The organism is Pseudomonas sp. DC3200b2 (assembly GCF_049895785.1).
GTDB lineage: Bacteria > Pseudomonadota > Gammaproteobacteria > Pseudomonadales > Pseudomonadaceae > Aquipseudomonas > Aquipseudomonas massiliensis.
The window spans coordinates 279,506-1,187,235 of the sequence record NZ_JAFCTA010000001.1 but is presented as its reverse complement, the minus strand read 5'-3'; the positions used below and the strand labels follow the sequence as shown (position 1 = coordinate 1,187,235).

Below are 907,730 nucleotides of genomic sequence, written 5' to 3'. Positions count from 1 at the left end.
CGCGGACCGGGGAGGCTTACCTCTGGGCGATAAGCTACCAATTCACCTCGCGCCAGGCTGCGCGCCACAAGCACATTACTGGCCAGGACTACACCCTGCCCCGCAATGGCGGCACTGAGCGCGTAATGCTCGTCGTCGAACTCCCGCATGCGCGCCGTCTGCAGCCAATCGGCATGGCCCGCCGCGGCGCACCAGCTTTCCCAGCTCACGGGATACACACCCGGTATCTGAAGGGTCAGATCAATGAGCTCGATGCGAGAAGTCTTTGATAATCCAATCAGACCCGGCGCCACGTACGCACCGAATCGCTCGACCATCAGCTCTTCGCGATACAGATTCGGGTCGTCGCGGCTGACGGTGCGAATTGCCAGATCGATACTTGAGTCCCTCAGCAAATCCACCAGTTCGTTGCGGGTATCGACGCGCACGTTGAATTGCGGAAACGCCTGATAGAAACCACCCAGCCGTGGAATCAACCACGACGCCGCGAGGCCAGGCGTGGTGGAAAGCGTGAGTGTTTGCAACTCCCTCTGCGGGCGAAACCGCTCCAGTGCGCTACTAATGTCCAGCAATGCACGATGGATGTGGCGATTTAACTGCTCACCCTCTTCGGTCAGTTTGACGCCCTGTCCGGAGCGCTCGAACAGCATCGAGCCGAGGCAAGCTTCGAGGGTCTTCACTTGATGGGAAATCGCTGCCGGGGTAACCGAAAGCTCCTCGGCCGCCGCCTTGAAACTACCACGCCGTGCCGCCGCTTCAAAAGTGCGTAAGGCATTGAGCGGAATATTGGAAAACACAGGCAGCTCCCAGCATGAGTTGAATTCAGGCGGGGTTAATTTATCTCATTTTCCTCGGTGGATACGTCTGTGTAGCGTAACCGGTATCCCTTACGAAACCTGGAGATACCTATGCAAGGCCCCGTACGCAAGCTGTTTCAAGCACTGCTCTATGAAGCGATTGCGGTCGTGGTGCTGTCTCCTGTGATCGCGGCTATCTACGATAACGGCTTCGCACATGCCGGAGCGCTGTCTCTGATGCTTTCGGCCAGCGCTCTGTTGTGGAGCCTTATCTACAACCATGCCTTTGAACACTGGGAGGCGAAACAGGCGCAACGTACGCGTACCTTCAGGCGCAGATTGCTGCATTCGCTGGGCTTCGAGGGCGGTCTGGTATTGCTTTTGGTGCCGCTGGTAGCGTGGTGGCTAGACATTTCCTGGTGGGCGGCCCTGGTTACGGATCTAGGTCTGTTCGTGTTTTTCTGGCTCTATGCCTTCGTGTTTCAGTGGGCGTTCGACTGGGTCTTCGGTGTGCCGGCATCAGCACGGTCGGGCCAGCGCTGACGAGGGTTGACGCAGTCGACAGTGACATTTGGGCTTTCGGTAGGTTAGTCGCTGTCAAATAGGGCTTAGGAACAGAAGCCGGTGACGGAACCAGCGCCGGCAGGCAGATCGACTAACCTGTCAGCGGACCGATACGGCTTCCGGTACGAAATACGCGGCTGTTATCCATAGCCTCCGCCCCACCCCACATCCAAGGACAGATCATGGCTACGACCAGCGATAAGATAGCGACCATCCATACCGTCAGAACCAGCCCAGGCAGTATCTCCGTGGATATCACTGGCGACAGCGATTCGGCCCAGGCCGTGACCGTACTGGCCGATGGCAAGCTCTTGGTCGGCGGCTTCAGCTTCTACCCCATTGCGGGCTATTCGGGCTCTCCCGGGGATGAAAGCTGGGCCGTCCGCGCCGATTACTCATTGGTCAGGCTCAATGCCGACGGCAGTCTCGACACGACCTTCAGGCAAGAAGGCGCAGACCTGGTTCCCGCCCGCATCGACCTGGAAGACGACGGGGGCCTGGTGATGGCGGTCCAGGCTGATGGCAAGGTCGTGTCGGCGCAGTCGGGGCGCGGTGGCCTGGTGGTGCAGCGTTTCAACACCGACGGCAGCCTGGACACCAGCTTCGGTGAGGCCGGTGCCGTCACGCTTGAAACGCCGGATTACTATGAAGACGGTGTTTCTCTTTCCATCGATGCGGACGGCAACTTTTTCATTGGCTTGCGCAGTGAAACCGGGACCACGCTTACCAAGCTCGACGGTAACGGTGAGCCGGTCGCAAGCTTCGGTGAAAACGGTCAGCTGTCCCTGAACCCCACAGGCGATTACTACAATGGCAGCATCAGCACCGGCCTGCAGCCGGATGGTAGCGTGCTGCTGGGAAGTTGGCTCTATGTCGGCGGCTACGACATACCGGGGGGCGGCCATGTGACGGGCGACCCGGTATATGCCGTCCAGCGCCTGACAGCGGATGGCAGCCTGGACACCCGCTTCGGGGACAACGGCGTGGTGTATTTCGATGAGGCGCTGATCCCAGACTATCATTCCGAACTTACCGTCCAGCCTGACGGCAAGTTTCTGCTGGTAGGGTCGAGCGGTTCCATCATTCGCTTGAATGCCGATGGCAGCTTCGATACCAGCTTCGGTATCGATGGCGTCGTTGACTTCGACGTGCAATCCGGGGAGTTCGAAAGACCTACTTCGCTGGTCGTTCAGGCCGATGGCAAGATCGTGGTCGTGGGTGCCAGCTCTTCCATTGGCAGCCTGTCGGACTTCGCCATGGTGCGCCTGAATGCCGATGGCAGCCTGGATACCACTTTCGGCAGCCCGGACGGCAAGCTGCACGTGGACGGTTCCGCCGCCCAGGACACGCTGCTGGGCATAGACGCCGCGGAAATCATCCAAGGCTTGGCGGGCGATGATCTGCTGCAAGGCAATGGTGGCCGTGACCTGCTGGTCGGTGGCGCGGGCGCGGATATCTTCCGCTTCACGGACATCAGCGACAGCTACCGCACCTCCACCCAGGCGCAAAGCGATCGCATCCTGGACTTCAACGCCGCCGAAGACCGTATCGACCTGCTCGCACTTGGCTTCAGCGGCATCGGTGATGGCCATGATGGAACCCTGGCGATACAGGCAAACGCAGAGGGCACACGAACCTATCTTAAAAGCTTCGAGGCGGACGCTTCAGGGCAGCGGTTCGAACTTGTGCTGGAGGGCAACCTGGTGGGGCAGCTGAACGACACCAACCTGGTGTTCACCCCGCCTACGGTGGAAGGCACGCCCGGAAGAGACCTGATCACCGGGAGCGCCTTGCCTGAAATCATCCTGGGCGGCGCGGGCAATGATCGCATCAATGGGGGCACGGGCGCGGACATCATCATTGGCGGCGAAGGCGCCGATCAGCTCAATGGCGGGGATGCCGTAGACGACAACGATTACGACCCTCGTATGCGGAACGAGGATACCTTCGTCTATACCTCGCTCGATGACAGCTACCGTACCGCTAGCCAGAGTTTCAGCGACCTTATCGTCAACTTTGCCGACCGCAGCGACAAGATCGACGTTTCGGCGCTGGGTTACACCGGCTTTGGGGACGGCACCGGCTCGACGCTCAAACTGGTCTACAGCCGGGAAACGGACCGTACCTACCTCAAGGACCTGGAAGCCGATGCCCAGGGTCACCGCTTCGAGATCGCCTTGACCGGCTATTGGCTGGACGACCTGAGTGACAGCGACATGGTATTCGCGCCCGAGGCCGAAGTGGTTCTGCTGGGGGTAGCGGAGGGAACGCAGGAGCATATTGCAGTCTGAGTCTTCTACCCCTTCATGCAACTAGAGCACCGGGTAGCGGAGCCACCCGGTCATCGTCCTTGTCGCTTCGGCACTATCAGTGGCTGATCATCCAGGGCCTTGCGCCTGGCTTGCCCTTGATCGCCCCCCGCGCAGTCCCTGCGGGGGGTTTGGCCGGGGAACAGCAGCCGCAACCATTGCCATGCTGGCGGCTCTCCTTGGGCGCGTGTCGGCTGCGCTCGTTGATCTCCATCGCCTTGCGTCTATCGCTGGCCACCAGCGCCAGGCGCGGTGCGCTGAGCATTACCCGCGGGCTGGATTCCGTACAACGTGGGCAGGGACAGGGGGCCGCGCTGCTGGCCATGGCGCCTAGCTCCGTGAAAGGCCCGCAGGCGGGGCACTGGTAGTCATAGATAGGCATTAGCCGACTCCCTACTGGTCAGGGGCGATGGGCAGGTCGATACTGCCGTCCAGATGCCTGGTGGGGCCGCTGGCGCTGGGGTTGATGTCGAATTCAAAGATATCGGTCGGCAGCCATAGGGTCGCACAGGCGTTAGGGATATCCACGATGCCGCTGATATGGCCCTGCACAGGCGCCGAACCCAACAGGGCATAACCCTGGGCACGGCTGTAGCCGAACTTGGTCAGGTATTCGATGGCGTTGAGGCAGGCCTGGCGATAGGCGACATTCACATCCAGGTAGTGCTGCTGGCCTTGTTCATCGACCGAGATGCCTTCGAATATCAGGAAATTATTGTAGTTGGGCACGATGGGGCTGGGCTTGAACACGGGGTTCCTGATGCCGTACTTGGCCATGCCGCCCTTTATCAATTGCACCCGCATGTGCACCCAGCCGGCCATCTCGATCGCGCCGCAGAAGGTGATCTCCCCGTCGCCCTGGCTGAAGTGCAGATCACCCACGGACAACCCGGCGCCGTCTACGTAGACGGGGAAGTAGATCTTCGATCCGCGCGAGAGGTCCTTGATGTCGCAATTGCCGCCATGCTCGCGCGGCGGCACGGTACGCGCGCCCGCGGCGGCGGCACGGTCGCGCGCCTCGCCCTTGAGCTTGCCCATGTGAGCGGTGGCGGCGAAGGGAGGATTGGCCAGCGGTGGCACTCTACCCGGGTCGGTATCGATCAGCGCTTGTTCACGGCGGTTCCAGTCTTCCAGCAGCTTGTGGTCCGGCAGGCAGCCAATGAGCCCAGGATGGATCAGCCCGGCGAATTCGACTCCGGGGATGTGCCGCGAGCGCGTATAGAGGCCGTTGAAATCCCAGATGGCTTTCTGTGCAGAGGGAAAATGGTCGGTCAGGAAGCCGCCGCCGTTGGTCTTGGAGAAGAAGCCATTGAACCCCCACAGCGAATCGGCGCGGGCCCCGATATCCAGGAGGTCGACCACCAGCAGGTCACCCGGCTCGGCGCCCTGTACCCCTACTGGCCCCGAAAGATAGTGCACGGTTGAGAGGTCGACATCTCGCACATCGCTGGCGTCGTCGTCATTCTTGATCGCCCCGGCGGTCCAGTCGTAGGTTTCCAGGATGAAGTCTTCACCTGGCTTGACCCAGCAGGCCATGGGAATGTCCGGGTGCCAGCGATTGTGAACCTGCTCGTTTTCGGTGGCAGGCTGGTTCAGGTCAACTTTGATCAGGGTGTCGGTCATTACAGGCTCCTTGGGTTAAACGGACAAATAGCGGGCGATGCTGGCTTCGTCGACGCTGACGCGGGACTCTTCGACGACGAAGCGCCCTTTCTCTATCACCAGGAATCGATCAGCGATTTCCAGGGTGAAGCTCAGCACCTGCTCGCTCACCACGATGGTCAGGTCACGCAAGTGGCGGATGTCTTTGAGGGTGCGGGCGATGTCCTTGATGATGGAGGGCTGGATACCCTCGGTAGGCTCGTCGAGCAGCAGCACCTTGGGCTCGGTGGCCAGCGCCCGGGCGATGGCCAGCTGTTGCTGCTGGCCGCCGGAAAGGTTGCCGCCCTTGCGCCCGCGCATGTCATGGAGCACGGGAAACAGCGCATACAGGTCCTCGGGCACTTGTCCGCCGGCGCTTGCCGGAAGCCCGGTCTGGATGTTCTCCAGTACTGTCATGTGAGAGAAAATCATGCGGCCCTGGGGTACATAGGCCAGCCCCCCCATCACTCGCCGATGGGTCGGCAAGCCAGACAGGTCGACACCGTCGACGCTGAGCTGGCCGCGCCATTGCGGCAGGATGCCCATGAGGCTCTTGAACAGGGTGGTCTTGCCCATGCCGTTGCGGCCCATCACCGCGACTATCTCGCGCTGGGCGACATTCAAGTCGAGGTCATGCAGGATCTGGCTCTGGCCGTAGCCAGACGCCCATTGGTCAACGCTGAACATGGCAGCTTCCTTCAGTGGCCCAGATACACTTCGATGACTTTCGGGTTGCTCTGCACGGCGTCCATGCTGCCTTCGGCCAGCACCCTGCCCTGATGCAGCACGGTGACCTTGTGGGCGATACTCTTCACGAAGTCCATGTCGTGCTCGATCACCAGTACCGAACGGTTGCGGCTGATGCGCTTGAGCAGCTCGGCGGTCTGCCCGCGCTCACTGACGCTCATGCCCGCCACCGGCTCGTCGAGCATCAGCAGCTCAGGGTCTTGCATGAGCAACATGCCGATTTCCAGCCACTGCTTCTGGCCATGGGAAAGCAGCCCGGCCTCGCTGTGCAGGCGCTCGGCGAGGAAGATCTCAGCCGCCACCTGCTCGACCCGGGCAATGACCTCGGCGCTGCGCTTGAACAGCAACGCGCCCAGCACCTTGCGCCCGGCGGGGTAGCTCATCTCCAGGTTTTCGAATACCGTCAGCGCTTCATAGATGGACGGGGTCTGGAACTTGCGCCCTACCCCAGCGCGCACGATCTGGTATTCGGCCTTGCGCGTCAGCTCCTGTCCTTTGAAGCGGATGCTGCCGGCGGTGGCCCGGGTCTTGCCGCAGATGAGGTCCAGCAAGGTGGTCTTTCCCGCGCCGTTGGGCCCGATCACCACTCGCACCTCGTTGCGGTCCAGATAGAGGTTCAGGTCATCGACCGCCTTGAAGCCGTCGAATGACACCGTCAGCCCCTCGACCGCCAACACCGGCTTGTTCATTTCGAAACCGACTGCCTTCGCGCTCATGGCTGACCCTCCAGCGCAACGTCTTTCACAGGGGTGGCGGCGCGCCGGGCGAGCAGGCGCCGGCGGGAGGTGGCCCAGAGCCCGGCCAGGCCGTTTGGCAGGTACATCACCACGACGATGAACAGGCCGCCCATCAGGTACAGCCACAGCTCCGGGTAGCTTTCGGAGAAATAGGTCTTGCCGAAGTTGACCAGCAGCGCGCCATAAACCGCGCCGAGCAGCGACAGCCGACCGCCAACAGCGGCGAAGATGACCATTTCGATGGAGGGAACGATGCCCACGAACGAGGGCGACATGAACCCCACCTGCAAGGTGAACATGGCCCCGCCGATGGCGGAGAAGGCAGCGGCCATGCAGAACACGAATATCTTGAAGCTCGATACGTCGTAGCCACTGAAACGCACCCGCTCCTCCTTGTCGCGCATTGCCATCAACAAGCGGCCCAGCTTGGAAGCCAGCACCAGCTTGGCCAGCACCACGCACCCCAGAAGCAGGCCCGCGTTCACGAAATACAGCACCGACTTGGCGGTATCGGTGCGGATGTCCCAGCCCAGCAGGGTCTTGAGGTCGGTGATGCCGTTGACGCCCCCGGTCAAGCCCTGCTGGCCCACGATCAACACGGTCAGGATGAGCGCGATGGCCTGGGTCACGATGGAGAAATACACATCCCCTACCCTGCGCTTGAACAGCGCCAGGCCGATGACCAGGGCCAGCAGCACCGGGACGACCACCACCGCCAGCAGGGTGAAACCGAAGCTGTGGAACGGCTGCCACATGGCCGGCAGCTCGGTCAGCTGGTTCCAGTCCATGAAATCAGGAATGCCCGGTGTGGTCTGGATCTTGGTGGCGATGGGGTCGGAGGCTTCCAGCTTCAGGAACATGGCCATGCAGTAGCCGCCCAGGCCGAAAAACACTCCCTGGCCCAGGCTGAGGATGCCGCCGTACCCCCAGCACAGCACCAGGCCTACCGCGACGAAGGCGTAGGTCAGGTACTTGCCCACCATGTTCAGGCGAAAGCCATCCAAGGCCAGCGGGAACACCACCAGGATCAGCAGGGCCAGCACCAGCAGGCCCAGCGTTCCTTGGCGGCCACCGAGAAATTTGTCCAGGGTTTTCATCAGGAGAGCCTCACTTGCGCACTTTGCTGGCGAACAACCCTTGCGGGCGCAGCATCAGGATGAAAATCACCGCTGACAGGGTCAGTACCTTGGCCATCGAGCCACTCATGAAGAATTCCGAGATCGACTGGGTCTGGGCTATGGCAAAGGCCGAGGCGATGGTGCCGAGCAGGCTGGCCGCGCCGCCGAACACTACGGTGAGGAAGGTATCGACGATGTACAGCGAGCCCGCGGTAGGCCCGGTGGAACCTATGGTGGTGAAGACTGCCCCCGCGACCCCGGCCACGCCGCAGCCCAGGGCGAAGGTCATGCGGTCCACGCGCTTGGTATCGATGCCCACCGCCCGGCTCATCACCCGGTTCTGCACGGTAGCGCGCATCTGCAAGCCCCAGCGCGAGCGGTACAGCATCAGGAACAGGCCGGCGGTCAGCAGCAGCGTGAGCGCAACGGTGAACAGGCCGTTGCGCGGAATATCCAGCGCATCACCGAGACTGACCGAGCCCATCAACCATTCGGGGAGTTCGGCGCTCACTTCACGCGCGCCAAAGATCGAGCGCAGCGCCTGCTGCATCATCAATGACAGCCCCCAGGTGGCCAGGAGGGTATCGAGTGGGCGGTGGTAGAGGCGGCTGATCATCGCCCACTCCACCAGCCAGCCGATGGCCCCGGCCACACAGAAGGCGACGATGATCGCGAGGAAAAAATAGTACGGCTGCAGCGCCGGGGCGTAGTGCAGGGTCAAGCCTGAGAGTACATAGGTGGTATAGGCACCTACGGTGAGAAATTCGCCATGGGCCATGTTGATCACACCCATCTGGCCAAAGATGATCGCAAGGCCCAGGGCCATGAGCAGCAGCACGCAGAACACGGACAAACCGTTGAACGCCTGCATGGCCGCGATAGCGCCGAACTCCGATAGCCATTCCATAAGGGGCCTCCCGTGGGTCCAGGAAAGGGGCCGGTGAAGGCCCCGCCAGGGTGATTACTGGTAGCCTTTGGGGAAGGGATTGGGCTCGATCAGCTCACTTTCCTCGATCACCTTGAACTGGCCATCGGCCTGCGCTTCGCCAATGCGTGTCCTGCTCCACAGGTGGTGGTTTTCATGCACTTTCACGTAGCCTTCGGGCGCGGTCTTGAGTTCGATGCCGGGCGAGGCCGCGACTACCTTGTCCACATCGAAGCTACCGGCTTTCTCTACCGCGGCCTTCCACAACCAGGGGCCGAGGTAGGCTGCCTGGGTGACGTCACCGATCACTGCGTTGGCGCCATATCGGGCCTTGAAGGCTTCGACGAAAGCCTTGTTGTTGGGGTTGTCCAGGCTCTGGAAGTACTTCATGGAAGCAAAGAAGCCGGCCATGTTTTCACCGCCAATGCCCAGCAGCTCGTCCTCGGTGACGGAAATGGTCAGCAGGTTCTGCTTGGCGGCGGTCACCCCCGCGGCCTTGAGCTGTTTGTAGAACGCTACGTTCGAGCCCCCGACCACGGCAGCGAACACGGCATCGGGTTTCTTCAGCTTGACCTTGTTGATCAGGGAGCCGAACTGGGTATTGCCCAGTGGGTAGTAGTCTTCGCCCACCACTTCGCCGTGCAGCACGTTCTCGATATGCTTGCGCGCGATCTTCATGGCCGTGCGTGGCCAGATGTAATCCGAGCCGATCAGGTAGAAGCTCTTGGCGCCCTTGGTCTTGGCGATCCAGTCCAGGCTGGCGAGGATCTGCTGGGTGGCTTCCTGGCCGGTGTAGATGACGTTCTTGGACTGTTCGAGGCCTTCGTAGAAGGTGGGGTAGTAGAGCAATCCGTTCTGCTGTTCGAACACTGGCAAGACCGCCTTGCGCGAAGCGCTGGTCCAACAGCCGAACACTGTGGCCACCTTGTCATTGACCAACAGCTTGCGGGCTTTCTCGGCGAAGGTGGGCCAGTCCGAAGCGCCGTCTTCCTGGATGATCTTGATCTGCCGGCCGAGCACCCCGCCCTGCGCGTTGATCTGCTCGATGGCCAGACGCTCGGCCTGGATCGAGCCGGTTTCGGAAATGGCCATGGTACCGGTGGCCGAGTGCAGCTGCCCGACCGTCACTTCGCTGGGCGTGATCGCCAGTCCGGTCGTGTTGGCATCGTCCGCCCATACCCGCGGCGAACCTATGCCCATGGCCAGCATCGACATCACCGCTGCCGCCAGCACGAAGCGACCTGTGCTCCCCCTGTTAATCGAATGCATGTTCCCCGCTCCTGTGCCCTGAGTGCGCCGCGACCCACTTCGCGGCATCTGCGGCACAGGATGGCCGCAGCCCGGCCTGGGGGGTTATAAGGCGCATGACGTAGGCGGTACGTCATTTGACTGACTGGCCGGGTACGTCAAATGACGTACCCGCCGAACCGTTACAGGTCGACAGAATCGGTACGAAGGGCATGCAAATTGCTCGCTCCGGGGAAACTACAGGAGCGTCGCCGTGGCCAAGCTGGGCACCCAACGCATCGTAAAGATCCGCCGTGACTACAATCGCTGGGTGGCCGACGACGCCATGGAGGACTACGCACTGAGGTTCACGCCCATCAGCGCGCGCAAATGGTCCGAGTTCCGGATCGCCAATACGGCGCTGTCCGCCGTCTCTTTCCTGGCGCTGGAAGCGGTGGGCGGTACGCTGGTGATGAGCTACGGCTTCACCAACACGCTCTGGGCCGTGGCAACGGTAGCGCTGTTGATATTCCTGACCGGGTTGCCGATCAGCTATTACTCGGCACGCTACGGTGTCGACATGGACCTGCTCACCCGAGGCGCGGGCTTCGGCTATATCGGCTCTACCATCACTTCGCTGATCTATGCGTCCTTCACCTTCCTGTTCTTCGCCCTCGAAGCGGCGATCATGGCGCTGGCGCTGGAAATGTACCTGCCCATTCCGCTGGGGCTGGCCTATGTGCTGTGCTCGGTGCTGGTCATACCCCTGGTGGCCTACGGCATTGGGCTGATCAACCGCCTGCAGATATGGACACAGCCGCTGTGGCTCGGCTTGCTGGTGGTGCCCTACGTGTTCGTGCTTGCCAAGCAACCCGACGCGCTCGGGCAGTGGATGACCTTCAATGGCCGGCTGGGGGACAGCGGCGAGTTCAACCTGCTCTACTTTGGCGCCGCCGCCAGCGTGGTGCTCTCGCTTGTGACCCAAATCGGGGAGCAAGTGGACTACCTGCGTTTTCTGCCCGAGAAGACCCAGGCCAACCGCAAGCGCTGGTGGGCCGCCGTGGTGCTCGCCGGGCCGGGCTGGATCATTCCAGGCGCCCTCAAGATCCTGGGCGGCGCCTTCCTGGCGTTCCTGGCGCTGCAACACGAGGTGCCGCTGGAACGTACCAGCGAACCGACCCAGATGTACCTGGTCGCGTTTGGCCATGTGACCGCTTCGCCGCAATGGGCGCTGGCCCTGATGGTGCTGTTCGTCATCGTCTCGCAGGTCAAGATCAATGTCACCAACGCCTATGCCGGCTCCCTCGCCTGGTCGAACTTCTTCGCCAGGGTTACCCACAGTCACCCGGGGCGGGTGGTATGGCTGGTATTCAACGTAGTGATCGCGCTGACCCTGATGGAGCTCGGGGTGCTGCAAGCCATCGAGCGGGTACTGGGGCTCTATGCCAACGTCGCGATTGCCTGGATTGGCGCCCTGGTCGCGGACCTGGTGGTCAACAAGCCCCTGGGCTGGTCGCCCCGGCATATCGAATTCAAGCGCGCCCATTTATATGACATCAACCCGGTAGGGGTAGGCGCGATGCTGATCGCCTCCGTGCTGTCGCTCCTGGCATGGTTTGGCGTGCTGGGGCCGTTCGCCCAGGCAGCGCCGCCGCTCGTGGCATTCAGCGCGGCGGTGCTGCTGGCCCCCTTGATCGCCTGGTTGAGCAAAGGGCGCTACTACATGGCCCGGGCCAACGACGAGGCCTTGATCTACTCCTCGGGAACCGTGCCGCCCCCCCGGTTGTGCGGCCTTTGCAACAACACTTTCGAGCTGCCAGACATGGCCAGCTGTCCCGCCTATGGCTGCGCCATCTGCTCCCTGTGCTGCTCGCTGGAAGCGCGCTGCCTGGACCAATGCAAGCCTCGCGCACGGCTATCGGAACAGTTCGAGGCATTGCTGCTCAGGGTGATGCCAGGGCTGCGCCAGGCCTATCTGCATACGCGGCTGGCCCATTACCTGGCATTGCTGGGGGTGCTCATGCTAATGCTCAGTGGTGCCCTGGCCCTGGTCTATACCCAGGTGGCGCCTGGGCTGGCCAGCCAACCGCAAGCACAAGAGGCCTTGCAGCTGGCGCTCGTCAAAGCCTTCCTGACCTTGACGTTATTTGCCGGGGTGCTTGCCTGGTGGGTGGTGCTCACCCGGGAAAGCCGCCAGGTGGCACAGGAAGAGTCCAACCGCCAGACCGCCTTGCTGATCCAGGAAATCGATGCTCACCACAAGACTGACCAGGCCCTGCAGGCGGCCAAGGAGGCGGCCGAGGCAGCCAATGCGGCCAAGAGCCGCTACGTCACGGGCCTTTCCCATGAATTGCGTACCCCCCTGAACAGCATCATGGGCTTTACCCAGGTGCTGCAACGCGACATCGACCTGCGCGCGCAGCATCAGGAGGCGCTGGCCATCATCAACCGCAGCAGCTCCCACCTGCTGTCACTGATCGAGGGCCTGTTGGATGTTGCCCGTATCGAGGCCGGCAAGCTGAGGCTTGAGCCTTCAGAGGTGCTGTTCCCTCAATTCGTTGCGGACGTCGGGAAGATGGTCGCGCCCCTGGCGCGAGCCAAGGGCCTGGAGTTCGTGCTGCAATGCCAGGCGCGCCTGCCCGCGGTGGTACGCGCGGACGAGAAGCGGGTGCGACAAATCCTGATCAACCTGCTCGGCAATGCCGTGAATTTCACCGACGTGGGCCAGGTACGCTTGCATGTAAGCTACCTGCGAGAGACCGCCACCTTTGAAATCATCGACACCGGCATCGGTATCGCCCCTGCGCAGCTGAACGCGATCTTCCAGCCCTTCGAGCGGGCGGCGCCATCGCGCAGGGACGACGGCGTCGGGCTGGGCCTTACCATCACCCGCCTGCTCACTTCGCTGATGGGCGGGGAACTGACAGTGCACAGTGAACCGGGTGTAGGTACCCGTTTCCAACTGCGGCTGTTCCTGTCACAGGTGCGGGTACCCCAGGCAGTCATCCATCGTGATCACGACGTCATCGGATACCACGGGCGCCCTCGCCATATCCTGGTGGTCGATGACAACCCGGCCCACCGCATGGTGATCCAGCAGATGCTGATGCCTTTGGGTTTCCTGATGCATGAAGCCGCCAATGGGCAGGATGCCATCCGCCAGGTGGCCCTGGGCGCGCCCGACCTGGTGCTGCTGGACCTGGCCATGCCAGGCATGGGCGGCCTGGAATGCGCCCGGCTGATCCGTCGCAATACCGGTTTTACGGCGCCTATCATCGTGCTGTCGGCCAACGTCACCCCGCTGGCCGACGATATCAGCGAACACGGCAGCCCATTGTGCAACGAGCACCTGGCCAAGCCCTTCGACCTGCCCGTATTGCTCGGTGCGCTCCAACGCCACCTGGACATTGAGTGGCGCCGGCAACCGAGCCTGCCGCCCGCCATCACCCAACCCGCCGCCCGGGAACCGTTGATGACCGAGGAACTGGCTCCGATCATCGAGCTGTGCGCCCAGGGCTACGTTCGTGGCATCGAGCGCGCGCTCGAACACCTTCGCAACCGCCATCCGGCCAGTGCCGAACTGATCGCGCAATGGCGCGACCTGGCCCGTGGCTTCGAGCTCGACCAACTGGCGCAAGCCCTTAGCGAGGCACTGAATGAACACCACGGCTGATACGCAGGATATCGGAACGGTATTGATCGTCGACGATGAACCGCAGAACCTGGCCCTGCTGCACGGCGCGCTCGACGATGCAGGCTACCGGGTGCTGGTGGCGATGGATGGCGCTGGCGCCCTGCAACGCCTGGAAAAGCGCCACCCTGACCTTATTCTGCTCGACGCGCTGATGCCCGGCCTCGATGGCTTCCAGACCTGCCGGGCCATCAAGGCCGACGATGCCTTCGCCGACATTCCCGTGCTGTTCATGACCGCGCTTACCGAAAGCAATCATGTGATCGAAGGCTTTTCCGCCGGGGCAGTGGATTATGTGACCAAACCGATCGACTGCCAGGAGCTTCTGGCGCGCGTCGCGGCGCATCTACGCACCGCTCGCAGACTCCGGGCCGCTCATTCGATACCCAGGTCGACTGCCCCTAACTTGCAGAGCCTGGAAGGCAAGCATCACTTGGCAAAGCGTTTTTCGCTCACCGAGCGCGAGCTGGAAGTGCTGCACTGGGTGACCTGTGGCAAGACAAACAAGGACATCGCCGACATTCTTGGTCTCAGCGCCAGGACCGTGAACAAACACTTGGAGCATATCTTCGTGAAACTGGGCGTGGAAACCCGCACGGCCGCCACTTCCGTAGCGCTTCTGCAAGCGTCGTAGCGGCTTGAGGTCAGGGCCGGGGCGACGCGGTCAGATCACCCTCTGGGCGCCAGGACCTTTCACACGGGTCATCGCATCCTTCCAATTGATTCATCAGCATAAGATCAGCCCAGCATCAATCTCAATGTATTGCAAGATGTAACATCGTCGCAGACATCTGCTACCATTCGTCAAACAGCGTAGCTTCCTATCGATTTCGATACTGCCCTTCCTGGGTACTCTTTATAAAAGCAAAAACAATCTCCCTCGCTGATTTCTCGCTTGCAGTAACCACCGTGATCCACCCCCCGAGGGAGATGCCTTGATGGCGACCAATGATAAACCTGGCCACTCAGACGCCAGGCGAGACTTTCTGCGCAAATCCTTGACCCTGATTCCCGTCGTGTCGCTGGCGGGCAGCGGTGTCGGCAGCCAGGTGCTGGCCGCCACGCCTGCCCCCGTTCCCGCCCCGCCGAAAGAATCCGGCGAGGTCGTGGATTATCACCCTACCTTTTTCACTCAGGAGGAGTGGGCTTTCCTGCAGGCAGCGGTCGCCCACTTGATACCCAGCGACGAGCGCGGCCCGGGCGCTGTGGAAGCCGGGGTGCCCGAGTTCATCGATCGCCAGATGAACACTACCTACGGCAGCGGTGGCCTGTGGTACATGCAAGGCCCCTTCCATCCCGACGCGCCCGCCGAACTGGGCTATCAGCTCAAGCTGTCCCCTCAGGAAATCTACCGGCTGGGTATCCTGGAAACCGATGCCTACTGCCGCAAGACCTACGGCAAGCCCTTCGTTGCGCTGAGCAACGATCAGCAGGAGCAGGTGCTGCACGCCCTGGACGACAACAAGGCAAGCTTCGACGCGCTGCCGGCCGGGACCTTCTTCAGCATGCTCTGGAGCAATACCAAAGAGGGCTTTTTCTGCGACCCGATCCATGGCGGCAATAAGCACCTGGTGGGCTGGAAGCTGATCAATTTCCCTGGCGCCCGCGCCGACTTCATGGACTGGGTGGAGCGTGACGAGCGCTATGCCTTCCCGCCTGTTTCCATCAACGGCGCGCGGAGCTGAGCATGGCCAAGGTACTGGACAAGAAAACCGTAGTGATCGTGGGCTTCGGCTGGACAGGCGCGATCATGGCCAAGGAGCTCACCGAGGCCGGCCTGGACGTGGTCGCCCTCGAGCGCGGCCCGATGCGCGACACCTATCCGGACGGCGTCTACCCGCAGACCATGGACGAGCTGACGTTCAACTCGCGCAAAAAGCTGTTCATGGACATTTCCAAGGAAACCGTCACCCTGCGCCATAGCGTGAATGATGTAGCGGTGCCGTACCGCCAGTTCGGCGCCTTTCTGCCAGGCACTGGCGTAGGCGGCGCTGGGCTGCATTGGTCCGGGGTGCACTTTCGGGTAGACCCGATGGAGCTGCGCATGCGCAGCCATTACGAAGAACGCTATGGCAAGAAGTTCATCCCCGAAGGCATGACCATCCAGGACTTCGGCGTGAGCTACGAGGAACTGGAACCCTTCTTCGATTTCGCCGAGAAGGTGTTCGGCACCTCGGGCACAGCCTGGTCGGTAAAGGGAGAGATTGTCGGCCAGGGCAAGGGCGGCAACTACTTCGCGCCCGATCGCTCCAATCCCTTCCCGCTGCCCGCCCAGAAAAATACGGTGTCTGCCCAGGTGTTCGGGCAGGCAGCCGCCTCGCTGGGCTATCACCCCTACAACCTGCCCTCGGCGAATACCTCTGGCCCCTACACCAATCCCTATGGCGCGCAGATGGGCCCCTGCAATTTCTGTGGCTATTGCAGTGGCTACGCCTGCTACATGTATTCCAAGGCATCGCCCAACGTGAACATCCTTCCGGCGCTGCGCCAGGAGCCGCTGTTCGAGCTGCGTACCGGCGCCCATGTGCTGCGGGTGAACCTCACCCCGGACAAGAAACTGGCCACGGGCGTAACCTATGTGGATGCCCAGGGCCGGGAGTTCGAGCAGCCTGCGGACATCGTGATCATCGGCGCCTTCCAGTTCAACAACGTGCGCCTGATGCTGCTGTCGGGAATCGGCAAGCCTTACGACCCCAAGACCGGCGAAGGGGTGGTGGGACGTAACTTCGCCTACCAGAACGAAGCCGGCGTCAAGGCGTTCTTCGACAAGGACCAGCACCACACCAACCCCTTCATCGGGGCGGGCGGCAATGGCGTCGCCATCGACGACTTCAACGCCGACAACTTCGACCACGGCCCTCATGGCTTCGTGGGCGGCTCGCCCTTCTGGTGCAACCAGGCCGGTACCAAGCCCATCGCCGGGGTGACCACCCCTCCGGGTACGCCCAAATGGGGCAGCAAATGGAAGGCCGCCACGGCGGACTACTACACCCACCACATGTCGATGAATTCCCATGGGGCGCATCAGTCCTACCGCGACAACTACCTGGACCTGGACCCGGTGTACACCGATGCCTATGGCCAGCCATTGCTGCGCATGACCTTCGACTGGAAAGAGAACGACATCAAGATGACCCGATTCATGGTCGACAAGCTGGCAGAGATCGCCAAGGCCATGAACCCCAAGGCCATCTTTGCCCACAAGCGCGAGTTCAACAGCCACTTCGACGCTACCACCTACCAGACGACGCACCTCAATGGCGGGGCCATCATGGGGACCGATCCCAGGACCAGTGCCCTGAACCGCTACCTGCAAAGTTGGGACGTGCATAACGTGTTCGTGCCGGGGGCATCGGCTTTCCCGCAGGGCCTTGGCTACAACCCCACCGGGCTGGTCGCCGCGCTCACCTATTGGTCAGCGCGGGCCATCCGCGAGCAATACCTCAAGAACCCCGGCCCGCTGGTGCAGGCATAAGGAGCGATGACCATGAAAACAGTGTTCATCGCCGCCCTGGCCTTGGCCAGCCTGCCTTCATGGGCCGCGGAAAACAGCCCCGATGCCCTGGTGAAAAAGGGGGAATACCTGGCGCGCGCCGGTGACTGCGTCGCCTGCCATACTGCCAAGGGCGGCAAGCCCTTCGCCGGCGGGCTGCCCATGGAAACCCCCATCGGCACCATCTATTCCACCAATATCACCCCGGACAGCAGCGGCATCGGCGGTTATTCGTTCGAAGACTTCGACCAGGCCGTACGGCACGGCATCGGCAAGAGCGGCAGCACGCTCTACCCCGCCATGCCCTACCCCTCCTACGCCCGGGTCAGCGACGAGGACATGCAGGCGCTGTACGCCTACTTCATGCACGGTGTGCAGCCCGTGGCGCAGGAAAACAAGCCCGTGGACATTCCCTGGCCACTGAGCATGCGCTGGCCGCTGTCCATCTGGCGCGCCATGTTCGCTCCCAAAGTAGAGCCGTTCCAGGCCACTGGCGCGGATGAGGTGATCGACCGCGGCGCCTACCTGGTCGAGGGCCTGGGCCACTGTGGCGCCTGCCATACGCCGCGGGCCATCACTCTGCAGGAAAAGGCCCTGAGCCCCTCCGAGGGCAGCGACTTCCTGGCGGGTTCTGCACCCTTGGAGGGCTGGATCGCCAAGAGCCTGCGCGGCGATCATCGAGACGGCCTGGGCGGTTGGAGCGAAGCTGACCTGGTGGCGTTCCTCAAGACCGGGCGCAGCGACCGCGCGGCCGTGTTCGGCGGCATGAGCGACGTGGTCGAGCACAGCATGCAGTACATGAGCGACGCGGACCTCACCGCCATCGCCCGCTACCTCAAAACCCTACCGCCGGTGAACCCGAACGACAGCCCCCACCTGTATGACCGCGCGGTGGGCGATGCCTTGTGGAAGGGCGACGACAGCAAGGCGGGAGCCTCGGTGTACGTGGACAACTGCGCCGCCTGCCACCGCACCGACGGCAAGGGCTATACCCGTGTATTCCCGGCCCTGGCCGGCAACCCGGTGGTCCAGACCGCCGATGCCACCTCGTTGGTACAGATGGTGCTGCGCGGCGGCACCCTGATCCCGACCCATACCGCGCCATCCAGCTTCACCATGCCCGGCTACGCCTGGCGCCTGTCGGACCAGCAAGTGGCCGATGTGGTGAACTTCATTCGCACCAGCTGGGGCAACCAGGGCTCGGCCGTCACGCCTGCCCAGGTCAAAGACCTGCGCGAAAGCGATATGAAGGGCACCTCCGACGACGACCTGGGCCAGGTTTCTTCGAAGTGAGATGACGGGCCCGCAACCCCATGCAGGAGGTAGCGAAGCTACCGAATACCAAGCTCCCCCGGCGCCCATTCCCCAGCTGGCGCTGGGTCCCACAGCTGTAACTGCAGCATAGCCCCTGGCGATGATCGCCAGGGTGTCTTAAGGTACCAACCGACAATCATGGGTACTGAAACCTCTCACGCCTGACCACTGCCACCGGAGCGAAGCATGCGTACCATTGGCCTTATCGGCGGTATGAGCTGGGAGTCGACCGCGGAATATTATCGGCTGATCAATCGACAGGTTCGCGACCAACTGGGGCCACTACGCTCAGCGCAAATGCTGCTGTACAGCGTGGATTTCGGGCCCATCGAACGCGCTCAGCACGCCGAGCGTTGGGACGATGCCGCGGCAATACTCGCCGATGCCGCGCGCCGGCTTGAGGCGGGCGGCGCCGAATGCATCCTGCTGTGTACCAACACTATGCACAAGGTTGCTCCGGCGATCGAGGCGGCGGTGGGCATTCCATTTGTACACATCGCCGACCCGACCGGCCAGGCCGCCCTGGAGAGTGGAACGCTGAAGGTAGGCTTGCTGGGCACTGCGTTCACCATGGAACAGGCTTTCCTGAAAGACCGTCTCACGGCCATGGGCCTGACCGTACTGTTGCCAGACGCACAGGAACGCCGAGAGGTGCATCGGATTATCTTCGAAGAGCTCTGCGTCGGGGTGATAAGCGATGAGTCGCGCAGAGTGTATCAGCACGTAATAGCCTCCCTAGCTGCTCGGGGCGCACAGTCCATCATCCTCGGGTGCACGGAGATAGGCCTGCTGATCAAGCCTGAGCACAGCGCCCTTCCCTTGCTCGACACCACGCTGCTCCATGCACAGGCGGCGGTGGCATTCGCGTTGGGGGATTGATCCAAGCGATTCGGCAGTACCGGAAGGGTTTCGGCTGGTCTGATGAAGGCCATCATCAATAGGTCATTGATGGGTGACACATCCGCGCTCCGCTCCCGCCTGGCAGGTAGGTAGGTAGGTAGGTGAGAAACGGCCGGAGCGCCCGCCAGGCGGCGCGCCAGCCAAAAGGAATCCATAGCCTATTCTCTGGTCGATCCAAGCGCTGTGCACCGATCTTCCAAAGACCAAGGAACGACCCGATGGCGAACACTTTCAATGTCAAAGACTACGGCGCGGTGGGCGATGGCCGCACCGACGATACCCAGGCGCTGCAGGCGGCGATCGATGCGGCCGCGGCAGCCGGTGGCGGCACGGTGTACATACCCGATGGCGAATACATCGTCAGCACCCAGTCCCCAGGTACGGTGCTGGTCCTCAAGGACAACGTGAAGCTCGAAGGGCTAGGCGAGTTTGCGCCCGACCTCCAGCTAAGCAGCGAGAACCCCGCCGGGGACATCGACGGCATCATCCACATCAGCGGCAACAACACGGGCGCCAGCAACCTGAACGTAGGGGCCTTTACGCCTTTCGACGGCCAGGTCAGCGGCTGGTCCATCGGCGATGGGGTGCAGGTGACGCTGGACAACATAAGCGCCTACAGCGTTTCAGGATATGGCATCGATCTGCGGGGGGAAGGCAGCCGCGTTGAATTGACCAACGCCCGTGTCGGTTTCAACGATGGAGGCGGCATCATCGCTGCCGGATTGGTAGACAGCGTTCTCAGCGATATCGTGACTAGCGACAACGGCGGCACCGGGCTGGACGTGACGGGCCCCTTGACCGTGCTGGACGTGCACAGCTTTTACAATACTGGCAGTGGCATCATCGTGCGCGGCGACGACCAGGGCCAGGCCGCGACACTGCTCTCAGGCAACTCCAATAACAACACCGGCAGCGGGGTGTTGATCGATAACGCCAAAGGGGCGGTTATCGACGACATGTGGATGTCCGAGAATGAAGGCTCGGGGGTGATCGTCAGAAACTCCCAGGACACCCGGATCGTTGCCAGCGAGATCGCCAGCAATGTCCAGTACGGCACAAGGCCGGAAATCCTGCTGCAGGACAGCACCGGCACCCTGATAAAGGGCAACACCATTGGCGACCAGCTCTCTACCGAAGCTGGCAACCCGACTTACGGGGTCGAGGAGCGCGGGCAGACCGACAGGAGCCAGATTCTTGATAACTTCATTGCCGGCAATTCCGAAGGCGAGGTCAAGGTCGTCGGCACTACCAGCACGGTGGCCAATACCGCCGTTGTGAAGACGACCTTCGGCACCGCGGGGAACGACACCATTTCCCACTACCAGGCCGCTTACGATGCCCTGGCATATGGTGGCGCTGGGCGGGATACGCTGATCGGTGGCGCTGGGGACGACACCCTGATAGGCGGCGCGGGGGCGGACCTGATGTCGGGCTACCAGGGCAATGACAGCTTCCGCTTCACCCGACTCAGCGACAGCTACAGCACAGGAGGTGTCAGTTTTGCCGACACCATCACCGGGTTCGATGCCAGCCGCGACACCATCGACGTGGCCAGTCTTGGCTTCAAGGGCTTGGGCGACGGCCATAATGGCACCCTGGCCCTTAGCTATAGCACCGAGGACAACCTGACCTATCTGAAAAGTCTCGACCCCAACGCCCGCGGGCAGACCTTCGAGCTGATTCTGGACGGAGATTATCGCAACAGCCTGACCAGTGAGAACTTCCTGTCGCTGGTAAAGGGGAGCCGGGGCAACGACACCCTATATGGCACCACCCATGGACGCGATACTCTGGTCGGCGGCGCTGGTGATGACTCGCTTAGTGGTCGCGGCAGCACTGACCGGCTGGTCGGCGGCGCGGGTTCGGATCGTCTCGATGGCGGTGCCGGCGCCGATACCTTTGCTTACACCCGCGTCACCGACAGCCAGGTGGATGCCGCGGGTAAAAGCCAGGGCCGGGACCTGATCCTGGATTTCAACGGCGCCGAGCATGACCGGATCGACCTGACCGCGCTGGGCTTCACCGGCCTGGGCGATGGCCAGGGCACCACGCTCAAGCTCTCCTACGATGCCCAGGCTGACATCACTCGGCTCAGCTCACTGGAACTGGACGAGGCCGGCAATCGGTTCCAGATCGCCTTTGCCGGCAACCACCTGAAGGACCTGGGCTCCAATACCATTCAGTTCGCGGTGGTCGACCAGCCCGAGGTGGTGTCCTCGTTTGGCAATGACTATGTAGACATCAACGGAACCACCGCCAGCGACACGCTTATGGGGTCAGCGGCGGAGGAACGCCTCTATGGCATGGCCGGCAACGACGTACTGAATGGCGGCGCCGGCTCCGACCAACTGTTCGGCGGCAAGGGCATGGACCGCATGACCGGCGGTAGTGGCAGCGATTACTTCGTGTTCGACAGCGCGGAAGACAGCTACCGCACCGCGGATCGAAGCTACAGCGATGTGATCACCGATTTCGGCCAGGGTGCTGATGGTCTGGATGTGCGGGCCCTGGGTTTCACAGCCGAAGGTGACGGGCTCAATGGCACCTTGAAGATCGACTACAACGAAGCCCTGGGCCGCACCTACGTCCGTAGCCTGGAGGATGATGGCCAAGGACGTTTCTTCCAGGTCACCCTGGAAGGCGACCAAAGCGACCTGACGATCTTCTTCGCTCAGCCAAGTACGGCCGCGGCCTCGGTCGCCGTGGAGATGCTCGGTGTCACCAACACCCATACCGACCAGGCGATAGGCTGACCCGCTTGCCCTACCCTGACGTGCCGGACCGCCTGGCACGTCAGGGCTGGCGCAAGGGCCGGGGCATGGCAATCAGGCCGTCAGCGGATGCTCGCTCACCGGCGCAACGCCAACCAGCGCTACCTCCACCGCCTCCACACCAGCCTCGCCCATGTGGCTGGCGGCCATTGCCTGGGGTGTACCGCTGGCGAACACGAAGTTACGGTGAGCCAGCCCGGTGAAGTCGCCTTCCAGCGCCACCTCGAACCTGTGCCCTTCCCCATCGACTTCCAGGCTTCGCACGTAGGTACGGTCCAGGTTCTCGTTGTAGATCACCTTCAGCGTGCCATCGGTGCCATCGCCCAAGCTGGTGTAGCCGAGGGCGGCAACATCGAGCTTGTCCTTGCTCAGCTCGAAGTCTCTGATAAGGTCAGCCCGCCCGCGGTAGCTGTCGCTGGCGGTTTCAAAGCGGAAGCTGTCCTTGGCGCTGCTGCCAATCAGCGCATCCGCACCACCACCTCCCACAAAAATGGTGTTTTCGCCCGGGTTGTAGAGCACGTCATAAGCCTGGCTGCCGGTCAGTGTGTTATAGGCCGTGCCGGTACCCGGCCCCTGGGCGAAGATGAACTGGTCCGCGTCGCTGCCGCTACCTGCTTTCAACGCGCGGGCGTAGTCCAGCTCGAGCATGAAGCGATCACCGTAAAGGCCGCCGTCGAAGGACTGCACCAACACATGACCCGTGCTGGCGTCGTAGCCATAATGCAGCGTGTTGTGGTAGCCATCCCCAAGCCCGGTGAAGCCCAACGCCGAAACATCGATCAAGTCACCCTGGCCGTAGGCGAAGTGAGTGATCAGGTCAACGGCGCTAACGTTGTCCCGGGCATTGACGAAACTGTCGCGCACGCTGTTGTAGAGGTAGGTATCCGCGCCGCTGATCCCATGCAGCTGGTCCGCGCCGAGGCCACCGATGAATACGTTGCCAGCCGCCTGGCTGCCGTGGAGCTGGTCATTCCCGTAGCCACCATCGAGTACGTACTGGGCCTCGGAGGTTCGCTGGTCGACGGTATCTTCCAGCGAGGTACCCTTCTGCATCAGCACGAAATTGCGCGTGCCAAGGCTGTCTCTTACATCTCCCTGGATGCGCACCTCGAAGTAATAGCTGGAGGGGTAGTTATCCAGCGAGCGCACGTAAGTCAGGTTCTCGCCTGCGTCGTAGCTCACCGCGACATCACCGTTGTAGCCGTCGCCGACCCTTTGCAAGCCCAAGGCTGTGAGGTCCAGGCGCGAGGCGGCGTTCCAGTCTGTGATCAGGTCGGAATGGGAGATACCGTCCAGGCCATAACTGTCGTACAAGGACTTGAATACATAGGTGTCGCCCGAGGTGCCGCCACCGGTCAAGGCGTCGACGCCGGTACCGCCTTCGAGCACGTCCCGGCCTGTACCCCCACTCAGCACATCGTTGCCGGCATCGCCGTAGAGGTAGTTCGAAGCCTGGCTGGCGGCCGTGATGACGTTGGCGGCGGCGGTGCCTTCCCAATACGCTTGCCCGCGAGGCCCAGCCTGGGCACTGATCGGTGGATTGGCCGCCGCGGTAATCAGGTTGGCGTCGCTCAGGCTGGTCGCCAGGTTCCCCTGGAGCGCCAGCTCGAAACGGCTGCCGTCGCGTTGCAATTCGTCATTGCGCAATAGCGTCTGGCCCTGCGCTGGATCATAGATCAGCTTGAGCGTGCCGTTGCTGCCGCTCCCCAGGCCTGTGAAGCCGGCGGCGGATACATCCAGCTTGTCCTGGCTGACGTCGAAACCGAAGATTGTGTCTTCTTCAGCGGAGATTCTCTCCAACTGATCGGAAGACACAGGCTCTCCCTGAATGCTGTCGTGACGGCTCAGGTAAACGAATGTGTCGGCGCCGGCGCCGGCAATGAGGTTATCGCCACCGTCGTTGCCGGTCAGAATGGCCCCTTCGCGGTTGGCTTGGAGTTCTTCGCCGGCAGTGTCTGAGCCCGTGACCGTGTTGTACTCATCAGCGGTAGAGGTATTGCCTGCGAAATAGAACAGGCCCTTGTCGACTTCCGTATCCGGCACACCGTCTCGGAACCAGTCGTCAAGGTGAAAATTCAGCACGAAGCGATTGCCCCAGGCATCGGTTTCCAGGGACTGCGCCACATAGTAGTCATGCACCCGGTCATAGCTGAACTTGAGGGTGCCGTTGTAACCATCGCCCAGGGCGGTAAAGCCTAGGGCCGAGACGTCGATCACGTCCCGCCCGCTGAGCACGGACCAGATCTGATCCACCGCGGCCGCTCCGGTCTTGTCATTGACGAAACTGTCCGATATCGCGGTGTAGAGGAAGGTGTTCTGGGCTCCGTCGTCCCAGCGCGCGACGGTGAGGATAGTGTCGCCGCCGGCGCCGCCATGGAAGGTGCTGGTGCTGTCCTGGCCTACCCCGTCGGTTAGCCTGTCGTTACCCGCTCCGCCATTGATGACGACAGAACGCTCTTCAGGACGCAACTCGAGACGATCATCGCCCGCGGTCCCATCCACACGGAGTACGAAATTGTCCTTGGTCAGGGGCTGGGCTAGCTTGCCCTGCAGCCGGACCTCGAAGTAATTCCCGGCGCTGTTGGCCTCTGCGGCTCGCACGAAGGTGAGATCGCGCGCTGCATCATAGCTGACAGCCAGGTCAGCGAAGTCCAGCCCAAGTCCGGTGAGGTCAAGGCGGTCAGTGGCGCTCCAATCGGTGATCAGATCCGAATGGGAGCCCTGGACGTTGCCATAGCTGTCGCTGAGCCTGCTGAAGACGAAACTGTCCCTGCCAGCGCCGCCGCTCAGTTTGTCTACCCCGGCACCGCCTATCAGCACATCGTAATTGCTGCTCGCCACCAGGGTGTCCGCCCCGGCGCCTCCCTGGAGGTACAAGGCGGCGGTGCCGCCGATGGCCAGGTTGTCGCCGGCGCTGGTGCCTTCATAGGCTGTATAGAAACCACGACTTTTTACAACGATGTCGTTCGGCAAGGCGGTTACAGCATCCTTGTTGACGCTCATGGGCGGTCCTCGTCTGGGCTGGGGGCAGGCACCGACGACGGACTGGGCCTATGGATTCAGCGGATCAGACCATGCTCGGTCCGCCCCGTTCGCACCCCTGTCAAGGCAAGTTGAGGCAACCGGCACGAGCTCGCGCAGGTCAGGACGTCAGGGAAAAGCCGAAGAGCTGGTTTGCGAAGCCTGGGGCTCTTGACCACGCGAGGTACTGATATGGACTATCTGATCAGTGTGCGACCAGAGAATCAGGATACGGCACTACGTCCGCGGTGACGGCGACCTGTGGGTCACGGGCGTGTACGGCCATGGTCAGTTTGGTACCACTGTGCTGCACCGGTTGCCAGATGCGCCAGGCCTGGCCTGCCTCGAGGTCAGGAACCTGCACCGTCTCTCGAGCGACGACTTCGCCTTTGCGGGTCACTTCAAAGTTCAGGTAGCCCCCCTGAACCAGATGATCCGAAGTATTGGCGACGGTGCCGACGATGCTGGTGATGTGGCCCGCATCCACAAGCTGGACGTTACGCAGTTTGAGGTCGTCAGCCGAGGCAAACGAATGGGTCAACATGCCGAAGACCAGCCCTGCGATGGCTTTCCTTTTCACAATTCCCTCCATGGGACTGACAAGATGGCGCGATGATAGCAGCGACCGAAGCGTCAAGAAAAGGGCTTAATCTATGCCTTACTGAAAAGTTCATTTTTATTGCCAAGAATTTGACAAGCGCTATTCAAGGGGAATCTAAGCTTCGAAACGCGTCGATCATGACGAATCGGTCGTCAGTCAGGTCGGCTTTCCTCGCTTCTGGAGTTGGCAAGCCATGGAGAAGGAACATTCCGAAGGGCCTATCCCAGCTGGCGCTGGGTGCTACCAAGGTCCATCAGATGGGCGCGATCCGCCTGAGCAAAGGCAATGAGGCAAGCGCCGCGCCGGCACGTTGCCACACGGCTGCGAGGCCAGGCGCTGCTGACTGCTCAGGAATGCAGTATCAGGATGGAGGCGAAAAATAGGCCAGCCGCTGGGTAGCGGTAAAGGGCCAGCCATTTTTCCTGGGATCCGGCGGCCAACTCAGTGCAGTTGGGCCAGCGCGCGGTTGTACATGCGTGTGCGCCTATGCTTGGCGTCGTACCCGCCAGCGGCGGCCACGGTGCCGGACTGGACATGATCCAGATATTTGAACAGGCGCCCTGGCGATACCAAGGAGATGTCGTAGCCCAGTTCCACCATGCGGTCTTGCAGGGTGTAACCCGGCACGCGGTCATCCATGCAGAAATGCAGGCCGTGCTGCTTCATGGCCTTGGCGTTCCATAGGGTGCAGAAGCTTTTCAGATGTTGTTCTTTCCACGGCTTCGGCGGGCGTCCCGGTAGGCCCAGCGCGCGTAGGCCACGACGGAAGTAATGCTTGCAGTAGCGCGAGCTGTACCGCCAAACCGTGCGCAGCATGCCTCGGTTCAACTGCTCCAGGCACCCTGCCGCGGCGACCTTTGGATGAGCCGTGCAACGTTCGAGCAGAAGTTGAAATACTCGCGGATCGTAGATGAAAGTATCGGTATGCAACAACAGCACGAACTCGGTATCGATACGTTTCAGGATCATATCCAGGGCTTTGCCATGGGCAATGTGCCCCTGCTCGCGACCTGGCGAGGCGCGTTCGATGAGATTGATCCAGTCCAGGCTACGCAAGTATTCGGTGCTTTCATCAGCCGAATCGTTATCCACTACCCATACGGGAATCCCTTGGGCGCTGGCGGTTTCACGCAGCAATTCCAGGCAGTTCCTGGTCAGGTCGTGGGTTTTGAAGTTAACGAGGGCGATGCTGAATCTGGATGGGCCGGTCGCAATTTTTGTCATCTGACGCTCGACTTCCAATGGCTGAGCCAATATTGGCTAGCGTTAATGTTTCAGCGGCGACACACGCAAGACACTATGCATCCAGACTGAGCAACTGCACCAACCCGCTGATAAAAACTTTGATCTGGAGGTTATTAAAGCTGATGTGAAAATTTTGTTGTTGCCTCGTTGGCAAACTATTCCTCCGATCCGACAGCATGTAACTGGATGTTGCAACCAGGCCGTGATTCCTAACGGGAACTGTTATGTCCCTAACTGTTGGCCTCGCCTCACCGATGTTTGTGAGAAAAGTAGAAGCGCTGATAAGCGCATCGGTCAGGTCCTGCCGTCGTCATTTTGCAATACATCATTCATGAAGCTGTGACCTGTTACTGCCAATGTCCCGGCAATCAATGCAGGCGCGCGGCAAGCCCCAGGGACCGGTGAATGAACGTGACGGTATTCAGAACAAGTTACGTAGGCCTTATACCGCTTCACCTGGACGGCGCCCATCGGGTAGCCGGCGCCACCCTTTCCTCCCCTTGAGTCGCACCCTGGAGACCACGCCATGATCACTCAGCCCCTGACGCAGGAGCACCTGCGTTCCCGTCCACGACAGGGGTGGCGGCTGCGCGTTCGCCTGCGCAACCTCGGCCAACTGGCGCTGCTCGCTCTGGTTGCCGGGCTCTGTGTGCAAGCCTATCGCCTGTGCCTGATCGACCAACTGCAGGCCCATTGGCAGAACTATCGGACAGGCGACACCGCGCCGGGCCGCAATGTCTGGCTCCCTGGCTACCGGGTGACCATCGACGCCAAGCCCATAGCGCCGGGCCTGCGCAACCTGTCGGGCATTACCTATGACTACGACCACGATCGGCTGCTGGCCATCACCAATATGCCCATGGAGCTGCTAGTGATGAATAAGGAGGGGGATTTGGAGGCTCGCTACCCTCTGGTGGGTTTCGAAGATACGGAAGGCCTCACCTACCTGGGCGGCAATCGGGTGGCCATCGTCGACGAAGACCAGCAGCGGCTGGACGTGATCACCTTGCCGCCGCGAGAGCAGGCCATTCTGGCGAGCAGCGCCCAGTCGATAACCCTCGCCTTGGGCCTGAGCTACAACAACAAAGGCTTCGAGGGCGTGACCTACGACCCAGGCAATGACCGCCTGTTCGCCATCAAGGAACGGGACCCTCAACAACTCTATTCGGTATCCGGCATGCTGCGCTCGATCCAAGGCCCCCTGAACCTCACCGTGACCGACCTTACCGCCTGGGTGGAACGCGGACGCTACGGGCGCGACCTCTCGGACGGCTATTACGACCCGCGCACCGGCCACCTGCTGCTGCTCAGCGACCAGTCGATGAACATAACCGAACTCGACGAACAAGGACGTTTCGTCAGTATCCGCTCGCTGCGATCCAACCTGGGCGGCCTGCAGCAGGACGCCCCCCAGGCTGAAGGCTTGACCATGGACAGAGACGGCAACCTCTACGTGGTCAGCGAACCCAACCTCTTCTACCAGTTTCAGAAACGCTGATCCGCCCTCGCTGCACTGGCCCCCGCTCGCTCCGTGCGGGGGCTCCCTCCTGTAGCGCTTCCTGCGCCCTGCAGCCTGAGCAAGTCTTCATATGAAACCCTTCTGCGCGAAAGCGGCTTGAAAGCTCCGTGAAAGCCTCGCAGGTCTACCGTAGTCCGCTTGCAACAATTTGTTGCGCCGGTATTCACACCAATAACAAAGGAGTACCCCGTGGACCTGACCCCAGTGACCTGGCTGGCCCATGACACCCGCCTGCTGACCTGTTGTGCACTGGCCATCGCCAGCATCGTCGTGTTGATCAGCGGGTTGCGCCTGCCGCCTTTCCTGTCCATCCTGGTGGGCACCTTCATCGCCGGCATCGGCGCCGGCCTGGCCCCGGAAGAAGTCGCCAAGGCCTTCAGCAAGGGCGCCGGGGGGCTGCTCGGCGAAGCGGGCATCATCATCGCCCTGGGCGCCATGCTGGGCGCGCTCATGGCCGAATCCGGCGCGGCGGACCGAATCGCCAGCACCTTGCTGGGGCTGGGCAGGGGGCGCAGCCTGCCGTGGGTCATGGCGCTGGTAGCGATGATCATCGGCCTTCCCTTGTTCTTCGAGGTTGGCCTGGTGATGATGGTCCCGATCATCTTCGTGATGGCGCGCCAATCCGGCCAACCGTTGCTGAAAATCGCAATTCCCGCCCTGGCCGGCATGACCACCCTGCACGCGTTGATGCCCCCGCATCCGGGGCCGCTCATTGCGGTAGGCGCCCTTCACGCTGATCTGGGCCTGACCATGCTGCTGGGGCTGACCCTGGCCGTGCCGGCCGTTATCCTGGCCGGGCCTTTGTACGGGCGATGGCTGTCACGGCGCCTCGACGTGGCCATTCCCGCCGAGCTGGGCGAGCTGTTCAGCGCCCGCCCTGAGGCCCAGCGGCGGCCCAGCTTCCTCGCTTCCCTGACGATCATTCTCCTGCCTGTGGCGCTGATGCTCGGCAGCACCCTGGCCAAGGTCGGCCTGCCTGTGGACAACACCCTGGGCGTGGTACTCAAGTTTCTTGGCGAGCCCCTGGTCGCGTTGGGCCTGGCCGTACTGGCCGCGGTCGCCCTGCTCGGCTGGGCCAACGGCATGGCCCGCGAGCGGGTGGGGCAGACGCTGCGCAAAAGCCTGGCCCCCATCGCGGCGTTGTTGTTGACCATCGGCGCTGGCGGCGGGCTGAAGCAGACCTTGCTCGAAGCCGGGGTCAGCCAGACCATCAGCAAGGCGGCCGAAAGCGCCCACCTGCCCTACCTGCTGCTAGCCTGGCTGATTGCCGTGGCCCTGCGCCAGGCCACCGGCTCGGCAACCGTAGCCACCACCACTACGGCGGGCATCCTGGCGCCCATGATGGCCGGCCTGGCGGCTACTCAAAGCTCGCTGGTGGCGTTGGCCATAGGCGCGGGTTCAGTGTTCTTCTGCCATGTGAACGATGCCGGCTTCTGGATGGTCCGCGAGTACTTCGGCCTGCAACTCAAGCAAACCCTCTGGGTATGGTCCGTGTTGCAGACCATCGTTTCGGTGATGGGGCTGGTCGGCACGTCGTTGCTTTGGTGGTATCTGGGCTAGCGTGCCCGCCGGTCAATGCGGCTTGCCCAGCCAGCGCCGCATGATGCCGTCATAGGTGCCGTTGCTCTTGATGGTCTGCAAGCCACGCCGGAACCGCTCCAACAGCTCCGGCGAGGTGCCTCGGCTGAAGGCCATGCTCAGGCCGTCAGGGCTGCTCAGCTCCGGCAAGGGCAAGGACTTTACCAGCACCTTGGCCGGGTCCTCACCGTTGCGCCGGGTCAGATAGATGGCGTTGAGCTCGTTGGAAATCCACAACTCCACATGCTCGACCTTGAGCATATGGAAATTGTTTTCATAGCGGTTGGTCGACTGCAGCTCCGAGTTCATCTTGAAGCCCTTGCCAAGCAGATACTGCTGGCCCACATCCATGTTGACCGTGGCGATCTGCCGCCCCCGGGCGTCATCCAGACTGTTGAGCTTCACCGGCCGTTCGGAGAGGCTGTACAGGTACCAGTCGGTCGGCCCGATGGGCCCGATCCACTGGAACAAGGGCTCGCGCTCGGGGGTACGGGCGATGGAGTAGATCAACACGTTGGGCACCGACAAGGCACGGTCATAGGCCCGGGCCCAGGGCATCACCTGGATGGGCGCCTCGACGCCAGTTTCCTTCATCACCGCCTGGACGATCTCGGTACTGAAGCCGCTGATCTTGCCGCCCACCGTCATGTTGTACGGCGGCAATTCTTCAGTGACCACCTCGATCTCACCGGCAGCCCAGGCCAACCCTGCCGGCATCGGGCCGGCGAGGACAAACAGTAGCAAGGCACGCAGCATGGTTCTTGTCATTGGGAAACCTGCAGGGATTCACACGCTGGACTATAGCTGGATTGAGGCACATCCTGCTCGTTCCCCGCCACGCTCGTAAGTCGTTCCTGATGTTGTTCATGCAGGAGCGAGACCAGCGCCTGGGGGGTCATCGGCCGTCCCAGCAGATAGCCTTGTGCCTGATCGCACCCCAACGCCGCCAAGGCTTCCAACTGCTCGGCCGTTTCCACGCCTTCGGCCGTCACCGCCATGCCCAGGCTCTTGCCCATGGCGATGACCGCGCTGACGATGGCTTCATTGTTGGCCTTGGGGTCGGTCAGGTTCATCACGAAACTGCGGTCGATCTTGATGCCATCGAAGGGGTAGCAACTGAGGTAACCCAGGGATGAATAGCCGGTTCCGAAGTCATCCATGGACAGCTTTACACCCAGCGTCTTCAACTGTGTCATCAGGGCCAGGGCACCTTCGGCGTTGTCGATCATCACGCTCTCGGTAACCTCGATTTCCAGTTGCCAGGGCGGCAGGCCCGAAGCCGCCAGGGCCTGTTCGACCCGGCTGACCAGGTCGGCGCGCATGAACTCTATGCACGAGAGGTTCACCGATACGAAGATCGGCTCCGGCATGTTGGCCACCAGCTCACAGGCGCGGCGCAGCACGATGTCGCTCAGCCCGACGATCAACCCGGTTTCTTCGGCCAGGGGAATGAACACGCCTGGGCTGAGCAGGCCCTTCTCCGGGTGCTGCCAGCGCACCAGCGCTTCGGCCCCCAGGATGCGCCGGCCGTCGATCCCGAAGCGGGGCTGGAACACCACAATGAATTCATCCTGCTGCACGGCACGCTTGAGATCCTGCTCCAGGCTACGGCGCTCCAGGATCCGGGTTTTCATCTCGGCGTTGTAAAGCTGCCAGCAATGCTGGCCGTGGGCCTTGGCTTCATAAAGAGCGATGTCCGCCAGGCGCAACAGCTCCTCGCCATCGGTGCTGTCCATGGGCGCCTGGGCGATACCGATGCACAGGCCGAGGCGCAGCTCGTGTTCAGCGGTGACCAGGGGCGGATCGAAGTTCCGCAGCAGCGATTGACACAGGACTTTCAAATGCTCCGCGCAGACTTGCGGCGTGATGACCAGGAACTCGTCCCCACCGAGGCGCGCCAGGAAATCCCCGTGGCCAAGGGCGCCTTGCAGTCGACGAGCCACGTTGGTCAGCACCTGGTCCCCGGCGATGTGGCCAAGGCAGTCGTTGATCTGCTTGAAGCCGCTGAGGTCGATGTACAGCACCGCGAAGGCACCGCCCTGGGCGGCCCCCGCCAGGCGCTCCTGCAATACCTGGTAGGCATGGCTGCGGTTGGGCAAGCCGGTGAGCGAGTCATGGCGCGACAGATAGGCCACGTGAGCCTGGGCAGCGCAGCCATGGTCCACCTGCTCGGCGGCCCGGATGGACCGGCGCAGCAACAGCCAGGCGCCGATGCCGAACAGCAGCGTGGCCATTACCAGCAATGGCAGCATCATCGTCAGGAAGGTGGCCCCAGGGCGAGCCACGTCCCAGGTCAGGTAAAGCGGAGGCTGTTCGGATAAAGCCAGGCCGACCGTCGCCTTTGCTGGCGCCTGGCGCAGGCCGGGCAAGCCGAACAGCTCGCCCATGCGCGTCAGGCTGCCGGGGCCGATGATGTCTACGAATACCAGACAGGCCAGTTCCGAGACCGGGGCCTTGGAATGGTACGACAGCGGCCTGATAGCCGCCGCGGCCACCAGGGCCGGGCGCCCTTCTACGGTAAAGTACCTTTTGACGGCAATTCGCTCACCGGCATAGTTCCTCGCCTCCGCAAGCAGCCCTGCGAGGTCGCCGTCGATCCACTCAGTGGCGTGACGGGTATTGAATTGCCCCTTGGCGAAGGCGTAGCGGGTTTCATTTTGAGCGTCCAGGATGAACACGCCGTTCAGGCCGTATTGGGCCAGGAGTGACCGTCCCATGCCCACCTGCTGAGCCGCCCAGGCTTCGTCGACGTTCCCGAGAGTGTGCTCGTAGGCCTCGTCCCAGTTGGCGAAATCCAGCAAGGGGTAGGTAATGCCGTTGAGCCAGGCCTCACTGGCTCTGCTGGCCAACGCCTGGCTGCGCAGGTTTTCCTCTTCATTGAGCTTGGAGGCGACCTGGCTCAGTACCCCACTGGCCCCGACAAACAGGCCCAACAGGATCGTGGCTACCAGCCAGGCGGCACGCCGGGCAACCCGAGCATGGCTGCCGCTGCCAGGCAACGTGGGAGGTGAAGGCGCATGTGACAACGGCATGCTGGATTCCGGGGAAGATGGCACGGTAATAGTTTTCTTATCGGCCAGGGCCTGAGGGCGCTTCAGCGATGCACGCTGCTCTTCGACGGACGGCAAGCCACGCGCTATGCTCACCCGGCTTGCCTGGAAGGGACCGCTTATGAAAACCCAAGCCTTTGCGCTGCTCCTGGTTCTGCTGCTCCCCTGTGTCGGCCAGGCCGACCAGACCTTTCGCTGCGATAGCGCCTTGGTTTCGGTGAAGGACAGCACCGCGACGGTACTGCGCAAATGCGGCGAACCGGCCAGCCGCGCCGCGGCGGGTTACGTTCGAGTGATCGATGCGGCTGGCCGTATGGCTAGCCTCCCGGTGGAGCAATGGACCTACGGGCCTCGCGGCGGCATGTACCATTATTTGCGTTTCGAAGGTGATCGGCTGGTCGACGTCAGCGGCGAGCGTGGATGAGACGCGTGCCTGAGCAAGCGCCGTGGCCAATGCCTCAAACGCCGCATCGAGGGTGACGTGCACCTTGCAGGCCTTTAGGCTTAACCGAGGCCATGCCACTGGGCGGAAAGGCGGAATCGGGTGGCGTTCGTCCGGGTCTACCGCTCGCTGCCCCGTTCCGATTTCATCCGAGGAGATGGCAATGGCCACCACTTTCAAGAAAGGCGACAACGTTGCCTGGAATTCCCAGGCAGGCGAGACACACGGCAAGGTGGTGAAGGTGCATACCAGCGACCTGAACTTCATGGGCAAGCACCGCACGGCGTCCAAGGACGAGCCCCAGTACGAGGTGGAAAGCGCGAAGTCCGGCCACCGGGCGCTGCATCATGGGGATGCGCTGAAGAAAGCCTGAGCGTGCGAAAGCAGTCCAAAGGTATCGATGGAGGGCGCGCCATTGGTCCTCGCTGCCTAGCCTTCAGGCCAGCCCTTTTGCTACCAGCTTCATGGGCGGCTCCTTGGGCCAGTCCCTATCGGAAAGCATCGTCGCTATCCACTTCCAGCCGCCCGCCTCCCTACTGGTCGCCGTGACTGAACCGGACAAAGGGCTGACCGGTCCGCGCTATACCACTGTCATCATTTCCCAGTGAGACCGCCCATGACTGACCAGCTCTCCCAACTCAACCGCCGAACGCTCTGCAAGCTGGTCGGCGCCTGCGCCACGGCCGTCGTGGTCGCGCCGCGGGCCATGGCCGAGCGATTCACCGCGCCCACCCCCGTAGACACTGGCCAGGTCGAAGCAGGCGCAGTGAAATTCCCGGCCTGGCGTGGCCCGCAGGATACCCCTTCAGCACCGCCGCCCAAGCCGCTGCCCCCGGAGCAGCGGGTCGGCTTCGCCATCGTTGGCCTGGGCCGCCTGGCCCTGGAAGAAATCCTGCCGGCCTTCGGCGAATCACTGAAAGCCCGGCCCGTGGCGCTGGTGTCCGGCAGCCCGGACAAGCTCAAGACCGTGGCCAGCCAATACGGCATCCCACCCGGGGCCTGCTACAGCTATGAAAACTTCGACCAGATCCGCGACAACCCGCAGGTGAAGGTCGTCTATATCGTGCTTCCGAACGCCATGCACCGCGAATATTGCGAGCGGGCAGCCGCCGCTGGCAAGCATGTGCTCACTGAAAAACCGATGTCGGTATCCAGCGAAGACGCCCAGGCCATGGTGCAAGCCTGCCACCAGGCAAAGGTGAAGCTGATGGTTGCCTACCGCATTCAATACGAGCCCTATAACCGCCGCGCCCGTGCGCTGGTACGGGACAAGGGGCTGGGCCGCCTGGTGGCCTACCATGGCGTCAACACCCAGACAGTAGCCGAGGATGGCGCGCGGCAATGGCGCCACAAACAGGCCATGGCCGGTGGCGGCTCGCTGGTGGACATTGGCCTGTACTGCCTCAATACGGCCCGTTTCGTCACTGGCGAGGAGCCGGTGGAGGTCTATGCCACCACCTACTCGCCCCCGGGTGACCCTCGCTTCGCCGATGTAGAGGAAACCGTACAGTTCACGCTGCGCTTCCCCTCCAACACCCTTGCCAGTTGCCTGAGCAGCTACGGCGCCCGGGATGACAAGTACCAGCGGTTGAACCTCGAGCGGGCCAGCCTGGACATGCCCAACGCCTTCCTGTACCAGGGCCAGCGTTTGTCCGTTATCGACCGCGACGGTGACGCCACGCGCAATGCCGAGCTCACTTTGCAGCCGAAGAACCAGTTTGCCCAGGAGCTGGACCATATGGCCGAGTGTGTGCTCAGTGACCGTACCCCCTTCACGCCTGGAGAAGAAGGGGTACAGGACCATCGATTGATGGAAGCCATCTACGAGAGCGCGCGCACTGGCCAGCCGGTGCGCCTGAAGCCGGTAGAGGGGCTGGACAGCTTCCGTGGCCCGCCCCTCGAGCCTGCCTGATGAGCGCGGGCCGCTTACGCCCCGGTCACGCGTGCTGTCGGAACACCAGCGCCAGCCCAAGCAGGATCAGCCCCATGCCCAGCAGCCCCAACCGGCTCAGTACGTTGCCCAGCACCAGGTAGTCCAGCAACACGGTGACCAGGGGTACCAGGTAGAACAGGCTGGTGACCTTGACCAAGTTGCCGGTCTGGATAAGCCGATAGAGCAGTAACTGAGCCACGACCGAAACCACCAGGCCAAGCCAGAGAACGGGCACCAGCAGTCCGACCTCCCACCGGGCCGTTACCGGCTGGAAGGATGCCAGGGCCAGGCACAGCAGCAGGCTCACTACATATTGCAGCGGCAGCACCTGAGCGGGGTGTTGGTTTACCTGCCGCTGCAGCAAGGCCCCGAAGGTCATGAAAGCCAGGGCCAGCAAGGCGAAGACGCAACCCGGCCCGGACACCCGGGCCGCCACCAGGCTTTGGTAGACCACGAGCACCAATCCGCCCAAGGCCAACAGCAAGCCGGCCAGGCGGACCGGCGACGCCCGGCGCTCCAGTATCAACAACGTCAGGATGGGCTGCACCCCCAGCAAGGTTGCAATCAGCCCCGGCGTCATCCCATGGGCCATGGCCTGGAAGTAACACACCGAATAACCGCCGATCAGCAAGAAGCCGGTGGCGGCGACGCGTTTGCCGGTACCTGGGTCGGGAAGCCAGCGCCGCCGCCATCCGCCAATAAGCGCCAGGGCCAACAGTGCCAGGCCGAACCGCAGAATCAGAAGCGCGATGGGTGAACCGTGGTCCAGCCCCCACCGAGTGAAGATGGCGGCGCTGCCCCACAGCAGCACGAACAACGCCATGGCAGCGGTCGCTGCCCAGGAAGATCGGGAAATACCCATGCAAGCATTACCTGTCGAAGAGGAAACAGGCTCCAGTGCGCCAGCGCCTAGAGGCAAGAAAGACTGGAGCGAGAAGGCGACCGTTCAGGCCAGCGCCACCACGGCGGGCGGCGCGACCGCTACAGCCACGGCAGCCACCATCACTGCAACGACAGGAGGAGATACCGGCAGGGCACACCGCCGCGGGCCTGGGGCAGGCTGCGCGGTTGAAGCGATGTGCAGAAATACCGGCATGGGATGTGTCCGAATGTGAACAGAGTTGAACATAGCAAAGGCGTCGCCATCCTGCAAAGCCCCGTGGTTTGTCGCTTCATTGGGCCCAGGCGCTGTAGGTCACGTCCTTGCCCACGTAGATGCGCATCAGATCAGCCCCTACTACCACTTTGCCCTGGGGCCAGGCCTGCTGGGCGCGCTGCAACAGCATGGCGTCGGTGTTGGTCTCGTCCTGGGGGCCAGGTCGGGAGATATGAGAGAACACCGCCAGCCTGGGCTGCGCCTGGGCGAACACCCTGCCCGCCTCTTCCGGTGAAGTATGGTGTTCGCGGATGGGCTTGGCCCAGGCCTCATCCTGATGATGACTGGAGATCACATTCACTTCGTGCACTAGCACATCGGCCCCCTTTGCGTTTTCGATGACCCGGGGGTCGTAACGGGTATCGCCCGACAGCGTCACCGTATGGCCCTTGTACTGAACCTTGTAGCCATAGCTGGGCTTGATGGCCGCGCCATGATTGACCGGGAAGGCAGTGACCTTCACCCCCTTTTCATCGAATACCACGCCTGGCCGGTGGAAGGTATGCACCTCGATGCGCTGCGCCTCGGCAGTGGACTCGTTGTCATTCTGGCGGATGATCAAGTCCGCCGTCATGGTCATGCGCAAGCCTTCGGCCACGATCTGGGTGCCCTGGGGCCCATAGAGCTGGAACGCGCTGGTCCTGCGGTTCTGCGGGCTGGGCAAGTAACTGGTGGCCCAGAGGTCGGCCAGGCCATTGATGTGGTCCGAATGGAAATGCGTGAGGAAGGTCGCGTTCACCGCGCCCAGGGGTACGCCGAGCTGGGCCAGGCGAATGGTACTGCCACGCCCGGCGTCGAACATCAGGTTCAGGCCATTGGCCTGCACCAGCGTGGAGGGTCCGAAGCGTTCAGGGCTCAGGCTTGGAGAGCCGGTGCCGAGCAGGGTCACCACCATGTCGGCGTGTTCGGCCTGCGCGGCCGAAGCTACAGAAGGCACGGCAGCCTGGGCGGCCCCCCAGACCATGACGCAAGCGAACGAGGCGAACAAGGCAACGGCTTTCATGGGCGTCCTTTCGAGGAAGATGGCGGTCGAGCTGCCTAAGCTATCCCTTTCCTGGCGCTTTGACTGCATGGTTTTTCTTCAGCCGCTTCGCTTTTTGCTACCGCTTCGCCAGGGCCCTATATGCCGCCGAGGCGGGATGACCGAAGCCTTCCAGCAAGTGCTCCCCGGGACATCAGGCGACGGTCACCCGGAATCGCTTGCTGGCTCGCGCCAATCGGCTGGTCGCCTGATTCAAGTGCTCCGACTCGCCTTCGAGCACACCGGCCTGGATCGCATTGTCCTGAGCCACACCTTGCAACGCGCCAAGGTCGTCCTTTACCTGCGTGCTCGCCGCCGACTGCGACTGAGTGCTGGCGGCGATCTGAAGGCTCATGGCACTGATCGAGTCAATGTCACTGGCTACCGTGCCCAGCAAGGCCGCGGCCTGGTCGGCACCCTGGACGCAACGCTTGGCCCCTTCCCGGCTCTCATCCATGGCCTGGGTCGCCTGGAGGGTGCTTTGCTGGAGCCGCTGGATCAGCGTCCTGACTTCCACCGTGGAACTGGCCGTACGCTGGGCCAGGTTGCGAACCTCATCGGCCACCACCGCGAACCCCCTGCCCTGCTCCCCGGCCCGGGCCGCTTCGATGGCAGCATTGAGCGCCAAGAGGTTGGTCTGGTCGGCAATGCCACGGATGACGTCCAGCACCGCCCCGATTTCCTCGGAAGCCTCGGCCAGCGCAAGCACGTCCCGCCCCGTGGTTTCGATATTACCCGCCAGGGCCTGAATCTCTTTGCGTATGTGTTCGACCGCGGCAGTGCTCTGGCGAGAATGTCCATTGATGGCCACCGCGACGCTCGATGCCTGGCCAGCGCAGGCGGCCACTTCCTCGATCGAGCCCGCCAAGGCACGAAGCGCCGCGTCCATCCGGTCGGCCGCGTCTTGCTGCTGATCGACGCCACCGCGAATGCCGGTAGTGGCGCCGCTCAGTTTCTGCGCCGTGGCGCCGAGACGATCCGCCTCGTCGATCACCTCGCCCACCATACGTTGCAGCTGGTCGAGGAACTGGTGGAAACGCATCACTACGGGGCTGTGCACATCGCTGCGATAGCCCAGGTCCACTTGGGTATCGTCGGCGCCGAGACGATTGGCGATATCCAGCAGGGCTTGCCCTTCCACGGCCTCGGCCTGGCTGCGCTTGGCCATGTACACCAGGATGACGCTTTCGACGACGACGTAGAGCGCGTGCAGCAGCACGACCCAGATGTTGTGCTCCTGCACCACATGCACGGCGCTGGAGTGCTCCTGGATGAAAAAGAACGCCAGGTGATGGACCGCGATGACACCGGCGGCAACGACTATGGGTAGCCAGTCGCGGTAGTACACCAGGCAGGCCAGCAGCACAAAGATACCGAAGTGCAGTTCGGTAAAGCCGCGCCCCAGGTTGATATGGAGCGCGGCCATCACCATCAGGCCGGTGCCCATGGCGCAACGAAGCAGCCGGGAGCCTGGGGCGATTCGCTGCAAGAGGGTAAGAACGATGGCGCAGCCCCCGCCGACCAGACCGGCCTGGGCCCAGGTATCCGACCACGCGGCAATCCCCAGGGCGGCCAGGAACATGAACCAGACTATGCCCAGCATGACGCGGTCGGCTCTCAGGTAATGCTCTTTGAGTTGATCATGTGAAGGACGCATGGTGAAACTGCCTGTGAATAATCGAGTGAATGACAATCGTACGTGGCTTGACCCGGTTATCGGCCGCTCAGGACACAACCTGAAGTGCCTGCCTGTGGAACATTTGCTACGCCGACTACAAGGATCCGGAATCGAGGCTAACCCTCAGGTCGGGTAACCGCTCGTCCGCTTTCCTTTATGCGGTGGATTGGCCGTTGCGCAAGTCACTGGTGAAGAAGGTCATTGGCTTATGCTTGGCTTGTTGGAACATGCGATTGGCCCATTCCCGCACAGGAGTCAATGTTAGTGACCGATTCGCTTGCCACGACTGAATTCGCTCGTCATCGCAGGGCGAGCGTGCTGATGGCTGCCGTGACGGCGACCCTGGTGATGTCGATCTGCGCGGCCATCGGCCCTATCACACTGTTCTGGACAAATGAAACCCGAATCGAACGCAATCAGGTGGAACAACACCTGGACCTCGTTCGCAGTACGCAAAGCCTGCTGGTAGACGCTGAAACCGGTCAGAGGGGGTATGTGCTAACGGGCAAGGAGGTGTTTCTACAGCCTTATTACATCGCCTCATCGATGATGCACCCTGCGCTTGCGCGCCTCCGCCAGGCCTACTCCAGCGACAGCCAGGAAGACATTGCCAGGGTCGAAGACCTTATCGAACATGCCGAGATGAAAATGGCACACCTGGAGATGGTGATCAGGCTCAGGAACGATTCGGGCTTTGAAGCGAGCGAGGCCGAGATTGCCTCAGGCCGCGGGAAGCGACTTATGGATTACGTCCGGAATCTCGGCGCTGAACTCATAGCCGCTGAAAACCAGCGTGTAGTGGTGCTCGAGGCCAAGTTGCAACGCAATCTCCGCTGGGCAGTGGTGCTCTCGGCCCTTACCTTTCTGATCACTCTGGGGCTGGGGCGCTTCATGTACCTGTCCATGCGCAGGACCATGCGGCGCCAGGCCGAGCTGGCTCAACAGCAGAACGACTCGGCCGCGGCCGCGGTTGCGGCCACGACCCAGCTCAGCCAGAGTCTCGCGGACCTGGAGCAGCGTAACGAGGAAATCGGCTTGCTCGCCGAGCTGGCTCAGCTGCTACAAACGGAGCTGAGCCAAGAGGAGGCTTTGCAGCTCGCCAGCACCTATTGCAAGCGCTTGCTGCGCAACAGCAGTGGCACCATCTATCTGTATCGAAACTCCGCCGATGCGTTGCAGCCAGCGGCCTTCTGGGGGCATACCCAGGTTCTGCAGGAGCCGGATCCTGCTCTTCTGAGCCCTCAGGATTGTTGGGGAATCCGTCGTGGTCGCCGTCATGTGGTCAAAGATGGCCACGACATCGCTTGTCGTCACTATTTTTCCGAGTTCGAGAAGGATGCCACCGTCCGCTGGTGCCTGCCCTTGATCGCTTACGGTGAGGTCCTTGGGCTGTTGTACATTCGCTTCGCTAGCCTTGAGCGGGTGCCCGAGGCAAGCTTGCAATGCGCCGAAGCCATCGCCGAGCAAACCGCCCTGGCATTGGCCAATGGCAGGATGCGTCAAGTGCTGCAAAGCCAATCCATCAAGGATCCGCTCACCGGCCTGTACAACCGCAGGTTCATGGAGGAAACCCTAGAACGCGAACTGGCCCGGGCCAAGCGGAGCGATTCGCCGCTTAGCGTCGTGATGCTGGACCTGGACAACTTCAAGGCCTTGAACGATCACCACGGCCATCCCGCCGGAGACGCCGTACTGCAAACCTGCTCGGCGCTCCTGCAGCGCTCGCTGAGGGCTTCGGACATCGCCTGCCGATTCGGCGGCGAAGAGCTGATGGTGATCCTCCCGGACTGCACCACGGAAGATGCGGTCATCAAGGCGGACACCATCCGGGCCTCCTTCGAAGCCATGACGTACGCGGAAATCGACGGGTCGCTGCGTGTGACCGCTTCGTTTGGAGTCGCCTGCACCGCGCAGTGCGGCTTCGACAAGAGCGTGCTGCTCAAATCCGCGGATGCCGCCCTGTACAGCGCCAAGCGCAGTGGCAAGAACCGGGTGGAACGCTGGCTGCCGCCCAGCGCCGAATAGCGCTCGGCCTAGGCTTTGCAGGAAGGATCGATACTCGCTGAGGCCGCTTCGAGTCCCGGCGGCGGCTAGGTTTTTCCGAAGTGCAGCCACAAGGAGAAGGCCCCCAGCACCACCCAGAACCCGGTGAAGATCCAGGGAGTACGCATGGAAAACAGCAATGACTGGCGAAACCCCTTCTCCTGGGCTTCATACTTGCTGAACAGCGGCGAGTCGTCATAGGCCGCGCCCATGGTCGGCTCGGCGCGTAGCAATTGGTACTGCTTGAAATGCCAATGGTCGATGATCTCGTAAGCCGCGCGTATGCCCGGCCAGGCATGCAAGGAACTGACGATTCCCAGCAGGGCGAGGATGGGTGGCACCACCAGGGTGAAGAGCTTGCCCCAGTCCGGGTTCAGGTTGGCCATGGAGGAGGCGAAGGCGATGACCAGGAACGATTGCGCGGAAAGGTAGGCATTGGTGCGGTTGGACAGCAGCGAGGTTTCGTACTGGATTTCGTTGCGGTAGAAGTCCAGCCGCGCCTTGGGCGTGCCGAACATGGCATTGTCGCTGGTCTCCTGGGCCTTGCTGGCCATGTCCTGCGGTTCAGTGATGATCTTGCTCATGGGCCTCCGGTTGAGCGAGACCGGCCCCGAGGCGGGCCGGCATTCGCGCGTTTCACTTTTTCATGTTCAGTTTCTTGCGCATGGTCGCGGTGATGGTCTGGCGCACCTTGGCGTAGCCTTCCCAAGGGTCATTGCCTTCCATCTCTGCGAGCCGCTCGTGAATGTTATGGATGTTCCACTGGTTGCCGCCCTTGAGCCCGGCCACTTCTTCGCGTGACACCGGTACCGATACCGGCAGGCCTTCGCGGGTACGGGCCGCGAAGGCGCAAATGGTGGTAGCCCCTTGTGAGTTGCGCAGGTAATCCACGAAGATCTTGCCCACTCGGTTCTTGGGCCCAGCCACCTCGGAAAAGCGATCCGGCAATAGCCTGGCCAGGTGGCTGACGATGGCATGGGAAAACGCCTTGACGCTTTCCCAGTCGTCCTTGGGCTTGAGCGGCACCACGATATGCATCCCTTTGCCGCCGCTGGTCTTGAGAAATGACTTGAGCCCCAGCTCATCGAGCACCGTGAGGGTCAGTTGGGTAGCTTCCACCATGGCCTTCCAGGGCAAGGCCGGGTCCGGGTCAAGGTCCAGCACGAAACGATCAGGATGCTGGCCGTCCTTGCTGGTGGCGTTCCAGGTATGGAACTCCACAGTGCTCATCTGTACCGCCCCCAGCAATGCCTGGGGGTTGTCCACCACCATCACCGGCTGGCCGGAAAATTCCGACCCCAAGGTCGAGATGCCGGGGATCTTCAACCGTTCGGCATGTTTCTGGAAGAACAACTCGCCGGCTACCCCTTCCGGCGCACGTACCAGCGCCACCGGACGCCGCTCGAGGTGGGGCAGTATCCAGGCCGCCACCTGGGCGTAGTACTGAGCCAGCTGTAGCTTGGTGGTGCCGCTGGTGGCATCGATCACACGGTCGGGATGGGTGATGCGGATCTCCCCGGCGAGAGCTTCCTGTTTGCCAACCCGGGTGGCCTTGAGCGGTGCCGGCTTGGCTTCGTCGGCGCCAGCGCTCGCGCCCCTGGCCGCCGTTCTGGCTGACGCAGCCTTGGCAGGTGCTTTGGTCGAGGCCTTCTCGGCCTTGAGCTTGGCCGTATCCATGGGCGTCTCCTGGGTAATTTCAGTGGCGGGCTTGTCCTGGCGCAAGCCGTGGAACACAGCGTGGCGCACCGAACCCTCACGGGTCATTTCGGCATAGGCCACCTCGGCCAGTTGCGTCGGCTCCAGCCAGTGGACGCCACGTGCCTCGGCGCCCTTGGGTGGGTTGGCCAAGGCGGGCTTCTTCACTTCCAGGGGCTGTAGTCGCGCATGGATAGTCTTCAAGGTGTGTTCGTTGAAACCCGTGCCCACCTTGCCGGCGTAACGCAGCTCCCCGCTGTCCGCGTCGTGCAGCCCCAGCAGAAGCGCGCCGAAAGCGCTACGGCTGCCACGGGGTTCGGTATAGCCCACCACCACGAACTCCTGGCGATGCTTGCACTTGAGCTTGATCCAGTCATTGCTGCGACGGCTGACATAGGGGCTGCCCAGGCGCTTGCCGATCAGCCCTTCCATCTTCAGGGAGCAGGCACTGTCGAGCAGTGACGTGGCCGCTTCGTCGAAGCTGGCGGAAAACCGCAGACCGTCATCCTGGTTGGCCTGCAGCAGTTTGTCCAAGGCCGCGCGTCGTTGCTCCAGAGGCACCTGGGACAGGTCCATGCCATTGAGGTAAACCAGGTCGAACAGGTAATAGACGATAGCCTGGGCCTGATCGCTTTCGAAGGCATTTTGCAGGGACTGGAAATCAGGTACGCCTTCATCATTGTTGACAATCACTTCGCCATCCAGCCAGGCGGATTCCAGCCCCAGAGCCTTCAGTGCCTGGGCCTGGCGCGGTAGCCGAGCGGTCCAGTCATGACCGTTGCGGGTAAACAGGCGAACCTCGCCCTGGTCGATCCGGGCGAGGATGCGATACCCGTCGAACTTGATTTCGTAGGTCCATTCTCCGGCCGGCGCGGACTCGACCAGGGTCGCCAGCTCGGGAGTGAGCGTCTCTGGCAGCGGTGCCGCCACCGCGCCTTCCAGCGCGCCGCGCTTCTTGCTTGAGGCGGACGGGCTCGCGGCGGGGGTAGCGGGCTTGGTGTCAGCCGAGCGGGACCTGGACGGCGTTTTCGCTGGTATCCTGGTCGAGGCCGCCTTGCCCCTCGCCCGCGGCACCAGGGTACGATCACTGATCACGCTGTCCGGGGCCGCTTCGAGCACGTCGTACTGATCATGGTCCCGGGCCGCCTCGTCATGAGACTTGATCAGAAACCATTGCTGCTTGCTTCCACTCATGCCGGTGCGAACCAGGTTCCAGACACCGCTGAGCTTTTCCCCTTGCAGGCGGAACTTCAGCCTGCCTTTTTCGAAGGCCTTGCGCGGCTCTTCCTCCGGCTGCCAGACACCCCGATCCCAGACGATCACATCGCCGGCGCCATAATGGCCCTCGGGGATATGGCCCTCGAAGCTGGCGTAGTCGATGGGATGGTCCTCCACCTGAATGGCCAGGCGGCGATCCCGGGGGTCCAGCGAGGGCCCCTTGGGCACGGCCCAGCTTTTCAGCGTGCCGTCCAGCTCCAGGCGAAAATCGTAGTGCAGATGGCTGGCATCGTGCTTCTGGATGCAGAACTGCAGCGCGTGCTCGGCGTCTTGGCCCTTGCCCGGGCGGGCCTGGCCGGAGGGCTCCGGCGTGGCTTCGAAATCACGCTTGCGGTTGTACTCCTGCAGGGCGTCGCTCATGGCGCTGGGCCTCCTGTGCTCGCGGATGCTCGCCCGCCGGGTTCAACACCCTGGCGGGCCGACGTTTCATGAAGCGCTTGAACGTCCGAAGCGATACGGGGGCAAGAGTTCCGCTGGTCGGCCGAGCGGTGGGCGGCCGGACCTCAGGCGAAATGCAGCTCCACGCCCAGCCCACGTAGCGCATCCCAGTAGGCCGGGTAGGTCTTGGCCACGCAGGCTGGGTCCTGGATACGGATGCCGCTGACCTGGAGCCCGGCCAGGGCGAAGCACATGGCCATGCGATGATCGGAATGGGTATCGATGATTGCCTCGCTGTGACTGCCAGACAGCGCGGGATCGGCCGCTACCAGCAGGTCGTCCCCTTCCACGGTCGCCAGGCCGGGCCGGATGGCGTTCAGGCCATCGTACAAAGCCTGTACCCGGTCGCACTCCTTGACGCGCAGGTTAGCCAGCTGGGTGAAGCGCACCGGGGTGCGGTTGAACGCGGCCAGCACCGCCAGGGTCGGGATGGCGTCCTGCATCTGGGAGCCGTCGATTACCGGCGCCATGTCCGGAAAGCGAGCGATATGGGCCTGGGCCTGGGCGTCGGGCTGCGTGAAGGCATCGCTGGCCACGCCCAGGTCGATGGCGCCGCCAGTCAAGGCTTCGGCGGCCCAAAGGTAGGTAGCGGCGGAGGCGTCCGGCTCGATCAGGTAGTCATGGGCCTGGTAGCCACCAGGAGCGACACGCCAAGTGGCGTCGTCGAGCATGTCCACCTGGGCGCCGAAGGCGCGCATGCAGGCCAGGGTCAGGTCCACATAACCACGGGCGCCGATGTCCTTGCCGGTGAGCGCCACCTCGATGGGCGCTTCGCCCAGGGCCGCCAGCATCAGCAGCGCGGAAACGTACTGGCTGGACAGGCCGCCGTCGATCTCGAGCCGGCTGGCCTTGAGCGCGCCGCCGCGAACCGTGACCGGTGGGCAGCCCGTGGGGCTCTGGGCATCGATACCCGCTGCCCGCAGTGCCTCCAGCAGCGGGCCGATGGGGCGTTTTTGCATATAGGCGTCGCCGTCGAGCACCACGGTGCCAGGCACGGTCGCCACCGCCGCCGTGAGGAAGCGCACCGCGGTGCCGGCGTTGCCCAGGAACAGCGGCCCCGCCGGAACGCGCAGGCCCCCGTTGCCGGTGACGATGAAGGTGGTGGCGTCCGGCTCTTCGATGGCGACGCCCATCTGCCGCAGGGCTTCGGACATGTGGCGGGTGTCATCGCTCTTGAGCGCGCCGCTCAGGCGGCTGGTGCCCGTGGCCAGTGCCGCCAGCAGCAGGGCACGGTTGGTGATGGACTTGGACCCTGGCGGCGCCACCCGCCCCTGCAAGGGTTTGCCGGGGGGAACGACGGTGACGGTGGGCAGGCTCATGGGCTTCTCCAGGGCGAACAGGGAAAAGCGCCGATGATGCCATAAAAGCCAAGGTCCGGCAGGCCTGCGCCCTCAGCGGCTGGGGGTAGCCTGCCCGGCAGCACGCCCGCTGAACAGGCGCGGCCCGAACACGTTGATCAGCAGGCCCACCATCACCAGCGCGCCACCGGCCCATTGCAGCGGGCCCAGGCGTTCACCCAGCAGCCAGGCCGAAGAACTGAGCCCCACCACCGGCACCAGCAGCGAAAAGGGTGCCACCTTGCCCGCCGGGTAACGGGACAACAGCGTGCTCCACAGGCCATAACCGAGCATGGTCGCGATGAAGGCCAGGTACGCCAGGCTCAGCAGCGAGCTCAGGTGAATGTTGAGCAAGGAATCGACGATACGCGCCTGCCCTTCAAGCCACCAGGACAACGCCAGAAACGGCAAAGGCGGCACCAGCGCCCCCCAGACGACCAGGGCGACCAGGTCCACGTTGCCGAAGCGCCGGGTGATGATGTTGCCCATGGCCCACATGGCGCCGGCGCACAGGGTCAGCAGCAGGGCCAGCATGGGCGTAACGTGATCTCCTTCCAGACCGATCATTGCCAGGCCACCAGCGGCCACCAGCAGCCCGAGCACGCTGGACGGGCGCAGTCGCTCACGCAGGAAGAGCGCGGCGAAGAACAGGGTGAAGAACGCCTGGCTCTGCAGCACCAGAGAAGCCAGCCCCGGCGGCATCCCGTGGGCCATGGCCTCGAACAGGAAGGCGAACTGCCCCAGGGAAATGGTGGCGCCATAGGCCAGCAGCCAGCGCCATGGCAGCTTCGGTCGCTTGATGAAGAGCGCCGCGGGGAAGGCGACAAGGGCGAAGCGCAACGCCCCCAGCAGCATGGGCGGCAAACCGTCCAGGCCGACCTTGATCACGACGAAGTTCAAGCCCCAGGCGACGATCACGACCAGCGCCAGTAACAAATCCTTTGGTGACATGCTTACTCCTGAGTGCCGCGGGCGACATTGGTCGGTGGGAAGAAACCTTTGCAGCCCTGGCCGAGTCGACTAGTGAAGCGGGACGGCGCCCATCGCGCCCCGGATGCGGGGCTTGCCTTGTGAGGCGCCTCATGGCCGAAGGGATGCGCTGGCATCTTAATGCCAAGCCTGGCGCCCCGCTACCAACTGCCTGGTTTTATGTTTCGGGAGCTCTCGAATGACCACCACACCCTCCTCCCCTCCTGGCCATGTCGCCAGCGGCCCCGCCTCTGCGGGCCTGCATGTGATCACTCTGGTCCATGGGCGCAGCGGCCATTTGCACAATCTTCTCAAGGGGCTGGAGCATTCCACCGTTCTGCCCCTGGGGCTGTGGGTGGTGCATATGAACGAGCCAGCCGCCGCGTTGCACAGCGATCGCTTTCCCGTGCATGAACAGGTACTCGAAGGCGTGGACGGCCTGCCCCTGGCCCGGGCGCGCAATGCAATACTCGGCCTGCCGGTGGAGGGCCCCTGGATCTTCCTCGACGTGGACTGCATCCCCTCCGAGACCTTGGTGGAGCATTACCTGGCCGCCCTGCGCGCCTATCCCCATGACCTGCACCTGGGCGCGGTGCGCTACCTTCCCGAAGGCGCCAACGCACCGGGCTGGAACGAAGCCAGCCTGCGCGCCCAGAGCGTGGCTCACCCCTTGAGCGTCTACCGCGGCGAGCCGGGAGATGAACTGGAACACGCGCTGTTCTGGTCGCTGAACTTCGCCTGTACCCGCCCGGTGTTCGAACGCATCGGCGGCTTCGACGAGGGCTATACCGGCTATGGCGCCGAAGACACTGACTTCGCCTTCCGTGCACAGGCGCGCCAAGTGCCGCTGCGAGTAGCCGAAGCCCTGGCCTACCATCAGTACCACCCGACCTATAGCCCGCCGTTGAATCACTTCCAGGACATCATCACCAACGCCCTGCGCTTTCATCAGCGCTGGAAGGTCTGGCCCATGGAAGGCTGGCTGCGCAGTTTCGCCGAGCGTGGCCTGGTGCATTGGGAGGGCGACACCCTGCAGGTGCTGCGCACGCCTGACGCCACCGAGGTGGAAAGCTGCTTCAATACCGCTCGCCAAGGCTTTTGAAGACTGCCTCGGCCTGCTCCTGGATAATGGCCGCCGCCCGAGCGCTGGCGGCGATGTCCGCCCAGCGGCGCCAGCGCCGGCCATCGAGGGCACCGGCTTTTTCCAGTACCGAGGGCCATTGGACCGGGGCGGGCCAGGCCTCCAAGCCTAGGGCAAGGCCCGCCGCCTCCAGGCGTCGCGCCTGATACAACTGCTCATCGAATGGACGTGCCTCGGCCACTGCCACGAAGCGGCAGCCCAGGGACGCCGCTTCGGACACCAGGCTATCGCTGGCGCTGCCCAGGACAACCCATGCCCGGCGCATTTCCTCCAGTGGATCGGCCAGGTGCCCCAACGGAACCAGGTTCGCCGGGGCCTTGCTGAAGGCATCGTCCGGCAGCCCGGCCACGCGTAGCTCAATGCCTGGGCAGGCCGCGGCCGCCGCTTCCAGCAAGGGGGCGCTCAGCCCGCTGCCGCCCCGCCCACAGATCACCAGGACTCGTCCCGGCTCAGGTTCGGCCGCCGGTTGCTCGGCAAAGCGGGACAACCAGCCACTGTAGGCCGTCTTGGCGCGCCAACGCTCCGGCAGCGCTGGATCTTCCAGCTCCTGGGGATAGGGCGCGAGCAAGGCGCTGGCCGCTTCGTAGGCCAACTGGTGAGGCAGGTCGTCCCGCTGACCATGCTGGCGCATATAGATTACCGGAACGGAACACAGCCGCGCGAAGAGCGCCACTTCTACCGAAACGTCTACCACCAGCAGGCAAGGCCAATGGCTTTCGAACCACTGGGCCAGGCGCGCCATGCGCGAGCGCAGCCCCGGCACACCCAGCGGCGCGTAATGCAGCCCGGTCAGCGCTGGCTCCTCCACTCCTTCGGCGGTGTCCGGCGGCAACTCCAGGCGTTGGATATGCGAGGCCAGTGGTCCCTGCGGCAGCGCGCTGCCGATCAAGGTCACCGGATGCCCCAGTTGCTCGGCAATCGTCAGGGCCCGCACGCCGTGTCCAGCCCCGTGATGGTGAACGTAATAACCGATGTTGAATTCATGCATGGCCAGCAGCGACCTCGGCCAGCAGTCGTTCGTATCGGCTTAGCATCAGGTCGAAACCCCAGTTCTGCTCGGCCAGGGCACGGCAGGCCTGGCGGGACTTGCCTGCCGCGATCGGCATGGCTGCCGCCAGGGCCTCGACATCATTGGCCGGGACCACCACGCCGGTGTCCTCGGTCACCAGGTCGGCGATGGCGCCCCGGTCGAAGCCAGCGACCGGCGTACCGCAGGCCATGGCCTCGGCCACTACCAGGCCGAAGGGCTCGTCCCAGCAGGGGGTGACCAAAGCGACCTTGGCTTGGGCGAGTGCCTTGACCAACTGTTCCCGGGAGAGATGCCCCAGGTGGTGTACCCGTGGCCCCAGCAGGGGCTCGATGTACTGACGGAAATAGTCATCATCGGCCATGTTCCCGGCCAGGTGGATTTCCATGCCCGCCTTGCGCGCCGCTTCGATGGCCAGGTGCGCGCCTTTTTCGGGGACAAGGCGCCCAAACCACAGGGCATGGTCGCCCGGTGGCGTGGCCGAAGGCATCCAGGCCTGAAGGTCGATACCGTTGGGAATGACCTCGCACTCGGGCAACAGGTGCCGCCAACTACGGGCATTGGCGGCCGAGACCGTGCAGAACCTGCCAGCGGCGCGGCCGTCGCCGTAGGCGTTGATCAATTCGAAGAAGGGCGGCGTATGCAGCACCGTCAGCATTGGCGTGCGCAGCAGGCTGGCCATGGTCGCCGGCACATAGTGCAAGGCGTTATTGAAGATCACATCCAGGCCCAGGCTGTCGATGCGCTGCATCAGACCCAGGTAGGCATGGTGCTCGGCCATATAGCCTTCGCTCAGGCTGATCGGCAGGCAACGATGCTCGATGATGGGGTCGACCCGCAGCGCTTCAGCGCTCCCGTCCCGGGCGAACAGGGTCACCTCATGACCACGGGCGCGCAGGCCCAGCACAATGTCGTGGGTAAAGGCCTCCAGCCCGCCCGCGAAGGGTTGCCGGATGGGAAACTGGATATGCGCGATGACCCCGATACGCAATGGCCGGGACGGGGCCCGGAACTTCTGGGCGGCGGGGCTGTGGGAGGTGGTGGGCATCGGGTCTTCCAATGACAAAGGCCACCCGAGGCACTCGCGGCTCCGGGCCATGGGTCCCGGACCAGAGCGCTCGAGCGGCCGGGGGGGGGGGGTCAGGCGGCCTTGCGAGTCAGCTCTTTCTTCAACTGCTGCTTGAGCTGTTCCATCTGGGCGCCGATTTCGTCCAGCTTGTCGCCCAGCAATTCCTGGGCCTTGGGGAACATTTCCTCTTCCTCTTCTTCGATGTGATGCTCGAGCATTTCCTTGCACACCTTGGCCCGACCGGCGAAGGCCGGGGTGGCCGGATCGGTGGCCTTCAGGTCAGGCAGCACCAAGGCTTCCACCGCACGGTGCTCTTCCTTGGCCTCGTAGTACATCACGTCCTCTTCCTTGCTTCCGGCTTCCTTGAAAGCCGGGTACAGGATGTCTTCCTCGATATGAGTGTGCAGGGTGAGTTCAAGCTCGATCTTGCCCAGCAGCTCGGCCCGCTTCTTGACGCCGCGCTCGGTGGTCTTGGTCAGCTCTTCGAACAGCCCCTTGAGACGTTCGTGGTCCTGCTTCAGCAATTCGATGGCATTCATGGTGTGGTCCTCAGGCTAGGCTCGACGGTCATTTTTCTGGCCCAGCATGCCGTCGGTTCGTGCTGGCCCTGTTTGGCACTTCGAGTGAGTGGTCTCCCTTATGCTGAGCGAGACGGCGGGCCATTGGTTCCATCGGCTCAAGCGAAGGCGGATAAGCGGAAGGCGAGCCGGTTCAGGCAGAGCCTTGCAAGCGCAGCCGGCAAGCGCAGCCGCTTCGAACGAACGCGCCTGCTGGGCATCGAAAGCGATGTATCCCCGGCTGACGAACCTGACCGAGCCGGGCCGTCGAAAGCGTTTTGGAGGCTTGAATGAACAACGAAGAAAACCGCCGGCAGCCCAATGCCCCAGTGACCGACAGCGAAGGCAAGCCCGTGGATGTGGTGGAACGCGACATCGAACAGCCTGATCCGGATACCGACGATGTGGACAAGGTGATTACGCCCACCTCCATCAAGCGCAAGGAGCAGGACGTCGAGACCCTCGAACGCGCCAATCGCGAGGTGGAGCGGCGGCTTTGACCCCCATGATTCGATAACCTGGGACTGCCCCGGGCGCATTCGCCAGCTTCGCTGGCTCCAACAAGGTGATTGCCAGCTATGCTGGGTCGAGCGTCGCACTCGCGCGGCGCCCAGACACCCGATGGAGCGAGTGACCTGTGATCACCCCGACCCCGCCCTACAGCACCCGGCCCGGCGCCGTGCTCTGGCTGACCGGCCTTTCCGGCGCTGGCAAGACAACCCTGGCCCAGGGGCTGGCGGCGCGCTTGCAGCCGTTGGGCTACCCCTGCTTCGTGCTCGACGGGGACCAGCTGCGAACAGGGCTGAACCAGGACCTGGGCTTCAGCCCCGCCGATCGTGCCGAAAACGTCAGGCGCACTGCCCAGGTCGCGGCGCTCTTTGCCGAAGCAGGCCTCTTGTGCATCGTTTCCCTGATCTCCCCCTACCGTGCCGACCGCGAGCGGGCCAGGGAAATCATTCCGGCGTTCCATGAAATTCACGTGGCGGCTGACCTGGCCACCTGTGAAGCGCGAGACACCAAGGGTCTGTACCGCCAGGCCCGCGCCGGGCAGTTGCCGGGCTTCACTGGAGTAGACGCGCCCTACGAATCTCCGCTCGCGCCCCAGCTACGCCTGGATACCCACCGGCAGAGCCTGGCGCAAAGCCTGGAAGCCCTTGCCCGCTACGTTCAGCAGGCGCTGCCCTGGCAAGCGGCCCAGACCGCGCCCCTCGAAGTTCGTCACCAGCAGGCGTTGCACCTGTACCGCAATGGTGAAGTAAAGGAAGCCCTGCAAGCCATGGCCCGGCTGGTCGAAGAGGCACCCAACGCTCCGCTGCTGCATAGCAACCTGGCTGAGATGCTTCGCCAGCAAGGGCAGGCGCGTTCCGCGGTAGCTCATGGCGAACGCGCGGTCGCGCTGGCGCCAGCCGCCGCCTCGGCCCATAGCAACCTTGGCCTGGCCTGGTTCGACCTGGGCGAACTGGAGCGCGCCGAGACCTGCCATCGCCAGGCGCTTCAACTGCAGCCTGGCATGGTGCCATCTTTGAACAACCTGGCGAGCATTGCCCACGCCCGCGACGATCTCGAAGGCGCCATCGCCGGTTATCGTCAGGCCCTGGTGGCCCGGCCAGACTACCCTGAAGCGCTTTCCAACCTGGGTGCCGTGCTCATGGAAGCCGAGCGCCTGCACGAGGCCACCGAGGCGCTGGAGCAGGCGGTCGAGCTGGCACCCGACTCACCGGATGCGCTGTGTAACCTGGGCCTGGTGCGGTTGCGCCAGGCGCGCCCCCGGGAAGCCCAGCATCTGTTGGCCCAGGCGCTGCAACATCGCCCGAGTCATATCAAGGCCTGCATCGGCATGGCGCGCTGCCTGGCCGAGCTGGACCAGCGCGATCAGGGAGTGCAACTGCTCCAAGCCGCGGTGGCGCGCAGCCCGGAGCATGCCGATGCCTGGTGCCAGCTGGGTACAATGCACGCCGAAGAAGGTGACAGCGCCCTGGCCGCAGAAGCCCTGCAACGCGCCCTGGCCTTGCGTCCCGACTTCGCCGACGCGTCGGTGGGCCTGGCCAGCCTGGCCTTGGAGCGAGGTCGTCAGGCCGAAGCGGTGACCTTGCTCGAACAGACCCTGGCCGCGCATCCCGACCATCATGGGGCCCGCTATCACTTGGCCCAGGCACGCAAGGCGCGCCCGGGCGAACCTAACCTGGCGCGCATGGAGCAAATGCTGGCCGCCAGCAGCCAGGCCAGCCCGGGCCGACGCATCGCGCTGCATTACGCCCTGGGCAAGGGCCATGACGAGCTGGGCCAGTACGAAGAAGCCTTCAGTCATTTCTCCCAGGGCGCGCGACTCAAGCGCGCTACCCTGGACTACAGCAGCGAAGCGGACGAAGCGCGCCTGCGGGCGATCATCGCCGAATTCGACGGGCCCCGGCTGCGCAGCCTGGAGGGCCAAGGCGACCCCAGCGAGCTGCCTGTCTTCGTGATAGGCATGCCACGCTCCGGCACTACGCTCACTGAGCAAATACTGGCCAGCCATCCGAGCGTGGCAGCCGCCGGAGAACTTCACGAACTGCTGCGCCTGTTGCAGTTGCCGCTACCTGGCCATGGGTCGGCGCCCTACCCCGCGAACCTTCGCCAGGCCGATGCCGGGCACCTGAGCGCCCTGGGCCAGGAATATGTCCGACGGCTGCGCCGACATGGCCCCGACGCCTTGCGCATCACCGACAAGCTACCCGCGAACTACATGGCGGCCGGGCTTATCCCGGCCATGCTGCCCAATGCCCGGATCATCCATGTCAGCCGCGACCCGGTGGATACCTGCCTGTCCTGCTACACCCGCCTGTTCAGCGAGCATCAGGAAGCCACCTACGACCTGGCCGAACTGGGCGCTCACTATCGTCACTACGCGCGGCTGATGGCCCATTGGCGCCAGGTGCTGCCGACCGGGCGCCTGCTGGAAGTCCGCTACGAAGACCTGGTGGCAGACCTGCCCGGCCAGGCGGCGCGCCTGTTGGAGTTCTGTGGCCTGCCCTGGAACGATGCCTGCCTGGCTTTCCACCGCACCGAACGCAGTATCCGCACTGCCAGCCTGACCCAGGTGCGAGAGCCCTTGTACAGCAGTTCGGTGCAGCGCTGGCGCAATTACGAGGCATACCTTGGTCCCTTGCTCGAAGCGCTGGGGTCGTGCCGATGAGGTGCTTTGCCCTGGTAGGGTGGGAAGTTGCCTGAGTTCCCTCGCCCGCCTTCCCTGGCGGGCGCCCGGCTTCGCCATGCCTCCACTCGGTCGAGCCAGGCGCATTTCGCGTCGTCTGTGCCATCCGCACAAGCTTCGCCAGCTGGCACTGGCTCCAACCAGGTGTGCGCCGATCCGAAAGGCCTGAAAGCACAATCACCGCCAATCATCACAGATCCATACCTGGGGCTGGTCGTAGCCTCCACTGCCCCGATGCATGGTCACACCAAGGATCTGAATGGCGAAACCCGCGTTCAGCAGATACTGGTAGGCGCTACGGCGCCCGGTATTCACCCCCAGCATGAGTCGGGTCTGACCGTGAGCGAGGGCAAGGTCGTTGCAGGCGGTCAACAACCGTTCCATCCGCGCGCTGGCCTCGTCCCCACCGCGAACCATGGCGAACTTGACGTAGCACACACCCTCGCCGGCTTCGCTGCGGGGGCCGAAGTGGCAGGCGGCGAAGGCTTCGAGTTCGCCATTGGCCCCATGCAAGAGCAGGTTCGCGCCCAGCCCGAGGCGTTCCACGGCGTCGAGCTCGCCGGTAGGGTCGAGTCCGGCCGCCGCTTCATTGGCCAAGGCCGCGCAGGCCTGGCGCTGGGCCTGGCTCAGGGCCGCGCATACAGGGGCCGGGCCGCTGGCCTGACCTTCGACGGCCCGAGCCATGACCGCGGTCAAGGCTTGGGGCCAGAAACCGAAACCTTGATAGAGCCCCAGGTGCCGCGGGCTGTCAGGAAAGGTGAACAACCCCGCGTGATGAATCCCCCAGGCATCGAGCTGGCCGCTGACCGCCGCCATCAGCGCCTTGGCCAACTTGCGCTCCCAATAGGCCGGGCGCACCGCTACCGGCCCTACGACCGCATGGCTACCCCAGCGCGCGACACCCGCGACCCCGGCCAGCCGTCCGTTGATGTCTACCTTGAACCAGGCCGTATGCTCGGCACGCCAGCGACCCTCTACATAATCGCGATCGTTCCAGAACTCCCCCGGCGCGGCTGCGCCCATGAAGGTCGCAAAGGCTTCACGTACCACCTCGCGGGCTTCGCTCAGGTCGCTCTCGCGCAAAGGTTGAATCACAAAGTCGTCCATTCCGGCTCCCTGGCTGTGAGCACTTGAGACCCTGGCGTCTGTGCGTGGTTTCTTCATCACTCTCGCGACCACCTGCGCCACAACCACGGCGGCACTTTCCAACATGCGGGCCAACATGCGGGCCAACACGCACGCCAACACGCGGCTTGAAAAAAGCCGACCACCGGCCAGAACCTTTTCAGCGCCCACGTCTCTACTTTAATCATGACAGGGAGGTGGCATATGGCCGCAATCCAATCCAGCTTCGCCCGGCTTGACCTTGCAATGGATGCGATCACCGCATGGGAAACCCATTGGTCCCTGCGCGGCGATCGCTTGACCTGCAGGCATTGCGGGTCAAGCCAGGGCCGCTGGCAGAGCCGGCAGCCCTTCCAGCACAGGCGTAGCTGTGAAGTCGCCGTCTTCGCCGACCCCATGCCATGGGTCGCGGTGCCCGGCTGGCAAGGCTGAGCACTCATGCGGATACAGCCCTGGCTTCGCGGGACAATGCCAGAAGGTTCGGGCATTCCGGGAGGGATTCCGTACCCCGACGCCCCGTATCAGCCGCCTTGGTCCAGATCTCCGGCCAGCCTTGCATAGCCATCGTGGCCGCCGTGGGGAACAGCCGTTCCCATCTCCCTGCGCACTGCGTGATACCCTGGCCAGCCCTACTGTCACGATCTGTGAGCGTCCATGCTGGCACCCGAGCTCAAGGCTTTCTACACGGTGGCTCGCCTTGGCAGCATCACCCAGGCGGCGAAAAAACTCGGCCTGAGCCAGCCCACGGTCACTACCCAGATTCGCGCGCTGGAGGCGCGCTACGGCATAGAGCTGTTCTACCGAGGCGGGCGCCGCCTGGTGGTCAGCGAGGAAGGGGCAAACCTGTTGCCATTGGTGCAAACCTGGCTACGCCAGGAGGCGGACATCGAGTTTCACCTGCGCAACGCGAGCCAGATGCAAGGGAGCTTGCGCCTGGGCGCTACCGCCCCCTACTACGTGCTGGACTTGGTCAAGCGGCTACGTGCTCGCTTCCCCCAGGTCCAGGTAAGCCTGGAGATCGGCAACTCGCAGCAGGTGATCGAAGCCCTGGAAGAACACCGGGTGGACCTGGCGGCGTCCTCCCAGCTGGAGGACGACAGTCGATTCGTGCGTCTGGTGCTCGGCCAGGACCCGCTGGTGCTGGCGGTACACGGTAGCCACCCTCTCGCCGCCCATGCCTGCCTGCCGCCCCAGGCCTTGACCGGTCAGTGCCTGTTGATGCGAGAGGCAGGTTCTACCACCCGGCTGCTGACCGAGCAGATGCTCCAGGCCGCGGGTGTGATCCCGGGGGCACTGCTGGAAATCGGCAGCCGCGAATCCATTCGCGAAGCAGTGTTGCGCAACCTGGGCGTGAGCGTGATCGCTCGCCATGAAGTGCCGCATGACCCGGCGCTGCGGGTGATCGCCCTGGAGGGTGCGCCCCTGATCGCCGAATACCTCTATTGCCTGAAGGACCGCCGCCAGGCAAGGCTACCGGCAGCATTGCTGGCGCTGGCCCGCGAAGCGCAATGAGCGCATGACAAAAAAACCGATAGCAGTATCACTGCTTTTCGATCCGGTGCCATCAAGCGTTAGCAGGCCAAGCGCAGCATAAGCCTCGTTCCCCCCAACGAGGTACGAGCATGGGCGCGGTCGGTCTGCATATCAATGGTTTGCACAAAGCCTTCGGCGGCTTCAAGGCCCTGGATGGGGTCAGCCTGACCGTCAACCCAGGCGAGCTGGTGTGCCTGCTCGGCCCTTCCGGCTGCGGCAAGACCACCCTGCTACGCTGCCTTGCCGGCCTGGAACGCCAAGACCAGGGGCAAATCCATTTCGGCGAGCGCGACGTCTCGACCCTGCCACCCCAGGCGCGTGACTATGGCATCGTCTTCCAGTCCTACGCGCTTTTTCCCAACCTCAGCGTGGCGGCCAATGTGGCCTACGGGCTGGCCGGGCAAGGACGCAAGGCGACACGTGAACGGGTAGCGCACATGCTGGAGCTGGTGGGCCTGGCCGGAAGTGAAGCCAAGTATCCCGGCCAGCTTTCCGGCGGCCAGCAGCAACGCGTGGCCCTGGCCCGCGCGCTGGCGCCCAACCCTACAGTCCTGCTCCTGGACGAGCCCATGTCAGCTCTGGATGCTCAGGTACGTGAGCGCTTGTGCGGCGAGCTACGGCAGCTGCAGCGTCAGTTGGGCATTACCACCTTGATGGTCACTCACCATCAGGACGAAGCCATGCTCATGGCCGACCGCATCGCGGTCATCCATCAGGGCCGGGTGGAACAATACGGTGCCGCCGAACAGCTGTACCGCCAGCCCGCCAGCGCCTTCGTGGCCGGCTTCTTCGGCCAGGGCAACTGGCTGCCGTTCGAACGCGACGGCACACAGGCTCGGGTAGGAGGGCTGAGCCTGACCCTGGCCGCCCCCCCGGCCCATGCCCGGGGGCAGCTGTTCTGTCGCCCAGAAACGGTTGCGGTCAACCCGCCGGTACACGAAGCCAACCTGTGCAGCGCCAGGCCCAAGGGCCTGACTTTCCTGGGCAACCGCTGCCGGCTGGCGTTCGAGCTGGACAACGTTCCCGGGCATACCTTGCATGCCGAGCTATCCGCCGAAGCGACCCGTCGACTGGGCGAAGGGCCGCTGTGGGTCGCCCTGCCACCGCACCACTTGCAGGTATTCGCCTGATGAGCCGGGTCATGGCGTTGCGTGCAGCCTCGAGCACGACTTCTTCGCGGCCCGCTGACCTGGCCGATCGGCTACTGGTCAGCGGCGGGCTCACTGTGCTCCTGGCATGGCTATCGCTCGCCCTGCTCTGCCCCCTGCTGGCCATGCTCTGGCGAGGCCTGAGCGATGCCCCGGGGCAAGGCGGAGGCCTGACGGCGGCCGCGGCCCTGTTCGGCAGCGCGCATTTTCGCTGGTTGCTGGGTAACAGCCTGGCCACCGCGGCCACGGTGGTCGGCATTGTGGTGCCATTGGCCTACGGCCTGGCCTATGGGCTGCAGCGCAGCTGTATGCCGTTCAAAGGGCTGTGGCGGGGCCTGTCGCTGCTTCCGCTACTGGCACCCTCGATGTTGCCTGGGATCGCGCTCATCTACTTGTTCGGCAACCAGGGACTCTTGCGGCCCTGGCTGGACGGTAATCTCTACGGCTTCTGGGGAATCGTCCTGGGGCAGGCGATCTACTGCTTCCCGCACGCCCTGATGGTGTGCCTGTCCACCCTGGCCATGGCGGACAGCCGCCTGTTCGATGCCGCCGCCAGCCTCGGTGCCTCCCCATGGCGGGCCTTTCGCACCATTACCTGGCCGGCCAGCCGCCGCGGCCTGTTTGCCGCAACCTGCCTGGTATTCACCCTGTGCGTTACGGATTTCGGTGTGCCAGTGGTGGTCGGCGGGGATTATCAGACTCTGGCCCTGGAAGCCTACAAGGCGGTGGTCGGCCAGCAGCAGTTCGGCCGCGGTGCGCTCATCGGCCTGGTACTGCTAGGGCCTGCGCTGCTCAGCTTTGCGGTGGACCGCTGGCTCGGCCGGCACCAGCGCGACACCCTGGGTGGGCGCGCCCAGCCGCTGCGACCACAGCCAAGCCCAGGCCGCGACCGCGCCTACCTGGCCTTGGCGACCCTGATCGGCTTGCTGTTACTCAGTGTTTTCGCAATGGCTGTTTTCGCTTCCCTGGCGCGTTTCTGGCCGTACAACCTTACCCCCTCCCTGGAACACTACGCCTTTTCGGATCTGCCCGGCGGCTGGCAGGTGTACCGCAACAGTCTGGCCATGGCCCTGGGTACCGCTGCTGGCGGGGTGGTACTGGTATTCCTGGCGGCCTGCCTGGTGGAAAAGACCCGCCCCAGCGCACTGACCCGGACCATCGCGTTCTTGAGTTTCATCCCCATGGCGGTGCCCGGACTGGTATTAGGGCTGGGCTACGTCTTTTTCTTCAACCTGCCCGGCAACCCATTGCATGGCCTCTATGGGAGCCTTGGCTTGCTCAGCCTGTGCACCCTCGCCCATTTCCTTACTACCGCTCAGCTCACTGCCAACGAGGCCGTGCGCCGGCTCGATGGTGAGTTCGAAGCGGTGGCGCTGTCGCTGAAAGTGCCCCTGGCTTGTCATTTCCGCCGCGTCACGCTGACGCTGGCGCTGCCTGCCATGCTCGACGTGTTCCGTTACCTGTTCGTCTCGGCCATGACGACGGTGTCGGCGGTGATCTTCCTCTACAGCCCGGATAGCCTGCTGGCCGCCATCGCCGTGCTGAACATGGACGATGCCGGAAACGTCGGCGGCGCGGCGGCCATGGGGTCGCTGATCATGTTCACCAGCGCGGCGGCCTCCGTGGCCCTGGCGCTGCTGTCCCGCGCAGCGCTGCGCCGAGCCCAGGCCTGGCGCGGCCAGGCCAACTGATTTTCATACTGTCGCCCACCCGGAGCATTCCATGACCTACCAACACCCCACTCATTTGCAGGCCGCCATTCTCGACTGGGCAGGCACCGTGGTGGATTTCGGCTCCTTCGCCCCCACCCATATCTTCGTGCAAGCCTTCGCCAGCTTCGACCTGGCCCTGAGCCTGGAAGAAGCCCGCGGCCCCATGGGCATGGGCAAGTGGGACCACATCCGCGCGCTCTGCGATCAGCCCGCGGTGGCCGAACGCTTTGCGCGCCGCTTCGGCCACGCACCCACGGACGCGGATGTGACGGCCCTGTACGAGCGCTTCATGCCCCTGCAGATCGAAAAGGTCGCTGAACATTCAACGCTGATACCCGGCGCCCTGGAGGCTGTTGCCGCGTTGCGTGAGCGGGGGCTGAAGATCGGCAGTTGCTCCGGGTACCCCCGGGCGGTGATGAGCAAGGTCCAGGCGCTTGCAGCCGCGGCGGGCTACCGCCCCGACCATGTGGTGGCCAGTGACGAAGTACCCTGCGGGCGCCCGTACCCAGCCCAGGCCCTGGCCAATGTCATCGCCCTGGGGCTGGAGGATGTCGCCGCCTGTGTGAAAGTCGACGATACCACGCCGGGGCTGCTGGAGGGGCGGCGCGCCGGGATGTGGACCGTCGCGTTGCGCTTCTCCGGGAACTGCCTCGGGCTCAGCCTGGAGCAGTTCCAGGCGCTCTCCGGCCAGGAGCGGGCTGCCCATCGCCATCGCATCGATGCCGAACTGGCATCCTGCCGGCCGCATTACCTGATCGATACCCTGGCCGACCTGCCGCCAATCGTCGATGCCATCAATGCACGCCTGGCCCGCGGTGAACATCCGAGTTCGGACTGAGCCATCCCGAACTGTCCAGACAAAACCGTCCGCCTCATTCCCACCGGAGCCTTCTTATGTTCAAGCCCGCCGCGCTGGCCGTTTCCCTGTGCCTGGCCCTGGCCTCACACGCCCAGGCCGACACCGAACTCACCGTTTATACCGCCCTGGAGGTGGAACAACTCAAGCCTTACCAGGCCGCCTTCGAGCAGCAGCATCCGGATATCAGGATCAAGTGGGTACGCGACTCCACGGGCATCGTCACCGCCAAGCTGCTGGCCGAAAAGGACCGTCCCCAGGCGGACGTTGTCTGGGGCCTGGCGGGCTCGAGCCTGGCCATCCTCGACCACCAGGGCCTGCTGCTGCCGTACGCGCCGACCAACCTGGCGCAGATCGGCCCGCGTTATCGAGACCCGGCCAATCCGCCCGCCTGGGTAGGCATGGACGGCTGGGCCGCCACGCTCTGCTTCAACACCGTGGAGGCGCAGAAGCAGGGCCTGCCCAGGCCCGCCAGTTGGGCCGACCTGACCAAGCCGATATACCGGGGCAAGATCGTGATGCCCAACCCAGCCTCCTCCGGCACCGGCTACCTGGATGTAAGCGCGTGGTTGCAGACCTTCGGTGAAGCCCAGGGCTGGGCCTACATGGACCAGCTTCACCAGAACATCGGCCAGTACACCCATTCCGGCTCCAAGCCGTGCAAGCAGGCCGCCGCCGGTGAATTTCCCATCGGCATCTCCTTCGAATACCCGGCCGTGCAACTCAAGCGCAAAGGCGCGCCCTTGGACATCATCCTGCCAAGCGAAGGCCTGGGCTGGGAGATCGAGGCTAGCGCCATCATCAAGGGCACCGCCAAGCTGGACGCGGCACGCAAGCTGGCGGACTTCGCCTCCAGCCCAACGGCCATGGCCTTGTACCGGAACAACTTCGCAGTGCTGGCACAGCCGGGCCTGGCAGCCCGTTTCGAAGACTTGCCGGCCGACTATGAGCAGCGCCTGGTCAATAACGATTTCGCCTGGGCCTCGCAAAACCGTGACCGCATCCTGGCCGAATGGCGCAAGCGCTACGACGGCAAATCCGAACCCGTAGCCCGATGAGTCGGCAGGAGCCCATCATGACTGAAAAAACCACAGACCTGATCGTAGTCGGTGCCGGCATCCTGGGCCTTGCCCATGCCTGGGCTGCCGCGCGTCGCGGATTGAACGTGCGGGTGTTCGAACGTAGTCATACCCCCCTGGGCGCCTCGGTGCGCAACTTCGGCCAGGCCCTGGTCAGCGGCCAGGCCCCTGGCCCGATGCTGGACCTTGCCCGCAAGGCACGCGGCCTGTGGGCCGAACTGGCCGGACAGGCGGGGCTGCATCTGCGCCAGCAAGGCTCTTTGCTGTTCGCCCGCAGCGAAGCCGAGGAAGCCCTGCTCGAAGCCTTCCAAGCCGGCCGCGGCAAGGCCCTGGGCTATCGCAGCGAGCTACTGCGAGGCCCGGCCCTGGCGCAGCTGTACCAAGGGCGCTTCGCTCACCACCGGGCCGCGCTCCATGGCCTGGATGACCAGCAGCTGTACTCCCGGCAGGCACTGCCCCAGATCATTGCCTACCTGGCCAAGGAACTGGGTGTGCGTTTTCATTTTTCGGCCCTGGTCCGCGACCTGGCGCCGGGCAGCGTGGTCACCACCGAGGGCGTGTTCCGTGCACCCCGGGTGGTCGTATGCTCAGGTCACGACTACCAGACGCTGTTGGCCGAGCAGATGGCCGCGCTCAAGCCTCAGGTGTGTGCCTTGCAGATGCTCCGCGCTCGCCCCAGGCGCCCTCTCGACCTGCGCCATGCCCTTCTGACCGGCCTGAGCTGTGTGCACTACGGAGCCTACGCGGACCTGCCCGAAGCCGAGGCGATCCGCCAGGCCATACGCCGTGACCAGCCCGCGCTCGAAGCCCATGGCATCCACCTGCTGATCAGCCCTACGCCCCACGGCGACCTGATCATTGGTGATTCCCATGCCTACGGCAGCGATGCTTCGCCCTTCAACGCCGAAGCGGTGGACCGGCTGTTGCTGGAGCTGGCCGAACATACTCTCGGTGGCGAGCTGGAGATCGTGGAACGCTGGCAAGGCGTGTATGGCTGCCGCGGGCCCGGCCCGTTCAGCGTTACCCACGTGGGCGACGGCATCAGCGCAGTGCTGATGCATACCGGGCTGGGAATGAGCGTGGGGCTGGCATTGGGGGAACAGGTGATCGGGGACCTGTATGGTCCCAAGGGCGACTAGACCTTGTCCGGAGGAGACGGGCGAAGCCGCAGGCGGAGCTCGCGAAGGCCGTTACCCCATTCGAGAGGTTCGCGCCGCTCCGATGTGGGCTAGCCTGTAGACCTTTCAGATAGGATTTCAAGGTGATCGCGCTGTAGGCTCATTCAGTAATGAAATCGGCACGCGATCACAGTCAAGGTGCCGGCGCCGTAGTGATACACAAACCGGTGCTCTTTCGTTATGCGCCGGGACCAGTAGCCCGATAAATCGCCTTTGAGCGGTTCGGGCTTGCCCACCCCCTCGAAGGGCGTACGCATGCATTCGCCGACCAACCGGCAGACGCCCGCGTGGATCTTCGCGTCATGAGCGCGCCAGTACTCAAAGTCTTCCCAGCCTATGGCAGTGAAGGATACCTGGACACTTTCGGTGGCTGCCTTTTTATTCTGCTGCTTTTTCTTCTGGGACATCGATCGGAATATCCTTCGTGAACGCTGTCCCGGCCTTGTGTTGGGCAATGGATTCCCGAAGTCTCGAGGCATTCGACGCCGTACCGAGGAGGTACATCGTTTCGTTCATCGAGTTGAAATCTTCCAGCGATAGCAGCACAACGTGATCGCCGCGTTGGCGAGTGATGACCGTGGGCTCATGGTCCCGGCATACGTCATCCATGACTCGCTTCAAGCCTGCTCTGGCTTCGCTGAATGTAAGTACCTGCATGTCTCGTTCCTTCCTCTGACGCCAGAGGATGGCTGCAACCCTTGGGGGGAGGAGCCTGCTGATGTGTTGGCCTTGAAAAACAGTCAGCTTTCAAAGCATCCGGACAGAGTTGCTCCAATCATCGGGACGACGCCTGCCAGCGGCATCATGGTACAACACCTTGTACGAAACTCAATGCATGCTGAGTCCATTGACCGTAGGTTGGCATACCGACCGTCTATGCCAACGGCAGCTCTTGCAACCAGACCCGATTCTTGCCGCTGTGCTTGGCCTGGTACAGCGCCTGGTCGGCCGCATGCAGCCAGTCGCGCTCGCTGGCGTAACGGCGCGAATAGGGCACCAGGCCGATGCTCAGGCTGGCCTGGGCGGGTGAAACGCCGTCGGTCCATTCGGCGAAGCGCTTGCGGATATCGTTGAGCTGCTCGCAGGCCTGGCTGACGGGGACCCCGAGCAGGATCACGCAGAATTCGTCTCCTCCATAGCGCCCTGGCACGGCCTGGGGGCCAAGCCCGGCGCGCAGCAGATTCGCCAGGCGGCCGATCATGGCGTCGCCCACCAGATGGCCATGACTGTCGTTCACCGACTTGAAATCGTCGATATCCAGCAGGGCCAGTATGGCCCCCTGCTCACCCGCGCGGCACTGCTCGAAGGTTTCGCCCAGTCTGGTCATCCAGGCCGCCTGATGCGGCAGGTGGGTCATGCCATCGAGCGTGCTGATGAGCTTGAACGCCCTCTTGTGCTCGGCCAGTTGTACGGCCAGGCGGTAGCTGGCGCTAGCCACGGTCACTGGATAGACCACCAGCATGGGCAAGCAGCTGATCATCTGCAGTTGAGTGGTTTCCGGGGCTATGCGCAGCCCCGCCCCGGCCAGACCCAGCAACACCCCCACTGCTTGCAGCCCAAGGGTGGCGCGCAACATGGACGCGCCCCCGGCAGCCACTCCGTTCATGGCGACCATGGCCAGGAGCAACGCGGAGGGCAGGAGGTTCAGCGCCATCTGCCCCACCCAGAACCCGGCGAACAGGCCATCGAGCAGCAGATTGCGTTTCTCGGCGGCGTAGGGGTCCGCGCTGGCTCGGCCAAGGCGGTAGGCCAGGGTCGGCCAGCAGAAGGCATTGAGGGCCATCAGCGCCCAGACCCAGACTGGCGTATCCCCGCCCTGATAGGCCACGGTGCCGATGAATAGCGCGCTGAGCGCACAGCCCAGCGCGCGTGGGCCATAGATGCGGCGGGTAAAATCCCGGCCCAGTTCGCGACGGCTGCGTGGCATTGCTCGATCTTTCCTCAATGATCAGAGAAGCTGGCCATGGCGTCGATGGCTCTGCAATGGCCATGGCAGCCGAGCATAGATGCTCGGCGGTCGGATCATGTCACTTTGACATGGAGTGGACAATGGGCCGGCTCGCGCATTCGTCGGCCAGCACTTCGAAGCCGGGCGCTGTCCAAGCTCTGACAGCATCGCGCGGTCCGCACCCTAGCACCCTCTGCCGAAGGCCAACCTTTATCCGTGCCGCCCGGCGGCGAATCTCTTACACTTGCGCGCCGCAACAAGTCGCGGGGAGCCACGAAGTACCATGGGCAGCTGTATGAAGAGCGAAAGCGACACCCCTTCCACGCCAAGCTTTCTTTTTGGCGGGGGCCAGATGGGCGAACGTATCCGGGCCTTTGCCTGGACGCAGACGCCGCTTGGCGCGCCGGACACTTGGCCACAGTCGCTGCAATCGGCCCTGAGCATCTGCCTCAACTCCAGCTTTCCCACGGCCATCTACTGGGGCGAAGACCTACGCCTGCTTTACAACGATGCCTGGGCGCACGTTCCGGCCGAGCGTCATCCCCAGGCCCTGGCCCAGCCGGCCGCCCAGTTATGGCATGACATCTGGTCGGTGATCGGTCCGCAGATGCGCCAGGTGCTCGACGCGGGTGAAGGCGTGACCGTGTTCGACCAGATGCTGCCCATGCTGCGTGACGGCGTGGTCACTGAAACCTACTGGAACTACAGCCTGACGCCCATACGCGGCGAAGCAGGCGAGGTAGTGGGCATTTTCAATCAGGGCCACGAAACCACCGACCGGGTGCTTCATGACCGCACGCGCGAAGCACACACGGCCCGTCAGCGCCGAATGTTCGAACAGGCTCCCGGGTTCATTACCATTCTTCACGGTCCCGAGCATGTGTTCGAGTTCGTCAACAGTGCCTACCTGCGTCTGTTCGGCCATCGGGATTTCATCGGCAAACCCATCCGCGAAGTGTTTCCCGAACTGGCCGGCCAGGGGTTCTACGAATGGCTTGACCAGGTGTACAGCACTGGCGAGCGTTTCGTGGCGCGGCGCACCCCGATTCAGCTTGCCTTCGAAGGCGCTCCTTCCGAGCAGCGCTACCTGGATTTCATCTATGAACCGCTGACCGATGAAGCTGATCGTGTCATTGGTATCTTCTGCGAAGGCTTCGATGTCACCGAGGCACATGTGGCCGAAGCAGCCCTGGCTGCGAGCGAGGAGCGCTTCCGTTCGGCCCTGGAAATCGACACTGTCGGTGCTGTGTTCAGCGATGACCAGGGCGTGGTCATCGATACCAATGAGGCGTTCCTGCGCATGAGCGGCTACCACCGCGACGACGTGCGCGCTGGTCGCCTGACCTGGCAAAGCCTGACCCCGGAGCCCGGGTGGGACGAAGTACGCCACGCCTTCCTCGAACTCAAGGCTACCGGGGCCAGTACCCCCTACGAGCGCGAATACCTGCGCGAGGACGGCAGTCGCTGGTGGGGTCTGGTCGCGGCCAAGCGCCTGCCGGATGGCACCTGTTTCGAACTGGTCGTCGACATCAGCGACCGGGTACGCGCCGAGACGGCCCTGCGCGAGCAAACCCGCACCATGGAAACCCTGGACCGGATCAACAAGCTGCTGGCCGGCGACCTGGATCTTGAGCGGGTAGTGCAAACCGTCACCGATGCCGGAGTGGCGCTGACGGGCGCGAAGTTCGGTGCATTCTTTCACAACGTGCCGGATGAGAGCGGCGAACGCCTGGCCCTGTTTACCCTTTCCGGGGCGGACCGGGAGCAGTTCAAGCCTTTCGGCGGTCCCCGCGCGACGGCCGTGTTCGGGCCGACTTTCCGTGACGAGGGAGTGGTACGCTCCGACGATATCCTGGCTGACCCACGCTATGGCCGTAACGCCCCGCATCACGGCATGCCCAGGGGTCACCTGCCGGTGCGCAGCTACCTGGCCGTGTCGGTGGTATCGCGCCAGGGCGGTGTGCTGGGCGGGCTGTTCTTCGGCCACCCGGAGCGGGGACGCTTCAGCGAACGGCATGAGCAGGTGATGGTTGCCCTGGCGGCCCAGGCCGCGATCGCCATCGATAACGCCCGTCTGTTCCAACAGGTGCAAACCGCCAACGAAACGCTCGAACAGCGGGTCGCCCAACGGACCGAAGAACTGACCCAGGCCCATGAGGCCTTGCGGCAGGCCCAGAAAATGGAAGCCGTCGGCCAGCTGACGGGAGGTATCGCCCACGACTTCAACAATTTGCTGGCTGGCATCATCGGCAGCCTGGAAATTGTCGAGCAGCGCCTCAAGAGCGGCCGCCTGGACAAACTGGAGCGCTTCTTCCAGGGAGCCCAGACGTCAGCGCAGCGGGCAGCCGCGTTGACCCAGCGTCTGCTGGCCTTCTCCCGACGACAGACCCTGGCACCCCGGCCGACGGACGTGAACCGCTTGATGAGCGGCATGGAGGAGTTGATCCGGCGGACCGTGGGCCCCGCTATCACTGTGGTGGTACGGGATACGCCTGACTTATGGTCAGCGCGGATCGATGCCGTGCAGTTGGAAAGCACGCTGCTGAACCTGGCGATCAATGCGCGAGACGCAATGCCTCAGGGGGGGATGCTCCGCCTGGGGGCCGACAATCTATGGCTCGGTGGCGATGACGCGACGGCACTGGACCTGGCCCCTGGGGAATACCTGGCTATCGAAGTGGCGGATACAGGTACCGGTATCCCTGCCAATATCGTCGAGCGTATATTCGATCCCTTCTTCACCACCAAGCCCATCGGCCAGGGCACAGGGCTGGGGTTGTCCATGGTCCACGGTTTCGTCCGTCAATCCGGCGGCCAGGTGCGAGTCACCTCGAGCGTAGGCCAGGGCACCACCTTCATGCTCTACCTGCCACGCTACACCGGGGAAGTGGTACTGGATACCACGGCCCAACCGGCCCGGCCGATCGAAGCCGGCAGCGGCGGTACTGTCCTGGTGATCGACGACGAGGCCACTGTTCGCATGCTCATGGCCCAGGCGCTGGAGGATGCCGGCTACCGCACCCTGCAAGCCGACAATGGCCCTGCCGGGCTGGAGTTGCTGCAAGGGGGCGGGCGCATCGATCTGCTACTGACCGACGTCGGCCTGCCAGGCGGCATGAACGGCCGCCAGGTGGCCGATGCGGCCAGGGTGGTACGGCCCGGGCTCAAGGTGCTGTTCGTGACTGGCTTCGCAGAGCACGCGGTACTGGGAAACAACGACCTTGAACCCGGCATGGCGGTACTGACCAAGCCGTTCCCCATGGCCAGCCTGGCGGCGAAGGTGAGCGCCCTGCTTGGAGATTGAGACCGGGCGCGCCGCGCGTCGGCCAAGCGCCCGCTACGCTTTAGTTTGACCGGGGATCGCCGATGCTTAGAACCACCGGCGGGCCTGGCCCGCACGTAACTTCGACGGCTACGGAAAGGGCTCGATCACTATGGGTTTCATCAATAACGCCAAGCTTGCCACCAAGCTGCTCAGCGCCTTCGTGCTGTGCGCGCTGCTTACCTTGCTGGTAGGTATCATCGGCGGTCGTGGCATCAATCAGGTTGGCGACAGCCTCGATAGCGTGTTCTCCAACAACGTGGTATCCATCCTCAACGTCAACAAGGTTCGCTCGGCGGTCATCGCTCAAAACCGCGATCTCTATCGCTACCTGTCGCTGGTGGCGGCCAAGGCGCCCGAGGCCGCGCGGGCCGAGTTGCTTGGCGTCATGAACGCCAACCGCGACGAGGCCTGGAAAGACTTTACGGTTTATCGCGCAACCCCACTGGCCGACGACGAGCGCGCCGCTGGCGATGCCCTGGAGCGCGCTGACTGGAAAGCCCTGCAGGATGCCATCGATCAGGCCGTGACTGTCATCAACCAGGGCAATATCGAAGCAGCCCGGCAGGCCCTCAACGGCGCCGTGCTGGAAAGCTACAAACGCGTGCTCGACGATATTACCCTGATCCGGGATTCCAATACCCGGCAGATCGAAGAGGCTGCCGTTCAAGCCGATGCCACGGCGCAGCATGCCACCTACTGGCTGGTGGGCGTGATCGTTCTCGCCTTTGTGCTCGCCATCTTGCTGGGGTTGATCATCACCCGCGCCATCGCCCGCCCCATTGCCCTGGCGGTGGAATCAGCCCGGCGCGTAGCCGCGGGCGACCTGACGGTTTCCATTCAGGCCGACCGTACCGATGAGACCGGTCAGTTGCTGACGGCCCTGGGCGGCATGCAGAGCAACCTGAAGACTACCATCGAGGAGATTGCCAAGGCGTCCGAGCAACTGGCGTCGGCAGCCGAAGAACTGAGCGCGGTGACCGAGGAAAGCACCCGTGGGCTGACCCGTCAGAATGACGAAATCCAGCAGGCGGCGACGGCGGTGACCGAGATGACCAGCGCCGTGGAGGAAGTGGCCCGCAACGCGGTTTCCACCTCTGAAGCCTCGCGCAGCACGAGCCAGGAAGCCGAAACCGGACGTACCCAGGTACAGCAGGCGGTGGACGCGATCAACGGCATGGCCCGCGAGCTCAATGGCTCAACCGAAACCGTGCACACCCTGGCGGACCAGGTACGTAACATCGGCAACGTGGTGGATGTGATCCGTGGCATTGCCGAGCAGACCAACCTGCTGGCCCTCAATGCCGCCATCGAAGCGGCCCGGGCGGGCGAGCAAGGCCGCGGCTTCGCCGTGGTGGCCGACGAGGTGCGTGCCCTGGCGGCGCGGACCCAGACCTCCACTGGCGAGATCGAGACCATGATCGCCACCGTGCAGGCCACCGCCGATCAGGCTGTACGTGCCATGGGCAACAGCCAGTCTCTGGCCCAGAACACCCAGCATCTGGCTGTCGCCGCCGACCAGGCCCTTGAACGTATCACCCATGCTGTCGCCGGTATCAACGAACGCAACCTAGTGATCGCCAGCGCCGCCGAGGAGCAGGCTCAGGTGGCCCGCGAAGTCGACCGCAACCTGGTCAACATCCAGGACCTGTCGAGCCAGACCGCCGCTGGCGCCAACCAGACCAACGCCTCCAGCCAGGACCTTTCCCGCCTGGCTACCGCCTTCAACCGCATGGTGGCTCGGTTCAAGCTGTAAGCGCGGCGATTGCCCAGGCGGTCGAGGCCGCGGTCAGAAGTCCAGGCTCAGCGCCAGGTTCACCCCTTGCTGGGTGCTCTGACCGCTTCCTCGCCAGTGGTAGGCCGCATTCAGCGCCAGGCCGGGGCTCAGTTGGTGGCGCAAGCCCAGGCTGGCCCGGTCATGGTTGCGCGCCGGGCTATAACCCTGAAGCTTGAAACCATTGGCCGGCAGGCTGCGCAGAGAGAGGTCCAGGTACTGGGCGTCGTCGTTCAACTCGCGCTCATGCGCCAGCTCACCAAATACCAGAGTGGCGGGCGTCAATTGGCGGCTGAGGTGCAAGCCAAGGCCAAGTCGCCTGGAATCCTGGCGTTGATCATCCACGTTCAGGGCCGTGGCCTGGGCGCTCTTTTCCGAATACCCATCCACCTTGACGCTGGCGTAGTCGGCGCTGATGAAGGGCGATACTTGCCAGGGGCCGGCTGGTGCCATCAGGTTGTAGCCCAGGCGCCCGCTCAGTGCCCACAGCTCACCCTGGCTGTCGCCTTTTTCCGAGCGTTCGCCCAGGCCCAGATCGAAAGTACGCTTGAGCTGGTCATAGTCCAGCTTGCCCGCGGTCGCGGCCAGGTCGGCCCAGACCCGGCCCTGCCGGTATTGCGCGAAGGCCGTGCCGAGGTAGCTGTTCAGGCTATAGTCGGAATCCGCCGCGCCGGCTTCCACTCGCTGGCGGTAGTACCCGCCCGCCAATCCCAGCCGCCACGCCGTGTCCAGTCGGTAACTGCCGCCTACCATCAGGTTCAGGCCGTGGCCGTCGGCCTTGGCGCCGCCGCGGTGGCCATCCATGTCCAGGGATTGCCCACCGGTGTCGAGCATGGCCTGCCACTGCCCTACCGCTTGCCAGGGCTGGTTCCATTGCGCTCGCAGGCTGTCCTGATGGCTACGCAGGCTGCCGTGGGCCAGCTCCGGCAGCAATGTCAGCTCCCAGGGCGCCGATAGCAATGAGTAGGCGTAGTCGGCGATCAGCTTCTGCCCAGCACTGGTGGGATGCACGCTGTCGTTGAACAACAGCTTGCTCGGGTCGGCGTTGCCGCTGTTCAGGCCATAGGCCGCATTCTCGGTGCAGCCATTGCCGCTGAAACAGGTGCCCAGCAGATTCTGGTCCGTAGCCAGGCCATAACGACCGGGCTCGGCCACCACTTCCGAGAGCAGCAGGGGCACGTTGAGCGGGATGATCTCGGCATCGATCTGTGCCAGTTGAGACACCAGCGTCTGGTTGAATACCGCGCTGAGCGCCGATGTCCCGGCCTGGTTGGCGGTACCGTAGAGGTAGGGCGTAAGCCCCAGGTCAGGCAGCAGCCATACCATGATGTAGCGCGCGCCGGCCTGCTGCAGCGCGGACACGCTACTGGCCAGGCGGCCAGCGGCGGCGCTTGCCGTGGCGGCCGAGGTCACCTGCCCCTGGATGAAATCATTGCCGCCTCCGCTCAGGTAGTAGAGCGCGTTGGGGTCGGCCCGGTTGCCGTTGGCCAGGTAGCCAGGTCGGCTGCGCAGGAGCCGGCCACCTATTTCCACCCGGGACTCACCGGTGATGGAGTCGTAGATCTGGTCGGTTCGGTAGCCACCCGTGGCCCAGTTGTTTCCATCCGGTAGTCCCACGGCCTGGTTTATGGCCGAGGTAGAAGCGCCCAGTGCCAGGGCGTCGACCCCCAATCGCGTACCCAGTTGAGTGGAAGACACGGCGCCATAGATTTCTCCGCTGCCATCCTTGTAGCTTGGGCCGGTGCGGTTGGTGAACCGAGTACTGGCGCCCAATGGGCCGGCCAGGTCTGGAAACTGCCCGGCATCGCTGAGGCTGTCGCCGAACACGATCATGGTGGAGTATGGCGAAGGGTTGGCCGAGGCAGGCGTGACACCCAAAGCAAGGCCAAGCGCAACGGCTGTAGCAAGCGCGGTTTTTTTCATCATGCTGGTATCGTCCTTGTATTTTTATTGTTACAGGATCGGACGATAGTACTAATGGAACGGCATGAATACCGAGTTAAGTGACTTTTCCCTCTTTCCTACACGGAATTCGGTAGCTCCCTACAAGGCAAGGCGCTCAAGTCAGCAACCAGTGTCGGAGCGGCGAGTATTGCCCTTTATGCGATTCGAACAGCGTGAACTGGCTGGCGCTCAACCATAGTTCCGGCGGCATCACAGCTTCAGGGGCCTGACCTTGAAAGTCTCGGGCAAGGGTCAGGTGAGGCCGGTAATCACGACTTTCCTTGAGCAGGCCAAGCGGCAGCAGGGCCTGCTGCAGGTCATACGCCAGGCGGAGCAAGGCCTTAGGGGGTGACTGCGGCGCCAGCACCAGTACACCGGAGCGATGCCAGGCCTCGAGACGGTCCAGCGGCACCCGCAGAGCGCCACCGGGGGAGCGCACGGAATCAGCGGCCGCGAGTACCGAGGGCAGGCGCTCGAGACTGACTTCGCCAAGAAACAGCAGGGTCAGGTGAAAGTGTTCCGAGGGCACCTTACGGCCCTGCCCCAGGGGCAGCGTCTTGCGCCAGCGCGCGATGACCTGGCGCTGCTCGGCAGTGCAATCCAGCGCGAAGAACAAGCGTTTGAAGGGCTCGCCGGTAGCCCGTGGCTGAGGAATCATTGGCTCGGCTCCTGTAGCAAGAAACGGCCATGCGGGCCGCTGCACAATAGAGACACGGGCGGCGGGTTCGTTCAGCCGGAGCCAGCCAGTAGCAGCTACCGAAGCCTAGGTTCATTGCCGCGGGGCAGACAAGCGATGGCAAGAAACCCGTGTGAATACCGGCGCTATCGACTGAATGCTTTACAAGTCAAACCGCGGGTTCGTGGCTGGATTTGGCAACGGTCCCTAGCCGCTCTCTGAGGTGAACCTCTGAGAGCGGTTCGCTGAATAGATAACCCTGCGCCATGGGGCAACCTGCTTCACCTAGCCACTGCGCTTGCCCACGGGTTTCCACCCCTTCGGCCAGCGCGGGCAAGCCTAGGCCTTCGCTCAGGTGAATGACTGCTCGAACGATACGGGCGTTCTTTTCGCTCTGAAGCACCGTATCGATGAATGTTCGATCTATCTTCAGCTTGTCGAAGTTGAAATGGCTCAACTGTGCCAAGCTTGAGTAGCCCGTTCCGAAATCGTCCATGGCGACGCGTATACCCATCCTTTGCAAGGCGTGTATTTGCTTGCTGGCCATGGCTACGTCGTTCACCACCGCGGTTTCGGTTACCTCAAGCTCCAGACGGTTCGCTGGAAAGCCGCTTCGCTGCAGTGCGGTTTGTACCCGTTCGACGAGGCCTTCATCCCGAAGGTCCAGGGCGCTAAGGTTGAATGCCAGCCAAAGGTGGTCGGGCCAGCTCACAGCTTCCCGACAAGCCCGCTCCAGTAGCAGTGTGGTCAAATCCCGCATCAGCCCGGACCGTTCCGCGGCCCGGATGAAAGACGTGGGCGGAATCTGTCCATGCACGGGATGGTCCAACCGAGCCAAGGCCTCAAAACCGATAATCTGCTCTCCCTGCAAGGAAACGATTGGCTGATAGGCCAGGCTCAGGTAGCCATTATCGAGCGCCTCGCGCAGCAGCTGCGCCACCTGCGACTGCTGCTCAAGGTGCGAGTCGCGCAGGGGATCGAAAAAGCGAATCGTATTCTTGCCGTCGTGCTTGCCTTGATACAGCGCCAGGTCGGCGCGGCGAAGCAGGCTGCTGAGGTCTGCCCCATCCCTGGGATATTGAGCAACACCATAGGTGCCCGCCGCGCTCAGGCGCACAGAGCCAAATACCGCGGGGCTGGAAATCAGCGAAGCCAGTTGATCGAGCAAAAGGCGAGCAGCGTCGGCGGTTTTGGCGGAGCGGATGATCAGCGCGAATTCATCCCCACCCAAACGGCATGCAAAATCACCTTGCGGCAAGGATTTGCGTAGACGCTCCGCCAGTTCCTTGAGCAGCCGGTCACCGAAGGCATGACCATAAACATCATTGACGGATTTGAAGCCATCCAGGTCGAAGACCACTAGGAAGAATGGATCATCAGGGCGTAGCCTGCGGGAATGGAACTCCAACTCCAGGCCTCGCCGGTTGGACAACCGAGTCAAACTGTCATGGAGAGCCATGTCGATTGCGGCTCTTTCAGCGAGTTGGCGGCTGTGGACTTCTTTTTGAAGTTCGTAAACCCGACGAATGCCGAAGGCGAAGCCACACCAGCCCATGACCACAAAGCCAAGGAACAGCTCATCTGCTTGCCAACTCTCGTGCTGGGCACTGAATTGGGTGAGTTCTTCGAAAAGATCCAAATGAATGCCGAGCCAAAGCACTGACAAGCCCAAGCAAGCGATCACGATAGAATCCCACCAGGCCTGATGGAGGCGAAAGGATAGGCGCGATATGCGGTTTGCCATAGGGAAGTCATCGGTGGGATCTTGATCTTCAACTATCGACCCGCATGGAACATCCTTGAACCCATCGGTCAGTTCCTTGCCCTGTACCACGGGGCACGGGCTGGTCATGTTCGCGGTGGAGCACACCGGCGGATGAGTGGGTGTCCTGTTGGGGTTTGAATGATTTCGCTTTGAGGAGATTTTCTCGCGTGACAACACGAACCAAAACCAGTGCCTGGATACCTGGCCTATGCCTTGCCTTGGCTGTGGTGAACGCGGCCCAGGCGGATGACGCCCCGGCCTTGGTGAGCGCGCTTAACGAATACCGCGGCCAGCCCCAACGCTGCGGCGATCTGGCATCGCTGCCGCTGCCGCCCCTGACGCCGGACACGCGGCTGGCGGCGGCCGCCGAGGATTCGGGGGATTTGACCCAAGCGCTGGCTCGGGCGAACTACCGGATGGTCAACGCCCGGGCCATCAGCCTGTCCGGCCCCAGGGACGCTGCCGCGGCCATGGCTGCCATGGCCGTGCCCTATTGCCAGGTCATCCTGGACCCTCAGTTCGTGGATGTGGCCGTGACCCAGCAAGGACGCGACTGGCGCATCCTGTTGGCGCGCCCGTTGCTGACCGCCAGGCTGGGTACGGCCCAGGCCGAAGGCAAGAGCCTGCTCGAAGCGGTCAATCGGGCCCGCGCCCAGGCTCGCCAATGCGGCGGCCAAGCCTTCACCGCCAGCCCTCCCCTGGCCTGGGACGACACCTTGGGCAGCGTCGCCGAAGCCCATAGCCGGGACATGGCCAACCACAACTATTTCGACCATCTGGATCGAGATGGAAAACTGCCTGGTGATCGGGCCGAGCTGGCCGGCTACAGCGGTGCCCAGGTAACCGAAACCATCGCGGCGGGCCGGGACAGCAGCGCCAAGGTAGTGGAGGGGTGGCTGGCCAGCCCTGGTCACTGCGCGGCCCTGATGAGCCCGAGCCTGCAAGCCATGGGCGCCGCCTATGCCACCGACCCTAGGAGCGACGCCGGCATCTATTGGACAGCAATGTTCGGCGCGCCCTGACTACGATAGTCAGGCCCCCATGGCAAAGGTTTCCGGGTCCGGCCCCAGGCGTTGCTGTCGATCCAGTGCCTGGATCGACTGCCTATCCTCGTCAGTGAGGCTGAAGTCGAACACTTCGAAGTTGCTGCGGATGCGTTCAGGCGTTACGGACTTGGGAATCACGATGGTGCCGTTGTCCAGATGCCAGCGCAGGGCGACTTGGGCCGGACTCTTCCCATACTTGGCGGCGATGGCCTGCAACTGCGGGTCTTCGGCGACCTTGCCTTGGGCCAGAGGGCTCCAGGCTTCGGTATGGATCCCATGCTCTTGGTGGAAGGCACGCAGGTCGGCTCGCTGGAAATACGGGTGGGCTTCGATCTGGTTGACCGTTGGAGCGACTCCGGTTTCGTCGATCAGACGCTGCAGGTGGCTGGGGTTGAAATTGGATACGCCGATGGACAGCGCGCGGCCTTCGTCACGCAATGCGATCAGGGCTTTCCAGGTGTCCAGATAGCGGTCGGCCATGGGCAGTGGCCAATGGATCAGCAACAGGTCCACATAATCCAGGCCCAGGCGTTCAAGACTGCGCAGGGCCGCCTCCCGTGCCTGGTCAAAGCCCTGGTCGGCATTCCACACCTTGGTGGTCACGAAGTACGACTCCCGGGGCAGGCCGGCATCCTGCAGGCCCAGGCCCACTCCGCCCTCATTCTCATAGACGGACGCGGTATCGATGGAGCGATAGCCCACTTCGAAGGCCTCGCGCACCGCCTGGCGGGCTTGGTCTTCACTGGCTTTCCAGACCCCAAGGCCTAGCTGCGGCATCATCTTGTCGTCGTTAAGCGTGACGTAGGGAACCGATTTGCTCATGGAGCCTCCTCTCGAAAATGAATGACGCCTGGTTTACCGACACCGTCGTCCTCCGTGGGTTCGCAGGCTTGATGGGAACCGCCGACGCGGTTGCGCTCGGCCGGCTTTGAAACCAGAATGAAAGCACCCTTTGTCCTTCGGCGGCCTCTGAATGACCGAGCACCAGTTCGACGAAAGCCTGATGAAAATCCGTAAGCTGTTCCCTACTCCCTTGGTGAGTTGCCAGCTGCCGGAGCATGCGCGCCTCAATGAGCAGCTGAGCGCCGCCATTTTCGCGGAGGAAGCCCGGTCTCGGGGTGTACAGCACAGCAACCAGGGTGGCTGGCAGTCGGAGGCGGACTTCGCCAATTGGTCGGGCGAGGCCGGTGCCACCCTGCTCCAGTTCGCCCAGGACATGGCGCGCAGCCTTACGGCGGTGCACACCGCGGACAACGGCCTGGTTCACGCTACCTTCCAATGGCATTACAACGCCTGGGCCAACATCAACCGTGCTGGTGACAGCAACGGCGTGCATGGCCATGCCGGGGCCTTCTGGTCGGCGGTCTACTGGGTGGACGACGGCGGTCGCGCCCAGGACCCGAGCATTGGCGGCGACCTGGAATTCCTCGACCCCCGTGGCCTGGTGGCCTCGGCCTACCGCCCGGAGCTACGCATGCGTATCGAGGAGTGCGTCAGCGCCGGCTGCGCCACCACCGAAGCCGCCCGCAGCGGAACTTTGATGATGTTTCCCTCCTGGTTGCTACACAGCGTCCGGCCGTTCAAGGGCAGCCGTCCACGCATCTCCATCGCGTTCAATTTCGGCCTGTAACCGAGCCCGCACTGGCAGGCGTTCCGAAGTCACGGCTGCTGAAGTTCTCTGGCATTCTGGCATTCTGGCCTTCTGACCCGCCCGGCCCGCCAAATCCCCTGGGCAGGCCAAGCCTGGCCAAGTGATCAGGCCGCCTGACGCAGCGGGATATAGGTCAGGTTGTGCTGCTCCAGTGCAGCCGCGATCAGGGCCCCGGTCTCTTCCAGACGCGCGATCAGGTCTTCGCTCGGAGCAAGCAATGACCAGGCCTGCTCATGGGCGAAGCGGGCCAATCGCAACGCCTCTACCCGCTCCGCCGCCTGGCGCAAGTGCGTCATATCCGGCATGAAGGCGGCGAACCCCTCCCCTTTCAAGGCCATGCTCCGGATACCCAGCAAATGGCAAATGGCAGCCTTGGCGGCGATGTCGTCACGGTCGGCCTGACGAGAGCGCTCGATCAACTGTCGCAGGTCGGCGTCTACGGCTTGGCCCCCGTGAATCAGCCGGGGCCCCTGTTCCCACGCTTGGGGCGGGCAATCCTTGTTCTCGGCGCGCAGCGGAATGTGCGGGTTGATCTCCATGGGATAGATGCGGCACACCAGCGGGCGGCGCTCGTAGATGCGGCACATCTTGTTTTCATCGAGGTTGCGGCAGGCTCCCTGGTTGAAAGCGGCGAAGGTAATGGCCACATAGGCATGCACGCTTCCACTGGGCACCCGCAGCGAGCGGCGACGGGCATGCTGCAAGGCGGGGTCCAGGTCCAGCCGGGCGTCTTCCAGAAAGCCTTCGGTGAGCACGATCAATTGCCCGCCATCGTCGGCCCACTGCACCGCCTCGGCCAGGGTCAGGGGAACGTGATGATCGTTACAGCACTTGCCACAACCCACACAGGAAAACCGCATGCCCATACCTCAGTCGATGGACCCGGCGCCGAAAAACAGGCGCCGAGAGAAGGAGTACGGGGTATGTAGCAGAGTGCATGCCAATTGATACAAAGGTGAATGAGAGCGTCGGCTCAAGAACGATACCGGCTTATGACTCCAGGATTTCCCAGATAGCTGTCATCCGAGTCATAGGAGATGTCCGAATCAGGACTGGGTGGGCGGGGCGCCTCAGGCTGTCGCGTCGGGCTCGACCGTCGCGGAACGCCTCGTACCCTGGGCGCCTCGTGCAGATTCAACAGAGGCAACGCTGGTTCGATTCTTCCATTCGTCGCGCGATAGCCCGAGCTCAGGACGCGGCTGGGAGCCGAAGCGGGAGCAATCTCTACGCCGGTAGCGCTTATTACCGGTTGCGGTGCCGACCGTCCCAGGGGATGTGTGCGGGTAAAGGCCCCGGATTCGCGTCCTGTGTTGGCAGGGATTGCGCGAACGCCTCGCACTCGAGCAACCGAGGCCATTGGCCGACCCACGCCTGTGATTGGTCCGGAAGGTAAGATGATCGGGCGAGGACGCACCAACTGCTGAATCTCGGCTTGTTGCACCACCCACTTCCACCATACCGGTGCGCGACCATCCGGATCATGCTTGTTGATCGGATCGCTATTGCAATAGGCATACCCGTTGATGCCCCCGGGGCCAAAGGGGCTCAGGCTATCGTACCTTCCAAAGCGATGCAGCAATGGGAGATAGGGTCGGTAGCCATTTCCAAAGGCAATGAAGTCGTCAGGTTCGAGAAGCAAGCCGTTATAGCCGCTACGCTGTCGGTGCGGCGAGCTCCTACCGAATGGCGTATAGGCAAGGCTCCGTTCTTTTCCTGCCAGTAGCACGGAGCGAGTACTATCCGTGGCGAGCACAAGGGAAGTGATCATACGGCTATTCCTGTCTACTCAGTTTCCAGACATTTCACAGCATCTGGAAAAAAATGGCAGCTAGTCATCCTGCCAGCCAAGAGCGAGTGCGCCGCTGAACCGTTGTCGGATAGTGAGGATGGTTGCGACAAGCTAGGCGCTGAACCACCCTGCGTATCCCTCAGTCGAGTCCTCCTTTAGACAGCCTACAGCCGAAACGGCGGGTGATAGGGCAGCGTCCGGAACCTGTTCAATACCCCGCCTCAGGATCCGCCTCATTGAGCAAAGGCTGGCCAGCCTGCAACCGTCGCACATTCTCGACCACCTGCCGAGCGATGCTGCCCGGTGAGGCCGAGGACGCCATGTGCGGCGTAATCACCACGCCGGGGGTTTGCCATAAGGGGTCATCCGCAGGCAAAGGCTCTTGCTCGAACACGTCGAGCACCGCGCCGCGCAGAAGGCCGCTGTCCAGCGCGGCCAGCAGGTCCGGGACGACCAGATGCTCACCCCGGCCGCAATTGACCAGTACCGCGCCCGGCGCCAGGCGAGCAAAAACCCGAGCATCGAGCAGGCCACGGGTCTGCTCGGTCAAGGGCAGCAGACAGATGAGCATATCCAGCCCGTCGAGAAAAGGCTCCAGTTCCGCGGCCCCCGCGTAGCTGCGAACGCCCGGCAAGGCCTTGACCGAGCGGGCCCAGCCGCGCACCGAGAAGCCCAGGCTGGCCAGCGCGCTGGCGGCATGAGCGCCCAGCGCGCCCAGCCCCAGCACCCCTACCTGACACAACGCCGCGGAGCGTTGGCCCGGTTCGACCCAACGCGCTTCGGCCTGGTTGGCCAGAACCTGGTCCATACGGCGATGGTGATGCAGCACAGCCCATAGCACGTATTCGGTCATCCCCTGGCGGTGATCGGCATCGACGATCCGGCACACCGGGACGCCGGGCGGACGGCTGCCATCGCGCAACACGTGATCGATGCCGGCGGCAATGGATTGCACCAGGCGCAACCGGGGATACGCGCCCAGACTGCCCGGTGCCGGACACCAACAGGCCGCTACCTGCGCCTGCTCCGCCGCCGGCTCGCCGTGAAGATAGACCGGCAGCTCCGGTGCCAGCGCCTGGATCGCCAGGCGCAAGGTGCTCAGGTCATCGCTCGCGCTGATCAATACCACGCCGGTCATGAGCAGTAATCCTCTCGCTGGTCGGCGATGAGCTTGAGGGCTGCCTCCCAGGCCAATTGCATCAACGCCAGTCCTTCATCGTCATCGGTGAACTGGCTGGCGGTCAGCCGGCATACCGATTCGGAAGGGTAGATCAGTTCACTACCGCCGGCCAGGGCCTGGACCTGCGCCTGGCAGGCCCGCTCCAGGAAATGGATTTCATGGAAAGCCTCGGCTACCGTGCGCCCTCCGGCGAGCAGACCATGGTTACGCAGGATCATGGCGCGGTGCGAGCCGAGGTCGCGTACCAGCCGCTCGCGTTCCTCCAGGTGCAGGGCAACCCCTTCGTAGGTGTGGTAAGCCAGCTTGCCGTAGAACTTCAGCGCATGCTGGGTAATCGGCAACAAACCATGGGCCTGGGCCGACACCGCCATGCCCGCGGCCGTGTGGGTGTGGATCACGCAGTTCATGTCTTCACGGGCCAGGTGGATGGCCGAATGAATCACAAAGCCGGCTTCATTGACGTTGTGAGCCTCATAGGCGGGATCTACCCGCCGACCGTCCTTATCGATGAGCACCAGATCGCTGGCGCGCATGTGATCGAACAGCACGCCATAGCGGTTGATCAGGAAGTGATGTTCCGGTCCCGGTACTCGTAGGCTGATATGGGTGTCGATCAGGTCGGTCATGCGAAAATGCGCCACCAGCCGATAGAGCGCGGCCAGTTCGCAACGTAGCTGCCATTCGGTGGGGGAACAGTGAGGGGTAACGCTCATCGGGGGCTCCGGCTAGTCAGGCATTGCCGCTACCCTGCAAGGCCTGCGCCAGCCCATACAGCTCGAATCGAGCATGCGCCGGACCTGCGCTGCGCGAACATGGTGCCGGTGCAGGCAACTGTGCCTCATGACTGATCGCGAAAGCGTAGGCCGTACCCAAAAAACAGAGGCAAAAAAAACGACCCCTAAGGATCGTTTTTTGGCTCATGGATGTTCAGTTGGCCCATGAGCGAAGATGGCGCAGCGGACGGGACTCGAACCCGCGACCCCCGGCGTGACAGGCCGGTATTCTAACCGACTGAACTACCGCTGCGCGATACACAGAGCGAGTGGTGGGTGATGACGGGATCGAACCGCCGACCCTCTGCTTGTAAGGCAGATGCTCTCCCGGCTGAGCTAATCACCCTTTGTCTCTCGGTGTGGCGCGCATTCTACGGAGGGCGTTTCCTGCTGGCAAGCACTTTTTCAAAAAATTTTTCGAGCCCTTCCAAAGACTTAGCCCAGGGTTGGCCTTGGCTCGAACAGAGAGAATAATGCCCGGCTTCTGTACTTAACGAGACACCCGCCAATGTGGTTCAAAAACCTGCTTGTCTATCGCCTCACCCAGGAAGTGCCGTTCGAACCCGAGGCCCTCGAAGCCGCGCTCGCCAGCAAGCCGGCCCGCCCCTGCGCCAGCCAGGAATTGGCGACCTATGGTTTCGTCGCGCCCTTCGGCAAGGGCGAAGACGCTCCGCTGCTGCACCTGAGCCAGGACTTCCTGCTCATCGCCGCGCGCAAGGAAGAGCGCATCCTCCCAAGCAGCGTCGTGCGTGACGCGGTACAGGAAAAGATCGAAGAGATCGAAACCGAGCAGATGCGCAAGGTCTACAAGAAGGAGCGCGAGCAGATCAAGGACGAGATCATCCAGGCCTTCCTGCCCCGCGCGTTTATCCGTCGTTCCAGCACCTTCGCCGCCATTGCGCCCAAGCAGGGTCTGATCCTGGTGAACTCGGCCAGCGCCAAGCGCGCTGAAGACCTGCTCTCCACCTTGCGCGAGGTCATGGGCTCCCTGCCAGTGCGCCCGCTGAGCGTGAAAATCGCCCCTACCGCCACCATGACCGACTGGGTGAAAACCCAGCAGCCAGCCGCGGATTTCTACGTACTGGACGAATGCGAACTGCGCGACACCGGCGAAGACGGCGGCATCGTGCGCTGCAAGCGCCAAGACCTGGCCAGCGAGGAAATCCAGCTGCACCTGAACACCGGCAAGCAGGTTACCCAGCTCGCGCTCGCCTGGCAGGACAAGCTTTCCTTCCTGCTGGACGACAAGATGGTCATCAAGCGGTTGAAGTTCGAAGAGCTGCTCCAGGATCAGGCCGAGGAAGACGGTGGCGAGGAAGCCCTCAGTCAGCTGGACGCCAGTTTCACCCTGATGATGCTGACCTTCGCCGACTTCCTGCCGGCCCTGTTCGAAGCCCTGGGCGGCGAAGACATGCCGCAAGGCATCTGACCAACCACGCATAACAATAAAGGAAGAGCATATGCGCGCCCTGGCCGCTTTCAGCCGTTTCGTGGGCAATACCTTCGCCATCTGGGTGCTGGTGTTTGCCGTTCTGGCGTTCCTGCAACCGGCCTGGTTCATCGGGCTAAAGGGGTACATCGTTCCCTTGCTTGGGCTGGTGATGTTCGGCATGGGGCTGACCCTGAAGCTGGACGATTTCGCCGAGGTGCTGCGCCACCCCTGGCGGGTGGGCCTGGGCGTGGTCGCCCACTTCGTGATCATGCCCGGCGTGGCCTGGGTGCTCTGCCAGGCGTTTCACCTGCCCCCGGAAATCGCCGTGGGGGTCATTCTCGTCGGCTGCTGCCCCAGCGGCACGTCCTCGAATGTCATGACCTGGCTGGCCAAGGGCGACCTGGCGCTTTCGGTGGCCATCGCCGCGGTCACCACCCTGCTCGCGCCCCTGCTGACCCCCGCGCTCATTTGGCTGCTGGCCTCGGCCTGGATGCCGGTGTCCTTCTGGGACATGTTCTGGTCGATCCTGCAGTTCGTGATGCTACCCATCGTGCTGGGCGTGATTGCCCAGCGCCTGCTCGGCAGGGCGGTGGCCGTTGCGGTAGAGGTGCTGCCACTGGTTTCAGTGGTGAGCATCGTGATGATCGTCTGCGCCGTGGTGGCGGCCAGCCAGGCCAGGATCGCCGAGTCCGGCCTGCTGATCATGGCGGTGGTGATGCTGCATAACGGCTTCGGCTATCTGCTGGGGTATTTCACCGGCCGCTTGTGCGGACTGCCCCTGGCCCAGCGCAAGTCGCTGGCGCTGGAGGTGGGCATGCAGAACTCAGGCCTTGGCGCCGCCCTGGCCGCGGCGCACATTTCCCCGATCGCCGCGGTGCCGAGCGCGCTGTTCAGCGTGTGGCACAACATCTCCGGCGCCCTTCTTTCTACCTTCTTCCGGCGGATGAAGGGAACGGAATAAGGCGCGCAGGTTCGTTCGCCAGCTGTTGCTGGCTCCCACCGGAGGGAGCACCTCGGTGTGAGCTAGCGGCAGCTAGCGAACGAACCCGAAACCTGCCCCTCAGCGCCAATCCCCCCGCAGGGCCTGCACCTTCTCCCGCAATACCGCCGGAGCCTGCTCGCCCGACCCTATCGGTGGCCCGGCGGCGACCTCTACCCTGGACCAGAACCGCTTGAACAGCCCCTTGTGTGGCGCGCGGCTGAAGAAGCTTCCCCACAACCCGCGCAGGGCCATGGGAATCACCGGCACCGAGGTTTGCTGGAGGATGGTGGCAGTACCGCTCTTGAAAGCGTCGATCTCGCCATCCCGGGTGAGCTTGCCTTCCGGGAACACGCACACCAGCTCGCCCGCGGCCAGGTAACCGGCGATATCACGGAACGCCCGTTCGTAGATCAGCAGGTCCTCGCTACGCCCGGCGATCGGGATGGCGCCAACGGTGCGGAAAAAGAAGTTGAGCACCGGCAGTTTGTAGATCCGGTAGTACATGACGAAGCGCACCGGTCGGCGAATGGCGCCTGCCAAGATGAGCGCGTCCACGAAGGAGACGTGGTTGCACACCAGCAGCGCGGGCCCTTCCTCCGGGATATGCTCCAGCCCGCGGTGGCGAACCCGGTACATCGAGTGGCTGAGCAGCCACACCAGGAAGCGAACGCTGAACTCCGGCACGATCTTGAAGATATAGGCGTTCACCGCCACGTTCATCAGGGAAACCACCAGGAACAGCTGAGGAATGCTTAGCCCCGCCCCGCTGAGCAGGCCCACCGCCACCACCGCCGAGATGACCATGAAGAGCGCATTGAGGATATTGTTGGCGGCGATTACCTGGGCCCGTTCATGGGCAGGTATGCGAGCCTGAATGAGCGCATACAGGGGCACGATGTAGAAGCCTCCGAAAATGCCCAGGCCAAGAATATCCACCAGCACCGGCCATACGCCGGGCTGGCCCAGCAATTCCAGCCAGCCATGACCCGCCCCCGCCGCCATCGGCACCCGGCCCGAATGCCACCACCAGAGCAGCCCGAACAGGGTCAGGCCAAAGGAACCGAAGGGTACCAGGCCAATTTCCACCTGCCGGCCCGACAACCGCTCGCAGAGTACGGAACCCAGCGCTATGCCGACGGAAAAGGTGGTGAGCACCAGGGTGACCGCGGTTTCGTCACCGTGCAGCCAGGTCTTGGCATAGCTAGGGATCTGGGTAAGGTAGATGGCGCCGACGAACCAGAACCAGGAATTGCCCAGCAACGAGCGGGACACCGCCTTTGGCTGGCCCAGGCCCAGACGCAGGGTATGCAGCGTCTGCGCGGGAATGTTCCAGCGGATCCTTGTGTGAGGCGCCGCGGCCGGGGCCGGCGGAATGAAGCGGCTGGCCAGGTAGCCGAGCACCGCCACTGTCACCATGGCCACTGCCACCGAAGGCGCATACACGGTTTCGGCCATCAGCATGCCCGCGCCTATGGTACCGCCAAGAATCGCCAGGAAGGTGCCCATTTCCACCAAGCCATTACCCCCGAGAAGCTCCTGGCGCTGCAGGGCCTGAGGCAGGATGGAGTACTTGACTGGCCCGAACACGGCCGAATGGGTACCCATGGCGAACAAGGCGATCAGCAGTATAGGCAGATGGCCGGTAAGAAAGCCCGCCGCGGCAACCCCCATGATCAGAATCTCGGCCAGCTTAACCGCGCGGATCAGTCGGTGCTTGTCGAACCGCTCCCCTAGTTGCCCGGCCAAGGCCGAGAACAGAAAGAAAGGCAGGATGAACAGCAGCGCGCAGAGGTTGATCCAGAAGGCGCGATCCCCTTCGATGCTCAACTTGTAGAGTATGGCCAGGATCAGCGACTGCTTGAAGACATTGTCGTTGAACGCCCCAAGCGCCTGGGTGATGAAGAACGGCAGAAAGCGGCGGGTGCGCAATAGCTTGAACTGGGAACTCATCGTCCTGGAACTCCTGATCCATCGACCTGATTGACATGGGACGCACGCGGCGGCAATAAGCCACACCCCAGGGTAGACATTGGTCGCGACTGACGCCGTCTGGCCAGCATGCGACACTGGCAATGCCCCAGGATTGCAAGCCTTTTCACCTGGCCGCCATCGCTTGCGATCAGCCAAGGCCAATACGTTCAGAAGGAAATTCCAATGTCGCTTTCCAGCGGACTGATCGCCGCGGTAGCCCTGGCCTACATGACCGTGATGTTCGCCATTGCCTATTGGGGTGACCGTCGCCGCACGTCCCTGCCCCCGCGTTTGCGGGCCTGGGTGTACAGCCTGTCCCTGGCGGTGTATTGCACCAGCTGGACTTTCTTCGGCGCCGTCGGCCAGGCGGCTGAACAGCTCTGGGCCTTCCTGCCCATCTACCTGGGCCCCGCCCTGCTGCTGCTATTGGCGCCCCAGGTGCTGCAGAAGATGGTGCTGATCAGCAAGCAGGAAAACATCACTTCGATCGCGGATTTCATCGCCGCCCGGTACGGTAAGTCTCAGCCCCTGGCGATCGTGGTGGCGCTGATCTGCCTGATCGGCATGCTTCCCTACATTGCCTTGCAGCTCAAGGGCATCGTGCTTGGGGTAAACCTGCTGATTGGCGCCAGCGCCGACGCCACCGGCCCCCGGGTACAGGACACCGCCATGGTGGTGTCGCTGGTGCTGGCGCTGTTCACGATCGTGTTCGGTACCCGTAGCCTGGATGTCACCGAGCACCATCGCGGCATGGTCCTGGCCATTGCCTTCGAGGCGCTGGTGAAACTGTTCGCCTTCCTGGCCGTGGGGGCCTTCATCACCTATGGCCTGTTCAACGGCTTCGGCGATCTGCTGGGGCAGGCGCGGCAGGCTCCAGCCCTGGGCGCCTACTGGAAAGAGACCATCAACTGGCCGTCGATGATGGTACAGACAGGGGTAGCCATGATGGCGATGATCTGCCTGCCGAGGCAGTTCCAGGTCACGGTGGTAGAAAACCTCGAACCGCGGGACCTGCGGCTGGCGCGCTGGGTGTTCCCCGGCTACCTGTTGCTGGCGGCCCTGTTCGTGGTGCCCATCGCCCTGGCCGGTCAGATGCTGCTGCCGGGTGCGGTGGTGCGGGATTCCTTCGTGATCAGCCTGCCCCTGGCCGAAGCCCACCCTGCTTTGGCGTTGCTCGCCTTCCTGGGCGGGGCCTCGGCTGCCACCGGCATGGTGATCGTCGAAAGTGTGGCCCTGTCCACCATGGTCTCCAATGACATCCTGCTGCCCTGGCTGCTACGCCGCCAGCGTGCCGAGCGGCCGTTCGAAGCCTTCCGCCACTGGATGCTCTCGGCCCGACGGGTGAGCATCCTGGTGATCCTGCTGTTGGCCTACGTGAGTTATCGCTTGCTAGGGTCCACCGCCAGCCTGGCCACCATTGGCCAGATCGCCTTCGCCGCCGTCGCCCAACTCACCCCTGCCATGGTCGGCGCGCTCTACTGGAAGCAGGCCAATCGCCGGGGCGTGTTCGCAGGGCTGGCGGCAGGCAGCTTCCTGTGGTTCTACGCCCTGGTATTGCCCATCGCCGCCCATAGCCTGGGTTGGCCCATCGATGCCTTCCCTGCCCTTAGCTGGCTGCATGGCAATCCGCTGCACTTGCCGATCTCAGCCCTGACCCAGGGCGTAGTGCTGTCCCTGGCAGGCAATTTCATCCTGTTCGTGTGGGTGTCGGTGCTGTCACGCACCCGCGTGTCCGAACACTGGCAAGCCGGGCGCTTCGTTGGCCACCACTACAGCCTTCGGCCCAATGCCAAGGGCTTGCTGGCGGTGCAGCTCGACGACCTGCTCAAGCTCGCCAGCCGATTCGTGGGCGAAGAGCGCGCCCGGGAAAGTTTCAGCCGCTTCGCCTATCGCCAGGGCAAGGGCTTCAACCCCAGCCAGACCGCGGACAGCGAATGGATCGCCCATACCGAGCGACTGCTGGCCGGCACCCTTGGCAGTTCGTCGACCCGGGCAGTGGTCAAGGCGGCCATCGAAGGCCGCGACATGCAGCTTGAAGACGTGGTGCGTATCGCTGACGAAGCCTCGGAGGTCTTACAGTTCAACCGTGCCTTGCTTCAGGGCGCCATCGAGAACATTACCCAGGGTATCAGCGTGGTGGACCAGCATCTGCGCCTGGTGGCCTGGAACCGCCGCTACCTGGAGCTGTTCAACTACCCGGAAGGCCTTATCGCGGTCGGCAGGCCCATTGCGGACCTCATCCGCTTCAATGCCGAGCGAGGCTTCTGTGGCCCCGGCGAGGCCCATGTGCACGTGGCGCGGCGGCTCGATTACATGCGTCAAGGGCGGGCGCATACCTCCGAACGGGTATTTCCCAATGGGCAGGTGATCGAACTGATCGGGAACCCCATGCCAGGCGGTGGTTTCGTCATGAGCTTCACGGACATCACGGCCTATCGCGAAGCCGAGCGGGCGCTCAAGGACGCCAACGAAAGCCTGGAGCGGCGGGTCGCCGAGCGTACCGCCGAGCTTTCGGCGCTCAACCAGGCGCTTTCCGCCGCCAAGGCGCACGCTGATACCGCCAACCGCTCCAAGAGCCGTTTCCTGGCAGCCGTGGGCCATGACCTGATGCAGCCCATGAACGCCGCGCGTCTGTTCTGCGCGGCGCTCGGGCACCAGGAAAAGGAGCTGCCCACCGATGCTCGCCCATTGGTCGCGCACATGGACAGCGCCCTGCGCTCGGCCGAAGACCTGATCAGCGACCTGTTGGATATCTCACGCCTGGAGAACGGTCGCGTCACACCGAACCGAGCAGCCTTCGCCCTGGACGAGCTCTACAGTGCCCTGGGCACTGAATTCTCGGCGCTTGCCCAGGAGCAAGGGCTTAGCCTGAGAGTGCGTGGCAGCGCCCAGCGCATCGACAGCGACATCCGCCTGTTACGCCGCATCCTGCAGAACTTTCTTACCAATGCCTTCCGTTATGGCAGCGGCCCGGTACTGCTGGGGGTACGTCGTACGCCCGGGCATCTGCGCCTGGAAGTGTGGGACCGTGGCCCGGGCATTCCGGCAGACAAGCTGGAGGTGATCTTCGAAGAATTCCAGCGCCTGGACAGTCACCAGACCCGTGCGGAAAAGGGGCTTGGCCTGGGCCTGGCCATTGCTGACGGCCTTTGCCGACTCCTCGGCCACCGCATCGAGGTGCGCTCATGGCCGGGGCGTGGCAGTGTCTTCAGCGTACAGGTGCCGTTGGCCGCGGCGGCTCCCACGGTAGTGCCGGCGTCGGCGCCCGCCGCGCTGCCCATGGGCGGTTTGAAGGTACTGTGCGTGGACAACGAAACCAGCATCCTCACTGGCATGGCCAGTCTGCTGACACGCTGGGGCTGCACCGTATGGACAGCCACTGGTCGCGATCGATGCGCCGAGCTCCTGGCCGAGGGCGCGCAGCCTCAGTTGCTGCTGGTGGATTTCCACCTTGACCAGGGTGACACCGGCCCGGCGCTGGTTGCCTGGCTGCGCACCCGCCTGGGCGCGCCTGTTCCGGGCGTGGTGATCAGCGCCGATGGTCGCGCCGAAACCATCGCCCAGGTCCATGCCGCCGGGCTGGACTACCTGCCCAAGCCACTCAAGCCGGCGGCCCTGCGTGCCTTATTGAACCGGCACCTCGCCCGGCGCGAGCTGACGCAGGCTTGAGTCCGTGTCCATTGGCCCAAAGAGATCATCCCCGCCGGCCACGGCGGCCTTGTCCAGCAACTCCGGGGGCAGGCGCTTGCTGGCCCGGGCGCCCAGCAACTTGAGCTGCTCGCTGCGGCTGACCAGATTCCCGCGCCCTTCGGTGAGTTTGTTCCGAGCGCTGGCGTAGGCCTTGTCCAACTGCTGCAGCCGGGTGCCTACCTCGTCCAGGTCCTGGATGAAAAGTACGAACTTGTCGTAGAGCCAGCCCGCGCGCTCCGCGATCTCCCGCGCGTTCTGGCTTTGCCGTTCCTGCTTCCAGAGGCTGTCCACCACCTTGAGGGTCGCCAGCAGGGTGGTAGGGCTGACCACGACGATCTGCTTGTCGAAAGCTTCCTGGAACAACCCCGGCTCATATTGCAGCGCGGCGGAGAAGGCTGCTTCAATGGGCACGAACAACAGTACGAAGTCCAGGCTGTGCAGGCCCTCCAGGCGACTGTAGTCCTTTCCGGCCAAACCTTTGATATGCGCTCTCAAGCTGTTGACGTGTTGCTTGAGCGCGCCCTGGGCCACGTCGGCTTCCGAAGCGCCCACGTATTGCTGCCAGGCGACCAGGCTGACCTTGGCATCGACCACCACTTGCTTCTCACCGGGCAGCGTGACCAGTACATCGGGTTGAAAGCGCTCACCGTCCGCGCTCTTGAGGCTGACCTGGGTCTGGTATTCCCGCCCTTTCTGTAGCCCGGCGTGCTCCAGCACCCGTTCAAGCACCAGCTCGCCCCAATTGCCCTGGGTCTTCTGGCCTTTCAGCGCCTGGGTAAGATTGGTGGCTTCGTCGCTCAGGCGCAGGTTCAATTGCTGCAGCCGCTCAAGCTCCTTGGCAAGGGAAAATCGCTCGCGCGCTTCCTGGGCGTAACTGTCTTCCACGCGCTTTTCGAAGGCCTGGATTCGCTCACGCAGCGGATCAAGCAACTGACCCAGGCGCTGTTGGCTGTTTTCCGAAAAGCGTTGTTCGCGCTCTTCGAAGATCTTTCCCGCCAACTCGGCGAACTGAGCCCTGAGTTCGTCCCTAGCGCCCTGAACATCGGCCAGACGTTGCGCGTGGCCTTCCTGCTGCTCTCTAAGCTCCGCGGTCAAGGCAGCGCAGCGCGCCTCCAATTGACGCAGCTCCCCTTCACGCTGTCGACGCTCGTGATCCCAGGCGTGAGCGGCATCGCGGCCGTTGTCCACCTCCAGCCGCAACAACTCCAGCTCACGGCCAGCGGCGGCCAGTTCCGCTTGAGCCGAGGCATGGCTGCGGCCCAGGTCAGCCAGTTCACGAGCACGCGTGACCGCTTCCTGGCGAGCAGCTTCTTCACTGGCCTGCGCCAGCCGCAGCCGCTCCTGCAGCAAGGGAATGTCCGTGCGGGCCGCTGTCGCGACGCGGTAGAAATACCAGGCCAGGGCAATGCAAGGCAGCGCACCGAGCAGGGCGCTGAAGACTAAACGAAGGACATCATCGGGCATGGGCGTACCGGTGGAAGTGCTGAATGGGCAAAGCGAGCCGGAAAGTCAGTCTACCTGCTACCCCGGTTATACCGAAAAATTACATGCTTCAACTTGACAGCGCAGCGGCTATGGACATCGATAATAGCGGCTCTGAAGCGCAATGGCCGTCGTAGAGCAATCAACGGTCACAATCCACAGAACCTGTGGATAACACAGTGGACAACACCCCTCCACCCTCCGCAAACCCCGATGGGACGGGGCCTCCAGACAAACTGTCCATTTTTTCACCAGCTAAAAAAAGTGTTTTTTTTCATTGACTTGAAAAACAGGAGCATGCTGCTCGAGAGCCGCATCACCGCTGCGCTGGAATATGACAGTTTCGCACACTGATGTGCACAACCTCTGGGTTATGCAAGTCCGTAAACGAAGGGCGCGGTGAAGAACAGCGCAAAAGGCGCAGCTCGGGGTAGGAACGGGCATTCCTCCAACACTTGGAAAGCCGGTTTCCAGTGGTCAGGCCTCGCTACCGTTTATCGCTTCCCTCACTGGGGTCTTGCCTTGACTGCCTTTTATCTATACGGTTATCCGCAGTTCGTACATAAGCTGAAAGCACATTTCGGCCGCTCAAGTCCCTCCAGCAACACCGTCGATGCCTAGCATCGAGTCTCGCTGTTCAATCGGACCCTCTCGGCCTTCAGGCCAGCGCCAAGCGTCTCTACCATTACGCCCCGCTGTCTCGCTTCCCAGGCTTGCCTCCCGCTGTCATGACCTCAGCCGGGCTGCCCCTCGTCTTGCGTACCGACCGCCGCCTGCATCACGTTCATCTATACGTCACAGGCGAGCTGTACTGTTCTGGCAGGTCTGCGCTATCTATCAAGCGCGCCGGAACAAATTCAATGCCGCACGGCTCTGATCCGTGTCAATCGCAGGAACACCCACAATGACCTTCAATACTCAAACCCAGGTTGCCATCCATACCCTGTCCCAAGCCTTCGCTCCGCTGCGTTGCGTAATCCTCGCGGCACGTAACGATAGCTTCAGTTTCTCCGTGGTCAACGAGCATGGCGTAGCGCGTCATACCGAACGCCTCTACCCGGAGCAATATGCTGCTCCAGCTCCGCTGCAGGCAGTCATCGAGCGCGCTCGCCAGTCGCTGGTTGCCTGATATGTGCCTTCGACACCTTGTCAGCAAGGTCGAATAGCTCCGACGAACGTACACTTGCGTCCCGAAGTTAAAGCTATGCTTTAACTTGAGCGATACGCGAGCGGCGTGTCGCTCCAGGCGAGCCCCGTTCGATCAATCGCTGCCACGCGTGGGGCTCGCCTTCTTACCCATTCCTGTTACAAAAAAGTGCCTAGCCATCGAGGCCCCAGGCGCGAGGTCTGCTTCCGCTCGCCTCCCTATCAGGTGACAAGTTCCTGGCCTTCAGCCGAGCTTCGTCAAAATGCCATCGCTTGGTTATAGCGCCCAGGCCAGAAGGGTTAGCTGTTCCCTGTAGCGAAACGCATTAGGGTTACCGTCAAGTATATGACGTCGAAAACAGAAGGCACGACTCGATTCTGTTGCGCGCGACGGCTCTTTTAGTTGGATTGTCCGACAAAAGTGCTCTAGCTTAGGTGATACAGAGGTGTAGCGCAGTTGCAGGTTTATTGGTACTTTGCCTCGGAGATCACCCTCGGAGTAACAACAACAATGAAAAAAGTCATGATCAGATCGAGCCTCGGCCTCGCAGTCACGCTTGCCTCCACTCAACTCTTCGCCAGCGGCTTCGCCATCAACGAGCAAAGCATCAGCGGCATGGGCGTGGGCTTCGCGGGTCGGTCATCATCGGCGGAAGACGCCAGCACCGTGGCAGGGAACCCGGCGGGCATGGCGCGTCTCAAGCAGGAACAATTCACCGTCGGCGCTGCTGGCATCTATGCCAACTCGGACATCGACCATTCCCGCTCGACCCTGGGTGGCAGCAGCGAAGGCGACATGGTGCCCCTGGTCGGCGTGCCCATGGGCTATTACGTCAAGCCGCTGGATGACCAGTGGGCCGTGGGCTTCGGGGTCTACGTGCCCTTCGGCCTGGCTACCGACTACGAAAGCGGCTATGCCGGCCGCTACTGGGCGGACAAGAGCGTGGTCAAGGTGATCACCTTCCAGCCGACCGTCAGCTACGCCTTCAACGACAAGGTGTCCATCGGCTTCGGCCCGACCATCAACCGCATCGAGGGTGAGCTGACCTCCCGCACCATCAACGCCGCCAACCCTATCTCCGGCGGCGACGGCCAGGTGAAGATCAAGGGCGACGACACCGCCCTGGGCTTCAACGTCGGTATCCTGGTCCAGGCCACCGACAAGACCCGCCTTGGCCTGACCTACCATTCCAAGGTGGACTACAAGCTGGACGGTGACACCAAGGTGCGAAACCTGCGCGCAAGGGCTGCCCTGCCAGCGTTCAACTTCAAGTCCGATGCTTCCCTTGACCTGACCACCCCGGAATCGGTGGACTTTTCCTTCACCCATGAGCTGGATGATCGTTGGACCATCTATGGCGGCAGTACCTGGACCCGCTGGAGCCGCCTGAAAGACATCACCGTGGAAAACTCCGGCAGCGCTACCGCAACCGCGCTTGGCCTGGGAACCATTACCGAAGAGCAAAACTGGCACGACACCTGGGCCCACGCCATCGGCGCCTCCTACAAGCTGAACAAGCAATGGACGCTGCGCACGGGGTTCAGCGTGGACCAGTCGCCCACCAACAACCACGACCGTTCGCCGCGCATTCCCTCGGGTGACCGTCGGATCTTCAGCGTCGGCGCCGGCTACAGCCCAACCGACAACATCACCTTGGACTTCGCCTACTCCTACCTCAAGGAAGAAAGCGTGGACGTGAACCTGGTCAGCGCCACCAAGGGTGCCTACAGCGCGACTTACCACAACAGTGCCCACGGCTTCGGCAGCTCGCTGACCTACAAGTTCTAAGCCAGTCGACGCTCAACGAACCCCCGCCCTGCGGGGGTTCTTCATTTCAGGGCGAATCCCGGATGAGTTGGCCTACCCCAGCGCCAGGCTCACCAGCATCACGACCTCCAGGCACTCCAGCAGCGCGCCGGCGGTATCCCCAGTGGTACCGCCCAGGCGGCGCAGCATCAGGCGTCGCAGGAACCAGAATGCCAGGACGCCGGCTAGCGCAGCCGCGGGAGCTACGCACAGGGCCAACGCCATACAGAGAGCCAGTATCCAGATAGCCGTCGACCGGGGCAGGTGCTCTGCCAGTGCTTTTCCAAGCCCCCCAGGCCGTACATAGGGCGTACTCAGGAACAAGCCCAACAGTGCCGCGCGGCCGAACACCGGCACCAGCCACCAGTATGTCGACGCGCCCCCTTCGACCAAGGCCAGCATGGCCGCGAACTTGATCAACAGCAGTAGCACGAGAGTGACCACAGCCATGGGCCCGCTGCGCGGATCTTTCATGATCGCCAAGGTACGCGCCCGGTCGCCATAGCCGCCCACCCAGGCGTCGGCGGTATCGGCGAGGCCATCCAGGTGAAGCCCGCCGGTCAACGTTACCCAGGCCAGCAACAACAAGGCCGCGTGCAATAGCTTCGGGCTGTCGGCCAGAAGCCAGTCCAGGGCCCAGAGCAGCATGCCGAAGAGCAGGCCGACCATTGGATAGTACAGCAGGGAACGGCCGTTCTGCGCCGGGCTCGGCATACGGGCAAGGCGCACCGGCAGACAACTGAGAAACTGCAGGGCTATCCACCAGGCCATCATGTCAGTTCCCGCCATTGTCCTGGGCCATCGAGGATCAGGCAGTGCAAGGCCCCATGGGCGACTTCTATCTCCAACAACCCCACGGCAGGCCGCCCCCGGGCGCGGGCGAGCAGCAAGCGGATCACGCCGGCATGGCCTAGCAGCAGCAACCGTTGGCCTGGATGGCTGGTCCGTAGCTCTTCCACGGCTGCCTCGACCCGATGGATAAAGTCCCCCAGAGGCTCGCCGCCAGGCGGCGGATAGGTGAACGGATCCTGCCAGAAGCGACCTAGGGCCTGCGCCTGGTCTTCCATCAGTTGCGCGGCGGTCTTGCCCTCCCATTCGCCGAAGTGCAGCTCCTTCAAGCCTGGCATGATCGACAAAGGCACCCCAAGGGCGGCCGAGAGGTGTTCGGCGAATGCGGCGCAGCGGCGAAGGGGTGAGCTGACGATGACATCCCAGGGCCCTTGCCCACCGACCGCCGCCTCGAGGGTCGCCCAGCCCTTGGACGTCAGGTTGTCGTCCAGACTGCCGCGAAAGCCACCGCCCCGGTCGGTTTCACCATGCCGCAGCAGGTCCAGGCGCAGGCTCACGCCGGACGATCGGCGACCGCCGCCTCGGCGAAGGTCGCCATGTTGCCGTGCAATTCACAGGCCAGCCGCATCAGCGGCACCGCCAGGGCCGCCCCGCTACCCTCCCCCAGGCGCAAGCCCAAGGCCAGCAGCGGCTGGGCCTGCAACGCCTGGAGCACTGCCCGATGCCCAGGCTCGGCGCCCTGATGGGCAAAGAATAGCCAGGCCGCGCAATCCGGGTTCAGGCGCACCGCGATGAGCGCGGCTACGGTGCAGATGAAGCCATCCACCAGCGCCGCCACGCCGGCCTGGGCGGCGCCCAGGTAGCTGCCAACCAGGGCGGCGATCTCGAAGCCACCGAAGCAGGCCAGGGCCTCAAGAGGGCCTGTACAGGACGGGCCGTGGACGCGCAATGCCGCCTCTATTACCTGGGCCTTGTGATTGACACCGGCGGTATCCAGGCCTGTCCCGGGGCCTACCAGATCCGCCGCCGGGCAATCCAGCAGCCAGGCCGCCAAGGCGCTGGCCGACGTGGTGTTGCCAATCCCCATCTCACCACCGATGAACAGCTCAGCGCCTTGGTCGGCGGCGAGCTGGGCGGTTTCTCGGCCCACCTGCAGCGCGTCGGCGCATTGCTCGGGCGTCATGGCCGCCGCCTGGGCGAAGTTACGGGTGCCGGCGCCCAGCCTCGCCTGACGTACGCCTGGCAAGTCCAGGGGCGTCACCGTGCCCAGGTCCACTACCGTCATCTGTGCCCCGAGATTGCGCGCCAGGACGCTGATGGCGGCGCCACCGTTGATGAAGTTGCGCAGCATCTGGCCAGTGACCGCCTGAGGATAGGGCGATACCCCTTCGGCGACCACGCCGTGATCAGCGGCGAACAGCCCGATATGTACATTGGCCAGGCGCGGTCGCGGGCTGCCTTGAAGCGCCGCCAGACGCACCGCGATGGTTTCCAGCTGGCCCAGCGATCCCGCCGGCTTGGTCAGTTGGCGCTGGCGCTCCTGGGCGATATCCAGGAAGGCGCCATCGACGGGCGCGCAGGGTTGGCACCACCAGGCTAGGGTCATGGTGTGGGTCCTTTGAGGGTAAGAGGTAGGCCGGCGACCGTGAGCACGACTTGCTGACAGCATTCGGCAATTGACTGATGCAGGCTGCCGGCTTCGTCCACATAACGGCGAGTCAGCTCACCCAAGGGAACGATGCCCAGCCCGGTCTCGTTGCTGACCAGAATGATCTCCCCCGGCAGATTCGGCAGCGTGTCAAGAAGGGTCTCCCGCTCCGCCGACAGTCGCGCCGCGTCTTCCAGCATCAACAGGTTGGTCAGCCAGAGCGTGAGGCAGTCCACAAGCAGGCAGCGGCCTGGCGCCGCATGGGTTTGCAATGCCTGCGCCAGGGCCAGGGGTTCCTCTACCAATCCCCACTGCGGCGGGCGCCGCGCCTGGTGCAGCTTGACCCGGGCGTCGAGCTCGGCATCCCTGGGCTCACTGGTTGCGATATAGGTCACCGGCAGCGTGCTGGCCTCGGCCAGCCGTTCGGCCAGGCGGCTCTTGCCGGAGCGAGCGCCGCCAAGGATCAGTCTGAGCATGTCAACGGTCTCCCGTGCACAAGGCGCGCAGCCGGGCGGTGTCCAGATGCGCTTCGACCAGGTCGGCCAGGCGATCGATATCGCGCTCGCGCAGCCCTTCATAGTCGTGCCCGGCAGCTTGTTCCAGACCCGCCCAGCGCAGCAAGGCGGCACAGGCGGCCGGCTGCTCGAACAGCCCATGAACGTAGGTGCCCATCACCTGGCCATCGTCGCTGATGGCCCCGTCGGGGCGCTGGTCGTCGAGCCAGAGCGCAGGCCGCGCCAAGGCTGTGCCGGTACTGACGCCAGCGTGGATTTCATAGCCGCGGACAAAGGCGCCGGCATCGGCCAGCTGGCCGCTGACATTGCGCAACTGCTTGTGGGCCGCCAGGGTGGTTTCCAGCTCCAGCCAGCCAAGGCCCTGGCAATCACCCGCCGGCCCTTCCAGGCCAAGAGGGTCGTGAATACGCTTGCCGAGCATCTGTAGCCCGCCACAGATGCCCAGCAGCTTGCCGCCATAGCGCAAGTGTCGGCGTATCGCTCCCTCCCAACCCGCGTCCCGCAGCCGCTCAAGGTCGGCGCGCACGCTCTTGGAGCCTGGCAGGATGATCAGGTCAGCCGGTGGCAGGCTATCACCAGGCCTCACGAAGCTGAGCGATACCTGCGGGTGCAACCGCAGCGGGTCGAAGTCGGTGTGGTTGCTTAGCCTGGGAAGCACTGGTACCACCACACGAAGCAGCGTGCCCGTCTTGCTGGGCTGGCGGCTGTCGAGGGCATCCTCGGCCTCCAGGTGGAAATCGGTCAAGTAAGGCAATACGCCAAGCACGGGCTTGCCGGTGTGGGCCTCCAGCCAATCCAGCCCGGGCTGGAGGAGCTTGAGGTCGCCCCGAAAGCGATTGATCACGAAGCCTTGTATCCGGGCCTGTTCGTTTTCGGAAAGCAAGGCCAGGGTGCCGACCAGGTGGGCGAAGACGCCGCCCCGGTTGATGTCGGCGACCAGGATGACCGGGCAATCCACCGCTTCGGCGAAGCCCATGTTGGCGATGTCGCCCTCGCGCAGGTTGATCTCCGCGGGCGAGCCCGCGCCCTCTACCACTACCACCTGATGGGCAGCCTCCAGGCGCTGATGGGAGGCAAGCACCGCGCGCATGGCGGTAGCCTTGTAGCCGTGATAGCGCATGGCATTCATATTGCCCACCGCCTGGCCGTGAATGATGACCTGGGCCCCCGTATCGCTGTTGGGCTTGAGCAGTACCGGGTTCATGTCGGTATGTGGCGCCAAGCCGCAGGCTTGCGCCTGTACCGCCTGGGCACGACCGATCTCGCCACCGTCGGCCGTCACCGCGCTGTTGAGCGCCATGTTCTGCGGCTTGAACGGCGCTACGCTGAGGCCTTCTCGACGCAGCCAGCGACAGAGCGCGGTCACCAGCGTGCTTTTACCCGCATCGGATGTGGTGCCCTGCACCATGAGCGTGGCCATCAATTGTTCCCAGCGATAGCGGCCAATGCCCGGGCCAGCCGTTGAAAGTGCGCCTCTTCGGCCGGCAAGCCGAAGCGCAGGCTTTGAGTATGGCCGAACAGGCGCACCAGGATGCCCCGCTCGGCCAGCGCCAGGTACCAGGTTTCGGCTTCGGCCTGGCGTACCCATTGGAACAGCCCGCAACCTCCGCTCGGGGCCAAGCCATATTCAGCGAGCAGGGCCGCCAGGCGCTGGCTGGCCGACTGACAGCGCTCTATCTGCCGGCGATGACCAGCCCGATCGCGCAAGCATTCCGCGCCCAGGACCCGGGTCGGGCCGCTGACCGCCCAAGGCCCCAATTGCTCGTCCAGCGCGGCCAGCAGTCTGGGCGCGGCCAAGACAAAGCCCAGGCGAACGCCGGCCAGGCCAAAGAACTTGCCGAACGAGCGCAATACAATCAGCCCGGGCCTGCCAGCCTCCGCCGCCAGGCTGTGGCAAGGAGTCAGGTCCATGAACGCCTCGTCCACTACCAGCCATCCTCCGCGCGCCACCAGACGAGCCTCCCAGGTCAATAGGCGGTCACGATCGATCAGTTGCCCGGTGGGGTTGTTCGGGTTGACCACCACCAGCACGTCGAGCCCGTCGAGATAGTGGTCGACCTCGCCTTCGGCCAGCTCCCGCACCACGTGGCCGCCACGGCGCCAGGCCTCGGCATGCTCGGCGTAGGTGGGCCCGAGCACACCCACCTTGCCGCCGCGCCTGAGCCTGGGAAGCATCTGGATCGCGGCCTGGGAGCCGGCCACGGGCAAGGCCTGTCCCGCGCCATAGTACTGGCAGGCGGCCACTTCGAGGCCATCGTCCGCCTCAGGCAAGCGGGCCCAGGCCTGGGCCGGGATCAAGGGCACTGCCCAGGGCCAGGGAGCGATCCCCGTGGACAGGTCCAGCCAGGCCCCTTCCTCGATACCGAAAGTCTTGGCGGCAGCGCGCAGCCGCCCTCCGTGTTCAAGCATACAGACTCGCCCCTGCGCAGATCAGCAACAACCATAGCCAAACGCCTCGCTGAACCAAAGCCCAGGCGCGCTCGATGCTTTCAGCGGTGGGCTGCGGCCCCTCGCCCAGGCGCGGCCGCTCATGCAACTCGCCGTGATAGGTGGCCGGGCCGCCCAGTTCCACGCCCAGGGCGCCCGCGCCGGCGGCCATCACAGGGCCAGCGTTGGGGCTGTCCCAGGCACCGGCCTGGCGCCGCCAGCAGCGCAGCGCGCCAGCAGTACGCCCCAGCAGGGCGTAGGTCAGGGCACACAACCGCGCCGGAATCAGGTTGAGCAGGTCGTCGATCCGCGCCGCCGCCCAACCGAAGCGCTCGAAACGTTCATTGCGATAGCCCCACATGGCGTCGAGGGTGTTAGCGAGGCGATAGAGGACCACACCCGGGACACCGGCGACCATGAACCAGAACAGCGCGGCGAACACCGCGTCGCTGCCGTTCTCCAAGGCCGACTCGGTAGCCGCCTTGGCTACGTCAGTGGCGTCCAAGGCGTCGGTTTGCCGGCTGACCAGGCGCCCGACGCAGTGCCGCGCGCGCTCCAGATCACCGCCACGCAGCGCCTGGGCCACAGGCTGCAAGTGCTCTCCCAGACTGCGCAACCCCAGGGCCCAGTACAGTGCCAGCACTTCCACCAGCCCGCCAATGATCGGCAGCCAGGACAGGAACGTCAGGACCAGCACCGGCGGCAGCACCGCCAGCAGCCAGGCAGTGACCCCATGGCTGCGCCAGCCGTGGCCGGCAAAATTGAAGCGTTGCTCCAGACGCTGGGCAAGCCGGCCGAAGCCCACCAGCGGGTGCCAGCGCCGCGGCTCGCCGAGCAGCGCATCCAATGCCACGCCCAGCACACAGGCCAGGGCCAGACTCATGGCGTGCCTCCCCAGCGGTCTTCGAATACCAGCTCTTCCAAGGGCCGCGCCTTGGCCCAGCCCTCCAAGGAGAGCATCGGCTCGCTGTAGAAATCGGTCACCGGCCCCAGGCACAGCACGGCCACGGGCCGGGCGCCGGGGGGAACCGCGAGCAATTGCCCGAGGCGATCGGGGTCGAACAGCGAAACCCAGCCCATGCCAAGGCCTTCGCCACGAGCCGCCAGCCAGAGGTTCTGCACCGCGCAGGCCAGGGAGGCAAGGTCCATCTCCGGAAGGGTGCGCCGGCCGAAGACATGGGCTTCACGACCCTCCATCAGCGAGACCACCAGCAGTTCGGCGCATTCCAGCACGCCCTCGACCTTGAGCTTCATGAACGTATCGGAGCGTTCGCCCAGGGCCTGCGCGGTACGCACGCGCTCTTCCTCGACCAGACGATGAATGTCCTGGCGCAGCGCCGGGGAGCGCACCCGGATAAAGCGCCACGGCTGCATCAGGCCGACGCTTGGCGCCTGGTGCGCCGCGGCCAGCAGCCGTTGCAAGGTGTGCGGATCGACTTCTCCACCGCTGAAATGACGCATGTCGCGGCGTTCGGCGATGGCGCGGTAGATGGCGGCTCGCTCGGCCTCGGCATAAGCGTGTTCGGTGACCACTAAGTACCCTCGGGCTTGAACAGAGCCGCGGTGGCGGCCAGGTTGGACGGGAAGTAGAAATGCACATAGGAGGCGGTGAGCCGACCGCTCTGGTAGACCGCTTCGGCACCCCGGCCGCCATTGGGGCTATGGCCACGGGCCACCGGCACCCATGGTGTATCGGTGAGTGAATGGTGATAGGTGTGGCCGCGCAAGCAGCCATGGCCCAGGTCCACCTCCTGCAACGCCAGGGCCGCCAGCCTTTTTTGCAAGCGGGCCTCGCCAGGCATCAACCCTAGCAGCGGGGCGCGTTCCCCGGCCACGTCAGTGAGGCCGTCGAGCAGATACAGCATGCCCCCGCATTCGGCCAATAGTGGCTTGCCTGCCTGGTGGTGAGCGCGGATGGCCGCCAGCATCGGCTGGTTCGCCGCAAGCTGGCGATGGTGAAGCTCGGGGTAGCCTCCGGGTAGGTAGAGACTGTCGCAGGCGGGCAGCGCGGCGTCAGCCAGCGGGGAGAAGAAGTGAAGCTCGGCGCCCATGGCCCGCATGGCATCCAGATTGCCGTTATAAAGGAAGGCGAAGGCCTCGTCCCGGGCCACCGCGATACGCACCCCGGCCAGGATGGGCTCGCTCAGGCTCGGCTGCGGCGCCTCGAAGCTGACAGGAAGCGGTAGCGCCTCGGCCTCTGCGCCCAGCACGCCAGCCAGTGCCTCGGCTGCCGCGTCCAGGCGTCGATCCAGGTCGTCCAGTTCACTGGCCTGGACCAGGCCAAGATGCCGACTGGGTAGGTTGATGGCCTGTTCGCGCGGCAAGCCGCCGAACCAGCGCAATCCTTCGGTCAGGCTGTCGCGCAGCAGTTGACCATGCCGTGGGCTGCCCACGCGGTTGGCGATCACACCGGCAAAGGGCAGTTCCGGGCGGTAACGCGCCAGGCCAAGGGCCAGGGCGCCAAACGTCTGCGCCATGGCGGTACCGTCGATCACCGCCAGCACCGGCACACCCAGGGCAATGGCCAGGTCAGCGCTGGACGGGGTGCCGTCGAACAACCCCATCACCCCTTCCACCAGGATCAGGTCCGCGCTTTCGGCGGCCTCCCACAGCAACCGCCGGCTCTCATGGGCGCCGACCATCCACAGGTCCAGCTGGTAGACAGGGGCGCCGCTGGCCCGCTCCAGGATCATCGGGTCGAGAAAGTCCGGCCCGCACTTGAACACCCGCACGCGGCGACCAAGATTGCGGTGCAAACGCGCCATGGCCGCGGTGACGGTAGTCTTGCCTTGACCGGAAGCGGGGGCGGCAATCAGTACCGCAGGGCATCGCCGTGCCTGGCTCACCATTCGATCCCTTTCTGCGCCTTGATGCCCGCCTGGAAAGCATGCTTGACCAAGCCCAGCTCGCTTACCGTATCGGCTATTTCCAACAGCTCCGGCCGCGCGGCGCGGCCCGTCACTATCACATGCTGCAGAGAGGGTCGGCCGCTCAGGTCGGCCAGTACCATGGGCAGGTCAAGGTAACCGTGCTTGAGGGCGATGTTGAGTTCGTCCAGCAGCACGAAATCCAGAGCCGGGTCCCGCAGCATGGTTCGCGCCACGTCCCAGGCCGCGGCCGCGGCGGCGATGTCACGCTGGCGATCCTGGGTTTCCCAGGTGAAGCCCTCGCCCATCACATGAAAGCTGACCTCTTCGGGGAAGCGGCGGAAAAACAGTTCTTCCCCGGTGGCCTGGCGACCCTTGATGAACTGCACCACGCCGCAACGCATGCCATGACCCAGCGCGCGGGCCAGCATGCCGAAGCCGGAACTGCTCTTGCCCTTGCCATTGCCAGTAAGCACCAGCAGCACGCCTCGCTCGTCCGGCGAGGCGGCGATACGGGCATCGATCACGGCTTTCTTGCGCACCATGCGCGCCTGGTGGCGCTCGTCGCGCCCGGTGGTATCGTTCATCGCTGCTCTCCGCTCGCTCGCGGGGGCGCACCAACGCCGCGCCTGCGCCGGGATCGGCGGGCACGCGAACGTCGATGCCGCTCTCACCCGCGCGGCGATCTCGTATGACAGGCGCAGGTCACGCCCATGGGTTTCAGGCCGGTCTCCGGGCTTATGAGTGGGCGCTGCCCAGCTTCAGCGCCTTCCCGGTTCCCCAGTGGCTTGTGCTCAAGCGTGACTCATCTACCGTTGCGGGGGCAGCGCCGGGTTCGCACCGGCTTCCCTGTTTCACCCGAGCGCCTGCGGCACGTCGGACACCTGAAACGATCGGCGAAGGGTAAGGGGTTGGCCCCACAGCGTCAATGCGGCATGTTGAACCTCCGCCGGCTCGCTGCCTCTACGGTACATACCGCTCGCCAGGAAGCTGATGCCATGCCCAAGTCCAGTCTCGCCCTTATCGCTCTGTTGGCCACCAGCATGGCCGCCTGCGGGGAAAGCGCCAAGCTGCAAGTATCCGACGGCACCGGTCCCTCGCCGAAACTGCCCGCGCCCAACAAGACCCTCGTGCCTACCGTCAACATCGCGCCCGCCGTGGGCTGGCCCGTCGGTGTCACTCCCAAGGCGGCGCCGGGCACCCAGGTGAAAGCGTTCGCCGAAGGCCTGGAGCATCCTCGCTGGCTTTATGTACTGCCCAACGGCGATGTACTGGTGGCGGAAACCAACTCCCCCGCCAAGCCGGACGACAGCAAGGGCATACGCGGCTGGGTGGCGGAAAAGGTCATGAGCCGGGCAGGCGCCGGCGTGCAGAGCCCCAATCGCATCACCCTGCTACGCGACCAGGACGGCGACGGGGTAGCGGAAACCCGGGAGACCTTCCTCAAGAACCTGAACTCACCCTTCGGCATGACGCTGGTAGGCCAGGATTTCTACGTGGCCGATACTGACAAGCTCCTGCGCTTCAAGTACCAGCCGGGCGCCACCCACCTCAGCGGCGACGGCGAAACGGTCACCGACCTCCCCGCCGGCAGCCTGAACCACCACTGGACCAAGAATGTAATCGCCAGCCCCGACGGCAGGAAGCTATACGTTACCGTGGGCTCCAACAGCAACGTGGGCGAGAACGGCATGGCCGCCGAAGAGGGCCGCGCCGCGATCTGGGAAGTGGATGCCGCCAGCGGCCAGAAGCGCCTGTTCGCCACCGGTCTGCGCAACCCCAATGGCCTGGCCTGGGAGCCGAAAACCGGCAAGCTGTGGACGGCGGTCAACGAGCGGGACGAGATCGGCAGTGACCTGGTGCCCGATTACATCACCTCGGTGAAGGATGGCGGCTTCTATGGCTGGCCCTACAGCTACTATGGCCAGCACGTGGACGTTCGGGTCGAGCCCGGCAATCCTGAGCTGGTACAGAAGGCCATCACCCCGGATTACGCGGTCGGGCCACACACCGCCTCCCTGGGCCTGGCCTTCGCCCAACCCAAGCAACTGCCCGCCCCCTTCGACCAAGGGGTGTTCATCGGCCAGCACGGCTCCTGGAACCGCGAGCCCCATAGCGGCTACAAGGTGATCTTCGTTCCCTTCGAGAATGGGATGCCCAAGGGGCAACCGCTGGACCTGCTGTCCGGCTTCCTCAATGACAAGGGCGAAGCCATGGGGCGCCCGGTCGGCGTGGTGGGCGATGACAAGGGCGGGGTGCTGGTGGCCGATGATGTAGGCAACAAAATCTGGCGGGTGACTCGCCAGTAGTGAACCGTGGCCCGGCGCGTGCCTCAAGCGCGCCGGCAGTTGTTCCCACCCGCTGGATTCAAGGCGCCGTTTGCGCCAGCCGTTCTGGCTGGATGACGCGCTTGGCGTCCAGATAGGCCTTTTGCCAATAAGGTTTGTCCAGGTAGTCCAGGCGCACCGTACCTCCGGTAGAAGGTGCGTGCACGAAGCGCCCTTCTCCCACGTAGATTCCGGCGTGACTCACCTGCCCGCCACCCTGGGTAGAAAAGAACACCAGGTCGCCGGAGCGAAGCGCGGCGCGGTCCACGCTGGGGGCATGCATGGCGATCAACTCCGCGGTGGTACGCGGCAAGGCTATCCCCGCCGCGTCTCGGTATACGAAGCCAATCAAGCCACTGCAGTCGAAGCCTGCCGCGGGGGTGTTGCCGCCCCAACGGTAGGGCGTGCCCACCAGGCCGATGGCCCGGAACAGCACGTCATCGGCCTTGATCGAAGAATAATCGCTCGGGTCGACCATCAGCGGACGGGGGGCCGCAGCCACAGGAACAGGCGCGGGCGGCGGCGGGGTTACGCAACCGGCAAGCACCACCAGCGGCAGCGCTGCCAGCACACGAAGGAAGAAGAAGGCCATGGACAGGGGTTCCGAGTTCGACTGCCGATGAAGATTAGCGTTTAACCCGCTGTTTTCCATAAAAAAGGGCAGCGAAAGCGTGACCGCTCGTCGCTACCCTTGTCAGGCGTTGCGCTGGTTTACTTGCGAGCCATCTCGCTGACAGGCGCCATGGCCAGCATGCGCTTGGCTTCGATATAGGTTTTGCTCCAGTAGCGGTCGCCCAGACTGTCGACCCGTACACCACCGCTGCGGCGGCTGCTGGAGTGAATGAACTGATCGCCGCCCAGGTAGATACCGGCGTGGCTGACCCGGCCCTTGCGCCCCGAGGTGCCGAAGAACAGCACATCGCCCGGCTTGAGGTTGCTACGGGCAACCAGCGGCGCCTTGACATTGATCATTTCGCGGCTGGAGCGCGGCAGGGTCATGCCCGCCTCCTCGCGGAACAGGAAGTTGATGAAGCCTGTGCAATCGAAGCCACTTTCAGTGGTGCCGCCGAACTGGTAGCGGGTACCGATCAAGGATTTGCCGCGTTCAAGGATACTATCGGCCAGCAAAGGCAGCCGATACGGCGCCTTGCTGGAAAACGTGGCCAGGTCATCCTTGTCGTCGGCTTCGTCAGCCTCATCGAACACGGAAGCCTGGGCAATGGATGGGTGGCGAAGCTGGGTTGGCGCCTGAGGGGCGCGTTCGGCGGTAACGAGGGCGGACACCTGCTGTTGCGAGACCGGTGACTGGGCTGCGCAGCCGACCAGCAGGGTAACGAGTGCAAGGGGCACGAGGGGTGCGAAGCGCTTGAGCATGGGCACGACCGTGTCGGTTGGTTGAAGAAGAGTGGAATATGCCTTCTATCGGCCTCATTTGCAAATTTTATAGAACATTATGTGACTCCCGTTGTTCAGGCTGACATCTAACGCGCAAATTGCCGGTCTAGAGCGCTTGAACCTGAAGAGCCCCGATTCCAAGCCCATGATCTTGTTGAGTTATCCGCGATGCCCAGGTAACGAACCATTTCATGGAAAAAAGTCTCGGTAGATCCGCTTCGCTTAGCCGGAGATAAGCGATATAAGAAAGCTATCAGTAGCGAAACCACTACTGCGCCGGTCAAGTGGCGGCCGAATTGAGAAAGCAAGGGTCATGCCAGGCGAGCCCAGCTCATTCGCCAGCCGTGCTGCCGTACAGGCATGATGGCGCTATCACCAGCCCAGGGTTTCCTTGAGGAAAGGGATAGTGAGCTTGCGCTGAGCTTGAAGGGAAGCCTGGTCAAGGCGTTCGAGCAGGTCGAACAGCGAGCTCATGCTGCGACTTCCGCGGGTAAGGATGAAATGCCCCACCTCGTCGGTCAGGTGCAGGCCCCGGCGCGAGGCTCTCAGCTGGAGCGCTCGCAGTTTGTCTTCGTCGGAAAGTGGCCGCATCTGAAAAACCAGGGCCAAGGTAAGGCGGGACTTGAGGTCCGCCAGCTTCACGGGCAATTCCCGTGGGGAATGTGACGCGGCGATCAGCAGGCGACGCCCACTGTCACGCAGGCGATTGAACAAGTGGAACAAGGCTTCTTCCCAATCCGCCTTGCCGGCGATGACCTGGAGATCGTCCAGGCATACGAGCTCATACTGGGCCAAGTAATCCAGAATGCCAACACCCCGCTCCAGCAGCTGGGCCAGAGGCAGGTACACCGCTGGCTGCCCCTGCTGCTCCATGCGCAAGCATGCCGCCTGCATCAGATGAGTGCGCCCCACCCCCGGCTTGCCCCAGAGGTAGATCAGGCTCTCCGTCCAGCCGGCATCCGCATCGCACAACCGCTCGACGTAGCCAAGCGCCGCGGCGTTGGCTCCGGGATAGTAGTTGACGAAGGTGGCGTCATCACGCAGGCGCACACCCAGCGGGAGTTGGATCGGCTCTTTCATGCGACCTGGGGTTACGCCTCAACTCAAAAGGTGCCCGATTCTAGCGGCTTGGCTGGAAGCTGCAAGCTTGACGCGCGCCAGGCCCGCCGGCAAGGGCCGATCGCGCCCCGCCGACCGGCCAGGGGTATCTACAACTGCGGATCCTCACCACCCCCGTAGAGGTCCGATTGCTTGTAGAGCACGTGCATATGGCGCACCAGCACCATGATGACGGCGGCGACCGGCAGGGCCAGCAGTACCCCGGTGAAGCCGAACAGCTCACCACCCGCCAGGATGGCGAAGATCACCGCCACCGGATGCAGGCCGATGCGATCGCCCACCAATAACGGGGTCAGCACCATGCCTTCGAGCATCTGGCCGATGGCGAATACCGCGCCGATGGCCACCAGATGCCATGGGTCCAGGCCGAACTGGAACAACCCCGCCGCGAGCGCTGCGCTGATACCGGTGATAAAGCCCATGTAGGGCACTATCGAGGCCAACCCGGCCAGTACCCCGACCAGCAGACCCAACTCCAGGCCGGTGAGCATCAGGCCCACCGAATAGATGCCGCCCAGGGCGAGCATGACCATTAGCTGGCCGCGCACGAAAGCGCCCAGCACCTCATGGCATTCACGAGCCAGCGCAACGATTTGCCCTTCCCGATGCCGAGGCAGCAGGCCACGGATCTTGGCCATCATCAGATCCCAGTCTCGCAGCAGGTAGAAACCCACTACGGGAATCAGCACCAGGTTGGCCAGCCAGCCGATCAGAGCCAGGCCCGAGGCGGTTGCCCTGGCCAGCACCAGGCCAACGATATCGGTGGTCTGCCCCATGTGGGCGGAAATGGCCTCCTTGATCTTGTCGAACTTCCAGAAGCCCTCTGCCAGCCCCAGCCGCGACTGAACCCACGGCAGCGCCACCTGCTGCAGCCAATCCAGAAACTGTGGGGTCAGTTCGTACAGCCGTACCACCTGCTTGGCCAGCATGGGGATTACCACCACCAGCGCCAGGAGCACGATCAGGGTGAAGAGCGCGAACACCACGACCACGGCCAGGGTGCGGGACAAGCGCAGACGCTCGAGCCGGTCTACCAGCGGGTCGCCCAGGTACGCGATCAGCATGCCGACCAGGAACGGCGAGAGGATAGGGTGCAATTCGAAGACCAGGGCGACGGCGACCAACGCCGCGCCCAGCCAGAACCAACGCTTCTTGTCTGTCATGACCACCCCTTACCAGTGGAACCGCAGAGGTTCGGGCGCGAGCGCGGGCGCCGCGCCCGGCGTGGCGGGGATCGACGCATCGGCGGGCGTCGCCGGCATCTCCTGCAAACGAGCCAGGCTCAGTTGCGCTCGCAACTGGTCGGCGCTGGCGGTCACCTGATAGAGAACGCGATCGCCCTGCACGCTTAGCAGGCGGCCGCCCAGGGTATCGAGTACGCGCCCCAGTTCAGCGTAATGGTCCAGGGTCATGCCCTGCACCTCCACCGTCAGGTCGCCACTGGCGCCCGGCTTGACCGTATAGCGGGGCGCAAGCCGTTGCGCCACGGCCAGCATCACCGCATCGGCCAGGCCTGCCTGATCGGCCGCCTCCACGCTGCCCTGTTCTTTTTGCCCGCCCAGCCAGAGCCGCCATTTCGCCTGCCAGCGCTCCCCGCTGGGAACCGCATGCACGGCCAGCAACGCGTCGGCGCCATAGCGTTGGGATACGCCTTGCAAAGGCGCCGGGTCGGCGGTTTCCAGGTTCTTGGCCGTGGCCGCCAGTTGTTCCGGCAGGTCGGCCATGGGCAGCTTGAGTGGCAGGCCACGGTGCCTGGCGGCCTGGCGCAGCGGGGCGGCGCTGGGCTGGGCATCGCCGGCCAGGATGGCGCCGGCGGGACTGTCGTTCAGCCACCAGGCAAGGATGGAAGGGCGATTGGCGCCCCAGGTCGCCAGCCCGGCCTGACGCAGGGCCTTGTCTGTACTGACCGGGTCGAAATCCACCTGCAGGACCTGGGGCGGCCCGGCCTGGTAGCCGTATTGGCTGATGATCTGCTGCGGGTTCTTGCGAACGCTCGCCAGGGCGCCGCCGCCATAGGCCCTGGCATCACCGGTCAGGCGCAGCACCAGGGTTTCCAGGGCGCGCTGGGTCGCTTGGTCCCGTTCTTCCGGTGCCTGGCTGGCGACCGGCTCGCTGACCTCGTACAGGTTGGCGACGGTTTCGCCCCAGGCCGCCAGATGAACTAGACCGAACAATGAAGCGAGCAGAACGGGGCGCAGGCGCATGGGCTGTTTTCCAAAAGACCGTGTACTAAGAGAAGTGGGACCCACTTTCCCTGAAAACATTCGCTCTGCCAACCACGGCGCGCATTCGAGGGCTCGCCGGCCCGGCCGCGTTCTGGCCTGAACAGGCCAACCCTGATAAAATCGCGCGCCTTCGCAGACCCCCGTGGTCGTTTCCTGTATCGCCCCTCTTCAAAGGCCTGGATCATGAGCAAGCAACCCTCCCTGAGCTACAAGGACGCCGGTGTGGACATCGACGCCGGTGAAGCGCTGGTCGAACGCATCAAGGGCGTGGCCAAGCGTACCGCGCGGCCTGAAGTGATGGGCGGCCTGGGAGGCTTCGGCGCGCTGTGCGAGATCCCGGCCGGCTACAGGCAGCCCGTGCTGGTCTCCGGTACCGATGGCGTGGGCACCAAGCTGCGCCTGGCCTTGAACCTGAACAAGCACGACAGCATCGGCATCGACCTGGTGGCCATGTGCGTCAACGATCTGGTGGTCTGCGGCGCCGAGCCGCTGTTCTTCCTTGACTACTACGCCACCGGCAAGCTGAACGTCGACGTGGCGGCCACCGTGGTCACCGGTATCGGCGAAGGGTGCGAACAGGCCGGTTGCTCTCTGGTGGGCGGCGAAACCGCCGAGATGCCAGGCATGTACGAAGGCGAGGACTACGACCTGGCCGGCTTCTGCGTGGGTGTCGTCGAGAAGTCGGACATCATCGACGGCTCCCGGGTGGCTACCGGTGACGCCCTCATAGCCCTGCCCTCCTCGGGCCCGCACTCCAACGGCTACTCCCTGATCCGCAAGATCATCGAGGTTTCCGGCGCGGACCTCGCCACCGAGCAGCTCGACGGCAAGCCCTTGGCGGACCTGCTCATGGCGCCGACCCGCATTTACGTCAAGCCCCTGCTCAAGCTGATTGCCGAAACCGGTGCCGTGAAAGCCATGGCCCACATCACCGGCGGCGGCCTGCTCGACAACATCCCGCGCGTGCTGCCGGCTGGCGCTCAGGCCGTGGTCGATGTAGCCAGCTGGCAGCGCCCGGCCGTGTTCGACTGGCTGCAGCAGCAAGGCAATGTAGACGAGACCGAGATGCATCGCGTACTGAACTGCGGCGTGGGGATGGTGATCTGCGTGGCTCAGGCTGACGTCGCCCGCGCGCTCGAGGTGCTGCGTGCCGAAGGCGAACAGCCTTGGGTGATCGGGGAAATCGCCACCGCGGCCGAAGGCGCCGCCCAGGTCGAGCTGAAAAACCTCAAGGCCCATTGATGCCCGCGCCTTGCAACCTGGTGGTCTTGCTGTCGGGCACCGGCAGCAACCTTCAGGCAATGATCGACCAGTTCCGCCACGCTGACAGCCTCGTGCGCATTCGCGCGGTCATTTCCAACCGCGCCGATGCCCCGGGCCTGGTTCGCGCCGAGAACGCCGGCATCGAAACCCGCGTGCTGGAGCATGCCGGTTACCAGGGCCGTGAAGCCTTCGACGAGGCCCTGATGGCCCTGATCGACAGCTTCGAGCCCAGCCTGGTGGCCTTGGCGGGCTTCATGCGCATCCTCAGCCCGGGCTTCGTCCGTCACTACCATGGCCGCCTGCTGAACATCCACCCTTCGCTGCTGCCCCGGTACAAAGGGCTGCATACCCATCGCCGCGCGTTGGAAGCCGGGGACGCGGAGCATGGCTGCAGCGTACACTTCGTCACGGAGGAACTCGACGGGGGCCCCTTGGTCGTACAGGCTGCCGTCGCGATAGCAGCCGAAGACACACCGGACACCCTCGCCCAGCGGGTTCACGCCCAGGAACACCGGATCTACCCCCTGGCCATCGACTGGTTTGCCCAAGGCAGGCTTGGCCTGACGCCCACCGGCGTTGTGCTCGATGGCCACCTGCTGCCAGCCAGTGGCCATTTGATTCGCCCATAGGAGACCATATGCGTCGTGCCCTGTTATTCGCGCTCGCCCTGTTCGCCCTACCCAGCGCACAGGCCGCAGACCTGAAACCCTTCTCGGCCAGCTACACGGCCGACTGGAAACAACTGCCCATGAGCGGTACCGCCGAACGCAGCCTCAGCAAAGGCGCCGATGGCGACTGGACGCTCAACTTCAAGGCATCGATGGTGATCGCCAGCCTGACCGAAAGCAGCACGCTGCGCATGGACAAGGACACTTTGCTTCCGCAGAAATACCACTTCGAGCGTGGCGGCCTGGGCAAGGCCAAGACGGTGGACCTGGACTTCGACTGGACCGCCAAGAAAGTCACCGGTACCGATCGCGGAGACGCCATCACCCTGCCCCTCAACCGAGGCGTACTGGACAAGTCCAGCTACCAGCTGGCGCTTCAGCATGACGTGGCGGCCGGCAAGAAGAGCATGAGTTACCAGGTGGTGGACGGCGACGAAATCGACACCTACGACTTCCGCGTTCTGGGTGAAGAGAAAGTGCAAACCAAGGCCGGCAGCATCGACGCCATCAAGGTCGAGCGCGTCCGCGACCCTACCCAGAGCAAGCGGGTGACCGTACTCTGGTTCGCCAAGAGCTGGGACTACCTGCTGGTCCAGCTTCAGCAGATTGAAACCGATGGCAAGGAATACACCATCATGCTGCAGGACGGCACGGTGGATGGCCGAAAAGTCCAGGGCAGCTAATCGCCTTCTAGCGTGACCGAGGTCCCTCGGTCACGTTTTTCCCTCCTTAAAACATTCTTCACTCGCCTTCATCTAGTGCGACACTTTGCCGCAGGCCACGCCACGCCTGGGCTGCAGCTTTTTTTATGGAAAACGCAACAGTTCGTTGCGCTGGCGATGCGTTCCCATATTCCCGCCAGACTCCTATAACGGAAGCACGTCCCTTGCGACGACTACCCAGAGGAGTATCAACATGACTGTGAAAGTAAGCGAACGTGACGATGCCCACATGTCCCATGAAGGCCTGGCGGCCGGGGTGCGTATCTGGGATGTATACCAACAGGACCTTCTGGTAGGCATGTTTCACAACGAACACGATGCGCTGGCCTACCAGCATGAGCTGGAGGCACAGGAGGCCGTTAGGGCTGAGAAGATTGAGGTCCATCAGGACACGCTGAACTGAAACCCATTTATCAGACAGCGAGGTAATCGCGGTGGGAGCTAGCGCCAGCTAGCGAAAAAGCTGTGAGCTGCACCCTAAAGGTTGGATGGGTGTCCAAGATTTAGGGTGCAGCTCAAGCACGATTCGTCAGCTCCGCTGACTCCCACCGGCAATGCGTAACGGGCGCAGTTCCCTAGTGCAAGGCGTCACCACATCAGATCATCGGGAATCTTGTAGGCGGCGTACGGATCATCGCCGTCAGGCTCTTCCGTGGGGGTGTTGAGCAGCACGATGCGGCGTGGCTCCCGCTCCTGTACCTTCAAGGCCGCTTCGCGGGGAATGACCTCGTAACCGCCTCCGTGGTGAACGATGGCCAGGCTGCCGTTCGACAGCTTGCTACGCATCAGGCTGTTCACGGACAAGCGCTTGACCTTCTTGTCATCCACGAAGTTGTAATAGTCTTCGGTGGTCAGCTTGGGCAGGCGAGTCGCTTCGATCAGTTGCTTGACCTGAGCCGTCCTGGCCTTGGCCTCGGCCTTGGCTTGCTGCTGGCGGTTGAGCTCTTGGTCCTTGCGCAGTTTTTCGGCGGCGGCCTCCTGGGCCAGGCGCTTCTGGGTGTCGTCCGCCTCGGCCTGGCCCTTTTGCACCAGCCGCTTGTGCTTCTGCTGCTCCTTGCTCACCTGCTTGACTTGTTTCTGGTTGACCAACCCTGCCTTGAGCAGTTGGTCACGAAGGGAAAGGCTCATGGTGCTCACTCGCTCTTGCTCAGCCGCAGCTGAGCGTTTTCTGTTCCTGACGTTTCGCTTCACCCCAAAGGGCATCGAGCGCCTCGAGGTCGCAATCTTCGATGACTTGGCCCCGCTCGCGCAACACCTGTTCGAGGTAGCGGAATCGACGCTCGAACCTGCCGTTGGCACCGCGCAACGCCTGCTCCGGGTCCACCTTCAGCTTGCGGGCCAGGTTGGCCACGGTGAAGAGCAGGTCGCCGAGTTCGTGCTCCACTGCCGACGCGTCGTTGCCCGCCATGGCTTCGAGCAGCTCGTCCAGTTCCTCCCGTACCTTGTCCACCACCGGCAGCGCCGCCGGCCAGTCGAAGCCCACCGAGGCGGCGCGCTTTTGCAGCTTCACCGCCCTGGGCAGGCCCGGCAGGGTCACCGGCACGTCGTCCAGCAATGAAAGCTGTTCGGGCGCGTCGCTACGCTCGGCGCGCTCCTCGGCCTTGATCGCCTCCCAGCGGTTCTTTACCTGGGCTTCGTCCAGGCGTGGGCTGTCCAAGGGTGCATAGAGATCGCCGGTGGCGAACACATGGGGATGCCGCCGCACCAGCTTGCGGGTGATTCCGTCCACCACCTGGGCAAAGTCGAAGCGGCCCTCCTCCTGGCCCAACCGGGCGTAATACACCACCTGGAACAGCAGGTCCCCCAACTCCCCAGGCAGATGGGCGAAGTCCTGACGTTCGATGGCGTCGGCGACTTCGTAGGCCTCCTCCAGGGTATAGGGCACGATGCTGGCGTAGGTCTGCTTCTGGTCCCAGGGGCAGCCGTTTTGCGGGTCCCGCAGGCGTGCCATCAGGTAGAGCAGGTCTTCCAGTGTGTAGGCTTTCTCGGGCTGGCTCATGGGGTACGGTTACGCCGTGCTTCGATGATGTTGGGCAGCTGGGAGATGCGCCCCAGCAACCGCCCGAGCGCGTCCAGCCCTGGAATCTCGATGGTCAGAGACATCTGCGCGGTGTTGTCTTCCTTGTTGGAGCGGGTGTTGACCGCCAACACGTTGATCCGCTCGTTGAGCAACACCTGGGAGACGTCGCGAAGCAGGCCGGAACGGTCATAGGCGCGGATCAGGATGTCCACCGGGTAGGTGAGCACCGGCACCGGCCCCCAGCTGACCTGGATGATGCGCTCGGGCTCCTTGGCGCTGAGCTGCAGCACCGAGGCGCAATCCTGGCGGTGGATGCTCACGCCACGGCCCTGGGTGATGTAGCCGACGATGGCATCGCCCGGCAGCGGCTGACAGCAGCCCGCCATCTGGGTAAGCAGGTTGCCCACCCCCTGGATCTGGATATCCCCGCGCTTGCCCGGCTTGTAGCCGCTGGAGGACTTGCGCGGGATCAGGTCGAGGGTATCGAGATGCCCACGGTCCGGCTCGGCCAGTTGCTGCGCGGCGTTCACCAAGGGGGCCAGGCGCAGGTCACCGGCGCCCAGCGCGGCGAACAGGTCTTCGGCGGTCTTGACGTTGGCTTTTTCCGCCAGGCGCTCGAAGTCTACCTGGGGCAGGCCCAGGCGGCTGAGTTCGCGCTCCAGCAGGCTGCGCCCGGCGGCCACGTTCTGGTCACGGGCCTGGAGCTTGAACCAGTGGACGATCTTGGCCCGTGCCCGAGAGGTAGTGACGTAGCCCAGGTTGGAGTTCAGCCAGTCCCGGCTCGGGCTGCCGTGCTTGCTGGTGATGATCTCTACCTGCTCACCGGTCTGCAGGCTGTAGTTCAACGGCACGATGCGGCCGTTGATCTTCGCCCCCCGGCAATTGTGGCCGATCTCGGTATGCACCCGGTAGGCGAAGTCCAGGGGCGTCGCCCCCTTGGGCAGGTCGATGGCGTGGCCGTCGGGGGTGAATACGTAGACCCGGTCCGGCTCGATGTCGACCCGCAACTGCTCGGCCAGCCCACCGATGTCCCCCAACTCTTCGTGCCATTCCAGGACCTGCCGTAGCCAGGAAATCTTCTCTTCGTAATGGTTGGAGCTGGGCTTGACGTCGGTGCCCTTGTAACGCCAGTGCGCGCAGACGCCGAGCTCGGCTTCCTCATGCATGGCATGGGTACGGATCTGCACTTCCAGCACCTTGCCTTCCGGGCCTATCACCGCGGTGTGCAAGGAGCGATAGCCATTCTCCTTGGGGTTGGCGATGTAGTCGTCGAATTCCTTGGGGATATGCCGCCACAGGGTGTGCACGATGCCCAGCGCGGTATAGCAGTCGCGCACTTCCGGCACCAGCACGCGCACCGCCCGAACGTCGTAGATCTGGCTGAACTGCAGGCCCTTGCGCTGCATCTTGCGCCAGATGGAATAGATATGTTTCGCCCGCCCGCTGATATCGGGCTTCACGCCGGTTTCGGTGAGTTCACGCTCGAGCTGGTGCATCACGTCGGCAATGAAGCGCTCGCGGTCCAGGCGCCGCTCGTGCAGCAGCTTGGCGATCTGCTTGTATTGCTCAGGTTCCAGGTAGCGGAAGGAGATGTCTTCCAGCTCCCACTTGATATGGCCGATACCGAGGCGATGGGCCAGGGGCGCATAGATATCGAAGACTTCCCGGGCCACCCGCTGGCGTTTTTCCTCAGGCGCGTTCTTCACCGCGCGAATGGCGCAGGTGCGCTCAGCCAGCTTGATCAGCGCCACCCGTACATCGTCGACCATGGCGACCAGCATCTTGCGCAGGTTGTCCACCTGCACCTGGGTGCCGAGCACCAGCGACTGTCGGGGGCTGAGGCTGGCGCTGATGGCCGCCATGCGCAGCACACCATCGATCAGCTTGGCGACCACCGGGCCGAAGCGCTCGCCCACCTCGGCCAGCCCGACCTTGCCCTCGCGCACCGAGCGGTAGATCACCGCGGCCACGAGTGAATCCTGATCGAGCTTGAGGTCGGCCAGTATCTCGGCGATTTCCAGGCCAGCCTGGTAGCTGGACGTACCATCGGCCCAGGAATCCTTGGCGTTGACGTTAGCCACGTCAAGCGCCAGGGCGAACTCGCACGCCTGCTTCAACGCTTCCCGGTCGAGCGCCAGGTCCACGCTGACGATATGATCGAGCCACGCATCGAGGTTGATGCTGCCGTCCGTATTGACCGGCTGCTGTGCTCTCACCTGTACCATCTTTACCTTCCCTATGACGCACTACGGGTGCGCCAACATTCGCTGGCTCAGGCTCCCACCCGGCGCATCCGCGCCTCGGGCTGATCTCTGGAGCCGGGACCGCCGCCACTAGCGGGGTCGCCAGTCACATTGCCTGGTCGTCCTGACCTTTTTCAAATAACGCCATCGCCTCGACATGGGAGGTTTGCGGGAACATGTCGAGAACGCCGGCACGTTTCAAACGGTAACCCTGTTGCTGCAACGCCACTGTGTCACGGGCCAGGGTCGCGGGATTGCACGATACATACACAATGCGGCGCGGCCCCAGCGAGGATATATGGCGAACTGTTTCAAATGCCCCGTCACGAGGCGGATCCAATAGTACCGCAGAAAAGCCTTTCTTCGCCCATGGCGCGCCTTGCAGGGGTTGTGACAGATCGGCTTGGTAAAAGGTCGCGTTGGCCAGACCGTTATCGATCGCGTTGGTCGCCGCGCGGTCGACCATGCCTTGCACCCCTTCCACGCCGACCACTTCCCCGGCCAGGCGCGCCAGGGGCAAGGCGAAGTTGCCCAGGCCGCAGAACAGGTCCAGTACCCGATCTTCGGCGCCGGGCGCCAGCCAGGCCAGGGCCTGCTCGATCATGGCCCGATTCACGGCCTCGTTGACCTGCACGAAATCCCCGGGCCGATAGCCGAGCCGCAGGCCCCAGGGCGCCAGGGCGTATGCCAGGCGATCGGCGGAATCGTCAGGATGCGGCTCGCCTGTGCCCTGCCACCAGAGCTGAGCGCCCTGCCCCGCGCAAAATTCGCGCAGGCGCGCCTGGTCCGCGTCCTCAAGGGGCGCGGTATGGCGCACGAGCACGGCCGACTGGGTGCCATGGAACAACTCGACATGGCCGATGGCGCGGGGACGGTTCAACTGACGCAGGACTCCAGGTAGTGCCTGGAAAATCGACTGCAAGGGTTGTACCAGCACCGGGCACTGATCGATGTTCACGATGTGCTGGCTGGCCGCCGCGCGAAAACCCACTTCCAGGCGCTGCTGGGCCTGATCCCAGCGCACGGCGACACGGGCTCTGCGCCGATAACCGAATTCCGGGCTCACCAGGGGCGGCGCCCAGGCATCCGGGGCCGTGCCACCTACCTTGGCCAACTGCTCGGCCAGTTGCCGCTGCTTGAGGGCCAGCTGGTCTTCATGGCCGATGTGCTGCACGCTGCAACCGCCACAGCGGTCCACATAGGGGCATGGCGCGGGCCGTCGCATGCTTGAGGCTTCGATCACCCGTTCGGCCCGCGCCTGTACTATCTTGCCTTGCGCGCCAAGGACACGAGCATCCACCGTCTCGCCAGCCAGGGCGCCGCTGACGAACCAGGTGCGCCCATCCTCGAAGCCGATGCCGCGCCCGTCGGCGGCCAAGCGCTCGATGCGCAGGCGCTGCTTCTTGCCCGCTGGCACCACCGCAGCCCGCTGACCGCCGCTGGGCTGGAAGCGCAGCCCGCCATTCTTGCGTGCCATCAGTTGGGCGCGTCGAACAGGCCGCTGGACAGATAGCGGTCGCCGCGGTCGCAGATGATCGCCACCAGTACCGCATGCTCCACTTCCTGGCTGATCCGCAACATGCCGGCCACCGCGCCACCGGAAGATACGCCGCAGAAAATGCCTTCCTCCCGCGCCAGGCGGCGAGTGACGCTCTCGGCCTCGGCCTGGGCCATGTCGACGATGCGGTCGACCCGTTCGGCCTGGTAGATCTTCGGCAGGTAGGCCTCGGGCCAGCGACGGATGCCCGGGATCGCCGCCCCCTCCATCGGCTGCAAACCCACGATCTGGACCGCCGGGTTCTGTTCCTTCAAGTAACGGGAGGTGCCCATGATGGTACCGGTGGTACCCATGGAGCTGATGAAGTGGGTAATGCTGCCGCCGGTCTGCTGCCAGATTTCCGGGCCCGTGGTTTGATAATGCGCCTCGGGGTTGTCGCCGTTGGCGAACTGGTCCAGCACCTTGCCCTGCCCTTTTGCCTGCATGCGCTGGGCCAGGTCGCGCGCGCCTTCCATGCCTTCTTCGCGGCTGACCAGGATCAGCTCGGCGCCGTAGGCGGTCATGGCCGCCTTGCGCTCGGCGGTGGAGTTGTCGGGCATGATCAGGATCATCCGGTAGCCCTTGATGGCCGCGGCCATGGCCAAAGCGATGCCGGTATTGCCAGAGGTGGCCTCGATCAGGGTGTCGCCAGGCTGGATCTGCCCGCGCAGCTCGGCCCGGCTGATCATCGACAGCGCCGGCCGGTCTTTCACTGAACCGGCCGGGTTGTTGCCTTCCAGCTTGAGCAGCAGGGTATTGCTGGTGGCGCCGCCCAGGCGCTGCAGGCGAACCAGTGGGGTATTGCCGACGCAGTCGGCGATGGTGGGGTAATGCACGGTCATGGGCTTTTCGTAATCTGAACGGCGGGGGGCGCTATGATACGCGCATTCGCCGCTGCCCCATATCACGCAAAAGTTGATCGTTATTCAAACGAGTTATAACTGCGATCGGCAGGCAGGGATCTCCCCGGGCGCCATGACTGCTCCATGACCACCGCATCCTCCTGGGAAAGATTCACAAGGCTTCACAACGGTGCCGCGGAATCATCCCACTAGAGCCCGCCAGGCCTCTAGATGCGCATCTCGGGCGGCTTCGGCCATGACCGGCCGGAGCCGCAACTGCTGCCCGGGCATGGCCTGCGCCAGCCGGGCCATCGACAAGGGCGTGAGCGCGCCGAGCCGGGGATAACCTCCGATGGTCTGGCGATCATTGCCCAACACAATGGGCTGGCCGTCGGGGGGTACCTGAACGGCGCCCAGCGTGATGCCCTCCGATACCAGCCCAGGGCCTTGATGCGCCAGCACCGGACCGAGCAGGCGCATGCCCATGCGGTCGGCGCGGGTATCCAGGGTCCAGGGCTGATTGAACGCCTCGAACAGGCTCTGCCCGGAAAACTGCCCCACCTGGGCGCCCAGCACCAATTCCAGCGGCCGTGCCAGGCTCAAGTCCGGTGGGCGCGCCGTGGCCGTTTCGCGCCCGAGCCCTGGCGCCCCGAGAAAGCCCAGGCGGTCGCCTATCGCCAAGGGCCGGCCGTCACCGTGCAAGCCACCCAGGCTATCCCGCGCCACCGTGGCCAGGCTGCCCAAGGCGGCAGGCGCGCTGAACCCACCCGGCGCGGCCAGGTAGGCGCGCAACCCCTCACGAGGGCTGCCGAACACCAAACGCTGGCCACGGCGCAGGTTGAAGCTGCGCCAAGGCAATAGCGCCGCGCCGTCCACGGTCGCCTGCAGGTCGGCGCCGGCCAGCGCCAGCAGGCAATCCGCTTGCGCCAGGAGGGCAAAGCCGCCCAGCGGGATCTCCAGCACGCCGGCCGAGGGCGCGTTGCCCAACAGCAGGTTGGCATGGCTCATGGACAGCCAATCCGCCGCGCCGCCTTGGGTGATGCCCAGGTGGCGCACGCCGAAGCGGCCGGCATCCTGCAGCTGGCACAGCGGGTGGGTTTTTTCGATCAACAGGCTCACGGCTGGTTGCCCTCCAGTGGCATCGGGTCCCCACCCAATTCGAGGAAGCGCTCACGGCTGATCGCCTCGAAGCGTACGCTGTCGCCTGGGCTGAACAGGCTCTGGCCCGCGACGTACAGTTGCGCTGGCGTGCGCCCCAGCAGGTTCCAGCCGCCTGGCGAGTCGCTGGGGTAGATGGCGGTCTGGCGTTCGCCGATGCCGACGCTGCCGGCCGCGATACGCTGACGTGGCGTGGTGAGCCGCGGCGCCGCCAGCGCCGGTTCCACCAGCCCCATGAAGGCGAAGCCCGGGGTGAAGCCAAGGGCGAACACGCGGTAAGCCTTGGCGCAGTGTCGGCGCACCACCTCATCGACCGTCAGGCCACTGAGTTCAGCCAGGCGGGCGAGGTCTGGCCCCACCGTGGGGTGGTACCACACCGGCACCCGGTGCTCGCGGCCCTGGGCGCTTGCCGCCGGGGCCAGGCCCTGAGCCGCCTGGCGCACCCGCGCCCGGGCCTGGTCCATGTCCAGTGCGAGCACATCGTAATGCACCAGCACGGTGGTATAGGACGGCACCAGGTCGACCAGGTGATCGCCGAAGGTACCGCGCAGGCGCTCGACCAGGGCCAGCAACCAGCCGACGTTGGCTTCGTCGATGGTGTCGAACAGGCGGATCATCAAGGCGTCCAGCCCTACGGTTTCCATGGTCCCGATTCGGTCATTCCCGAAACTGAAGCGGTGCCCGCTCATGACCGTGCCGACTCGAGTGCCTGCCGTATGCGGCGCACCGCAGCCACCGAAGCGGCGTTGTCTCCATGCACGCACAGGGTATCGCTGTGCAGCTGCAAGGGGCTGCCATCCCGGGCCACCAAGGCTTGGCCCTTGGCAAGGGCCAGTGCCTGAGCCACCACGGCATCGGTCCTTTCATGCACGGCCCCGGGCAAACGCCGGGATACCAGCTGGCCATCGGCCTCGTATGCCCGGTCGGCGAAGCTTTCGAACCACAGGCTCACCCCGAACTCAGCCGCCAGGGCGCGCTGGGCGCTGTTGTCACGCATGGCCAACAGCACCAGGGGCACCTTGTGGGCCGCCACGGCACGCATCACCGAAGCCAGTAGCGCCGGCTGGGTCATCATGTCGTTGTACAGTGCGCCGTGGGGCTTGACGTACTCTACCTGGGTCCCTTCCAGGGCGCAGAACGCCTGCAGGGCGCCTATCTGGTAATGCAGCAGGCTTTCCACCTCCTCCCCCGAGCAGGCCATGGAGCGGCGACCGAAGCCGACCAGGTCCGGATAGGCCGGATGCGCGCCGATGCGCACCCCGTGACGCGCCGCCAGGGCCACGGTGCGGCGCATGGTCAGCGGGTCACCGGCATGGTAGCCACAAGCGATGTTGGCGCAGTCGATCAAGGGCATGACCTCGGCGTCCAGGCCCATGGTCCAGGCACCGTAGCTTTCGCCGATGTCGCAGTTGAGAAGAATCATGGGCCGCTCCAGCCGACAGGACACCTGGCCAAGGTAGAAGCCTGCGTGGCGGCCGGTCAACTCAGAAAAAGCCGCTGGGGGCGATAAGAAAAGCTTAAGCGCCCTCTTCGGCGATCAGCGCCTGGGCCATGCTTGCCACCTGCTCTGACAACGCCATGCCCGGCCCCGCCCGCCAGGCGGCGATGATGTCCATCGGTGGCGGCGTGCGGATGCCCTCGATCAGGCGCAGGCTGCCATCGCCCAGTTGAGCGGTAACCAGGGGTAGCGGCAGGGAGCCGATGCCGAAGCCGTTCTGCACCAGCCGAATGATGGCCGATGCCGAGTTCACGCAGTTCACCCTGGCGTTGGGGAGTTCAGCGTCGTGCAGCAGGTTGAGCAGGTCCTGATGCGGGCGGGAATTGCGGGAAAAGGTGACGATCCGCTCGCTGGCCAGGGCGGCCAGGTCTGGGTAGTGGCGGTCCTGCGGCGATCCCGTGGCGACGACCCAGGTCATGGGATAGCGCTGCAACAGAGTGTTGCGTACCGTATCGAGGCGCACCATATCGGTCTGCAGGATGATGTCCTGGTAGCCTTTTTCCAGTTGCTCGCACAGGTTGCGGGCGGTATCGGCGGTGATCTCCACCTCGACGCCGGGCCAGGCGGCGTCGATGCGGGCGATGAGCGCGCTGAACCAGGTCTGGATGACCGTGTCCATGGCGCCGATGCGCAAACGTCCGCGGGCCAGCGCCGGGTCTTTCAAGGCCCCCTTGAGGGCGTGCAGGGTATCGACCATCTGCTCGGCGTAGTCCAATACCCGCTGCCCTTCCGGCGTCAAGGTGACGCCGCGCGGGTCGCGCACGAACAGGCGGCAGTCCAGCTCGTCCTCCAGCGCGGCGATTCGGCTGGAGATGGATGCCTGGGTGGTGAACAGCTTTTCGGCGGTCAGGCGAAAGCTTTTGAGCCGGGCAACCCAGACGAAAGTTTCCAGGAATCGAATGTTCATCAGGGGCGCCCTCCTTTGCGTGGCAGTATTTCAAGGCATGGGCGACCAGGCGATCAAGAAAAAGCTATCGCCGGACACCGGATTTTCTCACTGGACGCGGCCGCCGGCAGCTTCCAACAATCGGGCCATAACAGTTCGAGGCGCCAGGCGCCGCCACAATAAGAAGACTTCGCTGCTGCCGAACGCGGCATAGCCGCCTTTCCAGGGCAATAATCATGAACGAATCGCTCAACCTCTGGCCCCTTCTGGGCGTCGCGGTCATCGTCCTCGGCTTCATCCTGCGCTTCAACCCCATGCTGGTCGTGGCCGCCGCGGCGGTCGTCACCGGGCTGGCGGCACAGCTGCCGCTGGAATCACTGCTGGCCAGCATCGGCACCGGCTTCATCAAGACCCGGACCCTCCCCCTGATCATCCTCCTGCCCCTGGCGGTGATAGGCCTGCTGGAGCGCCACGGGCTACGTCGGCATGCCCAAGCGTGGATTGGGCGCTTCCGCCAGGCCACGGCCGGGCGCCTGCTCATGGGCTACCTGTTCATGCGGGAAGTCACCGCCGCCCTTGGCCTGACCAGCCTGGGGGGCCACCCGCAGATGGTCCGCCCTTTGCTGGCACCGATGACCGAGGGCGCGGCCGTAAGCCGCCATGGCCCGCTTTCGCCTGGCCTAAGGCAACGTTTGCTGGCCTTTTGCGCGGCGACGGACAACATCGGCCTGTTCTTCGGCGAGGACATCTTCGTGGCGTTCGGTGCCATTGCCTTGATGCACACCTTCCTGCTGGGCGCGGGCATAGAGGTGGACCCGCTGCATATTGCGGTCTGGGGCATTCCCACAGCGCTGAGCGCCCTGATCATCCACGGCCTGAGACTGTATCGGCTGGACCACTACCTGGCCCGTCACGGCGCGGTTGAGGGCGCGTCCGAAGGAGCGAAGGCATGATTCTTTCCATCCAATACCTTTACTGGCTGGCGGGCGTGGTGCTGGCGATCACTTGTGGCCTTATCCTGGCCGATCGTGCTCACCCACGGCGCTGGCGCAGCGGGCTGTTCTGGGGCCTGTTCGCCATCGCTTTCCTGGTGGGCGAACGCCTGCCGCCGGTCCTGGTCGGTGCTGGCGTGTTGGTCATGGCGGTGCTGGCCGGCTGCGGCGGTGTCGCCACTGGCAGCTATCGGCCCTTGGCCGAGCGGGCGCAGGCAGCGGTGGCGGCGCGCCTGGGCAATCGCCTGTTCATTCCCGCCCTGGCGGTCCCGTTGCTGACGGTAGCGCTGGCCCTGGGGCTGAAAAACCTTAAGCTGGGCGAGCGCTTCCTGCTCGATCCGGCCAATTCCACCTTCGTTGCCCTTGGCCTGGCCAGCGTCTTGGCCCTGGGCCTGGCCTGCTGGCTGACCCGGGATACCCCAGCCCAGGCCATGCGTGAATCGCGTCGCCTTACCGAGGCGCTGGGCTGGGCCCTGGTGCTGCCGCAGATGCTGGCCATGCTGGGCCTGATGTTCACCGAAGCCGGGGTAGGCAAGGCCGTGGCCTTCCTGGCCAACAGCTACATCAACATGGACTATCGCTTTATAGCGGTGATGGTCTATGTCGTGGGCATGGCGCTGTTCACCATGGTCATGGGCAACGGTTTCGCGGCCTTTCCGGTGATGACCGGCGGGGTGGGCGTTCCCATCCTGATCGGGGTGTACCATGGCAACCCCGCCGTCGTGGCCGCCATCGGCATGTTCTCCGGCTACTGCGGCACCCTGATGACACCCATGGCGGCCAACTACAACCTGGTCCCGGCCGCGCTGCTGGAGCTGCCCGACCGCTACGCGGTGATCAAGGCCCAGGTGCCCACCGCCCTGGCCATGCTGGTGGTCAACACGCTGCTGCTGTACGCATTGATGTAGCGGCGCAAGCGAGGGATGCACAGGTTCCGTCGGCAAGGTATGGTGCGCCACATCATACTGACGGGCCTAGGGCATTCGAGGGGCGGGCGTGTTGAGGAAACTGGGAATCAAGGGGCGGGTGATTCTGCTGACCATGCTGCCGGCCAGCTTGCTGGCGCTGCTGTTGGGCGGCTATTTCACCTGGGTGCAGCAGAACGAACTGCGTGGCCAGTTGCTCGACCGCGGGGAAATGCTGGCAGGCCAGCTGGCCCTGCTGGTGGCGCCGGCCCTGGCCGAGCGTGACACCGAGCGGCTGGAGCGGGCCGCGGCCCAAGCCCTGGAACAGCCGGACGTGCGCAGCGTGAGCCTGCTCGACGCCGAGCGTGGACTGCTGGCCCATGCCGGCCCCAGCATGCTCAACCCGGTACCCAGCGCCAAGGCCGACGAACTGGCCCAGCGCAGCGGCAGCGATGCCACCCGTTACCTGCAGCCGGTCTTCGATCGCGACCGCGATCTGGTGGGCCAGCAGACGCCGGCCGGGGCCGATCGCCTGCTGGGCTGGGTGGAAATCGAGCTGTCCCACGCCAATACCTTGCTGCGTGGCTACCGCATGCTGTTCGCCAGCCTGGTGCTTATCGCCGCGGGCCTGGTGGTTACGCTCTTCCTGGCCTTGCAGCTGGGCCGCGGCATCAGCGCGCCCTTGGCGCATATCAAGCTCGCCGTGGCACGGATCAAGGAAGGCCGCCTGGATTACCGCCTGCCCACCCTGGGCAACCACGAACTGGACGAGCTGGCGGCCGGGATCAACCGCATGGCCCAATCCCTGGAAGAAGCGCACGAGGAGCTCCAGCACAGCATCGACCAGGCCACGGAGGACGTTCGGCAAAACCTGGAGACCATCGAGATCCAGAACATCGAGCTGGACCTGGCGCGCAAGGAGGCCCTGGAAGCCAGCCGGATCAAGTCCGAGTTCCTGGCCAACATGAGCCATGAGATCCGCACCCCGCTCAATGGCATCCTGGGCTTCACTCACCTTTTGCAGAAAAGCGAGCTCACGCCGCGACAGCTCGATTACCTGGGCACCATCGAAAAGTCGGCGGACAACCTGCTGGCGATCATCAACGAGATCCTGGATTTCTCCAAGATCGAAGCAGGCAAGCTGGTGCTCGACAGCATTCCCTTCAACCTGCGCGACCTGCTGCAGGACACTCTCACCATCCTCGCCCCCGCGGCCCACGCCAAGGACCTGGAGCTGGTCAGCCTGGTTTATCGGGACACACCGGTGGCCCTGGTGGGCGACCCTCTTCGGCTCAAGCAGATCCTCACCAACCTGGTGAGCAATGCGATCAAGTTCACCCGGGACGGCACCATAGTCGCGCGGGCCATGTTGGAGGACGACGACGAAGACGAAGAGAAGGCGCAGCTACGGATCAGCGTGCAGGACACGGGGATCGGCCTGTCAAACGAAGACGTGCGCGCGCTGTTCCAGGCGTTCAGCCAGGCGGATAACTCCCTGTCCCGGCAACCTGGCGGTACCGGCCTGGGGCTGGTGATTTCCAAGCGCCTGGTGGAGCAGATGGGCGGAGAAATCGGCGTGGACAGCACACCGGGCGAAGGCAGCACCTTCTGGATCAGCCTTACCCTGCCCCGCGCCCGCGATGACATCGAGGATCATCCCGCGCCGCTCCTGCTGGGGCGGCCCGTGGCCCTGCTGGAGCAGCACGAGCTGGCCCGGCAGGCCCTGGATCATCAACTGCAGGATCTGGGCCTCAGGGTACTGCCCTTCGCCTCGCTTGAACGCCTCACCGAAGCGGTGACGGCCTCTCGCCTCGCCGGCCAGCCCATCGAGCTGGCGGTACTGGGCCTGACGCTGCAACAGATTACTCCGGAAAGGCTTGGCCCGCGCTTGCGCGAGCTGCAGCAACAGGGTTGTCATCCGGTGGTGCTGTGCCCTACCACCGAGCAGGCGGCTTATCACGACGTGGTGCCGAACCCGCACAACCAGCTCCAGGCCAAGCCGGCCTGCAACCGCACCCTGCGCAGGGTGCTGAGCGAACTGATCAGCCCCCAGCGTGGGCTGCCCGCGCCCGATGAAGCGCCCTCGGTGCGCTCGCCGCGCATCCTCTGCGTGGATGACAACCCAGCCAACCTCTTGCTCGTGCAGACCCTGCTCGAGGACATGGGCGCCACGGTGGCAGCCGTGGACAGTGGCGAGGCGGCCCTGCAGGCGGTACGCGAGCAAGCGCTGGACCTGGTGCTGATGGACGTGCAGATGCCGGGCATGGATGGCCGCGAAACCACCGAGCGCCTGCGTGCTTGGGAGGCCGGGCGCCCCGGGGCGCCCTTGCCGGTGGTGGCCCTCACTGCCCACGCCATGGCCAACGAAAAGCGCGCCCTGCTTCACAGTGGCATGGACGATTACTTGACCAAGCCAATCAGCGAACGCCAATTGGCCCAGGTAGTGCTCAAGTGGACGGGGCTGACCCTCGGTGCCCCCCCGGCTGAGCGCGCCAGCGAATGGGTGAGCGGCGACAGCGTTGAGCAGGTGCTGGACCTTGAAGAAGGCCTGCGCCTGGCCGCCGGCAAGCAGGATCTGGCCACCGACATGCTCGCCATGCTCCTGGCTGGCCTGGATGAAGACCGTCAGGCTATCCAGACGGCCCGCGAGAGCGAGGATAGCGAGGCCTTGATAGAGCGCATTCACCGGCTGCATGGGGCGACCCGATACTGCGGCGTACCCCAGTTGCGCACAGCCTGCCAGCGCAGCGAAACCCTGCTCAAGCAGGGCGATCCGGCAAGCCAGGCCGCCCTGGACGAGTTGGACCAGGCTATCGTTCGCTTGGCCGAGCAGGCGCGACTCAGCGCCTAGGCAGGCGATTGACGGCGCCGCCGGGCAAGCCCGCGGGCGTGCTATCATGCGCGCCCTTTTTCGGAGGCCCTATGGTCGAACACGATTTCCGCTACAGCCTGCTCACGCCCCAGCACACCCTGATCGAATGCCGGGCCCTTTCGCCCGGGCGCTATCAAGTGACGGGCAATGGCGGCGCCATCCGCGCTGACGACGTGCTGCTGGTGACCCTCAAGGGCAGTCAGACCCTGAGCATGCGCCTGACCGTGGAAAAGGTTCGTCACCTGATCAACCCCATCGGCCAATGGACCGCCGTGGCGCGTGGCCCGGTGTTCAAGGAACTGGCCATCCATCGTTGGGACGTCACCTGCGACCAGTGCGGCAAGGCCATGAACTTCGAGTTCGCAGTGGACGCCAGCCTGGGCGAAGCCGCCCTGCAACCAGCCGCCTCGGCGCGTATCGCCGAACTGGGCTGGGGCGCCGAGGGTGACGGGCATCGCTGCCCGGCGTGCGTGGCGTAACCGGCGGAGGTACGCAGCTGCAGGTTTACTTCGAGCCCTTTCCCCAGCTGGCGCTGGGTCCCACGATGGGAGGCAGCGCAGCTGCCGAATCGGCAGATCTACCTGAAGCGCCTTCCCCAGCTGGCGCTGGGTCCAGGGTGGAGGTAGCTCTACAGCGCACCCAACCCCTGGAGACGCTCCCTGAGGCTGGCCGCGGTCTGCTCACCGAGCAGGGTCGCCTTCACCTCGTGCCTGGGGTCAAGGATGAAGGTGACCGGCAAGCCTTCCGCCGAAGGCAAGCCCAGGGTTTCGGCCGGGTCCTGGTCCAGCACGCGGTAGCTGATGCCCATGCTGTCTACCGCTTGTACCAGCTCAGCCCCATGGAGCTGGTCGAAGTTGACTCCGAGCACCTGCACGCCCTGGCTGGCCATGTCCCGGGCCAAGCCATTGAGTTCCGGGATTTCGCGGCGGCAAGGGCCGCACCAAGTCGCCCAGTAGTTGAGCACCAGCCACTGCCCGTCCAGCGCCTTGGCCGTAACCGGCTGGCCCCGGTGGTCCACGCCCAGGTCTTGGCCACAGCCACCGAGGGCCAAGGCCAACAGGCCAGCCCAGAGTGCTCTCTTGCCGTATCGAAGCATTGCCGTCCTCGTCATCCGCGGTGAGGCAGGTAGAATAGCCGCCACTCGATAGCACAGGCGACCCCCATGAGCGACCTTATCCTGTACCACAACCCGCGCTGCTCCAAATCCCGTAGCGCCCTCGAATGGCTGCAGGGCCAGGGGCTGGAGCCTACCGTGGTGCGCTACCTGGACACGCCCCTGGACAAGGCAGCCCTGAGCGACCTCCTGCGCCGACTGGGCCTGGGCGCCCGCGAGCTGTTGCGTACCGGCGAAGAAGCCTATAAAGCGCTGAAGCTGGCGGATCCAAGCCTTAGTGAAGAGGCGCTTATCGATGCCATGGTCCGCGAGCCGCGCCTGATCGAACGGCCGATTCTGGTGCGTGGTGAACGAGCAGCGATCGGCCGTCCCCTGGAAAACCTCAAGGAGCTGCTGTCATGAGCCAAGCCTACGTGCTGGTCCTGTATTACAGCCGCCATGGCGCCACCCGCCAGATGGCCATGCAGGTGGCCCGCGGCGTGGAACGCGCCGGGCTTGAAGCGCGGATCCGCACCGTGCCAGCGGTATCGACCGAATGCGAGGCAGTGGCGCCTTCGGTGCCCGAGGAAGGCGCGGTGTACGCTACCACTGAGGAACTGGCCGGCTGCGCCGGACTCGCGCTAGGTAGCCCTACCCGCTTCGGCAATATGGCCGCGCCGCTGAAATACTTCCTCGACGGCACCAGCAGCCTGTGGCTGAGTGGAGCGCTGGCGGGCAAGCCGGCGGCGGTCTTCACCTCCACCGCCAGCCTCCACGGCGGTCAGGAAACCACACTGCTTTCAATGATGCTGCCGCTGCTGCACCACGGCATGCTGATCAGCGGCCTGCCCTACAGCGAATCCGCCCTGCTGGAAACCCGTGGTGGCGGCACGCCCTACGGCGCCAGTCACCACGCCGGCGGTGATGGCAAGCGCCCGCTGGACGAACACGAAACCGCCCTGTGCCGAGCCCTTGGCCTGCGCCTGGCCCAGGCGGCGCAACAGCTGGCCCGCCCCCTGGAGGGCACGGCCTGAATGCGTGATTACCAATGGCTGCATGAGCATTGCCTGAACCGCTTCGGCTCGGCTGCCGCCCTCGAGGCGCGTTTGCCACAACCGCGCACGGCTGAAGCGCTCAAGGCCCTCACCGACGACCGCTACCTCTCGCTGCTGGCCCTGCGCATTTTCCGCGCCGGGCTCAAGCACAGCCTGGTAGACGCCAAGTGGCCCGCGTTCGAAGCGGTGTTCTTCGGGTTCGCTCCAGAAAAGGTGGTGCTGATGGGCGGCGAGCATCTGGAACGCCTGATGCAGGACGCCCGCATCATTCGCCACTTGGGTAAGCTGAGAAGCGTACCCATCAATGCCCAGATGTTCCTTGACGTCGCTCAGGAACATGGCAGCTTCGGCGCATTCATTGCGGACTGGCCGGAAGACAACATCACCGGTCTGTGGCGCTACCTCACCCGCCACGGTAACCAGCTTGGCGGGCTTTCGGCGCCACGCTTTCTGCGAATGGTGGGCAAGGACACCTTCATCCCCACTCAGGACGTGGTAGCCGCGCTCAACGCGCAGAAGATCGTGGACCGCGTGCCCACCAGCCAACGAGACCTGGCGGCGGTACAGGAAGCGTTCAACACCTGGCGCGCCCAGAGCGGGCGGCCACTGTGTCAGCTTTCGGTGATGCTGGCGCATACGGCGAATCACTGAACCCGTCGGTGATCCACGCCGTGAGGTGATCAGGGATACCCCAGCACTGCCTTGAGCCGCGGGAGATTGCGTTCGACCCAGCCGCGGTCGATCGCGCCCCAATCTCGAATCCGGTAGCAGCCGATATGGTTACGCTCGCCCTCGGCCTGTTCGAACTCGCACAGGATATCCAGCTCCGCCAGGGCGGAAACCGTGTCTTGGGCAGTACGCCTGGGCATGCCGGTCAGCTCGGTCAGGGCCGGAATGCTGCCGGCCAAGCCGCTGTCGATCAGGTAGGCCACGTATAGGCGCCGGTAGAAACTGCTGCGGGTTTTGCTGACATCCATGGATGATTTCCGGTCAGGCGGCGAGGTCACGCCAGGTGAGGTAGAGCCGCAGGTCGAATTCCAGCTGGTGGTAGCCGGGCTGCATATGCTCGCAGAGCTTGTAGAACGCCTTGTTGTGGTCGGATTCCCTCAAGTGCGCCAGCTCATGCACCACGATCATCTTGAGAAACTGCGGCGCGGCCTCCTTGAACAGGGACGCGATGCGAATCTCCTTCTTGGCCTTGAGTTTGCCGCCCTGGACGCGAGAGATCGCCGTGTTCAGCCCCAGCGCGCGATGGGTGAGGTCGAGCCGGTTGTCGAACAGCACCTTGTCGGGGCTGGGCGCGCTGCGCAGATATTCCTGCTTGATGTCCAGCACATAGCCATACAGCGCCTTGTCACTTTGCACCGCGTGCCGCTCCGGGTAGCGCTGTTGCAGATAGTCGCCCAGGCGCTGCTGCTCGATCATCTGACGCACCCGGGCTTGCAGGTCGGCGGGATAGGCTTGCAGGTATTTGAGTGGGGGCATGGCGACAGGTGTTCGAGGAGGCAGCCACGAGTGTATCCCATGTGCCCGGGCAGCCCCAGTCCAGCGCAGACCTGATGGACGCCATCATGACGCGGCGGCAAGGGTTGTGGGCCTATCCAGCAAGGGCTGTCGGCCGGGCGACCTAAGCATTCAGTTTTAAAGCTTGGCATTTTAGGCCTGCCTGTCCCGACGGGTACTGGGCTTTAATTTGCGGCTGCCTGTAGTCCAGCAAGGCAAGCGTTAGCTCAGCGGTTCTCCGAGTTGCGTCGAAACACTAAGCGACATCGGCATCGGCATCCAGGCACATCTTTTATCCAATCACGGCGAACATAGCTGACTCTAATTGCTCAACAGCATCAACTTTCGCCCGATATTGTACCAAGTTACGTCGGGTATTTACATTGAAATTTTACCCAGTATCATGTTCACCGTTGGCTTAATCAGCAGGCAATTCCAGGATTGCCAGGACGACATTCTATATTTGAAGGATCACTGAAGGAGCTATGTACATGAGCAATACTGAAAACATGCATTTAGCAGCTCATTCATTGAGCAAGAAATGGCAAGAGCGCTTCGCCTTTTTCGATCAACATGGTGGGCCGCAGGCACCAGGGCACAAGGATGCATTGAAAGCACTCCCCTTTCGCAAAGGGCTAATGATCGGAATGAACTTCATCGCCTGGTTCTTCGGCCCGATCTATCTGTTCGTACTGGGAATGTGGCGCAAGAATCTAACCTTGATCGCTATCATATGTGGAATCATGCTTATCAGCGCCCTTATGGAGATCGTGCTCGATATCACCTTGCCGCGTGCGTTGAATATGGGCATCAATGTCGGGTTCTCGATGATGTATGCGAAGATTACCAATTATGGGTATTACCTTACTCGAGTTAAGGGTTCGAAAAGCTGGAATCCGTTCGAAGGCATGCGTTGGGCCTGAGGCATGGTGTAGCAGCGGTCGTGCTGGCTGTGTGATGGAGGTAGTGCAGCCCCGACTCCTGATCGAAGTACTGGTCCTGGAAGCGCAGGCTCTGCTCGACCTCGCTGACTCCAGTGAGTCCAGCCCGCCAGGCCTTGAAGCTGGCTTGCCAGACGGTTCTGCCCTCGACGTCGCTCATTCCAGCGGGGTGCCGATGGGGTCGGTGTGGTAGTAGTAGGTCGTTTGCTCCTCGCCTTCCAGGTTGTCGATCCGGGCCAAGGGGGCGTAGCTGTCGGGTTTGTGGAAGCAAAAATGCTAGCCTTCGGGGGCTGTTCCAAGCTGTCGTCCGTCCGCCAGCGTCAGAGTAGTCAGTTGTTTAGCGGGTCGCTGTTAACCGGCGAGCAAAATCGGTGCAAAAGGCCTATCTATTGACTATCAAGATATATTTCGCATCGTTGAAATATAAAGCTCGCGCAACTATATCGACAGCCTCCTTTCCCAATCGGTGCGTTCCATCGAGACCATCACCCTGGAACTTGCATGCCCTGATGGGGCAGGATGCTCCCAGCTTCAATAGTCTGGAAGACGTTCTGGTCCGGGCCGGTCAATTGGTCAAGCGATTGCTCAAGGATCGCGGCATCGAACTGCCGGCTACCGTCATGGCCGAAGCCTGCGCTGATACCACTACGTGGTGGAAGGCATCAAGGATGTACTGGGCACCAAGAAGGCTTGATACCCGCCGGGTAACAGGCTTATGCGGCCGTTGTCTGAAAGACCGACCGCCGCCAGCAGGCCGCCCGCTTAGAGGTTCATCAGGTCCACGAACCGAGGCGCTGCGCTCTCGTCGATGCGCAGATCGGTGAAATTGAACAGGTCGCGGTCGGCCAACTGGGACGGCACCACATTCTGCAAGCCACGGAAAATATTCTCGGTGCGGCCCGGGTGCTTGCGCTCCCACTCCACAAGCATGTCCTTGACGACCTGCCGTTGGAGATTTTCCTGGGAACCGCAGAGGTTGCACGGGATAATCGGGAACTGCTTCATGTCCGAGTAGGCCTGGATGTCCTTCTCGGCGCAGTACGCCAGAGGGCGAATCACCACGTTACGGCCGTCATCGGCCAGCAGCTTCGGCGGCATGGCCTTGAGCGAGCCGTTGAAGAACATGTTCAGGAAGAAGGTTTCGACGATGTCGTCGCGATGGTGCCCGAGGGCCATCTTGGTGGCACCGATTTCGTCGGCGAAGGTATAGAGAGTGCCGCGACGCAAGCGCGAGCATAGCGAGCAGGTGGTCTTGCCTTCCGGGATCAGCGCCTTGACCACCGAATAGGTGTCTTTCTCAAGGATGTGGTACTCCACACCCAGTTCCTTCAGGTAGGCCGGCAGCACGTGCTCGGGGAAGCCGGGCTGCTTCTGGTCCATGTTCACCGCCACCAGCTCGAAGCGGATCGGCGCAACCTTCTGAAGGTGCAGGAGCACGTCCAGCATGGTGTAGCTGTCTTTGCCGCCTGACAGGCACACCATCACCTTGTCGCCGTCCTCGATCATGTTGAAGTCGGCCACGGCCTCCCCCGCCAGGCGGCGAAGACGTTTCTGCAGTTTGTTCTGGTTGACCGAAAGGGTGCCCATGATGGAGAAATCCTGATACGTGCCGACAGCGGAATGCGAAGGCGCGCATTCTACCTCCAATTGGCCGCCAGGCGTAGGCCATTGCCCGCGGCGGGGGCCAGGCCAGGCGACCGATGGCCAACCCACCGGCTCGGCAAGCGTCAGCCTGACCGGGCATAATCGGCCCCTTCGGAGCCGAGCCTATGCCAGACCAGCTGTTATCCCGCGTGGAAGCCTGTTACACCCAGGCCGAAGCCTTCTTCAAACGCCCCTTCAAGCGCCCTGTCGTGAGCCTCAAGTTGCGAGGCCAGAAAGCGGGCGTGGCGCACCTGCACGAGAACAAGCTGCGCTTCAACGAAGCCCTGTACCGTGAAAACACCGAGGACTTCCTTCGCCAGACCGTTGCCCACGAGGTGGCGCACCTGGTAGCGCACCAGCTGTTCGGGGACCGCATACAGCCCCATGGGGAAGAGTGGCAACTGATCATGCGTGGCGTGTACGAACTACCGCCGTTGCGCTGCCATAACTACGAAGTGAAGCGGCGCCAGGTGAAGCGGTACATCTACCGCTGCCCCTGCGCCGACGGAGTGTTTCCCTTCACTGCACAGCGCCATGGCCTGGTGCGCCAGGGTCGGCGCTACCTGTGCCGGCGATGCCACCAGGCATTGGTGTTCAGTGGGGAAACCCGGCTGGAGTGAGGGATATCGCCGGTTGGCGGCGAACACAGGAGGCCCGACACCAGGGGGGCAGTTCACCCTGTGGGAGCCAGCGCCGGCTGGCGAATCTTCGCTAGCTCCCACAGTGAGTTTCATTTACAGGCGCGAGCCTTCGGCAACCTTCAGGTCGTCTTCAGGCCGGGTCAGTTCCAGGGGGGCGCCACCGGAAGCGAGTTCGCTTTGCAGGGTTTTCTCATCCAGCTGGCCTACCCACTTGGCCACCACGACCGTGGCCACGGCGTTGCCGACCAGGTTGGTCAGGGCACGGGCTTCGGACATGAAGCGGTCGATGCCCAGGATCAAGGCCAGGCCTGCCACCGGCAGGTGACCCACCGCGGAGAGGGTGGCTGCCAGCACGATGAAGCCGCTGCCGGTGACACCCGCGGCGCCCTTGGAGGACAGCAGCAAGACTGCCAGCAGGGTCAACTGGTGGAACAGGTCCATGTGGGTGTCGGTGGCTTGGGCAATGAACACCGCCGCCATGGTGAGGTAGATGGAGGTGCCGTCCAGGTTGAAGGAATAACCGGTCGGGATGACCAGGCCGACCACGGATTTCTGCGCGCCCAGGCGTTCCATCTTGGCCAGCATGCGGGGCAAGGCCGATTCGGAGGAGGACGTGCCCAGTACGATCAGCAGCTCTTCACGGATGTAACGCACCAGCTTCAGCACGCTGAAGCCGTGGGCCCGGGCGATGGCGCCCAGCACCAGCACTACGAACAGCACGCAGGTGATGTAGAAGCACAGCATCAGCTGGCCCAGTTGCACCAGCGAGCCCACCCCATAGTTGCCGATGGTGAACGCCATGGCACCCAGCGCGCCCAGGGGAGCCAGCTTCATGATCATGTTGATGACGTTGAACATGGCGTGTGCGAAGCGATCGATCAGCTCCAGCAGTGGGCGACCGTAGCTGCCCAGGCGATGTAGGGCAAAGCCGAAGATCACCGAGAACATCAGCACCTGGAGAATGTCGCCAGTGGCGAACGCCCCAACGATGGTGCTGGGAATCACGTTGAGCAGGAAGCCCACCACGCTCTGGCCTTCGCCCTGGGTAACGTAGGTGGCGATCTTGGAAGCATCCAGGGTGGCCGGATCGATGTGCATGCCTGCGCCAGGCTGGACGATGTTGACCACGACCAGGCCGATGATCAGGGAGATGGTGGAAACGATCTCGAAATAGAGCAAGGCATAGCCGCCGGTCTTGCCCACCGCTTTCATGTTTTGCATGCCAGCGATGCCACTGACCACGGTGCAGAAGATGATGGGCGCGATGACCATCTTGATCAGCTTGATGAAGCCATCACCGAGGGGCTTGAGCATCTGCCCGGTCTGCGGATAGTAGTGGCCTAGCAATACGCCGATGATGATCGCGACGATCACTTGGAAATACAGGGATTTGTAAATGGGCTGACGAGTCGTCATGGCAGTTTCCTCAAGCGTGCCCGCAGCGCCTTCCACGGACAACGACACATGAAGCGGTAACCCTCCTGACCCGGAGGGATTTGTTCTGGGCCTCGCTGCGCCAGGCCTTGCCGTCTACAAGGCAAGCCCCGTGCCAGCTTGCTTGAAAAGCCGAAACGGCCATGATCCAACGGCGCAAGCAAAGTATAGGCAGCGCCCTGTTACGTCCGCGTGGCGGATTTTCGCCAAGCTGCGGGAGCCACCATCGCTCCATGGCGGATATCCGCCATCAGTGGCGTGGAAAGCTGATCCGGAACCGCGCCCCGCCCAGGGGAGAGTCTTCGATAGCCAGGGTGCCGTGGTAGCCGCGGATGATGTCATGGGCAACAGCCAGGCCGATCCCCTGCCCAGGGTGCTGGCGATCGAGTCGCTCGCCCCGTTCGAGGATGCGGCTGCGCTGGGCGACAGGGATGCCCGGGCCATCGTCCTCCAGGAGCAATTCCAGACGCTGGCCGATCACGCTCAGGCTCACGCTGACGTCGCCCAGGCAAAGCCGCCAGGCGTTCTCCAGCAGGTTACCCAGCAGTTCGAGCAGCGCGCCTTCCTCCAAGGGCAACAAGCCAGGGTCCGCCAACGCGATGTGCAGCTGCACCGGCTTGTCGGGATAGACCTTGCGCAGGCTGCTGGCCAGGTTATCCAGCACCGGTCGTACAGCCACCTGCCGACGAACCAGGCCACTGTTGCGCACATTGGCTCGCTGCAACTGGTAGTCGATCTGCTGGCTCATGCGGGCCACCTGGGTGCGCAGCACCGCGCCTTGCTGCCCGGCCTCACTGGCAGGGTTACCGCTGGCCAGACCCTCGCCGATACCCTGGAGCACACTCAGCGGGGTTTTCAGGCTATGGGCCAGGTCGCCGAGGGAGTCCCGGTAGCGTTGCCGTTGCTCGCCTTCGCTGGCCAACAGGCGGTTCAGGGAGCGGGTCAGGCGCAACAGCTCGCTGGGGTGACGCTCGCTCAACCCCTGGCGCTGACCCGCTTCGATCTCGTCAAGCTCAACGCTGAGCCGGCGCAAGGAGCGCAGGCTCCAGGTCATGCCTGCCCAGAAAAGCAACAGCAGCGCCACCAGCGCCGCGCCGAACCCCAGGTAAAGGCGCTCGCGCAAGGCATCGAGGGTGCGCTGGTAAGGGGCGACCGATTGCATGGCCACAAAGCTGAAGGCCGCGCTTTCGCCGCCCAGCAGGCGCACCTCCACATCGTAGGCCCAGTATTCCTGCCCGTCGGGGGCGGCGAAGCGGGAAAATCGGCTGCCCTGGCCATCGTAGCGCGGGCCATAGCTGGGCGCCGGCGCTCCTTGGCTGCTCCAGGCCAGCCGGCCGCGCTGGTCGAAGATATAGCCCAGCAAACGTTCGTCGGGTACGTCGAGGCGCTCGTCCCGCATTGGTATCGGCTCAGGCATGCGTAGCTGCCCGGCTTCCAGGCGCGCGGCCGAGATCAGCCGGGTCACTTCCGTGGCCAGCCGTTCCTCCACCGAATCGCGCAAGGAAAGGCTGAAGGCGCCCTGCAATGCCGGCAGTAAGCCAAGCATGAACAATACGGCCAGCAGCACGCCCGCCAGCATCAGGCGAAAGCGCAGGGAGCGGATCACCGGCAGCGCTCGGTGAACAGGTAGCCCAGCCCGCGCACGGTCTCGATGGGGCGGAAGCCATCGGCCGCCTCGAGCTTGCGCCGGATGCGGCCTACCAGCACTTCGATGACGTTCGGGTCATGCTCGCCTTCGTCCGGATACAGCTGGGCCATCAATTGCTGCTTGGCCACTACCTGCTGGTGATGTCGTACCAGGTACTCCAGGATGCGGTACTCGAACGCCGTAAGGCCCAGCGGCTCGCCCTGCAGGGAGGCCTGCTTGCGGTTGAGGTCCAGGCTCAGGGGGCCGGCGACTATGGTGGGCTGGATGAAGCCACTGGCGCGACGCAGCAGGGCGCCCAGGCGAGCCTCGACCTCTTCGAACTGAAAAGGCTTGACCATGTAGTCGTCCGCCCCGGCCGCCAGGCCTTCGACCTTGTCTTGCCAGCTTCCCCGGGCCGTCAGGATCAGGATGGGCATGGCCAGGCCTCGGCCACGCCATTGGCGGATCAGCTCCAACCCGGACAGCCCCGGCAGGCCCAGGTCCACAATGGCCAGGTCGAAGGCCGTTTCGGCGGCTTCCGCCAAGGCGGCGCGGGCATCGGCCACGGCGGCCACCACGTGCCCGCTCTCGCCAAGGCGGGTCTGCAAGTGATGGCGCAAGAGCGCTTCGTCTTCAACCAGCAATAACTTCATTGCACGCCACCACACCCTGGCCAATGGAATCGGCGGCAAGGTTAACCCGCCAAGCCCGCCCCTCGCTATCGGCCACCTTGCGCTTCAGCCGGCGGCCGAGGCTTGACCCAGGCGCCGCAAGCCTTCATCGATGTGGTCCAGTCCTGGCCGGGTCCGCCTGTTCGTCGTCGAAGGCGTACCAGGGCACGACCCTCGCTTTGACAATTACGCGGCCTTGGCGATACTGGGCGCTGTCATACGACAACAGATAACGACAATAACGGAGGCTTCATGACCGCATCGAGCACCGCCGCCCCTTCGTCCCGGCGGCTTCTTCTTACCGGCGCCGCCGGGGGGTTGGGAAAAGTTCTGCGACAAACCCTCAAACCTCACGCTTCGCTGCTGCGCCTGTCGGATATCGTGGAACCGCAAGCGCCAGAGGAGCACGAGGAAGTGGTGGTCTGTGACCTGGCCGACAAAGCGGCCGTGGACCAGCTGGTCAAGGGCGTGGACGCCATCCTGCACTTCGGTGGCGTATCGGTGGAACGGCCGTTCGAAGAGATTCTCGGCCCGAACATCTGTGGCACCTATCATATCTACGAGGCTGCCCGCCGCCATGGCGTGAAGAAAGTCATCTTCGCCAGCAGCAACCATGTGGTCGGCTTCTACAAGCAGAGCGAAACCATCGACGCCCTGGCGCCACGTCGGCCGGATGGTTACTACGGGCTGTCGAAGTCCTACGGTGAAGACCTGGCGACCTTCTACTTCGACCGCTACGGCATCGAAACCCTGAGCATTCGTATCGGCTCTTCGTTCCCCGAGCCACAGAACCGCCGCATGCTCTGCACCTGGCTCAGCTATGACGACCTCACCCAATTGATCGTCAAGGGCTTGGAGACGCCCAACCTTGGGCACACCATCGTGTTCGGCATGTCGGATAACCCAACCGTATGGTGGGACAACCGCCTGGCCGCGCATCTGGGGTATGAACCGAAGGACGGTTCGGCCCGCTTCGTCGACAAGGTGGAAGCCCAGCCGCCGGTGGCCGCCGACGATCCGGCAGCGCTCTACCATGGCGGCGCTTTCACGGCACAGGGGCCATTCGAAGAGGCCTGAGCGCTCCACCAGCTCGGCCCAGCTGGCGAAGCGGTCATGGATGACCATCCGCCAGCCAGCGCAGCTGCAACCTGTCCAGTGGGACCCCAGCGCCAGCTGGGGAATTAGCCGGCAGCGATGTTGGGGCCACCGGCAGAAGCGTTCAAGCGGGCTTGAACACTGCCCGCAGGCATTGATCGCCCTTCTCCTTGAACAACCGGTACCCCTCTGCGCCGTCTTCCAGGTCCATGGGGTGTGTGAGCAGCCAGGAGGGGTCCAGTTCACCGGCCTGGATGTGCTCGAACAATCGCGTGGCGTAGCGCTGCCCCGGTTGTTGCCCGGCGCGTAGGGTCAAGCCCTTGTTCACCACCGCGCCCATGGGGAACTTGTCCAGCAGCCCGCCATACACGCCCACCACCGAGACCGTGCCGCCCTTGCGACAGGCACGGATGGCCTGGCGCAGCACAGTGCCACGCTCGGTATGCAGGCGCAGGAGCTGCTTGGCCTTGTCATAGACGAAATCGACCTCGGTGCCATGGGCCTCCATGCCCACGCAGTCGATGCAGCGGTCCGGCCCGCGGCCACCGGTGAGCTCGAGCAATGCCTGGTGGATATTGGTGGTCTGGTAGTCCAGGGGAATGGCGCCGAGCTTGTTCTCGGCCAGGGTCAGGCGGTTGCTCAGGCGGTCAATGGCGATTACCCGTTCGGCGCCGAGCAGGTAGGCGCTGGCGATCGCCATCAGGCCCACCGCGCCGCAGCCCCATACGGCCACGGTGTCACCTGGCTGAATGCCGGCGTTATCGGCGGCGAAGTAACCCGTGGGCGCGGCATCGGAAACGAACACTGCCTGCTCGTCAGTGACGCCGTCAGGTACCTTGAACAGGTTCACGTCGGCGTAGGGCACGCGGATGTAGGTGGCGTGGCTGCCGGCATAGCCACCGAAGGCATGGCTGTAGCCAATGATACCGCTGCAGGGTTGCCCGTAGGCCATCTCGGTGACGCAGGGATTGGGGTTGGAGTTGTCGCAGCAGGAGAAATCCTGCCGCCGGCAGTGCTCGCATTCGCCACAACCAATGATGGACACGGTGATCACCCGGTCGCCTTTGCGTACCGATTTCACCCGCGCACCGACCTCCACCACCTCGCCGAGGAATTCATGGCCCAGGATATCTCCGGCGTGCATGGTCGGCACGTAGCCGCCGAGCAGGTGCAGGTCCGAGCCGCAGACCGAGGAGAGGGTGACCTTGATGATCGCGTCCTGGGGGTTGATCAGCTTGGGATCGGCAACGGTTTCCACTTGCAGGCGGTTAGGGCCTTGCCAGGTCAGCGCGCGCATCAGTGTATCCCTCCTTCCAGGGTCTCGCCGGCCACTGGCGATTCAGCTTGCCCACGATGATCGGGGTGAATGAACAGGAAATCGCGTTCACCATTGCGCCCTCGGCTGGTGGCGATCTCGCCGGTTTCCATCTGCTGCTTCAGGGCGCGCAGTAGATACAGCAGGGCTTTATGGGTGAAGCGACTGATCAGCGACGCCAGGGCGTATCCCGGCGCGCCCTTGGGCGGCTCGGTGGCCAGGACCAGGCGGATCTCCGTGCCCTGTCCCTGGGGCGCTGGGCTGAAGCGTGCATCGGCCTCATGCTGCCAGACCCCTTCGCCCGGCGTGTTCCAGCGCAGCGCGCGCCCCGCCTCCGGCTCGCTCTGGACCAGCGTCCAGCCAAAGGTCCGCTCGCCCGGCCCACGCACACTCCAGCGGTAGGTATCGGGCCCGGTCTGTTCGATGCTATCGACCCAGGGAATCAGCGGACCGATATTGGCCGGGTCCCGACACCAGGCAATGACCTCTTCCACTGGCTTGTTCACGGTAATGCTGCGGCTGACCACCTTACTGCTGGCCCAGCCGGTTTCAGCTTCCCACTCTTGTTCCATGGGGGTATGAGCCACCGCCGCCTTGAGCTCGCAACGGCCCTTGTAGCCGCGCCAAAGGGTCCAGCCGCCCAATACCAACTGCAGGCCGCCCTTGAGGCCGCCAGCGCGCAAGCCGTTCAGCAGCAGCGCGCCGCCTCCGGCCATGGAGAGCATCCGTTCGGGCTGGCTAAGGTTCGGGCCGCGCTGGTCGGCCTTGCTGGAGGCCAGGGTAGGTCGAGTCGCCATGGGCATTTCCTTCTTCGCTGGGCTTTTTCGAGAGATCGACGCCAGAGCCCGGCGTTCAATCAGGCTTCGGCATTCCGGACGAAGCGATGCGCTGGAGGCTACGACAGTCTCACGTATACGATTCAGCGATGAAGGAAACAGCCAGCCCGCCGCTGCGGTCCTATTGAAGGCAGCCGTGCAAGAACGGCGTCTGAGGAGGCCAGTATCGTGAAAATCGTGTGTCTTGGATGGGGCTCTCTGATCTGGAAGCCCGGAGATTTGCCAGTGGCAGGCCAGTGGCACCACGATGGGCCCGAGTTGCCAGTTGAGTTTTCCCGAGTGGGGGACAGCCAGGAACTGGCTACCGCCCTCTGCGCCGATGCCCGCTCCATTCCGGTGTTGTGGGCGTGGCTGGCTTGCGACGACCTGGCCCAGGCCTGCACGGCGCTGAAGGCTCGGGAAGGCATCCCGCCCGACCGTCACGATGGCGTGGGCAGCCTGGTCGTTGCCCCGTCCGGGGGGCCTCTACGCGCCTGGGCAGCGGAGCGCGAAATCGATGCTTTGATCTGGACGGCGCTTCCGCCCCGCGTCCATGGCATCGAGGGCCGCCTGTTGTCGATCGAAGACGCCCTCGCCTACCTGGGTAGCCTGCGCGGGGAAGCGCAGGAGCACGCGCGCGACTACCTTGCTCGCGTGCCCCGGCAAATCGATACGCCGATTCGCCGCGCGGTGCGAGAACAGCTAGGCTGGGGCGAAATCTGAATACCTGGAGGAATTCGCATGAAAGCCGTCATCGTCAGTGGCCCCGGTGGGTTCGACCAGCTCAAGCAGGTTGACCTCCCCGACCCTGGCCAGCCGGGCCCCGGTGAAATTCGGGTCGCGGTGCGGGCCACCTCGCTCAATTACCACGACCTGCTGGTCGCCAACGGCAGCATTCCCACGCCGGGGGATCGCATTCCCATGGCCGACGGCGCCGGCACTGTCGAAGCCGTGGGCCCAGGGGTGACCGAGTTCAAGGTTGGCGATGCCGTGGTATCGACCTTCTTCCCCCAATGGCCGGCCGGCCCTGCCTTCGCAGAGGTCGGCAACTTCGCGCTTACGCCCGGGGACGGCGTGCAAGGCTTCGCTTGTGAATACGTGGTACGGTCAGCCAGGGCCTTCACCCTGGCGCCTCGAGGCTGGTCCCATGCCGAGGCGGCCACCATCACCACCGCGGGGCTGACGGCCTGGCGCGCGCTGGTGGGCGATGGCCAGCTCAAGGCCGGGGATAGCCTGTTGACGCTGGGCACCGGCGGAGTGTCGATCCTTGGCCTGCAACTGGCCAAGGCCATGGGCGCGCGGGTGATCGTCACCTCCTCCTCCGATGAGAAGCTCGAACGCGCCCTGGCTCTGGGTGCGGACGAAGGCATCAACTACCGCCGGCAGGCGGAATGGGGCAAGGCCGTCCTCGAACTGACAGGGGGCCGCGGAGTGGACCATGTGCTCGAGCTGGGTGGCCCCGGCACACTGGCGCAGTCCATCACGGCGGTGCGCGTGGGGGGGCATATTTCACTGATCGGGGTGCTGACCGGGCGCCAAGGCGATGTACCCACCAGTCTACTCATGGCCAAGCAGGCACGCCTGCAAGGGTTGATCGTGGGCAGCCGTCGCCAGCAGCAAGAGTATGTCGCCGCTCTCGAACAGACCGGCATCAGGCCAGTGATCGACCGCAGCTTTGCCCTTGGCGAACTGGCCGACGCCTTCCGCTATCAAGAGGCGGGCAGCCACTTCGGGAAGGTGGTGGCGCAGTGGTGACGGAAGATCGCGCCTGGGCATAAGCTCAGGCGCTTTGGTGCTTTCGAGTGCTCCATGGGTTGGTTATAGTCGCGGTGCCCGAATCCCTATAGCTCCTAAGGACAGCCTCATGCGTAAACTGCTTGCAGCCTCGCTCTTCTGTGCGGGGGCGCTGCTGGCCAGCGCCGCCAGCGCGGCCCCTACCTTGCTGAATGTTTCCTACGACGTGATGCGCGACTTCTACAAGGACTATAACGCCGCGTTCCAGAAGCATTGGCAGGCCGAGCACAACGAGGCCGTTGCGGTGCAAATGTCATTCGGCGGTTCGAGCAAACAGGCGCGGGCGGTGATCGACGGCCTGCCGGCCGATGTGATCACCATGAACATGGCCACCGACATCAATGCCCTGGCGGACAACGGCAAGCTGGTGCCTGACAATTGGGTAACCCTGCTGCCGAACAACAGCGCGCCCTTCACCTCGGCCACGGTATTCATCGTGCGCAAGGGCAACCCCAAGCAGTTGAAGGACTGGCCGGACCTGCTCAAGGACGGCGTTCAGGTGGTGGTGCCCAATCCCAAGACCTCCGGCAACGGCCGCTACACCTACCTTTCCGCCTGGGCCTACGTACTCAAGAACGGCGGCGACGACACCAAGGCCAAAGCCTTCGTTGGCAAGCTGTTCAAGCAGGCGCCTGTGCTGGACACCGGCGGCCGGGCCGCGACCACCACGTTCATGACCAATCAGATCGGCGACGTGCTGGTGACCTTCGAGAACGAAGCGGAGATGATCGCCCGGGAGTTCGGTCGCGACCAGTTCGAGGTGGTGTACCCCAGCGTGTCGGCTGAAGCCGAGCCACCGGTAGCGGTGGTGCGGACGGTGGTCGAAAAGAAAGGCACCGGCGCCCTGGCCACGGATTACCTGAAATACCTGTGGTCCAGCGAAGGGCAGACCATCGCCGCCAACAATTACCTGCGTCCACGTGACCCGGCCATCCTGGCCCAGTATGCCGACCGTTTCCCCAAGGTGGATTTTCTCTCCGTGGAGAAAACCTTTGGCGGCTGGCGCAGCGTGCAGAAAACCCACTTCGCCGACGGCGGCGTGTTCGATCAGATCTATCAGCAGTAACCGCGCGGCCCGCTTGAATTCCCGCTCCGCGCCCATTAAGTTGTAAATCATCCCTTGCGCGTCGTTGCCCAAGGCCTCTTGCCGAGGCCTTGCGGTAGCGCGCGCGCCTTGCCGACCCTTTTCGGGGCCTCCCTATGACACTCGCTCACTCACCCGCTGTGCCTTACCGGCCAGAGGTCGATGGCCTACGCGCCCTCGCCGTCCTTCCGGTCATTCTCTATCACGCTGGCGTCCCCCTCCTGAGCGGCGGCTTCGTTGGCGTGGATGTTTTCTTCGTCATCTCGGGCTATCTCATCACCGGCATCCTGCTGGCGGAATTGAGCCGCGGGGAATTCTCCCTGCTGCGCTTCTATGAGCGTCGTGCCAGGCGCATCCTGCCAGCACTGAGCGTCATGATGCTGGCTTGCCTGCCCATGGCCTGGCTCTGGCTGGACCCGCTGGACATGAAGGGCTTCGCCAAAAGCCTGGTAGCGGTACCACTGTTTTCCTCGAACCTGCTGTTCTGGCTGGAAAGCGGTTACTTCGATGGGGAAGCGGACCTCAAGCCCCTTATCCATACCTGGACCTTGGGCGTGGAGGAACAGTACTACCTGCTGATTCCGCTATGGCTGTTGCTGACCTGGCGCCTCGGTACCGGCATGCGCTGGCTGAGCCTGGCCGCGATAGCTTTGCTTAGCCTGGCCTGGGCTGAGCTCGGGGCCCGGGAGGCCAGCAGCGCGGCCTTTTTCCTGCTGCCTGGGCGAGCCTGGGAGCTGCTGCTGGGTTCGCTGCTGGCCCTGTATGCCCGCGGCCGGCCTGGTCATGCCCAAGGCACTGGGGTTCGGCAGCAAGCCCTGGCCGCGCTGGGCTTGGGATTGCTCATGGCAGCGATTTTCACCTTTGACCGAAGCACGCCCTTTCCCGGCCTGCATGCGGCGGTACCTGCCCTGGGCGCTGCCTTGCTGATCCTGTTCGCCGGGCCAGGGACCCTGGTCGGCAGGCTGCTCGCCACTCGGCCATTGGTGGGCATCGGCCTGATCAGCTACAGCGCCTATCTCTGGCATCAGCCTTTGCTGGCCTTCGCTCGTCATCGCAGCCTGCTGCCCCCCTCGCTCGAACAGATGCTGGCGGTAGCCGCGCTTTCACTGGTGGTGGCCTGGGCCAGTTGGCGCTTTGTGGAGCGCCCCTTTCGGCAACCCGGCCGCTTCGCCCAGCGCCAGGTATTCACCGGCGCGGCCCTGGCTTCAGCGCTGTTCATGGCGCTGGGCCTCAGCGGCTTTCTCACTCAGGGGTTCGCCCGCCCAGGCGAGGACGCCGAACTGCTTCATGCCTTCGAAGACCCTACCGTGCGAGCCGCCTGTGACCGGGACTATCGTGGCGACGGCTGGGGGATCGGACCCTGCCACTTCGGCGCGCCTGCCCTAGCCGGACACACGGACGTGGCGGTGTTCGGCGATAGCCATTCCGAGGCCATGCTACCGGCCTTTGATGAAGCCGGCAGGCGCGCGGGGCTGAGCATCGCCCACCTGGGCGTGGGCGGCTGCCCTCCCCTGCTGGGCGTGGACGTAGCCGTGGGAAACTACGGGCCCGGGGCATGTGCCGCCTTGGCCGAGCGGCAGCTGGCGTATGTACGGGAGCATGGGGTCAGGCACGTTGTCCTGATCGCCCGCTGGTCGCTTTATACCAGCGGCGGCTACGGCCAGGATCGCATGACTCGATATTTCCTGGTCACTGCGCAACAGCCAGGCCACAGCCAGGTCCTGTCCCGCCAATCCTTCAGCGCGGCTCTGTCTCGCACCCTGGCCGCATACCAAGAACTGGGTGTCAGGGTGGATGTCGTGGCACAGGCGCCGCAACAACTGGCCAACCCCAAGTACCTGTATTACCGGCTCGCTCATGAAGCACAGGCCAGCGCCGAAGCCAAACGACAAGCCATACGCGCCCTATCCATCCCGCTGGCCGAACACGAACGGTTGCAAGGGTTCACGCGTAGCCTGTTCCAACAGCAACAGGCCCAAGGAAACCTGCGACTGCTCAGCCTGGATGGTCGCCTCTGCGACCGGCAGGCGTGCCTGATCGGTGACGACCAGTCCTATTACAAAGACGTCGACCACCTTAATGGCCACGGTGTCGCGCTTTTTACCGAGGACGTGCTCGGCTGGTTGTCTGGCGGATCCTAGGGGCAGGCTCCAACTCTATGTGCCTGCCCGCGGGCAATTCGGACCCGCCTACGGATGCCGCCGCCCCAATCCGGGCGGCACGCCGCTGCTATCGGTGGCTTCCCACGGGCCGGCGGGGCTGGTGGCCCAGCTCCAGCCATTGTTCCAGCGGTAGTAGGTACGCTGCCGGTAATACACACCAGGCTGGTCATCCAACACATAGACACCCAGGCCTTGATCCCAATGGCTGGGCCCGCTCGGTGGCGGGGCGAAGCTGGCGGATGTGCGGGGCGCCGGGCGTTGGGCTGGCGCCGGTGGCGTCGGCTTGCTGGCCGGTGGTTTGCTGGCCGGTGCCGTCTGGATAGGCGGCAAGGGCTCCGGCACAGGTTCACTGACGGGCCGCTGGACCGTACAGGCGCCCAGGCCCAATGCCATGGTCAGCAGCATCAGGCGGGAAGTGACGGTCAGGGAGTGGGGCATGCTCAAGGTTCCGCGGTATCGATGGTCAAGGTATAGGCGTCCGGCGCGCCAGGCACGGGCGCGCCAATGCCGGACCATTCGCCTTGGGTAGGCTGGCCGGAACGACTGACGCGTGCCATCACTTGGACATCCCTGAAACCGGATAGTTTCAACCCAGGCTGCATGGCGTCCGCGTCACTGAGGGCAAGGCGCGCGGGCAAGTCCGCCACGCGAAGGCGCCTGACCGCCAAGGGCATCGGTGGGCCGGAGGCGGCCCGGGCGAATACGAACACCGTGTCAGTGGGCGCTACCCGGGCCGCGACCGCCGGGGCCAGGGCGACTTGAACATGCAGCCCTGAAGCCGACGCCTCCTTGCCACCGGCGGTGAGTAACTCCGCCCGGGCCCGGTCAATGCCCGTCTGTAGCGCGGCGCGGGCCGGATCCGCAGGCGCCAGGGAGGCCTGGAGGCGTTGCCAGTAGCCGATGGCCGCCGCCCAATGTTTGCCTTCGAACGCGGCGATGCCCAACAGGCCGAGGCTGGTACCTTCGGCGGGGTTGCGCTGCAGTGCTTGATCCACCAGAGCCTGGATCTGGCCGGACCACTGGCGCCCGGCGGCGAAATACATCGCCTGTGCCCACTGCCCGAGCAACTCTGGCGGTCGCCCGGCCAACTCGGCCGCCCGGGCGAACAAGGGCACGGCCTCAGCGGCTCGGTTCTGACTCATGTAGGTCCGGGCCAAGAGGTACAGGCCATCCGGCGCATCGGGCTGGGCCTGCACGACGCGCTCCAGGCGCGTCAGTTGCTCGGCCGGCGAAGCCGCGGGGGTGGCGAGCTCACGGCTGAGGCTGAGCCGCTCCAGGGCGCCGAAGTGCAGATATAACCCGAAAGCCACCAGCGGCACCGCCAGGGCAACACCCCAGACCGTCCACCGCCCCGTTCTGACGCCCGGCTGCTGTGGGCCTGGCTCGTTAGGGGCCTCGGCCAGCAGAGCCCTGGCCATCTCTGCCTGGGCCGACTCCCAATCGGCCTGGCTCAGGCGCCCCGCCTCGCGCTCGGCGTCCAACAGGGCCAGGCGCTCGTGGTAGAGGCTCACGTTGACCCGAGCGCGGGTATCACCGTGCTGCCCCGGCGGCCGCCGCAGAGGCAGCAGCAGGAAGGCTGCGGCGATCGAAGCCAAGACCAGGGCGCTGACCCAAAAATCAAGCATCCTCATCACCCTTGAGCAATTGGTTCAGCCGCGCTTTCTCATCCTCGCTGAGCGCGACTGGTACCTGGCTGGGGGAGCGCTGGCGCAGGAGCGCCCAGGCCAGCCCTCCCGCGCCAAGCAAGAAGCCCACCGGCCCTAGCCATAACAGCCAGGTGCGCGCCTCGAACTGCGGCTTGTAGCGCACGTATTCCCCATAGCGCGCTACCAGGTAGTCGACGATCTGGGCGTCCGACTGGCCTTGCAGGAGGAGCCGGTGGATTTCCCGACGCAGGTCCGCGGCAATGGGCGCATTGGAATCGGCGAGGTCCTGGTTCTGGCATTTGGGGCAGCGCAATTCCTGGGTCAGGACGCTAAAGCGCGCCCTCTGCGCTTCGTCGGCGAAGCCATAGGTGTCGATGGCCGCCTCGGCCAGGCCAGGGCTCAGCAGAGCGGCCCACAGTGCCCAGACGCCTGGTCTCATGGTTGCTCTCCCGTCAACAGCGCCTGGTAGCGCGGCGCCAGCTCATTGCGCCACACCTGCTCGTCGAGAATCCCCACATGCTTATAGCGGATCACACCCTGGGCATCGATCAGAAAGGTTTCCGGCGCGCCATACACACCAAGGTCCAGGCCGAGGGAGCCCTGGGGGTCACTGATATTCGTCTGGTAAGGGTCGCCCAGGCTGCGCAGCCAAGCCTTGGCCGCCGCGCCATCGTCCTTGTAGTCGATACCATGAATGACCACGCCAGCGGCCGCCAGCCGGATCAGGGTGGGGTGTTCCTCCCGGCAGGCCACGCACCAGGTACCCCAGACATTGACCAGGGCCGGCCTACCGAGCAAGGCATCGCGGCGCAGGGGGCGGCCGTCCTCCACGCTGCTCAGCTGGAAGGCCGGGAAGGGCTGGCCGATCAGCGCCGACGGCAAGGTGGCCGGGTCCAGGTAGAGGCCGCGATAGAGGACCATGCCCAGGCCTAGGAACAACAATAGCGGGACAGCGAGCCAGAGGCGTTTCATGAAGCCTCCCGCGCGGGCTTGCCGACCGTTGACCCGCTACGCTCGCGCGCGCGGCTACGGTAGCGCCTATCGCTGGCGGCCAGAAGCCCGCCCAGCGCCGTAAGCAGCCCGCCAAGCCAGATCCAGCGAACGAAGGGCTTGACCTGCAAGCGCACGGCCCAGGCGCCGTCGGGAAGGGGTTCCCCCAGGGCCACATAGAGGTCGGCGAAGAAGCCAGGGTCGATGGCCGCTTCGGTCATCACCGAGCCCTGGGCGCTGTACAGGCGCTTTTCCGGGTGCAATACGCTTTCGGTATGCCCGTTGCGGCTCACCTCTACGATGGCACGGTCGCCCTTGTAGTTGGGCCCGCGCATGGTCTGGGTACCACGGAAGATAAAGGTGTAGCCTCCCACCTCGGCGCTATCGTTGGGCGCCATGCGCAGATCCCGGGCGGCGTTGAGCTGGGTGGCGAACACCACCCCCACCGCCGCCACCGCCAGGCCCAGATGGGCCAGTTGCATGCCCCAGTAACTTCGACGCAACCGCCATAGCCCTGACACACCCTGGTGACGTAGCTTGTCGGCCAGGTCCCGCAAACCGGTGAATACAACCCAGAGGGCCAGCCCGGTAACCGTTGCCAGGGGCCAGCCCTGATACCCGCCAAAGATGGCGAAGAGCAGGCACAGCACCACACTGGCGAGGACCACAGGGGCGAGCATGCGCAGCAGCCAGGCGCCGGGCGTCGCTTTCCAGCGCATAAGCACGCCGGCGCCCAGGGTCAGCAGCAGCAGCCCCATGAGCGGCACGAACAGCATGTTGAAATAGGGCGGCCCCACAGACAGACGCGCTCCGGTCAATGCGTCCAGTAGCAAGGGGTACAGAGTGCCCAGCAGGATGGTAGCGGCCGCGGTGACCAGAAGAAGGTTATTGGCCAGCAGCAGTGCTTCCCGGGATGCCCAGGACCAGCCGACCTGGCTGCGTACCACAGGAGCGCGCAAGGCGAACAGCGTCAGCGAACCACCTATGACCAGCAGCAGGAACGCCAGGATGAATACCCCACGCGTCGGGTCGGAGGCAAATGCATGGACTGACGTCAGTACGCCGGAGCGAACCAGGAAGGTGCCCAGCAGGCTCAGGGAAAACGCTGCGATGGCCAGCAGTACCGTCCAGCTCTTGAACACGCCTCGCTGCTCGGTCACCGACAGCGAATGCAACAGCGCTGTGCCGACCAGCCAGGGCATGAAGGAGGCGTTTTCGACCGGGTCCCAGAACCACCAGCCGCCCCAGCCCAGCTCATAGTAGGCCCACCAGGAGCCCAGGCTGATGCCGACGCCAAGGAAGCTCCAGGCCACCAGGGTCCAGGGCCGCGACCAACGCGCCCAGGCGGCATCCAGGCGGCCGCCCAGCAAGGCGGCGATGGCGAAGGCAAAGGCCACGCAGAAGCCAACGTACCCCATGTAGAGCATGGGCGGATGGACAATCAGGCCAAAGTCCTGGAGCAAGGGATTGAGGTCGCGCCCTTCCAAGGGCACTTGCGGCAGAATGCGGGCGAAGGGATTCGAGGTCGCCAGCAGGAACAACAGAAAGCCGCTGCTGATCAGCCCCATCACGCCCAATACCCGGGCCAGCACGTCGGCCGGCAGTTGCCGCGAACACACCGATACCGCGAAGGTCCAGCCCGCCAGTATCAGTGCCCAGAGCAGCAGCGAGCCCTCATGGGCGCCCCAGACCGCACTGAACTTGTAGTACCAGGGCAAAGCGGTATTGGAATTCTGGGCCACGTAGGCCACGGAAAAATCATTATGCACAAACGCCTGGGCCAGGCAGGCGAAGGCGAACGACAGGAAGGCGAACTGCCCCCAGGCCGCTGGCCGCGCCAGGGCCATCCAGGCGGGCACCGCTCGCCAGGCCCCGAGCAGAGGCAGGGTGCCCTGCACCAGCGCCAGGCAGAAGGCCAGCGCCAAGGCCAGCTGGCCCAATTCGGGCGTCATGGGTTGGCTCCCAGGCGACCGCTCGCTTTCAAGGCTTTGTTCACTTCTGGTGGCATATAGGTTTCATCGTGCTTGGCCAGGACCTCATCAGCCCGGACCACTCCCTGGGCGTCGAGCACGCCCAGGGCGACTATGCCCTGTCCTTCCCTAAACAGGTCTGGCAAGATGCCATGATACTGGATAGTCACCGAGCGATTGAAGTCGGTAACCACGAAACTGACCTCCAGGCTGTCCTGGCTACGACGCAGCGAGCCGCGCTCCACCATGCCACCGGCCCGGATGCGCGCACCCTGAGGCGCCTCGCCGCTGGCGATCTGAGTGGGTGTGTAGAACAGGTTGATATTCTGCCGCAGCGCGCTCAGTGCCAAGGCGGCGGCGAGGCCCAGGCCGGCCAGCAATGCCAGCATCAGCAGCAGGCGTTTTTTGCGCACCTTATTCATGCCAGCTCCCGGCGTGCCCGACGAGCGGCTTCGAGGAGCAGGCGACGGCGTGCCCGCCAGGGCGCGACCAGGTTCCACGCCAACACGCCGAGGCCCACGCCATAGGCCGACCACACATAGGCGCCGTGACGCCCCATGGCGAGAAAATCGCCCAGACTGCTGAAACTCACCGCGCGTCCTCCCTGGCCAAGGCCGTTTGCAACGCGGCCCGGGCCCACTGACTGCGTCCTTCGCGAGCCAGCAGTTCGTGGCGCATCCGCAGCAGCAACACGAAACCGAAGAAGCAATAGAAGCCTGGCACCGTCAGTGCCAGCGGCGCCCACATTTCAGCCGGCATGGCCGGACGCGCGCCTAGGGTAAAGGTCGCGCCCTGGTGAAGGGTGCTCCACCAGACCACGGAATACTTGATGATCGGCAGGTTTACCACACCGACCACCGCCAGCACTGCACAGGCCTTGGCGGCGCTTTCCCGGTTATTGAGGGCCTGCCCCAAGGCGATGACGCCTGCGTAGAGAAACAGGAGGATCAGCATGGAAGTCAGGCGCGCATCCCAGACCCACCAGGTCCCCCAGGTAGGCTTGCCCCAGATGGAACCGGTAATCAGGGCCAGGGCTGTCATCGAGGCGCCGATGGGCGCAGCGCAATGCAGGGCCAGGTCCGCCAGCTTGAGCTTCCAGACCAGCGAGACGACCCCAGCCACGGCCAGCAGCAGGTAGCAGGACTGCGCCAGCATGGCCGCGGGCACATGGATGTACAGAATCCGAACGCTATCGCCTTGCTGATAGTCCGGCGGGGCGAAGGCCAGGCCCCAGACAATGCCAACCAGCAGCAACAGCGCCGCCAGGCCGCCCAGCCAGGGCAGGCAACGACCCGCCAGGGCATAGAAGCGTGGCGGTGATGCCAGCCGATGAAACCAGGCCCAGCTCATACGCGATTCACTCTCATGCTTGATCATTCGTTCAGGCTGATACGCAGCCCAGCCACTACGGCCAAGGGCCCCAGGCTGAGGGTCGCCGCCGCCAGGCTGCCCAGCCACAGCAGGAACCCGGCCACCGGCAACCCTTCCAGAGCAGCGCGCAAGGCGCCGCTGCCCAGGATGAGCACCGGAATATATAAAGGCAGTACCAGCAAGGCCAGCAGCAGGCCACCACGGCGCAGGCTGACCGTCAGGGCCGCGCCGATCGCGCCGAGCAGGGTAAGCACGGGCGTACCGAGCAGCAGGCTGGCCACCAGGGTAGGCAGGCTGTGGGACGGTAGCCCAAGCATCAGGCCCAGCAGCGGCGCGAGCACGACCAGGGCCAGCCCGGACAATGCCCAGTGGGCGAAGAGCTTGGCCAGCACCGCGGGAAGCATGCCGTGGCGGCTCAGGGACCACTGTTCCAGGGAGCCGTCTTCGAAATCCTCGCGAAAAACACCCTCGAGGGACAACAGCACTGCCAGTACCGCCGCTACCCATACCAGCCCAGGTGCCATCTGCCGCAGCAGGGCCGGGTCCGCGCCCAGCGCCAATGGAAAGAGCGTGGCGACCACGGCGAAGAACACTAGAGGATGCGCCAGCGCCGACGGGCGTCTGGCCAGCAGTTGCCCTTCCCTGCGCAAGAGACGGGCGAAGACCACCAGGCCGATAGCCTTCATCAGCGAGATTGCATCCAGCAGGGGCAGCGGCGGCCTGGAGCCAGGCCTGTCGATCGGAGCGTCACGAGGCACCTTCGAAACGGCGGCCGGCGATTATACACGGCGACGGCCCAGCGATTCATGAAGCCGACGTCTCAACGCCCAGGCGCAGCTCACGATAACGGGCCGGCATACGGCTCAACTCGTGGTGAGAGGTCAGCACCACCGCCCCTCCCCCTTCGCAATGGCCCTGCAGGTGTGCCTCAAGGGCAGCCACCGAGGCGGCGTCCAGCGCGGTAAAAGGCTCGTCCAGCAGCCACAGTGGCGCTGGCGCCAGATATAGCCGGGCCAACGCCACGCGCCGACGCTGGCCGGCTGATAGCCGCTGGCAGGGCTGATCTTCATAACCGGCCAAGCCTACGGTGGCAAGGGCGGCGTTGATGGCAATCCGGTCCGCCGGCATGCCCAGGGCGCATAGCCAACTCAGATTCTCCGACGGTGTGAGGCTCAGCTTCAACGCCGGCGCGTGCCCCAGCCACAGCAGATGGCCAGCCAGGTCCGGTAGCGCTCGCGGCAAGGGCTGACCATTGAAGCGTACCTGGCCGGCAGTGGGCGTCATCAGGCCGGCCAGCACTCGCAGCAACGACGTTTTACCCGCGCCGTTGGCTCCCGTGACCTTGAGCATTTCACCACTGCTGACACTCAGCTCCAGGCCGTCGAAGAGCATTCGCTCATCACGCTCGCACACCAGGGCGTGGCCTTGCAGATGTACCGACACCTTGTGTTCTCCATGGGCTGGCCGCTCGGTTCAAGTCTCCCCTGCCAAGGCCGATAGCGATAGCAATCACGACCTCGCCACCGCTGCCTGGGTGGCCGGGAATTATACACAGGGAGGCCCGGTAAGGACCGTGCCGCCTTTGGCACCTTGAGCGCGAGTCTAATGACCAACGAAATCAGCGCCGTGGCCGCGGCCGCCAATCTGGCTGCCGCCACCCGCTCCGCCGCGGCCAGCGCCGAACTGCTCAAACTGTTGCAGTCGGTGGATGGCTTGCTCGAACCGGGGCAAAGCGCCAAGGCCGAAGTACTGTCCATCAAACAGCTGCCGGGCCAGTTCCAGATGCTGCTGCAGGTCACCCTGGACAGCGGGCGCCAGGCGACAGTGCAAGTGGGCGGCACGCAGCCGCTGGCCATCGGCACCCCTTTGCTGGTCACCCGAATGCTTTCCGAGCAACTGGCTGTGAGCCTGGCCGGAGCACCACGCACGGGCCTGACCACGCTGGACACCCAGCAACTGCCCGTAGGTACCCTGGTGCAAGGCAAGGTCGTCACCTCCGTGCCGTTAAGCAGCGACAACGGGGGTGGCTACCGCGCCATGGTTACCTTGCTCAATACCGCCCTGGCTGGGCAGACGCTGACCATCGACAGCCCGCAGCCTCTGCGCCTGGGCAGCCTGCTCAGCGCTCAGGTGCAGGGTAGCCAGGCCCTGGGGCTGGTGCAATTGGGCGGCCAGCTGGACCAACTGGCCGTCGCGCAACAGATCACCACCCAGGCGAGCCGCCAGGCATCGCTGCAGAGCCTGTTGAGCCTGATCCAGACCAACCAAGGCGCCACCAGCCTGCCACCGACCGTGCGAGAGGCCGCCTCGGCGTTGCTTGCCCTGGCGCCTGGCATCACCGAGCTGGACAGCCCCGAGGCCGTGGCCCGGGTGCTTAACCATAGCGGCATATTCCTGGAATCCGGGCTGCTGACTGGTAGCCTGGAAACGCCCGAGCTGGACCTCAAGGGTTCGCTGCTGCGCCTGGTGGCGACCATCTTGCCGAACCTGCCCAGCCAGGGGGCGGCGGGAAGCGCGCCAAACCCGGCGACCCTGGCCACCATGCTGGCCACGGCGCCCGGTTTCGTTCGCAATGCCCTAGGCGTACTAGGCCAGATAGGGCCACGTTCCCAGGAAGCGCCCGGTTTTCCCCTGAGCGAGCGCGCCCTGACCAAGGGCGCTCATGAGGGTGAACTGCAATCGCTGCTGCGCCTGGCCTCGGCCGCGCTGTCGCGGGTGCAGACCCATCAGCTCGCAGCCCTCGAGCAGAATCCGGGGCATGCTCAGGGCACCCCGGTTCATAACTGGCAAATGGAAATTCCGCTGCGGGTGCTCAATGATATCGTTCCAATGCAAGTGCGCATGCAGGCTCAGGACGGGCCCGAAGAGCGTGACGCTGAGGTGGAGCGGGACGCCGACGGCAACCGCCTGCCGCCGCGCAAGCTGTGGCGCCTGGACCTGGCTTTCGACCTTCCGCGCCTGGGCCCATTGCATGTGCAGGCGCAGCTGTTCAACAGCAACCTGTCCAGCCAGGTCTGGGCGGAACAGCCCGCGACCGTGGCCGTGGTCCGCCAGGAGCTACCCTGGTTTCGCGAACGGCTCCAGGCGGCAGGGCTGAATGTCGGCGAACTGGACTGCCACAGCGGCCGCCCTCCCCAGGGCAATCGCACTCGTCTCCAACAACGCTGGGTGGATGAAACCGCATGAGTCAACGCTACCCCCGCCAGGCCATCGCCCTGAGCTACGATGGCATCCAGGCCCCTACCCTTTCCGGCAAGGGCGACGACGAACTGGCCGACGCCATCATCGCCATCGCCAAGGCCCATGAAGTACCTATCTATGAAAACGCCGAGCTTGTGAAGATGCTTGGCCAACTGGAATTGGGTGACAGCATTCCCCGGGAACTGTACCTGACGATTGCAGAGATCATTGCGTTTGCCTGGTACTTGCAAGGGAAGATTCCGGTGGGAGTGGATATCAATCCGCCGGGTGAGCGGGACGTTACGCCCATATAAACGAGATATTGAAGCTCTGGGCTAGTGGTGACTCTCACTCTGACATGAGCAACTCCGGGTCACTATACGCTCCATCGCACGGATATGGATAATTCAGCGCGTTCTCAACCTCACTGAATGTCAGCTTTTAAAGCAATAGAAAGGAGGGCATAAAGGTGTATATAGTTTGGAGGACCACAGCGCATGAATGACAGTCTACTTTCCAGTTCCGCGTTTGGCTTGATAGGAGCGGACGCGACAAACTCGCCTTATCTCGTGCTGGCTGCAGCTACCGCCAAGCGCATCAACTACACACCGTTTGGACGCTCTTCAGCTCAGCGAGTTGGATATAACGGCCAAATGAAGGAAGCGATTACCAACGGCTATTTCCTAGGTAACGGGCACCGCCATTACTCGCCTACGCTGTATCGCTTCATAGCTTGGGACAGCCTAAGCCCTTTCGTTGCAGGGGGTATCAATGGTTATGCTTACACCGGCGGCGAACCGGTGAACAGGATCGATCCCAGCGGTCGTTCTTGGCTTAACCGAGCGCTATCCAGGATACGTGAATGGACGATGCCGGCACGTAGGCAACCTAGACACCCGGCTGTCGTCCTTCAACGCGTTAGACATCACATGGACCTTACCCCTGTCAGCGAGGTGAGAGCTGCCGTCCTAGAAAAGACCCCGGCCTGGACAACGCGAGACTTGATCATCGTACCGCCGGATGCATACAGCTCTTCCCGAATCCCTCCCCTGAGCCGCTCCGAATCGCTACGGAGCGGAAGATCAAGCGCATCCTCGGTAGAACGGCTTCCCGTTACTCGCCCTACACGACGTGGTGCTCTCGATGCCAATGACCTAGAAGAGCTGAGGCAATTCCGATTGGGACGAGGGATCAACGATGATATGTCCAATGCCCGCAGATTCAGCACTTCCAGCATTCGCTCGACAGGTTCAATCGATAGCCTGGTTGCTCGGAGCATGGATCCACCTCCCCCCTACCCCCTGCCCCCGAGCTATGAAGAGGCCGTTGAATCAGCAGCGCGCCGATAGCCTGGATCGTGTCCCAGGAAATGGCGTAACTAAACCAACCGAAGGCGCCCCGTGGGCGAAAGAGGATGGCCATCGTGGTTCTCAGGGCGCGGCCACCGCGCGGCACGTCAATCGCTTCGCCCACGCATGCGCAGCGGCGGAGCGACCGACCCTTTCGACATTGCGGTCCACTGGAAGCGGGGCGATCACTGAAAAACCTATCAGTCTGTCAGCTTAAGCCAGCACTGCGAATGGCGTTAAATGATCCCGTGAAACATTCAGATGGGGTAGCCACATATTGAGCGACATAAGGCTTGAGAGGCCTAGGCCATTACACCGCTCTGTCGGAACTCGACTCCTGGCCACCGACCTCGCCGGCTCCGCCCTGGCGACTAAAGCCTCAGGGCCTCGCTATTTCATCCATTACACCCCTTTCGGCTATCGCGCTTCAGGCCAGCAGGCGATGGGTTTTTGCGGAGCCTTCCAAGAGCACTCCGGCCTGTACCAATCTGGGCATGGCTACCGCGTGTATGCACCATTGCTCATGCGCTTCAACCGGCCGGACGTATTAAGCCCTTATGGCGAGGGTGGTTTGAACCCATATATCTATTGCGGCGCCGACCCGGTAAATAGGACGGACCCCTCCGGATTATTTTTCCAGCATGTATTAGCTAGGCTCAGGGGATTCAAGCGAACCCTTCAGTCGTTCGCGCGGCCGCGCGCAGAGGTGCTTTTCTTTGATGACGTATCAACCGTCGGTTTGTCAAAGACGACTTTTTTCGTCGACGCGCATGGCGACATCGGAAAAACCACCTTCAACAATATGGAGCTAACCCCAGAGCGGCTGGCGAACACCATTATGGAAAACCCTCAGGCCAGGAAAATGCTTGAACGTTCAAATAAGGTAGAGCTGATCAGTTGTTTCGGCGCCGACGCTGCGGAAAATACTCCAGCAGTCGCACAACAGCTCGCGACGCATTTCAGGAGGCCGGTGGTGGCCTATTCTGGCGAGACCACGGGCTGGTCTGGACTCAGCTATTATAAGCATGCCCATCACAAAGCCAGGCACTTCGATTATTCCAGGCCTGCGCCGACATCGGCTGGCCTAAGAAAGCCCCAAGTGCTTGGCACTGATAACAAATGGCCCTTTTACCGACGGCACGTATTCCAGCCTCGAACCTGAGGTTGAACGGCTATGGCCATGAATATTGCCAATCAAATTCGAAGCTACCAGTCACCGCCCATCAAGCCGGACTCTATAGACCCCTAGCCCTTCATTAGCCGTTTTCACCCTCCATGCAACTTGCTCATCAACTCCGCCTCGGCCTGTGTCAATCCGCAGGCCTGAGTGAGTTCGTCGATGCTGGCGCCCATGTGCACCAACTTGGCGGCCTGGGCGAAAGAAAGCGTCTCCGGGTCTCGCTGTTCGAGCTGGAGCAGCTTGTCCGGCAGAGGCGCGACCACCGCGCGCAGTTCGTGGATGGCCTCGCCCATGCGCACGGTGCCGTTCTGGTAGTCGTCGAGGCGCTTGGCCAGCTCGCGGATGCGCTGGTCGCGCACCGCGTCGCCAGCGGCCTGTTCGGCGGCGATACGTTGCTGGTTGCGGGTATAGGAAATGAACAGCGCCACCGACCCGGCCCACAGGATGGCCAGGACGATGACGGCGGCTTCGAGGATCAACTCAGATATTCTCCAGCTCAGACCACTCTTCTTCGGACATCATCTTGTCCAATTCGACCAGAATGAGCAACTCGCCGTTCTTGTTGCACACGCCCTGGATGAACTTGGCCGATTCCTCATTCCCCACGTTGGGCGCGGTTTCCACTTCGGATTGGCGCAGGTAGACCACCTCGGCCACGCTGTCCACCAGAATACCGACCACCTGCTTGTCGGCCTCGATGATCACGATACGGGTATTGTCGGTGACATCGCTGGACGCCAGGCCGAAGCGCTGGCGAGTGTCGATCACCGTCACCACATTGCCGCGCAGGTTGATGATCCCTAGCACGTAGGCCGGCGCACCGGGCACCGGGGCGATTTCCGTGTAGCGCAGCACTTCCTGAACCTGCATCACATTGATGCCGTAGGTTTCGTTATCCAGGCGGAAGGTGACCCATTGCAGGATCGGATCCTCGGAACCCTGACCGGACGTTTTCTTCATACCTTCACCCCTCGCTCCCGCCGCTGCGGTCTATTGTACCTACCCTGAGCCGTTGCCCCGGGACCTATCGTTTATGTCCAGGCCTGTTCTTGGTCCTGGCTTGGGATTGCGCCTTCGCTTCGGCCGCGGCTTTGGCCCGAGCCTCGGCTTCCTGTCGTTTGACCGCGCCGCTGGCAATCATTTCAGCCAACTGCGCCACATCCAGCAGCGCGCACATGTGCTCGATCACCGTGCCCGCCAGCCACGGGCGCTGACCCCGCTGCAGCCGCCATTTGATTTCGCCCGGTTCAAGGCGCAGAGAACGGCTCACCGAGTGCACGGCCAGCCCCCACTCATAGCCTTGCACCGAGATAACGTATTGCAGCCCTTGCTGGAAATCGTCCCGATAGCGATCGGGCATGACCCAACGGGCGGTATCCAGGACCTTGAGGTTGCCACTGTGGCTGGGCAGCAGCCCGAGAAACCACTCGGGCTGGCCGAACAAGGGTGTCAGTTCCTGTCCCGCCAAGGGGTAGATCGACCCCAGGCACACCAGAGGTACCGCCAGGGTCAGGCCGGCCACATCGAACAGCAGGCATTCGAAAGGCTCGTCGGCCCAGGCAGGTCGGCCCTGCTCTACTGGCGTGCCGGTGCCTCCGGCCATGCTTGCGCCTTGGCCGCGGGGCGCTTGAACAGGCTCCGCGGGAGCAGCCTTGGGCGACGCCGCCTCGGCCCGGGGCTGTTCCGGCAGTTCCAGGGGCGCCGGTGGCACAGGCTCCGTTGGCACGGCTACCGGTACGGGCGCCAGCGCCTCGGCCAGAACGGCGGCCGAGACCTGCGGCAAAAGCGAGGGGCCAGCCCAGCGACTGGGCTCATCGAACCGAGGCAGAGTCTCCACCTCGGCCACGGGCCGCGTGGCACGGCGAGGCTCCATGGCCGCCGCGTTCGCTGGCGAGGGCGTGGGCCGCCGGGCGTCACGAATCTGCTCCTCGAGCACTGCGGCCTGGAACTCATCCAGCACTGGCGATTCGGGCAAGGGCTGCGGCGCCTCCGACGCAAGCACGGGCGCCGACGGAAGGCTCATGTCCGGCTCAGCGACCACAGCTTCCTCGGTGGCCTCTTGCAACAGCCCGTCCAGGTAGGACTGCAGGGCCTGTCGCGGGCGCCGGGGAATATCCACGGGACGGCTCATGTCAGGCCACCTGGGTGAGAAGTTGTTGCCCAAGCAAATGCTTGAGCAAGGCACGGTAGGCGATCACCCCTCGGCTCTTGGAATCGAAGCGCGAGGGCGTCAGCCCAGCCCGGCTGGCATCGCGCAGACGGGTATCGACCGGGATGTAGCCTTCCCACACGCTGGTCTGCCAGCGGTCGCGAAGCACCTTGAGGGTCCCCAACGATGCCTGGGTCCGACGGTCGAACAGGGTCGGCACGATGCTGTAGGGCAAGGGTTGCTTGCGCGAGCGGTTGATCATGGTCAGGGTATTGACCATGCGTTCCAGGCCATTGACCGCCAAGTGTTCGGTTTGCACAGGCACTACCAACTGCTGGCTTGCTGCCAGGGCATTGACCATGAGCACGCCTAGCAGCGGTGGGCTGTCGATAAGCGCGTAGTCGAAATCCTGCCAGAGTTGCGCCAGCGCTTTGGCCACGACCAAGCCAAGGCCGCTCTGGCCAGGCGATTGGCGCTCCAGGGTCGCCAGCGCCGTGCTGGATGGCAATAAGGAGATTCGCTCTTCGTTGGTCGGTAGCAGCAATTGGCCAGGCAGCCCTTCAGGCACGTGGCCTTTATGCAGGAACAGGTCGAAACAGCTGTGTTCCTGGCCGTCGGGGTCGTTGCCGAAATAGCTGGTCAAAGAGCCATGCGGGTCCAGGTCCACCACTACCACTCGCTTGCCCGCATCAGCCAAGAGGCCGGCAAGTGCGACTGTGGTGGTGGTTTTTCCGACACCACCTTTTTGGTTGGCGATTGCCCAGACTCTCATGCGTGGGGTTTCCGATAACTGAATTACAAGGCCGGCGACGGGCTTTTGACTCCGGAGCCCGCGCCTGACGATACTGCCCCGGATGGTGCACTTTGTGTGCCAGCCCGCTTGAGCGCCGCATCGGGCGTGGCGTTGGCCGTACCCGACCCGGTCAGGCTGCGACGCACCTCCAGATTTCGCGAAATCACCAGCACCACCCGCCTGTTGCGCGCGCGACCGTCAGCGCTGTCATTGCTCGCCACCGGTTGGTATTCACCATAGCCTACCGCTGCCATGCGTCCGGGATCGATACCATCCATGGCCAGCATCCGCACGATGCTGGAGGCTCGCGCCGAAGACAATTCCCAGTTGGTCGGGTACTGGGCGGTGCGAATCGGCTGGTTGTCAGTGAAGCCTTCCACATGAACCGGATTGGCGAAGGGCTGCAAGATACCAGCGACTTTTTCGATGATGGCAAAGGCGCGGTCACTGGGAATAGCGTCGCCGCTTCCGAAGAGCAGCCCGGATTTCAATTCGATCTCGATCCATAGCTCATTGCCACGGACCGTCAATTGATCGGCGGCGATCAGGTCGCCGAAGGCATTGCGCACGTCATCAGCGATGGTTTGCAAGGCCTGCGCCTGGCCGACGGCGGCTTCGGGTTCTTCGTTCTCGGTATTCAACGGCGTGGCCGGCTGCGTGGTACGTGGCCGCTCGTCGCCGATCGGAATGGGCTTGAGGCTGCGCTGCTGTTCATTGAAGACGCCCACCAAGGCATCGGACAGCACTTTGTACTTGCCTTCGTTGATCGATGAGATGGAGTACATCACGACGAAAAAGGCGAACAGCAAGGTGATGAAATCCGCGTAGGACACCAGCCACCGCTCATGATTCTCATGTTCTTCAACCACCCGCCGACGACGCATCTGTCACTCCATGAAGCCCTGAAGCTTCAGTTCGATGGACCGGGGGTTTTCGCCTTCCGCGATAGAGAGCAGCCCTTCCAGGAGCATTTCCCGATAGCGAGACTGACGCTGCGCCAAGGCCTTGAGCTTGTTGGCCACCGGCAGCAGCACCAGGTTGGCTGACGCCACACCGTAGATGGTGGCGACGAAAGCAACAGCTATGCCACTTCCCAACTGGGAAGGGTCGGCAAGGTTGCCCATCACGTGGATAAGCCCCATCACCGCGCCGATGATACCGATGGTAGGCGCATAGCCGCCCATGCATTCATAGAGTTTGGAAGCCTGGATATCGCGGCTTTCCTGAGTGAAGAAGTCCAGCTCCAGGACGCTGCGCACCGCTTCCGGCTCGGCGCCGTCTACCAGCAACTGCAGGCCTTTGCGGGCATAATTGTCCGGCTCGCTGTCAGCCACGCTTTCCAGGCCGAGCAGGCCCTCCTTGCGCGCCACCAGGCTCCAGCCCACCACCTTGTCCACGCCGCCGGCCATGTCCACCCGGGGCGGGAATACAATCCACGGAAGGATCTGCAAGGCACGCTTGAAGGCGCTCATGGGCGTCTGCAGCAAGGCCGCTGCCAGGGTTCCGCCCAGTACTATCAGGGCGGCAGGCCCGTTGACCAGGGACGGCAGATGACCGCCCTCGAGAAAATTGCCGCCGACAATGGCGACGAAGGCCAGAATGATGCCAATCAGGCTCAGTACATCCATTACTGGCAGCCCTCCGCCAGGTAACGCCCGATGTCGTCCAGGCTGTAGACGGCATCGGCCAGGCCAGCCTTGGCCACAGCCATGGGCATGCCATAGATCACACAGCTGGCTTCATCCTGGGCCCAGACCTGGCTACCCACCTGCTTGAGCAAGCGCGCGCCTTCCCGGCCATCGGCGCCCATGCCGGTGAGCACTACCGCCAGCACCTTGTCTGCGTAGGCCTTGGCCGCCGAGCCAAAGGTGATGTCCACGCAGGGTTTGTAGTTCAGGCGCTCATCGCCGGGAAGGATCTTCACCGTGCCGCGCGCGTCCACCATCATCTGCTTGCCGCCTGGCGCCAGCAGGGCAAGGCCCGGGCGCAACTGATCGCCATCCTCGGCCTCTTTCACGCTGATCTTGCACAGCTTGTCGAGACGCTCGGCGAAAGCACGGGTGAACGCCGCCGGCATATGCTGGATCAGCACCAGGGGCGACGGAAAGTTGGCGGGTAACTGGGTCAGTACTCGCTGCAAGGCTACCGGCCCGCCCGTGGAGGTGCCGATGGCTACCAACTTGTAGGCCTTGCGCTTGGGCGGCGGGCTGTTGCCGGTAGCGGCAGGCGCGGGGGTACCGGCCCGTCCGAGGGGCGCAGTCGAAGCCGTACCCAGCGGGCGCGCGGGCGCGCGGCTGCCCAGGGGTTCCCGAGGCGCCGGTGTAGCGACGGCAGCGCTGGTCGAGCCATGGCCTGGCGTGGGGGAAGAGAAGCGACGATTGCTACGGGCAATGGAGTTGACCTTCTCGCACAGCAATTGCCGCACCTTGTCGGGGTTGCGCGAGATGTCCTCGAAATTCTTCGGTAGGTAATCCACCGCTCCAGCATCCAGGGCATCCAGGGTGACCCGGGCGCCCTCATGGGTAAGCGAGGAAAACATCAACACGGGCGTGGGGCACCGCTGCATGATGTGACGGACCGCGGTAATGCCATCCATCATCGGCATTTCGTAGTCCATGGTGATGACGTCAGGCTTTAGGCTCAGCGCCTGGTCGATGGCTTCGCGGCCATTGCTGGCGGTGCCGACGACCTTTATGTTGCTGTCTTGCGAAAGGATTTCCGTGAGACGGCGGCGGAAAAACCCCGAATCGTCCACCACCAGCACTGTGAGTGACATAGTTACTCCGTTACGGGCCGCCGACCCCGGAAAGCCGGCGGCCGCGGTATCAGATACGCCGGGCGGCGTAGCGCTTGAGCATGCTCGGCACATCGAGGATCAAGGCGATGCGACCATCACCGGTGATGGTGGCCCCGGACATCCCGGGCGTGCCCTGGAGCATCTTGCCCAACGGCTTGATGACCACCTCTTCCTGGCCCACCAGCTGGTCAACGACGAAGCCGATACGCTGGGTGCCCACCGAGAGAATGACCACGTGGCCCTCGCGCTGCTCGCTGTCCTGGGCGCCAGGCACCAGCCAGCGCTTGAGGTAGAACAGGGGCAATGCCTTGTCCCGGACCACCACCACCTCCTGACCGTCGACCACGTTGGTGCGGGACAGGTCCAGATGGAAGATTTCGTTCACGCTCACCAGGGGGAAAGCAAAGGCCTGGTTGCCCAGCATGACCATCAGGGTAGGCATGATCGCCAGGGTGAGCGGCACCTTGATGACAATCTTCGAGCCCTGCCCCTTGGCGGAGTAGATATTGATCGAGCCGTTGAGCTGGGAAATCTTGGTCTTCACCACGTCCATGCCCACACCACGGCCAGACACGTCGGAGATTTCGGTCTTGGTGGAGAAGCCGGGGGCGAAAATCAGGTTGTAGCAATCGGACTCGGACAGCCGGTCCGCGGCGTCCTTGTCCATCAGGCCCTTTTCCACGGCCTTGGCGCGCAGTACCGCGGGGTCCATGCCCTTGCCGTCGTCGGAAATGGACAAGAGAATGTGATCACCTTCCTGCTCCGCCGACAGCACGACCTTGCCGGAACGCGGCTTGCCCGCGGCCTCGCGCTCTTCCGGCATCTCCACGCCATGATCCACGGCATTGCGCACCAAGTGCACCAGCGGGTCGGCCAGGGCTTCTACCAGGTTCTTGTCCAGGTCGGTTTCTTCACCCACCAGCTCCAGGTTGATTTCCTTCTTGAGCTGGCGCGCCAGGTCGCGAACCAGGCGCGGGAAGCGGCCGAACACCTTCTTGATGGGCTGCATGCGGGTCTTCATGACCGACGTTTGCAAGTCCGCCGTGACCACATCGAGGTTGGAGACAGCTTTGGACATGGCCTCGTCGCCGCTGTTGAGGCCCAGCCGCACGAGGCGGTTACGCACCAGCACCAACTCGCCCACCATGTTCATGATTTCGTCCAGTCGCGCGGTATCGACCCGCACGGTGGTTTCCGCCTCGCTGGCAACGGGCTTTTCACCGCCGGCCGCCGGGCGTGCTGCCGCTGGGGCCGCCGCTGGCGCCGGCGTGGCCGGGCGAACGGGCTCGGCCTTGGGTACGGGAGCGGGGGCCGGAGCTGCCGCGGCGGGCTTGCTCAGGGGAGCGGCGGGCGCTTCGACCACCGCGGCTTCGGCGTTGAACTTGCCTTTGCCATGAAGCTGGTCGAGCAGCGCTTCGAATTCATGATCGGTAATCAGTTCACCGCCGGCTACTGGCGCGGCGGGAGCCGCCGGTGCGGCCGGCGCCGCTTCCGGAAGGTTGTCGGCCGCGAAGCTGCCTTTGCCATGCAACTGATCGAGCAGCGCTTCGAATTCCGCATCGGTGATTTCATCGCTGGCAGAGGCAGCCGCCGCCGGCTCCGCGACAGGCGCCAAGGCTTCAGGAGCGAACTGCCCCTTGCCATGCAACTGGTCCAGCAGCGACTCGAACTCCGCGTCGCTGATCTCGTCATCGCCCACGGGGGCCTCGACGACCGGGCTGGGTGCCGGCGCGACGGCAGGCGCGGCCATCACTGGCGCCGGTGCCGGGGCTGGAGTCTCCATAGCCGCCGGCGCTGCACCGGCCGGCTCGGCCAGGCGAGAGAGCGCCGCGAGCAGCTCGGGGGTAGCGGGCGTCAATGGCGAACGTTCGCGTACCTGACCGAACATGCTGTTGACGGTATCAAGTGCTTCAAGCACCACGTCCATGAGCTCGGAATCCACGCGGCGTTCGCCCTTGCGCAGAATGTCGAACACGTTTTCGGCAATGTGGCAGCACTCCACCAGCTCGTTGAGCTGGAGGAAGCCGGCGCCACCTTTAACAGTGTGGAAACCACGAAAAATCGCATTGAGCAGATCCGCATCGTCGGGCCGGCTTTCCAGCTCCACCAACTGTTCGGACAACTGCTCGAGGATCTCGCCGGCCTCTACCAGGAAGTCCTGGAGGATTTCTTCATCGGCGCCGAAGCTCATTTGGGTGCTCCCTGGAAATCGGTAATTGGCATCCGGCTCGGATAGCGCCCTTGGGCGCCTGTACGATGAGCCCACCCTTCAGGGGTTAGAACCCTAGGCTGGAAAGCAGGTCATCCACATCGTCCTGGCCGGATACGACGTCTTCACGCTTATCGGCATGAATCTGCGGACCTTCACCCCGGGAAGCGTCTTTTTGTGGATTTTTTTCGCTCTGCAGGCTCTGCGGGTCATGCTGGATACCGGCGAAACGGTCCACCTGGCTGGCCATCAGCACCAGCTTGAGCAGGTTCGATTCCACATCCGTCACCAAGGCGGTGACGCGCTTGATCACCTGGCCGGTAAGGTCCTGATAATCCTGGGCCAGGAGAATGTCATTCAGGCTTGAGGATAGCCGCCCGGCATCGCTCTCACTGCGTGCCAGGAAAGCATCGACGCGCTTGACCAGGTCACGGAAGGTATCGGCATCCACCTCCCGACGCATGAAGCGCTGCCAGTCTACCCGCAATGCACGGGCTTCCTCGCCCAGGTCATGGACCAGGGGCGTGGCCTGCTCCACCAGGTCCATGGTGCGGTTGGCGGCGTTTTCCGTCAGGCGCACCACATAGTCAAGGCGCTCGGTGGCATCCGTGATCTGTGATACCTCCTCGGCCTGCGGCGAGCGAGGGTCGATCTGGAAATTGACGATGGCGCTGTGCAGCTCGCGTGTCAGCTTGCCCACTTCCTGGTACAGGCCACGATCGCGCGTCTGGTTCAGCTGATGAATCAGCTGCACCGCGTCGCCGAACTGACCCTTCTCCAGGCTTTCGACCAACTGGCGGGCATGGGTTTTCAGGGTCGACTCAAAGTCACCCAACGGCAGATTACTGGACTCCATGGCGCCCCCTATGCGGCCTCAGCTGTTGACACGCTCGAAGATCTTCTCGATCTTTTCTTTCAGCACCTGGGCCGTGAAAGGCTTGACCACATAGCCGTTGACGCCGGCCTGGGCCGCCTCGATGATCTGCTCGCGCTTGGCCTCGGCGGTCACCATCAGCACCGGCAGATGCTTGAGACGCTCGTCGGCGCGCACCTGGCGCAACAACTCGATACCGGTCATGCCCGGCATGTTCCAGTCCGTGACCAGGAAATCGAAACCGCCGCTCTGGAGCATTGGCAAGGCCGTATTCCCGTCGTCAGCCTCTGAGGTATTGGTGAAACCCAGGTCGCGCAACAGGTTCTTGATGATCCGCCTCATTGTCGAAAAATCGTCGACGATAAGGATTTTCATGTTCTTGTCCAAGTAAACCTCCAAGCAGTCTCAAACACGCCCGCTCCGGGACGTGCAGTCAATCGAATCCGGTTTTGCACACTTACACGACTGCCTGAGCAGGCGTGGCGGGCGGTGATATCACACAGCCGGCACACCGTTCCAGCATTCTCTTTCATTTTTGCCGCCAAGCGCCCTTTCGCGCACCGACGGCACCCCAAATCCTGTTGCGCCGCCGCGCCTCAGCGCGCGCTGCGCCACTCACCCAGGCGGCTGCGCAAGCGCGCCGCGCACTGGCTGTGCAGCTGGCTGACACGAGATTCGCTCACGCCCAGGACTTCGCCGATTTCCTTGAGGTTGAGCTCCTCGTCGTAGTACAGCGACAGCACCAGGCGCTCGCGCTCCGGAAGGTTGGCGATCGCATCGGCCAGGGCCCGCTGGAAGCGCTCGTCCTCCAGCCCCCTGGCCGGCTCGCCGCTACCACTGGCGCCGTCCTCGTGCAGCCCTTCGTGCTCGCCGTCCTGCAATAGGTCGTCGAAACTGAACAAGCGACTGCCCAGGGTATCGTTGAGGATGGCGTAGTATTCCTCCAGCTTCATGTTGAGTTCGGCAGCTACCTCGTGATCTTTAGCGTCACGGCCAGTTCGAGCTTCGATCCGGCGGATGGCTTCGCTCACGGTGCGGGTGTTGCGATGCACCGAGCGTGGCGCCCAGTCACCCTTGCGCACCTCGTCGAGCATGGCGCCGCGAATGCGGATACCGGCGTAGGTCTCGAAGCTCGCGCCCTTGGTGGAGTCGTACTTGTTCGCCACCTCGAGCAGGCCGATCATGCCTGCCTGGATCAGGTCCTCGACCTGTACGCTGGCGGGCAGTCTCGCCAGCAGATGGTAGGCAATGCGCTTGACCAAGGGGGCATAGCGCTCAATCAGCTCGTGCTGCTGTGACTGACGAGAGGCATTGTTGTACATCCGGTATCCACTGGCGCTCATGAGACAGGCCCCGCACTGGTTTGCTGTACCAAACGTTCGACGAAGAATTCGAGATGCCCCCGCGGGTTGGCCGGCAGCGGCCAGGTATCCACTTTCTGCGCGATGGCCTTGAAGGCCAGGGCGCACTTGGACCGCGGGAAGGCTTCGTAGACGGCGCGCTGCTTCTGCACAGCCTTGCGCACGGTCTCGTCATAGGGCACCGCGCCCACGTACTGGAGCGCAACGTCCAGGAAGCGGTCGGTCACCTTGGTGAGCTTGGCGAACAGGTTGCGCCCTTCCTGCGGGCTCTGGGCCATGTTCGCCAGTACTCGGAAGCGGTTCATGCCGTAGTCGCGGTTGAGCAGCTTGATCAGGGCGTAGGCGTCGGTGATCGAGGTGGGCTCATCGCACACTACCAGCAATACTTCCTGGGCGGCGCGCACGAAACTGACAACCGAGTCACCGATGCCCGCGGCGGTGTCGATCACAAGCACGTCGAGGTTGTCGCCGATCTCGCTGAACGCCTGGATCAGCCCGGCGTGCTGTGCCGGACTGAGATGGACCATGGTCTGGGTGCCCGAGGCGGCCGGCACGATGCGGATCCCGCCCGGTCCCTGCAAGAGCACGTCGCGCAGGTCGCAACGCCCCTCGATGACGTCGGCCAGGGTGCGCTTGGGAGTCAGCCCCAGCAAGACGTCGACATTGGCCAGGCCCAGGTCAGCGTCCAGCAACATCACCCGCCGGCCGAGTTCGGCCAGTGCCAGCGATAGGTTCACTGACACGTTTGTCTTGCCGACGCCGCCCTTGCCGCCGGTCACCGCGATCACCTGTACGGGATGCATGCTGCCCATTCGTTCTTTACCCTGTCACTAAGCCGCTGGCTACACCACGGCCCGCTCGCCCCTGGGGCGAACCGGCACTGCGCGCGGTGCAGGTAGGTTCCAAGCCAAGCAGCACGCCCTTGGGCGTACTGTCGCGCAACCACTTGCGCATGCATTTCATCTTCATCACCTCAACCCGCGCGCTTGCTCGGGCTGTGGTAGAGGTCCGCGAACATGTCGGCCATGGCCTCTTCGCTGGGCTCCTCTTGCATCTGCACGCTTACCGCCCGGCTCACCAGCTGGTGCTTGCGCGGCAGATGCAGGTCGTCCGGAATACGCGGGCCATCGGTCAGGTAGGCCACCGGCAGATCATGACTGATCGCCAGGCTGAGCACCTCGCCAAGGCTCGCCGTTTCGTCGAGCTTGGTGAGGATACAGCCTGCGAGGCCACAACGCTTGTAACTATGGTAAGCAGCCGTCAACACTTGCTTCTGGCTGGTCGTGGCCAGCACCAGGTAATTGCGCGAGCGAATGCCGCGTCCCGCCAGGCTTTCGAGCTGCAGTTTGAGGGCCGGGTCACTGGCTTGCAGGCCCGCGGTATCGATCAGCACCACGCGCTTGCGTAGCAGTGGTTCCAGCGCCTGGGCCAGGGATTGGCCAGGATCGACGTGGGTCACCGGCACATTGAGGATGCGACCGAGGGTCTTGAGTTGTTCCTGGGCGCCGATACGGAAACTGTCCATGCTCACCAGGGCAATATTCTGCGCGCCGTATTTGAGTACATATCGCGCCGCCAGCTTGGCCAGGGTGGTGGTCTTGCCCATGCCGGCCGGGCCGACCATGGCAATGACCCCGCCCTCTTCCAAAGGCTCGGTCTGGGGCGTGGCGATCATCCGGGCCAAGTGGGCCAGCAACATGCGCCAGGCCTGACGCGGCTCGGCGATGCCTTCCACCTGAGCCAGCAGGTCACGCGCCAGAGGCCCTGACAGGCCGATGCGCTGCAACTTGCGCCAGAGGGTCGCCTGCTCCGGGCGGCTGCCTTGCAGCTGGGTCCAGGCCAGAGAGCCAAGCTGGACTTCCAGCAGCTCGCGCAGGCCGGACAGTTCGGAGCGCATGGAGTCGAACAGGCGCTGGTCCACCGCCGCCGGAGCAGGCGTGGCCGGGGCCGCCGGACGGGGCGCTTCGTTGAGGGTAGGCTCGATCAGCGGCTCGGGCGCGGTCAGGGGCAAGCCGGCGAACAATTGACGGTTGGTCACGCCGTCGCTGGCGCTGCGGGTATCCAATTCCGCCTGGGCCGACACGATGCGCGACTGCGTCTTGCGCAACTCGTCCTCGAGTTCCATGTTCGGTACGCGCGGCGCCAGGGCCGACAGCTTGTAATCCAGCGCGGCGGTAAGCTCGACGCCACCGGCGATCCGGCGGTTACCGATGATCGCGGCGTCAGCGCCCAGCTCGTCACGCACCAGTTTCATGGCTTGACGCATATCCGCGGCGAAAAAACGCTTCACTTGCATATCCCGCTACCTCAGCCGTTGGGCCCTACTGTCGCAACGATCGTCACTTGTTTGTTATCCGGTATTTCCTGGTAGGCCAACACATGCAGGTTCGGAACCGCCAATCGCCCGAACCTCGACAACATCGTGCGGATCGGCCCGGCCACCAGCAGTATCGCCGGCTGCCCTTGCATTTCCTGACGCTGGGCCGCTTCGATCAAGGACCGTTGCAACCGCTCCGCCATGCTCGGCTCCAGCAAAACGCCTTCTTCCTGACCCTGACCAGCCTTGTGAATACTATTGAGCAATATCTGTTCCAACTTCGGCTCCAGGGTAATGACCGGGAGCTGAGACTCAGTGCCTACAATGCTTTGCACGATGGCACGAGACAAACCGGCTCGAACCGCAGCCACAAGCGCGGCGGTATCTTGACTCCGGATGCCGCTGTTGGCGATGGCTTCGGCGATGCTGCGGATGTCCCTCACCGGCACTTGCTCGGCCAGCAAGGCCTGCAGCACCTTCAGTAAAGCAGACAGGCTGATGACACCGGGCACCAATTCTTCGGCCAGTTTCGGTGACCCCTTGGCCAACACCTGAAGCAATTGCTGTACTTCCTCATGTCCGATCAGCTCGTGGGCGTGCTTTTGCAGGATCTGGTTCAGGTGAGTGGCAACCACCGTGCTGGCATCCACCACGGTGTAGCCCAGGGATTGAGCCTGGCTGCGGGCACTGACTTCGATCCATACCGCTTCCAGGCCGAAGGCCGGGTCGCGCGCCTGAATACCATTGAGCGAGCCGAAGACCTGGCCGGGGTTGATGGCCAGTTCGCGGTCGGGGTAGATCTCGGCTTCCGCCAGGATGACCCCCATGAGCGTCAATCGGTAGGCACTGGGCGCCAGGTCCAGGTTATCGCGGATATGCACCGTGGGCATAAGGAACCCCAAGTCCTGGGAAAGCTTCTTGCGCACGCCCTTGATCCGTGCCAGCAATTGCCCACCCTGGTTGCGGTCAACCAGCGGAATCAGGCGATAGCCCACTTCCAGGCCGATCATGTCGATGGGGGTGACATCATCCCAACCCAGTTCCTTGGTTTCCTGGGACCGTTGCGGCGAAGGCAGCAGTTCTTGCTGGCGCTGGATTTCCGCGGCCGCTTCGAGTTTGACCTGGTTCTTTTTCTTCCAGAGCAGATAGGCGCCGCCACCCGCAACGGCGGCCAGGGACAGGAATGCCAGGTGAGGCATGCCCGGCACCAGCCCCATGACGGCCATCAGGCCGGCCGACACGGCCAGGGCCTTGGGCGAGTCGAACATTTGACGGCTGATCTGCTTGCCCATCTCTTCCGAACCCGAGGCGCGGGTCACCATGATGGCCGCGGCACAGGACAGCAGCAGCGAAGGCAACTGGGCCACCAGGCCGTCACCGATGGTCAACAGGGCATAGGTGGTACCAGCATCGGCGAAGGTCAGGCCATGCTGGAGAATACCGATGGCCATGCCACCGATCAGGTTGATGAAAAGAATGAGCAGGCCTGCGATGGCGTCGCCGCGAACGAACTTGCTGGCACCATCCATGGAGCCATAGAACTCGGCCTCCTGGGCGACCTCGGCGCGGCGCGCCTTGGCCGCGGCCTGATCGATGAGCCCGGCGTTGAGGTCGGCGTCAATGGCCATCTGCTTACCCGGCATGGCATCGAGAGTGAAACGCGCGCTCACTTCCGAAATCCGTCCCGCGCCCTTGGTCACTACCACGAAGTTGATGATCATGAGGATGGCGAAGACCACGCCACCGACCACGTAGTTACCGCCGATCACGACCTCGCCGAACGCCTGGATCACCTTGCCCGCCGCTTGATGTCCTTCATGGCCATGAAGCATCACCACCCGCGTGGAGGCCACGTTCAGGGCCAGACGCAACAGCGTGGCCACCAGCAAAATCGTGGGAAATACCGCGAAGTCCAGCGGACGCATGGCATAGACGCACACCAGCAACACCACGATGGACAAGGCGATATTGAAAGTGAAGAACACGTCCAGCAAGAACGGAGGTATCGGCAATGTCATCATTGCCAACAGAATCAGCAGCAACAAGGGCACCCCAAGATTGCCCTGGCTCAGGCTCCGCGCGCTGCTCAGTAATTGTGTGCGATCAACCGCCATCTCTTGTTCCCCACAAACTTTTGACGCGTATGCGTTCTGACGGGGGGTAGTGCAAGAAGCTCTCCAGTTTTGGCACTTGCTGCCGAGGAGCGTTCAATGCTGGGGGTGACGGTTCGTCGGTGACCTTGAAATATGCGCGGCCGGCAGGAGCTGGCGACTGCTGGTGTTGGACACGGCTGACCACCGAAATGTCCAACAAATAGGGTTCGGTTCACCAGTGGGAGTCAGCGCAGCTGACGAATTGGGCTCGGTCAGAAAGCTTTTTCGCTAGCTGGCGCTAGCTCCTACCGTGATTGCCTCGCTGTCCAATGAATGGGTTTGAGTTCAGGGGTATTCATGGCGGATCAGGCCCTAGCCGGCGCTTCCGGGCGAGGGTTTGGGCGCTTCACCACTTTCGTCGCGCTGGAGGTCCGCCGGAATCGGCATATCCTTGGGTGGCTCGGGGCGGCGGCCGGTGCCGGGGCGGTATTGGCGGATCTGGTACACATACGCCAGCACCTGGGCCACCGCCAGGTAGAGCCCAGCGGGAATCTGCTGGTCCAGTTCCGTGGAGTAATAGATCGAGCGAGCCAGGGCCGGCGATTCGAGGACCTGCACCTCGTGGGCCACGCCTATCTCGCGGATCTTCAGCGCGACCATGTCCACCCCCTTGGCCAGCAGCATGGGCGCCCCGCCACTGTCGGCGTCGTACTTGAGCGCGACCGCGAAGTGCGTGGGGTTGGTAATGATCACGTCAGCCCGGGGAATGTTGGCCATCATCCGCCGCTGGGACATTTCCCGCTGCATCTGGCGAATGCGGCCTTTCACTTCAGGCCGTCCTTCGGCGTCCTTGTGCTCGTCCTTGACCTCCTGCTTGGTCATCTTCAGCTTTTCCTTGCCCTGGTACAGTTGCAAGGGCACGTCGATAGCGGCAATGATCAACAGACCAAGGGCCATGTACAGCGAGCTCCAGCCCACTACGTGGATGGCGTGGGCCATGGCCTGCTCCAAGGGCTCATGGGCCAGCGCCAACAATTCAGGCTGATCGCGCTTGAGCACCCATACGGCCACCGCCATGGTCACGCCGAACTTGCCCAAGGCCTTGAGCAACTCGGTGACCGCATGCTTGGAAAACATGCGCTTGAGCCCGCTGGCTGGGTTCATCCGACTGAACTTGGGCGCCAGTGAACCCGCGGCGAACAGCCAGCCGCCCAGGCAGATCGGGCCGACGATCGCCGCCAGCAGCAAAATGATCAGAATCGGCTGCGTACCAGCCAAAGCCATGCGACCGGAGTTGAACAGGAAGAAGGCCATCTGGTTGGTGTCCATCAACACGTCACGGCGCAGGCTGAAGTTGTACTTCATGATGCCCATCAAGGTCTCGGCCAAGGCGCCACCGAAGGCCAGCAGCGCGCACACGCCCGCCAGCATGACCACGAAGGTATTGAGCTCCTTGGAGCGGGTTATCTCACCCTTCTCCCGAGAGTCTTTCTTGCGTTTCTCCGTGGGGTCTTCTGTTTTGTCCGCGCCGCTCTCGCTCTCGGCCATGGCCTCACCTCGCTTGGGTCAGTTCACGCAGCCAGCGCAAGGCCTCGGTTGCCAAGGGCTGATACTGACTGAGAATGTCGGCCATGTTGATCCACAGGATCACCATGCCCAGCACCAGTGTCATGGGCATGCCCACCGAGAAGATATTGAGTTGGGGGGCCGCTCGGGTCATTACGCCCAGGGCGATGTTCACCACCAGCAGCGCGGTGATCGCGGGCAGCACCAGCAGGATCGAAGCTCCCAGCACCCAGCCAATGCGGGTAACCAGGTCCCAATACTGCGCGGTGAACAGGGCATTGCCCACCGGCAACGTACGGAAACTGTCGGTGAGCACCTCGAATACCACCAAGTGCCCATTCATGCTCAAGAACAGCAGGGTCACCAGCATGTTGAAGAACTGACTCACCACTGCCACGTTTACCCCGTTGGTCGGGTCGATCATCGAGGCGAACGCCATGCCCATCTGGATAGCGACAATCTGGCCCGCGATGACGAAAGCCTGGAACAACAGATGAATCGACAGGCCCATGAGCGCGCCCACGATGATCTGCTCCGCCACCAACAGCAGGCCGCTGAGGTCCAGGGCCTGGACCTGCGGCATGGGCGGCAGGCCGGGGACGATCACCAGGGTAATGGCCACGGCCAGATATAGCCGGATCCGCGTCGACACCATGTTGCCGCCAAACAACGGCATGGTCATCAGCAGGCCGGCGACCCGAAACAGCGGCAGAATGAAGCTTGCCACCCAGGTGCCGATCTGAACGTCAGTCAGCTGTAGCATGGTCAGCCGATCAGGCCCGGAATGCTGCTGTACAGGCCTGTCATGTAGTCCATGAACTCTCGCACAATCCACGGCCCAAGCACGATCAGCGTTATCAGCATCACCACCATGCGGGGAAGGAAGCTCAGGGTCTGTTCGTTGATCTGGGTCGCCGCCTGGAACATGGCCACCACCAGGCCCACCAGCAACCCAGGCAGCACCAGGATGGCGACCATCAGTGTGGTAAGCCAGAGCGCCTCACGAAATATATCTGTCGCGACTTCCGGGGTCATGGCCGCCTCCTTGGATCAAACACCGCCGAAACTGCCGGCCAGGGTACCGATGATCAACGCCCAGCCGTCCACCAGCACGAACAGCATGATCTTGAAAGGCAGGGAAATGATCAGCGGTGAAAGCATCATCATCCCCATGGCCATCAGCACACTGGCCACCACCAGGTCGATGATCAGGAACGGAATGAAGATCATGAAACCAATCTGGAAAGCCGTCTTGAGTTCCGACGTGACGAAGGCCGGTACCAGAATGCTGAGCGGCGCCTGGTCGGGACTGGCGATGTCCGTCCGGCGCGACAGGCGCATGAACAGATCCAGGTCGCTCTGGCGGGTTTGCGCCAGCATGAAGTCCTTGACTGGCACCTCGGCCCGGGCCAAGGCGTCCTGGGCGCTCATGCGTTCAGCCAGGTACGGTTGCAAGGCGTCGTTGTTCACCCGGTCGAACACCGGCGCCATGATGAACATGGTCAGGAACAGCGCCATGCCCGTCAGCAGCTGGTTGGACGGCGTCTGCTGCAGGCCCAGCGCCTGGCGCAAAATGGAAAACACGATGATGATCCGGGTGAAGCTGGTCATCAGCATGACGAACGCCGGGATGAAACTCAGCGCGGTCATGATGGCCAGGATCTGCAGGCTTACCGAGTATTCCTGCTGCCCGTTGGCTCCGGTGGTCATGGTGATCGCTGGCAAGGACAGCGGATCGGCGGCCAGCACGGAGGGCGCGATCAGCGCCCCGCAAAGGGGAATCAGCCAGCGCAAGGTGCGCATCACTTCCTATCCTTATGATCCTTGCCAAGCAGTTCCATGAGCCGCTGGGCGAATTCTGGCGCCACGGGTTCACCGGGCGTGGTTGTCTCAACAGGGTGCTGCAGCACGTGCAAGGGGGTGATGCGGCCTGGCGAAAGGCCCAGCAGGATCTGCTCCCGGCCCACCTGGACCAGCACCAGCCGGTCCCGCGGGCCGAGGGAGCGCGCGCCCAGCAATTCGATCACCTGCCCGCCACGAGGGCTGACCTGCTGCATCCGCCGCAATAGCCAGGCCAGGCCCAGGATGACCGCGACCACGGCCAGCAGCCCCAGGGCCGTCTGCCCCAACTGCGCCGCCATGCCACTGCCCAGCCCCGTCGCCGGAGCGGTCGCGCCTGCCACGGCGGCGGGCGCGGATTCGGCTGCGGCCAGACCCAGCGAGACGGTGCTCAGGCCCCACGCCAACAGAGCCCTCATCAACGCAGCTTCTTGATACGTTCGGCCGGGCTGATCACATCGGTCAGGCGGATGCCGAACTTCTCGTTGACCACCACCACCTCGCCATGGGCGACCAGCGTACCGTTGACCAGCACGTCCAGCGGCTCGCCCGCCAGCCGGTCCAGCTCGATCACCGAGCCCTGGTTCAACTGCAGCAGGTTACGAATGTTGATTTCGGTGCTGCCCACTTCCATGGAGATGGTCACCGGAATGTCCAGGATCACATCCAGGTTGGGACCTTCCATGCCGTGGGTATCGGAAGGTTTGGGGGAAGAGCCGAACTCTTCCATGGGCAGGCGGGTGCCGGCCGGCCGCGCCGCGGCATCGGCCTGCAACAGGGCGTCGATATCGTTCTGGCCTGCCTCGCCGGACTCGCTCAAGGCTGCGGCCCACTCATCGGCCAGTGCCTGATCGTCGGCGGAGGTGTCTTTATCGTCAGCCATCGTTATCCCTCAATGTGCATGAATGTCGACGCGCCGACTCAACGGCGCTCGATAGGTGTGGTGATCTGGAGCGCCAGATTGCCCTTGTGCGAGCCCAGCCGCGCCCGGAACGAAGGTACGCCATTGGCGCGCATGACCAGTTCCTCGGGCAATTCCACCGGGATCACATCACCGGGCTGCATGTGCAGGATGTCCCTGAGCTTAAGTTGTCGACGGGCCACGGTGGCGCTCAACGGCACCGACACATCCAGCACGTCTTCGCGCAGAGCCTTGATCCAGCGCTCGTCCTGGTCGTCCAGGTCGGACTGGAATCCGGCATCGAGCATTTCGCGGATAGGCTCGACCATGGAGTACGGCATGGCCACATGCAGGTCGCCACCGCCTCCATCCATCTCCACATGGAAGGTCGATACCACCACGGCCTCGCTGGGGCCGACGATGTTGGCCATGGCGGGATTCACTTCGGAGTTGATGAATTCGAAATTCACCTCCAGCACCGCTTGCCAGGCTTCCTTCAGGTCAATGAAGGCCTGGTCCAGCACCATGCGCACCACGCGCAATTCGGTCGGCGTGAATTCACGCCCCTCGATCTTGGCATGACGTCCGTCGCCTCCGAAGAAATTGTCCACCAGCTTGAACACCAGCCGGGCGTCCAGAATGAACAAGGCCGTGCCGCGCAGCGGCTTGACCTTTACCAGGTTCAGGCTGGTCGGAACGTAAAGCGAATGGATGTATTCGCCGAACTTCATCACCTGTACGCCACCGACCGCCACGTCCGCCGAGCGCCGCAGCAGGTTGAACATGCTTACCCGGGTGTAGCGCGCGAAACGCTCGTTGATCATTTCCAGGGTCGGCATGCGTCCGCGAACGATGCGGTCCTGGCTGGTCAGGTCATAGGTTTTGACGCTGCCCGGCTCGACCGGAGATTCGGTCTGTACCAGGCCATCGTCTACGCCGTGCAGCAGCGCGTCGATCTCGTCCTGTGATAACAGATCCTGCATGGCCATAGGTCTTCCTATTGCAATACGAAATTGGTGAACAGCACTTGGTCCACGCCCAGCTTGCCAACCTCTTTCTGTGCCACGTCCTGAACGCTGGCGGTCACCTTCTGCCGCAACATCTCGATGCCCACCGGGCTGGCCAGGGTAGAGAAGTCCTGACCTGACAGGACCATCACCAGATTGTTACGAATCACCGGCAGATGAACTTTAAGCGCGTCAAGCGCGGCCTGGTCATGGGTCATCAAGGTCATGCTCACTTGCAGGTAACGCTGCTTGCCATTCTGCGTCAGGTTCACCACAAAGGCCGGGTCCAGGGCCATGTAGATCGCCGGAGCCTTTACAGGCGCCGCGGCGGCGTCAGGCGCTTTCTCTTCCTTTTGTTGGGACTTGTTCATGAAGTACCAGGTTCCGCCCACGGACGCGCCGACCGCAAGCAACAACCCAATGACGATGATCAGGATGAACTTGAGCTTGCCTTTTTTCTGGGGAGCGGCGCCTGCGTCTTCTTCTTTCTTAGCCATGCCAATAATCCGTCGCGATAAGGGGTACTCGAACACCTGCAGGCTAGCGAGCAAGTGTTATGCCAGATCGTCCTGCACGGGCCAGCGCTGCGTTATGCACTACCGGACCAACCTGGCGTCGCGGCAGGCTCCGCCTTTTCGACGAGGATGCGGTGATGGTACAGGATGCGCGCACTCATCAATGGGCCCAGTTACTGCAGGTCAGCCAGCGCTGGTTCGACGACTACCCTGATCTGACCAGAGCGGCCAGGAACGAAGGCCGGTACCTGCTGGATCTGTTTGGCTTATCCAACCTGGACCCGGACGAGATCCACTGGCATCGCTTCACCGAGGCAGTGTCCAGCCCCAGGGCCTACAGCGGCTGGGCGCATGAGGGTCCACCCGTGCAAAGCTGCAGCTTTACCGAGCTGATCATCCAGCGCTTTCCAGCGGCCGATCAGGACAGCCTTGACGTACTCGATCAACTGAGCGGTTTTTATACCGTCGCGCGATCGCCCCGGTTCGATGAACACTGCGAAGTCAGGCTGCTTCCCAGTCAACTGAGCGCCGTGTTCTGGAAGCGCGACTTCGCTACTCGATACCGCACCCGCTTGGCAGATTTCTGGCGCGTACGTACGGATGACTACATCACGCTGAATCGAGCCATGGCTCTGGCGCGTCTTGGTCATGCCCGCGCGCAGGGCGATCTCGATGCCAATGGCCTACGGCAACTGCGCGGCGCGCTGGCGCCAAGAACGGGCCAGGTGTTCGGCCCCACTACCCTGGCCCGCCGCCAAATGCCTGACAACGGGCTGCGGATTTCGATGCTTACCATCGACAAGGCCGTGAGCCGGAACGTGCTCTGCATCGAGACACCCTCGGCTGGGCTCTTCCTGTACAACCTCAGCCACTCCCCCGTGGTACGGCACTTTACGAGCCATGCCGCGCTACACCTCTGGCTGATGGAGCAAGGGCGCCGCGGCAGCGCCATGATGAAACCGGAGGAATACTTCAATTTCGATGATGGTCCCACGCCCCGCGCGCTTACCCGCCTTGCTCAAGGTCAGCTAGGCCCGGCATCGGTTTCCGGTGTGCCCCTGCCTCCAGGTCTTGACCCCTTCGAGTGGCTGGCCGAACGCGCCCACGCTGAAATGCAGCGCAACGCCGACCATGCCTTGACCAGCGACAGCAGGTTGCGCAAGGCGCAGGCCGTTGCCTTTCTTTCCACCCTTTCGCGGCTGACCGCTGATTTTGCTCCCATTGGCTGGCCCATGGCGCTGGCCAGCGTCGCCGCCGCCATGACCAGCATGGGCCTGTACATCGATCAGGCGGTAGAGGCACGCTCCAGCTCAGAACGCAACCAAGCCATCCTGGGGGCCGTAGGCCAAGGGCTACTGGCGCTGTTCACTCTCCCCTTCCTGGCGACGGGCGAGCCGGCGGACTGGCCGTGGGAAACCGATGAAGACACGTCGCCTCCACCCACACCGGCCCTTCCCCGATCACCCGTTTCCAGAGAGCCACTGAATGCTCGCGGCATGATCGAGCGCACCGACCTGGACATGCTTTTCGCCGTTCAGGAGGCTGGCCGAGCGCAACCGGTCACGACCCTTCTGGAAAACGGGTTGCCGCCGACTGGAGAGTTCGCTCGATTGCCCCCCATGCTTGATGGGGCGGCCTTGCGAACCTTCGGCAGCGCCGAAGGTGCCCTGGCATTCGCCAAGGCTAACTTCGACGGCCCCTTCCATCTTTTCCGCATCCAGGCCCGGGGGTTGAGGGTGGTCTCGCTACGCCTGAACCTTCGCCTTAATCGGGCCAATACCCTTGCGCTTTTGGGTCAGCAGGATAGAGCCCTGACCCCGCCGGAACTGGAGACCCTGGCCGACGGCGCCTGGCTGGACAACGAATGCCACCTGGCTCATGCGCAAATGAGCCCGGCTCGGCTGCGGCTGCTTTCCCCGGTCGAGCCCAGGCCCTGGTACCTGACCGGTGCTCGGGTGCTGCGGGGCGTGCGACGCCAGCCGCTGAGCAGCGTGCTCGCGCCGAGCTACCTGATCGAAGTCGAAGACAGTCTACGGCTCGTACGTTTCGATCCCTTCAGCGAAAGCTGGCGAACCGTCCTCGGGTCGGCCTTTCGCTACAACGATCGCATAGGTCGGTTCGAACCCTTTGATATCTCCCGCGCGGCCTCTCCCGGAAGTACCGAAATCGAGGCGGCCACGGCTGAGCTGGGCATTCCCGCACACTACCCCTGGATCATCCCGGAAACGGCCGAGGCCGAGCGGCTCCCCATCCCAAGGGAGATCCACAGCGTCTGGCTAGGCCGGCGCATGCCGCGCCAGCTGGCGGATAACGTGCTGCGCAATGCCCGAGAGGCCGGCAAGGGCAAGCGACCCTTTACCTACCATTTATACCTGGACGTGCCTGATCCGCTGGACCGAAGCCTGATGCTAGCCGATCTGGCCGAAGCGCCGGACAACCTGCGTATTCACGAGCTGCGCCAGACACCGTTCTTCGATGATTTCATCCATACGCCCTATCACGCTCAATTCAGGGCAGCCACACAGGCAACCGGAATCAATTACGCGAGCGCGGTCGATGTGCTGCGCTATCGCCTGCTGCAGTTCCATGGAGGGGTCTATATGGACGTGGATGACTACATCTATGGCAGCACCCTTGAAAACGAAGGCTTCAGCAGTTACGACTGGACAGTGTCGCCAGGGCGTCTGCTGCTGAACAATCTGGTCAGCGAGCCGCGGCTTGGCTTGCATTGCGGCTTCAATACCAGCAATTTCGCGACCTTGGCGGACAACCCACTGCTGGAAAACGTATCACGGGAAAGCTACAACCGCTTTCTATCCAACCGCGACCTGTACTATCAGCGCCCCTATGAGGGCGTTGACGACGCCGAGAGCGTGACCACCTACGCCAGGCGGATCAGCCAGGTCACCGGCCCCGGTGTCTTCAATGATGTGTTGTTGGATAGATTGCCGGACGTTCGCCAGTTCCGCGCCCTCTGCCGCATCGCCAACGAGCTTTATGTGCCGGCCAGGGAAGCTGGCGCCTTGTATCGGGAGATACGCCGGCATACCCACCGCTATTGCCCGCTGGGATGGAGGATCCGTATCGGTGCCACCTCCAGCTGGCTGCACACGCGTTGATACCCTCCGCTACCTCGGAGCCGCTCGCGCGGCCCGGGTCTGGAATCCAGCGCCTGCAGTCGACAGCGCCGCCGAGCGTCGTAGCGAGCCACGAACGTGAAGGCAAGGCAAGGCCCGCACGCCCGCTTCGCTGGCAACGCCCAGTGGCTCAGGCGTAGTAATCCACCAGGCTGCTACCGACCACCGACTGGGTCGCGGCGGCTTGGGCTACAGCCGAAACCTCAGCATCCTCGCCATCGCTACCGGTGATATCGCCGCTACGACCACCGCCCTGGGCTGCCTGGGCGTGAGCCTGCTGCTGTTGCTGCTGTTGGGACTGCCGCGACTGGTCAGACACGCTCACGTCCACCTGGCTCAAACCCTGCTGCGCCAGCATGTCACGCAAGCGGCCTTGCTGGCTTTCCAGGGCATCCCTTACACCCAGGTGCGCGCTGTGGAAACTGATCTGGGTCTGCTGGTCAGCGGTAACGTCAACGCGGATGTCCAGGCGTCCCAGCTCCAGTGGGTTCAACTGGATATCCGCTGACTTCAGGTTCTGGCTCGACAGGTACATGACCCGGTTGACCAGGCCTTCGCTCCAGCCGTTCTGCTGCATGTTCAAGGGTTGCGCCAAGGGCGTGGCCGCGGCCGCGCCCTTGCTACCCACCGCCTGGCTCAGTTGGCTCAGCGAGCCGCCCAGGTCACTGACCCGGTTGCCGCTACCTTCGCCCAGGCCGCTCTTGAGCTCGCTTATCGCCCCGATGCCGCCTTCCTCGGTGGCATCGCTAGCGCCATCGGTGAGCTTTTGCTGCTCGCCAACGAGCCCCAGGCTCTCGGCGAACGTAGACGTACTGGCCGGATCGCTCGCCGCTTGGGTTTGAGCATCCTGGGCCTGGGCCTGAGCATGAACCGAAGTCGTCCCCTGGGCCTTGGCGCTTTGCTCCAAGGCCATGCGCACCATGGGAAGGTCTGCCAGAGGATCGGCGGCCGGATCGAAATCCTCGGCGGCGTCGGTGGCCCCAGGAGTAACCACGGCCTGTAGCTGTGCCGGATCAAGCACCCCCTGCGGCTGCTGGCCCGGGTCAAGGGGCGCGTCGGTGGAAGCAGTGGGCACCTGGGGCTCGGCCACACCCGGAGCGGCCAAGGCCGGTTCGGGCATGGCCGCGGTAGCCGCTTCATCGGCGGGGTCGGCATCCTTGACGTTCGCTTCATCGTTTGCGGCAACTTCGTCAGCCGGAGCGCTGTCGTTTGCCTTATCCGTCTCGCCGACGCGATCCGTCTTATCCGCCTTATCTGCCTTATCCGCCCGACTGACCTTGTCGGCTTTCGAAACCGGCGAAGCGTTGCCGCTGGCGGCAACCGACGGTTTATCGTCTTTAGCCTTGCCTGCCACCGCTGACTTTTTGTCGCCCTGCGTCAGATGATCATTTGGCCGCGTGCTTGCCTTGGGCGAGGCTTTCTGCGGCTGCGCCTGATGCTCCTTGGCATAGACCTCAGCAAAGCTGGAAGTCGCGTCCTTGGCGGTATCAGCGGCTTTGTTCACCGAGCCGACCGCGGTAACTTGAGTTTTGCCAGAAGCCCCGTTCAGGCTCCCGATTTGCAAGAGTGGGTTTGAAGCGACCGTCATGACAACGACCCCGCACAGTGGGTAAATGAACTGTTGCGGGGACTAAAGCAAAAGGCGGGCCATAAACTCAGTGATACTCAAGGCTCCCGTCGCATGGCGAGGAAAGCGGCACGAACGTCGGCATAGAGCGTGGCGATCTGCGCTTGCAGAAGGGCGATTGTCGCGGCGGGCGCTTCCAGGGGTTGTTTCTCAAGGTCGCCACAGAGCCGCGCCAAACTCAGCGCGCCCATATTGCTGCTGCTGCCCTTGAAACTATGGGCTGCCTCCCGCACGACCCGAGGGTCGGTGGCGCTCATCAACTGGCCCAGGCGGTGCTCCGAATCCTTCAGGTATGTTTCCACCAACAGGGGGAAATCCTCGCCCATGAGCTCTTCCAGCTTGGCCAACACGTCTGCATCCAGCGGTGGTGTGGTCACGTCGTTCTCCTTGGCGGCGGATTATGCCTGACCCTCCCAGGTGAATTCCACGCGCGCGCTACGCCCGTCATCGGACCAATCAGCGGCCTGGCTCAAGGCCCGCACAAGCCTCATGCCCCGGCCGGAGTAGCCAAGCCCTTCTCCGGCCTGCTTCAGCGTACCGGAGACATCGAAGCCCTCACCGCTGTCCTCGATGAAGATCACCAGCCGGCCGCCGTCTTCCCCTTGCGGCGAAACCGTGAGCTGAACCTTGACGTAGCCGTCCTGCAACTGGCGCAGGCGCTCCTCGCGAAGTTGGTAATAACGGGTGAAACCATCGGCGTCGCGCTTGAGCGAGGACTCCAGCCCCAACACGCCATGCTCCAGGGCATTGGAATACAACTCGGTCAGCACGGTATAGAGTGCGCCGCTCTGGTCACGCAGGCCACGCACCTCCTGCAAAAGCTGGAGCAGGAACGGCAACGGGTTGTAACGCTTGAGGGTCTCGGCGCGGAATTCGAACGAAACGGTCCAGTCCGTAGGGGTCGGTTGCCCACGATCCGGTGACAAGGCCGCCGGCGGCAGGCTGGCCGAATCCACCGCCGCCACCTGTACCATGCTGACGTCGTCACGGGTCTCTCCGTGGAACGCCTGCAAGGCCTGGCGAATGTCCTCGAAGAGTCGGTCCCGGTCCTGGTTGCTCGCCAGCACGGCCTCCAGACGCTCCACCCCGAACAGCATCTCGCGATCGTTGGTGGTTTCGATCACGCCATCGGAAAGCAGGAAGATGCGATCCCCCTGTTCGATGGGGAATGCCTGGGTCTTGGGATCGAAGCGCTCCGGGGCAAGAATCCCCAAGGGCAGCGCCTTGGACGACAGTAGCACCCGCTCGCCGTTGTTTCGCAGCAAGTAGCCGTCGGGCATGCCGCCATTCCAGACCTCAACCATGCGGCGATTGACGCTGAGGTTGATCAGGGTGGCACAGCAGAACATGTCCGGCGGCAGTATGCGCTTGAGCTTGGCATTCATCTCCCGCAGGGTTTCGGTCAGGCCGTAGCCCTTGGCGGTCATGCCGTAGAACACATCGGCCAAGGGCATCGCGCCTACCGCCGCCGGCAGGCCATGCCCGGTGAAGTCGCCGAGCAGCACATGCAGGTCTCCGCCCGGGCTGGAGGCAGCCAGCAGCAGATCGCCGTTGAACAGGGCATAAGGTGACTGCAGATAACGGATATTGGGCGCGCCAAGGCATCCGGAATGCGCTACCTGGTCGAACACGGCCTTGGCGACCCGTTGCTCGTTGAGCAGGTGACCATGGTGGCGGGCCAGCTCGTCACGCTGCTTGAGCACAGTGGCCTGCAGTCGGCGCATGCGCTCCATGGCATGGATCTTCGCGGCCAGGATGATCTGGTTATAGGGCTTGGGAAGAAAATCATCGCCGCCAGCCTCGAGACAGCGCACCAGCGCTTCGTCTTCCGACATCGACGTGAGGAAGATCACCGGCACCAAGGCTTCGCCGGCCAGTGCCTTGATACGCCGCGCGGCCTCGAAACCGTCCATCACCGGCATCATGACATCGAGCAGGACGATCTGCGGCCGCATCTGCTCGAACACCCGTACCGCCTCGTCGCCGTTACCTGCCTGGAGCACATGGTGCCCCTGACGCCGGACGATGCTTGACAGCAGCATCCGGTCCGTCATGTTGTCATCGGCGATCAGCACCGAGACCGAGGGGCTGTCCGGGAGCATCAGTCGACCGAGAACAGCTGGGTGAAGTTGGAAATCCCCAGGATCTTCTTCACGTCGCTCGATGCGTTGATCAGGCGGATATCGGCCTTTTCGCCTCCGGCGTGGTCCCGGAGCAGCAACAGCATGCCCAGCGCCGAACTGTCCAGGTAACTGGTGCTGCCCAGATCCACCACGACCTTGATGTCCTTGGCTGGCAGGTAGCGCTCGAACGCCTCGCGAAATTGTTGATGGCAACCGAAGTCGAACCGACCGTCGATGCGAATGACGAGCTCCCGGGTTTCCTCTGACAGCGTTGCTGTGATTACTGCCATATGGCGTTCCTTCTTTAGGCGATTAACGGAAACTGGCTAGGCCGGGCCCACGGCGTCGAAGACAACGGCCAGGGCCTTGGCGAGCGCACGCCCGGCTGCGGCTCACAAGTGTTCAATGCCGCGTGGCTATTAGTGCGTCAGTATGAATCAGACCGCGGCAGGCGCTGGGAAAGTTCATCCAGCAATCGCTGTTCGCGCTTGTCTTCCAGCGTGCGCGCCTCGGTCATGTAGCGCATGACCAGTTTGCGCAGCCCTTCTACCCGAGCATAGGCCTTCTGCCAAGTATCGCGGGCGTTGTTGAGGTTGTTCTGATGCCAGGCCAGGCTCTTGCGCTGTTGCCCCACCGCCGTTTCCAGCTGGCTGAGAAACCGCTGGTAGTTCATCAGCCACTGACCCGATACACCGTGGGTGCCATTGGCGATCCACTGCTGCTGGTAGTTCATCCGGAACTGCTCCAGCTCCTGCAACTTGGCTTCCGCCAGGCGCACCTGGCCTTGGAAATGGCCCAGACGCTGAGCTGCCGTGCGTTCGGCCTTTTCCGCCATTTCCACTACCGGCGCCAAGCGCGCCGCGCGACTGGTAGCCATGATCGATCAACCCGGCGCCAGCGGACGGAACACCGTCGCCAGGCGCTCAGAACTGGCCTGCAGGCTCTCGTTGTCGTGCAGGCCCTGGCGCAGATAGTGGACCAGCTGCGGGTGCAAGCTGATAGCCATGTCCGTTTCCCGATCCCCGCCGGCCACGTAGGCGCCAACGCTGATCAGGTCGCGACTCTGCTGGTAGCGAGACCACAGCTGCTTGAACTGCTGGGCCTGGGAAAGGTGCTGTGGCGTGACCACCGAGGGCATCACCCGGCTGATGGACGCTTCGATGTCGATGGCCGGGTAGTGTCCCTCTTCGGCCAGGCGGCGAGAGAGCACGATATGGCCATCCAGTACGCCGCGGGCCGAGTCAGCGATCGGGTCCTGTTGGTCATCCCCCTCCGAGAGTACGGTGTAGAACGCCGTGATCGATCCACCCCCGGCTTCGGCATTGCCGGCGCGTTCCACCAGCTTGGGCAGCTTGGCGAAAACCGACGGCGGGTAGCCCTTGGTCGCCGGCGGCTCGCCAATGGCCAGAGCGATCTCCCGCTGAGCCTGGGCATAACGGGTAAGCGAATCCATCAGCAGAAGAACGTTCTTGCCCTTGTCACGGAAGTATTCAGCGATACGGGTGCAATACATGGCCGCCCGCAGGCGCATCAGCGGCGCATCGTCCGCCGGGGCCGCCACTACCACCGACCGCTTCAGGCCCTCGGGCCCGAGAATATGCTCGATGAACTCCTTTACTTCGCGGCCCCGTTCACCGATCAGCCCCACCACGATGATCTCCGCCTCGGTGAAGCGCGTCATCATGCCCAACAGTACACTCTTGCCCACCCCGGTGCCGGCGAACAGGCCCAGGCGCTGACCACGGCCCACCGTCAGCAACCCGTTGATGCAGCGAATGCCCACGTCCAGCGGCTGGCTGATGGGGTCACGGTTCAAGGGGTTGATGGTAGGGCCGTCCAGGGGCACCCAGTCTTCGGCGCGCATCCGCCCCTTGCCGTCCAGCGCGCGGCCGGCTCCGTCGAGAATCCGGCCCAGCATGCTCATGCCCATGGGCAGGCGGCCGGTGTCAGCCAGAGGCACTACCCGCGCGCCAGGCGCAATACCGGCAGCGCTGCCGACAGGCATCAGAAACACCTTGCTACCGGAGAACCCCATGACTTCGGCTTCTACCTGGGAGGCATGGTAGCTATCGTCGTTGATCACCACGCAGCGGGTACCCATGGCCGCGCGCAAGCCCTCGGCTTCCAGGGTCAGCCCTACCATGCGCAACAGGCGGCCCTCCACCACCGCCTGGCGGGGCAGATCCACCGCCGCGGGATAGGTGCTGAGCCGCTTGGCGAAGCTGGTACGGTCAAGTCGCATCGCTGGTCTCCAGTTCAAGGCGCAGGTCGGCTTCGGCCGGATGCATGCCCTGCTCGTGCAACTGGTCGAACAATTGCGCCAGGGCCTGGGTGATGCGCGTTTCGACGCTGGCGTCGATCCGGCTGTGTTCACTTTCCACGCGACAACCGCCGGGCAGCAAGGCCGGATCTTCGAGGATTTTCCACTTCTCCTCGTGTCGCTCACGCAGGGCCTTGATCTGCTCGAAATCCTGGGGATGGATGAAAATCCGAATATTATTGGCGCCCATCGGCAACAGCTTGAGCGCTTCCTGGGTCACCCGTTCGATCTGGGAAGATTCGATACGCAATTCGCGCTGGATCACCTCACGGGCGATATGGCTGACCAGCTCCACCAACGAACGCTCGATCTGGGTGTCCTGCTCGGCGATAGGCGCCAGCAAGTTGCCCATGAGGGTTTCCAAAGTGGCCAGGCGGGCCTGCAAGGCAACCTCCGCCTCCTGCCGTACTTTGAGCTGGGCGGCATGGAAGCCGTCGCGCTCGCCCGTGGCGAAGCCTTCGTTGTACGCCTCCTGGCGAATCGCCTCCAGCTCCTCGAGGGTCAGTGGCTGCACCTCCTCGAGGGGCACCTCTTCGATTTCAGCGACCTCTTCGGGCTCCGGCTCCGGAGGGGGTGACTCGGGGTCGAAACTCGGCAGCCGCCAAACATCCACGCCCTGCAGATCCTTGGCGCGAATCAATTCGCTGACCGGTTCCTTGCTCGACTGGCTCATCAATGATTTTTCCTGGAAAACGCTTCGGCGAGCGACGCGGCTTGGCTAGGCTGTGGGCGAAAGCGGCGACCTGGCACCGGGCCGTCGGCCCCGCCCGGCCGCCGGCGGGCGGACTCTCAGGTAGCGACGCAGCACCCGACGAAGCCGTCTTGCACACAGTCTAGCGGCACGCCGCGGCGTGCATAAGATAGGACAGCTGGAACCTTAGATCATTTCCTCGCCGCCTTTGCCACCCAATACAATTTCCCCCGCCTCGGCCATTCGACGGGCAATGGTGAGGATTTCCTTCTGCGCCGTTTCCACGTCGCTGACGCGCACCGGCCCCTTGGAGTCCAGGTCGTCGCGCAGCAGCTCGGAGGCTCGCTTGGACATGTTCTTGAAGATCTTTTCCTTGATGCCATCGTCGGCACCCTTGAGGGCGACCACCAGCACTTCCGAGGACACCTCGCGCAGCAGCGCCTGGATGCCACGATCGTCCACGTCCTTGAGGTTGTTGAACACGAACATCAGGTCTTCGATCTGGCCGGACAGCTCGGCATCGATCTCGCGGATCGAATCCATGAGCTGGCCTTCGACCGAGCTGTCGAGGAAGTTCATGATGTCGGCGGCACGCTTGATACCGCCCAGGGTAGTACGGGCCGTAGTGGAGTTGCCCGCGAACTGCTTCTCCAGAATGGTGTTGAGTTCCTTCAAGGCCGCCGGCTGCACCGTGTTCAACGAAGACACGCGCAACACGATGTCCAGGCGCGCCTTATGGTCGAAGTGGCCAAGCACTTCGCCAGCCTGGTCCGGGTCCAGGTAAGCCACCACGATGGCCTGGATCTGCGGATGCTCGTAGCGAATCACGTCGGCCACGGCCCGCGGCTCCATCCACTTTAGGCTGTCCAGGCCACTGGTGTTGCCGCCCAACAGGATGCGGTCGATCAGCCCGTTGGCCTTGTCTTCGCCCAAGGCCTGGGTCAGCATCTTGCGGATATACCCGTCCGAGCCTACGCCCAGGCTGGTCTGGTCGCCCACGCTGGCCACGAACTCGGTCATCACCTCCTCGACCTGCTCACGGTGCACATTGCGCATCTGCGCCATCGCCACGCCGACCCGCTGGACTTCCTTCGGCCCCATGTGCCGCAGCACCTGGGCCGCGTCGGTCTCGCCCAGGGACAGCAGGAGGATCGCGGCCTTGTCGACCTTGGTAAGCTTGGGTACGGCAACTGCCTGATTGCTACTCATCTGCGTTGATCCACTCTTTCACGACCTGCGCGACACGGCCCGGGTCTTCGGCCACAAGACTCTTGATTGCATTCAACTGGGCGTCATAGCCCTCCGTGGGGCTCGGCAGCATGATGCTCTGCGGCCCGCCCAGGCTGACCCGGTCCTCGGCCAGCTCCCCATTCATTCCAGTGAAGCCACCAGCGCCGCCGGCGATACCGCCCGCGCCAGGTACACCCTCGCCATCCACCGCCAGCTGCTTGGACTTGCCGCCGCCAGTGATGTTGTTAAGTACCGGGCGCAGCACCCCGAACACCAGGAACAGGATGAACAACACGCCCATCGCCTGCTTGACCACATCCCAGAACCAGGGCTGCTGGTAGAAGGACGGCTCGGCGATCACCTCGCCCTGATCCGGGCTGAACGGCGCGTTGATCACCGTCACGCTGTCTCCCCGGCTGGCATCGAAGCCCACCGCGTCCTGCACCAGGCGCTGGAAGCGCGCCAGGTCTGCGGCGCCCCAGGGCGTATGGGTGATCTCGCCATTGGCCGGGTTAAGCTTGGCCTGGTCGTCGACCACCACCGCAACGGAGAGCCGGGTTAGCCGGCCTTGCTGTTGCCGGGTATGGCTGATGGAGCGGTCCAGCTCGAAATTCTTCGTGGACTGTTGCCGTTTGTCCGCCGGGTAAGGCGCGAGCATCGGCTGCCCGGTGGCCGGATCCATGATCTGCTGGCCATTGGCGTCGAGCAAGGGCTGGCCTGGCTGGATGGCCTGGGGCGCTGCCGCGCCGCCACCGCCACGGGTGGTCTGCGGCGCGGAGGCCGGGCCGGGTGGCTGGTTGCTGAGGGCGCCTGGCACCCCTTGCGGGCCGCTGCTGCTGGAACGTTGCTCGCTCACCGATTGCTCGCTGCGCAGTGCCGGCTGGTCCGGGTTGAACTGTTCGGACGTCGACTCCACGGCGCTGAAATCCACCATGGCCGAGACTTCGGCCTTGAAGCGGTCATTGCCCAGCACCGGTTGCAAAATGCTCTGCACCCGCTGGGTCAGCATGCTCTCCATGCGCCGGGTATAGTCGAACTGCTTGCCGGCCATGCTCAGTTCGGAGTTTTCGGCCTGGTCCGACAGCAGGTTGCCTTTCTGGTCCACCACTGTGACCCCGGCACGCTCCATTTCAGGCACGCTGGTCGCCACGAGGTTGACGATAGCCATCACCTGGCCGGGGTCCAGGGTACGGCCGCCATACATTTCAACCAGCACCGAAGCCGTCGGTTTGCGCTCATCGCGTACGAATACCGAGCTTTTCGGAATCGCCAGATGTACACGGGCGCCCTTGACCCCGTTCAGGGCCGAGATGGTCCGTGCCAGCTCCCCTTCCAGGCCGCGGCGGTAGCGGGTCGCCTCCATGAACTGGCTGGTGCCCAGGCCCTGGTCCTTGTCGAGAATTTCGTAGCCGACATTGCCGTCGCTTTGCACTACACCGGCAGACGCCAACTTCAGACGCGCTCGGCCGATGTCTTCCGACTTCACCAGCAGCGCGCCAGTGTTCGGCTCCACGGTATAAGGGATGTCCGACGCCGCCAGGGTATCGGTCACCTGCTTGGCGTCCATTCCCTGCAGGCTGGTCAGCAGCGGCCGGTAATCAGGCTGCTGAGACCAGAGCACCACGGCGAAGCCGATGGCCACGCTGGCGGCCAGGCCGACCAGCAAGCCCACCTGCCGCAGCACTGGCATTTTCGAAAGGTTATCGAGAAAGGCCATGCCCGGCATCGACTTGCCGCTTGCCACCGGGCTCTTCGCCGGTACGTTGTCCGTAGTTGCTTCCGCCATGACCTAACCTGCCCTCAAACCGGCATTTGCATGATGTCTTGGTAAGCCTGCACCAGCTTGTTACGAACCTGGGTCAGCGCTTGGAAAGACACGCTCGCTTTTTGTGAGGAAATCATTACATCCGTCAGATCGACGCCGCTCTTGCCGATCTCGAACGCGTTGGCCAACTGACTGGCCGCCTGCTGGGTGTCGCTGACCTTGTTCACCGCGCTGCCAAGCAAGTCGGCGAAGCTGCTGCCACCGCTGGCGCTCACAGCCGAAGCCGCGCTGGCCTTGGACGCGCCCATGGCTTCGAGCTGCATGGAACGCATGTCCATCATCAAGCGATTGAATTCAACACCTTGGGTCATGGCACTGCTCTCCTGGCCTGCAAGTTTTTTGACGGTAAAACCGTCGTCTACCTAGGGAGTAGCAAGAGCAGTGCCAACGGCAACAAGGGCGATACATCAGCTAGCGAACAGGTACGTCTCGACATCCATGCCGGCGTCTCTCATTTGAGCCAGCTTATAGCGCAAGGTTCGCGGGCTGATGCCCAACCGCTCGGCGGCTTCCTTGCGCCGACCACGCTCGGTTCGCAGGGTATCGAGGATCAACTCGAACTCACGACGACGCAGGTCATCACCCAGGCCGCCGGGTAGACGTTCGCTGGCCGCTTCGCGGTAATTCACCGCTGGCGCGGTTCGCAGCGCAATGGCGGCATCGCCGAGACAGAAATCCTCAGGCGCAACCAGACCGTTCTGCTGCAGGATCAGCGCCCGCTGCACAGCGTTGTCCAGCTCGCGGACATTGCCCGGCCAGGGATAAGCCAGCAGCGTTGCCTGGGCGCTATCCGACAGCCGGACAATTCCCAGACGCATCTTCGACGCATGTTGAGCGAGCAAGCGTTCGGCCAGGGGCAGGATGTCTCCCGGCCGGTCGCGCAGGGGCAACCAGGCCAGGGGGAATACTGACAAGCGATAGAACAGGTCTTCACGGAAGCGCCCCGCGGCGACTTCCTCCTGCAATTGGCGGTTGGTGGTCGCCAGGATGCGCACGTCCAGAGGGATTGGGCGCCGCCCGCCCACCCGTTCCACTTCTCGTTCCTGCAGGACGCGGAGCAGCTTGGCCTGCAAGCCAAGAGGCATCTCCGAGATCTCGTCCAGCAGCAAGGTGCCGCCATTGGCCTGCTCGAACTTACCAGACTGGGCCGCCACCGCTCCGGTAAAGGCACCTTTCTCGTGGCCGAACAGGGTCGCCTCGAGCATATTGTCGGGAATGGCCGCGCAGTTGATCGCTACGAAGGGTTGGTCCGCCCGCGCTGAATGCCGATGAATATAACGCGCCAACACCTCTTTACCCGTGCCGGACTCGCCGGAGATCAGCACAGTCGAGTCACTACGAGCCACCTTCGCCGCCAAGGCCAGCAGGCGCAGGCTGGCCGACTCGCGCGCCACCGCCGGGTCGCTGTCCGCGGCCGGGAGTTGCCCCAAGGCGTGGCGCTCGACCAATTGCAGCAAGGCCTTGGCCTCGAAGGGCTTGACCAGGTAATCGACCGCGCCCTGGCGCATCGCATCCACCGCCTGGCTGACACTGCCATGGGCAGTCATCAGCAAGACCGGCAACTGCGGCCAACCGGCGCGCAACTGGCGTAGCAGACCATGGCCGCCCATACCTGGCATGTTCACATCGCTGATCACCAGACTGAATGCGCCGACGGCTACTCGCTCCAGGGCCTGCTCGGCCGAGGACACCGCCACATGATCATGACCAGCCAGCGACAAAGTATCGGCCAGGGCCTCGCGCAGGGCGCGATCATCCTCTACCAGGAGAATGCGGATGCTCACCGGACGGCCTCCTGCTCCAGCAACGGCAAGGTCAGCAGCGCACAGGTGCCACGACCCGGCCGGGACCTGAAGCGCAGCTGGCCACCGTGCGCCCGAGCGATCGCCACCGCTACCGCCACGCCCAGACCGGTTCCGTTGGATCGGGTAGTGAAGAAAGGTTCTCCAAGCCGCGCCAGGGTGGTCTCGTCGATACCCGGCCCGGCGTCGCTCACGCATAACCGCAGCTCTGTGCCCCGGCTGTACAGGTGGACCTTGAGCCTAGGCGCAGCTGTGCTGGCCTGCAGAGCGTTCTCGAGCAGATTGAGCAGCGCGCCGACCAGGGTGTCCCGGTTGCAGTGCAGTGTTCCGTGGTAGACATCACACTGCCAGCGCAGCACAACCCCTTCAGTACGGGCGAGAGCTGCCTCTCGCAACGCGGAAAATAGCTCGGCGGGTGCCAGGCGATCGTTCAGGGGAAGCTCACCGCGGGCGAATACCAGCATGTCACGCACCTGATGTTCAAGTTCGTGCAGCCGATCCTTGAGACGACTGGCGAAACGCTGGCGAGTCTCGGCGGGGAGTACGCCCTCTTGCAGATGGCCTGCATAAAGCATGGCCGCGGAAAGAGGCGTGCGAATCTGATGAGCCAGCGAAGCGACCATGCGACCGAGGGCCGACAGCCGCTCGTGCCGGGCCAGTTGCTCCTGCAGGTGTCGGGTTTCCGTCAAGTCCGTAAGCAGAACCAACTGACCGGGCTCGGTGCCCAGGGAACGGGTGGAGATGGACAGGCGACGGCCATCCTTGAGCGAAACCTCATGACCGTCATCGCGGCGGGGGGCGAAGCAGCGGCCGATCACTTCACGCCATTGCTGCCCAACCAGTGGCGGGCCGAGAAGCGCCACCGCCGCTGGATTGGCTTCAGCCACCACTCCCTGGCCATCGATAACGATCACACCGCCGGGCAGCACCTCCAACAGGTGTTCGAGGCGATTGGCCAGACGTTCTTTCTCCGCCAACTGACGCAGGCGTTCCTCGCCCACCTGCGCCAATTCTCCTTTTAACTCGCTGACCCGGCTTTCCAGAAGCCGATAAGACTCATTGAGCTGAGCCGATACCTGGTTGAACAAGGCAAAGGCCTGGTCCACGTCGTGGGGATCACGGGCAGGGTAGGACTGGGAGTCGAGCAGCGGGGCGGCCTTGGACATCATCGATTCTCGTGGCTCACCGTCAGAAAACGGTCTTGATAAGCCGGAGTTGCAATTGATGTGCCTGCCAGGGGCTGAAATGCCCGAGGTCATGGTCGGAGATACGAAGGTTGGTACCCGTCAGGGGAGACGAACCAAGCCGGCTCGGTCGCCAGCTTCGCTGGCTCCCACCGGAGCCAGCGAAGGCTAAGGAAAGCAGGGTAGCGGCAGCGGGGCTGCCGTCCCGAGGCGGTCAGTCGTCGATGGCTTCGTCGCCGTCGCGTCGGCTCATGCCGTATTTACGCATCTTTTCCACCAGCGTAGTACGACGAATGCGCAGACGTTCGGCGGCTCGGGCAACGATGCCATTGGCGTCGTCCAGGGCTTGCTGGATCAGCCCCTGCTCGAGCCCACCCAGGTAATCCTTGAGGTCCAGCCCCTCGGGAGGCAGCAGGGCGCTGGAGCTGAAGTCCGGCGTATGGCCATTGATGGCGACGCGCTCTTCCAGGTCGCTGCGCAGGCTATCCACCAGTTGCTCGTCTTCATCATCCACATAGCGGAATTTCTTCGGCAGCTCGGACACCCCGATCACGCCATAGGGATGCATGATCGCCATGCGCTCCACCAGGTTGGCCAGTTCACGCACGTTGCCCGGCCAGGCGTGCCTGCACAGCGACATGATGGCGGCGGAGTTGAAACGGATGGATCCGCGCTTCTCATGCTCCATGCGCGAGATCAGCTCGTTCATGAGCAGCGGAATATCCTCCACCCGCTCGCGCAGAGGGGCCATCTCGATGGGGAAGACATTGAGGCGGTAGTAAAGGTCTTCGCGGAAGCTGCCCGTCTCGATCATGCTCTCGAGGTTCTTGTGGGTGGCCGCGATGATGCGTACGTCGATGCTCTGGGTCTTGTTGCTGCCCACTCGCTCGAAGGTGCGCTCCTGCAGCACGCGCAGCAACTTGACCTGCATGGGCAGGGGCATGTCACCGATTTCGTCGAGGAACAGCGTACCGCCGTTCGCCAACTCGAAGCGGCCTGCGCGGCTGGTGATGGCACCCGTGAAGGCGCCTTTCTCGTGGCCGAAGAGTTCGCTTTCCAGCAACTCGGCGGGAATGGCGCCGCAGTTGACCGGAACGAAGGGTGCGTCGCGTCGCTTGGAGTGATAGTGCAGGTTGCGCGCGACCACTTCCTTGCCCGTGCCCGACTCGCCCAGGATCAGCACGCTGGCGTCGGTATCGGCCACTTGCTGCATCATCTGGCGCACATGCTGGATGGCGCGGCTGGTGCCGACCAGGCTGCGGAACAGGTTGGGTTCGCGCTGGCGGCCCCGTTCGCGGGCCTGGTCATACATTTCGCGATAGACCTGGGCCCGATGCAGCGAGTCCAGCAGCTTGCTGTAGCTGGGCGGCATCTCCAGGCTGGAAAGCACGCGCCGGCGCTGGTCCTCGGGCAGCTCCACATGGGAGCTGTCGCCGAGCAGCAGCACCGGCAGGAATTCATCCCAGGCGGCGATGGTCTTCAGCAGGCCCGGCAGGTTCGCCGGCGCGCTCAGGGTGCCGACCAGCACGCAAAGCACTTCGCGACTGGAGGGCAGGCCCTCGACCGTTCTCTCCCAGTCACCACTGCCGCATGGCAGGTTGTCTTCACCGAGGAAACTGAGGATCACCGCCATGTCGCGGCGGCGAACGCTATCGTCATCGATCAGCAGAATTTTCGTTTCACGCCACATGCAATAGCAACTTCCCTAGTCAATACCCGCTACGGCCGGATGCCCGCTACGGCGATGTGCCACCCTCATGGCTCTGAACCTTGAGACGCCGGAACCTGTTGAACAGGCACTAGTAAAGTCAAAAAAGCCGGCACAGTCAAATTTATGGCGCGTTGATGGCGCGAGTCGCGAGAGCACCCGGCTCTCGCTTAACGGAACAGCTGGTATACCTTGCTGGCATTCTGGCCTTGGCGGACCTGTTGAAGCTCCTCGACCACCGACTGGCGCTCGCCGCGGCTGGCGTCCACCAGCTGACGATACAGGTGGAGCAGGGATTCGAGATTGTGGCGGATCACCGCCGGGTCTACCGATACGCTATCGAACAGGCCATCGAGGCATGCGCGGATCTGCAGATCGAGCTTGCCGATCGCTGCCCAGTCTTTCACCGCCAGTGCTTCGCTGAGCGCCACGCGGGTGTATTCGATACGTTCAAGGGCACTCATGGTCGAGTCCTCGCGATTAATCCTGAGCTGCATGACCGATCGCATCCCAGCCAGCCTTGACGGTGATCATCAGGCGAGCGACCTCGTCGACGATGTTCGGATCGTTCTTGCGGTTCGCCTGGATCAGCTGCTTCATCATGTAGGCGTACAGCTGGTCGAGCCTAGCGATACCCTTCTTGTCGTCGGTCTTCTCCGGGTCCAGCCCCTCACGCAAGCCACCGATGATCTCGATGGCCTTGCCCAGCATCACGCCCTTCTCCGCCACCTGACCGCGCGCCATGGCGCCCTTGGCCTGTGCCAGGCGATCCAGGCAGCCCTGCATCAGCATCTGCACCAAGCGATGAGGACTGGCCTCGGACGCCTGGGCGTGGGAATTCACTTTCTGGTATTGGCGGAGCGCCTTCATGGGATGCATCGGAAATGGCCTCTTGGAAAAAGGACGAAATCGGCGGGACCGGAAGGTCCCCATGCTCAGTTTATCGACGTAGAACGGGCGAACTTTAACGCGACGCTGAAATGAAAAAGCCCGATGAGCCACGTGGACTCATCGGGCAAAGACAGCCAGGCATCCGATCAGTCGTCGGAGTTGTTCATGGCTTCAAGCGTGTTCAGCACACTGGTGCTGGTCGCGTTGAGTTGCGCCACCAGGGTATCCATGGCCGTGTATTTGGCGGTCAGAATGGCCGTCAAGGACTCGGTGCGTCGATCCAGCGCGTCCTGCTGCTCGTCCAGGTCGCTCAACTTGGCATTGAGCGACTTCTGACGGGTTTCCAGCACGCCACCGGTTTGCGTGTACCCTTCGATGATGTCGTCCATCCGGGTAATGAGGCCATCTTCACCGGTGAACAGGGTGGCCACGTTGCCATACTGGGTCTTCATGGCCGTGTTCCACTTGGTGTCGTCCAGGGACAACAGGCCGGTGGAAGAGTTGGTGCCTACCCCAAGCTGAGACAGAACGCTCAGCGAGCCGCTGGTGGTGCTGACTTCAGTCAGGGCGCCGCGAATCTGCGACACCAACTTGCGAACCATCGCGTCACCCGTCAGCGCGCCGGCCGACGTGGTGGCCGAATCGCTGGTACTAGTGGTCGCACCGGTGGAGGTGACCTTGGTCTGGTTGTTGATGACCGTCATCATGGTGTTGTAGGCATCCACGAACGACTGCACCGAGGTTTTCAGCGTGTCACTGTCGGACGCTACGGTCACCGTCGAGGTACCCGTGCCCGTGAGCGTCAGGCTCAGACCGCTCACTGCCTTATCGACAGTATTGCTGCTGCTGGTCATGGACAAGCCGTCGATGGTATACGCCGCATCGACCGGCCGAGCGGTGATGTAGCCCGCGCTGGTGTTATCCCCGGTATTGAGTTGCGCCGTACCGTCGATGGTCAGTTCGGAGATCCCGCTGGTGGAGATGTCCGACCCGGCGCCCGTGGTGGTGGACGTCAACACCAGGCGCGACCCGTTCGAGTCCGTCACGATGTTGGCGCTGATGCCACTGGACGATAGCGATGAGTTGATCGAGTCACGCACACTGCTCAGGGTCGCGCCGGAACCAACGGTGACCGAATAGCTCTTGCCGCCCTGGGTGATAGACAAGGTACCGGAACTGATGGCCGTGCTCGAGCCGCTGGTGAACAGCTTGCTGGCCACTTTAGAGGCGGTAGCCAGCTGCGTGACATTGACCGAATAGCTACCCGGGGACGCCGTGTTGTCCGAGGTTGCCTTGACCACTGTCTCCAGGGAAGAAGACGCCGTCAACCCCATGAAGGTGTTGGTATTGTTCAGCGCGGCCGCGGCCGTCTGGAACGCTTCCAACGCACTCTTGAGGCTACCGATGCCCGACAGCGTGGTATTGGTGGCGGTTTCCGCCTTGGTGATCTGGGTCTGCTTAGGGCTGGTGGACGCGTTCACCAAGGCACTGACGATCGATGATGTATCGATGCCGGAGCCGATGCCGCTGACCGTGATCCCGCCGCTCGAACTGACCGATGTAGTGGATGTTGTCGAAGCCATTGATCCTCTCCTGTAGGTCAGCCGCCGAGAAACCGGCGGGCTGCCTTGTTCACCGGAACATTACAAGTTCCGTGCCCACCTCAGGCCTGCTCGTCGAACAACAGGCTGTGGGGATCTTTCAGGCGTTGCGCCATCTTCAAGGCTTCCTCGGAAGGGAGCTGCCGAATCACCTCGCCGCTTTGGGTCGCGACTATCTTCACCACGACGTCACCGGTGGTTTCGTCGATGGAAAAATTAAGATTGCGCTGGTTGGCATCCACGAACGCCTGGATGTCCTCCACGGCCTTCTCAACCTGATCGCGCTCGACCTTGCCCGTGGGCGCCACGCTGTTACTGGCGGCCGACGGGTCGTTGGCCGAAGCGGGCGTCGAGGGGCCGATGGCGGCGGTCGGCGTTATGGGCTTGCTGACTTCAAGCGCCTTTACTGCATTGACACTCATGTCCATAACCATTTACCTCAGGGTGAAAACAACAAAAGGGCGCGCTCGGCGCACCCTCTCGTCATTGACCATCGACCGATATTACTGAAGCAGCTTCAGAACAGCGGACGGGATCTGGTTGGCCTGAGACAGGATCGCGGTGGAAGCCTGCTGCAGGGTTTGTTGCTTGGTCAGCTCAGCGGTTTCCGCAGCGAAGTCCACATCCTGGATGGTGGAGCGAGAAGCGGTAGCGTTCTCGATGATGTTGCTGATGTTGCTGATGGTGCTTTCCAGACGGTTCTGCTTGGCACCCAGGTCGGCACGGGTGGTGTTCACGGTGTTCAGTGCAGCGTCGATGGCGCTGATGGCCGAGTCGATCGCGGTGTGGGCAGTGCTTACATCAGTACCGGTGATCACGGAGCCGCTCAGGCCCAGGCCGGCAGCCGAAGCGTCCAGGCTGATGCCCAGGTCGATGTGCTGGTCGTCACCGGTCATGGCGCCAACCTGGAACTGCAGGCCGGAAGCCGAACCGTCCAGAAGCTTCATGCCGGTACCGAAGGTGGTCGACGTGGAGATACGGGTCAGTTCTTCGCTCATCTGGCTGAATTCGGACTGCAGAGCGGTACGGTCAGCGGTGCTGTTGGAGTCGTTGCGCGACTGGACAGCCAGTTCACGCATACGCTGCAGGATGCTGGTGGTTTCTTGCAGCGCGCCTTCAGCGGTCTGGGCGATCGAGGTGGCGTCGTTGGCGTTCTTGGTGGCTACGGTCAGACCCTTGATCTGGGTGGTCAGACGGGTAGCGATCTGCAGGCCAGCGGCGTCGTCTTTGGCGCTATTGATCTTCAGGCCCGAGGACAGACGGGTCATCGAGGTGCTGGTGGCGGACGAAGCCTTGTTCAGGTTGTTTTGAACGGTCAGGGAAGCGATGTTGGTATTAACGGTCAACGACATGACGAAATCCTCAACGGGAATGATGTACTTTTGGCTACCGGCCCTGGCTGGCCGGAAGTGGCCTAGAGAACCTACGTACTAGTTATCGTCGTGTTGGTCGCTGTCTTGAGGGGCCATTTGCAGATTTTTTCGCACCTCTTTGTTTTCCTCTTCAATTTCAACGGGTTAAGACGTTAAGCGCAACCCGGCGAAGATGGAAAACTGTGACTCTCTTGGCAATTGTCCCGACCTTCAACTTGCCATGCCGGGTGTTTCGAACTTGCCAGGAAAGGCCTCGCGGTTGGGCGATGTTTCAAGCCTGCCCGGCCGTGATGAGCGTCACCAACTCGTACTGCAGGGCATCGGCTACACCTAGCCAATCCTGAAGCTGTTGACGCGAAAAAATGTCGTTGACCAGCAAGCCCCAGGTTCGCTGCTCTTCTGTCCCGGCCTGGGCCAGGCGCGGCGCCAGGGCGTCGAACAGGTCCACCATTCGCAAGGCCGCCTCGACATCACGGCCCAGGCGAAACAGCCCGGCACACAGAAGGCAGGCGTCGATCAACTCATCCGGTTCAGTCACGCACAAGGTTCTCGTCGAACGAGGTGCCCGCGATCAGCGCGCCGCCCCGGCTGGTATTGAAGAAAGCGACCTGTGGATGCCGAGCGATATAACGCTCCAGTTCAGTGAGGTAGCTGCGGAAATTGAGCTGGGTACGTACCCGACCGCCGTGGCCGTCCAGCACCCAGTGACGGGCATGGGTCAACTGCGGACCCAGATCGCCGTCCTGCCAGCCGGCGTGGGTCTTGTCATTGGGAAAGGCGAAATCCGCCCCGAACAGCGTCACCCGCGCCGCGCCCATGCGCACGGCCAGGTCAACCGCCGGGTGGATCACGCTGCCGCCTCCATGCAATTGGGCCTTGGGCCAACGTCGCCGGGCCTCGGCATAGACAGGACTGGCCGAATAGGTGGCCAGGCGACGGCCTCGCCACTGGTTCAATACGTCCGCCGCCAGCAGGGGCATGTAGACCAGCGTACTGGCGTGGGAACGTTCAGGGGGCAGGTGACGGGGCGAGATACGCTGGTCGATACTGACCACGATATCCGCCACTATCCCCCGCTCGAGCAAAGGCCGGTAGGCGGTGTCCACGCAGATCAGCAGGGGCCCTCCGGGACGTCGGGCCTGGCGCAAATGCTCATAGTGCAGTTCCAGGCTGGGCCCCGTCGCTACTACATAGACGTCCGCGCCCTCGATGGTGCCGAACAGCTCGGCGACGTCGCCATCGCTCGACAGCAGCGGCGCGTTTTCTTGCAGCCGGGCCACCAGCTCCGGATCCTGTGCAGTGAAGACGCGATTGTTGAACGCCAGATGGGTTTCACTCACCAGGCGGTCCCGAATCTTGGCAGCCGCCTCCTCGGCCAATACCAGCTCGGAAGGGAGCGCGAAGAAGGGCAGCTGGATTTCCCCGGCATCGCCCGCATGGGCCAGGCTAACCCGAGGATCACTGAGCCAGTCAGTGTGGTCGGTAACCTGTAGCACCAGGCCTAGCAAGGGGCCATTGAGGATATGTACCTGCAATCGCTCCAGTCGCGGCTCCGCCAGCAGCACTCGCTGCAGGTCGCCCAGGCCGAAGCCGTACAAATGAACCACCGGGGCGCCTTCGGGCAAGCTGGCGGCTTGCAGTTGCGCTTCGGCGAGCCGACCATGACGGCTGGTCAGTTGAATCCCGTCGATGCTCAGGGTTTGTTCCTTCCCCTCCACCACTTCGACCGCCAGGCCGTCCACGGACTGACCTTCGGTGCGAGCCGCCAGCTCGGGCCAGCGCTGGCGAAGCACCGCCAGGTTTTCACTCAGAGTGTCCGTCATTACCCGTTGCGCCCGCGAAACCTATTCGCGGTAAAGGATAGCCGAACCCCACGAGAGGCCGACACCGAAACCGCTGATGGCTACACGTTTCCAGCTGGAATCCATCAAGTGTTTCTCCAGCAGCAGGGCGATGCTCGACGATACTGTATTGCCGGTCTCGACCATGTCCTTGACGAATTTCTCGGGCTTGTCTTCCTCGAAACGGCGCGCCACGGCGTCGACGATGGCCGCGCTGCCCTGGTGGATACAGTAGGCGTCGATATCGTCAGCGCTGAGCCCCGAGGCTTCCAGCAAGGCAGCCAGGTGCTGTGGCACCTTTAGCAAGGCGAAGTTGAAGACCTGGCGGCCGTTCATATAGAACACGCCATCGTTCACCTTAAGGTGCTCGGCCCCTGCCCCGTCGGTACCGAACATGGATTTGCCCAGCTGCCAGGTCGCATCCTCGCCCATCCAGGTCGCGGTGGCCGCGTCGCCGAAGAGCATGGTGGTGTTGCGATCTTCCGGGTCGACGATCTTGGAATAGGGGTCGGCGGTGACCAGCAGGCCATTCTTCAACCCGGCGGCTTCCATGAAGCCCTTGAGGGCATACAGCCCGTACACATATCCGGAGCAGCCCAGGGAGATATCGAAGGCCGCCACCGTGGTGGTCAGGCCCAGCTTGTGCTGCACAATGGCCGCGGTATGCGGCAGCCCTTCGGCGTCACCGTTCTGGGTCACGACGATCAGGGCGTCAATGGCATCCTTGCGCAGTGTGGGGTTATTGGCGAACAACGCATTCACAGCCTCTACGCAGAGGTCGGAAGTTTCCTGCTCCGGCGCCTTGCGTGGCAGGAATGCCGAGCCGATCTTGCCCAGGATGAACTCTTCATCCTTGCCGAATTTCGCACCTTGCGCGTAATTGTCCAGGCCGGCGGCCGGTACGTAACTCGCTATGCTTTTGATGCCAATCATTCTGGCTTCCCAAAAAAAGAATCGCTGGAACAACGCGCCGCCACCCCGACGTAGCGCTGACGGAGACCTGAGCGGGCAAGCCGAGGGGGAATGGAAGGCCGCCCGGGCGCCTAGACGTGTCAGGTTACAATATTGAGGAGATGCGCAAAATGACTGGCAGGTCACGTGACAGCCTTGTCATTTGAGTCAAAACCAGGCTTCCCCAAGGGGGGCGTGGACCTGCGCCGCTCTGGGAGCGACGTTCACCAGCTTCGCTGGTTCCCACCCAGCCCCGTTTGCAGCCGGGCCTCTGGGTGGGACCCAGCGCCAGCTGGGGAACCGGCGGGGGTCAATCCAGCAAGGGCCAGGCCAGGGGAGTGCCGCGCTTGATGGGTTGACGGGCCTTGCGCCCGAGAACCGCCTCCAGATGACGTGGCGGCAGCCCGAGGCCGGGGCGGATGGCCCGCACGTTTTCACTGGAGAATACCTCGCCCGCGGCCAGGTCCCGAGTGACATAGAGCGAGCGGCGAAACACCATGGACTTGCGTTCGGCGACCGTCGGCCCATAGCGCACCTGCCCTAACGCTTGCCAGGCTCGCTCGGTCTCGGTGACCAGGCTGGCCAATTCCGCCGGCTCCAGGGAAAAGCTGGCGTCCACGCCGCCTTCAGCGCGGCTCAGGGTAAAGTGCTTTTCTACCACGGTAGCCCCTAAAGCCACGGCCGCCACCGCCGCTCCCACCCCCATGGTGTGGTCCGACAGCCCCACCTCACAGCCGAACAGCTCGCGCAGATGGGGAATGGTGCGCAGGTGCGTGTTCTGTGGCGTGGCGGGGTAGGTGCTGGTGCACTTGAGCAGGATCAGGTCACGACAGCCCGCTTCCCGTGCCGTGCTCACGGAAAGCTCCAGCTCGGCCAGGCTCGCCATGCCGGTAGAAATGATCAGCGGCTTGCCCGTGGCCGCGGCGCGGCGGATCAGTGGCAGGTCGGTGTTTTCGAAGCTGGCGATCTTGTAGGCCGGCACATCGAGGATTTCGAGGAAATCGATAGCGGTCTCGTCGAAGGGTGACGAAAACGCAAGCATACCCCTGGCCCTGGCCCGCTCGAAAATGGGTGCATGCCATTCCCAGGGCGTATGCGCCTGCTGGTAGAGTGCGTACAAGGACGTGTCCGCCCAGAGGCTATCCGGGTCGCTGATATGGAACTCGCCTTCGTCCAGGTCCAGGGTCATGGTATCAGCGGTGTAGGTCTGCAACTTCAACGCATGAGCCCCGGCCTGGGCGGCGGCGTCGACGATGGCCAGCGCACGGTCCAGGGATTGGTTATGGTTGCCGCTCATCTCCGCGATCACCAGGGGCGCGCTATCGGCGCCCACCTGCCTATGACCGATCTTGATCATCTCGATGCTCCAATGCTCGGGTGAATTCACACGCCTGCTGGCTGAACCCGGCGAGGCGGAAAAGCTGCAACGAAGCCTGGTTGTGAGGCAGTACCGCCGCGTCGACACGGATGACATCCGGCCAATGCCGGATCAGCCACGCCTCCCCTGCCCGCAACAGCCACCGCCCCCAGCCTTGTCCCAGCCAGGCCTCGAACAGATAAAGGGAGACTTCGGCGCGCCCCGGCTCGCTGGGATGGCGGTCGTAGCGCAGCATGCCGATCGCTTGCCCCCCAACCTCGGCAATGAACAGTGCCCGACGTTTATCGGCCAGGGTGCCGTACAGCCAGGCCAGATGCAGCGACCAGTCCAGTGGCCGGGTGTCGTAGGAGGCCAGGCGCACCGCCTCGGCGTTTCGCCCGTCGAACAGCCGCTGAGCGTCGTCGGCCGTGGCAGCCCGCAAGCTCAACAGCGGCCCCAGCAGAGCCGTGGCCACACGCTGTGCGCCGCGGCCGTCCACTAGCTGGCGGGCCCGCTCGGCCAGGCTCTGGCGCAGCGGGGCATTGGCGATCAACAAGGCTATGGCGCCACGCAAGGCGTCCTGGGTCAGGTCCTGGGCCAACCCCAGATAGAGGTGCCCGCCAGCCCGGGCCAACGCCTCGGCATTGCCCACCTGGTTCGCGGCCACAGCCACACACAGGCTGGGCAAGCACAGGGCAGCGCGCTCCCAGCTGGTTCCACCGCCGGCGCCAATGAACAGGTCGGCCTCGCCCATCAGCTCGGCCATCCGAGCGCTGTAGCCAAGCAATCGCCATCCTGGATGGGCTGCTACCTTGCTCTGCAATTCAGCCCAGCGCGGATGACCGTGGCCCGCCAACAGGGTCACTTCCAATTCCGGCCAGGCACTCAGGGCTTCCAGGGTCATCAGGGCCATGCCGGCCACATCGAAGCCACCGAAGCTGACCAATACCCGGCGAACCCGCGCCGATGCCGGTCGCGCATGGCCTTGGAAAGCAGTGCCAAGCAACGCATGGCGCGGGCCCAGCAGCCGCTGGCAGGTCGAAGGCAACAGGGGCTGGTAACGCTCCCGGGAGGCGGTCAGGTTCTGGTCCAGCAACAGGTCGGCATCGTGCGCTCGGTCAGCGAGATCGTCGATCACCGCGATGCGTTCGGCGATGGCGCGTGCCCGCTTTTCCCAATGAGCGTCCAGTTGGTAATGGTCTACCACCAGCCAATCGAAGCGCTGCCCATCCAGGGCCGCCAGGTCATCCCCTTCGACCGAAAGGCGGATAAGCGCGAAGCCCTGGGCTTGCACCAGGGCCGGGTCAAAGCCCGGCAGTTCACGGCAAGCGAAACTTGCCTGTAGGCCTCTTCGACGTAGCTCGAGCGCCAACGTCAGGCAACGGGCCAGGTGCCCTACCCCGATGTGGCTGGACGCATCGGCTCGAAAGAGCACATTCACGATTCAAGCTCTCCCGCCGCGCTCAACGCCTGGTGCATGAATTCCGCGCGTCGCCAGTCTTCCTCGGTATCGATGTCCTGCACCAGGTAACGTGGCAACTGCACCGGCAGGCTGCATGGCGAGAAGAGCGGATCGCCGCGCAGCCAGGCCTCCCGTCTTCCCCAATAGAACTGCCCAGCGTCCTGATAGGCCGTCGGCAAGTCTTGTGATCGGGTATCGCGGTACTCAGGGTAGAGCGCGCTCAAGGCACCTTCAGCGTCGAGCACCAAGGCACGCTGCACCGGGAATGCGAAGGTACAGACGGAGAAGGCATAGCTTTTGTCTGGGCGCGCTTCCAGCAGCGCCAGGCCTTCGCGCAGATGACACGCCTGGACCAGCGGCGCGGTGGCGTACAGGCAACACGCCAGGCTCGCCTGGGGCAACTGTTCGAGGGCATGAGCCACGACGGGCAGCGTGCCGGTGTAATCGTCGGCCAAGGCGGCCGGCCGCATGAAAGGCACTTCGGCGCCTTCGGTCAAGGCGAGCTCGGCGATGGCTGGATCGTCCGTACTGACCACGATCCGGTCGAAACACCCTGCGCGCCGCGCGGCGCGAATGGACCAGGCGATCATGGGCAGGCCGTTGAACGGCCGCAGGTTCTTGCCAGGCAGGCGCTTGCTGCCTCCTCGCGCGGGGATGATGGCCACCTTGCTCATGCCAGCGCCCCCGTCAGGGTATCGACGATGTAACGCTGTTCGGTGGCCGTCAGGCCCGGGTACAGGGGCAGGCTCAGGGCTTCACGGTAATAGGCTTCCGCCTCTGGGAAGTCGCCCGGGCCGAAGCCCAGTTGCCGATAGTAGGGCTGCAGGTGCACCGGAATGTAATGCACGTTCACCCCGATACCCGCGGCACGCAGGCTGGCGAACACTTCATCCCTGCGCTGCGGGACCCGCACCACATACAGATGCCAGGCCGACTCGGCGCCAGGCTGGCGCGCGGGCAGGCGCAGCGGCGACCTGGCCAGGGCCTGGTCGTAGGCGGCGGCCAGGGCGCGTCGGCGCTGGAGGAAGCCATCCAGGCGCGCCAGTTGGGATACACCGAGCGCCGCCTGCAAATCCGTGGCCCGGTAGTTGAAGCCCAACTCCAATTGCTGGTAATACCAGGGCCCATGGCTGGGCTCGGTCATCAGGGCCGGGTCGCGGGTCATCCCATGGCTGCGCAGGCGTCGCAGGCGCTCGGCCAGCGCGGTATGGCGAGTGACCACCAGCCCACCCTCCCCGGTGGTGATGATCTTCACCGGATGAAAGCTGAACACCGTCATGTCGGCGTACTGGCCGCTGCCCACGGGCTGCCCTTGGTAGGACGCACCCACCGCGTGGGACGCATCCTCGATCAGGGTGAAGCCGTACTGGCGCGCCAAGTCGGCAAAGGTAGCCATGTCGCAGCTTTGACCAGCGAAAGCCACCGCCACCACCACTTTGGGCAGGCGCCCTTCCCTCTCGGCCACCGCCAGCTTGGCCGCCAGCGCCTGGGCGCTGATGTTCCAGGTGAAGGGATCGATGTCGACGAAGTCCACCTGGGCGCCACAGTACAGGCCGCAATTGGCCGATGCCAGAAAGGTATTGGGGCTGGTCCACAGCCAGTCTCCCGGGCCGAGCCCGGCGGCCAGGCAAGCCAGGTGCAAGGCGGCGGTCGCGTTGCTCACCATGATCCCGTGGTCGGTACCGCAGCGGCTGGCCATGGCCGCTTCGAATCGCTCGATTGCTGGGCCCTGGGTCAGCCAGTCCGAACGCAGCACCTGCACCACCGCGTCGATGTCCGCTTCATCGACGCTTTGCCGGCCATAGGGGATCATGACGCCAGCCCGGCATGCAGCCGGGCGATGGCTGCCAGGTCGAGAAACTCGGGGTTCGTGTCGGAGCTGTACTCGAAGGCCTCATCCACGGGGGCACCCCGTTCGCCGCGAGCATCCAGGGCGAAATCCAGGTCTACGCTAGTGAAGCGCACCGACGGCTGAATGGTGAAATGGTCGGCGAACTCCAGGGTCATGCGTGCGTCATCCTGGGGGACCATCAGTTCGTGCAGCTTCTCGCCGGGGCGAATCCCCACCGTGCGCTGAGGCAGCGAGGGCGCCAGGGCCGTGGCCAGGTCGACGATGCGAATGGAGGGAATCTTCGGCACGAAGATTTCGCCGCCATGCATACGGGCAAAGCTGTCCATGACGAACTGCACGCCCTGGTCCAGGGTGATCCAGAAGCGCGTCATGCGCGGGTCGGTGATCGGCAGCTCGGCAGCGCCCTCGGCCAGCAACTTGCGGAAGAACGGCACCACCGACCCCCGCGACCCCGCGACGTTGCCGTAACGAACCACGGCAAAGCGCGTGGCCTGTTCGCCGGCGATGTTGTTGGCCGCCACGAACAGTTTGTCCGACAGCAGCTTGGTGGCGCCATAGAGGTTGATAGGGCTGGCGGCCTTGTCCGTGGACAAGGCCACGACCTTCGCCACATGGTTTTCGATGGCCGCGGCGATCACGTTCTCGGCGCCCGTCACGTTGGTGCGGATGCATTCACCCGGGTTGTATTCCGCCGCCGGCACCTGCTTGAGGGCGGCGGCATGTATCACGTAGTCCACCCCGCGCATGGCGGTACGCAGGCGCTCGGCGTCACGCACATCACCCAGGAAATAGCGCATGCAGGGCGCGTTGAACACCTGCTGCATCTCGTACTGCTTGAGCTCGTCACGGGAGAACACCACCACGCGCCGCGGCTGGTACCGCTCCAGCAGACGACGAATGAAATGGCGCCCGAACGAGCCGGTGCCGCCGGTGATGAGCAGGGATTTTCCGTCGAACATAGCGATGCCTACTTTTCCATAGCGGGGTTTGAGGGCAGACGGTTTTTTGACCGCGGCCGCGCATGGAGAGTTTGGAGCAATATGCAGGCCAAGCGGGCGATGGATGGTCACTAGGGATTCGCGAGGCCCCAGCATTGCCGCCTGGCAAGCTCACCCTATACTAGGTGCAAATCGAACCGTCGGAGCAGTACCGCCAATGATTGGAGTCATTCTCGCCGCAGGGGTAGGCTCACGCTTGCGCCCCATGACCAATGCGAAACCAAAGTGCCTGGTAACGACGGCTGGCAAGGCCATCCTGCAGTATCAAATCGACGCCTATCAACAGGCTGGTATTGAGACACTCGTCATAGTGGTCGGATACGAGGGCGCTAAGGTCAGGGAGTACTGCAAGCATATCAAGGACATAGAAATTGTCATCGTGGAGAACTTGGACTACGAGGACACCAATAATATGTACTCTCTCCACCTGACCAACAGGCATGTCGCTGGCAGGCCCTTTATTTTGAACAATGCCGATCTGTCCATCGATCCAAGCATAGTGAGTCGTCTGTTAGATGACCCGCATGAAAACGCGGTCGCAGTAGATAGGTCGCTTTACAATGCAGAGTCTATGAAAGTCAGTGTAGATGACGCTGGATTGATCGTTGATATCGCCAAGACCATCAGTGAATCCGACGCCTACGCCTGCTCAATTGATTTTTATAAGTTTTCGGCTCAAGCAAGCGAAACTTTCTTCGAGCACATCAGAAAAATCATTGATGAGGAGGGTAAACGCAAGGATTGGACAGAGGTAGCGATGCAGCAGTTGTTCCAGAACCGGTGCTTGGACTTCCACCCGTGCGACATTACAGGGAACAAATGGGTTGAGATAGATAATTATGCCGACCTCTCCCTATCGGACAGGCTGTTTTCCAACCTTGATGCCAGGCTACCAGAAATAGACCATTTCGTTTTCGATCTTGATGGAACTCTGTATGTAGGCAACGAACCAGTGCCAGGCGCGAGCCAGGCCATTGCCAAATTGAGAGCCTGCGGCAAGCAGGTCTACTTTGTTTCCAACAATTCTTCCAAAAACAAGCAGGACTACGTTATGCGCCTGCTAAAGCTAGGCATTCCAGTGGAAGAAGCCGATATCGTGCTTTCGACTGACGCAGCCGTCAGCTGGTTGAACCGCCGGCGTGTCGAGAAGATTCATGTTTTAGGCACGAACAGCCTCAAAAAAACCCTCCTGGACGAAGGTTTCAATATTGATTCCGCAGACCCGGAATTCGTTCTGGTAGGTTACGATACAGAACTCAGCTACAAGAAACTTGTAACGGCGTGCAAATACATCAACGAAGGCACGGATATTCTGGCCACTCATCCCGACATGTTTTGCCCTTCTGAAATCGGGCCGATACCGGATATCGGAGCAACCTTGGAAATGATTCGCCTGACCACCGGAAAAACACCTTTCCAAGTGTTTGGCAAGCCAAGCAAGGAAATGCTCAAGCCTCTGAAGGAGCGTTTCGACCTGGATTTGACGCGTACGCTGGTCATAGGGGACCGACTGTTCACTGATATCGCGATGGCCAAGGAAGCGGGGTGCCTTGGACTCCTGGTGCTGACTGGCGAGACGTCTCGCGAGCATCTTGAAGGCGCCGCCGTTCAGCCACATTTCGTGTTGGACAGCGTCGCCGCTTTGCTGGAGTAAGTCGGCAAGCTTGGCAAAGTATTTGCTCGACTCTCCATCGTCGCCACTCCATGACCGTTTTCTTGACGGTCATGTCCAACCCAGAGTGGTTCGTCTTCTGGAGTGGTTGCGCATGTCAAAAGTCATCCCGGTTACAAGCCCTTTGCTCCCTCCGCTGGAGGAGTTCATCCCCTACCTAGAGCAGATGTGGGAAAGCCGACGGCTGACCAATGGCGGCCCGTTTCACCAGCAGCTCGAGCAAGCCCTTGCCCAATATCTGGGCGTTGATCATCTGTGCTTGTTCGCCAACGGCACCTTGGCGCTGGTGACCGCGCTGCAAGCCCTGCGCATCACGGGGGAAGTAATCACAACGCCCTATTCATTCGTAGCGACAGCACACTCGCTGTTATGGAACGATCTGACCCCTGTGTTCGTGGACATCGATCCGGTCACCTGCAATCTAGACCCCGCCAGCATCGAAAAGGCGATCACTCCGAAAACGAGCGCCATCTTGCCGGTACATTGCTACGGCACGCCATGCGACGTAGAACGCATCCAGGCAATCGCAGACAACTATGGGCTGAAGGTGATCTACGACGCTGCTCATACCTTCGGGGTTCGCCAGAACGGGACAAGCGTTCTGCGCCACGGCGACCTGTCAATATTGAGTTTTCACGCTACCAAAGTGTTCAACACCTTCGAAGGCGGCGCGATCGTCTGCCCCGACGCCAAGACCAAAAAACGCATCGATTACCTGAAGAATTTTGGCTTCGCTGATGAGGTCACTGTCGTTGCGCCAGGCATCAACGGGAAAATGAGTGAGATCAACGCAGCGTTTGGCTTGCTGCAACTGCGGCACATCGATAATGCGCTTGTCATGCGTCAACGCATTGACCAACGTTATCGGGAAGCGATTCGCTGCATTCCCGGGTTAGAACTCTTCGACGCAGTCCCGGGCCATGAGCCTAATTACTCGTACTTCCCGATCCTTGTGACGGAGCGCTACGGTCTCAGCCGAGATCAAGTCTACGAGCTCATGCGGGAGCACGACATCCTGGCGCGTCGTTATTTCTATCCGTTGATTTCAGAATTTCCGATGTATCGGGGTTTGCCGTCGGCAGATCCGGATAAGCTCTCGGTCGCCAAGCGCATCTCCTCTCAGATTCTTTGCCTCCCGATTTACCCTGATCTTTCTGAAGACGTCGTCAATTCCATCTGCCAAATGCTTCGCGAAGGAGCGGCCCGATGAAGGTGCGCAACGTCCTTGTCTTTCCAGCGGGCACCGAAGTTGGCCTCGAGATCTTCAACGCCTTGAGAAGCTGTAAGGAAGTAAAGGTATTCGGAGCGGGCCAAGCCGTCAGCAATCCCGCCCAGCTCGTTTTTGATGAGTATCATCTGGTCGCCAGCATTCATCAACCGATGTGGTTTGAACAGTTGTGCGAGCTGTGCGAGCGTTTGTCGATCGACTACATCTATCCAGCCTATGACGACGTCATCGTTGCCCTCCAGGATGTTGCTGATCGTTTGCCCTGCCCGGTCATTGCAGCGAGCCCGGAAGTCTGCCGCCTGACCCGAAGTAAATCGAAAACCTATGAAGCCCTGGGTGCGCTGATACGTGTTCCTAAAACGTTTGAAACTCCCGGGGATGTCACGAACTTCCCGGTATTCGTCAAACCTGACAAGGGGCAAGGCAGTCAAGGCGCCACCCGTGCTGACGATCAAGCAGGTTTGGCCAGCGCGATCAGCGCTTTAAAGGAGCCTCTGATTTGCGAGTTCCTGCCAGGCGAGGAATACACAGTGGACTGCTTCTCAGACCGAGACCGCGGGCTATTATTTGCCGGCGCCCGCCGCCGCGTCCGCACACGCAACGGAATTGCGGTGAACAGCGTGAGCGTCGAGCTGCGCGAAAGCCACGCGATCGCTTCACTCATAAGCGATCGGCTACGAATGCATGGCCCATGGTTCTTCCAACTCAAGCGTGCGGCTGATGGCGAACTGACGCTATTGGAGATCGCCCCACGCATAGCCGGCTCGATGGCTTTGAATCGCGTGCGCGGTGTCAACTTTCCGTTGCTTGGGATCTATGAGCATGAACGTCTGCCGCTGGGTTTGCTTACCTATGAAGGTCCGCTGGAAATAGACAGGGCCTTGAGCAATCGCTATCGGCACTGCATCAGGTTTTCTCTAGCTTATCTAGATCTCGACGACACGCTCATTTTAAGAGGCGAGGTCAACCTAAGCATCATCGCCTTTGTATTTCAATGCATCAACCGCGCGATTTCGGTGAAACTAATCACCCGCCACCGTTTCGACGTCGAAGCAACACTACGCCAATATCGCCTCACTGGACTTTTCGACGACGTTATACACATTGTCGATGGGCGGGCTAAATCCGAGTTTATCAAGGAGCGTGATGCCATATTCATTGATGATAGTTTCGCCGAACGTCGAAACGTATCGGAGAAATGCGGCATTCTGACTTTCGACTGCAGCATGATTGAGATGCTACTCGACAGTCTTCCCCCATTACGGGCGTAACCATCCGATCCTATAGGAAAGCTCATGCGTAAATTTCTCGCAGACTGGCTTGTTCTGCCAATATGGCGGTTGTTGGATCGACTTACGCCTAAGCGATCCAACAGTTGGGCGTTCGTCGTACATCATTTGAAATCTGACCAATTCGTGGAGAATTCCCGCGCCGTATTCGAAGCGGTGAAATCGGACACTTCCATCGAGAAAGTCATCCTCACCCGCGGGGTGAAGCCGACCTTCGAACTTCACGGCCACGTCAATACCCAAGTGGTCGATCTGCAGTCGTTCGCAGGACTAAGAGCATTGCAACGTTGTGGGGTTCTGTTCGTAACCCATTCGGTCACGATGGACCTATCGATGCGCTGGCCCCCGCGCCAGTTCAGCGTTGTCAAACCGAGCCTCAGGAGACGGATCATCGTCAATCTGTGGCATGGAATTCCCTTAAAGAAACTGCTTGCCTTGGCCAACGATCAGGTTAGGGCTCATACCGACCGTATGAGCTTTCGGCGCAAAGAGCGCGCTCACTACGCAGGCTTGATCAGCTCTTCAGCAATGGATAGCCATGCCATGGCGGCCATGTTCCATCCTTTGCGGTACGATCAAATGTGGGTGACGGGCCTGCCCCGTACAGATTTTCTCTGCCAATCGGTGGAACGCCTGCCAGCCTATCTACGCGATGGCCTGGGCCGCATCCAGGGGATAAAGAAAGGCCGACGGATGATCTTGTACGCGCCCACCTATCGTCAGACTAAAGTCAGCGGGGCGAGCTACTATCATTTCCGCCAGGCCGAGGTCGATGCGCTTCGCGCCTTGCTTGACCGACACGACGCGGTATTGGGTTTGCGTCTTCACTATTTCAAAAATTCCCAGGATCTTTTTAATTTCGCCAGTATGATAGACGGTGATCGAATCATTGAATTGGATCACGATCAGTTTCCCGATATCGCCTGTGTGCTCAGGGAAGCCGACTTGGTGGTCACGGACTATTCAAGTGTTTTTGTGGACGCTTTATTTCTTGAAAGGCCGGTATTCAGCTTCGCTTACGACTATGACCACTACCGTCATGAACAAGACGGCCTGCTCTATGACATGGACATTGTCTTCCCCGGCCCACTCGTACAAACTTCAGAGGCGCTGGTTGCCGCGTTGGACCGAGAGCTTGAAACCCCGCGTCAGGTGGCCAGCGACCGCTACGTAGTCGCTCGCAAAGTGTTCTTCGACCATTTTGATGACCTGAATACCGCGCGCGTAATCCATAATGTCAAAGCGCTGGTCGACCATTAACTTCGGCTGAGAGCGAGGCGAGGCGCAATGCCTTCGCCTCGCCCCGATCAATCCACGGCACTATCGAGCGGCCTCCAGGCGCTCAGCCAAGAGTTTGCGCCGTCGCCCTCTAGCAAGCCGCGCGCCATCACTGTCTCGTGCAGTCGGCTAGCGCAATCCTGTCGATAGAGCGGATCATCAAGTAGCTGGCGAAGCGCGTTGGCAAGATCCTTAACGGTATGGGCCGCGGTGATCACTGGCCAGGCTGAGGGTTGACTGCTTATTACGGCAGAGCCACAGGCACCATGTTCCAATACTCGGTGCTCTGACGTGGCCAGGCTACTGAAAGAAGCCATGGGGGCAATAATGGCCACATCCAGTTCGAGTTTTGCCAAACAGTATGGATAGCGGTGCGCTTCCACTGATGGGTGAAATTCCTTGACGTCTTCCCGCAGGCTTTCCGGCAACTTGCCGTAGAACACCCATTCCACGTCGCGGAAAGTCGACAGCAGTTGGGAAACGATTGAAAGATCGACTGCCCCGTCATCGACACATACGCATCCAACACGTGTCACCTGCCGGTTCGATCTGGCTATGGGCAAATCGCGCCATTCAGTAGGTGGCAACAGGCTAGGGATGACTTCAATAACCGAATGCATACCTTCGACCCGCTTGGCTTGGTCCGGCGTAGCGACCAGTACCCTATCAAAGTCAGCCAGTTCGAGGTGTAAGTTGGCTGACTCGATAGCTTGATCGCTTGCGTACGAAAGATCGCAGACTGTGCAAGGACTCAGTTCTGTCTTCAGCTTGTGAAGGCTGGCACCGATAGCGGCCATACCATAGGTCAAAACGATCGTCCCAGGCATCAAACGCAGCCATTCACTCTCAAGCGGTTGGGCTTCAACCAAGCCGCCCTCCAACCTGCCGGCCATGCGCAGGGTCTCCAGAGGCTTGGAGATGCGGTAATCGTGCTCACCCGGCTGGCCTTTGGCGACAACCACTGGCAAGCCCGCAAAACTCATTGGACGCCACAGTACCTGTGGATCCTTGTCGAAATCGAATCCGTTTCCACGCAGGGCGTAGAGTTGACTGCCGCTCGGGTCTTTACCTAACGAGCCGCCCCATTGCGCATACATAGCCCAGACATCCGCTTCACAATTCTCATGGAACCGGCGTACCGGCTCGGTCAAAGCCACCCAGGCGCGGGGGGTCCAGAGATTGAGATAGCCTGCCCAATGCAGCTTGAGAGACAAATCCACATCGGCCCATCGCTGGGTAAATCGGAGCTCGTCAAAGCCGCCAACCTGTTTGAACTTGAGCTTGGATATCACGAGACAATCACGAGAGAAGCCAATCACGTTTCGCTGTGCCTGGATATATTCCAGCGGCACAGTGTCCTGACGATACAGCGCGGTCTCAGCCGGCCCTTCTAACCCCAAGCGAACACCAGCATCCTTGAAGCGCTCACCTCGCTCTACCCGCCGAGCCGTAACGGCGCCAATTTCAGGGCGCATCGCCTGGTCAATCATCAAATTCAGCCACTGCTCCTCTACCACGACACAGGCCGGGTCAAGAAAAGCAATGTAATCGTCGTTGCAAGCTTCGACGGCACCGTTCATTGCACTATTGGTACTCAAGAGTTCAGCACTACGCAGCGAAAGCACCTTACCCTGAGCCTGTTCTTCGAGCTCCTCCATCCAGCCCAACAAAGAGGGGGACGTATCTTGCGTCTCGACCAGCAGCACGTGGAAAGGGTCGTATTTCGTGTTCATCAATACGCTGGCGACACAGCGCTTCATGTTATCCAATGGTTCCCGGACGGGGATGATCAGCGCGACTGAAGGGGTCTCTTGAGCATAATCGATATCATAATGGCGTGCTGTGGATTCGATCACGCGCGCGTTGACATACCCTCGCCGGGCCAAGTGTGCGGACAAGGCACGACGCTCATCCGGCTGCGTTTCGAGCGTTTCGGCCCGACGGAGCGTCAACGGCTCGCTGATATGACCAAAGCCTTGCTGGCCGGCTTCGATAAGTCTAAGTATAAGATCCAGCTCGAAAGCCCCCGGGTAGGCATTATCAAACCCGTCGACAGCCAGAAGAGCATCCCGGCGGAAGAGCCAATGACCTGCCATGCCTGCCGGCACACTTAGTAATTGGTCGAAATTGAAGTTACTCCTCAATACAGGCCAGAGGCCCCCACGGGTATCGACGTAAACTTCATCACAGAATATGCCCGGACACGCCGGATTTCCGAGCAGCTCCAAAAGCGCGACGCTAAGCGCATCGCGATTGAACTGCACGCCTGCATCCATATGGATTAGCCAGTCGAATGAGACCTCGGAGATCAGCTGGTTGATGTGACCGACACGCTCGTCGAGATTGCTACTCACCCAATAGAGCCCTCGCTCTACCTGGCCTGACCCTACTCCAGGACGCGTTGATAACACCACCACAGTAGCATTACTCAACAAGGGCGCTTGACGATCCAAGGCTGTCAACGTACGAAAAAGAGCCGACTCTTCGTTTTTCATATCGCTGATGAGGATCAGCAGGGCGGGCCCGCCGCCTTGTGATCGCACATGGTTGTCAATAAGCGCCCTTCTGACCGGCCCGAGTTGTCGCTTGTCCAGCCAGCTCATGAAGTCTGGTTGCGCAAACCCCGGCAATACGCTGTGGAGCCATGCAGCTAAATCATAGGCAGGCCCAGATTCAGCTGATTCATTAAGCGCCAGGGGAGAAGTGCGTACATGGGTATTTTGAGCTGAAGGTCGCACCCAACCCAGCTCGCTCAAAAGGCGACGGAAGAGCTTGTGGAAGGCCGCAGGCCCAGTAGAGTCATTCCTGCCGCCTTCGCTCGACTGCTGAGATGAAACCCGGTAGAGCGTCAAGGTCTCATTCAGCATGGCGATATCTCCCTGCCGCATAAGTTTGACGTAGATCGCCAAGTCTCCTAACCAGCTGATGTGTTGGTCATCCAAGCCAAATATGCTGTCTCCAAATGCGATCAGATCGGCTCGCCTGCAAAGAACCGATGTCGGTTCGCCAATGAAGTTGAAGGTGTATTCTCCGAGAAACGACGTAAAGTCCTGACCATGCACCCGCATGCTTTCAGCGAAAGGGAATCGGGTGGCATAGGTATCAGGTAGTGGTGAGTCGTGCTCATCGATCAACTGCCGCCTTGCGGTGACCAGGCTCAAGCCAGGGTAACCTTCAAGAATCTCGACTTGCCGGCTGATGCAATTGGGCTTAAGAAGGTCGTCATCGTATAGGAACTTGATGTACTTTCCGCGTGCCCGCCGTACGCAACTGGTAACGTTGGGTGCTTCTCTAAGCTGTACATCATTGCGCGCATAATTGATCGGCCACGGGCTTTCAGGCTCGAGCCGCTTGACGATCTCGCCAATAGCGTTTGTAGGGCAATCGTCGCCGATGACAATCTCAACTGCGGGATAATCCTGGGCAAATGCGCTTTGCAACGCCGCTTCGAAAAACGTGGCTTTGTAGGCAGGAATTACAATACTTACCAGTGCCGAAGGTCCCATTTGGGCTCCCGTTTATTCAGTTTGATCGGTAGACGGTGAGGTCAATCAGGCGTCCAGGCGTCCAGCCAGCGCCCGAGCGCGGGACCGTGCAACATGAAGTCCCGGTGGATGGCCTTACGCAGCGCCAGGCCTTGGGCGGCGCTGGCGACAGGGTCGGCCAGGTGCGAGCGAATCGCGGCTATCCACTCCTCGGTGCCGTTGCTGCTGACCAAGGTCACCGGCAGGCTGCCGCGGTAGCTGCGGGTTTCGGTGCACACCACCGGGAAGCCGCAGGCGCCGTATTCCAGCAAACGCAGGTTGCTCTTGCAGTCGTTGAAGATGTGCTGTTCCAAGGGAGCGATGGCCAGGTCCAGATCGAGGCTGGCCAGCTTGGCCGGGTAGTCCTCCAGAGGCACTGAGCCGTGGTATTCGTGCACATAGGGGCGCAACTCTTCCGGGCACATGCCGAAGAACACCCAGTGCACCTCATTGGCCAATGCCTTGACCACGTCCTTGATCAACAACAGGTCGCCGGTGTGACTGGTTCCGCCGCCCCAGCCCACCCGCGGCTTGGCTTCGCCCCGCCGCTTGCCTTGCAGATGAGCCCAGCGCTGCGGCGGCAGCATATTAGGCACGACCCGAATGTCATCGATCATGTCAGCCATGACTTCGGCAAGCGTCTGGGTGGATACCACCAAGCGGTCGCACAGGCCCACGCCGTGGCGTAGAGAGGACTGGATATCCTTGGCCAGGAAACGCTTGTGTTCGTTAGCGCCTGGTACGTCCAGCAGGTAATCGTCCAGTTCGTACACCCTGAACGCCGGGCTGTAACGCTTGAAGGACTCGATCCCTTCGGCGGCGCGCAGGCTGTAGCGACCCTGGAAGATTACCGAGTCCGGCTGGATGCGGCCCATTTCGGCGAGCGAGGGTACGCCGTGGTACACCAGGCCTGTGGCCAGGCCGGCACGCTCGACCTCGTGGAACGGCTGTATCAAGCGGTAATGCCCCACTGCGCCAGGGTTGATCGGCAAGCACAGCAGATGTGGGCGCAGCCGCGATTCGAATGGCTGCCAGGCGCCATGCAGGCCTGCTTCCAGGCCGAAGCTCGAGCCGCCGAGGGTCAGGTTAGGGTTGTAGGCTGGGTCCTTGACCAAGCGGGGCATCCACCGCTGGTAGGCTTCAGCCATGGCCCGATCGTAACCGGGCCGCAGTTGCGCCGTGTTGTCCGGGGCGGAGCGATAGCCCAGCACGGCATCAGGTGTCCACACGGTCAAGCTGCCGGCATCGGCGACGCGCAGGCAGAACTCAACGTCCGGACAATGCTCGCCCAGTACATCCGTGATCAGCCCGCCCAATGCTTCGAAGAGGCTGCGTCGAACCAGCATGCAATGCTGGCTGACCGCCGTGTAGTTCTGCGGCACGACCAGACGCTGCAGATACCCTCTGGCGGTGGGAGCCTCGCCCAGGAAGGGTGAACCGGCAATTCCACGCAGGCCCAGGATCAGCCCTGCGTGTTCCACACGACCGTCGGGCCCTAGCAGCTTGGCGCCAGTGATACCGACCTCGGGCCTTTGGCCGATGGCCAAGAGTTCATCGAGCCAGGCCCCCTCGATGATGCGACAGTCAGCGCTGAGCGTGAGCAGGTATTCGCCTCGCGCCTGCCGGGCCAGGCCGTTGTAGCGCTGGCCGCGCACTTGCCCATCGGCCTGCTCGACCACGCCAATCCTGCCTTGAGCGATGCTCTGCAAGGCTTGCAGCCAGTCCTGTGTGGCCTGGGAGGCCGAGGTTTCCACCCCGATCAGCACCTCATAATGTTCGTACTGGGTTTTTTCCAGCAGGCTGTCGAGGCAGGCCTGCAGCCGGGCCGTGTCGTCCGATGCCAGGATCAGAACGCTTACCAGAGGCCGGGTTTCGTGCACATAGCGCACACGGAGGAAATCGCCGACCTGCGCGGCCCGCCATTCGAAGGCCTGGCCAAGGCGCGCCAGGTGGCCGGCCAGTGAATAGTTATGCCCTTGAGCGACGCTGCCAAGGGCCAGCCACCCGGCATAGGGCGAGGCTTTCGCATGCAGCAGTACGTCCGGCACATGCTGGATGGAGCCCAGCCCGTATTGTTCGGCCATGCGCAATACCAGGTCCGCCGCGGCCGCTTCGCCCGCTCCGCCGTCCAGGCCGCCAGCATCGGCAAAGCCCTGTCGGGAAAAGGCAACCGCCCGCCCCATGTAGGGGTAGGCACGAGCCAGGTCCAGGTTGAAGTCGGGCTTGAAGACAGGCTCGGGTTGCGGCAGATCCGCGCCACGGTCTTCGTCGCTGTAACAGGCCTGGATACCCTCCTTCGTGGCGATGCGCTCGGCCAGTTGCAACAGGGCGTGAGGGGCCAGGGTGTCGCCGGCTTCGAGCAGATAGAACCAATCAAAACCCTCAAGCTGCACCAGCAATTCGTTCAATTGACTGGCCCAGTCCGCCTGCAAGGGGGCGTAGACGTGAGCGCCCTTCTGTTCCAGCTCAGCCTGAACGCTGGACAACACCAGGCAGCCACAGGCGCCGTAACTCTGTGCCTCGATGCTGGACAGGGTAACGTCCAGCTCCGCCTGATCGCCTCGGGCAAACACCACCGGCATGATCTGCGGCTGAAAAGGCCAACTGGCGATACGCTCGGGCAACAGCGCGCGCCCGCCTTCGGTGAAATCACGACTGGCCAGCCACTGTTGGTACATCTCGGAAAACGTACGGGCGCTACTGCCGATCCGAGCATCCTGGGTCAGGGTCTGGATATGCAGCAGACGCGTAAGCGGCAGCTCTGTGTAGTCACGCTCGGCTTCCGGGATGGGGGGTGTAGTCAGGCTCCACACCCTGACCGACCCCGGCCAGGGTGCCCGCTCGCCACTGAGTTGGCCGATCAACCGGACCACCACCGCTTGTTCCAGCCCATGCCGTGCGGTGACGTCTACCCCTCGGTAGCGCAGGGGCTCTAGACGCTCGGCGCAGAGTGTCTGAGCGATCACCGCGAGATGGCCGTGACGCAGCACGCTGACATAGAGCGCCAGGTCGAAATCGACCTGCAATTCGCTTTCGGCATCGACCAGGGCAGGCACTACGCGCTTGAGGTAATTTCGACGCAGCAGTGTCGCGCTCAAGCTACCAATGAAGTTGATGGGCCAGGCTTCAAAGAACGCCAGCAGGTCACCGCCCTTGAGCAAGGAGTCATCGGTGAACAATGAGAAGTTTTCTACCCGCACGGGTAGCAACACGCCGTCGGGGTCTGCGAACCAGCGTAGGGCCGAGCACATGCCGGCGTCCGGATAGGCGTCGAGCACCTGGGCCTGACGCGCCACCAGGGTCGGCAACAGCCAGTCCTCGCTGTGCAGGAATTTGACGTAGACACCCTTGGCCTGATCAAGCGCCCATTGCACATCGGCAGGATAGCGCAAGGGTTTGGCATGCGCGTGGTAACGCAGGGAAACCGTCGACGTGGCCTGGGCCTCCTTCACCAGCCGGGCCACCTCCGGGTCGCCCGAGCTGTCACTGACGATCACCTCCAGGGCCGGGTAGTTCTGCCCAAGGGCGCTGTGAAGCGCGCGGTAGAAATGGGTAGCGTCCTGGACCAGGACGGCGATGGAAACCAGCGGTGTCGATGTCATGTAGAAACTCGCCTGATGGCCGCTTCAGCCTGCGGGCGGCCAGAAAAATGACGGCAACGGTGTACTGAGCAGAGCTGTGCAAAAGGGGTGCCGGAAAACCGCCGAAAACGACAAAGCCGCCAGCACCGTCCTATCAAGCATAGGCAGTGCTGGCGGCTTTGTAGACTCCAGCCAGCGATGCTGGCGTCCAGGCCGATGTTACAGGCGATCGAACAGGTTCAGCTGCGAGATCTTGGAGAAGGACAACTGCGCAGCCTGCAGCATGGTCTGCTGAAGAGTGAGCTGGGTGGTCGCTTCGGCCAGGTCCGTATCGCCGATCTGCGACTGGGTCGTCGCGTTGGCGGTTTTCAGGCTGGTGATCTGCTCGCTCTGGATCTCCAGGGCGTTTTCCCGGGCACCGATGGAACCACGGGTGACGTCGATGCGGTTGTTGGCCGATTGCAGGTTACCCAGGGCCGACTCGAGCGAGTTGCGCAGCTTGAGCTGGGCTGCCGAGTCGTTGACGGTGGGCGTGTTCAGGGCCACTTCCAGCTGGTTCAGGGTATCGAGCACGTTCTGCGTGCTGTGCGTGTTGGCGCTTACGGTGAACTGATCGTTGGCCGAGGGCGTACCGCTGACGTTGAAGGTCACCCCGGCGGTGGTCAGGGAGCCGCCACCGCTGTAGGTGCCGCTGGTCACCGGCTTGCTGCTGTCGGTCAAGGGCTGCGCGAACACCTGGTAGTCGGTGGCGCTGGTGAACTTGATCACCGCCCCGTTGGTGGGGAAACCGGCGGTATAGGCAGCCGAGTCCGTCACCGCGCCCGCGGTCATCTGCGCGGTGGAGGTGTTGCTGGCCAGGCGGTTGGCGGTCACCGTGTCCGGGCTGGTGGTCAGGCTGAAGGTGCGGCCCGCCAGGACGGTGTCGGCGTTCTCGCCCTTGGCCACGTTGGTGTTCACGTTGAAGGTCACGCCATACAGGCTGATGCTGTCGCCACCTTCCTTGTCGAAGTCGTAGCTGCCCTTGCCCGCGGTCTGCGCGGTCACGTCGTTGCCATTGGCGTCGGTGACGGTGTACTGGCTGGAGCTGGCGAAGGTCAGCGTGAACGGCTGGCCAGGAGCGAAGCTCTTGTTGTAGTCGGTCAGCGAGGTCATCTGCCCATTGGACACCGACAGCTTGCCGTCTACCGTGGCAAGCGAGGTCTGCTGGGTGGTGGTACGGCTGGTATTGGTGGCCAGATCGAAGATGTTGAAGCCGGTGTCATTGGTAGCCACCGTCAGGGTGTCGGACACCTGCAGGCTGAGCTGAGTCTCGTCGCCTTGATAGGTATAGGTGCCATCGCTGTTGAGCGTGTACGGCTGGGTCGTGGTCTTGGAACCCGAGAACAGGTACTGGCCGTTGGCGTCCTTGGTGTTGAGCAGGCCGTAGACGGTTTCCTTGATCTGGCCGATTTCGCTGGCGATGGACTTGCGGTCGTCATCGGTCAGCGCGCCGTTACCGGCTTCGGTGGCCAGTTCCTGGGCGCGCTGCAGCGCGGTGGTGATATTGCTCAACACGCTTTCTTCCGAGGACAGCGAGTTGGTGGCGCTGGTGATGTTGCCTTTGTACTGATCGAGCACGGCGCTCTGCTGGCGCAATTGCAGCAGCTTGGAGGCCCCGACAGGGTCGTCCGACGCGGTCTGGATGCGCTCGCCGGAACTGATCTGGTCCTGGGTCTTGGCGGTGGCCGCGAAGTTCTTGGTGTAGGCGCTGGTGCTGTTGGCGAAATACTGTCCGGTGGAGATACGCATGTCGTGGCCTCCTTACAGGGCGTTGAGCAGGGTAGAGAAAACTTCCTGCGCAGTCTTGATGATCTGCGAGGACGCCGTGTAGTACTGCTGGAACTTGACCAGGTCGGCGGCTTCTTCGTCGAGGTTCACCCCGGCGACCGAGTCCCGGCTGGCGGTGGCCGAGGTCAGCACGGCCGCCGTGGCGGTGGCGTCGCTGCTGGCCTGGGCGGCCTTGGCGCCGACGTCTTCCACCAGCTTGGCATAGGCACCGGTCATGCTGACGCCGGTGCCGGTGGAGGCGCCCACGGTCTTGGCGTTCTGCAGGTTCACCACCGCGGTGGCGTTGCGGTTGTCCGAGGCGCCGTTGCTGTTGAAGGCCACGGTATAGCTATCGCTGGCCGCCGGCGAACCGCTGACGTTCATCTGGAAACTGGCGGTCATGGCATTGCCGTCGGCATCGAGCATGGCATTGCCATTATCGTCGAGCATCGGTACGGTCACGCTCAGGGTGTTGGTCTGGTTGGGCACGATGGTGCCCGTACCGATGCTGGCACCGCTGGCGTTGTAAACGGTGTAGCCCTGGCTGCCATTGCTGGCGCTGCCGAACACCAGCTTCACCGGCAAGCCGTTTTCGATACCGCTCTGGGCCTTGGCCAGGGCGGCGCTGTCGTAGACGTCCAGCTTGGTCGTCAGCGTCGGCTGGGTGACGCTGCCAGTGCCGCTGTTGCCCGAGCTGCTGGTGGCGGCGAGCGGGCCGGCGAAGGCCAGCTTGGACACATCCGTCATGACGGTCGTGATCTGGCTGGCGCCGTTGCGGGTAGGCGTCACGGTAAAGCTGTCACCGGCGCTCAGGCTGTTGCCGTTGAGTGCCAGGGTGAAACCGTCGATGCTCGGCGCCGGGTCTTCGTCCAGGGTATGGCTACCCATGGCGGTGCCGTCCGAGCGAGTGACGGTGTAAGTATTGGCATCGGTGAACTTCACCGCGTAGTTGTACGCCGTCAGCGCGCTGCTGTCGGTGATGGTGACGTCCAGGTTGCCCGAGCCGGCGCTGTTGCTGGCGCTGGCCTGGCTGCGGCTGCTGACGGCGGCGGTGCTGTTGATGCTGGAGAACAGGCTGCTGCCGAAGTCGCCATTGGCATCCAGGCCCTGGCCGAGCTGCTGGTTGATCGAGTCGCTCACCACCATGGCCAGGCGGCCCAATTCGTTCTGGGCAGGCTGCAATACTTCGCTGCGATAGCGCAGCAGGCCGCCGATCTGGCCACCACTGACCACCGAAGTCACCTCGGTGCTATAGCTGGCATAGTTGACGGTCAGGCCGTAGGTGGTCGGATCGCTGGCGCTGGGCTGGGCGGTCAGGGTGTTGGACGAGGTGCCGGACACCAGCGCTTGGCCACTGCCCAGGTACACATCGTACTGGCCGTCGCGCTGTTGCACGGTCACGCCCACCAGTTCGTTGAGCTGGCGCACGGCTTCGTCGCGGGCATCCATGAGGCTGTTCGGGGTGCCGTTGCCGGCCATCGAGACAATCTGCTGGTTGAGCGATGCGATGGACTTGCTCAGGGTGTTGACCTGCTCCGAGAGCGTAGTCAGCTGGCTGTTCACGTCGGTATTGGACGACGAAATCTGCGACGCGATGGTGTTGAAGCGATTGCTCAGGGTCGAGGCAGCGGTCACCAGCAGCTGGCGCGAAGCGGTGTCGCTGGGCGACGCCGCCGCGGTTTGCAGCGAGGTGAAGAAATCCGACAACACCGAGGTGACCCCGGTGGCCTTGTCCGACAGCAGGGAGTCCAGCGTGGCGGCGTTGGTCGACAGGGTGCTGGCTTCGGCGTCCAGAGCGGTACTGCTCGCAACCTGGTTCTGCAGGTAGGAGCTGTAGATCCGACGAACTTCGGCCAGGGTCGTGCCCGTGCCCACGTAGCCGGCGCCACCGATGCTCTGCAGCGCGCCCGCGCTGGACACCGTGGACTGCCGAGAGTAACCGGCAGTGGCCACGTTGGAGATGTTGTTACTGGTCGTGGTCAGCGCGGCCTGGCTGGTGGACAGCCCCGACAGACCGATGTTGATCAGATTCGCCATGGTTCAAACCTTATAAAGTCGTGGAAGAGCCGTTCGACGCGTAGTTCCCGTAGCTCTCGAGCTGCTTGGCGATGCCTGCGATCTTGCTCGCGTAACGCGGGTCGGTCGCATAACCTGCCTTCTGCAGCTCTTTGACAAACTGTGCCGGGTTATCGGCAGACTTCACCACTTCTTGATAGCGGTCGTTGTTCTGCAGCAGATTGATCAGGTCGTGGAAGCTGTCGGCGAAGGAATCGTAGGCGCGGAACTGCGCCGACTCCTTGACCACCTGACCGTTCTCGTATTCGGCGGTGACCGCGCGGGCGGTCTCCCCTTTCCAACTGGAGCCGGCCTTGATGTTGAACAGGTTGTAGCTGGTGCTGCCGTCGCTCTGACGCAGCACCGACTTGCCCCAGCCGGTTTCCAGCGCGGCCTGGGCCACCAGAACCTTCGGGTCTACGCCAATACGCGCGGCGGCCTCTTCAGCCATGGGCAGCATGGTAGCCACGAACTCTTCACGCGATGCGAAGGCAGCCTTGCCCGGGGCCAGCGGCACCTGGGTCAAGGTACGGGCAGTGACCGGGGTCGCCTTGGTGGCGCTGGCGTAGTCGGTGGTCCAGTCGCCATAGGCACCGGCGGCCTCGCCCTTGCCGGCCTGAGCGGCGTTGGCACTGGCCACGGCGGAAGCGACGCCGCTCGGCGCGGTGGCCGGTACGTTGATACGGTTGTTGGCAACCGGCGGGTGCAGCAGGTTCGCCTGGGGCGCCTGACCACGGACCAGGGTATTGCGGTCGGTGGCTTCGGTGGCGCTCGGCACGATGCCCGCCAGCAGCCGGTCGACGGACTTGCTCGGCAAGGCCAGGCGACGCTGGTTGAGCATTGCCATGTCATTGTGGGCAGAAGCCGTGGCCGCCTGCGCATCGGCGCTGCCGTTGCGCACGGCGCCCAGGGCGTGCTGATTGCCTTCAGGGCGGGCGAAGGGGTTGCCGCCCGGGCGGGCGACGTCCTTGCTCTTGGACAGCTGACGCATGAGCACGTCTTGCAGGCCGATGCCGTTACCCTGGTGGGACAGGCTCACCGCCAGCTGCTGGTCATACATCTCCTGGTACTGCTTGACCGAATCGGAATTCATGAGGCTGTCCTTGCTCAGGGACTGGTTGGCCGAGCGCATGGACTTGAGCATTTCACCCACGAACACCGATTCGAACTCCTGGGCGACCTTGCGCAAGTTGGCCTCGCTGTCGCGATTGCCAACCTTGAGCGCGTTCAAGCGGTTCAGGTCGGTGTAGGCGCCAGAATCAGCGCCTTTCGAAACTCCACCAGAAGGCATGTCCATGCTGCGTCACCTCAGATTACGATCAGGTCGGCTTGCAAGGCACCGGCCTGCTTCAAGGCTTCAAGGATCGCCATCAGGTCACTGGGCGCGGCGCCAACCTGGTTGACGGCACGCACGATCTCGTCAAGCGTGGTTCCGGGGCCGAACTTGAACATGGGCTTGGCTTCCTGTTCGGCATTGACCTTCGAGCGTGGAACGACGGCGGTCTGGCCATTGGACAAGGGTCCGGGCTGGCTGACGATCGGGTCTTCGGTGATCGTCACTGTCAAACTGCCGTGAGTCACTGCCGCTGGCGTAACCTTGACGTTCTGGCCGATCACGATGGTGCCGGTCCGAGAATTGATGATCACCTTGGCCATGGCCTGGCCCGGGTCTATTTCAAGGTTTTCCAGTACGGACAGGTAGTCCACACGCTGGTTGGGATCAAGCGGCGCGGTCACCCGAACCGATCCCCCGTCCACTGCATTTGCAACTCCCGCGCCAAGTAGCTCGTTGACCTTGTCGACGATGTGCTTGGCGGTGGTAAAGTCCGGCCGATTAAGGTTCAGGGTCAGGAAGTTGCCCTGATCGAAGCCGCTCGGCACGGAACGCTCTACCGTTGCGCCGCCAGGAATCCGACCTGCCGAAGGCACGTTCACGGTGATTTTCGAACCGTCCTTGCCTTCAGCGTCAAAACCACCCACCACCAGGTTGCCCTGGGCGATGGCGTAGACGTTGCCATCGATACCCTTGAGCGGGGTCATCAGCAGGCTGCCGCCACGCAGGCTCTTGGAGTTACCGATGGACGACACCGTGATGTCGATGGTCTGGCCGGGCTTGGCGAAGGCTGGCAGATCCGCATGAATGGACACCGCCGCCACGTTTTTCAGCTGGGCCGAGCTCGTGCCCGCGGGCACCTTGATACCGAACTGGGCGAGCATGTTGTTGAACGTCTGGATGGTGAACGGCGTCTGGGTGGTCTGGTCACCCGTGCCGCTCAGACCCACCACCAGGCCGTAGCCGATCAGCTGGTTGCTACGAACGCCCTGGATACTGGCGATGTCCTTGAGACGTTCGGCATGGGCGCCGAACGCGGTCAGGAACAACAGGGATGCCGCCACCAACTGCTTGAAGTTCAACATGGTCATACGCACTCAGAAAGGAAAGTACGGGCTAGAGAAGAACCGATCCAACCACCCGGGCTGGCTGGCCTCGGCAAAGGAGCCGGTGCCTGAGTAGGTGATGCGCGCGTCGGCCACTCGGGTCGACGACACTGTATTGTCGGTCGCTATGTCGTCTGCACGAATCAGGCCAGCTATGCGTACCAGTTCCTGACCGGTATTGAGGGTCAGCCACTTCTCGCCTCGAACCGAAATGATCCCGTTGGGCAGCACGTCGGCCACGGTCACGGTGATCGAGCCGGTCAGGCTGTTGCCCTGGGCCGCCTTGGCGTCGCCGTTGGTGGTACGGTCGCCGCTGTAGCCGGCGTCCAGGCTCAGGTCACCCCCACCGAGTGGGTTGTTGGTGGTGCCGCTGCCGCCGAACAGCGAGGTCAGGCCAATGCTGTTGCTGCTGCTCTTGGTCACCTTGGAGTTGGCGCTCTTGCTGGCCGAAGTTTTCTCGGCCAGGGTAATGGTGATGATGTCGCCCACCCGGAACGCCTTGCGGTCGGTGTACAGGTTCTGGTCGAAACCGGCCTGGTAGATCGAGCCGTTGTTGGCGGCCGCCGGCAGCGGAGTGCGTGGCAGCACCGGAGCGTAGTACGGATCGTTCGGCTTCGGGGGTGGCGCCATGCAGCCACCCAGGAACGCGGCTCCGGTCAACAACAGCACAGCAGACAGACGACGATTCATGACTCCAACCTCACGGTGTAACTGATCCTTCAGGCGTTTGAGCAAGCGATTAGGGGTGCGGCGTTGTGCGATTACAGGTTCTGGGTCAGGTTCTGCAGCATCTGGTCCGCGGTGGAGATCACCTTGGAGTTCATCTCGTAAGCGCGCTGGGTGGTGATCATGTTCACCAGCTCTTCCACGGTGCTCACGTTGGAGTTTTCCAGGGTGTTCTGCAGCACGGTACCGAAGCCGTTCAGGCCAGGCGTACCCACGTTGGGCGCACCGCTGGCAGCGGTTTCCAGGTACAGGTTGCCGCCGATGGACTGCAGGCCGGCCGGGTTGATGAAGTCCGCGGTCTGGATGTTGCCGATTACCTGGGCGGTGGCGCTGCCGGTGGTGGTGATGGAAACGGTACCGTCGGTGCCCACGGTGAAGGTCTGCGCTTCGGCCGGCACGGTGATAGCCGGTTGCACTGCCAGGCCGTTGGCGGTGACGATCTGACCGTCCGAGTTCAGGTGGAAGGTGCCGTCACGGGTGTACGAGATGGTGCCGTCCGGCTGCATCACTTGGAAGAAACCACGGCCGTTGATGGCCATGTCCAGAGGCTGGTCAGTGGTCTGCAAGCTACCGGCGGTGAAGTTCTTCTGGGTGCCGACAATGCGCACACCGGTACCGACCTGCAGGCCCGAGGGCAGCTCGCTGTCCTGGGTCGAAGCCGCGCCTGGCTGACGTTTTACCTGGTACAGCAGATCCTGGAACTCAGCACGGTCTTTCTTGAAGCCGGTGGTGGAAACGTTGGCCAAGTTGTTGGAAATGGTGGTCAGGTTGGTGTCCTGAGCAGCCAGGCCGGTTTTACTGACATAAAGTGCTGGAAGCATGGTGTTCTCCTTAGGGTGCCGACGGCGCGGTGCCTGTAGTGTCAATAAAGGTGTGGGTTACCATTACATTTGCAGGACGCGTGCCATCGCCTCATCGGCTTCCTTGGCGGTCGTCATCATTTTGATGTGCATCTCGAACTGCTTGGAAAGCGCCATCACTTGGGTCATTTCCTCCACGGCATTCACGTTGCTGCCCTGCAGGAAGCCCGAGGTCAGCTGAACGGCGCCGTCGACCGCGGCGGGCTCACCGCTCTTGGTATGGATCAGGCCATCGGTGCCTTTGGTAAGGTCAGCCGCCTTGGGGTTTACCGTCTTGATGCGGTCCACGGTAGCCATGACCGAAGGCGCCTGGCCGAGGGAGCGGATGCTGATGGTCCCGTCCTGGCCGATCTCGATCTGCTCCTGCGGCGGCACGGCGATCGGCCCGCCATTGCCCAGCACGGCCATGCCGGTGCTGGTGCGCAGCACGCCCAGAGCGTCCACGTTCAGGCTGGCGCTTTTGGTATAAGCCTCGGAGCCATCCGGGGCCAGCACGGCGATCCAACCCTCGCCACCTACGGCCACATCCAGGTCGCGACCGGTCTGCACCATAGGGCCGGCACTGAGGTCGGTGGCCGGGCGTTCGGTCATGGCATAGGCGCGGGACGGCAAGGTATCGCCGAACACCGGCATGGAACGCGCCTGTTCCAAGTCTCGCTGGAAACCGTTGGTAGATACGTTCGCAAGGTTGTTGGCGTGAGCCTTCTGGGCCAAGGCGTTCTGGCTGGCACCGGTCATGGCCACATAAAGCATTTTATCCATGGTCGTCTCCTTGGCGGCTTGCGCCGCTGAATCGCTGAGTACCAGGGATATAGCAAAGCCCGGGCCAAGTTTTAAAAACCTGATGAAAAGGCTCTAGGATGGGGGTTTCAGAGGAGTGTCGAGATTCCGACGGGCACGGTGCGCCGAGATTTCGGCGGCCCCTTGCCGGTAATGGCAAGAGGGCGACCTGTATTTGTTGACGGCGAAGCGGCGAAACAGGCGTTAAAGCAGCGGGCGCTGCTGTCAGCCGAAAGTCGCCGTGGAGTCAGACTAGGGACGGCAACCTGCATTGTGGAACGGCCCGGCGAAGCGCTGGAAGGCCTCGCCAGGGTCGTTCTGCACACAAACGAACTGACCGGTTTTCAGGCTCTGATACTTGTACCATGGAGCCGGCGCGCCTTCGGCGAGCCCGCCGGTGGCGGTCAAGAAAATCATCAACAGATGTACAACCTTTTTCATGGCGGCTCCAGGGCCAGGGCGGCGGCTCCTTGCGCCGCCCCGGATGCATCAGGTCATTTGGATGATGGTTTGCATGATGGTGCTTTCGGTGGAAATGGTCTTGGCGTTCGCCTGGTAGTTGCTCTGCGCCTTGATCAAGTTCACCAGTTCGCTGGTCAGGTCCACGTTGGAATCCTCCAGCGAGCCCGCCGTCAGGGTTCCCATGGTGCCGCTGTTGGGCGCGCCTACCACCGGCACACCGGAAGCGGACGACTCGCGCCAGCCAGTGCTGCCGTTAGGGGTCAGGCCCTGGACGTTGGCGAAGTTGGCCAAGGCCACCTGGCCGACCGTCTTGGACTGGCCGTTGCTGTAGGTACCGAAGATGTTGCCTTCACTGTCGATGGACAGCGCCGACAGGTTACCCGTGGCATAGCCGTCCTGAGACTTGGCGGTCACCGCCGACGTGGTGTTGTAGGACGTAGTGTTCGCCATGTTCAAGGTCACGCCACCGGTAGCCGCGGTCGAACCGTTGCTGGCCATGACGCCACTGGCGTTCTTGGCTGCCGGGGTCCAGTTGGTCAGGGTCAGCTTGCCGGTCGAATCAACGGTGAAGTCGCTGCTGGTGGTGCTGGCCAGGCTGCCATCAGAGTTGAAGGTGAAGTCGGCACTGTACGGTGTCGTCGACGTCGGGTCGTTCGGGTTCACGCCATCGATGGTGGCGTACATGGTCCAGTCATTGGTGTCGTTCTTCACGAAGTACTGGGTCATGGTATGGGAGTTACCCTGACTGTCGTAGATGTCGGTACTCCAGGTGTAGTTGTAGCTGTTGGTGTCCGTGGCATCGAACGGGGTCACCGTGGGTACGCTGTCGCTGGAGTTGACGTTCATGGTTTCGGTGACGGTTTCGGTGGCCTTCGGAGCCAGCGAGGAGGTGTCGACCTTGAGAGTGGTCAGCACGCCGTCGATGACATTGCCATCGGAGTCGGTACCGTAGCCCATCAGCTTGTTGCCGCTGGCATCCACGATGTTGCCAGCGTTGTCGGTGCCGAACGCACCGGCACGGGTGTAGACCTTGTTGCCGTTGTCGCTGACCACGAAGAAACCATTGCCGTTGATGGCCATGTCGAGGCTGGCGCCGGTGCTGCTGATGGTGCCCTGGGTGAACTGCTGGGAAACGGCGGCGGTGGCAACGCCGGAACCTACGCCGTTCTTGGAGCTGCCCAGGAACAGCGAGTTGGCGTAGACGTCACCGAACTCGGCGCGCGACTTCTTGAAGCCAGTGGTGGCAACGTTGGCGATGTTGTTGCCGGTGACGTTAAGTGCAGTGTTGGCCGCGTTGAGACCGCTCAGGCCGGTATTGAACGACATAATCTACTCCAGTGCCGATAAGCCGGCTTACGATCCGATGGTTTTGACTTTCGACAGCGCTACGCTCGAGCCGTCGGCTAACTTAAGGGTCATGTCACCCGTTGTACTGCCTACCGTCACACTTGTGACGGTCGCTGGCAGATACGTCGTTTGTGCAACTTCGCTGCCATCTACCGTGGCACTGGCCACAAATTTATAAGTGCCCGACGAAAGGACGGTGCCTTCATTATCGGTACCATCCCACGGGAAGCTTACGGTGCCCGCGGCCTGGGACCCCAGGTCGATGTTCTTCACCAGGTTGCCGCTGGCGTCATACACCTTCACGGTAGCGTCGGTGCTGGCCGAGGCCAGGTCGAACTGCCCGGTGATGCCGCTGGTGGTGTTCACTACCGCGCTGCCGGTCTGGGCAAGCACCGAGTGCCCGACCAGGGCCGAAGCCTGCAGTGCCTGGCTCGAGGTGTAGTTGCCGGCCAGGGTGGTAACCGTATCGTTGAGGTTATTGATGCCCTCGACGCTACTGAACTGGGCCAGCTGCGCCACGAACTCGGAGTTGTCCTGCGGGTCCAGCGGGTTCTGGTTCTTCATCTGCGTTACGAGCAACTGCAGGAAGGTGTCCTTGCCCATGGTTTCCGTGCTCGAAGTCGAACTCGAGCTGCTGGAGGAAGTTGTCTTGCTCGCATTCGAAACCGCATATTGCGAAAGTATCGACGAGCTGGTGCTATCAGTAGTGGTAGTCATGGTTTATCCCTTGGCTTACTGACCCAGCGTCAGTACTTTCTGCATCATGGTCTTGGCGGTGTTCATGATTTCCGCGTTCACCTGGAACGAGCGGCTCGCTGAAATCATGTCTGCCATTTCCTCAACGACGTTCACGTTGGGGTAGTACACGTACCCGTCCTGGTTCGCCGCCGGGTTGTTCGGTTCGTAACGCGCTTCAAGGTTGCTCTGGTCTTCGACGATGCCGGTCACCTGCACCCCCTGCCCCGCCACGCCCTGGTCTTCGAACAGCGAACCGCCCGAGGCGCCGGCCTGGTCGGCCAGCACGGTGGCGAACACCGGATGACGCGCGCGGTAGGTCTGGTCGATGCTGGACGATACGGTTTCGGCGTTGGCGATGTTGCTGGCGGTGCTGTTGAGACGAGTGGTCTGCGCGCTCATGCCAGTACCGGCGATGTTGAATACGCTGGACAGAGACATGGATTACTCTCCTTTGATGGCCGTGACCAGGCCCTTGAATTTGTTGTTCAGCAAGGTGAAGCTGGCCTGGAAGTCCACACCGTTCTTGGCGTAGTTCGCCTGCTCGATCTGAGCGTCCACAGTGTTCTGGTCCAGGGAGGGCTGGCTTGGGATCCGGTACTGCAAGGTACCGTCGTCATTGCTCAAGCCCTGGGCATCGATATGCATGGTGTTGGTCCGCTCCAACCCGAAGCTGCCGTTCTGGCCTTTGTCGGCCTGAGCGGCGAGGACTGAAGAGAAGTCCAGGTCACGCGCCTTGTAGTTAGGGGTGTCGGCATTGGCGAGGTTGTTAGCCAGTACCTCGGCGCGCTGGGCACGGAAGTGCAGTGCCTGCTCGTGAATGCCGAGTGCCTTGTCAAAACTGATGCCCATGAGCGGTACCTCTGCGACGAAACATGATGTGCTGACCTGGATATAGCAACTGCTGTGCCAACTTTGCAAACCCTTGATTTGAAAGGGTCTCTACATCAGACCCGGAAACCGTCGCCAGAAAAGCGGCAATCTGTTTCCTCGAGCAAGCGGCAAAGCGGCAAAGACGGCGCCAGAAAAACTGCCGTCGAGGGGAGTGGTGCAAGAGTGGGGCCAAAGGCTGAAATAATCTGTGCCAGATTGACGAGCCCGACGCCCGTACGGGCGCTTCAGCCATGATCACGCAGCTTGAAGGAGAATGCTGTCCCTACCATGGCAAAGCCGTGGTAGGCGCCATTCAATCCGCAGCCGTCAGCGCTTGCACGCTGGCTTTCTACAAGGAGGTAAACGCTGGGATCGTGGTCCGCGCTCATTGACAAGGTGGGCAAGAAATTTTCACTCGATCAGCACGCGGCCAGCGAGATCTTCGGAGATGACCTGAATGCGTTCTCCCGATACGAAAGGGCAAGACCAAGCCACCCCTGGACGTTGGTACAGCGTCTCGAGCTGCTGGACCGCCACCCTGAACCGCTCGACGAGGTCAGGATGACGTAGCATTCAGTCAGCTAGGGGTGTCCAGGCCGCTGGAATTCCGGCGGCGCAGCGGCAATCAGATTGCCTGGTAGATGATGCCGGGGCTGCACTGGACCATCTTGTACTTGTCCGGCAACCCGTTGAGGGCCTCCGAGGCGCCGAGGAACAGGTAACCGCCTGGCTTGAGCGTGCCATGGATGCGGGACAGGATGTCCTTCTTCACGTCCGCCGAGAAATAGATCAGCACATTGCGGCAGAACACGACGTCGAACTTGCCCAGGGACATGTAGCTTTCAAGCAGGTTGATCGGGCGGAACTCCACCCGGCTGCGAATGGGCGCCTTTACCGCCCAGCGGTTGCCGGGCTTGGTGTCGAAGTAGCGCTGCAGGCGTTCGGGTGACAGGCCACGGCCAATGGCCAGGCTGTCATATTCTCCGCCCTTGCACGCCACCAGCATCGAAGGCGACAGGTCGGTGGCCACGATCTGTACCCCGCCCTTGAGCTGCCCCGGATTGGCCTGGGTGAACTCTTCCACCGTCATCGACAGCGAATAGGGTTCCTGCCCGGACGAACAGGCCGCCGACCAGATCCGCAGCCGCTGGCCGGGGCTGGCCTTGATCATTTCCGGGAGCACCTTGTTCTTCATCACTTCGAACGGGTAGGTATCCCGGAACCACAGGGTTTCGTTGGTGGTCATCGCATCCACCACCTGCTCGCGCAGGCCGCCGCGGGGCTGGCTCTGGATGCGCTGCACCAGTTCACCCAGGCTCTTGATGCCCTGCTGCTCCATGAGCTTGTTGAGGCGGCTGGACACCAGGTACTGCTTGTTCTCGCCCAGCACGATGCCACAGGCCTTTTCCAGGAATGCCCTGAACTGTTCAAAATCGGAATTTGCCGTAGCCAAGGGTGCCGCCTCTTCTGTTGTTGAAACTTCGCCGAGCCGCAGCCCGATCAACCTTTTGCATTGATACGTTCGACCACCCGGGATGCGAGATCGTCCGGACGGAATTTAGCCAGGAAGTCGTCAGCGCCGACTTTCTTCACCATAGCCTGGTTGAACACCCCTGACAGGGACGTGTGCAACACGATATGAAGCTTCTGCAGTCGAGGATCGCTACGGATCTCCGCGGTAAGCGTATAGCCATCCATTTCAGGCATTTCGATATCCGAGATTAGCATCAGGAATTCTTCGTTAGGGTCCTTGCCCTCGGCGACCATCGCCTGAAGATATTCCAACGCTTGCCGCCCATCATTGAGCGCCACCACTTCCACGCCCACGGTTTCCAAGCAACGACTGACCTGCTTGCGCGCCACGGAAGAGTCATCCACGGTAAGCACTCGCAAGGCCGTGGCCTTCTGTTGCACGGCTTCGTCGATCACGCCGGAGCTGATGGTTTCAGAAACCGGCGACACTTCGGCTAGGATCTTCTCCACGTCGATGATTTCCACCAGCTGGTTGTCCACTCGCGTCACCGCCGTCAGGTAGTGGTCGCGACCGGTACCCTTGGGTGGCGGATGAATCGCCTCCCAGTTCATGTTGACAATGCGTTCGACCGAATGAACCAGAAAACCCTGAATCTTGGTGTTGTATTCCGTGATGATCACGAAAGTGTCTTGCACGGCTTCCAATGACTGCGAGCCTGTCGCCATGGACAGGTCCAGAATCGGGATGGTCGCGCCACGGATATTGGCGACCCCCCGCACCACCGGGCTGGACTTGGGCATCAAGGTCAGCTTGGGACATTGCAGCACTTCGCGAACCTTGAAGACATTGATGCCGTACAACTGTTTGCCGTTCAAACGGAACAACAACAGTTCAAGGCGGTTCTGCCCTACCAGTTGCGTGCGCTGGTTTACCGAATCCATCACACCAGCCATGTTTAACCTCCACCTTGTACTGTCGGCGCCGATTCAGCCTTGCTCGGGTGCCGCCGCATTTGGCACGTCACTTGCTCAAGCATAGCCATGAACGAGAAAACGCCATATTCACGACATCTGATCGCGACCCTCTACGGGTTGTTCGCCACCTTGTGTCTGTTCGTTTCGGGACGCCTGCTCGCCGACGAGGTGACAGCGCCCGAACAGCTTATCGGTGTGACCCAAGGGTTTCTTGAGTTCACCGTTGAAGATTATTTAGCGACCAGCCAGACGCAAGGCCGCTATGACATTGAAGTCGCCAATCTCGACCCTCGCCTGCGCATGCCCCAATGCGACCAGCAACTGAGCGCGCGCCTGGAGAGCCCGGCGGTTCCCTTGGGCCGGGTGACCGTGCGGGTGCGTTGTGAGGGCAGCTCGCCCTGGACAGTGTTCGTGCCGGCCACGGTGAAGCTCTATCGGGAAGTGGTGGTGACCACCCGTCCGCTGAAGCGTGACACGGTGATTGCCGAAGGCGATGTCGCCATTCGCGAACGGGACGTGGGCCAGCTGAACCAGGGCTTCCTGCCCAGCCTCGACCAGGCCATTGGCCAGCGGGTCATACGCCCGACCACCATGGACCAGGTACTGGCACCGGTGCAGATCGAGCAGCCGGAAGTCATTCGTAAGGGGGACCAGGTAGTGATCACCGCGCGCAGTGGCACCCTTGCCGTGAAAATGCCGGGAGAAGCTTTGAGCGATGGGGGCATGAACGAGCAGATCAGGGTCCGCAACCTCAATTCCCAGCGAGTGGTCAAGGCCCGTGTCACAGGCCCCGCCCAGGTGGAAGTGTCCATGTAGAGACGAGCCGCTCTGGCGGCCGGAGCCCAATTTTCCTACACTTGGTCAGTGAACCTTGCCGTTGGGGTGATTTCGAAAAATTACCCTAAAGTTTCTCCGCAATGGGTCGAAAACAAGGCAAGCGTCCAAATACCAAGGGGTTTTTTATCATGGTCATCGATTTCCGGAGCGTTACCGGCTCCACTCAGGTTTCCAGCACTACGCGTACTTCCGGCAGCAAGTCGGTTGGCGCCGTGGATGACGTCAAAAGCGTCGAGGGAACCAAGCAGGCGGGCGAATCCGTGCAACTGAGCGACGTGGCTCAGCACATGCAGAAAGTCACCGACAGCCTGGGCACTGACACGCCGGTCAATGCTAGCCGCGTTGCCGAGCTCAAGCAGCAGATCGCCGACGGTACCTACAAGGTCGACAGCGATCGCGTTGCCAGCAAGATGCTGTCCTTCGAAGCCTGAGTGTTTTTCGCTCAACGTTAACCGGGCGCAGTGAACACCGAGACCCGCCATGCACGACACCACCTTGTTGCAATTGATTGAGAACGACATCGCACCCGCCGAACAGCTCCAGGCCTTGCTGCGCGAGGAGTACACCGCGCTGCGAGGCCGCGACATGCAGTTGCTGGAGAACATCCTGGCGCAGAAGCAGTCGTTGATCGTGCAACTGGGTCAGCATGGCCGTCGGCGCAGCGAGCTGCTGGCCGCCCTGGGATTGTCTCCGGATGCCGAGGGCCTGGCCCAGCTGGCGCAACGCTCGGTGATTGGCAAGACCCTGGTAGAGCGGGGCGAACAACTGGCGGCGCTGCTTGCTGATTGCCAGGCGATCAACGAGCAGAATGGCCGGGCGATCCAGTTGCAGCAGTTCGCCACAGCCAACCAGCTGCGGATACTGAGTGGCGGGGAAACTCCGTCGCTTTATACCGCTCGAGGGGCAACCGCGCGATTGGCCACGGTGCGGGCGTTCAGCCAGGCATGACAGGCAGAGCATTCGGTCACTATTTTCATTGCCGAAAGATTTTCTGTAGTCGAGTATCGCCGGGCATACGGTGATGGCACAATGCCTTATTGCCCGTTACGCTTCTAGCTTGGAGAACCGAGTACCGTGTTCAACGCCTCGAGTGCGGATGATGCGCCGCAGCCGCCAAAAGTCCTCACTACACCGCTGGAAATCCTGGCCAACATCAAGTCGCTGATGGACAGCCATGACCCGCTGATCGTGACCTTCACCGAGCGTCAACAACGCTTTCAGAGCTTCGTAGTGGCTGTGGATCGTGATCGTGGCACCTTGTCCCTGGATGAGCTGATTCCTCGCGACGGCGAACGCTTCATGAGCAACGGTGAGGCGTTTCGCGTCGAGGGCTTTCATGACGGCGTGCGCATCGCTTGGGAAAGCAATGGCGCCTATAGCATCCTGGATACGGATCACGGGCGCAGCTATGTTGGCGCCTTGCCGGCCGAGGTCGTCTATCACCAGCGCCGCAACGCATTCCGGGCGGCCTTGAAGCTCAGCTCACTGGTGGACGTGGAATTGGCGGGTGACAAGCTGGCCAAGGGCATTCGCGGCAAGCTGCTGGATGTTTCCGCCACCGGCTGCAAGCTGCGCTTCGAAGGTGATATCACCGAGCAACTACAGTTGGGTCAGGTCTATGACAAGTTTGCCGCCGCCCTGCCCTTTGGCGCCATTACCACCCCGGTGGAGCTGCGCTACCTGCATTTCGAAGAACGGCTGGATACCAGCTTTGCCGGTGTGCGCTTTCATAACATCGGCGGATTGGTCCAGCGCAACGTAGAGCGCTTCGTCTACCAGCTGCAGCGGGAAACCCGCCGGTTCGACAAAGACGATTTCTGACGTTTGAGCGCCGGCCCTGCCGGTTGCCGTGGCCTTAGTGCTCCTTCATCTGGTCGTCCACCACCTGCTCGTCTACCCGCGGGTCAAGCGCGGCGACCAGGGGCGAGCTGGTCATGTTGTCAGGCATGGCCACATGGTGGAGCGGTGCATCCTGAACCTGATGCAGATTGGTGACGGCCTTGGGACGGATCCGCCAGACCAGCACAAGGGCGAAGAACGAGAAGAACCCATACAACGCCTCGCTGCCATACCACTTCATGAGCACGCCAGCGGCCAATGGCCCGATGCTCGCCCCGATGCCGTAGGTCACCAGCAGCATCGCCGTCAGGGACACCCGGCGGTCGCCTTCAACATGGTCGTTGGAAAAGGCCACCGCCAAGGGGTACAGGCAGAACTGCAACAGGGAAACCACGAAGCCGCCGACGAATATGAATGCCATGGGCATGCTGAAGAACCTGGGCAGCACCGCCATGATCAACGTCAGTACAGATAACGCCAGGGCGATGCTTCTGATCAACAGCGCGCGGTCATAGCGATCCGACAGCCACCCCAAGGGCCATTGCACCACCAGCCCGGCGAATACACAGCAGCCCATGAACAGCCCTACCGCCTCGGTGCTCAGGCCTTGGCCCGCCGCGTACAACGGCGCCAGGCCATAGAACGAACCGATGATAAGGCCAGCGCCCAGCACAGTGGTCAACGACTGCGGAACACGCTGGATGAAAAAGCGCGGGTCCATGGGCACCGGATGCAGCGCCGCCGGGTGAATGCGCCGCGTCAGCGCCACCGGCACCAGGCACAGCGCAAAGCACAGCGCGACCATCATCAGCAGCTCCAGGCCCAGTTCCGGATGAAGTACCAGAATCAGCTGGCCCAGTACCAGGCCCAGGTAGGAGGCGATCATGTAGCCGCTGAACACCATCCCTCGCTGGCTGGCTTCGGCCTGCTCGTTCAGCCAGCTTTCGATCACCATGTATTGGCACATCATGCCGAGCCCGACTACCAGGCGTAGCCCCAGCCAGACAGGCAGGAAAGCCGTGAGGCCATGGCCGAGCACAGCGGCGGTAACGATGCCGGCGCAAGCGGTATAGGCGCGAATGTGCCCGACCCGGGCAATCAGCCGGTGACCCAGCTTGCCCCCCAGCACCAGGCCGAAATAATAGGCCGCCATCAGGGCCCCCACCCATAGCCCATCGACATGATCGGCTCCCAGGCGCAAGGCCAGGTAGGTGCTGAGCAAACCTGAACCGATGAGCATCATCAGCGAGGCGAAATAAAGACCGCGAAAGTTTTTCCAGATTTGACGCATCGACGATCCACAACTCCGAACAAGTAGGTGCAGTTGCTGCCCTGGCGAAGAGCCCGTGGCCCGTAAGCCGCCGGGTCAGGCCTGGGTGGCGAGAACGCGGCGCTCCCAGGGGGTGATTTCGTCCATGAAGCTGGTCAACTCCATCGTCTTGGTCGCGATGTACCCTTCGATGAACTCCCGTCCGAACAGTTCAACGGCCAGGGCGCTGGCTCGCAGCCGGGCAAGGGCGCCGTCCAGTGTCCGGGCAAGCGCCAGATGTTCAGGCACGTCGAATTCCCCCTGGATGGGCGGGGAAGGCTCCAGACCCTGCTCGATGCCGTGCAGGCCCGCCGCCAGGCTGGCGGCAATGGCCAGGTAAGGATTGGCATCGGCACCGGGCAGGCGATTTTCCACTCGGCGTGCCTCAGGTCCGCTGGCGGGTATACGCAAGCCCGCCGCCCGGTTGTCCTCGGACCAGCAGGCGTTGTTAGGCGATGCGTAGGGGTGGAAGAGGCGCTGGTAGGCGTTCACATTAGGCGCGAAGAACGCCGTGAAATCGCCCAGGGCCGCCTGCTGTCCGCCAATGAAGTGACGAAAGGCCGCGGTCGGCCCGCCCTGATCGTCACTGAACACGTTCGCGCCGGTATCGGCCCGAACCACGCTCTGGTGAATATGCATCGAGCTGCCAGGCACCTTGGCCAGTGGTTTGGCCATGCACACCGCCAGCAAGCCATGCTTGAGCGCGACTTCCTTGAGCAGGTGCTTGAACAGGAAGGTCTGGTCGGCCAGCACCAAGGGGTCGCCATGCAACAGGTTGATCTCGAACTGGCTGACGCCCATTTCATGCATGAAGGTGTCCCGAGGCAGGCCCAGCGCGGCCATGCAGCGGTAGACCTCATCCCAGAACGGGCGCAAGCCATTGTTGGATGAGACGCTGAAGGCGCTGAAACCTTCCTCGCGGCGACCGTCACCACCTGTCGGTGGCAGGAAAGGCTGCGCCGGATCCGGGTTGGGCGCGAACACATAGAACTCCAGCTCAGTGGCCACTACAGGCACCAGGCCATGCTCGGCGTAGCGGGCCATAACCTGTTTGAGTAGCGCACGCGTGGAAAGCCCGCTCGGGGTACCAGCGAGTTCACGAGCATCGCAGATAGCCAAGGCACGAGGCCGTTCGCTCCAGGGTAGGCGGTAGACATTGGCCAGGTCAGGCACCAGCACCAGATCACCGTCATCACTGCCGTAGAAGCGAGCCGGAGGATAGCCACCCATGATGGCCTGCAGTAGAACGCCGCGCGCCAGCTGGAGCCTTCGGCCCTCGCTGAAACCAGCGGCGGTCATGACCTTGCCGCGAGGCACGCCGTTTAGGTCCGGGGTTACGCATTCGATTTCGTCCACTCCCGCCAATGGGCCTTCGCTCAACATGCCGTCTATCCTTATCGTTATGGTGATGTCACTTGGCATCGGGACACGTTGTCACTGGCAGGCTTTTATATCAAGTCCAGGGGTGGTTCCAGCCAGGAGCGTACTGAGGATGGAGGAATGCCCAGCCGGAAGGAAGCCCATGGCTGGCGACGAAAAGGATAAAGGAATGGACGCCTGTGGAAGGCAGGCTGAAGCGCTGCGAAAGCGTGTGGTGTCCCCGGCAGGAATCGAACCTGCATCTGAGCCTTAGGAGGGCCCCGTTCTATCCGTTGAACTACAAGGACAGCAGATGGTAATGCCGTTGGGGTCGAATCAGCTCCCAACCGAAAGCGGCTGCAAATCTACCATCGACGTCCCCGGGGTGCAAACCCGTAATAAAGTTAGGCTAGGCTGATTTCGACGGAAAAATGGCATTGGAAACGTAGCGCAGTCCGATACCGGCCATTTGCCCTCTCACCGCTGGACATTTACCCGTGATTTCGTGCAATCTGCACGGCGAAACGCGTCAAACAATGCACAATGCATGTAAACGTTTCTAGATTGTAAAGCTAAGTTGTTGTTTTAAAACGGATTTTTTATCAGCAAGCGATTGGCACGCAGTGTGCTACTACAGTAGTGGCATCTGAATACGCTCAGCCTGCAACAACACATTGGAGACATGGATGAACGCCGCCCTTTACCTACTGAACGTTTTGGCCATGGTTGCAGTAGTTTCGTTTCATTTTTTTGCAGGGGCGCCGGATGCCACGGTCAACATAGACGTGGACCACTGGGTGAAGCGACCCATCGCCCAGAGAGCGGGTATGCATGAACAATCGCTGGGGACCTTGGCGTCCAGCCCCTCCGGGCAGGATATGGTCGAGGGGCCGTCCCAACGCCTCGACCGGTATACCTTCTGAGGCTCTTTCCATGTCCAGATCCGCAGTGTTTTTCCTGACCAGCGCCCTGCTTTCATTCATTGCCGCCGCGGCAGTACCCTACCCGGCCAGCCTGCTCAGTGCTCTACTGCTCGCGACCAGCCTGGGATGCAGCGTGCTGTTCGTACTGGCCCTGGTGCGAGGAAAGCGCATCAGGTTCAATCCGCAACTGCGTTGAGTCGCTCGTCGATCAACCCCAGCAGCGCCTGTGCCGCGTCAGCCAGAAAGCCAGAGTTGTCCAGCAGGAGGATGCCTGACGCATCCCCTCTCCAGCCAATGGATTGATGGAGCTGAGCATTGCGTGCCAGGCGGGCGTCGATCTGTGCAGGTGTCTCACGACCTCGAGTCTCCAGGCGCTCTCTGAGCACCTGGTTCTCGACGGTAATCAGTACGGCCAGAAGGCTTGGGTACTTCACCAGGGCCTGCGGTAGATATCCCCGCGACCCGTTGACCAGCACCCAACGCCCCGCTTGCAAGGACTGTTCGATTTCGACAGGGATGCCGTAACAGAGATCATTGGCTCGCCAACTGAGCGCGAAGCGTCTCTCCCGAAGCATCGCTTCGAAGGTTTCATGGCTAACGCCCAAGGCCTGCTCACCCAAGGCTTCGGCAGACCGGGTAATGACCCGCCGGGCGACCTCGATGCCTCTCTCGGCAAGCCCCGACCTGGCGGCATCGATGACGCTGTCCTTTCCGACGCCGGAGGCACCCATCAGGTAGATCAACCGCCCTTGCTGCATTTCATCCGCCTTTTCTGCACATGCTCGCGAATAGTCTGATTGCCACTATGCTGTGAATGAAAGTATGCCCAGCCCAGCGGCGAAGGAAAAGCCGTTGCCACAGGGTGCTGGCTTGCCACGGACAGGACTGGGACAATAGAGCCCCTTGTGGGCTGGCTATGTGCCATTTAATCCGAACCAGTCCACATTTCGGATTTTCGGTAGTGGCAATGCGCTGTGGTTGCATTCAAAATTTGTCACAGAATTGGCGCCAAGGTACTGACGTATGGCAGGCATAATGTTCACTCAAACGGCAAATCTGATGGAACATTCGGCGAAAGTGACTGTCGTACCCACATCCCGCGGCCCGCTCCGAGGAACCGCTTTCCTGAACTCAACCGGTTAACTATATGCGCCCAATGAAACAGGCAGTCTATTCCAGCCGCACCGCAGACAAGTTCGTCGTGCGCCTTCCCGACGGCATGCGCGAGCGTATCGCCGAGGTCGCCCGCACCCATCATCGCAGCATGAACTCAGAGATCATCGCGCGCCTGGAGCAGAGTCTCATTCAAGAAGGTGCGCTGGGCGAAGAACTGAGCATGCGCCTGGACAGCCCCGAGCTTTCGCTGCACGAACGGGAACTGCTGCAACGTTTCCGCCAGCTCTCCCACCGTCAGCAGAACGCGCTGGTTGCGCTGATCGCGCACGATGTGGAGATGGCCGCCGAAGCTGACGCTTCATAGGCTTTACCTGGGCGCGGTGCATGTATGTGCATCTACAGAAAAGGCCAGCGCAATGCTGGCCTTTTTCATTTGAGCTGGCTACATAAGAAACAGCGTAGCCAACCCTAGAAATATGAAGAAGCCGCCGCTGTCCGTCATGGCGGTAATCATCACGCTGGCACCCATGGCAGGGTCCTTCCCAAGCTTGGCCAACGACATCGGAATTACAACCCCCATGAAAGCGGCCAGCAGCAGATTGAGCGTCATGGCAGCTGTCATGACCAGGCCCAACGACCAACTGTGATAGAGCATCCAGGCCACGACACCGATTACACCGCCCCAGATCAGACCATTGAGCACTGCCACCGACAGCTCTTTCTTGAGCAGACGCCGGGTATTCCCCGTGCTCACCTGGTCCAGCGCCATGGCGCGAACGATCATGGTGATGGTCTGGTTGCCCGAGTTGCCGCCAATGCCGGCCACGATGGGCATGAGCGCGGCCAACGCCACCAGGCGCTCGATGGAGTCCTCGAACAGGCCGATCACCCGCGAAGCGACGAAGGCCGTGATCAGGTTGATCGCCAGCCAGGACCAGCGGTTGCGCAACGAACGCCACACCGAGGCGAAGATATCCTCTTCCTCGCGCAAGCCTGCCATGTTGAGGACTTCGCTTTCGCTCTCCTCGCGGATGAGGTCGACCATTTCATCGATGGTAAGACGGCCGATGAGGCGACCGTTCTTGTCCACCACCGGCGCCGAGACCAGATCATAACGCTCGAAGGCTTGCGCGGCCTCATAGGCATCGGCGTCAGGATGAAAGGTCACCGGGTCACTGGCCATGACCTCCGCCACGCGCTTGTCCGGGTCGTTGACCAGAAGGCGCTTGATCGGGAGCACGCCCTTGAGCACGCCTTCCTGGTCGATCACGAAGACCTTGTCGGTGTGCCCGGGCAGCTCGCGCAAACGCCGGAGATAGCGGAGTACGACCTCCAGGGTGACATCTTCGCGAATGGTCACCATCTCGAAGTCCATGAGGGCGCCGACCTGGTCTTCCTCGTAGCTCAACGCCGAGCGCACCCGCTCGCGCTGCTGGGCATCGAGGCTTTCCATCAGCTCATGGACTACATCGCGCGGAAGCTCCGGAGCCAGGTCGGCCAGCTCGTCGGCGTCCATCTCCTTGGCAGCGGCGAGCAGCTCATGGTCTTCCATGTCCGCAATGAGGGTTTCCCGCACCGCATCCGACACTTCCAGGAGAATGTCGCCGTCACGCTCAGCCTTGACCAGCTGCCATACCGTCAAGCGGTCGTCCAGCGGCAAGGCCTCGAGGATATAAGCGATGTCGGCCGAGTGCAGGTCATCGAGCTTGCGTTGCAGCTCAACCAGGTTCTGCCGGTGGACCAGGTTCTCTACGAGGGCTTGATGCTGCCCTTCCTGCCGGTGAGTGAGATCTTCGACCACCCGCTGCTTGTGCAGCAGCTCGACCACTTGGCCCAGGCGGTCCTGCAGGCTCTCACGCAGGTCTTTAACTTCGACTTCGGACATAGGTGTACTCCACTCCCAGTAGTGGACCACACCGGGAGATCAAACTTTCAATGCTATAGGGGCCAACAGCGTGGTGGAGCTTCTACTGGGTAAGTCCATGAAAGGCGTTCCAATGCCCCGGCGGGGCAGACGGCGGCAATGATACTCGCTCATACGCCTTTTTGGTTACTAAATTCTGGATTTACAAATGCTTGGCTGCGGTTGCTGCTTGGGTATAGCAGCTTTATATGACGAAGCATCCAGCAACAACCCAAGGCCCGCCGCCACCCGCTCCACCGCTAACCTTTGAACCTCAGGACCCCACGGCCAAGGAGGCGATCATGATCCGCAAGCAGAGCTTGCCCGCCCTTACCCTTTTCCTCGCTCAGGTCGGCGTGGCCAGCGCCACGACCGTGCACCACTGTACCGGCGAGCAGGGCGAACCCAGCTACACCTTCAGCAGCTGTGCCAATGGCGAGGCGGGCCGGCCCCTGCGAGCCTGGAACCCGCCCCCAGGAAGTGTGACGCCCGGCCCCGCGCCCTCGCCTGAAGCCACGACCGACAACCCGCCCGCAAGGCGACCGGCGCACGAACCTACCCTTGCCAGCGTACCAATGCCACGGCGCAGCGAAGCCCGGCAAACGATTGGGCCGACTCGAGAAACAAAATCCAGGGAGCCAACGCAGAAGAAGGCCAAGAAAAAGCCCGCACGCTATGTGCCCTGGCGTTGAGCGCCTGAGAGGTTCATGCAGGCGAAAAAAAACCGCATCCAAGGATGCGGTTTTCAAAAATGGTGCACTCAGGAGGATTCGAACCTCCGACCGCTCGGTTCGTAGCCGAGTACTCTATCCAGCTGAGCTATGAGTGCGGATGGGTGTTTGTTAAACCAGTCAACCCCTGGTACTAGACTCACGGATGATTCCGGCAAGCCTGATATGGTGCACTCAGGAGGATTCGAACCTCCGACCGCTCGGTTCGTAGCCGAGTACTCTATCCAGCTGAGCTATGAGTGCAGATGGGCGTTTGATGAACCAGTTACCCCTGGTATAAGACTTCGAGGAGAACCTCGCAATCCTAGTATGGTGCACTCAGGAGGATTCGAACCTCCGACCGCTCGGTTCGTAGCCGAGTACTCTATCCAGCTGAGCTATGAGTGCATTTACTGCTCTAGCAGCCCGCACTGCGGCGGACTGCTTGAATATGGCGGAGAAGGGGGGATTCGAACCCCCGACACCCTTTTGAGGTGTACTCCCTTAGCAGGGGAGCGCCTTCGGCCACTCGGCCACCTCTCCGTAACACGGGGCGTATATTAACCACGTTCTTTCCCGTTTGCAAACAAAAAAATCGAAGAAAATTAAAGGCTTGGTTCTTCGTCTTTCTCCTTGCGGATTCGCTGGTAGATTTCTTCACGGTGAACCGCCACTTCCTTGGGCGCATCGACGCCCAGACGGACCTGATTGCCTTTGATGCCCAGCACGGTCACGGTGATTTCGCCATCGCCAATGACCAGGCTTTCCGTGCAGCGGCGCGTCAAGATGAGCATGAGGATCTCCTAAAGGGTTTCGAGGGAAGGTCTGCAAAAAAGGGCGTCACGACCGGCCTTGCCGGCCGCTTGCCAAAAAGCGTGGACATTGGCCCGCGCAAAAAGAAAAAGGGCGCGGACCAGGCCGCGCCCCAGGTGGACGCCTCACTCGCCCTGACGGGCGCCGGCATCCAGGTCGAACGCCGTATGCAGGGCGCGCACGGCCAGCTCAAGGTATTTCTCCTCGATCACCACCGAAACCTTGATTTCCGAGGTGGAGATCATCTGGATATTGATGCTCTCCTTGGCCAGGGCTTCGAACATGCGACTGGCGACACCGGCGTGGGAGCGCATTCCTACCCCGACGATGGACACCTTGGCGATCCGGGTATCCCCCACCACTTCCCTGGCACCGATTTCCGCCGCGGTGGCCTGGAGCACGCCCAGGGCCTTCTGGTAATCGTTGCGGTGCACGGTAAAGGTGAAATCGGTGGTGTTATCGTGCGAGACATTCTGCACGATCATGTCTACCTCGATATTGGCCGCGCTGATCGGCCCCAGGATCTTGAAGGCCACGCCCGGGGTGTCGGGGACACCACGGATGGTCAGCTTGGCTTCGTCGCGGTTGAAGGCGATGCCGGAGATGATCGGCTGTTCCATGGTTTCCTCTTCGTCGATTGTGATCAGGGTCCCTGGACCCTCTTGGAAGCTGTGCAATACGCGCAGCGGAACGTTGTATTTGCCAGCGAACTCCACAGCGCGGATCTGCAGCACCTTGGAACCGAGGCTGGCCATTTCCAGCATTTCCTCGAAGGTGATCTTGTCCAGCCGCTGGGCCTGCGCGACCACTCGAGGGTCAGTGGTGTACACGCCGTCCACGTCGGTGTAGATCTGGCACTCATCCGCCTTGAGCGCCGCCGCGAGGGCCACGCCAGTGGTGTCGGAACCGCCGCGGCCCAGGGTGGTGATGTTGCCGTTCTGGTCAACGCCCTGAAAACCGGCGACCACGACCACTCGCCCGGCTTTCAGGTCTTCGCGCAGCCGCTGGTCGTCGATCTGCAGAATGCGCGCCTTGTTATAGGCGTCGTCCGTGAGGATCCGCACCTGGTTGCCGGTGTAGGACACCGCTGGCACACCGCGCTTGATCAGCGCCATGGCCAGCAAGCCGATGGTCACCTGCTCGCCGGTCGATACCACTACGTCCAGTTCACGCGGCTCCGGCTGGTCGCTGATCTGCCTGGCCAGATCGATCAGCCGGTTGGTTTCCCCGCTCATCGCTGAAAGCACGACCACCAGGTCATGCCCTTGCTCGCGGAATTTCTTGACCTTGTCGGCCACTTGCTCGATTCGCTCGATCGAGCCCACCGAGGTGCCGCCAAACTTCTGTACGATCAAAGCCATTTCAACGCCGCCTCAAGCCCAACAGGGCCCCCATTAATCGTCCCCCCCGCCACGCCACGGCACGAACCGTGGCGTCCGGCGGCCTTACAATCCTTGCTCAGCGAAAGGCAGCGCCAGCGCCAGCGCCTGGTCCAGCGCGGCGGCATCGACACCACCACCCTGAGCCATGTCTGGCCTGCCGCCACCCTTGCCGCCTACAACCGCCGCGGCCTGCTTCATCAGGTCCCCCGCTTTCAGACGAGCCGAAAGGGCCTTGGTGACGCCCGCCACCAGCACGACTTTTTCATCCTGCACGCCGCCAAGGAGAATAAGGCCCTCCCCCAGCTTGTTCTTCAACTGATCGACCAGGGCCAGCAGCCCCTTGCCATCGACGCCATCGAGGCGAGCGCTCAGTACCTTCACGCCCTTGACGTCCACGGCCTGGGCGGCCAGATCGTCGCCAGCGGCGCTGGCGGCCTTGGCTTGCAACTGCTCCAGCTGCTTTTCCAATTGCCGGTTGCGCTCGAGAACGGCCTGTAGCTTGTCCAGCACGTTATCCCGGCTGCCCTTGAGCAGGGTCGCGGCTTCCTTGACCTGTTCTTCCGCGGCGTTGAGCAGGCTCAGGGCCGTGGCGCCGGTGACCGCCTCGATGCGCCGCACGCCGGAGGCCACGCCGCTTTCGCTGGTGATCTTGAACAGCGCGATATCGCCGGTGCGCTTGGCGTGGATACCGCCGCACAACTCCACGGAGAAGCCATCGCCCATGGTCAGCACCCGAACGCGGTCGCCGTACTTCTCGCCGAACAGGGCCATGGCGCCCTTGCGCTTGGCGCTCTCGATGTCCATTTCTTCGATCTGCACCGCAGTGTTGCGGCGGATCTCCCGGTTGACGATATCCTCGAGGGCCTTGATCTGCTCAGGTTTGATCGGCTCGAAGTGGCTGAAGTCGAAGCGCAGGCGCTGGCTGTCCACCAGGGAGCCCTTCTGCTGCACGTGGTCGCCGAGGATCTCGCGCAGGGCGGCATGCAACAGGTGGGTAGCGGAGTGGTTCAGGGAGGTGGCCTGTTGCAGGTCGCCTTCGACCTGCGCCTGCACCTGCTCGCCCACCTTGAGCGCGCCCAGGGCGACGACGCCATGGTGCAGGAAGGCACCACCGGACTTGGTGGTATCCGCTACCTGGAAGCGTGCGTTGCCTCCTTGCAGGTAACCGCGGTCACCTACCTGACCGCCGGATTCGGCGTAGAACGGCGTCTGGTCGAGGATGACCACGCCTTCGTCGCCTTCAGCCAGGGTATCCACCGCCTGGCCATCCTTGTACAGGGCGATGATCCTGCCCTCACCGCCATGGGTGGTGTAACCGAGGAATCGGGTGTCCTCTTCCACCTTGACCAGACTGTTGTAGTCCAGGCCGAAGGCGCTGGCGGAACGGGCACGCTCGCGCTGGGCGTTCATTTCCCGCTCGAAACCGGCTTCGTCCAGGGTGAGGTTGCGCTCCCGGGCGATGTCCCCGGTCAGGTCCATGGGGAAGCCATAGGTGTCGTACAGTTTGAAGATCACATCGCCCGGCACCACGCTTCCTTCGAGTTCGGCCAGGTCCTGCTCGAGGATCTTCAGGCCCTGCTCCAGGGTCTTGGCGAACTGCTCTTCCTCACCCTTGAGCACGCGCTCGATGTGAGCCTGCTGGCTCTTGAGCTCCGGGAAGGCTTCGCCCATCTCGGTCACCAGGGCGGCGACGATCCGGTGGAAGAAGGCGCCGCTGGCGCCCAGCTTGTTGCCGTGTCGGCAGGCACGGCGAATGATCCGCCGCAGCACGTAGCCGCGGCCCTCGTTGGATGGCAATACCCCGTCGGCGATGAGGAAGCCGCACGAACGGATATGGTCGGCGACGACCTTCAGCGAGGGCTGGCCATCGTTGCCGCAACCTATGGCCTGGGCAGAGGCTTGCAGCAGGTGCTGGAAGAGGTCGATCTCATAATTCGAATGCACATGCTGGAGCACGGCGCTGATGCGCTCCAGGCCCATCCCGGTGTCCACCGAAGGGGCCGGCAACGGGTGCAGCACGCCATCGGCGGTACGGTTGAACTGCATGAAGACATTGTTCCAGATCTCGATGTAGCGGTCGCCGTCTTCTTCCGGCGAGCCGGGCGGGCCGCCCCAGATGTCGGCGCCGTGGTCATAGAAGATCTCGGTGCAGGGGCCGCACGGGCCAGTATCACCCATGGTCCAGAAGTTGTCCGACGCATAGGGCGCGCCCTTGTTGTCGCCGATGCGCACCATGCGCTCGGCCGGCACCCCGACCTCCTTGGTCCAGATGTCGTAAGCCTCGTCATCGGTGGCGTACACGGTGACCCAGAGCTTTTCCTTGGGCAGGTTCAGCCACTTCTCGGAGGTCAGGAAGGTCCAGGCGAAGGTGATGGCGTCACGCTTGAAGTAATCGCCGAAGCTGAAGTTGCCCAGCATTTCGAAGAAGGTGTGGTGGCGCGCGGTATAGCCGACGTTTTCGAGGTCGTTGTGCTTGCCGCCGGCGCGCACGCATTTCTGGCTGCTGACCGCGCGGGTATAGGCGCGTTTTTCCTGGCCGAGGAAACAATCCTTGAATTGGTTCATCCCGGCATTGGTGAACAGCAAGGTGGGATCGTTGGCGGGGATCAGAGAGCTCGAGGCGACACGGGTGTGGCCTTGCTCTTCGAAGAAGCGGAGGAAGGCTTCACGGATTTCTGCGCTTTTCATAGGTTCTTCCACGGAGACAGCGGCCAGGGGCTAAGCTTGCGTCGAATCGACGGCAAAGGGCCGCATTATATCGGCCCTGCCGCGTGGGTACAGTGTGTTTGTACGATTGAGTCCATCAATTGGACGATTCCAGGGCGCTTCGGCCCGGGAAGCGAGCGAACACCTCGATCACCCGCTCGATCTGGGTTGGGCTGACATCCAGGTGGGTAACCAGGCGCAGGCGCGGATTGGCGGTCAGCCAGACCCCTTCCCCCTTGGCATGACGCGCCAGGTCGGCGGCGCGCCCACCAAGGTTCAGGTAGACCATGTTGGTCTGCACCGGCTCTACTGCATAACCGAGGGCCTGTAGCCCGGCCGCCAGTCGCTCGGCATTGGTGTGGTCCTCGGCCAGGCGGGCTACCTGATGATCCAGAGCGTAAAGGCCGGCGGCCGCCAGAATGCCGGCTTGGCGCATGCCGCCGCCGACCACCTTGCGCCACCGCCGGGCCTTGTCGATCAAGGGCTCGCTGCCGCAGAGCACCGACCCCACGGGCGCGCCCAGCCCCTTGGACAGGCAGACCGACACCGAGTCGAAGTGAGCGCTGATGGCCCCAGGGGCTACGCCAAGCGCCACCGCGGCGTTGTAGAGGCGCGCGCCGTCCAGGTGCAGGCTCAGGCCGTGCTCGTCGCAGAGGGCACGAGCCGCCGCTAGGTAGCTCAGGGGCAGCACCTTGCCTTGCATGGTATTTTCCAGGGCCAGCAGACGGGTGCGGGCAAAATGGAAATCCGTCGGCTTGATGGCCGCGGCAACCTGGGTCAGGTCCAGGGAACCGTCGGGCCGGTGCTCCAGGGGCTGCGGCTGGATCGAACCGAGCACCGCGGCGCCACCGCCCTCATACTTATAGGTATGGGCCTGCTGGCCGACGATGTATTCGTCGCCGCGCTCGCAGTGAGCCATGAGGCCGAGCAGATTGCTCATGGTACCGCTGGGTACGAACAGCCCCGCCTGCAGGCCAAGCTCGTCGGCCAATCGCGCTTCCAACTGGCGTACGGTGGGGTCCTCGCCATAGACGTCGTCGCCGGTGTCGGCACGCATCATGGCGGCAAGCATGCCGGGCGTGGGGCGGGTTACGGTGTCGCTGCGCAGGTCGATGGGCATCATCGGGCGATTCCTCGAACGTCGGACGCTCAAATCTAGCACGAGGCATGGGCCAGGATTCCCGCCTGCGACCATCTGTGCTAATAATGCGGCGCCGTGCTAGCACGGTAACGTTCTCAGGGCGGGGTGAAAGTCCCCACCGGCGGTAATGGCCTGGCCTAGCCCGCGAGCGCTCGCCTCGGCGAGGTCAGCAGACCCGGTGCGATTCCGGGGCCGACGGTATAGTCCGGATGAAGAGAGAGCGGATACCCAGTCACGCCCCTGGCGCGGCAGGCTTCCCTCGTGTGCCCTGTTTATGACTCATGAACAGGAGAATCCCATGCAATCCCCTTCCGAATCGCGTATCGCGTTCATCCAGGCCAGTTGGCACAAGGATATCGTCGACCAGAGCCGGCTTGGTTTCCTCGACACCCTCGCCGGGCTCGGCATCGATGCCAGCCAGGTCGACTGCTTCGAAGTCCCGGGTGCCTACGAAATCCCCTTGCACGCCAAGCTGCTGGCGCGCACGGGTCGCTATGCCGGCATCGTCGGCGCGGGCCTGGTGGTCGATGGCGGCATCTATCGCCATGATTTCGTCGCCCAGGCAGTCATCGACGGCTTGATGCGGGTCCAGCTGGACACTGAAGTGCCGGTGTTTTCCGTGGTCCTGACCCCTCATCACTTCCACGAGGGCAAGGAACACCACGATTACTTCTTCCGTCACTTCCGGCTCAAGGGCGCCGAGGCCGCGCGGGCCTGCATGAACACCCTGGCCAAGGTCAGGGACCTCAAGGGGCTGCTGGCCTGACCATCGAGCCGTGGCGCCCCGAGCCTCGTCGACCCGGGGCTCCACGGTCGCATTCAGGCCAGGGGTTGCCCCTGGTACGGCACGATCAGGATACCGGCACGCAGGCCGTTCCTGACCTTGGGGTTGGGAAAGATGATCCGCGCGTCCTGCTCCTCCACCACCCAGCGACTATGCTCGTCCTCGGCCAGCAGATACCCGGGCGGCAACGGCGAGAAGTTTTTCACATCGGCGTCCAGGTGCAAGGTGAAGGCATCGCTGGCCTTGATGACCTCACGGGACACGCTGAACAGTTCAAGCCCTTGTAAATCCGCCTCATCGAGCTCACCGCCCCGCCCTTCGATCAGCCCGCGCAGGCATTGATCCAGACGAGACAGGTCGACTTCGGCGTTCTGTCCGAAAGGGCGAGCCTTGCCTAGCTCCAGGGTGAAGGCTTCGGCGCCGAGCTGCTCGTAGGAATAGGCGCTGAAGGTAATGGCCGGACGGTTCTGCAGCAACACGGCCTGCATGCCGGCCCGGCGCAGCCGGGCCAATTCCCGGCGGGAGTGCGCCCTGCCCTCTTTCCAGGGGTAGAGCGCGAACTGCTCGATTTCCGAGCCACGGATCGCCGTATGCAGGTCGTAATGCAGGCGCTGCCGCCCTGCCCGGCTGAAGAAACCCGCCGCCAGGCGCTCCAGCTCGAACGCCCGCATGGCCTCGAAACCGCTGGAGGCCTCGTGACGGCCGTTGAAGAGACGGTTGATGTCCTGCTCGATGTAGCGCTCCCCACGGCGGATCGCCTCGGGATTGCCGAACAGGAACAGCAACCGGGCCCGGGGCTGCAGTTCGCCACGGGCAATGGCATGGATCAGCTCGTCGAGCAGCTCGATCGGGGCGGTTTCATTGCCATGGACGCCCGCGGAAAGGAGCAGGTCCAGGCCGCTGTCGTGCTCGTCGGCTGGCTGCACTTCCAGCGCGCCCGGAGCCAGCCAGCGCAAGCAGGTGCCCCCGGTGGTCATCTGGATCTTCTGTGCCGGCTCCCGGTCGGCGAGGGTCAGTTCAAGCAGTTTGCCAAGCGACAGCATGGGCCAGGTTCCTCGCCGAGATCAGTGATGATGGCCGCAATCGGGGCCATGGACATGACCTGCCTCGTCATCACCCTGGTCCGCCGGCTCCATCTCCAGCTGCAGGCTGACCAGGTTGGTGGCCATGGGGCGCAGCAGCAGGTTGGCGTACTCGGTGTCGCCATCTTCTACATCCACGCCAATGAGCAACTGATCGTTGCCGCCCTGCTGAATCCAGATCTCCTTACCTTGCCAGACCACCGCCAGGCGGGTACAGGCGGTTTCCAGCTGGGTACCGTCGTCATCTTCAAGAATCAGCCGCAGCACATCGGACATAGTGGTATTCCCGGTCAATTGAGTTGGAAGGGATAAACCGAGCCGAGCCGCAACAGACCGGTCAGTTCATCCAGCGCCGTACGACATTCGAGCAGCAGTTGCGGGTCGGCCAGGTCGGCCTCGCCGAGGCGATCCCGATAATGACGGTCTACCCAATCAAGCAGCTGCCCATACAAGGCGTCGGTCATGATAACCCCTTGGTTCACCGCCGCCAGTTCTTGTTCGTTCAGCGCCACACGCAAGCGCAGGCAGGCCGGCCCGCCGCCGTTGCGCATGCTCTGCTTGAGGTCGAATACCCGCACCTCGGCGATCGGACCGTCGCTGCCCAGCAGGCCATCGAGGTAAGCCCACACCCGTGGATTGCCACGACATTCCTCAGGCACCACCAACACCATGCGGCCGTCCGGGCGAGTCAGCAGCTGGCTGTTGAACAGGTAGGAACGCACGGCGTCCTCCACACTGACCTGATCCCTCGGCACAGCGATGGCCTGGAACCGGCCGCCGCGGGCGGCGAGCTTGGCATCGAGTTCGCCAAGTACCTGGTCGGTATCGAGGAATGCGTCCTGATGATGAAACAGCACTTCGCCGTTGCCCACGGCGATCACATCATTGTGGAACACGCCCTGGTCGATCACCGCCGGGTTCTGCTGGGCGAACACCGTGCCGGCCTCGCTCAGCCCATGCAAGCGGGCCACGGCCTGGGACGCTTCCAAAGTCTGCCGGGCAGGATAGCGCTGGGGCGCCGGGCGCCGACTGTCGAACGCGGCGCGGCCGTAGACGAAGAACTCTACGCCCGGCTCGCCGTAGGCCCGGCACAGGCGGGTATGGTTGGCCGCGCCCTCGTCGCCGAACTGCGCCACCGCCGGCAGTGCCGCATGGTGCGCGAAATGCGTGCTGTCGGCGAACATGGCCGCCAGCACCCGGCTGGTGGTGGGGTGCTCGATACTGCGGTGATACTTGCAGTTAAGGTTGGCCGCGGTGAAATGCACGCGCCTGTCCGCGGTATCGGCGCTCGGGCTGACCGTGGCGGCGTTGGCCACCCACATGCTCGAGGCCGAGCAACTGGCGGCGAGGATGGGCATCGCATCGCGCGCCGCGCTGGCGATGACCTGCGCATCGGTACCGCCAAAGCCCAGGCGGCGCAGGCCAGCGATGTCCGGGCGCTCTTGGGGAGCGAGCACCCCCTGCACGAAACCCAGGTCGGACAGGGCCTTCATCTTGGCCAGCCCTTGGCGCGCGGCTTCCTTGGGGTTGGACTGCGCCTGGCTGTTGCTCTGGGAAGCAACGTTGCCGTAGGACAGGCCACCATAGTTGTGGGTCGGCCCCACCAGCCCGTCGAAATTGACTTCAAACGCTTTCATCGGCTCGGCTCCAGCAAGTTCTCGTGCGTTACAGGGTCACGCCGGGCGTGAGCGTGGGCGGCAGGCTGACCCGTTCGGCCTCCAGGGAGGCCACCGGGAAGGCGCAGTAGTCTGCGGCGTAGTAGGCGCTGGCACGGTGATTACCCGAAGCGCCAATGCCGCCGAAGGGCGCGCTGCTGGCCGCCCCGGTCAGTTGTTTGTTCCAGTTGACGATGCCGGCGCGGCTATGCAACCAGAAATGCTGGTAGCGCTCGGCCGAGTCCGACAGCAGGCCGGCTGCCAGGCCGTAGCGCGTGGCGTTGGCCTCGGCGATGGCCTGGTCGAAGTCTTGGTAACGCACCACTTGCAACAGCGGGCCGAACAACTCGTCGTCAGACTTTTCGGCGATGGCGGTGACGTCCATTACCCCGGCGGTAAGCAAAGCGGCGTCGGGGCTTGGCTGAGTCATGGCCAGCAAGGCCCGACCGCCCTGGGCCAGTAGCGCGGCCTGCGCCTCCATCAAGGCTTTGGCGGCCGCCAGCGACACCACCGCTCCCATGAAGGGCGCGGGCTGCTCATCGAAGGCGCCTACCCGCAGGTTACGCGCAACTTCCACCAAGCGATCCAGCAGGCGGTCACCCCATTCGCCGGCCGGTACCAGCAGGCGGCGGGCGCAGGTGCAACGCTGGCCGGCGGAGATGAACGCTGACTGCACGATGGTATAGACGGCAGCATTCAGGTCTTCCACCTCATCCACCACCAGCGGGTTGTTTCCGCCCATCTCCAGGGCCAGGATCTTGTCAGGCCGGCCGGCGAACTGCTGATGCAGGTGATTACCGGTACGGCTCGATCCGGTGAAGAACAGCCCGTCGATGTCCGCCGCGGCCAGGGCGACCCCGGTCTCCCGGGCACCCTGCACCAGGTTCAGCACACCGGCGGGCAAGCCCGCCTGCTCCCAGCACGCCACCGTCAGGGCCGCCACCGCCGGGGTCAGTTCGCTGGGTTTGAACACCACGGTATTGCCCGCCAGCAAGGCCGGCACGATATGCCCATTGGGCAGATGCCCCGGGAAGTTGTAAGGCCCGAATACGGCCACTACGCCGTGGGGCTTGTGACGCAGCACAGCATTGGCATCACCGAGCACGCTTTGCTTCTCGCCCGTACGCTCGCGATAGGCCTGTACCGAGATCGCCACCTTGTTGATCATGCTGGTGACCTCAGTGGCCGCTTCCCATAGCGGCTTGCCGGTTTCCTCGCCGATGCAGCGCGCCAGTTCATCCGCGCGAGCCTTCAGCCGCTCGGCGAAGGCCTGCAGGTGAGCGACGCGGGCATCCAATGGCAGTGACGCCCAAGCAGGAAAGGCCTGGCGAGCAGCGGCCACGGCTGCGTCAACCTGGGCCGCCGATGCCCCCTGGCCCTGCCACAGTACCCGCTGGCTCACGGGATCGAGAGACTGGAAGGCCTCGCCTTCGCCTGCGAGCCATTGCCCGCCAATGAACAGGGTAGTCATGCCTGGCCCTCCAGAGCCGTAGTGGGTGACAGGGGCACGGCGCGCACCTGGTCGCCGGCGTGAAGACGCAGACGCCGAGCGGTCAATGGGTCCACCACCAGCGTGCCGGCGGCCAGCCGCGCCGGTGCAGCGGTAATACGGCACTGCTCCAGCTGACGGTTGTGGATCAGATACACCGGTGCGTCATCGCCCGGCGTACCCACGGCCAGTACCAGGGTCTTGCTTTCCTGAACGGCGCGGATCTTGGCTACTTCGCATTCCACCGCGGGCCCGGCATCGAAGATGTCCACATAGCCCTGGTAGTTGAAGCCTTCGGCACGGAGCATGGAAAGCGCCGGCTCGGTATCGGGGTGGACCTTGCCGATCACCGCGCGCGCCGCCTCGGACAGGAAGCAGGTATAAAGCGGGAACTTGGGCATCAGCTCGGCGATGAACGCGCGGTTGCCGACGCCGGTGAGGTAGTCCGCCTGACTGAACTCCATCTTGAAGAAGTAACGCCCCAGGCTTTCCCAGAAAGGCGAGCGTCCCTGGTCGTCGGAGATGCCGCGTAGCTCGGCGATCACCTTCTTGCCGAACAGGGTGGTGTATTCGGCCATGAACAGCAGCCGCGCCTTGGCCAGCAAGCGGCCGTTGAGGCCATTGCGCATGTCGTCCCGCAGGAACAGCGAGCACAGCTCGGAATTGCCGGTCAGGTCGTTGGCCAGGAAGAGCGTGGGAATCTCGCGGTAGATGTTCAGCTCTTTGGATGCACTGACAGTCAGGCCTACCCGGTAGTTGTACCAAGGCTCGCGCTGCCCCACCGCCCCGGCGATGGCCGAAGTACCCACCACGGTGCCGTCGTCGGTTTCCAGTACGAACAGGTAGTCGGTATCCCCGCGCTCGGCTTCGCCACGGAAGCTTTTCTGCGCCCACTCCACGCGCTGGCCGAGGCGCTCTTCATTGGCCGGCAAGGTAGTCAGGCCCGGGCCGGTGCCACGGGCCAGGTCGATCAGCGCGCTAAGGTCGCTGCTGCGTACAGGACGAACAATCATGCTTTCTCCTCGGGCAGCCCAGCTGAGGGGCCGCGATCGTCCGCCTGGCCAGCGCCAGGCGGTGCACCTTGCTGTTACACCGCCACCAGGCGCACGCTGGCGCCTTCACCGACACCCAGGCGCTCGGCCACCGCGGCGGGCAAGCCCACCGGCTTGCCGGGCGCCCAGTCCAGTTCCAGCAGGGCGGCGCGGTAGTCCTGCAACTGACAATTGGCGACCAGGTACGGCCGCCCGCCCTTGCCGGTTTCGTCGATTCGCACCGGCACCACCCGGCTGGTGGCGATCGAACGGATATTGGCGACCCGGGCATGCAGGGTCGGCCCGCCGTCGAAGATGTCGATGTAATGTTCGGTTTCAAAGCCTTCGCGCATCAGGATGTCGAAGGTGATCTGTGCCCTGGGATGCACCTGGCCCATGGCTTCCTGGGCGGCATCCGGCAACAGCGGAACATAGATGGGGTAATGGGGCATCAGCTCGGCCAGGAAGGTCCGGCTTTTCAACCCGCAAAGCCGCTCGGCCGCCGCGTAGTTGATATCGAAGAAATTACGCCCGATCGCGTCCCAGAACGGGGAATCCCCTGCTTCGTCGCTGTATCCCACGATTTCGGTCACCACCGAGTCGGCGAAACGCTCGGGATGGTTGGCCATGAACAGCAGCCTGGCCCGGGAATTGAGCTCAGCCCAGGGCGTGCTGACCAGCTCTGGCAAGACATAGAAACTGGTCAGCAGGCTGTTGCCGGTCAGATCGTGGCACTGGGAGAGTACATGGATCTTGTTGTGGATCTTCAGTTCACGAGAGGCATGAACGAAGGTCTCGTTGCGAAAGCTATAGAACGGCTCTGAATAGCCAGCCGACGCCACGATGGCCGAGCAGCCGACGAGCCGCCCCTGGGCGGTGTCTTCCAGCACGAAGAAATAGCTTTCTTCGCCGTTGAAGCTCACCTCGGCGGCAAAGGAAGCCTCGGATGCCACGATCTTGTCGCGCAGACGCTCGAGATCGTCGGGAAGGGACGTGACACCGATGGGGCTGTCCGCGGCGAGCCGTTGCACCTCGTCCAGGTCAGCCATTTGCGCCGGGCGCATTACGAGCATGGTGCCACTCCTTGAATCGGAAAGAAGAAGCGGGGCGCCAGGCACCCCGCCAGTCACTGCGACCGGCCAGCCACACCGGTCAGGCACGGCCAGTCAGGCTTGGGTCAACTGGGCAACGGCGCGTTCGAAGCGGTCCAGGCCTTCGTCGATGTCAGCCTCGTCGATGACCAGGCTCGGAGCGAAGCGGACCACGTCCGGGCCGGCCTGGAGGATCATCAGGTCCTGACGCTCGGCGGCATTGAAGAACTCCTTGGCCTTGCCTTTCCAGGGGTCGCTTAGCACGCAGCCGATCAGCAGGCCCATGCCGCGCACCTGGTTGAACACACCATAGCGCTCGCCGATGGCGCGCAAGCGGGTAGCGAAACGCTCATGCCGAGCCTGCACCCCGGCCAGTACCTCGGGCGTATTGACCACGTCGACTACCGCCTCGGCCACCGCGCAGGCCAAGGGATTGCCGCCGTAGGTCGTGCCGTGCACACCTACGCTCAGGTGTTTGGCGAGCTTCTCGGTGGTCAGCATGGCCCCGATAGGGAAACCACCCCCCAGGCTCTTGGCGCTGGAGAGCACATCGGGCGTCACGCCGTAATGCATGTAGGCGAACAGCTTGCCGCTACGGCCCATGCCGCTCTGCACTTCATCGAACACCAGCAGGGCATTGTGCTGGTCGCACAGGGCGCGGGCACCTTCGAGGTAGGCCTTGTCCGCCGGCAATACCCCACCCTCGCCCTGGATAGGCTCCAGCACCACGGCGCAGGTCTTGCCCGAGATCGCGGCCTTGAGAGCGTCAAGATCGTTATAGGGCACATGGGTGATGCCTTCGATCTTCGGCCCGAAGCCATCGGAGTACTTGGGCTGGCCGCCCACGCTCACGGTGAACAGGGTGCGACCATGGAAGCTGTTGACCGCGGCGATGATCTCGCACTTCTCGGGGCCGAAGTTATCATGGGCCACGCGACGCGCCAGCTTGAAGCAGGCTTCGTTGGCCTCGGCGCCGGAGTTGCAGAAGAACACGCGCTCGGCGAAGGTCGCCGCCACCAGCTTCTTGGCCAGGCGCAGGGTAGGCTCGTTGGTGAACACGTTGGACACGTGCCACAGCTTGTTGGCCTGCTCCGTCAGCGCCTTGACCAGGGCCGGATGGGCATGGCCCAGGACGTTCACCGCGATGCCGCCGGAGAAATCGATGAGTTCACGGCCAGCCTGGTCCCAGACACGAGACCCGGCGCCACGCACAGGGATGAACCCGGCCGGAGCATAATTGGGGACCATGACCTGGTCGAAATCGGCGCGTTGCACCTGGGCGTGATCAGCGGACATCAGCGTCTCCTGAAGCGAAGCGTCGGCCCGAGAGTGGCCGACGATGGGGGGATTGTAAGGAGTGGTCGGGCCGGGGCCTTGCCGCCAAGCGACAACTTGTTACAGCCGCACACCCCGGAAACAGGGGGTTTTCAGCAATGCGACATATAGGGTCACAAAGGCGTAAGTTTAAAGGAGGTCAAACCGAGGGGGCCAGTAAAGGTGGCGAACTGCTGTTCAAGGCAACTCTACGGCTGGCTAATCGGAATTTGCCAGCTTCGCCGGTTTTTGGACATCAGGGGGCGATGATTGAAGAGTACATACCGATTGCGCACGCGCCTCAAGTAAGGTTTCGCCTTTACGGCGACCCCCTTTGTTTCGGCAAAGGGGGGAAACCATTCGCGCTTTTCGTTCGGCCCCCGCCAAGGCGGGGGTTCCCTCCTTCCGGCATGGCTCGGGCTTGGGACGCGTCGACAGGGCATCCCTGCCCTGGCGCCGCTCGCCCGCCTTCCCTGGCGGGCGCCCAGCTTCGCCATGCCTCCACTCGGCCGAGCCGAGGCGCATTCCGCGGCGCCTGTGCCATTTGTGCAAGTCTCGCTAGTACCAGCCCGAACTCACCCTCGCTCAGCCGGCACCGGCGCCAGCTCGAAAGGGCTGCCGGCGCGACGCTGGTTCCGGTCCTCACGGGGCGTAGCCCCAAAGAAATTCCGGTAGGCGCTGGAAAAATGCGGGCCCGACGAGAACCCGCACGACAGCCCGATCTGGATGATCGACTTGCTCGTCTGCATCAGCATCTGGCGCGCCTTGTTCAGGCGCAGTTCCAGGTAATACTGGCTGGGCACCCGGTTCAGGTACTGCTTGAAGATGCGTTCCAGCTGTCGTCGCGAGACGCACACGTGCTGGGCGATCTCATCCGTGGTCAGCGGCTCCTCGATATTGGCTTCCATCAGGAGCACCGCCTGGGTCAGCTTCGGATGACTCGACCCCAGCCGGTTCTGCAATGGAATGCGCTGGCGCTCGGCCCCTTCGCGAATGCGCTCGACCACCAGCTCTTCGGACACCGCGCCGGCCAACTCGGCGCCGTGGTCGCGGGTCAGCAGCGCTAGCATGAGGTCAAGCACGGCCAGGCCGCCGCAAGCGGTGAGGCGATCGCGGTCGCAATCGAACAGGTGACTGGTGGCGATCACCTTCGGAAAGCGCTCACTGAAATCGTCCTGCCAGCGCCAATGCACCGAGGCACGGTAGCCGTCGAGCAGGCCCAATTGGGCCAAGGGATAGATACCCGCGGACAAGCCGCCAATCAGGCAGCCGCCGCGTACCTGCTGCTTGAGCGCGCTGGCCAGGGCCGCCGGCATGGTCGGCGGCGGCTCGTCCGCTACCAGGAATAATTTCTGGCATCCTTCCAGCCGCCCCGTCCAAGGCTCGCCAGGCAACTGCCAACCATCGGCGCCCAAGGCTTCGGCATGCAGGAACACCGGTTCATAAACGACCTCGGGATGAACCCGGCTGGCAACACTCAAGGCTTCCTCGGCCAGTGCCAGGGTCAGCGCCCTGGTGCCGGGCCAGATGAGAAAACCGATACGCTGGGCAGTCATTGAGACACTCACGCAAAAGAAGGCGGACAAGGGCGAGCGGCGAGCTTGGCCTGCTTATTTAAGACTACCGGAGAGGAACTGGCGCAGGCGCTCGGACTGAGGGTTCGCCAGGACTTCCCGCGGGTTGCCCTGCTCTTCCACCAGCCCCTGGTGCAGGAAGATGACTTGGTTGGACACTTCCCGCGCAAAGCCCATCTCGTGAGTGACCACCACCATGGTCCGCCCTTCCTGGGCGAGAGACTGCATTACCTTGAGCACATCGCCCACCAGCTCCGGATCCAGCGCGGAGGTGGGCTCGTCGAACAACATCACCTCCGGCTCCATGGCAAGGGCCCGGGCGATCGCCACCCGCTGCTGCTCGCCGCCGGACATATGGCCAGGATAGGCATCCTTACGGTGGGTCACCCCTACCTTCGCCAGGTAATACTCCGCTTTTTCCAGGGCCTCCTTCTTGCTCACCCCCAGTACATGCACCGGGGCCTCGATCACATTCTGCAAGGCGGTCATGTGCGACCACAGGTTGAAATGCTGGAACACCATGGCCAGCCGCGAACGCAGGCGCTGGAGCTGCTTGGGATCACCGGCCTTGAGCCCGCCGGCCTTGTTGGGTACCAGCTTCAGGGCTTCGTTGTTGAGCAGGATGTTTCCCGACCAGGGCTGCTCGAGCAGGTTGATGCAGCGCAGGAAGGTGCTTTTGCCCGAACCGCTGGAACCGATGATGCTGATCACGTCGCCGGCTCTGGCTTGAAGGCTGACGCCCTTGAGCACTTCGTGGCTGCCATAGCGCTTGTGCAGGTCCTGGACTTCGAGTTTGTTCATGGAGTCGGTCTCTGAAATATGGCCGGGCGGCGCGATGCCGCCCGGGAACGCGTCAGCCCTTGCGTGGCGCCAGATAGCCGAGCCAGCGCCGCTCGGCCAGCTTGAACAGCCGCACCAGGATGAAGGTCAGGGCCAGGTAGATGGCCCCCGCGGTGATGTAGGCCTCGAACGGCAGGTAATACTGGGCGTTCACGGCCCGGGCGGCGCCGGTGATGTCCATCAGGGTCACGATGGAGGCCAGGCTGGTAGTCTGCAGCATCATGATCACTTCGTTGCTGTATTGCGGCAGCGCGCGGCGCATGGCCGAAGGCAGCAGGATGCGCCGATACATCAGGGCACGGGACATGCCCATGGCGCGGGCCGCCTCGATCTCGCCATGAGGCGTGGCCCGCAGACTGCCGGCGATGATCTCGGCGGTATAGGCGCTGGTATTGATGGCGAATGCCAGGCAGGCACAGAAGGTGGCGCTGGACAACCACGGCCAGAACACACTTTCCCGCACGGCCTCGAACTGCGCCAGGCCGTAGTAGATGAGGAACAACTGCACCAGCATGGGCGTGCCGCGAATGACGTAGGTGTAGGTCCAGGCCAGGGCGTTGACCCATGGCCTGCGCGAAACCCGCATCAGTGCCAGCGGGAAGGCCACCAACAATCCTGCGACCAGGGAAATGGCCAGCAGCTTAAGGGTTTCGAGCAGCCCTTCCAGGTACAGCGGCAGGCTGGCCTGGATCACGGTGTAGTCGAAAATCATAGTTCAGCCGTCCTTACGCCCGCCGAATAACGTCGCTCGAGCCATTTGAGCAGCAGCAGCGAGACACTGGTGATGATCAGGTAGAGCCCGGCGACGGCCAGGTAGAAGGTGAAGGGCTCTCGGGTCGCGTCCGCCGCCTGTTTGGCCTTGAACATCATGTCCTGCAGACCGACCACGGAAATGAGCGCGGTGGCCTTGGTCAGCACCAGCCAGTTGTTGGTGAAGCCGGGAATGGCCAGGCGGATCATCTGCGGCACCAGCACGCGGAAGAAGATCTGCAGGCTGCTCATGCCATAGGCCATGCCCGCCTCGGCCTGGCCCTTGGGGATACCCATGAAGGCGCCCCGGAAGGTCTCGGACAGGTAGGCACCGAAAATGAAGCCCAAGGTGAAGACACCGGTGAGCAGCGGGTCCAGGTCGATGTAGTCGTCGTAGCCCAGCAGGGGCGCCACTCGGTTCACCACATCCTGGCCGCCGTAGAAGATCAGCAGGATCAGCACAAGGTCCGGGATGCCGCGAATCACCGTGGAATACAGCTCACCCAGCCATGCCAGTACCCGCACCGGGGAGAGGCGAAACGCAGCGCCCACCAGGCCCAGCACGATCGCCAGCGCCATGGACGAGAGCGCCAATTGCAGGGTCAGGCCGACCCCCTCGAGGATGACCTCGCCGTAGCCTTTCAACATGCTCGCAAGCCTTCAGAGTGAGCGTCACGCGCTCAGGGCGGAAAAACGAAGCGGGGCCGCGCACGGCCCCTGCTCGCGGAGGGGATGCGGTTATTTGCCGTAGATATCGAAGTCGAAGTACTTGTCCTGGATCTGCTTGTACGTACCGTTGGCGCGAATGGCAGCGATGGCCGCATTGAGGCGCTCCAGGTTGGCGCTGTCGCCTTTGCGCACGGCGATGCCCACGCCGTCACCGAAGTACTTGACATCGGTGAAGGCCGGCCCGGCGAAGGCGTAGCCCTTGCCGGCGTCCGTTTTCAGGAAGCCATCCTGCAGCAGCGTGGCATCGGCCAGGGTGCCATCCAGGCGGCCGGCGGCGAGGTCGAGGTAGACCTCGTTCTGGGAGGCATAGGGTTTGACGTTCACGCCCTTGGGCGCGAGCACTTCATTGGCGAAGCGTTCGTGGATGGAGCCACGCTGCACGCCGATGTTCTTGCCGCTCAGGCCACCCAGGCCGTCGTCTACGCTGGTGCCCGCCTTCATGACCAGGCGCGCCGGAGTGTTGTAGTACTTGCCGGTGAAGTCCACCGACTTCTTGCGGTCGTCGGTGATGGACATCGAGGAGAGGATGGCGTCGATCTTGCGCACCTTCAGCGAGGGGATCAGGCCGTCGAACTCCTGCTCGACCCAGACGCACTTGACCTTCATCTCGGCGCACAGCGCGTTGCCGATGTCATAGTCGAAGCCCACGATGCTGCCGTCCGGTGCCTTGGAGGCGAACGGCGGGTAGGCCGCTTCGATACCGATCTTCAACGGCTTGTCTTCGGCCGCGGCGGTAAACGAAAGCACGGACAGCGCCAGGGCACCAAGCAGTGCGAGCTTCTTCATGGGAGTACTCCATCGGATGGCGGCGCTGGCAGGGCCAGGCGCGGAGCCAGGATAAATCGCGCCACCGAAGCGGAGGCGAGTGCTGGGCATTTTAACGGCGAGTCGGAGCGGGAAATTTCTGCAATGCGACAACATATTACAGAAGCCTGGCCGAGTGGAACCGTCCACCTTGACAGCCAGGATCCCTGTTGATCTAGAAGCGGTAAGCCAACCAGAAGCTACTGCAAATTTCAAGCCCACCGATCTGACCCCTGTACTAGAGGCATCGGCGGGCGCCTTCCAACGCTTCGCGCCGTCGATCTGTTTCGATCAGTTTCACGACGGCATTATCCGGTAACACGGTACCTGTTTCCATAAAACAAAAGCCCCGCCGAAGCGGGGCTCGATAAGCGGCGAGGGGTCAGGCGGCCGCCATCTGTCGATGCGTATCGATCAGGTGCTGCACGACCCCAGGGTCGGCCAGGGTGGAAATGTCCCCCAGGGCGCCATATTCGGCGGTAGCGATCTTGCGCAGGATACGGCGCATGATCTTCCCCGACCGCGTCTTGGGCAGGCCCGGGGCCCACTGAATGACGTCGGGCGAAGCGATAGGGCCGATTTCCTTGCGCACCCAGTTCTTGAGCTCCTGACGCAAGGCCTCGCTTGGCTCTTCCCCGGCATTGAGGGTCACATAGACATAGATGCCCTGCCCCTTGATGTCATGTGGCACGCCCACTACCGCGGCTTCGGCCACTTTCGGGTGGGCCACCATGGCGCTTTCGATCTCGGCGGTACCCATGCGGTGGCCGCTCACGTTGAGCACGTCATCCACCCGGCCGGTGATCCAGTAATAGCCGTCTTCGTCCCGCCTGGCGCCGTCACCCGTGAAGTACATGCCGCGGAACGTCTTGAAGTAGGTATCGACGAAACGGTCGTGGTCTCCATACAGCGACCGTGCCTGCCCGGGCCAGGAGTCCAGAATCACCAGGTTGCCCTCGGCTGCCCCTTCGATGATGTTGCCCAGGTTGTCCACCAGGGCGGGAATGACGCCAAAGAACGGCTTGGTAGCCGAGCCTGGCTTCAGCCCGATGGCGCCCGGCAACGGGCTGATCAGCACGCCGCCGGTTTCGGTCTGCCACCAGGTGTCGACGATCGGGCAGCGCTCCTTGCCCACGGTCTTGTAGTACCAGTTCCAGGCTTCGGGGTTGATGGGTTCGCCCACCGAGCCGAGCAGGCGCAGGCTCGAGCCATCCGCCCCGGCCACTGCCGCGGTGCCTTCGGCCATCATGGCGCGAATGGCGGTAGGCGCGGTGTAGAGGATGTTCACCTTGTGCTTGTCGATGATCTTCGATACGCGGGTGATGTCCGGGTAGTTGGGCACCCCTTCGAACAGAAGCGTGGTAGCGCCGTTGGCCAGTGGCCCGTAGACGATATAGCTGTGCCCGGTGACCCAGCCTACGTCGGCCGTGCACCAGTAGACCTCACCCGGACGGTAGTCAAAGACACGTTCATGAGTAAGGGCCGCATAGAGCAGGTAGCCTGCGCTGGTATGCAGCACGCCCTTGGGCTTGCCCGTGGAGCCTGAGGTGTAGAGGATGAACAGCGCCTCTTCGGCGCCCATTTCCTTGGGCGCGCAAGTGCTGGAAGCCACTTCCAGCAAAGCGTGGTACCAGATGTCGCGGTGACGGTTCCATTCGATCTCGCCGCCGGTGCGCTTGCAGACGATCACTTTCTGCACGCTGCTGGTTTCCGGGTTGGTCAAGGCGCGATCGACGTTCGCTTTCAACGGCGTCTTCTTGCCGCCCCGCAGCCCTTCGTCCGCGGTGATCACCACCTTGGAGCGGCAGTCGATGATGCGGCCAGCCAGCGCTTCCGGGGAAAAGCCGCCGAACACCACCGAATGAATGGCGCCGATGCGGGCGCAGGCCAGCATGGCCACCACCGCTTCCGGGATCATCGGCATGTAGATTGTCACCACGTCGCCACGGTGCACATCCTGGCCACGCAAGGCGTTGGCGAACTTGCACACTTCTTCGTGCAGCTCACGGTAGGTGATGGTGCGGCTTTCGGAGGGGTCGTCGCCCTCCCAGATGATGGCGGCCTGGTCGCCACGCGCTTCCAGATGCCGATCCAGGCAGTTGTAGGCCACATTCAGGGTGCCGTCGGCGAACCATTTGATGTCAACGCGATGGTCGTCGAAGGAGGTCTGCTTCACCTTGTCGAACGGCTTGATCCAGTCCAGGCGCTTGGCTTGCTCGCGCCAGAAACCGTCGGGGTTCACTACCGACTGCTGGTACATGGCCTTGTAGGTCGCCTCGTCGGTCAGCGTGTTGGCCTTCACGTCAGGGCGTACGGGGTACAGGGAAGCCGCGGTCATCTTTTCGGTCCTCGAAGAGCATCATTGTTCTTGTAGGGTTGCGTTGTACGTGATGCAAGCCCGGCACAACCATTCGACGATGGTAGTAAAGGCGAACGCCGCACACCCAGGGGCAAATTATTACCTCTTTCGTTAATACTGTTTATCAAAAGCCAGCCTGTAAGCGGCGTCAAGCTCGCGCCTAGAATGCGCACCGCCAGCAATGGCAACGACCGAACAGCCCCCACGAAGGCCTGCTCCCATTCCTCGAACCGAACGCCCGCGACCTGCAAAAAGGTCGCGCGGCCTCGCTCGACCGCAAGAAGGTGAAACTCGATGAAACGCTCCCTGTTCGCGCTGACCGCTTCAGCCTGCCTGTTGGCCGCTGGCGGCCTGCAGCCGGCGCTGGCCGATCAGACGAAGGTAGAACACTATGAGTATGGCGCCCATCTGGACATCGCCAAGGTGATTTCCATGGAACCCGTGCCTACGGTGTGCAAGGTGGTCCCGCTGCGCATGCTGTACGAGGACAGTCACGGCCAGCAGCACATGCTCGAGTATGAAGCGATGGGCAACGGCTGCATGGATTGAGACCGGCCGGGCCAGGCGCATGCGCTCCGGGCGCGCCGCCTTCAGAGCGGCTCATCCCCATGCCGGGGCGCCGCCAGGCTCCGCCGATACAGGTGCAGGCTCAGCAACAGCCCGCCAGCCGCGGCGATCGCCGCCACCAGGAAGATGGAGGCAAAGCCAAAGCCAGAGGCCACGGCCCCGGCTACTGGCCCGGTAAGCCCAAGGGACATGTCCACGAACAGCGAATAGGCCCCCACCGCCGCGCCTCGGCTGGAGGCCGGCACCAGGTTCACGGCCTCCACGCCCAGGGCCGGGAACACCAGCGAGAAACCGAATCCGCTCAAGGCAGCGCCGGCCATGGCCCATTCCAGGCTCGGCGCTGCCCATAAGAGCAACAGCCCCAGCGACTCCACGCCGAGACAGGCGATGGCTACCCTGAAGCCTCCCAGACGGTTGATCATGCCACCGAAGAGCAGGCGCGCGCAGATGAAGCAGGCGCCGAACACGCTCAGGCAGAGTGCCGCATTGCCCCACTGCCGGGAGGCGTAGTAGAGCGTGATGAAGGTGGCGATGGTGCCGAAACCGATTCCCCCGAGCGCCAGGCCGCAGCCATGCGGGAATACCCGGCCAAGCACATGCAGGAAGGGCAGGCGTTCTCCAGCGACTATGGGCGCGGCGAGCTTGGGCCATGCCAAGGCCACGCCCAGTGCGGACAACAGCACCACCGCCAGGCCCATGCTCCATAGCCCCAGATGCTGGACCAGCCATACACCGCTAGGCGCGCCAACGGCCAGGGCCCCGTAGCTGGCGATACCGTTCCAGGAAATCACCTTGGCGGTGTTGGCCGGGCCCACGCGGCCGATACCCCAGCCGATGGCACCGGAACCTACGAGGCTCTCGGCAGCGCCCAGCACCACGCGCCCCACCAGCAGGCAGGCCAGGCTGACCCCAGGCCAGCTTTGCAGCGCCGCCGCCAGCAGCATGAACACACCGCTGGCCCCGCACCCCGCCAGCCCGTAGATCACGGCCCGCTTGCTGCCGCGAGTGTCGATGAAGCGACTGGCCGTGGGCCGGCTGAGCAGGGTAGCCAGATACTGAACGCTGATCACCAGCCCCGCCAGAACCGCGCCAAAACCCAGGTCGGTGTGCACGAACCCAGGCAATACCGCCAGCGGAATACCGATGTTCAGGTAACCAATGAAAGTGAACAGTACGATGGAAACGACTTGCAGGGTGACCGCCAGGGGGTGCGGTGTGGAAGACATGGGAAGCGCCATGGAGACCGTGAATGACGCATTCTAGCAGGGCCAGCTAAAAGCTTTCAGCTTGCGCCGAGGCGGAAATGAGCGGCGCATCGTCAAACACGCCGCCTTGCCCTGGAGGTATCAGTCCGCGCCCTGCCCCACACCTACCGGAGCGACCACGGGCCTCGTCTTCTTCAATCGGTACAGGCCCAGGGACACCAGTAGCCACACCGGGATGGCCATCACCGGAACCTGCATCCCCGTGAACCACATCACGCCAAGGATAAGCGCGACGAAGGCCAAGCACAGGTAATTGCCCACGGGGAACCAGAACGCCTTGAAGCGTGGAACCACCCCTTGGCGGGTCAGATGCTGGCGGAAGCGCAGGTGGGACCAGCTGATCATCGCCCAGTTGATGACCAGGGTCGCCACTACCAGCGCCATCAGCAATTCCAGCGCGTCATGGGGCATGAGGTAGTTGAGCAACACGGTAACCGCGGTAACCACGGCCGAGGCCAGCACGGCCAGTACAGGGACGCCGCGACCATCTACCCGCCCCATAATCGCTGGCGCGTCCCCCTGTTCGGCCATGCCGACCAGCATGCGGCCGTTGCAATAGGCGCCACTGTTGTACACCGATACCGCGGCAGTGAGCACCACGAAGTTGAGCACATGGGCCGCGGTGCCGCTGCCCAGCATGGCGAATACCTGGACGAAGGGGCTTCCGCTGTAGGCATCTCCGGCCGCGCCCAGGTTCTGCAGCAGGCTGTTCCAGGGGATCAGCGACAGCAGAACCACCAGCGCGCCCACATAGAAGATCAGGATGCGCCAGATGACCTGGTTGACCGCCTTGGGGATTACCCGCCGCGGCTCGTCGGCTTCCGCGGCGGTGAAACCGAGCATTTCCAGGCCACCAAAGGAAAACATGATCAGCGCCAACGCCATCACCAGCCCCTGGACGCCGTTGGGAAAGAAGCCGCCGTTCTGCCACAGGTTGGCCAAGGACGCCTGGGGCCCGCCGTGCCCGGACACCAGCAGGTAGGCGCCCAGGGCAATCATGCCCACCACCGCCAGGACCTTGATGATGGCGAAGGAGAACTCGGCTTCGCCAAATACCCGTACGTTGGTCAGATTGATCAGGGTCACCAGGGTGAAGAAACCGGCGGCCGAAGCCCAGGTGGGGATTTCCGGCCACCAGAACTGGATGTACTTGCCCACCGCGGTCAGCTCGGACATCCCCACCAGGGTGTAGAGCAGCCAGCAGTTCCAGCCGGAGAGGAAGCCGGCGAACCCGCCCCAGTAACGATGGGCGAAATGGCTGAAGGAGCCGGCCACCGGCTCCTCGACGATCATCTCGCCTAGCTGGCGCATGATCAGGAACGCGATGAAACCGCACAGGGCATAACCGAGGATCATCGACGGCCCGGCGGACTTGAGCACGCCGGCCGAGCCGAGAAACAGCCCGGTGCCGATGGCGCCGCCGAGGGCAATCAACTGGATGTGGCGGTTCTTCAAGCCACGCTTGAAGCCGCCGCTGGAGGTGGGCCGAGGGCTCATCGCATACATTCCTTGTTCTTGTTGGCTGTACAGCCCGGCGCGCGGGAAGCGCGTCGGGTCGAAGAGGTGAAGGCCGCCCACAGGGGACGGCCGTCGGCAAGCGAAGGAGTGTACATAGCGAACCACGGACTCGGCATAGCGGGAATACGAGCAACGGACAAGCAGGAATCCCTTGCTCAGCGCTTGGGCGAGCCGTCGGGCCTGCCCTTGGGCGCGCGCGGCTTACCACGCACCTCGCTCGGCCGTTCGGCGACCACGGAGCCGCGGCTCGGCGCCGAACCTGGCCGGGCTTGCTCACGGCCCTTGCGCGGCGCTCGCTCATCGCCGCCTTCCAGCGCCGGACGTATCTGACGCACGCGCTCGTTGCGGCCCAGCGGCCTGGCGGACTTGCGCTGCATGCGCTCGAGCTTTTCCTTGGCCTTGGCGGTCTGCGCGGGCAAGGCCACCGGGGTCAGGCCGACTTCGGCGCTGAGAATGTCCACCTCGTTCTGGCTCAGTTCGCGCCAGCGCCCCATGGGCAGGTCGGAATTGAGGAAGACCGGGCCGAAGCGCACGCGCTTCAGGCGGCTGACCACCAGGCCCTGGGATTCCCACAACCGACGCACTTCACGGTTGCGCCCTTCCATCACCACGCAGTGGTACCAGTGGTTGAAGCCTTCGCCGCCCGGTGCCTCCTGGATATCGGTGAACTTGGCCGGGCCGTCTTCCAGGACCACGCCCGCCTTGAGCCGGGCGATCATGTCTTCGTCGACTTCGCCACGTACCCGCACGGCGTATTCCCGGTCCATTTCATAGGACGGGTGCATCAGGCGGTTGGCCAGCTCGCCATCGGTGGTGAACAACAGCAGGCCGGTGGTATTGATGTCCAGTCGGCCGACGTTGATCCAGCGGCCTTCGCGAGGACGCGGCAGGCGGTCGAACACGGTGGGGCGGCCTTCCGGATCATCGCGGGTGCAGATCTCGCCGTCGGGCTTGTTGTAGATGATGACCCGGCGAACCGTTTCGGCGGCTTCTTCGCGGCGGATGAGCTTGCCATCGACACTGATGGCGTCATGCAGGTCGACACGCTGGCCCAGGGTGGCAACCACCCCGTTGACCTTGATGCGGCCTTCGCCTATCCAGGCTTCGACATCACGGCGCGAGCCAACGCCGATGCGGGCCAGGACTTTCTGCAGCTTTTCGCCGGCGGGTGGTGCTGGCGGCTGGGTGGATTCGAGTTCGTGGTCATTCATGTTTGGCACCTCCCGGTGGGTTGACGACACGGCGGCTTTCGCCGAAGGGGCGCGCATCATACGCGTATTGGCCCGGTCACGCACGGGCCCCGAGTGAAGTATTCGACCGGCGTATCAGCGGCCGATGTCCGAGGCGGTGCCGGCGCTGTCTTCGTCGACGTCTGCCGCCTCGCCCTGGGCCTGCGAGTCCTCGCGCAGGTCGTCGAAGTCGGTCTTGAGCCCCGCCTCCATGCTGTCCAGCTCCAGCAGCAGGCTGCGGAAGCTCGTTTCCTCGGCCGGCGGAGCGGGCTCGGCGTCCTCTTCCATGGCGCTGGCATCGGCCAGGGCCTGCAGCTGTGCCGGCACCGGTATCTCGTCGTCGTCCAGCGGCGCCTGGGGCTCTAGCTCTCGCAGGTCGGCCAGGGGCGGCAGCTCGTCCAGGCTCTTGAGGTTGAAATGATCCAGAAACGCCTTGGTGGTAGCGAACATGGCGGGACGCCCCGGGACCTCCCGGTGCCCTACCACGCGAATCCATTCCCGTTCCAGGAGCGTCTTGACGATGTTGCTGTTCACCGCCACGCCACGCACGTCTTCGATCTCCCCACGGGTAATGGGCTGGCGGTAGGCGATCAGGGCCAGGGTTTCCAGCAAGGCGCGGGAATAACGCTGGGGCCGCTCCTCCCACAGCCGGCCGACCCAGGGGGCGTAACGCTCGCGGATCTGCAAGCGATAGCCGGAAGCTACCTCCACCAGTTCGAAGGCCCGGTTGTCACAGGACTTGCGCAAATGCTCCAGGGCCTTGCGAAAGACCGTGGGGCCGGGACGCTCGGGCTCGTCGAACAGGGCGTAGAAATTGTCCAGGCTCTGAGGCTTGCCCGAAGCCAGCAGGAAGGCTTCCAGCAAGGAGGCCAGCTCGCGCGGTTCGTTGAGGTTCATGGATGCTCGGTCGGTGCGTTCAGTCCCCGCGCATCCGGACATGGATGGCGGCAAAGGGCTCATTTTGCACCAGCTCGATCAAAGATTCCTTCACAAGTTCGAGGATGGCCATGAAGGTGACGACCACGCCGAGCTTACCCTCGTCCGGAGTGAAGAGTTCGACGAAGGGCACGAAACCGCCGCCCCTGAGCCTTTCCAGCACCTCGCTCATACGTTCCCGGGTCGACAAGGCCTCGCGGGTCACCTGATGGCTTTCGAACCGGTCGTTGCGCCGCATTACCTCGGCCATGGCGAGCAACACTTCCTCCAGGGCCACATCCGGCAACAGGCGCCGCGCCTTGGCCTGGGGCGCGTCCAACTGCGGCACCAGGATCTCCCGGCCGACCCGCGGCAGCCCATCGATACCCTCGGCCGCGGCCTTGAAACGCTCGTATTCCTGCAGACGGCGTATGAGCTCGGCCCGGGGGTCGCCCTCTTCTTCCTCGACCTGGGTCGAACGCGGCAGCAGCATCCGGGACTTGATCTCCGCCAGCATGGCGGCCATCACCAGATACTCGGCGGCCAGTTCCAGCCGCACGCTCTTCATCAACTCCACATACGCCATGTATTGGCGAGTGATCTCGGCGACGGGAATGTCCAGCACGTCGATGTTCTGCTTGCGAATCAGGTATAGGAGCAGGTCCAAGGGCCCTTCGAAAGCCTCAAGGAACACCTCCAGCGCATCCGGCGGGATGTAAAGGTCCTGGGGCAGCTCGGTGAAGGCCGCGCCGTAGACCAGTGCCAGTTGCATCTGCTCGCCGGATCCGGCCTCGGCCGACGCCGCGCTGTCGCGAGAGGCCTCGCTCACGCGTCGGCCATGAAGGGCGCCGGGTCCCCGCAGCCCACGCGCACCACCTGCGGATCAGCCTCGGTCAGGTCCACCACCGTGGAGGCGACAGCGCCGCCCTGACCGCCGTCGATGATCAGGTCCACGTGGTGTTCCAGCCGCTCGCGCATGTCGTAGGGGTCGCTCAAGGGTTCACTGTCCCCGGGCAGGATCAGGCTCACGCTCATCAAGGGCTCGCCCAGGGCCTGAAGCAGTGCCTGGGCAATGGGATGGGCCGGCACCCGCAAGCCAATGGTGCGCCGCTTGGGGTGCAGCAGCAGCCGCGGCACTTCCCGCGTGGCGTTGAGGAGGAAGGTATAGGGGCCCGGCGTCTGCGCCTTGAGCAGGCGGAAAGCCGCAGTGTCCACCTTGGCGAACAGGCCCAGTTGCGACAGGTCGCTGCACAGGAGGGTGAAGTTGTGCCGGTCGTCCAGTTGACGCAGGCGACGAACGCGCTCGATGGCGGATTTCTCGCCCATCCGGCAGCCCACCGCATAGGACGAATCGGTGGGGTACACCACCACTCCCCCGGCGCGGATGATGTCCGCGGCCTGCTTGATCAGGCGCGGCTGCGGGGATTGCGGGTGAATCTGGAAAAACTGGCTCACTTCATATCCTTGCTGATAGGCGTGAACGGTCATGACCAAAACGCTCCCACAACGGTGGCAGGTCTTCCGGCACCGGACGGTAACTGCCGATTTCACCCCAGTTGCCCGGCCCGTGGAAGTCGCTGCCGGCGCTGACCAGCAGGCCGAACTCCCGGGCCAGGATAGCCAGAGTACCTGTTTGCTCGTCCGCCTGCAGGCCGTTGACCACTTCCAGCGCGTGACCTCCCGCTTGAAGATAGTCGGCCACCAGGCGACGGCGCTTGCTCCGATTGAAATCATAGTGCATCGGGTGGGCCAGGCTGACCCAGGCGCCCGCCGCGCGCAGGGTACCGACCGTTTGCTCGAGGGTAGGCCAGTGCTGCTTCACGTCACCGATCTTGCCCGCGCCAAGCCAGCGGCGAAATGCGGTGGCCCGGTCCGGTACATGCCCTGCCTGCACCAGGAAGTCCGCGAAGTGCGGCCGCGCCGGCGCGTTACGGCTGTCCCCCAGGGCGGCCTGGATCGCCCTGGCGCCTTCCAAGGCACCGGGCATCCCCTTGGCGGCAAGCCTGCGGTCGATCTCCTGGGCCCGCAGCCAGCGCCCGGCGTGCAGTGCCTCCAGCGCCTCGCCCAGGGCGGGTGCGTCCAGGTCGAAGCCGTAGCCGAGCACATGGATGGTCGCGCCACCCCAGGTACAGGACATTTCCACACCGCTGACCCAGGCCATGCCCAATGCCTCGGCAGCGTCCCGTGCCTCGGCCAGGCCATCCACGGTGTCGTGATCGGTCAGCGCCAGCAGCCGCACCCCCTGACCATGGGCGCGGGCCACCACGCTGGCCGGGGCCAGGGCGCCATCGGAGGCTGTGCTGTGGCAATGCAGGTCAACATTCATGGGCGGCGCTTTCGAGTTCAGGAAGGTTTGCTATTATGCCGCCACATCCCGCGCCTGGCTGCCATTGTGAAACAACTGATCGACTTCATCCCGCTGCTGCTGTTCTTCATCGTCTACAAAACCGAACCCCGCACCCTCGACCTGGCAGGCCACAGCGTCGATTTCGGCGGTATCTTCAGTGCGACCGCGGTGCTCATCGGCAGTTCGCTGATCGTCTACGGCCTGATGTTCCTGCGTCAACGCCGGCTGGAAAAGGGCCAGTGGCTCACCTTGCTGGCCTGCCTCGTGTTCGGCGGCATGACCCTGGCCTTCCATAGCGAAACCTTCCTGAAATGGAAGGCGCCAGTGGTCAACTGGCTATTCGCCCTGGCCTTCCTGGGCAGCCATTTCATCGGCGACCGCGTGCTCATACAGCGCATCATGGGCCACGCCCTGAACCTGCCCGATGCGGTCTGGACACGCCTGAACATCGCCTGGATCGTGTTCTTCCTGGTGTGCGGCGCGGCCAACCTGATCGTGGCCTTCACCTTCGAACGCTTCTGGGTAGACTTCAAGGTATTCGGCAGCCTGGGCATGACCCTGCTTTTCCTGCTCGGGCAAGGCGTGTACCTCTCTCGCCACCTGCAGGACACCGCGCCTACCACCAAGACCGAGGACTGACATGCTCTACGCAATCATCGCCACTGACGCCGAGGGTTCCCTGGCGGCCCGCCTGGCAGCCCGTCCCGCCCACCTTGCGCGCCTGCAGGCGCTGCAGGACGATGGCCGCCTGGTGCTGGCCGGCCCCCATCCGGCCATCGACAGCAACGACCCGGGCATTGCGGGCTTCAGCGGTAGCCTGATCGTGGCCGAGTTCGCCTCTCTTGACGCCGCTACCGGCTGGGCCGAGGCCGACCCCTATCGCGCCGCGGGGGTCTATGCCCAAGTGGTGGTCAAGCCCTTCAAGCAAGTCTTCCCAAGCGCCTGATCGACCATGAGCGAGCTGCTGCTGATAGACGACGACGTGGAGCTGTGCGAGCTGCTGAGCAGTTGGCTCGCCCACGAGGGCTTCCAGGTACGCGCCTGCCATGACGGCCAGAGCGCCCGCAAGGCGCTGGCCGAGGCCGCTCCGGCAGCCGTGGTGCTGGATGTGATGCTGCCCGACGGCAGCGGCCTGGAACTGCTCAAGCAATTGCGTAGCGAGCATGCCGAGCTGCCGGTAGTCATGCTTTCAGCCAGGGGCGAACCGCTGGACCGCATCCTTGGCCTGGAGCTGGGCGCGGATGATTACCTGGCCAAGCCCTGCGACCCTCGGGAACTCACCGCGCGCTTGCGGGCAGTGCTGCGGCGCAGCCACCCTACGGCCAGCGCCACCCAGATGGAGATAGGCGACCTGAACTTCAGCCCAGTGCGCGGAGTGGTCAGCGTGGACAGCCATGACATCTCCCTGACGCTTTCGGAAAGCCGTATCCTCGAGGCCTTGCTCAGACAGCCCGGCGAGCCCCTGGACAAGCAGGAGCTTGCGCAGTTGGCCCTGGGTCGCAAGCTGACCCTCTACGACCGCAGCCTGGACATGCATGTGAGCAACCTGCGCAAGAAAATCGGCCCTCACCCTGACGGTCGGCCACGGATCGTCGCCCTGCGTAGCCGCGGTTACTATTACTCTGCCTGACACGAGCCCGGGTTTACCAAGTCTTTACTCTGGCCTGACCGCGCCTGACGCTGCCCTCCGTAGACTGAACTCATCCGGTAAACGACCGGCGACCAGACAAGGAGATCCACCATGCGCAAGACCCTCACCGCCCTGCTGTTCGCGGCCACCCTGCCGACCTTGGCGATGGCCGCGCCCCAAGGCCCGGCCCATGGTCCCGACGAGCCGCCTTCCCACGGCCCGGCCATGATGCACCACCGCGGCCCCGGCATGCTCGAGTCCCTGGACCTGAACCGCGACCAGCGCCGTCAGGTTGGCCGGCTGATGGGCGAGCAGATGCAGCAACGGCACAAGATCACCGAAAGCTACCTGGCAAAACTGCCGGAAGCGGAGAAGAAAGCCATGCATGATGCGCTGGCCACTAGTGAGGCCAAGACCCGCGCAGACATCCGCGCCCTGCTGACGCCCGATCAGCAGAAGCAGTTCGACGACATCGTCAAGAAGCAGGACGAGCGCCGCGCCGAATGGGCCGAGTTCATGGCCTGGAAAGCGCAGAAGGAAAAGAAGGCCCAATAACCCTGCAGTTGGGTAACCTGTAGCCCCCTGATTGCCCGGTCGGTGCTCGGCCGGGCTTTGCCATTTGCCTGGAGAGGTGCTTTCGTTGCGTTCATTGTTCTGGAGGATCCTGGCCAGTTTCTGGCTGGCGATTACCCTGGTCGCAGGCCTCTCCGTTCTCATGGGCCATGTGTTGAACCAGGACACCTGGATCCTCAGCCGTCATCCGGCGCTCAAGCATTTTTCGCAGAAATGGACCGAGCGCTATGAACAGGATGGCGCCGACGCCGCTGAAACCCTGCTCGAGGAGCACAAGCGCCGCTACCATGTGGATACCCAGGTGCTGAACGAAGCGGGCGAAGCCGTGGTGCCGGGCACCGTCCCGCGTCGCGCCCTGGCCTTCGAGGCGCGCCAGACCGAGGATGATCGCCGGCTGCCATGGCGCCGCCTGACGACCGAATACACCAGCCCCAAGACGGGCGACACCTACCTGTTCATCTACCGCATTCCGCACCCGGAAGTCGACGCCTGGCATCGCCAGAGCCTGTTCTGGCCACTGGGCGCGCTGGCCATCGCCCTGGTAGTGCTGACCCTTTTCAGCCTGCTGGTGACCCTCTCCATTACCCGACCCTTGCAGCGCCTGCGCGGCGCGGTCCATGACCTGGGCCAGGCCGCCTACCAGCAGCACAGCCTGGCGCGGCTGGCGGCCCGCCGCGATGAGTTCGGGGTACTGGCCACTGATTTCAATCGCATGGGCGCGCGCTTGCAAAGCCTGATCGGCAGCCAGCGGCAGTTGTTGCGCGACGTCTCTCATGAACTTCGCTCGCCCCTGGCGCGCCTGCGCATTGCCCTGGCCCTGGCCGAGCGCGCCGAGCCGGCTGAGCGCGAGCGCTTATGGCCTCGGCTGACACTGGAATGCGATCGCCTGGAAGCGCTGATCAGCGAGATTCTCGAGCTCGCCAGGGTAGACGCCGAGCAGGTCAGCGCCGAAGCCGTGCCTCTTGAACCCTTGCTGGCCGGGATCGCCCGGGACGCGCGGCTCAGCGCCCCGGAACAGGCGGTAGACGTCCGGGTTTCATCTCATCTGGCGCTGCGAGGCTGGCCAACCCTGCTCGAGCGGGCCACGGACAACCTGCTACGCAATGCCCTGCGGTTCAACCCGGTCGGCGCCCCAATCGAGCTGACCGCCGTCCCGAGCGACTCGGGCGTTACCATCTGTGTACGCGACCACGGCCCTGGCTGCGCCGAGGAGCATCTGGCGCAATTGGGCGAGCCCTTCTACCGCGCTCCCGGCCAGACGGCTCAGGGCCATGGCCTCGGCCTGGCCATCGCTCGCCGCGCCGCGGAGCGCCATGGCGGTAGCCTGGTGCTGGGCAACCACCCCGATGGCGGATTCGTAGCGCGGCTGGAGCTACCCCTGGACCCGCCCTCGGCGGCCTGAGAGACCTTTCAGCGCAAGGCGCCCCCCGTTCCCCAGCTTCGCTGGGTCCCACCGGTGGGAGCTCGCGAAGCAAGCGAACCCGCCTCAGCCACGCCCTGTCCAGGTGCTGACGAAAGCTTCGGCCGAAGCGCGGGTGGCCGGGCGTACATCCTGTGCCGGGGTACCCAGGTAGATGAAGCCGATGATCTGTTCATTGGCCGCCAGGCCCAGCCCCGCGGCGACCGAGGGCGCGAAGGACAATTCCCCGGTGCGCCACATGGCGCCTACGCCCTGGGCATAGGCTGCCAGCAAGAGCGCATGGGCCGCGCAGCCGGCGGTGAGTACCTGTTCAGAGGCAGGCACTTTCGGATGCGGCGTGACCGAAGCCACGGCCACCACCACCAAGGGCGCGCGCAAAGGACCTTTGCGCGCCTTTTCAATGGCCGCTTCCCTGCCCTCGCCGCCCGTGACCGCCGCAGCCTCGGCAAGCAGGTCACCCAAGGCCAGGCGGGCATCTCCTTCCACCGTCAGGAAACGCCACGGCCGCAACTGCCCATGGTCCGGCGCCCGCAAGGCGGCCTCGAACATCAGCCGACGTTGCTCGTCCGTGGGCGCCGGGTCGACCAGGCGGCTCACCGAAACGCGTTCCAACAGGGCTTGCAGCGCTTCCATCGTTCACTCCCATCGCTATGATGGCCCCAGTCTAGCGTTTACACCCCTGACCCCGCAGGTAAAATGTTCGGCTTCTTTCTGCCAGCGTGGGCGCCATGTCCCTGTCGACCCTTCGAGTCATTGGTTTCATCATCGGCATCTTTCTGATCACCCTGGCAGTGAGCATGGCGGTGCCCATGGCGACCCTGGTGCTGTTCCACCGCACCGACGACCTCCAGGGTTTCCTCTGGGCCAGCCTGCTCACCTTCCTGTGCGGGCTGGCCCTGGTTATCCGCGGCCGACCGGAACAGAGCAACCTGCGGCCCCGGGACATGTACCTGCTCACCGTCAGCAGCTGGGTGGTCGTGGCGGTGTTCGCCGCCCTGCCCCTGCGCTTCAGCGCGGACATCAGCTACACGGACGCGTTTTTCGAAAGCATGTCCGGCATCACCGCTACGGGCTCCACGGTGCTCAGTGGCCTGGATACCCTTTCTCCGGGCCTGCTGATGTGGCGCTCGCTCCTGCACTGGCTTGGCGGCATCGGCTTTATCGCCATGGCCGTGGCGATCCTCCCGCTGCTGCGTATCGGGGGCATGCGTCTGTTCCAGACAGAATCCTCCGACCGCTCAGAAAAACTCATGCCACGCTCCCATATGGTCGCCAAGTCCATTGTGCTGGTGTATGTGGGTATCACAGCCGCGGGCACCCTGGCGCTATGGCTCGCCGGCATGAACGCATTCGACGCGGTCAACCACGCCATGTCGGCCATTTCCACCGGCGGCTTCTCAACTTCGGACCTGTCCTTGGCCAAATGGCACCAGCCGACGGTGCATTGGGTGGCCATTGTCTTGATGATCCTGGGCAGCCTCCCCTTCACCCTCTATGTGGCGGCCGCGCGCGGAAACCTGCGGGCACTGTTCGGAGATGCCCAAGTGCGAGGCTTCCTCGGCCTGCTTCTGCTGTGCTGGCTGGTCATGGGTAGCTGGTACTGGCTGGGCACTGGGCTGCCTTGGTATGAAGCCCTGCGCCATGTGGCCTTCAACGTGACCTCGGTGGTAACCACCACTGGCTTCGCTCTGGGCGACTACAGTCTCTGGGGCAACTTTGCCCTGATGTTCTTTTTCTACCTGGGGTTCATCGGAGGCTGCTCCGGCTCTACCGCCGGGGGCATCAAGATCTTCCGCTTCCAGGTCGCCTACATCCTTCTCAAGGCCAGCCTGAACCAGCTGATTCATCCGCGCGCGGTAATCAGCCAGAAGTACAACCGCCACCGCTTGGACGAGGACATCGTGCGGTCGATCCTGACCTTCTCGTTCTTCTTTGGCGCCACCATCGGCCTGATCGCCCTGGCCCTTGGCTTGATGGGGCTGGACTGGATGACCGCATTGACCGGTGCCGCCAGCACCGTGTCCGGCGTTGGGCCTGGACTGGGAGATACCATTGGCCCGGCCGGCAACTTCAAACCCCTGCCAGACGCGGCCAAATGGTTGCTCTCCCTGGGGATGCTGCTTGGCCGCCTGGAAATCATCACCGTGCTGGTGCTTTGCGTTCCCGCGTTCTGGCGTCATTGAGGCCAGGCTCGGCATTGGCTATGCTGCGGCCATACAAGGCCCGTTCCAGCGGAGGCACCGATGGACACTGAACGCGGTTTCGCCAGCTTCGCCGAGTTCTACCCTTACTACCTGGCCGAGCACAGCAATGGCACCAGCCGACGACTGCACTTCGTAGGCACCAGCCTGGTCATTGCCTTGCTGACCTACGCCTTCGCCACCTTCAACTTTGCCCTACTGCTGGGCGTACCCGTGGCGGGCTACGGCTTTGCCTGGGCCGGCCACTACTTTTTCGAGCGCAACCGCCCGGCCACCTTCCGCCACCCGTTCTACAGCCTGCTGGGTGACTTCGTCATGTTCCGGGACCTGATCACCGGCAAACTGGCTTTCTGAAGACCTGGGCAAGCCTCCGTTCGGCTCAAAGCCCCGCCAGCAGCTTGCGCGCGGCGTCCCGGGTTGCCTCGTCCGCGTCCTGCAACAGTTCATGGAGCAGCCAGCTCGCCTGTTGGGGCTGGCCCTGATCCAACAGCGCCCGGGCTTCGTCCAGGCGATCAGCCGCCTGGGCCTGGTGTTCGATGTCATCGAAGTCGATGCTCAGCTCCCCCAGGTCTGGCAGCTCGCTCTCGCCCAGATCCAGTGCCGCGTCGCTGGACGTACTCACCGGTTCCAGCGCCGGCAGCAGGGCAGGTTCGTCGGCGAACGCATCGAGGAAGGCGGCATCCAGGTCGTCGCCCTGATGCTGGAGCGGTTCGATTGGCTCCAGTGGATCGTCCGCGAAGCCACTGAGGAACTCGTCTTCCTGCAGCTCCATGACTTCGGGCAGCTCTCGCAGGTTGGAGAAAAACAGGGCCTCGTCCGCTGAAGGCGCGGGCGTGGGTGGGCTGGAGTCGAGCCGAGGCGCAGGCGCGGGCGGCTGGTCGAAGGGGTCGACCGACGACCAGTCGGCGTCCAGGGAAAGGTCATCCAAGTTGAGCTGGAATTCTCCAGGCGAAGCCTCTCCGGGCTCGGCCGCCAGGCTTGGGAAATCGTCCGGGGCGCCCAGATCGCCAAGGGCGTCGAAATCGATGTCCAGGTCTGAATTCGCCGGCTCCGCCGCGGCTGGCACGTACGCTGGCTCAGACAAGGCAGCGTTGTCCCGGCTCTCGCTGCTCGATTCGGGCTCTGGCGCGGCGCCGCCTTGGGCAACGGCAATGCCCGCAGCCGCCCCGGCCGCCAGCGCCACCGCCGCGGGTGCCAGCTTGGGAAAGCGCGAGCGGGTCTGTTGCAGCACCGCATCGTCTTCACCGTTGGCCCGCAGCGCTGCTTCCTCCTCGGCATAAGCGTGGGCGTTGCCTTGCAAACCGAGCACCTCGAGGATGCGCAGGCGCAGATCACGCCGCTCGGGCTGCCGCTGTAGCCCTTCGCGCAGAACCGCCAAGGCTTCGTTGAAGCGGCCATAGGCGATATAGATGCTGGCGGCGTCGAGTGCGTCGGTGGCGGCGCCTTGTTCCCGGCGAGAAGCGGCCGTTGCCGCGCTGTTATCGCTGAGTGTAGGCGCGAGGGATTCTGGCGCCGCCGACTCGGCCTGAGGGAGAGTGCGCGCAAGCTCCGGCTCAGGCGGAGCCGGAGTTCGCTGACGGCGCCGCTGCAGCCACCAGGCAGCGATCAGCAACAGCAAGGCCAGGAGCGCGCCCAGTTGCAGCAGCCAGGTGAGGTCGTCGTTTTCCGGTTCTACCACCAGCGGAGCGGGTGCCGCCGAACTCGGCGCCTGGGCTGAAGTAACGGCGGGAGACGGAGCGGGCGTGGGCTTTGACGTCACATCGGGGGCGACGACGGTGCTCGTCGCGACCGCAGCTTGCCCTGGCGCGTCGCTGGTCGGGGCCGATGCGCCATTGGCCTGGGTGGCGGAAGGCGCCTGGGTCGCGTTGTGTGCCGGCGCGGCCGCGGCCCGGGCGGCGGCCAAGGCCTGGGCTTCGTTCAATCGGGCCTGCAGGTCGGCGAGCTGTTGATCTCTGCTCGCCCGTTCTTCTTCCAGGGTCGTCAGGCGCGCCTGCAGGTCGTCCACAGACTGCTGCAACTGGCGATTCTGCGCCGCGGTCGCGGTCAATTGCTCGCCGGTGGCCGATTCCCTTGGCGTGCTTTCCCTGGCTTTCTGACGAGACGCGGCCGGTGGTGGCGTAGCCGGCGCGGCTTGGGTCGGCATGGGAGCGACGCTGGACACCGGCTCCGGGCGGGCGTTGGTAGCGACCAGCGGGGGCGTGAGAGCAACGCTGCCCGGCGGGTCGATCAGCAGGGTATAAGCACGCAGAAGCTGCCCGGTTGGCTGTGTTACCTGCACGATGAAGCTCAGGGAAGGCTCGACAACCGCCTTGCTGGAACTGACATGAATCACCTGCCGACCGTTGCGCAACAGCGGCGTGAAACGAAGATCGGTGAGGAAGAATGACCGGTCCATCCCGGCCCTGGCGAATTCGTCCGAGGTACCCAGGCTTACACTGATGTCGCTTTCGTCCAGGCCGCCGGCATCGGTGAGGGTGATGTCTGCGTTCAGCGGCTGGTTCAGCGACGAGTGCAGGCTGATCTCGCCCAGGCCAAGCGCGCCAGCCAGGCTCGACCATGCCAGGATGAAGCCGCCCAGCAGCGTGCGAAGGCCCAGGCGAGAGCCCTCTATAGGCGTGGACCAGACAGTTCGGGTAAAACGCTTGCGCATGAGCATCCCTTCGGAGCGACTTCCACAGCCTTCCTTATAGCGTGCGACCCGGGGAAACTCAAAGCGCAACGCCGGTTATAGCCTTAACTGCGTTTTTCCAGGTTGGCCAGTACCTTCGCGTGCACTGCCATGGCGGTGGCCAGCTCCTGCTCGCTAACCCCCGTGAACAACTCGGCGCGCAAGGCGTTGGCGATGGTCTCGATCTGCTCGATCAAGGGAAGCGCCGATTCGCTGAGGCTGATCTGCTTGGCCCGGCGATCTTCCACGACCGCATGGCGGCGCACCAGGCCCTGGCTTTCCAGGCTATCGAGCAGACGCGCCAGGGTCGGCCCTTCCACGCCGACGCTTTTGGCCAATTCACGTTGGGTGGGGGGCGTCTCGAAGCGGGCCAGATGCAGCAATACCAGCCAGCGCGCCTGGGACAGGCCAAGCCCGGCCAGACGACGGTCCAGTTCAGCGCGCCAGCCACGGGACAGATGCGCCAGCTGCATGCCGAAGCGGTGTTGGTCAGTCAAAGGCATAGGCTACTCTAGTCAATTGCAACTATTAGCGAGCTAAGCATGCGCCACGGTCGATTGGCAAGGCCTTGGCCACTTGCAACCATCCGCTGGTTCATAGCTCGAACTCCGACTGCAACGCAGCGCGTACGCAGTAGAGCACCCCTTCGGGGACACGCCCCTTGAAGTGCTCGGCGATCTCGCTGACCGGCGGTAGCTCGCCCTCGCCATCCAGGAAGCTGTCCTGAATCTCGCTGAGCAGCTCGAACGGCAAGTCCAGTGCCTGTTCAAGCGACAGCTGCTGAGTGGCAATGGATTCGGCGAGCAGCGTATAGACATTCTTTTCGGAGCAATTGAGCTGCCCGGCCATCTGCGCGGGGGTCATGCCGGCCCGGGCCAGGCTCACCAGCTCGTGACGCAGATCCGCCACGGGCGCGCGGGCTGACGCGCCCTCGCCACCGGCGAGAACTTCCAGGAAGGCAGCACCGTACCGTTCCAGCTTGCGCGCGCCGACGCCACTGACGCGCGCCATTTCGGCAAGGCTCGTGGGTTGGCTGCGCAGCATTTCCAACAAGGTAGAATCCGGGAAGATCACATAGGGCGGCACACCGTGCTCCTCGGCCAAGCGCCGGCGCAAGGCACGCAAGGCTTCCCAACGTTCGCGCTCCTCGCCACGCACCAGCTGGCTGGCCGGGCTGGCGCCCCCACGGGCGACCGCCTGGGGCTTGAGATCACGGCGCAATTCCAGGCTGACTTCGCCGCGCAACAGGGGACGACAGGCATCGGTCAGGCGTAGCCCGCCATACCCCTCCAGGTCGATATCGGCCAGGCCGCGGGCCACCAGCTGGCGATACAGGGAACGCCACTCGCCTTCGGCGCGGTCCTTGCCAACACCGAACACGGCCAGGCGCTCATGCCCGGCGCCGCGCACCTTTTCATTGTCACGGCCGAGCAGCACGTCCACCAGATGGCCCACGCCATAGCGCTGCCCAGTGCGATAGATGGCGGACAGCGCCTGGCGAGCGGGCTCGGTGGCGTCCCAGGTCTGCACGCCGTCCACGCAGTTGTCGCAGTGCCCGCAGGGCTGGGGAAGGACTTCGTCGAAATAGGCCAGAAGCGCCTGGCGGCGGCAGCGGGTTTCCTCGCACAAAGCCAGCATGGCATCGAGCTTGTGCTGTTCGACCCGCTTGTGACGCTCATCGCCCTCGGAGTTCTGCATCATCTGCTTGAGCATGAGCACGTCCTGAAGGCCGTAGGCCATCCAGGCATCGGCGGGCAGGCCATCGCGACCCGCCCGGCCGGTTTCCTGGTAGTAGGCTTCCAGGGACTTGGGCAGGTCCAGGTGGGCCACGTAGCGTACGTTGGGCTTGTCGATGCCCATGCCGAACGCGATGGTGGCGACCATGATCAGGCCTTCCTCATTGAGAAAACGCTTTTGGTGCAAGGCGCGCAGTTCCGCCGGCAGCCCGGCGTGATAAGGCAAGGCCGGGAAGCCCTGGCCGACCAGGTAGGCGCAGACTTCATCCACCTTCTTGCGCGACAGGCAATAGACAATGCCGGCATCCCCCTTGCGCTCGGCGAGGAAGGCCAGCAGCTGCTTGCGTGGCTGCTCCTTGGGAACGATCCGATAAAAGATGTTCGGCCGGTCGAAGCTGGACAGGAAGCGTTCAGCGTCATGCAGTTCCAGGCGGTTGACGATTTCTTCCCGAGTTCGCTTGTCCGCGGTGGCGGTGAGCGCGATGCGCGGCACATCCGGGAACAATTGCGCCAGCTGGCCCAACTGCAGGTATTCCGGGCGGAAATCGTGGCCCCACTGGGATACGCAGTGCGCCTCGTCGATGGCGAACAGCGCAATGTTCAACTGCTGCAGGAAACTGAGCATGCGCGGCTGCACCAGCCGTTCCGGGGCCAGGTACAACAGCTTGATCTCGCCTTGGCGCAGCCGCACCGCCAGCGCGCGCTGCTGCTCGGCATCGAGCGTGGAGTTCAGGGCGGCCGCGGGCACGCCGAGTTCATCCAGGGTCGCCACCTGGTCTTCCATCAGGGCGATGAGGGGAGACACGACGATGGCCAGGCCGTCACGCAACAGCGCCGGCACCTGGTAGCACAATGACTTGCCGCCGCCGGTGGGCATGAGCACCAGTGCATCCCCGCCTCGCGCCACCCGCTCGATGATCGCGCCCTGGCGGCCGCGAAAGCTGTCGTAGCCGAAGACGTCCTTGAGGACACGTTGTGCCTGTTCCAGCATGCATGACTCCCGGAAAGCGCGAAACACCGACCACGGGTCGCAAAAATGGCAGGCAGTATATCAAACCGCCTGGCCGGACGCTTTTACCCGCCTTGCGGTGGCGCTGGACCGGGTTGAGGGCCTAGAATTCACCCTTGTCATTTCCCCAAGGTAGCCCTACATGTCCTTCGCCGAGCAACTCACCCGCCTGCAAGTCTTCCTGGACGCCGACGAGCTCCACGAAGAAGCGCTGGATTTCGTAGCGGCGCATGGCTTCTTGACCGCGCTGTCCATTTCCACCGAAACGGTGCCGGAGCGCGAATGGATCGACGCGCTCTTCGCCGAGGAGCCGCGCTACGCTGATGCCGCGGAGCGCGAAGCGATCGAGGGTACCCTGGTGCAGCTCAAGGCCCACATCGCCCGGCAGTTGGCCAGCGATGACGAGTTCGAGCTGCCATGCGACCTGGACCTGGGCGACGACCCGGACGACTCCGAACTCCGCGGCTGGTGCATCGGCTTCATGGAAGGCGTGTTCCTGCGCGAAGCGGCATGGTTCGAAACGGCCGAGGATGAGGTGAGCGAACTGTTGCTGCCGATCATGGTGGCGTCCGGGCTGTTCGATGAACAGCCGGAATTCGCCGACATCGCCGCCAGCCCGGAGCTGCAGGCGGAAATGGTCGAGCAGATCCCGGAAATCCTCACTGGCTTGTACCTGCTCAGCCACGCCCCGGACGAAAAACCCGCGCTGCTCAAGCCGCGCACCCACTGATTCGTCGAAGGCAAAGCCTTCCCCAGCTGGCGCTGGGTCCCACCAAGGCCATGCAAGGTTCAAGGCCTTTCCGGCTGAGTGAACATTCGCGGTAGGAGGCAGTGCCAGCTGCCGAACGCCCCGATGAAACGGCACTCACCCGCTCTGCCGACTCCTGTCGGGATCCCGGGAGGCCCTGCCGAACGGGGCTTCCCGGGATCCCAAGCCGCGCTTAAACCGTGCTATCGACCTTCAGGGAATGGTCGCCCAGCAGGCCATTGATGATGGCCGAGTTGTTCTGCAACCCCACTACCATCCCATTGGCGTCGGTGCTCACGTTATAGGCCTGGGCCAGGTTCACATGTTGCAGCTCGATGCTCTGGACAGCGGCGCCTCCAGCGGTGGTGCTGATGTCGATGGTCGAGACCAGGCTGTCGCCGCTGCCGCTTACCTTGAAGCTGAGCAAGCCTTCCAGGTCACTGTGGCTGGCGTCCCCCAGCAAGGCTCCAAGATCAAGAGTATCGGTACCTAGCTGGAAGTCAGTGACCGTGTCCGTACCGCTGTCGCCCGCCTGCCAGACGAAGGTATCCGCTCCAGCGCCACCGCTGAGCGTATCGTTGCCGCTCCCCCCGATCAGCGTATCGGCCCCGGCGCCGCCGTACAGTTGGTCATTTCCCTTGCCGCCTTCCAGGATGGTGGCGCTATCGCCGGCGTGGAAGATGTCGTCGTAGTCCGACCCGATCAGATGCTCGATGCTGTTCAGAGTCTGCCCGCTGGCCCAGCCCCCCGTGCTGCCATCGCGCAAGTCCACGGTCACCGCGCTGGTGGCCGCGGCGTAGCTGGCGGTATCCGTGCCCTCACCGCCGTCGAGCAGCACGGTGTGGGCGCCAGCGATCAACAGGTCGTCGCCCGCGCCACCATGCAGCTCCTGGGTGTCGGTGTCACTGGCTACCAGCGTATCGTCCGCCTCGGTTCCGTTGACCACGGCAACGCTCGCCGCCTGTGCCTCGACCAAGGCGCTGCTGTGCGCGGTTGTCTCGGCCAGGGCGGTGTCTGTGGTGGTGGCCGTCGCGGTCGATGCCTGGGCCTGGCTGTAGTCCAGCGTCAGGTTGAGGTCATACGCCTCGGTGCCGATGGCCGCGTCGGTGTTGGTCAGGGTGATATGGTAGGTGCCCGCGGTGGTCGCGGTGATGCTGTTGTCGCTGACCGCCACGGCGCTGCCATCGTCCAGGGTGTAGGTGGCCGTCACCGCCCCCGTGTTGATCGCAGCGGAGTCCAGCACCAGGGTTTCGCCCTGGCGCAGGGATACGCTGATCGTGTCACTGGCAGTGGCCGAGTGAGCGACGCCCAGGGTACCCGTGATCAACAGTGCCGCGGTCAGCGCGACGGTATTGGCGTAGAACTGCGCTCGCTGCACGTCCAGGCTGGTGCCGCTCACTGCCAGGGTAGCGGCACTGGTAGCGGTGAAATCCGCCGCCAGGCTGGCGGACGCCTCGCTGCTCTGCGCGCTGGCGACCGCACTGGCGGTAGCCTGCGGGTTCACGTTCACGGTAAGGGTAGAGCTGGCGCGGTCACCGTCATTGTCGACCAGGGTATAGCCGAACTGCTCGGTGTAGCTGTTGCTGTTGTTCGCGGCAACGTACTGGTACTGGCCGGTTTGCAGGTTGATGGCGAAGGTGCCGCCCCGGCTGGTTTCCACCGTCAGCGCGCCGCTGGTGCTGTCGAAGCTCCAGGTGCTGCCGGCGCTGCTGGCGCTGACCGCGCTGGCGCCATCGAAGGTGTAGGTCACGCCATCCACGCTGACGGACAGCACATGGCCACCGTCCACGCCGAACTTGGCAACACTGGTCAGGGTGCCACTGGCTGAACCGCCGGTCACTGTCCCGCTGAGTACCGCCGACAGCTGCGAGAGATCGCTGACCACCACCGGCGCCGTGTCCGTGCCTGTGGTGCCATCGTAGGCGATCGGGTCCAGGTAGATAGCCTTGGCGCTCGGCCCAAGGCCGATGGCATAGGACTGGATCTGGTTGGCATCCAGGAAACTTTGCCAGGCCGCCTGCTCCGTGCTGTCAATGCCGTCGCCCAAGGCGGTATCGGTCTTGTTGCCGGATTGGCCATTGCCGGTCTTCGGACGGTCGTCCGACAGCGTCGGGTTGCCGTCGGAGAGGAAGTAACTGACGTTCTGTGCCCCGGTCAGCTTGCCAGCGGTGGCCCAGGCCTGTTCAGCGCCAGCCAGGGCGTAATCGTAGTTGGTGCCGCCACCATTGGTCAGGGCATCGCTGTTGATCAGCGCCTTGGCTTCAGCCACCGTCATCCACTGGGTGCTGAGCACGTTCTCATGGTTGTTGAAAGTCACTACCTGCACCCGCACATCGCCCAGATTGTCGTACTGGGTCAGTAGCTCGGTGATCGCCTGCTTGGCCAGGTCCAGACGGCTGAGCCCATTGACCTTCGAATCATTGCCCATGCTGTTGGAGATATCCAGCACCACCAGGACGTTGCTATCGACAGTGGACGAGGCCACGCTTTCGGTAATGGGCGCGGCGACAGGGTTGTCGTCCTCGATGCGCACGTTGAGCCAGGCGGTGCCCGAGTCGCCATCGCTATCGGTGGCCACCAGCTTGAAATCCTCGGACAGTTCGCTCTGCCCGACATTGTGCTGCTGCGCCTCGGACAGGGTATAGCTGTAGCTCACTACGCCGGTGCTGGCATCGTAGCCCGTGATGGTCAGGGCGTTACCCAACTGACCGGTGATGGTCACCGGCAGGCCGGTGGAACTGCCACCGATGACGTCCACTCCATCGATGGTCAGGGTGGCCAGGCCATCCCTGGTATCGAGGGTAAAGGTGCCGGTGCGGGTCAGCTCGGTGGCATCGGGATCGCTGCCGCCTGGCAGGTTGGCCTCGTAGACGCGCTCCTCGCCGCCGTCCACGCCCAGCCCGATGAAGGTCACCGGATCATCAGGGTTGGTGACATTGACGGTAAGGGTCGTGGTTGCCGTATCGCCATCGCTGTCGATCACCGAATAGCTGAAGACATCGGTGCCGTTGCCGACGGTCGCATTGCCGGCGAGCAGATCCCGGTAGGCCTGGCTGGTGGTGTCCAGGGTATAGGTATAGCTGCCGTCCGCGGCCAGCACCAGGGTGCCATAGGTGCCAACGTAGGTGCCGGCATTGGTGACCGGGCTGGCGATGGCATCGGCCCCCAGGGCGTCGTTGCTCAGCACGTTGCCACTGACCACCGAGGTGGTGTCGTTCACGTCGGCGGTGTCAGCGACGGCAACAGGGTTATCGTCCTCGATGCGCACGTTGAGCCAGGCGGTGCCACTGTCGCCGTCGCGATCCGTAGCGACCACCTGGAAGTCTTCGGATAGTTCGCTTTGCCCTTGGTTGTGCTCCTGGGCAACGGAAAGGGTATAGCTGTAGCTGACCACACCCGTGGCGGCGTCATAGCCGGTGATGGTCAGCGCATTGCCCAGCTGGCCGGTAATGGTCACCGGCAGGCCCGTGGCAGTGCCGCCGATGACATCCACGCCGTCGATGGTCAGGGTGGCCAGACCATCCCGGGCGTCCAGGGTAAAGGTACCGGTACGGGTCAAGGCGGCTGCGTCCGGATCGCTGCCGGTACTGAGGTTGGCCTCCAGTACGCGCTGCTCGCCTCCGTTCTGCCCGAGATTGCGGATGATCACTGGGTCATCCAGGTTGGTCAGGTTCAGCGTCAGGGTCGCGGTACTGCTGTCGCCGTCGGAATCGCTCAGGGTATAGGTGAAGGTATCGCTGGCCGAGCGCCCGCCATAGAGGGCATCGAAGGCGGCCCCGGCGGCATTCAGGGTGTAGGTGTAGCTACCGTCGGCTGCCAGCACCAAGGTGCCGTAGGTACCCACGTAGGTGCCAGCGGCTACGCCACCTCCGGCCACCGCGTCCGCGCCCTGGGTATCGTTGGCCAATACGTTTCCACTGACGCTGGTCAGCTGCTCGGTGGCCGTCACTGCCTGGGCATCACCCACGGCGGTTGGCACGTCGTCCTGGATCACAACGTCCAGGCTGCCCGTGGCGGCCGTACCGTTGCTGTCCACCGCAGTGACGGTGAGGCTTTCGCCCAGGGTGTTGGTACCGTCCCCGGCTGGATGCTGCTGATTGCCGACAAGGGTATAGGTGTAGGTCAATACCCCGGTGGTGGTGTCGAAACCCGTAACCGTGAAGAGGTTGCCGTCGGCGGTGGTGAAGGACTGCCCTATACCCACGACCTGGCCGGCGCGTACCACGTCCAGGGTTCCGATGAGCAGGCTCGTCAAGCCATCGGCCGCCGTCACTGTGAAGCTGCCGCTTTGGGTCAGCGCGGCCGCGTCCGGGTTCGACCCCGTGGCCAGGTTCGCCTCGTTAACGCTCACCTCGCCCCCGGCCACGTCCAGCCCGCCCAGCACGACCGGGTTATCGGGAGGCAGTACCGGAGCCGCCGCAGCCAATGTCACCAGAGGCGGCAGGTCCGGATCGGGAAATTCAGGCGTGGCGGCCAGGCCAGCGGTAGGAAAACCGACCGTCGGCGCAACGGCGCCCCCTACCTCGGTCAGCAATACGAAGCTATGCCCCCCGCCGCCACTCGGGACCCCGGTGACGCCCGTACCTGTCGGGCCGGCCGCGGTCGGCTCGGAAGCCAGGGTCGGGTCGACGCCCGCGGCGATGGCCTGCTGCAAGGCATTGACGTCATCCAGGGCGGTGTCGGCGATACGGTCGCCCTCGACCTGGATGTCCGGGGCCTGATGATGCAGCAGCCCTTCGTTCAGAACCAGCGCGCTGCCACGGCCCAGGGCCAGCTCCTGGCCGTTCTGCAGATGCACGGACACGGCACCGCCAACGCCGGTATCCAGCTGCTCGCCCGCATAGAGACGATCACCTTCCACCAGAATGCGACGGGTGCCATCACCGGCGACTGCGAATACCTGCCCAATAACTTTACTGACGACACCGATCAAGGTTGCCATTGCCCACTCCTCCATTGCTTCTCAGCACCAGGCCGTTGCGCAAAGGAGACAGGAGATGTGCCCCGGAGTTCATGACCGGCTGGCGAATTGCTAGCTTCGACCATGGCAAAGCGCCATTTTTTTGCGTAAGGTACTGAACGAACGCAGTACGATTACGCTCTGAGACGCTTTGTATCGAACATGAAAGCGGAAAACCGCCCTGCGGACTGCGGTGACAGAAAACCGCCACCCTCACAATTGCCCAAAATCCTTCTGGAGTACGACCCGCCGATCCCTTTTCACGCTTCTCGACTACTCCCGGTAAACTATCCGGAGGCCGCCCCATGCGGCACTTCCAGCGATTCCGGCATAGCTAAGATGAACCCAAAGGTACGGCGCTTCATAAGTTTATTTGGCGATAAGTGTTATGAAAAAAAGTTCTTAACGATCCGGAATTTTCTTTGTATCTCCAGTGTTAGGATCCGTGCACGGAATTATAAGAAAATTCGCCAAAAAAATGGCGACTGCCAATATTCAGGGACAGGGAGAAGTACATCGATGCGCATTTTAACCCCCATCTGCAGCGCGGTATTGTTGGCGATAGGGGCCTCCCAAGCCCACGCCATGACGCTCCAGGAGGCGATCCAGAGCACGGTGGACACCCACCCTGAATTGCAATCGAACATCAACAGCCGGCTCGCCGCGGATGAGGACGTCAAGGTTGCCCGGGGCGCTTACCTTCCCAGCGTCGACTTCGTCGGCGGCTATGGCCGCGAGAAGACAGATTCGCCCACCACCCGCGCCCAAGGCGGTCATCACAAGGAGCTGCTGACCTACACCACCTCCGAACTGCGCCTGCGCCAGATGCTGTTCGATGGCTCCAGCGCCACTCGCGAAGTGTCTCGCACCGAGGCGGTTTCCACTTCCCGCGCGTTCTATGTTCAGGGTGTGGCCCAGGACCTGGCCCTGCGCGCCGTGGAGGTTTACCTGGAGGTGCTCAAGCGGCGCGAGCTGGTGGACCTGGCCAAGAACAACCTGCAGGCTCACCTGCGGGTCAACGACCAGATCGGCCTGCGCACCGAACGCGGTGTGGGCAGCACCGCCGACAGTGATCAGTCCCGCGCCCGTCGCGCGCTGGCCGAGAACAACTACCAGACAGCCCTGGTCGACCTGGCGGACGCCGAAGCCAATTTCTTCAGCGCCACCGGCCGCATGCCCGATGAACTGGAGGCCCCGGCATCCATCCGTGGCGAACTGCCGGCCGATATCGCCGAAGCACGCCAGACGATGATCGACGCCAACCCCTACCTCAAGTCCGCGCAGGCCGATGTACAAGCGGCCGAGCAGCAGTACGAGGGGGCCAAGTCGCAGTTCTACCCACGGGTGGACGCCGAGGTGGCGGTAGGCGCCAATGACAACATCTCCGGCGAGGAAGGCCATGCCAACGACTGGCGCGCCGGTGTCGCCGTCAGCTACAACCTGTTCCGCGGCGGTAGCGACAAGGCGCGCCTGCAAGGCGACGCGCATCGCATCAACCAGGCGATGGACATTCGCAACAATGCCCTGCGCAGCCTGAACGAAAACCTGTCCCTGGCCTGGAATGCCATGCTCAACGCCCGCCAGCAGGCACCGAGCGCCCGCGAATATGCCGAGACGACCACCAAGGTGCGCGCGGCCTATCAGAACCAGTTCGGCCTGGGCCAGCGTACCCTGCTGGACCTGCTCGACAGCGAAAACGAACTCTACAACGCCAACCGCCGCTATACCGAAGTGCGTTATACCGAGGAGTATTCGATGTACCGGGTATTGGCGAACATGGGTGAGTTGCTGCCAAAGTCCAGGATCGTGCTGCCGGCAGAAGCCGTGGCCAAGACGGATGTGAAGAGCGAAGCGCGGTTGCCTGAAATGCGTTAAGCCAGACCGGCGCCAGGGTTCGCCCGCTGGCGCTGGCCCCTACCGGAAACCGGGGTAACCCGGAAACTGGCGAGGGTAATGACGAATGCGGCCTAAGGGCATGCCAGCATTCGCCAGCCTTTGCGGGTTCAGCCCACCAGGCATGGATCGATCACCAGCACCACCTTGCCGGTGATCTGATTGCTGGCCAGTTCGGCGAAGGCTTCCTCGGCTTCGCCGATAGGGAAGGTCCGGGCGATCTGGGGGTTGAGACGTTTTTCCGCGAACAGTGGCAGCACTTCCTGGCCCAGCTCGCGAAGGAGTTCGGCCTTGAAGCTGTCGTCACGGCTGCGCAGGGTGGAGCCGATCAGCTGTATGCGCTTGCCCAGCATCAGCCCCATGTCCAGCTGGGCCTGGCGCCCGCCCATCACGCCGATCAACACCCAACGGGCGTCCTGCGCCGCTACCTGAAGATTGAGCTCTGCGTAACTGGCGCCGACCGGGTCAAGGATGACATCGAAGGGCCCCAGGTCCTTGAGCCCATCCAGGCCGATGTCGCGCACCACCCCACCCTGGGCGCCGAGCTGTTCGCAGTAGGCCAGGCGCCCGGCCGAGCCGACCGTCACCCAGGTAGGGTTGCCGAAAGCCTTGCACAGCTGGATCGCCGCCGAGCCGATGCCACTGGCGCCGGCATGCAGCAGAACCTTCTGGCCGGGCTTCAGGGCGGCCAGCTGGAAGAGGTTCAACCAGACCGTGCCATAGACTTCCAGGATACCCGCGGCCTCGATCAGGGTCAGGCCTTCCGGCACCGGCAACACATGGCGGGCGTCCACCACCACCTCCTCGGCCATGCCGCCGCCGGCCAGCAAGGTACAGACCCGGTCTCCGACGTTGAGGGACACACCCGCCCCCACTTCGGTGATGATCCCGGCGCATTCAAGCCCAAGGACTTCGCTCGCGCCGGGCGGTGGCGGGTAATGCCCGGCCCGCTGCAGCAGGTCGGCCCGGTTGAGCCCGGCGGCCGCCACGCGTATGCGCACCTGCCCCACATCGCACGTCAAGTCCGGGTACTCGGCCCATTCCACATGCCCTTCCACGCCTTGCAATGCCTTCACGCTGCCTCCATAGTTCACTCAGACTGAGCCCCGCGCACTGACGCGGGGTTTTTTGCATAATGTGACCCAAATACCGGGCTACCGCATGAACAGGATTTAATGTAGTAGCCCTGGAACCGGTCCATTCAAAGACGGCCTAATATGCGTGATCAATTGTCCCCTCGTCGAATGAGCATGAAGCAACTATTCCCCGGCACCGCCCTGGCGTTAGGCATCAGCCTCAGCCTGCTGTCAGCCCCAGGCTTCGCGGCCAACAGCTGGAACAGCCTTCAGCCTGACCGCGACGAGGTGATCGCCAGCCTCAACGTCGTTGAACTGCTAAAGCGTCATCACTACAGCAAGCCACCGTTGAACGATGCCCGTTCGGTCATCATCTACGACAGCTATATCAAACTGCTCGATCCTTCGCGCAGTTATTTTCTCGCCAGTGATATTGCCGAGTTCGACAAGTGGAAGACCCAGTTCGATGACTTCCTCAAGAACGGTAATCTCGACCCTGGCTTCACCATCTACAAGCGCTACCTGGACAGGGTCAAGGCTCGCCTGGACTACGCGCTGGACCTTCTGGACGAAGGCGTGGACAAGCTCGACTTCAGCACCAACGACACGCTCGAGGTGGAGCGCAAGGATGCTCCCTGGCTTACCAGCAATGCCGAGCTGGACGATCTGTGGCGCAAGCGTGTCATGGACGAGGTGCTGCGCATGAAGCTGGCGGGCAAGGATTCCAAGCAGATCCAGGAAACCCTCACCAAGCGCTACAAGAATCAGCTGGCCCGGCTGGACCAGACCCGCGCCGAAGACATCTTCCAGGCGTACATCAATACCTTTGCCCAGTCCTACGACCCGCACACCAACTATCTGTCGCCGGACAACGCCGAGAACTTCGACATCAACATGAGCCTGTCCCTGGAAGGCATCGGAGCGGTGTTGCAGAGCGACAATGACCAGGTGAAGATTGTCCGCCTGGTACCGGCCGGCCCCGCCGACAAGACCAAGCAGGTAGCCCCTTCCGACAAGATCATCGGCGTAGCCCAGGGCGACAAGGAAATGGTCGATGTCGTCGGCTGGCGCCTGGACGAAGTGGTCAAGCTCATTCGCGGGCCCAAGGGTTCGGTGGTGCGCCTGGAAGTGATCCCGCACACCAACGCCCCCAACGACCAGACCAGCAAGATCGTCTCCATCACCCGCGAGGCAGTGAAGCTCGAGGAGCAGGCGGCGAAGAAGTCGGTATTGCACCTGAACCAGGACGGCCGCGACTACAAGCTCGGGGTGATCGAGATTCCGGCCTTCTACCTGGACTTCAAGGCCTTCCGCGCCGGCGACCCGGACTACAAGTCCACCACCCGCGACGTGAAGAAGCTGCTCAGCGAGCTGCAGAAGGAAAAGGTCGACGGGGTGGTCATCGACCTGCGCAACAACGGTGGCGGCTCCTTGCAGGAAGCGACCGAGCTGACCAGCCTGTTCATCGAGAAAGGGCCGACCGTGCTGGTGCGCAACAGCGACGGCAAGGTAGACGTACTCGAAGACGAAAACCCGGGCGCCTTCTACAAAGGCCCCTTGGCGTTGCTGGTCAACCGCCTCTCGGCCTCGGCGTCGGAAATCTTTGCCGGCGCCATGCAGGACTACCACCGTGCATTGATCATCGGTGGCCAGACCTTCGGCAAGGGCACGGTACAGACCATCCAGCCCCTGAACCATGGCGAGCTGAAACTGACCCTGGCCAAGTTCTATCGCGTTTCCGGGCAAAGCACCCAGCACCAGGGCGTGCTACCGGACATCGCCTACCCTTCCATCATCGACACCAAGGAGATCGGCGAGAGCGCGCTGCCTGAAGCCATGCCGTGGGACACCATCAAGCCTGCGGTCAAGCCTGAAAGCGACCCGTTCAAGCCGTTCCTGGCTCAGCTGAAGGCCTTGCACGACAAGCGCACCCAGGACGACGCCGAGTTCGCCTATATTCGCGACCGGCTTGCCCTGAGCCAGAAGTTGGCGGAGCAGAAAACGGTGAGCCTGAACGAGGCCCAGCGTCGCGCCGAGCACACCAGCATCGAGGCCCAGCAACTGGCGCTGGAAAACGCGCGTCGCAAGGCCAAGGGCCAGGAGCCGCTCAAGGAGCTGAAGAAAGAGGAGGAAGATCCGCTCGCTGGCGCTCCTGACGACAGCAAGCCGGAAGAAGACGCCTACCTGGCCGAGACCGGGCGCATCCTTATCGACTACCTGCGCCTCAATACCCAGGTGGCGAAACATTGATAAGCCCGCGTTAAAGCCGGATGAATGATGGCTTTTAGTCATCATTCTGTCATGCAACTGTCGTGAAATAGCAAGCCGGGCTCAGGCCCGGCTTTTTCTTTTGCGGCATCGGGGCTCGCATGACCATCACCGAACAGCTCGGCGCCCTAAAGGCCATTCTGGCCCAGGGCAGCGTCCATACCCTCTTCCAGCCCATCGTGTCTTTGGCCGAGCGTCGCCTGCTCGGCTACGAAGCCTTGACCCGGGGCCCCTCCAACAGCCCACTGCACTCACCGCTGAATCTGTTCGCCGTAGCCCGGCAAACCGAGCACCTCAGCGAGCTTGAAGTGCTGTGCCGGCAGACCGCATGCCGTTGTTTCAGCGAGCAGCGCTTGCAGGGCAAGCTGTTTCTCAACGTTTCGCCGGAATCGCTGCTCGAACCCGTTCATCCTTCCGGGCTGACCCTGCAGTTGCTGCAACGCTATGGCCTGTCGCCGAGCCAGGTGGTGATCGAGCTGACGGAGCAGACGCCCACCGATGACTTTCAGTTGCTGTCACGGGCACTGCACCATTACCGCGCCATGGGCTTCACCATTGCCCTGGATGACCTTGGCGCCGGCTATTCCAGTCTGCGTCTGTGGTCCGAACTGCGTCCGGACTATGTCAAGATCGACCGGCATTTCATCGAGGGCATTCATCAGGACGCCCTCAAGCGCGAGTTCGTCGGGTCCATCCTGCAGATCGCTCGCCGCTCCCGCGCTCAGGTGATCGCGGAAGGCATCGAGCAGGTGGAAGAACTCACAGTGCTCAGCGAGATGGGCGTGGACCTGGTTCAGGGCTACCTGATCGCGCGCCCTCAGGATCGCCCCGTGCGTGATGCCAGCGCCCTTCTGCCTCGGGTTGAAACGGCGCCCGTATTGGCCGAGGAAGGCCGCGACCTGCGAGACCTCCTGTTATCCCAGGCCGCGGTGCGCGCCGATGTTCCCATCGCCAAGGTGCTGGAGGCCTTCGGCCTGCAGGCCAACCTCAATTCCATGGCGGTGCTCGATGAGCAAAGCCGACCGTGCGGCATCGTGCATCGTCACTCGCTGTCCGACGCCTTGCTCAAACCATTCGCCACCGAACTGCTCGCCCGAAAGCCCATCAGCCGCCTGATGGGTGAAGACTTCCTCGCCGTGGAAATGGGCCAGTCGTTGCAGCAAGTGAGCCGACTGCTCACCAGTCGCGCGCGCCAGCGCATCGAGGAAGATTTCATCATCACCGAGGGTGGGACCTACCAGGGCATGGGCCGGGTCATCGACGTGCTAAAGCTCATCACGGAATTGAAGATCGAACAGGCTCGCTATGCCAACCCCCTCACCCTGTTGCCAGGCAATGTACCCATCCGCCAGTGCCTGGAGCGGGCTCTGTCCCAAGGGCGGGAAGTTGCCGTGTGCTACATCGACATCGACAGCTTCAAGCCCTTCAATGATCTTTATGGGTATAGCCGCGGGGATGAGGTGTTGCTGGCCCTGGCTCACTGCCTGAACGAGCGAGTGGACCCAAGCCGGGACTTCCTGGGGCATATCGGTGGCGACGACTTCATGCTGGTACTGGGCTCGGGGGACTGGCAGCCGCGGCTGGACCGGCTGATCGAAGACTTCACCCAGCAATGCCGCCGGTTCTATCGCAGCGAGCACCTGGCAGAGGGCAATTTCGTTTCCCACAACCGTCAAGGGGTGCGTCAGATCTTCCCGCTGCTATCCCTGTCCATCGGCGTGGTTCATGTCAGGGCCGAAGACTGCCATGCCCTGAATGCCGAAGACCTGGCAGCGAAAGCCTCCGAGGCCAAGCACAGAGCCAAGGAGATGGAAGGTTCGGCGGTGTTCATGCAGCCGGCAAATTGGGCGGGTATCCCGCTGTAGCAGCCGGCCTTGGCCGCGACCAAATCTGACACCGTGCCACGCCCTGTCGCCGCCAAGGCGGGCTGCTACGGGAATGTGGGATTTCAATCAAACCCGGAAACAAATGCTCTGTGAGCGCGTCGGCGTTCAGGCAATACCCTTTCTGGACATCCGCCAAGGAGGCTCACCATGGCTTATCGCACTCATACGCTCAGGCGCGGTCGTTTTTCCGAGATTGGCCGCGCGTATCTGATTACCATCACCACGGACAAGCGCCTCGCGCGCTTCATGGACTGATTTCAGGCCAGGCCTGCGTGCTGGCTGGCCCTGTAGCCCGCTCTTGGCGGCGACGGAGCATGCTGGTCGTACAGGACCCGCGCCGCCAAGGCCTGCTACGAGGGGTCGGCGTGGTGGGCCCCTGGATAGCTGTACTCGAATACCCGCGCCACTTCGGAAGCATGCCAGGACGCGGCGGCCACGCCATCCACCGGGCCGGAAAACCGACCCAGGCGCTCGACGCACTCGAAAAAACCGGTCCGTGGCAGGCGGCTGGCGCCCTGACTGATCACCAGGGAGCTGCGCAAGGGCTGTTCGGCCCGGGCATCGAGCATGGCCAGATGTTCCAGGGCAGCGGTAAGTGTCTGCATGGCGGGGGTGGGCAGTTGCAACCGCTCCAGTAGCGCGCGATAGGTAAGCAGGTGCCGCTGGCGGCGCGCGACGTCAAGCTCGCTCAGTAGCTCGTCCCAGTGCTGTCGGCTGATCCTCACCGGCATCCTTCGCCCTCCGCGTCCGGGATGGCGCATGGCGCGACGACGCGCAGCGCGCGTTCCGGTTGAGCGACCTGTGCTTGACCTGGGAATGTCATTGAAACCCTCCTGGAAACCGGCCAGCGGCCCGATGACGACAGAAGGGATCATCTTAACAGCGCCGACGCTGGCGAGGAGCCCCACGCAGCGCCGGGCCGACATACGTGACTGTCGCCCCCTCAGGAACGGCCCAGGTATTCGCCTTCCAGAGGCGCGACCTGCTCGGGTACGCGCTCGGCCACATTCAGCGCTTCCGGAGTTTGCCGGGAACGCCAGGCGCGGAAATGTTCCAGTTCCGCCTGGACCACGCGCATCACGAAGCCCAACACGGCGATATCGTCGAGCATGCCCACACCGAGCAGCCAGTCCGGCACCGCGTCGATCGGGCTGACGAAATACAGCAGGCCGGCAACGATGGAGAACACGGCCTTGGTGCTGACGGCTCGGTATTCTCCGCGCCAGTAGGCTAGGCACAGGGCTTGCAGCAAGGCTATATCCTCTTTCACCTGGCCCAGGCGTTTGCCGCGCATCTTGCGGGTCACGGCAATGGCCAGGGCCGGAAGCCGACCACGGGCAACCAGGCGCTCGGCCAGGGGAAGAAAGCGGGTGAAGCCAAAGGGTGCCTTCATGAAGCCTCCGGACAGGTCTGAAGGATATCCACAGTTTTTGTGGATAACCATGTGAACAGTGGCGCTGGATCGGGCTACAGGCCCCAGCGCTCAAGGGTCAGGGTCGAATCGGCGTTTTTTCGTTCACATCTCGTTGTAAACGAACGCCCATAACAGGGCCGTGAAATGGATACAACCCCTCTGGATTCTGACTTGCCGCTAGGCTGAGGGTTCGCTTCCATACGCCGCCAACGCATGCCAGACCCTGAAACGACAACGCCCCGGCAGGCGGGGCGTGGTCGACAGCGAACGGCTTACTGCTTCTTGGCAGCGGCGTCGTCTTCAGGCGCCTGCTCGGCGTCCTCGTTCCCGGCCGCCTTGGCCGGGTCCTTGATACCGATCAGTTCCAGGTCGAATACCAGCACCGAGTTGGCCGGGATGGTCGGGCTTGGGCTTTGCGCGCCGTAGGCCAGGTCGCTCGGGATGAACAGCTTCATCTTCTCGCCCACGTGCATCAGCTGCAGGCCTTCCACCCAACCGGGGATCACGCCGCTGACCGGCAGGTCGATGGGGCTGCCGCGCTCCACGGAGCTGTCGAACACCTTGCCGTCGATCAGCTTGCCAGTGTAGTGGACGGTCACCACGTCGGTGGGCTTGGGCTGCGGGCCGTCGCCTTTCTGCACGATCTGGTACTGCAGGCCGGAGGCGGTGGTCACCACGCCGTCCTTCTTGCCGTTTTCTTCCAGGAACTTCTTGCCGGCGGCCAGGGACTCCTCGCTCATCTTGGTCATCCGCTCCTCCGCGCGCTTCTGCAGCGCGGCGAAGGCCTCGACCAGCTCCTCGTCCTTGAGTTTCTGCTCCTTCTTGCCTACCGCGTCTTCGATACCCTGGGCCACCGCCTTGGAGTCCAGGTCATCCATGCCTTCCTGGGCCAGGCTCTTGCCCATGTTCAGGCCGATCCCGTAGGACGCCTTCTGGGCAGGGGTTTTCAGCTCGACGCTGCTGGTTTGCTTGTCGCAACCGGCGAGAACCAAACCTACCAGGGCGATCGCAGCCGCCAACCGATGCTGTTTCATGCTGTTTCCTTGTGTGGGGCGCCATACGAAGGGCGGACGAATAAAGCCGCGAGCTTAGCAGGCGGGCCAGACCAAAGGCTATGCCATAGGAGAGGCAAAGGTCCGATAAGTTCAAGCTACCAAAGGATTTTCCCCTTGGCAGCTGAAATTTTGTTTACCTCTCAGGCACGGTTTTCCTCGCCGTCCCGATAGCCCGCCGCTACCTCGCGAACAGCGTCGCAGAGCCATTGCCCCGGCAAGGACAACGGCAAGGCCGCATTGCTGCAGATGCCCACGGAGCCCCCAGGTTCGCGTACCCCCAAGCGCAGCTCGCACAGCTCGCCTTGCTGGACGTCACTTAGCACTGCATCCCGCGGAGCCACCCAGATGGCATCGCTGGCCAGAACATAACGACGGCTCAGGGTTGGCGAGAGGGTCTCCAGGCGCTGGGCAGAGGGCGCAATGCCGCATTGCACGAACAGGCTGTCGGCATGCTTGCGGATGGTGGTACCGGCGAGCGGCAGCACAAGGGGGAACGCGGGTATCCGGCCAACGTCCGTGGTACCTGCTCGCAAGAGCGGATGACCTGGCCGTACGACCAGGGTCATGGCCTCGCTGTACAAATGCTCGAAGGTCAGCCCCTGGATCTGCGGATTGTCGGCCACACGGCCGATGACCACGTCCAGCTCCCCGACATGCAACTGCCCCAGCAAGTAGGCGCCCGGCCCGGTGGCCACGCTTACCACCAGGGAGGCATGACGCTCGTGCAACAGACTCAGCACCTGGGCCATGAACTGGCTCTCTACTGTCGAAAGGACGCCCACCCGCACCAGTGGCGGTTCATGGGCACTGTCTCGCAAGGTACTGACGCCATCGCGCAGTGCCTGCACACAAGGCCCGGCGTAGCGCATGAAACGCACGCCGGCGGGCGTCAAGGCCACGCCTCCTTTGCTGCGCTCGAACAGACGCGCCTGCAGGAGCTCCTCGAGCTCCTTCAGCGTCTTGGAGATGGCCGGCTGACTGATGGAAATCGCGTCGGCCGCCTTGGCGAAGCTGCCGTGACGGGCGATTTCCAGGAAGCACAGCAGGTGCCGGAATTTGATTCGGGTATCGAGATTCATGGCGCCGATTCTACTCGGATCGCCATGCCTGGAGTCGAAACCTTATCCTGGTCCTAGCTTGCGATCTCCACCCGTCCCTGACGCAGCCTCACTGGCCAGGTACTCAGCATCTGGGCCGGGTCTTCCAGACAACGCCCGTCGCGCAAGCTGAAATGCTGCTTGTACAAAGGCGCGGCGACCACGGGCTCGCCACTCAGGTCGCCGATCAGGCCACGACCGATCACCTGGGCGCCTGAGCGCGGGTCGCGGTTGTCCACGGCATAGAGTTCGGTCGACTGCCCCGGCAGGTAGAAGAGCGCGACCTGGCGACCCTGGTGCCAAGCCACCACCCCTGAAAACGGCACCAGGTCCCATTCCTGGCAGAGGGTGATCCATTCGGGTTCGACGGATTCGATACGGTTCACGGCGTTCATCCCAGCACCTCCTCGGCAACCTGGACAGGGATCAATGTGACTTCATCCGCACGGGCAGGCCGGCGCTGGCCGCGCTCGCGCACGAAGCGCAGGCTCGGGTCGTCGCGATGCTCGTTGACGAAGGTGCGGAAGCGCTTGAGCTTTTCCGGGTCTTTCAGGGCATTGGCCCATTCGCATTCATAGCGATCCACCACCAGTTGCATCTGTGCTTCCAGTTCATCGCCCAGCCCGAGGCTGTCGTCGATGATCACGGCCTTGAGGTAGTCCAGCCCGCCTTCGAGGCTTTCGCGCCAGACGGAGGTCCGCTGCAGCTTATCTGCCGTGCGGATGTACAGCATCAGGAAGCGGTCGATGTAGCGGATGAGGGTCTGGTCATCCAGGTCAGTGGCGAACAGCTCGGCATGGCGCGGGCGCATGCCGCCGTTGCCGCACAGGTAAAGGTTCCAACCGTTTTCCGTGGCGATCACGCCCACGTCCTTGCTCTGGGCCTCGGCGCATTCCCGGGTGCAGCCGGATACGGCGAACTTGAGCTTGTGGGGCGAGCGCAGGCCCTTGTAGCGATCCTCGATGAGCAGCGCCATGGCGACGCTGTCCTGCACGCCGTAGCGGCACCAGGTGCTGCCTACGCAGGATTTGACCGTGCGCGTGGACTTGCCGTAGGCATGCCCTGTTTCGAAGCCAGCGTCGATCAGCTCTGCCCAGATGTCAGGCAGTTCGTGAAGCTGGGCGCCGAAGAGGTCGATGCGCTGCCCCCCGGTGATCTTGGTATAGAGATCGTATTTCTTGGCCACCGCGCCGATGGCGATAAGCTTGTCCGGGGTAATCTCGCCACCGGGAATACGGGGCACCACTGAATAGGTACCGTTCTTCTGCATATTGGCCATGAAGGTATCGTTGGTGTCCTGCAGCGGCACCAGCGAAGGCTCCATGATGGGCCGGTTCCAGCAGGAGGCCAGGATAGAGCCCACCGTGGGCTTGCACACATCACACCCAAGGCTGCCGCGGCCATGGCGGGCATGCAGCGCCTCGAAGCTCTCGATACCTTCTACCCGCACCATGGCGTAAAGCTCCTGGCGAGTGTAAGGGAAGTGCTCGCACAGGCTCTTGTCCACGGCGACCCCGCGGGCGCTGAGTTCATGCTCGAACACCTGCTTGAGCAAGCCGGCGCAACCGCCGCAGCCAGTGCCTGCCTTGGTCTGGCACTTGAGCGCGCCAAGGTCGCCACAGCCCCCGTCGATGGCAGCGCAAATGGCGCCCTTGCTCACGTTGTGACACGAGCATACGGTCGCGGTGGCAGGCAAGGCATCGGCACCCAGCAGCGGTGCCGCTTCGCCCCGGGGCAGGATCAGGCTGGCAGGGTCGGCCGGCAATGGCAGGCCATTCTGGGCGTACTGCAGCAAGGTGTCGTAATAGCTGTTGTCGCCGACCAATACGGCGCCGAGCACCTTTGTGCCGCTGGCATCCACTACCAGACGACGATAGCTGGCGGTGGCCTCGTCGATGAAGCGGTAGCTGCGAGCTCCTGGAGTAGCTGCGTGTGCGTCGCCGATGGAGCCCACGTCGACCCCCAGCAGCTTGAGCTTGGTGGACATGTCCGCGCCGCTGAAGCTGCCGCTTGCGGTTTCGGTCAACAGGCCGGCCAGGTTGCGCGCCATGGTGTAGCCAGGGGCGACCAGGCCGAACACCATGCCGCCCCAGGCGGCGCACTCGCCGATGGCGAAGATGGCTGGATCACTGGTGCGGCAGTCACTGTCGATCACTACCCCGCCCCGGGGCCCGATCTCCAGGCCGCACGCCCGCGCCAAGGCGTCCTGAGGCCGGATACCGGCGGAAAAAACGATCAGGTCGGTTTCCAGGCATTCGCCGCCGTCGAAGTTCATCCGGTAGCGATAGGCCTCTCCGGCTTCCACGCACTGGGTAGCGCGAGAAAGATGTACGCCTACCCCGAGGGCTTCGATCCGCGCGCGCAAGGCAGCCCCGCCTTCGGCATCCAGTTGCACTGGCATCAGTCGCGGCGCGAACTCCACCACATGCGCTTCGAGCCCAAGTGACTTCAATGCATTGGCCGCCTCCAGTCCCAGCAATCCACCGCCAACCACCACGCCTCGCCGCGCGTTGCAGGCAGCCGCGCGGATGCGGTGGAGGTCACCCAAGGTTCGGTACACCAGACGGGCGTCACCCTCGCAGCCGGCAATGGGCGGCACAAAGGGGTAAGAGCCCGTGGCCAGCACCAGGCGGTCATAGTGGTACCGGCCCTTGTCAGTGATCACGGCACGATGCACCCGGTCGATCTCGAGCACCGTCTCGCCGTGGTGGGCCTGAATGCTGTTGTCCCGGTAGAAGCTCTCGCCATTCATGGCCAGGGTTTCGGCATCCTTGCCGGTGAAGTATTCGGACAGGTGCACCCGGTCGTAGGCGCGCTGGGGCTCTTCGCCAAAGACATGGACGTCGAAGCGCGCGGTGGCGCCATGCTGTACCAACTGTTCAAGCAGATGGTGGCCAACCATGCCGTTTCCGACGACGATCAGTTGTTCACGCGGCGTGTGGGTCAAGATCGAGTTCATAGGCTGCCTCGCTTGGCTAAAAACAGAAAGGCGCCTGGAGCCCAAGAGAGCTCCAGGCGCCTTTGCCTGGTATTCACGGTATGTGTTGTAAGGGAGCCGCGTTGCTCACCACCGCCATGCCGGTCGGCTTTGACCGCATGACACCCGGGCGCTGCGCCGGGTTTGTTGATACCGACTTTGCAACGCCTGTGCCAATCCATAACCAGTTGATTTAACTGGTTTTCTATAAACTTTAGGTAGTCTTGGATGACCCAAGGCGGTGCATGGACATTCAACAGTCCCGGTTATAGGGCATCAATAAACGTCTCGCAGATAGCGATGTTCGCGCCCCAGCGCGCTTAGGTAATCGTCGGCCCGGGCCGCGCTCAACCCCCCGAATCGCTGAATCACCTCTCGCAGGGCCGCATGCACGTCCTTGGCCATGCGCTGGGCATCGCCGCATACATAGAAGCTGGCGCCCTCCTCCAACCACTGCCACAGGCGCGCGCCCTGCTCCAGCAAGCGGTGTTGCACATACACTTTCTCGTCCTGGTCGCGGGAAAACGCGGTATCCAGACGAGTCAAGTGCCCGCTGCGCAGCCAGCCTTCCAGTTCTTCCCGGTAGTAGAAATCGGTGGCGCGGTACTGCTCGCCGAACACCAGCCAGTTACGGCCCTCGGCTCCTTGGGCCTGACGCTCGTGGAGAAAACCGCGGAAAGGGGCCACGCCAGTGCCTGGCCCTACCATGATCACGGGGGTGTCAGGATCTTCGGGGATATGAAAGCGCGCCGATGGCTGAATGAACAGCCGCACCTGGCTGGCGCTGGCGCGGTCCGCCAGGTAGCCCGAGGCAACCCCATGGCGGGGCTGCTGGCCATACCGGTAGCGCACCGTGGACACAGTGATCTGGACTTCGTCCGGAGTATGCGCGGCGCTGGAACTGATGGAGTAGAGCCGAGGCTGCAAGGGCTGGAGCAGCGGCCGCAGCTCCTCGACGCCAGGGCGCAGGTTGTAGGCCTGCAGGAGATCCACCAATTGACGGCCCCACAGCCAGCCCTGCAGTTCGGTCTTGTTCTCGGGCGCCAGCAGCCGTTGCAGGTGTAAATCCCCGCTGGCGCTGGCCACCCAGGCCAGCCATTGCGGGGTGACCCGGCTGATATCCAGATGCAAGCGCAACGCCTCGGCCAGGGGCAGCGAACCCTGCTCCAGGTCCCAGCTTGCCTGGCCATCCAGCCCTAGGCTGATGAGGAACTCCGCCACCAGCGCGGGGCAATTTTCCGGCCAGATGCCAAGGGCATCTCCGGCTTTATAGGTGAGGCCCGAGCCACTGAGGTCAAACACCAGCTGCCGAGTTTCCTTGGTCGCCCCCGGGCCGCTGAGCAGCCGGTTGTGCAACAGGCGCGTGCTCAGAGGGTTACAACGGTCATAGCCTGCTTGTCGGGGTTGCTCGGCGATCGGCACGGGCATCGTCAGGGGCAACTCCAAGGCCAGGGCCTGGCATAGCTGGCGCAGCCACTGCCCCGATCCGGCGCTGTCGCCACCATGGCAGTCCTGCCGGGGCACCAGCGCGGTGGCACCCAAGGCTTGCAGTTGTCCGTCCAGGCGTCGTCCAAAGCCGCAAAAGGCGTCGTAACTGGGATCACCCAAGGCCAGCACGGCATAACGAAGGTTGGCCAACGCTTCTTCATTCTGCAGCGCGGCCCAGAAGCTCGCGGCGTTATCCGGCGCCTCGCCGTCGCCGAAGGTGCTGGTCACCAGCAGGGCGAGGCTGGCCTGGCGCAAATGCGCCGGAGTCACCTCATGCAATCCTTTGAGCTGCAAAGGCAGGCCTTGTTGCGTCAGCTGAGCGCCGAGGCGCTCGGCCAGCGCCTGAGCCGTGCCCGTCTGGGAACCCCACAGCAGCAAGGGTTGACCTTCAACAGGCGCCACCTCCGCTTCGCCCAGCCGCTGTGCCGGCGGCCCCACACGCTCCAGGCGCACCGCCGCGAACTTGAACGCCGGTTGCAGCGAGTCCGCGTCCACAGCGTCCTGGGTCAGGGCATTGACAGCCAGGCCTTCGCCATGGACATCGCTCCAGTGGAAGGGCGCGAAACAGTTGCCCGGACGTACTCGGTCAGAGACCAGAGCCGGTAGCTCGGCCTGGCCGCGGCGGGTCGACAGACGCACACGGTCGCCCTGCGCGATGCCTAGGGCCACCGCATCCTCGGGATGGATTTCAACGAAGGGCCCGGGGTTGAGGCGATTCAGGGCCGGGACCTTGCCGGTCTTCGTCAGGGTGTGCCACTGATGCTGCAGGCGCCCGGTGTTGAGTACCCAGGGAAACGCTTGGTCAGGGCGCTCCACGGATGGCAAGTGTGGTCGTGCCAGGAAACGCGCCCGCCCGGTGGGCGTCGGGAAGCGCAGGCCCTCAGGGTCCAGATAACGGATAGGGTTGCGCCGGATGCCGGTTGACTGTACCGGCCACTGCACAGGGCCCTGGCGCAACTGCTCATAGTCAGTGCACCCCAGATCGTAGCCGGTCTGCGGGTTGGCGAAGCCGCGGATTTCCTCGAACACCTCGGCGGCGTTGGCGTAGCTGAAGTGAGCGCCATAGCCCATGGCGCAGGCCACCCGGGCGATCAGTTGCCAGTCCGCCAGGGCGTCGCCGGGGGCTGTTACCGCCTGCGCCGCCAGGGTAAGGTTGCGCTCGGAGTTCACCATCACCCCGTCGGCCTCGGCCCAGAGCGCGCCAGGCAGCAGAATATCGGCATAGGCGTTGGTTTCGGTATCGAGGAAAGCGTCCTGGCTGATGACCAGCTCAGCGGCTTTGAGGCCTTCGATCACCCGGTTGCGGTTGGCGACACTGGCTACAGGGTTGGTACAGATGACCCAGCAGGCCTTCACCTCGCCTTGGGCCATCGCCTCGAACAGGCCAACCGTGCCTTCGCCGCTCTCGGTACGCAGGTGACCGCTCGGCAGCCCCCACCGGGCTTCGCTGAAGGCGCGATCCGCGGCGACCAGGGCTGAGCGCTGGCCTGGCAGGCCAGGCCCCATATAACCCATCTCGCGCCCACCCATGGCGTTGGGCTGACCGGTGAGGGAAAACGGCCCGGCGCCTGGGCGGCAGATCGCCCCCGTGGCCAGGTGCAGGTTGCATAGAGCGTTGGTATGCCAGGTACCCTGCACGCTCTGGTTCAAGCCCATGGTCCAGCAGCTCATCCAGTTAGGATTTTCACCAATCCAGCGCGCCGCCAGGCGCAGGTCTGCTTCCGCCACCCCGGTGATGGCGGCTACGCGCGCGGGGGTGTAGTCCGCGAGGAACTCGGGCATGGCCTCCCAGCCTTCGCAGTGTCGGGCGATGAACGCCTGATCGACGCGCCCGTCTTCCAGAAGCAGGAACAGCAAGCCATTGAGCAGGGCCAGGTCAGTGCCGGGCCGAACCTGCAGGAAGAGGTCGGCTTTTTCCGCGGTGGCGGTGCGCCGGGGGTCTACCACGATGAGCTTCGCCCCGGCCTTGCGCCTGTCGAGCAGGCGCAGGAACAGGATCGGATGACAGTCGGCCATGTTCGCCCCGCTGACGAAGAAAAGGTCGGCGTGGTCGAAGTCATCGTAGGCGCCTGGCGGGCCATCCGCACCCAGGGACTGCTTGTAGCCCGTGCTGGCACTGGCCATGCACAGCCGCGAGTTGGATTCGATATGGCGAGTACGGATAAACCCCTTGGCGAGCTTGTTGGCCAGGTACTGGGCCTCGAGGGACATCTGCCCGGAGACATAGAGCGCCACGGCATCCGGGCCATGGGTATCGATGATGTCGCGCAGGCGTTGGGCGCACTGCTCGATGGCGGTTTCCAGCGCCACGGCGGTCGCGGGTGATGACCGGTTCGGCCGGGCCCAGGCCTTGTCCAGGCGTCCAGGGTCGATCAGCGGCATGTGGGCGGTCATGCCCTTGGTACAGAGCCGGCCCTTGTTACTCGGGTGGGCCGTGTCGCCACTGACAGCGATGATGCGATTGTCTTCTACGGTCATCACCAGCCCGCAGCCAACCCCACAATAGGGGCAAACGCTGCGTACGGTTGCCTGGGCCATTGCCGTGTCTCCTTCGCCTGAACGCAAAAAGGCGCCGGTTGCCCTCGCCTTTCAGCGGAGCAACACGGCGCCTTTGTCGTGACTGCAGCCTGCGTTGGCTGCGTTTGCGAAGGAGGAATGCAGGTTTTGGGCCAGGGCCGCCGAGGGTGGGCGCTAGCGAATAGCCCTAGAGGCAGCACCGGATGCGCCAGTTTCGCTGGCTAACCGTGGAAAAGCCAGGGCAGCTAACGCATTGCGCCTGGTCACAGAGCCCTTTCGCTAGCTGACGCTAGCTCCCACTGTGATGGCCTCGCTGTCCAACGAAACTCGCCGGCCCTGCGGGTGGCTGGAGTACCAGGTCGGTCTGGCATGCACGCAATTGGCGCAAGATAGGCTTATCTCGCACGACTTCGGTTCAGCGCGGAAAAAAAAAAGCGACCCGAAGGTCGCTTTTTTGGTGCTGGAAACGGTTCAGGCGTTCCCAGCGAGATATGGCGCAGCGGACGGGACTCGAACCCGCGACCCCCGGCGTGACAGGCCGGTATTCTAACCGACTGAACTACCGCTGCGTGATGAATCAGGCTTTCGCCCAAGGTGTAACGGCTGACCGAAGCGGGGTGTGCTCCGATCTCAAGCTTGTAGGCAACCAAACCTGGAATAAAAATGGCGCAGCGGACGGGACTCGAACCCGCGACCCCCGGCGTGACAGGCCGGTATTCTAACCGACTGAACTACCGCTGCGCGTCGGTGGACTTTCGTCCGCTCTAGAATCAGAGCACTTCGAAGTGGTGGGTGATGACGGGATCGAACCGCCGACCCTCTGCTTGTAAGGCAGATGCTCTCCCAGCTGAGCTAATCACCCGTGTACTGCGTCGAAGTGGTGCGCATTTTGGACAGGAGGCGCATGTAAGTCAATACCCTGCTTGAAGTTTTTTTCAAAACCTCAAACGTAGATCATCTTGCGGGTCATGCCGCCGTCGACGACCCACTCCTGCCCGGTGATGAAGCCAGCGTTCACCGACAGCAGCCAGGACACAGCGGCGGCGATATCCTCCACCGTGCCGACGCGCCCGACCGGGTGCTGGGCATGATCCTGCTCGTCCAATGGCGCAGCCCGACGCTCGCCGGGGTCTCGCGCATCGACCCATCCGGGGGAAATGGCATTGACCCGGATTTCCGGGCCGAGACTCACGGCCAGAGCATGGGTCAAGGCCAGTACACCTCCCTTGCTGGCGGCATAGGCCTCGCTGTCGGGCTCGGATTGATGAGCCCGGGTCGAACAGAGATTGACAATGGCACCGTTGCGCGCCCGCAGGTAAGGTGCGCAATGACGCGCCAACAGCATGGTGCCTGTGAGATTCACGTCCAGCACCCGGCGCCACCGAGCCAGCGGCAGGCTTTCCAGCGGACCGTTATGGGACGTGGCCACGGCGGCATTGCAGATTAGGGCATCGAGGCGACCGAAACGCGCCAGGGCCTCGGCGACACCGGCCACTACCTGTTTTTCGTCGGCCACGTCCATGCCGACGAAGGTAGCGCCCTCCCCGAGGGAGTCCGCCACCAGGCGGCCGCGCTCCACATCGATGTCACTGAGCACCACTTTCCAGCCTTCCACCAGCAACCAGGCCGCGATGCCCAGGCCTATCCCGCGCGCGGCGCCGGTCACCAGTGCCACCTTGGCGTCTCTGAAGCCGCTTCCAACGATTTCCATGGGTATCACAGCGCCGCGAGGCCTCGAGCCATGTCGGCCTGAAGGTCAGCCAGGTCTTCCAGGCCCACCGCCACCCGGATCAAGCTGTCACTGATGCCTGCGGCTTCACGCTCCTGGGGTGACAACCGGCCGTGGGAGGTGGTTGCCGGATGCGTGATGGTCGTCTTGCTGTCGCCCAGGTTGGCAGTGATGGATACCAGTCGAGTCGCGTCGATGAAAGCCCAGGCACCGGCCTTGCCGCCCTTGACCTCGAAACTGACCACGCCGCCAAAACCGCCGCGCATCTGCTGCCGTGCCAAGGCATGCTGGGGATGACTCTCCAGGCCTGCATAGTGCACCCGCTCCACGCCCGGCTGGCGTTCCAGCCATTCGGCCAGGGCCTGGGCATTGGCGCAGTGGGCGCGCATGCGCAGGCTCAAGGTTTCCAGCCCCTTGAGGAAAACCCAGGCATTGAACGGGCTGAGGGAAAAGCCGGCGGTACGAACCACGCCGACCATTTCCTTCATGTGTTCCGCGCGTCCGGCCACCACGCCGCCCATGCAGCGCCCCTGGCCGTCGATGAACTTGGTCGCCGAATGCACCACGATGTCGGCGCCAAGCGTGAGCGGCTGTTGCAAGGCCGGCGTGCTGAAACAGTTGTCCACCACCAGCAGCGCGCCCTTGGCATGGGCCACCTCGGCCAGCGCGGCGATATCCACTAGTTCCGCCAGGGGGTTGGAGGGAGATTCCACGAACAGCAGGCGGGTATTGGGTTTGATCGCCCGCTGCCACCCGCCTACATCGGCCAGCGGTACGTAGTCCACTTCGATACCGAAGCGCTTGAAGTATTTGTCGAACAGGCTGATGGTCGAACCGAACACGCTCTGGGAGATCAGCACGTGATCTCCCGCGCTGCACAGCCCCATGGCCACGCCCGTGATGGCCGCCATGCCGGTGGCGAATGCCACCGCCTGCTCCGCCCCCTCCATGGCCGCGATGCGCTCCTCGAACGAGCGCACTGTGGGGTTGGTATAGCGCGAATAGACGTTGCCAGGCACCTCTCCGGCGAAACGGGCCGCCGCGTCGGCGGCGGTGCGGAACACGTAGCTGGACGTGAAGAACAGCGGGTCGCTGTGCTCGCCCTCCGGCGTCCGATGCTGGCCGGCGCGCACCGCCAGGGTGTCGAAGCCCACGCCGTCGAGATCACTGTCAAGGCGTCCTGCGTCCCAGTCCTGGCTCATGGCCTGCTCCTTCAGTTGTTATAGAGGTCGATGATGGCGCTCACAGCCTGTGTCTTCACCTTGGCCATGTCATTGCGAGCCGTGTCGATCTTGCTCAGGTAGGCTTCGTCCACGTCGCCAGTGACATACTTGCCGTCGAACACCGCGCAATCGAAATGGTCGATCTTCACCTTGCCGCCACCCACCGCGTCGATGAGGTCCGGCAGGTCCTGGTAGATCAGCCAGTCGGCGCCGATCAGGTCCGCCACTTCCTGGGTACTGCGGTTGTGGGCGATCAGCTCATGGGCACTGGGCATGTCGATGCCATAGACGTTCGGGTAACGCACCGCCGGCGCGGCGGAGCAGAAGTAGACCTTCTTGGCCCCGGCTTCGCGGGCCATCTGGATGATCTGCTTGCAGGTGGTACCGCGCACGATGGAGTCGTCCACCAGCATGACATTCTTGCCGCGGAACTCCAGCTCGATGGCGTTCAGCTTCTGCCGGACCGATTTCTTGCGGGCCGCCTGGCCCGGCATGATGAAGGTGCGGCCAATGTAGCGGTTCTTCACGAAGCCTTCGCGGAACTTCACCCCAAGCTGGTTGGCCAGTTCAAGGGCGGAGGTGCGGCTGGTATCAGGAATCGGGATGACCACGTCGATATCATGCTCGGGGCGCTCGCGCTGGATTTTCTCGGCGAGCTTCTCACCCATGCGCAGGCGAGCCTTGTAGACGGAAATGCCGTCGATGATCGAATCGGGCCGCGCCAGGTAGACATGTTCGAAGATGCAGGGCGCGTAGTGCGGGCTGGGGGCGCACTGGCGGGTATGCAGCTTGCCGTCCTCGGTGATGTACACGGCTTCGCCCGGCGCCAGGTCGCGGATCAGGGTGAAACCGAGCACGTCGAGGGCCACGCTCTCGGAAGCGATCATGTACTCCACGCCTTCATCGGTGTGACGCTGGCCGAACACGATGGGGCGGATGGCGTTCGGGTCACGGAAGCCGACGATGCCATAGCCGGTGATCATGGCCACTACCGCGTAGCCACCCCGGCAGCGCTTGTGAGTGTCCTTTACCGCCGCGAACACATCTTCCTCGGTGGGCTGAAGCTTGCCGCGCACCGCCAGCTCATGGGCGAACACATTGAGCAGCACTTCGGAGTCCGAGCTCGTATTCACATGGCGCAGGTCCGAGGCGTAGATCTCCTTGGCCAGCTGCTCCACATTGGTGAGGTTGCCGTTGTGGGCCAGCGTGATCCCGTAGGGCGAGTTCACGTAGAACGGCTGAGCCTCGGCCGAGGTAGAGCTGCCCGCCGTGGGGTAGCGCACATGGCCGATCCCCATGTGGCCCACGAGGCGCTGCATGTGCCGCTGCTGGAACACATCGCGCACAAGGCCGTTGTCCTTGCGCAGGAATAACCGGCCATCGTGGCTGGTCACAATACCGGCAGCGTCCTGGCCGCGATGCTGCAAGACGGTTAACGCGTCATACAGCGCCTGATTGACGTTCGACTTACCGACGATACCGACGATGCCACACATGCGACACAACCCCTACTTAGTGAACCTGAACGGACCCTTGCTGCGCCGCTTTCGGCGTCGGCAGAAGGTGCTCCTTGAACGGAATCTCGACCGGCGAGGTAACCCCGGCCGCCAACCACTGACTGCTCATCCCCAGAACGAGGTTTTTCGACCAATCGGCGACAAGAAGAAAACGAGGCAACAGCTGCGATTGTTGCCACCAAGGGTCCTGCTGGACCGGCCCCAGGCTCATCAGCCCCGCGGCGATCACTACCAGCAGCCCGCCTCGGGCAGCGCCGAAGACCATGCCCAGGAAACGGTCGGTTCCCGAAAGACCGGTGACACGGATCAACTCGCTGATCAGGAAATTCACCATGGCCCCGACCAGCAGGGTGGCAACGAAGAGAATGGCGCAACTGGCGATGACACGGGCCGAGGGGGTCTGGATGTAATTCTCCAGGTACGGGGCCAGGCCGCCGCCGAACATCCAGGCCACGGCGCCCGCCACTATCCAGGTAAGCAGCGAGAGGGCTTCCTTGACGAAGCCGCGCTTCAAGCTGATCAACGCGGAGATGGCGACGACCGCGATGATCGCCCAATCGACCCAGGTGAATGCCACTTTTCGGCCTACAGACAGATAAGGCCGCGCATTTTAGCAGAGAGGAAGGTTCCGGTTAAGCGGCATTCACCGATGACAGGCATCGCCCTATCGCCACCGACCGCCAGGGCCTGGTCTGGTCTGGTCTGGTCTGGTCTGGTCTGGCGCCCAGGATCAGGCGCGCTCAGGCTCGAAGCGAACCACGAAGCCCTTGAGGTTCTGCTGTCGATTGATGACGTCGCGCACGCGCTCGGCCTCGGCGCGCTCTATCAACGGACCCACGAACACCCGGTTCTTGCCCTCGGAAGACCGCACATAGGCGTTGTATCCCTGGGCGCGCAGGGTTTTCTGCAGCGCATCGGCACCGGCCCGGTTGGACAGGCTGGCCAATTGAACCGACCAGCTGACCGGCACGCCATTGCCGTCGAGCTTGTTGGCTGTATCGGCCTTGGCCACCGCAGCCGCGGCTGGCGTAGCGGGGGCCGGGGCCGCCACCTTGGGCTGGGGCGCCGGCTGGCTCACCGGCGGCGCCGCGGCGATAGGCGTGCTGGGGGGCTGGGCCTGGGCAGAGGCCCGAGCCGTGACGTGAACAGGCGGCTGGGCGGGCGGCATGGCCACGGGCGCCTGGGCGGAGGGTTCATTGGCCACCGCCGCTGCCGGGGCGTCCGGAACGGCGGCCGGCTGCACCTTCACATCCGGCGCCACCGGAGCGGTAGGCGCCGCGGGCGCGTCCACACGCACCTCGCGCAACTCGTCAGGGCGACTGAAGAGCATCGGCAGGAACACCACCGCCAGTGCGATCAACACCAGAGCCCCAACCATGCGCTGCTTGAAGACGTTATCCAGCAAAGCCATCGACGGCTACCTCCAGGCCGTGTCGCTCGAGCCATTGCAGGGCCTCGGCGACACAATAGAAAGATCCGAACACCAGTATCTCGTCGTGGGCGCCCGCCTGCTCGCATTGGTGGGCCAGGGCATCCTCGACACTGCCATGTGACGTTACCCGAGCGCCAAGGTTCGCCAATGCGCCGTCCAGTTCGCTGGCGGGCCGGCTTCGCGGCGAGGGCAGCGGCGTCACCGCCCAGTCACCGATGCAGGGCAGCAGCGGTTCGACCACGCCGGGCAGGTCCTTGTCGGCGAGCAGGCCGAACACAGCGTGCCGCTTGGCCGGAGCAGCTCCGCCGGCCAGACGTCGGCTCAGGTATTGGGCGGCATGGGGGTTGTGGCCAACATCCAGCAACAGCCTCAAGGGCTTGCCGCGCCAGTCGATGCAGCGACGATCCAGGCGGCCGGTGACCCGGGCGGCGAGCAGGGCCTGGACGATCTCGGCACGCCGCCAGGGCTGCGCCAGCAGGGCAAAGGCCTGCAATGCCAGCGCGGCGTTCTCCATGGGCAAGTCAAGCAATGGCAGATCGCTCAACGCCAACGCCTGTCCGTCAGTGCCCTGCCCTCGCCACTGCCAGGCGGCATCGCCCATGGTCAGATCGAAGGCGACCCCGCGTACAAGCAACGGGCAACCCTTGGCCTGGGCCACGTCCACCAAGGGCTGTGGTGGCGAGGGATCACCGCACAGCGCCGGGCGACCGGCCCGAAGAATGCCCGCCTTCTCGAAGGCAACCGACTCCCGGGTGTTCCCCAGCCATTCGGCATGATCGATGCCGATGCTGGTCACCAGCGCCAGATCGGCGTCGATCAGGTTCACCGTATCGAGACGGCCACCCAGGCCAACCTCAAGCACCACCGCGTCGAGGTTCGCCGAAGCGAAGAGCCAGAAGGCCGCCAGGGTGCCCATTTCGAAATAGGTGAGCGTGGTGTCGCCACGGGCGGCCTCGACGGCCTCGAAGGCGGCGCACAGCTGCGCATCGCTGGCTTCCCGACCATCGAGCCGCACTCGCTCGTTGTAGCGTATAAGGTGCGGCGAACTGTATACGCCGACTCGCAAGCCTTGCCGTGCCAACAAACTGGCCAGGAACGCACAGGTGGAACCCTTGCCATTGGTGCCAGTGACCGTGATGACCCGAGTTGCCAGGGGGCCCAGTCGCAGCCGGTCGAGCACCTTCCGGGAGCGCTCCAGGCCCATGTCGATCGCCACGGGATGAAGCTGCTCGAGGTAGGTCAGCCAGTCGGCCAGGCTACGAGGCTTCATACCTCGACAGGCGCGGGCTCTGCCGACGGAGCGGCGATCACGGCCTGGCCGGGGGTTGGCACGTTCATCATCTGGGCCAGCAGGCGGGCCAGGCGCGGGCGCAACTCCTGGCGGTCGATGATCAGATCGATGGCGCCATGTTCGAGGAGGAATTCGCTGCGCTGGAAGCCTTCGGGCAGCTTTTCACGCACGGTCTGCTCGATGACCCGTGGACCGGCGAAGCCGATCAGCGCCTTGGGCTCGCCCACGATCACGTCGCCGAGCATCGCCAGGCTGGCGGATACGCCGCCGTAGACCGGATCGGTGAGCACCGAGATGAAGGGCAGGCCTTCTTCGCGCAGTCGGGCCAGCACAGCCGATGTCTTGGCCATCTGCATCAGGGAAATCAGGGCTTCCTGCATGCGTGCCCCGCCGGAAGCGGCGAAACAGACCATTGGACAACGGTTCTCCAGGGCATGATTGGCCGCGCGCACGAAGCGCTCGCCGACGATGGCGCCCATGGAACCTCCCATGAAGCTGAACTCGAAGGCGCTGGCCACCACCGGCATGCCCATCAGGGTACCGCTCATGGAGATGAGCGCGTCCTTTTCGCCAGTCTGCTTCTGCGCGGCGGTGAGGCGATCCTTGTACTTCTTGCCGTCGCGGAATTTCAGGCGGTCGACCGGCTCCAGGTCCGCGCCGAGCTCCTCGCGACCGTCGGCATCCAGGAAAATGTTGAGCCGCGCGCGGGCACCGATGCGCATGTGGTGGTTGCACTTGGGGCAAACGTCGAGGGTTTTCTCCAGTTCCGGACGGTACAGCACCGCCTCGCAATTCGGGCACTTGTGCCAGAGCCCCTCGGGCACCGAACTCTTCTTCACCTCGGAACGCATGATCGAAGGGATCAGTTTGTCTACCAACCAGTTGCTCATGCCTGTTTCTCCAGTAACTGGGCGACCCGATCACGGGCCGGGCCGGGGACCAAGGGGCCGCCACGGTCATTCAAAACCAGGGGAGCGCCGGCGCGCCTCACCCTCTCGAAAAATACGCAAGCGCGCTCGGGGACCGCCCAGGCGCGCTGAAGAATTACGACGGCGGCTCCGCCGCCGCCGTCACATTGCCATCCAGGGCGGTTCAACCCCGGGAACGCACGGCCTTGACGAAGGCCGCCACACGATCGGCATCCTTGATGCCCTTGCTCGCTTCCACCCCGCCACTGACGTCGACGGCATAGGGCCGCACGCGCTCGATGGCTTCGCCGACGTTTTCCGGCGTGAGACCGCCGGCCAGGATGATAGGCTTCGGCAGCCCGGCGGGCACCAGGTTCCAATCGAATGCCAGGCCCGTTCCACCAGGCACGCCTTCGACATAGGCGTCGAGGAGCAAGCCGCTGGCGTGACGGTAATGCTCGCAAGCCGCGGCGATGTCATCCCCGGGCTTCACGCGCAGGGCCTTGATATACGGACGCTCGTAGCGCTGGCACTGCTCGGGGGTTTCGTCGCCATGGAACTGGAGCAGGTCGAGGTGAACCGCGTCCAGGGTTTCGTTGACCTCGCAGGACGATGCATTGACGAACAGCCCCACCACCGTCACGAACGGCGGCAGGGCGGCGATGATCTCCCGTGCCTGGCGTACATTCACCGCGCGCGGGCTGCGTGGATAGAACACCAGGCCTATGGCGTCGGCCCCGGCGCGGGCCGCGGCCAGGGCGTCCTCGACGCGGGTGATGCCACAGATTTTGCTGCGAACGGCGGCCATGACGCTACTACCTCCAGCTGTTCGAAAAGTCGGGGGATGGTAGCAGAGGTGCCGCCCCGCGTCAGCTTGGCAGGTCGGCGAAGCCGGTAAGGAAGTGTGGCCCGATATAACGATCAGGCAACGCATAGGCCTGGGGATACTCCACGCTGACCAGGTACAGCCCATAGGGATGAGCGGTGACCCCACCCTGGCGCCGCTCGCGCCCTTCGAGCACTTCCCTGGCCCAGCTCACCGGTTTGTCGCCGCTGCCGATGGCCATGAGCACACCCGCCAGGTTACGCACCATATGGTGAAGGAAGGCATTGGCGCGAACGTCGATGACGATCATCTGGCCATGACGGGTTACCCGTAGATGGTGCAACTGCTTGATCGGCGACTTGGCCTGGCACTGACTGGCGCGAAAGGCACTGAAGTCGTGGGTGCCGAGCAGGGGCGCGGCCGCCTCGGCCATGCGCGCGACATCCAGGGGACGGTGATTCCAGGTCACTTCTTCGCCCAGGTGCGCGGGACGTATCGGGTCGTTGTAGATGACATAGCGATAGCGACGGGCTACCGCCTTGAAACGTGCATGGAAGTCCGCCGGCATGGGCCTTGCCCAGGTGACACTGATGTCATGGGGCAGCTCGGCATTGGCCCCCATTACCCAGGCACGCTCGGGGCGAACCGCCTGGGTATCGAAGTGCACCACCTGCCCGCAGGCGTGCACGCCGGCGTCGGTGCGTCCGGCGCAGAGTACCGAGACCGGGCTGGCCGCCACCCTGGACAAGGCTTTTTCCAGGGTTTCCTGCACGCTGCGCACGCCGTCGGCCTGGCGCTGCCAGCCTTTGTAGCGCGAGCCCTTGTATTCCACCCCGAGGGCAATGCGGCTGTAGCCCGCCGCGGCCACTTCATCGGCCGCGCTTTCGTAGATATCCACCAACTCAACAACCCATCTTAGGAAACGACGACGGCAGCCCGGGAGGCTGCCGTCAGCGGAATTGCACTTGAAGCTAGCTCAGGGCGGCGAGCATCTGCCGCGCCTCCTTCTGTTGGGCTACCGTGCCTTCCTTGAGCACTTCGTCGAGGATATCCCGCGCGCCCTCGGCATCGGCCATCTCAATATAGGCGCGGGCCAGGTCCAGCTTGGTGGTGACTTCGTCGGAGTCAGCCAGGAAGTCGAATTCGTCGAGCCCGCCGGAAGCGCCATTGCCATTATGCAGGCCGTTGCTGGCTGACGCCTCGCTCAGACTGCGAGACAGCTGGTCGAGCTGGGAATTGACGTCGCTCACATCCGAGGCGAAGCGGTCCTGATCATCCTGCTGCTCGTCCGAGAGAGACAGATCGAAGTCATCCAGCGGATCGCGCTCTTCCTCCACCTCCGCCGTCAGGGCGGCAGGCTCGGGAAACTCCTCCTCGGTCAATGCCTCAGCCGGGACCGACTCCACTTCTGGAGCGGGCTCGCTGGCGCGTTCGGCCGCACTCTCTCGAAGCAGGGTGTCGAAGTCCGGCGTATCGGTGGCCGCCGCCAGGCTTTCCGGCGTGGCGGCCTCGGCTGGCTCACGCACGGGGGCCGGCGTTTCCGGCGCGGTTTCGATACCGTCCAGGCTCAGGTCGAAATCCGTATCGAACACATCGCCGATAGGTTCAGGCGCACCGGGATCGTCCTGTAGCAGATCCTTGACGTATTGGGCGTCGAGCTCCGCGGCAACGGCCGCCGCGCTCAACCCGGCGGCGAGCCCGGCCATGGCCGGGAAGCGTGACTTGAGCTCTTCGACGCGCGCCTGGTTGGCCCCGTCAGCCATCAGGCGACGCTCCTGGGCCACGAAACCATCGCGGTCACCTTGGTGAGCGTAGGCCTCCATCAGTTTCAGGCGCAAATCGCTGCGCTCGGGCTCGGCTTCGCTGGCAACTTCAAGGATATCGGCGGCTCGCGTGTACCGCCCATGAGCCATGTGCTCCTCGGCTTGCGCCAAAGGATCATCCTCGGCCGGCGCCACCACCAGGGATGCGACCGAAGGCACGTCGCTCACCGGGGCTGGGCGGCTGGGACGTTCGTAAACGGGCGGCGCGGCCGCGGCCGCGGCGGCAGCCGCCGAAGCCGCGACCATCGCCGGGGACAGACGCACCGAGGGCGCGGCGGTGCCAAGCCCTTCGAAGCTGGTGGCGGGCAAATCGAAGTCTTCAGCGCGCATGTCCTGGCTCTCGGCCAGCTCTCGTGCCATGCGCGCGTGCCGCTCCGACTCCTGTTGGGCCTTTCGTCGGCGGGCCAGCAGCCAGGCGGCCAGCAGCAGCGCGGCCACGGCCACGCCGGCGGCAGCGCCTACCAGCCAGGGATTGCCCTCGTCTTCCTGGGTACCGTCCGGCGCAATCGCCGGGGCAGCCGCGGTCGGGTCCGGCGAAGGGGTCGGCGTCACCTGCGCCGCGTCGCCAGGTGCCGTTGCACTTTCCGGGGTCGCAGGAACGGTTGGCGGTGGAGTCAGCTCGGCATTGATAGCGGGCGCCGGTTCAGGCGCCGCGGCGTTGTCGGGTGGCTGGACCGTAGTGGCATCAGGCGACCCGGCGAGCCCCTGCAGGCGGGCCAACTGATCGCTCTTGAGCTGCAGCAGCCGCTGGGCCTTGTCCAGTTGGCTTTGCAGATCCGCCAGCCGGCTTTGTAGCTCGCCGTTTTCGCGACGGGTGCTGTCCAGGCTTTCCTGGGTCACCGCCAGCTTGTCCGCCAACGCCTTGCTGTTATCAGACGTTGGGCCATTGCCGCGTCCCTGCGCGCTTTCACCGGAAACCAGGCGCAGGTTATCCCGCTGAGCAGGGGCCGGCGCCGTGCCGGAGCCGTTGCGCTGGGTAGCGTCAAGCTGCTGAGCTCGCGGCCCCAATCGGCGACCCTCGCGCCAGGCGGCGTTCTGCCGCGCCACCTCGGCCACGGCCTGGGCCTGAGGCAATGCGGTGGCGTCGCTGGCATCCGGCAGGCGCAGCACCTGGCCGGAGCGTAGACGGTTGATGTTGGCGTCCTGGAAGGCATCCGGGTTCAGGGCCTGAATGGCGAGCATGGTCTGCTGAACCGAAGCTTCCTGACGGTAGCGGGCAGCGATTTCCCACAGCGTGTCACGGTTGCCGGTCCTGTATTCGCGGGCCGCTGGGCCGGGCGCGCTTACCGCTGGGGTGGGCGCGGGGGTCACCGCTGCCTGAGCGGCCTGGGGCGAGAATCGGGAAGGGTCGACCAGCACGTTGTAGTCACGCAGCAAGCGGCCACTGGGGTAGATCACCTGAACCAGAAACTTGACCAAGGGCTCGGGCAAGGGCGCCGCCGAGGTCACCTGGATGACACTGCGACCGCTGGGGTTGATCACAGGTGTGAAGCTGAGCTGGTTCAGAAAAGCCTGGCGGTCCAGCCCGGCGCGAGCGAACTCCTCGGGGGAAGCCAGGCTGGGCACGATTTCCGGCGCGGTCAGCGCGGCGACGTCGCGCAATTCGATTTCCGCCACCAGGGGCTGGTTGGCGGCCGACTTCAAGGTCAACTCACCCAGTTCCAAGGCTTGCGCCAGCCCGGAAGACAGCGTTGTTGCCGCGGCTATCGCCAAGACCAGTTTGCGAACTTGAACCATGGCCAGATCCTTTTGTGCGTGCCGGACGAGCGTCGTCGTTCGTGAAAACTTTTACAAAGTATGCCCAAGTATCTTTTACGAAAGGCCTTTTATCAACAATTCCGCCAGTTGTACCGCGTTGAGGGCCGCGCCCTTGCGAGCATTGTCCAAGGTAAGCCAGAGGCTGAGCTCGCAGGGGTCGTCGATGCCCGAGCGTACCCGGCCTATATACAAAACGTCCTGACCTACCGCATCGCCCACCGCGGTCGGGTAGTCCTGCGCCCCGGTCCACTCTACCCCGGGTGCCTGCTCCAATGCCTGGCATACCGCCTGCACGTCGACGGGCTCGGCGGCGCGTACTGTCACGCTCAGACTATCGCCGAAGAACACGGGTGCCTGGATGCAGCTCACCGCCACATTGAGTAAAGGCATTCGTAGCAGTTCGCGCAATTCACGGTGAGCACGTTTTTCCAGCGCCAGGTGACCCGCCGCATCCGGAGTGCCGACCTGGCCCAGCAGATTGAAGGCTACCTGCCGGTCGAATAGCTGGGGTTCCAAGGGGCGCGCATTGAGCAGTTCGGTCGTTTGCCGAGCGAGCTCCCTGACCGCCTCGCGACCTTGGGCGGACATGGGCAGGCAGGCGGTCACAGTCAGGTGCTCGAGCGTCAGCAGATCGCTCAGGGGCGACAGCGCCAAGGCCACCGCCGTGGCGATACTCCCTGGGGTCCCCAGACGTTGCGGCCAGGGCGCTTCGCCCAGCTCGTGGCCGTTGATTTCCGGTACCACCACGGGCACGCCACCTGTCGCGGCCAGGTCGATCACCGTGCAACCCGCCTTTGCGGCCATCTGCGCGCAAGCCTCGCTCACCGTTTCAGTGGCGCAGAAAAACGCCAGGCCTACCTGGGCAAAATCGAAACCGTCCAGTGCCTTTACCCGCAGATTACGACCATGGAATGGCATGGACTGCGCCACCGAGGCCTGGCTCGCCAACAGATGAAGCTGGCCTACCGGAAAGTTACGCTCCTCGAGTACCTGCACGAGGGTTTCACCTACGGTGCCGGTGGCGCCAACAACGGCGATATCCAGGGTATCGGGCATGAATGTTCTCCAGAACAAGGGTGTCATTGTCCGGGCCTGGAAATGAAAAACGCGGCTGACGGCGACCTTCCCATGGAAAGCCACCAGCAGCCGCGCCGGCCCGGCGGGTACAACCGTTTCATATGCGCCAACGGCTAGAGGAGCGCGCGGATCTAGCCCGCCGTGCCCGGCCGTGGCGCTGCAAGCCGCTATCAGCGTTCCAGCAGGATGCGCAACATGCGCCGCAACGGCTCGGCCGCGCCCCACAGCAACTGGTCGCCGACGGTGAAGGCGCCCAGGTACTGCGAACCCATGTTCAGTTTACGCAGGCGTCCAACCGGGATGTTCAGGGTACCGGTCACCTGGGTGGGGGTCAGTTCCTGGATGCTGGCCTCACGGTGGTTCGGCACCAGCTTCACCCAAGGGTTGTGCTGGCTGATCATGCCTTCGATATCGGCCAAGGGTACGTCCTTGTTCAGCTTGATGGTCAGCGCCTGGCTATGGCAACGCATGGCACCGATGCGCACGCAGATACCGTCCACCGGCACCGGGTTCTTGAAGCGGCCGAGGATCTTGTTGGTCTCGGCCTGGCCTTTCCACTCTTCACGGCTCTGGCCGTTGGGCAATTCCTTGTCGATCCAGGGAATCAGGCTGCCGGCCAGGGGTACGCCGAACTGCTCGGTGGGGAAGGCCTCGCCACGCATGGCGGCCGCCACCTTGCGGTCGATGTCGAGGATGGCGCTGGCCGGATTGGCCAGGTCATCGGCCACGGCCGCCTGGGTGGCGCCCATCTGGCGAATGAGTTCGCGCATGTTCTGAGCACCGGCACCGGAGGCGGCCTGGTAGGTCATGGCGCTCATCCACTCCACCAGGCCGGCTTCGAACAGGCCACCGAGCCCCATGAGCATCAGGCTCACGGTGCAGTTGCCGCCGATGTAGTTGAGGGTGCCGGCGTCCAGTTGCTGGTCGATCACCTTGCGGTTGACCGGATCCAGCACGATGACCGCGTCATCCTGCATGCGCAGGGTAGACGCCGCGTCGATCCAGTAGCCCTTCCAGCCCGCCTCGCGCAGCTTGGGGAAGACTTCGCTGGTGTAGTCGCCACCCTGGCAGGTCAGGATCACGTCCAGGCTTTTCAGCTCGTCGATGCTGTAGGCATCCTTGAGGGGCGCGACATCCTTGCCCACGGCGGGGCCCTCGCCACCTACGTTGGAGGTGGTGAAAAACACCGGTTCGATCAGGTCGAAGTCCTGCTCCTCCAGCATCCGCTGCATGAGCACGGAACCGACCATGCCGCGCCAACCGATCAGACCTACACGTTTCATCGCAACTACACCCTTGAAAAAAGTGGGCCGCCGCCCTTGCCGAATCGCGGCGGGCCCGAGAGATTACAGATTTCGCAGGGCCGCGACTACTGCGTCGCCCATTTCCTGCGTACCGACCTTGGTGCAACCGGGCGACCAGATGTCACCTGTACGCAGGCCCTGGTCCAGTACCTTGCCCACGGCCGCCTCGATGGCCTCGGCCGCTTCAACCTGATTGAAGCTGTAGCGCAGCATCATGGAGACCGAAAGAATGGTCGCCAGGGGGTTGGCGATGCCCTGCCCGGCGATGTCCGGCGCCGAACCATGGCAAGGCTCGTACATACCCTTGTTGTTCGCGTCGAGGGACGCCGAGGGCAGCATGCCGATGGAGCCGGTAAGCATGGAGGCTTCGTCGGAAAGGATGTCGCCGAACATGTTGTCGGTGACCATCACGTCGAACTGCTTGGGCGCCCGCACCAGTTGCATGGCGGCGTTGTCCACGTACATGTGGCTCAACTCGACTTCAGGATAATCCTTCGCGAGGTCTTCCACCACTTCCCGCCACAACTGACTGGATGCCAGCACGTTGGCCTTGTCCACCGAGCACAGTTTCTTGCCGCGCACCTGGGCCATCTCGAAGCCCACCCGGGCGATGCGGCGGATTTCGCTCTCGCTGTACGGCAAAGTGTCATAGGCCTGGCGTTCGCCATTACCCAGCTCCCGCATGCCGCGTGGCGCGCCGAAATAGATGCCACCGGTGAGCTCGCGCACGATCAGGATATCCAGGCCCGCGACGATCTCCGGCTTGAGCGACGAGGCGTCCGCCAACTGCGGATAGAGGATGGCCGGACGCAGGTTGGCGAACAGGCCCAGCTGGGAGCGGATCTTGAGCAAGCCACGTTCGGGACGGATGTCACGCTCGATCCGATCCCACTTGGGGCCGCCCACCGCGCCGAGAAGCACCGCGTCGGCGGCGCGGGCGCGCGCCAGGGTCTCGTCTGCGAGTGGAACGCCGTGGCGGTCGATGGCGGCGCCGCCGATCACGTCCTCGGCCAGGTTCAGGCCCAGATCATAGCGTTCATTGGCCAGGTTCAGCACCTTGACCGCCTCGGCCATGATTTCCGGACCAATGCCGTCGCCAGGGAGAATCAGGATCTGCTTGCTCATGCTTGTTCTCATTCAAATGTTCAATGGCGCCATGGGTTCATTCGCAACCTGGCGTTTGCCTGTCCGGGCCCGGTCGCGCGCAAGCGCGGCTGCTACCAGGGCGGTTATTGGCGGAACAACCAGGGCTGCGTGGCCCTGTGCCTGCTTTCGAAAGCACGGATGGCGTCGGCGTCCTGCAGGGTCAGGCCGATGTCATCCAGGCCGTGAAGCAGGCAGTGCTTGCGGAATTCGTCGATCTCGAAGCTGTAGGCCTTGCCGTCGGGACGGGTCACGGTCTGCGCGGCCAGGTCGACGGTCAGCTGGTAGCCCGGCTCGGCCTCGACCTGCCGGAACAGCTCATCCACCTCGGCGGCGCTGAGAATGATCGGCAACAAACCGTTCTTGAAGCTGTTGTTGAAGAAAATGTCGGCGAAGCTGGGCGCAATCACACAGCGGAAGCCATATTCGTCCAGAGCCCAGGGTGCATGTTCGCGGCTGGAACCACAGCCGAAGTTTTCCCGGGCCAGCAGGATGCTCGCGCCCTGATAGCGTGGCTGATTGAGCACGAACTCCGGGTTCAGTGGCCGCTTGGAGTTGTCCTGGTAGGGCTGGCCCACGTCCAGGTAACGCCACTCGTCGAACAGGTTGGGCCCGAAACCGGTGCGCTTGATCGACTTGAGGAATTGCTTGGGGATGATTTGGTCCGTGTCTACGTTGGCGCGATCCAGGGGAGCGGCAAGGCCGGTGATACGGGTAAAGGCTTTCATGCTGCGCGCTCCTCGGACAATTCACGGACATCGACGAAGTGGCCGGTCACCGCGGCGGCCGCGGCCATGGCCGGGCTCACCAGGTGAGTGCGACCGCCCGCGCCCTGACGGCCCTCGAAGTTGCGGTTCGAAGTGGACGCGCAATGTTCCCCGGCCTCGAGGCGATCCGGATTCATGGCCAGGCACATGGAGCAGCCCGGTTCACGCCATTCGAAGCCCGCCTCGATGAAGATACGGTCGAGCCCTTCACGCTCGGCCTGGGCCTTGACCAGGCCCGAGCCTGGTACCACGATGGCCTGCTTGATGGTGGAAGCTACCTTGCGCCCCTTGGCCACGTCCGCGGCGGCGCGAAGGTCTTCGATACGCGAGTTGGTGCACGAGCCGATGAAGACGCGGTCCAGGCGGATGTCGGTGATCGGCTGGTTCGGCCGCAGGCCCATGTACTTGAGCGCGCGCTCTATGGAGCCACGCTTGACCAAGTCCGTCTCGGCGGCCGGGTCCGGCACGTTCTGGTCCACCGCCAACACCATTTCCGGTGAGGTCCCCCAGCTGACCTGAGGCTTGATCTGGGCGGCGTCCAGGCGCACCACGGTGTCGAAATGGGCGTCGTCATCGGACTTGAGGCCTTGCCATGCCGCAACGGCCTTGTCCCAATCCGCGCCGCTGGGAGCGAAGGGGCGCCCCTTCACGTAGGCAATGGTCTTCTCGTCGCAGGCCACAAGGCCGACCCGGGCCCCTGCTTCGATGGACATGTTGCAGATGGTCATGCGGCCTTCCACCGAGAGGTCGCGGATGGCGCTACCGGCGAACTCGATGGCGTGGCCGTTGCCGCCAGCGGTGCCGATCTTGCCGATGACCGCCAGCACAATATCCTTGGCGGTCACGCCAAAGGGCAAGCTGCCCTCGACCAGTACCAGCATGTTCTTCATCTTCTTGGCGACCAGGCACTGGGTAGCCAGCACGTGCTCCACCTCCGAGGTACCGATGCCGTGGGCCAGCGCGCCGAAGGCACCATGGGTGGACGTGTGGGAATCACCACAGACCACGGTCATGCCGGGCAGGGTCGCGCCCTGCTCCGGGCCGATCACGTGCACGATGCCCTGGCGCTCGTCGTTCATCTTGAATTCGGTGATGCCGTATTCATCGCAGTTGTCGTCGAGGGTCTGCACCTGCAGGCGCGACACCTGGTCGGCGATGGCTTCGATGCCGCCCTTGCGTTCCGGGGTGGTGGGCACGTTGTGGTCCGGCGTGGCAACGATGCTGTCGACGCGCCAGGGCGCGCGACCAGCCAGGCGTAGTCCTTCGAAAGCCTGGGGCGAAGTCACCTCGTGAACGATGTGACGATCGATATAGATCAGCGCGGAACCATCGTCCCGCTGCTTGACCAGGTGGGAATCCCAGAGCTTGTCATAAAGGGTTTTACCGGCCATCGAAACAACTCCTCGTCAGGCATGACTTTGCGCAGGGGGCGGCGGCGTTTTGTCGCGGCTCAAATAAAGACCCCAGGCTTGTGATAGACATGCTATGGGGTTAGATTCAATAACTCAAATTCATATTTTTTATATTCTGGATAACAACAAGGAATTCGAGTTCGTGGATCTGGCCAACCTTACTGCCTTTATCAGCGTCGCTGAAACCGGAAGTTTTTCCAATGCCGGCGAGCGCCTGCATCTTACCCAGCCGGCCATCAGCAAGCGGATCGCTGGCCTTGAAACCCAGCTCGACACGCGCCTGTTCGACCGGCTCGGCCGCGAAGTAAGCCTCACCGAGGCGGGTCGCGCCCTGCTTCCCCGGGCCTACCAGATTCTCAATGTGCTCGAGGACACACGCCGCGCACTGAGCAACCTCAATGGCGAGGTCACCGGCCGCCTGACCCTGGCGACCAGCCACCACATTGGCCTGCACCGGCTGCCGCCGTTGCTGCGGGCCTTCACCCGGCGTTACCCCAACGTGGCGCTGGATATCCAGTTCCTCGACTCCGAGGTCGCCTATGAAGAGATTCTCCATGGTCGCGCGGAACTGGCCGTCATCACCCTGGCGCCGGAGCCTTATGGCCTGATCAAGGCCGTGCATATCTGGGACGACCCACTGGACCTGGTAGCGGCACCCGAGCATGCCTTGGCCCGGCAAGCCGAGGTATCGGTGGAGGACATCGCTCGCCACCCCGCCGTGTTCCCAGGCGGCAATACCTTCACCCATCACATCGTGCGACATCTGTTCCAGGCGCGGGGGCTGACGCCGAATATCGCCATGAGCACCAATTATCTAGAAACCATCAAGATGATGGTGTCCATCGGCCTGGCCTGGAGCGTGCTCCCGCGCACCATGCTCGATGAGCAGGTGACTCGGCTTTCACTGCCAGGCGTACAGCTGAGTCGCCAGCTAGGCTACATCGTACATACGGAACGCACGCTTTCTAATGCCGCCCGCGCGTTCATGGCATTACTGGAAGCGGAGACTGTCCCTTCTTGAAAGCAACAGGCAATTGCCCGATCAAGGAAGCCCGGCCCCATGCCCAAGAGCCTCAACCCACGCGCTCGCTTGCCCCGCATCCAGGCAGTGGACCCCAAGGAAGCGGAAGCCGCCTGGGAGAACGCCTCACAATTGCTCGCCGCGCTCAACGGCGCGCGCCTGGGCGCCTGGTATTGGGATATCGAGCGCGGGCTGATCAATTGGTCCAGAGGCACGCAGGCCTTGTTCGGCTTCGACCCCAATGAACGCCTGGCGGCCGACATCGACTACCTGGATCTGCTGCCGGAGGAAGACCGCGGCCGTACCGTACTGGCCTTCGAAGCGGTGCTGCGAGGCGAGCCCCAGGATCATCCGATGCGCCATCGCATTCGCTGGCCCGACGGCAGCCTCCACTGGATCGAGATCAGTGGCAGCCTGGTAACAGGGCGGGACGGCCGCCCGCACATGGTCGGTGTCGTCCGTGAGATCACCCTCCAGCGGGAGCGGGAAACCGCCCTCATGGCCTCGGAGCAACGTTTCGCCACGCTCTTCCATCTGAGCCCTAACGTGGTCATGGTGACCCGCCGCAACGACGGCATGATCTACGAGGTCAACCATCACTTCGAGAAGGTGCTGGGCTGGCCCGTTGCCCAGGCGGTAAACCGGACTACCGAGGAGCTCGAGTTGTGGGCCGATCCGCCCCGGCGCCTGGAATGGGTACAGGCCACGCTGGCCAACAATGAGCCGGTCACCCGGGAAGTGAGGCTGCGCACGGCGGCCGGACACTTGCGCGAGGGCATTCTGTGCAGCCAGAACATCGAGCTGGACGGCTACCCGTTCCTGCTCAGTACCTTCGTCGATACCACCGAACGCCTGCACGCCGAGCAACTGCTCAAGGACAGCCAGGAGCGGCTGGACCTGGCCATTGAGTCGGCGCGGCTGGGGACCTGGGACTGGCACCTGCCCAGCGGCATGCTCTATGCCTCGCCCCGGGCCGCGGCGCTGCACAATTTGCCGGAGCAAGCCCTGCACGTGCCGTTCCGAGCATTTTTCAGGCGGCTGGCGCGCAAGGAGCGCGAAGCCTTGATCGAGCACTTCCGCGAGGTACTCAGCGGTGCCAGCCTCCATTACCAGGCGACCTATTGCGTACAGCTGAACGACGGCAGCCATCGCTACCTGGAAACCCGGGCGCGTCTGTATCGCGACGGACAGGGGATCCCGACCCGGATGGCCGGCACCCTGATCGACATCTCTGACCAGGTGGAGCGGGAACATCGCCTGCAGAATTCCGAAGACAAGTTCATCCGCCTGTTCCAGGCCAGCCCCTATCCGGTGTGCGTGAGCGAGCAGGCCAGCGGTCGTTTCGTTGAGGTGAACTCATCGTTCTGCGAGACCTTCGGCTGGACCGCCCGCGAGGTAATCGGCCGCACCGCCGAGGAATTGGAGTTGTGGTCCGATGACCACCAACGCGATGCCCTGCAAGACCAGCTCAAGCGCTTCGGTCGAGTTCGACACCGAGAAGTCATTGGCCGACGCAAGACCGGTGAGCCGTTGATCCTGGAAATCACTCTGGAACCGATCGCCCTGGAGCAGGGGCCGTGCCTGTTGATGACCGCCAGGGACATGAGCCAATTGAAGAACGCTCAGGCGCAGATCCAGCACCTGGCCTACCACGACCCCCTCACCAACCTGCCCAACCGCGCCCTGTTGATGGAACGCATCAGCCAGCAGGTCACCCTGCTCAAGCGCCATAACCAGCGGGGCGCCCTGCTCTTCCTGGACCTGGACCACTTCAAGCATATCAATGACTCCCTCGGCCACCCCGTGGGCGATACTGTGCTCAAGGTAATCACGGCGCGGCTGGAAGCCAGCGTACGCCTGGAAGATACCGTGGCCCGGCTGGGTGGCGACGAATTCGTGATACTCATCGGTGGGCTGGAGGGAAGCCGCAGCGAGGTGACCGAAGAAGTGCGCGCCCTGGCCGACACTCTGCGCGAGCTGCTCGCTGAACCCATGTCGCTGGACGGTCATCGGCTACGGGTCACGCCCAGCATCGGCATGGCGCTGATACCTGACCACGGCACCACGCCGGCGGACTTGCTCAAGCGCGCTGATATAGCCCTCTACCGCGCCAAGGATTCGGGGCGCAATACCGCGCAGATGTTCCATAGCGCCATGCAGAAGGTAGCCAGCGAACGCCTGCGCATGGAGAACGACCTGCGCCTGGCCATTGCCCGAGGCGAGCTGCATTTGTATTTCCAGCCCCAGCTCGACGCCCGGGCCGAACGGATCATAGGCGCGGAGGTGCTGTTGCGCTGGCTGCATCCTCAGCTGGGTCAGCAATCCCCTGCCCAATTCATCCAGGTGCTGGAAGAAAGTGGAATGATTCTGGATGTCGGCAACTGGATTCTCGATCAAGCCTGCGGCGCGTGCGCGCGCTTGCTGCAGGCCGGCCTGATCGATGTCGACGGCTTCAGCCTGTGCGTGAACATCAGCCCGCGGCAATTCCGACAGGCGGATTTCGTCGACCGTATCGAGCGCAGCCTGCGTGACAACCAGTTGCCTTGCAGCCTGCTCAAGCTGGAAATCACCGAAGGCATCGTCATCCAGAACCTGGACGACACCATCAACAAGATGCGCGCGCTCAAGCGCATGGGGGTGACCTTCGCCATGGATGACTTCGGCACCGGTTATTCCTCCCTGACCTATCTGAAGCGCTTGCCCGTAGACACCTTGAAGATCGACCAGTCGTTCGTGCGAGATTGCACCCATGATCCCAACGATGCGGAAATCATCCGCGCCATTGTGGCGATGGCGCGCAGCCTGAACCTTACGGTAATTGCCGAAGGTGTCGAACTCAGCGAGCAGCTGGAGTTCCTGGACCGCCTGGGCTGCCACCTGTACCAGGGCTACCTGTACAGCCGGGCCGTGCCCTTCGAGGAATTCCAGGCCATGTTGATCGGGGTATGAAAGGACGCTCGATGGCCGAATACAAAAAAAGGGGCGCCCCACCAGGCGCCCCCTTTTCACCTCTCGCGTCGAGCGATCAATGTTCCAGCACAGGCTGCTGCGTACCACCGATCGGGATGCGTTTTGGCTTGGCCTCTTCCGGCACGACGCGCAGCAGGTCGATGTTCAGCAAGCCGTTCTGCAATGCCGCGGCCTTGACCTCGATATGGTCGGCCAGGCGGAACGACAGCTTGAAGGCCCGCTGGGCAATGCCCTGGTGCAGGTAGGTGACGCTGCTGGTGTCACCTTCGCGGCTCTTGCCTCCGGTGACGGTCAGCACACCTTTCTCGACCTGCAGGTCGAGGTCCTGCTCCTGGAAGCCTGCCGCGGCCACGACGATACGATATTCGTTATCGCCATGCTTCTCGACGTTGTAGGGTGGGTAGCTGCTACCCGACTCATTGCGCAACGCCGACTCGAACAGATCGTTGAAACGATCGAAGCCAACGGAATGACGGAACAGTGGTGCCAAGGAAAATGCAGTGCTCATGACGATCTCCTGAGAGTTCAGCGAGTAGTTGAATCCGCGACCCGACTGCGGCATCGCGTACTGAACAGATATGGACTCGCCAAACACTTTCAAGACCGTTCGTCGGCTTTTTTTCAAGCCAGGGCAGGTTCAGCCAGCCCCAGCAGGGCATCGATGCGCGCGCAATCGGTTTCCTTTCTCAAGGCCGAGAACAGCATCACTGCTCCGGGGTAAGTCCGCGTCAGCATCGCGACCCATTGCTTGAGGCGGCCGGGCGCATAGCGCGGTGACAGCTTCGCCGTGGCCTGGCCCCAGAAATCTTGCAGCAAGGGCACCACCTGTTCCCATTCCATCGGCGTGATGGCCTGGCCCTGAGCTGCCGCGGCAATCTGCAGGGCCAGGTCCGGACGCGATACCAGCCCCCGGCCCAGCATGAAATGCGCCGCTCCGCTGATTTCACGGCAGCGCTGCCAGTCTTCCACCGTCCAGATCTCGCCGTTGGCATAGACAGGAACCTTGACCGCGTCCTGCACCCGCGCCACCCATTCCCAATGCGCCGGTGGTTTATAACCGTCGAGCTTGGTACGCGCATGGACGACAATGCGCTCGGCGCCGCCCTCGGCCAGCGCCCTGGCGCAATCCATGGCGCTGGAGGGGCTGGCATAGCCCAGGCGCATCTTCGCGGTGACGGGAACATGGGCCGGGGTATCGCGACGCACCTGGCTGACGATGGCGTGCAGCAGTTCCGGCTCGTTGAGCAACACCGCACCCCCTCGGGAGCGGTTGACTGTCTTGGCCGGGCAACCGAAATTCAGGTCGATCACAGGCGCGCCCAGCTCGCAAGCTACCGCCGCGCTATCCCCCAGGAGGTTGGGTTCAGATCCCAGCAACTGCACATGCAACGGCGTACCCGCGCGGGTCTGGCTGCCATTGGCCAGTTCCGGCGCCAGCTTGAGAAAGCTCGAGGGTGGCAGGGCACGGTCCGAGACACGGATGAATTCAGTGACGCACCAGTCGATGCCACCGACCCGAGTCAGTACATCGCGCAGAATATTGTCGACCAGCCCCTCCATGGGGGCCAAGGCAAGTTGCATGGTTCAGGATCCGGGCGTGGGCAGAACGGCACAGCCGTAGCCATCGATGAATTCGCTAGGCATTCGCTTGGGCCGGCCACTGGAGAGCTCGATGCAAACGAAGGTGGTCCGGGCGCGCAACAAGGTGGCGCCATCGCTGGGGCGTATCAACTGGAAACGACGGTTCATTTTCAAACGCTGGTCCCAGTCGATGATCCAGGTCCCCAGGATGAGCTCGTCCCCTTCGTGGGCGCTGGCCAGGTAATCGATTTCATGGCGCAGCACGGCCATGGCTCGGTCCAGGCGGCGGTACTCCGCCAGGTCCAGGCCCAGGTAGCTGGAATGGCGCCAGGCGCAGCGTTCCAGCCAGGTGACGTAGACAGCATTGTTGGCATGGCCAAGCCCGTCGATATCGTCGGCGGTGACGCGCAAATCGAGGGTGAAGGGTAACGGCAGATCCCAGTTCATATGCTCTCCTGCGCGCAACGTATACCGTAGGGCCGAAAAAACAAAAGGCCCATTCAATAATCGAATGAGCCTTGATTCCCGGAGATCGGGGTAAACGTGGCGTCCCCTAGGGGACTCGAACCCCTGTTACCGCCGTGAAAGGGCGGTGTCCTAGGCCACTAGACGAAGGGGACGCAAACCTTCGAGCAGGCCCGCCGTAGCGAACCCTGGCAAATTGGTGGAGCTAGACGGGATCGAACCGTCGACCTCTTGCATGCCATGCAAGCGCTCTCCCAGCTGAGCTATAGCCCCAAATTTAACGCCTGGCGGCGTGTACCACCCAAGGGCGATACAGGTAAAGTGGCGTCCCCTAGGGGACTCGAACCCCTGTTACCGCCGTGAAAGGGCGGTGTCCTAGGCCACTAGACGAAGGGGACAGACCTTCTTTCCGACCGGCCTGGTGACCGGCTTGCCCCAGATCTACAACAGCACCTCGGGCGAGGAATTTGGTGGAGCTAGACGGGATCGAACCGTCGACCTCTTGCATGCCATGCAAGCGCTCTCCCAGCTGAGCTATAGCCCCACAGCGCGGCGCTTTGTTTCAGCACCATGTCGTGGACGGGGCGCATATTAAGACGCCACCCCTACCTTGTCAAACTAATTTTGCGAAATTCTTGAAAAATTTCTCCCGGCATTCAAAGGCTTAGGGAAGCGGCCTGGTCCTGCAGGGGCTGGAGGCCAGGCCGGACGGCACCGGCCGGCCTCCATGCCCAGGTAAAAGGATCAGCCCAGCTCAGCCAACAGCTTTTCCCATTCCTTGTTTTCCTTCTTCGAAACGCCACCAAGCAGGTCCAGTGCCTGGCGCAAGCGATAGCGGGTCAGGTCCGGCCCGAGGATTTCCATGGCATCGAGCACCGACACAGAACTTGCCTGTCCGGTAATGCCGGCGAACATCAGCGGCATGGCGTCGCGCAGCTTGAGGCCAAGCCCATCGACCACAGCCTGGATGCAGGCGGTGATGCGATCCTTCTCCCATTGCCGCAGGGCCTCCAGTTTCCACAGGATCAACTGGATGACCTGCCGCACCTGATCGGGGCTCAGCTTCTTCGACACGAACAGCGACGGGTCCAGACGCACGCCGCCTTCGAAGAAGAAGCCGCCGAGCAGCGCGATCTGGCTGAAGGTTTCGACCCGCCCCTGCACCAGCGGAGCGATCTTGAGCAGGTACTCCGGATTGAAGGCCCACTTCTGTACGCGGGTGGCGAATTCCTCGACGGGCAGCTCGCGCAACCATTGCCCGTTCAGCCAGGACAGCTTCTCGATGTCGAAGATGGGCCCGCCCAGCGAAACCCGCGAAAGGTCGAAGTGCTCCACCATCTCCTCCAGGGAGAACTTCTCGCGCTCGTCCGGCATGGACCAGCCCATGCGGCCGAGGTAGTTGAGCATCGCCTCGGGCATGAAGCCCATGCGCTCGTAGAAGGTCACCGAGGTGGGGTTCTTGCGCTTGGACAGCTTGGACTTGTCCGGGTTACGCAGCAGGGGCATGTAGCACAGCTGCGGCTGTTCCCAGCCGAAGTACTCGTAGAGCTTCATCAGCTTGGGCGCCGAAGGCAGCCATTCCTCGCCGCGCAGCACGTGGGTGATGCCCATCAGGTGGTCATCCACCACGTTGGCCAGGAAGTAGGTAGGCAGGCCATCGGTCTTGATCAGCACCTGCATGTCCATGCGATCCCACGGGATTTCCACGTCGCCCCGCAACATGTCCGGCACCACGCAGATGCCCTCGCCGGGCACCTTCATGCGGATGACGTGGGGTTCTCCCGCTGCCAGGCGCCGCTGCACTTCTTCTGCGGAAAGCAAGAGCGCGCGACCGTCGTAGCGCGGGGTTTCGCCGCGGGCGATCTGCTCGGCGCGCATCTGGTCCAGCTCCTCGGCCGTGCAGAAGCACGGAAAGGCATGGCCGGCATCGACCAGTTGCTGGGCGTAGCGACGGTAGATGTCGCCGCGCTCGCTCTGCCGATAAGGGCCGTGAGGGCCGCCTACGTCCGGGCCTTCGCTCCATTCGATACCCAGCCAGCGCAAGGCGTCGAAGATCTGCTGCTCGGATTCACGGGTAGACCGCAGCTGGTCCGTGTCCTCGATGCGCAGAATGAATTCACCACCGTGCTTTTTGGCGAAGCAGTAGTTGAACAGGGCGATGTAGGCCGTGCCAACGTGGGGGTCGCCGGTGGGCGACGGCGCGATTCGGGTGCGAACAGTGCTCATGAAGGGTCTCGAAGAGGACAATACAAAGGCGCGAATGGTAGCAGGCCGGGTGGCCGGGGCCAAAGAAGCTCTGCTGTCTACCACAGGATTTCACCACTTCAACAAGTCTCCGTCAGGAGGTCGGCGGCGCGTTTCGATTCTGACCAACTGGTCATTTTGGAAAAGCATGTATTGCCAAGCTCCGCCAGAAGGCCCATAGACCAAAACGTCGGTTTTCCCTGGCCCCTTGCGGGGACCGCCGTCAGCTCGCAATGCCGGCCCCTGGGAGGCGTGGGCAACGGGCTGACCACAGGTTTGTATGATTGCATCAAGAGAGGTATATAAATTTACCAGATGCCTGCCACAGCGATCTGCAGCCTGAATGGAAGGAACGCCAAGCACTGACAAAACCACCAGAATTTTTGGCCACATAACTGCTCCTACATCACTTTGTCCAGCGACCGCCCGCCAGACGCAACATTACAATACACTTCTCATATTGCACCGCCCTATCAACGCTGTTCAAATCGAACCGCACAACCAGTCGGCGGAGCAAGACAGTGAAGGTCAACATGCTTTGTGTAGGCGGCAAAATCTCCTTCAACCAGTTCAAAGCCATCCTTGATGAATCAAGCTTAAACTCACGCATCACGTTGCAGAATGCCAACCTCATGCCAAGACAGCCACTGCTCTCGCTCATAAAAGATTCAGAAGAAAAGAATCTGCATATTTCATTATCTGGCAAAGGCATTTCAGCCGGAGACCTGATAGATATCATAAGCATGATTCGTCACCCTCGGACTTCCATGGATATAGCGGACATCGACAACTACCGTATCGGCGACATCCCTGCCATCGCAAAGGCAATGGGACCGCGAAGTTTCGACATCTCAATCAATAGCCACGGAATCAATCATAACACCGCCCCACGCCTTATCTCCGTCCTCGCGGAAACACCAGCTTCGTTGTATCTTAGCTCGCTTACAATCATGACTGCCGCAGCTGTCGAGACCACGCTATCGGCCATAGGAGGCCGCGCATTCTCGCTGGAAATCGATGCAAAGGCTTCCACTCCCCAGAGAACAGTTGACACCTTGAGGAAGGTTCATTCGAACACCAGTATAAATCTCACCAATGCGGACGTCTTTTCCACCAACTACATGCCATTGATCGCAGATGCAATTGACAACAAGAACTGCACCGTCAACCTGAGCGCTACACGCTTTAACCTCAAACAATTGAAGACGTTTATCCACAGATTTTCCAACAGCGTGAAAATTCAAATCGATTCGGCACATCTGTATCATCCGCGCGAGATACCTGAGATCATGAGCCTTTTGGGATCTCGGAACATTAGCCTCAATTTCAATGGCCGTCAGCTTGCGGTCGACCCTTCAGACGGAGACCTACTTAAAAAATTTATAGAACACGCCAAGACAAAGGACACCATTACCATCAATACCATGCAGTACCCTCCTCTCAGCTATATATTGCCGATCATAAGCTCCACGGCACATACAAACCTATCTCTTATTTATAATGGATCTCAAATAACCGACACAGAAGCTCACGGAAATGTCGTAGTCAGGGGCATACATGCTGCGACGCCTTCCACGATGATAACGGTCAATTCGGTGGGGGTAACGAACTTCCGACTCGAGAATTATCTTGAGATCGTCCGAGCTGCTGGTTGATGATGGAGCCATGAGCCGAGAGTAGTACTTGCGCACTACTCCCTGCCCGCATAAGCGTTACACCGCCAACAGCCGCTCCCGCAACTTGGCGATCTCGTCGCGGGTCTGGGCGGCGGCTTCGAACTCCAGGTCGCGGGCCAGTTGCAGCATCTTTTCTTCCAGCTGGCGGATGCGCTTGTTGATCTCGCTGGGGCTGCGCAGCTCGGCTTCGTACTTGGCGCTTTCCTCGGCGGCCTTGGCCATGCCCTTGCGTTTCTTGCTCTTGCCGCCAGGGATGTTGGCGCCTTCGAGGATGTCCGCGATGTCCCGGACCACGCCCTTGGGCACGATGCCATTGGCCTCGTTGAACGCGATCTGCTTCTCGCGACGCCGTTCGGTTTCATTGATGGCGCGCTCCATGGAGCCGGTGATGGCGTCCGCGTACAGAATCGCCCGGCCATTGAGGTTTCGAGCCGCGCGCCCGATGGTCTGGATCAGCGAGCGCTCGGACCGCAGAAAGCCTTCCTTGTCAGCATCCAGAATGGCTACCAGGGCTACCTCAGGCATGTCCAGACCCTCGCGGAGCAGGTTGATGCCCACCAGGACATCGAAGTTACCCAGGCGCAGGTCGCGGATGATTTCCACCCGCTCCACGGTGTCGATGTCCGAGTGCAGGTAACGCACGCGCACGTCATGATCGGCCAGGTAATCGGTAAGATCCTCGGACATGCGCTTGGTCAGGGTGGTCACCAGTACCCGCTGGTCCAGCGCCACCTGCTTGCGGATTTCCGATAGCAGGTCGTCCACCTGGGTAGAGGCCGGGCGTATCTCAATCTGTGGGTCCACCAGGCCGGTGGGGCGCACTACCTGCTCCACCACCCGGCCGGCATGCTCCTGCTCGTAAGGCCCGGGCGTGGCGGAAACGAAGATGGTCTGCGGCATCACCGCTTCCCACTCATCGAAACGCATGGGCCGGTTGTCCAGGGCCGAGGGCAGGCGGAAGCCGTATTCCACCAGGGTTTCCTTGCGCGAGCGGTCACCCTTGTACATGGCACCGACCTGGGGAACGCTCACGTGGGATTCGTCGATCACCAACAGAGCTTCGGGTGGCAGGTAATCGTACAAGGTAGGCGGCGCGGCGCCCGCGGGCCGGCCCGAGAGGTAGCGCGAGTAGTTTTCGATGCCGTTGCAGTAGCCCAGCTCCAGCATCATCTCCAGGTCGAAGCGGGTACGCTGCTCGAGCCGCTGCGCTTCGACGAGCTTGTTCGCCTTGCGCAGGTAATCCAGTCGCTCCTCCAGCTCCACCTTGATGTTCTCGATGGCGGAAACGATGGTTTCCCGAGGCGTCACGTAGTGCGTCTTCGGGTAGAGCGTATAGCGGGGCAGGCGCTGGATGACCTCGCCCGTCAGCGGATCGAAGGACGAGATATTTTCGATCTCGTCGTCGAACAGCTCGATCCGAATGGCTTCCAGGTCCGATTCGGCGGGGAACACATCGATCACGTCACCGCGCACACGGAAGGTCGCGCGAGCAAAATCGATCTCGTTACGGGTGTATTGCAGCTCGGCCAGCCGGCGCAACAGCTCGCGCTGGTCGAAGCGGTCGCCCCGGTCCAGGTGCAGCACCATGCGCAGGTAGGTTTCCGGGCTGCCGAGGCCGTAGATGCAGGAAACCGTGGTCACGATGATCGCATCCTTGCGCTCGAGCAGGGCCTTGGTCGCCGACAGCCGCATCTGCTCGATGTGGTCGTTGATGGACGCATCCTTCTCGATGAAGGTGTCCGACGACGGCACGTAGGCTTCCGGTTGGTAATAATCGTAGTAGGAGACAAAGTACTCCACGGCATTGTTGGGAAAGAACGCCTTGAACTCACCGTAGAGCTGGGCCGCCAGCGTCTTGTTCGGCGCCAGGACCAAAGTAGGCCGCTTCACCTGGGCAATGACGTTGGCAACGCTGAAGGTCTTGCCAGAGCCGGTCACCCCCAACAATGTCTGGTGGGCCAGGCCGGCATCGATGCCTTCCACCAGCTGACGGATCGCGTCCGGTTGATCTCCGGCGGGCCGATATTGGGTAACGAGCTGGAATTCCGACATGACTGACCTCGTGAACCCTTCCGGGCTGTATCCATGAACAGTACTTCGGGCCTGACGAGGCCGTCAAATCACGACACAAGCATCAAGACCCCGTACCGGTGTTTCAGGGTGTAAAAAAAATCGAACAAGCTGTCGCTTAGCCTCGGCTTGCCCTCTATACTCAACGACCGTTGGCGCACCGCACTGGTGCGGACTTCTCATCCTCCACTTACAGAGCCACGGTCCATAATGAGCCTGTTTTCCGCTGTCGAATTGGCGCCCCGCGATCCCATCCTCGGCCTCAACGAAGCCTTCAATGCCGATACCCGTCCCGACAAGGTCAACCTGGGTGTAGGCGTTTACTACAACGAAGAAGGCAAGATCCCGCTCATGCGCGCGGTGATCGAGGCTGAACAGGCGCGGGTCGCCCAGCAGGCGGCTCGTGGCTACCTGCCCATCGACGGTATCGCCGCCTACGACAAGGCCGTGCAGACCCTGCTCTTCGGTGCCGATTCACCGCTGCTGGCCGAGGGCCGCGTGGTCACTGTCCAGGCCGTTGGTGGCACGGGCGCGCTCAAGCTGGGCGCGGACTTCATCAAGCGGCTGCGCCCCGAGGCCGTGGTCGCCATCAGCGACCCGAGCTGGGAAAACCACCGCGCGCTTTTCGAAACCGCCGGCTTCCCGGTCCGTGACTACCGTTACTATGATGCGACCAGCCATGGGGTGAACCGTTCCGGCTTGCTGGAAGACCTCAACGCCCTGCCCTCCGGGTCGGTGGTGGTGCTGCATGCCTGCTGTCATAACCCCACCGGCGTGGACCTGAGCCGCGACGACTGGCAGCAGGTGCTGGACGTAGTGCGCGCCAAGGCGCATATCCCCTTCCTGGACATCGCCTACCAGGGCTTCGGCGACGGCATCGCCGAGGACGCCGAGGCTGTGCGGCTGTTCGCGCAGGCAGGGCTGACTTTCTTTGTGTCCAGTTCCTTCTCCAAGTCCTTCTCGCTCTATGGCGAACGGGTCGGCGCGCTGTCCATCGTCACTGCTTCCAAGGACGAAAGCGCCCGGGTACTGTCCCAGGTGAAGCGCGTGATCCGCACCAACTACTCCAACCCCCCCACTCACGGCGCCATGATCGTGGCTACGGTGCTGAATACGCCGGAACTGCGTGCCCTGTGGGAAGGCGAACTGGCACAGATGCGCGGCCGCATCCGCGAGATGCGCCTGGAGATGGTCGATCGCCTCGCCAAACTGGGCGCGCCACAGGACTTCAGCTTCATCAAGCAACAGCGGGGCATGTTCTCCTACTCCGGCCTGACCACCGCTCAGGTGCATCGCCTGAGAGACGAATTCGGCATCTACGCCCTGGATACCGGTCGTATCTGCGCCGCCGCCCTCAATGGCCATAACCTGGGCCCCGTGACCGAAGCCATCGTCAAGGTGCTATAAAGGCGCCTCGCTCGCGGGTCCAGCAACCCGCGTCAGGCTGACGGCCGGGGCTAGCGGACAATGCCCATTCGCCAGCTTGCGCCACTGCCTACGGCGTTGACTTTACGAGGGTTATCAGTAAGATACCCTCGTTGTTCCGCGATAGCTCAGTCGGTAGAGCAAATGACTGTTAATCATTGGGTCCCTGGTTCGAGTCCAGGTCGCGGAGCCAACCTCCCCTCGCCATCTTTCCTTTTTTCCTGATCTTCAGCCAAGCCCACACAAGCGGATATCGCTGTCGGTACCTGATCCCGGCTGGTCGCCTGAATCGTTCAGGGCGCTTCCCCCAGCTCGAAGAACAGGCCATCACTCCATACCCCCAGCAGTGACTGCCCGTTGGCCACCCGAACGACGGCCAGGTCTACCAACTGGTAAAACACGTTGCGGTGGATCAGCGCATCGAGCTGGTCCCGTACACGAACATAAGGGGACGGCTCGCCCGTGACCGGGTCCGTATCCACTCGCAATGGATGTTCAGCGCCGGCGACGAAACGGTTCTCCACGTTGTCGGTGAAATGCAGTCGCTGCGCTTCGCCCTGCCCTTCGACCTCCAGGGCTACCGCAACGAAAGGCGCGTCCTCGACCCGAATGCCGACCTTCTCCACGGGGGTAACCAGGAACCACAGATGGTTCTCCCGCTTCAGGATGGTGGAAAACAGGCGCACCATCGGCTGCCGGGTGATGGGGGTTCCCTGGTAGTACCAAGTGCCGTCTCGGGCGATGCGCATGTCGATGTCCCCGCAGAAGGGCGGGTTCCACTGATGCACCGGCGGCAACCCGGCGGCCTTGGGGATCTGGCCAAGCAATGCGTCTGCTTTCACCGGGTCACTCATGGTCCTGCTCCTTACTCGCTCATGCCCAACAAGCGCTGAGCGTAGTCCTCCATGGGCGGGCCAAGCAAATCTTCCGGCTTGTTGTCATGGAACGTCAGCAAGCCCCCGCGGCTGCGGATGGTGGCGGTGTCGATGAGATAGCGGGTACTGGTTTCGATCAGCATCATCTGTACCACACCGCTGTCGATGCCCAAGCGGTCGATGGCCTCCTGGTCGGACCATTCATCCAGGTTGCCGATACGATCGTCGGCCCGTGCGAAGCGGGTATAGAGCACATAGTGTGCCCCTACGCTTCGCGCTTCGCTCAAGGCCTGTTCCAGGCCTTCAGGCTGAGCGGCGCGACGAACCATGGGGAAATACTCGACGAAGCCGCGGAAGGCTTCCTCAGCGACCACGTTCGGTCGTGGATAGGCGCCGCCTGGCGGCATGAAGGCGCCCTGGGCGATGTAGATGAACGAGTCGGGCTGCAAGCGGAAGTTGGTGGAGCGGCGGGTCTGGCTGTGATCCAGCACGCCGGCATCACTGAGCTGATCCTTGGCGACCATCCCCATGTCGCTGACACTCATGCAGCCGCCCAGCATCGACAGCACCATTACCCCTACTGCTGCTCGCACCCTACGCATCATTCTCTCCAAAGCCGTGACGGAAACCCGGCGAATGCCAGCCTGGATGCAGCTTTTGCGCCAATCGGCCGCAACTATCAAGGCCGCGGCAATGCCTTGCGCATCGATTGCACATGGAAAATGCCAAGAAGCAGGATTTGCATGCGGTCCAGCCAGGGATGAGAACGGTGCCGCAGCAGGGCGCTAACGGCGAGCAGTTCAAGGATATGCAGCCCCAGCAAGCCGATACCGGCCACCAGCATCCAGGCCGAGAAGGGTTTTGGGAAGGCGTTGAGCAGGTTGACCAGGAACAGCCACCAGAACACCAGGGTAAGGGCCTTGGCCACCCCGGCCCCCAACCTCGGAAGATTTATCATTGAAGCGGCCTCGCGACACGATCATAAAGGCGTACCTTACTGAAAATGCCGCGAGGCGTCTGCTCAACGGTTCAGGTGTAGCTCGACCCGGCGGTTCTGGGCGCGGCCGGCATCGGTGGCGTTGTCGGCCACGGGCTGGCTTTCACCGAAGCCTTCGCTGCTGAGCTTGGCCTGCGGCACACCCTGCTGTACCAGGAAGTTCACCACGCTGGCGGCACGACGCTCTGACAAGCCCTGGTTGTAGCCATCGCTGCCTATGCTGTCGGTATGCCCATCGACCTTCACGCTGACCACATCGGCGGCGGTCAAGCGGCCCAGCAAGGCGGTCAGCTGGCTTTGCGCCTCGGCGGTCAGATCAGATTTGTCGAACTCGAACAGCACATTGCCTGCATCATTGAGCGTAATGACTTCTTCCTTGGGCGCGGGCGCTGGCGGTGGCTCAACGGCGACCGGCGGTGCCGGTATCGCGGGAAGCGGGCAACCGTTATGTGACACCGGCGTGCGTGGCGGTGTATCCGGGCAGCGGTCGCGACGGTCGAATACGCCGTCTCCATCGGCGTCGCCATCCTGGGCAAAACAGATCAAGCCACCGGCCACCGCGCCGGCAAGCCCTCCCCCGGCGGCCCAGGCGCCGCTTTCCAGCGCGCCCAGACCTGCGCCCGCAACGCCTCCAAGGGCACTGCAAATAGGCCAGTTCCCCTGGTTGAGCGGCGCGGTTCCATCACTGCGCGAGGCACAACCAGCCAGAACACTGCTGACCAGAAGAACGGGCAACAGCGCCCGCACGATCATTCTCATCGTCGAAACTCCTGTGTCGCCGGCCAATGCCGGTATGAGGATTAAAGCGCAAGGCAGATCAGTCTGCCGAAATACAGGCAAATTGATTGCGCACTAGGCGCGAAGTTTCGTGAGCGCTAGTCTTTGTTTTCGTAATAACAGGGAATGTCTCATGAGCGGTTCAACCCAAACGCCCCAGCAAGCCATCGCGGCCCTGCTCCATGAACAACAGCCGGCGCGCTTGCTGGTGCTCTCGGCCAGCGGTTTCCCGGCCCTGGACGCCTTCATGGACGCCTACCCGTACACGGCCCTTGGGCTGGCCGGCCCCGGTCGACTGCCGGCGGAATTGGCGGGCCGCCGTTTCGACCTGGCCTTGGTGGTAGATTGCCTGGAACATCTGAGCCTACGGGAAGGCCAGGAATTGCTCGGCGGTGTCCGCAATCTCAACAGTGGCCGCCTGGCGGTGCTGGCTGACCTGCAGGCCAGCCCCTGGAAGGAAACGGACTTCTACGCCCTTGCCCTGCAGAAGATGGCCACCTTCGCCCGGGATGAGCAAACCCTTGGTTTGTTCACTTATGACCTTCGTCAATACAAGCAGGCGCCGGACTGGCTGAACGCTCGCTTCTGGGCCAACCCGCAGCACTTTGGCAAATATTGGTGGTAAGCATGACAGTAGCCGTATGCCCCTGCGGCAGTGGTAACCGACTTGAACTGTGTTGTGGCCGGTTTCACCTGGGCCAGCCCGCCCCAGATGCCCAGCACCTGATGAGATCCCGCTACAGCGCCTATGTGCTTGGGCTGGTGGACTACCTGGTAGCGACCACCCTCCCCGCCCAGCAAGCCCGGCTGGATCGCCAGGCCATGGCCACCTGGAGCGCGGAAGCGACCTGGCTGGGGTTGCAGGTGGAAGCGGCCGAGGTCATCGGTGGCAAGCCGGAACACGCCTTCGTGACCTTCGTGGCCCGCTGGCACGACCAGGGTGGAGAGCACAGCCACCGGGAACGCTCGGCTTTCGTGCAGCACGACGGACGCTGGTATTTCATCGACCCCACCGTGCCACTGGCTGCCGGACGCAATGATCCCTGCCCCTGTGGGGGCGGGCAGAAATTCAAGAAGTGCTGCGCCGGGTATCTGTCTAATACCGCGTAGGGGCCCGGGGCGGCAGTGGGAGCCAGCGAAGCTGGCGAATTCGCACCCGTAATAAGGCCATTCGACGGCTTTGCGACCCCCAGGGTGAACCGAGCCCTCGGGATCACGCCAGCTTGAGGTGAGACGTATCCGGAGGCGGCGGCGCGGCGGTGGCAGGCCGGCTACCGAGTTCCGCGCCCACGGGTGCCAGGCTCAGCCCGGAGAGATCGACCCTAGGCGCAGGGGCCGGGGCGGCATCGGGTTGCATCAAGGCACCAGGCTCGGCGATTTCGTAGGCCGGGGCATCGACTTCAGCGAAGGCAGCCATGTAGTTGTCCCGGGGCATCACCTTGGCACGGGCCGTTGGGGCCACCACGGGAGGCGCTGCCAGTTCGATGGCTTCAACCTCGGCGGTGGGCGCGGCCGCGGGCATGGCCTCCACCTGCGCCCAGGCGCCTACCTTGGCCATGGCCTGGCGAAAGCGTTCGGCCGCCGCCAGCTCAAGGCGCGCCTTGAGCACGAGGCGGCGCCCCGAGAACAGCAACTCGGTACGCTCGGCATCCGCGCGGAACAGGCGGCCCACTTCGGCCTTGACGGTATCGGGGTCATGGCCCGGGAGGCATTCACCGCGAAAGGCTATTTCGTACAAGGGCATGCTATGGTCTCCTGCAATGGGCTGGATGCTAGCGGACATGAACGCATACCGCCCAGCCAGCCAAGGGAGACGGTAGATGCGATTGGCGCGATCCATGGTACAGCTCGTCGGCCTGGCATTTCTGCTTGGGCTGGGCGGCTGCGCCACCTGGCTTACCGGCAATTATGACGACCCTGAGGTACACCTCAAGCGGGTCGAAGTGGTAAAGGCCCGACTGCTTGAACAGCGTTTTCGCCTGCGCTTCGAAATTCTCAACCCCAATGACCAGGCCTTGCCCGTGCGCGGGCTGACTTACAAGGTTACCTTGGAGGGCATCCCCTTGGCCGAAGGCGAGGACGACAGCTGGTTCAGCGTGCCGGCCAACGAACGGGCGATACATGTGGTGGAAGTGCGCACCAATCTTTGGGAGCACCTCAAGCCCCTGGCCAGGCTGCTGCGTCATCCCGACCGTCCGCTGCACTATCAGCTGGAGGGAGAACTGCGCACCGGGGTATTATTCGGTCACAACCTTAGCCTGCGGCGAACGGGTGAAGTCACCCCCGCAGGCTTGCTTCCGGAGTAGTAATCAATGTCGCAGCAACCACACGTGCATGGGCCCGATTGTAATCACGACCATGATCATGGCCACCACGACCATGGCCATGTGCATGGCCCGCACTGCAACCATGGCCCCCAGGAGCCCGTACGCAACGCCTTGAAGGACGTCGGCCGCAACGACCCCTGCCCTTGCGGCAGCGACAAGAAATTCAAGAAGTGCCACGGGGCCTGATTCTTTCCTGACGCACAACGAAGAAGCCCTGGCGATGCCAGGGCTTTTTTGTCACTCCGTTTTGCTCTGCACCGCGCCGGCGGTGTTGTCCATCAGGCTCTTGGTGGCCGTCTGGATGAACGCGTCAAGCTTGTTGCGAAGCGCGGGTGCGTCCGCCGTCTCGGGAATCAACTCAGCCTTGGGCTCGCGACCCAGGGTGTAGCGGTAAAGCTTGGGGTCCATGTCGCGGGACTCGATCAGGATGCGGTCGCCAGTAACGATGGCCACGCTCTGCTCGCTTCCGGAAGGCTTGATGACACCGAAGCCCTGGTCGCCCTGCTGCAGGTTGAGCAGATCGCGGCCCCAGCACTGGTGCTGCGCTTCCCCGCCCAGCCGTCCCATGATGGTGGGCACGATGTCGATCTGAGTGCCCACGGTGTGGTTCATCGCGCCGAACTTGTCCTGGATGCCCGGGGCGATCAACAGCAAGGGCACGTTGAAGCGGCTCAGGTCCATTTCGGTCAGTTGCCGCTCGTTGCCGAAACCATGGTCACCGACGATCACGAACAGGGTTTCCTTGTAGTAAGGCGACTGCTTGGCCTTCTCTAAGAACTGGCCCAGGGCCCAGTCCGAGTAGCGCATGGCGGTGAGGTGCTGGTCCAGGCTGCCACGGCCGGTGACCGGCTCCACCGGGAGATCCTTCGGCAAGGCGTAGGGCGTATGGTTGGAGAGGGTTTGCAGCAGGGCGTAGAAGGGCTTGCCCTGGGCGGACAGCTTGTCCAGTTCCTCGTTGCCGCGACTGAACATGTCCTGGTCGGAAACGCCCCAGGTCGGGTCCGAGAACACCGGATTGACGAAGTCGTTGCGGCCGATGAAGGTGGTCATGCCCTGGTTGCTGAAGAAGCCGGACTGGTTGTCCCAGGCGAAGTCACCGTTGTAGACGTACACGTCATTGTAGTCGCGCGGGCTAAGCATCGCGGGCAGGCCGGAGAGCTTGTGGCTGCCTTCGGGGGTCTGCATCAGGTATTCGAAGCCCGGCAGGTTCGGGAAGCATCCCATGGTGGCGAACATGCCCTGGTGAGTATGGGTGCCGTTGGAGAAGAAGTGGTCGAACAGCAGCCCCTCCTTGGCGAGCTTGTCGAAGTAAGGAGTGATGCCCGCCTGGTCGCCAAGCGCGCCCACCGAATGGCCAGCGAAGCTTTCCATCAGGATGACCACCACGTTGCGGATAGGCAGGGTGTTGCCCACGGGCGGCGTGAATACCCGACGCACCGCGGCGGTGTCGGCATCGACCAGGCGCTCGTTGCTGGTCAGCAGCATGTCGCGCACGGTGCGGGTGGCCTGGGCCTGGGGCAGCGTGGCGTGCCAGATGTTGTCGCGGTCTTCGGACATCCGGCTCTTGGCGGCGCTGATCAGGGTAAGGATGCCGTTGAGGCCCAACTGGTTGGCGAAGTTGGAGTCCGTGGTGTAGGCATCGCCCCAGCGCAGGGGCGGGCCCTGGCGCAGGGTGCCACGGGCGGCGACCACCGCGATCAGCAGCAGTACCACGAACACGCCGACACGGGCGTACCAGGGGGCGACGCGGCCACCTGCCCGGGTATCGACCGAGGGCCGGGTGGCCCGGCCAATGCCCTTGAATACCAGGCTCAACAGCCAGGTCACCAGGGCCCACGCCAGCAGATAGCGCACCACCGGGTAGCCGTACCAGATCATGCTCAGCACGGTTTTCGGATCTTCCTTCACGTACTGGAACACCAGGCCATTGAGCCGCTGGTGAAACTCCCGGTAGAAGTCCATTTCCAGCAGGCCGGCGAACAGCGCCAGACTGGAGGTGATGGTCAGCCAGGCGCGAAACAGCCCACGGCTGGCCATGGCTCGGGCGCTGAGCACCGCCAGCAGCAGGGGAATGAGCAGGTACACCGTCAGGCGCAGGTCGAAGCGCAGCCCATTGGTGAAGGCTTCGACCAGGGCCGAGGTGCTGGCATCGCCGGCCGAGTCGAGGTTGTAAGCCAGCAAGGCCACGCGCAGGCCGCTGAGCAGGACCATGATGGCAAGCCCGCTGAGCAGGAGATAACCCAGGTGGGCTTTGAGCGAAGGCTGCGACAAGCGCTTGGATGTGCGGTCAGCGCGGGGGACTTCCAGGGTAGCCATGTGTCGTCGGGTATCCGTAGAGGGTGGGCGGGAGGTCGCGGAGCGGGCCGGAATTCTGCAACCTGGCGGCTGAAAAATTCGTGACCCCGCGCCGCGGCCGGCTCAGTCGTTGCTGGGCTTGCCGATGGCCTGAAGCACATACTGCGGCAAGGCGAACGCCCCCAGGTGGATTTCCGGGTTGTAGTAGCGAGTCACGATGCCGCTACCGGCATAGCGCGCCCTTAGCACGTCCAGCGACAGCTTGCGGTAGTCGGGCCGGGTCGCGCCCCAGGCGAAGGTCATGGCGCCGCCGATGTAGGTCGGCACGGCGGCGTGGTAGAAGTGCCAGTCGGCGAATAGCCCGCGCAGGCGGCTGGCAGTGGTTTGCACGCCTTCGCGCTGCATGAAGGGCGTACCGTTCTGGGTTACCAGGATGCCGCCCTCGTTCAGGCAGCGGTGGCACGCCTGGTAGAAGTTCTCGGTGAACAGCACCTCTCCCGGACCGATCGGGTCGGTGGAGTCGGAGATGATGACATCGTAGCGTTCCTGGGTGGTGGAGACGAAACGCATGCCGTCGTCGATCACCAGGTTCAGGCGCGGGTCATCGAAGGCGCCATTGGAATGGTTGGGCAGGAACTCCTTGCACATGTCCACCACGGTGGCATCGATTTCCACCATGGTGATGTGCTCGACGCCCGGGTGACGCGCCACTTCACGCAGCATGCCACCGTCGCCGCCGCCGATGATCAGCACGCGCCGCGCCGCGCCATGGGCCAGGATCGGCACGTGGGTGAGCATTTCGTGGTAGATGAATTCATCCGCCTCGGTGGTCTGGATGACCCCGTCCAGGGCCATCACCCGCCCCATCACCGGGTTCTGAAAGATCACCAGATGCTGGTGGTCGGTACGCACTTCATGGAGCAGCTTCTCCATGCGAAAGCGCTGGCCGTAGCCTTCGTAAAGAGTTTCCTGGTATTCGCTCATGTATGTGCCCCCTGACTATCCACGGCAGCCGCTGGCCGCTCGGGTGAGAAAGGGGCGCATTCTACGACGTCGCCCGCGCTCTGGCGAACACGACGCATGAAACTTGATAGGGGAGGATCAACCCGGGCGCTGTTAGGGTACGTTTCCTAACGGCGGGCGGCCCTGGGACCGAGGATGGCCCAGATGATCAGCCCCAATATCGGCACGATGGCGATCAGCAGGATCCACAGCACCCGAATACCGACCTCTTCTCCACTGCGCAGCACGTGAACGATCGCCCACAGGTCCAAGGCCAGTACCACCAGGCTGAACAGGCTATTGAAAGTGGCGCCCATGCCGCGCTCCTTGACGATGCGATTCAGTTCCAGCGAACCAGGCCAGGCCTCGGGCTGCTCAACCGGCGGCCGACTCGGCCCGGGCCGCTTCCAGGGCCGGCGCGGCGTAGATGCTCAGCGCCTCGCACAGGCCGCGGACCCGCTCCAGGTCGTTGCCATACACCAGCACCGCCTGCAATTCAGTATCCAGCACTCGGCTGAAGTTGAGCAGCACATAGCCCCCGGCCTCCCGGTTCATGCTGGAAAGCTGGATCTGCAACCGATTCAGAGCGGTAACGGCATCCGTTTTCTGCAACTGGCGCGGCTTGAGGTTGAACGGCACTTGCGGGCCGAAAGACCCCATGATCTGCTCCAGCAGCTCCGGGTAGGTGTCGGCCTGGAACAGCACGGTATCCGGCAGGCTGCCGACCACCACCCATTCGCCCAGGGGGATGGGGAAGCTGTCGTCATAGTTGACGTCGGGGTTGGCGGCCAGGAAAGCGTCCGGGTCCGCGTAGGCATCGGCTGCCTCCGCGGCGATCCGAGCGATGTCTTGCTCCTTCATGCAGCCGGAGCTGATACAGGTGAGGAGTTCGGTCAACTGGCTTTGCATGGCGACTTTTCGGCTAACAATGGGGAGGCGCAGGATAGCAGAACCTGACCCGTGGGGCTTCCAGGCGCTCAGTCGGCCACCAGGGGTTGCAACTGCGCCTGGGTATCCAGCGCACCCATGGCTTGCGCAGCGCCCAAGGCATCGACACCGGCCAGGTCACGGGCGCTCAGGTCAGCCCCGGCCTCGAGGAACAGCTTTACCAACTCCGTGCGGTTGAACATCGCGGCCATCATCAAGGCGGTACGGCCGTCGGCGGCGCTGCCGTTGACGTTCGCGCCACCGGCCAGCAGCCGACGCGCCATCTCCAGATTGCCTTTGAAGGCCGCGCCAGCCAGTGGCAGTTGGTTCTTGCCGTTGGGGATATCGGGACGGGCGCCGGCCTTCAATAGCACATCGACCGCCTCGAGGTGGCCATGATAGCTGGCAAGCATGAGCAAGGTATCGCCGTTCTGATTCCGCAGATCCACTGGCAGCCCCTTTTCAAGCAGTTGCCGCAGGGTAGCTGCGTCGCCCTCGCGGGCAAGGTCGAATACCTGCGCGGCGAGTTCGCCAAGCTGGTCATCGCTCACGGCTGGGGTCAGGGTGGAATTTGCCATGGAGAACTCCGGCTGAATGAATAGGCAACCAGTGTTCTGGAGACTCGGACCGTCGGTCAACAGCGTGGCTCAATGCTGCCAATGAAGGGAACTAATGGGCAAAATGATGTCATACCTGTATCCCTTCATACCCTCCCCTGCACAGCCCCTGCAAATGTGATCTCCATCACGCAAAATGCATCCCTGACCGCTGCGTATCTTGCAAGATGCACGATGGGATGAAAATCCTCTTTTCCTCAACTACCTGATTTTACTGGGGTTTCCTTAGTCAGCGCAGTTGGCACGGTGGCTGCAATACCCTATGCATAGCCTGCCCATTGATGCTTAGGAGTCGCCAGATGGATTTCCTTCAAGAAAAATTCGCTAGCCTGTTTTCCGAATACGACGTGGTGACCCAGCCACGCCCGGATGGCGCCGTCCTGCTGACCCTGCGCGATGGTGAAGGCCGCCAGATGCGCCGCTCGATCTCGTACTCGCAGCTCAACACTCCGGAACAACTCTCGTGGGTCATCAGCGCCATTCGCCGTGACCTGGCCGGTGAAGTCAGCCAGCTGCCGGACATCCATCTGTTGCAAAGCCAGAACCGCTTCGCCCTGCCGACCTATCATTCGGTCTAAAGCTGGAGCGGACAGCAAGGCCATCACGGTGGGAGCTAGCGCCAACGAGTGAAATGGCTTCCTGAAAGAGCGCCAGTCGCCAGCTTCGCTGGCTCCCGCAGCGTGTTCAAAAGCGGCCTGGATCGATCGCAGCGAAGCTGTCGACGATTGGATGATTGGCCTGCAGAGAGGTTCCTCGCGCCAGGCCGCAGGTTTTCATGCCAGCCAACCGTGCTGCGTCCAGCTCCGCGGCGACATCCGATAGAAACAGAATTTGCTCCGGTGGCAGGTCGATCGCGGCCGCGATACGGCCATAGGAGTGCGCCTCACGCTTGGGCCCGCTGGTGGTATCGAAATAACCAGAGAAGAGCCCGCTCAGGTCTCCGGCTTCGGAACAACCGAAGATCAATTTCTGCGCCTGGATAGACCCGGACGAATACACATACAACCCATAGCCACTCCGATGCCAGCGCTCCAGGGCGGCCACTGCGTCTGGGTAGACATGCCCCTTGAGCTCGCCCTGGGCATAGCCTTGCTGCCATACCTGGCCTTGCAGAGCCTTCAGCGGCGTGACCTTGCGATCTTCTTTCATCCAGCCCAGCAGCAGTTCGAGGGTGCGCTCCAGGTCGGCGCCAGGCTCGCCGGCTTCTTCGCGCGCGGCCGCCAGCGCCTGGCCGACCTCCGGCTCGGCCTCATGCTCGCGCACGAAGGTCGGCAGCCGGGCGGCCGCATAGGGAAAGAGCACGTCGTAGACGAAGCTGACCGCGCTGGTGGTGCCTTCGATGTCGGTAAGAATGGCCTTGATGGGCATGCGGGGTCCTTGTCAGTCTTCCAGGCGCGGGAAGCGCTGGGCAATGGGCTCGCCAGTGAAGCGGGCCACCCAGCCCTCGGCATTGTTGAACAGGCGAATGGCGACGAAGTGCGGGTGCTCGCCCATGTCGAACCAGTGGGGGGTGCCGGCGGGCACGGAAATCAGGTCGTTCTTCTCGCACAATACGGCGTAGACGTATTCGCCCAGGTGCAAGGTGAACAGCCCGCGACCGGCGACGAAGAACCGTACCTCATCCTCACCATGGCGATGCTCTTCCAGGAACTTGGCCCGCAGCGCGGCCTTGTCCGGATGGTCACTGGCCAGGCTGATGACATCCACGGTCTGGTAGCCACATTCAGTTACCAGGCGGTCGATCTCATCACGGTAGGCTGCGATCACCTCTTCCTGGCTAGCGCCGGGCGCGATCGGCGCATTGGCCTGCCAGCGTTCGAAGCGCACGCCCTGCTCCGCCAGGGTAGCGGCGATGTCCTCGCCATGGGTGAGCACCTTCTCAGGCAAGTCCGGGGTGCTTTCGTGGTAAACGGTCAAGCGACTCATCAGGCACTCCTTGGGTCAGCGTACCGCCCGTAGTTTCAATTCACAGTCGAAGAGGAATTCGAACGCCTCGACCTGGCGCAGCGCATCGGTCATGGTCGCTCCCCAGGTATACAAGCCGTGACCGCGGATCAGGTAGCCCACGCAGTCGGGGTGGGCCTCCAGCCAGGGCTGTACCTTGCCGGCCAGGCGGGCGATGTCCTGATCGTTGTCGAACACCGGCACCACTACCCGACTTTCATGGGTCACCACGCCAGTGAAGGCTTTTTGCAGCTCGTAGTCTTCGAACACCAGTTCGCTGCCCGCGGTGACACGGGACAATACCGTGGCGTTCACCGAATGGGTATGCAACACGGCGTTGATGCCTGGCCGCCAGCGGTAGAGCTGGGTATGCAGCAGGGTTTCCGCGGAGGGCCGCTTGCCGGGCTCCAGGCTGTTGCCGTCCATGTCCGTGGCCAACACGTCGTCCGGACCGAGCTGGCCCTTGTGCCTGCCGGACACCGTCAGCAGCGCCTGGGTTGACGAAAGGCGGGCAGAATAGTTGCTGCTGGTCGCCGGAGACCAGCCCCGGGCATAGAGGAATTGCCCCGCCTCGACGATCTGCCGGGCCAGGGTGTCACGGTCCGGGGTCATACCGGCTCCTTCTTGTCGAAAACCACGATCATAACCGTTGCGGCCAATGCGGCCAGGCTGGCCAGCGCGAAGGTGCCGAACGGCCCCAGCGCTTGCCAGCTGTACCCGGCGTATACCGCGCCCAGGGCGCCTCCGATGCCAGCCAGGGCTGCATAGAGCGCCTGGCCCTGGCCCTGGTAACGCAGGCCGAAGGTCTGCCGAACCTGCTGGATAGCCGCGGCATGGAAACTGCCGAAAGTGGCCGCGTGCAGGACCTGCGCCAGCACCAGAACGGTGGCGTTCTGCGCCAGGCTACCGAGCAGCAGCCAGCGAACCGCCGCCAGGGCGAAGCTCACCGCCAGTACCTGGCGCACACTGAAGCGCGCCAGCAGCCAGGCCATGGCCAGAAACATCAGGATTTCAGCCACCACGCCCAAGGCCCAGCACAGGCCGATCACCACCGCGCTGTAGCCGAGTTCGCCAAGGTAGATACTGAAAAAGGTGTAATAGGGGCCGTGGCTGAGCTGCATCAAGCCCACGCAGGCATAGAACGCCAGCACCCCCGGCTGGGCCAGGCGAGCGAGGAAGCCGTCGCCGGGGGCCGCCTGGCTGGTTTCGTCTTCACCCCGGGCCGGGGCCGGCACCCAGGCGCTGGCCAGCAGGATGCCCACCATGATGATGACAACGGTATAGGGGTAGCTGCTCAGGCTTTGGTATTCGAACCAACGCCCCAACGCCACCACCGCCAGGATGAAACCGATGGAGCCCCAGAGCCGCACCCGCCCATAGCGAGTTGGCTGCTGGCGCAGATGAGCCAGGGTGATGACTTCGAACTGTGGCAGTACTGCATGCCAGAAGAAAGCGTGCAGCGCCATGACCATGGCCAGCCAGGCGTAGCTGTGCCCCAGGAACACCAGAGAGAAACTGGCCAGGGTAGCGGCGGCGCCCAACCGTACGATTCGCAGGCGCTGGCCCGTGCGGTCACCCAACCAGCCCCACAGATGCGGGGCCACGCAGCGCATGAGCATGGGAATGGCCACCAGTTCGCCGATGCGCGCCGGGGCGAACCCCAGGTAAGCGAACCAGGGCGCCAGGAAGGGCGCGGTGGCGCCCAGCAAGGCGAAGTAGAACAGGTAGAAACCGGACAGCCGCCAGTAGGGAACCGCCACGCCCGTCAGACCTCGGGCGCGGCCGAAGCCAGGATCAAGACTGCTGCCCCAGCACTGGCGTGCTCACTCGCACATCGGCGTTCTGGCCGCGATGACGCAGCAGGTGATCCAGCAGCACGATGGCCATCATGGCCTCGGCGATGGGGGTGGCGCGGATGCCCACGCAAGGGTCGTGACGGCCTTTGGTGATCATGTCTACCGGCTGCCCGGCCACGTCGATGGATTGCCCCGGCGTGGTGATGCTGGAGGTCGGCTTGAGCGCCAGGTGCGCCACGATCGGCTGCCCGGACGAGATGCCGCCGAGGATGCCGCCGGCGTTGTTGCCGACGAAGCCCGCTGGAGTCAGCGCATCACGATGCTCGCTGCCACGCTGGGCCACGCTGGCGAAACCGGCGCCGATCTCCACGCCCTTGACGGCATTGATGCTCATCAGGGCGTGGGCCAGGTCCGCATCCAGGCGGTCGAAGATCGGCTCGCCCAGGCCGGGCATCACGCCCTCGGCCACCACGGTGATGCGCGCGCCTATGGAATCCTGGTCCCGTCGCAGCTGGTCCATATAGGCCTCCAGCTCCGGCACCCTGGACGGATCCGGGCAGAAGAACGCGTTCTGCTCGACCCCGTCCCAACTGACGAAGGGAATCTCGATGGGGCCCAGCTGGCTCATGTAGCCGCGCACCTGGATGCCCAGGGTCGCCAGGTATTTCTTGGCGATGGCCCCGGCGGCCACGCGCATGGCCGTTTCCCGAGCGGAGCTGCGACCGCCGCCACGGTAGTCGCGCAGGCCGTACTTGTGGTGGTAGGTGTAGTCCGCGTGGGCGGGGCGGAAAATGTCCTTGATCGCCGAGTAGTCCTTGGACTTCTGGTCCGTGTTGCGGATCAGCAAGCCGATCGGGGTGCCGGTGGTCCGGCCTTCGAACACACCGGAGAGAATCTCGACCTCGTCGGCCTCCTGGCGCTGGGTGGTATGCCGGCTGGTGCCGGGCTTGCGCCGGTCCAGGTCCCGCTGCAGGTCGGCGACGTCCAGCGCCAGGCCGGGCGGGCAGCCATCGACGATGGCAAGCAACCCGGGGCCATGGCTTTCGCCAGCGGTGGTGACGGTGAACAGCTTGCCGAAGGTGTTGCCAGACATGCGAGAGGCTCCGCGAGATGAATCCTGATGAAACTTGAGGCAGCGCAGTATACGCAGGCTGGCAACTCAGTTCACCCTTGGCGAACCGGGCACCGCCGCTTCGGTCCAACGTACCCCTTCTGTGAACTGGTTAAAGATGCTGCGCCTATTCCTCCTGTTGAGCCTTTGCCTGGCTTCCCTGGCCCCTGCGGCTGCCCCCGCTACCGTGCCTGCCGCCGCGCAGGCCCCTGCGCCCGCTTCCATCCTGCAGCGCCCTATCAGCCTGGACACCGGTAGCGGCATCCTGCAAGGCAGCCTGCTGTTGCCCCGCTCCAACCACCCCGTGCCGGTAGCGCTGATCATCTCCGGCTCTGGCGCCACGGACCGAGACGGCAACAACCCGGACGCCGGGCGTACCGACAGCCTGAAGAAGCTGGCCTGGGCCCTGGCCCGTGCCGGCATCGCCAGCGTGCGCTATGACAAGCGAGGCGTGGCCAGCGGCCTGCCCTTGGCGCCGGATGAACGCCAGCTGAGCGTGGAAGCCTATGTCGCCGACGCCGTCGCCTGGACCCGCAAGCTGGCGGCAGACCCGCGCTTTGGTCCGTTGACCCTGATCGGCCACAGCGAAGGCGCCCTGATCGCCAGCCTGGCGGCCCCGCAAACCAGTGCGACCGGTGTGGTCACCCTGGCCGGTAGCGGTCGGCCCATCGACCAGGTGCTGCGCGAACAGCTGCGCGAGCGCCTGCCGCCGTCCCTCTACGCGCGCAGCGAACAACTGCTGGATGAACTCAAGGCCGGCCAGCAGGACGAACAGGTCCCTGAGCCCTTGCAGGTGGTGTTCCGCCCCAGCGTGCAGCCGTACCTGATTTCCCTGTTCCGCCAGAACCCGGCGCAGGCCTTCGCCGCCCTGCAGGTGCCCGCCTTGGTGGTGCAGGGCGAGCATGACATCCAGGTGGGCGTGGAGGACGCCGATGCCCTGGTAGCGGCCAATCCCCAGGCAAGAAAGGTGCTGATCCCGGGCATGAACCATGTGTTGCGTATCGTGCCCCTGGACATGAAGCAGCAGGTTGCCTCCTACAACAACCCGAACCTGCCGTTGGCGGCGGGCCTCGCCGACGCGCTGGCCCGGTTCATCAAGGGCAACGAACACTAACCCTTCAGAATCAGCCAGGCTGGCCGATACCCTCTCCAGAGAGAGGATCGCCTTATGCCCTACATTCCCATGCACGACGCGGCGCCCGCGAACGCTGAGGCGGGGCCGGCCGCTGCTGCGGAGCTACCTGCCCTCCCCTGGGGTGAAGTGACGCCGGAGCATCATGAACTGCTTCGCCTGGCCGCCTTGCCCAGTGACCGAAATACGGGCCCTCGCCCGTTGCGCTTCGCCCGCTTCGGTTGGGCGGAGCGCCATAGCGAGCGATACAGCCTGTTGCGGCTGGCCATCGACTTGCCAGGCCAGCGGGTGCGCAAGGAGCAGAACTGCCTGGACCTGTGGGCCGACCACGCTGAAGGGCGGGTCTGGAGCCTTCCGGAAACCCTGAGCCTGGAGCCCGCCAACCGAGGCCTGGGCCGCTATCTGCTGAACCAGGCGGTTGCCTGGGCGCAAGCCCGTTGGCCGGGGTACCGCTTCGACGGCATCGTGTTGCCCAATCGAGACGCCTTGGTGGAAGACACCCGCCTTCGCCGTGATCACGTTTTGCGTAGCCACGGCTTCGACGTGCATTACGAAGACGCCCAGCATCTCAAGGGCAGCGTCAAGCAGACCCTGGTCAGCGCGCTGCTGCCCAACTGGAATGCCGAGAAAGTGCAGCGAGTGAACACGCTGGAAAGCGCCAGCATGCTGCAGGCGGCGGACAAACGCCTGCAGGAAATGGAGGCCCAGTTGCGTCAGCGGGACGAGCGCATCGGCAAGTACAAACGCGAAGACGGCAGCCTGCGCTTCACCATCGGCTGCCTGATCGCCTTCGCATTGTTCCAGGCCGCGCTGCTGATCTACATCGCCACCCATCGTTGAATGGCATGGCCGGGGCCGCTACCCCGGCTGTTACCTGGCTTACAGACGGGAGGCGAACAGCGCCTGATGGTCCCGGCACTGGCGGGCGGTCAGGGCGAAGACACCGTGGCCGCCGTGCTCGAACGCGAACCAGGTGAAATCCACTTCCGGGTACAGCGCCTCGACGTGCACCTGGCTGTTGCCCACCTCGACCACCAGCAGGCCGTGCTCGGTCAGGTGGCCCGCCGCCTCGGCGAGCATGCGCCGCACCAGGTCCAGGCCATCTTCGCCACAGGCCAGGCCCAGCGCCGGTTCATGATGGTATTCCTCCGGCATGTCGGCGAAATCTTCCGCATCAACGTAGGGCGGGTTGGAAACGATCAAGTCGAAGCGCTGGTTCGGCAAGCCGGCGAAGCCGTCGCCCTGCACCGTATACACCCGCTCTTCGAGCTCATGCCGCTCGATGTTCTGGTTGGCCACTTCCAAAGCATCGAAGGACAGGTCCGCCAGCACCACTTCCGCCTCCGGGAACGCCCGCGCGCAGGCGATCCCGATGCAACCCGAGCCGGTGCACAGGTCCAGGATGCGCGCCGGGGTTTCGGCCAGCCAGGGGGCGAAACGCTGTCCGATCAGCTCGGCAATGGGTGAGCGTGGCACCAGTACCCGGTTATCGACCACGAAGGGCAGGCCGCAGAACCAGGCCTCGCCGATCAGGTAGGCGGCCGGGATGCGCTCCTTGATGCGCCGGCGCAGCAGGTGCTGCACATGGCTGAGCTCATCGTCTTCCAGGCGGCAGTCCAGGTAGCTGTCGCTGATATCCCAGGGCAGATGCAGGGCGCCCAGCACCAGCTGCCGCGCTTCGTCCCAGGCGTTGTCGTTGCCGTGGCCGAAGTACAGCCCTTCGGCATGGAAGCGGCTGACGGCCCAGCGGATATGGTCGCGCAGGGTGCGCAGGCGGGTAGTGATCACGGCAAGCTCCTTGGAATAGACAAGCGATTCTACCAGCCCAGGCCACGGCCGACGCGGCTTCGCATCGCGGTGATTCCCATATCGGCCCCGGCAGTGGAGAATATGGCAAAAGCCCTCTCCAAAGGAGCCCCTGATGCCCGATGTCAAGACGATGTTCCAACTCAGTGGTCGCGGCTACCCGCCGTTCACCCTGAGCAATGCCACGTTGATCATTATCGACGCGCAGAAGGAGTACCTGAGCGGGCCTCTGGCGCTGTCCGGCATTGAGGACGCCGTCGAGCATATCGCCCAGTTGCTGCGCGCGGCGCGCGAGGCCAACCGCCCAGTGGTGCATGTGAAACACCTGGGCATTCCAGGCGGCCTGTTCGACCCCCAGGGCGAGCGCGGCCAGTTCATCGACAAGGCGGCCCCCATCGACGGCGAGCACATCGTCGAAAAGCGCATGCCCAATGCCTTCAACAATACCGACCTGCACGAAACCCTGCAGAACCTGGGCCATGTGAACTTGATCGTGTGTGGCTTCATGACCCACTCAAGCATCAGCACCACGGTGCGCGCGGCCAAGGACTACGGCTACCGCTGCACCCTGGTCGAAGATGCCTGCGCCACCCGTGACCTGCCCTACAAGGGCGGCGTGCTGAGCGCCGAGCAGGTCAAGCAGGTGGGCATGGCCACCATGGCGGACAACTTCGCCGCCGTGGCCTCCACTGCTGATGTCATCTGACCCGGCGCCGTTCGTCGCGGCGCTGCCGGCGCGCTCGAGGATTATGACAAGTACAGGAACCCGACCGCCGCCCGGGGGTCGAAGGGCCGATATTCACCCTGAAGGAAATCCTTGATGAAGCTATCCGACGACGGTTTTAACGCCCGCAGGCTGCGGCCCCGCGGACCGAACCGGTGGCGGATGCGAATCGGCGCCGCGCTGGCGGCGGTACTGGCGGTCTTCGGCATCCTGTTGGGCATGGCCGGCATCGCCAGCCTGCTGGGGCGCCCGCCAGCGATCGATGGCCTGGACACCAGCACCACCGGCGCGGCCATCCTGACAGTGTTCGGGGTGCTTTTCCTGTACCTGGGGATTTTCGTATGGCGTCGCTGCCGCCGACGCATGCGCCGCACCCAGGATCTGAACCTGGCGCCGCACCTGATGAAAAGACACGACTGACTCTTGTAGACTGGCACCCTGCCTGGAGGCCACATGCAAGACGATGATTTTTCCCTGTTCCAATCCGAAGTCCGCGGTGTGAAGCCGATCCGCCACGACCGCGCCGACACCGGCAAGCCGCGGGCGGACCGCCAGCACGTGCAGGCGCTGCGCCAGGCGGCCACCGTGCGCCAGGACGTGAAGACCGTGGACGGCCTGTCGGACCAGTTCGTCATCGACGTAGGCGCCGAGGATGAGCTGCACTGGGCCCGTGATGGCGTGCAGGAAGCCCAGATGCGCAAGCTCAAGCTGGGGCAGATTCCCTTCGAAGGCAGCCTGGACCTGCACGGGATGGCCGTGGAGAAAGCCCGGGAAACCCTCTGGGAATTTCTTGCCGAGGCCACACGCCTGGAGATTCGCTGCGTGCGCGTCACCCACGGCAAGGCCGCCCGCCTCGACGGCAAGCGGCCGATGATCAAAAGCCACGTCAACACCTGGCTGCGCCAGCATGCACAGGTGCTGGGCTTTACCTCCTGCCAGCCCCGCCATGGCGGAACAGGCGCGCTCTATGTGATGCTCAAGCGCACCATGCTCGAAGGGCGCGACGAATAGCCTGCCCTTCCCCGCCCAGCTCGCACTTGCGGCGCTCCGGCGCGGGCCTTAACCTACGCGCCTGCTTAAAATTCTCCTACAGGTAAACCCATGTCCCTGGAACAGCAATACAGCGCCATTCTCGGCGAGATCGGCGAGGACATTTCCCGCGAGGGCTTGCTCGACACGCCAAAGCGGGCCGCCAAGGCCATGAAGTACCTTTGCCGCGGCTACGAGCAAACCTTGGAAGAGGTGACCAACGGCGCGCTGTTCAGCTCGGACAACAGCGAAATGGTGCTGGTCAAGGACATCGAGCTGTACTCCCTGTGCGAGCACCACATGCTGCCCTTCATCGGCAAGGCGCACGTGGCCTACCTGCCCAACGGCAAAGTACTGGGGCTGTCGAAAGTCGCCCGCATCGTGGACATGTACGCACGCCGCCTGCAGATCCAGGAAAACCTCAGCCGCGAAATCGCCGAGGCCATCCTCAAGGTCACCGGCGCCGCCGGCGTGGCCGTGGTGGTGGAAGCCAAGCACATGTGCATGATGATGCGCGGCGTGGAAAAGCAGAATTCCAGCATGATCACATCCGTGATGCTCGGTGAGTTCCGCGACAATCCGGCTACGCGCAGTGAGTTCCTGAGTCTGATCCGCTAAGCCAACGCGCTGTGGGAGGTAGCGAAGCTACCGAATGCGGTCTAGAGGCATTGCGCTAGCTCACCGACTGTATCGCCCATTGATCCGCCCGCTGTATCGTCCAAACCCGCCTGTACGGCGGTACCCTGCATGCACTCCATGCAAGGACCGCCGCCATGCTCAGCGCCGCCCCGCCCCGTCTCCGCCCTTTGGCCGACAGCTCCCCCTCCGCTGTAGTGGCCGGCTTCATCGCCATGATGACCGGCTACACCAGTTCGCTCATCCTGATGTACCAGGCCGGGCAGGCGGCCGGCCTGAGCGCGGCGCAGATCGCCTCATGGATCTGGGCATTGTCCATCGGCATGGCGCTGTGCAGCATCGGTTTGTCGCTGCGCTACCGCACACCGGTCACCGTGGCCTGGTCCACGCCTGGGGCGGCCCTGCTGATCACCAGCCTCGGCGGGGTCAGCTATCCGGAGGCCATTGGCGCCTACCTTACCTGTGCCTTTCTGGTCACGGTATGCGGCCTGACCGGCACCTTCGAACGCCTGGTGCGCAGGCTCCCCGCCTCCCTCGCCGCCGCGCTGCTGGCCGGTATCCTGTTTCGTATCGGCAGTGAGATCTTCGTCGCCGCCCAGCACCAGACCCTGTTGGTGCTGGGCATGTTCTTCGGCTATCTGCTGTGCAAGCGCCTATCGCCTCGCTATGCCGTGCTGGTCGCCCTGCTGATCGGGCTGGCATTGGCGGCCATGCTAGGGCTGCTGGACTTCAGTGGCGTTCGCCTGCAATTGGCCGTGCCGGTATGGACCACCCCATCGTTTTCCCTGGCGGCCACCATCAGCATCGCCATTCCGCTGTTCGTGGTGTGCATGACCTCGCAGAACATGCCCGGCATGGCCGTGCTCAGGGCAGACGGCTATCAGGTGCGTGCCTCCCCTTTGATTTCCGTCACCGGCATCGCCTCCTTCCTGCTGGCGCCGTTCGGCTCCCATGGCATCAACCTGGCGGCGATCAGCGCGGCCATCTGCACCGGCCCCCAGGCCCATGAAGACCCTGGCAAGCGCTACACGGCAGCAGTGTGGTGCGGCCTGTTCTATGGCATCGCCGGCACCTTCGGCGCTACCCTGGCGGCCCTGTTCGCCGCGTTCCCTCGGGAACTGGTGCTGTCCATCGCCGCCCTGGCGCTGTTCGGCTCCATCGTCAACGGCCTGACCCAGGCCATGGCCGAGCCACGCGAACGGGAACCGGCCCTGATCACCTTCATGGTCACCGCCTCAGGCATGACGCTCTTCGGGATAGGCTCGGCTTTCTGGGGAATCGTGGGGGGCGTGATTACCTTGTTGGTGTTGAACCTTCGCAAGGCGTAGAGCTGGGGCATTGGAAGGAACCCCGCCCGGCCGCGGCCCTCAGAAAAAGGACCATTCATTCCCGAGGGTCTTCCATGTCCAGATTCACCGATAAAGTCGTTATCGTCACCGGCGCCGGCTCCGGCATAGGCGCGGCTACCACCAGGCGCTTCGCCGCTGAAGGGGCCCGGGTAATCCTGGTAGGGCGTGACCGCGCCAAGCTCGAACAGGTGGCCGCCTCGCTACCCCAGGGCCAGTACCTGGTACACCCGGCGGATGTGTCCAACTGGGATGAAGTGCAGGGCGTGGTCGCCCAGACGGTGCAACACTTCGGTCGGCTCGATGTGCTGGTGAACAACGCCGGTGTCGCGCCCACCGGGTCGCTGACCGATACCCCCATGGACGACTGGCATCAGGTAATGGCTATCGATGTGAACGGCGTGTTCTACGGCTGCCGCGCCGCCATGCCGCACTTGATCGCCAGCCAGGGCTCGGTGATCAACCTCTCTTCAGTGTCCGGTCTGGGCGGAGACTGGGGCATGAGCTTCTATAACGCCGCCAAGGGCGCGGTCAGCAACTTCACCCGCTCGCTGGCATTGGAATACGGCCGCCAGGGCGTGCGGGTGAACGCGGTATGCCCGGCCCTGACCTGGAGCGACCTGACCGCCGACATGAAGAACGATGACGCCCTAATGGCCAAGTTCAAGGAACGCATCCCCCTGGGCCGCGCCGCCGAACCGGAGGAAGTGGCCGACGTGATCGCCTTCCTCGCCAGCCATGACGCGCGCTTCGTCAACGGCGTTAACCTGCCGGTGGATGGCGGTTTGCATGCATCCAATGGGCAGCCGCCGCAGGCGTGAGACCTGTGACTTGAAGGCCTCTGTAACGGCTTGCCAGGCGCTCGCCGGCGAGCCATTTTCTGGCTTATGCGCTTGGTCGGATATTCAATCCTGTCTTGGACTCGTCCACTGTCCTGTCAATGGTCAAGGAAGGACGCCAACGAACCGCGTCTATGTCAGCCTTGGTAAATGGCCAGACCGAATCCGGACTGACCATAGCCGTTGCCGTTATAAAGCATGTAAAACGCCCCGTCATGCTGGAAAACAAACGGATATTCGATCATCTCCGAATCCCAGCCCCTGGACGATACATCGATACCTGATTCGTCCAGAGCCAACTGCCAGATCTTGCCGTCCAGAGAGTTTGCTTGTCCTATACGGTAGGTTTCGCCTGAACCACTGCGGTAAGAAAACCACATGCGTCTGCTACCGTCCGGATGTGTCATTACCGTTGGCCTGGAAAACGCCTGGGCTACCCCGACAATATGGGGGACTGCCTGGCCAGTTTTGATCCACGCCTGCCCATCCGTTGAGTGCGCATGGTTCAAGACATGGATCATCTCACCGTTCCCTGCGTCCCATGTCGTCGTAGAGCCATACCACATCTCAAATCCGTGGACAGTTTGCTCGACCCATGGGTACGAAAGGCTGATGCGGTCCATGTCGCTACAACCAATGAGGGGCTCGTGCGAGTCGAGAGAGAGACTCAGGTCTGACCCTACCAAAAGCCGACCGATATCACCGCGCCAGTGCCCATCTGCCGGATTTTGCCATCCCATGAACATCATGTAGGTCGACCCCTGCGTCGAATAGCAGTTTCCGATACTCACCCCATGTTCATAGAAGCTTCCGGCGGGCCCATGCTGGAAGACTGGGCGATCGTGAACGTAGACTACCTCCCTCTTTCCAAGATCAAAGTCCACGTAGCCAATTGACGATCTCTTGGAAGCATCTCTTCCACTATAAAATATCCGATATACGTCATCGCGAAGGTAAACCGGTAGTGGATTTGCAGCATGACTCAAGAGTTTCTCGTGAAGGGGTGTCGGCGTATAGATATTCCCAAGCTTTTTCCATACCATCTTTTACACCCTCTGAACTATAGCGACTGGTACTGCGCTTCACAGACGACTGATTTGAAAGCCAATGACGCAACGAACTGTTAGCCAACGAGTTGAATACCGTATGCTATCTGAAAGGTACGCGGACCAACTTCATCCGCGACCAATAAAATCCCCGCCCAAACAACGTGGATACTACAGGGTTGGAGATATGCTCGGTTTTAGATACGAAAAGGCAGATATCCGTTTGATATCCTGATCCTTCGAGAATCATCACAGCCCCCTTGCACAAAGGGTTGGGTAGCCAGTCGCGCCTGCCCCGGTGAGCGGGGAAAGCGCGCTGAATCAGGCTACAGCATGCTCGACTCGAGAACAGAGCCGACTCTTTCCTGTTGCTCCTGAGTCAAACCGACCCAAAGCGGCAACCTGATTAAACGTGCTGCCTGGCGGTCGGTTACGTCCAGACTGGCCATAGCCCGGCCATAACGCAAACCGGCTGGTGAAGAGTGCAACGGAACATAATGAAATACCGAGTTTATGTTAGCAGCTTTCAGGGTATCCAGGACGAACTGGCGGTCGAAGCGCTCCGAAATGATGACATAATACATATGTGCATTATGCTGACACTCCGGCGGGATAATTGGGCGTCGAAGTATGCCCTGCGCTTCCAAGGGCTCCAATAGTTGATGGTAGAAATTCCAACTGGACATGCGTCTTTCAGTGATGCGATCCGCCTCTTCCAGTTGGGCCCACAAGAAAGCTGCGATCAGTTCCCCTGGCAGGAAAGACGATCCAACTTCCTGCCAGGTGTATTTGTCTACCTCGCCTCGAAAGAACCGGCTACGATCGGTGCCTTTCTCGCGCATGATTTCAGCGCGCAGCGTCATCCCCGGATCGTTGACAAGCAGCGCCCCACCTTCACCTGAAATTACATTCTTTGTTTCATGGAAACTGTAAGCCCCGAAATCACCAATACTACCCAGTGCGCGACCTTTGTAGGTTGCCATCACTCCTTGAGCGGCGTCTTCCACGACCTTCAGACCGTGACGCGCAGCAATGGCCATGATCGTGTCCATTTCGCAGGCGACACCCGCATAGTGAACCGCCACGATTGCCTTGGTACGAGGTGTGATAGCGGCTTCTATCAAACGCTCATCCAGATTCAGGGTGTCTTCCCGGATGTCGACGAAGACCGGTATTCCCCCCCGGAGCACAAAGGCGTTAGCCGTGGACACGAAGGTATAGGATGGCATGATGATTTCATCGCCCGGTTGCGTGTCGAGCAGCAACGCGGCCAGCTCAAGTGCCGCCGTACACGAGTGAGTCAAAAGGACTTTGGGGCAACCTAAGCGCTCCTCGATCCATCGGTGACACCTCCTGGTGTAGGGACCGTCGCCGGCCAGACTGCCATTGAAATGCGCTTCGGCGATATACGATAGCTCCTTGCCGGTCATATAGGGCCAATTGAACGGAATGCGATTGTCCATGTTTCTTCACTCCTGGAACCGGATGGCTATCGCCGTAGGGCAACTTGTCAGCCGCGGGCTGCGACTATGGTACCAACGACAATCAACCCGATCCCGAAAATCTTCTGAGCGCTGATAGGCTCGTGGAACAACCAGCCACTGAACAGAATGACGACCACAAAATTCAAGCTCATGAATGGGTAGGCATGGCTGAGCTCGAACTTGCTCATGGCAGCCATCCACGTCAGCGAAGCCAGGTAAGCTGCGGCGAAACCGGAAAAAATGGCAGGATCGAACGGTAACAATATCAGAAACTTGAGCTTGGCCATGCCAGACGCGGGAAGCGGCCCGAGCTGCCCTATACGCCACTTCAAGATCAGCTGTCCATAGACAGTGAAGAGTACTGTAGCGAGGATATAAAGATAGTCCAGGGCACGCGCCATCAAACTCGTCCTTCCAGTGCGCCAAAACCAATAGCGCTTTGCACTCGCTTCGCAGGTCCGCTCATAGACTCCTCAACCTATGGCTGGGCACTCTGGAGCGCGGAGTAACTGCCCCTATGTAGACCCCTTCCGCCTCCGTATCGTCTAATATGAGGGCACCGGCGCCAATGACGCATCGCTCGCCGACCCTGATGTGATCACGAAGCGTGGCATTCACGCCAATGAAACACTGCTGGCCGATGGTTACCCCACCCGAGACCACCACGTGCGAAGCGAGGAAGACGTGATCATCCAGTATCGAATGATGACCAATATGATTGCCGCTCCAAAGAGTGACATTATTGCCTACAGTAACGAAGGGTTGCAGAGTATTGTCTTCAAGGATGAAGCAATTCTCTCCGATACGCCCATCGTTCAGCACTGTGGCCCGGGAGCTTACATAAGTGGCAATGGAATACCCGAGCGCCTTGGCTGCAAGGTACTTTTCCTTTCTTATGCCATTCAGCCTGGAATAACCAAGGGCAATGAAGATACTGTACTCTTCACGATCATATGTTTCCGATAGGGTCTCAAACGGAACTACAGGCAGGCTACAGAAAGTCGGATCCTTCAGGAACTCCCTATCTACGGAGAAAGCAACCACATCGTAGCAGGAATCACTGGAAAAGTAGTAATGCGCCACTTCTGCAATTTCACCGGTTCCAAATATGATCAGCTTCCTCTTCATGTATTCTTCCTCACCAAGATCGTGAACTCGTATAAACCGTAATCGTGCAGTAGGGCCACCTGTTTTGAATACCGGCGCTTGCATAGATCGAACAGGGCACAGGGGTTTGCATAGTAGAGGTCAGGACGCATTTTTTCAGGATCGGAATATGAGGTCAGGCAGTTAAAGGCGAACCCTCGTTTACTCGTGGAATCCAGAATTTCCAGGATATCTTCCAAGTATGCAACCCACTCAGTATCCGTACGGCCCAGTCTGACGTTAAGAATCCCACTGGCGACCCCGAAATCCGCTACGCTATCAGGCCTATCGGAGGTGATGAACCGAGCTTCGGCTGCACCGTCATATTGTTGCCGTGCAGCCGATACCATTTCCTCTGAAACATCGACACCAAGGTAGCCAGCCGTAGGGCGATTTTCTCGAAGAAAACCAAGCAAGGCACCATACCCGCAGCCCAAATCGTTCAGCGTGAACGGCTGATTTTCAGGCAAGAGGGACAGAAACTGTTCGAAGCGCAGATGCTGCCCGGAGGCCCCATTCCAATCTACGCCAAGCGGGGTCGCTCCATGCTGTGCAAGCTTTTTGGCATAATAGGAGGCTACATCGCCCAAGAGTTCAGCCTTTGCGTTTTTCATAGACCTGCCTCACGATCGTATAGGGCCGCTGTTTGGTTTCCGAATAGATTTTCGATAAGTAGATGCCGACCACGCCAATAAAGGAAATGATCATTCCACCCAATAGCCAGATTGACGCCATCACTGACGTCCAGCCACTCAAAGTCTGCGCCCGATATACCCAGAGCAAAATCAGGTATAGGCAATACAGCGATGCAAGTCCGGAAATACTCAAGCCAATATAGAAGATGCCAATAAGGGGCGCATTACTGAAGGAGGTCACGGAATTGACCAGCACCGCCATTTTGCGCCGGAAGGTATAGGAAGTCTGGCTCGTGCTATGCTTTGTCACCATATGCGGCTGCTGCGTGAAGCCGGTGGTATACCACAGCCCCGCGATAAAGACCTCTCGCTCGGTATGCATAAGCAGGGCGTTTACGTAACGTCGAGTCATCAAGCGCGCAGTCACTATGTTCTTTGGCAACGCCAGCCCTGTCAGCGCCTCGAACATGCGGTAGAATCCCTGGCCGCTCCAACGTTCAAACCAGCCGCCCTTTCGCTGCTGCTGCACGCCATAGACAACATCGCAACCCTGACTAAGCAATTGCTCGGCAAATGGATTCAGGTATTCCGGCTCTTCTTCAAGATCGCTATCTATAAGAAAAATGAAATCGCCCTGGGCGTGTTGCAGGCCGGTCATCATGGCCTTGTGATGACCAAAATTCCGTGAGAGGTCGACCACCTTCACGTGGTAATCTTCCATGGCGATGTCGATAGCCTTTTCGAGGCTGTCGTCCGGGGAGCCATCATTCACTAGAACAATTTCGAAATCGTCCTGCGCCCACTGCCGGGCCACGGAGACACACCGCTGATAAAATTCAATGAGATGGGGAGCGCTTTGATAAAGAGTCGACACGATCGAAAGCTTCATCAGCGAACGTACCTCATGTACCCTGGCGCATCGGGGCCACAGTTGAAAAGCAGATCGAGAATGGTCACAGCATGAATGAAGCCATCCCATAGCTGAGGGTATTCGGGGTAACCCGCATAATCGAACCACTGTAGTTCGATACCCTGGGACGTGAATACCGGAGCATCAATGTAACTCCTCGCAGCCGGCCCGGAAACATAGATGTCTCCTCCCGCTTGCCGGCAGAGGTCTGCCAATCGCTCGGTCTTTCCTTCGATCAAGGTGTAATCGCTGGAAAGCGTAATGCGGGTGCTAATCTGAAGGTAGCGACAGACGGCTTCGATCAAGCACCGATTCAATGCTGCCAGATGGCTATGTTTTTGCTCGCGATAAATAGGCTCAAGCCACTGTGCAATTTCGTTGAAATAGGGTGAACGCCTATAGTTTTGGCATAAGGCCTTCCAATGTGCCTCTCCCCATTGGGCTCCCTCGATCTCTGTCTCGTTGATGGTCTGAAGATATCTACCTTTCACACGCACCGGCACGGTCAACCACTGGGCCCCGTGGGGTGTTTTTATCTGATTACGATTACGCCAATCGCGTCGAGTGTACTGCATGTCATCATAGAGCACGAACTCGTCAACCCTCGCGATCAGATCGAAATAACCCTTCCAGGGGATGTAATTGGACTGAAGTATTGCAACCGCTTTCATTGCACCACCACCTTATTGAACACCTGATAGCGTCCCAAGCGCGGACCTTCCGTATAGTCGCACCCCTTCAACAAGCCGATCACTTCGCTGACCGGTGGCCGGTCGGCCCGAAGCACGACATATGATGGCCCCTGCGAAGATGCCAAAAGGATTTGAGCGGCATTGCGAGCATCAACGTCTTGCGGATTTTCATATAGGAAGCGAGCGGTTTTCTGTCTTAGAGAAAGCTCTCCGTCCAGGTGCAAATTTTCCAGAACGTAACCCAGATAGTCTTCACGGTAATTATATTGAGGGAACTTGGCCGTCACTAGAACGACACTACTGGCTATCTCGATCGGGGCAAGCATGCTGCCTTCAGGAAGGGCTTTCTTCATGGCCTCTGCGACGGAGAGAAGTTCGGGGCCGACTTTTTTCGAGAACAGTTCCCAGCTAGCGCTATTTTCCGCGCGGAGTACTGATGTCGGACCATACAAACCTAGACCGATCAGCACCAATAGAAATCCGCATTGCGCCAGGCGCGCCCGGGGGCTTTCACGATAGAGACACAAGGCTGCGATTGGCACAATCAACGGGAACGGCAGCAGGTAGAAGAATCGCCAGTAGATGTTCTCGGTGGTGACGTATTTGATCACCGCTGGCGCCACCCATGGATTCAGCATGAAAACGATCGGTATTATCAACCATGCCAAGAAAAGCCGACGATAGGGTGATAAAAGCGCGACAATCATGGAACAGATGCAAAACAATGTCGGTGTGACTGGCAGCGCTGGGTTTACCAAGTAGCCCAACTGCCCTTGGAAGCTTGATGAAAATATCGCGTTGACGGAGCTCCCAGCGGCTACATACTGGCGTGCTTCCAGGCTGAACACAACGCCCCAAGCTATCACCGGTACCAGCGCGGCGCAGTAAAGCACTCCTGAACGAAAGCTCCTTAGGCTAATTATCTGCCCATGCTGAATAGTGTAGCTTGCCCACAGTACTGCCGACAGCACAGGCAGGAAAACCAACGCTGTGGTTGTCAGCCCGACCATACCTATTCCGCCGATCAGTAGTAAAAGCCAATCTGCTCTCTTCGATCGCGACAAGTAGCGCAACGAAATGTACACCCAAGCGAACACTCCGAACTGAACGAATACGAACTTTCCCTGAAATGCGCGTGCTATGCTCAGATTGCCAAAGGCTCTGTGTGTTTCACCCAGACACAATAAAACACCGACAAAAAGCAGGGTGGCCCACAAACATGCCCAAGGCCTGGGCTCGAACAAAGATACTGTGAGAAAAACCACCAGAAACATCAAGGCACCTACCACAAACGGAAAAGCCACGTGGTAAAGCGAGAGAAATTCAATGTGTGTAGTCCAGGCTAATGCGGCCTGCGCAGTCTCGTAGTATTGGAAGACGATCGAATGCGGTTCTTCAGCCAACCCAGCCAGCCAGGTTACGCCTTGATCAAGCTGCCGATCAGGGTGCTCGGTGTAATAGACTGGCTTAGGCGCATACACGGAATCATCTATATCTGGACGTTGAATAGAGGATGCCAGAACCCCGCTCAGGGCAGCTGCAAGTAACGCTGCGATAACGGGGCCAGTGATTGATGCACCTCTCTGCCGTACCAGCCTGATAGTTTTGATGGCCCACCAGATGAAGATTGCAACAGCGACCGCTGAAATCAGCTTGGCAGCGAGAGCAAAAGAGAAGGAAAGCAACAGACCCGAAACAAGTACAATCGTGGATATTCCCAAGAAAAGCAGGAAAGCTACCACTGGGAGCTGCAATAATGTGTATTCGCCCAGATTGAAATCGGCGGCGCGGACGTTCCTTTTGCTGATACTCATCTACCCTTCCATTGATCATGATTCGCCAGCGCCTACTATCGGATTATCGCTGACCTTCCAGCACATCCGATACCGGGCTGGCTCTTTGCGAAGAGGTTACCACTGAAGCTTGTACGCCAGGACCTTGCTTCTGAAATCAGCTGCCAAGCTCCGCCACCACCCGCGCCAGGGCCTCGGCTGGGTCCGCCGCCTGGCTGATGGGCCGGCCGATGACCAGGTAATCGGAGCCTGCATCCAGAGCCTGGCGCGGGGTAAGGATGCGGCGCTGGTCGTCCTGGGCGCTGCCCGCCGGACGAATACCAGGGGTCACCAGCTGCAGCTGCGGGTGAGCGGCCTTGAGCGCAGGCGCCTCCAAGGCGGAACACACCAGCCCGTCCATTCCGGCTTTCTCGGCCAGCGCCGCCAAGCGCAGCACCTGCTCCTGAGGGTCTAGATCCAGGCCAATACCAGCGAGGTCTTCGCGCTCCATGCTGGTCAATACCGTCACGCCAATCAGCAGGGGCTTTCGCCCGCCGCGCTGCTCCAGCACTTCTCGGCAGGCACTCATCATGCGCAGGCCGCCAGAGCAATGGACATTGACCATCCAGACGCCCATGTCCGCGGCTGCCTTGACGGCCATGGCGGTGGTGTTGGGAATGTCGTGGAATTTCAGGTCCAAGAACACTTCGAAACCGCGATCATTGAGTGCCTGAACGATGCCAGCCGCGCTACTGGTGAACAGCTCTTTGCCCACTTTGACTCGGCATTGAGTAGGGTCCAGACGATCAGCCAGCGCCAGGGCGGCTTCGCGAGTGGAAAAATCCAGGGCGACAATGACAGGCGACTGGCAGGTGGGCATTGGTACTCTCTCGACCATAGAATTTAAACGGCGCGCATTGTAACGGATTCAGCGCGGCCAAGGGCTGGCGTTTCGACTAACACCCTCCCGCGCCTTACACTTGAACCATAGTCGCCGATGGCGACTCGAAGCGGTAAAGGAGACAGTTATGCCCTGGTATGCGTGGTTGATCCTCTTGGTTGCCCTTGGCTCCATCGTGGGGGGCTTGATGTTGCTGCGGCAAAGCGCGCAGAAGTTGCCGCTCACGGAAGAACAACTCAAGCGTGTTCATGAGCGCAATGCGGAGATGGACGCGAAGGAAGCGCGGGACCGCTGAGCCGTTCTCAGGCCCGCAGATCCCGACCCTGCCCAAGTGATAGAATGTCAGCCAACATTTGATCAGCCTGGGGGGTGCCATGCGTTATTCACAGGAGCATAAGGCTCAGACTTATCGCCGTATCGTCAAGGAAGCCAGCGAGCGCTTTCGTCGCGACGGCGTGGCGGCCACGGGCTTGCAGCCTTTGATGAAGGCCCTAGGGCTCACTCATGGCGGCTTCTACGCCCACTTCGAATCCAAGCAGGCGCTGGTCGAAACCGCGTTGCAGGACGCCACGGCGGAAATGCAGGAGGTGTTCGCCGCCGCCACGGCTACGCCCAAGCCCATCGAATCGCTGCTCGAACGCTACCTGAGTGAAGCCCACCGTGACCACCCTGAACGGGGCTGCCCCTTGACCACCATTGCCGCGGAGCTAGGCCAGCGAGGCGAACCCAGCGAATCCGTGGACGCCGCCGTGCTCAACCGCCTCGCCATTATTGAGAGCCACCTGACCGGTGAGAACCGAGACGCCAGGGCGGTCTCCATGCTGTCCGCCATGGTTGGGGCATTGATCCTTTCTCGCAGCGTCAGGGACCCTGCCCTGTCCAACCGCATCTTGCAAGACGCCAAGCGTCGCCTGGCGCTGGAGTCTGAGCACGGAGGCGGTTATCCCGAAAAGCCGTGAGCCGAGCTGTGGAAAACCTGGGGGGCATCCTCTACAGCCCACGCCGCGCGAGGGCTTGCGGGCATTGATCATTTATTGACCTAGGGCTTGGCTTTTTCACAATCTCGGTGGACCTTCATGTGGATAACCCTTGAACAAGCCTTTGGAGAGCCCACTGCAAGCGGGCCTGCATGAATTGATCAATTAATGATCAGTGACGCAATTCATTGGCTTTCAGATTCCTCGCGGTGGTAGTTCATCCGGCAAAAACTTATCCCTGATAAAGCTGCACATCGCTGTGCATAAGCTGGGGGGAATCGGCTGCAGGCCAGGGGCCACAGGGCCTGCAGAGACCCGATCAAAAAACGACCAGCCGCTTTCACCCCTCCCAGCGCTTGAACAGCACGCTAGCGTTCACCCCTCCAAAGCCGAAACCGTTGGACATCGCGTAGCGAGCGGCAAGGCGTTGCCCTGCCGGCCCGACGATATTCAACTCACCCGCCGAGTCATCCGCCTGCTGGAAGTTAAGGGTGGGTGGTGCCCATTGCTCGGCAAGCGCAAGCAGCGTGTAGATAGCCTCCAGCCCGCCCGCGGCACCGAGCAGATGACCCGTGGCCGACTTGGTTGCCGAAATGGCAAGGTCCGCGCTCGGCCCGAACACCGCGCGAATCGCTGCCAGCTCTGCGCTGTCGCCCACCGGGGTCGAGGTGGCATGGGCATTGAGATGCCCCACTTCGCCTGACTTGACCCCAGCCTGGGCCAGTGCCAGCTTCATCGCTTGCTGAGCGCCATGTCCATCCTCCGGGGCCGCGGTGAGATGGTAAGCGTCGGCGCTGGTGCCATACCCTACCAGCTCAGCCAATGGCTGCGCCCCGCGCGCCAGCGCATGTTCGAGGCTTTCGATCACCAGCAAGCCGGCGCCCTCCCCCATCACGAAACCATCACGGTCTCGGTCGAACGGGCGTGAGGCCTGATCCGGGACAGGGTTCAAGGAAAGCGCACGGGCGGCGGCAAAGCCGGCCAGACTTACTCGATCGATGGCAGCCTCGGTCCCTCCGCATAGGGCGATATCCGCTTCGCCAGCGCGGATCAACCGTGCCGCGTCACCAATGGCTTGTACCCCGGCCGCGCAGGCGGTTACAGGGGCACCCAGGGGCCCGCGGAAACCATGACGGATGGACACCTGCCCGGCTGCGAGATTGACCAGGAAGGACGGTATGGTGAACGGCGACAGCCGCTTCGGGCCTCGCTGATCGGTAGTTCTAACGGCATCGGCGATAGTGCCGAAGCCCCCTACGCCCGAGCCTATGATGGTGGCGGTTCTGGCGCGGGCGAACTCATCATCAGGACGCCAACCCGCCTGCTCCAGAGCTTCCTGTGCCGCTGCCATGGCATACAGGATGAAAGGGGCCATCTTCTTCTGGTCCTTGGCCGACACAAACCGGTCCGGGTCCAGGCCGGCTTCGGCATCCTCGACCAGGCTCGGCACTCGGCCGGCTACCTGAACCTGAAGGCCCTCGACGGTAGCCGGGTCCAACGAGCGTATGCCGGACCTACCCGATCGAAGTCGCTGCCAGTTCGTAGCCACGCCTACGCCAAGTGGCGAGACCGCACCCATGCCAGTCACAACGATACGGGGCTGGTTCATGCCTGAGCTCCCATCTTGGTCATAGCCAGCGCCTGACGCGTTATCAATGAATTCATCGCGCAGATCCACCTTTACATGTCGGCCATAATTCAAAGAGCTTGCGTTACCGAGCCATTGAATGTCAACCGACATGCAAAGGAGATGACTGCCTTGTTACGAATAGGGACGAATAATAAGGCTAGTTGACGGCAAGCCGATCCCGATTGCGATCGACCAACGCCTTGCCAATGCCTTGCACCTCCAGCAGTTCATCGACCGAAGTAAAGGCGCCATTTTCCTCGCGGAAAGCGACGATAGCCTTGGCCTTGGCCATACCGATGCCGGCGAGCTCCTTCTGCAAAGTAGCCGCGTCTGCCGTGTTGAGGTTGACCTTGCCTTCGCTCACCGCCATCGCAGCGGGTGCCGGGGTGGCACTGGTCGCGTTGGCCTGCATCGAGAGAGGCACGAAGGCCAAAGCGGTGACGAACAGAGAGGAGAGGATGGTCTTGCGCATGGGATGCTCCTTGACAGGTAAGCACGGCACCTCATGTACCGTGCGATTACCTTAGCGGAGCCCAGGGAAGCAATGCCAGGGTGCAGCTGTTAGCGAACTTTTCAGCGCTGCGCGAGCACTTCGATCCAAAGCGCTCCGTCGCCGGACGGCGCCTCGCTCACCCGGGTCAAGGCGCCGTCCGCCTCGATGCGATAGCTGCCTACTACAGGGCTCAATTCGCCACAAGCCAGCAACCAGCGACCGTCCGGCGAAATGGCGATGTTCCGGGGCTGCTTCTCTACCAGTTTGTGGTTGCCCGCGAATGCAAGCCGTCCCTCGGCGGATACATCGAAGACGCTGACCGAGCTGGTAGTGCGCTCAGTGATGTACAGCCGCTTGCCTCCAGGAACCAGACGGATATCCGCGCACCATACACGCGGCGTAGGGTCGTCGCTCAGGTTGTTATTACGGCTATCACGCACCAGGCCCTGTTCCAGGTTCATCTCGGGGGTAATGCCGCTTTGCTCGTGAACCGGTGTCAAGGCGCCGGTTTGTGGGTCGATGCTGAAAGACAGCACGGTGCCGCTCATTTCACCTACCACGAACACAACGCGCCCATCTTCGGAAAACGCCAAATGACGCGGGCCAATGTTTTGCGCAACCGACACAAAGCCTTCACCGATGGGCTCCAGCGCGGCAGAGGCTTCATCCAGGCGGAATTGCAGGATCCGGTCCACCCCCAATACACAAGCGTAAACGAAGCGGTTGCTCGGGTCTGGCCGCACCGAATGGGCATGCATGCCACTGGGGTATTTGCGGATGTTTTCCTGCACCTGCATTTCGTCATCGATGGACTGCAGCGTGACCACGTCTTCGCCATAGGAGGCGCCAAACAGGAAACGCCCCTGGCGATCCGTGGCCAGGTAGGACATGCCGGCTCCCAAAGGCGCCTGAGCACGGCGTAGCAGCTTGCCGCTCCCGGCATCCACGCTGAAGCTGACCACCTCGGGAGGCTGACCGCGCAGCGCGCCATAGAGCGTGCTTCCATCGGGCGTCAGGGCAAGGGCGTTGACCTTCTCGCCCGCCTCCACCTGCTCCACCAGCGTAAGCGCACCGGTGTCGTCGTCCAGGTGGTAATGAGAAACGAGCCCATCATTCGGGCTGGAAATGTAGACAAAGCTCACGGCGGTCCCTCGGCAGGCATCGGAATTAGGCAGTCATCCTATGACCACAGCCCCGAGGACTCAAGCCTGGCGAGCACTTGCCCAACCGCGCAACAGCTGGTCACGCTTTGATTGCACCTCTGCCGCGCGGCCTGTCTAAAGTGAAGGAGAGAGCTGACCGAAATCGAGATATGGCCTAGGCAGACGCGCTGATACACGGAGAATTACCCATGAACAATGACATCTACCTGCTGATCGAACATGGCCGGGAATTCGGCGAAGCCTACGTGCTGGGCTGGTTCGAGAACGAAGCCACCGCCAGGGAGGCGGCGTTGAAGCTGGAATGGGATGCCTACCGCGCCGAACTCAAGCGCCCGTCCGGGTGGTTCAATGAGAAGCCGGTACCGCCGGGCGAGGCGGATTACAAGCGGTATTGGGTGAAGCCGTTGAGTAAGTTTGCGTATGCGCCGGTGGAAGCTAGCGCTGTTCACTAGGCAGATGCTTATCGATGACTTTGGGCCTTGGCCGTTGTCTAGTCAGCGTCAAGCCGATGCTGGACGTGGAACCAGTCAACAATTTCCTGCTGAGGCTCATAACCTGCAACGGCATACCGGAGCAGCACCCTGACCTGACTAAGATCCTCGGCCTTCAGAGCAACCTGAAGCTTTTCAAGCAGGAGCTTGAACTCAGCCCATTCAAAGGCCTCCTCATTGGCACACATGATCATAGGGTGCCTAGTCGGGGAAACATTGTCCCCTATCAGCAGTTCCTCGTATAACTTTTCTCCAGGCCGAAGTCCGGTATATTCGATGGCGATATCTCCATAAGGATTACGCTCGGAACGAACACTGAGGCCCGACAGCTTGATCATTTTTTCAGCAAGCTCAGCGATCAGGACAGGCTCACCCATGTCCAGTACAAAGACCTCACCGCCCTTCCCCAGCGAGCCCGCCTGAATTACCAGCTGGGCTGCCTCAGGAATGGTCATGAAGTAACGAGTTATCTTGGGATGCGTGACGGTCAGCGGGCCGCCCGCCCTAATCTGCTTATGGAAAAGGGGAATCACCGAGCCAGACGAACCCAATACGTTTCCGAACCGCACCATGCTGAACCGCGTCTTATTCACATGAGCGACGTTTGACGACTGATCGAAAAGTCTGGGCGCCACTTCAGTACTCAAGGCCTGAAGAATGAGTTCGGCCATCCGCTTCGTACTTCCCATCACATTGGTAGGTCGAACCGCTTTGTCAGTGGAAATGAGGACAAAGTTGGAAACGCCAGCACGAAGCGCGGCTTGCGCGGAGTAAAGAGTTCCAAATACATTATTCAGCACGCCTTCAGCTATATTATGCTCCACTATAGGCACATGCTTGTAGGCCGCAGCGTGATAAACCGTTTCCACTTTCCAGGTGCGCATTGTCTGCTCGAGCTTGACCTCATCCTTGACAGTGCCAAGTATAGGTAAAATCTCGACACTTAAAGAGTGTCGACGTAGCAGTTTTTGCAACTCTTCGTTTATACAATAAAGATTGTATTCGCTATGATCGAATATGATCAGCCGGAACGGCTTCAGACAGATGATCTGTCGGCATAATTCTGCGCCTATGGACCCCCCTGCGCCGGTCACCATCACTACCTGGGCTTCTATGCATTTTTGTAGAAGATCATCCATTGGCGGAACCGCGTCGCGACCAAGAAGGTCGGCGATATCGATTTCCTGAATATCCTCTACCTTTACCCTTCCACTGGCAAGATCCGAAAGATTCGGAACGCTTCGAACATGAAGCGGAAAACTTTCCAGGAACTCGAGTATTTCGCGCCGCCGGGCCCTACTCGATGAAGGAAGCGCAAGCAAAATTTCGGTAGCTCCAGTTTCTTCGATCATCCTCTCGATATGACGAGGCTTGTATACTTGCAAGCCGGCGATGACACGGCGAGAGAGTGAGGGATCGTCGTCTATGAAAGCCACGGGACGCATGAGCCTTCCCATGCGTAAGCCCGCTACCAACTGATTACCCGCGACACCCGCGCCATACACAGCGACCCGAGTGAGACCTTCATCGCGACTTGCGACAGAAGTCAAATGCTGGCCGGCGAACCAGTCACCCAGGAAAAACTGTCGCATCGCCAAGCGCAATCCACCCAGGATTACCAGACTAAGCCACCAGTAGTTGAAGATGACCGACCGGGGAACCATGGCCTTGTGATTACTGTACCAGAATATTGCCAACGCCAGTATCAAGGCGGCCAAAGTCACCGCTTTGGCGATGGTGAGCAATGCGTCGTTGCCAAAGTAGCGAAGAACCGCCCGGTACATGCCGAGCCGAATGAATAGTGGGATGGAAATAACCGGGGCCGCAATGAACAACCACATATAATCGCCCAAGGGGCTGATCAAGTCCTCGATGCCCAGCCGTACCACGAACGCCAACCAAAGCGCCAACCAGACCAACAAGATGTCCACTACTACCTGAAGCAGGCGCTTTTGCCTCCTCGGCAAGGCGAGCATGTACAGACGCAAAGCGTTCACTCAAGCTCCTTCCGTATGGCATGCCACGAATCGCGGCGGCCCGACAATTGATATCCTTTAGCCATCAGCCTCTCGATTCGCTGGTGAATTCGTATTCTGGTATCGTCGGCATCGACAACGCCAGGGTTGAAGCGTATGTCAAAAACGTTTGGCTGGGAACGCTATCCTCGCGGTCAATCCGGCAAATTCGGAACGTAGGCAGAATTCAGGAGATTTCATGCACAAGCCCCTCCTTACCGTAGCAAGTGAAGTCACACCGGGGCATAGCCGGTGGTGAACGAGGTAGCAGTGCTTCTTTGTACGTATAATGGTGAGGCTTTTTTACAGGAGCAGCTTGAATCCATAGTCAGCCAACGTTACCAGCACTGGCGACTGTACGTATCTGACGACGGTTCGACCGATTCAACGCTGCAGATCCTCAGAGGCTACCAACGACAGCTTGGTGACCGCATGTCAATCCTTGAGGGTCCGCAGCGCGGGTTCGCGAGAAACTTCTTTACATTGCTCCAACACCATGGCCTGTCGGCCGACTATTATGCCTTTTGCGACCAGGATGATATCTGGTACGGGGATAAGCTCGAGCGCAGCGTAAAGGCAATAGAAAGATTCCGTGGCGAGCCAGCCCTTTATTGTAGTCGCACTCGCCTGATCGACGAGCAGGGCCGGTGCATGGGGCATTCTCCATTGTTCAAGCGCCCCGCCTGTTTCCGCAATGCGTTGGTACAGAGCGTGGCCGGCGCCAATACGATGCTTATCAACAAAATGGCGCGTGAGCTTTTACTTCAGGTTGACAGTGAGGTCCGGATCGTCGCTCATGACTGGCTAGCGTATCTGGTGGTGAGCGCGGCCGCGGGCCAAGTCATATATGACCCTGTTCCAACACTGGACTATCGACAGCACGCAGCCAATCTGATAGGAGGGAATACCACACTTCGAAGCCGTATACATAGGCTACGCTTCCTCTGGGATGGCCGCTTTGCGCAATGGAACGATGCGAACATTGAAGCCCTTGCTCCTTTTTATGAAAAAATGCCCGCCTCTAACAAGAGCTGCTTCAATCTTTTTAAACGGGCCCGTAGCGCTTCCATATTCGGGCGAATTCGCCATCTCCGACAGTCAGGTGTCTATCGTCAAACCAGCCTCGGGAACCTTAGCCTGCTCCTGGGCAATATTACACGCCGTATCTAGGCGGCCCGAAGCAAGCCAGGCTGCGGAATACTGCCGATAGGCTTACCTACGGCTTGGCGCAAGGAACAAAAATCTAACTTGATCGTCATATCGTTCTGATTCAAGCCAGGGCTCGGCAGACGTCGTCCCCTGGCTAATCTGAAAATATTTTGTGTCAAAGCCCACCGGCTTCCCACCCTTCGTTTCACGGAACGGCGGTACACTACTGGCTCTGAGCGGCTACCTTCCACTGGACTGACCTAATGCAGAATCTTACAAAACACGCTTTTACGGTCACTGCGCAGACACGGGCGCAACAAAAGCAACAACAGCCCGTGGTCATCTGGCTTACCGGGCTGAGCGGCTCCGGAAAATCAACGGTGGCAAGCGCCCTTGAACAGAGACTAGTAGCTCAGGGCAGGCACACCTATCTACTGGATGGAGACAGCGTACGCTTGGGATTATGTTCCGATCTTGGGTTCTCGGACAACGACCGGCAGGAAAACATTCGTAGGGTTTCCGAAGTTGCCAAGCTGTTCGTTGAAGCGGGGCTGATAGTCATCACGGCGTTCATTTCACCCTTTTACCGGGATCGAGCGCTGGCCAAGAGGGTAGTTGGCGCTGATCGTTTCGTGGAGGTATATATAAGCACTCCGCTGGAAGAATGCGAGCGTCGCGACCCCAAGGGCTTATACAAGAAAGCCCGTGAAGGGCATATCAAAAATTTCACCGGTATCGATTCTCCGTATGAAACGCCGAACTCCCCGCAGGTGCGGGTAGAAACCCTTGACCGAAGTGTGGATGAGTGCGTAACTCAAATCCTCAACCACCTCGAACGGTAAGTTTCAATGAGGACCGTGGCCATCGTTGGGGCCGGATTCAGCGGTATCGTCACCGCGATCAGGTATCTGAATGAGGCAGGGCCAGATGATCGCTTGTTGATCATCGATCGAGCTCTAGGGCCACCGGGTGGACTCGCCTATGGACTCTGTGATGAACATCATCTACTCAATGCGCCCGCCGGCGGCATGTCGGCATTCGATGAAGCGCCCAACTCCTTCGTCGACTATGGAAGGACACGTGGCTGGAATATCCACGCAAGCACCTACGCATCCAGGCACTGTTATGGAGAATACCTGAGGTATCAGTTGGAGGCGGCTGTAGCCTCGTCACAGGGGCGCTATACATTCATTGCCGGTGAAGTCGTGGCGGTTAATCCTCACTCGTCCGGAGCACAGATCATCATAGAAGGTCAACCGCCCTTATTTGCCGACCACGTAGTGCTGGCGCTCGGTAATTTCCCGCCCGCTTCAATATCTTCGCTTGCACAGATCAGAAGATCCGAACGATATGTAACCGACCCATGGAATGGCCGTTCTGCCTTGCGGCCATCAGGCAATGCGACCGTCCTATTGATGGGTTCAGGCTTAACCGCAGCCGATTTGGCACTTAGCATCTTGAGCAATGCACCGAGTACGCGAGTGATCATGCTTTCCCGGCGGGGTCGAGTGCCTCGGGAGCATATTGTCGGTGCACGGATGACCGTGTCGTTCCAACAAATGGTTGATGAGATGCTCAAGGTGCATCCTTCCGCTAGAGCTTACGTACGGACTCTGAGGCACCACTTGGCAGCCAGGCCCGATTATTGGCGGGAAGCCTTCGCTGCCCTGCGCCCTATAACACGTGAATTATGGGAGCGCATGCCTCTCGTAGAGCGACGTCGATTTCTCCGGCATGTTCAGCCATTGTGGGATACACATCGCCATCGCGTACCGCCGGACATGCAGCTAAAGCTGCAAGGCGCATTTCTAAGCGGCAAGCTGTCTTATCTGGCCGGCCGCATCACGGAGGTCACTGAGCGAGAGAGCCTGTTCGAGGTGAAGGTATCCCTGCGTGGCCAAGAGCGTGCCTGTGTTCTCGAATGTGACCTGATAGTGAACTGTACCGGGCCATCGATGCGCCTGTCGGAAATAGACTCTCGGCTGGTACAACACCTGCTGGCCCGAGGCTTGATCACTCCCGACGAGCTCGGTCTTGGTTTACACGTTCAGAGCGACGGGGCTGTTATCGAATCAGACGGCACGGCTAGCAAGTGGCTTAGCTATATCGGGCCAATGCTAAAGGCAATGCACTGGGAGGCGACTGCCGTACCTGAGCTGCGACGCCATGCTCACCGCTTGGTTAGCAGACTCGTACGTCGGGCAATCGGTACCCAGACCGGCTGAAGATGATACTCAATCTAAAATGCTTGCAGTTTTTAGGCTATCGCCACGCCAATAGCCCGCCATACCGGGACGAGCGACTGCCCGCCCGGTATGAGGAGGTCAGTCTGCGGGAACCTGACGGATGATAGTCCAGTCAGTGTCAGGATTTCCGTTGTTATCAACGACTACCTTATAGTTTGGACCTGGCGACGTATCCAGTACTACCGAGATCGGACGCCCAAGCGTCACGATTTCGCGCTCATGGTAGCGGGCACCACCTCTGGTGACTTCAATGCCAACGCTTGCAGCCCCTCGGGCCACAGCATCCGAGGGCACATTGTCCGAAATGGATACCACCAGCGTCGCTGTGGGCATGTGTGATTTCGTAAGCGCGGTAGGCGAAAGCTCGAAGCTACTCGGCGTCGTTTCTCCAGGGTGGACAAAGATTGCCCCCCCATTCCCCGCGGCGCGGATCACGCCAAAGGTATCGCCTAATTGGGGCGCAAGCACTTGTTCAAATAATGGCGTATCGAGCGCGCCGCAGCTGTCATCAGTGGTGCATACCTTCAGTCGCTCATCCTTGCCAGTGACTTTATCCAAAACGTCATTACGGACATGAACACCGAAGGCAAAATCTATACCCTCCTGACGGGCGCCTGAAAACATCTTGACCAAGGTATAGTCCTTTGTCTGGCGGTTCGTCCGAGCGACAATAATCTCTGGCCGATATTTTTCCACCATACTTCCTTCTTCATAAGGGCGATTCAAGAAAGAGCCATCGTAGACATACCGCTTAGAATAAAAAGCCGGCGCCCCGAAGTAGGTATACACTCGAAAATTCTTTGGCGCATGTTCGTCCACCCATATGCCGGCTTGTCTTCGGTCCTTTTCGAGAGAAAGATATCGCTCTATTGCAACCGACATGAATTCGCTATGCTCCTTCACTTGGGCGATGAGATAAATAGACGTCACCAGGAAAAGCAGCCCTGCAGTATAGCCGCGGGTTTTACACTTCTCCCATAGCGCCTGCGCGCCCAGCGCAGCAATCACCAACAAGCCATATATTGATGGCATTGCATACCAGTCATAGGGTTCCAGTGGATGCTTAAGGGTATAGGCTACAAGGTGGGTAATTATCAATCCAAGCAAGTAGATATGCACCGGAGCGGCCACTCGTAGCTTGAGCAGGATCGAAACCAGCGCCAGACCGGACAAAAGTATGTGATAGTTTTCGTAAAGTACGAACCTGCCAAACCACCGCCAGTCGATGATTGCGGGCTGGTTCTGGAAAAGGCTTTTCGTTATGAACGAATTGGGAATAGGAAGACCAAACCAGAACCATGCGAACCCATACCATGCAACGGAGATCGCCACCGCTATTCCCACAGCCCGGTATTGAATCCTACCCGCCTTGAAGCTAAAGGCGCAGAGCAGCCAGAACGCAACGGGAATCTGGTCAATCTTGTCAATCGCCAGAAGCCCGGCCGTAATGCCAACATACCATGCGTTATTGTTCGCAGACAGCGCGAACAGGCCAGCCGTTAAAATCGCAACCGTCAAAGGTGTCTCAAGCCCGGCCGTGCTTAGAAACCAGATGAAGTGGCTATCATAACAGGCGAACGCCAGGAAGAAGACGCCGGCGACGTATCCGAAACGTCTTACCAGCAAGCCGCTAGTGGCGCTCAGCGCCAGCGCGCCCAAGGCGCTCCCTCCATATACGATCGCGTCCAGAGGGGCGAACCCGAGCTTTATTATGGCCGCGATATAAAGTGGATAAAGAGGCGCAGAAGCGCCCCAGACAGGTGCCTCTCCAGGATTCCAGATCCAGAAATAACCGTTGGCCATATTTTGCGCATACTTCAGAAAGAATGCACCATCATCTGCGATGACCCCATACCAGGCGCCATGCATCTTGACGAGGAAAAGGAGCAGGCTGAAGAATGAAAAATAGACTGCTGCCATATGAGAGCGAGGCGGACCTTTGAACAACGCCTTGATGCCTGGGGGCGTGCTTGCTTCCAGCATTGGAACTCCGGTAAATGTTTCGATAAAAAAAGCCAACCATGGACCGCGCCGCTGGCACAGCGCACTTTCATCGGTGTGGGGTAGGCCAGCATTGCTATACAGCAGAAGGCTATGGAGCGATTAGCGACCTCATACTGCCGAGGCGCGTCCTCGCTCGACAAGCGCAGCCACCTGGCCTGCGAATTTCTCGCCCTCCGCCTCCCAACTGGTCGAGGCAACGAATGCCAAGCCGTTTTGTCTCAGGCGCAGCGCTGCCTCAGCTCCGCCCAGGACTTCCTCAAGGGCACTGGCCAAGCCATCGACAGTGGGCTCGGCGAGCATTGCCACGTCGTCATTGAGCAGCCACTCCGTGAACTCCGCACGATTGCTGACCACAGGCACGCCGCACGCCATGATTTCCAGCGGTAGAAGCGAAACGTTGGTGAACGATAGAACCAGGGCAGCGTCACAGGAGTGATAAAGGGCACGCAGCCCCTCCTGATTCATTAGCCCGGCGTGTTCGCACGCGAAAGGAAACGCGTAGTGGCTTACATCCCACCCGGCCATGACAACCGTGAATCCGGGCAAGCGCCTCCCAAGCTCAGCGAACACCAATACCCCGAGATCAAAGGCGCGTCGGGCAGTAGGCGGACGTACATAGAAGAATATGCGCGGCTTTTCTTTTCTGAGCGGTCGGTCCACCGGCCCGTAAAGATTTCGATCATAGGAAAAGCCTAAGGAGGTGGTAACCATTGAGAATTCATCAGCCAAACGACGTGCTAACCAATCACCGGCTGTAAAACCGTGGAAACCAAACCGATAGGTCTGCTCGGCAAGTGCATGCTCGGTACCGGCGGGGAAGAACCATGGCTCATAATCCTGGACAAAATAACATTTATGCGTTTGGGCACGAAGATTGTGAACAGCATATGCAGTCTGCCACGACGTGGCTATGCTAACCGCCGCGCTAGGCACAACATCGTTTATGTAGAATACTTCAGCACCAGGCAAATCGAACCAGTCATGAATCTGTTTTTGAACTTGCCTGATCGATAGATGGCTTTCATCGTCTACAATGATTACCCGGTTGGAGAAGCCCTGGTCACCCAGGTACTTTAGGAAGCGAAAGATGTTCAGATGTCCGCCTGACCCCTTTCCTATCGGAGGAATGTACCAGTTTACCGAACGCTCGCGCCGGGCCACGGCATGATCGGGCCGCTGCACATTTGGGGTCCATTCGAGAAAACGATAGGCATGCACTACATCCGGCTTCGTCAGCAGTGCACGCGAACTTCTCAAACGTCTGGATACAATCTTCAGCAATGATCCCAGACCCTCGCGTCGGATATGGTCGAGCGCCTTCTTCAATTGCGAACGGAATAAATGAATATTCAATATCAAGCCTTAACGCGTTTCAGCTTCTGGTCTCTGGAGCAAAGCGCTACCAGGCAGGGTGTGTGTAGATCCGTACGACTGCCAAGCCATCCTCCCGCGACTCGCATGAGGTTATCTATCGGCATCTTCAGTACATCGAGGATCCGAATGCCTTCTCCCTTCGCTCGAGCGATACGCAGGGTTCGGATATCTCGCAGCGTCAATCCCAACCACCGCCGCAGCAGCACAGTCACGCCTTTGGCATCGTCGTACCTGAACAAAGCTTCCAGCGCTCGACTTTCATCGAAGCTACGCTGGAAACGCTCGAAAAGGCCGTAATTATGAGAGTGGTAGACTACCGAACCTTGAGCGTAGGCCTTTTTGAATCCCGCTTCTATTATAGACCTGGCCCAGGCCTGGTCTTCCGAAAAATCGATTTCCGGGTAAGGGTATTGTTCCCAAACTGAACGCCGGATCAAAGCATTGTTATTAGAGAAGAAATAGAGGTTCTGGCGGTAACCAGGGTCCCTTTCATATCTGGGTTGGTCCTGCAACCAAACAACCGGTTCAGATTCGAAATTCAAGAAATGATGGTCGATTTCCTGCCTGGTAAAAACCGAAGCGTCCGTGTGCGCTACATGTCTGCCAAACACCCCAGCAATCCCGGGAGCTTGCTCGATTGCATCGACCAACTCTGCCAGCCATAGATCGTTATAGGGCAGCGCATCCTGCGTAATCACAGCGATGTACTCCCCCTTAGCATGTGTAATAGCAAGGTTTCTCGTCCGCCCGTGTTGAAATTCCTCAGCTGAAATCCGGATCAGCTTGACTTCCGGAAAACTTTCAGCGATCGGTACGGTTTCATCCTTGGAACCCGAGTCCACGACAATGACCTCATAAGGCCAGTCCGTTTCCTGAGTCAGGACCGAAGTCAGCACTTTCTGAAAAAGGCTCCCGCCATTCTTGGTCGGTATGATCACTGACACCTTCGGAAGCCTGGGCGATGCGGGAATCATTTAGCCAGCGATCTCCGCATCCATGCGGTCGTCAATTTCAACCCTTCCTCAAGGCCCACCCTGGGCGTCCAGCCAAGCTCGCGGCTTGCCAGGCTATTATCCAATACACTCACTGGGACGTCGTAAGGCCGTCCAGGCAGGTATTCCTTTCGTATGGATTCACCTGTTGCGTTTTCGATATGCCTTACCAACTCATTGATATCAACGCCGATGCCGGAACTGATATTGAATACGTTGTGAGTTCCGTTGTAATCAATGGCGGCGGCGAAAGCATCCGCTACGTCAGATACATAGATATAGTCACGGGTAACGCTACCATCACCCCATATTTGAATCGGTTGATGCTGCAAGGCCTTGCTTAGGAACACTCCGACAGCGCCCTGCGCAGTTTCGACCCGCTGGCGCTCACCGTATGGGTTGGCTACACGCATGATGGTTGCGCGGATACCATGAAGCTGCTGATACATTAGCAAAAACTTTTCAATAGCTAGCTTCGTGATCCCATAGGACACCAAGGGTTCCGTGGGATGAGATTCCTTTATCGGCGTGGAAACGGGCTTGCCGTAAACCGTCCCACCTGAAGAAATGAACATCACGCGGGAGATTTTTCTCTCGACCATTGCGTTCAACATATGCAACGTGCCTACCAGATTGCTCTGGACATCGTAGATAGGGTCATCATTCGATGTCTTGGGTAATGTCGTTGATACGAGATGTAGAACCGCGTCCATTCCGTCGAGCGCCGCGGTGACATCATGGTTGCTGGTCAAGTCGCCAGCAACCCAATCTACCGATTCGGTTGCGAGGAAGTCGCGATACGGCTGCACACGAGGGCGCTCGAAGATGCGAAGCGCATGGCCATCCTTGAGCAGCCTGTCGGCGATTGCCGAACCGATGAAGCCGCCTCCGCCGAAAATCAGAATATTCATTTTATCTCGTAATGTTCTGCACGTTGGTGGAAGAAATAGTGTAGCCCTTGGCGACGGCAACCATCGGCATCAGACGCTCCAGGGCATGCAGCATGGTACCGTCGAACGGCAAAGGCTCGGTAGGGTAGTCATCCCAGCCGAGGCCCAGCTCCAATAGAGGCCGCATGCATTCAGCGCGCGCCCAGAACATGGTTCCCACGGGAAAGACAATGTCGCTCGGCAAGTGATCGAGACCCAGCTTTGCCATGAACGGTCGGGCAAATGCCATGTTGGAGTCCCACCCTACTAGGTTGGGGTCATCCGGAAAGACCATGCCCAGCTGCTTGTTCTCAATCAGCCTGGATACGATAATATCTGCCATGGGCGCGGACTTACCTAGCAGATTGGCAAGCAGGAACTCGTACCATATCCGGCCGACCATAGGGTCTTTGTAGTCTTTGGTCTTCTTGGTATGGAAATGACCGACTATTTCATAGTCCAGCAAATGGCGCTGTCCGAAGCCACTTAGGAACGGACCTATGTCGCGCCCCACATTAGGCACAACTTCGATTGCCTTTACAGTACCTTTATAGCGCTGACATGCAATGGCCGCAGCTTGCTTGATGGCTTCGTCAGGCACGCTGAGGAACAGATCCGGCCGTAGGGCATTGCCTTCAAGCCCCTCGAGGATGTCTTCGAATAGGTCAATATAGTAAACGTGCACATGCAGAGCTATCCGAAGGCCAGCCGGTATAACAGCCGCCGGCGTATCGGGCGTTATGACGTCCCACGCCCATGCCCCAGCCGGGCGTCCATTCTGCAGATAGCTAGCCAGTGGATCCTGGCCCGGTCGATAATCGGCGCACTGTTGCGCATACATGCCAGGATGAAAGCCGGGGAAAAGCTTACGTTTCTCCACGCCACTGGCCCAGGCCCGTACATAGGTGCGCAAGGTATCGAAGTCGGTTTTGCATACCAGGTGGCGAGCAATATAATCCTGCCGATATACCTTGGCGGCAGTAATCAGGTCGAAATCAGCCTTTTCCTGCCGTGTACGTACAGCTGCCGCATTACCGATGTCCTCCAGCCCCTGAATATAGTTATCCATGGAGAATACATCCAAGGCGCTCGCCCTGAGTGTGGCGCCAAGCGCTAGCCGCGCGTGATCGTCCCTGGCAAGTCCAATGACTTTGTCCGCAAGCTCCGGGACATGAAGATACCGTGCGACACATGCCTGTTGTACGCAGCAACGCTCCAGAAAATCGGTCAAGCCTGTGGTGCGTTCGAAGCACAGCACCGGCACCCCGAAGCACATTGCGTCGATTGCTACATTTGGCAACGGGTCGAGCCTGGAAGTGATCAGGACCATTGCCGATTGTTCATAAGCTACCTCGATCGCCGAAGTCTCCGGTATGAAGGTGACATGGTCTTCAAGTCCGGCTCTCAGTATTTGGTCGTACAAGTAGGCCGAGTACTGGATATCACGCTCAGGATCATAACCCTTCCCTACCCAAACGAAATGCAAGTCATCCATTCCTCCACGTTCGTATACCCGCAGCGCGCAGTCGATGAAGAGTTCCACGCCCTTGCGAAGCTGGACGAGGCCGGCGCCTAGAACGATCTGTTTGCCTCCTTGCTTGAGTGCCTTGAAGCGTGCTTCGAGGCGTTCGGCTTCTGTCGAGTCCGTGGGCTCGTCCTCTGGTACGAAGGATAAATCACATCGCCCTTGGGGGAGGATATGTACAGGACGATCAGCGAGTACAGGTAGTTCCTTTACCGCACTTTGATGAATTACCGTCGAAGAAAACACGACCTCTGTGGACCAATACAATACCTCCAGAAAGGCGGTCTTCGGTCTAATGTAGGCTGGAAATTCATGAATCAGGCTGACCGTCGGGACAAAGTTAGAAGCCAGCCCCGGCAGCACTACTCTTGATTCGACACTATTGATGTAGGCGAGCTTGATAGGCTTCAACGCGCAGACTTTGTCCATGAATAGACGCGCGTGGTCAGCGCTGGCGCGTAGCCCATAAGCGCTGACCACGGCTACGCCCGGCTGGTCGAATGCCTCGCTGAGTTCTCCTGGGCCAAGCAACACCGCAATAACGTTGTACCTGGCCTTGAGGCGCATGACCAGATTCAGGCTCAGGACAGGCGCGCCGGTGCGCGACGCCTCGTGACTGACCACCATCACGGTCTCCCGTGAAGGGTCCAATGCCGCGATCCGATCTCCATTCTCGACCGTGGGGGATTGGCCCACCCGACCTTCCCGGCGACCATGGAACACGTAATGTCGGTACGGATCTACTCGTGATGCAGCAATATCAGGGTATTGAGCCAGATAGAAGTCGGGGTCGAACTGGATCTTGTCTTGGTTAAGCGAAACGTACGCGCGGGCGTACAGGTTCTTCAACAATCTAGCTGCAAGTTGCTTGAGCCGAGCGCCTGTACTGCTTGAAACATATTGCCGGGGTGAGGTCATGGGATCGCTTGACTCGATTTAATAGGTGATGCCGGCGACAACTGTCGTCGCCGCTGCCTTGCCATCGCTCTCTGCCGCATGCACGAGCAAGCGCGCAAGGAGGCGCTCCTGCTGCACACTGCTCAAGCGAGCGTGTTTGAACACTGAGGCCCACACTTCTTCCTGGGATAGCAGCGTGCGTAATACCGAAGGTGCGCACAGGAAGGCGCCGTTCAACGGGAAGGGTGTATTCTGGGCGTTTGGGCTGGTATAGCCCAACCTGTCGCATAATTTGGTCAGCAGCGGCATATCCTCCGGATAGACATGCACATTCGGATCGTCCGGGTAGATAAGGCCGATGTCTGAGCTACCCGCAGGTCCTGCCAGCACATTCACCAAGTTTTGCCAGGTCTTCTGGTGGCCTCCAATCAGATTCTCGATCAGGAAGGTACGGTAGGCGTCCATACTGCTGAAATCGATATCGACAGGCGCGCCAGCCAGGTTGAGATGGCCGACGACGGCATAATCCAAGCTCTCAGAGGCGTGGATGTAATCATACATAGCTGCAAGTGGTTGCTCTGCGCATACGATTACACGCAAGGGGGCCCGCAACTCCTCCGCCAACTGGCGGCGGATGTTCAAGGCGATCAGCTCGTTGCCTACCAGCACTACCAGTTCTGGTGCGGCATCCTGCGTTTCCAGGGTGGTGGTCAGTAACTGGAGTGTCTCATAGCCGTCCACGGTGACGAACAACAAAGCGGGCCGGGAATGTGCTACATCAATTTGAGCTTCCCATTCAACTTGGCGCGTATGCCACGAGCCATGAGGTCGCCCGGCCTTCAGATAGTGCACTAGCGGGTCTTCCTGCCCCACCTGATCCTGGTTCAACTCTTTATAGAGAGCTGGTTCAAACCCAGGGAATGCCTTGCGCCGCAATACTCCTCGGGCCCACGAGCGTACATAGCGCCTGATTGCCTCATGGGATTCATGGAAAGTCATGGCTGCCGGCGTGTAGTAATCGAGATCGAGAACTCTAGCCTGATGCAGGTAATGCGCTGCGGCGGCTTCCCGCTCAGCAGAAATGCCATTGTCCTTGGCGAAACCGATCAGCTGCTGCACATAGGTCTGCATGTTGAATTCGCGGGCAGCCACTGCCTGAGCATGCCGGCCTACTCGGGCGCGCTCCGTTTCTGAGGCAGCGAGACGACTTAGCAGGCCTGCCATATATCCTGTATCAAGGTATGGGGCCACACAATCCGCCTCGAGGTCGTTACGCTTGAGAATATCGGCGACACCCGTCGTTCGATCGAAGCACAGCACCGGAAGACCCTGCACCATTGCATCGATTGCAACATTGGGCAAAGGATCGAGGCGGGACGTCAGCAGAAGCATATCGCTCAAGCGATACACATGTTCGATAGCCGCCGTTTCTTTGATAACCGTGAATCGATCCTCGATACCTGCCCGTTGTATCTGATCGTGCAGATACACTGAGTAAAGGGTGTCATGTTCGGGATCATAGTTGTTCCCGATCCAGACGAAACGACACTTAGCACCCAAGGGGGACTTGAGTACGCGCGTGGCACACTCAATGAACAAATCGACGCCCTTACGGATTTGCACCCAACCCGCGCCGAGTATGACTACTGTGCCATCGTCGAGCCCATTCGGACGCATGAGCTGTTCGATTGCTCGTTTCTCTGCTTCGAGACGTTCGTTATCTTCAGCCTCCCCCGGTACTACGCTCTTGCCTTGGGCCAATACTGGAAGGCCACACGCTCGGAGCTCTGGAAGCACGCAGGTAGCGCTATCCAAGGTAACGTCAGCGGAAAATACGGTTTCGCTTGCCCACAGCAACGCGTTCTGGATAGCTGTTCTGGGGCGTGTATATACCGCGAATTCGTGAATGAGGCTCACCGTCGGAATATAACGATCAGCCAGGGGCTTGAGGGCTACATAGGATTCCAGACTGTTGACGATCGCAAACTCGAAATCGTACTGATCAAGAAACTGATTAAGCACCCAGTGAGCATCGATTGGACGATGCTTGAGCGCCACCGGTCCCGCGACCACCGCGCCCGCATCGACGAATGCTTGCTCCAGAGGACCACCGCCGAAAATCATTGCCACCACGTCATAGTGGGCGGTCAGCTGCTGAACGATATTAAGGCTTAGAATAGGCGCGCCGGTTCGTGACGCCTCATGGCTGATCAGCAGAATGCGCGATTTGCCAGGCGATGGCGGTCTTATGCCCTGGCTCAACGGAATCTTCGGGACCGTACCCAGGCGACCCTCGAATCGGCCATGGTTGCGATAATGCTGCTCGGGGTCGATACCAGCCTTGGCGATATCAGGATAGATAGCTAGATAGAACTGGGCATCGAAGGGCTCGTCGTTCTCTTGCGAAACAGCTGTAGGCCGAACGTGCTCTATTGCAGGTTGCCCGATGGACTCGCAAGCCGACAGGAGGCTTACTTCGGTATCCGACGCCGACAGGTCAGCCGAGTCAAGCATCACCAAGGCTGGCGCCGTTTCAAAGTGAGGATGCGCTTCCCTCCCTTCAGCGAGACCATGGCTTAGATAATGAGCCTTCGGCTCAAAGCCTGCTGCTTTGACATCTGGATATCGGGCCAGATAGAACGCTGCATCGAATGTCCGGCCGCCTGGCAGCTCAAGGGGAGGAAGGTCCTTGTGCCCTGACAACTTGCGGAACAGCCGCCATGCCCTCGAACTGAACAGCGCGCCCCAGGCCTGGCTGAGGATCTTCACTTGCTCCTGTAGCCTTGCGCTCTGCTGTTCATGGGCAGACAACATGCCAGCCTGTAATTGAGCCATTTCCCCTGTCCGGGCTACAAGGTTCCGTTCCTCCTCTTGAGACACTCGAAGTCTTTCATTGGTCTCGCTCAGCGCATATTCCAACTGTGCCAATTGCTGCCTGGCCAGCTCCTCCCCAGCCGTAGCGGCGGCAAGCTTTACCCGAAGCGCCTGGTGACGGGCGCCCAGCTCTGTGAGCTCCATCCGCAATTCCTGCATATCGGCCCTGAGCTTTTCGAGTTGCGATCTATTGGCATTCTCGGATTTGGGCATTCCCTGTATGGAGAGTGCCTTACGCAGGGAAGCAATCTCCGCTTCTTTCTCGCGCAGCAGTACTTGATAGTTTTGCTCGCACTTGTCAGCCTCGAAGCGAAGCGACGCTACCAAGGCTTCAAGACCCTTTATTTCAGCAAGCAAACCGGTATTTAACGACTGATCGCTGTCCCCAGGCTTCAGTTGAAGATCGCTCAAGGCTGTTACCTTCGCCTGCAGCGAGATATTTTCCAGACTCGATTCGTGTAGCGCCTTTTGAGTGGTTTTCAGTTGCTCACCCAGCCCGTGAAGGGCAACGTTCAGCTTCTGAATGATCTCAGCAGCCTCGCCGCCTTCCTTTTCCGCAACCGCTATCAATTCGCTGATGGGAGCAGATCGCCGCATCATGCTGAGCTTGGGCGCAAGACGTTGCTCGAACGCGCTGCTGTTGATGGCCAACCGGTCATGCGCGCACTCGCTAAGCAAGCCATAGGTGTCTGCCAACGTATAGGGCTCTATTTTGCCGCTGTAAAGCTCGGCATCGGTGCGCGAATCGTGGCGCAATCCTGGATCAAGGAATTCATCCATGTACAGCGCGACTTCCCTATCGTCCGGAGGGGGCAAACCCAGCGCATTCGCCACTCGGTTCAGCTCATGCCGGGCGTTACTCAGCAACAGGTCATACGCCACGACCAGTCGCTTTTCCCCCTTCGTATACAGAGCGGCCTGAAGCATGTGCTCGAGCCACAGCAAGTAGGACTTCGTAGCGGGGAATCCATTCCGATGCGCAAGTGAATCGGCTACGCTAAGTGGATTACGCAGCGCAATAACGTAAGCGGCTTCAGCGCCGACTTCGTTGATCGCACGTTGCCAGAAGGGAAGCAGGCGAGGTAATCGGGGGTCTTTCATGCCCCAAAGCTCAAATCGTCCAAGCTTGTCGAGAAGCAGAGACTTGGCTTCTTCACCAAGGGAATCGATGACTGGATCAGCATCAAACGCGGCGTCTATCAGGCCGACACGGTCGTAGGCCGAGCCTAGATGGCGCAATAACCGATCATTGATGGCAATGACGTCACTGTCTTCCCAGAAGCCGGTGGGATTATCGACGCCGGCCGGGTGCAGGTTCTCACCAAGCGCGACCCCAAGCGTCCTGAGCCCCCTCGTGAGCGCGCTGGTGCCGCTGCGGTGCATGCCCAGCACAATGATGATTTTCTTCGTAGTCATAAGTTAATGGCCTTGGGAAAGGGACACCGAGGGCGTACAGGAAAAATCGACCACACTGGTGGCGAGGCACCGACTATCGGCCATCACTCTGAACGCCGCCAGATCCAGCACGCGGTGCAAGAAGGTTTCAGTATCGTCAACCATGCCAGTGACCCCTGCATTCAGGAAATAGACGCCGGGCGTCAGGCTGCAGGTAAATTCGAATCCGACACTGGCAGTGGAGCCTGCGGAGATATCAGGTATCGCTTCCAGAAGCGAAATGGCCGACATGGCGCCCCCCAGCTCCGCTCCGCTGGTGGTCTTGACCAACATGCTGAACCGTACGCAATCACGGTCAGTGTCGAAGTCCACCTCATAGCGATAGCGGTACCGGCGCCCCCGGACCAGATTGTTGACCCGTGCGCCGGTCAAGGTATAGATCCCCGCATCACGAATGCGCGCGCCCTTGGCTTCGTATTCGATGGTACTGTCAGGCCGCAGACCAGGGTCGTAGCTTTCTTCAATAGGCGCATCGACCGAGCCAGGCAGCGCCTGGGAAGTATCAGGGTTCGAACCAAGACCCCCGATGATCTGGTCTCTGATCGCAGCTCTACGATCAGCGGGGGCATACAACATCTTCTGGTAGCTGCCCACGACCTGCTTGGGCACGCCTTCGGTCAGCAATTGGCCGCTGTCCAGCAGGATCGCCCGGTCGCAGAGTTCGACGACCGCGCTACCGGCGTGTGAGACGAATAGAATCGTGGCGCCCTTCTGGCGAATGGCTTCGATGCGGGAAAAGCATTTGCGCTGGAACAGCTCATCACCGACAGACAAGGCCTCATCGACGATGAGTATTTCAGGGTCGGCATTGATGGCTACCGCAAACGCCAGGCGCACGGCCATGCCGCTGGAATATGACTTGACCTGCTGATCGATGAATTCTCCGATATCGGCAAAGGCTTCGATTTCGGCGAATCGCTGGTCGATTTCCTGACGGCTCAAACCAAGGATCGTACCATTGAGGTAGACATTTTCACGTCCGGTGAAATCCGGGTTGAACCCGGACCCCAACTCGAGCAGGGCTGCGACTCGTCCATTGACTTCCACCGAGCCATACGTGGCCGACAACGTGCCACAGATCACCTGAAGAAGAGTGGACTTCCCAGATCCATTTTTCCCGATTACCCCTACGGTCTCGCCCTTCCCTACTTCGAAGGAAACGTTATCGAGCGCCCAGAATTCCCTGTAATACTTTACCTCCGTACCGCTCAGGCGGCTCTTCAACGGGGCGAGAAACAGTTGTTGTAGACGCTGGCGAGGCTTCTCATAAATGTGGAAGCACTTGCTCAGGGCCTGAACTCGGATAGCCACCTCGGATGAGCCACCAATGCCGGGGGCCACCGTATCTCTAGACTGCTTTTCAGAGGACATCGGCGAACCCCGCACGTGTTTTCTGGAACCAGGCATAGCCCGCCGCGGCGAATAACAGTGAAATTGCCAGGTAAACACCCAGCCCGGCGAAGTCAGGCAAACGCCCCCAGACCAGAACGTCGCGCATCTGCTCAATGATGAAAGTCAGGGGATTCAGAAGTATGAGAGATTGGTACTGGGCCGGGAGCGAGTGCATTGGAAAGAAAACGGGAGACATGAAAAGCAGGATGGTTGTGGCGATTCCGGTTGTCTGGGCGACGTCCTGAAGGTAAACGCCCAGGGAGGTGAGAAACCAGGCGAGTCCCAAGGTCAGGATCAGAAGAGGAAGTATAACCACGGGCGCCAGGAGGACCGTCAGGTGTGGGAGACCTTGGAAGACTGTATAAGCCATCAGTAACACACAAAAACTGATCAGCATATGAAAAAGCGCCGCGCCCAGCGTGATGACTGGGAGAATCTCCAGCGGGAAAACCACTTTTTTAACATAGTTGACATTATTGACTACTATGCCCGGTGCACGGTTTATCACCTCGGCGAAAACGGCATGTACGATCAATCCTGTAAAAAGCATGATTGCGAACATGGTTTTGCTTTCTTCCGTGCCTGGTGGGGATATACCCCAGCGAGACTTGAAGACTACTGAAAAAACGAAGGTGTAAACACTAAGCATCAATAGCGGATTCAGGAACGACCATAGCAGGCCCAATACCGAACCCCGATACCGGCCGATCACTTCCCTACGCGTCATCTGGAAAATTAGCTGACGATGAGCCCATGCACTTTTAGCCAACCCGAAGAGCGAGCAGCTATTTCTGAAAGCAGTCATCAAGGTTCCTGATGTGAAGGTATCAATGGGCTTTGGCCGTGGCTAAGGTCGCGAGCGTCGCTCCAGCAACATTCGGGCTGAGCAGGATGGCAACGGGGCGGCGTGAGGATGCCCCTGGGGTCGATCTGCCTCGGCTCGGCGATAGAAAGGCTGCTCTCTCGGACATTGCATGCCCGGTCCGCCTGATGACTGCGCGGCGCGTCGGCCCTCTGGAAGTACAGCCTGCAGGCCTGGGATCGCTGTAGCGACATGAATTGAAAGCCCTTTCATGAGTGATATAGCGATTCCGATCGCTCTACGAAGCCGCCGATGGTAACGTCTCTGGGACAAAGTTCCAACACTGCCACCGAACAGACGGTGCCCGTCCGCGACCTGTGTCCCTCCAAGGAATACACCAGATTTGTCAAGGCTGTCGCAGGGCACGGACGCCGGACAGTACGCGAGTAAATGGGTAGCGCAAGGCAATCGCTGCTTCAACCGTCAGCGCCTGACCTGATCAATGTAGTGGCCCGCCTTGAACGCTGGCAGCGATATGCCAGTTCGCGGAAGCCTGCCGGTAGCAATGCTCATGACTTGAAGGTGAAATGGCGATGCCCTAGGTAGCTTGAGAACACAGGCACTATAATTCCTACAGCATGGGAAAGCTCGCGCTGAAAGATCTCTATATCTAAGACGGGCACTACATAGCGATACATAAGCATGCTCACTGCCCAAGTTTGTATCACCGCAACAGCATTGACAAGAGTGAACCATAGCGCTGAGTGGTGAAGAGGCGTAGTACTTCTTTTGAATACGAACAATCTGAAAAGCACAAAGGCAGTGACCATCCCGCACAGATAAGCAAGGACGATCGCTATTGAAAAGCCGAACCACTGGCTAATAAGTATTCGCGAAAAAAAGTTCACCGCAGCGGCTATGCCTCCGGTTGCGATGAAAATCAAGAATTCCCGGCTCAGCAAGGCTTGCACAAATAGGATCCTTTGATAGTTACCTGACTAGCTTCAAATGCCTTCACAGATTAAGTCTTTTGAATATGAACCCGGGGATCGTCCGGATGACCAGCATGATAAGGCTCCAGAAAGCGGGCGTATAAATGACGTCCTTACGAGTGTCGATGGCCTTGAGAATGGCGGAAGCGACAGCGTCGGGCTGGGCGACCAATGCTTGCGGAAGGGCCAGTCCTCGCGTCATTGGCGTATTTACGAAGCCCGGCTTTATCGTCAAGACATGCACGCCCAGCTTGTACATGCGGGCGCGCAACCCTTCAGCGAAGGTGGACACTGCTGCTTTGGCCGCGCCATAAAGATAGTTCGTAGGCCTGCCCCGCTCGCCAGCCACCGACGAAATCACCGCTAGGGTCCCACAGCGCTGATGCTCGAACCGGTTGGCCAGCAAACCGAGCAAGGCAATGGTGCAGGTCGCATTGACATTGAATTCATGGAATGCGGTATCGGCCTGCAATTCGCAGGCGGCCTGGTCAGGCAAGGTGCCATGTGCGATCAAGGCAATATCGATTTGGTGAAACGCCGTCCAGCATTGCTGAATCATCGCTTTTTGTTCCTTGATATTCTGTACGTCGAGGTTGAACGTTTCCACGCGACCGGCGCCTCTTCCTACGAGATCGGCTGCATTGCTGGTCAGTCGTTCATTATCGCGGGCTACTAGATAGAACGCATGGCCAGCCCCTGCCCATTGGCGGGCGCAGGCATGAGCGATGGCGGACGTTGCGCCCACGATCAGAATTCGTTTCATTGAGTCACTCTTTTCCAGAAAACAGAAGACAGCCCGGGGTCGCGCAAGCGTTCCAGAGTCTCCCAGGCCGGATACGCTGCTTGGAAATCCGTGGCAAGCATGTGCGCATCCTTGGCAGGATATAACCGACCACCCGTTTCACGAACGATGTCATCGAGCCGAACGAACAATTGCGTCAACGAGGGAGATTGAGGGAAATCCAAAGCAAGGGAAACCCCAGCCATCGGGAAGGACAAAAGCCCCGGCGACGGTAACTCCCCACACCGCTTTAGCACAGCCAGGAAAGATCCCTGCCCGGTATCGGCGATGGCTTTGAGAATGTCCGCGATCGCCTGTTGTGCATCGCCCAGGGGTATCACGCACTGATACTGCTGAAAACCTTTACGGCCGTAAATCCGGTTCCAGTGACTCAAGGCATCCAGTGGGTAGAAAAACGGCTCATAACCTACCCTGGCCTGAGTAAGCTTCGCTGGGTGTTTACGCCAGTAGACCTCATTGAAGGCCCTGAGCGAGAACGGGTTCACCAACGATACAGGAGGCGTCAACGCCACGGAGCGTTTGGTTCGGCAAGGCAGGATACGATCCCCGTATGACGCATGATCACCGACGATGAAAACGCCTCGGCCCGCATTTTTCCCCTTGGCCACGCAGTCGACCCATGCCACGCTGTATTCGTGCTGGTGATCGAGTTCTCGCGAAAGGTCGAAGAATTCTGTCAATCCACCGAAGCGTACCGTTTGCGTGTCAATCTGGGCAGTAGCTACCTGCATCAGTTGAACATGCGCCCAAGTAATGATACCGGTCAGACCAAGCCCACCAATAGTGGCCGAATACAATGACGCGTGCTCGGAAGGGCTGCAGATCAGTTCAGCACCTTCGCGGTACAAGCCAAAGCCCAAGACATGACGGCCGAACGTGCCTCTGACATGGTGATTCTTGCCATGCACGTCGTTGGCGATCGCTCCTCCCAGGGTGGCGTATTGCGTACCTGGCGTGACCGGAAGAAACCAACCGTGGGATAGAGCAATGCGCTGTATCTCGCCCAGGCTTATCCCGGCCTCGGCCTTGAAGGTGCCTCGTTCCCAGTCTACATCCATGACCCTATCCAGACCTGTCATGGCTAGTACATGGCCGCTCTCGGCCAAGGGGCTGTCTCCATAGCTCCGTCCAGCACCATAAGCCAAAATACTGCCATGGCTGGCTACCAGGCCCTGCGCCAATGAACGAAGGTCGTGACGCCACGCCGCATAGTGGCCAGTCTGCGGGAGATCAGGATACAACCCCCAGGAGCGCAGTTGGCCGGTCATGATGCTACCCAGAAAACGATACCAAATGCCGCGCCCGTCAGCAGGCTGAGCTTGTCCTTGACTGCGAACATGACCGGGTCATCGTGCATCTGGCCCCGGTGGGTGAGCATCCACACGCGGGTGATCCAGAACAGCAGTACGGGGCAAGCCAACCATATCACTTGTGGATGACTATAAAGCCTGGCGGTTGCCGGGTCATGGATGTACATGGCCAGTACCATGACGGCCAGGTAGCCGGAGGCAGCCCCCATGGCGGAGATCATTTCCAGGTCTGCCGGGTAATAGCCCCGCCCGCGGGTTTTACCTTCGCTCCCCTTCTTGCGCGCCTCATGCAACTCGGCGTAGCGCTTGACCAAGGCAAGGCTTAGGAATATGAACATGGAGAAGGCTAGCAACCAGAACGTCAATTCCAGCGAAAAAGCCATCGCGCCCGCTATGATCCGGAGCGTGTACAGCAGGGCTAGCGCGATTACGTCCAAGGCCATCTGGCGCTTGAGCCAGAACGAGTAGGCAACCGTCAGTAGGTAGTAACAGGCCAGCGTTATTGTAAATGCCCAGGGCAGTAGCAGCGAAGCGCCTACGAAGGTGGCTACCAGCAATACCGGGCAAGCCAGCATTCCGTGCAATATCGGGATGCGTCCCGCTGCGAACGGACGCAAGCGCTTGGATCGATGGTGGCGGTCGTCAGCCAGGTCGACTAGATCGTTGAGCAAGTAAACACTCGACGCGCACAGCCCGAACAAGATGAACGCCAAGACCGCCAATGCAAGTGCTCCGCCTTGCCAGAGCTGATGGGCGGTGATCAAGGGCACTACGATAAGAATGTTCTTGAGCCACTGGTGGATTCTCAATGCCTTCAGCCATGCATGCCAACGGCTATCGCAAGTCACCAGTACCTGCTCGACATTGCCCAGGCCAAACGCGCGCTTGCGTACTCCCCACTCGGGATCGACTACATAAGCGCGATGGGCAGAGCTCCAGACTTCCAGGTCATCCTTGGAATTACCCACATAGTCGAAGCCTTTTTCGCCATAGGTTCGCACCAGCAACTCACGCTTGCGATGCGACGACAGATTTACACCATCCTGGGTAGCGAATACTTGGTCGAATACATTCAGATACTCGGCGATACGTTTGGCCACGCAAATGTGACTTGCGGTAGCCAGCACAATCATCCTGCCTTTCTCGCGCTCGGTATGTATCAGTTGCAGAACGGCAGGATTATAGGGCAGTACGGCGACGTCTATGTCGCTTGCCTGCGCTAGCCCCTCCTTCAGGCGGGCCTTCCCCGAGGTCAACCAGGCGAAGGGTCGCAAGCACCCCGTCAGCGATTGTCGAACATAGGCTAGGCCTGTTTCCAGCAACATGTCCGATTTGAGCAGGGTGCCGTCGAGGTCCACGACCAGCGGCCGCGATATGGTGCCCTCAGGGCTTTCTCTATTGCCATTTTTGCCTGGACCAGCTTCCTGCACAACATTGCCTCCGACCGAAGCGAAGTAAGCTTCTGGCCATGAATCGGTGAAAAGTGGACTTATTTCAGCACAAGAGCCTTGTTTCAAGCCAAGGCTTTACGGGGTTCCAGCGTCGGCGCTCGTGAGCATATGTCTTGCTTGCTGGCTGGAAACGCCAGACACTTCAGCGCCCATGATTTCCAGCCACATTTCTCATTTGCCCAGTCTCCCTTTCGGTAACCCGGCGCCAGACCACCATGCCAGCCACAGGATAGGCAAGAGTGCAATGAGGGCACCAACGGATGTGGGTAAAGCGCCATCGGCTATTGCCCATCCCACGGGTAGCAGCCACCCCAGATTAAGCACCGCGACTGCCGCTGTCACCCTTCCATGCCCCCACCGCTGCGCCGCATGCTGATACCCATGGCTACGGTGGGCCTGGTAGAACTTTTCGCCGCGGCGCAACCTGACCACCAACGTCCAGGTCGCATCGACCACGAATACTCCCATCAGCACCAGCCCAGGCCAGAACACCTGCGGCGCATGCGAAGCGATCTTCAGCCACAGCAAGCCGATCACCAACCCGAGAAAGCCACTGCCGGCATCGCCCATGAAGATCTTCGCCGGTGGCAGATTCCAGCACAGAAAACCCGCGGCGGCGGCAACCAGCATTAACGCCAGGGCTACATCCGCGGGTGTGGCATACAGGTAGCCGAGCCATGCCAGCGACAGACATACAGTGACTGCCTGCACGCCTGCGATCCCGTCGATACCATCCATGAAGTTATATAGGTTGAGCAGCCATACCAATCCGAATACCAAAGGAATGGACAGCCACAGACCAGCCAGGCAAACGTGCTCATAAAGCGGCACGACCGGCCATTTGTCCAAGAGGATCAGGCCCGCCGCCGCAGCGATGAAATGCCCCAGCAAACGCCAGCGAGCGGCGATATGGCCATGGTCGTCCGCAAACCCGATCACCGCGACTCCCAATCCTGGGAGCGCCAGCAAGCTGGCATCTGCCGCAGTAAGCAGCCCCAAGTAGACCGCGGCCAGCAGGCCGAGCACTAGCGCACCGACGATCCCGACCCCGCCTCCACGTGGGGTAGGCACGGTATGGGAGCTACGATTATTGGGAACGTCCATCAGTTGCTTGCGCAGTGCGTAACCGCGCATGCCCCACGTGAGCGATACAGCCAGTGTGAAAACGGCAAGGCAGATGACAATGATCACTTCGGCCCCTTCTGGTACGCCCGCGCGGCCAGGCGCAGACCCTCGCTCTGGGCCATCGGAGGCTTCCAGCCCAAACGCGCCATGGTCGATCGCAAGTCGACCTCCAAGGGGTCGCATAGCCGACTGATCACCGCCCCCTTGCCCAAGGCCCCGCCGACAAGGCGCAGCCAGTGGCTCGGTACGGGTAATAATCGCGGGGATCGGCCCAGAGCGTGAGCCAGCGCGACCATTATCTCGGTAGTGGTGGGCTGTTCAGCGTCCCGTGCCAGAAACAGGCCTTGTGCGGAAGTCGCCTTCGCGCAATGAACGGCCAGGTCTGCCAGGTTCTGTACGGCGATCATGCTTCTGCGGTTGTGAAGCGCGCCCAAGGGTAATGGAAGCCCTTGGTCCAAAGCTTTCATCATGGATCGAAAATTCGCCTTCACACCAGGCCCATACACCAGTGGTGGCCGTATGATCGCAACTTCCAAAGCCTTTTCCTTCGCCAATTTGCCAAGGGCCAGCTCCGCTTCGAGCTTGGATCGGCCATAGGCGTCCTGTGGCGAGGGCTCGTCTTCGGAAGTAAAAGGGCCACGCCCCTGAGTGTTCTCGCCGTTCACCTTGATAGTGCTCAAGAACACGAAGCGGCGAACCCCGCTAGCCGCCGCATGGGCAGCCAGCCTGGCGGTCGCGTCGGCATTGGCTTTACGGTAAGCCTGGAATGAGTGCTCAGGATCTTCGCTCATCACATGCACGCGGGCGGCACAATGAATGATCGCGTCAACGCCGCCCAGCTCCGGCAGGCGTTCCGCCAGGAGATCATAGTCCACTGCTCTTCCCGGTCCTTTCCACCGTGCTAAATCCCTTACCGCAGCGATTGGCGATATATCGGACGTTTGCGCCAAGCGGGCCATCACGGCAGCGCCGACGAATCCAGTAGCGCCTGTCACCAAAACAGACCGGATCATGGGCGTCCGCCTCGGCTGATCGCCTGAAGCACGCACAAGACCGCAAAATAGACTTGGTCTCGGGTCCGGCGGCGGCAGTGCCGAGCATGCACTGCAAGCCATATCAGGCCCACGCGTCCATTAAAGAGCTGGTCCCGAAGCGGCGACGGGCAACCAACCAGTCGAGCAATTAACCGTATCTGCGCGAACCACCAGCCCTCATGGATACGCCGAAGCCGGGCAAGCGACTGCCGAATACCCACGTTGGCACCTACCAGGTTGTTGACATGCTGGCGATAGCGCATGCCGGGTTCGGGATCGATGAACCATGCTCGACCGCTAGCGCGTACCAACGCGTACAGGTACCAGTCTTGTAATGCCACGGCGGCCAAGACTTCAGCCTGCTCCGTGACTTTGGCCTTTATGAGGTTGGCCAGCGCTTGGGTGAAGACGTAAGTACAGCCCGGCCCCGCCGCTTCGAAGAAATGGTCATAAGCGACTTGTGGTTGTGCCTTGTGCAAAAGACGAGCGCGACCATCTGACCAGAAAGCGATCACATTTGAGGAATACGCCTCGCTGCCTTGGGCTTGGAGTTGATGTGCTGCACGCTGAAGCTTGTCAGGCAGCCATAAATCATCCTGATCGCTCAGAGCTACCAGGTCGAATTCTTCAAAGGGGACCGTTGCCAGCAGATGGAAAAAATTCGCAGACGCGCTACCGAGCCTGTGAGACTGAGGCAGCACGTGAACGCGCTGGTCTGAACTGGCACGTTGATAACATCGTGCCAAGGTGTCATCAGTGCTCTGGTCCACGCTGATGAACAGTTCGACGGTAACGCCTCGTTGCGCCAGGATTGTATCGATTTGTTCGTCAATCCATTGGCTGCCATTGAAGGCTGCCAAAAGCACGGCAATACGCTTACTGCCCACACACTGCTCCGGTAACGAACATTATCGTGCACCTTCGTCGGCAACCTTCAGCAGGTATTGACCGTAACCCGTTTTAGCCAATCGCCGTCCCTGCTCCAATAGCGCATCACAGGATATCCACCCCTGGTGGAACGCGATCTCTTCAAGACAGGCTACCTTCAACCCCTGCCGATGCTCGATGGTATGCACGAAATGGCTGGCTTCAAGCAGGGACTCATGCGTCCCGGTATCCAACCAGGCAAAGCCACGCCCCAACAACTGGACATTGAGCGTACCCTGCTCAAGGTACACCCGGTTTAGGTCGGTAATCTCCAGCTCACCGCGCGCCGAGGGCTTGATGGACTTGGCGATTTCCACCGCATGATTGTCGTAGAAGTACAACCCAGTCACCGCGTAGTTGGATTTTGGCGCAGCGGGTTTCTCCTCGATGCTCAGGGCCCGGCCTTCGGCGTCGAACTCCACCACGCCGAAACGCTCAGGGTCCGCTACGTGATAACCGAACACCGTAGCGCCGTTCGCCTGGGCGTTGGCAGCGTTGAGGTTATCCAGGAAGTGCTGGCCGTAGAAAATGTTATCACCGAGAATCAGGCAACTCGGGGCGCCTGCCAGGAACTCCTCACCAATGATGAACGCCTGCGCCAAGCCGTCCGGGCTGGGTTGAACCGCGTACTCGAGCTCGATGCCGAGCTGGCTGCCATTGCCCAATAGCTTGCGAAATGCGGGCAGGTCATCGGGGGTGGAAATGATCAGGATCTGCCTGATGCCCGCCAGCATCAACACCGACAGGGGATAGTAGATCATTGGCTTGTCATAGACGGGCAACAGCTGTTTGGACGTCCCCAGGGTCAAGGGATGCAAGCGCGTACCGGAGCCGCCCGCCAGAATGATGCCCTTACGAGGAGTCGCCATGTTACAGATTCCTTTTGCTATGCACTGCCGGCTTAGGCAGGCGTTCCATGTATGCCTGACAAGCCAGGCTTGCAGACGTGAACGAGATACGAATGCTCAGAGCGAGTGAGCGGCGGAGCGTGGAAACGATATCAAAAACAATCAGATAATGGGTGAACAATACCGGCTACCGATGCGGTCATATGTTACCAAGCCGTCAGGGCTCTATGGATTTACTCACCTCAAGCGAATTGCAACGGCCCGTTACTGACCCTGAGCACGTCCGTATCTGCGCGTTTCAGCACAGGTGCGGCTTTCAATTGGTCCAATAGCAAAGCCGGATTTTCGATGGCAAGGTCGCCCAGCGCATCCAGGTCATATTCCCACCACCGGCACTGTAACAAGGCCTCCCGGGTAGCCTCATCAAAACGGTACCGCACTACCCTCGCCGGCGAGCCCGCGACAATGGCGTAAGGCGGCACATCCTTGTTCACCAGTGATTGCGCCCCCACCACGGCACCGGTTCCGATGTTCACTCCCTTCATGACGATCACGTCCCTTCCTACCCATACGTCATGCCCGATGGTGGTCGGAAAATCCAGGCCCTGGTCTTCGGCGCCCTGGGCGTCAGGCTGCCGATCGAGGCGCGCCTTGAGCACGGCGTGGCTAGTGGACAGCCAGTCCAGTGGATGAGACCGGCGATCCTGACCGATGACCACCCGCGCGGCGATGGAGCAATAACGGCCGATCTCGCTGACGTGGTGAAGCTCGCAGCCGCTGACGATATCGGTGTAAGCACCTATACGCAGCTGGCCTGGGAAAATCTTGATGTCGTGCAGCTTCACTCCCTGCTCGAGAGTAAGTTCAACCGCACCCCGGAAGCCGCGGATGCCGCTGTCCAGTCGGCAAAGGTGACGGGCAAGCCCGCGCTTGAGTTTGGCGTCTAGCCATATGCGCGTGAACACGTTCATTACGAGGAGAACTTTCCTACCTGGCGAGGCGTAGAGCCTGATGGGCTGCCGGCAATGGCGGCGGTCTTCGAAGGTGCCGATTATAAGGAATTCACCGGCACAATCCCGCTTATTTCATGCCCTGCTGCCCTACCCTCCCACGCCAATGGGTCCAAGCCCAATATCAGGTAATTGTCCTCCGTGCTAGCGACTGTTCTGTTCAGACCTCGATCCGGGTAGTCGGACAGGCCAGACGCAGGGCGCTGGCCAGCGCTGCCTTCGCGCTGCGCTCGCCATGCACCAGCCGGATGGTCCGCGGCGGCTGGGCCATGCCAATAACGAAGGCCACCAAACCCGTTTGATCCGCATGGGCAGAATACCCTTGCAAGGTCGCCACCCCGGCGCGAATGTCATATCGCTCGCCGTCCAGGTCTATGGAAACGAACCCTTCGGCCCCTTCCGCGGCCTGTATCACCGCGCCGGGCGTACCTTGCGCCTGGTAGCCGGAGAACAGCACATTATGACGCGGATGGCGCAACATGGCCTTGAGGTAGTTGACGATGCGGCCGCCCGAGCACATGCCATTGCCCGCGATCACGATAGCGGGGCGCAGGGTGCTGGCCAGGTAGTTGACGACCCGGTGATGCTGCTCATGATCATCGATGGTGATCAGTTGAGGAAAGGCCAACGGGGATCGACTTGATTCCGCTCGGGCCGGGACTTCGGCATTCCAATAGGGCTGGAGCTCTCGGTAGGCCTGGGTGATGCGGCTGGCCAAGGGCGAATCGAGAATGACCGGAAGCCGCGGCCAGTCCACCGGTCCGTTAGGGGCCGGATTTGGCCCGGTGGGCAACAGGGCTGTCTTGCGCAAGATCACTTCGATATCGGATAGCAGCTCCTGGGCGCGGCCTAGGCTGAACGAAGGAATCAGAATGGTCCCCTGGTCCGCCAAAGCCTTCTCGATAAGGCGCTCCAGCCGTTCTACCCTTTCATCGGCGCCCGGGTGAAAGCGATCCCCGTAGGTGCTTTCCAGTATCAGCACATCCGCGCGTTCCGGCGGGGTTGGCGCTCGCAATAGCGATGACTGCCCGCTACCTAGATCTCCGGAGAACAGGATGTGCTGGCTGGGCTCGCCATCGCAGGATGCAATGTCGAATTCCACGTAGGCCGAACCCAACACATGGCCAGCGCGCGCCATGCGCAGACGCGCTTTCGGCCTGTGACCGCGCGGCAACTCTACCCACTTGTCGTAAGGTACAGAGACTATCCGGCTCGCCACCTTGGCTATGTAGCGTTCGACCCTGGCTTGATCGCGGCTGAGCATCAGCTTGAAGGCATCCTCCAGCATGATCGGCAGCAGTCGTGCGGTAGGCTCGCTGCAAAGGATTGGCCCATTGAAGCCTGCCGCCAGTAGCCATGGGATGCGCCCGATATGGTCCAGGTGAGCGTGGGTAATGACGAGCCCGGCGATTCCCCCCACAGGGAAGTCGATTTCAGGGCTGCCCTTGGCTTCCTGGCCCTGGAACAGCCCGCAATCGACCAATAGGCTGTACTTGTCGCTCAGGCATAGCTGATGACAGGAACCGGTTACACCGGCATGGGCTCCGTGGTGGATGATTGTTGGATAGGTCACGGCTCACAGGCTCCTGATAGGCGGTTGCGAGGATTTAGCCCTTCACCGCTTCAAGCGCCTATAAGCCGGGTTCTGAAACCATCCCTGTAATCGTCATCAAACTTTTCTACGCTTTCGCTTATCTTTAAGGTACGTTTGGACCAAGGGCCACCCATTGGCTCCCTTGGCTTCATACGTACATAGCCGAATAGCCTCCAGGCAACGTACCTGGAGCGTCACCAGAAGGAAGGGCATGAGACGTTTTGTTGTAGCAATAGCGATGCTCGCGCTGTGGGGTTGCGCGGCCGACTCTCAGTCGCTGGTGCGGCAGGGTAAGAAAGGCCTGAATATCAGTTGCTCGGGGCTCACCTCCTCCTGGAACAAGTGCTACAAGCGCGCCGAGAAAGCCTGTGGCGGTGACTACCGTGTATTGGCGCGTTCCGGCCAGGACGGTGAAGACGCCAGCGAATACCCCTTCGGGATCAACCCGGCCGGCTATACCAGCCGCAGCATGATCATCATGTGCAAGTGATTGCCAGCATGGTAGCAATCGCTCAAGCGCCGGCCTTGGTCATCATCGATATGCAACGGGGGATGCAGGCACCCCACTTGGGGCCGCGTAACAATCCGAGCGCGGAGCACAACATCGCCGCCCTGCTCGCTCACTGGCGAGCGCAGGGATACCCGGTGGTGCATATCCGCCATATTTCCCGTTCACCAGACTCGGTATTCCGCCCTGGACAACCGGGGTGCGAATTTCAGCCGGCACTCGCACCCTTGGCCGAGGAAGCGCTGTTCGAGAAGAATGTTCCGGACGCATTCATTGCGACCCAGCTGGAACGCTGGCTGCGAGTACGCAGCATCGACGCCTTGGTGATGGTAGGCGTGGCGACCAACAATTCAGTGGAAGCTACCGCTCGCACTGGCGGCAACCTGGGCTTCAAGGTAAGGGTGGTGAGCGACGCTACCTTCACCTTCGACCAGCAAGACCTGGGCGGCCGGCTGTGGCCTGCCGAGGATATTCAGGCACTGTCGCTGAGCAACCTGGCCATGGACTATGCGATCGTGGTCACTACCGCCGACTGCCTGACTAGCGCCTAGCCCTGGGCAGTACCGGCTTTCTGACGCAAGGCGGCGCGGTGCAGCCGACGACGACCTCGGATGGCGATGAACCAACCGATCACCGGGCCAACGGCGAGCCCGGCCAGCAAGGCGAGCAATACCACGACGGATACCGGCCACTCCGGCCCGGCGAAGCCGAGGAAACTCAGGCTGACTTTCTGCGGGTTTTCCAATACGAACAACAGGCAGACTGCCGCAACTATCAATAGCAGTACTACTTGCACCAGGCGCGTCAAACTCCGCACGGACATTCCTCCAGCATCAGGCGCTATCGCGCGCTTCTTCTTCGTTTACGCGATCCCGCAGTTCCTTGCCCGGCTTGAAATGAGGCACGAACTTTCCGTCAAGGGTAACCGACTGCCCGGTTTTCGGGTTGCGCCCCACGCGAGGCGCGCGATAGTGCAGCGAAAAGCTTCCGAAGCCGCGGATTTCGATCCGGTCTCCCGTCGCCAATGATTGGGACATTTGCTCAAGCATGGTCTTGATGGCCAGTTCCACATCCTTGGAGGACAGCAGGCCCTGATGGGTGACAATACGTTCGATCAGTTCGGACTTCGTCATGTTTTTCCCTTCTTTATCAAGAAGCTAGGAAACCGCAAGAAGGTTGTAGCATGACCGGAAGCATTTGAACAGCCTGAGTATTGACTTTTACAGAAATTTGCGGGCGACGTGGTTTTGACTGCAAAAAGCCGTCGCGCTGAGACGTTGGCTTGAACGATAAAGCCTGTATTTGACCCGGACCCTGGTCAGAGCTCCGGCAACATCCCGTAAAGCAAAAAACGTTCAAATAGGATCAACACTTGCCTTAGGCTCGCCGCTGGGCTGGTAGTCGGCTTACCGACTTCCAGGCTTCCAGAACCTTTCAAACAAGGATGAAAGGTTTCGCTACGGATATTGCTGACACGAAATAACGGCAACCGCAGATGACAATCAGGCTAGAGCTATTCACCGAAGACCCGGAAGAGGTCGCCTTCATACGCCGCTACTGGGCAATGGACGATTCAGGTGCATTCCTGGAAAAGGTCAGCGACCTGCTGCCCTTCAAGGACATTCCTCAGAGCGGGGCCATTGCAGCCTATGTGCGCGAGCGCTGCAAGGCCTACGACGAAAACCAGCCCTGCGTGGAATGTGGCGACCCGATCGAGATCGGCAGTCGATCAGAGGCCAGGAAACAGCCACCACACAGCTCTCGCCGCTGTGAATGCTGCCAGCAGTTGGCCAATAACCTGAAGCGCCAGCGCGATGCGGAAATGGCCGCCGCCCTCGACGCTCGCCTGGCAGAGCATGCCAGGGAACAGGACGCCCACAGCTACGACTACGCCGCCATCAAGGATGACGAGGCATTGATTCTCCTTGCACTGGAGGCTGCCATTACGCCACGTCTGGCCTCCGGATCCTTCATCCTGGCCGATTGCGAGGCCTTGGCACCCAGCAGCCCAAGCCCTTTCATCAAACGCCTCTGGACAACCGGCATCCTGATAGACCTGCCTTTGGAGGCCCCGCCTGGGGCCTATTTTCTCAAGGGCGACGAGCTTTGGTTCGAGCGGGACAACGTGGTGTATGCGCTTGCCCCCGACAAGCATGGCCAGGACGCCGCCCAATGGCTGGAAACGCTCTGCACCCGAAGCTTCTCCGATGGCGCCGCCCTCACCGAGCTATGGCTGGACTATGCCGTACAGGACGTGATGAATTATTTTCGTAGTGAATGCCTCACCTATAATCATCTGCTTGAAGAGGAAGAGCTCGGACAGGTGGAGAGCAGCTTCAGGCACGCTCTTCGAACCTACAGTGTCGCTCAGCTCTGGTCAGTGGCCTGGCGGGCGGTTCGTGATGCAGCGAGCCTGGCCAGCCGTACCTACTACAATCGCTACAAGGCGGCCGCTACCCTACCGGGCAAGGTACGACGCCTGCTGGAAAAGGCTGAGCGCGAGGGTATGGTCTTGCGCGCCTGGAGCCGCCGGGAAGAACAGCCCGCCGGCACCCTTGGCATGGTCTTCTGGGCCCTGTTCGAGATCGACGAGGACACGCCAGGGGCGGAGGCGCTGAGCCGATTCGCCCGGCTCGCGGATGACCCTGAACCTACCGCGACCAGTCTGCGAGAGCCCGCCAGCCAGCTCCTGACGACTGCCCTGGCGCAGGACAAGGCAGCCGAGGTCTTGATGGCGTTGGCAGTCTCCCTTCAAGCCGGTGAGCACCTGGCATCGACAATTGCCTCGCTCCTGCTGCGTCTGGAAAGCGATCACAGTGGCATTGAACCGGCCAGCTAATCCCTGTCGGGTCATGGATACCTACAGGAGCTAGCGCCAGCTGCCGTAAAAGCAGTTCCCCAGCTGGCGCTGGGTCCCACGAGGTCCGGCAAGAGACTTGGCAAAGACGCAAAAAAAAAGGGGTGACCGAAGTCACCCCTTTTTTTCAATGGAAGTCAGAACTCAGTTCTGCTTTTCCATTTGAGCGCGCAGCAGATCACCCAGGGTGGTCGGGCCGGCGCTTTCAGAAGCTGGCTTGTCGCGCAGGCTCTGAATGGCTTCTTTCTCGTCTTCAACGTCCTTCGACTTGATGGACAGGCTGATGACGCGGGACTTGCGGTCGACGCTGATGATCTTGGCTTCGACTTCGTCGCCTTCCTTCAGCACGTTGCGCGCGTCTTCAACGCGGTCACGGCTGATTTCGGAGGCTTTCAGGGTACCTTCGATGTCGTCGGCCAGGGTGATGACAGCGCCCTTGGCGTCGACTTCCTTGACGGTACCGCGGACGATGGCGCCCTTGTCGTTCAGTGCAACGAAGTTGGAGAACGGATCGTCTTCCAGCTGCTTGATGCCCAGCGAGATGCGCTCGCGCTCAGGATCAACGGACAGGATGACGGTTTCCAGCTCGTCGCCCTTCTTGAAGCGGCGAACGGCTTCTTCGCCGGCTTCGTTCCAGGAGATGTCGGACAGGTGAACCAGGCCGTCGATGCCGCCGTCCAGACCGATGAAGATACCGAAGTCGGTGATCGACTTGATGGTACCGGTGATGCGATCACCCTTGTTGAACTGGCCGGAGAAGTCTTCCCATGGGTTGGACTTGCACTGCTTGATGCCCAGGGAGATACGACGACGCTCTTCGTCGATGTCCAGAACCATGACTTCCACTTCGTCGCCAACCTGAACGACTTTCGACGGGTGGATGTTCTTGTTGGTCCAGTCCATTTCGGAAACGTGCACCAGGCCTTCCACGCCTTCTTCCAGCTCCGCGAAGCAGCCGTAGTCGGTCAGGTTGGTGACGCGCGCGTTCACGCGGGTGCCTTCCGGGTAACGAGCCTTGATGGCAACCCATGGGTCTTCGCCCAGCTGCTTCAGGCCCAGGGAGACACGGTTACGCTCGCGATCGTACTTCAGAACCTTGACGTCGATCTCGTCGCCAACGTTAACGATCTCGGACGGGTGCTTGATACGCTTCCAGGCCATGTCGGTGATGTGCAGCAGGCCGTCCACGCCGCCCAGGTCCACGAAGGCGCCGTAGTCGGTGAGGTTCTTGACGATACCCTTGACCTGCTGGCCTTCCTGCAGGGATTCCAGCAGGGCTTCGCGCTCGGCGCTGTTCTCGGCTTCCAGGACGCTACGACGGGAAACGACAACGTTGTTGCGCTTCTGGTCCAGCTTGATGACCTTGAACTCGAGCTCTTTGCCTTCGAGGTGGGTGGTGTCGCGCACTGGGCGCACGTCGACCAGCGAACCCGGCAGGAACGCGCGGATGCCGTTGACGTCGACGGTGAAACCGCCCTTGACCTTGCCGTTGATGACGCCCTTGACGACTTCTTCGGCAGCGAAGGCAGCTTCCAGAACGATCCAGCACTCGGCGCGCTTGGCTTTTTCACGGGACAGCTTGGTTTCGCCAAAGCCGTCTTCCACCGCGTCCAGCGCGACGTGAACTTCGTCACCGACCTTGATGGTCAGCTCGCCAGCTTCATTGAAGAACTGCTCGAGCGGGATGACGCCCTCGGACTTCAGGCCGGCATGAACGGTCACCCAGTCGCCGTCGATGTCGACAACGGTACCGGTGATGATCGCGCCTGGCTGAAGGTTGAGGGTTTTCAGGCTTTCTTCAAAAAGTTCTGCAAAGCTTTCGCTCATTTTAATTCCTGTAAATTGAGCCGGCGATCGGCTCATCAACCACGCTCCAGTTGACGTGGGCTGCGTTCAAGTAAAAGAAAGCCTGCGGGGGCAGCGGCCATCGCCGCTTACGCTGGAACCCCGAAGGCTTTCCTGGTCAGGCGAGTTCGCGTAACGCGACCTCGCTCATGATTCGATCAAGCACCTGTTCGATGGACAGCTCGGTGGAATCGAGCTGGATAGCGTCGGGGGCCGGCTTGAGCGGGGCCACCGCGCGCTGGGTGTCGCGCTCATCGCGCAGACGTATCTCATCCAACAGACTCGCCAGACTAACATCATCGCCCTTGGCCTTCAACTGCAAGTACCGGCGACGTGCTCGCTCCTCCGCACTGGCGGTGAGGAAGATCTTCAATGGCGCGTCCGGGAACACCACGGTGCCCATGTCACGGCCATCGGCGATCAGGCCCGGGCCTTCGCGGAAGGCCTTCTGCCGCTCCAGCAAGGCTTGCCTGACGGCGGGGATGGCGGCTACCTGGGAAGCAGCGGCGCCCACCTGTTCGTTGCGGATGGCCTGGGAGACATCATCCCCCTCCAGGACGATGCGGTCCAGCCGGTGGTCCGTTGCCGCGACGAACTGCACGTCCAGGTGCTTGGCCAGCAGCACCAGTGAAGCCTCATTGCTCAGAGCCACGCCATGGTTGCCCGCGGCGAACGCCAGCAGGCGGTACAGCGCGCCGGAGTCGAGCAGGTTCCAGCCCAGCTTCTCGGCCAGCTTGCTGGCGACCGTGCCCTTGCCCGAGCCGCTGGGCCCGTCGATGGTGATGACCGGAGCTTGAAAATTCACAGCAGACCCTCTTCCGACACGTGCATCCCTGGCGCGCGGCGCGCCCGGGACCTTGAAATGAATGGCAAGCGCCCCGCGGCAACCCTATCGGCAACCGCAACCGCGGCGCATGATACTCCGATGGGGCGAGAAGCGGCAGTGACTGGCCTATTGCCTTCTTTCTTCAGGCGCCTTCGGCTGCCGCGCCCGGGCCCGGGTCGCGAGGATCTCGCCAAAATGCTCCCGGGCCATGCGCGCCCGGGTGAACACTTGCAGCAGCTCCTCGCTGTCCCGGCTATCCACCGCCTCGCGCAGGGCATCGAGGTCGGCGCGGAAGCTGTCCAGCTGGCGCAGCACCGCGTCGCGGTTGGCCAGGAAGATGTCGTGCCACATGATCGGGTCGCTGCCGGCGATCCGGGTAAAGTCACGGAAGCCCCCGGCCGCGTAGCGGAAGATTTCCAGGCTTTCGTCACGCCGCGCCAGCGAATCCACCAGGTTGAAGGCCAACAGGTGCGGCAGGTGGCTGGTGGCGGCAAGCACTTCATCGTGGCGCTCCACCTCCATGTGCTCCACATCCGCGCCTAGGGCACGCCATAGCGCTTCCACCTTGGCCACGGCGCTCGGCTCGGTTTCCGGCAAGGGCGTAAGAATGACCTTGTGGCAGTGGAAGAGCGCGCCATTGGCCGCCTCTACCCCGCTCTGCTCGGAGCCGGCGATGGGGTGCCCGGGCACCAGACGGCTCAGTTGCCCCGGCAAGGCCTGGCGGGCAACCCGCACGATATTGCCCTTGGCGCTACCCACGTCGGTGATCACCGCATCGCCCAGGTCCAGCTCGGCCAGCAACCTCAGCACGCGCTCCATGGCCAGGATAGGCACTGCCAGCTGGATCACATCCGCGCCCTGACAGGCTTGTGCCAGGGACGACTCGCAGCGATCAGTCACCCCAAGCTCGACGGCGCGCAAGCGGCACCGGGCGTCCAGGTCCACGCCCACCACCTCGCGGCATAGCCCGCTTTCGCGCATGCCCTTGGCGAAGGAGCCACCGATCAGGCCAAGACCTACGACAACCAGGCGGCCAATCAGCGGCGCGGGGCGGGAAGTGCTTTCATTCGACATGGGAACATCCGGGGAGCCTTGACCGCGGCTGGGCTGCCGCCGCGATCCGGTTATACAGGGGCGCGCCTGTGGCGCGCCGGGAAGCGAAGGTCAGAGCACGGCCTTGGGATAGGACCCCAGCACCTTCAGCGCGACAGACTCGCCGCTGATGCGCTCGAGCACCGCCTTGATGAGCGGGTCCCGGTGATGGCCGATGAAATCGATGAAGAACACGTAGGTCCACTTGCCGCTGCGAGACGGGCGGGTCTCGATACGGGTGAGGTCGATGTGGTTCTCGTGGAACGGCATCAACAGCTCGTGCAATGCGCCAGGCTTGTTCTGCATGGACACGATGACCGAGGTCTTGTCATCCCCCGTGGGCGGCACTTCCTGGTTGCCGATGATCAGGAAGCGCGTAGAGTTGTCCGGGCGGTCCTCGATCTTCTCGGCCAGGCGATCCAGCCCATAGAGGCTGGCGGCCATGTCACCGGCGATGGCGGCGGAGTTCCACTCCCCCTTGACCCGCTTGGCGGCCTCGGCATTGCTGGACACCGCCACCCGCTCCACATTGGGGTAATGGGCGTCCAGCCATTTGCGGCACTGCGCCAGGGACTGAGCATGGGAGTAGATGCGCGAAATGCTGTCGGTCTTGGTGTTGGAACCGATCAGCAGATGGTGGTGAATGCGCAGCTCCACCTCGCCGCAGATGACCAGGTCATGCTCGAGGAAGCTGTCGAGGGTATGGTTCACCGCCCCCTCGGTGGAGTTCTCCACCGGCACCACGCCGAAGTTCACCGCGCCGGCAACCACTTCGCGGAACACTTCGTCGATGGCCGCCATGGGCTGGCTGATCACCGCATGGCCGAAATGCTTCATGGCCGCGGCCTGGGTGAAGGTGCCTTCCGGGCCCAGGTAAGCCACCTTCAGGGGCTGCTCCAGGGCCAGGCAGGTGGACATGATTTCGCGGAACAGGCGCGCCATTTCCTCGTCACCCAGGGGCCCCTGGTTACGCTCCATGACCCGCTTGAGCACCTGGGCTTCGCGCTCCGGCCGGTAGAACACGGGCTGCTCGCCAGCGGCGAGGGACCCCATCTTGACCCGGGCGACCTCCTGGGCGCAGCGGGCGCGGTCACTGATCAATTCGAGGATCTTTTCGTCGAGGCTGTCGATGCGCAGCCGCAGTGCCTTGAGCGCCTGGTCAGAGTTTGCATCCGTCATCAGGCATGTTCCTTCTCGAACTCGGCCATGTAGGCCACCAGAGCATCGATGGCGTTCATGCCCAGGGCATTGTAGATGGAAGCGCGCATGCCGCCTACCGAACGATGGCCCTTGAGGTTGAGCAGGCCGCGAGCGTCGGCCCCGGCGAGGAAGGCGCCGTCCAGTCGCTCGTCGGCCAGGCGGAACGGCACGTTCATCCAGGAACGAGCCGCGGGCGCGATCGGGTTGCTGTAGAAGTCGCTACCGTCGATGAAGGCATAGAGCTTGTCTTTCTTGGCCCGGTTGCGCTGCTCCATGGCGGTGACGCCGCCCTGCTCCTTGAGCCACTCGAACACCAGCCCGGAGAGGTACCAGGAATAGGTGGCCGGGGTGTTGTACATGGAGCCGTTGTCCGCCGCCACCTTGTAGTTGAGCATGGTGGGGCAGCTGGCCCGGGCGTTGCCGAGCAGGTCTTCGCGAATGATCACCACCACCAGCCCGCTGGGGCCGATGTTTTTCTGGGCGCCGGCGTAGATCATGCCGTAGTCGGCCACGTTGATCGGCCGTGACAGAATGTTGGAGGACATGTCCACCACCAGGGGCGCGTCCACCTGGGGTACCCACTGGAATTCCAGGCCACCGATGGTTTCATTGCTGGCGTAATGGACGTAGGCGGCCTGGTCGCTCAGCTTCCACTCCGCCTGGACGGGGAGGTCCAGGTAGTCCATGGGTTTGGCGGACGCGGCCACGTTGATGGTCCCGTAGCGACGTGCCTCGTCGATGGCCTTGCGCGACCAGATGCCGGTATCGATATAGTCCGCCACGCCGCCTTCGGGAAGCAGGTTCAGCGGAATCTCGGCGAACTGCTGGCTGGCGCCGCCCTGCAGGAAGAGCACCTTGTAGTTGGACGGAATGGACAGCAGGTCGCGCAGGTCCTGCTCGGCCTTCTGCGCCAGGGCCGTGTAATCGTCGCTGCGGTGGCTCATTTCCATGACGGAAAGGCCCTTGCCATGCCAGTCGAGCATTTCCGCCTGGGCGCGCTGCAGAACGGCTTCAGGGAGCGCAGCGGGGCCTGCGCAGAAGTTAAAGGCTCGGTTGCTCACATCCACTCTCGCTCTACAAGGGCTGATAGTACTTGCATCGACGGGCGCCCGGGCGCCCGCCTTCACCACAATGCCGGTTCATTCGGGGATCGGTTCGCCACCGGTGTCACCCAGTTCCTCGGCAGGCGTCTCGACCCCATCGGCGGGCGCCTCGATCAGTTCTTCCACCATGCTCGCGGCCAGGGCGTCCTCGCTCTCGAAGATTTCCACCTCTTCCTCGGACGGTTCCTGAACCCGCTCCAGGCCCACCAGCTTCTCGTCGGTGGCCAGCTTGATCAGGGTCACGCCCTGGGTGTTGCGGCCCAGGCTCGACACTTCGCCCACGCGAGTGCGCACCAGGGTGCCCTGGTCGGAGATCAGCATGATCTCCTCGCCTTCGAGCACCTGCACGGCCCCGACCAGGCGCCCGTTACGCTCGTTGCTGACCATGGCGATCACGCCCTGGCCGCCACGGTTGTACTGCGGGAACTCGGCGATGGCGGTGCGCTTGCCGTAACCACGCTCGGAGGCAGTGAGGATCTGGCTGCCCTCCTCCGGGATGATCATGGAGATCAGACGCTGGCCCTCGCCCAGGCGCATGCCGCGCACCCCACGAGCGGTACGGCCCATGGGGCGGACGTCGGCCTCGTTGAAGCGGGTCACCTTGCCGGCGTCGGAGAACAGCATCACTTCGCGCTGGCCATCGGTGATGGAGGCCGAGATGAGCACGTCGCCTTCGTCCAGCTCCACGGCGATCAGGCCCACGCTGCGCTGGCGGCTGAACTGCTCCAGCGGCACCTTCTTCACGGTACCGTTGGCGGTGGCCATGAAGATGAAGTGCCCTTCGGTGTATTCCTCCACCGGCAGCATGGTGGTGATGTACTCACCTTCGCTGAGCGGCAGCAGGTTCACCAGCGGCCGGCCACGGGCGGCGCGGGAGGCTTCCGGAATCTCGTAGGTCTTGAGCCAGTACACCTTGCCCTTGCTGGAGAACAGCATCAGGGTGGTGTGGCTGTTGGCGACCAGCAGGTGGGAAATGTAGTCCTCATCCTTCACCCCGGTGGCGGACTTGCCCTTGCCGCCACGGCGCTGGGCCTGGTAGGCCGCCAGGGGCTGGGTCTTGGCATAGCCGCCGTGGGAAATGGTCACCACGCGATGCTCCTCGGGGATCATGTCACCGAGGGTCAGGTCCAGGCGCGCGTCGAGGATCTCGGTGCGGCGCGCGTCGCCATACTCGGCGCGGATCAGCTCCAGCTCTTCGCGAATGACTTCCATCAGGCGCTCGGGGCTGTTGAGAATGCGGATGAGCTCGCCGATCTGGTTGAGGATCTCCTGGTACTCGGCCAGCAGCTTTTCATGCTCCAGGCCGGTGAGGCGGTGCAGGCGCAGATCGAGGATGGCCTGGGCCTGTTCGGGCGACAGGTAATACTTGCCGTCGCGCACGCCGTATTGCGGGTCCAGGTTCTCGGGGCGGCAGCTGTCGGCGCCGGCGCGCTCGACCATGGTCATCACCGCCGAGGACTCCCAGCCGGTGGACACCAGGGCTTCCTTGGCTTCGGACGGCGTGGGCGAGGCCTTGATCAGGGCGATCACCGGATCGATGTTCGACAGGGCCACTGCCTGGCCTTCAAGGATGTGGCCACGCTCGCGCGCCTTGCGCAGCTCGAACACGGTGCGGCGGGTCACCACTTCGCGACGATGGCGCACGAAGGCCTCGAGCAGGTCCTTCAGGTTCAGCAGCCGTGGGCGGCCGTCCACCAGGGCGACGATGTTGATGCCGAACACCGCCTGCAGCTGGGTTTGCGCGTACAGGTTGTTGAGGATCACCTCCGGCACTTCACCCCGGCGCAGCTCGATGACGATGCGCATGCCGTCCTTGTCGGACTCGTCGCGCAGCTCGGTGATGCCTTCGAGTTTCTTTTCCTTGACCAGCTCGGCGATCTTCTCGATCAGCCGCGCCTTGTTCAGCTGGTACGGCAGCTCGGTGACCACGATCTGCTGGCGGCCGCCTACCTTGTCGATGTCTTCGACGGTGGAGCGCGCCCGCATGTAGATGCGCCCGCGGCCGGTGCGGTAGGCCTCGATGATGCCCTGGCGCCCATTGATCACCGCGGCGGTGGGGAAGTCCGGGCCGGGGATGTGCTGCATCAACTCATCGATGGTCACGTCCGGGTTGTCGATGATCGCCAGGCAACCATCGAGTACTTCTCCCAGGTTATGGGGCGGGATGTTGGTGGCCATGCCCACGGCGATACCGCTGGAGCCGTTGACCAGCAGGTTGGGCACGCGGGTAGGCATCACCGCGGGAATCAGCTCGGTGCCGTCGTAGTTGGGCACCCAGTCGACGGTTTCCTTGTGCAGGTCGGAAAGCAGCTCATGGGCCAGCTTGGTCATGCGCACTTCGGTGTATCGCATGGCCGCGGCGTTGTCGCCGTCCACCGAGCCGAAGTTGCCCTGGCCGTCCACCAGCAGGTAGCGCAGGGAGAAGGGCTGGGCCATGCGCACGATGGTGTCGTAGACGGCGGTGTCACCGTGAGGGTGGTATTTACCGATCACGTCACCGACCACACGGGCCGATTTCTTGTAGGGCTTGTTCCAGTCGTTGCCCAGCTCGCTCATGGCATAGAGAACCCGCCGATGCACCGGCTTCAAGCCGTCGCGCGCGTCAGGCAAGGCCCGCCCGACGATTACGCTCATGGCGTAGTCGAGGTACGACTGCCGAAGTTCGTCTTCGATATTGACCGGTAGGATTTCTTTGGCCAGTTCGCCCATGAGAAGCCTGATTCCTTATGTAATGAAACTCAGCCGAGCCAGCATTGGCCAGCGACACACCTGACGACTTGCGTCTCACAAACAGGGGACGCGCCTCGATGACGGCCCGTCTCCAAACCGCCGGATGTTACCACAGAGCGTGTCTGAGGCCTATCCCAAAGAGGGCCTTGGAGGAGGAAGCTGGAGGGAGAAAATCGCCTGGAGCGCGATTGAGGGGCTGTGCGCCCTGCCCCGGCGTGGGAACAGAGCGCGATAGAGGCTTGGCAGGGCTCAACCGGCCTGCCGGGCGCCGGGCTATGGCCTTGGCCGCGCGACCATCAATGCAAGCGCTTGCGGCACATCAATTGAGCCATCTTGGCAGTGTCGGGCCGCTCGATCACACCCTTCTCGGTAACGATGGCATCGATCAGGTCAGCCGGGGTGACGTCGAACACCGGGTTGAAGGCTTCCACGTTGGCCCCGATGCGGGTGCCGCCCACTTCCAGCAACTCGCTGCCCAGCCGTTCCTCGATGGGGATGAGGTCACCGCTCTCCAGGGTCATGTCGATGGTGGAACTGGGCGCCACCACCATGAAGCGCACGCCGTGGTGCATGGCATTGACCGCCAGCTGGTAGGTGCCGATCTTGTTGGCCACGTCGCCGTTGGCGGTGATGCGGTCCGCCCCCACGATCACCCAGGTCACGCCTTTGGTCTTCATGATGTGGGCGGCGGCCGAATCGGCATTCAGGGAAACCGGAATGCCTTCGTTGGCCAGCTCCCAGGCCGTCAGCCGCGAGCCTTGTAGCCAGGGCCGGGTTTCGTCGGCGTATACCCGCTCCACCATGCCTTCGAGCCAGGCGCCGCGGATCACGCCCAGGGCCGTGCCGAAACCGCCAGTGGCCAGCGCCCCGGTATTGCAGTGGGTGAGCAGGGTCTGCATGTTGCCCTGGTGTCGGCGGATCAGCTCCACGCCAAGCTGGGCCATGGTGAGGTTGGCCTCGCGGTCGCTCTGGTGGATGTCCACCGCCTCGGCTTCCAGGACGGCCACGGCCGACTCGCCGTCGCGCAGGCGGGCCAGGCGGTCGCGCATGCGGTTGAGCGCCCAGAACAGGTTGACCGCGGTGGGCCGGGAATCGGCCAGCAAGGCGATATCCGCGGCCACGGCCGCCTGCCAGTCGCCGCCGCCACGCAGGCGCGCGGCCGCCGACAGCACCACGCCGTAGGCCGCCGCGATGCCAATGGCCGGCGCGCCGCGCACGATCATCGCCCGAATGGCCCCGGCCACTTCCGCCGCGTCTTCATAGCGAACCCAGGTTTCGACGCCCGGCAGCAGGCGCTGGTCCAGTAGGAAGAGCGCGCCGTCACGCCAGTCGATCGCTTTTACCTTCTCCGCCGCCAAAAGCCGATCGCGCATGCCCCACCCCACTCAAGCTGCCAAAAACCGCCGATTATACCGCTCCCCCGGGAAAGACGCTCGGGTATACTTCGAGCACATCGCCCTCTCATCGGAACCCTCCCATGCCTCAAGCCGCCGCCCTTGACCTTCTGTTGCTGCCGACCTGGCTGGTCCCGGTGGAACCGGCGGGCGTGGTGTTCACCGACTATGCCTTGGGCATCCGCGACGGCCTCATTGCCTTCATGGGGCCGCGGGCCGAAGGCCTGGCCCAGCCCCACCGGGAAAAGCGCGAACTGCCCGGCTGCCTGCTCGCCCCGGGCCTGGTGAACGCCCACGGCCATGGCGCCATGAGCCTGTTCCGCGGCCTGGCCGACGACCTGCCGCTGATGAGCTGGCTGCAGGACCATATCTGGCCCGCCGAAGCGAAATGGGTGGATGAAGCCTTCATCCGCGATGGCATGGACCTGGCCATCGCGGAACAGATCAAGGGCGGCATCAGTTGCTTCGCCGACATGTATTTTTACCCGGCGGTGGCGGCCGAGCGCATCCATGAAAGCGGCGCCCGGGCACAGATATCCGTGCCGGTGCTGGATTTCCCCGTACCTGGCGCCCGCGACAGCGACGACGCCCTGCGCCAAGGCATCGCCCTGTTCGATGAGTTGCGTGCCCACCCGCGCATCAGCCTGGCCTTCGGGCCGCACGCGCCCTACACCGTGGGCGATGCCAACCTGGAACAGGTGCGGGTGCTGGCCAACCAGCTGGACGCGCCTGTGCAGATGCACGTGCATGAAACTGCCTTCGAGGTGCAGCAGGCCGTGGACGCCACCGGCGAGCGCCCGCTGGCCCGGCTCGCCCGGCTTGGCCTGCTCGGCCCGCGTTTCCAGGCCGTGCACATGACCCAGGTGAACGATGACGACCTGGCCCTGTTGGTGGAATACAACTGCAGCGTGGTGCACTGCCCGGAATCCAACCTCAAGCTGGCCAGCGGTTTCTGCCCTATCGAGCGTCTTTGGCAGGCGGGCGTGAACGTGGCCATCGGCACCGACGGCGCGGCCAGCAACAATGACCTGGACCTGCTCGCCGAAACCCGCACCGCCGCGCTGCTGGCCAAGGCCGTCGCCGGCTCGGCCACCGCCGTCGATGCCCACCGGGCCCTGCGCATGGCCACCCTGAACGGCGCCCGCGCCCTGGGCCTGGACGGCTGCATCGGCTCGCTGGAACTGGGCAAGGCTGCGGACGTGGTCGCGTTCGACCTTTCAGGGCTGACGCTTCAGCCCATCTATAACCCGGTTTCGCAACTGATCTACGCCGCCGGCCGCCAATGTGTGAGCCACCTCTGGGTGGCCGGCCAGGCCTTGCTCGACGAGGGCCGCCTGACCGGCTTCGACGAGGCCGAGCTCATCGCCCGCGCCAGCGCCTGGGGTGAGCGCATCGCCCAGGGCGCTCCACGCTGACCGGCCAGGGGCCCGTTCGCCGCTTCCTTCTTCTTTTCGCTTCAAGGACCGTTCATGAGCAATGTCGACAACGCCGAAATCGCCAAATTCGAAGCCCTCGCCCACCGCTGGTGGGACCGTGAAAGCGAATTCAAGCCCCTGCACGAGATCAACCCGCTGCGGGTGAACTGGATCGACGAGCGCGCCCACCTGGCCGGCAAGACCGTGCTGGATGTGGGCTGTGGCGGCGGCATTCTCAGTGAGGCCATGGCCTTGCGCGGCGCCAAGGTCACTGGCATCGACATGGGTGAAGCGCCCCTGGCCGTGGCCCGCCTGCATCAGCTTGAATCCGGTGTGGAGGTCGACTATCGCCAGGTGACCGCCGAGGCGCTGGCCGATGAACAGCCAGGCACCTACGACGTGGTGACCTGCCTGGAAATGCTCGAGCACGTGCCGGACCCGTCCTCGGTGATCCGCGCCTGTGCCCGCCTGGTCAAGCCGGGCGGCCAGGTGTTCTTCTCCACCATCAACCGCAACCCCAAGGCCTATCTGTTCGCCATTGTCGGCGCTGAATACATCATGAAGCTGCTGCCCCGCGGCACTCACGACTTCAAGAAATTCATCCGCCCTTCCGAGCTGGGCAACTGGAGCCGCGCCGCGGACCTGCGGGTCAAGGATATGATCGGGCTTACATACAACCCGCTGACCAGGCATTACAAGCTGGCGTCGGACGTGGACGTCAACTATATGGTCCAGACTCTGCGGGAGGCTTGAAATGCGCCTGGACGCCGTACTCTTCGACATGGACGGGACCCTGCTCGACACGGCTCCGGACTTCATCGCCGTCTGCCAGGCCATGCTGGCCGAGCGCGGCCGGCCTGCGGTCGCCGACCAGCTTATCCGTGATGTGGTCTCCGGCGGCGCCCGGGCCATGGTCAGCGCCACCTTCGGCCTAGCGCCTGAAGCGGAGGGTTTCGAAGCCCTCCGGCTCGAATTTCTGGAGCGTTACCAGGCGCATTGCGCGGTGCATACCCATTTGTACGACGGCATGGAAGCGCTGCTGCAAGACCTGGAGAAGGCTGGGCTGATCTGGGGCGTGGTGACCAATAAGCCTGTGCGCTTCGCCGAGCCGATCATGCGCCAGCTGGGCTTGGCTGAACGCTCCCGGGTGCTGATCTGCCCCGACCATGTGACCCGCAGCAAGCCGGACCCGGAGCCGCTGGCCCTGGCCTGCAAGACCCTCGGCCTGGACCCGTCCAGGGTGTTGTTCGTGGGCGATGACCTGCGCGACATCGAATCCGGTCGGGATGCCGGAACCAAGACCGTCGCGGTGCGTTACGGCTATATTCATCCTGACGACAACCCCGATCGCTGGGGCGCGGACGCTGTCGTCAGCCATCCCGCGGAGCTGCGCGACCTTCTGGATCGTGCCCTCTGCGGCTGTTGACCCGCGCCAGAGCCAGGAGACCCCGCGATGTTCGAGTACAAGGCAGCCCCCGACCTACTGGCCAACCGGGTGATCCTGGTCACCGGCGCCGGCCGCGGCATTGGCGCCACGGCGGCGCAAACCTACGCCGCCCATGGCGCCCAGGTCATCCTGTTGGGCAGAACCCGCAGTCATCTGGAAGCCGTGGCCCAGCGCATCCACCAGGCAGGCCACCTGACGCCGATGGTCTACCCGCTGGATCTGGAAACCGCGAAAACCGCGGACTACGAGCGACTGGAAGTGGCGATCGAGCAGCGCTTCGATTGCCTAGATGGCTTGCTGCACAATGCGTCCATCCTCGGGCCACGGGCGACCCTGGATGAAACCCCGGACCAGGAGTTCGTCCAGGTCATGCAGGTGAACGTCAATGCCACCTTCATGCTCACCCGGGCCATGCTGCCGCTGCTGCATCGCTCCAAGGAGGCCTCGGTGATCTTTACGTCCAGCAGCGTGGGCCGCAAGGGCCGCGCCCAATGGGGGGCCTACGCGGTGTCCAAGTTCGCCACCGAAGGGCTGATGCAAACGCTCGCCGACGAATGCGCCGGCAGCTCGCTGATCCGCGCCAACAGCCTCAACCCCGGCGGCACCCGCACCGACATGCGCGCCCAGGCCTATCCGGACGAGGACCCGCAACGCAACCCCACCCCTCAGGACATCATGCCTATCTATCTTTACCTGATGGGGCCTGACAGCGCCGGCATCAACGGCCGCGCCTTCGACGCGCGCTAGTCGGGATCACGCAGTCCAGGCTTGAGCAGCTTGGGTGTTCGGCAGCTTCGCTACCTCCTACAGGGAGCCATTTGCGGTGGGAGCCAGCGAAGCTGGCGAGTTGGCTCCCGTCCACGGTAGGATCAGGCCACCGCTTCGCGCTCGCGCTGGACGCTCTTGCTCTCCAGCTCCATGCAGCGTTCCAGGAACAGGAACATGTAGTCATAGCTCTTGCAGATGGCTTTGCGCAGCTCGTCCTGCAGGGCCTGGGACGGGTCGTTTCCAGCCAGGGTGCAGATGATTTCCAGAGCTTCCCATGGATGCGCGTCGTCATACTGGGCATGCATCTTCAGCCACTTCATGGCGCGCTTGCGGGTTTCCTCAGGGAAGGCATTGGCGTACACGTCGGTGGAGCACACCACGGCCGACCATTCGCCGGTCGCGCCTTCGATGGCGTAGTTGGTCGCGGCCATGGCGATTACCAGCGAGTCGGCGGTACAGGTCTGCCAGCACCAATGGCTGAGCGATTGCAGCTCCGGCGGCACTTTCTGGGCCTGCAGGTCTTCCAGGGTCACACCGTGAGCCGCGCACCAGTTGACCCAGTAATCGGCATGGTTCAGTTCGACTCGGATGTTGCGCATCAACCAGCGGCGCGCCATGTCTTCGCCTGGATGGCGACCGAAACGGGTCTTGGTCAGGTTATGAGCCATGTACAGCGAGAATTGCTCCACCACCGGCCAGCCGCCAATCAGGTACTGGCGCATGGTGCCGGCGCTGAGCTTGTTGTCTCGCATCCGCTGGTACAGTTCATGTTGCACCACGCGCCGCTTGGCAATGCTGCAATCACGCAACAGTTGCTGGGCCCATGCCGGATAGCTGGCGGCTTCCATCAGAGGGCCGGTGCGAGTGAAACCTGAATCCGCTACATCATTCATCGACAACTTCCTTTCTGTTGGTGAAAAACTACCGCAAGGTTCGCTGCCCTTGCCTCCCAAGGGAGGCGTCAGGGGGTGGCACGCACTTCGTCGGCGCAGCGCAGGCTTTCACAGGTGAACAAGCGTGGCCGCTCGATCACGTAGCCTTGCGCATAATCCACGCCAATCTCCATGAGCGCCTGCTCGATCAGCGGCGTTTCAACGAATTCGGCGATGGTGCGCTTACCCATCACGTGGCCGATATGGTTGATGACTTCAACCATGGCCCGGTTGATGGGATCATCGAGCATGTCCTTTACAAAACTGCCATCGATCTTCAGGAAATCCACCGGCAGGTGCTTCAAGTAGGCGAACGAGGACATGCCCGCGCAGAAATCATCGAGTGAGAACAGGCAACCCAGCGCCTTGAGCTCGTTGATGAAGCGAATGGCGCTGCCAAGGTTCGAGATGGCACTGGTCTCGGTGATTTCGAAGCAGATCAAGTGCGGCGCAATGGCGAACCGGCGGAACTGCTCACGAAGATAATCCAGGAAATCGTCATCCCCGATACTGATCCCGGACAAATTGATAGCACATACGGCCAGCGGTTCTTCCCCGCTTTCATCCATGGCCTGGCGGATCACCTTGAATACATTCTTGACTACCCAGCGATCCAGGGCGGTCATCAGGCCATAGCGCTCGGCGGCCGGGATGAAACTGTCCGGAAGAATCATTCGCCCGTGCTCATCATGCAGCCGTAGCAGGATCTCCACATGGCGAGCATGGCCGCCGCCGTTGCGGTCGTTGGCCAAGAGGGCGATTTCTTGCGCATAAAGGGTGAAGCGGTCTTCCTCCAGGGCCATGCGCAGCCGTTGAATCCAGGCCATTTCGCCGAAGCGGGTAGACACTTCGGAGTCTTCGGCGTGATAGACCTGCACACGGTTGCGCCCCTTTTCCTTGGCCATGTAGCAGGCCATGTCCGCGGCCCGCAAAGACAGCTCCAACGTGGCCGGCAACAGGTTCAGGTGCACCAGACCAATGCTCACGGAGGTCATGAACGGTCGCCCTTTCCAGACGAAGTGCAGGCTGTGCACGCTCTCGCGCAGGTGTTCGGCGATGCGCTCGGCCTGGTCCGGCGGACAATCTTCCAGCAGCACGCCGAACTCGTCACCGCCCAGGCGGGCCAGGGTATCGGTTTCCCGCAGGCAGGATTGCAATACGGCGCAGATATGTCGCAACAACTCGTCGCCTGCCGCATGGCCGCAGGTATCGTTCACCAGCTTGAACTGGTCAAGGTCAAGGAACATGAGCGACTGCCGCCCTCGCCCATTGGCGGTACGGGTCAGGGCCTGTTCCAGCCGCTGCTCGAACTCCCGGCGGTTGGCCAGGCCTGTCAATGCATCATGGCTGGCTTGCCAGGACAGGTTGGCGATGTACTGCCGCTCCTGGGTCATGTCGTGCAGCACCAGTACCGCCCCGCTGATGCGGCCGTCGGTCTGGATGGGCGCGCCTACCAGATTCACCGAGACCGTGCTGCCGTCCAGACGCTGAATGAGCTTGGCATGCTCGCTGCCACCGGTGAGCTGCCCTCCGAGGATGCGCTCGATCAGGGTGAAATGGTCTTTCTCGGCATGCTCGTCCAGCAGGTTGAACAAGGCAGCCAAAGGCAAGCCCGCCGCCTGCTCGGCCTTCCAATGGGTAAGCTGCTCGGCGGCCGGGTTCATGTAGGCGATGGCGCCGGTCACGTCGGTAGCGATTACCCCATCGCCGATGGACGCCAGAGTAACCTGGGCACGTTCCTTTTCCAGTTGCAGCGCCTCGGCCATGCTATGGCGCTGCACCAGCAGCTTGCGGGTGATCCACAAGGCCAGCGCGATCAACAGGAACGCCGTCACCAGGTTGGTACTGACCAGCCAGCGCTGCAGCACCCGACTGCCCTCGCCCAAAGCATCACTGAAGGCCTTGGCGGCCGGCGTCACTGCTTCATTCAGGGCGGCGATCTGCTGCTTCCAGCGCAAGGTATCGGCCGCCGTCGCGGTGCCTCCCCCGATGGCGGCATGCATCTGCCCGGCAATGGCATCGAGCTGATCCAGGTAGTTGTCGCCAATGGTCCAGAGGTCCATGGCGCGAGCGAAATAGGAAATATGGCGGAAATTGAGGAACAGCCAGATGATGCCGTCGAAATCTTCCGGGTGATTGCCGCCCTGCAGAAGCCCCTTGCGGGCCATGGCCATGTCAGGCTCGGGCTTTTCCAGGGCCACCCTCAGCTCTCGGTTGCCCTCGGGCACCGCCATCGCTTGCCGGTATTTGGCATAGGTGCCTTCGTCACGGTTATCCGCGTACAGGCTCAGGTAGAAGATCGCATCCTTCTGCGCCTTGGACCACAGGCTTTCACCTGCCACATAGCCCCGCACGGCGGACAGTGCGTAGAAGCTGACGCATCCCAGCAGGGCCAGCAGCAGTACAACAGCGATGAACGGCCACGCGATGCTGATCAGCCTTGGCGTTTCCAGGGTGCGTTTCTGCTTCATGTGATCCTTTGAGGCGCAGACGCCAGGCCACGCGGCCCGGCACACATTCAGCACAGCGCAGCCAAGGTTTCCAGCCTTCAGCCAGCGCGGCACTCCCACTGTGCCAACGCTGCCGTCAGGGACGGCGCAGCACCGCGCGACTATAGCGCGGCGATGCGATCAAGCCAACGTGCCAGCAGTGGCCCCAGGGCATCAGCCGACTGGTAGCCATTGGTAAGCAATGCGTATTGGCGGTCATGCTCGGCCAGCACCGTGGGGAACCCAGAAATACCCAAGGACTGTGACCAAGTGAAGTCGGCCTGGGTAGCCTCGGCGGTCTGCGCCAGGTCGAAGGTGTCGGCGAAGCGCAGGCGGGAAAGCCCGACCGCCTCGGCGATATCCACGAGGGCGGCGGTACGGGTCACGTCCATGCCGTCGCGGTAGAAGGCCTGCCCGATGGCGCGAGCCAGGGGCCAGGCCATGGCCGGGTCGATCAGGCGGGCGGTGACGATCGCCCGGCAGGCCGGCTCGGTGTCATACACGAAGCCAGGGGGCAATGCCTCCTCGAACCGGAAGGGTTGCCCGGTTGTCCGCGCGACGCTGTGCCAGTGCTTCAGAATACGCTTGCGAGTGCCGTTATCCAGCGCGGTCTGGCCTGTACGCAGGCCTCCGACCACCAGATGAGCGGTAACGCCGCCCGTCGCCGCCTGGCTTATCAGCGCCTCGGCGACCGGAGCAAAGCCCCAGCACCAGGAGCACATCGGGTCCATCACATACACCAGGCGGTTGGCCATGGCTCAAGCCTCGGTCGTTTTGCGGTAGTTATAGCCGATGGGATGAGGCTGGTTGCGCGCCTTGGCCAGTTCGATCTGCTTCTGCCGGTCGATGGCGCTACGACGGGTCTTCTCGCTCAGGCTGTCCCAGCAATGCGGGCAACTGATGCCTGGGGTGTAATGGGGGGACTGGCGGTCTTCGACGCTGACCGGCATGCGGCAGGCATGGCACTGGTCGTAGTCGCCCTCGCTGAGGTCGTGGCGCACGGTTACCCGGTTGTCGAACACGAAGCAGTCGCCCTGCCATTTGCTTTCCTGCTCGGGCACTTCCTCAAGGTATTTCAGGATACCGCCCTTGAGGTGGTACACCTGCTCGAAGCCCTCGCCGAGCATGAAGCTGGATGCCTTCTCGCAACGGATGCCACCGGTGCAGAACATGGCCACCTTCTTGTGACGGCTAGGGTCGAAGTGCGTCTTGATGTACTCCGGGAACTCGCGGAAGGTCGTGGTCTTCGGATCGATGGCGCCTTCGAAGGTCCCGATGGCCACTTCGTAGTCGTTGCGCGTGTCGATGAGCAGCACCTCGGGGTCGCTGATCAGCGCGTTCCAGTCCTTGGGCTCCACATAGGTGCCGACCTTCCTGTTCGGGTCCACGCCCGGCACGCCCAGGGTAACGATCTCTTTCTTGAGCTTGACCTTGGTGCGGTAGAAGGGCTGCTCGTCGCAGAGGGACTCCTTGTGGTCAAGGTCGACCAGGCGCGGGTCGTTGCGCAGCCAGGCGAGCAAGGCATCGATGGCCTCGCGGGTGCCGGACACGGTGCCGTTGATGCCTTCGTTGGCCAGGAGCAAGGTGCCCTTGACCTCGTTGGCCAGCATGACCTGGAGCAAGGGCTCGCGCAGGTCGACGTAATCTTCGAGGGTGACGAACTTGTACAGCGCGGCCACGACTATGGACATCTTTGCTTCTCCTGGCGGGGCCCTCGCAAAGGGCGGCCCGGGTTGTTTCGAATAGGCGCCACGCGGGGGCTACCCGCGGGCGGCGCGCATTCTAGCAAAGGGAGCCGTGGCTGTGTTGCGCTGGATCAATGCCCGCCGGCGCATACCGGCGAGGCCGGAGCCGCGCCCGTGGCGGCCCACTCCTCGGGGGTATAGGTGTGCAGGGCCAGGGCATGGAACTCGCCCATCAGTTCGCCCAGGGTGCCATACACCAGTTGGTGACGCTTGACCCGGCTCAGCCCCTCGAAGCGTTCGCTGACCACTACGGCCTTGTAGTGCGTCTCGCTGCCGCGGCTGTGCATGTGGCTTTCATCGATCACGTCCAGGTGCCGCGGTTGCAGCAGGGTCAGGGTGTGCTGGATGCGCGCTTGCATGGTCATGGCGGTCACTTCTTCTTGGCAGGCTCGGCGGCCTTCGGCGGCGTTACCTCGGCGGTCATGTCGGCCAGCAGCTTGTTCACCACGGGCGCGGCTTCCTGCAGGTGCTGCTGGGTCAGCTCAGCCGATTGCTCGGTGACCTGAGGCATGGTCTTGACGATCTTCTGGCCCAGGGGCGACTGGTAGAACTTGACCAGGTCTTTCAATTCCTGCTCGGTGAAGTTGTCCGTGTAGAGCTTCACCATTTCCGGCTTGAGCTTGTTCCAGCCGATGGCCTGGTCCAGCGCGGCGTTGGCCTTGGCCTGGTAGCTTTCCAGGGTCGCTTTCTTGGACTCCGGGGCGTTGGCCTGGGCGAAACGCTGGGCGAACATCTGCTGCACCTGCATGTATACAGGCGTGCCGAGCTTGTCAGCGTGAGCCATCATCAGGAAGGCTTCTGCGCTGGCCTCGTGGCTGGCGGTGGCGGCCAGGGCAGGCCCGGCGCAGGCCAACAGGGCCGCGGTGCAGAGGGCACGAACTCGATTCATCGGTTTTCCTTACTGTGGCGATCTGGCAAATGGAACAGCTAACCGGAGGGCGCCTGCCAGGCAGGCTCCTTGGCGGGCCATTCTGCGCCCAACCCCAGCAGCGGCTCAAGCCCAAGTGACGAGCCGCCCCAAGGCGGGCCTGTGAAGTGGCTTGGGCACAGTCACTCCAGCGAAGCCCAAACAGGGAACCCCCACCGCCAGAATGCGCCTAAACTGGCTGTCTAACCTGCACAAGCGAGAATGCAATGACCCGCATCGAAACTGACAGCATTGGCCAGATCGAAGTCCCGGAGGCTTCCTACTGGGGCGCCCAGACCCAACGCTCGCTGATCAACTTCGCCATCGGCGAGCAGCGCATGCCCCTGGCGGTGGTCCATGCGCTGGCCTTGATCAAGAAGGCGGCGGCGCGGGTCAACAGCCGTAGCGGTGACCTGCCACCTGATGTGGCCCGGCTGATCGAGCAGGCTGCCGATGAGGTGCTCGCCGGTGAGCACGACGACCAGTTTCCGCTGGTGGTCTGGCAAACCGGTAGCGGCACCCAGAGCAACATGAACGTCAACGAGGTGATCGCCGGCAGGGGTAACGAGCTGGCCGGCAACGGCCGCGGCGGCAAATCGCCGGTTCACCCCAACGATCATGTGAACCGCTCGCAAAGCTCAAACGATTGCTTCCCTACCGCCATGCACATCGCGGCGGCCAAGGCGACCCATGACGACCTGCTGCCGGCCCTGGGCGAGCTTTCCGCGGGGCTGGCCGAGCTGTCGGCGCGCCACCTCAACCTGGTGAAAACCGGCCGCACCCACATGATGGATGCCACGCCCATCACCTTCGGCCAGGAAATCTCAGCCTTCGTCGCCCAGCTGGACTACGCCCAGCGCGCCATCCGTGGTTCGCTGCCCGCTGTCTACGAGCTGGCCCAGGGCGGCACCGCCGTAGGTACCGGGCTCAACGCCCCCAAAGGCTTCGCCGAGGCCGTGGCCGCCGAGATCGCCGCGCTGTCCGGGCTGCCCTTCGTCACCGCCCCGAACAAGTTCGCCGCCCTGGCCGGCCATGAGCCCCTGGTCACGCTGGCGGGCGCCCTGAAAACCCTGGCCGTGGCCCTGATGAAACTGGCCAATGACTTGCGCCTGCTGGGCTCCGGCCCCCGTGGCGGCCTGGCCGAAGTACGCTTGCCGGCCAACGAGCCAGGCAGCTCGATCATGCCGGGCAAGGTCAACCCTACCCAGTGCGAGGCCTTGTCCATGCTGGCTTGCCAGGTACTGGGCAATGATGTGGTCATCGGCATGGCCGCCAGCCAGGGCCATCTCCAGCTCAACGTATACAAGCCAGTGCTCATCCATAACCTGCTGCAGTCCATTCGCCTGCTGGCCGATGGCTGCCGCAACTTCCAGGCCCACTGCATCGCTGGCCTTGAAGCGGACGCCGAGAAGATGGCCGAGCACCTGGAGCGCGGCCTGATGCTGGTCACCGCGCTGAACCCGCACATCGGCTACGACAAGGCCGCGCAGATCGCCAAGAAGGCCTATGGGGAGAACCTCACCCTGCGCCAGGCGGCGCTGGACCTGGGCTATCTCACCGACGAGCAGTTCGACCAGTGGGTTCGCCCCGAGAACATGCTGTCTGCCGGCGGCAATGGCTAAGTCAGCGCACGCCTTCGCTCGCCGCCCCCGGCGAGCGATTGCCTTCCGAGTTCAAACCCTTGTTCACGCTGTTCGGAGATCACTATGTTCGGTAAACGCGCCCAGGAAGCTTTCCCTGCCATTCATTTCCGCAGTGATCGGGTCACCTTGATCAATGGGCACTATTTCTTCACCACCCGCGAAAACACCCTGGAAGGCCCCTTCCCTAGCCGGGACGAGGCCATGCGAGAAAGCCAGGCTTATGTAGCGCGCGTGGCCAGTTACGCCGACCACTGATCCTGCCCTGGGCGGCCAGGCTATTTGCCATTACGGCCGAAGGCCCGTTCCAGCGCATCGCCAAGGGTTCGCAGCACCTTCACCCGCGCCCAGCGCTTGTCGTTGGCTTCAACCAGCGTCCAGGGGGCGATCTCGGTGCTGGTGCGGTCTACCATATCGCCCACCGCATCCCGATAGGCTGGCCATTTATCCCGGTTGCGCCAGTCTTCCTCGGTGATCTTGTAGCGTTTGAAAGGCGTTTCCTCGCGCTCCTGGAAGCGCTCCAGCTGGGTTTGCGGGTCGATGGCCAGCCAGAACTTCACCACCACGACGCCCGCCTCGATCAGTTGCTCCTCGAAATCATTGATCTCGCTATAGGCCCGCAGCCAGTCAGCCGGTTCGCAGAAGCCTTCGACCCGCTCCACCAGCACTCGCCCATACCAGGACCTGTCGAAGATGGTGAACTGCCCGCGCGCCGGTATATGCCGCCAGAATCGCCACAGGTAGGGCTGGGCGCGCTCTTCCTCGGTGGGCGCGGCGATGGGCACGATATGGTATTGACGCGGGTCCAGGGCGGCGGCCACGCGGCGGATCGCACCGCCCTTGCCGGCGGCGTCATTGCCTTCGAACACCGCAACCAGGGCATGCCGGCGCATGCGCTTGTCTCGCAGCAGGGTCGCCAGGCGAGCCTGTTCCTCGATGAGCTGGCGCTGGTAGTCGTCCTTTTCCAGGGTCACGCTGAGGTCCATGGCGTCGAGCAGGGTACGTTCGTCCAGGCTATTGCCCAGGGGCGGCACCGCCTGATTCACCGGCTGTCCGGATGCCTTGAGCCGCGCCTGCAGCCCTTCGAGCAGGATGTTGCCCACCGCCAGGCTGCGGTAATTGCTGTCATGACCTTCGATCACATGCCAGGGCGCGTACTCACGGCTGGTACGCCGCAGGATGCGCTCGCCGTAGTGCACGAAACGGTCATAGGTCTTGGACTGCTGCCAGTCCAGCGGGCTGATGCGCCAGCTGTGCAGGGGGTCGTCCTTGAGCGACTTGAGCCGGTGCTTCATCTGCTTCTTGGACAGGTGGAACCAGAACTTGAAGATCAGGGCTCCCTCGTCGCACAGCATCTGCTCCAGGCGCTCGGCCTGGTTGATGGCCTGGTCGAGCACCGCGTCCTTGAAGTGCCCATGCACCCGGCCTTGGAGCATCTGGCTGTACCAGTTGCCGAAGAAAATGCCCATGCGGCCCTTGGCCGGCAGCTGCCGCCAGTAGCGCCAGGCGGGCGGGCGCGCCAGCTCTTCGTCGGTCTGCTGGTCGAAGGTACGGACCTCGATCAGGCGCGGGTCCATCCACTCGTTGAGCAGCTTGACGGTTTCGCCCTTGCCGGCGCCCTCGATGCCATTGATCAGCACGATGACCGGAAAGCGGCCCTGCTCCTTGAGTTCATATTGGGCTTCCAGCAATGCCTCGCGCAGGGCTGGCACCGCGGCCTTGTAGGTTTGATCGTCGACCGCGTGGCCGATCTCGGCGGATTCGAACATCTCTTGCTCCTCTTGGCTGCTTATCTGGACAGCGCCTTCTGGCAGAATACTGCGCCTCTTTCCATCTGGTCCCGCTTCATGCCCAGCGCCGTCACTCCCGCCCAGCTCGATTGGGACGAAAACGGCCAACCGCGCTCGCGCGTGTTTGGCGATGTGTATTTTTCAAGCCAGGCCGCCCTGGAAGAAACCCGCTATGTGTTCCTGGAGCAGAATGCGCTGGCCGAACGTTTCGCCGAACTGGCGCCCGGGCAAGCCCTGGTGATCGGGGAAACCGGATTCGGCACCGGGTTGAATTTCCTTTGCGCCTGGCGCCTGTTCGAGGCTAGCGCAGGGCCGCTGGCGCGCCTGCATTTCATCAGTACGGAAAAATACCCGCTGGGCCGCGGCGACCTGACCCGTGCCCTGGCCCTGTGGCCCGAGCTGGCGCCCTGGGCCCAGGCGCTGCTAGGAAGCTATCACGCCATTCATGAAGGCCTGCAGCGGCTGGTCTTCGCCGAAGGGCGGGTAACGCTTACCCTGCTGATCGGCGATGCCCAGGCTCAGTTGCGCCAGCTCAAGGGCCGAATCGACGCCTGGTTCCTGGACGGTTTCGCCCCGGCGAAAAACCCGGACATGTGGACCCCGGAGCTGTTCGCCGAGGTCGCTCGGCTGTCGGGCGACGGCACCACCCTGGGCACCTTCAGCGCGGCAGGCACGGTGCGCCGGGGGCTGGTCGCGGCAGGATTCAAGATGAAACGCCTGCCCGGGCAGGGCAAGAAATGGGAGATCATGCGCGGACACTTCATCGGGCCCGTGCCTGTTGCGCACGAGCAGCCCTGGTTCGCCTACCCGCCCAAGGTAGCGGGCGAGCGGCATGCCTTGGTGGTTGGCGCCGGCCTGGCCGGTTGCGCCACGGCCGCCAGCCTGGCGGCGCGGGGCTGGCGGGTGACCCTGCTCGAACGTCACGGGCATATCGCCGCCGAAGCGTCGGGCAATCCTCAGGGAGTGCTGTACCTCAAGCTTTCAGCCCACGGCACGGCCTTGTCGCGCCTGATCCTGAGCGGCTTCGGCTACACCCGCCGCTGGCTGGAAGGGTTGCAGCGGGGCCAGGCGTGGAGTGATTGCGGCGTATTGCAACTGGCCAGCAGCGCCGCAGAAGCCAGCCGCCAGCAAACCCTGGCCGAAGCGTTTTCCCCGGATCTGCTGCGAGCGGTAAGCGCCGATGAGGCCAGTGCCCTGGCGGGTGTGGCCGTGCAGCAGCCGGGGCTGTATTTTCCCGAAGGCGGCTGGGTACATCCGCCGGCCGTATGCGCGGCGCTTATTGACCACTCCATGATCGAAATGCGTACCCACCAGGCCGTGCTCGAACTGCGCCGGGTCGATGACCAATGGCAAGCCTGGGCGGACGATCGCCCGCTGGCCAGCGCCCCTGTGGCAGTACTGGCTTGCGCCACGCAGGTACGTGACTTCGCGCCTACGGCGCAGCTCCCGCTCAAGGCGATCCGCGGCCAGATCACTCGCTTGCCAGCCACCCCCGCCAGCACGGCCCTGGCCACCGTGGTCTGTGGCGAGGGTTATGTGGCGCCGGCACGCCTGGGCGAGCATACCTTGGGCGCCAGCTTCGATTTCCAGCGCCTGGACACCCAACCCAGCGTAGCCGAACACGAGCACAACCTCGGATTGCTCACTCAGATTTCACCTACGCTGGCCGATAGCCTGGCACCGGGGCCGGCCAATGTTCTGGAAGGCCGTGTGGGCCTGCGCTGTACCAGCCCGGACTACCTGCCCCTGGTTGGGCCAGTAATGGACCGCGACTTGTTCGATGAGCGCTACCAGGTGCTGGCGCGTAATGCGCGGGCGCAATGCGATGAGCCCTGCCCCTGGCTTCCTGGGTTGTGGGTGAACAGCGGCCATGGTTCCAGGGGCCTGATCACTACGCTGCTGGCGGGTGAATTGCTGGCCGCCTGGCTTGAGCATGAGCCCTTGCCGGTGAGCCAGGAGGTAGCGCACGCCTGCCTGCCGGTACGTTTTGCGGTACGAGCCCTTAGCAAAAGTGGGGCGAAGACATGAACCGTTACAGCTAAACGACCAATGGCCCCTGAAGTTCGGGCTGAAGCGGCCGATAACCTGTAGCATGTGTAGGCATTTTGATATCACGGACTGCATATTGTGCCGCCGTCCGCTACGGAAACCTCAACTATGATCCAGCCAATCCCGACGCCGATCAACGAAGCAGCCCGGCTGCGTCGGGTAGCCGATCTGTGCCTGGACGAGGGTATACCCGACCCGGTTTTCGAAGACATCATGGAGCTGCTGCAAACCTATTTCGATGCGCCTATCGCCCTGATCTCCATCCTCGAGGAGCAGCGGCAATGGTTCAAGGCCAGCCGTGGATTGTGCGCGACCGAAACCCCTCGCAACGTTTCCTTCTGCACCTATGCCATCCTGACCGACGAACCCTTTGTGGTGCCGGATGCCCTGGCCGACGAACGCTTCCGCGACAATCCGCTGGTCACCGGTTACCCCGGCATTCGTTTCTACGCCGGCATGCCGCTGATCACTGAGGATGGGCTTGGGCTGGGCAGCCTGTGCGTGATCGACACCAAGCCGCGCGGGCCGCTGAACCCTGAGCAGCAAGCCGTGCTCAAGCGCTTTGGGTCGTTGGTGATGCACCGTATCGACAGCTTGCGCCAATTCGCATTCCTGGATCAGCAGACCGGGCTGCTCAACCGGGTCCGGCTGGAAGAAGACATCAACAACAGGCGCAACCAAGAACCGCATTCTCTCGTGGCCATCGACATGGTTTCGCCACAGATGCTCAATGACATCGTCAAGGCCCTGGGCTATCAATTCTCCCAGGACCTGATGCTGGTGATGCATGAAGAGCTGGCCACCCTGGTCCCCCCCGGCACGCCGATCTACCGAGTCAGCCAGACACGCTTCGGTTTCTTCATCGCCGGGGGGCGCTGCGCCGCCAGCGATGCCTTGTTCGCCACCATTACCCAACGCTTCAAGCGCCCCTTGATGTGTGGCGGCATTCCCATCCAATCGCAGATCGGTATCGGTGCCATCGAACTGGACCACCGCCAGGTGAGCCTTCCCGACTGGCTGCGCATGGTGGTCAGCGCCTCGGACGACGCTCGCACCAAGGGCAAGGGCTGGGGCTGGTACGAGCCAGGCCTGGGGCGGGCCCAGCAGCGCGCCTTCATGCTGTTGAGCGCGCTGGCCGAGGCCCTGCAGAGCAGCTACCAGTTACGCCTGGCCTACCAGCCCCGTTTCGATGCCAACACCGGTGAACTGTTGTCCGTGGAAGCGCTGCTGCGCTGGGAGCATCCGTTCCTTGGTGCGGTGAGCCCGGCCGAGTTCGTGCCCCTGGCCGAACGCACCTCGATGATTCGCCCTCTGAGCCTTTGGGTGATCCGCCAAGTGGTTGCACAGGTCAGCGCCTGGTACCAGGCCGGACGCCCTTTGAAGGTGTCGGTCAACGTTTCCGCCGAAGACCTGGACGGTTCACAGTTTACCGATACGCTGTTGGGCCTGATGGAAGACTGGGCCCTGCCACCGGAGCTGCTCGAGCTCGAATTCACCGAAAGCGCGCTTTGCCAAAGCCCTGAACTGGTGCGCGAGCAATTGCAGCGGCTGCGTGAAATCGGCATCGACGTGGCCATCGACGACTTCGGCACCGGCTACAGCAACTGGACCTACCTGCGCCAGTTGCCCGCCACCGCGGTGAAACTGGACCGCTCCCTGCTGTGCAACATCGGTACCGATGAACGTGATCGTCGGCTGGTGGAAACCCTGATCGGGCTGGGCCTGCGCCTGGGCTACCGGATCGTCGCCGAAGGCATCGAGGACGCCGCTACCCTGGAGATCCTGCGCCGCGCCGGCTGTCATGAAGTGCAAGGCTTCCACCTGGCCCGCCCCATGGAGCTTGGGGTCCTCGAAGCCTGGCGCGAGACCTACCAGAGCCCTGGTTCCCAAGCCCTATAGACGCTCGGCAGATCAGACGATGCCGCACGCCAAAGGCATGGCCGCTTCGCTAGCTGGCGCTAGCCCCCACCTCCCCCGCACACCCTCCGATATGTTCGATCCCCTTTCCTGAAGGAACGATCCGTTCCCCGTAGCCCTCCAACATGCCAAGCCCCTGGCGCTGCATGCCGTCGCCAGGGCCCTGCGCTACTGGCTGACCATGCCGTGCGCCCCCTTGGCTCGCGCGGTATTGTCTTCGCTCGTGCATGGCTCGCACGTCCCCAGTAGCGCTAAACGCTGACAGCAAAGGTTTAAGCTACATGTGTGGAATCGCAGGAGAGTTACGTTTCGACCAACAGCCCGCAAACCTGGGCGCGGTGGAGCGGATCACCCATCACCTGGCACCGCGAGGCCCAGACGCGTGGGGTTTCCATAGCCAGGGGCCGATGGCCTTCGGTCACCGGCGGCTGAAAATCATGGACCTGTCCGACTGCTCGGCGCAGCCGATGGTGGACGGTCAGCTGGGCCTGGCTCTGGCTTTCAACGGGGCCATCTACAACTATCCCGAATTGCGCAAGGAGCTGGAGGCCCTGGGCTACAGCTTCTATTCCGACGGCGACACCGAGGTCCTGCTCAAGGGCTACCATGCCTGGGGCGAGGCCATGCTGCCCAAGCTCAACGGCATGTTCGCCTTCGCCATCTGGGAGCGGGATCGCCAGCAACTGTTCCTGGCCAGGGACCGTCTCGGCGTCAAGCCGCTCTACCTGTCACGCAATGGCAGCCGGCTGCGCTTTGCCTCCACACTGCCCGCCTTGCTCAAAGGTGGTGACATCGACCCCATGCTCGACCCGGTGGGGCTGAACCACTACCTCAACTTCCACGCCGTGGTGCCAGCCCCACGCACCCTGCTGGCCAATGTGCAGAAGCTTCCAGCCGCGACCTGGATGCGCATCGACGCCCAGGGCAACAGCGAGGAAAAGCTCTGGTGGACCCTGCCTTACGGCCCGGGGGCCGATGAAGCCGGGCTGGGCCTGGAGGAGTGGGTCGATCGTACGCTGCAAGCTACCCGCGAAGCGGTCGCCATTCGCCAGCGCGCCGCGGTGGACGTAGGCGTGCTGCTTTCCGGCGGCGTGGATTCCAGCCTGCTCGTGGGTCTGCTGCGCGAAACAGGCGTGGATAACCTGCTCACCTTTTCCATCGGTTTCGATGACGCCGGCGGCGAGCGCGGCAATGAGTTCGAGTATTCGGACCTGATCGCCCGTCACTACGGCACCCAGCACCATCAGTTGCGCATTGCCGAGCATGAGATTCTCGACCAGTTGCCTGCCGCCTTCCGCGCCATGAGCGAGCCCATGGTCAGCCATGACTGCATTGCCTTTTACCTGCTGTCGCGGGAAGTGTCGCGTCACTGCAAGGTGGTCCAGAGCGGCCAGGGCGCGGACGAACTCTTCGCCGGGTACCACTGGTATCCGAAGGTCGACGGGGCGCCGGATGCCTATGCCGCCTATCGCGAGGCCTTCTTCGACCGCAGCTATGAAGACTATGCCGATACCGTGCAGCCACGCTGGCGCCTGGACCAGGACACGGCTGGTGACTTCGTGCGACAACACTTCGCCATGCCCGGCGCCGAGGCCGCGGTGGACAAAGCCCTGCGCCTGGACAGCACCGTGATGCTGGTGGAAGACCCGGTCAAACGGGTAGACAGCATGACCATGGCCTGGGGCCTCGAAGCGCGCACGCCCTTCCTGGATTACCGCCTCGTAGAACTCTCCGCCCGTATTCCCGCGCGTTTCAAGCTGCCCAACGGCGGCAAGCATGTGCTCAAGGAAGCCGCGCGCCGGGTTATCCCCAGCGAAGTGATCGACCGCAAGAAGGGTTACTTCCCCGTGCCGGGCCTCAAGCACCTGGAAGGCGCCACCCTGGGCTGGGTCCGCGACCTGCTGGTCGATGGCAGTCAGGACCGAGGCCTGTTCAACCCCGCCCGCATCGACGCCTTGCTGACGGACCCCCATGGCCAGCTGACGCCGCTGCACGGCTCCAAGCTGTGGCAATTGGCTGCGCTGAACCTATGGCTCAGCGAACAAGGACTCTGATGATGAAAGCCCATGCCCACTCCATGAGCCAGCGCCTGCAACGGGGCCAGCCGCCCTCCTACGAGCGTTTGCAGGCCATGTGCGCCGAGGATGGCCTGCCTTCTTCAGGCAGCCCCCGCCCCTTGCATTGTGGCTGGGGCCGTCTGCTCATGGGCCACACCTGGTCCTCGCCGCAAGCCCTGGCCAGCGAGCTGCTGCAGGAAAAGCCCGGACAGCGCGATATCGCCCTGTACGTGGCCGCTCCGCAGCAAGTGCTGGCGCAGGCCCCACAACAGCTTTTCCTTGACCCTTCCGATACCCTGCGCCTGTGGTTCAGCGACTATCGACCGGCGCAACGGATATTTCGCGGTTTCCGCATCCGCCGGGCCTGTTCCGCCCATGACTGGGAAGCCATCAACCAGCTCTACCGCAAGCGCCGCATGCTCCCGGTGGATGCTGAACAGTTGACGCCCCGCCATCAGGGCGGCCCGGTCTACTGGCTGGCCGAGGATGAGGCTGATGGTAGCGTGATCGGCAGCGTCATGGGGTTGAACCATCGCACTGCCTTCCAGGACCCGGAAGGCGGCAGCAGCCTGTGGTGCCTGGCGGTGGACCCACGCTGCACTCGCCCCGGCGTGGGCGAAGTGCTGGTGCGCCACCTGGTGGAGCACTTCATGAGCCGGGGCCTGAGTTTCCTGGACCTGTCGGTGATGCACGACAATCGCCTGGCCAAGAACCTCTACGCCAAGCTGGGCTTTCGCACCCTGCCTACCTTCGCCATCAAGTGCAAGAACAGCATCAACCAGAAGCTCTTCCTTGGCCCGGGGCCGACGGCAAACCTCAACCCCTACGCGCGCATCATCGTCGACGAGGCCTACCGGCGTGGCATCGATGTGCATGTGGATGACGCCGAGCACGGCCTGTTCACCCTCAGCCATGGCGGCCGGCGGATTCGCTGCCGCGAGTCCCTTTGCGACCTGACCAGCTCGATCAGCGTCATGCTGTGTCAGGACAAGAGCCTGACCCACAAGGTACTGGCCGCCGCCGGCCTGTCTCTGCCGGCCCAGCAACTGGCGGGTAGCGCCGATGACAACCAGGATTTTCTCGAAGAGCACGGCCGTATCGTGGTCAAGCCGCTGGACGGCGAACAAGGCATGGGCGTGGCCGTGGACCTGCGCACCCTCGAAGACGTGCAGGCCGCCATCGAAGTGGCGCGCCAGTTCGACAGTCACGTATTGCTGGAGAGCTTCCACGAAGGGGCGGACTTGCGCATCGTGGTCATTGGCTTCGAAGTGGTGGCCGCGGCCATTCGCCGGCCGGCCCAGGTGGTCGGCGATGGCCGGCACAGCGTACGCGAGCTGATCGAGGCGCAGAGCCGGCGGCGCCAGGCTGCCACCGGGGGAGAAAGCCGCATTCCATTGGACAGGGAAACCGAGCGCACGGTGCAAGCGGCAGGCTATGAATACAGCAGCATCCTGCCCGACGGGCTGACCCTGGCGGTACGCAAGACCGCCAACCTGCATACCGGCGGGCACCTGGAAGATGTCACCGACAGCCTGCATCCGGCGCTACGGGATGCGGCCATTCGCGCCGCTCGTGCCCTGGACATCCCGGTGGTGGGCCTGGACCTGCTGGTACCCGCGGCCGACCAGCCCGAGTACGTGTTCATCGAAGCCAACGAGCGGGTTGGCCTGGCCAACCATGAGCCACGGCCTACCGCGGAACGCTTCGTGGATTTGCTGTTCCCACATATACAACCGGCGCGCTAGGCGCTCTGCGCCGCTCACGCCAGCAGGGCCGCCCGGCGGCCCGCTGACTTCGCTTGACGTATCCTGAGGAGAAGCGAGATGTCCAAGATCCCCGAACCGGATCTGAATTATCTGCGCAAGGTGCTGCTGGAGATGCTGGCCATCCCCAGCCCTACCGGATTCACCGACACCATCGTCCGTTATGTGGCCGAATGCCTGGACAGCCTGGGCATTCCTTATGAACTGACCCGCCGTGGCACCCTGCGCGCCACCTTGAAAGGCAAGCGCAACTCTCCGGACCGTGCCCTGTCCTCGCACCTGGATACGATCGGGGCCATTGTGCGGGTCATCCAGGACAACGGCCGCCTGGGGCTGGCGCCGGTGGGCTGCTGGTCCAGCCGGTTCGCCGAAGGCAGCCGCGTCAGCGTGTTCACCGATAACGGCATCGTGCGTGGCAGCGTGTTGCCGCTGATGGCCTCAGGGCACGCCTTCAATACCGCCATCGACCAGATGCCCGTCACCTGGGATCACGTGGAACTGCGCCTGGACGCCTATTCGGCCACCCGTGCCGATGCCGAGGCCCTGGGTGTGAACATCGGCGACTTCGTGGCCTTCGACCCTCTGCCCGAATTCACCGACAGCGGCCATATCAGCGCTCGTCACCTGGACGACAAGGCGGGCGTGGCCGCGGTGCTCACCGCCCTCAAGGCCATCGTGGAAAGCGGTATCGAACCGCTGATCGACTGCCATCCGCTGTTCACCATCACCGAGGAAACCGGCTCCGGCGCCGCTGGCGCGCTGCCTTGGGACGTGAGCGAATTCGTGGGGGTGGATATCGCGCCCGTCGCCGCCGGACAGCATTCCAGCGAACACGCTGTCAGCGTGGCCATGCAGGATTCCAGCGGCCCCTATGACTATCACCTGTCCCGACACTTGCTGCGCCTGGCTCAAGAACATGCCTTGCCGGTACGTCGGGACCTGTTCCGTTACTACTACAGTGACGCCCACTCGGCGGTGACCGCGGGCCACGATACTCGCACGGCATTGCTGGCCTTCGGTTGCGATGCCACCCACGGCTACGAACGCACCCACATCGATAGCCTTGCGGCCTTGAGCCGCCTGCTCGCCGCCTACATGCTCAGCCCGCCCGTGTTCGCCAGCGATGCCGACCCCGCCCATGCGTCCTTGAGCAACTTCAGCAAGCAGATCGAGCATGATGCCCATATGGAAAGCGACACCCGGGTGCCCACGGTGGAGGACATCGTTGGTAAATAGCGCCTGGCGGCTTGCCCATTGGGGTAACCTACGCATTGGCTTTTCAAGGTGAACCCGCTGTGCTGATTCCCTACGACCAACTCGCGCCCGATACGCTCAACCGCCTGATCGAGGATTTCGTCACCCGCGACGGCACCGACAATGGTGACGAAACCCCCTTGCAGACCCGAGTGCTACGGGTGCGCCAGGCGCTGGCCAAGCGCCAGGCATTCATCCTGTTCGACCCCGACAGCCAGCAATGCCAACTGCTGGCCAAGCATGACGTGCCGCCCGAGCTGCTGGAGCCCTGACTCAACTGGCCAGGGTCTCCCGTCGGTCACGCTCGGCCAGCAATCGCTTGTAGATCTCGGCGCGGTGCACTTCTACCCGCCTCGGCGCTGCGATACCGAGGCGCACCTGGTTGCCGGTCACGGAAAGTATCTTGATGCGGATGTCATCGCCAATGATGATTTCTTCGCCAATGGCCCGGGTCAGTACAAGCATGAGGGAGTCCTTTCAGGGGGTTAAGCCTTGAGCCTGCCGCCTGACGCCGCCGGATTCAACGCAAAGGGCTCTAAAACCACCGCTTGACACGTAAATTGGACACTTTCCTACAAGTTTTCGTACAAAACCGTAGATTTCCAGATAAACGCGAATCTGGCCTCTGTGGAACTCAACGCCAGCCGGGGAATGCTCTTTCCCACGCAGCGGCATTCGGCAGCTTCGCTACCTCCTACAAGCCGCCGTCCAGTGACGACAGGCTAGGTTTCACCGCAGGCTCAACCACTCCAGCGCGGCCCGAACAGCACCAGGCTCGCTCCTAGCAGGCACAGCCCCACCCCCAACCAGTCGGTGAGCAGCGGCCGCCCACGCTCGACCACTGCCAGCCAGGCAAGGGAGCTCGCGATATAGACCCCGCCATAGGCAGCGTAGGCACGGCCGGCATAGCTGGCTTCCACTCGGGTGAGCAACAAGCCGAAACAGACCAGGCTGGCCAGGCCCGCCAGGGCCCACACGGGGCTCTTGTCCAGCCGTAGCCAAAGGTAAAAGCCATAGCAGCCGGCAATTTCGAATACCGCTGCCAGGACGAACCACAGGTAGTTGAGCATCAGCGCCTCCGTGTCGAGCGAAGGCGCCAGCATACGTCAACCCGCGGCCTTGGCCCGCATCCTCTCAGCCATGTGAGCCATTTCGGCATACAGCGGCTCGGGGTTGTGACGCTTGCCTTCCCAGGCCTGACGGCCGGCTTCATGGGGCAGGATCATGAAAGCCTCTTCCAACACCTGCTGGTATAGGTAATCTGCGATGTCGGCGGCGCTGATCGGTGAGCTCTCCAGCAACTTGCCCACCGCGGCTTTCATTTCCGGAGTGGGGCCACGGAAGGAATCCAGCAGGTTGGTCTGGAAGAACGATGGGCACAGCACATGAACCCGCACGCCCAGGCCGCGCAACTCCACCAGCAGGCTTTCCGAAAGCGCGACCACACCGGCCTTGGCCACGTTGTAGTTGCTCATGCCTGGTCCTTGCATCAGCGCCGCCATGGAGGCCACGTTGATGACGCGCCCCTGGCTCTGCTGGATCAGCGGCAGGAAGGCCTTGCAGCCCTTGACTACCCCCATCAGGTTGATGGACAACTGCCAGTCCCAGTCTTCCAGCGACAGCTCGGAGAAAAACCCGCCCGACGCCACTCCGGCATTGTTGACCAGCACATCCAGGCCGTCGAACCGGGCCTGACAGGCCTCGGCCAGGGCCGTCAGCTGGCTGTAGTCGCGCACATCGCAACGGCGAATGAACCCCTCGCCTCCCGCGGCCTGTACCAGGCGCAAGGTCTCTTGCAGGCGCGCCTCGTCGAGGTCGCACAGGGCCAGCCGCCACCCTTCCCTCGCCCAGCGCACGGCGATCTCACGCCCCAGGCCGGAACCGGCCCCTGTCACCATCATACGATTGCTCATGGCTGCCTCCCTTGGACTGGCGATGAGTGCCAGCCTAGCCGCGTAGCAAGCTCGCCATAACGATCATCAGCGTGCTGAATGCCGACACCGATTTGCCGGTATTTCAAACTTTTTGCGCGCCACAGGAGTCTCAACAGATGAGTGGGCAGGCTACAAGCCCACGCCAGAACGCGGTGCAGACCGCACAGGATCTTCATTCAAGGAATCCGCCATGGGCACCATACTTATCATCATCCTGATTTTGCTGCTGATCGGTGGTCTACCCGTTTTCCCGCACTCGCGCAGCTGGGGTTACGGGCCGTCCGGCATCATCGGTACCGTCCTGATCATCCTGCTGATCCTGGTGTTGCTCGGGAAGATATAGCCCTCCAGTCGTAAAAAAACGCCCCGCTTAGCGGGGCGTTTTCATTGCGCGAAAGACTCAGTGAGAGACAGCACCGCTGGCACCGAGGCCGGTTTGCGAGCGCACGAACTGCGGATAGAAGCGCGCGCGCTCTTCATCGGCTGCCTGGGATTTGTCGGTAATGGAGAAGAACCAGATGCCCACGAAGGCTACCGCGATGGAGAACAGCGCCGGGTACTCGTAGGGGTAGATGGGCTTGGCGTTGCCCAGGATCTGCACCCAGATGGTCGGACCAAGGATCATCAGCCCCACCGCTGTCAGCAGGCCAAGCCAGCCGCCGATCATGGCGCCGCGGGTGGTTAGCTTCTTCCAGTACATCGAAAGCAGCAGCACCGGGAAGTTGCAGCTGGCGGCGATGGAGAAGGCCAGGCCGACCATGAAGGCGATGTTCTGCTTCTCGAACAGAATTCCCAGGCCGATGGCCAGCACCCCCAGGGCCACGGTGGTGATCTTCGAAACGCGGATCTCATCCTTCTCGTTGGCGTTGCCTTTCTTGATCACCGAAGCGTAGAGGTCGTGGGAGACCGCCGAGGCCCCGGCCAGGGTCAGCCCTGCCACCACCGCCAGGATGGTGGCGAAGGCTACTGCCGAGATGAAGCCCAGGAACACACTACCGCCCACGGCATTGGCCAGGTGCACCGCCGCCATGTTGTTGCCGCCCAGGAGGCCGCCGGCGGCGTCCTTGAACTCGGGGTTGGTGCTTACCAGCAAGATGGCGCCAAAGCCGATGATGAAGGTAAGGATGTAGAAATAGCCGATGAAGCCGGTGGCATAGAGCACGCTCTTGCGTGCTTCCTTGGCATCACTCACGGTGAAGAAGCGCATCAGGATGTGTGGCAGGCCGGCCGTGCCGAACATCAGTGCCAGGCCGAGGGAAAACGCGGAGATCGGGTCTTTCACCAGCCCGCCGGGGCTCATGATCGCGTCGCCCTTGGGGTGTACCTTGATCGCTTCGGAGAACAGGGTATTGAAGTCGAAGCCGACGTGCTTCATCACCATCAACGCCATGAAGCTGGCGCCGGACAGCAACAGCACGGCCTTGATGATCTGTACCCAGGTGGTGGCGAGCATGCCGCCGAAGAGCACGTACAAGCACATCAGGATGCCTACCAGGACCACCGCTACGCTGTAGTCCAGGCCGAACAGCAGCTGGATCAGCTTGCCGGCACCGACCATCTGGGCGATCAGGTAGAACGCAACCACCACCAGCGACCCGCAGGCCGAAAGGGTGCGGATTTCCTTCTGCTTGAGGCGATAGGAAGCCACGTCCGCGAAGGTGTACTTGCCCAGGTTGCGCAAGCGTTCGGCAATCAGGAAGAGAATGATCGGCCAGCCCACCAGGAAGCCGATGGAGTAGATCAGCCCGTCGTAGCCGGAGCTGAACACCAGGGCTGAAATGCCGAGGAAGGAAGCGGCGGACATGTAGTCGCCGGCGATGGCCAGCCCGTTCTGGAAGCCCGTGATACGGCCACCTGCGGCGTAGTAGTCCGAGGCGGATTTGCTACGTTTGGAAGCCCAATAGGTGATGCCCAGGGTAGCGGCAACGAATAGCACGAACATGGCGATCGCCGCCACGTTCAAGGGTTGCTTCTGTACGGCCCCGGTGAGGGCGTCGGCTGCCATCGCCGCAGGCGTCAGTGCCAGCCCGGCGAACAAGCCCAGCAGGCGGCGGCTCATGGCTGCACCTCCTTGAGCAGGGCGCGGTTCATGTCGTCGAACTCGCCATTGGCGCGACGCACATAGATGGCGGTGAGCACGAAGGCCGAGAGAATCAGGCCCACCCCGAGTGGAATGCCCCAGGTGATGGACGACCCTTCGCTCAAGCGAGCCCCCAGGATCTGCGGCCCATAGGCGATCAGCAGGATGAACGCGGCGTAAAGGCCGAGCATGATGGCTGAAAGTATCCAGGCGAAGCGTTCTCGCCTGGCCACCAGCTCCTTGAATCGCGGGTTGTTCTGTATTGCCAGATAGATGCTGTCGTTCATTGTTTTTGTCTCCGCAGCACGGTTTGAGTGGAACCTTAGCCACTTTAGGCCTCGTGTCGCGGAACCATAGACGACCTTAGTCGTAAAGGGGCTGTCGAATGGTGGCTTTCAAAGGCCACCATTCCCCAACTGCCGCTGGGTCCCACGGGGTAGGAGGCAGCGCAGCTGCCGAATGGCGGGCCTTCCAGGCGGTATTCCAGCTGCGCTGGGTCCTACGCAGCCGATTACTTAGCCGTCCACTCCTTCACCCGCTCGGGATGGGCCGCGACCCAGGCCTTGGCCGCCTCCTCGGGCTTCTTGCCGTTCTGAATCTCCAGCATCACCCCGCCGATTTCATCGGCGTCTTTCCAGGTGAAGCGTTTGAGGAAGGCGGCCACTTCAGGCGCCTTGCCTTCCAACTGCTTGCTGCCCACGCTGTCCACGTGCTCCGCGGCGCCGTATACGCCCTTCGGGTCTTCCAGGAAGCGCAGCTTCCACTTGGCGAACATCCAGTGGGGCACCCAGCCGGTAACCGCCACGGACTGTTGCTTATCGTAGGCGCGGCCCAGCTCCGAAGTCATGGCGGCGCCGGAGCTGGCTTGCAACTTGTAGCCTTCCAGCCCGTAATCCTTGATCGCCTGGTCGGTCTTGAGCATCACGCCAGAGCCTGCGTCTATGCCAACGATCTTCTTGCCGAAGCTGGCGTCGGTCTTCAAATCCGCAATGCTCTTGGCCTTGACGTACTCCGGTACGATCAGCCCGATCTTGGCGTCGTTGAAGTTGGGGCCGTAGTCCACCACCTTGTCCTTGTTCTTCTCCCAATACTCGCCATGGGTGACGGGCAGCCACGCCGACAGCATCAGGTCCAGCTTGCCGGTGGCAACCCCCTGCCACATGATGCCGGTGGCCACGGGCATGAGCTTCACGTCATAACCCAACTGTTGCTTGATCACCTCGGCCGCGACGAAGGTCGTGGCCACGCTGTCGGACCAGCCATCCACGTAGCCGATGCTCAGCTCTGTCTTGGCATTGGCCAGGCCCGAGCCCATCGCCAGCAGCAAAGCCGCCCCTGCTCCCCACAGTGTTCGCGCTTTCATGGTCGCTCCTAATCAGGTTGCCCGGCCCATCCGCCGGGCCTGTTGTATTGGCATGCGCGGGTTACCCGGCACTGCGCTCCAATGGTGCGAACACGGTGCCTGCCCACGGCCGGCAGTGGCCGGCAAGGCTGATCATCGGCTTGCGCGGCCTCGCTGCCGGTTCTGAGTGCGACCTGCAGACGGCCGTGCGCGACAACGCTTCGGCCAGCCGCCCACCGTTGCGCTTGCGCCAGCCCGTTCCTTGCATGGCCAAGCGTGTTCAGACCCGCCGGCACAGCGTAAGATCGGTGCCTTCACTGCCGCTTGGCCTGCCCATGCTCTCCGCTTATTCCCGCATCTGGTCCCTGTATGGTCTTTCCCTTGCCCTGGCCTGTAGTGCCCTGCTCGCTTTCTGGTATGTCCAGGGCCGGTCGGTGACACTGCCCGACGCCGTGCCGGCGGGCCAGCGCTTGCAATGCGCGTCCTATTCCCCTTTCGGTAAAGACCAATCGCCCTTCGAGCAGCCGCTAAGCATTCGCCCGGCGCAGCTTGAACAGGATCTTGCGCTGCTCAGCCAACAGTTCAGCTGCCTGCGCACCTATTCGATGACAGGGCTCGAGGGCCTGCCGGCACTGGCGCGACAGCATGGCCTGACGCTCATGCTGGGCGCCTGGGTGAACAACAACCCGGCCGATACCCAGAAAGAGCTGGACGCTTTGGTTGCCGCGGCCAATGCCAACCCGGATGTCGTCAGCGCGGTGATCGTCGGCAATGAGGTATTGCTGCGCAAGGAGGCCACGGGCGAGCGCATGGCCGACCTGGTGCGCCAGGTCAAGGCACGGGTGAAGCAGCCCGTCACCTACGCGGACGTGTGGGAATACTGGACGCTGTACCCACAGGTAGCGCCCGAAGTGGACTTCATCACTCTGCACCTGCTGCCGTACTGGGAGGATCTGCCCTACCCTGTGGCGACCGCCTTGGACCATGTCCGGGCCATTCACGACGATTTCGTCGAGCGCTACGGCCCCAAGCCGGTGTTCATTGGCGAAACCGGCTGGCCGAGCCAGGGCCGACGGCGGGAAACGGCCGAGCCCAGTCCGCTCGACCAGGCGCGCTTCGTGCGCGGCTTCGTGCAGATGGCTGAACGCCTCGGCTGGCGCTACAACCTCATCGAAGCCATCGACCAGCCCTGGAAGCGCAACAACGAAGGCGCCGTGGGTGGCTACTGGGGCATGCTCGATGCCGACCGCCAGGACAAGGGCGTGTTGTTCGGCCCGGTGAGCAATGAGCCCCATTGGCGGGGCTGGCTGGCGCTGGCCGCGCTGATATTGGCGCTCACCCTGGCCCTGGCCGGCCGCCCACGCTCGCCCAGGGCCGCGGTGAGCCTGCCCTGGCTGGGCGCTCTGGCGGGTGCCTGCCTGGCGCTGTGGATACGTCAGGCCTGGATAGAGGCACGTTTCCCCGGCGAATGGGCCTGGGCGGCGGGCCTGGCCGGGCTTACCCTGGCCTTGCTGATGGACGCGAGCCTGGCCTTGGGCAGCCAGCAGGACCGGCGCCAGTCAATGGCCAGACGGTTCGAAGCCTGGCGTGGAAGGCTGGCCTGGGCCGTCGGGTTCGCTGTCGCGGTGGAAACGCTATGGATGGTGTTCGACCCCCGTTACCGCGACTTCGCCACCGCTGGCTTGCTGCTGCCCGCGCTGCTACTGGCATGGCGGCCTGCTACCGTGCCGGTGCCGACCGCGCGACTGCTGACAGCCATCTGTGCCATCGGCCTTGCGCTGCAACTGATGCGCGAAGGCTGGCAGAACCCCTATGCCTGGGGCTGGGCCATGGTGGTAGCGGTCATGGCCTGGACGCTGGGCCGTGGGCTTCGCGCCCATCAGGCCTGACGATTCGCAACCCGGCCAGTACCACGGCCACGGCCGCCAGCGAGGCCGTGTACAGCACCAGGCCGGGAATGGCGCTGGCCAGGCCCAGGGCCGCCGACCATCGGCCACGCCGACCATCAAGGGCCCAGCCAAGACCTGCCAGGAGCAAGCCTGCCCAAGGCAGCACGCCCCAGTGGATCATCAGCCCCAGGCCTGCTCGAGCCTGGCAGGCCCAGGCGTCAGGGTCCGCGGCACAACGCCCTATCCAGGCAGTATGCTCCATCAGGCCATAGCGCACGGCATAGGCGGCCCCGACCCACAGGCCGAGCAGGAGCAACGCGAACGCGGCTTTCACAGAGAATTTCAAGCGCAGGTTTCCTTCTACTCGCGCCCTATGGGCGATATCAGCGACAACTAGCACAAAACGACAGAAAGTCTCTACATACCGAAGCCTTAATCGGTGTATCGTCTCGCATCCGCGCCCCTGTGCCGTTGCGTTCGAAAAACTTTTCCGAGGCTTGGCAACTCGCCATCATGGCGATTGTCTAGTCAGCATCTCGCCGTCAGGAAACATCACATGCTTCGATCATTGCGCCTCGCTGCCTTGTTGGGCGGCCTCTTCATGAGTGCGTACTCGGTGGCCAAGGACATTGACCCGGCCACGTACGGGTTTCCATTGACCAACCCGTTCGAGGCGACCATCGCCTCCACCCCGCCTGACCTGCGGCCCAAGCTGCCCCTGGACGACGACATCGACCAGGCCGACTACACGCTGAACATCCGTCCGGAGCGTGAGTTCATCCTGCCGGACAACTTCTGGCCGGTGAAGAAGCTGCGCTACCGCCTGGCCGAGCAGGACCACGCCGCTCCGCTGATCTTCCTGATCGCTGGCACGGGCGCGGCCTACAACAGCACGCTGAACGAATACCTGAAGAAGCTGTTCTACCAGGCCGGCTACCATGTGGTGCAGCTGTCCTCGCCCACCAGCTACGACTTCATGAGCGCTGCCTCGCGCTTCGCCACGCCCGGCATCAGCAGCGAGGACGCCGAAGATCTGTATCGGGTGATGCAGAGCGTGCGGGCCCAGCACCCCAAGCTGCCGGTGACCGACTACTACCTCACCGGCTACAGCCTGGGCGGGCTGGATGCCGCCTTCGTCAGCAAGCTGGACGAAACCCGGCGCAGCTTCAACTTCAAAAAAGTGCTGCTGCTCAACCCGCCGGTCAACCTGTACACGTCCATCAACAACCTGGACAAGCTTACTCAGACCGAAGTGAAGGGCATCAATAACAGCACCACGTTCTATGAGCTGGTGCTCAAGAAGCTGACCCGCTACTTCCAGCAGAAAGGCTACATCGACCTCAACGAAGCCTTGCTGTACGACTTCCAGCAGTCCAAGCAACACCTGACCAACGAACAGATGGCCATGCTGATCGGCGTGTCCTTCCGCTTCTCCGCCGCCGATATCGCCTTCACTTCGGACCTGATCAACCGCCGCGGCCTGATCATTCCACCCAAGTTCCCGATCCGCGAAGGCACCAGCCTCACGAACTTCATGCGTGTGGCGATGCAGTGTGACTTCGACTGCTACATGACCGAACAGGTGATCCCCATGTGGCGAGCGCGCACCGACGGCGGCAGCGTGTTGCAGCTGATCGACCAGGTAAGCCTCTATGGCTTGAAGGATTATCTGCAGAACAGCAGCAAGATCGCCGTCATGCATAACGCCGACGACGTGATCCTCGGCCCTGGCGACATCGGCTTCCTGCGCAAGACCTTTGGCGAACGGCTGACCCTCTACCCTTACGGCGGTCACTGCGGCAACCTCAACTACCGAGTCAACAGCGACGCAATTCTGGAGTTCTTCCGTGGTTAAACAAGCCCTGCTCATTGCCGCCCTGCTGTGCGCAGGGGCAGCCCAGGCCGATGATGGCCGGATCCCGACTGACCCGGATGGCTTCAAGGAGCCGCTCAAGCAGCTCAAGTTCAACCCTGGCCTGGACCAGCGCGAATTCGAGCGCTCCACCCTCAGCGCGCTCAACGTGTATGACCCGCTGGAATCGTGGAATCGTCGCGTCTACCACTTCAACTACCGCTTCGACGAGTGGGTGTTCCTCCCCGTGGTGCGTGGGTATCGCTATATCACCCCAAGCTTCGTGCGCACGGGTGTCAGCAATTTCTTCAACAACCTGGGGGATGTGAGCAACCTGCTCAACGCCGCGCTCCAGCTCAAGGGCAAGCGCTCCCTGGACATCACCGGGCGCCTGTTGGTCAACACCACCCTGGGCGTCGCCGGCCTGTGGGATCCGGCCACTCATTTCGGGTTGCCGCGCCAGACCGAAGACTTCGGCCAGACCCTGGGTTATTACGGCGTACCGGAAGGCCCCTACGTAGTGTTGCCGATCTTTGGCCCGTCCAACCTTCGGGACACCACCGGCCTGATCACGGACTTCGCTGCCGAATCCCAGATCAACTTCCTCAACGTGTCCGAGGAAAGCGGGCGTCACCCGGAAATCCTGCTGCTGCGCGCCGTGGATCGTCGCTACACCACCAGCTTCCGCTATGGCCAGCTGAACTCGCCGTTCGAGTATGAAAAGGTGCGTTACGTCTATACCGAAGCCCGCAAGTTGCAGATCAACGAATAGCCTGGCCTGTGGGAGGCCGCTCACCGGGCTTCGCTAGCAGGCGCCAGTTCCCATAGGAACGGATTCATCGAATTCCCTGATCATCACCTGCCGAAAAACTCACCCATTTTCCCGCGCGAGGGGCCTACCATGGCCCCATCGCTGCTGGAGCTTCCCTAATGCCCGAATTTCGCAAGATCCTTGACATCCACCGTGGTCAGGCCACTTCCGACGGCGCCGGCGTACGGCTGCTGCGTATCCTTGGCGGGCCGGGCATCGAGCGTTTCGACCCCTTCCTGATGCTCGACGAGTTCGGTTCCAACGACCCTGACGACTATATCGCCGGCTTCCCGCCGCACCCGCATCGTGGCTTCGAAACCGTGACCTACATGCTCGAGGGGCGTATGCGTCACGAAGACCATATGGGGAACGTCGGGCTGCTGGGCAGCGGTGGCGTGCAATGGATGACCGCCGCCCGTGGGGTGATCCACAGCGAAATGCCGGAACAGGAGGAAGGGGTGATGCGCGGTTTCCAGCTATGGCTGAATCTGCCGGCCAAGACCAAGCTGAGCGACGCCGCCTATGAGGACATTCCCCCGGCACGCATCCCTCGTGTACAAACCCGCGAGGGCGTTACCGCGGTCGTGATCGCTGGCACCTTCGACGACGGTACCCTGCGCCAGCCGGGCGCGGTCCAGCGGCCGGATACCGAGCCGCTCTACCTGGACCTTCACCTACCCCCGGGTGCGTCCGTCTCACCTCGTGTGGCGCAAGGGCATCGGGCGTTGCTGTACATTTATGAAGGCGCCCTGGGCCTCGAAGGCCATGATGCCCCGATCGAAGCCGGGCACCTTGCCAGGCTCTCCGACACAGGCGAGGTGCGCCTGACCAGCGAAACGGGGGCGCGGGTGCTGCTCATCGCGGGCAAGCCGCTGAATGAACCCATCGTGCAGTACGGCCCGTTCGTGATGAATACCCGGGAAGAAATCGAACAGGCGATGCGGGACTTCCATGCCAACAGGCTCACCGCCTGAGTCGGCTCAGCGCTTCGGATAGAGCCGCGGCATGCCTTCGGGCCGTGACTTGAAGCGCCGGTGGGTCCAGAGGTATTGCTCGGGGCATTCACGAATGGCCTGTTCCACCCACTGATTGATCCGCAGGCAGTCCTCCTCCACTGTCTCGGCCGGGAAATCGGCCAGGGGCGGATGCACCACCAGGCGATAGCCACTGCCATCTGCCAGGCGCACCTGGGTGAACGGAATGACTCGCGCCTTGCCCAGGCGCGCGAAGGTGCTAGTAGCCGTGACCGTGGCCGCGGGAATGCCGAACAGCGGCACGAACACGCTCTGCTTGGCACCGTAGTCCTGGTCGGGCGCATACCAGATCGCCCGCCCCTTGCGCAGCAGCTTCATCATGCCGCGTACGTCTTCGCGCTCGACCGCCAGGGCATCCTGGTTATGCCGCTCGCGCCCGCGACGCTGGACATAGTCGAACACCGGGTTGCCATGCTCGCGGTACATGCCATCGATGGTGTGATGCTGGCCGAGCAAGGCAGCGCCAATTTCCAGGGTAGTGAAATGCGCAGCCATCAGGATGGCCCCCTCGCCGGCTGCCTGAGCCTGGCGCAGGTGTTCCAGCCCCTCGATCTTCGCCAGGCGCGCCAAGCGAGCCTTGGGCCACCACCAGCTCATGGCCATTTCGAAAAAGGCGATGCCGGTGGAGCGGAAGTTTTCCCGCAGCAAGCGCGCGCGCGTCTGGCGGGAGAGCTCGGGAAAACACAGTTCAAGGTTTCGTGCGGCTATCATGCGTCTATCGGTAGCGAACAATCCCATTGTCCGCCCCAGCAGGCCGCCCATGCGCAGCAGTACCGGGTAAGGCAGTTGCACCGTCAGCCAGAGCAACCCCAACCCCAGCCACAGCGGCCAATGACGGGGGTGAAGAAAGGCGCGGCGAAACGACGGTCGTGGCATGGGCATATCCGGCAGTGACAAAGGGCGGCATTCTACATGGGTTGCGCCCGGCTTGCGGCTGGCAAGCGTTCTCGCTATAAGTCACGGCACTTTTTCGCGACAGGGCGACATTTGCCGACCATGAGCCAAACCGAACCTCAGCAGCAGGAAGCCGTGTTTCAACTGAAGGGCAGCATGCTCGCCATCACCGTACTGGAGCTGGCCCGCAACGACCTCGAGGGGCTGGACCGCCAGCTCGCGGCCAAGGTAGCCCAGGCGCCGAACTTCTTCAGCAACACGCCCCTCGTGCTGGCCCTGGACAAGCTCCCGGCCAGTGAAGGCGCCATCGACCTGCCTGGGCTGATGCGGGTGTGCCGCCACCATGGCCTGCGGACCCTGGCCATTCGCGCCGCGCGGATCGAAGACATTGCCGCGGCCATCGCCATCGACCTGCCGGTGCTGCCGCCTTCCACCGCGCGGGAGCGGCCGGTCGAGCCGGCCGAGGATCCCAAGCCGGCACCCGCCCCGCCCGTGGTGGAAACCCCACCCCCGGCACCGGTGCGCCAGCCTACCCGGGTGATCACCACGCCGGTACGCGGCGGACAACAGATCTACGCCCAGGGCGGCGACCTGATCGTAGTGTCATCGGTCAGTTCCGGCGCGGAACTTCTGGCCGATGGCAACATCCATGTGTACGGCCCGATGCGCGGCCGTGCCCTGGCGGGCATCAAGGGTGATACCCGAGCGCGTATCTTCTGTCAGCAACTGGGCGCGGAACTGCTGTCCATCGCCGGGCAATACAAGGTCGCCGAGGACCTGCGGCGAGACCCGCTCTGGGGCGCCCCGGTGCAGGTCAGCTTGAACGCCGATGTGTTGAACATCACTCGTCTTTAACGGATACTGCCGCCATTTTATGCGTAACGAGCCGGCAACCCACGTCGGCCGTGCCTGGCGCCATTCAATAAGCAAACCATCGTCATCTTCACGTTTTCGAGGACGAACAACGTCCTTTTCATTAGGGGTATTGCACCTTGGCCAAGATTCTCGTGGTTACTTCCGGCAAGGGTGGTGTAGGCAAGACCACCACCAGCGCAGCCATTGGCACCGGCCTGGCCTTGCGCGGCCATAAAACCGTCATCGTCGACTTCGACGTGGGCCTGCGTAACCTCGACTTGATCATGGGCTGCGAGCGTCGCGTGGTGTACGACTTCGTCAATGTGGTGAACAACGAGGCCACCCTCAAGCAGGCGCTGATCAAGGACAAGCGCCTGGAGAACCTCTACGTGCTCGCCGCCAGCCAGACCCGCGACAAGGATGCCCTCACCCAGGAAGGCGTTGAAAAGGTACTGACCGAACTCAAGGAAGAATTCGAGTACGTGATCTGCGATTCGCCGGCGGGCATCGAGAAAGGCGCCAGCCTGGCCATGTACTTCGCCGACGAGGCGATCGTGGTCACCAACCCGGAAGTGTCCTCGGTACGCGACTCCGACCGCATGCTTGGCCTGCTGGCCAGCAAGTCGCGGCGCGCCGAGAATGGCGAAGATCCGATCAAGGAACACCTGCTGCTGACCCGCTACAACCCCGAGCGCGTGAGCAAGGGCGAGATGCTGGGTGTCGAAGACGTGGAGGAAATCCTCGCGATCCGCCTGCTGGGCGTGATCCCGGAGTCCCAGGCAGTGCTCAAGGCCTCGAACCAGGGCGTGCCGGTGATCCTCGACGAACAGAGCGATGCCGGCCAGGCCTACAGCGACGCAGTGGATCGCCTGCTGGGCAAGACGGTCGAGCACCGTTTCCTCGACGTGAAGAAGAAAGGCTGGTTCGAGCGCATTTTCGGAGGTCGTGAATGAATATTTTCGACTTCTTTCGTGACCGCAAGAAGGCCAGCACCGCCTCGGTCGCGAAAGAGCGTCTGCAGATCATCGTGGCCCACGAGCGCGGTCAACGCACCACGCCAGACTACCTCCCTGCGCTGCAGAAAGAGCTGGTGGAAGTTATCCGCAAATACGTCAGCATCGACAACGACGACGTTCAGGTTGCCCTTGAAAACCAGGGCAGCTGTTCGATCCTCGAACTGAACATCACCCTTCCCGACCGTTGACCGGGCAGGTGTGAAACGGCGCCATCGAAGCCTGGCCTCGGTGGCGCCGTTCATGTTTTGAAGAGACCTTCCGGCAATGCCCCTTTCCAATGTCCGCATCCTCCATCAGGACCCGGCTTTCCTGGTGATCGACAAACCCACCCTGCTCCTCTCGGTGCCCGGCCGCGCCGAGGACAACAAGGACTGCCTGATCACCCGCCTGCAGGAAAACGGCTATCCCGACGCCCTGATCGTGCACCGGCTGGACTGGGAAACCTCGGGGATCATCCTGCTGGCGCGTAATCCCGACAGTCACCGGGAATTATCCCGACAGTTCCATGATCGGGAAACGGAGAAGGCCTACACCGCGCTGTGCTGGGGGCAACCGGCCCTGGACAGTGGCAGCATCGACCTGCCCCTGCGCTACGACCCGCCCACCAAGCCGCGTCATGTGGTGGACCATGAACAGGGCAAGCACGCCCTGACCTTCTGGCGTGTACTGGAACGCCAGCCAGAATGGTCGCGGGTAGAACTAACACCTGTGACCGGTCGCTCCCATCAGCTTCGGGTACACATGCTGAGCATCGGCCACCCCTTGCTGGGAGATCGGCTCTATGCCCATGAAGCCGCGCTGGCAGCTGCGCCGCGCCTGTGCCTGCATGCCAGCATGCTCGCCTTCAGCCACCCGGTCAGCGGTGAACGCCTGCGCTTCGAATGCCCCGCGCCTTTCTGATCCGGTCTCGAGCCTGACCCTGTGGGACCCAGCGCCAGCTGGGGAACAGGCGTGTTCGGCAGCTTCGCTACCTCCCACCGCGTTCGCCAGCTTCGCTGGCTCCTACCTGAGGGCGATGTGGGTTAGACTCGGGGCATTGCTGCCTGGAGTACCCCAATGCGCGACACGCTCAACCAAGGCCTGATCGATTTCCTCAGGGCCTCGCCTACCCCCTTCCATGCCACCGCCAGCCTGGTTCAACGCCTGGAAGCAGCAGGCTATCGGCGCCTCGATGAACGCGAGCAATGGGCGACAACGCCTGGCGGGCGCTACTACGTCACTCGCAACGACTCCTCTCTGATCGCCATCCGCCTGGGCAAAGCCTCGCCTGTGGCGAACGGCCTGCGCCTGGTCGGCGCCCATACCGACAGCCCCTGCCTGCGGGTCAAGCCACAACCGGAACTGCAACGCCAGGGCTTCCTGCAGCTGGGTGTAGAGGTCTACGGCGGCGCCCTGCTGGCGCCCTGGTTCGACCGCGACCTCTCCCTGGCCGGCCGAGTCACCTTCCGCCAGGACGGCCGGGTCGCCAGCCAGTTGGTGGACTTCCGTATACCGATCGCCGTCATTCCCAACCTGGCCATCCACCTCAACCGAGGCGCCAACGAGGGCTGGCCGATCAATGCCCAGAACGAGCTTCCGCCCATCCTGGCCCAGGTCGACGGCGACGACCGTTTCGACTTCCGTGCCCTGCTCACCGACCAACTGGCCAAGGAACACGGCGTGACCGCCGACGTGGTGCTGGACTACGAGCTCAGTTTCTATGACACCCAGCCCGCGGCCGTCATTGGCCTGAACCAGGATTTCATTGCCGGGGCGCGCCTGGACAACCTGCTGTCCTGCTTCGCCGGGCTGCAGGCCCTGCTGCGCGCTGAAACCGACGAAACCTGCGTGCTGGTGTGCACCGACCATGAAGAGGTAGGCTCCAGCTCCACCTGCGGCGCCGATGGTCCGCTGCTGGAGCAGACCCTGCAGCGCCTGTTGCCCGAAGGCGACGACTTCGTGCGCGCCATCCAGCGTTCGCTGCTGGTCTCGGCAGACAATGCCCATGGCGTGCACCCCAACTATGCCGACAAGCATGACGGCAACCACGGGCCCAAGCTCAATGCCGGCCCGGTGATCAAGGTCAACAGCAACCAGCGCTACGCCACCAACAGCGAAACAGGCGGTTTCTTCCGCCACCTGTGCATGGCCGAAGAGGTGCCCGTGCAAAGCTTCGTGGTGCGCAGCGACATGGGCTGCGGTTCGACCATCGGGCCGATCACCGCCAGCCGCCTGGGCGTGCCCACCGTGGATATCGGCGTGCCCACCTTTGCCATGCATTCCATTCGCGAGCTGGCCGGCAGTCATGACCTGGCCCACCTGGTCAAGGTACTGGGCGCGTTCTACGCGGCCCGAGCGCTATTGTGATCGAGGCGGTTTCCAGGCGGGTCCTGACCTGGGCCCGGGCCCTGGCTTGGCTGATGGCCTGGTCGTTCGGCTGCTGGCTCTGGCTGGCGCTACCGGCCCAGGCGGCGCCCTTGCCCGGCCTGCTGGGCGGGGCCAAGACCGAGGCGCCCGCTCCCACCCTGGACCAATCCCTGGACCAGGTCATCACGGCACTGGAAAACGACCAACAGCGCGCGCGCCTGCTCAGCGACCTCAAGCAACTTCGAGACGCCAGCCGCAAGACCCAGCCGAGCCAGGAAGAAGGCGTGGTCGGGTTGCTGGGCACCACGGTGCGTACGCTGGAGCAGCAGTTCACTGGCGAGGCCAGCCCGCTCAATCAGTGGCTGGACGAACTGAGCCTGGCCAAGGAAGAACTGAGTGAACGCTTCAGCCGCTTCACCGACCAGGGCGTGGTGCTGCTGGTATTCGCCGCCACCATGCTGGCCTGGGCGCTCATGGCCTATGCGCTGATCTGGCTCAGCCAACGCATGCGCGAACGCTTTGGCCTGCCCGAAGAACTGCCGCAGCATCCGCGAACCTGGGACCTGCTGCGTTTCGCCCTACGCAAGATCGGCCCCTGGATGGTAGCCCTGGTGCTTACCCTGGGCATCGGCTACGTCATCCCCTCGTCCCTGGGCAAGGATCTGGCGCTGGTGGTGGCCTATGCCCTGGTCGTCGGCACCTGCTTTGCCGCCATCTGTGTCATCGCCTTTTCCCTGCTCGATGGCCCGCATCGTCATCAGGCGCTGCATATCCTTCGGCGCCGGGCTTTCCGACCCATGTGGCTGATCGGCAGCTTCGCCGCCTTTGGCGAAGCCATCAGCGACCCACGCCTGGTGGCTGGGCTGGGCGTGCATCTGGCCCATAGCGCCGCTGCCCTGGCCAATGTACTGGCCGCGCTCTTCAGCGGCTTGTTCATCCTGCGGTTTCGCCGCCCCATCGCCCACCTGATCTGCAACCAGCCCCTGGAGCGCCGCCTGCATCGGCGCGCCATGACCGATACCCTGGAGGTACTGGGTACTTACTGGTACCTGCCCGCGTTGGTGCTGGTGGGCGTATCCTTGGTGGCCACCTTCATCTCCGCGGGAGACGCCAGCACCGCGCTGCGCCAGTCCCTGCTGTGCACGATGCTGCTGGTGGTGTGCATGGTGATCAATGGGCTCATCAGTCGACAGGCGCAGAAACCCAGCCGACGCCCGCGGCGCCAGGAAGCCTACCGCGAGCGGCTTAGGAGCTTCGGTTTTACCTTGGCGCATATTGCGACATGGGCGCTGTTCCTGGAGCTGGGGTTACGGGTCTGGGGGCTGTCGTTCATTCGCTTTACCGAAGGCAGCGGCCATGAGTTCAGTATGCGCCTGCTCGGCCTCACCGGGACGCTGATGTCCGCCTGGCTGGTGTGGATACTGGCCGACACGGCCATCCACCATGGGCTTTCCCGCTCGCGCAAGGGCTTGGCCAATGCCCGCGCGCAAACCATGATGCCGTTGATTCGCAACGTGCTGTTCGTGACCATCTTCGTGATCGCCGGCATCGTCGCCCTGGCCAACATGGGGGTGAACGTCACGCCGCTGCTCGCCGGTGCCGGTGTGATCGGCCTGGCCATCGGTTTCGGCGCCCAGTCACTGGTGGCCGACCTGATCACCGGCCTGTTCATCATCGTCGAGGATTCCCTGGCCATCGACGACTACGTGGACGTGGGCGGCCACCTCGGCACCGTGGAAGGCTTGACCATCCGTACGGTGCGCCTGCGCGACATCGACGGCATCGTGCACACCATCCCCTTCAGCCAGATCAAAAGCATCAAGAACTATTCCCGGGAGTTCGGCTATGCGATTTTCCGAGTGGCCATACCTCACACCATGGATATCGATGACGCGATCAGGCTGATTCGCGACGTGGGCCAGAAGATGCACAACGATCCCCTGCTGCGCCGGGATATCTGGTCGCCGCTGGAATTCCAGGGCGTCGAAAGCTTCGAGTCCGGTGCCGCGGTACTGCGGGCGCGCTTCAAGACGGCGCCACTCAAGCAATGGGAAATCTCCCGGGCCTTCAACCTGTTGCTCAAGCGCACCCTGGACAATGCCGGGCTGGACCTGGCCACGCCACGGCTGAGCGTGCAAGTGGTCCACGCCGGCCCGCCGGCCGCGCCTGTTCAAAGCTCCTCGGCGTCATCCTCGATATCCGGGACATCCTGAGACTCGGCGGCTTGCTCCAGCAGCGCTTCTTCGTATTCACCCATGGCAGTGCTCCGGCTTATCCATTGGCCAAAGCCTGCCAGCAAGGCTTTACGCTCATATGACAACGCTTGGTCATTGGCTGACCGTGGTCACCACGCGGATCGCATCATGACGCCAGTATTCGAGGTCGCAATCGATTCGCCGGCCCTGACGGTCATGGTTGATCCGGGTAATGCGCAGCCCTGGGCTCCCCCGAGACACCCTCAAGGCACCCGCCGCCTCCGGCGGTAGCGCTGTCGGCAGCAGCTCGAAACGTACCTGCCCATACTCGATGCCGTAGGCCCGGGCATAGAGTTCGGTCAGCGGTTGACTCAGATCATGGGCCAACAACCCCGGAAAGTATGCCGGGTTCAGGTAATGTTCCACGTACAGCACCAAACGCCCGTCAATACGCCGAGCCCGGCTGATGCGATACACCCGCGCCAGCGGCGCCAGCCCCAGTTGATCGCAGATGGTCGCTGGCGCGGCCAGCGCTCGGGCACTGATGAGTTCGGTCGCGGGCAGCCTGCCCTGCTGAAGCACCATGGCGTGGAAATGGCTGCGCTCGTTCAGATCATAGGTCAACCGCGGCGGAGATATGAACCAGCCGCGGCGATCTTCGCGGTATACCAGGCCCTGGGCTTCCAACTGCAACAGCGCCTCACGCAAGGTAATGCGCGTGGTCTGGAACAACTCGCTCAGGTTGCGCTCGGCTGGCAACTTTGCGCCGGGCACCAACAGTCCGTGCTCGATCTGTTCCTGCAATGCCGCGCCAATTGCGATGACCGCCCGCGGTGCACTTTCACCCATGCCGATTCCCTATTGGTCTAGACCAGTGCGTTGACGGCGCCTGAACGCGACCCTTGTCGATTTCCAAGCCTAGGCTATGCAAATGAACGATAGATGACGGTCAACGCCCGGCAAGGCGCGTGGGCTGGGCTACGCTTAGGCAACGCAGCGGCGATGGCCGCCTGGACGTACATCAAACTGTCACGCCACGCCACTAGATTGGCTCGGGTATTGCTGAACTAGACCAATCCGCATCCTGAACTCGCCGGAGCAACAGATGAAAAAACAGCCCACGCTCAAAACGCTGTTCCTCGCCTCTCTCTTAGGCTCGGCCCTTGCCTTGGGCAATCAGGCCATGGCTGCTGATGACCTTGGAGCCCTGGAAGCCGCCGCTCGCAAGGAAGGTCAGGTCAATAGCGTGGGCATGCCCGATGCCTGGGCCAACTGGAAAGGCACCTGGGCGGACCTGGCCAGCAAATACGGCCTCAAGCACACCGATACGGACATGAGCTCGGCCCAGGAAATCGCCAAGTTCGCCGCGGAAAAAGACAACGCCAGCGCGGACATTGGTGATGTCGGCGCCGCGTTCGGCCCTATCGCCGTCAGCCAGGGCGTGACTCAGGCCTACAAGCCCAGCACCTGGTCGCAGATCCCCGATTGGGCCAAGGACAAGGACGGCCACTGGATGCTGGCCTATACCGGCAGCATTGCGTTCATCATCAACAAGCAGCTGGTCAAGGACACAGACGCCCCCAAGAGCTGGCATGACCTGGAAAAGGGCAAGTACAAGGTCGCCATCGGTGACGTGAGCACCGCCGCCCAGGCCGCCAATGGCGTGCTGGCCGCCGCTATCGCCTACAAGGGTGACGAATCCAACCTGGCGCCCGGCCTGGCACTGTTCACCCAGCTGGCCAAGGACGGCCGCCTGTCCCTGGCCAACCCCACCATCCAGACCTTGGAGAAAGGTGAGGTCGAAGTCGGAGTGGTGTGGGACTTCAACGGCCTGAGCTACCGTGACCAGATCGATCCCAAGCGCTTCGACGTGGTGATTCCTTCGGACGGCTCGGTGATCTCCGGCTATACGACCCTGATCAACAAGTACGCCAAGCACCCGAATGCAGCCAAGCTGGCGCGTGAATACATCCTCAGCGATGCCGGGCAGATCAACCTGGCCAACGGCTACGCCCGGCCCATCCGCGCTGACCACGTCAAGCTGCCCGCCGAGGTCGCCGCCAAGCTGCTGCCGGCCGAGCAGTACAAGAGCGTGAAGCCCATCGTCAACGCCGCCGCCTGGGAGAAGAGCTCCAAGGCGCTGCCGCAGCAGTGGAACGAGCAAGTGATCGTCGAGATGCAATAACCTGTCGGCCGCCGCCCGCGGGGGCGGCGGCCATCGGCATACGAGGCCGCGCATGGAACACAAGGTAATTCTGGTCATTCTCGATGGCCTGGCCTACGACGTGGCCGAACACGCGCTGGGGCACCTCCAGGCCTATGTGCAGGCCGGCCGCGCGGCGCTTTACCCGGTTACCTGCGAGCTACCAGCCCTGTCCCGGCCGCTGTACGAATGCATCCTCAGCGGGGTGCCACCCATCGACAGCGGTATTGTGCATAACGGCATCGCTCGGTTGTCCACGCAACAAAGCATGTTCCACCTGGCCAGGGCCGCCGGCCGCTCGACCGCGGCTGCGGCCTATCACTGGGTCAGCGAACTCTACAACCGCAGCCCCTTCATACCCGCCCGAGATCGCCATACCGATGCCCCTGGCCTGCCTATCCAGCATGGGCATTTCTACTACGCCGATCATTATCCCGATTCCCACCTGTTCGCCGACGCGGAAAGCCTGCGGCTGCGCCACAGTCCGCACCTGCTGCTGGCTCACTCCATGAACATCGACGATGCCGGGCATCGCCATGGCCTGGACAGCAGCCAGTACCGCAATGCCACCCGCGCGGTGGATGGCGTGATGGCCGACTACCTGGAGGGCTGGCTGGCGGCCGGTTATCAAGTGCTGATCACCGCCGACCATGGCATGAACAATGACCGTTCCCACAATGGCCTGCTGGCCGAAGAGCGGCGGGTCCCGCTTTTCACCCTGGGCAATGCCTTCAACCTGGCCCCGGACGCGGCGCCGCGCCAGACCGAGCTGTGCGGACTGGTGTGCGACCTGCTCGGCGTGCCTCATGACAAGCCTTCCTGCCGGGAGCTGCTGCGATGAGCGACGCGCCCCGGGGCAAATGGCTGGCTGCCCTCTGGGCCCTGCCCTTCGCACTGTTTTTCATTGTGTTCCAGCTGGCGCCCTTGGCCTGGGTCGCGGTGAGCAGCTTGCAAGGGGCCGACGGCTGGGGCCTGGCGAATTTCGCCAAGGCCTTCAATTCGCGCTTCTATCGCCAGGCCATGCAGTTCAGCCTTGAAATCAGTCTGTGGTCCAGCCTGCTCGGCCTGCTCATTGCGGTGCTCGGCAGCTATTCGTTGCGCCAGGTGGACTCACGGCTGCGCAACTTCGTCACTGCCTTCGCCAACATGACCAGCAATTTCGCCGGTGTACCGCTGGCCTTTGCGTTCATCATCCTGCTCGGGTTCAACGGCGCCATTACCTTGCTGCTCAAGCAGAGCGGCCTGCTGGAGGACTTCAACCTGTACTCCAAGACAGGGCTGATCGTGGTGTACACCTATTTTCAAGTTCCTCTTGGCGTACTGCTGCTCTACCCGGCGTTCGACGCCCTGCGCGACGACTGGCGCGACGCTGCCGCCCTGCTGGGCGCGAGCACCTGGCAATACTGGCGACGCGTGGCCTTGCCCGTGCTGATGCCGGCGCTGCTGGGTACCTTCGTGATTCTCCTGGCCAACGCACTGGGGGCCTATGCCACGGTGTACGCGCTGACCACGGGCAATTTCAATGTGCTGCCGATCCGGATCGCCGCCATGGTCGCCGGCGATATCTCCCTGGACCCGAACCTGGCCAGCGCCCTGGCCATGATCCTGGTAGCGATGATGGCGCTGGTGACCCTGATCCACCAATGGATACTGCGCAGGAGCTATCATGGCCGCCGCTGACCGTGCCCCCGCCCGCCTGTATCACCGGCTGGTGGTCTGGCTGCTGTTTCTCATCCTGCTGTTGCCGCTGGCCGGCACCCTGCTCTACTCCGTGGCCACCAGTTGGTCCGCAACGCTGTTGCCCAGCGGCCTGACCTTCAAGTGGTACCTGGCCCTGTGGACCGATCCGCGCTTTCTCGCCGCCTTCGGCCATTCCCTGATCGTTTGCGTGGGCGCCCTGGCGCTGGCGGTGGTGCTGATCCTGCCGCTGCTGTTCGTGGTGCATTACCATTTCCCGCGTCTGGATGGGCTCATGAACATCCTGATCCTGCTGCCCTTCGCGGTGCCGCCGGTGGTGTCGTCCGTAGGCCTGCTTCAGCTCTACGGCTCCGGCCCCCTGGCAATGACCGGCACGCCCTGGATATTGATCGGCTGCTACTTCACCGTGGCCCTGCCCTTCATGTACCGGGCCATCACCAACAACCTGCAAGCCATCAATCTGCGCGACCTGATGGATGCGGCGCAATTGCTCGGCGCCAGCCCCTGGCAAGCGGCATGGCGGGTGGTGCTGCCCAATCTGCGCAAGGGCCTGATGGTGGCCATGTTGCTGTCATTTTCCTTCCTCTTCGGGGAGTTCGTGTTCGCCAACCTGCTGGTGGGCACCCAGTACGAAACCCTTCAGGTGTACCTGAACAACATGCGCAACAGCAGCGGCCACTTCAACAGTGCCCTGGTGATTTCCTATTTCCTCTTCGTGCTGGTGATGACCTGGATCGCCACGCGACTGAACAAGGACACGCCCTAGATGAGCTACGTCACTGTTCGTGGGCTACGCAAGACCTACGGCGCCACCACGATTTTCAGCGATATCGACTTCGCTATCGCCCAAGGAGAATTCGTGACTCTGCTGGGGCCTTCCGGCTGCGGCAAATCCACTTTGCTGCGCTGCATCGCCGGCCTGACTGGCGTGGACGGCGGGCAGATCCTCCTCGCCGGGGAGAACCTGGTGCCCCTGGCGCCCCAGAAGCGAGACATCGGCATGGTATTCCAGAGCTATGCGCTCTTCCCCAACATGACCGTGGAGCAGAACGTGGCCTTCGGCCTGAGCATGCGCAGAGTCTCCCCGGCCGATAGCCGCGAGCGGGTGCGTGAGGCGCTGCACATGGTCGAACTGGACACCTTCGCCAGCCGCTACCCTCACCAGCTTTCCGGCGGCCAATGCCAGCGCGTTGCCTTGGCCCGCTCCCTGGTGACGCGCCCGCGCCTGTTGTTGCTGGACGAACCCCTGTCAGCTCTGGACGCGCGCATCCGCAAGCATCTGCGCGAGCAGATACGCACGATCCAGCAGGCCTTGGGCCTGACCACGGTATTCGTGACTCACGACCAGGAAGAAGCCCTGACGCTCTCGGATCGGATCTTTCTGATGAACAAAGGTCAGATCGTGCAGAGCGGCGATGCACAGAACCTTTACACCGCTCCGATCAACGCCTTTGCCGCCGGATTCATCGGTAACTACAACGTGCTCGATGCCGCCAGCGCGAGCCGCCTGTTGCAGCGGGAACTGACCCAGGCCCAGGCGATTCGCCCGGAGGCCATCGAACTGGCTGCCGAACCCGACGGCGAGGGTGAGATCCTCAGCCACAGCCTGCTGGGCAATGTCATCCGCTACCGCGTCCGCGCGCAGGGGGTGGACGTGGTGGTGGACGTGCTCAACCGCTGCGCCGAGGACCTGCACCCCAACGGCACCCGCGTCCGCCTGCGCATCGCGCCAGCGGCAGTGCGCGAGGTGGCTTGAGCATTCACGCAAGAAGGATTCATTCATGGCACTGGCCATTTTCGACCTGGACGACACCCTTATCGACGGCGACTGCGCCTCGCTCTGGAGCGAGCAAATGGCTCGCCTGGGCTGGGTAGACCCGGAAAGCTTCATCCGCCGCGATCATGACCTCATGGCCGCCTACAGCCGCGGCGAGCTGGCCATGGAAACGTACATGGCCTTTACCCTGGAGCCCCTGATTGGCCGTACCCAAGAGGAAGTCGATCACCTGGTGGAACCCTGGGTCGAAGAGGTCATCGAGCCCTTGATCTTCAGCGATGCCACCCGCTGCATCGCTCGGCACCGCGCCGCCGGCGACCGCTTGTTGGTGATCTCCGCCTCCGGGGTGCACCTGGTCAAGCCCATCGCGGAACGTATCGGTATCGACGAGGTGCTGGCCATCGACCTGGAACTGGCCCATGGCACCTACAGTGGGCGTACCGAAGGCACCCTGACCTACCGCGAAGGCAAGGTCAGCCGGCTCCGCCAATGGCTACAGGCCGAGGGCGAAAGCCTGGAAGGCGCGGCCTTCTATTCGGACTCACGCAATGATCTGCCGCTGCTGGAGCAGGTAAGCCGGCCCCATGCGGTCAACCCCGACCCCGTTCTGCGCGCCCATGCCGAGCGCCTGGGCTGGCCTGTGTTGCAGTGGCGATGAGCTTGCCCCGGTAGAAGGTAGCGCCGGCTGCCGAATGGCCGTTCTTTCAACGGGCCGTTCCCCAGCTGCGCTGGGTCCCACAGGATGTTGCAATAGTGTTCAGCATGCGATTTGAGCCTGAAAACCCACCCCGGTGGGAGGTAGCGTCAGCTGCCGAATAGGCGGACTTCTCAAGGGCCGTTCCCCAGCTGTGCCTGGGTTCCACCGGAGCCATGCAGCCTGCCTGCTACCCCTGGTGGTTGCGCTGGTAGGTCGCCTCGCCCATGGCGGCGATCTGGCCGTCTATCAGCGCGTCGAACGGTTTTAGCAGTTCTTGGTAGCTGCCTTCGGGCTCTAGAGTTTCCAGGGCCTGGACAATGGCTTCCACGGTGGACAGCGCATCGGGCGCTGGCGCCTTGCGCAGTCGGTAACGGGACGGCCCGGCCGGTATCAGGGAGACCCGTGGCAGGGCCGCCAGGGCCGGGTTCAGGTGCAGGAGCTTGCGGGCCTTGCGCCAGGTGCCGTCGAGCACGATCAACTGCATGGACTGTTCCGGGACCGCCCGCAGGATTTGCGAGCCTTCACCAGGAAAGAGCACGCAAGCCTGGCCGGGGTGGGCTTCCCAGAGTGCCGGTGCCACCCGTTCGGTAACCACCAGTTGACTGTTGGGCAGCCCCAGGTGGGCCAGGCGCGCGGTATTGAGCGCATGATCAGCTTCGCTCGGGTGCTGCAGGATAAGCACACGGGTGCGGCTGGGAAGGCGAGGGACCAGCGCGCAAAGGCAATGGCCTTCGGGGCGCAGGCAACGAGAGCAACGGGGGCGGGACATAAAGCAATCCGTAAAGGCACGCCGCCCCCCTAGGGTCAGCGGCTGAAACGTTCTGCCAGGCCGTGAAGATAATCGGCCATGCGCTGCAACTCATGGCTGATTTCGGCACCCTCCCGGGCCTGGCCGGCGCTATGGTCGCACAATTGAGCGATGCGAGTGATCTGTCGGTTGATGTCTTCGACCACGTGAGTCTGTTGTTCGGAAGCGGTCGCCATCTGCTGACTCATCTGGGTAATGCTTGCCACTGCCTGGGAAATGCCGTCCAGCGCGCCCTGTACCGCTTCGACCCGGCTTCGGCTGCTCTGGGAAATCTGCGTCCCTCGGCCGGCCGTCTGTACCGCGCGTTCGGCCCCGGCCTGCAACGAAGCGATGATCTGGTGGATCTGCTCGGTGGACGTGCGCGTACGCATGGCCAGCGAGCGCACTTCATCGGCGACCACGGCGAAGCCCCGGCCCTGCTCCCCGGCACGGGCTGCCTCGATGGCGGCGTTGAGGGCCAGCAGGTTGGTTTGCTCGGCGATGGCGGTGATCACGTCGGCCACGCTACCGATCGATTGCGTCTGTTCGGCCAAGGCATTTACCGCCTGGCCGATGTCCGCCACCGCGCCGCTCATTTCCTCCATGGCCACCAGGCTCTGGCGCGCTAGCTCACCGCCTTCGCTGGCCAAGCGATTGGCATCTTCGGCGGCACCCGCGGTGAGTTGTACGTTCTGGGCCACTTCCTGAATGGTCGCGGCCATCTGCGCCACCGCCGTGGCCGATTGATCGGTCTCGCTGCGCTGGCGTTCCAGGCTCGATGCCTGGTCCTCGGACAAGGCCGAGGCTTCGCCTGCCCGGTTTCTCACTTGTGAACCGGTATCCACCAAGCGCGTCAGGGCCGTTTGCAAGCGGGCCTCCTCGCTGACCATGGCCAGGTCGAGCTGAGCCTGCAGCCCGGCGTTATCGCTGTAGGTCAAGGCTACCAAGGGGCTAGTGAAGGCCTTGGGGTGTCGCGCCAGGGTTTTGCGAATGGCCTGGCGTTGTGCCGCTTCGCTCGCGACGTAGGCTACCGCCGTCGCTATCAGGACGGCTACCAGCGCAGCCGTGGGTGCCAGCCAGGCCCAGCCTGCCAGGGCCACTGCCGCTACCAGGGCGAACGGCCAGGCACGCGCGGCCAAGTGCCGCGTTCGGGTCGCCGGCGCGACGGCCCCCTTGCCGGCGGACAGCCTGGCATAGAGGGTCGAGGCCCGACGCACCTGTTCCGAAGTGGGCAGGAACCGTACCGACTCGAAGCCCGCCATGCGACCATTCTCGTAGATGGGCGTTACATAGGCGCTGACCCAATAGAAATCGCCATTCTTGGCCCGGTTCTTCACGATCCCCATCCAGGGCTTGCCCTGTTTGAGGGTATCCCACATGTGACCGAAGACGGACGCTGGCATGTCCGGATGCCGGACCAGGTTGTGAGGCTGGCCTATCAGCTCTTCGCGGGTGAAACCGCTGATGGCTACGAAGGCGTCGTTACAGTAGGTGATCCGGCTATCCAGGTCAGTGGTGGAAATCAACCGTTCTTCGGCGGCAAAGGTTCGTTCACGGTCAGTCACTGGCAGGTTCGAGCGCATGGAGGCGTCCTTGGCAGGTCGAGCAATGTTCTTCCGATGCTTTAAAGCTAGCAAAGGTTTTCTTGAATGGATCACGGATCCATATTGCTCGTTCTGTCGGCGTGACGGCCAGGATCTTGAGCCTGGCCGCTTGGCGCAGGTTCAGGTCACCTGGCCAGCAACTGGCTCTTCAAGAGGTCGCGGAAGGTCTGGATCAAGGGCTCACGGGTACGCCCCCGGCGCAGGATCAGCGAAAACGGCGCCTGGTAGCCGAAGGTAGCCGGTGACAGCACCCGTAAGTCGCCCTTGTCTGCCCAAGGCTGGGCATAGTGCTCCGGCAGGTAACCGATATAGGCACCTGACAACACCAGAATCAGCTGAGCCTCCATGCTATCCACCGTGGCGGCGCTGTGCTTGAAACCGTGACGGGCAAGCTCTGCCTGGCTCCAGTAGCCGCGGCCGACCATGCGTTGCTGGGTAATGACCTGCTCGGGAATCCGGCGCTCGGCAAACAAGGGATGGCGATTGCTGCAATACAGCCAATGCTGCTCACGGTACAACGGCTGGTACACCAGCCCGCTCATGCGGGTAGAGAAGGCGCCGATGGCCAGGTCCAGACGATTGTCCTGCACACCCAGTTGCAGTTCGTAGGGGCTTTGCACGGTCAGGTGGATGTGCACCGCCGGATGTTCCCGGCTATAGGCGCCGATAGCCTCGGCGAACGGCAACTGGCGGTCGCCCACGGTGGAATCGATGACGCCTAGGTTAAGCGTTCCCCGCAACTCACCCTTGAGCGCGGCGGCATAGCGTTCGAACCCCTCCATTTCCGCTAGCAGCCGCTGCGCCTCCTGGTAGAACAGCTCGCCCTTGCTGGTCAGGTGGAAGCCGCCCCGGCCGCGATGACACAAGACAATGCCCAACGCTGTCTCCAGCTGGCTCATGTAGGTGCTGATGGCCGAGGTCGAGAGATTCAGGGCTTGCTGGGCGTTGGCGAATCCTTGGTGTTGAACCACGCAGGTGAAGATACGTAGCAGCTTGAGATCGGGAAAGGCGTTGGCCATGGCGTGTTGGATATCCACGAGAAAGCGATAAATATCAGCATGCCATTACTTCAGAAATATCTGAACTGAGTTTTTTCTTGCCGAGATTCTTCCGTCCTGCCGGCTTGCGCAGACTCCAGCCATCCCTGCGTTTATGGAATGAGGCTCATCGTGGACAAGATTCTCCACCAACCCTTGGGCGGCAATGAAATGCCGCGTTTCGGCGGCATCGCCACCATGCTGCGCCTGCCTCACCTGGCCTCGCCGGCCGGGTTGGACGCCGCTTTCGTGGGCGTGCCCCTGGACATCGGCACCTCGCTGCGCTCGGGTACGCGTTTCGGCCCACGGGAAATCCGCGCCGAGTCGGTGATGATCCGCCCCTACAACATGGCCACAGGCGCGGCGCCTTTCGATTCGCTGTCGGTGGCGGACATTGGCGACGTGGCGATCAACACCTTCAACCTGCACGAGGCCGTACGGATTATCGAGCAGGCCTACGACGAGATCCTTGAACACAATGTAAAGCCCTTGACCCTGGGCGGCGACCACACCATCACCTTGCCCATCCTGCGCGCCATCCACAAAAAGCACGGCAAGGTGGGCCTGGTGCACGTGGATGCCCACGCGGACGTCAACGACCATATGTTCGGCGAGAAGATCGCCCACGGCACCACCTTCCGCCGGGCGGTGGAAGAAGGCCTGCTCGACTGCGACCGGGTGGTGCAGATTGGCTTGCGTGCCCAGGGGTACACCGCCGACGACTTCAATTGGAGCCGCCGTCAGGGCTTTCGCGTGGTACAGGCCGAAGAGTGCTGGCACCGCTCGCTGACGCCCTTGATGGAAGAGGTGCGCGCGAAGGTCGGGGGTGGTCCGGTGTACCTGAGCTTCGACATCGATGGCATCGACCCGGCCTGGGCGCCGGGTACCGGTACGCCCGAAGTCGGCGGCCTGACCACTATCCAAGCATTGGAGATCATCCGTGGCTGCCAAGGGTTGGACCTGGTGGGTGGAGACCTGGTGGAAGTGTCCCCGCCTTATGACACCACGGGCAATACCTCGCTGCTGGGCGCGAACCTGCTGTACGAGATGCTGTGCGTGTTGCCAGGCGTGGCGCGCCGCTGAAACCGCGGCTTCAAGCTCCAAGCTTCATGGACATACGTTAGGGCCAACACATAAAACTACAATGGCGCACGAAGAGCTTGCAGCTCACCGTGCCGGGAGCCGACCATGGATAACAACAAAAGCCATTCCAGCCTGGGCCTGATCGAGACACACGGAGTCGAACAGATCCCTGACCAGGATCGCACCGCCACTCCCCTGGACCTGTTCCGGATGATCTTCGGCGGTGCCAATACGTTTTCCACCGCCGTGCTGGGGAGTTTCCCGGTATTGTTCGGCTTGTCTTTCCAGGCCGGCGCCCTGGCGATCATCGCCGGTGTGCTGGTAGGTGCGCTGATTCTTGCGCCCATGGGGCTTTTCGGGCCTATCAATGGCACCAACAACGCGGTGTCGTCCGGTGCCCACTTTGGCGTACATGGACGCATCGTCGGTTCCTTTCTGTCATTGCTCACCGCTATCGCCTTCTTTTCCATCTCGGTCTGGAGCTCCGGCGACGCCTTGGTAGGCGGTGCTCACCGGCTGTTTGGCCTGCCTGAAAGCGACCTCACCCTGGGCCTGGCCTATGGGCTGTTCGCGGTACTCGTGCTCACCGTCTGTATCTATGGCTTCCGCTTCCTCCTTTGGGTGAGCAAGATTGCCGTATGGAGCGCCAGCGTGCTCTTCGTGCTGGGCCTGTTCGCCTTCGCGGGGCCTTTCGACGCTCACTATGCCGGCACCCTCGCAGAGGGGCAGGAAGGGTTCTGGGCCGCATTCATCGGCGCCGCCCTGGTGGCGATGAGCAACCCGATTTCGTTCGGCGCTTTCCTGGGTGACTGGTCACGCTATATTCCACGCACTGCCCAGCGCTAGCATATCCTGGGCGCGGTAGTGCTGGCCCAGTGCGCCACCTTGTTGCCGTTCTTCTTCGGGCTGGTTACCGCGACCATAGTCGCGGTGCAGGCGCCACAGTACATCGCCGCCAACAACTATGTAGGCGGGCTGCTGGCCATCGCTCCCGCGTGGTACTTCCTGCCGGTGTGCCTGCTGGCGGTGATCGGCGGCATGTCCACCGGCACCACTTCGCTCTATGGCACAGGGCTGGACATGTCCAGCGTGTTCCCCCGCCTGCTCAGTCGGGTCAAGGCAACCCTTCTGATCGGCCTGGCGTCCATCGCCTTCATCTTCATCGGCCGTTTCGCCGCCAACCTGGTGCAGAGCGTTTCCACCTTCGCCGTGCTCATCATCACCTGTACCACGCCCTGGATGGTGATCATGCTCATCGGCCTGGTCACACGACGCGGCTGGTACTGCCCGGATGACCTTCAGGTATTCACCCGTGGCCAGCGGGGCGGCCGCTACTGGTTCCACCATGGCTGGAACTGGCGTGGCATGGGCGCATGGATTCCCAGCGCGCTGGTCGGGCTGTGCTTTGTCAATCTGCCGGGACAGTTCGTGGGGATACTGGGTGAACTGGCAGGGGGCATCGATATCAGCCTGCCGGTGACCCTAGGGTTGGCGGCCGTGCTGTACCTGGCCCTGCTCAGGGCATTCCCGGAACCTGAAGCCGTCTATGGGCCGGGCACCGAAGGCCCGGTTGGCCTGGGTAAACTCACAGGTGCCGGCGCGCTCTAGGTGGCAGCGAAGCTGGCGAATTCGCTCGCTGCCGGGCCGTTTCGTCAAACGGTCGTTAGCGCTCACACCTGGGCCGGCCTGGGATCGTCAGCGCCGCTTGCGCTTGTCGTCCACGGGAATGGGTACCGGTTGCATGGGCGGAACGAGGCCCAGCGCGACGGCCAGGTCGTGCAGCCAGTTGAAGAGTTTGCCTTGCATCACACGCCCCCTTGGGCCTAGCCCGATACGGCGACTACTCGTGCCGTTACTGTGCAGATGATAAGCCCGGGAAGCGTATCGCGCATTGTCCTCGCTGCGACCTAAGGTCGCAGCCTGCGCCTGCTCCGTCCAGAGCCCCGTGGTAAATGCCCGGGCCTGGACTGGCCCGCTACCTTTACCTTATCGGCCGCGCTGGGCGGGACTGAAGGGCAACGACTCTATAACGCCCTGGCTGTACATGGATGACTGATACCGCCCCGCAGAGGTTCCGGCCACGTCCTTCAGGGCGCGACCTGCGGTTTGGCGGCCAGCTCCACGAAGGTCAGCGGGTCAAGGGCATCTTCCTGGGCATCGAGCACGTCCCTGGGGTGTTCGCTGTCCGGAATGCCGCTGTCGAGCAAGGCCAGCAGGCGCGCGCCATTGGCTGTCAACTGGTAACCCGAGGAAGGTTCACCCTGGATGAAGCCACGCTCGCGCAGCAGGCCTTCGTAACGAGCGGCGTCGGCCTTGAGAGTCTCGACCGGCACCGGCGTGGCGCCTTCGGCGGCCTGGGTGACCGCCAGCTCCTCGGCGTGCCCGGCGCTGTCGAAGGCTTGTCCGGCCGTGGTCTGTACCTTGTGCAACAAACGTTCGATCAAATCCCAGTTATAGGTCGGCATGGCGCACTCCAGGAATGAGAGAAGATGGCATTCCTGGGTTGTGACCGAAGGCGAATGTGACCGTTCGGTCAGTCGATGGGCCTTATTCCGCTTTGCGCTTTCTCAGCGGCGCCAGCCCATCCTGGCTTGCCAGGCCGCTGCTCTCGGCGAGCTTGGCGGCTGGCTTGCGGCCTGCCGGGGCGCGCTTGGGCGCCGCGGATTTGCCGGCGGTTTTCTTGTCCTTGTCGGTCTTCTTTTTCTTCACACCCACGGCCTTGCCCGAGGCCTTCACCTTCTTCGGCCCCTGGTAGGTGCCCTTCACTTCCTTGATCACCCGGCGCTCGAACTGCTGCTTCAGGTAGCGTTCGATGCTGGACATCAGGTTCCAGTCGCCGTGGCAGATCAGCGAAATGGCCAGCCCTTCGCTACCGGCACGGCCGGTGCGGCCCACTCGATGGACGTATTCGTCGCCGCTGCGAGGCATGTCGAAGTTGACCACCAGGTCCAGCCCTTCCACATCAAGGCCGCGAGCCGCCACATCGGTGGCGACGAGGATTTTCGCCGAACCCTGCTTGAGCCGCTCGATGGCCAGCTTGCGGTCTTTCTGGTCTTTTTCGCCGTGCAGCACGAACACCTTGAAATCCTTGGCCACCAGATGGCCGTAGACCCGGTCCGCCATGCTGCGGGTGTTGGTAAAGACAATCGCCTTGCGATAGGTCTCGTTGGCCAGCAGCCACTGCAGGATGCTTTCCTTATGGGCGTTATGGTCGGCGGTGATGATCTGCTGACGGGTGGCTTCGCTCAGGTCGCTGACGTTGTTCACCATCAGGTGACGTGGGGTCTTGAGCACCTTGGCGATCATGTCACGCAACCCGGCTCCGCCGGTGGTGGCGGAAAACAGCAGGGTTTGCCGTTGGGCAGGGCACAGGTCGCACAGACGGCTGACGTCTTCGGCGAAGCCCATGTCCAGCATGCGGTCGGCTTCGTCGAGCACTACCACCTCCACCTGGGCCAGGTCCAGGTTGCCCGCGTTGAGGTGTTCGAGCAGGCGGCCGGGAGTGCCGATGAGGATGTCCGGCACCTTGCGCAGCATCGCCGCTTGCACCTTGAAATCCTCGCCACCGGTGATCAGGCCGGCCTTGATGAAGGTGTAGCGGGAAAAGCGTTCCACTTCCTTCAGGGTCTGCTGCGCGAGTTCGCGGGTAGGCAGCAGGATGATCGCGCGGATATCCACCCGAGGCCTGGCAGGACCGATGAGGCGGTTGAGCAGCGGCAGCACGAAGGCGGCCGTCTTGCCGCTGCCGGTCTGGGCCGTTACCCGCAGATCATGCCCTTCCAGCGCCGGAGGAATGGCGGCGACCTGCACGGGCGTCGGCTCGACGAAATTGAGCTCGGCCACGGCTTTGAGCAGGCGTTCATGAAGGGCGAATTGGGAAAACACGGGTACTACCTCGAAGGGAACCTGGAACGACTGCATAGGGTAGCGGAGCCGGGCCCGACAAGCGAGCGATGGCCGTCTCGGCGGTCAGCCACGGGCTCGCCCGCGCCGGCTGATCCATACCGAGGCCAGGATGATACAGCCGCCCAGCGCCAGCCGGCCCATGGGCTCCTGGTGGTTCCAGATCATCAGGTTGAGCGACAGGCCAACCGGCACGTGCAGGTTGTTCATCACCGCCAGGGTAGCGGCCGGCACCAGGCTGGCGCCCTTGTTCCAGGCGTACATGCCGAAGGCTGTCGCTACCAGCCCGAGGAACAGCAACACGCCCCACTGCAATGGCTGCGCCGGGAACCGGCCCAGGTTGCCGAAGGCCAGGTAAGCTGGCAGGGCCACCAGCAAGGCACCCAGGAAGAAATAGCCGAACCCGTGATATTGCGGGCCTGCAAGCGGATGCCGCGCCATGAGCCGTTTATAGAGCACTTGCCCGGCGGCATAGGTGAGGTTCGCGACCTGCAGCAGCACAAAGCCCAGCAGGAAGTGACCGCTGATGCCATCGAAGCGAATCACCGCGGCACCCGCCACGGCCACTAGCGCGGCAAGCAGGGCCCAGCCATTGAAGCGGCGTTCCAAGGCGTCCTGGAGCAAGGTGACGTGCACCGGGGTAAGGATGGTGAACAGCAACACTTCCGGCACCGTGAGCACGCGGAAGCTCAGGTACAGGCAGACGTAGGTCACGCCGAACTGTAGCGCGCCTATCAGCAGCATCCGCCGTACGAAGATGGCGGGTAGCCCACGCCACCGGGTCAGGGGCAGGAACACCAGGCCGGCGATCAGTACCCGAGCGAGCACGGCGAAATAGCTGTCCACCTGACCGGCAAGGTATTCACCGATCAGGCTGAAGGAGAACGCTTGGACAAGGGTGACGATCAGTAGGTAGGGCATGGGCGCGAAGAGCAGGCGAAAGGGCGCGCCACCCTAGCACATCAGGCCACCTCGGCCAGCGCGGCGCGCGCCTGGGCCAGGCCCTTCTCCAGGAAATCGCCGCCCATGTTCAGGCCTTCTGCATGGATGAAGGTAACGTCGGTTATCCCGATGAAGGCCAGCACCTGACGCAGGTAGGGCTCCTGGTGGTCGCTGGCGGCACCGGCATGGATGCCGCCGCGGGCGGTAAGTACGTAGGCCCGCTTGCCGGTGAGCAGGCCTTCGGGGCCGGTGGCGGTGTACTTGAAAGTCACCCCAGCGCGCAGCACATGGTCCAGCCAGGCCTTGAGGGTGCTGGGGATAGCGAAGTTGTACATGGGCGCGGCCAGGACGAGCACGTCGGCAGCCAGCACTTCCTCGGTCAGCTCGTTGGAGCGAGCCAGGGCAGCGGCTTCCTCGGCGCCGCGCTCGGCCTCAGGCTTCATCCAGCCAGCAAGCAGCGTAGCATCCAGGTGGGGTACGGGCGTACTGGCCAGGTCACGAACCTGGACGGAATCTTGCGGATGTGCAGCCTTCCATTGGGCGATGAAGGCTTGGGTCAGTTCTCGGGATACCGAACCTTCCAGGCGGGCGCTGCTTTCGATCACTTGTACGCGAGACATGCTGGAACTCCTGAATTGGTGAGAATGGCGCTAGGTTAATCAGCACATCCTCGATATAAAAGCGCAAATAACCGCTACCAATAATCGAATTTTTAGCTCAATAATGATTACCCCTTTGTGGAGCCCGATCATGAAAGCGCCCCGCGTCACCCTGGACCAATGGCGAACCTTGCAGGCCGTCGTCGATCACGGTGGCTTTGCCCAGGCCGCCCAGGCGCTGCACCGATCACAATCCTCTGTCAGCTACACCGTGGGACGGATGCAGGAGCAGCTCGGGGTCCCCTTGCTGCGCATCGATGGTCGCAAGGCAGTGCTCACCGATGCCGGCGCCGTGCTGCTGCGACGGTCTCGCCAACTGGTGAAGCAGGCCAGCCAGCTCGAAGACCTGGCCCAGCACATGGAACAAGGCTGGGAGGCGGAGGTGCGACTGGTGGTGGATGCGGCCTACCCCAACGCCAGGCTGGTCCGGGCGCTCAGTGAATTCATGCCGCAAAGCCGGGGTTGCCGTGTGCGCTTGCGTGAGGAAGTGCTCTCTGGCGTGGAAGAGGTGCTGCTCGAAGGCCTGGCGGACCTGGCCATCAGCGGCTTCAGCATTCCTGGCTACCTGGGCACCGAAATGAGCAGGGTGGAATTCGTGGCCGTGGCCCATCCCGATCATGCTCTCCATGGCATGAATCGGCCGCTGACCTTCCAGGACCTGGAGAACCAGTTGCAAGTGGTGATCCGTGACTCCGGCCGCCAGCAGCCAAGGGACGTCGGCTGGCTAGGGTCGGAACAGCGCTGGACCGTGGGCAGCCTGGCGACCGCGGCCAGCTTCGTCAGCAGTGGCCTGGGCTTTGCCTGGCTACCGCGCCACATGATTGGCCGAGAGTTGCGCGAAGGGTCGCTCAAGCCCTTGCCACTGGAACAGGGCGCCAGTCGCCAGCCGGCGTTCTACCTGTACTCGAGCAAGGACAAGCCGCTTGGCCCGGCCACCCAGATCCTGGTGGAGCTGCTGCGCCGGTTCGACACCGCATGCCTGGAAACGCCCTCCGCCGCCGGCGGCGCACGCTGAAGACTTCGATATCCAGGCAGCGGGCCGGCGTCCAATCCCGGTGGAACGCCAGGCGCAACCTGTATGTCCATAGCAATGCGCAGGGCCGCCGTGGCCAGCCCTTGCTGGCGACCGGCGGCGTTTCCGGTACCCTGTTATGCGCCTGTCGTGTCCTGCGATGGGCCATGCCAACGTCACCGAAGGATTCCAAGCACCATGCTCGAACGTATCCTGCTCACCCTGAGCACTGTCTTGCTCGCCACTGCTCTGCAGGCGGCGCCCGCCACCAAACCTCACGTGTTGCTCGACACCGACATGGGCCAGATCGAGGTGGAACTGGACGCTGAAAAGGCGCCCATCAGCACCAGGAATTTCCTGATGTACGTGGACAAGGGCTTATACAACGGCACTCAGTTCCATCGGGTGATCCCGGGCTTCATGGTTCAGGGCGGCGGCTACGACCGCAACTTCAACGAGAAGCCCACCGAGGCACCGATCAAGAACGAAGCGGACAACGGTTTGAAGAACCTCACCGGCACCCTGGCCATGGCCCGGACCTCAGCGGTGGATTCGGCCACCAGCCAGTTCTTCATCAACGTGAACGACAACGCCTTCCTCGACCACGGCGCCCGCGACTTCGGCTATGCCGTGTTCGGCAAGGTGGTCAAGGGCATGGATGTGGTCACCAATATCGTGAGCAGCCCGACCACCACGCGCAACGGCATGCAGAACGTGCCGTCCAATCCGGTGATGATCAAGTCCGCCAAGCGCATCGACTGACCCGAGTTATACCGCCCGGCCCCCGGGCGGCTTACCAGACAGGAGGGCAAGCCCATGCTGTTTCGCCGTTTCGAGCAGTGGATCGATGTATTCCGCGAAGCGCCCACCGACGCGCCCCCGAGCAAGGTTACCGCGTTCTACCTCTACTACTTGCGCCAGGTCTGGCCAAGCTTCGCTGCGCTGCTGGTGGTGGGGCTGATCGCCGCGCTGATCGAAGTGGCGCTGTTCAGCTACCTGAGCGACATCATCGACATGGTCAACAGCACCCCGGCGGATCGATTCTTCGCCGAGCATTGGGGCGTGCTGACCTGGATGCTGGTGGTGGCCATGATCATCCGTCCGGTGTTCGTGTGCCTGCACGACCTGCTGGTGCACCAGACCATCTCTCCGGGCATGACCAGCATGATCCGCTGGCAGAACCATAGCCACGTGCTCAAGCAGAGCATGAATTTCTTCCAGAACGACTTCGCCGGCCGCATCGCCACTCGCATCATGCAGACGGGCAACTCGCTGCGCGACTCGGCGGTGCAAGCGGTGGACGCGCTCTGGCATGTGACCATCTACGCGGTAAGCTCGCTGGTGCTCTTCGCCGAGAGCGACTGGCGGCTCATGGTGCCGCTGATCCTGTGGATCCTGGCCTATGTCATTTCGCTCTGGTACTTCGTGCCACGGGTCAAGGAACGCTCCGTGGTGTCATCGGACGCACGCTCGAACCTGATGGGGCGGATCGTCGATGGCTACACCAATATCACCACGCTGAAGCTGTTCGCTCATACCAACCTTGAGCATCAGTACGCCCGCGAGGCGATCAGCGACCAGACGGAAAAGACCCAGCTGGCCAGCCGGGTGATCACCAGCATGGACGTGGTCATCACCGCCCTCAATGGGCTGCTGATCGTAGGTACCACCGGCCTGGCCCTGTGGCTGTGGACCCAAGGCCTGCTCACCGTCGGCGCCATCGCCCTGGCCACCGGCCTGGTGATCCGCATCGTGAACATGTCGGGCTGGATCATGTGGGTCGTCAACGGCATCTTCGAAAACGTCGGCATGGTCCAGGACGGCCTGCAGACCATTGCGCAGCCCTTGAGCGTGACCGACCTGCCCAACGCACCGGACTTGAAGGTCGAGCGGGGCGGTGTCCGTTTCGAGGCGGCCGAATTCCACTACGGCAAGGTAGGCCGCGTCATCAGCGGCCTGGACCTGGAGATCGCCCCTGGGGAAAACATTGGCCTGATCGGGCCGTCCGGCGCGGGCAAGTCCACGGTGGTCAACCTGCTGCTACGGCTGTACGACCTGGAAAGCGGGCGCATCCTCATCGATGGCCAGGACATCGCCCAGGTCCGCCAGGAAAGCCTGCGTGAGCAGATCGGCCTGATCACCCAGGATACCGCCCTGCTCCACCGGTCCATCCGCGACAACCTGCTATACGGCCGCCCCGGCGCTACTGAGGAAGAGCTCTGGGAAGCTGTGCACAAGGCCAAGGCGGACGAGTTCCTGCCCTACCTCACCGACGCCCAGGGCCGCACCGGCCTGGATGCCCACGTAGGTGAGCGCGGCGTGAAGCTGTCCGGCGGCCAGCGCCAGCGCATCGCCATTGCCCGGGTACTGCTGAAGAACGCGCCCATCCTGATCATGGACGAAGCCACCTCGGCGCTTGATTCGGAGGTGGAAGCCGCCATCCAGGAAAGCCTGGAAACCCTGATGGAAGGCAAGACCGTGATCGCCATCGCCCACCGCCTGTCGACCATCGCCAAGATGGACCGCCTGGTGGTGATGGATAAAGGCCGCGTGGTGGAGGTCGGCACCCATAGCGAGCTGCTTGCCCACAAAGGCCTGTACTCGCGCCTATGGCGTCACCAGACCGGTGGCTTCGTCGGAGTGGACTGACCCGTGTTCACCCTGGATCTGTTCGCCGCCCAGCCACGTTCGACGGGTGAGCGGCGCCAGCTGGGTCCAGGGGCCTGGCTCCTTGAAGGCTTCGCCTTCGAGCAGGCCGCCGAGCTGCTGGCGGCCATCGAAGCCGTACAGGCCGAGAGCCCCTTTCGCCACCTGGTGACTCCTGGCGGGTTCACCATGTCGGTGGCGATGACCAATTGCGGCCGCCTCGGCTGGGCCAGCGACCTGAGCGGCTACCGCTATAGCGCCCTGGACCCGCTCACCCAAGCCCCTTGGCCGCCCCTGCCAGAGGTGTTCGCGGCCCTGGCAGCAAGTGCCGCCACTGCCGCTGGCTATCCCCCCTTTGAACCGGATGCCTGCCTGATCAATGCCTATGTCCCGGGTGCCCGGCTGTCCCTGCATCAGGACAAGGACGAGCAGGACCTCGCGGCGCCCATCGTTTCAGTGTCCTTGGGCCTGCCGGCTGTTTTCCTGTTCGGCGGCCGCAAACGCAACGACCCGGTGACCCGGTATCACCTGCAGCACGGGGATGTGGTGGTATGGGGAGGCGAAGACCGCCTGCGCTTTCACGGGGTTTCACCTGTCAAGGACGGCGAGCACCCCCTGGTCGGGCGTAAGCGCCTGAACCTTACGTTTCGTAAAGTGACCGCTTGATCATCTCCATGGGCATCGGCTTGAATCGGAGCATTCGGTAGGTTCGCTACCTCCCACCTGTGGGACCCAGCGCCAGCCAGGGAATCGCCCCCTCAGCCCCCCAACTCCGGAAACAATACGCTGGTATAGCCGAAACGACTGAAATCGGTGATACGCGAGGGGTACAGCCGGCCAATCAGGTGATCGCACTCATGTTGCACGACCCGCGCGTGGAAATCATGGGCGACGCGCTGGATAGCCTTGCCCTGGGCATCGATGCCTTCATAGCGGATGTGCTTGTAGCGAGCGACCATGCCGCGCAACCCAGGAACCGACAGGCACCCTTCCCAACCGTCCTCGAGCTCCGGGCTCAGGGGCGTGATCAAGGGGTTGAGCAACACGGTACGCTCCACCGCGGCGGCACTGGGATAGCGCTGGCTGCGGTCAAACCCGAACACCACCACCTGCAGGTCCACGCCTATCTGCGGGGCCGCTAGGCCCACGCCGCCGGCGGCCTGCATGGTGGAAAACATGTCGGCGATCAGTTCGTCCAGCTCATGACTGCCCAGCAACCCCTCCGGTACTGGAGGGGCCACCCGCAGCAGGCGCTCGTCGCCCATCTTGAGAATGTCCCGGAGCATATGGACCTCACTGGCTCGCGTCGGCTTTGCCTCCCCCCAGCCCGGCGCGGTCTTCGGCGCTGCCTTCGGAGGGTTCACCCGGGGCTTTCTCACCCTTGTCCTTGCCTTCGGCGGACATGTGCTCGATCACTGCGTTCATCTCGGCGCCGAGCAACAACACCGCCGAAGAGATGTAGAAGTACAGCAGCAGGATGATGATCGCGCCAATGCTGCCGTACATGGCGTTGTAGTCGGCAAAGTTGGTCACATAGAAAGCAAAGCCCACGGACGCCAGGATCCACACCACCACCGCCAGTACCGCGCCAGGCGTCAGGAAGCGGAAGCGCTGGTCGACGTCGGGCATCAGGTAGTACATCAGCGCCACTACCAGCATCAGCAGTATCACCACCAAGGGCCAGCGGGCGATGGTCCAGATGGTGACCGTGATGCTTTCCAGGCCGATCTGTCCGGCGATCCAGTTCATCACCTGTGGGCCGAGCACCATCAGCGCCGCCGCACACAGCAGCAGGCCGGCCAGGCCAACGGTGTAGAGCACCGAAAGCGGAAGGCGCTTCCAGGCCGGGCGACCCTCCGCCACGTCATAAGCGGCGTTCATGGCGCTCATCAGCGAGCGCACCGCCGCCGAGGCCGTCCACAGCGCCGCGATGATACCGAAGGACAGTAACCCCCCTTTCGATTGCTGCAACTGGTCGATCACGGGGTTGACCGAATCCAGGGCCTGGGGCGGCAGCACCAGGGTCGCCTGCTCGCGCAGCCAGGAGAAGAAGTCCGGCAGGTGCAGGAACCCGATCAACGCGATCAGGAACAGCAGGAAGGGGAACAATGAAAACAGCATCTGGTACGCCAGCGCCGAGGCGTAGGTCGACATTTCATCGTTGGAGAATTCTTGTACCGTGCGCACCAGCACCTTGCTGAGCGGAAGTTTCTTCATGTCCGGAAAGATCATCTGGCGCTCCTGTCGTCTGCCCCTTGGCCCTGCCAGGCCGTTCCTTCATTCATCGCCATGCAGATAGCACAGCGGCCATCCTGAGATGACCGCTGTAGTGTCGCTAAAGTTTATTCAAACGCTACAAGACCTGTACGCGTTTACATTCTGTCGGTACGGGTCGCGTCGTCCACGGCATTCTTGACGTCGCCCTTGGTCTGCTGCGCCTTGCCCTTGATTTCCTGGGCGGCGCCACGGGCCTGGGTTTCGGTATTGCCAGTCGCCTTGCCTATTTCCTGGCGGGCCTTACCAGCGATTTCGTTGGCAGTGCCTTTGATTTTGTCACCAGTGCCACTCATGAGCTGTACTCCTTAGTGATGATTGAAATGACTTCAATCGGCATAAGGGTTGACTCACCGCTGCGTTGGAGAGTTGCAGTTTTTTTTCGCGAGGCGCGCTGCTACCGACAGATGGCAGCTCAGGCCAGGCGGATGCCTTCTCCCTCGATAAGAATTTTACCGGCCTTGTACAGGGCGCCGATGGCCTTCTTGAAATTGCCCTTGCTGACCCCGAAACGCTGAGCGATGACTTCGGGCGCGGTACGGTCGCTCAACGGCAGCTGGCCACCGGCCTCGCGCAAGGCTGCAAGGATCTGCCCCTGCAGCCCCTCCACGGCCTGCTGGCCGGCTGGCTGCAGGCTCAGCGCGATCTTGCCATCACCTCTTACTTCCTTGATGTAGGCGGTTTCACGCATGCCGCTGCGCAGGAACTTGAACACTTCGTTCTTGTGGATCAGGCCCCAGTGGGCGTTTTCGATGACCGCGTTGAAGCCCAGGTCCGTCTGCCCTGCCACCAGTACTTTCACTGCCTGACCTTCCCGATAGTTGGCCGGGGTCTTGTCCAGGTAGCGGTCGATCTTCGCGCTGGCGGTGATGCGCCGGGTGCGACGGTCCAGGAACACATGGACGATGCAGTACTCGCCAGCGCGCAACTGGCGCTTTTCTTCGGAGAATGGCAGTAGCAGGTCCTTGGGCAGCCCCCAATCGAGGAAGATGCCGATGGCGTTGACCTCGACCACCTTCAGGCTGGCGAACTCGCCTACCTGAACCTTGGGCTTCTCGGTGGTCGCCAGGAGCTTGTCTTCGCTGTCCAGGTAAACGAATACATTCAGCCAGTCCTCGACCTCGTGAGGCACGCCCTTGGGTATGTAGCGGTTGGGCAAGAGGATCTCGCCATCAGCCCCGCCATCGAGGTAAAGCCCGAAATCCGTATGCTTGACGACTTGCAAGCTGTTGTAGCGACCCACCAAAGCCATGTTCGATACCTTCGTTGACAAGCCGATAGTGTAACCCAGCACAGCGCCGTGGATGGCTGCTCCCGCCCTTCACCCGTCCCGGCCAGCCTGAACGCTTCAGCTCATTTTGGCCAAATCGACGAGCGGCATGCGCCGAGCCGTGTTGGGCGGTATCCTCTGACCCGTCTAAACCGGGCCTGGCGGCCTCGACCGGTGCCGTTGCGAGCCAGACGCAGCACCCGCGCCTCGCACAGGAGTGACCCATGCTCAAATCCAGCCTGATGCTGGCTGTCGGCCTATTGGCCGCGCCTCACTTGAACGCTCAGACCCTGCAGCGGGAATGGGGGGACTTCGACCTCAAGCTCGGCACCACTCCCAACCGCAGCATGGCCCAGGGGCTGGTCGCGCCGGGCTCGGTCGGCTCGGTACATGGGGGCATCGATATCAGTCACGACAGCGGCTGGTATTTCGGACAGTGGTCGCCCAGCGTTGGCCTGAGCCCGGACAGCAGTTTCGAACTGGACAGCTACCTGGGGTACAAGCAGCGGATCGACAACGCCCTCGGCTACGAGCTCGGCATGATCGGCTACACCCGCCCTGAAGTGGCGGACGGCAACAGCCATCAGCTGTATGCCGGCCTGCGCTTGTTCGAGAGCCGCTTTGGCGCCGCCTACAGCGAAGCGATAGGGAGCCGCTCGGGTACGCTGTTCGCTGACCTCGGCCAATTGCCCCTGGTAGGCATGGATCTGTCCGTCAAGGTCAGCCACTACAGCTTGAGCTCGCCCTATGAATTGGGGGACGGCCAATTGATCGACGGCTACAGCGACTGGTCGATGCAGGTGTCGCGCCCGCTCATGGGGGTTGACCTGAACCTGGTCTACAGCAGCTCGGACCTGAGCGGCGGGCAATGCGTGGCCTACTCCGGCCATAACCCGGCCTGTGACAGCATGGTGATGATCAAGGCGCAGCGTACCCTGTTCTAGCGCTCAGGTATGAACAGCAGCCAGGACGAGCTGTCCTAGCTGGACTGGGCAACCGATGCGAAGGGTTCAGGCATTGAGACGATGGCTCGCCTTGCTGTGGCTGTTGGGCCTGCTGGCCTTGGCGGGCTGCACCCGCATGGACCTGGCCTACCGCAACCTGGACACCCTCATTCCCTGGACCCTCGACGATTACCTGGACATGAACCGGGAGCAAAAACTCTGGTTCGAGGATCGACTGGCCGAACACCTGCGCTGGCATTGCCAGACCCAATTGCCTGGCTACCTGCCCTGGTTGGACCGCTTCGAGCAAGGCGTGGCTGAGCGAAGCCTCGATGACCAGGCCCTGCGTACACTGACCGGCGAGGCCGAGCAGGCAGCCGCCGCAGTGGCAGTGCAGATCACGCCCTCGGCGGTAGAGCTTTTGCAGCAACTGAACGATCAGCAGGTCAGCGACCTAAAGGTTGCGTTTGCCAAGGACATTGCCAAGCGACACGCGGAAAAGGTAGCGCCGCCGCTCGAAGAACAGATCCAGAAGCGAGCCAGCAACATGATCAAACGGCTAGAGGCCTGGCTGGGCGACCTTCATCCGCAACAGGTCACCGCCGTGCAGAGCTGGGCCCGGCAACTGGGTGAGCATGATCGTATCGCTCTGGAAGCACGTGCTCGCTGGCAGCGGGCCCTGCTCGAGGCGCTCGCTCATCGGCGAGAGCCCGGTTTCGATACCCGGGTGGCGCAGCTGCTGCAGCGACGGGACAGCCTCTGGCCAGCGGCCTACAAGGAGGAACGGGCACGCAGCGAGGCGGCGGCAAGGCAGCTGACCCTGGAATTGTTACGCCTGAGCGACGCGGATCAAAGAGGGCAGCTTATCGAACGGCTTCAGCACTTGCGTGAGCGTTTCGCCTCCCTGCGCTGCTTGAACAAGCCGATGGCGCTGCGTTGATGATGACCTTGCGGGCGCGATCAGCGCCTGGCAGCGCTCGCCCAGGCCGCGCCGGATTCCCAAGCCAGGCCTGCTCCGCCCCAGCCAGGGCTGTCGGCGCTGCCGGCCAGGGTCAGGCACCAGTATTCCATGTCGCCGCGCAGGTCCAGCGCCTGGCCCATTCCGATGTGCACGAATCCAAGTGCCTCGTGGGCTGCGATGGCCTGGCTATCGGTAACGGCCAAGCCGGCATAGACAGCCAGGTGGCCTTGGGCTTGCAAGTGCTCGAGTAAAGAACGATACAGCGAGCGCATCATGCCGGCCTGGCGACCTTCCCTTGTCATGTAGACGGTGATGTCCACCGACCAACGCAGCGCCAATGGCGCCTTGTGGGCCTGGGCATAGGCATAGCCCACCAGGTTGTCGTTGCACTCGGCGACCAGAAACGGATAGCGACCCAGTGTGGAAGCCAGCAGGCCGCACAGGTCGGGGTCGTTGCCCCCCGGCACGGACAACGCATTGTCAGCATTGGCATGAATGGCGCGCAGCGCCTTGCAGTCATTGAGCCGTGCAGTTCTGACCAGGCAAAACGTCATAAAGCAGACATCCTGAAAAAATTCCCGAAATGCGAGGAATCCGTCGCAAGCAGTGCTCCCTTGAAGCCTGCGCAGAATGGATCCAGCCAAACGGGCGCGCAAGCCTAGCCCGATGTGAGGCATCTCGGCGCGACGAAAGTGCCGTTGCGATTCGAAGGTTTTCAGGCATTGAAAGGATTTGTGACGCAGATCCCAGGTCGGGGCTGGCCGGCCGGCGCCGTAACCCTTTGCAGGCGCCAGCGAAACTGGCGAACCGGTACCCGATCGTGGGCCAGTTCACCCGCTGGCGCTGACGTCCACCGGCTTTAGCCGAACAGCCAATACCCCAGCGCGGTCAGCACGGCTATCGCCAGCACGGGACGCAGAACCCGGTAAGCCTTGGGGTGGCGACGCTTGAACTGCTTGACCTGACCACTGGTGGCATTGCTGAAGCGTTTGCTCCAGGCGTAGGCCCGGTTGATGCCGCCCACGCGCTCATCGTCCAGGTTCTGGGGCGCGGTGGCGCGTCCAAGGAAAGCGCTGACGCCGCGGTTGAGCCGGGTCATCAGGGCATTGGACAGTGGGCGCTCGATATCGCAGAACAGGATCACGCGGGTTTCTTCGGTCTCGTTCTTCACCCAATGCACATAGGTTTCATCGAACATCACGTCCTGCCCGTCGCGCCAGGCATACGGCTGGCCGTCTACATAGATGCGGCAGGCGTCGGAATTCGGCGTAGCCAGCCCCAGGTGGTAGCGCAGGGAGCCGGCGAAGGGGTCGCGGTGCGGGTTCAGGTGGCTGCCGCCGGGTAACAGCGCGAACATGGCGCCCTTTACATTGGGAATGCCACTGACCAGCTCGACGGTGCGCGGGCAGAGGGCCGCGGCCGACGGCAGCGGCTTGTCGTACCACTTAAGGTAGAAGCGCTTCCAGCCTTTCTTGAAGAACGAGCCGAAGCCGGCGTCGTTGTCCTTCTCGGCGGCACGGATATAGCCCTCGTCGAACAGACGCATGGCTTCCTCGCGAATCACGCCCCAGTTGTCCCGCAGCACGTCCAGCTCGGGAAAGCGGCTACGATCCAGGTAGGGCTTGGAGGGTACGCTGGAGAACAGGTACATCAAGGCATTGTAGGGCGCGAATAGCGCCGAATGGTTGACGAACTGACGCAGCACTGGCAGCCGCGCCTTGCCGCGCAAATGCACATAGAGCGTGCTGCCGATGAACATCAGCAGCACAAGGGCCTTGGCGGTGAAGGAAAGGGTCATGCAGCGCTCCTGGGTTTCGCGGGTGCGCCATGATAAACCCGAACCCGCCGCGCGCACAGGTCAAGGGCGACCGCCCTTGACCCATGTCATGCTCAGGGCTGGTTTTCCTGCTCGGTGAACAGGTCGCTGAACAGCGGGCTCGATAGGTAACGCTCCCCGGAGTCGGGCAGGATGACCACGATTGTCTTGCCCTGCATTTCCGGCTTTTCAGCCAGGCGCACGGCGGCGGCCATGGCGGCGCCGCAGGAAATCCCGCAAAGGATGCCCTCTTCGCGCATCAGCCGCAGGGCCATGGCCTTGGACTCTTCATCGGTTACCTGCTCGACCCGGTCCACCAGGCTCAGGTCCAGGTTCCTGGGCACGAAGCCCGCGCCTATGCCCTGGATCTTGTGCGGTGACGGCTTGATCTCCTCTCCGGCCATGGTCTGGGAGATCACCGGCGAACTCATCGGCTCCACCGCGACGGAGAGGATCTGCTTGCCCTGGGTGCGTTTGATATAGCGGGAAATGCCGGTAAGGCTACCTCCAGTGCCGACGCCGGCCACCAGCACGTCCACGGCGCCATCGGTGTCGTTCCAGATTTCCGGGCCGGTGGTCTTCTCGTGAATGGCGGGGTTCGCCGGGTTCTCGAACTGCTGCGGCATGAAATAACGCTCAGGATCGCTCTGGGCCAACTCGCTGGCTTTATCGATCGCGCCCTTCATGCCCTTGGCGGGCTCTGTGAGCACCAGCTCCGCGCCCAGGGCCTTGAGCACCTTGCGCCGCTCCAGGCTCATGGAGGCCGGCATGGTCAGCATGAGCTTGTAGCCCCGAGCAGCCGCGACAAAGGCCAGGCCGATGCCGGTATTGCCGGAAGTAGGCTCGACGATGGTCATGCCAGGCTTGAGTCGGCCGTTGGCCTCGGCGTCCCAGATCATGTTGGCGCCAATGCGGCACTTGACCGAATAGCCCGGATTGCGCCCTTCGATCTTGGCCAGCACGGTCACGCCGCGAGGCGCGAGGCGATTGATCTGCACCAAGGGCGTATTGCCGATGGAGTGGGCGTTGTCAGCGAAGATGCGGCTCATGGCGAGCTCCTTGTGAGGAGGCGAATCAGTGGCCGAAGGGTAAGCCCACGCACGGGCAGCGTCCAGCGACGGACGAACCGGCGAACGTCTGGCGCGCAAGAAAGTCCATTGAGCACAGTTATGGAGCTCACGCTGATGAAAGGTCGCTACCGTTGGCCCCTGGTGATCATTGCCGCCCTGGTGGTCCTGTTGGTCATCCTGCATATCGCGCTGCCCTTCCTGGTGCGCGATTACCTCAACGACAAGCTGCGCGACATGGGCGCCTACAGCGGCCACGTGGCTGACGTGGACCTGGCCCTGTGGCGCGGCGCCTACGTGATCAACGGCCTGGAAATCACCAAGGTGGACGGCAAGGTGCCCGTGCCGCTGCTGGACGTTCCGCGTACCGACATCGCGGTCAGCTGGCATTCGCTTTGGCATGACCACGCCGTGGTCGCCCGCGTTGCCTTCCAGCGGCCGACCCTCAACTTCGTCGACGGCGGTGCCAACAAACAGGCTTCGCAAACCGGTGAAGGCACCGACTGGCGCGCCCAACTGGAAAAGCTGTTGCCCATAACCCTCAACGAAGTGCGCGTGGACGACGGCAAGATCACCTTCAACAATTTCACTTCCAAGCCGCCGGTCAAGCTTGAAGCCACTCGCATCGACGCCAGCCTCTATAACCTGACCAATGTGGAAGACGCCCAAGGCAAGCGCGATGCCCGCTTCGAAGGCAAGGCCCTGTTGTTCGGTCACGCACCCTTGGATACCCAGGCTACCTTCGACCCCTTCAGCGATTTCGATGACTTCGAATTCCGCCTGCGGGTGACCGACATCGAGCTCAAGCGAGTCAATGACTTCGCCTCGGCCTACGGCAAGTTCGACTTCAATGCCGGCCATGGAGATGTGGTGATCGAGGCCCAGGCCAACAAAGGCAGGCTCAGCGGCTACATCAAGCCACTGCTGCGAGACGTGGACGTCTTCAACTGGCAACAGGACGTCGAGAACAAGGACAAGGGCTTCTTCCGTTCCATCTGGGAAGCCTTGGTGGGGGGCACCGAGACGGTGTTGAAGAACCAGCGCAAGAACCAGTTCGCTACCCGGGTCGAGCTCAGCGGCAACGTGCACCAGCAGGACATCAGCCCTCTGCAGGCTTTCTGGCAGATCCTGCGCAACGGCTTCGTCCAGGCGTTCAGCGCTCGCTACGAGCAGGCGCCGCCCAGCGAGGACTGACCCAGGCCCGATGAATTCAGGCGCCGCGCGCGCTATGATCCTCGCCATCAAGAACAAGAGGATTCGGCGCATGAAATTCGAAGGGACCGCGGCATACGTGGCGACGCCCGACCTGAAGCTGGCGGTCAACGCGGCCATCACCCTTGAGCGGCCGCTGCTGGTCAAGGGCGAGCCAGGCACCGGCAAGACCCTGCTCGCCGAGCAACTGGCCGAGGCCTTTGGCGCTCGCCTGATCACTTGGCATATCAAGTCCACCACCAAGGCACATCAGGGCCTCTACGAATACGATGCGGTCAGTCGGCTGCGCGACTCACAGCTGGGGGTGGACCGGGTACACGATGTACGCAACTACCTGAAGAAGGGCAAGCTGTGGGAAGCCTTCGAAGCCGAGGAGCGGGTGATCCTGCTGATCGACGAGATCGACAAGGCGGATATCGAATTTCCCAACGACCTGCTGCAAGAGCTCGACCGGATGGAGTTCTACGTCTACGAGACGGACGAAACCATCCGCGCGCGGCACCGGCCGATCATCATCATTACGTCGAACAACGAAAAAGAGCTGCCCGACGCTTTCCTGCGCCGCTGCTTCTTCCACTACATCGCCTTCCCGGACCGGGACACGCTGCAGAAGATCGTCGACGTTCATTTTCCAGGCATCAAGCAGAGCCTGGTCAGTGAGGCGCTGGATGTATTCTTCGACGTACGCAAGGTGCCGGGCCTGAAGAAAAAGCCGTCCACCTCCGAACTGGTGGACTGGCTCAAACTGTTGATGGCTGACAACATCGGCGAGGCAGTGCTGCGCGAGCGCGACCCGACCAAGGTGATCCCCCCGCTGGCGGGCGCCCTGGTGAAGAACGAACAGGACGTGCAGTTGCTTGAACGCCTGGCCTTCATGAGCCGTCGCGGTAATCGCTGATCCGCGGAGGCGCCTGCCATGCTGCTCAATCTTTTCAACGAACTGCGCGCGGCCAGGGTGCCGGTGTCACTGCGCGAATGGCTGGACCTGCTCGAGGCGCTGGAGCGGCACGTAGTGTTCGCTGACATGGACGCCTTCTATTACCTGGCCCGCGCCATCCTGGTGAAGGACGAGCGCCATTTCGACAAGTTCGACCGGGCCTTCGCTGCCTATTTCAATGGCCTGGAAAACCTGGGCGAGCATTTGCAGGCGCTGATTCCCGAGGACTGGCTGCGCCAGGCGTTCGAGCGCTCGCTCACCCCCGAGGAGCGCGCCCAGATCCAGACCCTTGGTGGGCTGGACAAGCTCATCGAGGCCTTCAAGCAGCGCCTGGCCGAGCAGAAGGAGCGCCACGCCGGCGGCAACAAATGGATAGGCACGGGCGGGACCAGCCCCTTCGGCTCTGGCGGGTACCACCCCGAAGGCATCCGGGTAGGGGACGCCGGCAAGCGCCAGGGGAAGGCGGCGAAAGTCTGGGACCAGCGAGACTACAAGAATCTGGACGACCAGGTAGAGCTGGGCACCCGCACCATGAAGATGGCGCTGCGACGGTTGCGCAAGTTCGCTCGTCAGGGCGCGGCCGAAGAACTGGATATCGACGGCACCATCGACCACACGGCCCGTGATGCCGGGTTGCTGAACATCCAGCTACGCCCCGAACGGCGCAACACGGTCAAGCTGCTTTTGCTGTTCGACATCGGCGGTTCCATGGACGCCCATGTCAGAACCTGCGAAGAACTCTTTTCGGCCTGCAAGACCGAGTTCAAGCATCTGGAGTATTACTACTTCCACAACTGCGTCTACGAGTCGGTGTGGAAGAACAACCTGCGCCGTACGTCCGAGCGCACCGCTACCTATGACCTGCTGCATAAATACGGCGCCGACTACAAGGTGGTATTCGTAGGTGACGCCGCCATGTCGCCCTATGAGATTACCCATCCGGGCGGAAGCGTCGAGCATTGGAACGAAGAGGCTGGGGCGGTGTGGATGCAGCGCTTCAAGGAGAAGTTTCGCAAGGTCATCTGGATCAATCCCTACCTCAAGGAGACCTGGCACTACACCGCTTCCACCGGCCTGATGAGACAGTTGGTGGATGACAAGATGTACCCGTTGACACTGGCCGGCCTGGAGGAAGGCATGCGTTACCTGGCCAAGTAAGGCCTCGGCCCATTACGGACGGAGCTTGTGGTGGGAGCCAGCGCAGCTGGCGATTCTCCCGCCCGGAAGCATTCGGCAGCCAGTGCCTCCCATAGACTGAGCTTGGGTCAGCGCCAGCTTTCGGGAATCGGCTTGCGTGGCCGGATGCCAAAGGTATAGCCGATGCCGATCAGCAACCATTCGATGGCTGCCGCCAGCAGCAGCGCCACGCTTACACCCCAGGCAATGGCCTGGGGTGACAGCGGCACCCGGTAGTCGTACCCGTTGAGGGTCTCCTGACGAATCTGCGGGTCGGCGGCGCTGATCACGTGCCAAGCCCTTTCATACCAGCGCCCCTGCAAGGCCTGCCACTCTCCCGACAGCGCCTGTTCCCGGCTCACCAGCCCCGCCACGCTCTGGGCATCGCTACGAAACACTGGGTCATCACTGGCCTGATAATGCTTCACCAGGGCCTGCAGATCACCATTGAAGAACTTGTTCGCGGTGTCGGTGAACCCCTGCAGTGCCCTTTGAGCTTCCAGCAGGTGAGCTTGTACACGCTGGGCGTAGTCATCGATCACCCCAGGCACCTGAACCCCCACAAGCAGGCCAATGGCAAAGACGATCAACCGCAGGTAGCTACGTAACATCTGACTTCCTTATTCGACATGACCTTCGGCAACGATTTCCCCGCCTCGCCAGAGCACCCAGCGCCCCGGCTCATGGCGGTGCCAGGTTTCGTTCTCGGTCAACGGCTCGGTGGCGATGACAGTGACCACATCATCAGGCGTGGTTTCAGCCTGGAAATCCACGATCACGTCCACGTCCTTGAGCCGTGCCGGCCCGAATGGCGCCCGCCGGGTGATATGGGCAAGCTTGGTGGAACAGAAGGTGAACAGCCAGTCGCCATCGCTGAGCAGGCCGTTGAACACCCCCAGCCGACGGTAACCGGCGCAGGCCTGGACCAGGATCGGTACCAGGTATTCTTCCTGTACCGGATCCGGATAGGCGGCGCGGATGCGATTGAGCAGGTCACAGAAGGCCGCCTCGCTGTCCGTGTCCCCCACCGGGCGGTAGAACCCCGGCACGGGGGTGAAGTTCGCCAACTGCCCGTTATGGGCAAAGCACCAGTTGCGGCCCCACAGCTCTCGCACGAAGGGGTGGGTATTGGCCAGGCACACCTTGCCCACGTTGGCCTGGCGCACGTGGCCGATCACCACTTCACTCTTGATGGGATAGTGCTGGACCAGTTCGGCCACCCGCGACTCGCAACTGGGCGCCGGATCCTGGAACAGCCGCAGGCCGCGGCCTTCATAGAAGGCGATACCCCACCCGTCCCGGTGCGGACCGGTGCGCCCGCCGCGCTGGATCAGACCGGTGAAACTGAACACGATATCCGTAGGCACGTTGGCACTCATGCCGAGCAGTTCGCACATGGCCGCCTCCCGATGACTTACAAGCGTGGTTCGATACGCATGGAGCCGCCTTGCGAGGGCCGCCTCGGCGCCGTGGACGAATGCGGCCCGACTGAATGACCGCTCCTATCCACGGGCGCGGCCTCGGCGTAGGGTTCAGCGGCCTCCTGCCTGGCCCGTTCGGCCTGGCGTTGCGCCTCGGCGTCCGCTTCGGCACGGCGCGCGCGGCCTGCCCTTTCGATGGGCCAGCGCACCAGGGCGAACAACAGATACAGCGCCAGGGCGATGGCTGCGTACATGGCCAGGTCCGATACGGCGCGCCAGGCGTTACCCGCCACCTTGAAAAGTAGGTCGAGCGCGGTAATGGCGATGGCCGGCGCGAACTTGTCCTGGGCCGGGTCCACAATGGTAGGGCTGAACAGCGCCACCGCGCCCACTACCCGCAAGGGCTCGCGCAGCCAGCGCCACAGCCAGCGCGTCAGGCGGAACCACACCAGCAGGCAGCCCAGGGCAGCGAAGGCATACAGCCCCCAGGCGATGTAATAGTCGTTCTCGGTCATGGTGTTCGTGGCAAGGCGGCAAAGTGGCGCTTATGATAACGGCTTTTGGCCCCAGGCGCAGTGCCGCCGGCCAGCGCGCTGCGCGCCACCGAACCGAGGACCCGCCATGACCCAGCCCCAGCCCCCGATTGCCCGCAAGGCGCCCGGCAGCGACCCTTACGCCTGGCTGCAGGCGCGCGACAGCGAAGAAGTGCTGGCCCACCTGCGGGCCGAAAATGCCTACATGGAAGCCTGCCTGGCAAACGAAGCGCCTTTGCGCGAGGCCTTGTTCGAGGAGATCCGCGGTCGCATTCAGGAAACCGATCTCAGCCTTCCCTCTCCGTGGGGCCCCTGGCTGTATTACTCCCGAACCACCGCTGGCGACGAATACCCTCGGCATTACCGGGCGCCACGGCCCGCGGACGGCTCCCTGGACGTAGCGCCGGAAAGCGAGGTGCTCCTACTCGACCCTAACGCCCTGGCCAACGGGGGCTATCTCTCCCTCGGCGCTTTCAGCGTAAGCCCGGATCATCAGCGCCTGGCCTACAGCCTGGACACCCAGGGCGATGAAACCTACCAGCTGTTCGTCAAGGACCTGTCCAGCGGTGACATACAGACACTGCCGTTCGAGGCCTGCTCGGGCAGCATGACCTGGGCCAACGACAGCGCAACGCTGTTCTTCGTCGTTCACGACGATACCCACCGCCCCTACCGTCTGTACCGGCATCGGCTCGGCGAGACGGGCGCCAGCCTGGTGTTCGAAGAGCCCGATGGTCGGTTCTTCCTGCATTGCTACCGGGCCAGCTCCGAGCGCCAACTGGTGCTGCACATCAACAGCAAGACCACGGCAGAGGCCTGGGTACTGTCGGCGGACAAGCCTGAGGGCAGCTTCGCCTGCGTGGCCGAACGTCGCGAGGGCCACGACTATGACCTGGACCACGGGCAGTTGGAAGGCGTCTGGTCCTGGTTCATCCGCAGTAACCGCGACGGGCTCAATTTTGCTCTCTACCACTGCCCGGATACGGGCGAGCCGCCCCGCGAGGCGGGTTGGCGGACACTGGTGCCCCATGACCCGGAAGTGATGCTCGAGAGCTTCACGCTGAACCATCAGGCCTACGTGCTCAGCCTGCGCCAGGCCGGACTGCCCATCGTGCAGGTGTTCCCCGCCGGCGCCGATGCCTACCGGGTGCAACTGCCCGACGCGGCCTACAGCCTCTACGTGCAGGACAGCCTTGAATACCAGGGCGAGTACATTCGCCTGCGCTACGAAGCCCTCAACCGCCCTGGCCAGGTGCGCCAGCTCAGCCTGGCCGATGGTGCGCAGGTAGTGCTCAAGCAAACCCCGGTGCTGGGCGCCTTCGACGCCGATGACTACCTCAGCGAGCGCCTGTGGGCGACAGCCACCGATGGCACCCGGGTGCCGGTGACGCTGGTGCGCCGCAAGGATCGCATCGGCGGGCCGATGCCGCTGTACCTGTACGGCTATGGCGCCTATGGTGAGAGCCTGGACCCCTGGTTTTCCCACGGGCGGCTCAGCCTGCTGGACCGTGGCGTGGCCTTCGCCATCGCCCACGTGCGCGGTGGCGGCGAGCTGGGCGAGCAGTGGTATCAGGCCGGCAAACAGGCCAACAAGCCCAACAGCTTCACGGACTTCATCGCCTGCGCAGAACATTTGATCTCGCAAGACATCACCGCGCCTGATCGCCTGGTGATCAGTGGCGGCAGCGCCGGCGGCCTGTTGATGGGCGCGGTGCTGAACCTGCGGCCCGACCTGTTCACCGCCGCCATCGCCGAGGTGCCCTTCGTCGATACTCTCAACACCATGCTTGACCCGGACCTGCCGCTGACCGTGACCGAATACGACGAGTGGGGCAACCCGGCGGATCCGGACGTGTACGCGCGCATCAAAGCCTATGCGCCCTATGAGAACGTAAAGGCCCAGGCGTATCCGCATATGCTGGTGATAGCCGGCTACAACGACAGCCGAGTCGCCTACTGGGAAGCGGCCAAATGGGTGGCGCGGCTGCGCGAACTCAAGACCGACGATCATCTGCTGCTGCTCAAGACCGAAATGGGCGCCGGCCACGGCGGCATGAGTGGCCGTTACCAGGGGCTGCGTGACCTGGCCCTGGAATATGGCTTTGTGTTCAAGGTGCTGAACCTGGTGTAAACAACCTTCAATAGAAAGCGAAGATATCGACCATGACCAATGCCGCCTCGTTGAACAATGAAATCCGCATCATGTTGATGGATTGCGGCCTGTTCAACCAGCTTCAGCCCGAGGACTGCGGCATTGCCGCCGGGTATTTCAGCATCGTCTCGATGGAAAAGGGCACGCTCATCTTCAACGAAGGCGACGCGGGCACTTTCATGTGCATCATCCACTACGGCAACGTTTCGGTCAGCAAGACCGATGCCGAGGGCAACCAGGTCGACATTGCCCTGCTGCGCAAGGGGCGCTCGTTCGGCGAAATGGCGGTGCTCGACGGCGAGCGCCGCTCCGCCACCTGCGTGGCCGCCACGGATTGCCAACTGCTGAGCCTGGGCAAGGACTCGCTGGAGAAGATGATGGTCGAGGCGCCCAAGGTAGCTGCCAAGCTGATCCGCGCCCTGGCGGTATCGCTGTCCAAGCGGCTTCGCATGGCGGACGGGCAGCGACTCTCCTGACCGTCAGGTTCCGCTTCGGTCCCGCTTCGGTTCCGCTTCGGTCCTGCCTCGATCGGCTTACCCCTCCTGCCCCGCCGCGCTGCCTTTCTGAGCGGCCGGGCTGACGTTGGGCGGTTGTGGCAACTCTACTTCAGGCAACGCAACGCCGTTGGGCGCGGGGCTGGCCACCGCGCTAGCGCCGCCCTGTACTGAAGGCGTGGCCGGCGCCACCACCGGCACAGGCGGCGCCGGCTCGATGGGCGCTGGAGGTTCAGTGGCGGCCTGGGCGAAGGCGCTGAGCGCGGTCAGGGTCAACAGCAATGCTTGGATCATCACTGGCAGGCTAGCGCCTCGTCTATCGGTCGAGCCCACAAGCTAGCCCTGCCAAGCCCTTACCGCAAGCCCCTTGCCGCCTTCGTGTCGCCCCCGGATAATCCGGCGTTTTGCGCGGGGGCCGAGCGTGGCGAACAAACGATACAGTTGCATCGGGCTGCAGAACCCCAAGTCCCCGGAAAACGTGGGTTCGGTGATGCGGGCCGCCGGCTGCTATGGCGTCAACTCGGTGTTCTATACCGGCCGGCGCTACGAGCGCGCCCGGGACTTCGTCACCGACACCAAGCGGGTGCACTACGACATTCCACTCATTGGCGTAGAAGACCTGCGCATGATCCTCCCGCTCGATTGCGTGCCGGTGGCCGTGGAGCTGGTGCCCGATGCCCGTCCCTTGCCCGGCTACACCCATCCGGATCGGGCCCTTTATATCTTCGGCCCTGAAGACGGTAGCCTGGATGAAGACCTGCGCCAGTGGTGCGAGGAAACCATCTACATTCCCACCGAGGGCTGCATGAACCTGGCCGCCACGGTGAATGTGGTTTTGTACGATCGCATGGCCAAGGGCAACAACACCCGCTCCGGGCCACGCTTCAAATAGGCGGAACAGCCGTCGCGTTTAAGGGTCAGCTTATCAAGCCCTTTCATTGCATGGAGACGCCCAATGAACAAAGACATCCTTTCGCAAGCCATTGAAGCCTTGCCCGAGCGCGGCGCGGATACCAACGTCCATGGCTGGGAGCGCGCCGGCTCCATCGCAGGCGGCGCATTGCTGGTCGGCAAGGGTGTACGTCGTGGTGGCCTGCTGGGCCTGTTCCAGATCGCCCTGGGTGGCGTGGCCCTGGCCCGCGGCTTCACCGGCCGCAGCAAGACCAAGGCGCTGTTGGCCCGCGGCCGTGGCGAACTGGAAAGCCTGCGAGGCAACATCGAGCGCGCGGGCGACCAGCTCAAGTCGCTCAAGGACAACGCCGTGGCCGCCACCGAATCGGCCACCGTCACCGGGAATGATTCACTGGACAACCCGAAAGTCTGAGCTGGTGGCTGGAAGGATGTGCGGCTTCATTCACCAGCAAGCCAGACCAGCATCGGTGGGAGCCAGCGCAGCTGGCGAATTCGTAGCCCCTCGCGGGCCATTCGGCAGCTTCGCTGCCTCCCACCGGCCGGAGCGAGCTTCATTCTCGCAGGCCGTCGCAGCCTCAACCCGCCCTGAAGATCAGATGTTCTTCCCAGTCATCCGGAGCGACGCTGTCTTCACTCAGCATGCGTCCGGCCTGTGATACGCGCTGTGTATGTACCTGCTCCGGGTCACCGCATACCAGGTGGTGCCACAGGAGCAGGTCCTGGCGCTCACTGACCAGGCGATAGGCGCAGGTCGGCGGTAGCCATTTGAACTGGTCGGCCTGGGCAGGCGTGAGCTGGATACAGTCCGGCACCTGCGCCCGGCGGTTGGGGTAGTCACTGCAGCGGCAGGTGGCGCGGTCCAGCAGGCGGCAGGCGATCCGGGTGTAGTAGACGCTGTTGTCGTCTTCGTCCTCGAGCTTCTGCAGGCAGCACAGTCCGCACCCGTCGCAAAGCGACTCCCATTCCCCCTGGTCCAACTGGTCGAGGGTCTTGCGGATCCAGAAGGGTTCTACTTTTGCGGCCATGGGAGTTCCTGAAACATGGTATTGCCAATGCATCGGCATAAAGCGGCGCAAGTCTAGTGCGCCGAGGGGCTTGGGCCAAGCCCTGGCGACTGTCGGTCATGCCCCTTGCCAGCGGCGGTGGGCTTGAGTAGCTTCCTACCTTCTTACCCAGGAAGCGCAGCCATGACGGATAACCCACGCATCGCCGATTACGCCATTGCCGAACACTTCATCAACCGCTGGTCGCCACGGGCGTTTTCGCCGGAGCCCATTGCGGAGGAGACGCTGCTCAGCTTCTTCGAGGCCGCGCGCTGGGCGCCTTCGGCCTACAACTCCCAACCCTGGCGCTTCCTGTATGCGCGTCGTGATACGGCGGACTGGGAGCGCTTCCTGGATTTGCTTAACCCGTTCAACCGCAGTTGGGCCCAACAGGCATCGGCCCTGGTGATCATCCTTTCCAAGACTACCTTTACCGCCCCGGGCGCCAGCGAAGAAAGCCCCGCGCTCTGGCATACCTTCGACACGGGCTCGGCCTGGGCCCACTTCGCCCTGCAAGCCAGCATGAGCGGCTGGCACACCCACGGCATGGCCGGATTCGACAAGGACAAGACTCGCCAGGAGCTCAAGGTGCCGGACGGCTACGAGCTGCATGCCGCCGTTGCCGTGGGCAAGCTGGGCGACAAGGCCAGCCTGCCGGAATCGCTGCAGGGCCGCGAAACCCCGAGCCCGCGTCGCCCAGTGAAAGAGCTGGCCAAGGGCGGCGACTTCGACTTCAAGTAAAGCGTCTGCCGTCGCCCTTCAATAGCCGCGGTAAAAGTCCACCTGCCCCCGCAAGGGCTGTCCTGCCTCGAACGCCGACAGGTTCGCCAGGAACAGGTCGGCCATCAGGGCCGGCGAGGTGGGCGCAGCGGTGTGGCCAGTGAGCAACAGCCCCCAGGCTGTCCAGAACGGATGCTGGCGAGGCAGGGGTTCCTGGCGGCAGACGTCGATGACCGCGCCGGCCAGGTGCCCTTCTCGCAAGGCTTGCACCAGATCGGCATCCACCACCGCCGTGCCTCGGCCGGCATTGATGAACAAGGCCTCGGGATTGAACGTGGCGAACAGCTTGGCGTCGAAGAGGTCGCGGGTGGCCAGGGTATCCGGCAACAGGTTGATCACGTAGTCCATGGTTGGCAACAGGCCGGGCAACGCGTCCAGGCCGACTACCTGCTTGAACAGCGGCTCGGGCCGAGCACCGCTGGCAATGCCATGCAGCTCGATGCCGAACGGAGCCAGGTATCGCGCCAGATCGCGCCCAATCTCCCCTACTCCTACGATCAACGCCTTGCGACCCGCCACGCTTACCACCGGGCGGTCATCCCACTGCCGTTCCACCTGGCTGACCACACGGCTCATGACCTTGCGTTCATGGCCGAGCAGGTAGGTAAGCACGTACTCGGCCATTACCTGGCCGAAGATACCGACGGCACGCGTCAGTAGGTAATCCCGCGGCAGGCCGAGGGCCAGCAAGGGGGTGATCCCGGCCCAGGTGGACTGTGCCCAACGCGGGCGATGCCCCTGTCGCAACAGGGTCGCCAGCAAGTCAGGCTGGCCCAGCCAGACCGGGCATTGCGCGGCCAGGCGAGCGAGTTCGGCCGAATCGTCACTGGTGACAACCTGCAAGGCCGGGGCCTTGCTTTGAAGCAGGGCGGCATAGGCGGCGAACGCCCGCTCCGCGATAAGCACGCGCATGGTCGAACCTTGAAAGCGACAGCGGGGCGAACGCCCGGTGCGAAATGAAAAAATTGGCCCTATGGCCTGTGAAAAGTCTTGAGCGAAGGCCAGGCGAGGCTGTTTCCAACGCAGTACCACCGAGTATCGAGCCTTTCAATACAAAGCCTAGAAGGCGTCGTTCCGGCGCAGCAGCTCTTCGGGCAGATGCTCGATGGTTTCCGTTTCCGGGGGAGGCATCTGCAGGTGGTAGCCCTGATTATCCAGGTTGTGCAGCACCTTGTGGATGTCTTCGCGGGCAAGCTGGCGCTCGGGGGTCAGTACCAGGTCGAAGGCATGCCTGGGCGCGCCGAATACCGTCAACAGGGCTTCAGGCACGCGTGCCAGCGCATCGCTCTTGAGCACGTAAAGGTACATCTCGTTTTTTTTCGGGCTGCGGTAGATGGAACAGATGCGTTTCATGGTTGCTCGTCTCCGGCTGTGGCCAGGCTGTCGAGCAAGGCCTGCCCCAGCCGCTCGCGGCGCCAGCCGCGCAAGGATTCGGGAAGTGTATAAGGCCCCTCGGGATAACCGCTGCGCAGCAGGGCCTCCAAGGTTTTCTTGCGCAACACCAGCTCCGGGGCGATGCCCAGCCGTTCGGCCTCGGCCTGGCCCACGGCGCGCAAGCGCTTGAGCAGCGCGCCCGCTTCGATGGGCAAGGGGTCCGGCAAGGGGGTGGGCACTTGGTCGGCAGGCGTTTGCGCGGCGGAGCGAATCAGCGCCAGCAGGGTTTCACCGTCCTGGCGCAAGGTACGCGGCTGCATTTCCTCTATCTTGCCCAGGGCCGAAAGATTGCCGGGCTGGTAGCGCGCCAGGGGCCAAAGGGACTGTTCCTTGATGACCCGGTTGCGCGGCACGTCGCGCAGGCGGGCCTGTTCCTCGCGCCAAGCGTAGAGCTCGCGCAGCACGGCGAGCTGGAGGGGGGTGAGTTTCCAGCCCAGGCGCGCCTCGCGGTACAGTTCCCGTGGATCGCTGGCACGCCCGGCCTGGGTCACCAGTTCGTCGCCATCTTCCAGTACCCAGCCGAAGCGCTCATCGCTCAGTCGGGGCCGCAGCGCCTGGAACAGCTCGGCCAGATGCAGCGCGTCTTCAGCGGCATAAGCGACCTGCAGTTCGGACAGAGGCCGCTGCAGCCAGTCCGAGCGGGTTTCACCCTTGGGCAGCTCCAGGCCGAGCACCTCCTGCACCAGGCGCGAATAGCCCATGGAGAAGCCAAGGCCCAGGTAGGCCGCGGCCAGCTGAGTGTCGAACAGGGGGAGCGGCAGTTGCCCGACCAGGCGGCTGAGCACTTCCAGGTCTTCACTGCACGCATGCAGCACCTTGACCACCGAGGGCGCGGCCAACAGTTCAGCCAAGGGCGCCCAGGCCCCGATGGTCAGAGGGTCGATCAAGAAGGCGGTGTGCCCGTCGCTGACCTGGAGCAGGCCGACTTTCGGATAGAAGGTATCCACCCGCACGAACTCCGTATCCAGGGCAATGAACGGCAGGGCTTGCCATTCTGCGCAACGGGCGGCCAGGGCCTGGTCGTCACGAATCCACTCAATCGCTATGGCCACAGGCCTCTCCTCGAACAATGGGCGCAGTATATATCGCCCGGCCCAGGGATCGTTAACCCTGGCTCGACGTCATGCCTCGGCAGCCGGAGAAGAGGTCAAGGGAAGCGCTATAGACGCTCGTTTCGATCTGCAGCAGGCCCAGTAGCGAATGGAACAGATTGTCCTGGCTGTACGCATTGCCCTGGCGCTTGGCCAGGCAGGCCTGGTCCAACTGGAAGCTGCGCTGGTAACCATCGGAGAACCACGCCAGCAGCGGCACATGCTTCTGCTGGTCAGGCGCGAGCATGTAGGGCGTGCCGTGCAGGAACAGGTTGTACTCGCCAAGGGATTCGCCGTGGTCCGAAAGATAGAGCATGGCACTGTCCACCTGGCCCTGGCGGCTACGCAGCGTGTCGATCAGGCTGGCCAGTATGTGATCGGTGTAACGGATGCTGTTGTCGTAGGCATTGATGATGCTCTCCCGCGAGCAGGCGGCCAAATCGTTGCTCTGGCACACCGGGCTGAAATGCTCGTAGCCGGCCGGGTAACGCTTGAAGTAGTCCGGCCCATGGCTGCCCATCTGGTGGACAACCAGAACGGTGTCTTCCTTGAGGTTGTCGAGCAAGGCCGGCAGCCCGCTGAGCAGCACCTCGTCATGGCATTCGTGGTCGCAATAGCGAGCATCCTGGCGTCCGCTGACGTTCTCGTAGCCCACCCGCGCGCAGGTGCCCTTGCAGCCGGACTGATTATCCAGCCAGAGCACTTTCAGGCCCGCATGGGCGATCACATCCAGCAAGCCTTCCTGTGCTTGGGCCTGGGCCGCGCTATAGCCGCGCCGGCCCATGTTAGAAAACATGCAGGGCACCGACACCGCTGTTTCGGTACCGCAGGAGTGAACATCGGAGAAGGCAAGCAGGCCGCTTTGCCGCGCCAACTCTGGGTTGGTGTCCCGGTTATAGCCCAGCAGCGAGAAATTGTCGGCGCGAGCGCTTTCACCGACCACCAGCACCGTCAGCGAAGGTCGGGGATGCGCAGCCCAAATTGGCGCCTTGTGAGCGTCAGTGCCTAGCGTGGTGAAGGGATGCCGGGCCGAAGCGACCTGCTCGCCCAGGTAACCGATGGTGGCGCCTACCACATTGCTTGGCACTACCAACAACCGCAACTCATGATGGTTGCGAAAGAGCGAGGCCAACCCTTGGTAGTTGCTCAAGGCAATGACGGCCATCAGCACTGCGCTGACAATGGCCACCATTAGACGGTACACCACACCGGAAAATCCGGCGCGATAGTTCACCGGCAACTTATAAATCGCCAGCGCGGGAAAAATTCCGCACAGCAGCATATAGAAGCCGAACTTCCAGGACAGCAAATCGGCCACCTCGGCGAGGTTGGTTTCCGCGACATTGCGAAACATGCCGGCGTCTATCATCACGCCGTAGCGGTTCATGAACCAGGCCACCGCGGCGCTGAGCGGAAACAGGAACATCAGCGCGGGCTTCAGGGTCCAGCGCCCGCTCAGCAGGGCCAGCACCAGGTTGAACGCGGCCGCCACCAAGAGGCCGAAGGCGGCGATCAAGGGCGTGCGGATACCCAAGGCAATGCTGCCCAAGTGTTGCCACAGCGGAAGGTTGAACGCGGCCAACAGGCAAGCACTGGCCGTCAGCGTCAGCACTTCAGGCCGCACAGGTTTGATCTTCAACATATCTTTCACTTCGCCAGACAGCGCTCGCCAACCGAGCTGGGCGAACTCTAGAACCGCAACTATCAAGCTTTCGTGAAAAATATGCCGATGCGAAGTTTGGCGCCTTTAACCGATGAAACCTTGATTGATTATCAATGAAAGTTTCATGTTCCGGGCCTGTCAGCCAGCGACATCGGCATGTCCGCGCCACTTGACGTAGGCATCCCGGTCCATGTCCACGATGTCTACTCCCAGCTGCACATCCACGCCAGGTGGCAAGGCAATGCCTTCGCGCAGAGCGGCGAGCAGGTCCGCCGAGAGCTTCTGTTTGATTTCGCTGGAACGTCCCGCCAGGATCGCCAGGCGTACATAGACGAAACCGCGCTCGCCCAGGCCTATGCCTACGCGGAAATGATCGAGCTGGATGGCTCGCGCCTTGATGTCTACTTCATTGGCGAATTGCCCGCTGGCCATCAGTGCATGATTGAGTTTGAGCAGCAACTTTTCAGGGTCGAGGCTGGCGAGGTTGCGGGTGTATTCCAGATGCAAGTGCGGCATGGGTGTCCTTGGATTCAGGTTTGGTAATCCAGCATAGCCTAACGGCGGGAACGAAAGACCGCCTTGGGAGGGTCCAACAGTCATCAACCACGACTATGCTCCGTTCATTCCACAAGCACGAGGTGAAGCGATGCCTGTTACTCACAACCTTTATGCCGACCTGGGCAAATCCAAGGAAGAGGTGGCCAAGCTGCTGCAGACCGACAGCCGCCTGCAAAGCCTGATCAACCAGTATGAAGATGTCGACCGTCAGGTAGTGGACGCGGAGAACGCTTCGGCCGATGACGACACGGTCAGCCGTCTGAAGGAAAAACGCCTCAGCCTCAAGGACAAGATCGTCCAGCAGATCGACTACCCTGGCACTCAAGGCGCGGCCAAGAACTTCTGATACCGGTCATGCCTGCCAGCCGCGCCTCGCCCGGACAAGGTAGCGAGGCGCGGTGCACCGCTCGCGATTACCTGGCCAATGCGGCCGACCCTAGGCAAACTGTCCCTATCCTCCGCTGAACGCAGCCTGACGGAACGGCTGCCGATCGGCTTTCTCCAAAGCTTGGAAGGCTCTGGCCCGGCACTCGCGCCGAGCCCCTTCACTGACAAGGAGCAAATCGATGACGTTGAGCGTGGTTTCGTGGACCCTGGGCCTTACCGAGCCGGCTGCCCTGATGCGCCGGGTACGCGCCCTGGGCCTGGAGGGTGTGCAATATGCCGGGGATCACCGGAACACTTCAGCCCAGGCCTTGCGCGAGCAAGCGAGGGAAGCGGGCATACGCGTCATCGCCATCGACCCCTTCAACGCCGCGCCCAAGGATCCTGATGGCGCGAGCACCGAGGGTGCCATTGCCTACTACCGCCAGGTTGTCGACTTCGCCGCCCAGGTAGGCCACGTGCCAGTCACGCTGCAAGGCCTTTCTCAATGGACCCGCAACTGTCCCGACCGCGCAAGCGCCTGGCGTCGCCTGTTCGATGCCTGCCAGGCCGTGGATGACTATGCCTGCAAGCAAGGCGTGCCTACCCTGTATGAGGTGTGCAACCACTACGAGGTGCCGCTGATCCATACCTCGGCCCAGGCGCTGGAGCTGATCGAGCGGATCGGCAGTGGCAACTTGCGCCTTATCCTGGACAGCTTCCATATGAATATCGATGAACCGGCCCCGATCGCCGCCCTCTCCCGCCTGGCGCCGAACCTGGGCGGTTACCATATTTCGGACAGCGGACGAGGGGGTATCGGCACTGGGCATATTGACTTCAAGGCTCAGCACGATGCCCTGCGCGCCAACGGGTTCAAGGGGGATGTGGCGATCGAGCTGGTGCTGCCCCACCTCACGCCCAGCCGCGCGCCGAGTACCGAAGCGGACCGGGCCGCGCTGGACGAACAGATTCGAACCAGCGCGCAACGCTGGTGTGGGTATGCCGCCGGTTAGAAGGCGTTCACCTCGAAAGGCGACATCTGTGCCCGGAAGCTCTGACCATGGAAAGTCTTGGTCACAGTGCCCTGCTGGGCTTGCTGCCACAGCTCCAGGGCCGCTTGCCTGGCCAGCTCGGGACGCTCGAGCGCCGGCTGCAGGCTACGCATGGCGGCATAGGTGGCGCAAAGCATGACTGTCAGATGAGCAGGGTCCTTGGTATCGGCCTGCAGACGCAGGTTGGCGACCTGCCCCGCTTTGGACACGTCGATGGCGGTGTCGATATCGGCCCCATCGCGCTCCAGCTTCTGCCGGATCATCGCGCCGTTTTTCTGGGTTCTGACCTTTTCGAAGTTCACTGACCGGCAATCGGCTTCCTCCTGAATGAACCGCTTCATGCCGGTTTGCAATTGCACGGGCGTAAGCGGCAAACCCTGCTCCGCCGCCGCAGGCGTTGCCTTGGCGGCAGGCTTGGCGGCAAAAGCGGAACATGCAGGCAGTGCCAGCAGGCATAGCGCTAGCCAGGGGGCTTTCATGCGCGAGAATCTCCCAGGGAATCAATGGGCGCAGACTACCAAATGCCAAAGCATGGAGCACCCTGGAGTGCGGCCAGGGAATCGCGAACTCAGCAGCCTGGAAAATTTCGTGAAAAAAATGTCAGCCGCAGCTGTGTAACATCTAGTTAAATATTGAATGTTATTGCAAAATTCTCGCATTCTCATTCGCTCTTTAGGAATCGCGATCTTGAAAGCCCGCCTCCCTGCTACCTTGCTGCTGGCCGGAGCCTGCAGTGCGTTGCCCCTTGCCCACGCCGATGAGGTAGTGACCCTGCCGACTACCCAGGTATCGGGAAGCGCAACCAGCGATGAAGATGATGGCATCACCAAGGAATACCAAGGCAAGCCGGCGACCAGCACTACCAAGCTGGGCCTGAAGAAGAAAGAGCTGCCCCAGGCCATCACCACCATCACGCGCAAGCAGATGGACGACTTCAAGATCAACGGCATCAAGGACGCGCTACGCTCGGCACCTTCGGTGACCGTGGAGCAGAGCGAAACCGACCGTACCGAGTTCACCTCCCGGGGCTTCGACATCAGCTCTTTCGAGTACGACGGCATGACCATGCCGTTCTCGCAGTTCACCCTGATCGGTGACATCGACATGGCCGAGTACGAGCAGATCGACGTACTCCACGGCGCCAACGGTTTGATGAGCGGCACCGGCAACCCCTCGGCGTCGGTCAACTTCATCCGCAAACGCCCCACCGAGACCTTCCAGGCGCGGATAGACAGCAGCGTCGGCTCCTGGGACAGCCGGCGCATCGACGTGGATGTCTCTGGCCCGTTGACTGAAAGCGGCAACGTGCGCGGTCGTTTCATCTACGCCCATGACAAGGGCAATTCCTGGATGGACCGCTACAGCCACGAAAAGAATGTGGCCGCCGGCCTGCTGGCCTTCGACCTGAGCGACCGCGACACCCTGACTGTCGGTTTCTCCCAGCACAACAGCGATTCCAACGGCAGCACCTGGGGCAACCTGCCCTTGGTAGACGACAGCGGCAACCTGCTGCACTACAGCAGCCGCAGCGCCAACGTCGGCCAGGATTGGACCTACTGGAACATGCATACCCAGCGCGCCTTCGCTGAACTGCAGCACGCCTTCGACAACGGCTGGAGCGCCACCCTGACCGTCACGGGTATCCATGAATACCAGGACACCAATATGTTCTACGTGGCCGGCCTCGATGGTGACGATGCCCTGGTCTTTGCCGCCGATACCTCGGCCAAGGCCAACCAGGCCATCGGCGAGGCCAAGCTTTCCGGCCCGTTCGCTCTGTTCGGCCGTGAGCATGAGCTGACCCTGGGCGCTACCTATGGGCGCACTCACCAGACGGCTCGTGAGTGGGATGCTGTGCCAGGCGGGTACTACTACACCTCCTTTGCCGGCATCCTGAACGGCACCGCCGAGCATCCCTCGTTCACCTATACCAGCGATGGCAATACCCAGGACTTCGAAGACACCCAGAAAAGCATCTATGCCGGCGCCCGCTTCAGCCTGGCCGATGACCTGCACTGGATCGCTGGGGCACGCATGCTCAGCGCCGATGGCTCGGGCACCAGTTACGGCTCGGATCACTCCATGCACGAGCATGGCAAGGTCACGCCCTATACCGGCCTGGTGTATGACCTGACCAAGCAATGGGCGCTTTACGCCAGCTGGACAAAGATCTTCAATCCACAGTACGCCGTTTATGGAGACGATGATCGCCTGCTCGATCCCTTGGAAGGGAAAAGCCTGGAAGTGGGCATGAAAGGCAGCCTGATGGACAACAAGCTGGACCTGACCGCCGCGGTGTTCAAGACCGAGCAAAGCAACGTTGCGTCCAATGGGCACTATGTAGGCAGCCAGTACCGGTATGACAGCGCCGACTACAAAAGTCGCGGCATCGAACTGGAAGCCTCTGGCGAAGCCTACCCGGGCCTGGACGTGCTGGCGGGCTACACCTACGTGCATATCGAGGATGCCGAGGGCGGCCAAGGCCGCAAGTATGTGCCCGTGCACAGCTTCCACGGCCTGATGAGCTATCGCCTGCCCATGCTGCCCAAGGCTCGGATAGGGACGCGCCTGAGCTGGCAGAGCAAGATCGAGAACGACAGCAACAGGGCGATCCACCAGAACGCCTATGCCTTGGTCGACCTGTTCACCAGCTACGAGATCGACCAGCACTGGAGCACCGCGCTGAACTTCAACAACGTGACCGACCGCAAGTACCTGCGCTCGCTCTATAGCCAGACCCAGAGCAGCTACGGCGCGCCACGCAACCTGACGGCATCGGTGACCTGGAAGTACTAGGGTCTGTGTAAAAGCCTTGAGACGAAGGTCAGGCAAGCGCTTGCCCCACCAAGCCCCCTGCTCGGCCCTGCGATGGCCGGACAGGGGGCTTTTTCATGGATTGCCGTTCGCACAATCCTGAGCGAGCCCCGCCGGCAAAAGCCGCCTGGCCGGTGGGGACAGTTCTACGCTGCGGCAATAGTCCATGAACAAACGTGTGGTCTTGGTAGGTTCATTGTTACGCAGGTAGGCCATGACCAGGGTAGAAGCCGGCATCTGGTCGATGATATCCAGCTGCGCCAGCTGCTCGCCGTCGTAAGTCATGCCGGTGCACGGGCGGGTTACCAGCACGGAAAAGCCCAGCCCTTGGCCCACCATGCAGCGTACCATTTCAATGGACGGTGAACTGAAAGCTACCCTGGGGTGGTACCCCTTGGCTTTGAAGATATCGATGAAGTAGTTGCGGCTGGGCACCACATCCAGCAGCACCATGGGTTCCCGGCTGAGCGCCTCCAGGGTTACCGCTGGCTGACGCGCCAGCGGATGAGCCGCGGGCAACAGGGCATAGGGCTGATGGGGGGCGTTGAGGCGTTCCTTGTGAATGGAGTCTCCCAACTCCAGATCATACAAGAAAGCCAGGTCGAAGCGGCCCCGGTGCAACCCGTGCATAAGCTCGTGCTGTTCACCATCATAGAGTTCGATGGTGATTTCCGGGTACAGCCTTTTGAAACCTGCCACCAACTTCGGCATATATAAGGGCGCGGCCGACTCGAAGCAGCCAATGGCAACAGTACCGGACACTACCTCATTCTCTGCCCGCGCATTCTGCTCGAGGGCGTTAGACAACCTGAGAAGTTCACGCGCCTGTTCATAGACGCGTCGACCACTGGAAGTAAGGGAAACGCCCTGAGCATGATGACGTATGAACAGCTGTTGCTTGAATGCATCTTCCAGGTTCTTGATGGCCACGGAAATAGAGGGCTGGGAAATATGCAGCTTTCGTGAAGCTTCAACGATACTGTCTTCCTCCACCACCGCGATAAAATATCGCAGCTGCTTCAAGGTAAAGTGTGTCACTACAGTCAGCGGCCTCCGGGTTCTATATTCCTCTGAAGCTGAATAGCGATTTCCATGCCAGCGCAAAGAGGCCTGCGTGGCCGCTATAGGCGGCGCCGAACCGGCGCACCCGGACGCAGCCTCCAAGCGACCATGCCAGCGCTGCGCGGGGGTTTGCCTGCGCTGCTATCTCCGACTCCCGCCCCACACCAGTTCATCGCCTACCCTGCTTCCGCGCACCAAAAACTTGCACCACCGAGCCAGAAAAAAGATTAATGCGCTCAAGCAGGGCACTATTTAACCTACTGGGCGAAGACCACTGATTAAAACTTTTCCATTCCGGCCCGCTGCATAGCACTCTCCTATCCAATTTTCGAAAATTTACTAATTGACGCTACCCGCCGCGCTCAGGGATTCTTGGGATGCCGCTGGCGCCGGGACACACTCCGACTACAGCCAGCATCCACTCCGATTGATCATGTCGAGCACAGTACTGATGATATTTGACTGGAACTACATGGTTGGTTTACTCAGTTATTCTGAGTTCTGGCTAGCATCCTGGACTGTCATAAAACTCAGTGTCCTGACGTGGCTGATCAGTATCGTGATCGGATTTGGGCTGGCGCTGGCCAAGCAATCTCAGCATCCGCTGCTGAACCTGCCGGCCCGGGGTTATATATGGCTGTTCCGCAGCGTACCGCTGCTGGTGCTGCTTATATTCATCTACAACCTGCCTCAGGCGCTGCCCTTCACGTCCCGCGTGCTGTCCGATCCCTTCTGGGCTGGGCTGATCGCCATGGTGACCTGCGAAGCGGCCTATGTGGCGGAGATCCATCGGGGCGGCCTGCTGTCGATCCACAAGGGCCAGGCCGAGGCCGCGCGGGCCCTGGGCTTGCGCTTTCTGGGCATCCAGGGCCGAGTGGTGATCCCGCAAGCGCTAAGGGTCGCGCTGCCCTCGTTGGCCAACGAATTCATTTCCATCGTCAAGCTGAGCTCCCTGGTGTCGGTGATTTCTCTTACCGAGATCCTCATGGTGGGCCAGCGGCTTTACGCACAGAACTTCCTGGTGATGGAAACCATGGCCGCGGTAGCCCTGTATTACGTGGCCATCGTTACGGTGTTCGATGTCCTGCTCAAGCAGCTGGAGCGCTTCCTGGACGTCACCCAGCGCAAAGCGCCGGCGCGGGCGGCTGCCGTGCCGCCGGTATCGCCTACCTCGGCGACTGCACTGGTTCGCCCCGCGGTACCCGGGGGCGGCCCGGCGCTTCAGGCCGTGCGGCTGCACAAGGCTTATAACAATGTGGAGGTGCTGGGCGCGGTCAGCTTGCAGATCCAGCCAGGCGAGGTGGTGTCGGTGATCGGTCCGTCGGGGTCGGGTAAAACCACGCTTATCCGACTGCTCAACGGCCTGGAGCAGATCGACAACGGCGAAATCAGGATCAACGGTCAGCCGTTCATTCACCTTTCCCGGCAAGGCGCGCAAAAGCCTCGTTTCGTAGAGGATGCCAAGCACCGGCTGAACATAGGCATGGTGTTCCAGAGCTTCAATCTGTTCCCGCACCTTACCGTGCTTGGCAACCTGCTTCTGGCACCGCGTTATCACCGCCTCGCCCCCTTGGCGGAGCTCAAGACACAAGCCCATGCCCTGCTCAACAAGGTAGGGATGCTCGAGCATGCCTGGAAATACCCACATCAGTTGTCCGGCGGACAGCAACAACGGGTCGCGATCGCCAGGGCATTGATGATGCGCCCACAAATCATGCTGTTCGACGAACCTACCTCCGCCCTCGACCCGGAGAAGGTCAACGAGGTATTGCAGGTCATCGAAGCCCTGGCTCAGGACGGCATCACCATGGTGATCGTGACCCACGAGATGAACTTCGCCTTCAAGGTGTCCGACCGCATCGTGTTCATGGAGAAAGGCCGGGTGGTGTGCGATGACGCCCCCCAGGTACTGCGCAACGGCCAACACCCCAGGGTTGAGGCTTTCCTCAAGGACGTGTCATTGGCCTGAACGGCCCACCCGCTTGGAAGAGGAAACAGCATGATCGAGCAATGGCAGATTGAACAGTTTCATCGAGACGGCTTCCTGGTAGTCGAAGGCGTACTCGGCACGGACGAGTTGACCGCCTTGCGGCAGGACTTCGACCATTGGGTCAAGGAAAGCCGCGACCATCTGCAAGGCTGGGGCGAAACCCTGGACGGCCGCGCCCGCTTCGACCTCGAGCGCGACCACCGCCCGAATCACCCTTCGTTACGCCGGGTCAGTTCGCCGACGGAAATCTCTCCGGCCTACGAGCAGGCGGCAATGAAGTCGCGGATGGCCGCGATCGCCGCCCAACTGATCGGCGGCAACGGCACGCGCTTCCACCACAGCAAGATCAACTCCAAGCTGCCGCATACCGCCACTGAAGTGAAGTGGCACCAGGATTTCCCCTTCACGCCGCATAGCAATGACGACCTGGTCACCGCCCTGCTCATGGTGACCGAGGTGACGCCGGAGAATGGCCCGCTGACGGTAATCCCCGGCAGTCACAAGGGTCCGTTGTGGTCGCACTGGCACGGTGGCCGTTTCACCGGCGCTGTGGATGCCGCCGTGGTGGAAGAGCGCTGCCAGCAGCCGATGGCCTGCTTCGGCCCCGCCGGCTCGGTGTGCTTCATGCATACACGGTTGCTGCATGCCTCCAGCCCGAATGAAACCGAGCTGCCGCGTACATTGTTCATCACCGTCTATGCAGCCGAGGATGCCCTGCCCTTCGGAGAAAACCCATTGCCTAGCCGGCATTACGGTCGCCTGGTGGCGGGGCGGGAAAGCGGCCTGGTGCGCACCACTCCCAACCAACTGCGCCTGCCAGAGAAACCCCGAGGGGCATCCTTCTTCGTCCAGCAAGCCGGCATGGATCTTCCAGCCGCCTGATCCCTTCCAAGGAGTTCTTCCATGACGTTCTCAAGCAAAATCGTTCGGCAGTGGGCCATGGCTGCAACCGCCACCATGGCGGCCCTCGTCTCGCTGGGTGCCATGGCCTTCCAGCAACCAGGCAAGATCACTGCTGGCTCGGACTTGACCTTCTTCCCGTACGAGTACATGGACAACAACAAGCCGGCCGGCTTCGACGTGGAATTCCTCGACGGCCTGGCCAAGGTGATGGGGCGCACCGCCGAGAACATCGACACGCGCTTCCCTAACCTGGTGCCTGGGCTGCAAGGGGGACGCTTCGATATCACCAACTCGTCCATGTACATCACGGCGGACCGTCTCAAGGTGATCGACATGATCCCTTACCTCAAGAGCGGGGAGGCCATCCTGGCGCTCAAGGGCAGCGATTACCAACCAAAGACGCCAGAAGAATTCTGCGGCCACAAGATAGGCTCCATGGGGGCCACGTCCTGGCTCCAACAGTTACACAAGCTTTCGGATGAGTATTGCCTGAAGAATGGCCTGCCGCCGATCAGCCTGAGCGAGTATGCCACCGACCCACAGACTACCCAGGCGCTGCTGTCCCGCGCCGTGGAAGCCCAGATCACGGACGCGGCCGTCGCCCGCGGCGTAGTGGACAAGCTGGGCAATCGGGTGGTGATTTCGTCCGAGACCCTGATCTATCCAGTGCTCAACGGCTTTGGCGTGAAAAAAGGCAATGACGAGGTGAGAAACGCTTTGATCGAAGGCCTCAAGACCTACAGCGCCACGCCGGAATATGCCGCCCTGCTGAAGAAATACAACTTCCAGGCCCCTACGGAAGCCGACATCGCTGCTCTGATGCCCAAGCCCTGAAGACCAACGAGGCTTGTGCCGTAATGGGCAGGCCTGGAGAACCCTATGGCACTGTCCCCGGAAGAACGCACACGCATTGACCTGGCCGCGACCTTTCGCATCATCGCTCATCTGGGCATGCACGAAGCCGTGGCCAACCACTTCAGCGCCGCTGTCTCCACCGACGGCAAACGCTTCCTGCTCAACCCGAAGTGGAAGCATTTTTCCCGCATCCGCGCCAGTGACCTCTTGCTGTTGGATGCCGATGACCCGGCCTGCGCCGACCGGGCGGACGTGGACGCCACGGCTTGGTGCATCCATGGCCAGCTGCATCAGCGCTTGCCCGAGGTACGCGTGGTGCTGCACCTGCATCCGGTCTACACCACGGCCGTCGCCTGCCTGGCCGAACCCCGGGTGCCTCCCATAGACCAGAACACCGCGCGCTATTTCAACCGCGTCGCCGTGGACAACCTGTATGGGGGCATGGCGGACAACGAAGCCGAAGGCGCCCGGCTCGCCAGCCTGCTGAATGGCAAGCGCCGCCTGCTGATGGGCAATCACGGCGTGATGGTCACCGCGCCAACCATTGGCGAGGCCTTCGATGACATCTGGACGCTGGAACGCGCCTGCCAGATCCTGGTCACTGCCTGGTCTACAGGGCAGCCGCTGCGGGTGCTGAGTGACGATGTGGCCGAGAAAACCGCCCAGGCCTGGGAGCGGATCGCCGACTTTTCACAGCAGCATTTCGAGGAAATGAAGCAGTTGATGATCGAGCGGGATCCGTCGGTACTGGATTGAGCGACGCCGATACAGCCGGCGAGGGCATTGCGTGCCCTCGGCCAGGCCGGCTACAGGCTGGCAGGGAAGACCAATCGTACATGAGCCCCGTTGTCGTTGTAACGCTGGACCATGGCATTGAGCCGCCTCGCCAGGGCATCGATGATCCCAGTACCCTGTGATCGGTGGCTCCCGGGCACGAACATGCCCTCGGCAAAGCCAACGCCGGCATCCGAGACGGTCAGCACAACATCACCGCCGGCTTCGCGACGCAGGACCAGCTTGATAGGCAGCGCCGCGGGGCCACCATGCTTGAGCGAGTTGGTGATGAGCTCGTTGAGTACCAACCCCAGGTTCGAAGCGTGCGGGAAGGAAACCCATATGCTTTGCATGTCCGTCACCAGGCTCGACCCACCGCCATCTCCAGCATCCAATACCGCCTGGGCCAAGCTGGGCAGGTAGTGCGCGAGGTCCACTTCCCCGGTTGTGGTTTGATGCAGGAAATCCTGAACCAGCCCGACGCCCTGGATGCGGTTGATCGCTGTCTCGAGCAGGTCTCGCGCTTCCTGGCCGTGAGCCTTGGCGCCCGCCAGTTGCAGGAAAGCCATGACCAGCTGAAGGTTGTTCTTGACCCGGTGATTCAACTCCGCGAGCAACACCTGCTGGTGCTCCTGAAGCTCGCGCTGCTCGGTGATGTCGATGCAGCTGCCGAAGTAACCGGCAAAACTCCCATTGCGGAAATAGGGAGCGCCATTATCGAGGAACCAGCGGTACACGCCGTCCCTGCGACGCAGCCGGTAAGGCATGGTGAAAGACTCACGGGCATCGAAGGCGGTCACATAGGTGGCGACACAGCGGTCGTAGTCTTCCGGGTGGACATCTTCTGCCCAGCCATAACCGAGCAACGCCTCCATGGACCGGCCGGCGTACTCGATCCAGGGTTTGTTGAACCAGTCGCACTGCTTATCGATACCCGAGCGCCAAATCATGACCGGGGCATTATCGGCCAGCTCGCGAAACTCCTGCTCCCCCATGTCGGGAACGGACAATTGCCGCAGGTTCGAGTCGCTCATGAAGCAGTACCTACCGGGCAACGAGCATAGAGCGTCAACGCAGGTGGAAGCGCCTGCGCGTCCAGGCCGGCTTGCCCATCCTGGCGAACCGCATGAACCGCCTTGAGCAAATCCGCTGGCGGGAAGGGTTTCTTCATCAGGCCTAGCGCCAAGTGCGCATGCTGCCGCACCACGGCGACCTGACCACTGACAAACAAAGCGGGTATGCCGAAACGCATACGCAGGTCGCGCACGACCTCGATGCCTTCATCCTTTCCGTTGAGGTTGACGTCTGCCAGGGCCAGTTGCGCATCCGGGTGAGCCGATGCGAGGTCGTATGCTTCCTCGGCCGTGTGAGCGATTCCCAGCACCTCATGCCCGCCCTGCTCCAAGGTGGATGCAAAGGTGAGGGCCAGGATAGGGTCGTCTTCGATCAGGAGAATGCGCATAGTATTCAGCGTAGAAAAGGGCATTGGGATTGCAGGCAGAGCCGACTGCCACACTTGGCCTTTATGTTGACAGAAGGCCGAATGGGTGACAAATGAAGCCGCCCCGCCAAGAGGCTGCTCCGATGATTGCGCTACAGGCTGTCATCTTCAGCGGCAGGATCGAGGTCGCAGCGAGGGCCGATCATCCCTGGCTGTGGCCGGGGATCGGCGCCAACAGTGACCGCTAGTGGCCAGCCGGAGCGGGCGTCGCAGAAAAGACCATGGTCTATCCTTTTAGCGCGTTCAGGCGCAATGTGGATTCTGTGGCGCACTTCAGGCAGGGCATATGATCCATTCGGCGCTGGTGACGATAATGCTCGCTCTATTCCTGGCTGCTTCCAGCACCTGCGCTGTAGCACAAGGTTATCGCGTGGTCACCGAGGAGTGGGCACCTTACAACTATCTCGAGCATGAACGTCTCACCGGTATGGCGACGGATATCGTTCGGGCCATCATGGCACGCACGGGAGATGAGTTTGAAATAACACTGCTTCCCAGCATGCGGAGCACCTTGACCCTCAGCAAGGGGCCGAGGACGATCATGTATTCTCTTTTCCGAACAGCGGAGCGAGAGTCCTTGTACAAGTGGGTGGGGCCGATTGCGCAAGTGTCCATTTTCCCCTACCAGCTAGCCGGTTCGACACCGCAGGTCAATTCCATGAGCGAACTGCTGCGCGCCCCGCGGATAACGACCCGCCACGCCGGCCTGATACAGAGGCGGATGATGGCCCAAGGCTTTGAAAACCTGGACCCGAGTGCAGGAGAAAATGTCCAGCTTTACCTGATGCTGCTCACGGGCCGCACCGGCATCATCGTTGGCGACAGTACCGCAGGCGTTGATCACTACAGCCGCAGCCTGGGCATCCCTCCCGGCACGCTGCGACAGATACCCGTGGAGCTTTACCACTCCTCGCTCTACATCGCCTTCAGCAAGGATTCGGACGACGCCGTCGTGGCCAGATGGGCCGCCGCGCTGGAGCAACTGCGTGAATCCGGGGAGCTGAGACGTATCCAGGTTCAGTATGAACCGGCGAGTGAGCAATGAATGTTCTCTCGCCTGCAAGGAGTTCAGTAACACCGCGGCAGTTAAGCGCTATCAGCAAGTCTGGCGAAGGGACAGCTCTCGCTAGCTTATCAGCAAGCTCGAACTCGTTGCTCTTTGGTGGCAAGTCGGGTTTCCGGAAAATATATAGACGGCCCCGCTCGTTTGCTAAAACCGCACCATCGTCGGAAGGTCCTCGATGAGGCTGAATCTCGGCTAGAACGTTATAGAGCCCATGCTGCAATCATGGAACGACTGGAGGTCACTTCAGTTGACAAAGCACAATATAAAAACCCTGTAGCTCATTGAATACACAATTAACGCATGTACTACGGAGTGTTAATTAGGATTAACATCGTTGAAGCGGTCAAGACGAAAGGTGAAGCCGAACCGATCAGTCGCAAGCTGATCAAGAACGCACGGGGCGATACCCTGTATGCGGACATCTGGCGGTTTGGTGTGAATACAGCGCTCCGTATCAGCGATCTGCTTGCCCTGACGTTCGAGGATGTGAAGGGAAGATAAAATAGTGCTCAAAGAAAGCAAGACCGGCAAGCCTCGCTCTATCGACCTTAACAGTTCAAGCAAGGCCATCATTGCCCGTCGCAGGGCAGCCCACCCAACGCACACGTTCCTGTTCGAAGTAGACAGCATCGCGCCAAGGGCAAGGCCGTAAGCCGGGTGGCAGTGGCGAACGCCTTCAAGGCCGTAGGTAACGAAATGAGCCTGCAACTGGGTACGCACTCCATGCGTAAGACTCGTGGCTGGCTGATGTACAACGGCGGTTCGTCAATCGAACTGATATGCAAGGTGCTGAACCACAGCAGCCCAGCCGTAACGGTGGTGTACATCGGCATCACTCAAACTGAGGTTGATGCGACATACCACGAGTTCGTGTTCTAGCCCTACACGCCTACCACAGCCCGCCCCAGCGAGCAGCATTGCCCGCCAGCAGATAGCCAATCCGAGTCTTACTTTAAGATTTGGCGAAAGCCATACGCCCACTCTGCACAGCGTTAAGCAGGTAGCTCAATAACCCATCGCCAGTGCTCAAACTGTCCTGTTTTGTCCAGCCCTGCACAGGGCAATCCCCTACTCCACGCAAACCCAAAATCGGCGGTGGAATCAACGCCGTAAAAATCTGATGACATTCCGCTATGCCATCCGGTAAGTTGTTCTGTCTACTTCCGCATAACGACGGCCTCTGATGATACCCGATCAAATAATCGAACAGGTAACCACTGACCCGGTTGAGGGCGTTCTTCGCCTCATTTCCTATGCCCGAGATCAGATGGGTGAAGAACAAGGCTTCGCTGATGATGAGTATGAGGTGTTGCTAGAGGCATTTGCCCTTGTGAGCAGCCTTAGAGAAGCCGACATGATTTACATCGATGTATACGAGCCTGAGCTTAATGGCAATAGGCACGAGTCGTGCTTAAAAATTTTGGATTACCTTCACCTTGTTGGGGATCAGCTTCACGCTCAGGCTTCGGAACTTCGTCTTAAAAGCCTGAAGCAAAAATTCACCGCTGCGATCACGAATGGCTTCGGCTATGAGTTCACCGAGGGTGACCTTTCTCGCCTTCAGGCCCTTATTAACGAGCTTCGCGCGCACCTTCAGGCAGATACCAAGCTAGATGACGGGCACAAGAGACGCTTACTCAAACGCTTGGAAGCGTTGCAGCGAGAACTTCATAAGAAGGTTTCGGACGTGAGCAATTTCTACGCCCTTCTAGGTGACGCAGGCGTCGCTATAGGGAAACTTGGTACAGATGCCAAGCCTATCGTGGATAGAATCCGAGAGATTGCACAGATCGGCTGGAAGGCACAGGCTCGTGCAGAAGAGCTACCCGGTTCTGCCGACAATCCATTGCTTGGGCACGATAACGAGTTGCCGAAGCTTGAAAGCTGATCGTCCCTCTGCATACCTCTCGAAGGACCTCTAATGACAACAGGCGAGTACATCTCGGTCGGTGGCTTGCTGCTCACGGCGCTTGCTACCTTCGGTGGATGGGCATGGCAGCGCTATCAAGAGCGCCTTAGCGTTAGGACGGCGCTCATTGCCGAGGTTCGTACCCTGTGTGAAATTGCCAAAGAGCGTGGCTACCTTGCGGACTTAGAGGACACCGCACAGCACATTGCCGCTCTGCCGGAAAATCTGCGTTCAAGCATATCTGTAGCAGTCCCTATAGCTTCCCACTACTGCCGGGTGTACACCGCCAACCTAACCAAGCTTGGCTATCTCAAGCCAAGGGATGCCCTTTCAGTGGTCCGCTTCTATCAACTGGTAGACAGCGTTGTGCAGGATGTCAGCAAAGGCGGCTCACTGCATGAGGGCACAGATGACCCAAGCTCCTGCCAGCATCCTCAGGAAGGCTTTCGATGAGGCTGAGGCACTACTCAAACGTCATTCGGACGATGAGCCAACATAGATTCCTGACCGGTCAGTTCAGTGAACAAGGACAGTGAGCAAAATAGAAAAGAAAAACCCCTGTAACTCATCGAATTACAGGGGTTTTCCATGTATGGCGGAGAGATAGGGATTTGAACCCTAGGTGCCATTGCTGACACAACGGATTTCGAATCCGTCCCGTTCGACCACTCCGGCATCTCTCCAATGGCGCGCATGATAGCAGCAGTTTCATTCGAGGCGAAGCCCCTTTTTGAAAAAAACCGCGTGCTATCAGGCGTTTGCGTGAGCGCTGCGCTTAGAGCGGCACGCCCAGGCGTTGGGCGACTTCCTCGTAGGCTTCGATGACGCCGCCCAGGCCCTGGCGGAAGCGATCCTTGTCCATCTTCTTGCGGGTTTCCTTGTCCCACAGACGGCAGCCGTCAGGGCTGAACTCGTCGCCCAGGACGATCTGGCCGTGGAACACGCCGAATTCCAGCTTGAAATCCACCAGCAGCAGGCCGGCCTCGTCGAACAGTTGGCTCAGCACCTCGTTGACCTTGAGCGACAGCTGCTTCATGGTCGCCAACTGCTCGGCGGTCGCCCAGCCGAAAGCGATCACGTGGGATTCGTTGATGAAGGGGTCACCCATGGCGTCGTTCTTCAGGAACAGCTCGAAGGTGGATGGCACCAGTTGCTTGCCCTCCTCCACGCCCAGGCGCTTGACCAGGCTGCCCGCGGCGTAGTTACGCACCACGCATTCCACCGGGATCATGTCCAGCTTCTTCACCAGGCATTCGTTGTCGCCCAGCAGGCGGTCGAACTGAGTCGGCACGCCAGCGGCTTCGAGCTTCTGCATGATGAACGCGTTGAACTTGTTGTTCACCATGCCCTTGCGGTCGAGCTGCTCGATGCGCTTGCCGTCGAAGGCCGAGGTGTCGTTGCGAAACAGCAGGACCAGGCGGTCGGCGTCGTCGGTCTTGTAGACCGACTTGGCTTTACCACGGTAGAGTTCTTCGCGTTTTTCCATGATGGGCTCCGCTAACTGTAAAGGGGCCAGACGGTGGGCGACACCGTTCGCCGGTGCCGTACACAGCCTAGGCGATATGCCGCCAATCGAGCCCTGAGGCCTGATCCGCCAGTTGCAGCCAGGCTGGGTCGCACCCTAGGGTATCGACGAAGCACTGCCTGGCGCGTTCCGGCAGGTTGTTCTTCTGGCTGAGGTGGGCCAGCACCAGGTGCTGCAGGCCCTGCCATCCCAGCTCGGCCACCAGGCCGGCGGCCTGATGGTTGTTCAAATGTCCCCGGTCTCCGCCCACCCGTCGCTTGAGGTGGTACGGGTAAGGCCCGCCCGCGAGCAGGTCGCGGCAATGATTGGACTCGATCATCAAGGCGTCGAGGCCGCTGTAGTGATTCATCACCTTCGGGCACCAGGAGCCCAGGTCCGTCAGCAGGCCGAAGCGCCGCTTGCCGTCGCTGAACACATATTGGGTAGGCTCACGTGCATCATGAGCCACGCCCACCACCCGCACGTGCAGGTCGCCCAGGTCGAAGGCGTCGCCGCAATGCACCAGCCGCGCCGGCAGCACCGGTTTGCGCAGGCCGCTGTGAGTGCCCTGGCTAAGGTAAACCGGCACATTGTAGCGGCGCGACAGCAACTCCACCCCGTGTACATGATCCGCGTGCTCATGGGTGACCAGCACCGCCTTCAACTGAGCGGGATGCACCCCCAGCAGGGCCATGCGGCGCTCGGTTTCGCGCAGGGAAAACCCACAGTCCACCAGCACCAGGGTGTTGCCACTGGCGACGAGCGTGCCATTCCCTTGGCTTCCGCTTCCGAGAACGGCGAAGCGCACTTAGCCCAGGTTGTCCTGGATCACACTCAACACGCGACGGGCCACATCGGCCGGCGCCACGGTGTTGATGTTCTTCTCGACGGTGACCTGTACCGCCTCGCCCACCTTGCTCAGGCGAACCTGATAGCGTTCGGCGCGGGCCTCGAGTTCTTCCTTGCTGGGCTCATGACCGAACAGCCGGCCGAAGAAGCCTGGCTTGTTGTCTTCCGGCCGACCGCCCTTCTCCGCCAGGTTGATGTAGTACAGGCCCAGGCTGCGGTTGATATCCTCGACGCGCCACTGGCCACCCTGCTCCAGAGCGCGACCAACGCTGGACCAGGCGCGATCCAGGTCTGCACCCACGGTAAGGATCGGGTTGCCACTGCCGTCTTCGGTCATGGCCACCTGGCTTGGGGCGTCGAAGTCACGGGCCGCCACCAGGGACACGGAACCGCCCTTCTCGGCGCCGCGGGTCAGGCTCGACAGCATTTCGTCCACCAGGGTGGCGTCCACCCCGCTGGTGGTGCGTGCCGGGAAGCCCACGTCTTCGCCGCTGCCGGCGGGGCGCTGGGCGCTGACCACGTAGATTTCACTGGTGTTGCGCTGAACGCCAGGCTCTACCCGGACCTGCAGGCGGATGTCGCCGTTCACGTCAGAACTGCCGCGCAGGCGCTGGGCCAGGTCACCGGCCAGGCTGTCGAACGGCTGCCAGGCCGTGGTGAATTCACCGGTCTGCACGCTTTCGCGGTCGATACGGAAGCCGTTGTCTTCGAAGAACTGGCGCGCCAGCGGCCAGGCCTCGGCGGGCGGGCGCTGGGCCAGGATCCAGCGGCTGGCCGCGCTTTTCTGCAGGGTGAAGTCGCCACTTTCGGCCACCGTCGACAGCGGCTGCGGGCGGGGCACTTCATAGTCGTTAAGGGCAGTGTCGTCGGCCACGTTGCGCGGGATCGGCAGCAGTGGGTCCAGGCGCTTGGCGGTGCTGACGCCCTCCGGAAGGTTCATCGGCTCGGTGCGCCGGGCTTCCAGGTAGTCGTTGCCACGGTCACGGAAATAGCCGTGCTCACCCCAGAGCCAACCGCAGCCACTGGTACTCGAAATAATGACAGCAAGGGCGGAAAGACCAGCCAAGCGCTTCATGCGTTGTACTTCCTCACTCAAACCAGAACGCCGGACTGGCGCAGGGCCTGCCGCACGGGGTCTTGACAGGTTTCGCTCAACCAGGTGAGCGGCAGGCGGATGCCTTCGGCCATCAGGCCCATTTCATGTAGCGCGAATTTCACCGGAATCGGGTTCGCCTCGAGGAACAGGTTCTTGTGCAGCGGCATCAACTGCTCGTTCAACGCCCGTGCGGTTTGCCCGTCGCCGCGCAGCGCGGCGGCGCAGAGATCGGCCATGGCCCGGGGCGCCACGTTGGCAGTGACCGAGATGTTGCCCTTGCCGCCGAGCAGGATCAGCTCCACCGCGGTGGGATCATCGCCGGACAACAGCATGAAGTCGCCGCTGACGCGATCGAGGATATCCCGGGCGCGCTGCAGGTCGCCGGTGGCCTCCTTGATGCCGACGATGTTGCCCACCTTCGACAGGCGCGCCACGGTATCGGCCTGCATGTCGCAGGCGGTGCGGCCCGGCACGTTGTAGAGGATCTGCGGGATGGCCACGGCTTCGGCGATGTGGCGGAAATGCTGGTACAGGCCTTCCTGGGTCGGCTTGTTGTAGTACGGGGTTACCAGCAGGCAGGCGTCGGCGCCGGCGGCCTTGGCGTTGCGGGTGAGCTCCACCGCCTCGCGGGTGGAGTTCGCGCCCGTGCCGGCGATGACCGGGATGCGCTTGTTCACCTGCTCGACCACCCGGCGAATGACGTCGATGTGCTCGTTCACGTCCAGGGTAGCCGACTCACCGGTGGTGCCTACGGCGACGATGGCATCGGTGCCGTTTTCCAGGTGGAAATCCACCAGCTTGCTGAGGGCGTCCCAGTCGAGACTGCCTTCGGCATCCATCGGGGTGACCAGCGCCACCATGCTGCCCGCGTACATGCAACCGCTCCTGCCGGAAAAAGAGAGCGGTAATGGTACTGGCGCCACCGACCTTGCACAAGCGACGCCATGGTTTCGAGCATTCCCACCGGCGGCGGTTTTCGCTACCCTTGGCCCTTTGATCGAGACAGGCGGCCACTGCCGCCCAGCGCCGCTTCGTCGCGCGCCTGGCCCGTGGGCTCAGCGCTCGCCCGGCCATGGGCTGGGCGCTCCAGGCGCCCGCCTGCCTCGACCGCTCATCGCTTTAGGAAGGCTGCATGTCCACCCCACCCGTTCGCGAACAATTTCTCGTCCTTACCGCCATGGGGCGCAACCCCATGGAGCTGACCAACGTCCTGTGCCGGGCCAGCCACGACAGCCGCTGCTCGGTAGTGACGTCCAGGCTCACCCGCCACGGCGAATTCAGCGCGCTGGTGCTGCAGATTTCCGGAAACTGGGACGCCCTGGCGCGCTTCGAGGGCGTACTGCCCGGCCTGGCCAAGCGCCACGACTTCCAGGTAAGCGTAGTGCGCAGCTCCACCCTTGAAAGCCGGCCGCAGTCGCTGCCCTATGTGGCCTACGTGAGTTCGGCCTACCGCCCGGACATCATCAACGAGCTGTGCCAGTTCTTCATCGACAACAACGTGGAGCTGGAAAACCTCACCTGCGACACCTACCAGGCGCCGCAAACCGGCGGCCTGATGCTCAATGCCACCTTCACCGTCACCCTGCCCGCCGGCGTGCAGATCAGCTGGCTGCGCGACCAGTTCCTGGACTTCGCCGACGCCTTGAACCTGGATGCGCTGATCGAGCCCTGGCGCCCACAGAACCCCGTATAAGGACCTGCCATGGCCGTCGCCCTCGACCAGCCCGTTCCGGACTTCACTGCCCAGGCTACTTCCGGGCAGGCCATCACCCTGGCCGGCCTGCGTGGCCGCAAGCTGGTGCTCTATTTCTACCCGAAGGACAGCACCCCCGGCTGCACCACCCAGGGTCAGGGGTTTCGCGACCTGCACGACAGCTTCGAGGCCGCCAACACGGTGGTGCTAGGCGTTTCCCGGGACGGCATGAAATCCCATGAGAACTTCAAGGCCAAGCAGGGCTTTACCTTCGAGCTGATCAGCGACAAGGACGAGACCCTTTGCCAACTGTTCGACGTGATCAAGCTCAAGAAGCTCTATGGCAAGGAATACCTGGGGGTGGATCGCAGCACTTTCCTGATCGACGCACAAGGCGTGCTGCGTCGGGAATGGCGCGGCGTGAAAGTCCCCGGCCATGTGCAGGAAGTGCTGGCCGCCGCCCAGGCCTTGTAGGGAGCAGCCAAGCTGCCGGAGCCGGCCATGAGTCGGTCCTGCCTTCCGGCCCATCGCTGGCTGGCGCCAGCGTCGGTAGAATCGCGCCGGCGCCTACAGCAAGGGCGCCACGCCGCCCTGGTTTCGGGGCCAGGCTTCCAGCACGGCCTTGACCAGGGTAGCCAGGGGAATGGCGAAGAAGATGCCCCAGAAGCCCCATAACCCACCGAACAGCAATACCGCGCAAATGATCGCCACCGGGTGCAGGTTCACTGCCTCGGAGAACAGCAAGGGCACCAGCACATTGCCGTCCAGGGCCTGGATGATGCCGTAGACCACCATCAGGTAGATGAACTGGTCGCCCCAGCCCCACTGGAACAGCGCGATCAACGCCACCGGCACCGTGACCACGACCGCGCCTACATAGGGCACCACCACCGACACGCCCACCAGCAGCGCCAGCAATGCCGCGTAGTTCAGGCCAAGGGCGACGAACGCGATATAGGTGGCTATGCCGCAGATGACGATCTCGATCACCTTGCCACGGATGTAGTTGGCGATCTGCCGGTTCATTTCCTGGGCCACCCGGGTCAGCAAGGCCCGCTCACGAGGCAGGTAGCCGTTGATCCAGCGGCCGATCAGCTCGCGGTCTTTCAGGAAGAAGAACACCAGGATGGGCACCAGCACGCAGTAGATCATCAGGTTGACCACCAGCGGCAGGCTGGAGAGCGACAGGGTCAAAGCCCACTGGCCGAACTTGCCGATCTGCCCCCGGGCTGCCTCGATGGCGGCCAGCACCTGCTCGTCGGTAACCACCTGGGGATAGCGCTCGGGCAGTAGCAGCAACAAGGATTGCCACTTGGCCAGCATGCCGGGCAGTTCGTTGAACAGGGTGATGATCTGATGCCAGAGCAGGGGTACCAGCACCAGCACTACCAACGCCAGCAGGCCCATGAACAGGGTGAACACAAGGCCGACCGCCATGGCCGGCGGCATTCGCCAGCGCTCCAGTTGCGCCACCAGGCCATGCATCAGGAACGAAAGCACCATGGCCGCCAGCACGGGCGCCAGCATGCCCCCTACCGTCAGCACCACGGTGAAGGCCAGCACCAGCAGCAGCACCAGGACCACGGCCTCCTCGTCGGAGAAGTATCGCTGGGTCCAGTCCCTGAACAACTTGAGCATGCAAGATCCTTGGTGGGTCAGTTTTTCCGAAGCCAGTAGGTATAGGTGCCTGCCTCAGCGGTTTCGCTCAGCAACGGGTTGCCGGAAAGCTTGGCAAAGGTGCGGAAATCTCGCTGCGAACCTGCGTCCGTGGCGACCACTTTCAATACCGCGCCCTTGTCCAGGCCATTGAGGGCCAACTTGGCCTTCAACAAGGGAAGCGGACAATTCAGACCGCTGGCATCCACCTCGGCGTCACACTTTATTTCTTCACCCATCGTTTCCCTCACGGACAACTCGCTCATTCATGTTTCGCTGGCAACGCGCAGCCCAGGGGCCAGAGTACAGAACTGCCAGGAATTCTTCAGGCGTGATCTTCCGCGCCAGGCTCTGGCCTCTTACCCTTGTGGCCTACCCCCAGGCATCGCTACAGTACCCTTTTGCCGCCCAGAGTTTCGTGCATGACCTTTCTGCGCCCTACGCTGTTGGCCCTGGCCTGCCTGCTTGCCCTTCCCGCCCATGGCGACGACCTGCCCTCTCTGGGCGATGCCAGTTCGGCGATCGTATCCCCGCAACAGGAACATGACCTGGGCCGAGCCTGGCTGAGCATGCTGCGCTCGGAGGTCAAGCAACTGCCGGACCCGCAGCTCAAGGATTTCGTGGAAACCAGTGTGTACCGCCTGGCTGAAACCAGCCAGGTGCAGGACAGGCGCCTGGAATTCATCATCATCGACAGCAAGGAACTGAACGCCTTCGCCGCCCCCGGCGGCATCGTCGGGGTCAACGGTGGGTTGTTCCTGGGCGCGGAGACCGAAGGGGAATACGCCGGCGTGTTGGCCCACGAACTGGCTCACCTGTCGCAGCGTCACTTCGCCCGCGGGCTCGAGGAACAACAGCGCATGCAGGTGCCGATGATGGCGGCCCTGCTCGCCGGGGTGGTCATGGCTGCCGCCGGCGCGGGAGATGCGGGCATGGCTACCATTTTCGGCAGCCAGGCGGCGGCCATCCAGAGCCAGCGAGGGTTTTCCCGACAGAACGAAGCGGAAGCCGATCGCATCGGCCTGCTCAACCTGCAAAAGGCTGGCTACGACCCACGCAACATGCCCAACATGTTCGAGCGCCTGGCCCGGCAGTACCAGTTCGCGGCCAAGCCGCCGGAGTTTCTGCTCACCCACCCGGTGACCGAATCGCGTATCGCCGATACGCGCAACCGCGCCGAACAGTCACCCAGGGGCGGCAAGGAAGACAGCCAGCTCTACCAGCTGATGCGCGCCCGGGTGCAACTGATGTACGAGGAAACCCCAGGGGTCGCGGCCAAGCGCTTCCGTGCCCAGCTCGACGAGAATCCCGGCAACGACGTCGCCCGCTATGGCCTGGCCATCGCCCAGGTCAAGGCCGGGCAGCTCAACGAAGCCCGGGAGAACCTCAAGCCGCTGATCGCCAAGGCGCCCAACGATCTGACCTACAACCTGGCCCAGGTCGACCTGGATATCACCAACAACCGACTCGCCGACGCCCAGCAGCGGGTCGATCGCCTGCTGCCCCTCTACCCTGGCAGCTACCCGCTCAACCAGGCGCGCATCGACCTGCTGCTCAAGCAGGGCCGCACCGCCGAAGCCGAGAAAGGCCTGGATGCGTTGCTCAAGGCACGTCCGAACGATCCTGATGTCTGGTACCTGGTGGCCGATACCCGGGGCCAGAACGGCAACATCATTGGCTTGCATCAGGCACGGGCGGAATATTTCGCCCTGGTCGGCGATTTCCGCCAGGCGATCCAGCAGCTGGACCTGGCCAAGCGCCGCGCGGAAAACAACTTCCCCCTGGCCTCGCGCATCGACCAGCGTCAGAAGGAGTTGATGGATCAGGAACGCGCGGTCAAAGACATGATGCGTTGAACCGGCGATGCCCGACCGGGCGGCGATCTCGGCTCATTCACGCTCAAGCTGGCCGTTTCGCCAACTTGAGCAATGCTTAAGGCTTGAACTGAAGGAGAAACCCATGCCCATCCGCACCCTCGCGCTTATCGCCCTGTTCGCCGCCAGTCCGCTCTACGCGGCCGACAGCGACTCGCCGCTGGCCCAGGACCGGGGCAAGGCCAGGCCGCTGCTGGTGTATTCCAAGACGGGTACCGACCAGCCCCTGGTGGATGAAGGCAAGGCTCTGCAAGACCCTGGGCTGAAACAGCGTGACGTGGTCGTCTACAAGGTAGTGGGCCTGGCCGGAGAGCGCAACGGCAAGCCTCTGGACACCCAGGCGACCATGGCGTTGATCCGTGAACTCAACCTGGGCGCCGGCACCCAGGCCAAGCTGGTACTCGTAGGCAAGGACGGCGAAAAGAAACTGGAAAGCACCACGCCGCTGAAGCTGGACGAAGTCTTCGCCACCATCGACCAGATGCCCATGGCGGAAAAGGAAGCCGCCGCCGCGGCGCCCGCCCCCGCCCCGGCGCCCGCCGAGAATGGGAAAGCCAAGGGCAAGCCAGGCAAGGCCCCGGCAGAACTGGAGGATTGAGGCAAGTGGGCGATTGAACCAACCTCCGGTCGCCGCCAAGGCGGGCTGCTACGGTGATGCATTATCCTTCAGCAACCCAATCACCCCGTCGGCCAGCCTGGCCGCCTCGGCATCATTGAGGGTCAAAGGCGGCAGCAGGCGCAGCACAGTGCCACGGGTCACGTTGATCAGCAGCTCCCTTTCAGCGGCAAGGCTGGCCAGCCCGGGGATGGGGGCGGCGAGTTCGATGCCCAGCATGAGCCCCATGCCACGCACGTCCCGAATGCCCGGCTGGCCCAGCAGCGCCGAGCGCAACGTCGCCAGCAACCACGCCCCCTGCCGCTGGGCGTTGCGCACCAGCCCCTCCTGCTCGATCACATCCAGAACGGTACAGGCCACCCGACAAGCCAAGGGATTGCCGCCAAAGGTACTGCCGTGGCTGCCCGGCGTCAGCAAGGCCGCGGTACGGCTGCGCGCCAGGCAGGCGCCAATGGGAATGCCGGCGCCCAAGCCCTTGGCCAAGGTGAGCACATCCGGGGTGGCGTTTTCCGCCTGGTAAGCGAACCAATGCCCGGTGCGGCCCAGACCCGTCTGCACCTCGTCGAGCATCATCAACCAGCCCTGGCGATCGCAGAGTGCCCGCACGCCGCTCAGGTAACCGGACGGGGCCAGGCGCACGCCGCCCTCTCCCTGTACCGGCTCAAGCATGACCGCCACTATCTGCTGGCCATGCACCTGAGCCACGGCCTGCAACGCGGCCATATCACCGAAGGGCACCCGGAGAAAATCATCGGCGCAGATGCCGAACCCCAGGCGCATGCCTGCTCCACCGCTCGCGGCCAAGGTCGCCAGGGTACGCCCATGGAATGCGCCTTCCATGACCACGATGCGCGGCTTGTCGATGCCCTTGTACCAGGCATTCAACCGCGCCAGTTTCAGCGCGGCCTCGTTGGCTTCCGCCCCTGAGTTGGCGAAGAACGCAGCGTCCAGGCCGCTCAGGCTGGTCAGGCGCGCCGCCAGTCGGTGTTGCCAGTCGATCCGGTAATGATTGGAGGTATGCAAGACACGCCCGGCCTGATCCTGGATAGCCGCCACCACGGCAGGATGGCAATGGCCCACCGAGGTCACCGCAACGCCACTCATGGCATCCAGGTAACGCGTGCCGGCAGTGTCCCAGAGCCAGGCGCCCTCGCCACGCTCGAAACTCATCGGCAGCCGGTTGTACAGCGACATCAGGGGTGCGGCAGTCATGGCAAGGCTCCTTTCCTTTGAAGGCTTGCAGTATCGTTAGCGCACAGGGATGGATAAACGACCATCCGCTTCAATCATTTGTAAGCCGGGCTTGATAATGGATGTATTGCTGGCGATGTCTGTGTATGTGCAAGTCGTGGAAAAAGGAAGCCTGACCGCGGCGGCCCAGCACTGCTCGATGTCCACCACCATGGTGGGCAACCACTTGCGGGCGCTGGAACAACGTCTCGGCGTCAGCCTGCTGCAACGCACCACCCGCCGCCAGCGCCTGACAGAGTTCGGCGCGCAGTACTATCAACGCTGCGTGGAAGTGCTGGGGCTGGTGGACGCTGCCGAGCGTCTGGCCGAACAGGCCCAGGCCGAGCCTTCGGGCCGCCTACGCATCACCGCGCCGCTGACCTTCGGGGTCGAGCGTCTGGCACCGGCACTGGCCGAATACAACTTGCGCTACCCCAAGGTGCGCCTGGATGTGGTGCTGAGCAACCAGCGCCTGGACCTGCTCGAAAACGGCTTCGACCTGGCAATCCGCCTGGGCAACCCCGATCCTGCCAACGGGGTCATCGCCCGCCCGTTGGAGGACTACACCCTGACCATTTGCGCCGCGCCTGATTACCTGGCGCGCCGAGGCGTGCCCTTGCGCCCGGCGGACCTTACCCAGCATGAGTGCCTCGCGTTCGCCTACCCGGCGGGGGACGACTGGCGCTCGGTGGAAAAGGAATGGCGCCTGCAAGGCCCGGAAGGCGAGGTGGTGGTACCGGTAAGCGGCGCCCTGACCCTGAACAGCTCGTCGGGGTTGCACCAGGCGGCACGCGCCGGCATGGGTATCGTGATGATGCCCGATGCGCTGGTCGCCGAAGACCTGGCCCGTGGTCGGCTGGTGCCCTTGCTCCAGGACTACCGCCTGCCGCGGCGGCCCATGAACCTGCTGTACGCCAGCGATCGTTATCGCCTGCCGAAGATCCGCAGCTTCGTCGACTTCGCCCTGGCACGTTGGGCACGCTGAAGCACTTGCGTTCTGGCACAGGTGGCGGCAACCCATTAATCTTCCCCGGGCGCCCCTTTGTGGAATTCCCCGACCATGCTCAACCTGCCCGCCCCTGCCTTGCTCTGGAGCCTGGTGCTGCTGCTTGCCGACCTGATGCTCTGGCAATGGGCGCCCTTCGCGCACCAGGCGGCGCGGGTCGGTGCCCGCCTGGCGCTCTTCCTGGGCTATAGCGCGGTGATCATGGCCAGCGGTATCAGCCCCTTGCTGCCGCCGCCCTGGCCGGAACAGAACCTGTGGAACCTTGCCGCCATGGGGCTGGCCATCATCTGGTGGCTATATGGCGCGCGCACCTTGAGCGAAGTGCTCGGAGTGATCCTGACCCGGCGGATCGGCCACAGCGGCAGACTGCTGCGCGATGTGCTGGGAGCGGTCGTCTTCCTGATCGCCGTGGTGGCGGCCGCGGCCTACGTGCTGCAACTGCCGGTCAAGGGGCTGCTGGCAACGTCTGGCGCGGTGGCGATCATCGTCGGCCTGGCGTTGCAAAGTACCCTGAGCGACGTATTTTCCGGCATCGTGCTCAACACCACCAAGCCCTATCAGGTCGATGACTGGGTGGCCATCGACGGTACCGAAGGCCGGGTGGTGGACATTGACTGGCGGGCCACGCACTTGCTGACCGCCGCTGGCGCTACCGCCGTGGTGCCCAATTCAGTGGCGGCCAAGGCACGCATCGTCAACTTCAGTCGTCCGGCCGGCCGTCATGGCGTATCCATCAGCATCAACGTGTCCAATCATGTAAGGCCTGGCCGGGTGCTCGAAGCCCTGGAGCGTGCCTTGCGCGGCAGCCATGCCCTGCTGGCGGACCCTGCCCCCAAGGCGCTGGTCAAGGACGCCGGCGAGGACACCACCGAGTACACCGCCAGCGGCTTCATCGCTACCCTGGCCAACAAGGGTGAAGTGCGCAACCAGCTGTTCGACCTGGCCCATCGGCATCTGGAGGCGGCGGGCATCACCGATCGCAGCGGCACGGGGGAATCCGGCGCGGCTGCATCGCGTAAACGCAGCCTGCTTGACGAAGTGAAAGTGTTCCGCGCCTTGGCGGCCAGCGAGAAGGACCGCCTCGCCGAGGCCCTGCAGGCACGCGAAGTGCCGGCGGGGCAAGTGATCCTGGACATCGGCGAAGTGCCGCAAAGCCTGTATCTGATCGGCGCAGGCGTGGTGAGCGCGGCCATCGCCAATGGCGATGCGCTTCTCGAAGCAGGGCGCATGGGCCCCGGCGAAGTCATGGGCGAGCAGAGCATTCTTGAAAACACCCCTTCCCAGGCTCGCTTCACGGCCCTGACCTCCTGCACGCTCTACAGCCTGGACAAGGGCCTGACCCAGGAATGCATGAAGGCCCGGGTGGAGGTGAGCAAGGCCTTGCAGAAATTGCAGGCGATACGGCGTCAGAATAGCCAGTCCCTGCTGCTGCAGCGGCCGGCGCCGACCCGCAAGGGTGGGTTCCTGAGCTGGCTGCAACGCCACTAAGTACCTGGGGTCGACTGAAGTCGACGCGTTCGACCACGACCGCCTGAACTCCACCAAAGCCCCGGCTTCCAAGCTGATGCAGGCCGCGCGCAGCGAGGCCCGCCGTGCCACCAGGGGAGACACACCATGCCGGAAACCTGCGCCTGTCCACAATGCAAGGCCTTGGCCGATCCATCCATTGGCCGCCATGGACGCACTTACTGCAGCCGGGCCTGCGCCGATCGACACCCGAATAAGCAGCCCTGCCCGCGCTCGGATTGCTATTGCGAACACGCGGTGCTCGAAGAAGACGAGCGTACAGCTGTCGCTGGCACACATTGCCCTGGCGCCGCCCTGACCTGACCAGCCGTCGCGCTCCAGCCGCGTGCGCCTCTGGCGACCGCTCCAGGGTCTACGCTCAAAGCAGTCAGGCAGCATTTTCCAGACAAGGCCACGCAATATGGGCGTTTTATGGAAGCACGATTCCGAACCTAGAAAAGCGAGCCTCGATAGCGCGGACAGCTCCAAGAGCGGCAGTGGGCAGGGTCGCCGCACCACGATTGTCTTCCTGGCCCTGGCGGCGCTGCTGATAGTCGCCGCAGCGGTAGCAGCGCGCTGGGAAATGCAGAACGCCCGGTTGCAGGCCACCTGGCTTTCCCGCTGGGCCGCCACCCTTACCTATGCATCCGGCCCGGGCCCTAGCGACCACATCGTCTACCCCTCTGCCGGCCCGTTCGACAAACGCCTGGGCTATAGCGAACTGGACAGCTACGTCAGCCGCCTGCTTGAGCGCAACTACGCCGTCCAGCGACAGATGCGCTTTTCACCGGCGCTGATGGATTACACCGAGCGGGGCCTGTTCGTGCCCTACGCTGAAAAACCCCAGGCCGGCCTGCTGATCAAGGACGGCACCGGCGCCCAGGTGTACCGTTTCGATTACCCTCAGCAGTTGTATCGCAGCTTCGAAGACATCCCGCCCCTGGTGGTCGATAGCTTGTTGTTCATCGAGAACCGCCACCTGCTCGACCCCCATCCCGTCACCCAGAACCCTGCGGTGGATTGGCCACGCTTCGCCAAGGCCGCCTGGAGTCAGTTGGCCCACGCCCTGGGCCTGCCCGGGCAATCAGCCGGCGGCAGCACCCTGGCGACCCAGCTGGAAAAGTACCGACACTCGCCCGATGGGCTGACGGCTTCGGGCCTGGAAAAACTGCGTCAGATGTTGTCGGCCAGCGTGCGCGCCTACCAGGAAGGGCCGAACACCTTGCACGCTCGCCAGCGCATCGTGCGCGACTATCTCAACAGCGTGCCGCTCTCGGCCGTTCCTGGCCATGGCGAGGTCCATGGCCTGGCCGAGGGCCTGCGGGTGTGGTACGGCGCCAACTTCGACAGGGTCAACCAGGCCTTGCTGGGCCAGGATGCACAGGCCAAAGGTATGGCGCTGCGCCAGGTGTTGTCGCTGATGATCGCTCAGCGGCGGCCGTCGCACTTTCTCACCCGCGGCCATGACGAACTGGACGAACTGACAGCCGCGCACCTGCGGCTGCTTGCTGGCCAGAAGGTCATAGACCAGGACCTGGCCAAGGCTGCCCTGGCCAGTCGGCTACGCTGGCGGGACTGGGCCAAGGAGCCGACCTGGGAACCCTACGCCAACGACAAGGGGGTGATGGTTGCGCGCAGCCGCCTGGCGGGCTTGCTGGGCGTGCCGTTGTATGACCTTGACCGATTGGACCTCAGCGCGACCACCAGTCTGGATGCGCAGTTGCAAACCCAGGCTACCGCGTACCTCAAGCGCCTCGCCGACCCGGTGTTCGCCCAGGCCGTGGGGCTGCTGGGTGAGCGTTTGCTGACGCCCGCCAGTACCAGAGAAGTGAAGTACAGCTTCACCCTGTTCGAAAATACGCCCAAAGGCGCCCAGGTGCGGGTGCAGACCGACAACACTGACCAGCCTTTTGACATCAACGAGGGCAGCAAGCTCGAACTGGGGTCTACCGCCAAGCTGCGCGTGCTCACCAGTTACCTGGAGGTTATCAATGAGCTGTACGACCGCTATGCAGGTAGGCCCGCGGCCGAGCTGCGCAAAGTGCAGGTCGACCCACAAGACCGCCTCACCCGCTGGACCCTTGATTACCTGCTCGCTCATCCGGGCACCGAATTGACAGCCGTGCTGGAGGCGGCCCTGGAGCGCAAGTATTCAGCCAACCCCGGCGAGCGCTTCTTCACCGGAGGCGGCCTTCATACCTTCCACAACTTCCGCCGTGAGGATGACGGCCGCAGCCCGACCTTGAAGGAGGCGCTGCGTGAGTCCATCAATTTGCCGTTCGTGCGACTGATGCGCGACCTGGTCCGCTACAGCATCTACCAGGCGCCCAACAATAGCGCCGAGTTGCTCAAGGACGATAGCAATCCTCAGCGGCAAGCGTACCTGGCCCGCTTCGCCGACCGCGAAGGCACCGAATACCTCAGGCGCTTCTGGCACAAGTACGCCGGCAAGGACACTCAGGTCCGGGTAGAAACCTTCCTGGATGACCTGCGCGTCACCCCGGTTCGCCTCGCCGCGGTACACCGCTACCTTTATCCTCAGGCTGACCTGGCCACGTTCGAACGATTTGTACGCCAGTACTGGACCCGCACGCCTCTGAGCGACAAGCGCCTGGCGCAGATGTATGAGCGTTATGGGCCCGGCGCCTATGACCTGCCGGACCAAGGCTACATTGCTCGGGTTCACCCTCTGGACCTGTGGCTGCTCGGCTACCTGCTGCAGCACCCCGAAGCCCAGTGGCCGCAGGTAGTGGAGGCCAGCCGCTTCGAGCGTCAGGAGGTATATGGCTGGCTGTTCAAGAGCCGACACAAGGGCGCCCGGGATAGCCGCATCCGCACCATGGTCGAGATCGAGGCCTTCTCCGATGTGCATCGCCGCTGGCAACGGCTGGGCTACCCCTTCGACCATCTGGTGCCATCGCTGGCCACTGCCCTGGGTAGCTCGGGTGACCGCCCCGCTTCCCTGGCCGAACTGATGGGCGTGATTCTCAACGATGGCGTTCGCATGCCCACCGTGCGCATCGACGACCTGCTGTTCGGCCAGGGCACGCCCTACGAGACGGCGCTGATCACGCGCACCGACGGTGGCGAGCGGGTGCTGTCTTCGGAAGTGGCCAATGCCATGCGCCAGGCCCTGGCCCAGGTGGTGAATGCCGGCACCGCGCGGCGTGTGGCCGGCAGTTTTACCCAGGGCGATGGCACGCCACTGGCCATGGGCGGCAAGACGGGCACCGGAGACAACCGGATCGAGAGCTTTGGCAGTGGCGGGCGCCTGTTGGGCTCCCGCGCCCGTAACCGCACCGCCACTTTCGTGTTCTATCTAGGCGACCGCCATTTCGGCACCCTTACGGCCTACGTCCCTGGGAAGGCCTCGAGCCAATTCACTTTTACCTCGGCACTGCCCGTGCAGGTGCTCAAGGGTATGGCACCTTTCCTCAACCCTTATCTCCAACGCGCCTCGGCAAAGCCCGCCCCCGGCGAGGTGGCGGCACTCTCCCATGCCCGCCTGCTGCCATCTGCGTTTTCCCCGCCAAGGCTCGATACGCCCGCACTGGACGAGCGGTAAGACATATCTATCGACGATTCTAAAGATATATCTTATTCTTCCCTCACACCCAACGAGAGAAAACAATGAGACACCAACTTCCCCCCCACGATGGCCTCGAGCGTGGCCGCGGTCGCGAGCGTGGCAGCCGAGGCGGCCGAGGAGGCCGGGTATTCGCCCCCGGCGATCTCAAGCTGCTGCTGCTGTCGCTCCTGGCCGATCAGCCCTGTCATGGCTATGACCTGATCCGCCGCATCGAAGCCATGTTCGATGAGGCCTACAGCCCTAGCCCAGGGGTTATCTACCCTACCTTGACCTTCCTTGAAGAAAGCGACCTGATCACCAGCACCGCTGAAAATGGGAAGAAACGCTATAACGCTACTGACGCTGGCCGTTCATGGTTGAGCGAGCAGAGCGTAGCCCTGGATGGCATCCGCACACGGATCGACGTCAGCAAGCGCGCCCTGCGCGGGCAGGAACGTCCTGCGCCTATCCAGGAAGCAGTAAACAACCTGCGCCACGCCTTGCAGTTGCAGCAAGGGCGCTGGAGCGACGCCGAAATCCTGCGTGTGCGTGACCTGCTCAACGCCACCGCCCGCGCCATCGCCGATGGCCCCATTGCACAGGACTGACCCATGACCAAAGGCCCAGAATCCCCCGTACGTCGTGTGATGCATGAAATCAAACGGCGCAAGCTCAACGTGCTTCGGGTCACCGAGCTCACCCCTCGGATGCGCCGCATCACCCTGGGCGGCCCGGAGCTGGCCGGCTTTCTCAGCCAGGGCAGCGACGACCACATCAAGCTGTTGTTCCCACGCACCCCGGAAGAAGAAGCCGCCTTGCAGACCCTGGTCCTGGGCAAGGACAGCGAAGGGCCCAAGCCGGCCATGCGCGATTACACCCCACGCCGTATCGACCTGGCTGCCGGTGAACTGGATATCGATTTTGTGATCCACGGAGACGGCCCCGCCTCGACCTGGGCGGAGCAGGCCAAAGAAGGCGATACCCTGTACATCGGCGGCCCTCGAAGCTCATTGATCGTCGATGACATCTTCGACAGTTACCTGCTCATTGGCGATGAAACAGCGCTGCCGGCCATCGGCCGCCGCCTGGAAGAGTTGCCGGCCAACCGTCAGGTACTGGCCGTGATCGAGATCGAGAACGATGCCGAACGCCAGCCGCTTCTCGAGCGGGCCGGCATCGAAGTGATCTGGGTGAATCGTCGGCAACAGGATCTGGAGCAGGTGATCAAGGGCCTGAGCCTGCCGCCCGGCCAGCTCTATGCCTGGATCGCCACCGAGGCGGGGCTTTCTCGCCGAGTGCGACGCCTGCTGCTGGAGGACTTCCAGCTCAACGAAGAACAGGTCAAGGCTGCCGGCTACTGGCGGCGCGAGGAAGACACCCCTGTCTGAGCCCCAGCCAGCGGTCCAGCGCCACCAGGGCAAGCCCTGCGAGGCAGAACACACCCAGCAGGCCCAGCGCGTTGAGCGAAGCCCGGGCCAGCCCCAGTTCGCCGACATCGATGAAGGGGTATGGCCATACCCCTATCGACCAGCCGCGCAGCAAGGTAAAGCCGTACCAGGCTAGCGGGTAGCAGGCCCATTGCGCAACCTGTACCGCGCGCAGCCCCCCCTTGGGCAGGCAATGCCACCAGAACAGCACGAAGGCCGGTGGCAGCAGGTTGTGCAAGAGCGCATTGGCCAGCCACTGCAGGCCCTCGGGCGCCCACAGCCGACTGAGCAATAGCTGATAGGCCACCGCGACCAGGGCAATGCTGACCCAGGCGCAACCCGCCGCTGAAGGCGTACGCAGCGATACGCCCAGCGCGGTGGGCCGTGGCCAGGCATGAGCGCTGCAAACACCGGCCACCAGGATATTGCTCAGCACGGTGAAGTAGCTCAGGTAGTGTACCGCTGCGCCCACCAGGCTGGCTTGCATCGCCCAGCGTGCCTGGAGGATGAGCCACAACTGCAGCGCCAGGGCGAACCAGCCCAGGACAGCCAAGATGATGGCAATCGTCCTGCCCCTCAGCATTGCTGCCCCTCCATTGTTACGAAGCGGACAAGACTGTGTCTTTGCCGCGGCGCTTTGCCACAGGCGCGGATATCTATATCCTCCCCGCCCCGCTGACTGAACCCATTCAGCGTGCTTGCCATAACCATTAGAAAGACTGCCTTAAATGCCTGCTATCACATCCCGCCGCGACGGCGGTACCTTGCTTTGGGTGGCCAGCGCCACTGCGTTGTCGGCCTGCCTGTTCGCCATGCCTGCGTCTTGCGCGGACATGTTCGACGCTGATTCGCCCTGGATGTTCGGCGACTGGAACGGCACCCGTTCCGGCCTGGCCGAGCGTGGCTATGATTTCAAGCTCGACTACGTCGGCGAAGCGGGCGCCAACCTCCATGGCGGCTATGACCACGACCACGTCACTCGCTACAGTGACCAGTTGGCCCTGGGCGCTCACCTGGACCTGCAAAAGATACTGGGCTGGCAGGGCGCGGACTTCCAGGTCACGGTCACGGACCGTAACGGCGACAACATCACCAACGACCGTATCACAGACCCACGCGTGGGCGGCTTCACCTCGGCCCAGGAAGTCTGGGGGCGCGGTTCGATCTGGCGGCTGACCCAGCTCTGGTACCGGCAGACCTTCCTCGACGGCAAGCTCGACATCAAGGCGGGTCGCTTCGGCGAGGGCGAAGACTTCAACAGCTTCCCCTGTGACTTCCAGAACCTGGCTTTCTGCGGCTCTCAGGTGGGTAACTGGGCGGGCAGCATCTGGTACAACTGGCCGGTGAGCCAATGGGCCTTGCGCGTCAAATACAACCTCACTCCCGAGTTGTATGCGCAGATCGGCGCCTTCGAGCAGAACCCGAGCAACCTGGAAAACGGCAACGGCTTCAAGCTCAGCGGTAGCGGCACCGAGGGCGCGGTGATTCCCGTGGAACTGGTGTGGACGCCACGCATAGGCGGCCTTCCGGGCGAGTACCGGGTGGGCTACTACTACAGCAGCGCCGATGCCACCGATGTCTACAAGGACAGCCACGACCAGGCCGCCGCGCTCAGCGGCGAAACCTATCGAAGCGCTTCCAGCAAGCACGGCTTCTGGCTGGGCGCGCGCCAACAGCTGACCAGCCTGGCCAGTGATGGCGCCCGTGGCCTGAGCGTGTTCGGCAACATCACGCTGCACGACAAGAAAACCAACGCCATCGACCAATACGTGCAAGGCGGCGTGGTCTACAAAGGCTTGTTCGATGCCCGCCCAGCCGACGATATCGGTCTGGCGCTGGCGCGCATCCACGTCAACCCGGCCTATCGCCACAACGCCGAGGCGGCCAACCTGGCCAATGGCGTGTCGGACTACGATGACTTCGCCTACCTGCCAGTGCAGCGCACCGAGTACAGCGCTGAGCTCAATTACGGGCTACATCTGACCAACTGGCTCACGGCGCGCCCAAACCTTCAATACATTCGCCATCCCGGTGGTGTAACAGAGGTGGACGATGCCTGGATCGGTGGATTGAAGTTCATAGCATCCTTCTGACCAACGCGGCCTGCTGTCGGAGCCGACTTAGTTGGCGAATGAATAATGAAATTCATCGCGGTTCAATCCGAAAGATTTAATCCCAGTTCGTTGTAAAGAGAATCGATCCAATGCGTAGTACCCCTTCGGGAAGTGGCCGGGCAACGCCTCGCCATTCCTTTGGAACCAAGCGAAACTCGAGTAAGTCAAGTCAACAGGGCTATCAGAGAGAAGGCTGATGAACACAGAGTCGAAAGGATCAGGTTTAAGAAATGTCAGCGTCGTAATCGCGGCGCTATTTGGATTGGTCTTGCTCATCGGCGGTATCTGGTTGGCGACCCTGGGCGGGTCGCTGTATTACCTGATCACCGGTGTTGTGCTGCTGGTCGTGGCCGGTCTGCTCGGGCGCCGTTCCACCGCGGGCGTGTGGCTGTATGCCCTGTTGATGCTGGCCACGGTGATCTGGGGCCTATGGGAAGCGGGCACCGATTTCTGGGCCCTGGTACCACGCCTGGACATCCTCGGCGTGCTTGGAATCTGGCTGCTCATCCCGGCCGCCACCCGGGGCGTCGGGCCCAATGCCAAGGGCAGCCGGGGCTTCCTCGCCCTGACCCTGGCCTTCGCCATCGCGGTGTTGATCTACTCGATCTTCAACGACCCGCAGGAACTCGACGGTAGCATCGCCGCTACCCAGCCGGCCCAGGCCCAGCCAGTGGAAGGCGTGAGCGATGCCGACTGGCCGGCCTATGGCCGTACCCAGGCTGGCACCCGCTACTCGCCCCTGACCCAGATCAACGACAGCAACGTCAAGGATCTGGAAGTGGCCTGGACCTTCCGTAGCGGTGAAAGCAAGACCGATAGAGACTCTGGCGAAACCACCAATGAACTGACGCCCATCAAGGTGGGCGACAACATGTTCATCTGCACCACTCACCAGATCCTGGTTGCCCTGGACCCTGCCACCGGCAAGGAGAAATGGCGCTTCGATCCCAAGCTGCAATCGGACCCATCCTTCCAGCACCTGACCTGCCGTGGCGTCTCCTACTACGATCAGGCCAACACCACGGAATTCGCCGCCAGCCTGGCCAACGTCACGCCAACCCAGACCGTCTGCCCACGCAAGGTATTACTGCCGGTCAACGACGGGCGCCTGTTCGCCATCAATGCCGACAACGGTCAGCGTTGCAGCGACTTCGCCCAGAACGGCGAGCTGGACCTCAAGCACATGCACCCGTACACCTACCCGGGTGGCCTGCAGCCAACCTCCCCGCCTGTGGTCACTGGCACCACCATCATCATCGGCGGGTCGGTCACCGACAACCTCTCCGTGCATGAACCCTCTGGCGCCATCCGCGGCTATGACGTGAATACCGGTGCGCTGCGCTGGATCTTCGACACTGGCGCCGAAGACCCGAATGCCTGGCCGGGCGAAGGCCAGACCCTGGTCAACAACTCGCCGAACGCCTGGGCGCCGCTGGCCTATGACGCCAAGTCGGACATGGTATACATCCCTACCGGCAACCCGACGCCGGATATCTGGGGCGGCAACCGCACCCCGGTGATGGAGCGCTACGCCAGTGCGATCGTGGCCCTGAACGCGTCCACCGGTAAGCTGGCCTGGAGCTTCCAGACCACCCACCACGACCTGTGGGACATGGACGTACCGTCGCAGCCGACCCTGGCCCAGGTGAAGACCGAAGCCGGTGAAGTACCCGCCGTCTACGTGCCCACCAAGGCCGGCAACCTCTTCGTGCTCGACCGCCGCGATGGCAAGCCTGTGGTGCCTGTCACCGAGATGCCGGTACCGGCCGGCGAAGCCGCCCCGGGCGACCGCGTCAGCCCTACCCAGCCACGTTCGGCGTTGAACCTGACGTCCATCCAGACCCTGGCGGACAAGGACATGTGGGGCGCCACCATGTTCGATCAGATGATGTGCCGGGTGATCTTCAAGCGTCTGTCCTACAACGGCCAGTACACCCCACCGTCGGAGAAAGGCACCCTGGTGTTCCCGGGTAACCTGGGCGTATTCGAGTGGGGCGGCATCTCCGTCAACTCGGATCGCCAGGTAGCGCTGATGAACCCCATGGCCCTGCCGTTCGTGTCCAAGCTGATCCCGCGTGGCCCGAACAACCCGCTGTGGCCCAAGGAAGGCCTGACCGGCGCGGGCACCGGTACCGAAATGGGCATCCAGCCACAGTATGGCGTGCCCTATGGCGTGGAAATCAACGCCTTCCTGTCGCCGCTGGGCCTGCCGTGCAAGGAACCGGCCTGGGGCTACGTCGCCGGCGTGGACATGAAGAGCCACGAAGTGGTCTGGCGCAAGCGTATCGGTACCATCCGCGACAGCCTCCAGGGCATCCAGCTACCTCCGCTGAAGATTGGCGTGCCCATGCTGGGCGGCCCTATCTCCACCGCGGGTAACCTGATGTTCATCGCCGGCACCCAGGACAACTACATCCGTGCCTACAACGTCACCAATGGCGACCTGCTGTGGCAGGCCCGCCTGCCGGCTGGCGGCCAGGCGACCCCGATGACCTACGAGGCCAACGGCAAGCAGTACCTGGTCATCATGGCCGGCGGCCATGGCTCCTTCGGCACCAAGATGGGCGATTACCTGATCGCCTACGCCTTGCCCAAGTGATCCCAGGCTAAGCTGAACCGCTGTACCGGAACCCCTGCCTTGCGCAGGGGTTTCTTCGTTAAGGCAGGCGCAACCCGCACCTTCACCCACCGTCGCTGTCGATGGCTGTACCCACTCTGTTGAGGAGGCTTGCCATGTCAGCGGATTCCCGCCCGGCTGTGCTCGAACTGATCGGCAATACACCCCTGGTGCGGGTGACCCGCCTGGATACTGGGCCCTGCACCCTGTTTCTCAAGCTTGAATCCCAGAACCCCGGCGGCTCGATCAAAGACAGGGTTGGCCTGGCGATGATCGATGCCGCTGAACGGGAAGGCCGGCTGCGGCCCGGCGGCACCATAGTCGAGGCCACGGCGGGGAATACCGGCCTGGGCCTGGCGCTGGTTGGCCGAGCCAAGGGCTATCGCGTGGTGCTGGTGGTGCCGGACAAGATGTCTACCGAAAAGGTGCTGCACCTCAAGGCCATGGGGGCCGAGGTGCGAATCACTCGCTCAGACGTAGGCAAGGGCCATCCCGACTACTACCAGGACATGGCGGCGCGCCTGGCGGCGCAGATCCCTGGTGCGTTCTTCGCCGACCAGTTCAACAACCCCGCCAACCCTCTGGCCCATGAATCCGGCACCGCGCCGGAGATCTGGGCCCAGGCCCAGCACGACCTGGACGCTATCGTAGTCGGCGTGGGGTCAGCGGGAACCCTCACTGGCTTGACCCGTTACTTCAAGCGTGTGCAACCTGATCTGGAAATGGTGCTGGCCGACCCGGTTGGCTCGGTCATGGCCGAGTACAGCCGCAGCGGGCAGCTACCCACCCCTGGCGCCTGGGCGGTGGAAGGCATTGGCGAGGACTTCATCCCCTCGTTCGCGGACCTGTCCAGCGTGAAGCAGGCGTATTCCATCAGCGATGAAGAAAGCTTCGACCACGCGCGCCAGTTGTTGCGCGCCGAGGGCATCCTGGGCGGTTCGTCCACGGGCACGCTCCTGGCCGCCGCCCTGCGCTATTGCCGCGCCCAGACCGAACCGAAGCGGGTGGTCAGCTTCGTCTGCGATACCGGTACCCGCTATCTGTCCAAGGTCTACAACGACCAGTGGATGACTGACCAGGGCCTGCTCAAGCGCACCCAGTATGGCGACCTGCGCGACCTGATCGCCCGGCGCTTCGAGGACGGCCGGGTCGTCAGCGTGAGCCCGGACGACACCCTGCTCACCGCCTTCCAGCGCATGCGCCTGGCCGATGTCTCGCAACTGCCGGTCCTGCGCGAAGGCAAGCAACTGGCAGGCGTCATCGACGAATCGGATATCCTGCTGGGTGTGCACAAGAACGCCGGCCATTTCCACGACACCGTGGCCAGCGCAATGACGCAACGACTGGAAACCCTCCGGCCGGATGCCAGCCTGGCAGCCCTAGAGGATGAACTGGACCGTGGCCTGGTGGCCATCATTGCCGATGACGCAGGCTTCCATGGCCTGATCACCCGGGTCGATCTGCTCAACCATCTACGGAGAACCCTTGCATGAGCCATAACGACGAGCAACGTCCCCGGCATGCCTTCGCCACCCAGGTGATCCACGCGGGGCAAGCGCCAGATCCGACCACGGGCGCGCTGATGCCCCCCATCTATGCCAACTCTACCTACCTGCAGGAAAGTCCCGGGGTACACAAGGGCCTGGACTACGGCCGCTCTCACAACCCTACCCGCTGGGCACTGGAACGCTGCGTGGCGGGACTGGAAGGCGGCAGCCGCGCCTTCGCCTTCGCCTCGGGCCTGGCGGCCATTGCTTCAGTGCTGGAGCTGCTGGACGCCGGTGCGCACATCCTTTCCGGCGACGACCTTTACGGCGGCACCTACCGCCTGTTCGACCGCGTGCGCAGCCGTAGCGCCGGGCATCGTTTCAGTTTCGTGGACATGACCGACCCGGCTGCCTTCGAAGCCGCGCTGCGCGACGACACTCGCATGGTCTGGGTGGAAACCCCGAGCAACCCCCTGCTGCGCCTGACCGACCTGGCGGCCATCGCTCGACTGTGCCGTGACCGGGGCATCATCTGCGTGGCGGACAACACCTTCGCCAGTCCGTGGATTCAACGGCCCCTGGAGCTGGGCTTCGATATCGTGGTGCATTCGACGACCAAGTACCTCAATGGGCACTCAGACGTTATCGGCGGTATCGCCGTGGTGGGAGACAATGCCGAGCTGGCCGAACGCCTAGGCTTTCTGCAAAACTCGGTGGGCGCCATCGCCGGCCCCTTCGACGCCTTCCTCACCCTGCGCGGCGTGAAAACCCTAGCGCTGCGCATGGAGCGCCATTGCGCCAATGCCCTGGCCCTGGCCCAGTGGCTGGAGCGGCAGCCGCAAGTGGCTCGGGTGTATTACCCTGGCCTGCCCTCGCATCCGCAGCATGCACTGGCGCAACGGCAAATGCGCGGCTTCGGCGGCATGATATCGCTGGACCTGAACACTGATCTGGACGGAGCACGTCGCTTCCTCGAACAGGTCAGCCTTTTTGCCCTGGCCGAAAGCCTCGGTGGCGTGGAGAGCCTGATCGAACACCCGGCCATCATGACCCATGCCAGCATCCCACCGGAAAACCGTGCCCGGCTGGGCATAGGCGATGCCCTGGTGCGGCTGTCGGTGGGCGTGGAAGACCTGGAGGACCTGCGCGCGGACCTGGCCCAGGCGCTGGCGCGGATCTGAACGGCCAGGCCCGCGCGTTCGCCCGCGGGCGCGTTCGCCAACCCGCCCGGCTTGGGCGGGCCTGAATCGCATTCCTTCAGGGCAGCCATTGAAACCGCCCGTGCCGTGCCCCATCTAAGCGTTCATAGCCATTGCCGCAGGTGCCCCATGAGCGATCAGGATTCCGTGAAGGACCAGCCAAACGCCTCCAGCGAGCCCAACCAAGGGCCTGAGCAGGTGGAACATTCCACCACCTCCAGTACCGAGCTGGTGTTGCCCGGGCAGCATCTGCCGGACAAGGTCTACGTCATCCCGATCCATAACCGGCCGTTCTTCCCGGCCCAGGTGTTGCCGGTCATCGTCAACGAAGAACCTTGGGCCGAGACCCTGGACCTGGTGGCCAAGACGCCTCACCACTCCCTGGCGCTGTTCTACATGGAAACGCCGGCCGAGGACCCACGCCACCTGGACACCTCTACCCTGCCCCTCTACGGCACCCTGGTGAAGATCCACCACGCCAGCCGCGAGGATGGCAAGCTGCAGTTCGTGGCCCAGGGGCTGTCCCGGGTGCGCATCCGCACCTGGCTCAAGCATCACCGCCCGCCCTACCTGGTGGAGGTTGAATACCCTTTGCAGCCGGCCGAACCCACGGACGAGATCAAGGCCTACGGCATGGCGCTGATCAATGCCATCAAGGAGTTGCTGCCGCTCAACCCCTTGTACAGCGAAGAGCTGAAGAACTACCTCAACCGCTTCAGCCCCAACGACCCTTCGCCACTTACCGACTTCGCCGCGGCCCTGACGTCCGCCACCGGCGCCGAACTGCAGCAGGTGCTCGACTGCGTGCCCATGCTCAAGCGCATGGAGCGGGTGTTGCCCATGTTGCGCAAGGAGGTGGAGGTCGCACGGCTGCAGAAAGAGATTTCCGCCGAGGTGAATCGCCAGATCGGCGAGCACCAGCGGCAGTTTTTCCTCAAGGAGCAGCTCAAGGTGATCCAGCAGGAGCTGGGGCTGACCAAGGATGACCGCAGCGCCGACCTGGAGCAGTTCGAACAGCGCCTGGAGGGCAAGACCCTGCCGCCCGCGGCGCGCAAGCGCATCGATGAAGAACTGGGCAAGCTGGCCATCCTGGAGACCGGCTCACCGGAATACGCGGTAACGCGCAACTACCTGGACTGGGCCACGGCCCTGCCGTGGGGCGTGTACGGCAAGGACAAGCTCGACCTCAAGCACGCCCGCAAGGTGCTCGATGCCCACCATTCCGGCCTGGGCGACATCAAGAGTCGCATCCTGGAGTTCCTCGCCGTGGGCGCCTACAAGGGCGAGATCAGCGGCTCCATCGTGCTGCTGGTGGGCCCGCCCGGCGTGGGCAAGACCAGCATCGGCAAGTCCATTGCCGAGTCCCTGGGCCGCCCGTTCTATCGCTTCAGCGTCGGCGGGATGCGAGACGAGGCCGAGATCAAGGGCCATCGCCGCACCTACATCGGCGCCCAGCCGGGCAAGCTGGTGCAGGCCCTCAAGGACGTGGAAGTCATGAACCCGGTGATCATGCTCGACGAAATCGACAAGATGGGCCAGAGCTACCAGGGCGACCCGGCTTCGGCCCTGCTGGAAACCCTGGACCCGGAACAGAACGTGGATTTCCTGGATCACTATCTGGACCTGCGCCTGGACCTGTCCAAGGTATTGTTCGTGTGCACCGCCAACACCCTGGATTCGATCCCGGGCCCGTTGCTGGACCGCATGGAAGTCATCCGGCTTTCCGGCTACATCACCGAGGAAAAACTGGCCATCGCCAAGAAACACCTGTGGCCCAAGCAACTGGAAAAGGCCGGGGTGGCCAAGAGCAGCCTGAGCATCAGCGACAGCGCGCTGCGTCTGGTGATCGAGGGGTATGCCCGCGAGGCCGGAGTACGGCAGTTGGAGAAACAGCTGGGCAAGGTGGTGCGCAAGGCGGTGGTCAAGCTGTTGGAGCAACCCGAGGCCGTGGTCAAGGTCGGCCCCAAGGAATTGGAAAGCTACCTTGGCATGCCTGTCTTCCGCAGCGAGCAGGTGCTCGCCGGGGTAGGCGTGATCACCGGCCTGGCCTGGACCAGCATGGGCGGGGCCACCTTGCCGATCGAAGCGAACCGCATCCATAGCCTGAACCGCGGCTTCAAGCTCACCGGGCAGTTGGGGGACGTGATGAAGGAATCCGCGGAGATTGCCTATAGCTACATCAGCTCCAATCTCAAGACCTTCGGTGGCGACCCGGCGTTCTTCAACGAAGCCTTCGTGCACCTGCACGTGCCGGAAGGGGCTACCCCGAAAGATGGCCCCAGCGCCGGCATCACCATGGCCAGCGCCCTGCTCTCGCTGGCGCGCAACCAGGCGCCGAAGAAGGGCGTGGCCATGACCGGCGAGCTGACCCTCACCGGCCACGTGCTGCCCATTGGCGGGGTGCGTGAGAAGGTGATCGCGGCGCGTCGGCAGAAGCTCAACGAGCTCATCCTGCCGGAGGCCAACCGCGGCAACTTCCAGGAGCTGCCTGACTACCTCAAGGAAGGCCTGACCGTGCACTTCGCCAAGCGCTTCGCGGACGTGGCCAAGGTGCTGTTCTGACGCAGGCTTAACCGCAACGCCCGCCTGAGCTATGCTGGCGGGCATCGCCTCTGCCTGGATGCTTGACGATGCCTTCGCTGACTGCCCTCCCCTCGCTGCGCGCTGTATCGGTGTCTTTTGCCCTGGCGGGCCTTGCCTTGCTCGCCGGCTGTGCCGGCCGGCATGGGCCGGACCCTTCGGTGGCATTCGAGCTGAGCAAGCAGTCCCAGTGCCCGGTAGTACTGGCCAAGGGGCAACTGGTGATCCTTACCCTGCCCAGCAATCCCACCACCGGCTATCGCTGGCTGGTGCAGAACCCCGCTCCGAGCGTGCTGCGCAGCCTCGGCCCCGAGGTGTACACCAACGCCGAGGACGCTGGCATCGTTGGCGCCGCTGGGCAATCGCTGTGGAGATATCGGGCCGAGGGTCCCGGCGAAGGGCACCTGATCCTGGTGCTGCAACAGCCCTGGTCGCCCGAGGTCAAGCCGATCCAGACCTTCGACTGTGCCATCCGGGCCGAGTAAACCCCTGTTCCGTCGCCACTCACGCATTGCGGCTTGTGGCTGACCGCGGCTGGTCCTAAAATCCCGCGCTTTCCCTGAAGCGCCTGTAGACCTCCGTGCCTGAATCTTCCGATCGTCTGTTCGCCCAACCCCTGGCCGCGGTGCCCGACTTCGTCTTCAACGAGGATGTGGTGCGCGTGTTCCCTGACATGATCAAGCGGTCGGTGCCCGGCTATCCGGCCATTGTCGAGAACCTGGGCGTGCTGGGGGCGCGGTTCGCCCAGCCCCATACCTGCCTCTATGACCTTGGCGCCTCACTGGGGGCGGTGACCCAGGCCCTGCGCCGGCATGTACGCGCGCCAGGTTGTCAGGTGATCGCCATGGACAACTCGCCGGCCATGGCGCAGCGCTGCGGTGAATACCTGCGAGCGCAGGATTCCATGTTCCAGGAGCTGTTGCCCGTGCAGGTCGTGGAAGCGGATATTCTGGCCGTTGAATTCCAGCCGGCCTCTGTGGTGGCGCTGAATTTCACCCTGCAGTTCATTGCGCCCGATCAGCGCCTGGGTTTGCTGACCCGCATCCGCCAGGCACTGGTCCCCGGCGGCGCGCTGCTGCTGTCGGAGAAACTGCGCTTCGAAGATGCCCAGGCGCACGAACTGCTAAACGAGCTGCACCTGGATTTCAAGCGCGCCAATGGCTACAGCGAGTTGGAAATCGCCCAGAAACGCAGCGCCATCGAGCATGTGATGAAGCCCGACAGCTTCGAACAGCATCGTGAACGGCTGCTGGCGGCGGGGTTCAGCAAGGTGGTGCCCTGGTTCCAGTGCCTTAACTTCGCCTCGATGATCGCCCTGCCATGATCGACCTTTCTCCACTCGTACAACGTCTGGCGGGTTCGCCCTTGGCTCAATGGGCCAACGGCTTGCAGGCCGACCTCGATCGTCGGCTGGAAAAGGGACACGGCGACCTGGCTCGTTGGCAGGCCGCGCTCAAGTCCTTGCCGGAGCTCACCGCTAGCATCGTGGACCTGGCTGACAGCGTGACCCTGGGAGGGGCCTGCGACGACAGCGCACGCCAGCGTCTGCATGACGCCCTGATGGGGCTAAGCCCCTGGCGCAAAGGGCCTTTTCACCTGTTCGGCGTGCATGTGGACACTGAGTGGCGCTCCGACTGGAAATGGGCCCGGGTGGCGCCGCACCTGAACCTTCAGGGCAAGCGAGTGCTGGACGTAGGCTGCGGTAACGGCTATTACCAGTGGCGCATGCTGGGCGCGGGGGCCGAGAGCGTGATCGGCATCGATCCCAACTGGCTGTTCTTCTGCCAGTTCCAGGCCCTGCGCCAATACCTTCCCGAGCTACCAGCCTGGCACTTGCCCCTGGCGCTGGAAGACCTCCCACCGAACCTGCAAGGTTTCGACACAGTATTCTCCATGGGCGTGCTCTATCACCGTCGCTCGCCCATCGACCACCTGTTCGCCCTCAAGGATTGCCTGGTCAAGGGCGGCGAGCTGGTACTGGAAACCCTGGTGGTGCGCGGCGACGAACAGCGGGTACTGGTGCCGGAAGACCGCTACGCGCAAATGCGCAACGTCTGGTTCCTGCCCTCCGCCGAGGCCCTGGCGCTGTGGCTGCGGCGGGCAGGCTTCGAGGACGTCGAGTGCGTGGACATCAGCCGTACCACGCCGGACGAGCAACGCAGCACCGCGTGGATGCGTTACCAGTCCCTGGAGCACTTCCTGGACCCCGAAGACCACAGCAAGACGGTGGAAGGCTTGCCAGCGCCCCTGCGGGCGGTGATGACGGCGCGCAAGCCTGGCTGAAACGTGCCCCGCCGGTTCCAAGGACCGAAGTGGTAGAGCGGGCGAAATCCTGTGGATCAAGGTAGGCTTCACGCTTGTCTACAGGTTTTCGCCAGCTCTGCTGGCCTTCACAGGAGGTCGACCCCATGAGCAACCGCCAGGCCGAAATCGCTGCCGCGTTGAATGTCATTCCCCCCTTCGCCGACGAGGCGGCCCTGGCCGCCGAAGTCGAGCGGCGCAAGGCTTTCATCAAGCAGACGCTGCGCAATTCCGGCCTCAAGGCCCTGGTGCTGGGCATCAGCGGCGGGGTGGACTCAAGCACGGCCGGCCGTCTGGCGCAACTGGCGGTGGAAGAGCTGCGTCAGGAAACGGGCGACGCCAGCTATAAATTCATCGCCGTGCGCCTGCCCTATGGCCAGCAACTTGACGAAGCCGATGCTGCGGCGGCCATGCAGTTCATCAAGGCCGATCAGGAAGTGACCGTCAACATCGCCGATGCGGTGAAAGGCCTGGATGCTGAACTGGACGCCATCTCGAAATTGAGCGATGCCCGCCGCGACTTCGTGCGTGGCAACACCAAGGCACGCATCCGCATGGTGGCCCAATACGCCATCGCCAACGCCAATGACGGCCTGGTGATCGGTACCGACCACGCCGCCGAGGCGGTGATGGGGTTCTTCACCAAGTTCGGTGACGGGGCTTGCGACCTTACCCCGCTGGAAGGGCTGGTCAAAGGCCAGGTACGGGACATCGCCAAGTACCTGGGGGCAGCCGAGAAGCTCTATCTGAAGGTGCCCACCGCCGACCTGGAAGAACTCACCCCTGGCAAGCCTGACGAAGATGCCCACGGCGTTACCTACAAGGACATCGATGCCTTCCTCCAAGGCCGGGAAGTCAGCCAGCATGCCTATGACACCATCGTGAGCACCTACGACAAGACAGCGCACAAGCGCCGCCTGCCGTACGCGCCCGAGTGATTGACAGGCCGCGCCAGGTCAGGCCTTGGCGCGGTCCGCGGCAGCGATGATCAAGGCTTTCATTTCGGCGACCGCGGCCGGGAAGCCTACGAACAAGGCATGGGCCACCAGCGCATGGCCGATATTCAGTTCGTTGATGCCGGGAATGGCCGCGATGGGCTCCACGTTGTGGTAATGCAACCCGTGGCCGGCATTGACGACCAAGCCTAGCGCCCGGCCCTGGGCAACACCCTTGGCGATCCGCTGTAGCTCCACGGCAGCCTCCTCGGGCGTATGGGCGTCGGCGTAACGGCCGGTGTGCAGTTCGATGGCGGGAGCCCCGACCCGGGCGCTGGCCTCGATCTGGGCCGGATCGGCGTCGATGAACAGGGACACTTCACTGCCCACGGCGCTCAGTCGTTCCACGGCGGCACGGATGCGTTCCTCTTGCCCTGCTACGTCCAGGCCGCCCTCGGTGGTCAGTTCCTGCCGGGTTTCGGGCACAAGGCACACGTGCTCGGGCCGCAGACGCTCGGCGAACGCCAGCATGGCCTCGGTTACGCCCATCTCGAAGTTCATGCGGGTCTGCATCACCTCCTTGAGCACGAGCACGTCCCGCTCCTGGATGTGTCTGCGGTCTTCACGCAAATGCACGGTGATACCGTCGGCGCCGGCCTGTTCGGCGTCCAGCGCGGCCTTGACCGGGTCTGGATAACGAGTACCGCGGGCCTGACGCAGGGTAGCGACGTGATCGACATTCACGCCCAATAGGATGCGGTTGGGGGTATTCACGGAAGAGAGGCTCCTGGCAGTAAGTATGCACAGGATAAGTGAGCATGGCCGGTAGGAGCCAGCGAAGCTGGCGACACCTTGCAGGGCAGCCTTGCCTTCAGCCGCGCCCGCCTGTCGTGACAGGCCTTCAAGGACAGGCCTTCAAGGCTTGCGGAACAATTCCCGGCTCATCAAGGGCTTGCCGCCCAAGTGAGCCGCCAGCGCCTGACGCATCAGCCGCTTGGCGGCCAGCAATGCCCCGGCGGCGCCCCAGTCCGCAACGGCCATGACCAAGAGATCGGCGCCGTTGAAGAGCCCCGGTGCAAAACTGAAGACTCGCTCCAGGCCCTCATCCACGCTAAGACGGTAGAGGCCTTCGGCAACCACGGGCTCGCCCTGGCTGTCTCGATCCAAGGCGAAGGCATAACCGAGTTCATCCAGCAGCCGCCATTCGAACGCCCGCAGCAAGGGCTCCAAGGGGCGGCCTTGGGCGAGCGCTTGCAGGGTCAGGGCATAGTGTTCATACAGGTGGGGGTGAGCGTCTTCCAACGGCAGCAGGCGGACCAGCAGCTCGTTGAGATATAACCCGCTGAACAGCGCCTCTCCGACCAGCCAGAGGCTGTTGCCGGTAGCTTCCAGGCGGCTGACGCTGCGCAGCTCGCCTTTGCCGCGAAACTCCACCGCCAGGGGGACGAAAGGGCGAGCCAGGCTGCCGGCCTTGCCCCGGGCACCGCGCAACACGCCACGCACGCGTCCCCCAGGGGTCAGGAAATCCACCAGTGCGCTGGTTTCCCGGTAGGGCCGGGCATGCAGCACATAGGCCGGCTGCGGGTCAGACGTCGCCGTAGCCAAGGGAGCGCAGCGCCCGCTCGTCGTCGGACCAACCGCCTTTCACCTTCACCCAGAGGTTGAGCATCACCTTGGCGTCGAACATCTGCTCCATGTCCTTGCGAGCCTCCATGCCGATGCGTTTGATCCGCTCGCCCTTGTCGCCGATGATGATTTTCTTCTGGCCGTCGCGCTCCACCAGGATCAGAGCGTGGATATGCAAGGTTGCGCCCTGTTGCTTGAACTCCTCGATCTCGACGGTGATCTGGTAAGGCAGTTCGGCCCCCAGCTGGCGCATGATCTTTTCACGCACAAGCTCAGCGGCCAGGAAGCGACTACTGCGATCAGTGATCTGGTCTTCCGGGAAGAAATGCTCGTTTTCAGGCAGGTAATTGCCGATCAGGGCTTCCAGGGTGTCCAGGTTATGGCCCTGTTGGGCGGAGATGGGCACCACCTCGGCCTTGGGCAGCTGCTGCTGCAACCATTCCAGGTGAGGGATGAGCGCGGCCTTGTCTTCGAGCCGATCGGTCTTGTTGATGGCCAGGATCACCGGCCCCTGAACGAACTGCACTCGCTCCAGGACCAGCTGGTCTTCGTCGGTCCAGCGCGTGCGGTCCACTACGAAGATGACCACGTCCACGTCCTTGAGCGCGGCCGAGGCGGTCCTGTTCATGTAACGGTTCAGGGCCTTGTCATTGGCCTTGTGCATGCCGGGCGTATCCACGTATACCGCCTGCACATGCCCTTCGGTCTTGATGCCGAGCATGGTGTGGCGCGTGGTCTGCGGCTTGCGCGACGTGATTGCCAGCTTCTGGCCGAGGATGTGGTTGATCAGCGTGGACTTGCCAACGTTGGGGCGACCTACGATCGCTACATAGCCACAACGGCTTGCCGGGGTATCAGTCATTGCCATTCTCCACGCCAAGGGCGATCAGCGCGGCCGCGGCGGCGACCTGCTCGGCGATACGCCGGCTTACGCCCTGCCCTCGGCTTTTTTCGTTGAGCAACGCCACTTCGCATTCCACGAAAAAGGTGCGGCAGTGCGGTTCACCCTGGATATCCACCACCTCGTAGCGAGGCAGCTCGCAGGCGCGGGATTGCAGGAACTCCTGCAGGCGGGTCTTGGGATCTTTGTTGGTATCCACCAGGGTCAGGCTGTCGAATTCACCGGCCAACCAGGCCAGGACGCGCTCGCGGGCCGTCTCCATGTCGGCGTCCAGATAGATGGCACCGATCAGCGCTTCCAGCGCGTCGGCGAGGATGGATTCGCGACGGAAGCCACCGCTTTTCAGCTCACCGGAGCCAAGGCGCAAGTACTCGCCCAGGTCGAAGCCACGGGCCAGCAGTGCCAGGGTTTCGCCTTTGACCAGGCGCGCCCGCAGTCGGGAAAGCTGGCCTTCCCGTGCCTGTGGGAAGCGCTCGTACAAGGCCTCGCCCGCGACGAAATTGAGGATGGCATCGCCGAGGAATTCCAGTCGCTCGTTGTTACGACCGGCGAAGCTTCGATGGGTCAAGGCCAGCAGCATCAATTCCTTGTTCTTGAAGCTGTAGCCGAGCTGGCGCTCGAGACGGTTCAGAGGCGACTGATTCACGGCAGGCGCACACTGCTTTGGTGATCGAAGCTGACCACCATGTCGACATTGCCCAGCAGGTGCTCCCGCCGCTCGTAGGCCAGGCGGGCCACGAGGGCGCCGGACTGTTCAGTGATGTTCAACGCTTTTTTCAAATCCAGATCCCGGATGTTATTGATCTGCAAACTGCGGCTCACGTAGTCGAAGTATTCATCGCCATCGGTAACCTTGGTGGCGGAGTCGCTGGCGGCCTTGTCCATGGCTTTCTTCAAAGCCCAGTAATCCATGTAATGAGGCCCCAGCCGGGCGCCAGCCATCACGACCAGCGCCAGCGCGGCCAGAAGGAACAGCCCGCCAATCAGAGAAAGTCCTCGCTGGGACCTTACTGCTTTCATGCTAGACCCTCGCCTGCCGGATGTCGGGAAAACTGGCGAAGGCGCCCTGCACGGCGCGACGCCACGGGGAAACCGCGCGTTACTTGATCAGCCCTACGCGCTCGAGGGTTGGCAGGTGCCGAGTCTTCGGTTCCGGCCAGCTCATCCACACGGCGAATGCCTTGCCAACGATATTGTGGTCCGGGACCATGCCGAGCAGGTCCTTGGGAATGCGCGCGTCATCCCAGTAGCGGCTGTCGTTGGAGTTGTCGCGGTTGTCGCCCATCATGAAGTAATGCCCGGCCGGCACCGTCCATTGCCCGCCCGGCAACATGCGATAGGCCGCCATCTGCTTGTGGATCAGGTGCTCGGCCTCGCCGATGTGCTCCTTGTACACGCCAACCTCGCCCAGGTGTGGGTCGAAGGTGGTGCCCACCATCTGCTCGTCCACCGGTGCGCCATTGACATACAGATGCTTGTCGCTGGTGTAGCGGATGGTGTCGCCAGGTACGCCGATCACCCGCTTGATGTAGTTCACCGAGGGATCGCTGGGGTAGCGGAATACCATCACGTCGCCCCGTTGCGGATCGCCGATGTCGATCACCTTGGTGTCCAGCACCGGCAGGCGAATGCCATAGGAGAACTTGTTCACCAGGATGAAATCGCCCACTTCCAGGGTCGGCTTCATGGACCCCGACGGGATCTGGAAGGGCTCGACCAGGAACGAACGCAGCACCAATACGATGAACAGGACCGGGAAAAAGGATTTCCCGTACTCCACCAGCAGCGGTTCCTTGTTCAGTTGATCCAGCACAGCGGGCTCCGGCTGAGCCACGCTGCCCTGATAGTTCGCAATGGCAGCACGCCGCCGTGGTGCGTAGTACACAAGGTCGAGCAGACCCAGCAGGCCGCACACGGCCACGAGGATTACCAACAACAGCGGGAAGTTAAAAGACATAGGACCTGATCATTCCAACCTGAGCACGGCGAGGAAGGCTTCCTGTGGAATCTCCACGTTGCCGACCTGTTTCATGCGTTTCTTACCAGCCTTCTGCTTTTCCAACAGCTTGCGCTTACGGCTCACGTCGCCACCGTAGCATTTGGCCAGAACGTTCTTCCTGAGCGCCTTTACAGTGGTTCGAGCGATGATCTGGCCGCCAATGGCCGCCTGGATCGCCACGTCGAACATCTGCCGAGGAATCAGCTCCTTCATTTTTTCAGTCAGGGCCCGCCCTTTGTAGTGGGCGTTGTCCCGATGCACGATCAGCGCCAGGGCATCGACCTTGTCGCCATTGATCAGCACGTCCAGCTTCACCAGGTTCGCCGACTGATAGCGGTCGAAGTGGTAGTCCAGCGAGGCATAGCCACGGCTGGTGGACTTGAGGCGGTCGAAGAAATCCAGCACCACTTCGTTCATGGGCAGGTCATAACGCACCTGCACCTGGCTGCCCAGGAACTGCATGTCCCGTTGCACGCCGCGTTTTTCGATGCACAGCGTAATGACGTTCCCCAGGTGCTCCTGGGGCACAAGGATGGTGGCTTCGACGATAGGTTCGCGGAAGTCTTCCACCGACGAGATGTCGGGAAGCTTGGACGGGTTGTCGACGTAGATCGTCTCGCCGTTCTTCATCTTCACTTCATAGATCACGCTCGGCGCGGTGGTGATCAGGTCCAGGTCATACTCGCGCTCCAGGCGCTCCTGGATGATCTCCATGTGCAACATGCCGAGGAAGCCGCAGCGGAAGCCGAAGCCCAGCGCATCGGAGCTTTCCGGCTGGTATTGCAGCGAGGAATCGTTGAGGGTGAGCTTCTGCAGGGCTTCGCGGAAATCCTCGAAATCGTCGGAGCTGGTCGGGAACAGGCCTGCGTATACCTGGGGCTGGATACGCTTGAAGCCCGGCAGCACTTCCACGTCCGGCGTGGTGGACAGAGTCAGGGTGTCCCCCACAGGCGCGCCGTGGATGTCCTTGATGCTACCGATGATGAAGCCGACTTCGCCTGCCTTGAGGTCCGCGGTAGGTGTGTGCTTGGGGGTGAACACCCCGACGCTGTCCACCAGGTGGGTCTTGCCGGTGGACTTGACCAGGATCTTGTCGCCTTTCTTCACCCGGCCATGGCGCACGCGTACCAGGGAAACCACGCCCAGGTAGTTGTCGAACCATGAATCGATGATCAGGGCTTGCAGGGGGGCCTCGATGTCGCCTTCCGGGGCCGGGATGGTCTGCACCAGGCGCTCGAGCACGTCGTCCACGCCCATGCCGCTCTTGGCGCTGCAGGCGACCGCGTCGGTGGCGTCGATGCCGATGATCTTCTCGATTTCGTCCTTCACCCGGTCGGGATCGGCCTGGGGCAGGTCCATCTTGTTCAATACCGGCATGACCTCCAGGCCCTGCTCGATGGCGGTATAGCAGTTGGCGACGGACTGCGCCTCCACGCCCTGCCCCGCGTCCACCACCAGCAGCGCGCCCTCGCAAGCCGCCAGGGAACGGCTGACCTCGTAGGTGAAGTCCACGTGGCCAGGGGTGTCGATGAAGTTGAGCTGGTAGGTTTTACCGTCCTTGGCCTTGTAGTGGAGCGTGACGCTGTGGGCCTTGATGGTGATCCCGCGCTCGCGCTCCAGGTCCATGGAGTCCAGCACCTGGGCTTCCATCTCTCGGTCGGCGAGGCCGCCGCACATCTGGATGAATCGATCGGCCAGGGTCGACTTGCCATGGTCGATGTGGGCGATGATGGAGAAATTGCGGATATGACTCAAATCACTCACGGATCAACACTCGAGAAGGCCTTGGGCCGGGCGCCCGACAAAAAATAGCCGGGCATTGTACCTGATGCAGTGAGTTTTGTGGGAGGCCCTGTATCGGAGCCAACGGGCTAACGGCGCCTGGACGAGGCCATGCCTATGGTAGCCGGCATCGATCGCGTCCAGCCCTGAGGCCATCAATATCGGAGGCTGCCATGGGCGGGTCAGCCCGACCCGACCTGGGCCGACCCGGCTGCCACGGCGACAGGCATGGAACCGGTCACCGGTAGCAGCCGCCCGGGCTGTGTCGCCGCTTATTCAGCCAGCTTGAACGTAATGAAGCTGGCACGTCCCTGGCGCAGCACGCGCATGGAAACCGAACGATTCTTCGGCAGGCCCTTGGCCACTTCGGTGAACTGCTTGGCCGAGGTGATCGCCTGGTTGTTCAAGTGGGTGATCACGTCTCCCGGCTGAAGACCGATCATGGCGGCAGGACCATCCTGCACGTCCTTGATCAGCACGCCGCCCCGCAGGTCGGCGGCTTTCTTCTGCTCGTCGGTCAGGTCCGCCACGGCGACACCCAGCCGGTTGCTGCTGCGCTGGGGCTGGCCGTCGGCACCGGCGCTGGCTTCCAGGTCATCGTCGTCCGGGATAGCCCCCACGGTCAGCTCGATGTTCTGGCGCTTGCCGTCGCGAATGATCTCGAAGGTCGCCTTGGCACCCGCCTTGAGGCCGCCGACCAGGTGCGGGAGATCCGCGGACATGACGATGGGCTGGCCGTTCATGCTCAGGATCACGTCGCCCACCTGCAGGCCGCCCTTGGCCGCCGGGCCATCCTGCATCACCTGCGCGACCAGCGCGCCGGCGGGCTTGTCCAGGCCGAAGGATTCGGCGAGGTCCTTGTTCACTTCCTGGATGACCACACCCAGCCAGCCACGGCTGACCTTGCCGTCCTTCTTCAGCTGGTTGGATACGTCCAGGGCCACGTCGATCGGAATGGCGAAGGAAAGGCCCATGAAGCCACCGGAGCGGGTGAAGATCTGCGAGTTGATGCCCACCACTTCGCCATTCATGTTGAACAGCGGCCCGCCGGAGTTGCCCGGGTTGATGGCGACGTCCGTCTGAATGAAAGGCACGTAGGAATCGTTGGGCAGTGAGCGGCCCTTGGCACTGACGATCCCCTTGGTCACCGAATGGTCGAAACCGAACGGCGAGCCGATGGCCAGTACCCACTCGCCCACCTTGAGCTTGTCGGAATCGCCGAGCTTCACCGTAGGAAGGTTCTTGCCGTCGATCTTGAGCAATGCCACGTCGGTGCGCGGATCCGTGCCTACCAGCTTGGCTTTCAATTCACTGCGGTCGGACAGGCGCACCACGATTTCATCAGCATCGGCGATCACGTGGTTGTTGGTCAGGACGTAGCCATCCGGGGAAATGATGAACCCCGAGCCAAGCGACTGGGCTTCACGCTGGCGGTCGCCACGGGGGGAGCGTGGGGCGCTGCGGGGCATGTTGCGCTCGAAGAACTCCCGGAACATGGGCGGCAGGCCCTGCAGGTCAGGCATCTGGCTGTCCGCCACGCCGCGGTCTGGCAGTTTCTGGGTGGTGCTGATATTCACCACGGCTGGCGAGGCTTGTTCGACCAGGGTAGTGAAGTCAGGCAGTGCTTCGGCCTGGGCGCTAAGCACCTGCCCCAGCATCAGTACCGCCGCGAACAGCGATAGGCAGGATTTCAAGCGAGGTATCGACATACGGCTCCCGTGTATTGCGAGCATGGTTAAGCGAAGGGGGCGCCTCTGCCGAGAACCCGGGCCTGGATGCCCTGAAGGTCGCTAGGCACAAGGCTGGGCGAACCCTCCCCTGGTGGCAAAGACCTATAAGAAAAAGCAGATCTATTTGCAACAACAATGGCAGATCTTTCATGTTGCAACTTGATACATGAAGCCGGCGTTAACACGACTCGACTGTGCCGAATATGCATCAAAGGGCTGTACACACGGCGAGAGCGACGCCCACAAGCGTCACTCACCGACACGCCCCGGCCCTTATGGACCACGGAAGCACAAATAGGTTTTCACCCAGCGTTTGCACGGAGCCGCACAGCGAAGCCGGGGTTTGCCCGCTGCAAAAGCGCGCCGCCAAGGCTATTGCCTACCAAGACGGTAGGACATCCAGACGCACGAACGCCCGGCCGACCGTCGCAAGCACCTGCGAGGGTCGAACCGGGCGTTCAAGTGTTACTTAACGAGTTTCGGAGCCAGCGGCATGCGAAGATTGCTCGGTGTGCTGACGCACTGAACCCGATGCCTTTTCGTCCTGCCAGCCCGCTTCACGGGCGGCTGGCGCCTTGACCGGCTCGCTGGTTTCCGTGTAGCCCGCCAATACGGCCGGGCCGTTGGCCTGAGGCGCCACCAGCACAGGCTGAGCCGCCTGTTGAGCGACCTGGGCGCCGCCTAGGTCGTTCTGGTTGTACAGACGCACCCCGGCAAGCACCGCCAGGGTCACCGAGGCCGCTACCGCCAGCCGACCCAGGCTGCGCCATGGACGCGCAGCCACGGGTGCTGGAACCGCTTCGTCGACCAGCGCGGCGGAAACCGCGGCGGCCAGGTCCAGGCGTGGATTGAGCAGTTCCTTGTGCATGGCGGCGCGGGCAACCTGGTAACGAGCCCAGGTAGCGCGTGCCTCGCTGTTCTCCACAGCGCCCAGTACACGACGTAATTCAAGTTCGTCCGCTTCGTTATCCATCACCGCGGACAGCGATTCCTGCAGGGCTTCACGACTCATTGCGGTTCCTCTCTTGGCTGTCGCCGCTGTCTTAGGTTTCCTGCAGCAAAGGCTGCAGGGCTTTATCTATGGCTTCCCGGGCCCGGAAAATCCGCGACCTGACGGTGCCCACCGGACATTGCATGACGCTGGCAATGTCTTCGTAACTCAGACCATCGAACTCACGCAGGGTCAATGCCGTGCGCAGATCTTCAGGCAATTGCTGGATGGTCCGGTGGACGGTGCCCTCGATCTCATCCCTTAACAGCGAGCGTTCCGGTGATTCAAGGTCCTTCAGGCCGTGATCGCCGTCATAGAACTCTGCGTCTTCGGAGCTGACATCGCTATCCGGTGGCCGTCGTCCTCGGGACACCAGATAATTCTTCGCCGTGTTGATGGCGATGCGGTACAGCCAGGTATAGAAGGCGCTGTCGCCGCGGAAATTTCCCAACGCCCGGTACGCCTTGATGAACGCTTCCTGGGCAACGTCTTGTGCTTCGTGGGTGTCGTGCACGAATCGCACGATCAGCCCGAGAATCTTGTGCTGGTACTTGAGCACCAGCAGATCGAACGCTCTCCGGTCGCCACGCTGCACGCGCTCGACCAATTGCTGATCTTCTTCCTGGGTTAGCATGAACACTCCTCGTTAAGCTCCAAGGAGCGCTGCAAGAGCCATCGTTCAGGCTTGCAACCATAGACTCGGGCTTTGTGCAAAAGTTCTCCCCTCCACGCAAGTTTCCTGCCCTGAAGATCGGGTGCAGGAAAAAAACACATCAGGCAAGCCCTGCTGTGTGAACACTCCGGATGTCCGGCCGCTGGCGGTAGCCTTTGTTGTAGGCCCTTCCCGTCGCGCCCTGTGTATTTGGCAACTCCCTATGGATTGTCCATCATTTAGGAAAGTTCCCAACACCCTATAGCCAATTTCCTACAAACCAGACAGGCATCGGACGTTTGCGCAACCGCCACACACAAGACCGTGGCCCTGTCGATACGCCGCTGGTATAACTGTCGGCCGCCCGCTGCGTTCAATAGTTTCATTTTGCCATCTGGCTATGCGGGATTGTGCCCGTGGACGCGACCAATGACCAGCGCCGCGCCGCGTTCTTGCACTCTGCCTATGAAAAGCGGCATCAGCGCCGCGGGAGACACCTGCTACATGAGTCAGCATTCGCATCACGACGTTCTGGTAATCGGCAGCGGTGCCGCAGGCTTGAGCCTGGCCTTGAATCTTCCTTCTCATCTGCAGGTCGCGGTGCTGAGCAAGGGTGAGCTCTCCAATGGCTCTACCTACTGGGCGCAGGGTGGCGTCGCTGCCGTGCTGGATAACGCCGACACCGTGGACTCCCACGTCCAGGATACGCTCGAGGCCGGCGGCGGGCTGTGCCATGAGTCGGCGGTGCGCTTCACCGTCGAACACAGTCGCGAGGCCATCCAGTGGCTCATCGACCAGGGGGTGCCCTTTACCCGGGACGACAACCCGGCGCCCGAGGAAGGCCACTTCGAGTTCCATCTGACCCGCGAAGGTGGCCATAGCCACAGGCGCATCATCCACGCCGCGGATGCCACCGGGGCAGCGATTTTCAACACCCTCCTCGCCCAGGCGCGTCAGCGGCCGAACATCCAGCTGCTGGAACAGCGCGTGGCCGTGGACCTGATCACCGAAGGTCGGCTAGGTCGAGACGGCCAGCGTTGCCTGGGGGCCTATGTGTTGAACCGCAAGACCGGCGAGGTCGACACCTTCGCGGCGCGCTTCACGGTCATGGCCACTGGCGGCGCGGCAAAGGTATACCTGTATACCAGCAACCCCGACGGCGCCTGTGGCGATGGCATCGCCATGGCCTGGCGCGCGGGCTGCCGGGTGGCCAATCTGGAATTCAATCAGTTTCACCCGACCTGCCTGTACCACCCGCAGGCCAAGAGCTTCCTGGTGACCGAAGCGCTGCGTGGCGAAGGCGCCGTGCTCAAGCTGCCCGATGGCGAGCGCTTCATGCCGCGCTTCCATCCCCGCGCCGAACTGGCCCCACGGGACATCGTCGCCCGCGCCATCGACCACGAGATGAAGCGCCTGGGCGCAGACTGTGTCTACCTGGACATCAGCCACAAGCCGGCGGAGTTCGTGCGCGCGCACTTCCCCACGGTATATGAGCGCTGCCTGGCCTTCGGCATCGATATCACCCGCGAGGCCATCCCGGTGGTGCCCGCCGCCCATTACACCTGTGGCGGGGTGATGATCGACAATCATGGCCGTACCGATGTGCCGGGGCTTTATGCCATTGGCGAAACCACCTTCACCGGCCTGCATGGGGCCAACCGAATGGCCAGCAATTCATTGCTGGAGTGTTTCGTCTACGGTCGCTCGGCGGCCCGCCACATCGAGAGCGAGCTGGCCCAGGTGAGCATGCCCCAGGCCTTGCCTACCTGGGATGCCAGTCAGGTGACAGATTCGGACGAGGACGTGATCATCGCCCACAACTGGGACGAGCTGCGACGCTTCATGTGGGACTATGTGGGCATTGTCCGCACCAGCAAACGCCTGCAGCGCGCCCAGCACCGGGTGCGCCTGCTGCTCAGCGAGATCGATGAGTTCTATAGCAACTACAAGGTCAGCAGGGACCTGATCGAGCTGCGTAACCTGGCCTGCGTGGCGGACCTGATGATCCGCTCGGCCCTGGAACGCAAGGAATCCCGAGGCCTGCACTACACCCTGGATTATCCGGGGATGCTGGCGCAAGCACGGGACACGATCCTCGACCCCAGGGCAAGACCCTAGAAGCCGGCGAAACTGGCGAACCCACGCCAGCCTCGAGGCCGAAGACGGCGTGGAAGCTTGCGCCTAGATGGGCGCGACGGGCCAGAGGAAGCGCTTGCGGCTCCAGCGCAGGTGCAGGCGTAGACGGCGGTGGGTATCAGGGTCCAGCGCGTCGGCGGGTATGCAGGCGGAGCGGGTCCACCACTGCCCCGCCAACCGATAGCGCACGATGACCAGCGCAGGCAACGCCAGGCTGTCGAACATAGCCGCGCCGGGCGCCAGCCCCTTTCCCGACAGTACAAGGCCCAACCGGCCGGGGTGCGGCGCAGCCCTGTCACCGCGCCGGGCGCGCTCAGGAGTAAATGCCGTGGCAGTACCCAGATGCCATGGGCCACGCACCCTGTGAGCAGGGCGAAGCCGGCCAGGGGCGGCACTTGCAGGGTCAATATCGAGCCAATGGCCAACAGCTGCGCGCCGCCATAGCTCCAGCAAAGCGCCCGCGACGCAGCCCAATGGCACTCGAAACGGTCATTTCGGCTGGACACGATCCAGGATCATCCGCACCATGCGCTGCAGCTCAGGGTCTTCGGACTCATTGCGCTCCATGAACCAGCCGAACAGGTCCTGGTCTTCGCAGGCCAGCAGGCGCACATACAGGGCACGATCGGTATCGTTCAGGGTGCCGTAGACCTCCTGGACGAAGGGGACCAGCAGTACGTCCAGTTCCAGCATGCCACGGCGGCTGTGCCAGTACAGGCGGTTGAGTTCGATATCCGCGACCATGACGGGCTCCTCGATAGGGGGCGCCAGTATACAGAGCGCGCCGGCCAGAGGCACCCTGGCAGGGTGTATGCGCTTATGACCTGCCTGTTTATTTTCCGCGCCGGGCACTATCATGGGCATCTTCACGTTCGCCAAAGTGCCTCATGTCCGAATCTGCCTTTTTCTGCGTGCTCAACCACGAGGGCATCCTCGCCGTCCGCGGCTCGGATGCCGGTAAGTTTCTGCAGGGCCAGCTCACCTGCAACATCAATTACCTGAGCCCCACCGCCAGCAGCCTGGGCGCCCGGTGCACGCCAAAGGGGCGCATGCAGTCGAGCTTTCGTATCGTCGGCCAGGCGGACGGCTACCTGCTCGCCCTGGCGGCCGAATTGCTCGAGCCGCAACTGGCGGACCTGAAAAAATACGCCGTATTCTCCAAGGCCACGTTGACCGACGAAAGCCCGCGGTGGGTACGCTTCGGCCTGAGTCACGCCGAAGACGCCTTGAAAGCCATGGGAATGGGCCTTCCCGGCGAACCCAACGAGGTACTTGCCGAGGGTGAGGCCTTGCTGGTGCGGGTATCGCCGGCACGTATCGAAGCCTGGCTGCCCACGGAACAGGCCGAGGCTTTCCAGGCCCGCCTGGGTGAAACCCTGGCGCGGGCGGACCTGGACGAGTGGCTGCTGGGCCAGGTCCGTGCCGGTATCGGCCAGGTCTTCGGCCCTACCCGGGAGCTGTTCATCCCACAGATGATCAACCTGCAGGCCGTGGGCGGGGTCAGCTTCAAGAAAGGCTGCTATACCGGCCAGGAGATAGTCGCGCGCATGCAATACCTGGGCAAGCTCAAGCGCCGGCAATACCGCCTGGCCCTGGGTGGCACCGGTGTTCCGGCCCCGGGCACCGAGCTGTTTTCCTCCGTGCACGCCAGCGCCGTGGGCGAGGTGGTGCTGGGCGCCCCGGCAGGCGACGGGGTCGAGCTTCTTGCGGTGTTGCAGGATAACGCCGCGGAACAGGGCGACATTCGCCTCGGCAGCCTGGAAGGCCCACGCCTGGGCTTGCTGGACCTGCCCTATGAACTGGACCGTGACCGCGAAATCCAGCGGTAGCCCCACGGCCCGGGCGCTGCCCGGCCCGTATCGCGTTCCTCTGAACGCTCGAGAGGCCCCATGAGCACGTTGGCCGAGACGGTTCAACAGCATTTACTGGTCGCCATCGACCGGGACGACCTGATGTTGCCTACCCTGCCGGAGGTCGCCTTCGAGATCCGGCAGGCGGCTGAAGACAGCGAGGTGAGCGTCAGTCAACTGAGTCGCGTGGTCGGCCGTGACCCGGCGCTCAGCGCCCGGCTGATCAAGGTGGTCAACAGCCCCCTGCTGCGCAGCCAGGTGGAAGTCACGAGCTTGCAGGCGGCCATCACCCGTCTGGGCGTCAACTATACCTGCAACCTGGCGATCGGCCTGGTCATCGAGCAGATCTTCAACGCGCGTCTGCCCATAGTCGAAGCCAAGCTGCGGGAAATCTGGAACACCAGCATCCAGGTGGCGGGGATCGGCTACGAGCTGTGCCGCCGCCAGCCCCATCTGAAGCCGGACCAGGGGGCCCTGGCCGGCATGGTGCACCTGATCGGGGTGTTGCCCATCCTGACCTACGCCGAAGAGCACAATGACCTGCTCAGCGACCCGGTGTGCCTGAACCATGTGATCGACAACATTCACCCAGTGATAGGCGCGCGCATCCTGGCCTCCTGGGATTTCCCCAAGGCCCTGGCCCAGGTACCCCTGCTTCACCTGGACCTGCAGCGAGAGCAGGTGGCCGCTGACTACGCGGATGTGGTGCAGATCGCCTCGCTGCTCAACACGCCCATCCAGCGACGCCGCTCCATGAGCCACCTGCCCGCTTACGCGCGCCTGGGAATGGATCGACTCGACCCGCCACTATCAGGCAGCGAAATGGAAGAAGCCAGGATCATGCTGGCCTGAACAGGCTCAGGCCAGCGCTTTGGCCTGGGCCGCCCGGGCGAAGTCGACCCGTACGCACAAGCCGCCCTGGACACCGTCATGCAAGGAAATATCAGCCCGATGGGCACGGCAGATTTCGCCCACGATAGCCAATCCCAGGCCCGTACCTTGCTGACGCCCCCGATAGAAACGCTCGAACACGCGTTCGCGCTCGGTAGCCGGGATGCCGGGGCCTTCGTCCTCCACTTCCAGGACGGCGCCTGGCATTACCCGCAGTACCACCGTGCCTCCCGCCGGGCTATGGGCCAGGGCGTTGTCCAGCAGGTTGCTCAACAGCTCGCTGAGTAATGTGGGCTCGCCATCGAGCAACACCGGGCGTTCAGCTTCGAATGCCAGGCCAATGCCCTTGGCATGGGCCAGGGGCGCCATGGCCATGGCCAGGTCCCGCGCCAGCTCGGTGAGGTCGACCTGCTGGGCTCCGCCTTCGGCAATGGCCTGAGCGCCGTTTTCTACCCGGGCCAGGGACAGCAACTGGTTGGCCAGGTGCGTCAGACGGTCGATGCCGTCCCTGCCTTCGTGCAGGGTTCGCTTGAGGTCGCTTGCATCTTCACTGCGCAGGCCCAGCTCCACTCGAGCCTTGAGCGCCGCCAGGGGCGTGCGCAGCTCATGGGCCGCGTCAGCGATGAACTGGCCCTGGCGCTCGAACTGCAAACGCAGCCGCTCGGTGAAGTGATCGATGGACTGCACCAATGGCAACAGTTCGCGTTGCACCTCCTCGCTGGGCAGTGGGCGCAGGTCGTCCGGGCGACGTTCCTCCACCGCACGGCGCAACCGCTCCAGGGGTCGCAGGGCGCCGCTGACAGTAATCCATACCAGCAACAACGCCCCGCCGCCGAGCATGCCCAGGCGCAGAAGGGTGTCGGTCATCAGGTCCCGGGCCATGCTCACCCGGGCTTCGTCCGTTTCGGCCACGCGAATTTCGGCCATGCCGTTCATGCTCGGCTCGCTGACCGCCTTGAGCAGGCTCACCACTCGCACGTCCTGGCCCCGGTACGTGCCATCGTAGAACTTGGCCAGGGCTGGGTAGGCATCGGTACGGGGCGTGCCAGGCGGCGGCGCGGGCAGGTTCTCATAACCGGAGATCAACTGCCCGTCGATACCGTTGACCTGGTAGTACAGCCGGCCGGCGCTGTCATAGGCAAAGGTATCCAGGGCCACATAGGGCACATCCAGGCTCAGGCGACCATCCTGCTCGAACAGCCCGGCGGAAATGGTCCTGGCCGAGGCCAGTAGGGTGCGGTCGTAAGCCACGTCCGCGGCCTGCCGGCCATTCCAGTAGGCACTCAGACCACTGGCCAGCATCAGCAGCACCAGGAGCCCGGCCAGGTTGCCCAGCAGCCGCCAGCGCAGGCTCGCCGGCCTAGGCATCACGGGCCTCGAGCAGGTAGCCCAGGCCGCGGAAGGTCACGATGGCCACCCCCTGGCCGTCGAGTTTCTTGCGCAGCCGATGAATGTAGATCTCGATGGCTTCCGCGCTGGCATCCTCGTCCAGGCCGAATACCTGGGCCGCCAACTGTTCCTTGCTCATCACCCGTCCGGGGCGGGCGATCAAGGCCTGCAACACCGACTGCTCCCGCGACGTCAGCACTAGCGGCACCTCGCCAATGCTGAAGCGCCTGGCTTCCAGGTCGTACACCAGTGCCCCGCAGCGCTGCTGGCGCTCGCCGCCAAGCAGGGTTCGCCGTAGTAGCGCCTTGACCCGTGCCTCCAGTTCGCTCAGCTCGAAGGGCTTGGCCAGGTAGTCATCGGCGCCCAGGTTCAGCCCATGGACGCGGTCGCGTACGTCGCTGCGCGCGGTGAGCATCAGCACCGGCAGGTTGCGACCGCGATCACGCAGGCGGGCCAGTACCTCGAAGCCGTCCAGGCGAGGCAGGCCTACATCGAGGATCGCCATGGCATAGTCTTCGCTGGCCAGGGCCAGGTCCGCCGCCACGCCGTCGTGCAAGACGTCCACGGTCAGCCCGGCTGCCTTCAAGGCCTGGGCCACGCTCTCGGACAATTGCTCATGGTCTTCTACCAGCAGAATGCGCATCGCTCTCCCCTCGGCTACCAGCGGCTGCGAAGTGTCCCCTATTCATCGCTTATTGGCGATACGCCACTGCCGCAACGGCAGATTTTCATTGCCCTGGCAGCCCATGAAAGCTTGCTGAAAGGTTCGTTTCCTAGGCTCTAGGGAGGTGGGGCCTTTCCCGCCTTACAAAAACAACAACAATGGAGTCACCATGAACCCGATACTGCGCTCACTCGCGCTGGCCGTCACCTGTGTGACGCTGGCCGCACCCGTCCTCGCCGAAGAACCCAAACGCCCGGAATGCATCGCCCCGGCAGCCCCTGGCGGCGGCTTCGACCTCACTTGCAAACTCATTCAAAGCGGCCTGCTCGAGCAGAAGCTGTTGAGCAAACCCATGCGTGTCACCTACATGCCTGGGGGCGTCGGCGCGGTCGCCTATAACGCGGTGGTGGCGCAGCGGCCTGCCGATGGCGGCACCGTGGTCGCCTGGTCGAGCGGCTCGCTGCTGAACCTGGCCCAGGGCAAGTTCGGGCGCTTCGATGAAAATGCCGTGCGCTGGCTGGCGGCCGTGGGCACCAGCTACGGTGCCATCGCCGTAGCCAGCGACTCCCCTTTCAAGACCCTCGATGATCTGGTACAGGCGCTCAAGAAAGACCCGAGCCAGGTGGTGATCGGCTCAGGCGGCACCGTGGGCAGCCAGGACTGGATGCAGACCGCTCTGATTGCCAAGGCGGCGGGTATCAACCCGCGGGAATTGCGTTACGTAGCGTTGGAGGGCGGCGGTGAAATCACCACGGCGCTGCTCGGTCACCACATCCAGGTGGGCAGCACAGATATCTCCGACTCCATGCCCAACGTGATCGCCGGCAAGATGCGTCTGCTGGCGGTATTCTCGGACAAGCGCCTGGAAGAACCCGACATGAAGGACATCCCCACCGCCAAGGAGCAGGGCTACGACATCGTGTGGCCGGTGGTGCGCGGTTTCTACCTGGGCCCCAAAGTCAGCGACGAGGACTACGCCTGGTGGAAGACCACTTTCGACAAACTGCTGGCCAGCGAGCAATTCGCCAAGCTGCGTGATGACCGCGAGCTCTTTCCCTTCGCCCTTACCGGCGCGGAACTGGACGCCTATGTGAAGAAACAGGTGGCCGACTACAAGGTACTGGCCAAGGAATTCGGGCTGATCCAGTGACCGCTTGCGCCCACCCCAGGGGTGGGCACGCCGGAGAAGACAATGATGAATACATTGCAACGGGCCTTCACCGCGGTGCTGCTGCTGGCATGCGCCGCGCTGGCGGCCATGGCCTGGCCTTACCAGGCGGCGTTCTCATACGAACCTGTCGGCCCTCGAGCCTACCCCCTCCTGCTGCTGGCCCTGCTGGGAATTGCCGCGCTCTACATGCTGATCCGGCCAGCCGCCATTGTCCACAGCGAGGATGAGCCTCGACTCGATCGCCAGGGCCTGCTCAAGATAGCCGCCTGCGTCGGCTTGCTACTGTTGTTCGCGGGCCTGTTCGAGCCCCTGGGTTTCATCCTCGCCAGCGTGCTGATCGGCGTGCCCATGGCGCGCCTCTATGGCGGGCGCTGGATGCCCGCCCTGCTGGTGATACCGCTCACCACCCTCGCGCTGTACGTGCTGTTCGATCGGCTGATGGACGTTCCTCTACCGCTGGGCCCGCTCAGCCATCTGGAGAATTGATATGGATACCCTCGGTTACCTGGGCCAGGGCTTTGGCGTGGCCATGTCTCCCTACAACCTGATCACCGCGTTGATCGGCACGCTCATTGGCACAGTGGTCGGCCTGCTGCCGGGCCTGGGGCCCATCAACGGCGTGGCCTTGCTGATTCCCGTGGCCTTCGCCCTGGGCCTGCCGCCGGAATCGGCGCTGATCCTTTGCGCCGCGGTGTATCTGGGCTGCGAGTATGGCGGGCGCATCAGCTCCATCCTGCTGAACATTCCCGGCGAAGCCTCTACCGTGATGACCACCCTGGACGGTTATCCCCTCGCCCGTCAGGGCCTGGCCGGCGTGGCCCTGTCGCTGTCGGCCTGGAGCTCGTTCATCGGCGCCTTCATCGCCACCTGCGGCATGGTGCTGTTCGCGCCGATCCTGGCGCGCTGGGCAGTGGCCTTCGGCCCGGCGGAGTATTTCGCCCTCATGGTCTTCGCCATCGTTTGCCTGGGCGGCATGGCCGGCAACCGGCCGGTGAAAACCTTCATGGCCGCGCTGATCGGCCTGTTCCTGTCCACCGTCGGCATCGACGCCAACAGCGGGGTCTATCGCTTCACCGGCGACAGCGTGCACCTGGCCGATGGGGTTCAGTTCGTAGTGCTGGTGCTGGGGTTGTTCTCGGTCTCCGAGATCCTGTTGCTGCTGGAAAAAACCCAGCATGGCCACGCGGCCGCCAAGGCCACCGGCCGAATGCTGTTCAATGCCAAGGAGGCTCTCAGCGTTGGCTGGGTCAACCTGCGTTGCGGCTTGCTGGGCTTCATCATGGGCGTGCTGCCCGGCGCCGGCGCCACCCTGGCCAGCGCGGTGGCCTACATGACGGAGAAGCGCATGGCCGGGCCCGCCAGCCGTTTCGGCCAGGGCGACTTGCGCGGCCTGGCCGCCCCGGAAACCGCTATCGGCGCCGCCGCCTGCGGCGCGCTGGTGCCGATGCTGACCCTCGGCGTACCGGGTTCAGGCACTACCGCAGTGATGATCGGCGCGCTGAGCCTTTACAACATCACCCCTGGGCCCATGCTGTTCGAGCAGCAGCCGGATCTCGTCTGGGGCCTGATCGCCTCGTTGTTCATCGCCAACGTGATGCTGGTAATCCTCAACATTCCGATGATCCGGGTATTCACGCGCATCCTGGCGGTGCCCAACTGGGCCCTGGTGCCAATCATCGCCATCATCACCGGTATCGGCGTGTACGCCGTGCACGCCACCACCTTCGACCTGTTCCTGATGGTGGGTATCGGCATCTTCGGCTACATCCTGCGCAAGCTGGACTTCCCACTTTCACCGCTGCTGCTGGGCTTCATCCTGGGCGGGCTGATGGAACAGAACCTGCGCCGGGCACTGTCCATCTCCAATGGCGACCTGCAGATCCTGGTGTCCAGCCCTATCACCCTGGGCGCCTGGGTGCTGACCGCGGTCATGCTGGTCTTGCCGCTGTTGCGGTTGTGGCGCAACCGCCAACGGGCGCGGCAGGCGGCCCATGCCTGACGCGCGAACGCCGCCGTGGTGGGTCACCGCCACGGTCGGCCTGACAGGCGGGACCTTGGCCAGCATGGCCGGCTGGCCGCTGCCCTGGATGACCGGCGCCCTGTTGGCGGTGATCCTGGTGCGTTGCGCCACGCCCTGGCAGTTGCAGGAAATTCCCAATGGGCGACGTTGCGGCCAGTGGATCATCGGCATCGGCATCGGCTTGCACTTCACCCCCGAGGTGCTTGATCAGGTCGCTGACCACGGGCTGCTGATCCTGGCGGGCGCCTTCGTGACCAGCGTCTCCAGCCTGGTCAGCGTCTGGCTGCTGCTACGCACGGGCGAGGATCGCCCTACCGCTTTCTTCTCCAGCATGCCGGGCGGTTCCGGTGAGATGGTCAACCTGGGCGCGCGCAACGGGGCCAACCTTGGCCGCGTCGCTGCTGGCCAGAGCTTGCGGGTATTGCTGGTGGTGCTGCTGGTGCCCGCCCTGTTCAAGTACCTGCTCGGTGAAGGCGCGGTGCTTTCCCATGCGGCCGCCTTGGGCTGGAGCTGGCTGGCGCTGATCGGGCTACTAGGGCTGGGCGCAGCGCTGGCCTGGCAAGCCCTCGGCCAACCCAACCCCTGGCTGTTCGGCCCCTTGGTCCTGGCAGCGGGCTTGAGCATCGGCTTTCAGCTTCAAGGAAGCTTGCCCCCGGGCGCCAGCCAGGCGGGGCAGTGGCTGATTGGCAGCGGACTGGGCTGTCACTTCAACCGCGCCTTTTTCCGCCGCGCTCCGTCATTCCTGGGCCGTACCCTGGTCGGTACCCTGTTGACCATGCTGATCGCCGGCCTGGCCGCCCTGCTGCTGAGCACAGCCACCCACCTGGACCTGCGCTCCCTTACCCTGGGCATGATGCCCGGCGGCATCGCGGAGATGAGCCTGACCGCCGAAGCCCTTCAGCTGTCGGTGCCACTGGTCACCGCGATGCAGGTCATGCGCCTGGTGTTCGTGCTCTTCCTGGCCGAACCGCTGTTCCGCCGTTGGAATCGCCAGGTCGCCTCATAGGCTCCAGTCGATAGGAGCCAGGTGGTGGTCCTGCAGGAATTGATTGGCCCGGCTGAAATGGCCGTTCCCCAGGAAACCCCGGTGCGCCGACAATGGCGAGGGGTGCGCTGAGGTCAACACCAGATGGCGAGTGCCGTCGATGAGTTTCCGCTTGCTCTGGGCATGAGCGCCCCAGAGCAGAAACACCACATGTTCGCAACGATCGCTGACCGTCTGGATGATCCTGTCGGTGAAGGGTTCCCAGCCTTTCTTGGCATGGGACGCCGCCTGGCCCCGCTCCACGGTCAAGGTGGTGTTGAGCAGCAACACGCCCTGTTCAGCCCAATGCTGCAGGCAACCATGGTTGGGGACCGGCAGGTTGAGGTCGCGCTTGAGTTCCTTGAACACATTCACCAAGGATGGCGGCGCCGGCACGCCAGGCTGGACCGAGAAGCACAAGCCATGGGCTTGCCCTGGCCCATGGTAGGGGTCCTGGCCGAGGATCACCACCTTGACCTTGTCCAGGGGTGTCAGGTTGAGGGCATTGAAAATCAGGGGGCCGGGCGGATAGATTTCCTTGCCCGCGGCCAGCTCATGGCGCAGGAAGTCACGCAACTGGTGCATGTATGGCTGGTCGAATTCAGTCTTGAGGGCCTGTTTCCAGCTGGGCTCGAGCTTGATGCGATCGTCTTCAGGTGCAGTGGTGGTCATGTGACAGTCCATGGAACAATCCATGGACACTAGGAAAGACCCTCTCTGTTGTCAATCGAACCGCCGCTTGGCGGTCCATAATTCCAATAAGCGCTGAACAGAGGTTTCGATGAATCTGAGTTTCGAAGAACTCCTGGGGGCCAATGGCGCGCGCATCGGCATCGCCACCCTGGATGCGCCCAAATCCCTCAATGCTCTTTCTCTGCCGATGATCGAAGCCTTGCTCGATCGGCTCGATGCCTGGGAGCAGGACCCGCGCATCGCCTGCGTGCTGCTGCGCGGCAACGGGCCCAAGGCTTTCTGCGCGGGGGGCGACGTGCGCAGCCTGGTGGAAGCGTGCCGCGCCCGGCCCGGCGAGGTCCCCGCCCTGGCGGCGCGCTTCTTCGCCGCGGAATACCGGCTGGACTATCGCCTGCACACCTATGGCCGGCCGGTAATCGCCTGGGGACATGGCTACGTGCTCGGCGGCGGCATGGGCCTGTTGCAGGGTGCCTCGATCCGCATCGTTACCCCAGGCAGTCGCCTTGCCATGCCGGAAGTGAGCATTGGACTTTACCCTGATGTAGGGGCTGGTTGGTTCTACAACCGTCTGCCCGGAAAGCTCGGGCTGTTCCTGGCCCTGACGGGCGCCCAGCTGAACGGCAGCGACGCCGTGGCCCTGGGCCTGGCGGATCGATTGCTGCGAGACGACCAACAGGATGCACTGATCGACGGGCTGGTTCAGTTGAACTGGCAAGAGGATTCAGAGCTGCAATTGATCAGCCTGCTGCGCGCCCTGGAGCACGAGGCCGAACCCGACCGTCCTGAACCACGGTGGCTGGCGCGACGGCCGGCGATCGACGCTTTGCTGGATGTGCCGGGGCCAGTACAGGCGTGGAGAGCCATCGCCCGCTGGCAGGACCACCCCGATCCGGACCTGGCCCAGGCTGCGCGCAACCTGGCCACCGGCTGCCCGCTCACCGCGCATCTGGCCTGGCATCAACTGCGCAAGGCCCGGCGCCTGTCCCTGGCCCAGGTACTGCGGATGGAGTACGGCCTGAGCCTGAACTGCTGTCGGCACCCCGAGTTCAGCGAAGGGGTACGTGCCCGCCTGGTGGACAAGGACAACACGCCCCACTGGCACTGGCCCGACGTGGCGGCGATCCCCGAAGCGGTGGTCAGGGCGCACTTCAGTCAGGCCTGGGATGGGGAGCATCCATTGGCTGACCTGTAAAAGAAGTACTGGCTTATCATTGGAAGCCCGTCAGCCCAATCAAGGTGGAAGCGAAGCTGTACATCAATGGTGCAGGCGACGCGGACTGCGCCTCGGCTCGGCCGAGTGTAGGCATGGCGAAGCTGGGCGCCCGCCAGGGAAGGCGGGTGAGCGGCGCCAGGGCAGGGATGCCCTGTCGACGCTTCCTGCGCCCGAGCCATGCCGGAAGGAGGGAACCCCCGCCTTGGCGGGGGCCGAACGAACAGCGCGAATGGTTTCCCCCCTTTGCCGAAACAAACGGGGCCGGCCATCCGGGGGGTCGCCGTAAAGGCGAAACCTTAAGACAAGCGAACGCGTAAAAGGGATATGTCGTTCAATCAATGCCCACCCATAAATTTCAATACGCCGTCGGCTTTCAGCGATCCCGCTGCCAATACCCCCGCTCCGGCCCTCCTCGCCCATGATCCCGCCAATCCGGCCCGCGGTCCCCACGCCAATGGGGCGGCGGGCCGCCATGCCAGCCCATGCCTGGACGAGGTGGCGGCCCTGGACGCCAGGCCGGCGGCGGAGGTGGCGGCGGCAGCCGATAGTAATGAGGCGCAGGCACGTAATACCGAGGGGCCGGCCTTACGTAATAGCCGTTGGTGTAGCCATAGGGGTATGCATAAGGGCGGTACTCATAGGTCGGGCTCTGTACGGTATAGACGTCCGTCTGTACATAGCCACTGGTGGCATAAGGCGCGCAGGCTCCAAGCAGCGTTCCCAGGGAAGCGATCAACAAGAGTTTGCGATACATGGGCGGCCTCCGGGACCGCGGTGGGGAATCTGCACAAGATCAGACAGAGGAAATCGGTGCCGGTGCGGACTTGGAAATACCCAGAAATAATTCCTGGCTCAGCGACAGGCTCGCCAGGGGCCCATGTCCAGATGCAAATGGTTGCGGTGGGCCGCGTTGTAGTCGGGGCTCAGCACCGTATTGAAGCTAGTACAGGCCCCGTCGCGGACTTGACGCAGGAAGGCGGCCTCTCCTGGCGAGCCCGCCCATCCCTTCAAGACACTGACGCGGCGGCCATCAGCCAGTCGAAAACCGGCGATATCCAGGGCGTTGGCAGTGGCATGCTGGCTGAGCCGTCCCTGGGCGCGGTTATAGATGTTCCGGCAGGCGAAACTCCCCAAATGGTCGACCTGCACGACCTGGGTCTGGAACGCAGCCTGGGCGGCCGGTTGTAGTATGTTGCGCTCGAACAGGGCAAAGGCGACCGCTACCGGGCAGGTGGCAAGGAAGCTGCTGCTCAGGCGCACCGGGCCACCGGAGACCCGGACGACACCATGAAGCGGGCAACGGCTGTCACTCGTTGTATCAGCCTGGGCGATGACCTTGAGCGTTGAACTGGCCAACGCCTGGGCGCATAGGCCGGGGTCGCCGCGCAAGCGCCAAAGCTTGTAAGGGGTCAATAGGTTCGGTGGGGCCGTTATATCCAGCGGCGCCCAGGGATTCCAGCTAGGGCTGGGCGGCCACAGGCGCCAGCCCAGCGCCAGTGCCGCGCAAATGACAACCAGCCATGCCGCCCCTTTCATTGACTCGGGCCTCCGTCATAACAATCCCAGCTGGGTGGAGGCTTCACTGCTGGCGAGGGTCGGTAGCGCCGGCAAACCAGGCAGGCGAACGGCCAACTGCTCGTGGAAGTACCGGGCCAAGGCCGGCGCGTCGCGGTTATCAGCGGTATGAAGGAATATGTACGGACGGCGACCCTCTTCAATCCATTCGGCCACCTTATCCACCCAGGGCACCAGGAAAGGCTCGTTGTCCTTCACCACTGGCAGTCCGATAAACCGCACCTGAGGGCTCTGACTGAAGGCGGCGGGGCGTACCGGCACCTTGGGCTTCTGCCCTTGTGCGTGAAGAATCCCCGGATCATTGGAAGCAACGCTGAACAATGCCCTGGAGTCCAGGCAAACGCGCTCCACCCCTGTATCGCGCAGTAGCCGGTTGAGTGCACGCTCCTCCGGCCCCTTGTCGAAGAAGGCCAGGTTACGCACTTCGACCGCCAAGGGGCAGCCGAGCCCTTCGATGAAGGCCACCAGTTCACCCAGGCGATTGGGACCAAAGCTTGCTGGCAGTTGTAGCCACAAGGGGGAGACTCGCTCACCCAGCGGGCGAAGCAACCGAATGAAATTCCAGGCGGTTTCCAATTGCCCTGGCAAGTCCGCGCTGTGGCTGACCTCACGGGGAAACTTGGCAGTGAAGCGGAAGTGCTCCGGCATGATTCGAGCCCAGCGTTCTACAGTACCAGGCGCGGGCCAGGCGTAGAAGGTAGTATTTCCTTCTACTGCATTGAATACCTGGGCATAGAGCCCCAGGCTGTCACCCGCCTGGGTATCGGCCGGGTAGAAGCGACCGCGCCAGGCGGCGTCGCTCCAGGAGGGGCAGCCCAGATGGTACGGCAGCGCCAGGGCACTCAGATGTGAACATCCAGGCCGAGCACTTCGCCATCCCAATCGACGAAGCTGGCGGTGGTGAGGTAGCTGGCCAGCGCGGTAGCCACTCGGCTGTTCACGCCACGTAGGGTTTCTTCCTGCTTCACGCGCGCGGGCAGCGTAGCCACCGGCGCGCCACGGCTAGCGCTGGCCGATGGCCGCTGCCGTGTCTCGATGACCTCGAATTCGCCTTCTTGCTCGTCGATCGCGTCTTCAGGCCGGGCAGGCCCTTTGCGGGGCTTGCGCGACACCGGATAAGACCGCGAGCCGACACCGTCTATGCGCATACCGATACTCGTGGGTTAATGCCAGCGCGCCACTGTTTCAAAACGCAGGTGATAACTGGACCACAGAAACCCGAAAAGGTTTATAACGCAACGGCGGAACTCGGCCTCCGGATCGCCTCGGGATCAGGCGCCAGCGCCGCCCTTGGGCGTGGCTACCTGGTCTCGTAGATACACTGGCTGAGCCAGGTCGGCACTGATGGCCTCCCCTCTCGCCCAGGCAAATCCGGCCAGCGTAAGTACGTCCTGGGCGTGGGGCAAGGCCTGGGCGTCGAAGCGGTTCAGGCGCACGGCCAGCCGATCGACGTAGCCCCAACCCGTGCCGACGCCATTCCAGTTGTCCGGGTTATCGGCCGGCAAGCTCACGGCTTGAGGCGGCAAGACCGCTTCCTGGCCACAAAGGCGCATCTCCCCGCCCTGTTCGGCATAGCAGCCCCAATAGACTTCATCCATGCGGGCATCGATGGCTGCGGCCACCTGGGCCCAACCGTGCTGGCGCCAAGCGCCCTGGGCCAGGGCCGCCAGGTTTGACACGCCAAGCACCGGTCGATCCAGCGCAAAGGCCAAGCCCTGAACCACGCCGATGGCGATCCGTACCCCTGTGAAAGCGCCAGGCCCGCGACCATAACCGATGGCATCCACGGCGCTGAGCCCGATGCCGGCCTCGGCCATCAAGCGCTGCACCATGGGCAGCAGCTTCTGCGCATGCAGCCGGGGGATGACTTCGTAGTGGCTATGGGTACGCCCTTCATGGAGCAAGGCAACTGAGCAGGCTTCGGTGGCGGTATCGAGGGCCAGCAGGGTCGGCATGGTGGCATCCGGACTGAAAAAAGGCGCGCAGTATAAACGACGAAAGCCCGTGAACGGGCTTTCGTTTATCCGGAGCGGGCGGCTGGCGGGTTCAGGTGAGGTTTCATGGCCCTGATCGCCAGCTGGCGCTGGCTCCCACCGCTTGCGCCAAAGAGACTCAGCTCAGGGCGGTAACCACCTTGGCGGTGATGTCTTCCACGCTGCCTACACCCTCGATGCAGGCGTACTTGGGCTTGCCCTGCTCGACGGACAGGTTCTGATAGAAGCTCACCAGGGGCTCGGTCTGCTCATGGTAGACATGCAGGCGCTTGCGCACGGTTTCTTCGGTGTCGTCCGCGCGGTGGATCAGCGCCTCGCCGGTAAGGTCGTCCTTGCCTTCGACCTTCGGCGGGTTGAAGACAGTGTGATAGACACGCCCGGAAGCTTCGTGCACGCGACGGCCAGCGATGCGCTTGACGATCTCGTCATCCGCCACGTTGATTTCCACGACATAGTCGAGCACCACGTTCGCCTTCACCAGGGCCTCGGCCTGGGGAATGGTGCGCGGGAAGCCATCGAACAGGAAGCCATTGACGCAATCGGGCTGGGCAATGCGCTCTTTCACCAGGGCGATGATCAGGTCGTCGGATACCAGACCACCGCTCTCCATCACGCTCTTGGCCTTCAGGCCCAGCTCGGTGCCTGCCTTGACCGCGGCGCGGAGCATGTCGCCCGTGGAAATCTGCGGAATACCGAACTTTTCGGTGATGAACTTGGCCTGCGTACCTTTCCCGGCTCCGGGAGCTCCCAGCAGAATCACGCGCATCGATGTGCTCCTCAAATGTTTTTTTATATAACAACGCCGATGACTCTGGAGAAAACCTAACTGCCGGTGAGCCACCGAAAAAATTCGGACCAGCCGAAAAATCGGCCAAAAGGCTGATCAAGATACACAGCCGCCTATAAGCAGACAAGCCATCGAAGGTCGCAGGCACCCGGCGGCCTGGCCTCGGTGCAACCTGGCGCCACTCCAGGACCCGACATGGATCAGCCAGGTGGCGCCAGCACTCAAGGAGCGAGCAGGCGCGGCGCCATCCCTCAGCCTGTGTTGCGCAGGCCTGCGGCGATCCCCGCCACGGTGACCAGCAAAGCCTGCTCCAGCCCGCTTTCAGGGGGCGCCGGGTGGTTGCGCGAGCGGGCCAGCAGTTCGGCCTGCAAGCGGTGAAGGGGGTCAAGGTAGGTGTTGCGCAAGGCGAAGAATTCAAGGGTTTCCGGGCTGCTGGCCAGCAACCTGGGCTGCCCGGTCAGCCTCATTACATGGCCCGCGCAGTGCGACAATAGGTCGCGCAGTTGCGCGCCGAGAGGCTTCAGGGAATCCTCCACCAGGCGGTCGTCGTACTGCTGCGCGATACGTAGGTCCGCCTTGGCCAGGACCATTTCAAGCATGTCGATGCGGGTGCGGAAGAACGGCCAGTGCTCGCGCATTTCCGCCAGCAGTGGGCCGTCGCCGCGCTCGAGGGCCTTGCCCAGCGCCGTCTCCCAACCCAGCCAGGCGGGCAACATAAGTCGGGTTTGAGTCCAGCCGAAGATCCAGGGAATGGCGCGCAGGCTCTCGATCCCGCCCTGGCGTCGCTTGGCCGGCCGGCTGCCCAGCGGCAGGCGGCCCAACTCTTGCTCCGGCGTGGACTGACGGAAGTAATCGACAAACTGGGGATGTTCGCGTACCACCTGCCGGTAGGCTTTCACCCCGTCGGCGGCCAGTTGATCCATGAGTTGTCGCCAGGCGGGCTGCGGCGGAGGGGGAGGCAGCAGGGTCGCTTCCAGCACGGCGGCCAGGTAGAGATTGAGGTTCTGCTCAGCGAGATCAGGCAGGCCAAATTTGAAACGAATCATTTCTCCTTGCTCGGTGGTGCGAAAACGACCCGCCACCGACCCTGGGGGCTGGGAGAGAATCGCGGCGTGCGCAGGCCCGCCGCCGCGTCCGACAGTGCCGCCACGGCCGTGGAACAGCAGCAGTTCAACACCCTGTTCCCGACAGATGTTCACCAGGGTTTCCTGGGCTCGGTACTGGGCCCAGGCCGCTGCGGTGGTGCCCGCGTCCTTGGCCGAATCCGAATAGCCGATCATCACTTCCTGAGGACCCTGCAGGCGCGAGCGGTAGCCTGGCAATGACAGTAGCCGTTCAATCACAGGTCCTGCGTTATCCAGGTCGGCCAAGGTTTCGAACAGCGGTACCACCCGCATCGGTCGCAGCAGGCCGGCTTCCTTGAGCAACAACTGCACCGCCAGTACATCCGAAGCAGCCCCGGCCATGGAAATGACATAGGAGCCCAAGGAAGCAGCAGGCGCGTTGGCGACCTCCCTACAGGTCGCCAGCACCTCAGCGGTTTCCGCCGAGGCCTGGAAGTGGGTCGGCAGCAAAGGACGCCGGCTGGCCAGCTCAGCCAGCAGGAAGGTGATGCGCTGCTCTTCGTCCCAGTCAGTGTATCGGCCCAGGCCCAGGTAATCGGTGATCTCACTCATGGCGGCGCAATGGCGAGCCGCGTCCTGGCGTACGTCCAGCCGTGCCAGGAACAGGCCAAAGGTCACCGCGCGGCGAATGCAATCGAGCAGGGGGCCGTCGGCGATCACGCCCATACCACAGGCATGCAAGGATTCGAAGCATAGCTGCAAGGGCGCGAGCAGCTCGCGATTGTCCTGCAGCACGGCATCTGGTGCCGGTTGCGGCTGTTGCAGCGCGGCCTGGGCCCAGCTTCGAGTGGCCCGCAGGCGCTCGCGCAGTTGCTTGAGCACCGCCCTGTAGGGTTCGGGGCTGTCGCCGCTGTGCTGGCGCAGGGCATCGCTGGCCTGTTGCATGGAAAGCTCGCCAGCCAGGTGGTCCACGTCCCGCAAGAACAGATCAGCGGCCATCCAGCGAGCCAGCAGCAGCACTTCCCGCGTCACAGCCGCGGTAACGTTGGGGTTGCCGTCCCGATCGCCTCCCATCCAGGAGGCGAAGCGAATGGGCGCGGCTTCCAGAGGCAGGTGCAGGCCAGTGGCAGCATGCAATGCCCGGTCTACCTTGCGCAGGTGACTTGGTATGGCATGCCAGAGGGAATGCTCGATCACGGCGAAGCCCCACTTGGCTTCATCCACCGGCGTAGGCCGGGTGCGACGGATCTCGTCGGTGTGCCACGCTTCGGCGATCAGCCGTTTCAGCTTCTCATGGATGCTGGCACGCTCGGCCTCGGTCAGGTCGCGATGGTCCAGCGCCGCCAGCTGAGCCGCGATGGCGTCGTATTTCTGGATCAAAGTGCGCCTGGCCACCTCGGTGGGGTGAGCGGTAAGCACCAGTTCGATGTCGAGACGGCCGACCTGGCGGGCCAACTGCTCAGTGCCATGCCCAGCCGCGCGCAAGCGGTTGAGCAGTTCGGGCAGGCGTTCGGCATCCAGTACCTCGGCCGCCGGATGCGCTGCCGAAGGTGTCCCTGGGTCTTCTTCAGTACGACGGCGAATGAGCTGGTATTGCTCGGCAATGTTGGCGAGGTTGAGGAACTGGTTGAACGCCCGGGCCACCGGCAGCAACTCTTCATCGCCCAGTTCGTCCAGGCTGTCGCGCAGATGCGCCTTGCCTGCATTGGCGCTGCGGCGATCGGCCTTGGCCCCCTGGCGGATACGCTCGATCTTCTGCAAAAAGGCCTCGCCGTACTGCTGGCCGATGGTAGCGCCGAGCAATTCGCCCAACACATGAACCCGTTCGCGCAAGCGCGCGTCGATCTCGCTCATATCCACTCTCCGTGATCAAGCCGGCCTGCCTGGCCAGCATACTCCAGGGCAACTGAACGCGACGGTGAAAAACCGCTCAATAGCCAAGTAGCCGTTGCTGCCGTCGCGCCTGCAAAAGGCCATTCGACACTCGGCCAGGTATCTATCCGACCCCTGAGGTGTCCATGAAAATCCGTGAGCTTGCCCGCCATTGGGAGCAAAACGCCAAGGGCCGCCTGACGAAGACGGCCTACAGCATCCACCTGGACGTGGAAGCCGCCGCGCGGCTGGCCGCCCTTCAGGAAATGTACCCCAAGCACCATCCCGAGGAGCTGCTGGGAGAACTCATCGGCGCCGCGCTGGAAGAGCTGGAGACCAGCTTCCCGTATGTGCGTGGGAGCCGGGTGATCGCCACTGACGAGGAAGGCGATCCCATGTACGAAGACATCGGGCCTACCCCTCGTTTCCTGGCCCTGTCACGGCAATACCTTGAGGAAATGAACAGCACACAGGCCGGGCCGGCGCCCGACGCGCCGCTGGAAAGCCAGCCAAAACCCCTCTCCTAGAGCGCCCGAACATTAAAAAACAGAGGATCCGGTCAGTTTTGTGAACTATTCAAAAATTACTTGAGTCCCAAACATTAGCCATAGCAGGACAACGCCGCTGGCCGGCCTGCGGCTTACCAGCGCCGCGGACCAGACGTTATTTGAAAAGCCCTCCCATGGAGTCGAAGATCATGAAGACTTGCACTGCCAAACCGTCGTCCAACGCTGTCCGTGGGCTCAAGCTCGCCGTACTGGCGTTGGGCAGCAGCTTCATCCTGGCCGGTTGCGCTGGTAACCCGCCAACCGAGCAGTACGCCCTGGCCCAGTCGGCGGTCAATGCCGCGGTCAGCGCTGGCGGCACCGAATTTGCCGCGGTTGAAACCAAGTCGGCCCAGGACAAGTTCAAGGCCGCCGAGATCGCCATGCATGACGAAGACTACGAAAAAGCGAAGGTGCTGGCCGAGCAGGCCGAATGGGACGCCCGCGTAGCCGAGCGCAAGGCCCAGGCAGCGAAAGCGCAGAAGGCCGTGGATGACGCGCACCAGGGCGTGGAAGACCTGCGCCAGGAAGGCATGCGTAACGCTCAGTAATCGCCCTTTCGCCTCGGAAACATAAGGAATAGACCCATGCGTAAACAGTTGATGATCCCTGCCCTGCTGGCCGTTGCCGTGAGCCTGAGCGCCTGCTCCCACGACCCGAACGCCAACCTGGAAAGCGCTCGTACGAATTTCTCCTCCCTGCAGACCAACCCGAAGTCGGCGACCCTGGCCGCCCTTGAAACCAAGGATGCGTCCGAGTGGCTGGACAAGGCCGACAAGGCCTACCGCGAAGGCGACGACAAGAAAAAGGTCGACCAACTGGCCTACCTGACCAACCAGCGCGTTGAGTTCGCCAAGCAGACCATCGCCCTGCGCACCTCCGAAGACGAGATCAAGAACGCCGCGGCTGAACGCGCCAAGGCACAGTTGGCGGCCCGCGATGCCCAGATCAAGAAGCTGCAGGACAGCCTGAACGCCAAGCAGACCGACCGCGGCACCCTGGTGACCTTCGGCGACGTCCTGTTCGACCTGAACAAGGCCGAGCTCAAGCCCAGCGGCATGACCAATATCATTCAGCTGGCCCAGTTCCTGCGCGACAATCCGGAGCGTCAGGTCATCATCGAAGGCTATACCGACAGCACAGGTTCGGATGCCTACAACCAGAGCCTGTCCCAGGCGCGCGCCACTTCGGTGATGGCCGCCCTGGTACGTCAAGGCATCGATCCCAAGCGCATCGTCGCCCAGGGCTACGGCAAGCAGTATCCGGTGGCTGACAACAGCAGCAGCGCCGGCCGCGCCCAGAACCGTCGTGTGGAAGTGACCATTTCCAACGACAACCAGCCGGTGGCACCGCGCTCCACCATGCACTAAGCCGTGGTGACAGTGAAAGGCCAGCCCTCGGGCTGGCCTTTTTCATGGGCGCCTACCCGCAGCGCCGACGACTGCTTCGCTGGCTCTATGGATAATTGGGGATCTCGCCCAGGCGTCTGATCCCGTTGAAGTGCCCCGGGTCTTCCAGGAAGCGCAGCATGACCTGACGATAGGTAGGGTCGGCAAAGGTCTGGACATGGCCGCCCCGGGTCAGTTGCAGCACTCTCGGCGGGGGCAAGGCCTTGTACAGGGCTATACCGTTTTCAGGAGGCACTACGGTGTCATCCAGGCTCTGGAACACCAGCTTCGGTGTTTTCTCCAGGGCGGGCGCCGCGCCCAGGGCACTGTCGCCGTCCGGCACGAACCAGGACAGAGGTACCTGCAAGGGCCAGGTCAGCCAGGACTTGCTCAAGGCAAACCGCCCTACCTGGCGATAGCTGGCTGGCGCGCCATCGAACACCAGCGCCTTGAACCGCGCGGCTTCGGCCGGATGAGAAGCCAGGTAATGAATGGCCAGCGCCCCGCCAAGGCTTTGTCCCAGCAGGACCATCGGCGACTCGCCCGGCCGCGGATCATGCCCAAGCCAGTCCAGAGCCGCCTGAAGATCCAGGTACAGATCGGGTAACCGTGGGGTGCCAGCGGAAAGCCCATAGCCTCGGTAATCGAGCATCAGCACCTGGTACCCCTCGGCGGGCAGCCACCAGCTGCCGCCCAGATGCCGCGCCAGGTTACCGCCATTGCCGTGCAGGTGCAGCACCGTACCCTTTACCGCCACGCCTGCCTTGGCCGGCAACCACCAGGCTTGGAGGGCCACGCCATCAGCGGTACGCAGATGCACTGGCTGCCAGGCCAGGCCGGCCACCTCGGGCGTGAACGGCTGGCCCGGTTCCGGGTAGAAAAGCAGACTGCTGCAGCCCGCCAGGGCAAGGCACCCAAGCAAGACCAGCCTGCGGCCGAACACGCTAAATGATATTGGCGTAATCGGCTTCAATACGGTCCAGGCTCAGATGGTTGAGGAAGTTGGAGAAACACATCCAGGCGGACAGGGCATTCATGTCGCGGAATTGCTCGGGCAGGTATTTGGGTGGTTCCACCAGCCCTTCTTCCACCAATTGGCGCAGGATGCGCATGTCCTCCAGGGTGGTCTTGCCGCAGAACAATAGCGACACCTGATCCAGCTTGCCTTTGCGCACGGCGAGCTGGATGTAGTTGTAGACCATGATGAAACCTTTGAGGTAGGACAGGTCCTTGGTGAACGGCAGGCCCGTCGGCGTGGAACCCCGGAACACCCGGCTGGCATTGCCATAGCTTTCACTCATGCCGAAGCCCTGTTCGCGGAAGAAATCGAACACCTGGAGGAAATCGGCCCCCTGCTCCACCATATCGATGGCGCGGGTGCGGTTGGTCAGTTTGCGCAGGCGACTGGGATAGGAGGCGAACGCGATCACTTCCATGAGGATGGCGAGGCCTTCCTGAGTCACCGTGGATGACGGCGGCCCTTTGGCGAGGAAGGTGCAGATGGGCTGGTTGAGGCCGTTCAGGGTGGTGCCCACATGTACCAGCCCTTCATGGACTTCAAGGGCACGCACGTCGCGCTCGTTGAACATGGCATCGGCCCGCAGCTTGATGTAATCGGCTCCAGCCGCCGCATCGGCGACGATACCATCGGATTCGAACACCCGAATGGTTTCCTCGGTTTCACCGAAGACCCTGTTCAACCGGCCCTGCAGCATGGCCACCGCCTCCTTGGCGGTCATGTTCTTGGCCTCGTCCTTGAGGTCGCCTCGGCCATCGATATTATTCAGGTAGCCCGACAACGCCAGGCCCAGATCGGCCAGGGTGGGATCACCGGCGTGGAAGGCGTCGGAGGCGGCGCCGTAGAGTTCTTGAGAAATCAGGCCGAAATCCTCGGTGCCACGAGCTTCGAGCATCCGCACCACCATGCGGTACTCCCGGCACATGCGGCGCATGATCTGCCCCACCGGGTTGAACTGGCCCAGTTGACGGGTAATGTCGCGCTCGATGGCCTGGAACTCGATCCTGACCTCAGCGGCATCGAAGCCCAATGGTCGCGCCTGATACCAGGCGCGGTCTACCTCGGGGAGCGCCTTGCCCTTGGCCTTGAGGAAGCGCTGGCGGATATCGTCATCCCACTTGACCGCATCGAGGATGCGAATGGGCGTCTGCGCAGCGACAATCCGGTCGGACAGGGTGCGTACCGTCTGCTGGTAATCGTCCATCGGCTTTCCTTGTTGGTTATTGAGCGGCCCGGCTATAGCGCGCCGTTTCGACGAATACGTCCGAGTTGGCCGGGTCGTCCAGCCAGGCGAATACCTGGGCGGGCGTAGAGCGTATCGCAACGCCCTGCCCTTCTTCCGTCTCGAAACGGTCGCCGGCCAGGGCCCCTTGGCTGATGGCCTGCTGCAGGCGCTGCAGATCCAGGCTATAGACCACCAGTTCGCCTTCCCCGCTCAATTCGAAACCGACCAATGCAAAGCGTCCGCCATAGGCCTTTGGCATGGGCGCGGACGCATACCAGCGGCCGCCATGGCGGGTCACGGTGAAAGTCACTTCATCCCGCGGCCCGGCGCTGCCCTTCTGGTAGTTGATGGCGGTGTAGCGTCCGCCGGGCGCGGGCCGCAGGCTTAGCCTGAGAGCGTTGCCAAAGGCATCCCGCGCGCGCCAGTGGCCCATCAGGCCAGCCGGCGCTTTCTGCCCGGGGGCGATAGGTTCGTCAAAGGTGGCAAGGCACCCGCTGAGCGATGCCAGGAGTACAAGCATGAACAGCGGGCGCCAGAGGTTCATCCGGGCGGTTCTCCGTCAGGCCGCGGCCAGCACCAGGTGCATGTACCGGGTAAGTATGTCGAGCATGCCGGCATCCTGGTGCCCCGCGTGAGCTTGCGATGCGGGCGCCAGCAGTGCCTGATATTCCAACTGTCCGATCAGCGCCGTCAACACCTGCGCGTCCTGCTCGGGTGAGCGGGAGCCCAGCACACGCAGCATCTGGCAGGCACCCTCATGGAGGATGCGCTGGTGAGAAAGCACCAGGCCGGCCAGCCGGGGCGTCAGCAGGGCTTCCTGGCGAAACGCCTGCTCAGCCATCAGGTACTCACGGCGGGTATGCAGTTGCTTACGTACGTAGTCCGCAGTCATGCGGGCGATGGCATCGGCCAGGCGGCCTCTGGCTTCTGGCGTATCGTCAGTGGCCGCCAGCAATTGGCGCAGCAGTTCCTCGCTGTTGGCCCAGAGCTTGGTCATATGGGCGGCGCTGCGCTCCACGTAACGGGCAAAGCTGTCGGCCAGCAGGTCTTCGATGTCCTTGAAGTAGTAGGTAGTGGCAGACAACGGTACCCCGGCCTCGGCCGCCACCGCACGGTGACGCACGCCACGAACCCCATCGCGAACGACGATCCGCATGGCGGCGTCGAGAATCGCCTGGCGGCGCTGCTCGCTGCCCTCCCGCGTGGGCTTGCGACCTTCATACTGGATACTGTTGGCCACGGCGCTGGCAACGCCGGCGGCTCCGATTGTAAGGGTAGCGGGTTCCACTTCTGATCCTTTTGTTGAAGCAATCCAGAGCTGGCCTGGAAGCTCCAGGCCGCGCCGGCTATTTTGCCTCAATCCGAAGGACGTGCAGACGTTTTCTCTGGGGAAAGATACCCGACCGTAGGAAGCGGGTGGAGTTCGCGAACGCCGCTACCCCGCACTCGGGAGCTTGGCCCCCTTCCTACCGAGCGGATCAGGCCTGGGGGCGCATGTGCGGGAAGAGAATGACGTCGCGGATCGATGGCGAGTCGGTCAACAGCATGACCAGGCGATCGATCCCGATGCCCTCGCCCGCGGTTGGCGGCATGCCGTATTCCAGGGCGCGAACGAAGTCCGCGTCGTAGTGCATGGCTTCATCGTCGCCCGCGTCCTTGTCCGCCACCTGACGCATGAAGCGCTCGGCCTGGTCCTCGGCGTCGTTGAGCTCCGAGTAGGCGTTGGCGATCTCGCGTCCGCCAATGAACAGCTCGAAGCGGTCGGTGACGCTGGGGTTGTCGTCGTTGCGCCGGGCCAGCGGCGAGACCTCGAAGGGATACTCGGTGATGAAGGTAGGCTGTTCCAGCTTGTGCTCCACCAGTTCTTCGAAAATCATCGTCTGCAGCTTGCCCAGGCCCTCGAAGCCCTTGACGTCGGCACCGGCCTTCTTGGCCAGGGCGCGCGCGGTATCGATGTCCTGAAGGTCGGCCGGGGAAATTTCCGGGTTGTATCTGGTGATGGACTCGAATACCGAGATGCGCTGGAACGGCTCGCCGAAATGGAACACCTTGCCCTGGTAAGGCACGTCCGTGGTGCCCAGCACGGCCAGCGCCAGTTCCCGAAACAGCTCTTCGGTCAGGTCCATGTTGTCGCGGTAGTCCGCGTAGGCCTGGTAGAACTCGAGCATGGTGAATTCCGGATTGTGCCGGGTCGAAACGCCTTCGTTGCGGAAGTTGCGGTTGATCTCGAACACCCGTTCGAAGCCGCCCACCACCAGGCGCTTGAGGTACAGCTCGGGCGCGATGCGCAGGTACATGCCCAGGTCCAGGGCATTGTGGTGCGTTTCGAACGGCTTGGCCGCCGCGCCACCAGGAATGGTCTGCAGCATGGGGGTTTCCACTTCGAGGAAATCCCGTTCGCTGAGGAAGCGGCGAATATGGGCGATCACCTTGGAGCGCACCTGGAAGGTATGGCGCGTTTCCTCGTTGACGATCAGGTCCACGTAGCGCTGGCGATAGCGGGTTTCGGTATCGGTCAGGCCGTGATGCTTGTCCGGCAGCGGGCGCAGCGACTTGGTCAACAGCTGCACATGGGTCATGTCCACGTACAGGTCGCCCTTGCCGGAGCGGGCCAGGGTGCCCTCCACGCCGATGATGTCACCCAGGTCCCAGGTCTTGATGGCCGCCAGGGTGGCTTCGTCCAGCACCTTGCGGTTGACGTAGACCTGCAGGCGGCCGGTCATGTCCTGGATCACCATGAAGGCGCCACGGTTGAGCATGATACGACCCGCGACCTTGACCGGAATGGCCGCCGCTTCCAAGGCTTCCTTGGATTCGTTGGCGTACTGCTTCTGCAAGGCATCGCAGTAGCTGTCGCGCCGGAATTGGTTGGGGAAGGCGTTGCCTGTTTCGCGGACCTGGGCAAGTTTTTCCTTGCGCAGGGCGATCAGGCTGTTTTCTTCCTGTTGCAGCTCTTGCGGGTCTACTTGCGGGGCTAGGGGTTGGTCGGTCATGTCAAAATCCACAAATCTGATAGCTACGAGCTCCAAGCTGCAAGCTGCAGGCTGAAGCGCTGTGTCTTGCCGCCTGAAGCCCGCGGCTTGTGCTCCGGGCCTACAGGCCCTGCTTGAGGCTGGCCTCGAGGTATTCGTCCAGGTCGCCGTCCAGCACCTTGTCGCAGTCGCTGCGCTCAACGCCTGTGCGCAGGTCCTTGATCCGCGACGAATCGAGCACGTAGGAGCGGATCTGGTGCCCCCAGCCGATGTCCGACTTGCTGTCTTCCAGGGCCTGGGAAGCCGCGTTGCGCTTCTGCACTTCCTGCTCGTACAACCTGGCCCGCAGCATCTTCATGGCGGTGTCCTTGTTGGCGTGCTGGGAACGTTCGTTCTGGCAGCTGACCACGGTGTTGGTGGGCACGTGGGTGATCCGCACCGCCGAATCGGTGGTGTTGACGTGCTGGCCACCGGCACCGGAGGAGCGGTAGGTGTCGATGCGCAGGTCGGCCGGGTTGATCTCGATCTCGATGTTGTCGTCGATTTCCGGCGAAACGAATACCGCGGTGAACGAGGTATGGCGGCGGTTGCCCGAATCGAAGGGGCTCTTGCGCACCAGGCGATGCACGCCGATTTCGGTGCGCAACCAGCCGAAGGCATACTCGCCCTTGATGTGCAGGGTAGCACCCTTGATGCCGGCCACCTCACCTTCGGACAGTTCCATGATGGTGGTGTCGAAGCCGCGCTTGTCGGCCCAGCGCAGGTACATGCGCAGCAGCATGTTGGCCCAGTCCTGGGCTTCGGTGCCGCCGGAGCCGGCCTGGATGTCCAGGTAGGCATTGTTGGCGTCCATCTCGCCGCTGAACATCCGGCGGAACTCGAGCTTTTCCAGGGATGCGCGCAAGCGGTCAAGCTCGCTCACCACGTCGGCGACAGCGCCCTCGTCGTTTTCCTCGACAGCCATGTCCAGCAGGTCGCGGCAGTCGGCCAGGCCACCGGACAGTTCGTCCAGGGTCTCGACGATGGTCGCCAGGGTGGAACGTTCCCGGCCCAGATTCTGGGCGTATTCAGGGTTGTTCCAGACGTTGGGATCTTCCAGCTCGCGATTGACTTCGGTCAGGCGTTCAGCCTTCTGATCGTAGTCAAAGATACCTCCGAATGGTTTCGGAACGTTCGCTGAGGTCCTTGATGGTGTTGAGGATCGGATTGATTTCCATGGCGGCTGCGCACTCACGTCAAAAGCCCGGGAGTATAGCATGGCCGCCCTGGCGTGCGGTCACTGCCTCATTCGACCACGATCACCTGGTTGCGTCCGCTGTGCTTGGCCATGTAGAGGCCTTTGTCAGCCGCCTGGATCAGCAGCCGGCACTGGGTTCCGGGCACCGGTGTCATGGTCGCCAGGCCGATGCTCACGGTCAGCGGCGAGGCAGGTTCCGGCGCGTTGTGCCAGATGCCCAGGGCGGAGATGCTCTGGCGCAGTTTCTCGGCCACCAGCCGGGCACCGCCCGGGGAAGTGCTCGGCAATACCAGGGCAAACTCTTCGCCGCCGTAGCGCGCCGGCAGGTCACTGGAGCGGCTGGAGCAATCACGGATGGCATCCGCTACCCTGCGCAGTGCCTCGTCGCCCTCCAGATGCCCAAAACTGTCGTTGTAGGACTTGAAGTAATCCACATCGATCATCAGCAACGAAAGCTGGGTCTGGTCACGCATGGCCCGGCGCCATTCCAGTTCAAGGTATTCGTCGAAATGGCGGCGGTTGGACAGGCCGGTGAGGCCATCGGAATTCATCAGGCGCTGCAATACCAGGTTGGTATCCAGCAACTGTTGCTGGCTTACCCGCAAGGCCCGGTAGGCCTCGTCGCGCTGCAGCAGCGTCAGGTATGACCGGGAGTGGTAGCGAATCCGGGCCACCAGCTCGATGGTATCCGGCAACTTGACCAGGTAATCGTTGGCCCCGGCGGCGAAGGCGGCGCTCTTGACCACCGCGTCTTCCTTGGTGGACAGCACGATGATCGGAATGTCACGGGTAGAGGGATGATTGCGGTATTCGCGTACCAGGGTCAGCCCGTCCAGCCCAGGCATCACCAGGTCCTGGAGAATGACCGTGGGGCGGATGCGTACGGCATTGGCGATGGCCTGGTGGGGGTCGGCACAGAAGTGGAAATCGATGTTCATTTCCGTAGCCAGGCTCCGCCGGATGGCTTCGCCGATCATGGCCTGGTCATCCACCAAGAGCACCATGGCCTGGTTTTCAGGCGCGGATTTGAATTGGTCCAGTTGTAGATCAATCATTGGGTTGTCACCTGAGTACCGCTGGTATGCCGGCTCGGCCGGACGTACCAATTCATTGAATGAACATCTCTACAAGCCGAGGAGCGATCTGCTCCAGGGAGAGCACCTGAATGGCCGCGTTCAACGCCACGGCTGCCTTGGGCATACCGAACACGGCACAGCTTTGTTGATCCTGGGCGATGGTGAGGTGCCCCTGTTCGCGCATCCGTTTCAAGCCTTGGGCACCGTCCCGCCCCATGCCGGTCAGCAGCACGCCGACGGCCTGCCCGCGCCAGTGCTCGGCCACGCTTTCGAAGAAAACGTTGATCGAGGGGCGGTAGATCTCATTCACCGGATCCGGGGTGTAGTTCAAGCTCCCATCCGAACCCAGCCGCAGATGATTGTTGGTGCCTGCCAGCAGGACGTCGCCCGGCCGCAGGCAGTCCCCCTCACGGGCCAGGCGCACCGGACGGCCCGTAGCCGTGGCCAGCCAGCTGGCCATGCCGGCGGCGAACACTTCATCCACATGCTGGACCAGCACCAGCGCGGCGGGAAAACTGGCCGGGAGCCCCTTGAGCAGGGTTTCCAAGGCCGCCGGCCCACCGGCCGAGGCCCCGATGGCCACCAGCCCCAGGGGCCCCGCACCGTTGCGCTGCACCGCCAGCCGGGGCCTGGCGGGCGTACCGCGCTCGCCCACCAGCCAGCCGATATTGGTGATCTTGCGCAGCAGGGGCGCGGCAGCCTCCCGACCATCGCCCAGGCCCAGGGCGGGGGTATCCACCACGTCCAAAGCGCCATGGCCCATGGCTTCGAACACCTTGTGCACATTGCGCTCACGATCCACGGTCACCAGCAGGATGGCGCAGGGCGTGTCCGCCATGATCCGCCGGGTAGCCTCCACTCCGTCCATGTTCGGCATCACCAGGTCCATGAGCAGCACGTCCGGACGCTGCTCGGCGCACAAGCGCACTGCCTCGGCTCCATCGGTGGCAATCCAGATCACCTCGTGGGCCGGCTCGAAGGCCAGGGCGCGGCGCAAGGCTTCCACTGCCATGGGCAGATCATTCACGATCGCAACCTTCACTCCCTGGCTCCTCCGATCAACTCGGCCACGGCCTGCAACAAGGCGTCGTCATGGAAACTGGCCTTGGCTAGATAGTAGTCGGCCCCGGCATCCAGGCCGCGCCGGCGGTCTTCTTCGCGGTCCTTATAGGACACCACCATCACTGGCAGGCCTTGCAAGCGGGCGTCTCGCCGCAGCAGGGTCACCAGTTCGATGCCGTCCATGCGAGGCATGTCGATGTCTGTGATCAGCAGGTCGAAGGCCTCGGCGCGCAGTGCGTTCCAGCCGTCCATTCCGTCCACCGCAACGGCCACTTCGTAGCCTGCCGCCCGCAACAGCTTGCGCTGCAATTCGCGTACCGTGAGCGAGTCATCCACCACCAGGACGCGCTTGCCGGCCGGCTTCGAGGCGGCGCCAGCCGAACGATCGATACGCTCCAGCCGGCCGCTGCTCAAAAGCTTTTCCACAGACCGTGTCATGTCTTCCACGTCGACGATCAGCACTACCGAGCCGTCGTCGAGCAGCGCGCCGGCGGAAATGTCCTGCACCTTGCCCAGGCGCGTATCCAGCGGCAGCACCGCCAGTACCCGCTCGCCGATGAAGCGGTCGACCGCGATGCCATAGAGCGCATCGCGCTCGCGCACCACCACGACGCGCACGCTCGCGTTGCTTGGCGCGCCGGAGGGCCGTTGCAACAGCTGGCTGGCGGCGACCAGCCCGACCTGCCGGCCATGCTGGAAGAAATGCTGGCGCCCCTCGATCTGCAGGATGTCCGTGAGGGCCAGGTCAAGGCTGTACTCGATGTGCGCGAGCGGAAAGGCATAGGCCTCACCGCCCACCTCGACCACCAGACTGCGCACCACGGACAGAGTCAAGGGCACTTCCAACAGGAAGCGGCAGCCTTCGCCGGTGCGCTGAGTCAATTCGATAGTGCCGCGCAGTTCGCGAACCATATGCTGTACCGCGTCCAGCCCAACGCCCCGGCCGGATACCTCGGTCACTGTGTCGCGCAGGCTGAAGGCCGGCAAGAAGAGAAACGCCAACAGCTCTTGCTCGCTCAGGCGTGCCACGGTGTCGGCGCTCGACAATCCGCGCTGCGCCACGCTCTGTCGCAGCCGGGACAGGTCCACCCCGGCGCCGTCGTCACTGAGCTCCAGCACCAATTGCCCGGCGCGGTGGGAGGCACGCAGGCGAATGCAGCCTTCGGCCGCCTTGCCGGCCATCAGGCGCTGCCCAGGCTACTCGATGCCATGGTCGACAGCGTTGCGCAGCAAATGCATGAGGGGCCCTTCCAGGCGCTCGAGGACGTCGCGGTCCACCTGAGTCTTTTCGCCCTCGACTTCCAGGCGTACCTGTTTGCCCAGGCTGCGACCCAGGTCGCGGACCATGCGCGCCTGGCCGCCAAGCACGTCGGCGAAAGGCCGCATGCGGCAGGCCAAGGCCGTATCGTAGAGCTGCTGGGCCCGCTGCCCGGCCTCCCAGCCGTAGTCATCCAGTTCGGCCACCTGGCCCAGAAGGATCTGCTGGGTATCGCCAAGCAGCGTCTTGGCCTGGGCCAGCGCCTGACGCACGTCCTCCACCGGCAGTTGCGCGTCGAGCCGCTGCTGCAATTCATCCAGCGCCCGCAGCCCCTGGGCCTGCATGCGCTTGAGCCGCTGCAGGCTGGCCAGGTAGGGCTTCAGACGCTGGGTCTCGACCATCGCCTTGCTGGCCAGGTCCAGCAGTGCGTTGAGGCGTTCAGCGGTGACCCGGAGCACCCGTTCGCCCTCCCCGCTGCGTCGGGCACCGGTCGGCTCGCCGCTGGGCTCGTCCACGAGCGCGGGCGTCAGGCTCGGCTGCAGCATGGGCGCTGGCTCGGGACCGACCACTGGCGCCTCGAGCGGCGATGCAAGCGCGGCAGGAGCGCCTTCTACCGCGGCCTTGATCTGCCCCAGGAAGGCGCTGATGTCTTCCGCCGCCGGGGCCTTGTGTGGCATGCCGATGCGCAGCAGCAGGTCAGTGCCCTGCAGCAGGGCATCGATATGCTCCGGCCCGAGGCGCAGATCACCGGCCTGGGCCGCCACCAGGCAATCCTCCATCACATGGGCTACCTGCACACCGGCATCGACGCCTACGATGCGCGCGGCGCCCTTCAAAGAGTGGGCCGCGCGCATGCAGGCTTCCAGCTGAGCCGGATCGCCGGGGTTGCGCTCCAGGGCCAGCAGCCCTGCGCTGAGCACCGCTGTCTGGGCCTCGGCCTCCAGGGCAAAAAGCTCCATCAGCGATGCATCGCGCATCTGTTCAGGGGTCATGTCAGACTCCCGGCGATGGCTGCCAGTAGCGCCGATTCTTCCAGTACCCGCAGGGTGCGTGTTTCCTCTCGGAGCACGGCCGCGGTGAACCTTGCCTTGTCCAGAAGGGCGCTGGCCTGGATCAGTCGCTCCTCGAAGCGCTGGATGCCCGCGACCTCATCCACCGGCGCGACCACCGAGCCACCCGGCACGGCCAGGATCAACAGCCGCGGCGACACGCGCCCAGTGCCGGCCGGCGCGACGCCGGGGCCTATCCCGAGCAGGGCTTGCAGGGCGATGCAAGGCACCAGGGCGCCACGGACGTTGCACACGCCCAGCAAGGCACGCGAACGCTGATGGGGCAATGAATGCACAGGCTGCTGAGGCGCTATCTCCACCAGGCAGCGGGTGGCCAGGGCGAGCCATTCTTCCCCCAGGCGAAACACCACCAGAGAACGCGAAGGCAGCACCGGTGGCGCCGGCGGATAGGTCAGTTCCCCGGGCTCACGACGCAGGGTGTAGTAGTCCAGCAGCGTGCTGGCGGCCTCGGCGAATACCGGGCAATTCAGGCAGCGCACATATTCGACCAGGCGCGGGCAGGAGTGGTCGCCACGTACCCCGATGGTCTTCCAACAGGCATCGAGGATGAGCGCGCGATCATCGGCGGCCTCGCGCCCCGGTTGCTCGGTCATGCCCTAGGCTCCTTCATGGCACGGGCGGCACGGGCCTGCAGGCGTCGAGCGCTTTCCAGGTCCCCTGCCGCCGCCAGCAGCATGGCCAGTTGCGTCAGCGTTTCGGCATGCTGCGGTTGCAGGTACAGTGCCTTGCGATAATAACCCTGTGCTTCCAGGGCATTGCCGGCGGCGTCACAGAGCAAGCCTAACCAGTAATACACCTGGGCTTGAGGCGGATGCTGCTTCAGGTAACGCTCGCAAGCCAGCCGGGCGTCGGCGCTCTGGCCTGCGTTGGCCAGGGCGGCGATCTGTGCGAGAAGCGTGGCTGCGTCGGAGCCGCCCGCTTCCACTGGCGCGACGGAACGGGAATCCTGCCGCGCGGTTACCCTTGCCGATGAAGCCGAGCGTGATACGGAAAGGTCGAAAGCCTTGGGCTGCGCGCCCTTGGCTGGCAAGAACTGCTGCCGCAAGGGCCTGGCGGGCGCCATGGACACCGAGGCCAGCGGTAAAGGCTTGCTGAGCCCGGCCAGGGCGGGACTTGGCTCGGTTTGCCGGACAAAGGCAAAGGCCTGGGCAATGCCAAGGGGGCGCATGCCATTGGAGGCCAGGAGGCTGCCTTCGGCCGGGCCAATGAACAACACGCCATCGGGCCGTGTCAGCGATTTGAGGACGGCTACCACTTCCAGTTGTGTAGGCACATCGAAGTAGATAAGCAGATTGCGGCAGAAGACGAAATCATAGGGCGTTTCACTGGCCAGCGTCGGGTCGAGCACGTTGCCGTGGCGCAAGCGAACCTGCCCAGTGATACTCGGCCGCAACCTGTGCCCTTCCGGGTCCTGGGTGAAATACCGGGCCTGGTAGGCCCTGTACTCGCCTCGGAAGGAATTGCGCCCATAGCAGGCCCGCCGGGCCTTCTCCAGCGAGGCCGGGCTGATGTCCAGGCCATCGACGATAAAGGCCTCGCCGGGCAGGCCGGCGTCGAACAACGCCATGACCATGGAATAGGGTTCTTCCCCCGTGGAGCACGGCAGGCTGAGCAGACGTAGCGGCTGGCCGGGTTGTTCGTGCCACCGCGCTCGCGCCAGGCGGCCCAGGGCCGCGAAGGATTCCGGATAGCGCATGAACCAGGTTTCCGGCACGATCACCGCTTCGATCAGCGCCTGCTCTTCTTCCTTGTTGAGGTTGAGCAAGGTCCAGTAGGCCTCGAGGCTGGGCGCGCCGACCTTGTCCTGGCGGTGACGCACCGCGCGCTCGATCATCGCCGGGCCCACCGAGGCGGCGTCCAGCCCGATACGCTGGTGAAGAAAGGCGAAGAAGCGTGGGTCGAGGCTCACTTGGATGCGCCCCCCAGCAAAGCCGCGTTCTCGGGCGCGAACAACAGCGTCCGGGCGCGCTCATCGAGCAAGTCCTCGACGCTGATGCGCTGCAGCAAGCCCTGGGCATCCTCACGGATGGGGCCCAGGTAGGGCGCGTCAGGGCTCAGCAGCCCGTACGGCTTGAATTCGGTGAGGTCACAACGAAGGGTTTGGCTGGCCTGTTCGAGCACCAGGCCCAAGCAGTGATTGCCGGGGTAATTGACCAATACCACCCGGGTACTGGTGCGCTGCCGAGCGGGACTGCCAAGGGCCAGGTGGCAAAGGTCGATCACCGGCACGACCTGGCCGCGATAGGAAAATACGCCCGCCACCCAGCCTGGTGCCCGTGGGATCGGCTTGAGCGGCAGCAGTGGCAGTACCTCGACCACTTCCCGCGCAGGCAAGGCAAAGCGCTGCTCGCCGAGGCTGAACAGCAAGAAAAGCAGGGTGGTGGTCACGGCTGGCGCCACCGGCGTGCGCGGACTGCTCATCAGACCTTGAAGCGCGACACACCGCCACGCAACCCGGCGGCGACCTGGCTGAGCTCGTCGATGGCGGCGCTGGCCTGGCGCAGCGAGTCCACCGTCTGGCTGCTGGCGTCGCTGAGCTGGCTCAAGGCGTGGTTGATCTGCTCGGCACCAGTGGCCTGGGCCTGCATCCCCTCATTGACCATCAGCACGCGCGGCGCCAGGGCCTGGACCTGATGAATGATCTGATTCAACTGCTCACCGACCTGATGCACTTCCAGCATGCCGCGGCGTACTTCTTCGGAAAACTTGTCCATGCCCATGACCCCTGCCGATACCGCGGATTGAATCTCGCGCACCATCTGTTCGATATCATAGGTGGCCACGGCGGTCTGGTCGGCCAGGCGACGCACTTCAGTGGCCACCACGGCGAAGCCCCTGCCGTACTCGCCGGCCTTTTCAGCCTCGATCGCAGCGTTGAGGGACAACAGGTTGGTCTGGTCGGCTACCTTGACGATGGTGACCACCACCTGGTTGATGTTGCTCGCTTTCTCATTGAGCGTCGCCAGCTTGGCGTTGACCAGCTCCGCCGCGCCCATGACGTGTTGCATGGTATCGGCCATGCGCGCCAGCCCCTGCTGCCCATTGTCCGCCAGCAGCGAGGCCTGGTCGGCGGCGCCGGTCACCTCGCCCATGGTGCGTACCAGATCGCGAGAGGTCGCGGCGATTTCTCGAGAAGTTGCGCCGATTTCGCTGGTCGTGGCCGCGGTTTCCGTGGCCGTGGCCTGCTGCTGGCGAGAGGTGGCGGCGATCTCCGTAACCGAGGTGGTGACCTGGATGGACGAACGCTGAGCCTGTGACACCAGGGCGTTGAGCTCCTCCATCATGGCGTTGAATCCGGTCTCGATGGCGTTGAACTCATCCCGGCGCCCCAGGTTCAGGCGCACGCTCAGGTCACCGCCGCGCATTACATCGAGGATCTCCAGAAGACGGGTGGTGGGCGACATGATGTTGCGCAACAGCAATAACCCGCAGGCCAGGGCCGCGGCCACCGCCACGACCAGGCTGGCCAGCATGACCAGGCGGGTGGTGACCACGGAACCTTCGATGGCCGCGCTGGCCTCTTCGGCAGCCTGGCGGTCCAGGTCAACGACCAGGTTCAGTTGCTTTCGGCCCGCCGACCAGGCGGGTGTCAGCTCCTGCTCGAACAATTCCATGGCTTCGGTGAAACGCCGCTGCTGATAGACCGCCAAGGTACGCTTGAGCGCTTGCTGATAGTTGTCGCGCAGCCGAGCGAACTCAGTGAAGGCGGCACGCTCCTCATCGCTGTTCAAGGTTTTCTGGAATATTGCCATCTGGCTGGCCAAGCGCTCCGAGAACTCCTTGTACTGTTCTTCATCGGCGCTGACCAGTTCGCGCTGATAGCTCAACCCCAACAGCTGCTGGGTATAAAGGTAGCCGTCGGTCCAGGCGCTGCGCATCATCGAGCCGGAATACACACCCGGAATGCTTTGGCTGCGCAGGCTGGCCGCTTCCTGCTCGATCATCAGCAAGCGGGTGAAGGTGATCAGTACCATCGCCAACATGATGGCGATCACTACGGCGAAGCTCGCCAGAATGCGTTGGCGCAGCGTCCAGTTCTTCACAATCACTCCTCGGGCCGGGGGCAGGCGAAAGTCGGGCAGTATAGACCAGCGGCCGGTAAGCGAGGCGGCTACTTTCATGATGACAATATGGATAGCGGAGCCACTGGCGGCGCTTGTCACGGCTGGCCAACCGCCCCCTACGTACTCAGTACGCACCCCTGTCACCCGTTCGATTTTTTCGATATAACGAAGGCACCCTCTTCTTTTGTAGATACCTTGCCATGATGACGCTGCGCCAGATCCGCCATTTCATCGCAGTGGCCGAGACCGGATCGATCTCCGCGGCCGCTCAGGCGGTGTTCATCTCCCAGTCCACCCTGACGGCCGCGATCCAGCAACTGGAAGAGGAAATCGGCGTTTCGCTGTTCAATCGTCATGCCAAGGGCATGAGCCTGACCCACCAGGGGCATCAGTTCCTGCGCCAGGCGCACTTGATCCTGGCCACCGTGGACAATGCCAAGCGCAGCTTGCAACAGTGCACCGACCAGATCAGTGGCACCCTCACCATTGGGGTGAGCAGCCTCGTGGCAGGCTACTACCTGGCTAATCTGCTGACACGGTTCCAGCGGGCCTACCCCAACGTGAATCTGCAGGTCATGGAAGACGAGCGGCCCTATATCGAGCATCTATTGCTCAACGGCGAGATCGACGTGGCCGTGCTGATCCTTTCCAATCTCGAAGACCGCCATGCCCTGCAAACCGAGGTGTTGACCCACTCACCCCAGCGCCTGTGGCTGCCGGCGCGCCATCCCCTGCTGGAGCGCGACGAAATCGCCCTGGCGGACGTGGCCGCCGAGCACCTGATCGAACTCCGTGTCGACGAGATGGACCGCAACGCTCAGCGCATCTGGGACGAAGCCGGGCTGCGCCCATGCATCAGCCTGCGCAGCGCTTCCACCGAGGCAGTACGCAGCCTGGTCGCCGCCGGCCTGGGCGTGGCGATCCAGCCAGACATGACCTACCGGCCCTGGTCCCTGGAAGGCGACATCATCGAGGCCCGCAGCGTCGTAGACCTGACCCGCACGCTGGACGTGGGCCTGGCCTGGCGCCGGGGCAGCGCACGGCCACCCCTAGTGGACCCCTTCCTTACCACGGCTCGGGAACAGCATGCCCGCAAGCCTTCGATTTAATCGAACGCCGCTTTCGATATTTGGCATTTGTCGATAGCGCACCGGCCCTACTAGGCTGGGGGCCAGACAACCGCTTTGCCGAGGCCTTGCCATGCCCCGTTTCGACCTGTTCGAGCCCTTGCGCACTGCCTTGCTGATCGACGGCCAACTGGTGGCGGGCGAAGGCATGGCCGAGACTATCCTGGACCCCAGCGATGGCAATGCCTTGGCCCAGGTGGCCGAAGCCAGCCCCGCTCAGGTGCAGGCGGCGATCGCGGCCGCCAGCCGGGCGTTCCCAGCCTGGTCGAGGACCACGCCCCAGCAGCGCGCCAATCGCCTGTTGGCCATCGCCGAACGTATCGAAGCCAGGGCCGATCAATTGGCTCGGATCGAGGCCCTCAATTGCGGCAAGCCTTTGCATCTGGCTCGCCAGGATGACCTGACCGCCAGCGTGGACGTATTCCGATTTTTCGCCGGGGCGGTCCGCTGTCAGACGGGACAGCTGGCGGGCGAATACGTCCCTGGCTACACCAGCATGGTACGCCGGGACCCAGTGGGCGTGGTGGCGTCCATCGCGCCCTGGAACTACCCCTTGATGATGGCGGCCTGGAAGCTGGCGCCGGCGCTGGCCGCCGGTAATACCCTGGTCTTCAAACCCTCCGAACACACGCCCTTGAGCATATTGGCATTGCTGCCCGACCTGGCCGAGCTGCTGCCGGCCGGGGTGCTGAACGTCGTCTGCGGTGGCGGCGATGGCGTGGGTGGGCAACTGGTCAGCGACCCTCGGGTGCGCATGGTGTCGCTTACCGGCGACATCGTCACTGGGCAGAAGATTCTCCAGGCGGCCGCCCGCACCCTCAAGCGTACCCATCTGGAACTGGGCGGCAAGGCACCGGTGATCGTTTGCGACGACGCCGACCTGGAGGCGGTGGTGGAAGGCATTCGCACCTATGGCTATTACAACGCCGGCCAGGACTGTACCGCAGCCTGCCGTGTCTATGCCCAGGCCGGTATCCACGATCGCCTGGTGGCCGAATTGGGCACGGCGGTGGGCAGCTTGCGCTTCGCCAGCAAGCGTGACCAGGACAACGAACTGGGCCCGCTGATCAGTGCCCGCCAACGCGACCGAGTCGCCAGCTTCGTGGAGCGCGCCCTGAGCCAACCGCATATCGAGCGCATCACAGGGGCGGCCACCCATTCAGGCCCAGGCTTTTATTACCAGCCCACCTTGCTGGCCGGCTGCAGGCAAACCGACGAGATCGTGCAACGGGAAGTTTTCGGCCCGGTGGTCACCGTGACGCGCTTCGATACCGCTGAGCAAGCCTTGGGCTGGGCCAACGCCTCCGAATATGGCCTGGCCTCGTCGGTCTGGACCCGCGACCTGGACAAGGCCATGCAGTTCGCTTCCCGGCTGGAGTATGGCTGCACCTGGATCAACAGCCATTTCATGCTTGCCAGCGAAATGCCCCATGGCGGCCTGAAACGCTCTGGCTATGGCAAGGACCTGTCCAGCGATTCGCTGCAGGACTACAGCGTGGTACGCCACATCATGGCGCGCCACCGGGAAGTGCTGGGCTGAGGCGCCAGCCCCACAACAATAACGAATGCGAAGCTGTCCTTGGCTCACCGCTGCCCCGACGATAATTTGAAAAAGAGGGAAATCCATGTCCGCGTCCACGACCACCTTGCTCAGCGCAATCACCACGGCCCTGCTCGCCAGCGTCAGCGTCCAGGCCGCCGAACTTCCCAAGGCTCTTGGCGCCGGTGAAGGCCACCTGGATATCATCGCCTGGCCCGGTTATATCGAGCGCGGCGAAAGCGACAAGAACTATGATTGGGTCACCGGCTTCGAGAAGGAAACCGGTTGCAAGGTCGAGGTCAAGACCGCGGCAACCTCGGATGAAATGGTCAGCCTCATGGCCAAGGGTGGGTACGACCTGGTCACCGCGTCGGGTGATGCTTCCCTGCGCCTGATCGCGGGCAAGCGGGTTCAGGCCATCAATACGGCGCTGATCCCCCATTGGAAGAACCTGGACCCTCGCCTGGCTGACGGGCCATGGTTCGTGGTGAACCAACAGGTATACGGCACGCCTTACCAGTGGGGGCCCAACGTACTGATGTACAACACGCAGGTGTTCAAGACCGCGCCCACCAGCTGGAGCGTGGTGTTCGAGCCCCAGGGCTTGCCCGATGGCAAGCCGAACAAAGGCCGCGTGCAGGCCTATGACGGGCCCATCTATATCGCCGATGCAGCCTTGTACCTGAAAAGCGCCAGGCCGGAGCTGGGCATCCAGGACCCCTACCAGCTGACTGAAGCTCAGTACAAGGCCGTGCTGGACTTGCTGCGCCAGCAGAAACCTCTCATTCACCGCTATTGGCACGACGCCACGGTACAGATGAGCGATGTGAAGAATGAGGGCGTGGTTGCCACCAGTTCCTGGGGCTACATGGTCAATGGCCTGAAGGCAGACAACCAACCCGTGGCCTCCACGGTGCCTAAGGAAGGAGCTACCGGCTGGGCGGATACCACCATGCTCCATGCCGAAGCCAAGCATCCCAACTGCGCCTACAAGTGGATGGACTGGTCACTGCAGCCGAAAGTCCAGGGCGACGTGGCGGCCTGGTTCGGCTCGCTGCCAGCCGTGCCCCAGGCCTGCAAGGCCAGTGAGCTGCTCGGTGCCGAGGGCTGCGCCACCAACGGCTACGACCTCTTCGACAAGATCGCCTTCTGGAAGACCCCCCAGGCCGAGGGCGGGAAGTTCGTGCCCTACAGCCGCTGGACCCAGGACTACATCGCGATCATGGGCGGCCGCTAGCAGTCAGTTGGCGCCAGCGATGCTGGCCAATGGGCGAAGGCTGGCCGGATCGCCAGCTTCGCTGGCTCCTACTGCAACCTCCTGGCAAGCACGCGGGCGCGCCATGCCCGCGTTCCTCTCGGCAAAGGGCAATCATTATGACCGCTGCGGTGCAATTTACTGACGTATCTCGCCAGTTCGGCGAGGTCAAGGCTGTAGACCGGGTGTCCATCGACATCCGGGACGGAGAGTTCTTCTCCATGCTCGGGCCCTCAGGCTCCGGCAAGACCACCTGCCTGAGGTTGATCGCCGGGTTCGAGCAGCCCAGCGCCGGGTCCATCCGCATCCATGGCATAGAAGCTGCCGGGCTGCCCCCTTATCGCCGTGATGTCAATACGGTTTTCCAGGACTATGCTCTGTTCCCCCATATGAGCGTGCGCGACAACGTGGCCTATGGCCTCAAGGTCAAGGGTGTCGGCAAGGCTGAACGCCTGTCCCGCGCCGAGGACGCCTTGGCCATGGTTGCCCTGGCCGGTTTCGGCGAGCGCAAGCCGGCGCAGTTGTCTGGCGGCCAACGCCAGCGAGTGGCCCTTGCCCGCGCGCTGGTGAACCGCCCGCGTGTGCTGCTGCTGGATGAGCCCCTGGGGGCGCTGGACCTCAAGCTTCGCGAACAGATGCAGGGCGAACTCAAAAAGCTGCAGCGGCAACTGGGCATCACCTTCGTGTTCGTGACCCACGACCAGACCGAAGCCTTGTCCATGAGCGATCGAGTGGCCGTGTTCAACAAAGGCCGCATCGAACAATGCGACAGCCCGCGCAACCTCTACAGCAAACCGGCCACTGTCTTCGTGGCCGAGTTCGTGGGCACCTCCAATGTTCTGCGCGGAGAGCTGGCCAATACCTTGCGCGGCGTTCCGGGCGCCTTTTCGATTCGTCCGGAACACATACGCCTGGGCCTGCCGGATCATGTCGACCATGTACGCGTGGATGCCACCGTGCAGGACGTGCACTACCAGGGCAGTAGCACCCGCTACGAAGTGCGCCTGGGCAATGGTCAGCCTCTGAATGTCAGCCAGGCCAACCAGAACTGGCAGTTCGATGGCAATGCGCCCCAGCCCGGCCAGCGGTTGACCCTGCATTGGCCCCGGGCGGCCATGGTGCCGCTGCTGGACGAGGCGCGCTGACATGGCCGTGGCACTGGAGTCACCCGCACCTGCTCCGCGCAGACGCACCCTGCGCCGGTTGGCCGACCTGCTTTACCGGCGGCCCAACCTCTACCTGGCGCTGTTGCTGGTGCCGCCGCTGCTCTGGTTCGGGGTCATCTACCTGGGGGCACTGCTGAACCTGCTCTGGCAAGGGTTCTACACCTTCGACGATTTCAGCATGACGGTGACCGCGGACCTGACCTGGGCCAACCTCGGCGCGCTCTTCGTGCCGGCCAACCTAGACATCATCCTGCGCACCCTGACCATGGCCCTGGCCGTGTCGGTCGCCAGCGCAGTCATCGCGTTTCCCATCGCCTGGTACATGGCCCGCTACACCCAAGGCCGTGTCAAAGCCTTTTTCTACATCGCGGTGATGCTGCCCATGTGGGCGAGCTACATCGTCAAGGCCTACGCCTGGACGCTGCTGCTGGCCAAGGGGGGCGTGCTCCAGTGGTTCGTCGATCACCTGGGGCTGGGCGGCCTGCTGGGCTGGCTGCTGAACGTACCCGGCATCGGCGGCAGCACCCTATCCACCTCGCATCTGGGCCGCTTCCTGGTGTTCGTCTATATCTGGCTGCCATTCATGATTCTGCCGATCCAGGCGGCCCTGGAGCGCCTGCCGCCGTCGCTGCTGCAAGCTTCGGCCGACCTTGGCGCCACGCCACGGCAGACCTTCATGCAGGTGGTGTTGCCCTTGGCGGTACCGGGTATCGCGGCGGGCTCGATCTTTACCTTTTCCCTCACCCTGGGCGATTTCATCGTGCCGCAGTTGATCGGCCCGCCAGGGTATTTCATAGGGAGCATGGTGTACGCCCAGCAGGGGGCCATCGGCAACTTGCCCATGGCCGCCGCCTTCACCCTGGTGCCTATCGTGCTCATTGCGTTCTACCTGACCATCGTCCGTCGCCTGGGGGCCTTCGATGCACTCTGAAAAAGCGTCCATCGGGCTGCGTATCGCGGCCTGGAGCGGGTTGGCTTTCCTGCATGTGCCGATCCTGGTGATTTTCCTGTACGCGTTCAACACCGAGGATGCCGCCTTCAGCTTCCCGCCCCGGGGCTGGACCCTTAAATGGTTCAGCGCTGCCTTCGCCCGGGAGGACGTAGTCCTGGCGATCAAGCTGTCGCTACAGGTGGCCTGCCTGGCCACGGCGCTGGCCCTTGTGCTGGGCACCCTGGCCGCGGCGGCGCTCTACCGTCGAACGTTCTTCGGCAAGGACGCCGTGTCGCTGATGCTGATCCTGCCCATCGCCCTGCCGGGCATCGTCACGGGTATCGCCTTGCTGTCGGCCTTCAAGACCCTCGGCATCGAGCCTGGGCTGTTCACCATCGTGGTCGGCCATGCCACCTTCTGCGTGGTGATCGTCTACAACAACGTCATCGCCCGGCTCAGGCGCACGCCCCATAGCCTGATCGAAGCTTCCATGGACCTGGGCGCCGATGGCTGGCAGACCTTCCGCTACATCATCCTGCCGAACCTGGGCTCGGCCCTGCTCGCCGGGGGAATGCTGGCTTTCGCCCTATCCTTCGATGAAATCATCGTCACCACCTTCACCGCCGGCAACGAACGCACCCTGCCCATCTGGCTGCTCAACCAGCTGGCGCGGCCGCGGGATGTTCCCGTCACCAACGTGGTGGCCATGCTGGTGATGCTGGTGACCATGCTGCCCATCCTGGGCGCCTATTACCTGACACGCGGCGGCGAATCGGTCGCCGGCGCCGGCAAATGACCTGGAGGCTCGCACGATGCAAACCCTACTGTTGATCAATGGCCAGTTGGTAGCTGGTGAAGGTAGCGTCCAGCCGGTGCTGGACCCGGCCCGGGGACAGGTGCTGGTCGAGATTCCCGAGGCCAGCGAAGCCCAGGTGGATGCCGCGGTACGCGCCGCCGATGCCGCCTTCGACGGCTGGTCGCAGACCCCACCGAAGGATCGCGCCCTGGCCTTGCTCAAGCTCGCCGACGCCATCGACGCCCATGCCGATGAGCTGGCCGGCCTGGAATCCGCCAACTGCGGCAAGCCTCTGAGCGCGGCGCGCAATGATGAGCTGCCGGCCATCGCGGACGTCTTCCGCTTCTTCGCTGGCGCGGCGCGTTGCCTCAATGGTTCGGCCGCCGGTGAATATCTGCCGGGCCATACCTCGATGATCCGGCGCGACCCGGTGGGTGTAATCGCCTCCATCGCGCCCTGGAACTACCCGCTGATGATGGTGGCGTGGAAAATCGCCCCGGCCTTGGCCGCGGGCAATACCGTGGTACTCAAGCCGTCCGAGCTTACGCCGCTTACCGCCTTGAAGCTGGCCGAACTGGCGACAGGCATTTTTCCGGCGGGTGTACTGAATGTTCTCTTTGGGCGCGGAGCCAATGTGGGAGCGCCTCTGGTTGAACACCCCAAGGTGCGCATGGTGTCCCTGACCGGCTCTATCGCCACCGGCTCGCAAATCATCGCCAGCACGGCAGCCCAGGTGAAGCGCATGCACATGGAGCTGGGCGGCAAGGCGCCTGTGCTGATCTTCGACGATGCCGACCTGGATGCCGCCGTGGAGGGCATTCGCACCTTCGGTTTCTACAATGCCGGGCAAGACTGCACGGCAGCCTGCCGGATCTATGCCCAGCAGGGCATCTATGAGCGCTTCGTCGAAAAACTGGGCGCGGCGGTCGGCAGCCTCCGTCACGGGTTGCAGGAAGCCGAGGGCACCGAGCTGGGCCCGCTGATCAGCGCGCAGCAGCGCGACCGTGTGGCAGGCTTCGTCAGCCGCGCGGTAGCTGAGCCGCACATTCGTCTGGTCACGGGCGGCAAGGCCGTGGAAGGAGACGGTTTCTTCTTCGAACCGACAGTGCTGGCCGATGTGCAACAGGACGATGAGATCCTCCGGCGGGAGGTGTTCGGCCCGGTGGTTACCGTGACGCCTTTCAGTGACGAAGCCCAGGTACTCGACTGGGCCAACGATTCGGACTACGGCCTGGCTTCATCGGTCTGGACCCAGGATCTGGGCCGGGCCCATCGGCTCAGTGCCCGCTTGCAATACGGCTGTACCTGGGTGAATACCCACTTCATGCTGGTGAGCGAAATGCCCCATGGCGGCCAGAAACACTCCGGCTACGGCAAGGACATGTCCATGTACGGATTGGAGGACTACACCGTGGTGCGCCATGTGATGTTCAAGCATTGACGCGATGAACCAACGGGGGCGATCGGCGCTCTACAAGGGCCGTGAAGCAAGGCTGGTGGCGCCAATCGAAGCGGTGATTGCGCGGTGCCATCAACCTGGCTAACGTTCGCATTTTCCAGCAAAGGTTTGCCCATGCACCGCAGAAGCCTGTTGAAAGCCTCCATGGCCCTGGCCGCCTATACCGGCCTGTCTACCAGCGCGCTATTCTCCGCTCGCGCGCTGGCGGCAACCGCCGACGGCGACGCCGAACACTTCGATTTCGAGGGGCTCAAGGCCCTGGCCAAGGCCCTGGCCGCACAGCCCTATACCGACCGCAAGCAGGCCTTGCCGCCTACCTTGGCGAACATGACGCCTCAGCAGTTCAATGCCATTCAGTACGACGCCAACCATTCGCTCTGGAAAGAAGTGAATGGCCAGCTGGATGTCCAGTTCTTCCACGTGGGCATGGGCTTCCGCACGCCGGTGCGCATGTACAGCGTGGATCCGGCCACCCGTCAGGCGCGGGAAGTACACTTCCGGCCCGAGCTGTTCAACTACAACGACAGCAAGGTCAACCAGAAGCAGCTCAAGGGTGACCTGGGCTTTTCCGGTTTCAAGCTGTTCAAGGCGCCTGAGATCGATCGCCATGACATCGTTTCCTTCCTTGGCGCCAGCTATTTCCGCGCCGTGGATGCGACCAAGCAGTACGGCTTGTCGGCGCGCGGCCTGGCGGTCGACACCTTCGCCAAGCGGCAGGAAGAATTCCCGGACTTCACCAGGTTCTGGTTCGAGACCCCGACCAAGGACGCCACCCGCTTCGTGGTCTACGCCTTGCTGGAGTCTCCCAGCGCCACCGGCGCCTATCGTTTCGACATCGACTGCCAAGACGAGCGCGTAGTCATGGCGGTGGACATGCAGGTAACGGCCCGCACGGCGATCCAGCAACTGGGCATCGCCCCCATGACCACCATGTTCAGTTGCGGCACTCACGAACGTCGCATGTGCGACACCATCCATCCGCAGATCCACGACTCGGACCGCCTGGCCATGTGGCGCGGCAATGGCGAATGGATCTGCCGGCCACTGAACAACCCGGCCAAGCTGCAATTCAATGCCTTTGCCGACACCAACCCGAAAGGGTTCGGCCTGGTGCAGACCGACCACGATTTCGAGAGCTACCAGGATACCGTGGACTGGTACAGCAAGCGCCCCAGCCTGTGGGTAGAACCCACCACCGCCTGGGGCGAGGGCTCCATCGACCTGCTGGAGATCCCTACCACTGGCGAAACCATGGACAACATCGTGGCATTCTGGACGCCCAGAAAGCCCGTGGCCGCTGGCGACACCCTGGCCTACGGCTACAAGCTGTACTGGAGCGCCCTACCCCCGACCGGCACGCCGCTGGCACGGGTTCACGCCACCCGCTCCGGCATGGGCGGCTTCCTGGAAGGCTGGGCACCGGGCGAGCATTACCCGGATAAATGGGCCCGCCGCTTCGCCATCGACTTCACCGGCGGCGGCCTGGAAAGCCTGCCGGAAGGCACCGGCATCGAGCCCGTGGTGACGGTATCCAATGGCAAGGTCCAGGACTTCCATGTGCTGGTACTGCCGAACATCAAGGGCTACCGAGTGATCTTCGACTGGTATCCCACCAGCGACAGCGTGGAGCCGGTGGAGATGCGGCTGTATATCAGGACCAGCGACCGCACCCTTAGCGAGACCTGGCTGTACCAGTACTTCCCGCCAGCGCCCGATCAGCGCAAGTATCCGTAGGAGGGCTGCCAAACTGCCGAATGGTCCCGCTCACTGCCCTTCGCCAGCTTCGCTGGCTCCCACCATGGGTAGCGAAGCCGCCGAAGGTAAAGTTGGGCCTACAGGGGTTGGACCGACCGGTAGGACCCAGCGCCAGCTGGGAATGGAGCTTTCGAAATTCGCTTCATTCGCCAGCTTCGCTAGCGCCTACCCTGGGGGCAGCCCATGGATAAGGATCAACCGCGCGCTGCCGTATCCCGCAGGTCCGACTCATGGATGGGTTGGTCCCGGTGGGTGGCGCGCTGGTACTGGGCGGGCCAGATGGACTGACGACCGCCAAGGTCATCGTCGGCATGCAGCGGCCAGTACGGATCGCGCAATAGCTCCCGGGCCAGCAGAATCAGGTCCGCCTGGCCAGTGCGCAGAATATGCTCGGCCTGGGCAGGCTCCGTGATCATCCCTACGGTACCGGTGGCAATTTCCGATTCCTTGCGCACCCGCTCGGCGAAGCGCGTCTGATAGCCAGGACCCGTCGGGATTTCGGCATTCGCGGCGGTACCGCCGGAAGAAACGTCCACCAGGTCTACCCCCAGGGCCTTCAAGCGCCGCGCCAATTCAACGGTTTCGTCCGGATTCCAGCCGTCCTCCACCCAATCGGTGGCCGATACACGCACGAACACCGGCAGGTCCGCCGGCCATAGCTCGCGAATGGCTTCGGTTACTTCCAATACCAGGCGAATGCGATTGTCGAAGCTCCCCCCGTACTGGTCAGTACGGCGATTGCTCAAGGGCGACATGAACTGGTGCAGCAGGTAGCCGTGGGCGGCGTGGATCTCTACCACCTTGAAATTTGCGCTCAAGGCGCGGCGGGCGGCCTCGATGAAGGCTTGCTTGATGCCCTGGATGTCCTTTTCGCCGAGCTCGGTCGGCCGTGCATGCTCGGGGTCGAAGGGAATCGGCGAAGGCGCCACCGGAATCCAGCCGCCCTCTTCCAGGGTCACGCTACCGTGCTTGCCCAGCCAGGGCCGCCAGGTACTCGCCTTGCGACCGGCATGGGCGAGCTGGATGCCCGCGACCGCCCCCTGGGCCTCGATGAAACGCGTGATGCGCTGCAGGCCGGGAATCTGCTCGTCTTTCCACAGGCCGAGGTCTTCGGGAGTGATGCGCCCGTCCGCGGTTACCGCGGTGGCCTCGAAGATCACCAGGCCCGCGCCACCCACGGCCCGGCTGCCCAAGTGAACCAGGTGCCAATCGTTGGCCAAGCCATCCTCGGCCGAGTACTGGCACATGGGCGAAACCACGATACGGTTTCGCAAGGTCAGGCCGCGCAGCGTGTAGGGTTCTAACAGCAGGCTCATGAAGCACCTCTCAAATGGGTTAGGTCAGCCATAGACGCTGCCCGTGGCTTGGGGCCAGCGGACATTCTACAGAGCCTAGTAGACCCCCATGGAGGGCGGCGGATTCCCCTAGCGTGGACTCAGGTGCTGAATCAACAGCTGCACGCTCTCCACGCCCCGGTACTCATTCACGTCCAGCTTGTAGGCCATTTCCACCCAACGCGCGCCGGGGTTGGGCCACAGGTCTCGATCGACACCGAAGGCGATGCCATCGAGGCGAACGCTGCCGCACTCACTCTTGAGCACCACTTTGAGGTGCCGCTCACCCACTACGCGTTGCTCCACCAGCTCGAAAACACCGTGGAACAGCGGCTCGGGAAAATGCTGCCCCCATGGCCCGGCATTGCGTAGGGCCCGGGCCAGTTCCAGGTGGAATTCTTCCACGGCCAGGCAACCGTCCGACAACAGCCTTCCGGTGAGATCGTCCTCGCAGAGCTGGGCCCGCGCCTGCGCATCGAAGGCCTTGGCGAAGGCCTGGAAATGCTCGGCCGGCAAGGAAAGCCCGGCGGCCATGGCATGACCGCCGAACTTGGTGATCAGGCCCGGGTGGCTGGCGGCTACGGCATCCAGCGCATCACGGATATGGAAGCCGGGGATGGACCGCGCCGAGCCCTTGAGCACGCCATCGCCGGCATCGGCAAAGGCGATGGTGGGCCGGTGATAACGGTCCTTGAGCCGCGAGGCGAGGATGCCGATCACGCCCTGGTGCCAGTCCGGCTCGAACAGGCAAAGGCCAAAGGGCATGGCCTCCACGGGAAGGTCCTTGAGTTGCGCCAGGGCTTCGCGTTGCATGCCCTGCTCCACGGATTTTCGATCCTGGTTAAGGCCATCGAGCTCCGCGGCCATGTCCCGCGCCAGCGCCAGGTCTTCACTGAGTAGACATTCGATGCCAAGGCTCATGTCGTCCATGCGCCCCGCTGCGTTGAGGCGCGGTCCGAGGATGAAGCCCAGGTCCACGGAAGTCAGTCGGCGATGGTCGCGACGAGCGACTTCCAACAGTGCCTGGATGCCAGGCCGCGCCCGACCGGCACGGATGCGTTCCAACCCCTGGTGCACCAGGATGCGATTGTTGGCATCGAGAGGTACCACGTCAGCCACGCTGCCTAGCGCAACCAGGTCCAGTAGCTCGCCGATATTCGGCTGCGATGCCTGGTCATAGCGGCCGAGGGCGCGTAAACGGGCACGTAGCGCCATCAGGACATAGAAGATGACACCGACACCGGCCAGCGCCTTGCTGGGAAATTCACACCCGGGCTGGTTGGGGTTGACGATGGCATCGGCCTGGGGCAATTCAGGGCCCGGCAGATGGTGGTCGGTTATCAATACCTTGAGCCCGGCCTGTTTGGCGGCCTGGACGCCATCGACACTGGAAATGCCGTTATCCACGGTCACCAGCAAGTCTGGTTGACGTTCCAGGGCCACGCCGACGATTTCCGGCGTAAGGCCATAGCCGTAGGTGAAGCGATTGGGTACCAGGTAATCCACCTGGGCAGCTCCAAGCAGGCGCAAGCCCAAGACCGCAACGCTGCTGGCCGTGGCCCCATCGGCATCGAAGTCACCGACCACCAGGATGCGCTGGCGCTGGTCGATGGCTTCAACCAGCAGCGACACTGCCTGGTCGATGCCTTTGAGTTGCTGATAAGGCAGCAGCCGTGCCAGGCCCTTGTCCAGCTCCTGCTGGCTCTGTACCCCACGGGCGGCATACAGGCGGGTCAACAGAGGCGGCAAGTCGCCAAGGAAAGGCAGTTCAGCAGGTAGCGGGCGTGGCTCGATACGCATGTGCGGCAATCATCTCACGGGTACGACAACGGCGGGCGGCCACCATGCCTTAGCCGCGTTCGCCAAGCAACCATTCAAGCTGGACTTCATGTTGGCCCCGATCATCGGTCACGAACACTGTACCTTCGCTGATCATTACATCCCACTTGATGGCGCGCGGCATGTCGCTGGCCAATACCTCCAGCACGTCCTGAGGCACTGCGGCAATGTTGAGGTTTTTCAGGGTACGGGCCGAATCCACTACCTTGCCCTGCCAGACCCGCAGGCTGCCATAGGCCAGCAGGCTGGTACGCTCGGTACGACGGGAACACCAGGTCAGGCGATCCAGATCAGGTTGGCCTACTTCGATCCAGTGCAGCACACGGTCGTCCAGGCTCTTTTCCCAGAGGGCGGGCTCGTCCACGTCAGACAAGCCGCGGCCGAATGCCAGGTTTTCGTTGTACCACAGCGCGTAGGCCAACAGGCGTACCGCCATGCGCTCTTCGGTTTCCGAAGGGTGACGGGCGATGGTCTGCTTGACGCTTTCGTAGACGCCCCGGTCCAGGTCGGTGAGGTTGAGTTCGAACTTGTAGGTTGTCGAGGGCTGGGCCATGGTGGGCTTCGAGGTAACGAGGGGGGGCAATAGTCTACCCGAAGCAAGGGGCCAGGTGGCGGGCGGGCAAAAGAAACCCCGGACGCGGTGGGGAGGCCGGCCGGGGCAAACATGGCCTTACAGGCCACCGGACGACCGAACGACACCGGAGCACAATGTCGTTCAAGCGTCCTTGTAAGGTAAGAGGGTTGCCTTTGAGGAAGGTTCCCTGATCAACGCATCTCGGCGCCGTACCGACCGGCGGTACCCACGACACGCAAGGCCGCGATCATCGAAGGCTCCAGGCGGCCCTCAGCGATCAGAAGGTCTCGATGCAGACCATCCACCACATCGGTGAGAGCGCGGGTATCGGCCAGTTGGCTTTGATTTACATCGCGATTCAGAACCGTATTGCCGGCTTGATCCTCGATCGTCAGCCGCAAGCGGCCTTGGAGATCCGACGGAGCCAGGCTGACGCGGTATGGCGCCAGAGCATCACTAAGCAACAAGCTGATGTTTTCCATCTTGATCACCCTTGTTTACCGGAAATCCTATTCAGTGCCAGTAAATGACCACTATGCCAGGGCAAAAGTTCGCTCCTTCGACCTGACCAAGCGCAACGGGCGATGAAAGGCGGTTTAGGCAATCAGGGCTTCGGCAGTCTCCATGCGGTATCGGCAAAGCATGTTGTGTAGCGGGCAGATGGATTGCCCCCAGGGCAGCACCCCCAGCACCCATAGCCCCGCCTGACGAGCGCGGCGAACGACCTCGGCCGGCTCGGTGTACCCGACCGGCCCCTGGACGATAACGCCGCCCGCCAGGGCGGTAGCTTGCCCGCGACCGGCCAGGTCCGCGAAAAAGCTCGAGGCAGGCAACAGCTGGCTGCCTAGTACAAGCACGTCCACGGCCCCCTGACGGGCGAGGCTGTGCCGCGCGGCGTTCAGGTCCTCGGCGACACGCACACCGAAGACGCCGCAGGCATTGAGCATCTGATGAAGCTGCAGCAGGCGGGCGGGATTCTGCTCTACGATGAGAACCTTGAGCGAACGCATTGGGCGGCCTCCTGAATGTGTATAGGGCGGCTACCTTAAAGAAGGCTGCGTTGCGTCTAAATAGGATTCATCTGAAAGACCAGGGCGAAAAGTCGATGACCTTCGCCAAAGTGGCGGGATACTTCCTACAGCCGTGTAGGCGACAAGGGCGCCTCGGGGCGCCCTTGAAGAAACGAATTACAACGGCTTGCCACGATTGCCATGGCTGCTGACGAATGCTTGCACCGCGGCAATGTCATTGGGCAGTACGGTGCAGCGCTCTTCCCGCTGGAACAGGTCTTCCAGGTGCACAGGCAGATGCAGGGCCTTGCCGACGCCTGCCTTTTCCACGGCGTCCGGGAACTTGACCGGGTGCGCCGTGCCCAGCACCACCATGGGGATGTCGAGGCTGCGCCGGCACTCGCGGGCGGCCCGCACGCCGATGGCGGTGTGCGGGTCGAGCACTTCACCGGTGGTGGCGAATACCTGGGCGATGGTCTCGCACGTCTGCTCGTCGCTCACCGCCAGGGAGTCGAACAGCTTGCGCGCTTCGGTCCAGCGGTCTTCATCGACACTGAACCCGCCGCCGAGCTTGAAGCTGGCCATCAGCTGCGCGATCGCCATGCCATTGCGCCCGTGCAGGTCGAACAGCAGACGCTCGAAGTTGGAGGAGACCATGATGTCCATGGAGGGCGACAGGGTCGGATGAAGAGTGTCCTTCACATACTGGTTGCCACTCATGAAGCGATGCAGAATGTCGTTGCGGTTGGTGGCAACGATCAGCTGGTTGATGGGCAGCCCCATGTTGCGCGCCAGGTAGCCGGCGAAGATATCGCCGAAGTTGCCCGTGGGTACCGAGAAGGCCACCGAGCGCAGCGGGCCACCCAACTGCAGGGCCGCGTGGAAGTAGTAGACGATCTGGGCCATGATGCGGGCCCAGTTGATGGAATTCACCGCCACCAGACGTGTGCCCTTGAGGAAGGACTGGTCGGCGAAGCTGGCCTTGACCATCTCCTGGCAGTCGTCGAAGTTGCCTTGCACGGCGATGTTGTGAACGTTGTCGCCAAAGAGCGTGGTCATCTGCCGACGCTGCACTTCCGACACGCGCTGGTGCGGATGCAGGATGAAGATGTCCACGTTTTCGCAATGCTTGCAGCCCTCGATGGCCGCCGATCCGGTATCGCCACTGGTGGCGCCGATGATTACCACCCGCTCGCCCCGCTTGGCCAGCACATGGTCCAGCAGGCGGCCAAGCAGTTGCAGGGCGAAGTCCTTGAAGGCCAGAGTGGGGCCGTGGAAGAGTTCCAGCACCCATTCGTTGCCGCCGAGCTGACGCAGGGGCGCGACGGCGGCATGGTTGAAGCCGGCATAGGTTTCTTCAAGGATGCGCTTGAAGTCCGCGTCGGCGATGCTGCCGGTCACGAATGGGCGCATGACCCGGAAAGCCAGCTCGTGGTATGGCAAGCCGGCCCAGGAGGCGATTTCCTCCTGAGTGAAACGCGGCAGATTCTCCGGCACGTAGAGGCCGCCATCACTGGCCAGGCCGGCCAGCAGCACGTCCTCGAAGTTGAGCGCCGGCGCCTGGCCGCGGGTACTGATATAACGCATGGGTGCAAACCTTTGGTTTGAGCGGCAAGCTCCGAGCCGCAAGCCACAAGACGAAGCCTCTTGGCGTATCTCATGCTCTGCGTTTCGGCCTCGCCGCGAGTTTATTCCGATCGAAGCTTCACACTGCGCCGCCTTCATTCACAGTGTGAAGCCTGCCGCTTAGTTGAGCTGTTCGACGCGGATGCGCACAACCTTGCCGACCACGTCATCCAGGGCTTCCAGCGCCAAGATGGCGTCGTCGATCCGCTGCTCCAGCACGCGATGCGTCAGCAGGATCATCGGCACCAGGCCATCGTGCTCCTCGGCTTCCTTCTGCATGATCGATTCGATGTTGATACCACGCGCGGAGAGAATGCTGGCCACCTGTGCCAGGACGCCCGGATGATCCTTGGCCTGGATGCGCAGGTAATAGGCGCTTTCGCAGGCATCGATCGGCAGGATCGGGTGCGCGGACAACGCATCGGGCTGGAAGGCCAGGTGCGGCACGCGGTTTTCCGGGTCAGAGGTCATGGCCCTGACCACGTCGACCAGGTCGGCCACCACGGAGGAAGCCGTCGGCTCCATGCCGGCGCCGGCGCCGTAGAACAGGGTCGAACCTACCGCATCGCCATTGACCATCACCGCGTTCATCACGCCATTGACGTTGGCGATCAACCGGTCGGCCGGAATGAGCGTGGGGTGCACCCGCAGCTCGATGCCGCTGGGAGTGCTTCGCGCCACGCCCAGGTGCTTGATGCGGTAGCCCAGGGCCTCGGCGTAGTTGACGTCGGCCGTGGTCAGCCTGGAAATGCCTTCGGTATAGGCTTTGTCGAACTGCAGCGGAATGCCGAAAGCGATGGAAGCCAGGATGGTCAGCTTGTGGGCCGCGTCTATGCCTTCGACGTCGAAGGTCGGATCTGCCTCGGCGTAGCCCAGGGCCTGGGCTTCGGCGAGCACGTCAGGGAAGGTGCGGCCTTTCTCGCGCATCTCGGTGAGAATGAAGTTGCCCGTGCCGTTGATGATGCCGGCTACCCAGTTGATCCGGTTGGCCGAAAGCCCCTCGCGGATGGCCTTGATCACTGGGATGCCGCCGGCAACGGCTGCCTCGAAGGCGACGATCACGCCCTTCTCTCTCGCCTTGGCGAAGATTTCATTGCCATGCACGGCGATCAGCGCCTTGTTGGCGGTGACCACATGCTTGCCGTTCTCGATCGCCTTGAGCACCAGTTCCCGGGCCACGGTATAGCCACCGATGAGTTCGATGACAATATCGATCTCCGGGTTGCTGGCCACTTCGAACACATCATGGGTAATGGCGGTACCGGTAATCTGGCAGTTGGGGTTTGGCGAGCGCATGGCGATCTGGGCGACCTGAATACCACGCCCGGCACGGCGGGCGATCTCCTCGGCGTTGCGCTGAAGTACGTTGAAGGTGCCGCCACCGACGGTACCTAACCCACAGATGCCTACTTTGACCGGTTTCACTCTTGACTCCCCATGAATCGGCCGACGCTGGCGCCGACCGGAAAGCGCCGCGATCATCGCGGCCTGTATTTGGTATGGCCTGTCACTTCGTCGCCAGGGCCAGCTTCGCCACCTGGGGCGCCGGCTGGTAGCCTGGAATGACCTGCCCATCCTGCAGGATGATGGCCGGGGTGCCGCTGACGCCGATGCTCTGACCCAGGGCGAACTGCTTGCTCACCGGATTCTCGCACTTGGCGCCACCAACGGACTTCCCGCTGATCAGCTTGTCCAGGGCCGCGCGCCGGTCGCTGGCGCACCAGGCAGCCTGCAACTGCTGGTCACCCTCGGAGCCCGGCCCTTGGCGCGGGAAGGCCAGGTAACGCACTTCGATGCCACGCCGATTGAGTTCGGGCACCTCGGCGTGAAGCTTCTGGCAATAGGGGCACGTGGTGTCGGTGAATACGGTGATGTGTGCCTTGACCTCGCCCTGGGCCGGATACACGACCATTTCCGAGGCAGGGATGGCGTTGACGGTCTTGGCGATGGCGGCCCGCTCGGTCTTCTCGGTGAGGTTGACCGGCTTGCCATCCTGCATCTGGTAGAGGTAGCCCTGCATCACGAACTGACCGTCAGCGCTGGCATACAACACCCGACCGCCTTTCAGGCGCACTTCGTAGAGGCCGTTGAGCGGGCTGCTGGACACCGCTTCGATGGGCACATCCAGTTGAAGTGTGTCCAGGGTTTTACGTATGGCCTGCTCGGCATCGTCGGCCAGGGCAAAGGTACTGGCCAGGGCCAACGCAGCGGCGGCGAAAAGACGTGTCACGCGCATGAGAACTCCTGAGGCGGCGGACGGGCGACCCGGCCGGCCGAGGCCGGGAAATGAACCGACGGGCCGGGTACGATTGGCCGCCAAGACTATCACATAAGGCCCTGTTGGCCGACAGCCCGGCTTTCGAACCCGGCACCCGGGCATGCCCCTCGCTTAGCCGCGTGGATGATGAAGGGCGTGCAACTCTTGCAACCGGGCCTTGGCCACATGGGTGTAGATCTGGGTCGTGGAAAGATCTGCGTGCCCTAGCAGCAGTTGTACCGAGCGCAGGTCCGCGCCGTGATTGAGCAAATGCGTGGCGAAGGCGTGGCGCAAGGTATGCGGGGACAGGGCCGCGCCTATGCCGGCGCGCATGGCGTGCTGCTTGATCCGGTGCCAGAAGGTCTGGCGCGTCATCTGATCCCCGCGCTGGCTGGGAAATACCACATCGCTGGCGCGGCCATTGAGCAACTCGGCGCGGCCATCGCGCAAGTAGCGTTCCATCCAGGTAATGGCTTCCTCGCCCATGGGCACCAGTCTTTCCTTGCTGCCCTTCCCCATTACCCGGATCACCCCCTGGCGCAGGTTGAACTGGTCCAGGGTCAGGCTGACCAGTTCGGTAACACGCAGGCCGCAGGCGTAGAGCACTTCGAGCATGGCCCGGTCGCGCCGGCCAATGGCTTCGCTCAGGTCAGGGGCCGCCAGCAGGGCTTCGACGTCCGCTTCGGAGAGACTCTTGGGCAAGGGCTTGCCCAGTTGAGGGAGTTCTACCAGCAGGGTGGGATCGACGTCGATCAGCTCTTCGCGCAGCAGATAACGGTAGAAACCCCGCGCGCCGGACAGAAACCGCGCGGTCGAGCGAGCCTGGTATTGGTTATCCACCCGCCAGGCCAGGTAGTCGAGCAACGCTTCGCGCCCCGGCCGCGGCAGGTCCACCCCGTGCTCGCTCAACCAGTGATTGAAATGGGCCAGGTCACTGCGATAGGCGCTGCGACTGTTCTCGGACAGGCCTTTCTCCAGCCAGAGCGCGTCGAGGAATTGGTCGATCAGGGGGTGGTCGAGGGCGGGCATTGGAATGCTATTGAGTTGAAACAAATACTCTAGCACCCAATCCTCAATAGAGAAAACCCTGCGCCTCAGAAGTAGTTTGTTGCAATTCCATTTACTGCTCGCATTTAAAAATCCGGCATCCTTCCCGCTTCGCTGAGAGGTATAAACATGAGAGTTTATTCTTTACTGCACCTATTTGCATTGCTTTGCGGCTGCGGCACAATCAAGACTACCGTGCAGGATGAGCCAGTCATATCAGACACATTGAAAGCCAGAGCCACCTACTGCACTTCCATTCCAAGGGTGTACAGCGGACTCGCCTATAACTGGTGCCTATTGAACGCCCCGCCCACGACTATAAAAGGATGGAACCCGACACTCGAGTCCACCATACTCGATATGGGCCTTTCAGCCATCGCTGATACTGTCATGCTCCCATTCACGTTGATTACACATATTGAATATGGGCCTTTGAACATTCCCAGCGACCCGACTTCAATCAATTGAAATCAAAAACCGGAACACTTCCCAAGAGCCTTGATGGTCCTTTTTTTGGCAACGGCCGAAGCCCAAATCGCGCCAAGACAGGGCTCACAGATATTTCCAGGTCCGTATTGGGTAAAGCGACAAGCAATAGGCTTCGGGAGTTTTCAAAGATGAATTCTTAAAAACAAAAACCCCGACACAAGGGCCGGGGTTTTGGGTGAGCCTGAGCTCAAGCCGCTATCAGGACAGTTTTTCCTTGATGCGGGCGGCCTTGCCGGACAGGTCGCGCAGGTAGTACAGCTTGGCCTTACGCACGTCACCACGACGTTTCACGGACATGCTGTCGATCTGCGGGCTGTAGGTCTGGAAGGTACGCTCAACGCCAACACCGTTGGAGATCTTGCGAACGGTGAATGCGCTGTTGATGCCACGGTTACGCTTGCCGATGACAACACCCTCGAAGGCCTGCAGACGGGTACGCTCGCCTTCCTTCACCTTCACTTGCACGACAACGGTGTCGCCAGGTGCGAAGGTCGGGATTTCCTTGTTCATCTGCTCGGCTTCGAGCTGAAGAATGATCTTGTTGGTCATGCTGTGCTCCTAAGGCAAAAAAATGGTTTTGCCATCGATACGTTAACTATCGTCCCGCTCGCGGAGATACTCCGCCAGCAGCTTCTGCTCTTCTCCAGAAAGTGAGCGACTTTCCAGAAGATCGGCCCGCCGTTCGTAGGTCCGCCCAAGGGACTGCTGCAAACGCCAGCGCCGGATGTGTGCATGGTTGCCGCTAAGCAACACGTCGGGTACACGCCGTTCCGCATACACCTCAGGTCGGGTGTAGTGCGGGCAATCGAGCAGACCATCCGTGAAGGAATCTTCCTCCGCGGAGTCCGCATGCCCTAAAGCTCCGGGCAGCAACCGTGTAACCGCATCGATCAGCACCATGGCCGGCAGCTCGCCACCGGACAGCACGTAATCACCAATCGACCACTCTTCATCCACATGCGCCTCAATGAAACGCTCGTCGATGCCTTCGTAACGCCCGGCAATGAGGATCATCGCATCCAACGTTGCCAGTTCCTTCACCGCCGCCTGGGTCAGGCGCCGGCCTTGTGGCGACAGGTAGATCACCTTCGCCGTGCCTCCGGTTGCCTGCCTGGCCTCGACCAGGGCGTCTTCCAGTGGCTTGATCTTCATTACCATTCCAGGGCCACCGCCGAACGGGCGATCATCCACCGTGTGGTGACGGTCCGTTGTGTAGGCCCGCGGGTTTCGACAGGTAAGCTCAAGCAACCCCTGCTTTACCGCGCGGCTGGTAATGCCGTACTCGCTGATGGCCGAAAACATCTCGGGGAACAGGGTAATGACTTCTATGCGCAGGCTCGCCATGGCCTAGAAATCCGCGTCCCATTCCACCCGCATGATGCCGGCATCCAGATCGATGGCTTGCACGCAGTCGTCCGTATAGGGCAACAGCCGCTCGCGATCGTCCAGACTACCCGCGCCGGGCTTGACCACCATCACATCGTTGGCGCCGGTCTCGAGCAGGTGATCAACCGTGCCCAATACCTGCCCTTCGCCGTTGATGACCTGTAGACCCTCAAGCTGATACCAGTAGTAATCGCCATCGGTGAGGTCGGGCAGCAGGCTGCGCTCGATGCAGATCTCGTAGCCCGCGAGAAGCCGAGCTTCCTCACGGTCGTCAAGACCTTTCAACTTAGCTACCAGGACCTTGTTCTGGGAACGGCCCCGGGTCATTTCCACCTGCTTGACGATGCCTTCATGCCGAAGCGTCCAGCGTGTGTACTGAAGCAGGTTTTCAATCGGATCGGTAAAGGAATACACCTTCACTTCACCACGAACGCCGTGCACCGAAACAATCTTGCCGATGACGATGAGGTCATCCGCGGAGTCTGGCGTCGCGTTCATACTGCTCAGGCAGCAGCCTTGGCAGCGTCCTTCAGCAGCTGAGCAACGCGCTCAGACGGCTGCGCGCCCTGGGACAGCCAGTAGCTCACGCGCTCCTGGTTGACGGACAGGCGAACTTCGCCACCGGTGGCAACGGGGTTGAAGAAGCCAACACGCTCGTTGAAACGACCGTCGCGCGCATTGCGGCTGTCGGTCACGGTGAGGTGGTAAAACGGGCGCTTTTTGGAGCCGCCACGGGCAAGACGGATGGTTACCATGTGAACATCGTTCCTGTTTGTCGGTGCAAAACTATAAGGCACAGCGGGCACGGGTGCCCGAAAGGCCGCATATTCTCAAGGAATGCAGGGATTTTTGCAAACCTCTTTTACCCCAATGGCCGGGCATCGCATCGCGGCGGCTGCCCAGGCCGGGCCGCCTGGCATCAGAGACGGGGCATGCCGCCTGGCATCATGCCGCCCAGGCCGCGCATCATCTTGGCCATGCCGCCCTTGGTGGAGAATTTCTTCATCATCTTCTGCATCTGCTTGTGCTGCTTGATCAGCCGCCCCACGTCCTGCACCTGGGTGCCCGAGCCCAGCGCGATGCGGCGCTTGCGCGAACCGCTGATCAGCTCAGGGTCCCGGCGCTCGGCGGGCGTCATGGAGTTGATGATGGCTTCCATCTGCTTGAACTGCCTTTCAGCCGCGCCCTGGGCATTGCCCATCTGGGACAGGTTGACGCCGCCGATGTTGGGCAGCTTCTCCATGAGGCTGCCCAGGCCGCCCATGGTCTTCATTTGCAGCAACTGATCGCGGAAGTCTTCCAGGTCAAAGCCCTTGCCCTTCTTTATCTTCTTGGCAAGCTTCTCGGCCTTTTCCTTGTCCAGGTTCTGCTCGGCCTGCTCGATCAGGCTGAGCACGTCGCCCATGCCGAGGATTCGCGAGGCGATACGGTCCGGATGGAAGGGCTCGAGGGCCTCGCTTTTCTCGCCCATGCCGATGAACTTGATCGGCTTGCCGGTGATGGAGCGCACCGACAGCGCGGCGCCCCCGCGGGCGTCGCCGTCGACCTTGGTCAGCACCACGCCGGTGAGCGGCAGCGCGTCACCGAAGGCCTTGGCGGTGTTGGCCGCGTCCTGGCCGGTCATGGCGTCGACCACGAACAGGGTTTCCACCGGCTTGACCGCGGCATGCAATGCCTGGATCTCGGCCATCATGTCGGCGTCGATGTGCAGACGGCCCGCGGTATCGAGAATGACTACGTCGATGAACTTGAGCTTGGCTTCCCGGATCGCCGCTTCGGCGATAGCCACGGGCTTCTGGCTGATGTCGGACGGGAAGAACGTGACGCCGATGTCGTTGGCCAGGGTTTCCAGCTGCTTGATGGCCGCGGGACGGTAGACGTCCGCCGACACCACCATGACGGACTTCTTCTTGCGCTCCTTGAGGAAGCGCGCGAGCTTGCCGGCGGTGGTGGTCTTGCCCGCGCCCTGCAGGCCAGCCATGAGCACCACGGCCGGAGGGGCGACGTTGAGCGCCAGGTCCTCGTTGGCCGCGCCCATCACCGCCTCGAGTTCGGCCTGGACGATCTTCACGAACGCCTGGCCGGGCGTAAGGCTGCGCGACACCTCGGTGCCGACCGCACGCTCCTTGATGGCGTTGACGAAGTCCTTCACCACCGGCAGGGCCACATCGGCCTCGAGCAGCGCCATGCGCACTTCGCGCAGGGTGTCCTTGATATTGTCCTCGGTCAGCTTCGCCTTGCCGGTGACATGGCGAAGCGTCTGGGATAGACGATCGGAAAGATTTTCAAACATGGGGAATCCTTACAGGCTCCGTCGAACCGAAGTGGCATGCGGCCTGCCGATGTGTTCTGGCCACGGGCAAGGGAAGACCGGCGATTATAGCGAGAAGTTGCCCGAGCCGACACAGGCCGCCACTTTATCCGGGCGAAGGTTCTATGCCACACTCGCGACTTTAGTGGCCGCCCGTCAGACTTATGCTCGCCTTGCCTTCCAGTTTGCTACCCAGCCTCGCTTCGGCGCTGTTCTATGCCGGGATCACGGCCTATCAGGGCGCGCGGCTCGCGCGTGGGGCCAAGGCGAACAGAACACTGCTGTATGGCGGTGGCATCATTGCCGTGCTGCTGCACGCACTGGCCTTGTCTTCGCAACTGCTGGCCCCTGGCGGTCTGAACCTGGAATTCATCACCGCCGCGAGCCTGATCGCCGCCGCGGTGATCGCCCTGACCCTGCTTGCCTGCGCCTCGCTACCAGTGGAAAACCTGCTGGTCCTGCTCTATCCATTGGGCCTGGTCACCGTTCTGGTGGCGCAATTCGCGCCCGCCGGCACCATGCCTCGCATCGACCAGGAACCTGGCATCCTGGCCCATATCCTGCTGTCCATCCTGGCCTACGGGGTGTTCACCATCGCCGCCTTCCAGGCGTTGCTGCTGTCTGTCCAGGACCACCAGCTCAAGCACAAGCACCCTTCCGGGCCGATCCGCGCCTTCCCGCCACTGCAGACCATGGAAAGCCTGCTGTTCGGGTTTCTCTGGGCGGGCTGGGTGTTGCTGTCATTGTCCCTGGTATCGGGCTGGCTGTTCCTGGAAAACATGTTCGCCCAGCACCTGGTGCACAAGACACTGCTGTCCTGTCTGGCGTGGGTCGTGTTCAGCGTACTGCTCTGGGGCCGCACGCGCCTGGGCTGGCGCGGTCATATGGCCATTCGCTGGACCCTCGCCGGTTTCGTCCTGCTGATGCTGGCCTATTTCGGCAGCAAGCTGGTCCGTGAATACATCCTGCACATCTGAGGCCGCGTCATGATGCCTATGCCTGTGGGGCCCGCCGCTGGCGCCATCGCCCTGGCGTTGCTGTGGTCGGCCAGCCTCGGTACCGTCGCCCATGCTCGGCGCCAGCCGCAGGGCCGGGTTCGGGGCGCCGACCGGGAGCGCTCGGCACTGGCCCTGGCCAGGCTAGGGTTTCATGTACTGGTGGCGAGCCTGAGCGCCCTGCTCGGCGCGCAGGGTTTCGGCCCCCTGGGCGCGATGGCCGCCGCGTTGCTGGCCTGGGTAGCCATCGTGCTGCTCGCGGGCGCCCTGCCCCGTCTGCTGGCCCAGCGGATGCCGGAACGCTTCGACCATGCCGGCTTCCTGCTCTGGCTGCCCGTGCACCTGATGCGACCCCTGATCGCGGTCGAACTGGCGCTGGCGCGCAGATGGGCCCCCGCGACGCGAACCCGACACAATCCAGGCGAGCTCCAGGCCACGGCGCAGCCGACGGACACCCCGGAAGCCGAAGGGCGCGCGTCCCGGCAAGGCGTGACCAACGCCATCATGGGCCTGGACCGGATGACCGTGAACGACATCCTGGTGCCACGTCACGAGGTGGATGGCATCGACCTCGATGACCCGCTCGACCAGATCATCGACCAACTGATGGTCAGTCGCCACACCCGGTTACCGGTGTTCCGCGGCGATATCAACCAGGTGGACAAAGTCATCAACACGCGGCAGATCAGCCACCTGCTCCCCAGCCGGAGCCTCACCGAGCAGGCGCTGCTGGCGGCCTGCTACGAGGCCTACTTCGTTCCGGAAGGCACGCCGCTGCATACCCAACTGCTCAATTTCCACAAGCAGCAACGGCGACTGGGCATGGTGGTGGACGAATATGGCGAAGTGCTCGGGCTCATCACGCTGGAAGACATCCTCGAAGAAATCGTCGGGGAATTCGAAAGCGAACAGGCTGGCAGCCACCCCCATGTGTTCCCCCAGGCAGACGGGCGCTACATCCTCGACGGCGCCGCCAGCCTGCGCGACCTGAACAAGGTGCTGGGCTGGCATCTGCCCAGCGATGGCCCCAAGACGCTCAACGGCCTGGTCACCGAGGCGCTGGAGTCCATACCCGAGCGAGCGGTATGCCTGAAAGTCGGCCGCTATCGCCTGGAAATCCTCGAAACCGAAGAAAATCGGGTCAAGCGCCTCCTGGCCTGGCAACATTCGGGCTCGCCCTGCGCCTGAGCATTGCCCCGCCCGGTAGCCCTTCCTATACTCCAAGGGCTTACCCAAGCCCGCCGAATCAGGCGCCATCCGCGCCTACCGTTTCTGGCCAGTCAGCCCGCTGACCGCCGCGCCCCGACCCTTCCCATCCGAAGGCCCGGGACGCTCTTTCCCGATCCGGGATCGCGGCCCAGCGAGGACCTACAACAATCCGCCAGCGCGGCCTGCCGCCCATGGCTCATGACTGTCGAGACACCCATGACCGCTACTACCCTTGCCCCAGCAGACGCACCCGCGGTTCGCCCCGTCAATTCCGCCACGCGCGTGGCTACGGCCAGCTTCATCGGCACCGCCATCGAGTTCTACGATTTCTACGTCTACGCCACGGCCGCCGCGCTGGTCATCGGCCCGGTGTTTTTCCCGCAGACCTCAGGCACGGCGCAGATGCTGTCGGCGTTCCTGACCTTCGGCATCGCCTTCCTGGCGCGACCGCTGGGTTCGGCTCTGTTCGGGCATTACGGAGACCGCATCGGGCGCAAGGCGACCCTGGTCGCTTCTCTCTTGCTCATGGGTGTCTGCACCACCCTGATCGGCGTGCTGCCAGGCCACGCGCAGATCGGCCTCTGGGCACCGGCCTTACTGTGCGTGCTGCGCTTCGGCCAGGGGCTCGGCCTGGGCGGTGAATGGGGTGGCGCGGCGCTGCTGGCCACCGAGAACGCGCCCAAGGGCAAGCGCGGCTGGTTCGGCATGTTCCCGCAACTAGGGCCATCCATTGGTTTCCTGGCGGCGAACGGCCTGTTCCTGGGGCTGGCCATGGGCCTGAGCGATGAACAATTCCGTAGCTGGGGCTGGCGCCTGCCGTTTTTGCTGAGCGCCGCGCTGGTCGTGCTGGGGTTGTATGTACGCCTGAAGCTGGTGGAAACCCCGGTATTCGCCGCGGCCCTGGCGCGCCAGGAAACGGCCCGGGTCCCGGTGGTGGAAGTGTTCAGCCAACATTGGCGGCCGATGCTCCTGGGCGCCGCCGCCATGGTGGTGTGCTACGCCCTGTTCTACATCTCCACGGTATTTTCCCTGAGCTATGGGGTTTCCACGCTTGGCTACAGCCGCCAGGCCTTCCTTGCCATGCTCTGTTTCGCCGTGCTGTTCATGGCCCTGGCCACTCCGGTGTCGGCCTGGCTGAGCGATCGCTACGGGCGCAAGCCGGTACTGGTGTGGAGCGCGCTACTGGCGATGCTGTCGGGCTTTGCCATGGAGCCTCTGCTCAGCCAGGGCACGACCTGGGGCGTACTGCTGTTCCTGAGCCTGGAGTTGCTGCTCATGGGTGCCACTTTCGCCCCCATGGGCGCCCTGTTGCCGGAGCTGTTTCCTACGCGGGTGCGCTACACCGGTGCGTCGGCCGCTTATAACCTTGGCGGGATCGTCGGGGCTTCGGCCGCGCCTTTCTTCGCCCAGAAACTGGTTGCCATGGGCGGGCTGAGCTGGGTGGGCGGCTATGTTTCCGCCGCCGCCCTGCTCAGCCTGCTGGCGGTGCTGTGCCTGAAGGAAACCCGGCACCAGGCCTTGTAGGTCTCGCTCGGAGTCCGCGAACCTTGCCATCTTCAAGAGCGAGGGTATAGGTTCGCCAGCTTCGCTGGTTTCTAGAGCTCGACCTTTACCGCCTGGGCGGCGCGGGTAGCCTTGGCCCGGGCGGCTTCGATGGATTCATCGCGGGCCAGGGCCACGCCCATGCGCCGCTGGCCATTGACCTGTGGCTTGCCGAACAGGCGCAGGGCGGTGTCCGGTTCGCTCAGGGCAGCGCCAAGGTTGGCGAACGCGGTTTGCGTGGACTGCCCTTCGACCAGCACCACCGCCGAGGCGGAGGAGCCGAACTGGCGGATCACCGGCACTGGCAAACCAAGAATGGCCCGGGCATGCAGGGCGAACTGGGAAAGGTCCTGGGAAATGAGGGTGACCAGGCCGGTGTCGTGCGGCCGTGGCGACACCTCGCTGAACCACACCTGGTCGCCCTTGATAAACAGCTCCACGCCAAACATGCCACGGCCACCCAAGGCCTCGGTCACCGCCCGGGCGACCTCGCGGGAAGCTTCCAGGGCTTTCTCGCTCATGGCCTGAGGCTGCCAGGACTCCTGGTAGTCACCCTTCTCCTGGCGATGACCCACCGGCTCGCAGAAGGTGGTGCCGCTGCCATGGCGAACGGTCAGCAAGGTAATTTCGTAATCGAAGTCGATGAACCCCTCCACGATGACCCGGCCTTTGCCGGCCCGCCCGCCTTCCTGGGCATAATCCCAGGCGCGCTGGACATCCGCCTCGCTCTTGAGCAGGCTCTGGCCCTTGCCGGAAGAGCTCATCACCGGCTTGACCACGCAAGGGAAGCCGAGCGCCAGAACGGCGTCGCGGTAGTCTTCGAACGCATCGGCGAAGCGGTAGGGCGACGTGGGCAGGCCCAGTTCCTCGGCAGCCAGGCGGCGGATGCCTTCACGGTTCATGGTCAGTTGGGCTGCGCGCGCGGTGGGGATCACCGTAAAGCCTTCGCTTTCCAGCTCCACCAGGGTAGCGGTGGCGATGGCTTCGATCTCCGGCACGATGTAGTCAGGCTTCTCGGCTTCGATCACGGCGCGCAGGGCCGCGCCGTCGAGCATGTTGATCACATGGCTGCGGTGCGCCACCTGCATGGCGGGCGCATCGGCGTAGCGGTCCACGGCGATGACCTCTACTCCCAGACGCTGCAGTTCGATCACGACTTCCTTGCCCAGCTCACCCGAACCGCAGAGCAGTACGCGTGTGGCGGTCGGCGAGAGGGGGGTTCCGATACGGGTCATGGCAGCTCCTCAACTGAACGAAACGAGGGCCGCCGGTGTGCAACCCTGGAAGGGGCGCATTCTACCTCAAGCGGCGGCCTGGGCGGGACCGTTGACCGAGGCCGTGGATGGGTTTCAGCGCATGACGCCCTGGGCGCGGGCCCGCGTCTGGGCCTGGGCAATGACCTGGCGCCGCTCGTCATTGCTCATCCTGCCCCACTGGGTGATTTCCTGCGCCGTACGCTGGCAACCGATGCACAGGTCATGTTCGTCCATGGCGCAGACGTTCACGCAGGGCGAACGCACCGGCCGCTCGGGCGCGGGCTGCGACGAGGCTTCGCCGGGGCTGGTCATCACGCAATGCTCCTTGTCATCAGGGCGAAGAATAGGGGCCGGTGGGCCTGTCCATGGTGATACCGGTGTCATACAGAAGGTTCACCAGCTCGACGATCATGATGGCGGTCAGCCCCCAGATCTTGAAACTTTCATAACGGTAACAGGGTACGTACCAGCTACGCCCCTGGTAATCGATACGATGGGTGTGTTCGCGCGGGTCTTGGCGGAAGAACTCCAGCGGAACGGAAAAGACCGCGGCGATCTCCGCATCGTTGGGGCGGTATTCGACGAACGCCGGTATCACCCCCACCACAGGGGTGACCTTCAGGCCATGAGCGGAGATGAGCGGGCTGAGGCCGCCGACCACTTCCACCATGCCCGGAGGCAGCCCGATTTCTTCCTCGGCTTCGCGCAGGGCGGTAAACGTAAGGTCGGGGTCCTCCGGGTCGCGCCGACCGCCCGGGAAGGCAACCTCACCGCCATGGGTAGACAGCCCCTTGGCCCTGAGGGTGAGCACCAATTGCGGTGGGTCGTCTCGAGTGATAGGCACCAGAACCGCCGCCTCCGGAAAGCGCTCGTCGATTTCCAGTGTTCCGGGCACATGATTGCCGATACGGCGTAGCAACTCCTCGAGCATGGCTTTCCTCGCTACTTGGCCTGCCCTCCATCATGCTACAAAGGCACTCAATGCCCAACCCCAAAAACACGCTCGCCCCCGGTCGAGACCGAACAGCCTACCCAGCGAGGCCCCGATGAAGTTCTGCAGCCACTGTGGCCATACCGTTTCCCATTTGATTCCCGAGGGCGATACCCGGTTGCGCTATGTCTGTGGCGCCTGCTCGCAAGTGCATTACCAGAACCCCAACATCGTAGCCGGAGCCGTGCCCATGTGGCAGGAGCAGGTCTTGTTGTGCCGCCGCGCCATCGAGCCGCGCAAGGGGTACTGGACCCTTCCGGCGGGCTTCATGGAAAACGGCGAAACCCTGGAACAGGCCGCGGCCCGGGAAACCGAGGAAGAAGCGTGCGCCCGCCTGCACGAACTGCGTTTGTACACCTTGTTCGACCTGCCCCATATCAATCAGGTACATGTGTTCTTCCGCGCCGAGCTGAGCGACCTGGCCTTTGCCGCGGGCGTGGAAAGCCTGGAAGTACGGCTCTTTCATGAAAGCGAGATACCTTGGTCGGAGCTGGCTTTCCGCACTGTGGCGCGTACCTTAGAATGCCTCTTCAGCGACCGGCGCACAGGCGATTTCCCGGTTCGCAACGAGGCGCTGCCACCGCTGTCGGCGCAGCAGATGGCAAGCCCTTCTCCCTAGCCGGCTGGTTCGAGGTTCGATTTCTTCAATGCGCGTGCTGTTTGCATTCCTGTGCCTGTCGTTCGCCTGCGCGGCCAACGCATCCTTCACCCAGACCATCGTCACACGCCCATTGACCCCGGCCGCCCCGCCGGCGGTCGTGCCCGCCGGCCCGGTGGACAAGCTGCTGGTGGTCAAGTCCGCCCGCCAATTGCAGCTGCTCAGCCGGGGGGTACCGCTGAAGACCTACCGGGTATCCCTGGGCAAGCAGCCCCGCGGGCCAAAAGAGCGCGAGGGTGACAAGCGTACCCCGGAAGGCCTGTACTGGGTGGACTGGCGAAAGATCAGCGAGCGCTACAACCTGGCCTTGCATCTGTCCTATCCCAACCCGAAGGACATGGCCAAGGCAAGGGAAGCTGGCGTCGAGCCGGGCGGCATGATCATGATCCACGGCACGCCTGCCAGCGAGGACTATCCGGAGTGGTACTTCCAATCCCTGGACTGGACCGACGGTTGCATCGCGCTCAAGAACGACGACATGCGGGAGCTGTGGAGCCTGGTGAAGGACGGTACCCTGGTCGAGATCCGTCCATAAGTATTTCCTAGGATTTTTCCCTCAAGATCCTCACCAGTTTCCTTCGCTGCCCTCGGAAGCCACTGACCGCGAAAACGAGGCGGACCGCGTAAGGTAGAAACCATTCATTCGGATGGTTTCTACCGATGCTGAAATTTCGAACCAAGCTTTCGAATATCGTACTTGCCTGCGCCCTGGCTGAAACAGTCCTGGCAGAGACTCCAGGTGGCGGGTCTGGCTTCCCGGCGCTACCGCCTACGCTGCTCGATGCCCCCCAGCGCTTCATCCAGGACAGCGAACGACGCCGCGAGGCCATTGAGGCCGAACAGCGCCAGCGCCAACTGGAGCGCCAACCGCCACCCTCGCCAAGCCAGCCCGCCACGCCGCCCTCCTCGCAGGACGCACCGGACGCCCCTTGCTGGTATCTCAGCGGGATCAGCGTCGAAGGCAATCGGCTGGTGTCGGACAGCCAGGTGCAGCATGCCGTTCGGCCTCTGCTCCGGCCATGCATGGGGCCGATGCGGATCAACCGCATCCTGGCGGCCATCACCCGGCTTTATACCGAGGCCGGCTATGTAGCCAGCCGTCCGCTACTGCTGTCCCCGCCCGCCGATCAGCAGCCCCTGGCCCTGGCCATCGAAGAGGGCTTCGTGGAAGCCATCGAGCTGGCGGACCAGGAGCTGCCGGTGAACCTGGGCGCCGCATTCCCGGGCATGATCGGCCAGCCCTTGCAGTTGCGGGCCCTGGAACAGGGGCTGGACCAGCTCAATCGCCTGCGCTCGGTAGACCTCGTCGCCGACATTGCGCCAGGCCAGTACCAGGGCGGCACCAAGGTAGCGCTGCGCGCCGCCAGTCGCCCGCCACGCTGGCAGGTCGACCTGGGCATGGACAATCAGGGAAGCGCCAGTACCGGGCGCCAGCGCATCAGCCTGAGCGCATCGCTGGACAGCCCACTGGAGCGCAACGACTTTTTCAGCCTGCACGGCGCTCGCAGCCGGGCCAGCGACACCGCGGGCAGTGAAACCCTGGGGCTGAATTACAACATTCCCTATGGCCCCTGGAGCCTTTCCCTGGCCGCCAACCAGTTCCGCTACAAGGCCCAGGCGCCGGGGTTGCTCAGTGTCCTCCCGATGCAGGGCACCTCCCATCTGTTCAGCTACGCGCTGGAACGCGGACTATGGCGGGATCAGTCCCGCTTGCTGAGCGCTACCCTGCGCCTGGATGACAAGCGTATCTCGGCCGGACTGGCCGGGCATCGCATCGCGCTACAAAGCCCTCGCTACCAGAGCCTGGAGCTGGGGCTCAACGGTCTCTGGGTGGGCCGCGCCAGATGGGCCGGCTACGTCGGCCACGGCCTGGGCTTGGGCGGGTGGCGAGAAGACGACGCCTGGCCGCGCAGACAACCCGGCGCGCGTAGCGCCCGCTACCGCAAATGGCGCCTGAGCCTCGTTCGCAGTTCAGCCCATGAGCTGGGAGGGCGCTACTGGACCCTGGCCAGCCAGTGGACCGGGCAATACAGCCAGGCCCCCATGCCCGCCAGCGAAAGCCTGGGCCTGGGCGGCAGTTCCCTGGTTCGCGGCTTTCGCGAACGCCCCATCGACACCGGCAGCGCCCTGGCCTGGCGCAACACCCTGGTTCTGCCCCTTGCCTTGGACCACGGCTTTCGCCTGAGCCCGAGCCTGGGCCTGGACGCCGGCTGGGCCGAAGGTCGAGGCCGGGCATCGCGCAGTCTTGGCCACGTCCCTATCCGAGGGGAGCGCCTGCTGGGCGGCAGCCTGGGCGCGACCCTGGAACACCGGCATGGCGCGCTGGCCGTGGAATACCAGCGGGCGCTTTATCGGCGCAACGCCCCCTTGGACGGGGATTACTGGCAGCTGGCTGTGCACTTGCGTTACTAACCTCCAAGAGAAGCCCCCATGAAAAACAAGACCAAAGGTTCTCCTGTACTCTTTCTACGCCCGGACCCCCTGCGCTGGGCGGTTGCCGGTGCCCTGCTGTTCCCTGTCACCGGCATCGCGATGGAGGGCCTGGTACCCCTGCCTGGCCCTGGCGGCACGGCGCAGGTAAGCCAGCAAAACGGCGTTCCCGTGGTCGCTATCACTGCGCCTAATCCCCAGGGCCTTTCGCACAATCCGTTCGACACCTACAACGTGCCCCTGCAAGGGCTGGTATTGAACAACGCCCTGGTGGCCGGTCAGTCGCAACTGGCGGGCGCCCTGGGCGCCAACCCGCAGTTCCAGGGCCAGGCGGCGTCCGTCATTCTCAACGAGGTGGTCGGGCAGTTGCCGTCGAACATCCAGGGGCCCCAGGAGATCTTCGGCCAGGCCGCCGATTATGTGCTGGCCAACCCCAATGGTATCCACGTCCACGGGGTCGGCTTCATCAATACCCCGCGCGCGGTCTTTCTCGTCGGCACGCCGGAGATCGAAAACGGCCGCCTGGCCGGCCTGAATACCTTCAACGCAGCGGGAGACCTGCGCATCAGCGGACGGGGCTTGAATACCGCCGCGGCCGTGGACCTGATCGCACCCAGGATCGATAGCCAGGGGCGCCTGGAGGTCGGCCCGAGCCTGACCGCCATCGCCGGGCGCAACCGTGTGCAGGCCGACACCCTGCAGGTGCTGGAAAGCCGGCAACGCCCTGAAGAAGCGCCGGGTATCGATCTCAACGTCCTGGGCGCGATGAAGGCCGGCCGCATCCGGATGATCAGCACCAGGGAAGGGGCCGGTATCCGCCTTGCCGGCCCTCAAGTAATAGGCAGCGCCGGGGTGACGGTCGCCTCGGCTGGCGACCTGAAAGTGGGGCCTGACGGCAAGGGCACCACGACCATCGCCGCCACCCAAGGGGACCTGGACCTGAGCGCGGACCGGGACGTGGAAATCATCGGTAGTCGCCTGGCAGGCAGAACGCTGGCCGTCAAGGCCAAGCGGGACCTGACCCTGGACGCCGCCACCGAACAGAACGTGCGAAACCAGCGGGAAGCCTGGAGCAGGAAGGCTCTGTTCATCACCACTGAAACCTACCGCAAGCACACCGAGGAGCGAAGTGACTCCCTGCAAGGCAATACCCTCACCGCCTCGGCAGGCATGAACCTGAGCGCGGGACGCAACGTCAAGGTGCGTGCCAGTGACCTGCGCGCCGAGGGCGCGCTCAAGGTCAGCGCCGCGGACAACGTCAATATCGAAGCCGGCGTCAGCTCACGCAGCCGAAGCCAGGAAATCCGGCATCGCAAGCATCTGTGGCGTGGGAACCTCGATGAATACAGGCTGGAAGAACAGGCCGTCGCTTCCAGGCTGCAAGGTGGGAGCCTGTCTATCGAGGCCGGCCGCAAAGCAGTGGTGCGTGGCAGTGATCTGGTGAGCCGGGGTGACCTGGACATAACAGCCGGATCCATCGAGATCGATAGCCAAGGCCTCAGGCATGAGGCCAACAAGGACAACTACCGGGGCGACCTGGTGCAGGGCTTCTTCTTCGCCGACAAGGGCGATCGCCAGGAAACCGGCCTGCGCCAGCGCGGTAGCGACCTCAAGGCCCAGGGCGTGGCACGCCTGATTTCCGATGACGTGCTCATTCGTGGCAGCAAGGTGGAGGGCAAGGCCGGTACCCTGACCGTAGGCGAAAAGGGCCCGGTTATCATCGATAGCGCCGCCGAGTTCACCCATATCAAGGACAGCCGCAGCGACACCAAGCTGGGAGGCGTTTTCGGCAGGTCCAGCAGCCTGGAACGTCAGCACACCGAAACGGTGGGTTCGACCGTGCGCACGGACGGCGACCACCGTAGCCTGAGCGCCAGCGACATCCGCGTTGTCGGCTCATCGATTGAAACAGTGGGCACGCTGCGACTGGAAGCCAAGGACAAGGTAGAGATCCTCGCCGCCAAGGACACGCTGACAGAAAGCACCCGCGCCGCTGAAGGCAAGCTATACGCCCATGCCGGCGAAACCCGCGCGGCCGAGGATGGCAAACCCGGCTCCAAGCAATGGTCGGCTGGCGTAGGTTATCAGCGCGAGACCACCGAGCAGCAGGTCGACACACTCAAGCACAAGGGCTCGAGCGTGACCGGCGCGAAGGTGATCACCACCGCGGACCAGGTGGCCGTGCATGGCTCGAAGGTGGAATCCACCCAAGGCAACAATGAAGTGCTGGCCCGCCAGCTCGAGGTCAAGACGCTACTGGATGAAACCAGGCGCAACCGCACCACCGCAACGGTCAAGGCAGGCGAACAGCTAACCGGGGGCATGGACCGGGTCGGCAGTGGCCATACCTTCGAAAGCAAGCGGGAAGAAGAGCGGCAGGAGCGCGCTACCGCTGCCCTGGCTACCATCAAGTCGGCGGCGGACATCCGTTTCGATGTACGAGAACACGCCAGCTACGAAGGTGCGGTCATCGACGCCAAGGGGCAAGTGATTGAAAAGGCGCAGACCATTGACCGCAAGGTTGTCACGGAAATCGACGATGTGCAGCACAAGCGCAGCAGCCTGAAGGTAGACACCGGCGTTAGCGCCGAGTGGAAGGATCTTACCCGCCCCATCGAAAAGCTGGTGAACGGGCAGGAGCAATCCCGCCTGCAGAAACAAGGAGTCGAGGACGCGCTGGCGCCGCCCTCCCTTGGTCTGGACGTGATGGCAAGTCATATGAACCGCGAACAGGGCACGCGCACTGAAACGCCGGTGGTGACTCAAGTCAGCGCAACGGGACTGGACGCGCAGGTGCAGGGGCGGCTCTATGACCAGGGCAGTGCCTACCGCATCGCGGGCGGCCAATCGCAGATCGAGGCAGGCAGCCATGAGGCGCCAGCGGCCGTATCCAGGCAGATAGAAACCCTCAAGCGCCTGGATGTCAACGCTGCGGCACGCGTGGACACGGTCACCAGTAGCGACATCAACGTAAAGCTGAGCGCCGATGGCTCATCCCGGCAGATGTTGCTGGATACCCAGACCGCCGTGCCCATGCAGCTTACGTCCCCTGGTGGCATCCGAGTGCAATTGGGCACCGACGGCCGCTACGAAGGCAGCCAGTTCGAAGGCAAGCCGGATATCAGGGCTGGTGGGGATGTGAAGATGCTGCAGGCACAGAATCGCGTTCACAAGGAAGAAAGCGAAACCAGCGGCTATGGGCTGCTCAAGGGGGGCACCGCACCCACCGGTGAAAACGCGCTCTTCATGGGCGCCTTGAACCACAAGGTTCTGGCGAGCACCGATACCACCGGGGTGGGCGTCAGTATCAAGGCGCCCGAAGGCTCGATCCAGGCGGGCGGTGACGCCGAGCTTCAAGGCGTCACTATCAACAACGGCAAGGCTGCGACGGAGCGCTTCTCTGTTGAGGCCGCGGGCGTAGCCTCCATCACCGCCAGGCTGGACACCCATGAGGCCCAAGGGCAAAGCCTCGGTGGCGCGCTGCAAGCCGGGTTCAGCCGAAACCCGTCAGCCGATGCCCGGCGCCTGGGCGGATCTCTCGGCGGGCATGTGGACATGGGCCGGGTGAGCGAGCAGGCCGAGCGCCGCATCGGGGCAGACTTGGCCGTGAAGGATCTGACCGTCACGGGCGGTGCCCACAAAGCAGTTGCGGTTCATCTGGAAGGTACCCAGTTGGCGGGCGATCGGCTGGAACTGAACGCACCCGCTGGAGGCGTGTTGATCGAGGCGGCGCGCGGCACGGAAGAAAAGGATAACCTGCAAGTAGCCTTGGGCGGCGAGGCAGGCATCAGCCGCGGGCTGGACAAGGACGGTGACGCCTCGGCGCTCTATGCCAGGGCCAAGGTGGACGTGGATAAGGTCGATAGCACCACCTACAAAAACGCCGACCTGCAAGTGAAGAGCCTGGAAGTGAGCACGGCCAAGGACCTTGAACTCAAGGGCGCGACCGTGAACGCACAGCACGTCAAGGGAAATGTGGACGGTGATCTACGGATCACCAGCGTGCAGGATCAGGTCAGCTCCACCCAGTTGAAAGTGGACGGTCGCTTCAGCAAGGAAAAGAACCCCCAGGGCCTGCTCAATGCCCTTGGCGCAATGACGGGCCCATTGGCCGGCAAAGCAAAGGACAAGGTCGGCGAGCAGGTACAGGCCCTTGACCAGACCCTGGCACCCAGCCTGCTGCTCGACGTCGTCACTCAGCAGCGCGACAACGTCAACCGCATGGCTTCGCTCAACGGTCAACAAGGCATCGACCTGAACGTGGCCGGCGACACGGCGCTGACCGGCGCCAAGCTTCGGTCTGGCTCAGGGCAAGTGAACCTGGGCGGCAGCGAGGTGCGTCTCGATGACCTGCATACCCAGGATTACCGTGCGGACGTCAGCCTCAACGCCGCGGCCAGCCCGGCCGAACTGATCAGCAGCGTCGTCGAGGAGTTCACGGCCAAGCGCAGCGACCAGGCCAAGGCAGACGAGCATGGCAACCTGGGGGTGATCCGCACCGGTGGCCATGACAGGTCCCAGACGTTGAAGGCAGCGGTGGAGGACCGCCGCTGAAACGATCATCGCCGCCAAGGCGGGCTGCTACGGGAATGGGACCGGTATCCCGTAGCAGCCGCGCCGGGCCACGCTGGCTTGCGCGCGACTAGGCCCGACACAGGCGCCACCCCCGGTCGCCGCCAAGGCGGCCATGGGGTAGGCGGTCCGGTATCTCGCCGTCGCCTGGATCGTGCTGGCCTGCGATCAGTTCACCCACACCCGGGCATTGCGGAACATGCGCATCCAACCACCGTCTTCGCTCCAGTCGTCGCCGTACCATGAGTTCTGCACGGCGCGGAATACCCGCTCCGGGTGCGGCATCATGATGGTTACGCGTCCGTCGCGGCTGGTAAGGCCGGTGATACCCCGAGGCGAGCCGTTAGGGTTGGCCGGGTAGGTCTCAGTGACCTTCCCGTGGTTGTCCACGAACCGCAGCGCGACGCAGCCGGAAACATCCGCCTCGATCAGCGCCTGCTCGCTGGCGAATTCCGCGTGGCCTTCACCATGGGCAATGGCGATCGGCATGCGCGAACCGGCCATGCCTTGCAGCAGGATGGAGTTGGATTCCTGCACCTGCACCATGGCCACCCGGGCTTCGAACTGCTCGGAGCGGTTGCGTACGAAGTGCGGCCAGTGCTCGCTGCCTGGAATGAGCTCATGCAGGTTGGACATCATCTGGCAACCGTTGCACACGCCCAGGGCGAAGCTGTCGCTGCGCTCGAAGAACGCCTGGAAGGCATCCCGGGCGCGGCTGTTGAACAATGCGGACTTGGCCCAGCCCTCGCCCGCGCCCAGCACGTCGCCGTAGGAGAAGCCGCCGCAGGCCACCAGGCCCTTGAAGTCGTTGAGGTCGACCCGGCCGGCCAGGATATCGCTCATGTGCACATCCAGGGCGCTGAAGCCGGCGCGATCGAAGGCGGCGGCCATTTCCACCTGCCCGTTCACGCCCTGTTCGCGCAATACGGCAACCTTCGGCCGTACGCCGCTCTTGATATAAGGCGCGCTCACGTTCTGGTTGACGTCGAAGGACAGCTTGGCATGCAAGCCAGGATTGTCCTCCTCCAGCAACGCATCGAACTCCTGGTCCGCGCAGGTGGCGTTGTCGCGCATCCGCTGAATGCGATAGCTGGTTTCAGCCCACTGGCGGTGCAGCAGGCGTCGCTCGCCTTCGAACAGGGTGTCATCGCCCAGGCGAATGGAGACATGGCCGTTGTTCACCGGCTTGCCGATGACCACCACGCAGTCTTCCAGGCCAGCGGCGCTGAACTGGGTGAGAATGGCCGGGGTCGCGTCATGGCGGACCTGAATGACCGCCCCCAGTTCTTCGTTGAAAAGCACCGCCGCGGCGTCTTCACGGCCATGGGCCAGGGTATCCAGGCGCAGGTCCAGGCCGCAATGGCCGGCGAATGCCATTTCCAGGGCAGTGACCAACAGGCCGCCATCGGAACGGTCATGGTAGGCCAGCAGGTGGCCGTCGGCGTTGAGCCCCTGGATCACCGCGAAGAAGGCCTTCAGGTCTTCGGCGTCGTCGACGTCCGGCGCAACCTGACCGAGCTGGCCGTGCACCTGCGCCAGGATGGACGCGCCCATACGGTTCTTGCCACGGCCCAGGTCGATGAGGATCAGATCCGTTTCGCCCTTGTCCAGACGCAGTTGCGGGGTGAGCGTCTTGCGGATGTCGGTGACCGGCGCGAAGCCACTGACGATCAACGACATGGGCGAGGTGACCGCCTTGTCCTGGCCCTCTTCATGCCAGCGGGTCTGCATGGACATGGAGTCCTTGCCCACCGGAATGGTGATGCCCAGCGCCGGGCACAGCTCCATGCCCACTGCCTTGACGGTGTCATACAGGCGAGCGTCTTCGCCCGGGTGGCCCGCCGCGGCCATCCAGTTGGCGGACAACTTGATATCGGACAGCTGGCCAATGGCCGAGGCAGCCAGGTTGGTGAGGGTTTCGCCAATGGCCATGCGCCCGGAAGCCGGGGCGTCCAGGAGCGCCAACGGGGTGCGTTCACCCATGGCCATGGCTTCGCCGGTGTAGACGTCGAAGCTGGTGGCCGTCACGGCGCAGTCAGCGACCGGAACCTGCCAGGGCCCGACCATCTGGTCCCGGGCTACCAGGCCGGTGATGGTGCGGTCGCCGATGGTGATCAGGAAGCTCTTGCTGGCCACCGCGGGATGCCGCAGGACCCGGGTAATGGCGTCGGCCAGGTCCAGGCGGGCCGGGTCGAAGTCATCGCCCTGCTCGGCTTCACGGGCGACACTGCGATGCATGCGCGGCGGCTTGCCCAGGAGCACTTCCAGCGGCATGTCTACCGGACTGTTGCCGAAGTGGCTGTCGGTCACGGTCAGGTGCGGCTCGGCGGTGGCTTCGCCGACCACCGCGAACGGGCAGCGCTCGCGTTCGCAGATGGCCTGGAAGCGTGGGAAGTCCTCGGCCGCCACCGCCAGTACGTAGCGCTCCTGGGATTCGTTGCTCCAGATTTCATGCGGGGCCATGCCAGGCTCGTCATTGGGCACGTTGCGCAGCTCGAAGCGGCCGCCACGTCCACCGTCGTTGACCAGCTCCGGGAAGGCATTGGAAAGACCGCCAGCGCCCACGTCATGGATGAAGCGAATCGGGTTGGCGTCGCCCAGCTGCCAGCAGCGGTCGATGACCTCCTGGCAGCGGCGCTCCATCTCGGGGTTTTCCCGCTGCACGGAGGCGAAATCCAGGTCCGCCGAGCTGGCGCCGGTGGCCATGGAGGAAGCGGCGCCGCCGCCCAGGCCGATCAGCATGGCCGGGCCGCCGAGCACGATCAGCTTGGCGCCCACCGGAATCTCGCCCTTCTGCACGTGGTCGGCGCGGATGTTGCCCAGGCCGCCAGCCAGCATGATGGGCTTGTGGTAACCCCGTACTTCCTGCCCACGGGGGCTGTCGACCGCCTGCTCGAAGGTACGGAAGTAACCGGTCAGGGCCGGGCGACCGAACTCATTGTTGAAGGCTGCGCCCCCCAGGGGACCCTCGATCATGATGTCCAGTGGGGTGACGATACGCTCGGGCTTGCCGTAGGCCTTTTCCCAGGGCTGCTCGAAGCCGGGGATGTTCAGGTTCGAAACGGTGAAGCCGGTCAGGCCGGCCTTGGGCTTGGCGCCACGGCCGGTGGCGCCTTCGTCGCGGATCTCCCCGCCGGAACCGGTGGAAGCCCCAGGGAAGGGTGCGATGGCGGTGGGGTGGTTATGGGTTTCCACCTTCATCAGAATGTGCACCGGCTCGCGCACGGCGCCATATTCGCCAGTCGCCGGGTTGGGGAAGAAACGCCCCGCCTCGTGCCCCACGATGACCGCCGCGTTGTCCTTGTACGCCGACAGGACGCCCTCGCTGTGCATCTGGTAGGTGTTCTTGATCATGCCGAACAGGCTTTTTTCCTGGGCCTGGCCGTCGATGTCCCAACTGGCGTTGAAGATCTTGTGGCGGCAGTGCTCGGAGTTCGCCTGGGCGAACATCATCAGCTCGATGTCGTTGGGGTTGCGCTCAAGCCCCTGGAAGCTGCTGACCAGGTAATCGATTTCGTCGTCGGCCAGGGCCAGGCCCAGGCTCACGTTGGCCGCCTCGAGGGCCGCGCGGCCGCCACCGAGCACATCCACGGAGGTCATCGGGCGAGGCTCGGCATGGCTGAACAGGGCCGCGGCGTCCTCGAGACGCTCCAGCACGCGCTGGGTCATGCGATCGTGCAACACCGCCGCGACCTGAGCGGTTTGTTCGTCGCTCAGCTGGCCTTCGACGTAGTAGGCGATCCCGCGCTCGAGCCGCTCCACGCTGGCCAGGCCGCAGTTATGGGCGATGTCGCTGGCCTTGCTGGACCATGGCGAGATGGTGCCGGCCCGTGGCACTACCAGGAACAGGCGCCCCATGGGCTCCTGCACCGCTACGCTCGGCCCGTACTTGAGCAGGCGAGCCAGCACTTGCAGCTGTTCGTCGTTGAGGTCCGCCTTGAGTTCGGCAAAGTGGGCGAACTCGGCGTACACACCGGTGACAGCTGGGACCTTCTGGCTCAGTTGCTCCAGTAATTTACCGTGGCGAAAGGCAGAAAGGGCAGGAGCGCCGCGCAGGATCAACATCGTGGGGACAGCCTCGGGAGGGGTGTAGATTGGGTCGTGCATTCTAGCCTAAACCGCCGGCGGAGGCACCCGTGACAGCGCCGGGCGGTGCCGACGGCATCGCGGTGTTCGAACCGCCCTGCCCTAGCAGAACCCTGTTGCACTGTCGAGATATGGCCCGCGGGGCGCTTTGCGTATACTGCGGCTATGTTTGCCTCGATCGTTCCCCACATGCGCCACACGCTGTGGCTCCTCGCAACCGGTTTCCTGTTGATGCTCAGCGGCTGTGTGGAAAAACCCAGCACACTGGAGCGGATAAAGGAAGATGGCGTGCTGCGCGTGATCACACGCAACAGCCCGGCCACGTACTTCCAGGACCGCAGCGGTGAAACCGGTTTCGAGTACGAGCTGGTCAAGCGCTTCGCCGACGATCTCGGGGTGAAGCTGGAAATCCAGACCGCCGACAACCTGGACGACCTCTTCGCCCGCCTGGGCCAGCCAAACGGTCCGGTACTGGCCGCCGCCGGGCTGGTCAGCAGTAGCTCGCGCCAGCAGAGCGCGCGCTTTTCCCACCCCTACCTGGAAGTCACCCCGCAGATCATCTACCGCAATGGCCAGGCACGCCCCACCGAGCCGAAGGACCTGGTCGGCAAGAAGATCACCGTGCTCAAGGGCAGCACCCATGCCGAACAATTGGCCGAGCTGAAGGCCCGCAATCCCGGGCTCGACTACGAAGAATCCGATGCGGTGGAGGTGGTAGACCTGCTGCGCATGGTGGACGAGGGCCAGATCGACTACACCCTGGTGGACTCCAACGAAGTGGCGATGAACCAGGTGTATTTTCCCAACGTGCGGGTTGCCTTCGACCTGGGCGAGGCGCGAGACCAGCGCTGGGCCGTGGCGGCCGGTACCGACAACAGCCTGCTGCACGAGATCGATGGCTTCCTCGACAAGGTCCGCCGCAATGGCACCCTGCAGCGGTTGAAGGATCGTTACTACGGCCACGTGGACGTACTCGGCTACGTCGGCGCCTATACCTTCGCCCAGCATCTGCAGGAGCGCCTGCCCCGCTTCGAGAAGTATTTCCAGGCAGCGGCCAAGCAGGAACGGGTGGATTGGCGACTGATGGCCGCCATCGGCTACCAGGAATCGATGTGGCAGGCGTCCGTTACTTCCAAGACAGGCGTACGCGGCCTGATGATGCTCACCCAAAGCACGGCCCAGGCGATGGGCGTGGCCAATCGGCTCGATGCTCGCCAGAGCATCTTCGGGGGCGCCAAGTATTTCGCCCTGATCAAGGATCAGCTCGACGAAAGCATTCAGGAGCCGGACCGCACCTGGTTCGCCCTGGCGGCCTACAACATCGGCACGGCGCACCTGGATGACGCCCGCAAGCTCGCTGTGGACGAGGGGCTGGACCCGAACAAATGGCTGGATGTGAAAAAGATGCTGCCCCGCCTGTCCCAGAAAAAGTGGTACAGCAAAACCCGCTATGGCTATGCCAGGGGCGGTGAGCCCGTGCATTTCGTAGCCAACATCCGCCGCTACTACGACATTCTGACCTGGGTGACCCAGCCTCAGGGCGAGGGCGCCGCCGTGGCCGACGGCAACCTGCATGTACCGGGGGTAGACAAGACTCGCCCCGCCGAGCAGAAGAACTCATCGCCGCTTTGACCATGGCGCTTCACCCCTGGCGCGGCACAGATATGTAGCGCCTGCCGGAACCTTCCTGGGCACATCCTCGAAAACCCTATCGAGGAGACACGCCTGTGATACAACCCCCGCCTGATTCCCTTCACTCCTACCTCCAGGCCCTGGCAAAGACCCTTGCGCGAAGCTGCCCAGACCTGCGCGAGAGCATCCGTCGTCTGGCCGCGCAGTTCCTGCAAGCGCATGGTTTGCCTGGCTTGGACCCGGACCGCGTATATTGGCACCGCTTCGCTGAAGCGGTAAGCAGCCCTCGCGCGTTCACGGGTTGGGCCCACTACCAGAAGCCGAGTGAATCGATGACGCTGGCGCAGTTGGTCATGCACCGCTTCAACAGCAACGACCAGGATGCCCAGGACCAGTTGGACCAGCTTAGCGGTTTCTACACAGTGGGCCCTGACGCGCCAGTATTCGATGAGCGCAACGAAGTTCGCGTTTTACCGCACCAATTGCTCGAATGGTTGTGGGCTACCGATCCGAAAACCCGACTGCTCAACCACACCCGGACCTTCTGGCGCGAGCATCAGGCCGATTTCCGCTTGCTGGCCAAGGCGCACTTCATCGCCCAAGGGCTGGAGGCACGGCAAACCGGCGCCATTTCCGACGCCGACCTGGGGTATCTGCTGGGCGTGCTGGCCGGTGGCGCTCACGCCTCGCTCGACATGCAGCAACTCACGGCAGAATGCGCGGCCGACACGGGCGGTGCCCGCGTTTACCTGCTACAGATCGGTGAGTGTCAGTCCAGTGATCTCCTGGGCGTGGAAAATGCCAAGGGGGAGCATTTCTTGTGGGTGCCCGGCTCCGCAGGCAGTCTGCACAAGTTCGGGTCCATCAGGGCCTTGCATTGGTGGTTGCTGGAACACACGAAGGACGCAGAGGGTCGGGCCCGATTCGTGCTGCATTTCCCCTTGAAGACGCGCCTGGAGGCCTCCGACAACGACCTGAATCACAGCATCGATCAACTGTTCTACCAGTGGGGCAGCCCGGCAGGCGATGCCTGGATTCATCACCCAGAACAGCGCCTGGCTGGCGATGCTTTCACTGCCTTGGCGTGCAAAAGCCGAGAGCGCATGCTCGAAGATGCGCAACTGCTGCTGCACAGCAATGCCCAGCAACGAAAGAAGATGTGGCTGGGCTACCTGGGCGCCGCCAATCAAGTGTTTGGCCCCATGGCAGCGCTGGACTGGCCCGTTGCCTTGGCAGTGGTCGGCGCAGGCTTGGCCGATATCGGCCTGAATGTCGATCAAGCGCTGAACGCGCCCCTACGGGCCGAGCGTGAAGCGGGCGTGGCAGGCGCGATAGTCGCTGGCATCAATACGCTTTTCAACGGGCTGTACCTGTGGGGTGCATGGGCGAACCCAGGCAATGTCCCCGAGAACGAGGTGATACCCGAACGTGCCAGCTTCGGCGAAGCCGGTACAGGCATTGAGCTTCCTGATCTGCCCGACCAGACGACACTGCTGGCCCAGCCAACCGAGGTTACCCCCCAGGCCAGCCTCTTGGCGCACTATGAAGCCAATGTGATTCTCGACGCCTACCCCCTTGGCACGCAAGGCAGGGCGGCGGGCATCTATGCGCTACCGGGAGGCGCGAACTACGTGAGCATCGAAGGCTTGCCTTACCGTGTGCGTTACTCGGCGCAGCTGCAAACCTGGATGATCGTCGATCCGGAGCAGCCCTTCGCTTTCCACGACTGCCTGCCCCTAGCTCGCACCGAAGCAGGCAGTTGGGTAGTGGCGCAAGGCGTCAGGCTGCGAGGCGGCGCCCCATTTGGAAAACTTTGGCCGTGGGCACGCTACCCAAGGCTTCGCATCACCCCTTATGTACCTGGCCGCTATGACTTGCCCACGCAGTACGAGCAACGCTTGTGCGAGGTCATCCTCGATCCGGAGAATCGCACGTTGCAAGGGTACGTTGATCCGAGCACAGGCGACTCCGGGCTATTCGCCAACTTCGAGCAGAGGCAAGACCAGCTCACCGAGGACGCTTGGCAGTTCTTCCAACGAGCCGTAGCGCAACCCCACCCCAGCCTTGAACCACTGGCGGCGAGCATGCCAGTAAAGCAGGTCGTTCGCTCGATCTTTGCGCAGAGTCGTGGCCTGGTGATCGGCGAAGCTCACTCACACATCGCGGCCAAACAGTTCCTGGTGGAGCAACTTCCGAACATGGCCAAGGAAGGTGTGCAAACACTTTATATGGAACACTTGCTGACCGATGCCAACCAGACCGACCTGGATGCGCTCGCCACCACGGGCAAGCTCCCCCCTCGCCTGCGGCAATACCTCAAGGACCTCGACGAAGGCCACGAGACCGATCCTGATGGCCGCTATACCTTCAGCGCTGTGGTAAAGGCTGCGGCGAAAAGCCGTATCCGCATCAAGGCCCTGGACTGCGCCGCCAGCTATGGAGGGCGCGTCAGCATCGATCTGCGTAACTCGGTTCGCCAGCAGCGAATGAATTATTACGCCCACGAATTGATGCGCACTGCTCCACCTGAAGGCAAATGGGTGGCGCTGGTGGGCAATACCCATTCCGACCGCTACCTGCAGGCGCTTGGCCTGGCAGACCTTGAAGGGGTCGTCAGCCTGCGCGCGGAGGATGTTCCTCTCAGCGTGGCGGCGGGAATCGAACCTGACGAGGGTGTCATCGTGCCCCGCACGGACCGGCGCTCGCTCCTGGTCAGGAGTGACCTGCGCCTGCGAGTGCCCAACCGCCGGCCCGGTGTGAACCTGGACAAGTCCGTGGAAACTCGACTGGCCGCCCGGGGTAGCTTCCTCATTGTGCAACGCGGCCAGGACCTTGAAATGCTACACCGTAGCCGCGCTGGAGAAATCGTGCGCACGCCGGTGGTCCGAGCGCATGGCCGATTCGTCATTCACCGGGACCAATGGCCCCAGGTCAGTGGGCAAGCCTACGCCTCGCTTGAACGGCTGATCGCGGCCCTGCAAGCGATGGGGCTGACTCCTGTTGGCTAGGGCACCAGGCGTGGCGCTATCCGCGCTCAGTGCGAACCGCCCCGCCTGCTTTTGAAAAAGCCGCTGAGCAAGGTAGCACAGGCCTCGGCAAGCACGCCGCCTTCCAGCATGGGCCGGTGATTGAGGAACGACTGCTCGAAGAACCGGCCCTGACTTTGAACGATGCCTGCCTTGGGCTCGGTAGCGCCGAATACGATACGAGCGATACGCGAATGCACGATCAAACCCGCGCACATACTGCATGGCTCCAGGGTCACGTAAAGGGTTGTGCCCGGTAGCCGGTAGTTACCCAGCGCGGCGGCCGCCTCTCGTATCGCCACTACTTCGGCGTGGGCGCTAGGGTCGTGGGTGCTGATCGGGCAATTGAAGCCCTGGCCGATCACTTCCCCCTGATGTACCACTACAGCGCCTACGGGTACCTCACCCAAGGCCGCGCCCCGCTCGGCCAGCTCAAGGGCCCGTTGCATGAAATGGGTATCCCGGCTGCGGTCCACGATCAGGGGTTGGCGCATCAGGCCACCTGTATGGCGGCCATCAGGCCGGTTTCCATGTGGTCGATCACATGGCAGTGGAACATCCAGGTACCAGGATTATCGGCCACCAGGGCGACCTGGGCGCGCTCATTGCGCCCCAGCAGGAAGGTGTCAGTGAAGTAAGGAATGATCTTGCGCCGATTGGACCTGATTACCTTGAAGCTCATGCCGTGCAGGTGGACCGGGTGTTGATACTGCGTCATGTTCTTCAGCTCGAAGATATAACTCTTGCCTCGCTCCAGACGGGCAATCGGCCGGTCGGCACAGGTTTTGTCATTGATGTCCCAGGCAACGCCATTGATCTGCCAGAGGCTGGGCTGGGCCTCCACGCCCGCGGCGACGGTGCTGCCGACCCATTCGAAATTGAAGTTGAGTTTTTCAGCGCTGGCCAGGTCGGGCTCGGCTATCGGGTTGGCCGGCAAGGGCGCGGGCCAATCACTGGTCTGGCCGTCCACGGCCACGGCGCGGAACGTACCCAAGCGCACCGGCCCATCACGCAGGGCAATTTCCTCCCCCGCTGCCGGCACGCGCAGGGCCACGCACACTCGCATGCCTGGGCCAAGCCAGTAGTCCTTGCCGAAGGGGCGGGGTTCGATGGGGTTACCGTCCAGGGCATACAGCCGGGCCTCGCCGGCCCCTTTGAGGTTCAGCCGATAGGTGGCGGTGTTATCCAGGTTCAACAGGCGCAAGCGCACCACTTGCCCGGCAGGCAAGTCCAGGGTGGGGTTGGCCGCGCCATTGATGGTCGACAGCCGGCCCAGGGTTCCGTTGCGTGCCGCTTCACGAGGAATGCTGAAGGGGAGGAACGCGCCCTGCTCGTCCACGTGCCAGTTCTTCAGGCACAGGGTTCGCTCGTGGAGGAAGCCGGTTGGCTCGCGCTCCTCGATGATCAAGGGCCCGACCAGGCCGCGCCCCAGTTGCTCGCTGCTGGCAACGTGGGGGTGGTACCAATAGCTACCGGCGTCCGGGACCCGAAAGCGGTAAATGAAGGACTCGCCGGGCAATACTGGCATCTGGGACACGTAGGGCACCCCGTCCATTTCCAAGGGCAAGCGTATGCCATGCCAATGAATGGTCGTCGGCACCGGTAGCCGGTTGGTGAAACGCACCCGCAGCCAGTCGCCTTGCCGAACCCGCAGTTCCTGACCTGGCGCCGAGCCGCCGAAGGCCCAGGCGGGCGTCTGGAAGCCCGGCACCAGCTCAACATCCAGGGGCGCCGCGATCAGCTCATAGTCGTGGGTAGCGGCCGCCTCGTTACGACCCAGCCAATAGCGGGCGGCACCGCCCGCTCCCAGCCCTACCACAGCCAGGCCGGAAAGGCCCGCAAGGATCTGGCGACGTGTGAAGGACATGACGATGAACAACCTCGGTGACGATTGGGCTCAGGCCCTAGAGGGCGCATACCATACACGCCCTGAGCGAAAAATGCCCCCACGCGCGCTAGGTCTGAGCAAAGCCTTTCTCGCAATTTCGAGAGAAGGAACGAAACGGCAAGATGCAAAAGCCCGCAATTACGCGGGCTTCAGGGCATTTCCTGCTAGATCGTGCCAGACAGTGCCGAACGTAGGATCATTCCCACTCGATAGTCGCCGGCGGCTTGCTGGACACGTCGTAGGTGACCCGCGAGATGCCTTCGATCTCGTTGATGATGCGGCCGCTGACCTTCTCTAGCAATTCATAGGGCAGGTGCGCCCAGCGCGCGGTCATGAAGTCGATGGTTTCCACCGCGCGAAGGGCCACGACCCAGGCGTAACGGCGGCCGTCGCCGACCACGCCCACGGATTTGACCGGCTGGAACACAACGAAGGCCTGGCTGACCTTGTGGTACCAATCGGCTTTGCGCAGTTCCTCGATGAAGATGTGGTCCGCCTGGCGCAGAAGATCCGCGTATTCCTTCTTCACTTCGCCAAGGATGCGCACGCCCAGGCCAGGGCCCGGGAAGGGATGGCGGTAGACCATGTCGTAGGGCAGGCCCAGTTCCAGGCCAAGGCGGCGAACCTCATCCTTGAACAACTCGCGCAGCGGCTCGACCAGCTTGAGGTTCATTTCCTCCGGCAGGCCGCCTACGTTGTGGTGGGACTTGATCACATGGGCCTTGCCGCTCTTGGCGCCGGCCGACTCGATCACATCCGGGTAGATGGTGCCCTGGGCGAGGAACTGGATGTTGTGCAGCTTGCTGGCTTCGGCATCGAAGACGTCGATGAAGGTACGCCCGATGATCTTGCGCTTCTTCTCCGGGTCCGCCTCGCCGGCGAGGTTTTCCAGGAACTGCGCCTCGGCATTGGCGCGGATCACCTTCACACCCATGTTCTCGGCGAACATGGCCATCACCTGCTCGCCTTCATGCAGGCGCAGCAGGCCGTTGTCCACGAATACGCAGGTGAGTTGGTCGCCAATGGCCTTGTGCAAAAGCGCGGCCACGACGGAGGAATCCACGCCACCGGACAGGCCCAGCAGCACGTTGGCGTCGCCTACCTGGGCACGGACCTGCTCGATGGCGTCATCGGCGATGCGCGACGGCGTCCACAGGGCTTCGCAACCGCAGATATCCAGCACGAAACGGGACAGGATGCGCCCGCCCTGCTTGGTGTGGGTCACTTCAGGGTGGAATTGCACGCCATAGTAACCGCGGCTGTCATCGGCCATGCCGGCGATGGGGCAGCTCGGGGTACTGGCCAGCACGTGGAAGCTGGAAGGAATCTCGGTAACCTTGTCACCATGGCTCATCCACACATCCAGGCCCAGCACGCCATCGGCGTCAATGTGGTCCTCGATGCCGTCGAGCAGGCGGCTCTTGCCGACCACGTCAACCCGCGCATAGCCGAACTCACGCAGGCTGGAGCCTTCCACCCGCCCGCCCAACTGCTCGGCCATGGTCTGCATGCCGTAGCAGATGCCCAGCAGCGGCACGTTCAGGTCGAATACGGCCTGGGGCGCGCGGGGGCTGTTGGCCTCGTGCACGGACTCCGGGCCGCCTGCCAGGATGATGCCCTGCGGGGCAAAGGCGCGAATCGCCTCGTCATCCATGTCGAAGGGGTGCAGCTCGCAGTAGACACCGATCTCGCGCACGCGGCGGGCGATCAGTTGGGTGTACTGGGAACCGAAGTCGAGAATCAGGATGCGGTGGGCGTGAATATCGAGGGCCATGAGGGAACTCTTGAAAGGCAGCTGCAAGCCGCGAGCTGCAAGTTGTTATGAGCAACGCAGCCGCGACGTTATCGACAACGCGGCGGCTGCGTCTCGCTTCAGGCTTGCCGCTTGAAGCTTATAGCTTGAATCCGTCGGCTTCGGCCGACCCCGTCAGCCGACCCGGTAGTTGGGCGCTTCCTTGGTGATCTGTACATCGTGCACATGGGACTCGGCCATGCCGGCGCCGGTAATGCGCACGAACTCGGGCTTGGTCCGCATTTCCTCGATGTTGGCGCTACCGGTGTAGCCCATGGAGGAACGCAGGCCGCCCATCAGCTGGTGAATGATCGCCGAAAGCACGCCCTTGTAGGGCACGCGGCCTTCGATCCCTTCCGGTACCAGTTTCTCGGCGCCAGCGGAGGAGTCCTGGAAGTAACGATCGGAAGACCCCTGGGCCTGAGCCATGGCGCCGAGCGAGCCCATGCCGCGGTAGGCCTTGTAGGAGCGACCCTGGAAGAGCTCGATCTCGCCTGGCGCTTCCTCGGTACCGGCGAACATCGAACCCATCATCACGCAATAGGCACCCGCGACTATGGCCTTGGAGAGGTCGCCGGAGAAGCGGATGCCACCGTCGGCGATCAACGGAACGTCAGTGTCTTTCAGCGCCTCGGCCACGTTGGCCACGGCGCTGATCTGTGGCACGCCCACACCGGCGACGATGCGGGTGGTGCAGATGGAGCCCGGGCCGATACCGACCTTCACGCCATCGGCACCCGCTTCCACCAGGGCACGGGCAGCGGCGCCAGTGGCGATGTTGCCACCGATCACCTGCACCTGGGGGAAGTTCTCCTTCACCCAGCGCACACGGTCGATCACCCCCTTGGAGTGGCCATGGGCGGTGTCCACCACCACCACATCGACGCCGGCGGCCACCAGGGCGGCAACGCGCTCGCCGGTATCCTTGCCGGTGCCGACGGCGGCGCCGACCCGCAGGCGGCCCTGGTCATCCTTGCTCGCCAGCGGGTAGGCCTTGGCCTTCTCGATGTCCTTGACGGTCATCATGCCCTTGAGCTGGAAGTGGTCGTCAACGATCAGGACCTTTTCCAGGCGGTGCTTGTGCAGCAACTGCCGGACTTCTTCCTTGGTGGCGCCTTCGCGGACGGTCACCAGGCGATCACGGGGGGTCATGACCTCGCGCACCGGGATGTCCAGGCGGGTTTCGAAACGCACGTCGCGGGAAGTGACGATGCCCACCAGGTCGCCATCATGCAGCACCGGCACTCCGGAAATATTGTGCTGGCGGGTAAGGTCGAACAGGTCGCGCACGGAAGCGCCAGCCTCGATGGTGATCGGGTCCTTCACCACGCCAGCCTCGAACTTCTTGACCTTGCGGACTTCCGCGGCCTGCTGCTCGATGGTCATGTTCTTGTGAATGATGCCGATGCCACCTTCCTGTGCCATGGCGATGGCCAGGCGGGCTTCGGTGACGGTATCCATGGCGGCGGATACCAGGGGGATGTTCAACTCGATGCCCCGGGTCAAACGGGTCTTGAGGCTGACTTCGTTGGGCAGGACCTCTGAATAACCAGGGACCAAAAGAATGTCATCGAAAGTCAGGGCTTCTTGGCTGATACGCAGCATCGCGGGGGCTCCCGGGCGGGAAAAATGGAAGCGCGCCATTATACCGGGAGATCGTTCGCGGCTCAATGCGCCCTTGCTCTACAGCTGCACGTCCACCCGACGGACCGGCCAATCCAGGCGCTCGGCGAAATCGGCCAGGAAGCCATCGGTGAATTGCGCCTCGCTCCAGCCATCGAAGATGAAGCCCAGGTCGGAGAACCCGCAGGGCTGCGGGAACAGGAAGCCGTTGATATCGTCTTCGAAACCACAAAGCGGGCAGGTGAAGTTGTTCGTGTGGCCGGGGTACCACTCATCCAGGCCTTCGAACAACGGTTCACCCACTTCCCGGCGGCAATGGGGGCAGCCGGCTTCTTCTAGGAAGCCCTTCTGTGGCGTATAGATGCAGCGCCTGGTTACGATGCGCAGGCCGTTGAATTTCTCCCCGAAAGGCAGGCGCTCGGGGTGGCGCACCACTCGCCGCGCGCCCTCGGCGATGGCGTAGCCCATGCCGTTGCCGCCGCGGCAACAGGTGGTCAACTGGCCATCCACTACGTTCTTGTGCACCAGCCAGCGCAACATCAGGCTGGCGGCGCCTTCGTTGCCGGGCACGGTGGACAGTTGCGGGACCAGGATGCTTTGCGAAGCCATGAGCGAATCGTTCTACCTCGTGTAAGAATGCAACATTCTACCACCAGCCGCGACAGGGGCTGGGGGTTAGCCTTATGATCGACCCATGAATAACGACCCCTTTGCCAGGCTCGGCCTGGATCGCCAGGTACTTACCGTCTCCCAGCTCAACGGGCGCGCCCGGGTGCTGCTCGAGGACGTTTTCAGCAGTGTCTGGGTGGAAGGCGAAATTTCCAACCTGGCGCGCCCCGCCTCCGGACACATGTACTTCACGCTCAAGGACGCCGGCGCCCAGGTGCGCTGCGCGCTGTTCCGGCAGAATGCGGCCCGGGTGCGCCAGGCGCTGCGCGATGGCCTGGCGGTCAAGGTGCGCGGCAAGGTGTCGCTGTTCGAAGGTCGCGGCGATTACCAGCTTATCCTGGACATGGTCGAGCCCGCCGGTGACGGCGCGTTGCGCCTGGCCTTCGAGGCGCTGAAGGAAAAGCTGAGCGCCGAAGGGCTGTTCAGCGCCGAGCGCAAGCAAAGCCTGCCGGCGCATCCTCGCCGCATCGGTATAGTCACCTCCCCTGGTGGCGCGGTGATACGGGACATCATCAGCGTATTCCGCCGCCGCGCGCCGCAGGTGCAGCTCACGGTGATTCCCACCGCGGTGCAGGGCCGCGAGGCCATCAGCCAGATCGTCCGAGCCCTGGGCCTGGCCGACCGTCACGGCTTCGATGCCATCATCCTTGCCCGTGGCGGCGGTTCGCTGGAAGACCTCTGGTGCTTCAATGAGGAAGCCGTGGCCCGCGCCATCGACGCCTGCGTTACGCCAGTGGTCAGCGCGGTGGGCCATGAAACCGATGTATCCATCAGTGACTTCGTTGCCGACGTACGCGCCCCGACGCCCACGGCGGCAGCTGAACTCCTGGCGCCAGACAGCAATGACCTGCAGCGCCAGCTGGCCGGGCTGCAGCGGCGTCTGCTGTTGCGCATGCAGCAACGCCTGGCCCATGACCGGCTGCGCCTGGATGGCCTGGCCCGCCGCCTGCGGCACCCCGGCGAGCGGCTGCGCCAGCAGGCACAGCGCCTCGATGACCTGGACATGCGCCTGCGCCGGGCCTTCGATACAGCCCTCCACCACCGTCGGCAGCGCCTCGTCCATCTGGACGCGCGCCTGGCCGCGCAGCACCCCGGGCGCACCCTGGCTGTGCTGCGCGAGCGCCTGAGCATGCTCGAACAGCGCCTGCCGAAGGTGATGCTTGAGCAGCTCAAGGCGCGTCGTTTGCAATTGCAGGCGCAGGCGCAAACCCTGCATATCGTCAGCCCGCTGGCCACGCTTGGGCGTGGCTACAGCATTCTGCTGGACGAGCGTGGTCAGGCGATCCGCCGCGCCGAGCAGGCGTCGCCAGGGCGCAAGCTCACCGCCCGCCTGGGCGATGGCGAACTCAGCGTACGGGTGGAAGACAACCACCTTACCCCGGTCACACTTTCGCTACTGGATTGATAAGCGTCCCAACGCTGCGACCGACCCTGATACATGGCTCTCTGAATATCAGGGTTACAGCGAGCCGGCAGCGCAGTAGATTGAAAGTCCTGTTGAAGCTCCGGTGTGACGTCATGCTATTGATAACTGATCCGCTCGATACGGTAATGGCTACCCTGACCCCATCCACCGGCAGGCGCCGTGGTTGCTCATGGACGCCATGGGGATATCAATCCACACAGCACGCCATCCAAGGCCTTCATGGCCAACGTTATGAACCCGGGCGCTACCTTCTGGGCAATGGGCACCGCGCATACCTTCCTACGGTCCTACGCTTCGCATCTCCAGACAAATGGAGCCCGTTCGGACGAGGAGGACTAAACGCTTATGCCTTTTGCACAGCGGATCCGGTCAATGTAGTCGATCCAAGCGGGCGATTCCCGCTAGTCATGAAAGCGGCAATGAAATTCGCTTCCAGAAAAGCTCGCTCGCCCTCACTGGACCGCATCGTCGAAGCGGGCCGTACCATTGCCTCGCATCTTGATCCTCACAGCGTCATAGCCTTGAGCGAGACCTCTTCAATGTGGAAGTACGCTGTAGGGAGAGAAGCAGCCGCAGCAAAACGGGCTATTTTATTGAGTCGCGCCGAGGAATACGCCAAGCACTCGGCCGAATATGTGTCCGCATACGTTTATGGTCGGCTTCAATACGGCACAGCCCCGCTTGAAGATATTCTCGGGGGTTTTCCATATCCGCTGCACAGAATGCCTGTGTCCACTAAGAGGTTCCTCGATGACATCGATGTCAGATTGCGCTTCTCGAGTGTCGGCCCTGAGCACTATCGCTGGCACATAGTGCATGACAACTTGAGCAAGGAGTTTCCAATACCACGATCGCCTATCGCAGTGGCAGGATATATAGTCCTGGCAGAGGGCAGCCATGAAGCAATGGTCCGAAGCATTCGCGCCAAGGTATCGAACCCTGACTTTTGGCTGGAGAGGCTGCCGAGATGAGTTCATGCTCCTAGCCGGTTCCAGGCCAGACAGATTGATCGGACAGACCTCGATGATCCCTTTGAACATGCTTCGACTGCTCGCCGCCCTGCTCGCCCTATCCGCCCTGCCCGCCTGGGCCGACAGCTACCTCAGCCGGCAACTGAATCGGCCCGTGCCGGGAGGCGTGGCGGTACTGGACCTGGGCCAAGCGGCGGAGGCGCCGCGAGCCTTCCTCGGCAACAAACCCGTTCTGGTGGTAAAGGAACAGGACACCTGGCGTGCCGTGGTAGGCATCTCACTGAAAACGCCACCAGGGCCGCAAACCCTGCAAGTGCGACAAGCGGACGGCCAACGCACCGTTGCTTTCACGGTAGGTAACAAGGCCTACCCGGAACAGCGCATCACGCTGAAGAACAAGCGCCAGGTCAATCCCGAACCCCAGGATCTGGCCCGCATCGACAAAGAGCTGGCCGAACAGAACCGCGCCTACGCCAGCTTCAGCCCAGGCACGCCCAGCAACCTGCTGCTGGACAAGCCGGTCAACGGCCCGCTGTCGAGCCGCTTCGGCGTACGTCGCTTTTTCAATGGCGAAGAGCGTAACCCCCATGCCGGCCTGGATTTTGCCGTACCCGCCGGAACCCCCATCAAGACCCCTGCCGCCGGCAAGGTGATCCTGGTGGGCGACTACTTCTTCAACGGCAAGACCGTATTCGTGGATCACGGTCAAGGCTTCATCAGCATGTTCTGCCATATGTCCAGGGTGGACGTGAAGCCAGGCCAGGCCCTGGCGCGTGGCGCTGTGGTCGGCCGCGTGGGGAGTACGGGCCGCGCCACCGGGCCGCACATGCATTGGAACGTCAGCTTGAACGATGCAAGGGTGGACCCGGCCATTTTCATCGGCAACGAGTGAGCCCTCCCCCAGGGTTATGGGAAGGAAGACCGGCAGTAGGAAAAAAACCGAGCAATCAATGGCAAAAAAGAGCGCCTTGGGCGCTTCCATCTGCTTGAAACCGTCCTGAAGCGAGAATTCCTGCCATTTTTTCCGCCCAGCTTGCGATCTTTCCCTGCAATGTTTAGGGTTGACCTCATGAAAGACGCACAGACCCTCATCATAGCCCGCCAACATCGAAGCCTTTGCCTCGTCAGCGAGCGACTGCCTGGCTGAAACCTCACTCCGGCCATGCTTTCTACACCTCATGCATTCAGGCAGGCTCCAGCTCGAGCCGACCAAGGACAATCATCATGACCATGCTCAAAGACCCTTCGCAGAAATACCGTGCTTTTCCGACCATCGACCTGCCTGATCGCACCTGGCCGTCCAAAGCGATCACGGAGGCACCCGTCTGGTGCAGTTCCGACTTGCGTGACGGTAACCAGTCGCTGATCGAACCGATGGACGCGGAGAAGAAGCTGCGGTTCTGGAAAACGTTGGTGAAAGTGGGTGTAAAGGAGATCGAAGCGGCCTTCCCTTCCGCATCGCAAACGGACTTCGACTTCATCCGTACCCTGATCGAGGGCGGCCATGTGCCCGAGGACACCACCATCCAGGTGCTGACTCAGGCCCGGGAAGACCTGATCGCCCGCACCTTCGAATCCCTGCGCGGCGCCAAGAAGGCCATCGTCCATCTCTACAACGCCACTTCACCCTCATTCCGCCGGATCGTCTTCAACCAAGACAAGCAAGGCGTGAAGGAGATCGCGGTCAGCGCGGCCAAGCTGTTCGTCAAATACGCCGCGCAACAGCCTGAAACCCAATGGACCTTCCAGTACTCGCCGGAAACCTTCAGCGCGACCGAGCTGGAGTTCGCCAAGGAAGTCTGCGATGCGGTGATCGAGGTCTGGAACCCGACCCCCGACCACAAGATCATCCTCAACCTGCCGGCCACCGTGGAAGTGTCGACGCCAAACGTATACGCCGACCAGATCGAGTGGTTCTGCCGCCATATCGACCGTCGTGACAGCGTGCTGATCAGCCTGCACACCCACAATGACCGTGGCACCGGCGTGGCGGCCACCGAACTGGGCTTGATGGCGGGGGCGGACCGGGTCGAGGGCTGCCTCTTCGGTAACGGCGAACGTACCGGTAACGTAGACCTGGTGACCCTGGCACTGAACCTCTACACCCAGGGTATCGACCCCGGGCTGGACTTCTCGGACATCGACGGCGTACGCAAGGTAGTAGAGGAATGCAACCAACTGCCTGTGCACCCGCGTCACCCCTATGTGGGCGACCTGGTTCATACGGCATTCTCCGGCTCCCACCAGGATGCCATCCGCAAGGGCTTCGCCCAGCAGAAGGAGGACACCCTGTGGGAAGTGCCCTACCTGCCCATCGACCCGGCGGACATCGGTCGCAGCTATGAAGCGGTCATTCGCGTGAACAGCCAGTCCGGCAAGGGTGGCATCACCTACCTGCTGGAGCAGGAATATGGCATCAGCCTGCCGCGCCGCATGCAGATCGAATTCAGCCAGGTGGTGCAGGGTGAAACCGACCGCCTCGGCCTGGAGATGACCGCCGAGCAGATCTACAAACTGCTGCAGAAGGAGTACCTGCAGGCCAACCTGCCCTACGCCCTGGTCAGCCACCGCTTGGCGGAGGAAAACGGCAATAGCCAGGTAGACGTGGAAATCAGCAGCGATGGTGAAACGCTGCACTGGAAGGGCAAGGGCAACGGCGCCCTGGAAGCCTTGGTCAGCGCTCTGCCGATCAATGTGGAAATCATGGACTACAACGAGCACGCCATCAGCGCGGGCACCAATGCCAAGGCAGCGGCCTACATCGAGCTGCGCGTGGCGGGCGAGCGCCCCGTGCATGGCATCGGCATCGATGAAAACATCACCACCGCCAGCTTCAAGGCACTGTTCAGCGCCCTGAACCGCTCCCTGAGCCAGCGTACGGCCCAGGCGGCCTGAATCGGCGGTAGCCTCCGCAAAGCCTGCGGGCAGCGGGTGGGGTTCGCGAAAGGCGGTCCATCGCATTTCGGGGGCTCCGCCCGCTACATGGCGCCCACTTCCTACCGTCTGGGTGACCTCCCGCAGGCGCTTACAACAGCTCGAACCGATCAGCATCCAGGTGCGCGGGGAACCGCTTGCGGTAGGCGGCCAGCTCGGCGCTGCTCAGGGTGGCATTGAATACTCCCTCCCCCTCGCCGGCGTTCAGCAAGCTCTCGCCCTGGAAATCCAGCACCTGGCTGTCACCGGTATAGGGATAGCCCTTGCCATCCGTGCCTACCCGGTTCACTGCCGCCACGTAGCATAGGTTCTCGATGGCTCGGGCCGGCAGCAGACGATTCCAGTGGTGGCGACGCGCGCCCGGCCAGTTGGCGGTATAGAGCAACAGGTCGGTATTCTCCGGGTCCCGGCTCCACACCGGGAAACGCAGGTCATAGCAGATCAGCGGGCGGACTCGCCAACCCTTCACTTCCAGCCGAACCTGACGTTCCCCCGCGGTGTAATGTTCATGTTCGCCGGCCATGCGGAACAGGTGACGCTTGTCGTAGTGCAATAGAGCGCCATCCGGGCGCACCCACAGCAAGCGATTGCGGTAGCTACCATCGGCGGCCTGGATGATCACGCTCCCGGTAACCACCGCATCCAGGCGAGCGGCCTGCTCCCGTAGCCAGGCGCTGGTCGGCCCCTGTTCCGGCTCGGCCAGGCTGGCCGAATCCATGGAGAAGCCGGTGGTGAACATTTCTGGAAGCACGACCAGGTCAGCCCCTTGCGCCTTTTCCAGGAGTGAAGCGAAGCGAGCCAGATTGGCGTCCCGGTCATGCCAGGCCAGGTCACTCTGGATCAGCGCCAGCTTGAGATCCGGCAAATCGTTCAGATCGCGCATAGTTTCTCCGCAGCGGCCCGCAAGGTGTCCTCTCGTTTGGCGAAGCACAAGCGCACGAGCCGTTGGCCTTCAACAGGGGTTTGGTAAAACACGGAAATCGGGATGGCGGCCACTCCATGCTCGCGGGTCAGCCACAGGCACATATCCACATCGTTGAGGTCTGGTCGGATCGCGGAATAGTCCACTATCTGGAAGTAAGTACCGGGAGTGCGCGTGAAGGTGAAACGCGAGCGGTCCAGCAGATCGCAGAACAGATCCCGCTTGGCCTGATAGAAGCCTGGCAGCTCAGCGACATGTTCCGGGTGCTGCGCCATGTACTCGGCCAGCCCCCACTGCAGGGGCGTCACCCCGCAGAAGTTCACATACTGGTGGATCTTGCGAAGCTCGGCGCTCAAGGCTGGTGGCGCCACCACATACCCGGTTTTCCACCCGGTGACATGGTAGGTCTTGCCAAAGGAGCTGACCACGAAGGCCCGTTCGTACAGAGCGGGATGCGCAAGCACGCTGGCGTGACGCGCGCCATCGTACACCAGATGTTCATAGACCTCATCGCTGACCAGATACAGGCCGCGCGCCTGAACCAGTTCCGCCAGGCGGTCGAGGTCCTGTCGGCTGATCAAGGCACCGCTGGGGTTGTGCGGGCTGTTGAGCATGATCAGGCGGGTACGGGGGCTCAGCGCCGTCTCCAGACGCGTCCAGTCGATAGCGAAGGTGTCCGGGCTGAGTTGAACGTGCACACAGCGCCCACCAGCCAATTCCACCGAAGGCTCGTAGCTGTCGTATACCGGGTCGAATACGATCACTTCATCGCCAGGGCGTACCACGGCCTGGATCGCGCAGAAGATGGCCTCGGTGGCACCCGGCGTAATGGTCACCTCGGTATCCGGGTTCACCTGGATGCCATGACAGCCGGCAATCTTGACCGCTACCTGCTCGCGCAATGCCGGCAGGCCAGTCATTGGCGAGTACTGGTTATGCCCTTCCATTACATGCCGCGCCACGGCCTCTCGCAACGCCAGCGGGCCGTCGAAGTCAGGGAAGCCCTGGCTCAGGTTGAGCGCGCCGGTCTGAGCGGCGAGCTGCGACATGGTGGTAAAGATGGTGGTGCCGACGTTCGGCAACTTGCTGACGATCATCCGGGTCTCCCGCAGGCCTGCGCCCGTACACCGGGCGAAGCCGCAGGATAGCCGATCAGGGCGCGGCGGACACCCGTTAGCGCTTGTCCTTGCGCTTCTTCTCCGCTTTCTTGTGGTGGGACATCAAGCGGCGCTTCTTGTTGACCTGGCGGTCGGTCAAGGTGTTCTTCTTGCCTTCGTAGGGGTTTTCCCCACCTTTGTATTCGATGCGAATGGGTGTACCCACCAGCTTGAGCACGCGGCGATAGGTATTCTCCAGGTAGCGGCTGTAGGAGCGCGGCACTTTCTCCACCTGATTGCCGTGGATCACGATGATGGGCGGGTTGGCTCCGCCCAGGTGGGCATAGCGCAGCTTGATCCTCCGCCCGTTGACCATGGGCGGCTGGTGGTCGCTGATCGCATCTTCAAGGATCTGGGTCAGGCGACTGGTGGGCCAGCGGGTGATCGCTGATTTGAAGGCGGCCTGCACCGAACCATACAGATGGCCAACCCCGGTGCCGTGCAAGGCCGAGATGAAGTGAATGTCAGCGAAGTCGACGAAGAACAGCCGACGCTGCAATTCGGTTTTCACGTATTCCCGCTCGCTGGGCTCCATGCCGTCCCACTTGTTCAGCGCGATGACGATGGCGCGGCCCGTTTCCAATGCGAAGCCCAGCAGGTTCAGGTCATGGTCCACCACGCCTTCACGGGCGTCCATCACGAAGATCACCACGTTGGCGTCCTTGATGGCCTGGAGCGTCTTGACCACGGAGAATTTCTCGACTTCCTCGTGAATCTTGCCGCGCTTGCGCACCCCGGCGGTGTCGATCAAGGTGTACTTGTCGCCGTCGCGCTCGAAGGGAATGTAGATACTGTCCCGAGTGGTGCCAGGCTCGTCATAGGCGATTACCCGCTCTTCACCAAGCATGCGGTTCACCAGCGTGGACTTGCCTACGTTCGGCCGGCCAATGATGGCAATCTTCACGCCATCTTTTTCGCTCGGCCCCGGGATGCGAGTCGCCTCCTCGCCTTCGGCAACCTCTTCGCTGAGCGCCTCTTCCTCGGCGTCCCGGGGGTATTCCCCGAGGGCTGCCTCCAGCAAGGCGTTCATGCCACGCCCTTGCGAGGCCGCTACCGGGATGGCGGTGCCCATGCCTAGCGGGGCGAACTCCGCCCGGGCCATCTCGGGATCGATATTGTCGACCTTGTTGGCCACCAGCAGCGAACGCTTGTTCCGCTTGCGCAGGTGCTCGGCGATCATCTGGTCCGCGGCAGTGAACCCGGCGCGGGCGTCGACCATGAACAACACCAGGTCGGCTTCCTCGATGGCCAGCAAGGACTGCTCGGCCATCTTCTCGTCCATGCCGGCTTCGTCTCCGGTGATGCCACCGGTGTCGATCACGATATAGGAGCGGCCCTGCCAGGTTGCTTCACCATACTGGCGGTCACGGGTCAGGCCTGAAAGGTCGCCGACGATAGCGTCGCGGCTCTTGGTCAGGCGGTTGAACATGGTGGATTTACCCACATTGGGGCGGCCCACCAGGGCGATTACGGGAACCATGCGGCTCTCCACTACGGAATTTCAGAAAGGCAAAGGCCGCTGCGGGGCAGCGGCCATGAACGATTGCGGGTTCGCCCCGCGCGCTTGGGGCTGTCAGCCCCAAGCATAGCAAGCATTACTTGAGGGTCAGCGCCTCGAGTTTGCCGCTGTTGGCATAGACATACAGCATGTCGCCCACCACCAGTGGGCGGGCGCGCAGGCCGTCGCCGTCGATCTTGGTACGGCCCACGAAGCGGCCATCCACCTGGCTGAGCAGGTGCAGGTAACCTTCCATGTCGCCCACGGCGATGTAGCTGGAGAACACTTCCGGCGCGGTCAGTTGCCGACGCGCCAAGGCATCGTTACTCCAGAGCGCGGTGGTGGAGCGCTCGTCCACGCCTTCCACCGTACCGGTAGCCTCGGCGATGTAGACGCTACCGAAGCCCTGGGCCACACCGGCATAGCTGGAAGCATCGCGCTGCCAGAGCACGCGGCCGCTGTCCACATCCAGGCCTGCCATGCGGCCCTGGTAGGTGGCAACGTAGAGGGTGCTGCCAGAGAGCAGCAGGCCGCCGTCGATGTCCACCACGCGGTCCAGCTCGGAGCGGCCCTGAGGGATGGCGACCCGGGTTTCCCAGACGGGCGTGCCGTTACGGATGTCCAGGGCGACCACCTTGCCAGTGGACAGGCCCGCCAGGGCCAGTTGCGAAGTGACCAGCGGCGCGCTGGTGCCGCGCAGGGTCAGGACCGCCGGCGTGCTGTCGTAGAGCCAGAGCTGGTTGCCATTGCTGGCATCCAGCCCGACCAGGCGGTCGTCCTGGGTCTGTACCACTACCACGTCACCGTTGTTCGCCGGCGGGGCCAGCACTTCGGCCTTGACGTGGGCGCGCCAGCGTTCCTCGCCATTGGTGGCATCCAACGCGACCACATCGCCACGGAGGGTTCCGAACATCACTAGCCCGCCGCCCACGCCAACGGCGCCGGAGATCGGCATTTCCAGGTCTTTTTCCCATGCCACGTCACCGTTCATACGGTCCATGGCCATGACCACGCCCTGGGTATCGGCGGCGTAGAGGGTATTGTTCTCAACCGCTGGCACCAGCATGTTGTAGGTTTCACCCTGGCCGTCTCCGATGGAGCGGCTCCATACCTTGCCGAGGGTTACCTCTTCCTTGAAGTCTGTGAGCTCCGCCGGGGGGAGCTCCTTGCTGCTGTTGCTGCTACAGCCCACGACCGCCACGGCCAGGGCAAGCAATACCGCCTGTTTCCATCGAATCACGTCACGCATCCCCTTTGGCCAGGTCGTCGAGCTTGAGTTGGAGATCACCCACGGCGGCATCATCGGCCAGGGCGTCCTTGGCCTTGCGATAAGCCTTGGCCGCGTCATCGGCGCGGCCGAGCTTTACCAGCAGGTCACCGCGCAGTTCCTCGCGGCTGGCCAGGTAGGCCTTGTCCGCTTCGCCATCGAGCAGCTTGAGGCCGTCGTCGGTCTTGCCCTGGGCCGCCAGGACCCGCGCCAGGCGTTGCCGGGCCAGCTCGCCGATGGTTGTGCTGGCGGGCTTGGCCAGCACGGCTTGCAGTTGCCCCGCCGCCGCATCCAGGCGGCCGGCATCCACGTTCACCTTGGCCTGGAACAACTGGCCGAACTGGGCATAGGTGGTGCCCCCGAAATTCTTGGCCAGTTCGCCGGCCAGGTAATCCACCTTGGCCTGATCCGGCTTGCCGTTGGGCGTGAGCACCGTTTCCAGCAACTGCTGGTACAGGCTGGACGCCCCCTGGGACTGGCTGCCCTGATACTTCTGCCAGCCCTGCCAGCCAAAGACCACGACCAGCGCCAGCAGGCCACCTGTTACCAGGGGCTTGCCGTTGCGCTGCCACCAATCCTTGAACTGGCCGAGCTGTTCATCATCGCTAACCGACACCCCAATACTCCTGTGTTTTATGAACGTCTTGCCCCCAGGGGCGGTTGATCAGGCCTGCAACGCGCCGGCGAGATGGTCGGCCAGCGCCGCCCAGGCGATTTGCTGCTGTTCGCCCTGGTCGCGCAAAGGCTTGAACCCTATCACTTCACGCGCCAGTTCGTCCTCCCCAAGCACCAGGGCGAAGAGCGCGCCGCTCTTGTCGGCTTTCTTGAACTGGCTCTTGAAGCTGCCGCCGCCGGCGTTGACCTGCAAGCGCAGGGATGGCAAGCCATCACGCAGCTGCTCGGAGAGCGTAAGGGCAGCCAGTTCGGCTTCCTCGCCGATGGCGCAGAGGTAGACGTCCACCTGTCGAGCCAGGGACGCCGGAACCTGCCCCAGGGTTTCCAGCAGCAGAATCAGCCGTTCGATGCCCATGGCAAAGCCGACACCCGGGGTAGGCTTGCCGCCCATCTGCTCGACGAGCCCATCGTAGCGACCGCCGGCGCAGACGGTACCCTGGGCGCCGAGCTTGTCGGTGGTCCATTCGAATACCGTCTTGGAGTAGTAGTCCAGGCCCCGGACCAGCTTGGGGTTGATCACGTAGGGAATGCCCGCGGCATCCAGGCGCGCCTTGAGGCCATCGAAGTGCGCCTGGGATTCGTCGTCAAGGTAATCGGCCAGCTTGGGCGCGTCTATCAGCAACGCCTGGGTTTCCGGCACCTTGCTGTCGAGAATGCGCAGCGGGTTGCTCTGCAGGCGGCGCTTGCTGTCCTCGTCCAGTTGTTCCAGGCGAGCCGACAGGAAGGCCACCAGGGCGTCGCGATAGCGGCCCCGGGCCTCGGTGGTGCCCAGGCTGTTGAGTTCCAGGGTGACCGCGTCGCGGATGCCCAGGGTGCCCCACAGGCGCCAGGTCAAGACGATGAGCTCGGCATCGATGTCCGGCCCGGCCAGGTTGAACACTTCCACGCCGATCTGGTGGAACTGGCGATAGCGGCCTTTCTGCGGGCGCTCATGGCGGAACATGGGGCCGATGTACCACAGCTTCTGGGGCTGGCCGTTCCCGGTGATGCCGTGCTCGAGCACCGCGCGCACGCAGGCGGCGGTCCCTTCGGGACGCAGGGTAAGGGAGTCCCCGTTGCGGTCTTCGAAGGTATACATCTCTTTTTCGACGATATCGGTGACTTCACCGATGGACCGCTTGAACAGTTCGGTGAACTCGACGATGGGCATGCGGATCTGGCCATAGCCATAGCCATCGAGCAAACCGGCCACGGTGCCTTCGAAGTAACGCCAGAGTGGTGTTTGCTCGGGCAGGATATCGTTCATGCCACGAATGGCTTGTAGAGCTTTTGTCACGGGGTGTCCTTAACGATTCTGTTGGCATGTGGCCGGGCGAGGCCGGCCTGCGGGGTTCAGCCGCGGGCGATCACCGCCGCGTCGGCTTCGGCCTTTTCCGCCGCCTTCTGCCGGATCAGCCGTTCCAGCTGCTCGGCAAGGTTGTCATTGGTCAGTTTCTGCGAGGGCTTGCCGTCGATGTACACCAGGTTGGGCGTGCCGCCGGTGAGGCCGATATGGGCTTCCTTGGCTTCGCCCGGCCCGTTGACCACGCAGCCGATCACGGCGACGTCCATGGGCACCAGCAAATCCTCGAGCCGGGTTTCCAGTTCGTTCATGGTCTTGACCACATCGAAATTCTGCCGGGAACAGCTGGGGCAGGCGATGAAATTGATGCCACGGGAGCGCAACCGTAGGGACTTGAGGATATCGAAGCCGACCTTCACTTCTTCCACCGGGTCCGCCGCCAGGGAGATTCGGATGGTGTCGCCGATGCCGTCGGCCAGGAGCATGCCCAGGCCCACCGACGACTTCACCGTGCCGGAGCGCAGCCCGCCCGCCTCGGTGATGCCCAGGTGCAGCGGCTGGATGATCTGCCCAGCCAGCTGGCGGTAGGCGGCAACGGCCATGAACACATCCGATGCCTTGACGCTGACCTTGAAATCCTGAAAGTCGAGACGGTCCAGGTGCTCCACATGACGCAACGCCGATTCCACCAGTGCCTCGGGGGTGGGCTCGCCATATTTCTTCTGCAGGTCCTTTTCCAGTGAGCCGGCGTTGACGCCGATACGGATCGGGATGCCCCGGTCACGGGCCGCATCCACTACCGCACGGACGCGATCTTCACGGCCAATGTTGCCTGGGTTGATGCGCAGGCAATCCACGCCCAGCTCCGCCACGCGCAGGGCGATGCGGTAGTCGAAGTGGATATCGGCGACCAGGGGGACCTTCACCTGCTGCTTGATCTTGCCGAAGGCTTCGGCGGCATCCATGTCGGGCACCGAGACTCGGACGATGTCCGCGCCGGCGTTTTCCAGCCGGTTGATCTGCGCAACGGTGGAAAGGACGTCCAGGGTGTCCGTGTTGGTCATGCTCTGCACCGCGATAGGGGCGTCGCCACCTACCGGCACCGAGCCGACCCAGATTTTACGTGATACGCGACGCTTGATCGGAGATTCGCCATGCATGACTGTCATTGTCCCAGTTTCAGGCGAGCGGTTTCGCCCGAGATGAAGGGGGCCACGTTCACGGCTTCACCGTTGTACGTGACCTGGGCACCCCGGGCGTAGCCCAGGCGTACCTGAAGAGGAGGCTTGCCGCTGACATCCAGGCTGTCGCCCTTGCGCTTGAGGGCGCTGGCGAGCACCTTGCCAGTGGCGTCCGTGACCTGGGTCCAGCAGTCGGCGGTGAATTCGATCCGCACCTGGCCGGCGCCGGGCATGGGCGCGCCGGCGGCAGGGGCGCTGGCAACAGGCGCAACGCTGGTCGCGGCTGGTGCTGTCGCCGGAGCCGGAGGTGAAGCGATTACCGGGGAACCCGCAGAGCCATGAGAGGTGCTCAGGGGCGGTGCCGAGGGGGTCGCCACAGGCGCGGCCGGAGCGGTGGCTGGCGCAGGGGGACTGGCCTGGGTCGGCCCATCGGCGGATGGCGCGCTGGCCGTTTCACCGGCCCCGGACGCTGGTACGGCCTGGCTATCGGTTACCGCCTGGTCTTCCGGCTCGTCTATGGGATGGATCTGGGTGGTGCCGTCCGCGCTTTCCACCTCCACATGCTCGATGGCGGTACCGACCTGGTCTCGCCCCCGGGAGGCGTTCTGATCCTGCCACCAGAGGAAGCCGCCACCGATGACCAGTACCAGCAGCAACAGGCTGACGATCCGCAGGATGTTATGGGACAGGCGCACAGGCTCTTCGATGCGGCCAAGGCCGTGGACATCAGAGCCCTTGGCGTTGGTACCGGTGTAATGATCGAAGGCTTCCACCAGGGGCGTCTGGTCCATGCCCAGCAATTTTGCATAGGCGCGAATGTAGCCACGGGCGAAGGTATGGCCGGGCAGGCGCCCGAAATCGCCGGATTCCAGGTTGGCCAGCGAGGTGGTGGTCAGGTTCAGCCGCGCGGCCACTTCCTGCAACGTCCAGCCTCTGCTTTCGCGGGCCTGGCGCAGAGTTTCGCCGGGATTCGTGCGAGCCACTGCTACTGCTTCGGGATGCGCCGCTTTCATCATTGCTCCGACAGGTATTGCTGATATTCCGGCGTACCGGGATAGAGTCGTTTCAGTTGCAGGCCATAGCTGGCGGCCCGGTTCTTGTCGTCGAACAGCTTGGCCAGACGAGTGCCGAGCAACAGGCTGCGGGCATTCTGCTCGCTGAGCTGGCTGAAGCGCTCATAGTAATCGCGCGCCGGTACATATTGCTGCGCCTCGTAGGAGAGTTCGGCCATCTCCAGCAACGCGCGGGGCTGCTGGCGATTCAACCGCAGCGCCTTGTCCAGCAGCTCACGTCCTTCTTCCTTGCGCCCCAGCATCAACGCGGTCATGCCCAGGTTCTCGAACACCCGGGAGCGTTCCGGGTAGAGCGGATCCTGGGCGGCCTGGCGGAATTTCTCGTAGGCGTCCTGATAGCGCTTGCGTTCGTACAGGAATCCGCCGTAGTTGTTCAGGATACGGGAATCTGCCGGCCGGGCCGAGAGCGCCTTGCCAAATGCCTGCTCGGCCAGTTCGGCCTCGCCCTCGGCCTGGAATACCAGCGCCAGCGCCGCGTTGGCTTCGGCACTGGCCGCATCCAGTTCCAGCGCTTTCTTCAAGGGCACCTTGGCGCGCTCCGTTTCGCCCTGCTGAAGGTAGCCCAGCCCGAGCTGGATGTACGCATCCCGTGCCTGTTCACGGCCCTGGCGAGTGTCCATCGGGTTCACCTTGCCGGTGGTGACGCAACCGGCCAGGACCATGGCCAGAAACAGCAGGGGCGCAAGGCGCGGGATCATTGAGTTCCTCTCTCGATAAGCGCTCAGGGGCGGCTGGCGGCTTGCGGCAGCCCTTGGGCGTCGGCTTCCAGCTGACGCACCGCGATATAACGTTCACTGCGGCGGGTACGGTCCATCACCTGGCCCACCAGTTGCCCGCAAGCCGCGTCGATGTCTTCGCCGCGGGTGGTGCGCACCGTCACGTTATAGCCCGCGTGGTGCAGGCTGTCCTGGAAGCGACGGATGGCATTGTTGCTCGGCCGCTCATACCCCGAATGCGGGAACGGGTTGAAGGGGATCAGGTTGATCTTGCAGGGCACGTTGCGCAGCAGCTCGATCATTTCCGCGGCATGTTCCGGGCGGTCGTTGACGTCCTTGAGCAAGGTGTACTCGATGGTGAGCACTCGCTTCTCGCCCAGGGCGGCCATGTAGCGCAGGCAGGAATCCAGCACCACGGCCAGGGGGTATTTCCTGTTGATCGGCACCAGCTCGTTGCGCAGCGCGTCGTTGGGTGCATGCAGCGAAAGGGCCAGGGACACGTCGATGTGCTTGGCCAGCTCGTCGATCATGGGCACCACGCCGGAGGTGGACAGCGTGACCCGGCGCTTGGAGATGCCATAGCCGAAGTCGTCCATCATCAGGTGCATGGCGCTGACGACGTTGTCGAAGTTCAGCAGCGGCTCGCCCATGCCCATCATCACCACATTGGTGATGGCGCGGTCGATGGTATGCGGGACGGTGCCGAAGGATTTGTTCGCGATCCACACCTGGCCGATCACTTCGGCGGCGGTGAGGTTGCTGTTGAAGCCTTGCTTGCCGGTGGAGCAGAAGCTGCAGTCCAGGGCGCAGCCGGCCTGGGAAGACACGCACAATGTGCCGCGCTTGCCCTGGGGAATGTACACGGTCTCGACGCAACTGCCCGAGGCCACGCGCACGACCCACTTGCGGGTGCCGTCGGCGGAGATGTCTTCGCTGACCACTTCGGGGCCGCGGATTTCCGCGCAGGCCTTGAGCTTGGCGCGCAGTGCCTTGCCGAAGTCGGTCATGGCGTCGAAGTCATCGACGCCAAAGTGGTGAATCCATTTCATCGCCTGACCGGCGCGGAAGCGCTTTTCCCCGAGCGAGTCGAAGAATTTCTCCATTTCCTGGCGGGTAAGACCCAACAAGTTGATTTTGTCGGTAGATGTCGTCATGGATTCACCTCTCACTCGCAAGCGTGGCTTAGCGAGTGGTTACCTCGGTAGCCGCGAAGAAGTAAGCGATTTCACGAGCGGCGGCGGCTTCGGAGTCCGAACCGTGGACGGCGTTGGCATCGATGGAATCGGCGAAATCGGCGCGGATGGTGCCAGCGTCGGCTTTCTTCGGATCGGTGGCGCCCATCAGCTCGCGGTTGCGGGCAATGGCGTTCTCGCCTTCGAGCACCTGGACAACGACCGGGCCGGAGGTCATGAAGGCAACCAGGTCACCGAAGAAACCGCGCTCCTTGTGCTCGGCGTAGAAGCCTTCGGCTTCGGCCTTGGACAGCTGCTTCATTTTCGAGGCGACGACGCGCAGGCCGGCGTCTTCGAAGCGAGTGGTGATCTTGCCGATGACGTTCTTGGCGACGGCGTCGGGCTTGATGATGGAGAAGGTACGTTGAACAGCCATGTGACACTCCAGAAGCAGTGAGTTAAGCAAAAATTAAACCCGCGAATTATACGCGGGTTCGGAGGTATTTCCTAACGCGGAACATTTCAATCCGCTTCAGCGATCCAGTGCGCCTGGATCGCCTCGAGCACCTTCTCGCCGGAGCGATTCGGGTCGTCGTCGAAATCCGGCAGTTCCATCACCCACTGGCGCAGCCGGGGAAAGCTGACCGTGCGAGGGTCCACTTCGGGCCGGGCCTCGGCCAGCTGAATGGCGATCTCCTGCACGTCCACCCATTTAAGATTCATGCGGGCCTCCGTCTCAGTGCGGCGCTTCGGCAGCGTGGTTCAGGGAATACTTGGGAATCTCGATGGTAAGGTCTTCGTCGCCGACCTTTATCTGGCAGGCCAGGCGCGACTGTGCTTCCAGCCCCCAGGCCTTGTCGAGCATGTCTTCTTCCAGCTCGTCGGCCTCCTGGAGCGAGCCGAAGCCCTGGCGCACGATGCAATGGCAGGTGGTACAGGCGCATACCCCGCCGCAGGCGCTTTCCATTTCGATGTGGTGCTCGTGTGCCAGCTCCAGGATGTTGGTCCCGGGCGGTACGTCCACCACCAGCCCCTCGGGGCAGAACTTCTCATGCGGCAGGAATTTCACCTGGGGCATCGGTTACTCCTCGATCTCATTCAGGTTGCGCCCGGCCAGTGCGGCTTTGACCGTCGAATCAAGGCGGCGGGCGGCAAAGGCATCGGTCACCTGCGACAGACGGCGAGTCTGCTGCTCGATGGCGGGACCATCGGTGCCGGTCAACAAATCACGCAGTTCTTGCATCTGGAACTCGATCGCTTCCCGTTCCTGGGCTTCGAGCAGACGGTCGCCGTCAGCCTCGAGCGCACCCTGCACCGCCTCGAGCAACCGTTCGGCGTCCACCTGGTGCTCGCGCAGCTGGCGCGCCTGCTTGTCATGCCCGGCGTATTCGAAGGAATCCTTGAGCATGCGGGCGATCTCGCCATCGGTCAGGCCATAGGAAGGCTTGACCTGGATGCTGGCTTCCACACCCGAGGCCAGCTCGCGGGCAGATACGTTCAGCAGGCCGTCGGCGTCCACCTGGAAGGTCACGCGGATCTTGGCCGCGCCGGCCACCATGGGCGGAATACCGCGCAGCTCGAAACGCGACAGGGAGCGGCAATCGCTGACCAGTTCGCGCTCACCTTGCAGGACGTGGATGACCATGGCGGTCTGCCCGTCCTTGTAGGTGGTGAATTCCTGGGCGCGGGCGACCGGGATCGTGGTATTGCGCGGGATGACCTTTTCCATCAGCCCGCCCATGGTTTCCAGGCCCAGGGACAGTGGAATCACGTCCAGCAGCAACAGCGCTTCGCCGTCCCGCTGGTTGCCCGCCAGGGTATCGGCCTGGATCGCGGCGCCGATGGCGACCACCTGGTCCGGGTCGATGTTGGTCAAGGGTTCACGGCCGAACAACTGGCCGACCGCCTCACGCACACGCGGGACCCGCGTGGAGCCCCCGACCATGACCACCGCGCCTATGTCTTCGAGCTCGACGCCGGAATCGCGTACAGCCCGTCGGCAGGCCTTCAGGCTGCGAGCCAGCAGCGGCTCGATGAGGCTGTCGAACCGGGCCCGGGTCAGCTCGCCGGCCCAGCCGCCATAGACGACTGGCACGACCTCCGCCCCGCTGAGCGCCTCTTTCGCGGCGCAGGCCGCCTGGAGCAATTCGCGCTGGGCCGCCGGGGCCAGGTCCGAGGACAGACCGGCCTCGGCGAGCATCCAGCTGGCGATGGCATGGTCGAAATCATCACCACCCAGGGCACTGTCGCCGCCGGTGGCCAGTACTTCGAACACCCCGCGGGAAAGCCGCAGAATGGAAATATCGAAGGTACCGCCACCCAGGTCATAGATGGCTACCAGGCCTTCGGCCTGCTGGTCCAGCCCATAGGCGACGGCCGCGGCGGTAGGTTCGTTGAGCAGGCGCAATACGGTCAGGCCCGCCAGGCGCGCGGCATCCTTGGTGGCCTGGCGCTGGGCGTCATCGAAATAGGCTGGAACGGTGATCACCGCGCCCACCAGATCCCCGCCCAGGGTAGCTTCGGCGCGCTGGCGGAGCACCCGAAGGATTTCCGCCGAGACTTCCACCGGACTCTTGGGCCCTTGCACCGTTTCGATGAACGGCATGTGCGACTCGCCTTCGGCGAAGCGATACGGGAGCTGCTCACCCAGCTGATGGACATCGGCCAGGCCGCGCCCCATCAACCGCTTGACCGATACGATGGTGTTGTACGGATCCACGGCGGCGGCCCGGCGGGCGCCGATGCCCACTTCGACCCGGTCGGCATGGTAACGAACCGCGGACGGCAGGATGACCTGGCCCTCGGCATCCGGCAGCGGCTCGGCGAGCCCGCTGCGCAAGGCGGCGACCAGGGAGTTGGTGGTGCCCAAGTCGATCCCCACCGCCAGCCGACGCTGGTGCGGTTGGGGGCTCAGGCCAGGTTCGGCAATCTGCAGTAGAGCCATGCTTGTCTTATTCAGGCGTGCGGCCGTGGCGGCACAGGGTTAATCGTCGAGGCGCTCTTCGAGCTGGCGCACTTCCTGGGCCAACTTGTCCAGGAACTGCATCCGGCGCATCAGGCGTTCGGCCTGCTCACGTTCAGCGGGCTGGTCCCAGCAGGCGGAAAAGGCGTCGTCCAAACCCTGCTGCGCCACTTTCAGCCGTTGCTTGAAAGCCGCGACGCCAGGGAGGTCCGCGCTGTCCTGCAGGTCTTCGAGCTCCTCGCGCCACTGCATCTGCTGCATGAGGAAATCCGGGTCGTGGACCGTGACTTCCTGGGGCACTTCGTGGCCGACCACCTGTAGCAGGTAACGCGCGCGGCGCGGCCCGCTCTTGAGCGTCTGATAGGCCTCGTTCAAGGCGGCGGACTGTTCCAGGGCCTGGCGCTGCTCAGCTGCCGATGCATCGGCGAAGCGGTCTGGATGCACCGCTCGAGCCAGTTCGCGATAACGCGCGCCGAGCTGATCCAGGTCCAGCCGATAGGCCGGCTTGAGGTCGAACAGGGCGAAGTGACAGGGAGTACCCACGGGCGACCTCAAACGTTGAAGCTTTCGCCGCAGCCGCATTCGCCACGCACGTTGGGGTTGTTGAACTTGAAGCCTTCGTTCAACCCTTCGCGGACGAAGTCCAGCTCGGTGCCGTCCAGGTAGACCAGGCTCTTGGGATCGATGATCACCTTCACGCCATGGCTTTCGAATACCTGGTCCTCGGCGGCGGTTTCGTCGACGAACTCAAGAACATAGGCCAGCCCCGAGCAGCCCGTGGTGCGGACACCCAGGCGGATACCCTCGCCCTTGCCCCGCCCTTGCAGGGACCGACGCACATGGTTGGCGGCGGCTTCTGTCATGCTGATGGCCATCGAAACTCCTCGGATGCAAGCTGGGTTGACGCGATCAAAGCAGGCCTTTCTTCTGCTTGTAGTCGCGAACGGCCGCCTTGATGGCGTCTTCAGCGAGTACCGAGCAGTGGATCTTCACCGGCGGCAGTGCCAGTTCCTCGGCCAGCTGGGTATTCTTGATGGTTTCCGCTTCGTCCAGGGTCTTGCCCTTCATCCACTCGGTGGCCAGGGAGCTGGACGCGATGGCCGAGCCGCAACCGTAGGTCTTGAACTTGGCGTCTTCGATCACGCCCTGCTCGTTGACCTTGATCTGCAGGCGCATCACGTCGCCACAGGCCGGAGCGCCGACCATGCCGGTACCCACGTCCGGGTCTTCGGCGTCCATCTTGCCGACGTTGCGGGGGTTCTCGTAGTGGTCGATGACCTTTTCGCTGTAAGCCATGCTAGGTACTCCTCATCAATTCGTTAAGCCGCTCGCCGACGGCTTCAATCAGTGTGCGGCCCACTCGATCTTCGAGATGTCGACGCCGTCCTTGTACATGTCCCACAGGGGCGACAAGGCGCGTAGCTTGGTCACGGCTTCGCAGACCTTGGCCGCGGCGTAGTCGACTTCCTCTTCGGTGGTGAAGCGGCCGAAGGTGAAGCGGATGGAGCTATGCGCCAGCTCGTCGTTGCGGCCCAGGGCCCGCAGTACGTAGGACGGCTCCAGGGAAGCGGAGGTGCAGGCCGAACCGGAGGAAACCGCCAGGTCCTTGAGAGCCATGATCAGCGATTCGCCTTCGACGTAGTTGAAGCTCAGGTTCAGGTTGTGCGGCACGCGGGCAACCTGGCTGCCGTTCACGTACAGCTCTTCGAGGTGCTGGACCTGCTTGAAGAAGCGATCGCTCAAGGCTTTCACATGGGCGTATTCCTTGGCCATGTCTTCCTTGGCGATACGGAAGGCTTCGCCCATGCCGACGATCTGGTGGGTGGCCAGGGTACCGGAGCGCATGCCGCGCTCATGACCACCACCGTGGATCTGCGCTTCCAGGCGCACCCGCGGCTTGCGGCTCACGTAGAGCGCGCCGATACCCTTGGGGCCGTAAGTCTTGTGGGCGGAGAAGGACATCAGGTCTACCTTCAGGGCCTGCAGGTCGATCTCCACCTTGCCGGTGGACTGGGCCGCATCCACATGGAACAGCACGCCGCGGGCGCGGGTGAGTTCGCCGATGGCCGCGATATCGTTGATGGTGCCGACTTCGTTGTTCACGTGCATCACCGACACCAGGATGGTGTCGTCACGTAGCGCCGACTCGACCATGGCAGGGGTGATCAGGCCGTCCTCGCCCGGCTCGAGATAAGTGACCTCGAACCCCTCACGCTCGAGCTGGCGAGTGGTATCCAGCACCGCCTTGTGTTCGATCTTGGAGGTGATGATGTGCTTGCCCTTGCTGGCGTAGAAGTGCGCGACGCCCTTGATCGCCAGGTTGTCCGACTCGGTGGCCCCTGACGTCCAGACGATCTCGCGCGGGTCCGCATTGACCAGGTCGGCGACCTGACGACGAGCGTTTTCCACGGCTTCCTCGGCCTTCCAGCCGAACACATGAGACCGCGATGCCGGGTTACCGAAGTTGGTTTCCATGGTCAGGCAAGCGATCATCTTCTCGGCGACGCGAGGGTCGACCGGCGTAGTAGCGGAATAGTCCAGGTAAATCGGCAATTTCATCGAGAATCTCCTAATCAGGCGCGCTCCGCTCTACGGCGGTCAGTCGACGGCAGATGTTTCTATCTTTTCGAGAACGGGCTTGTCCGGCATCGCGGGCTGGCCGGCGCAGCGGCGCTGATCCTGGCGCTGGGCCACTTCCTGCACTTCGCGGCGGGTAACCAGGTCCGCCAGGCTGATGCCACTGAGGAACTCGTGAATACGGTCGCTCAGGTCGCACCATAAATGGTGGGTAAGGCAGGTATCGCCGGCATGGCAATCACCCAGCCCCTGGCAGCGGGTGGCATCAACCGATTCGTTCACGGCATCGATCACCTGGGCCACCTGGATGCCTTTCATGTCTCGGGAAAGCTGATAGCCACCGCCCGGGCCGCGCACGCTGGACACCAGGTTGCCGCGACGGAGCTTGGCGAACAACTGCTCGAGGTACGAAAGGGAAATGCCCTGGCGCTCGGAAATATCGGCCAGCGACACGGGCCCACGCTGCGCGTGCAACGCCAGGTCCAGCATGGCGGTGACGGCATATCGGCCTTTGGTTGTCAGTCGCACGGTTCAGTTACCACGGTTTGCGAAAGGGACGCGATGGGGCAAGTATGCGATTCCCGAGTATTTAAGTCAACTATAAGACCTACCATATTACTCGGAATTAGGCTGGAAACGGCGACGGATGATAGCACAATGAGCAGCCACAAGCTGCAAGCCGGACAACGCGCTGAATGCGCTGATCGCTTGCAGCTTGCCCTTATCACTCCTTGCGCTTATGCGGCTCGCCTTTTGCGGCCTTGCGGGTTTCGGTGAAGATGCCGCGCAGTATGCTGACTTCGGTTCGCTCCAGCCGGCAGCGGCTATATAAACGACGTAGACGCGCCATCAGGTGCCGCGGCTTCTCAGGGTCCAGAAAGCCGATGTCCACCAGCGTGGCTTCCATATGACCATAGAAGCCTTCCAACTCTTCGGCCGTGGCCAGTTCGACCGGAGCGTCGGCAGGCGTCGCGGGCGCCGCCTCGGCCAAGGCAAGGAATGCCAGGCGTACCTCATAGGCCAGCACCTGAACGGCGGCAGCCAGGTTCAAGGAGCTGAACTCAGGAGCCGAAGGAATATGCACGTGAAAATGGCACCGCTGTAGCTCTTCGTTGGTCAGGCCCGCATGTTCGCGGCCGAACACCAGGGCTACCTCCCCGCCTGCCTGCGCATCTTGCACTGCCTTGGTGGCGCTGGCGCGCGGGTCCAGCAACGGCCAGGGCAGACTGCGGTCTCGCGCGCTGGTGCCCATCACCAGACTGCAGCCGACCAGGGCCTGCTCCAGGGTTGGCACCACCTGGGCATCGGCAAGGATGTCATCGGCCCCGGAAGCCCGCGCACTGGCCTCTGGCGAGGGGAACACCTGCGGATCCACCAGCACGAGGCGGGACAAGCCCATATTCTTCATGGCCCGGGCCGCCCCGCCGATGTTGCCGGGATGGCTGGTATTGACCAGTACGATGCGGATGTTCTGCAGCATCTAGGACGTTCCCCTGGTTGAAAAGGGGGCAAATTCTACAGAAGCGACGAAAGCAACGCCATGAAGGCCGATGGCCCACTTCTTAGTGGCCGCTTTTCTGGTAGAATGCCCGGCTCTTTTTAAATGACCAGGTGAAAGAACGTCCATGCAGCCCATGCTGAATATCGCGCTGCGCGCCGCCCGCAGCGCCAGTGAACTGATCTTCCGCTCCATCGAGCGGCTGGATAGCATCAAGGTCGATGAAAAGGACGCCAAGGATTACGTCAGTGAAGTGGACCGCGCCGCTGAGCAGGCGATCGTCACCGCGCTGCGTAAGGCTTACCCGAATCACGGCATCCTTGGCGAGGAAAGCGGCCTGCACGCTGGTAGCGGCGAAGGCGAAGACTACCTGTGGATCATCGACCCCCTCGATGGCACCACCAACTTCGTGCGTGGCGTACCCCATTTCGCCGTGAGCATCGCGTGCAAGTACCGCGGCCGCCTGGAACATGCCGTGGTACTGGATCCGGTCCGCCAGGAAGAATTCACCGCCAGCCGTGGCCGCGGCGCCGCCGTCAACGGTCGCCGCATCCGGGTCAGCGCCCGTCGCGGCCTCGAAGGCGCCCTGCTGGGAACGGGCTTTCCGTTCCGTGACAACCAGATGGACTACCTGGACAACTACCTGGGCATGTTCCGCAGCCTCGTTGGCCAAACCGCTGGCATCCGCCGCGCCGGCGCCGCCAGCCTGGACCTGGCCTACGTGGCCGCCGGCCGCTTCGACGCCTTCTGGGAGTCCGGACTTTCAGAGTGGGACATGGCCGCGGGCGCGCTGCTGATCCAGGAAGCGGGCGGCCTGGTGAGCGACTTCACCGGCGGTCATGAATTCCTGGAAAAGGGCCATATCGTGGCGGGCAATACCAAATGCTTCAAGGCCGTGCTCACCGCCATCCAGCCGCACCTGCCGCCGACCATGAAGCGCTGATCGGTCGAACAGGCATAAAAAAAGCACTCATCGAGTGCTTTTTTTATGCCTGAATCCTGGCCTTGCCGGGGCCAGCGAAGCGGATACAACCGACCGGCCTACCTAGCCCTTCGCTAGCTCCCAGGGTTTACTGCGCCGGGGCTTGGGTCAGCACCAGCTGACCTTCCTTGTTCACCGGAATCTGAGCGCCCGGGTTGTGGTCCATGCGCACGCTGCCTACCTGGCCATTGAGCTGATACTTGACGTTATAGCCAACCAGCTTGTCGCTCACGTCATTGACAGTGCTGCAGCGCTGCTCAGTGGTCGTGTAGGTATCGCCAGCCTGCATGTGCTCCTGCACCTTGTTGCCGGCATAGCCGCCACCCACAGCGCCAGCTACGGTGGCGATCTTCTTGCCGGTACCGCCACCCACCTGGTTGCCGAGCAAGCCGCCCGCGACCGCGCCCAGCACACTACCAACGATCTGATGCTGGTCCTGCACCGGACGGCGATGAGTGACAGTCACATCCTGGCATACCTGGCGCGGCGTCTTGATTTTTTCGTTGATAGGCTCGGCCGCCAATACCTGCGCGTATTCCGGACCCTTGTCTTTCACGAGGCTGTAGGTTGCAACAGCACCCCCGGCGGTAACACCGACAGCACCCAATACTGCACCGATCAGCAACGACTTGTTCACGGGAACCTCCTGACGGCGAGGCAGACGTTATGGCCTCGCGATTCTCCCAGCCTTGGAACGAAAAAACCGAAGGAAGTTCACCTTCCTTCGGTTTTCAATGACTTAGCGGTACCCCATGCGGATGCCGACAGCTCAAGGACGGTCGTCTACCGCTTCCTTGGTGGCGGGCGGGATCAGGTCTTCACTGGTCAGGTTCAGCCAGATCAACACCACGTTGGCGATGTAGATGGACGAGTAGGTACCGGCCATGACCCCGATGAACAAGGCGAGGGAGAAGCCGAACAGGTTGTCGCCACCGAACAGCAGCAAGGCGCCAATGGCCAGCAGGGTCGACACCGAGGTAGCGATGGTCCGCAGCAGGGTCTGGGTAGTGGACACGTTGATGTTCTCGATCAACGAAGCCTTGCGCATCACTCGGAAGTTTTCCCGCACCCGGTCGAACACCACGATGGTGTCGTTGAGCGAGTAGCCGATGATCGCCAGCACCGCCGCCAACACCGTGAGATCGAAGGTCACCTGGAAGAACGAAAGAATACCCAGCGTGACGACTACGTCGTGGATCAGCGAGATGATAGCGCCGACCGCGAATTTCCACTGGAAACGGAATGCCAGGTACACCAGCACCCCGCCCAGGGCCAGGAGCATACCGAGGCCACCCTGGTCACGCAGTTCTTCACCTACCTGGGGGCCGACGAACTCGACCCGCTTGACGGTGACGGGGTTGTCGCCGCTGACCTTGCGCAAGGCGTCGGCCACTTCAGTACCGATCTTCGGGTCCTCGCCAGGCATCCGCACCAGCACGTCGGTGGCGGCGCCGAAGCTCTGCACCACGGCTTCGTGGAAGCCCGCCCCGGCCAGTTCGCCACGCAGGCTGCCCAGGTCGGCCGGCTTCTCGTAGGTCAGCTCGATGAGCGTACCCCCGGTGAAGTCCAGGCCGAAGTTGAGACCCTTGTAGAACCAGCTGAACAGCGCCAGCAAGGTAAGGAACACGGTGACGGCGAACGCTAGGTTGCGCACGCCCATGAAGTTGATGGTCTTTTTCATGGCAGTGGCCTCAAATCCACAGCTTCTTGATGTCACGACCGCCGTAGATCAGGTTGATCATCGCGCGGGTCACCATGATGGCGGTGAACATCGAGGTAAAGATCCCGAGGGACATGGTCACGGCGAAGCCTTTCACCGGGCCGGTACCCATGGCGAAGAGAATCGCGCCTACCAGCAGGCTGGTGAGGTTGGCGTCGATGATCGCCGTGTAGGCTCTGTTGAAGCCTTCGTGGATGGCCCGCTGAGGGCTCATGCCGGCGGCGATCTCTTCACGAATGCGCGAGAAGATCAGCACGTTGGCATCCACCGCCATGCCCATGGTCAGCACGATACCGGCGATGCCCGGCAGGGTCAGGGTAGCCCCCAGCAGTGACATCAGGGCAAGCAGCAAGACCATGTTGAACGCCAGGGCCACGGTCGCGATCAGGCCGAAGAAGCGGTAGATGGCGATGATGAACAGCGAGACGAAGAGCATGCCCCACAAGGCCGCGTGCACGCCCTTGGCGATGTTGTCCGCGCCAAGGCTCGGGCCGATGGTGCGCTCTTCGGCGAAGTACATGGGCGCGGCCAGGCCACCGGCGCGCAGCAACAGCGCCAGCTCGGAGGACTCGCCCTGGCCGTTCAGGCCCGTGATGCGGAACTGGCTGCCCAACGGAGACTGAATGGTCGCCAGGCTGATGATCTTCTTCTCTTCGGTGAAGCTCGGAACCGCGACTTCCTTCTCCACGCCGTCGACCACCTGCTTGACGTATTTGGTGGTCGGCTTCTGTTCAATGAAGATCACTGCCATCCCACGCCCGACGTTGGTGCGGGTCGCGCGGCTCATCAGGTCGCCGCCATGGCCGTCCAGACGGATGTTCACCTGGGGTCGGCCGTGCTCGTCGTAGCTGGCCTGAGCGTCGGTGACCTGGTCGCCGGTGATGATCAGCCCACGCTCAACCGCCGCTGGGGGGCGATTGCCTTCGCGGAACTCGAACTGCTCGGTGGTGGCGCGGGTATCATCCGGGCCGGCTGCCAGGCGGAACTCCAGGTTGGCGGTCTTGCCCAGGATGCGCTTGGCTTCGGCGGTGTCCTGCACGCCCGGCAGTTCGACCACGATGCGATTGGCACCCTGGCGTTGCACCAGGGGCTCGGCCACGCCCAGTTCGTTCACCCGGTTGCGCACGGTGGTGAGGTTCTGCTTGATGGCGTAGTCACGGATTTCCGATACCTTGGCCTGGGTAAGCGCCAGGCGCAGTACCGCCAGCTCGTTACGCTCGGTGGCGGAAAGGTCGAAATCGTTGAAATTCTTGCGGATCAGGTCACGGGCCTGGTCGCGGGTGGAATCGTCATTGAAGCCCAGCATGATGCCGCCATCCTGCTGGGGCAGGCTGCGGTAACGTACTTTTTCCTTGCGCAGCAAGGTCTTCACTTCCCCTTCGTAAACCTTCAGGCGGGCGTCGAGGGCTTTGTCCATGTCCACTTCCAGCAGGAAGTGCACACCACCGGAGAGGTCCAGGCCCAGCTTCATCGGGCTGGCGCCGAGGTTGCGCAACCATTGAGGCGTGGTCCGCGCCAGGTTCACGGCCACTACATAGTCATCTCCCAGTGCCTTGCGCACGATGTCCTTGGCTGGCAGCTGGTCTTCCTGACGGGTCAGGCGCAGCAGGCCGCCCTTGCCATTGTCAGCCAGGCTCGCGGCCTTGACGGTGATGCCTGCGTCGGCCAGAGCCTTGCTGGCCTTGTCCAGGTCAGCCTGCCCGACCTGCAGCGCGGTGCTGGCGCCGGACAGCTGGATCGCCGGGTCGTCCGGATAAAGGTTGGGTGCGGAATAGATAAAGCCGACCGCGAGCACCGCCACGATCAGAATGTATTTCCACAAAGGGTATTTGTTCAGCATCACGCCGCCCGTTCAAACGCGGAGCGCGTTGCGCGCCCCGCCAAGGTAAAAGACTTGGATCAGATCGCTTTCAGCGTGCCCTTGGGCAGGGTGGCGGCAACCGCACCCTTCTGGAATTTCAGCTCTACACTGTCGGAGACTTCCAGTACCACGAAGTCATCGCTGACCTTGACGATTTTCCCGGCGATACCACCGGTGGTCACCACTTCGTCGCCCTTCTGCAGGCCGCCGAGCAGGTTCTTCTGCTCCTTGGCACGCTTGGCTTGAGGGCGCCAGATCATGAAGTAGAAGATCACCAGGAAGCCGACCAGGAAAATCCATTCGAAGCCGGTACCGGCGGGGCCAGCGGCCGGTGCTGCGGCGTCCGCGTAGGCGGCGGGGATCAGAAAGCTCATTCAGCGCTCCATTCGACGTTTTTCGTCAATTATTAAAGGGGGTCCAGAGACGGCACGGGCAGGCCGCGCCGGGCATAGAAGGCGTCGACAAAGGCGGCCAATTTACCCTGTTGGATTGCCTCGCGCAAACCAGCCATCAGGCGCTGATAATGGCGCAAGTTATGGATGGTATTGAGCATGCTGCTCAGCATTTCGCCGCATTTATCCAGATGATGCAGATAGGCGCGAGAGAAGTTGCGGCAGGTATGGCAATCGCAGGTCGGGTCCAGCGGCGAATCGTCGTGACGATGAACCGCGTTACGGATCTTGATCACGCCGGTATCGATGAACAGGTGTCCATTACGCGCATTGCGAGTGGGCATTACGCAATCGAACATGTCGACGCCTCGGCGCACACCCTCAACGAGGTCTTCGGGTTTGCCAACCCCCATAAGGTAACGAGGTTTGTCCGCCGGCAAATGCCCGGGCAGGTAATCCAGCACCTTGATCATTTCTTCCTTCGGCTCGCCCACGGAGAGGCCACCGATGGCCAGGCCATCGAAGCCGATCTTTTCCAGGCCTTCCAGGGAGCGCAGGCGCAAGTCTTCATGCATGCCTCCTTGAACGATGCCGAACAGCGCCGCGGTATTGTCGCCATGGGCGTCCTTGGAACGCTGCGCCCAGCGCAGGGACAGTTCCATGGAAGCCCGGGCCACATCGTGGCTGGCCGGGTAAGGGGTGCATTCGTCGAAGATCATCACGATGTCCGAGCCCAGGTCGCGCTGGACCTGCATGGACTCTTCCGGCCCCATGAACACCTTCGAGCCGTCGACCGGGGAAGCGAAGGTCACGCCCTCTTCCTTGATCTTGCGCATCGCGCCTAGGCTGAACACTTGGAAGCCGCCGGAGTCGGTGAGGATCGGCCCCTTCCACTGCATGAAATCATGCAGGTCGCCGTGGGCCTTGATCACCTCGGTACCAGGGCGCAGCCACAAGTGGAAGGTATTGCCCAGGATGATCTCGGCGCCAATGGCTTCGATGTCCCGGGGCAGCATGCCCTTGACCGTGCCATAGGTACCCACCGGCATGAACGCCGGGGTTTCCACCGTGCCCCGGGGGAACGTCAGGCGCCCTCGACGGGCCTTGCCGTCGGTGGCTAGCAGCTCGAATTGCATACGACAGGTGCGACTCATGGATGATCCTCGTCGGCGCTGCCCTGAGGACCTTCCGGCGCCGGATTGCGGGTGATGAACATGGCATCACCGTAACTGAAGAAGCGATACTCCCCGGCAATGGCGGCGGCGTAGGCGGCCATGGTCTGGGGATAACCGGCGAAAGCCGAAACCAGCATCAGCAGCGTGGACTCGGGCAGGTGGAAATTGGTGACCAGGGCGTCCACCACGTGGAAAGGCCGACCGGGATAGAGGAAGATGTCCGTATCGCCACTGAACGGCTTGAGCTGGCCATCCCGCGCGGCGCTTTCCAGGGAACGCACACTGGTGGTACCCACGGCGATCACCCGCCCGCCCCTGGCCTTGCAGGCTTGCACGGCAGCCACCACGCCTTCGTCGACCGCCAGCCATTCCTTGTGCATCTGGTGATCTTCGATGCGCGCCACCCGCACGGGCTGGAAGGTGCCAGCGCCCACATGCAGGGTAACGAAGGCGGTGTCCACGCCCTTGGCGCGGATTGCCTCGAGCAGCGGCTCGTCGAAATGCAAGCCGGCGGTGGGCGCGGCCACGGCCCCGGCATGCTGGGCATAGACCGTCTGGTAACGCTCACGGTCCGCTGTTTCATCCGGGCGGTCTATATAAGGTGGCAGCGGCATGTGACCCACCCGCTCCAGCAACGGCAACACCGGCTCGTCGAAGCGCAGCTCGAAGAGCGTATCGTGGCGGGCGACCATCTCGGCCTGGCCGCCGCCGTCGACCAAGATGGCCGTTCCCGGCTTCGGCGCCTTGCTCGCCCGTACATGGGCCAGCACCGAGTGGCTGCTCAGCACGCGCTCGACCAGTACTTCCAGCTTGCCGCCGCTGGCCTTCTGGCCAAACAGCCGCGCTGGAATCACCCGGGTGTTGTTGAACACCATCAGGTCGCCAGGGCGCAGGTATTCCAGCAGGTCGGCGAACTGACGGTGGGCCAGCTCGCCCGTGGGGCCATCGAGCACCAGCAACCGGCTGGCGCGCCGCTGCGCCAGCGGATGGCGGGCGATCAGGGCATCGGGAAGATCAAAGGCGAAATCAGCGACACGCATAGTGAGCACAAGGAGGGATCAGCAGGGTGAGAAAGTCTAGCGGAATTATGCGTTTATGACCATGAAAGCTGATTGACCGACGCCCAAAGGCTCTCTATACTTCGCCGCCAGCAAGCCCTGATGGCGGAATTGGTAGACGCGGCGGATTCAAAATCCGTTTTCGAAAGGAGTGGGAGTTCGAGTCTCCCTCGGGGCACCAGATACAGCGGTTCATCCGCACAAGAAACCGGCCATGAGCCGGTTTTTTTATGCCTGTAGTGAACGCGAAGGCCATGACGGCCTTGGTTTCGCCAGCTTCGCTGGCTCCGCGCAATCCCTGTGCTCCCAGGGATCGCCAACGTTTCACCACCACCCCTCCCCCGCCAGGCGCAACGCCGGTAACAGGCTCGCCTTGAACATCTCCCCGTGACTGAGCGGCAACTCCTGGTATTCCACCTTCAAGTTGGGCTGGGTGGACAGCCGCTGCGCCAGGTTGCGTGCCAGCTCCGGTGCCTTGTGCGCTCCCGGCGGCCCCTTATCCGGATGGTCGGCGGTGCCGCGCATCATCAGCAAGCGCGCCGGGCCTGGGCTTGCGAAGCCTGCTTCATTGGCCAGGACGACCCCGTTCTGCCACCACAACGAGGGGTCGGCCAGCACATACCCCTGAAAGGCGCCGGGCTGGGTGAAGAGCGAGTGCAACCCGAAAAGCCCTCCATAGGAATGGCCCCATAGGGTTTGCCGCTGCGGGTCAGTGCTTACCACCCCCTGTACGGCGGGCTTCACGCGCCCTTCGATGAATTCAGCGAACTTGTCCGCCCCGCCGCTGCGCCGCCCCCTGTCGCGTTCCTCTGATGCCGGCAGCTCGCCGGGCAAAGGCGGCGTGTAATCGTAGGCCCGCGCCGTCAGATCGAAGCGGGCGGCCACGGGGTACCCCACCAGCACCAGTACCGGAAGCGCATCGCTTCTCAAGCCCTCCAGCATCTGGTCATCGAGGGCTGTCAGCACGGCATTGCCATCGAGCATGTAGAGCGCTGGATATCCCTGGGGCGGAGCGGGGTTCTTAGGGACTGCGACCCAGACGCGGTAATGCTGGCCGGGCTCCTTCCCCTGCAGATCGAACTCAGTGAATCGATAGAACGCCGAACCACGTGCTGCGAGGTTGGGCTCACTGGGCAGAACCAGATTCGGCCGTGCCCATAGCGGGCTGTTCAAGGCAAGCAGAAGCCAGAAGAAAACGGAACGTCGGAGTATTCGAATCATCGTGCCTCGGCGCTGGCAAGCGCGTAATGGAATGGACAAAGAACGGGAGAGTGTCGCTTCGGGCTGCCGGAAAGTGGCGGCCCAGGCCGTCTAGCTGGCCCGTTGCGATCCTAAATTAAAAAAATACTCAGGTTGCAATCCGGTTACAGGTGCGTATATTGGCGCACCCATGAACGAATGGTAATCGTTCGCAACAAATTGGGGAATGCCTATCAGGCTCCCTGTTGCTGGCCCTTTCTTGAACGCCATGGAGACGCACGATGCGACCGGATATGCCCCTTAACTGTCTGACAGTGGCCCTGCTCACGCTTGTCGCGCCCTCGCTGGCCATGGCCGTCGAGCCCCCATCAGCCCTGCCTTCTGAGCAGGAGAACGCCGTCGAGCTGGAAACCACTCATGTCACGGCAGAGCAGGAAGCGAAACAGGCGCTGGGCTCTTCAGTGATTACCGCCGAAGACATCAAGCGGCATCCTCCGGCCAATGACCTGTCGGACATCATCCGGCGCCAACCCGGGGTCAACCTGACGGGCAACAGCGCCAGCGGCGCCCGTGGCAATAACCGGCAGATCGATCTGCGCGGCATGGGCCCCGAGAACACCCTGATCCTGATCGACGGCAAGCCGTCCAGCGCCCGCAACGCGGTGCGTTATGGAGGAAGCGGTGAGCGCGATACCCGAGGCGAGACCAACTGGGTGCCGGCCGAAGCGGTCGAACGTATCGAGGTGTTGCGCGGCCCGGCCGCCGCGCGTTATGGCTCTGGCGCCATGGGCGGGGTGATCAATATCATCACCAAGCGGCCGACCAAGGAATTCCATGGCAGCGTGAACCTGTACACCCAGCTGCCTGAAGACAAGGCCGAAGGCGCCAGCAAGCGCACCAACTTCAACCTCAGCGGCGGGCTTACCGACGACCTTTCGTTCCGACTGTTCGGCGGCCTGGCCAAGACCGACGCCGATGACCTGGATATCAACGCAGGCCACAACAACAGCACCCTGGTGGCAGGGCGCGAGGGCGTGCGCAACAAGGACGTCAATGGCCTGCTCAGCTGGCGCGTCAATGATGCTCATACCTTGGAACTCAACGGCAGCTACAGCCGCCAGGGCAATATTTACGCCGGTGACTCCCAGAACAGCAACGCCGGCGGCAACCTCGCCCTGCTTTCAAGCCTGTATGGTGCTGAAACCAACGTGATGCAGCGCAGCAATTTCGACCTGACCGACCTGGGCAACTTCGAGTGGGGCACGAGCAAAAGCTCCATCACCTATGAATACGTGCGCAACTGGCGCATGAACGAAGGGGCCGCGGGCGGGCCCGAAGGCGCTATCAACGATACTGGCGCGGCCATGTCGCGGTTGCGCAATACGCGGCTCTCCAGCGAGGCGAACCTGCCATTCGCCTTGGGCGACACCGATCACACCCTCACAGTGGGCGCCGAGTATCTGTACGAAACCCTCAATGACCAGGGGTCGTTGCGCCCGCAGAGTTTCGACCCGTCCGGCGCGAGCGGTGACACCATCGTCGGCTTCACATCGGGCGAGTCCAAGACATCGGCCAAAAGCTTCGCCTTCTTCAGCGAAGACAATATTCAATGGGGCGAAACCACCATCACCCCTGGATTGCGCCTGGATCACCATGAAGACTACGGCGACAACTTCAGCCCAAGCCTCAATGTGTCTCGTAAACTGAGCGATGACCTGACCTTGAAAGGCGGTATCGCCCGCGCCTACAAAACACCGAACCTTTATCAGGCCAACCCCAACTACCTGCTGTATAGCCGGGGCAATGGCTGCAGCGTCGTACAAACCAATACCGGAGGCTGTTACCTGCAGGGTAACGCCAACCTCGATCCGGAAATCAGCATCAACAAGGAAATCGGCCTGCTCTACGACCGTGGCACCTGGCGCGCCAGCGCTACCTATTTCCGCAACGACTATCAGAACAAGATCATCGGCGGCAACGAAGTGGTGTACACGCTCAATAACGGACGCCGGGTCAATCAGTGGGAAAACTCCGGCAAGGCTCTGGTCGAGGGAATCGAAGGCAACGTCTACATCGAACTCACGCCTGCGCTGGACTGGAACACCAACCTGACCTGGATGCTCAACAATGACAATCAGGACACTGGCGAGCCCTTGAGCGTGGTGCCTGTATATACGGTGAACAGTACCCTGGACTGGCAAGCCACCGAAAAACTGTCCTTTCAACTGGCCGGAACCTGGTACGGCAGGCAGAAATCTCCCAAGTACAACCTGAGAACCCAGAGCAGCTATGACGAAAGCGCCCAGCAGGATGTTTCACCCTACGCGCTGCTGGATGTCAGTACCGGTTATGAAATCAGCAAGCACTACGACGTGCGCCTGGGGGTAAGCAACCTGTTCGACAAGCAGATCTATCGCGGCGGCAACGCCAGCACGTCCGGGGCCAATACCTATAACCAGCCAGGGCGAGCGCTGTTCGCGGCGTTGAATATTTCGTTCTGATGACATCCGCGCAGTACCAGTCGATGGCATCCGAGCCGCTGGTACTGGCGACGCTGGCAAAGCCCAGTCTGCAGCGCTATTCACTGGGTGTGCATAGGTTTATGCCAGCCCTTGCACACCCTCACCTCAGCGGCTATCGTTGCGCCGCCGCTGCAAACTCAGCGGCCGAGTTTGGCGACTCGCGAACAATAGACGCACAGCTCCACTCTCTGGCACTTTGATGCCAGCGGCCCTTTATGGCAGCTGTGCGCGGGAGACCTCGTGTCTGCCGGGTTCCTATTGTCCCGGTTCGCCAACCTGCGTACAGCTGCCGCCCCATCGTTTGGCGACGATCGACGGCGGTTCCTCAACGATAGGAGTCATGCACATGCCCACCGTGGACCTACTCACGCCCTTAACAAAGCACACAGAGCTCGGCGTTACAGCCCATGCCAGCTTCAGCCTGGTTGGCCAGGTCGATAAGCCCTGCCATATCTTCCAGGTAACGCCGGGGGTGCAGGCTACACAAGCATTACACAAAGCCTCCGAGCTCATGGCCAGCGTACGGGAGATGATGATAGATGCAGCGGTAGGCATGCCCTTCAGTGAGGAGAAAGCCGGGCTGACGCTCCATGCGGTCGAAAGCTGCAAGGCGATTATCGATGCGCTAATTCACAACCTTCAGTTTCCTAGGGATGCCAGTCAAACGCAGCTTTAGCGATTGGCTCTCGCTTGGGCTGAATCGCACTCGCTCCAGGCAGGTTGACCTGGGCCACGCTGAAGCTGTCGGCACTGGCCGGATATCCACATTCTCATCACAGCTCGGATGAATAGGTACTTCTCTTGGCCACCCCCAAACTTCCCCTTCGCCTGGAGCGAGTCGCGGCCCAGGTGCCGCATGGCGCGGTCCTGGCCGATATCGGCTCGGACCATGCCCACCTTCCAGTGGCGCTGGTAAGCCGCGGCATCGCTTCACGGGTAGTGGCCGGAGAAGTGGCGAGCACGCCTTACCGGGCCGCGCAACGCACCGTGCACAACCATGACCTGGGCGAGCAGGTTCAAGTGCGGCTGGCCGATGGGCTGGACTGCATCGAGCCCAGCGACGGCATTACCGCCGTTGCCCTGTGTGGCATGGGCGGAGAAACCATCCGGGATATTCTCGAGGCGGGGAAAAACCGCCTTGGCGGTCATGAGTGCCTGATCCTGCAGCCCAACGGGGGCGAAGCACCCCTGCGGCACTGGTTGATGGACAACAGCTACTGCATTCTTCACGAAGAAGTGTTCAGAGAGAAAGGCTTCGACTACGAACTGATCGTGACCAGGCGCTCGGCCCCTGTGAAATACAGCGAGCGCGAGCTGTTCTTCGGTCCGTTGCTGCTGAAAGCCCGCAGCCCGGCCTTCATTACCAAATGGCAACGCATGCTCGGCCTGAGGCGCAAGCTGCTGGTGGATTTCACCCATACTCGGCCTGGCACGACGGACGAGGCCACCGCACGGCTGTCACGGCAGGTGCGGTGGATCGAAGAGATGCTGGAAGCCACTCGAGGCTAGAGCAGAAAATCGGAGGATAGCACCGGCCAGCGAACCGTTTAAGCAAGCCGCGCAGAATACGCCAACTCCGTATGCCGCTATCCCGGCCCTGCCCCCTCCAGAAAGAACCGCTCCAGCACGGCGGCCGATTGCAGGCTGGCCGCGCGCCCGCGACGCTCGGCGTCGACCATGCCATAGATGAGCGATACGAACAGCTCCGTCAGTACCGGGGCTGGAATGTCGATGCGCAAAGCGCCCAACTGTTGACCGCGCAGAAAGAACGCATCCAGGGCATCGCCATAGGGTGTCCAGGCGTTGCCCTGCGGCCCCGGCTCCAGGCTGTCTGGCCGGTACTGGAACATCAGGAACACCAGCAACTCGCGATGGCGCAGGTGGCCGGTGATCAAGCAACGCAGCGCCGCCAAGGGCTCGGCCTGGGCCAGATCAGCATCAGCCAGTACCTGTTCCATCACCTCGCAACCATGGCGTTCAAGCATTAGCATCAGTTGCTCTCGCGTCCCGCAGAAGCGGTGCAAGGTGGCCTTGCTCACTCCGGCGGCTTCAGCCAGCTCCTTGAGGGAGGCACGCGGCCGCTCGACGAGGGCGGTAGCCAGCGCTCTCAGCAATCTGTCCTCATTGGCCGCCCGTGCCATGCTCCACTCTCTTCTGCTTGAACGAAATCAAACCAGCATTGTGCCGTAAATTACATGTCACCGCTGCTCCACGGCCTGGAATGAGACTATATTGACTCATTTGAATCCACGAATCATCATTCGGTCCCCTTTAAAGAAGGCATGCTTACCGTGAAGCGCTTTAATTTCCCTTGGCTACCCCTGGCGCTCGCTCTAGGCCTGGCCGGCTGTGATCAAGCCCCATTGCCAAGCGAGGCTGCGGTTCCGCGCTCGGTGGAGGTGCAGGTGGTGGCCAGCGAGCCCTTCACGCCCATGGCACAGTTGCCAGGGCGGGTCGAGCCGGTACGCGTGGCTGAGGTCCGCGCAAGGGTCGCTGGCATCGTGCTCAAGCAGCGCTTCGAGGAAGGCGCTGACGTGAAAGCCGGGGACCTGTTGTTCGAGATCGACCCTGCTCCGCTCAAGGCAGCGGTAGCCCACGCCGAGGGCGAGCTGGGGCGCGCGCAGGCCAGCGTGCTCGAAGCACGTGCCCGGCTCAAGCGCTACCAGCAACTGGTAGACAGCCATGCGATCAGCGCCCAGGACTTCGATACCGCCAGCGCCAACCTGCAACTGGCCCAAGCCGATGTGCGCAGCGCCCAGGCCAGCTTGGACACGGCCCGGCTCAACCTGGGGTACGCGTCGGTACGGGCGCCGATTTCCGGGCGGATCGGCCGTGCCCTGGTGACCGAAGGTGGCCTGGTGGGCCAGAGCGAAGCCACGCTCATGGCGCGCATCCAGCAGTTGGACCCGATCTATGTAGATTTCAATCAGCCGGTGGCCGACGCCCTGCGCCTGCGCGAGGCGTTGCAGAACCGAAGCAAGGGCACCGAGCGAACCTTGAGCGTGCAGGTGGAAGGTACCGAGCTGCATCGCGAAGGCGTACTCCTGTTCACCGATGTGTCCGTAGACCGCGGCACCGGCCAGGTCACCCTGCGTGGGCGCTTCGCCAATCCGGACGCTGCATTGCTTCCAGGAATGTATGTGCGGGTCACCGCGCCTCAGGGCCCGGAGCGCCCTGCCGTGTTCGTGCCCCAGCGCGCGGTCAGTCGTGACGCCACGGGCCAGGCCCGGGTGATGGTGGTCGGCCAGGGCCAGCAGGCGGAAGTCCGGCAGATAGAAACCGGAATCATGCTGGGCGGCCGCTGGCAAGTGCTGGCCGGGCTCGCCCCAGGCGATCACGTCATTGTCAGTGCCCTGGTCGGGCTCGCCCCGGGCGCTCCGGTAACGCCGCAAACCGCACCGGCCCGTTGAAGGACTGACGAGAACCCAGCATGCCTACCTTCTTCATTCAGCGGCCCAACTTCGCCTGGGTCATCGCCTTGTTCATCTGCCTGGCGGGGTTGTTGGCCCTGCCCAAACTGCCCGTGGCCCAATACCCCAACGTGGCCCCACCGCAGATCACCATCACCACTACCTATCCAGGCGCTTCGGCCACGGTGCTGGCGGATTCGGTCACCAGCGTTATCGAAGAAGAACTCAACGGCGCCAAGGGCCTGCTGTACTTTGAATCCACCAGCAACTCCAATGGGGTAGGCGAAACCGTAGTCACCTTCGTGCCCGGTACCCAGCCAGAGCTGGCCCAGGTGGAAGTACAGAACCGCATGCGCCGGGCCGAGGCGCGCCTGCCCCAGGCCGTGCTCAGCCAAGGCATCCAGGTGGAACAGACCAGTGCCGGCTTCCTGCTGGTGTATGCGCTGAGCGACAGGAACGCAGCCGCCAACAGCGATACCACTGCCCTGGCCGATTACGCCGCGCGCTATATCAACAATGAGCTGCGCCGTGTGCCCGGCGTGGGCAAGCTGCAGTTCTTCGGCTCGGAGGCGGCCATGCGGGTATGGCTCGACCCGCAGAAACTGGTGGGTTATGGCCTGTCCATCGACGATGTCTCTGCCGCCATCACCGGGCAGAACGTACAGGTGCCAGCCGGCAGTTTCGGCAGTGCCCCGGGCACGCCAGAACAGGAACTCACCGCCACTTTGGCCGTGCAAGGTACCCTGGATACCCCCGAAGCCTTCGGGCGGATCCTGCTTCGCGCCAACCCCGACGGCTCCCGGGTGCTGCTGGCAGACGTGGCGCGTATCGCCATCGGCAGCCAGGACTACAACTTCGGGTCACGCCTCGATGGCAAGCCCACCGTAGCCGCGGCCATCCAGCTGGCACCGGGCGCGAACGCCATCCAGACCGCCGCCGCGGTCAAGCAGCGGCTAACCGAGCTGTCCGCCAGCTTCCCCAGCCAAATGATCTTTGCCATTCCCTATGACACCTCCCGCTTCGTCGAGGTGGCCATCGGCAAGGTGCTGCATACCCTGGGCGAAGCCCTGGTGCTGGTGTTCCTGGTGATGCTGCTGTTCCTGCAGAACCTGCGCTACACGCTGATTCCCGCCATCGTGGTGCCGGTGTGCCTGCTGGGCACCCTGGCGGTCATGTACCTGCTGGGCTTTTCCGTGAACATGATGACCATGTTCGGCATGGTGCTGGCCATCGGCATTCTGGTGGACGATGCCATAGTGGTGGTGGAAAACGTGGAGCGGATCATGGCCGAGGAAGGGCTCGCGCCACGGGATGCCACGCTCAAGGCCATGGGCCAGGTATCCGGCGCTATCGTCGGCATCACCCTGGTGCTGGCGGCGGTTTTCGTGCCGTTGGGGTTCATGCCGGGTTCGGTGGGGGTCATCTACCAACAGTTTTCTTTGTCTCTGGCGGTGTCCATCCTTTTTTCCGGTTTCCTGGCACTCACCTTCACGCCCGCGCTGTGCGCCACCCTGCTCAAGCCCATCGGCCCCGGCCACCAGGCCAAAGGCGGGCTGTTCGGTGCCTTCAATCGGCTGTTCGACCGTGCCCAGGGCCGCTACACCCGGCTCAATGCCGCCCTGGCCAAACGGGCCGGCCGGGTGATGCTGCTCTATGCGGCGCTGGTCGGTGCGCTTGCCTACTGCTACCTGCGGTTGCCCGAATCCTTCGTACCCGTGGAAGACCAAGGCTACCTGATCGTCGATGTGCAGCTGCCTCCAGGCGCGACTCGGGCCCGTACCGATGCCACCGGCGAAGCCCTGGAGGCTTTTCTGATGAACCGGCCGGCCATCCAGTCCTCCCTTTTGATCACCGGCTTCAGCTTTTCAGGAATGGGTGAGAACGCCGCCTTGGCCTTCCCGCTGCTCAAGGACTGGGCCGAGCGCGATGAAGCGCAATCGGCCAGCGCGGAAACCGCGGCCATCAACGAGCATTTCGCCGCTGTGCGCGACGGCACCATCCTGGCGGTTACACCGCCGCCCATCGACGGGCTGGGCAACTCCGGCGGCTTCGCGTTGCGCCTGCAGGATCGCGGCGGCCTTGGCCGGGAGCGGCTGCTGGCCGCGCGGGATCAACTGCTCGCCCAAGCCAACGGCAATCCTCGAATTGCCTACGCCATGGTCGAAGGCCTGGCCGACGCCCCCCAACTTCGGGTCAAGGTCGACCGGGAGAAAGCCCTCGCCCTGGGCGTGAGTTTCGCCTCCGTCAGCAATGCCCTGGCCACCGCCTTCGGCTCCAGTATGCTCAACGACTTCACCAATCAAGGGCGCCAACAACGGGTAGTGGTGCAGGCCGAAGCCGCGTCACGTATGACGCCCGAGCAAGTGCTGGCCCTGCATGTCCCCAATGCCAGCGGACAACTGGTGCCCCTGGGTTCTCTTGTGACCCTTGCCTGGGAACAGGGCCCGGTGCAGATCGCCCGCTACAACGGCTATCCGTCGATACGGATCGCCGGGGACGCCGCGCCGGGCGCCAGCACGGGGCAAGCCATGGCGGAGCTGGAAACCCTGCTGGCCGGTTTGCCCGAGGGCATCGGCTATGAATGGACAGGCCTGTCCTACCAGGAGCGGATCTCCAGTGGACAAGCCAGCCAGTTGCTGGCCCTGGCGTGCCTGGTAGTGTTCCTGGTGCTGGTCGCCCTGTATGAAAGCTGGGCCATTCCTCTGTCGGTCATGCTGATCGTACCCGTGGGCGCACTCGGGGCGGTGTTGGCCGTAACCGTTGTGGGCATGCCCAATGACCTCTATTTCAAGGTCGGCCTGATCACCATCATCGGCCTGTCGGCCAAGAACGCCATTCTGATCGTGGAGTTCGCCAAGGCCCTCTGGCGCCAGGGCCACTCGCTTCAGGAGGCTGCGCTGGAGGCGGCGCGGCTGCGCTTGCGCCCGATCCTGATGACGTCCATGGCGTTCATCCTCGGCGTGGTACCCCTTACCCTGGCCAGCGGCGCCGGCGCCGCCAGCCAGCGCGCCATCGGTGTTGGCGTGGTGGGTGGCATGCTCAGCGCCACCGTGATCGGCGTGATACTGGTGCCCATCGGCTTTACCTGGGTGCTGGGCCGCCTGCGTGCGCGGCGTTAGGCAGGCCCTCGCGCTCGCTAAACCCGCAAGGCGCGGGTCATGCGCAGCGCCAGCAGGCTGCCACCGCCGATCACCACGGCCAACAGATACAGGGCCAGGTCCGTGGAGCCAGTGCTGTCCTTGACGAAGCCCACCACGTAGGGGCTAAGGAAGCCGGCCATCTGGCCCATGGAGTTGATCAGGGCCAGTCCACCGGCCGCCGCGGCCGCGCTGAGCATGGCCGTGGGCACAGGCCAGAACATCGGCAGGCCAGTGAGCGCGCCCATGGTGGCGATGGCCAGACCGAGTATGGCGATGGTCGGCGACTGTGGGAAATTAACCGCGATCAGCAAGCCCACCGCGCCCATCAGCATGGGCACGGCCAGGTGCCAACGGCGCTCGCGGTGTTTGTCGGCCGAGCGTCCCACCAACAGCATGAACACCGCGGCCAGAAGATAGGGAATCGCGCTCAACCAGCCGATCACCAGGTTGTCGCCGAAACCCAGGTTCTTGATGATCGAGGGCAGCCAGAAATTGATGGCATACACCCCGCTCTGAATGCAGAAATAGACCAGGCCAAAAGCCCAGATGGCCGGGTTCCTGAACACTTCCTGCAAGGGGCTTTTCTCGGTTTTCGGCGCATTGGCGCGATCGCTGGCCTGGTCGGCCTCGAGTACCGCACGCTCGCTGACAGTCAACCACCGCGCATGAGCGAAGTTGTCACTGAGCAGGAAATACGCCATGACACCCAGCACTACCGTGGGTAGACCTTGCAGCAGGAACATCCACTGCCAGCCGGCCAGCCCTCCTTGCCCAGCGGAGAAATGGTTGAGAATCCACCCTGACAGCGGGCTGCCCAGCAGGCCGGACACCGGGATGGCCGACATGAACAGCGCCATGATCCGGCCCCGCCGGGACGCGGGAAACCATTGGGACAGGTAAAGCACCACGCCGGGGAAGAAACCGGCTTCCGCGGCACCGGTGAACAGGCGCAAGGCGTAGAAGTGGGTAGGCGTGGTCACGAACAGCAGGCAGGTGGACAGCGCGCCCCAGGCGATCATCATCAGGGCGATCCAGCGCCGTGGGCCGAAGCGGCTCAGCGCCAGATTGCTGGGCACTCCGCACAGTACATAGCCGATGAAGAAGATGCCGGCGCCCAGGCCGTACACGGTTTCGCTGAACCTCAGGTCGTCGAGCATCTGCAGCTTGGCGAAGCCAACGTTGACCCGGTCCAGGTAATTGAAAAGGTAGCAGACGAAGATGAAGGGAATCAGGCGCAGCGTGATGCGGTTGTAAACCCTGTTCCTGACATCATCGGTGGCCCGCGTTGCGGCGGCGCTCTGTGACATGGCGTTCTCTCTTTATTATGCTTTTTCGCAATGCGTGGTTACGGGATCGCCCGCTGAGTCTCAGCCAACCGGGCATCTGCTGTCTTTGTGCTGGCGCACAGGACTTCTCCTTCCGCGCTGTGCCACTGAACGAGGACCCGCTCGATGTTCGAACTCGATCACGACCTGGCGCAAGATATCGTCGATCGCGCCATGGCTATTCTCCCGTACAACGTGAACGTCATGGACAGCCAAGGCTTGATTCTAGGCAGCGGTGAGCCTGAGCGTATCAATACCCGGCATGAGGGGGCGCAACTGGTATTGGCCAACGGGCGCGTGGTGGAAATCGACGGCCCTACCGCGCAGCAGCTCAAGGGCGTACAACCGGGCATCAACCTGCCCCTGCTGCATGACGGGCAGCTTATCGGCGTGCTCGGGCTCACCGGTGAGCCACAGCAACTACGCACTTACGCCGCCCTGGTGCGCATGACCGCGGAAATGCTGGTCGGCCAGCGACATCAGCAAGCCGAACAGCAGTGGCGGCGACAACGCTGCGATACCCTGCTGGCGCTGCTGCTCAGCGAGCATGGCCATACCCCGCGTCTGGTGGACGAAGCGCGCCAGCTAGGCCTCAAGCCGCAATTGGCGCGCACGCCCTGGCTGTTCGAACTCGGCCCTGGTGAAGGCGCGGATGCCTTGGGCGCCTGGCTGCTGAGCCGTTACCCTGATAGCTGGTGCGTCAGCGCGGCCTCCTCTTCCCTGCTCTGGTGCAGGCCGGCTTCGGCAGCCGTGGACAACACGCGTCTGCTCGCCAAGCTCGACGGCATGGGGTGGTCGCCGGTCCGGGTCGCGGTAGGCGAGGCCACCGATGGCCTGGCCCGGCTGCGTCGTGGCTGCCGCCATGTCGCTGACCTGCTGAACTACGGCCGCGATGTGCTGCCCAGCCGCCGCTTGCTGACGCTGGCCCGCCATCGTCTGCCCGCGCTGCTCTGGCGCCACCGGCATGAAGACAGCCTGGAGGACCTGATCGCCCCGCTGCAGCGCATCATAGCCGAAGACACGAACGGGCAATTGCTGGCCACCCTGCAGGCCTGGTGTGAGTTGGACGGCCAAAGTCAGGCCTGCGCCCAGGCCCTGGGCATTCATCGCAACAGTCTGCGCTATCGCATGGAGCGCATTGCTCAGGCCAGCGGCCTGGACCCTTCGAGCCTGAGCGGCATGCTGAGCCTTTACCTGGGTATGCAATTACTGCCCCCTGTTTTGGACAAATGAACAACACGTGCGGCCCTCGCTTGTGCACCTGACCGGCGTGTTCGGCCCAGGCAACTGGCAGCATGGCTGACATAAAGACAGGAGACCGCTCATGAAGATCGTCATCGCCCCCGACTCGTTCAAGGACAGCCTCGGTGCCGCCGAGGTGGCCGCGGCCATCGCCGAAGGCTTGGCCGAGGTGTGGCCGCAGGCCCAGGTGGTGCAGTGCCCCATGGCCGACGGTGGCGAAGGAACGGTCGCCGCGGTGCTGGCGGCCTGCAATGGCCAATGGCGTCGTCAGGCCGTGCGCGGGCCGCTGGGGGAGTTGGTGTCGGCACGCTGGGGCTGGCTGGCCCAAGGCCGCACCGCCATCATCGAAATGGCCGAGGCCAGCGGCTTGCAGTTGGTACCCCTGGCCCTGCGCGACGCCTGCAACTCCAGCACCTACGGCACGGGCGAGTTGATTCGCGCCGCGCTCGACGCCGGTGCCGAGCGCATCATCCTGGCCATCGGCGGCAGCGCCACCAATGACGGCGGTACCGGGGCCCTGCAGGCCTTGGGGCTGGCCATGCGCGATAGCGACGGCAACACACTGCCGCCGGGTGGCCTGGCCTTGGCCCGCCTGGCCAGCATTGCCCTGGAAAACCTGGACCCTCGCCTGGCCCAGGTACGTTTCGAAATCGCCGCGGACGTGAACAATCCTCTCTGCGGCACACAGGGCGCCTCGGCTGTCTTCGGCCCGCAGAAAGGCGCCAGCCCCGAGCAGGTGGCACAGCTGGATGCCGCCTTGACGCACTATGCCGACCTCTGCGCCCAGGTGCTGCCACGGGATGTACGTAACGAGCCGGGCAGCGGGGCCGCCGGAGGGCTAGGCTTCGCGGCCAAGGCGTTTCTTGGCGCACGGTTCCGTGCCGGCGTGGACGTGGTGGCCGAGCTGGTCGGCCTGGACGAGGCGGTGCGTGATGCGCACTTGGTGGTCACCGGCGAAGGCCGCTTCGACGCCCAGACACTGCGCGGTAAAACGCCTTTCGGCGTAGCCCGCATAGCCCAGGGTTGGCAGGTTCCAGTGGTAGTGATCGCTGGCACCTTGGGCGAGGGCTACCAACAGATGTATCAGCACGGGGTGAGCGCCGCCTTCGCCCTCCCCGCCGGCCCGATGCCCCTGGAGCAGGCCTGCGCCGAAGCCCCGCGCCTGCTTCGGGAGCGCGCGGCGGACATTGCGCGGTTGTGGCAGGCGGCACGGTCAGGTTCAATTCATGTAACAATTAATAACGATAATACGTAACGAATGCGATAAATTATTATTTACATTCAGATACGTTCTGCTCTAGCCTCCCCTCGCCCCGCACCGATGCGGGGCCTCGCAAGCCCTCAGCGACCTGACTGAACGACACCGCGCCAAGTCGGCGCGCACGCTTGCGCTCGGCCTCTGGACAGGACCTTGTCATGACCTACCCTGCTTTGCGCCCCGTGGCGCTCTTTGTTTCTCTATTGACCGTCGGCCAGGCCCAGGCGGCCACCGCCGCGGACCAGAACCAGATCGACCTGGGCACCATCGAAGTGTCCGCCAAGGCGCCGGCTGTGATCACCAGCGACTCTGCAGCGACCGAAGGCACAGGGTCCTACACCACGGGCAGCATGAACACCGCCACCAAGCTGCCGCTGTCGGTTCGCGAAACGCCTCAGTCGGTCAGCGTGGTCACCCGTCAGCGCATGGACGACCAGGGCATGAACGACCTCTATGACGTGGTCAGGTACGCCCCTGGCATCCAGCTACGCAAGTTCGGTTCGGACCGCCAGCAGTTTCTCGCCCGCGGCTTCGTGATCGACAACCTGATGTACGACGGGCTGCCCACTACCGTCAGTACGTTCACTCTGGATACCCTCAGTGGCGCCGACCTCGCCATCTATGACCGGGTCGAGGTGGTACGCGGCGCTACCGGCCTGATGAGCGGAACAGGCAGCCCTTCGGCCACCTTGAACCTGGTGCGCAAACGCCCCACCGCCACACCCCAGGTCAGCATCACCAGCAGCGCGGGCAGTTGGGACCGTTATCGCCTGCAACTGGACGCCTCCAACAAGCTCAACGAAAGCGGCACGCTGCGCGGCCGTATCGTCACTGCGTATGAGACCAACGACAGCTTCGTGGATGAGCGCGAGAAAGAGCGGCAGACCTTCTACGGCATTGTCGAAGCGGATTTGAGCGACGCCACCACCTTGAGCCTGGGCGCCTCCAAGCAACGCGACGACGCGGTATCCGACTGGGGTAGCCTGCCGTCAGGGCCCAATGGGGAAGACCTGCACCTGCCGCGCTCGACCTTTCTGAGCAACGACTGGGCGTACTGGGACCGGGATGTCATTACCGCTTTTACCGACCTTACCCACCGCTTCGACAACGACTGGACGCTCAAGCTCGCCGCCAGCCGGGTGTGGGGAGAGTCGGACATGTTTTCCAATTACCTGACCCTGGGCCAGGACAAAAAAAGCTATGGCCAGGCAGCCGGGCAGTACGACACCACCGATGTGCAGACCAACCTGGACGGCGCCTTGTCCGGACGTTTCCAGCTGGGGGGCCGCGAACATGATTTCACGTTCGGCGTGAGCCGGCGTCAGGAGAAGTTCGACCAGAAAGGCGGCTTCTGGGCTTCAACCCCCATCGATCTCTATCGCTTCGACCCGAATGTCATCCCCAGGCCGTCCCCAGGCGCGCGCACCCCTTACCAGAACATGAACACGGCCACCGAGGAGGCCGCCTACGCCGCCGTGCGCTTCAACCCCATCGACCCTCTGCATGTGATCCTGGGTGGCCGGATGACCTGGTACGACTACGACAACCGCTCCGCTGGCGGCGGTTACAAGATCACCCAGGAATTCACACCCTACGCAGGGGTGATCTATGACCTGGATGATACCTATTCGGTGTACGCCAGTTATACCGAGATCTTCAAGCCACAGACCGAGGCAGACGTGGGCAACAGCCCGCTGGAACCCATGACCGGCGAAAGCTACGAGCTGGGGCTCAAGGGTGAGTACTTCGAAGGCGCGCTCAATGCTTCGATGGCGCTATTCGACATGACCCAACAGAACCGCGCCTATGCCCTGGTGGAACAACCGATCAGTTGCAAGAACCAGAACCGCACCTGCTACGACGCGGCCGGCGAAGTCCGCAGCCGGGGTATTGACTCCGAGCTGACCGGCGCGCTCACACCGAATTGGGATTTCAGCGCGGCCTATACCCTGGTACTGAGCCAGTACGTCAAAGACCGCACCTACAACAAAGGCGACCTGTTCGCCCCGATACAACCCAAGCACTTGCTCAAGCTCGCCACTACCTATCACCTCACCGGCGAACTGGACCAGTGGCGCGTGGGGGGCAATGTGCTGGCGCAAAGCAGAACCTACAACCGCGTCGGCACGGGCCATTCGGAGCAGGACGCCTATGCCGTGGTGGGGCTGATGGCTGGGTACAAGTTCAACAAGCACTGGGACGGGCGGGTGAACTTCAATAACGTATTCGACAAACGCTACTGGCAAGGCATTCCGGGCAGCACCGGCAGCGGCGTCTATGGCGACCCCCGGAACCTGATGTTTACCTTGAAATGGACGCTCTAAGCACTCAACAGACGAATCTTTCGCCAGCTGCCGCTAGCGCAGCTGACGAACAGCTGTTGGACCACATCAACCTTTCGCTAGCTGCCGCTAGCTCCCACCGAACAGCGGCCGACAACCTCCAAGCCCTTCGCCGGTAGGAGTCAGCGCAGCTGACGAACTTACCCAACGGTCATATCCAGCGACACAGTCGCCCCCGCTAAAGTGCCTTGATCGAGTAGCCTGCTGGCTTTGGCAGGGAGGCCAACGATGAAGCGATACCGAAGCAGCGATTTGAGAAAGGGACGACTAAGCGAAGCAGGCCATGTTTATCTGATCACCACCGCAACACATGAACGAAAGCCTTTGTTCACATGCTGGAAGCTCGGGCGCCTGGTGTGCCGGGAATTGAAAGGCCTTCACGATGCCGGGCAAGCCACCAGCCTGGCCTGGGTCGTCATGCCGGATCATCTCCATTGGCTGTTCGTTCTGCGCCATTCTCACCTCGCTCGGGTAATACAGCGAGTCAAGGTGCGCTCCGCGCTTGCCATCAACCGCGCCCTGGGCCGTTCAGGACCGGTGTGGCAAAAGGGGTTTCATGACCATGCACTGCGCCGATCCGAATCTCTTCAGGCAACTGCTCGGTACATCATTGCCAACCCATTGAGGGCGGGGCTCGTGCGCCGAGTAGGAGACTACCCCTTATGGGACGCGATCTGGCTGGATCCCGGCGACGAGGCATCAGCATGGCTGTAGAGAACAGCGCGGGATTCAGCGCAACTGATGAATGAAATGCACCCCGTGGCCGAGAACTTTCGCCTTTACGGAATCAACTTCAGGCTACGCAGCCGCTCGAACACCTGGAAGAACGCATCGTCGCTGGGCTGATAGGCCAGGAAACCCAGGCGGCGGCTTTTGCTCATGTCCGTCACCACCTCGATGGGCCGGCCCAGGTCAGCGTCGGTATGCCATGGCGAAATCAGGCGGTCGATGTTCGCCTCGGCCAGGCCATGCTGCTGGGCGATCTCCCGCCATACGCTGGCGTCGTTGGCCATCTGCTGCTCCAGCGGCTGGACCGTGCCATCGAAAGGCGCCGGCTCGATGCCGAACCAATCCGCCAGGCGCGACCACATCCAGCTCCAGCGGAACACATCGCCATTGACGATATTGAATGCCTCGTTGGCCGCCGCGGGAGTCGTGGCCGCCCACAGCTGTTGCCGGGCCAGCTGATGGCTGTCGGTCATGTCCGTGAGGCTGTTCCACTGCACCGCCGAGCCGGGGAAGCGGAACGGCCGGCCGGTGTGACGACAGACACTGGCATAGACCGCCAGGGTGGTGGCCATGTTCATGGCATTGCCGACGGCCACGCCGGTGATGGTGTGGGGCCGATGCACGCTCCAGGTGAAGCCGTCGCGGGCGGCGGCGGCGAACACTTCGTCTTCCTGGGCGTAATAGAAGTTCTCCACATCCAGGCGCGGCTGCTCTTCGCGGAATGGTGTCTGCGGCAGAGTCCCCTTGCCGTAAGCCTCGAAGGGGCCGAGGTAATGCTTCAGGCCCGTCACCAGGGCCACGTGGCGAACGCTGCCCGCAGGCCGCAGCGCTTGCAGGAGGTTGCGCACCATGGCCGCGTTGACCTTGATGTTCTGCGCCTCGGTGGCTTGCCGCGACCAGGTGGTAATGAATACATGAGTAGGCGCCTGGCCGGCCAAGGCCTGGGCCAGGCTGGCCGGGTCGAGCAGGTCCGCGGCCAGGGCAGTGACCCCTTCGCGCGCCTGGGGCTTGCGGGCCAGGCCGGCGACTGTCCAGCCTTGCTCGACCAGCAGGTCGGTGACGGCACCGCCCACGATACCGCTGGCGCCTACCACTAGTGCATGATTGCCCATGTTGTGTTCCTCTCTTTCCAAAACCGGTCGCCCACCATAACGGCGGGCCACCCTTGATCCAAGTCGGCACCAAAAGGTAACCATCCCCATGCAACCCGGTAGCAACGAAGACGAATGGCTCGAGGATTGCGCGCCTCGCCGCGTCCTGGAGCTGTTTTCCACCAAATGGACCAGCATGGTGCTGCACTGCCTGCAGGCCCGGCATGGCGGCGAGGCGCGCAGCGGCGTGCTGGAGCGCAGCCTGCCCGGCATTTCCCGCAAGATGCTTATCCAGACGCTGCGCGAGCTGGAAGCCAGCGGACTGGTCGAGCGCGAAGACCATGACACGGTGCCACCGGCCGTGGACTACCGCCTTACGCCCTTGGGCACCCTGATGGTCGAACCCATCGAACTGGTATACGCCTGGGCCCGGGAAAATGCCCCGGCGTTGGATGCGCTGCGCACCCGTCCCACCTCACGGCGGCGTTGAGGCCAGCGGATACTCGGCCTGCCACGGGTCGCCGGGCCTCAGCCAGGTATGTCCCCAGTGATGCACCAGGCGCACCGGGGCGCCGGCGCTTTCCCACAGCCGTACCTGCAGCGCCCGCCCATCCCAATGAACATCCAGCCACTGCCCCCGGTATTGCAGGCACAGGCGTACCGGGCCCAGTTCATCGGGGATGGCGGGAAACAGGTGCAGGCCATCGAGAGCGGGCCGAAGGCCAAGGTAGTGACGTTGCAGCACGTCCAGGGCCCCGGACATTGCCGCCAAATGGACGCCCTCCACCGTACCGCTGTCCGCGGCGGCGCCCAGATCCGTGCCCAGGCACTGGCCAAAGAAGCGCCAGGACTGGCCCATGTCCACGTGAGCCATGGCGCCCGCGCAAACGGTGTGCGACAGGCTCGATTCGTGGGAAATGCGCGAAAGATGATAGGCCACCGCTTCCCGGCCGTTCTCCTGCGGGGCCGCGTAGCCTAGGCTCAAGACCAATTCACGGATAGCCTGAGGTGAGAACAGATGCAGCAGCATCAGGGTGTCGGCCTGCTTGCTTATCTGATAATGGTCGACCCGGTCCCCCTGAGCCTCGAGCATCCAGTCCAGGCGCGGATGTTCGTCATCGAACCAGGCACGCGGCGGCATCAGCAGGTCTTCGAACCCTTCGAACTGAGCCAGGACACCGGGCTTCAATTCCGGAAGATAGAGCCTGCGGCCCACGTCTGCCCAATGGGCCAGTTCCTCGTCGGTCAAGCCCAATCGCTGGCGTAATCCGGCAGCCTGCTCGGGCGCCAGTTCGCCCAACACCTGCAGGCCCTTCTGCAACGTCCAGGCGGCCATGAGGTTCGTGTAACTGTTGTTGTTCAGGCCGGCTTCGAGGGCCCCAGGGTAACCGTTATGGTATTCGTCCGGGCCGATCACGCCTTCGATCACATAGCGGGCGCGCACTCGGTCCCAGCGCGCCAGGCTGGCCCAGCAGCGTGCCACCTCGAGGACGATTTCACCGGCCATGCCCGCCAGCAGTTCCCGGTCCCCGGTGGCCAGGTAGAGCAGCCAGGCGTCGTAGGCGATGGCCGCGCCTATATGGTATTGCCGCCAGGTCGGGTCTTTCACCCAGTGGCCGGACAGCGGGTAATACAACCAGGGCGGAGTCTGCTCGTGACCGCTGGCCGCGCTGCGCCAAGGGAAAAGCGCGCCGCGCAACCCCGCTTCCCTGGCGCGGGCCCGTGCCGCGTCCAGGCGGCGGTAGCGGTAAGCCAACAGGTTGATCGCCCGCTCGGGGAAATGGCTGGCCAGGAACGGAAACACGAACAGCTCGTCCCAGAAGATCTGCCCCTGATAGCCCTCCTGCCAGCCCCGGGCAGGAAAGCCAAGGTCATGTCCCAGGCTAAGCGGCGTAACGGTTTGCAAGATATGCCCAAGGGCAAAATCCAGCGGTTGTTGCAGGGCGGCCTGTTCCAGGCACACCCGCCCTGCCGTCCAGGACGGCTGCCACGCCCGACGGTGAGCTTCGCGCAGCGCCTGGAAACTCACGGCGGGCCAGCCGTCGCATAACCTGGCCAGATCCATCGCGCCCCGGCGCACGCGTACCTGTTTCTCGATGACCAAGGGACCTTCCACAGGCCAGGTCAGCCAGGCGTCTCGTTGCTCGGCGACACCTTGCCAGAGGGACGCCTGGCCAGTATGCACATGGGTGGCGATACTCACGCTTTCGCCGCCCGCCACACTGGCTCGCAGGGCGGCATGGCCTTGCTCGCTCTGCCACCAGGCGACTGCCCGCAGCCGCCGGCCTTCATAGGCCAGGTTGCGCTCGATCAGGCTATTGGCGCGTACCCGCAAGGTAGCGCGCACCCAAAGCCCTGGCGGGGGCTCGCAACAGCTGACCTCCCAACGCAGGGCCAAAAGGTCGGGCTCGGCATGGCTGACCAGGCGGCATTCTTCGATCCGCAGCGGATGGCCGCCAAGGTTGAGGGTAAAGGCCCGGCGCAGTTCGCAGCCGGCCAGGTCGTAGGTTTGCTGGTAATCCCTGTAATCGGTGCCCAACCACGTGTGACGGTCCAGGGACAGGCTCAGCCCCAGCGGGTCCGGCAAATTGACCAGGGACTCGACCTGGCAGCGCTCGCCGTTGACCCAGCGCGGCGCATTGTCATAGAAACCCGCCAGATACAGCCCGGGGTAGCCAGGCGCCGGTATCTCCTCAATGGCGCGCTCGGGTGCGCTCGCGCGCAGGCTGATCACCCCATTGCTCAGGCTCAATAGCGCTTCGCGCCGACGTTCGTCGGCCGGGTCATGGCAGTCGAAGCGGATATCACTCATGCAGGCGTGTCACTGCGTGGCGCAGTCGCTCGGCCAAGGCCTCGACCGGCTCCCGCCCCTGGTAAGCCGGTTGCGAGCCGAAGGTGGCCACCGCCAGGTTCGCCGCCGCGCTACCCCAGAGCGCGGCCTCCAGGGGTGCCTGGCCTTCGAGCAGGGCAACGGCGAAGGTGCCGGTGAAGGCATCGCCCGCCCCGGTGGCGTCCACGGCCGGCTGCCCATTGCTTGGCACCCGGAAGACGCCATCGTCACAGGCCAGCACGCAGCCACCGTCGGGCAACTTGACCACGCCAATGGCCGCGCCTAGCTCGCGCAGGGCCTCGGCAGCCTTGCCCGCCTCCTGTTCAGTGTCGACGGCCATGCCGAGCAGGGCGGCAGCTTCCTCGGCATTGGGCGTGAGGGCGCGGACCTTGCTCATCAGGTCGCGCTCTACGCGTTCGGGGAAGGACGGGTCCAGTACCACCGGCAGGCCACGCTGAGCTGCCGCTTCGATGGCCAGGCGCACCACGGCCGCAGGTATTTCATAGTCGAGCACCAGAAGCGCGGGTAGCGCTGCATGGTTGATCGCATTGACCAGCCGCTCCCGGGCCATGTCATCCCAGCAGTCATTGGCCTCATTGGCGAGGATGATCTGCTTCTTGCCGGTCGCGGGCACCGCGATCATCGAAACCGCCGTGCTGGCGCCTGGCGCATGGGTCACTGCCTCCAGGCAAACCCCCACCTTGCGCAGAGGCTCCAGGGCCTGGTCGGCCAGGTCGTCCGCGCCAACCCGGCCCACCAGCACGCTACGGTGGCCGAAGAGCGCGCCCAGGTAGGCGGTATTGGCGGCCTTGCCGCCGCTCAGGCGGTGCAGGCCGTGGGCCAGTAGGGTTTCCTGACTGCCGGGCGCCTGGTTCAGGCGCACCTGGAAGTCGGCATTGATGCTGCCGAGGCTGATGAGGGTTCGCGGCATGGGATTGCCCTGTTCGAGTCGATACAGTGCTGACTCCCCCCAGGCCGGGCCGGTTCGGTCCGGTCGATGGCTGGCCCGCTCAGCGCCGTCCTAGACGCTTGAGGTAACCATGACCGCTGACCAATAGTATGCCGGTCATCACCAGCGCGGCGCCGACGATGAAGGCTGGCTCCAGGGGCTCACCCAGCAGCACCACGCCGAACACCACGCCGAACAGGGGCGTCATGAACGAAAGCACGCCCACTCGGGATGCCAGGTAGTGGCCTAGCAGCCAGAACCAGATCAGGAAGCTGCCGAAAGACACCACCAGCACCTGGAATACCAGGCTGGCAATAGCAACGGGCGTGGGCTTGAAGTAAGCCTGGCCGGTGAGCAGGCTGGCCGCCAGCAAGAGCACGAAGGCGCCCACCAGTTGATACAGCAGCACCTGGGTAGCGCTGGTCTGGGCCAGGCGGGTGCAACGGGCGGTGACGGTAGTGGCCGCCCAGGCGATGGCGCCCAGTACGCCCAGCAGATCCCCGAACCACTGGTGGCCACCTGTGCTTTCGGCCAGTTTTCCGGAGAAGGCCGTGGCGGTGCCGCCGAACGCGATCAGGATGCCCAGCCACTGCAGCCTGTTGAGCCGTTCATGGGGAAGGAAGTAATGCAGCCCCAGGGCCGCGAAAATCGGTGCTGTGTACAGGAACACCACCATATGGGAGGCCGTGGTATAGCGCAGCCCCTCCCCGACCAAGAGAAACTCCAGGGCGAAAAGCACCCCCACCGCCAGGCCCGGCCGCCACAGCCCCGCAAGTGGCGTGGGCCGTTCGCGCCGCAAATACATCAGCAGCAGCACCAGCACCGCAGCCCCCGCCGAGCGCAGGGCCAGTTGAAAGACCGGCGCCACATCCGGCGCCGCTGCCTTGAGGGTGACCTGCTGGAAGCCCCAGATCGCACAGAGTACCGTCATCAGCCCAACGGCCCGGCCGTCCACGGGTTTGCCAGCTTGCATAACGCGTTCATCCAGCCTCGAAGAAGAAGGCGCGATTATGCGGGCCTGAACGTCCCTGGGCTACAAGCGCGGCGCTGGATTAGCGCTGGACTTTTCAGGGCTCGGTAGGAAGCAGCAGTTGCTGAATCTTTAGGGCCTGCTTCGCTAGCTGCCGCTAGCGCCTACCGAGGCGAAGCGCTCACAGCGGTTTTTCCAGGTAGCGCCACAGCGCCTGGGCCACCGGATGATGCCCTTCCGAGCCGCCGAACAGGGTCTGGCCGATGTGTAACCCCAATTGGCGATAGCTTTCGAACTGCGCCTCGTTGAAGAACTGGTCGGCGGTGCTTTCGTTGGGGAAGGCCGGGTTAAGGGTGGCGTAGTTATAGACATCGGCGGGCAGCCCGGCAATCACCCGGGGCTTGAGCACCAGGATGCGAGCCTGGAAACGACGGGCACCGGCTTCGTCCACGCTAAAGGCATTGAGCAGCACTGCGCAACGACGATCCGGGCCGGCGATGGGGGTGGCGAAGCTTTCCGGCGTGGCGAAATAGGGGGCCAGTTCGGCCTGACTGGCAATGCCCGTATCGACCTCCAGCTCCACAGCCTGGTCGATTCGCGCCAAACGAATCAGATTGGCCAGGTCATCGAAACGGTAGCCGGGATCACAGCCGTTGTCGCAAGCCAGGATCAGTTCGATGCCGCGGGGGCCTCGCAGTAACTCATACACCGCCGTGTTCTCGAAATGCCCCCCATCGGACAGGTACTGGTACTCCCGACGCAACCCGTGGAAATGGGCGGTGAACTCATACATCAGGTAGGTCTGCGCCTTGAAGGCGCGCGACGCCCACCAGGACAGGGTCCGCCGTTGGGGTGCCTGGCCGGGCCGCAGCGATCCGCCGCGCGCGTTGCGGTCGGCGAATGCGCTGGGCCACCAGGTGCCCAGGCGGATATTGGCCAGGCCCATGGCCAGGGATGTTCCAAGGCAGGTAGCACGCCCCAGGCCAGTGGTGAAAGCAGCCCCGGAAGTGCCCATCCAATAGGAGAGGCTCAATGGCTGGTTGAGCTCGCTCTCACGAAGCGAGGGCGCCAGGCGCTGGCGGTAGACTCCATCGAGGATGAAGCTGACGCCCTCCCCCTGCCCATTGCCGGGGATGCCTGGCGCAACGCACAGTGGCTTGCCCTTGCGGTCTCGCTGTACCAGCTGTTCGGCCGGGTCCACGGTGATGTTCAAGGTCACGTTGATCAGGTGCAGCGGCGCGCAATGGGCTGAATAGAATTCCGCCAGAGGCAGGTCATCGCCTTTGATCGCGTCCGAGACGCTGAGCAAGGGGTTGCCACGCTGGCCGGCGTAGCGAAAGCGCAGGCCGTTGGACGCGCCCAGATATGCCCGGGCCAGGCGGCTGGCATAGAAGCTTTGCAGGGAAGACAGGTTGATGAACCCCATGAAGCGGCCTGTGGCGAAGGCCAGCAGCAGCGCTGCCAACGCCAGTGCCGACAGGCTGCCGATGGCGGCTGCCTGGCTTTGGGCAATCGCCTGCGCGGCCACCCATTGCACCAGCAGGTTCCAGCCCACCGCCACGCAAACGAAGATAGCGGCGCCTACCCCGCCCGCGATCAGCCCAACGGGCAACCTGCCGACCCACACGGGCAGGGTTTTTTCGTCGCTGAAAGCCGCGACCTGGCGTACCAGGGCAATCAGCACCGGGCCTAGCCCGGCGGCGAAGAGCTCCTTCCATTGCAAGCCGGCCATGCCATCGAAGGCCCACTGAGTCAGGCCATCTATCCCGGCCAAGGCCAGCAGGCCCAGCAGCACCATCAATTGCTGCGCCAGCGCCCGGGTCATCTGGATGCGGTAATTGCGCACGCTGTTGTCTTCGCCGTCGTTGTGCGGCCGATGTGGCAGGGTCAGCGCCTGGAACACGAAGGCGACCAAAGCCAGCGCCAGCACTGTGCTGCCAGCGGCCAGCCCGAGCCTGAACGACACTGGCCAGCCCATCGCGACGGCCCCCCAGGCGCTGCCTGTCAGCACCAGGCACACTGTTGTCATGACCAGGCTGCTGGGGTTGAGCAAGCGCACCGGCTCGTGCTGGCTGGTACGCGGACATGCCAGCCAGTAGGCGGCCAACAGCGGCAGTACGGCCGCGCCACTCCAGACAGCGGGCAACCACCAAAGGCTGGCGCCCAACGCCAGCTTGAGCAGCGCCATCAGTGCCAACAGCCCCAGCAGTGGCATGCCGATGACAAAGTGCACCGATAGCAGGTTACGCAGGGTAGTAGCCAGCACGTAGAACAGGTCGCCACCGCCGGCTGGGGACAGGTAGCGACCATTCTCCCGTAGCCACCCTAGGGGGCCTCGCCCAGCAGGGCCTCGCGCGTAGTCCGCCGAGGAGTGAATGCGCTCGGGCGGCTCGTAGTCCAGTACCGCGTAAGCCTGTTGCGCGGCTGCTCTAGGGCTTTGCGTCGGATGCAGGCCTGCATCGCCCGGCCCCGCTTCCCGCTGGCTCAAACGGCCCGGGATAAACAGGCTGGTGAAGAAGGCGCCGATGTAGCCTCCACCGCTGACGGTAGAGAGGTAGTCGAACCGTGCCAATAACCGCCGCCCGAGGCCCTCGCCGCCTTGCTCGCCCTCTACCGCGCCGCCAGTAGGCGCCTGGGCCCGGGCCAGAGCCTGGAGCACGCCAAGGGAGAAGGTAGCGCTGCGGATACCCCCGCCAGACAAGGCCAGCCCCCAGCGCTTGGTTGCAGTAGGCAGGCCAAGGTCTGCGCGACGCAGGTCGGCGCGCCGACTTTCAGCATTGTACTGAGGTTCGCTGGAGGCGGTTCGGTCGTTCATGGAGGTCCTTCACGGCAACCCCGACCAAAAGGCAGTCGGGCTGACCACCATGATACATGGCACAAAGCCACTGTCGTGACGGTTCGCTTAGCCGCCGAACGGTCATAAAGCCCGCGCGGGACCGGCAGATAAGCCGGTATCGCCTCCTCTCATGGTGTTGGAGGCTCCTACCTTTATGGATCGCCCCCATGATCGACCTTAGCGTTTGGGACCTTATCCTGCCGGTTGGCAAGCCCGCCCAGGAAGTGGCAGCCGCCAGGCTGAGCGGTTTCACCAACCCCTATTTCCAGAACACCACCAATGGTTTGATCCTGTGGACGCCGGTTACCGGTTCGAGGTCCGGCAGCAGCAAGTACCCGCGCAGCGAATTGCGCGAGGTCTACAAGAACGGTGAGCAGCGCAACTGGCGCTACAACAGCGGCACCAACACGATCAGCGGCAAGCTGGCCGTGACCCAGGTGCCGTCCGAGGGCAAGGTAGTGGTGGCGCAGATCCATGCCAAGGATGCCGACTCGCCCCTGCTCAAGTTGCAGTACCGCTTCGTCAAGGGCGTGGGCAATGTGGACATCACCTGGCGTGCCAAGCCGGGCGACGACAAGTCACCGATCATCTACACCTACAAGAACGTGCCCCTGGGCCAGCCGTTCACCTACAACATCCAGATGGATAAGGCCGGCAAGGTCACCGCCACGGTCAATGGTGTGGTGACCCAAGTAACGCTCAACAGCAAGTGGGAGAAGTACTCGTTCTTCTTCAAGGCCGGCAACTACACCCTGGACCACAGCGGCTATGCCAGCGAAGGCGGCCGCGTGACCTACTACGAGCTGCAGACCAAGCACTGACCCGCCGTCTGGGATTGGACAAGCGGTTCAGTACCAGAGCCGCACGCCCACCACCAAGCGCGCCTCCTGGGCGTCGTCGCCCTCTTCGCGCGCATAATCGGCGGTGCGGCCGTAGCGCTTGGTCCAGTTCACCCCAACGTAAGGCGCGATCTCAGGAATGATTTCGTAGCGCAGCCGCAGCCCCGCTTCCAGAGTTGAAAGGCCGCTGCCTTGCTGGCGCACAGGGTCGTTGCGGCTGAAGAAGTTGGCCTCCATTCGCGGCTGCAGGATGAGCGAGCTGGTCAATGGAAGGTCGTAGTCGCCCTCCAGGCGCAAGGAGGACTGACGGTTTTCCCCCAGGTACAGGGTCGCGTCGGTATCCAGGTCGGCCAAGGGCTCGCCCTGGATACCGAAGGACGCCCAGGTTTGCGGTGATTCAGGCTTGAAGTCCTGGCGCACGCCACCGACCAGCGTCCACCAGGGGCTGACCGCGTGGCCATAGAGCGCTTGCAGCTCGGCGTTTTCAGTATGGCCATTGGTGCGCTCTCCCTGGGTGCGCAGCCATAGCCGATCCACATCCCCCCCTACCCAACCTTCAGCGTCCCAGGCCAGGGCGGTGCCCTCATCGGCCTTCTGGTATTCCAGGCGATCGAACAGCCAGTACGCGTGCAGGTCACGGTCCGCCAGGGCGTGACCTTGCACGTCCGGGAAAGCAGCGGCGCGGTCGGCGTCGGTGGGCGCCGCCAATCCGGGCGGCAGGGTCGGGGTGCTCGGCTGGCCGGTGTGAGCGGTGCCAGACATGGCGCTGTGATCCATGCCTTTCATCGAGCCGTGGTCCATTCCTGGCATGGTGCCATGGTCCATGCCCGGCATTTCTTCAGCCGAGGCGCCGGCTGCCCAGAGGCCCAGGCAGAGCATTGCGGCGAGCTTATTCATCGACACGTACCTCGCGGAACATGCCCGCTTCCATGTGATAGAGCATATGACAGTGGTAGGCCCAACGCCCAAGGGCGTCGGCGCTGACCCGATAACTGCGGCGCGTGCCGGGAGGCACGTCGATGGTGTGCTTGCGCACCAGGAAACGCCCGTCTTCGTCTTCCAGGTCGCTCCACATGCCATGCAGATGGATGGGGTGCGCCATCATGGTGTCGTTGACCAGCAGGATGCGTACGCGCTCGCCGTAGCGCAAGCGGATGGGCGCTGCCTCGCTGGCCTTGATGCCGTCGAAAGCCCAGACGAACTTGTCCATGTGGCCAGTCAGGTGCAGCTCGAGTGTACGGCTGGGCTCGCGGCCATCCGGGTCAGGGAAGGTACTGCGCAAGTCTGCGTAGGTGAGCACGCGGCGGCCATTGTCGCGCAGGCCGATGCCTGGGTCCGTCAGGCGTGGGCTGGGGGCCATGGCCTGCATGTCTACCAGCGGGTTGCCTTGCTCGCTGGGTTTGTGCGTGGGCGCGGCGGGCGTGGCCATGCCGGACATGGCGCCGTGATCGCCATGCGTCATGCCAGCCATGGCGCCGTGCGTCTTATCGGACGTGGCGCCATGGTTCATGCCTTCCATGCCCATGTCCGCCATGCCCAGGGCAACCGGCGCCTCCAGGGCGGGAACAGGCGCGGCGAGCCCGGCGCGCCTGGCCAGGGTGGCCCTGGCATAGCCACTGCGGTCCATGCTCTGGGCGAAGACCGTGTAGGCGTCGGCGCCGTCCGGCCGGACCAGCACGTCCAGGGTTTCGGCCACGGCAAGGCGGAATTCGTCCACCTCCACCGGTTCTACCGGCTGGCCGTCAGCGGCGATCACCGTCATTTTCAGGCCAGGAATGCGCACGTCGAAGTAGGTCATGGCCGAGCCGTTGATGAAACGCAGGCGCAAGGGCTCACCGGGGGTGAACAGGCGAGTGAAGTTATCATCCGGGGCCTGCCCATTGACCAGGTAGGTGTAGGCCTGAGCGCTGACGTCCGCCAGGTCGGTGGGGTCCATGCGCATGCGCGCCCACATCCAGCGCTCGCGCAGGGTGGCGCCCAGGCCCTGCTGACCGGCATCGTGAAAGAAGTCGCCCAAGGTGCGCGGGTTCTGGTTGTAGTAGCCGGGCTCTTTCTTGAGGCGGGCATAGATACGCTCAGGGTTCTGGTCGGTCCAGTCGGTGAGCATCAATACCTGCTCTGCCACTTCAGGCTGTTCGGCCACGCTTGGCTCGATCACCAGCGGGCCGTAGACACCGAGCTGCTCCTGAAAGCCCGAATGGCTGTGATACCAGTAGGTGCCATGCTGACGCACCTTGAAACGGTACTCGAAGGTTTCCCCGGGGGCGATGCCATGGAAGCTCAAGCCGGGCACGCCGTCCATGTTGGCCGGCAGCAGGATGCCGTGCCAATGCAGTGAGGTGGGTTCGGCCAGGCGGTTATGCACCCGCACCGTGACGGTATCGCCTTCCCGCCAGCGCAGCAAGGGACCGGGCAGGCTGCCATTGATGGTCAACGCCTGGCGGCGCTCGCCGCCTAGGGTTACCGCGGTGGCGTCTATGACCAGGTCGAACACCTGCCCACTCAATTCGATCAGGCCGGCACCGGGTGGGGACGAAGCCCAGCCCGGCTGGCGCCACAGGCCGGTGCCGCCTACTACACCCAGGGCGGCCAGGCTCTTGACGAAGGTTCGACGGTGCGGACGGTAGGGCATCGGTTTTTCCTTGAATACGGTCAGGCAAAGATCGGCCAGGCGGCTTATAGGAACGTCAAGCCTGACAGAGGTTGCCTGCCCTTGGCTGCGCTGTGCAAAAACGCGCTAAAGATAGAACCACCCAGGGCCATAACCTTATGAGCAATCGGCCTTGGCGCGCTTACCCTTTATGCAAATAACCTAGGGTCACCCAACACAGGAGTGACGAAATGGCTATAAGCATACAACCGGTGGCTGGCAAACTCGGCGCGCAGGTCTCTGGCGTTCAACTGAGCGGCGATCTTGATCAAGCTACATTCAAGGACATTCACCAAGCACTGCTGCGCCACAAGGTGTTGTTCTTCCGCGAGCAGGTTCTGGACGACCAAGAGCAGGAACGCTTCTCCCAGCTGTTCGGCGCTCAGGTGCCTCATCCCACCGTTCGCTCGGCCAGTGATACCACGGCCATTCTCAATCTGGATGCCAAGGAGTCTCGCGCCAACTCCTGGCACACGGACGTGACCTTCGTCACCGACTTCCCGAAGATTTCCATCCTGCGCGGCGTGGTCATCCCGCCGTACGGCGGCGATACCGTGTGGGCCAACACCGCCACCGCCTATGAAGATCTGCCTGCGGCCCTACGCCAACTGGCCGACACCCTCTGGGCGGTGCATAGCAACCTGTACGACTATGTGGCGCCTAACCACGCCGCCGAAGCCGCCCTCAAGCGCTACCGTGAAGAGTTCACCGCGCGCGAATACGAAACCGAGCACCCACTGGTGCATGTGCATCCGGAAACCGGCGAACGTGCCCTGCTACTGGGCCATTTCGTGAAGCACTTCAAAGGCGTGAGCAAGGCCGACTCCAAGCAGCTGTTCCAGCTGTTCCACCAGCGCATCACCGACCTGAACAACACCGTACGCTGGCGCTGGCAAGCCGGGGACGTGGCCATCTGGGACAACCGCGCCACCCAGCACATCGCGGTGAATGACTACGGCAACGCCGAGCGCATCGTGCGCCGCACCACCATCGCTGGGGACATTCCCGTGAGCGTTGACGGCCAGCGCAGCCGCGCGCTCAAACCCAGCCCGGACGCCCGCTCGCCCCAGAGCGAAGCCGACAAACAGCACTTGGCGGCGTAAACGGAGGGCCAGCCCATGCCAACACCTATCCTCGCTTCACGACGCGGCCGCCTCGGCACGCTCGCCTTGCTGGCCTTGGCCCTTGCCAGTGGCGCCCAGGCAGATGTGCTGCGCATCGGCGTGGCCAGCGCTGGCGGTGGCGACCCGGTGACCTTCGGTGGTTCCAGCCTGTCCATCGCGCGCAATCAGCAGTTGCTGGAAAAGGCGTTCGAAGGCAGCGGCACCGAAGTGCAGTGGTTCTTCTTCAAGGGCGCCGGCCCGGCGGTGAACGAAGCGCTGTCCAACCAGCAGATCGACTTCGCCTACGAAGGCGACCTGCCCAGCGTGGTCGGCCGCGCCAATGGGCTGGACACCCGCCTGCTGGCCGCCATCGGCACCCGCTCCAACGTCTATGTGGCGGTGCCCAAGGGCTCGGACATTCACAATCTCAAGGATCTGAAAGACAAGAAGGTTGCCATCTTCCGTGGCACCAACGGCCATCTGTTGGCGATCAAGGTATTGGCGACCCAAGGCCTGACCGAGCGTGACCTGAAGGTCATCAACCTGGACACCGGCAGCACCCAGGCTGCCCTGGCGGCGCGGGGCGTGGATGCCGGGTTCGGTGGCTACGAGCTGTTCAAGCTGCGCGACCAGGGCCTGGTGGACATCATCTACGACAACAGCGAGAACGACCCTGTCTATACCCGGCAAACCGCGCTGGTGGTGCGTAGTTCCTATGAGCAGGCGCATCCCGAACAGGTACAGAAGGTGGTCAATGCGGTGGTGGACGCGGCCCGCTGGGCCAGTGACAGCGCCAACCAGCCCGCGGTGTTCGCTGAATGGGCCAAGTCCGGCGCGCCTGTAGCCTCCTGGGAGGCGGATTATCAGGGGCAGTCGTTGAAAGTGCGCCAGTCCCCCCTGCTCGATGGTTTCCTGCAGGCGCGCTATCAGGGTGTTGCCGACCAAGCCTATGAACAGAAGCTGATTCGCCGCCCAGTGACGGTGCAAGGCTGGTTCGAACCGCGTTATCTCAATACCGCGTTACAAGCCAAGGGGCTGCAAGGGTTCTGGACAGGCTACGGCCCGGACGGCAAGCAGGCCGAGGCCGCCGCCACCGCCAGCGCGCCAGCCCCCTCCAAGCCGGCGGAGGTGACGCATGAGCCGGGCTGAAGCCATTGCGGGGCGACTGCGTCGCGGCCCGCCCCTGACCCTGGCCTGGCCCCGGCTGCCACGCCAAGGGGCCGATTACGTGCTGCCTTGGCTATTGCCCTTGGTGCTTCTGGCGGTGTGGCAACTAGGTAGCGTTCAGGGCTGGGTGTCGGAACAGGTATTGCCGCCCCCGCGCTACGTGTGGGAAACCCTCTGTGACCTGGCCCGCAGTGGCGACCTTTGGCTCAACGCCAGCGCCAGCCTGCAGCGGGTGCTGGTGGGCTTCGTACTTGGGGCTTGCCTTGGCGTGACGCTTGGCACACTGATGGGCCTGTGGGCGCCGGCCAGGGATTATCTGCTGCCGACCTTCAACGCTCTGGTGCAGATTCCCGTCCTGGGGTGGCTGCCCTTCGCCTTGCTGCTGTTCGGCATTGGCGAGCCGCTCAAGTATGTGCTGATTGCCAAGGCAGCCTTGGTACCGGTAACCCTGGCGACCTTGCAGGCCTTTACCCAGGCGCCGCCGCGCCTGCTGGAAGTGGGCCGGGTGTATGGCTTCAGCCGGCGGCAACTGGTGACCGAGGTGGTGCTACCAGCCGCGTTGCGACCGCTGTTCACCGGCCTGCGCCTGGGCTTTACCAAGGCGTGGCTGTCCCTGGTGGTGGTGGAGCTGGTGGCTTCGAGCGAGGGCCTGGGTTACCTGATCGTGTACGGCCGCCAACTCTTCCAGCTGGACCTGGTCATGGCCGCCGTGGTGATCGTAGGCGCGGTGGGCCTGTTCATCGACCGCGGTTTGGACTTGATCGAGCGCCGCCTGGGCAGGGGGCATCCGGCATGAAGGGTTTGTCGTCAGCTGTCTCAACCCCGACCCGACGCCACCGTGGCTGGGTGCTGCCTGGCGCTGCCGTGGCCCTTTGGTGGCTGGCGGCCAGCCAGGGCTGGAGCGATTCGCCGTTGCTGGTGGCGCCGGATCAGGTCCTGGGTACCGCCTGGGCCGAACTGAGCAGCGGCCGCCTGGCCCGGGCCCTGAGCGCCAGCCTGGCGCGGGACCTCAGCGGCTTCGTCATCGGCACCGCCGGCGGGTTGCTGCTGGGTGGGCTTCTGGGCCTGAGTGCCTGGGCGCAACGGCTGCTGGCGCCCAGCTTCAACACCTTCAAGCAGGTTTCACTGTTCGCCTGGATCCCGCTGATTTCCGTGTGGTTCGGCCTGGGTGACCTGGCCAAGGTCGTGTTCCTCTCCCTGGCGGCCCTGGTGCCGGTGGCAGTGAACACGGCCGATGGTCTGCGCAAGGTGCCGCCTACCCTGCTGGAAGTGGCGCGCGTCTACGGCTACACCCCATGGCAAACCCTGACCCAGGTGCGCTTGCCCGCGGCCCTGCCGTCGATCTTCACTGGGCTGTACCTGGGCCTGATCTATGCCTGGCTGGCTACCATCGGGGCGGAATACCTGCTGGTGTCGGGTGAAGGCATCGGCAATGCCTTGATCGACGGCAGCGAGCATTTCCGCATGGACCAGGTGCTGTTCGGCATGCTGGTGATCGGCCTGGTGGGCTGGGCCCTCAATGCCTGCGCGCGCCTGGCCGAGGCTCGCCTGGCCCGCCGTTTCGGCCATCTCTGACTCAAAGGAATGCCTTTCATGCAAAGCAACAGCCTGGTACTGGATCACGTCAGCAAGCATTTCGAAGACCCGCAGCGGCCCGGCCAGGCGTTGCCGGTGCTGGATGACATCCGCTTGAACATTCGCCCCGGCGAGTTCGTGAGCATCGTGGGTGCCAGCGGCTGCGGCAAGTCCACCCTGCTGCGGTTGATCCTGGGGCTGGACACCGCCTTCGACGGCCAGATATTGCTCGGTGGCACTCCTGTTCGGGGTACCGGGCTGGAGCGCGGCATCGTGTTCCAGGACCATCGGTTGTTTCCTTGGCTCACGGTGCGCGAGAACATCGCGGTGGGGCTGAAGAACGCTCCGCTGTCCGCCGCCGACAAGGCCGAAGCCGTGCAGGCGCACCTGCAGCTGGTGGGCCTGGAAGCTTTCGCCGAAGCCTACCCCCGTCAGCTTTCCGGTGGCATGGCGCAACGGGTGGCCATCGCCCGCGGCCTGGTGAACCGGCCTTCGGTGCTGCTGCTGGACGAACCCTTCGGCGCCCTGGACGCCCTTACACGCACCCGCCTGCAAAACGAGCTGCAACAGATCTGGGCGCAGGAGCGCATCACCATGGTGCTGGTGACCCACGATGTGGACGAGGCCGTGTTCCTCGGCGACCGCGTGGTGGTGATGCAGCCCAATCCCGGACGCATCCGGCGAGTACTGGACATCGACCTGCCCCGGCCACGAAACCGCAGCGACGCGGGGTTCATTGACCTGCGCGATGATGTGCTAGGGGATTTCACTGCCTCCCACTGAGCTTGCCCTTCAACTCATCGGTACCGCCGGGAGTCGGCCAAGCTGGCGAATTGTGCGCCAGGTGGAGAGTTTTCAGCAGCTTGCGCCGCCTCTCACCAGAGGTTCGCTGCTTTCAACGGGCGAGCGGAGCGCGATACCTTCAGGGGGATCGATTGCAGCGCTGGCGTGGAAGATGCATTCTCTGACGCGGCTTCCTGATGGCGCGACCTGATGCAATGTTCCGAGCTGGGCCAGTGGACTGCAGACCTTACCCGCGTGTTCGCCGCCAGCGAAGGACAGCGGCTGGACGCGCTCTGCGCCTGGCTGGGCCGGTTGCGACTGGTCGACCATTTCGTACTGTTCATCTACGAAGGCAACCATCGCCCACTCGCCTTGTTCGATACCTTTGCGGCGCAGCGGCGCAAAGTCTATGTCGACGATTACCAAAGCGGGCCCTACCTGCTGGACCCGATCTACCTGGCCTGTGCTCGCGGCCAACCCCCTGGGCTGTGGCGGCTGCGCCAGTTGGCGCCTGATCACTTCTACCTGGGCGAGTACTACCTGACCTATTACCAGCAAACTGGCCTAGCTGAAGAGGTGGCGTTTTTCGTCAGCCTGGGCAACGGCACCATGGGGGTGTTGTCGCTGATGCGCGGCAACCACCGGCAGCCGTTCAGCGATGCTGATCTAGCGCAGCTGGGATGCGCCCAGGCGGCCGTGGCTCAGGTGGTGAGCGAAGCCTGGCAACGCCACGCCGCCGGGCCACCGAGGCCCGAGCAAGACCTTGATTTCAAGGTACGTGAAGCCTTCGACCAGTTCGGCGCTCATTGCCTGACCCAGCGCGAACAGGAGATCGTCCAGTTGCTTCTGCGCGGCCATTCCAGTGCGTCGATAGCCCAGGTACTGGGCATCAGCCCCGGCACGGTGAAAATCCACCGCAAGCATCTGTATGCCAAGCTCGCCATCAATAGCCAGGCCGAGCTGCTGGGCTTGTTCATTCGCGACCTGGCCGGGCCGAACAACAAGGCCGGGTTTATCTAAAAGCGACCACTATCCCCGGAGGGATATATCCGCCGCCGCGTCCCAATTGCTAGCTTGGCCTGCGCACAAGCCAAGGGGGAGCGGGAATGGACGATAACCACGATATCGAATTTCGCAATGTCGCCAAACGCTACGGCGCATTGACGGCGGTAAGCGGGCTGAGCTTCGCGGTACGCCGTGGCAGCTTCCATGCCTTCCTCGGCGGCTCGGGCTGCGGCAAGACGACTACCCTGCGGATGATCGCCGGCTTCGAGCAACCCAGCGAAGGCCACGTGTTGCTGGCCGGGCGCAACGTGGCGGGCGTCGCGGCGTTTCAACGGCCGGTGAACATGGTGTTCCAGCACTATGCGCTGTTTCCGCACATGACGGTCAGCGAAAACATCGCCTATGGGCTGCGCTACCGCACGCCCAAGCTCACATCTGCCGAACAGCGCCGGCTGGCTGATCAGGCCTTGGAGATGGTGCGCCTGGCCGGCTACGGCGCGCGCCGCCCCAACGAACTCTCCGGCGGCCAGCAGCAACGGGTGGCCCTGGCGCGGGCGCTGGTCAACAAGCCTACCGTACTGCTGCTGGACGAACCTCTGGCGGCCCTGGACCGCAAGCTGCGCAAGGAGATGCAATCGGAGCTGCTGCGCCTGCAACGCGAAGTGGGCATCACCTTCGTCTTGGTCACCCATGACCAGGAAGAAGCCTTGTCCATGAGCGACAACATCAGTGTGATGCGCAACGGCAGCATTGTGCAGACCGCGACACCGCAAGCCCTTTATGAAACACCGGCCAGCCGTTACGTGGCGGACTTCATCGGCGAATCCAATGTCATCGAAGGCACTGTAAAGACGGTGGGCCACCTGGCGGTGCGCCTGGAAACGCCCAGCGGCCTTGCCCTCGAATGCCCGCCTACGCCGACCGGGGCGCCGCTTCATGTAAACGCGCCCGCTTGCGTGGCCGTACGCCCGGAAGCCATCGCCATCCAGAGGGCTGGCACGCCTCTGGCCAGGGAAGTCGAGCTGGACGGCCAGGTGCAAGACCGCATCTACCTGGGCACCAGCACCGAGTACCGGGTACATACCCAGGCGGCGGGAACCCTATGCGTGCGCGTGCCGCGACACCAGGAAAGCCAGCCCCTGGCCCATGGCGCACGCGTGCGCGTGGGCTGGAACCAAGGCAGTGGCCTGGCCATGACGCTCTAACTCTTCCTTCACTGATTCGGGGTGCATCCATGGACGAACACAGCTTCATAAAAACCCTTCGCAGCTGGCAGAACGGCTCCATCAGCCGTCGGGATTTTCTCGGCCGAACCGGGCTTGGCCTGGCTACCGCCGTGGTGGCCAGCCAGATGCCAGGGCTGTTGGCCAGTAGCGCCTACGCCGCCGAAAGCGGTGGGCTGGGCGACCGCCTGGCCCTGGCCACCTGGCCCAATTACCACAGCCAGGAAAACCTCGATGCCTTTGCCAAGCAGACCGGCGCCCGCGTGGCCATGAGTGTGTTCGGCTCCAATGAAGAAATGCTCGCCAAGTTGCAGGCCGGCGGCAGCGGCTGGGACGTGCTGGTCCCGACCAACTACACCATCAGCACTTACGTCAAGCTTGGGCTTCTTGAACCGCTGGACCTGCGTCGAATCCCCAATTTCGATGCCAAGGCGTTTCAAGAGCGCTTCATGGCCCAGGGAACGGTGGACGGCCAGGTCTACGCGGTGCCGAAGAACTGGGGCACCACTGGCATGGCCTATGACAGCAAACAGCTCAAGGCGCAGCCCACCACCTGGAAGGCTTTTTGGGAATTGGCCAAAGGCGAGGCGGATGGCCGAGTCATCGTCCACGATTACCAGCTCACCGCCATCGGCAATGCCTTGAAGGCCTGCGGCTACAGCTTCAACTCGCTCGAGCCCAAGGAACTGGCCGAGGCGGAAAGGCTTTTGATCGAGGTCAAGCCTCACCTGTTCGCCATCAATTCCGACATCCAGCCGTCCATGCGCAGTGGCGATGCCTGGCTGGCCATGTCCTGGACCGGCGATGCCCTGCAACTCAAGCGCGACATTCCCAGCATCGAGTACGCGCTGGGCCAGGAAGGTGGTGAGATCTGGAGCGACTTCTTCGCCATTCCCAAGGGCAGCGAGCACAAGGACGCCGCCTATGCCTTCATCAACTATCTGCTCGACCCTCAGCATAACAAGCTCGAGGTCCTGGCCCACGGTTACCCCAGCGGTGACAGCAGGGTCGATGCCCTGCTGCCGAAGGCCTTGCTGGACAACCCCATCATGTACCCGGCCGCCGAACAGCTCAGCCCGCTGGAGTTCGGCGCCGCGGCTACCCTGACCAGCCCGCTGCGGGCCGAACTGATGGCGCGCTTCAAGGCTGCCTGACGTAACCGACCACAGGAGGACGGCCCATGGCCACTGCCGTGCATAGCGTACCCACTCCCAGCGCGCCCAGGCCCAGATGGGCCCTGGGCCGACAGGTCAGCCTGTTGCTGATGCTGCCATCCACGCTCTGGTTCCTGCTGCTGCTGGTCACGCCACTGCTGATCATCCTGGTGTTCAGCTTCGGTGAACGCAGCGCGGTAGGCGGCTACGCCGGCGGGTTTACCCTGGCCAACTACCTCAACCTGGGTAGCCGCGCCGGCGCCTTCGGCAACACCCTGGTGCTGGCGCCGCTCGGTACGCTGGTGTGCCTGCTGGCGGCTTATCCGCTGGCGTACTTTCTGGCGGTGCGGGTTCACCGTAGCCGGTCACTGCTGTTGACGCTGGTGATAGTGCCCTTCTGGACGAGCTTTCTGATCCGCACCTATGCGTGGATCTTCATTCTCAGCGGCAAGGGGTTGCCAGCGATGCTGGCCATGGTAGGGCTCGAGCAGGTGCGGCTGATCAATACCCCAACAGCGGTGCTGATCGGCATCGTTTACGGCTACCTACCTCTGATGGTGTTCCCCATCTATGTCAGCCTGGAAAAGCTGGACAAGCGCCTGTTGGAAGCTTCGTCCGACCTGGGCGCCAGTGCGTTCGAAGGCTTCCGGCGGATCACCCTGCCGCTTTCCGCGCCTGGGGTAATCACGGGCGTAATGCTGGTGTTCATCCTATTGATGGGCGAATTCCTGATTCCCGCCATCCTGGGCGGCGGCAAGGTCTTTTTCGTCGGCAACGCCCTGGTGGACCTGTTCCTGCAGTCACGCAACTGGCCCTTTGGTAGCGCCGTGGCCATGACCCTGGTGGCGATCATGCTGGCGGCCATAGGCCTCTATCTGAAGCTGGTGGCCCGCTATGGCGGCCGGCCTGGTGAAGGAGCGCTCTGACATGTGGCTACGCAGCTATTCAACCCTGCTTTACCTGTTTCTCTACGCCCCCATCGGGCTGATCGTGGTGTTCGCCTTCAACGCCGGGCGCAGCGGCCTGGCGTTCCAATGCTGTTCCACCCAGTGGTTCGGGAGCGCCTTCGCCAACCCGTTCATCCTCGAAGCCCTGGCCAACAGCGCGCTCATCGCCCTCGGCTCGGCCACCCTGGCCACGCTCTTCGGCACCCTGGCCGTATTCGGCCTGGAGCGGCTCGGGCCTCGAGTACGCCTGGTGTTCGATGCGCTGACCTACTGCGCCATCATCGTTCCGGGGATCGTGATCGGCATTTCCACCCTGATCGCCTTCATGAGCCTGTTCGACCTGGTCAACCCATGGCTACGGGCGTGGTTCCCGAGCCTGGAGCCACTGAACATGGGCTACTTCAGCGTGATCGCCGCCCATTCGCTATTCACCATGGCGCTGGTAATGGTGATCGTGCGCACCCGAGTGCGTTCGCTGGACCGGGCGCTGCTCGAAGCTTCGGCAGACCTGTACGCGCCTCCGCTGGAAACCTTCCGCCGAGTGACCCTGCCGCAGATCGCGCCGGGCATACTCGCCGGGTTTCTGCTGGCGTTCACCTTCAGTTTCGACGACTTCATCATCGCCTTCTTCGTCAGCGGCGCTCACACCACCTTGCCAATCTACATCTTCTCTTCGATCCGCCGCGGCATTACTCCTGAGATCAATGCCCTCTCCACGGTGATCATCGCCGCGTCACTGGCGTTGCTTTTCACTTCCCGTTACCTACAGAACCGCCGCCCCGGCGCAGGAGCCCAGCATGCGTGATCAGCTCTACATCAATGGCCAATGGGTAGGGCCGGACTTGGGCGGCCGCCTGGAGGTGATCGACCCCGCCACGGAGGAGCCCCTCGGCAGCGTGGCCGCTGGCACAGAGGAAGACATCGACAATGCTGTACGCGCCGCCCGCGCGGCCTTCGAAGGTGGGTGGGGCACCACTACCGGGGAAGAGCGCAGCCAATGGCTCGAGCGCCTGGCCGATGCCCTGGAGGAACAGCAAGCGAGCCTAGCAGAGCTGGAAGTGCACGACAACGGCAAGCCGCTGCCCGAAGCCCAATGGGACATCAGCGATGCCATCGGTTGCTTTCGTTATTACGCAGGCCTGGCCCGGGAGCTGGATACCCGGCAGGGTCAGCCGGTGGCCTTGGCCGACTCGCGCTTCACCTGCCGACTGCGTTATGAGCCCATCGGCGTGGCCGGGCAGATCGTGCCCTGGAACTACCCCTTGCTGATGGCGGCCTGGAAGGTGGCGCCAGCCCTCGCCGCGGGCGCGACCCTGGTCCTCAAGCCCTCGGAGCTGACACCGCTCACGGCCCTGGAGCTGGCTGGCGCCGCCGAGCGTATCGGCCTGCCGCCAGGGGTGCTCAACGTGGTGACCGGAACGGGGGGCGAAGCGGGGGCGCCCTTGAGCAGCCATCCGGGCGTAGACAAGCTCGCCTTCACCGGCAGCGTGCCCACGGGGGCGAAGATCATGGCCGCCGCCGCGCAGGACATCAAGAACATCAGTCTGGAGCTGGGCGGCAAGTCGGCGCTCATCGTATTCGACGATGCCGAGGTGGACGCCGCGGTGGAATGGATACTCTTCGGCATCTTCTGGAACCAGGGCCAGGTATGCAGCGCCACCTCCCGATTGCTGGTACAGGAAGGCATCGCCGCTCGGTTGCTCGAGCGCCTGGTCGAAGCGACGCGGGCGATCACCATCGGCCCGGGACTGGAGCCGGGCGTGCTGCTGGGCCCTCTGGTAAGCGCGGGGCAGCATGCGAAGGTATTGGCGATGATTGCTCAAGGCAAGGCCCAAGGCGCGCGCCTGCTCACCGGGGGCCGTCGGCCAGCGCAACTGGAGCGGGGCTATTTCCTGGAACCGACGATTTTCGACGAGCCCGACCCGACAAGCGCCTTGTGGCGTGAAGAGATCTTCGGCCCGGTATTGTGCGTGCGCCGGTTCAAGGATGAAACCGATGCGCTGAGCCAAGCCAACGCCAGCCGCTTTGGCCTCGCTGGCGCCGTAATGACGGCGGACCCCCAGCGCGCCACTCGAATGGCCAATGGCTTGCGGGCGGGTATCGTCTGGGTGAACTGCTCCCAGCCCACCTTCGTGGAGGCGCCCTGGGGCGGCATGAAGCACAGCGGCATTGGCCGCGAGCTGGGACGCTGGGGGCTGGACAATTACCTGGAGGTGAAACAGGTGACCGAATATACCAGCCATGAACCCTGGGGCTGGTACCTCTAAGCCGTGGTTTCACAGGGCAAGACAAGCCGCCTAGGACCTGACATCCTTGGCGGCCCTGTCGATTATTCTGAATGTCGCCATGCCCGTGCCTGCTCCCCATCGCCCCGCTTTTCTTCGTGGCGCCGTTGCTGTGCTGCCCCTGTCCCTGGCCTGCCTGCCCTGGGGGCTGTTGGCCGGCTCCCTGGCGGTGGACGCGGGGCTGACCCCACTGCAAAGCCAGGGGCTGTCGACCATCGTTTTCGCCGGGGCGGCCCAGTTGGTGGCCATCGGTATGTTCAAAGGTGGCGCGGGTGCGTTGTCCATCCTGATCACTACCTTGCTGCTGACCTCCCAGCACCTGCTCTATGGCATGCACATGCGCGCACGGGTAGCGCCGCTCGATGCCCGCTGGCGCATGGGGCTGGGCTTTTTGCTGACCGATGAACTGTTCGCCCTCACCAGCCAGCAAACGCCCGAGCACTTCCAACGTTGGTATGCCCTGGGCGCCGGGCTGACATTCTACCTGGCGTGGAACCTCTGCACCCTGGCCGGCATCGTGCTGGGCAAGAGCCTGCCCGGCTTGCAGAACCTGGGCCTGGATTTCTCCATCGCCGCTACCTTCATCGCGCTCATCACTCCGGTAGTGCGCTCCATCCCCGCCGCGGTGTGCGTGGCGGTGGCGCTGGTGTGTTCGGTAACGTTCAGCCTGTGGCGGCTGGAAAGCGCGCTGGTGCTGGCGGGGCTGTGCGCCATGGCCGCCGGCTACGCCTGCCAACGGCTGATGGAGCGTGCGCGATGATGGTTTGGCTCGTCATTTTTGGCATGGGCGCGGTGCTGTTCTTCAACCGCTATGTCTTTCTTGAGCCGCGCTTGCCACTGCGCCTCGGGCAGCGCGCCAGGGAGTTCCTCGGCTTTGCCGTGCCGGGCATGCTGACGGCCATCTGCGGCCCTATCGTCTTCATGCCGGGGCACCAGTTGAACCTTTCCCTGGGCAACCCTTACCTGTTGGCCGGGCTGTGCACGGTGGTGCTGATGCTGCTGACCCGCAGCGTGTTGGGCAGCGTGGCGCTTGGCATGCTGGCGTTCTACGGGCTACGCGCCTGGCTGTGATTTGGATTGAACGTTCGGTGCGCTCAAACGGCCGAATGCACAACCGAAAAAATTGCCTATCGTTGTGGGTATCGACGTAGAAAGGTGGAAGCCATGGAAATCGAAAAGCTGTTCGCCCAGTTGCACACTTTGCCCAGCATTCCCAGGGTCGCCCAGGACCTGATCGGCCAGTTCGACAATCCGTCTTCGAGCCTGGAAGCCATTGCGCGCAACATCGAAAAGGACCCGGTGATCTCGGCGAAGATCCTGCGCCTGGCCAACTCGGCGCGCTTCAGGGGCGCGCGCGAATCCACCAGTATCGAAGACGCCGCCATGCGCCTGGGTTTCAACACCATGCGCACGCTGGTGCTGGCCAGCGCGGTGACCGGCGCCTTCACCGCGCCGGCGTCGTTCAACCTCAAGGGTTTCTGGCTCAAAAGCTTTCAGGTGGCGAGCATTGCCCGGGTATTGGCCAAGCAGACCGGCCAGGACCCTGAAGTGGCCTTCACCACCGGCCTGATGCACAACATCGGCGAATTGCTGATTCAAACCGGCGCGCCTGAACTGGTGGACAGCCTCAACGCACGCCGCTCGTCCTCCCCCGCCCACGCGGCCCATGAAACCCTGCACCTGGGCTTCGGTTACCCGGAAGTCGGCGCCGAGCTGGCGCGCCGCTGGAACCTGCCCAAGCAGATCCAGGACGGCATCGCCTACCAGGCCAAGCCGCACCAGACACCGGGCAATTCCCCCCTGCCCTTGCTGATCGCCCAGGCCGATGAGGTGAGCGATCGCCTGCAAGAGTTCGGCGGCCCCACGCCGGAGGCCAAGGCCCAGCTCAACGACGCCCTGATGCAAGGCGTGGATCTGGAACTGCTGTTCGACGCCCTGCCAGCGGTGTTGGAAGCGGACAAGGCCTTTGCCGAGCTGCTGAGCTGATCAGCCTTCGGGGGTGGCTGGAGCCCCCTCCAGAAACACATCCATGAACAGCTGATTACGGGGCAGGCCCGCCATGTACAGGCGGCGGGCCGTGGTTTCCACGAACCGGGGCCCTCCGCAGGCCAGGGCCAGGGTCTGGCGCGAAGGGCGCGCGTTCTCCAGACCGGCCTCCATAGGAATCAGGTCAATCGTCAGCTCAGGGCGCTTTGCCGCCAGGGCCTGCAACTCGGCCGCCAGGTAATGCTCCCCCGGCCGCGCCACATGCATGACCCGGATGCCCCCCCGGTGCTGCTGCCGCAACGCCTCGCGCAGAATCGCCCAGAGCGGCGCCAGGCCGGTACCACTGGCCAGCAGCCACAAGGGCCGGCCGTCCCAGGCCGGGTCATACTGCAGAGGCCCGCCCAGCACCTCGCCCAGCCGCAAGGAATCGCCCACCATAAGGGCGCGGGCGCGGTCAGCGAACGCGCCGGGGCGGCCGCATTGCAGGTGAAACTCCAGCCAGGGTGCTTCTTCCGGCAGACTGGCGAAGGAGTAAGGCCGCGCGACGCCGTCTTCGGTCCACAGCAGCACATGTTGCCCGGCGCTGTAGCGTAACGGGCGCGCCGGTGTCAGCCGCAGCCGCAGTACATTCGGCGCGAGCCAGGCCAGCTCGCTCACCTGGGCGGGCACGCCATGCAGCCGCGGGTCATAGGGCACCACGCTTAGATCGTCCTGAACCTGGCATTGGCAGGCCAGGCGCCAGCCTTGCGCCCGCTCTTGAGGAAGCAGGGCTTCGGGCAGGCGGTCCAGCGGCTCACCACTGACGCAGCGCACCCGGCAGCTATGGCAATGCCCAGCGCGGCAACTGGACGGCACGGCAATGCCGCCGCTGTTCAAGGCGTCGAGCAGATTGGCCCCTGCCGCTACCTGCCAGGCACGCTCGCCTACCCGCAGTTCAGGCATCGCTGCATTCCCAGGCGGCCACGCAGCGGTTGCGCCCGGCGCGCTTGGCCTCGTAGAGCGCATTGTCGGCCCGGTGCAGCGCCTCATCGAGGTTATCGCCGTGCCCCAGCAACGTCATGCCGGCGCACAGGCTCAAGCTGCCCAGCTTGCCCTCCAGCGGACGCACCGTGCCAAACGCCAGGCGCAGGCGCTCGCAGCACAGGGCCAGGCGCTCAGCATCGCAGCCGAGCATCAGCAGCACGAATTCCTCGCCGCCGTAGCGGGCCAGCACGTCACCCTCGCGCAGGCAGGCAGCGGCCACCTGGGCGAACCCTTGCAGCACGGCATCCCCGGCGGCATGCCCGTGCAGGTCGTTGATGCGCTTGAAGTGGTCCAGGTCGATCAGCGCCAGGCCATGGCTCTGCCCCGGGCGCAGCCCCTGCAGCTCGCGGGAGGCCAGGCGCAGGAAGTGACGCCGATTGAACAGCCCGGTGAGCTCGTCGGTGGCCACCAGGTCCTCGAGCTGGCGCATCATGCCGCGCAAGGTGTCCTGGTGAGCCTGGAGGGCATAGCGGCGCTGGCGCATGCGATAACGGGACGCTTGCACGTAATTGGCGTACAGGCACAGCCAGAACAGCACGATGAACAATACCGCCGCCTGAATCGCCACCAGGCCCGGATCGTGCAGCAGGCCGGCATCGGCCTCGTACAGGTTCAGCGCCACGAAGCTGCCCATGACCAACAGGGCGCAGCGCAGGAACACCGCGCGCGGCAGGTGGAACAGGCCGAACATCAACGGCACCACATAGATCATCAGGAATGGCCCCCGGGCCTCTCCCAGGTGATGCAGCAGCCAGGTATGCCAGCCAATGCCCATCCAGATCTGGGCTTCGGTCAGGCTGGGGTCATCGAAACGAAGGTTGTGGCCCAGGGCGAAGGCCAGCCCGAGCACCCCTTGGCTGAGCAGCAGCGCAATGCCCGCCACCGTGAGCGTATGGGCGGTGCCGTGGAAATAGCCGCCCAGAAAGGCCACCGCGACCAGCACCACCATCATCACATAGCTGCTGGCGCCCAGCAGGAAGCGCTTGATGAAAAGCTTTTGAAGATTATGTTCAGTCACTCGTTGACTCACCGTACTCACCGGGATCCCATCCCTTACCACAGTTATGGCAAGATGCCACTTTAGTGGCCTGTGCAAGAAATAACCATCGGATTTTCCACTCATCCGATGACCGCGCCTCAGCCGATGCCCCCTGGGCCCGCCGACTATCGCACGCCATCGCTCGATGGCGGCTGTGCCACCGCCCCTGGCGGCGGTATACTGCCGCGCCTTTTACTGGCCCCCCGCCTGCCCTGCCCTGTTGGTGGCTGCGGGCAGCGCTGGTGAGGCCGCCCCGCGTGCCCTGCGCGAGGCCGAGAAATGTTCCCGTGTCAAAGAGGAGCGCGCCGTGACCGTGATCAAGCAAGACGACCTCATCCAGAGTGTCGCCGATGCCCTGCAGTACATCTCCTACTATCACCCCGTGGATTTCATCCAGGCGATGAACGAAGCCTACGAGCGCGAGGAATCCCCCGCCGCCCGTGACTCCATCGCCCAGATCCTGATCAACTCGCGCATGTGCGCCACCGGCCACCGGCCGATCTGCCAGGACACCGGTATCGTCACGGTCTTCGTGCGGGTAGGCATGGACGTACGCTGGGACGGCGCCACCATGAGCGTGGACGACATGCTCAACGAGGGTGTGCGCCGTGCGTACAACCTGCCGGAGAACGTGCTGCGCGCCTCCATCCTGGCCGACCCGGCCGGTAGCCGCAAGAACACCAAGGACAACACCCCGGCGGTGATCCACTACTCCATCGTGCCGGGCAATACGGTCGAGGTGGATGTGGCCGCCAAGGGTGGCGGTTCCGAGAACAAGTCCAAGATGGCCATGCTCAACCCGTCCGACTCCATCGTCGACTGGGTACTCAAGACGGTACCCACCATGGGCGCCGGCTGGTGCCCGCCGGGCATGCTGGGCATCGGCATCGGCGGCACCGCCGAGAAGGCCGCGGTGATGGCCAAGGAAGTGTTGATGGACCCCATCGACATCCACGAGCTCAAGGCCCGCGGCCCGCAGAACCGTATCGAGGAACTGCGCCTGGAGCTGTTCGAGAAGGTCAACCAGCTGGGCATCGGTGCCCAGGGCCTGGGCGGCCTGACCACGGTGCTGGACGTGAAGATCATGGACTACCCTACCCACGCCGCCTCGCTGCCGGTGTGCATGATCCCCAACTGCGCCGCCACCCGCCATGCCCACTTCGTGCTCGACGGCAGCGGCCCGGCCGCGCTGGAGGCGCCGCCCCTGGACGCCTACCCGGAGATCGTCTGGGAAGCTGGCCCATCGGCGCGCCGCGTGGACCTGGACAGCATCACCCCCGAAGACGTGCAGAGTTGGAAGCCGGGCGAAACCCTGCTGCTCAACGGCAAGATGCTCACCGGCCGCGATGCCGCGCACAAGCGCATGGTGGACATGCTCAATAAGGGCGAAGCCCTGCCGGTGGACCTCAAGGGCCGCTTCATCTACTACGTGGGCCCGGTCGATCCGGTGCGCGAAGAAGTGGTAGGCCCGGCCGGCCCGACCACCGCCACCCGCATGGACAAGTTCACCCGGCAGATTCTCGACCAGACCGGCCTGCTGGGCATGATCGGCAAATCCGAGCGCGGCCCGACCGCCATCGACGCCATCAAGGACTACAAGGCCGTGTACCTGATGGCCGTGGGTGGTGCCGCCTACCTGGTGGCCCAGGCCATCAAGGGCGCCCGCGTGGTGGCCTTCGAGGAGCTGGGCATGGAAGCGATCTACGAGTTCGAGGTCAAGGACATGCCTGTCACCGTAGCGGTAGACAGCCAGGGTGAGTCGGTGCACATCACCGGCCCGGCCATCTGGCAGGGCAAGATCGCCGAAAGCCTGGCGGTGGAGGTGCGCTGAAGCGCCCTCGATTACCTAAGGCGGCGTTCTCTGGCTGCACGCGAAAAAAACCAGTGAAGGGTGACCGACACTGGTTTTTTTATGCCGTTTGCTGATTGGAAGACCTAGTTACAAATGAGTATGTCTGTAAATGCCCGCTCCTACGGACCCGACGGGGCAACGCCGCTAACTTGCGTTGCTGGCAGTTGATCCCGCGCGTACTATCCACATGACCTGTTGCCGAAGGTAAGCCTCATGCCTCATTTTGCTAACACCCCCCCAGCTGACGAACGGAAAGCACCGCGACGCTCGAAAAAAAATCCGCGCGATGTGATTGTTGTGGTGGAAGAAGCCGCTCGCGTCGGTGATGCCCGCTTTCAGTATTTCGTCGAAACGGGCAAGCTTCGGCGCTCTGAGTGAGGGGTAGGTGGCAGTCGCAAGGGTATTCGTGACGAAGGAGTTCTCGGGGCTTCCCGGTTGGTACGATCTATACGTCGATTTTTACAATTTCAAAGTGTGTGGCATCACCCCATCGAATGGGGCCGAGACGCAACGCTTTACCAGTATCCGTTTGCCCATGTTCAGTTAACGAACTGCCCGCTCGTCCTTGCTCGCTGGAGCCTGATCAGCGATCCTTTCAAACGGGTCATCAAGCGCTCCGAGGCCAAGCATGACTTTTGGCTTCTCTACGCAGTCGACGAAGTTGAGAACAGCTTTCTCATGCTCGATGTCTTCGGCCCGAACGCGCACAGACACCCTTATTTCCAGAACTACCTCCGATCACTCAAAGCAGAGATTGTCCGCCCGTGGATCGAAGGCAGGCTGTCTTGCTTCGAGCCTCCTGAAGATCATGAACCAGTATGCATGCGTGCCACGGGCTCGGTGCACTGAACGTACACGCTTGGGCAAATCGGGCAGTTGCCACAGGGCCGGGCTGCCACTAGTATCCAGGATATGAATTTCCAGCGCAGCTATACCACTGCTTCCATCATTATCACCGCCATTCCAGCACTGGCGGGCTAGCGTTCATCTGCACCCCACCCGCCTCCGAGGCGGGTGGTTCACTGTCTCGAGGCCCTGAAACGAGAGACAGCATGCCCAGCCTCACCACTCCCGGAAATAGCCCTGATAACTCGAGCCACACAGCCCAGGCCGTGGGCGCTGCGCAACGAAGCAGCCTCGATCTTCTACTTAAAAGCTACGTAACCCGCATTCTGTCGGCTCCGGTATATGACGTGGCTGTGGAAACGCCTTTACAAGTCGCGCCAGCGCTCAGCGCGGCCTCGGGCAACCAGGTGCTGCTGAAGCGGGAAGACCTGCAGCCGGTGTTCTCTTTCAAAATTCGAGGGGCCTACACGCGCCTGGCTCGCCTTGGCGAAAGCCAGCGTCAGGCGGGTGTGATCACCGCTTCAGCCGGCAACCACGCCCAGGGCCTTGCCCTGGCCGCACAGACCTTGGCGGTAATGTGCCAAGTGGTGATGCCAGTGACCACGCCGGACGTGAAAATCCAAGGAGTACGCAGCCGGGGCGCCGAGGTGATCCTCCACGGCGATGCCTTTCCCGAGGCCCTGGCCTATGCCCTGGCCTTGGCGCAACGCCAAGGCGTGACCTTCGTGCCCCCTTTCGACGACCCCGATGTGATCACCGGCCAGGGCACGGTCGCCATGGAGATGCTCCGCCAGCAGCAGGGGCCGCTTGACGCCATCTTCTTGCCCGTAGGCGGCGGGAGCCTGATCGCTGGCGTGGCCGCCTACGTGAAATACCTGCGGCCCGACATTCGCATCATCGGCGTTGAACCCCATGACTCCAACTGCCTGCAACAAGCCTTGAGCGCGGGGAAACCGGTAACGCTCAACGAGGTTGGGCAATTTGCCGATGGCGTGGCCGTGGCGCGCATCGGCGAACATAACTTCGAGCTATGCCGCCACCTTGTGGATGAAGTGATCACCGTAAGCGCCGATGAAATCTGTGCGGCCATCAAGGACATCTACGACGACACGCGCGCTATCTGCGAACCGGCCGGCGCTTTGGCAGTAGCGGGGCTCAAGCGTTACGTCGAGCGCACCGGCTGCCAAGGCCAGGCGCTGGCGGCTATCACTTCAGGCGCGAATATCAGCTTCAACCGCCTGCGCCATGTGGCCGAGCGCGCCGCCTTGGGCGAAGGACGCGAAGCCTTGCTGGCGGTGACCTTGGAAGAGCAGCCTGGCAGCCTACGGGCGTTCTGCAAAACTCTGGGCAAACGACAGATCACCGAATTCAACTACCGCTGCCAGGGCCGTGCCCATGGCCATATCTTTCTAGGTGTGCAAACCGACCCCGAACACGATCCTCGTCAAGCCTTGGTATCCCGACTCCGGCATTTGGACTACCCAGTGCTGGACATCACCGACAACGAACTGGCCAAGCTTCATCTGCGCCACACCGTAGGAGGCCGCGCCCCCACCGGACTGAAGGAACGCCTCTATCGGCTAACCTTCCCGGAACGCCCAGGCGCCCTCGCCGCCTTCCTTGACGCCCTGGACCCTAGCCTGAACATTACACTCTTCCACTACCGTAACCATGGGGCCGATGCCGGGCGCGTCCTGATGGGCCTTGAGCAATTGCCTGGCTACGGTGCCGAGCGTATCGCTGAGCTGCTTCAGGCCTGCGACTGCCCGTTTACGGATGAGACGGAGAATGAGGCGTACCGGTTGTTCATTGGGTGAGGCTGACGGGGCTTCCTGGGTCTAGGCTCTGTGTGAAAGCCTTGATATTTGGTGATGCGGCGTTGAAAACAGCCCCGAAATGCTCATTTACAATCCGTAAACGTCGCTTGCTCGAGCTCTTTGTTTATAGCAGTGGCCTGGTATGAAAGGACGTCATCCGGTTCAAGAGCAGATAGCCGCTGCCGGGTGCTGATGGGCCTGGAGGCCCTGGCGGGTTTGAGCGCGGCCCGCATGGCCGAGATGTTCGGGGCGTGCAGCTGTCGATTTACCTGTGAAACGAAGTTGTGAGCGGAGAAATAACGGAGGGGCCTGCGGCTGGGAGCTCAGTAGCTGCAAGCCACCGCCCCCACGACATCGCGGCGGTGCTGTCCGTCAGAAGGCGTAGCGGGTCCCACGGTGAGCGGCGCGGTGGCGGCTACCGCAACCCGGCACCGAGCTCGGCCGTTCGAAACGCTGCTCGGCAGTCGGTTGCCCGCTTCAACCAACCCGTTGTTGACCAGGTCGCCACCCGCCGAGGCCGAGAGGTCGTTGCTGGCCTTAAGGGTGCCGACGTTGTCCAGATTCTTGCCGGCGATCAGGCTTAGATCGTTACCGGCAATCAAGGCGCCGGTCGGGCCCAGGCGGCCGCTGGCCTGGGCCAGGTACACCACCGGCACCAGCACGTGCTCGCCGTTCCACCACCGCGTCTTCTATCCACACGATGTCGTGGGTCAGCGCGACTAACTCCGCCTGGGCCTGATAAGAGAGCTTTTCGTCAGTAAAAGGCTAGCAAGCGCTAGCCCACTGGCTGAACGACTTCGTCTAACCTTTCTTCAATGACATCCATCACGCGGCAGCCGTCCTCCAAAAGCAAATGCGCTGCCTGGGATATTCTTCTGATATCGCAGTCGTCTGCGCCTTCCAAGCTCGCAAGGAGGTGGCGCGCGCTTCGAAACCTTTCTTCAGCATAACGGAAGGTTTCAGGGAACAAGGCATCAGCTTCGACCCGCAGCAACGGGCGTTTTGAAAAGTTTTGATTGAAACGCTGGTCAGTCATTCGCTACTCCATAGAGAAGGAAAGCCGCCAAACTCACTTCCACATGAGGGTGGCAGCTATGCGCAGGTGTGGAAGACCGGGACTGAACCAGCCGGCGCGCCCGAAAGCGCCCCACGCACAGCCGCCATGACGTCACAGCTAGTAGGTAGCAGCAGACTGACATGGAGCATTCGGTCCAGACGGGCTTCCACACCCGGCCACCACATTTATGTGGCGACAGCGCATTATACGTAATGGATGGCTGCTATCAAGACCAAGGCAACCCTGATTGCGCGGCGCTGCCCACATAACTCTATTATACGAAGTAATGCCGAAGCACTATTGTTATACAAGCCCACATACCCTGACCAAGTATTCACCTCCAATAATTAGCGCCTTGTGCCTAGTTGCGTTAGCCGCAGTATCGATCCAAATTCAAAACTATAGAATCCCTACTGGAACAATCCCATATCAGCCAAAGCAACCGCCAACGCCAACTGCAGGTCTGCCCTGACCATCGCGTCGATGGCCTGACCACGGTCTGCTGGTTCACCTGCTTCACATCGATGTGCAAGCCGTTCACCGCATTGATGGCCAGGGCGCCCTTGGCCATGAGTTCGCTTTGCTGGAGGGTTTCGTCGGTGTTGCCTTTGCCCTTGGCGCTGGTCCAGGCCAGGCTGCTACTGCTCTTGGTGTGGCTCTCCTGGTGCAGGTCCTTGACGCCTTCGAAGGTGATGGCGCCGCCGCTGTTGAGGGTCAGGTCCTGGCCGCTATCGAGCTTGGCGGCCTGGTAGGTTTGATCGCCACCGCTGACCAGCAGCAGGTCGCCGCCGGTCTTGATCTCGCTGCCGAGGTTGGTGACTTGGGTGACTTCGTCGTGCTTGGTTTTCTTGCTGCCGAAGCTGCCCTTGGATTTTTTGTCGTACAGCGCGCCCTGGCCCTGGACCGCGCCCTGGCTGTTGGCCAGGCGGGCGGCGTTGAGTTGCACGGCCGCGTTTTGGCTGTAGATCAAGCCATCGGCGCTGTTGAGCAGGTCGCCGCTGGCGGCGATCACCAGGCGGTCGCTGGCCGCGACCGTGCCACGGTTGCGGTTGTCCAGGCTGCCGGTGTTCAGGGTCATCAGGCGCTGGCTAACCAGTTGCCCGCCCTGGTTCACCACCTGGCTACTGCGTACCAACTGCAAGGGGCCAGCGCTGGCCAGTTTGCCGTTGCTGTTGGTCAGGGCGCCAAGCAGGTCGAGGGTGACCGCGCCTTGGCTGCTGAAGGTGCCGCCGCTGTTGTCCAGGGTGGTGCCGGTGAAGCTCAGGGCCTGTTGGGCGCTGAGGTTGCCGGCGGCGTTGCCGAGGGCGTCGGCGCTGAGTGTCAGGGCGGCGCCGCTGTCGATCTGGCCGTTCTGGCTGTTGTCCAGTAGGCCTTGGATGGCCAGGGTTTGCCCGGCGCCGCTGGAAAGGATACCGCCGCGGTTGTCGAGGCTGGCGCTGCTCACGCTGAGGGCCTGCTGGCTGACCAGGGCGCCGCCGTTACCGTTGAGCAGCGCGCCGCTGAGCGCGGTGGAGAGGTTGCCGGCGCGGCTGGAAAGCGTGCCGTTGTTGCGGTTGTCCAGGGTGCCGCCGGTGACGGTCAGGCCTTGCCAGCCGGAGATCAGGCCATTGCGGTTGTTCAGGCTGGCGGCGTTGAGGTTCAGTTGCTCGTTACTGATGACCTTGCCGTTGCTGTTGTCCAGGGCAGCGGTTCGCAAGGTAAAGCCGAGGGCGCTGGACACTTCGCCGCCCTGGTTGTTGACCGTGCCCAAGTGGTCAAGCGCCAGGGGGCCTTTGGCGGTAATCAGCCCGTCGCGGTTATTCAGGTCGGCGCCGTTGAGGTCTAGGCTCAGCCCGGCGTTGCCCAGCAGGCGGCCGCCGGCTTGAGTGAGGCCGTGCAGGGCCAGGGTCATGTCGCCCTTGGCGGACACTTCGCCGCCGTTGCGGGTGTCCAGCTGGTCGGCGGTCAGGCTCAGGGTGCCTTGGCTGTTGATCAGGCCACCGTCACCCGTATTCAACGCGCCGGTGGTGAGGGCCAGGGCGCTGTTTCCCAGCACCTGCCCGGCCTGGTTGTTCAAGCTGCCCGCCGTCAGGCTCAGGGCCTGGGTGGCGTTGAGCAGGCCGTTGTCGCGGTTGCTGAGCAGGCCAGTGACGTTCAGTTGCAGGGCGCCTCGGCTGGTGAGGGTGCCGGCGCTGTTGTCCAGGGTGTCGGCGCTGGCCTCTACGCTGGCCGCGGCGATCATGCCCTTGACGTTGTTCAAGGCCTGGGCGATGCGCAGGGTCAGGCCTTGGTTACTCAGTAGCTTGCCGCCGCTGTTGTCCAGGCGTTGGGCAGCGAGCGTGAAGGCTTGGGCGCTGGAAAGCTCGCCGCCCTGATTCCGCACTTCGTTGAGGTGTTGCAGGAGCAAGGCGCCGGGTGCGTTGATCAGGCCGCCCTGGTTGTTGAGCAGGCCGTTGTTGAGGTCCAGGGTAAGCGCGGCGTTGCTGAACAGCTGGCCGTTGCGTTGGTCCAGCCCGGTCACGCTGGCCACCAGGGCCTGGGCGCTGCCGATGCTGCCGCCGTCGCGGTTGCTGAGTTGCGCGGCGGTGAGGGTCAGGCGGTCGCCACTGCTTATGCGCCCGGCCTGGCTGTTGTCGAAATCGCCCGTGGTGATGGCCAGCGCGCCCTTGCTGCTGAGCGTGCCCTGGTCGCGGTTGAGGAGGCTGGCGCTGCGCAGGGCCAGGGTGCCGTCGGTGACCATGCGGCCACCGCTGTTGTCCATCGCACCCTCAGTGTCGAGGGTCAGCGCATCGGCGCTGGAGACTTGGCCGCCGGTATTGGCCAGGCTGCCGGCCCGCACGCTCAAGGTGCCTTCACTGCTGAGCAGGCCCTGGGTGTTGTCGAGCGCATCGGCAAGGTCGATGTTCAGGGCCGCCAGGCTGGCCAGCGCGCCGCCGGTGTTGTCCAGCCGGCCGCCGTTGAGGCTGAGGCCGGCCTTGCCCGACAGCAGCCCATTGTTGCGGTTGGTGAGTTCATCCACCGTCAGGGCGAGGGTCTGTTGCGCCAGTACCTTGCCGCTGTCGCTGTTATCCAGGCGCTGGCCGGTGAGGGCAATCGCGCCCTGGCTGGACAGCTCGCCGCCACGGTTGTCCACATCGGTCACGGCCAGGGTCAGGCCTTGGGTAGCGCCGACCAGGCCGTTGGCGCGGTTATCCAGAGCCTCGCCAGTCAGGCTCAGCGCCCCTTGCGCCACCAGTTGCCCGCCCTGCTGTCGCAACTGCCGGACACGGGCAGTGAGGTTGCCCTTGCTGGAGACTTGGCCCTGGCTGTTGTCCAGGGTGGCGGCTTCGAGCAACAGGTCGCCATCGGCGATGAGCGCGCCGCGCTGGTTGATCATGCCGTTGCGCACCACCAGGGTGGCGTCGTCACGGCTGCTGAGCAGGCCGTCGGTGCTGTCCAGGCTATCGGCGGTCAGGTCCAGGCCGTTGGCGGCCACGGCGCCTTTGAGGTTGTTCATCACCTCCCCAATGCGCAGGGTCAGGCGCCCGTCGCTCAGCAGCTTGCCGCCGCTGTTGTCCAGTTGCCGGGCGGCCAGGGTAAAGCCCTGGTTGCTCGACAGCTCGCCGCCCTGGTTGTTGAAGGTATCCAAGTTGTTGAGCACCAGCGCACCGGGCGCATTGATCAGGCCGCCCTGGTTATTGAGCACGCCATTGTTGAGGTCCAGGCCAAGCGCGCGCTTGCTGAACAATTGCCCGCCCTGTTGATCCAGGCCGGTCAGGTTGGCGCTCAGGGCCAAGGCGCTGGCGATGCGGCCGGCGTCCTGGTTGGTCACCTGCCCCGCGTTGAGGGTCAGCGTGTCGCTGCTGGTCAGTCGCCCGCCGTGGCTGTTGTCCAGGGCGCCGGTCGCTACCCGGGTGGCGCCTTTGCCGGAGATAAGGCCGTTGTTGCGGTTATCCAGGCTGGCGCTGGTGAGGCTGAGCGCGGCGTCGGTGGTGATGGTGCCACCCTGGTTATCCAGGGCGCCCGTGGCGTTGAGCATCAATGCCGCGGCGCTGGAGAAGCTGCCCGCAGCGTTGCCTACACTGCCGGCAGTCACGCTGAGCGCGGCTTCGCTGCTGATCACGCCGGCGGTGTTGTCCAGCTGTTCGCTCAGGGCCAGCACCGCGCCGTTCTGCCCGGCCAGCGTGCCCTGGCCGTTGTCGAGCCGCTGGCCGTCAAGGCGCAGGGTGTCGCCGAACAACAGCCCTTTGTTCCGGTTGATGACCTGCGTGGCTTTTAGCTCCAGCCCGGCCCCTGCCAATACCTTGCCGCCGTCGCTGTTGTCCAGTTGCTGGCCGGTAAGGTTTACGCCCAGCTGGCTGGACAGCTCGCCCCCGCGGTTGTCGATGCGCTCAACGTCGAGTTTCAGCGCTTTTGTAGCGCCTACCAAACCGCCCGCGCGGTTATCCAGCCGGGTGCCGGTGAGGGCCAGGCTGCCTTGGGCAACCAATTCGCCGCCTTGCTGTTCGAGGCTGCCGACGGTGGCGGTGAGGTCGCCCTGGCTGGCGATACGGCCCGCGCCATTGAGCACTTGGTCGAGGTTCAGGCGCAGCGGGCCGCTGGCGGTGAGCAAGCCGCCCTGGTTGTTAAGCTGCTGGCCGACCAGCTCGAGCCCGGCCCGGCTGGTGATAGCGCCTTGCTGGCTGTTATCCAGGCTAGCGGCGTTCACCACTAGCCCTTGCCCCGCGTCCAGCAGGCCGCCCTGGTTGTCCACGGCCCCGGCGGCTTGAAGGTTCAGGCGCTGATCAGCGGTGACCTGGCCATTGCGGTTACTTACCCGCCCGGCGGTGACTTGGCCGCTGCCCGCGGCCGCCAGTTCGCCGTTGTCATTGAGTACCTGGTCGGCCCGCACGCCCAGCGCGGCCTGGCTCAACACACGCCCGCCCTGGCGGTTATCCAAGGTGCCAGCGGTGACTTGGGTGCCTGCCTGGCTGTGGAGCGTACCGCCTTGGTTGTTCAGGGTCTGGCTAACAGCGGCAGTGAGCGCACGGCTGGCGGTAATGCTGCCGGTGTTACGCAGGCTGCTGGCGGTGACGGCCACATCCCCGCTGGCGTTGCGGCTGTTGTCGGCATTCACGCCCGCCTCGATCACGCCGCTGTTGCTCAGTTGCCCACCACTTTCCAGGCGAACGCTGTCACGCGCCGCCAGGTTGCCACGGTTGGCCAGGTCGCCTGTGGTGCTCGCCGTCACGGACGTACCGTACACCGGCCCGCTCGCGTCGAGGCTGGCGGCCTTCACATTCACCGCCCCGCTGGCCGCCGTCTGCGCCAGGGTCAGCTGCCCGTTGGCATCGATCTGAATATCCCCACCGCTGGCGGCCAGGTTCCCGGCAAGTTTCACCCCTACCCCGGCTTCGGTGCCCACCAGCTTGATGGCGCCGGCGTACATGCCACCCAGCGCCGAGCTGTCGATGGCGACGCTGGGCTTGGCGCTGCCGTCATCGGCGAGGGCCGTGGGGTTGAGGGTTTGGGCGTCGACCTTGTTGCGGCCGGCCACCACGGCCAGCTGCCTGGCGTTGATCTGCCCATTGATCTGGGCGGCGCGGGTGATGATCTCGAACTGGTCGACCGTGCTGGCGTCCAGCCCTTGGCCTTCGACGGTGACCTGGCCGCCGTCCACCTGGAAATGATCGAGGCGGCCGCTGTCCAGCACCGGCTTGCCGGTGGTGAGGGTGGCGCGCGGGGTGTTGATGAAGCCGCAGCCGTCGCAGGTCACGCCGTAGGGGTTGGCCACGATCACCCGCGCCGCCTGCCCGGCCACTTCGGTGTAGCCCTTGAGCTGGCTGGCGTTGGCGCCTACCACCTCGTTGAGGATGGTGCCGGCGGCGGTGCCGTTGAGGTTGGGGTTGCCGACGATGATCCCGCCCAGTTGGGTGCTCTGGGTGCGGCCGGTGGCGTTGTTGAGGATGACGCCTTCCTGGCCCACGTTGTACTGCTGGTACTGGTTGTGGGACAGGCCGCTGGCGTTGGGCGCGGCGATGTTGACGATGGGCACGCCATTGCCCGCCTGGCCGAGGCTGGTCTGGGTGCCGCCGCTGACGGCGATGCCCTCGGCCTGGGCCCAGATGGGTTGCCAGAAGAGCGCTTGGCCAGGATGAGCGCGATGCCGCGCTTGGGCAGGCCGCAGAAGCGGTCGCGCGGGGCCAGCCGGGCGGAAGGTTGGCGGGCAAGGAAGTTGAACAGGCGCACGTCCATGTCAGGTGTCTCAGGCTGGCGTCAAAGGAAAAGATCGAGGCGGAAATAGACCGGCGACTCGCGCTCGATCAGCCCGGCGGGGCGTTCCAGGGAATGAGCGAAGGTGACGCTGGCGCCCACATGCTGGCCGCGGGCGAAAAACTCGAACGCGTTGCTGCTCAGGCGGCCATGCTCGGCGCCGTTGTAGCGGTCGTTGCGGATCACGCCCTGGTCATAGCCAGCGGCCAGGCCATATTCGGCGAAGGCCGGGCGCAGCCAGTCGAGGGTGACGGAGCGGGTCCAGCGCAGCTCGTTGCGCCAGTAGCCGCCACTGTCGCCGGACAGGAACTGGTCTTTGTAGCCACGCAGCGAAGCAGAGCCGCCCAGGCTCATGCGTTGGGGGCTGAAGAGCACGTCCTCGCTGCGCTGGACGGTGGCCAGGCTGGTGAAGGCCAGGCGCTCGCCCCAGAGGCTGAAGGGTTGCAGGTAGCTGAGCGTGCCGGTGTATTTGCGATAGCGGGCGCTGGCCTCGCCGGGGCCCGGGTCATGCTCGCCCTGGGCACCCAGCGCGCCTATGCCCTGCTGCATGCCCAGGTCCAGGTTGACCAGGCCGGTGCCCATGCGGCGACCATGGTTGATGCCGTATTGCAGTTCGGTCAGGCGATTGCTGCTTAGGGCCAGGCGGCTGCCTTCGATGTAGTTGTCGGTGCGCTGGCTGGCCAGGCCCAGGCTCAGGGCGGTCTTGCTCAGCGCATCGCGGTGGATCACCCGTTCGGCCCGCAGCTGGTGAGTGCGGCTGTCACCGGTTTGCTTGAAGGCGAAGCCGTTGGCGACGGCCTGGGAGCGGTAGTCGCTCTCGCTGTAGGTGTAGCTGAAGGTCCACCAGCCCCAGGGCAGGCTGTAGCCGAGCAGGGTGTTGTGAGAACCGTGGGGGTGGTCGCTCATGGCGTCGTGCCCGCCGCGCAGGGTGAGCTGGTCGGCCAGGCCCAGGGGGTTGTCCCATTCCAGCCCGGCGCTCCATTGTTGTTCGCCGGTGCTGCGCTGGCCGCTGTTGTCCCGGCTCAGGCTGAGGCGCCAGGGCTTTTGCGGGCTGTTCTTGACGCTGACCTCGCTGCCACCCACGGCCTGGCCCGGCCTAAGCTCCATCTGTGCCTGGTTGGACGGCAAGCGGTTGAGCTGGTCCACCATCTGCTCGATTTCCCGCAGGTTGAGCAACGCGCCCTGCCGCCCCGGAAAAGCCATGGTCAGTTCCCGCGCGCTGAAGCCGCTGGCCTCGTCGGCCTTGAGGCGTTCCAGGGTGCCCTCCACCACCAAAACCTGCAGGTGCCCCTTGGAAAGATCCTGCTGGGGCAGGTAGGCGCGACTGGTTACCAGCCCCTTGGCCAGGTAGCGATCGGTGAGGGTCTTGAGGACATCGTTGAGCCCGGCCACGCCGAGGCACTGACCTTCGAAGGGCGCTAGCAGGCGCGCACGCTCGACCGCGCTCAAGGCAGTGGCGCCTTTGAGCTCGATGGTATCGATCTGGAAACAACGGCTGCCCGCCGTCGCGCTGGGCGTAGGGACGGTGGCCTCGCGGCCTGGCAGGTTGCGCAGTTCCTCAAGGCGCTGCTGCTGCTGCTCCAGCAGTTGCTCCTGGCACTGGCGCAGCAGGTCCTGATCCCCAGGGGTCGGGGCGGCGACGGCAGCGATGGGAAGGAGAACGAACAAGACGAAAAGAGAGCGGCGCACAGCGAGGCGAGTCACGAACAGTCCTTGGCGATAGCACTAAGCTATCATTTGTAGCGGAATGCTAATAAACCGTTAATTTGACGTCAAATAAATACCGATATATGGATCCCACTCGGCATTTCTTATCGGCCTGTGATCCGCTCTCTTGAGCGCTTCCGGAGCCTGCGTTGCCTAAGCAGAAGCGGCGTTAACTGTCATGCTCGGCCACCTGCACAGTTCGGCGTTGTCCCGGGCAGTTGTATAGGTACGCCTTGTGAAGCGCGCCTTACCCTGTGTTCAGCGCCTATTACGGGCGCATCGCACTTAGAAGGAACCGCCAGCATGACGCACGCCACCCTAGCGACCTCTCATTCGCCCCAACCGGACGCCCGTAGCCAGGACACCCAGGCGTACCTGCTGGGCCTGGTTTCAGTCGCGGCCTTCGCCATGACGCTGCCCGCGGCCAAGCTGCTCGCGGGCGAGCTGAGCGCTTTGCAGGTGGGGATGTTCCGCTCGGTACTGGCGGCCCTGGCCGCCATCCCCTTTTTGTTGCTGGGCCGAGCGAAGTGGCCTAACCGCGCCCAGGTCAAGCGCATGCTGCTGACCTCCACAGGTATCGTTTACGGGTTTCCGATTCTCACCGCGTTGGGCATGCAGTACGTTCCGGTCAGCCATGGCGGCGTGGTACTGGCGGCGCTGCCCCTGTCCACGGCCATTTTTGGCACCCTGATCACCGGCACTCGGCCATCGACGGCGTTCTGGCTGGTTTCGGGGCTGGGCTTCATGGTAGTGGCCGGCTACATGGTGCTGACGACGTCGTTGTCCGGCCTCTACCTGGGTGACCTGGCCCTGCTGGGCGCGGTATTGCTGGCCGGCTTCGGCTATGCCCAGGGCGGCGCGCTGTCCAAGGAGCTGCCGGGGTGGCAGGTGATGTGCTGGACGCTGGTGGTCAGCCTGCCGGTGCTGCTGCCGGCCAGCCTCTGGCTGTACACCGCCGCCACCCCAGCCCAGCTCAGCGGCCAGGGCCTGGGGGCCTTGCTGTTTCTGGCGCTGATCAACTCCCTGCTGGGGTTCTTTTCCTGGAACCGTGCGCTGGCGCTCGGCGGCATCCAGCGGATCAGCCAGCTGCAGCTGCTGCAGCCGTTCTTTACTTTCCTCTTCGCCATCGCCCTGATGGGTGAAAACTGGAACTGGAGCACTCCGGCGGTGTGCGCTGTAGTTATCCTGCTGGTGTGGCTGGCCAAGCGCTGTTGACCCAAGCGCTTTTGCAGGCTGCCGTCAGGTGACACGGGCCAGCGCCAACTGTGCCTGGAGGAAGGCCTTGAAGGCCGGCGCGTTGCAGTAGGCCACGTTGAAACGCAGATGCCGGTCATAGTGCCGGCCATGGCTGAACAGCGACCCGGGCGCCAGGAAGATGCCAGCATGGTGGGCTTGTTCGATCACACCCGGCAGGTCGAGGTGATCGGGCATCCGGCCCCAGAGAAAAAGCCCGTCGGGGCTTCGGTCATCGAAGATCACCCCGGCCTTGCTCAGCCACTGGCGCGCCGTGGCCCGCGCGCGCATCACGCGCTGGTTGAGCGTGATCAGGTGCTGCTGATAGCGGCCGGCGTGCAGGGTATCGGTCACCAGGGTTTCATCGATGGCCGAGCCGCACAGCAGGTCACACATTTTTTCTTCCACCAAGCCTTCGACCCAGGCAGCCGGTGCCACCAGGTAACCCACGCGCAAGGCAGGGCTCAGTACCTTGCTGAAGCTGCTGACATAGAAGCTGCGGCGCAGGCCGTCCAGGCTGGCCAGGCGCGGGGTGGACTGGGAGGCCAGCGGCCCGTAGACGTCGTCTTCCACCACGTGGAAGTCGTAGCGCTCGGCCAGGGACACGATACGCTGGGCCTTGCTCGGCGAAGTGCTGCCGCCGGTGGGGTTGTGCACCAGGGTCTGGGTAAGGAACAGCCGCGGTCGATAACGGGCCACCGCCGTTTCGAAGGCGTCCATGTCTGGCCCGTCGCGCAGGCGCGGCACGGTGATGAGGTTGAAGCCAGGCTGCTTGATCGACTTTAGCTGCAGCAGCAGGTAACTGGGGTCCTCGGCCAGCAGGTAGTCCCCTTCCCGCAGCACGACCTTGCGGATCATGGACAGGGCGTGGGTCGCGCCCAGGGTCATCACCACCTGCTGGCTGCTGGCGTCGATATGCAGGTCGCGCAGTTTGCGGGCGATGGCCCCGCGCAGCTCATCGCTGCCGGCGGCTGGAGCAGGCCTGCTGCCGGCCAGCGCGTTACGCACCAACCGCCCGGTAACCGTGGGCGGCACGGCGTCGGCCAGCCAGTCGGGCGGCAAGTAGCCGGCGCTTACCGGCAATTCATACCGGACAGGGTCCAGGGCGCGATAGAGAAAGTGGCCTTGCACATTCGCCGGACCTACGGCTTCATCCATCTGGCCAATAGGCTCATCGCTTCTCACCGGCAACACGAAATACCCCGCGCCCGGGCGAGCCTCTATGACCTGCCGGGCCGCCAGCCCCTCATAGGCGCTGGCCACGGTGAACACGCTCACGCCCAGTTGTCGGGCCAGTGCCCGCACCGAGGGCAGGCGCGACCCTTGCACCCAGTGGAAGGTCTCGATACCGCCAAGGATGCCCTGGCGAACCTGGTCTACCAGCAGTGTCTTGCTGTCGCGGTCAATCTGGAACATTGCGTGTCCTTGCTGGCGGGCCAGCGATCCCAGGGCTATGGGCGGCCCTTTCCTTGCGCCATGCCAGGCATTGGAGCAGCAATCACACTCACGCGCCAGCCCGCCGCCTGTACCCCGGCCCTTGACGAAGCCGCCCCCAGCCCGCAACGTATCGGCCAAATAACTACAACAACCCACAGGCACCGTGCCATGCGATTCCACCACCTGGACCTGAACCTCCTGGTCGCGCTCGACGTATTGCTCGAAGAATGCAATATCACCCGCTCCGCCGAACGCCTGCACATGACGCAGTCCGCCACCAGTGGCGTGCTGGGCCGCCTGCGCGAATACTTCGATGACGAACTGCTGGTGCAGGTCGGGCGCAAGATGCAGCCCACCCCCTATGCCTTGCAGTTGGCCGAGCCGGTGCGCGAGGTGCTGCTCAAGATCCGCTCGTCGATCACCAGCAAGCCGGTGTTCGACCCGGCCACCAGCAAGCGGCACTTTCGCCTGGTGACGTCCGACTACCTGATCAGCGTGCTCTTTTCCAATGTGCTGCAAAAGCTGCACAAGCAGGCGCCGAACATTACCTTCGAGATGCTCAGCCCTGGGGATAACTCCGGCGAGCTGCTGGCCCGTGGCGAAATCGACCTGATGATCGTGCCTGAGCGCTACATCCTGCCGGAGCATCCGTCGCGGCTGTTGTTCGAGGAAGAGCATGTGTGCGTAGTGTGGGCCGGCAACGATCATGTGGGCGACCACCTCACCCTGGAGCAATACCTGAGCCTGGGTCATGTGTCGGTCGGCTTCGGGCGCACGCGCCATCTGAGCATCGAGGACTGGTTCATGGCCCAATACGGCGTGAGCCGGCGCATGGAAGTGATCACCAATGACTTCAATACCCTGGCGCGCCTGGTGGTCGGCACCAACCGGGTGGCGACCATGCACAGCCGCCTGGCGCGCCTGCAGGCCGAGCACCTGCCGCTGCGCCTGCTGCCGCCGCCGGTGAAGATCCCGGTGATGGGCGAATACATGCTCTGGCACCGCACACTCGAAGGCGACCCGATGCATGCCTGGCTGCGCGACCAGATCAGCCTGGCCATCGGCGACCTGGAACAGGAAGCACGCGCCGCCTGAGCTATCGATCGCATCGATGGCTAGCCATCGAAGGGTTTTGCTGTTGGCGCCGGGCGCCGCTGGTTAGGTTGGGCCATCTCCATAACAAGAAAGGGATTGGCCCATGTCCGCCTTGCACCTGCGCTGCCACACTTTGTTCGACAGCATCGACCTCGCCCCTCGCCAAGACCAGACCCTGATTATCGAGAACGGCCTGTTCTCCTACGTAGGGCCTACTGCCGAGGCTCCAGTGGCCCGGCCAGGCGACCAGCGAGTCGAAGGCATCGCGCCCTTCGTGATGCCCGGGCTGGTGGACGTGCATACCCACCTGGCTTTCGGCAACGCCCAGAGCGAAGAAGACATCGATATCTGGACCAGTGATGAATTCCGCGCCCTGCGCGGCATGTTCTTCGCCCGCCATGTGCTGGCCGCCGGGGTCACCAGCATGGTCTGCCCCGGTGACAGCGGCCAGTTGAGCATCTCGGTGCGCAACGCCATCAACGCAGGCTTGTTCGAGGGCCCGCGGGTGGCTGCCAGCAGCCGCGTCATCACCAACCGGCAGAGCCTGAACGACTGGTTCCCCAGCCGGGTGGGCGCGCCCGAGTACTTCACCGCCCGCCTGGTCACCAGCCGCAGTGAGGCCATTGCGGAGATTCGCACCCAGGCCAAGGATGGGGTGGACCTGATCAAGATCGCCATGGACGGCACCCATCGCCGGCCCAATGGCGAGATCATCGCCGCCTTCACCGCCGACGAAACCCGGGAGATGGTCGAGGAAGCCCACCGGCTGGGCTGCAAGGTGGCTACCCATGCCTATGGCCGCGAAGCGGTAATGTATGCCGCCAAGGCGGGCGTGGACCTGATCTTCCATGCGTTCTACATGGACGATGGCTGCATCGAGGCCATGCTCGAAAGCGGCAGCATCCTGGCCCCCACCATGACCTTCCCGCAGAACACGGTGGACTTCTGCCAGCCCCACGACCCGGCCATCACCACGGGCTATGCCGGCTATTGCAAGCGCACCCTGGAAGTGGGCAGCGCGGTGCTGCGCCGGGCCAAGGCGGCCGGGGTGCCCTTCGCCTGTGGTAGCGACAGCGGCTTCGCGGTCACCCCTTATGGCGAATGGCATGGGCGCGAGGCTGAACTCTTGGTCAGCCGCCTGGGCTTCACCCCGGCCGAAGCCCTGCACGCGGCCACGGCCGTGGGCGCGCGCTGCATGCCGCGCGGCGATACCCTGGGCACCCTTGCCGTTGGCCAGCAGGCTGACTTGCTGATCTTCGAAGCCTCTCCGCTGGAGGATATGCGCCGCCTGATCGACCGCGACTGCCTGCGCGCCGTGTACAAGGGAGGCAAGCCGGTGAGCCTGGAGCGCACGGCCTACAACCCCAAGCAGGTATCGGACTTCAACTCCCTGAAGTGGACCGACCTCTACACCCGCGACCGTGTGCAAGCCCTGGCCACCCTCAAAGACGGAGCGGTGCGCGCATGAGCCTGTTGGATCTGGATACGGCGCTGACTCTCGCCCAACGCGCCATCGCCGAAGGTGTGGCCCTGGGTTATCAACCGCTGGCCGCGGCGGTGCTGGATCGCCACGGCCATCCCCTGGCCGTGTTGCGCCACCCTGACGCCAGCTTTCTGCGCCCGCAGATCGCGACGGCGAAGGCGCGTGGTTGCGTCGGCATGGGCTTTGGCGGTCGTGAGCTGGCCCGCCGCGCCCAGGCGGTACCCAGTTTCTTCGATGCCGTGAACAGCCTCACCGGCGGCCAGGTGGTACCGGTGGCTGGCGGCGTGCTGATTCGCGACTCCGGGGGGGGCCTGCTCGGGGCTTTAGGTATTAGTGGTGACACCTCCGATAACGACGAGCGCTGCGCGCTCGCCGCTATCGAAGCCGCCAACCTGGTGGCCGATACCGGCGCCTGATTGACGCGGCGGTTGCAGCCCGCCTTGGCGACGACCGGGCACGGCGCGGTGTCAGGCCAGGTCGCGGCCGAGGCCGGCTGCTACGGCGGATACCGGCCGCGCCAGCTCACTCAAAACCCCGCGCAACCACGCCAGCGCAGGGTCGCTGTCCTGATAGGGATGCCACTGCATCACCTGCAAGGCGCGGGGAAAGTCCACCGGTGCCGGCCACAGGCGCAAGGGGTAGCGCTGGGCCAATTGCTCGGCCTGGCGGCAAAACAGCGTGGCGATACGCTCAGTGCCCACGATGAACTCCGGCATCAGCGCAAAGCTTTCCAGGCTCACCGCTACCTGCCGGGTCAGGCCAATGTCCCGCAGGTGCGCGCTATCCATTCCCTGGGAACGCCCGTCGGCGAAAGCCCGCACTACATGTTCGGCCGCCTGGTACTGCGCCAGGCCAAGGCCCTGAGTGTAACTTTGCGCGCCGGACCAAACCGCGCAACACCAATGGTCTTCAAGCACAGGCGCCAGCGGAAATTCCGGGTTATGCCGGCGCTCCGGCACTATCACCAGGTCACAACGGCGGTATTCCAGGGCCTCGCCGACCACGTCCTGTTCACGAGGCGGTGGTAGGTCGCGCAGGCTCAGACGTACCTTAGGCGCCGTTTGCGCGAGGCGCCGAGCCAGGGCAGGCATCAGCACGGCGATTACGTAGTCCGACGCTGCCAAGGTGAAGGTGCGCTCACAGGCGGCCGGCTCGAAGGCGCTGGGCTCGTCAAGCAGCTCGCGGGCCAAGGCCAGGGTTTGCCGCACCTTGGGTAACAGCAGCAGTGCCTTGGCGGTAGGTTCCAGGCGGCGGCCCACCTGCACCAGCAGAGGGTCCTGGAAATGCTCGCGCAACCTTGCCAGCGCCGCGCTGGTGGCGGACTGGCCCAAGTGCAGGCGCTCGGCCGCGCGGCTGACGCTGCATTCACTGAGCAAGGCATCGAAGGCGATCAGTAGGTTCAGGTCAAGGCGGCGCAGGCGCATAGTGGTTCGTTTCGGCAGGTGGTGGCTGAGAGTAGCCGATGGAAACGGCCGAGGGACAGCTGCCCGGCCCGGGCCTTTGAAAAGATGTGGATTATTCGGTGGGCCCCTGGCAAGGTGAGCCCGACCCGTCGCCGGACGCGCCAAAGCGGCCCGGGCGGCCAGCCTTCAGGAGGGTGCTCATGAACCGGATCATTGACGCCTCAGCGTTGGCGAGCCTGGCAGCCAGGGCCTGCAGCGGCGCTGCATGTGGTTGCCTCAAGCACGACCTCAGGGGCTGGGCCCACTGGCCCGTCGGCTATCGGGAGGAAGATTTCCGGAAGATCGGCACGCTCCAGCTGAAACCCGTCGAAGACTGCACCCTGGATGAATACCATCCTCAGGCGACCATCTACTGGTCTGCCGAGGCGCCCATCGCCCCGGCCTACTATCCTTACAACCAGTCCTCGGTGTGGGAATGCGTTCATTGCCAACGCGCCTACCTGCGCCACGATGACGATGGCGCCTACCATGTGGCGCCTCGTATCAGGCTGGTTCAAGCAGGCCTGGTCGTGGAAGCCGACCCAGCCCAGGGTGCGCCCTGACTCAACCGCGGCTATCGAGCAGGTTGGCCACCAGCCGATCGAGCCAGCCCCATAGCCGTTGCTTGGCTCGGCGCCATAGGGGCCTGGCTTTCCATTGTTCATGGGTGATTTCAGCGCTCTTGGCGAAATCCGCCTCGAAGCTCGCCAGCACGGCCGCGGTAAGGGTGGGGTCCAGGGCCTCGATGTTCGCTTCGAGGTTAAAGCGCAGGTTCCAGTGATCGAAGTTGCAAGAGCCGATACTCACCCAGTCGTCGACGATCACCATCTTCAGATGCATGAAGCAGGGCTGATACTCGAAGATCTTCACGCCAGCGCGCAGCAGCTTGGGGTAATACCGGTGGCCGGCGTAACGCACCGACGGGTGGTCCGTGCGGGGCCCCGTGAGCAGCAGGCGAACATCCACGCCACGCTGGGCGGCCCGCCGCAGCGAGCGACGCACGCTATAGGTCGGGAGGAAATAGGGTGTGGCCAGCCAGATACGCTCTTGCCCCGCATGCAGTGAACGCACCAGGGAACGAAGGATGTCCCGGTGCTGGCGGGCATCGCAATAGGCCACCCGGCCCAGGCCGTCGCCGCTGGGCGGCCTGCGCGGAACCCTCGGCAAACCGAAATGCGTAGGCGGGCGCCAGGCGGTGCGGCGGTGGTTGGAGCGCCACTGGCGGTCGAACAGCATTTGCCAGTCCGCCACCACCGGCCCCTGGATCTCGACCATCACCTCATGCCATTCACTGACATCGGCTTCGGGCTGCCAGAACTGATCAGTAACGCCGGTGCCGCCCACTACCGCCAGGGCCTGGTCCACCACTAGCAGCTTGCGATGATCGCGAAACAGATTGCGCCCACCTCGCCGCCAGGACACCGGGTTATACAGCCGCAGCTCCACGCCTGCATCCAGCAGGCGCTGGCGCGAAGGCACAGCGAAGGCCAGGCTGCCATAGCCATCGAAAAGGCAGCGTACCCGCACTCCCCGACCCGCCGCGGCCACCAGGGTCTCGACCACCCCATCCGCGCAAGCGCCGGCTTCCACCAGATACAGCTCCAGGTCCACTTGGCGCTGGGCCTGGTCAATGGCGGCCAACATGCGCGGAAAGAACGCCGGGCCGTCGATCAACAGCTCGAAGCGGTTGTCATCACGCCAGGGGAAGACCGGGCCGGCCATGGCTCAGTTGGCCTCAGCAGAGAGAAGGAATCGCACGGATGGGCAGCTCGACATGGAAGTTGGCTTGACTACAGACCACCTTACAGGGCCCAGGTTGCAGGAAATTCCTTCGCACATTCAGCGGTGAGCCTGCCGGGGCCTTCATACAAGCATCACTGAAGCGTAACGGGGCTGACATTGGGCCTGCCTAGCCTGAGCGTGCCGCTTCGGCCATGCTTCGGAGACTGCCATGACCCAGACCTTATCCACGGGCCCGCGCAACCTTTCCCGCCGCCTGCAGGCCGAACATCTGTTCGGCGCCGCCGTCACCGAAGCGCAAGCGCTGCGCTACCGGGTGTTTCGCGAAGCCTTCGACGCCGACCTGGGCGACGCCGAGCGCGGCCTGGACCAAGACCCTTACGATGCCCACTGCCAACACCTGGGCGTGCGAGACCTGAGCACCGGTGCACTGGTGGCCACCACCCGCCTGTTGGACCACCGAGGCGCCCTGCGGCTGGGTGGTTTCTACAGTGAAGGGGCCTTCAGCCTGCACGGACTGGGCGCGCTACGCGGCCCTATCCTGGAGGTAGGCCGCACGTGCGTAGCCCAGGCCTACCGCAACGGTAGCACCATCGCTGTGCTCTGGGCGGAGTTGGCCGAGGTGCTCAACCAAGGCGCGTTCCGCTACCTGATGGGCTGCGCCAGCGTCCCCATGCGTGACGGCGGCGTGCAGGTCGAAGCCGTGATGCGCCGCGTGCGCGAAGGCCATCTATGCGTGGATGACGTTCGCGCGCAGCCACGCTGCCCGGTGCCCGCGCGGGCCCTGGAAGCCAACATCTCGGCGCAAATGCCGCCTCTGCTCAAGGCTTACCTGCGCCTGGGCGCCAAGATCTGCGGCGAGCCCAGCTGGGACCCGGCTTTCCAGTGTGCCGACCTGTTCATCCTGCTCAAGCGTGAACAGCTATGCCCACGTTACGCCCGTCATTTCAAGGCTGTGGTATGAGCCTGTGGCTGCGGCTTGCGCGCCTGTTGCCGGGTTTGCTGCTAGGGGTATGCCTGGCGCTGTTGCTGGCCCTATGCGAGGGCCTGCGCCTGGCCAACCCAGCCCAGCGCCGAGCCCGCTGGACCCAATGCTTTCTGAGCGCCCTCGCCCGGCGCCTGCCTTATGAGTATCGGGTATTCGGCCAGCTGCCGACCAAGCCCATGCTGTGGGTGAGCAACCATGTGTCCTGGGCCGATGTTCTGGTGCTGGGGCAACTCGCGCCTTTGACCTTCCTGGCAAAGGCTGACGTGCGCCAATGGCCCCTGTTGGGCTGGCTGGCCGAGCGGGCGGGCACGCTGTTCATTCGCAGAGGTGGCGGCGAGAGTGCTCCCCTGCGCCTGGGCATGGCGGAGCACCTGCGCCAGGGGGGCTCGGTGCTGGTGTTTCCCGAAGGCACGACCACCGACGGCAGCGGCACCGCCACCTTTCACGCCCGCCTACTGGGCGCGGCCATCGAGGCAGGCGTGGCCGTGCAACCCGTGGCCCTGAAATACCTGCGCGGCGGCCAGCTTGACCCCATCGCCCCATTCATCGGCGAGGACGCGCTCTGGCCACACCTCAAGCGCCTGTTCCGGCACCCAAGGGCGGTGGTGGAAGTGCATCTGCTGCCACCCCTGCCCTGCCAGGGCCAGGACCGTTCCAACCTGGTCCGGCTCGCTCGCCTGGCCATCGAACAGCGCTTGGCGCCGCAGCCAGACGATACCCGGCAAGTGGCTTAGACGGGCGGCTTCCACTGGCTGGCGAAGCTTTGCAGCTGTGGATAGAACGCGCGGAAATCCGCCACCAGGACCGGGTACAACGCTTGCAGCTCTGGAAGCACGCCCAGCAAGCCCTCGGGCCTGGACAACCGCCTTGAGATGCCTTTCAGCACATCGCCGATCACTCGCAGTTCCTGATAAGAGCCTAGCCAATCATTGCGAGCCATCAAGGGTGCGATGGTTGCCAGGCGCCCGGGAAGGTCCGGCGTGCGCAGCAACACCTCATAAGCCCGGCCGGTGAAGACCGACAGGGGCTCGGGGTGGTAATCCCGCCAGTGACGTGCCAGGCAGTGATCGAAGAATACGTCGAGGATTATTCCGGCGTAACGCCGGCGGGCGGCAGGCAAGCGAGCCATGGCGGCCAGCACCAGCGGATGGCTGTCGGTGTAGCGATCGATGGCCCGGTGCAGGCGAATGCCCGCCTCCACCTCGGGCGAAAAACGCCCTGTCACTTCACCTTTGACGAAGTCCCCATACAGGCTGCCAAGCATCTGCTCGGGTCGGGGACCACCAAGGTGAAGGTGAGCGAGGAAGTTCATGAGCCCTGTCATTGCCCCCGGCGGTCGAGCTGCTCCTGCAGATTCTGGATCTGCGCCTGCAGGCCGTTGATATTGCGCGTCGTCTGGCCACGGAAGGCGTCGAATTCGCTGTTGGTCGGGCCGGCGACGGCCGGCGCGGCGCCGTGGTTGTCCTGCTGGGCCTTGAGCACGACCAGGTCCTCCTCGACACGCTCCAGGCGACCGCTCAGGTCGCCTTGCTTCTTCACGGCCGCCAGCTCACTGGCCAGCGCCTTGACCTGAGTTTCCAGGCTCGCCTGGTTCGTCTGGCTGGTCTTGAGGCTGGCAAGGTCCGCGGCCAAGGCTTTGAGCTGGGCCTGGGCCTGTTCACTGACCAGCTGTTGCGCGTTCAGCTGACTGTTGAGTTGCTCCAGGCGCTGGTTGTTGGCGCCCTGCTGGCCACCCGTGGTCTGCTGCTGGCGGCTCAGGTCGTCGAGCCGGGCCTGCAGTTGCCTGACCTGCAACTTGAGGGCCTCGGTGTCTCCCGCCACGGTGGTTTCCCCATCGGCCACCTTGCCACTGATGGCCTGCAGGCGCCCGGCAGCCTCTTCGCTGACCTTGGCGAAGCTTTCCTGGGTGGCGACCAGTTGCTGCTCCATCAGGGATATCTGCTGGAAGCTCCACCAGCCCAGGCCGCCGAGGGCGATGAACAGGGCCAGCACCAACGCCCAGAGAGGGCCTGTCGCCGGCGCCTTGACCTTGACCACCGGCGTGGTGCGCGAATAGACCGCTTCATGTCGGCCCGCGGGCTCCAGGCCCGCATCGTCCTCATCATGGTCACTGGCGGTCAGGCTAGGCAGGTGGTCAAAATCATCTCGGGCGTCTTTGCGCATGGGGTGTTCCGAAGCGGTAACTGGCAAGTGGGCGCGAGTCTATCAGCGCGGCCGGCTGTCGTGGGGCCCGGGTGCGCGAGGTTTCAACGGTATTTACCGGTTGTGTCCCGAGCCCGCCAGCCTTGGCAGAGCGCGTCCATGCCTGCCCACACCGAGGCCTGTGGCTGATAGCCCAGGTATTGGCGGGCGCGGTTGATGTCCAGGCAATTGTCCCGGGTAATCCAGCCCAGGTCGGGAAGTGTCAGCGGTGGCCGCGGGCGGCCGGGCCAGGCCTGGCGCGCCAGGCTGCCGAACCGCGTGCCAAGGCGCGCCAGCCCCACCGGGCGGTAATCTCGCAACTGAGGCAGGCGTAGTTGACGCAGGCCGTAATTAAGCACGTCCCAGAAAGGCACGGCCTGATCGTTGGCAATGTTGTACACCCGCCCCAAGGCGTTGTCCTCGGCGAACAGGGCAGCCAGCAGGGCGTGGTCCAGATTGGCCTGGGTGGTGAAATCGACCCGGTTCAAGCCGTCGCCCAGCAGGCTCAGGCGCCCCCGGCCACAAAGCTCGAACAGGCCCGGCCATAGCCAGGGCTCGCCCTCTCCCAGTACCGGTGCAGGCCGCAGGGCCACCACCTGCAAGCCAAACTCCTCGGCGCCGAACACACGTTGCTCAGCTCGAAAACGGGTTTGCGCCTGCAGCGACGCCTTGCGGGGCGGCAATTGATCTTCGCGCAAAGGGGCTGCGCTGGAGGCGCGCTCGTAGATCTGCGCGCTGGAGAGGTACACCAGCCGACGCACCTGTGCCTTGATGCAGCCTTCGACCACATTTTCCGTGGTGCCGAGGTTGGCCTGCTCGAAGTCCGCCAGCCGGCCCCAATGCCCACCGAGGCCAGCGCAGTGCACTACCGCGTCCATGCCTTGGCACAGCTGCAGAGCGAAACCGGCATCGAGCAAGTCGCCTTCGCATACTTGCGCTCCCAGCCTGGCCAAGGCTGCGAGGCGCTCACCGCGTCGGCCGCTGGCGCGGACCCGAAGGCCCTGGGCCAAGGCGCTGCGAGTAAAGCTCGCGCCAATGAAACCGGTAGCCCCGGTGATCAGAATGTTCATGCTGCCTCGCTACTCATTTTCTCACCGCAGTGGCGACGCTCGCCAGGGGCACCAGGGCACGCCCGGCCTGCCTGACCAGTTCGCTGGTCAGGTCAGCCAGAAGCTTGCCGCCGCTGCGCCAATGGTGCCAGTACAGCGGCACATCGCTGGGGTGGCCAGGCAGCAGCTCGACCAGGGTGCCCTTGGCCAACTGGGCCTGGACCTGCATTTCCGGCACCAGCCCCCAGCCAAGGCCTGCTTCGGTCATGCGGACGAAGCCTTCCGAGGACGGCACCAGGTGATGAGCGAACCCTTCCTCGATGCCCAGCGAGGCCATGAACCGATGCTGTAACAGGTCGTCAGGGCCGAACACCAGGGCCGGTACCTGTGCCAGTGCCGCGGGACTGAAGCCTTCAGCAAAATGACGCGCGATGAAGGCCGGGGTAGCTACCGCCCGATAACGCATGGCCCCCAAGGGCTCGCTGCGCGCCCCCGCCACGGGCCTTGGCGCCGCGCACACGCAACCGGCCACCTCGCCAGCCCGCATGCGCCGCAGGCCTACGTCCTGGTCTTCAACCACCAGGTCAAGGAGCACATGGCGCTCCTGACAGAAACGCGCCACGGTTTGTGGCCACCAGGTGGCGAGGCTGTCGGCGTTGATGGCCACCCGCAGCCGCTCGGGCGGGCCGTCTTCACCGAGGCTGGGTACCGCTTCGCGCAGTTCCCGCTCCAACAGGCGCACCTGCTGTACATGGTTGAGCAACAGGCGACCGACAGGGGTTGGGCTAGGTGGTGCCTGGCGCACCAGTACCGGCTCGCCCAGGCGCGCTTCGAGCAGCTTGATGCGCTGGGACACCGCCGACTGCGATAAGCCCAATGCCTGAGCGGCGCGCTCGAAGCCGCCTTGCTCGACCACCACGGCCAAGGCGGCGAGGAGCTTGTAATCGAACATCGATTTTCCTAATGCCTCATCAGCATGATTGGTTTTTCTTATACCTCAGTGAACTTCAGACTGTCAGCTTCCCGAGGAGACTTCCCATGTTGCAGAGTTACCTGAACGGCCTGGCCATCGCGATTGGTCTGATCGTCGCTATCGGCGCGCAGAACGCTTTTGTCCTGGCCCAAAGCCTGCGCCGCGAACATCACCTGCCAGTGGCTCTGCTATGCGTGCTCTGCGATGTGCTGCTGGTCAGCGCCGGAGTATTCGGCCTGGCGAGCTTGTTGAGCCAGAGCCCCGCCCTCCTGGCCATTGCCCGCTGGGGCGGGGTGGCCTTCCTGCTCTGGTACGGCTGCCAGGCATTGCGCCGGGCCTTGTCACGTCAGGCCCTCCAGGCCGCCGAGCAGGTGCCGCGCTCCCGGCAGGCGGTGCTGCTCAGCGCACTGGCGGTGACCTTGCTCAACCCCCATGTATATGTGGACACGGTGTTGCTGATCGGTAGCCTCGGCGCCCGCCAGGCGGTGCCGGGCGCTTACGTCGCCGGCGCCGCCAGCGCTTCCGCGGTGTGGTTCTTCACCCTGGCGCTGGGCGCCGCCTGGCTGGCGCCCTGGTTGGCCCGGCCCGCTACCTGGCGCCTGCTGGACCTGGCCGTGGCGCTGATGATGTTCGGCGTGGCCGGGCAGCTGATTCTGGGGTAAGCCCCCCCGACGTCAACGGCGCCGAGGCGTCTATTCCCTACGGTTGCTGCGTGGTTAAGGCGTAGCCCCGGTGCTATGATCCCGGGCTTGTGCCCGCTGCGCTTCGCGGGCGCAGCCTCGGCCGCCCGTGATCGGCCTTGCGTCTACCGCAACAGACCTGATTAGGAGAATCAAATGGCTTTTGAACTGCCGCCGCTGCCTTACCCACACGACGCCCTGCAGCCGCACATCTCCAAGGAAACCCTGGAGTTCCACCACGACAAGCACCACAACACCTACGTCGTGAACCTGAACAACCTGATCCCGGGCACCGAATTCGAAGGCAAGACCCTCGAAGAAATCGTCAAGTCCTCGTCCGGCGGCATCTTCAACAACGCGGCCCAGGTCTGGAACCACACCTTCTACTGGAACTGCCTGTCTCCCAACGGCGGCGGCGAGCCTACCGGCAAACTGGCCGAAGCCATCACTCAGGCTTTCGGTTCGTTCGAGAAGTTCAAGGAAGAATTCAGCAAGACGTCCATCGGTACCTTCGGTTCCGGCTGGGGCTGGCTGGTCAAGAAAGCTGACGGCTCCCTCGCCCTGGCCAGCACCATTGGCGCCGGCAACCCGATGACCAGCGGCGACACCCCGCTGCTGACCTGCGACGTGTGGGAGCACGCTTACTACATCGACTACCGCAACGTGCGGCCCAAATACGTCGAAGCGTTCTGGAACGTCGTGAACTGGGACTTCGTTGCCCAGCAGTTCGAAGGCAGCGCCTTCAAGGCCTGAGCCGCGAACGTCCAGCCTGCCCCGGGGCCAGCGAGACTGGTTCCCGTGGCCAGCGCCCGCTTGCGAAGAACCACCAAGGCCCGCCAGCTTCGCTGGCGCTCCGAGGTTGGAAGCCAGCGCCTACCTTTCATCGCCTCGCCTCAAGTTTCAGCCACGCGCATCGATACACCAAAGACCTATTCTCGCCGCATGCTCACTGGCATGCGTGGCTCGAACCAATGCGTACCCTTTGACGGTCACCCTGTGTTTGCCAATACTCGGCCATGGGTACCGCGCGCTTGGAACAAGGAATTGTCCTTTGAAGGTGGAAATCAAGCACAGCTTGTCTCTGAAACTGCTGAGAGTGGTATTGCTCTCGACCCTGGTCGTGGGCGTATTGCTCAGCTGTGGGCAGATCGTGCTCGATGCCTACAAGACACGCCATACCATCGCGCGGGATGCCGACCGCATCCTCGACATGTTCCGCGACCCCTCCACCCAGGCGCTGTACAGCCTGGACAAGGAGATGGGCCTGCAGGTCATCGAAGGCCTGTTCCAGGACCCCGCCGTGCGCAAGGCAGCCATTGGCCACCCCAACGAAACCATGCTCGCTGAACGCGAGCGGTCACCCACACCCGCTTCCACTCGCTGGCTCACCGACACCGTGCTGGGGCCGGAACGCACCTTCGCCACGCCCCTGGTGGGCCGCCCGCCGTACAACGAGTACTACGGCGACCTGAGCATCACCCTCGATACTGCCATCTACGGGGAGCAGTTCCTGCGCAATTCGGCCGAGCTGTTCGTGTCCGGCGTGCTGCGGGCCATGCTCATGGGCCTGGTGCTGTACCTGATCTATCACTGGCTGCTGACCAAGCCCCTGTCGCGCATGCTCCATCATCTGAGCCAGATCAACCCGGACCGCCCGGGCCAGTATCAGTTGCCCTTGCCCCCTGGCCATGAGCACAACGAGTTGGGCCAATGGGTAAACACCGCCAACCAGTTGCTGGCGTCCATCGAGCGCAACAGCAGCCTGCGCCGGGAGGCAGAGAGCAGCCTGGAGCGCATGGCCCAGTACGACTTTCTCACTGGCCTGCCGAACCGGCTTCAGCTGCAGCGCCAGCTTGACCAGGTGCTGGAGGATGCCACGCGCATGCAAAGGCGTGTGGCCATCCTTTGCGTAGGCCTGGATGACTTCAAAGGGGTGAACGAACAATTCAGCTACCAGGCCGGCGACCAGTTGCTGCTGGCCACGGCTGATCGCCTGCGCGGCCATGGTGGACGGCTCGGCGCCCTGGCGCGCCTGGGCGGCGACCAGTTCGCCCTGGTGCAGGCCAATATCGAGGAGCCCTACAAGGCGGCCGAGTTGGCCCAGCACATCCTCGATGACCTGGCGGCCCCCTTTGCCCTGGACGCGCGTGAGATCCGCCTGCGGGCCACCATCGGCATCACCCTCTTCCCCGAAGACGGCGACAGCGCCGAGAAGCTGCTGCAGAAGGCCGAGCAGACGATGACGGTCGCCAAGAGTCGTTCGCGCAATCGCTATCAATTCTATGTCGCCAGCGTTGACAGCGAGATGCGCCGCCGTCGCGCGCTGGAAAAAGCCCTGCGCGAGGCCTTGGCCGGCAACCAGCTGTTCCTGGTGTACCAGCCGCAGGTCAGCTACCGCGACCGCCGGGTGGTCGGCGTCGAGGCCTTGCTGCGCTGGCAGCATCCCGAACTGGGGTTCATCCCGCCCGACCAGTTCATTCCCCTGGCTGAACAGAACGGCACCATCCTGGCGATCGGCGAATGGGTACTGGACCAGGCCTGCCGTCAGTTGCGCGAGTGGCATGACCAAGGCTTCACCCACCTGCGCATGGCGGTGAACCTTTCCACTGTGCAATTGCACCATAGCGAGCTGCCCCGGGTGGTCAGCAATATCCTGCAAATGTACCGCCTGCCGTCGCGCAGCCTCGAGCTGGAGGTCACCGAAACCGGCCTGATGGAAGACATCACCACCGCCGCCCAGCACTTGCTCAGCCTGCGCCGCTCCGGCGCCCTGATCGCCATCGATGACTTCGGCACCGGCTACTCGTCATTGGGCTACCTGCGCTCACTGCCGCTGGACAAGATCAAGATCGACAAGAGCTTCGTCAAGGATCTGCTCGATGACGAGGACGACGCCACCATCGTTCGCGCGGTGATCCAGCTGGGCAAGAGCCTGGGCATGCAGGTGATCGCCGAAGGCGTGGAAACCGCCGAGCAGGAAGCCTATATCATCGCCGAGGGCTGCCATGAGGGGCAGGGCTACTACTATTCCAAGCCACTTCCGGCGCGGGAACTCCAGGCCTTCCTCAAGCAGGACGAGCGCACCCACATGGCGCCCTTGTAGGCCAGCGGCGGGCGAATTATTTTTCAGTCGCCCCTTTACATCAAATGCAAATCCTTCGCATCATGTGGCCCGTTTCGGTCGGCGCCCTGGGGCGCCTTTCGCCATTCAAACACGCAGGATTCGCCCATGAAACGTACGCCGTTGGTTGCCAGTCTGCTGGCCGTTGCCCTATCCCTCGCCGGTTGCGGCGATAGCAGCGACAAGGAAAAGGCAGCGGCCCAGGCGCCCGCGCCATCGGCGGCCAACGCAGCGGCCACGCCCGCCGCGGTCGCGCTGGACCAGGCGGCCGCCAAGGCCGTGGTAAGTCATTACAGCGAGATGGTCCATGCCGTGTTCAGCGATGCGCTGACCACCGCGCAAGCCCTGCAGAAAGCCGTGGATGCCTTCCTCGCCAAGCCGGACGCCAATACGCTGAAGGCCGCCCGGGAAGCCTGGCTGGCCGCGCGGCCGTCTTACCTGCAAAGCGAAGTCTTCCGCTTCGGCAACACCATCATCGACGACTGGGAAGGCCAGGTGAACGCCTGGCCCCTGGACGAAGGCCTGATCGACTACGTGGCCAAGGGCTACGAGCCGGCCCTGGGCAACCCGGGCGGCAGCGCCAATATCATCGCCAATACCGAGATCCAGGTGGGCGAGGACAAGGTCGACGTCAAGGACATCACCCCAGAGAAGCTGGCCAGCCTCAATGAACTGGGCGGCTCGGAAGCCAACGTCGCCACTGGCTACCATGCCATCGAGTTCCTCCTCTGGGGCCAGGACCTCAACGGCACCGGCCCGGGCGCCGGCAACCGCCCCGCCAGCGACTACCTTGAAGGCAAGGGCGCTACCGGCGGCCACAACGACCGTCGGCGCGCCTACCTGAAGGCCGCCACCGACCTGCTGGTCAGCGACCTGGAAGAAATGGTGGGCAACTGGAAGCCGGGCGTGGCCGACAACTATCGCGCCACGCTGGAAGCCGAACCGGTGGATAGTGGCCTGCGCAAGATGTTGTTCGGCATGGGCAGCCTGTCCTTGGGCGAGCTGGCTGGCGAGCGTCTGAAGGTGGCGCTGGAAGCCAACTCACCTGAAGACGAGCACGATTGCTTCAGCGACAACACCCACAATTCGGCCTTCTTCAACGCCAAGGGCATCCGCAACGTGTACCTGGGCGAATACCTGCGCGCCGACGGTACCCGCCTGACCGGGCCGAGCCTGTCGTCGCTGGTGGCCAAGATCGACCCGGCCACGGACGAAGCCCTCAAGGCCGACCTGGCCGATACCGAAGCCAAGATGCAGGTGATCGTGGACCACGCCAACAAAGGCGAGCACTTCGACCAACTGATCGCCGCGGGCAACAGCGCTGGCAACCAGGTGGTGCGCGATGCCATCGGTGCACTGGTCAAGCAGACCGGCGCCATCGAACAGGCCGCGGGCAAGCTGGGCATCACCGACCTGAACCCGGACAACGCTGACCACGAGTTCTAAGGCTCGTAGGAGCCAGCGAAGCTGGCGAACGTTCCCAGTGGCCAGCGGCTCTTCGCCAGCGGCCGCTGGCTCCTACCGGTTGGCGCGCTTGAAGATCGAGCGCCAGCTCCGCTGATTTCCAGGTTGCACCGATGTCTCCACGCCCGCTGAGCGTCCTTGTTTTTTCCCTGAGCCTGGCCCTGGCGGCGTGCGACCAGTCGCCTCGCTTCCAGGCCGCAGAGCCAGGTGAAGCGCTCTCGGCGGGTACCGCCACGGTCAGGCGTAGCGACCTCAATGCCTATTCCCTGCCTTCAGCCAACCTCAGCGCCGCGCGCCGGGTGGATTTCAGCGTGGGCAATAGCTTCTTTCGCAACCCCTGGGTAATCGCGCCCTCCACCACCACCGCCAGGGACGGGCTGGGGCCGCTGTTCAATACCAATGCCTGCCAGAACTGCCACATCCGTGATGGCCGTGGGCAACCGCCCGAGCCCGGCGCCAGTCACGCCGTGTCGATGCTGGTGCGTTTGTCGGTACCGCCCAGCGACGCCACCGCCGAGGTGGTACGCCAGATGGGTTTTGCGCCTGAGCCTGTCTATGGCATGCAATTGCAGGACATGGCCATCCCCGGCGTCGCCCCCGAGGGGCGTGTCCGGGTGGAATACGACGCACTCCCGGTGAGCTTCGCCGATGGTTACACCGTGGAGCTGCGCAAGCCCCGGTTGCAGATCAGCCAGTTGGGCTACGGCCCCCTGCATCCGCAAGTGCGCCTGTCGGCCCGTATAGCGCCGCCCATGATTGGCCTTGGCCTGCTCGAAGCCATTCCCGAGGCGGCCATCCTGGCCAACGCCCGCACCCAGGCGGCCGGACGAGGGGCGATCAAAGGCCGGGCAAACTGGGTCCATGACGACCAGACAGGCACCACCGCCCTCGGCCGTTTCGGCTGGAAGGCGGGCCAGCCCAGTCTCGATCAACAAAACGCCCACGCCTTCGCCGGCGACCTGGGCATTACCTCTTCCCTGCACCCGGCGGATGACTGCACCGCCGCGCAAGCCGACTGCCGCGCCGCCGCCAATGGCAACCAGAGCGCCGAAGAGCCGTTCGAAGTCAGCGATAACATTCGCAGGCTGGTGTTGTTCTACAGCCGCAACCTGGGCGTGCCAGCACGGCGGGGTGAGGGACAGGCGCAGGTACTGAAAGGCAAGGGCCTGTTCCATGAAGCCGGTTGCCAGGCCTGTCACGTGCCCCAATACCGCACCCGCGCAGACGCCGCGGAGCCCGAGCTGGCCGATCAGCTCATTCGGCCCTACACCGACCTGCTGCTGCATGACATGGGCCCTGGCCTGGCCGACGCCCATACCGAATTCGACGCTCGCGGCCAGGACTGGCGCACGCCACCCCTTTGGGGGATCGGCCTGTCCGAGACGGTCAATCCTCGCGGCCGCTACCTGCATGACGGCCGCGCCCGCAACCTGCTCGAGGCCGTGCTCTGGCACGGCGGAGAGGCCGACGCGGCCAGGCAGCGGGTGCTGGCCTTCGATGCCGATGAGCGCGCGGCATTGCTGGCGTTTCTCGAATCCCTATAACATGCCTGACTTTTCCCAGGGGAGCCCCAATGTTCCGTCCCAAGCTACTGTTCACCAGCCTCGCCGCCCTCGCCCTCGGCGCCTGCGCGCCTCAGGACCCGCAGGCGGTGACCAGCGCGGCCCTGGCCAGCCAGGTGATCCTGCCGACCTATACCCAGTGGGTCGAGGCTGACCGGCAACTGGCCCGCAGTGCCTTGGCGTTCTGCCAGGGCAACGAGGACCTGGCCAAGGCCCGGGCGGACTTCCTTGTGGCTCAAAAGGCCTGGGCTGCTTTGCAGCCGTTGTTGATTGGCCCACTGGCTGAAGGCAACCGGGCGTGGTCCGTGCAGTTCTGGCCGGACAAGAAAAACCTGGTAGGGCGCCAGGTCGAGCAATTGGTCAGCAGCGGCGAGCCCATGGACGGCGCGGCGTTGGCCAAGGCCAGCGTGGTCGTCCAGGGCCTGTCGGCCTATGAATACATTCTTTTCGACAGCAAGCCTGAACTGGCCGATGCGGCTCGCAAGGCCAGCTATTGTCCGCTGCTGGTCGCCATCGGCGAACGGCAAAAGGTCCTGGCTGAAGAGATCCTCGACGGCTGGAAACGCAACGATGGCATGCTCGCCCAGTTGAGCAAGTTCCCCAATCAGCGCTACGCCGATGCCCACGAGGCCATCGCCGACCTGCTGCGGGCTCAGGTCACCGCCCTGGACAGCCTGAAGAAAAAACTTGGCGCGCCCATGGGCCGGCAGAGCAAGGGCGTGCCGCAACCCTTCCAGGCCGAAGCCTGGCGGAGCCAAGCGTCGCTCAAGAGCCTGCAGGCCAGCCTGGAGGCGGCCCGGACGGTATGGAACGGTGTTGACGGCAAGGGCTTGCGCAACCTGCTGTCCAAGGATCAACAGCCACTGGCCGAGAAGATCGACGCGGCCTACAGCGCGGCGGCCAAGGCACTGGCGAACAACGACCGAAGCCTGACGGAGCTGCTGGCAGATCCAGCTGGGCAGCCTGTGCTGAATCAGATCTACGACAGCCTGAACACCGTGCATCGTCTGCATGAGGGCGAACTGGCGCGCGCCCTGGGCGTCCAGCTGGGCTTCAACGCCAACGACGGTGACTGATATGTGGCAGCGCATGCTTACCACCCTGGCGCGGGTGCTGCCAGGCAAGGCCCATCGCTCATTGTTGCTGTCGGCCCGGGACGATGCCGACGGCCGGCACTATGCCGTGGCCTACCACGCTGACGGGCGCCAGGCGTTCAGCACGCAGGTGCCCCAGCGCTGCCACGCCGTCATCGAGCACCCCCATGCGCCCTTGGCGCTGTTCGTGGCCCGACGCCCAGGCACCGAGTGCTACCTGCTGAGCCTGCGTGACGGCAGCCTGCTGCAGACCCTCAGCGCGCGCGCCGACCGGCATTACTACGGCCACGCGGTGATACACCGTTCGGGCGAATGGCTGTACACCACTGAAAACGACACGACGGAGCCTGGCCGGGGTGTGCTGGGCGTTTATCGGTTCATCCAGGACCGCCTGGTGTTCGTCGATGAGCTGCCTACCCATGGCATCGGCCCTCATGAGCTGGCGTGGTTACCTGATGGTGAAACCCTGGTGGTGGCCAATGGCGGCATCCGGACAGAAGCGGAAAGCCGTGTGGAGATGAACCTGGACGCCATGGAGCCGAGCCTTGTGCTGATGCAGCGCGACGGTGGCCTGCTCAGCAAGGAAACGCTCACCCAGCCGATGAACAGCATTCGTCACCTGGCGGTGGCTCAGGACGGCACCATCGCTGCTTGCCAGCAATTCATGGGCAGTGGCAATGAAGTGGCCCAGTTGCTGGCAGTCAAGCGCCCTGGCGGGCCGCTGCTACCGTTTCCGGTGAGCGACGACCAACTGCTTTCCATGGGCAATTACACCGCCAGCGTGGCCATCAACGACCATCGCCGTCTGGTGGCGGTCACCGCCCCCAGGGCCAATCGCTTCTTCATCTGGGACCTGGACAGCGCCGAGGTAAAACTGGACGCCCCCATGCCGGACTGCGCGGGGGTGGTCGCCATGGACGACGGCTTCGTGGTGACGTCCGGCCAAGGCCGCTGCCGCTTCTACCAGGAGCGGGACGGGCAGTGGCTGGGCACGCCTATGACGCTGCCATCGGGGCTCTGGGACAACCACCTGCATGCGATCGCCTCCTAGGCTCAGCGCGGCGACGTTTGACACCACGCCACGCCCGGTCGCCGCCAAGGCGTGCTGCTTACTGGGCTGTTTTCGCCCTGGCCCCACCTTCGCCCCAAGACTTTTCACACTGACCCTAGGCAATGAAAAACCCGCCGAAGCGGGTTTTTCATTGCACAAGGCTTGATCAGGCGCCGGAACGCAGCCCCTGGGTCAGGCCAAACAGGAACAGCAAAGCGTTGTGCCCGGTCCGCGAAACGTCCTCGACCCCTGCCTTGGTCGCCCGCGGTAGCGCGCAGGCGCCCTGCCCTTGTTCCGCCTTCAATACCTCAGGCCCTGGCTCATTCCAGGCGGCCGCGGCCATGGTGGTCACGGCCAGGGAACCGATAAAGAACAAACTTCGTGCAATTTGTAGGTTCATCGCTCTAACCCTTTGACAACGCTGCCAAACGCTGTTTCGTAAAAGTAGAGCAATTTCTTCCAGTCTGCATCGCTGAACGACGAATGGCGGCGCAGTTGCTTGAGGTCATGGTAAGAAGCCGCGGAGGCCGTCAGCCGCCGACGGCATTTCTCCAGATCCAGCAAGGCAACCTCGGCGCGGGGGCCGTTGGGCTCCTCAACGACTCGCACGAATACATGCTTGATGTAGAGGCAGCTATGCTGCCAGCGCCCCTGATGCATGCGCGCCAAGTTTTCAGCGAGATCCTTGAGCAACTGGTCATGCAAGGCTTCGCCATAACGCTCACGGCCACCCTTGGCATACCACTGCATCATTTCTTCGAAGCCATCGAGCGAAGCAGTGACCAGTAACGCCTTCCAACCGAATTCCTGGTCACGCTGGGCACCGGAGAACAACAAACGAGGCACCCGTACGTTCAATTTGCTCAAGCCACGCAAGGCATCGCGCTCACGCAGCACCGTAGGCCGGCCGAAGGGATGCAGGGGCGAACGGTAGATGTGGCCCACCTGCCGCTTGACATAAATCATGTGGTTATCGGGCAGCAGTACACGCTGGACACCGCTTTCCCCGCCACGCCGGCGGTTAGGCTCTTCTACCCAGTCGCCGCGGGTTTGCCAGTAGTGATCAAAACCCTGCTGCCCACCCGAGGCACTGTGTCCAGAAGCCTGCTCTACCGCCATCACCTTACTCCTTGCGCAATACATACACTCGCCACATTGCATACAGCGGCAAGAAATCGAGACGCTCCTGAATACGGAATCCGGCCTCGGCGAATTCAGCCTCTGCCGTTCCCACCGGCAGGACGAACCGGTTCTGATATTTTTCCGGCTCTCCACGCCGCTGGCGCCGCTGCTCAGACCGCTTGCGCTTCCAGGCCTTGAAGTTGCCATCCACCCACAGTGAAAGAATGACCGAGTCTCGGCTCACCCGATGGAACTCGCGTAGCATGGTCAGCCGGTGTCCCGCATCGCCAATGTGGTGCATCAACCGCATTGAAAAAATGCTGTCGACTGCGTTATCCGGCAACTCGATCTCGAAAGCCGAGGTTTGCATGACCCGTACACGCTTGACGATGGCCTCAGGCTGCATCTTGCAGGCAGTGGCGACCATGTCTGCCGAGTTGTCCGCGCCGATGATCACGCGGTTGACCTTCTCCGCCAGCACCGGCCAGAAGCGCCCGGCACCGCAGGGCAGGTCCAGCACCAGGCCCGGATCTCCGGCCAGCTCCAATGCCTTGCGCGCGAGCTGAACATCGCGCGAATGCGAAAGCCGACGTGAAAGGCCGTTCTGGTGCTTGTAGAAATACCGCTGCGCATGCGCGTGGTCGTATTTCTCAGAGAATTCCAACTTGATCGGTTGGTTCATGTGAACCTCCTTGAACAGTCGGCGCACACTACCCCTACCCAAGTCATCGACCAGTCACACGATTGTGAAAATTCTGTAACTCAAATTATCAGGGCGACAAGCTTGTTGCTAGATATTTCGCGGGCAGAGGTTGCCGGCGGGCCCGTGCTCGCTGGCGGAGCCCGTTCAAGCCTGTGGCGTTCACAAGGTCTACTGCCCTTACAGGTTTACCTGAAAGGCGCAGCCCTGGGGCTCGTTGGTGGTCAGGCTCACTGCCCAGCCTTGCTCGTCGCAGATCCGCTGGACAAGAGAAAGCCCTAGCCCCAGCCCTTCGCCTCTCTTCTCGTTACCGCGGACGAATGGCTGGAACATGGCTTCGCGCTTTTCTTCCGGAATTCCCACGCCTGAATCCTCCACCCGGAACCCTGTATCGGTGAGGGTCAGCCGGATGAAGCCCTGGTCGGTGTAGTGCAAGGCATTGCGCAACAGGTTGCTCATCACCGTATGCAGGAAGGTAGCGTTGTAGCGCGTATCCTGCGGTTCACCGCGTTCATACTCCAGGGTCAGCCCTTTCTGTTCGATCGGCTCGCGCCACTGGGCCACCAGGTCATCGGCCACCTTCCCCAGGGTAACCTGCCCGGCGACGGTTTCGTTGCGCTGCGCGCGGGCAAGCATCAGGAACGTCTGCACCAGATCCCGCATTTCCTCGCATGCCCTGGTGATGCGCTCTACCTGCGCCTTGGCTCTCGGATCGAGCTTGTCGTTGGCCAGCAGCAGCTCACAGGAGGTGGCCAATACCATCAGTGGCGTACGCAGTTCATGGCTTACATCACTGGTGAACAGGCGCTCCCGGGTCAGGGCCTGACGCAGCCGCCCGAGGGTGGCATCGAAGGCGGCGGCCAGTTGGCCGACTTCGTCCTCGGCGTAGTCGGGGGCCAAGGGCGGGGCGAGCCCGAGCAACTGGTCGCGGTGACGAACCTGCCGGGCCAGGCGAATCACCGGCGCCATGACTCGCCGCGCCAATAGCCAGCCCAGCGAGGCGGCCAAGGCCAAGCTGAGCACGAAGCCCACCAACACTACCGCAAAGAGAATGCGCTCACGCTCTTCGAAATCGCTTTGATCCTGCAAGAGCACGTAATGACGGCCGTCTACGATTTCCACCATCGCGTGATAAGACAGGTCGCCACGGAACACCTCGTGGAATCCCGGCGACAGGTGGCGCAGGTCCTTTGGCAAGGCATAGTCGCCTCGCCCGCCACTGTAGTAGAACAGCTGGTCCGGCTCCGGACGGTGACTCCAGTCGTCCATGTTGTCCATGAGCAACAAGCGCTGCAAGTCGCCGCCCAGCCCCGCGGAAATAAGTTTTTCTTCCACCAGGTGCACGGTAGCGACAATGCCGACGGCAAAGGCACCGGCGACCAACGCGCTCATCAGGGCGAAGGCAATGATGATGCGCTGGGCAAGGCTTTGCTTAAACTCCATCGCGGCCTTCGGTCAGGCGATAACCCACGCCGTGCACCGTATGCAGCAGCGGTTTATCGAACGGCTTGTCGATGACCTGGCGGAGCTGGTGGACATGGCTGCGCAGGCTGTCGCTGTCGGGGCAGTCATCGCCCCACAGGGCTTCCTCCAGTACTTCCCGCCGTAGCACGTGCGGGCTCTTCTGCATCAACACTTCCAGTAGCTTGAGCCCTACCGGGTTGAGCTTGAGCAGCTTTCCGCCACGGGTGACTTCCAGGGTATCGAGGTCGTATTCAAGGTCGGCCACCTGCAATGTTCGCCGCCCGCCGCCCTGGGCACGGCGCATCACCGCTTCAATGCGTGCCGCCAACTCGGACAAGGCAAAAGGCTTGACCAGATAATCGTCGGCGCCATGACGGAAGCCTTGCAGGCGGTCGTCCAGCTGGTCGCGGGCGGTAAGCATGATCACCGGGGTGTTGCGTCGGGCATCCTCGCGCAAGCGCTTGCACAGGGTGTAGCCATCGATGCCGGGCAACATCACATCCAGCACGATCAGGTCGTAGTGGGCGGTGGCCGCCAGGTGCAGGCCGGACAGCCCATCCTGGGCACAGTCCACGGTATAGCCTTTCAAGCCCAGATAATCGGCCAGGTTGGCCAGGATATCCCGGTTGTCTTCGACCACGAGAATGCGCATCAAGGGTTCCTCTCATTAGGCTGTGCGACCTGAAGCGGGCGCAGCTTACGCTCTGTTCGCCTCCTTGGGCCAGCGCAAATCGTCGTGGCCACGCCCAGGCGGCGTCTCGGCAAAATTTTCACGACGGCTTGACGAGCCCGCCACCCGGCCTGGCGCAAGGTGCCGGCAATTTGCAATCGCTTTCCTCGGAGCCTCGATGAACTACCCTTCCCCTCGCCCCATTCGCTGGCACCTTGCGCTGGGCATTCCGGCCCTGCTGGTGTTGGGCTTGTTGCTGCTGGAACTGACCAACCTGGACATGTGGCTGGCGCGCCTGGCCTATGACAGTCACGCCGGCCAATTTCTTGGGAAACACAGTTACTGGCTGGAAAATATCCTTCATGACCGGGCCAAGCAAATAGTGATCGCCGTAGCGGTGCTCTCGGCCGTGGTCTTTATCGCGACCTTCGCTCTCCGGCGAATCAGACCCTACAGGCGCGAGCTGGGCTGCATGGTACTGTCCATGGCGTTGTCCACCAGTTTCGTCACGCCTCTGAAGGCGGTGACCGCCGTTCAGTGTCCTTGGAGCCTCACTCAATTCGGCGGCAGCGAAACCTACAGCAAGGTCTGGGACAGCCGCCCGGCCACCGAACATCCCGGACGCTGCTGGCCCGGCGGGCATGCCGCCACGGGCTTCAGCCTGTTCGCCCTCTACTTCGCCCTGCGCGACCGCCGCCCTCGCTTGGCGCGCTATGCCTTCGGCCTGGCAGTGGGGCTAGGCTTGGTGTTCTCGGTAGGCAGGATGCTGCAAGGGGCGCACTTCTTTTCCCATAACGTGTGGACCGCCGTCTTTTGCTGGTGGATCTGCCTCGGCGTCTATTACGCCGTGCTCTACCGACGCCCGCTGAGCAGTGGCACGGCGGCCAAGCCACAGGCCGTGAGCTGATCCACGGGTATAAAAAAACCCTGCCTTCGCAGGCAGGGTTTTCGAGGGGCTGGGTTCAGCCGGGCTTACATCATGCCGCCCATGCCGCCCATGCCACCCATGCCGCCCATGTCAGGCATGCCGCCGGCAGCCTTGTCTTCCGGCAGGTCAGCGACCATGGCTTCGGTGGTGATCATCAGACCGCCGATGGAAGCCGCGGCTTGCAGCGCGGAACGGGTGACCTTGGCTGGGTCCAGGATACCCATCTCGATCATGTCGCCGTACTCACCGCTCGCTGCGTTGTAACCGAAGTTACCCGAGCCTTGCTTGACCTTGTCCACGACCACGCTTGGTTCGTCGCCAGCGTTGGCGACGATCTGACGCAGCGGTGCTTCGACGGCGCGGCGCAGCAGCGCGATACCGACGTTCTGGTCTTCGTTTTCGCCCTTGAGCTCGGAGATGGCCTGCAGGGCGCGAACCAGCGCCACGCCACCGCCAGGCACCACGCCTTCTTCGACGGCTGCGCGGGTAGCGTGCAGGGCGTCTTCAACGCGGGCTTTCTTCTCTTTCATCTCGACTTCGGTGCCAGCACCGACCTTGATCACGGCAACACCGCCGGACAGCTTGGCCAGGCGCTCTTGCAGTTTTTCACGGTCGTAGTCCGAGGAGGTGTCGGCAACCTGGGCGCGAATCTGAGCAACGCGAGCCAGGATGTCTTCCTTGGAACCAGCACCGTCGACCACGGTGGTGTTTTCCTTGGTCATGGTCACGCGCTTGGCGGTGCCCAGGTGCTCCAGGGTGGTGGTTTCCAGGGTCAGGCCGATTTCTTCGGAGATGACGGTGCCGCCGGTCAGAATGGCGATGTCCTGCAGCATGGCCTTGCGGCGGTCGCCGAAGCCAGGCGCCTTGACAGCGGCAACCTTGACGATGCCACGCATGTTGTTGACCACCAGGGTAGCCAGGGCTTCGCCTTCGACGTCTTCAGCAACGATCACCAGCGGACGGCCGGCCTTGGCGACAGCTTCCAGGACAGGCAGCAGTTCGCGGATGTTGGAGATCTTCTTGTCGACCAGCAGCAGCAGCGGGTTGTCCAGCTCGGCCACCATGGTGTCCGGCTTGTTGACGAAGTAAGGCGACAGGTAGCCGCGGTCGAACTGCATGCCCTCTACGACAGACAGTTCGTTCTCCAGGCCCGAGCCTTCCTCGACGGTGATCACGCCTTCGTTACCGACTTTTTCCATCGCTTCGGCGATGATGGCGCCGATGGCGCTGTCGGAGTTGGCGGAGATGGTACCTACCTGGGCGATGGCCTTGTTGTCGGCGCAAGGCTTGGACAGGGACTTGAGCTCGGCGACGATGGCGGTGGTGGCCTTGTCGATGCCGCGCTTGAGGTCCATCGGGTTCATGCCGGCAGCAACGGACTTCAGGCCTTCGCTGACGATGGCCTGGGCCAGGACGGTAGCGGTGGTGGTGCCGTCGCCTGCTTCGTCGTTAGCCTTGGAGGCTACGTCTTTCAGCAGCTGGGCGCCCATGTTCTCGAAGGCGTCCTTGAGTTCGATTTCCTTGGCGACGGAAACGCCGTCCTTGGTGATGGTAGGAGCACCGAAGCTCTTGGCCAGGACAACGTTACGGCCTTTCGGGCCGAGGGTGGCCTTGACAGCATCAGCCAGAACGTTAACGCCAACCAGCATTTTCTTGCGAGCGGAATCGCCGAATTTTACGTCTTTAGCAGCCATGATCGTTTTCCTTGAATCTGAAGTCGGGACTGAATGTCAGAGGGGCGCTGGGGCGCTTAGCCTTCGACGACGGCGAGGATTTCGTTCTCGCTCATGACCAGCAGGTCTTCGCCATCGACCTTGACGGTGTTGCTACCCGAATAAGGACCAAACACGACCTTGTCACCGACCTTGACGGCCAAGGCGCGAACTTCACCGCTGTCCAGAACGCGACCGGTGCCTACAGCGACGACTTCGCCACGGTTCGGCTTCTCGGCGGCCGAGCCAGGCAGAACGATGCCGCCGGCGGTCTTGGATTCTTCTTCGCTGCGGCGAATGACGACGCGGTCATGCAGAGGACGAAGCTTCATTGTCGATCTCTCCTAGTTATGGTTGTCCATCGGCCGGGTTCACCCGGCCCATTGATGCAGTCCGGCTTTCGCCGGTCGCGCCAGGCGCTGCCCGGCGCGCAGTGATGACCGACCCGGAGGCCGGCACCTTGCGGTGACCCATACATGAGGCCGGGCCAAGGGATTACAAGGCCGATTGAAAATTTTTTTTGGTCAGGGGGAGGGAAACGATACACCCCCGCGAAACGGGGGCGTGGCGGAAGGCCGGCGTCAGTCGCGACGCTCGTACTGGCCCTCGATGACGTTCGGCCGACGGGGCTGCTCAGGGCCCCCCTGGGCGCCATGACCGAAGGGCGAGTGGTTGCCCGGCTCGCCGAAGTGGCCCGCCCGGCCATAGCGGGCCTGGGCGCCAGCACGCAACCTGTTGGCGATCAGGCGCCGGGTGAAGGGCAGCAGGCACAACAGGCCAAGCACGTCGCTGATGAACCCGGGAACCACCAGCAGCAGGCCACCGGAAGCGACCATGGTGCCGTTGAGCAGGTCCTGGGCGGGGAGCTGGCCGGCGCGAAGGCTCGCCCTGGCATTGAGGGCCGTGGCCAGGCCGGCCACGCGGAGCACCAGCACGCCGATGGCCGAACCGGCGATGATCAGCAGCAAGGCGGGGAAGAAGCCGATGGCCGACCCTACCCTGAAGAAGACATAGAGCTCCAGCACTGGAAACAGCAGCAGGAGCAGTAGAAACAGGCGCATCGATAGTTCCTCGGCGAAAGTCACCTTCATATGTGCCGACGATACGCTTCATTTCAAGGCTGCGCTCGTGGCAATCTTTTCAGACTGCCCCTGAGCCCGCGCCCCGCATGGCCTCGCGAGGTGTTTCTAGGTGTTGCGAGAAAGGATTACCAGGTAACCCCGAAGCCGGCGGTGTAGCGGCTGCTATCGAGGTCGTTGCCATTGGTGGTCCCGGTGATCAGGTCCTTCTCGTACTTCAGATTGAGGGAGGCCCACTCGGTTACCTTGTAGCGCAACCCGACTTCGGCATCGAGGCTGTAGTCGGCCACGTTGCTCAACGGGCGTCCCAGTTCGCCGGTAGTGAAGAACTCCACCGTCTTGCCGACCAGGTAGCGGTTGTAGTCCCACTTCACCGCCATGGAGTAGAAGTTTTCCTTGCGGCCATCAGAGAAGGTGTAGTCGGTGCGGTTGAGCAAGCCGCCCAGGGAGAAGGCGCCGAGTTCGTCGTCCCAGAACTGGTAGCCCGGGCCGGTACCCACGGTCCGCTGGCGACGGATGTCTTCGATGTTGTCATGCTTGTAGTTCAGACGGCCCTGCCAGAACCACTGATCCGTGATGAAGCGATCCAGGGAATATTCCAGGCCCCAGTTATCGGTACCGGTCACGCCATCTTCGGTTTCCCGGTTGTATTCGCCATCAGCGGTATGCCGCCAGCGGCCATGTCGGGCCGTGGTCTTGAAGGCCAGGTTGTAGTCGTCGGTATCGGTTTCGGCGCGCTTGAAGTCCAGGGCCGCGTCGATATTGCCCTTCCAGCTGAGGTCCTGCACCAATGGCTTGGGCTTCATCAGTTGCTGGATGCTGGCAAGCTCGACGGTTTTCGGCGCGTCGCCATTAGCCAATACCACCTTGCCATCATCCGCCGGTTTCAGGGCCTTGGCCATTTCACTGTCGTAGGCATCCTGGCGCACCAGCAAGGGCTGGTCGGTTTCCAGGGTCTTGACCTGCTTCATGTCCACTGGAATGGAGCCGCCATAAGCGGTATCGACCATGAGCTTGCCACCATCGAATACCTTGATGGTGCCGGTGATGCGATCACCATTTTTCAACCAGACGGTATCGGCGAATGCGTTGGACATAGCGCAGGTGGCAGCGACGCACAGGAGGGCTTTGGGGAACATAGGCGACTGTTGGCTCGGTTTCGTGGAAGATCGTCGTTATCCCCGTGATAACGAATGACTCAGGACTGACCAAGCCATGCGCGATGAGTTCCGGCCCCTGGCCTCCAATAATGTAACCGAGCCGTTACCCGACCCTCGTCGGCAAGCCCTCTATAGCACCCTGGCGGCGGTGCCAACGGGGCGGGTGGTGACCTACGGCGAACTGGCCCAACTGGCCGGCCTGGGACGCGCGGCGCGCTGGGTGGGCCGACAGTTGAGCCAACTGCCGGCAGGGTCGACGCTGCCGTGGCATAGGGTCATCGCCGCCGGCGGGCGTTTGAGCTTGCCCGCCGGCAGCGCCAGCGGCGATGAACAGCGCGCGCGGCTGCGCGAGGAAGGCGTATCGATTAGCGGGAATCGCGTGGATATCGCGCGCCATGGCTGGCGCCCGGGCGAGTACAGCGGTTAGAGTGCGCGCTTTGTTTTGCAGATTCGAGGCACACCTTCGTCCATGCCCGGTAAAACCTGGCGCGCCGCGCTGGCCGCCTATGCCAGCCCCTCCACTTTGGTGCTGTTGCTTCTTGGCTTCGCCTCAGGCCTGCCCTACATGCTGGTGTTTTCAACCCTCTCCGTATGGTTGCGTGAAGCCGGCGTGGCCCGGGAAACCATCGGTTACGCCAGCCTGATCGGGCTTGCCTATGCCTTCAAATGGGTATGGTCCCCGCTGTTGGACCAATGGCGCCTGCCGTTGCTCTCCCGGCTGGGCCGTCGCCGCTCCTGGCTGGTACTGGCACAGGCCCTGGTCATCCTCGGCTTGATCGGCATGAGCTTTTGCGACCCGCAGAAGCATCTGCCCTGGTTGATCGCCATCGCGGTGGTGGTCGCCTTCGCCTCGGCCACCCAGGACATCGCCGTGGACGCCTACCGCCTGGAGATCGCTGGGGATCAGCGCCAGGCCGCGCTGGCCGCGAGCTACATGGCGGGCTATCGAGTCGCCGCGCTGCTGGCAACGGCCGGCGCGCTGTTCTTCGCCGAATGGTTCGGCTCCACCGGTTTCGCCTACCTGCACCGTGCCTGGGCCGGGACTTACCTGCTCTTCGGCGTGCTGATGGTCCCGGCGCTGGTGACCAGCCTCTTGATGCGCGAGCCACCTGTGCCGCTGCGCACGCAGCTGTCCGCGGCCCGCTATGGGTTCGTCCACCAGATCGCCTCGGTGGTGGTGCTGATCATCCTGCTGGTATCGGTTCCGGCCATGTTCACCCAGCTCTACAACACGGATTTCGCTGACCTGATCAGCGGTGACATGAGCCTGCTGGACCTGCTGCTCGAGGACCGGGCCTTCCTGCGCGCCCTGCTGTACATCCTACTCACCGGGCTGTGCCTGTCGTCCCTGGGCCGACGCGGACTGGCCCCGGTGCTGACGCCGGTGAACGACTTCATCCTGCGCTACCGTTGGCAGGCGTTGCTGCTGCTCGGCCTGATCGCCACCTACCGGATGTCCGATACGGTCATGGGGGTCATGGCCAATGTGTTTTATATCGACCAGGGCTTTACCAAGGACCAGATCGCCAGCGTCAGCAAGCTGTTCGGCCTGGTGATGACGCTGCTGGGCGCCGGTGCCGGCGGGCTGTTGATCGTACGTTTCGGGATCATGCCGATCCTGTTCATCGGCGGCGCCGCCTCGGCGGCCACCAATATACTGTTCCTGATGCTGGCGGACATGGGCCCCAACCTGCGCATGCTGGTGGTCACCATCTCGCTCGACAACCTCAGTTCCGGCCTGGCCACGTCGGCCTTCGTCGCCTATCTGTCCAGCCTCACCAACCTGAAATTCTCAGCCACCCAATATGCGCTGCTGAGCTCGATCATGCTGTTGCTGCCGAGGTTGATCGGGGGCTATTCGGGCGTGATGGTGGAGAAATACGGTTACCACAATTTCTTCCTCATCACCGCTCTGATGGGCCTGCCTACCCTGGTGCTGATCCTGCTTCACTGGCGCTATCACCAGGCCGAGGAAGGTGAAGCGTAGGAGGCAACGGCAATTGCCGGATCTGTCGTGCTTCCCTGCACTTCGCCAGCTGTGCTGGCTCTTCCCCTGGATTGCCCTGCCAGTGTCAGTCCATCCGGAGCTGCGTCCTGCCCCCACAGAGCCCCGCCGTCAACCGAGCCGAGCGCTTTAGCGAATCGAAGGCGTGGTGGGTGGCGGGGTGCCGTCTTGTTGCTCCTGAACCAGGCGCACGACGCGCTGCGGGAACGGAATGTCGATGCCGGCCGCGCGCAGGCGGTCACGCACTTGGGCGTTGAGCATGTTGAGTACCCCGCCGTAATCCGCGGTGTTTACCCACAAACGCAGCGAGAGCGTGATGGCACTATCGCCCAGGGCCGCAACCACCGCTTCAGGTGCAGGGTCCTGCAACACGCGAGGGTCCTGGGCAAGTTCTAGCAGCACTTGCTGCCCTTTCTGCAAGTCGGCGTCGTAGTCGACACCGATGTCCAGAGTGATCTTACGGGTAGGCTGGCGATTGGTATTGGTGATGATGCCATTGGAGAGATTCCCGTTGGGGATGATCACCGTCTTGTTGTCGCCGGTGCGCAGCACCGTATGGAAGATCTGGATGGCGTCTACCGTGCCGGAAACACCTTGGGCCTCGATCCAGTCGCCGATGCGGAAAGGACGAAACAGCAGGATCAGCACGCCACCGGCAAAGTTCGACAGGCTGCCCTGCAGCGCAAGGCCCACGGCCAGGCCGGCGGCACCGATGGCGGCCACGAAGGAGGTGGTCTCGATACCGATCATCGAGGCCACGCTGACCAGCAGCAACACCTTGAGGATGATATTGGCCAGGGTGCTGATGAACCCCTGTAGCGCCAGGTCGGCATGGCGCAGGGCCAGAAGCTTGCCGATCTCGTAGGTGACCTTGTTCACCAGCCACCAGCCGATGCAGAGGGTGACTACCGCCAGCAGTACGCGACTGCCGTACTCCATGATCATCGGTATCCATGCTTGGGAAGCTCGGACGAGATGATCCAGTTGAGCGTTCAAATCCATAGGGAGAGCCTCCAGCTTCAGCTATCCGGGGCGAGGACATCGCCACCGTTGACAGCCGTCCGACGCCGGACGCCCCCTGATGGTTCCGCTTCGATCAGTCGCGGAAGTTGTTGAACTGCAGCGGCATGCCGAATTGTTCGCCACGCAGCAGCGCGATCGCTTCCTGCAAATCATCGCGTTTCTTGCCGGTGACGCGCACCTGCTCGCCCTGGATGGCTGCCTGCACCTTGAGCTTGGCATCCTTGATGCGGGCCACGATTTTCTTGGCCATTTCCTTGTCCAGGCCTTCGCGCAGCACGATGTCCTGTTTCATCTCCTTGCCTGAGGCGTAAGGCTCTTTCACCTCCAGGCACTGTACGTCGATCTTGCGCTTGACCAACGCCATGCGCAGTATCTCCAGCGTGGCTTCGAGCTGGAACTCGGCCTCCGCGGTGAGGTTCACAGTCTTGTCCTTGTCGTTGAAGGCCATCTGCGCCTTGCCTTTGAGATCGTAACGGCGTTCCAATTCCTTGATGGCATTGTCGACGGCATTGGTCACTTCGTGTTTGTCCAACTCGGACACTACGTCGAACGAGGGCATTCAAATTCTCCAATTTGTTACAAAACAGACAGCTGTTGGGTGTTTTTGTCGGTTGAGCGCAATAAACCCGTTAGCCTGGCTTGACGACCAAAAGCACGGATCATTATAACGAGTGCCAGCATTGCGACATGCTTTCCTCGCAACTTCGGTAACCGCCAAGGGATAGCATCGTTTGCGTTAGATCGCGGCACTCCCTTATTGCGAGCGTTAGATGTCCAACCCGAACCTGAGCATCCTCCTGGCCTTCGACGAGGCCGACCTGGGCCAAGAGGCTGCCATGCGGTTGCAGGCAGGCGGCTATGCCGACCTGCGCCTGAGTACCGCCAGCCAGGCCCTCACGGAGCTGGACCAGCGGTCGGCCAACGTCCTGATCACCGCCGGCGACGCCGGGTTGCGCCTGGCTTCCCAGGTTCGCCTGCTGGATGAAGCCACCCAGGACCATACCTGGATCATCCTGGTAGACCCGCGCCCCAGCGCGCATCTGCTGGACGAGACCGCCGACCTGGGCGTGGATGACGTACTACCGCCAGACCAGTTCCAGGCGCACCTGCTGAGCCGGGTGCATGCCGGTGATCGGTTGTATAGCCTGTTGCAACGAACCCGCCGGGAAAATCGCCTGCTGCGCGATAATATCGCCAGTCTTGAACAGCGCAACCTGGTAGACCCTCTCACCGGCCTGGGCAACGCCCGCTACCTGCGCCAGAAGCTCGACGACTGCCTGCGGCAGATCCAGGCCCGGGGTGGTGCCCTGTGCTACCTGCTGATCGGCCTGCAGAACGCCGCAACCTTGCAGCAGGACCAGGGCGACGAATTCTACGACGAATTGCTCCAGGGTGTGGGTCGTCGATTGCAGCAAATGGTCAGGCCGCTGGATGTGCTCGCGCGGCTGGACGACCATCATTTCGTGCTGCTTACCCTTCCGCGCAGCTTGCAGGAGTGCGCGCCCAGCAGTTTCAAGCGCCTCCATGACGGGCTCAATCTCAAGGGTTTCATGACCAGCGCCGGGCTGATTGACGTCCGTGCTGGCATCAGCCTGGTGGGCCTGGACGAGAAAAGCCTGCCGATCGAGCCGGTGAGCCTGTTCGGTGAAGCCAGTCGGCTGCTGCAGGACGCCTACGCCACGGGCCTGGTCAACGCGCGGCGGCTGCCCGCCAAGGGCTGAACCATGGCGGCTCGGTCATGGCACCTGCTTGGCGCCGGCAGCGTGGGCACGCTCTGGGCGTGCCGGCTGGCGCGCGCCGGCTTGCCGGTACGGTTGATCCTGCGCTCTGCCTCACGGTTGGAACAGTACCTCCAGGGCCCTGGCCTGCGCCTGATTGAAAACGGCCACGCCTTCACCACGGCCTTGCCCGCCGAGACCGCGGCCGCGGCCACCCCCATCGAACGCTTGCTGGTGACCTGCAAGGCCTATGACGTCGCCGCGGCCGTGGCCGGCGTGCGCCAGCGCCTGGTGCCGGGAGCGACCGTAGTGCTCCTGCAAAACGGCCTGGGCAGCCAGCAGGCGGTATCCGAGGCGTTGCCAGAGGCCCGGGTCGTTTATGGCTCCACGACCGAAGGTGCCTGGTGCCAGGCAGACGGCAGCGTGGTATTCGCCGGCCAAGGCTTCACCTGGCTCGGTCGGCCAGGCGACGCCCAGGCGCCTGACTGGCTGGCTGACCTGGCGCAGGCGGGCATTCCTCACCAATGGACGCCACACATCCTTGGCCGTCTCTGGCGCAAGCTGGCGGTCAATTGCGCCATAAACCCCCTTACCGTGCTGCACCAGTGCCGCAACGGTGCCTTGAACGACCATGCCGAGGCCGTGGACGCCCTTTGCGCCGAGCTTACTGCCCTGCTGCAGGCGGAAGGCCAAGCCGAAGCCGCCGAGGGCCTGGCCTTGGAGGTGGAGCGCATCGTGACCGCGACGGCGGCCAACTACTCCTCCATGTATCAGGACGTCACCGCCGGCCGCCGAACGGAAATCGCCTACCTGATCAGCTACGCCTGCGCACGGGCGGCCACCCTCGGCCTGGCCTTGCCCCGCCTCGAAGCCCTGCACCATCGGCTGATCGACTACCTGGCCTCGCGCCACCTGCCGACGAACTGAGCCCACCCTTTGCTACACTCGGCCGGTTACCTGAGAGCCGGATCTGCGATGCCTTTGCGACAACGTCTTGAAAACCTTCCGGTCGGGCAGAAGCTGCTCGCCGCCTTGCTGGTGTTGATGGTGACCGTCCTGGTGGTGGCCAATCTGACGTTCATCACGGCGGCCTATTGGATTTCCCACGAAAGCATGGCGCCCCAGGCCTTGCAGACCATCGGCAAGCTGGCGGCCCAGCCACAGCTTGCCCAGCGAGCCCTGACCGATGTCGAGGCGGCCAATGCCTTGCTCAAAAGCCTGGACAGCTACACGCCATTGCGCGCGGCAGCCGTGTATGGCGGCAATGGCGAGCGCCTGGCTCAGCTGCAACATGGCAGCAAACTGAGCCTGCCCAAGCACTTCGACGACTTGCCGGAGTGGCGCCTTACCGAATTTCGCACCACCGAGCTGGCGACCTTGCCTGGGGTGGCCGGAGGCCCGCCAGGGCATCTGTTACTGATCGCCAGCAGCGAATTGCCCATGGCGTTCTATACCGGCACCTTCACTGCCAGCGTGGGAATACTGGTGTTCAGCGTACTGCTGTGGATGGTGATCGCGCGGCAGATTCGGCGCTTGATCACACGCCCTATCTATCAGCTCGAAGAGCTCACCCGCCAGGTCACTCGGGAAGAGAACTACGCACTGCGCGCCCAGCCGGGCAACCAGGACGAAATCGGCAGCCTGGCCGCGGCGTTCAATACCATGCTGTCGCGCATGGAAGCCCGAGAGCAACAGCTCAAGCGCGCCAGGGACGACTCCCAGGCCGCCTACGACGCGGCCCAGGGCCTGGCGGAGGAAACCCGACACACCAACCGCAAGCTCGAACTGGAAGTGCAGGTGCGCAGCAAGATCGAGAAAAAGCTCACCGGGTTTCAGAATTACCTCAACAGCATCATCGACTCCATGCCGTCGGCGCTGATCGCCCTGGATGAGCAGCTTTACGTGACCCAATGGAACAAGGAAGCCAGCGCGCTTTCCGGCACCCCCCTGGACGAAGCCCTGAACCAGCCCATCTTCCTTGCCTTCGAACCACTCAAGCCTTATCTGCCGCAGCTCAAGAGCACGGTAGAACAGCATCGGGTGGCGAAGATCGAGCGGGTCACCTGGCAGCGCGGCGACGTGCCTCACCACTATGCCCTTACCTTCTACCCGCTGACCGGCAGCGCGGGGCGCGGGGTGGTGATTCGTATTGACGACATCACCCAGCGCCTGTCTCTGGAAGACATGATGGTGCAGTCGGAAAAGATGCTTTCCGTCGGCGGCCTCGCCGCCGGCATGGCCCACGAGATCAATAACCCGCTGGGCGCCATCCTTCACAACGTGCAGAACATCCGCCGACGTCTTTCGGCAGAGTTGCCGAAGAACCTGGAGCAGGCCGAGGCGGTAGGCGTGTCCCTGGCCAAGGTCAACGACTATCTGGCAGCACGGGATATTCCCGGCCTGCTCGAAGGCATTCATGGGGCCGGCGCGCGGGCGGCGAAAATCGTGACTCACATGCTCAGTTTCAGTCGGCGAAGCAACCGGCAGATGGCGCCCTGCGACCTCCCTGCCCTTATCGAGCAGGCGGTGGAAATCGCCAGCAACGACTTCGACCTGAGCATCGGCTTCGACTTCCGCGGCCAATCCATCGTACGCCAGTTCGACCCCCGCCTGGGGCCGGTGCCGGGCACCGCCAACGAGCTGGAGCAGGTGCTGCTCAACCTGTTGAAGAACGCCGCCCAGGCCATTCACCAGCGTGAACATCCCAACGACCCCGGGCGCATTACCTTGCGCACTCGCCTCAATGGACCATGGGCGGAGGTACAGGTGGAAGACAACGGCGTCGGCATGCCCGAGAGCGTGCGCAAACGTATGTTCGAACCTTTCTTCACCACCAAGGAAGTAGGCCAGGGCACGGGCCTGGGGCTCTCGGTGTCTTACTTCATCATTACCAATAACCACAAGGGGCAGATGGAAGTGCAGTCGACCCAGGGGGTGGGCACCTGCTTCACGCTGCGCTTGCCCCTGGTGCAACCAACCGCCTCCAGCGCCGCGCAAGGACAATGACATGGGGAACCGTCTTTCGAAAATCTATACCCGCACCGGCGACGGTGGAGAGACAGGCCTGGGCGACGGCCGCCGGGTGGCCAAGGACCACCCTCGCGTCGAGGCCATGGGCGAAGTGGATACCCTTAACAGTCAGCTGGGCCTGCTGTTGGCGCAATTGGCCAATGACTCCGCCCTGGCGGCCATCAGCGATGCCCTGGCTCCCTGCCAGCACCGTTTGTTCGACCTGGGCGGGGAATTGGCGATGCCCGGCTATCGCGCGTTGCAGGCCGAGGACGTAGCCCTGCTGGAAAACAGCATCGACGAATGGAACGAGGTATTGGGCCCGTTACGCAACTTCATCCTGCCGGGGGGCTCGGTGCGTGTGGCCCAGGCTCACCTGTGCCGCAGCCAGGCCCGTACCGCCGAGCGCCGCTGTCAGCAGCTGCATCGCGAAGAACCACTGGAGGCTGTTGGCCTGGCTTACCTTAACCGCCTTTCCGACCTGCTCTTCGTGGCGGCGCGGATGATCGCCCGCCTCGAAGGCGTAGAGGAAGTGCTCTGGGCGCAAGCGGTGCGAGAATGAGCACCGTAGCAGCCGGCCTTGGCCGCGACCAGGTCATAGCTGAGCGCAAGCCAGCGTGGCCCGGCGCGGCTGCTACCGTGGGGTGGGCCAGAAGCTGCGAATGCCTGCCACGCCTTGGGCGCCGATGCTCCAGGCCCGGTCGCAATCTACCGGCGATAGCCCGCCCAGCAGATAAACGGGCTTGCCGAAGCCAGCGATCAGCGCATGGGCCTGTTCCCAGCCCAAGGGCGATGCATCGGGGTGGGTCTGAGTAGCCTGGATCGGCGAGAGGGTCACGAAATCCACCCCCATGCGCTCGGCCAGTTCCAGCTCTTCAGCACTGTGGCAGGAAGCCGCCAGCCAGCGGTCCGCAGGGAAGGGGCGGCCGTTGGGCGCATACTTGCGCAACTGAGCCGAGGTCAGGTGCCACCCGGCCGACGGAAAATCTCCCAGCCATTCCAAGGGCCCCTTGAGCATCAGTTGGGCCTTGGCCGCGCACAACCCGACCGCATCCACGGCCAGGTCCCGATATTGAGGGTCGTAGAGGTCCGGCGCGCGCAACTGCACCAGCCGGGCGCCCTGAGCGATGGCGGTGCGCAGTCCGCCAAGCAGTTCGGGGCCCGGAAGGTTGTCCGGCGTGATCAGGTAGGCAGCGGGCAAGCAAGCCGCGCTGACGATGGCCAGGTTGGCCGCTGGGAATTCGTACTCTTCCAAGGCCTTGGGAGCTACCCACTCCAGAGGCTGGCCTTCAGCGCCATGAGGCTCGCCATTGAAGCCGTCCACTTCCCAGACATCCAGCAACACCTGCTTGTCCGGGTAGTCATGGGGCACCTGGATCAGTGGGCGGGCGGAAGTGACTTCGATGCCCAACTCCTCGACGAGCTCCCGAGCCAGTCCGGCACGCGGGGTTTCGCCCGCCTCCAGCTTGCCCCCGGGAAACTCCCACAGGTTGCCTTGATGCTGAGTAGCGCCGCGTCGGGCGATCAATACCTTGCCATCGGCGCGACGGATCACCGCCGCGACTACATGAACCCGTTTCACATGTCCTCCTTGGGCAGCCCTGGCCAGTCGGTACGGCCGATTAGGTACGGTACTCGGCGTTGATCTTCACGTATTCGTGAGACAGGTCAGTGGTCCAGATCGTCTCGCTGCAAGCACCACGGCCCAGTTCGATACGAATGCCGATCTCGGCCTGGGCCATGACCGCCGCGCCCTGTTCCTCGGTATAGGTCGGGGCGCGGCCACCCTGGCTGGCAATGCAGACATCGCCCAGGTAAACGTCGATCTTGCTCACATCCAGCTCGGGCACGCCCGCGCGGCCCACCGCGGCCAGGATACGACCCCAGTTCGGGTCCGACGCGAAAAGCGCGGTCTTGATCAGGGGCGAATGCGCTACGGCATAGCCTACATCCAGGCATTCCTGATGGTTGCCGCCGCCGTTGACCTCTACGGTCACGAACTTGGTGGCACCCTCGCCGTCACGCACGATGGCCTGTGCCACATCCATGCACACATCGAACACGGCCTGCTTCAACGCCGCGAACAATGGCCCGCTGGCTTCGGTGACCTCCGGCAGGGCGGCCTTGCCGGTGGCTACCAGCATGCAGCAATCGTTGGTGGAGGTATCGCCATCGATGGTGATGCGATTGAACGACTTGTTCGCCGCATCGCGGATCAGATCCTGCAGAACGGGCTGGGCCACCTTGGCGTCGGTCGCGATATAGCCCAGCATGGTCGCCATGTTGGGCCGGATCATTCCGGCACCCTTGCTGATACCGGTCACGGTGATGGTAACGCCGTCATGACTGAACTGGCGGCTGGCACCCTTTGGCAGGGTATCGGTGGTCATGATGCCTACCGCCGCCTCCGCCCAGTTGCCTTCGGCAAGGTTGTCCAGGGCGGCCTGCAGGGCGCCTTCGATCTTCTCTACCGGCAGCGGCTCGCCGATAACGCCGGTGGAGAACGGCAGCACGGCCTGGGCCGAGACACCCGTCAGGCGCGCCAGGCTCTCGCAGGTGCGCTCAGCCGCGGCCAACCCGGGCTGGCCGGTACCGGCATTGGCATTGCCGGTATTGGTCAGCAGGTAACGCACCTCCCCTCCGACCCGCTGCCTGGCCAGGATCACCGGCGCCGCGCAGAAGGCATTGAGGGTGAACACTCCCGCCACGCTGGAGCCTTCGGCGCAGCGCATTACCACCACGTCCTTGCGGCCCGGTCGTTTGATGCCTGCCGAAGCGATGCCCAGTTCGAAACCGGGGACAGGATGCAGGATGGGCAAGGGACCGAGACCGACAGCCATTGATGACTCCTTGGGAAGGGATGAAGCCAGAAAGGTAAACGCCGCGACGGAAGGAGCCGACGCGGCGTAAGTGTGATCAGACCAGGGCGTTGCCAGGGTTATTCGATACGCCCGTGGCAATGCTTGAATTTCTTGCCGGAACCGCACCAGCAGAGCTCGTTACGGCCAAGCTTCTGCTCGTTGCGCACGGGCGCCAGGGCAGCGGCCACGTCACCCTCGGGCGGGGTGTCCAGCGCCTCGGGCTCGTCCAGGCCTGGGGCCTCGGCATGGCGGAACTGCATGCGCTGGGCCAGTTCCTCGGCTTCGCGACGCAGGCGCGCTTCTTCCTCGGCCGGGTCCTCGCGGCGAACCTGCACGTGGGACAGCACGCGAATGGTGTCGCGCTTGATCGAGTCGAGCAATTCCTGGAACAGGGTGAACGACTCGCGCTTGTATTCCTGCTTGGGGTTCTTCTGGGCGTATCCGCGCAGATGAATGCCGTGGCGCAGATGATCCATGGTGGACAGGTGATCCTTCCACAGGTCGTCGATCACCCGCAGCAGGATCTGCTTCTCGAAGGTACGCAGGGCTTCGGTGCTTGCCTGGTTTTCCTTCTCGTTGTACGCCGACAGGATTTCAGCCAGCAGGCGCTCGCGCAACGTTTCCTCGTAAAGCTTCTCGTCATCGTCGAGCCACTTCTGGATGGGCAGGTCCACGGCGAACTCGGCCTGCAGGGCCGCCTCCAGGCCAGGGATGTCCCATTGCTCCGGCAGCGACTGGGGCGGGATGTGCTGGGACACGATGCTGTTGAGCACGTCCTCGCGGAACTCGGCGATGGTGTCGCCGATGTTCTCGGCCGCCAGCAGGCTGTTGCGCATGTGGTAGATCACCTTGCGCTGCTCGCTGGAAACGTCGTCGAACTCCAGCAACTGCTTGCGGATGTCGAAGTTGCGGCCCTCGACCTTGCGTTGGGCTTTTTCGATGGCATTGGTGACCATGCGGTGCTCGATGGCCTCGCCGGACTGCATCCCCAGTGCCTTCATGAAGTTCTTGACCCGGTCCGAGGCGAAGATTCGCATCAGAGGATCTTCCAGGGACAGGTAGAAACGGCTGGAACCGGCGTCGCCCTGGCGCCCGGCGCGGCCGCGCAACTGGTTGTCGATGCGGCGCGATTCGTGACGCTCGGAAGCGATCACATGCAGGCCACCGGCTTCCAGTACTTGCTGGTGACGCTTCTGCCAGTCGGCCTTGATCTGGGCGATCTGCTCCTCGGTCGGGTTCTCCAGGGCGGCGACTTCCACCTCCCAGTTGCCGCCAAGCAGGATGTCCGTGCCACGACCGGCCATGTTGGTGGCGATGGTCAGCGCGCCCGGGCGGCCGGCCTGGGCGATGATTTCCGCTTCCTTCTCGTGATACTTGGCGTTGAGCACCTTGTGGTCGATGCCTTCCTGCTTGAGCAGGTTGGACATGTGCTCGGAGGTTTCGATGGTGGCGGTCCCCACCAGCACCGGCCGGCCAGTGGCCATGCACTGCTTGATGTCAGCGATGATGGCAGCGTACTTCTCATCGGCGGTGAGGTACACCAGGTCGTTGAAGTCCTTGCGCGCCAACGGGCGGTTCGGCGGAATCACCATCACCGGCAGGTTGTAGATCTGCTGGAACTCGAAGGCCTCGGTGTCCGCGGTGCCGGTCATGCCCGACAGCTTGGCGTAGAGACGGAAATAGTTCTGGAAGGTGGTCGAGGCCAGCGTCTGGCTTTCGGCCTGGATCTTGAGCCCCTCCTTGGCCTCGATGGCCTGGTGCAGGCCCTCGGACAGGCGACGACCCGGCATGGTGCGGCCGGTGTGCTCGTCGATCAGCAGGATGTTGCCATCCTGCACGATGTACTCCACGTTGCGGTGGAACAGCTTGTGGGCGCGCAGGCCGGCATAGACGTGGGTCAGCAGGCCAAGGTTATGGGCCGAATACAGGCTCTCGCCCTCGGAGAGCAGGTCGGCCTGGGTGAGCAGTTCCTCGATGAACTGATGGCCCGCCTCGTTGAGTTCGACCTGGCGGCTCTTTTCGTCGACGGTGAAGTGGCCCTGCTGGGTCACCTGGCCTTCCACCTCCTCGATGTGCTGCTTGAGGCGCGGGATCAGGCGGTTGATCTCCATGTACAGGCGAGAGCTGTCCTCGGCCTGGCCGGAAATGATCAGCGGGGTACGGGCTTCGTCGATGAGGATGGAGTCCACTTCGTCGATCACGGCGAAATTCAGCTCGCGCTGGAACTTCTCCTCCAGGCTGAAAGCCATGTTGTCGCGCAGGTAGTCGAAGCCGAATTCGTTGTTGGTGCCGTAGGTAATGTCGGCGGCATAGGCGGCGCGCTTCTCTTCCGGGGGCTGGAAGGGCGTGACCACGCCTACGCTCAGGCCGAGGAACTCATACAGAGGGCGCATCCAGTTGGCGTCCCGGCGGGCCAGGTAGTCGTTCACGGTCACCACGTGGACGCCCTTGCCGGACAGGGCATTGAGGTACACCGCCAGGGTAGCTACGAGGGTCTTGCCCTCGCCGGTACGCATCTCGGCGATGCGGCCTTCGTGGAGTGTCATGCCGCCGATGAGCTGCACGTCGAAGTGACGCATGCCCATGATCCGCTTGCCGGCTTCGCGACAGACGGCGAAGGCTTCCGGCAGCAAGGCGTCGAGGGATTCACCTTTGGCGAAGCGAGCCTGGAACTCGGGAGTCTTGGCACGCAGTTGCTCGTCCGAGAGCGCGACCATTTTCTCTTCGAAGGCATTGACGATAGCCACCGTCTTGAGCATGCGCTTGACTTCACGCTCGTTCTTGCTTCCAAAAAGTTTTTTCAACAAAGGCGCAAACATATCGGCTGGATCTTCCACACTTTGGGATGGAGGGGCGGCCCCAGGAGTCGCCCGCGCAGCCCTCATGGCCGCATGCGAACGAGCATTCTACCCGGAAACGATGGAGAGGAAAGTGGCGAGACCACCATGCTGGCACAGCGCTTTTACGGGGCGGGTTTACAATAAGGCCTTTTTTCCCAACTTCAAGCTTCTGAAGCAATCGTCATGGCGCTCGGCGTAACATACGACCCCGCTGGCTTCTGGTACCATGCCTGCCCCACCGGAGACGAGCGTCCATGGCATTCCGACCGCACCCGGCCCGCCCACCCGCCGTACTACTGCGCGAGGCGCGGCCGCTCAAGGCGCTGCTGAGCCAGGCCCAGCGGCTGAGCCAGATCAAGAAACTGCTGGATACCCAGCTGCAACCTGCCGCCCGCGAGCATTGCCATGTGGCTGCCTGGCGCGAAGGCAGCCTGCTGCTGGTGGTCACCGACGGTCATTGGGCTACCCGCTTGCGCTACCAGCAGCGGCGCCTGCAGCAGGGCTTGCAGGGGATGCCTGAATTCGCCGGCCTGACCCGTATTCTCTTCAAGGTGCAACCCAGCGTCGGCCCCCGTCGCGCCTCGGGCCTGGGCCTGAACCTTTCCGATACGGCCGCCGAGAGCCTCCAGGCGGCGGCCGAAGGCGTCACGGACCCGAACCTGCGCGCCGCCCTGGAGCGCCTGGCGCGCCATAGGCGAAAGTGATCCTTCGGTAGCGAAGGTCACGAGGAATAGCCCACCCCCTGCCATTAGGAGGCACTTCAGCCGTCGAACCGACCAGATGCGCGCGCAAGCTCGCCAGCTACGCCGGCTCCCACCCAAGGCTCGGCCCATAACCGCGGCACCACGAATAAAAAAGGCCACCCGAAGGTGGCCTGAATCTAGAGAGAAGGTTCGAGCTTAGACTGCCGCAACCGGGCGCATGTAGGAGATCGGCGCGGTACTCGCGTCTTCGAAGGTGACCACTTCCCATGCGTCTTTCTGTTCGATGAGCTTGCGCAGCAGCCGGTTGTTCAGGGCATGCCCCGACTTGAAGCCGCGGAATTCACCGATCAGGCTGTTGCCCAGCAGGTAGAGATCGCCGATGGCGTCCAGGATCTTGTGCTTGACGAACTCATCCTCGTAACGAAGACCGTCCTCGTTCAACACGCCTTCCTTGTCGACCACGATGGCGTTCTCGACGCTGCCACCAAGCGCCAGGTTGTGCTTGCGCAGGTATTCGATGTCGCTCATGAAGCCGAAGGTGCGGGCCCGGCTGACTTCCTTGACGAAAGACGTGCTGGAGAAATCCACACTGGCGCTCTGGGTGCGATCCTTGAATACCGGGTGATCGAAATCGATCTCGAAACTCACCTTGAACCCTTCGAACGGCAGGAAGGTAGCGCGCTTGTCGCCCTCTTCCACCGCGACTTCCCGAAGGATGCGGATGAATTTCTTCGGCGCGTCCTGTTCTTCCAGGCCGGCCGATTGAATCAGGAATACGAAGGGACCAGCGCTACCATCCATGATCGGCACTTCCGACGCGGAGAGTTCGACGTAGGCGTTATCGATCCCCAGGCCGGCCATGGCCGAAAGCAAATGCTCCACGGTGTCTACCTTGATGTCCCCCTGGAAAAGGGTGGTGGACATGGTGGTTTCACCGACGTTTTCCGCACGCGCGGGAATCTGGACCACTGGGTCCAGATCGGTACGGCAGAACACGATACCGGTATCCACCGGCGCGGGCTTGAGGGTCAGGTATACCTTTTCCCCGGAATGCAGGCCGACGCCGGTGGCACGGATGATGTTCTTCAGGGTGCGTTGTTTAATCATGGCAGTGGCCGCTTCAGCGCAAGTTGCGAACTGGTATCAACAAAGGCTGGCGATGATAACAGAGCCCGCCTTTGCTGAACACCAATCACCCTTATACCCCTGATAAATTGCATTAATCGGCTTGGCGACGCAGGAATGCCGGGATATCCAGGTAGTCCAGGTCGTCGTTGGGGTTGAGCTTGGCGGCCGCGGCGGCACCGGCATGAGCCTGGTTGCGCATGACAGTGGGGCGCTCCAGGTCACGGTAGTTGACCGCTGGCTGCTCCTGGCGAACCGGGGCCGGGGCCGGGGTCTGCTGGGCGACGGCCGCCTGCATGGTGTTGTCGATGACCTTGACCGGCTTCTCGATCTTGGCGCCCAGGCCGGTGGCCACGACGGTAACGTGCAGCTCATCGCGCATGTCCGGATCGATCACGGTACCGACCTTGACCATGGCGTGGTCGGAGGCGAAGGCTTCGATGATGCTGCCTACATCGGAGTACTCGCCCAGGGACAGGTCCGGGCCGGCGGTGATGTTCACCAGGATGCCGCGCGCGCCCTGCAGGTTGACGTCCTCGAGCAGCGGATTGCGAATGGCCGCCTCGGTGGCCTCGCGAGCGCGGTTCGGGCCGCTGGCGCAACCAGTGCCCATCATGGCCATGCCCATCTCGCTCATCACGGTGCGCACGTCGGCGAAGTCGACGTTGATCATGCCGGGGCGCTTGATGATGTCGGAAATGCCACGCACCGCGCCGGCCAATACGTCGTCGGCCTTGGCGAAGGCTGACAGCAGGCTGGCGTCCTTGCCCAGGATGGTCAGCAGCTTCTCGTTGGGAATGGTGATCAACGAATCGACGCTTTCAGCCAGGGCGCGGATGCCTTCGTCGGCGATCTGCATGCGCTTGCGGCCTTCGAAGGGGAATGGCCGGGTCACGACCGCCACGGTGAGGATGCCCAGCTCCTTGGCCACTTCGGCGATGATCGGCGCCGCGCCGGTACCGGTGCCACCGCCCATGCCGGTGGTGATGAACACCATGTTGGTACCTTGCAGTACCTCGGCGATACGCTCGCGGTCTTCCATGGCGGCCTGACGGCCTACTTCAGGGTTGGCGCCAGCGCCCAGCCCCTTGGTCACGCCGGTACCCAGCTGCAGTACGGTACGCGCGCCGATGTTCTTCAACGCCTGGGCATCGGTGTTGGCGCAGATGAACTCCACGCCCTCGATGTTGCTCTTGACCATGTGGTTGACCGCGTTGCCGCCGCCACCACCGACACCGATCACTTTGATGACCGGGCTTTGTGGGATGTTGTCTACCAGCTCGAACATGTTCCCTCTCCTTCCATTCTCTAGTTTTATTCGCCTACCGCTGTTATCAGAAATTGCCCTGAACCCACCGCTTGAGGCGTTCCAGTACCGGCGCCTTGGGCTCGTCGCCGTAGCTGCTCTCGCGACCGGCCAGGCCGGTCAGGGTCACGCCTTCGGATTGCTTCTGCAGGCCGTAGGTCAGTAGACCCACGCCTGTCGAATAGATCGGGTTGCGGATGAGGTCATCCAGCCCCCGCACGGTATGCGGCACGCCCAGGCGCACCGGCATGTGGAAGATCTCTTCGGCGAGCTCCACCGCGCCTTCCATCTTGGCGGTGCCACCGGTCAGCACGATGCCGGCGGGAATCAGGTCTTCGTAGCCACTACGGCGCAGCTCGGCCTGGATCAGGGTGAAGAGCTCGTCATAACGCGGCTCGACCACCTCGGCCAAGGCCTGGCGAGACAATTCCCGTGGCGGGCGGTCGCCCACGCTTGGCACCTTGATGGTCTCGCCCGCGCCGGCCAGCTTGGCCAGGCAGCAGGCGTAGCGAATCTTGATTTCCTCGGCGTACTGGGTCGGCGTGCGCAGCGCCATGGCGATGTCGTTGGTGACCTGGTCCCCGGCGATGGGGATGACCGCCGTATGGCGAATGGCCCCTTCGGTGAAGATCGCGATATCGGTGGTGCCGCCGCCGATGTCCACCAGGCATACGCCCAGCTCCTTCTCGTCATCGGTGAGCACCGAATAGGCCGAGGCCAGCTGCTCGAGGATGATGTCGTCGATTTCCAGGCCGCAACGGCGCACGCACTTCTCGATGTTCTGGGCAGCGTTCACCGCGCAGGTCACCACATGGACCTTGGCTTCCAGGCGAACGCCAGACATGCCCAGCGGCTCGCGCACGCCCTCCTGGTTGTCGATGACGTAGTCCTGCGGCAGGGTGTGCAGTACCCGCTGGTCCGCTGGAATGGCCACCGCCTGGGCGGCATCCAGTACACGCTCCAGGTCGGCGGTGCTGACTTCGCGGTCGCGGATGGCGACGATGCCATGGGAGTTGAGGCTGCGGATATGGTTACCCGCCACGCCCACGAACGCTGAATGGATACGGCAGCCCGCCATCAGTTGCGCTTCTTCCACGGCGCGCTGGATGGACTGCACCGTGGACTCGATGTTCACCACCACGCCCTTCTTCAGGCCGCGGGACGGGTGCGTTCCGATACCGACGATCTCCAGGGTGCCATCGGCCGCGACTTCGCCCACCAGCGCCACCACCTTGGAGGTGCCGATATCCAGCCCGACGATCATTTTGCCGCTTTGCGCGTTTGCCATGTCCTGCCTCTTGTCAATTCTTCGCCACGGTCGGGACCGCTGGCGCCGCCGCGTTCGGATCACGCCAGCCAACGGCCAGGCCGTTGGCGTAGCGCAGATCGACGCGGGCGATATTCGTGATCTGGTCTTTTAGTGTTTTGTCGTAAATGGCGATGAACCGGCGCAGCTTTTCCACCAGATGATCACGCCCGAGCAGCAAATCGATACCTGGCCCGGCGCTACCCGCGCCCGTGGTCAGGAACCAGCTGCCACGTTCACGCAATTCAAGCCGTGCTATGGAGAAACCGAGAGGCCGAAGCATCTGGCTGAGCACTTGATACTGCTGCATGACCTGTTGTTGAGCACGTTGCGGGCCGAACAGCTGCGGCAGGTGCTCATAGTTGGCCAGTTCGCGCGGGGCGAACGCCTGGCCTTGGTTGTTCAGCAGCTGGCCCTCGCCCCAGCGGGCGACCGGCAGCTGCTCTTCGAGTCGGATCACGACCTGGTCAGGCCACACGCGGCGCACTTCCGCGTGGGCGATCCAGGGCATCTGCTCCAGTTCCACACGCATGCCGGTGAGGTCGATACTGAAGAAGCGGGCATTGGCGTAGGGCGCGATTCGCTGCTGTACCGCCTGTTGGCTCACGTAGCTCAAGTCGCCCTGCACGTTGATTTTCGAAATGGGCCTGTCCAGGTAGGGCAGCGCACGCTGCGAACCTTCGTAGGTAGCGGCGGCCAGCCCTACCAGCAACAGCGGCCAGAGCAGGCGCTTGAAGAAACCGCCGCTGGGCCGCGGCATCCGCGTGCCGGCCGGCTCCTTGGCGACCATGCGGCTCGCGCCACGAGGCGGTGCCTTGCGGCTGGGCATGGGCTGCTGATGACGAAGGGTCGCGACGCGCATGGGTCAGCCTCGCGCCTGAAGTGAATCAGTGAGAATGGACAACACCAGCTGCTGGAAATCCAGCCCGGCCGCCCGTGCCGCCATGGGCACCAGGCTATGGTCGGTCATTCCCGGGGCGGTATTGACTTCCAGCAGCCAGAAAGCGCCCTGGGCATCCTGCATGACATCCACCCGCCCCCATCCGCTGACGCCGATCGCCTCGCAGGCACGCAGGCACAGTTGCATCAGGGCCTGCTCCTGGTCGGCCGGCAGGCCGCAGGGGATGCGGTACTGGGTATCGTCGGCCAGGTACTTGGCGTCGTAGTCGTAGAATGTATGAGGCGTGCCGAGGGCGATCGCCGGCAGTACCTGATCGCGCAGAACAGCCACGGTGTACTCCGGGCCGTCGATCCATTGTTCGACCAGGACTTGCGAGTCATAGGCGCTGGCGTCTTTCCAGGCTTTGACCAGTTCGTCGCTGCTGGTCACCTTTGCCATGCCGATACTTGAACCTTCATGGGCGGGTTTGACGATCAAAGGGAAGCCCAGTTCCCTGGCCGCGATCACGCAGTCGGCTTCGCTGGCCAATACCGCATGCCGAGGGGTAGGAATTCCCTGGCTCTGCCACACCTGCTTGGTGCGCAGTTTATCCATGGCCAGCGCCGAGGCCAGGATGCCGCTGCCGGTGTAGGGAATGCCAAGGCACTCCAGCAACCCTTGCATGCTGCCGTCTTCACCGCCGCGCCCGTGCAGGATGATAAAGGCGCGGTCGATCCTTTCACGAAGCAGAACCTGCAGCAGGTCGCTGCCCACGTCGATGCCGAAAGCGTCCACGCCAGCGGCCTGCAAGGCAGACAGCACCTGGGCGCCGGACTTCAGGGACACTTCGCGCTCGGCGCTGGTGCCGCCATAAAGCACGGCGACACGGCCGAAATCGCTGGGTGCGACCTTGGACACGAGGGTTTCGTAGGCATGAGCGTTCATGAAAGCTTCCCCGAGGTAGCGACCGCGCCGGCGAACAGCGGGCTTTTCAACAGTTGAGGCGCGATGGAGCCAACGTCCCCGGCGCCCTGGCAAAGGAGGATGTCGCCGGGACGAAGCAGCGGCTTGACCACCGGCGCGATGTCAGTGCCGCGTTCTACGTAGATCGGGTCCAGCTGGCCGCGTTGGCGGATGCTGTGGCACAGCTGACGGCTATCGGCCCCGGGAATCGGTTCTTCGCCGGCCGGGTAGACTTCCATGAGCAACAGTACATTGGCATCGGCCAGCACCTGCACGAAATCATCGTAGAGGTCACGGGTGCGGCTATAGCGGTGCGGCTGGTAGAGCATGACCAGGCGACGCTCGGGCCAGCCCCCACGCACGGCGTCGATGACCGCGGCCACCTCACGGGGATGATGGCCATAGTCGTCCACCAGCATGACTTCCCCACCGTCCACGGGCAACGCGCCGTAGACCTGGAAACGCCGGCCCACGCCCTGGAAGCCGGAGAGCCCGCGGACGATGGCCTCGTCGCTGATGCCTTCGTCGGTGGCGATGGCGATGGTGGCCAGCGCGTTGAGCACGTTGTGATTTCCGGGCATGTTCACCGACACGTCCAGCGGCTCGCGGTCGCGGCGCAGCACGGTAAAGTAGGTCTGCATGCCGTCCTGGCGGATGTCGATGGCGCGGACGTCCGCGGACTCATGCACCCCGTAGGTGGTGGTAGGCCGAGCGACCTGGGGCAGGATCTCACGCACCACCGGGTCGTCGATGCACACCACGGCCAGGCCGTAGAACGGCAGGTTGTGCAGGAACTCCACGAAGGTCTTCTTCAGCTTGTTGAAATCGCCTTCATAGGTCGCCATGTGGTCGGCGTCGATATTGGTGACCACGGCCACCAGCGGCTGCAGATGCAGGAAGCTGGCGTCGCTTTCGTCCGCTTCGGCGATCAGGTAGCGACTGCTGCCCAACTGGGCATTGGTACCGGCGGCATTGAGCCGGCCGCCGATCACGAAGGTTGGGTCTAGCCCGGCCGCGGCGAACACCGATGCCAGCAGGCTGGTGGTAGTGGTCTTGCCATGGGTGCCGGCCACCGCGATGCCATGGCGGTAGCGCATCAGCTCGGCGAGCATTTCAGCTCGACGCACCACGGGGATACGGCGCTCCAGAGCGGTGGCGACCTCCGGGTTGCTCACGTTCACCGCGCTGGACACCACCAGCACGTCGGCCCGCGCGGCGTTTTCAGCACGGTGCCCGATGAAGACCTCGGCGCCAAAGGCACGCAGGCGCTCGGTCACGCCGGAAGCCTTCAGGTCCGAACCGGAGACCTGGTAGCCCAGGTTCAGCAACACTTCGGCGATGCCGCACATGCCGACGCCACCGATCCCCACGAAATGAATGCGGCGGATCCGGCGCATTTCCGGCTGCGGCATGGCGCGTTGGCTTTCAACCATGGGCCACCTCCAGGCAAGCGTCGACGACGCTACGGGTGGCATCGGGTTTTGCCAGCCGGCGGGCGGTCTGGGCCATGGTCACGAGTTTTTGCGGTTGCATCAAAACCTCTTCAAGGCGCTCGGCCAGTTCGGCGGCGCCGGTTGTTGCTTGCGGCATGACGAAGGCTGCGCCTTCGCGGGCCAGAAATTCGGCATTGCGGCTTTGGTGGTCGTCGATGGCGTGGGGCAAGGGCACCAGCAAGGACGGCAAGCCGGCGGCGGCCAGCTCGCTTACGGTAAGGGCGCCAGCCCGGCAGATCACCAGGTCGGCCCAGGCATAGGCCTGGGCCATGTCAGCGATGAATGGCGCCACCTCGGCCTGCACCCCGGCGGCTCGGTAACGCTCGGCCGTGATCGCGTCGTGTTGCTTGCCGGCCTGATGGAAAACCTCGGGACGGTGGGCTTCAGGCAAGCGGGCCAAGGCTTCTGGCACCAGTTTGTTAAGCGGTTCGGCGCCCAGGCTGCCGCCCATCACCAGCAACCGTGGCCGGCGGCCCGCGAGCGTGGCGCGCTGGCTTTCCAGGAACAGTTCCGCGCGCACCGGATTGCCAGTGGTCAGGCATTTGCCCGAATCAGCGAAGGTGCCGGGGAAAGCTTCGCAGACTCTGCTGGCCAGGGGCAGCAGCAACCGATTGGCGGTACCTGCCACGGCATTCTGCTCGTGCACCACCACAGGGACGCCAGCGAGCCTGGCAGCCAGGCCGCCCGGGCCGGTGACATAGCCACCGAAGCCAACCACGCAGGCTGGCTTGAGCCGCCGGATGATCGCACGGGCCTGCAGCACCGACCTGACCAGCATCAGGGGTGCCTTGAACAGCGCCAGGCGCCCCTTGCCGCGCAGACCGCTGGCCTCGATGCGATGCAGGGTGATGCCGGCCGTCGGCACCAGATCGTTTTCGATACCCCGAGGCGTACCGAGCCAGTGGACCTGGTAGCCCCGGGCCTGGAATTCACGGGCGCAGGCCAGGGCCGGGAACACATGCCCCCCGGTACCACCCGCCATGATCAAGACATTACCGGCCATGCTGTGGCTCCTCGGCAAAGTCTTTCTCGGTGAACTCCACTTCCTCGCTGCCCAGGTGGGTACGGCTTTCCCATTCGATGCGCAACAGCAGGCCCAGGCACGCGCAGCAGATCACCAGGGAGCTACCGCCGTAGCTGAGAAACGGCAGGGTCAGCCCCTTGGTCGGTAGCAGCCCCACGTTCACGCCGATATTGATGAGGAACTGGCCGATCCACAGCATGGACAGGCCATAGGCCATGTAAGCGGCGAAGAACTGCTTGGCTCTTTCGGCCCAGAGCCCGATGTACATGCCACGGATACACACGAACATGAACAGCGCCACCGTGCACAGCGAGCCCACCACGCCCAGCTCTTCGGCCAGCACGGAGAACACGAAGTCGGTGTGGGCTTCGGGCAGGTAGAACTGCTTTTGCACGCTGTTGCCCAGGCCCACGCCGAACCACTCGCCACGGCCGAAGGCGATCAGCGCCTGGGTCAGCTGGTAGCCGGAACCGAACTGGTCGGCCCAGGGGTCGGTGAAGGTAATCAGGCGCGCCATCCGGTACGGCTGTGCCTGCACGAGCACGAACACGGCCGCCGCCGCCAGCACCACCATCAGGGCGAAGCGGAACAGGCCGACACCGCCAAGGAACAGCATGGCCGCGGCCGCGCCCATCATCACCACGGTGGCCCCGAAGTCCGGCTCCATCAGCAGCAGGCCGGCCATGGGCAGCAGCACGATGAAAGGCTTGAAAAAGCCCATCCAGCTTTCCCGTACTTCCTGCTGGCGGCGGATCAGGTAGCCGGAAAGGAAGATCACCACGAAAACCTTGGCCAGTTCGGATGGCTGAACGTTGAAGGCGCCGAAGCCGATCCAGCGCATGGACCCGTTCACCTCGCGCCCTACCCCCGGCACGATCACCAGGAACAACAGGCCGAAGGCAGCCATCAGCAGCAGCCAGCCCATGCGCTGCCAGGTGGCGATGGGGATGAGCAGGGTCACGCCACAAGCGCCAAGACCGAGCAACACATAGATGATGTGGCGGATCATGTGGTACAGGGGGTTGCCGCTCTGGGCCGCAGCGACCTCGGACGACGCCGACGTGATCATGACCAGGCCGAGCCCCAGCAGGGCCAGGCAGCCCGCCAGCATGGGGAAGTCGATATCGATGCCCCGGTTGCTGATCAGCGGCGAGGGATAGGGCTTGATAGCGCTGAGGAGGTTCATGACAGCGCCTCTACGGCCTGGGCGAACAGGCGCCCACGCTCTTCATAGTTACGGAACATGTCCAGGCTGGCGCAGGCGGGAGACAGCAGCACCGCGTCGCCTGGCTGGGCCAGCTGGGCGCACCGGGCCACCGCGGCGTCCAGGTCGGCTACGTGGTATCGGGGCAGTTCCGGGTCAAGTGCCGCGGCCAGGCGCTCGGCGTCGCGGCCAAGCAGTACCACCGCCCGACAGTATTGGCTGACCGGACGACGCAGGTCAGCGAATTCCGCGCCTTTGCCGTCTCCGCCCGCCACCAGCACCAGCTTGCCGTCGATGTCTTCGCCCAGGCCCCGAATGGCCGCCAGGGCGGCGCCCACATTGGTGGCCTTGGAATCGTCATACCAGCTCACGCCGTTGCGCTCGCGCAGCCACTGGCAGCGATGCGCCAGGCCACTGAAGCCGCGCAGGGCGTCGAGCATCGATGCCATCGGCAAGCCCGCGGCGCTGCCCAGCGCCAGGGCAGCCAGGGCATTGGCCTGGTTGTGAGCGCCTCTGACTTTCAGCTCGGTGACCGCCAACAGCCGCTCGCGCCCCCTGGCCAGGTAGCGCGCGCCGGCTTCCTCGACGATGCCGAAACTGTGGAAGTCCGGCCCGTCCAGGCCGAAGGAGGACAGGGTCATGTCATCGCGCAGCAAGGGCCGGGTCAGTGCGTCCTGGCGGTTGATCACCACATGGCGGGCACCCCGGAAGATGCGGTGCTTGGCCAGGTGATAGGCCGGCATGCCGCTGTAGCGGTCCATGTGGTCCTCGCTGAGGTTGAGCACGGTAGCCACTTGCGCGTTGAGCTGGTGGGTCGTTTCCAGCTGGAAGCTGGAAAGCTCGAGCACGTAAAGCTCCACGTCCTCGGCGAGCAGGTCCAGGGCGGGCGTGCCCAGGTTGCCGCCCACGGCCACGCGCTTGCCGGCGGCCTGGGCCATCTCGCCCACCAGGGTGGTCACGGTGCTCTTGGCGTTGGAACCGGTGATAGCGATGATGGGCGCGCGCGCGTGACGGGCGAACAGGTCGATATCGCCAGAGAGCTTCACGCCCCGCGCCGCGGCCTCGGCCAAGGCTGGCGTGGCCAGGGCCAGGCCCGGGCTGACGTACAGCTCGCTGGCGCGGCAGAGAAACTCAGGGTCCAGTTCGCCGCAGCGGACTTCCACTTGGGGAAAGGCTTGCCGCAGGGTCGCCAGCTCCGGAGGATTCTCGCGCGTATCGGCCACCGCAAAGGCAACGCCCTGCTTCGCCAGGAAGCGAACCAGGGACATGCCGCTCTTGCCGAGGCCGACAACGATGCGGAATTGGTCGGAAGCGATCAGCGACACAGGGCTACCTCAGCTTCAGGGTGGCGAGGCCGATGAGCACCAGGATCACTGTGATGATCCAGAAGCGCACGATCACCCGGGGTTCGGGCCAGCCCTTGAGTTCGAAATGGTGGTGGATCGGGGCCATGCGGAACACCCGACGCCCGGTCAGCTTGAACGAGGCGACCTGGATGACCACGGAAAGGGTTTCCATCACGAATACGCCGCCCATGATGAACAGCACGATTTCCTGGCGAACGATGACCGCGATGGTGCCCAGGGCGGCACCCAGGGCCAGGGCGCCCACATCCCCCATGAATACCTGCGCCGGGTAGGTGTTGAACCAGAGGAAACCAAGGCCGGCCCCGATGAGCGCGCCACAGAAGACGATCAGCTCGCCCGCGCCTGGCACATAGGGGATCAGCAGGTAATCGGCGAATTTCACGTTGCCCGACAGGTAGCAGAAAATGCCCAGGGCCCCGCCCACCATCACGGTCGGCATGATGGCCAGGCCATCCAGGCCATCGGTGAGGTTGACCGCGTTGCTGGAGCCGACGATCACCAGGTAGGCCAGGATCATGAAACCGGCGCCCAAGGGTACGCTGGCGTCCTTGAGCATGGGCACGATCAGCGTGGTTTCGACTGGCGTGTTGGCGGTGGTGTAGAGGAAGACCGCGGCGCAGATGCCGAACACCGATTGCCAGAAATACTTCCAGCGGCTCGGCAAGCCCCGGGAGTTCTTCTCGATCACCTTGCGGTAGTCGTCCACCCAGCCGATGCCGCCGAACAGGAAGGTCACCACCAGCACCACCCAGACATAGCGATTGCTTAGGTCGGCCCACAACAGCGTACTGATGCCGATGGCTGAAAGGATGAGCGCGCCGCCCATGGTCGGCGTGCCGGACTTGGACAAGTGGGACTGAGGACCATCGTTACGCACGGCCTGGCCAATCTGGCGGATCTGCAAGGTGCGAATCATCCATGGCCCCAGCCACAGTGCCAGGACCAACGCGGTCAGCACACCCAGGATCCCGCGCAGGGTCAGGTACTGGAAGACCGCGAAGCCCTTGTAGAACTGTTGCAGGAATTCGGCCAACAGCAGCAGCATTAATGTGTCTCCCCGCTGGCACCGCGCAAGGCCGCTACGACGTGTTCCATCGCAGCACTACGCGAGCCTTTGATCAAAATGGTTGTGTCGGCTGCCTGCTCCGAGGCCAGGGCCTGGATCAGGTCAGCTTGAGTGTCGAAATGGCGGGCGTTCTCACCGAATGCCTGGACGGCGTTGGCCATGAGCGGGCCAACGGCATAAAGCGCGTCGACCTTGCCCTGGGCGTAGGCACCTACCTGGCGGTGGCCTTCGATAGCCCAGTCACCTAGTTCGCCGATATCTCCGAGCACCAGAACGGTGCGGCCGGAAAAGCCGGCGAGTATATCAACCGCCGCGTTCACCGAGGAGGGATTCGCATTGTAAGTGTCATCGATCACTCGCACGCCGCTAGCGGTCACCTGGGCGACGGTCCGGCCCTTGACCGGTTGCACACTGTTGAGCCCTCGGGCGATCTCCGGCAGGGTGGCGCCCATGGCCCGAGCCGCGGCGGCGGCGGCCAATGCGTTGCGAACGTTGTGCTGGCCGAGCAGGTTGAGCTGGATGCGCTCGATGCCGTCGCCGCAGCGCAGTTCGAAGGCCGGGCAGCCACGCGCGTCTGTGCTCACGGGGCCGGCATGGAAGCTGGCTTCAGGGTTGGCCAGGGAGAACGTGAGGATCGTACGCCCCGCGGCCCTCCTGGCCCACACCGGATAGGCCCTGTCGTCGAGGTTGAGCACGGCCACGCCGGTGGCGTCGAGCCCCTCGAGGATCTCGCCCTTGGCCTCGACGATCTTCTCCGGGCCGCCGAATTCGCCCACATGGGCGGTGCCGGCGTTGTTGATCAGCGCCACGGCCGGCCGGGTCAGGCCCACGGTATAAGCGATTTCGCCGATGCGCGAAGCACCCAGCTCGATCACCGCCGCCCAGTGCTCGCCAGCCAGTTCCAGCAATGTCAGGGGCGCGCCCAGGTCATTGTTGAGGTTGCCGCGGGTGGCCAGGGCCGGGCCACGGACACGCAGGATGGCGGCCAGCATTTCCTTGACCGTGGTCTTGCCGCTTGAGCCCGTGATGGCAGCCACCGGCCCGGTGAACGCCTGACGATTCAGCGCGCCCAACTGGCCCAGGGCGAGTCGGCAGTCGGCCACCAGCAACTGCGGCAAGGGTGCATCCGGAATCTCTCGTTCCACCAGGGCGGCCACCGCGCCTTTGCCAGCTACCTCGACCAGATAATCGTGGCCGTCGAAGCGCGGCCCGGCCAAGGCGATGAACAGCTGGCCCGGCGCGATGGCGCGACTGTCGATACTGACGCCCGTGAACGTGCGGTCCTCACCCAGCAGGCGCCCACCAAGGGGTTGCGCCACGCGCGCCAGGGACAGGGGCTCAAGCATGGTCTCGCTCCCAGGTAGCCAAGGCCGCTTCGGCCTGTTCGATGTCGGAGAACGGGTGTCGCTCGCCAAGAATTTCCTGATAGTCCTCGTGCCCTTTGCCGGCCAGCACCACAACGTCACCGGCCCGGGCGTCGCCCACCGCTTGCGCGATGGCCTCGCTGCGTCCGGAAATGAACCGGGCCTGCCCAGGCTGGGCGAAGCCAGGACGGATATCGTCGAAGATGGCTTCGGGCGCCTCGCTGCGCGGGTTGTCATCAGTGACCACGACCTTGTCGGCCCAGGTTTCGGCGACCTGTGCCATGAGCGGACGCTTGCCCCGGTCACGGTCGCCGCCGCAGCCGAACAGACAAACCAGGCTGCCGCTCACATGGGGGCGCAAGGCCTGGAGAACCTTCTCCAGGGCGTCCGGCGTATGGGCATAGTCCACCACTACCAACGGGCGTTCGCCGCCGCCCAGGCGCTGCACGCGGCCCAACGGTCCCTCCAGCGCTGGAACGACCTTGAGGATCTCGTCCAGCGGATAGTCCATCGCCATCAGGGCGCCGATGGCCGCCAGCAGGTTGCTCAGGTTGAAGCGGCCCAGCAAGCGGCTGCGCAGGTTGAAGGTGCCTTGGGCGGTGACCAGGGTAGCTGTGACGCCCTGATCGTCGAAGCGGGCATCGCGGCAGTACAGAGTAGCGCTCGCCTCGGCCAGGCTATAGCCGATGAGCCGGGAGGTACCCGGCCGCCGGGCCAGGTCCTGGCCAAGTTCGTCATCGAGGTTGATCACCCGGGCGCGCAAGGTAGGCCAGGCAAACAGGCGGGCCTTGGCATTGGCGTAGGCTTGCATGCTGCCGTGATAGTCGAGATGGTCCCGGGACAGGTTGGTGAACACGGCGATACCGAAATCCACCGCCGCCACGCGCCCCTGCTCCAAGGCGTGGGAGGAGACTTCCATGGCCACGGCCCGGGCGCCGGCCTTGCGCAGGTCGGCCAGGGTCGCCTGCACCGCCACGGCATCCGGAGTGGTCAAACGGCCACTTTTGAGTTCGCCATGAAAGCCGCTGCCCAGGGTGCCGATCAGCCCGCACGAGGTGCCGAGCCGGTCCAGCGCCTGGGCGATGAGCTGGGTCACGCTGGTTTTGCCATTGGTTCCGGTAACGCCGATCATGCGCAGATGACGGCCCGGCTCAGAATAGAAACGTCCGGCGATGGCCGATAACTGGCCCGCAAGCCCACGCACCGGAACCAGGGGTACGTCGGTGAAAGGCAGGACATTGGCGCCTTCGGCCTCATAGGCCACTGCCGCGGCGCCTCGCGCCAGGGCATCGGCGATGTGCTGGCGGCCATCGACCCGGCCACCGGGCACGGCCAGGAACAGGTCACCTGGGCGAACCTGCCGACTGTCCAGCGCCAGCTCGCGGATCAGCGGATCGCGCCCGGCATCGGGGAACAGGTGGGTCAGGGGCATGCTCATCCTTGGCGTCCTTTGCCAGGCGCGGGCGCGGGCACCGGAGTGGCGCTGGCCTGCTGTTGTGGGGTGGCCGCCGGAAGGTTGTCCGGTGGTACGTTCATCAGGCGCAGCGTGCCCGACATCACCTTGCTGAAGACAGGCGCGGATACCAGGCCACCGAAGTAACCGCCCGCGCCGGGCTCGTCAATCACCACCACCACCGCGTAGCGCGGGTTGGCCACCGGACCGAAGCCGGCGAACAGAGAGCGGTAAGCGTTCTCGGTGTAGCCACGCGAGCCAATGGTGGCCTTGCGCGCGGTACCGCTCTTGCCCGCCACGTGGTAGCCCGGCACCTGCGCGCGATACACACCGCGTGGTGCTTCGATCACCTGCTGCAGCATGCCCTGGATGGTCATGGCCACGTTTTCCGGAATCACCTGGTTGCCTTCCGGCGGATTGTCCACTTTCAGGATCGACAGCGGCACCAGCTTGCCGTGGTTGGCCAGGGTGGCATAGGCGTGGACCAGTTGCAGCGCCGTTACCGAAAGGCCGTACCCGTAGGACAAGGTAGCGGTTTCCGCCTTGCGCCATTCGCGGTGGTTGGGCAGGTTGCCCACCCGCTCGCCCGGGAAGCCAAGCCCGGAGTACTGGCCCAGGCCCACGGAAGACATCACGCGGTAGATATTCTCGCCGCCCACATCGAAGGCGACCTTGCTCATTCCCACGTTACTGGAATTGATGAGGATGCCGGTCAGGTCCAGCACCGGCCCCTCGGTCTTGGAGACGTCCTTGATGGTGTAGCGGCCGATCTGCAGCGACCCTGGGTATACCTCCACCTTGTCCGTCGGCTTCCAGCGCCCGGTTTCCAGGGCCGCGCTCATGGACAGTGGCTTCATGGTCGAGCCAGGCTCGAATACGTCGATGATGGCGCGGTTGCGCATGGCCGCCGGCACCATGGTGCGGCGGTTATTCGGGTTGTAGGTGGGCATATTGACCATGGCGAGCACCTCGCCACTCTTCACGTCCATGATCACCAGGCTGCCCGCCTTGGCCTGGTTCTCCGTAATGGCCTTGCGCAGCTCCCGTGTGGCCAGGTACTGCAGGCGCAGATCAATGGACAAGGCCAGGGTTTTCCCGGCCTTGGCGTTCTTGGTCACCTGCACGTCGCGAATGAGCCGCCCGCGCCTGTCCTTGATCACCTGGCGCCGGCCAGGCACGCCGGCAAGCCACTCGTCGTAGGCCAGCTCGACACCCTCGCGACCGTGGTCGTCCAGGTCGGTGAAGCCGACCATATGGGCGGTGACGTCGCCGGCCGGGTAGAAACGACGGAACTCCTCCAGGCCATAGACGCCGGGCACCTTCAGGTCCAGTACCGCCTGGCCCTGCTCCGGGGTCAGCCCGCGGACCAGATAGAGGAATTCCTTGCTGGCGTTGGCTTCGAAACGCTCGCTGAGCTGCGCCGGGTCCTGACCCAGGGCACGGGCCAGTTCGGGCCAGCGGTCCTTGGCCAGCTGCAACTCCTTGGGGTTGGCCCACAGGGTGCTCACCGGCGTACTGACCGCCAGGGGCTCGCCGTTGCGGTCAGTGATCAGGCCGCGATGCGCGGGAATGGGGATATGGCGCATGCTGCGGGCATCGCCCTGGCCCTTGAGGAAATCACGGTCCACTACCTGCAGATCGATGATGCGCCAGCTGATGGCCGCCACCATGATGCCAAGCAGGCCGAGCACGACGCGGAAACGCCACGGAAAAAGGGCTCCGTCGAGTTTCATCATGGCGCCACCATCCGCACGTCCGCCGCGTCAGGCACATGCATTTTCAGCTGCTCGGTGGCCAACGCCTCGATTCGGCTATGGGCCGTCCAGGTGCTTTGCTCGAGTATGAGGCGGCCCCACTCGGCCTGGGCCTTGTCGCGCTCATTGAGCTCGGTGTAAAGGGCGTTGAGCAAGGTGCGGTTCAAGTGCGCGCTATAGGCCACCGCGATGGCGGACACCAGCACCCCCACGAACAGCAGCAGCATCAGGAAACTGAAGCGTGGCAATGGCTTGAAGAAGAGCTGGCTCACCGCAGTTTCTCCGCCACGCGCATTACGGCGCTGCGCGAGCGCGGGTTGGCCTTGAGCTCGGCTTCAGAAGCGAAACGCGCCTTGCCCAGGGTACGCACGATCGGCTCGAAACGCTGTACTTGCACAGGCAGGTTGCGCGGTAGCTTGTCCTGCTCGCCTTTCTCCAGGCGGCGCAGGAACAGCTTGACGATGCGGTCTTCCAGGGAATGGAAGCTGATCACCACCAGGCGGCCGCCCACTTCGAGAATGTCCAGCGCGGCCTGGAGCCCCGCCTCGAGGTCGGCCAGTTCGCTGTTGACGTGAATGCGCAGCCCCTGGAAGGCTCGGGTAGCCGGATGCTTGTTCTTCTCCCAGGCCGGGTTGGCATCCTTGAGCACCTGCGCCAGGTCGGCGGTGCGCTCGAACGGCTGCGTCTGACGCCGCTCCACGACCGCCCGCGCCATGCGCCGGGCGAAACGCTCCTCGCCATATTCCTTGAAAACCCGGGCGATTTCCTCCTCAGGCGCTTCGGCAATGAAGCGCGCCGCGCTGATGCCCTGATCGGGATTCATGCGCATGTCCAGCGGGCCGTCATTGAGAAAGCTGAAACCGCGCGCCGGATCGTCCAATTGCGGGGAGGACACGCCCAGGTCCAGCAGGACGCCGCTGATCTTGCCGGCCAGGCCAAGGCGATCGGCTTCGGCAGCCATCTCGGCGAAACTGCGCTGCACAATGACAAAGCGGCCGTCTTCGGCCGCCAGCGCTTGCCCGGTAGCAATCGCCTGAGGGTCTTTGTCGAAGCCAAGCAATCGGCCGCCCCCCCCCAGATGCCGGAGGATCAGACGGCTATGGCCGCCGCGACCGAAGGTGCCATCTACATAGCAGCCGTCCGCGCGCACGTTCAAGGCCTCGATCGCCTCGTCTAGCAACACGGTGATATGGTTGTAGCTGCTGTCGGTCGTCACAGGATCAGGTCACGCAGTTCATCAGGCATGGCGCCCGGTTGTTGGATTGCTTCGAGGTCCGCCGCGGAAACCGCGTTCCAGGTGTCCTCGTCCCACAGTTGAAACTTGTTCAGCTGGCCTACCAGCATCGCCTTCTTGTCCAGGCGGGCGTAGTCACGCAAACGTGGGGGAACAAGAAAGCGGCCACTGGAGTCGAGCTCCAGGTCTACCGCGTTACCGATCAACAGCCGTTGCAGGCGCTTGACTTCCTCTCGCAACGAGGGAAGCGCCTTGAGCTTGGTTTCGATGATTTCCCATTCGTCGAGCGGGTAGAGGTTCAAACAAGGGTCGACCGTATCGATGGTGATGATCAACTGGCCACTGCTTCGCGAATTCAGCTCGTCGCGGTACCGGCTCGGCATAGCGAGACGGCCTTTTGCGTCAAGGCTGATGGCATTGGCTCCGCGAAACACTGTTGAGCTTCCCCGAAAAAGATACTGCCGCGCTATTGTTCGTCTGCGCCTGAATTTCCCACTTTCTGCCACTTTCCGCCACTCGCGCACACTATAGGAATCCCCCCACGGCAGCGTCAAGGCGCGCCGTCAGGGAAAACCCTTACATATCGGTGATTTACGACACAGATGAAGTGGAAAGCCTGAAAAAGCGAGACAAAACGCCTGAGAAACCCCTTCCGGGCCAGTGGTTTGCGTCAAATAGTTAAAGTGAATTGTGAGAATTAAGATTTTTTCGGTATTACCAGGGAGGGGGAGACAAACGAAACGGGGACGAAAAGAAAGGTGGAGAGTCGGCCTGTAAGCCGGGTTCTGTCGAGGACAGCCATTCCTCTACGGTGGTCATCACTGAACACCTTTAGCAACCTACCCGGTTCCAGCGCGGGCCACGCCTATGGAACCCTATTTGGTCTTGCTCCGAGTGGGGTTTACCTTGACCACGGACTGTTGCCAGCCGCGCGGTGCGCTCTTACCGCACCTTTTCACCCTTACCGGCGCCGAAGCGCTTAGGCGGTTATTTTCTGTGGCACTTTCCGTAGGCTCGCGCCTCCCAGGCGTTACCTGGCACTCTGCCCTATGGAGCCCGGACTTTCCTCCCCCGCGCATGCGAGCATGCAACGGCAGCGACTGTCCAACCGACTCTCCGGCGGCAAGGTTACCGGCAGCGGCCTCTGGTTACAAGCGATGACAGCCGAGCGAGCTTGCTAGCGCCTATTTTAGCGGCAGGTCATTCTACCCCTGTCGCTCCAGAGCGACCTGGTACAGCAGGTTCTTGCGTACGCCTGTGATCTGCGCCGCCAGGGCGGCGGCTTTCTTCAGGGGCATCTCGGCCAGGAGCAGGTCCAGTACACGCAGTGCTTCGACACTCAGGGTCTCCTCGCCAGTGGGAGCGGACCAGCCAGCGACCAGCACCACGCATTCGCCGCGCTGCTGGTTCACATCGGTTTCGATGAATGTCTTCAATTCGGCGAGCGGCGCGCTCTTGAGCGTTTCGAAGGTTTTGGTCAGCTCGCGTGCAAGTACCGCGGGGCGGTCAGGGCCGAATACCGCCTCCATGGCCTGGACCGACTCGAGAATACGATGCGGCGCCTCGTAGAAGATCAGGGTGCGCGGCTCTTCGCGCAGCGCCTCCAGGCGACTGGTGCGCGCAGCGGCCTTGGCGGGGAGAAAGCCCTCGAAAATGAAGCGATCGGACGGCAGTCCGGCAGCCGATAGCGCGGCGATCACCGCACAGGCGCCAGGTACAGGCACCACGGGCACGCCAGCGGCGCGAGCCTGGCGGACCAGATGGTAGCCAGGATCCGAAATCAATGGGGTGCCCGCATCGGAAATCAGGGCCACGTCATCGCCAGCTTGCAGCCTGCCCAGAAAGCGGCCGCCGTCCTCTCGCTCGTTATGCTCATGGCAGGCGGCCAGCGGAGTCTGGATGCCGAAGTGCTGAAGCAGGCGCAACGAGTGACGGGTATCCTCGGCGGCAATCAAGGCCACCTGCGTCAATACCCGCAGGGCCCTGGGGGTCATGTCCTCGAGATTACCGATAGGGGTGGCGACCACATAAAGTGTGCCTAAAGTTGAATCAGTCGCGCCTGGGAGGGTCACAGCACACACCTTGGAAGGCCGGGAAAGCGGCCATTGTAACGGCGCGACAGCAGTTTTGCCGAATCCCCGGCCCGGGGCCTCGTCATCGCGTCGCCGCCGGGCCTTGGGTACAATTGTTCGTCCAACGATCCGTATCAGGAAGATGTACATGACCGGTTGCCTGCGTCCGCTATTCGCCCTATTCCTGGCCATGCTCCTGGCCGCGTGCGCGAGCCAGCCGGGTTCGTCCCTGGGCGAGCTGCCACGCACCGCCAACGCAAGCGTGGATGAGCTGTTGCGGCAGGCCGCGGCGAGCAAGGCGCCGGACGAAGCCGCCTTCCTGCGCCTGAGCGCGGCGAGCAAGGCCATGGAACAAGGGCAGGACGCCATTGCCACACAGGTTTTCGGCCAGCTGGACCTTAATCAGCTCAAGCCTGCCCAGCAGGTATTCGCCAGCACACTGTTGGCCGAACTGGCCATGAACCGCAACGACCCCAAGGCAGCGCTCACGGCGCTGAAACATCCGAGCCTCGAGCACCTGGGCGAACTGCCCGTCGACCAGCAGATCCGCACCCAGACCGTTCGCGCCCGGGCCTTGGAGGCTGACGGCCAGATCTTGGCGGCGGCGCGTGAGCGCATCTTCATGGCGCCCATGCTGCAAGGGGACGCGAGCACCGCCAATCACGAGGCCATCTGGAAACTGGTGGCAAGCCTGCCGGCCGACCAGCTCCAACCCAGCGGTGCCGACGACCTCGCAGGCTGGCTGAGTCTGGCCCAGGTCGCCAAGACGCCCGGCACGCTGGAGCAGCAGAAGGCGGCCATCGAGGCATGGCGCGCGCAGCATGCCAGTCACCCGGCAGCTGTCACCCTGCCGCTCCCCTTGCAACAACTGATGACGGTAACCAACCAGCCGCTGGACCGCGTCGCCCTGCTGCTGCCTCAACAAGGCCAACTGGCCGGTGTTGCCCGAGCCCTGCGTGACGGCTTCATGGCCGCGCACTACCAGGCCCAGCAGAGCGGCCAGCCGACGCCGGCCATCGAATTGTTCGACAGCGCCCGCGTCACTTCCATGGACGAGTTCTACCGCGAGGCCCAGGCCAAGGGCATCCAGCTGGTGGTCGGCCCACTGGAGAAGAACCTGGTCAAGCAACTGAGCAGCCGCCCCCAGCTGCCCGTCACTACCCTGGCGCTCAACTATAGCGACAGTCCCCAGCCGGGCCCGGCGCAGCTCTTCCAGTTCGGCCTCGCCGCGGAAGACGAAGCCCGTGAAGTGGCGCGCCGCGCTCATGCAGACGGCCTGCAGCGGGCCGCTGCCATAGTGCCCAAGGGCGAGTTCGGAGACCGGGTACTGGCAGCGTTCCGCCAGGCCTGGCAAGCCGAGGGAGGCACGCTGGTCGCCGCGGTGCAGATCGACCAGCCGGTCGCGCTGGCGGGGCAGATCGCCGAGCTGCTGCAGGTTCGCCAGAACGGCACCGGTGGCCAGGGCAGTCGCCGCCAGGACGTGGACTTCATCTACATGACCGCCACGCCGCAGCAGGCCCAGCAGGTCAAGCCCACGCTCAATTATCAGTACGCCGGCGACATCCCGGTGTATGCCACCTCCCATGTGTACAGCGCCAGCGGTGACCAGGCCCAGTATACGGACCTGAACAACGTACGCTTCTGCGAAACCCCCTGGCTGCTCGATGCGAACAACAGCCTGCGCCAGCAGGTCGCCCGCCAGTGGCCGCAGGCGAACACCAGCCTGGGCCGCCTGTACGCCATGGGGGCCGACGCCTACACCCTCGCTCCGCGGCTGGGGCAACTCAAGGCCTTGCCTGACAACCGCATCGAAGGGCTTTCGGGAAGCCTGAGCCTGAATGCCGCCCAGCGAATCGAGCGCCAGTTGCCCTGGGCTCAATTCACCGGTGGGAGGGTCGAGCCCATGCCATCCAGCGCCCAGTGACCCGCCTGCCCCATCCCCGTCCGGGCCAGCAGGCCGAGGACTGGGCCGAACGCCATCTACAGGGGCACGGGCTGCAACTGCTGGCCCGCAACTGGCGCTGCCGGTACGGTGAACTGGATCTGGTCATGCTGGAGGGGGATACAGTAGTATTCGCCGAAGTTCGCTATCGGCTGCACGCTGGCTGGGGTGGCGCCCTCGGCAGCGTCGACGGTCGCAAGCAGGCGCGAGTGGTTACCGCTGCGACGTACTTTCTCCAGGAAAACCCCCAATGGGCCGAGCACTCTTGCCGTTTCGATATCGTCGCTATCGAAGGCACTGACCCTCAAGCGCTTGGGCTGACCTGGCTGAAGGATGCCTTCACCAGCTGAAACGCACCGGTTCGATCTCATCAGGCATACGCCGCGGCCTGCCCCGGCGTCCCCGCTTCGCGGGCTCAGGTTTCTAAGGTAGACGATGGACATGCAATCCCGGATTCGCCGGCTCTTCCAGGCCAGCATCGACACCAAGCAGCAGGCCATGGAAGTGCTCGCTCCCCATATCGAGCAAGCCAGCCAGGTCATGGTCCATGCCATGCTCAGCGAGGGCAAGGTGCTCGCCTGCGGCAATGGAGGGTCTGCCGGAGACGCGCAGCATTTTTCATCGGAGATGCTCAACCGATTCGAACGAGAGCGGCCGGGCCTGCCCGCCATCGCCCTGACCACGGACGCCTCGACCTTGACGTCCATTGCGAACGACTACAGCTACAACGAGGTCTTCTCGAAGCAGATCCGCGCACTGGGCCAGGCGGGCGACGTGCTGCTGGCGATTTCCACCAGCGGCAACTCGGCCAATATCATCCAGGCCATCCAAGCGGCTCACGACCGCGACATGACGGTAGTGGCGCTCACCGGCCGGGACGGAGGCGGCATGGCTTCGCTGCTGTTGCCCGAAGACGTAGAGATCCGCGTTCCATCGCAGGTAACCGCGCGCATCCAGGAAGTACACCTGCTGGCGATCCACTGCCTTTGCGACTTGATCGACAGCCAATTGTTCGGGAGTGAAGAATGAGCCCCATCCGTATCGGCCTCGCGGCCTTGACCGCTTGCATCGCCCTCTCCGGCTGCAGCTCCGTGCTGACTGCCACCCGCGACAAGCCCATCGACGACGACCGTGGCACCCGCACCCTGGGCAGCAAGATCGACGACTCACTGATCGAGACCAAGGTGGCGGTGAACGTAGCCAAGGCCAGCCCTGACCTGGACCAAGGCTCCCATATCGTGGTGACCAGCTACAACGGCGTCGTGCTGCTGGCCGGCCAGACCCCGCGCGCGGACCTCAAGACACTTGCAGGGCAGGCTGCCGGCTCTGTCCAGCGAGTCAAGAAGGTAGAGAACGAACTGCAGGTCGCCCAGCCTTCTTCGATGCTGGCCCGCAGCAACGACGCCTTGCTGACCACCAAGATCAAGACCCAGATGTTCGCGGACAATGCCATTCCGGGTTCACGCATCAAGGTAGTTACGGAAAATGGCATCGTCTACCTGCTCGGCCTGGTTTCCCAGCAAGAGGCGAATCGGGCCACCACCCTGGTACAAGGCGTCTCGGGCGTCCAGAAGATCGTCAAGCTGTTCGAATACATCGACTGAATACCCATGAAAAAGGCGACCTCACGGTCGCCTCTATCACTTCACTACCTTGAGGCTTGGCCGGCCGCTGGGGCGCGGCGGCTGCCCACCCGACGGCGGCAGATCGTCACCATCGGTGTGCTCGCCCTCAAGCTCCACATCATCCTCGAGGGACGGCACTTCAGGGTCGAATACCATACCCTGCCCGTTCTCACGGGCGTAGATGCCCATGATCGCCCCCACCGGTACATACAAGGAATGGGCGACACCGGAAAAACGACCTTCGAAGCTCACCGCTTCGTTATCCATCTGCATATGGCGCACCGCGCTGGGCGACACGTTCAGCACGATCTGACCGTCAGTGGCGAATCCCTGGGGGACTTGCACGTTACGGTATTCTGCATTGACCAGAATATGGGGGGTGCAATCGTTATCCACGATCCACTCATACAGCGCGCGGACCAGGTAAGGACGACTGGAATTCATCAAGGGCTCCTCTAGAACTAGCGCATTTCACGTTCGGCGGCGGATAGACTCGCCTCAAAAGCTTCACGAGCAAACTGCCGGTCCATGTAGTCAAGCAGCGGCTTGGCAGCCTTGGGCAGCTCCACCCCCATCACCGGCAAGCGCCAGAGTATGGGCAGTAGACAGCAGTCCACCAGGCTTTGCTCATCGCTCATGAAGCATGACATCTCGGCGAACAATGGCGAGACGCCGGTCAGGCTTTCGCGCAGGTACTTGCGGGCTTCGGAACGGGCAGCCTCCTTGCTTCGTGGATCGAGCAGCAGATCCACATGACCACACCAATCACGCTGGACGCGGTGCATCAGCAAGCGCGTGTTGGCCCGAGCCACAGGATAGGCGGGCAAGAGTGGCGGATGCGGGTAGCGTTCATCCAGGTATTCCATGACCACGGTGGATTCATACAAAGCCAGGTCCCGGTCAACCAGGGTAGGCAGGGACCCATAGGGGTTCACATCCATCAGGCCCGCAGGCTGCCGTCCGGGGACGGTATCGATGATCTGCACGGTCACGGCTTTTTCGGCAAGCACGATGCGCACACGATGGGAATAATGGTCGGCCGGGTCGGAATAGCAGGCCAACCGGTTGGCTACGCCCATGGCGATTTCCTCGCTGGAAGCGGATAAACGAACGCGCCCAGGCAAGCCTCGTTCGCGGCGGGCATGGAATGCCCTGGCCACAGATTGAACGTAGGCGCCCCCGGGCGCGCGATAGCCGCGAATCTTACAGCAAAACCGTCGCTAGCGGGCGGGAATGCCAGAACGCCACCGATGCCTGCAGCATCCGGCAACTGAAAAACACCCAAACGAAAAAGCCCGATTCTTTCGAACCGGGCTTTTCGTGAAGCGAAAGCAGCGAATTAACGCTTGGAGTACTGCGGACGCTTACGCGCTTTACGCAGACCGACTTTCTTACGCTCAACTTCACGGGCGTCGCGGGTAACGAAGCCAGCACGACGCAGGGCGCCACGCAGGGTTTCGTCGTAGGCCATCAGGGCACGGGTGATACCGTGACGGATAGCGCCGGCCTGGCCGCTGACACCACCACCGGAAACGGTAACGTAGACGTCGAACTTGGCGACGTTTTCAGTCAGTTCCAGCGGCTGACGAACAACCATGCGCGCGGTTTCGCGACCGAAGAAGGTATCCAGCGGGCGGTTGTTGATAGAAATGTTGCCAGTACCCGGCCGCAGGAATACGCGAGCGGTTGCGGTCTTGCGACGGCCAGTGCCGTAGTTTTGAGTCGCCGACATAGTGAACTATTCCGTTAAATCTTCAGTTCTTGAGGCTGCTGAGCAGTATGAGGGTGAGTAGCGCCCGCATAGACTTTCAGCTTACGGTACATGTCGCGACCCAGCGGGTTCTTCGGCAGCATGCCCTTGACCGCGGTTTCGATGACACGCTCAGGTGCCTTGTCGATCAGCTTGTCGAAAGTGATCGATTTGATACCGCCCGGGAAACCGGAGTGGGAGTAGTACACTTTGTCAGTGGACTTGGCGCCGGTTACACGCACCTGCTCGGCATTGATCACGACGATGTAGTCGCCGGTGTCAACGTGGGGGGTGTATTCAGGCTTGTGCTTGCCACGCAGACGGCTCGCGATTTCGGTAGCCAGACGACCCAGGGTCTGGCCAGCGGCGTCGACGACAAACCAGTCGCGCTTTACTGTTTCCGGTTTAGCAGTAAAAGTTTTCATTCTTTATAGCCTCAGGGGCCGCCCAGCAAAAATAGACGGCGGAGCTTACTGAATAGTGCTTGCTTTGACAAGGTCAAAGGCAGCCGCATCCAGACGCTTTCGGGGGCTCGGGTCATCGCGTCGGGTCCGGCAAAGGGCCTGTCCGGGAGGGGCATCACTTCCTCCGCGTGCAGAGCAGGCGAATTATCCGGATTGGCCGGAAAATTTCAAGTTCTTTCGCTAGCCCTGTACGCACCACCGCCTACTGGACACCAGGCGACAAAAACAAGACGATAGTGCCAAAGCGTGACCGCTATCCCACAAGAACAATGAACATGCCCTCACAGCCCTCTCCCCGCCTCCAGCGGGTCGCGATACTCGTCACAACCAATGTCTTCGCCTCTACCCTGATGCAGGCCAAGGATTTCTTTCATCTGGCGAGCCTGCGCTACGGGCGCGAACTTGGGCTGGGGTTGGTCCCCGCCTACGAGACCAGCCTGGTCAGCGCAGGCGGTGAAGGGGCGCAAACCTTCAGCGGTACGCGAATGGATGCCGAAGGCGCGCTCGCGGACGCTGACGTGATCATATTGCCGGCCTTCTGGGGGGAGTTTTCGACCACCTCGCCGGAAACGACCCAGGTGCTACCTTGGCTGCGACAGCAACACGCCCAGGGCGCGGTATTGTGTGGCGAAGCCAACGGCGTCTTCTGGCTCGCCGAAGCGGGGCTGCTGGACGGCAAGGAGGCGACCACTTACTGGCGCTACTTCGACGCGTTCAGCGAACGGTACCCCAAGGTTCGACTGAACCGGGAAAAGCACTTGACCGACGCGGACAACCTCTACTGCGCCGCGGGGCTGACGTCGGCCTGCGACCTGTACATCTATGTGATCGAGCGCTTCTGCGGCCCGCGCGTTGCGCAAGCGGTGGCGCGGGACATCCTTCACGAGGTGCGGCGCAGTTATGCTCCCGGGCGAATCGGCTTCGGCGGGCAAAAACTGCATCAGGACCTGCAGATCCTCCAGGTGCAGGACTGGCTTGAAACCCACTTCGCCGACAAGTTTCGCTTCGAAGACCTGGCCCGCGAACATGGCATGAGCATCCGCAACTTCATGCGGCGATTTCACGCGGCCACGGGAGACAAGCCTCTGCACTACCTGCAACGGTTGCGGATTGAAACCGCCAAGGGGCTGCTTTCGGCCAGCGGCAAGAGCATCAAGACCATCAGCTACGAGGTGGGCTACGACGACGCGAGCTTCTTCGCCAGGCTGTTTCGCCAGCACACGGGCGCTTCCCCCAACCAGTACCGTCAGGGCTATCGCGGGGGTACCGCGGCGGCCAGCCCGGCGCGCCTGGCGCAGGCCACCGCCGAGGTCGTCAGCTCAAGGCTTGTGGGCGCGTGAGAGGAACTCGTGAGACTGCATTTCCAGCAGGCGGCTTAGGGTACGTTGGAATTCGAAGTTCAAGCGGCCACCGGAATACAGGTCCTTTAGCTCCACTTCAGCGGAGATGATCAGCTTTACGTTGCGGTCGTAGAACTCGTCCACCATGTTGATGAAGCGGCGGGCAATGTCGTCGGTCGCGACGCCCATCTGTTCCACGCCACTGAGAATCACGGCGTGGAAAATCTTGCCCAGCTCGATGTAGTCGTTCTGGCTGCGCGGCCCGTCGCACAGGGCGCGGAAGTCGAACCAGGCCACGTCGTCACAGGTACGCAGCGCGTGGATCTCGCGGTTCTCGATGATCAGAACATCGTTTTCCACCGGTTGGGTGCACTCCGGCGTCAGTGCCCGGAAGCTCTCGCGCAGGCTTTTCTCCGCCGCCTCGTTCAGAGGGAAGTGGAACAGTTCCGCCTGCTCCAGATGGCGCAGGCGATAGTCCACCCCACTGTCGACGTTGACCACTTCGGTGTGCTGCTTGATCAGCGCGATGGCCGGCAGGAAACGGGCCCGCTGCAGGCCGTCCTTGTAGAGGCCGTCCGGGACGATGTTGGAAGTCGCCACCAGGGTGACCCCATGCTTGAACAGTTCTTCCATCAAAGTGCCGAGAATCATGGCGTCGGTGATATCCGACACGAAGAATTCGTCGAAACAGATCACCCGCGACTCGCTGGCGAATCGCTTGGCGATCAACGTCAACGGATTCTTCTCGCCCTTGAGGGTTTTCATCTCCTCGTGGACCCGCTTCATGAAACGGTGGAAGTGGGTACGGGTTTTTTCCTTGAACGGCAGCGCTTCGAAGAAGGTATCGACCAGGTAGGTCTTGCCCCGCCCTACACCGCCCCAGAAATAAAGCCCTTTGATCGGTGCAGTGTCTTTCTTGCCGAAGAGTTTGCCCAGCAGGCCCGGCTTGTGGGTGTCCGCGGCGATCAAATCATCGTAGAGCCGCTGGAGATGGCGCACCGCTGTTTCCTGCGCCGCATCGTGGAAGAAATCAGGACGTTTCAGGTCGGCTTGGTATCGTTCAAGGGGCGTCATAAGTCGTCTACGGGCTGTAAAACCGGGCCGCCACTTTAACGGCGGGCCTGGGGGATGGCAATCGAGGCCGCGACCGATCGCCGCAGCCGTCAGCGCCGGGCCTGCGCGAACAAGACCCAGCGCACAGATGACCCGCGCGTTCAGTCCGCCGCGGGCCGCAGGGCCTGCTTCACCGCATCGATGGCAGCATCCCGGGCGGCACCATCGGTATGGGCCGGGCTGCTGGCCACGCACTCGCCATCGAGCCATACCGTGAAACGGTCCGCTTCGACGCGCAGTTCTGGCTCGACCTGCTGCAGACGCTTGCTTGCCGCGCCCGCCGCCTTGCCATCGGCGAATGGCTGAGAAAGCAGCAGTTGCTCCCCGTCGGCACTGAGCAGGCGGAAACGGAAGCTGCCATCGTCCTCGCGGAAGCTGACGAACCGCGCAGCCTTGCCGGCCTTCTTGGGCGCGGTGCCGGTTGTCGCGACCTGGGTACGGAACGAGCGCAGGCCCACCGCTTCGCGCAACTGCTCGAGGAAAGGCGTGGCCACGCGACGCGCCTTGGCGGCACCGGCCAACAGGATGTCTTCCAGGTCAGCGGGGCGAGCGATCAGTTGCTGGTAGCGCTCGCGCGGCTCGGCAAGGAGGCCGTCGAGCAGTGTGAACAGTTGTTGCTTGGCCTCGCCCCACCCCAGACCGCCCAGCAGGTGCCCGCGGAAGGCTTCGGTCTGGGCCGGAGTCGCGAAGGCGCTGTAGAGGGTGAACAGGTGGCTGTTGTCAGGATCCTTCGGCTCACCCGGAGCGCGTGAGTCGGTCACGATACGGGCAATGGCGTCCTTGAGCTGCTTGGCCGAGCCGAACAACGGGATGGTGTTGTCGTAGCTCTTGGACATCTTGCGGCCATCCAGCCCGGGCAGGGTCGCTACGCTTTCCTCGATCACCGCCTCGGGGAGTACGAACAGCTCCTGCCCCTGGCCGAACAGATGGTTGAAGCGCTGGCCGATATCCCGAGCCATTTCCACGTGCTGGATCTGGTCACGACCCACCGGCACCTTGTGGGCGTTGAACATCAGGATGTCCGCCGCCATCAGGATCGGGTAGCTGTACAGGCCCATGGACACGCCGGCGTCCGGGTCTTCGCCGGTTTCCACGTTCCTGTCTACCGACGCCTTGTAGGCATGGGCGCGGTTGAGCAGCCCCTTGGCCGCCACGCAGGTCAGCAACCAGGTCAATTCAGGGATCTCGGGGATGTCCGACTGCCGATAGAAAGTAGCGCGCTCCACGTCCAGGCCACCAGCGAGCCAGGTGGCGGCGATTTCCAGGCGCGAGCGCTGGATACGCTGCGGGTCGTCGCATTTGATCAGGGCGTGGTAATCGGCCAGGAAGTAGTATGAGTCCATGCCAGGCCGACGACTGGCCTCGATGGCAGGGCGGATGGCGCCGGCATAGTTGCCCAGGTGGGGCGTGCCGGTGGTGGTGATACCAGTGAGAATACGGGTGGTCATGGGCAATCGCTTATCGGCTGCGGTCAGGGGGCAAGGCGCGGAAGAACAAGATCTTTCAGGTCGGTGAGTTTGCCATGAAAGAAGTGCCCGCACTCCGCCACTTTGATCAACTCATGGGGACGCTCGAGCCCGGCGGACCATTCGTACACCTGGGCAGGTTGGACGACCTCGTCGGCGTCAGGCTGGATCACCGTCAGCGGGCACTGCCGCGGCGGCGGCTCTTCGGTACGCAACCGCATCACGGCCGGAGCGCACATGAACAGGTGCTCAAGCGTCACGCCCTGGCGTTCCAGCCGCCCGCCCAGGGTGGCCGCCACGAAACCACCGAAGGAAAAGCCCAGGAGTGTCAGCGGCAGGCCTGGATGACGGATGCGCAGCCAGTTGGCGGCGGCATTGGCGTCGTCCACCTCCCCCAGGCCCATGTCATGGCTGCCGGCACTGCTACCCGTGCCCCGATAGTTGAACCTCAGGGTGATGTAGCCAGCGTCCCGGGCGGTACGCTGCAGGGTGGACATGACCTTGTTGAGCATGGTCCCGCCCTGCTCGGGGTTTGGATGGCAAAGCAGTGCCAGGCCTCGCGGCTGGGGAACCTCGAGGTAAAGCGCCTCGAGCTGGCCAACCGGCCCATCGAGCATCAAGGGGTTTTCGCGAATGAGCAAGGGTATGAACTCCGTGACCCTGGCCAGGGTCGACTCGTCTAGCTAGTGGTTTGTGCCCCGTGGTCAGGCGGTTTTGACGCCTTGCGGTATACAGCGCGGGTTCGAGCCGTTAACGTAATGCAAAGTCGTTTATAGAGGAAGGACTCGTGGAACTCTCGCTCTTGGTTTGGTTGCTACCCACACTGGCTCTCGTGGTGGGCCTGGTCGCCGGCTTCCTCCTTGCACGCCTGGCCCCCAATGCCGTGCCTGGCGGCACCCAGCGCCAGCTGGACGAGCTTCAGCAGAAATTCGATAACTATCAGCATGAGGTGGTCACCCACTTCAACAGCACTGCGGTGCTGGTGAAGAAGCTGACTCAGAGCTACCAGGAGGTTCAGGAACACCTGGCCGAAGGCGCCAATCACCTGGCTACCGATGAACTGACACGCCAGCGCCTGTTGGCGGCCCTGCACGCCGAGCCGAGCGCTTCGAGCCGTGACCGACTGACCCCGCCCAAGGATCATGAAGCACCCAAGGATTACGCCCCCAAGGGGCCGGACATGCCAGGCATGCTCGACGAGCAATATGGGTTGAAACGCAAGTAAATCAAAAAGGGCCTCGATCGAGGCCCTTTTCGCAGGTGAGCGGCAAGCCCGCGGCGGGTCAGATGACCTCGCGCGCGCGCAACAGCTCGATGACCTGCCTGACGCCTTCCTCGATGGTCAGGGCCTGGGTGTCGATGACCAGGTCCGCGTCGAGCGGTACGTCATAAGGGAAGGACTCACCCGGGATGTTGTCCCCACCGGCTGCGTATAGCCCTTGAGGGTCACGCTCGCTGCAGGCCTGGGGCGAAGCCTGTACATACACGGTCAGCAGGCGATCCCCGATCAGGTCCCGTGCCTGGGCACGGCCTTCGGCATCCGGCGCCACGAATGCCGCCAGGGTCAACAGCCCCGCCTCGTTGAACTGCTTGGCCACATGGGCGGCACGGCGCCAGTTCTCGGTACGGCCAGCCCGATCCTGGGGCAGCCCCTTGTTCAGGTCATGACGCAGGTTCTGGCCATCGAGTACATAGACCGCGCGCCCCATATCGAAGAGCTTGCGCTCCACCGCATAGGCCAGGGTGCTCTTGCCTGCGCCGGACAGGCCCGTCAACAGCACGGTAGCCGGTTGCTGGCCGAAGCGGCGGACGCGCTCTTCCACACTGACGTGGGCCAGCGCACCATGAGCGCCAGCGCTGCCATGGGGTATTACGGGCGGAGCGATGATCATGCCCGCCCCTACCGTGCCGTTGGTGAGCCGGTCGATGACGATGAAGGCGCCAGTGGTGCGGTTGCTGGCGTAGCCGTCCAGGGCGATGGAGGCGTCGAGCGCCACCTTGACCTTGCCGATCTCGTTCAGCGCCAACGCACTGGCAGCGCCTTGCTCCAGAGTGTTGACGTCTACCCGATGGACGATGCTGGCGATGGAGCCCGGCACGTAGCTGGTCGCCCGCTTGATGTCGTATTTCTTGCCAGGCAGCATCGGCTCTTCAGACATCCACACCAGCATGGCTTCGAACTGATCGGTGACCGGCGGCACGTTGTCGGCATGCACCAGCAGATCCCCGCGGGAGATGTCGATTTCGTCTTCCATGGTCAAGGTAATGGCCTGGCCAGGCCCGGCATGCTCCAGCTCACCTTCGTAGGTGACGATGGACTTGACCCGGCTGCTCTTGCCCGAAGGCAGCACCGTCACCTCGTCGCCCTTGTGCACGACGCCGCTGGCCAGGGTGCCGGCGAAACCGCGGAAGTTCAGGTTGGGTCGGTTGACGTACTGTACCGGGAAGCGAAGGTCGGTCAGGTTGCGGTCGGCCGCCACCTCCACCGTTTCCAGGATTTCCATCAGCGCGGGGCCGGTGTACCAGGGCGAGCGCTCGCTGCGGTTGACCACGTTGTCGCCCTTGAGGGCTGACATGGGCACGAAATGCAGGCTGCTCGGCGTCAGCTGGATCGCCTCGGCAAACTTCAGGTAATCCGCCTTGATGGCCTCGAACACACCTTCATCGAAGCCCTTGAGGTCCATCTTGTTGATGGCCACCACGATGTGCTTGATACCCAACAGCGAAGCGATATAGCTGTGGCGACGGGTCTGGGTCTGCACGCCGTAGCGGGCATCCACCAGGATAATGGCCAGGTCGCAGGTGGAGGCGCCTGTGGCCATGTTGCGCGTGTACTGCTCGTGGCCCGGCGTGTCGGCGATGATGAACTTGCGCTTGGCGGTGGAGAAGTAGCGGTAGGCCACGTCGATGGTGATGCCCTGCTCACGCTCGGCCTGCAAGCCATCGACCAGCAACGCCAGGTCCACTTCTTCGCCAGTGGTGCCGACCTTCTTCGAATCCCGGGTGATGGCCTCGAGGTGGTCCTCGTAGATCATCTTCGAATCGTGCAGCAGACGGCCGATCAATGTGCTCTTGCCGTCGTCGACGTTGCCGCAGGTAAGGAACCGTAGCAGCTCCTTGCGCTCGTGCTGGGCCAGATAAGCGAGGATGTCTTCGCTGATCAGTTCGGATTGATGACTCATCTTGAGCTCCAAGCCGTAAGCTTCAAGCGGCAGGCTTGTAGCGTACGGCTAGTTAGAAATTCTGTTGATCAACCCAGCGAGCATTCTGGAAAACTCGTGGGCTTCGGTAATCCAATCGCAGGCGCTTCCAGGGCTGCAGGCGACCCAAGCGGCGCTGCGGAACCGGAAGTCCACATCCGGCTCGCAGCCTGCCGCCTGTAGCTCGAAGTGCTAGAAATAACCCTGACGCTTCTTGTCTTCCATGGAACCCGCGCCATCGTGGTCGATGACCCGCCCCTGGCGCTCGGAGGTACGCGTCAGCAGCATTTCCTGGATGATGTCGGTCAGGCTCTCGGCGTCGGACTCGACCGCGCCGGTCAGCGGATAGCAACCCAGGGTGCGGAAGCGGACCTTCTTCTTGACGATACGCGCTTTCTCTTCGTCGCTGAGGTGTTCGAGAATGCGCTCGTCGTCGATCATGATCAGGGTGCCATTCTTCTCGATGACCTCACGCTCGGCGGCGAAGTACAGCGGAACGATCGGGATCTGCTCCAGATAGATGTACTGCCAGATGTCCAGTTCGGTCCAGTTGGACAGCGGGAACACGCGGATCGACTCGCCTTTGTTCACCTTGCCGTTGTACAGGTTCCACAGCTCAGGGCGCTGGTTCTTGGGGTCCCAGCGGTGCTTGCTGTCGCGGAAAGAGTACACTCGCTCCTTGGCACGGGATTTTTCCTCGTCGCGTCGGGCACCCCCGAAGGCTGCGTCGAAACCGTGCTTGTCCAGCGCCTGCTTCAGGCCCTGTGTCTTCATGATGTCGGTATGCTTGGCACTACCGTGAGTGAAGGGATTGATGTCCTGAGCCACGCCCTCGGGATTGATGTGCACGAGCAGGTCCAGGCCCATCTCCTCGACCATGCGGTCGCGGAACTTGTACATCTCTTGGAATTTCCAGCGGGTGTCCACATGCATCACCGGAAACGGCAGCTTGCCCGGGAAGAAGGCCTTGCGTGCCAGATGCAGCATTACCGCCGAATCCTTGCCGATGGAATACAGCATCACCGGATTGTCGAACTCGGCTGCCACCTCACGAATGATGTGGATACTCTCCGCCTCGAGCTGTTTCAAGTGCGTCAGTTTATCGACCATGGCTACTCACGGATTGCTTTGCAGATGGGGACGGCCTACGGGCCGTTTTCGAGCCGGACACTGTATCACAGGGTCTGCGGCATATAAGGGAGGCGTCTTAGACTCAAAAGGTATGAGCATATGCCCGCCAGTTAGACCGGATTCGGGCAATCGATGAATCGATGCTCCAAGGCAAACCGTTGCGCCAGATACTCGCCCAGGGCCTGCACTCCGTAGCGCTCGGTGGCATGGTGTCCCGCGGCGATGAAGGACACGCCATTTTCGCAGGCACTGTGGAACGTCTGCTCTGAAGCTTCCCCGGTCAGGTAAAGATCGACGCCGGCGGCAATGGCAGTATCGATATAGCCCTGCCCGCCTCCAGTGCACCAACCCACCCGACGTACGGGCTGTCCGTTGCAGACCACCAACGGCTCACGCTGCAGCACCTGAGCGACTCGCCGCGAGAACGCCAGGGCGGTTTGGGGAATATCCAGCGACCCCACCAGCCCTACCACCTTCGGATCCGCCGGGTCCAGCGGACCTTCGACAGTCAACCCCAGGCGTGCCGCCAATTGGGTGTTATTGCCTACCTCCGGATGCACATCCAGGGGCAGGTGATAGGCCAGCAGGCTGATGTCATGACGTAGCAGGGTTTTGAGCCGACGCTGCTTCATGCCTACCACGCACGGGTTTTCCCCCTTCCAGAAATAGCCATGGTGTACCAGCACCAGGTCCGCGTCGGCGGCGACCGCGGCATCGAGCAGCGCCTGGCTGGCCGTTACGCCACTGACAATACGCCTTACCTGAGGGCGCCCTTCCACCTGGAGCCCATTGGGGCAGTAATCGGCCATCCGGGCGCTGCCCAGGTAACGGTCGGCTTCCTCGACCAGGGTGCTGAGTGACACGGCCATAAAACTCTCCATAAAGGCAGTTCGCGGGGGCCGAAGCCCTCGTATAATGGCGCCCATTATGCGGCCGCCCTGGCCGTGTGAAAACGCTCCCTCCTTTAGGACCCCCCGATGTCGATCGTCCTGCGTTATTTCAGCTGGCCTCTGGTGACCGGCGTTCTGGTCGCGCTCCTGATCATCCTGCGCTTTCCGGAATGGGTGGGGCTGCCCAGCCAGGACGTGAACCTGCAACAGGCGCCGCAATCGGCGACCGTCATCCAGGGTCCGATTTCCTACGCCGACGCAGTGACCATCGCCGCCCCGGCCGTGGTGAACCTCTATACCACCAAGGTCGTGAACAAGTCCTCGCATCCCTTGTTCGAAGACCCTCAATTCCGCCGCTTCTTCGGCGACAACCTGCCGCGCCAGCGCCGCTGGGAATCCAGCCTGGGGTCGGCGGTCATCATGAGCCCCGAGGGCTACCTGCTGACCAACAACCATGTGACCTCCGGCGCCGACCAGATCGTGGTGGCCCTCAAGGATGGTCGGGAAACCCTGGCGCGGGTCATCGGCAGCGACCCGGAAACCGACCTGGCGGTATTGAAGATCGACCTGAAGAACCTCCCCGCCATCACCATCGGCAGCTCGGACAACCTGCGCATCGGTGATGTGGCGCTGGCCATCGGCAACCCCTTCGGTGTCGGCCAGACCGTCACCATGGGCATCATCAGCGCTACCGGCCGCAACCAGTTGGGCCTCAATACCTACGAAGACTTCATCCAGACAGACGCGGCCATCAACCCAGGCAACTCGGGCGGTGCCCTGGTCGACGCCAATGGCAACCTGACCGGTATCAATACCGCCATTTTCTCCAAGTCTGGCGGTTCCCAGGGTATCGGCTTCGCCATTCCGACCAAGCTGGCCCTGGAAGTCATGAAGGCGATCATCGAGCACGGCCAGGTGATACGCGGCTGGCTGGGCATCGAAGTTCAACCGCTGACCGAAGACCTGGCCGAATCCTTTGGCTTGAAGGATCATCCGGGAATCGTAGTAGCGGGCGTATTCCGGGATGGTCCGGCGCAGAAGGCGGGGCTGCAACTGGGCGATGTCATTCTCAGCATCGACAAAGAGCCCGCCGCCGATGGCCGTAAGTCCATGAACCAGGTGGCACGAACCAAACCCGGCGACAAGATCGATATCGAGGTGATGCGCAAGGGCAAAACCCTGAAACTCACCGCTGAAGTGGGCCTGCGGCCGCCGCCGGCGCCGGCCGCGCCCAAGGAAGAGTAGGCGCAGCGAAGCGGTAGAATCGGCCAGCAGCCAGGGCCGGTTCGTCAGCTGCCGCTGACGCCCCCCGACGTTTCACGGCCTGCGCTGCCCTGACTGCCTGCCCTTGCGGTGGAAGCAAGCGAATAAAGCTTTTCGCTTGCTGACGCCAGCCGCCTGGGTTACAGCGCGTCCAGCAACGCCCGGTTCTGTTCCGGCGTGCCGATGGTGATACGCAGGAACTGGGCGATGCGTGGCTGCTTGAAGTGGCGAACGATCACGCTGCGCTCACGTAGATGCGCGGCGACCTGCGCAGCGTCCCGCTCCGGATGGCGCGCGAAAATGAAGTTGGCGCCCGAAGGCAGCACCTCGAAGCCGCGCTGCCGCAGCTCGGCGGCAAGCTTTTCCCGACTGTCGATCACGCGTCCACGGGTTTCGTCGAACCAGGCGCGATCCTCGAAGGCCGCGGCGGCCCCGGCCAGGGCGATGCGATCCAGAGGATAGGAGTTGAAACTGTTCTTGACACGTTCCAGAGCCTCGATCAGGTCCGGATGCCCTACCGCCAGGCCTACCCGCAGCCCGGCCAGTGAACGGGACTTGGACAGCGTCTGGGTCACCAACAGGTTCGGATAGCGATCTACCAGCGCGATGGCGCTGTCCCCACCGAAATCGATATAGGCCTCGTCGACCACCACTACCGAATCCGGGCTGCCGGCCAGAATCCGCTCGATGGCATCGAGCCCAAGCAGGCAGCCGGTTGGCGCGTTGGGGTTGGGGAAGATGATGCCGCCGTTGGGGCGCGCATAGTCGGCGGGTTCGATCTCGAAGCGGTCATTGAGCGCCACCTGTTCGAAGTCGATGCCATAGAGCCCGCAATAGACCGGATAGAAGCTATAGCTGATGTCCGGGAAGAGCAGTGGGCGCTCTTGTTGGAACAACCCGTGGAAGATATGCGCCAGCACTTCATCCGAGCCGTTGCCAACGAACACCTGCCCCGGCTGCACGCCATAGAAAGCGGCCACGGCCTGCTTCAAGCGGTCGCCGTTCGGGTCGGGGTACAGGCGCAGGTCATCGCCGATCTGCGCCTGCATGGCTTGCAATGCCAAGGGTGAGGGGCCGTAGGGGTTCTCGTTGGTGTTGAGCTTCACCAGATTGTTCAGCTTTGGCTGCTCGCCCGGCACATAGGGCACCAGCTGCTTGACGAAGGGGCTCCAGAATTTGCTCATGGTCAGGCTTCCTTGATTCGGTATTCAGCGCTACGTGCGTGGGCGGTAAGGGACTCGCCCCGAGCCAGTACCGAGGCCGTGCGCCCCAGCACGGACGCACCTTCGTCCGAGCAGAAGATCACCGACGACCGCTTCTGGAAGTCGTAGACACCCAGCGGCGAGGAGAACCGGGCGGTACCGGAGGTAGGCAGCACGTGGTTCGGGCCCGCGCAGTAGTCGCCCAAGGCCTCGCTGGTGTGGCGGCCCATGAAGATGGCCCCGGCATGACGAATCGAGGGCAGCCATTGACGCGGATCGGCTACCGAGAGCTCCAGGTGCTCGGGGGCGATCCGGTTGGCCACTTCGATGGCCTGGGCCATGTCGGCCACCTTGATCAGCGCGCCACGGTTGTTCAGCGAGGTACGGATGATCTCGGCCCGCTCCATGGTGGGCAACAGCTTGTCGATGCTCAGCGCTACCTGGTCGAGGAAGGCCTGGTCCGGACTGACCAGGATCGCCTGGGCGTCCTCGTCATGCTCGGCCTGGGAGAACAGGTCCATGGCGATCCAGTCCGGGTCGGTGCCGCCATCGCAGACCACCAGGATCTCCGATGGGCCTGCGATCATGTCGATACCCACCTTGCCGAAGACGTGGCGCTTGGCGGTGGCCACGTAGATGTTCCCCGGACCGACGATCTTGTCCACCGGGGGAACGCTTTCGGTGCCATAGGCCAGTGCCGCGACGGCCTGGGCGCCACCGATAGTGAACACTCGGTCCACACCGGCGATGCAGGCGGCGGCCAGCACCAGCTCGTTCACCTCGCCCCGGGGCGTCGGCACTACCATGACCACTTCGGGCACGCCCGCGACCTTGGCCGGAATGGCGTTCATCAGCACCGACGAGGGGTAGCTGGCCTTGCCACCGGGCACATAGAGCCCGGCGCGGTCGAGGGGCGTGACCTGCTGCCCAAGCACCGTGCCATCGGCCTCGGTGTAGCTCCAGGAATCCTGTTTCTGTTTTTCGTGATAGGCACGCACACGGGCAGCGGCCGTTTCCAGGGCTTGCCGCTGGGCTGGGGTGATGCGCTCCAGGGCCTGCTCCAGCCGGGCCCGGGGCAGGATCAGCTCCGCCATGGCCTTGACCTGCACCCCATCGAAGCGCTGGGTGTATTCCACCAGGGCCGCGTCGCCACGTTGGCGCACCGCGTCGATGATTTCCAGCACGCGACCGTTCACAGCGTCATCGGAAACGCTTTCCCAGCTCAGCAGATGATCCAGATGCCGCGCAAAATCCACAGCGGTGGCGTCAAGTCGGCGGATGGCGGTCGGTTCGGTCATGGCTGGCCTCGGTCTGCGAGTGTGTAACGGGATGGGTAATCTAGCAGGGCCACCACGCCATTTGGGCCTTTCCTTCGATCGAAGGCGGCTATGGCGTGGATAGCGAAGCGCGCGGGCTGCGCGCCGAAGGGTCAAGCCCGGTGTCGGGATTCCACTGCCTTGCGCAGGGTCTCGATCAGTGCCTGGATGCGGGCATGCTGCATCTTCATGGACGCCTTGTTCACCACTAGGCGAGAACTGATGTGAGCGATCAGCTCCTGGGGTTCCAGGCCATTGGCTCGCAGGGTGTTGCCAGTGTCCACCACGTCGATGATCTTGTCCGCCAGGCCTACCAGCGGGGCAAGCTCCATGGAGCCGTAGAGCTTGATGATATCGACCTGGCGGCCCTGTTCGGCGTAGTAGCGCTTGGCGACGTTGACGAACTTGGTCGCTACCCGCAGCCGCCCTTTGGGCACGGGTGCCCCGATGGCGCCGGCGGTCATCAGGCGACACCGGGCGATCTTCAGGTCGAGGGGTTCGTACAGGCCCTGGCCGCCATACTCCATGAGCACGTCCTTGCCCGCCACGCCGAGGTCGGCGGCGCCGTGCTCGACGTAGGTGGGCACGTCGGTGGCACGCACGATCAGCAGGCGGACATCATCCTGGGTAGTGGGGATGATGAGCTTGCGGCTCTTGTCCGGATCCTCGGTCGGGACGATGCCCGCGTCCGCCAGCAACGGCAGGGTGTCGTCGAGGATACGGCCCTTGGACAAAGCGATGGTCAGCATGGAAGAAGCAGAGCCCTTTTCTTTCGTTAACGATGCAGGATGGCCGAGGCCGCCAGGTGCGCTGGCGCTAGCCCGGCACGCGACGGATCCTGGCGCCCAGCATCTGCAGTTTTTCCTCGATGCACTCGTAGCCACGGTCGATGTGGTAGATGCGGTCGATCAGGGTATCGCCTTCGGCAACCAGGGCCGCCAACACCAGGCTCGCCGAGGCGCGAAGGTCGGTAGCCATCACCGGGGCGCCCTTGAGGCCGTCCACGCCAGTGACCACGGCGGTATTGCCTTCGACGAGAATGTGCGCGCCCATGCGCAGCAGCTCGTACACGTGCATGAAGCGGTTTTCGAATACGGTTTCGATGACCGCCCCGGTGCCTTCGGCGACTGCGTTCAGGGAAATGAACTGCGCCTGCATGTCGGTGGGGAACGCCGGGTAGGGAGCGGTGCGCAGGTTGACCGCGCGCGGCCGCTTGCCGTGCATGTCCAGGGCGATCCAGTCTTCACCGGAGGTGATCTCGGCGCCGGCTTCGCGCAGCTTGTCGAGCACCGCCTCGAGGATGGTGGGGTCGGTGTCCTTGAGCTTGACCCGGCCACCGGTCACGGCGGCGGCTACCAGGTAGGTACCGGTTTCGATGCGGTCCGGCATGACCTTGTAGGTCGCCGAATGCAGGCGCTCCACACCCTCGATGGTGATGGTGTCGGTGCCGGCGCCCTGGACGTTGCCACCCATGGCATTGATGAAGTTGGCCAGATCGACCACCTCGGGCTCGCGGGCGGCGTTCTGCAGCACGGTGCGCCCCCTGGCCAGGGCCGCGGCCATCATGATGTTCTCGGTACCGGTCACGCTGACGGTATCGAAGAAGAAGCTGGCGCCACGCAGCCCGCCCTCGGGTGCCTTGGCCTTGATGTAGCCACCTTCCACGTCGATGACCGCGCCCATGGCTTCCAGGCCTCGGATGTGCAAATCCACCGGACGCGAGCCGATGGCGCAACCGCCCGGCAAGGCGACTTCCGCCTCGCCGAAGCGGGCGACCATCGGGCCCAGCACCAGGATGGACGCGCGCATGGTCTTGACCAGCTCATAAGGCGCGACCAGTGTCTTGATGGTGCGCGGGTCGATCTCCACCGCCAGCTTTTCGTTGATCACAGGCTCGATGCCCATGCGCCCGAACAGCTCGATCATGGTGGTGATGTCGTGCAGGTGCGGGAGGTTCGCCACCGTGACCGGCCCATCGGCCAGCAGGGTTGCCGCCAGAATCGGCAGGGCGGCGTTCTTCGCGCCGGAAATGCGGATCTCGCCATCGAGGCGGGCACCGCCGGTAATAATCAGTTTGTCCATAACACTCTCGAAGCCTATGGCTCAGGTGCGCTCAGCCCAGGCTGCGCGGGTGAAAAATTTCATCGTCACGGCATGGATGCTGCCATCGGCGATCCAGGGATTGAGGTGCGAATAGACCTGCTGCTGACGCTTGACCGGGCTGAGCGCGGCCAGCTCGTCGCTGATGACGTTCAACTGGAAGTTGCAGCCTTCGCCTTCGACTTCCACCTGGACTTGGGGCAGCTTCGCTTCAAGGAAGCTTTTGACTTCTAGGGCCTGCATGATCAACCTCGGTCGGCGCCCTGTGCGCGCGGGTCGGCCATGATACAAAAAAAGCCCGCTGGCTGCGAGCTTCGCAGACCAGGCGGGCTTTTCCCGAGCACGGGTGTCAGACGCTGCGCAGCAAAGGCGAAACGCCACAGACCTCGGCAATCTGGCACAGGTCCGTCGGCATGTGGCTCACGCTCAGCGTCTTGCCAGCTGCCTGGGCATCACGGGCCAGCGCCAGCAACAGGGACACGCCCACGCTGCTGGCTTTCTCCACGGCGCGGCAATCCACCACCACCTGACCGCCGCTTACCCGCGGCACCAGATCCCGGGCCTCGGCGCGCAGGCTGGCCCCGGTGCGGTAGTCCAGCACGCCTTGCAGATGCAGCTGGTTGTCTACCAGCCTTAACGAAGCCAGGCTCATTGCTGCTCCTGCAAGGGCTGGTTGCCTGCAGCTTCCTTGGCCTTGGCGACCTCGCCAGCCCAGCCGTCGATGGTCTTGTCCAGGTCGTTGCCGTTTCGCTGCATGGCGTCAGCGAACTGGTCGCGGAACAGCTTGCCGATGTTGATGCCGTTTACGATCACATTCCGCACTTTCCACTGGCCCTGGACCTTCTCCAGCGTATAGGAAACCGGGTAGACCGCACCGTTGTTGCCGCGCACCTGCATGCCGACGGAGGTCCGCTCACCGCTTTCGTCCTTGGGTGGGTCGACCGTGATGCCTTGGTTGTTGTACTCGAGCAGGGCGTTGCCATAGAACTGGAACAGGCTGCGGCGGAAGTTTTCCTGGAAGCGAGCCATCTGCTCCGGCGTAGCCTTGCGCGAATACTTGACCGTCATGATGCTGCGCGAGATGCCGTCGGCGTCCACCACAGGGCCCACGATGCGGTTGAGCGCGGCGTAGAAGGCCGAGGGGTTCTGGCGGTAGGCGTCGCGATTGGCGCTCAGGTCGGCCAGCAGCTCGTCGGTGGTGCCCTTGACCAGGTCATGGGCGGAGCTGCCCGCCGCGGCATTGGCCAGTAGCGGCACGGCCAGCAGCATGGCGACCAGGGCTCGACGCAAAATGGCTATCATGTGAACTCCTTTATTTCGCTTCTTTGCTCACGTTATTGAGCAAGAATTTGCCAATCAGATCCTCCAGCACCAGCGAGGATTGTGTGTCATGGATTGTCTGACCATCCTTCAGCACGGCACTCTCACCACCCACGCTCACCCCGATGTACTTCTCGCCCAGCAGGCCGGCCGTCAGGATGGAAGCGGTCGAATCCACCGGCAGGTTATCCACGCTCTTGTCCAGTTGCAGCGTCACCCGACCGGTGAAGGTGTCCTTGTCCAGGTCGATGGCGGTGACCTTGCCGATGGTCACGCCAGCCATGGTCACCTTGGCTCTGACAGTCAGGCCGGCGATATTGTCAAAATATGCGTAGAGTTTGTAAGTGTCGTGGGCGGAGGTCGGGGATAGCCCGCTGACCCGCAGGGCCAGCAGCAACAGCGCGAGGATCCCGGCCAGCAGAAACAGGCCGACACCGACTTCCAGGGTGCGGTTTTGCATTAGAAATCTCCAAACATCAAAGCGGTCAAAATGAAGTCCAGGCCCAATACGGCCAGGGAGGCGTAGACCACGGTACGGGTAGTCGCGCGGCTGATTCCTTCTGACGTAGGTTCGCAGTCATAGCCCTGGTACACCGCGATCCAGGTGACCACGAAGGCGAACACAAGGCTCTTCACCACGCCATTGAGGACATCCTCGGTAAAACTGACGCTGTTCTGCATGTTGGCCCAGAACGACCCTTCATAGACCCCGAGCCAGTCCACCGCTACCCAGGACCCGCCCCAGATGCCCACGACGCTGAACATGGCCGCCAGCACCGGCAGGGAAATGAAGCCCGCCCAGAGCCGCGGCGCGATGATGTACTTGAGCGGGTCGACGCCGATCATTTCCAGGCTGGAGAGCTGCTCGGTGGCTTTCATGTTGCCGATTTCCGCGGCCAGGGCCGAACCCGCGCGCCCGGCGAAGAGCAAGGCGGTGACCACAGGCCCCAGCTCACGCAGCAAGGTCAGGGCAATCATCTGGCCCACCGCCTGTTCGGAACCGTATTTGGCCAGGATGCTGAAACCCTGCAGCGAGAGCACGCCGCCAATGAAGATCCCGGACACCACGATAATGGCCAGGGACAACACACCGACCGAGTACAGCTGCCGCACCAGCAGGGCAAACCCACCGGACACTCCGCCGCGACTGAACAAGGCGTGAAGAAGAAACAGAGTGGCGCGACCCAGCCCTGCGATGATGTCGATGGCAGCCCGCCCCAACAGGCGAACCCGCTCCACTATGGACCTGCGACGCATCAGCGCTTCCCCAGAAAGTCTTCGGCCAAGGCTGGCGCGGAAAAATGGAAAGGAACCGGCCCGTCTGCCTGGCCTTTCATGAACTGACGGATGCGCGGATTATCCGAAGCCATCAGCTCGGCCGGGGTGCCCTGCCCCAGCACCTGGCCGTCGCCCACTACATAAAGGTAATCGGCGATGCTCGCGGTTTCGGCCAGATCGTGAGACACCACGATGCTGGTGATTCCCAGGGCGTCGTTGAGCAGCCGGATCAGGCGCACCAGCATGCCCATGGCGATCGGGTCCTGGCCGACGAAAGGCTCGTCGTACATGAGGATCTGCGGGTCCATGGCGATAGCGCGCGCCAGGGCCACCCGGCGCTTCATGCCTCCGGAAAGCTCGTCGGGCATCAGCTCCACCGCACCGCGCAGCCCCACGGCCTGCAGCTTCATCAGCACAATGTCGCGAATCATTTCCTCGGGCAGGTCGGTATGCACCCGCAGCGGGAACGCCACGTTCTCGAAGACGTCCAGGTCCGTGAACAGCGCGCCACTCTGGAACAGCACGCCCATGTGCTTGCGGGCATCGAACAGGTCACTGCGCGACAGCTCCGGCAGGTTCTGCCCGTTCACCCATACCTGGCCCTTGGCGGGCCGCAGCTGAGCGCCCATCAGGCGCAGCAGGGTCGTCTTGCCGCAGCCGGACGGCCCCATGATCCCGGTGACCTTGCCGCGTGGAATGCGGATATCCACATTCTCGAAAATGCTGCGCGCGCCGCGCTTGAAGGTGACGCCCTTCAGCTCGACGGCGTAGGCGTGTTCAGCACTCATTCGTTCTCCTTGCGATGCGACATTCCCCTGAAGACGTGTGAGCCACAGGCCAGGGCACACCGCCGCCGCAGGTCGACAAGCGGCGCACTATACCACCGACCTTCGCGCGGGGAACCGCCCGCGCTTGCCGAGGCGCCCTGGGCCTGGCCGCGCCGGCGGCGTCAGCCAGCGACTCGCCAGACCTTGCTGCGAAGGCGCAAATGACCGGCTGCGCCGGGCCGTGCGCGCTACCGGCAATCCAGATATAATCCCGGCCTTTTCTCAGGCTGACTTGCTCCGCATGAACCAGACCCGCGACCTTATCCAGTCCGCGCAGCGCACCATCGCTCTTGAACTCAAGGCAGTGGAAGGCCTGCTCGAGTCCATAAACGCTGATTTCGTCCACGCCTGCGAGATGATCCTGGCCAGCAGCGGGCGCGTCGTGGTCATGGGCATGGGCAAGTCGGGCCATGTCGGGCGCAAGATCGCCGCGACCCTGGCCAGCACCGGAACGCCGGCCTTCTTCGTGCATCCGGCCGAGGCCAGCCATGGCGACATGGGCATGATCACCCCGGCCGACATCGTTCTGGCGCTGTCCAACTCCGGTACCACCGCGGAACTCGTTACCCTGGTACCGCTGATCAAGCGCCTTGGCATCGGCCTGATCAGCCTTACCGGCAATCCGGAATCCACCCTGGCCAAGGCCGCCGAGGTCCATCTGAGCGCTCGGGTGGAGCAGGAAGCCTGCCCCCTGAACCTGGCGCCTACCTCGTCCACCACCGCGGCGCTGGTGCTGGGGGACGCTCTGGCGGTAGCCCTGCTCGAAGCGCGCGGGTTCACCGCCGAAGACTTCGCGTTTTCGCACCCGGGCGGGGCCCTGGGGCGACGCCTGCTGCTGAAGGTCGAGCAATTGATGCACGGCGGGGCCGCCCTGCCGAAGGTCACGCGCGGCACGCTCCTGAAGGAAGCCCTTCTGGAAATGTCGCGCAAGGGGCTGGGCATGACCGTGGTGATCGAAGAGGACGGCCGCCTGGCCGGAGTCTTCACCGATGGCGACCTGCGCCGCAGCCTGGACCGCAACCTGGACATCCAGGCCACGCGCATCGAACAGGTGATGACCGTTCACGGCAAGTCCGTTACCCCTGAAATGTTGGCGGCCCAGGCATTGAAGATCATGGAAGACCACAAGATCGGCGCCCTGGTGGTGGTCGATGAGCAGGATCGCCCGGTTGGCGCGATGAACATGCATGACTTCCTCCGTGCGGGGGTCGTGTGATGGATCACGCCCTGCTGGAACGCGCGAGCCGGATCAAACTGGCGGTTTTCGACGTCGACGGTGTGCTCACCGATGGCCGTCTCTACTTTCTGGAAGACGGCAGCGAGATCAAGGCGTTCAATACACTCGATGGCCAGGGCATCAAGATGCTCATGGCCTCGGGCGTGACAACCGCCATCATCAGCGGCCGCACCAGCGCCGCGACCGAACGCCGGGCCCGCAACCTGGGCATCCCGCACCTGTACCAGGGCCGCGAGGACAAGCTCGTGGTTCTGGATGGGCTTATCCAGACGCTGGGCCTGTCCTACGAGCAGGTCGCCCACCTGGGCGACGACCTTCCGGACCTCCCGGTCATCCGGCGCGTGGGGCTGGGCATGGCGGTGGCCAATGCCGCCGACTTCGTGCGCCGACACGCCCATGGCGTGACCCAGGCCAAGGGTGGCGAAGGCGCGGCTCGTGAATATTGCGAACTTATCCTGCGGGCCCAGGGCAACCTGGACGCCGCGCTGAACCACTACCTGTAGGCACCGCAATGCCCAAGAAAAAGCTCTTGACCCTGTCGATCGCGGTGGCGCTCGCCGCCCTGCTGATCGCTGCCGGGTACTGGAACGTCAGCCCTGGCCGCTTCCTCGACAACCCCAAGGCGAGCGTCGACGCCGGCACCATCGACTACTATGCGATCAACGCGCACACGGTGCAGTACCTGCCCGACGGCTCCAGGCAGTACGACATGACCGCCGACAGGGTCGAGCACCTCAAGGCCAGCGAGGTCACCCATGTGACCAGGCCGGTGATGGACATCTACCGGGGAACGACCTACCCCTGGCACGTGCGCAGCGAGCGCGCCGTGGTCAATCCGGACGGCAGCCAGGTCGAACTCATCGACGCCGTACGGCTCAACCGCACGGACCAGCAGAACCGAACCACCGTGATCACGACGTCCCGCGCCATGGTATTCCCGCAGAAGCAATATGCGGAGACTGACCAAGACGTTAGAATCGAGGGCGCCGGTGGCGTCACGACTGCCAAGGGAATGAAAGCGTATTTGAACGACAGCAAGATCCACTTGCTGTCCACCGTAAGAGGACAGTATGAGGCTCGTTAAAACCCTCCCCTTCCTGCTAGGCCTGGGCGCGGCACTGGGAAGCGTGAACGCTTTGGCGCTGCCCACCGACCGGAATCAGCCCATCCATATCCAGTCCGACGACGCCCAGCTTGACGACAAGCAAGGCGTGGCCGTGTACACCGGGGACGTGGTCATCACCCAGGGCTCGATGAAGATCACCGGCAACAAGGTAACCGTCACCCGCGCAGCCAATGGCGACGTGGACGTGTTCACCGCCGTGGGCAACCTGGCCTACTACGAGCAGAAGCCTGCCGTCGACAAGCCGATCGTCCAGGCCTACGCGGTGACCATCCAGTACTTCGCCGCCCAGGACCGCATCGTGCTGATCGACAAGGCCAAGGTCATCAACGATGGCAACACCTCCGAAGGCGAAAAGATCGTCTACGACACGGTGCGCCAGGTGGTGAACGCCGGGCGGGCCACGGGCAGCAAGCTGACCGCGCCACGCCCGCGGATCGACATGGTGATCCAGCCCAAGAAGAAAACCGACCAGCCGCAGAAGGCGCAGTAATGGCAACGTTGAAGGCCCAGCACCTGGCCAAGAGCTATAAAAGCCGGCAAGTGGTGAGAGATGTCAGCCTTTCCATCGAAAGTGGGCAGATCGTCGGCCTGCTTGGCCCCAACGGGGCGGGCAAGACCACCTGTTTCTACATGATCGTGGGCCTGGTCCAGGCAGACCAGGGCCGGGTGCTGATCGACGATCTGGACGTCAGCCACCAGCCCATGCACGGTCGCGCCAAGGCAGGCATTGGCTATCTGCCCCAGGAAGCTTCCATCTTCCGCAAGCTGTCGGTGGCCGACAACATCATGGCCATTCTGGAAACCCGCAAGGACCTCGACAGCAATGGCCGTCGCAAGGCCATGGAAAGCCTTTTGCAGGAATTCCACATCACCCATATCCGGGACAACCTCGGCATGAGCCTGTCCGGCGGCGAACGGCGGCGGGTCGAGATCGCCAGGGCACTGGCCACCGCGCCGAAATTCATCCTGCTGGACGAACCCTTCGCTGGCGTGGACCCGATATCCGTGGGTGATATCAAGCAGATCATTCATCACCTCAAGGCCAAGGGCATTGGCGTGTTGATCACCGACCACAATGTGCGGGAAACCCTCGATATCTGCGAAATCGCCTATATTGTGAACGATGGCCAATTGATTGCAGAAGGCGATTCGGCAACTATCCTGGCCAACGAGCTGGTGAAAGAGGTCTACCTGGGCCACGAGTTCCGGCTGTAAGTGTAAAGCCCCTAGGCAAAGCTCGAAGCCTCAGGCATATAATTTGCTTCAAGTCTGGGTGCTCCGCTGGGAGCACCCGTTGTGGAAGGCGCCTCGCGCCGGCAAACAAGGTGTCAAGCTCACGCCATGAAACCATCGCTTGTCCTTAAAATGGGCCAGCAACTGACGATGACGCCGCAGTTGCAACAGGCCATCCGCCTTCTCCAGCTTTCCACCTTGGACCTTCAACAGGAAATCCAGGAGGCGCTCGAGTCCAATCCGATGCTCGAACGCCAGGAAGAGGGTGACGACTTCGACAATACCGACCCGTTGGCCGACAAGGCGGAACAGTCGAATACGCAGGCGGAAAGCCCCGAACCGTCCTTCCAGGAAACCAGCTTCCAGGAAAGCGCTGACAGCGGCGCCCAAGCCAGCGAAGAAGGCGACTGGAGCGAACGCATTCCCGAAGACCTGCCCGTGGATACGGCCTGGGAAGACATCTACCAGACCAGCGCCAGTAGCCTGCCTGGGGGCGATGACGACGATTGGGACTTCACTACCCGCACCTCGGCCGGGGAAAGCCTGCAAAGCCATCTGCTCTGGCAGCTCAACCTGGTGCCGATGTCCGATAACGACCGGTTGATCGCGGTTACCCTCATCGATTGCATCAACAGCCAGGGATATCTGGAAGAAAGCCTGGAAGAACTCTGCCAAGGCTTCGATCCGGAACTGGATATCGAGCTGGATGAAGTCGAGGCCGTGCTGCATCGCATCCAGCAATTCGAGCCCGCTGGCGTGGGCGCGCGCAACCTTGGCGAATGCCTGGCCCTGCAGTTGCGCCAATTGCCGCCGAAAACCCCATGGCTTGCCGAGGCCCAGCGCCTGGTTACAGAGTTCATAGAACTGCTTGGCAGCCGGGACTATAGCCAACTGATGCGGCGGATGAAGCTCAAGGAAGATGAGCTTCGCCAGGTGATCGAGCTGGTGCAGAGCCTCAACCCACGCCCCGGCTCGCAGATCGAGAGCAGCGAACCGGAATACGTGGTGCCCGATGTGATCGTGCGCAAGGACAACGACCGCTGGCTGGTGGAACTCAACCAGGAGGCCGTGCCGCGATTGCGTGTGAACCCGCAGTATGCCGGGTTCGTGCGTCGCGCCGACAGCAGCGCGGACAACACCTTCATGCGCAATCAGTTGCAGGAGGCCCGCTGGTTCATCAAGAGCCTGCAAAGCCGCAACGAAACCCTGATGAAGGTGGCCACGCAGATCGTGGAGCACCAGCGCGGCTTCCTCGACTATGGCGACGAAGCCATGAAACCCTTGGTGCTGCACGATATCGCCGAAGCCGTGGGCATGCACGAGTCCACGATTTCCCGTGTCACCACCCAGAAGTACATGCACACCCCTCGCGGCATTTATGAGCTGAAATACTTTTTCTCCAGCCACGTCAGCACCTCGGAAGGCGGAGAATGCTCATCCACGGCCATCCGGGCGATCATCAAGAAACTGGTCGCCGCCGAAAACCAGAAAAAGCCATTGAGTGACAGCAAGATCGCTGGTTTACTGGAGGCACAGGGCATTCAGGTAGCACGCCGCACTGTCGCCAAGTACCGTGAGTCCCTCGGGATCGCGCCGTCCAGCGAACGCAAGCGGTTGATGTAGCCTGGCCAGGTGGCTGCCGGCCCTGGTCGTCGGCAACCACCGGGAATGCCACCAGCGTTTCAGTGGCAGGTTTCTCGCCTGCCTCTTTATGCACTGGCAATAAGGAGAAGCGGTATGCAAGTCAACATCAGTGGGCATCAACTGAATGTGACCGACGCCATGCGTAGCTACATGACCGAAAAGCTCGCCAAGCTGGAGCGACACTGCGACAAGATCACCAATGTGGAGGTGATCATGGAAGTGGAGAAGCAGAAACAGCGCGTCGAGGCGACCATCCGGGTTCCAAAGTGCGACGTGGTGGCCCAGGCGGAACACGAAGACATGTATGCCGCCATCGACCTTCTTACCGATAAACTCGACCGGCAATTGCTCAAATACAAGGAAAAACAGCAGAGCCACCTGCAAGGTACGGCCGCTCGCTGAGCCCCCGATGATCCGACTAGAACAGATCCTGACCCCCGGCCGTTCCCTTGTGAACGTGCCGGGCGGCAGCAAGAAACGCGTCCTCGAACAGATCGCCAGCCTGATCCATAAAGACCTACCCGATATCGGCCAGCAAGCCCTTTTCGAGGCTCTGATCGCACGGGAAAAGCTAGGGTCCACCGGCTTCGGCAATGGCATCGCCATTCCGCATTGTCGGCTCGCCAACTGCCATGAGCCGGTCAGCGCCCTTCTGCATCTGGAGTCGCCGGTAGACTTCGACGCCATCGATGGCGCGCCGGTGGACTTGATCTTCGTGCTGCTGGTTCCCCAGGCAGCCACCGATGCCCACCTCGAACTGCTGCGACAGATCGCCAGCATGCTCGACCGCCGCGAGACTCGAGACCAACTGCGTTCAGCCAAGGACAGCGAGGCGCTGTACCAGGTGGTAGTGAACGCTCAGGTCAGCGCCTGACATGCGCCTGGTCATCGTCAGCGGTCGCTCGGGTTCGGGCAAGAGTACCGCTCTCGATGTCCTCGAAGACAACGGCTTCTACTGCATCGACAACCTTCCGGCCGGCCTGCTGCCGGAGCTCGCCGAACGCGCCATCATTCATACCGAGCTGGCCCAGCCCTTGGTCGCCGTGTCCATAGACGCGCGCAACCTGCCCAGTCATCTGTCCCGCTTCCCGGAATTGCTCGATGAGGTCCGCGCCAAGCACATTCAGTGCGACGTGCTGTTCCTGGACGCAGACGAGGAAACACTGCTCAAGCGCTTTTCGGAAACCCGCCGGCGGCACCCGCTGACCAGCGCCAATCGCTCCCTCGCCGAGGCCATTCGGGTGGAAAGCGACCTGCTTGGCCCCATAGCCGACCTGGCCGACCTGAAGATAAACACCACGAGCCTGAACCTCTACCAGCTCAGGGATACGTTGAAACTGCGCCTGCTGAACAAGCCAGACGCCGGTACCGCGTTCCTCCTGGAATCGTTCGGTTTCAAGCGTGGCATGCCCATCGACGCCGACCTGGTATTCGATGTGCGCTGCCTGCCCAACCCTTACTGGAAGCCGGAGCTGCGCGAGCACTCCGGGCTGGACCAGCCGGTGATCGACTATCTGGCGGCCCAGCCGGAGGTCGAAGACATGTTCCAGGACCTTTCCAGCTACCTGCTCAAATGGCTACCCAGGTTCGCGGCAAGCAACCGAGCCTACGTGACGGTTGCCATCGGCTGCACGGGCGGGCACCATCGCTCGGTCTATCTCACCGAGCGGCTCGGCGAACTGCTGCAGCGGACCTTACGGAACGTGCAGGTGCGCCATCGAGACCTCACCTGAACCAAGGACTTGCCACGCAATGCCCGCACTCGACATTACCATCATCAACAAGCTGGGCTTGCACGCGCGCGCGGCCGCCAAGTTCGTCGGCGTCGCCGGTCGCTTTCCCTGCCAGGTTCGGGTTGGCCGTAGCTCGGCCAGCCTGGTGGACGGCAAGAGCATCATGGCGGTCATGATGCTGGCGGCCGGTAAAGGCACCCAGATTCATCTGAGCACCGAAGGCGAACAGGCCCAGGAAGCGCTGGATGCGCTCGCAGGCCTGATCAACGACAAGTTCGACGAAGGGGAGTGAAGCCGGGAGCGGTGCACCTGTAAGAACCAGCGCAGCTGGCGAAACTGCCGATTCGCTCGCTTCGCAGGCCCCTACCGATACGCCAGCGAGCTTAGAAGGCCTGCACGGCTGCCTGATAGCGCTTTTCCACTTCCGGCCAATTGACCACGTTGAAGAACGCGCCTATGTATTCAGGGCGGCGGTTCTGGTACTTCAAGTAATAGGCGTGCTCCCACACATCCAGCCCCAGGATGGGGGTATTGCCTTTCATCAAAGGGCTGTCCTGGTTGGCAGTGCTCTCGACCACCAGTTTCTTCTCCGGGGTGACGCTCAGCCAGGCCCAGCCACTGCCGAAGCGGCTTACCGCGGCCTTGGTGAAAGCCTCCTTGAAGGCATCGAAGCCGCCCAGGTCTTTCTCGATCGCCTCTTTCACCGTGCCGCTGGGTTGGCCGCCGGCCGAAGGGGCCATTACCGTCCAGAACAGGGAATGGTTGGCATGGCCACCACCGTTGTTGGCCACGGGGCCTTTGAGTTTATCCTCGAGGCTGTCATAGGCTGCCAGCAGCTTTTCCACTGGCCACTCGGCGTACTCGGTGTTTTCCAGTGCAGCGTTCAGGTTGTTGATGTAGGTCTGGTGGTGCTTGGTATGGTGGATCTCCATCGTCTGGGCATCGATATGGGGCTCCAAGGCTTTGTAGTCGTACGGCAAGGACGGCAGGGTGTGCGGCATGTCAGTGGACTCCGTATCGCGAGTGCGCGCCGGTATGGCGCGACGGTTGGCCCATGGCACCGCCGAGCAAGCTCGCGGTGCGGGGGTATTCGCCATGGACGGCAATGAAACCCAGCAGTTCCGTATAGGTGCGATCGCTGTGACGAAGCGCTGCCTGGCGCAAGGCTACGGACAAGTGCGAATCGGCCACCGCATGAAGCAAATGTTCATGGGCCGCGCACAGGTACTCGGCACTTTCTTCCGGCTGTCGCAGTTTCAGGTGCAGGTCCGCCAGGTTGTGGTGCGAGACCACGAACGCCGCGACCGCTTCGTCCGGGTTGCTCCATCGCTCGAAGAGAATCTGCGCCAGAGCCAGTGCCCGCAGATAATGCTCTCGGGCGTCGACCCAATTGCCTTCGGCAAAGAGCGCATTGGCGCGCTCGATGGTCTGTTTCCAATGGTCCATGGTCGCTCCCCTTGCAGGTTGAGGTGCTTACAAGTGATGAGAGTGACTATTAGTGATAATCACTCTCAATGCAACCATGGTAGACCAAGGGGTATTTCAGCTGCCTGCTACTGTCATGCGCTCGATCAGTACAGATCCGGTACGTACGTTGCTGCGCAACTCCAAGTCATTGCCCACCGCGATGACCTGCCTGAACATGTCCTTCATGTTCCCGGCGATGGTCACTTCCTGGACCGGGAACTGGATTTCGCCGTTCTCGACCCAATACCCCGCGGCGCCGCGGGAATAATCACCGGTGACCATGTTCAGGCCGCTGCCCATCAGTTCGGTAACCAATAGCCCACGTCCCATCTTGCGAATGAGCGCGGCCTGGTCATCGTCGCCGTGGGTGACGAACAGGTTGTGCACGCCCCCGGCATTGGCTGTGCTGGGCATGCCCAGCTTGCGACCGGAATAGGTGCTCAACACATAGGACACCAGCCGGCCATCCTGCACGAAGGGCTTGGCATAGGTGGCCAGGCCGTCACCGTCGAAGCCCGCGCTACCCAGGGCTCGGGGCAGATGGGGACGCTCGTCCAGGGTCAGCCAGTCCGGGAACAGCTGCTGCCCGAGGGCTCCTTCCAGGAAAGAGGACTTGCGATAGAGATTGCCCCCCGATACGGCCGAGAGGAAGCTGCCGAACAATCCGCCAGCCAGTTCAGCGGCAAACAGCACCGGGACCTCGCAGGTGGGCACCGGGCGCGCGCCCAGCCGGCTGGCGGCGCGCTCGGCGGCCCTGCGACCGATGGCTTCGGGCGAAGCCAGCAGGCCGCCTTCCCGGTTCACGTCGTACCAGTAGTCCCGCTGCATCTGCCCGTTCTGTTCGGCGATCATCACGCAGCTCAGGCTGTGGCGGGTAGACGCATAGCCACCGATGAACCCGTGGCTATTGCCGTACACCCGGCACCCCTGATGGGTCGAAACCTGGCTGCCGTCGGCATTACGGATCAGCGGGCTGGCTGCGAATGCCGCCGCCTCGCAGGCCAGTGCCAGCTCGATGCTGGCCTCGGGGCTGATCTCCCATGGGTGATACAGATCCAACGCGGGCAGCTCACGAGCCATGAGCGCCGCGTCGGCCAGCCCCGCGGCATCGTCTTCTGAGGTATGTCGCGCGATCGCCAGGGCCGCCGCGACCGTCTCCCGGATGGCATCGGGGCCGGTGGCCGAGGTGCTCGCCGAACCCTTGCGCTGCCCCAGGTAAAGCGTAATGCCAAAGCCTTGGTCGCGGTTGAGCTCAACGGTTTCGACTTCGCCCTGGCGCACCGAGGTGGACAGGCCCTGCTCCAGGGAAACGGCCACCTCGCAGGCGCTGGCGCCCTGGCGGCGGGCCTCGGCGATGATCTGTTCGACCTGTTCCTGTAAGGGCGGCAGCGCCTGCGGGCCAACGCTATCGACTGCTTTCATGGGTTTCTCCACAACTTCAAAGACGGATCCGGGCAAGGGCCTGCTGGCCGGACCGGACAACCGGCCCCCGACTGGTTATCATGGCGGCGTTTATAAGCGGACGGCCCCCATGGTTGATTCATACGACGACGCCCTCGGTGAGGGTAAAAGCAAGACGCAGGTCAAACGCGAGCTCCAGGCACTGACGGAACTGGGCGAGCGGCTGACCACGCTCAAACCGGACCTGCTCGCCCGGCTGCCGCTGACCGAACCGCTGCGGCGGGCACTGGAAGAAGCGCCCAGGCACACGGCCAACGCGGCGAAAAAACGGCACACCCAGTTCATCGGCAAACTGATGCGAGACCAGGACACGGCGGCGATTCTCGAGCTGCTGGACCAGGTCGACGCCTCTACGAGGCAGTACAACGAACGCTTCCACAACCTGGAGCGCTGGCGCGACCGGCTGATCGCCGGCGATGACGCGGTACTGGATGCGTTCGTGGGCCAATACCCGGAAACCGATCGCCAGCATTTGCGTTCATTGGTGCGCCATGCGCAGCACGAGGCCGCGCACAATCGCCCACCTTCGGCCAGCCGCAAGATCTTCAAGTACATCCGCGAGATCGACGAGCAGCAACGCGGCCTGCGTTGACCCACAGCTTCACCTGGGGCGAAGCCTGGCAAGGTCACGCCCCGGTGCCGCCCACGGTGATAGCGTCGATCTTCAGTGTGGGCTGGCCAACACCCACCGGCACCGATTGACCATCCTTGCCACAGGTGCCCACCCCGCTATCCAACGCCAGGTCCGTGCCCACCATGGACACCTTGCTCATGCAATCAGGACCGTTGCCGATCAGAGTAGCGCCCTTGACCGGGGTGGTGATCCTGCCATCCTCGATCAGATAGGCTTCGCTGGTCGAGAACACGAACTTGCCGCTGGTGATATCCACTTGGCCACCGCCCAGGTTGGCGCAATAAAGCCCCTTCTTGACCGATCGGATGATTTCCTCGGGATCATGCTCGCCCGCCAGCATGTAGGTATTGGTCATGCGAGGCATGGGCAGGTGCGCGTAGGATTCCCGGCGCCCGTTGCCGGTGGCCGCCACGCCCATCAGGCGCGCGTTGAGTTTGTCCTGCATGTAACCCTTGAGCACGCCCTTCTCGATCAGGGTCGTGCATTGGGTAGTGGTGCCTTCATCGTCGACGCTCAACGAGCCGCGACGGCCTTGCAGGGTGCCGTCATCGACGATGGTGCACAGGCTGGAGGCCACCTGCTCGCCGATCCGTCCGCTGTAGGCCGAGCTGCCCTTGCGGTTGAAGTCTCCTTCCAGGCCATGCCCCACGGCTTCGTGCAGCAGCACGCCGGACCACCCCGGCCCCAGCACCACGGGCAGGGTACCGGCCGGGGCAGGCCGGGCCTCCAGGTTAACCAGAGCCTGGCGCAGAGCTTCACGGGCGTAGCCCATGGCCCGCTCCTCATCCAGGAAATAACGGTAGTCCGTGCGCGCGCCACCACCCTGCCCGCCCCGCTCGCGGCGACCGTTCTGCTCGACGATCACGCTCACGTTGAAACGCACCAAGGGGCGGATATCGGCCGCCAGGCTGCCGTCCATGCCCGCTACCAGTACCCGCTCCCAGACGCCTGCCATGCTGACGGTAACCTGCTGCACGCGAGGGTCGAGGGTACGGGTGTAGGCATCGATGCGCTTGAGCAGCTCGACCTTTTCAGCGCGGCTCATCACGTCCAGCGGGTTGTCCGCGCCGTACAGGGGCGCTCGCGCCTGTGTCGGCTGCGCGAACGCGCGCACCTGCCCGTGCTGGCCTGCCCGGGAAATCGAGCGAGCGGCCTGGGCGGCCTGGCTCAAGGCTTCACGAGTGATGGTGTTGCTATAGGCGAAACCGGTTTTCTCGCCAGCCTGGGCGCGAACGCCCACGCCCTGGTCGAAATTGAAACCGCCTTCCTTGACGATACCGTCTTCCAGGGCCCAGGACTCGGAGATCTGCGCTTGGAAATACAGGTCGGCGGCGTCGACTCCAGGACCGGCCAGTTCGCCCAGTACGGCGTTCAGGCTGTCGAGGGTCAGCTCGCCGGGGGTCAGCAATTGGTCGCTGACCGTATTCAACATCTCGCTCATGTTCACTCCGCGATAGGGGCAGGCCGCATGGCAGCCTGCGAGAAAATGCGCCGATGCGTCTGCACCGGCATACGCTCACGGATGGACGCCTGCTCGACAGCGTCGCGTGAGCCCAGCAGTACCGCTTCCCCAGTCTGGTGCTGCGTGAGCAGCCGACCCCAGGGGTCCACGATGGCCGATTGCCCGTGGGTGTGGCGTGGGCCAGGGTGCTCACCGCCCTGGGCCGCGGCCAACAGGTAGCATTGGGTTTCTATGGCACGGGCGCGAATCAGCACTTCCCAGTGAGCGGCCCCGGTCACCGCGGTGAACGCTGAAGGCGCGCTGATCAGCTCCGCGCCGGCCTCCCTCAGCCGCGCATAGAGTTCAGGGAAGCGTAGGTCATAGCATACGCTCAACCCCAGCCGCCCTACCGGCGTGTCGGCAACCACAAGGTTGTGACCATGGCCATAGTCATCGGACTCCCGATAGCGGGCCCGATCATCCTGCACATCCACGTCGAACAAATGGATCTTGTCGTACCGGGCGACTGTGCGGCCCATGTCGTCCAGCAGCAGCGAGCAAGCGCGGGGCTGCGCGTCCGGCGCGCCTTCCGGTGGCAGCGGTACAGTGCCGGCGACCAGCCAGAGGCCAAAGTCCCGAGCGCATTGGCGTAGCGCTGGCAGCACCGGGCCGGTGCCCAGGGCTTCGGCCCGGGCGATGGCTGCCACGTCCCTGCGGCCGAGCGCGGCGAAGTTTTCCGGCAACACCGCCAGCCTGGCCCCCGCCTCGCTAGCCTGCTCGAGCAGTGCCCTGGCCCGTGCCAGGTTCAAGGCCAGGTCGGTTTGGCTGACCATCTGGATCACGGCCACGTCCATAGGCGCTGGCGTCTCCTGGGTAAGGGTTCAAGGTGCATCCTAACCCACTGGAGGCTGTGCGGCTAACCGCAGCCAGGATTCGGCCAGGCGTCCTGCTCAATGCTTGCCGTCGAACGGCCGGTCGAAGCTGAGCTTGGGCTCCTTGAGCGGCCCTTCCACGCGATACTTGACGCTGATCAGGCGGGACACCCGGTCCCCCAGCAACTTGTCGACCAGGAACAGCGCGCCCCCCACTGCCGGCGCGCCCACGATCAGGGCCGCCATGGGCAGGTTGGTGCTCACGGGCAGGGTGACCAGCAAGCGGGCGTCTACCCGGTCGGCCGCCATGTCCAACGTGCCGTCCAGTTCGAGGTTGCTGGACGGGCCGGTCAGGGCGATGGGCGTGCGGGTCACGTATACCCCATCGCTGGCGGCCAGCTTCCCGGTCACCTTGTCGTAGCTGAGCCCGCGCCCGAGCAGGTCGGAGAAGTCCAGGCGCAGTCGGCGACCGATGGCATTGAAGTTAAGCAACCCGAACACCCGCAGGGCCTGGGCGCCGCCTTCCACTTCGACGAACTGGCCGTGCTTGAGGGTAGCGTCCAGGCTGCCGGAATATCGCTTGGGTGAGGCCCATGCGGGCGACCCTGGCCAGCGGCCGTCCACGTCCAGGCTGAAGTCCTGGCTGGTGACCGAGGGCGCGAATCGCCAGGCCTTGAGCACATCGGCCAGGTTGGCGCCGCGGACATTGCCCTTGAACCAGCTGATGCTGGCGCCGGCGGTGCCCTCCCAGCCACCGCTGCCTTGCAGTTGCATCCCCTTGAGCCCCAGGCTCAACTCATCCAGCGCCACCCCCCGCTCGTTGGGACGTAACTTGAGCGACCAGGCGCCAACCAGGTCTGCTCCTTGCCACAGGCGCGCGATGCGCACATCTACCGCGGGAATGTCATGGGGATCTATCTCGGCCAGCGGGTCGGGCGTCTCGGGAGGTTCCTGCAGCGCGGTGCCCTCGACCGCCGGCGCGGGCAGGTGGACATCCTGCAGGTCGATGTCCAAGGGCAATCCGGGGCGGTCCGGCACAGTGGCCTTTCCCGTGAGCTGGGGGCTGTTCAAGCGAAGCTGCCAAGTGTCCTGGGCGCGATCCAGGCGCAGGCGCGCTTGCTCCAGCGATTGCCCGAAAGCGCTCAGGTGCGCGATGGTCAGGTCCACGCTGCTCAACGGCATGGTCGGTGCCGAGCCGTTCGCTGTTCCTGCGGTGGCCGGGGTGGCTGCCAGGTAGCGATCACGCATTGCCTGCCAGGCCTTGAGGTCCACCCAGTCCATGGCGCCACGCAGGCGTAGCCCGGGCGCTCCGGGCAGCTGGGCCTTGCCTTCACCAAGCAGTAGCTCGCCGTGGCTAGTGCTTGGCGGGGCGTGGAACTGGCCATTGGCGGGCTGGTAGACCAGGCTGGCCAGGTTTGCGTAGCTCACCCGTAGTTGCCGCTCGCTTCCTGTAAGGTCGAGGTCGACACGCGTGGGGCGGCTATCCCCGGCGGCCTTGCCGTAGGGCGCGGGTAGATCGACGGTCACGCCCTTGAGGTCCGAATCGATGCGCAGTTGGCTGTCGTTTCCCAAGGCCAGCTGCATCTGGTAGGGGAACTCGCCCGTGGCGGGAAGAGGTTGGTTATTGCCCAGCCAGTTGCTCAAGGTGGCAACGTCCATCCGGCCGCTCACGTTGATACGGGTCAGCGGCGCCCCCGGCGTGCCAAGCGCTTCCAGCCCGGCGGTGAAGCCCTTGCCCAGCGCCTGGCCACTCACGTCCTTGGCCGCCAGCCCCTTGGCCAGGTCGAAGCGGAAGTCGCCCTTGAGTTCGCTGAGCTCAAGGGACGGCTCAGCAAGCTTGAGGCGGGCGCCAGCGGTGGTGAAATCCACGACCACCTTGGGTGGCTCACCGTGGGCAAGGGGAATGTCCAGGTCTACCCCGCCCCGGAGCGGACCTTGCGCCTGCCAGCCGGCGAACATCGCCTCGGTACCTATTGGCGCCGTTTGCAGAAGTTTGATTCCATCCCCGAGCGGCCCGTCGAAGCGCCCCAGCACGCTCAGGTGTGGCACCTGCCCTTCGCCTGGATGAGGTACTCGCACGGTCACATCACTTACGGTGGTGTCCAGCAGGCGGCCTCGATCAGCCTGGATGCGGACATCCCCATCCTGGATGTAGACCTTGCCGTCCACGCCTGTGACCGCCGGCCAACCCGGCTGGAAAGCCAGGCTCGCATCATGGACCTTGAAGAACAGGGTAAGGCTGCGCGCGTGATCCGGCGCGGCATGGGCCAAGGAGCCCTGGTACTGGAAATAGCCCTCGTCGACCTTCCCCTGCTGCACCGCATTGCGCAGCCAGTCGGCCACCTGGGGGTTCAGGGCTTCGGGCAGGTATTTGGGGGTGAACCGGCCGTCACCGTCATGCAAGCCCACGCGCAAGTCCATGTAAGGCTCGAGTCCTTCGCCGAAAGGCAGGCGGATCATGAAATCCGCCGCGATTCGCCCTTCTTCCCCTTGCACCTGGATCACTGGCGCGACCAGGCTGAAGCCTTCGCTGTTCAGACGCCAGGCCAATCGGGCATGGGCCTGCTGGTAATGCCATTGCTGATTGAAGATGGGAAACAGGTGCAGCATGAAACCTTCGCTGGCCAGGCGCAGTTCGCCATGGCCCAGGTCGCCTTCGATGCTGCCGCTGACGTTGGCGGCGCCAGGGGCGAAGTGGTAGGGCTGGAACGCGACCTGCTCCAGGTTCGCGGCGAAGGCCAGGCGGCGGTCTCCGTTCTCTTTTGGGCGCAGCGTCACCAGCACGTTGCGCAACGTACCGCTGGGCTTGAGGCTGTCCACCGCCAGGGCGGCCTTTTGCGGCCAGGGCATGTACGCATCGAGCAAGGGCAATAGGGGGCCAAGGGCCAGGCGGTCGGCCTGCAGTCGCCACTCATCCCCGGCCTGCTCGGCCTTGAGGCGCGCTTCCCAACGCTGGTCGGCCAGGGTCATGGCCAATGGCTGGGCCAACAACCGGTAATTGCTACCGTCCCGCTGCAGCCAGGCGCAGAGGGCCAGGTCACTGATCGCAGTTGGCGCTCTACCCTCCATGCCACCTTCGATCCGCGGGGCGTTGAGGCGCAACGAGGCGCTCTTGAGATGCTGGTCTGCCCAGTCCAGCCAGACTTCTCCACCGGCCTGCAGCGCCTGCAAATGCCATTGCCCCGTCGAGTTTGCCGGAAGCCATTTGGCCCAATCGCTCTGAGGCAAGCTGACATAGGCCTGAAGGGCTGCCTCCTGCCAGCGCTGCGGCTGCACCCTGGCGCGTACCTGCGCCGCCAGGGGCTTGCCATCGGGCAGGTGCAGGCGCAAGTCCAGGCGCTCCTGCCCCTGGGCGGAACGCAAGCTGGCGTCCAGGTAGGTAAAGGCGATGGGGTCGTGACCCCATGGCACCAGCACCAACTGGCTGTCGAGCAGCGTCAACTCGCCAAGCTGGCGCAGGCGGTCGATCGCCTGGGCGGGGTCCAGCGGGCTATCGTCAGAAGGCCGGGGAAGGCCCTGCAGCGCCCAGTGGCCGCTGCCATCCTGACGCAGGGTCAGATGCAAGCCTTCCATCTGGAGCGTGTCGATCTGCGGCTTGAGGGTCGTGAGACTGCGCCACAGCGCGGGAACTACCCGAACCCGATCCAGATGCAAGGCATCCGGCCCGGTGCCGAGGGTCAGGTCCTGGGCTACCAGCGCTGGCGACAGCCCTACCCAACTGCCTTCCACGCGGCCGATGCTCACGGGCAGGCCCAGGGCCTGGCTTACCTTGTCGGCGAGCGCGGGCTGGTAGTCTCCTACCATGGGCAGCAACTGCCGGCCGAGGCTTACATAGAGCGCCAGGAGGATCAGATAAAGCGCGCAGCCGCCCAGCCCCCAACGAACGAGCGCCCCTGTCACCTGTGTCAAACGCGCCATGCAGGGGCCCTTGTTCGGTTAAGCTTCAATCAGAGCAACACCACGTCGTATTGTTCCTGCGAATACATGCTCTCTACCTGGAAGCGAATGGTGCGGCCTATGAAAGCCTCCAGTTCGGCGACATTGCCGGACTCTTCGTCCAGCAGGCGGTCCACCACCTTCTGATTGGCCAGCACACGGTAGCCCTCGGCCTGGTAGGCCCTGGCCTCGCGCAGGATTTCCCGGAAAATCTCGTAGCAGACAGTTTCCGGCGTTTTCAGCTTGCCCCGCCCCTGGCAGCAGGCACAGGGCTCGCAAAGCACCTGCTCCAGGCTTTCCCGGGTGCGCTTGCGGGTCATCTGCACCAGGCCCAGCTCGGTGATGCCGATGATGTTGGTCTTGGCATGGTCACGTTCGAGCTGTTTTTCCAGGGTACGCAATACCTGGCGCTGGTGTTCCTCGTCTTCCATGTCGATGAAGTCGATGATGATGATCCCGCCGATGTTGCGCAGGCGCAGCTGGCGAGCAATGGCCGTGGCAGCCTCGAGGTTGGTCTTGAAGATGGTTTCCTCGAGGTTGCGGTGCCCCACGAAGGCACCGGTGTTCACGTCGATGGTGGTCATCGCCTCGGCCGGGTCCACGACCAGGTAGCCACCGGACTTGAGCGGCACCTTGCGATCCAGTGCCCGCTGGATCTCGTCTTCCACCGCATACAGGTCGAAGATCGGCCGTTCGCCCGGGTAATGTTCCAGGCGGTCGGCGATTTCCGGCATCAGCTCTTCGACGAACTGGGTGGTTTTCTGGAAAGTCTCCCTGGAATCGATGCGGATCTTCTCGATCTTCGGATTGACCAGATCGCGCAGGGTACGCAAGGCCAGGCCCAGGTCTTCATAGATGACCGTGGGCGCGCCGGCGGTCTTGATCTGGCTGCCGATCTGCTCCCAAAGCCTGCGCAGGTAGCGAATATCCATGAGGATTTCCTCGGCCCGGGCCCCCTCTGCGGCGGTGCGCAGGATGAACCCGCCGCTTTCCTGGATGCCCTCCTTGGCCACGCAGTCGCTGACGATCTGCTTGAGGCGCTCGCGCTCGCATTCTTCCTCGATTTTCAGGGAAATGCCCACATGACTGGTGCGCGGCATGTACACCAGGTAGCGCGACGGAATCGACAGCTGGGTGGTCAGGCGCGCGCCCTTGGAGCCGATCGGGTCCTTGGTGACCTGCACCACCAGGCTCTGCCCCTCATGGACCAGGGCACTGATGGTTTCCACGGCCGGCCCTTCGCGCAGGGAAATCTCCGAAGCGTGGATGAACGCGGCGCGGTCCAGCCCGATGTCGATGAACGCCGCCTGCATGCCCGGAAGCACGCGGACGACCTTGCCTTTGTAGATATTGCCGACGATGCCCCGGCGCTGGGTACGCTCCACGTGCACTTCCTGCAGCACGCCGTTCTCCACCAGCGCCACACGGGACTCCATCGGCGTGATGTTGATGAGGATTTCTTCGCTCATGACAGGCTCTCGTCAGGATGTTTGCCCCATGATGCCCGGACTGACGGCGCGAGGCGACGCCAGCGTAAGGTCAAAGGGTAACGTTCGGTTGCCAGCACGGCACGCCGAAGCGGGCCAGCAGCGCGGCGGTTTCGCACAAGGGCAAGCCGACCACGCCGGAATAACTGCCGTCGATGGTTTCCACGAAGACCGCGCCCAGCCCCTGTATGGCATAGGCCCCAGCCTTGTCGGCAGGCTCCCCGCTGGCCCAGTATGCGTCGATTTCCTGTGCCGAAAGATGTCTGAAGCGTACCTGGCTGCTCACGCAGATCACCTCTGCCTCGCTGGCGCTTCGCACCGCCACGGCGGTGAAAACTCGATGAGCGCGGCCGCTGAGGGCTGCAAGCATGGCGCGCGCGTCCTGACCGTCGGCGGGTTTGCCAAGAATCTGCTCGTCGAGGATGACCGCGGTATCGGCTCCGAGCACGACCGCCCCTGCTGGCGCTTGCGCCTGGCCGGCCTTGGCCTTGGCCATGGCCAGGCGGCACACGTAGGCCTGCGGCTGCTCGCCGGGCAATGGGGTTTCGTCGATGGGCGCCGTCAAGGTGCTGAAGGGCACGCCGATCTGGGCCAGCAACTCTCGTCGGCGCGGGGAACCGGAAGCCAGGAACAATGAAGGCATGGGACAACTCCTTGTCAGCGACGCTTCAGTGGATATTGAAGCGGCGGCGCAGGCCGCGCAGCCCATAACTGACCCACGGCCATAGCAGGGCGCTGACCACCGCCGGCAGCAGCAGGGCCAGGGTGGGCTGGCGGTTGCCGGTCAGGGCGCTGAGCCATAGCTGCGCCAGTTGCATGACTCCCAGCACCACGAAGATCACCAGGCTCTGCTGCCACATCGGGAACATGCGCATGCGCTGCTGCAGCGACAGCACCAGGAAGGTGGTCAGGCTCAGGATAAGCGCGTTCTGCCCCAGCAGGGTGCCGTAGAGGACGTCTTCGGCCAGGCCCAGTACCCAGGCAGTGGTCATGCCCACCTTGCCGGGCACGTTCAGGCACCAGAAGGCCATGAGCAACGACAGCCACAATGGCCGCAGCACTTCCATGAACTGGGGCAGCGGGGACACGCTCAGCAGCAGGCCGATGGCGAAGGTCAGCCAGATGATCCAGCCATGGTTGCGCCTTGTATTGACCATCAATGCGCTCCTTCAGGGCTGGCTGCTCGCCCGGCCGGCGCGCTGGCGCGGGGCGTGGCGGCCGGCTTGGCGTTAGGCGCCGGGGTAGCGCCCTGGGCAGGCGTGGTGGCCGGGTGGCCGGCCGCGGCGGGCTGCGCCGGATGGGAATTCGGAATGGCGACATGTGCACCATTGGCCGGCGCGGAGCTCCCCGCTGGCGCAGTCGGCGTAGCCTGTGCGCCGGCCGGGTTCGGGTCGAGATGCTCGCCCGAGCCGCCTCGCCCAGAGGCCGGGGCGGCGGGCACACCGCTGCCTTCTTCCGCCTGGGCGGCGTCGGCGGCGCGCTGCTCCGGCGTACGGCTATCGGAGAACACCAGCAACACGTAGCGGCTGCGGTTGAGCGCGGCCGTGGGCACCGCCCGCACGATCGCAAAGGGCTGGCCGGAGTCATGAATCACTTCCTTGACCGTGGCCACCGGATAGCCTGCCGGGAAGCGCTGGCCCAACCCTGAGCTGACCAGCAGGTCGCCTTCCTTGATGTCGGCCGTGTCGGCTACGTGCCGAAGCTCCAGGCGCTCCGGATTGCCCGTGCCGCTGGCGATGGCGCGAAGCCCGTTGCGGTTGACCTGGACAGGAATGCTGTGGGTGCTGTCGGTAAGCAGCAAGACCCGCGAAGCATAGGGCATCAACTCCACTACCTGCCCCATCAGACCGCGCGCATCGAGCACCGGCTGCCCCAGGAACACGCCGTCACGCTCCCCCTTGTTGATGAGGATACGGTGGGTGAAGGGATTAGGGTCTACGCCGATCAGTTCGGCCACCTCCACCTTCTCGTTCACCAGCGAGGATGAATTGAGCAGTTCGCGCAAGCGCACGTTCTGCTCCGTCAAGGCAGCCAGCTTCTGCAGGCGCCCTTGCAGCAGGAGAGCCTCGGTCTTGAGCTTTTCGTTTTCCGCGATCAGCTCGGTGCGGCTGCCGAACTGGCTTGCCACGCCCTGCCACATGCGTTGCGGCAGGTCGGTGATCCAGTACGACTGCATCAGCACCAGCGACATCTGGCTGCGCACGGGCTTGAGCAGCATGAAGCGGGCGTCCACCACCATCAGGGCAACGGACAGCACCACGAGCACCAGCAGATGCACGCCCAGCGAGGGGCCCTTGGCGAACAGCGGTTTAATGGGCTGTTCCTCCTGGGCGGGAAGATGGAAGGTCAGTCATGGATCGAAGCCGCGGCAAGAAACGGATAAACGCGCGAACGCCCGGCCGCTACCTTAGCGCCGGGAGACGCTACTGTAACCCACCGGGCGTGCCACTGGATCATTCGCTGGAGAGCAGATCCATGGTGTGCTTGTCCATCATCTCCAGGGCGCGGCCGCCGCCGCGGGCCACGCAGGTGAGCGGATCCTCGGCGACGATGACCGGCAGGCCGGTTTCCTGGGCCAGGAGCTTGTCCAGGTCACGCAGCAGCGCGCCACCGCCGGTGAGCACCAGGCCACGCTCGGCGATGTCCGAGGCCAGCTCAGGCGGGGACTGCTCCAGGGCGCTCTTGACCGCCTGGACGATGGTCGCCAGGGACTCCTGCAGCGCCTCGAGCACTTCGTTGGAATTGAGGGTGAAGGCTCGCGGCACGCCTTCGGCCAGGTTACGGCCACGCACGTCCACTTCGCGAACTTCGCCGCCCGGGTAGGCGGTGCCGATTTCCTGCTTGATGCGCTCGGCGGTGGATTCGCCGATCAGGCTGCCGTAGTTGCGCCGAACGTAGGTCACGATGGCTTCGTCGAAACGGTCGCCGCCCACGCGCACGGATTCGGCGTACACCACGCCATTGAGGGAAATCAGGGCGATCTCGGTGGTGCCGCCGCCGATATCCACCACCATCGAACCGCGGGCTTCCTCCACCGGCAGACCGGCGCCGATGGCCGCCGCCATGGGCTCCTCGATGAGGAAGACTTCGCGCGCGCCGGCCCCGAGGGCCGACTCACGGATGGCCCGGCGCTCCACCTGGGTGGACTTGCAGGGCACGCAGATCAGCACCCGGGGGCTGGGCTGCAGGAAGCTGTTTTCATGAACCTTGTTGATGAAGTACTGAAGCATTTTTTCGCAGACGCTGAAGTCGGCGATCACCCCGTCCTTCATGGGACGGATGGCAGCAATGTTACCCGGGGTGCGGCCGAGCATGCGCTTGGCCTCGGTCCCGACGGCCACCACGCTCTTCTGGTTGCCGTGGGTACGGATGGCGACCACCGAGGGCTCATTCAGGACGATACCGCGCTCACGCACGTAGATAAGGGTGTTGGCCGTTCCCAGGTCGATGGACAGATCGCTGGAAAACATGCCACGCAGTTTCTTGAACATGGAGAAGTGACCCTGGCAACGCGTGGGTAAAAAAGTGCGGCAAACTCTAACAACGGCGGGGATTTTGGGCAAGGCGCCAATATGTTAAATTGGCTGTTTTTCCGGGCACACGGCCCCACGATCGCGGCTCTGTGACCGTGTTTTCGCGACTGTGTTCCCCCCGTGGCGGAACGTTTCCGCCCGGCTTTCTCCTGGAGATCCTCCCCATGGCGCTCGAACGCTCCGACGTGGAAAAGATCGCCCACCTGGCCCGCCTCGGGCTGAGCGAGGCTGATCTGCCACATACCCTAGACGCTCTCAACAGCATCCTGAACCTGGCGAGCCAGATGCAAGCCGTGGACACCCAGAACATCGCCCCCCTGGCCCACCCGCTGGAAGCCAGCCAACGCCTGCGTCCCGACCAGGTCACCGAACACAACCAGCGCGATGCCTACCAGGCCATTGCACCGGCCGTCGACAGCGGCCTGTACCTGGTACCGAAAGTCATCGAGTAAGGGATAACCGCCTGCCATGCATGAATTCACCCTGGCCGAGATCGCCCAAGGCCTTGCCGCCAAGCGTTACTCTTCCGTCGAGCTGACCCAGGCGCTGCTGACGCGCATCGGGGCCCTGGACCCACGGCTCAACGCCTTCATCACCGTTACCGAAGACCTGGCCCTGGAGCAGGCCCGCGCCGCCGACGCGCGCCGCGCCGCTGGCGAGGCCGGCCCGCTGCTAGGCGCCCCCATCGCCCACAAGGACCTCTTCTGCACCCGTGGCATCCGCACCAGCTGCGCGTCCCGGATGCTCGACAACTTCCAGGCGCCCTACGACGCTACCGTGGTCGAGAAGCTGGCCGCCGCTGGCGCCGTGACCCTCGGCAAGACCAACATGGACGAGTTCGCCATGGGCTCGGCCAACGAAAACAGCCACTATGGCGCTGTGCACAACCCCTGGCAGCCGGACCACGTACCAGGCGGTTCGTCCGGCGGTTCCGCGGCCGCGGTGGCGGCGCGCCTGGTGCCGGCGACCACCGGTACCGACACGGGCGGTTCGATCCGCCAGCCGGCGGCCTTCACCAACCTCACCGGCCTGAAGCCTACCTACGGTCGTGTTTCCCGCTGGGGCATGATCGCCTACGCCTCCAGCCTCGACCAGGCCGGCCCACTGGCACGCACCGCCGAAGACTGCGCCCTGCTGCTGCAAGCCATGGCCGGTTTCGACCCCAAGGACTCCACCAGCATCGACCAGCCGGTGCCGGACTACAGCGCCACCCTCAACGACTCGCTGCAGGGGCTGCGTATCGGGGTGCCCAAGGAGTACTTCGATGCCGGGCTGGACCCGCGCATCGGCGAGCTGGTGCAAGCCAGCATCCAGGAACTGGAAAGACTCGGCGCGGTGATCAAGCCCATCAGCCTGCCGAACATGCGCCACGCGATTCCGGCCTATTACGTGATCGCACCGGCCGAGGCCTCGTCGAACCTGTCCCGCTTCGACGGCGTGCGCTTCGGCTATCGCTGCGAAAACCCGGTGGACCTCACCGACCTGTACAAGCGCTCCCGGGGCGAAGGCTTCGGGCCGGAAGTACAGCGCCGCATCATGGTCGGCACCTATGCCCTTTCGGCCGGCTACTACGACGCCTATTACCTCAAGGCCCAGCGTATCCGTCGGCTGATCAAGAATGACTTCATGGCCGCCTTCCAGGACGTGGACGTCATTCTCGGCCCGACCACGCCGAACCCGGCCTGGAAGCTGGGCGCCAAGGGCAGCGACCCGGTGGCGGCCTACCTCGAGGACGTCTACACCATCACCGCCAACCTGGCGGGGCTGCCTGGCCTGTCCATGCCGGTCGGCTTCGCCGACGGCTTGCCTGTGGGCGCGCAACTGCTGGCGCCGTATTTCCAGGAAGGGCGACTACTGAACATCGCGCACCGCTACCAACAGGTCACTGATTGGCACCGCCGTTCGCCGGAAGGCTTCTGAGGAGCAATACACATGCAATGGGAAGTCGTGATCGGGCTGGAGATTCATACCCAGCTCGCGACCCAGTCCAAGATTTTCTCCGGCAGCGCCACCACCTTCGGCTCGGCACCCAACACCCAGGCCAGCCTGGTCGACCTGGGCATGCCGGGGGTGCTCCCGGTGCTGAACCAGGAAGCCGTGCGCATGGCCGTGATGTTCGGCCTGGCCATCGATGCCCAAATCGGCCAGCAGAACGTCTTCGCCCGCAAGAACTACTTCTACCCCGACCTACCCAAGGGCTACCAGATCAGCCAGATGGACCACCCCATCGTGGGCAAGGGCCATCTGGACATCACCCTGGAAGACGGCACCACCAAGCGCATCGGCGTTACCCGCGCCCACCTGGAAGAAGACGCCGGCAAAAGCCTGCACGAAGATTTCCAGGGCTTTTCGGGCATCGACCTCAACCGGGCCGGCACGCCGCTGCTGGAAATCGTCTCCGAGCCGGACATGCGCAGCGCCAAGGAAGCCGTTGCCTATGTGAAAGCCATCCATGCCCTGGTGCGCTATCTGGGCATCTGCGATGGCAACATGGCCGAAGGCTCCCTGCGCTGCGACTGCAACGTCTCGATCCGCCCCAAGGGCCAGGCCGAATTCGGCACTCGCTGCGAAATCAAGAACGTCAACTCGTTCCGCTTCATCGAGCGCGCCATCAACAGTGAAGTGCAACGCCAGATCGAGCTCATCGAGGACGGCGGCAAGGTCATCCAGGAGACTCGCCTGTATGACCCGAACAAGGACGAAACCCGCTCCATGCGCAGCAAGGAGGAAGCCAACGACTACCGTTACTTCCCTGACCCGGACCTGCTGCCGGTGGTCATCGAGGACAGCTTCCTCGACAACGTGCGCGCTTCCCTGCCCGAGCTGCCGCCACAGAAGCGCGAGCGCTTCCAGAGCCAGTACGGGCTCTCCGCCTACGACGCCACGGTGCTGGCATCCAGCCGCGAGCAGGCCGACTACTTCGAGCAGGTAGCGGCGCTGGGCGGCGACGCCAAGCTGGCGGCCAACTGGGTCATGGTGGAGCTGGGCAGCCTGCTGAACAAGCAGGGCCTGGACATCGAACAGTCCCCGGTCAGCACCGAACAGCTGGGCGGCATGCTGCAGCGCATCCGCGACAACACCATCTCCGGCAAAATCGCCAAGGTGGTGTTCGAAGCCATGGCCAATGGCGAGGGCAGCGCGGACCAGATCATCGAAAACCGTGGGCTGAAGCAGGTCACTGATTCTGGTGCCATCGAGCAGGTGCTGGATGAAGTGCTGGCGGCCAACGCCGAGCAGGTCGAGCAATATCGCGCCGCCGACGAGGCCAAGCGCGGCAAGATGTTCGGCTTCTTCGTCGGCCAGGCGATGAGGGCGTCCAAGGGCAAGGCCAATCCGCAGCAGGTGAACGAGCTGCTCAAGCGCAAGCTGGAAGGCTGAAAGCCGACGCGCCCGCCAGACCAGCGGGCGCGTCGGCCTTCGCCTGTACAAGGATCTACCATGCAACGCCTGTTCAGCTTGACGCTCTTGATGGCCATGCTCGCTGGCTGCGCGGGCCAGCCCACTGCTCTGGCCCCTGGGGAGGCCCAGGAAGGCCTGGCCTCCTACTACGGTTCACGCCACCACGGCCTGCGCACGGCCAGTGGGGAGCGCTTCGACCAGAACGCTCTCACGGCGGCGCACCGTACACTGCCGATGGGCGCCGAGGTGCAGGTCACCAACTTACGGAACGACCGCAGCGTGGTGGTGCGCATCAATGACCGTGGCCCTCATGCGCGCAGCCGGGTCATCGACCTTTCCCGCGCCGCGGCACAGCGCCTGGGCATGATCGACGACGGCACCGCTCGGGTGCGTATCCGGCGTCTGGACTGACCAGGCTGTGATTACCGAGCTCGCTTCCCTGCCACCTGTCAGCCTGCTGCAGTTTTTCCTCGGGCTGGCGATGCTGATGCTTGGCGCCGAGCTGAGCGTTCGCAATCTGTTGCGCCTGGCTGAGCGCGCCAGGGTACGCCCGTTGATCGCCGGCCTTTCACTGATGGCACTGGGCAGCAGCGCGCCACAGTTGGCCATTGGCCTGGGCGCCATCAATGCCGACGCGCCTGACCTGGCCTTTGGCAGCCTGGTAGGCGGCACCCTGTTCAACCTATGGGTCACGCTGGGCCTGTGCGCGCTCATCGTGCCCTTGCGGGTCTCTCCCTCGGTGGTGCGCCTGGACTTGCCCCTGGTCGCGCTGACGGCCGTCCTGCTCTACGGGCTGTCGATGGATCAGCGCCTTGGTAGCCTCGAAGCCGTGCTGCTGGTTGCCGCCTGGGCAGGGTATCTATGCCGGGTGGCATGGCATTTCAAGCATGCGCACAGGCCGGTGCCCCGCGCGCCCGTACGACAGCGCTCGGCCCTTGCCGCTGGGGTACGCCTGGCTTTGGGCATTCTGGCGCTGACCCTGGGGTCGCAATGGATATTGGCTGCCACCGTGGCCATTGCCAACGAGCTTGGCCTGTCCGAGCGCATCATGGGGCTGACGCTGGTTGCCGTTTGCGCTTCCCTCCCCGGCCTGGCGATGTCTTCGCTGGCGGCCCTCCGGGGCGAGCGGGAGCTGGCGGTGGGCAACGTCATCGGCGCTACGCTGTGCAACCTGACCGGGGTGCTGGGCGTCGTTGTGCTGGCGGCCCCCCGTGGCCTGTCGATATCGCCCAACAGCCTGGCGTTCGACCTTCCCGTTCTGTTCGTGGCCGCGCTGCTGGCCTGGCCGCTGTTGCGCCTCGGCTACCGCCTGAGCCGCCTGGAAGGATTGTTGCTGCTTGCCCTTTATGCGCTCTTTGGCGCGCACCTTGTGGCCTTCAACACCGACATGCCCTTGGCGATGCGCGCCGAACGCCTGCTGCTGCATTACGTGCTGCCGCTATTGGGCATCTTGGTGGCCATGGAGGCATGGCGCAACTGGCGCAGGTCCGGACGCTCCTGAGACGTCAGATCAGGCCGCTCCAGTTCAACAGGAAAATGCCGATGTTGGTGGTCACGATGGCCGCGATGGTGGTGATCACCACGATGGTAGCCGCCAGGCGATAGTTGCCGTTGGCGGCGCGGGCCATCACGTAACTCACCGAGGCGGTGGGCGCGCCGAAATACAGGAACAGGATGCCCAGGTCGGCACCGCGAAAGCCGCATGCCCAAGCGCCCAGAGTAGCCACCAGCGGTAGCGCCACCATCTTCACCAGGCTGGCACTGATAGCCAGATGGCTACCGGCGCGCAGCGCGGACAGCGACAGGGTGCCACCGATACAGATGAGCGCCAGGGGCAGTGTCATGTGGGCCAGGTATTGCGCGGATTGATCAAGCCAACCCGGTAGTGGAATCTGCCATACCGCGAATGGGATGGCGGCCACCACGCCGAGGATCAGAGGATTGCGAACCACGCCGATGGCCAGGCTCAACGGGTCGGACTTCATGGTCGGGCTGTAGTAGGCCAGCACCACGGAAGAGAGGCTGTTGTAGAGCACGATCAGCACCGCGGCCAGGATCGAGCCCACGGCAATGCCGTAATCCCCATACATGCTGGCGGCCAGCGCCAGACCGATGATGCCGTTGTTGCCGCGAAAGGCGCCCTGCACGTAGATACCGCGGTCCGCCACGGGGCAATGCCAGCGCGCCCATAGCCAGATCAACCCGAAGCTGATCACCGTGGCAATGGCGAAATACACCATCACACCGATCTGCAGGGCTTCGTTCAGGTTAGCGTGAATGATGCCCAGGAACAGAAGACAGGGCATGGTCACGTTGAACACAAGTTCAGAGGCGACCTTGATGAAGCCATCGTCGATCCATCCTACGCGCTTTAGCAACAGCCCCATGAACAGCATCGCAAACACGGGCGCGGTGATGTTCAAGGTTTCCAGGAAAAGGCTCAGCATCAAGTAGGCGATCCGTTATCAATCATCTGCTGCATGATAATTCACCTGAACGAAAAAGCGCGCCCGGAGGCGCGCTTCTTGAATGCCGCTTGGGAGCAGGCGGCCGGTCATGCGAATTACTGCGGGCCGAGCTTGTCCATCAGCGCGGCCAGGGCGGCGTACTCTTCCTCGGTGAGGTCGGTCAGCGGCGTGCGCACCGGACCGGCGTCGTAGCCAGCGATCTTGGCGCCAGCCTTGACGATGCTCACGGCATAGCCAGCCTTGCGATTGCGGATATCCAGGTAAGGCAGGAAGAAGTCGTCGATCATCTTGCCAACAGCTACGTGATCGTCCTTGGCGATGGCGTGGTAGAAGTCCATGGCCAGCTTGGGCACGAAGTTGAATACCGCCGAGGAGTAGACCGGCACGCCCAGTGCCTTGTACGCCGCTGCGTAAACCTCAGCGGTGGGCAGGCCGCCCAGGTAGCTGAAGCGGTCGCCCAGGCGGCGACGGATGCTGACCATCAGCTCGATGTCACCGAGGCCGTCCTTGTAGCCGATCAGGTTCGGGCAACGCTCGGCCAGCTGCTCCAACTGTACGGCATTGAGGCGGCAAACGTTACGGTTGTAGACGATCACACCGATGTTCACGGATTTGCACACGGCTTCAACATGGGCCGCGACGCCATCCTGCGATGCTTCGGTCAGGTAGTGAGGCAGCAGCAGCAAGCCCTTGGCGCCCAGGCGTTCGGCTTCACGGGCGTATTCGATGGCCTGGCGGGTGGCACCGCCCACACCGGCGAGAATCGGCACGCTCTTGGCGCAGGTGTCGACCGCGGTCTTGATCACCTGGGAATATTCACTGGCGGCCAGGGAGAAGAATTCACCGGTGCCGCCGGCGGCGAACAGCGCGCTGGCGCCGTAAGGGGCCAGCCACTCCAGCCGCTTGATGTAGCCTTGGGGGTTGAAATCCCCTTGGGCGTCGAAATCGGTGACCGGGAAAGACAGCAGGCCGGCGGAAAGGATGGACTTGAGTTCTTGTGGAGTCATTGTTGTGAACACCCTGGTGCGCTGAGAAACAAGAACCGGCGGCTGCCGGTGTTGTATGTCATCGTACAACCAGAGAGGCAGTCCGACAAGGGGGTTGTGCAAAGATTCCGTGCGCGGCATCGAGATTCACAGGCGGAGCCCTTCCCCAGCTGGCGCTGGGTCCCACAAAGGTAAGTCGGTTCACACGCGGCGGGAGTCAGCGCCAGCTGGCGAACCGTGAACGGCTCAGACGGGAACCCGAGGGCGGAGCCGTTCCCCTGGGCTATAGGGGGCTGGCGGCTTCCTCGTGCGCCTGGCGCAGGCGCTCGCGGCTGTTTGTCAAGTGCAGGCGCATGGCTGCACGGGCGGCATCGGCGTCCTGACGGGCAATGGCGTCGAAGATCTCTTCGTGCTCGCGGCTCAATCGGCTCATGTAGTGCTGTTGATCGTCATGGGCCAGGCGGGCGGAATTGAGCCGGGTACGCGGGATGATGCTCGTGCCCAGGTGAGTCATGATGTCGGTGAAATAGCGATTTCCCGTGGCCAGGGCAATGCGCAGGTGGAACTGGAAGTCCGAGGCCACCGCATCGGTGGCGTGGGCAGCGCTTTCGTTCAGGGCATCCAGGGCTTCGCGCATGGCCTGCAGGTGAGCATCGCTGCGCCGCTGCGCGGCCAGGCCGGCGGACTCCACTTCCAGGCTGATCCGCAGCTCCAGCACGGCCAGCACGTCTCGCAGCGTGACGATGGTGGCCGGATCGATACGGAAGCCACTCGGGCTAGGCGTGTCGAGCACGAAGGTGCCTATACCGTGACGGGTTTCCACCTGCCCGGCCGCCTGCAGCCGGGAAATGGCCTCGCGGACAACCGTGCGGCTCACACCCTGCTCTTCCATGATCGCCGACTCGGTAGGCAGCTTGTCGCCGCGCTTGAGTTCGCCGTTACGGATGCGCTCGCTCAGGACGGCTACCAGCTCCTGGGCGAGGCTGCGAGGTTTCTTGCGGGCGCGTGGCATGGCGCTCTGATTGTCCATAGGTAAAGCCGGTCTCGGGTTGATCACGCCCCATCATAGCGCAAAGCGGCTCGTACGATCACGTTAGAGCGCGCTGGGCGCCGACGCCTGCTGAACATGCAGCTGTCCACCTTCGATCTTGACCAACCGCGGGTGGAAAGGTCGCAGGCTGGTCCGGTGGCCAACGCTGACGAGGCTGACGCCCGGGAGCTGGTCGATAAGCCCCTGGTAGAGGCTCGCTTCGTCTTCTTCATCCATGGCCGAGGTGGCTTCATCCAGGAACAGCCACTGAGGCCGGTAGAGCAACGCGCGGGCGAAGGACAGCCGCTGCTGCTCCCCCGGAGACAAGACCCGCTGCCAATGATTGCCTTCGTCCAGGCGCGACACCAGATGGCCGAGACGGCATTGCTCCAGTGCTTCGCGGTAGCGCTCATCCGGGTAGCTGTCCCCGGCCAGGGGGTAGCTCAGGGCCTCGCGCAAGGTGCCGATGGGCATGTAGGGGCGTTGCGGCAGGAACAGCGTGCGGTCCTCAGGCCGTAGAATCTGCCCGCCGCCACGGGGCCAAAGCCCGCCGATGGCGCGCAGCAGGGTGCTCTTGCCACTGCCGGAGCGGCCGCTGAGCATCAACCGCTCGGTGCGGGATACGTCCAGGTTGACGTTGTCCAGCAAGGCTCGGCCGTCAGCCAGCCCCAGGGTCAGACCAGCAATGTGCAGCTTGTGTCCCTGGGTTTGGACATCGATGGGCGCGGACCGAAGCTCGTTTTCGGTCATGGCCTGGCGGAAGCTGAGCAGACGATCGCAAGTAGCTTTCCATTCGGCCAGGGAGGCATAGGCATCTACGAACCAGCTCAGGTTTTCCTGCACATTGCCGAAGGCCGAGTTGATCTGCATCAGACCGCCGAGTTCGATCTTACCCGCGAAATAGCGCGGCGCCGCCACGACGAAGGGGAAGATGATCGCGATCTGGCCGTAGCCTGAGGTAAAGAATGTCAGGCGTTTCTGGACCTGCATCAGCGACCAGAAGTTGCTCCACACCCGGCCGAAACGGCCCTGCAACCGCTCCTGCTCATTGGGCTCGCCATTGTAGAGAGCAATGGTTTCGGCATTTTCCCGAATGCGCACCATGGAAAAACGCAAGTCCGCCTCGTAGCGCTGCTGCTGATTGTTCAGCGGGATCAGGCGCCGGCCGATCAGGTGGGTCAGCCAACTGCCCACTACCGCATACAGCAGCGCCGCCCAGAACATATAGCCAGCAATGGTGTAGCCGAACAGTTCGACGCTTCCGGATACGCCCCAAAGGATGATAGAGAAGGACACCAGGCTCACTACCGTGCGCAGCAGGCCGAAGCCCAGGCTCAAGGTGGTACTGGTGAACCGGTCGATGTCTTCGCTGATGCGTTGGTCAGGGTTGTCAGTGTAGGCGCCGGTTTCCAGATGATAGAAATTCTTGTGCCTGAGCCAGCGCGCGAAATGCTGCTCGGTCAGCCAGCGGCGCCAGCGGATGGTCAGCATCTGGGTCAGGTACAGCCGGTACACCGCGCTGAGAATGGCAATGGCGGCGATGCCGGAGAAATAGAGGATCAGATGACTGAAGGCCTCCGTGTCCTTCTGCTGGAGTGCGTTGTAGAAGTCGCGGTACCAGTTGTTCAACAGTACCGAAATGGCCACGCTGAACAGCGACAGCCCGATCACGGCGACCAGCAACAGCCACGCCTTGCCTTTTTCTTCACTGCGCCAGTACGGCACGGTCATCGCCCACACGCGACGGAAGAACGAGCCCTGCACGGCATCGTTCACTGCGGAATATTCAGCGTTCTCGGTCATAGTTGGCTCAAAGCGTAGGAGCGCCCGTCACGCCTGGCTTCAGGTGGCTGGCGGGCGAAGAGGTGATCCTGGGACTCAACGGCGCACAGGCCGCTTTTGCAGCTTGCGCTGCAGGGTACGCCGGTGCATGCCCAATGCGCGAGCGGTGGCGGAGATATTGCCTTCGTGCTCTGCCAGCACCCGCTGGATATGCTCCCACTGGAGGCGATCCACGGACATCGGGTTGTCCGGCACCAGCGAGTCCAGGTCGGCATGCTCGGAAAGCAAGGCCGTCAGCACGTCGTCGGCATCGGCCGGCTTGCAAAGATAATTACAGGCGCCGCGCTTGATCGCCTCCACGGCGGTGGCAATGCTGGAATACCCGGTAAGGATCAGCACCCGCATTTCCGCGTCCAGCTCCAACAGCCTGGGCAACAGCACCAAGCCTGAGTCCCCTTCCATCTTCAGGTCCAGCACGGCGTAGTCGGGCACGTCCTGGCGGGCGAGGGCCAGGCCCTCCTCGGCGGACCCGGCGGTACTGACGCGAAAGCCACGACGGCCCATGGCGCGCGCCATCACACGGGTGAAAGTAGCGTCGTCATCGACCAGCAGCAAATGCGGCAGCTCTTCGCCATCCGCGGCCTGGTTTGTATCAGTCATCTGTCTCTCCTCGGGCGTCACGGGGAAGGCGCAGCTCCGTGAGCGTGCCGCCATCCTCATGACTATAGAGTCTCACCGAGCCGCCAGCGCGGGTTACGCTGGCCTTGCTCAGGAACAGGCCAAGGCCGAAGCCCTTGCCCTTGGTGGTAAAGAAAGGTTTACCGATTTGCTCGGCAATGGCCAGAGGTACACCCGGCCCATGGTCGCGGATCCTGATGAAGATGTTTTCATCGTCCCACTCCAGGCGCACTTCCAGGTTGTCCGGGCAGGCATCGGCCGCGTTGTTGAGCAGGTTGAGCAGGGCCTGGGTAAGGTCCGCCGGCGGCGCCAGCCGGGGGACGCTGCCATTGCCGCCACGCTGCAGACGGTAGCTGGCCTCCGGACGCATCAGGTGCCAGCGGTTCAAGGCCTCGTCCAGCCAGGCGGTGACGTCCTGGTCCACGACATCCTGGCGGCGGTTGGCTTCCGCGGCGCGTACCAACTGCTGCAAGGTCTGCTTGCATAGCTGGACCTGGTCCTGCAGTACCTGAAGGTCTTCCTGCAGCATCGGGTCCGAATGGTCCTGGCGCATCTCCTTGAGCAACACGCTCATGGTCGCCAAGGGTGTACCCAGTTCATGAGCCGCGCCCGCGGCCTGAGTGGCCACGGCCAGCAACTGTTGGTCACGCAGGCCCTCCTCTCGTCGTTGCGCGCGCCACTCCTGCTGGCGGCGCAATTCCTCGGCCATGCGCGCAGCGAAAAAGGTGATCACCGCCGCCGCCAAGGCAAAACTGAGCCACATGCCGTAGATCTGCATGTTTTCCCGGGCCGCCGGGTAGGTTTCCAAAGGATAGAAACGCACCAGCAGCAGGGTATAGCTCGCCAGGGCCAGCCCGGAAAGGATCAAGGAATACAACCAGGGCAAGGTCACCGCGGCGATGGTCAACGGCACCAGGTAGTAGGACACGAAGGGGTTGGTACTACCGCCGGAGTAATACAGCAAGGCGCTGTGGATCAATAAATCGCCCCCCAGCTGCAGGGCATACTCCAGCTCCGTGACCGGCAACCGCCAATGCAGGCGCACCGCGGTCAGGGCGCAGAGCACCGCGGAGCATGCCAGGGTCAGCGCCAGTTGCCACCATGGCAAGGGCAACAGGTGCGTCAGGTAGGCAAAGCCCACCGAGCCGGCCTGGGCCGCCAGCACCAGTATACGTACGAGAGTAAGACGCCAGAGGTTCTGACGAGAGGCGGAAAGCGGCGGAGCGGCGGTGGGCATGACTGTTCCTGGCAAAGGCGTTTGTCTTGCAAAACATTTCCCGGGCAGCGGAAAAAGATCCGCCGGAGTATAACGACCTCCCCGGCGCCCTGGCAGCGCTGCGGCAAAGCACCACAGCGAGAGGTCCGCCTGCTGCGCTGGAACCGTGACTGATGGCAGCCGGTCCTACTCGCAACCTTGATAAAGGAGTGAATCATGATACGCACCCTTGGCCTTTGCGCACTCTTTAGCGCTACCGCCCTGCTCAGCGCCGGCGCGCTGGCCGACCCGGCGCCGCGCTATAACCAGGTGTCCCTGCACGCCGAGGCGAGCCGTGAGGTGGCCCGCGACCTGATGAGCGTGACGCTGTATAGCGAAGCCGAGGACAAGGATCCGGCCCGCCTGGCCGAAACGGTGACCGCAAGCCTGAACGAGGCCCTGACCAAGGCACGCCAGGTCAAAGGCGTGAGCGTACGTCAAGGCAGCCGCAACAGCAGCCCGGTCTACGACGAAAAAGGCCAGGGCATCACCGGCTGGCGAGAGCGCGGCGAGTTGCGCCTGGAAAGCCAGGACTTCGCCGCCCTCGCCCGCCTCACCGGCGAGCTTCAGCAGAGCCTGAAGCTCGGGGGCATGGATTTCAGCATCGCTACGGCCACTCGCCAGCAGAGCGAGGATGCCTTGATCAAGGATGCCATCGCCGCCTTCAAGGCACGCGCGGACATTGCCCGCCAGGCAATGGGAGCCAAGGGCTACAAGGTCGTCAGCCTGACCCTCAACAGCAACTCGGTTCCACAACCTTACCTGCGTGCGCCCATGATGATGAAAGCGGCACGGGCTGAAGCGGTGACGGCGGACGTGGAAGCCGGTACCACCGAGGTGACCGTCAGCGCTGACGGCACCATCGAACTGCAAGACTGATGACCCGAAGCCGCCATTGCGCACCAGGAACGCGCACTGGCGGCTTTCCGCCATCAACCTTAATGGCGAAACCTTAGGGAAAGTGATGGCCCCAACGGTTAATTCGCCCGAAATTTACATCCATGCGACATTCGAGTACGTTCGTACAGCAATTTCGGAACCTTCCGACCCTTTGGCATTGCATTCGGTATGGGCCCTGCATAAGTATCGGCAGGAAGGCTCACGAGGCCGTCCTCTTTCGAAAAAAGCACAACAATGAGGCCCCCATGCTCAAACACGCAGTCATTCCGTTCCTGGTCGGTGCAGGTCTGCTCGCCGTCACTCCGCTGAGCCAAGCCGCTTCGAACCTGGTGTTTTGCTCGGAAGGGAGCCCGGCTGGCTTCGACCCAGGCCAATACACCACCGGTACGGATTTCGACGCTTCCGCCGAGACCGTTTTCAACCGCTTGACCCAGTTCGAGCGCGGCGGCACCAAGGTCCAGCCTGGCCTGGCCACCAGTTGGGATGTGTCCCCCGACAACCTGACCTATACTTTTCACCTGCGCCCGGGCGTGAAGTTCCACACCACCGATTACTTCAAGCCCACCCGTGACTTCAACGCGGACGACGTGCTCTTCACCTTCAACCGCATGCTCGACAAGGACATGCCGTTCCGCAAGGCGTACCCCACCGAGTTCCCGTACTTCACTGATATGGGCATGGACGCGAACATCACCAAGGTCGAGAAGCTGGACGACGCCACGGTTCGCTTCACCCTCAAGGAAGTGGACGCGGCCTTCATCCAGAACCTGGCCATGAGCTTCGCCTCCATCCAGTCGGCCGAGTACGCCGACAAGCTGCTCAAGGAAGGCAAGCCCGAGCTGATCAACCAGCAGCCGATCGGCACCGGCCCGTTCGTGTTCAGTCGCTACCAGAAAGACGCCCAGATCCGCTTCAAGGGCAACAAGGACTACTGGAAGCCTGAAGACGTCAAGCTGGACAACCTGATCTTCGCCATCACCACCGACGCCTCGGTGCGCGCGCAGAAGCTCAAGAAGAACGAATGCCAGGTCACGGCCTACCCTCGCCCGGCGGACATCCAACCGCTCAAGAGCGACAAGAACCTGAAGATGCCTGACCAGGCCGGCTTCAACCTTGGCTATATCTCCTACAACGTGACCCATAAGCCACTGGATAACCTCAAGGTCCGCCAGGCGCTGGACATGGCCGTAGACAAAAAGCATATCCTCGAAGCGGTGTACCAGGGCGCGGGCCAGGAGGCGGTGAACGCCATGCCGCCGACCCAATGGTCCTACGACACCACCATCAAGGATGCCGGCTACAACCCGGAAAAGGCCAAGGCCCTGCTCAAGGAAGCCGGCGTTCCCGAAGGCACCGAGATCCAGCTCTGGGCCATGCCCGTGCAGCGTCCGTACAACCCCAACGCCAAGCTGATGGCCGAGCTGCTGCAAAGCGACTGGAAGAAGATCGGCATCAACGCCAAGATCGTCAGCTATGAATGGGGCGAGTACATCAAGCGCGCCAAGAATGGTGAAACCGACGCCATGCTGATCGGCTGGAGCGGCGACAATGGTGACCCGGACAACTGGCTCGGCACACTCTTCAGCTGTGACGCGGTCAACGGCAACAACTTCGGCAAGTTCTGCAACCAGGACTACGAAAAGTTGATCAAGGGCGCCAAGGCCACCGTCGATCAAGACAAACGCACCGAACTGTACAAGCAGGCGCAACAACTGCTCAAACAGCAAGTAGCGATGACCCCCATCGCTCACTCGACGGTGTACCAGCCCATGAGCGCCAAAGTGGACGATTTCAAGATCAGCCCGTTTGGTCTCAACTCCTTCTACGGAGTAGGCATCAAGAACTGAGTTGATTCCAGGCACCGCTACGGCCCGTTAGAGGCCGACGGTGCCTGGGTCGTAGGCGCGCGAAGTTTTCAGAAACTTCTCACAGCCCCCTCGGAAACTTCCTGTTTATCCCGAACACGTCCGTCTTTATGGTCGGTCGCGTGCCTGCCTGTCCGATTTGGCCAGGCGGGTGCCTCTTTCTTGGCAAGAAAGAGCGATGAAGAAGTTTTGACACGGCTTGACCGAAGATGTCGGCACAGCACTTCGGCAGTGTTCAAGGCTTATCAACTGTATCAATAGAAAAAGTACCGGAGCCTCGGCAACCGGCAACAAGCAGTCAGGAGCTACCATCTTTATGAAACCCGCAAAACAGAGTTTGCTCGCCCTTGCCATCGCAGGCGTCAGTACTTTCGCCGTGGCCGAGCCGGCTAGCCAGGCATTCGTTCCGCTGGAGGTCAAAGGTACCAGTGCCCAAAGCGAGGCCACCGGCTTCATCGAAGGGCAATCCCTGTCCGGCACCACGCGCAATTTCTTCGCCAAGGAAAAATGGAAGCGCGGCGGCGGCCTTACCTTCCAGAAGGGTGACGGTAGCCGCGAACACACCAGCAGCCGGGACACCTGGACCCAGGGCACCATCCTGAACTACAGCTCCGGCTTCACCCAAGGCACCGTCGGCTTCGCGGTAGAGGGCGCGCTTTACAACGAGATCGCCCTGGAACAGGGCCGCGGACGAATCGCCGGCGGCGGCAACCGGACCCTGGCCGACCACGATGGCGATGCCGTGGAACAGTGGAGCAAGCTGGGCCTGGGCAACCTCAAGGCCCGCTATTCCAATACCGTGCTTACCGCCGGCCGCCAGAACCTCAATACTCCCATGGTCGCCACCATCGGTAACCGCGCCCTGCCCTCCAGCTTCGAAGGGGTGGCGATACACAGCGCCGAGTTCACCAACCTGACGCTCGATGCCGGCACCTTCGACCGGGTATCGCCCCGTACCGAGCAGAGCCTGACCCGCTTCGTCAGCGAATACGGCAATCGGGGCGTCAGCGCCGACCACGTCAACACCCTGGGCGCGGTCTACAAGCCCTTCCAGAGCCTGGAAGCGAGCCTCTACGCCACTCAGGCCGAAGACCTGTGGAACCAGTACTACCTGGGCTTGACCCACGAGCTGGGCGACGCCGACCTGGTGGCCCTGACCACCAGCCTGAACTACTACAAGACCAAGGACGAAGGCGCCAGCAAGCTGGGCGACATCGACAACAACACCTACAGCCTGAGCTTCACCGGCACCCATGGCGCCCACAGCCTGACCCTGGCGTACCAGGAAGTGGACGGCAACGAATACTTTGACTACCTGCACGAGACCAACGGTATCTTCCTGGCCAACTCGCTGTTGTCGGACTTCAACGGCCCCAATGAAAAATCCTTCCAGGTCGCCTATGGTCTGGACATGGCCAAGTACGGCGTACCGGGTTTGAAGTTCAGCCTCTACAGCGCCCGCGGCTGGGGTATCGACGGCACCCATTATCGGGGCACCGGCTATACCGACGTCGTCAACATGGACGGCGAACACCACTACGAATACGGCGTAGGCACCTCCTATGCCGTGCAGAGCGGGCCGCTCAAGGCCACGACCATACGCGCCACCTACACCACCCACCGCGCCAGCGAAAACCAGGCTGACGGCAGCCTGAACGAGCTGCGTGTGGTCACCACGGTTCCGTTCAACATCCTCTAACAGCACGCGCGGCGCGGAGGGCTCACAAGGCTCGCCCGCGCCGTCTACGCTGCCATTGAAACCCAGAGGTCTTCCATGAAAAGCCATACTTTGCGCGTCGCCCTGGGCGCGGCTCTGTTCAGCCTGAGCGCGCTGGCCGCCGCCAAACCCTTGGTAGTCTGTACCGAGGCCAGCCCGGAGGGCTTCGATATCGCCCAGTACACCGCGGCCACCACCGCGGACGCCGCTTCGGAAACCGTCTTCAACCGCCTGGTGGACTTCACCCCTGGCAGCACCGACACCCAGCCTGGCCTGGCCGAGCGCTGGGAGATTTCCGAAGACGGGCTGACCTACACCTTCCACCTGCGCAAAGGAGTGAAATTCCAGACCACCGATTACTTCACGCCCACCCGGGACTTCAATGCCGATGACGTGCTGTGGAGTTTCCAGCGCCAGCTGGACCCGGCCCATCCCTGGCATGACAAATCACCCATGGGCTTCCCCTATTTCGAGGCCATGGGCTTCAAGGACCTGCTCAAGGCCGTGAAGAAGGTGGACGACCACACCGTCATCTTCGAACTCACCCGGCCCGAAGGGCCTTTCCTGCGCGACCTGGCGATGGGCTTCGCGTCGATCTACTCGGCCGAGTACGCCGACCAGTTGCTCAAGGCTGGCAAAACCGGCGAACTGAACAGCAAACCCATCGGCACCGGACCGTTCATCCTTGTGCGCTACAACAAGGACGCGCAAATCCGGTATAAGGCCAACCCGGACTACTACAAAGGCAAACCTGCGGCGGACCCGCTGGTATTCGCGATTACCACCGACAGCAACGTTCGCCTGCAGAAGCTGCGCGCCAATGAATGCCAGGTGGCGGTGTATCCCAAGCCGGACGACATCCCGGCGCTCAAGGCCGATCCGAACCTGCGGGTGGACGAGCTGGAAGCCCTGATCGTCAGCTATGTGGCCATGAACACCACCCACAGATACCTGGATGACGCACGGGTGCGCCAGGCCATCGCCATGGCCCTGGACAAGGACAACCTGGTCAGGACGCTGTTCGGCGAAGGCAACGCCACCGTGGGTACAGGACCTTACCCATCGACGTTGCTCGGTTTCAACTCTAGAATCGCCAACCTTCCCCACGATGCGGAGAAGGCCCGGGCCCTGCTCAAGGAAGCCGGCGTGCCCGAAGGCACGCGTTTCACCGTGTTCATCCGCAACGGCGGTGGGGTAACGAACCCCAACCCGGCCCTGGCGGCCCAGCTGTTGCAGGCGGACCTGGCCAAGGTGGGCCTGAACACAGACATCCGCACCCTGGAATGGGGCGAACTGGTCAAGCGCGCCAAGCTTGGCGAGCACGACCTGGTGTTCTATGGCTGGGCCGGCGACAACGGCGACCCGGACAATTTCGTCACGCCGAACCTGAGCTGTGACGCCGCCAAGAGTGGCGAAAACGCCGCGCGCTGGTGCAACCCGGCGTTCGACAGCCTGCTTTCGCAGGCACGGGCCGAAACGGAACCGGCCAAACGGGCGGCGCTCTATGAGCGAGCCCAGGAAATCTTCCACAAGGACCAACCGTGGATCAGCCTGGCCTACCCCAAGCTGTTCGTGGCAATGCGCAAGACTGTCGAGGGCTTCCATATCAGCCCGATGACCAACAACAACTTCGCCACAACCCGGGTGAAGTAAAAAACCGACCCGCCGCGGCCTCATCCAGGCCAGCGGAGGGCTCCGAGGCGCAAGGGCCACCCCCCTTGCGCCTCGGCCGTACTGGCCGACGAGGTATGACCCTGAAATGTTGAGCTTTATTGCCCGCCGATTGGGATTGCTGATCCCCACCTTCTTCGGCATCACCCTGCTGACGTTCGCGTTGATACGCCTCATCCCCGGCGATCCGGTGGAAGTGATGATGGGGGAACGGCGGGTCGACCCCGAGATGCATGCCCAGGCCATGGAGCGCCTGGGGCTGAACAAGCCGTTGTATGTGCAGTACGGCAACTACATCGCGCAACTGGCGCACGGTGACCTGGGCCAGTCCCTGAGGACCCGTGAAAGCGTCTGGACCGAATTCACCACCTTGTTCCCCGCTACCCTGGAGCTGTCCATCGCCGCGCTCATCTTCGCCGGCGTGCTGGGCCTGCTGGCCGGGGTGATCGCGGCGCTGCGGCGCGGCTCGCTGTTCGACCATGGCGTGATGGGCATCTCCCTGGCCGGTTATTCCATGCCCATTTTCTGGTGGGGCCTGATCCTGATCATGTTCTTTTCGGTGCAACTGGGCTGGACGCCCGTGTCCGGGCGCATCGATCTGCTCTACGACATCGAGCCGAAAACCGGCTTCATGCTCATCGATACCCTGTTCAGCGAAGACGAAGGCGCCTGGATGGATGCCCTGCGCCACCTGATCCTGCCGGCCATCGTGCTGGGTACCATCCCGCTGGCAGTGATCGCCCGCATGACCCGCTCCTCGATGCTCGAAGTACTGCGCGAGGACTACATCCGCACCGCTCGCGCCAAAGGGCTCTCCCCTGCCCGCGTGGTGTTCGTGCATGGCCTGCGCAACGCCTTGATTCCGGTGCTGACCGTGTTCGGGCTGCAGGTAGGCACCCTGCTGGCCGGTGCCGTGCTCACGGAAACCATCTTCTCCTGGCCGGGCATCGGCAAATGGCTGATCGAGGCCATCGGCGCCCGTGACTATCCCGTGGTTCAGAATGGCATCCTGCTGATCGCCTGCCTGATCATCCTGGTCAACTTCGTCGTGGACATTCTCTACGGCCTGGCCAACCCACGCATCCGTCACCAGCGCTGAGATCCTGCCCATGAATACCCAAGCTCAACCCGCGGCAGTCGATCAAAGCCTGCTGTACCCTTCGCCCCTGAAGGAATTCTGGAAAGCCTTCGCCCGCAACAAGGGCGCCGTGGCCGGCCTGCTGTTCATGGCCGTCGTAGTGTTCTGCGCGCTGTTCGCCCCCTGGGTCGCGCCTTTCGATCCCAGCGAGCAATTCCGCGATGCGCTGCTGACCCCACCCTCCTGGGCCGAGGGCGGCCAGCTCAAGTACCTGCTGGGCACCGACGAACTGGGCCGGGACCTGCTGTCGCGCCTGATCCACGGCGCGCGCCTGTCCTTGCTGATCGGCCTGTCCTCGGTGCTGATGTCGCTGATCCCGGGCATCCTCATGGGCCTGCTGGCGGGGTTCTTCCCGCGCATCCTCGGGCCGACCATCATGCGCCTGATGGACATCATGCTGGCCCTGCCCTCGCTGTTGCTGGCAGTGGCCATCGTAGCCATCCTCGGCGCCGGGCTGATCAATACCGTGATCGCCATTGCGGTAGTGTCCCTGCCTTCCTATGTTCGCCTGACCCGCGCCGCAGTGATGGGCGAGCTGAACCGCGACTATGTGACTGCCGCGAAACTGGCCGGCGCCAGCCTGCCGCGCCTGATGTTCGTGACCGTTCTGCCCAATTGCCTGGCGCCGCTGATCGTGCAGGCCACCCTGAGCTTCTCCTCGGCCATCCTCGATGCCGCGGCGCTGGGCTTCCTAGGCCTGGGCGTACAGCCGCCGACCCCGGAGTGGGGCACCATGCTGGCCTCCGCGCGCGACTACATAGAGCGCGCCTGGTGGGTGGTGAGCCTGCCTGGCTTAACCATCCTGCTCAGCGTGCTGGCAATCAACCTGATGGGCGACGGCCTGCGCGACGCGCTGGACCCGAAACTCAAGAATGCGATCTGAGGAGGCCCCATGTCATTGCTCGAAATCAAGAACCTGAGCGTGCGCTTCGGCGACGCCAGCGCGGTGCCGGTGGTGGACGGCCTCGACCTTTCGGTGAATCGCGGGGAAGTGCTCGCCATCGTCGGCGAGTCCGGCTCCGGCAAGTCCGTCACCATGATGGCCCTGATGGGCCTGGTGGAAGCGCCCGGCATCATCAGCGCCGACACCCTGCGCTTCGATGGCCAGGACATGCTCAAGCTCAGCCGACGCCAGCGTCGGCATGTGGTCGGCAAGGACCTGGCGATGATCTTCCAGGACCCGATGACCGCGCTCAACCCGAGCTATACCGTAGGCTTCCAGATCGAGGAAGTGTTGCGCACGCATCTGGGCCTGTCGGGCCGGGCCGCGCGGGCGCGTGCCCTGGAGCTTCTGCAGAAGGTGGAGATCCCCGCCGCCGCCAGCCGCCTCGATGCCTACCCGCACCAGCTGTCCGGCGGCATGAGCCAGCGCGTGGCCATTGCCATGGCTATCGCCGCCGAGCCCAAGCTGCTGATCGCTGACGAACCCACCACCGCCCTGGACGTGACCATCCAGGCGCAGATCATGGACCTGCTGCTGGCCCTGCAGAAGGATCAGGACATGGCCCTGATCCTGATCACCCATGACCTGGCCGTGGTCGCCGAAACCGCCCAGCGGGTGTGCGTGATGTACGCCGGCCAGGCCGTGGAAGTGGGCCAGGTGCCGCAGCTGTTCGACGTGCCGGCGCACCCCTACACCGAAGCCTTGCTGGCGGCCATCCCGGAGCACAGCGAAGGGGCCGAGCGGCTGTCTACCCTGCCGGGCATCGTGCCTGGGCGCTACGACCGCCCCCAGGGTTGCCTACTGTCGCCGCGCTGCCCCTACGTTCAAGAAAACTGCCGTCAACAGCGCCCGGCCCTGGACCCGAAAGCCCACAGCCTGGCCCGTTGCTTCTACCCGCGTAACCAGGAGGTGGCGTGATGAGCGTCGTACTTACCGCCCGCGAGCTCACTCGCCACTATGAAGTCGCCCAAGGCATGTTCAAGCCGCACGCGACCGTACGCGCGCTCAATGGCGTGTCCTTCGAGCTCGAAGCCGGGAAAACCCTGGCCGTGGTGGGCGAGTCCGGTTGTGGCAAGTCCACCCTGGCGCGCCAGCTGACACTCATCGAAGAGCCTAGCTCCGGTTCCTTGAAGATTGCCGGGCAGGAAGTGGCGGGCGCCAGCAAGGAACAGCGCAAGCAACTGCGCCGGGACGTGCAGATGGTGTTCCAGAGCCCCTACGCCTCCCTCAACCCGCGGCAGAAGATCGGCGACCAGCTGGCCGAGCCCCTGCTGATCAACACGACGCTGACCAAGGCCGAGCGTCGCGAGAAAGTGCAGGCAATGATGCAGCAGGTGGGCCTGCGCCCTGAGCATTACCAGCGTTACCCCCACATGTTCTCCGGCGGGCAGCGTCAGCGCATCGCCCTGGCCCGGGCAATGATGCTGCAACCGAAGGTGCTGGTGGCGGACGAGCCCACCTCCGCGCTGGACGTATCCATCCAGGCGCAGGTGCTGAACCTGTTCATGGACCTGCAGCAGCAATACCAGACGGCCTATGTGTTCATCTCCCACAACCTGGCGGTGGTGCGTCACGTAGCGGACGATGTGCTGGTGATGTACCTGGGGCGGCCCGCGGAAATGGGGCCCAAGGAAGACCTTTACCATAACCCGCTGCACCCCTATACCCAGGCGCTGCTATCGGCCACGCCGACCATCAAGCCCGACCCGGACAAGCCTCGGATCAAGATCGCGGGTGAGCTGCCCAATCCCTTGAACCCGCCGTCCGGCTGCCCGTTCCACAAGCGTTGCCCTTACGCCACCGAGCGTTGCGTGACCGAGGTCCCCGCCTTCCGCCCGGTGGGCACGCGCCATGTGGCGTGCCACTACGCCGAGCAGTTCCTCAAGTAAGAACGACGCCCGGCGCCCCCCAGGCGCCGGGTAGCCGTTGATCGCCAGCAAGGATCGCTGGCCCCGCTCGCGCAGTCGTCTGTACAGACTCGCTGAACGGACCTCTCCATGCGCATCCATCATCTCAATTGCGGCTGTATGTGCCCCCTAGGCGGTGCATTGTTCGATGGCTTCAGTCGCGGGCTTACCGCTCGGCTGGTCTGTCATTGCCTATTGATCGAAACCGACAATGACGGCCTGGTGCTGGTGGATACCGGCTTCGGTAGCCAGGATGTGAAAATCCCCAGCCAGCGCCTGAGCGGGTTCTTCCGCTACTTCAACAATATCCGCCTGGAGCATCGCTATACCGCCTTGGAGCAGGTGCGCCAGCTGGGCTTCAGCCCTACCGACGTGCGTCATATCGTATTGACCCACCTGGACTTCGACCACGCGGGCGGGCTGGAGGACTTCCCTCAGGCCACCGTGCATGTGCTGCAGGCTGAAATGGATGCGGCTCGCCAGGCCAGCGGCTGGCGCGACAGCCGACGTTTCCGACGCCAGCAATGGGATCGGGTAGGCAATTGGGCGTTTTACCAGCCCGAGGGAGAGCGCTGGAATGGTTTCGGCTCGGTGCGCACACCATTGGGCACCCGCGATGACATTCTGCTGATTCCCTTGCCTGGTCATACGCCGGGCCATGCCGGCATCGCCGTACGCACCGCCGAAGGGTGGCTGCTTCACGCAGGCGATGCCTATTTCTACCGGGGCGAGGTAGGCACCCCCGAGCGTCTTTGCACGCCAGGCCTTCGCTTCTACCAACGAATGATGGATTCTGATCACGCCCAGCGCGTGGATAATCAGAACCGCTTGCGGGCCCTTTCCATCGCCACCGACCAGCACGTTCGAATGTTCTGCAGCCATGACGCGATGGAGCTGGAGCGTTATACCTCATAGCAGCCCGCCTTGGCGGCGACCGAACATAACGTGGTGTCAGGCCGGGTCGCGGCCAAGGCCGGCTGCTACGGCGGGATATCTGATTGATCGCAAAAACGCCGTGACTAGGTCACGGCGTTGAGTTACAGCTCGTGCGCCAGTCTCAGTGCACGAACAAGGCGATCAGAATGATGATCGGGATCGGAATGCCCAGGAACCACAGCAGTAGAGAGCGCATGTTGTATCTCCTTTTCAGAAAGGTAAGGTTGGCTTAGCGGACCGGAACCGTGGTGGTTTGGGTGGCATGGCCATGAACGTTCAGGTTGTGAGCATCCAGGTAGCGAGCCGCGTCGCGCTGGCGACCACCGAAGAGCGCGGCCAGGCTGGCGAAGAAGGCGCCGCACAGCAGGGCGATAAAGGTCCACAGGGAGGCCCAGGCCGCGGCCTCGGCGGCAGCGTCGGCAGCCTGTTTGGCAGCGACCTTGGCATCGTCGGCGGCCTTGCGCAGCTGGGCATACACCTGATCTACCCGTGCCTCGGCTTCCGGTTGGGTCAGACGAGTACGTTGGGCGACCAGTTGAGCCAGGTAGGCGCGGTCCTCGGCATTCAGGGTGCCATCCCCGGCCATGGCCTTGGAGAAGATACGACCGGCAACGCCGTTGACTGCATCGTCGCTGACAGGCGCCGGGCCTTCGCCTCGGAACAGGGTGTCAGTGAAATAGCCCATGGGGTCATTGCCATTGGCCGCCATGCCGCCCGCCGCACTGCCAGCCACGGTGGCCGCGCCAGAAGCGACGCTGGCGCCGGCCTGGGCACCCGCGGTCACTACATTGCCCGCAGTACCGACTACCAACGCGGTGGTCACCAGGGTCGCCACAGCCCAAGCCAGGAACCCATGGGCGGTGTCGCGGAAATAGACCTCATCGCCATGCAGGTTGGCCCACTTCACGCGCAGCCGGCCCGCCAGGTATCCGCCCAGCCCAGAGGCCAGGATGGCAGTGATCAACAGCCACAAGATGCTGGAAATGCCCAGGGTCTTGGCACTGGCCCCTTCGTCGGCCCAAGGCGAGGTAGCGGCAAAACCCAGGCCTGCTCCCAGCACAATCAGGATCAACGACAAGGCTGCCGCCGCGGCGGCGCCTGCAAAGATGGCCGCCCAGGAAACGCCTGAGCGGTTCGGGCCATCGTTGGCAGCGGTTGAATATTCGGCAGTGGTGATCATTTTGAGCCCTTTTTTTAGTTGACAATAAGTCCGGCGCTTTAAACATTGCACCGTACGTGCCAGGGCCTTGACATTAGTGTTCGTATAAAAATCAATAACTTAAAACAGACCCTCGTTAGCCATCATCATGCAAAATGCCCGCAAAGCCTCTGATCTCAGGGTGTTCTGCAACATGGCGAAACAGTTGCACGCCCCGTCGGACCATGTCCTTCCTTCACCTCCCGTCGCGCTATCGTCGAGTTGGTCAAACTCGGCAAACCCAAGATCGGTCAGCATGACTACATCCTGATAAACGAGGTTTGCCATGTCGTTCCGTACCTGGCCGTTGCTGCTAGCCGTTCCTGCCGCTGCTGTATTGATGTCCCGTCGGGTCACCCGCCCTCTTTCGTCGTCCGAACGCAGCCGTCTCGCCGGGAAGACCTTCGTGATCACTGGCGCTTCCAGCGGCCTGGGCCGAGGCGTGGCACTGGAACTCGGCCGCAGCGGCGCACGGGTGGTGTTGGCGGCTCGTCGCGCCGAGGCGCTGGAGAGCCTGGTCACCCAGATCGAAGGCGAAGGGGGCCAAGCGGTGATGGTACCGACCGATGTCACTGATACCGCCCAGATGCAGCATCTCCTGGAAACCGCCGTAGGCGCGTTTGGTGCCATCGATGGCTGGATCAACAACGCCGGCGTGGCGGTGATCGGACGCTTCGACGAGATACCGCTGGAAGACCAGCATCGGTTGCTCGATACCAACCTCAAGGCCATGGTGACCGGCAGCTATCTGGCGATGCGACAGTTCGAAGCGCAGGGCTACGGCAATTTGATCAACGTAGGTTCAGTGGATAGCGAAGTGCCCCATGCTTACCAGGCCGCCTACTCGGCTTCCAAGGCAGGCGTGTCGATGCTGGGCCGGGTACTCAACGAAGAACTGCGCCTGCGTCGCCAGCGGCTGATCCAGGTGAGCACTGTCTTGCCCTGGGCCCTGGACACACCACTGTGGGATCACGTCGGTAACTACACCGGACATCAGACGCGTATTCCCACCATGGACCCGGCAGCGAAGGCCGTGGTCGCGGTAGTACGGGCCTACCTGCAGCCTCAGCAGGAGATCACCGTAGGTTACAAGGCCAAGCTGGCCTACTGGAGCCACCGCCTGACGCCGGGGCTCAATGAACGGCTTTCCGGGCTGATTCTTGAGAAAGCGGAAATCGAAATGCACCCTGGCGCCACGCCCACGTCAGGCACCCTGCATCGACCTGTGGCGCAAGGCCAGGACGTGGACGGCGGCATCCGGAAACGGATGAAGCGCGAGGGCTGAGCGGCCCCTAGCCTGAGGTTATGGGCGGTTGTCCACCAGCACTTCGCTGAGCTGGGTGACCGGGGTGATATTGGTGAAGTTGGGCACGTCGGCGTTGAGCTCACCACCATGGGCGCCCATGACCGCTCCAAGGCTGGCCATGGATTCGAAATACAGGTTGCACTGGGTCACATAGAGCGGCGGCGTGGCGCCGTCATCCCCGGCAAGCCCACGATCCACGCTGTAGCCGAGCAGGTTGGGACCGAAACGCTCCTTAACCAGGGCCATGTGGGTCTTGAGGTAGTACTCGTGGTCGAAGCTGGCGCCGGCGGCGTTGGGGTAGAGCACGGAAACCTTGATCATGCGAAGGGCCTTTCATCGAGGGAAAGGCCCAGCATAGTCCGTAAGCGCTACGGATCAATGATGTTCGCGAGTGGCGCGGAAACTGACGTCAGGCCAGCGTTCTTCCATCACCGACAGGTTGACCCGGGTAGGGGCTAGGTAGGTAAGGTGGCCACCGCCATCCACCGCCAGGTTCTCGACCGCCTTGTTCTTGAATTCCTCGAGCTTTTTCTTATCGTCGCAGGAGATCCAGCGCGCCGACCATACGGTAACCGGCTCGTAGGCGCACTCGACCTTGTACTCTTCCTTCAGGCGGCTGGCGACCACGTCGAACTGGAGCACCCCCACCGCGCCGAGGATGATGTCGTTGCTGCGCTCGGGGAAGAACACCTGGGTGGCGCCCTCCTCGGCCAGTTGCTGCAAGCCCTGGCGCAACTGCTTGGACTTGAGCGGGTCCTTCAGGCGCACGCGGCGAAACAGCTCCGGGGCAAAGTGTGGAATGCCGGTGAAGCCCAGGCTCTCGCCTTCGGTGAAGGTATCGCCGATCTGGATGGTGCCATGGTTATGCAGGCCGATGATGTCGCCGGCGAAGGCTTCCACCAGTTGCTCACGCTCCGAGGAGAAGAAGGTCAGGGCGTCGCCGATGCGCAGGTCCTTGCCGGTACGCACATGACGCAGTTTCATGCCCTGCTCGTAGCGGCCCGAACAGATGCGCATGAAGGCGATACGGTCCCGGTGCTTGGGGTCCATGTTCGCCTGGATCTTGAACACGAAACCGGAGAACTTCTCTTCGGTGGGCTCGACCGAGCGCTCGTGGGCCACGCGAGGCAAGGGGCGGGGCGCCCAGTCGACCACCGCGTCGAGCACGTGGTCTACCCCGAAGTTGCCCAGGGCGGTACCGAAGAACACGGGGGTGAGCTGGCCGTTCATGAACTCATCGGCATCGAAGGGGTGACAGGCGCCTTGAACCAGTTCGAGCTGCTCGATGAACCGTTCGTACTCGTCGCCCAGATGGGCGCGGGCTTCGTCCGAGTCCAGCTTCTCGATGATCTTGGCCTCGGTGCGCTCATGACCATGCCCCGGCGTATAGACGATGATGTAGTCGCCTTCCAGGTGATACACACCCTTGAAGTCCCGGTAGCAGCCGATGGGCCAGGTGATGGGAGCGGCCTTGATCTTCAGCACGGCCTCGATTTCGTCCAGCAGCTCGATGGGGTCGCGGATGTCCCGGTCCAGTTTGTTGATGAAGCTGACGATGGGCGTGTCGCGCAGGCGGCACACGTCCATCAGCGCGATGGTGCGCGGTTCCACGCCCTTGCCGCCGTCGAGCACCATCAGCGCCGAATCCACCGCGGTCAGGGTGCGGTAGGTGTCTTCGGAGAAGTCTTCGTGGCCGGGGGTGTCGAGCAGGTTGATCATGTGTTCGCGGTAGGGGAATTGCATGACCGAGGTGGTAATGGAGATACCCCGCTGCTTTTCCATTTCCATCCAGTCGGAAGTGGCGTGCCGGTCGGATTTACGCGATTTGACCGTACCGGCCACGGCGATCGCCTTGCCCATCAGCAACAGCTTTTCGGTGATGGTGGTTTTACCGGCGTCGGGGTGGGAAATGATTGCGAAGGTACGGCGCTTCGCGACTTCGGCGGCCTGCTGGGTCATGGAAAATCGCCCGGGAGCTGAACAAAAAAGGGCACAGATTATAGCCCAGTTCAGCGAGCGTTCTCACCCGTTTGGCGAATAGGGGCAGGGAGCCCCTGACGATGGGGCTATTATCCCTATATCCAGCATTACCCGCTAACTTCCTACTGGCTTCTTTCGATGGGGGAGCGGTCGGTACGCTGTCGATAGCTTTGACCTGGGCGGTAGGCAAAAAGTGTCTGGCTGCAAACCAGGAGGCCAACCGTCAGGCCAGCCCTGTTTCTTACTTAAGGTCCGCGTTCAGGTCGCCAAGACCTTCCAGCCTTACCGGGCCACGACCGGGAAGCCGGGCAACCAGTTCCAGCGTCCCACCCATCGCTTCCACGTACTCGCGCAGCGTGGAGAGCAGCATGTCGGTACGCTTCTCGACCTTGGAGACATTACCTTGCTTAATATGAAGAAGGTCGGCCATGGCTTCCTGCGTGAGATTCAATTCCTTGCGAAGCTCCTGCAAGGTCATCTGTTCCGCGATGAGCTCCGCGCCCCGCTGCTCGATCCTTTGACGACGAGCAGGAGGAAGCCCTTTCATAACGTGGTCGAGTGACTTAGCCATTATCTTCCCCTTTTCCCATTGCGCTCAGATGCCGGTCAAAGCGCACGTCCGCGCGCTTGATCAGAGCCTTGTAGAATCTCTTTTCGCTCGTGCCTGACTTGTCGCCACTGACAAGCAGAACAGCCTTCCTTTGCGGATCGAACGCGAAGGCCACACGCCATACTCCATTATCAGCCTTGAAGCGCAGCTCCTTCATGTTGGCGTGTCTCGAGTCGTTAAGGGTATCCACTTGGGGACGTCCCAGTGCCGGCCCAAAACATTCCAGCAATTTGAGCTGTGCCAGCAATTCATCCTGAACCAGCTCCACCATGGCATCGAATTCCGGCTCAAACTCATCACAAAACTCGACAAGCCACACCATCGAAAATATACCCTTAAGTGAATACACCCTCAAGTATATAGTTTGGGCAATTGTCCATCCAAGCCTGGCAAGAAATGGGAACAAATCATAGCCCAGTTCAACGAGCGTTCTCACCCGCCTGGCATTTTCCAGGTGGCCAGCCGTGCCCGGGTATGGGAACCTTTGAAACCATGGAGCCGTCCATTGCCGCGTGACCGCTTCGCTTGCGTGGCAGCGACAACGTGCGTTTTCGGCCTGACGAGGCCGTGCTCATGGTTGTGCCAGACCTCTTTCCGGGGCAGGCCGACCGCTATTCGCGCCGGTGTGGTTCGCGAGCCTTCATGGCCAGGCCAACGCACCCGCGCAGACTGATACGACAGGAGACGTCTGTGGCCACACGCTATGGAACGGGCCTGGCAGGGGGCGCCGCTGTGCTCGCCGTCCTGGCCCTGCTGATCCACTGGATTGGCATAGACACGCTAAAACATTATCAGGATGACTTGCTGTTCTACCTGCAGGCTCACCTGGAACTGGTACTGATTTCGATGCTGGCCGCCCTGGGCATGGGCATTCCCGCCGGTATATGGCTCAGCCGCCCGGCCCGAGCCCACAGCGCCGAACGCTTCATGCAGGTGTTCAACATCGGCAACACGGTGCCACCCCTGGCCGTGCTGGCCATCGCCCTCGGCATTCTGGGCATCGGCAGCGGCCCGGCCATTCTTGCGCTATTCCTCGCCTCCTTGCTGCCCATCGTGCGCAACACCTACGAAGGCTTGAAGAACGTACCCGCCTCGCTCAAGGAAGCCGCCACGGGCATCGGAATGACCCCGGCCCAGACCCTCTGGCAGGTGGAATTGCCCAATGCCGTTCCCATCATCATTGGCGGGGTACGCGTGGCCCTGGCCCTGAACGTGGGCACCGCTCCCCTGTCGTTCCTGATCGGCGCCAACAGCCTGGGCAGCCTGATATTCCCCGGCATCGCCCTGAACAACCAGCCTCAGCTGGTGCTGGGGGCCGCCTGCACCGCGCTGCTGGCGCTCGCCCTGGATGGCCTGGTGCTGTGGATCAGCCGCACCTGGCTCGAACGCGGCCTGGCCCCTGCCCGCTAACACAAGGAATGAACAGATGATCAAGACAGGCTGGCTGCTGACGGCAGCCCTGCTGTTCACGGGTATTGCCCAGGCCGCGGATGACACACCCCTGCTGCGCATCGGCGCCCGAGTGTTCACCGAGCAGACGGTGCTGGCGACACTGACCTCCAAGTACCTGGCCACCAAGGGCTACCGTACGGAGATCACCGGCGGGCTGGGCAGCAATATCGCCCGCAGCGCCCAGGAGAGTGGCCAACTGGACCTGCTCTGGGAGTACACCGGTGTTTCCCTGGTGTCGTACAACCATGTGAACGAAAAGCTCGACAGCGACGCCACCTATGCCCGAGTCAAGGAACTGGACGCCCGCAAGGGGCTGGTATGGCTGTCGCCTTCGAAGTTCAACAATACCTACGCCCTGGCACTGCCGGACAAGATTGCCCAACGGTATCCCGAAGTGAGCACCATCACCGAGCTCAATGACCTGGTGAAACGCGAACAGGACAAAAGCCACGTGCTGGCCCTGGACACCGAGTTCGCCAACCGCCCGGACGGGCTGGTCGGGCTGACGGAGGCTTATGGCCTGGCCTTCAAGCGCCGGGATATTCGCCAGATGGATGCCGGGCTGGTCTATACCGCCTTGCGCAACGGCCAGGTCTTCACCGGCCTGGTATACACCACCGATGGGCGCCTGGACGCGTTCAAGCTCAAGGTGCTCGAAGACGACAGGCACTATTTTCCCGATTACACGGCCGCGCCCGTGGTGCGCAAGGCGGTGCTCGACCAGCATCCGGAACTGGCCAGGCTGCTCAAGCCACTGGCCGAACTGCTGGACAACGCCACCATGCGCCAGCTCAACGCCAAGGTAGACGTGGATCACCAGAACCCCGGGGCAGTGGCCGAAGCCTTCCTGGCCCAGCACCCTGAACTGAAGGAGGCGAAATGAACTGGCTCGCGACCTTCCAGCACATGGATTGGCAGCAGGTGCTGCAGCTCACCGGGCAACACGTGATGCTGGTGGGTATTGCCGTTGGCCTGGCGATTCTCATCGGCGTGCCGGCGGGGATTCTCATGACCCGTTTTCCCGTCCTGGCCGGCCCCCTGCAGGCCGCCGCCACTGTGCTGCTGACCATCCCGTCCATCGCGCTCTTTGGCCTGTTGCTGCCCTTCTATTCCCGATTCGGCCAAGGCCTGGGGCCGTTGCCGGCCATCACCGCAGTGTTTCTCTATTCGCTGCTGCCCATCCTGCGCAACACCTACCTGGCATTGAGCAACGTCGAACCCGGCATCCGCGAAGCCGCCAAGGGCATCGGCATGACCTTCGGCCAGCGCCTGCGCATGGTCGAACTGCCGATCGCGGTACCGGTAATCCTGGCCGGCGTCCGCACGGCCGTGGTGATGAACATCGGTGTCATGACCATCGCCGCCACCATCGGGGCCGGCGGCCTCGGTGTGCTTATCCTCACTTCCATCAGCCGTAGCGACATGTCGATGCTGGTGGTGGGCGCGGTCCTGGTGAGCGTGCTCGCCATCATCGCCGACCTGCTGCTGCAGGCACTGCAACGCTCGCTGACGCCAAAGGGGCTGCTCAAATGATCGAACTGCAAAATCTCACCAAGACCTTCACCAGCAATGGCAAGGACGTGCGGGCCGTGGATGCGGTCAGCCTGACCGTGAACGAGGGGGAGATCTGCGTATTCCTTGGCCCCTCGGGATGCGGCAAGAGCACCACCCTGAAGATGATCAACCGTCTGATCGAGCCTACCTCGGGCAAGGTGCTGATCAACGGCGAGGACACCAGCGCCCTGGATGAGGTAACGCTACGGCGTCAGATCGGCTATGTGATCCAGCAGATCGGCCTGTTTCCCAACATGACCATCGAGGAGAACATCACCGTGGTGCCTCGCCTGCTGGGTTGGGACAAGCAACGCTGCCGTGAACGCGCTCGCGAGCTGATGAGCATGATCAAGCTGGAGCCCAAGCAATACCTGAGTCGCTATCCTCGTGAGCTGTCTGGCGGCCAGCAGCAGCGAATCGGCGTGATCCGTGCCCTGGCCGCCGAAGCGCCTGTGCTGTTGATGGACGAGCCTTTCGGCGCGGTGGACCCGATCAACCGGGAGATGATCCAGAACGAGTTCTTCGAAATGCAGCGCGCCCTGAACAAGACGGTGATCATGGTCAGCCATGACATCGACGAGGCGCTGAAACTGGGGGACAAGATCGCCATTTTCCGCGCCGGCAAGCTGCTCCAGCTGGACCACCCCGACACCCTGCTCGCTCATCCGGTGGACGACTTCGTCAGCAACTTCGTGGGCCAGGACAGTACCCTCAAGCGCCTGTTGTTGGTGAAAGCCGAGGACGCCGCCGACAATGCGCCCTCGGTAAGCCCGCAGACGCCGGTAGCCGAGGCCCTGGAACTGATGGACGAGCATGATCGTCGCTATGTGGTCGTCACCGACGCGGACAATCGCGGCCTGGGCTATGTACGCCGCCGCGACCTGCATCGCCAGCAGGGTACCTGCGCCGACTTCCTGCGTACCTTCAACGCCACCGCCGCGGCTGACGAGCACCTGCGCATCCTGTTGTCGCGAATGTACGAGTTCAACCGCGCCTGGCTGCCGGTGTTGAATGCGGAAAACGTGTTTCTTGGCGAAGTGACTCAGGAATCCATCGCCGCCTACCTCAGCTCCGGGCGCTCTCGTGGCATGAAGACTAGTATCGTATCGCCAGCCGAGCAGGTAGCGGGTTGAATGGTGAGCAGCTCAATGAATGAAAACCTCCAAGGCGTGTTTAATTTATTTAAATGCGACGTTTAATTTATTTAAACGCGACATTTTTTATTGATCTTGCCGATGGCACGCCCTACAGTGCGCGCCGAACGTCCATGCTGGAAACGATCCATCCGGCTCAAGTACTGACGACGAGACAGCGAGGTCACCCCATCGGAGGCGTGGCCTTTTTGCTTTCGGCGACATGCCTTGGGAAGTAGGCGAACCAAAGTGGGGATACGGAGGGCGTTCAGCTGTATCAGATACCCGTTGCCAGCCCCAGGAGAACTTGCGCTATGTCCATCCAGGTCGAAGATTACTACGCCCGCGAAACCTTTCAGAAAATGAAGGCCTTCGCCGACACCCAGGAAACCCCTTTCGTGGTCATCGACACCCAGATGATCGCCAAGGCCTACGATGACCTGCGCGCAGGGTTCGAATTCGCCAAGGTGTATTACGCGGTCAAGGCCAACCCCGCCGTGGAAATCATCGACCTGCTGCGCGACAAAGGCTCGAACTTCGACATCGCCTCGATCTACGAGCTGGACAAGGTCATGGGCCAGGGTGTGGGGCCGGAGCGTATCAGCTACGGCAACACCATCAAGAAAGCCCGGGACGTACGCTACTTCTACGAGAAGGGCGTTCGCCTGTTCGCCACCGACTCGGAGGCGGACCTGCGCAACATCGCCAAGGCCGCGCCCGGCTCGAAGGTGTACGTGCGCATCCTGACCGAAGGCTCCACCTCGGCGGACTGGCCGCTCTCCCGCAAGTTCGGCTGCAACCCGGACATGGCCCTGGACTTGCTGATCCTGGCCAAGCAGCTGGGCCTGGTGCCCTATGGCGTATCCTTCCACGTAGGCTCGCAGCAGCGGGACATCGACGTGTGGGACGCGGCCATCGCCAAGGTGAAGGTGATCTTCGAGCGTCTGAAGGAAGAAGACGGCATCACTCTGCAGATGATCAACATGGGTGGCGGTTTCCCCGCCAACTACATCCAGCGCACCAACAGCCTGGAAACCTACGCCGAGGAAATCATTCGCTTCCTCAAGGAGGATTTCGGCGACGACCTGCCGGAGATCATTCTCGAGCCGGGCCGTTCCTTGATCGCCAATGCCGGGGTACTGGTCAGCGAAGTGGTGCTGGTAGCGCGCAAATCCCGGACCGCTGTCGAGCGTTGGGTCTACACCGACGTGGGCAAGTTCTCGGGCCTGATCGAAACCACGGACGAATCCATCAAGTTTCCGATCTGGACGGAAAAGAACGGCGAGGTGGAAGAAGTGGTCATCGCTGGCCCTACCTGCGACAGCGCGGACATCATGTATGAGCACTACAAGTATGGCCTGCCGCTGAACCTGGCCAGCGGTGACCGCCTGTACTGGTTGTCCACCGGAGCCTACACCACCAGCTACAGCGCCGTTGAGTTCAATGGCTTCCCGCCGCTGAAGTCCTACTACTTGTAAACGTCCCAAGGGCGCGCATCGAGCGCGCCCGTTTTTCCAAGATAGCCTTCACCGGTAGAGCCAAGGCAAGGCGTCACTGGCGAAACTGTCGAACCGGGGTACGCCGTGACGCTCGATGTCCAGGCGCAGCCTGAAGGCTCGTGTCGCCACCTGCACATAGCAATTGTCCAACAGCCTGCGCTGGCTGCCCTCTTGGGAGGGCCCCAGGAGTTGTCGTTCGAGCGTGGAAATGGTGACGTCCCCATGGGGCCCAAGCCCGGAAGCCTCGAAGGCCCTTGAACCCTGCCGGACCCGCCAGAGTGTGGGCTTGCCGGCCTCGGGTAGATAAAGCCCCACGTAGCGGTTGTAGCTCAGGGCCAGGGTCTTGTGATGCAGGTCCAGATGCCTGGCAGGATCAAAGGTCTTGATTTCATACCGCAGCTTGCCAGCCTGGGCATAACAGCCGAACCAGAAGCGCTGTGGGCTGATAGCGCGCTCTGTGGACAGCGTTAGCCATGCGCCACGGCTGTACTGGGTACTGGCGGCGTTGTACTCGACCGAATCGATGAAACCCTCGAAACCGTCCAGTTCAGAGTGAAGCGTTGCGATGAAAGACAGGTCCGGGCGGTAATCCATATAGGCGCTCCTTGCATCCGCATGAGAAGCCCGCGCGCCGATCGCGCGGGTGGGGCTCATGCTCCGGCAAGAAAGCGCCTTTAGGCGGCAGGCAAGGCTTCCTCTGCCAACCAGGCCGAGGCCAATGCCTGCAACTGCGGCAGCGGCGAGCTCGCCAAGGCCTGCGCGGCGACCACGCGGAACGCGGCATGCCCGCCCTGACGGGCCTTTTCCAGCCAGGCCAGCCCTTCATCGAGCTTGCCTGCGGCAATCAGAACCCCGCCATGGCTGAACTGCCCTCGGAAGTCTCCCGCCTCAGCCGAGCGCCGGTACCAGGCGTGAGCCGCGGCGACATCCCGAGCCACACAGCGCCCATCTTCCAGGTAGCGACCGTACAGGTTCATGGACTTGGCATGCCCCAGCTCGGCGGCGTGCCGATAGCCTTCCACCGCGGCCTGCTCGTCGCGAGCCACACCACGGCCCGTGGCCTGCAGGTTGGCCAGGTTGTACAGGCCCCAGTCGAGCCCGGCTTCGGCACATATCCGGTAATGGACCGCCGCCTTGCTGGCATTGGGCTCACATCCCCAGCCATGCTCATGGCAGCGTCCCAGCATATTGCGGGCCATCAAATGCCCGGCATCGGCGGCAATCTCGAACCAGCGCAACGCCAGTGCCGGGTCGCGCTCGATGCCGCGGCCATCGAGCAGGATCTGGCCCAACAAGGCCTGGGCTTCCGTCAGCCCAGCCGCGGCGGCTGAAAGGATCGCCTGCGCCGCTCGCGGAGGCGTATCGGCCAGGCGCTCCTGGACTTCATGGGCCTCCAGGACTTCTTCCCGACGCAGCGCCCAGCCGCTCACACGTCAACCCAACGGCGCAGCAGGTTGTGATAACTGCCAGTAAGCCTGAGCAAGGCCGGGTGGTCCGGCATGTCCGCGGTCAGGGCCTGGATCGCCTCGTCCATCTCGAACAGCAAGGCCCGCTGGGCATCCTCGCGCACCAGGCTTTGCGTCCAGAAGAAGGCCGCATAGCGTGCTCCACGGGTAACAGGCCGCACTCGATGCAGACTGGTGCCGGGATACAGCAGCATATCCCCGGCCGCCAGTTTGATGGCCTGGGTTCCGAAGGTGTCCTGGATCTCCAGTTCGCCGCCGTCGTACTCGGCCGGGTCGCTGAGGAACAGCGTGGAGGACAGGTCGGTACGCAGGCGTTCGCCTCCGCCGCGAGGCTGGCGCACGGCGTTATCGATATGAAAATCGAAGCTGCCCCCGTCCCGGTAGCAGTTGATCAGTGGCGGAAAAATCTTGTGGGGCAAGGCTGCGGACAAGAAGCGCGGGTTGCGCCACAGGCGGTCGAGCAAGGCGGCGCCGATTTCCCGGGCCAGCGGATGCTCTTCGGGTAGCTGCAGGTTGTGCTTGGCCTTGGCCGACTGGTAACCGGCGGTGAGCTTGCCATCCGCCCACTCCGTGGCCGCCAGGGCATCACGGATGCGGGCAACCTCATCTGGGCTGAAGAGCGCGGGGATCTGGATAAGCATGGAAGCGCCTCGGGCAAAGTGGGCGCAATGATATTGATTCGCACTCGCCGTCGGCAAGGGGTTGTGTATCCGTTTGCGCTAAACGCGCCACAGAACGTGAAGAACAGGATCATGTAGCGAATAGCAAAATTTCTCGTTTGATACATATAAGCATTTGTCTTATTCTCCGCCGCCTTGAACCAGGGGAAGGTTTCCGATGCCATACGCCAAACACACCCAATTTTCACCACGCCTGCTCGCCTCGGCCGTAGGCGTTGCGCTGGGCAGTCTGTCCGCCGCTCAGTTGGCCCAGGCTGCCGAACAGGAGGACAACACGGTCACTCTCGGCCCGACTGCGGTTACCGAGAAAGCCCAGAGCGAGTCCTACCAGACCGAGCAATCGGCCTCTCAGAAATACACCGCTCCCCTGCGTGATACTCCACGCTCCGTTACCGTAGTGCCGCAGCAGGTCATCAAGGACACTGCCGCCACTACCTTGCAGGATGCATTGCGTACCGTGCCCGGCATTACCTTCGGTGCTGGCGAAGGTGGCAACCCGCAGGGCGACCGCCCGATCATCCGCGGTTTCGACGCGCAGGGGGATACTTATCTCGATGGCGTGCGCGATACGGGCGCGCAGAGTCGGGAAATCTTCGCGATCGAGTCCATCGAAGTGAGCAAGGGTCCAAACTCGGCCATGGGTGGGCGGGGCAGCGCCGGCGGTAGCCTGAACCTGATCAGCAAGCAACCCAAGGCTTACGACTTCCTCGATGGCGGCTTCGTTTACGGCTCCGACCAGACACGTCGCTATACCCTGGACGTGAACCGCAAGTTCCTCGATACCGCCGCCTTGCGCCTCAACCTGATGAGCCACGAGCAGAACGTGGCCGGGCGTGACGCGATCAACTACGACCGGTGGGGTGTGGCGCCGTCCCTGACGTTCGGGCTGGGTACCGCGAACCGTCTCAACCTCAGCTACTACCATATGGAAAGCGATGACCTGCCGGATTCGGGCATTCCCTATGGCTATGCGTCCCCTACCGCCACGGCTCACGTGCACGACAAACCGGTCGATGGCGGCGACAGCGACAACTTCTACGGCCTGAAGGGCCGCGACTTCCGCAAGACTCGCGCGGATATCAGCACCATCGCCTTCGAGCACGACTTCAGCGACACCATGACCTTGAAGAACACGCTGCGCCACGGCAATACCGGCCAGGACTACTTCCTGACCCAGCCGGACGACAGCAAGCGCAACGTCAGCCAATATGGCACCGTCTGGCGCCGGGCCAACACCCGCGTATCGGTTACTGAAACTACCACCAACCAGACCGATCTGTTCGGTGAGTTCCATGCCCTGGGCTTCAAGAACAGCTACTCCACCGGGCTGGAAATCACCCGCGAGAAAACAAGGGTGAGCGGCTACAACTACAGCACCAGTGGCTTGACCAACTGCTCGCCCACAGGTAGCGGCAACAGCGTCGTCGGCAACTGCACTTCGCTGAGCAACCCGAACCCGGAAGACGCCTACGGTGGCACCATCACGCGTAACCGCGCCACGACGGAAACTTCCGCCAATACCCGTTCGCTCTATGCCTTCGACACCATCGAGCTGGACCCGCAATGGCTGTTGAACCTCGGCGCCCGCTACGACAGCTTCGACACCACCGCCAACTCCGCCACAACCCATGCCAGCAATGACAGCAACTTCTGGAACTGGCAGGCAGGTATCACCTACAAGCCGGTAGAGAACGGCAGCATCTACGCATCCTTCGCAACCTCGGCCACGCCGCCGGGTGGCCTGGTGGGTGAAGGCTCGGAAGGCAACCCGTTGCAGGCCGGGAGCGCGACCAGCGAACTGGAGCCGGAAACCACCAAGAACTACGAGATCGGTACCAAGTGGGACCTGTTCGACGAGCGCGTATCCCTCTCCGCCGCGATCTTCCGCACAGAGAAAGAAAACACCCGAATCCTGGTCAGCACCAATACCTACCAGAACGCCGGCAAGTCCCGGGTCGATGGTGTCGAGCTGTCCGCCAGCGGCAAGATCACCGATAAGTGGCAGGTATTCGCCGGCTACAGCTACCTGGACAGCGAGCTGGTGGATGCGGGCCTGACGGGTCGCAACGGCGCCGTGACCGCAGGCGCGGCCCAGACCAGCGGCAACGATATGCCCAACACGCCGAAAAACAGCTTCAGCCTGTGGACTACCTACCAGTTAATGCCCAAGGTCACCATCGGCGGCGGCGCGTTCTATGTGGACAAGGTCTATGGCGATGCTGCAAACACTGTGTACGTGCCTTCGTATACCCGCTACGACGCCATGGCGGCCTACAAGCTGAACAAGCATGTAGACTTCCAGCTCAATGTGCAGAACCTGACGGACAAGACTTACTACGACAAGGCCTATGCGTCGCACTTCGCGACCCAGGCCCCCGGGCGTACCGTCCTGCTGAGCACCAACTTCCACTTCTAGCAAAGCCGCCCTACAGCACGCGCCCCGCTCACTTCGGTTAGCGGGGCGTTTGCGGTTATGGCCCGCGGCGATTCCAGCGAGCGACCCTCGTGTTCAAGAAAACGGTGTTTCAGCTTCATTGGTTCTTCGGCATCAGCGCCGGGCTGGTGCTGGCCTTCATGGGTATCACCGGGGCCCTGTATTCGTTTCAGGATGAGATTCTGCGAGCGCTCAACCCGGATACGCTCCGGGTGGAGATACGCGAAACCGGCATCCTTCCACCCTCGCAACTGATAGCCCGGTTGGAGACCGAGGCGCCGGGCAAGGTAAGCGGCCTGTGGATAGAAACCAACACCGGGCTGGCCTCCCGCGTCTTCTATGCGCCTGGGCCAGGGGAGCGCCGGGGCCCGACGCGCTATTTCGACCCCTTCACCGGCGAGCTGCGTGGCCAAATCACCGGCCAGGATTTTTTCGCCCTGGTGTTACGGTTGCACCGCTTCCTCGGCCTGGGCGAAGTGGGCAAGCAGATCACCGCCGCCTGCACGCTGATGCTGCTGTTCTTCTGCGTGTCCGGCCTGTACCTGCGCTGGCCCAAAAACCGGGGTAGCTGGCGGGCCTGGTTGACCTTCGACTGGGCCAAACGCGGGCGCGCCTTCAACTGGGACCTCCACGCCGTGGCGGGCACCTGGTGTCTGTTGTTCTACCTGGTCTCGGCCTGTACCGGGCTGGTCTGGTCCTATGATTGGTTCCATGACGGCGCTGCCCGCTTGCTTACCGATACAGCCCCACCCATGCGTGGCGGCGAAGGCCGCGGTCGATCCGGGGCTGGCCCGGCCGTCAGGATGGACTGGGATGCCGCCTGGCAGTCGCTTCAAGCCGCCGCCGGCCCCTCCATGACCAGCGCCAACCTGCGCTTGCCCGGTGGCGCTGGGCAGCCGGCCAATGGTTTTTACCTGTTGACCACCTCCCCTCATGAACGCGCCTTCAACCCCGTGATGCTGGACCCGCTCACGGGCACGCTGCTCAAGCATGACCGTTACGCCGCCAAGCCTTTGGGCGAACAACTGTTCGATAGCAACTACGCCGTCCACACCGGTAGTTTCTTCGGCCTGCCAGGGCGTTTGACAATCACGCTGGCCAGCCTGTGCATGCCCCTGTTCTTCATCACCGGCTGGTTGTTGTACCTTGACCGCCGGCGCAAGAAGCGGCAGATCCGCTTCAGCCAGCAGGGCCTGGACGCTGCCCGCGAGGGTTGGCTGGTGGTCTTCGCCAGCCAGAGCGGCTATGCAGAACAACTGGCCTGGCACGCTGCCTCACGCCTCCAAGCCAGCGGCCAGGGGGCCAGGGTGGTCAACCTGGCAGCAGTAAGCGAAAGCGACCTGAAAGGGGCACGGCAAGCCCTGTTCGTGATTAGCACCTTCGGCGATGGCCAGGCCCCGGATACCGCACGCCAGTTCGAGCGACAGCTGCCCCTGCGCCAATGGCCGCTGCCCCAACTGCGCTATGGCATGCTCGCCCTGGGCGACTGCCACTACCCACAGTTCTGCGCCTTCGGTCATCGCCTGGCCGACTGGCTGCATGCGCAAGGCGCCGAACCGCTGTTTCCCTTGGTCGAGGTGGACAACGGCGACGACAGTGCCCTGGCTCGCTGGGAGCACTGTCTGCAAGCCCATTGTCAGGCAGCGTCAGCCCAGGCGACCGCCATTGAAACCGGCCCCGCGCCCTTCCAGCCATGGCCCTTGACGCAACGCCGCCTGCTTAACCCCGGCAGCGCCGGCGCGCCACTATTCGCCCTGGAACTGGCCCTGCCGCCCGGCGCCGATTGGTCCGCGGGCGACCTGCTGGAAATCCTCCCGCCTGGGGAAGTACTGGCAACCCAGCCACGCGCCTATTCCATCGCCTCGCTGTCCAGTGAGGGCTATGCGCGCCTGCTGGTACGTCAGCACCGTCTGGCCAACGGCAGCCTGGGGCGCTGCTCCGGATGGCTCACCCAGACAGTCGTCATCGGCACACCGGTGGAGGCACGGTTGCGGCGCAACAGCAATTTCCATCTACCCGAAGACGACCGTCCCTTGATCCTGATCGGCAACGGCAGCGGCCTGGCCGGTCTGCTGGGCCTGCTGAAAGCCAGGATCGCCAAAGGGCAGCGGCGCAACTGGCTGCTGTTCGGCGAACGCAACCAGGCGACCGATTACTTCTACGAGGCCGAACTGCGAGGTTGGAAAGCCGGCGGCGACCTGGCACGGCTCGATGCAGTCTTCTCCCGGGACCAGTCAGGCAAGCGGTATGTGCAGGACGCGCTCCGCGAGGCCCAGGCAGACCTTGCCCACTGGCTCGCCGAGGGCGCGGCACTTTATGTATGCGGCAGCCTGGACGGCATGGCCCAGGGCGTGGACCAGGCCCTGCGCGAGATACTCAGAGACGCCCAAGTGGAAGCCTTGATGGCCAATGGGCGGTACCGGCGGGATGTGTATTGAGCTGGGGGTTAAGGATTAACCTGTGGGGGCGTAGCTGCCCGCCCAGCTGAAGCGTAAGCATCCGGCGAACTTATCTACCCAACCTTGTAATAAAGACAATATGTCGAAATCTTGTACAATCGTACAAGATTTCGACATATTGCAGCGCGGATTACCGAGAGTGAACTCTCCATTCCAGTCCAGTTAAAGAGCGTATGCACCCAAAAAATTCTTTAGCCAATTGAATCGCCCTTGGTTTGGTAGACGCCTGCAAGTCTCATAATGAGGCCGAAATAGGAGGACTGCTGCGACCGTGAGGCGATTGGCGGGATGGCCAGCCCGACGGGCTACAGCCGTGACCTGATGCTGCAAAGCGTAGAGAAACGGTTTGGTGATCAATTGCCAGCACGCCTGTGCAGCGGCTGAGCGATAATGGCTCGGCCTATATCGCAGAGCAGACTCGCCTCCTTGCACAGCAGATCGGCTTGCAGCCTGTTACGACTCCGGTTCGCAGGCCGCAAAGCAACGGCATGGCCTAGAGTTTCGTGAAAACCATCAAGCGCGACTACGTGGCCCACATGCCTCGCCCGAACCGTAAAACGGCATTAGGTAATTTGGCGATTGCCTTTGAGCATTACAACGAGCAGCATCCGCACAGCGCGCTGAAATACCGCTCTGCGAGGGAATTCAGGCGTATGAAAACGGCATCAAGTCAACGGGTGTCGGTGTCCGGTTTTGTAGGGGCCAGTCCAGGCAGCTTCGCCTCCTTTTTTGAAAGAACATGGAGGCGAAGCCCCTGAGCCTCTACCTTACCCGCCCGCGCAGGCGCCGGGCCACCCAGTCGGCGATCCAGGCGCCGGCGTTGGCGGTGTTGTCCAGGCTGCTGTGATGGATGCCGCCCTCGCGCGGGGTGAATACCTTGAGCTCACGGTCGGAGCTTGCTGTGAGCTGCTCGTAGGAACGGTGAGCATACTCAAGCGGGATCTGCCGGTCGGCTTCACCATGGGTCACCAGGAACGGTACCTTGATCCGCTCCATCACCCCGTCAAGGTGTACCTGCTCGGCAATGGTCATGAATTCACTCATGTCACTGGCACCCCATACCCAACGCACGTGCTCCCAATAATGCGGCACCGGCCGCTCGCCTTCACGGGCCAGTCGGCGCTTCTGCACCTCGCCCCAGTTGTGGTTGGCACCCCAGACCACGCCCAAGGCAAACCGCGGCTCGAACGCCACCGCTCGTGGGCAGTAATAACCGCCCAGGGATACGCCCAACAGGCCGATCCGCTCGGGGTCGATCTCCGGGCGCGTTTGCAGATAGTCCATCACCGGGGTGGCCCATTGCTCGGTATCCACCACGGCAGTCAACCCATGCAGGCGCAGAGCTTCGCCCGTGCCAGGCTGGTCGAGGAACAGGCTGGCAACGCCCCGCCGCGCCAACAGTTCTGGAAACAGGCCGGCGCGGTAAACCATCTCCTTGGTACTGTCCAGGCCATTGATGACCACCAGGCAAGGGGCTGGGCCAGTCGCGCCTTCGGCCGGAGTAAACAGGCCCGCCAGGTGCACGCCCCTGTAAGGGATTTCAAACCGCTGGGTATTTGAGCGCGACAGGGCCAAGCCTTCGGTGAAAGTGCGCAGAAACTTCGCATACAGCGCCTTACGCGGCGCATAGCCATGAGCTTGCATGCGCTCGGCGGTGATGAAATACACTGCCGCGCGGTTGAGTTTGTCGCCTGCGCTGAAATGATTGCCAGCAGCCTTGTCCTCTTCAGCCAGCGCTACTAGGTTGTCGCCGCCCGCTTCCCACGCTGCGAGAAATGCCTGAGTGCCTTCGTCATCCCCCTGCCGGGCGATGGCCTTGAGCGGCGCGCACATGGCTTCGATCTCGCCAATCTTCCCGCCCATTTCAATGGCCGCGGCCACCGCCAGGCTCCACACATAGTTGGTTTCAAAATACTGGAACATGCTCATGGTTCGATCCTCGGTTCAACGGCGAGTCGCCGGGGCATCGCCCTGGTAGAAAGTCACATCCCAAGGGATGTCGTCCTGCATGAAGGCCGGCGGGTTGCTCATCCATTGGGCCGTGCCGAAGCGGAATTCCCACTCTCGTGGTACCCAGTTGTCATCCAGATAGTCGGTATCCGCCCCATATTCGGCCTCGCCCCCAGTGGGTGAGTTGAAGTAGCAGAAAATCGCCGAGGCAATTCGGTGCCGCCCGGTTCCAAGAAAACCGTGTTGCCAGCCCCGCCGAGTCATATGGTTGGAGCCCACCATTACCTCGTCAAAGTCCTCTACGCCGAAACAGGTGTGATGGAAGCGCGGCACGCCACCGGCCCCTGGGGCCTTGTTGTTGAGCAGGAAGGTGTTGTGGTGCTCGTTGGCGCCATCGGCGCGCAAGTAGGTGCCGATGCCTTTCTGATGGTCAGACAGGCGGAAATTGAGGCGGTCCCGGAAGAACGCGAAGGTGGCCCAGTAATCGTCCACCGCAAATACCACATGGTTGATGGTTTTCGGCCGCGCCCGGGTTCGCCATTTTCGGTGCTGGTTCAACCGGTTCACGTTACCCGCCGCATTGACAGGGTCCGGCGCGTAGGTAACTTTCTTGCGCTGGAACACGCGTAATGCCAGGGCCTGGCCGCAGTCGCTGAGAAAATGCCAGGCGCCATCATCGCCCAACCGTACCTCGCGATCACGGCGCAAGTCGCTCAGTAGTCGTTGCAGGCTGGCGTCGTTGTCCACGCCCCACACGGTTTCCTTTACGCCATAGCCTTCATAGCGCGAAGCAGGAATGGACGGGTGCGTCAGCGCACGCACGATCACCGTGGAGCCTTCGTCAAGCCGGTACACCGTTTCCTCGGCCGAAGCACTGAGCCGTTCCAGGCCAAAATCGTCGAAGAAGCGCGTGGCGGTGGCCACATCTTCAACGCCGTACAGCAGGGTATCGATGCCGACAATGGCCATCTTCAAACCTCCTTTCAAAATGATAAGCACGGCGATTTCAGAAGAGAAAACCGCCGTCCACGTTGAACACCTGGCCTGTCATATACGCCGAGGCGTCGGACACCAGAAACGCCAACACCCCGCATAGGTCATAGGGTTCGCCGGTACGCTTGATCATCTGGCTGTTGCGTACCTGTTCGAACAGCTCCGCTGGGAGGGCGGCGCTGCTGCCGGGGTGGCGAATAAGCCCTGGCGAAAGCGCGTTCACGGTGATGCCGTACTCGCCTAGCTCCACGGCCAGTGCGCGAGTGAGGCCGATGACTCCCATCTTCGCGGCGATGTAGGCCATAAAGCCCTTTTGCGGGCGTCCGGTGTTGCTCGATGCCAGGTTGACAATGCGTCCCCAGCCGCGCTCGCGCATGCCTGGCGCGAAGGCCTGGCTGAGCAGGAACGGCGCATCGAGGGTGACCGCGTGGCAATCGCTCCAGTCCAGCAAGGTGGTGGCTTCCAAGCTTTTCAGCGGGATATAGGCCGCGTTGTTCACTAGCACGTCGCAGCGACCGAAGCGCTCCATCACCTGGCCGTACAGGTAGCTGATCTGTTCCGGCTGGCGCAGGTCGCAGGCAAAGCTCTCGGCTTGGCCGCCCTGCTCACGCACCGCGTTGGCGACGTCTGCGGTGTCAACACAATCCACCAAGGCGATGCGCAGCCCGTCTTTGGCCAGGCGCAACGCAAATGCCTGCCCTAGCCCGCCTGCCGCGCCGGTGATCAAAGCCACGCGCGTGTCGTTGTGGTTCATGCCATAGCTCCTTCAGTGGCGGCTGTTGAGGCCGAGCAGTTCATCGAACTGGACGTGGAACAACAGTCCGGCGGCGTAGCCGTCGCGGGGGTTGATTCCGGTGTAGGGGTTGAGCCAGCTGCTGGTGCCCCAGGTGCGCAGCACGAAGGGGCTGACCACGATGCTGTCGGTGAGGATGAAGTTCGCATCCAGAGACACCCCGAATTCGTCCCTCCCCGGCCGGTAGTCGCCACCGCCGGCTGCGGCGTGCGCCTCTTCGAGAAAGGCCTGTTCGCGTGAAGTCAGCCGGGCCCAGTTGAAATTCAGCGAATAGCTGTCAAACGGCCTGCTACGCAAAGGCGCCGAGAGAATCAGCCCCGCGTTGGCCTGGGTGGCCACGCCATTGCTGGTATTCTCGTCGAACGTATGGGTAACGCTGGCAAAGGCCGCCAGGGCGGTTGGATTCGGTTCCTGCCCTTGGCCTCCATCCTGGCGCCACACGGTCTTTTTACCCCCCAGGTACAGCCCGCTGACGCCCTTGCTGGAGGCTGATGCGGCAGTGCCGTCGGCGACTCTGGAGGTGCCGTTGACGGTGTAGTACGGGTCGGTCTGGCGACCATTGTTATGGAAGGCCAGGGCCTCCCAGGTCTGTGGATAAGCCTCCATGTGGTAGTCGCTGCGGTATGCCAGGTTGGCCAGGTACAAGGTGCTCAGCGTGCCGCCGCTGTCGCCTTCGCCGCGCTCCCACCCGTTGGTAAAGGGGTAGGCATTGTTGCTGCGCCAGGCACCGACCTGAGCGCGCAACGCGGGGGTGAAGTCATACCCGATGCGGGCGCTCCAATTGGCATAGGGCGGTGGATTGATGCCGGCGGTGTCCTGCAGAATGGCGTTCACGCACCCCAGCGGCACGTTGCACAGCGGCAATGCAAAATAGTTGCCGGCATTGCTTTTGCCCACCTCGATGGCGAGCTTGTCGTCGAGCAGCTTCTGCTCGTAGGTGAACAATGTGAGATGGCTTACCCGCGGAATGTAGGGCCCGGGTTTGCCAGCCAACACGTCGCCCACCTGACCGCCGTAGGTCAGGTTGCTGGTCCAGGGCACATATAGCTGTTCGAAATGCAAGTTGCCGCCAGGCAGTCCCATCAGCCGGTCGAGGTCAAAATCAGCTCCTAGGGCGAAAATGGTCAGCGACTCGTGGTTACCCGTACTCAGGCCGACGCTGGGGTTGCGCAGGTAGATTTCCGTCATTGACAAGTGCGGGCTGATGCCATGCGCTTTGAGCCAGCGGCCCTGCTCGGCCAAAGGCTTGTCGCCGGCAGGTGGCGCCGGGGGCTCCACGTTCAGCACCCGAGGCCCGACCTTCTGGTTGGGATACTCAGTGGCCATGGTGTCGGCCACGGTCTTTGGCTGCTCGGCCCATGCCGGACACGCCACCACTATCATCAAGGCACAGCCAACCGCCGCTCGCTCGTTCATGTCGGGTCTCTGTTGTTGTTTTCAGGCTGAGAGAGCCCAGCCGGCGCCAGTCGCGCCGGTTGGGTTACCAATCAAAGGAGGTGTGTCACGGGGTAAGCGGCAGGCCCTGAGGCTGACGGCGGACCAGGCTGGCCATCAGCGCCAGCACGGCCACGCCCATGCACAGCCAGCCGGCCCAGCCCACGGTGGTCGCCAAGTGCCCGCTGGCCTTGCCTACGGCCACTACCAGCAACGGGCTGCAGAACATGCCCAGGCAATAGCTGCCGTACCACATGCCGGTGCCAAGCCCCCGGCGCTGCCAAGGAAGCTCGCGCATGTTCCATATGGCCAGGGTAGGCAACATCAACCCGCAGCCCAGGCCGTTGACCAGCGCCACCGCCATGATGCCTTGCCAGCTGTGCATCACCGGTATCACCACGAAACTGGTGGCGATCAGGCCGAACGCCAGCGCCAGGCAGTGAGACGTGCGCAGCCCCATGCGGCCCAGCGGGTGCACCGCCAGCGTACCGAGCACGATCATCACGCTGCAGGCCGAGGCCACCAGACCGGCGGTCTGCGGCGAAGGCTCGCCGATGTCGCCCAGCAGGTAGGCCATCTGGATCTGCAGCACCATGAACATCACCGCGCCGATGAAGGTCACCACGCAAATGCCCAGCAGCACCGAGGGTCGAAAACGTGGGCCGTTGCCGTTGTGCTGTTCATCCGCGGCCATGCTGGCCACGGCCGGTTCCCATAGCATCACCTTGCTCACCAGCGCTAGCAGCAGCGGCACCGCGTACACCACGTAAGGCATCCGCCAGCTGATCTCGCCCAAGGCGCCACCTACCATGAAGAACACAATTGCCGAACTGGAAGCGAAGGTGGTTTGCAGTGCCAGATACTTCTGCCGTTGCGCCCCGCTGTAATAGTCGCCGATCAGCATGGTACTGATCGTGACTACTACCGCTTCCACACAGCCCAGGGCCACGCGGCTGACAATGATCGCGTACAGCGAGTCGAGGAACATCGGTAGCACGCCGAACACGCCATAGCCGAAAATGGAACCCACCAGCAACGCCTTGCGCCCGTAGCGATCGGCGAGCAGCCCCACCACCGGGCTAAGCAACGCCACCAGCAGGCCTGGCACGGTAAGCGCCACGGGGATCAGAAACTCGACGTCGGGGACCTGGGCAAAGTGCGCCTGCATCTGCGGCAGGCTGGGCGCGATCACGATCGCCGCCATGGGCGACAGGCAGTTGATCAGCAGCAACAGGTAGGTTGCCAGGGTGGCCTTTGACTGGGTAATGCTCAGCGGAGCGTTCATGGTGTCTCCCGTTATTGTTATTAGGTGTACGGAGTGTTCTACAGCGGGTTCAACGTCCTCTCGATCAGCTGCGCCAGGCTGCCGTCATGGCACAACCCCAGTTGCTCGGCCGCTTCGCTGCGCAATGGCGGATAGCGGCCGAAGGCTGCTTCCAGCGCCTCGTCGGGTACAAAGCTGACCGGCGACTGTCCGAAGCGCTGCTGCAGGCCCTCGATCAACGCGCCCATGCTCAGGTGCAACACCGGCAGGGTAAACACCCGTCGCGCCCGGAGCGCCTCGGCTGACAAGGTGGCTGCATGCAGCAGGTTGTCCACGCAGCGCACTGCAGACATCCACCACGCCGTGGCCTGCGCCGACACCGGGCATTCGAACGGCTCGCCGGCTTTGATTTTCCAGAACACGTCGCTCATGAAGGCTGATAGCAAGCCTGAGGGCTGCGGCGGGCGCGCTACGATACCGGGCAAGCGCAGGCTGATGCCATCGATGGTGCCGCGCCGGCTGAAATCGTCGACCAACAGCTCGCCGATCAACTTCTGCGTGGCGTAGCTCAGGTGCGGGCGCAACGGGGTGAAGTCGTCTACCAGCTCGGGCAATGGCGAGCCATACACGGCGATGGTGCTGGCGAACACTACGCGCGCGGGGGTTGCCTGGCGCTGCAACCCTTCAAGCAAGGCCAGGGTCGCGTCCAGGTTGGCCTGCCGGCCCAGGGCATAGTCTCGCTCGGCCCGCCCGCCCGGCACGCTGGCAAGGTGAAACACCACGTCGGCCGGCGTTTCCAGTGCCGTGGCCAGCAGCGCCGGGTCATCCAGGCTACCCGCCAGTTGCCGTACACGCGGGTCACCGGTGGGTGTAGTGAAGCCCAGGTCTACCAGGGAAAGGCGATCCCAGCCGGGCAAGGCGGCAGGGTCGGTGAGCAGCCGGCGAACCAGCGACGCGCCGACGAAGCCGTTGGCTCCGGTGATCAGAATGTGCATGTCAGGCCTCCTGCGCTGGCACGAAGCGATGGTCGATGGCGCCGAACACGCTCTGGCCGTCGTGCCCGAAGATCTCGAACCGCAAGCGGTCGCCGAAACGCAGAAACGGCGTTTTTGCCTCCCCGTGCTCCAGTACTTCCACGGCGCGGCGTTCGGCAAGGCAGGCCGAGCCTGTGCGCGGGTAGTCACGGTTGGAGAAGGTACCCGAGCCCAGCACGGCACCAGCGCGCAGGTTGCGTGTGCGTGCCAGGTGCATCACCAGTTCTGGAAAGCTGAAGTCCATCTCTTCGCCGTTTGGCTCGCCGAAGCGTTCGCCATTGCATTGCACATGCAGCGGCAAGTTCACCCGCCCGTCTGCCCAGGCGTCGCCCAGCTCGTCGGGCGTGACCGCCACCGGCGCGAAGACGGTGCTGGGCTTGGCCCGCAGCGGGCCGAAGCCGATGCTCACTTCCTTGAACAGGTGCGCGCGCAGGCTCACGTCATTGAGCAGCATCAGCAACTTGATGTGCCCGGCGGCGGCGTGGGACTCGATGCCCATGGGCACGTCGTCGAGCACCACCGCCACCTCCCCCTCGAAGTCGATCTGATGTTCCTCGCCGGGCACCGGGTAGTCGTCGCAGGCGCCGAGAAAATCATCGCCCGCCCCCTGGTAGATGATGGGCACGCCGGCGTCTTTCTTGATGTCCAGTTTGTATGCGCGCTCCATCAGGCTGCCGTGGTTAAGGAATGCCGAGGCGTCGGCCCACTGATACGCGCGAGGCAGCGGTGCCATGGCTTCGCGCGGTTCGAAGGCGAAGGCTTGTGGGGCAAGGTCCGCGTTGAGCGAGGCATACACCTGCTGCAACTGCGGCTCGCAGCGGGCCCAGTCCTCGATGGCCGCTTGCAGGGTGCCGGCGATACCGCTGGCGAGCACGGCACGGCTCAGGTCGCGGGATACCACTACGAGGCGGCCGTCACGGCTGCCGTCCTTCAAGGTTGCCAGCTTCACAGGGATGCTCCTTGTTCGGCCCACAGGGCCGGGTATTGGATGAGTTCCAGCAAGTTGCCGCTGTTGTCGCGCAAAAACCCCATGGGCGTACCACCAATAACGTGCTCGAACACAATGTCGGCGCCCTTGCTTCGCAGCTGGGCGAAGGCGGCTGGCGCGTCCTGCACGGCAAAGCACAGGTGCTTGTGGCCATGGGTGAGCAGGTCCAGGTGCGGCTCGCGGCGGTCCTCTGGCAGAGGCTTGGCGTCTTCGAGTTGGAACAGCTCGATGCGGTAGTCGCCATGGCGAATGAACGCCACCTCGGCCGGAATCTGCTCGATAAAGGCACGGCTTTCCAACTCGAAACCGAGCATCAGGTGGTACCAGCCGATAGCCTCGTCCAGGTCCGGCACGCTGATGCCGCCGTGGTGAGGTTTGAGTGCGAATACGTCGCTCATGGTGCCCTCAGCTCAATGCTCTGCCGCCATCCACAGGGATGACCGCGCCGGTGGTAAAGGTGAGGTGAGAGGCCGCTGCCACTACGGCCTGGGCCACTTGCTCTGGCAGGGCCAGGCGGCCAAGGGGCGTGCGTTGCGCCTGCTCGTCACGCCAGTCGCTGGCCAACCCTTGCACGAACTCGGTGTCGGCCAGGCCCGGCGCGACCGACACCACCCGCACGGCGGGCGCCAAGGCTCGCGCCAGGGACGCGGTCAGGTTGTCCAGCGCGGCCTTGGAGGCACAGTAGGCGATGTTGCTGCCCATGGCCGTACGCGCAGCGATCGAGCTGATATTCACCACCAGCCCATTGCTCCTGGCCTGCAGCAGCGGCTGGAATGCCCGAACACAGGCGATGGCGCCGCGCACATTGGTGGCGAAAATGCGGTCGATCAGATCATCGTCCAGCCCGAGCAAGTCCCTGTGTGGCACGAAGCGAGTGACACCGGCACAGTTCACCAGCAGGTCGCAATAGCCATGGCGAGCATCAACCAATGCCGCCAGTTCATTGAGCGCGTTGCTGTCAGTGACCGGTGCCGAGGCGGCCCAGTGGCCAGCGTCTACGGGCGGCAGGTTCTGAGCCAGGGCCTGGGCTGCCAACGCTGAATGGTGATAACCCACCACCACGCTAGCCCCCTCCTCGGCCAACGCCTGGCAAATGGCCTGGCCCAGGCCGCCAGTGGCCCCGGTGACTACCGCCACCCTGCCTGCAAGCCGGCTCATGCGCGAGCCGCCTGGAAGCGCCGCACGCGGATGTCGGCTTGTTCCTTGTGGCCAGAGAAGTGCTCCAGCGCGCAGAGCCGGGAACACACTTCGCCAATGGCCACGCTGGCTTCATCGGTGAGCACGCGCTGATAGGTATGGGTCTTGATGAACTTGCCGACCCACAACCCGCCGGTGTAGCGGCCAGCGCCCATGGTGGGCAGGGTGTGGTTGGTGCCGATTACCTTGTCGCCGTAGGCCACATTGGTGCGGTGACCGAGGAACAAGCCGCCGTAGCAGGTCATGCGTTCGAAGAACCACTCGGGGTCGCGGGTCATCACTTGCACATGCTCGGAACACAGCCGCTCGGATTCAGCGAGCATTTCCTCGTCGCTGTCGCACAGGATGATTTCGCCGTAGTCCCGCCACGCCACGCTGGCCACCGGCGCAGTGTCCAGCCGTGCCAGCACCTGCTCGATGGCCGCGGGCAGTTCTTCGGCAAGTCGGCTGCTGGTAGTCAGGCATACCGCCGGCGACGTAGGGCCATGTTCTGCCTGGCCCAGCAGATCCACGGCCACCAGTTCGGCGTCCACGCTGTCATCGCAGATCACCAGGGTTTCGGTGGGCCCTGCAAACAGGTCGATACCCACGCGCCCGTATAGCTGGCGCTTGGCCTCGGCCACGTAGGCATTGCCCGGGCCGACGATCATGTCCACGGGCGCGATATGCTCGGTGCCCAGGGCCATGGCCGCCACGCCTTGAACGCCGCCTACCACGTAGATTTCATCGGCACCGGCCAGCGCCATGGCGGCGACGATTTCTGCCGAGGGCTTGCCTTCGAACGGCGGCGCGCAGGCGATCACCCGCTTTACGCCTGCCACCTTGGCAGTAAGCACGCTCATGTGCGCCGAGGCCAGCAGCGGGTATTTGCCACCGGGGATATAGCAACCCACGGCGTTGACCGGGATGTTCTTGTGGCCCAGCACCACCCCCGGCAAGGTTTCAACTTCCACGTCGCGCAGCGACAACAACTGCACCTGGGCGAAACGGCGAATCTGCGCCTGGGCAAATTTGATGTCTTCGATGGCCTGGGCCGGCAGGCTGTCGATGCAGGCCTGGATCTGTACCGGGCTAAGGCGCAGGTCAGTGGGGTTCCAGCCATCGAACTTCTCGGAATACTCCCGCACCGCTACCTCGCCCCGCTGCTCCACGGCGCTGATGATCTGCTCCACGGTGTCACGCACCTGGGCATTGAGCTGGGCTTTGTGCGCGGCAGGCTTGCCTCTTTTCAAATAACGAATCATGGCCTGTGTTCCTTGTCGTTGAGTGTCAGCGCCAGTGCACCAGCGGCTGGCCCGCCACGGGCGAGCGGAAGTACGGAATACGAGTACCTTGCAAGCTGCCCAGGTACACCGTTTGAAGGTCCGGTCCGCCAAAGGTGATGCTGGCCATCCACGGCGCAAGAGTGCCGCGAGTGGCTTGCATGATCTGCGGGGTCAGGGTTTTCGCGCGGTAATGGGCGTTGAGCACGGCGGTGGCCTCCGGGTTGCCGTCGTCCAGCAGCGTCAGTACCTCGCCGTCCGGAGTAAGGGCGATCAGCTTGTCGCTCATCACCAGGGTTACCCAAAGGTTGCCGAAGCAGTCGAAGGCAAAACCGTCCGGGAAGCCTTCCAGCTCAGCGGGACCGAACACTTCCCGATCACCCAGCGAGCCATCCGGGCGCAGGCGCAGGCGGGAGATCCGGCGCACATTGCTTTCCACCACGTACAACCACTCCTGGCGGTCGTCGAAGCGGATTTCGTTGGTGCCGCCGAAGCCCTCGGCGACTACACGAATGCCGTGCTCGTCGATCACCCCGATGTAGCCGTCCAGCACGCCCGAATTGATCGAGTCGGTCCAGGGCTGCATCGTGGTGGTGACCGTGAACCAGATCCGCCCCTGGCGATCCCGCAGCGGAAAGTTGGTCTTACCCAGGGGCTTGCCGTCCAGTTGGTCGAACAACACCTGCAGGTGGCCTTGGCGATCGAGTTTTTCGATACGGTCCAGGCCCCAGTTGCAGATGATGAAGTCACCGTTTTCGGTCAGCGCCAGCCCGTTGGGCAACGAGGCACCCTGGGATTGCACGTAGCGGGCTTCGAAGCTGGGGTCACTGCTCGGCGCCTGGGCCGGGGCCAACAGGGTTTGCTCGCCGTGGGCCGCGATGTGCATCACCCCACCGCGTGCATCGGCGGCCCACAGGCTGCCATCAGGCTGGGCAATGATGCATTCGGGGCGTTGCAGGTCGTGGCCGATGAATCCAATGGCGTCGCGATCGACCTGCCAGTCTTTGAGTGGGTTGCGGTTCATGGAGCGTCCTTGTGCAGCGCGTCAGATGGGTTCGGAAACCACGCGGATCATCTTGGCCATCAGCCCGGCGAAATCGGCTTCAGGGGTAGGCCGTTGCTCCCACTCACCGATCTGCACCGAGCCTTCGTTGATGAACTTGCAGCGCTCGTAGCGGCGGGCCATAAAGCCGTCCAGTACTGCTTGCGTCTCTAGCCCGGCGCCGCAGAGTTCGCCGAGCACCACGGCGTCTTCCACCGCTTGCGCCGCACCCTGGCCCATGTGTGGGGTAGTGGCGTGCGCCGCGTCGCCGATCAACAGCACCCGGCCGCGGTACCAAGGCGCTGGCATCAGCAACGCCTCCAGCGGGCGGTAAACTACCTGGCTGTTGTCGGTGATCTGCGCGCTCAGCTCGGGTACCAGCCCGCCATAGCCTTCAAGTCGCTTGCGAAATTCCGCCGCCAAGGTATCTGGGTCGAAAAAGGGGTTACCGGGTTCCTCGAACACCGAGAGGATGTAGAGGCTGTCTTCGGTGAGTGGGGTATAACCGGCCTTGCCGCCAGGCTTGCCCTCGAACATATGCGACCACAGCAGGTCCTTGGGCCGGGGCAGGTTGTAGCGCCACACACCCTGGCCAGTAAAACGCGGGCGGTAATGCTCACCGAACACCGTAGCGCGCACCTTGGAATACACACCGTCGGCGCCGACCACCAGGTCGTAGTCGCCGCTGCTGCCGTCAGTGAAGCGCACCGACACTTTCCGCTCGCTTTGTTCGATGTCGCTAAAGGTCACGCCCAGCCGCAGGATCGCGCCGTTCTGCGCGACCGCATCGAGCAATACCCTGTGCAAGGCGGGCCGGGTAAGGCCCAGGTTGGCGGGGTAATCGTCACCCGCCAGGCGGGCGCCGCTGAGTTCGGCCTTCACCTGACCCTGCTGGTTGCAGATGCGCAGGCCGTTGTAGGGGAAGCCCGCCGCCACTGCCGCGTCAGCGATGCCCAGTTGCGCCATGGCCCGGATGCAGTTCGCCTGCACCACGATGCCCACGTGGTACACCTTGGCCTGGGGGTTGATCTCCACGATCTCCACCGCCACCCCAGCCCTGCGCAGGGCTATCGCGGCGCTCAACCCGCCGATCCCCGCGCCCACTATCAGCACGTTCCTGATCTCGCTCATCCAGCGTGTCTCCGGTTTATTGTTGTGCCCCGCCAGGCGCTGGCGGCGGGGTATGAGCCTCACACTACGCAGCGGCGGGGTATGCCGGAAATTGTTTGTTCGGATGCCTGTCATCCATGGCGTGGATGACTGGTCACGGCCAGCGTGCCGGGGTATAAACACCGCAAATGCTGGTGCCCATAACCACAAGAAGATTCCCCACATGCGCTTCCACGGCCTGGACCTGAATCTGCTGGTAGTGCTGGACGTGTTGCTCGCTGAACAGAACATCACCCGCGCCGGCGAGCGGCTGTTTCTCAGCCAGCCGGCCACAAGCGCGGCATTGGCCCGCCTGCGAACCTATTTCGAAGACGATTTGCTCGTGCAGATCGGCCGCCGGATGGTGCGCACCCCGATGGGTGAAACCCTGGCACAACCGGTGCGTGACCTGCTCATCCAGATGCGCGCCACGCTGGAAAACCGCAGCCAGTTCCAGCCGGAACAGGCCAGCCGCACCTTTACCTTGATGGCCTCCGATTACGTGGGCATGGTACTGATGCCTGAAGTGAGTCTTCGCTTGCGCGAGTTAGCGCCCAAGTGCTCGCTTGAGCTGTTCTCGCCCAACGACGATGCCATTCATGAAATCGAGCGGGGGCACCTGGATTTTTTGCTGTTGCCCGATACGCAACTGATGGAGGGCCACCCCTCCAGCCCATTGTTCGACGACATTTTCGTGTGCGTGGTGTGCCGCGAGCAGGGCCCAGCGACGCTCTCGTTCGATGACTACAAGCAGCTTGGCCACGTGCTGGTGCGCTGGGGCAACGAACACCGCACCCCCACCGTGGATGAGTGGTTTCTACGCCGTTTCGACTTCGAGCGCCGGGTGGAGGTGACTACCCACACCTTCAACAGCGTGCCTCCCTATGTGATCGGCACTCGCCGCATCGCCACCATGCACCGCCGTCTCGCCGAGCGCTGGGTGGAATACCTGCCGTTACGCATCCTGCCCGCCCCCTGGGCGGCACCGGAACTCACCATCGCGTTGCAATGGAACAAATACCGCCAGCACGACCCGGGACTGGCGTGGTTGCGCAACCTGATCATCGAGACGGCGCAAGGGTTGGGTTAGGTGTGGTCCCATACAGCCCGAGCGGCGAGGATTTCAGGCGCCTGGCCTTCCAGCCATTCCAGTAATCCTTCCAGCCGCTGCGCCAGCGCGAGGCCCAGTGTCGTAAGCCGATATTCCACCTGGGGCGGGATAGTCGGGATCACCGTGCGGGACACCATGCCGTCGCGCTCGAAGGCACGCAGCTTGAGGGTAAGGATGCGCTGGGACAGTTCCGCGTCGGCCATGGCGTTTACCTGCCGTTGAAGCTCGGTGAAGCGCAGCATCCCGGTTTTCAGGATCAACAACAGCAGCGGGCTCCAGCGATCGCCAAGCCGGCCGAGGGTTTCCCGGATAGGGCCGTGCGGATCATTGCCGTTGTGCAGTACCCGCGCGCGCAAGCGCTCCAGGGCCTGCTGCTGGGTTGCTTGCGGGGCTTGAGTGTCGGGATTTTCCACGCGGTGATGTTCCTGCGGTTGGTAGAGGCACGCACATTGAGGTAACCGACCCACATTAAAGTGCGATCTTCCGGGCATGCAAAGCCTACTCCTAGAATCGCCCCACAGCCCAGCCAATGGCACGGCTGCCAACAACAATAAAACCCTGTGGGAAGGTGCAGATGAACCATTACGACGTGGTCGCAATCGGCGGAGGGCACAACGGCCTGGTCGCCGCGGCCTACCTGGCCAAGGCCGGAAAAAAGGTGCTGGTGCTGGAGCGCAAGGATTACGTGGGCGGTGGCGTGTCTACCCGCCAGCTCAACACACCGGGTTTCTGGCACGACGAGCACTCCAGCGTGCACATCATGATCCAGGGCAACCCAATGATCACCCAGGACGAGCTGGGCCTGTTCAGCCGGTTCGGGCTCAAATACAACTATTCCGACATTCCTCACGCCACGGTCTTCGAGGACGGCAGTTCGCTGATCACCTATCGCGACCTGGACAAAGCCTGCGCGTCCATCGCGACGGTATCCGAACGTGACGCCAACACCTACCGCGAGCTGGCCTTGAAGGCCGGTGGGCTGCTGCCGCTGTTCCTCTCCGGATTTTATTCGCCGCCGCTGCCCATGGGCGCCATGGTGGCGATGCTCGACCAGAGCCTGGAAGGCCGCGAGCTATTCGATGCCATGCAGCGCAGCACGCTAGACATCATCGATAACCTGTTCGAACACGACAAGGTGAAGATCCACTTGCTGCGGGTGATTGCCGAAAACCTGCAGATGCCCGACGAACTGGGCACAGGGATGGGCGTGTATGCCTTTGTCGGGATCATGCACACCCACGGCGTGTCGCAACCGGTAGGCGGCAGCGGCAAGCTGTCCGAGGCCCTCGCCCGCTGCATCGAGCACCACGGTGGGGAAATCCGGTGCAATGCCGAAGTGCGCAAGGTCGTGGTGTCCGATGGTCGCGCGGCGGGCGTGGAGCTGGCTGACGGTGAACGTATCCTTGCCAGGGATGCGGTGATTGGCGCGCTTCATCCCCATGTGATCAAGCGCTTTGTGGACGGGCTGGACCCAGGTGTGATCGCCCGCGCCGAACGCGCCACCCTCGCCCCCTTCAGCCTGTTCGTGAGCCACTACGATTTGCATCGCCAAGCTGAGTTTCACGCAGGCCCTGACGTGGGCCGCGCTACCATGCTGACCATGATGAGCAGTGATCGCCTGAGCGACATGCTGGATGATTTCGATGCCTTGCGGCGCGGCCGCGTGTCCACCCGGCGGCTGGTGGCGGGCGGCGACGAAAGCATCAACGACCCTACCCGCGTGCCAGCTGGCAAGGGGATGTTCCATGGTATGACCTTCGCGCCCTACAACCTGGCCGAAGGCGGCGCCGCGCGCTGGGGCGAGTACAAGGAAGAATTCGGCGACCTGAGCCTGCAGGCCTACCGCAAGTTCGTGAAAAACCTGACACCGGACAACATCATCGCCCGCACCCTGTGCTCGCCACTGGACCTGGAGCGCAGCTCGCCCAACTCCATGGTCAAGGGGGACGTGCATGGGGTAGCCCCGTACTTCTACCAGAACTTTGCCCACCGCCCCACGCCCGACCTGGGTCGCCTGACTGTGCCTGGGCTCGACAACCTCTACTTGGTGGGGCCGTTCATGCACCCCGGCGGCGGCGTATTCGGCGCCGGCCGCGCAACCGCCATCAAGGTGTTCGACGACCTCGGGATGGATTTCGACCGCGTGACGAGGAACTGACCATGAAGATATTCGGCAGCGACAACAGTGAGCTGATGGCGGTAAATGCCATCGAACGTAGCGGCAACGAACTGCTGATCAAGGGCAAGATCTTCGGTGCCATGCCCATGGTTGCCCGTCTGCGCCCGGAGGAAGCCCGGGCGGCACTGAAGATGCTGGACCTCAAGACTGTGTTGTTCCTGCTCAGCCTGGTGTTTCGGGCTCGAGTAGGCAAGATGAAACTCAAGGCTGGCTCGGAGGCTGCCCGACGCTGAGTGGCAAGGGCTCGCCCATGGGGCTGTCAGACTTTTTGTGTTCGGGCGGTTAACGCCCGTCACCTGACGGACAGTGAAATCACCAGGTCGGCCTTGTGATGTTGACCCGCAGGGCATCGAAGAATATCACCGAGTACATCGGCTCCAGCGGGCGCTGCTGCCAGGCGCCGACCTCGTCCATCACGGCGTCAGTCACCGAGCTGATGAAGTCGTGGGAAACGTCAGTGCCGTACTGTTCTCGCAGGAAGGCGCTAATCTCTCGCACGGTCATGCCACGGGCATACATGGCGATGATCTTGTCGTCAAAACCGGTGAAGCGACGCTCTGCTTGGGAATCAACCCGAAGATCGCTGCACGGGGATGCCCGCTTCACCAACAAACTTGAGCTTCGCCAGTTCAAGTACGCCGACGACTATAAAACCCTAATGGGTACCTCACATCGACAGCTGGCTTCATTGCGTTGTATGCAATACCCCAAAGTGGCCCGCCAGCTTCCCCAAACGCTCATCCAAGGTCCATAGGGTAGCCTTTGACATCAACGTGGAGGCGAGCAGGACCATGTCTACCAGCCCACAGCCAAGACCATAAAGCTGATGACGCTCGATAAAATCCAGCGCTTCGCTTAATGAAGCCTGTTGTTCATAGCGAAGGCTTGATAAGTCAGCCAGTGTTCTGGCTCGGTCAGGTGGTGTCCCACAGGCCAGCTCACCCAGAATCATTGGGTGTATCAACACTTGATCGCGGCCGAGCAGACCCACCAGTGCCTCATTACGGCTACGAAAGTGCGCTATCCATACTGAGCTATCGACCAGCACATCCATCAGCTGAGATCGCCCTGTCGCCGGGGAACGTCTTCCATAGACGGCGCTGCGGAACCTAACGAGGCAAGGCGTTTAGCTGCTTGAATGCGAACAAAGGTCTTTACGGCCTCCCGAAATAGGTCAGCCTTGTCCATGCTGGGATCAGCCAGCTCAAGGGCGCGCTTATAGAGCGCGTCGTCAATGGTCACCGTGCATCAGAAAGGCGACACCACCAGTTGCCCCCTTCGACTTTCTTGACACCGCGTACACTAGGGCGGCGAGCAGGCTGCCTGCCAGGATCGCCAGCAGGTACAGCAGGGCATGGTTCATGGCAACAACCCCTAATCTGTGCAGTTTCTGAAAATAAAGACATACGACAACAGATCACCTATGATCTTGTCCGAAGGCTTCCCCGCGGTCCTGAGCACGGAAGGTTTTGCCGTGCCGGAGACAGGGGGTCATGCCCACTTGCTCTCCAACACTGTTGCTGGGCTCGTTTTGCCGCCGTACCTGAAAAACAATAACAACATCGGAGATAGCCATGGACTTCAAACGCAAACTACTGATCGCCTCCCTTCCATTGGTGTTCTGCCTGTCGAATGGGGCAATGGCAGAAGTGAAGATCAAATTCGCGGACGTTCACCCGGCGGGGTACCCGCCCGTTGTCGCTGAACAGCAAATGGGGAAAAAGCTCGAGGACCAAAGCCATGGCGAGATCAGCTTCAAGATGTTCGCTGGTGGCGTGCTTGGGTCTGAGAAAGAAGTCGTCGAGCAAGTCCAGGCCAACGCGGTGCAGATGACACGGGTGAGCCTGGGGATCGTAGGGCCGGTCGTACCCGACGTTAACGTGTTCAACCTACCGTTTATCTTCCGTGACCACGCTCATATGCGGAAGGTGATCGATGGGGATATCGGCCAGGAGATCCTCGACAAGATCACCAACTCCCAATTCAACCTGGTTGCGCTAGCGTGGATGGACGGTGGCACGCGTAATCTCTATACCAAAAAGCCGGTGCGCGATATTGCCGACCTTAAAGGCATGAAGATCCGCGTTCAGGGGAATCCGGTCTTCATCGACACCGTCAATGCCATGGGCGGCAACGGTATCGCCATGGCCACAGGCGAAATCTTCAGTGCCTTGCAGACCGGTGTGATCGACGGCGCCGAGAACAACCCACCGACCATGCTCGAGCACAACCACTACCAGAACGCCAAGTTCTATACCCTGACCGAGCACTTGATCCTGCCGGAACCGGTGGTTATCTCCAAGGTCACCTGGAACAAACTCAGCCCTGATCAACAGGCGCTGGTGAAGAAGCTCGCCATGGAAGCCCAGGCCGAAGAGCGCGTGCTTTGGGAC

At 63.0% G+C, this 907,730-nt stretch carries 824 protein-coding genes, 17 tRNA genes, 1 other RNA gene, 11 pseudogenes and 2 riboswitches (2 of these 855 running past the window's edge); of the genes and pseudogenes, 318 read left to right on the top strand and 535 right to left on the bottom strand.

What is annotated here, in order from left to right; translation table 11 throughout:
• Window positions 1-797 carry the 5' portion of a LysR substrate-binding domain-containing protein gene (locus ACP691_RS05655; protein WP_426152968.1) on the bottom strand. 97 nt of this gene lie to the left of the window's left edge, so only the first 797 of its 894 coding nucleotides appear in the window; its start codon is at window positions 795-797; its stop codon lies beyond the left edge, outside the window.
• 111 nt (window positions 798-908) lie between these two features.
• Between ACP691_RS05655 and ACP691_RS05650 the strand changes: the two genes are divergently transcribed.
• Together ACP691_RS05650 and ACP691_RS05645 are read left to right on the top strand one after the other, a co-directional pair.
• Complete coding sequence (locus tag ACP691_RS05650; protein WP_426152966.1) at window positions 909-1,340, top strand: PACE efflux transporter; 432 nt, start codon at window positions 909-911, stop codon at window positions 1,338-1,340.
• 203 nt (window positions 1,341-1,543) lie between these two features.
• A complete protein-coding gene (locus ACP691_RS05645) occupies window positions 1,544-3,652 on the top strand; it encodes a M10 family metallopeptidase C-terminal domain-containing protein (RefSeq protein ID WP_426152964.1) in 2,109 nt (702 codons plus the stop codon).
• Between the two features lie 76 nt (window positions 3,653-3,728).
• Here ACP691_RS05645 and ACP691_RS05640 read toward each other — a convergent pair whose 3' ends face one another.
• From ACP691_RS05640 to urtA, 7 genes are read right to left on the bottom strand one after another with little or no spacing between them, the layout of a single operon-like run.
• Window positions 3,729-4,052, bottom strand: coding sequence for an FmdB family zinc ribbon protein (locus tag ACP691_RS05640; protein ID WP_426152962.1), 324 nt, complete (start codon window positions 4,050-4,052; stop codon window positions 3,729-3,731).
• Between the two features lie 11 nt (window positions 4,053-4,063).
• The gene (gene fmdA / locus ACP691_RS05635; RefSeq protein WP_426152960.1) at window positions 4,064-5,293 is read right to left on the bottom strand and encodes a formamidase; all 1,230 of its coding nucleotides are present in this window, start codon (window positions 5,291-5,293) and stop codon (window positions 4,064-4,066) included.
• A 15-nt stretch (window positions 5,294-5,308) separates the two neighbouring features.
• Window positions 5,309-5,998 (bottom strand): urea ABC transporter ATP-binding subunit UrtE, encoded by a 690-nt coding sequence (urtE, locus tag ACP691_RS05630; protein ID WP_426152958.1) that lies wholly within the window; start codon window positions 5,996-5,998, stop codon window positions 5,309-5,311.
• 11 nt (window positions 5,999-6,009) lie between these two features.
• Window positions 6,010-6,774 carry an urea ABC transporter ATP-binding protein UrtD gene (urtD, locus tag ACP691_RS05625; protein WP_426152956.1) on the bottom strand — a complete coding sequence of 255 codons (765 nt, stop codon included), beginning with the start codon at window positions 6,772-6,774 and terminating at the stop codon, window positions 6,010-6,012.
• The gene (urtC, locus tag ACP691_RS05620) at window positions 6,771-7,892 is read right to left on the bottom strand and encodes an urea ABC transporter permease subunit UrtC (RefSeq protein ID WP_426152954.1); all 1,122 of its coding nucleotides are present in this window, start codon (window positions 7,890-7,892) and stop codon (window positions 6,771-6,773) included. Before urtC ends, urtD begins: the two co-directional genes overlap by 4 nt.
• Window positions 7,893-7,902: 10 nt before the next feature.
• Entirely contained in the window at window positions 7,903-8,820 is a 918-nt protein-coding gene (gene urtB, locus ACP691_RS05615; RefSeq protein WP_040262472.1) for an urea ABC transporter permease subunit UrtB, read from the bottom strand.
• A 54-nt stretch (window positions 8,821-8,874) separates the two neighbouring features.
• Window positions 8,875-10,053, bottom strand: coding sequence for an urea ABC transporter substrate-binding protein (urtA, locus tag ACP691_RS05610; protein ID WP_426153014.1), 1,179 nt, complete (start codon window positions 10,051-10,053; stop codon window positions 8,875-8,877).
• A 286-nt stretch (window positions 10,054-10,339) separates the two neighbouring features.
• Here urtA and ACP691_RS05605 point away from each other — a divergent pair, with 286 nt between their 5' ends.
• The 7 genes from ACP691_RS05605 (at window position 10,340) to ACP691_RS05575 (ending at window position 22,216) form a co-directional block, all read left to right on the top strand.
• Window positions 10,340-13,738 (top strand): hybrid sensor histidine kinase/response regulator, encoded by a 3,399-nt coding sequence (locus ACP691_RS05605; RefSeq protein WP_426152951.1) that lies wholly within the window; start codon window positions 10,340-10,342, stop codon window positions 13,736-13,738.
• Window positions 13,722-14,390 (top strand): response regulator, encoded by a 669-nt coding sequence (locus ACP691_RS05600; protein ID WP_426152949.1) that lies wholly within the window; start codon window positions 13,722-13,724, stop codon window positions 14,388-14,390. Before ACP691_RS05605 ends, ACP691_RS05600 begins: the two co-directional genes overlap by 17 nt.
• 304 nt (window positions 14,391-14,694) lie before the next feature.
• Window positions 14,695-15,441, top strand: coding sequence for a gluconate 2-dehydrogenase subunit 3 family protein (locus ACP691_RS05595; RefSeq protein ID WP_426152948.1), 747 nt, complete (start codon window positions 14,695-14,697; stop codon window positions 15,439-15,441).
• 2 nt (window positions 15,442-15,443) lie between these two features.
• Window positions 15,444-17,231 (top strand): GMC family oxidoreductase, encoded by a 1,788-nt coding sequence (locus ACP691_RS05590; protein ID WP_426152946.1) that lies wholly within the window; start codon window positions 15,444-15,446, stop codon window positions 17,229-17,231.
• A gap of 12 nt (window positions 17,232-17,243) precedes the next feature.
• A complete protein-coding gene (locus ACP691_RS05585; protein ID WP_426152944.1) occupies window positions 17,244-18,542 on the top strand; it encodes a c-type cytochrome in 1,299 nt (432 codons plus the stop codon).
• Between the two features lie 207 nt (window positions 18,543-18,749).
• The gene (locus ACP691_RS05580) at window positions 18,750-19,442 is read left to right on the top strand and encodes an aspartate/glutamate racemase family protein (protein WP_426152942.1); all 693 of its coding nucleotides are present in this window, start codon (window positions 18,750-18,752) and stop codon (window positions 19,440-19,442) included.
• A 239-nt stretch (window positions 19,443-19,681) separates the two neighbouring features.
• Entirely contained in the window at window positions 19,682-22,216 is a 2,535-nt protein-coding gene (locus ACP691_RS05575) for a M10 family metallopeptidase C-terminal domain-containing protein (RefSeq protein ID WP_426152940.1), read from the top strand.
• A 72-nt stretch (window positions 22,217-22,288) separates the two neighbouring features.
• Here ACP691_RS05575 and ACP691_RS05570 read toward each other — a convergent pair whose 3' ends face one another.
• The 3 genes from ACP691_RS05570 to ACP691_RS05560 all read right to left on the bottom strand — a co-directional run bounded on the left by ACP691_RS05570 (window position 22,289) and on the right by ACP691_RS05560 (window position 27,080).
• The gene (locus tag ACP691_RS05570; protein WP_426152938.1) at window positions 22,289-25,237 is read right to left on the bottom strand and encodes a M10 family metallopeptidase C-terminal domain-containing protein; all 2,949 of its coding nucleotides are present in this window, start codon (window positions 25,235-25,237) and stop codon (window positions 22,289-22,291) included.
• A 223-nt stretch (window positions 25,238-25,460) separates the two neighbouring features.
• Window positions 25,461-25,835, bottom strand: coding sequence for an FxLYD domain-containing protein (locus ACP691_RS05565; protein ID WP_426152936.1), 375 nt, complete (start codon window positions 25,833-25,835; stop codon window positions 25,461-25,463).
• A 462-nt stretch (window positions 25,836-26,297) separates the two neighbouring features.
• Window positions 26,298-27,080 carry a glycosyltransferase gene (locus ACP691_RS05560; protein ID WP_426152934.1) on the bottom strand — a complete coding sequence of 261 codons (783 nt, stop codon included), beginning with the start codon at window positions 27,078-27,080 and terminating at the stop codon, window positions 26,298-26,300.
• 547 nt (window positions 27,081-27,627) lie between these two features.
• Between ACP691_RS05560 and ACP691_RS05555 the strand changes: the two genes are divergently transcribed.
• Both ACP691_RS05555 and ACP691_RS05550 read left to right on the top strand, forming a co-directional pair.
• Window positions 27,628-28,599, top strand: a complete 972-nt coding sequence (locus ACP691_RS05555; RefSeq protein WP_426152932.1) for an SdiA-regulated domain-containing protein — start codon at window positions 27,628-27,630, stop codon at window positions 28,597-28,599.
• Window positions 28,600-28,809: 210 nt separating this feature from the next.
• A complete protein-coding gene (locus ACP691_RS05550) occupies window positions 28,810-30,180 on the top strand; it encodes a gluconate:H+ symporter (protein WP_426152930.1) in 1,371 nt (456 codons plus the stop codon).
• Window positions 30,181-30,192: 12 nt separating this feature from the next.
• On the opposite strand, the gene ACP691_RS05545 is transcribed toward ACP691_RS05550, so the two are convergent.
• Entirely contained in the window at window positions 30,193-30,966 is a 774-nt protein-coding gene (locus ACP691_RS05545; protein WP_426152928.1) for a substrate-binding periplasmic protein, read from the bottom strand.
• Window positions 30,963-33,230 (bottom strand): putative bifunctional diguanylate cyclase/phosphodiesterase, encoded by a 2,268-nt coding sequence (locus ACP691_RS05540; protein ID WP_426152926.1) that lies wholly within the window; start codon window positions 33,228-33,230, stop codon window positions 30,963-30,965. The genes ACP691_RS05545 and ACP691_RS05540 overlap by 4 nt, the downstream gene beginning before the upstream one ends.
• Before the next feature lie 139 nt (window positions 33,231-33,369).
• Between ACP691_RS05540 and ACP691_RS05535 the strand changes: the two genes are divergently transcribed.
• The 4 genes from ACP691_RS05535 (at window position 33,370) to ACP691_RS05520 (ending at window position 35,602) form a co-directional block, all read left to right on the top strand.
• Window positions 33,370-33,672 (top strand): DUF2845 domain-containing protein, encoded by a 303-nt coding sequence (locus ACP691_RS05535; RefSeq protein ID WP_426152924.1) that lies wholly within the window; start codon window positions 33,370-33,372, stop codon window positions 33,670-33,672.
• Window positions 33,673-33,853: 181 nt separating this feature from the next.
• Window positions 33,854-34,063, top strand: a complete 210-nt coding sequence (locus ACP691_RS05530) for a DUF2945 domain-containing protein (protein WP_426152922.1) — start codon at window positions 33,854-33,856, stop codon at window positions 34,061-34,063.
• A gap of 103 nt (window positions 34,064-34,166) precedes the next feature.
• Window positions 34,167-34,298, top strand: coding sequence for a hypothetical protein (locus ACP691_RS05525; RefSeq protein WP_426152920.1), 132 nt, complete (start codon window positions 34,167-34,169; stop codon window positions 34,296-34,298).
• 8 nt (window positions 34,299-34,306) lie between these two features.
• Entirely contained in the window at window positions 34,307-35,602 is a 1,296-nt protein-coding gene (locus ACP691_RS05520) for a Gfo/Idh/MocA family oxidoreductase (protein ID WP_426152918.1), read from the top strand.
• 25 nt (window positions 35,603-35,627) lie between these two features.
• Here ACP691_RS05520 and ACP691_RS05515 read toward each other — a convergent pair whose 3' ends face one another.
• From ACP691_RS05515 to ACP691_RS05505, 3 genes and pseudogenes are all read right to left on the bottom strand, one after another.
• Window positions 35,628-36,485: a DMT family transporter gene (locus tag ACP691_RS05515; protein ID WP_426152916.1), complete on the bottom strand. Its 858-nt coding sequence runs from the start codon at window positions 36,483-36,485 to the stop codon at window positions 35,628-35,630.
• A 310-nt stretch (window positions 36,486-36,795) separates the two neighbouring features.
• Window positions 36,796-37,782 (bottom strand): MBL fold metallo-hydrolase, encoded by a 987-nt coding sequence (locus tag ACP691_RS05510; RefSeq protein ID WP_426152914.1) that lies wholly within the window; start codon window positions 37,780-37,782, stop codon window positions 36,796-36,798.
• A gap of 172 nt (window positions 37,783-37,954) precedes the next feature.
• Window positions 37,955-38,503 (bottom strand): annotated as a pseudogene (locus ACP691_RS05505) (methyl-accepting chemotaxis protein); the annotation flags it as partial.
• Between the two features lie 1,239 nt (window positions 38,504-39,742).
• Here ACP691_RS05505 and ACP691_RS05500 point away from each other — a divergent pair.
• Entirely contained in the window at window positions 39,743-41,503 is a 1,761-nt protein-coding gene (locus ACP691_RS05500) for a diguanylate cyclase (protein ID WP_426152910.1), read from the top strand.
• Window positions 41,504-41,568: 65 nt separating this feature from the next.
• On the opposite strand, the gene ACP691_RS05495 is transcribed toward ACP691_RS05500, so the two are convergent.
• The 4 genes from ACP691_RS05495 to ACP691_RS05480 form a co-directional block, all read right to left on the bottom strand.
• Window positions 41,569-42,105 carry a hypothetical protein gene (locus ACP691_RS05495; RefSeq protein ID WP_426152908.1) on the bottom strand — a complete coding sequence of 179 codons (537 nt, stop codon included), beginning with the start codon at window positions 42,103-42,105 and terminating at the stop codon, window positions 41,569-41,571.
• Between the two features lie 52 nt (window positions 42,106-42,157).
• Complete coding sequence (ligD, locus tag ACP691_RS05490) at window positions 42,158-44,854, bottom strand: DNA ligase D (protein ID WP_426152906.1); 2,697 nt, start codon at window positions 44,852-44,854, stop codon at window positions 42,158-42,160.
• Between the two features lie 143 nt (window positions 44,855-44,997).
• Entirely contained in the window at window positions 44,998-46,251 is a 1,254-nt protein-coding gene (gene aroA / locus ACP691_RS05485) for a 3-phosphoshikimate 1-carboxyvinyltransferase (RefSeq protein ID WP_426152904.1), read from the bottom strand.
• Window positions 46,252-46,323: 72 nt separating this feature from the next.
• Window positions 46,324-47,220 carry an EamA family transporter gene (locus ACP691_RS05480; protein ID WP_426152902.1) on the bottom strand — a complete coding sequence of 299 codons (897 nt, stop codon included), beginning with the start codon at window positions 47,218-47,220 and terminating at the stop codon, window positions 46,324-46,326.
• 217 nt (window positions 47,221-47,437) lie between these two features.
• Here ACP691_RS05480 and ACP691_RS05475 point away from each other — a divergent pair, with 217 nt between their 5' ends.
• The gene (locus ACP691_RS05475) at window positions 47,438-48,340 is read left to right on the top strand and encodes a glycosyltransferase family 2 protein (RefSeq protein ID WP_426152900.1); all 903 of its coding nucleotides are present in this window, start codon (window positions 47,438-47,440) and stop codon (window positions 48,338-48,340) included.
• Here ACP691_RS05475 and ACP691_RS05470 read toward each other — a convergent pair.
• The 3 genes from ACP691_RS05470 to ACP691_RS05460 form a co-directional block, all read right to left on the bottom strand.
• The gene (locus ACP691_RS05470; protein WP_426152898.1) at window positions 48,315-49,367 is read right to left on the bottom strand and encodes a hypothetical protein; all 1,053 of its coding nucleotides are present in this window, start codon (window positions 49,365-49,367) and stop codon (window positions 48,315-48,317) included. The two genes, ACP691_RS05475 and ACP691_RS05470, sit on opposite strands and share 26 nt — an antisense overlap.
• Window positions 49,360-50,454, bottom strand: a complete 1,095-nt coding sequence (locus ACP691_RS05465) for a glycosyltransferase (RefSeq protein WP_426152896.1) — start codon at window positions 50,452-50,454, stop codon at window positions 49,360-49,362. Before ACP691_RS05465 ends, ACP691_RS05470 begins: the two co-directional genes overlap by 8 nt.
• Before the next feature lie 92 nt (window positions 50,455-50,546).
• Window positions 50,547-51,014, bottom strand: a complete 468-nt coding sequence (locus ACP691_RS05460; protein ID WP_040262441.1) for a hemerythrin domain-containing protein — start codon at window positions 51,012-51,014, stop codon at window positions 50,547-50,549.
• A gap of 308 nt (window positions 51,015-51,322) precedes the next feature.
• Here ACP691_RS05460 and ACP691_RS05455 point away from each other — a divergent pair, with 308 nt between their 5' ends.
• Together ACP691_RS05455 and cysC (ACP691_RS05450) are read left to right on the top strand one after the other, a co-directional pair.
• Window positions 51,323-51,532, top strand: a complete 210-nt coding sequence (locus tag ACP691_RS05455) for a hypothetical protein (RefSeq protein ID WP_426152894.1) — start codon at window positions 51,323-51,325, stop codon at window positions 51,530-51,532.
• Window positions 51,533-51,669: 137 nt separating this feature from the next.
• On the top strand, window positions 51,670-54,204 hold the full coding sequence (gene cysC / locus ACP691_RS05450) for an adenylyl-sulfate kinase (RefSeq protein WP_426152892.1): 2,535 nt from the start codon (window positions 51,670-51,672) through the stop codon (window positions 54,202-54,204).
• Window positions 54,205-54,399: 195 nt separating this feature from the next.
• On the opposite strand, the gene ACP691_RS05445 is transcribed toward cysC (ACP691_RS05450), so the two are convergent.
• Complete coding sequence (locus tag ACP691_RS05445; protein ID WP_426152890.1) at window positions 54,400-55,329, bottom strand: GNAT family N-acetyltransferase; 930 nt, start codon at window positions 55,327-55,329, stop codon at window positions 54,400-54,402.
• Window positions 55,330-55,551: 222 nt separating this feature from the next.
• Here ACP691_RS05445 and ACP691_RS05440 point away from each other — a divergent pair, with 222 nt between their 5' ends.
• From ACP691_RS05440 to ACP691_RS05410, 7 genes are all read left to right on the top strand, one after another.
• A complete protein-coding gene (locus ACP691_RS05440; protein WP_040262438.1) occupies window positions 55,552-55,779 on the top strand; it encodes a hypothetical protein in 228 nt (75 codons plus the stop codon).
• 222 nt (window positions 55,780-56,001) lie between these two features.
• A complete protein-coding gene (locus tag ACP691_RS05435; protein WP_040262437.1) occupies window positions 56,002-56,859 on the top strand; it encodes a LysR substrate-binding domain-containing protein in 858 nt (285 codons plus the stop codon).
• 110 nt (window positions 56,860-56,969) lie between these two features.
• Complete coding sequence (locus tag ACP691_RS05430; RefSeq protein ID WP_426152888.1) at window positions 56,970-58,010, top strand: putative 2-aminoethylphosphonate ABC transporter ATP-binding protein; 1,041 nt, start codon at window positions 56,970-56,972, stop codon at window positions 58,008-58,010.
• Window positions 58,010-59,719, top strand: a complete 1,710-nt coding sequence (locus tag ACP691_RS05425; RefSeq protein ID WP_426152886.1) for a putative 2-aminoethylphosphonate ABC transporter permease subunit — start codon at window positions 58,010-58,012, stop codon at window positions 59,717-59,719. The genes ACP691_RS05430 and ACP691_RS05425 overlap by 1 nt, the downstream gene beginning before the upstream one ends.
• Window positions 59,720-59,750: 31 nt before the next feature.
• Complete coding sequence (gene phnX, locus ACP691_RS05420; RefSeq protein WP_426152884.1) at window positions 59,751-60,578, top strand: phosphonoacetaldehyde hydrolase; 828 nt, start codon at window positions 59,751-59,753, stop codon at window positions 60,576-60,578.
• Window positions 60,579-60,634: 56 nt separating this feature from the next.
• On the top strand, window positions 60,635-61,654 hold the full coding sequence (locus ACP691_RS05415; RefSeq protein WP_426152882.1) for a putative 2-aminoethylphosphonate ABC transporter substrate-binding protein: 1,020 nt from the start codon (window positions 60,635-60,637) through the stop codon (window positions 61,652-61,654).
• A 17-nt stretch (window positions 61,655-61,671) separates the two neighbouring features.
• Window positions 61,672-62,814: a TIGR03364 family FAD-dependent oxidoreductase gene (locus ACP691_RS05410; protein ID WP_426152880.1), complete on the top strand. Its 1,143-nt coding sequence runs from the start codon at window positions 61,672-61,674 to the stop codon at window positions 62,812-62,814.
• A 143-nt stretch (window positions 62,815-62,957) separates the two neighbouring features.
• On the opposite strand, the gene ACP691_RS05405 is transcribed toward ACP691_RS05410, so the two are convergent.
• The 3 genes from ACP691_RS05405 to ACP691_RS05395 form a co-directional block, all read right to left on the bottom strand.
• Window positions 62,958-63,260, bottom strand: a complete 303-nt coding sequence (locus ACP691_RS05405) for a Txe/YoeB family addiction module toxin (RefSeq protein ID WP_040262431.1) — start codon at window positions 63,258-63,260, stop codon at window positions 62,958-62,960.
• Window positions 63,232-63,510, bottom strand: a complete 279-nt coding sequence (locus ACP691_RS05400; RefSeq protein ID WP_040262430.1) for a type II toxin-antitoxin system Phd/YefM family antitoxin — start codon at window positions 63,508-63,510, stop codon at window positions 63,232-63,234. The genes ACP691_RS05405 and ACP691_RS05400 overlap by 29 nt, the downstream gene beginning before the upstream one ends.
• Before the next feature lie 217 nt (window positions 63,511-63,727).
• Window positions 63,728-64,780: a diguanylate cyclase gene (locus ACP691_RS05395; protein WP_426152878.1), complete on the bottom strand. Its 1,053-nt coding sequence runs from the start codon at window positions 64,778-64,780 to the stop codon at window positions 63,728-63,730.
• 316 nt (window positions 64,781-65,096) lie between these two features.
• On the opposite strand from ACP691_RS05395, the gene ACP691_RS05390 reads away from it, so the two are divergent.
• Window positions 65,097-68,105, top strand: coding sequence for a PAS domain-containing protein (locus ACP691_RS05390; protein ID WP_426152876.1), 3,009 nt, complete (start codon window positions 65,097-65,099; stop codon window positions 68,103-68,105).
• Window positions 68,106-68,235: 130 nt separating this feature from the next.
• Window positions 68,236-69,879, top strand: a complete 1,644-nt coding sequence (locus tag ACP691_RS05385) for a methyl-accepting chemotaxis protein (protein ID WP_426152874.1) — start codon at window positions 68,236-68,238, stop codon at window positions 69,877-69,879.
• 33 nt (window positions 69,880-69,912) lie between these two features.
• Here the strand turns inward: ACP691_RS05385 and estP are convergent, their stop codons facing one another.
• From estP to ACP691_RS05370, 3 genes are all read right to left on the bottom strand, one after another.
• Window positions 69,913-71,823 (bottom strand): esterase EstP, encoded by a 1,911-nt coding sequence (estP, locus tag ACP691_RS05380; protein WP_426152872.1) that lies wholly within the window; start codon window positions 71,821-71,823, stop codon window positions 69,913-69,915.
• Between the two features lie 133 nt (window positions 71,824-71,956).
• Entirely contained in the window at window positions 71,957-72,499 is a 543-nt protein-coding gene (thpR, locus tag ACP691_RS05375) for an RNA 2',3'-cyclic phosphodiesterase (protein ID WP_426152870.1), read from the bottom strand.
• A 187-nt stretch (window positions 72,500-72,686) separates the two neighbouring features.
• Entirely contained in the window at window positions 72,687-74,459 is a 1,773-nt protein-coding gene (locus ACP691_RS05370; RefSeq protein WP_426198513.1) for a putative bifunctional diguanylate cyclase/phosphodiesterase, read from the bottom strand.
• Window positions 74,460-74,479: 20 nt separating this feature from the next.
• On the opposite strand from ACP691_RS05370, the gene ACP691_RS05365 reads away from it, so the two are divergent.
• Window positions 74,480-75,304, top strand: coding sequence for a CAP domain-containing protein (locus ACP691_RS05365; protein ID WP_426153012.1), 825 nt, complete (start codon window positions 74,480-74,482; stop codon window positions 75,302-75,304).
• A 9-nt stretch (window positions 75,305-75,313) separates the two neighbouring features.
• On the opposite strand, the gene ACP691_RS05360 is transcribed toward ACP691_RS05365, so the two are convergent.
• Window positions 75,314-76,150, bottom strand: a complete 837-nt coding sequence (locus ACP691_RS05360) for an aldo/keto reductase (protein WP_426152866.1) — start codon at window positions 76,148-76,150, stop codon at window positions 75,314-75,316.
• Window positions 76,151-76,301: 151 nt separating this feature from the next.
• Here ACP691_RS05360 and ACP691_RS05355 point away from each other — a divergent pair, with 151 nt between their 5' ends.
• Window positions 76,302-76,958 (top strand): TIGR02466 family protein, encoded by a 657-nt coding sequence (locus ACP691_RS05355; protein WP_426152864.1) that lies wholly within the window; start codon window positions 76,302-76,304, stop codon window positions 76,956-76,958.
• A gap of 125 nt (window positions 76,959-77,083) precedes the next feature.
• Here the strand turns inward: ACP691_RS05355 and ACP691_RS05350 are convergent, their stop codons facing one another.
• From ACP691_RS05350 to ACP691_RS05325, 6 genes are all read right to left on the bottom strand, one after another.
• Window positions 77,084-77,845, bottom strand: coding sequence for a YkgJ family cysteine cluster protein (locus ACP691_RS05350; protein WP_426152862.1), 762 nt, complete (start codon window positions 77,843-77,845; stop codon window positions 77,084-77,086).
• A gap of 107 nt (window positions 77,846-77,952) precedes the next feature.
• Complete coding sequence (locus ACP691_RS05345) at window positions 77,953-78,747, bottom strand: RHS repeat-associated core domain-containing protein (protein WP_426152860.1); 795 nt, start codon at window positions 78,745-78,747, stop codon at window positions 77,953-77,955.
• A 229-nt stretch (window positions 78,748-78,976) separates the two neighbouring features.
• Complete coding sequence (locus ACP691_RS05340) at window positions 78,977-79,906, bottom strand: 2-hydroxyacid dehydrogenase (RefSeq protein WP_426152858.1); 930 nt, start codon at window positions 79,904-79,906, stop codon at window positions 78,977-78,979.
• Complete coding sequence (locus ACP691_RS05335; protein WP_426152857.1) at window positions 79,903-80,661, bottom strand: class II aldolase/adducin family protein; 759 nt, start codon at window positions 80,659-80,661, stop codon at window positions 79,903-79,905. Before ACP691_RS05335 ends, ACP691_RS05340 begins: the two co-directional genes overlap by 4 nt.
• A 236-nt stretch (window positions 80,662-80,897) precedes the next feature.
• Window positions 80,898-80,974, bottom strand: a tRNA-Asp gene (locus ACP691_RS05330).
• A 17-nt stretch (window positions 80,975-80,991) separates the two neighbouring features.
• Window positions 80,992-81,067, bottom strand: a tRNA-Val gene (locus ACP691_RS05325).
• 162 nt (window positions 81,068-81,229) lie between these two features.
• Here ACP691_RS05325 and rdgC point away from each other — a divergent pair.
• Both rdgC and ACP691_RS05315 read left to right on the top strand, forming a co-directional pair.
• Window positions 81,230-82,150: a recombination-associated protein RdgC gene (rdgC, locus tag ACP691_RS05320; protein WP_426152855.1), complete on the top strand. Its 921-nt coding sequence runs from the start codon at window positions 81,230-81,232 to the stop codon at window positions 82,148-82,150.
• A gap of 31 nt (window positions 82,151-82,181) precedes the next feature.
• Window positions 82,182-83,114, top strand: a complete 933-nt coding sequence (locus ACP691_RS05315) for a bile acid:sodium symporter family protein (protein ID WP_426152853.1) — start codon at window positions 82,182-82,184, stop codon at window positions 83,112-83,114.
• Between the two features lie 99 nt (window positions 83,115-83,213).
• On the opposite strand, the gene ACP691_RS05310 is transcribed toward ACP691_RS05315, so the two are convergent.
• Window positions 83,214-85,085 carry an MFS transporter gene (locus tag ACP691_RS05310; RefSeq protein ID WP_426152851.1) on the bottom strand — a complete coding sequence of 624 codons (1,872 nt, stop codon included), beginning with the start codon at window positions 85,083-85,085 and terminating at the stop codon, window positions 83,214-83,216.
• A gap of 204 nt (window positions 85,086-85,289) precedes the next feature.
• Here ACP691_RS05310 and ACP691_RS05305 point away from each other — a divergent pair, with 204 nt between their 5' ends.
• On the top strand, window positions 85,290-88,775 hold the full coding sequence (locus ACP691_RS05305) for a hybrid sensor histidine kinase/response regulator (RefSeq protein WP_426152849.1): 3,486 nt from the start codon (window positions 85,290-85,292) through the stop codon (window positions 88,773-88,775).
• Here ACP691_RS05305 and rmuC read toward each other — a convergent pair.
• On the bottom strand, window positions 88,731-90,260 hold the full coding sequence (gene rmuC / locus ACP691_RS05300; RefSeq protein ID WP_426152847.1) for a DNA recombination protein RmuC: 1,530 nt from the start codon (window positions 90,258-90,260) through the stop codon (window positions 88,731-88,733). The two genes, ACP691_RS05305 and rmuC, sit on opposite strands and share 45 nt — an antisense overlap.
• A 922-nt stretch (window positions 90,261-91,182) precedes the next feature.
• Here rmuC and ACP691_RS05295 point away from each other — a divergent pair.
• Window positions 91,183-91,407, top strand: a complete 225-nt coding sequence (locus ACP691_RS05295; RefSeq protein WP_040262416.1) for a hypothetical protein — start codon at window positions 91,183-91,185, stop codon at window positions 91,405-91,407.
• Between the two features lie 528 nt (window positions 91,408-91,935).
• Entirely contained in the window at window positions 91,936-93,213 is a 1,278-nt protein-coding gene (locus ACP691_RS05290; protein WP_426152845.1) for an OmpP1/FadL family transporter, read from the top strand.
• A 72-nt stretch (window positions 93,214-93,285) separates the two neighbouring features.
• Here the strand turns inward: ACP691_RS05290 and ACP691_RS05285 are convergent, their stop codons facing one another.
• From ACP691_RS05285 to cobO, 10 genes are read right to left on the bottom strand one after another with little or no spacing between them, the layout of a single operon-like run.
• A complete protein-coding gene (locus ACP691_RS05285; protein WP_426152843.1) occupies window positions 93,286-94,005 on the bottom strand; it encodes an adenosylcobinamide-GDP ribazoletransferase in 720 nt (239 codons plus the stop codon).
• On the bottom strand, window positions 94,002-94,577 hold the full coding sequence (locus tag ACP691_RS05280; RefSeq protein WP_426152841.1) for a histidine phosphatase family protein: 576 nt from the start codon (window positions 94,575-94,577) through the stop codon (window positions 94,002-94,004). Before ACP691_RS05280 ends, ACP691_RS05285 begins: the two co-directional genes overlap by 4 nt.
• Window positions 94,574-95,626 (bottom strand): nicotinate-nucleotide--dimethylbenzimidazole phosphoribosyltransferase, encoded by a 1,053-nt coding sequence (gene cobT, locus ACP691_RS05275; protein WP_426152839.1) that lies wholly within the window; start codon window positions 95,624-95,626, stop codon window positions 94,574-94,576. Before cobT ends, ACP691_RS05280 begins: the two co-directional genes overlap by 4 nt.
• On the bottom strand, window positions 95,623-96,144 hold the full coding sequence (gene cobU / locus ACP691_RS05270) for a bifunctional adenosylcobinamide kinase/adenosylcobinamide-phosphate guanylyltransferase (RefSeq protein WP_426152837.1): 522 nt from the start codon (window positions 96,142-96,144) through the stop codon (window positions 95,623-95,625). Before cobU ends, cobT begins: the two co-directional genes overlap by 4 nt.
• A 1-nt stretch (window position 96,145) precedes the next feature.
• Window positions 96,146-97,603, bottom strand: coding sequence for a cobyric acid synthase (locus tag ACP691_RS05265; RefSeq protein ID WP_426152835.1), 1,458 nt, complete (start codon window positions 97,601-97,603; stop codon window positions 96,146-96,148).
• Complete coding sequence (cobD, locus tag ACP691_RS05260; protein WP_426152833.1) at window positions 97,603-98,592, bottom strand: threonine-phosphate decarboxylase CobD; 990 nt, start codon at window positions 98,590-98,592, stop codon at window positions 97,603-97,605. Before cobD ends, ACP691_RS05265 begins: the two co-directional genes overlap by 1 nt.
• Entirely contained in the window at window positions 98,585-99,493 is a 909-nt protein-coding gene (cbiB, locus tag ACP691_RS05255) for an adenosylcobinamide-phosphate synthase CbiB (RefSeq protein WP_040262409.1), read from the bottom strand. The genes cobD and cbiB overlap by 8 nt, the downstream gene beginning before the upstream one ends.
• Window positions 99,490-100,143, bottom strand: coding sequence for a 5,6-dimethylbenzimidazole synthase (gene bluB / locus ACP691_RS05250; protein WP_426152831.1), 654 nt, complete (start codon window positions 100,141-100,143; stop codon window positions 99,490-99,492). The genes cbiB and bluB overlap by 4 nt, the downstream gene beginning before the upstream one ends.
• Window positions 100,143-101,456 carry a cobyrinate a,c-diamide synthase gene (locus ACP691_RS05245; protein ID WP_426152829.1) on the bottom strand — a complete coding sequence of 438 codons (1,314 nt, stop codon included), beginning with the start codon at window positions 101,454-101,456 and terminating at the stop codon, window positions 100,143-100,145. Before ACP691_RS05245 ends, bluB begins: the two co-directional genes overlap by 1 nt.
• Window positions 101,453-102,064, bottom strand: coding sequence for a cob(I)yrinic acid a,c-diamide adenosyltransferase (gene cobO, locus ACP691_RS05240; protein ID WP_426152827.1), 612 nt, complete (start codon window positions 102,062-102,064; stop codon window positions 101,453-101,455). Before cobO ends, ACP691_RS05245 begins: the two co-directional genes overlap by 4 nt.
• Window positions 102,065-102,183: 119 nt before the next feature.
• A riboswitch (cobalamin riboswitch) is annotated at window positions 102,184-102,380 on the bottom strand.
• A gap of 95 nt (window positions 102,381-102,475) precedes the next feature.
• Between cobO and ACP691_RS05235 the strand changes: the two genes are divergently transcribed.
• A complete protein-coding gene (locus ACP691_RS05235) occupies window positions 102,476-103,786 on the top strand; it encodes a PQQ-dependent sugar dehydrogenase (protein ID WP_426152825.1) in 1,311 nt (436 codons plus the stop codon).
• 58 nt (window positions 103,787-103,844) lie between these two features.
• On the opposite strand, the gene ACP691_RS05230 is transcribed toward ACP691_RS05235, so the two are convergent.
• The 5 genes from ACP691_RS05230 to ACP691_RS05210 form a co-directional block, all read right to left on the bottom strand.
• Entirely contained in the window at window positions 103,845-104,396 is a 552-nt protein-coding gene (locus ACP691_RS05230) for a C40 family peptidase (RefSeq protein WP_426152823.1), read from the bottom strand.
• A 119-nt stretch (window positions 104,397-104,515) separates the two neighbouring features.
• Window positions 104,516-105,178, bottom strand: coding sequence for a C40 family peptidase (locus ACP691_RS05225; protein WP_426152821.1), 663 nt, complete (start codon window positions 105,176-105,178; stop codon window positions 104,516-104,518).
• A 393-nt stretch (window positions 105,179-105,571) separates the two neighbouring features.
• Window positions 105,572-106,279 carry a DnaA regulatory inactivator Hda gene (gene hda / locus ACP691_RS05220; RefSeq protein WP_426152819.1) on the bottom strand — a complete coding sequence of 236 codons (708 nt, stop codon included), beginning with the start codon at window positions 106,277-106,279 and terminating at the stop codon, window positions 105,572-105,574.
• A gap of 128 nt (window positions 106,280-106,407) precedes the next feature.
• Entirely contained in the window at window positions 106,408-107,481 is a 1,074-nt protein-coding gene (locus ACP691_RS05215) for an AI-2E family transporter (RefSeq protein ID WP_426152817.1), read from the bottom strand.
• Window positions 107,482-107,490: 9 nt separating this feature from the next.
• Window positions 107,491-108,522 (bottom strand): DUF2066 domain-containing protein, encoded by a 1,032-nt coding sequence (locus ACP691_RS05210; RefSeq protein WP_426152815.1) that lies wholly within the window; start codon window positions 108,520-108,522, stop codon window positions 107,491-107,493.
• Between the two features lie 204 nt (window positions 108,523-108,726).
• Here ACP691_RS05210 and purM point away from each other — a divergent pair, with 204 nt between their 5' ends.
• The 4 genes from purM (at window position 108,727) to ACP691_RS05190 (ending at window position 111,599) form a co-directional block, all read left to right on the top strand.
• Window positions 108,727-109,785: a phosphoribosylformylglycinamidine cyclo-ligase gene (purM, locus tag ACP691_RS05205; RefSeq protein WP_426152813.1), complete on the top strand. Its 1,059-nt coding sequence runs from the start codon at window positions 108,727-108,729 to the stop codon at window positions 109,783-109,785.
• Window positions 109,785-110,435: a phosphoribosylglycinamide formyltransferase gene (purN, locus tag ACP691_RS05200; protein ID WP_426152811.1), complete on the top strand. Its 651-nt coding sequence runs from the start codon at window positions 109,785-109,787 to the stop codon at window positions 110,433-110,435. The genes purM and purN overlap by 1 nt, the downstream gene beginning before the upstream one ends.
• Window positions 110,436-110,443: 8 nt before the next feature.
• Window positions 110,444-111,157, top strand: coding sequence for a DUF3108 domain-containing protein (locus ACP691_RS05195; RefSeq protein ID WP_426152809.1), 714 nt, complete (start codon window positions 110,444-110,446; stop codon window positions 111,155-111,157).
• A 232-nt stretch (window positions 111,158-111,389) separates the two neighbouring features.
• Window positions 111,390-111,599 (top strand): hypothetical protein, encoded by a 210-nt coding sequence (locus ACP691_RS05190; protein WP_426152807.1) that lies wholly within the window; start codon window positions 111,390-111,392, stop codon window positions 111,597-111,599.
• A gap of 185 nt (window positions 111,600-111,784) precedes the next feature.
• On the opposite strand, the gene ACP691_RS05185 is transcribed toward ACP691_RS05190, so the two are convergent.
• The 9 genes from ACP691_RS05185 to ACP691_RS05145 all read right to left on the bottom strand — a co-directional run bounded on the left by ACP691_RS05185 (window position 111,785) and on the right by ACP691_RS05145 (window position 121,401).
• Window positions 111,785-112,324 carry a DUF2058 domain-containing protein gene (locus ACP691_RS05185; protein WP_426152805.1) on the bottom strand — a complete coding sequence of 180 codons (540 nt, stop codon included), beginning with the start codon at window positions 112,322-112,324 and terminating at the stop codon, window positions 111,785-111,787.
• A gap of 19 nt (window positions 112,325-112,343) precedes the next feature.
• Window positions 112,344-113,195 carry a nucleoside triphosphate pyrophosphohydrolase gene (mazG, locus tag ACP691_RS05180; RefSeq protein ID WP_426152803.1) on the bottom strand — a complete coding sequence of 284 codons (852 nt, stop codon included), beginning with the start codon at window positions 113,193-113,195 and terminating at the stop codon, window positions 112,344-112,346.
• On the bottom strand, window positions 113,192-115,441 hold the full coding sequence (relA, locus tag ACP691_RS05175) for a GTP diphosphokinase (protein ID WP_426152801.1): 2,250 nt from the start codon (window positions 115,439-115,441) through the stop codon (window positions 113,192-113,194). The genes mazG and relA overlap by 4 nt, the downstream gene beginning before the upstream one ends.
• A gap of 124 nt (window positions 115,442-115,565) precedes the next feature.
• A complete protein-coding gene (gene rlmD / locus ACP691_RS05170; RefSeq protein WP_426152799.1) occupies window positions 115,566-116,936 on the bottom strand; it encodes a 23S rRNA (uracil(1939)-C(5))-methyltransferase RlmD in 1,371 nt (456 codons plus the stop codon).
• Window positions 116,936-117,838: a cysteine synthase CysM gene (gene cysM / locus ACP691_RS05165; RefSeq protein ID WP_426152797.1), complete on the bottom strand. Its 903-nt coding sequence runs from the start codon at window positions 117,836-117,838 to the stop codon at window positions 116,936-116,938. The genes rlmD and cysM overlap by 1 nt, the downstream gene beginning before the upstream one ends.
• A gap of 201 nt (window positions 117,839-118,039) precedes the next feature.
• Window positions 118,040-118,957 carry a biotin-dependent carboxyltransferase family protein gene (locus tag ACP691_RS05160; protein WP_426152795.1) on the bottom strand — a complete coding sequence of 306 codons (918 nt, stop codon included), beginning with the start codon at window positions 118,955-118,957 and terminating at the stop codon, window positions 118,040-118,042.
• Complete coding sequence (locus ACP691_RS05155) at window positions 118,954-119,640, bottom strand: 5-oxoprolinase subunit B family protein (RefSeq protein ID WP_426152793.1); 687 nt, start codon at window positions 119,638-119,640, stop codon at window positions 118,954-118,956. Before ACP691_RS05155 ends, ACP691_RS05160 begins: the two co-directional genes overlap by 4 nt.
• A 41-nt stretch (window positions 119,641-119,681) precedes the next feature.
• Entirely contained in the window at window positions 119,682-120,419 is a 738-nt protein-coding gene (locus ACP691_RS05150; protein ID WP_426152791.1) for a 5-oxoprolinase subunit PxpA, read from the bottom strand.
• Window positions 120,420-120,513: 94 nt separating this feature from the next.
• Window positions 120,514-121,401, bottom strand: a complete 888-nt coding sequence (locus ACP691_RS05145) for a LysR family transcriptional regulator (protein WP_426152789.1) — start codon at window positions 121,399-121,401, stop codon at window positions 120,514-120,516.
• Window positions 121,402-121,616: 215 nt separating this feature from the next.
• Between ACP691_RS05145 and ACP691_RS05140 the strand changes: the two genes are divergently transcribed.
• The 4 genes from ACP691_RS05140 (at window position 121,617) to ACP691_RS05125 (ending at window position 126,628) form a co-directional block, all read left to right on the top strand.
• Window positions 121,617-122,333, top strand: coding sequence for a DUF969 domain-containing protein (locus tag ACP691_RS05140; protein WP_426152787.1), 717 nt, complete (start codon window positions 121,617-121,619; stop codon window positions 122,331-122,333).
• Complete coding sequence (locus ACP691_RS05135) at window positions 122,330-123,280, top strand: DUF979 domain-containing protein (RefSeq protein ID WP_426152785.1); 951 nt, start codon at window positions 122,330-122,332, stop codon at window positions 123,278-123,280. The genes ACP691_RS05140 and ACP691_RS05135 overlap by 4 nt, the downstream gene beginning before the upstream one ends.
• An 88-nt stretch (window positions 123,281-123,368) precedes the next feature.
• Window positions 123,369-126,128 (top strand): response regulator, encoded by a 2,760-nt coding sequence (locus ACP691_RS05130; protein WP_426198510.1) that lies wholly within the window; start codon window positions 123,369-123,371, stop codon window positions 126,126-126,128.
• 71 nt (window positions 126,129-126,199) lie between these two features.
• Window positions 126,200-126,628 carry a hypothetical protein gene (locus ACP691_RS05125; RefSeq protein ID WP_426152783.1) on the top strand — a complete coding sequence of 143 codons (429 nt, stop codon included), beginning with the start codon at window positions 126,200-126,202 and terminating at the stop codon, window positions 126,626-126,628.
• Between the two features lie 149 nt (window positions 126,629-126,777).
• Here the strand turns inward: ACP691_RS05125 and ACP691_RS05120 are convergent, their stop codons facing one another.
• Window positions 126,778-127,245, bottom strand: coding sequence for a TlpA disulfide reductase family protein (locus tag ACP691_RS05120; RefSeq protein ID WP_426152781.1), 468 nt, complete (start codon window positions 127,243-127,245; stop codon window positions 126,778-126,780).
• A 66-nt stretch (window positions 127,246-127,311) separates the two neighbouring features.
• On the opposite strand from ACP691_RS05120, the gene arsC reads away from it, so the two are divergent.
• The 3 genes from arsC to ACP691_RS05105 are packed head-to-tail and all read left to right on the top strand — an operon-like array spanning window position 127,312 to window position 128,948.
• The gene (gene arsC, locus ACP691_RS05115; RefSeq protein ID WP_426152780.1) at window positions 127,312-127,665 is read left to right on the top strand and encodes an arsenate reductase (glutaredoxin); all 354 of its coding nucleotides are present in this window, start codon (window positions 127,312-127,314) and stop codon (window positions 127,663-127,665) included.
• The gene (gene wrbA, locus ACP691_RS05110; RefSeq protein ID WP_426152778.1) at window positions 127,662-128,276 is read left to right on the top strand and encodes an NAD(P)H:quinone oxidoreductase; all 615 of its coding nucleotides are present in this window, start codon (window positions 127,662-127,664) and stop codon (window positions 128,274-128,276) included. The genes arsC and wrbA overlap by 4 nt, the downstream gene beginning before the upstream one ends.
• Window positions 128,277-128,948 (top strand): DNA-3-methyladenine glycosylase I, encoded by a 672-nt coding sequence (locus ACP691_RS05105; protein ID WP_426152776.1) that lies wholly within the window; start codon window positions 128,277-128,279, stop codon window positions 128,946-128,948.
• Between the two features lie 29 nt (window positions 128,949-128,977).
• Here the strand turns inward: ACP691_RS05105 and ACP691_RS05100 are convergent, their stop codons facing one another.
• On the bottom strand, window positions 128,978-129,274 hold the full coding sequence (locus ACP691_RS05100; protein WP_426152774.1) for a winged helix-turn-helix domain-containing protein: 297 nt from the start codon (window positions 129,272-129,274) through the stop codon (window positions 128,978-128,980).
• A gap of 13 nt (window positions 129,275-129,287) precedes the next feature.
• Entirely contained in the window at window positions 129,288-129,782 is a 495-nt protein-coding gene (locus ACP691_RS05095) for a M48 family metallopeptidase (protein WP_426152772.1), read from the bottom strand.
• A 509-nt stretch (window positions 129,783-130,291) separates the two neighbouring features.
• Between ACP691_RS05095 and ACP691_RS05090 the strand changes: the two genes are divergently transcribed.
• Entirely contained in the window at window positions 130,292-130,723 is a 432-nt protein-coding gene (locus ACP691_RS05090) for a DUF2628 domain-containing protein (protein WP_426152770.1), read from the top strand.
• Between the two features lie 780 nt (window positions 130,724-131,503).
• Here the strand turns inward: ACP691_RS05090 and ttcA are convergent.
• Window positions 131,504-132,328 (bottom strand): tRNA 2-thiocytidine(32) synthetase TtcA, encoded by an 825-nt coding sequence (gene ttcA / locus ACP691_RS05085; protein WP_426152766.1) that lies wholly within the window; start codon window positions 132,326-132,328, stop codon window positions 131,504-131,506.
• A gap of 182 nt (window positions 132,329-132,510) precedes the next feature.
• On the opposite strand from ttcA, the gene ACP691_RS05080 reads away from it, so the two are divergent.
• On the top strand, window positions 132,511-133,005 hold the full coding sequence (locus ACP691_RS05080) for a SprT family zinc-dependent metalloprotease (RefSeq protein ID WP_426152764.1): 495 nt from the start codon (window positions 132,511-132,513) through the stop codon (window positions 133,003-133,005).
• Window positions 133,006-133,119: 114 nt separating this feature from the next.
• On the opposite strand, the gene ACP691_RS05075 is transcribed toward ACP691_RS05080, so the two are convergent.
• The 3 genes from ACP691_RS05075 to ACP691_RS05065 form a co-directional block, all read right to left on the bottom strand.
• Complete coding sequence (locus tag ACP691_RS05075) at window positions 133,120-134,442, bottom strand: dicarboxylate/amino acid:cation symporter (RefSeq protein ID WP_426152762.1); 1,323 nt, start codon at window positions 134,440-134,442, stop codon at window positions 133,120-133,122.
• A 268-nt stretch (window positions 134,443-134,710) separates the two neighbouring features.
• Window positions 134,711-136,066: an ATP-binding protein gene (locus tag ACP691_RS05070; RefSeq protein WP_426152760.1), complete on the bottom strand. Its 1,356-nt coding sequence runs from the start codon at window positions 136,064-136,066 to the stop codon at window positions 134,711-134,713.
• A complete protein-coding gene (locus ACP691_RS05065; RefSeq protein WP_426152758.1) occupies window positions 136,063-136,740 on the bottom strand; it encodes a response regulator in 678 nt (225 codons plus the stop codon). Before ACP691_RS05065 ends, ACP691_RS05070 begins: the two co-directional genes overlap by 4 nt.
• 270 nt (window positions 136,741-137,010) lie before the next feature.
• Between ACP691_RS05065 and ACP691_RS05060 the strand changes: the two genes are divergently transcribed.
• Window positions 137,011-137,835: an NAD-dependent epimerase/dehydratase family protein gene (locus ACP691_RS05060; protein ID WP_426152756.1), complete on the top strand. Its 825-nt coding sequence runs from the start codon at window positions 137,011-137,013 to the stop codon at window positions 137,833-137,835.
• A gap of 142 nt (window positions 137,836-137,977) precedes the next feature.
• Here the strand turns inward: ACP691_RS05060 and ACP691_RS05055 are convergent, their stop codons facing one another.
• Window positions 137,978-139,150, bottom strand: coding sequence for a zinc-dependent alcohol dehydrogenase (locus ACP691_RS05055; RefSeq protein ID WP_426152754.1), 1,173 nt, complete (start codon window positions 139,148-139,150; stop codon window positions 137,978-137,980).
• Window positions 139,150-139,965, bottom strand: coding sequence for an SRPBCC family protein (locus tag ACP691_RS05050; protein WP_426152752.1), 816 nt, complete (start codon window positions 139,963-139,965; stop codon window positions 139,150-139,152). Before ACP691_RS05050 ends, ACP691_RS05055 begins: the two co-directional genes overlap by 1 nt.
• Window positions 139,966-140,172: 207 nt before the next feature.
• Between ACP691_RS05050 and ACP691_RS05045 the strand changes: the two genes are divergently transcribed.
• The 4 genes from ACP691_RS05045 to ACP691_RS05030 all read left to right on the top strand — a co-directional run bounded on the left by ACP691_RS05045 (window position 140,173) and on the right by ACP691_RS05030 (window position 145,002).
• Complete coding sequence (locus ACP691_RS05045) at window positions 140,173-140,706, top strand: hypothetical protein (RefSeq protein ID WP_426152750.1); 534 nt, start codon at window positions 140,173-140,175, stop codon at window positions 140,704-140,706.
• A gap of 18 nt (window positions 140,707-140,724) precedes the next feature.
• Window positions 140,725-141,738, top strand: a complete 1,014-nt coding sequence (locus ACP691_RS05040; protein WP_426152747.1) for a zinc-dependent alcohol dehydrogenase family protein — start codon at window positions 140,725-140,727, stop codon at window positions 141,736-141,738.
• Between the two features lie 109 nt (window positions 141,739-141,847).
• Window positions 141,848-142,843 carry a sulfate ABC transporter substrate-binding protein gene (locus ACP691_RS05035; protein WP_426152745.1) on the top strand — a complete coding sequence of 332 codons (996 nt, stop codon included), beginning with the start codon at window positions 141,848-141,850 and terminating at the stop codon, window positions 142,841-142,843.
• A 134-nt stretch (window positions 142,844-142,977) separates the two neighbouring features.
• A complete protein-coding gene (locus ACP691_RS05030) occupies window positions 142,978-145,002 on the top strand; it encodes an acyltransferase family protein (RefSeq protein WP_426152743.1) in 2,025 nt (674 codons plus the stop codon).
• Between the two features lie 48 nt (window positions 145,003-145,050).
• Here the strand turns inward: ACP691_RS05030 and ACP691_RS05025 are convergent, their stop codons facing one another.
• The 10 genes from ACP691_RS05025 to ccmA form a co-directional block, all read right to left on the bottom strand.
• On the bottom strand, window positions 145,051-145,449 hold the full coding sequence (locus ACP691_RS05025; protein ID WP_426153010.1) for a hypothetical protein: 399 nt from the start codon (window positions 145,447-145,449) through the stop codon (window positions 145,051-145,053).
• 14 nt (window positions 145,450-145,463) lie between these two features.
• Window positions 145,464-146,648: a c-type cytochrome biogenesis protein CcmI gene (gene ccmI, locus ACP691_RS05020; protein WP_426152741.1), complete on the bottom strand. Its 1,185-nt coding sequence runs from the start codon at window positions 146,646-146,648 to the stop codon at window positions 145,464-145,466.
• Window positions 146,641-147,108, bottom strand: coding sequence for a cytochrome c-type biogenesis protein (locus tag ACP691_RS05015; RefSeq protein ID WP_426152739.1), 468 nt, complete (start codon window positions 147,106-147,108; stop codon window positions 146,641-146,643). The genes ccmI and ACP691_RS05015 overlap by 8 nt, the downstream gene beginning before the upstream one ends.
• A complete protein-coding gene (locus ACP691_RS05010; protein WP_426152737.1) occupies window positions 147,105-147,641 on the bottom strand; it encodes a DsbE family thiol:disulfide interchange protein in 537 nt (178 codons plus the stop codon). The genes ACP691_RS05015 and ACP691_RS05010 overlap by 4 nt, the downstream gene beginning before the upstream one ends.
• Window positions 147,638-149,611: a heme lyase CcmF/NrfE family subunit gene (locus tag ACP691_RS05005; RefSeq protein ID WP_426152735.1), complete on the bottom strand. Its 1,974-nt coding sequence runs from the start codon at window positions 149,609-149,611 to the stop codon at window positions 147,638-147,640. Before ACP691_RS05005 ends, ACP691_RS05010 begins: the two co-directional genes overlap by 4 nt.
• Complete coding sequence (gene ccmE, locus ACP691_RS05000) at window positions 149,608-150,051, bottom strand: cytochrome c maturation protein CcmE (protein WP_426152733.1); 444 nt, start codon at window positions 150,049-150,051, stop codon at window positions 149,608-149,610. Before ccmE ends, ACP691_RS05005 begins: the two co-directional genes overlap by 4 nt.
• The gene (ccmD, locus tag ACP691_RS04995) at window positions 150,048-150,221 is read right to left on the bottom strand and encodes a heme exporter protein CcmD (RefSeq protein WP_426152731.1); all 174 of its coding nucleotides are present in this window, start codon (window positions 150,219-150,221) and stop codon (window positions 150,048-150,050) included. The genes ccmE and ccmD overlap by 4 nt, the downstream gene beginning before the upstream one ends.
• Window positions 150,218-150,979: a heme ABC transporter permease gene (locus ACP691_RS04990; protein WP_426152729.1), complete on the bottom strand. Its 762-nt coding sequence runs from the start codon at window positions 150,977-150,979 to the stop codon at window positions 150,218-150,220. Before ACP691_RS04990 ends, ccmD begins: the two co-directional genes overlap by 4 nt.
• Window positions 150,980-151,002: 23 nt before the next feature.
• The gene (ccmB, locus tag ACP691_RS04985) at window positions 151,003-151,686 is read right to left on the bottom strand and encodes a heme exporter protein CcmB (protein ID WP_426152727.1); all 684 of its coding nucleotides are present in this window, start codon (window positions 151,684-151,686) and stop codon (window positions 151,003-151,005) included.
• Window positions 151,687-151,804: 118 nt separating this feature from the next.
• Window positions 151,805-152,443, bottom strand: coding sequence for a cytochrome c biogenesis heme-transporting ATPase CcmA (gene ccmA / locus ACP691_RS04980; RefSeq protein ID WP_426152725.1), 639 nt, complete (start codon window positions 152,441-152,443; stop codon window positions 151,805-151,807).
• Between the two features lie 162 nt (window positions 152,444-152,605).
• Here ccmA and ACP691_RS04975 point away from each other — a divergent pair, with 162 nt between their 5' ends.
• The 4 genes from ACP691_RS04975 to ACP691_RS04960 all read left to right on the top strand — a co-directional run bounded on the left by ACP691_RS04975 (window position 152,606) and on the right by ACP691_RS04960 (window position 156,691).
• Window positions 152,606-154,186 (top strand): flagellar hook-length control protein FliK, encoded by a 1,581-nt coding sequence (locus ACP691_RS04975; RefSeq protein ID WP_426152723.1) that lies wholly within the window; start codon window positions 152,606-152,608, stop codon window positions 154,184-154,186.
• Window positions 154,183-154,494 carry an EscU/YscU/HrcU family type III secretion system export apparatus switch protein gene (locus tag ACP691_RS04970; RefSeq protein WP_426152721.1) on the top strand — a complete coding sequence of 104 codons (312 nt, stop codon included), beginning with the start codon at window positions 154,183-154,185 and terminating at the stop codon, window positions 154,492-154,494. The genes ACP691_RS04975 and ACP691_RS04970 overlap by 4 nt, the downstream gene beginning before the upstream one ends.
• A gap of 183 nt (window positions 154,495-154,677) precedes the next feature.
• Complete coding sequence (locus tag ACP691_RS04965; protein ID WP_426152719.1) at window positions 154,678-155,529, top strand: RHS repeat-associated core domain-containing protein; 852 nt, start codon at window positions 154,678-154,680, stop codon at window positions 155,527-155,529.
• 277 nt (window positions 155,530-155,806) lie between these two features.
• Window positions 155,807-156,691 (top strand): RHS repeat-associated core domain-containing protein, encoded by an 885-nt coding sequence (locus ACP691_RS04960; RefSeq protein ID WP_426152717.1) that lies wholly within the window; start codon window positions 155,807-155,809, stop codon window positions 156,689-156,691.
• Window positions 156,692-156,795: 104 nt separating this feature from the next.
• Here the strand turns inward: ACP691_RS04960 and ACP691_RS04955 are convergent, their stop codons facing one another.
• The 22 genes from ACP691_RS04955 to ACP691_RS04850 all read right to left on the bottom strand — a co-directional run bounded on the left by ACP691_RS04955 (window position 156,796) and on the right by ACP691_RS04850 (window position 177,112).
• Window positions 156,796-157,188 (bottom strand): DUF2802 domain-containing protein, encoded by a 393-nt coding sequence (locus ACP691_RS04955; protein ID WP_040262345.1) that lies wholly within the window; start codon window positions 157,186-157,188, stop codon window positions 156,796-156,798.
• Window position 157,189: 1 nt separating this feature from the next.
• Complete coding sequence (locus tag ACP691_RS04950; RefSeq protein WP_040262344.1) at window positions 157,190-157,669, bottom strand: chemotaxis protein CheW; 480 nt, start codon at window positions 157,667-157,669, stop codon at window positions 157,190-157,192.
• Between the two features lie 64 nt (window positions 157,670-157,733).
• Window positions 157,734-158,732 carry a chemotaxis protein CheW gene (locus tag ACP691_RS04945; protein WP_426153008.1) on the bottom strand — a complete coding sequence of 333 codons (999 nt, stop codon included), beginning with the start codon at window positions 158,730-158,732 and terminating at the stop codon, window positions 157,734-157,736.
• A gap of 109 nt (window positions 158,733-158,841) precedes the next feature.
• On the bottom strand, window positions 158,842-159,630 hold the full coding sequence (locus tag ACP691_RS04940; protein ID WP_426152714.1) for a ParA family protein: 789 nt from the start codon (window positions 159,628-159,630) through the stop codon (window positions 158,842-158,844).
• A 23-nt stretch (window positions 159,631-159,653) separates the two neighbouring features.
• Entirely contained in the window at window positions 159,654-160,535 is an 882-nt protein-coding gene (motD, locus tag ACP691_RS04935) for a flagellar motor protein MotD (protein ID WP_426152712.1), read from the bottom strand.
• Between the two features lie 3 nt (window positions 160,536-160,538).
• A complete protein-coding gene (locus ACP691_RS04930) occupies window positions 160,539-161,279 on the bottom strand; it encodes a flagellar motor protein (RefSeq protein WP_040262341.1) in 741 nt (246 codons plus the stop codon).
• Complete coding sequence (locus ACP691_RS04925) at window positions 161,279-162,427, bottom strand: protein-glutamate methylesterase/protein-glutamine glutaminase (RefSeq protein ID WP_426152710.1); 1,149 nt, start codon at window positions 162,425-162,427, stop codon at window positions 161,279-161,281. The genes ACP691_RS04930 and ACP691_RS04925 overlap by 1 nt, the downstream gene beginning before the upstream one ends.
• 49 nt (window positions 162,428-162,476) lie before the next feature.
• Entirely contained in the window at window positions 162,477-164,639 is a 2,163-nt protein-coding gene (locus tag ACP691_RS04920; RefSeq protein WP_426152708.1) for a chemotaxis protein CheA, read from the bottom strand.
• 85 nt (window positions 164,640-164,724) lie between these two features.
• Window positions 164,725-165,513, bottom strand: coding sequence for a protein phosphatase CheZ (locus ACP691_RS04915; RefSeq protein ID WP_426152706.1), 789 nt, complete (start codon window positions 165,511-165,513; stop codon window positions 164,725-164,727).
• 18 nt (window positions 165,514-165,531) lie between these two features.
• Window positions 165,532-165,906 (bottom strand): chemotaxis response regulator CheY, encoded by a 375-nt coding sequence (locus ACP691_RS04910; RefSeq protein ID WP_187375330.1) that lies wholly within the window; start codon window positions 165,904-165,906, stop codon window positions 165,532-165,534.
• A gap of 221 nt (window positions 165,907-166,127) precedes the next feature.
• Window positions 166,128-166,874 carry an RNA polymerase sigma factor FliA gene (gene fliA / locus ACP691_RS04905; RefSeq protein ID WP_426152704.1) on the bottom strand — a complete coding sequence of 249 codons (747 nt, stop codon included), beginning with the start codon at window positions 166,872-166,874 and terminating at the stop codon, window positions 166,128-166,130.
• Complete coding sequence (gene fleN / locus ACP691_RS04900; protein ID WP_426152702.1) at window positions 166,871-167,704, bottom strand: flagellar synthesis regulator FleN; 834 nt, start codon at window positions 167,702-167,704, stop codon at window positions 166,871-166,873. Before fleN ends, fliA begins: the two co-directional genes overlap by 4 nt.
• A gap of 161 nt (window positions 167,705-167,865) precedes the next feature.
• Window positions 167,866-169,188 carry a flagellar biosynthesis protein FlhF gene (gene flhF, locus ACP691_RS04895; protein WP_040262334.1) on the bottom strand — a complete coding sequence of 441 codons (1,323 nt, stop codon included), beginning with the start codon at window positions 169,186-169,188 and terminating at the stop codon, window positions 167,866-167,868.
• 11 nt (window positions 169,189-169,199) lie between these two features.
• Window positions 169,200-171,323, bottom strand: coding sequence for a flagellar biosynthesis protein FlhA (flhA, locus tag ACP691_RS04890; protein ID WP_426152700.1), 2,124 nt, complete (start codon window positions 171,321-171,323; stop codon window positions 169,200-169,202).
• A 351-nt stretch (window positions 171,324-171,674) separates the two neighbouring features.
• Window positions 171,675-172,850, bottom strand: coding sequence for a flagellar biosynthesis protein FlhB (gene flhB, locus ACP691_RS04885; protein WP_426152698.1), 1,176 nt, complete (start codon window positions 172,848-172,850; stop codon window positions 171,675-171,677).
• Window positions 172,851-172,854: 4 nt separating this feature from the next.
• Window positions 172,855-173,637, bottom strand: coding sequence for a flagellar biosynthetic protein FliR (gene fliR, locus ACP691_RS04880; RefSeq protein WP_426153006.1), 783 nt, complete (start codon window positions 173,635-173,637; stop codon window positions 172,855-172,857).
• Window positions 173,634-173,903 (bottom strand): flagellar biosynthesis protein FliQ, encoded by a 270-nt coding sequence (fliQ, locus tag ACP691_RS04875; RefSeq protein WP_426152696.1) that lies wholly within the window; start codon window positions 173,901-173,903, stop codon window positions 173,634-173,636. Before fliQ ends, fliR begins: the two co-directional genes overlap by 4 nt.
• 15 nt (window positions 173,904-173,918) lie before the next feature.
• Window positions 173,919-174,671, bottom strand: a complete 753-nt coding sequence (gene fliP / locus ACP691_RS04870) for a flagellar type III secretion system pore protein FliP (protein ID WP_040262331.1) — start codon at window positions 174,669-174,671, stop codon at window positions 173,919-173,921.
• The gene (gene fliO / locus ACP691_RS04865) at window positions 174,671-175,126 is read right to left on the bottom strand and encodes a flagellar biosynthetic protein FliO (protein WP_426152694.1); all 456 of its coding nucleotides are present in this window, start codon (window positions 175,124-175,126) and stop codon (window positions 174,671-174,673) included. The genes fliP and fliO overlap by 1 nt, the downstream gene beginning before the upstream one ends.
• On the bottom strand, window positions 175,126-175,590 hold the full coding sequence (fliN, locus tag ACP691_RS04860) for a flagellar motor switch protein FliN (protein WP_426152692.1): 465 nt from the start codon (window positions 175,588-175,590) through the stop codon (window positions 175,126-175,128). The genes fliO and fliN overlap by 1 nt, the downstream gene beginning before the upstream one ends.
• Window positions 175,591-175,628: 38 nt before the next feature.
• Window positions 175,629-176,597 (bottom strand): flagellar motor switch protein FliM, encoded by a 969-nt coding sequence (gene fliM, locus ACP691_RS04855; protein ID WP_040262328.1) that lies wholly within the window; start codon window positions 176,595-176,597, stop codon window positions 175,629-175,631.
• An 8-nt stretch (window positions 176,598-176,605) separates the two neighbouring features.
• Window positions 176,606-177,112, bottom strand: coding sequence for a flagellar basal body-associated FliL family protein (locus tag ACP691_RS04850; protein WP_426152690.1), 507 nt, complete (start codon window positions 177,110-177,112; stop codon window positions 176,606-176,608).
• Between the two features lie 155 nt (window positions 177,113-177,267).
• On the opposite strand from ACP691_RS04850, the gene ACP691_RS04845 reads away from it, so the two are divergent.
• Window positions 177,268-180,249 carry a dermonecrotic toxin domain-containing protein gene (locus tag ACP691_RS04845; protein ID WP_426152688.1) on the top strand — a complete coding sequence of 994 codons (2,982 nt, stop codon included), beginning with the start codon at window positions 177,268-177,270 and terminating at the stop codon, window positions 180,247-180,249.
• Between the two features lie 148 nt (window positions 180,250-180,397).
• Here the strand turns inward: ACP691_RS04845 and ACP691_RS04840 are convergent, their stop codons facing one another.
• The 26 genes from ACP691_RS04840 to pseB form a co-directional block, all read right to left on the bottom strand.
• Window positions 180,398-181,771 carry a flagellar hook-length control protein FliK gene (locus ACP691_RS04840; protein ID WP_426152686.1) on the bottom strand — a complete coding sequence of 458 codons (1,374 nt, stop codon included), beginning with the start codon at window positions 181,769-181,771 and terminating at the stop codon, window positions 180,398-180,400.
• Between the two features lie 161 nt (window positions 181,772-181,932).
• Window positions 181,933-182,271: an Hpt domain-containing protein gene (locus ACP691_RS04835; protein ID WP_426152684.1), complete on the bottom strand. Its 339-nt coding sequence runs from the start codon at window positions 182,269-182,271 to the stop codon at window positions 181,933-181,935.
• A gap of 21 nt (window positions 182,272-182,292) precedes the next feature.
• Window positions 182,293-183,996, bottom strand: a complete 1,704-nt coding sequence (locus ACP691_RS04830) for an ATP-binding SpoIIE family protein phosphatase (protein ID WP_426152680.1) — start codon at window positions 183,994-183,996, stop codon at window positions 182,293-182,295.
• Entirely contained in the window at window positions 183,996-184,307 is a 312-nt protein-coding gene (locus tag ACP691_RS04825; protein WP_040262322.1) for an STAS domain-containing protein, read from the bottom strand. The genes ACP691_RS04830 and ACP691_RS04825 overlap by 1 nt, the downstream gene beginning before the upstream one ends.
• A 137-nt stretch (window positions 184,308-184,444) precedes the next feature.
• Window positions 184,445-184,894, bottom strand: a complete 450-nt coding sequence (gene fliJ, locus ACP691_RS04820; protein ID WP_040262321.1) for a flagellar export protein FliJ — start codon at window positions 184,892-184,894, stop codon at window positions 184,445-184,447.
• Window positions 184,895-184,900: 6 nt separating this feature from the next.
• Window positions 184,901-186,259 (bottom strand): flagellar protein export ATPase FliI, encoded by a 1,359-nt coding sequence (gene fliI / locus ACP691_RS04815; protein WP_426152678.1) that lies wholly within the window; start codon window positions 186,257-186,259, stop codon window positions 184,901-184,903.
• Window positions 186,249-187,010 carry a flagellar assembly protein FliH gene (gene fliH, locus ACP691_RS04810; protein ID WP_426152676.1) on the bottom strand — a complete coding sequence of 254 codons (762 nt, stop codon included), beginning with the start codon at window positions 187,008-187,010 and terminating at the stop codon, window positions 186,249-186,251. Before fliH ends, fliI begins: the two co-directional genes overlap by 11 nt.
• 204 nt (window positions 187,011-187,214) lie before the next feature.
• Window positions 187,215-188,237, bottom strand: coding sequence for a flagellar motor switch protein FliG (fliG, locus tag ACP691_RS04805; RefSeq protein ID WP_040262318.1), 1,023 nt, complete (start codon window positions 188,235-188,237; stop codon window positions 187,215-187,217).
• The gene (gene fliF, locus ACP691_RS04800) at window positions 188,230-190,044 is read right to left on the bottom strand and encodes a flagellar basal-body MS-ring/collar protein FliF (protein ID WP_426152673.1); all 1,815 of its coding nucleotides are present in this window, start codon (window positions 190,042-190,044) and stop codon (window positions 188,230-188,232) included. The genes fliG and fliF overlap by 8 nt, the downstream gene beginning before the upstream one ends.
• A gap of 14 nt (window positions 190,045-190,058) precedes the next feature.
• Window positions 190,059-190,394, bottom strand: a complete 336-nt coding sequence (fliE, locus tag ACP691_RS04795) for a flagellar hook-basal body complex protein FliE (RefSeq protein ID WP_040262316.1) — start codon at window positions 190,392-190,394, stop codon at window positions 190,059-190,061.
• A gap of 96 nt (window positions 190,395-190,490) precedes the next feature.
• Window positions 190,491-191,867, bottom strand: coding sequence for a sigma-54-dependent transcriptional regulator (locus ACP691_RS04790; RefSeq protein WP_426152671.1), 1,377 nt, complete (start codon window positions 191,865-191,867; stop codon window positions 190,491-190,493).
• Complete coding sequence (locus tag ACP691_RS04785; RefSeq protein WP_426153004.1) at window positions 191,864-193,051, bottom strand: sensor histidine kinase; 1,188 nt, start codon at window positions 193,049-193,051, stop codon at window positions 191,864-191,866. The genes ACP691_RS04790 and ACP691_RS04785 overlap by 4 nt, the downstream gene beginning before the upstream one ends.
• Window positions 193,052-193,283: 232 nt before the next feature.
• On the bottom strand, window positions 193,284-194,759 hold the full coding sequence (locus tag ACP691_RS04780; RefSeq protein ID WP_426152669.1) for a sigma-54 dependent transcriptional regulator: 1,476 nt from the start codon (window positions 194,757-194,759) through the stop codon (window positions 193,284-193,286).
• 188 nt (window positions 194,760-194,947) lie between these two features.
• Window positions 194,948-195,241: a flagellar protein FliT gene (locus tag ACP691_RS04775; RefSeq protein WP_426152667.1), complete on the bottom strand. Its 294-nt coding sequence runs from the start codon at window positions 195,239-195,241 to the stop codon at window positions 194,948-194,950.
• A gap of 16 nt (window positions 195,242-195,257) precedes the next feature.
• Complete coding sequence (gene fliS / locus ACP691_RS04770) at window positions 195,258-195,656, bottom strand: flagellar export chaperone FliS (protein ID WP_426152665.1); 399 nt, start codon at window positions 195,654-195,656, stop codon at window positions 195,258-195,260.
• A gap of 158 nt (window positions 195,657-195,814) precedes the next feature.
• Complete coding sequence (gene fliD / locus ACP691_RS04765) at window positions 195,815-197,251, bottom strand: flagellar filament capping protein FliD (protein WP_426152663.1); 1,437 nt, start codon at window positions 197,249-197,251, stop codon at window positions 195,815-195,817.
• An 80-nt stretch (window positions 197,252-197,331) separates the two neighbouring features.
• The gene (locus tag ACP691_RS04760) at window positions 197,332-197,697 is read right to left on the bottom strand and encodes a flagellar protein FlaG (protein ID WP_426152662.1); all 366 of its coding nucleotides are present in this window, start codon (window positions 197,695-197,697) and stop codon (window positions 197,332-197,334) included.
• Between the two features lie 75 nt (window positions 197,698-197,772).
• Window positions 197,773-198,621: a flagellin domain-containing protein gene (locus tag ACP691_RS04755; protein ID WP_426198507.1), complete on the bottom strand. Its 849-nt coding sequence runs from the start codon at window positions 198,619-198,621 to the stop codon at window positions 197,773-197,775.
• Between the two features lie 292 nt (window positions 198,622-198,913).
• A complete protein-coding gene (locus ACP691_RS04750) occupies window positions 198,914-199,180 on the bottom strand; it encodes a hypothetical protein (RefSeq protein ID WP_426153741.1) in 267 nt (88 codons plus the stop codon).
• Window positions 199,173-200,465, bottom strand: a complete 1,293-nt coding sequence (locus tag ACP691_RS04745; RefSeq protein ID WP_426153743.1) for a motility associated factor glycosyltransferase family protein — start codon at window positions 200,463-200,465, stop codon at window positions 199,173-199,175. Before ACP691_RS04745 ends, ACP691_RS04750 begins: the two co-directional genes overlap by 8 nt.
• A 21-nt stretch (window positions 200,466-200,486) precedes the next feature.
• Window positions 200,487-201,416 (bottom strand): ketoacyl-ACP synthase III, encoded by a 930-nt coding sequence (locus ACP691_RS04740; RefSeq protein ID WP_426153745.1) that lies wholly within the window; start codon window positions 201,414-201,416, stop codon window positions 200,487-200,489.
• A gap of 328 nt (window positions 201,417-201,744) precedes the next feature.
• Window positions 201,745-202,797: a pseudaminic acid synthase gene (gene pseI / locus ACP691_RS04735; RefSeq protein WP_426153897.1), complete on the bottom strand. Its 1,053-nt coding sequence runs from the start codon at window positions 202,795-202,797 to the stop codon at window positions 201,745-201,747.
• The gene (gene pseG, locus ACP691_RS04730; RefSeq protein ID WP_426153747.1) at window positions 202,772-204,232 is read right to left on the bottom strand and encodes a UDP-2,4-diacetamido-2,4,6-trideoxy-beta-L-altropyranose hydrolase; all 1,461 of its coding nucleotides are present in this window, start codon (window positions 204,230-204,232) and stop codon (window positions 202,772-202,774) included. Before pseG ends, pseI begins: the two co-directional genes overlap by 26 nt.
• Window positions 204,229-204,927 carry a pseudaminic acid cytidylyltransferase gene (pseF, locus tag ACP691_RS04725; RefSeq protein WP_426153749.1) on the bottom strand — a complete coding sequence of 233 codons (699 nt, stop codon included), beginning with the start codon at window positions 204,925-204,927 and terminating at the stop codon, window positions 204,229-204,231. Before pseF ends, pseG begins: the two co-directional genes overlap by 4 nt.
• Window positions 204,924-206,066 (bottom strand): UDP-4-amino-4,6-dideoxy-N-acetyl-beta-L-altrosamine transaminase, encoded by a 1,143-nt coding sequence (gene pseC / locus ACP691_RS04720; protein WP_426153751.1) that lies wholly within the window; start codon window positions 206,064-206,066, stop codon window positions 204,924-204,926. Before pseC ends, pseF begins: the two co-directional genes overlap by 4 nt.
• Entirely contained in the window at window positions 206,063-207,064 is a 1,002-nt protein-coding gene (pseB, locus tag ACP691_RS04715; protein ID WP_426153753.1) for a UDP-N-acetylglucosamine 4,6-dehydratase (inverting), read from the bottom strand. Before pseB ends, pseC begins: the two co-directional genes overlap by 4 nt.
• A gap of 196 nt (window positions 207,065-207,260) precedes the next feature.
• Here pseB and ACP691_RS04710 point away from each other — a divergent pair, with 196 nt between their 5' ends.
• The 4 genes from ACP691_RS04710 to ACP691_RS04695 all read left to right on the top strand — a co-directional run bounded on the left by ACP691_RS04710 (window position 207,261) and on the right by ACP691_RS04695 (window position 212,552).
• Entirely contained in the window at window positions 207,261-208,757 is a 1,497-nt protein-coding gene (locus ACP691_RS04710; RefSeq protein WP_426153756.1) for an HAD-IIA family hydrolase, read from the top strand.
• A gap of 112 nt (window positions 208,758-208,869) precedes the next feature.
• Complete coding sequence (gene vioA, locus ACP691_RS04705) at window positions 208,870-209,985, top strand: dTDP-4-amino-4,6-dideoxy-D-glucose aminotransferase VioA (protein WP_426153759.1); 1,116 nt, start codon at window positions 208,870-208,872, stop codon at window positions 209,983-209,985.
• Window positions 209,982-211,274, top strand: a complete 1,293-nt coding sequence (locus tag ACP691_RS04700; RefSeq protein WP_426153761.1) for an ATP-grasp domain-containing protein — start codon at window positions 209,982-209,984, stop codon at window positions 211,272-211,274. The genes vioA and ACP691_RS04700 overlap by 4 nt, the downstream gene beginning before the upstream one ends.
• A 24-nt stretch (window positions 211,275-211,298) precedes the next feature.
• Window positions 211,299-212,552 (top strand): CDP-glycerol glycerophosphotransferase family protein, encoded by a 1,254-nt coding sequence (locus ACP691_RS04695; protein WP_426153763.1) that lies wholly within the window; start codon window positions 211,299-211,301, stop codon window positions 212,550-212,552.
• Window positions 212,553-212,599: 47 nt separating this feature from the next.
• Here ACP691_RS04695 and ACP691_RS04690 read toward each other — a convergent pair whose 3' ends face one another.
• From ACP691_RS04690 to flgB, 14 genes are all read right to left on the bottom strand, one after another.
• Complete coding sequence (locus tag ACP691_RS04690) at window positions 212,600-216,076, bottom strand: glycosyltransferase (RefSeq protein WP_426153765.1); 3,477 nt, start codon at window positions 216,074-216,076, stop codon at window positions 212,600-212,602.
• A 41-nt stretch (window positions 216,077-216,117) separates the two neighbouring features.
• Window positions 216,118-219,696 carry a glycosyltransferase gene (locus ACP691_RS04685; protein ID WP_426153767.1) on the bottom strand — a complete coding sequence of 1,193 codons (3,579 nt, stop codon included), beginning with the start codon at window positions 219,694-219,696 and terminating at the stop codon, window positions 216,118-216,120.
• A 198-nt stretch (window positions 219,697-219,894) separates the two neighbouring features.
• Window positions 219,895-221,463 (bottom strand): flagellar hook-associated protein 3, encoded by a 1,569-nt coding sequence (locus ACP691_RS04680; protein WP_426153769.1) that lies wholly within the window; start codon window positions 221,461-221,463, stop codon window positions 219,895-219,897.
• Window positions 221,464-221,475: 12 nt separating this feature from the next.
• A complete protein-coding gene (flgK, locus tag ACP691_RS04675; protein ID WP_426153771.1) occupies window positions 221,476-223,518 on the bottom strand; it encodes a flagellar hook-associated protein FlgK in 2,043 nt (680 codons plus the stop codon).
• Between the two features lie 10 nt (window positions 223,519-223,528).
• Window positions 223,529-224,833 carry a flagellar assembly peptidoglycan hydrolase FlgJ gene (gene flgJ, locus ACP691_RS04670; RefSeq protein WP_426153773.1) on the bottom strand — a complete coding sequence of 435 codons (1,305 nt, stop codon included), beginning with the start codon at window positions 224,831-224,833 and terminating at the stop codon, window positions 223,529-223,531.
• Between the two features lie 11 nt (window positions 224,834-224,844).
• Window positions 224,845-225,954: a flagellar basal body P-ring protein FlgI gene (locus ACP691_RS04665; RefSeq protein ID WP_426153899.1), complete on the bottom strand. Its 1,110-nt coding sequence runs from the start codon at window positions 225,952-225,954 to the stop codon at window positions 224,845-224,847.
• Window positions 225,955-225,966: 12 nt separating this feature from the next.
• A complete protein-coding gene (gene flgH, locus ACP691_RS04660) occupies window positions 225,967-226,665 on the bottom strand; it encodes a flagellar basal body L-ring protein FlgH (protein ID WP_040262294.1) in 699 nt (232 codons plus the stop codon).
• A 71-nt stretch (window positions 226,666-226,736) separates the two neighbouring features.
• Entirely contained in the window at window positions 226,737-227,522 is a 786-nt protein-coding gene (gene flgG / locus ACP691_RS04655; protein WP_040262293.1) for a flagellar basal-body rod protein FlgG, read from the bottom strand.
• 63 nt (window positions 227,523-227,585) lie between these two features.
• The gene (locus ACP691_RS04650; RefSeq protein WP_426153775.1) at window positions 227,586-228,323 is read right to left on the bottom strand and encodes a flagellar basal body rod protein FlgF; all 738 of its coding nucleotides are present in this window, start codon (window positions 228,321-228,323) and stop codon (window positions 227,586-227,588) included.
• 270 nt (window positions 228,324-228,593) lie between these two features.
• Window positions 228,594-228,782: a hypothetical protein gene (locus tag ACP691_RS04645; RefSeq protein ID WP_040262291.1), complete on the bottom strand. Its 189-nt coding sequence runs from the start codon at window positions 228,780-228,782 to the stop codon at window positions 228,594-228,596.
• Window positions 228,783-228,830: 48 nt separating this feature from the next.
• Window positions 228,831-230,129, bottom strand: a complete 1,299-nt coding sequence (gene flgE / locus ACP691_RS04640; RefSeq protein ID WP_426153777.1) for a flagellar hook protein FlgE — start codon at window positions 230,127-230,129, stop codon at window positions 228,831-228,833.
• 27 nt (window positions 230,130-230,156) lie between these two features.
• Window positions 230,157-230,867: a flagellar hook assembly protein FlgD gene (gene flgD, locus ACP691_RS04635; RefSeq protein WP_426153779.1), complete on the bottom strand. Its 711-nt coding sequence runs from the start codon at window positions 230,865-230,867 to the stop codon at window positions 230,157-230,159.
• A gap of 15 nt (window positions 230,868-230,882) precedes the next feature.
• The gene (gene flgC, locus ACP691_RS04630) at window positions 230,883-231,326 is read right to left on the bottom strand and encodes a flagellar basal body rod protein FlgC (protein WP_426153781.1); all 444 of its coding nucleotides are present in this window, start codon (window positions 231,324-231,326) and stop codon (window positions 230,883-230,885) included.
• Window positions 231,327-231,329: 3 nt separating this feature from the next.
• A complete protein-coding gene (gene flgB, locus ACP691_RS04625; protein WP_426153783.1) occupies window positions 231,330-231,737 on the bottom strand; it encodes a flagellar basal body rod protein FlgB in 408 nt (135 codons plus the stop codon).
• A gap of 417 nt (window positions 231,738-232,154) precedes the next feature.
• Here flgB and ACP691_RS04620 point away from each other — a divergent pair, with 417 nt between their 5' ends.
• Entirely contained in the window at window positions 232,155-232,328 is a 174-nt protein-coding gene (locus tag ACP691_RS04620; protein ID WP_426153785.1) for a type II toxin-antitoxin system MqsA family antitoxin, read from the top strand.
• 55 nt (window positions 232,329-232,383) lie between these two features.
• On the opposite strand, the gene cheR is transcribed toward ACP691_RS04620, so the two are convergent.
• Together cheR and ACP691_RS04610 are read right to left on the bottom strand one after the other, a co-directional pair.
• Entirely contained in the window at window positions 232,384-233,211 is an 828-nt protein-coding gene (cheR, locus tag ACP691_RS04615) for a protein-glutamate O-methyltransferase CheR (protein WP_426153787.1), read from the bottom strand.
• Window positions 233,212-233,258: 47 nt separating this feature from the next.
• A complete protein-coding gene (locus tag ACP691_RS04610; protein WP_040262283.1) occupies window positions 233,259-234,185 on the bottom strand; it encodes a chemotaxis protein CheV in 927 nt (308 codons plus the stop codon).
• An 87-nt stretch (window positions 234,186-234,272) separates the two neighbouring features.
• Here ACP691_RS04610 and flgA point away from each other — a divergent pair, with 87 nt between their 5' ends.
• The 4 genes from flgA to ACP691_RS04590 all read left to right on the top strand — a co-directional run bounded on the left by flgA (window position 234,273) and on the right by ACP691_RS04590 (window position 236,864).
• A complete protein-coding gene (flgA, locus tag ACP691_RS04605) occupies window positions 234,273-235,022 on the top strand; it encodes a flagellar basal body P-ring formation chaperone FlgA (protein WP_426153790.1) in 750 nt (249 codons plus the stop codon).
• Window positions 235,023-235,171: 149 nt separating this feature from the next.
• The gene (gene flgM / locus ACP691_RS04600) at window positions 235,172-235,474 is read left to right on the top strand and encodes a flagellar biosynthesis anti-sigma factor FlgM (RefSeq protein WP_426153792.1); all 303 of its coding nucleotides are present in this window, start codon (window positions 235,172-235,174) and stop codon (window positions 235,472-235,474) included.
• Window positions 235,475-235,523: 49 nt separating this feature from the next.
• Entirely contained in the window at window positions 235,524-235,991 is a 468-nt protein-coding gene (locus tag ACP691_RS04595) for a flagella synthesis protein FlgN (RefSeq protein ID WP_040262280.1), read from the top strand.
• A gap of 126 nt (window positions 235,992-236,117) precedes the next feature.
• A complete protein-coding gene (locus ACP691_RS04590) occupies window positions 236,118-236,864 on the top strand; it encodes a flagellar brake protein (protein ID WP_426153795.1) in 747 nt (248 codons plus the stop codon).
• A gap of 34 nt (window positions 236,865-236,898) precedes the next feature.
• Here ACP691_RS04590 and ACP691_RS04585 read toward each other — a convergent pair whose 3' ends face one another.
• From ACP691_RS04585 to ACP691_RS04575, 3 genes are all read right to left on the bottom strand, one after another.
• On the bottom strand, window positions 236,899-238,173 hold the full coding sequence (locus ACP691_RS04585) for an MFS transporter (protein WP_426153797.1): 1,275 nt from the start codon (window positions 238,171-238,173) through the stop codon (window positions 236,899-236,901).
• Between the two features lie 75 nt (window positions 238,174-238,248).
• Window positions 238,249-239,490 carry a glutamine synthetase family protein gene (locus tag ACP691_RS04580; RefSeq protein ID WP_426153901.1) on the bottom strand — a complete coding sequence of 414 codons (1,242 nt, stop codon included), beginning with the start codon at window positions 239,488-239,490 and terminating at the stop codon, window positions 238,249-238,251.
• Between the two features lie 293 nt (window positions 239,491-239,783).
• Window positions 239,784-239,858, bottom strand: a tRNA-Arg gene (locus ACP691_RS04575).
• A 378-nt stretch (window positions 239,859-240,236) separates the two neighbouring features.
• Between ACP691_RS04575 and ACP691_RS04570 the strand changes: the two genes are divergently transcribed.
• Both ACP691_RS04570 and ACP691_RS04565 read left to right on the top strand, forming a co-directional pair.
• A complete protein-coding gene (locus ACP691_RS04570) occupies window positions 240,237-240,473 on the top strand; it encodes a hypothetical protein (protein ID WP_426153799.1) in 237 nt (78 codons plus the stop codon).
• A gap of 10 nt (window positions 240,474-240,483) precedes the next feature.
• The gene (locus ACP691_RS04565) at window positions 240,484-240,669 is read left to right on the top strand and encodes a PA3371 family protein (protein WP_426153800.1); all 186 of its coding nucleotides are present in this window, start codon (window positions 240,484-240,486) and stop codon (window positions 240,667-240,669) included.
• Here ACP691_RS04565 and phnN read toward each other — a convergent pair.
• A complete protein-coding gene (phnN, locus tag ACP691_RS04560; protein ID WP_426153801.1) occupies window positions 240,650-241,231 on the bottom strand; it encodes a phosphonate metabolism protein/1,5-bisphosphokinase (PRPP-forming) PhnN in 582 nt (193 codons plus the stop codon). The genes ACP691_RS04565 and phnN overlap by 20 nt on opposite strands.
• Before the next feature lie 389 nt (window positions 241,232-241,620).
• Between phnN and ACP691_RS04555 the strand changes: the two genes are divergently transcribed.
• On the top strand, window positions 241,621-241,953 hold the full coding sequence (locus ACP691_RS04555; RefSeq protein ID WP_040262275.1) for an Arc family DNA-binding protein: 333 nt from the start codon (window positions 241,621-241,623) through the stop codon (window positions 241,951-241,953).
• A 78-nt stretch (window positions 241,954-242,031) separates the two neighbouring features.
• On the opposite strand, the gene mgtE is transcribed toward ACP691_RS04555, so the two are convergent.
• Window positions 242,032-243,474 carry a magnesium transporter gene (gene mgtE, locus ACP691_RS04550; RefSeq protein WP_426153803.1) on the bottom strand — a complete coding sequence of 481 codons (1,443 nt, stop codon included), beginning with the start codon at window positions 243,472-243,474 and terminating at the stop codon, window positions 242,032-242,034.
• A gap of 320 nt (window positions 243,475-243,794) precedes the next feature.
• Here mgtE and ACP691_RS04545 point away from each other — a divergent pair, with 320 nt between their 5' ends.
• Window positions 243,795-244,184: a hypothetical protein gene (locus ACP691_RS04545; protein WP_426153805.1), complete on the top strand. Its 390-nt coding sequence runs from the start codon at window positions 243,795-243,797 to the stop codon at window positions 244,182-244,184.
• 60 nt (window positions 244,185-244,244) lie between these two features.
• Here the strand turns inward: ACP691_RS04545 and ACP691_RS04540 are convergent.
• From ACP691_RS04540 to ltaE, 8 genes are all read right to left on the bottom strand, one after another.
• A tRNA-Arg gene (locus tag ACP691_RS04540) sits at window positions 244,245-244,321 on the bottom strand.
• Window positions 244,322-244,389: 68 nt separating this feature from the next.
• Window positions 244,390-244,466 (bottom strand) — tRNA-Arg (locus ACP691_RS04535).
• 67 nt (window positions 244,467-244,533) lie between these two features.
• Window positions 244,534-244,610, bottom strand: a tRNA-Arg gene (locus ACP691_RS04530).
• Between the two features lie 44 nt (window positions 244,611-244,654).
• A tRNA-Ser gene (locus ACP691_RS04525) sits at window positions 244,655-244,745 on the bottom strand.
• A gap of 62 nt (window positions 244,746-244,807) precedes the next feature.
• Complete coding sequence (gene csrA, locus ACP691_RS04520) at window positions 244,808-244,996, bottom strand: carbon storage regulator CsrA (RefSeq protein WP_040262273.1); 189 nt, start codon at window positions 244,994-244,996, stop codon at window positions 244,808-244,810.
• Window positions 244,997-245,140: 144 nt separating this feature from the next.
• Window positions 245,141-246,376 (bottom strand): aspartate kinase, encoded by a 1,236-nt coding sequence (locus ACP691_RS04515; RefSeq protein WP_040262272.1) that lies wholly within the window; start codon window positions 246,374-246,376, stop codon window positions 245,141-245,143.
• A gap of 84 nt (window positions 246,377-246,460) precedes the next feature.
• Window positions 246,461-249,085 (bottom strand): alanine--tRNA ligase, encoded by a 2,625-nt coding sequence (gene alaS, locus ACP691_RS04510; RefSeq protein ID WP_426153807.1) that lies wholly within the window; start codon window positions 249,083-249,085, stop codon window positions 246,461-246,463.
• A 115-nt stretch (window positions 249,086-249,200) separates the two neighbouring features.
• The gene (gene ltaE / locus ACP691_RS04505) at window positions 249,201-250,226 is read right to left on the bottom strand and encodes a low-specificity L-threonine aldolase (protein ID WP_426153809.1); all 1,026 of its coding nucleotides are present in this window, start codon (window positions 250,224-250,226) and stop codon (window positions 249,201-249,203) included.
• A 105-nt stretch (window positions 250,227-250,331) separates the two neighbouring features.
• Window positions 250,332-250,470: riboswitch (FMN riboswitch) on the top strand.
• Between the two features lie 72 nt (window positions 250,471-250,542).
• Here ltaE and ACP691_RS04500 point away from each other — a divergent pair.
• Window positions 250,543-251,010, top strand: coding sequence for a 6,7-dimethyl-8-ribityllumazine synthase (locus ACP691_RS04500; protein ID WP_426153811.1), 468 nt, complete (start codon window positions 250,543-250,545; stop codon window positions 251,008-251,010).
• Between the two features lie 53 nt (window positions 251,011-251,063).
• Here ACP691_RS04500 and astE read toward each other — a convergent pair whose 3' ends face one another.
• The 13 genes from astE to acs form a co-directional block, all read right to left on the bottom strand.
• Window positions 251,064-252,071 carry a succinylglutamate desuccinylase gene (gene astE, locus ACP691_RS04495; RefSeq protein WP_426153813.1) on the bottom strand — a complete coding sequence of 336 codons (1,008 nt, stop codon included), beginning with the start codon at window positions 252,069-252,071 and terminating at the stop codon, window positions 251,064-251,066.
• Between the two features lie 21 nt (window positions 252,072-252,092).
• Window positions 252,093-252,386 (bottom strand): topoisomerase II, encoded by a 294-nt coding sequence (locus tag ACP691_RS04490; protein WP_426153815.1) that lies wholly within the window; start codon window positions 252,384-252,386, stop codon window positions 252,093-252,095.
• A gap of 14 nt (window positions 252,387-252,400) precedes the next feature.
• Window positions 252,401-253,747 (bottom strand): N-succinylarginine dihydrolase, encoded by a 1,347-nt coding sequence (gene astB / locus ACP691_RS04485; RefSeq protein ID WP_426153817.1) that lies wholly within the window; start codon window positions 253,745-253,747, stop codon window positions 252,401-252,403.
• Between the two features lie 28 nt (window positions 253,748-253,775).
• A complete protein-coding gene (gene astD / locus ACP691_RS04480) occupies window positions 253,776-255,236 on the bottom strand; it encodes a succinylglutamate-semialdehyde dehydrogenase (RefSeq protein ID WP_426153819.1) in 1,461 nt (486 codons plus the stop codon).
• Entirely contained in the window at window positions 255,233-256,267 is a 1,035-nt protein-coding gene (astA, locus tag ACP691_RS04475) for an arginine N-succinyltransferase (protein ID WP_426153821.1), read from the bottom strand. The genes astD and astA overlap by 4 nt, the downstream gene beginning before the upstream one ends.
• A 74-nt stretch (window positions 256,268-256,341) precedes the next feature.
• Window positions 256,342-257,358, bottom strand: coding sequence for an arginine/ornithine succinyltransferase subunit alpha (gene aruF, locus ACP691_RS04470; protein ID WP_426153823.1), 1,017 nt, complete (start codon window positions 257,356-257,358; stop codon window positions 256,342-256,344).
• Window positions 257,359-257,451: 93 nt separating this feature from the next.
• On the bottom strand, window positions 257,452-258,672 hold the full coding sequence (locus ACP691_RS04465; RefSeq protein WP_426153825.1) for an aspartate aminotransferase family protein: 1,221 nt from the start codon (window positions 258,670-258,672) through the stop codon (window positions 257,452-257,454).
• Between the two features lie 593 nt (window positions 258,673-259,265).
• A complete protein-coding gene (argR, locus tag ACP691_RS04460) occupies window positions 259,266-260,246 on the bottom strand; it encodes a transcriptional regulator ArgR (protein WP_426153827.1) in 981 nt (326 codons plus the stop codon).
• Window positions 260,247-260,300: 54 nt separating this feature from the next.
• Window positions 260,301-261,065, bottom strand: a complete 765-nt coding sequence (locus ACP691_RS04455; RefSeq protein ID WP_040262260.1) for an ABC transporter ATP-binding protein — start codon at window positions 261,063-261,065, stop codon at window positions 260,301-260,303.
• 52 nt (window positions 261,066-261,117) lie between these two features.
• Window positions 261,118-261,816 (bottom strand): ABC transporter permease, encoded by a 699-nt coding sequence (locus ACP691_RS04450; protein WP_426153830.1) that lies wholly within the window; start codon window positions 261,814-261,816, stop codon window positions 261,118-261,120.
• On the bottom strand, window positions 261,813-262,502 hold the full coding sequence (locus ACP691_RS04445; RefSeq protein WP_040262258.1) for an ABC transporter permease: 690 nt from the start codon (window positions 262,500-262,502) through the stop codon (window positions 261,813-261,815). The genes ACP691_RS04450 and ACP691_RS04445 overlap by 4 nt, the downstream gene beginning before the upstream one ends.
• A gap of 90 nt (window positions 262,503-262,592) precedes the next feature.
• Complete coding sequence (locus ACP691_RS04440) at window positions 262,593-263,369, bottom strand: ABC transporter substrate-binding protein (RefSeq protein WP_426153832.1); 777 nt, start codon at window positions 263,367-263,369, stop codon at window positions 262,593-262,595.
• A 400-nt stretch (window positions 263,370-263,769) separates the two neighbouring features.
• Entirely contained in the window at window positions 263,770-265,725 is a 1,956-nt protein-coding gene (gene acs, locus ACP691_RS04435) for an acetate--CoA ligase (protein WP_426153834.1), read from the bottom strand.
• A gap of 315 nt (window positions 265,726-266,040) precedes the next feature.
• On the opposite strand from acs, the gene ACP691_RS04430 reads away from it, so the two are divergent.
• The gene (locus tag ACP691_RS04430) at window positions 266,041-266,295 is read left to right on the top strand and encodes a DUF2790 domain-containing protein (protein ID WP_426153836.1); all 255 of its coding nucleotides are present in this window, start codon (window positions 266,041-266,043) and stop codon (window positions 266,293-266,295) included.
• A gap of 41 nt (window positions 266,296-266,336) precedes the next feature.
• Here the strand turns inward: ACP691_RS04430 and ACP691_RS04425 are convergent, their stop codons facing one another.
• From ACP691_RS04425 to ACP691_RS04395, 7 genes are all read right to left on the bottom strand, one after another.
• A complete protein-coding gene (locus ACP691_RS04425; protein WP_426153838.1) occupies window positions 266,337-267,539 on the bottom strand; it encodes an MFS transporter in 1,203 nt (400 codons plus the stop codon).
• A gap of 120 nt (window positions 267,540-267,659) precedes the next feature.
• Window positions 267,660-269,075, bottom strand: a complete 1,416-nt coding sequence (locus tag ACP691_RS04420; protein ID WP_426153840.1) for an amino acid permease — start codon at window positions 269,073-269,075, stop codon at window positions 267,660-267,662.
• Window positions 269,076-269,251: 176 nt separating this feature from the next.
• Window positions 269,252-270,307, bottom strand: coding sequence for a 23S rRNA pseudouridine(2605) synthase RluB (gene rluB, locus ACP691_RS04415; RefSeq protein ID WP_426153842.1), 1,056 nt, complete (start codon window positions 270,305-270,307; stop codon window positions 269,252-269,254).
• Between the two features lie 114 nt (window positions 270,308-270,421).
• Window positions 270,422-271,222 carry an SMC-Scp complex subunit ScpB gene (scpB, locus tag ACP691_RS04410; RefSeq protein ID WP_426153844.1) on the bottom strand — a complete coding sequence of 267 codons (801 nt, stop codon included), beginning with the start codon at window positions 271,220-271,222 and terminating at the stop codon, window positions 270,422-270,424.
• Window positions 271,223-271,241: 19 nt separating this feature from the next.
• Window positions 271,242-271,940 carry a segregation and condensation protein A gene (locus ACP691_RS04405; protein WP_426153903.1) on the bottom strand — a complete coding sequence of 233 codons (699 nt, stop codon included), beginning with the start codon at window positions 271,938-271,940 and terminating at the stop codon, window positions 271,242-271,244.
• A 125-nt stretch (window positions 271,941-272,065) separates the two neighbouring features.
• Window positions 272,066-272,695 carry an L-threonylcarbamoyladenylate synthase gene (locus tag ACP691_RS04400; RefSeq protein ID WP_426153846.1) on the bottom strand — a complete coding sequence of 210 codons (630 nt, stop codon included), beginning with the start codon at window positions 272,693-272,695 and terminating at the stop codon, window positions 272,066-272,068.
• 1 nt (window position 272,696) lies between these two features.
• A complete protein-coding gene (locus ACP691_RS04395; protein ID WP_426153848.1) occupies window positions 272,697-273,566 on the bottom strand; it encodes a PHP domain-containing protein in 870 nt (289 codons plus the stop codon).
• Between the two features lie 66 nt (window positions 273,567-273,632).
• On the opposite strand from ACP691_RS04395, the gene ACP691_RS04390 reads away from it, so the two are divergent.
• From ACP691_RS04390 to ACP691_RS04370, 5 genes are all read left to right on the top strand, one after another.
• Complete coding sequence (locus ACP691_RS04390) at window positions 273,633-274,226, top strand: septation protein A (RefSeq protein ID WP_426153850.1); 594 nt, start codon at window positions 273,633-273,635, stop codon at window positions 274,224-274,226.
• A gap of 1 nt (window position 274,227) precedes the next feature.
• Window positions 274,228-274,533 carry a YciI family protein gene (locus tag ACP691_RS04385; RefSeq protein WP_426153852.1) on the top strand — a complete coding sequence of 102 codons (306 nt, stop codon included), beginning with the start codon at window positions 274,228-274,230 and terminating at the stop codon, window positions 274,531-274,533.
• 6 nt (window positions 274,534-274,539) lie between these two features.
• Window positions 274,540-275,217 (top strand): response regulator, encoded by a 678-nt coding sequence (locus tag ACP691_RS04380; RefSeq protein WP_426153854.1) that lies wholly within the window; start codon window positions 274,540-274,542, stop codon window positions 275,215-275,217.
• 111 nt (window positions 275,218-275,328) lie between these two features.
• Window positions 275,329-275,772, top strand: a complete 444-nt coding sequence (locus ACP691_RS04375; protein WP_426153856.1) for a hypothetical protein — start codon at window positions 275,329-275,331, stop codon at window positions 275,770-275,772.
• 85 nt (window positions 275,773-275,857) lie between these two features.
• Entirely contained in the window at window positions 275,858-277,192 is a 1,335-nt protein-coding gene (locus ACP691_RS04370; protein ID WP_426153858.1) for a sensor histidine kinase, read from the top strand.
• A gap of 84 nt (window positions 277,193-277,276) precedes the next feature.
• Here ACP691_RS04370 and ACP691_RS04365 read toward each other — a convergent pair whose 3' ends face one another.
• Window positions 277,277-277,843, bottom strand: a complete 567-nt coding sequence (locus ACP691_RS04365) for a nitroreductase family protein (protein WP_426153860.1) — start codon at window positions 277,841-277,843, stop codon at window positions 277,277-277,279.
• Between the two features lie 95 nt (window positions 277,844-277,938).
• Here ACP691_RS04365 and ACP691_RS04360 point away from each other — a divergent pair, with 95 nt between their 5' ends.
• Together ACP691_RS04360 and ACP691_RS04355 are read left to right on the top strand one after the other, a co-directional pair.
• Window positions 277,939-279,393, top strand: a complete 1,455-nt coding sequence (locus tag ACP691_RS04360) for a TrkH family potassium uptake protein (RefSeq protein ID WP_426153862.1) — start codon at window positions 277,939-277,941, stop codon at window positions 279,391-279,393.
• A 60-nt stretch (window positions 279,394-279,453) separates the two neighbouring features.
• The gene (locus ACP691_RS04355; RefSeq protein ID WP_426153864.1) at window positions 279,454-279,765 is read left to right on the top strand and encodes an Mpo1-like protein; all 312 of its coding nucleotides are present in this window, start codon (window positions 279,454-279,456) and stop codon (window positions 279,763-279,765) included.
• 25 nt (window positions 279,766-279,790) lie between these two features.
• Here ACP691_RS04355 and ACP691_RS04350 read toward each other — a convergent pair whose 3' ends face one another.
• The 3 genes from ACP691_RS04350 to recQ form a co-directional block, all read right to left on the bottom strand.
• On the bottom strand, window positions 279,791-282,061 hold the full coding sequence (locus tag ACP691_RS04350) for a hypothetical protein (RefSeq protein ID WP_426153866.1): 2,271 nt from the start codon (window positions 282,059-282,061) through the stop codon (window positions 279,791-279,793).
• Between the two features lie 83 nt (window positions 282,062-282,144).
• Window positions 282,145-282,582 (bottom strand): transcriptional regulator SlyA, encoded by a 438-nt coding sequence (gene slyA / locus ACP691_RS04345; protein ID WP_040262240.1) that lies wholly within the window; start codon window positions 282,580-282,582, stop codon window positions 282,145-282,147.
• A gap of 91 nt (window positions 282,583-282,673) precedes the next feature.
• Window positions 282,674-284,806, bottom strand: a complete 2,133-nt coding sequence (gene recQ / locus ACP691_RS04340) for a DNA helicase RecQ (protein WP_426153869.1) — start codon at window positions 284,804-284,806, stop codon at window positions 282,674-282,676.
• A 160-nt stretch (window positions 284,807-284,966) separates the two neighbouring features.
• Between recQ and ACP691_RS04335 the strand changes: the two genes are divergently transcribed.
• On the top strand, window positions 284,967-285,554 hold the full coding sequence (locus ACP691_RS04335; protein ID WP_426153871.1) for a UPF0149 family protein: 588 nt from the start codon (window positions 284,967-284,969) through the stop codon (window positions 285,552-285,554).
• Between the two features lie 211 nt (window positions 285,555-285,765).
• On the opposite strand, the gene ACP691_RS04330 is transcribed toward ACP691_RS04335, so the two are convergent.
• On the bottom strand, window positions 285,766-290,514 hold the full coding sequence (locus ACP691_RS04330) for a retention module-containing protein (protein ID WP_426153873.1): 4,749 nt from the start codon (window positions 290,512-290,514) through the stop codon (window positions 285,766-285,768).
• A gap of 537 nt (window positions 290,515-291,051) precedes the next feature.
• On the opposite strand from ACP691_RS04330, the gene ACP691_RS04325 reads away from it, so the two are divergent.
• Entirely contained in the window at window positions 291,052-292,407 is a 1,356-nt protein-coding gene (locus ACP691_RS04325) for a TolC family outer membrane protein (RefSeq protein WP_426153875.1), read from the top strand.
• Window positions 292,408-292,535: 128 nt separating this feature from the next.
• Here the strand turns inward: ACP691_RS04325 and ACP691_RS04320 are convergent, their stop codons facing one another.
• On the bottom strand, window positions 292,536-293,501 hold the full coding sequence (locus tag ACP691_RS04320) for an alcohol dehydrogenase catalytic domain-containing protein (protein WP_426153877.1): 966 nt from the start codon (window positions 293,499-293,501) through the stop codon (window positions 292,536-292,538).
• A gap of 174 nt (window positions 293,502-293,675) precedes the next feature.
• On the opposite strand from ACP691_RS04320, the gene ACP691_RS04315 reads away from it, so the two are divergent.
• Window positions 293,676-295,751: a carboxy terminal-processing peptidase gene (locus ACP691_RS04315; RefSeq protein WP_426153879.1), complete on the top strand. Its 2,076-nt coding sequence runs from the start codon at window positions 293,676-293,678 to the stop codon at window positions 295,749-295,751.
• Between the two features lie 119 nt (window positions 295,752-295,870).
• Entirely contained in the window at window positions 295,871-297,634 is a 1,764-nt protein-coding gene (locus ACP691_RS04310; protein WP_426153881.1) for a bifunctional diguanylate cyclase/phosphodiesterase, read from the top strand.
• Window positions 297,635-298,005: 371 nt separating this feature from the next.
• On the opposite strand, the gene ACP691_RS04305 is transcribed toward ACP691_RS04310, so the two are convergent.
• The 25 genes from ACP691_RS04305 to leuC form a co-directional block, all read right to left on the bottom strand.
• Entirely contained in the window at window positions 298,006-298,386 is a 381-nt protein-coding gene (locus ACP691_RS04305; protein WP_426153883.1) for a hypothetical protein, read from the bottom strand.
• 212 nt (window positions 298,387-298,598) lie between these two features.
• Window positions 298,599-299,048, bottom strand: coding sequence for a YkvA family protein (locus tag ACP691_RS04300; protein WP_426153885.1), 450 nt, complete (start codon window positions 299,046-299,048; stop codon window positions 298,599-298,601).
• Window positions 299,049-299,341: 293 nt separating this feature from the next.
• The gene (locus ACP691_RS04295; protein ID WP_426153887.1) at window positions 299,342-300,103 is read right to left on the bottom strand and encodes an FKBP-type peptidyl-prolyl cis-trans isomerase; all 762 of its coding nucleotides are present in this window, start codon (window positions 300,101-300,103) and stop codon (window positions 299,342-299,344) included.
• Between the two features lie 161 nt (window positions 300,104-300,264).
• Complete coding sequence (gene pcaQ / locus ACP691_RS04290) at window positions 300,265-301,203, bottom strand: pca operon transcription factor PcaQ (protein ID WP_426153889.1); 939 nt, start codon at window positions 301,201-301,203, stop codon at window positions 300,265-300,267.
• Window positions 301,204-301,256: 53 nt separating this feature from the next.
• Window positions 301,257-301,616: a nitrite reductase small subunit NirD gene (gene nirD, locus ACP691_RS04285; protein ID WP_426153891.1), complete on the bottom strand. Its 360-nt coding sequence runs from the start codon at window positions 301,614-301,616 to the stop codon at window positions 301,257-301,259.
• The gene (nirB, locus tag ACP691_RS04280; protein ID WP_426153893.1) at window positions 301,613-304,180 is read right to left on the bottom strand and encodes a nitrite reductase large subunit NirB; all 2,568 of its coding nucleotides are present in this window, start codon (window positions 304,178-304,180) and stop codon (window positions 301,613-301,615) included. The genes nirD and nirB overlap by 4 nt, the downstream gene beginning before the upstream one ends.
• 294 nt (window positions 304,181-304,474) lie before the next feature.
• On the bottom strand, window positions 304,475-308,224 hold the full coding sequence (locus tag ACP691_RS04275) for a molybdopterin-dependent oxidoreductase (protein ID WP_426153895.1): 3,750 nt from the start codon (window positions 308,222-308,224) through the stop codon (window positions 304,475-304,477).
• Window positions 308,225-308,695: 471 nt separating this feature from the next.
• Window positions 308,696-308,772 (bottom strand) — tRNA-Asp (locus ACP691_RS04270).
• Window positions 308,773-308,867: 95 nt separating this feature from the next.
• Window positions 308,868-308,944: transfer RNA gene (locus ACP691_RS04265), tRNA-Asp, on the bottom strand.
• 45 nt (window positions 308,945-308,989) lie between these two features.
• A tRNA-Val gene (locus tag ACP691_RS04260) sits at window positions 308,990-309,065 on the bottom strand.
• 81 nt (window positions 309,066-309,146) lie between these two features.
• Window positions 309,147-309,914 (bottom strand): SDR family oxidoreductase, encoded by a 768-nt coding sequence (locus ACP691_RS04255; protein WP_426150193.1) that lies wholly within the window; start codon window positions 309,912-309,914, stop codon window positions 309,147-309,149.
• 5 nt (window positions 309,915-309,919) lie between these two features.
• Window positions 309,920-311,134, bottom strand: coding sequence for an O-succinylhomoserine sulfhydrylase (locus ACP691_RS04250; protein ID WP_426150192.1), 1,215 nt, complete (start codon window positions 311,132-311,134; stop codon window positions 309,920-309,922).
• Between the two features lie 11 nt (window positions 311,135-311,145).
• Entirely contained in the window at window positions 311,146-312,651 is a 1,506-nt protein-coding gene (gene purF, locus ACP691_RS04245) for an amidophosphoribosyltransferase (protein WP_426150191.1), read from the bottom strand.
• Between the two features lie 16 nt (window positions 312,652-312,667).
• Complete coding sequence (locus tag ACP691_RS04240) at window positions 312,668-313,249, bottom strand: CvpA family protein (RefSeq protein ID WP_040262223.1); 582 nt, start codon at window positions 313,247-313,249, stop codon at window positions 312,668-312,670.
• Window positions 313,250-313,402: 153 nt separating this feature from the next.
• Window positions 313,403-314,083, bottom strand: coding sequence for an SPOR domain-containing protein (locus ACP691_RS04235; RefSeq protein ID WP_426150190.1), 681 nt, complete (start codon window positions 314,081-314,083; stop codon window positions 313,403-313,405).
• Window positions 314,067-315,374: a bifunctional tetrahydrofolate synthase/dihydrofolate synthase gene (folC, locus tag ACP691_RS04230; protein ID WP_426150189.1), complete on the bottom strand. Its 1,308-nt coding sequence runs from the start codon at window positions 315,372-315,374 to the stop codon at window positions 314,067-314,069. The genes ACP691_RS04235 and folC overlap by 17 nt, the downstream gene beginning before the upstream one ends.
• A complete protein-coding gene (accD, locus tag ACP691_RS04225; RefSeq protein WP_426150188.1) occupies window positions 315,371-316,285 on the bottom strand; it encodes an acetyl-CoA carboxylase, carboxyltransferase subunit beta in 915 nt (304 codons plus the stop codon). The genes folC and accD overlap by 4 nt, the downstream gene beginning before the upstream one ends.
• Before the next feature lie 202 nt (window positions 316,286-316,487).
• The gene (locus tag ACP691_RS04220) at window positions 316,488-317,111 is read right to left on the bottom strand and encodes a phosphoribosylanthranilate isomerase (protein WP_426150187.1); all 624 of its coding nucleotides are present in this window, start codon (window positions 317,109-317,111) and stop codon (window positions 316,488-316,490) included.
• Between the two features lie 61 nt (window positions 317,112-317,172).
• Window positions 317,173-318,027 (bottom strand): tRNA pseudouridine(38-40) synthase TruA, encoded by an 855-nt coding sequence (truA, locus tag ACP691_RS04215; protein ID WP_426150186.1) that lies wholly within the window; start codon window positions 318,025-318,027, stop codon window positions 317,173-317,175.
• A gap of 73 nt (window positions 318,028-318,100) precedes the next feature.
• Window positions 318,101-320,689, bottom strand: coding sequence for a FimV/HubP family polar landmark protein (locus tag ACP691_RS04210; protein WP_426150185.1), 2,589 nt, complete (start codon window positions 320,687-320,689; stop codon window positions 318,101-318,103).
• 75 nt (window positions 320,690-320,764) lie between these two features.
• Window positions 320,765-321,766 (bottom strand): aspartate-semialdehyde dehydrogenase, encoded by a 1,002-nt coding sequence (locus ACP691_RS04205; protein ID WP_426150184.1) that lies wholly within the window; start codon window positions 321,764-321,766, stop codon window positions 320,765-320,767.
• A 191-nt stretch (window positions 321,767-321,957) separates the two neighbouring features.
• A complete protein-coding gene (asd, locus tag ACP691_RS04200; protein WP_040262216.1) occupies window positions 321,958-323,070 on the bottom strand; it encodes an aspartate-semialdehyde dehydrogenase in 1,113 nt (370 codons plus the stop codon).
• Window positions 323,071-323,133: 63 nt separating this feature from the next.
• Window positions 323,134-324,216 carry a 3-isopropylmalate dehydrogenase gene (gene leuB / locus ACP691_RS04195; protein ID WP_426150183.1) on the bottom strand — a complete coding sequence of 361 codons (1,083 nt, stop codon included), beginning with the start codon at window positions 324,214-324,216 and terminating at the stop codon, window positions 323,134-323,136.
• Between the two features lie 104 nt (window positions 324,217-324,320).
• On the bottom strand, window positions 324,321-324,962 hold the full coding sequence (gene leuD / locus ACP691_RS04190) for a 3-isopropylmalate dehydratase small subunit (RefSeq protein WP_426150182.1): 642 nt from the start codon (window positions 324,960-324,962) through the stop codon (window positions 324,321-324,323).
• Window positions 324,959-326,392, bottom strand: a complete 1,434-nt coding sequence (gene leuC, locus ACP691_RS04185; RefSeq protein WP_426150181.1) for a 3-isopropylmalate dehydratase large subunit — start codon at window positions 326,390-326,392, stop codon at window positions 324,959-324,961. The genes leuD and leuC overlap by 4 nt, the downstream gene beginning before the upstream one ends.
• A 163-nt stretch (window positions 326,393-326,555) precedes the next feature.
• Between leuC and ACP691_RS04180 the strand changes: the two genes are divergently transcribed.
• Window positions 326,556-327,434: a LysR family transcriptional regulator gene (locus ACP691_RS04180; protein WP_040262212.1), complete on the top strand. Its 879-nt coding sequence runs from the start codon at window positions 326,556-326,558 to the stop codon at window positions 327,432-327,434.
• A gap of 39 nt (window positions 327,435-327,473) precedes the next feature.
• Window positions 327,474-330,383 carry a sensor domain-containing protein gene (locus ACP691_RS04175; RefSeq protein WP_426150180.1) on the top strand — a complete coding sequence of 970 codons (2,910 nt, stop codon included), beginning with the start codon at window positions 327,474-327,476 and terminating at the stop codon, window positions 330,381-330,383.
• A 76-nt stretch (window positions 330,384-330,459) separates the two neighbouring features.
• On the opposite strand, the gene ACP691_RS04170 is transcribed toward ACP691_RS04175, so the two are convergent.
• The 9 genes from ACP691_RS04170 to ACP691_RS04130 all read right to left on the bottom strand — a co-directional run bounded on the left by ACP691_RS04170 (window position 330,460) and on the right by ACP691_RS04130 (window position 335,087).
• Window positions 330,460-330,912, bottom strand: coding sequence for an Hsp20 family protein (locus tag ACP691_RS04170; protein ID WP_426150179.1), 453 nt, complete (start codon window positions 330,910-330,912; stop codon window positions 330,460-330,462).
• A gap of 113 nt (window positions 330,913-331,025) precedes the next feature.
• Window positions 331,026-331,985, bottom strand: a complete 960-nt coding sequence (locus ACP691_RS04165; RefSeq protein WP_426150178.1) for a tRNA dihydrouridine synthase — start codon at window positions 331,983-331,985, stop codon at window positions 331,026-331,028.
• Window positions 331,986-331,988: 3 nt separating this feature from the next.
• Complete coding sequence (locus ACP691_RS04160) at window positions 331,989-332,432, bottom strand: acyl-CoA thioesterase (RefSeq protein WP_426150177.1); 444 nt, start codon at window positions 332,430-332,432, stop codon at window positions 331,989-331,991.
• Between the two features lie 97 nt (window positions 332,433-332,529).
• A tRNA-Glu gene (locus ACP691_RS04155) sits at window positions 332,530-332,605 on the bottom strand.
• A gap of 42 nt (window positions 332,606-332,647) precedes the next feature.
• A tRNA-Ala gene (locus tag ACP691_RS04150) sits at window positions 332,648-332,723 on the bottom strand.
• Between the two features lie 49 nt (window positions 332,724-332,772).
• Window positions 332,773-332,848 (bottom strand) — tRNA-Glu (locus ACP691_RS04145).
• Window positions 332,849-332,918: 70 nt separating this feature from the next.
• Window positions 332,919-332,994: transfer RNA gene (locus tag ACP691_RS04140), tRNA-Ala, on the bottom strand.
• Between the two features lie 200 nt (window positions 332,995-333,194).
• Window positions 333,195-334,676 carry a glutamate--tRNA ligase gene (gene gltX, locus ACP691_RS04135; RefSeq protein WP_426150176.1) on the bottom strand — a complete coding sequence of 494 codons (1,482 nt, stop codon included), beginning with the start codon at window positions 334,674-334,676 and terminating at the stop codon, window positions 333,195-333,197.
• Window positions 334,677-334,766: 90 nt separating this feature from the next.
• Window positions 334,767-335,087 carry a DUF2845 domain-containing protein gene (locus ACP691_RS04130; RefSeq protein WP_426150175.1) on the bottom strand — a complete coding sequence of 107 codons (321 nt, stop codon included), beginning with the start codon at window positions 335,085-335,087 and terminating at the stop codon, window positions 334,767-334,769.
• Window positions 335,088-335,215: 128 nt separating this feature from the next.
• On the opposite strand from ACP691_RS04130, the gene ACP691_RS04125 reads away from it, so the two are divergent.
• Window positions 335,216-336,349, top strand: a complete 1,134-nt coding sequence (locus ACP691_RS04125; RefSeq protein ID WP_426150174.1) for a hypothetical protein — start codon at window positions 335,216-335,218, stop codon at window positions 336,347-336,349.
• Window positions 336,350-336,406: 57 nt separating this feature from the next.
• Here ACP691_RS04125 and uvrB read toward each other — a convergent pair whose 3' ends face one another.
• A complete protein-coding gene (gene uvrB / locus ACP691_RS04120) occupies window positions 336,407-338,422 on the bottom strand; it encodes an excinuclease ABC subunit UvrB (RefSeq protein WP_426150173.1) in 2,016 nt (671 codons plus the stop codon).
• Between the two features lie 228 nt (window positions 338,423-338,650).
• Here uvrB and ACP691_RS04115 point away from each other — a divergent pair, with 228 nt between their 5' ends.
• Complete coding sequence (locus ACP691_RS04115; RefSeq protein ID WP_426150172.1) at window positions 338,651-339,847, top strand: amino acid aminotransferase; 1,197 nt, start codon at window positions 338,651-338,653, stop codon at window positions 339,845-339,847.
• Window positions 339,848-339,982: 135 nt separating this feature from the next.
• Window positions 339,983-340,058 (top strand) — tRNA-Asn (locus ACP691_RS04110).
• A 100-nt stretch (window positions 340,059-340,158) separates the two neighbouring features.
• Here the strand turns inward: ACP691_RS04110 and ACP691_RS04105 are convergent.
• From ACP691_RS04105 to ACP691_RS04090, 4 genes are all read right to left on the bottom strand, one after another.
• Window positions 340,159-340,719, bottom strand: coding sequence for a DUF1285 domain-containing protein (locus tag ACP691_RS04105; protein ID WP_426150171.1), 561 nt, complete (start codon window positions 340,717-340,719; stop codon window positions 340,159-340,161).
• Between the two features lie 11 nt (window positions 340,720-340,730).
• Window positions 340,731-341,345: a DUF4823 domain-containing protein gene (locus ACP691_RS04100; protein ID WP_426150170.1), complete on the bottom strand. Its 615-nt coding sequence runs from the start codon at window positions 341,343-341,345 to the stop codon at window positions 340,731-340,733.
• Window positions 341,346-341,419: 74 nt separating this feature from the next.
• The gene (locus tag ACP691_RS04095; RefSeq protein ID WP_426150169.1) at window positions 341,420-341,698 is read right to left on the bottom strand and encodes a DUF1145 domain-containing protein; all 279 of its coding nucleotides are present in this window, start codon (window positions 341,696-341,698) and stop codon (window positions 341,420-341,422) included.
• 63 nt (window positions 341,699-341,761) lie between these two features.
• Entirely contained in the window at window positions 341,762-342,496 is a 735-nt protein-coding gene (locus ACP691_RS04090; RefSeq protein WP_426150168.1) for an OmpA family protein, read from the bottom strand.
• A 151-nt stretch (window positions 342,497-342,647) separates the two neighbouring features.
• Here ACP691_RS04090 and ACP691_RS04085 point away from each other — a divergent pair, with 151 nt between their 5' ends.
• Window positions 342,648-343,139: a DUF6231 family protein gene (locus ACP691_RS04085; protein ID WP_426150167.1), complete on the top strand. Its 492-nt coding sequence runs from the start codon at window positions 342,648-342,650 to the stop codon at window positions 343,137-343,139.
• A 2-nt stretch (window positions 343,140-343,141) separates the two neighbouring features.
• Window positions 343,142-343,624: a YchJ family protein gene (locus tag ACP691_RS04080; RefSeq protein WP_426150166.1), complete on the top strand. Its 483-nt coding sequence runs from the start codon at window positions 343,142-343,144 to the stop codon at window positions 343,622-343,624.
• Window positions 343,625-343,727: 103 nt separating this feature from the next.
• Here ACP691_RS04080 and ACP691_RS04075 read toward each other — a convergent pair whose 3' ends face one another.
• Entirely contained in the window at window positions 343,728-344,258 is a 531-nt protein-coding gene (locus tag ACP691_RS04075; protein WP_426150165.1) for a hypothetical protein, read from the bottom strand.
• Between the two features lie 76 nt (window positions 344,259-344,334).
• On the opposite strand from ACP691_RS04075, the gene ACP691_RS04070 reads away from it, so the two are divergent.
• Together ACP691_RS04070 and ACP691_RS04065 are read left to right on the top strand one after the other, a co-directional pair.
• Window positions 344,335-344,820: an LEA type 2 family protein gene (locus ACP691_RS04070; RefSeq protein WP_426150164.1), complete on the top strand. Its 486-nt coding sequence runs from the start codon at window positions 344,335-344,337 to the stop codon at window positions 344,818-344,820.
• 6 nt (window positions 344,821-344,826) lie between these two features.
• Window positions 344,827-345,027 (top strand): SEC-C metal-binding domain-containing protein, encoded by a 201-nt coding sequence (locus ACP691_RS04065; protein ID WP_084596234.1) that lies wholly within the window; start codon window positions 344,827-344,829, stop codon window positions 345,025-345,027.
• Window positions 345,028-345,078: 51 nt separating this feature from the next.
• Here ACP691_RS04065 and ACP691_RS04060 read toward each other — a convergent pair whose 3' ends face one another.
• From ACP691_RS04060 to ACP691_RS04040, 5 genes are all read right to left on the bottom strand, one after another.
• The gene (locus ACP691_RS04060; RefSeq protein WP_426150163.1) at window positions 345,079-347,157 is read right to left on the bottom strand and encodes an LTA synthase family protein; all 2,079 of its coding nucleotides are present in this window, start codon (window positions 347,155-347,157) and stop codon (window positions 345,079-345,081) included.
• Window positions 347,158-347,259: 102 nt separating this feature from the next.
• Window positions 347,260-348,120 (bottom strand): polyamine aminopropyltransferase, encoded by an 861-nt coding sequence (gene speE / locus ACP691_RS04055; protein WP_040262195.1) that lies wholly within the window; start codon window positions 348,118-348,120, stop codon window positions 347,260-347,262.
• A gap of 146 nt (window positions 348,121-348,266) precedes the next feature.
• On the bottom strand, window positions 348,267-348,455 hold the full coding sequence (locus ACP691_RS04050; RefSeq protein WP_426150162.1) for a PLDc N-terminal domain-containing protein: 189 nt from the start codon (window positions 348,453-348,455) through the stop codon (window positions 348,267-348,269).
• 58 nt (window positions 348,456-348,513) lie between these two features.
• Window positions 348,514-349,047 carry a hypothetical protein gene (locus tag ACP691_RS04045; protein ID WP_426150161.1) on the bottom strand — a complete coding sequence of 178 codons (534 nt, stop codon included), beginning with the start codon at window positions 349,045-349,047 and terminating at the stop codon, window positions 348,514-348,516.
• Window positions 349,048-349,115: 68 nt separating this feature from the next.
• On the bottom strand, window positions 349,116-349,643 hold the full coding sequence (locus ACP691_RS04040) for an ankyrin repeat domain-containing protein (RefSeq protein ID WP_426150160.1): 528 nt from the start codon (window positions 349,641-349,643) through the stop codon (window positions 349,116-349,118).
• 338 nt (window positions 349,644-349,981) lie between these two features.
• Here ACP691_RS04040 and ACP691_RS04035 point away from each other — a divergent pair, with 338 nt between their 5' ends.
• Window positions 349,982-350,260 carry a DUF3509 domain-containing protein gene (locus ACP691_RS04035; protein ID WP_040262192.1) on the top strand — a complete coding sequence of 93 codons (279 nt, stop codon included), beginning with the start codon at window positions 349,982-349,984 and terminating at the stop codon, window positions 350,258-350,260.
• Window positions 350,261-350,366: 106 nt separating this feature from the next.
• On the opposite strand, the gene mtnC is transcribed toward ACP691_RS04035, so the two are convergent.
• Genes mtnC through aroC form a run of 5 tightly spaced genes read right to left on the bottom strand, consistent with a single transcriptional unit; the run spans window position 350,367 to window position 354,515 of the window.
• A complete protein-coding gene (mtnC, locus tag ACP691_RS04030; RefSeq protein ID WP_426150159.1) occupies window positions 350,367-351,050 on the bottom strand; it encodes an acireductone synthase in 684 nt (227 codons plus the stop codon).
• Window positions 351,051-351,062: 12 nt separating this feature from the next.
• Window positions 351,063-351,608, bottom strand: coding sequence for a 1,2-dihydroxy-3-keto-5-methylthiopentene dioxygenase (locus tag ACP691_RS04025; RefSeq protein ID WP_426150158.1), 546 nt, complete (start codon window positions 351,606-351,608; stop codon window positions 351,063-351,065).
• A 15-nt stretch (window positions 351,609-351,623) separates the two neighbouring features.
• On the bottom strand, window positions 351,624-352,238 hold the full coding sequence (locus ACP691_RS04020; RefSeq protein ID WP_426150157.1) for a methylthioribulose 1-phosphate dehydratase: 615 nt from the start codon (window positions 352,236-352,238) through the stop codon (window positions 351,624-351,626).
• Entirely contained in the window at window positions 352,235-353,395 is a 1,161-nt protein-coding gene (locus tag ACP691_RS04015; protein ID WP_426150237.1) for an MFS transporter, read from the bottom strand. Before ACP691_RS04015 ends, ACP691_RS04020 begins: the two co-directional genes overlap by 4 nt.
• A 25-nt stretch (window positions 353,396-353,420) precedes the next feature.
• A complete protein-coding gene (gene aroC, locus ACP691_RS04010) occupies window positions 353,421-354,515 on the bottom strand; it encodes a chorismate synthase (RefSeq protein WP_426150156.1) in 1,095 nt (364 codons plus the stop codon).
• A gap of 136 nt (window positions 354,516-354,651) precedes the next feature.
• On the opposite strand from aroC, the gene ACP691_RS04005 reads away from it, so the two are divergent.
• Window positions 354,652-355,647: an alpha/beta hydrolase gene (locus ACP691_RS04005; RefSeq protein WP_426150155.1), complete on the top strand. Its 996-nt coding sequence runs from the start codon at window positions 354,652-354,654 to the stop codon at window positions 355,645-355,647.
• A gap of 69 nt (window positions 355,648-355,716) precedes the next feature.
• Window positions 355,717-356,505, top strand: coding sequence for a hypothetical protein (locus ACP691_RS04000; protein ID WP_426150235.1), 789 nt, complete (start codon window positions 355,717-355,719; stop codon window positions 356,503-356,505).
• Window positions 356,506-356,544: 39 nt separating this feature from the next.
• Here ACP691_RS04000 and prmB read toward each other — a convergent pair whose 3' ends face one another.
• On the bottom strand, window positions 356,545-357,453 hold the full coding sequence (gene prmB / locus ACP691_RS03995; RefSeq protein WP_426150154.1) for a 50S ribosomal protein L3 N(5)-glutamine methyltransferase: 909 nt from the start codon (window positions 357,451-357,453) through the stop codon (window positions 356,545-356,547).
• 133 nt (window positions 357,454-357,586) lie between these two features.
• On the opposite strand from prmB, the gene ACP691_RS03990 reads away from it, so the two are divergent.
• From ACP691_RS03990 to ACP691_RS03965, 6 genes are all read left to right on the top strand, one after another.
• On the top strand, window positions 357,587-358,177 hold the full coding sequence (locus ACP691_RS03990) for a cysteine hydrolase family protein (RefSeq protein WP_426150153.1): 591 nt from the start codon (window positions 357,587-357,589) through the stop codon (window positions 358,175-358,177).
• Between the two features lie 114 nt (window positions 358,178-358,291).
• Entirely contained in the window at window positions 358,292-358,615 is a 324-nt protein-coding gene (locus tag ACP691_RS03985; RefSeq protein WP_426150152.1) for a hypothetical protein, read from the top strand.
• Window positions 358,616-358,648: 33 nt separating this feature from the next.
• Entirely contained in the window at window positions 358,649-359,206 is a 558-nt protein-coding gene (locus ACP691_RS03980; protein ID WP_426150151.1) for a Smr/MutS family protein, read from the top strand.
• A gap of 90 nt (window positions 359,207-359,296) precedes the next feature.
• On the top strand, window positions 359,297-359,842 hold the full coding sequence (gene folE, locus ACP691_RS03975) for a GTP cyclohydrolase I FolE (protein ID WP_040262181.1): 546 nt from the start codon (window positions 359,297-359,299) through the stop codon (window positions 359,840-359,842).
• Between the two features lie 155 nt (window positions 359,843-359,997).
• Entirely contained in the window at window positions 359,998-361,188 is a 1,191-nt protein-coding gene (locus ACP691_RS03970) for a benzoate/H(+) symporter BenE family transporter (protein WP_426150150.1), read from the top strand.
• Between the two features lie 74 nt (window positions 361,189-361,262).
• Window positions 361,263-362,027 (top strand): SDR family NAD(P)-dependent oxidoreductase, encoded by a 765-nt coding sequence (locus ACP691_RS03965; RefSeq protein WP_426150149.1) that lies wholly within the window; start codon window positions 361,263-361,265, stop codon window positions 362,025-362,027.
• Between the two features lie 155 nt (window positions 362,028-362,182).
• Here the strand turns inward: ACP691_RS03965 and ACP691_RS03960 are convergent, their stop codons facing one another.
• The 9 genes from ACP691_RS03960 to pyrF all read right to left on the bottom strand — a co-directional run bounded on the left by ACP691_RS03960 (window position 362,183) and on the right by pyrF (window position 370,610).
• Window positions 362,183-362,794: a hypothetical protein gene (locus tag ACP691_RS03960; protein ID WP_426198501.1), complete on the bottom strand. Its 612-nt coding sequence runs from the start codon at window positions 362,792-362,794 to the stop codon at window positions 362,183-362,185.
• Between the two features lie 623 nt (window positions 362,795-363,417).
• Complete coding sequence (rffA, locus tag ACP691_RS03955; RefSeq protein ID WP_426150147.1) at window positions 363,418-364,554, bottom strand: dTDP-4-amino-4,6-dideoxygalactose transaminase; 1,137 nt, start codon at window positions 364,552-364,554, stop codon at window positions 363,418-363,420.
• Window positions 364,555-364,601: 47 nt separating this feature from the next.
• Complete coding sequence (locus ACP691_RS03950) at window positions 364,602-364,976, bottom strand: EamA family transporter (RefSeq protein ID WP_426150146.1); 375 nt, start codon at window positions 364,974-364,976, stop codon at window positions 364,602-364,604.
• A gap of 61 nt (window positions 364,977-365,037) precedes the next feature.
• The gene (locus ACP691_RS03945) at window positions 365,038-365,703 is read right to left on the bottom strand and encodes an acetyltransferase (protein WP_426150145.1); all 666 of its coding nucleotides are present in this window, start codon (window positions 365,701-365,703) and stop codon (window positions 365,038-365,040) included.
• Window positions 365,700-366,335 carry a class I SAM-dependent methyltransferase gene (locus ACP691_RS03940; protein WP_426150144.1) on the bottom strand — a complete coding sequence of 212 codons (636 nt, stop codon included), beginning with the start codon at window positions 366,333-366,335 and terminating at the stop codon, window positions 365,700-365,702. Before ACP691_RS03940 ends, ACP691_RS03945 begins: the two co-directional genes overlap by 4 nt.
• On the bottom strand, window positions 366,316-367,245 hold the full coding sequence (locus ACP691_RS03935) for a glycosyltransferase family 2 protein (protein WP_426150143.1): 930 nt from the start codon (window positions 367,243-367,245) through the stop codon (window positions 366,316-366,318). Before ACP691_RS03935 ends, ACP691_RS03940 begins: the two co-directional genes overlap by 20 nt.
• Window positions 367,245-367,937 (bottom strand): WbqC family protein, encoded by a 693-nt coding sequence (locus ACP691_RS03930; protein ID WP_426150142.1) that lies wholly within the window; start codon window positions 367,935-367,937, stop codon window positions 367,245-367,247. The genes ACP691_RS03935 and ACP691_RS03930 overlap by 1 nt, the downstream gene beginning before the upstream one ends.
• On the bottom strand, window positions 367,934-369,772 hold the full coding sequence (locus ACP691_RS03925; protein ID WP_426150141.1) for a hypothetical protein: 1,839 nt from the start codon (window positions 369,770-369,772) through the stop codon (window positions 367,934-367,936). The genes ACP691_RS03930 and ACP691_RS03925 overlap by 4 nt, the downstream gene beginning before the upstream one ends.
• A gap of 136 nt (window positions 369,773-369,908) precedes the next feature.
• Complete coding sequence (pyrF, locus tag ACP691_RS03920; RefSeq protein WP_426150140.1) at window positions 369,909-370,610, bottom strand: orotidine-5'-phosphate decarboxylase; 702 nt, start codon at window positions 370,608-370,610, stop codon at window positions 369,909-369,911.
• Between the two features lie 148 nt (window positions 370,611-370,758).
• Between pyrF and ACP691_RS03915 the strand changes: the two genes are divergently transcribed.
• Together ACP691_RS03915 and ACP691_RS03910 are read left to right on the top strand one after the other, a co-directional pair.
• Window positions 370,759-370,926, top strand: coding sequence for a DUF2897 family protein (locus ACP691_RS03915; protein WP_426150139.1), 168 nt, complete (start codon window positions 370,759-370,761; stop codon window positions 370,924-370,926).
• A 79-nt stretch (window positions 370,927-371,005) separates the two neighbouring features.
• Entirely contained in the window at window positions 371,006-371,590 is a 585-nt protein-coding gene (locus tag ACP691_RS03910; RefSeq protein WP_426150138.1) for a TetR/AcrR family transcriptional regulator, read from the top strand.
• A gap of 358 nt (window positions 371,591-371,948) precedes the next feature.
• On the opposite strand, the gene fabF is transcribed toward ACP691_RS03910, so the two are convergent.
• The 3 genes from fabF to ACP691_RS03895 all read right to left on the bottom strand — a co-directional run bounded on the left by fabF (window position 371,949) and on the right by ACP691_RS03895 (window position 374,906).
• Window positions 371,949-373,217 (bottom strand): beta-ketoacyl-ACP synthase II, encoded by a 1,269-nt coding sequence (fabF, locus tag ACP691_RS03905; RefSeq protein WP_426150137.1) that lies wholly within the window; start codon window positions 373,215-373,217, stop codon window positions 371,949-371,951.
• Window positions 373,218-373,395: 178 nt separating this feature from the next.
• Window positions 373,396-373,650, bottom strand: a complete 255-nt coding sequence (locus ACP691_RS03900) for a ComEA family DNA-binding protein (protein WP_426150233.1) — start codon at window positions 373,648-373,650, stop codon at window positions 373,396-373,398.
• A 161-nt stretch (window positions 373,651-373,811) separates the two neighbouring features.
• Window positions 373,812-374,906: a lactonase family protein gene (locus ACP691_RS03895; RefSeq protein WP_426150231.1), complete on the bottom strand. Its 1,095-nt coding sequence runs from the start codon at window positions 374,904-374,906 to the stop codon at window positions 373,812-373,814.
• Between the two features lie 176 nt (window positions 374,907-375,082).
• On the opposite strand from ACP691_RS03895, the gene ACP691_RS03890 reads away from it, so the two are divergent.
• On the top strand, window positions 375,083-375,346 hold the full coding sequence (locus ACP691_RS03890) for a hypothetical protein (RefSeq protein WP_426150136.1): 264 nt from the start codon (window positions 375,083-375,085) through the stop codon (window positions 375,344-375,346).
• A gap of 38 nt (window positions 375,347-375,384) precedes the next feature.
• Here the strand turns inward: ACP691_RS03890 and ACP691_RS03885 are convergent, their stop codons facing one another.
• On the bottom strand, window positions 375,385-377,382 hold the full coding sequence (locus ACP691_RS03885) for a polysaccharide biosynthesis protein (protein ID WP_426150135.1): 1,998 nt from the start codon (window positions 377,380-377,382) through the stop codon (window positions 375,385-375,387).
• A 273-nt stretch (window positions 377,383-377,655) separates the two neighbouring features.
• On the opposite strand from ACP691_RS03885, the gene ACP691_RS03880 reads away from it, so the two are divergent.
• From ACP691_RS03880 to ACP691_RS03870, 3 genes are all read left to right on the top strand, one after another.
• Window positions 377,656-378,570, top strand: coding sequence for a glycosyltransferase family 2 protein (locus ACP691_RS03880; protein WP_426150134.1), 915 nt, complete (start codon window positions 377,656-377,658; stop codon window positions 378,568-378,570).
• A gap of 242 nt (window positions 378,571-378,812) precedes the next feature.
• A complete protein-coding gene (cysC, locus tag ACP691_RS03875; protein WP_426150133.1) occupies window positions 378,813-379,391 on the top strand; it encodes an adenylyl-sulfate kinase in 579 nt (192 codons plus the stop codon).
• Window positions 379,392-379,397: 6 nt separating this feature from the next.
• Window positions 379,398-380,774: an FAD/NAD(P)-binding protein gene (locus ACP691_RS03870; RefSeq protein ID WP_426150132.1), complete on the top strand. Its 1,377-nt coding sequence runs from the start codon at window positions 379,398-379,400 to the stop codon at window positions 380,772-380,774.
• Window positions 380,775-380,873: 99 nt separating this feature from the next.
• Here ACP691_RS03870 and ACP691_RS03865 read toward each other — a convergent pair whose 3' ends face one another.
• The 18 genes from ACP691_RS03865 to ACP691_RS03780 form a co-directional block, all read right to left on the bottom strand.
• The gene (locus ACP691_RS03865) at window positions 380,874-382,778 is read right to left on the bottom strand and encodes a hypothetical protein (RefSeq protein WP_426150131.1); all 1,905 of its coding nucleotides are present in this window, start codon (window positions 382,776-382,778) and stop codon (window positions 380,874-380,876) included.
• A 129-nt stretch (window positions 382,779-382,907) separates the two neighbouring features.
• Window positions 382,908-384,152: a glycosyltransferase gene (locus ACP691_RS03860; protein ID WP_426150130.1), complete on the bottom strand. Its 1,245-nt coding sequence runs from the start codon at window positions 384,150-384,152 to the stop codon at window positions 382,908-382,910.
• Between the two features lie 2 nt (window positions 384,153-384,154).
• Window positions 384,155-385,111 (bottom strand): glycosyltransferase family 2 protein, encoded by a 957-nt coding sequence (locus tag ACP691_RS03855; RefSeq protein ID WP_426198500.1) that lies wholly within the window; start codon window positions 385,109-385,111, stop codon window positions 384,155-384,157.
• A gap of 32 nt (window positions 385,112-385,143) precedes the next feature.
• Window positions 385,144-386,076 (bottom strand): NAD-dependent epimerase/dehydratase family protein, encoded by a 933-nt coding sequence (locus tag ACP691_RS03850; protein WP_426150128.1) that lies wholly within the window; start codon window positions 386,074-386,076, stop codon window positions 385,144-385,146.
• A gap of 1 nt (window position 386,077) precedes the next feature.
• A complete protein-coding gene (locus ACP691_RS03845; protein WP_426150127.1) occupies window positions 386,078-388,537 on the bottom strand; it encodes a rhamnan synthesis F family protein in 2,460 nt (819 codons plus the stop codon).
• 18 nt (window positions 388,538-388,555) lie between these two features.
• A complete protein-coding gene (locus tag ACP691_RS03840) occupies window positions 388,556-392,806 on the bottom strand; it encodes a glycosyltransferase (RefSeq protein ID WP_426150126.1) in 4,251 nt (1,416 codons plus the stop codon).
• A 3-nt stretch (window positions 392,807-392,809) separates the two neighbouring features.
• Window positions 392,810-394,216 carry an ABC transporter ATP-binding protein gene (locus ACP691_RS03835; protein ID WP_426150229.1) on the bottom strand — a complete coding sequence of 469 codons (1,407 nt, stop codon included), beginning with the start codon at window positions 394,214-394,216 and terminating at the stop codon, window positions 392,810-392,812.
• The gene (locus ACP691_RS03830; protein WP_426150125.1) at window positions 394,206-395,042 is read right to left on the bottom strand and encodes an ABC transporter permease; all 837 of its coding nucleotides are present in this window, start codon (window positions 395,040-395,042) and stop codon (window positions 394,206-394,208) included. The genes ACP691_RS03835 and ACP691_RS03830 overlap by 11 nt, the downstream gene beginning before the upstream one ends.
• 566 nt (window positions 395,043-395,608) lie before the next feature.
• Window positions 395,609-396,010: a GtrA family protein gene (locus tag ACP691_RS03825; protein WP_426150124.1), complete on the bottom strand. Its 402-nt coding sequence runs from the start codon at window positions 396,008-396,010 to the stop codon at window positions 395,609-395,611.
• Window positions 396,011-396,053: 43 nt separating this feature from the next.
• Window positions 396,054-396,794 (bottom strand): SDR family oxidoreductase, encoded by a 741-nt coding sequence (locus ACP691_RS03820; protein WP_426150123.1) that lies wholly within the window; start codon window positions 396,792-396,794, stop codon window positions 396,054-396,056.
• Window positions 396,791-398,101: an FAD-binding oxidoreductase gene (locus tag ACP691_RS03815; RefSeq protein WP_426150122.1), complete on the bottom strand. Its 1,311-nt coding sequence runs from the start codon at window positions 398,099-398,101 to the stop codon at window positions 396,791-396,793. Before ACP691_RS03815 ends, ACP691_RS03820 begins: the two co-directional genes overlap by 4 nt.
• The gene (locus ACP691_RS03810; RefSeq protein ID WP_426198499.1) at window positions 398,098-399,501 is read right to left on the bottom strand and encodes a UbiA family prenyltransferase; all 1,404 of its coding nucleotides are present in this window, start codon (window positions 399,499-399,501) and stop codon (window positions 398,098-398,100) included. Before ACP691_RS03810 ends, ACP691_RS03815 begins: the two co-directional genes overlap by 4 nt.
• Before the next feature lie 264 nt (window positions 399,502-399,765).
• On the bottom strand, window positions 399,766-400,728 hold the full coding sequence (locus tag ACP691_RS03805) for an MraY family glycosyltransferase (RefSeq protein WP_426198498.1): 963 nt from the start codon (window positions 400,726-400,728) through the stop codon (window positions 399,766-399,768).
• 53 nt (window positions 400,729-400,781) lie between these two features.
• The gene (locus ACP691_RS03800; RefSeq protein WP_426150120.1) at window positions 400,782-401,732 is read right to left on the bottom strand and encodes an NAD-dependent epimerase/dehydratase family protein; all 951 of its coding nucleotides are present in this window, start codon (window positions 401,730-401,732) and stop codon (window positions 400,782-400,784) included.
• The gene (locus ACP691_RS03795; protein WP_426150119.1) at window positions 401,729-402,640 is read right to left on the bottom strand and encodes a glycosyltransferase; all 912 of its coding nucleotides are present in this window, start codon (window positions 402,638-402,640) and stop codon (window positions 401,729-401,731) included. The genes ACP691_RS03800 and ACP691_RS03795 overlap by 4 nt, the downstream gene beginning before the upstream one ends.
• A 21-nt stretch (window positions 402,641-402,661) precedes the next feature.
• Window positions 402,662-403,549 carry a glucose-1-phosphate thymidylyltransferase RfbA gene (rfbA, locus tag ACP691_RS03790; protein ID WP_426150118.1) on the bottom strand — a complete coding sequence of 296 codons (888 nt, stop codon included), beginning with the start codon at window positions 403,547-403,549 and terminating at the stop codon, window positions 402,662-402,664.
• Window positions 403,550-403,770: 221 nt separating this feature from the next.
• A complete protein-coding gene (locus tag ACP691_RS03785; protein WP_426150117.1) occupies window positions 403,771-404,499 on the bottom strand; it encodes a CatB-related O-acetyltransferase in 729 nt (242 codons plus the stop codon).
• A gap of 199 nt (window positions 404,500-404,698) precedes the next feature.
• On the bottom strand, window positions 404,699-406,111 hold the full coding sequence (locus tag ACP691_RS03780) for an MBL fold metallo-hydrolase (protein WP_426150116.1): 1,413 nt from the start codon (window positions 406,109-406,111) through the stop codon (window positions 404,699-404,701).
• A gap of 232 nt (window positions 406,112-406,343) precedes the next feature.
• Here ACP691_RS03780 and ACP691_RS03775 point away from each other — a divergent pair, with 232 nt between their 5' ends.
• Both ACP691_RS03775 and ACP691_RS03770 read left to right on the top strand, forming a co-directional pair.
• Window positions 406,344-406,622 carry a hypothetical protein gene (locus ACP691_RS03775; protein ID WP_426150115.1) on the top strand — a complete coding sequence of 93 codons (279 nt, stop codon included), beginning with the start codon at window positions 406,344-406,346 and terminating at the stop codon, window positions 406,620-406,622.
• An 8-nt stretch (window positions 406,623-406,630) separates the two neighbouring features.
• Window positions 406,631-407,191 carry a cysteine hydrolase family protein gene (locus tag ACP691_RS03770; protein ID WP_426150225.1) on the top strand — a complete coding sequence of 187 codons (561 nt, stop codon included), beginning with the start codon at window positions 406,631-406,633 and terminating at the stop codon, window positions 407,189-407,191.
• On the opposite strand, the gene ACP691_RS03765 is transcribed toward ACP691_RS03770, so the two are convergent.
• Window positions 407,188-407,457, bottom strand: a complete 270-nt coding sequence (locus tag ACP691_RS03765; protein WP_426150114.1) for a lipopolysaccharide assembly protein LapA domain-containing protein — start codon at window positions 407,455-407,457, stop codon at window positions 407,188-407,190. The genes ACP691_RS03770 and ACP691_RS03765 overlap by 4 nt on opposite strands.
• 16 nt (window positions 407,458-407,473) lie before the next feature.
• The gene (gene ihfB, locus ACP691_RS03760) at window positions 407,474-407,773 is read right to left on the bottom strand and encodes an integration host factor subunit beta (protein ID WP_040262147.1); all 300 of its coding nucleotides are present in this window, start codon (window positions 407,771-407,773) and stop codon (window positions 407,474-407,476) included.
• Between the two features lie 362 nt (window positions 407,774-408,135).
• Between ihfB and ACP691_RS03755 the strand changes: the two genes are divergently transcribed.
• The gene (locus ACP691_RS03755; RefSeq protein ID WP_426150113.1) at window positions 408,136-409,479 is read left to right on the top strand and encodes a hypothetical protein; all 1,344 of its coding nucleotides are present in this window, start codon (window positions 408,136-408,138) and stop codon (window positions 409,477-409,479) included.
• Between the two features lie 162 nt (window positions 409,480-409,641).
• Here ACP691_RS03755 and rpsA read toward each other — a convergent pair whose 3' ends face one another.
• The 7 genes and pseudogenes from rpsA to mtnA all read right to left on the bottom strand — a co-directional run bounded on the left by rpsA (window position 409,642) and on the right by mtnA (window position 419,666).
• Complete coding sequence (rpsA, locus tag ACP691_RS03750) at window positions 409,642-411,324, bottom strand: 30S ribosomal protein S1 (RefSeq protein WP_426150112.1); 1,683 nt, start codon at window positions 411,322-411,324, stop codon at window positions 409,642-409,644.
• 136 nt (window positions 411,325-411,460) lie between these two features.
• Entirely contained in the window at window positions 411,461-412,147 is a 687-nt protein-coding gene (gene cmk, locus ACP691_RS03745; RefSeq protein ID WP_426150111.1) for a (d)CMP kinase, read from the bottom strand.
• Between the two features lie 186 nt (window positions 412,148-412,333).
• Window positions 412,334-413,242: pseudogene (locus tag ACP691_RS03740) on the bottom strand (prephenate dehydrogenase/arogenate dehydrogenase family protein); the annotation flags it as partial.
• A 90-nt stretch (window positions 413,243-413,332) separates the two neighbouring features.
• Window positions 413,333-414,439 (bottom strand): prephenate dehydratase, encoded by a 1,107-nt coding sequence (gene pheA, locus ACP691_RS03735; protein WP_426150110.1) that lies wholly within the window; start codon window positions 414,437-414,439, stop codon window positions 413,333-413,335.
• Complete coding sequence (serC, locus tag ACP691_RS03730) at window positions 414,439-415,521, bottom strand: 3-phosphoserine/phosphohydroxythreonine transaminase (protein WP_426150223.1); 1,083 nt, start codon at window positions 415,519-415,521, stop codon at window positions 414,439-414,441. Before serC ends, pheA begins: the two co-directional genes overlap by 1 nt.
• A gap of 78 nt (window positions 415,522-415,599) precedes the next feature.
• A complete protein-coding gene (gene gyrA / locus ACP691_RS03725; RefSeq protein ID WP_426150109.1) occupies window positions 415,600-418,272 on the bottom strand; it encodes a DNA gyrase subunit A in 2,673 nt (890 codons plus the stop codon).
• 317 nt (window positions 418,273-418,589) lie between these two features.
• Complete coding sequence (gene mtnA, locus ACP691_RS03720) at window positions 418,590-419,666, bottom strand: S-methyl-5-thioribose-1-phosphate isomerase (protein WP_426150108.1); 1,077 nt, start codon at window positions 419,664-419,666, stop codon at window positions 418,590-418,592.
• Between the two features lie 104 nt (window positions 419,667-419,770).
• Between mtnA and ACP691_RS03715 the strand changes: the two genes are divergently transcribed.
• From ACP691_RS03715 to ACP691_RS03700, 4 genes are read left to right on the top strand one after another with little or no spacing between them, the layout of a single operon-like run.
• Window positions 419,771-421,102 carry a TRZ/ATZ family hydrolase gene (locus ACP691_RS03715; RefSeq protein ID WP_426150107.1) on the top strand — a complete coding sequence of 444 codons (1,332 nt, stop codon included), beginning with the start codon at window positions 419,771-419,773 and terminating at the stop codon, window positions 421,100-421,102.
• Window positions 421,103-421,156: 54 nt separating this feature from the next.
• Entirely contained in the window at window positions 421,157-421,855 is a 699-nt protein-coding gene (gene ubiG, locus ACP691_RS03710) for a bifunctional 2-polyprenyl-6-hydroxyphenol methylase/3-demethylubiquinol 3-O-methyltransferase UbiG (RefSeq protein WP_426150106.1), read from the top strand.
• A gap of 1 nt (window position 421,856) precedes the next feature.
• Entirely contained in the window at window positions 421,857-422,528 is a 672-nt protein-coding gene (gene mupP / locus ACP691_RS03705; protein WP_426150105.1) for an N-acetylmuramic acid 6-phosphate phosphatase MupP, read from the top strand.
• A gap of 27 nt (window positions 422,529-422,555) precedes the next feature.
• Complete coding sequence (locus ACP691_RS03700) at window positions 422,556-423,296, top strand: YciK family oxidoreductase (RefSeq protein WP_426150104.1); 741 nt, start codon at window positions 422,556-422,558, stop codon at window positions 423,294-423,296.
• Between the two features lie 122 nt (window positions 423,297-423,418).
• Here ACP691_RS03700 and ACP691_RS03695 read toward each other — a convergent pair whose 3' ends face one another.
• The 6 genes from ACP691_RS03695 to ACP691_RS03670 all read right to left on the bottom strand — a co-directional run bounded on the left by ACP691_RS03695 (window position 423,419) and on the right by ACP691_RS03670 (window position 429,372).
• Entirely contained in the window at window positions 423,419-424,210 is a 792-nt protein-coding gene (locus tag ACP691_RS03695) for a TenA family transcriptional regulator (RefSeq protein ID WP_426150103.1), read from the bottom strand.
• Window positions 424,211-424,278: 68 nt separating this feature from the next.
• Complete coding sequence (locus tag ACP691_RS03690; RefSeq protein ID WP_426150102.1) at window positions 424,279-426,720, bottom strand: EAL domain-containing protein; 2,442 nt, start codon at window positions 426,718-426,720, stop codon at window positions 424,279-424,281.
• A 140-nt stretch (window positions 426,721-426,860) separates the two neighbouring features.
• Window positions 426,861-427,493: a DsbA family protein gene (locus ACP691_RS03685; RefSeq protein WP_426150101.1), complete on the bottom strand. Its 633-nt coding sequence runs from the start codon at window positions 427,491-427,493 to the stop codon at window positions 426,861-426,863.
• A gap of 3 nt (window positions 427,494-427,496) precedes the next feature.
• Window positions 427,497-428,429 (bottom strand): rhodanese-related sulfurtransferase, encoded by a 933-nt coding sequence (locus tag ACP691_RS03680; RefSeq protein WP_426150100.1) that lies wholly within the window; start codon window positions 428,427-428,429, stop codon window positions 427,497-427,499.
• Between the two features lie 125 nt (window positions 428,430-428,554).
• Window positions 428,555-428,848, bottom strand: a complete 294-nt coding sequence (locus ACP691_RS03675) for a BolA family protein (RefSeq protein WP_040262131.1) — start codon at window positions 428,846-428,848, stop codon at window positions 428,555-428,557.
• A gap of 5 nt (window positions 428,849-428,853) precedes the next feature.
• Window positions 428,854-429,372 carry a DUF2059 domain-containing protein gene (locus ACP691_RS03670; RefSeq protein ID WP_040262130.1) on the bottom strand — a complete coding sequence of 173 codons (519 nt, stop codon included), beginning with the start codon at window positions 429,370-429,372 and terminating at the stop codon, window positions 428,854-428,856.
• A gap of 245 nt (window positions 429,373-429,617) precedes the next feature.
• On the opposite strand from ACP691_RS03670, the gene ACP691_RS03665 reads away from it, so the two are divergent.
• Both ACP691_RS03665 and ACP691_RS03660 read left to right on the top strand, forming a co-directional pair.
• Window positions 429,618-431,012, top strand: a complete 1,395-nt coding sequence (locus ACP691_RS03665; protein ID WP_040262129.1) for a class II fumarate hydratase — start codon at window positions 429,618-429,620, stop codon at window positions 431,010-431,012.
• Window positions 431,013-431,096: 84 nt separating this feature from the next.
• A complete protein-coding gene (locus tag ACP691_RS03660; protein WP_426150099.1) occupies window positions 431,097-431,288 on the top strand; it encodes a DUF6316 family protein in 192 nt (63 codons plus the stop codon).
• Window positions 431,289-431,308: 20 nt separating this feature from the next.
• Here the strand turns inward: ACP691_RS03660 and pap are convergent, their stop codons facing one another.
• A complete protein-coding gene (gene pap / locus ACP691_RS03655; RefSeq protein ID WP_426150098.1) occupies window positions 431,309-432,799 on the bottom strand; it encodes a polyphosphate:AMP phosphotransferase in 1,491 nt (496 codons plus the stop codon).
• A 78-nt stretch (window positions 432,800-432,877) separates the two neighbouring features.
• Here pap and mnmC point away from each other — a divergent pair, with 78 nt between their 5' ends.
• The 6 genes from mnmC (at window position 432,878) to ACP691_RS03625 (ending at window position 442,132) form a co-directional block, all read left to right on the top strand.
• Window positions 432,878-434,848, top strand: coding sequence for a bifunctional tRNA (5-methylaminomethyl-2-thiouridine)(34)-methyltransferase MnmD/FAD-dependent 5-carboxymethylaminomethyl-2-thiouridine(34) oxidoreductase MnmC (gene mnmC, locus ACP691_RS03650; protein ID WP_426150221.1), 1,971 nt, complete (start codon window positions 432,878-432,880; stop codon window positions 434,846-434,848).
• 129 nt (window positions 434,849-434,977) lie between these two features.
• On the top strand, window positions 434,978-436,768 hold the full coding sequence (locus ACP691_RS03645; protein WP_426150097.1) for a sensor domain-containing phosphodiesterase: 1,791 nt from the start codon (window positions 434,978-434,980) through the stop codon (window positions 436,766-436,768).
• A gap of 299 nt (window positions 436,769-437,067) precedes the next feature.
• On the top strand, window positions 437,068-438,840 hold the full coding sequence (locus tag ACP691_RS03640) for an N-acetylglutaminylglutamine amidotransferase (RefSeq protein ID WP_426150096.1): 1,773 nt from the start codon (window positions 437,068-437,070) through the stop codon (window positions 438,838-438,840).
• Between the two features lie 2 nt (window positions 438,841-438,842).
• Window positions 438,843-440,588, top strand: a complete 1,746-nt coding sequence (gene ngg / locus ACP691_RS03635; protein ID WP_426150219.1) for an N-acetylglutaminylglutamine synthetase — start codon at window positions 438,843-438,845, stop codon at window positions 440,586-440,588.
• Between the two features lie 78 nt (window positions 440,589-440,666).
• The gene (locus ACP691_RS03630) at window positions 440,667-441,842 is read left to right on the top strand and encodes an osmoprotectant NAGGN system M42 family peptidase (RefSeq protein ID WP_426150095.1); all 1,176 of its coding nucleotides are present in this window, start codon (window positions 440,667-440,669) and stop codon (window positions 441,840-441,842) included.
• A 59-nt stretch (window positions 441,843-441,901) separates the two neighbouring features.
• A complete protein-coding gene (locus ACP691_RS03625) occupies window positions 441,902-442,132 on the top strand; it encodes a YheU family protein (protein ID WP_040262123.1) in 231 nt (76 codons plus the stop codon).
• 1 nt (window position 442,133) lies between these two features.
• Here the strand turns inward: ACP691_RS03625 and csrA (ACP691_RS03620) are convergent, their stop codons facing one another.
• From csrA (ACP691_RS03620) to ACP691_RS03610, 3 genes are all read right to left on the bottom strand, one after another.
• Entirely contained in the window at window positions 442,134-442,325 is a 192-nt protein-coding gene (gene csrA, locus ACP691_RS03620; RefSeq protein ID WP_040262122.1) for a carbon storage regulator CsrA, read from the bottom strand.
• A 275-nt stretch (window positions 442,326-442,600) separates the two neighbouring features.
• The gene (locus tag ACP691_RS03615) at window positions 442,601-442,930 is read right to left on the bottom strand and encodes a YnfA family protein (protein WP_426150094.1); all 330 of its coding nucleotides are present in this window, start codon (window positions 442,928-442,930) and stop codon (window positions 442,601-442,603) included.
• A gap of 36 nt (window positions 442,931-442,966) precedes the next feature.
• Window positions 442,967-443,773 carry an SDR family oxidoreductase gene (locus ACP691_RS03610; protein WP_426150093.1) on the bottom strand — a complete coding sequence of 269 codons (807 nt, stop codon included), beginning with the start codon at window positions 443,771-443,773 and terminating at the stop codon, window positions 442,967-442,969.
• Between the two features lie 211 nt (window positions 443,774-443,984).
• Here ACP691_RS03610 and ACP691_RS03605 point away from each other — a divergent pair, with 211 nt between their 5' ends.
• A complete protein-coding gene (locus ACP691_RS03605; protein WP_040262120.1) occupies window positions 443,985-444,137 on the top strand; it encodes a DUF3309 family protein in 153 nt (50 codons plus the stop codon).
• Window positions 444,138-444,194: 57 nt separating this feature from the next.
• On the opposite strand, the gene ACP691_RS03600 is transcribed toward ACP691_RS03605, so the two are convergent.
• The 3 genes from ACP691_RS03600 to ACP691_RS03590 all read right to left on the bottom strand — a co-directional run bounded on the left by ACP691_RS03600 (window position 444,195) and on the right by ACP691_RS03590 (window position 447,237).
• The gene (locus ACP691_RS03600) at window positions 444,195-445,853 is read right to left on the bottom strand and encodes a cation acetate symporter (RefSeq protein ID WP_426150092.1); all 1,659 of its coding nucleotides are present in this window, start codon (window positions 445,851-445,853) and stop codon (window positions 444,195-444,197) included.
• On the bottom strand, window positions 445,850-446,161 hold the full coding sequence (locus ACP691_RS03595) for a DUF485 domain-containing protein (RefSeq protein ID WP_426150091.1): 312 nt from the start codon (window positions 446,159-446,161) through the stop codon (window positions 445,850-445,852). The genes ACP691_RS03600 and ACP691_RS03595 overlap by 4 nt, the downstream gene beginning before the upstream one ends.
• A gap of 224 nt (window positions 446,162-446,385) precedes the next feature.
• Window positions 446,386-447,237, bottom strand: a complete 852-nt coding sequence (locus ACP691_RS03590) for a glycine betaine ABC transporter substrate-binding protein (protein ID WP_426150090.1) — start codon at window positions 447,235-447,237, stop codon at window positions 446,386-446,388.
• A 314-nt stretch (window positions 447,238-447,551) separates the two neighbouring features.
• Here ACP691_RS03590 and ACP691_RS03585 point away from each other — a divergent pair, with 314 nt between their 5' ends.
• Window positions 447,552-449,105, top strand: a complete 1,554-nt coding sequence (locus ACP691_RS03585; RefSeq protein WP_426150217.1) for a beta (1-6) glucans synthase — start codon at window positions 447,552-447,554, stop codon at window positions 449,103-449,105.
• On the opposite strand, the gene ACP691_RS03580 is transcribed toward ACP691_RS03585, so the two are convergent.
• Window positions 449,059-449,451, bottom strand: a complete 393-nt coding sequence (locus ACP691_RS03580) for a hypothetical protein (RefSeq protein ID WP_426150089.1) — start codon at window positions 449,449-449,451, stop codon at window positions 449,059-449,061. The two genes, ACP691_RS03585 and ACP691_RS03580, sit on opposite strands and share 47 nt — an antisense overlap.
• Window positions 449,452-449,661: 210 nt before the next feature.
• Between ACP691_RS03580 and ACP691_RS03575 the strand changes: the two genes are divergently transcribed.
• From ACP691_RS03575 to ACP691_RS03565, 3 genes are all read left to right on the top strand, one after another.
• Window positions 449,662-450,960, top strand: coding sequence for a serine/threonine protein kinase (locus ACP691_RS03575; RefSeq protein ID WP_426150088.1), 1,299 nt, complete (start codon window positions 449,662-449,664; stop codon window positions 450,958-450,960).
• A complete protein-coding gene (locus tag ACP691_RS03570) occupies window positions 450,953-451,729 on the top strand; it encodes an MlaA family lipoprotein (protein WP_426150087.1) in 777 nt (258 codons plus the stop codon). The genes ACP691_RS03575 and ACP691_RS03570 overlap by 8 nt, the downstream gene beginning before the upstream one ends.
• A gap of 158 nt (window positions 451,730-451,887) precedes the next feature.
• The gene (locus ACP691_RS03565; RefSeq protein ID WP_426150086.1) at window positions 451,888-452,742 is read left to right on the top strand and encodes a pirin family protein; all 855 of its coding nucleotides are present in this window, start codon (window positions 451,888-451,890) and stop codon (window positions 452,740-452,742) included.
• A 6-nt stretch (window positions 452,743-452,748) separates the two neighbouring features.
• Here the strand turns inward: ACP691_RS03565 and ACP691_RS03560 are convergent, their stop codons facing one another.
• Window positions 452,749-453,678, bottom strand: a complete 930-nt coding sequence (locus tag ACP691_RS03560; RefSeq protein ID WP_426150085.1) for a lipid A biosynthesis lauroyl acyltransferase — start codon at window positions 453,676-453,678, stop codon at window positions 452,749-452,751.
• A gap of 120 nt (window positions 453,679-453,798) precedes the next feature.
• Between ACP691_RS03560 and minC the strand changes: the two genes are divergently transcribed.
• From minC to ACP691_RS03530, 6 genes are all read left to right on the top strand, one after another.
• A complete protein-coding gene (gene minC, locus ACP691_RS03555; protein ID WP_426150084.1) occupies window positions 453,799-454,551 on the top strand; it encodes a septum site-determining protein MinC in 753 nt (250 codons plus the stop codon).
• Window positions 454,552-454,688: 137 nt separating this feature from the next.
• The gene (minD, locus tag ACP691_RS03550; protein ID WP_040262110.1) at window positions 454,689-455,504 is read left to right on the top strand and encodes a septum site-determining protein MinD; all 816 of its coding nucleotides are present in this window, start codon (window positions 454,689-454,691) and stop codon (window positions 455,502-455,504) included.
• Window positions 455,501-455,755 carry a cell division topological specificity factor MinE gene (gene minE, locus ACP691_RS03545; protein ID WP_040262109.1) on the top strand — a complete coding sequence of 85 codons (255 nt, stop codon included), beginning with the start codon at window positions 455,501-455,503 and terminating at the stop codon, window positions 455,753-455,755. Before minD ends, minE begins: the two co-directional genes overlap by 4 nt.
• Window positions 455,756-455,831: 76 nt before the next feature.
• A complete protein-coding gene (locus ACP691_RS03540; protein ID WP_426150083.1) occupies window positions 455,832-456,467 on the top strand; it encodes an RluA family pseudouridine synthase in 636 nt (211 codons plus the stop codon).
• 156 nt (window positions 456,468-456,623) lie between these two features.
• Window positions 456,624-457,913: a M18 family aminopeptidase gene (locus ACP691_RS03535; RefSeq protein WP_426150082.1), complete on the top strand. Its 1,290-nt coding sequence runs from the start codon at window positions 456,624-456,626 to the stop codon at window positions 457,911-457,913.
• 53 nt (window positions 457,914-457,966) lie between these two features.
• Window positions 457,967-460,126, top strand: coding sequence for a mechanosensitive ion channel domain-containing protein (locus ACP691_RS03530; RefSeq protein ID WP_426150081.1), 2,160 nt, complete (start codon window positions 457,967-457,969; stop codon window positions 460,124-460,126).
• On the opposite strand, the gene ACP691_RS03525 is transcribed toward ACP691_RS03530, so the two are convergent.
• Window positions 460,084-460,233 carry a hypothetical protein gene (locus tag ACP691_RS03525; RefSeq protein ID WP_426150080.1) on the bottom strand — a complete coding sequence of 50 codons (150 nt, stop codon included), beginning with the start codon at window positions 460,231-460,233 and terminating at the stop codon, window positions 460,084-460,086. The two genes, ACP691_RS03530 and ACP691_RS03525, sit on opposite strands and share 43 nt — an antisense overlap.
• 7 nt (window positions 460,234-460,240) lie before the next feature.
• Window positions 460,241-460,957, bottom strand: a complete 717-nt coding sequence (locus tag ACP691_RS03520; protein WP_426150079.1) for a UTRA domain-containing protein — start codon at window positions 460,955-460,957, stop codon at window positions 460,241-460,243.
• 256 nt (window positions 460,958-461,213) lie between these two features.
• On the opposite strand from ACP691_RS03520, the gene ACP691_RS03515 reads away from it, so the two are divergent.
• Genes ACP691_RS03515 through ACP691_RS03490 form a run of 6 tightly spaced genes read left to right on the top strand, consistent with a single transcriptional unit; the run spans window position 461,214 to window position 466,444 of the window.
• Entirely contained in the window at window positions 461,214-462,293 is a 1,080-nt protein-coding gene (locus ACP691_RS03515; RefSeq protein WP_426150078.1) for an ABC transporter substrate-binding protein, read from the top strand.
• A 52-nt stretch (window positions 462,294-462,345) separates the two neighbouring features.
• Complete coding sequence (locus tag ACP691_RS03510; protein ID WP_426150077.1) at window positions 462,346-463,152, top strand: alkaline phosphatase family protein; 807 nt, start codon at window positions 462,346-462,348, stop codon at window positions 463,150-463,152.
• Window positions 463,149-463,991: an ABC transporter permease gene (locus tag ACP691_RS03505; protein WP_040262103.1), complete on the top strand. Its 843-nt coding sequence runs from the start codon at window positions 463,149-463,151 to the stop codon at window positions 463,989-463,991. The genes ACP691_RS03510 and ACP691_RS03505 overlap by 4 nt, the downstream gene beginning before the upstream one ends.
• On the top strand, window positions 463,978-464,775 hold the full coding sequence (locus ACP691_RS03500; protein WP_426150076.1) for an ABC transporter permease: 798 nt from the start codon (window positions 463,978-463,980) through the stop codon (window positions 464,773-464,775). The genes ACP691_RS03505 and ACP691_RS03500 overlap by 14 nt, the downstream gene beginning before the upstream one ends.
• Complete coding sequence (locus tag ACP691_RS03495; protein WP_426150075.1) at window positions 464,776-465,765, top strand: ABC transporter ATP-binding protein; 990 nt, start codon at window positions 464,776-464,778, stop codon at window positions 465,763-465,765. It begins immediately after the preceding gene.
• 25 nt (window positions 465,766-465,790) lie between these two features.
• Window positions 465,791-466,444: an HAD family hydrolase gene (locus ACP691_RS03490; RefSeq protein ID WP_426150074.1), complete on the top strand. Its 654-nt coding sequence runs from the start codon at window positions 465,791-465,793 to the stop codon at window positions 466,442-466,444.
• A 226-nt stretch (window positions 466,445-466,670) separates the two neighbouring features.
• Here ACP691_RS03490 and ACP691_RS03485 read toward each other — a convergent pair whose 3' ends face one another.
• The 4 genes and pseudogenes from ACP691_RS03485 to ACP691_RS03470 all read right to left on the bottom strand — a co-directional run bounded on the left by ACP691_RS03485 (window position 466,671) and on the right by ACP691_RS03470 (window position 469,893).
• Entirely contained in the window at window positions 466,671-467,252 is a 582-nt protein-coding gene (locus ACP691_RS03485) for a tRNA-uridine aminocarboxypropyltransferase (protein WP_426150073.1), read from the bottom strand.
• Between the two features lie 35 nt (window positions 467,253-467,287).
• A complete protein-coding gene (locus ACP691_RS03480; protein WP_426150215.1) occupies window positions 467,288-468,409 on the bottom strand; it encodes a methyl-accepting chemotaxis protein in 1,122 nt (373 codons plus the stop codon).
• 165 nt (window positions 468,410-468,574) lie between these two features.
• Window positions 468,575-468,853: pseudogene (locus ACP691_RS03475) on the bottom strand (PAS domain-containing protein); the annotation flags it as partial.
• Between the two features lie 146 nt (window positions 468,854-468,999).
• Window positions 469,000-469,893, bottom strand: coding sequence for a LysR family transcriptional regulator (locus tag ACP691_RS03470; protein ID WP_426150214.1), 894 nt, complete (start codon window positions 469,891-469,893; stop codon window positions 469,000-469,002).
• A gap of 150 nt (window positions 469,894-470,043) precedes the next feature.
• Between ACP691_RS03470 and speB the strand changes: the two genes are divergently transcribed.
• Together speB and ACP691_RS03460 are read left to right on the top strand one after the other, a co-directional pair.
• Window positions 470,044-470,994: an agmatinase gene (gene speB / locus ACP691_RS03465; RefSeq protein ID WP_426150072.1), complete on the top strand. Its 951-nt coding sequence runs from the start codon at window positions 470,044-470,046 to the stop codon at window positions 470,992-470,994.
• A 105-nt stretch (window positions 470,995-471,099) separates the two neighbouring features.
• Window positions 471,100-472,602, top strand: a pseudogene (locus tag ACP691_RS03460) (purine-cytosine permease family protein).
• An 87-nt stretch (window positions 472,603-472,689) separates the two neighbouring features.
• Here the strand turns inward: ACP691_RS03460 and ACP691_RS03455 are convergent.
• The 5 genes from ACP691_RS03455 to ACP691_RS03435 form a co-directional block, all read right to left on the bottom strand.
• Entirely contained in the window at window positions 472,690-472,800 is a 111-nt protein-coding gene (locus ACP691_RS03455; protein WP_325062743.1) for a PA1414 family protein, read from the bottom strand.
• Window positions 472,801-473,081: 281 nt separating this feature from the next.
• A complete protein-coding gene (locus tag ACP691_RS03450) occupies window positions 473,082-473,459 on the bottom strand; it encodes a transcriptional regulator (protein WP_426150071.1) in 378 nt (125 codons plus the stop codon).
• An 82-nt stretch (window positions 473,460-473,541) separates the two neighbouring features.
• Window positions 473,542-474,879 carry a DEAD/DEAH box helicase gene (locus ACP691_RS03445; protein WP_426150070.1) on the bottom strand — a complete coding sequence of 446 codons (1,338 nt, stop codon included), beginning with the start codon at window positions 474,877-474,879 and terminating at the stop codon, window positions 473,542-473,544.
• Window positions 474,880-474,963: 84 nt separating this feature from the next.
• Window positions 474,964-475,818: a carboxylate/amino acid/amine transporter gene (locus tag ACP691_RS03440; protein ID WP_426150069.1), complete on the bottom strand. Its 855-nt coding sequence runs from the start codon at window positions 475,816-475,818 to the stop codon at window positions 474,964-474,966.
• 41 nt (window positions 475,819-475,859) lie between these two features.
• On the bottom strand, window positions 475,860-476,459 hold the full coding sequence (locus tag ACP691_RS03435) for an FMN-dependent NADH-azoreductase (protein WP_426150068.1): 600 nt from the start codon (window positions 476,457-476,459) through the stop codon (window positions 475,860-475,862).
• A gap of 130 nt (window positions 476,460-476,589) precedes the next feature.
• On the opposite strand from ACP691_RS03435, the gene ACP691_RS03430 reads away from it, so the two are divergent.
• From ACP691_RS03430 to alkB, 4 genes are all read left to right on the top strand, one after another.
• Entirely contained in the window at window positions 476,590-477,513 is a 924-nt protein-coding gene (locus ACP691_RS03430; protein WP_426150067.1) for a LysR family transcriptional regulator, read from the top strand.
• Between the two features lie 195 nt (window positions 477,514-477,708).
• Entirely contained in the window at window positions 477,709-478,272 is a 564-nt protein-coding gene (locus tag ACP691_RS03425; protein ID WP_426150066.1) for a peptidylprolyl isomerase, read from the top strand.
• Between the two features lie 54 nt (window positions 478,273-478,326).
• Window positions 478,327-480,159, top strand: coding sequence for an ABC transporter ATP-binding protein (locus tag ACP691_RS03420; protein WP_426150065.1), 1,833 nt, complete (start codon window positions 478,327-478,329; stop codon window positions 480,157-480,159).
• 3 nt (window positions 480,160-480,162) lie between these two features.
• Window positions 480,163-480,822 (top strand): DNA oxidative demethylase AlkB, encoded by a 660-nt coding sequence (gene alkB, locus ACP691_RS03415; protein ID WP_426150064.1) that lies wholly within the window; start codon window positions 480,163-480,165, stop codon window positions 480,820-480,822.
• Between the two features lie 92 nt (window positions 480,823-480,914).
• Here alkB and def read toward each other — a convergent pair whose 3' ends face one another.
• The 4 genes from def to ACP691_RS03395 all read right to left on the bottom strand — a co-directional run bounded on the left by def (window position 480,915) and on the right by ACP691_RS03395 (window position 483,682).
• Entirely contained in the window at window positions 480,915-481,442 is a 528-nt protein-coding gene (def, locus tag ACP691_RS03410; protein ID WP_426150063.1) for a peptide deformylase, read from the bottom strand.
• Window positions 481,443-481,449: 7 nt separating this feature from the next.
• Window positions 481,450-482,388, bottom strand: a complete 939-nt coding sequence (locus ACP691_RS03405) for a YihY/virulence factor BrkB family protein (protein WP_426150062.1) — start codon at window positions 482,386-482,388, stop codon at window positions 481,450-481,452.
• Between the two features lie 140 nt (window positions 482,389-482,528).
• Window positions 482,529-482,726 carry a CsbD family protein gene (locus tag ACP691_RS03400; protein WP_040262086.1) on the bottom strand — a complete coding sequence of 66 codons (198 nt, stop codon included), beginning with the start codon at window positions 482,724-482,726 and terminating at the stop codon, window positions 482,529-482,531.
• 119 nt (window positions 482,727-482,845) lie between these two features.
• On the bottom strand, window positions 482,846-483,682 hold the full coding sequence (locus ACP691_RS03395; RefSeq protein WP_426150061.1) for a CvfB family protein: 837 nt from the start codon (window positions 483,680-483,682) through the stop codon (window positions 482,846-482,848).
• 242 nt (window positions 483,683-483,924) lie between these two features.
• Between ACP691_RS03395 and ACP691_RS03390 the strand changes: the two genes are divergently transcribed.
• Window positions 483,925-484,644 carry a TorF family putative porin gene (locus ACP691_RS03390; protein WP_426150060.1) on the top strand — a complete coding sequence of 240 codons (720 nt, stop codon included), beginning with the start codon at window positions 483,925-483,927 and terminating at the stop codon, window positions 484,642-484,644.
• 73 nt (window positions 484,645-484,717) lie between these two features.
• Window positions 484,718-485,584, top strand: coding sequence for a DUF6279 family lipoprotein (locus tag ACP691_RS03385; RefSeq protein ID WP_426150059.1), 867 nt, complete (start codon window positions 484,718-484,720; stop codon window positions 485,582-485,584).
• A gap of 20 nt (window positions 485,585-485,604) precedes the next feature.
• Here ACP691_RS03385 and ACP691_RS03380 read toward each other — a convergent pair whose 3' ends face one another.
• The 3 genes from ACP691_RS03380 to cysK form a co-directional block, all read right to left on the bottom strand.
• Entirely contained in the window at window positions 485,605-486,159 is a 555-nt protein-coding gene (locus ACP691_RS03380) for a GNAT family N-acetyltransferase (protein WP_426150058.1), read from the bottom strand.
• A gap of 305 nt (window positions 486,160-486,464) precedes the next feature.
• The gene (locus ACP691_RS03375) at window positions 486,465-487,403 is read right to left on the bottom strand and encodes an aspartyl/asparaginyl beta-hydroxylase domain-containing protein (protein ID WP_426150057.1); all 939 of its coding nucleotides are present in this window, start codon (window positions 487,401-487,403) and stop codon (window positions 486,465-486,467) included.
• A gap of 92 nt (window positions 487,404-487,495) precedes the next feature.
• A complete protein-coding gene (cysK, locus tag ACP691_RS03370; protein ID WP_426150056.1) occupies window positions 487,496-488,470 on the bottom strand; it encodes a cysteine synthase A in 975 nt (324 codons plus the stop codon).
• A 135-nt stretch (window positions 488,471-488,605) separates the two neighbouring features.
• On the opposite strand from cysK, the gene ACP691_RS03365 reads away from it, so the two are divergent.
• From ACP691_RS03365 to ACP691_RS03355, 3 genes are all read left to right on the top strand, one after another.
• The gene (locus tag ACP691_RS03365; protein ID WP_426150055.1) at window positions 488,606-489,682 is read left to right on the top strand and encodes a DUF748 domain-containing protein; all 1,077 of its coding nucleotides are present in this window, start codon (window positions 488,606-488,608) and stop codon (window positions 489,680-489,682) included.
• A gap of 70 nt (window positions 489,683-489,752) precedes the next feature.
• The gene (locus tag ACP691_RS03360; protein WP_426150054.1) at window positions 489,753-490,598 is read left to right on the top strand and encodes an AAA family ATPase; all 846 of its coding nucleotides are present in this window, start codon (window positions 489,753-489,755) and stop codon (window positions 490,596-490,598) included.
• A gap of 18 nt (window positions 490,599-490,616) precedes the next feature.
• Window positions 490,617-491,795 carry a vWA domain-containing protein gene (locus ACP691_RS03355; RefSeq protein WP_426150053.1) on the top strand — a complete coding sequence of 393 codons (1,179 nt, stop codon included), beginning with the start codon at window positions 490,617-490,619 and terminating at the stop codon, window positions 491,793-491,795.
• 107 nt (window positions 491,796-491,902) lie between these two features.
• Here ACP691_RS03355 and ACP691_RS03350 read toward each other — a convergent pair whose 3' ends face one another.
• From ACP691_RS03350 to ACP691_RS03340, 3 genes are read right to left on the bottom strand one after another with little or no spacing between them, the layout of a single operon-like run.
• On the bottom strand, window positions 491,903-492,424 hold the full coding sequence (locus ACP691_RS03350) for a DUF2937 family protein (protein ID WP_426150052.1): 522 nt from the start codon (window positions 492,422-492,424) through the stop codon (window positions 491,903-491,905).
• A gap of 9 nt (window positions 492,425-492,433) precedes the next feature.
• Entirely contained in the window at window positions 492,434-493,210 is a 777-nt protein-coding gene (locus ACP691_RS03345; RefSeq protein WP_426150051.1) for a class II glutamine amidotransferase, read from the bottom strand.
• A gap of 17 nt (window positions 493,211-493,227) precedes the next feature.
• Entirely contained in the window at window positions 493,228-493,749 is a 522-nt protein-coding gene (locus ACP691_RS03340) for an MFS transporter (RefSeq protein ID WP_426150050.1), read from the bottom strand.
• A 106-nt stretch (window positions 493,750-493,855) separates the two neighbouring features.
• On the opposite strand from ACP691_RS03340, the gene ACP691_RS03335 reads away from it, so the two are divergent.
• A complete protein-coding gene (locus ACP691_RS03335) occupies window positions 493,856-495,898 on the top strand; it encodes a S9 family peptidase (protein WP_426150049.1) in 2,043 nt (680 codons plus the stop codon).
• A 32-nt stretch (window positions 495,899-495,930) separates the two neighbouring features.
• Window positions 495,931-496,395 (top strand): Crp/Fnr family transcriptional regulator, encoded by a 465-nt coding sequence (locus tag ACP691_RS03330; RefSeq protein WP_040262074.1) that lies wholly within the window; start codon window positions 495,931-495,933, stop codon window positions 496,393-496,395.
• A gap of 57 nt (window positions 496,396-496,452) precedes the next feature.
• Here ACP691_RS03330 and ACP691_RS03325 read toward each other — a convergent pair whose 3' ends face one another.
• Window positions 496,453-496,707, bottom strand: coding sequence for a hypothetical protein (locus tag ACP691_RS03325; RefSeq protein WP_426150048.1), 255 nt, complete (start codon window positions 496,705-496,707; stop codon window positions 496,453-496,455).
• 127 nt (window positions 496,708-496,834) lie between these two features.
• Here ACP691_RS03325 and ACP691_RS03320 point away from each other — a divergent pair, with 127 nt between their 5' ends.
• Window positions 496,835-497,305 (top strand): RNA methyltransferase, encoded by a 471-nt coding sequence (locus tag ACP691_RS03320; protein ID WP_426150047.1) that lies wholly within the window; start codon window positions 496,835-496,837, stop codon window positions 497,303-497,305.
• Window positions 497,306-497,368: 63 nt separating this feature from the next.
• Window positions 497,369-497,737: a DUF2892 domain-containing protein gene (locus ACP691_RS03315; RefSeq protein WP_426150046.1), complete on the top strand. Its 369-nt coding sequence runs from the start codon at window positions 497,369-497,371 to the stop codon at window positions 497,735-497,737.
• A gap of 163 nt (window positions 497,738-497,900) precedes the next feature.
• Here ACP691_RS03315 and ACP691_RS03310 read toward each other — a convergent pair whose 3' ends face one another.
• Window positions 497,901-498,350 carry a YcgN family cysteine cluster protein gene (locus ACP691_RS03310; protein ID WP_426150045.1) on the bottom strand — a complete coding sequence of 150 codons (450 nt, stop codon included), beginning with the start codon at window positions 498,348-498,350 and terminating at the stop codon, window positions 497,901-497,903.
• A 162-nt stretch (window positions 498,351-498,512) separates the two neighbouring features.
• Here ACP691_RS03310 and ACP691_RS03305 point away from each other — a divergent pair, with 162 nt between their 5' ends.
• Window positions 498,513-499,109, top strand: a complete 597-nt coding sequence (locus ACP691_RS03305) for a nitroreductase family protein (protein ID WP_426150044.1) — start codon at window positions 498,513-498,515, stop codon at window positions 499,107-499,109.
• A gap of 18 nt (window positions 499,110-499,127) precedes the next feature.
• Here ACP691_RS03305 and ACP691_RS03300 read toward each other — a convergent pair whose 3' ends face one another.
• From ACP691_RS03300 to ACP691_RS03280, 5 genes are all read right to left on the bottom strand, one after another.
• A complete protein-coding gene (locus ACP691_RS03300) occupies window positions 499,128-500,060 on the bottom strand; it encodes a D-2-hydroxyacid dehydrogenase (RefSeq protein WP_426150043.1) in 933 nt (310 codons plus the stop codon).
• Between the two features lie 147 nt (window positions 500,061-500,207).
• Window positions 500,208-500,501: a YcgL domain-containing protein gene (locus ACP691_RS03295; RefSeq protein WP_040262067.1), complete on the bottom strand. Its 294-nt coding sequence runs from the start codon at window positions 500,499-500,501 to the stop codon at window positions 500,208-500,210.
• The gene (gene rnd, locus ACP691_RS03290) at window positions 500,498-501,634 is read right to left on the bottom strand and encodes a ribonuclease D (protein ID WP_426150042.1); all 1,137 of its coding nucleotides are present in this window, start codon (window positions 501,632-501,634) and stop codon (window positions 500,498-500,500) included. The genes ACP691_RS03295 and rnd overlap by 4 nt, the downstream gene beginning before the upstream one ends.
• A 52-nt stretch (window positions 501,635-501,686) precedes the next feature.
• Window positions 501,687-503,315, bottom strand: coding sequence for a phosphoethanolamine transferase (locus ACP691_RS03285; RefSeq protein ID WP_426150041.1), 1,629 nt, complete (start codon window positions 503,313-503,315; stop codon window positions 501,687-501,689).
• A gap of 159 nt (window positions 503,316-503,474) precedes the next feature.
• The gene (locus ACP691_RS03280; RefSeq protein ID WP_426150040.1) at window positions 503,475-503,852 is read right to left on the bottom strand and encodes a 5-carboxymethyl-2-hydroxymuconate Delta-isomerase; all 378 of its coding nucleotides are present in this window, start codon (window positions 503,850-503,852) and stop codon (window positions 503,475-503,477) included.
• Between the two features lie 130 nt (window positions 503,853-503,982).
• Here ACP691_RS03280 and ACP691_RS03275 point away from each other — a divergent pair, with 130 nt between their 5' ends.
• Complete coding sequence (locus ACP691_RS03275) at window positions 503,983-504,240, top strand: YdcH family protein (RefSeq protein WP_426150039.1); 258 nt, start codon at window positions 503,983-503,985, stop codon at window positions 504,238-504,240.
• A gap of 220 nt (window positions 504,241-504,460) precedes the next feature.
• Window positions 504,461-505,273 carry a sugar phosphate isomerase/epimerase family protein gene (locus tag ACP691_RS03270; RefSeq protein WP_426150038.1) on the top strand — a complete coding sequence of 271 codons (813 nt, stop codon included), beginning with the start codon at window positions 504,461-504,463 and terminating at the stop codon, window positions 505,271-505,273.
• Here the strand turns inward: ACP691_RS03270 and ACP691_RS03265 are convergent.
• A complete protein-coding gene (locus ACP691_RS03265) occupies window positions 505,270-505,791 on the bottom strand; it encodes a hypothetical protein (protein WP_040262062.1) in 522 nt (173 codons plus the stop codon). The two genes, ACP691_RS03270 and ACP691_RS03265, sit on opposite strands and share 4 nt — an antisense overlap.
• A gap of 208 nt (window positions 505,792-505,999) precedes the next feature.
• Between ACP691_RS03265 and ACP691_RS03260 the strand changes: the two genes are divergently transcribed.
• The gene (locus ACP691_RS03260) at window positions 506,000-508,108 is read left to right on the top strand and encodes a TonB-dependent siderophore receptor (protein WP_426150037.1); all 2,109 of its coding nucleotides are present in this window, start codon (window positions 506,000-506,002) and stop codon (window positions 508,106-508,108) included.
• 93 nt (window positions 508,109-508,201) lie between these two features.
• On the opposite strand, the gene ACP691_RS03255 is transcribed toward ACP691_RS03260, so the two are convergent.
• Window positions 508,202-509,164, bottom strand: a complete 963-nt coding sequence (locus ACP691_RS03255) for a LysR family transcriptional regulator (RefSeq protein ID WP_426150036.1) — start codon at window positions 509,162-509,164, stop codon at window positions 508,202-508,204.
• A 475-nt stretch (window positions 509,165-509,639) separates the two neighbouring features.
• Here ACP691_RS03255 and ACP691_RS03250 point away from each other — a divergent pair, with 475 nt between their 5' ends.
• Genes ACP691_RS03250 through ACP691_RS03235 form a run of 4 tightly spaced genes read left to right on the top strand, consistent with a single transcriptional unit; the run spans window position 509,640 to window position 513,692 of the window.
• The gene (locus tag ACP691_RS03250; protein WP_426150213.1) at window positions 509,640-511,157 is read left to right on the top strand and encodes an amino acid ABC transporter permease/ATP-binding protein; all 1,518 of its coding nucleotides are present in this window, start codon (window positions 509,640-509,642) and stop codon (window positions 511,155-511,157) included.
• Window positions 511,158-511,187: 30 nt separating this feature from the next.
• Complete coding sequence (locus ACP691_RS03245; RefSeq protein ID WP_426150035.1) at window positions 511,188-512,060, top strand: phytanoyl-CoA dioxygenase family protein; 873 nt, start codon at window positions 511,188-511,190, stop codon at window positions 512,058-512,060.
• A 21-nt stretch (window positions 512,061-512,081) separates the two neighbouring features.
• Entirely contained in the window at window positions 512,082-512,915 is an 834-nt protein-coding gene (locus ACP691_RS03240) for an ABC transporter substrate-binding protein (protein WP_426150034.1), read from the top strand.
• 45 nt (window positions 512,916-512,960) lie between these two features.
• Window positions 512,961-513,692, top strand: a complete 732-nt coding sequence (locus ACP691_RS03235; protein WP_426150033.1) for a class II aldolase and adducin N-terminal domain-containing protein — start codon at window positions 512,961-512,963, stop codon at window positions 513,690-513,692.
• A 50-nt stretch (window positions 513,693-513,742) separates the two neighbouring features.
• On the opposite strand, the gene ACP691_RS03230 is transcribed toward ACP691_RS03235, so the two are convergent.
• On the bottom strand, window positions 513,743-514,744 hold the full coding sequence (locus ACP691_RS03230) for a sensor histidine kinase (protein ID WP_426150032.1): 1,002 nt from the start codon (window positions 514,742-514,744) through the stop codon (window positions 513,743-513,745).
• The gene (locus ACP691_RS03225; RefSeq protein WP_426150031.1) at window positions 514,741-515,172 is read right to left on the bottom strand and encodes a response regulator; all 432 of its coding nucleotides are present in this window, start codon (window positions 515,170-515,172) and stop codon (window positions 514,741-514,743) included. The genes ACP691_RS03230 and ACP691_RS03225 overlap by 4 nt, the downstream gene beginning before the upstream one ends.
• 325 nt (window positions 515,173-515,497) lie before the next feature.
• Between ACP691_RS03225 and ACP691_RS03220 the strand changes: the two genes are divergently transcribed.
• The 4 genes and pseudogenes from ACP691_RS03220 to ACP691_RS03205 all read left to right on the top strand — a co-directional run bounded on the left by ACP691_RS03220 (window position 515,498) and on the right by ACP691_RS03205 (window position 518,639).
• A complete protein-coding gene (locus tag ACP691_RS03220) occupies window positions 515,498-516,256 on the top strand; it encodes a substrate-binding periplasmic protein (RefSeq protein ID WP_426150030.1) in 759 nt (252 codons plus the stop codon).
• A 666-nt stretch (window positions 516,257-516,922) separates the two neighbouring features.
• Window positions 516,923-517,156: pseudogene (locus ACP691_RS03215) on the top strand (tyrosine-type recombinase/integrase); the annotation flags it as partial.
• Window positions 517,157-517,460: 304 nt separating this feature from the next.
• Complete coding sequence (locus ACP691_RS03210) at window positions 517,461-518,165, top strand: hypothetical protein (RefSeq protein WP_426150029.1); 705 nt, start codon at window positions 517,461-517,463, stop codon at window positions 518,163-518,165.
• 33 nt (window positions 518,166-518,198) lie between these two features.
• Complete coding sequence (locus ACP691_RS03205; protein ID WP_426150028.1) at window positions 518,199-518,639, top strand: hypothetical protein; 441 nt, start codon at window positions 518,199-518,201, stop codon at window positions 518,637-518,639.
• Window positions 518,640-518,779: 140 nt separating this feature from the next.
• Here ACP691_RS03205 and ACP691_RS03200 read toward each other — a convergent pair.
• From ACP691_RS03200 to dapA, 5 genes are all read right to left on the bottom strand, one after another.
• Window positions 518,780-518,869: transfer RNA gene (locus ACP691_RS03200), tRNA-Ser, on the bottom strand.
• 92 nt (window positions 518,870-518,961) lie between these two features.
• A complete protein-coding gene (purC, locus tag ACP691_RS03195; RefSeq protein WP_426150027.1) occupies window positions 518,962-519,672 on the bottom strand; it encodes a phosphoribosylaminoimidazolesuccinocarboxamide synthase in 711 nt (236 codons plus the stop codon).
• A 67-nt stretch (window positions 519,673-519,739) separates the two neighbouring features.
• The gene (locus ACP691_RS03190; protein WP_426150026.1) at window positions 519,740-520,498 is read right to left on the bottom strand and encodes an MBL fold metallo-hydrolase; all 759 of its coding nucleotides are present in this window, start codon (window positions 520,496-520,498) and stop codon (window positions 519,740-519,742) included.
• Complete coding sequence (gene bamC, locus ACP691_RS03185; RefSeq protein ID WP_040262048.1) at window positions 520,499-521,614, bottom strand: outer membrane protein assembly factor BamC; 1,116 nt, start codon at window positions 521,612-521,614, stop codon at window positions 520,499-520,501.
• Window positions 521,615-521,631: 17 nt separating this feature from the next.
• Window positions 521,632-522,510, bottom strand: coding sequence for a 4-hydroxy-tetrahydrodipicolinate synthase (gene dapA, locus ACP691_RS03180; RefSeq protein WP_426150025.1), 879 nt, complete (start codon window positions 522,508-522,510; stop codon window positions 521,632-521,634).
• Window positions 522,511-522,767: 257 nt separating this feature from the next.
• Here dapA and ACP691_RS03175 point away from each other — a divergent pair, with 257 nt between their 5' ends.
• Window positions 522,768-523,328: a glycine cleavage system protein R gene (locus tag ACP691_RS03175; protein WP_040262046.1), complete on the top strand. Its 561-nt coding sequence runs from the start codon at window positions 522,768-522,770 to the stop codon at window positions 523,326-523,328.
• A gap of 9 nt (window positions 523,329-523,337) precedes the next feature.
• Window positions 523,338-523,802: a peroxiredoxin gene (locus tag ACP691_RS03170; RefSeq protein ID WP_426150024.1), complete on the top strand. Its 465-nt coding sequence runs from the start codon at window positions 523,338-523,340 to the stop codon at window positions 523,800-523,802.
• Between the two features lie 93 nt (window positions 523,803-523,895).
• Here ACP691_RS03170 and ACP691_RS03165 read toward each other — a convergent pair whose 3' ends face one another.
• Both ACP691_RS03165 and ACP691_RS03160 read right to left on the bottom strand, forming a co-directional pair.
• The gene (locus tag ACP691_RS03165) at window positions 523,896-524,966 is read right to left on the bottom strand and encodes an AI-2E family transporter (protein WP_426150023.1); all 1,071 of its coding nucleotides are present in this window, start codon (window positions 524,964-524,966) and stop codon (window positions 523,896-523,898) included.
• 17 nt (window positions 524,967-524,983) lie between these two features.
• Entirely contained in the window at window positions 524,984-525,223 is a 240-nt protein-coding gene (locus tag ACP691_RS03160; protein ID WP_426150212.1) for a sulfurtransferase TusA family protein, read from the bottom strand.
• Between the two features lie 183 nt (window positions 525,224-525,406).
• On the opposite strand from ACP691_RS03160, the gene ACP691_RS03155 reads away from it, so the two are divergent.
• A complete protein-coding gene (locus tag ACP691_RS03155; RefSeq protein WP_426150022.1) occupies window positions 525,407-526,840 on the top strand; it encodes a M48 family metalloprotease in 1,434 nt (477 codons plus the stop codon).
• A 103-nt stretch (window positions 526,841-526,943) separates the two neighbouring features.
• Window positions 526,944-527,456, top strand: coding sequence for a DUF4174 domain-containing protein (locus ACP691_RS03150; protein WP_426150021.1), 513 nt, complete (start codon window positions 526,944-526,946; stop codon window positions 527,454-527,456).
• 48 nt (window positions 527,457-527,504) lie between these two features.
• Here ACP691_RS03150 and ACP691_RS03145 read toward each other — a convergent pair whose 3' ends face one another.
• On the bottom strand, window positions 527,505-528,686 hold the full coding sequence (locus ACP691_RS03145; protein WP_426150020.1) for an aspartate aminotransferase family protein: 1,182 nt from the start codon (window positions 528,684-528,686) through the stop codon (window positions 527,505-527,507).
• A gap of 97 nt (window positions 528,687-528,783) precedes the next feature.
• On the opposite strand from ACP691_RS03145, the gene ACP691_RS03140 reads away from it, so the two are divergent.
• The 6 genes from ACP691_RS03140 (at window position 528,784) to ACP691_RS03115 (ending at window position 536,172) form a co-directional block, all read left to right on the top strand.
• Window positions 528,784-529,689, top strand: coding sequence for a LysR family transcriptional regulator (locus ACP691_RS03140; RefSeq protein WP_426150019.1), 906 nt, complete (start codon window positions 528,784-528,786; stop codon window positions 529,687-529,689).
• A gap of 75 nt (window positions 529,690-529,764) precedes the next feature.
• Window positions 529,765-531,198, top strand: a complete 1,434-nt coding sequence (locus ACP691_RS03135; RefSeq protein ID WP_426150018.1) for a mechanosensitive ion channel domain-containing protein — start codon at window positions 529,765-529,767, stop codon at window positions 531,196-531,198.
• Window positions 531,199-531,324: 126 nt separating this feature from the next.
• Window positions 531,325-531,540 carry a hypothetical protein gene (locus tag ACP691_RS03130; protein WP_426150017.1) on the top strand — a complete coding sequence of 72 codons (216 nt, stop codon included), beginning with the start codon at window positions 531,325-531,327 and terminating at the stop codon, window positions 531,538-531,540.
• 97 nt (window positions 531,541-531,637) lie between these two features.
• Window positions 531,638-534,781, top strand: a complete 3,144-nt coding sequence (locus ACP691_RS03125) for a transglycosylase domain-containing protein (protein WP_426150016.1) — start codon at window positions 531,638-531,640, stop codon at window positions 534,779-534,781.
• A 65-nt stretch (window positions 534,782-534,846) separates the two neighbouring features.
• Window positions 534,847-535,392 (top strand): PadR family transcriptional regulator, encoded by a 546-nt coding sequence (locus tag ACP691_RS03120; RefSeq protein ID WP_426150015.1) that lies wholly within the window; start codon window positions 534,847-534,849, stop codon window positions 535,390-535,392.
• Window positions 535,393-535,395: 3 nt separating this feature from the next.
• On the top strand, window positions 535,396-536,172 hold the full coding sequence (locus tag ACP691_RS03115) for a siderophore-interacting protein (protein ID WP_426150014.1): 777 nt from the start codon (window positions 535,396-535,398) through the stop codon (window positions 536,170-536,172).
• On the opposite strand, the gene ACP691_RS03110 is transcribed toward ACP691_RS03115, so the two are convergent.
• Window positions 536,126-536,794 (bottom strand): Pr6Pr family membrane protein, encoded by a 669-nt coding sequence (locus ACP691_RS03110; protein WP_426150013.1) that lies wholly within the window; start codon window positions 536,792-536,794, stop codon window positions 536,126-536,128. The genes ACP691_RS03115 and ACP691_RS03110 overlap by 47 nt on opposite strands.
• Window positions 536,795-536,939: 145 nt before the next feature.
• On the opposite strand from ACP691_RS03110, the gene ACP691_RS03105 reads away from it, so the two are divergent.
• Entirely contained in the window at window positions 536,940-538,304 is a 1,365-nt protein-coding gene (locus tag ACP691_RS03105) for a carbohydrate porin (RefSeq protein ID WP_426150012.1), read from the top strand.
• Window positions 538,305-538,331: 27 nt separating this feature from the next.
• Here the strand turns inward: ACP691_RS03105 and ACP691_RS03100 are convergent, their stop codons facing one another.
• On the bottom strand, window positions 538,332-538,601 hold the full coding sequence (locus ACP691_RS03100; protein ID WP_426150011.1) for a hypothetical protein: 270 nt from the start codon (window positions 538,599-538,601) through the stop codon (window positions 538,332-538,334).
• Between ACP691_RS03100 and ACP691_RS03095 the strand changes: the two genes are divergently transcribed.
• From ACP691_RS03095 to nadE, 8 genes are all read left to right on the top strand, one after another.
• On the top strand, window positions 538,594-540,924 hold the full coding sequence (locus tag ACP691_RS03095) for a glucose/quinate/shikimate family membrane-bound PQQ-dependent dehydrogenase (protein ID WP_426150010.1): 2,331 nt from the start codon (window positions 538,594-538,596) through the stop codon (window positions 540,922-540,924). The two genes, ACP691_RS03100 and ACP691_RS03095, sit on opposite strands and share 8 nt — an antisense overlap.
• Window positions 540,925-541,058: 134 nt before the next feature.
• A complete protein-coding gene (locus ACP691_RS03090) occupies window positions 541,059-542,435 on the top strand; it encodes a pyridoxal-phosphate dependent enzyme (RefSeq protein ID WP_426150009.1) in 1,377 nt (458 codons plus the stop codon).
• Window positions 542,432-543,610 carry a cystathionine gamma-synthase gene (locus ACP691_RS03085; RefSeq protein ID WP_426150008.1) on the top strand — a complete coding sequence of 393 codons (1,179 nt, stop codon included), beginning with the start codon at window positions 542,432-542,434 and terminating at the stop codon, window positions 543,608-543,610. Before ACP691_RS03090 ends, ACP691_RS03085 begins: the two co-directional genes overlap by 4 nt.
• 147 nt (window positions 543,611-543,757) lie before the next feature.
• A complete protein-coding gene (lon, locus tag ACP691_RS03080; RefSeq protein WP_426150007.1) occupies window positions 543,758-546,190 on the top strand; it encodes an endopeptidase La in 2,433 nt (810 codons plus the stop codon).
• A gap of 68 nt (window positions 546,191-546,258) precedes the next feature.
• Entirely contained in the window at window positions 546,259-546,693 is a 435-nt protein-coding gene (locus ACP691_RS03075) for a protease inhibitor I42 family protein (protein WP_426150006.1), read from the top strand.
• 95 nt (window positions 546,694-546,788) lie between these two features.
• A complete protein-coding gene (cmoA, locus tag ACP691_RS03070; protein WP_426150005.1) occupies window positions 546,789-547,532 on the top strand; it encodes a carboxy-S-adenosyl-L-methionine synthase CmoA in 744 nt (247 codons plus the stop codon).
• Window positions 547,529-548,491 (top strand): tRNA 5-methoxyuridine(34)/uridine 5-oxyacetic acid(34) synthase CmoB, encoded by a 963-nt coding sequence (cmoB, locus tag ACP691_RS03065; RefSeq protein ID WP_426150004.1) that lies wholly within the window; start codon window positions 547,529-547,531, stop codon window positions 548,489-548,491. The genes cmoA and cmoB overlap by 4 nt, the downstream gene beginning before the upstream one ends.
• Before the next feature lie 125 nt (window positions 548,492-548,616).
• The gene (gene nadE, locus ACP691_RS03060) at window positions 548,617-549,447 is read left to right on the top strand and encodes an ammonia-dependent NAD(+) synthetase (protein ID WP_426150003.1); all 831 of its coding nucleotides are present in this window, start codon (window positions 548,617-548,619) and stop codon (window positions 549,445-549,447) included.
• A gap of 18 nt (window positions 549,448-549,465) precedes the next feature.
• Here the strand turns inward: nadE and pdxJ are convergent, their stop codons facing one another.
• From pdxJ to rpoE, 10 genes are all read right to left on the bottom strand, one after another.
• Complete coding sequence (gene pdxJ, locus ACP691_RS03055; RefSeq protein WP_426150002.1) at window positions 549,466-550,218, bottom strand: pyridoxine 5'-phosphate synthase; 753 nt, start codon at window positions 550,216-550,218, stop codon at window positions 549,466-549,468.
• A gap of 141 nt (window positions 550,219-550,359) precedes the next feature.
• On the bottom strand, window positions 550,360-551,049 hold the full coding sequence (recO, locus tag ACP691_RS03050) for a DNA repair protein RecO (protein ID WP_426150001.1): 690 nt from the start codon (window positions 551,047-551,049) through the stop codon (window positions 550,360-550,362).
• Window positions 551,030-551,932 carry a GTPase Era gene (gene era, locus ACP691_RS03045; protein WP_426150000.1) on the bottom strand — a complete coding sequence of 301 codons (903 nt, stop codon included), beginning with the start codon at window positions 551,930-551,932 and terminating at the stop codon, window positions 551,030-551,032. The genes recO and era overlap by 20 nt, the downstream gene beginning before the upstream one ends.
• Window positions 551,925-552,602, bottom strand: coding sequence for a ribonuclease III (gene rnc, locus ACP691_RS03040; protein ID WP_088776236.1), 678 nt, complete (start codon window positions 552,600-552,602; stop codon window positions 551,925-551,927). The genes era and rnc overlap by 8 nt, the downstream gene beginning before the upstream one ends.
• A gap of 11 nt (window positions 552,603-552,613) precedes the next feature.
• Window positions 552,614-552,991, bottom strand: a complete 378-nt coding sequence (locus ACP691_RS03035; protein ID WP_426149999.1) for a DUF4845 domain-containing protein — start codon at window positions 552,989-552,991, stop codon at window positions 552,614-552,616.
• Window positions 552,992-553,070: 79 nt separating this feature from the next.
• Entirely contained in the window at window positions 553,071-553,928 is an 858-nt protein-coding gene (gene lepB, locus ACP691_RS03030) for a signal peptidase I (RefSeq protein ID WP_426149998.1), read from the bottom strand.
• A gap of 9 nt (window positions 553,929-553,937) precedes the next feature.
• A complete protein-coding gene (lepA, locus tag ACP691_RS03025; protein ID WP_040262017.1) occupies window positions 553,938-555,734 on the bottom strand; it encodes a translation elongation factor 4 in 1,797 nt (598 codons plus the stop codon).
• A 290-nt stretch (window positions 555,735-556,024) separates the two neighbouring features.
• Entirely contained in the window at window positions 556,025-557,455 is a 1,431-nt protein-coding gene (locus tag ACP691_RS03020; protein ID WP_426150211.1) for a DegQ family serine endoprotease, read from the bottom strand.
• A gap of 496 nt (window positions 557,456-557,951) precedes the next feature.
• Window positions 557,952-558,494: a sigma-E factor negative regulatory protein gene (locus ACP691_RS03015; protein WP_426149997.1), complete on the bottom strand. Its 543-nt coding sequence runs from the start codon at window positions 558,492-558,494 to the stop codon at window positions 557,952-557,954.
• A 31-nt stretch (window positions 558,495-558,525) separates the two neighbouring features.
• Window positions 558,526-559,107 (bottom strand): RNA polymerase sigma factor RpoE, encoded by a 582-nt coding sequence (rpoE, locus tag ACP691_RS03010; RefSeq protein ID WP_003252049.1) that lies wholly within the window; start codon window positions 559,105-559,107, stop codon window positions 558,526-558,528.
• A 522-nt stretch (window positions 559,108-559,629) separates the two neighbouring features.
• Between rpoE and nadB the strand changes: the two genes are divergently transcribed.
• Window positions 559,630-561,243: an L-aspartate oxidase gene (gene nadB, locus ACP691_RS03005; RefSeq protein WP_426149996.1), complete on the top strand. Its 1,614-nt coding sequence runs from the start codon at window positions 559,630-559,632 to the stop codon at window positions 561,241-561,243.
• A gap of 63 nt (window positions 561,244-561,306) precedes the next feature.
• Here nadB and ACP691_RS03000 read toward each other — a convergent pair whose 3' ends face one another.
• Together ACP691_RS03000 and ACP691_RS02995 are read right to left on the bottom strand one after the other, a co-directional pair.
• A complete protein-coding gene (locus ACP691_RS03000; RefSeq protein WP_426149995.1) occupies window positions 561,307-561,486 on the bottom strand; it encodes a hypothetical protein in 180 nt (59 codons plus the stop codon).
• Between the two features lie 264 nt (window positions 561,487-561,750).
• Complete coding sequence (locus ACP691_RS02995) at window positions 561,751-562,005, bottom strand: succinate dehydrogenase assembly factor 2 (protein WP_040262011.1); 255 nt, start codon at window positions 562,003-562,005, stop codon at window positions 561,751-561,753.
• Between the two features lie 143 nt (window positions 562,006-562,148).
• On the opposite strand from ACP691_RS02995, the gene ACP691_RS02990 reads away from it, so the two are divergent.
• Together ACP691_RS02990 and ACP691_RS02985 are read left to right on the top strand one after the other, a co-directional pair.
• On the top strand, window positions 562,149-563,090 hold the full coding sequence (locus ACP691_RS02990) for a YgfZ/GcvT domain-containing protein (RefSeq protein WP_426149994.1): 942 nt from the start codon (window positions 562,149-562,151) through the stop codon (window positions 563,088-563,090).
• Between the two features lie 60 nt (window positions 563,091-563,150).
• Window positions 563,151-563,963, top strand: a complete 813-nt coding sequence (locus ACP691_RS02985; protein WP_426149993.1) for an HDOD domain-containing protein — start codon at window positions 563,151-563,153, stop codon at window positions 563,961-563,963.
• Between the two features lie 6 nt (window positions 563,964-563,969).
• Here ACP691_RS02985 and ACP691_RS02980 read toward each other — a convergent pair whose 3' ends face one another.
• Entirely contained in the window at window positions 563,970-565,370 is a 1,401-nt protein-coding gene (locus ACP691_RS02980) for a sensor histidine kinase (protein ID WP_426149992.1), read from the bottom strand.
• On the bottom strand, window positions 565,363-566,034 hold the full coding sequence (locus ACP691_RS02975) for a response regulator (RefSeq protein ID WP_040262006.1): 672 nt from the start codon (window positions 566,032-566,034) through the stop codon (window positions 565,363-565,365). Before ACP691_RS02975 ends, ACP691_RS02980 begins: the two co-directional genes overlap by 8 nt.
• A 190-nt stretch (window positions 566,035-566,224) precedes the next feature.
• On the opposite strand from ACP691_RS02975, the gene ACP691_RS02970 reads away from it, so the two are divergent.
• Genes ACP691_RS02970 through ACP691_RS02955 form a run of 4 tightly spaced genes read left to right on the top strand, consistent with a single transcriptional unit; the run spans window position 566,225 to window position 570,252 of the window.
• Entirely contained in the window at window positions 566,225-567,205 is a 981-nt protein-coding gene (locus ACP691_RS02970) for a Bug family tripartite tricarboxylate transporter substrate binding protein (RefSeq protein ID WP_426149991.1), read from the top strand.
• A gap of 45 nt (window positions 567,206-567,250) precedes the next feature.
• Window positions 567,251-567,712: a tripartite tricarboxylate transporter TctB family protein gene (locus ACP691_RS02965; protein ID WP_426150210.1), complete on the top strand. Its 462-nt coding sequence runs from the start codon at window positions 567,251-567,253 to the stop codon at window positions 567,710-567,712.
• Between the two features lies 1 nt (window position 567,713).
• Window positions 567,714-569,225, top strand: coding sequence for a tripartite tricarboxylate transporter permease (locus ACP691_RS02960; protein ID WP_426149990.1), 1,512 nt, complete (start codon window positions 567,714-567,716; stop codon window positions 569,223-569,225).
• Entirely contained in the window at window positions 569,218-570,252 is a 1,035-nt protein-coding gene (locus ACP691_RS02955) for an AbrB family transcriptional regulator (protein ID WP_426149989.1), read from the top strand. Before ACP691_RS02960 ends, ACP691_RS02955 begins: the two co-directional genes overlap by 8 nt.
• Here ACP691_RS02955 and ung read toward each other — a convergent pair.
• Entirely contained in the window at window positions 570,247-570,942 is a 696-nt protein-coding gene (ung, locus tag ACP691_RS02950) for a uracil-DNA glycosylase (RefSeq protein ID WP_426149988.1), read from the bottom strand. The genes ACP691_RS02955 and ung overlap by 6 nt on opposite strands.
• Before the next feature lie 109 nt (window positions 570,943-571,051).
• On the opposite strand from ung, the gene ACP691_RS02945 reads away from it, so the two are divergent.
• Window positions 571,052-572,155: an enoyl-CoA hydratase/isomerase family protein gene (locus ACP691_RS02945; RefSeq protein WP_426149987.1), complete on the top strand. Its 1,104-nt coding sequence runs from the start codon at window positions 571,052-571,054 to the stop codon at window positions 572,153-572,155.
• Window positions 572,156-572,549: 394 nt separating this feature from the next.
• On the opposite strand, the gene ACP691_RS02940 is transcribed toward ACP691_RS02945, so the two are convergent.
• The 7 genes from ACP691_RS02940 to ppc all read right to left on the bottom strand — a co-directional run bounded on the left by ACP691_RS02940 (window position 572,550) and on the right by ppc (window position 579,450).
• Window positions 572,550-572,930, bottom strand: coding sequence for a hypothetical protein (locus ACP691_RS02940; RefSeq protein ID WP_426149986.1), 381 nt, complete (start codon window positions 572,928-572,930; stop codon window positions 572,550-572,552).
• Between the two features lie 98 nt (window positions 572,931-573,028).
• Complete coding sequence (locus tag ACP691_RS02935) at window positions 573,029-573,712, bottom strand: extensin family protein (protein ID WP_426149985.1); 684 nt, start codon at window positions 573,710-573,712, stop codon at window positions 573,029-573,031.
• Window positions 573,713-573,727: 15 nt separating this feature from the next.
• Window positions 573,728-574,597: a DUF72 domain-containing protein gene (locus ACP691_RS02930; protein WP_426150209.1), complete on the bottom strand. Its 870-nt coding sequence runs from the start codon at window positions 574,595-574,597 to the stop codon at window positions 573,728-573,730.
• Window positions 574,594-574,899 carry a hypothetical protein gene (locus ACP691_RS02925; RefSeq protein ID WP_426149984.1) on the bottom strand — a complete coding sequence of 102 codons (306 nt, stop codon included), beginning with the start codon at window positions 574,897-574,899 and terminating at the stop codon, window positions 574,594-574,596. Before ACP691_RS02925 ends, ACP691_RS02930 begins: the two co-directional genes overlap by 4 nt.
• 123 nt (window positions 574,900-575,022) lie before the next feature.
• Window positions 575,023-575,706: a tRNA (adenosine(37)-N6)-threonylcarbamoyltransferase complex dimerization subunit type 1 TsaB gene (gene tsaB, locus ACP691_RS02920; RefSeq protein WP_426149983.1), complete on the bottom strand. Its 684-nt coding sequence runs from the start codon at window positions 575,704-575,706 to the stop codon at window positions 575,023-575,025.
• Between the two features lie 157 nt (window positions 575,707-575,863).
• Complete coding sequence (adk, locus tag ACP691_RS02915) at window positions 575,864-576,511, bottom strand: adenylate kinase (protein ID WP_040261997.1); 648 nt, start codon at window positions 576,509-576,511, stop codon at window positions 575,864-575,866.
• A 272-nt stretch (window positions 576,512-576,783) separates the two neighbouring features.
• Entirely contained in the window at window positions 576,784-579,450 is a 2,667-nt protein-coding gene (ppc, locus tag ACP691_RS02910) for a phosphoenolpyruvate carboxylase (protein WP_426149982.1), read from the bottom strand.
• Window positions 579,451-579,614: 164 nt separating this feature from the next.
• Between ppc and ACP691_RS02905 the strand changes: the two genes are divergently transcribed.
• The 3 genes from ACP691_RS02905 to ACP691_RS02895 all read left to right on the top strand — a co-directional run bounded on the left by ACP691_RS02905 (window position 579,615) and on the right by ACP691_RS02895 (window position 581,383).
• Window positions 579,615-579,995: a pilin assembly protein gene (locus tag ACP691_RS02905; protein WP_426149981.1), complete on the top strand. Its 381-nt coding sequence runs from the start codon at window positions 579,615-579,617 to the stop codon at window positions 579,993-579,995.
• 155 nt (window positions 579,996-580,150) lie between these two features.
• Window positions 580,151-580,564 carry a DUF4398 domain-containing protein gene (locus ACP691_RS02900; RefSeq protein WP_040261995.1) on the top strand — a complete coding sequence of 138 codons (414 nt, stop codon included), beginning with the start codon at window positions 580,151-580,153 and terminating at the stop codon, window positions 580,562-580,564.
• Window positions 580,565-580,600: 36 nt separating this feature from the next.
• Complete coding sequence (locus ACP691_RS02895; protein ID WP_426149980.1) at window positions 580,601-581,383, top strand: OmpA family protein; 783 nt, start codon at window positions 580,601-580,603, stop codon at window positions 581,381-581,383.
• Window positions 581,384-581,468: 85 nt separating this feature from the next.
• On the opposite strand, the gene ACP691_RS02890 is transcribed toward ACP691_RS02895, so the two are convergent.
• From ACP691_RS02890 to ACP691_RS02830, 13 genes and pseudogenes are all read right to left on the bottom strand, one after another.
• The gene (locus tag ACP691_RS02890; protein ID WP_426149979.1) at window positions 581,469-582,374 is read right to left on the bottom strand and encodes an alpha/beta hydrolase; all 906 of its coding nucleotides are present in this window, start codon (window positions 582,372-582,374) and stop codon (window positions 581,469-581,471) included.
• Entirely contained in the window at window positions 582,346-583,623 is a 1,278-nt protein-coding gene (locus tag ACP691_RS02885) for a flavohemoglobin expression-modulating QEGLA motif protein (RefSeq protein WP_040261993.1), read from the bottom strand. The genes ACP691_RS02890 and ACP691_RS02885 overlap by 29 nt, the downstream gene beginning before the upstream one ends.
• Window positions 583,624-583,639: 16 nt before the next feature.
• On the bottom strand, window positions 583,640-584,188 hold the full coding sequence (locus tag ACP691_RS02880) for a hypothetical protein (protein ID WP_040261992.1): 549 nt from the start codon (window positions 584,186-584,188) through the stop codon (window positions 583,640-583,642).
• 15 nt (window positions 584,189-584,203) lie between these two features.
• A complete protein-coding gene (locus ACP691_RS02875) occupies window positions 584,204-584,932 on the bottom strand; it encodes a TetR/AcrR family transcriptional regulator (RefSeq protein ID WP_040261991.1) in 729 nt (242 codons plus the stop codon).
• 190 nt (window positions 584,933-585,122) lie between these two features.
• Window positions 585,123-586,637 carry a lysine--tRNA ligase gene (gene lysS, locus ACP691_RS02870; protein WP_426149978.1) on the bottom strand — a complete coding sequence of 505 codons (1,515 nt, stop codon included), beginning with the start codon at window positions 586,635-586,637 and terminating at the stop codon, window positions 585,123-585,125.
• A 100-nt stretch (window positions 586,638-586,737) separates the two neighbouring features.
• A protein-coding gene (prfB, locus tag ACP691_RS02865; protein WP_148485253.1) for a peptide chain release factor 2 occupies window positions 586,738-587,833 on the bottom strand; the annotation gives its coding sequence in 2 pieces (ribosomal slippage) (window positions 586,738-587,760 and window positions 587,762-587,833; 1,095 coding nt in all).
• A gap of 67 nt (window positions 587,834-587,900) precedes the next feature.
• The gene (locus tag ACP691_RS02860; RefSeq protein WP_426149977.1) at window positions 587,901-588,908 is read right to left on the bottom strand and encodes a diguanylate cyclase; all 1,008 of its coding nucleotides are present in this window, start codon (window positions 588,906-588,908) and stop codon (window positions 587,901-587,903) included.
• 52 nt (window positions 588,909-588,960) lie between these two features.
• Complete coding sequence (locus tag ACP691_RS02855; RefSeq protein WP_426149976.1) at window positions 588,961-589,971, bottom strand: chemotaxis response regulator protein-glutamate methylesterase; 1,011 nt, start codon at window positions 589,969-589,971, stop codon at window positions 588,961-588,963.
• Window positions 589,968-592,241: pseudogene (locus ACP691_RS02850) on the bottom strand (hybrid sensor histidine kinase/response regulator). The gene ACP691_RS02855 and the pseudogene ACP691_RS02850 overlap by 4 nt, the downstream one beginning before the upstream one ends.
• Window positions 592,238-592,912 carry a chemotaxis protein CheW gene (locus ACP691_RS02845; protein WP_426149975.1) on the bottom strand — a complete coding sequence of 225 codons (675 nt, stop codon included), beginning with the start codon at window positions 592,910-592,912 and terminating at the stop codon, window positions 592,238-592,240. Before ACP691_RS02845 ends, ACP691_RS02850 begins: the two are co-directional and overlap by 4 nt.
• Window positions 592,909-594,228 carry a CheR family methyltransferase gene (locus ACP691_RS02840; RefSeq protein WP_426149974.1) on the bottom strand — a complete coding sequence of 440 codons (1,320 nt, stop codon included), beginning with the start codon at window positions 594,226-594,228 and terminating at the stop codon, window positions 592,909-592,911. The genes ACP691_RS02845 and ACP691_RS02840 overlap by 4 nt, the downstream gene beginning before the upstream one ends.
• Window positions 594,225-594,740, bottom strand: coding sequence for a chemotaxis protein CheW (locus ACP691_RS02835; RefSeq protein ID WP_426149973.1), 516 nt, complete (start codon window positions 594,738-594,740; stop codon window positions 594,225-594,227). The genes ACP691_RS02840 and ACP691_RS02835 overlap by 4 nt, the downstream gene beginning before the upstream one ends.
• On the bottom strand, window positions 594,740-596,362 hold the full coding sequence (locus ACP691_RS02830; protein WP_426149972.1) for a methyl-accepting chemotaxis protein: 1,623 nt from the start codon (window positions 596,360-596,362) through the stop codon (window positions 594,740-594,742). The genes ACP691_RS02835 and ACP691_RS02830 overlap by 1 nt, the downstream gene beginning before the upstream one ends.
• Window positions 596,363-596,583: 221 nt before the next feature.
• On the opposite strand from ACP691_RS02830, the gene ACP691_RS02825 reads away from it, so the two are divergent.
• The 8 genes from ACP691_RS02825 (at window position 596,584) to ACP691_RS02790 (ending at window position 606,391) form a co-directional block, all read left to right on the top strand.
• A complete protein-coding gene (locus ACP691_RS02825; RefSeq protein WP_426149971.1) occupies window positions 596,584-597,492 on the top strand; it encodes a LysR substrate-binding domain-containing protein in 909 nt (302 codons plus the stop codon).
• Window positions 597,493-597,583: 91 nt separating this feature from the next.
• On the top strand, window positions 597,584-599,050 hold the full coding sequence (locus ACP691_RS02820; protein ID WP_426149970.1) for a gamma-aminobutyraldehyde dehydrogenase: 1,467 nt from the start codon (window positions 597,584-597,586) through the stop codon (window positions 599,048-599,050).
• Between the two features lie 85 nt (window positions 599,051-599,135).
• Window positions 599,136-600,287 (top strand): putative ABC transporter substrate-binding protein YdcS, encoded by a 1,152-nt coding sequence (gene ydcS / locus ACP691_RS02815; protein ID WP_426149969.1) that lies wholly within the window; start codon window positions 599,136-599,138, stop codon window positions 600,285-600,287.
• Window positions 600,288-600,424: 137 nt separating this feature from the next.
• Window positions 600,425-601,450 (top strand): ABC transporter ATP-binding protein, encoded by a 1,026-nt coding sequence (locus ACP691_RS02810; RefSeq protein ID WP_426149968.1) that lies wholly within the window; start codon window positions 600,425-600,427, stop codon window positions 601,448-601,450.
• A 1-nt stretch (window position 601,451) separates the two neighbouring features.
• Window positions 601,452-602,402 carry an ABC transporter permease gene (locus ACP691_RS02805; protein ID WP_426149967.1) on the top strand — a complete coding sequence of 317 codons (951 nt, stop codon included), beginning with the start codon at window positions 601,452-601,454 and terminating at the stop codon, window positions 602,400-602,402.
• Window positions 602,392-603,198: an ABC transporter permease gene (locus ACP691_RS02800; protein ID WP_426149966.1), complete on the top strand. Its 807-nt coding sequence runs from the start codon at window positions 602,392-602,394 to the stop codon at window positions 603,196-603,198. Before ACP691_RS02805 ends, ACP691_RS02800 begins: the two co-directional genes overlap by 11 nt.
• Window positions 603,199-603,214: 16 nt before the next feature.
• Window positions 603,215-604,639, top strand: coding sequence for a gamma-aminobutyraldehyde dehydrogenase (locus ACP691_RS02795; protein ID WP_426149965.1), 1,425 nt, complete (start codon window positions 603,215-603,217; stop codon window positions 604,637-604,639).
• A gap of 132 nt (window positions 604,640-604,771) precedes the next feature.
• The gene (locus ACP691_RS02790) at window positions 604,772-606,391 is read left to right on the top strand and encodes a glucan biosynthesis protein D (RefSeq protein ID WP_426149964.1); all 1,620 of its coding nucleotides are present in this window, start codon (window positions 604,772-604,774) and stop codon (window positions 606,389-606,391) included.
• A 215-nt stretch (window positions 606,392-606,606) separates the two neighbouring features.
• Here the strand turns inward: ACP691_RS02790 and ACP691_RS02785 are convergent, their stop codons facing one another.
• The 9 genes from ACP691_RS02785 to xerD all read right to left on the bottom strand — a co-directional run bounded on the left by ACP691_RS02785 (window position 606,607) and on the right by xerD (window position 616,081).
• Window positions 606,607-607,728, bottom strand: a complete 1,122-nt coding sequence (locus ACP691_RS02785) for an NADH:flavin oxidoreductase/NADH oxidase (protein WP_426149963.1) — start codon at window positions 607,726-607,728, stop codon at window positions 606,607-606,609.
• A 108-nt stretch (window positions 607,729-607,836) separates the two neighbouring features.
• Window positions 607,837-609,546, bottom strand: a complete 1,710-nt coding sequence (recJ, locus tag ACP691_RS02780; RefSeq protein WP_426149962.1) for a single-stranded-DNA-specific exonuclease RecJ — start codon at window positions 609,544-609,546, stop codon at window positions 607,837-607,839.
• A 49-nt stretch (window positions 609,547-609,595) separates the two neighbouring features.
• Window positions 609,596-610,138, bottom strand: a complete 543-nt coding sequence (locus ACP691_RS02775) for a YaeQ family protein (protein ID WP_426149961.1) — start codon at window positions 610,136-610,138, stop codon at window positions 609,596-609,598.
• 212 nt (window positions 610,139-610,350) lie between these two features.
• Window positions 610,351-610,641, bottom strand: coding sequence for a DUF3509 domain-containing protein (locus tag ACP691_RS02770; protein WP_426149960.1), 291 nt, complete (start codon window positions 610,639-610,641; stop codon window positions 610,351-610,353).
• A 114-nt stretch (window positions 610,642-610,755) separates the two neighbouring features.
• Complete coding sequence (locus ACP691_RS02765; protein ID WP_426149959.1) at window positions 610,756-611,169, bottom strand: response regulator; 414 nt, start codon at window positions 611,167-611,169, stop codon at window positions 610,756-610,758.
• A gap of 177 nt (window positions 611,170-611,346) precedes the next feature.
• A complete protein-coding gene (gene thrC, locus ACP691_RS02760; RefSeq protein ID WP_426149958.1) occupies window positions 611,347-612,756 on the bottom strand; it encodes a threonine synthase in 1,410 nt (469 codons plus the stop codon).
• A 159-nt stretch (window positions 612,757-612,915) separates the two neighbouring features.
• Window positions 612,916-614,220: a homoserine dehydrogenase gene (locus ACP691_RS02755; protein ID WP_426149957.1), complete on the bottom strand. Its 1,305-nt coding sequence runs from the start codon at window positions 614,218-614,220 to the stop codon at window positions 612,916-612,918.
• An 82-nt stretch (window positions 614,221-614,302) separates the two neighbouring features.
• Window positions 614,303-615,031: a DsbC family protein gene (locus ACP691_RS02750; protein ID WP_426149956.1), complete on the bottom strand. Its 729-nt coding sequence runs from the start codon at window positions 615,029-615,031 to the stop codon at window positions 614,303-614,305.
• 153 nt (window positions 615,032-615,184) lie between these two features.
• Window positions 615,185-616,081, bottom strand: a complete 897-nt coding sequence (gene xerD / locus ACP691_RS02745; protein ID WP_426149955.1) for a site-specific tyrosine recombinase XerD — start codon at window positions 616,079-616,081, stop codon at window positions 615,185-615,187.
• A gap of 147 nt (window positions 616,082-616,228) precedes the next feature.
• Between xerD and ACP691_RS02740 the strand changes: the two genes are divergently transcribed.
• Window positions 616,229-616,567, top strand: coding sequence for a YceK/YidQ family lipoprotein (locus ACP691_RS02740; protein ID WP_426149954.1), 339 nt, complete (start codon window positions 616,229-616,231; stop codon window positions 616,565-616,567).
• Between the two features lie 219 nt (window positions 616,568-616,786).
• Here ACP691_RS02740 and rplS read toward each other — a convergent pair whose 3' ends face one another.
• The 5 genes from rplS to ffh all read right to left on the bottom strand — a co-directional run bounded on the left by rplS (window position 616,787) and on the right by ffh (window position 620,267).
• The gene (gene rplS / locus ACP691_RS02735) at window positions 616,787-617,137 is read right to left on the bottom strand and encodes a 50S ribosomal protein L19 (protein ID WP_040261967.1); all 351 of its coding nucleotides are present in this window, start codon (window positions 617,135-617,137) and stop codon (window positions 616,787-616,789) included.
• Window positions 617,138-617,179: 42 nt separating this feature from the next.
• On the bottom strand, window positions 617,180-617,932 hold the full coding sequence (gene trmD / locus ACP691_RS02730) for a tRNA (guanosine(37)-N1)-methyltransferase TrmD (protein WP_040261966.1): 753 nt from the start codon (window positions 617,930-617,932) through the stop codon (window positions 617,180-617,182).
• Window positions 617,933-617,935: 3 nt separating this feature from the next.
• The gene (rimM, locus tag ACP691_RS02725; protein ID WP_426149953.1) at window positions 617,936-618,472 is read right to left on the bottom strand and encodes a ribosome maturation factor RimM; all 537 of its coding nucleotides are present in this window, start codon (window positions 618,470-618,472) and stop codon (window positions 617,936-617,938) included.
• 5 nt (window positions 618,473-618,477) lie between these two features.
• Window positions 618,478-618,729, bottom strand: a complete 252-nt coding sequence (rpsP, locus tag ACP691_RS02720) for a 30S ribosomal protein S16 (RefSeq protein WP_040261964.1) — start codon at window positions 618,727-618,729, stop codon at window positions 618,478-618,480.
• 164 nt (window positions 618,730-618,893) lie between these two features.
• On the bottom strand, window positions 618,894-620,267 hold the full coding sequence (ffh, locus tag ACP691_RS02715) for a signal recognition particle protein (protein WP_426149952.1): 1,374 nt from the start codon (window positions 620,265-620,267) through the stop codon (window positions 618,894-618,896).
• A gap of 182 nt (window positions 620,268-620,449) precedes the next feature.
• Here ffh and ACP691_RS02710 point away from each other — a divergent pair, with 182 nt between their 5' ends.
• The 3 genes from ACP691_RS02710 (at window position 620,450) to ACP691_RS02700 (ending at window position 624,013) form a co-directional block, all read left to right on the top strand.
• Window positions 620,450-621,262 (top strand): cytochrome C assembly family protein, encoded by an 813-nt coding sequence (locus ACP691_RS02710; RefSeq protein WP_426149951.1) that lies wholly within the window; start codon window positions 620,450-620,452, stop codon window positions 621,260-621,262.
• A 9-nt stretch (window positions 621,263-621,271) separates the two neighbouring features.
• Window positions 621,272-622,468: a transporter associated domain-containing protein gene (locus tag ACP691_RS02705; protein ID WP_426149950.1), complete on the top strand. Its 1,197-nt coding sequence runs from the start codon at window positions 621,272-621,274 to the stop codon at window positions 622,466-622,468.
• Between the two features lie 237 nt (window positions 622,469-622,705).
• Window positions 622,706-624,013 (top strand): MFS transporter, encoded by a 1,308-nt coding sequence (locus ACP691_RS02700; RefSeq protein WP_426149949.1) that lies wholly within the window; start codon window positions 622,706-622,708, stop codon window positions 624,011-624,013.
• 71 nt (window positions 624,014-624,084) lie between these two features.
• Here the strand turns inward: ACP691_RS02700 and purT are convergent, their stop codons facing one another.
• The 3 genes from purT to ACP691_RS02685 form a co-directional block, all read right to left on the bottom strand.
• Window positions 624,085-625,266 carry a formate-dependent phosphoribosylglycinamide formyltransferase gene (gene purT, locus ACP691_RS02695; RefSeq protein WP_426149948.1) on the bottom strand — a complete coding sequence of 394 codons (1,182 nt, stop codon included), beginning with the start codon at window positions 625,264-625,266 and terminating at the stop codon, window positions 624,085-624,087.
• A 114-nt stretch (window positions 625,267-625,380) separates the two neighbouring features.
• Entirely contained in the window at window positions 625,381-625,599 is a 219-nt protein-coding gene (locus tag ACP691_RS02690; protein ID WP_426150208.1) for a DUF1289 domain-containing protein, read from the bottom strand.
• A 19-nt stretch (window positions 625,600-625,618) separates the two neighbouring features.
• On the bottom strand, window positions 625,619-626,218 hold the full coding sequence (locus ACP691_RS02685) for a CoA pyrophosphatase (protein ID WP_426149947.1): 600 nt from the start codon (window positions 626,216-626,218) through the stop codon (window positions 625,619-625,621).
• A gap of 115 nt (window positions 626,219-626,333) precedes the next feature.
• On the opposite strand from ACP691_RS02685, the gene ACP691_RS02680 reads away from it, so the two are divergent.
• From ACP691_RS02680 to ACP691_RS02665, 4 genes are all read left to right on the top strand, one after another.
• Window positions 626,334-626,897 carry an NUDIX hydrolase gene (locus ACP691_RS02680; protein ID WP_426149946.1) on the top strand — a complete coding sequence of 188 codons (564 nt, stop codon included), beginning with the start codon at window positions 626,334-626,336 and terminating at the stop codon, window positions 626,895-626,897.
• 28 nt (window positions 626,898-626,925) lie between these two features.
• Entirely contained in the window at window positions 626,926-627,471 is a 546-nt protein-coding gene (locus tag ACP691_RS02675) for a L,D-transpeptidase family protein (RefSeq protein ID WP_426149945.1), read from the top strand.
• Between the two features lie 125 nt (window positions 627,472-627,596).
• Complete coding sequence (locus ACP691_RS02670; protein WP_426149944.1) at window positions 627,597-629,348, top strand: ShlB/FhaC/HecB family hemolysin secretion/activation protein; 1,752 nt, start codon at window positions 627,597-627,599, stop codon at window positions 629,346-629,348.
• A gap of 18 nt (window positions 629,349-629,366) precedes the next feature.
• Window positions 629,367-633,920, top strand: coding sequence for a hemagglutinin repeat-containing protein (locus tag ACP691_RS02665; protein ID WP_426149943.1), 4,554 nt, complete (start codon window positions 629,367-629,369; stop codon window positions 633,918-633,920).
• Between the two features lie 186 nt (window positions 633,921-634,106).
• Here the strand turns inward: ACP691_RS02665 and purL are convergent, their stop codons facing one another.
• Complete coding sequence (gene purL, locus ACP691_RS02660; protein WP_426150207.1) at window positions 634,107-638,003, bottom strand: phosphoribosylformylglycinamidine synthase; 3,897 nt, start codon at window positions 638,001-638,003, stop codon at window positions 634,107-634,109.
• A 210-nt stretch (window positions 638,004-638,213) separates the two neighbouring features.
• Between purL and mltF the strand changes: the two genes are divergently transcribed.
• Together mltF and ACP691_RS02650 are read left to right on the top strand one after the other, a co-directional pair.
• Window positions 638,214-639,656: a membrane-bound lytic murein transglycosylase MltF gene (gene mltF / locus ACP691_RS02655; RefSeq protein ID WP_426149942.1), complete on the top strand. Its 1,443-nt coding sequence runs from the start codon at window positions 638,214-638,216 to the stop codon at window positions 639,654-639,656.
• 95 nt (window positions 639,657-639,751) lie between these two features.
• On the top strand, window positions 639,752-642,664 hold the full coding sequence (locus ACP691_RS02650) for a dermonecrotic toxin domain-containing protein (RefSeq protein ID WP_426149941.1): 2,913 nt from the start codon (window positions 639,752-639,754) through the stop codon (window positions 642,662-642,664).
• 26 nt (window positions 642,665-642,690) lie between these two features.
• Here the strand turns inward: ACP691_RS02650 and tadA are convergent, their stop codons facing one another.
• The 5 genes from tadA to ACP691_RS02625 form a co-directional block, all read right to left on the bottom strand.
• Window positions 642,691-643,176, bottom strand: a complete 486-nt coding sequence (tadA, locus tag ACP691_RS02645) for a tRNA adenosine(34) deaminase TadA (protein ID WP_426149940.1) — start codon at window positions 643,174-643,176, stop codon at window positions 642,691-642,693.
• Window positions 643,176-644,549 carry a multicopper oxidase family protein gene (locus ACP691_RS02640; protein ID WP_426149939.1) on the bottom strand — a complete coding sequence of 458 codons (1,374 nt, stop codon included), beginning with the start codon at window positions 644,547-644,549 and terminating at the stop codon, window positions 643,176-643,178. Before ACP691_RS02640 ends, tadA begins: the two co-directional genes overlap by 1 nt.
• A 217-nt stretch (window positions 644,550-644,766) precedes the next feature.
• Complete coding sequence (guaA, locus tag ACP691_RS02635; RefSeq protein ID WP_426149938.1) at window positions 644,767-646,344, bottom strand: glutamine-hydrolyzing GMP synthase; 1,578 nt, start codon at window positions 646,342-646,344, stop codon at window positions 644,767-644,769.
• 153 nt (window positions 646,345-646,497) lie between these two features.
• Window positions 646,498-647,967 carry an IMP dehydrogenase gene (gene guaB, locus ACP691_RS02630; protein ID WP_426149937.1) on the bottom strand — a complete coding sequence of 490 codons (1,470 nt, stop codon included), beginning with the start codon at window positions 647,965-647,967 and terminating at the stop codon, window positions 646,498-646,500.
• Window positions 647,968-648,045: 78 nt separating this feature from the next.
• Window positions 648,046-648,594: a sugar ABC transporter ATPase gene (locus ACP691_RS02625; protein WP_426149936.1), complete on the bottom strand. Its 549-nt coding sequence runs from the start codon at window positions 648,592-648,594 to the stop codon at window positions 648,046-648,048.
• Window positions 648,595-648,679: 85 nt separating this feature from the next.
• On the opposite strand from ACP691_RS02625, the gene xseA reads away from it, so the two are divergent.
• The 5 genes and pseudogenes from xseA to leuA all read left to right on the top strand — a co-directional run bounded on the left by xseA (window position 648,680) and on the right by leuA (window position 653,946).
• Window positions 648,680-650,059, top strand: coding sequence for an exodeoxyribonuclease VII large subunit (xseA, locus tag ACP691_RS02620; protein WP_426149935.1), 1,380 nt, complete (start codon window positions 648,680-648,682; stop codon window positions 650,057-650,059).
• A 113-nt stretch (window positions 650,060-650,172) separates the two neighbouring features.
• Window positions 650,173-650,460 (top strand): annotated as a pseudogene (locus tag ACP691_RS02615) (RHS repeat-associated core domain-containing protein); the annotation flags it as partial.
• 39 nt (window positions 650,461-650,499) lie between these two features.
• Window positions 650,500-651,051 (top strand): hypothetical protein, encoded by a 552-nt coding sequence (locus tag ACP691_RS02610; protein WP_426150238.1) that lies wholly within the window; start codon window positions 650,500-650,502, stop codon window positions 651,049-651,051.
• Between the two features lie 67 nt (window positions 651,052-651,118).
• Window positions 651,119-651,943, top strand: coding sequence for a peptidoglycan DD-metalloendopeptidase family protein (locus tag ACP691_RS02605; RefSeq protein ID WP_426150206.1), 825 nt, complete (start codon window positions 651,119-651,121; stop codon window positions 651,941-651,943).
• Between the two features lie 332 nt (window positions 651,944-652,275).
• A complete protein-coding gene (gene leuA / locus ACP691_RS02600; protein ID WP_426149934.1) occupies window positions 652,276-653,946 on the top strand; it encodes a 2-isopropylmalate synthase in 1,671 nt (556 codons plus the stop codon).
• A gap of 130 nt (window positions 653,947-654,076) precedes the next feature.
• Here the strand turns inward: leuA and ACP691_RS02595 are convergent, their stop codons facing one another.
• The 20 genes and pseudogenes from ACP691_RS02595 to trmJ all read right to left on the bottom strand — a co-directional run bounded on the left by ACP691_RS02595 (window position 654,077) and on the right by trmJ (window position 671,981).
• Window positions 654,077-654,868: an amidohydrolase gene (locus ACP691_RS02595; protein WP_426149933.1), complete on the bottom strand. Its 792-nt coding sequence runs from the start codon at window positions 654,866-654,868 to the stop codon at window positions 654,077-654,079.
• Window positions 654,856-656,004, bottom strand: a complete 1,149-nt coding sequence (locus ACP691_RS02590) for a pyridoxal phosphate-dependent aminotransferase (RefSeq protein ID WP_426149932.1) — start codon at window positions 656,002-656,004, stop codon at window positions 654,856-654,858. Before ACP691_RS02590 ends, ACP691_RS02595 begins: the two co-directional genes overlap by 13 nt.
• Window positions 656,005-656,080: 76 nt before the next feature.
• The gene (der, locus tag ACP691_RS02585; protein WP_426149931.1) at window positions 656,081-657,544 is read right to left on the bottom strand and encodes a ribosome biogenesis GTPase Der; all 1,464 of its coding nucleotides are present in this window, start codon (window positions 657,542-657,544) and stop codon (window positions 656,081-656,083) included.
• A 115-nt stretch (window positions 657,545-657,659) separates the two neighbouring features.
• Window positions 657,660-658,811 (bottom strand): outer membrane protein assembly factor BamB, encoded by a 1,152-nt coding sequence (bamB, locus tag ACP691_RS02580; RefSeq protein WP_426149930.1) that lies wholly within the window; start codon window positions 658,809-658,811, stop codon window positions 657,660-657,662.
• Entirely contained in the window at window positions 658,804-659,445 is a 642-nt protein-coding gene (locus ACP691_RS02575) for a YfgM family protein (protein ID WP_426149929.1), read from the bottom strand. The genes bamB and ACP691_RS02575 overlap by 8 nt, the downstream gene beginning before the upstream one ends.
• 48 nt (window positions 659,446-659,493) lie before the next feature.
• Window positions 659,494-660,780: a histidine--tRNA ligase gene (hisS, locus tag ACP691_RS02570; RefSeq protein WP_426149928.1), complete on the bottom strand. Its 1,287-nt coding sequence runs from the start codon at window positions 660,778-660,780 to the stop codon at window positions 659,494-659,496.
• A gap of 56 nt (window positions 660,781-660,836) precedes the next feature.
• Complete coding sequence (gene ispG, locus ACP691_RS02565; protein WP_426150205.1) at window positions 660,837-661,946, bottom strand: flavodoxin-dependent (E)-4-hydroxy-3-methylbut-2-enyl-diphosphate synthase; 1,110 nt, start codon at window positions 661,944-661,946, stop codon at window positions 660,837-660,839.
• A 5-nt stretch (window positions 661,947-661,951) separates the two neighbouring features.
• Entirely contained in the window at window positions 661,952-662,980 is a 1,029-nt protein-coding gene (locus ACP691_RS02560; protein WP_426149927.1) for a RodZ domain-containing protein, read from the bottom strand.
• Window positions 662,980-663,738 (bottom strand): type IV pilus biogenesis/stability protein PilW, encoded by a 759-nt coding sequence (gene pilW / locus ACP691_RS02555; protein WP_426149926.1) that lies wholly within the window; start codon window positions 663,736-663,738, stop codon window positions 662,980-662,982. The genes ACP691_RS02560 and pilW overlap by 1 nt, the downstream gene beginning before the upstream one ends.
• Before the next feature lie 23 nt (window positions 663,739-663,761).
• Window positions 663,762-664,910: a 23S rRNA (adenine(2503)-C(2))-methyltransferase RlmN gene (rlmN, locus tag ACP691_RS02550; RefSeq protein ID WP_426149925.1), complete on the bottom strand. Its 1,149-nt coding sequence runs from the start codon at window positions 664,908-664,910 to the stop codon at window positions 663,762-663,764.
• 28 nt (window positions 664,911-664,938) lie between these two features.
• On the bottom strand, window positions 664,939-665,364 hold the full coding sequence (gene ndk, locus ACP691_RS02545; RefSeq protein ID WP_040261932.1) for a nucleoside-diphosphate kinase: 426 nt from the start codon (window positions 665,362-665,364) through the stop codon (window positions 664,939-664,941).
• Window positions 665,365-665,450: 86 nt separating this feature from the next.
• On the bottom strand, window positions 665,451-665,651 hold the full coding sequence (iscX, locus tag ACP691_RS02540; RefSeq protein ID WP_426149924.1) for a Fe-S cluster assembly protein IscX: 201 nt from the start codon (window positions 665,649-665,651) through the stop codon (window positions 665,451-665,453).
• 13 nt (window positions 665,652-665,664) lie between these two features.
• Complete coding sequence (fdx, locus tag ACP691_RS02535) at window positions 665,665-666,006, bottom strand: ISC system 2Fe-2S type ferredoxin (RefSeq protein ID WP_040261930.1); 342 nt, start codon at window positions 666,004-666,006, stop codon at window positions 665,665-665,667.
• A gap of 3 nt (window positions 666,007-666,009) precedes the next feature.
• The gene (gene hscA / locus ACP691_RS02530; RefSeq protein ID WP_426149923.1) at window positions 666,010-667,872 is read right to left on the bottom strand and encodes a Fe-S protein assembly chaperone HscA; all 1,863 of its coding nucleotides are present in this window, start codon (window positions 667,870-667,872) and stop codon (window positions 666,010-666,012) included.
• 39 nt (window positions 667,873-667,911) lie between these two features.
• The gene (gene hscB, locus ACP691_RS02525; RefSeq protein WP_426149922.1) at window positions 667,912-668,433 is read right to left on the bottom strand and encodes a co-chaperone HscB; all 522 of its coding nucleotides are present in this window, start codon (window positions 668,431-668,433) and stop codon (window positions 667,912-667,914) included.
• 8 nt (window positions 668,434-668,441) lie between these two features.
• Window positions 668,442-668,765 (bottom strand): iron-sulfur cluster assembly protein IscA, encoded by a 324-nt coding sequence (iscA, locus tag ACP691_RS02520; protein WP_040261927.1) that lies wholly within the window; start codon window positions 668,763-668,765, stop codon window positions 668,442-668,444.
• Window positions 668,766-668,799: 34 nt separating this feature from the next.
• Complete coding sequence (gene iscU, locus ACP691_RS02515) at window positions 668,800-669,186, bottom strand: Fe-S cluster assembly scaffold IscU (RefSeq protein WP_040261926.1); 387 nt, start codon at window positions 669,184-669,186, stop codon at window positions 668,800-668,802.
• A 48-nt stretch (window positions 669,187-669,234) separates the two neighbouring features.
• Window positions 669,235-670,449 carry an IscS subfamily cysteine desulfurase gene (locus ACP691_RS02510; RefSeq protein ID WP_040261925.1) on the bottom strand — a complete coding sequence of 405 codons (1,215 nt, stop codon included), beginning with the start codon at window positions 670,447-670,449 and terminating at the stop codon, window positions 669,235-669,237.
• 39 nt (window positions 670,450-670,488) lie between these two features.
• Window positions 670,489-670,995 (bottom strand): Fe-S cluster assembly transcriptional regulator IscR, encoded by a 507-nt coding sequence (gene iscR / locus ACP691_RS02505; protein ID WP_426149921.1) that lies wholly within the window; start codon window positions 670,993-670,995, stop codon window positions 670,489-670,491.
• Window positions 670,996-671,191: 196 nt separating this feature from the next.
• Window positions 671,192-671,981, bottom strand: a pseudogene (gene trmJ, locus ACP691_RS02500) (tRNA (cytosine(32)/uridine(32)-2'-O)-methyltransferase TrmJ).
• Between the two features lie 111 nt (window positions 671,982-672,092).
• On the opposite strand from trmJ, the gene suhB reads away from it, so the two are divergent.
• Window positions 672,093-672,908, top strand: coding sequence for an inositol-phosphate phosphatase (gene suhB / locus ACP691_RS02495; RefSeq protein ID WP_040261921.1), 816 nt, complete (start codon window positions 672,093-672,095; stop codon window positions 672,906-672,908).
• Window positions 672,909-673,035: 127 nt separating this feature from the next.
• Here suhB and ACP691_RS02490 read toward each other — a convergent pair whose 3' ends face one another.
• From ACP691_RS02490 to queA, 6 genes are all read right to left on the bottom strand, one after another.
• Window positions 673,036-673,584, bottom strand: coding sequence for a glycine zipper 2TM domain-containing protein (locus ACP691_RS02490; protein ID WP_040261920.1), 549 nt, complete (start codon window positions 673,582-673,584; stop codon window positions 673,036-673,038).
• Between the two features lie 132 nt (window positions 673,585-673,716).
• The gene (gene secF, locus ACP691_RS02485) at window positions 673,717-674,628 is read right to left on the bottom strand and encodes a protein translocase subunit SecF (protein WP_426149920.1); all 912 of its coding nucleotides are present in this window, start codon (window positions 674,626-674,628) and stop codon (window positions 673,717-673,719) included.
• Window positions 674,629-674,638: 10 nt separating this feature from the next.
• Complete coding sequence (secD, locus tag ACP691_RS02480; RefSeq protein ID WP_426149919.1) at window positions 674,639-676,507, bottom strand: protein translocase subunit SecD; 1,869 nt, start codon at window positions 676,505-676,507, stop codon at window positions 674,639-674,641.
• 59 nt (window positions 676,508-676,566) lie between these two features.
• Window positions 676,567-676,902: a preprotein translocase subunit YajC gene (gene yajC, locus ACP691_RS02475; RefSeq protein ID WP_040261917.1), complete on the bottom strand. Its 336-nt coding sequence runs from the start codon at window positions 676,900-676,902 to the stop codon at window positions 676,567-676,569.
• 32 nt (window positions 676,903-676,934) lie between these two features.
• Complete coding sequence (gene tgt / locus ACP691_RS02470; RefSeq protein WP_426150204.1) at window positions 676,935-678,056, bottom strand: tRNA guanosine(34) transglycosylase Tgt; 1,122 nt, start codon at window positions 678,054-678,056, stop codon at window positions 676,935-676,937.
• Between the two features lie 14 nt (window positions 678,057-678,070).
• Complete coding sequence (queA, locus tag ACP691_RS02465; protein ID WP_426149918.1) at window positions 678,071-679,135, bottom strand: tRNA preQ1(34) S-adenosylmethionine ribosyltransferase-isomerase QueA; 1,065 nt, start codon at window positions 679,133-679,135, stop codon at window positions 678,071-678,073.
• Between the two features lie 114 nt (window positions 679,136-679,249).
• Here queA and ACP691_RS02460 point away from each other — a divergent pair.
• Window positions 679,250-679,334: transfer RNA gene (locus ACP691_RS02460), tRNA-Leu, on the top strand.
• Window positions 679,335-679,477: 143 nt separating this feature from the next.
• Here the strand turns inward: ACP691_RS02460 and ACP691_RS02455 are convergent.
• Window positions 679,478-680,374: an alpha/beta hydrolase gene (locus tag ACP691_RS02455; RefSeq protein WP_426149917.1), complete on the bottom strand. Its 897-nt coding sequence runs from the start codon at window positions 680,372-680,374 to the stop codon at window positions 679,478-679,480.
• Window positions 680,375-680,634: 260 nt separating this feature from the next.
• Between ACP691_RS02455 and ACP691_RS02450 the strand changes: the two genes are divergently transcribed.
• The 3 genes from ACP691_RS02450 to ACP691_RS02440 all read left to right on the top strand — a co-directional run bounded on the left by ACP691_RS02450 (window position 680,635) and on the right by ACP691_RS02440 (window position 684,384).
• A complete protein-coding gene (locus tag ACP691_RS02450) occupies window positions 680,635-682,854 on the top strand; it encodes a TonB-dependent siderophore receptor (RefSeq protein ID WP_426149916.1) in 2,220 nt (739 codons plus the stop codon).
• A gap of 367 nt (window positions 682,855-683,221) precedes the next feature.
• Window positions 683,222-683,551 carry a DUF3077 domain-containing protein gene (locus ACP691_RS02445; RefSeq protein WP_426149915.1) on the top strand — a complete coding sequence of 110 codons (330 nt, stop codon included), beginning with the start codon at window positions 683,222-683,224 and terminating at the stop codon, window positions 683,549-683,551.
• Window positions 683,552-683,676: 125 nt separating this feature from the next.
• Entirely contained in the window at window positions 683,677-684,384 is a 708-nt protein-coding gene (locus ACP691_RS02440; RefSeq protein WP_426149914.1) for a tRNA (adenine(22)-N(1))-methyltransferase, read from the top strand.
• Between the two features lie 77 nt (window positions 684,385-684,461).
• On the opposite strand, the gene ACP691_RS02435 is transcribed toward ACP691_RS02440, so the two are convergent.
• On the bottom strand, window positions 684,462-685,016 hold the full coding sequence (locus ACP691_RS02435; RefSeq protein WP_426149913.1) for a TetR/AcrR family transcriptional regulator: 555 nt from the start codon (window positions 685,014-685,016) through the stop codon (window positions 684,462-684,464).
• A gap of 141 nt (window positions 685,017-685,157) precedes the next feature.
• On the opposite strand from ACP691_RS02435, the gene ACP691_RS02430 reads away from it, so the two are divergent.
• Both ACP691_RS02430 and ACP691_RS02425 read left to right on the top strand, forming a co-directional pair.
• Window positions 685,158-686,285, top strand: a complete 1,128-nt coding sequence (locus ACP691_RS02430; protein ID WP_426149912.1) for an efflux RND transporter periplasmic adaptor subunit — start codon at window positions 685,158-685,160, stop codon at window positions 686,283-686,285.
• A gap of 20 nt (window positions 686,286-686,305) precedes the next feature.
• Window positions 686,306-689,404 carry a multidrug efflux RND transporter permease subunit gene (locus tag ACP691_RS02425; RefSeq protein WP_426149911.1) on the top strand — a complete coding sequence of 1,033 codons (3,099 nt, stop codon included), beginning with the start codon at window positions 686,306-686,308 and terminating at the stop codon, window positions 689,402-689,404.
• A 17-nt stretch (window positions 689,405-689,421) separates the two neighbouring features.
• On the opposite strand, the gene ACP691_RS02420 is transcribed toward ACP691_RS02425, so the two are convergent.
• Window positions 689,422-690,732, bottom strand: a complete 1,311-nt coding sequence (locus ACP691_RS02420; RefSeq protein WP_426149910.1) for an MFS transporter — start codon at window positions 690,730-690,732, stop codon at window positions 689,422-689,424.
• 144 nt (window positions 690,733-690,876) lie between these two features.
• Here ACP691_RS02420 and ACP691_RS02415 point away from each other — a divergent pair, with 144 nt between their 5' ends.
• The 4 genes from ACP691_RS02415 (at window position 690,877) to ACP691_RS02400 (ending at window position 696,306) form a co-directional block, all read left to right on the top strand.
• Window positions 690,877-691,983 (top strand): sugar diacid recognition domain-containing protein, encoded by a 1,107-nt coding sequence (locus ACP691_RS02415; RefSeq protein WP_426149909.1) that lies wholly within the window; start codon window positions 690,877-690,879, stop codon window positions 691,981-691,983.
• Between the two features lie 91 nt (window positions 691,984-692,074).
• On the top strand, window positions 692,075-693,247 hold the full coding sequence (locus ACP691_RS02410) for a glycerate kinase (RefSeq protein WP_426149908.1): 1,173 nt from the start codon (window positions 692,075-692,077) through the stop codon (window positions 693,245-693,247).
• A 161-nt stretch (window positions 693,248-693,408) separates the two neighbouring features.
• Complete coding sequence (locus ACP691_RS02405; protein WP_426149907.1) at window positions 693,409-695,574, top strand: TonB-dependent siderophore receptor; 2,166 nt, start codon at window positions 693,409-693,411, stop codon at window positions 695,572-695,574.
• A 246-nt stretch (window positions 695,575-695,820) separates the two neighbouring features.
• Complete coding sequence (locus ACP691_RS02400; RefSeq protein WP_426149906.1) at window positions 695,821-696,306, top strand: REP-associated tyrosine transposase; 486 nt, start codon at window positions 695,821-695,823, stop codon at window positions 696,304-696,306.
• 65 nt (window positions 696,307-696,371) lie between these two features.
• Here the strand turns inward: ACP691_RS02400 and ACP691_RS02395 are convergent, their stop codons facing one another.
• Window positions 696,372-697,433: an SDR family oxidoreductase gene (locus ACP691_RS02395; protein WP_426149905.1), complete on the bottom strand. Its 1,062-nt coding sequence runs from the start codon at window positions 697,431-697,433 to the stop codon at window positions 696,372-696,374.
• Between the two features lie 88 nt (window positions 697,434-697,521).
• Between ACP691_RS02395 and ACP691_RS02390 the strand changes: the two genes are divergently transcribed.
• Window positions 697,522-697,902: a winged helix-turn-helix transcriptional regulator gene (locus ACP691_RS02390; protein ID WP_040261896.1), complete on the top strand. Its 381-nt coding sequence runs from the start codon at window positions 697,522-697,524 to the stop codon at window positions 697,900-697,902.
• Here the strand turns inward: ACP691_RS02390 and ACP691_RS02385 are convergent.
• From ACP691_RS02385 to ACP691_RS02370, 4 genes are all read right to left on the bottom strand, one after another.
• Window positions 697,888-700,224 carry a glycosyl hydrolase family 65 protein gene (locus tag ACP691_RS02385; RefSeq protein WP_426149904.1) on the bottom strand — a complete coding sequence of 779 codons (2,337 nt, stop codon included), beginning with the start codon at window positions 700,222-700,224 and terminating at the stop codon, window positions 697,888-697,890. The genes ACP691_RS02390 and ACP691_RS02385 overlap by 15 nt on opposite strands.
• Complete coding sequence (locus ACP691_RS02380) at window positions 700,217-701,173, bottom strand: PfkB family carbohydrate kinase (RefSeq protein WP_426149903.1); 957 nt, start codon at window positions 701,171-701,173, stop codon at window positions 700,217-700,219. The genes ACP691_RS02385 and ACP691_RS02380 overlap by 8 nt, the downstream gene beginning before the upstream one ends.
• A 79-nt stretch (window positions 701,174-701,252) precedes the next feature.
• The gene (locus tag ACP691_RS02375; protein WP_426149902.1) at window positions 701,253-702,164 is read right to left on the bottom strand and encodes a DMT family transporter; all 912 of its coding nucleotides are present in this window, start codon (window positions 702,162-702,164) and stop codon (window positions 701,253-701,255) included.
• Window positions 702,165-702,342: 178 nt separating this feature from the next.
• The gene (locus tag ACP691_RS02370; RefSeq protein ID WP_426149901.1) at window positions 702,343-704,976 is read right to left on the bottom strand and encodes a hypothetical protein; all 2,634 of its coding nucleotides are present in this window, start codon (window positions 704,974-704,976) and stop codon (window positions 702,343-702,345) included.
• A gap of 188 nt (window positions 704,977-705,164) precedes the next feature.
• Between ACP691_RS02370 and ACP691_RS02365 the strand changes: the two genes are divergently transcribed.
• The gene (locus ACP691_RS02365) at window positions 705,165-705,818 is read left to right on the top strand and encodes a polysaccharide lyase family 7 protein (RefSeq protein WP_426149900.1); all 654 of its coding nucleotides are present in this window, start codon (window positions 705,165-705,167) and stop codon (window positions 705,816-705,818) included.
• 27 nt (window positions 705,819-705,845) lie between these two features.
• Here ACP691_RS02365 and ACP691_RS02360 read toward each other — a convergent pair whose 3' ends face one another.
• On the bottom strand, window positions 705,846-706,733 hold the full coding sequence (locus ACP691_RS02360; protein ID WP_426149899.1) for a copper resistance protein B: 888 nt from the start codon (window positions 706,731-706,733) through the stop codon (window positions 705,846-705,848).
• Window positions 706,726-708,468, bottom strand: coding sequence for a copper resistance system multicopper oxidase (locus ACP691_RS02355; protein WP_426149898.1), 1,743 nt, complete (start codon window positions 708,466-708,468; stop codon window positions 706,726-706,728). The genes ACP691_RS02360 and ACP691_RS02355 overlap by 8 nt, the downstream gene beginning before the upstream one ends.
• Before the next feature lie 209 nt (window positions 708,469-708,677).
• On the opposite strand from ACP691_RS02355, the gene ACP691_RS02350 reads away from it, so the two are divergent.
• From ACP691_RS02350 to ACP691_RS02285, 14 genes are all read left to right on the top strand, one after another.
• Complete coding sequence (locus tag ACP691_RS02350; RefSeq protein WP_426149897.1) at window positions 708,678-709,589, top strand: TauD/TfdA dioxygenase family protein; 912 nt, start codon at window positions 708,678-708,680, stop codon at window positions 709,587-709,589.
• A gap of 15 nt (window positions 709,590-709,604) precedes the next feature.
• Window positions 709,605-710,738, top strand: coding sequence for an ABC transporter substrate-binding protein (locus ACP691_RS02345; protein WP_426149896.1), 1,134 nt, complete (start codon window positions 709,605-709,607; stop codon window positions 710,736-710,738).
• Window positions 710,725-711,552, top strand: a complete 828-nt coding sequence (locus ACP691_RS02340; protein WP_426149895.1) for an ABC transporter permease — start codon at window positions 710,725-710,727, stop codon at window positions 711,550-711,552. Before ACP691_RS02345 ends, ACP691_RS02340 begins: the two co-directional genes overlap by 14 nt.
• A 5-nt stretch (window positions 711,553-711,557) precedes the next feature.
• Window positions 711,558-712,331, top strand: a complete 774-nt coding sequence (locus tag ACP691_RS02335; RefSeq protein ID WP_426150203.1) for an ABC transporter permease — start codon at window positions 711,558-711,560, stop codon at window positions 712,329-712,331.
• 18 nt (window positions 712,332-712,349) lie between these two features.
• Window positions 712,350-713,114: an ABC transporter ATP-binding protein gene (locus ACP691_RS02330; protein WP_426149894.1), complete on the top strand. Its 765-nt coding sequence runs from the start codon at window positions 712,350-712,352 to the stop codon at window positions 713,112-713,114.
• Window positions 713,115-713,324: 210 nt separating this feature from the next.
• Entirely contained in the window at window positions 713,325-714,134 is an 810-nt protein-coding gene (locus ACP691_RS02325) for a LuxR C-terminal-related transcriptional regulator (protein ID WP_426149893.1), read from the top strand.
• A gap of 86 nt (window positions 714,135-714,220) precedes the next feature.
• Window positions 714,221-715,324, top strand: a complete 1,104-nt coding sequence (locus tag ACP691_RS02320; protein ID WP_426149892.1) for an ABC transporter ATP-binding protein — start codon at window positions 714,221-714,223, stop codon at window positions 715,322-715,324.
• Between the two features lie 29 nt (window positions 715,325-715,353).
• Window positions 715,354-716,496, top strand: a complete 1,143-nt coding sequence (locus tag ACP691_RS02315; RefSeq protein ID WP_426149891.1) for an ABC transporter substrate-binding protein — start codon at window positions 715,354-715,356, stop codon at window positions 716,494-716,496.
• 26 nt (window positions 716,497-716,522) lie between these two features.
• Window positions 716,523-717,422, top strand: a complete 900-nt coding sequence (locus ACP691_RS02310) for an ABC transporter permease (protein ID WP_426149890.1) — start codon at window positions 716,523-716,525, stop codon at window positions 717,420-717,422.
• A 1-nt stretch (window position 717,423) separates the two neighbouring features.
• A complete protein-coding gene (locus tag ACP691_RS02305; protein ID WP_426149889.1) occupies window positions 717,424-718,248 on the top strand; it encodes an ABC transporter permease in 825 nt (274 codons plus the stop codon).
• The gene (locus tag ACP691_RS02300; RefSeq protein WP_426149888.1) at window positions 718,241-719,710 is read left to right on the top strand and encodes an aldehyde dehydrogenase family protein; all 1,470 of its coding nucleotides are present in this window, start codon (window positions 718,241-718,243) and stop codon (window positions 719,708-719,710) included. The genes ACP691_RS02305 and ACP691_RS02300 overlap by 8 nt, the downstream gene beginning before the upstream one ends.
• Window positions 719,711-719,789: 79 nt before the next feature.
• Window positions 719,790-720,488, top strand: coding sequence for an AzlC family ABC transporter permease (locus ACP691_RS02295; RefSeq protein ID WP_040263925.1), 699 nt, complete (start codon window positions 719,790-719,792; stop codon window positions 720,486-720,488).
• A complete protein-coding gene (locus tag ACP691_RS02290) occupies window positions 720,488-720,799 on the top strand; it encodes an AzlD domain-containing protein (protein WP_426150202.1) in 312 nt (103 codons plus the stop codon). Before ACP691_RS02295 ends, ACP691_RS02290 begins: the two co-directional genes overlap by 1 nt.
• Window positions 720,800-720,892: 93 nt before the next feature.
• Window positions 720,893-721,714, top strand: coding sequence for an HDOD domain-containing protein (locus ACP691_RS02285; protein WP_426149887.1), 822 nt, complete (start codon window positions 720,893-720,895; stop codon window positions 721,712-721,714).
• Here ACP691_RS02285 and ACP691_RS02280 read toward each other — a convergent pair whose 3' ends face one another.
• Entirely contained in the window at window positions 721,715-722,656 is a 942-nt protein-coding gene (locus tag ACP691_RS02280; protein WP_426149886.1) for an iron-sulfur-binding ferredoxin reductase, read from the bottom strand.
• Entirely contained in the window at window positions 722,649-723,755 is a 1,107-nt protein-coding gene (locus tag ACP691_RS02275) for a diguanylate cyclase domain-containing protein (RefSeq protein ID WP_426149885.1), read from the bottom strand. The genes ACP691_RS02280 and ACP691_RS02275 overlap by 8 nt, the downstream gene beginning before the upstream one ends.
• Before the next feature lie 328 nt (window positions 723,756-724,083).
• Between ACP691_RS02275 and ACP691_RS02270 the strand changes: the two genes are divergently transcribed.
• The 3 genes from ACP691_RS02270 to ilvA all read left to right on the top strand — a co-directional run bounded on the left by ACP691_RS02270 (window position 724,084) and on the right by ilvA (window position 728,291).
• The gene (locus ACP691_RS02270) at window positions 724,084-725,607 is read left to right on the top strand and encodes a fumarate hydratase (protein WP_426149884.1); all 1,524 of its coding nucleotides are present in this window, start codon (window positions 724,084-724,086) and stop codon (window positions 725,605-725,607) included.
• 234 nt (window positions 725,608-725,841) lie between these two features.
• On the top strand, window positions 725,842-726,006 hold the full coding sequence (locus ACP691_RS02265) for a hypothetical protein (RefSeq protein ID WP_426149883.1): 165 nt from the start codon (window positions 725,842-725,844) through the stop codon (window positions 726,004-726,006).
• A 734-nt stretch (window positions 726,007-726,740) separates the two neighbouring features.
• On the top strand, window positions 726,741-728,291 hold the full coding sequence (ilvA, locus tag ACP691_RS02260) for a threonine ammonia-lyase, biosynthetic (RefSeq protein WP_426150201.1): 1,551 nt from the start codon (window positions 726,741-726,743) through the stop codon (window positions 728,289-728,291).
• A 443-nt stretch (window positions 728,292-728,734) separates the two neighbouring features.
• On the opposite strand, the pseudogene ACP691_RS02255 reads toward ilvA, so the two are convergent.
• From ACP691_RS02255 to ACP691_RS02240, 4 genes and pseudogenes are all read right to left on the bottom strand, one after another.
• Window positions 728,735-729,017, bottom strand: a pseudogene (locus tag ACP691_RS02255) (hemagglutinin repeat-containing protein); the annotation flags it as partial.
• Window positions 729,018-729,066: 49 nt separating this feature from the next.
• Window positions 729,067-729,327, bottom strand: a complete 261-nt coding sequence (locus ACP691_RS02250; protein WP_426149882.1) for a hypothetical protein — start codon at window positions 729,325-729,327, stop codon at window positions 729,067-729,069.
• Between the two features lie 391 nt (window positions 729,328-729,718).
• Complete coding sequence (locus ACP691_RS02245; RefSeq protein ID WP_426149881.1) at window positions 729,719-735,340, bottom strand: filamentous hemagglutinin N-terminal domain-containing protein; 5,622 nt, start codon at window positions 735,338-735,340, stop codon at window positions 729,719-729,721.
• Window positions 735,341-735,561: 221 nt separating this feature from the next.
• Complete coding sequence (locus ACP691_RS02240; protein WP_426150200.1) at window positions 735,562-737,247, bottom strand: ShlB/FhaC/HecB family hemolysin secretion/activation protein; 1,686 nt, start codon at window positions 737,245-737,247, stop codon at window positions 735,562-735,564.
• Between the two features lie 321 nt (window positions 737,248-737,568).
• On the opposite strand from ACP691_RS02240, the gene ACP691_RS02235 reads away from it, so the two are divergent.
• On the top strand, window positions 737,569-738,480 hold the full coding sequence (locus tag ACP691_RS02235) for a DMT family transporter (protein WP_426149880.1): 912 nt from the start codon (window positions 737,569-737,571) through the stop codon (window positions 738,478-738,480).
• Between the two features lie 24 nt (window positions 738,481-738,504).
• On the opposite strand, the gene ACP691_RS02230 is transcribed toward ACP691_RS02235, so the two are convergent.
• Window positions 738,505-739,914: a PLP-dependent aminotransferase family protein gene (locus ACP691_RS02230; protein ID WP_426149879.1), complete on the bottom strand. Its 1,410-nt coding sequence runs from the start codon at window positions 739,912-739,914 to the stop codon at window positions 738,505-738,507.
• A gap of 189 nt (window positions 739,915-740,103) precedes the next feature.
• Between ACP691_RS02230 and ACP691_RS02225 the strand changes: the two genes are divergently transcribed.
• The 3 genes from ACP691_RS02225 (at window position 740,104) to ACP691_RS02215 (ending at window position 742,929) form a co-directional block, all read left to right on the top strand.
• The gene (locus tag ACP691_RS02225; protein WP_426149878.1) at window positions 740,104-741,030 is read left to right on the top strand and encodes a LysR substrate-binding domain-containing protein; all 927 of its coding nucleotides are present in this window, start codon (window positions 740,104-740,106) and stop codon (window positions 741,028-741,030) included.
• Window positions 741,031-741,133: 103 nt separating this feature from the next.
• Complete coding sequence (locus tag ACP691_RS02220) at window positions 741,134-742,498, top strand: amidohydrolase family protein (RefSeq protein ID WP_426149877.1); 1,365 nt, start codon at window positions 741,134-741,136, stop codon at window positions 742,496-742,498.
• The gene (locus ACP691_RS02215; RefSeq protein ID WP_426149876.1) at window positions 742,495-742,929 is read left to right on the top strand and encodes a GlcG/HbpS family heme-binding protein; all 435 of its coding nucleotides are present in this window, start codon (window positions 742,495-742,497) and stop codon (window positions 742,927-742,929) included. The genes ACP691_RS02220 and ACP691_RS02215 overlap by 4 nt, the downstream gene beginning before the upstream one ends.
• Before the next feature lie 51 nt (window positions 742,930-742,980).
• Here the strand turns inward: ACP691_RS02215 and ACP691_RS02210 are convergent, their stop codons facing one another.
• The gene (locus ACP691_RS02210; RefSeq protein ID WP_426149875.1) at window positions 742,981-743,937 is read right to left on the bottom strand and encodes a LysR family transcriptional regulator; all 957 of its coding nucleotides are present in this window, start codon (window positions 743,935-743,937) and stop codon (window positions 742,981-742,983) included.
• A 179-nt stretch (window positions 743,938-744,116) separates the two neighbouring features.
• Between ACP691_RS02210 and ACP691_RS02205 the strand changes: the two genes are divergently transcribed.
• On the top strand, window positions 744,117-744,518 hold the full coding sequence (locus tag ACP691_RS02205; RefSeq protein ID WP_426149874.1) for a hypothetical protein: 402 nt from the start codon (window positions 744,117-744,119) through the stop codon (window positions 744,516-744,518).
• A gap of 1 nt (window position 744,519) precedes the next feature.
• On the opposite strand, the gene ACP691_RS02200 is transcribed toward ACP691_RS02205, so the two are convergent.
• Window positions 744,520-745,677 carry a phospholipase D-like domain-containing protein gene (locus ACP691_RS02200; protein WP_426149873.1) on the bottom strand — a complete coding sequence of 386 codons (1,158 nt, stop codon included), beginning with the start codon at window positions 745,675-745,677 and terminating at the stop codon, window positions 744,520-744,522.
• 229 nt (window positions 745,678-745,906) lie between these two features.
• Between ACP691_RS02200 and ACP691_RS02195 the strand changes: the two genes are divergently transcribed.
• A complete protein-coding gene (locus tag ACP691_RS02195) occupies window positions 745,907-746,659 on the top strand; it encodes a GNAT family N-acetyltransferase (protein ID WP_426149872.1) in 753 nt (250 codons plus the stop codon).
• Window positions 746,656-747,417 (top strand): lysophospholipid acyltransferase family protein, encoded by a 762-nt coding sequence (locus tag ACP691_RS02190; protein ID WP_426149871.1) that lies wholly within the window; start codon window positions 746,656-746,658, stop codon window positions 747,415-747,417. Before ACP691_RS02195 ends, ACP691_RS02190 begins: the two co-directional genes overlap by 4 nt.
• On the opposite strand, the gene ACP691_RS02185 is transcribed toward ACP691_RS02190, so the two are convergent.
• From ACP691_RS02185 to ACP691_RS02170, 4 genes are all read right to left on the bottom strand, one after another.
• Window positions 747,414-747,995, bottom strand: a complete 582-nt coding sequence (locus ACP691_RS02185; RefSeq protein ID WP_426149870.1) for an ACP phosphodiesterase — start codon at window positions 747,993-747,995, stop codon at window positions 747,414-747,416. The genes ACP691_RS02190 and ACP691_RS02185 overlap by 4 nt on opposite strands.
• An 8-nt stretch (window positions 747,996-748,003) precedes the next feature.
• Window positions 748,004-748,846 (bottom strand): ATPase, encoded by an 843-nt coding sequence (locus ACP691_RS02180; protein WP_426149869.1) that lies wholly within the window; start codon window positions 748,844-748,846, stop codon window positions 748,004-748,006.
• An 83-nt stretch (window positions 748,847-748,929) separates the two neighbouring features.
• Complete coding sequence (locus ACP691_RS02175) at window positions 748,930-749,934, bottom strand: NAD-dependent epimerase/dehydratase family protein (RefSeq protein WP_426149868.1); 1,005 nt, start codon at window positions 749,932-749,934, stop codon at window positions 748,930-748,932.
• A gap of 13 nt (window positions 749,935-749,947) precedes the next feature.
• Window positions 749,948-750,865: a LysR family transcriptional regulator ArgP gene (locus ACP691_RS02170; protein ID WP_426149867.1), complete on the bottom strand. Its 918-nt coding sequence runs from the start codon at window positions 750,863-750,865 to the stop codon at window positions 749,948-749,950.
• Window positions 750,866-750,951: 86 nt separating this feature from the next.
• On the opposite strand from ACP691_RS02170, the gene ACP691_RS02165 reads away from it, so the two are divergent.
• From ACP691_RS02165 to ACP691_RS02135, 7 genes are all read left to right on the top strand, one after another.
• Window positions 750,952-751,548 (top strand): LysE/ArgO family amino acid transporter, encoded by a 597-nt coding sequence (locus ACP691_RS02165; protein ID WP_426149866.1) that lies wholly within the window; start codon window positions 750,952-750,954, stop codon window positions 751,546-751,548.
• Window positions 751,549-751,722: 174 nt separating this feature from the next.
• Window positions 751,723-752,319, top strand: coding sequence for a superoxide dismutase (locus ACP691_RS02160; RefSeq protein ID WP_040261868.1), 597 nt, complete (start codon window positions 751,723-751,725; stop codon window positions 752,317-752,319).
• A 298-nt stretch (window positions 752,320-752,617) separates the two neighbouring features.
• Window positions 752,618-754,669, top strand: a complete 2,052-nt coding sequence (locus tag ACP691_RS02155) for a putative bifunctional diguanylate cyclase/phosphodiesterase (protein ID WP_040261867.1) — start codon at window positions 752,618-752,620, stop codon at window positions 754,667-754,669.
• Between the two features lie 126 nt (window positions 754,670-754,795).
• The gene (locus ACP691_RS02150) at window positions 754,796-756,133 is read left to right on the top strand and encodes an imelysin family protein (protein ID WP_426149865.1); all 1,338 of its coding nucleotides are present in this window, start codon (window positions 754,796-754,798) and stop codon (window positions 756,131-756,133) included.
• Between the two features lie 131 nt (window positions 756,134-756,264).
• Window positions 756,265-757,695, top strand: coding sequence for a di-heme oxidoredictase family protein (locus ACP691_RS02145; RefSeq protein WP_426149864.1), 1,431 nt, complete (start codon window positions 756,265-756,267; stop codon window positions 757,693-757,695).
• 29 nt (window positions 757,696-757,724) lie between these two features.
• Window positions 757,725-758,789, top strand: coding sequence for an imelysin family protein (locus ACP691_RS02140; protein WP_426149863.1), 1,065 nt, complete (start codon window positions 757,725-757,727; stop codon window positions 758,787-758,789).
• 1 nt (window position 758,790) lies between these two features.
• A complete protein-coding gene (locus ACP691_RS02135) occupies window positions 758,791-759,858 on the top strand; it encodes a DUF1513 domain-containing protein (protein ID WP_426149862.1) in 1,068 nt (355 codons plus the stop codon).
• Between the two features lie 166 nt (window positions 759,859-760,024).
• On the opposite strand, the gene ACP691_RS02130 is transcribed toward ACP691_RS02135, so the two are convergent.
• The 5 genes from ACP691_RS02130 to ACP691_RS02110 all read right to left on the bottom strand — a co-directional run bounded on the left by ACP691_RS02130 (window position 760,025) and on the right by ACP691_RS02110 (window position 763,796).
• The gene (locus ACP691_RS02130; protein WP_426149861.1) at window positions 760,025-760,258 is read right to left on the bottom strand and encodes a hypothetical protein; all 234 of its coding nucleotides are present in this window, start codon (window positions 760,256-760,258) and stop codon (window positions 760,025-760,027) included.
• The gene (locus ACP691_RS02125; protein ID WP_426149860.1) at window positions 760,255-760,977 is read right to left on the bottom strand and encodes a lipopolysaccharide kinase InaA family protein; all 723 of its coding nucleotides are present in this window, start codon (window positions 760,975-760,977) and stop codon (window positions 760,255-760,257) included. The genes ACP691_RS02130 and ACP691_RS02125 overlap by 4 nt, the downstream gene beginning before the upstream one ends.
• A gap of 4 nt (window positions 760,978-760,981) precedes the next feature.
• A complete protein-coding gene (locus tag ACP691_RS02120) occupies window positions 760,982-761,662 on the bottom strand; it encodes a class I SAM-dependent methyltransferase (protein WP_426149859.1) in 681 nt (226 codons plus the stop codon).
• Window positions 761,663-761,860: 198 nt separating this feature from the next.
• Window positions 761,861-763,123 carry a sensor histidine kinase gene (locus ACP691_RS02115; protein WP_426149858.1) on the bottom strand — a complete coding sequence of 421 codons (1,263 nt, stop codon included), beginning with the start codon at window positions 763,121-763,123 and terminating at the stop codon, window positions 761,861-761,863.
• Complete coding sequence (locus ACP691_RS02110; protein WP_426149857.1) at window positions 763,113-763,796, bottom strand: response regulator transcription factor; 684 nt, start codon at window positions 763,794-763,796, stop codon at window positions 763,113-763,115. The genes ACP691_RS02115 and ACP691_RS02110 overlap by 11 nt, the downstream gene beginning before the upstream one ends.
• A gap of 196 nt (window positions 763,797-763,992) precedes the next feature.
• Between ACP691_RS02110 and ACP691_RS02105 the strand changes: the two genes are divergently transcribed.
• Window positions 763,993-764,721: a phosphatase PAP2 family protein gene (locus ACP691_RS02105; RefSeq protein ID WP_426149856.1), complete on the top strand. Its 729-nt coding sequence runs from the start codon at window positions 763,993-763,995 to the stop codon at window positions 764,719-764,721.
• Between the two features lie 65 nt (window positions 764,722-764,786).
• Here the strand turns inward: ACP691_RS02105 and groL are convergent, their stop codons facing one another.
• From groL to ACP691_RS02085, 4 genes are all read right to left on the bottom strand, one after another.
• On the bottom strand, window positions 764,787-766,436 hold the full coding sequence (groL, locus tag ACP691_RS02100; protein WP_426149855.1) for a chaperonin GroEL: 1,650 nt from the start codon (window positions 766,434-766,436) through the stop codon (window positions 764,787-764,789).
• 56 nt (window positions 766,437-766,492) lie between these two features.
• A complete protein-coding gene (locus ACP691_RS02095) occupies window positions 766,493-766,786 on the bottom strand; it encodes a co-chaperone GroES (protein WP_040261854.1) in 294 nt (97 codons plus the stop codon).
• A 249-nt stretch (window positions 766,787-767,035) separates the two neighbouring features.
• Window positions 767,036-767,515, bottom strand: a complete 480-nt coding sequence (locus ACP691_RS02090) for an FxsA family protein (RefSeq protein ID WP_426149854.1) — start codon at window positions 767,513-767,515, stop codon at window positions 767,036-767,038.
• Between the two features lie 146 nt (window positions 767,516-767,661).
• Window positions 767,662-768,672, bottom strand: a complete 1,011-nt coding sequence (locus ACP691_RS02085) for a DUF481 domain-containing protein (RefSeq protein ID WP_426149853.1) — start codon at window positions 768,670-768,672, stop codon at window positions 767,662-767,664.
• A gap of 76 nt (window positions 768,673-768,748) precedes the next feature.
• Between ACP691_RS02085 and ACP691_RS02080 the strand changes: the two genes are divergently transcribed.
• Window positions 768,749-769,120 (top strand): MGMT family protein, encoded by a 372-nt coding sequence (locus ACP691_RS02080; protein ID WP_426149852.1) that lies wholly within the window; start codon window positions 768,749-768,751, stop codon window positions 769,118-769,120.
• A 42-nt stretch (window positions 769,121-769,162) separates the two neighbouring features.
• Window positions 769,163-770,680, top strand: coding sequence for an AmpG family muropeptide MFS transporter (locus tag ACP691_RS02075; protein WP_426149851.1), 1,518 nt, complete (start codon window positions 769,163-769,165; stop codon window positions 770,678-770,680).
• A 147-nt stretch (window positions 770,681-770,827) separates the two neighbouring features.
• Here ACP691_RS02075 and ACP691_RS02070 read toward each other — a convergent pair whose 3' ends face one another.
• Both ACP691_RS02070 and ACP691_RS02065 read right to left on the bottom strand, forming a co-directional pair.
• Window positions 770,828-771,700: a mechanosensitive ion channel family protein gene (locus ACP691_RS02070; RefSeq protein WP_426149850.1), complete on the bottom strand. Its 873-nt coding sequence runs from the start codon at window positions 771,698-771,700 to the stop codon at window positions 770,828-770,830.
• 94 nt (window positions 771,701-771,794) lie between these two features.
• Complete coding sequence (locus tag ACP691_RS02065; protein ID WP_426149849.1) at window positions 771,795-772,280, bottom strand: YajQ family cyclic di-GMP-binding protein; 486 nt, start codon at window positions 772,278-772,280, stop codon at window positions 771,795-771,797.
• A gap of 211 nt (window positions 772,281-772,491) precedes the next feature.
• Here ACP691_RS02065 and ACP691_RS02060 point away from each other — a divergent pair, with 211 nt between their 5' ends.
• From ACP691_RS02060 to ACP691_RS02045, 4 genes are read left to right on the top strand one after another with little or no spacing between them, the layout of a single operon-like run.
• Window positions 772,492-773,442 (top strand): GGDEF domain-containing protein, encoded by a 951-nt coding sequence (locus ACP691_RS02060; RefSeq protein WP_426149848.1) that lies wholly within the window; start codon window positions 772,492-772,494, stop codon window positions 773,440-773,442.
• Window positions 773,443-773,445: 3 nt separating this feature from the next.
• Window positions 773,446-774,366, top strand: a complete 921-nt coding sequence (locus ACP691_RS02055; protein ID WP_426149847.1) for a putative 2-dehydropantoate 2-reductase — start codon at window positions 773,446-773,448, stop codon at window positions 774,364-774,366.
• Between the two features lie 48 nt (window positions 774,367-774,414).
• Window positions 774,415-776,445 (top strand): ATP-binding protein, encoded by a 2,031-nt coding sequence (locus ACP691_RS02050; protein WP_426149846.1) that lies wholly within the window; start codon window positions 774,415-774,417, stop codon window positions 776,443-776,445.
• A gap of 1 nt (window position 776,446) precedes the next feature.
• Window positions 776,447-777,010 carry a cob(I)yrinic acid a,c-diamide adenosyltransferase gene (locus tag ACP691_RS02045; RefSeq protein WP_426149845.1) on the top strand — a complete coding sequence of 188 codons (564 nt, stop codon included), beginning with the start codon at window positions 776,447-776,449 and terminating at the stop codon, window positions 777,008-777,010.
• A gap of 72 nt (window positions 777,011-777,082) precedes the next feature.
• Here ACP691_RS02045 and ACP691_RS02040 read toward each other — a convergent pair whose 3' ends face one another.
• The 3 genes from ACP691_RS02040 to secA form a co-directional block, all read right to left on the bottom strand.
• The gene (locus ACP691_RS02040) at window positions 777,083-778,030 is read right to left on the bottom strand and encodes a Nudix family hydrolase (protein WP_426149844.1); all 948 of its coding nucleotides are present in this window, start codon (window positions 778,028-778,030) and stop codon (window positions 777,083-777,085) included.
• A gap of 40 nt (window positions 778,031-778,070) precedes the next feature.
• Window positions 778,071-779,288 carry a bifunctional glutamate N-acetyltransferase/amino-acid acetyltransferase ArgJ gene (gene argJ / locus ACP691_RS02035; RefSeq protein WP_426149843.1) on the bottom strand — a complete coding sequence of 406 codons (1,218 nt, stop codon included), beginning with the start codon at window positions 779,286-779,288 and terminating at the stop codon, window positions 778,071-778,073.
• A 98-nt stretch (window positions 779,289-779,386) separates the two neighbouring features.
• On the bottom strand, window positions 779,387-782,128 hold the full coding sequence (gene secA, locus ACP691_RS02030) for a preprotein translocase subunit SecA (RefSeq protein WP_426149842.1): 2,742 nt from the start codon (window positions 782,126-782,128) through the stop codon (window positions 779,387-779,389).
• Window positions 782,129-782,403: 275 nt separating this feature from the next.
• Between secA and ACP691_RS02025 the strand changes: the two genes are divergently transcribed.
• On the top strand, window positions 782,404-782,853 hold the full coding sequence (locus ACP691_RS02025) for a DUF721 domain-containing protein (RefSeq protein WP_426149841.1): 450 nt from the start codon (window positions 782,404-782,406) through the stop codon (window positions 782,851-782,853).
• 195 nt (window positions 782,854-783,048) lie between these two features.
• Here the strand turns inward: ACP691_RS02025 and lpxC are convergent, their stop codons facing one another.
• The 18 genes from lpxC to rsmI all read right to left on the bottom strand — a co-directional run bounded on the left by lpxC (window position 783,049) and on the right by rsmI (window position 802,464).
• Window positions 783,049-783,960 (bottom strand): UDP-3-O-acyl-N-acetylglucosamine deacetylase, encoded by a 912-nt coding sequence (gene lpxC, locus ACP691_RS02020; protein WP_040261842.1) that lies wholly within the window; start codon window positions 783,958-783,960, stop codon window positions 783,049-783,051.
• A gap of 112 nt (window positions 783,961-784,072) precedes the next feature.
• Window positions 784,073-785,266: a cell division protein FtsZ gene (gene ftsZ, locus ACP691_RS02015; RefSeq protein WP_426149840.1), complete on the bottom strand. Its 1,194-nt coding sequence runs from the start codon at window positions 785,264-785,266 to the stop codon at window positions 784,073-784,075.
• A gap of 46 nt (window positions 785,267-785,312) precedes the next feature.
• A complete protein-coding gene (gene ftsA / locus ACP691_RS02010) occupies window positions 785,313-786,572 on the bottom strand; it encodes a cell division protein FtsA (protein ID WP_040261840.1) in 1,260 nt (419 codons plus the stop codon).
• Window positions 786,573-786,585: 13 nt separating this feature from the next.
• Window positions 786,586-787,452 carry a cell division protein FtsQ/DivIB gene (locus ACP691_RS02005; RefSeq protein ID WP_040261839.1) on the bottom strand — a complete coding sequence of 289 codons (867 nt, stop codon included), beginning with the start codon at window positions 787,450-787,452 and terminating at the stop codon, window positions 786,586-786,588.
• A gap of 3 nt (window positions 787,453-787,455) precedes the next feature.
• Complete coding sequence (locus ACP691_RS02000; RefSeq protein ID WP_426149839.1) at window positions 787,456-788,415, bottom strand: D-alanine--D-alanine ligase; 960 nt, start codon at window positions 788,413-788,415, stop codon at window positions 787,456-787,458.
• A complete protein-coding gene (murC, locus tag ACP691_RS01995) occupies window positions 788,412-789,866 on the bottom strand; it encodes a UDP-N-acetylmuramate--L-alanine ligase (protein ID WP_426149838.1) in 1,455 nt (484 codons plus the stop codon). Before murC ends, ACP691_RS02000 begins: the two co-directional genes overlap by 4 nt.
• Window positions 789,859-790,929, bottom strand: coding sequence for an undecaprenyldiphospho-muramoylpentapeptide beta-N-acetylglucosaminyltransferase (murG, locus tag ACP691_RS01990; RefSeq protein ID WP_426149837.1), 1,071 nt, complete (start codon window positions 790,927-790,929; stop codon window positions 789,859-789,861). Before murG ends, murC begins: the two co-directional genes overlap by 8 nt.
• Complete coding sequence (ftsW, locus tag ACP691_RS01985; protein ID WP_426149836.1) at window positions 790,919-792,136, bottom strand: putative lipid II flippase FtsW; 1,218 nt, start codon at window positions 792,134-792,136, stop codon at window positions 790,919-790,921. Before ftsW ends, murG begins: the two co-directional genes overlap by 11 nt.
• Window positions 792,133-793,479, bottom strand: a complete 1,347-nt coding sequence (gene murD / locus ACP691_RS01980) for a UDP-N-acetylmuramoyl-L-alanine--D-glutamate ligase (RefSeq protein WP_426149835.1) — start codon at window positions 793,477-793,479, stop codon at window positions 792,133-792,135. Before murD ends, ftsW begins: the two co-directional genes overlap by 4 nt.
• Window positions 793,480-793,483: 4 nt before the next feature.
• Window positions 793,484-794,566, bottom strand: coding sequence for a phospho-N-acetylmuramoyl-pentapeptide-transferase (gene mraY / locus ACP691_RS01975; RefSeq protein WP_040261833.1), 1,083 nt, complete (start codon window positions 794,564-794,566; stop codon window positions 793,484-793,486).
• The gene (locus tag ACP691_RS01970; RefSeq protein WP_426149834.1) at window positions 794,566-795,933 is read right to left on the bottom strand and encodes a UDP-N-acetylmuramoyl-tripeptide--D-alanyl-D-alanine ligase; all 1,368 of its coding nucleotides are present in this window, start codon (window positions 795,931-795,933) and stop codon (window positions 794,566-794,568) included. The genes mraY and ACP691_RS01970 overlap by 1 nt, the downstream gene beginning before the upstream one ends.
• Window positions 795,926-797,389, bottom strand: coding sequence for a UDP-N-acetylmuramoyl-L-alanyl-D-glutamate--2,6-diaminopimelate ligase (locus ACP691_RS01965; protein ID WP_426149833.1), 1,464 nt, complete (start codon window positions 797,387-797,389; stop codon window positions 795,926-795,928). The genes ACP691_RS01970 and ACP691_RS01965 overlap by 8 nt, the downstream gene beginning before the upstream one ends.
• On the bottom strand, window positions 797,386-799,137 hold the full coding sequence (locus ACP691_RS01960; RefSeq protein WP_426150199.1) for a peptidoglycan D,D-transpeptidase FtsI family protein: 1,752 nt from the start codon (window positions 799,135-799,137) through the stop codon (window positions 797,386-797,388). The genes ACP691_RS01965 and ACP691_RS01960 overlap by 4 nt, the downstream gene beginning before the upstream one ends.
• Window positions 799,137-799,430, bottom strand: coding sequence for a cell division protein FtsL (ftsL, locus tag ACP691_RS01955; protein WP_040261829.1), 294 nt, complete (start codon window positions 799,428-799,430; stop codon window positions 799,137-799,139). Before ftsL ends, ACP691_RS01960 begins: the two co-directional genes overlap by 1 nt.
• Window positions 799,427-800,374: a 16S rRNA (cytosine(1402)-N(4))-methyltransferase RsmH gene (gene rsmH, locus ACP691_RS01950; protein ID WP_426149832.1), complete on the bottom strand. Its 948-nt coding sequence runs from the start codon at window positions 800,372-800,374 to the stop codon at window positions 799,427-799,429. The genes ftsL and rsmH overlap by 4 nt, the downstream gene beginning before the upstream one ends.
• Window positions 800,371-800,826 carry a division/cell wall cluster transcriptional repressor MraZ gene (gene mraZ, locus ACP691_RS01945; RefSeq protein ID WP_040261827.1) on the bottom strand — a complete coding sequence of 152 codons (456 nt, stop codon included), beginning with the start codon at window positions 800,824-800,826 and terminating at the stop codon, window positions 800,371-800,373. Before mraZ ends, rsmH begins: the two co-directional genes overlap by 4 nt.
• Before the next feature lie 324 nt (window positions 800,827-801,150).
• Window positions 801,151-801,508, bottom strand: an RNA gene (gene rnpB / locus ACP691_RS01940) — RNase P RNA component class A.
• Between the two features lie 89 nt (window positions 801,509-801,597).
• A complete protein-coding gene (gene rsmI, locus ACP691_RS01935; RefSeq protein WP_426149831.1) occupies window positions 801,598-802,464 on the bottom strand; it encodes a 16S rRNA (cytidine(1402)-2'-O)-methyltransferase in 867 nt (288 codons plus the stop codon).
• A gap of 148 nt (window positions 802,465-802,612) precedes the next feature.
• On the opposite strand from rsmI, the gene ACP691_RS01930 reads away from it, so the two are divergent.
• From ACP691_RS01930 to ACP691_RS01915, 4 genes are all read left to right on the top strand, one after another.
• A complete protein-coding gene (locus ACP691_RS01930) occupies window positions 802,613-804,388 on the top strand; it encodes a penicillin-binding protein activator (RefSeq protein WP_426149830.1) in 1,776 nt (591 codons plus the stop codon).
• A gap of 5 nt (window positions 804,389-804,393) precedes the next feature.
• On the top strand, window positions 804,394-804,756 hold the full coding sequence (locus ACP691_RS01925; protein ID WP_426150198.1) for a YraN family protein: 363 nt from the start codon (window positions 804,394-804,396) through the stop codon (window positions 804,754-804,756).
• Between the two features lie 85 nt (window positions 804,757-804,841).
• Window positions 804,842-805,435, top strand: a complete 594-nt coding sequence (locus tag ACP691_RS01920) for a phosphoheptose isomerase (protein ID WP_040261823.1) — start codon at window positions 804,842-804,844, stop codon at window positions 805,433-805,435.
• A complete protein-coding gene (locus tag ACP691_RS01915; protein WP_426149829.1) occupies window positions 805,432-806,010 on the top strand; it encodes a BON domain-containing protein in 579 nt (192 codons plus the stop codon). The genes ACP691_RS01920 and ACP691_RS01915 overlap by 4 nt, the downstream gene beginning before the upstream one ends.
• Before the next feature lie 36 nt (window positions 806,011-806,046).
• Here ACP691_RS01915 and ACP691_RS01910 read toward each other — a convergent pair whose 3' ends face one another.
• The 4 genes from ACP691_RS01910 to rplM all read right to left on the bottom strand — a co-directional run bounded on the left by ACP691_RS01910 (window position 806,047) and on the right by rplM (window position 808,206).
• Window positions 806,047-806,475: a ClpXP protease specificity-enhancing factor gene (locus tag ACP691_RS01910; RefSeq protein ID WP_040261821.1), complete on the bottom strand. Its 429-nt coding sequence runs from the start codon at window positions 806,473-806,475 to the stop codon at window positions 806,047-806,049.
• A 17-nt stretch (window positions 806,476-806,492) separates the two neighbouring features.
• Entirely contained in the window at window positions 806,493-807,110 is a 618-nt protein-coding gene (locus ACP691_RS01905) for a glutathione S-transferase N-terminal domain-containing protein (RefSeq protein ID WP_426149828.1), read from the bottom strand.
• A gap of 260 nt (window positions 807,111-807,370) precedes the next feature.
• On the bottom strand, window positions 807,371-807,763 hold the full coding sequence (rpsI, locus tag ACP691_RS01900; RefSeq protein ID WP_040261819.1) for a 30S ribosomal protein S9: 393 nt from the start codon (window positions 807,761-807,763) through the stop codon (window positions 807,371-807,373).
• Between the two features lie 14 nt (window positions 807,764-807,777).
• Window positions 807,778-808,206, bottom strand: a complete 429-nt coding sequence (gene rplM, locus ACP691_RS01895) for a 50S ribosomal protein L13 (RefSeq protein ID WP_040261818.1) — start codon at window positions 808,204-808,206, stop codon at window positions 807,778-807,780.
• 314 nt (window positions 808,207-808,520) lie between these two features.
• Between rplM and ACP691_RS01890 the strand changes: the two genes are divergently transcribed.
• Window positions 808,521-809,585, top strand: coding sequence for a GlxA family transcriptional regulator (locus tag ACP691_RS01890; RefSeq protein ID WP_426149827.1), 1,065 nt, complete (start codon window positions 808,521-808,523; stop codon window positions 809,583-809,585).
• Here the strand turns inward: ACP691_RS01890 and zapE are convergent.
• The 3 genes from zapE to ACP691_RS01875 form a co-directional block, all read right to left on the bottom strand.
• Entirely contained in the window at window positions 809,565-810,659 is a 1,095-nt protein-coding gene (zapE, locus tag ACP691_RS01885) for a cell division protein ZapE (protein ID WP_426149826.1), read from the bottom strand. The genes ACP691_RS01890 and zapE overlap by 21 nt on opposite strands.
• Before the next feature lie 140 nt (window positions 810,660-810,799).
• Window positions 810,800-812,146: a tryptophan--tRNA ligase gene (locus ACP691_RS01880; protein ID WP_426149825.1), complete on the bottom strand. Its 1,347-nt coding sequence runs from the start codon at window positions 812,144-812,146 to the stop codon at window positions 810,800-810,802.
• A gap of 23 nt (window positions 812,147-812,169) precedes the next feature.
• Window positions 812,170-812,805, bottom strand: a complete 636-nt coding sequence (locus ACP691_RS01875; RefSeq protein WP_426149824.1) for an alpha/beta hydrolase — start codon at window positions 812,803-812,805, stop codon at window positions 812,170-812,172.
• A 146-nt stretch (window positions 812,806-812,951) separates the two neighbouring features.
• Here ACP691_RS01875 and ACP691_RS01870 point away from each other — a divergent pair, with 146 nt between their 5' ends.
• Window positions 812,952-813,389, top strand: a complete 438-nt coding sequence (locus ACP691_RS01870; RefSeq protein ID WP_426149823.1) for a YhcB family protein — start codon at window positions 812,952-812,954, stop codon at window positions 813,387-813,389.
• Window positions 813,390-813,447: 58 nt separating this feature from the next.
• On the opposite strand, the gene cysN is transcribed toward ACP691_RS01870, so the two are convergent.
• From cysN to ACP691_RS01855, 3 genes are all read right to left on the bottom strand, one after another.
• A complete protein-coding gene (gene cysN, locus ACP691_RS01865; RefSeq protein WP_426149822.1) occupies window positions 813,448-815,346 on the bottom strand; it encodes a sulfate adenylyltransferase subunit CysN in 1,899 nt (632 codons plus the stop codon).
• A gap of 210 nt (window positions 815,347-815,556) precedes the next feature.
• The gene (gene cysD / locus ACP691_RS01860; RefSeq protein WP_426149821.1) at window positions 815,557-816,474 is read right to left on the bottom strand and encodes a sulfate adenylyltransferase subunit CysD; all 918 of its coding nucleotides are present in this window, start codon (window positions 816,472-816,474) and stop codon (window positions 815,557-815,559) included.
• Window positions 816,475-816,605: 131 nt separating this feature from the next.
• Entirely contained in the window at window positions 816,606-817,364 is a 759-nt protein-coding gene (locus ACP691_RS01855) for a Nif3-like dinuclear metal center hexameric protein (protein WP_426149820.1), read from the bottom strand.
• 108 nt (window positions 817,365-817,472) lie between these two features.
• Between ACP691_RS01855 and algW the strand changes: the two genes are divergently transcribed.
• The gene (algW, locus tag ACP691_RS01850) at window positions 817,473-818,630 is read left to right on the top strand and encodes a Do family serine endopeptidase AlgW (RefSeq protein WP_040261809.1); all 1,158 of its coding nucleotides are present in this window, start codon (window positions 817,473-817,475) and stop codon (window positions 818,628-818,630) included.
• A 158-nt stretch (window positions 818,631-818,788) separates the two neighbouring features.
• Here the strand turns inward: algW and hisC are convergent, their stop codons facing one another.
• From hisC to ACP691_RS01800, 10 genes are all read right to left on the bottom strand, one after another.
• Window positions 818,789-819,832, bottom strand: a complete 1,044-nt coding sequence (gene hisC, locus ACP691_RS01845) for a histidinol-phosphate transaminase (protein WP_426149819.1) — start codon at window positions 819,830-819,832, stop codon at window positions 818,789-818,791.
• A gap of 2 nt (window positions 819,833-819,834) precedes the next feature.
• Window positions 819,835-821,148, bottom strand: a complete 1,314-nt coding sequence (gene hisD, locus ACP691_RS01840; protein WP_426149818.1) for a histidinol dehydrogenase — start codon at window positions 821,146-821,148, stop codon at window positions 819,835-819,837.
• 131 nt (window positions 821,149-821,279) lie between these two features.
• Window positions 821,280-821,915, bottom strand: a complete 636-nt coding sequence (gene hisG, locus ACP691_RS01835; protein WP_040261806.1) for an ATP phosphoribosyltransferase — start codon at window positions 821,913-821,915, stop codon at window positions 821,280-821,282.
• Between the two features lie 67 nt (window positions 821,916-821,982).
• Window positions 821,983-823,248 (bottom strand): UDP-N-acetylglucosamine 1-carboxyvinyltransferase, encoded by a 1,266-nt coding sequence (gene murA, locus ACP691_RS01830; protein ID WP_426149817.1) that lies wholly within the window; start codon window positions 823,246-823,248, stop codon window positions 821,983-821,985.
• A 21-nt stretch (window positions 823,249-823,269) separates the two neighbouring features.
• The gene (locus tag ACP691_RS01825) at window positions 823,270-823,509 is read right to left on the bottom strand and encodes a BolA family protein (protein WP_040261804.1); all 240 of its coding nucleotides are present in this window, start codon (window positions 823,507-823,509) and stop codon (window positions 823,270-823,272) included.
• 106 nt (window positions 823,510-823,615) lie between these two features.
• Complete coding sequence (locus ACP691_RS01820; RefSeq protein ID WP_426149816.1) at window positions 823,616-823,918, bottom strand: STAS domain-containing protein; 303 nt, start codon at window positions 823,916-823,918, stop codon at window positions 823,616-823,618.
• Entirely contained in the window at window positions 823,915-824,568 is a 654-nt protein-coding gene (locus tag ACP691_RS01815) for an MlaC/ttg2D family ABC transporter substrate-binding protein (RefSeq protein ID WP_426149815.1), read from the bottom strand. The genes ACP691_RS01820 and ACP691_RS01815 overlap by 4 nt, the downstream gene beginning before the upstream one ends.
• Window positions 824,569-824,578: 10 nt before the next feature.
• Window positions 824,579-825,046 (bottom strand): outer membrane lipid asymmetry maintenance protein MlaD, encoded by a 468-nt coding sequence (gene mlaD, locus ACP691_RS01810; RefSeq protein WP_040261801.1) that lies wholly within the window; start codon window positions 825,044-825,046, stop codon window positions 824,579-824,581.
• Window positions 825,046-825,843: a lipid asymmetry maintenance ABC transporter permease subunit MlaE gene (mlaE, locus tag ACP691_RS01805; protein WP_426149814.1), complete on the bottom strand. Its 798-nt coding sequence runs from the start codon at window positions 825,841-825,843 to the stop codon at window positions 825,046-825,048. Before mlaE ends, mlaD begins: the two co-directional genes overlap by 1 nt.
• Entirely contained in the window at window positions 825,843-826,652 is an 810-nt protein-coding gene (locus ACP691_RS01800; RefSeq protein WP_040261799.1) for an ABC transporter ATP-binding protein, read from the bottom strand. Before ACP691_RS01800 ends, mlaE begins: the two co-directional genes overlap by 1 nt.
• Before the next feature lie 280 nt (window positions 826,653-826,932).
• Between ACP691_RS01800 and ACP691_RS01795 the strand changes: the two genes are divergently transcribed.
• The 10 genes from ACP691_RS01795 (at window position 826,933) to ACP691_RS01750 (ending at window position 833,956) form a co-directional block, all read left to right on the top strand.
• Window positions 826,933-827,907: a KpsF/GutQ family sugar-phosphate isomerase gene (locus ACP691_RS01795; RefSeq protein ID WP_426149813.1), complete on the top strand. Its 975-nt coding sequence runs from the start codon at window positions 826,933-826,935 to the stop codon at window positions 827,905-827,907.
• The gene (locus ACP691_RS01790) at window positions 827,907-828,431 is read left to right on the top strand and encodes a KdsC family phosphatase (RefSeq protein WP_426149812.1); all 525 of its coding nucleotides are present in this window, start codon (window positions 827,907-827,909) and stop codon (window positions 828,429-828,431) included. The genes ACP691_RS01795 and ACP691_RS01790 overlap by 1 nt, the downstream gene beginning before the upstream one ends.
• 8 nt (window positions 828,432-828,439) lie before the next feature.
• Window positions 828,440-829,012, top strand: coding sequence for an LPS export ABC transporter periplasmic protein LptC (lptC, locus tag ACP691_RS01785; protein ID WP_426149811.1), 573 nt, complete (start codon window positions 828,440-828,442; stop codon window positions 829,010-829,012).
• Window positions 828,999-829,544, top strand: a complete 546-nt coding sequence (lptA, locus tag ACP691_RS01780; protein WP_426149810.1) for a lipopolysaccharide transport periplasmic protein LptA — start codon at window positions 828,999-829,001, stop codon at window positions 829,542-829,544. The genes lptC and lptA overlap by 14 nt, the downstream gene beginning before the upstream one ends.
• Complete coding sequence (gene lptB / locus ACP691_RS01775) at window positions 829,544-830,269, top strand: LPS export ABC transporter ATP-binding protein (RefSeq protein ID WP_040261795.1); 726 nt, start codon at window positions 829,544-829,546, stop codon at window positions 830,267-830,269. Before lptA ends, lptB begins: the two co-directional genes overlap by 1 nt.
• Before the next feature lie 126 nt (window positions 830,270-830,395).
• Window positions 830,396-831,910 carry an RNA polymerase factor sigma-54 gene (locus tag ACP691_RS01770; RefSeq protein ID WP_426149809.1) on the top strand — a complete coding sequence of 505 codons (1,515 nt, stop codon included), beginning with the start codon at window positions 830,396-830,398 and terminating at the stop codon, window positions 831,908-831,910.
• A 114-nt stretch (window positions 831,911-832,024) separates the two neighbouring features.
• Window positions 832,025-832,333, top strand: a complete 309-nt coding sequence (gene hpf, locus ACP691_RS01765) for a ribosome hibernation-promoting factor, HPF/YfiA family (RefSeq protein ID WP_040261793.1) — start codon at window positions 832,025-832,027, stop codon at window positions 832,331-832,333.
• 7 nt (window positions 832,334-832,340) lie between these two features.
• Window positions 832,341-832,805, top strand: coding sequence for a PTS IIA-like nitrogen regulatory protein PtsN (gene ptsN / locus ACP691_RS01760; RefSeq protein WP_426149808.1), 465 nt, complete (start codon window positions 832,341-832,343; stop codon window positions 832,803-832,805).
• 1 nt (window position 832,806) lies between these two features.
• The gene (rapZ, locus tag ACP691_RS01755; protein WP_040261791.1) at window positions 832,807-833,664 is read left to right on the top strand and encodes an RNase adapter RapZ; all 858 of its coding nucleotides are present in this window, start codon (window positions 832,807-832,809) and stop codon (window positions 833,662-833,664) included.
• Between the two features lie 19 nt (window positions 833,665-833,683).
• Complete coding sequence (locus tag ACP691_RS01750; RefSeq protein ID WP_040261790.1) at window positions 833,684-833,956, top strand: HPr family phosphocarrier protein; 273 nt, start codon at window positions 833,684-833,686, stop codon at window positions 833,954-833,956.
• A gap of 91 nt (window positions 833,957-834,047) precedes the next feature.
• Here the strand turns inward: ACP691_RS01750 and ACP691_RS01745 are convergent, their stop codons facing one another.
• The 3 genes from ACP691_RS01745 to pmbA all read right to left on the bottom strand — a co-directional run bounded on the left by ACP691_RS01745 (window position 834,048) and on the right by pmbA (window position 836,553).
• A complete protein-coding gene (locus tag ACP691_RS01745; RefSeq protein WP_040261789.1) occupies window positions 834,048-834,665 on the bottom strand; it encodes a superoxide dismutase in 618 nt (205 codons plus the stop codon).
• 1 nt (window position 834,666) lies between these two features.
• Entirely contained in the window at window positions 834,667-835,110 is a 444-nt protein-coding gene (locus ACP691_RS01740) for a tetratricopeptide repeat protein (protein ID WP_040261788.1), read from the bottom strand.
• Window positions 835,111-835,206: 96 nt separating this feature from the next.
• The gene (gene pmbA / locus ACP691_RS01735; RefSeq protein WP_426149807.1) at window positions 835,207-836,553 is read right to left on the bottom strand and encodes a metalloprotease PmbA; all 1,347 of its coding nucleotides are present in this window, start codon (window positions 836,551-836,553) and stop codon (window positions 835,207-835,209) included.
• 109 nt (window positions 836,554-836,662) lie between these two features.
• On the opposite strand from pmbA, the gene yjgA reads away from it, so the two are divergent.
• Entirely contained in the window at window positions 836,663-837,184 is a 522-nt protein-coding gene (gene yjgA / locus ACP691_RS01730) for a ribosome biogenesis factor YjgA (protein WP_426149806.1), read from the top strand.
• Window positions 837,185-837,218: 34 nt separating this feature from the next.
• Here the strand turns inward: yjgA and tldD are convergent, their stop codons facing one another.
• From tldD to mreB, 8 genes are all read right to left on the bottom strand, one after another.
• Window positions 837,219-838,667: a metalloprotease TldD gene (gene tldD, locus ACP691_RS01725; RefSeq protein ID WP_426149805.1), complete on the bottom strand. Its 1,449-nt coding sequence runs from the start codon at window positions 838,665-838,667 to the stop codon at window positions 837,219-837,221.
• A 2-nt stretch (window positions 838,668-838,669) separates the two neighbouring features.
• Window positions 838,670-839,521 carry a carbon-nitrogen hydrolase family protein gene (locus tag ACP691_RS01720; protein WP_426149804.1) on the bottom strand — a complete coding sequence of 284 codons (852 nt, stop codon included), beginning with the start codon at window positions 839,519-839,521 and terminating at the stop codon, window positions 838,670-838,672.
• 96 nt (window positions 839,522-839,617) lie between these two features.
• The gene (locus ACP691_RS01715) at window positions 839,618-843,457 is read right to left on the bottom strand and encodes a YhdP family protein (RefSeq protein ID WP_426149803.1); all 3,840 of its coding nucleotides are present in this window, start codon (window positions 843,455-843,457) and stop codon (window positions 839,618-839,620) included.
• 29 nt (window positions 843,458-843,486) lie between these two features.
• The gene (gene rng, locus ACP691_RS01710; protein WP_040261783.1) at window positions 843,487-844,944 is read right to left on the bottom strand and encodes a ribonuclease G; all 1,458 of its coding nucleotides are present in this window, start codon (window positions 844,942-844,944) and stop codon (window positions 843,487-843,489) included.
• Between the two features lie 70 nt (window positions 844,945-845,014).
• A complete protein-coding gene (locus tag ACP691_RS01705) occupies window positions 845,015-845,605 on the bottom strand; it encodes a Maf family protein (RefSeq protein ID WP_426149802.1) in 591 nt (196 codons plus the stop codon).
• Window positions 845,606-845,630: 25 nt separating this feature from the next.
• On the bottom strand, window positions 845,631-846,119 hold the full coding sequence (gene mreD / locus ACP691_RS01700) for a rod shape-determining protein MreD (protein WP_040261781.1): 489 nt from the start codon (window positions 846,117-846,119) through the stop codon (window positions 845,631-845,633).
• The gene (gene mreC / locus ACP691_RS01695; RefSeq protein ID WP_426149801.1) at window positions 846,119-847,240 is read right to left on the bottom strand and encodes a rod shape-determining protein MreC; all 1,122 of its coding nucleotides are present in this window, start codon (window positions 847,238-847,240) and stop codon (window positions 846,119-846,121) included. Before mreC ends, mreD begins: the two co-directional genes overlap by 1 nt.
• A gap of 175 nt (window positions 847,241-847,415) precedes the next feature.
• Complete coding sequence (gene mreB, locus ACP691_RS01690) at window positions 847,416-848,453, bottom strand: rod shape-determining protein MreB (RefSeq protein ID WP_008371426.1); 1,038 nt, start codon at window positions 848,451-848,453, stop codon at window positions 847,416-847,418.
• Between the two features lie 206 nt (window positions 848,454-848,659).
• Here mreB and gatC point away from each other — a divergent pair, with 206 nt between their 5' ends.
• Genes gatC through ACP691_RS01665 form a run of 5 tightly spaced genes read left to right on the top strand, consistent with a single transcriptional unit; the run spans window position 848,660 to window position 853,395 of the window.
• Complete coding sequence (gene gatC, locus ACP691_RS01685; protein WP_040261779.1) at window positions 848,660-848,947, top strand: Asp-tRNA(Asn)/Glu-tRNA(Gln) amidotransferase subunit GatC; 288 nt, start codon at window positions 848,660-848,662, stop codon at window positions 848,945-848,947.
• 16 nt (window positions 848,948-848,963) lie between these two features.
• Complete coding sequence (gatA, locus tag ACP691_RS01680) at window positions 848,964-850,415, top strand: Asp-tRNA(Asn)/Glu-tRNA(Gln) amidotransferase subunit GatA (RefSeq protein WP_426149800.1); 1,452 nt, start codon at window positions 848,964-848,966, stop codon at window positions 850,413-850,415.
• A 12-nt stretch (window positions 850,416-850,427) separates the two neighbouring features.
• Window positions 850,428-851,873: an Asp-tRNA(Asn)/Glu-tRNA(Gln) amidotransferase subunit GatB gene (gene gatB, locus ACP691_RS01675; RefSeq protein WP_426149799.1), complete on the top strand. Its 1,446-nt coding sequence runs from the start codon at window positions 850,428-850,430 to the stop codon at window positions 851,871-851,873.
• 60 nt (window positions 851,874-851,933) lie between these two features.
• A complete protein-coding gene (locus tag ACP691_RS01670) occupies window positions 851,934-852,305 on the top strand; it encodes a septal ring lytic transglycosylase RlpA family protein (RefSeq protein WP_426149798.1) in 372 nt (123 codons plus the stop codon).
• Window positions 852,306-852,312: 7 nt separating this feature from the next.
• Window positions 852,313-853,395 (top strand): sodium:calcium antiporter, encoded by a 1,083-nt coding sequence (locus ACP691_RS01665; protein WP_426149797.1) that lies wholly within the window; start codon window positions 852,313-852,315, stop codon window positions 853,393-853,395.
• Window positions 853,396-853,399: 4 nt separating this feature from the next.
• Here ACP691_RS01665 and ACP691_RS01660 read toward each other — a convergent pair whose 3' ends face one another.
• The 6 genes from ACP691_RS01660 to ACP691_RS01635 all read right to left on the bottom strand — a co-directional run bounded on the left by ACP691_RS01660 (window position 853,400) and on the right by ACP691_RS01635 (window position 860,075).
• On the bottom strand, window positions 853,400-854,341 hold the full coding sequence (locus tag ACP691_RS01660) for an AEC family transporter (protein ID WP_426149796.1): 942 nt from the start codon (window positions 854,339-854,341) through the stop codon (window positions 853,400-853,402).
• A gap of 116 nt (window positions 854,342-854,457) precedes the next feature.
• The gene (gene kdgD, locus ACP691_RS01655; protein WP_426149795.1) at window positions 854,458-855,369 is read right to left on the bottom strand and encodes a 5-dehydro-4-deoxyglucarate dehydratase; all 912 of its coding nucleotides are present in this window, start codon (window positions 855,367-855,369) and stop codon (window positions 854,458-854,460) included.
• Window positions 855,370-855,631: 262 nt separating this feature from the next.
• A complete protein-coding gene (locus tag ACP691_RS01650; protein WP_426149794.1) occupies window positions 855,632-856,378 on the bottom strand; it encodes a FadR/GntR family transcriptional regulator in 747 nt (248 codons plus the stop codon).
• A 63-nt stretch (window positions 856,379-856,441) separates the two neighbouring features.
• Window positions 856,442-858,181, bottom strand: a complete 1,740-nt coding sequence (locus tag ACP691_RS01645) for an ABC transporter ATP-binding protein/permease (RefSeq protein WP_426149793.1) — start codon at window positions 858,179-858,181, stop codon at window positions 856,442-856,444.
• 75 nt (window positions 858,182-858,256) lie between these two features.
• On the bottom strand, window positions 858,257-858,820 hold the full coding sequence (locus tag ACP691_RS01640; RefSeq protein ID WP_040261771.1) for a response regulator transcription factor: 564 nt from the start codon (window positions 858,818-858,820) through the stop codon (window positions 858,257-858,259).
• Complete coding sequence (locus ACP691_RS01635; RefSeq protein ID WP_426149792.1) at window positions 858,813-860,075, bottom strand: ATP-binding protein; 1,263 nt, start codon at window positions 860,073-860,075, stop codon at window positions 858,813-858,815. The genes ACP691_RS01640 and ACP691_RS01635 overlap by 8 nt, the downstream gene beginning before the upstream one ends.
• A 195-nt stretch (window positions 860,076-860,270) precedes the next feature.
• On the opposite strand from ACP691_RS01635, the gene ACP691_RS01630 reads away from it, so the two are divergent.
• The 9 genes from ACP691_RS01630 to ACP691_RS01590 all read left to right on the top strand — a co-directional run bounded on the left by ACP691_RS01630 (window position 860,271) and on the right by ACP691_RS01590 (window position 871,149).
• The gene (locus ACP691_RS01630; protein ID WP_426149791.1) at window positions 860,271-860,972 is read left to right on the top strand and encodes an SIMPL domain-containing protein; all 702 of its coding nucleotides are present in this window, start codon (window positions 860,271-860,273) and stop codon (window positions 860,970-860,972) included.
• Between the two features lie 266 nt (window positions 860,973-861,238).
• Entirely contained in the window at window positions 861,239-862,840 is a 1,602-nt protein-coding gene (locus ACP691_RS01625; RefSeq protein ID WP_426149790.1) for an ABC transporter substrate-binding protein, read from the top strand.
• Window positions 862,841-863,174: 334 nt separating this feature from the next.
• Complete coding sequence (locus ACP691_RS01620) at window positions 863,175-864,557, top strand: OprD family porin (RefSeq protein ID WP_426149789.1); 1,383 nt, start codon at window positions 863,175-863,177, stop codon at window positions 864,555-864,557.
• A gap of 75 nt (window positions 864,558-864,632) precedes the next feature.
• A complete protein-coding gene (locus tag ACP691_RS01615) occupies window positions 864,633-866,228 on the top strand; it encodes an ABC transporter substrate-binding protein (protein ID WP_426149788.1) in 1,596 nt (531 codons plus the stop codon).
• 106 nt (window positions 866,229-866,334) lie between these two features.
• Complete coding sequence (locus tag ACP691_RS01610) at window positions 866,335-867,345, top strand: ABC transporter permease subunit (protein WP_426149787.1); 1,011 nt, start codon at window positions 866,335-866,337, stop codon at window positions 867,343-867,345.
• 10 nt (window positions 867,346-867,355) lie between these two features.
• Window positions 867,356-868,267, top strand: coding sequence for an ABC transporter permease subunit (locus ACP691_RS01605; RefSeq protein ID WP_040261763.1), 912 nt, complete (start codon window positions 867,356-867,358; stop codon window positions 868,265-868,267).
• Window positions 868,268-868,276: 9 nt separating this feature from the next.
• Entirely contained in the window at window positions 868,277-869,245 is a 969-nt protein-coding gene (locus ACP691_RS01600) for an ABC transporter ATP-binding protein (protein WP_426149786.1), read from the top strand.
• Window positions 869,245-870,216 carry a peptide ABC transporter ATP-binding protein gene (locus ACP691_RS01595; protein WP_426149785.1) on the top strand — a complete coding sequence of 324 codons (972 nt, stop codon included), beginning with the start codon at window positions 869,245-869,247 and terminating at the stop codon, window positions 870,214-870,216. Before ACP691_RS01600 ends, ACP691_RS01595 begins: the two co-directional genes overlap by 1 nt.
• 108 nt (window positions 870,217-870,324) lie before the next feature.
• Window positions 870,325-871,149: an MBL fold metallo-hydrolase gene (locus tag ACP691_RS01590; protein WP_426149784.1), complete on the top strand. Its 825-nt coding sequence runs from the start codon at window positions 870,325-870,327 to the stop codon at window positions 871,147-871,149.
• Between the two features lie 250 nt (window positions 871,150-871,399).
• Here ACP691_RS01590 and ACP691_RS01585 read toward each other — a convergent pair whose 3' ends face one another.
• Both ACP691_RS01585 and ACP691_RS01580 read right to left on the bottom strand, forming a co-directional pair.
• Window positions 871,400-872,350, bottom strand: a complete 951-nt coding sequence (locus ACP691_RS01585; RefSeq protein WP_426149783.1) for a hypothetical protein — start codon at window positions 872,348-872,350, stop codon at window positions 871,400-871,402.
• 99 nt (window positions 872,351-872,449) lie between these two features.
• The gene (locus ACP691_RS01580) at window positions 872,450-872,626 is read right to left on the bottom strand and encodes a hypothetical protein (RefSeq protein WP_426149782.1); all 177 of its coding nucleotides are present in this window, start codon (window positions 872,624-872,626) and stop codon (window positions 872,450-872,452) included.
• A 28-nt stretch (window positions 872,627-872,654) separates the two neighbouring features.
• Here ACP691_RS01580 and ACP691_RS01575 point away from each other — a divergent pair, with 28 nt between their 5' ends.
• The gene (locus ACP691_RS01575; protein ID WP_426149781.1) at window positions 872,655-873,653 is read left to right on the top strand and encodes an SDR family NAD(P)-dependent oxidoreductase; all 999 of its coding nucleotides are present in this window, start codon (window positions 872,655-872,657) and stop codon (window positions 873,651-873,653) included.
• Window positions 873,654-873,671: 18 nt separating this feature from the next.
• On the opposite strand, the gene ACP691_RS01570 is transcribed toward ACP691_RS01575, so the two are convergent.
• The 4 genes from ACP691_RS01570 to ACP691_RS01555 form a co-directional block, all read right to left on the bottom strand.
• Window positions 873,672-873,995 (bottom strand): EthD family reductase, encoded by a 324-nt coding sequence (locus ACP691_RS01570; RefSeq protein WP_426149780.1) that lies wholly within the window; start codon window positions 873,993-873,995, stop codon window positions 873,672-873,674.
• Window positions 873,996-874,049: 54 nt separating this feature from the next.
• Complete coding sequence (locus tag ACP691_RS01565) at window positions 874,050-875,633, bottom strand: peptide chain release factor 3 (protein WP_426149779.1); 1,584 nt, start codon at window positions 875,631-875,633, stop codon at window positions 874,050-874,052.
• Between the two features lie 262 nt (window positions 875,634-875,895).
• Window positions 875,896-876,225 (bottom strand): XRE family transcriptional regulator, encoded by a 330-nt coding sequence (locus tag ACP691_RS01560; protein WP_426149778.1) that lies wholly within the window; start codon window positions 876,223-876,225, stop codon window positions 875,896-875,898.
• Window positions 876,218-876,586, bottom strand: a complete 369-nt coding sequence (locus ACP691_RS01555; RefSeq protein WP_426149777.1) for a type II toxin-antitoxin system RelE/ParE family toxin — start codon at window positions 876,584-876,586, stop codon at window positions 876,218-876,220. Before ACP691_RS01555 ends, ACP691_RS01560 begins: the two co-directional genes overlap by 8 nt.
• A 368-nt stretch (window positions 876,587-876,954) precedes the next feature.
• On the opposite strand from ACP691_RS01555, the gene ACP691_RS01550 reads away from it, so the two are divergent.
• The 5 genes from ACP691_RS01550 (at window position 876,955) to ACP691_RS01530 (ending at window position 881,881) form a co-directional block, all read left to right on the top strand.
• Window positions 876,955-877,674: an ABC transporter permease gene (locus ACP691_RS01550; RefSeq protein WP_426149776.1), complete on the top strand. Its 720-nt coding sequence runs from the start codon at window positions 876,955-876,957 to the stop codon at window positions 877,672-877,674.
• A 16-nt stretch (window positions 877,675-877,690) separates the two neighbouring features.
• The gene (locus ACP691_RS01545; protein WP_426149775.1) at window positions 877,691-878,599 is read left to right on the top strand and encodes a glycine betaine ABC transporter substrate-binding protein; all 909 of its coding nucleotides are present in this window, start codon (window positions 877,691-877,693) and stop codon (window positions 878,597-878,599) included.
• A complete protein-coding gene (locus ACP691_RS01540; RefSeq protein ID WP_426149774.1) occupies window positions 878,596-879,249 on the top strand; it encodes an ABC transporter permease in 654 nt (217 codons plus the stop codon). Before ACP691_RS01545 ends, ACP691_RS01540 begins: the two co-directional genes overlap by 4 nt.
• Window positions 879,246-880,403, top strand: coding sequence for a betaine/proline/choline family ABC transporter ATP-binding protein (locus ACP691_RS01535; RefSeq protein WP_426149773.1), 1,158 nt, complete (start codon window positions 879,246-879,248; stop codon window positions 880,401-880,403). The genes ACP691_RS01540 and ACP691_RS01535 overlap by 4 nt, the downstream gene beginning before the upstream one ends.
• 314 nt (window positions 880,404-880,717) lie before the next feature.
• Window positions 880,718-881,881, top strand: a complete 1,164-nt coding sequence (locus ACP691_RS01530) for a type III PLP-dependent enzyme (protein ID WP_040261752.1) — start codon at window positions 880,718-880,720, stop codon at window positions 881,879-881,881.
• Window positions 881,882-881,929: 48 nt separating this feature from the next.
• On the opposite strand, the gene ACP691_RS01525 is transcribed toward ACP691_RS01530, so the two are convergent.
• From ACP691_RS01525 to ACP691_RS01515, 3 genes are all read right to left on the bottom strand, one after another.
• The gene (locus ACP691_RS01525; protein WP_426149772.1) at window positions 881,930-882,496 is read right to left on the bottom strand and encodes a hypothetical protein; all 567 of its coding nucleotides are present in this window, start codon (window positions 882,494-882,496) and stop codon (window positions 881,930-881,932) included.
• A gap of 80 nt (window positions 882,497-882,576) precedes the next feature.
• Window positions 882,577-883,332 (bottom strand): tetratricopeptide repeat protein, encoded by a 756-nt coding sequence (locus tag ACP691_RS01520; RefSeq protein ID WP_426149771.1) that lies wholly within the window; start codon window positions 883,330-883,332, stop codon window positions 882,577-882,579.
• Window positions 883,329-884,009, bottom strand: a complete 681-nt coding sequence (locus ACP691_RS01515) for a Fe2+-dependent dioxygenase (protein ID WP_040261749.1) — start codon at window positions 884,007-884,009, stop codon at window positions 883,329-883,331. The genes ACP691_RS01520 and ACP691_RS01515 overlap by 4 nt, the downstream gene beginning before the upstream one ends.
• 196 nt (window positions 884,010-884,205) lie before the next feature.
• Here ACP691_RS01515 and ACP691_RS01510 point away from each other — a divergent pair, with 196 nt between their 5' ends.
• From ACP691_RS01510 to ACP691_RS01500, 3 genes and pseudogenes are all read left to right on the top strand, one after another.
• A complete protein-coding gene (locus ACP691_RS01510; RefSeq protein ID WP_426149770.1) occupies window positions 884,206-886,464 on the top strand; it encodes a TonB-dependent receptor in 2,259 nt (752 codons plus the stop codon).
• Window positions 886,465-886,553: 89 nt separating this feature from the next.
• Window positions 886,554-888,920: a PepSY domain-containing protein gene (locus ACP691_RS01505; protein ID WP_426149769.1), complete on the top strand. Its 2,367-nt coding sequence runs from the start codon at window positions 886,554-886,556 to the stop codon at window positions 888,918-888,920.
• Between the two features lie 279 nt (window positions 888,921-889,199).
• A pseudogene (locus ACP691_RS01500) lies at window positions 889,200-889,606 on the top strand (integrase core domain-containing protein); the annotation flags it as partial.
• Window positions 889,607-889,703: 97 nt separating this feature from the next.
• Here the strand turns inward: ACP691_RS01500 and ACP691_RS01495 are convergent.
• The 12 genes from ACP691_RS01495 to ACP691_RS01440 all read right to left on the bottom strand — a co-directional run bounded on the left by ACP691_RS01495 (window position 889,704) and on the right by ACP691_RS01440 (window position 902,029).
• Window positions 889,704-890,864: an alpha/beta hydrolase family protein gene (locus ACP691_RS01495; RefSeq protein WP_426150197.1), complete on the bottom strand. Its 1,161-nt coding sequence runs from the start codon at window positions 890,862-890,864 to the stop codon at window positions 889,704-889,706.
• A 21-nt stretch (window positions 890,865-890,885) separates the two neighbouring features.
• A complete protein-coding gene (locus tag ACP691_RS01490; protein ID WP_426149768.1) occupies window positions 890,886-891,860 on the bottom strand; it encodes a VOC family protein in 975 nt (324 codons plus the stop codon).
• Between the two features lie 37 nt (window positions 891,861-891,897).
• A complete protein-coding gene (locus tag ACP691_RS01485) occupies window positions 891,898-892,638 on the bottom strand; it encodes an SDR family NAD(P)-dependent oxidoreductase (protein WP_426149767.1) in 741 nt (246 codons plus the stop codon).
• A gap of 12 nt (window positions 892,639-892,650) precedes the next feature.
• Window positions 892,651-894,093 (bottom strand): carbohydrate porin, encoded by a 1,443-nt coding sequence (locus ACP691_RS01480; RefSeq protein WP_426149766.1) that lies wholly within the window; start codon window positions 894,091-894,093, stop codon window positions 892,651-892,653.
• An 85-nt stretch (window positions 894,094-894,178) separates the two neighbouring features.
• Window positions 894,179-895,396, bottom strand: a complete 1,218-nt coding sequence (locus ACP691_RS01475; RefSeq protein WP_426149765.1) for an MFS transporter — start codon at window positions 895,394-895,396, stop codon at window positions 894,179-894,181.
• 38 nt (window positions 895,397-895,434) lie between these two features.
• Window positions 895,435-896,370: an NAD-dependent epimerase/dehydratase family protein gene (locus ACP691_RS01470; protein ID WP_426149764.1), complete on the bottom strand. Its 936-nt coding sequence runs from the start codon at window positions 896,368-896,370 to the stop codon at window positions 895,435-895,437.
• 1 nt (window position 896,371) lies between these two features.
• Complete coding sequence (locus tag ACP691_RS01465) at window positions 896,372-897,358, bottom strand: fumarylacetoacetate hydrolase family protein (RefSeq protein ID WP_426149763.1); 987 nt, start codon at window positions 897,356-897,358, stop codon at window positions 896,372-896,374.
• Entirely contained in the window at window positions 897,355-897,795 is a 441-nt protein-coding gene (locus ACP691_RS01460; protein WP_426149762.1) for a VOC family protein, read from the bottom strand. Before ACP691_RS01460 ends, ACP691_RS01465 begins: the two co-directional genes overlap by 4 nt.
• A 7-nt stretch (window positions 897,796-897,802) precedes the next feature.
• The gene (locus tag ACP691_RS01455) at window positions 897,803-898,555 is read right to left on the bottom strand and encodes an SDR family NAD(P)-dependent oxidoreductase (RefSeq protein WP_426149761.1); all 753 of its coding nucleotides are present in this window, start codon (window positions 898,553-898,555) and stop codon (window positions 897,803-897,805) included.
• Window positions 898,552-899,838, bottom strand: a complete 1,287-nt coding sequence (hisD, locus tag ACP691_RS01450) for a histidinol dehydrogenase (protein ID WP_426149760.1) — start codon at window positions 899,836-899,838, stop codon at window positions 898,552-898,554. Before hisD (ACP691_RS01450) ends, ACP691_RS01455 begins: the two co-directional genes overlap by 4 nt.
• A 25-nt stretch (window positions 899,839-899,863) precedes the next feature.
• Window positions 899,864-900,880 (bottom strand): SMP-30/gluconolactonase/LRE family protein, encoded by a 1,017-nt coding sequence (locus ACP691_RS01445; RefSeq protein ID WP_426149759.1) that lies wholly within the window; start codon window positions 900,878-900,880, stop codon window positions 899,864-899,866.
• A 21-nt stretch (window positions 900,881-900,901) separates the two neighbouring features.
• Entirely contained in the window at window positions 900,902-902,029 is a 1,128-nt protein-coding gene (locus ACP691_RS01440; RefSeq protein ID WP_426149758.1) for an FAD-dependent oxidoreductase, read from the bottom strand.
• Window positions 902,030-902,231: 202 nt separating this feature from the next.
• Here ACP691_RS01440 and ACP691_RS01435 point away from each other — a divergent pair, with 202 nt between their 5' ends.
• On the top strand, window positions 902,232-903,137 hold the full coding sequence (locus ACP691_RS01435; RefSeq protein WP_426198495.1) for a LysR family transcriptional regulator: 906 nt from the start codon (window positions 902,232-902,234) through the stop codon (window positions 903,135-903,137).
• On the opposite strand, the gene ACP691_RS01430 is transcribed toward ACP691_RS01435, so the two are convergent.
• Complete coding sequence (locus ACP691_RS01430; protein WP_426149756.1) at window positions 903,134-903,571, bottom strand: winged helix-turn-helix transcriptional regulator; 438 nt, start codon at window positions 903,569-903,571, stop codon at window positions 903,134-903,136. The genes ACP691_RS01435 and ACP691_RS01430 overlap by 4 nt on opposite strands.
• 161 nt (window positions 903,572-903,732) lie before the next feature.
• Here ACP691_RS01430 and ACP691_RS01425 point away from each other — a divergent pair, with 161 nt between their 5' ends.
• The gene (locus ACP691_RS01425; RefSeq protein ID WP_426149755.1) at window positions 903,733-905,316 is read left to right on the top strand and encodes a phytoene desaturase family protein; all 1,584 of its coding nucleotides are present in this window, start codon (window positions 903,733-903,735) and stop codon (window positions 905,314-905,316) included.
• Window positions 905,317-905,318: 2 nt separating this feature from the next.
• The gene (locus ACP691_RS01420) at window positions 905,319-905,570 is read left to right on the top strand and encodes a hypothetical protein (protein ID WP_426149754.1); all 252 of its coding nucleotides are present in this window, start codon (window positions 905,319-905,321) and stop codon (window positions 905,568-905,570) included.
• A gap of 97 nt (window positions 905,571-905,667) precedes the next feature.
• On the opposite strand, the pseudogene ACP691_RS01415 reads toward ACP691_RS01420, so the two are convergent.
• The 4 genes and pseudogenes from ACP691_RS01415 to ACP691_RS01400 all read right to left on the bottom strand — a co-directional run.
• Window positions 905,668-905,895: pseudogene (locus tag ACP691_RS01415) on the bottom strand (transposase); the annotation flags it as partial.
• A gap of 127 nt (window positions 905,896-906,022) precedes the next feature.
• On the bottom strand, window positions 906,023-906,391 hold the full coding sequence (locus ACP691_RS01410; RefSeq protein ID WP_426149753.1) for a type II toxin-antitoxin system VapC family toxin: 369 nt from the start codon (window positions 906,389-906,391) through the stop codon (window positions 906,023-906,025).
• Window positions 906,391-906,579 carry a type II toxin-antitoxin system VapB family antitoxin gene (locus ACP691_RS01405; RefSeq protein ID WP_426149752.1) on the bottom strand — a complete coding sequence of 63 codons (189 nt, stop codon included), beginning with the start codon at window positions 906,577-906,579 and terminating at the stop codon, window positions 906,391-906,393. The genes ACP691_RS01410 and ACP691_RS01405 overlap by 1 nt, the downstream gene beginning before the upstream one ends.
• Window positions 906,569-906,700, bottom strand: coding sequence for a hypothetical protein (locus ACP691_RS01400; protein WP_426149751.1), 132 nt, complete (start codon window positions 906,698-906,700; stop codon window positions 906,569-906,571). Before ACP691_RS01400 ends, ACP691_RS01405 begins: the two co-directional genes overlap by 11 nt.
• A 211-nt stretch (window positions 906,701-906,911) precedes the next feature.
• Here ACP691_RS01400 and ACP691_RS01395 point away from each other — a divergent pair, with 211 nt between their 5' ends.
• Window positions 906,912-907,730 carry the 5' portion of a TRAP transporter substrate-binding protein gene (locus ACP691_RS01395; RefSeq protein ID WP_426149750.1) on the top strand. Its footprint extends 165 nt past the window's final position, so only the first 819 of its 984 coding nucleotides appear in the window; it begins with the start codon at window positions 906,912-906,914; its stop codon lies beyond the right edge, outside the window.

Excerpts from the sequence above, each read along its gene's own strand:
- ACP691_RS05650 (WP_426152966.1), top strand. The coding sequence starts at position 909 with ATGCAAGGCCCCGTACGCAAGCTGTTTCAAGCACTGCTCTATGAAGCG.
- ACP691_RS05645 (WP_426152964.1), top strand. The coding sequence starts at position 1,544 with ATGGCTACGACCAGCGATAAGATAGCGACCATCCATACCGTCAGAACC.
- ACP691_RS05640 (WP_426152962.1), bottom strand. The coding sequence starts at position 4,052 with ATGCCTATCTATGACTACCAGTGCCCCGCCTGCGGGCCTTTCACGGAG.
- fmdA (WP_426152960.1), bottom strand. The coding sequence starts at position 5,293 with ATGACCGACACCCTGATCAAAGTTGACCTGAACCAGCCTGCCACCGAA.
- urtE (WP_426152958.1), bottom strand. The coding sequence starts at position 5,998 with ATGTTCAGCGTTGACCAATGGGCGTCTGGCTACGGCCAGAGCCAGATC.
- urtD (WP_426152956.1), bottom strand. The coding sequence starts at position 6,774 with ATGAGCGCGAAGGCAGTCGGTTTCGAAATGAACAAGCCGGTGTTGGCG.
- urtC (WP_426152954.1), bottom strand. The coding sequence starts at position 7,892 with ATGAAAACCCTGGACAAATTTCTCGGTGGCCGCCAAGGAACGCTGGGC.
- urtB (WP_040262472.1), bottom strand. The coding sequence starts at position 8,820 with ATGGAATGGCTATCGGAGTTCGGCGCTATCGCGGCCATGCAGGCGTTC.
- urtA (WP_426153014.1), bottom strand. The coding sequence starts at position 10,053 with ATGTCGATGCTGGCCATGGGCATAGGTTCGCCGCGGGTATGGGCGGAC.
- ACP691_RS05600 (WP_426152949.1), top strand. The coding sequence starts at position 13,722 with ATGAACACCACGGCTGATACGCAGGATATCGGAACGGTATTGATCGTC.
- ACP691_RS05595 (WP_426152948.1), top strand. The coding sequence starts at position 14,695 with ATGGCGACCAATGATAAACCTGGCCACTCAGACGCCAGGCGAGACTTT.
- ACP691_RS05590 (WP_426152946.1), top strand. The coding sequence starts at position 15,444 with ATGGCCAAGGTACTGGACAAGAAAACCGTAGTGATCGTGGGCTTCGGC.
- ACP691_RS05585 (WP_426152944.1), top strand. The coding sequence starts at position 17,244 with ATGAAAACAGTGTTCATCGCCGCCCTGGCCTTGGCCAGCCTGCCTTCA.
- ACP691_RS05580 (WP_426152942.1), top strand. The coding sequence starts at position 18,750 with ATGCGTACCATTGGCCTTATCGGCGGTATGAGCTGGGAGTCGACCGCG.
- ACP691_RS05575 (WP_426152940.1), top strand. The coding sequence starts at position 19,682 with ATGGCGAACACTTTCAATGTCAAAGACTACGGCGCGGTGGGCGATGGC.
- ACP691_RS05570 (WP_426152938.1), bottom strand. The coding sequence starts at position 25,237 with ATGAGCGTCAACAAGGATGCTGTAACCGCCTTGCCGAACGACATCGTT.
- ACP691_RS05560 (WP_426152934.1), bottom strand. The coding sequence starts at position 27,080 with ATGACAAAAATTGCGACCGGCCCATCCAGATTCAGCATCGCCCTCGTT.
- ACP691_RS05555 (WP_426152932.1), top strand. The coding sequence starts at position 27,628 with ATGATCACTCAGCCCCTGACGCAGGAGCACCTGCGTTCCCGTCCACGA.
- ACP691_RS05545 (WP_426152928.1), bottom strand. The coding sequence starts at position 30,966 with ATGACAAGAACCATGCTGCGTGCCTTGCTACTGTTTGTCCTCGCCGGC.
- ACP691_RS05540 (WP_426152926.1), bottom strand. The coding sequence starts at position 33,230 with ATGCCGTTGTCACATGCGCCTTCACCTCCCACGTTGCCTGGCAGCGGC.
- ACP691_RS05535 (WP_426152924.1), top strand. The coding sequence starts at position 33,370 with ATGAAAACCCAAGCCTTTGCGCTGCTCCTGGTTCTGCTGCTCCCCTGT.
- ACP691_RS05530 (WP_426152922.1), top strand. The coding sequence starts at position 33,854 with ATGGCCACCACTTTCAAGAAAGGCGACAACGTTGCCTGGAATTCCCAG.
- ACP691_RS05520 (WP_426152918.1), top strand. The coding sequence starts at position 34,307 with ATGACTGACCAGCTCTCCCAACTCAACCGCCGAACGCTCTGCAAGCTG.
- ACP691_RS05515 (WP_426152916.1), bottom strand. The coding sequence starts at position 36,485 with ATGGGTATTTCCCGATCTTCCTGGGCAGCGACCGCTGCCATGGCGTTG.
- ACP691_RS05510 (WP_426152914.1), bottom strand. The coding sequence starts at position 37,782 with ATGAAAGCCGTTGCCTTGTTCGCCTCGTTCGCTTGCGTCATGGTCTGG.
- ACP691_RS05495 (WP_426152908.1), bottom strand. The coding sequence starts at position 42,105 with ATGAGCAAGATCATCACTGAACCGCAGGACATGGCCAGCAAGGCCCAG.
- ligD (WP_426152906.1), bottom strand. The coding sequence starts at position 44,854 with ATGAGCGACGCCCTGCAGGAGTACAACCGCAAGCGTGATTTCGAAGCC.
- aroA (WP_426152904.1), bottom strand. The coding sequence starts at position 46,251 with ATGAGCCTGCCCACCGTCACCGTCGTTCCCCCCGGCAAACCCTTGCAG.
- ACP691_RS05480 (WP_426152902.1), bottom strand. The coding sequence starts at position 47,220 with ATGTCACCAAAGGATTTGTTACTGGCGCTGGTCGTGATCGTCGCCTGG.
- ACP691_RS05475 (WP_426152900.1), top strand. The coding sequence starts at position 47,438 with ATGACCACCACACCCTCCTCCCCTCCTGGCCATGTCGCCAGCGGCCCC.
- ACP691_RS05470 (WP_426152898.1), bottom strand. The coding sequence starts at position 49,367 with ATGCATGAATTCAACATCGGTTATTACGTTCACCATCACGGGGCTGGA.
- ACP691_RS05465 (WP_426152896.1), bottom strand. The coding sequence starts at position 50,454 with ATGCCCACCACCTCCCACAGCCCCGCCGCCCAGAAGTTCCGGGCCCCG.
- ACP691_RS05460 (WP_040262441.1), bottom strand. The coding sequence starts at position 51,014 with ATGAATGCCATCGAATTGCTGAAGCAGGACCACGAACGTCTCAAGGGG.
- ACP691_RS05455 (WP_426152894.1), top strand. The coding sequence starts at position 51,323 with ATGAACAACGAAGAAAACCGCCGGCAGCCCAATGCCCCAGTGACCGAC.
- ACP691_RS05445 (WP_426152890.1), bottom strand. The coding sequence starts at position 55,329 with ATGGACGACTTTGTGATTCAACCTTTGCGCGAGAGCGACCTGAGCGAA.
- ACP691_RS05440 (WP_040262438.1), top strand. The coding sequence starts at position 55,552 with ATGGCCGCAATCCAATCCAGCTTCGCCCGGCTTGACCTTGCAATGGAT.
- ACP691_RS05435 (WP_040262437.1), top strand. The coding sequence starts at position 56,002 with ATGCTGGCACCCGAGCTCAAGGCTTTCTACACGGTGGCTCGCCTTGGC.
- ACP691_RS05430 (WP_426152888.1), top strand. The coding sequence starts at position 56,970 with ATGGGCGCGGTCGGTCTGCATATCAATGGTTTGCACAAAGCCTTCGGC.
- ACP691_RS05425 (WP_426152886.1), top strand. The coding sequence starts at position 58,010 with ATGAGCCGGGTCATGGCGTTGCGTGCAGCCTCGAGCACGACTTCTTCG.
- phnX (WP_426152884.1), top strand. The coding sequence starts at position 59,751 with ATGACCTACCAACACCCCACTCATTTGCAGGCCGCCATTCTCGACTGG.
- ACP691_RS05415 (WP_426152882.1), top strand. The coding sequence starts at position 60,635 with ATGTTCAAGCCCGCCGCGCTGGCCGTTTCCCTGTGCCTGGCCCTGGCC.
- ACP691_RS05410 (WP_426152880.1), top strand. The coding sequence starts at position 61,672 with ATGACTGAAAAAACCACAGACCTGATCGTAGTCGGTGCCGGCATCCTG.
- ACP691_RS05405 (WP_040262431.1), bottom strand. The coding sequence starts at position 63,260 with ATGTCCCAGAAGAAAAAGCAGCAGAATAAAAAGGCAGCCACCGAAAGT.
- ACP691_RS05400 (WP_040262430.1), bottom strand. The coding sequence starts at position 63,510 with ATGCAGGTACTTACATTCAGCGAAGCCAGAGCAGGCTTGAAGCGAGTC.
- ACP691_RS05395 (WP_426152878.1), bottom strand. The coding sequence starts at position 64,780 with ATGCCACGCAGCCGTCGCGAACTGGGCCGGGATTTTACCCGCCGCATC.
- ACP691_RS05390 (WP_426152876.1), top strand. The coding sequence starts at position 65,097 with ATGAAGAGCGAAAGCGACACCCCTTCCACGCCAAGCTTTCTTTTTGGC.
- ACP691_RS05385 (WP_426152874.1), top strand. The coding sequence starts at position 68,236 with ATGGGTTTCATCAATAACGCCAAGCTTGCCACCAAGCTGCTCAGCGCC.
- estP (WP_426152872.1), bottom strand. The coding sequence starts at position 71,823 with ATGATGAAAAAAACCGCGCTTGCTACAGCCGTTGCGCTTGGCCTTGCT.
- thpR (WP_426152870.1), bottom strand. The coding sequence starts at position 72,499 with ATGATTCCTCAGCCACGGGCTACCGGCGAGCCCTTCAAACGCTTGTTC.
- ACP691_RS05360 (WP_426152866.1), bottom strand. The coding sequence starts at position 76,150 with ATGAGCAAATCGGTTCCCTACGTCACGCTTAACGACGACAAGATGATG.
- ACP691_RS05355 (WP_426152864.1), top strand. The coding sequence starts at position 76,302 with ATGACCGAGCACCAGTTCGACGAAAGCCTGATGAAAATCCGTAAGCTG.
- ACP691_RS05350 (WP_426152862.1), bottom strand. The coding sequence starts at position 77,845 with ATGGGCATGCGGTTTTCCTGTGTGGGTTGTGGCAAGTGCTGTAACGAT.
- ACP691_RS05345 (WP_426152860.1), bottom strand. The coding sequence starts at position 78,747 with ATGATCACTTCCCTTGTGCTCGCCACGGATAGTACTCGCTCCGTGCTA.
- ACP691_RS05340 (WP_426152858.1), bottom strand. The coding sequence starts at position 79,906 with ATGACCGGCGTGGTATTGATCAGCGCGAGCGATGACCTGAGCACCTTG.
- ACP691_RS05335 (WP_426152857.1), bottom strand. The coding sequence starts at position 80,661 with ATGAGCGTTACCCCTCACTGTTCCCCCACCGAATGGCAGCTACGTTGC.
- rdgC (WP_426152855.1), top strand. The coding sequence starts at position 81,230 with ATGTGGTTCAAAAACCTGCTTGTCTATCGCCTCACCCAGGAAGTGCCG.
- ACP691_RS05315 (WP_426152853.1), top strand. The coding sequence starts at position 82,182 with ATGCGCGCCCTGGCCGCTTTCAGCCGTTTCGTGGGCAATACCTTCGCC.
- ACP691_RS05310 (WP_426152851.1), bottom strand. The coding sequence starts at position 85,085 with ATGAGTTCCCAGTTCAAGCTATTGCGCACCCGCCGCTTTCTGCCGTTC.
- ACP691_RS05305 (WP_426152849.1), top strand. The coding sequence starts at position 85,290 with ATGTCGCTTTCCAGCGGACTGATCGCCGCGGTAGCCCTGGCCTACATG.
- rmuC (WP_426152847.1), bottom strand. The coding sequence starts at position 90,260 with ATGCCCGATGATGTCCTTCGTTTAGTCTTCAGCGCCCTGCTCGGTGCG.
- ACP691_RS05295 (WP_040262416.1), top strand. The coding sequence starts at position 91,183 with ATGACCTTCAATACTCAAACCCAGGTTGCCATCCATACCCTGTCCCAA.
- ACP691_RS05290 (WP_426152845.1), top strand. The coding sequence starts at position 91,936 with ATGAAAAAAGTCATGATCAGATCGAGCCTCGGCCTCGCAGTCACGCTT.
- ACP691_RS05285 (WP_426152843.1), bottom strand. The coding sequence starts at position 94,005 with ATGATGGCCTGGTGGATAGCCCTGCAGTTTCTCAGTTGTCTGCCGGTG.
- cobT (WP_426152839.1), bottom strand. The coding sequence starts at position 95,626 with ATGACCCTAGCCTGGTGGTGCCAACCCTGCGCGCCCGTCGATGGCGCC.
- cobU (WP_426152837.1), bottom strand. The coding sequence starts at position 96,144 with ATGCTCAGACTGATCCTTGGCGGCGCTCGCTCCGGCAAGAGCCGCCTG.
- ACP691_RS05265 (WP_426152835.1), bottom strand. The coding sequence starts at position 97,603 with ATGGCCACGCTCATGGTGCAGGGCACCACATCCGATGCGGGTAAAAGC.
- cobD (WP_426152833.1), bottom strand. The coding sequence starts at position 98,592 with ATGCTTGAACACGGAGGGCGGCTGCGCGCTGCCGCCAAGACTTTCGGT.
- cbiB (WP_040262409.1), bottom strand. The coding sequence starts at position 99,493 with ATGAGTCTGGCCCTGGCCTGTGTGCTGGGCGTGGCATTGGATGCGCTG.
- cobO (WP_426152827.1), bottom strand. The coding sequence starts at position 102,064 with ATGAACGATACCACCGGGCGCGACGAGCGCCACCAGGCGCGCATGGTG.
- ACP691_RS05235 (WP_426152825.1), top strand. The coding sequence starts at position 102,476 with ATGCCCAAGTCCAGTCTCGCCCTTATCGCTCTGTTGGCCACCAGCATG.
- ACP691_RS05230 (WP_426152823.1), bottom strand. The coding sequence starts at position 104,396 with ATGGCCTTCTTCTTCCTTCGTGTGCTGGCAGCGCTGCCGCTGGTGGTG.
- ACP691_RS05225 (WP_426152821.1), bottom strand. The coding sequence starts at position 105,178 with ATGCTCAAGCGCTTCGCACCCCTCGTGCCCCTTGCACTCGTTACCCTG.
- hda (WP_426152819.1), bottom strand. The coding sequence starts at position 106,279 with ATGAAAGAGCCGATCCAACTCCCGCTGGGTGTGCGCCTGCGTGATGAC.
- ACP691_RS05215 (WP_426152817.1), bottom strand. The coding sequence starts at position 107,481 with ATGACAGACAAGAAGCGTTGGTTCTGGCTGGGCGCGGCGTTGGTCGCC.
- ACP691_RS05210 (WP_426152815.1), bottom strand. The coding sequence starts at position 108,522 with ATGCGCCTGCGCCCCGTTCTGCTCGCTTCATTGTTCGGTCTAGTTCAT.
- purM (WP_426152813.1), top strand. The coding sequence starts at position 108,727 with ATGAGCAAGCAACCCTCCCTGAGCTACAAGGACGCCGGTGTGGACATC.
- purN (WP_426152811.1), top strand. The coding sequence starts at position 109,785 with ATGCCCGCGCCTTGCAACCTGGTGGTCTTGCTGTCGGGCACCGGCAGC.
- ACP691_RS05195 (WP_426152809.1), top strand. The coding sequence starts at position 110,444 with ATGCGTCGTGCCCTGTTATTCGCGCTCGCCCTGTTCGCCCTACCCAGC.
- ACP691_RS05190 (WP_426152807.1), top strand. The coding sequence starts at position 111,390 with ATGACTGTGAAAGTAAGCGAACGTGACGATGCCCACATGTCCCATGAA.
- ACP691_RS05185 (WP_426152805.1), bottom strand. The coding sequence starts at position 112,324 with ATGAGCCTTTCCCTTCGTGACCAACTGCTCAAGGCAGGGTTGGTCAAC.
- mazG (WP_426152803.1), bottom strand. The coding sequence starts at position 113,195 with ATGAGCCAGCCCGAGAAAGCCTACACACTGGAAGACCTGCTCTACCTG.
- relA (WP_426152801.1), bottom strand. The coding sequence starts at position 115,441 with ATGGTACAGGTGAGAGCACAGCAGCCGGTCAATACGGACGGCAGCATC.
- rlmD (WP_426152799.1), bottom strand. The coding sequence starts at position 116,936 with ATGGCACGCAAGAATGGCGGGCTGCGCTTCCAGCCCAGCGGCGGTCAG.
- cysM (WP_426152797.1), bottom strand. The coding sequence starts at position 117,838 with ATGACCGTGCATTACCCCACCATCGCCGACTGCGTCGGCAATACCCCA.
- ACP691_RS05155 (WP_426152793.1), bottom strand. The coding sequence starts at position 119,640 with ATGGAAACCGTAGGGCTGGACGCCTTGATGATCCGCCTGTTCGACACC.
- ACP691_RS05150 (WP_426152791.1), bottom strand. The coding sequence starts at position 120,419 with ATGATTCTTCTCAACTGCGACATCGGCGAAAGCTACGGTGCCTGGACC.
- ACP691_RS05145 (WP_426152789.1), bottom strand. The coding sequence starts at position 121,401 with ATGAACATTCGATTCCTGGAAACTTTCGTCTGGGTTGCCCGGCTCAAA.
- ACP691_RS05140 (WP_426152787.1), top strand. The coding sequence starts at position 121,617 with ATGAACGAATCGCTCAACCTCTGGCCCCTTCTGGGCGTCGCGGTCATC.
- ACP691_RS05135 (WP_426152785.1), top strand. The coding sequence starts at position 122,330 with ATGATTCTTTCCATCCAATACCTTTACTGGCTGGCGGGCGTGGTGCTG.
- ACP691_RS05125 (WP_426152783.1), top strand. The coding sequence starts at position 126,200 with ATGGTCGAACACGATTTCCGCTACAGCCTGCTCACGCCCCAGCACACC.
- ACP691_RS05120 (WP_426152781.1), bottom strand. The coding sequence starts at position 127,245 with ATGCTTCGATACGGCAAGAGAGCACTCTGGGCTGGCCTGTTGGCCTTG.
- arsC (WP_426152780.1), top strand. The coding sequence starts at position 127,312 with ATGAGCGACCTTATCCTGTACCACAACCCGCGCTGCTCCAAATCCCGT.
- wrbA (WP_426152778.1), top strand. The coding sequence starts at position 127,662 with ATGAGCCAAGCCTACGTGCTGGTCCTGTATTACAGCCGCCATGGCGCC.
- ACP691_RS05105 (WP_426152776.1), top strand. The coding sequence starts at position 128,277 with ATGCGTGATTACCAATGGCTGCATGAGCATTGCCTGAACCGCTTCGGC.
- ACP691_RS05100 (WP_426152774.1), bottom strand. The coding sequence starts at position 129,274 with ATGGATGTCAGCAAAACCCGCAGCAGTTTCTACCGGCGCCTATACGTG.
- ACP691_RS05095 (WP_426152772.1), bottom strand. The coding sequence starts at position 129,782 with ATGCCCCCACTCAAATACCTGCAAGCCTATCCCGCCGACCTGCAAGCC.
- ACP691_RS05090 (WP_426152770.1), top strand. The coding sequence starts at position 130,292 with ATGAGCAATACTGAAAACATGCATTTAGCAGCTCATTCATTGAGCAAG.
- ttcA (WP_426152766.1), bottom strand. The coding sequence starts at position 132,328 with ATGGGCACCCTTTCGGTCAACCAGAACAAACTGCAGAAACGTCTTCGC.
- ACP691_RS05080 (WP_426152764.1), top strand. The coding sequence starts at position 132,511 with ATGCCAGACCAGCTGTTATCCCGCGTGGAAGCCTGTTACACCCAGGCC.
- ACP691_RS05075 (WP_426152762.1), bottom strand. The coding sequence starts at position 134,442 with ATGACGACTCGTCAGCCCATTTACAAATCCCTGTATTTCCAAGTGATC.
- ACP691_RS05065 (WP_426152758.1), bottom strand. The coding sequence starts at position 136,740 with ATGAAGTTATTGCTGGTTGAAGACGAAGCGCTCTTGCGCCATCACTTG.
- ACP691_RS05060 (WP_426152756.1), top strand. The coding sequence starts at position 137,011 with ATGACCGCATCGAGCACCGCCGCCCCTTCGTCCCGGCGGCTTCTTCTT.
- ACP691_RS05055 (WP_426152754.1), bottom strand. The coding sequence starts at position 139,150 with ATGCGCGCGCTGACCTGGCAAGGCCCTAACCGCCTGCAAGTGGAAACC.
- ACP691_RS05050 (WP_426152752.1), bottom strand. The coding sequence starts at position 139,965 with ATGGCGACTCGACCTACCCTGGCCTCCAGCAAGGCCGACCAGCGCGGC.
- ACP691_RS05040 (WP_426152747.1), top strand. The coding sequence starts at position 140,725 with ATGAAAGCCGTCATCGTCAGTGGCCCCGGTGGGTTCGACCAGCTCAAG.
- ACP691_RS05035 (WP_426152745.1), top strand. The coding sequence starts at position 141,848 with ATGCGTAAACTGCTTGCAGCCTCGCTCTTCTGTGCGGGGGCGCTGCTG.
- ACP691_RS05030 (WP_426152743.1), top strand. The coding sequence starts at position 142,978 with ATGACACTCGCTCACTCACCCGCTGTGCCTTACCGGCCAGAGGTCGAT.
- ccmI (WP_426152741.1), bottom strand. The coding sequence starts at position 146,648 with ATGCTTGATTTTTGGGTCAGCGCCCTGGTCTTGGCTTCGATCGCCGCA.
- ACP691_RS05015 (WP_426152739.1), bottom strand. The coding sequence starts at position 147,108 with ATGAGACCAGGCGTCTGGGCACTGTGGGCCGCTCTGCTGAGCCCTGGC.
- ACP691_RS05010 (WP_426152737.1), bottom strand. The coding sequence starts at position 147,641 with ATGAAACGCCTCTGGCTCGCTGTCCCGCTATTGTTGTTCCTAGGCCTG.
- ACP691_RS05005 (WP_426152735.1), bottom strand. The coding sequence starts at position 149,611 with ATGACGCCCGAATTGGGCCAGCTGGCCTTGGCGCTGGCCTTCTGCCTG.
- ccmE (WP_426152733.1), bottom strand. The coding sequence starts at position 150,051 with ATGAATAAGGTGCGCAAAAAACGCCTGCTGCTGATGCTGGCATTGCTG.
- ACP691_RS04990 (WP_426152729.1), bottom strand. The coding sequence starts at position 150,979 with ATGAGCTGGGCCTGGTTTCATCGGCTGGCATCACCGCCACGCTTCTAT.
- ccmB (WP_426152727.1), bottom strand. The coding sequence starts at position 151,686 with ATGAAGGCTATCGGCCTGGTGGTCTTCGCCCGTCTCTTGCGCAGGGAA.
- ACP691_RS04975 (WP_426152723.1), top strand. The coding sequence starts at position 152,606 with ATGACCAACGAAATCAGCGCCGTGGCCGCGGCCGCCAATCTGGCTGCC.
- ACP691_RS04970 (WP_426152721.1), top strand. The coding sequence starts at position 154,183 with ATGAGTCAACGCTACCCCCGCCAGGCCATCGCCCTGAGCTACGATGGC.
- ACP691_RS04965 (WP_426152719.1), top strand. The coding sequence starts at position 154,678 with ATGAATGACAGTCTACTTTCCAGTTCCGCGTTTGGCTTGATAGGAGCG.
- ACP691_RS04950 (WP_040262344.1), bottom strand. The coding sequence starts at position 157,669 with ATGAAGAAAACGTCCGGTCAGGGTTCCGAGGATCCGATCCTGCAATGG.
- ACP691_RS04945 (WP_426153008.1), bottom strand. The coding sequence starts at position 158,732 with ATGAGCCTTCCGTCGGCGCCCGTGCTTGCGTCGGAGGCGCCGCAGCCC.
- ACP691_RS04940 (WP_426152714.1), bottom strand. The coding sequence starts at position 159,630 with ATGAGAGTCTGGGCAATCGCCAACCAAAAAGGTGGTGTCGGAAAAACC.
- motD (WP_426152712.1), bottom strand. The coding sequence starts at position 160,535 with ATGCGTCGTCGGCGGGTGGTTGAAGAACATGAGAATCATGAGCGGTGG.
- ACP691_RS04930 (WP_040262341.1), bottom strand. The coding sequence starts at position 161,279 with ATGGATGTACTGAGCCTGATTGGCATCATTCTGGCCTTCGTCGCCATT.
- ACP691_RS04925 (WP_426152710.1), bottom strand. The coding sequence starts at position 162,427 with ATGTCACTCACAGTGCTGGTGGTGGACGATTCGGGGTTTTTCCGCCGC.
- ACP691_RS04920 (WP_426152708.1), bottom strand. The coding sequence starts at position 164,639 with ATGAGCTTCGGCGCCGATGAAGAAATCCTCCAGGACTTCCTGGTAGAG.
- ACP691_RS04915 (WP_426152706.1), bottom strand. The coding sequence starts at position 165,513 with ATGGAGTCCAGTAATCTGCCGTTGGGTGACTTTGAGTCGACCCTGAAA.
- ACP691_RS04910 (WP_187375330.1), bottom strand. The coding sequence starts at position 165,906 with ATGAAAATCCTTATCGTCGACGATTTTTCGACAATGAGGCGGATCATC.
- fliA (WP_426152704.1), bottom strand. The coding sequence starts at position 166,874 with ATGAGCGCCAGTGGATACCGGATGTACAACAATGCCTCTCGTCAGTCA.
- fleN (WP_426152702.1), bottom strand. The coding sequence starts at position 167,704 with ATGGGCAGCATGCATCCCGTACAGGTGATCGCGGTGACCGGCGGCAAG.
- flhF (WP_040262334.1), bottom strand. The coding sequence starts at position 169,188 with ATGCAAGTGAAGCGTTTTTTCGCCGCGGATATGCGTCAAGCCATGAAA.
- flhA (WP_426152700.1), bottom strand. The coding sequence starts at position 171,323 with ATGGCGGTTGATCGCACACAATTACTGAGCAGCGCGCGGAGCCTGAGC.
- flhB (WP_426152698.1), bottom strand. The coding sequence starts at position 172,850 with ATGGCCGAGAGCGAGAGCGGCGCGGACAAAACAGAAGACCCCACGGAG.
- fliQ (WP_426152696.1), bottom strand. The coding sequence starts at position 173,903 with ATGACCCCGGAAGTCGCGACAGATATATTTCGTGAGGCGCTCTGGCTT.
- fliP (WP_040262331.1), bottom strand. The coding sequence starts at position 174,671 with ATGCGCACCTTGCGCTGGCTGATTCCCCTTTGCGGGGCGCTGATCGCG.
- fliO (WP_426152694.1), bottom strand. The coding sequence starts at position 175,126 with ATGAGGGCTCTGTTGGCGTGGGGCCTGAGCACCGTCTCGCTGGGTCTG.
- fliN (WP_426152692.1), bottom strand. The coding sequence starts at position 175,590 with ATGGCTGACGATAAAGACACCTCCGCCGACGATCAGGCACTGGCCGAT.
- fliM (WP_040262328.1), bottom strand. The coding sequence starts at position 176,597 with ATGGCCATGCAGGATCTGTTATCACAGGACGAGATCGACGCGCTGCTG.
- ACP691_RS04850 (WP_426152690.1), bottom strand. The coding sequence starts at position 177,112 with ATGGCTAAGAAAGAAGAAGACGCAGGCGCCGCTCCCCAGAAAAAAGGC.
- ACP691_RS04845 (WP_426152688.1), top strand. The coding sequence starts at position 177,268 with ATGGTACAGGATGCGCGCACTCATCAATGGGCCCAGTTACTGCAGGTC.
- ACP691_RS04830 (WP_426152680.1), bottom strand. The coding sequence starts at position 183,996 with ATGCTCCCGGACAGCCCCTCGGTCTCGGTGCTGATCGCCGATGACAAC.
- ACP691_RS04825 (WP_040262322.1), bottom strand. The coding sequence starts at position 184,307 with ATGGCAGTAATCACAGCAACGCTGTCAGAGGAAACCCGGGAGCTCGTC.
- fliJ (WP_040262321.1), bottom strand. The coding sequence starts at position 184,894 with ATGGCTACCAGTCGCGCGGCGCGCTTGGCGCCGGTAGTGGAAATGGCG.
- fliI (WP_426152678.1), bottom strand. The coding sequence starts at position 186,259 with ATGCGACTTGACCGTACCAGCTTCGCCAAGCGGCTCAGCACCTATCCC.
- fliH (WP_426152676.1), bottom strand. The coding sequence starts at position 187,010 with ATGAGCCAGTCGAGCAAGGAACCGGTCAGCGAATTGATTCGCGCCAAG.
- fliG (WP_040262318.1), bottom strand. The coding sequence starts at position 188,237 with ATGAGTAGCAATCAGGCAGTTGCCGTACCCAAGCTTACCAAGGTCGAC.
- fliF (WP_426152673.1), bottom strand. The coding sequence starts at position 190,044 with ATGGCGGAAGCAACTACGGACAACGTACCGGCGAAGAGCCCGGTGGCA.
- fliE (WP_040262316.1), bottom strand. The coding sequence starts at position 190,394 with ATGACCCAAGGTGTTGAATTCAATCGCTTGATGATGGACATGCGTTCC.
- ACP691_RS04785 (WP_426153004.1), bottom strand. The coding sequence starts at position 193,051 with ATGTCCAAGGCCGCCCCGCTGCTCGACTCCCAGTCCTACCCTGCCCGT.
- ACP691_RS04780 (WP_426152669.1), bottom strand. The coding sequence starts at position 194,759 with ATGTGGCGTGAAACGAAAATTCTGCTGATCGATGACGATAGCGTTCGC.
- ACP691_RS04775 (WP_426152667.1), bottom strand. The coding sequence starts at position 195,241 with ATGAGTGCCCTTGAACGTATCGAATACACCCGCGTGGCGCTCAGCGAA.
- fliS (WP_426152665.1), bottom strand. The coding sequence starts at position 195,656 with ATGCATCCCATGAAGGCGCTCCGCCAATACCAGAAAGTGAATTCCCAC.
- fliD (WP_426152663.1), bottom strand. The coding sequence starts at position 197,251 with ATGGCTTCGACAACATCCACTACATCGGTCAGTTCGAGCGGCGGGATC.
- ACP691_RS04760 (WP_426152662.1), bottom strand. The coding sequence starts at position 197,697 with ATGGACATGAGTGTCAATGCAGTAAAGGCGCTTGAAGTCAGCAAGCCC.
- ACP691_RS04755 (WP_426198507.1), bottom strand. The coding sequence starts at position 198,621 with ATGTCGTTGACCGTTAATACCAACATCGCTTCCCTGACCGTTCAAAAC.
- ACP691_RS04745 (WP_426153743.1), bottom strand. The coding sequence starts at position 200,465 with ATGACGGACACTCTGAGTGAAAACCTGGCGGTGCTTCGCCAGCGCTGG.
- ACP691_RS04740 (WP_426153745.1), bottom strand. The coding sequence starts at position 201,416 with ATGATTGGCATCAAAAGCATAGCGAGTTACGTACCGGCCGCCGGCCTG.
- pseF (WP_426153749.1), bottom strand. The coding sequence starts at position 204,927 with ATGAGCAAGGTGGCCATCATCCCCGCGCGAGGAGGCAGCAAGCGCCTG.
- pseC (WP_426153751.1), bottom strand. The coding sequence starts at position 206,066 with ATGATCCCCTATGGCCGGCAAAGCGTCGATGAAGCGGACATCGACGCG.
- pseB (WP_426153753.1), bottom strand. The coding sequence starts at position 207,064 with ATGTTCGACGGAAAATCCCTGCTCATCACCGGCGGCACCGGCTCGTTC.
- ACP691_RS04710 (WP_426153756.1), top strand. The coding sequence starts at position 207,261 with ATGATTGGAGTCATTCTCGCCGCAGGGGTAGGCTCACGCTTGCGCCCC.
- vioA (WP_426153759.1), top strand. The coding sequence starts at position 208,870 with ATGTCAAAAGTCATCCCGGTTACAAGCCCTTTGCTCCCTCCGCTGGAG.
- ACP691_RS04700 (WP_426153761.1), top strand. The coding sequence starts at position 209,982 with ATGAAGGTGCGCAACGTCCTTGTCTTTCCAGCGGGCACCGAAGTTGGC.
- ACP691_RS04695 (WP_426153763.1), top strand. The coding sequence starts at position 211,299 with ATGCGTAAATTTCTCGCAGACTGGCTTGTTCTGCCAATATGGCGGTTG.
- ACP691_RS04690 (WP_426153765.1), bottom strand. The coding sequence starts at position 216,076 with ATGGGACCTTCGGCACTGGTAAGTATTGTAATTCCTGCCTACAAAGCC.
- ACP691_RS04685 (WP_426153767.1), bottom strand. The coding sequence starts at position 219,696 with ATGACATCGACACCGCTGGTTTCCATCGCCGTCCTGGTCCAGGACGCT.
- ACP691_RS04680 (WP_426153769.1), bottom strand. The coding sequence starts at position 221,463 with ATGCGTATCTCCACCGGACAGTATTTCGCCAACAGCACCAGCGCCTAC.
- flgK (WP_426153771.1), bottom strand. The coding sequence starts at position 223,518 with ATGGCGAATCTGATCAACATCGGTCTGTCGGGGCTGTCCACCAGCCAG.
- flgJ (WP_426153773.1), bottom strand. The coding sequence starts at position 224,833 with ATGGACATGCCTTCTGGTGGAGTTTCGAAAGGCGCTGATTCTGGCGCC.
- ACP691_RS04665 (WP_426153899.1), bottom strand. The coding sequence starts at position 225,954 with ATGTTGAACTTCAAGCAGTTGGTGGCGGCATCCCTGTTGTTCCTGACC.
- flgH (WP_040262294.1), bottom strand. The coding sequence starts at position 226,665 with ATGAATCGTCGTCTGTCTGCTGTGCTGTTGTTGACCGGAGCCGCGTTC.
- flgG (WP_040262293.1), bottom strand. The coding sequence starts at position 227,522 with ATGCTTCCAGCACTTTATGTCAGTAAAACCGGCCTGGCTGCTCAGGAC.
- ACP691_RS04650 (WP_426153775.1), bottom strand. The coding sequence starts at position 228,323 with ATGGATAAAATGCTTTATGTGGCCATGACCGGTGCCAGCCAGAACGCC.
- ACP691_RS04645 (WP_040262291.1), bottom strand. The coding sequence starts at position 228,782 with ATGAAAAAGGTTGTACATCTGTTGATGATTTTCTTGACCGCCACCGGC.
- flgE (WP_426153777.1), bottom strand. The coding sequence starts at position 230,129 with ATGTCGTTCAATACCGGCCTGAGCGGTCTCAACGCGGCCAACACTGCA.
- flgD (WP_426153779.1), bottom strand. The coding sequence starts at position 230,867 with ATGACTACCACTACTGATAGCACCAGCTCGTCGATACTTTCGCAATAT.
- flgC (WP_426153781.1), bottom strand. The coding sequence starts at position 231,326 with ATGTCTCTGTCCAGCGTATTCAACATCGCCGGTACTGGCATGAGCGCG.
- flgB (WP_426153783.1), bottom strand. The coding sequence starts at position 231,737 with ATGGGCATCAGTTTTGACAAGGCACTCGGCATTCACGAGCAGGCACTG.
- ACP691_RS04610 (WP_040262283.1), bottom strand. The coding sequence starts at position 234,185 with ATGGCTGGTGTGATGGATTCGGTAAACCAGCGCACGCAACTGGTAGGG.
- flgA (WP_426153790.1), top strand. The coding sequence starts at position 234,273 with ATGAACGAGAAAACGCCATATTCACGACATCTGATCGCGACCCTCTAC.
- flgM (WP_426153792.1), top strand. The coding sequence starts at position 235,172 with ATGGTCATCGATTTCCGGAGCGTTACCGGCTCCACTCAGGTTTCCAGC.
- ACP691_RS04595 (WP_040262280.1), top strand. The coding sequence starts at position 235,524 with ATGCACGACACCACCTTGTTGCAATTGATTGAGAACGACATCGCACCC.
- ACP691_RS04585 (WP_426153797.1), bottom strand. The coding sequence starts at position 238,173 with ATGCGTCAAATCTGGAAAAACTTTCGCGGTCTTTATTTCGCCTCGCTG.
- ACP691_RS04580 (WP_426153901.1), bottom strand. The coding sequence starts at position 239,490 with ATGACCGCCGCTGGTTTCAGCGAGGGCCGAAGGCTCCAGCTGGCGCGC.
- ACP691_RS04570 (WP_426153799.1), top strand. The coding sequence starts at position 240,237 with ATGAACGCCGCCCTTTACCTACTGAACGTTTTGGCCATGGTTGCAGTA.
- ACP691_RS04565 (WP_426153800.1), top strand. The coding sequence starts at position 240,484 with ATGTCCAGATCCGCAGTGTTTTTCCTGACCAGCGCCCTGCTTTCATTC.
- phnN (WP_426153801.1), bottom strand. The coding sequence starts at position 241,231 with ATGCAGCAAGGGCGGTTGATCTACCTGATGGGTGCCTCCGGCGTCGGA.
- ACP691_RS04555 (WP_040262275.1), top strand. The coding sequence starts at position 241,621 with ATGCGCCCAATGAAACAGGCAGTCTATTCCAGCCGCACCGCAGACAAG.
- mgtE (WP_426153803.1), bottom strand. The coding sequence starts at position 243,474 with ATGTCCGAAGTCGAAGTTAAAGACCTGCGTGAGAGCCTGCAGGACCGC.
- ACP691_RS04545 (WP_426153805.1), top strand. The coding sequence starts at position 243,795 with ATGATCCGCAAGCAGAGCTTGCCCGCCCTTACCCTTTTCCTCGCTCAG.
- csrA (WP_040262273.1), bottom strand. The coding sequence starts at position 244,996 with ATGCTCATCTTGACGCGCCGCTGCACGGAAAGCCTGGTCATTGGCGAT.
- ACP691_RS04515 (WP_040262272.1), bottom strand. The coding sequence starts at position 246,376 with ATGGCTTTGATCGTACAGAAGTTTGGCGGCACCTCGGTGGGCTCGATC.
- alaS (WP_426153807.1), bottom strand. The coding sequence starts at position 249,085 with ATGAAAAGCGCAGAAATCCGTGAAGCCTTCCTCCGCTTCTTCGAAGAG.
- ltaE (WP_426153809.1), bottom strand. The coding sequence starts at position 250,226 with ATGATGCCCATCGACCTGCGCAGCGACACCGTAACCCGCCCCACGCCC.
- ACP691_RS04500 (WP_426153811.1), top strand. The coding sequence starts at position 250,543 with ATGCAATCCCCTTCCGAATCGCGTATCGCGTTCATCCAGGCCAGTTGG.
- astE (WP_426153813.1), bottom strand. The coding sequence starts at position 252,071 with ATGCTGTCGCTTGGCAAACTGCTTGAACTGACCCTCGCCGACCGGGAG.
- ACP691_RS04490 (WP_426153815.1), bottom strand. The coding sequence starts at position 252,386 with ATGTCCGATGTGCTGCGGCTGATTCTTGAAGATGACGACGGTACCCAG.
- astB (WP_426153817.1), bottom strand. The coding sequence starts at position 253,747 with ATGAAAGCGTTTGAAGTCAATTTCGACGGGCTGGTGGGGCCGACCCAC.
- astD (WP_426153819.1), bottom strand. The coding sequence starts at position 255,236 with ATGACTACCCTGTTCATTGGCGGGCAATGGCTCGCAGGCGAAGGCGAG.
- astA (WP_426153821.1), bottom strand. The coding sequence starts at position 256,267 with ATGATTGTTCGTCCTGTACGCAGCAGCGACCTTAGCGCGCTGATCGAC.
- aruF (WP_426153823.1), bottom strand. The coding sequence starts at position 257,358 with ATGCTCGTAATGCGCCCGGCGCAAATGGCTGACCTGGACGAGGTGCAA.
- ACP691_RS04465 (WP_426153825.1), bottom strand. The coding sequence starts at position 258,672 with ATGTCCGCTGATCACGCCCAGGTGCAACGCGCCGATTTCGACCAGGTC.
- argR (WP_426153827.1), bottom strand. The coding sequence starts at position 260,246 with ATGACTGCCCAGCGTATCGGTTTTCTCATCTGGCCCGGCACCAGGGCG.
- ACP691_RS04455 (WP_040262260.1), bottom strand. The coding sequence starts at position 261,065 with ATGAACAAACTCGAAGTCCAGGACCTGCACAAGCGCTATGGCAGCCAC.
- ACP691_RS04450 (WP_426153830.1), bottom strand. The coding sequence starts at position 261,816 with ATGATTTTCGACTACACCGTGATCCAGGCCAGCCTGCCGCTGTACCTG.
- ACP691_RS04445 (WP_040262258.1), bottom strand. The coding sequence starts at position 262,502 with ATGTTGAAAGGCTACGGCGAGGTCATCCTCGAGGGGGTCGGCCTGACC.
- ACP691_RS04440 (WP_426153832.1), bottom strand. The coding sequence starts at position 263,369 with ATGAAGAAGCTCGCACTGCTTGGTGCCCTGGCGCTGTCCGTGCTTTCG.
- acs (WP_426153834.1), bottom strand. The coding sequence starts at position 265,725 with ATGACCGCGGCTTCCCTGTACCCCGTACGCCCTGACGTGAAGGCCAAC.
- ACP691_RS04430 (WP_426153836.1), top strand. The coding sequence starts at position 266,041 with ATGAAACGCTCCCTGTTCGCGCTGACCGCTTCAGCCTGCCTGTTGGCC.
- ACP691_RS04425 (WP_426153838.1), bottom strand. The coding sequence starts at position 267,539 with ATGTCTTCCACACCGCACCCCCTGGCGGTCACCCTGCAAGTCGTTTCC.
- ACP691_RS04420 (WP_426153840.1), bottom strand. The coding sequence starts at position 269,075 with ATGAGCCCTCGGCCCACCTCCAGCGGCGGCTTCAAGCGTGGCTTGAAG.
- rluB (WP_426153842.1), bottom strand. The coding sequence starts at position 270,307 with ATGAATGACCACGAACTCGAATCCACCCAGCCGCCAGCACCACCCGCC.
- scpB (WP_426153844.1), bottom strand. The coding sequence starts at position 271,222 with ATGAACCTCAACGAACCGCGCGAGCTGGCCTCCTTGCTGGAAGCCTTC.
- ACP691_RS04395 (WP_426153848.1), bottom strand. The coding sequence starts at position 273,566 with ATGAATGTTGACCTGCATTGCCACAGCACAGCCTCCGATGGCGCCCTG.
- ACP691_RS04385 (WP_426153852.1), top strand. The coding sequence starts at position 274,228 with ATGCTCTACGCAATCATCGCCACTGACGCCGAGGGTTCCCTGGCGGCC.
- ACP691_RS04380 (WP_426153854.1), top strand. The coding sequence starts at position 274,540 with ATGAGCGAGCTGCTGCTGATAGACGACGACGTGGAGCTGTGCGAGCTG.
- ACP691_RS04375 (WP_426153856.1), top strand. The coding sequence starts at position 275,329 with ATGCGCAAGACCCTCACCGCCCTGCTGTTCGCGGCCACCCTGCCGACC.
- ACP691_RS04365 (WP_426153860.1), bottom strand. The coding sequence starts at position 277,843 with ATGGAAGCGCTGCAAGCCCTGTTGGAACGCGTTTCGGTGAGCCGCCTG.
- ACP691_RS04360 (WP_426153862.1), top strand. The coding sequence starts at position 277,939 with ATGTCCCTGTCGACCCTTCGAGTCATTGGTTTCATCATCGGCATCTTT.
- ACP691_RS04355 (WP_426153864.1), top strand. The coding sequence starts at position 279,454 with ATGGACACTGAACGCGGTTTCGCCAGCTTCGCCGAGTTCTACCCTTAC.
- ACP691_RS04350 (WP_426153866.1), bottom strand. The coding sequence starts at position 282,061 with ATGCGCAAGCGTTTTACCCGAACTGTCTGGTCCACGCCTATAGAGGGC.
- slyA (WP_040262240.1), bottom strand. The coding sequence starts at position 282,582 with ATGCCTTTGACTGACCAACACCGCTTCGGCATGCAGCTGGCGCATCTG.
- recQ (WP_426153869.1), bottom strand. The coding sequence starts at position 284,806 with ATGCTGGAACAGGCACAACGTGTCCTCAAGGACGTCTTCGGCTACGAC.
- ACP691_RS04335 (WP_426153871.1), top strand. The coding sequence starts at position 284,967 with ATGTCCTTCGCCGAGCAACTCACCCGCCTGCAAGTCTTCCTGGACGCC.
- ACP691_RS04330 (WP_426153873.1), bottom strand. The coding sequence starts at position 290,514 with ATGGCAACCTTGATCGGTGTCGTCAGTAAAGTTATTGGGCAGGTATTC.
- ACP691_RS04325 (WP_426153875.1), top strand. The coding sequence starts at position 291,052 with ATGCGCATTTTAACCCCCATCTGCAGCGCGGTATTGTTGGCGATAGGG.
- ACP691_RS04315 (WP_426153879.1), top strand. The coding sequence starts at position 293,676 with ATGAAGCAACTATTCCCCGGCACCGCCCTGGCGTTAGGCATCAGCCTC.
- ACP691_RS04310 (WP_426153881.1), top strand. The coding sequence starts at position 295,871 with ATGACCATCACCGAACAGCTCGGCGCCCTAAAGGCCATTCTGGCCCAG.
- ACP691_RS04305 (WP_426153883.1), bottom strand. The coding sequence starts at position 298,386 with ATGCCGGTGAGGATCAGCCGACAGCACTGGGACGAGCTACTGAGCGAG.
- ACP691_RS04300 (WP_426153885.1), bottom strand. The coding sequence starts at position 299,048 with ATGAAGGCACCCTTTGGCTTCACCCGCTTTCTTCCCCTGGCCGAGCGC.
- ACP691_RS04295 (WP_426153887.1), bottom strand. The coding sequence starts at position 300,103 with ATGAAACAGCATCGGTTGGCGGCTGCGATCGCCCTGGTAGGTTTGGTT.
- pcaQ (WP_426153889.1), bottom strand. The coding sequence starts at position 301,203 with ATGAATCTCGATACCCGAATCAAATTCCGGCACCTGCTGTGCTTCCTG.
- nirD (WP_426153891.1), bottom strand. The coding sequence starts at position 301,616 with ATGAACGCCGTGAACCGTATCGAATCCGTCGAACCCGAATGGATCACC.
- nirB (WP_426153893.1), bottom strand. The coding sequence starts at position 304,180 with ATGAACTCGATCTTGACCCACACGCCGCGTGAACAACTGATCGTCGTC.
- ACP691_RS04275 (WP_426153895.1), bottom strand. The coding sequence starts at position 308,224 with ATGGCCCAGGCAACCGTACGCAGCGTTTGCCCCTATTGTGGGGTTGGC.
- ACP691_RS04255 (WP_426150193.1), bottom strand. The coding sequence starts at position 309,914 with ATGGAAATCGTTGGAAGCGGCTTCAGAGACGCCAAGGTGGCACTGGTG.
- ACP691_RS04250 (WP_426150192.1), bottom strand. The coding sequence starts at position 311,134 with ATGAGCCAGGACTGGGACGCAGGACGCCTTGACAGTGATCTCGACGGC.
- purF (WP_426150191.1), bottom strand. The coding sequence starts at position 312,651 with ATGTGTGGCATCGTCGGTATCGTCGGTAAGTCGAACGTCAATCAGGCG.
- ACP691_RS04235 (WP_426150190.1), bottom strand. The coding sequence starts at position 314,083 with ATGGCTTTGCTGGATAACGTCTTCAAGCAGCGCATGGTTGGGGCTCTG.
- folC (WP_426150189.1), bottom strand. The coding sequence starts at position 315,374 with ATGAAGCCTCGTAGCCTGGCCGACTGGCTGACCTACCTCGAGCAGCTT.
- accD (WP_426150188.1), bottom strand. The coding sequence starts at position 316,285 with ATGAGCAACTGGTTGGTAGACAAACTGATCCCTTCGATCATGCGTTCC.
- ACP691_RS04220 (WP_426150187.1), bottom strand. The coding sequence starts at position 317,111 with ATGGCCGCCGTTCGCAGCAAAATCTGTGGCATCACCCGCGTCGAGGAC.
- ACP691_RS04210 (WP_426150185.1), bottom strand. The coding sequence starts at position 320,689 with ATGGTTCAAGTTCGCAAACTGGTCTTGGCGATAGCCGCGGCAACAACG.
- ACP691_RS04205 (WP_426150184.1), bottom strand. The coding sequence starts at position 321,766 with ATGCCCGATACCCTGGATATCGCCGTTGTTGGCGCCACCGGCACCGTA.
- asd (WP_040262216.1), bottom strand. The coding sequence starts at position 323,070 with ATGAAACGTGTAGGTCTGATCGGTTGGCGCGGCATGGTCGGTTCCGTG.
- leuB (WP_426150183.1), bottom strand. The coding sequence starts at position 324,216 with ATGAGCAAGCAGATCCTGATTCTCCCTGGCGACGGCATTGGTCCGGAA.
- leuD (WP_426150182.1), bottom strand. The coding sequence starts at position 324,962 with ATGAAAGCCTTTACCCGTATCACCGGCCTTGCCGCTCCCCTGGATCGC.
- leuC (WP_426150181.1), bottom strand. The coding sequence starts at position 326,392 with ATGGCCGGTAAAACCCTTTATGACAAGCTCTGGGATTCCCACCTGGTC.
- ACP691_RS04175 (WP_426150180.1), top strand. The coding sequence starts at position 327,474 with ATGCCCAAGAGCCTCAACCCACGCGCTCGCTTGCCCCGCATCCAGGCA.
- ACP691_RS04170 (WP_426150179.1), bottom strand. The coding sequence starts at position 330,912 with ATGAGCACTGCATTTTCCTTGGCACCACTGTTCCGTCATTCCGTTGGC.
- ACP691_RS04165 (WP_426150178.1), bottom strand. The coding sequence starts at position 331,985 with ATGCAACTTGCCTTGGCCCCCATGGAGGGGCTGGTCGACAATATTCTG.
- ACP691_RS04160 (WP_426150177.1), bottom strand. The coding sequence starts at position 332,432 with ATGAACTGGGATCTGCCGTTACCCTTCACCCTCGATTTGCGCGTCACC.
- gltX (WP_426150176.1), bottom strand. The coding sequence starts at position 334,676 with ATGAGCACTGTTCGCACCCGAATCGCGCCGTCGCCCACCGGCGACCCC.
- ACP691_RS04130 (WP_426150175.1), bottom strand. The coding sequence starts at position 335,087 with ATGTGGCCAAAAATTCTGGTGGTTTTGTCAGTGCTTGGCGTTCCTTCC.
- uvrB (WP_426150173.1), bottom strand. The coding sequence starts at position 338,422 with ATGTCGGAATTCCAGCTCGTTACCCAATATCGGCCCGCCGGAGATCAA.
- ACP691_RS04115 (WP_426150172.1), top strand. The coding sequence starts at position 338,651 with ATGAGCCTGTTTTCCGCTGTCGAATTGGCGCCCCGCGATCCCATCCTC.
- ACP691_RS04105 (WP_426150171.1), bottom strand. The coding sequence starts at position 340,719 with ATGAGTGACCCGGTGAAAGCAGACGCATTGCTTGGCCAGATCCCCAAG.
- ACP691_RS04100 (WP_426150170.1), bottom strand. The coding sequence starts at position 341,345 with ATGATGCGTAGGGTGCGAGCAGCAGTAGGGGTAATGGTGCTGTCGATG.
- ACP691_RS04095 (WP_426150169.1), bottom strand. The coding sequence starts at position 341,698 with ATGATAAATCTTCCGAGGTTGGGGGCCGGGGTGGCCAAGGCCCTTACC.
- ACP691_RS04090 (WP_426150168.1), bottom strand. The coding sequence starts at position 342,496 with ATGAGAATGATCGTGCGGGCGCTGTTGCCCGTTCTTCTGGTCAGCAGT.
- ACP691_RS04085 (WP_426150167.1), top strand. The coding sequence starts at position 342,648 with ATGAGCGGTTCAACCCAAACGCCCCAGCAAGCCATCGCGGCCCTGCTC.
- ACP691_RS04080 (WP_426150166.1), top strand. The coding sequence starts at position 343,142 with ATGACAGTAGCCGTATGCCCCTGCGGCAGTGGTAACCGACTTGAACTG.
- ACP691_RS04075 (WP_426150165.1), bottom strand. The coding sequence starts at position 344,258 with ATGCCCTTGTACGAAATAGCCTTTCGCGGTGAATGCCTCCCGGGCCAT.
- ACP691_RS04070 (WP_426150164.1), top strand. The coding sequence starts at position 344,335 with ATGCGATTGGCGCGATCCATGGTACAGCTCGTCGGCCTGGCATTTCTG.
- ACP691_RS04065 (WP_084596234.1), top strand. The coding sequence starts at position 344,827 with ATGTCGCAGCAACCACACGTGCATGGGCCCGATTGTAATCACGACCAT.
- ACP691_RS04060 (WP_426150163.1), bottom strand. The coding sequence starts at position 347,157 with ATGGCTACCCTGGAAGTCCCCCGCGCTGACCGCACATCCAAGCGCTTG.
- speE (WP_040262195.1), bottom strand. The coding sequence starts at position 348,120 with ATGAGCGAATACCAGGAAACTCTTTACGAAGGCTACGGCCAGCGCTTT.
- ACP691_RS04050 (WP_426150162.1), bottom strand. The coding sequence starts at position 348,455 with ATGGGCGCCACTTTCAATAGCCTGTTCAGCCTGGTGGTACTGGCCTTG.
- ACP691_RS04045 (WP_426150161.1), bottom strand. The coding sequence starts at position 349,047 with ATGCAAAGCCAGTTGACCGAACTCCTCACCTGTATCAGCTCCGGCTGC.
- ACP691_RS04040 (WP_426150160.1), bottom strand. The coding sequence starts at position 349,643 with ATGGCAAATTCCACCCTGACCCCAGCCGTGAGCGATGACCAGCTTGGC.
- ACP691_RS04035 (WP_040262192.1), top strand. The coding sequence starts at position 349,982 with ATGGATTTCCTTCAAGAAAAATTCGCTAGCCTGTTTTCCGAATACGAC.
- mtnC (WP_426150159.1), bottom strand. The coding sequence starts at position 351,050 with ATGCCCATCAAGGCCATTCTTACCGACATCGAAGGCACCACCAGCGCG.
- ACP691_RS04025 (WP_426150158.1), bottom strand. The coding sequence starts at position 351,608 with ATGAGTCGCTTGACCGTTTACCACGAAAGCACCCCGGACTTGCCTGAG.
- ACP691_RS04020 (WP_426150157.1), bottom strand. The coding sequence starts at position 352,238 with ATGACCCCGGACCGTGACACCCTGGCCCGGCAGATCGTCGAGGCGGGG.
- aroC (WP_426150156.1), bottom strand. The coding sequence starts at position 354,515 with ATGTCTGGCAACACCTTCGGCAAGCTGTTCACCGTCACCACCGCTGGC.
- ACP691_RS04005 (WP_426150155.1), top strand. The coding sequence starts at position 354,652 with ATGCTGCGCCTATTCCTCCTGTTGAGCCTTTGCCTGGCTTCCCTGGCC.
- ACP691_RS04000 (WP_426150235.1), top strand. The coding sequence starts at position 355,717 with ATGCACGACGCGGCGCCCGCGAACGCTGAGGCGGGGCCGGCCGCTGCT.
- ACP691_RS03990 (WP_426150153.1), top strand. The coding sequence starts at position 357,587 with ATGCCCGATGTCAAGACGATGTTCCAACTCAGTGGTCGCGGCTACCCG.
- ACP691_RS03985 (WP_426150152.1), top strand. The coding sequence starts at position 358,292 with ATGAAGCTATCCGACGACGGTTTTAACGCCCGCAGGCTGCGGCCCCGC.
- ACP691_RS03980 (WP_426150151.1), top strand. The coding sequence starts at position 358,649 with ATGCAAGACGATGATTTTTCCCTGTTCCAATCCGAAGTCCGCGGTGTG.
- folE (WP_040262181.1), top strand. The coding sequence starts at position 359,297 with ATGTCCCTGGAACAGCAATACAGCGCCATTCTCGGCGAGATCGGCGAG.
- ACP691_RS03970 (WP_426150150.1), top strand. The coding sequence starts at position 359,998 with ATGCTCAGCGCCGCCCCGCCCCGTCTCCGCCCTTTGGCCGACAGCTCC.
- ACP691_RS03965 (WP_426150149.1), top strand. The coding sequence starts at position 361,263 with ATGTCCAGATTCACCGATAAAGTCGTTATCGTCACCGGCGCCGGCTCC.
- ACP691_RS03960 (WP_426198501.1), bottom strand. The coding sequence starts at position 362,794 with ATGATGTTCATGGGATGGCAAAATCCGGCAGATGGGCACTGGCGCGGT.
- rffA (WP_426150147.1), bottom strand. The coding sequence starts at position 364,554 with ATGGACAATCGCATTCCGTTCAATTGGCCCTATATGACCGGCAAGGAG.
- ACP691_RS03950 (WP_426150146.1), bottom strand. The coding sequence starts at position 364,976 with ATGGCGCGTGCCCTGGACTATCTTTATATCCTCGCTACAGTACTCTTC.
- ACP691_RS03945 (WP_426150145.1), bottom strand. The coding sequence starts at position 365,703 with ATGAAGAGGAAGCTGATCATATTTGGAACCGGTGAAATTGCAGAAGTG.
- ACP691_RS03940 (WP_426150144.1), bottom strand. The coding sequence starts at position 366,335 with ATGAAAAACGCAAAGGCTGAACTCTTGGGCGATGTAGCCTCCTATTAT.
- ACP691_RS03935 (WP_426150143.1), bottom strand. The coding sequence starts at position 367,245 with ATGAAGCTTTCGATCGTGTCGACTCTTTATCAAAGCGCTCCCCATCTC.
- ACP691_RS03930 (WP_426150142.1), bottom strand. The coding sequence starts at position 367,937 with ATGAAAGCGGTTGCAATACTTCAGTCCAATTACATCCCCTGGAAGGGT.
- ACP691_RS03925 (WP_426150141.1), bottom strand. The coding sequence starts at position 369,772 with ATGAGTATCAGCAAAAGGAACGTCCGCGCCGCCGATTTCAATCTGGGC.
- pyrF (WP_426150140.1), bottom strand. The coding sequence starts at position 370,610 with ATGCCCACCTGCCAGTCGCCTGTCATTGTCGCCCTGGATTTTTCCACT.
- ACP691_RS03915 (WP_426150139.1), top strand. The coding sequence starts at position 370,759 with ATGCCCTGGTATGCGTGGTTGATCCTCTTGGTTGCCCTTGGCTCCATC.
- ACP691_RS03910 (WP_426150138.1), top strand. The coding sequence starts at position 371,006 with ATGCGTTATTCACAGGAGCATAAGGCTCAGACTTATCGCCGTATCGTC.
- fabF (WP_426150137.1), bottom strand. The coding sequence starts at position 373,217 with ATGAACCAGCCCCGTATCGTTGTGACTGGCATGGGTGCGGTCTCGCCA.
- ACP691_RS03900 (WP_426150233.1), bottom strand. The coding sequence starts at position 373,650 with ATGCAGGCCAACGCGACCAGTGCCACCCCGGCACCCGCTGCGATGGCG.
- ACP691_RS03890 (WP_426150136.1), top strand. The coding sequence starts at position 375,083 with ATGAACAATGACATCTACCTGCTGATCGAACATGGCCGGGAATTCGGC.
- cysC (WP_426150133.1), top strand. The coding sequence starts at position 378,813 with ATGCAGAATCTTACAAAACACGCTTTTACGGTCACTGCGCAGACACGG.
- ACP691_RS03870 (WP_426150132.1), top strand. The coding sequence starts at position 379,398 with ATGAGGACCGTGGCCATCGTTGGGGCCGGATTCAGCGGTATCGTCACC.
- ACP691_RS03865 (WP_426150131.1), bottom strand. The coding sequence starts at position 382,778 with ATGCTGGAAGCAAGCACGCCCCCAGGCATCAAGGCGTTGTTCAAAGGT.
- ACP691_RS03850 (WP_426150128.1), bottom strand. The coding sequence starts at position 386,076 with ATGAATATTCTGATTTTCGGCGGAGGCGGCTTCATCGGTTCGGCAATC.
- ACP691_RS03845 (WP_426150127.1), bottom strand. The coding sequence starts at position 388,537 with ATGACCTCACCCCGGCAATATGTTTCAAGCAGTACAGGCGCTCGGCTC.
- ACP691_RS03840 (WP_426150126.1), bottom strand. The coding sequence starts at position 392,806 with ATGACTACGAAGAAAATCATCATTGTGCTGGGCATGCACCGCAGCGGC.
- ACP691_RS03835 (WP_426150229.1), bottom strand. The coding sequence starts at position 394,216 with ATGTCCTCTGAAAAGCAGTCTAGAGATACGGTGGCCCCCGGCATTGGT.
- ACP691_RS03830 (WP_426150125.1), bottom strand. The coding sequence starts at position 395,042 with ATGACTGCTTTCAGAAATAGCTGCTCGCTCTTCGGGTTGGCTAAAAGT.
- ACP691_RS03820 (WP_426150123.1), bottom strand. The coding sequence starts at position 396,794 with ATGAAACGAATTCTGATCGTGGGCGCAACGTCCGCCATCGCTCATGCC.
- ACP691_RS03815 (WP_426150122.1), bottom strand. The coding sequence starts at position 398,101 with ATGACCGGCCAACTGCGCTCCTGGGGGTTGTATCCTGATCTCCCGCAG.
- ACP691_RS03805 (WP_426198498.1), bottom strand. The coding sequence starts at position 400,728 with ATGCGCGGTTACGCACTGCGCAAGCAACTGATGGACGTTCCCAATAAT.
- ACP691_RS03800 (WP_426150120.1), bottom strand. The coding sequence starts at position 401,732 with ATGATCCGGTCTGTTTTGGTGACAGGCGCTACTGGATTCGTCGGCGCT.
- rfbA (WP_426150118.1), bottom strand. The coding sequence starts at position 403,549 with ATGGCGACTCCTCGTAAGGGCATCATTCTGGCGGGCGGCTCCGGTACG.
- ACP691_RS03785 (WP_426150117.1), bottom strand. The coding sequence starts at position 404,499 with ATGAACGTGTTCACGCGCATATGGCTAGACGCCAAACTCAAGCGCGGG.
- ACP691_RS03775 (WP_426150115.1), top strand. The coding sequence starts at position 406,344 with ATGAGACGTTTTGTTGTAGCAATAGCGATGCTCGCGCTGTGGGGTTGC.
- ACP691_RS03770 (WP_426150225.1), top strand. The coding sequence starts at position 406,631 with ATGGTAGCAATCGCTCAAGCGCCGGCCTTGGTCATCATCGATATGCAA.
- ihfB (WP_040262147.1), bottom strand. The coding sequence starts at position 407,773 with ATGACGAAGTCCGAACTGATCGAACGTATTGTCACCCATCAGGGCCTG.
- ACP691_RS03755 (WP_426150113.1), top strand. The coding sequence starts at position 408,136 with ATGACAATCAGGCTAGAGCTATTCACCGAAGACCCGGAAGAGGTCGCC.
- rpsA (WP_426150112.1), bottom strand. The coding sequence starts at position 411,324 with ATGAGCGAAAGCTTTGCAGAACTTTTTGAAGAAAGCCTGAAAACCCTC.
- pheA (WP_426150110.1), bottom strand. The coding sequence starts at position 414,439 with ATGACGGATGCAAACTCTGACCAGGCGCTCAAGGCACTGCGGCTGCGC.
- gyrA (WP_426150109.1), bottom strand. The coding sequence starts at position 418,272 with ATGGGCGAACTGGCCAAAGAAATCCTACCGGTCAATATCGAAGACGAA.
- mtnA (WP_426150108.1), bottom strand. The coding sequence starts at position 419,666 with ATGCGCGATCGGCTTTTGGCGGCGGAGAAGGTAAAAGCGATCGACTGG.
- ACP691_RS03715 (WP_426150107.1), top strand. The coding sequence starts at position 419,771 with ATGCCTCAAGCCGCCGCCCTTGACCTTCTGTTGCTGCCGACCTGGCTG.
- ubiG (WP_426150106.1), top strand. The coding sequence starts at position 421,157 with ATGAGCAATGTCGACAACGCCGAAATCGCCAAATTCGAAGCCCTCGCC.
- mupP (WP_426150105.1), top strand. The coding sequence starts at position 421,857 with ATGCGCCTGGACGCCGTACTCTTCGACATGGACGGGACCCTGCTCGAC.
- ACP691_RS03700 (WP_426150104.1), top strand. The coding sequence starts at position 422,556 with ATGTTCGAGTACAAGGCAGCCCCCGACCTACTGGCCAACCGGGTGATC.
- ACP691_RS03695 (WP_426150103.1), bottom strand. The coding sequence starts at position 424,210 with ATGAATGATGTAGCGGATTCAGGTTTCACTCGCACCGGCCCTCTGATG.
- ACP691_RS03690 (WP_426150102.1), bottom strand. The coding sequence starts at position 426,720 with ATGAAGCAGAAACGCACCCTGGAAACGCCAAGGCTGATCAGCATCGCG.
- ACP691_RS03685 (WP_426150101.1), bottom strand. The coding sequence starts at position 427,493 with ATGGCCAACCGCCTGGTGTATGTGATGGACCCGATGTGCTCCTGGTGC.
- ACP691_RS03680 (WP_426150100.1), bottom strand. The coding sequence starts at position 428,429 with ATGTCCATAGTCGTGGCCGCGCTGTACAAGTTCGTCACCCTCGAAGAT.
- ACP691_RS03675 (WP_040262131.1), bottom strand. The coding sequence starts at position 428,848 with ATGACCATGCAAGCGCGCATCCAGCACACCCTGACCCTGCTGCAACCG.
- ACP691_RS03670 (WP_040262130.1), bottom strand. The coding sequence starts at position 429,372 with ATGAATCGAGTTCGTGCCCTCTGCACCGCGGCCCTGTTGGCCTGCGCC.
- ACP691_RS03665 (WP_040262129.1), top strand. The coding sequence starts at position 429,618 with ATGACCCGCATCGAAACTGACAGCATTGGCCAGATCGAAGTCCCGGAG.
- ACP691_RS03660 (WP_426150099.1), top strand. The coding sequence starts at position 431,097 with ATGTTCGGTAAACGCGCCCAGGAAGCTTTCCCTGCCATTCATTTCCGC.
- pap (WP_426150098.1), bottom strand. The coding sequence starts at position 432,799 with ATGTTCGAATCCGCCGAGATCGGCCACGCGGTCGACGATCAAACCTAC.
- mnmC (WP_426150221.1), top strand. The coding sequence starts at position 432,878 with ATGCCCAGCGCCGTCACTCCCGCCCAGCTCGATTGGGACGAAAACGGC.
- ACP691_RS03645 (WP_426150097.1), top strand. The coding sequence starts at position 434,978 with ATGATCCAGCCAATCCCGACGCCGATCAACGAAGCAGCCCGGCTGCGT.
- ACP691_RS03640 (WP_426150096.1), top strand. The coding sequence starts at position 437,068 with ATGTGTGGAATCGCAGGAGAGTTACGTTTCGACCAACAGCCCGCAAAC.
- ngg (WP_426150219.1), top strand. The coding sequence starts at position 438,843 with ATGAAAGCCCATGCCCACTCCATGAGCCAGCGCCTGCAACGGGGCCAG.
- ACP691_RS03630 (WP_426150095.1), top strand. The coding sequence starts at position 440,667 with ATGTCCAAGATCCCCGAACCGGATCTGAATTATCTGCGCAAGGTGCTG.
- csrA (WP_040262122.1), bottom strand. The coding sequence starts at position 442,325 with ATGCTTGTACTGACCCGGGCCATTGGCGAAGAAATCATCATTGGCGAT.
- ACP691_RS03615 (WP_426150094.1), bottom strand. The coding sequence starts at position 442,930 with ATGCTCAACTACCTGTGGTTCGTCCTGGCAGCGGTATTCGAAATTGCC.
- ACP691_RS03610 (WP_426150093.1), bottom strand. The coding sequence starts at position 443,773 with ATGAGCAATCGTATGATGGTGACAGGGGCCGGTTCCGGCCTGGGGCGT.
- ACP691_RS03605 (WP_040262120.1), top strand. The coding sequence starts at position 443,985 with ATGGGCACCATACTTATCATCATCCTGATTTTGCTGCTGATCGGTGGT.
- ACP691_RS03600 (WP_426150092.1), bottom strand. The coding sequence starts at position 445,853 with ATGAGCCGCCGCCTGCTGGGCTTGTTCGCCGGGCTGGCACTGACGCCT.
- ACP691_RS03595 (WP_426150091.1), bottom strand. The coding sequence starts at position 446,161 with ATGAACGACAGCATCTATCTGGCAATACAGAACAACCCGCGATTCAAG.
- ACP691_RS03590 (WP_426150090.1), bottom strand. The coding sequence starts at position 447,237 with ATGAAAGCGCGAACACTGTGGGGAGCAGGGGCGGCTTTGCTGCTGGCG.
- ACP691_RS03585 (WP_426150217.1), top strand. The coding sequence starts at position 447,552 with ATGCTCTCCGCTTATTCCCGCATCTGGTCCCTGTATGGTCTTTCCCTT.
- ACP691_RS03575 (WP_426150088.1), top strand. The coding sequence starts at position 449,662 with ATGCTTCGATCATTGCGCCTCGCTGCCTTGTTGGGCGGCCTCTTCATG.
- ACP691_RS03565 (WP_426150086.1), top strand. The coding sequence starts at position 451,888 with ATGCCCGAATTTCGCAAGATCCTTGACATCCACCGTGGTCAGGCCACT.
- ACP691_RS03560 (WP_426150085.1), bottom strand. The coding sequence starts at position 453,678 with ATGCCACGACCGTCGTTTCGCCGCGCCTTTCTTCACCCCCGTCATTGG.
- minC (WP_426150084.1), top strand. The coding sequence starts at position 453,799 with ATGAGCCAAACCGAACCTCAGCAGCAGGAAGCCGTGTTTCAACTGAAG.
- minE (WP_040262109.1), top strand. The coding sequence starts at position 455,501 with ATGAATATTTTCGACTTCTTTCGTGACCGCAAGAAGGCCAGCACCGCC.
- ACP691_RS03540 (WP_426150083.1), top strand. The coding sequence starts at position 455,832 with ATGCCCCTTTCCAATGTCCGCATCCTCCATCAGGACCCGGCTTTCCTG.
- ACP691_RS03535 (WP_426150082.1), top strand. The coding sequence starts at position 456,624 with ATGCGCGACACGCTCAACCAAGGCCTGATCGATTTCCTCAGGGCCTCG.
- ACP691_RS03530 (WP_426150081.1), top strand. The coding sequence starts at position 457,967 with ATGGCCTGGTCGTTCGGCTGCTGGCTCTGGCTGGCGCTACCGGCCCAG.
- ACP691_RS03520 (WP_426150079.1), bottom strand. The coding sequence starts at position 460,957 with ATGGGTGAAAGTGCACCGCGGGCGGTCATCGCAATTGGCGCGGCATTG.
- ACP691_RS03515 (WP_426150078.1), top strand. The coding sequence starts at position 461,214 with ATGAAAAAACAGCCCACGCTCAAAACGCTGTTCCTCGCCTCTCTCTTA.
- ACP691_RS03510 (WP_426150077.1), top strand. The coding sequence starts at position 462,346 with ATGGAACACAAGGTAATTCTGGTCATTCTCGATGGCCTGGCCTACGAC.
- ACP691_RS03505 (WP_040262103.1), top strand. The coding sequence starts at position 463,149 with ATGAGCGACGCGCCCCGGGGCAAATGGCTGGCTGCCCTCTGGGCCCTG.
- ACP691_RS03500 (WP_426150076.1), top strand. The coding sequence starts at position 463,978 with ATGGCCGCCGCTGACCGTGCCCCCGCCCGCCTGTATCACCGGCTGGTG.
- ACP691_RS03495 (WP_426150075.1), top strand. The coding sequence starts at position 464,776 with ATGAGCTACGTCACTGTTCGTGGGCTACGCAAGACCTACGGCGCCACC.
- ACP691_RS03490 (WP_426150074.1), top strand. The coding sequence starts at position 465,791 with ATGGCACTGGCCATTTTCGACCTGGACGACACCCTTATCGACGGCGAC.
- ACP691_RS03485 (WP_426150073.1), bottom strand. The coding sequence starts at position 467,252 with ATGTCCCGCCCCCGTTGCTCTCGTTGCCTGCGCCCCGAAGGCCATTGC.
- ACP691_RS03470 (WP_426150214.1), bottom strand. The coding sequence starts at position 469,893 with ATGGCCAACGCCTTTCCCGATCTCAAGCTGCTACGTATCTTCACCTGC.
- ACP691_RS03455 (WP_325062743.1), bottom strand. The coding sequence starts at position 472,800 with ATGCAAGGCAAACTCTTCAACTGGCTGCACGACCTGGCCGTCGCGCTG.
- ACP691_RS03450 (WP_426150071.1), bottom strand. The coding sequence starts at position 473,459 with ATGCCGACCTATAACTGGGATTTGATCGAACGTTTGTTGCACAAGGTA.
- ACP691_RS03440 (WP_426150069.1), bottom strand. The coding sequence starts at position 475,818 with ATGCCCTACCTACTGATCGTCACCCTTGTCCAAGCGTTCTCCTTCAGC.
- ACP691_RS03435 (WP_426150068.1), bottom strand. The coding sequence starts at position 476,459 with ATGTCTCGCGTACAAGTGATCGAAAGCAGCGCCCGCCTGGAAGGTTCG.
- ACP691_RS03430 (WP_426150067.1), top strand. The coding sequence starts at position 476,590 with ATGAAAGCGCCCCGCGTCACCCTGGACCAATGGCGAACCTTGCAGGCC.
- ACP691_RS03425 (WP_426150066.1), top strand. The coding sequence starts at position 477,709 with ATGCTCGAACGTATCCTGCTCACCCTGAGCACTGTCTTGCTCGCCACT.
- ACP691_RS03420 (WP_426150065.1), top strand. The coding sequence starts at position 478,327 with ATGCTGTTTCGCCGTTTCGAGCAGTGGATCGATGTATTCCGCGAAGCG.
- def (WP_426150063.1), bottom strand. The coding sequence starts at position 481,442 with ATGCTCCGGGACATTCTCAAGATGGGCGACGAGCGCCTGCTGCGGGTG.
- ACP691_RS03405 (WP_426150062.1), bottom strand. The coding sequence starts at position 482,388 with ATGATCTTTCCGGACATGAAGAAACTTCCGCTCAGCAAGGTGCTGGTG.
- ACP691_RS03400 (WP_040262086.1), bottom strand. The coding sequence starts at position 482,726 with ATGAGTGGCACTGGTGACAAAATCAAAGGCACTGCCAACGAAATCGCT.
- ACP691_RS03395 (WP_426150061.1), bottom strand. The coding sequence starts at position 483,682 with ATGGCTTTGGTGGGTCGCTACAACAGCTTGCAAGTCGTCAAGCATACG.
- ACP691_RS03390 (WP_426150060.1), top strand. The coding sequence starts at position 483,925 with ATGCTCAAATCCAGCCTGATGCTGGCTGTCGGCCTATTGGCCGCGCCT.
- ACP691_RS03380 (WP_426150058.1), bottom strand. The coding sequence starts at position 486,159 with ATGACGTTTTGCCTGGTCAGAACTGCACGGCTCAATGACTGCAAGGCG.
- ACP691_RS03375 (WP_426150057.1), bottom strand. The coding sequence starts at position 487,403 with ATGACCCTTTCCTTCACCGCCAAGGCCCTTGTGCTGCTGATGTTCATC.
- cysK (WP_426150056.1), bottom strand. The coding sequence starts at position 488,470 with ATGAGCCGCATCTTCGCTGACAACGCCCACTCCATCGGCAATACGCCC.
- ACP691_RS03365 (WP_426150055.1), top strand. The coding sequence starts at position 488,606 with ATGAAAGGTCGCTACCGTTGGCCCCTGGTGATCATTGCCGCCCTGGTG.
- ACP691_RS03360 (WP_426150054.1), top strand. The coding sequence starts at position 489,753 with ATGAAATTCGAAGGGACCGCGGCATACGTGGCGACGCCCGACCTGAAG.
- ACP691_RS03355 (WP_426150053.1), top strand. The coding sequence starts at position 490,617 with ATGCTGCTCAATCTTTTCAACGAACTGCGCGCGGCCAGGGTGCCGGTG.
- ACP691_RS03350 (WP_426150052.1), bottom strand. The coding sequence starts at position 492,424 with ATGTTACGTAGCTACCTGCGGTTGATCGTCTTTGCCATTGGCCTGCTT.
- ACP691_RS03345 (WP_426150051.1), bottom strand. The coding sequence starts at position 493,210 with ATGTGCGAACTGCTCGGCATGAGTGCCAACGTGCCTACGGATATCGTG.
- ACP691_RS03340 (WP_426150050.1), bottom strand. The coding sequence starts at position 493,749 with ATGACCGAGAACGACTATTACATCGCCTGGGGGCTGTATGCCTTCGCT.
- ACP691_RS03335 (WP_426150049.1), top strand. The coding sequence starts at position 493,856 with ATGACCCAGCCCCAGCCCCCGATTGCCCGCAAGGCGCCCGGCAGCGAC.
- ACP691_RS03330 (WP_040262074.1), top strand. The coding sequence starts at position 495,931 with ATGACCAATGCCGCCTCGTTGAACAATGAAATCCGCATCATGTTGATG.
- ACP691_RS03325 (WP_426150048.1), bottom strand. The coding sequence starts at position 496,707 with ATGATCCAAGCATTGCTGTTGACCCTGACCGCGCTCAGCGCCTTCGCC.
- ACP691_RS03315 (WP_426150046.1), top strand. The coding sequence starts at position 497,369 with ATGAACAAAGACATCCTTTCGCAAGCCATTGAAGCCTTGCCCGAGCGC.
- ACP691_RS03310 (WP_426150045.1), bottom strand. The coding sequence starts at position 498,350 with ATGGCCGCAAAAGTAGAACCCTTCTGGATCCGCAAGACCCTCGACCAG.
- ACP691_RS03305 (WP_426150044.1), top strand. The coding sequence starts at position 498,513 with ATGACGGATAACCCACGCATCGCCGATTACGCCATTGCCGAACACTTC.
- ACP691_RS03300 (WP_426150043.1), bottom strand. The coding sequence starts at position 500,060 with ATGCGCGTGCTTATCGCGGAGCGGGCGTTCGCCGCCTATGCCGCCCTG.
- ACP691_RS03295 (WP_040262067.1), bottom strand. The coding sequence starts at position 500,501 with ATGAAACGCATCTGTTCCATCTACCGCAGCCCGAAAAAAAACGAGATG.
- ACP691_RS03285 (WP_426150041.1), bottom strand. The coding sequence starts at position 503,315 with ATGTTGAAGATCAAACCTGTGCGGCCTGAAGTGCTGACGCTGACGGCC.
- ACP691_RS03280 (WP_426150040.1), bottom strand. The coding sequence starts at position 503,852 with ATGCCGCACTTGCATCTGGAATACACCCGCAACCTCGCCAGCCTCGAC.
- ACP691_RS03275 (WP_426150039.1), top strand. The coding sequence starts at position 503,983 with ATGCCTGTTACTCACAACCTTTATGCCGACCTGGGCAAATCCAAGGAA.
- ACP691_RS03270 (WP_426150038.1), top strand. The coding sequence starts at position 504,461 with ATGACGTTGAGCGTGGTTTCGTGGACCCTGGGCCTTACCGAGCCGGCT.
- ACP691_RS03265 (WP_040262062.1), bottom strand. The coding sequence starts at position 505,791 with ATGAAAGCCCCCTGGCTAGCGCTATGCCTGCTGGCACTGCCTGCATGT.
- ACP691_RS03250 (WP_426150213.1), top strand. The coding sequence starts at position 509,640 with ATGATATTTGACTGGAACTACATGGTTGGTTTACTCAGTTATTCTGAG.
- ACP691_RS03245 (WP_426150035.1), top strand. The coding sequence starts at position 511,188 with ATGATCGAGCAATGGCAGATTGAACAGTTTCATCGAGACGGCTTCCTG.
- ACP691_RS03240 (WP_426150034.1), top strand. The coding sequence starts at position 512,082 with ATGACGTTCTCAAGCAAAATCGTTCGGCAGTGGGCCATGGCTGCAACC.
- ACP691_RS03235 (WP_426150033.1), top strand. The coding sequence starts at position 512,961 with ATGGCACTGTCCCCGGAAGAACGCACACGCATTGACCTGGCCGCGACC.
- ACP691_RS03230 (WP_426150032.1), bottom strand. The coding sequence starts at position 514,744 with ATGAGCGACTCGAACCTGCGGCAATTGTCCGTTCCCGACATGGGGGAG.
- ACP691_RS03225 (WP_426150031.1), bottom strand. The coding sequence starts at position 515,172 with ATGCGCATTCTCCTGATCGAAGACGACCCTATCCTGGCCCTCACCTTT.
- ACP691_RS03220 (WP_426150030.1), top strand. The coding sequence starts at position 515,498 with ATGATCCATTCGGCGCTGGTGACGATAATGCTCGCTCTATTCCTGGCT.
- ACP691_RS03210 (WP_426150029.1), top strand. The coding sequence starts at position 517,461 with ATGATACCCGATCAAATAATCGAACAGGTAACCACTGACCCGGTTGAG.
- ACP691_RS03205 (WP_426150028.1), top strand. The coding sequence starts at position 518,199 with ATGACAACAGGCGAGTACATCTCGGTCGGTGGCTTGCTGCTCACGGCG.
- purC (WP_426150027.1), bottom strand. The coding sequence starts at position 519,672 with ATGGAAAAACGCGAAGAACTCTACCGTGGTAAAGCCAAGTCGGTCTAC.
- bamC (WP_040262048.1), bottom strand. The coding sequence starts at position 521,614 with ATGAAGCGCTTGGCTGGTCTTTCCGCCCTTGCTGTCATTATTTCGAGT.
- dapA (WP_426150025.1), bottom strand. The coding sequence starts at position 522,510 with ATGTACGCGGGCAGCATGGTGGCGCTGGTCACCCCGATGGATGCCGAA.
- ACP691_RS03175 (WP_040262046.1), top strand. The coding sequence starts at position 522,768 with ATGTCCACCCCACCCGTTCGCGAACAATTTCTCGTCCTTACCGCCATG.
- ACP691_RS03170 (WP_426150024.1), top strand. The coding sequence starts at position 523,338 with ATGGCCGTCGCCCTCGACCAGCCCGTTCCGGACTTCACTGCCCAGGCT.
- ACP691_RS03165 (WP_426150023.1), bottom strand. The coding sequence starts at position 524,966 with ATGCTCAAGTTGTTCAGGGACTGGACCCAGCGATACTTCTCCGACGAG.
- ACP691_RS03160 (WP_426150212.1), bottom strand. The coding sequence starts at position 525,223 with ATGGGTGAAGAAATAAAGTGTGACGCCGAGGTGGATGCCAGCGGTCTG.
- ACP691_RS03155 (WP_426150022.1), top strand. The coding sequence starts at position 525,407 with ATGACCTTTCTGCGCCCTACGCTGTTGGCCCTGGCCTGCCTGCTTGCC.
- ACP691_RS03150 (WP_426150021.1), top strand. The coding sequence starts at position 526,944 with ATGCCCATCCGCACCCTCGCGCTTATCGCCCTGTTCGCCGCCAGTCCG.
- ACP691_RS03145 (WP_426150020.1), bottom strand. The coding sequence starts at position 528,686 with ATGACTGCCGCACCCCTGATGTCGCTGTACAACCGGCTGCCGATGAGT.
- ACP691_RS03140 (WP_426150019.1), top strand. The coding sequence starts at position 528,784 with ATGGATGTATTGCTGGCGATGTCTGTGTATGTGCAAGTCGTGGAAAAA.
- ACP691_RS03135 (WP_426150018.1), top strand. The coding sequence starts at position 529,765 with ATGCTCAACCTGCCCGCCCCTGCCTTGCTCTGGAGCCTGGTGCTGCTG.
- ACP691_RS03130 (WP_426150017.1), top strand. The coding sequence starts at position 531,325 with ATGCCGGAAACCTGCGCCTGTCCACAATGCAAGGCCTTGGCCGATCCA.
- ACP691_RS03125 (WP_426150016.1), top strand. The coding sequence starts at position 531,638 with ATGGGCGTTTTATGGAAGCACGATTCCGAACCTAGAAAAGCGAGCCTC.
- ACP691_RS03120 (WP_426150015.1), top strand. The coding sequence starts at position 534,847 with ATGAGACACCAACTTCCCCCCCACGATGGCCTCGAGCGTGGCCGCGGT.
- ACP691_RS03115 (WP_426150014.1), top strand. The coding sequence starts at position 535,396 with ATGACCAAAGGCCCAGAATCCCCCGTACGTCGTGTGATGCATGAAATC.
- ACP691_RS03110 (WP_426150013.1), bottom strand. The coding sequence starts at position 536,794 with ATGCTGAGGGGCAGGACGATTGCCATCATCTTGGCTGTCCTGGGCTGG.
- ACP691_RS03105 (WP_426150012.1), top strand. The coding sequence starts at position 536,940 with ATGCCTGCTATCACATCCCGCCGCGACGGCGGTACCTTGCTTTGGGTG.
- ACP691_RS03100 (WP_426150011.1), bottom strand. The coding sequence starts at position 538,601 with ATGAGCAAGACCAATCCAAATAGCGCCGCGATTACGACGCTGACATTT.
- ACP691_RS03090 (WP_426150009.1), top strand. The coding sequence starts at position 541,059 with ATGTCAGCGGATTCCCGCCCGGCTGTGCTCGAACTGATCGGCAATACA.
- ACP691_RS03085 (WP_426150008.1), top strand. The coding sequence starts at position 542,432 with ATGAGCCATAACGACGAGCAACGTCCCCGGCATGCCTTCGCCACCCAG.
- lon (WP_426150007.1), top strand. The coding sequence starts at position 543,758 with ATGAGCGATCAGGATTCCGTGAAGGACCAGCCAAACGCCTCCAGCGAG.
- ACP691_RS03075 (WP_426150006.1), top strand. The coding sequence starts at position 546,259 with ATGCCTTCGCTGACTGCCCTCCCCTCGCTGCGCGCTGTATCGGTGTCT.
- cmoB (WP_426150004.1), top strand. The coding sequence starts at position 547,529 with ATGATCGACCTTTCTCCACTCGTACAACGTCTGGCGGGTTCGCCCTTG.
- nadE (WP_426150003.1), top strand. The coding sequence starts at position 548,617 with ATGAGCAACCGCCAGGCCGAAATCGCTGCCGCGTTGAATGTCATTCCC.
- era (WP_426150000.1), bottom strand. The coding sequence starts at position 551,932 with ATGACTGATACCCCGGCAAGCCGTTGTGGCTATGTAGCGATCGTAGGT.
- ACP691_RS03035 (WP_426149999.1), bottom strand. The coding sequence starts at position 552,991 with ATGAAAGCAGTAAGGTCCCAGCGAGGACTTTCTCTGATTGGCGGGCTG.
- lepB (WP_426149998.1), bottom strand. The coding sequence starts at position 553,928 with ATGTCTTTTAACTTCCCGCTGTTGTTGGTAATCCTCGTGGCCGTGTGC.
- ACP691_RS03015 (WP_426149997.1), bottom strand. The coding sequence starts at position 558,494 with ATGAGTCGTGAAGCCCTGCAGGAATCGCTGTCCGCGGTGATGGATAAC.
- rpoE (WP_003252049.1), bottom strand. The coding sequence starts at position 559,107 with ATGCTAACCCAGGAAGAAGATCAGCAATTGGTCGAGCGCGTGCAGCGT.
- nadB (WP_426149996.1), top strand. The coding sequence starts at position 559,630 with ATGAGTCAGCATTCGCATCACGACGTTCTGGTAATCGGCAGCGGTGCC.
- ACP691_RS03000 (WP_426149995.1), bottom strand. The coding sequence starts at position 561,486 with ATGTTCGACAGCCTGGCGTTGCCTGCGCTGGTCATCGTGCGCTATCGG.
- ACP691_RS02995 (WP_040262011.1), bottom strand. The coding sequence starts at position 562,005 with ATGGTCGCGGATATCGAACTCAACCGCCTGTACTGGCACAGCCGCCGT.
- ACP691_RS02990 (WP_426149994.1), top strand. The coding sequence starts at position 562,149 with ATGTCCGAATCTGCCTTTTTCTGCGTGCTCAACCACGAGGGCATCCTC.
- ACP691_RS02985 (WP_426149993.1), top strand. The coding sequence starts at position 563,151 with ATGAGCACGTTGGCCGAGACGGTTCAACAGCATTTACTGGTCGCCATC.
- ACP691_RS02980 (WP_426149992.1), bottom strand. The coding sequence starts at position 565,370 with ATGCCTAGGCCGGCGAGCCTGCGCTGGCGGCTGCTGGGCAACCTGGCC.
- ACP691_RS02975 (WP_040262006.1), bottom strand. The coding sequence starts at position 566,034 with ATGCGCATTCTGCTGGTAGAAGACCATGAGCAATTGTCCGAGAGCGTG.
- ACP691_RS02970 (WP_426149991.1), top strand. The coding sequence starts at position 566,225 with ATGAACCCGATACTGCGCTCACTCGCGCTGGCCGTCACCTGTGTGACG.
- ACP691_RS02965 (WP_426150210.1), top strand. The coding sequence starts at position 567,251 with ATGAATACATTGCAACGGGCCTTCACCGCGGTGCTGCTGCTGGCATGC.
- ACP691_RS02960 (WP_426149990.1), top strand. The coding sequence starts at position 567,714 with ATGGATACCCTCGGTTACCTGGGCCAGGGCTTTGGCGTGGCCATGTCT.
- ACP691_RS02955 (WP_426149989.1), top strand. The coding sequence starts at position 569,218 with ATGCCTGACGCGCGAACGCCGCCGTGGTGGGTCACCGCCACGGTCGGC.
- ung (WP_426149988.1), bottom strand. The coding sequence starts at position 570,942 with ATGACCACCACTGCACCTGAAGACGATCGCATCAAGCTCGAGCCCAGC.
- ACP691_RS02945 (WP_426149987.1), top strand. The coding sequence starts at position 571,052 with ATGAATCTGAGTTTCGAAGAACTCCTGGGGGCCAATGGCGCGCGCATC.
- ACP691_RS02940 (WP_426149986.1), bottom strand. The coding sequence starts at position 572,930 with ATGTATCGCAAACTCTTGTTGATCGCTTCCCTGGGAACGCTGCTTGGA.
- ACP691_RS02935 (WP_426149985.1), bottom strand. The coding sequence starts at position 573,712 with ATGAAAGGGGCGGCATGGCTGGTTGTCATTTGCGCGGCACTGGCGCTG.
- ACP691_RS02925 (WP_426149984.1), bottom strand. The coding sequence starts at position 574,899 with ATGCGCATAGACGGTGTCGGCTCGCGGTCTTATCCGGTGTCGCGCAAG.
- tsaB (WP_426149983.1), bottom strand. The coding sequence starts at position 575,706 with ATGCCGACCCTGCTGGCCCTCGATACCGCCACCGAAGCCTGCTCAGTT.
- adk (WP_040261997.1), bottom strand. The coding sequence starts at position 576,511 with ATGCGCGTGATTCTGCTGGGAGCTCCCGGAGCCGGGAAAGGTACGCAG.
- ppc (WP_426149982.1), bottom strand. The coding sequence starts at position 579,450 with ATGAGCGAGATCGACGCGCGCTTGCGCGAACGGGTTCATGTGTTGGGC.
- ACP691_RS02905 (WP_426149981.1), top strand. The coding sequence starts at position 579,615 with ATGAAAATCCGTGAGCTTGCCCGCCATTGGGAGCAAAACGCCAAGGGC.
- ACP691_RS02900 (WP_040261995.1), top strand. The coding sequence starts at position 580,151 with ATGGAGTCGAAGATCATGAAGACTTGCACTGCCAAACCGTCGTCCAAC.
- ACP691_RS02895 (WP_426149980.1), top strand. The coding sequence starts at position 580,601 with ATGCGTAAACAGTTGATGATCCCTGCCCTGCTGGCCGTTGCCGTGAGC.
- ACP691_RS02885 (WP_040261993.1), bottom strand. The coding sequence starts at position 583,623 with ATGGACGATTACCAGCAGACGGTACGCACCCTGTCCGACCGGATTGTC.
- ACP691_RS02880 (WP_040261992.1), bottom strand. The coding sequence starts at position 584,188 with ATGAACCTCTGGCGCCCGCTGTTCATGCTTGTACTCCTGGCATCGCTC.
- lysS (WP_426149978.1), bottom strand. The coding sequence starts at position 586,637 with ATGACCGACCAACCCCTAGCCCCGCAAGTAGACCCGCAAGAGCTGCAA.
- ACP691_RS02860 (WP_426149977.1), bottom strand. The coding sequence starts at position 588,908 with ATGATTGATCTACAACTGGACCAATTCAAATCCGCGCCTGAAAACCAG.
- ACP691_RS02845 (WP_426149975.1), bottom strand. The coding sequence starts at position 592,912 with ATGACCGAGCAACCGGGGCGCGAGGCCGCCGATGATCGCGCGCTCATC.
- ACP691_RS02835 (WP_426149973.1), bottom strand. The coding sequence starts at position 594,740 with ATGAGCAGTCCGCGCACGCCGGTGGCGCCAGCCGTGACCACCACCCTG.
- ACP691_RS02825 (WP_426149971.1), top strand. The coding sequence starts at position 596,584 with ATGATGACGCTGCGCCAGATCCGCCATTTCATCGCAGTGGCCGAGACC.
- ACP691_RS02820 (WP_426149970.1), top strand. The coding sequence starts at position 597,584 with ATGCCCCGTTTCGACCTGTTCGAGCCCTTGCGCACTGCCTTGCTGATC.
- ydcS (WP_426149969.1), top strand. The coding sequence starts at position 599,136 with ATGTCCGCGTCCACGACCACCTTGCTCAGCGCAATCACCACGGCCCTG.
- ACP691_RS02810 (WP_426149968.1), top strand. The coding sequence starts at position 600,425 with ATGACCGCTGCGGTGCAATTTACTGACGTATCTCGCCAGTTCGGCGAG.
- ACP691_RS02805 (WP_426149967.1), top strand. The coding sequence starts at position 601,452 with ATGGCCGTGGCACTGGAGTCACCCGCACCTGCTCCGCGCAGACGCACC.
- ACP691_RS02800 (WP_426149966.1), top strand. The coding sequence starts at position 602,392 with ATGCACTCTGAAAAAGCGTCCATCGGGCTGCGTATCGCGGCCTGGAGC.
- ACP691_RS02795 (WP_426149965.1), top strand. The coding sequence starts at position 603,215 with ATGCAAACCCTACTGTTGATCAATGGCCAGTTGGTAGCTGGTGAAGGT.
- ACP691_RS02790 (WP_426149964.1), top strand. The coding sequence starts at position 604,772 with ATGCACCGCAGAAGCCTGTTGAAAGCCTCCATGGCCCTGGCCGCCTAT.
- ACP691_RS02785 (WP_426149963.1), bottom strand. The coding sequence starts at position 607,728 with ATGAGCCTGCTGTTAGAACCCTACACGCTGCGCGGCCTGACCTTGCGA.
- recJ (WP_426149962.1), bottom strand. The coding sequence starts at position 609,546 with ATGCGTATCGAGCCACGCCCGCTACCTGCTGAACTGCCTTTCCTTGGC.
- ACP691_RS02775 (WP_426149961.1), bottom strand. The coding sequence starts at position 610,138 with ATGGCCCAGCCCTCGACAACCTACAAGTTCGAACTCAACCTCACCGAC.
- ACP691_RS02770 (WP_426149960.1), bottom strand. The coding sequence starts at position 610,641 with ATGGAAAACATCAGCTTGTTGCTTAGTGATGCTCTGGCGCCATACCGC.
- ACP691_RS02765 (WP_426149959.1), bottom strand. The coding sequence starts at position 611,169 with ATGCGTTCGCTCAAGGTTCTCATCGTAGAGCAGAATCCCGCCCGCCTG.
- thrC (WP_426149958.1), bottom strand. The coding sequence starts at position 612,756 with ATGCGTTATATCAGTACCCGCGGCCAGGCGCCGGCGCTCAACTTCGAG.
- ACP691_RS02750 (WP_426149956.1), bottom strand. The coding sequence starts at position 615,031 with ATGCGCGTGACACGTCTTTTCGCCGCCGCTGCGTTGGCCCTGGCCAGT.
- xerD (WP_426149955.1), bottom strand. The coding sequence starts at position 616,081 with ATGCCCGCCCTCGACCACCCCCTGATCGACCAATTCCTCGACGCGCTC.
- ACP691_RS02740 (WP_426149954.1), top strand. The coding sequence starts at position 616,229 with ATGAGAGTTTATTCTTTACTGCACCTATTTGCATTGCTTTGCGGCTGC.
- rplS (WP_040261967.1), bottom strand. The coding sequence starts at position 617,137 with ATGACCAACAAGATCATTCTTCAGCTCGAAGCCGAGCAGATGAACAAG.
- trmD (WP_040261966.1), bottom strand. The coding sequence starts at position 617,932 with ATGGCGAGCCTGCGCATAGAAGTCATTACCCTGTTCCCCGAGATGTTT.
- rimM (WP_426149953.1), bottom strand. The coding sequence starts at position 618,472 with ATGAACGCGACGCCAGACTCCGCGGATGACCTCATCGTCATCGGCAAG.
- rpsP (WP_040261964.1), bottom strand. The coding sequence starts at position 618,729 with ATGGTAACCATCCGTCTTGCCCGTGGCGGCTCCAAAAAGCGCCCGTTT.
- ffh (WP_426149952.1), bottom strand. The coding sequence starts at position 620,267 with ATGTTTGAAAATCTTTCCGATCGTCTATCCCAGACGCTTCGCCATGTC.
- ACP691_RS02710 (WP_426149951.1), top strand. The coding sequence starts at position 620,450 with ATGCTCGCCTTGCCTTCCAGTTTGCTACCCAGCCTCGCTTCGGCGCTG.
- ACP691_RS02705 (WP_426149950.1), top strand. The coding sequence starts at position 621,272 with ATGATGCCTATGCCTGTGGGGCCCGCCGCTGGCGCCATCGCCCTGGCG.
- ACP691_RS02700 (WP_426149949.1), top strand. The coding sequence starts at position 622,706 with ATGACCGCTACTACCCTTGCCCCAGCAGACGCACCCGCGGTTCGCCCC.
- purT (WP_426149948.1), bottom strand. The coding sequence starts at position 625,266 with ATGACCCGTATCGGAACCCCCCTCTCGCCGACCGCCACACGCGTACTG.
- ACP691_RS02690 (WP_426150208.1), bottom strand. The coding sequence starts at position 625,599 with ATGACCAGCCCCGGCGAAGCCTCGTCGCAGCCCGCGCCCGAGCGGCCG.
- ACP691_RS02685 (WP_426149947.1), bottom strand. The coding sequence starts at position 626,218 with ATGCTCGAGGAGTTGCTACGCCGTATCGGCAATCATGTGCCCGGAACA.
- ACP691_RS02680 (WP_426149946.1), top strand. The coding sequence starts at position 626,334 with ATGAAGTTCTGCAGCCACTGTGGCCATACCGTTTCCCATTTGATTCCC.
- ACP691_RS02675 (WP_426149945.1), top strand. The coding sequence starts at position 626,926 with ATGCGCGTGCTGTTTGCATTCCTGTGCCTGTCGTTCGCCTGCGCGGCC.
- ACP691_RS02670 (WP_426149944.1), top strand. The coding sequence starts at position 627,597 with ATGCTGAAATTTCGAACCAAGCTTTCGAATATCGTACTTGCCTGCGCC.
- ACP691_RS02665 (WP_426149943.1), top strand. The coding sequence starts at position 629,367 with ATGAAAAACAAGACCAAAGGTTCTCCTGTACTCTTTCTACGCCCGGAC.
- purL (WP_426150207.1), bottom strand. The coding sequence starts at position 638,003 with ATGTTGATCCTGCGCGGCGCTCCTGCCCTTTCTGCCTTTCGCCACGGT.
- mltF (WP_426149942.1), top strand. The coding sequence starts at position 638,214 with ATGCGCCACACGCTGTGGCTCCTCGCAACCGGTTTCCTGTTGATGCTC.
- tadA (WP_426149940.1), bottom strand. The coding sequence starts at position 643,176 with ATGCGCCAACCCCTGATCGTGGACCGCAGCCGGGATACCCATTTCATG.
- ACP691_RS02640 (WP_426149939.1), bottom strand. The coding sequence starts at position 644,549 with ATGTCCTTCACACGTCGCCAGATCCTTGCGGGCCTTTCCGGCCTGGCT.
- guaA (WP_426149938.1), bottom strand. The coding sequence starts at position 646,344 with ATGGCCCTCGATATTCACGCCCACCGCATCCTGATTCTCGACTTCGGT.
- guaB (WP_426149937.1), bottom strand. The coding sequence starts at position 647,967 with ATGCTGCGTATCAGCCAAGAAGCCCTGACTTTCGATGACATTCTTTTG.
- ACP691_RS02625 (WP_426149936.1), bottom strand. The coding sequence starts at position 648,594 with ATGGCTTCGCAAAGCATCCTGGTCCCGCAACTGTCCACCGTGCCCGGC.
- xseA (WP_426149935.1), top strand. The coding sequence starts at position 648,680 with ATGAATAACGACCCCTTTGCCAGGCTCGGCCTGGATCGCCAGGTACTT.
- ACP691_RS02610 (WP_426150238.1), top strand. The coding sequence starts at position 650,500 with ATGAAATTCGCTTCCAGAAAAGCTCGCTCGCCCTCACTGGACCGCATC.
- ACP691_RS02605 (WP_426150206.1), top strand. The coding sequence starts at position 651,119 with ATGCTTCGACTGCTCGCCGCCCTGCTCGCCCTATCCGCCCTGCCCGCC.
- leuA (WP_426149934.1), top strand. The coding sequence starts at position 652,276 with ATGACCATGCTCAAAGACCCTTCGCAGAAATACCGTGCTTTTCCGACC.
- ACP691_RS02595 (WP_426149933.1), bottom strand. The coding sequence starts at position 654,868 with ATGCGCGATCTGAACGATTTGCCGGATCTCAAGCTGGCGCTGATCCAG.
- ACP691_RS02590 (WP_426149932.1), bottom strand. The coding sequence starts at position 656,004 with ATGATCGTCAGCAAGTTGCCGAACGTCGGCACCACCATCTTTACCACC.
- der (WP_426149931.1), bottom strand. The coding sequence starts at position 657,544 with ATGGTTCCCGTAATCGCCCTGGTGGGCCGCCCCAATGTGGGTAAATCC.
- bamB (WP_426149930.1), bottom strand. The coding sequence starts at position 658,811 with ATGCGTGACGTGATTCGATGGAAACAGGCGGTATTGCTTGCCCTGGCC.
- ispG (WP_426150205.1), bottom strand. The coding sequence starts at position 661,946 with ATGCATGGCGAATCTCCGATCAAGCGTCGCGTATCACGTAAAATCTGG.
- ACP691_RS02560 (WP_426149927.1), bottom strand. The coding sequence starts at position 662,980 with ATGAAAGCGGCGCATCCCGAAGCAGTAGCAGTGGCTCGCACGAATCCC.
- pilW (WP_426149926.1), bottom strand. The coding sequence starts at position 663,738 with ATGATCCCGCGCCTTGCGCCCCTGCTGTTTCTGGCCATGGTCCTGGCC.
- rlmN (WP_426149925.1), bottom strand. The coding sequence starts at position 664,910 with ATGACGACATCTACCGACAAAATCAACTTGTTGGGTCTTACCCGCCAG.
- ndk (WP_040261932.1), bottom strand. The coding sequence starts at position 665,364 with ATGGCTGTTCAACGTACCTTCTCCATCATCAAGCCCGACGCCGTCGCC.
- iscX (WP_426149924.1), bottom strand. The coding sequence starts at position 665,651 with ATGAATCTTAAATGGGTGGACGTGCAGGAGATCGCCATTCAGCTGGCC.
- fdx (WP_040261930.1), bottom strand. The coding sequence starts at position 666,006 with ATGCCCCAGGTGAAATTCCTGCCGCATGAGAAGTTCTGCCCCGAGGGG.
- hscA (WP_426149923.1), bottom strand. The coding sequence starts at position 667,872 with ATGGCTCTACTGCAGATTGCCGAACCTGGCCTGAGCCCCCAACCGCAC.
- iscA (WP_040261927.1), bottom strand. The coding sequence starts at position 668,765 with ATGGCCATCAGCATGACAGAAGCCGCCGCCAACCATGTGCGTCGGTCC.
- iscU (WP_040261926.1), bottom strand. The coding sequence starts at position 669,186 with ATGGCTTACAGCGAAAAGGTCATCGACCACTACGAGAACCCCCGCAAC.
- ACP691_RS02510 (WP_040261925.1), bottom strand. The coding sequence starts at position 670,449 with ATGAAATTGCCGATTTACCTGGACTATTCCGCTACTACGCCGGTCGAC.
- suhB (WP_040261921.1), top strand. The coding sequence starts at position 672,093 with ATGCAGCCCATGCTGAATATCGCGCTGCGCGCCGCCCGCAGCGCCAGT.
- secF (WP_426149920.1), bottom strand. The coding sequence starts at position 674,628 with ATGAAAAAGACCATCAACTTCATGGGCGTGCGCAACCTAGCGTTCGCC.
- secD (WP_426149919.1), bottom strand. The coding sequence starts at position 676,507 with ATGCTGAACAAATACCCTTTGTGGAAATACATTCTGATCGTGGCGGTG.
- yajC (WP_040261917.1), bottom strand. The coding sequence starts at position 676,902 with ATGAGCTTTCTGATCCCCGCCGCCTACGCGGACGCCGCAGCACCGGCC.
- tgt (WP_426150204.1), bottom strand. The coding sequence starts at position 678,056 with ATGCAATTCGAGCTGCTAGCCACCGACGGCAAGGCCCGTCGAGGGCGC.
- queA (WP_426149918.1), bottom strand. The coding sequence starts at position 679,135 with ATGCGTGTCGCTGATTTCGCCTTTGATCTTCCCGATGCCCTGATCGCC.
- ACP691_RS02455 (WP_426149917.1), bottom strand. The coding sequence starts at position 680,374 with ATGATTCGAATACTCCGACGTTCCGTTTTCTTCTGGCTTCTGCTTGCC.
- ACP691_RS02450 (WP_426149916.1), top strand. The coding sequence starts at position 680,635 with ATGCGACCGGATATGCCCCTTAACTGTCTGACAGTGGCCCTGCTCACG.
- ACP691_RS02445 (WP_426149915.1), top strand. The coding sequence starts at position 683,222 with ATGCCCACCGTGGACCTACTCACGCCCTTAACAAAGCACACAGAGCTC.
- ACP691_RS02435 (WP_426149913.1), bottom strand. The coding sequence starts at position 685,016 with ATGGCACGGGCGGCCAATGAGGACAGATTGCTGAGAGCGCTGGCTACC.
- ACP691_RS02430 (WP_426149912.1), top strand. The coding sequence starts at position 685,158 with ATGCTTACCGTGAAGCGCTTTAATTTCCCTTGGCTACCCCTGGCGCTC.
- ACP691_RS02425 (WP_426149911.1), top strand. The coding sequence starts at position 686,306 with ATGCCTACCTTCTTCATTCAGCGGCCCAACTTCGCCTGGGTCATCGCC.
- ACP691_RS02420 (WP_426149910.1), bottom strand. The coding sequence starts at position 690,732 with ATGTCACAGAGCGCCGCCGCAACGCGGGCCACCGATGATGTCAGGAAC.
- ACP691_RS02415 (WP_426149909.1), top strand. The coding sequence starts at position 690,877 with ATGTTCGAACTCGATCACGACCTGGCGCAAGATATCGTCGATCGCGCC.
- ACP691_RS02410 (WP_426149908.1), top strand. The coding sequence starts at position 692,075 with ATGAAGATCGTCATCGCCCCCGACTCGTTCAAGGACAGCCTCGGTGCC.
- ACP691_RS02405 (WP_426149907.1), top strand. The coding sequence starts at position 693,409 with ATGACCTACCCTGCTTTGCGCCCCGTGGCGCTCTTTGTTTCTCTATTG.
- ACP691_RS02400 (WP_426149906.1), top strand. The coding sequence starts at position 695,821 with ATGAAGCGATACCGAAGCAGCGATTTGAGAAAGGGACGACTAAGCGAA.
- ACP691_RS02395 (WP_426149905.1), bottom strand. The coding sequence starts at position 697,433 with ATGGGCAATCATGCACTAGTGGTAGGCGCCAGCGGTATCGTGGGCGGT.
- ACP691_RS02390 (WP_040261896.1), top strand. The coding sequence starts at position 697,522 with ATGCAACCCGGTAGCAACGAAGACGAATGGCTCGAGGATTGCGCGCCT.
- ACP691_RS02385 (WP_426149904.1), bottom strand. The coding sequence starts at position 700,224 with ATGAGTGATATCCGCTTCGACTGCCATGACCCGGCCGACGAACGTCGG.
- ACP691_RS02380 (WP_426149903.1), bottom strand. The coding sequence starts at position 701,173 with ATGCCGCGAACCCTCATCAGCCTCGGCAGCATCAATGCCGACTTCCAG.
- ACP691_RS02375 (WP_426149902.1), bottom strand. The coding sequence starts at position 702,164 with ATGCAAGCTGGCAAACCCGTGGACGGCCGGGCCGTTGGGCTGATGACG.
- ACP691_RS02370 (WP_426149901.1), bottom strand. The coding sequence starts at position 704,976 with ATGAACGACCGAACCGCCTCCAGCGAACCTCAGTACAATGCTGAAAGT.
- ACP691_RS02365 (WP_426149900.1), top strand. The coding sequence starts at position 705,165 with ATGATCGACCTTAGCGTTTGGGACCTTATCCTGCCGGTTGGCAAGCCC.
- ACP691_RS02360 (WP_426149899.1), bottom strand. The coding sequence starts at position 706,733 with ATGAATAAGCTCGCCGCAATGCTCTGCCTGGGCCTCTGGGCAGCCGGC.
- ACP691_RS02355 (WP_426149898.1), bottom strand. The coding sequence starts at position 708,468 with ATGCCCTACCGTCCGCACCGTCGAACCTTCGTCAAGAGCCTGGCCGCC.
- ACP691_RS02350 (WP_426149897.1), top strand. The coding sequence starts at position 708,678 with ATGGCTATAAGCATACAACCGGTGGCTGGCAAACTCGGCGCGCAGGTC.
- ACP691_RS02345 (WP_426149896.1), top strand. The coding sequence starts at position 709,605 with ATGCCAACACCTATCCTCGCTTCACGACGCGGCCGCCTCGGCACGCTC.
- ACP691_RS02340 (WP_426149895.1), top strand. The coding sequence starts at position 710,725 with ATGAGCCGGGCTGAAGCCATTGCGGGGCGACTGCGTCGCGGCCCGCCC.
- ACP691_RS02330 (WP_426149894.1), top strand. The coding sequence starts at position 712,350 with ATGCAAAGCAACAGCCTGGTACTGGATCACGTCAGCAAGCATTTCGAA.
- ACP691_RS02325 (WP_426149893.1), top strand. The coding sequence starts at position 713,325 with ATGCAATGTTCCGAGCTGGGCCAGTGGACTGCAGACCTTACCCGCGTG.
- ACP691_RS02320 (WP_426149892.1), top strand. The coding sequence starts at position 714,221 with ATGGACGATAACCACGATATCGAATTTCGCAATGTCGCCAAACGCTAC.
- ACP691_RS02315 (WP_426149891.1), top strand. The coding sequence starts at position 715,354 with ATGGACGAACACAGCTTCATAAAAACCCTTCGCAGCTGGCAGAACGGC.
- ACP691_RS02310 (WP_426149890.1), top strand. The coding sequence starts at position 716,523 with ATGGCCACTGCCGTGCATAGCGTACCCACTCCCAGCGCGCCCAGGCCC.
- ACP691_RS02305 (WP_426149889.1), top strand. The coding sequence starts at position 717,424 with ATGTGGCTACGCAGCTATTCAACCCTGCTTTACCTGTTTCTCTACGCC.
- ACP691_RS02300 (WP_426149888.1), top strand. The coding sequence starts at position 718,241 with ATGCGTGATCAGCTCTACATCAATGGCCAATGGGTAGGGCCGGACTTG.
- ACP691_RS02295 (WP_040263925.1), top strand. The coding sequence starts at position 719,790 with ATGCCCGTGCCTGCTCCCCATCGCCCCGCTTTTCTTCGTGGCGCCGTT.
- ACP691_RS02290 (WP_426150202.1), top strand. The coding sequence starts at position 720,488 with ATGGTTTGGCTCGTCATTTTTGGCATGGGCGCGGTGCTGTTCTTCAAC.
- ACP691_RS02285 (WP_426149887.1), top strand. The coding sequence starts at position 720,893 with ATGGAAATCGAAAAGCTGTTCGCCCAGTTGCACACTTTGCCCAGCATT.
- ACP691_RS02280 (WP_426149886.1), bottom strand. The coding sequence starts at position 722,656 with ATGCCTGAACTGCGGGTAGGCGAGCGTGCCTGGCAGGTAGCGGCAGGG.
- ACP691_RS02265 (WP_426149883.1), top strand. The coding sequence starts at position 725,842 with ATGCCTCATTTTGCTAACACCCCCCCAGCTGACGAACGGAAAGCACCG.
- ACP691_RS02250 (WP_426149882.1), bottom strand. The coding sequence starts at position 729,327 with ATGACTGACCAGCGTTTCAATCAAAACTTTTCAAAACGCCCGTTGCTG.
- ACP691_RS02235 (WP_426149880.1), top strand. The coding sequence starts at position 737,569 with ATGACGCACGCCACCCTAGCGACCTCTCATTCGCCCCAACCGGACGCC.
- ACP691_RS02230 (WP_426149879.1), bottom strand. The coding sequence starts at position 739,914 with ATGTTCCAGATTGACCGCGACAGCAAGACACTGCTGGTAGACCAGGTT.
- ACP691_RS02225 (WP_426149878.1), top strand. The coding sequence starts at position 740,104 with ATGCGATTCCACCACCTGGACCTGAACCTCCTGGTCGCGCTCGACGTA.
- ACP691_RS02220 (WP_426149877.1), top strand. The coding sequence starts at position 741,134 with ATGTCCGCCTTGCACCTGCGCTGCCACACTTTGTTCGACAGCATCGAC.
- ACP691_RS02215 (WP_426149876.1), top strand. The coding sequence starts at position 742,495 with ATGAGCCTGTTGGATCTGGATACGGCGCTGACTCTCGCCCAACGCGCC.
- ACP691_RS02210 (WP_426149875.1), bottom strand. The coding sequence starts at position 743,937 with ATGCGCCTGCGCCGCCTTGACCTGAACCTACTGATCGCCTTCGATGCC.
- ACP691_RS02205 (WP_426149874.1), top strand. The coding sequence starts at position 744,117 with ATGAACCGGATCATTGACGCCTCAGCGTTGGCGAGCCTGGCAGCCAGG.
- ACP691_RS02200 (WP_426149873.1), bottom strand. The coding sequence starts at position 745,677 with ATGGCCGGCCCGGTCTTCCCCTGGCGTGATGACAACCGCTTCGAGCTG.
- ACP691_RS02195 (WP_426149872.1), top strand. The coding sequence starts at position 745,907 with ATGACCCAGACCTTATCCACGGGCCCGCGCAACCTTTCCCGCCGCCTG.
- ACP691_RS02190 (WP_426149871.1), top strand. The coding sequence starts at position 746,656 with ATGAGCCTGTGGCTGCGGCTTGCGCGCCTGTTGCCGGGTTTGCTGCTA.
- ACP691_RS02185 (WP_426149870.1), bottom strand. The coding sequence starts at position 747,995 with ATGAACTTCCTCGCTCACCTTCACCTTGGTGGTCCCCGACCCGAGCAG.
- ACP691_RS02180 (WP_426149869.1), bottom strand. The coding sequence starts at position 748,846 with ATGCGCAAAGACGCCCGAGATGATTTTGACCACCTGCCTAGCCTGACC.
- ACP691_RS02175 (WP_426149868.1), bottom strand. The coding sequence starts at position 749,934 with ATGAACATTCTGATCACCGGGGCTACCGGTTTCATTGGCGCGAGCTTT.
- ACP691_RS02170 (WP_426149867.1), bottom strand. The coding sequence starts at position 750,865 with ATGTTCGATTACAAGCTCCTCGCCGCCTTGGCCGTGGTGGTCGAGCAA.
- ACP691_RS02165 (WP_426149866.1), top strand. The coding sequence starts at position 750,952 with ATGTTGCAGAGTTACCTGAACGGCCTGGCCATCGCGATTGGTCTGATC.
- ACP691_RS02160 (WP_040261868.1), top strand. The coding sequence starts at position 751,723 with ATGGCTTTTGAACTGCCGCCGCTGCCTTACCCACACGACGCCCTGCAG.
- ACP691_RS02150 (WP_426149865.1), top strand. The coding sequence starts at position 754,796 with ATGAAACGTACGCCGTTGGTTGCCAGTCTGCTGGCCGTTGCCCTATCC.
- ACP691_RS02145 (WP_426149864.1), top strand. The coding sequence starts at position 756,265 with ATGTCTCCACGCCCGCTGAGCGTCCTTGTTTTTTCCCTGAGCCTGGCC.
- ACP691_RS02140 (WP_426149863.1), top strand. The coding sequence starts at position 757,725 with ATGTTCCGTCCCAAGCTACTGTTCACCAGCCTCGCCGCCCTCGCCCTC.
- ACP691_RS02135 (WP_426149862.1), top strand. The coding sequence starts at position 758,791 with ATGTGGCAGCGCATGCTTACCACCCTGGCGCGGGTGCTGCCAGGCAAG.
- ACP691_RS02130 (WP_426149861.1), bottom strand. The coding sequence starts at position 760,258 with ATGAACCTACAAATTGCACGAAGTTTGTTCTTTATCGGTTCCCTGGCC.
- ACP691_RS02125 (WP_426149860.1), bottom strand. The coding sequence starts at position 760,977 with ATGGCGGTAGAGCAGGCTTCTGGACACAGTGCCTCGGGTGGGCAGCAG.
- ACP691_RS02120 (WP_426149859.1), bottom strand. The coding sequence starts at position 761,662 with ATGAACCAACCGATCAAGTTGGAATTCTCTGAGAAATACGACCACGCG.
- ACP691_RS02115 (WP_426149858.1), bottom strand. The coding sequence starts at position 763,123 with ATGGAGTTTAAGCAAAGCCTTGCCCAGCGCATCATCATTGCCTTCGCC.
- ACP691_RS02110 (WP_426149857.1), bottom strand. The coding sequence starts at position 763,796 with ATGCGCATTCTCGTGGTCGAAGACAACCGGGATATCCTGGCCAACCTG.
- ACP691_RS02105 (WP_426149856.1), top strand. The coding sequence starts at position 763,993 with ATGAACTACCCTTCCCCTCGCCCCATTCGCTGGCACCTTGCGCTGGGC.
- groL (WP_426149855.1), bottom strand. The coding sequence starts at position 766,436 with ATGGCTGCTAAAGACGTAAAATTCGGCGATTCCGCTCGCAAGAAAATG.
- ACP691_RS02095 (WP_040261854.1), bottom strand. The coding sequence starts at position 766,786 with ATGAAGCTTCGTCCTCTGCATGACCGCGTCGTCATTCGCCGCAGCGAA.
- ACP691_RS02090 (WP_426149854.1), bottom strand. The coding sequence starts at position 767,515 with ATGCGCCTGTTTCTACTGCTCCTGCTGCTGTTTCCAGTGCTGGAGCTC.
- ACP691_RS02085 (WP_426149853.1), bottom strand. The coding sequence starts at position 768,672 with ATGTTCCCCAAAGCCCTCCTGTGCGTCGCTGCCACCTGCGCTATGTCC.
- ACP691_RS02080 (WP_426149852.1), top strand. The coding sequence starts at position 768,749 with ATGCGCGATGAGTTCCGGCCCCTGGCCTCCAATAATGTAACCGAGCCG.
- ACP691_RS02075 (WP_426149851.1), top strand. The coding sequence starts at position 769,163 with ATGCCCGGTAAAACCTGGCGCGCCGCGCTGGCCGCCTATGCCAGCCCC.
- ACP691_RS02070 (WP_426149850.1), bottom strand. The coding sequence starts at position 771,700 with ATGGATTTGAACGCTCAACTGGATCATCTCGTCCGAGCTTCCCAAGCA.
- ACP691_RS02065 (WP_426149849.1), bottom strand. The coding sequence starts at position 772,280 with ATGCCCTCGTTCGACGTAGTGTCCGAGTTGGACAAACACGAAGTGACC.
- ACP691_RS02060 (WP_426149848.1), top strand. The coding sequence starts at position 772,492 with ATGTCCAACCCGAACCTGAGCATCCTCCTGGCCTTCGACGAGGCCGAC.
- ACP691_RS02055 (WP_426149847.1), top strand. The coding sequence starts at position 773,446 with ATGGCGGCTCGGTCATGGCACCTGCTTGGCGCCGGCAGCGTGGGCACG.
- ACP691_RS02050 (WP_426149846.1), top strand. The coding sequence starts at position 774,415 with ATGCCTTTGCGACAACGTCTTGAAAACCTTCCGGTCGGGCAGAAGCTG.
- ACP691_RS02045 (WP_426149845.1), top strand. The coding sequence starts at position 776,447 with ATGGGGAACCGTCTTTCGAAAATCTATACCCGCACCGGCGACGGTGGA.
- argJ (WP_426149843.1), bottom strand. The coding sequence starts at position 779,288 with ATGGCTGTCGGTCTCGGTCCCTTGCCCATCCTGCATCCTGTCCCCGGT.
- secA (WP_426149842.1), bottom strand. The coding sequence starts at position 782,128 with ATGTTTGCGCCTTTGTTGAAAAAACTTTTTGGAAGCAAGAACGAGCGT.
- ACP691_RS02025 (WP_426149841.1), top strand. The coding sequence starts at position 782,404 with ATGGCATTCCGACCGCACCCGGCCCGCCCACCCGCCGTACTACTGCGC.
- lpxC (WP_040261842.1), bottom strand. The coding sequence starts at position 783,960 with ATGATTAAACAACGCACCCTGAAGAACATCATCCGTGCCACCGGCGTC.
- ftsZ (WP_426149840.1), bottom strand. The coding sequence starts at position 785,266 with ATGTTCGAGCTGGTAGACAACATCCCACAAAGCCCGGTCATCAAAGTG.
- ftsA (WP_040261840.1), bottom strand. The coding sequence starts at position 786,572 with ATGGCAAACGCGCAAAGCGGCAAAATGATCGTCGGGCTGGATATCGGC.
- ACP691_RS02005 (WP_040261839.1), bottom strand. The coding sequence starts at position 787,452 with ATGCGCGTCGCGACCCTTCGTCATCAGCAGCCCATGCCCAGCCGCAAG.
- ACP691_RS02000 (WP_426149839.1), bottom strand. The coding sequence starts at position 788,415 with ATGAACGCTCATGCCTACGAAACCCTCGTGTCCAAGGTCGCACCCAGC.
- murC (WP_426149838.1), bottom strand. The coding sequence starts at position 789,866 with ATGGTTGAAAGCCAACGCGCCATGCCGCAGCCGGAAATGCGCCGGATC.
- murG (WP_426149837.1), bottom strand. The coding sequence starts at position 790,929 with ATGGCCGGTAATGTCTTGATCATGGCGGGTGGTACCGGGGGGCATGTG.
- ftsW (WP_426149836.1), bottom strand. The coding sequence starts at position 792,136 with ATGAACCTCCTCAGCGCTATCAAGCCCTATCCCTCGCCGCTGATCAGC.
- mraY (WP_040261833.1), bottom strand. The coding sequence starts at position 794,566 with ATGCTGCTGCTGTTGGCCGAATTCCTGCAACAGTTCTACAAGGGCTTC.
- ACP691_RS01970 (WP_426149834.1), bottom strand. The coding sequence starts at position 795,933 with ATGCTTGAGCCCCTGTCCCTGGCGCGCGTGGCGCAACCCCTTGGTGGG.
- ACP691_RS01965 (WP_426149833.1), bottom strand. The coding sequence starts at position 797,389 with ATGAGCATGCCCCTGACCCACCTGTTCCCCGATGCCGGGCGCGATCCG.
- ACP691_RS01960 (WP_426150199.1), bottom strand. The coding sequence starts at position 799,137 with ATGAAACTCGACGGAGCCCTTTTTCCGTGGCGTTTCCGCGTCGTGCTC.
- ACP691_RS01930 (WP_426149830.1), top strand. The coding sequence starts at position 802,613 with ATGACCGGTTGCCTGCGTCCGCTATTCGCCCTATTCCTGGCCATGCTC.
- ACP691_RS01920 (WP_040261823.1), top strand. The coding sequence starts at position 804,842 with ATGGACATGCAATCCCGGATTCGCCGGCTCTTCCAGGCCAGCATCGAC.
- ACP691_RS01915 (WP_426149829.1), top strand. The coding sequence starts at position 805,432 with ATGAGCCCCATCCGTATCGGCCTCGCGGCCTTGACCGCTTGCATCGCC.
- ACP691_RS01910 (WP_040261821.1), bottom strand. The coding sequence starts at position 806,475 with ATGAATTCCAGTCGTCCTTACCTGGTCCGCGCGCTGTATGAGTGGATC.
- ACP691_RS01905 (WP_426149828.1), bottom strand. The coding sequence starts at position 807,110 with ATGGGCGTAGCCAACCGGTTGGCCTGCTATTCCGACCCGGCCGACCAT.
- rpsI (WP_040261819.1), bottom strand. The coding sequence starts at position 807,763 with ATGTCGGCGACTCAAAACTACGGCACTGGCCGTCGCAAGACCGCAACC.
- rplM (WP_040261818.1), bottom strand. The coding sequence starts at position 808,206 with ATGAAAACTTTTACTGCTAAACCGGAAACAGTAAAGCGCGACTGGTTT.
- ACP691_RS01890 (WP_426149827.1), top strand. The coding sequence starts at position 808,521 with ATGCCCTCACAGCCCTCTCCCCGCCTCCAGCGGGTCGCGATACTCGTC.
- zapE (WP_426149826.1), bottom strand. The coding sequence starts at position 810,659 with ATGACGCCCCTTGAACGATACCAAGCCGACCTGAAACGTCCTGATTTC.
- ACP691_RS01880 (WP_426149825.1), bottom strand. The coding sequence starts at position 812,146 with ATGACCACCCGTATTCTCACTGGTATCACCACCACCGGCACGCCCCAC.
- cysN (WP_426149822.1), bottom strand. The coding sequence starts at position 815,346 with ATGAGTCATCAATCCGAACTGATCAGCGAAGACATCCTCGCTTATCTG.
- cysD (WP_426149821.1), bottom strand. The coding sequence starts at position 816,474 with ATGGTCGATAAACTGACGCACTTGAAACAGCTCGAGGCGGAGAGTATC.
- ACP691_RS01855 (WP_426149820.1), bottom strand. The coding sequence starts at position 817,364 with ATGGCCGTGTCACTCAGCACCCTGGTCGAGGAAGCCGACCGTTACCTG.
- algW (WP_040261809.1), top strand. The coding sequence starts at position 817,473 with ATGTCGATCGTCCTGCGTTATTTCAGCTGGCCTCTGGTGACCGGCGTT.
- hisC (WP_426149819.1), bottom strand. The coding sequence starts at position 819,832 with ATGAGCAAATTCTGGAGCCCCTTCGTCAAGCAGCTGGTGCCCTATGTG.
- hisD (WP_426149818.1), bottom strand. The coding sequence starts at position 821,148 with ATGACCGAACCGACCGCCATCCGCCGACTTGACGCCACCGCTGTGGAT.
- hisG (WP_040261806.1), bottom strand. The coding sequence starts at position 821,915 with ATGCTGACCATCGCTTTGTCCAAGGGCCGTATCCTCGACGACACCCTG.
- murA (WP_426149817.1), bottom strand. The coding sequence starts at position 823,248 with ATGGACAAACTGATTATTACCGGCGGTGCCCGCCTCGATGGCGAGATC.
- ACP691_RS01825 (WP_040261804.1), bottom strand. The coding sequence starts at position 823,509 with ATGCAGGCCCTAGAAGTCAAAAGCTTCCTTGAAGCGAAGCTGCCCCAA.
- ACP691_RS01820 (WP_426149816.1), bottom strand. The coding sequence starts at position 823,918 with ATGAGCCTGGCTTCGTTAAGGCTGGTAGACAACCAGCTGCATCTGCAA.
- ACP691_RS01815 (WP_426149815.1), bottom strand. The coding sequence starts at position 824,568 with ATGATAGCCATTTTGCGTCGAGCCCTGGTCGCCATGCTGCTGGCCGTG.
- mlaD (WP_040261801.1), bottom strand. The coding sequence starts at position 825,046 with ATGCAAAACCGCACCCTGGAAGTCGGTGTCGGCCTGTTTCTGCTGGCC.
- mlaE (WP_426149814.1), bottom strand. The coding sequence starts at position 825,843 with ATGCGTCGCAGGTCCATAGTGGAGCGGGTTCGCCTGTTGGGGCGGGCT.
- ACP691_RS01800 (WP_040261799.1), bottom strand. The coding sequence starts at position 826,652 with ATGAGTGCTGAACACGCCTACGCCGTCGAGCTGAAGGGCGTCACCTTC.
- ACP691_RS01795 (WP_426149813.1), top strand. The coding sequence starts at position 826,933 with ATGAACCAGACCCGCGACCTTATCCAGTCCGCGCAGCGCACCATCGCT.
- ACP691_RS01790 (WP_426149812.1), top strand. The coding sequence starts at position 827,907 with ATGGATCACGCCCTGCTGGAACGCGCGAGCCGGATCAAACTGGCGGTT.
- lptC (WP_426149811.1), top strand. The coding sequence starts at position 828,440 with ATGCCCAAGAAAAAGCTCTTGACCCTGTCGATCGCGGTGGCGCTCGCC.
- lptA (WP_426149810.1), top strand. The coding sequence starts at position 828,999 with ATGAGGCTCGTTAAAACCCTCCCCTTCCTGCTAGGCCTGGGCGCGGCA.
- lptB (WP_040261795.1), top strand. The coding sequence starts at position 829,544 with ATGGCAACGTTGAAGGCCCAGCACCTGGCCAAGAGCTATAAAAGCCGG.
- ACP691_RS01770 (WP_426149809.1), top strand. The coding sequence starts at position 830,396 with ATGAAACCATCGCTTGTCCTTAAAATGGGCCAGCAACTGACGATGACG.
- hpf (WP_040261793.1), top strand. The coding sequence starts at position 832,025 with ATGCAAGTCAACATCAGTGGGCATCAACTGAATGTGACCGACGCCATG.
- ptsN (WP_426149808.1), top strand. The coding sequence starts at position 832,341 with ATGATCCGACTAGAACAGATCCTGACCCCCGGCCGTTCCCTTGTGAAC.
- rapZ (WP_040261791.1), top strand. The coding sequence starts at position 832,807 with ATGCGCCTGGTCATCGTCAGCGGTCGCTCGGGTTCGGGCAAGAGTACC.
- ACP691_RS01750 (WP_040261790.1), top strand. The coding sequence starts at position 833,684 with ATGCCCGCACTCGACATTACCATCATCAACAAGCTGGGCTTGCACGCG.
- ACP691_RS01745 (WP_040261789.1), bottom strand. The coding sequence starts at position 834,665 with ATGCCGCACACCCTGCCGTCCTTGCCGTACGACTACAAAGCCTTGGAG.
- ACP691_RS01740 (WP_040261788.1), bottom strand. The coding sequence starts at position 835,110 with ATGGACCATTGGAAACAGACCATCGAGCGCGCCAATGCGCTCTTTGCC.
- pmbA (WP_426149807.1), bottom strand. The coding sequence starts at position 836,553 with ATGAAAGCAGTCGATAGCGTTGGCCCGCAGGCGCTGCCGCCCTTACAG.
- yjgA (WP_426149806.1), top strand. The coding sequence starts at position 836,663 with ATGGTTGATTCATACGACGACGCCCTCGGTGAGGGTAAAAGCAAGACG.
- tldD (WP_426149805.1), bottom strand. The coding sequence starts at position 838,667 with ATGAGCGAGATGTTGAATACGGTCAGCGACCAATTGCTGACCCCCGGC.
- ACP691_RS01720 (WP_426149804.1), bottom strand. The coding sequence starts at position 839,521 with ATGGACGTGGCCGTGATCCAGATGGTCAGCCAAACCGACCTGGCCTTG.
- ACP691_RS01715 (WP_426149803.1), bottom strand. The coding sequence starts at position 843,457 with ATGGCGCGTTTGACACAGGTGACAGGGGCGCTCGTTCGTTGGGGGCTG.
- rng (WP_040261783.1), bottom strand. The coding sequence starts at position 844,944 with ATGAGCGAAGAAATCCTCATCAACATCACGCCGATGGAGTCCCGTGTG.
- ACP691_RS01705 (WP_426149802.1), bottom strand. The coding sequence starts at position 845,605 with ATGCCTTCATTGTTCCTGGCTTCCGGTTCCCCGCGCCGACGAGAGTTG.
- mreD (WP_040261781.1), bottom strand. The coding sequence starts at position 846,119 with ATGGTCAATACAAGGCGCAACCATGGCTGGATCATCTGGCTGACCTTC.
- mreB (WP_008371426.1), bottom strand. The coding sequence starts at position 848,453 with ATGTTCAAGAAACTGCGTGGCATGTTTTCCAGCGATCTGTCCATCGAC.
- gatC (WP_040261779.1), top strand. The coding sequence starts at position 848,660 with ATGGCGCTCGAACGCTCCGACGTGGAAAAGATCGCCCACCTGGCCCGC.
- gatA (WP_426149800.1), top strand. The coding sequence starts at position 848,964 with ATGCATGAATTCACCCTGGCCGAGATCGCCCAAGGCCTTGCCGCCAAG.
- gatB (WP_426149799.1), top strand. The coding sequence starts at position 850,428 with ATGCAATGGGAAGTCGTGATCGGGCTGGAGATTCATACCCAGCTCGCG.
- ACP691_RS01670 (WP_426149798.1), top strand. The coding sequence starts at position 851,934 with ATGCAACGCCTGTTCAGCTTGACGCTCTTGATGGCCATGCTCGCTGGC.
- ACP691_RS01660 (WP_426149796.1), bottom strand. The coding sequence starts at position 854,341 with ATGCTGAGCCTTTTCCTGGAAACCTTGAACATCACCGCGCCCGTGTTT.
- kdgD (WP_426149795.1), bottom strand. The coding sequence starts at position 855,369 with ATGACTCCACAAGAACTCAAGTCCATCCTTTCCGCCGGCCTGCTGTCT.
- ACP691_RS01650 (WP_426149794.1), bottom strand. The coding sequence starts at position 856,378 with ATGGACAATCAGAGCGCCATGCCACGCGCCCGCAAGAAACCTCGCAGC.
- ACP691_RS01645 (WP_426149793.1), bottom strand. The coding sequence starts at position 858,181 with ATGACCGAGAACGCTGAATATTCCGCAGTGAACGATGCCGTGCAGGGC.
- ACP691_RS01640 (WP_040261771.1), bottom strand. The coding sequence starts at position 858,820 with ATGACTGATACAAACCAGGCCGCGGATGGCGAAGAGCTGCCGCATTTG.
- ACP691_RS01635 (WP_426149792.1), bottom strand. The coding sequence starts at position 860,075 with ATGCCCACCGCCGCTCCGCCGCTTTCCGCCTCTCGTCAGAACCTCTGG.
- ACP691_RS01630 (WP_426149791.1), top strand. The coding sequence starts at position 860,271 with ATGATACGCACCCTTGGCCTTTGCGCACTCTTTAGCGCTACCGCCCTG.
- ACP691_RS01625 (WP_426149790.1), top strand. The coding sequence starts at position 861,239 with ATGCTCAAACACGCAGTCATTCCGTTCCTGGTCGGTGCAGGTCTGCTC.
- ACP691_RS01620 (WP_426149789.1), top strand. The coding sequence starts at position 863,175 with ATGAAACCCGCAAAACAGAGTTTGCTCGCCCTTGCCATCGCAGGCGTC.
- ACP691_RS01615 (WP_426149788.1), top strand. The coding sequence starts at position 864,633 with ATGAAAAGCCATACTTTGCGCGTCGCCCTGGGCGCGGCTCTGTTCAGC.
- ACP691_RS01610 (WP_426149787.1), top strand. The coding sequence starts at position 866,335 with ATGTTGAGCTTTATTGCCCGCCGATTGGGATTGCTGATCCCCACCTTC.
- ACP691_RS01605 (WP_040261763.1), top strand. The coding sequence starts at position 867,356 with ATGAATACCCAAGCTCAACCCGCGGCAGTCGATCAAAGCCTGCTGTAC.
- ACP691_RS01600 (WP_426149786.1), top strand. The coding sequence starts at position 868,277 with ATGTCATTGCTCGAAATCAAGAACCTGAGCGTGCGCTTCGGCGACGCC.
- ACP691_RS01595 (WP_426149785.1), top strand. The coding sequence starts at position 869,245 with ATGAGCGTCGTACTTACCGCCCGCGAGCTCACTCGCCACTATGAAGTC.
- ACP691_RS01590 (WP_426149784.1), top strand. The coding sequence starts at position 870,325 with ATGCGCATCCATCATCTCAATTGCGGCTGTATGTGCCCCCTAGGCGGT.
- ACP691_RS01585 (WP_426149783.1), bottom strand. The coding sequence starts at position 872,350 with ATGATCACCACTGCCGAATATTCAACCGCTGCCAACGATGGCCCGAAC.
- ACP691_RS01580 (WP_426149782.1), bottom strand. The coding sequence starts at position 872,626 with ATGCTGACCGATCTTGGGTTTGCCGAGTTTGACCAACTCGACGATAGC.
- ACP691_RS01575 (WP_426149781.1), top strand. The coding sequence starts at position 872,655 with ATGTCGTTCCGTACCTGGCCGTTGCTGCTAGCCGTTCCTGCCGCTGCT.
- ACP691_RS01570 (WP_426149780.1), bottom strand. The coding sequence starts at position 873,995 with ATGATCAAGGTTTCCGTGCTCTACCCCAACGCCGCCGGCGCCAGCTTC.
- ACP691_RS01565 (WP_426149779.1), bottom strand. The coding sequence starts at position 875,633 with ATGACCCAGCAGGCCGCCGAAGTCGCGAAGCGCCGTACCTTCGCAATC.
- ACP691_RS01560 (WP_426149778.1), bottom strand. The coding sequence starts at position 876,225 with ATGGCTAAGTCACTCGACCACGTTATGAAAGGGCTTCCTCCTGCTCGT.
- ACP691_RS01555 (WP_426149777.1), bottom strand. The coding sequence starts at position 876,586 with ATGGTGTGGCTTGTCGAGTTTTGTGATGAGTTTGAGCCGGAATTCGAT.
- ACP691_RS01545 (WP_426149775.1), top strand. The coding sequence starts at position 877,691 with ATGATCAAGACAGGCTGGCTGCTGACGGCAGCCCTGCTGTTCACGGGT.
- ACP691_RS01540 (WP_426149774.1), top strand. The coding sequence starts at position 878,596 with ATGAACTGGCTCGCGACCTTCCAGCACATGGATTGGCAGCAGGTGCTG.
- ACP691_RS01535 (WP_426149773.1), top strand. The coding sequence starts at position 879,246 with ATGATCGAACTGCAAAATCTCACCAAGACCTTCACCAGCAATGGCAAG.
- ACP691_RS01530 (WP_040261752.1), top strand. The coding sequence starts at position 880,718 with ATGTCCATCCAGGTCGAAGATTACTACGCCCGCGAAACCTTTCAGAAA.
- ACP691_RS01525 (WP_426149772.1), bottom strand. The coding sequence starts at position 882,496 with ATGGATTACCGCCCGGACCTGTCTTTCATCGCAACGCTTCACTCTGAA.
- ACP691_RS01515 (WP_040261749.1), bottom strand. The coding sequence starts at position 884,009 with ATGCTTATCCAGATCCCCGCGCTCTTCAGCCCAGATGAGGTTGCCCGC.
- ACP691_RS01510 (WP_426149770.1), top strand. The coding sequence starts at position 884,206 with ATGCCATACGCCAAACACACCCAATTTTCACCACGCCTGCTCGCCTCG.
- ACP691_RS01495 (WP_426150197.1), bottom strand. The coding sequence starts at position 890,864 with ATGTTCCAGTATTTTGAAACCAACTATGTGTGGAGCCTGGCGGTGGCC.
- ACP691_RS01490 (WP_426149768.1), bottom strand. The coding sequence starts at position 891,860 with ATGGCCATTGTCGGCATCGATACCCTGCTGTACGGCGTTGAAGATGTG.
- ACP691_RS01485 (WP_426149767.1), bottom strand. The coding sequence starts at position 892,638 with ATGAACCACAACGACACGCGCGTGGCTTTGATCACCGGCGCGGCAGGC.
- ACP691_RS01480 (WP_426149766.1), bottom strand. The coding sequence starts at position 894,093 with ATGAACGAGCGAGCGGCGGTTGGCTGTGCCTTGATGATAGTGGTGGCG.
- ACP691_RS01475 (WP_426149765.1), bottom strand. The coding sequence starts at position 895,396 with ATGAACGCTCCGCTGAGCATTACCCAGTCAAAGGCCACCCTGGCAACC.
- ACP691_RS01470 (WP_426149764.1), bottom strand. The coding sequence starts at position 896,370 with ATGCACATTCTGATCACCGGAGCCAACGGCTTCGTCGGCGCGTCGCTG.
- ACP691_RS01460 (WP_426149762.1), bottom strand. The coding sequence starts at position 897,795 with ATGAGCGACGTATTCGCACTCAAACCTCACCACGGCGGCATCAGCGTG.
- ACP691_RS01455 (WP_426149761.1), bottom strand. The coding sequence starts at position 898,555 with ATGAGCCGGCTTGCAGGCAGGGTGGCGGTAGTCACCGGGGCCACTGGC.
- hisD (WP_426149760.1), bottom strand. The coding sequence starts at position 899,838 with ATGATTCGTTATTTGAAAAGAGGCAAGCCTGCCGCGCACAAAGCCCAG.
- ACP691_RS01445 (WP_426149759.1), bottom strand. The coding sequence starts at position 900,880 with ATGAACCGCAACCCACTCAAAGACTGGCAGGTCGATCGCGACGCCATT.
- ACP691_RS01440 (WP_426149758.1), bottom strand. The coding sequence starts at position 902,029 with ATGAGCGAGATCAGGAACGTGCTGATAGTGGGCGCGGGGATCGGCGGG.
- ACP691_RS01435 (WP_426198495.1), top strand. The coding sequence starts at position 902,232 with ATGCGCTTCCACGGCCTGGACCTGAATCTGCTGGTAGTGCTGGACGTG.
- ACP691_RS01425 (WP_426149755.1), top strand. The coding sequence starts at position 903,733 with ATGAACCATTACGACGTGGTCGCAATCGGCGGAGGGCACAACGGCCTG.
- ACP691_RS01420 (WP_426149754.1), top strand. The coding sequence starts at position 905,319 with ATGAAGATATTCGGCAGCGACAACAGTGAGCTGATGGCGGTAAATGCC.
- ACP691_RS01410 (WP_426149753.1), bottom strand. The coding sequence starts at position 906,391 with ATGGATGTGCTGGTCGATAGCTCAGTATGGATAGCGCACTTTCGTAGC.
- ACP691_RS01400 (WP_426149751.1), bottom strand. The coding sequence starts at position 906,700 with ATGAACCATGCCCTGCTGTACCTGCTGGCGATCCTGGCAGGCAGCCTG.